General features: G+C 47.3%; 520 protein-coding genes, 8 tRNA genes and 9 pseudogenes (1 of these 537 only partly in view). 322 read left to right on the forward strand and 215 right to left on the reverse strand.

The window, feature by feature from the left end:
- The 9 genes from AAE250_RS00605 to AAE250_RS00645 form a co-directional block, all read left to right on the forward strand.
- Positions 1-1,651 carry the 3' portion of a SusC/RagA family TonB-linked outer membrane protein gene (locus tag AAE250_RS00605; RefSeq protein ID WP_294599419.1) on the forward strand. It extends 1,586 nt beyond the left edge of the window, so only the last 1,651 of its 3,237 coding nucleotides appear in the window; its start codon lies beyond the left edge, outside the window; it ends in the stop codon at positions 1,649-1,651.
- A gap of 17 nt (positions 1,652-1,668) precedes the next feature.
- Positions 1,669-3,489: a RagB/SusD family nutrient uptake outer membrane protein gene (locus tag AAE250_RS00610; protein WP_294599416.1), complete on the forward strand. Its 1,821-nt coding sequence runs from the start codon at positions 1,669-1,671 to the stop codon at positions 3,487-3,489.
- Positions 3,490-3,630: 141 nt separating this feature from the next.
- The gene (locus AAE250_RS00615) at positions 3,631-4,665 is read left to right on the forward strand and encodes a glycoside hydrolase family 43 protein (protein WP_294599414.1); all 1,035 of its coding nucleotides are present in this window, start codon (positions 3,631-3,633) and stop codon (positions 4,663-4,665) included.
- 49 nt (positions 4,666-4,714) lie between these two features.
- Complete coding sequence (locus AAE250_RS00620; RefSeq protein ID WP_294599412.1) at positions 4,715-5,674, forward strand: glycoside hydrolase family 43 protein; 960 nt, start codon at positions 4,715-4,717, stop codon at positions 5,672-5,674.
- 19 nt (positions 5,675-5,693) lie between these two features.
- A complete protein-coding gene (locus AAE250_RS00625) occupies positions 5,694-6,698 on the forward strand; it encodes a family 43 glycosylhydrolase (RefSeq protein ID WP_294599410.1) in 1,005 nt (334 codons plus the stop codon).
- 22 nt (positions 6,699-6,720) lie between these two features.
- A complete protein-coding gene (locus tag AAE250_RS00630; protein ID WP_294599407.1) occupies positions 6,721-8,751 on the forward strand; it encodes a hypothetical protein in 2,031 nt (676 codons plus the stop codon).
- Between the two features lie 268 nt (positions 8,752-9,019).
- Positions 9,020-10,159, forward strand: coding sequence for an aldose epimerase family protein (locus tag AAE250_RS00635; protein ID WP_294599404.1), 1,140 nt, complete (start codon positions 9,020-9,022; stop codon positions 10,157-10,159).
- A 232-nt stretch (positions 10,160-10,391) separates the two neighbouring features.
- Positions 10,392-11,810 (forward strand): C10 family peptidase, encoded by a 1,419-nt coding sequence (locus AAE250_RS00640; protein WP_294599401.1) that lies wholly within the window; start codon positions 10,392-10,394, stop codon positions 11,808-11,810.
- Positions 11,811-11,816: 6 nt separating this feature from the next.
- Positions 11,817-12,341 carry a hypothetical protein gene (locus AAE250_RS00645; protein WP_294599398.1) on the forward strand — a complete coding sequence of 175 codons (525 nt, stop codon included), beginning with the start codon at positions 11,817-11,819 and terminating at the stop codon, positions 12,339-12,341.
- 128 nt (positions 12,342-12,469) lie between these two features.
- On the opposite strand, the gene ybeY is transcribed toward AAE250_RS00645, so the two are convergent.
- Both ybeY and AAE250_RS00655 read right to left on the reverse strand, forming a co-directional pair.
- Positions 12,470-12,883, reverse strand: coding sequence for an rRNA maturation RNase YbeY (gene ybeY, locus AAE250_RS00650; RefSeq protein WP_294599395.1), 414 nt, complete (start codon positions 12,881-12,883; stop codon positions 12,470-12,472).
- An 18-nt stretch (positions 12,884-12,901) separates the two neighbouring features.
- Positions 12,902-14,134, reverse strand: a complete 1,233-nt coding sequence (locus tag AAE250_RS00655; protein ID WP_294599392.1) for a nucleoside recognition domain-containing protein — start codon at positions 14,132-14,134, stop codon at positions 12,902-12,904.
- Between the two features lie 335 nt (positions 14,135-14,469).
- Here AAE250_RS00655 and AAE250_RS00660 point away from each other — a divergent pair, with 335 nt between their 5' ends.
- Both AAE250_RS00660 and AAE250_RS00665 read left to right on the forward strand, forming a co-directional pair.
- The gene (locus AAE250_RS00660) at positions 14,470-16,470 is read left to right on the forward strand and encodes a tetratricopeptide repeat-containing sensor histidine kinase (RefSeq protein WP_294599389.1); all 2,001 of its coding nucleotides are present in this window, start codon (positions 14,470-14,472) and stop codon (positions 16,468-16,470) included.
- 40 nt (positions 16,471-16,510) lie between these two features.
- Entirely contained in the window at positions 16,511-17,278 is a 768-nt protein-coding gene (locus AAE250_RS00665; protein ID WP_294599387.1) for a DNA alkylation repair protein, read from the forward strand.
- Here the strand turns inward: AAE250_RS00665 and AAE250_RS00670 are convergent.
- Positions 17,224-17,904, reverse strand: coding sequence for a DUF6266 family protein (locus AAE250_RS00670; protein WP_294599385.1), 681 nt, complete (start codon positions 17,902-17,904; stop codon positions 17,224-17,226). The genes AAE250_RS00665 and AAE250_RS00670 overlap by 55 nt on opposite strands.
- A gap of 362 nt (positions 17,905-18,266) precedes the next feature.
- On the opposite strand from AAE250_RS00670, the gene AAE250_RS00675 reads away from it, so the two are divergent.
- The 11 genes from AAE250_RS00675 (at position 18,267) to AAE250_RS00725 (ending at position 34,896) form a co-directional block, all read left to right on the forward strand.
- A complete protein-coding gene (locus AAE250_RS00675) occupies positions 18,267-19,280 on the forward strand; it encodes a hypothetical protein (protein WP_294599382.1) in 1,014 nt (337 codons plus the stop codon).
- Positions 19,281-19,301: 21 nt separating this feature from the next.
- Entirely contained in the window at positions 19,302-20,171 is an 870-nt protein-coding gene (locus AAE250_RS00680; RefSeq protein WP_294599379.1) for a hypothetical protein, read from the forward strand.
- A gap of 217 nt (positions 20,172-20,388) precedes the next feature.
- The gene (locus tag AAE250_RS00685; protein ID WP_294599376.1) at positions 20,389-22,020 is read left to right on the forward strand and encodes an ATP-binding protein; all 1,632 of its coding nucleotides are present in this window, start codon (positions 20,389-20,391) and stop codon (positions 22,018-22,020) included.
- Between the two features lie 122 nt (positions 22,021-22,142).
- Positions 22,143-23,180: a Holliday junction branch migration DNA helicase RuvB gene (ruvB, locus tag AAE250_RS00690; protein WP_294599374.1), complete on the forward strand. Its 1,038-nt coding sequence runs from the start codon at positions 22,143-22,145 to the stop codon at positions 23,178-23,180.
- Between the two features lie 107 nt (positions 23,181-23,287).
- Positions 23,288-24,733 carry a lipopolysaccharide biosynthesis protein gene (locus tag AAE250_RS00695; protein ID WP_294599372.1) on the forward strand — a complete coding sequence of 482 codons (1,446 nt, stop codon included), beginning with the start codon at positions 23,288-23,290 and terminating at the stop codon, positions 24,731-24,733.
- A 9-nt stretch (positions 24,734-24,742) separates the two neighbouring features.
- Positions 24,743-26,113: a TIGR00341 family protein gene (locus AAE250_RS00700; protein WP_294599370.1), complete on the forward strand. Its 1,371-nt coding sequence runs from the start codon at positions 24,743-24,745 to the stop codon at positions 26,111-26,113.
- Between the two features lie 77 nt (positions 26,114-26,190).
- Complete coding sequence (locus tag AAE250_RS00705; protein WP_294599367.1) at positions 26,191-28,326, forward strand: S46 family peptidase; 2,136 nt, start codon at positions 26,191-26,193, stop codon at positions 28,324-28,326.
- A gap of 324 nt (positions 28,327-28,650) precedes the next feature.
- Positions 28,651-28,893 (forward strand): hypothetical protein, encoded by a 243-nt coding sequence (locus tag AAE250_RS00710; protein ID WP_294595543.1) that lies wholly within the window; start codon positions 28,651-28,653, stop codon positions 28,891-28,893.
- A gap of 28 nt (positions 28,894-28,921) precedes the next feature.
- Positions 28,922-31,825 (forward strand): Ig-like domain-containing protein, encoded by a 2,904-nt coding sequence (locus AAE250_RS00715; protein WP_294595541.1) that lies wholly within the window; start codon positions 28,922-28,924, stop codon positions 31,823-31,825.
- A 328-nt stretch (positions 31,826-32,153) separates the two neighbouring features.
- The gene (locus tag AAE250_RS00720; protein WP_294595539.1) at positions 32,154-32,909 is read left to right on the forward strand and encodes a DUF6261 family protein; all 756 of its coding nucleotides are present in this window, start codon (positions 32,154-32,156) and stop codon (positions 32,907-32,909) included.
- Between the two features lie 235 nt (positions 32,910-33,144).
- Positions 33,145-34,896, forward strand: a complete 1,752-nt coding sequence (locus AAE250_RS00725) for an AAA family ATPase (protein WP_294595537.1) — start codon at positions 33,145-33,147, stop codon at positions 34,894-34,896.
- 13 nt (positions 34,897-34,909) lie between these two features.
- Here AAE250_RS00725 and AAE250_RS00730 read toward each other — a convergent pair whose 3' ends face one another.
- Positions 34,910-37,219, reverse strand: coding sequence for a TonB-dependent receptor (locus AAE250_RS00730; RefSeq protein ID WP_294595535.1), 2,310 nt, complete (start codon positions 37,217-37,219; stop codon positions 34,910-34,912).
- 296 nt (positions 37,220-37,515) lie between these two features.
- Between AAE250_RS00730 and AAE250_RS00735 the strand changes: the two genes are divergently transcribed.
- Both AAE250_RS00735 and AAE250_RS00740 read left to right on the forward strand, forming a co-directional pair.
- Positions 37,516-39,186, forward strand: coding sequence for a tetratricopeptide repeat protein (locus AAE250_RS00735; RefSeq protein WP_294595534.1), 1,671 nt, complete (start codon positions 37,516-37,518; stop codon positions 39,184-39,186).
- A gap of 99 nt (positions 39,187-39,285) precedes the next feature.
- The gene (locus tag AAE250_RS00740) at positions 39,286-41,037 is read left to right on the forward strand and encodes an AAA family ATPase (RefSeq protein WP_294595562.1); all 1,752 of its coding nucleotides are present in this window, start codon (positions 39,286-39,288) and stop codon (positions 41,035-41,037) included.
- A 10-nt stretch (positions 41,038-41,047) separates the two neighbouring features.
- On the opposite strand, the gene ahpF is transcribed toward AAE250_RS00740, so the two are convergent.
- From ahpF to AAE250_RS00755, 3 genes are all read right to left on the reverse strand, one after another.
- On the reverse strand, positions 41,048-42,607 hold the full coding sequence (gene ahpF, locus AAE250_RS00745; protein WP_294595532.1) for an alkyl hydroperoxide reductase subunit F: 1,560 nt from the start codon (positions 42,605-42,607) through the stop codon (positions 41,048-41,050).
- A gap of 281 nt (positions 42,608-42,888) precedes the next feature.
- Positions 42,889-43,455, reverse strand: a complete 567-nt coding sequence (ahpC, locus tag AAE250_RS00750; RefSeq protein ID WP_294595530.1) for an alkyl hydroperoxide reductase subunit C — start codon at positions 43,453-43,455, stop codon at positions 42,889-42,891.
- A 188-nt stretch (positions 43,456-43,643) separates the two neighbouring features.
- Positions 43,644-44,576: a hydrogen peroxide-inducible genes activator gene (locus AAE250_RS00755; RefSeq protein ID WP_294595528.1), complete on the reverse strand. Its 933-nt coding sequence runs from the start codon at positions 44,574-44,576 to the stop codon at positions 43,644-43,646.
- 142 nt (positions 44,577-44,718) lie between these two features.
- On the opposite strand from AAE250_RS00755, the gene AAE250_RS00760 reads away from it, so the two are divergent.
- Complete coding sequence (locus AAE250_RS00760; protein WP_294595527.1) at positions 44,719-45,207, forward strand: Dps family protein; 489 nt, start codon at positions 44,719-44,721, stop codon at positions 45,205-45,207.
- A 195-nt stretch (positions 45,208-45,402) separates the two neighbouring features.
- Positions 45,403-47,628, forward strand: a complete 2,226-nt coding sequence (locus AAE250_RS00765; protein WP_294595526.1) for a GH92 family glycosyl hydrolase — start codon at positions 45,403-45,405, stop codon at positions 47,626-47,628.
- An 84-nt stretch (positions 47,629-47,712) separates the two neighbouring features.
- Here the strand turns inward: AAE250_RS00765 and AAE250_RS00770 are convergent, their stop codons facing one another.
- Positions 47,713-51,285: a glycoside hydrolase family 2 TIM barrel-domain containing protein gene (locus tag AAE250_RS00770; protein ID WP_294595524.1), complete on the reverse strand. Its 3,573-nt coding sequence runs from the start codon at positions 51,283-51,285 to the stop codon at positions 47,713-47,715.
- 10 nt (positions 51,286-51,295) lie between these two features.
- A complete protein-coding gene (locus AAE250_RS00775) occupies positions 51,296-52,750 on the reverse strand; it encodes an alpha-L-fucosidase (protein ID WP_294595522.1) in 1,455 nt (484 codons plus the stop codon).
- Between the two features lie 372 nt (positions 52,751-53,122).
- Between AAE250_RS00775 and AAE250_RS00780 the strand changes: the two genes are divergently transcribed.
- The 3 genes from AAE250_RS00780 to AAE250_RS00790 all read left to right on the forward strand — a co-directional run bounded on the left by AAE250_RS00780 (position 53,123) and on the right by AAE250_RS00790 (position 58,996).
- A complete protein-coding gene (locus AAE250_RS00780) occupies positions 53,123-56,308 on the forward strand; it encodes a SusC/RagA family TonB-linked outer membrane protein (RefSeq protein WP_294595520.1) in 3,186 nt (1,061 codons plus the stop codon).
- An 83-nt stretch (positions 56,309-56,391) separates the two neighbouring features.
- The gene (locus tag AAE250_RS00785) at positions 56,392-58,011 is read left to right on the forward strand and encodes a RagB/SusD family nutrient uptake outer membrane protein (RefSeq protein ID WP_342288617.1); all 1,620 of its coding nucleotides are present in this window, start codon (positions 56,392-56,394) and stop codon (positions 58,009-58,011) included.
- Positions 58,012-58,039: 28 nt separating this feature from the next.
- Positions 58,040-58,996 carry a BT_3987 domain-containing protein gene (locus tag AAE250_RS00790; protein ID WP_294595515.1) on the forward strand — a complete coding sequence of 319 codons (957 nt, stop codon included), beginning with the start codon at positions 58,040-58,042 and terminating at the stop codon, positions 58,994-58,996.
- 113 nt (positions 58,997-59,109) lie between these two features.
- On the opposite strand, the gene AAE250_RS00795 is transcribed toward AAE250_RS00790, so the two are convergent.
- The 4 genes from AAE250_RS00795 to AAE250_RS00810 all read right to left on the reverse strand — a co-directional run bounded on the left by AAE250_RS00795 (position 59,110) and on the right by AAE250_RS00810 (position 68,811).
- Entirely contained in the window at positions 59,110-61,731 is a 2,622-nt protein-coding gene (locus AAE250_RS00795) for a Kelch repeat-containing protein (RefSeq protein ID WP_294595514.1), read from the reverse strand.
- A 112-nt stretch (positions 61,732-61,843) separates the two neighbouring features.
- Positions 61,844-62,710, reverse strand: coding sequence for a DMT family transporter (locus tag AAE250_RS00800; RefSeq protein ID WP_294595512.1), 867 nt, complete (start codon positions 62,708-62,710; stop codon positions 61,844-61,846).
- Positions 62,711-62,719: 9 nt separating this feature from the next.
- On the reverse strand, positions 62,720-64,693 hold the full coding sequence (locus tag AAE250_RS00805) for a DEAD/DEAH box helicase (protein ID WP_294595511.1): 1,974 nt from the start codon (positions 64,691-64,693) through the stop codon (positions 62,720-62,722).
- Positions 64,694-64,860: 167 nt separating this feature from the next.
- Complete coding sequence (locus tag AAE250_RS00810) at positions 64,861-68,811, reverse strand: hybrid sensor histidine kinase/response regulator transcription factor (RefSeq protein ID WP_294595509.1); 3,951 nt, start codon at positions 68,809-68,811, stop codon at positions 64,861-64,863.
- Positions 68,812-69,064: 253 nt separating this feature from the next.
- Between AAE250_RS00810 and AAE250_RS00815 the strand changes: the two genes are divergently transcribed.
- From AAE250_RS00815 to AAE250_RS00840, 6 genes are all read left to right on the forward strand, one after another.
- On the forward strand, positions 69,065-70,339 hold the full coding sequence (locus AAE250_RS00815; RefSeq protein WP_294595507.1) for an AGE family epimerase/isomerase: 1,275 nt from the start codon (positions 69,065-69,067) through the stop codon (positions 70,337-70,339).
- 18 nt (positions 70,340-70,357) lie between these two features.
- Positions 70,358-73,552, forward strand: coding sequence for a SusC/RagA family TonB-linked outer membrane protein (locus AAE250_RS00820; protein ID WP_294595505.1), 3,195 nt, complete (start codon positions 70,358-70,360; stop codon positions 73,550-73,552).
- A 27-nt stretch (positions 73,553-73,579) separates the two neighbouring features.
- Positions 73,580-75,271: a RagB/SusD family nutrient uptake outer membrane protein gene (locus tag AAE250_RS00825; RefSeq protein ID WP_294595502.1), complete on the forward strand. Its 1,692-nt coding sequence runs from the start codon at positions 73,580-73,582 to the stop codon at positions 75,269-75,271.
- Between the two features lie 87 nt (positions 75,272-75,358).
- Positions 75,359-78,355: a glycosyl hydrolase family 28-related protein gene (locus AAE250_RS00830; protein WP_294595500.1), complete on the forward strand. Its 2,997-nt coding sequence runs from the start codon at positions 75,359-75,361 to the stop codon at positions 78,353-78,355.
- 13 nt (positions 78,356-78,368) lie between these two features.
- Positions 78,369-80,243 (forward strand): hypothetical protein, encoded by a 1,875-nt coding sequence (locus AAE250_RS00835; RefSeq protein WP_294595498.1) that lies wholly within the window; start codon positions 78,369-78,371, stop codon positions 80,241-80,243.
- Positions 80,244-80,310: 67 nt separating this feature from the next.
- On the forward strand, positions 80,311-81,405 hold the full coding sequence (locus tag AAE250_RS00840) for a glycoside hydrolase family 5 protein (protein ID WP_294595496.1): 1,095 nt from the start codon (positions 80,311-80,313) through the stop codon (positions 81,403-81,405).
- Between the two features lie 206 nt (positions 81,406-81,611).
- Here AAE250_RS00840 and AAE250_RS00845 read toward each other — a convergent pair whose 3' ends face one another.
- The 5 genes from AAE250_RS00845 to AAE250_RS00865 all read right to left on the reverse strand — a co-directional run bounded on the left by AAE250_RS00845 (position 81,612) and on the right by AAE250_RS00865 (position 85,208).
- The gene (locus tag AAE250_RS00845) at positions 81,612-81,806 is read right to left on the reverse strand and encodes a hypothetical protein (RefSeq protein WP_294595494.1); all 195 of its coding nucleotides are present in this window, start codon (positions 81,804-81,806) and stop codon (positions 81,612-81,614) included.
- Positions 81,796-82,377: a zeta toxin family protein gene (locus AAE250_RS00850; protein WP_294595561.1), complete on the reverse strand. Its 582-nt coding sequence runs from the start codon at positions 82,375-82,377 to the stop codon at positions 81,796-81,798. Before AAE250_RS00850 ends, AAE250_RS00845 begins: the two co-directional genes overlap by 11 nt.
- A 157-nt stretch (positions 82,378-82,534) precedes the next feature.
- Positions 82,535-83,602, reverse strand: coding sequence for a tyrosine-protein phosphatase (locus AAE250_RS00855; RefSeq protein WP_294595493.1), 1,068 nt, complete (start codon positions 83,600-83,602; stop codon positions 82,535-82,537).
- A gap of 77 nt (positions 83,603-83,679) precedes the next feature.
- The gene (locus AAE250_RS00860) at positions 83,680-84,615 is read right to left on the reverse strand and encodes a carbohydrate kinase family protein (protein WP_294595491.1); all 936 of its coding nucleotides are present in this window, start codon (positions 84,613-84,615) and stop codon (positions 83,680-83,682) included.
- Positions 84,603-85,208 (reverse strand): SIS domain-containing protein, encoded by a 606-nt coding sequence (locus tag AAE250_RS00865; protein ID WP_294595489.1) that lies wholly within the window; start codon positions 85,206-85,208, stop codon positions 84,603-84,605. Before AAE250_RS00865 ends, AAE250_RS00860 begins: the two co-directional genes overlap by 13 nt.
- 108 nt (positions 85,209-85,316) lie before the next feature.
- Between AAE250_RS00865 and AAE250_RS00870 the strand changes: the two genes are divergently transcribed.
- Both AAE250_RS00870 and AAE250_RS00875 read left to right on the forward strand, forming a co-directional pair.
- Positions 85,317-86,561: a M16 family metallopeptidase gene (locus AAE250_RS00870; RefSeq protein ID WP_294595487.1), complete on the forward strand. Its 1,245-nt coding sequence runs from the start codon at positions 85,317-85,319 to the stop codon at positions 86,559-86,561.
- Positions 86,562-86,865: 304 nt separating this feature from the next.
- Positions 86,866-87,351: a porin family protein gene (locus AAE250_RS00875; RefSeq protein ID WP_294595485.1), complete on the forward strand. Its 486-nt coding sequence runs from the start codon at positions 86,866-86,868 to the stop codon at positions 87,349-87,351.
- A gap of 51 nt (positions 87,352-87,402) precedes the next feature.
- Here the strand turns inward: AAE250_RS00875 and AAE250_RS00880 are convergent, their stop codons facing one another.
- Complete coding sequence (locus AAE250_RS00880; RefSeq protein ID WP_294595483.1) at positions 87,403-87,993, reverse strand: epoxyqueuosine reductase QueH; 591 nt, start codon at positions 87,991-87,993, stop codon at positions 87,403-87,405.
- Positions 87,994-88,015: 22 nt separating this feature from the next.
- Entirely contained in the window at positions 88,016-89,200 is a 1,185-nt protein-coding gene (locus AAE250_RS00885; protein WP_294595481.1) for a DUF5009 domain-containing protein, read from the reverse strand.
- Between the two features lie 95 nt (positions 89,201-89,295).
- Between AAE250_RS00885 and AAE250_RS00890 the strand changes: the two genes are divergently transcribed.
- The 11 genes from AAE250_RS00890 to AAE250_RS00940 all read left to right on the forward strand — a co-directional run bounded on the left by AAE250_RS00890 (position 89,296) and on the right by AAE250_RS00940 (position 107,715).
- The gene (locus AAE250_RS00890; RefSeq protein WP_294595479.1) at positions 89,296-90,888 is read left to right on the forward strand and encodes a DUF6377 domain-containing protein; all 1,593 of its coding nucleotides are present in this window, start codon (positions 89,296-89,298) and stop codon (positions 90,886-90,888) included.
- A gap of 187 nt (positions 90,889-91,075) precedes the next feature.
- Positions 91,076-92,566: a glycoside hydrolase family 30 protein gene (locus AAE250_RS00895; protein ID WP_294595477.1), complete on the forward strand. Its 1,491-nt coding sequence runs from the start codon at positions 91,076-91,078 to the stop codon at positions 92,564-92,566.
- Between the two features lie 20 nt (positions 92,567-92,586).
- Positions 92,587-93,840, forward strand: coding sequence for a glycoside hydrolase family 5 protein (locus AAE250_RS00900; RefSeq protein WP_294595475.1), 1,254 nt, complete (start codon positions 92,587-92,589; stop codon positions 93,838-93,840).
- Between the two features lie 68 nt (positions 93,841-93,908).
- Entirely contained in the window at positions 93,909-96,131 is a 2,223-nt protein-coding gene (locus tag AAE250_RS00905; protein ID WP_294595473.1) for a glycoside hydrolase family 3 C-terminal domain-containing protein, read from the forward strand.
- 461 nt (positions 96,132-96,592) lie between these two features.
- Complete coding sequence (locus AAE250_RS00910) at positions 96,593-97,165, forward strand: DUF3575 domain-containing protein (protein WP_294595471.1); 573 nt, start codon at positions 96,593-96,595, stop codon at positions 97,163-97,165.
- A 7-nt stretch (positions 97,166-97,172) separates the two neighbouring features.
- The gene (locus AAE250_RS00915) at positions 97,173-98,687 is read left to right on the forward strand and encodes a DUF3868 domain-containing protein (protein ID WP_294595559.1); all 1,515 of its coding nucleotides are present in this window, start codon (positions 97,173-97,175) and stop codon (positions 98,685-98,687) included.
- Positions 98,688-98,756: 69 nt separating this feature from the next.
- Positions 98,757-100,466 (forward strand): Mfa1 family fimbria major subunit, encoded by a 1,710-nt coding sequence (locus AAE250_RS00920; RefSeq protein ID WP_294595469.1) that lies wholly within the window; start codon positions 98,757-98,759, stop codon positions 100,464-100,466.
- 147 nt (positions 100,467-100,613) lie between these two features.
- Positions 100,614-101,624, forward strand: coding sequence for a FimB/Mfa2 family fimbrial subunit (locus AAE250_RS00925; RefSeq protein WP_342288712.1), 1,011 nt, complete (start codon positions 100,614-100,616; stop codon positions 101,622-101,624).
- Positions 101,625-101,626: 2 nt separating this feature from the next.
- A complete protein-coding gene (locus AAE250_RS00930; RefSeq protein WP_294595464.1) occupies positions 101,627-102,736 on the forward strand; it encodes a hypothetical protein in 1,110 nt (369 codons plus the stop codon).
- 61 nt (positions 102,737-102,797) lie between these two features.
- Complete coding sequence (locus AAE250_RS00935; protein WP_294595463.1) at positions 102,798-104,402, forward strand: fimbrillin family protein; 1,605 nt, start codon at positions 102,798-102,800, stop codon at positions 104,400-104,402.
- Between the two features lie 37 nt (positions 104,403-104,439).
- Entirely contained in the window at positions 104,440-107,715 is a 3,276-nt protein-coding gene (locus tag AAE250_RS00940) for a FimB/Mfa2 family fimbrial subunit (protein WP_342288618.1), read from the forward strand.
- A 172-nt stretch (positions 107,716-107,887) separates the two neighbouring features.
- On the opposite strand, the gene uxuA is transcribed toward AAE250_RS00940, so the two are convergent.
- The 8 genes from uxuA to AAE250_RS00980 all read right to left on the reverse strand — a co-directional run bounded on the left by uxuA (position 107,888) and on the right by AAE250_RS00980 (position 123,660).
- Positions 107,888-109,063, reverse strand: coding sequence for a mannonate dehydratase (gene uxuA / locus AAE250_RS00945; RefSeq protein WP_294595458.1), 1,176 nt, complete (start codon positions 109,061-109,063; stop codon positions 107,888-107,890).
- 345 nt (positions 109,064-109,408) lie between these two features.
- Complete coding sequence (locus AAE250_RS00950) at positions 109,409-110,218, reverse strand: SDR family oxidoreductase (RefSeq protein ID WP_294595456.1); 810 nt, start codon at positions 110,216-110,218, stop codon at positions 109,409-109,411.
- Between the two features lie 103 nt (positions 110,219-110,321).
- Positions 110,322-112,739, reverse strand: coding sequence for a glycoside hydrolase family 2 TIM barrel-domain containing protein (locus AAE250_RS00955; RefSeq protein ID WP_294595455.1), 2,418 nt, complete (start codon positions 112,737-112,739; stop codon positions 110,322-110,324).
- A gap of 180 nt (positions 112,740-112,919) precedes the next feature.
- Entirely contained in the window at positions 112,920-115,286 is a 2,367-nt protein-coding gene (locus AAE250_RS00960; RefSeq protein ID WP_294595453.1) for an alginate lyase family protein, read from the reverse strand.
- 20 nt (positions 115,287-115,306) lie between these two features.
- Positions 115,307-117,970, reverse strand: a complete 2,664-nt coding sequence (locus AAE250_RS00965) for a glycoside hydrolase family 2 TIM barrel-domain containing protein (protein ID WP_294595450.1) — start codon at positions 117,968-117,970, stop codon at positions 115,307-115,309.
- 262 nt (positions 117,971-118,232) lie between these two features.
- A complete protein-coding gene (locus tag AAE250_RS00970; protein ID WP_294595448.1) occupies positions 118,233-118,805 on the reverse strand; it encodes a hypothetical protein in 573 nt (190 codons plus the stop codon).
- Between the two features lie 25 nt (positions 118,806-118,830).
- A complete protein-coding gene (locus AAE250_RS00975; protein ID WP_294595447.1) occupies positions 118,831-120,507 on the reverse strand; it encodes a RagB/SusD family nutrient uptake outer membrane protein in 1,677 nt (558 codons plus the stop codon).
- A gap of 15 nt (positions 120,508-120,522) precedes the next feature.
- The gene (locus AAE250_RS00980; protein WP_294595445.1) at positions 120,523-123,660 is read right to left on the reverse strand and encodes a SusC/RagA family TonB-linked outer membrane protein; all 3,138 of its coding nucleotides are present in this window, start codon (positions 123,658-123,660) and stop codon (positions 120,523-120,525) included.
- Between the two features lie 253 nt (positions 123,661-123,913).
- Between AAE250_RS00980 and AAE250_RS00985 the strand changes: the two genes are divergently transcribed.
- Positions 123,914-126,793 carry a transcriptional regulator gene (locus tag AAE250_RS00985; protein WP_294595443.1) on the forward strand — a complete coding sequence of 960 codons (2,880 nt, stop codon included), beginning with the start codon at positions 123,914-123,916 and terminating at the stop codon, positions 126,791-126,793.
- 347 nt (positions 126,794-127,140) lie between these two features.
- Here the strand turns inward: AAE250_RS00985 and AAE250_RS00990 are convergent, their stop codons facing one another.
- Positions 127,141-129,132 (reverse strand): RagB/SusD family nutrient uptake outer membrane protein, encoded by a 1,992-nt coding sequence (locus tag AAE250_RS00990; RefSeq protein ID WP_294595441.1) that lies wholly within the window; start codon positions 129,130-129,132, stop codon positions 127,141-127,143.
- A gap of 14 nt (positions 129,133-129,146) precedes the next feature.
- Entirely contained in the window at positions 129,147-132,377 is a 3,231-nt protein-coding gene (locus AAE250_RS00995) for a SusC/RagA family TonB-linked outer membrane protein (protein ID WP_294595439.1), read from the reverse strand.
- 328 nt (positions 132,378-132,705) lie between these two features.
- Here AAE250_RS00995 and AAE250_RS01000 point away from each other — a divergent pair, with 328 nt between their 5' ends.
- Positions 132,706-135,582 carry a transcriptional regulator gene (locus AAE250_RS01000; protein WP_446715712.1) on the forward strand — a complete coding sequence of 959 codons (2,877 nt, stop codon included), beginning with the start codon at positions 132,706-132,708 and terminating at the stop codon, positions 135,580-135,582.
- On the opposite strand, the gene AAE250_RS01005 is transcribed toward AAE250_RS01000, so the two are convergent.
- The 4 genes from AAE250_RS01005 to dapB are packed head-to-tail and all read right to left on the reverse strand — an operon-like array spanning position 135,572 to position 139,458.
- A complete protein-coding gene (locus AAE250_RS01005) occupies positions 135,572-136,210 on the reverse strand; it encodes a WbqC family protein (protein WP_294595437.1) in 639 nt (212 codons plus the stop codon). The genes AAE250_RS01000 and AAE250_RS01005 overlap by 11 nt on opposite strands.
- A 15-nt stretch (positions 136,211-136,225) precedes the next feature.
- Positions 136,226-137,161 carry a signal peptidase I gene (lepB, locus tag AAE250_RS01010; RefSeq protein WP_294595436.1) on the reverse strand — a complete coding sequence of 312 codons (936 nt, stop codon included), beginning with the start codon at positions 137,159-137,161 and terminating at the stop codon, positions 136,226-136,228.
- Between the two features lie 2 nt (positions 137,162-137,163).
- Positions 137,164-138,657, reverse strand: coding sequence for a signal peptidase I (gene lepB / locus AAE250_RS01015; protein ID WP_294595434.1), 1,494 nt, complete (start codon positions 138,655-138,657; stop codon positions 137,164-137,166).
- Between the two features lie 39 nt (positions 138,658-138,696).
- Entirely contained in the window at positions 138,697-139,458 is a 762-nt protein-coding gene (dapB, locus tag AAE250_RS01020; RefSeq protein ID WP_294595431.1) for a 4-hydroxy-tetrahydrodipicolinate reductase, read from the reverse strand.
- A gap of 96 nt (positions 139,459-139,554) precedes the next feature.
- Here dapB and AAE250_RS01025 point away from each other — a divergent pair, with 96 nt between their 5' ends.
- Positions 139,555-140,829, forward strand: coding sequence for a DUF2851 family protein (locus AAE250_RS01025; RefSeq protein WP_294595429.1), 1,275 nt, complete (start codon positions 139,555-139,557; stop codon positions 140,827-140,829).
- A 360-nt stretch (positions 140,830-141,189) separates the two neighbouring features.
- On the opposite strand, the gene AAE250_RS01030 is transcribed toward AAE250_RS01025, so the two are convergent.
- Positions 141,190-142,080 (reverse strand): Rpn family recombination-promoting nuclease/putative transposase, encoded by an 891-nt coding sequence (locus tag AAE250_RS01030; protein WP_294595427.1) that lies wholly within the window; start codon positions 142,078-142,080, stop codon positions 141,190-141,192.
- 142 nt (positions 142,081-142,222) lie between these two features.
- Here AAE250_RS01030 and AAE250_RS01035 point away from each other — a divergent pair, with 142 nt between their 5' ends.
- From AAE250_RS01035 to AAE250_RS01045, 3 genes are all read left to right on the forward strand, one after another.
- The gene (locus AAE250_RS01035; RefSeq protein ID WP_294595425.1) at positions 142,223-142,735 is read left to right on the forward strand and encodes a DUF4348 domain-containing protein; all 513 of its coding nucleotides are present in this window, start codon (positions 142,223-142,225) and stop codon (positions 142,733-142,735) included.
- 120 nt (positions 142,736-142,855) lie between these two features.
- Positions 142,856-143,542: a DUF6250 domain-containing protein gene (locus AAE250_RS01040; protein ID WP_294595423.1), complete on the forward strand. Its 687-nt coding sequence runs from the start codon at positions 142,856-142,858 to the stop codon at positions 143,540-143,542.
- Between the two features lie 6 nt (positions 143,543-143,548).
- Entirely contained in the window at positions 143,549-146,638 is a 3,090-nt protein-coding gene (locus tag AAE250_RS01045; protein WP_294595421.1) for a chondroitinase family polysaccharide lyase, read from the forward strand.
- Between the two features lie 327 nt (positions 146,639-146,965).
- On the opposite strand, the gene AAE250_RS01050 is transcribed toward AAE250_RS01045, so the two are convergent.
- Positions 146,966-147,913 (reverse strand): tRNA-dihydrouridine synthase family protein, encoded by a 948-nt coding sequence (locus AAE250_RS01050; RefSeq protein ID WP_294595419.1) that lies wholly within the window; start codon positions 147,911-147,913, stop codon positions 146,966-146,968.
- A 20-nt stretch (positions 147,914-147,933) separates the two neighbouring features.
- Positions 147,934-149,067: a glycoside hydrolase family protein gene (locus AAE250_RS01055; protein WP_294595417.1), complete on the reverse strand. Its 1,134-nt coding sequence runs from the start codon at positions 149,065-149,067 to the stop codon at positions 147,934-147,936.
- 201 nt (positions 149,068-149,268) lie between these two features.
- Between AAE250_RS01055 and AAE250_RS01060 the strand changes: the two genes are divergently transcribed.
- Together AAE250_RS01060 and AAE250_RS01065 are read left to right on the forward strand one after the other, a co-directional pair.
- The gene (locus AAE250_RS01060) at positions 149,269-149,610 is read left to right on the forward strand and encodes a type II toxin-antitoxin system RelE/ParE family toxin (RefSeq protein ID WP_294595415.1); all 342 of its coding nucleotides are present in this window, start codon (positions 149,269-149,271) and stop codon (positions 149,608-149,610) included.
- A complete protein-coding gene (locus AAE250_RS01065) occupies positions 149,582-149,884 on the forward strand; it encodes a helix-turn-helix domain-containing protein (protein WP_294595413.1) in 303 nt (100 codons plus the stop codon). The genes AAE250_RS01060 and AAE250_RS01065 overlap by 29 nt, the downstream gene beginning before the upstream one ends.
- 134 nt (positions 149,885-150,018) lie before the next feature.
- On the opposite strand, the gene AAE250_RS01070 is transcribed toward AAE250_RS01065, so the two are convergent.
- From AAE250_RS01070 to AAE250_RS01085, 4 genes are all read right to left on the reverse strand, one after another.
- The gene (locus AAE250_RS01070; RefSeq protein WP_294595410.1) at positions 150,019-151,509 is read right to left on the reverse strand and encodes a RagB/SusD family nutrient uptake outer membrane protein; all 1,491 of its coding nucleotides are present in this window, start codon (positions 151,507-151,509) and stop codon (positions 150,019-150,021) included.
- Between the two features lie 26 nt (positions 151,510-151,535).
- On the reverse strand, positions 151,536-154,610 hold the full coding sequence (locus AAE250_RS01075; protein ID WP_294595409.1) for a SusC/RagA family TonB-linked outer membrane protein: 3,075 nt from the start codon (positions 154,608-154,610) through the stop codon (positions 151,536-151,538).
- A 168-nt stretch (positions 154,611-154,778) separates the two neighbouring features.
- Positions 154,779-156,338 carry a sulfatase family protein gene (locus tag AAE250_RS01080; protein ID WP_294595408.1) on the reverse strand — a complete coding sequence of 520 codons (1,560 nt, stop codon included), beginning with the start codon at positions 156,336-156,338 and terminating at the stop codon, positions 154,779-154,781.
- A 487-nt stretch (positions 156,339-156,825) separates the two neighbouring features.
- Entirely contained in the window at positions 156,826-160,893 is a 4,068-nt protein-coding gene (locus tag AAE250_RS01085) for a hybrid sensor histidine kinase/response regulator transcription factor (protein WP_294595407.1), read from the reverse strand.
- Positions 160,894-161,082: 189 nt separating this feature from the next.
- On the opposite strand from AAE250_RS01085, the gene AAE250_RS01090 reads away from it, so the two are divergent.
- From AAE250_RS01090 to AAE250_RS01100, 3 genes are all read left to right on the forward strand, one after another.
- The gene (locus tag AAE250_RS01090; RefSeq protein ID WP_294595405.1) at positions 161,083-162,168 is read left to right on the forward strand and encodes a phosphotransferase enzyme family protein; all 1,086 of its coding nucleotides are present in this window, start codon (positions 161,083-161,085) and stop codon (positions 162,166-162,168) included.
- The gene (locus tag AAE250_RS01095) at positions 162,159-162,893 is read left to right on the forward strand and encodes a carbohydrate-binding family 9-like protein (RefSeq protein WP_294595404.1); all 735 of its coding nucleotides are present in this window, start codon (positions 162,159-162,161) and stop codon (positions 162,891-162,893) included. Before AAE250_RS01090 ends, AAE250_RS01095 begins: the two co-directional genes overlap by 10 nt.
- 846 nt (positions 162,894-163,739) lie before the next feature.
- Positions 163,740-164,543: a hypothetical protein gene (locus AAE250_RS01100; protein WP_294595402.1), complete on the forward strand. Its 804-nt coding sequence runs from the start codon at positions 163,740-163,742 to the stop codon at positions 164,541-164,543.
- A gap of 351 nt (positions 164,544-164,894) precedes the next feature.
- On the opposite strand, the pseudogene AAE250_RS01105 reads toward AAE250_RS01100, so the two are convergent.
- Positions 164,895-165,154 (reverse strand): annotated as a pseudogene (locus AAE250_RS01105) (hypothetical protein); the annotation flags it as partial.
- Positions 165,155-165,255: 101 nt separating this feature from the next.
- Here AAE250_RS01105 and AAE250_RS01110 point away from each other — a divergent pair.
- Positions 165,256-165,405, forward strand: a pseudogene (locus tag AAE250_RS01110) (glycosyltransferase family 4 protein); the annotation flags it as partial.
- Between the two features lie 38 nt (positions 165,406-165,443).
- On the opposite strand, the gene AAE250_RS01115 reads toward AAE250_RS01110, so the two are convergent.
- From AAE250_RS01115 to AAE250_RS01130, 4 genes are all read right to left on the reverse strand, one after another.
- Entirely contained in the window at positions 165,444-166,490 is a 1,047-nt protein-coding gene (locus tag AAE250_RS01115) for a CDP-glycerol glycerophosphotransferase family protein (protein ID WP_294595400.1), read from the reverse strand.
- A 97-nt stretch (positions 166,491-166,587) separates the two neighbouring features.
- Positions 166,588-167,394 (reverse strand): LicD family protein, encoded by an 807-nt coding sequence (locus AAE250_RS01120; RefSeq protein ID WP_294595399.1) that lies wholly within the window; start codon positions 167,392-167,394, stop codon positions 166,588-166,590.
- A gap of 14 nt (positions 167,395-167,408) precedes the next feature.
- Positions 167,409-168,140 (reverse strand): phosphocholine cytidylyltransferase family protein, encoded by a 732-nt coding sequence (locus AAE250_RS01125; protein WP_294595398.1) that lies wholly within the window; start codon positions 168,138-168,140, stop codon positions 167,409-167,411.
- Positions 168,137-169,186: a pyridoxal phosphate-dependent aminotransferase gene (locus AAE250_RS01130; RefSeq protein WP_294595397.1), complete on the reverse strand. Its 1,050-nt coding sequence runs from the start codon at positions 169,184-169,186 to the stop codon at positions 168,137-168,139. The genes AAE250_RS01125 and AAE250_RS01130 overlap by 4 nt, the downstream gene beginning before the upstream one ends.
- Positions 169,187-169,407: 221 nt before the next feature.
- Between AAE250_RS01130 and AAE250_RS01135 the strand changes: the two genes are divergently transcribed.
- A complete protein-coding gene (locus AAE250_RS01135; RefSeq protein WP_294595396.1) occupies positions 169,408-170,406 on the forward strand; it encodes a glycosyltransferase family 9 protein in 999 nt (332 codons plus the stop codon).
- Here AAE250_RS01135 and hldE read toward each other — a convergent pair.
- The 5 genes from hldE to AAE250_RS01160 all read right to left on the reverse strand — a co-directional run bounded on the left by hldE (position 170,387) and on the right by AAE250_RS01160 (position 175,517).
- A complete protein-coding gene (gene hldE, locus AAE250_RS01140) occupies positions 170,387-171,817 on the reverse strand; it encodes a bifunctional D-glycero-beta-D-manno-heptose-7-phosphate kinase/D-glycero-beta-D-manno-heptose 1-phosphate adenylyltransferase HldE (RefSeq protein ID WP_294595394.1) in 1,431 nt (476 codons plus the stop codon). The genes AAE250_RS01135 and hldE overlap by 20 nt on opposite strands.
- Positions 171,814-172,302, reverse strand: coding sequence for a D-glycero-alpha-D-manno-heptose-1,7-bisphosphate 7-phosphatase (locus AAE250_RS01145; protein WP_294595392.1), 489 nt, complete (start codon positions 172,300-172,302; stop codon positions 171,814-171,816). The genes hldE and AAE250_RS01145 overlap by 4 nt, the downstream gene beginning before the upstream one ends.
- Positions 172,295-172,876, reverse strand: a complete 582-nt coding sequence (gene gmhA, locus AAE250_RS01150; RefSeq protein WP_294595391.1) for a D-sedoheptulose 7-phosphate isomerase — start codon at positions 172,874-172,876, stop codon at positions 172,295-172,297. Before gmhA ends, AAE250_RS01145 begins: the two co-directional genes overlap by 8 nt.
- Before the next feature lie 89 nt (positions 172,877-172,965).
- On the reverse strand, positions 172,966-173,715 hold the full coding sequence (locus AAE250_RS01155; RefSeq protein ID WP_294595389.1) for a lipopolysaccharide kinase InaA family protein: 750 nt from the start codon (positions 173,713-173,715) through the stop codon (positions 172,966-172,968).
- An 8-nt stretch (positions 173,716-173,723) separates the two neighbouring features.
- Positions 173,724-175,517, reverse strand: a complete 1,794-nt coding sequence (locus tag AAE250_RS01160) for an LTA synthase family protein (protein ID WP_294595387.1) — start codon at positions 175,515-175,517, stop codon at positions 173,724-173,726.
- Between the two features lie 260 nt (positions 175,518-175,777).
- Here AAE250_RS01160 and AAE250_RS01165 point away from each other — a divergent pair, with 260 nt between their 5' ends.
- Complete coding sequence (locus AAE250_RS01165; protein WP_294595385.1) at positions 175,778-176,842, forward strand: CDP-glycerol glycerophosphotransferase family protein; 1,065 nt, start codon at positions 175,778-175,780, stop codon at positions 176,840-176,842.
- A gap of 15 nt (positions 176,843-176,857) precedes the next feature.
- Positions 176,858-177,856, forward strand: a complete 999-nt coding sequence (locus AAE250_RS01170; protein ID WP_294595383.1) for a glycosyltransferase family 2 protein — start codon at positions 176,858-176,860, stop codon at positions 177,854-177,856.
- 3 nt (positions 177,857-177,859) lie between these two features.
- On the opposite strand, the gene AAE250_RS01175 is transcribed toward AAE250_RS01170, so the two are convergent.
- The 5 genes from AAE250_RS01175 to AAE250_RS01195 all read right to left on the reverse strand — a co-directional run bounded on the left by AAE250_RS01175 (position 177,860) and on the right by AAE250_RS01195 (position 183,621).
- A complete protein-coding gene (locus AAE250_RS01175; protein ID WP_294595382.1) occupies positions 177,860-178,780 on the reverse strand; it encodes a glycosyltransferase family 8 protein in 921 nt (306 codons plus the stop codon).
- Entirely contained in the window at positions 178,773-180,029 is a 1,257-nt protein-coding gene (locus AAE250_RS01180) for a glycosyltransferase family 4 protein (protein WP_446715717.1), read from the reverse strand. The genes AAE250_RS01175 and AAE250_RS01180 overlap by 8 nt, the downstream gene beginning before the upstream one ends.
- Positions 180,026-181,021 carry a glycosyltransferase family A protein gene (locus tag AAE250_RS01185; protein WP_294595379.1) on the reverse strand — a complete coding sequence of 332 codons (996 nt, stop codon included), beginning with the start codon at positions 181,019-181,021 and terminating at the stop codon, positions 180,026-180,028. Before AAE250_RS01185 ends, AAE250_RS01180 begins: the two co-directional genes overlap by 4 nt.
- Positions 181,022-181,147: 126 nt before the next feature.
- Complete coding sequence (locus AAE250_RS01190; RefSeq protein WP_294595378.1) at positions 181,148-181,759, reverse strand: porin family protein; 612 nt, start codon at positions 181,757-181,759, stop codon at positions 181,148-181,150.
- 125 nt (positions 181,760-181,884) lie between these two features.
- Complete coding sequence (locus AAE250_RS01195) at positions 181,885-183,621, reverse strand: tetratricopeptide repeat protein (protein WP_294595377.1); 1,737 nt, start codon at positions 183,619-183,621, stop codon at positions 181,885-181,887.
- 325 nt (positions 183,622-183,946) lie between these two features.
- Here AAE250_RS01195 and AAE250_RS01200 point away from each other — a divergent pair, with 325 nt between their 5' ends.
- Positions 183,947-185,785, forward strand: a complete 1,839-nt coding sequence (locus tag AAE250_RS01200; RefSeq protein ID WP_294595376.1) for an ABC transporter ATP-binding protein — start codon at positions 183,947-183,949, stop codon at positions 185,783-185,785.
- Between the two features lie 414 nt (positions 185,786-186,199).
- On the opposite strand, the gene AAE250_RS01205 is transcribed toward AAE250_RS01200, so the two are convergent.
- Positions 186,200-186,832 (reverse strand): ribonuclease H family protein, encoded by a 633-nt coding sequence (locus AAE250_RS01205; RefSeq protein WP_294595375.1) that lies wholly within the window; start codon positions 186,830-186,832, stop codon positions 186,200-186,202.
- A 115-nt stretch (positions 186,833-186,947) separates the two neighbouring features.
- On the opposite strand from AAE250_RS01205, the gene AAE250_RS01210 reads away from it, so the two are divergent.
- From AAE250_RS01210 to AAE250_RS01235, 6 genes are all read left to right on the forward strand, one after another.
- Positions 186,948-187,550 (forward strand): nitroreductase family protein, encoded by a 603-nt coding sequence (locus tag AAE250_RS01210; RefSeq protein ID WP_294595557.1) that lies wholly within the window; start codon positions 186,948-186,950, stop codon positions 187,548-187,550.
- A 46-nt stretch (positions 187,551-187,596) separates the two neighbouring features.
- Positions 187,597-188,124 carry a shikimate kinase gene (locus tag AAE250_RS01215; protein ID WP_294595374.1) on the forward strand — a complete coding sequence of 176 codons (528 nt, stop codon included), beginning with the start codon at positions 187,597-187,599 and terminating at the stop codon, positions 188,122-188,124.
- Positions 188,125-188,232: 108 nt separating this feature from the next.
- Positions 188,233-190,125 carry a biosynthetic arginine decarboxylase gene (speA, locus tag AAE250_RS01220; protein WP_294595372.1) on the forward strand — a complete coding sequence of 631 codons (1,893 nt, stop codon included), beginning with the start codon at positions 188,233-188,235 and terminating at the stop codon, positions 190,123-190,125.
- Positions 190,125-190,898, forward strand: coding sequence for an acetylglutamate kinase (gene argB / locus AAE250_RS01225; RefSeq protein WP_294595370.1), 774 nt, complete (start codon positions 190,125-190,127; stop codon positions 190,896-190,898). The genes speA and argB overlap by 1 nt, the downstream gene beginning before the upstream one ends.
- A gap of 61 nt (positions 190,899-190,959) precedes the next feature.
- Positions 190,960-191,469 (forward strand): RNA polymerase sigma factor, encoded by a 510-nt coding sequence (locus tag AAE250_RS01230; RefSeq protein WP_294595369.1) that lies wholly within the window; start codon positions 190,960-190,962, stop codon positions 191,467-191,469.
- Positions 191,459-191,941: a hypothetical protein gene (locus AAE250_RS01235; RefSeq protein ID WP_294595367.1), complete on the forward strand. Its 483-nt coding sequence runs from the start codon at positions 191,459-191,461 to the stop codon at positions 191,939-191,941. The genes AAE250_RS01230 and AAE250_RS01235 overlap by 11 nt, the downstream gene beginning before the upstream one ends.
- A 314-nt stretch (positions 191,942-192,255) precedes the next feature.
- Here AAE250_RS01235 and AAE250_RS01240 read toward each other — a convergent pair whose 3' ends face one another.
- On the reverse strand, positions 192,256-193,116 hold the full coding sequence (locus AAE250_RS01240; RefSeq protein WP_294595365.1) for a head GIN domain-containing protein: 861 nt from the start codon (positions 193,114-193,116) through the stop codon (positions 192,256-192,258).
- Between the two features lie 259 nt (positions 193,117-193,375).
- Here AAE250_RS01240 and AAE250_RS01245 point away from each other — a divergent pair, with 259 nt between their 5' ends.
- Complete coding sequence (locus AAE250_RS01245; RefSeq protein WP_294595364.1) at positions 193,376-194,080, forward strand: YgjP family zinc-dependent metalloprotease; 705 nt, start codon at positions 193,376-193,378, stop codon at positions 194,078-194,080.
- 39 nt (positions 194,081-194,119) lie between these two features.
- On the opposite strand, the gene AAE250_RS01250 is transcribed toward AAE250_RS01245, so the two are convergent.
- Positions 194,120-194,524: a hypothetical protein gene (locus tag AAE250_RS01250; protein WP_294595363.1), complete on the reverse strand. Its 405-nt coding sequence runs from the start codon at positions 194,522-194,524 to the stop codon at positions 194,120-194,122.
- 137 nt (positions 194,525-194,661) lie between these two features.
- Between AAE250_RS01250 and AAE250_RS01255 the strand changes: the two genes are divergently transcribed.
- On the forward strand, positions 194,662-196,353 hold the full coding sequence (locus tag AAE250_RS01255; protein WP_294595361.1) for a PHB depolymerase family esterase: 1,692 nt from the start codon (positions 194,662-194,664) through the stop codon (positions 196,351-196,353).
- Between the two features lie 6 nt (positions 196,354-196,359).
- Here AAE250_RS01255 and AAE250_RS01260 read toward each other — a convergent pair whose 3' ends face one another.
- Entirely contained in the window at positions 196,360-200,406 is a 4,047-nt protein-coding gene (locus AAE250_RS01260) for a two-component regulator propeller domain-containing protein (RefSeq protein WP_342288619.1), read from the reverse strand.
- 292 nt (positions 200,407-200,698) lie between these two features.
- On the opposite strand from AAE250_RS01260, the gene AAE250_RS01265 reads away from it, so the two are divergent.
- Genes AAE250_RS01265 through AAE250_RS01275 form a run of 3 tightly spaced genes read left to right on the forward strand, consistent with a single transcriptional unit; the run spans position 200,699 to position 206,309 of the window.
- A complete protein-coding gene (locus AAE250_RS01265) occupies positions 200,699-203,791 on the forward strand; it encodes a SusC/RagA family TonB-linked outer membrane protein (RefSeq protein ID WP_294595359.1) in 3,093 nt (1,030 codons plus the stop codon).
- Between the two features lie 17 nt (positions 203,792-203,808).
- Entirely contained in the window at positions 203,809-205,470 is a 1,662-nt protein-coding gene (locus tag AAE250_RS01270) for a RagB/SusD family nutrient uptake outer membrane protein (protein ID WP_294595357.1), read from the forward strand.
- A 20-nt stretch (positions 205,471-205,490) separates the two neighbouring features.
- The gene (locus AAE250_RS01275; RefSeq protein WP_294595355.1) at positions 205,491-206,309 is read left to right on the forward strand and encodes an MBL fold metallo-hydrolase; all 819 of its coding nucleotides are present in this window, start codon (positions 205,491-205,493) and stop codon (positions 206,307-206,309) included.
- Between the two features lie 93 nt (positions 206,310-206,402).
- Here AAE250_RS01275 and AAE250_RS01280 read toward each other — a convergent pair whose 3' ends face one another.
- Positions 206,403-210,482, reverse strand: a complete 4,080-nt coding sequence (locus AAE250_RS01280) for a hybrid sensor histidine kinase/response regulator transcription factor (protein WP_342288620.1) — start codon at positions 210,480-210,482, stop codon at positions 206,403-206,405.
- Between the two features lie 229 nt (positions 210,483-210,711).
- Between AAE250_RS01280 and AAE250_RS01285 the strand changes: the two genes are divergently transcribed.
- The 20 genes and pseudogenes from AAE250_RS01285 (at position 210,712) to AAE250_RS01380 (ending at position 243,327) form a co-directional block, all read left to right on the forward strand.
- On the forward strand, positions 210,712-212,370 hold the full coding sequence (locus AAE250_RS01285) for a carboxylesterase/lipase family protein (protein ID WP_294595351.1): 1,659 nt from the start codon (positions 210,712-210,714) through the stop codon (positions 212,368-212,370).
- Between the two features lie 150 nt (positions 212,371-212,520).
- Entirely contained in the window at positions 212,521-215,604 is a 3,084-nt protein-coding gene (locus tag AAE250_RS01290) for a SusC/RagA family TonB-linked outer membrane protein (RefSeq protein ID WP_294595350.1), read from the forward strand.
- Between the two features lie 23 nt (positions 215,605-215,627).
- Positions 215,628-217,193 carry a RagB/SusD family nutrient uptake outer membrane protein gene (locus tag AAE250_RS01295; protein WP_294595348.1) on the forward strand — a complete coding sequence of 522 codons (1,566 nt, stop codon included), beginning with the start codon at positions 215,628-215,630 and terminating at the stop codon, positions 217,191-217,193.
- Between the two features lie 31 nt (positions 217,194-217,224).
- Positions 217,225-218,202 carry a hypothetical protein gene (locus AAE250_RS01300; RefSeq protein ID WP_294595347.1) on the forward strand — a complete coding sequence of 326 codons (978 nt, stop codon included), beginning with the start codon at positions 217,225-217,227 and terminating at the stop codon, positions 218,200-218,202.
- A gap of 38 nt (positions 218,203-218,240) precedes the next feature.
- On the forward strand, positions 218,241-220,592 hold the full coding sequence (locus AAE250_RS01305; RefSeq protein ID WP_294595346.1) for a glycoside hydrolase family 3 C-terminal domain-containing protein: 2,352 nt from the start codon (positions 218,241-218,243) through the stop codon (positions 220,590-220,592).
- An 84-nt stretch (positions 220,593-220,676) separates the two neighbouring features.
- Positions 220,677-221,558 carry an alpha/beta hydrolase gene (locus AAE250_RS01310; RefSeq protein WP_294595345.1) on the forward strand — a complete coding sequence of 294 codons (882 nt, stop codon included), beginning with the start codon at positions 220,677-220,679 and terminating at the stop codon, positions 221,556-221,558.
- Positions 221,559-221,748: 190 nt separating this feature from the next.
- Entirely contained in the window at positions 221,749-222,951 is a 1,203-nt protein-coding gene (locus AAE250_RS01315; RefSeq protein WP_294595344.1) for an esterase, read from the forward strand.
- Positions 222,952-222,988: 37 nt separating this feature from the next.
- A complete protein-coding gene (locus AAE250_RS01320; RefSeq protein ID WP_294595342.1) occupies positions 222,989-224,182 on the forward strand; it encodes an esterase in 1,194 nt (397 codons plus the stop codon).
- A 33-nt stretch (positions 224,183-224,215) separates the two neighbouring features.
- A complete protein-coding gene (locus AAE250_RS01325) occupies positions 224,216-226,540 on the forward strand; it encodes a glycoside hydrolase family 3 C-terminal domain-containing protein (protein ID WP_294595340.1) in 2,325 nt (774 codons plus the stop codon).
- Between the two features lie 88 nt (positions 226,541-226,628).
- The gene (locus tag AAE250_RS01330) at positions 226,629-229,115 is read left to right on the forward strand and encodes a glycoside hydrolase family 3 N-terminal domain-containing protein (RefSeq protein ID WP_294595338.1); all 2,487 of its coding nucleotides are present in this window, start codon (positions 226,629-226,631) and stop codon (positions 229,113-229,115) included.
- 98 nt (positions 229,116-229,213) lie between these two features.
- Positions 229,214-230,671: pseudogene (locus AAE250_RS01335) on the forward strand (alpha-L-fucosidase); the annotation flags it as partial.
- Between the two features lie 498 nt (positions 230,672-231,169).
- Positions 231,170-231,637: a ribosome assembly cofactor RimP gene (rimP, locus tag AAE250_RS01340; RefSeq protein WP_294595336.1), complete on the forward strand. Its 468-nt coding sequence runs from the start codon at positions 231,170-231,172 to the stop codon at positions 231,635-231,637.
- A gap of 4 nt (positions 231,638-231,641) precedes the next feature.
- A complete protein-coding gene (nusA, locus tag AAE250_RS01345) occupies positions 231,642-232,907 on the forward strand; it encodes a transcription termination factor NusA (protein WP_294595334.1) in 1,266 nt (421 codons plus the stop codon).
- Between the two features lie 62 nt (positions 232,908-232,969).
- Positions 232,970-236,062, forward strand: a complete 3,093-nt coding sequence (infB, locus tag AAE250_RS01350) for a translation initiation factor IF-2 (RefSeq protein WP_294595332.1) — start codon at positions 232,970-232,972, stop codon at positions 236,060-236,062.
- 100 nt (positions 236,063-236,162) lie between these two features.
- A complete protein-coding gene (locus AAE250_RS01355; RefSeq protein WP_294595331.1) occupies positions 236,163-236,669 on the forward strand; it encodes a CvpA family protein in 507 nt (168 codons plus the stop codon).
- A complete protein-coding gene (gene sufB, locus AAE250_RS01360; RefSeq protein ID WP_294595329.1) occupies positions 236,669-238,123 on the forward strand; it encodes a Fe-S cluster assembly protein SufB in 1,455 nt (484 codons plus the stop codon). The genes AAE250_RS01355 and sufB overlap by 1 nt, the downstream gene beginning before the upstream one ends.
- Positions 238,124-238,153: 30 nt before the next feature.
- Positions 238,154-238,909 (forward strand): Fe-S cluster assembly ATPase SufC, encoded by a 756-nt coding sequence (sufC, locus tag AAE250_RS01365; RefSeq protein ID WP_294595327.1) that lies wholly within the window; start codon positions 238,154-238,156, stop codon positions 238,907-238,909.
- Positions 238,910-238,925: 16 nt separating this feature from the next.
- Complete coding sequence (gene sufD, locus AAE250_RS01370; protein WP_294595325.1) at positions 238,926-240,269, forward strand: Fe-S cluster assembly protein SufD; 1,344 nt, start codon at positions 238,926-238,928, stop codon at positions 240,267-240,269.
- Positions 240,270-240,285: 16 nt separating this feature from the next.
- Positions 240,286-241,500 (forward strand): aminotransferase class V-fold PLP-dependent enzyme, encoded by a 1,215-nt coding sequence (locus AAE250_RS01375; protein WP_294595323.1) that lies wholly within the window; start codon positions 240,286-240,288, stop codon positions 241,498-241,500.
- Positions 241,501-241,512: 12 nt separating this feature from the next.
- Entirely contained in the window at positions 241,513-243,327 is a 1,815-nt protein-coding gene (locus AAE250_RS01380; protein ID WP_294595322.1) for an RNA-binding domain-containing protein, read from the forward strand.
- 38 nt (positions 243,328-243,365) lie between these two features.
- Here AAE250_RS01380 and AAE250_RS01385 read toward each other — a convergent pair whose 3' ends face one another.
- Positions 243,366-245,372: a sensor histidine kinase gene (locus tag AAE250_RS01385; RefSeq protein ID WP_294595320.1), complete on the reverse strand. Its 2,007-nt coding sequence runs from the start codon at positions 245,370-245,372 to the stop codon at positions 243,366-243,368.
- Positions 245,373-245,565: 193 nt separating this feature from the next.
- On the opposite strand from AAE250_RS01385, the gene AAE250_RS01390 reads away from it, so the two are divergent.
- Positions 245,566-247,767 carry a sodium-translocating pyrophosphatase gene (locus tag AAE250_RS01390; RefSeq protein WP_294595318.1) on the forward strand — a complete coding sequence of 734 codons (2,202 nt, stop codon included), beginning with the start codon at positions 245,566-245,568 and terminating at the stop codon, positions 247,765-247,767.
- A 181-nt stretch (positions 247,768-247,948) separates the two neighbouring features.
- Here AAE250_RS01390 and AAE250_RS01395 read toward each other — a convergent pair whose 3' ends face one another.
- The 6 genes from AAE250_RS01395 to AAE250_RS01420 all read right to left on the reverse strand — a co-directional run bounded on the left by AAE250_RS01395 (position 247,949) and on the right by AAE250_RS01420 (position 258,905).
- Positions 247,949-249,877, reverse strand: coding sequence for an MGH1-like glycoside hydrolase domain-containing protein (locus AAE250_RS01395; RefSeq protein WP_294595316.1), 1,929 nt, complete (start codon positions 249,875-249,877; stop codon positions 247,949-247,951).
- A 104-nt stretch (positions 249,878-249,981) separates the two neighbouring features.
- Positions 249,982-253,128 carry a glycoside hydrolase family 2 TIM barrel-domain containing protein gene (locus AAE250_RS01400; RefSeq protein WP_294595314.1) on the reverse strand — a complete coding sequence of 1,049 codons (3,147 nt, stop codon included), beginning with the start codon at positions 253,126-253,128 and terminating at the stop codon, positions 249,982-249,984.
- A 30-nt stretch (positions 253,129-253,158) separates the two neighbouring features.
- The gene (locus tag AAE250_RS01405) at positions 253,159-253,761 is read right to left on the reverse strand and encodes a lysine exporter LysO family protein (protein WP_294595312.1); all 603 of its coding nucleotides are present in this window, start codon (positions 253,759-253,761) and stop codon (positions 253,159-253,161) included.
- A complete protein-coding gene (locus tag AAE250_RS01410) occupies positions 253,758-254,036 on the reverse strand; it encodes a LysO family transporter (protein WP_294595310.1) in 279 nt (92 codons plus the stop codon). Before AAE250_RS01410 ends, AAE250_RS01405 begins: the two co-directional genes overlap by 4 nt.
- A 100-nt stretch (positions 254,037-254,136) precedes the next feature.
- The gene (locus tag AAE250_RS01415) at positions 254,137-255,750 is read right to left on the reverse strand and encodes a RagB/SusD family nutrient uptake outer membrane protein (protein WP_294595307.1); all 1,614 of its coding nucleotides are present in this window, start codon (positions 255,748-255,750) and stop codon (positions 254,137-254,139) included.
- A gap of 32 nt (positions 255,751-255,782) precedes the next feature.
- The gene (locus AAE250_RS01420; RefSeq protein WP_294595305.1) at positions 255,783-258,905 is read right to left on the reverse strand and encodes a SusC/RagA family TonB-linked outer membrane protein; all 3,123 of its coding nucleotides are present in this window, start codon (positions 258,903-258,905) and stop codon (positions 255,783-255,785) included.
- 535 nt (positions 258,906-259,440) lie between these two features.
- On the opposite strand from AAE250_RS01420, the pseudogene AAE250_RS01425 reads away from it, so the two are divergent.
- Positions 259,441-260,485 (forward strand): annotated as a pseudogene (locus AAE250_RS01425) (PDDEXK nuclease domain-containing protein).
- A 449-nt stretch (positions 260,486-260,934) separates the two neighbouring features.
- Here the strand turns inward: AAE250_RS01425 and AAE250_RS01430 are convergent.
- Positions 260,935-262,554 carry a tetratricopeptide repeat protein gene (locus AAE250_RS01430; protein WP_294595303.1) on the reverse strand — a complete coding sequence of 540 codons (1,620 nt, stop codon included), beginning with the start codon at positions 262,552-262,554 and terminating at the stop codon, positions 260,935-260,937.
- 96 nt (positions 262,555-262,650) lie between these two features.
- Here AAE250_RS01430 and AAE250_RS01435 point away from each other — a divergent pair, with 96 nt between their 5' ends.
- On the forward strand, positions 262,651-263,256 hold the full coding sequence (locus tag AAE250_RS01435; RefSeq protein ID WP_294595301.1) for a ribonuclease HII: 606 nt from the start codon (positions 262,651-262,653) through the stop codon (positions 263,254-263,256).
- Between the two features lie 14 nt (positions 263,257-263,270).
- Here AAE250_RS01435 and AAE250_RS01440 read toward each other — a convergent pair whose 3' ends face one another.
- Together AAE250_RS01440 and AAE250_RS01445 are read right to left on the reverse strand one after the other, a co-directional pair.
- Positions 263,271-264,308, reverse strand: a complete 1,038-nt coding sequence (locus tag AAE250_RS01440; protein ID WP_294595299.1) for an AAA family ATPase — start codon at positions 264,306-264,308, stop codon at positions 263,271-263,273.
- A gap of 173 nt (positions 264,309-264,481) precedes the next feature.
- Positions 264,482-265,408: a magnesium transporter CorA family protein gene (locus tag AAE250_RS01445; RefSeq protein WP_294595297.1), complete on the reverse strand. Its 927-nt coding sequence runs from the start codon at positions 265,406-265,408 to the stop codon at positions 264,482-264,484.
- Positions 265,409-265,677: 269 nt separating this feature from the next.
- Between AAE250_RS01445 and gpmI the strand changes: the two genes are divergently transcribed.
- Both gpmI and AAE250_RS01455 read left to right on the forward strand, forming a co-directional pair.
- Positions 265,678-267,192: a 2,3-bisphosphoglycerate-independent phosphoglycerate mutase gene (gene gpmI, locus AAE250_RS01450; protein ID WP_294595295.1), complete on the forward strand. Its 1,515-nt coding sequence runs from the start codon at positions 265,678-265,680 to the stop codon at positions 267,190-267,192.
- A gap of 114 nt (positions 267,193-267,306) precedes the next feature.
- Positions 267,307-267,888: a DUF3109 family protein gene (locus AAE250_RS01455; RefSeq protein WP_294595294.1), complete on the forward strand. Its 582-nt coding sequence runs from the start codon at positions 267,307-267,309 to the stop codon at positions 267,886-267,888.
- Between the two features lie 443 nt (positions 267,889-268,331).
- Here AAE250_RS01455 and gyrB read toward each other — a convergent pair whose 3' ends face one another.
- The 3 genes from gyrB to AAE250_RS01470 all read right to left on the reverse strand — a co-directional run bounded on the left by gyrB (position 268,332) and on the right by AAE250_RS01470 (position 270,864).
- Positions 268,332-270,293, reverse strand: coding sequence for a DNA topoisomerase (ATP-hydrolyzing) subunit B (gyrB, locus tag AAE250_RS01460; RefSeq protein ID WP_294595293.1), 1,962 nt, complete (start codon positions 270,291-270,293; stop codon positions 268,332-268,334).
- Positions 270,294-270,497: 204 nt separating this feature from the next.
- Complete coding sequence (gene rpsT, locus AAE250_RS01465) at positions 270,498-270,752, reverse strand: 30S ribosomal protein S20 (RefSeq protein WP_005830420.1); 255 nt, start codon at positions 270,750-270,752, stop codon at positions 270,498-270,500.
- A gap of 40 nt (positions 270,753-270,792) precedes the next feature.
- A tRNA-Glu gene (locus tag AAE250_RS01470) sits at positions 270,793-270,864 on the reverse strand.
- Positions 270,865-271,149: 285 nt separating this feature from the next.
- Here AAE250_RS01470 and recO point away from each other — a divergent pair.
- Positions 271,150-271,878, forward strand: a complete 729-nt coding sequence (gene recO / locus AAE250_RS01475) for a DNA repair protein RecO (protein ID WP_294595285.1) — start codon at positions 271,150-271,152, stop codon at positions 271,876-271,878.
- A 60-nt stretch (positions 271,879-271,938) separates the two neighbouring features.
- Here recO and AAE250_RS01480 read toward each other — a convergent pair whose 3' ends face one another.
- From AAE250_RS01480 to AAE250_RS01570, 19 genes are all read right to left on the reverse strand, one after another.
- On the reverse strand, positions 271,939-272,676 hold the full coding sequence (locus AAE250_RS01480) for a hypothetical protein (RefSeq protein ID WP_294595283.1): 738 nt from the start codon (positions 272,674-272,676) through the stop codon (positions 271,939-271,941).
- A 176-nt stretch (positions 272,677-272,852) separates the two neighbouring features.
- Positions 272,853-274,340 carry a C10 family peptidase gene (locus AAE250_RS01485; protein WP_294595281.1) on the reverse strand — a complete coding sequence of 496 codons (1,488 nt, stop codon included), beginning with the start codon at positions 274,338-274,340 and terminating at the stop codon, positions 272,853-272,855.
- A 52-nt stretch (positions 274,341-274,392) separates the two neighbouring features.
- Positions 274,393-274,767, reverse strand: a complete 375-nt coding sequence (locus AAE250_RS01490) for a DUF3244 domain-containing protein (protein ID WP_294595280.1) — start codon at positions 274,765-274,767, stop codon at positions 274,393-274,395.
- A gap of 168 nt (positions 274,768-274,935) precedes the next feature.
- The gene (locus AAE250_RS01495) at positions 274,936-276,636 is read right to left on the reverse strand and encodes a tetratricopeptide repeat protein (RefSeq protein WP_294595278.1); all 1,701 of its coding nucleotides are present in this window, start codon (positions 276,634-276,636) and stop codon (positions 274,936-274,938) included.
- 445 nt (positions 276,637-277,081) lie between these two features.
- Positions 277,082-277,531 carry a GatB/YqeY domain-containing protein gene (locus AAE250_RS01500; RefSeq protein WP_294595276.1) on the reverse strand — a complete coding sequence of 150 codons (450 nt, stop codon included), beginning with the start codon at positions 277,529-277,531 and terminating at the stop codon, positions 277,082-277,084.
- A gap of 41 nt (positions 277,532-277,572) precedes the next feature.
- Complete coding sequence (gene ftsZ, locus AAE250_RS01505) at positions 277,573-278,886, reverse strand: cell division protein FtsZ (protein WP_294595275.1); 1,314 nt, start codon at positions 278,884-278,886, stop codon at positions 277,573-277,575.
- Between the two features lie 57 nt (positions 278,887-278,943).
- Positions 278,944-280,377: a cell division protein FtsA gene (ftsA, locus tag AAE250_RS01510; protein ID WP_294595273.1), complete on the reverse strand. Its 1,434-nt coding sequence runs from the start codon at positions 280,375-280,377 to the stop codon at positions 278,944-278,946.
- 35 nt (positions 280,378-280,412) lie between these two features.
- Entirely contained in the window at positions 280,413-281,150 is a 738-nt protein-coding gene (locus AAE250_RS01515) for a cell division protein FtsQ/DivIB (RefSeq protein ID WP_294595271.1), read from the reverse strand.
- Complete coding sequence (gene murC / locus AAE250_RS01520) at positions 281,143-282,531, reverse strand: UDP-N-acetylmuramate--L-alanine ligase (protein ID WP_294595270.1); 1,389 nt, start codon at positions 282,529-282,531, stop codon at positions 281,143-281,145. Before murC ends, AAE250_RS01515 begins: the two co-directional genes overlap by 8 nt.
- 15 nt (positions 282,532-282,546) lie before the next feature.
- The gene (gene murG, locus AAE250_RS01525; RefSeq protein WP_294595268.1) at positions 282,547-283,689 is read right to left on the reverse strand and encodes an undecaprenyldiphospho-muramoylpentapeptide beta-N-acetylglucosaminyltransferase; all 1,143 of its coding nucleotides are present in this window, start codon (positions 283,687-283,689) and stop codon (positions 282,547-282,549) included.
- 38 nt (positions 283,690-283,727) lie between these two features.
- Positions 283,728-285,044: an FtsW/RodA/SpoVE family cell cycle protein gene (locus AAE250_RS01530; protein ID WP_294595266.1), complete on the reverse strand. Its 1,317-nt coding sequence runs from the start codon at positions 285,042-285,044 to the stop codon at positions 283,728-283,730.
- 25 nt (positions 285,045-285,069) lie between these two features.
- The gene (murD, locus tag AAE250_RS01535) at positions 285,070-286,404 is read right to left on the reverse strand and encodes a UDP-N-acetylmuramoyl-L-alanine--D-glutamate ligase (RefSeq protein ID WP_294595264.1); all 1,335 of its coding nucleotides are present in this window, start codon (positions 286,402-286,404) and stop codon (positions 285,070-285,072) included.
- Between the two features lie 11 nt (positions 286,405-286,415).
- Positions 286,416-287,684, reverse strand: coding sequence for a phospho-N-acetylmuramoyl-pentapeptide-transferase (mraY, locus tag AAE250_RS01540; protein ID WP_294595262.1), 1,269 nt, complete (start codon positions 287,682-287,684; stop codon positions 286,416-286,418).
- Between the two features lie 18 nt (positions 287,685-287,702).
- The gene (locus AAE250_RS01545) at positions 287,703-289,151 is read right to left on the reverse strand and encodes a UDP-N-acetylmuramoyl-L-alanyl-D-glutamate--2,6-diaminopimelate ligase (protein WP_294595261.1); all 1,449 of its coding nucleotides are present in this window, start codon (positions 289,149-289,151) and stop codon (positions 287,703-287,705) included.
- Between the two features lie 47 nt (positions 289,152-289,198).
- Entirely contained in the window at positions 289,199-291,340 is a 2,142-nt protein-coding gene (locus AAE250_RS01550; RefSeq protein ID WP_294595260.1) for a penicillin-binding protein, read from the reverse strand.
- A 52-nt stretch (positions 291,341-291,392) separates the two neighbouring features.
- Positions 291,393-291,755 carry an FtsL-like putative cell division protein gene (locus AAE250_RS01555; protein ID WP_294595258.1) on the reverse strand — a complete coding sequence of 121 codons (363 nt, stop codon included), beginning with the start codon at positions 291,753-291,755 and terminating at the stop codon, positions 291,393-291,395.
- A 36-nt stretch (positions 291,756-291,791) separates the two neighbouring features.
- Positions 291,792-292,712 carry a 16S rRNA (cytosine(1402)-N(4))-methyltransferase RsmH gene (rsmH, locus tag AAE250_RS01560; protein ID WP_294595553.1) on the reverse strand — a complete coding sequence of 307 codons (921 nt, stop codon included), beginning with the start codon at positions 292,710-292,712 and terminating at the stop codon, positions 291,792-291,794.
- Between the two features lie 16 nt (positions 292,713-292,728).
- Complete coding sequence (gene mraZ, locus AAE250_RS01565; RefSeq protein ID WP_294595256.1) at positions 292,729-293,232, reverse strand: division/cell wall cluster transcriptional repressor MraZ; 504 nt, start codon at positions 293,230-293,232, stop codon at positions 292,729-292,731.
- A 650-nt stretch (positions 293,233-293,882) separates the two neighbouring features.
- A complete protein-coding gene (locus AAE250_RS01570; protein ID WP_294595254.1) occupies positions 293,883-295,199 on the reverse strand; it encodes an ATP-binding protein in 1,317 nt (438 codons plus the stop codon).
- 271 nt (positions 295,200-295,470) lie between these two features.
- On the opposite strand from AAE250_RS01570, the gene AAE250_RS01575 reads away from it, so the two are divergent.
- The 23 genes and pseudogenes from AAE250_RS01575 (at position 295,471) to AAE250_RS01685 (ending at position 323,653) form a co-directional block, all read left to right on the forward strand.
- Complete coding sequence (locus AAE250_RS01575) at positions 295,471-296,088, forward strand: RNA polymerase sigma-70 factor (RefSeq protein WP_294595253.1); 618 nt, start codon at positions 295,471-295,473, stop codon at positions 296,086-296,088.
- Between the two features lie 120 nt (positions 296,089-296,208).
- Entirely contained in the window at positions 296,209-297,198 is a 990-nt protein-coding gene (locus AAE250_RS01580) for a FecR family protein (RefSeq protein ID WP_294595251.1), read from the forward strand.
- Between the two features lie 102 nt (positions 297,199-297,300).
- Entirely contained in the window at positions 297,301-300,675 is a 3,375-nt protein-coding gene (locus AAE250_RS01585) for a TonB-dependent receptor (protein WP_294595250.1), read from the forward strand.
- A gap of 15 nt (positions 300,676-300,690) precedes the next feature.
- A complete protein-coding gene (locus AAE250_RS01590) occupies positions 300,691-302,112 on the forward strand; it encodes a RagB/SusD family nutrient uptake outer membrane protein (protein ID WP_294595248.1) in 1,422 nt (473 codons plus the stop codon).
- A 14-nt stretch (positions 302,113-302,126) separates the two neighbouring features.
- Positions 302,127-303,386, forward strand: coding sequence for an MBL fold metallo-hydrolase (locus AAE250_RS01595; RefSeq protein ID WP_294595247.1), 1,260 nt, complete (start codon positions 302,127-302,129; stop codon positions 303,384-303,386).
- 34 nt (positions 303,387-303,420) lie between these two features.
- Positions 303,421-304,692 carry a histidine-type phosphatase gene (locus AAE250_RS01600; RefSeq protein WP_294595246.1) on the forward strand — a complete coding sequence of 424 codons (1,272 nt, stop codon included), beginning with the start codon at positions 303,421-303,423 and terminating at the stop codon, positions 304,690-304,692.
- Positions 304,693-304,829: 137 nt separating this feature from the next.
- Positions 304,830-305,810 (forward strand): GntR family transcriptional regulator, encoded by a 981-nt coding sequence (locus tag AAE250_RS01605; RefSeq protein ID WP_294595244.1) that lies wholly within the window; start codon positions 304,830-304,832, stop codon positions 305,808-305,810.
- A 61-nt stretch (positions 305,811-305,871) separates the two neighbouring features.
- A complete protein-coding gene (gene fucI, locus AAE250_RS01610; protein ID WP_294595243.1) occupies positions 305,872-307,644 on the forward strand; it encodes an L-fucose isomerase in 1,773 nt (590 codons plus the stop codon).
- Positions 307,645-307,675: 31 nt separating this feature from the next.
- On the forward strand, positions 307,676-308,314 hold the full coding sequence (locus AAE250_RS01615; protein ID WP_294595241.1) for a class II aldolase/adducin family protein: 639 nt from the start codon (positions 307,676-307,678) through the stop codon (positions 308,312-308,314).
- Positions 308,314-309,693, forward strand: a complete 1,380-nt coding sequence (locus AAE250_RS01620; protein ID WP_294595239.1) for a rhamnulokinase — start codon at positions 308,314-308,316, stop codon at positions 309,691-309,693. The genes AAE250_RS01615 and AAE250_RS01620 overlap by 1 nt, the downstream gene beginning before the upstream one ends.
- Before the next feature lie 13 nt (positions 309,694-309,706).
- Positions 309,707-310,096 (forward strand): L-rhamnose mutarotase, encoded by a 390-nt coding sequence (locus AAE250_RS01625; RefSeq protein WP_294595237.1) that lies wholly within the window; start codon positions 309,707-309,709, stop codon positions 310,094-310,096.
- Positions 310,097-310,120: 24 nt separating this feature from the next.
- Positions 310,121-311,437, forward strand: coding sequence for an L-fucose:H+ symporter permease (fucP, locus tag AAE250_RS01630; protein WP_294595235.1), 1,317 nt, complete (start codon positions 310,121-310,123; stop codon positions 311,435-311,437).
- A gap of 122 nt (positions 311,438-311,559) precedes the next feature.
- Positions 311,560-312,591, forward strand: a complete 1,032-nt coding sequence (locus tag AAE250_RS01635) for a tyrosine-type recombinase/integrase (protein ID WP_294595233.1) — start codon at positions 311,560-311,562, stop codon at positions 312,589-312,591.
- Positions 312,592-313,000: 409 nt separating this feature from the next.
- Positions 313,001-313,372 (forward strand): hypothetical protein, encoded by a 372-nt coding sequence (locus AAE250_RS01640; protein ID WP_294595231.1) that lies wholly within the window; start codon positions 313,001-313,003, stop codon positions 313,370-313,372.
- Positions 313,373-313,411: 39 nt separating this feature from the next.
- Positions 313,412-314,065 carry a DUF3575 domain-containing protein gene (locus AAE250_RS01645; protein ID WP_294595229.1) on the forward strand — a complete coding sequence of 218 codons (654 nt, stop codon included), beginning with the start codon at positions 313,412-313,414 and terminating at the stop codon, positions 314,063-314,065.
- Positions 314,062-315,117, forward strand: coding sequence for a DUF5119 domain-containing protein (locus AAE250_RS01650; protein ID WP_342288621.1), 1,056 nt, complete (start codon positions 314,062-314,064; stop codon positions 315,115-315,117). The genes AAE250_RS01645 and AAE250_RS01650 overlap by 4 nt, the downstream gene beginning before the upstream one ends.
- 75 nt (positions 315,118-315,192) lie before the next feature.
- The gene (locus AAE250_RS01655) at positions 315,193-316,875 is read left to right on the forward strand and encodes a fimbrillin family protein (protein WP_294595225.1); all 1,683 of its coding nucleotides are present in this window, start codon (positions 315,193-315,195) and stop codon (positions 316,873-316,875) included.
- A gap of 150 nt (positions 316,876-317,025) precedes the next feature.
- Positions 317,026-317,124, forward strand: a pseudogene (locus AAE250_RS01660) (type II toxin-antitoxin system RelE/ParE family toxin); the annotation flags it as partial.
- A 1-nt stretch (position 317,125) separates the two neighbouring features.
- A complete protein-coding gene (locus AAE250_RS01665) occupies positions 317,126-317,443 on the forward strand; it encodes a helix-turn-helix domain-containing protein (RefSeq protein WP_342288622.1) in 318 nt (105 codons plus the stop codon).
- A 154-nt stretch (positions 317,444-317,597) separates the two neighbouring features.
- Positions 317,598-319,601, forward strand: a complete 2,004-nt coding sequence (locus AAE250_RS01670; RefSeq protein ID WP_294595224.1) for a fimbrillin family protein — start codon at positions 317,598-317,600, stop codon at positions 319,599-319,601.
- A 13-nt stretch (positions 319,602-319,614) separates the two neighbouring features.
- Positions 319,615-321,579 (forward strand): fimbrillin family protein, encoded by a 1,965-nt coding sequence (locus AAE250_RS01675; RefSeq protein WP_294595222.1) that lies wholly within the window; start codon positions 319,615-319,617, stop codon positions 321,577-321,579.
- Positions 321,580-321,828: 249 nt separating this feature from the next.
- Complete coding sequence (locus AAE250_RS01680) at positions 321,829-322,644, forward strand: KilA-N domain-containing protein (protein ID WP_294595220.1); 816 nt, start codon at positions 321,829-321,831, stop codon at positions 322,642-322,644.
- A gap of 205 nt (positions 322,645-322,849) precedes the next feature.
- Positions 322,850-323,653, forward strand: coding sequence for a DNA-binding domain-containing protein (locus tag AAE250_RS01685; protein WP_294595218.1), 804 nt, complete (start codon positions 322,850-322,852; stop codon positions 323,651-323,653).
- Positions 323,654-323,829: 176 nt separating this feature from the next.
- Here AAE250_RS01685 and AAE250_RS01690 read toward each other — a convergent pair whose 3' ends face one another.
- Positions 323,830-324,333 (reverse strand): RNA polymerase sigma factor, encoded by a 504-nt coding sequence (locus AAE250_RS01690; protein WP_294595216.1) that lies wholly within the window; start codon positions 324,331-324,333, stop codon positions 323,830-323,832.
- A 225-nt stretch (positions 324,334-324,558) separates the two neighbouring features.
- Here AAE250_RS01690 and AAE250_RS01695 point away from each other — a divergent pair, with 225 nt between their 5' ends.
- Positions 324,559-325,377: a 1-acyl-sn-glycerol-3-phosphate acyltransferase gene (locus AAE250_RS01695; protein ID WP_294595214.1), complete on the forward strand. Its 819-nt coding sequence runs from the start codon at positions 324,559-324,561 to the stop codon at positions 325,375-325,377.
- A gap of 38 nt (positions 325,378-325,415) precedes the next feature.
- On the forward strand, positions 325,416-326,402 hold the full coding sequence (locus AAE250_RS01700) for a GNAT family N-acetyltransferase (RefSeq protein ID WP_294595212.1): 987 nt from the start codon (positions 325,416-325,418) through the stop codon (positions 326,400-326,402).
- Between the two features lie 16 nt (positions 326,403-326,418).
- Here AAE250_RS01700 and AAE250_RS01705 read toward each other — a convergent pair whose 3' ends face one another.
- Complete coding sequence (locus tag AAE250_RS01705) at positions 326,419-327,747, reverse strand: deoxyguanosinetriphosphate triphosphohydrolase (protein ID WP_294595210.1); 1,329 nt, start codon at positions 327,745-327,747, stop codon at positions 326,419-326,421.
- Between the two features lie 133 nt (positions 327,748-327,880).
- Here AAE250_RS01705 and dut point away from each other — a divergent pair, with 133 nt between their 5' ends.
- From dut to AAE250_RS01725, 4 genes are read left to right on the forward strand one after another with little or no spacing between them, the layout of a single operon-like run.
- Positions 327,881-328,312 carry a dUTP diphosphatase gene (gene dut, locus AAE250_RS01710; RefSeq protein ID WP_294595549.1) on the forward strand — a complete coding sequence of 144 codons (432 nt, stop codon included), beginning with the start codon at positions 327,881-327,883 and terminating at the stop codon, positions 328,310-328,312.
- Between the two features lie 36 nt (positions 328,313-328,348).
- Positions 328,349-330,148 (forward strand): tetratricopeptide repeat protein, encoded by a 1,800-nt coding sequence (locus tag AAE250_RS01715; RefSeq protein WP_294595208.1) that lies wholly within the window; start codon positions 328,349-328,351, stop codon positions 330,146-330,148.
- Complete coding sequence (locus tag AAE250_RS01720) at positions 330,126-330,713, forward strand: DUF4292 domain-containing protein (protein WP_294595206.1); 588 nt, start codon at positions 330,126-330,128, stop codon at positions 330,711-330,713. Before AAE250_RS01715 ends, AAE250_RS01720 begins: the two co-directional genes overlap by 23 nt.
- Positions 330,710-332,029, forward strand: a complete 1,320-nt coding sequence (locus tag AAE250_RS01725) for a murein hydrolase activator EnvC family protein (RefSeq protein WP_294595205.1) — start codon at positions 330,710-330,712, stop codon at positions 332,027-332,029. The genes AAE250_RS01720 and AAE250_RS01725 overlap by 4 nt, the downstream gene beginning before the upstream one ends.
- A gap of 11 nt (positions 332,030-332,040) precedes the next feature.
- On the opposite strand, the gene AAE250_RS01730 is transcribed toward AAE250_RS01725, so the two are convergent.
- On the reverse strand, positions 332,041-333,111 hold the full coding sequence (locus AAE250_RS01730) for a M20 family metallo-hydrolase (RefSeq protein ID WP_294595204.1): 1,071 nt from the start codon (positions 333,109-333,111) through the stop codon (positions 332,041-332,043).
- Positions 333,112-333,387: 276 nt separating this feature from the next.
- On the opposite strand from AAE250_RS01730, the gene AAE250_RS01735 reads away from it, so the two are divergent.
- The 12 genes from AAE250_RS01735 (at position 333,388) to prfB (ending at position 354,263) form a co-directional block, all read left to right on the forward strand.
- Positions 333,388-336,477: a SusC/RagA family TonB-linked outer membrane protein gene (locus AAE250_RS01735; RefSeq protein ID WP_294595202.1), complete on the forward strand. Its 3,090-nt coding sequence runs from the start codon at positions 333,388-333,390 to the stop codon at positions 336,475-336,477.
- A 13-nt stretch (positions 336,478-336,490) separates the two neighbouring features.
- Positions 336,491-338,053 carry a RagB/SusD family nutrient uptake outer membrane protein gene (locus AAE250_RS01740; RefSeq protein WP_294595200.1) on the forward strand — a complete coding sequence of 521 codons (1,563 nt, stop codon included), beginning with the start codon at positions 336,491-336,493 and terminating at the stop codon, positions 338,051-338,053.
- A 197-nt stretch (positions 338,054-338,250) separates the two neighbouring features.
- Positions 338,251-340,056 (forward strand): AMP-dependent synthetase/ligase, encoded by a 1,806-nt coding sequence (locus tag AAE250_RS01745; protein ID WP_294595198.1) that lies wholly within the window; start codon positions 338,251-338,253, stop codon positions 340,054-340,056.
- A gap of 381 nt (positions 340,057-340,437) precedes the next feature.
- Positions 340,438-340,995 carry an RNA polymerase sigma-70 factor gene (locus tag AAE250_RS01750; protein ID WP_294595196.1) on the forward strand — a complete coding sequence of 186 codons (558 nt, stop codon included), beginning with the start codon at positions 340,438-340,440 and terminating at the stop codon, positions 340,993-340,995.
- 93 nt (positions 340,996-341,088) lie between these two features.
- Positions 341,089-342,027: a FecR family protein gene (locus AAE250_RS01755; protein ID WP_342288623.1), complete on the forward strand. Its 939-nt coding sequence runs from the start codon at positions 341,089-341,091 to the stop codon at positions 342,025-342,027.
- 128 nt (positions 342,028-342,155) lie between these two features.
- Positions 342,156-345,521 carry a TonB-dependent receptor gene (locus AAE250_RS01760; protein WP_294595193.1) on the forward strand — a complete coding sequence of 1,122 codons (3,366 nt, stop codon included), beginning with the start codon at positions 342,156-342,158 and terminating at the stop codon, positions 345,519-345,521.
- A 12-nt stretch (positions 345,522-345,533) separates the two neighbouring features.
- Complete coding sequence (locus AAE250_RS01765; RefSeq protein ID WP_294595191.1) at positions 345,534-347,123, forward strand: SusD/RagB family nutrient-binding outer membrane lipoprotein; 1,590 nt, start codon at positions 345,534-345,536, stop codon at positions 347,121-347,123.
- A 143-nt stretch (positions 347,124-347,266) separates the two neighbouring features.
- Positions 347,267-349,717, forward strand: coding sequence for a glycoside hydrolase family 9 protein (locus tag AAE250_RS01770; protein WP_342288713.1), 2,451 nt, complete (start codon positions 347,267-347,269; stop codon positions 349,715-349,717).
- A 16-nt stretch (positions 349,718-349,733) separates the two neighbouring features.
- The gene (locus AAE250_RS01775; protein WP_294595187.1) at positions 349,734-350,960 is read left to right on the forward strand and encodes a DUF5009 domain-containing protein; all 1,227 of its coding nucleotides are present in this window, start codon (positions 349,734-349,736) and stop codon (positions 350,958-350,960) included.
- A gap of 6 nt (positions 350,961-350,966) precedes the next feature.
- Positions 350,967-352,358, forward strand: a complete 1,392-nt coding sequence (locus tag AAE250_RS01780; protein ID WP_294595186.1) for a family 10 glycosylhydrolase — start codon at positions 350,967-350,969, stop codon at positions 352,356-352,358.
- Positions 352,355-353,095, forward strand: a complete 741-nt coding sequence (locus AAE250_RS01785) for a carbohydrate-binding family 9-like protein (RefSeq protein ID WP_446715713.1) — start codon at positions 352,355-352,357, stop codon at positions 353,093-353,095. Before AAE250_RS01780 ends, AAE250_RS01785 begins: the two co-directional genes overlap by 4 nt.
- 52 nt (positions 353,096-353,147) lie before the next feature.
- Positions 353,148-354,263 carry a peptide chain release factor 2 gene (gene prfB, locus AAE250_RS01790; protein ID WP_294595184.1) on the forward strand — a complete coding sequence of 372 codons (1,116 nt, stop codon included), beginning with the start codon at positions 353,148-353,150 and terminating at the stop codon, positions 354,261-354,263.
- A gap of 75 nt (positions 354,264-354,338) precedes the next feature.
- On the opposite strand, the gene AAE250_RS01795 is transcribed toward prfB, so the two are convergent.
- From AAE250_RS01795 to AAE250_RS23600, 4 genes and pseudogenes are all read right to left on the reverse strand, one after another.
- Positions 354,339-354,731 (reverse strand): nuclear transport factor 2 family protein, encoded by a 393-nt coding sequence (locus AAE250_RS01795; RefSeq protein ID WP_294595545.1) that lies wholly within the window; start codon positions 354,729-354,731, stop codon positions 354,339-354,341.
- A gap of 27 nt (positions 354,732-354,758) precedes the next feature.
- Positions 354,759-355,811 (reverse strand): annotated as a pseudogene (locus AAE250_RS01800) (alpha/beta hydrolase); the annotation flags it as partial.
- Between the two features lie 4 nt (positions 355,812-355,815).
- Positions 355,816-356,853 (reverse strand): cupin domain-containing carboxymuconolactone decarboxylase family protein, encoded by a 1,038-nt coding sequence (locus tag AAE250_RS23595; RefSeq protein WP_446715718.1) that lies wholly within the window; start codon positions 356,851-356,853, stop codon positions 355,816-355,818.
- A gap of 237 nt (positions 356,854-357,090) precedes the next feature.
- A pseudogene (locus AAE250_RS23600) lies at positions 357,091-357,957 on the reverse strand (alpha/beta hydrolase); the annotation flags it as partial.
- Between the two features lie 178 nt (positions 357,958-358,135).
- Here AAE250_RS23600 and AAE250_RS01810 point away from each other — a divergent pair.
- From AAE250_RS01810 to AAE250_RS01865, 12 genes are all read left to right on the forward strand, one after another.
- Entirely contained in the window at positions 358,136-359,035 is a 900-nt protein-coding gene (locus AAE250_RS01810; RefSeq protein ID WP_294595180.1) for a helix-turn-helix domain-containing protein, read from the forward strand.
- 443 nt (positions 359,036-359,478) lie between these two features.
- A complete protein-coding gene (locus AAE250_RS01815) occupies positions 359,479-359,616 on the forward strand; it encodes a hypothetical protein (protein WP_294595178.1) in 138 nt (45 codons plus the stop codon).
- 9 nt (positions 359,617-359,625) lie between these two features.
- The gene (locus AAE250_RS01820) at positions 359,626-360,096 is read left to right on the forward strand and encodes a CYTH domain-containing protein (RefSeq protein ID WP_294595176.1); all 471 of its coding nucleotides are present in this window, start codon (positions 359,626-359,628) and stop codon (positions 360,094-360,096) included.
- A gap of 31 nt (positions 360,097-360,127) precedes the next feature.
- Positions 360,128-361,423, forward strand: a complete 1,296-nt coding sequence (locus AAE250_RS01825; protein WP_294595175.1) for an MgtC/SapB family protein — start codon at positions 360,128-360,130, stop codon at positions 361,421-361,423.
- 149 nt (positions 361,424-361,572) lie between these two features.
- Positions 361,573-364,104: a TonB-dependent receptor domain-containing protein gene (locus AAE250_RS01830; RefSeq protein WP_294595173.1), complete on the forward strand. Its 2,532-nt coding sequence runs from the start codon at positions 361,573-361,575 to the stop codon at positions 364,102-364,104.
- A 516-nt stretch (positions 364,105-364,620) separates the two neighbouring features.
- On the forward strand, positions 364,621-364,890 hold the full coding sequence (locus tag AAE250_RS01835) for a hypothetical protein (RefSeq protein ID WP_294595172.1): 270 nt from the start codon (positions 364,621-364,623) through the stop codon (positions 364,888-364,890).
- Positions 364,891-365,194: 304 nt separating this feature from the next.
- Entirely contained in the window at positions 365,195-365,335 is a 141-nt protein-coding gene (locus AAE250_RS01840) for a hypothetical protein (protein ID WP_294595170.1), read from the forward strand.
- 12 nt (positions 365,336-365,347) lie between these two features.
- Entirely contained in the window at positions 365,348-366,586 is a 1,239-nt protein-coding gene (locus AAE250_RS01845) for a hypothetical protein (protein ID WP_294595168.1), read from the forward strand.
- A 19-nt stretch (positions 366,587-366,605) separates the two neighbouring features.
- Entirely contained in the window at positions 366,606-367,127 is a 522-nt protein-coding gene (locus AAE250_RS01850; protein WP_294595166.1) for a DUF6705 family protein, read from the forward strand.
- A 103-nt stretch (positions 367,128-367,230) separates the two neighbouring features.
- The gene (locus tag AAE250_RS01855) at positions 367,231-368,064 is read left to right on the forward strand and encodes an alpha/beta fold hydrolase (RefSeq protein WP_294595164.1); all 834 of its coding nucleotides are present in this window, start codon (positions 367,231-367,233) and stop codon (positions 368,062-368,064) included.
- 3 nt (positions 368,065-368,067) lie between these two features.
- Positions 368,068-368,538: an RNA polymerase sigma factor gene (locus AAE250_RS01860; RefSeq protein ID WP_294595162.1), complete on the forward strand. Its 471-nt coding sequence runs from the start codon at positions 368,068-368,070 to the stop codon at positions 368,536-368,538.
- Positions 368,528-369,121 (forward strand): hypothetical protein, encoded by a 594-nt coding sequence (locus tag AAE250_RS01865; RefSeq protein ID WP_294595160.1) that lies wholly within the window; start codon positions 368,528-368,530, stop codon positions 369,119-369,121. The genes AAE250_RS01860 and AAE250_RS01865 overlap by 11 nt, the downstream gene beginning before the upstream one ends.
- Before the next feature lie 442 nt (positions 369,122-369,563).
- On the opposite strand, the gene AAE250_RS01870 is transcribed toward AAE250_RS01865, so the two are convergent.
- From AAE250_RS01870 to AAE250_RS01885, 4 genes are all read right to left on the reverse strand, one after another.
- On the reverse strand, positions 369,564-370,979 hold the full coding sequence (locus tag AAE250_RS01870) for a glucoamylase family protein (RefSeq protein ID WP_294596927.1): 1,416 nt from the start codon (positions 370,977-370,979) through the stop codon (positions 369,564-369,566).
- Between the two features lie 279 nt (positions 370,980-371,258).
- Positions 371,259-373,619 (reverse strand): beta-glucosidase BglX, encoded by a 2,361-nt coding sequence (gene bglX, locus AAE250_RS01875; RefSeq protein ID WP_294596925.1) that lies wholly within the window; start codon positions 373,617-373,619, stop codon positions 371,259-371,261.
- A gap of 29 nt (positions 373,620-373,648) precedes the next feature.
- The gene (locus AAE250_RS01880) at positions 373,649-375,172 is read right to left on the reverse strand and encodes a RagB/SusD family nutrient uptake outer membrane protein (RefSeq protein ID WP_294596923.1); all 1,524 of its coding nucleotides are present in this window, start codon (positions 375,170-375,172) and stop codon (positions 373,649-373,651) included.
- A 232-nt stretch (positions 375,173-375,404) separates the two neighbouring features.
- A complete protein-coding gene (locus tag AAE250_RS01885) occupies positions 375,405-378,443 on the reverse strand; it encodes a SusC/RagA family TonB-linked outer membrane protein (protein ID WP_294596921.1) in 3,039 nt (1,012 codons plus the stop codon).
- 200 nt (positions 378,444-378,643) lie between these two features.
- On the opposite strand from AAE250_RS01885, the gene AAE250_RS01890 reads away from it, so the two are divergent.
- Positions 378,644-380,254, forward strand: coding sequence for an AAA-like domain-containing protein (locus tag AAE250_RS01890; protein ID WP_294596918.1), 1,611 nt, complete (start codon positions 378,644-378,646; stop codon positions 380,252-380,254).
- Positions 380,255-380,322: 68 nt separating this feature from the next.
- On the opposite strand, the gene bglX (AAE250_RS01895) is transcribed toward AAE250_RS01890, so the two are convergent.
- The 8 genes and pseudogenes from bglX (AAE250_RS01895) to AAE250_RS01930 all read right to left on the reverse strand — a co-directional run.
- Positions 380,323-382,617, reverse strand: coding sequence for a beta-glucosidase BglX (bglX, locus tag AAE250_RS01895; RefSeq protein ID WP_294596915.1), 2,295 nt, complete (start codon positions 382,615-382,617; stop codon positions 380,323-380,325).
- Between the two features lie 10 nt (positions 382,618-382,627).
- Positions 382,628-384,028 carry a glucoamylase family protein gene (locus AAE250_RS01900; RefSeq protein WP_294596912.1) on the reverse strand — a complete coding sequence of 467 codons (1,401 nt, stop codon included), beginning with the start codon at positions 384,026-384,028 and terminating at the stop codon, positions 382,628-382,630.
- Between the two features lie 180 nt (positions 384,029-384,208).
- A complete protein-coding gene (locus AAE250_RS01905; protein WP_294596909.1) occupies positions 384,209-386,305 on the reverse strand; it encodes a family 43 glycosylhydrolase in 2,097 nt (698 codons plus the stop codon).
- 30 nt (positions 386,306-386,335) lie between these two features.
- Complete coding sequence (locus AAE250_RS01910; RefSeq protein WP_294596906.1) at positions 386,336-387,829, reverse strand: RagB/SusD family nutrient uptake outer membrane protein; 1,494 nt, start codon at positions 387,827-387,829, stop codon at positions 386,336-386,338.
- Positions 387,830-387,856: 27 nt separating this feature from the next.
- Positions 387,857-390,883, reverse strand: coding sequence for a SusC/RagA family TonB-linked outer membrane protein (locus AAE250_RS01915; protein ID WP_294596903.1), 3,027 nt, complete (start codon positions 390,881-390,883; stop codon positions 387,857-387,859).
- Between the two features lie 180 nt (positions 390,884-391,063).
- Positions 391,064-393,925, reverse strand: coding sequence for a helix-turn-helix and ligand-binding sensor domain-containing protein (locus AAE250_RS01920; protein ID WP_294596900.1), 2,862 nt, complete (start codon positions 393,923-393,925; stop codon positions 391,064-391,066).
- Between the two features lie 171 nt (positions 393,926-394,096).
- A tRNA-Leu gene (locus AAE250_RS01925) sits at positions 394,097-394,178 on the reverse strand.
- Between the two features lie 95 nt (positions 394,179-394,273).
- Positions 394,274-394,501: pseudogene (locus AAE250_RS01930) on the reverse strand (carboxypeptidase-like regulatory domain-containing protein); the annotation flags it as partial.
- 981 nt (positions 394,502-395,482) lie between these two features.
- On the opposite strand from AAE250_RS01930, the gene AAE250_RS01935 reads away from it, so the two are divergent.
- From AAE250_RS01935 to AAE250_RS01945, 3 genes are read left to right on the forward strand one after another with little or no spacing between them, the layout of a single operon-like run.
- Positions 395,483-398,488 (forward strand): SusC/RagA family TonB-linked outer membrane protein, encoded by a 3,006-nt coding sequence (locus tag AAE250_RS01935; RefSeq protein WP_294596897.1) that lies wholly within the window; start codon positions 395,483-395,485, stop codon positions 398,486-398,488.
- Between the two features lie 25 nt (positions 398,489-398,513).
- On the forward strand, positions 398,514-400,217 hold the full coding sequence (locus AAE250_RS01940; RefSeq protein WP_294596895.1) for a RagB/SusD family nutrient uptake outer membrane protein: 1,704 nt from the start codon (positions 398,514-398,516) through the stop codon (positions 400,215-400,217).
- Between the two features lie 28 nt (positions 400,218-400,245).
- Positions 400,246-401,100, forward strand: coding sequence for a hypothetical protein (locus tag AAE250_RS01945; RefSeq protein ID WP_294596892.1), 855 nt, complete (start codon positions 400,246-400,248; stop codon positions 401,098-401,100).
- Between the two features lie 150 nt (positions 401,101-401,250).
- On the opposite strand, the gene AAE250_RS01950 is transcribed toward AAE250_RS01945, so the two are convergent.
- From AAE250_RS01950 to AAE250_RS01960, 3 genes are all read right to left on the reverse strand, one after another.
- Positions 401,251-402,258: a S41 family peptidase gene (locus AAE250_RS01950; protein WP_294596890.1), complete on the reverse strand. Its 1,008-nt coding sequence runs from the start codon at positions 402,256-402,258 to the stop codon at positions 401,251-401,253.
- A 16-nt stretch (positions 402,259-402,274) separates the two neighbouring features.
- Positions 402,275-403,117: a DUF3316 domain-containing protein gene (locus AAE250_RS01955; RefSeq protein ID WP_294596888.1), complete on the reverse strand. Its 843-nt coding sequence runs from the start codon at positions 403,115-403,117 to the stop codon at positions 402,275-402,277.
- A 134-nt stretch (positions 403,118-403,251) separates the two neighbouring features.
- Positions 403,252-405,933 (reverse strand): DNA gyrase/topoisomerase IV subunit A, encoded by a 2,682-nt coding sequence (locus AAE250_RS01960; protein ID WP_294596885.1) that lies wholly within the window; start codon positions 405,931-405,933, stop codon positions 403,252-403,254.
- A 148-nt stretch (positions 405,934-406,081) separates the two neighbouring features.
- Here AAE250_RS01960 and AAE250_RS01965 point away from each other — a divergent pair, with 148 nt between their 5' ends.
- The gene (locus tag AAE250_RS01965; protein ID WP_294596883.1) at positions 406,082-407,608 is read left to right on the forward strand and encodes a MutS-related protein; all 1,527 of its coding nucleotides are present in this window, start codon (positions 406,082-406,084) and stop codon (positions 407,606-407,608) included.
- Between the two features lie 305 nt (positions 407,609-407,913).
- Here the strand turns inward: AAE250_RS01965 and AAE250_RS01970 are convergent, their stop codons facing one another.
- Genes AAE250_RS01970 through AAE250_RS01980 form a run of 3 tightly spaced genes read right to left on the reverse strand, consistent with a single transcriptional unit; the run spans position 407,914 to position 413,653 of the window.
- Positions 407,914-408,732 carry an alpha/beta hydrolase gene (locus AAE250_RS01970; protein ID WP_294596881.1) on the reverse strand — a complete coding sequence of 273 codons (819 nt, stop codon included), beginning with the start codon at positions 408,730-408,732 and terminating at the stop codon, positions 407,914-407,916.
- Positions 408,733-408,757: 25 nt separating this feature from the next.
- Positions 408,758-410,431, reverse strand: a complete 1,674-nt coding sequence (locus AAE250_RS01975) for a RagB/SusD family nutrient uptake outer membrane protein (RefSeq protein ID WP_294596878.1) — start codon at positions 410,429-410,431, stop codon at positions 408,758-408,760.
- Between the two features lie 21 nt (positions 410,432-410,452).
- Entirely contained in the window at positions 410,453-413,653 is a 3,201-nt protein-coding gene (locus tag AAE250_RS01980; RefSeq protein WP_294596875.1) for a SusC/RagA family TonB-linked outer membrane protein, read from the reverse strand.
- Positions 413,654-413,970: 317 nt separating this feature from the next.
- Between AAE250_RS01980 and AAE250_RS01985 the strand changes: the two genes are divergently transcribed.
- The 3 genes from AAE250_RS01985 (at position 413,971) to AAE250_RS01995 (ending at position 420,298) form a co-directional block, all read left to right on the forward strand.
- Positions 413,971-417,972: a two-component regulator propeller domain-containing protein gene (locus AAE250_RS01985; protein WP_294596872.1), complete on the forward strand. Its 4,002-nt coding sequence runs from the start codon at positions 413,971-413,973 to the stop codon at positions 417,970-417,972.
- 136 nt (positions 417,973-418,108) lie between these two features.
- Positions 418,109-419,650, forward strand: a complete 1,542-nt coding sequence (locus AAE250_RS01990) for a glycine--tRNA ligase (RefSeq protein ID WP_294596869.1) — start codon at positions 418,109-418,111, stop codon at positions 419,648-419,650.
- Between the two features lie 18 nt (positions 419,651-419,668).
- Positions 419,669-420,298 carry an FKBP-type peptidyl-prolyl cis-trans isomerase gene (locus AAE250_RS01995; protein ID WP_294596867.1) on the forward strand — a complete coding sequence of 210 codons (630 nt, stop codon included), beginning with the start codon at positions 419,669-419,671 and terminating at the stop codon, positions 420,296-420,298.
- A gap of 84 nt (positions 420,299-420,382) precedes the next feature.
- Here the strand turns inward: AAE250_RS01995 and AAE250_RS02000 are convergent, their stop codons facing one another.
- From AAE250_RS02000 to AAE250_RS02080, 17 genes are all read right to left on the reverse strand, one after another.
- Positions 420,383-422,242, reverse strand: a complete 1,860-nt coding sequence (locus AAE250_RS02000) for a serine hydrolase (RefSeq protein WP_294596864.1) — start codon at positions 422,240-422,242, stop codon at positions 420,383-420,385.
- Positions 422,243-422,548: 306 nt separating this feature from the next.
- Positions 422,549-423,373: an N-acetylmuramic acid 6-phosphate etherase gene (gene murQ / locus AAE250_RS02005; RefSeq protein WP_294596862.1), complete on the reverse strand. Its 825-nt coding sequence runs from the start codon at positions 423,371-423,373 to the stop codon at positions 422,549-422,551.
- 30 nt (positions 423,374-423,403) lie between these two features.
- Positions 423,404-424,261 carry an ATPase gene (locus AAE250_RS02010; RefSeq protein WP_294596859.1) on the reverse strand — a complete coding sequence of 286 codons (858 nt, stop codon included), beginning with the start codon at positions 424,259-424,261 and terminating at the stop codon, positions 423,404-423,406.
- A gap of 24 nt (positions 424,262-424,285) precedes the next feature.
- On the reverse strand, positions 424,286-425,470 hold the full coding sequence (locus AAE250_RS02015; protein ID WP_294596856.1) for an acyltransferase family protein: 1,185 nt from the start codon (positions 425,468-425,470) through the stop codon (positions 424,286-424,288).
- A gap of 18 nt (positions 425,471-425,488) precedes the next feature.
- The gene (locus tag AAE250_RS02020; protein ID WP_294596852.1) at positions 425,489-428,449 is read right to left on the reverse strand and encodes an FAD-binding and (Fe-S)-binding domain-containing protein; all 2,961 of its coding nucleotides are present in this window, start codon (positions 428,447-428,449) and stop codon (positions 425,489-425,491) included.
- 233 nt (positions 428,450-428,682) lie between these two features.
- A complete protein-coding gene (locus AAE250_RS02025) occupies positions 428,683-429,921 on the reverse strand; it encodes an exo-beta-N-acetylmuramidase NamZ family protein (RefSeq protein ID WP_294596849.1) in 1,239 nt (412 codons plus the stop codon).
- A gap of 46 nt (positions 429,922-429,967) precedes the next feature.
- Positions 429,968-431,290 (reverse strand): MFS transporter, encoded by a 1,323-nt coding sequence (locus AAE250_RS02030; RefSeq protein ID WP_294596846.1) that lies wholly within the window; start codon positions 431,288-431,290, stop codon positions 429,968-429,970.
- Positions 431,291-431,315: 25 nt separating this feature from the next.
- A complete protein-coding gene (locus tag AAE250_RS02035; protein WP_294596843.1) occupies positions 431,316-432,689 on the reverse strand; it encodes a SpoIID/LytB domain-containing protein in 1,374 nt (457 codons plus the stop codon).
- Positions 432,690-432,702: 13 nt separating this feature from the next.
- Positions 432,703-433,635 carry a DUF4922 domain-containing protein gene (locus AAE250_RS02040; RefSeq protein ID WP_294596841.1) on the reverse strand — a complete coding sequence of 311 codons (933 nt, stop codon included), beginning with the start codon at positions 433,633-433,635 and terminating at the stop codon, positions 432,703-432,705.
- Positions 433,632-435,101 carry a glycosyltransferase family 2 protein gene (locus tag AAE250_RS02045; protein WP_294596838.1) on the reverse strand — a complete coding sequence of 490 codons (1,470 nt, stop codon included), beginning with the start codon at positions 435,099-435,101 and terminating at the stop codon, positions 433,632-433,634. Before AAE250_RS02045 ends, AAE250_RS02040 begins: the two co-directional genes overlap by 4 nt.
- Positions 435,102-435,125: 24 nt before the next feature.
- Entirely contained in the window at positions 435,126-436,988 is a 1,863-nt protein-coding gene (locus AAE250_RS02050; protein ID WP_294596835.1) for an outer membrane protein assembly factor BamB family protein, read from the reverse strand.
- Positions 436,989-437,012: 24 nt separating this feature from the next.
- Positions 437,013-440,075 carry a golvesin C-terminal-like domain-containing protein gene (locus AAE250_RS02055; protein WP_294596833.1) on the reverse strand — a complete coding sequence of 1,021 codons (3,063 nt, stop codon included), beginning with the start codon at positions 440,073-440,075 and terminating at the stop codon, positions 437,013-437,015.
- A gap of 15 nt (positions 440,076-440,090) precedes the next feature.
- Positions 440,091-441,545, reverse strand: coding sequence for a sodium:solute symporter (locus AAE250_RS02060; RefSeq protein ID WP_294596830.1), 1,455 nt, complete (start codon positions 441,543-441,545; stop codon positions 440,091-440,093).
- Between the two features lie 55 nt (positions 441,546-441,600).
- Positions 441,601-442,767 (reverse strand): exo-beta-N-acetylmuramidase NamZ family protein, encoded by a 1,167-nt coding sequence (locus tag AAE250_RS02065; protein ID WP_294596827.1) that lies wholly within the window; start codon positions 442,765-442,767, stop codon positions 441,601-441,603.
- Positions 442,768-444,193: 1,426 nt separating this feature from the next.
- Positions 444,194-445,486, reverse strand: coding sequence for a hypothetical protein (locus AAE250_RS02070; RefSeq protein ID WP_294596824.1), 1,293 nt, complete (start codon positions 445,484-445,486; stop codon positions 444,194-444,196).
- Positions 445,487-445,640: 154 nt separating this feature from the next.
- Positions 445,641-447,326, reverse strand: a complete 1,686-nt coding sequence (locus AAE250_RS02075) for a RagB/SusD family nutrient uptake outer membrane protein (protein WP_294596822.1) — start codon at positions 447,324-447,326, stop codon at positions 445,641-445,643.
- Between the two features lie 21 nt (positions 447,327-447,347).
- Entirely contained in the window at positions 447,348-450,767 is a 3,420-nt protein-coding gene (locus AAE250_RS02080) for a SusC/RagA family TonB-linked outer membrane protein (protein WP_294596819.1), read from the reverse strand.
- Positions 450,768-451,185: 418 nt separating this feature from the next.
- Here AAE250_RS02080 and AAE250_RS02085 point away from each other — a divergent pair, with 418 nt between their 5' ends.
- The 3 genes from AAE250_RS02085 (at position 451,186) to AAE250_RS02095 (ending at position 457,711) form a co-directional block, all read left to right on the forward strand.
- A complete protein-coding gene (locus AAE250_RS02085) occupies positions 451,186-452,034 on the forward strand; it encodes a hypothetical protein (RefSeq protein WP_294596817.1) in 849 nt (282 codons plus the stop codon).
- 417 nt (positions 452,035-452,451) lie between these two features.
- Complete coding sequence (locus tag AAE250_RS02090) at positions 452,452-455,793, forward strand: SusC/RagA family TonB-linked outer membrane protein (RefSeq protein WP_294596815.1); 3,342 nt, start codon at positions 452,452-452,454, stop codon at positions 455,791-455,793.
- A 19-nt stretch (positions 455,794-455,812) separates the two neighbouring features.
- The gene (locus tag AAE250_RS02095) at positions 455,813-457,711 is read left to right on the forward strand and encodes a RagB/SusD family nutrient uptake outer membrane protein (RefSeq protein ID WP_294596811.1); all 1,899 of its coding nucleotides are present in this window, start codon (positions 455,813-455,815) and stop codon (positions 457,709-457,711) included.
- A gap of 193 nt (positions 457,712-457,904) precedes the next feature.
- On the opposite strand, the gene AAE250_RS02100 is transcribed toward AAE250_RS02095, so the two are convergent.
- Positions 457,905-458,912 (reverse strand): aspartate-semialdehyde dehydrogenase, encoded by a 1,008-nt coding sequence (locus AAE250_RS02100; protein WP_294596809.1) that lies wholly within the window; start codon positions 458,910-458,912, stop codon positions 457,905-457,907.
- Positions 458,913-459,057: 145 nt separating this feature from the next.
- Here AAE250_RS02100 and AAE250_RS02105 point away from each other — a divergent pair, with 145 nt between their 5' ends.
- The 3 genes from AAE250_RS02105 to AAE250_RS02115 are packed head-to-tail and all read left to right on the forward strand — an operon-like array spanning position 459,058 to position 462,588.
- The gene (locus AAE250_RS02105; protein WP_294596806.1) at positions 459,058-461,187 is read left to right on the forward strand and encodes a cation:proton antiporter; all 2,130 of its coding nucleotides are present in this window, start codon (positions 459,058-459,060) and stop codon (positions 461,185-461,187) included.
- A gap of 23 nt (positions 461,188-461,210) precedes the next feature.
- On the forward strand, positions 461,211-461,921 hold the full coding sequence (locus tag AAE250_RS02110) for a tRNA threonylcarbamoyladenosine dehydratase (protein ID WP_294596932.1): 711 nt from the start codon (positions 461,211-461,213) through the stop codon (positions 461,919-461,921).
- 7 nt (positions 461,922-461,928) lie between these two features.
- A complete protein-coding gene (locus AAE250_RS02115) occupies positions 461,929-462,588 on the forward strand; it encodes an ABC transporter ATP-binding protein (RefSeq protein WP_294596804.1) in 660 nt (219 codons plus the stop codon).
- 8 nt (positions 462,589-462,596) lie between these two features.
- On the opposite strand, the gene AAE250_RS02120 is transcribed toward AAE250_RS02115, so the two are convergent.
- The 3 genes from AAE250_RS02120 to AAE250_RS02130 all read right to left on the reverse strand — a co-directional run bounded on the left by AAE250_RS02120 (position 462,597) and on the right by AAE250_RS02130 (position 467,355).
- Complete coding sequence (locus AAE250_RS02120) at positions 462,597-464,921, reverse strand: TonB-dependent receptor (RefSeq protein WP_294596802.1); 2,325 nt, start codon at positions 464,919-464,921, stop codon at positions 462,597-462,599.
- Between the two features lie 114 nt (positions 464,922-465,035).
- Positions 465,036-465,980: a ComEA family DNA-binding protein gene (locus AAE250_RS02125; RefSeq protein WP_294596799.1), complete on the reverse strand. Its 945-nt coding sequence runs from the start codon at positions 465,978-465,980 to the stop codon at positions 465,036-465,038.
- Positions 465,981-465,987: 7 nt separating this feature from the next.
- Positions 465,988-467,355 carry a sodium-dependent transporter gene (locus AAE250_RS02130; RefSeq protein ID WP_294596796.1) on the reverse strand — a complete coding sequence of 456 codons (1,368 nt, stop codon included), beginning with the start codon at positions 467,353-467,355 and terminating at the stop codon, positions 465,988-465,990.
- Positions 467,356-467,458: 103 nt separating this feature from the next.
- Here AAE250_RS02130 and AAE250_RS02135 point away from each other — a divergent pair, with 103 nt between their 5' ends.
- Entirely contained in the window at positions 467,459-467,845 is a 387-nt protein-coding gene (locus AAE250_RS02135) for a VanZ family protein (protein WP_294596793.1), read from the forward strand.
- Here AAE250_RS02135 and AAE250_RS02140 read toward each other — a convergent pair whose 3' ends face one another.
- The 3 genes from AAE250_RS02140 to AAE250_RS02150 all read right to left on the reverse strand — a co-directional run bounded on the left by AAE250_RS02140 (position 467,846) and on the right by AAE250_RS02150 (position 473,279).
- Positions 467,846-469,144 (reverse strand): UDP-N-acetylmuramoyl-tripeptide--D-alanyl-D-alanine ligase, encoded by a 1,299-nt coding sequence (locus tag AAE250_RS02140; RefSeq protein ID WP_294596791.1) that lies wholly within the window; start codon positions 469,142-469,144, stop codon positions 467,846-467,848.
- A 53-nt stretch (positions 469,145-469,197) separates the two neighbouring features.
- Positions 469,198-470,820: an ATP-binding protein gene (locus AAE250_RS02145; RefSeq protein ID WP_294596788.1), complete on the reverse strand. Its 1,623-nt coding sequence runs from the start codon at positions 470,818-470,820 to the stop codon at positions 469,198-469,200.
- 437 nt (positions 470,821-471,257) lie between these two features.
- Entirely contained in the window at positions 471,258-473,279 is a 2,022-nt protein-coding gene (locus AAE250_RS02150; RefSeq protein WP_294596786.1) for a tetratricopeptide repeat-containing sensor histidine kinase, read from the reverse strand.
- 115 nt (positions 473,280-473,394) lie between these two features.
- Between AAE250_RS02150 and folP the strand changes: the two genes are divergently transcribed.
- The 4 genes from folP to AAE250_RS02170 are packed head-to-tail and all read left to right on the forward strand — an operon-like array spanning position 473,395 to position 477,982.
- Positions 473,395-474,261, forward strand: a complete 867-nt coding sequence (gene folP, locus AAE250_RS02155) for a dihydropteroate synthase (protein WP_294596784.1) — start codon at positions 473,395-473,397, stop codon at positions 474,259-474,261.
- A 34-nt stretch (positions 474,262-474,295) separates the two neighbouring features.
- Complete coding sequence (cdaA, locus tag AAE250_RS02160) at positions 474,296-475,060, forward strand: diadenylate cyclase CdaA (RefSeq protein ID WP_294596781.1); 765 nt, start codon at positions 474,296-474,298, stop codon at positions 475,058-475,060.
- A 26-nt stretch (positions 475,061-475,086) separates the two neighbouring features.
- Positions 475,087-476,625: a TldD/PmbA family protein gene (locus AAE250_RS02165; protein WP_294596778.1), complete on the forward strand. Its 1,539-nt coding sequence runs from the start codon at positions 475,087-475,089 to the stop codon at positions 476,623-476,625.
- Positions 476,626-476,662: 37 nt separating this feature from the next.
- Complete coding sequence (locus AAE250_RS02170) at positions 476,663-477,982, forward strand: TldD/PmbA family protein (protein WP_294596775.1); 1,320 nt, start codon at positions 476,663-476,665, stop codon at positions 477,980-477,982.
- A 3-nt stretch (positions 477,983-477,985) separates the two neighbouring features.
- Here AAE250_RS02170 and AAE250_RS02175 read toward each other — a convergent pair whose 3' ends face one another.
- The 4 genes from AAE250_RS02175 to AAE250_RS02190 are packed head-to-tail and all read right to left on the reverse strand — an operon-like array spanning position 477,986 to position 481,007.
- Entirely contained in the window at positions 477,986-478,990 is a 1,005-nt protein-coding gene (locus AAE250_RS02175; RefSeq protein WP_294596773.1) for a GNAT family N-acetyltransferase, read from the reverse strand.
- Positions 478,991-479,009: 19 nt separating this feature from the next.
- On the reverse strand, positions 479,010-479,924 hold the full coding sequence (locus AAE250_RS02180) for a DUF2156 domain-containing protein (RefSeq protein WP_294596771.1): 915 nt from the start codon (positions 479,922-479,924) through the stop codon (positions 479,010-479,012).
- Positions 479,925-479,976: 52 nt separating this feature from the next.
- Positions 479,977-480,672 (reverse strand): LrgB family protein, encoded by a 696-nt coding sequence (locus AAE250_RS02185; RefSeq protein WP_294596769.1) that lies wholly within the window; start codon positions 480,670-480,672, stop codon positions 479,977-479,979.
- Positions 480,669-481,007 carry a CidA/LrgA family protein gene (locus tag AAE250_RS02190; RefSeq protein ID WP_294596766.1) on the reverse strand — a complete coding sequence of 113 codons (339 nt, stop codon included), beginning with the start codon at positions 481,005-481,007 and terminating at the stop codon, positions 480,669-480,671. Before AAE250_RS02190 ends, AAE250_RS02185 begins: the two co-directional genes overlap by 4 nt.
- A gap of 220 nt (positions 481,008-481,227) precedes the next feature.
- Here AAE250_RS02190 and pta point away from each other — a divergent pair, with 220 nt between their 5' ends.
- From pta to AAE250_RS02205, 3 genes are all read left to right on the forward strand, one after another.
- Positions 481,228-482,247 carry a phosphate acetyltransferase gene (pta, locus tag AAE250_RS02195; protein ID WP_294596763.1) on the forward strand — a complete coding sequence of 340 codons (1,020 nt, stop codon included), beginning with the start codon at positions 481,228-481,230 and terminating at the stop codon, positions 482,245-482,247.
- A 19-nt stretch (positions 482,248-482,266) separates the two neighbouring features.
- Positions 482,267-483,466 carry an acetate kinase gene (locus AAE250_RS02200; RefSeq protein ID WP_294596759.1) on the forward strand — a complete coding sequence of 400 codons (1,200 nt, stop codon included), beginning with the start codon at positions 482,267-482,269 and terminating at the stop codon, positions 483,464-483,466.
- Positions 483,467-483,643: 177 nt separating this feature from the next.
- Positions 483,644-485,044, forward strand: a complete 1,401-nt coding sequence (locus tag AAE250_RS02205; RefSeq protein ID WP_294596756.1) for an alkaline phosphatase — start codon at positions 483,644-483,646, stop codon at positions 485,042-485,044.
- A 56-nt stretch (positions 485,045-485,100) separates the two neighbouring features.
- Here the strand turns inward: AAE250_RS02205 and AAE250_RS02210 are convergent, their stop codons facing one another.
- From AAE250_RS02210 to efp, 7 genes are all read right to left on the reverse strand, one after another.
- A complete protein-coding gene (locus tag AAE250_RS02210; RefSeq protein ID WP_294596754.1) occupies positions 485,101-485,310 on the reverse strand; it encodes a hypothetical protein in 210 nt (69 codons plus the stop codon).
- 101 nt (positions 485,311-485,411) lie between these two features.
- Positions 485,412-487,265 (reverse strand): ChbG/HpnK family deacetylase, encoded by a 1,854-nt coding sequence (locus tag AAE250_RS02215; protein WP_294596751.1) that lies wholly within the window; start codon positions 487,263-487,265, stop codon positions 485,412-485,414.
- Between the two features lie 19 nt (positions 487,266-487,284).
- Positions 487,285-488,049, reverse strand: coding sequence for a UDP-2,3-diacylglucosamine diphosphatase (locus AAE250_RS02220; protein ID WP_294596748.1), 765 nt, complete (start codon positions 488,047-488,049; stop codon positions 487,285-487,287).
- 38 nt (positions 488,050-488,087) lie between these two features.
- Complete coding sequence (locus tag AAE250_RS02225; protein ID WP_294596745.1) at positions 488,088-488,402, reverse strand: metal-sulfur cluster assembly factor; 315 nt, start codon at positions 488,400-488,402, stop codon at positions 488,088-488,090.
- 79 nt (positions 488,403-488,481) lie between these two features.
- Positions 488,482-489,168 (reverse strand): RadC family protein, encoded by a 687-nt coding sequence (radC, locus tag AAE250_RS02230; protein ID WP_294596741.1) that lies wholly within the window; start codon positions 489,166-489,168, stop codon positions 488,482-488,484.
- Positions 489,168-490,157 (reverse strand): glycosyltransferase, encoded by a 990-nt coding sequence (locus AAE250_RS02235; protein WP_294596739.1) that lies wholly within the window; start codon positions 490,155-490,157, stop codon positions 489,168-489,170. The genes radC and AAE250_RS02235 overlap by 1 nt, the downstream gene beginning before the upstream one ends.
- Before the next feature lie 135 nt (positions 490,158-490,292).
- The gene (gene efp / locus AAE250_RS02240; protein WP_291584686.1) at positions 490,293-490,859 is read right to left on the reverse strand and encodes an elongation factor P; all 567 of its coding nucleotides are present in this window, start codon (positions 490,857-490,859) and stop codon (positions 490,293-490,295) included.
- Positions 490,860-491,051: 192 nt separating this feature from the next.
- Here efp and rpmH point away from each other — a divergent pair, with 192 nt between their 5' ends.
- Positions 491,052-491,213, forward strand: a complete 162-nt coding sequence (rpmH, locus tag AAE250_RS02245; RefSeq protein ID WP_002558970.1) for a 50S ribosomal protein L34 — start codon at positions 491,052-491,054, stop codon at positions 491,211-491,213.
- A gap of 76 nt (positions 491,214-491,289) precedes the next feature.
- Here the strand turns inward: rpmH and AAE250_RS02250 are convergent, their stop codons facing one another.
- Entirely contained in the window at positions 491,290-492,471 is a 1,182-nt protein-coding gene (locus AAE250_RS02250) for a peroxiredoxin family protein (protein ID WP_294596733.1), read from the reverse strand.
- Positions 492,472-492,630: 159 nt separating this feature from the next.
- Between AAE250_RS02250 and AAE250_RS02255 the strand changes: the two genes are divergently transcribed.
- The 6 genes from AAE250_RS02255 to AAE250_RS02280 are packed head-to-tail and all read left to right on the forward strand — an operon-like array spanning position 492,631 to position 497,606.
- Complete coding sequence (locus tag AAE250_RS02255; protein WP_294596730.1) at positions 492,631-493,284, forward strand: PASTA domain-containing protein; 654 nt, start codon at positions 492,631-492,633, stop codon at positions 493,282-493,284.
- A gap of 20 nt (positions 493,285-493,304) precedes the next feature.
- Positions 493,305-494,375 carry an RluA family pseudouridine synthase gene (locus AAE250_RS02260; RefSeq protein WP_294596728.1) on the forward strand — a complete coding sequence of 357 codons (1,071 nt, stop codon included), beginning with the start codon at positions 493,305-493,307 and terminating at the stop codon, positions 494,373-494,375.
- Positions 494,372-495,346, forward strand: coding sequence for a D-alanine--D-alanine ligase (locus tag AAE250_RS02265; RefSeq protein WP_294596725.1), 975 nt, complete (start codon positions 494,372-494,374; stop codon positions 495,344-495,346). The genes AAE250_RS02260 and AAE250_RS02265 overlap by 4 nt, the downstream gene beginning before the upstream one ends.
- 38 nt (positions 495,347-495,384) lie before the next feature.
- Entirely contained in the window at positions 495,385-496,533 is a 1,149-nt protein-coding gene (locus AAE250_RS02270; RefSeq protein WP_294596723.1) for an acyltransferase, read from the forward strand.
- A gap of 5 nt (positions 496,534-496,538) precedes the next feature.
- Entirely contained in the window at positions 496,539-497,201 is a 663-nt protein-coding gene (locus AAE250_RS02275; RefSeq protein ID WP_294596721.1) for a NigD1/NigD2 family lipoprotein, read from the forward strand.
- Positions 497,202-497,219: 18 nt separating this feature from the next.
- Positions 497,220-497,606, forward strand: coding sequence for a rhodanese-like domain-containing protein (locus AAE250_RS02280; RefSeq protein ID WP_294596719.1), 387 nt, complete (start codon positions 497,220-497,222; stop codon positions 497,604-497,606).
- A gap of 67 nt (positions 497,607-497,673) precedes the next feature.
- Here AAE250_RS02280 and AAE250_RS02285 read toward each other — a convergent pair whose 3' ends face one another.
- Both AAE250_RS02285 and AAE250_RS02290 read right to left on the reverse strand, forming a co-directional pair.
- Positions 497,674-498,624, reverse strand: coding sequence for an Rpn family recombination-promoting nuclease/putative transposase (locus AAE250_RS02285; RefSeq protein WP_294596715.1), 951 nt, complete (start codon positions 498,622-498,624; stop codon positions 497,674-497,676).
- Positions 498,625-498,704: 80 nt separating this feature from the next.
- Entirely contained in the window at positions 498,705-499,658 is a 954-nt protein-coding gene (locus AAE250_RS02290; protein WP_294596712.1) for an acetylornithine carbamoyltransferase, read from the reverse strand.
- A gap of 140 nt (positions 499,659-499,798) precedes the next feature.
- On the opposite strand from AAE250_RS02290, the gene AAE250_RS02295 reads away from it, so the two are divergent.
- Positions 499,799-500,980 (forward strand): porin, encoded by a 1,182-nt coding sequence (locus tag AAE250_RS02295; RefSeq protein ID WP_294596709.1) that lies wholly within the window; start codon positions 499,799-499,801, stop codon positions 500,978-500,980.
- Here the strand turns inward: AAE250_RS02295 and AAE250_RS02300 are convergent.
- From AAE250_RS02300 to ribD, 10 genes are all read right to left on the reverse strand, one after another.
- Positions 500,977-502,224 (reverse strand): glutamate-5-semialdehyde dehydrogenase, encoded by a 1,248-nt coding sequence (locus tag AAE250_RS02300; protein WP_294596707.1) that lies wholly within the window; start codon positions 502,222-502,224, stop codon positions 500,977-500,979. The genes AAE250_RS02295 and AAE250_RS02300 overlap by 4 nt on opposite strands.
- 315 nt (positions 502,225-502,539) lie before the next feature.
- Positions 502,540-503,622: a glutamate 5-kinase gene (gene proB, locus AAE250_RS02305; RefSeq protein ID WP_294596704.1), complete on the reverse strand. Its 1,083-nt coding sequence runs from the start codon at positions 503,620-503,622 to the stop codon at positions 502,540-502,542.
- On the reverse strand, positions 503,612-503,851 hold the full coding sequence (locus AAE250_RS02310; protein WP_294596701.1) for a DUF2007-related protein: 240 nt from the start codon (positions 503,849-503,851) through the stop codon (positions 503,612-503,614). Before AAE250_RS02310 ends, proB begins: the two co-directional genes overlap by 11 nt.
- A 75-nt stretch (positions 503,852-503,926) precedes the next feature.
- Entirely contained in the window at positions 503,927-504,766 is an 840-nt protein-coding gene (gene murI, locus AAE250_RS02315; protein ID WP_294596698.1) for a glutamate racemase, read from the reverse strand.
- 99 nt (positions 504,767-504,865) lie between these two features.
- Positions 504,866-505,372 carry an OmpH family outer membrane protein gene (locus AAE250_RS02320; RefSeq protein ID WP_294596695.1) on the reverse strand — a complete coding sequence of 169 codons (507 nt, stop codon included), beginning with the start codon at positions 505,370-505,372 and terminating at the stop codon, positions 504,866-504,868.
- Positions 505,373-505,426: 54 nt separating this feature from the next.
- On the reverse strand, positions 505,427-505,942 hold the full coding sequence (locus AAE250_RS02325) for an OmpH family outer membrane protein (RefSeq protein WP_294596694.1): 516 nt from the start codon (positions 505,940-505,942) through the stop codon (positions 505,427-505,429).
- Between the two features lie 24 nt (positions 505,943-505,966).
- On the reverse strand, positions 505,967-508,606 hold the full coding sequence (gene bamA, locus AAE250_RS02330) for an outer membrane protein assembly factor BamA (RefSeq protein ID WP_294596692.1): 2,640 nt from the start codon (positions 508,604-508,606) through the stop codon (positions 505,967-505,969).
- Positions 508,607-508,633: 27 nt separating this feature from the next.
- Positions 508,634-509,368: an isoprenyl transferase gene (locus AAE250_RS02335; RefSeq protein ID WP_294596691.1), complete on the reverse strand. Its 735-nt coding sequence runs from the start codon at positions 509,366-509,368 to the stop codon at positions 508,634-508,636.
- Positions 509,369-509,377: 9 nt separating this feature from the next.
- Positions 509,378-510,727, reverse strand: a complete 1,350-nt coding sequence (locus tag AAE250_RS02340) for a DUF6242 domain-containing protein (protein WP_294596688.1) — start codon at positions 510,725-510,727, stop codon at positions 509,378-509,380.
- 133 nt (positions 510,728-510,860) lie between these two features.
- Positions 510,861-511,907: a bifunctional diaminohydroxyphosphoribosylaminopyrimidine deaminase/5-amino-6-(5-phosphoribosylamino)uracil reductase RibD gene (gene ribD / locus AAE250_RS02345; RefSeq protein ID WP_294596686.1), complete on the reverse strand. Its 1,047-nt coding sequence runs from the start codon at positions 511,905-511,907 to the stop codon at positions 510,861-510,863.
- A 56-nt stretch (positions 511,908-511,963) separates the two neighbouring features.
- Between ribD and prmC the strand changes: the two genes are divergently transcribed.
- The 9 genes from prmC (at position 511,964) to AAE250_RS02390 (ending at position 518,679) form a co-directional block, all read left to right on the forward strand.
- Positions 511,964-512,800, forward strand: coding sequence for a peptide chain release factor N(5)-glutamine methyltransferase (prmC, locus tag AAE250_RS02350; RefSeq protein ID WP_294596683.1), 837 nt, complete (start codon positions 511,964-511,966; stop codon positions 512,798-512,800).
- Positions 512,797-513,276 (forward strand): regulatory protein RecX, encoded by a 480-nt coding sequence (locus AAE250_RS02355; protein ID WP_294596681.1) that lies wholly within the window; start codon positions 512,797-512,799, stop codon positions 513,274-513,276. The genes prmC and AAE250_RS02355 overlap by 4 nt, the downstream gene beginning before the upstream one ends.
- An 81-nt stretch (positions 513,277-513,357) precedes the next feature.
- Complete coding sequence (gene pyrE, locus AAE250_RS02360; RefSeq protein WP_294596678.1) at positions 513,358-513,996, forward strand: orotate phosphoribosyltransferase; 639 nt, start codon at positions 513,358-513,360, stop codon at positions 513,994-513,996.
- A 93-nt stretch (positions 513,997-514,089) separates the two neighbouring features.
- The gene (locus tag AAE250_RS02365) at positions 514,090-514,500 is read left to right on the forward strand and encodes an SRPBCC family protein (RefSeq protein ID WP_294596676.1); all 411 of its coding nucleotides are present in this window, start codon (positions 514,090-514,092) and stop codon (positions 514,498-514,500) included.
- Between the two features lie 18 nt (positions 514,501-514,518).
- On the forward strand, positions 514,519-515,859 hold the full coding sequence (argH, locus tag AAE250_RS02370; RefSeq protein WP_294596674.1) for an argininosuccinate lyase: 1,341 nt from the start codon (positions 514,519-514,521) through the stop codon (positions 515,857-515,859).
- Between the two features lie 101 nt (positions 515,860-515,960).
- Positions 515,961-516,033: transfer RNA gene (locus tag AAE250_RS02375), tRNA-Gly, on the forward strand.
- A gap of 28 nt (positions 516,034-516,061) precedes the next feature.
- Positions 516,062-516,145 (forward strand) — tRNA-Leu (locus tag AAE250_RS02380).
- Positions 516,146-516,293: 148 nt separating this feature from the next.
- On the forward strand, positions 516,294-517,499 hold the full coding sequence (locus AAE250_RS02385) for a site-specific integrase (protein WP_294596672.1): 1,206 nt from the start codon (positions 516,294-516,296) through the stop codon (positions 517,497-517,499).
- 295 nt (positions 517,500-517,794) lie between these two features.
- Positions 517,795-518,679: a hypothetical protein gene (locus AAE250_RS02390; RefSeq protein WP_294596670.1), complete on the forward strand. Its 885-nt coding sequence runs from the start codon at positions 517,795-517,797 to the stop codon at positions 518,677-518,679.
- Between the two features lie 81 nt (positions 518,680-518,760).
- On the opposite strand, the gene AAE250_RS02395 is transcribed toward AAE250_RS02390, so the two are convergent.
- Positions 518,761-520,578, reverse strand: coding sequence for a DEAD/DEAH box helicase family protein (locus AAE250_RS02395; RefSeq protein ID WP_294596667.1), 1,818 nt, complete (start codon positions 520,576-520,578; stop codon positions 518,761-518,763).
- Between the two features lie 1,465 nt (positions 520,579-522,043).
- Here AAE250_RS02395 and AAE250_RS02400 point away from each other — a divergent pair.
- The 4 genes from AAE250_RS02400 to AAE250_RS02415 all read left to right on the forward strand — a co-directional run bounded on the left by AAE250_RS02400 (position 522,044) and on the right by AAE250_RS02415 (position 525,022).
- On the forward strand, positions 522,044-522,184 hold the full coding sequence (locus AAE250_RS02400) for a hypothetical protein (RefSeq protein WP_342288626.1): 141 nt from the start codon (positions 522,044-522,046) through the stop codon (positions 522,182-522,184).
- A 71-nt stretch (positions 522,185-522,255) separates the two neighbouring features.
- A complete protein-coding gene (locus AAE250_RS02405) occupies positions 522,256-522,918 on the forward strand; it encodes a recombinase family protein (protein WP_294596665.1) in 663 nt (220 codons plus the stop codon).
- A 587-nt stretch (positions 522,919-523,505) separates the two neighbouring features.
- On the forward strand, positions 523,506-524,009 hold the full coding sequence (locus AAE250_RS02410) for a hypothetical protein (protein WP_294596267.1): 504 nt from the start codon (positions 523,506-523,508) through the stop codon (positions 524,007-524,009).
- A 671-nt stretch (positions 524,010-524,680) separates the two neighbouring features.
- Positions 524,681-525,022, forward strand: a complete 342-nt coding sequence (locus tag AAE250_RS02415) for a thioredoxin family protein (protein ID WP_294596929.1) — start codon at positions 524,681-524,683, stop codon at positions 525,020-525,022.
- A 19-nt stretch (positions 525,023-525,041) separates the two neighbouring features.
- Here AAE250_RS02415 and AAE250_RS02420 read toward each other — a convergent pair whose 3' ends face one another.
- The 9 genes from AAE250_RS02420 to argR form a co-directional block, all read right to left on the reverse strand.
- Entirely contained in the window at positions 525,042-526,286 is a 1,245-nt protein-coding gene (locus tag AAE250_RS02420; RefSeq protein ID WP_294596662.1) for an acyloxyacyl hydrolase, read from the reverse strand.
- Between the two features lie 215 nt (positions 526,287-526,501).
- Entirely contained in the window at positions 526,502-528,157 is a 1,656-nt protein-coding gene (locus tag AAE250_RS02425) for an AMP-binding protein (protein ID WP_294596660.1), read from the reverse strand.
- A 12-nt stretch (positions 528,158-528,169) separates the two neighbouring features.
- Positions 528,170-528,724, reverse strand: coding sequence for a helix-turn-helix domain-containing protein (locus AAE250_RS02430; RefSeq protein ID WP_294596658.1), 555 nt, complete (start codon positions 528,722-528,724; stop codon positions 528,170-528,172).
- 36 nt (positions 528,725-528,760) lie between these two features.
- A complete protein-coding gene (gene proC / locus AAE250_RS02435) occupies positions 528,761-529,534 on the reverse strand; it encodes a pyrroline-5-carboxylate reductase (protein ID WP_294596655.1) in 774 nt (257 codons plus the stop codon).
- A gap of 122 nt (positions 529,535-529,656) precedes the next feature.
- Positions 529,657-530,778 (reverse strand): aspartate aminotransferase family protein, encoded by a 1,122-nt coding sequence (locus AAE250_RS02440; RefSeq protein WP_294596653.1) that lies wholly within the window; start codon positions 530,776-530,778, stop codon positions 529,657-529,659.
- 97 nt (positions 530,779-530,875) lie between these two features.
- Entirely contained in the window at positions 530,876-531,844 is a 969-nt protein-coding gene (argC, locus tag AAE250_RS02445; protein WP_294596650.1) for an N-acetyl-gamma-glutamyl-phosphate reductase, read from the reverse strand.
- 37 nt (positions 531,845-531,881) lie between these two features.
- Positions 531,882-533,087, reverse strand: a complete 1,206-nt coding sequence (locus AAE250_RS02450) for an argininosuccinate synthase (protein WP_294596648.1) — start codon at positions 533,085-533,087, stop codon at positions 531,882-531,884.
- Between the two features lie 13 nt (positions 533,088-533,100).
- Positions 533,101-533,658, reverse strand: coding sequence for a GNAT family N-acetyltransferase (locus AAE250_RS02455; RefSeq protein WP_294596645.1), 558 nt, complete (start codon positions 533,656-533,658; stop codon positions 533,101-533,103).
- Between the two features lie 27 nt (positions 533,659-533,685).
- Positions 533,686-534,159, reverse strand: a complete 474-nt coding sequence (gene argR / locus AAE250_RS02460; RefSeq protein ID WP_294596643.1) for an arginine repressor — start codon at positions 534,157-534,159, stop codon at positions 533,686-533,688.
- Between the two features lie 450 nt (positions 534,160-534,609).
- Here argR and AAE250_RS02465 point away from each other — a divergent pair, with 450 nt between their 5' ends.
- The 26 genes from AAE250_RS02465 (at position 534,610) to AAE250_RS02590 (ending at position 585,377) form a co-directional block, all read left to right on the forward strand.
- Positions 534,610-535,206, forward strand: a complete 597-nt coding sequence (locus AAE250_RS02465; protein ID WP_294596640.1) for an HU family DNA-binding protein — start codon at positions 534,610-534,612, stop codon at positions 535,204-535,206.
- Positions 535,207-535,341: 135 nt separating this feature from the next.
- Positions 535,342-537,864, forward strand: a complete 2,523-nt coding sequence (locus tag AAE250_RS02470; protein ID WP_294596639.1) for a glycoside hydrolase family 88 protein — start codon at positions 535,342-535,344, stop codon at positions 537,862-537,864.
- Between the two features lie 4 nt (positions 537,865-537,868).
- Complete coding sequence (locus tag AAE250_RS02475; protein WP_294596635.1) at positions 537,869-540,721, forward strand: glycosyl hydrolase; 2,853 nt, start codon at positions 537,869-537,871, stop codon at positions 540,719-540,721.
- 407 nt (positions 540,722-541,128) lie between these two features.
- A complete protein-coding gene (locus AAE250_RS02480; protein WP_294596632.1) occupies positions 541,129-542,961 on the forward strand; it encodes a rhamnogalacturonan lyase family protein in 1,833 nt (610 codons plus the stop codon).
- Between the two features lie 18 nt (positions 542,962-542,979).
- A complete protein-coding gene (locus AAE250_RS02485; RefSeq protein WP_294596627.1) occupies positions 542,980-544,506 on the forward strand; it encodes a glycoside hydrolase family 28 protein in 1,527 nt (508 codons plus the stop codon).
- Between the two features lie 139 nt (positions 544,507-544,645).
- Positions 544,646-545,239 (forward strand): RNA polymerase sigma-70 factor, encoded by a 594-nt coding sequence (locus AAE250_RS02490; RefSeq protein ID WP_294596624.1) that lies wholly within the window; start codon positions 544,646-544,648, stop codon positions 545,237-545,239.
- Between the two features lie 68 nt (positions 545,240-545,307).
- Positions 545,308-546,318, forward strand: a complete 1,011-nt coding sequence (locus AAE250_RS02495; protein WP_294596621.1) for a FecR family protein — start codon at positions 545,308-545,310, stop codon at positions 546,316-546,318.
- Positions 546,319-546,352: 34 nt separating this feature from the next.
- Complete coding sequence (locus AAE250_RS02500) at positions 546,353-549,781, forward strand: TonB-dependent receptor (protein WP_294596618.1); 3,429 nt, start codon at positions 546,353-546,355, stop codon at positions 549,779-549,781.
- Positions 549,782-549,792: 11 nt separating this feature from the next.
- Positions 549,793-551,325, forward strand: a complete 1,533-nt coding sequence (locus tag AAE250_RS02505; RefSeq protein WP_294596615.1) for a RagB/SusD family nutrient uptake outer membrane protein — start codon at positions 549,793-549,795, stop codon at positions 551,323-551,325.
- 25 nt (positions 551,326-551,350) lie between these two features.
- The gene (locus tag AAE250_RS02510) at positions 551,351-554,545 is read left to right on the forward strand and encodes a glycosyl hydrolase (protein WP_294596612.1); all 3,195 of its coding nucleotides are present in this window, start codon (positions 551,351-551,353) and stop codon (positions 554,543-554,545) included.
- 154 nt (positions 554,546-554,699) lie between these two features.
- Positions 554,700-556,154 carry a rhamnulokinase gene (gene rhaB / locus AAE250_RS02515; RefSeq protein WP_294596609.1) on the forward strand — a complete coding sequence of 485 codons (1,455 nt, stop codon included), beginning with the start codon at positions 554,700-554,702 and terminating at the stop codon, positions 556,152-556,154.
- 105 nt (positions 556,155-556,259) lie between these two features.
- Positions 556,260-557,513: an L-rhamnose isomerase gene (locus tag AAE250_RS02520; RefSeq protein WP_294596606.1), complete on the forward strand. Its 1,254-nt coding sequence runs from the start codon at positions 556,260-556,262 to the stop codon at positions 557,511-557,513.
- A gap of 44 nt (positions 557,514-557,557) precedes the next feature.
- Positions 557,558-557,866, forward strand: a complete 309-nt coding sequence (locus tag AAE250_RS02525; RefSeq protein WP_294596603.1) for a hypothetical protein — start codon at positions 557,558-557,560, stop codon at positions 557,864-557,866.
- On the forward strand, positions 557,866-558,897 hold the full coding sequence (rhaT, locus tag AAE250_RS02530) for an L-rhamnose/proton symporter RhaT (protein ID WP_294596600.1): 1,032 nt from the start codon (positions 557,866-557,868) through the stop codon (positions 558,895-558,897). The genes AAE250_RS02525 and rhaT overlap by 1 nt, the downstream gene beginning before the upstream one ends.
- 39 nt (positions 558,898-558,936) lie before the next feature.
- Complete coding sequence (gene rhaD / locus AAE250_RS02535) at positions 558,937-559,746, forward strand: rhamnulose-1-phosphate aldolase (protein ID WP_294596597.1); 810 nt, start codon at positions 558,937-558,939, stop codon at positions 559,744-559,746.
- Between the two features lie 32 nt (positions 559,747-559,778).
- Positions 559,779-560,933, forward strand: a complete 1,155-nt coding sequence (gene fucO / locus AAE250_RS02540; RefSeq protein ID WP_294596594.1) for a lactaldehyde reductase — start codon at positions 559,779-559,781, stop codon at positions 560,931-560,933.
- Positions 560,934-560,954: 21 nt separating this feature from the next.
- Complete coding sequence (locus AAE250_RS02545; RefSeq protein ID WP_294596591.1) at positions 560,955-562,280, forward strand: glycoside hydrolase family 88/105 protein; 1,326 nt, start codon at positions 560,955-560,957, stop codon at positions 562,278-562,280.
- A gap of 129 nt (positions 562,281-562,409) precedes the next feature.
- Positions 562,410-563,330, forward strand: coding sequence for an AraC family transcriptional regulator (locus tag AAE250_RS02550; protein WP_294596588.1), 921 nt, complete (start codon positions 562,410-562,412; stop codon positions 563,328-563,330).
- 837 nt (positions 563,331-564,167) lie between these two features.
- Positions 564,168-567,365: a SusC/RagA family TonB-linked outer membrane protein gene (locus AAE250_RS02555; protein ID WP_446715714.1), complete on the forward strand. Its 3,198-nt coding sequence runs from the start codon at positions 564,168-564,170 to the stop codon at positions 567,363-567,365.
- Positions 567,366-567,376: 11 nt separating this feature from the next.
- Positions 567,377-569,458, forward strand: coding sequence for a RagB/SusD family nutrient uptake outer membrane protein (locus AAE250_RS02560; protein ID WP_294596583.1), 2,082 nt, complete (start codon positions 567,377-567,379; stop codon positions 569,456-569,458).
- A 190-nt stretch (positions 569,459-569,648) separates the two neighbouring features.
- Positions 569,649-572,855, forward strand: a complete 3,207-nt coding sequence (locus AAE250_RS02565) for a SusC/RagA family TonB-linked outer membrane protein (RefSeq protein ID WP_294596580.1) — start codon at positions 569,649-569,651, stop codon at positions 572,853-572,855.
- A gap of 13 nt (positions 572,856-572,868) precedes the next feature.
- Complete coding sequence (locus tag AAE250_RS02570; RefSeq protein ID WP_294596577.1) at positions 572,869-574,842, forward strand: RagB/SusD family nutrient uptake outer membrane protein; 1,974 nt, start codon at positions 572,869-572,871, stop codon at positions 574,840-574,842.
- Positions 574,843-574,923: 81 nt separating this feature from the next.
- Positions 574,924-577,800 (forward strand): glycoside hydrolase family 2 protein, encoded by a 2,877-nt coding sequence (locus tag AAE250_RS02575; protein WP_294596574.1) that lies wholly within the window; start codon positions 574,924-574,926, stop codon positions 577,798-577,800.
- 306 nt (positions 577,801-578,106) lie between these two features.
- Positions 578,107-579,483, forward strand: a complete 1,377-nt coding sequence (locus AAE250_RS02580; protein WP_294601501.1) for a pectate lyase — start codon at positions 578,107-578,109, stop codon at positions 579,481-579,483.
- Positions 579,484-579,789: 306 nt separating this feature from the next.
- Positions 579,790-581,940, forward strand: a complete 2,151-nt coding sequence (locus AAE250_RS02585; protein ID WP_294601502.1) for a hypothetical protein — start codon at positions 579,790-579,792, stop codon at positions 581,938-581,940.
- Positions 581,941-582,020: 80 nt separating this feature from the next.
- On the forward strand, positions 582,021-585,377 hold the full coding sequence (locus AAE250_RS02590) for a DUF4450 domain-containing protein (protein WP_294601503.1): 3,357 nt from the start codon (positions 582,021-582,023) through the stop codon (positions 585,375-585,377).
- Between the two features lie 76 nt (positions 585,378-585,453).
- Here the strand turns inward: AAE250_RS02590 and AAE250_RS02595 are convergent, their stop codons facing one another.
- The 4 genes from AAE250_RS02595 to AAE250_RS02610 all read right to left on the reverse strand — a co-directional run bounded on the left by AAE250_RS02595 (position 585,454) and on the right by AAE250_RS02610 (position 588,339).
- Positions 585,454-586,782 (reverse strand): ammonium transporter, encoded by a 1,329-nt coding sequence (locus AAE250_RS02595; protein ID WP_294601504.1) that lies wholly within the window; start codon positions 586,780-586,782, stop codon positions 585,454-585,456.
- Between the two features lie 260 nt (positions 586,783-587,042).
- Positions 587,043-587,115, reverse strand: a tRNA-Pro gene (locus tag AAE250_RS02600).
- 12 nt (positions 587,116-587,127) lie between these two features.
- A tRNA-Phe gene (locus AAE250_RS02605) sits at positions 587,128-587,200 on the reverse strand.
- Positions 587,201-587,337: 137 nt separating this feature from the next.
- Entirely contained in the window at positions 587,338-588,339 is a 1,002-nt protein-coding gene (locus tag AAE250_RS02610; protein ID WP_294601505.1) for a malate dehydrogenase, read from the reverse strand.
- Between the two features lie 166 nt (positions 588,340-588,505).
- Between AAE250_RS02610 and AAE250_RS02615 the strand changes: the two genes are divergently transcribed.
- The 5 genes from AAE250_RS02615 (at position 588,506) to AAE250_RS02635 (ending at position 593,422) form a co-directional block, all read left to right on the forward strand.
- Positions 588,506-589,348, forward strand: coding sequence for a CvfB family protein (locus tag AAE250_RS02615; RefSeq protein WP_294601506.1), 843 nt, complete (start codon positions 588,506-588,508; stop codon positions 589,346-589,348).
- Positions 589,349-589,495: 147 nt separating this feature from the next.
- The gene (locus AAE250_RS02620) at positions 589,496-590,497 is read left to right on the forward strand and encodes a hypothetical protein (protein WP_294601507.1); all 1,002 of its coding nucleotides are present in this window, start codon (positions 589,496-589,498) and stop codon (positions 590,495-590,497) included.
- Between the two features lie 773 nt (positions 590,498-591,270).
- Positions 591,271-591,501 (forward strand): XRE family transcriptional regulator, encoded by a 231-nt coding sequence (locus AAE250_RS02625; RefSeq protein ID WP_294601508.1) that lies wholly within the window; start codon positions 591,271-591,273, stop codon positions 591,499-591,501.
- A gap of 107 nt (positions 591,502-591,608) precedes the next feature.
- On the forward strand, positions 591,609-592,817 hold the full coding sequence (locus AAE250_RS02630; RefSeq protein ID WP_294601509.1) for a hypothetical protein: 1,209 nt from the start codon (positions 591,609-591,611) through the stop codon (positions 592,815-592,817).
- A 62-nt stretch (positions 592,818-592,879) separates the two neighbouring features.
- Complete coding sequence (locus AAE250_RS02635) at positions 592,880-593,422, forward strand: hypothetical protein (RefSeq protein WP_294601510.1); 543 nt, start codon at positions 592,880-592,882, stop codon at positions 593,420-593,422.
- 137 nt (positions 593,423-593,559) lie between these two features.
- On the opposite strand, the gene AAE250_RS02640 is transcribed toward AAE250_RS02635, so the two are convergent.
- The 6 genes from AAE250_RS02640 to AAE250_RS02665 all read right to left on the reverse strand — a co-directional run bounded on the left by AAE250_RS02640 (position 593,560) and on the right by AAE250_RS02665 (position 601,546).
- Positions 593,560-595,554 carry a transglycosylase domain-containing protein gene (locus AAE250_RS02640; protein WP_446715715.1) on the reverse strand — a complete coding sequence of 665 codons (1,995 nt, stop codon included), beginning with the start codon at positions 595,552-595,554 and terminating at the stop codon, positions 593,560-593,562.
- 193 nt (positions 595,555-595,747) lie between these two features.
- Positions 595,748-597,076: a TolC family protein gene (locus tag AAE250_RS02645; RefSeq protein WP_294601512.1), complete on the reverse strand. Its 1,329-nt coding sequence runs from the start codon at positions 597,074-597,076 to the stop codon at positions 595,748-595,750.
- 41 nt (positions 597,077-597,117) lie between these two features.
- A complete protein-coding gene (locus tag AAE250_RS02650; RefSeq protein ID WP_294601513.1) occupies positions 597,118-598,224 on the reverse strand; it encodes an efflux RND transporter periplasmic adaptor subunit in 1,107 nt (368 codons plus the stop codon).
- A 61-nt stretch (positions 598,225-598,285) separates the two neighbouring features.
- Positions 598,286-599,527 (reverse strand): ABC transporter permease, encoded by a 1,242-nt coding sequence (locus tag AAE250_RS02655; protein WP_294601514.1) that lies wholly within the window; start codon positions 599,525-599,527, stop codon positions 598,286-598,288.
- Positions 599,528-599,532: 5 nt separating this feature from the next.
- Positions 599,533-600,792 carry an ABC transporter permease gene (locus AAE250_RS02660; RefSeq protein ID WP_294601515.1) on the reverse strand — a complete coding sequence of 420 codons (1,260 nt, stop codon included), beginning with the start codon at positions 600,790-600,792 and terminating at the stop codon, positions 599,533-599,535.
- A gap of 37 nt (positions 600,793-600,829) precedes the next feature.
- Positions 600,830-601,546 (reverse strand): ABC transporter ATP-binding protein, encoded by a 717-nt coding sequence (locus AAE250_RS02665; protein WP_294601516.1) that lies wholly within the window; start codon positions 601,544-601,546, stop codon positions 600,830-600,832.
- A 176-nt stretch (positions 601,547-601,722) separates the two neighbouring features.
- On the opposite strand from AAE250_RS02665, the gene AAE250_RS02670 reads away from it, so the two are divergent.
- From AAE250_RS02670 to AAE250_RS02730, 13 genes are all read left to right on the forward strand, one after another.
- Entirely contained in the window at positions 601,723-602,703 is a 981-nt protein-coding gene (locus AAE250_RS02670; RefSeq protein ID WP_294601517.1) for an ROK family protein, read from the forward strand.
- Positions 602,704-602,798: 95 nt separating this feature from the next.
- Positions 602,799-603,671, forward strand: coding sequence for an AraC family transcriptional regulator (locus AAE250_RS02675; protein WP_294601518.1), 873 nt, complete (start codon positions 602,799-602,801; stop codon positions 603,669-603,671).
- Positions 603,672-603,818: 147 nt separating this feature from the next.
- Entirely contained in the window at positions 603,819-604,511 is a 693-nt protein-coding gene (locus tag AAE250_RS02680) for an RraA family protein (protein WP_294601519.1), read from the forward strand.
- A 15-nt stretch (positions 604,512-604,526) separates the two neighbouring features.
- The gene (locus AAE250_RS02685) at positions 604,527-605,696 is read left to right on the forward strand and encodes a mandelate racemase/muconate lactonizing enzyme family protein (RefSeq protein WP_294601520.1); all 1,170 of its coding nucleotides are present in this window, start codon (positions 604,527-604,529) and stop codon (positions 605,694-605,696) included.
- 5 nt (positions 605,697-605,701) lie between these two features.
- Entirely contained in the window at positions 605,702-606,493 is a 792-nt protein-coding gene (locus AAE250_RS02690) for an SDR family NAD(P)-dependent oxidoreductase (protein WP_294601521.1), read from the forward strand.
- A gap of 13 nt (positions 606,494-606,506) precedes the next feature.
- The gene (locus AAE250_RS02695; protein ID WP_294601522.1) at positions 606,507-607,394 is read left to right on the forward strand and encodes an SMP-30/gluconolactonase/LRE family protein; all 888 of its coding nucleotides are present in this window, start codon (positions 606,507-606,509) and stop codon (positions 607,392-607,394) included.
- A gap of 10 nt (positions 607,395-607,404) precedes the next feature.
- Complete coding sequence (locus AAE250_RS02700) at positions 607,405-608,958, forward strand: sodium/sugar symporter (protein ID WP_294601523.1); 1,554 nt, start codon at positions 607,405-607,407, stop codon at positions 608,956-608,958.
- Between the two features lie 64 nt (positions 608,959-609,022).
- A complete protein-coding gene (locus tag AAE250_RS02705; protein WP_294601524.1) occupies positions 609,023-612,124 on the forward strand; it encodes a SusC/RagA family TonB-linked outer membrane protein in 3,102 nt (1,033 codons plus the stop codon).
- A gap of 25 nt (positions 612,125-612,149) precedes the next feature.
- Positions 612,150-613,631, forward strand: coding sequence for a RagB/SusD family nutrient uptake outer membrane protein (locus tag AAE250_RS02710; protein ID WP_294601525.1), 1,482 nt, complete (start codon positions 612,150-612,152; stop codon positions 613,629-613,631).
- A 29-nt stretch (positions 613,632-613,660) separates the two neighbouring features.
- Positions 613,661-616,588, forward strand: coding sequence for a hypothetical protein (locus AAE250_RS02715; RefSeq protein ID WP_294601526.1), 2,928 nt, complete (start codon positions 613,661-613,663; stop codon positions 616,586-616,588).
- Positions 616,589-616,618: 30 nt separating this feature from the next.
- Positions 616,619-618,478: a glycoside hydrolase family 97 protein gene (locus AAE250_RS02720; protein WP_294601527.1), complete on the forward strand. Its 1,860-nt coding sequence runs from the start codon at positions 616,619-616,621 to the stop codon at positions 618,476-618,478.
- A gap of 11 nt (positions 618,479-618,489) precedes the next feature.
- Positions 618,490-620,352: a glycoside hydrolase family 2 protein gene (locus AAE250_RS02725; RefSeq protein WP_294601528.1), complete on the forward strand. Its 1,863-nt coding sequence runs from the start codon at positions 618,490-618,492 to the stop codon at positions 620,350-620,352.
- A 106-nt stretch (positions 620,353-620,458) separates the two neighbouring features.
- Entirely contained in the window at positions 620,459-622,285 is a 1,827-nt protein-coding gene (locus AAE250_RS02730; RefSeq protein ID WP_294601529.1) for a hypothetical protein, read from the forward strand.
- A gap of 81 nt (positions 622,286-622,366) precedes the next feature.
- Here AAE250_RS02730 and rplS read toward each other — a convergent pair whose 3' ends face one another.
- Positions 622,367-622,720, reverse strand: coding sequence for a 50S ribosomal protein L19 (gene rplS / locus AAE250_RS02735; protein WP_005652416.1), 354 nt, complete (start codon positions 622,718-622,720; stop codon positions 622,367-622,369).
- Positions 622,721-623,373: 653 nt separating this feature from the next.
- Between rplS and AAE250_RS02740 the strand changes: the two genes are divergently transcribed.
- The 4 genes from AAE250_RS02740 to AAE250_RS02755 all read left to right on the forward strand — a co-directional run bounded on the left by AAE250_RS02740 (position 623,374) and on the right by AAE250_RS02755 (position 631,241).
- A complete protein-coding gene (locus tag AAE250_RS02740) occupies positions 623,374-624,144 on the forward strand; it encodes a 5'-nucleotidase C-terminal domain-containing protein (RefSeq protein ID WP_294601542.1) in 771 nt (256 codons plus the stop codon).
- 48 nt (positions 624,145-624,192) lie between these two features.
- Entirely contained in the window at positions 624,193-625,032 is an 840-nt protein-coding gene (locus AAE250_RS02745; protein WP_294601530.1) for a bifunctional metallophosphatase/5'-nucleotidase, read from the forward strand.
- Between the two features lie 31 nt (positions 625,033-625,063).
- Positions 625,064-628,069, forward strand: coding sequence for a glycoside hydrolase family 3 N-terminal domain-containing protein (locus AAE250_RS02750; protein WP_294601531.1), 3,006 nt, complete (start codon positions 625,064-625,066; stop codon positions 628,067-628,069).
- A 106-nt stretch (positions 628,070-628,175) separates the two neighbouring features.
- Positions 628,176-631,241, forward strand: coding sequence for a glycoside hydrolase family 3 N-terminal domain-containing protein (locus AAE250_RS02755; RefSeq protein ID WP_294601532.1), 3,066 nt, complete (start codon positions 628,176-628,178; stop codon positions 631,239-631,241).
- Positions 631,242-631,350: 109 nt separating this feature from the next.
- Here AAE250_RS02755 and AAE250_RS02760 read toward each other — a convergent pair whose 3' ends face one another.
- From AAE250_RS02760 to AAE250_RS02770, 3 genes are all read right to left on the reverse strand, one after another.
- Positions 631,351-631,980: an outer membrane beta-barrel protein gene (locus AAE250_RS02760; RefSeq protein ID WP_294601533.1), complete on the reverse strand. Its 630-nt coding sequence runs from the start codon at positions 631,978-631,980 to the stop codon at positions 631,351-631,353.
- 107 nt (positions 631,981-632,087) lie between these two features.
- Positions 632,088-632,717 (reverse strand): DUF4136 domain-containing protein, encoded by a 630-nt coding sequence (locus AAE250_RS02765; RefSeq protein WP_294601534.1) that lies wholly within the window; start codon positions 632,715-632,717, stop codon positions 632,088-632,090.
- A gap of 422 nt (positions 632,718-633,139) precedes the next feature.
- Positions 633,140-634,141, reverse strand: a complete 1,002-nt coding sequence (locus tag AAE250_RS02770) for an aldo/keto reductase (protein WP_294601536.1) — start codon at positions 634,139-634,141, stop codon at positions 633,140-633,142.
- A 255-nt stretch (positions 634,142-634,396) separates the two neighbouring features.
- Between AAE250_RS02770 and AAE250_RS02775 the strand changes: the two genes are divergently transcribed.
- The 5 genes from AAE250_RS02775 to AAE250_RS02795 all read left to right on the forward strand — a co-directional run bounded on the left by AAE250_RS02775 (position 634,397) and on the right by AAE250_RS02795 (position 643,365).
- Positions 634,397-635,617 (forward strand): glycoside hydrolase family 27 protein, encoded by a 1,221-nt coding sequence (locus tag AAE250_RS02775; RefSeq protein WP_294601538.1) that lies wholly within the window; start codon positions 634,397-634,399, stop codon positions 635,615-635,617.
- Between the two features lie 225 nt (positions 635,618-635,842).
- Positions 635,843-638,143 carry a glycoside hydrolase family 3 N-terminal domain-containing protein gene (locus AAE250_RS02780; RefSeq protein WP_294601540.1) on the forward strand — a complete coding sequence of 767 codons (2,301 nt, stop codon included), beginning with the start codon at positions 635,843-635,845 and terminating at the stop codon, positions 638,141-638,143.
- Positions 638,144-638,367: 224 nt separating this feature from the next.
- Positions 638,368-640,797, forward strand: a complete 2,430-nt coding sequence (gene galA / locus AAE250_RS02785; protein ID WP_342288627.1) for a beta-galactosidase GalA — start codon at positions 638,368-638,370, stop codon at positions 640,795-640,797.
- 330 nt (positions 640,798-641,127) lie between these two features.
- Positions 641,128-642,015, forward strand: a complete 888-nt coding sequence (locus AAE250_RS02790) for an AraC family transcriptional regulator (protein WP_342288628.1) — start codon at positions 641,128-641,130, stop codon at positions 642,013-642,015.
- A gap of 69 nt (positions 642,016-642,084) precedes the next feature.
- The gene (locus tag AAE250_RS02795; RefSeq protein WP_342288629.1) at positions 642,085-643,365 is read left to right on the forward strand and encodes an acetylxylan esterase; all 1,281 of its coding nucleotides are present in this window, start codon (positions 642,085-642,087) and stop codon (positions 643,363-643,365) included.
- Positions 643,366-643,469: 104 nt separating this feature from the next.
- On the opposite strand, the gene AAE250_RS02800 is transcribed toward AAE250_RS02795, so the two are convergent.
- Positions 643,470-644,423, reverse strand: coding sequence for a glycosyl hydrolase (locus AAE250_RS02800; RefSeq protein WP_342288630.1), 954 nt, complete (start codon positions 644,421-644,423; stop codon positions 643,470-643,472).
- A gap of 283 nt (positions 644,424-644,706) precedes the next feature.
- Here AAE250_RS02800 and AAE250_RS02805 point away from each other — a divergent pair, with 283 nt between their 5' ends.
- The 32 genes from AAE250_RS02805 (at position 644,707) to AAE250_RS02955 (ending at position 693,065) form a co-directional block, all read left to right on the forward strand.
- Positions 644,707-645,666 (forward strand): glycoside hydrolase family 5 protein, encoded by a 960-nt coding sequence (locus AAE250_RS02805; RefSeq protein ID WP_342288631.1) that lies wholly within the window; start codon positions 644,707-644,709, stop codon positions 645,664-645,666.
- Positions 645,667-645,730: 64 nt separating this feature from the next.
- On the forward strand, positions 645,731-648,946 hold the full coding sequence (locus tag AAE250_RS02810) for a SusC/RagA family TonB-linked outer membrane protein (RefSeq protein WP_342288632.1): 3,216 nt from the start codon (positions 645,731-645,733) through the stop codon (positions 648,944-648,946).
- A gap of 12 nt (positions 648,947-648,958) precedes the next feature.
- Positions 648,959-650,929 (forward strand): RagB/SusD family nutrient uptake outer membrane protein, encoded by a 1,971-nt coding sequence (locus AAE250_RS02815; RefSeq protein ID WP_342288633.1) that lies wholly within the window; start codon positions 648,959-648,961, stop codon positions 650,927-650,929.
- 24 nt (positions 650,930-650,953) lie between these two features.
- A complete protein-coding gene (locus tag AAE250_RS02820) occupies positions 650,954-653,770 on the forward strand; it encodes a SusC/RagA family TonB-linked outer membrane protein (protein ID WP_342288634.1) in 2,817 nt (938 codons plus the stop codon).
- Between the two features lie 19 nt (positions 653,771-653,789).
- Positions 653,790-655,508 (forward strand): RagB/SusD family nutrient uptake outer membrane protein, encoded by a 1,719-nt coding sequence (locus tag AAE250_RS02825; protein WP_342288635.1) that lies wholly within the window; start codon positions 653,790-653,792, stop codon positions 655,506-655,508.
- A gap of 12 nt (positions 655,509-655,520) precedes the next feature.
- Positions 655,521-657,026, forward strand: coding sequence for a glycan-binding surface protein (locus AAE250_RS02830; RefSeq protein WP_342288636.1), 1,506 nt, complete (start codon positions 655,521-655,523; stop codon positions 657,024-657,026).
- A 34-nt stretch (positions 657,027-657,060) separates the two neighbouring features.
- Positions 657,061-658,434, forward strand: coding sequence for a glycosyl hydrolase (locus tag AAE250_RS02835; RefSeq protein WP_342288637.1), 1,374 nt, complete (start codon positions 657,061-657,063; stop codon positions 658,432-658,434).
- Positions 658,435-658,481: 47 nt separating this feature from the next.
- On the forward strand, positions 658,482-659,591 hold the full coding sequence (locus AAE250_RS02840) for a glycoside hydrolase family 26 protein (protein WP_342288638.1): 1,110 nt from the start codon (positions 658,482-658,484) through the stop codon (positions 659,589-659,591).
- 406 nt (positions 659,592-659,997) lie between these two features.
- Positions 659,998-663,243, forward strand: coding sequence for a SusC/RagA family TonB-linked outer membrane protein (locus AAE250_RS02845; RefSeq protein ID WP_342288639.1), 3,246 nt, complete (start codon positions 659,998-660,000; stop codon positions 663,241-663,243).
- Between the two features lie 12 nt (positions 663,244-663,255).
- A complete protein-coding gene (locus tag AAE250_RS02850; RefSeq protein WP_342288640.1) occupies positions 663,256-665,025 on the forward strand; it encodes a RagB/SusD family nutrient uptake outer membrane protein in 1,770 nt (589 codons plus the stop codon).
- Between the two features lie 26 nt (positions 665,026-665,051).
- Positions 665,052-665,888: a hypothetical protein gene (locus tag AAE250_RS02855; RefSeq protein WP_342288641.1), complete on the forward strand. Its 837-nt coding sequence runs from the start codon at positions 665,052-665,054 to the stop codon at positions 665,886-665,888.
- Positions 665,889-665,971: 83 nt separating this feature from the next.
- Entirely contained in the window at positions 665,972-666,376 is a 405-nt protein-coding gene (locus tag AAE250_RS02860; protein WP_342288642.1) for a hypothetical protein, read from the forward strand.
- 900 nt (positions 666,377-667,276) lie between these two features.
- Entirely contained in the window at positions 667,277-668,422 is a 1,146-nt protein-coding gene (locus AAE250_RS02865; protein ID WP_342288643.1) for a Rid family hydrolase, read from the forward strand.
- A 22-nt stretch (positions 668,423-668,444) separates the two neighbouring features.
- A complete protein-coding gene (locus AAE250_RS02870) occupies positions 668,445-669,050 on the forward strand; it encodes a DUF4369 domain-containing protein (protein WP_342288644.1) in 606 nt (201 codons plus the stop codon).
- Positions 669,034-670,479 (forward strand): DUF6057 family protein, encoded by a 1,446-nt coding sequence (locus AAE250_RS02875; RefSeq protein WP_342288645.1) that lies wholly within the window; start codon positions 669,034-669,036, stop codon positions 670,477-670,479. Before AAE250_RS02870 ends, AAE250_RS02875 begins: the two co-directional genes overlap by 17 nt.
- Before the next feature lie 43 nt (positions 670,480-670,522).
- The gene (locus AAE250_RS02880; RefSeq protein ID WP_446715719.1) at positions 670,523-671,977 is read left to right on the forward strand and encodes a TolB family protein; all 1,455 of its coding nucleotides are present in this window, start codon (positions 670,523-670,525) and stop codon (positions 671,975-671,977) included.
- Between the two features lie 7 nt (positions 671,978-671,984).
- Positions 671,985-673,751, forward strand: a complete 1,767-nt coding sequence (locus AAE250_RS02885; protein WP_342288647.1) for a DUF6057 family protein — start codon at positions 671,985-671,987, stop codon at positions 673,749-673,751.
- Between the two features lie 8 nt (positions 673,752-673,759).
- Positions 673,760-675,223, forward strand: a complete 1,464-nt coding sequence (locus AAE250_RS02890) for a TolB family protein (protein WP_342288648.1) — start codon at positions 673,760-673,762, stop codon at positions 675,221-675,223.
- Between the two features lie 143 nt (positions 675,224-675,366).
- Positions 675,367-676,545 carry a glycoside hydrolase family 130 protein gene (locus tag AAE250_RS02895; RefSeq protein ID WP_342288649.1) on the forward strand — a complete coding sequence of 393 codons (1,179 nt, stop codon included), beginning with the start codon at positions 675,367-675,369 and terminating at the stop codon, positions 676,543-676,545.
- A 27-nt stretch (positions 676,546-676,572) separates the two neighbouring features.
- The gene (locus AAE250_RS02900; protein ID WP_342288650.1) at positions 676,573-677,955 is read left to right on the forward strand and encodes an MFS transporter; all 1,383 of its coding nucleotides are present in this window, start codon (positions 676,573-676,575) and stop codon (positions 677,953-677,955) included.
- Positions 677,956-677,961: 6 nt separating this feature from the next.
- Positions 677,962-679,149: an AGE family epimerase/isomerase gene (locus tag AAE250_RS02905; RefSeq protein WP_342288651.1), complete on the forward strand. Its 1,188-nt coding sequence runs from the start codon at positions 677,962-677,964 to the stop codon at positions 679,147-679,149.
- 14 nt (positions 679,150-679,163) lie between these two features.
- Complete coding sequence (locus AAE250_RS02910) at positions 679,164-679,955, forward strand: SGNH/GDSL hydrolase family protein (protein WP_342288652.1); 792 nt, start codon at positions 679,164-679,166, stop codon at positions 679,953-679,955.
- 150 nt (positions 679,956-680,105) lie between these two features.
- On the forward strand, positions 680,106-680,813 hold the full coding sequence (locus AAE250_RS02915; protein WP_342288653.1) for a hypothetical protein: 708 nt from the start codon (positions 680,106-680,108) through the stop codon (positions 680,811-680,813).
- A gap of 152 nt (positions 680,814-680,965) precedes the next feature.
- A complete protein-coding gene (locus AAE250_RS02920; RefSeq protein ID WP_342288655.1) occupies positions 680,966-682,309 on the forward strand; it encodes a sigma-54-dependent transcriptional regulator in 1,344 nt (447 codons plus the stop codon).
- Between the two features lie 603 nt (positions 682,310-682,912).
- Positions 682,913-682,993, forward strand: a complete 81-nt coding sequence (locus AAE250_RS23605; RefSeq protein ID WP_446715720.1) for a potassium-transporting ATPase subunit F — start codon at positions 682,913-682,915, stop codon at positions 682,991-682,993.
- A 12-nt stretch (positions 682,994-683,005) separates the two neighbouring features.
- On the forward strand, positions 683,006-684,712 hold the full coding sequence (gene kdpA, locus AAE250_RS02925; protein WP_342288656.1) for a potassium-transporting ATPase subunit KdpA: 1,707 nt from the start codon (positions 683,006-683,008) through the stop codon (positions 684,710-684,712).
- 19 nt (positions 684,713-684,731) lie between these two features.
- Positions 684,732-686,780 (forward strand): potassium-transporting ATPase subunit KdpB, encoded by a 2,049-nt coding sequence (gene kdpB / locus AAE250_RS02930; protein WP_342288657.1) that lies wholly within the window; start codon positions 684,732-684,734, stop codon positions 686,778-686,780.
- Positions 686,781-686,792: 12 nt separating this feature from the next.
- Complete coding sequence (locus tag AAE250_RS02935; RefSeq protein WP_342288658.1) at positions 686,793-687,371, forward strand: K(+)-transporting ATPase subunit C; 579 nt, start codon at positions 686,793-686,795, stop codon at positions 687,369-687,371.
- Between the two features lie 179 nt (positions 687,372-687,550).
- A complete protein-coding gene (locus AAE250_RS02940; protein WP_342288659.1) occupies positions 687,551-688,675 on the forward strand; it encodes a sensor protein KdpD in 1,125 nt (374 codons plus the stop codon).
- A gap of 21 nt (positions 688,676-688,696) precedes the next feature.
- Positions 688,697-690,136: an ATP-binding protein gene (locus tag AAE250_RS02945; RefSeq protein WP_342288660.1), complete on the forward strand. Its 1,440-nt coding sequence runs from the start codon at positions 688,697-688,699 to the stop codon at positions 690,134-690,136.
- A 20-nt stretch (positions 690,137-690,156) separates the two neighbouring features.
- Positions 690,157-690,855, forward strand: coding sequence for an SGNH/GDSL hydrolase family protein (locus AAE250_RS02950; protein WP_342288661.1), 699 nt, complete (start codon positions 690,157-690,159; stop codon positions 690,853-690,855).
- A gap of 137 nt (positions 690,856-690,992) precedes the next feature.
- The gene (locus AAE250_RS02955; RefSeq protein WP_342288662.1) at positions 690,993-693,065 is read left to right on the forward strand and encodes an LruC domain-containing protein; all 2,073 of its coding nucleotides are present in this window, start codon (positions 690,993-690,995) and stop codon (positions 693,063-693,065) included.
- A gap of 4 nt (positions 693,066-693,069) precedes the next feature.
- Here the strand turns inward: AAE250_RS02955 and AAE250_RS02960 are convergent, their stop codons facing one another.
- The 4 genes from AAE250_RS02960 to AAE250_RS02975 are packed head-to-tail and all read right to left on the reverse strand — an operon-like array spanning position 693,070 to position 698,067.
- Positions 693,070-693,936: a helix-turn-helix domain-containing protein gene (locus tag AAE250_RS02960; RefSeq protein WP_342288663.1), complete on the reverse strand. Its 867-nt coding sequence runs from the start codon at positions 693,934-693,936 to the stop codon at positions 693,070-693,072.
- 38 nt (positions 693,937-693,974) lie between these two features.
- Entirely contained in the window at positions 693,975-695,615 is a 1,641-nt protein-coding gene (locus AAE250_RS02965; RefSeq protein ID WP_342288664.1) for an MFS transporter, read from the reverse strand.
- A gap of 6 nt (positions 695,616-695,621) precedes the next feature.
- Positions 695,622-696,716 carry an HlyD family secretion protein gene (locus tag AAE250_RS02970; RefSeq protein WP_342288665.1) on the reverse strand — a complete coding sequence of 365 codons (1,095 nt, stop codon included), beginning with the start codon at positions 696,714-696,716 and terminating at the stop codon, positions 695,622-695,624.
- 25 nt (positions 696,717-696,741) lie between these two features.
- Entirely contained in the window at positions 696,742-698,067 is a 1,326-nt protein-coding gene (locus AAE250_RS02975; protein WP_342288666.1) for a TolC family protein, read from the reverse strand.
- A gap of 242 nt (positions 698,068-698,309) precedes the next feature.
- Between AAE250_RS02975 and AAE250_RS02980 the strand changes: the two genes are divergently transcribed.
- Positions 698,310-701,561, forward strand: coding sequence for a S41 family peptidase (locus AAE250_RS02980; RefSeq protein ID WP_342288667.1), 3,252 nt, complete (start codon positions 698,310-698,312; stop codon positions 701,559-701,561).
- 206 nt (positions 701,562-701,767) lie between these two features.
- Here the strand turns inward: AAE250_RS02980 and AAE250_RS02985 are convergent, their stop codons facing one another.
- On the reverse strand, positions 701,768-702,655 hold the full coding sequence (locus AAE250_RS02985) for an AraC family transcriptional regulator (protein WP_342288668.1): 888 nt from the start codon (positions 702,653-702,655) through the stop codon (positions 701,768-701,770).
- A gap of 270 nt (positions 702,656-702,925) precedes the next feature.
- On the opposite strand from AAE250_RS02985, the gene AAE250_RS02990 reads away from it, so the two are divergent.
- The 18 genes from AAE250_RS02990 to AAE250_RS03075 all read left to right on the forward strand — a co-directional run bounded on the left by AAE250_RS02990 (position 702,926) and on the right by AAE250_RS03075 (position 740,909).
- The gene (locus tag AAE250_RS02990) at positions 702,926-704,299 is read left to right on the forward strand and encodes a sugar porter family MFS transporter (protein ID WP_342288669.1); all 1,374 of its coding nucleotides are present in this window, start codon (positions 702,926-702,928) and stop codon (positions 704,297-704,299) included.
- Positions 704,300-704,310: 11 nt separating this feature from the next.
- Positions 704,311-707,604: a DUF5107 domain-containing protein gene (locus tag AAE250_RS02995; protein ID WP_342288670.1), complete on the forward strand. Its 3,294-nt coding sequence runs from the start codon at positions 704,311-704,313 to the stop codon at positions 707,602-707,604.
- Positions 707,605-707,627: 23 nt separating this feature from the next.
- The gene (locus AAE250_RS03000) at positions 707,628-709,583 is read left to right on the forward strand and encodes a glycoside hydrolase family 97 protein (protein ID WP_342288671.1); all 1,956 of its coding nucleotides are present in this window, start codon (positions 707,628-707,630) and stop codon (positions 709,581-709,583) included.
- A gap of 22 nt (positions 709,584-709,605) precedes the next feature.
- Positions 709,606-710,703, forward strand: coding sequence for a glycoside hydrolase family 99 protein (locus AAE250_RS03005; protein WP_342288672.1), 1,098 nt, complete (start codon positions 709,606-709,608; stop codon positions 710,701-710,703).
- A gap of 59 nt (positions 710,704-710,762) precedes the next feature.
- Positions 710,763-712,991 (forward strand): GH92 family glycosyl hydrolase, encoded by a 2,229-nt coding sequence (locus tag AAE250_RS03010; RefSeq protein WP_446715721.1) that lies wholly within the window; start codon positions 710,763-710,765, stop codon positions 712,989-712,991.
- A gap of 518 nt (positions 712,992-713,509) precedes the next feature.
- A complete protein-coding gene (locus tag AAE250_RS03015) occupies positions 713,510-716,575 on the forward strand; it encodes a SusC/RagA family TonB-linked outer membrane protein (RefSeq protein WP_342288674.1) in 3,066 nt (1,021 codons plus the stop codon).
- 17 nt (positions 716,576-716,592) lie between these two features.
- Positions 716,593-718,329 carry a RagB/SusD family nutrient uptake outer membrane protein gene (locus AAE250_RS03020; protein WP_342288675.1) on the forward strand — a complete coding sequence of 579 codons (1,737 nt, stop codon included), beginning with the start codon at positions 716,593-716,595 and terminating at the stop codon, positions 718,327-718,329.
- 457 nt (positions 718,330-718,786) lie between these two features.
- Positions 718,787-720,922 (forward strand): alpha-galactosidase, encoded by a 2,136-nt coding sequence (locus AAE250_RS03025; protein ID WP_342288676.1) that lies wholly within the window; start codon positions 718,787-718,789, stop codon positions 720,920-720,922.
- 9 nt (positions 720,923-720,931) lie between these two features.
- On the forward strand, positions 720,932-722,806 hold the full coding sequence (locus AAE250_RS03030) for a glycoside hydrolase family 97 protein (RefSeq protein ID WP_342288677.1): 1,875 nt from the start codon (positions 720,932-720,934) through the stop codon (positions 722,804-722,806).
- Positions 722,807-722,813: 7 nt separating this feature from the next.
- Entirely contained in the window at positions 722,814-724,013 is a 1,200-nt protein-coding gene (locus tag AAE250_RS03035) for a glycoside hydrolase family 88 protein (protein ID WP_342288678.1), read from the forward strand.
- Positions 724,010-725,908 carry an alginate lyase family protein gene (locus AAE250_RS03040; protein ID WP_342288679.1) on the forward strand — a complete coding sequence of 633 codons (1,899 nt, stop codon included), beginning with the start codon at positions 724,010-724,012 and terminating at the stop codon, positions 725,906-725,908. The genes AAE250_RS03035 and AAE250_RS03040 overlap by 4 nt, the downstream gene beginning before the upstream one ends.
- Before the next feature lie 18 nt (positions 725,909-725,926).
- Positions 725,927-728,104, forward strand: a complete 2,178-nt coding sequence (locus AAE250_RS03045) for a glycoside hydrolase family 31 protein (protein ID WP_342288680.1) — start codon at positions 725,927-725,929, stop codon at positions 728,102-728,104.
- A gap of 13 nt (positions 728,105-728,117) precedes the next feature.
- Positions 728,118-729,152, forward strand: coding sequence for an aldose epimerase family protein (locus tag AAE250_RS03050; RefSeq protein ID WP_342288681.1), 1,035 nt, complete (start codon positions 728,118-728,120; stop codon positions 729,150-729,152).
- Positions 729,153-729,179: 27 nt separating this feature from the next.
- Positions 729,180-731,345, forward strand: a complete 2,166-nt coding sequence (locus AAE250_RS03055; RefSeq protein WP_446715716.1) for an alpha-N-acetylglucosaminidase TIM-barrel domain-containing protein — start codon at positions 729,180-729,182, stop codon at positions 731,343-731,345.
- Between the two features lie 42 nt (positions 731,346-731,387).
- A complete protein-coding gene (locus AAE250_RS03060; RefSeq protein WP_446715722.1) occupies positions 731,388-733,559 on the forward strand; it encodes an alpha-N-acetylglucosaminidase in 2,172 nt (723 codons plus the stop codon).
- 78 nt (positions 733,560-733,637) lie between these two features.
- The gene (locus AAE250_RS03065; RefSeq protein WP_342288683.1) at positions 733,638-735,905 is read left to right on the forward strand and encodes a GH92 family glycosyl hydrolase; all 2,268 of its coding nucleotides are present in this window, start codon (positions 733,638-733,640) and stop codon (positions 735,903-735,905) included.
- A 45-nt stretch (positions 735,906-735,950) separates the two neighbouring features.
- Positions 735,951-738,662 carry a GH92 family glycosyl hydrolase gene (locus tag AAE250_RS03070; protein ID WP_342288684.1) on the forward strand — a complete coding sequence of 904 codons (2,712 nt, stop codon included), beginning with the start codon at positions 735,951-735,953 and terminating at the stop codon, positions 738,660-738,662.
- Positions 738,663-738,716: 54 nt separating this feature from the next.
- Positions 738,717-740,909 carry a glycoside hydrolase family 88 protein gene (locus AAE250_RS03075; RefSeq protein ID WP_342288685.1) on the forward strand — a complete coding sequence of 731 codons (2,193 nt, stop codon included), beginning with the start codon at positions 738,717-738,719 and terminating at the stop codon, positions 740,907-740,909.
- 80 nt (positions 740,910-740,989) lie between these two features.
- Here the strand turns inward: AAE250_RS03075 and AAE250_RS03080 are convergent.
- From AAE250_RS03080 to AAE250_RS03140, 13 genes are all read right to left on the reverse strand, one after another.
- A tRNA-Met gene (locus tag AAE250_RS03080) sits at positions 740,990-741,063 on the reverse strand.
- A 312-nt stretch (positions 741,064-741,375) separates the two neighbouring features.
- Positions 741,376-741,948: an ORF6N domain-containing protein gene (locus AAE250_RS03085; RefSeq protein ID WP_342288686.1), complete on the reverse strand. Its 573-nt coding sequence runs from the start codon at positions 741,946-741,948 to the stop codon at positions 741,376-741,378.
- Between the two features lie 296 nt (positions 741,949-742,244).
- Positions 742,245-743,024 (reverse strand): hypothetical protein, encoded by a 780-nt coding sequence (locus tag AAE250_RS03090; protein ID WP_342288687.1) that lies wholly within the window; start codon positions 743,022-743,024, stop codon positions 742,245-742,247.
- Between the two features lie 50 nt (positions 743,025-743,074).
- Entirely contained in the window at positions 743,075-743,497 is a 423-nt protein-coding gene (locus tag AAE250_RS03095; protein WP_195547700.1) for a hypothetical protein, read from the reverse strand.
- Between the two features lie 579 nt (positions 743,498-744,076).
- Positions 744,077-744,712: a recombinase family protein gene (locus AAE250_RS03100; protein ID WP_342288688.1), complete on the reverse strand. Its 636-nt coding sequence runs from the start codon at positions 744,710-744,712 to the stop codon at positions 744,077-744,079.
- A 92-nt stretch (positions 744,713-744,804) separates the two neighbouring features.
- On the reverse strand, positions 744,805-745,074 hold the full coding sequence (locus AAE250_RS03105) for a hypothetical protein (protein ID WP_342288689.1): 270 nt from the start codon (positions 745,072-745,074) through the stop codon (positions 744,805-744,807).
- Between the two features lie 372 nt (positions 745,075-745,446).
- Positions 745,447-746,064, reverse strand: coding sequence for a helix-turn-helix domain-containing protein (locus AAE250_RS03110; protein WP_342288690.1), 618 nt, complete (start codon positions 746,062-746,064; stop codon positions 745,447-745,449).
- Positions 746,065-746,575: 511 nt separating this feature from the next.
- The gene (locus AAE250_RS03115) at positions 746,576-748,318 is read right to left on the reverse strand and encodes a DEAD/DEAH box helicase family protein (protein ID WP_342288691.1); all 1,743 of its coding nucleotides are present in this window, start codon (positions 748,316-748,318) and stop codon (positions 746,576-746,578) included.
- Complete coding sequence (locus AAE250_RS03120; RefSeq protein ID WP_342288692.1) at positions 748,315-748,749, reverse strand: hypothetical protein; 435 nt, start codon at positions 748,747-748,749, stop codon at positions 748,315-748,317. Before AAE250_RS03120 ends, AAE250_RS03115 begins: the two co-directional genes overlap by 4 nt.
- A gap of 63 nt (positions 748,750-748,812) precedes the next feature.
- Positions 748,813-749,571 carry a hypothetical protein gene (locus AAE250_RS03125; RefSeq protein WP_342288693.1) on the reverse strand — a complete coding sequence of 253 codons (759 nt, stop codon included), beginning with the start codon at positions 749,569-749,571 and terminating at the stop codon, positions 748,813-748,815.
- A 249-nt stretch (positions 749,572-749,820) separates the two neighbouring features.
- Positions 749,821-750,801, reverse strand: a complete 981-nt coding sequence (locus tag AAE250_RS03130) for a hypothetical protein (RefSeq protein ID WP_342288694.1) — start codon at positions 750,799-750,801, stop codon at positions 749,821-749,823.
- 77 nt (positions 750,802-750,878) lie between these two features.
- Positions 750,879-752,090 (reverse strand): site-specific integrase, encoded by a 1,212-nt coding sequence (locus AAE250_RS03135; protein ID WP_342288695.1) that lies wholly within the window; start codon positions 752,088-752,090, stop codon positions 750,879-750,881.
- Positions 752,091-752,216: 126 nt separating this feature from the next.
- Positions 752,217-752,290: transfer RNA gene (locus tag AAE250_RS03140), tRNA-Met, on the reverse strand.
- Positions 752,291-752,544: 254 nt separating this feature from the next.
- Between AAE250_RS03140 and AAE250_RS03145 the strand changes: the two genes are divergently transcribed.
- The 4 genes from AAE250_RS03145 to AAE250_RS03160 all read left to right on the forward strand — a co-directional run bounded on the left by AAE250_RS03145 (position 752,545) and on the right by AAE250_RS03160 (position 757,413).
- Positions 752,545-752,931 carry an START-like domain-containing protein gene (locus AAE250_RS03145; RefSeq protein WP_342288696.1) on the forward strand — a complete coding sequence of 129 codons (387 nt, stop codon included), beginning with the start codon at positions 752,545-752,547 and terminating at the stop codon, positions 752,929-752,931.
- 76 nt (positions 752,932-753,007) lie between these two features.
- Entirely contained in the window at positions 753,008-754,909 is a 1,902-nt protein-coding gene (locus AAE250_RS03150) for an LptF/LptG family permease (RefSeq protein ID WP_342288697.1), read from the forward strand.
- A gap of 14 nt (positions 754,910-754,923) precedes the next feature.
- The gene (locus AAE250_RS03155) at positions 754,924-756,138 is read left to right on the forward strand and encodes a bifunctional 3,4-dihydroxy-2-butanone-4-phosphate synthase/GTP cyclohydrolase II (protein ID WP_342288698.1); all 1,215 of its coding nucleotides are present in this window, start codon (positions 754,924-754,926) and stop codon (positions 756,136-756,138) included.
- Between the two features lie 81 nt (positions 756,139-756,219).
- Positions 756,220-757,413 (forward strand): pyridoxal phosphate-dependent aminotransferase, encoded by a 1,194-nt coding sequence (locus AAE250_RS03160; RefSeq protein ID WP_342288699.1) that lies wholly within the window; start codon positions 756,220-756,222, stop codon positions 757,411-757,413.
- A 163-nt stretch (positions 757,414-757,576) separates the two neighbouring features.
- On the opposite strand, the gene AAE250_RS03165 is transcribed toward AAE250_RS03160, so the two are convergent.
- The 4 genes from AAE250_RS03165 to AAE250_RS03180 form a co-directional block, all read right to left on the reverse strand.
- On the reverse strand, positions 757,577-757,747 hold the full coding sequence (locus tag AAE250_RS03165; protein ID WP_004292360.1) for a DUF362 domain-containing protein: 171 nt from the start codon (positions 757,745-757,747) through the stop codon (positions 757,577-757,579).
- Positions 757,748-757,877: 130 nt separating this feature from the next.
- On the reverse strand, positions 757,878-759,842 hold the full coding sequence (locus AAE250_RS03170; protein ID WP_342288700.1) for a histidine kinase dimerization/phospho-acceptor domain-containing protein: 1,965 nt from the start codon (positions 759,840-759,842) through the stop codon (positions 757,878-757,880).
- Positions 759,839-761,722, reverse strand: a complete 1,884-nt coding sequence (locus tag AAE250_RS03175) for a tetratricopeptide repeat-containing sensor histidine kinase (protein ID WP_342288701.1) — start codon at positions 761,720-761,722, stop codon at positions 759,839-759,841. Before AAE250_RS03175 ends, AAE250_RS03170 begins: the two co-directional genes overlap by 4 nt.
- A 130-nt stretch (positions 761,723-761,852) precedes the next feature.
- Complete coding sequence (locus AAE250_RS03180) at positions 761,853-763,631, reverse strand: DNA polymerase III subunit gamma/tau (protein ID WP_342288702.1); 1,779 nt, start codon at positions 763,629-763,631, stop codon at positions 761,853-761,855.
- A 149-nt stretch (positions 763,632-763,780) separates the two neighbouring features.
- Between AAE250_RS03180 and AAE250_RS03185 the strand changes: the two genes are divergently transcribed.
- On the forward strand, positions 763,781-764,089 hold the full coding sequence (locus AAE250_RS03185) for an FtsB family cell division protein (RefSeq protein WP_342288703.1): 309 nt from the start codon (positions 763,781-763,783) through the stop codon (positions 764,087-764,089).
- Positions 764,086-764,424 (forward strand): hypothetical protein, encoded by a 339-nt coding sequence (locus AAE250_RS03190; RefSeq protein WP_342288704.1) that lies wholly within the window; start codon positions 764,086-764,088, stop codon positions 764,422-764,424. Before AAE250_RS03185 ends, AAE250_RS03190 begins: the two co-directional genes overlap by 4 nt.
- Positions 764,425-764,498: 74 nt before the next feature.
- On the opposite strand, the gene AAE250_RS03195 is transcribed toward AAE250_RS03190, so the two are convergent.
- The gene (locus tag AAE250_RS03195; RefSeq protein WP_342288705.1) at positions 764,499-765,341 is read right to left on the reverse strand and encodes a helix-turn-helix domain-containing protein; all 843 of its coding nucleotides are present in this window, start codon (positions 765,339-765,341) and stop codon (positions 764,499-764,501) included.
- Positions 765,342-765,541: 200 nt separating this feature from the next.
- Between AAE250_RS03195 and AAE250_RS03200 the strand changes: the two genes are divergently transcribed.
- The 3 genes from AAE250_RS03200 (at position 765,542) to AAE250_RS03210 (ending at position 771,581) form a co-directional block, all read left to right on the forward strand.
- Positions 765,542-766,639 (forward strand): efflux RND transporter periplasmic adaptor subunit, encoded by a 1,098-nt coding sequence (locus AAE250_RS03200; protein WP_342288706.1) that lies wholly within the window; start codon positions 765,542-765,544, stop codon positions 766,637-766,639.
- Positions 766,640-766,699: 60 nt separating this feature from the next.
- Positions 766,700-769,894, forward strand: a complete 3,195-nt coding sequence (locus AAE250_RS03205; protein ID WP_342288707.1) for an efflux RND transporter permease subunit — start codon at positions 766,700-766,702, stop codon at positions 769,892-769,894.
- Between the two features lie 232 nt (positions 769,895-770,126).
- Positions 770,127-771,581, forward strand: a complete 1,455-nt coding sequence (locus AAE250_RS03210) for a TolC family protein (protein ID WP_294603193.1) — start codon at positions 770,127-770,129, stop codon at positions 771,579-771,581.
- 90 nt (positions 771,582-771,671) lie between these two features.
- Here AAE250_RS03210 and AAE250_RS03215 read toward each other — a convergent pair whose 3' ends face one another.
- Positions 771,672-772,550 (reverse strand): hypothetical protein, encoded by an 879-nt coding sequence (locus AAE250_RS03215; RefSeq protein WP_294603194.1) that lies wholly within the window; start codon positions 772,548-772,550, stop codon positions 771,672-771,674.
- A 191-nt stretch (positions 772,551-772,741) separates the two neighbouring features.
- Between AAE250_RS03215 and AAE250_RS03220 the strand changes: the two are divergent.
- The 12 genes and pseudogenes from AAE250_RS03220 to AAE250_RS03275 all read left to right on the forward strand — a co-directional run bounded on the left by AAE250_RS03220 (position 772,742) and on the right by AAE250_RS03275 (position 787,365).
- Positions 772,742-774,177, forward strand: a pseudogene (locus AAE250_RS03220) (DUF5690 family protein).
- A gap of 32 nt (positions 774,178-774,209) precedes the next feature.
- Positions 774,210-775,004 carry a phosphonoacetaldehyde hydrolase gene (gene phnX, locus AAE250_RS03225; protein ID WP_294603196.1) on the forward strand — a complete coding sequence of 265 codons (795 nt, stop codon included), beginning with the start codon at positions 774,210-774,212 and terminating at the stop codon, positions 775,002-775,004.
- Entirely contained in the window at positions 775,001-776,089 is a 1,089-nt protein-coding gene (phnW, locus tag AAE250_RS03230; protein ID WP_294603197.1) for a 2-aminoethylphosphonate--pyruvate transaminase, read from the forward strand. Before phnX ends, phnW begins: the two co-directional genes overlap by 4 nt.
- Positions 776,090-776,091: 2 nt before the next feature.
- Positions 776,092-777,321 carry an NAD(P)/FAD-dependent oxidoreductase gene (locus tag AAE250_RS03235; RefSeq protein ID WP_294603198.1) on the forward strand — a complete coding sequence of 410 codons (1,230 nt, stop codon included), beginning with the start codon at positions 776,092-776,094 and terminating at the stop codon, positions 777,319-777,321.
- Between the two features lies 1 nt (position 777,322).
- Complete coding sequence (locus tag AAE250_RS03240; RefSeq protein ID WP_294603199.1) at positions 777,323-778,087, forward strand: electron transfer flavoprotein subunit beta/FixA family protein; 765 nt, start codon at positions 777,323-777,325, stop codon at positions 778,085-778,087.
- Between the two features lie 12 nt (positions 778,088-778,099).
- Positions 778,100-779,311, forward strand: coding sequence for an FAD-binding protein (locus AAE250_RS03245; protein WP_294603201.1), 1,212 nt, complete (start codon positions 778,100-778,102; stop codon positions 779,309-779,311).
- Between the two features lie 161 nt (positions 779,312-779,472).
- A complete protein-coding gene (locus tag AAE250_RS03250; protein ID WP_294603203.1) occupies positions 779,473-779,964 on the forward strand; it encodes a hypothetical protein in 492 nt (163 codons plus the stop codon).
- Between the two features lie 23 nt (positions 779,965-779,987).
- A complete protein-coding gene (locus AAE250_RS03255; protein ID WP_294603205.1) occupies positions 779,988-783,125 on the forward strand; it encodes a SusC/RagA family TonB-linked outer membrane protein in 3,138 nt (1,045 codons plus the stop codon).
- Between the two features lie 12 nt (positions 783,126-783,137).
- Positions 783,138-784,619, forward strand: a complete 1,482-nt coding sequence (locus tag AAE250_RS03260; protein WP_294603207.1) for a SusD/RagB family nutrient-binding outer membrane lipoprotein — start codon at positions 783,138-783,140, stop codon at positions 784,617-784,619.
- A gap of 23 nt (positions 784,620-784,642) precedes the next feature.
- The gene (locus AAE250_RS03265) at positions 784,643-785,554 is read left to right on the forward strand and encodes an alkaline phosphatase (RefSeq protein ID WP_294603209.1); all 912 of its coding nucleotides are present in this window, start codon (positions 784,643-784,645) and stop codon (positions 785,552-785,554) included.
- Positions 785,555-785,587: 33 nt separating this feature from the next.
- A complete protein-coding gene (locus AAE250_RS03270; protein ID WP_294603212.1) occupies positions 785,588-786,280 on the forward strand; it encodes an SGNH/GDSL hydrolase family protein in 693 nt (230 codons plus the stop codon).
- Between the two features lie 476 nt (positions 786,281-786,756).
- Positions 786,757-787,365 carry an HU family DNA-binding protein gene (locus tag AAE250_RS03275; protein ID WP_294603214.1) on the forward strand — a complete coding sequence of 203 codons (609 nt, stop codon included), beginning with the start codon at positions 786,757-786,759 and terminating at the stop codon, positions 787,363-787,365.
- Positions 787,366-787,471: the final 106 nt, after the last annotated feature.

Genomic DNA, 787,471 nt, shown 5'->3' on the forward strand with positions numbered 1-787,471 from the left:
TGATGTGTCTGCCATGGCCGGTTATGAAGAATACCGTTGGTGGAAGAGTGAAGTGGATATCTGCAAGAAAGGTATGGTAAACCCGACACTGACCGACTTCAACGCCATGACTGAACCTAGCTATCTTTCCGGCTATACGAGAGAATTGGCTACCCGTTCCTGGTTTGGTCGTGTGAACTATGCTTATGACTCTCGTTATCTCTTTGAGGCTAACATACGTTATGATGGCTCTTCTCGTTTTGCATCCGAAAATCGTTGGGGTGCGTTTCCTTCTTTCTCTGCCGGTTGGCGTATCTCGGAAGAAGACTTCATGAAAGATCTTAATCTTTTCGATAACTTGAAGCTGCGTGCTTCCTGGGGTAAGCTCGGTAACAGTGCCATCAACAGTTATTATGCATATCAATCTCTTTATTCTGTAAGAAACTATGTATTTGGAGACAACGTAAGTTCCGGTTTCGGAATGTCTTCATTCTCCAACTCTGATTTGAAGTGGGAAACAACGACTGTGACAAATATCGGTTTAGACGTAACCACGATGAAGAACCGCTTGAATGCTACCATAGAATGGTATAACAAAGTGACGGATGGTATCTTATATCAACCTTCTTTGTCTTCTACATTGGCTTATTTTACTTCTCCCTATCAGAATATCGCTGAGGTGACTAACCGAGGCTTCGAACTGACGTTGGGTTGGCAAGATCATGTGAGGGATTTCAATTACAGTGTTAATGCTAATTTTTCTCTCAATAAGAATGAAGTGACGAAATACAAGGGAGCCTTGGAGCGTGGCTGGAAAGACGGGGTTTATTCTACGAACATCGGTGACGTGTCTACAGGTGGTGACCAGCGTGTACTCGAAGGACATGCCATCAACGAATACTATATGCTCAACCTTTACAAGGGAAACGGCAACTACTTCAACGCTGATGGTTCGGTTAACCTGAATGGTGGTCCTAAGGACGGTATGATCCGTACTGAACAAGATATGGCATGGTTGAAAGCCATGGTGGCTGCAGGCTATGAATTCTATCCGGCTAAAGGCATCAGCAAGAGCGAAATCTGGTATGGCGACGTAATTTATGCCGACCTTAATGGTGATGGTATTTACGGTAATGATAATGACCGTGATTTTCAAGGTTGTTCTTCCACGCCGAAATATTACTATGGCCTCCAGGCAAGTGCGTCATGGAAGGGATTTGATTTCTCTATGAGTTGGGCCGGAGCTGCAGGCTTTAAGATTTCCTGGTGGGAACAAAGTTTAAATAGCACCCGTTTGACACGTTGCTATGGTATTGGACGGGATGTGGCTAATGATCATTACTTCTACGATCCCGAAAATCCGTCGGACCCGCGTACCAACATTAACTCTGAGAATACGCGTCTGACAATTGGTGGTACCGCCCAGACTGAAACTTCAAGTCAATTATGGCTACACAATGGCAATTATCTGAAGTTGAAAAACCTGACCATCGGTTACACTTTCCCTACCAAATGGATGCAAAAACTTTATGTGCAAAACTTGCGCATTTATGCTACGGGTGAAAACTTGCTGACCATCACTAAATTCAAAGGACTTGATCCGGAAATGGCTGCAGGAAACGGCTATCTGCCTATTCGACAATATGCTTTTGGTATTAATGTTACATTCTAAAAAGAGGAGACGATTCAATGAAAAATACAATCAAGAAATTATATAGACGACTGGCACTGACTGCCGGTTTGGGCTTGTGCTGTATGGGATGTGTGGATATGGACGTGACACCATCGGATCAAGCTGCTTCAGGTGCTGTATGGGGAAACGCTACAATGGCGGAACAGACTGTAAACGGTGTTTATAACATCTTGTATTATGGATATAACGATGCTTGGCTTGGCTGGTGGGATGTCTGGTCATATACAATGGACCTCGATGCCAATTGGATTGGAGGGTTCGGTTCCCTGTTGGGTAATAATACTTCCAGTAACGACCGTGGAAGCGGACGCTGGTGGCAGGTATATTATGCCGGTATTTTCCGCGCTAATGATGTCATAGAGAATATGCCCAACGTGACCGATATGGACGAGGGCAAAAGATCTCGCCTTGTATCGGAGGCTCGTTTCCTGCGTTCCTGGTGGTACTATCGCCTGAGTGCTCTTTACGGTAATATACCTTACTACACAATGGCACTCAGTAGTACGGATGACACGAAGGATGCTAAACAATACACGCAAGAGGAGATGTGGAATAATCTGGTTGCAGACCTCACGCTTTGCATTGAGGACGAGAACCTGCCGAAGAAATACAATAGTAGCGACAGCAATTATGGACATATTACCAAAGGTGCTGCCTATGCCCTGCGCGGTATTATCTACATGTGGAAGAAAGAGTGGCAGAATGCTATCAACGACTTCCAGGCAGTGAAGGACTGCGGTTACAGCCTTTACACGGGCAGTGGTGCGGATTCGTATAAGCAGCTGTTCAAACTGGAGAACGAACACTGTGATGAAATGATTTTCTCTATCCAATGTACAGATACGGACAACGGTAGCAGTTCTCATCAGAAGAACCACTTCTACGGAAGCCGCTGTCTGCCGGATGACGGTTCGGGTGTGGGTCTTGGTTGGACAAATTACATCGTGAATCCCCGTTTTGTAGATTCTTATGAGAATGCTGACGGAAGTCCATTCAATTGGGATGACTATATTCCCGGCTACAGTAGTATGACTCCTGCAGAGCGTGCTGTGTATTTCTACCGCGACGGTCTTACGGATTCGGAATATACAAAAGCCAAGAATAATGGTGCCGATATGAGCAAATATCAAGAGAATGGCAATGAAGCCAGAATCCTGAAGGCTTATAACAACCGAGACCCGCGTCTTGCCGCATCTGTTGTAACTCCTTATAGCACTTATTCGGGAGGTATCAGTGGTGCTGCGATAGACTATACATACCGTTTCCCTTATCGTACTTTGAATGCTCCTACGTATGATTACGCCACTGATATTACTGCTATGGCCTACTACACCAACCGTAAATTTGTAGGTGAAGGCATGGAAATTATCGTGAACTATTCGCCTGTTGATCTTCCTCTCATCCGTTATGGGCAGATATTGCTGTTGTGGGCAGAAGCCTTGAATGAAGCAGGGCAGATGGACGCTGCTATTGAAAAAGTAAATGAAGTACGCAGCCGCGCCGGTGCACAACTTTTGAACTCTAATGCATACACTCAGGTGACAAGTAAGGATAACTTGAAGGAGCGCATCATGAACGAGTGTCATTGGGAACTGATGGCTGAAGATGTAGTATTTTTCGACGAACTCCGTTGGAAAACATGGAAAGACTTGAAGTTCGCTAAGACGGACGACGGTGGAGCCGTTAACGGTATGAGTCAATGGTGGGGTAAGGTGACTTATTCTTATAAATGGGGTGGCGATAACTATTGGATATTGCCTATTCCTGCCAATGCGATACAAATAGACCATCTCACGCAGAATCCGGGCTATAATTAATCCGTTCGGTAATATCGGAAATAAGAGGGGGACCGATAGCCCCCTCTTTTGTACAAAGACCGATAGTATTACGCAGAAAATGGGCAGGTTTCGATTAAAGTGATTTGCCCGGTAATAAATAAACAAACAAATAAATAGGCTATGAAACAGAGATATTTGTGGATGATGGTCATTATGTTTTCTTTCAGTTCCTGTGGGACTTCCAATGTGGAGAATCCTCTGCCGGACGAGGAGGAAGGTGGCGGTACGTCTACAACAAAGACGCAGAAAATCTCTTATGCTGATCCGACTATCCTCTTGGATAACGGAACCTATTACATGTCAGGTACTTCGCAAATCAGCAACCAGTCATCGCGCGGGTTCACCATACTGATGTCTGATGATTTGCAGGAGTGGACTACAGGCACGACGGACACTTATCGTTTCATCTTGGGGCCGGAGTGGGGAACCACTTATGGCACGGCAGGCTTTTGGGCGCCGCAATGGTATAAGGAAAACGGTATGTATTACTTCCTGTACACAGCCAATGAGCGGGTAGCGATGGCTCATGCAAGTGCCGTAACGGGTATTTTTACACAAGAGAAGGCCGTGGCGATAGATGCTTCGGCAGGAAATATTGATCCCTTTCTCTTTAAGGATGATGACGGAAAATACTATCTTTACCACGTGCGTTTCAGTGGTGGTAACTTTATTTGGGTGGCAGAGTTTGACATGGAAACAGGAACTGTTGACTCCGGTACACTGGAACAATGCTTGGAACTCACCGAACCTTGGGAAAGAATGTATAACTATGACAGCAGTTGGATTATGGAAGGTCCTACGGTGGTGAAATGGGATGATGTTTACTATCTCTTTTATTCCGCCAACCATTACAAGGATCCGGATTATGCTGTAGGCTATGCCACGGCTTCCTCACCAATGGGACCTTGGACAAAGTATTCGGGCAATCCCATCATTCGTCGTGACATCGTGGGTGAGAAGGGTGCAGGCCACGGAGATGTATTTGAGGGTAAGGACGGCAAGTTCTATTATGTATACCATGTGTGGGGCGACGGTGATGACCCTGATGCACGGCAGACACGCATCGTCCCACTAATCCGCGAAAAGGGGGCTGATGGGATTTATAAGATTTCCGTGGATGTTGCTAACATCATCACGCCGTATCAAGTTTATTAAAATAAGCATGGAGTATTTATCATGAATAATAATGGTTGAAGAAAGAATCATGAAAAAAAATTTAATACCAAAGAACACTGTATTTCTATTATTGCTTAGTCTTTGTTTTGCAGGATGCAAAAGCAAACTGGTTGTGGAATCTGATTATTTGCCGATAGCTGACCCCTATGTGATGCTTTATGACGGCAAGTACTATGCCTATGGCACCGGAGGCACGGTGGAGGGCGAAGGCTTTGCTTGCTTTTCTTCAGACGACCTGAAGAGCTGGAAACGTGAAGGTCAGGCTTTGTCTGCCGAAGATTCATACGGCACATGGGGTTTCTGGGCTCCCGAAGTTTATTACATCGAACCGAAGAAAAAATTCTATCTTTTCTATTCTACCGAAGAACACATTTGCGTAGCTACGGCAGATACGCCGCAAGGTCCATTCCGCCAGGAGGTGAAGCAACCCATTTGGGACGAGAAAAGCATTGATACTACTTTGTTTATCGACGATGATGGCACACCTTATCTTTACTTTGTCCGCTTCACGGACGGTAATGTGATTTGGGCAGCACAGATGAGTGATGACTTGACAAGCATTAAGCAAGAAACGCTGACAGAGTGTATTAAGGTAGGAGAACCATGGGAACTTTCGCAAGACAAACCTGCTAGGGTGGCAGAAGGCCCTTCGGTATTGAAGAAAGACGGTATGTACTACTTGATTTATTCAGCTAACCATTTTGAGAGCAAAAACTATGGAGTGGGTTATGCCACCTCCGACAGCCCGATGGGTCCGTGGAAGAAATATGATGGAAATCCGGTGCTGCAACGTGCCGACGGATTAGTGGGTACTGGTCACGGTGCTCCTTTCCGTTGCAAAGATGGCAGCTGGAAGTATATCTTCCATGCACATTGGGATAGTACCAAAGTACAACCCCGCACTTCTTATATCAAGGATTTTGCCATTTCCGATCATGGGGTGGTTTCTATTGATGGAACTGTTATCAGACCGCAAGTATTAAAGTAATAAAAGAAAATATACATATATGAAGAAGTTATTAATGTTATCGGTAATGTGTTGTCTGTTGGCTTGCTCTTCATCCACATCAGCCAAAGAAGAGAATCCGGAAGAACAACCGAAGAATGTATATCATAATCCGGTGGTGAACTACAGCTTGCCCGATCCTTCTGTTATCAAGGGAGATGATGGCTATTTCTACCTGTATGCCACCGAAGACATCCATAATTTGCCTATCCATCGTTCCAAGAACCTGGTGGACTGGGAATTTGTGGGCACTGCTTTCACCGATCAAACCCGTCCGAACTTTGAAAAAAAAGGAGGACTGTGGGCACCGGACATCAACAAAATAGGCGATAAATATGTGCTTTATTATTCGATGTCCGTATGGGGTGGTGAGTGGACTTGCGGCGTCGGTTGTGCCATTGCCGACAAGCCGGAAGGGCCTTTCACCGATCAGGGAAAGATGTTCCGCAGCAACGAAATCAATGTGCAGAATTGTATTGACCCGTTCTATATAGAGGATGGAGGAAAGAAATACCTCTTCTGGGGCAGTTTTAGCGGCATCTATGGTGCTGAGCTTTCGGAAGACGGGCTTTCCCTGAAGGAAGGTGCTCCCTTGCAACAAATAGGCGGAACAGCTTATGAGGGTACTTATATTCATAAGAAAGACGGCTATTATTACTTCTTTGCCTCCATTGGCACCTGCTGTGAGGGCTTGAACAGTACTTATACCACCGTTGTAGGTCGTTCGGAGAATCTCTTCGGTCCTTATACGGATAAGAACGGTGGACGTATGCTCGACAACAAGCATGAAGTCCTGATTCATAAAAATAATTTTTTTGTAGGTGCCGGACATAACTCCGAGATTGTGTCGGATAATGCCGGTAACGACTGGTTCTTCTATCACGCAGTGAGCACCAAGAATCCCGAAGGGCGTGTGCTGATGATGGACAAGATTGAATGGAAGGACGGATGGCCTTCGGTAGAGGGAAGTTCTCCTTCGATAGAGGCTGACAAACCTGTATTTTAACAACAATAAAACAGAAATAGCTATGAGAGTAAAAAGATTGTTTTTAGGAATAATGCTTTTAGCAGGCATTACGAGTGTAGGAGCAGCAAATTATGCTCCGGAAGATGTTTCGGCTTCCATTTCTTTGAAAGTTCCGGGGAATGATGCCAAGCAGTATCCGCTGACTCTTCAGAAGGTGCAGGATGGCGTGTATAGCTGCCAAGCATCCGGGAAGTTGCCGTTGGATATTACCCGGCAGGTAGTGGACAAGGATGGCAAACAGCGTGTTACGGTGGTTATCAAAGCCCTGGAGAACGTGTATTTCAACTACGGGGAGCAAGTGAAGACCGGCTACAAGCACGATGATTGCCAGTTCTATATGCCCGGCTTCTGGTATCGCCGCAACCTGCGTTCGCCGAAGGAAGCGCCTTCATTCCATACCTCCGACAGTTGGTTGGTGCGCGAAGACCGCCTGAGTACTCCGCTGACGGCAGCTTTCAACCCTGCCCTCGGAAAGTCGATGTCGGTAATCCGTATCGATAAGTTCGATAAGGAAGCCTTGACCACGCATAAAGAAGGCGAGGTAATTTTGTCCGGTGAGACGTCCATCGGCTATACCGGCTTTGAGAATGTAGACGGTATGACGGTTCTTGCTTACGGTTTCCCTTATCGGGAAGCGCCGAAGACGTATATCCGCAAGCTGACGTTGGCACCTGCTGTTGAGGCTTTCCAGTTGCTTCGCAAGGGAGACAGCATTTCGCTGACTTGGGAATTGTCCGAACGGAATGCCAATGATTTCTCAGAATGCGTACAGCGTACCTGGGAGTATTGCTACGATACCAATCGTCCTCAATCCGTCGATACGCCTTATACAGTGGACAGGATGAAAGAGGTAATGAGCAATTTCTTCGTAGAAAGCTATGTAGATAATACGCCTACCCATTACTATTCCGGCGTAGAGTTGGAGACAGCTACCTGCGCCAGTACGGATGTTGCCGAAGTAGGTTTTGTGGGACGTACGTTGCTCAATGCTTTCAATGCGTTGGAATACGGAGCGGCAAAGAACCGTCCGGAGCTGGTGAAGAGTGCCAACAGCATCTTCGATACTTATCTTCAGAACGGCTTTTCTCCGGCAGGGTTCTTCAATGAGGTGGTACATTATAACCGTAACTTCAAAGAACCGGCTCATAGCATCCGCCGCCAGTCGGAAGGTGTATATGCCGTGTTGCACTATCTGAATTACGAAAAGCAGCAGAAACGGAAACATCCCGAATGGGAGAAACGCATCAAGACCATGCTGGACACCTTCCTCACTCTTCAGAACGAGGACGGAAGCTTCCCGCGTAAGTTCAAGGACGACTTCTCTATCGTAGATGCCAGTGGCGGCAGCACACCTTCGGCTACATTGCCTTTGGTGATGGGATATAAGTATTTCAAGGATAAACGCTACCTGGCAAGTGCAAAGCGTACGGTAGAGTATCTGGAAAACGAATTGATTTCCAAAGCCGATTATTTCTCTTCTACGCTGGATGCCAACTGTGAGGATAAAGAGGCTTCTCTGTATGCCGCTACCGCTGCCTATTATCTGGCTCTCGCCACGAAAGGGGAGGAACGTGCACACTATGCCGAATTGGCAAAGAAAGCGGCTTATTTCGCTTTGTCATGGTACTATACCTGGGATGTACCCTTTGCCGAAGGACAGATGTTGGGCGATATCGGCCTGAAGACTCGCGGCTGGGGAAATGTATCAGTAGAGAATAACCATATCGACGTGTTTATCTTCGACTTTGCCGATGTATTGCACTGGCTTTCCAAGGAGTACAATGAACCGCGTTTCTCCGACTTTGCCGAAGTCATTTCTACTTCCATGCGCCAGTTGCTGCCGTACGAAGGACACATGTGCGGCATTGCAAAGGTAGGTTATTATCCCGAAGTGGTGCAGCACACCAATTGGGACTATGGACGCAACGGAAAAGGCTATTACAACAATATCTTCGCTCCGGGTTGGACGGTGGCTTCTCTGTGGGAGCTCTTCTCTCCGGGACGTGCCGAGCAATTCTTATTGAAGAAATAAGCTCTGTTTAGGAATGCGTGGTATCTGTTGACAGAAGATTTTATTTAAGACATAAGAACATAAGGACAAAAGAAGAAACGATCTTAAATATGTTCTTTTGTTCTTATGTCTTCCTAAATAGGTTACTTCAATGATCTCAGAAATCATTGCAGCAATCATTTCAGAAATCATTAGAGCAATGATTTCTGAAATCATTCAAAAGAGCCTGTAGGCCTTCCTCAACTGCCCATTCCTCGGATAAACCAGAAATAAAATATAAATAAGTGATATGAACAGAATTATGATTTTGTTGGCAGGATTGGTGCTATTGGCATCGGCCTGCACAAGCAGCAAGCAGGCAGGCGAAGCCACAGCTTCGGGATTGAACCCTGCTGACTTCCGTACGGAAGTGGATGGCAAACAAACGGACTTGTTTGTACTAAAGAATAAGAACGGTATGGAAGTCTGCATTACGAACTTCGGCGGACGCATTTTGTCTGTGATGGTGCCGGATAAAGACGGCGTCATGCGCGATGTGGTATTGGGCTTCGATTCTATTCAAGATTACGTCAAGTATCCTTCTGATTTCGGTGCAAGCATCGGGCGCTATGCCAATCGCATCAACCAGGGTAAGATGACGATAGAAGGAGTAGATTATCAGTTGCCGCAGAATAATTTCGGTCATTGCCTGCATGGCGGACCCAGAGGTTTCCAATACCAAGTGTATGATGGTCATCAGTTAAGTGATCAAGTCCTGGAACTGACTTATCTGTCGAAAGACGGAGAAGAAGGTTTCCCCGGCAATCTGAACTGCAAAGTCACTTTCTCGCTGACGGACGACAATGCCATCGATATCCGTTACAGTGCTGAAACAGACCGCACCACAGTTGTCAACATGACGAACCATTCTTACTTCAACCTCGATGGTGACCCCTCCAAGACCAACAGTGATTATCTGCTGACCATCGATGCCGATGCCTACACCCCCGTAGACAGCACCTTTATGACTACCGGTGAGATTGCTCCCGTAGAAGGCACGGATATGGATTTCCGTACTCCTACCGCCGTCGGAGCCCGTATCGATAATGACTTTATACAGTTGAAGAACGGTTTGGGCTATGACCATAACTGGGTACTCAATACCCAAGGAGACATTACCCGCCCGTGTGCCACCCTCGAATCTCCTGCCACAGGCATTGTCCTTGATGTTTATACCAACGAACCGGGCATCCAGGTCTATGCCGGCAACTTCCTCGATGGTACACTAACCGGAAAGAAGGGCATCGTGTACAATAAACGTGCCTCCGTCTGTCTGGAAACTCAGAAGTTCCCCGATACCCCGAACAAACCCGAATGGCCTTCTGCTTTGCTGAAACCGGGAGAGAAGTACGACAGTCATTGCATTTATCGGTTCTCGGTGAAGAAGTGAAATTATCTATAATCTTAAAGCAGGTTATAAAGACCTGCTTTGAATTTCTTTTCATTGTATATCTATTAACCTTAAAATTGTAAGAATGACATCTGCACCTGTTCCACCAAGCATTTATTCCTGATGCGTTAACTTTGTATTCTTATCGTGTCAGAGAGATTTTACAGAGCGACACCAGTATTTGTTGCTATTATTTATATAATTATATATTAACCTCTAATAATGTGAAAACATGAAGAAACTATTATTTTTTGTTTTGAGTGCACTAATGAGTGCATGTAGTGAGAGTAGCTTAGAGCCCGTTTTGGTTCATGAAGATGAAAATTGTACTAATGTCTTGGATAATCAAGATTTCGTATCAATTAGCCAAGCCTCTGAAGTAGCGAGCTTATTTATGGCTCAAAATGTACAAGCGTTGGATGCAGAGACAAGAGGAGTCCCAGCATTTGATAATTCTAAAAATATTGAGTCTATTAAGACGGTATATGGTGAAGATAAAATGCCATCCATGTATGTGATTAATTATGAAGGAGGGGGATTTGTAATAGTAAGTGCTACCAAAAATTACTATCCGATTTTGGCCTATTCTGAAACTAATTCAATAGATGTGGAAAAAGCTAAGCAGAGTGGCTTTTCTATTTGGATGGATGAAACAAATTGGGCTATTAAGGAAAGCGATATGCAAAATGCCGAAACTTTGGCAAATATGCGCTCTATGTGGGAGGCTTACGAAATACTGCCTGCCACAATAAGTGATGCTACTTCTGATCATTACCGTGATGGGACAATGTTTCGTGAAAGGTTAGGCGAATTGTATACTTTGTGTCCGGGATACTCGTTTGGTCCTTTAAGTTCTGCACGATCTTTTCTCTCACAATCAGATTATGAAAGTCTTGTAGAAAAGGCTGATTTATATGGTTCTCCTCTTGAGTTTACAATAGTAGGATATAAAAGTAATAACAGAAAAGTTGGGCCTTTGATGAATACAATATGGGGACAGGAGGGAGGATATAATGCATTATGTCCAAATGAATATCCTGCTGGCTGTGTTGCCATTGCTATGGCTCAGATTGAGAAGTATCATGAATGGCCTCGATCCTTTGATTGGAGCAGTATGGCAAATGATAGACCGACTTCTGCATCTCAATCTCTAATAGCGATGATTGGTAAAGCCGTGAATATGGATTATGGTAAAGACGAATCCGGTGCTTCCTTAGGTGATACCAAAAGAGGTTTTGAGGCAATGGGATATACAGTATCTAAAAGGGATCATGATATGTGGGATGTAGAAAGTGAAATTTTTTTTAGAGGACGTCCTGTATGTATGGCAGGTGATAGGAAAAATTTTATTGGAATAACTTGGAAAGGACATGTATGGGTTTGTGATGGTGCGGAAGAATATGGAAGTTCCTGTAGCTATTTTGTGGAGTATCTTGTAAACCGTTCTACAAATCCGAGTTATTCAAGTTGTGGATTCCCTAGTTATATGGGCCCCGCTACTTCTTCTGGTTCTGGTCGCATATATTTTCATATGAACTGGGGGTGGTCTGGCACTGGTAATGGCTGGTTTGGTGGAGATAATGTGAATCCTACAGATGACAGAAACTATCAATATGGCAGAGAAAATCTGTATGTTTCACCCTTAAAATGATGCATTATGAGAAAAGTATATATCTATTCATTGTTATTGCTTGCAATATGCTTTGCCGGTTGTGAACATAAATTAGACTCTTACCCGCCTTATCTCTATAGATACTATTTAGCATTCATAGATAAATCGGGTAATGATTTGCTTGCAGATGTACCATTTGAAATAAACAGCGAGAGGGATTCTGTTTTATTACGCGGAACTTATACTTTTGAGTTTATCAAACCAACGGAAGATGATTATTTTGATACCACATTAATACTACAAAAAGTAAGTGGCTATCAATCGCTACGCATTGATGTCTGCATGGAAGACTGGTATGGTCATAAGAAGCCGGAAGTCCTTACTCATAAACTTGCCAGTAAGCATATATTCGGTGATGAGAAAGTACATACGATTGTTTCTTATTGGAAGTTTGATACTGATTATCGGGAGGCAGAACTTATCCGTCTTACAATAGATGATGTGGAGAGTCCGATTCTTGAAGGTCTTGGCAAATTTTATTCTCAAGTTCTTGTTAGCTTAGATAAATAGAGAGTATCTGGAATGAATGATGCAAGGCGATAAAAAGGGGCTACACCATCTGCTCCGGATGGTGTAGCATTTTCTATGAAATGGTGTAGCTTTAACTACTGAATGGTGTAATCCTTATTGTTATGTCCTTACACCCTCATAGCCAGCGCCTTATTTTCCGCCTCTTCCATAATTTCCCGTTCCCCCGGGCCCTTGTCATTGATGCCGCACAAATGCAGAACACCATGGATAATGACGCGATGCAGCTCCGTATCGTAATCACTGCCAAACTGTTCTGCATTGGTGCGTACAGTGTCGAGGCTGATAAAGAGGTCACCGCTGAGGCGGTTGCCTTCGCAGTAATCAAAAGTGATGATGTCGGTGTAGTAATCGTGTTGCAAATACTGGCGGTTCACTTCGAGTATCTTCTCATCCGAGCAGAAGATATAGGCGATTTCACCGACTCTTTTCCCATAAGTGGCAGCAACGGATTTAATCCATTCTGTTGTTTCGCGCTTTTTAAGGACGGGCATTTCTACGCCGTCTGTTTGATAAGAAACCATATCGATTAAGAATTAAAATTAAAAGAAGAACATGTAGCTGATGATGATAGCGGCGATAATACCGGCAAGGTCTGCTATCAATCCGCAAGTCACGGCATTTCGCGTCTTGGTGATGCCTACACTGCCGAAGTAAACGGCAAGGATATAGAACGTAGTGTCCGATGCACCACGGGCTACACAACTCATGCGCCCTACAAAGGAGTCGGCTCCATATTCTTTCATAGTGTCAATCATCAGTCCGTTGGCACCGCTACCGCTCAACGATTTCATCAAAGCAGTGGGCAAAGCACCTACAAAACTGGTATCTACACCGAAAAGGCCGACTACATAACCAATGCCGCTAACCAGTAAATCCATTGCACCGGAAGTGCGGAAAACCGCGATTCCAACGAGAAAAGCTACCAAATAGGGAATGATGCGTACGGCAGTAGTGAAGCCTTCTTTGGCTCCCTCAATAAAAGCATCATATACATTGATTTTCTTCCATAGCCCCCATACGATGAACAACAGAATGATGGAGAACAGTATGACGTTGGCAATCAATGTGGAGTATGTTCCCATTTCTTCGCGTCCCAACCGCGTAAACAGATAAATCAGCCCGGCAAAGAAAAGACTGATGCCGCCAATCAGAATCAGAATAGGTTTATTCAGCAGATTAATGCGCTGGGCAATGCTGACGGCAATGACGCCTACTATGGTTGAAATGGCTGTTGTAATCAGTATCGGAATAAAAATATCGGTAGGCTGTGCCGCTCCCATCTGTGCGCGATACATCATGATGCTGATAGGGATAAGTATCAGCCCGGAAGTGTTGAGCACCAGAAACATCACCATCGGATTGGTGGCTGTATCTTTTTGGGGATTCAGCTCTTGCAATTCCTTCATGGCTTTCAGTCCCATGGGCGTGGCGGCATTGTCCAGTCCCAGCATATTGGCGGACAGATTCATGAAGATCGATCCCATAGCCGGATGCCCTTTCGGTATCTCAGGAAAGAGACGGCAGAACACAGGACTCAGCCAGCGGGACAAGGCATTGATCATGCCACTCTTCTCACCAATCTTCATGATGCCTAGCCAGAGGGCCAGTATTCCCGTCAGTCCCAGGGATATTTCGAATGCAGTTTTCGAGGAAGTAAATGTGGAGTTGACAAGCTCCGTGAAGATCTCAGTGTTGCCCATAAACAGGAGTTGGATGAGTGCCACAATGAAAGCAATTACGAAGAATGCTACCCAAATGTAATTTAAAACCATAAAATAACGCGTTGATTTTCTGCAAAAGTAGGAATATCTTTTCATTTAGCATGATAAAAGGGCAGATTATTGCATTTTCCAAAAGTTGATTCCACTTATTATCGGTTGTAATTTATTGATAATAAGTGAAATTTCTTTTTAAGATTAGCTGTTTATCGATGCTGTAAGAGATGAAAAAGGTTGTTTGTTCGCGCCAAATACTTATATTATGTTTATTTTCTACAATGAAAATGTAAAAAACGTCAATTCTGTAGGTGTATGCTATGGAACAAGCATCCTCTTTGAAGATAAAATATATCTTTATCACTATATAACGTACAACAAACAAAGAACTTATGCAGAGAAAAGCTATTCTTGTCTATCTCTTTTTACTATTGTCTGTAGGAACTATTTATGCCCAAAAAGTGGATTCTGCCTTTCTTAATAAGATGCGTGCTTATTATGATAAGAACTTTAATGATCCTACTAACCCCATCGTATTGACGGCTTCGGATACATTGCTGGATATGGCAATCAAAGCTAATGATACCGTGATGACCAAAATGGCTTTGGGCGCCAAACTGGATTACTATTACTACGGACAAGGTGAGAATCGCACGGATAGTGTCATAGCCGGAGTGAACCGATTGAAGCAATATGCCAGGAGTATCAAGAACCCTGAACTGTACTATTGGTCGTGGTCGGCCCGGCTGATAAATTACTACCTCATACAAGGAGAATACAACATCGCTCTTCTGGAGGCCGAAAAGATGTTGCAAGAGGCCGAGACGGAGGGAATTTCATCGACCGTTGCCGAATGCTATTCTGCTTTGACTAATATTTATTCTGCCAAAGGGTTGCCGAGGAAATCTCTGGAGTTTATGCTCAAGGAGATACAACTCTTTGAGAAAGGGGTTACGCGCTATAACATTTCTTTTCAGTACAGCGATGCAGCAAAGATATACATAGACCTGGGCGAAGAAGAAAATGCCCCCGAGCTGCTGAAGAAAGCACTTACCACGGCCAAATCTCCTTATCACAAGGTGACGGCCAAACTTGTTTATGTTTCACTCTATCTTGCCCAGGACAATATACAGGCTGCCCAGCAGGCGTTGGAAGAGTGCCGTCAGATATATGCGGACGAACCGTCATTGAGGCGGCACCTGCATTACCTCTATGATGTAGAACTGGATTATTATTGGAAAGTGGGCAATTACACGGAAGCCCTCGATGTGCTGAGTAAGCAGGAGGCCGAACTCAGGAAAACGAATTCTCTGACAACCTTAATCAGCCTGATAAAAAGGAAGGCAGATATTCTTTGGGAAATGGGGCGCAAGGAAGAATCGGCTGCGCTGTATCGCGAATACCTGGATGAACAGAAGAAAGAAAAAGAAAAAAGTGAGGAAATCACTACCAGCGAGTTTGCTACGATGCTGAACTTGCAGCAACTCAGTGCCGAAAAGAGTCGGTTGGAGAAGATTTCCCAGGAAGAGCAGCTTCAGAAAACCCGGATAACTCTGTTCTTTGTGGTGGGCATCTTGTGTCTGGTCTTCTTCTTCTGGCTGAAGCAGCGAACGCTGAACGACAGGCTGCAACGGTCGAAAGATAAACTGGATGAGAAGAACCGTGTACTGACCGAGGCCCGCGAAGAGTTGCGCAAAGCCAAGGAAGTTGCCGAACAGAGCAGTTGGATGAAAACGATATTCATTCAGAACATGTCCCACGAGATTCGTACTCCGCTTAATTCCATTGTCGGATTCTCCGGGGTACTGGTCGACATGCTCGATGACAAGGAAGATATCAAACTATATGTCTCGCTCATCGAGAGCAACACTAAACTGCTGTTGAAGCTGGTAGGAGATATTCTGGATCTTTCGGCGCTCGAGACGGATGTGGAGATTAAATACGGTGCCGTCGATGTTAATGTTTGCTGCGAGACTTCGTTGGAAATAACCAGGGAACAGTTCTCCGAAGGTATAAAGCTCAACTTCGAACCGGCTTGCAAGGAACTGACGATAGAAAGCAATCATCACTACATAGTGCAGGTGCTCGAAAACTTGTTGAGCAATGCAGCAAAGTTCACCCAGCAGGGATCTGTTACGCTGGCTTATGAAGTGAAAGAGGAAGAGAAGCAACTGATTTTTACGGTTACCGATACCGGGATAGGCATTCCGGTAGATGAGCAGGAGCATATATTTGAACGCTTCGTCAAGTTGAATGATTTCAGCCAGGGAACCGGGCTTGGTTTATCCATCTGCCGTATCATTGCCGATAAACTGGGCGGTTACCTGATTGTCGATAAAGAATATACTCAGGGAGCCCGCTTCATTTTCTGTGTGCCGATGCAGGGAGTGTGATAGAAAAAGGGTACTTTTGCACCTCACTAAATTAAAGAACATGCAAAGTGCCAAAGAAATCCAGCAAGAACTGGAACAATACATCGACCCCGTGAAACGGGAATACCTGCCCCGCTTCTTCAAGACCGGAAAAGGACAATACGGAGAAGGCGACAAATTCCTTGGTGTCGTAGTCCCCAATACCCGTAGCGTGGCAAAACGCCATAAAGATGCTCCTTTCGAAGTAATGGCAACGTTGCTGCAAAGCGAGTGGCACGAGTGCCGTCTTTGTGCCCTGCTGATGTTGGTGGAGCGTTTCAAAAAGAGCGATGAAAAGGGGCGAAAACTAATCTATGACTTCTACCTTTCACAAACCTCCCGTATCAACAACTGGGATTTAGTAGACTTGTCCGCCCCCGGTATTGTGGGTGAGTATCTGAAAGACAAATCGCGCGAAGACCTGTACCGTCTGGCCGGCAGTACGCTGCTTTGGGAACAGCGCATAGCAGTCGTTTCCACTTATACATTTATCAAAAACCGTGATTTCATCGATATTATTCGGCTTTCCGAAGGGTTCATTGCACACAGTGTGCACACTGGTGCACACAAACCTGCACACTCTTTTTCTGCCGGTGCACACTGTGTGCAACCGCTTCACGACCTGATGCAGAAAGCCATTGGCTGGATGCTTCGCGAAATGGGCAAGCGCGATAAAGACCTGTTGGTGCAATTCCTGGAGAAGCATTGCAAAACGATGCCGCGCACTGCGTTGCGCTATGCCATAGAGAAGTTCCCGGAAGAAGAACGGCAGGAGTTTATGAAGCGTTGACCGTTGAAGAGGCATATACTGTTCGACACCCCTTTGCCTGCCACGTTGCAGAATCCCAGATATACAGCCAGTTCGTACTCTTTCCATTCCTGGGGATATCTCATTTCCGCTTTGCATGAAGGGCGCATGGCTTCTGCTGTTTCATAGACAGCTTCGTTTCTTTCCTTGTTGTACACCAGCAGGAATACGGCATCGTCTTCGGTGGCGTTTCCCTGCCCGCAGTTGTTATCCCAAGTGAAGCGTGCGCAGCCGTTCTCTAGTGTCACGGCAGCATTCTCGGCTTGCGTCAAGGTGCCGTGCATCACCAGTACTTTGTTATAGTCCAGGGCTAAGTCTTCGCCCTCGCCGGTAAATGCATTTTTCATGAGATAGGACATGGCGGCATTGAAGGGCGTTTGCTTCTCGGCAAACTCCTGATATCCGTAACGTATGAAAGGGGCGATGGGGCGGAGGAAGTTCATGGCTATCGAGAATCTTCCGCGCTGGTTTTGCTGGCTTGTTGTGCGTGGGTTGGTCATGTGGGCGGGACGTGTACGCATGTAGGGGATTCCCTTCCATGTGCAGCCTACTAGATTTCCTACTTTTCCTTTTACTTCTCCGAATACTCCTTGATTTATTTTTCCCATAATAGTTTTGTTTTTAGTTCTTGGTGTCTTGTGCATTTTTGTGGATATCCACATTGCAAATGTAATGCTTAATTTTGTCTTTTATCGGTATTCCGATTTTTTGTTTTTAATATTTGTTCCGGTACGGAGGATAGGGAGTTTGGTTATGGTTATTGCTGTGTCGAAGCGCTCCTTTTACTGACTTTCTCCTTACTATATGTATGGAGTATGTAAGGAGTAGGTAGGGAGAAGGTAGGGAGTAAGTAAGAAGAAGATTAGTCGTGCGGAACGGGAATGGCAAATAATTTTTTATTTCTATGTCATTTAAGAGCCCTATCTCAAAATAATTTCTTTATTTTGTAGGAAACAAAGAAATTAGGCTTATGACTATTTACAGAAGAAGCGGGGATACATTTAATCTTTTGTACCATTTATTGTTGGCATTTGTGCTGATGGCAGGTGTGGCGGGATGTTCGTCCGACGATGCTCCACCGGTAGACAAGTTGGAAGGACTTGAACACAATTACCTTTTACTGGGAGAATGGACTGCACAAGTGGAGGGTGGAGAGGAAAAGTTGTATCTGTCCGCTGATGGGACGGGTTCTTGCATTCGTCCGGAGAAAACGGAGTCCTTGAAGTGGGGAAATATATGGAAAGAGGAGGGAGAGGACTACGGGAACTATCTGCTGTTAGAGTGGGAGGATGGTTCCGTTTCCGAGAAACCTTATCGGGTGGATGGAGCAACGCTTGAGTTCGATGGAAAGGAATATCTGTTGGATATGCCTATTCTGGGAACGTGGTTCATCCACCAGTTGGAGGAGGGGAATAAGCAGAATTATGTATTCTCCGTCAATTTCTTGCCGCATGGTCAAGCCTATATCCAAAACTTCGATGCTATGGGAATCGTGAAAACTGCTTCTACCTATTCTTGGCAACGTGCAGAGGATGGCGGTATTTGTTTATGGGTGGACGGCAGAGAGCAGAATCTTTCCTATCATGTGGAGGGAGGAGTGCTGACACTGGATGGCAGCGGGCGATTCACACGGGAGAATCCGTGCGACTTCTACGGTGATTGGGTGTCCGTTTATTCGCAGGAGGGGGAGGTTGTAAGCGGGAAATATCCCTACAGCATCCTTGACATAATCCTTTATGGGGCGGATGACAAGAATCATATTTACATCAGCTACTTCACGGAGGATGGGCATAAAGGTGGTCGGGAGTTTATTTGGAATAATTATAACGACTCGCTCTTGGTGCTCTACACGGACGGGGATACGTATGCTTTGAACTATCGTTTCCGGTACGATTTCACCAAAGAGAAATTCTTCATGGAACTCTCCGAGGAGGAGGATTTCAGTCGATACGTGGGCTATGCCAGAGAAACTACTAATCAGTAAAAAGAAATTAAACCTATCAGTATGAAAGCCATTTTACTCTTATTTTTCATTACACTTTTCGCCTCCTGCTCGTCGGATGTGGACGAGGAGATACTGCCGGATGTACCCGGTACCGAAAACCCCGAACCGGGGGAGCCCGGGGATTCTTTCGGACACTATAAGTTCAGACTGTCTGCCAAAGAAAATACGGGAAATATCTTCCACCTTTTTGAGTTCCATCTGCTTAATAGAGATAAGGATGGTTTGGAATATAATTCCGGTGAATTGAGCCAAGTTTATGATTCCATCACTTGGGTGGTACCTTCGGAAAAAGGAAGTTATAATGTCTTTTCCACCACATCGGGCGAAGGCTTTGAAGGGACTCACTTGTCTTTGCAGTGGGGGCATACTTTCTATTTGCCGGGTGAGTACGAAACGAAGCTCCTCTGCTACAAGGGCGATGAGGTGGTGCATAGTAATGTGTTGAAAGTGGAGGTGACTAATGAGAAAGACTTCCTGATGTACAATTGGGAAGAAGTGACTATATCTGACGACTCTTCCATCGGATTTCACAATGCTTTGGACGAGGACTTTACATTTTGCGCTATCCGGGAGGCCCACGAAGAAGCGGTTGGTATTACGCTCTTTTTATGGCCGGGCGTGAATGAAAGCGATGAATTTGTCGAGCAGAACCTTCGTACGCTTTCTGAGTATCTGACTTCCATCTACGGGCAGCCGGACTACGGTCGTGGCGCTTCCGATTTGGTGGAGAAATATGAGGCATTATTCTTGCATCGGGAGGCCTACGAAGTCCCCGAAAGCATTTGGCTTACGCCTAAGAGCAGGATTGTGCTATTGACTCAGGAACATGAAGGAATGAAGAAAGTGTTTGTGCGTGCGGAGCCGCACTGATGGTCCTGAACGGACAAGTGAAGAGTGCATGTTATCTTTTGCGCAAGGTCCTTATCTTACTATTTACATGTCCTTTTACGTTTAACAATATCCAAAGATGCGGTAATCTCTTTGAATAGGGCATATCTTCGTGCCCCAAAAACAGATTTCTTTGTTCAACTGGCGCCTAAATCAATATTTATATGTAAGTTTGTCACACAAAACGAATTTGAAGGGAATGGATAGTGAGAAGCAGACAACTGAGTATAAGAGTCTTCTGAAAATCAGGACGGGCGATAAAGGATTTAAAGACTTGTCCGTGACATGTGTCGCTTTGGCAAATGCACAAGGCGGAAGAATCTTTATTGGCTATGATGACAAGAAGAAAGCGCCTTTGCCGGACCAGCACGTCACCCTTGAAGAGGTGAACGAGGCTGTGACAAAGTTGCGTAGTCTTTGCTTTAATGTCGGGCTTGCGGCTTCCGAGATTTGTGCTGATGATACCGGCAGCCAATATTTCGTTGTCTCAGTTTCCCCTTCTATGCATTCTGTAGCCACTACTTCGGATGGACGTATTTATATCAGGGTAGCTGATAAATGTGAACCTGTGCGTAGCGAGGATTTGCAGCGTTTGGGTGAAGAGAAAGGAGCATATCAGTGGGAACTGGTACGAACGAAATATCTGCTTGATGAGGCTGCCCTGAGTGCTTTACGGCAGTTGGCGAATGATATTCGCAGGTCATCTCGTGTACGCCAGCATATCAAGCAGATGGACGATGTGGAACTGGCAGAAAACTATCATTTGGCAGATGAAGGTTATCTGACGAATTTAGGCGTCCTTTGGTTGGGTACGGCAAAACAGAGAGGGGTTATCTGCTATCCGGTTACGGTTCAATACATTGTTTACGATGCGCTTGAGCGGAAAGTTCGAAAAGAGGAATGGCATGATAATCGGCTGAATCCTAAAGAACTGCTTCTTGATATAGAGCAGAAGGCTATTGAATTGACTTATTCGTATGAGTTCCCGAATGGTCTGTTCCGTAAACAGATACGGCATTATCATCCGAAGTTGGTACGCGAACTGTTGGTGAACGCTTTGGCACATAAGTCCTATACGATTTCCAGTGATATAATGATTAAAGTCTTTCCTGACAGGTTGGAAATCTCTAATCCGGGAGGATTGCCATTGGGCATAACAAAAAATAATATTCTGCATGCCAAGCATCGCCGCAATCCTAATATGATAGAGCTGTTGAGTGCTTTGGAGATGATGGAAGGTGAAGGTTCCGGCTATGACTTGATCTACGAATTGAATGCTATGGAAGCAAAAGATCCTCCTGTGATAGAATCTTCGTACAATGAAGTTACGGTGATTCAGAATGCGGAAATTATAGATGCTGAATTGCTTCCTTTATTGGACTTTGTTTTGCAGAACTATCAGTTGACGCAGAAGGCCTTTACGGCTTTTGGCATAATTGCCCGTGAGAAGAAAGTGCTCAGTACGCAACTTTCTGCCATACTTCAGCTTCAAGATGAAGACCGTTTGCGCAGTTATACGGATAAGTTATTGAAAGATAATATTATAGGGAAGAATGGAGCGAAGAAAGGTACTCAGTTTTTTGTAAATCCTCAGTTGATAAAGAACGCAAGGGTAAATCTGAAAACAACGCTGAAGACGGTAGAACCTTATGTGCTGAAGACATTAATCATGGAAGATTTGAGAGCACATCCCAAAAGTAAGATTTCAGAAATTGCAAGCAGATTGCCGGAGGTGGACTTGCAAGAGTTGAGAAAGATGGTTTATTCGATGGTGGATGTGGAATTAATTACGGAAGGTTCTCGTACTGATAGGCGTTATCTTCTAAAATAGTGGTAAAAAAAAAAAGAAAGAAAAAAGAAATAAGAAAAGAAATGATTTAAATTGCTGATTATCAGATTTATTTTATTTCCTGTTCTTTTTCTGAGAAATTAAGAAAAGAAATAAAAGTTGGAATGGAACAAGACGATTTTGACATACGCAACCAGCAACCCGTCACCAGCAAAGAGCGTGATTTTGAGAACGCATTGCGTCCGTTGAGCTTTGAAGACTTCAGCGGGCAGGATAAGGTGGTGGAGAACTTGCGTATTTTTGTGAAGGCGGCCCGCCTGAGAGGGGAGGCACTGGATCATGTATTGCTTCACGGCCCTCCGGGACTGGGAAAGACGACGCTTTCCAATATTATTGCTAACGAACTGGGAGTTGGTTTTAAGATTACCTCCGGCCCTGTGCTCGACAAACCGGGCGACTTGGCAGGAGTACTTACTAGCCTTGAGCCGAATGACGTACTGTTTATCGATGAGATTCACCGTCTGTCTCCGGTGGTGGAGGAGTATTTATATTCCGCCATGGAGGATTATCGCATCGACATCATGATAGACAAAGGTCCCTCGGCACGGAGCATACAGATAGATTTGAATCCTTTCACCCTGGTAGGTGCAACCACCCGTAGCGGACTGTTGACAGCTCCTTTGCGTGCACGCTTTGGAATCAACCTGCATCTGGAGTATTACGATGATGATGTGTTGAGCGGCATTATCCGCCGTTCGGCAAGCATCCTCGATGTACCTTGCTCCACGAGGGCAGCGGCAGAGATTGCGAGTCGCAGCCGTGGTACGCCGCGTATTGCCAATGCACTGCTGCGCCGTGTACGCGACTTTGCCCAGGTGAAAGGCTCCGGAAGCATCGACACGGAGATAGCCAACTTTGCACTCGAAGCGCTGAATATTGATAAATACGGTCTGGACGAGATAGACAACAAGATACTCTGCACCATCATCGACAAGTTCAAGGGTGGTCCGGTAGGTTTGACTACCATTGCCACTGCTTTGGGCGAAGATGCCGGTACTATCGAAGAGGTCTATGAACCGTTCCTGATAAAGGAAGGCTTCCTGAAGCGTACTCCACGTGGGCGCGAAGTGACGGAACTTGCTTACAAGCATTTGGGACGATGCCTGTACAATAGTCAGCGTACCTTGTTCGGCGATGAGTAGAGGGGGAGTATCTGTCATTCTGAATGACAGGCACTAAATGATATAAACCAATTTAATCACCTACTTAGTTATAAGCAGAATCTGAAAGCTGCTTGTTGATAGGAAGAATGAGTAACTTAAAATCTTTGGCAAAAGAAACTGCCATCTATGGAGTAAGCAGCATTGTAGGGCGATTCCTTAATTACCTGCTGGTTCCCGTATATACCATGGCTTTGTCTGCTCAATCGGGCGGGTATGGCGTTGTAACGAATATCTATGCCTGGGTAGCATTGCTGCTGGTACTGCTGACGTGCGGTATGGAAACCGGCTTCTTCCGGTTTGCCAATAAAGGGGAGGACGACCCGATGCGGGTATATTCCACCACGCTGCTCAGCATAGGTACGGGTGCGCTGACATTCCTCGCACTCGGGTTATTGTTCCTTCAGCCCATTGCCCGCTGGCTGGAATATGGCGAACATCCCTGGTACATCGGCATGATGATGATTGTAGTGGCGATGGATGCTATCCAAAGCATTCCTTTTGCCTATCTCCGCTATAAGAAGCGCCCTATCAAGTTTGCGGCACTGAAACTGCTGTTCATCTTCCTCAATATCTCACTGAACCTGGTTTACTACGTGGGGCTGAAAGGCGATGATGTGGGCTATGCTTTCCTTTTCAATCTGATATGTACTTCGGTGGTGATGCTCTGCATGATACCCGAACTGCGCGGCTTTGCATACGTGCTGGACAGACAACTGCTGAAACGAATGCTCAGCTATAGCCTGCCGCTGCTGGTGCTCGGCATAGCGGGTATCTTGAATCAGGTGGCAGATAAGATCATCTTCCCCTTCGTTTATCCCGATGAGGCGGAAGCTACCGTACAACTCGGCATTTACGGGGCAGCCAGCAAGATTGCCATGGTGATGGCGATGCTTACGCAGGCTTTCCGCTATGCCTACGAGCCTTTTGTGTTCGGCAAGAGCCGCGACAAAGACAACAAGCAGGTGTATGCACAGGCCATGAAGTTCTTCATTATCTTTACGCTGTTGGCATTCCTTGCCGTGATGTTCTACATGGATGTGCTGCGCCATATCATCGGGCGAGACTATTGGCCCGGTTTGCGGGTAGTCCCCATTGTGATGGCTGCGGAAATCTTTATGGGCGTTTACTTCAACCTTTCCTTCTGGTACAAGCTGATTGACGAAACGCGTTGGGGAGCCTATTTCTCATTGATAGGCTGTACGATACTCGTACTGATGAATGTGCTGCTGATTCCCCGATACAGCTATATGGCATGTGCTTGGGCGGGCTTCTGCGGGTATGGCACGGCCATGCTGTTGTCCTACTTCGTCGGTCAGAAGAAGTACCCTATCCAGTACGATTTGAAGGCGATAGGCAGCTATGTGCTGCTTGCAGCGGTGCTTTATGTGGCTGCAGAGTATGTGCCGGTTGATAATATCTACCTGCGTATGGTGTACCGCACCGTGCTGTTGCTGCTTTTTGTGGCTTATATCGTGAAGCGCGACATGCCGTTGAGCCAGATACCGATCATTAACCGTTTTGTCAGAAAATAGACAGACTTTATGGAAACAACCAATCCTGAAAACAGAAACACGTTTGCCATCAAGAACTTCCTGAAGGATTATCTTGACTTGCGCAAAGACAAAGACAATGAGCTCGAGACCGTCGATTCCATCCGTAAAGGGGTGGAGTTCAAAGGTGCCAATCTGTGGATTCTTATCTTCGCCATCTTCATGGCATCACTGGGGCTGAATGTCAACTCTACCGCCGTGATTATAGGCGCCATGCTTATCTCCCCCTTGATGGGGCCTATCATGGGTGTGGGGCTTTCGGTGGGTTTGAACGACTTCGAATTGATGAAGCGCTCCCTGAAGAGCTTCCTGATAACGACTTTGTTCAGTGTGACGACGGCTACTATCTTCTTTCTGGTTAGCCCCGTTGCCGAAGGACAATCGGAGTTGTTGGCGCGTACTTCGCCTACCATTTACGACGTATTCATCGCCTTGATGGGCGGACTGGCAGGTGTAACGGCGCTCTCTACCAAGGAGAAGGGAAACGTGATTCCCGGTGTTGCCATTGCCACCGCTTTGATGCCTCCCCTTTGTACGGCCGGCTATGGCCTGGCTACGGGCAATCTGATTTACTTCCTGGGTGCTTTCTATCTTTACTTCATTAACTCTGTGTTTATCAGTCTGGCCACATTCCTCGGTGTGCGGGTGATGCACTTCCAGCGTAAGGAGTTTGTGGATAAGAACCGGGAGAAGAGGGTGCGCAAGTACATCATCCTGATAGCTGTTCTTACCATGTGTCCTGCCGTCTACCTGACGGTCGGCATTATCCAGGATACCTTCTTTGAGAGTGCTGCCAACCGCTTTGTCAACGAGCAGCTTTCTTTTGAGAACACGCAGGTGCTGGACAAGAAGATACACCACGACGGCAAAGGGCACGAAATACGCGTAGTGCTGATAGGTCAGGAGGTGCCCGAAGCCTCCATTGCCATAGCCCGCGGCAAGATGAAAGATTACAAGCTGGATAATACCAAGCTGATTGTGCTGCAGGGAATGAACAACGATGCGATAGATATCTCGTCCATTCGCGCCATGGTGATGGAAGATTTCTATAAGAATAGCGAGGAGCGCCTGGTGGAGCAGAAGCAGAAGATAGCGGACTTGGAGCAGAATTTGCAGAGGTACAAATCATTCGATGAATTGGGCAGAAAGATCGTCCCGGAGCTTAAAGTACTCTATCCGTCGGTGAAGACACTTTCTATCTCTCATGCCATCGAGTTGACGATAGATTCGGTACGGGTAGATACCGTGACCCTGGCTGTGCTGAAGTTTGGCAAGCATCCCAATGAACATGAGAAGGCGAAGATTGCCGAATGGCTGAAAGCGCGTACAGGGGCCAAGCAGTTGAGGCTGATTGCGGAGTGATGGGGAGAGTAGTAAGTAGATAGTAATAAGCAGTTGGTAGAATACTGTGATTTATCAATTTGTAATGAGATTGTAGAATGAAATTAAGAACTGTGATTATAGCCATTTGCTGCCTTTTCGCACTGGCCGGGCAAGCGGATGAAGGGATGTGGATGCTGGGAAACCTGAACAAGCAGACGCGCCAGGCGATGAAAGAACTCGGCCTGCAGATGCCGGCGGACAGGCTTTACAGTCCGAAGCGGCCTTCGTTGAAAGATGCAGTGGTCAGTTTTGGCGGCTTTTGTTCCGGGGTGGTGGTGTCGGAAGACGGGTTGGTGTTTACCAACCATCATTGCGGATTCAGCAGCATACAGCAGCACTCTTCCGTGGAGCACGATTACCTGAAGGACGGCTTTGTGGCACACAACTACAGTGAAGAACTGCCCTGCCCGGAGCTATACGTGCGCTTCCTGCTTCGCCAGGAAGACGTGACCCGGCGGGTGCTTTCCGCCGTGAAGCCTGCGATGGATGAAGCGGAACGCGCCAATGCGGTAGACTCCGTGATGCTGGCCATCGGCGAGGAGGTTTCGCATAAGGATTCTACCCTGATAGGTATTGTAGATGCTTACTATGGCGGCAATGAGTTCTGGCTTTCTGTATACCGCGATTACAATGATGTGCGCCTGGTGTTTGCCCCTCCTTCCTCGGTGGGCAAGTTCGGCTGGGACACGGACAACTGGGAGTGGCCGCGGCATACGGGCGATTTCTCCGTATTCCGCATCTATGCCGACAAGCACAACCGCCCTGCAGATTATTCGCCCGATAATCGTCCCTACCATCCCGACTATGTAGCCCCGATATCCCTGGACGGTTACCATGAAGGTTCCTTCTGCATGACGCTGGGTTATCCCGGCAGTACGGAGCGCTATCTTTCTTCTTACGGCATCGAGGAGATGATGAACAATACCAATCAGGCGCAGATAGACGTGCGCGGCCTGAAGCAAGCCATCTGGAAGCGCGAGATGGACCGGCGCGACAGCATCCGCATCAAGTACGCCTCCAAGTATGACGAAAGCTCCAACTACTGGAAGAACAGCATCGGCATGAACCGGGCGATACGTAGGCTGCACGTGCTGGACAAGAAGCAAGCCATGGAGCAGGAGCTTCGCCGCTGGATAGGGCAGACGCCCGAAGAACGCGAACGGTTGCTGCAACTCTTCCCCGACCTGGAGCTGAACTACAAGAGCCGTCGCGAGGCCAACCGTGCGCAGGCTTACTTTGTAGAGTCTTTCTTGAATGGTCCCGAGCTGGTGCAGCTTGCCCTGTCCATCCTGAACTTCGACTTCGAGGGAGAGGAGAAAGCCGTCATTGCCAGCCTGAAGGCTATTATAGAGAAGTACGCCAACCTGGACCTCGGCATCGACAAAGAGGTTTTCACAGCACTACTCAAAGAATACCGCTCAAAGGTAGACTCGGTCTATCTGCCCGAGGTTTACACTACGATAGCCGAGGAATACGGCGGCTCCGACCAGGCATACGTAGACAGCCTTTACGCCCATTCGGAGCTGACCACCCCCAGGGGATTGAAGCGCTTCCTGGAGCAAGACAGCACGTATCAGATATACGATGACCCTGCCATCACGTTGGGCATCGACTTGATTACGAAATTCTTTGAGATGAATATCCAGATGCAGCAGGCTTCCGGCGAGATAATTCGCAATGAACGCTTGCTGAATGCAGCCGTACGCAGGATGTATGCATCCCGCAACTTCTATCCCGACGCTAATTCCACCATGCGGCTCAGCTTCGGCACCGTCTGCGGTTATGCTCCGTTCGATGGGGCGGAGTATGATTACTATACCACGACAAAGGGCATTTTGGAGAAGGCCCGTGCACATGCGGGCGATGTGGACTTTGAGGTAGAGCCGGAGATCGTCTCTCTGCTTTCTTCCGGTGATTTCGGCAGATATGGCGATGAAAAGGGGGAAATGAACGTCTGCTTCATTTCGAACAACGACATCACGGGTGGTAACAGCGGCAGCGCCATGTTCAATGCCCGGGGCGAATTGCTGGGCTTGGCTTTCGATGGAAACTGGGAAGCAATGAGCAGCGACATTCTTTATGAACCGAAGATGCAGCGAACCATCGGGGTGGATGTCCGCTACATCTTGTTCATGATGGAGAAGTATGGAGGGGCGGAAAACCTGATCCGGGAATTAAAGATAAAGTCATAATGAAAAAACTCCGACAATCCTTTTGTGCTGTCGGAGTTTTTTGTTTACTTTGACGACTCTAAAAATGTGTGTATGAAAGCAAGTTTTAACATATTAGATTTGGTTATGTGTGAGATTCAGTTAAACACACACACACACACACACACACACACACACACACACACACACACACATTTAGTAATGTAGCCTATTTACTTGATATAACATCATTGGTGCGCCCCGGGCGTCCTCTCCCGACATTGTCTTCTGAAAACAGACAACGTCGGGAGAGGGCGCCCGGGGCGCTTTGTCTTTATCTGTCCATCCATCTAAATATTATTGCCTATGAAACGAATTGATAAAAGCCTGAAGAAGGGCGACCGTATCTGGGTACAGACTTACAACTCCTGGGGCGAACCTTTGCGGCTGCGTGTTGCGGAGGTGATAGCCGTAATGCGCATTTCCGTTTATGCGAAAGATGCTTCTTATGCGGCAGTTCATTTCCTGGATAACAACAAAATAAACTACGAGTGTATCTCCTTCGAACAGGTCAAGGGATTTTGGGAAGAAGGAGATCCTGCTTACTAATTAATAATTTTATAAACTTAAAACACACATGAGAAAGATTAAATCTTATGCAGTGCTGCTCGTGATGGCACTGGCGATGTTTAGTTGCGGCGACGACTACGACGACACCGAACTGAGAAATGATGTGACTGACCTTCAGTCGCGAGTAGAGAAACTGGAAACGTGGTGCAACACGACGAACTCCCAGATTGAAGCCCTGCAGGGGCTGGTTTCCGCTTTGGAGAAGAATGACTACGTGACGGGTGTAACTCCCATCATGGAGGGAACTACCGAGGTGGGCTACACCATTAACTTTGCCAAGGGCAAGCCCATTACCATTAAGAATGGTACGAACGGCAAAGATGGTACCGATGGTAAAGACGGTGCCGATGGCAAAGATGGCGTGAACGGTACGAACGGTAAGGACGGCGTAACGCCCCTTATCGGTGTAAAGAAAGATACCGACGGACATTACTATTGGACGATTCAGCTAGGCGACGGCGAAGTGAAATGGCTGACGGGTGCCGACGGCCAGAAGATTCGTACCACCGGTGATAACGGTAAAGACGGAGTTGATGGCACGAATGGTAAAGATGGTGCTGACGGTAAGGACGGCGTTGATGGAACGAATGGTAAGGACGGCGTGAATGGCAAGGATGGCAAAGACGGTCATACTCCGGTGCTGAGCGTTGACACTTTCGAAGGCAAGCTTTATTGGAAAGTAGACGGCGAGTGGCTACTGAACAATGGTGCCAAAGTACCCGCCACCGGTGCTGCCGGAGCCAAAGGCGATAAGGGTGATAAAGGCGACACAGGTGCTACCGGCGCAACTGGTGCCACAGGTGCCACCGGCGCTACCGGCCCGCAAGGCGACGCCATCTTTAAGAAAGACGGCATCACGGTGAACGCCGACAACGTAGTGTTTACCCTGGCCGACGGTACTACCACCATCACTCTGCCGCTGCTGAGTACTCCCATCAGCTTCAAGGACGGATACGCCCCCTTGCAACTGAAGGCTGTGAACAAGACAACAGCCATGAAGATTGAACTGAAACTCTCCGAAAAAATGACGAAGGCCACTTACGCTGCCATGAAGGCCGAAGTAACTCAGACGGCCGACAACGTCGACATCGTGACTCGCGCTGGCAGCAGCCCCTGGAAAGTGAAACTCACCGCTCCCACTTTCGAACAAGACGGCAAGGTAGCCACACCACCCTCGGTCGCAGTCACCGTCCCCGCCGATGTGCAGGAAGGCGACGTAGTGCTGCTGAAGGTGACGCTTATCGACTCCGAAGGTGCTGAAGTATCGGCCACGCGCGCCCTTTTCTACAGCACGAAGGCCGCACCCGAGAGCATGACGCTAAACAAGACAACCCTCGAACTGGTGGCAGGTAAAACAGAAACGCTGACCGCAACCGTGACTCCCGCCGATGCCAGCCAAGACGTGACCTGGACCAGCAGCGACGACAAAATAGCCAAGGTAGACGCCACGGGCAAGGTGACCGCCGTGAAGAAGGGCACCGCCACCATCACTGCCACGACCAAGACGGGCGGAATAACGAAAGAGTGCACGGTGACCGTAAGCAACATTGTCCTGACAAACGTGGCGCTGGCGGATGTTACAGTCTTCATCGGCACTCCACAGACATTGACCCCCACCTTTACGCCTGCCGATGCCACCATCCAGACCGGAGCGTGGACGAGCAGCAACACGGCCGTGGCTACGGTTGACGCTGCCACGGGCGAGGTGACCGGACTTACGGAAGGCACCACGACCATCACTTTCGTGTCCGATGAGGATGCTACGAAGACAGCCCAGTGCACAGTGACCGTAGCAGCAGCTCCGAAGACCAATATCTATACGGCCGAAATGGACGAAGACACCTACGTGGCCACCGAACCCGTCACCGCTGACGGCAACCCTGCTTCGGAGACGAATCCGCTCATCATCGACACAGCCTCGAAGCTGGCATGGGTGAAGCAGCATCCGGAAACTTCTACCTGGTATAAGCTGACCACCGACATCACCATCGCTCAGGAGGGCAAAAACTGGAAGCCGATAGGATATTACAAGATGCCGGATCCGAAGTACTTCAAGGGATTTTTCGATGGAAATAATCATAAGATAGAAGGAATGGTTATAAAAGATACCGATCCTACTGACGTCACTGCTAGCTATATCGGCCTCTTCGGATCGATAGAATCAGAAAGTGTGGTGATGAACCTGAATGTAGAAGGAGACATTAAGACAGATTACTCTACCAATGTTGGCGGTATAACCGGAATACTTATGGGCAGAGTAGAAAACTGCTCCTATAAGGGTACGGCAACCAATAAGAATGGACAGACGGCTACAGTCGGTGGCATAGTAGGCAGCCTCCAGGAGAGCGGAAAAGTGATAGCATGCCGCAATCTGGCTTACGTGTACGGCGCCTATTATGTCGGTGGTATCGTTGGTTCTTGCAATGGCAGGACCAGTAACGACCAAATGTACATCGTAGGATGCTACAATACGGGCGAAGTAAAAGGTTACAGTAAGAAAAGCACGGGCGGCATAGCAGGTGAAGTTGGAACATCGAAGTCCGGCCCTATAAGCTATGCAGTAAGTGGCTGTTACAGTATAGGGAAAGTTTGGAACGCCCTCGATGAAAGCAAGACCGGCGCTATCGGCGGAGAATTGGCAAACTCCGGCACCAGCCAGCTCTTCAACTGCCTGTGGGTAAAGGCTGCCGGCATGACGATTGATGCCGGCATCGGTGGTACCAACCCGGCCCCGGCCGTAACCAAGGTAGACGACCTGTCTACGCTGAACTCTGGCGGTAGCGTCGAAACGCTGAACGCCGGAATCAAGAAGTGGAACGAACTGAATAAGGGAACCTGCAACTGGCACTTCGAAATAGGCGAGGGAGACGACAAGACTCCGATACTGCTGTCCGGCGCCCCCACCAACTGATAACGAACTCCCGCGGAGCCTTCCGGGCGCTCGGATACCCCGCCCGGAGCTCCCGCGGCCCCTTCCGAGTCCTCGGAAGCCTCCACGGGAACTGCCGCGGCACCTTCCGAGCCTCTGGAACCTCTACGAGAGCTTCCATGCCCCCTACGGGGTAGGCGGACACCTCCGCAGGAACTCTTTCCTTAACGGATGTGAACAGGAATCCTCCGAGGGAGCTCTATTACTAACGGCTGTGAAATATTTCACTTTCACAGCCGTTTGATTGCTAACAAATGTAAACGAATCCGCTCTCCCTTCCGTTCGAGAAGAGCACAAAAAGAAAAAAGTTATGGCTACAAAAATCAAAACTCTCGGCATCACGTCGCTCACCATTGCGGCGCATGCCAAATTCCACGGCGAAGTCCTCGAACTCATCACCATCGCCACCCCCGAAGCCCTCCACCTCGACGTCATCGCACCTGCCTATCAGGACGCCGCCACGGCCGAGAATGGAGTGGTGAACCGCCCCTCGGCCTATGCCGAGACCCGGCAGATGCAGACCGCCGACCATGCCCGCGACCAGGCCGTCTCGCTCCTCTTCAACCTGACCGACGCCTACCTGCGCAGCCCCAAGGCCTCGCACGCCGATACCGCCGAGAAAATCGCCGTCACCGTTGGTCCCTACCGCAACATCCAATCCCACGAGATGAACCGCGAGACGCAGGAAGTGAGCGGCCTCATCGACGCCCTGGCCGATAAAAGCATGACCGAACCGCTGAAGTCCCTCGGCATGGACTTCATCGTCGAAATGCTGGACGAGCTGAACGCTGACTTCACCTCCGCTGTGGCCGCCCGCGACGCCGAAGCCCTTAGCCGCCAGCCCGTCAAGGAGGCCGACAGCCGTCAGCTCCGCTCCGCCTGCGACGACTTCTACCATCAGGTGGTGGACACGGTGAACGCCTACGCTCTCATCCAGCCCACTAAGGAAATCACTGCCTTCGCCGAGAAGATGAACGTTCTCACGGAGAAGTATAAACTGGTGATAGCCAACCAGGGCAAGAAAAAAAACGAAAAGCCGGAAATGCCCGAAGAGGGGGGAGCCTGATAAGGAAATAGGGTGCTAAACTCTGTATAGTCTGAACGTATTGAAGAATCTCTTCTCCTGTCATAAAGGAAGGAGATTCTTCAATACGTTCAGGATGACAGGGCAAAATGATAGCAGAAATCTCTTCTTACTCAGAGAAAACACCCACCATTCTTTGCGAAACCCGCAGAAAGCAGGTATCTTTGCCATTACCTTGTTTATAAGATAAGTATTCACCCCGCTAAAGCATACAACAATGGAAGAACTGATACTCCCCAACCGTCGCCGCATCCCCTACGGGATGATGAACTTCGCCCTTATCCGCAGCGATAACGCCTACTACGTAGACAAAACCCACTTCATCCCCCTGATCGAAGAAGCAGACCGCTTCTTCTTCTTCATCCGCCCCCGCCGCTTCGGCAAGAGCCTTACGATGAACCTGCTGCAGCACTACTACGACGTGCGCACCCGTGATCAGTTCGACGCCCTCTTCTCCGGCCTCTACATCGGAGCGCACCCCACGCCGGAGCGCAACTCCTACCTCGTGCTCTACCTCAACTTCTCCGGCATCACCAGCGAGCTGGGCGACTACCGCCAAGGACTGGACGCGCACTGCTGCATCATGTTCGAGTTCTTCTGCCGGAAATACGCCGACCTGCTGCCGCCCGACGCTGTGGAGAAACTGAAAATCGGCACCGATGCCGTCAGTCAGCTCGACGCCCTCTGCCAAATTTGCCAGGAAGCCGGACAGCAGCTGTACCTCTTCATCGACGAGTACGATCACTTCACCAACGCCATCCTCTCCAGCCCCGAAAGCCTGGTGCGCTACACCGACGAGACCCACGGCGAAGGCTACCTGCGCACCTTCTTCAACAAGGTGAAGGCCGGTACCTACTCCAGCATCGGACGCTGCTTCATCACCGGCGTCAGCCCCGTCACGATGGACGACCTCACCTCGGGATTCAACATCGGCACCAACTACTCCCTCTCGCCAAAGTTCAACGAGATGATGGGCTTCACCGAACAGGAGGTGCGCGAGATGCTCACCTACTACTCCGGGAACAGCCCCTTCCACCACACCGTGGACGAGCTGATAGAGATGATGAAACCGTGGTATGATAATTACTGCTTCGCAGAGGAATGCTACGGCGACACCACGATGTACAACTCCAACATGGTGCTCTACTTCGTCAAAAACTACATTGACAATGGCCGTGCTCCGAAAAGCATGATAGAGAGCAACATTCGCGTCGACTACGAGAAGCTGCGTATGCTCATCCGCAAGGATAAGGAGTTTGCCCACGACGCTTCCATCATCCAGACCCTCGTCAGCCAAGGCTTCATCACTGGCGAACTGAAGGACGGCTTCCCTGCCGCGAGCATTACGAATCCCGATAACTTCGTCAGCCTGCTCTACTACTTCGGCATGCTCACCATCAGCGGGCTGCACGAAGGCAAGACCAAGCTTACCATCCCCAACCTCGTAGTGCAAGAGCAACTCTATACCTACCTGCTGAATACCTACAACGAGGCCGACCTCAGCTTCAGCAACTACGAGAAGGATAAACTCGCCAGCCAACTGGCCTACCGCGGCAACTGGCAGGCTTACTTCGGCTACATCGCCGACTGCCTGAAGCAATACGCCTCACAACGCGACAAACAGAAAGGCGAGTCGTTCGTCCACGGCTTCACCCTGGCCATGACCGCCCAGAACCGCTTCTACCGCCCCGTCTCCGAGCAGGACACGCAGGCCGGCTACGTGGACATCTTCCTCTGCCCGATGCTCGAAATCTATTCCGACATGCAGCACAGCTACATCGTCGAGCTGAAGTACGCCAAGTACCGCGACCCCGAAAGCCGTGTAGAAGAGCTTCGCCAAGAAGCCATCGCCCAAGCCAACCGCTACGCCGACACGGAAACGGTGAAGCGTGCCATCGGCGCTACGACGCTGCATAAGATTGTGGTCGTGTACAAAGGCATGGACATGCCGGTGTGCGAGGAAGTGTAAGAGGGGGGGAGCGTTATTTGCTCCCCGACAAGATTCCCGTATCGACGTCCTTATTATTGATTCTCCGCCCTTGACTGTCCTTTCTCTTTCCGAAATCCAGGCTGAAGGATACATTGATCATAAACATCGGACTTAAGTTCTTGGAGTACGCCAGTTGTCGGTAGGGAGCCAGCTTCGACAGGTTCTCTATCTCCTGCTCGTACTTCTTGGTGAACGGGTTCAGTACTCCGGCAGAGACGTTCCACTTCTCCGTGTTGTAGCCTGCCATGATGGTGTGCAGTTTCTCTTCTCTGGTCAGCGTCTCTCCCCATAGAGTATGGTTGCTTGTATTCATTTCTGCCATGAGTACCCAGTTCTTATACATGGCCATGAGGCTGCCGCGCAGTCCTGCGTTGGTATGCGTATGGGTGTAGGCATTGCCGTAGCTGACGTAGCGGTTCAGGAAAGGAGTGATCTTGAGGGCGATGTACTCTTTGTAAGGACGAAGTTGTATGGTTGTCTCCAGATTCATCCGGTGAAAGCCTTTATGGTTCTCGGTAGTGCGGATAAAGTGCCCGTCTTCATAGTAAGTGCTTTCCATTATCGGCTTGCTGTCGTAGCTGTATCTTCCGAACAATTCTACGGAGATATACTTACTTTGCCAGCTTGCCGTCAGCGTGTTTGCTGCAAACGTAACGGAGTTTAGGTCGGGGTTTCCTTTACGGATCTGATACTTGTCCATCGCTTGCGAAATGTCATTCAGGTCGGAGAGGGAAGGAGCGTAGCCCGATACATATCCGTTATATCTGAAGAACCATTGCCCGTTTATCGAATAGGACAGACTCAGGGTGGGCTTGAATATGTATTTCTCGGAAGAATACTCCTCCTGGCTGTTGTAAGTCCTCATAGCGCCGATTCCTACCGTGTAGTTCAGGCCCTTTATCTTCGACTGATATTCGGCAAACAGGTAAGTTTCTGCCGTATTCATCGTGATTTTATTCTCTACATTGCCCGCATACTTGTTTTGCAAGTAGGCTTGTGTATGCTTGACGCCTCCGGTAAACTTGCCGTCGTTGAACTGCTTTTCATAGATTCCTTCGCCGATAATGGAGTACTTCTGTCCTTTGGTATTGGAGTAGATGTCCGTATCGTCCTTATCCGGCATCTTCTGTACGAACGTCCGTTCATTCTTGCTGTCCAGATAAGAGGCTACTACGTCTGCATAGATGGTCTGCTTGTGCTTCAGGTTCCGTTGGTAGTAGATGTCCAGTGAGGGGATGACGACTTTGGAGGAAGAAAGGTCGGATATGGAGTAAACAGCTTCCCCTTCGTGCAGCGTACTGATTCTGTCCGCCATGGAGTGGGGAGTATCATTATAATTGTTTCTGAGGGCGATGTTGAGAAGCTGTTTATCATTGTCTTGGTAACTGTAATTGAGGTTAAAGTTGAGGGCATCGTACTTTACCTTGGTAGGTTCGCCTATCTCTTTGTTTTCCTGGAACAGTTCGGAGAAGCGGAAGCTCTCATAGTTCTCGCGTGTCCACTTCAAGTCCCTTCGTCCCCAATAGGCGGTGGTGCTGATTTCCGACTTGTTGAAGTTGTATTTGGCTGAAAGGTTGTACTCTCCATATCCCGTTTTGGAGGATATTCCGTTGGTCAAATCGGTTGAGATGTTTCCTCCCGATTCCCTTCTCTTCACGATGTAATTCAGTACGGCGGCAACGTTCCCGTAGCGTGCTCCGGGATTGTCTATATACTCTATGCGGATGACGTCGGCAGGGCGGATGGCTATGACTTCGGCTTGTGTCACCTCTACGCCGTTGATGCGGAGCTGTACGTTCTCTCCGCCGGGAGCGCTGATGTTGTTGTTTACCGGATTGATGATGATACGCGACAGTTGGAGGTTTCTGAGTAACGTAAGTCCGTTGGAAGCTGCTTTGGCTTGCATTTCGGTGGGAAGGATAATCTGGCGGTCGGTCTTCTTGATTACGGGGCTTGCTGTGATGGTAACGCCTTCCAGCAGTACACCGTTGGCGGATAAAGGCAGTTCTCCTAATTGTAGGTTTGCTTTCAGATTCCGGATGGAGAGGTAGGAATTGTCATATCCGATGCATGAGATGCACAGAATGTAATCTCCGTCTTTTACTTCTTTCAGCAAGAAGTTGCCGCTGTTGTCCGTGGCGGCTCCGGTGATGAAAGTGGAGTCTTGCGCCATTAGGCTGACATTGGCATATTCGATGCCCTGATTGGTACTGTCATCGGTAACTTTACCGCTGATCTTGTTTGCTGCTTCGAGGGAGATACATAAGAATAACATCCCTAAAATGATACTTAACTTTTTCATTTCTTCTTATAGTTTATAGTGATTATTTCGTTCTTCGAACATGACAAAGGTAGGGTGGAAAAGCCGGAAATACGATTTATATCTACCACTAATTAAAGTGCAACGTGTTTTGCAATCTATTGGTAATTAGTAAGTTTTAAGTGCGGCCTTATGAAAAAGTTTATATCTGCCTGCCACGGCTTTATATATAAAGAAAAGTGCAAAAAAGTATCCTGTCTTTGCCCCCGTTAATCAGTAAATATCTATTTTTGCAGAGAATCTAAAATCCGGTTCGCTTAAAGATGATGGGAAACTATATGAAAGCATTGAAGCACGGCTTGATGAGTTTGGCATGTATGCTGGCATTGGCAGCATGTACAGACCAGGTATCGTCGCAGCGCCTGCAGATAGAAAAGGCAGAACAGACGTTGCAGCAGAATGCAGAGGAAGCCATTGCCCTGCTTCAGTCGGTGAAAGATCCCGATGCATTGCCCGATTCCTTGCGGGCACGGTTTGCACTCGCCTTGGGGCAAGCACACTTCACTGCCCATTGGGTGATGAACGAAGATACCCTGTTACCGTATGCCTTGCACTACTGTGGGGGACAGGATGTGAAAGATACCCTGCAATTACTGCGTGCCTACAAACTTTCTGCATACTATCTCTATGACAACGAAAGGTATAAAGAAGCTACGGAAATGCTGATTGAGGGGGATAGTATTGCAGCTTTATACAATGATACGGCTGCCCGTATCCGCCTGCTACAATCTGTACTCGACATAGGGGAAGGTAATGACGATTTTAAGGGATTGCTGCGCTTGCAGAAACAGTTGATGGCGATAAGGTGTGATTCTACCAAACGTTGCGCCGACTACAACAGTTTGGCAGTGCTGTATTACAGCGAGAATCAGATAGACTCCGCACTGATTGCCCTTCGCAAAGCATCCGAATGCCAATACACACCCGAAGACTCCGCATTGGTGTGGGGCTATGTGATGCGCAACTATGCCGATATGTTGAGCGACTCCGGAAAGAATCAGGAAGCCATCAGCCTGCAACGTCGCGTTTTGCAGAAGTATGAAGAAACCGACAATCCTTTTCTGAGTTTGTCTTGTCTTTCGCTTGCCCGCTATTTCTTGAACATGGGGCAAATGGATTCTGCCCGCTATTATATGCAGAAGGGTGATAGTACGCGCCTGCCTTACATGGACCAGGACTTATGGTTTAGTACCTATTACTTGATGCAGAAGACCTTGATGAACTATATCGACAGCCGTTCCTTTACAATCCGGGACGTTGCATTCTTCTCTAACCGGACATATAATGACTTTATACGCGATCAGCGGGTGATAATGCAAAAAGGCAAGACACAGTTGTTTCTTCAACAGCAGAATATGAACCTGCAACTGGAGAAGCAGAAAGAGCGGACTTTCTTTGTAGGGCTGATTTCTCTTTGTATCTTGCTATTGATAGGTGTTATTTGGTATTTGCAAAGAAGAAAGCGTCTGCTTGTAGAGAAAGAAGAAGAGCTGGAAGCGCTGCGCCGCTTGTTGAACGAGACGGAAGAAGTTGATAACGGCAGGAACGATAAGTTTGTCAAGAAGATGCTGCTTCAACAATTGGGTTTGATACGCATCGTGGCTACCAATCCTACTTCCGATCATCAAGAGTTGTTGGTACAGATGGGGCGGATAGCGAATAAAGATGTAGTAGCAGACGATTTGCTGGTTTGGAAAGATCTGTATAAGACGATTGATATGGTGTACGACGGCTTCTATACGCATATCAGTAGCAAGTATGGCAATATCCTGAATGAAAAGGAACTGCAACTCTGTTGTCTGCTGAAATCGGATTTCTCCACCAAAGAGATCAGTGTCGTTATCCAACAAAGCGTTCGGACGGTCTATCAGCGTAAGACCGTCATCCGGCAGAAGCTTGGTATGGAGGAGAAGGAGGATATTGCCGAATTCTTATCAAGAGCTATATAGCAGTTTCAAGAAAACTCCCGATATTCTTTGTGAAACCCGCAGAAAGCAGGTATCTTTGTCATTGTCTTTGATATAAGTATTCACGTAAAGCATACAATGATGGAAGAACTGATACTCCCCAACCGCCGCCGCATCCCCTATGGCATGATGAACTTCGCCGCCATCCGCCGCGAAAACGCCTACTACGTAGACAAGACCCACTTCATCCCCCTTATAGAAGAAGCCAACCACTTCTTCTTCTTCATCCGCCCCCGCCGCTTCGGCAAGAGCCTTACGCTGAACCTGCTGCAGCACTACTACGACATCCGTACCCGTGATCAGTTCGACGCCCTCTTCTCTGGCCTTTACATCGGAGAGCATCCCACACCAAGCCGTAACAGTTACCTCGTACTGAAACTTAACTTCTCCGGTATCAGTGGAGAACTGAATGATTACCGCAAGGGGTTGGATGCACATTGCCAGACTATGTTCGACTATTTTTGCGATATCTATGCTGACTATCTGCCCCAGGGAATCAAAGAAAAACTGGACGAAAAGCAGGGAGCAGTCGAGCAATTTGAATATCTGTTTACGGAATGCAACAAGACCGGGCAAAAGATATACCTCTTCATCGATGAATACGACCACTTCACCAACGCTATCCTTTCCAGCCCTGAAAGCCTGCATCGATACACCAACGAAACGCATGGCGAAGGCTACCTCCGTGCCTTCTTCAATAAAGTGAAAGCCGGAACAGACTCTAGCATTGAGCGTTGTTTCATTACCGGCGTAAGCCCCGTGACTATGGACGACCTGACTAGCGGATTCAACATCGGTACCAACTATTCCTTATCGCCGGAATTCAACCAAATGATGGGTTTCACGGAAGAAGAAGTGCGTGAGATGCTGACTTATTATTCAACGAACAGTCCTTTCCGTCACACCGTGGACGAATTGATAGAGATGATGAAGCCCTGGTACGACAACTACTGTTTTGCCAAGGAATGCTATGGTGAGACTACTATGTATAACTCTAATATGGTACTCTACTTCGTCGACAACTATATCCAGCGTGGCCGCGCTCCGGAAAAAATGGTGGAAAGCAACATCCGCATCGATTACGAAAAGCTGCGCATGCTCATCCGCAAGGATAAGGAGTTTGCCCATGATGCTTCTATTATACAGACTTTGGTCAGCCAGGGCTTCGTCACCGGAGAACTGAAGGACGGCTTTCCTGCCGTCAGCATTACGAATCCTGATAACTTCGTCAGCCTGCTTTACTACTTCGGTATGCTCACCATTAGCGGTACGTACGAAGGTGAAACTAAACTCACCATCCCCAACATGGTGGTGCAGGAGCAGCTCTATACTTATCTACTCAATACTTACAATGAAGCCGACCTCAGCTTCAGTAGTTACGAGAAAAACGGACTATCCAGCGCTTTGGCTTATCGCGGCGACTGGCAATCCTACTTCGGCTACATCGCCGACTGCCTGAAGCGCTACGCCTCGCAGCGCGACAAGCAGAAAGGCGAATCTTTTGTCCACGGCTTCACCCTTGCCATGACGGCTCAGAACCGCTTCTACCGTCCCATCTCCGAGCAAGATACGCAAGCAGGCTACGTTGATATCTTCCTCTGCCCGATGCTGGAAATCTACTCCGACATGAAGCACAGCTACATCGTAGAGTTGAAGTACGCCAAGTACCGCGACCCCGAAAGCCGTGTAGAAGAACTTCGTCAGGAAGCCATTATCCAAGCCAACCGCTATGCCGACACGGATACGGTGAAGCGTGCCATTGGTACCACACAGTTACATAAGATTATAGTAGTATATAAGGGTATGGAAATGCCGGTGTGCGAAGAGATATAAAACTCAATCGCTACACCACCCCGCGAATCCTGTCATCGAATGCCGACAGCGCCGCCTTGGCGCCTTCGCCCATTGCAATGACAATCTGCTTATAAGGAACGTTCGATACATCCCCTGCGGCATAAACTCCCGGAAGCGTAGTGCGGCAGAAAGCATCTATCTTGATTTCTCCTATCGGCGTCATGTCCAGCATATCGCGGAAAGGAGCGCTGTTGGCAGCCAGTCCGATTTGTACAAAGATACCATCCAACGGGAAATCGCGTTCCTCGCCCGTGATGCGGTCTTTGATGCGGATGGCTGTTACCTTCTCGCCGTTACCGATTACTTGAGTCGTCTGCGAAGAAGTGAATATCTCCACATTCGGCAGATTCCGGGCTTTTTCCTGCAACACCTGGTCGGCCTTCAGCGTATCGGCAAACTCAAAAACGGTTACCTTCTTGCAGATACCTGCCAAGTCGATGGCTGCTTCTATGCCTGAGTTCCCTCCGCCGATAACAGCTACATCCTTGCCTTGATAGAACGGCCCGTCGCAATGCGGGCAGAAAGCAACACCGCGTCCGATGTACTCCGTTTCGCCCTCCACATTCAGTTTCCGCCAGCTTGCACCCGTGGCGATGATGACCGTGGGGGCAGTAAATACCTCTCCACCAATGACGCTGACCGTCTTTTCTTTGCCTTTCAGCTCTACCTTCTCTATCCGGCGTTCTTCAAAGATCTCTACCGGATAGTGTCCGATATGACTTCTTAGCGCATCGGCAAGTTGTGCGCCGGTCGTCTGCGGAACGGAAATAAGGTTCTCGATACCTACCGTTTCCTTCACCTGTCCACCGATGCGCTCGGCAACGATGGCAACGCGCAATCCCTTACGGGCAGAATAAATGGCTGCCGATACTCCGGCAGGTCCGCCACCAAGGACAATGGTATCGAATTCTCTTTGAACAGGCGTCTCGCCTTCCTGCGGCAGGCTGCCGAAGGTTTCTTCCAACTTCTGCAGGAGTTCGCCCAAAGAGCCACGTCCCACGTGCAACAGCTTGCCATTGGCATAAACAGATGGTACGCCTTGTATCTTCAGTGCATCCACCTCTTCCTGATAAAGAGCTCCGTCCACCATCTCGTGCGTGATTTGCGGGTTCAGAAGTGCCATGATGTTCAGGGCTTGTACCACGTCCGGGCAGTTGGTGCAGGTCAGCGATACATAAGTCTGCAAGCGGATGGGACCTTGCAATGCCTTGATACGCCTGCCGATTGCTTCGTCCGGCAGATTTTTCCCCTTTCCATCGGCGTTTAGCACTGCCAACAACAGGGAAGTAAACTCATGTCCGTTCGGTATGCCACGGAACTTGATGCCGGTTTCCGTACCGTCTTTTACGAGGGTGAACTCCAGTTTCGGTTCTTCAGTCTGCATCAGTTGGCAGGATAGATTGCCGGAACAACTGGCTACATCGTCCAGGAAGGACACCAGTTCTTGTGCCTGCTCGTGCTGAGGGTTATAGGCGATGCGGAAGATATAGCGGGCTTCCAGATGCTGGAACAACGCCCGCACTTGGTCTAATATACTTGTTTCTAACATAAATAATAGGTGTTTAAATGGAGTAGCAATACTTCTTTATCTCTCTGTAATATAGCGCGTTGTAGTTTCCTGCCTAAGGGAACGCGCGTTTCTTAATGCAGAAACGGCAGTTTCCATCGTATGGAAACAAGCGTTTCCTATCGTTGGAAACTGTCGTTTCCTTATATGGGAACTGCTGTTTCTCCTTATGGGAACTGTCGTTCCCTCTTATGGAAACGGCCGTCTCCTCTTGCAGAAACGGCCGCTCCCCCTTGTGGGCAACGAAATAGAGTACCGTTTCGTTAGATCTTGCCTACGAGATCGATGCTCGGCTTCAACGTTGCGCTGCCTTTCTTCCACTTGGCGGGACAAACTTCGCCGTCGTGTGTAGCTACGAACTGTGCAGCTTCTACTTTGCGCAACAGTTCGTCGGCATTACGTCCGATGCTGTTGTCCTGTATCTCGGCAAGTTTGATTTGTCCTTCGGGATTTACGAGGAACGTGCCGCGGTAGGCTACGCCTTCTTCTTCAATCATTACTCCGAATGCGCGGCTCAGGGCACCGGTATGGTCGGCCAGCATCGGGTATTTGATTTTGCGGATGCTTTCGGAAGCATCGTGCCATGCTTTGTGCACGAAGTGTGAGTCTGTACTTACAGAGTACACTTCTACGCCCATTGATTGAAACTGCTCGTATTTCTCGGCGATGTCCACCAGTTCGGTAGGGCATACGAAGGTAAAGTCTGCCGGATAGAAGAAGAAAATGGCCCATTTGCCTTTTACGTCTTCGCTTGATACTGTCTTGAAACTTCCGTTGTGGAAAGCCTGAACTTTGAATTCAGGGAGTTGAGAATTGATAATTGATTCCATAATCATAACTTTTTAATAGGTTTAGTACTTTGTTTTACTGCTACAAAGATTGTGCAAACCGAATGCAGAAGCAAGCTCGCTTGATTATGCCGAGGTGCCGCCAATCTTCGCGTTTGCAAAAATATAGCAATATTTCTCGATAGAACAAGAAATCCTATTGAAAGGTTTTATGGGCCGATAGATAGAATCTATACGGCTATCTGAGTTGCCCGTAGAGACAGCATTTCCTTGGGTACAGCACTCTGTATCTCCTTCGTTAATGTTTCTAATAAAGTGTAACGGATAAAGTTCTTGTTGGTCAGCATCACAATCTGCCGCGTAGGGCAGGGGATGGCAAAGGGGCGTATCAGTTCTTTCTGAACCTCGCTCAGTTGCAGCACTGCCAGTTCGGGGATAAATGTAACGCCCTTACCGCTCTCCACCATGCGCATAAAGGTTTCCATGCTGCCAAGATGGTAGGCAAGCTGACTGGTGCGGGCAGCCTTCATCTGGCAGAAGCGTACCAGTTGGTCGCGAAAGCAGTGCCCCTCGTCGAGCAGCCAAAGCTGTTCACCGTTGACGTTAAGGTCGGAAGTACGGATGACTTCATTCTGGGAGAGGGCGTCTTCGCGTGCCACGTAGGCAAAGAACTGTTCGTAGAACAAAGCCGTCTGCTGAAACTCTTCCATACCTGCCAGGCTGGCCACGATGCCGGCATCTACTTCTCCGGTCTGCAGGGCTTTCTTTATGTCGTTTGTCTTCATCTCCACTACTCTTATATCCAGTCCGGGATACTTCTTCATCAGCTGCGGGAAGAAGCGGGGAAGGAGGTATGGGGCGATGGTAGGGAGTATGCCCAGGTTGAATGTCCCGGTAAGGGAATGCTTCTCTTCTTCTATAATGTTCTTTATACGATTGGCCTGAACTAATACATTCTGCGCTTGTTCTATGATGTGGATGCCGATGGGAGTGGGGCATACGGGCTGCTGGCTGCGGTCGAAGATACGGGTGTCCAGCTCTTCTTCCAACTTCTGAATCATGGCGCTCAGTGTGGGTTGTGTCACGCGGCAGTATTCGGCTGCTTTGGCAAAATGGCGGAACTGATTGACGGCAAGGATGTATTCTAATTGTTGTAAAGTCATGATGAATAAGGCGTTTGAATGTTATATATAGAAATGGTCTATGCAAAGATAGAAATTATCTGTTTGACAAGCGTTGCTTTGGCCCTTATCTTTGCATCACAGAACAAAAGAAAATAGTATAAACCTTTAAAATAAAAGAATTATGAAGACTTTAGATTACTTACATTTGAATGAAGAGAAAGTGAACGGCGTAGTAGCAGCATTGCATCAATTATTAGCCGATTTCCAAGTACATTACACCAACCTCCGCGGTTTCCACTGGAACATCAAGGGACACGGTTTCTTTGTATTGCACGAGAAGTTCGAGAGCATGTACGATGATGCCGCCGAGAAAGTAGACGAAATTGCAGAACGCATCCTGATGTTGGGTGGCGTGCCCGAAAACAAGTTCAGTGAATACCTGAAGGTTGCAAAGATTAAAGAAGTGTCCGACATTTCTTGTGGCAGCGAAGCCGTTGACCATATCCTCGAAACTTACGGTTACCTTATCAGTGAAGAGAGAAAAGTGATTGAACTGGCCAACGAAGCCGGAGACGATGTTACTGCCGACTTGATGACCGGTTACCTGAAGGAACAGGAAAAGATGGTTTGGATGCTTGTGGCATTCAGCACGAAGAGCTGTACGAAGTAATAGAGAATGATAAATAGAGTGATAGGGTGATAAGGTGATAATATATGGCCTTATTACCCTATTACTTTATTTATTTCATTATTTAATCCTGCCTTAACCCCTAATTAAGCGTTTGCTTAATCCGCAAGTTCTACATTAGCAGCAAAAATACCAATTAACAATTTTATTAATTAAACTGATGACAGAGTAATACTTATGAAAAAGTTAACTTGCTGCTTTTATCTTGCTCTTTTGCTTGCTTCTTGTGGGCAAAAGACACAGCCGTCTTTGACGGCTTTGGTGAACCCTTTGATGGGAACATCATCTACCTACGAGTTCTCTCATGGCAACACTTATCCGGCGGTAGCCGTGCCTTGGGGAATGAATTTCTGGAGTCCGCAAACCGGAGAAAACGGCAGTGGTTGGATGTACATGTACACAGACAGTCTGATAAGAGGCTTTCGGCAAACACACCAACCCAGCCCGTGGATTAACGACTATGGGACTTTCTCCATTATGCCTCTGTTCGGAGAGCTGGTTATGGATAACAAGCATCGGGGCATGCGCTTCAGCCATGAGAATGAGGTCGCTGCACCGAATTGTTATAGGGTGAAGTTTGATAACGGAGTTACTACAGCTTTATCTGCCACTTCCCGTGGAGCCGTATTGGAAGTTACCTATCCTTCGGAAGCAGAACAATACGTCGTAGTCGATGCCTATCGGCATGATGGGAATCTTGCTTGGGACAAAGAAAAGAACTGTATTTATGGAATCACCCGATACAATAATGGCGGAGTTCCCGATAATTTTGGCAATCATTTCATTGTAGAGTTCGATAAGCCCGTTGTCGAAGCCGGTACCGACGAAAATGCTTGTGCTTACGTCAGGTTTCATCTGAAGGCCGGCGAGAAATTGACCATACGTACGGCTTCTTCTTTTATTTGTCACGAGCAGGCACGTTTGAATTTTGACCGTGAGGTTGCCGGACGTTCACTCCAAGATATTTCGGCAAATGCGGCGAAAAGCTGGAATGAGCATATGGGGCGTATCAAAATAGAGGGAGGAACGGCTGAGCAGCAGAGAACGTTTTATTCTTGCTTGTACCGTACTCTTCTTTTTCCACGCGAGTTCTATGAGTTCGATGCAAATGGGGAGCCTGTCTATTACAGTCCTTACGACGGGCAGGTACACCAAGGATATATGTATACTGACAATGGATTTTGGGATACTTTCCGTGCTGTGCATCCCTTGTTTACCTTGCTGTATCCTGAGGTGAGCGAACGCATCATGCAGTCCATTGTGAATGCTTATGACGAAAGTGGTTTTATGCCCGAATGGGCGAGCCCGGGACATCGTGGTTGTATGATAGGGAACAATTCTATCTCCATACTGGCCGATGCCTGGATGAAAGGCATACGAACCTTTGATAAAGAAAAAGCACTGGCTGCGATGTTGCACCAGACGCAGGCGCGTGATGCGGATATTTCTTCAGTGGGACGCGACGGCTATGCAGAATATGACAGTTTGGGTTATGTGCCCTATCCTGAAGTGCACGAAGCTACTGCCAAGACGTTGGAATATGCTTATGCCGACTGGTGCTTGGCACGTTTTGCCGAAGAGACAGGCCATAAGGAGGTAGCTGAAGCTTACTATAGGAAAGCACAGAACTATCGCAATCTGTTCTATCCTGAAAAAGGCTTTATGTGGGCGAAAGATGCTTCCGGCAGGTGGCGTGAAAACTTTGATGCAACGGAATGGGGCGGCCCTTTCACGGAAGGATGTTCCTGGCACTGGACGTGGAGCGTGTTTCATGATCCTGAAGGACTATCTTCATTGCTGGGCGGTCATACACAGATGGCGGCACGTCTCGACTCTATGTTTACGGCTCCCAATACTTTCAATTACGGTACGTATGGCTTCGTTATCCATGAAATAGCCGAAATGGTGGCTCTGAATATGGGACAGTATGCTCACGGCAATCAGCCCGTACAGCATGCTATCTATTTATACAACTATGCCGGTCAGCCTTGGAAGGCACAATACCATGCCCGTAATGTGTTGAATAAACTCTATAATTCCGGTCCTGCCGGCTATTGTGGTGACGAAGACAATGGACAGACCTCGGCATGGTATGTATTTACGGCACTTGGCTTCTATCCGGTTTGTCCGGGGGCTTCCGAGTATGTCTTGGGCAGTCCGCTGTTTCCGAAAGCTACTCTTTCACTGCCCGGTGGCAATACGTTTGTAATTGATGCGGAAGGTGTTTCGGACGAAGCATGTTATATTCGTTCGGCAGAATTGAATGGGCAGGATTTCACTCGCAATTATTTGAAACATGAAGAACTGTTGAAGGGAGGGCAGTTCCGTTTGGTAATGGATAGTGTCCCTAATATGAAAAGAGGTATAAACCCGGAAGATTTTCCATATTCTTATAGCAAATAAGATTCAGTGGAACTATAATGAAAGAAGCGGAGACCATTCGATTGGTTTCCGCTTCTTTTATGATTTAATATTTGTACCGTTTGTCTACCTTACGGCCTCTATACGGAAAGCATATTGATATGTGCTATCCTTCTTTATTTCGTACTTCGGGCGTGGGCCGGGGCCGCAACTGGCGTTTCCAATACCACGTTGTATGCAATCCAGGTTCAGCACTATTTCATTGCGGCGGATGTTTTCGAGGTCGTGCCCATACTTCACTTGCCATAATTCGCGATCGGTGTAGTGCAAGGCCGAGAAGTCAAATGTGCCATAAGCAGTGATTTTAATGCCTTGGCCGTTGTTGTCCGTCAGAGTCAACCAGCGGGTGTCGCATCGCCCTCCCATAGTTTGGGCGCGGGCATAATGTTCGCCCATATCCTCTACCATAGAGGAATAAAGACCTACGTAGGCCGCATTCTTGCGATCCTGATAGTTCTCTATCGGTCCGCGTCCGAACCATGTCAGATTCTTCAGGACAGGGTTGAGGCTGGTCTGCAGAGCCAGACGGGGCAGATTGAAGTCGGCTCCGGTCTTGAAGCTGGCGTCTACATCGATGGCGCCGTTACCATGAACGATGTATGTGACGGTGTGTGGAACGCTTATTTTTCCTACAATGGCTTCCAGTTCGGCAACCACGCGGGCAGAGCTCTTGTCAGCAGAAAGTTCCCAACTGAAATCTTGAAGGTTGATAATGGTATTGGTCCAATTGCGGAAATCGTTATTAATGGCACGATACCAATTCAACTCGGGACCTTGCTGGCGATGCAATATTTCCTGTTCACCGTCGTAGCGTAGGCCGATGAGTTTTCCTGTAGTCATGTCGAAGGAAACCTCACAAACCTTGTTCTTGAGGCGGAGATAGCGGCGTTCTTCTTCATAGGCTTTCAGCTCTTCTTTGCCCGGGGTATCGGGAGTGATCTCGGTGGGGCAGTTCTCCTTCTTGTTCAGGGCGAATTGCTCGGTGGCTACCACATGGCCTGCGGGTGCCCATACACAATCGTGTTTCAATTTTACTTCGAAATTTACAAAGTATTCGGCATCGGGGTCGGTGAGGTGACGTTCCAGCGGGACATAAATGGTACGGCGCTCGGTAGGTTTGGCATCGGGCAGCCCGAATTCTTCTTCTTTAATTATCTTTCCGTCTTTCTCGAGTGTGTAATGCAGGTTAAAGTGTGTCAGGTTGTGGGAAGTGTAGCGATTGTGTAACTCCACACTGTTTTTGTCGTTCATCTTGAAGGAGATGTATTGATACACCTTTTTTACTTCCAGCAATTTTGGAGTGACGCGGCGGTCGGCGGTGACGAGACCGTTACAACAGAAGTCGTTGTCGTTGGGTGTATCGCCGAAGCTGCCACCGAAGAAGAGGCGGTTCTTTGCTTCGCCGGGCTTATTGAGTGCCTGGTCTGCCCAATCCCAAATGCAGCCGCCTATCATGCGGTTGGAGTGGTATTCAATGTAATCCCAATACTCCTCGAGATTACCGACAGCATTACCCATGGCGTGGGCGTATTCGCATAGGAAGTACGGTTTGTTTCTCGGTAGGCGATCCTGTTCTATCATACTTTCGATAGAGGGATACATGCGTGAGTCAATGTCTGCTTGATCGTTCATCCCCTCGTAGTGGATGGGACGGTCGTCAATGGCTTGGACGGCGTTATATTCGGCTGTGATGTTACAGCCGCCCCCCGATTCGTTTCCTAAAGACCAGAAGATGACGGATGGATGGTTTTTGTCACGCTGTACCATACGGACGGCACGATCTACAAAAGCGGTTTCCCAGGTAGGGTTGTCGGTGAGCGACATATTGCCATGACATTCCTGATCAGCTTCATCCATTACGTAGAGACCGTAGTAGTCATAGAGGGCATACATTTTCGGATCGTTGGGATAGTGGCTGGTGCGGATCGTATTCAGGTTGTGGCGCTTGAAGAGGAGGATATCCTCGATCATGCTTTCCACCGGAATGGCTTTGCCGTATTGCGGGTGAATATCGTGACGGTTGGCACCTTTGAAAAGGGTGAGCATACCGTTGATATAAACCTTGTTGTTGCGGATTTCGATGCGACGGAATCCATACTGTTGGCTGGTAGCTTCGGTTACCCGGCCTTGCTCGTCAAGGAGTTCTACGTTGACGGTGTAAAGGTAGGGTGTTTCAGCACTCCACAGTTTGGGGTCGCGGATTGTTCCGCGGCTGTTCACGGTAACCTCCTTGCCTGCAGGCAGAGTGCCGGTAGGGGTGGTGGATTGTCGCAGTTGTTTTCCGCTTCCATCGAGTAGAGAGATGCGGACAGAGGCGTTGGCAAGCGTCTTGCCATGGTTCTTGATTTGGCTCTTTACGTTCAGTTCGGCTTTATCATAGCGGGGGCTGAGGACAGAAGTCAGATGCAGGTCACGGAGTTGTACTTTTGGTGTTGCCACAAGATAAACATCACGGTGAATACCGCTCAGACGGAACATGTCCTGGTCTTCTAAATAACTTCCATCCGACCATCGATAGACTTCCACAGCGAGAAGGTTTTTACCCGGGCATACGTAGCGGGTAATGTTGAATCGAGCATCGTTGTTGGCACCTTGGCTGTAACCCACTTTCTTTCCGTTGACCCACAGATACATGGCGCTGTAGACGCCGTCGAAATGAATGAAGACTTCTTTATCAGTCCAGTTGGCAGGCAGGATGAACTCGTGGCGGTAGGAACCTACAGCATTGGGCTCATCTTTCTCTACAGTATAGCCACGCTGACCCTGAATGAAAGGCGGGTTATTACGGAAGGGGTAGGTGATGTTGGTGTAAATGGGTGTGCCGTAGCCGTGCATTTCCCAATTGGAAGGGACAGGGATTACGGACCAAGTTGACGTATCATAATTTGTTTTATAGAAGTCTTTCGGCCGATCTTCGGGTTGCTTTGCCCAGTTGAATTTCCAATTACCGTTTAGCAAGAGGTAGCGGCTGGAGTGGGTTCGTTTCCACGGGTATTGGTAGGCAGGATCCGCTTTCATTTCCTCCATACTAGCGTAGGGGATAAATGTTGAGTGCCCGTCTTCTTTGTTGATGCCGATGACATGCTGGTTCTCCCAATCATTTTTGCTGCTGGTTTTCAGAGGATCTGCTTTCACTTTGACGGAGGATTTCACAAGTACCCATTGTTGGTTGATCTGACTGACGTCAGGTTTTAGTTGGAAGATGGGTTCACCCACCAGTCCGGCATCGGGGAAGCCGAGGTTGTAACCACTTGCCAAGCTGGTGAAGGTATAGTGTCCATTAGCTTGTTTTTCCACTCTCCAACGCTGGTTGGAGTTGTTCGAGTCGCTGCTCCATTGCAAGACGCTACGTTCTATGGCCCCACTGCCACCGTTGTCGATGGCTTGCTGGGAGAGGGGGCTGACAATACAATAGATGTCTTTTTCTACCGGCAGGAATTGCCATACCTGCGATTCCTTACCTGGTATGCGTTTGGAAATGAATATCTTGGAGCCGGTATCTACGCTTTCCTGATTGTCTATTGCCAAACCGTTCAGTGTATGGATTTCGTAAACCTGACTCGGGTCTATGGTCTGTGCTGTAATGCTGAGCGTACAGAAAACAGCGAGACCGAAGAGGAGTTTCTTTATAGTTTGCATAGCTGTTGTTTTAGTTGAAAATTTCTGCTTGGCGATATACTCCGAATGTGTGGATAGCGGGGCAGGCGCGACCATCTTCGATTCGGAGGCGTACATACTGGGCTGTCACCGGGGTAAACCGTACAATCCATTTATATCCGATACATTGTTTATCGGTAGCTTCGGGGATGCTTTTCCAGTCTTTGCCATTGTTGGAGTATTCCACACTCCAACGTGAAGTGCGTTGTCCCAGTTCGATAACTTCTTCTGCCATCAGGCAGTCGAAGGTGGCAGGGCGAGGCAGAGTGAAGGTAATGTCGCTTTTCACACGTCCGTCTTGTCCGGCATAGTAGGTTTTTTTATCGTTATCTATAAGATAGCGGGCATCGAATTTACCGCCCCGATTGTTGCTAGCACTCACACGACTGTCTGCGAGAAGGTTCTTACTGAAGGTTTCGCGGATACCTTGGTTCAGTTGGGCTACATGCAGGGAGTCTTTTGAATGTAACAAACCGCGGCGGTCGGGTGGGAGGTTGAGTAGCAGTACGCTGTTGTGACCTACGGAGGTGCAGTAGATGTCCCAAAGCTCTTTAACGGTTTTTACGCGGATATCTTCTTCTTCGTGATAGAACCAGCTGGGGCGGATGGAGACGTCTGTTTCAGCGGGAATGTAGGCATTTCCTTCGAAAATACCGTTGTTCAGTCCTTCATAGTAGGCAGCTTCATCGCGGATGGCAATGGAGTCGGTGGTAGCCCAGCAAGGATCACCTGCTTGCCCTGCCTCATTGCCCATCCAGCGGACATCGCCGAAAGGATAGGAATTCTTTGTACCGAAGATGACGCAGTCGGGTTGTTTCTCACGAACAATTTTGTACCAATGGGTATAGATGGGGGTAGTGAGTTCGTCAGCTCCGGCACCATCCCACCAGGTTTCCCAAATCTTTCCATAGCCTCCCATTAGCTCTTCCAGTTGGGCGGCATAGTAGTGCTTGTATTTCTCAGTGGTGTAGTCTGGACGCAGATGCTCGTGGCGGTCATGGGGGCCGAGGTAGATGCCGGCTTTGATGCCATATTCTTCACAAGCATCAGTGAATTCGCGTACAACATCACCTTTCCCGTTTTTCCAAGTAGCGTTTTTCACGCAGTAATCTGTATATTGACTAGGCCATAGGCAGAAGCCGTCGGCATGCTTGGCAGTGAGGATAGCAGCGGGGATGCCTGCTGATTTCAAAACTTGCATCCATTGAGTGCAGTCGAGGGCGGTAGGATTGAAGAGAGCGGTAGATGCTTTTCCATCGCCTTCGTTGACAAAATCTTCAAAGGTGTTGAGGCCAAAGTGGAAGAACGCTATCATTTCACGGTTATACCATTCTATCTGTCGTTCACTGGGGAGCAAACCGCAAGGTTCGGGGGCTTTCTGGGCTGTGATCGATGTACAGGCTGCTGCGGTTAGTCCGGCGGTAAGGAATAATTTTTTTAGTTTCATGATCTAATTGGATTAATAAATATAAGAATTGATTATGTGTGTTTTAGAACCGTAGGCAAAATTAAGAAAAGTAGGTTAGTAATTGGGTTAAATATAGATTAGGGCGAATATTAATAGTCGAATTTCTTTGTTAACCGCAGATTCTTTCTGTTTCTTTAGCCTATTTTGCATTTGTCATTTGACGTAATCAATATTATTCCTTTTGGGACTTTATGAAGGTTAATAAAAAAACGGAGAGGTTAACGGTGGCATTAATCGTTGTTTAATCGCCTATTTAAGATGTGCTTAGTAGTTTTGCCTACGTTTTGGAACCTTAGTGGGAAATACAGAGTCCCACATATATATTAATAATACTAAATTAAAAAACACAGTATGAAAAGACTTGGAGTTGTAGAAAAAGCCGTTAGGGCTTCAGGGCTGATAGTCCTTCTCACGGGTGTGGGTTTTCAGCCATGCCTTGCTTCGCAGAGTGTTACCGTATCATCACTCGAAACGGTAAACATCGCACAACAGAGCATTCTTATAAAAGGTAAAGTCATTGATAAAACTGGTGAAGGTTTGCCGGGAGCTACCGTACGGATTATAGGAAAAGACCAGGGAGCTATTACCGACTTCGATGGTAACTTTACGATTGAAGTAGCAAAAGGAGCAAAATTGGAAATCTCGTTCATCGGTTATATTAGTAAGGTAGTGTCCATTGCTGATCAGAATAACCTGACTGTCACTTTGGAAGAGGATAGCAAAGCTTTAGATGAAGTAGTTGTTGTCGGCTATGGTACACAGAAAAAAGTTAATTTGACTGGCGCTGTAGCCAGTGTTTCGTCTGAAGTATTGGATAGTCGTCCGATAACAAATTTGAGCCAGGGGCTGCAAGGTATGATTGGCAATCTGAATATTACAGCCAGCAATGGTTCACCGGGAAAAGGATATGGTTTTAATGTGCGTGGTACTACTTCCATTAATTCTGCCGGACCGTTAGTGTTGGTAGACGGTGTACAGATGGACCCCAACCTGATAAATCCTGCCGATGTAGAGAGCGTATCAGTTTTGAAAGATGCTGCTTCTGCATCTATTTACGGAACACAAGCTGCTTATGGTGTAGTACTTATCACAACGAAGAAAGGGAAAAAGCAGGAAGCCAAGGTTTCATTCTCAAGCAATTGGTCATTAAATAGCCCTACAAAAATTCCAGAATACATGGATTCATGGACTTTTGCTAATTTTCATAATCTGACTAACCGTAATTCGGGTGGCGGTGATTATTATGATCAAAACTATATGGATCATATTTATGCTTATTATACTGACCCGAAACACAATTTACCGGTGTTTATTGATCCGTCTAATCCTGATAAATATTTGTATTGCGGTAATACGGACTGGATTGAAGAAACCCGAAAGACTACGACTTTATTACAACAGCACACATTGTCCATTAATGGTGGTGCGGGAAAGACGAACTATTATGGTTCGGTAGGTTTTATGGACCAGGAAGGGCAACTGAAGCATTACGATGATGAATACCGTCGTTTTAATGTGGCTCTGAATGTTAATTCAGAAATACGGAAGTGGCTACAGATTGGTATGAAGATAAACTATAATCATACGAAGCATGACACTCCTTACGGTCATAACAGTAACGATATGGAAGCGGCTTTCTATGGTGCCGACCTGCGCCCCTTCATGCCTGTCTATCATCCGGATGGTAATTACTCCGGGCAAGGTAGCTGGACCAACATGGTCGCTACTCAGGCTATCTCGGGTAGCCGTGTACATAAAGAAAATGATTTATGGCTGACTGGAACAATGAAAATCAATCCTTTGAAAGGGTGGAGCATCAATATGGACTATACCTTCAATATGTATATGTTGAACAAGAAATATCATGGAAAAGAGATTATTGAGCATTATGCAAATCCTGACGTAACCACTATTTTCCCGCATATCACTCCCAGTACAGTGAAATATACGGCAGACGATAACTACTATCAAGTATTTAATTTATATAGTAACTATGAACATGGTTTTGGCAAACACAATGTGAAACTTCTGGTCGGTTACAATTATGAGCGTAAAGATTATCGTTGGTTTGATGCCGAGCGACAGAATCTGATTAGTCAGGATATTGCCTCATTAGGAATGGCGTATGGAGAGAAATATAATGGTAGTGGTGAACATGCTTGGGCCACTATGGGCTATTTTGCCCGCATCAACTATAATTATGATGAACGTTATTTGTTGGAATTGAATGGACGCTATGATGGTTCTTCCAAGTTCCCTAAGGACAACCGTTTTGCATTTTTTCCCTCTTTCTCTGCTGCATGGCGTATTTCAAATGAAGCATTCTTTGAAGGTGTCAAGAAATATGTGGATGAACTAAAACTCCGTGCCTCTTATGGTTCGTTAGGTAACCAGACAGTAGGTGGTGATTATCCTTATATATCAACGATGGGAGCCAATGGTGAAATGGGCTATTTGGTAGATGGCAAGAAAATAGCAAGCGTAACTCCCGGCGGTATTGTCAGTCCGATTCTTACTTGGGAAACTGTTCGGCAAATGGACTTCGGAATAGATTGGGTATTACTGGATAATCGTCTATATGGTACATTTGATTGGTATCAGCGTATGACGTATGATATGGTAACGAATGGTACTCCGCTACCTGCAGTATTGGGTACGGGAGCTCCACAGGCCAATACAGCCGACCTTAAAACTACCGGTTGGGAATTGAATATCGGTTGGAGAGACTGTCTTGAAAGCGGATTCTCTTATGACGTTAGTTTTGTATTGTCTGATTATAAAGCGAAAATCACGCGATTTAACAATCCTGAGAAATTACTATTTAGTGGTGATAAGGCTCAAAACTATACAGGTAAGCAATGGGGAGAAATTTGGGGATTTGTAACAGAAGGCTTATTCCAAAGTGAAGAAGAGATAAAGAACCATGTTGACCAGTCAGAAATTTATGGTGGCAATTGGTATCCGGGAGATGTGAAGTACAAGAATCTGGATGGCGATGACAAGATCTCATATGGCAAGAATACAGCTGATGATCCGGGTGACCGTAAAGTCATTGGTAACAGTGAACCACGTTATTCTTATGGCATTAAAGCTGATGCACAGTGGAAAGGTTTTGATTTAAGTATTTTCTTCCAAGGTGTGGGTAAAAAGGATGTTGAATTAAGTGGCAATCAGTTTTGGGGCTTTGGCAATGAATGGCATGTTCCATTCCCTCACGCGTTGGATAGTTGGACGGAAGACAATCGTAATGCTTATTTCCCACGTTCCACTTACGATAACGTAACAGGAAATCGTGTAACTCAGACTCGGTATCTGCAAGATGCCTCCTATCTTCGTTTGAAAAACCTTACTATAGGATATACATTGCCGAAGGCATTGCTGGAAAGATGGAAAATAGACAACATACGTCTGTATATGAGCGGACAGAATCTGCTGACGTTCGACCATCTTTTTGATATCTACGATCCGGAGACTGTTAATATTGGTGCATATCCATTACAGAAATCTATTTCATTCGGTTTAAATATAACACTCTAAAAATCTGATAATTCATGAAAACAAAAAATCTATCTATAATTGCAGCTTTATTTATTGTGCCGCTATTTACTTCGTGCGCAGATATGCTGGACCTATATCCGGAAGATTCCGTTTCTGATGAGAACTTTTGGAAAAGTGAACAAGACTTGGAACTCTTTGCCAATGGCTTCTATGGAATCTTACCGGGAGCACAGGGGCCGGGTGCTGATGATCAATCAGATTGTTACGTGAATGAGAAACCAAATACCTGGTTATTCAATCAAGAAACGATTCCTACTTCAGGAGGTGGTTGGAGTAGCGGTGACTGGGGTAATATTCGTTCTGCCAACTACTTTATGGCTCGCTATACACGCGTATCTGGAAATGAAGAGAATATTAATCGTCAGGTAGCTGTAGTACGTTTCTTCCGTGCTTGGGAGTATTTCTATAAAATAAGACGTTTTGGTGATGTACCTTGGTATGAAACAGAATTGAACGTTGATTCGGAAGAACTCTACAAGGGGCGTGACAGCCGGAAGGATGTGTTTGTACATATTCTGGAAGACCTTGATTTCGCTATAGAACATCTACCGGATGCTAACTCTGTCTCTACAGGTCGTATGCATAAAGCTGCTGCTTTGGCATTTAAGTCGAGGGCTTGTTTGTATGAGGCCACTTATCGTAAATACCATGGATTGGGAGACTATGAGCATCTGCTCCGTGAAGCTTCCGATGCTGCCTGGCAAATTATTGATAGTGGCAGATATGCGATTTGGAGCAATGAAAAGCCTAAAACGGATTATTATAATCTGTTTATTCAGGAAGACCTTTCAAGTAACAGTGAATGTATTATGCCTCGTGTATACGAAGCTAAGTTACTGATGCATAATAATACCCGCCAGCTCGAAGAATCATACACAGGAATGAGCCGTGCCATGTTTGAGCAATATTTGTGTGCGGACGGTTTACCCACAGCAGTCAGCCCGCACTATGGTAGTGAAGCTGCTATGCCTATAGACGAACTTGCCAAACGAGACCCCCGTCTTGCGCAGAGTATTGATAATCCTAATTTGCCGTTTAAATTGTTGGGTGACGGTACTCCTTCTTTCAATGCAGTACCTTCTCTTGATACTAAATATTGTACAACAGGATACCATGTAATGAAGTACCATTCACCGGATCCTGAACAATGGAATATTGGCCTGTCAACACTGGATGTTTTTATTTTCCGCTATGCAGAAGTGTTGTTAAACTATGCCGAATCTAAGGCAGAATTGGGAGAATGCGATCAGAATGTGTTGGATGTTACGATTAATCAGTTGCGTGATCGTGTGGAAATGCCCCATTTGACAATAGAGGTAGGTTTTGAGGACCCGAACTGGCCAAATTATGGATATGAACTAACACCACTCCTATATGAAATACGTCGTGAACGTGCTGTAGAACTTTTGGGTGAAGGTTTCCGTTGGGATGACATTGTGCGTTGGAAAGCCGGTAAACTACTGGAAAATCCGAAAACAATGTTAGGGATGAAAGTTTCAAATCAATTGAAAGAAGCTTATGGAGACTTTCCGCGTACTTTGGATGAGGAAGGATATCTGGTTGTTTATCCTGATAAGAAGTCCAGAGTATGGGATGATAAACTTTACTTGCATCCGCTGCCGATTGATGAAACCACAATGAATCCTAATCTGTTGCCTAATAATCCGGGTTGGGGAAAATAATATGAACTTTTAAAAATGAACAGAAATAATGAAACGAAATATATTTAAGTCAATATGTTGGTCATTGGGGTTATTGGTTACTCTTTCTGCCTGCAGTGATGATGAGAGTGATAATACTATCTATATCCCTAATGCGGGAACATTAGTAAAGGTTAATTTTTATATTGAAGATGAGCCTCATGTCGAAACCTTTACGATAAAAGTTACTCCTGAAAAATATCCTGATTTGAATCCCTCGGGATTGAATGCTGATGCGATTGTGCATGTGGAGGCCGATCCGGATAAAGTAGCAGAATATAATGCTGCTAAAGGTACTGATTATCCTGTATTGCCGGTCGGCTCATATACAGTCAGTTCTACTGCTGTTATTAAGGCGGGGACAGTGGAATCCGAGCCTGTGACAATTACCGTTAATGCAAAAGGAAATGTTGAACCATTTATTGAATACCTGTTACCGGTAAGCATTGTTTCGGCAGAAGGCATAGTTACAGACCATTGTTGCCAAACTGTATATTTCCTTTATCGTGGCGCTATGGATGCCAGCAATATGGAGTTGCTCGACCGTAGAGGATGGACTGTACTGGAGGCCTCGTCCGAAGAACCTAAAGAAGGAGACTGGGGAAATAGCGGGCTGAAAGAAGCATGTATAGATGGAAATATAGGCACTTTCTGGAGTACGGATTGGGCACAGAGCCATCCACAACCTCCTCATTGGATTTCTTTTGATCTGGGACAGTCTGTTTATATTCAAGGTTTTGCTATTCAAGCGCGTAAGGAAGGAAATGATGGTCCCAAAGTTGTAGTGTTTGAAGTAAGCGAAGATGGAAGCACTTGGATAAATGCCGGAGAGTTTAAGGATATTCCGGCAGCAGGTGAATATAGATCTTTTTTGCCGCAGGCAGTTACAAGCCGATTTGTTAAACTGACTATAACAGCGGTAAATGGTGGCCCTCATGTAACAGTGAGTGAGTTTAATTTGTTTTAGTATATTTATGCCACGTTAATTAGATTGTTTTCAGCCGTAGATGAGGTGGATATATGGATACGAGGGGATTACCCGGAAGTATCTGTTATATCCACCTTATTTTTTGGAATATATTATAATCGTATATTATTGATGTCGACTTCGTCAAAGGCTATGGGATAGTCTTCACCCATTACTTTACGATAATCTTTAGTGAAAGCATTATAAAGTTGCATCGCTTTGTCTGATCTGCTTTGGCGGCGATAAGTACATACGGCATAGGTCATGGCTTGATCAGATAAAGGGTCTATATCAAACAAGATGTTGCAAATGCGTATTGTAACAGAATTCCGCCCATTCTTGTAGTATGTATGAACTTGTTCGGAAAGAACAGAAATGGTGAATGCCTCCGCTTGCTGCTTGGAGTAGTCAAACAGACTCGTTTCAATGGTGTTAAGGAATTTGCCGTGTGAGAGAATGGTGTGCAGTTCTGCTGACTCATCTTCTGTTGAAGGAGCTTGTTTTATTCCGCCTGTCAGGAAGAAGAAGCGCTGATAATCACAATAGCATTCTTCTGTAAATGCCAGTTTGAAATACCCTTTCTGATGGGTTAGCTCTATACCTTCCAACTCTTGCAATGTTCTGCGGAGATGATTTATAGTCACATTTTTCAGGTTCTTTATCTTGTCATCCGGTTTGTCCGGCCAAAACAAATTGTTTAGGTCCGAAGACAATACACCATCTTTGGTAATGCTGTTGATAAGAATGTATAGAAACAAGTGCCTTATTTTAGGACTGAACATATAGGTTATGTCCCGTCCATTCTTATCTATAACTGTGAAGGTGCCGAAGAGGGAAATACTGTTTTTACGTAAAGCCATTGAAGCTGATAGAAGCGGTTCATCTGCTTCTTCATCAACTATCTGAGTAAGAGAAGAGAGCTTTGCTCCTGTCGGTTCTGTATTGGCATAAGGATTATCCTGTGATGTAATGGAATACTCTTTGCTGTGGTCGATAGAGCGTTTTCGTTTTATAATTATGATTACGCTTGCAGATGCAATGATGAACAATGGAATAAGGAGATAAAACCATGTAACCGGTTTATTTGAGTTGTTGGTTTGTTCATCATAGAACTTCATGGCTGCCAGTGATACCGGAGGATTGGATAGTGAATATATGCGTGTGGAAGACTGTCCGTATTTCTCGAACTCTTGGGTGACGCAGTAGAATTCATCCAGATTGGGATTATAATATAAATTGGCATTGGTTGCTATCTCTTCCGAAGTAAGCGGAATGCTATCTCCTAAAGCTTCATACTTTCCGTCGGATATGGATAGACGGTATAGTTGCAGATAGGTTTGAGGCTTGTACTCAGGATAAGCTAAGAGGTATATATAGTTCTCGTCATCGGAAAGTATCATGTCTCTGGTGGGAATGCGTTGGCTCTTCGGAGCTTTGTGTTCCCATAGTTTCTTGATTTTCTTGTTCTCGAAATCCAGCTTGTAACAATCATAGTAGTACTGGATGCCTACATTCTGGTCACCGGCTTCATTCCCTTTTCCGCCGTAGATATAAGCATGTTTTCCATCAGCAGTCATTGCTATGCCGGCAAAGAATCGGGGAGGGATAGGATCACCGGAGAAAGCAAGAGTGTCCCATCGGCTTTGCAGAAGGTCATAAGTTATAAAGGTATTGTAATACTTTCGGTTTCCATATCCTCCGAAAAAGAGTAATTGGTGCTTTTCAGGGCGATATAGTCCGCAATGATGATGCAGTTGTAGAGAAATGGCATCTCTATCAATCGTCTTCCAATTACCGCTCTCCAGATTCATTTCTGCAATATACGTTTCTTTCGAATTCAGCTCATAGGCGTAAATTGTTTCTTGAGTCTCATTTATAAAGTTCATCCCCAGACGAATCGGCAGGCTGCCGCTTTCCGGTGTGTAGGGGAATTGTTCTGAACTTTGTTTGTAAATGTCGTAGGTGGTAATCGAATCTTGGTTGTAGATATAAAATTTCTGTTTTTTGGGTGCAAATACAAAGCCCGATGGAGTGGGAGAGTAAGACTGGAAGACAGGTTTCCAATAATAGGAATGGTTGATGAGCCAAATAGGATTTGTAATGTGACCGATAACTTTTCCTTTACTGTCATGCACCTTTTCTCCCTGGCTTTCATTCAAGGGAAACTGCCAAGTCTCTTTACCGTTACTTATGGTGAGGTTCCGTATGGAAAAAGAAGCTGTTTCCAGAATATGGTTACACATGCCGAAAAAAGGCTGTGGGGTGAAAGTCTTTCCCTTCAGACCGATGTCTTTAAGAATTGTCTTATTGCCTCCTATGTTGATTTTAGCTTGATTGTTCGTAATGTCCATGTCGATTGAGATTGGCATCCACTTTCCCTGTAGTTTGCTGTCGGCATATCGTACAGTATAATAGATTTGCTTACCGTCTTGAGCAAACATGAAACTTCCTTTAGTTTCTTCGTCATACACGTATGTCAGGTTGAAAGCTCCTTCTCCATCGGCATTTTTCAGGTAGAGAATATATCCGGGACTTTCTATATTATGTATAGCGTATTCAAAGGAAACACTGAACTTACCGGTTGGAGCAGGAATGTACTCTTTAGAAAATACGCGGAAGGAAGAACGTTCAGAGATTCGTCTCTCATTACCATAGAATTGTAGTCCCTGTGAATAGCCTTCGTTGACAATACCGAGTTGTAGGAATAGTATGATATAAAAAAGGTGTCTCTTCATAATGTATTTGATTCCATGATATGAAGGACAAAAATATAAAAAAAAGTAAAAGGAGTAGTCCGTTTGGTGATAAATAGTTTCGCTTTGCTGTTTATGAGAGGAGAATACTTGATTATCTTTTTAATATAATAACGGTCACAGCCGAGATAATCAGCAGAATGCCTATGGCAATACTGTTTGTGAAAGGCTCTCCGAATACCAGGATGCCGACACCGACAGCCGTAACGGGCTCCATTGCTCCCAGTACAGAGGTGAGTGTGGAGCCTATGTTTTTGATGGCACGTACCAGGGCAAGATTAGAAATAACAGTAGGCACTAAAGCAAGCATCACCAGGTTTCCCAATGTTACGCGGTCGGGGATGGCTTGCAGCCCGATGCCCGATGCTTGTATTCCAATAAAGAGGAGCATGCCACCAAACAAGAAGACGTAGAACGTCATTTTAAGCCCTTTCATTTCCAGCTTTTTCAGTTGGCTGACGGTAACCAGGTAAAGGGCATATCCCAGTGCAGACAGCAGAACAATGAATATTCCGAACCATGTTATCGTTCCCGTTGTATCTCCCTGAGAGAGGAAGAATACTCCGCTTACTGCTAGCACAATGGCTCCCATACGCCAAAAGGATTTCTTTTCGCGGAAGAAAATCATCATGATGAGAGTGGTAAGTACCGGATACATGAAGTGTATGGTAGTGGCCACTCCGCTTGCCATGAACTTATATCCCCAGAAGAGGAATACGGCGGAAGTATCGTAAAGCGATGCCAATAATAAAAGTGGTAATATCTCTTTCCTTCGGATGCGGAAAGACTGTTTGTCCAGCAGCAGTATGCCTGCTAGTGCCAGCATGGCAAACAAGAAGCGATAAAGCAGGATGGACCAGAAGTCCATCCCCTGATGCATGGCAGGAATCGTGAACAACGGGATGAGCCCGAAGCTCGCGGAAGAGAGTAATCCGTATAGAAAGCCGTTGATCTTGTTCATTGCTGCCTGTTACTTCTTCTTCGTCCGTCTTGCCCAACCCTCTTCGCTGAAGTCCGGTTCGGCATCGCGGAAGTCGTTCTTCTCACCTTGGAAGAATTGTTTCCAGTCGTCTTTCTTACCGCGGGCTTTGGTGTAGCCACGCTCTTCGCGACTGGGTTTGCTCTTTTTCTTGTTGTCACCGGCTGTGCTATCAGGCTTGTCGTTGCGACGGCCGGTGGCATCGCTCCGTTTATCGTCCTTGTAGCTGCGCTTCTTGCCGTCATAGTCCTTCTTTCCGTCGGAATCTTTTCTGCCGTAGCCACCGCCTTCGGTCTTGCGTCTGCTTTTCGGGGCATCTTTGCCTTCCTCTCCGGCTATTTCTACAGATACCTTGCGTCCGTTCCAGTTGGCACGGTTCAGTGCTTTCACTACGTTGCCGGCTTCCTTTTCTTCTACTTCAAAGAAAGAGAACTTCGGCATCAGGTCGATACGTCCCAGCTCTACGCGTCCGCGGGTATTGCTGTTCAGGAGACCGATTAATTCGCTGGGGAAGAAGTTGTCCATCTTGCCCAGGTTGATGAACAGACGGGTGTAACCCGGTGCTGCCTTGCGGCTGCCCTCGCTGCGTCCGCCACGTTCTCCGGTACGTCCGGTGCGTTCGCTGCGGTCGGCAGTGGTGGCAATCTCTATCTCTTCGCGGTCGCGGTAGTATTCAAGGAAACGGTTGAATTCATGAGAAACCATGCGCTTGATCAAGTCCTCCTTGCTCAGCCAGTCCAATTTGCGGTAAATGTCCGGCATGAAGTCCGCTATCTCGTCCTCGTTAACCTTTACCTTTTCCAGTTCGTCTATTACCTTGAGCAACTGCTTCTCACAGATCTGCTTGCCGGTAGGCATTTCTCCTGCGATGAACTTCTTGCCTATCATGCGCTCTATCTCGCGCATTTTGCCCTTCTCGCGCAGGTTGATGATGGCGATGGAAGTTCCTGTCTTTCCGGCACGTCCCGTACGTCCGCTGCGGTGGGTATAACTTTCGGTATCATCGGGCAGGCCGTAGTTGATGACGTGCGTCAGGTCGTCCACGTCCAGTCCGCGAGCGGCCACGTCCGTGGCAACCAGCAGTTGCAGGTTGCGGATGCGGAACTTCTGCATCACGGCGTCGCGTTGCGCCTGGCTCAGTTCGCCGTGCAGGGAGTCGGCATTGTAACCTTCCTGCATCAGTTTGTCGGCAATTTCCTGCGTCTCCTTTCGGGTGCGGCAGAAGATGATGCCGTATATCTGCGGATAATAGTCCACGATGCGCTTCAGGGCGGCATATTTGTCTTTGGCATGAACGGTGAAGGCAACGTGCTTCACGTTGTTGGTACTTTCGTTTTTGCGTCCGATGGTGATTTCCTTGGCGTCGCGCAAGTATTTCTTGGAGATACGTGCTATCTCCGGGCTCATGGTGGCGGAGAAAAGCAAGGTATTACGCTCTTGCGGGACATCGGCCAGGATAGCGTTGATGCTGTCCGTAAATCCCATGTTCAGCATTTCGTCTGCTTCGTCCATTACGACGTTCTGGATGGTGGTGAGGGAAACGGTCTTGCGTTCCATCAGGTCCAGCAGTCGTCCCGGAGTGGCTACGATGATATGCACACCCCGCTTCAGGGCGCGTATCTGGCTTTCGATGGACGAGCCTCCGTATACGGGCAACACCCGCAAGCCATCGATGTATTTGGAATAATCGTTCAAGTCGCCTGCTATCTGCAAACAGAGTTCGCGGGTAGGGCAAAGAATAAGTGATTGGGGAATTCTATTGTTGACGTTAATCTTCTGAATAAGCGGCAGACCGAACGCTGCGGTCTTTCCTGTTCCTGTCTGTGCGAGGGCTACTACATCATTATTTTCTCCTAAAAGGTAGGGAATTACTTCCTCTTGTACCGGCATGGGACACGCATATCCCATCTCTTCAATGGCACGGCGTATCTCCGCCGACACACCGAGCTCTTCAAATGTCTTCATTAAATCTTTGTATATCTTTATAATTCGGCTGCAAAGATAGAGAATAAAAATCAGATTATCTGAAATATGGCTTTGAAAACACGCTATATTCGTGCGAATTACTAAAAAACTGTTTTAATTTTCTCATTTGATTCTGTTTAGCATAATTTGTATCATTGTTAGGTGTGTTATATTTTGTCATTTTTGATGCTTTGCAGGTATTGTGACGGAGTTATACCAAATTCTTGCTTAAAATGTTTAGTAAAAGTTTTCGGAAGAACATATCCTAGCTGATAGGCGACTTCCGCCACCTGCATCTGGCTTTCGGATAGCAGTTGCTGGGCACGCTTCATACGAATGATGCGAATGAACTCCAGGGGGGACTTTCCTGTTATCTTAAGTAACTTGCGGTATAGATAGCCACGTGATAAATAGAGTTGAGCGGCCAAATCCTCAACTGTAAAATCGGCATTAGAAAGATTGTCCTCTACTATTTTAATGGACTTTTTTACGAACTGAGTATCCAAAGGGGTAATCGTGATTTTACTTGGTTCGATGTGAACTTGCTCCTGAAACATCTGATGATTCCCGATACTGTTTTCGATAAATTTATTGATTCGCATTTTTAAAATATCCATGTGAAAAGGCTTAGTAATATAGTCATCCGCTCCATGGCTAAGACCTTCCAGCTGAAACTCCTCACCGGCTTTAGCTGTGAGCAGAATCACAGGAATATGAGAGGTCGCAAGATCATTTTTTACTGTTTGGCAGAACTGTATTCCATCCATTTGGGGCATCATCACATCGCAAATGGCAAGGTCTATTTCTTCCGTATTAAGCAATTGGAGTGCCTCCATCGCACTCGAAGCTTGATAAACTTTATAATCGGTCGAGAGACTTTCACTGAGGAAGTTCAGAAATTCTAAATTATCGTCAACCACAAGTAACGAATAAGCGTTGTAAGGAGTATGGCTCGGCTCCAATGTTTTTTCTGTCTCCGCCGTGTCATTGAAAGAAGATGAAGAGAGGTTGATCTGAGCTTTCAATGGCAAGGTAACAGTGAAAACGGTACCGGTAGGATCATTATTATCCAGCGTTACATTACCACCATGCATTTGGGCGTACTGTTTGACAAGATACAACCCGATGCCGGTACCTCCCTGGGTGGAATCTTCTCCCTTTACTTGGACAAATAGATTGAAAATTTTCTCCCTGTCCTCTGCCGGAATACCCAGTCCGGTATCACTTACCTCCAATATCAATTCATTCTCATTTCGACTAAGTTTAAGTTCGATTGCACCTCCGTCAGGAGTAAATTTAAACGCGTTGGAAAGTAAGTTATGAATGATTTTCATAAACTTGGAGTTGTCACAATCCATCTTGATTACCGATGGCCGGGCGTTGAATGTATAGTGTATCCGATGTTTTTCAGCCATTTGCTGGTAAATGGAATACAAATCTTGAGCTGTGCGCACCACATCAATATGCGAATAATCCATTGTTTCACCTCCTGAATCTATTTTACGGAATGACAGCAATTGATTTATCAGTTCTAGAAGATATTTAGCATTTGAATGGGCCGTGCTCAACAACGAGGTTGATAATTGCGGGTAACGCTTGATAAACTCTTCCAAAGGGTTGATGATTAATGAAAGTGGTGTACGCAATTCATGGCTTACATTGGCAAAAAAGGTCAATTTCATGTCCATGAGCTTCTGTTGCTGTTCGGTCTTGCGCTGGATGCGCCTTGTGTGCTCTTTGCGTTGATAATAACGATAAAAGAATAAAATGAGACTTCCGATGACAATCATGATTGTGAACCCATAAATAATATAGGCAAGGGTGGTGCGATACCAAGGCGGAAGTATATACAGAACTAATCGCTGCACTTTGGATGCCCACTGTCCCTGCGCATTGCAAGCGGTAACTTCTAAGTGGTAGACTCCCGGATACAAGCTTGTGAAATAAATAGCATTTCCATTCATGAGATACCAGTCATGCGCTCCGTTAAGACGATAGTAGTACGAGATATTGTTTAATGCAGCAAAATCAAAAGTGGAAAAATACAAAGAAATAGGTAATTGGTTGATTTCCAATTTTATTTCTTTCTTGTTGGGAGAAAGGTATTGATCAATATTGTGTCCCGAATTCCCCGTAGTGTATTTGACGGAGGTAAGAAAAACAGAAGAATCATAAGCAACAGAGGATTTTTGCTTGGGACTGATGACAATTAATCCCCGAGGAGTACCGAATACAATATCCCCATTACTCAATGAACAAATAGCACGCTGATTGATTTCACTAGTAATCAATCCATCAGAGGTTTTATAATTGGTGATGTGGACAAAATCGTCAAGGTCAATGCACGAGATGCCATTGTAAGTGCCTACCCATAATTGTCCGTTGTGATCCTCGGTAATGGAAGTTATGAGATTGGTCGGTAACCCGTCGTCGGTAGTAAGGCATCCTACGCTGTCTGTTTCCTGATTCCAGTAGATAAGTCCGTCAGAAGTTCCTAGCCACAGTATTTGCTTGCTGTCTTTATAAAGAGTATAAAGATACGCCTGAGGTATAGACATATTGTTATGCAGATTTTTAGTCACGTAATGTCCCTGCTCTGTGTAAGTGTCGATAGCCAAAAGCCCCTTGCTGGTGGCTGCGAAAAGTCGGTATTTTCCGTCACCTATCATTTCTCGTATATTCATGCTGGTATCTTCGTATACAGTGACTATCCTGCCTGTATTCGGATCGAGTTTCTGTACAATGCCATCGAGTAATGCTATCCAGATATTGCCATTGGCATCTTCTTCAATACCATATACATTATTACTCCGCAATTCACTGTTTTGGGCAGTATATTGCGTCCTTTCTCTCTCTCCCATACAAATTATTCCTGACTGGAAAGTACCCATCCAAAGACGGTTGCGACTATCTTTATGCAGGCATACCACGATATTGGCTTGTGTCTGTACCGAAGTTACCGCATCACCCAATCTGGATTGTTCCAATAAACCCGCTCCATCGGTTCCAATAAACAAGTGATTGTCTTTTTCACAGAACGATAATACATCATTCTCGCCGCCCAGTGAATAGCCCAAAATAGTTTGTGTACCGGGCATATAATAAGAGACTCCTTGCTTATTGCTACCTATCCACACAGTATTGTCCTTGTCAATAAACAAGGAGGTAAGGTTATTGCTGACCAATGTATGATACCTTAGGGGATCATGTGTCAGGTGGTTCATCTGTTCTGTGTCAGATTCGTAGACAAAGGCTCCATGATGGCTGGTAATAATCCAGATATTGCCATCGGCGTCTTCGTCAATTTGCGCCACACGATTGAACTGATCGCCATGTATAGGTAAGGCTATCTTTTGCCAGGAAGAAGATTCAGAAGATTTATGCAATAAAAGACTATTTGTGAATGTATACAACCATAGTCCTCCTTTATCATCAACATAAACACGTGGATATTGGTTTGCAATCTCATCTTTGTAGCCCTCAAGACAAGGCAACGTCTGGGTAAAAGCACTTTTCAGGTCAATAATATGTATCCGACCGCTATTATTACATAAGGCATAGAGAAGTTCACCTTTTATATAAACCTGAGAAAGCTGAAAACCGGCAGGCAAGGCAAAATCCCTTATACATTTCCGGGTATGGTCATAAACGCAGATACGCTTACTGTCGCTGCCCCACAAATAATGGCGGTCCTTACTACAACCAATGTATGCAGCCATCTCGGGCTGGAAGCCATATTCTCCCAGTAAAGTTTTCACATCATTATTAAAGTTTCCTGTTTCATAATCATAATAAGCATAACTGGTATTATCACAATAAACCCAGACACGACCCGCAAAGTCCTCAAAAATAGAAATGACCGTATTGCTGGGTAATCCATGAGAAGAGTGATAATAGGATTTGAAATTGTGAGCATTCCATTGGTTCAATCCGGATGATGTTCCTATCCATAAATAGCCTTTGATATCACGATAAACAGCGGATATGTTATTGCTGGACAAGCCATCCGCTATCGTTAAGGAACGAAACATCATTTTTTCCGGTTCAATTACCCCTGCCATTGACAAGAGTGAATATGAGACACAGACAATAAATACCAGAAATGTTTTCTTTCTCATAAAATGTATAAAGTGTTTGATTGGAATACGTACAAAAATATGCAATATATTTCTCATTAATAAAGTGCAGACTGCTTTTTTTTGAAGCAGATTAGTTACATATATGTCTCAAAGAGCATAATTGGATGGGGTGGTCACAAATAGTACGTTTAATAAGTACAAAACATGCCTATAAAATAGTGATTGTATTAAAATTTATATCATAGTATTCACCTAATTTTGTAATGAAACAATAAATACTAATAAAATGATAATGAAACGCACATTTCTGTTTATCTGCTTTTTATTTGCTTATTTATTTAATATGATAAGTGTACTACCTCCTGAGAAGGATTCTCTATGTGATAGTTTGAAAAGTGAAATAATATCAGACCTCATGAATAATATTCTTCCCTTCTGGGAAAAATATAGTCCTTCACCTGACGGAGGATTTTATGGTACTATATTGCGTGACGGTACCCCCATAGTCGATTCTCCTAGAGGTTGCATTCTGAATGCACGCATACTATGGACATTTGCACGTGCTTTCCGTTGCACACAGAACGAAAATTATAAGAAGCTGGCAGACCGTGCTTATGAATACTTTGACACACATTTCATAAACCGGAGGCAAGGTGGAGTCTATTCAGTGATTACGGCACAAGGGCTACCCTTGGACAGTACAAAATCAGCCTCACCGTTAACTTATACTATCTACGCTTTAGCGGAATATGCCAATGCCACAACTTCCGAGTCAAGCCTGAAATGTGCCAAGATGCTCTATCGGTTTGTCGAAGACCATCTTGCTGACACACATGGAACAGGATATTTCGATTCATATAACAAACAATCTGCTGAGAAAACGCGTCCTACCAGAACATTGGATACCCATCTGCATCTGATGGAAGCTTACACTAATTTATATAAGATATGGCCGGACCCCGAATTAAAAGAGAGCCTGCGGAAAATCGTGATACTACTGAACGAACGTTTCTTCCAGCCAGAAACCGGCCATTTGTACACTTTGTTCGATATGGACTGGAAACCTCTCGAGCGAATCGACCGTTACGGACATGATACGGAGACGGCTTGGCTACTATATGAGGCGGCAAGCGTATTGGACGATGAACATTTGAAAGACCAATGCAGGGATGTGGCTTTAAAACTGTGCCGTGCTGTCGTACGTGACGGAATTTTACCACAAGAAGCTATAGCTACGGAATTCAACCATGATACGAAACAAATGAATCTTTTCTTGACATGGTGGACACAATCCGAAACTATAAGCGCTTTTTTGTATGCATGGAAATTAACAGGAGATACAGAGTGGTTGCAACATGCCAATCGTACGTGGCAGTTTGTTAAAGCCCATTTTATCGATCATGAAGCAGGGGGATGGTTCAAAAGCTGCACTCCTGAAGGTGAACCGATAAAGCAAGCGCCGAAAGGAAGTTTATGGAATTGCCCCTATCACGGTAGTCGCATGGGATTTATTACCTATGAGCTTTTAGTTGGTTTGCCAACTGAAAACATATTTCTTCATTATTAATAATTAACCTGTTTACTTATGAGAAACAAAATGAATCAGAAATGGACATGCCTTGTCTTTGTAGCGGCTTTGTCCGCAGCGCCTTGGTCCTACGCCCATGTAACCAATGGGGTGAATAAGGATATTGTGCAGGCTGTAGAACAATCTTTTACGGTCGGTGGTACAGTAGTCGACACTGCCGGAGAGCCTGTTATTGGAGCCAATGTGCTCCTAAAAGGAACAACTATTGGTGCTATTACCGACATCAATGGTACTTTCAAGCTGAATGTCCCCACAGCCGGCATGTTACAAATATCTTTTGTGGGATATAAAACTGTAGAGTTGAAAGTAACACAAGGTACGAACAATTTGCACATTGTGATGGAAGATGACTCGGGTATGTTGGATGACGTTGTGGTCATAGGTTATGGCTCGGTAAAGAAATCAGATTTAACAGGCTCTGTCACTACCGTAAAATCAGACGAGATGATGAAGCGTAACCCTATTGATATCGGACAAGGACTTCAAGGTCTGGCTGCCGGTGTACAGGTAATGCGTAATTCCGGAGATCCACGTGGCGGAACCACCATACGTATTCGTGGAGTAGCTACTGTAAATGGTTCAGCTGACCCTTTATACGTGATTGATGGTGTACAAGTGGGTACAGATATTGATTTTCTGAACCCGGCGGATATTGAAAGTATTGAAGTGCTGAAAGATGCCTCCGCTACTGCCATTTACGGTTCTCGTGGTGCCAATGGCGTTATCATGATAACGACCAAAGAGGGTAAAAAAGGCAATTCGCGCATTGACATCACGGCCAATTGGGCTATCAGCAGTAACAGCAATACCCTTGATGTAGGTACCATCCGTGACTTTGTGAAGGCGGTGCGCGGGGCCAAGAAGAACGATGGCGGCAGTTTCACGCAACTGGCTTGGGCCGATCCGTCATTGGACAGCAGGCTGAACAACATAGACTGGCAGAAAGAGATGACGCGCACGGCCTTGCAACAGAACTACAACGTCTCTATATCAGGCGGTACGGAAAATTCTCAGGCACGTCTTTCTGTAGGATATCTCGACAATGAAGGTATTGTGGTGGCTTCAGGATTCCAGCGCTTTACGACCAGAATCAATGTCAAACACAATATAAAGGACTTTATTCATACAGCGGCAAGCATTGCCTTCGTGCATGGACGTTTCTCAGGTTCGGGCAATGCCTATAGTTTTGCCGGTGCCATTCCCTCAATGGATACTCTGGATGAGAATGGACAGCTTGTTAACGTTCCTATCCGCTGGCCTGACGGCACATGGGGACACTACAAGAAAGAGAGTGACGGTGACCTGGAGAAAGGCACGGACAACCTTTATGCCGCCGCAATGGAGCGCGACAGCCGGAACCGCTTCAACCAAGTATTGGCTAATGCCAATGTGGACATTGACATTCTGAAAGGGCTGAAGTATCACACAGTGCTCAGTTATAACTATAACCAAAGCGAGGATGACGCATATAGTCCGGTGAACCACCGTACATTTATTACGGACACGACTCCTGACAGTTTCACGATGGGTAAGCGCAACAATAATACACTGGCTCTTGAAACTTATCTCACTTATGACCTTACGGCAGGCATACATCGCCTGGGATTTATGGCAGGGTATTCAGCCAGCCGTATGAGCAGTAGCGACCTTTACGGACGCGGTGAGGCAATGCCATCATCCGTCGTACGCCGCATTGAGCTGACAACCAACCCCTCCTCGCGTAATGTGACCGGTGGCTATGGTATTCCTGTACGGTTTGTTTCATGGTATGGACGTGCCAACTATAGTTTGATGGATCGTTACCTCATTACGGCTACCATACGCCATGACGGTTCGTCAAACTTCGGTGCCGGAAACCGTTGGGGAACCTTCCCGTCAGCCTCATTCGCTTGGCGGCTCTCTGAAGAGTCGTTTATTAAAGAACTGGATATTTTCAGTAATCTGAAGTTGCGTTTAGGCTGGGGACAAACCGGCAATGCAGGAAGTGCTACCAGCCTTTCTGTCGAACAGCTCACTTCCCAGTATATGATGTATTATTACTATTTGAATGGCACACCCGTCAACGCACCAGGTATTGCCCAGGCCAGAGAGGTGGACACCAACTTGAAGTGGGAGACCAACGAACAGACCAACATAGGTCTGGATTTCGGTTTGTTCAACAACAAGCTTAATATTTCATTAGACTATTTTGTCCGTACTGCCAAGGACTTGTTGCTCTACAAGGCTGTCCGTCCTTCAACCGGCTTTGAAAACGTTTATACCAATGCGGGAAAAATCCGTAATAAGGGTTTTGAGTTTTCTGTCAACTACAACACTCGGATAGGCAAAGACTGGAGCTTCAACGCATCCCTGAACGGTTCTACCCTTAGCAACGAAGCCGTGGAAGTGGGTGATGACATCTTTGAATCGGGCAATGTGGACGCCGGTTACTATTGGGAAAACTATAGCATCACACGCAATGGACATCCGGTAGGTGCGTTCTACGGATGGAAGGTGGACGGCATCTTTAAAACACAGAGTGAAATAGACAATCTCAATGCAGCGGCTGCCGCCGCAACCAAAGGAGAAGTGAGGTACTATCAGGACCCGAACACCAAACCCGGTGACTACAAATTCCGCGATGTAAACGGCGACGGCTACATTAATGATGACGATCGCAGTATCATCGGTAACGGATATCCCAAGCTGAATTTCGGCCTGACACTTGGAGCCAGTTGGAAATCACTTGATTTCTCGGCCAATATCTATGGAGTGCTCGGACAGGACATTTTATCTTATTCCGCCGCCCGCCTGACAACTATTTACAATCCCCGTGGCGGTTATCAGAACGGTCTGGCCGAATATCTGAACAATACTTGGAGCGAAGAAAATCCAAATACGCCTTACACCCGTCTGACGCGTAATGACGCCAACCACAATGTACGTGTGTCGGATGCCTACGTCAAGAACGGAGACTTTATCAAGATAGGCAATGTACAGGTTGGTTACACCTTGCCCAAGAACTGGGTAAAGAGTGTCCGCATGGAAAATGCACGCATTTACCTCAGTGTGGACAATCTGCTTACCATTTCGGGCTACAACAAATACGGCAATCCCGAGGTGGGTAATTCCAATGTGCTCCGCACCGGATTTGACAGCGGACGCTATCCTTTCCCGCGGGCATTTAACTTAGGTCTCAGCCTTCAATTCTAATCATTTACATAATACTAAAATATATATATGAAAAAGATATATTTTGCAGTTGCCCTTGCTGCTTCGCTTACCCTCTCTTCCTGTGGAGAGGATTTCCTGTGTGTTCCACATTATGACGTTCTTGCTCCCGACCTGATAAGCTCTTCCGAAGAGTATGCTAATCAAGGCCTGAATGCGCTATATGATACCTTTCTGCCCGACAAGCATGCCGGAAGCTTTGATATAGATATCGCACAAAGCTGGAATATGAAGCCTCAGTTTGCCTTTGCCAACTATCCGGCCATGGATGTAGGCGGAGGAGGCTGGGACCGTGAATTCTGGACCCACTCCTGGGTGGCCGGAAAAGATATGTTCCAGGTGGCATGGAAAATCTGTTACCGTGCCATTAGCCGCTGCAATACCTTCCTTGCGGAAATGGAAAAGGCAGCCCCTTCCATCTTCAAAGGGGGCGAAACGGCAAAGGATAAGCTGATAGCCCAAGCACGTGCCATCCGTGGTTATTACTACCTCTATCTTTCACAGAACTTTGGACGCGTTCCTATGCTTGAGACCGGAGAGACTTACTCGACATCGGCCTCCAAGCCTCGCGCGGAAACCGTGGCCGACACTTACAATAAGGTAATAGAAGACTTGCAGTTTGCGGCCGACAAGCTGGACTGGAAACCTGAAAACGGAGAATACGGACGCTTTACAAAGGGAGCCGCGTTGGCATATCAGGCTCTGACGTATATGTATCTCAAAGATTTCCAGAAGGCCAAGTCAATCTATAAAACCATTATGGACAGCCATACTTATGAATTGTTGCCCTGCTTCGGCGAACTGCATCAAATGGATCATTACTGGAGCAAAGAGAGCATTTGGGAAGTGGCTTTCTACCATTGGAGTGATCTCGGATGGGGGGCGACAGGAAGTACTGAAAACCTGTGGTGGGGATACTACCTGACTGCTCCGGGTGAATATGGAGGTTGGGGAGGCACTTTCGTCTCTTATGAATTCTGCCGTTCCTTTGAACCGGGAGATAAACGTAGAAGCTACTCTGTAGTGCCCAAAGGCGAAACCAATCCTTATACCAATCAGACAATAGGGGCTAGTCCGGGCTTTGAAAGCGATTGGGTGAATGCGGACAAGCTTCCCAATAACTACTGCCTGAAGTTGTGGAAACAGGCCGGTGGCAACCCGGTATATACTCCCATCTCAGCCATCCATCTACGTTATGCGTCCGTACTGCTCAACTATGCGGAATGTTGTTTTGAAACGGGCGAAGAGGGAACCGGCTGGGATATGATATATCAGATCCGTAATCGTGCATGGGGGAATATGGAGGTGAACGAGACTCCGTCCGAACAGTTCAAGGCTTCTTCCTTGAAGTATAACGACGCCATGGTCGAGGTGCCTGACGCCAAAGAGTTCTACACGAAATACCGCTCGGAAAAAGGTTATCATGCAGAGGTCTGGAAAGTGGCCCTTACCATCGAACGCCGTCATGAGTTCGTGTTAGAGTACGAGTTTTGGTATGACCTCTGTCGTTCAGGCATGGCCAAGGAATTCTTAGATGCTGAATATCCCAAGAATAACGGCGAGTATTATACTGCCGACGGTTTGCCTCGCACACCGCGCATTTTTGATTATGATGCAAATCACGAACTGTTCCCCATTCCTACACTTGAAATTCTGACAAATGGAGAGATTGGTCCTAAAGACCAGAATCCGGGATATTAAGGTGATAAAGATTGATAATTTTCTTATGAGAAGAGGCTGTGCAGGCAGTAACTTTATGCCGGCCTCTTCTTTTTCAAAAGATTAGTTATGAAACGACTACTATTATTAATGCTTTGGACGGCTATATGTGTTGCCTCCAGTGCAGTCACAAGCCGGTCTGTTTTCACACAACGGCCCGATGACCCTGATGCTGTTTACTTCAACCCCACTAAAGGAGATGTAACTTCGGCATTACAACAAGCTATCAATGCTCTGAAAAAGCGCGATAATTACGGCATTGTTTATCTGGCTCCTGGCGAATACCGCATATCCGGCACTATATATGTGCCGCCTTCCATTCGTTTGATAGGATATGGCAAAGAACGTCCTGTCGTGATATTGAGCAAGAACTCACCAGGATTTGATCAGTCTTATCCCGACGATGAAGGTGACGCCAAATATATGTTCTGGTTTATATCAAATACAGCAGATGAAGAGGTAGAACCTGCAGAGGCAACATCCGGCACTTTCTTCCAGGGATTTGAAAATATTAATGTTAAAGTGGAGAATGGCAATCCGCAAGCTGTTGTATTTCGCACACACTATGCACAACACAGCTTCATTGAACATGTGGAAATGCAAATTGGTAATGGGAAAGCTGGTATTTTCGAGGCAGGCAACGAGATAGAAGACGTGGTATTCTGCGGAGGAGACTACGGTATCTATACGCGTAAAACATCTCCCGGCTGGCAAGTCACAATTTTGAATACCCTTTTTGAGGGGCAGCGTAAAGCATGTATTCGAACAATGGAGGCCGGCATGACGCTGGTAAGGGTGACGATGCGCCATTCCCCCATCGGATTGGAAATATGGCCGGGTTATACAGATGTAGCCTTTATGGAAGATTGCACACTGGAAAATCTTAGCGAAGCAGGAGTGATGCAGAGTGGTGTATTAACCCCCACTAACCAGTTCAATGCACTGAATGTAACTTGCCGCCGCGTACCTTGTTTTTTGAAGTTTCGTGAAGGCGATCAGCGTAAAGTGGAAAACAAGTCTGCAATATATTGCGTCGATAGCCTTTCACTGGGTCTGACTTTCGACTCCATGGAATCGGATGGAAATCACGCATTGCGCTATAACCTCCGTCCGCTGACCCAAATGCCGACGCCGCCCCGCAACGATATACCCACTCTGCCGGATATGTCACAATGGACAAATATCATGGATTTGGGTGCCGTGGGCGATGACAAGACAGACAATACAGAAGTATTTCTCAAAGCCATCGAAGAACATGATGTCATCTATCTGCCACAAGGCATCTACCGAGTGAGTAAACCGATAAAGTTCAAGCCGAACACGGTCATGATAGGTATGGACCCTGTATCTACACGAATCAAGTTGGCAGCACATTCACCTGCATTCAGTGGCTTTGGCGAGCCTGTTCCTCTGATTGAAACACCTATGGGGGGGCGATGTATTCTCTCCGGTATCGGACTGGATGCCATGGGATTCAATTATCGTGCGGTAACCTGCAAATGGATGGCCGGTGAAGAATCGTATATGAACGATGTGCATTTCTCCGGGTGGGCCACAGTCAAAGGGCCGCAACGTTTTCCCGGTTTTACACAAGAGATGAGCAATAGTATGATGCGTCCGCGTATTATGGATAGAGGGGTGGAAGAGAGTTGGGATAACCAGCATTGGAACCTGTGGGTCACCCGGCAAGGTGGTGGTGTATTTAAGAACATCTGGATTAATAATACTTATGGCAGTTGTGGTTTGTTTGTTGAAAACACCTCCACGCCCGGCCGTATCTACGAAATGTCCGTGGAGCACCACTTGCGCAGTGAAGTGCGTTTTTCCAATGCTTCAAAGTGGAGAATATATGCTCTGCAGTTGGAGGAGGAAACTCGTGAAGGAAATGACGTTGTTCCAATGGAGCTGACCGGATGCAACGATCTTCGCTTCTTTAACTTTTTTGTTTTCCGTGTCATCAGTATTGTGCGTCCTTTGCCTTATGCAGTACGCATTTGGAATAGCAGTGATATTCATTTCTATAATTTCCATAACTTTACTCAGATGCGTTTCACTATCAATAATTCGGTGTATGACCCTAATAAACGTATTGCTGTCCGCCCGTGGGAATTTGCTCGCCTCACCATCACGGGAAAGGAAGCACAACGTCCGGAACGGCCGTGTGAAGACAATGTGGAATGTCTGCAAAGCGGATTTGAATATGCCGAAGGCATCGTACATGATAACAATGGAAATGTCTTCTTCTCTGAGGAGCGCTTACGTAAAGTCTATATGTGGAATGCAGCTACAAAAAAACTTTCTCTATTGCTTGATTTGCCGTGGCAGCCTCTTTCTTTGGCCACCGATACGGAAAATCGTCTACTTGTGATGGTGAAATATTATCCACAGCCGAAGCCTCGTCCTTCCAATGCTTCCGGTAGTGGGGCCGGAGGAGCATGGTCCACTCTTCCGAAACCTGATCAACTACCCGATCATAAAGGAACCACTTATAGTTGGTGGGGTAATTTCGGATTCGAACCTATGGTTTATTGTGTAGATACTTCCAATCCGAATGCCACCATTCAGACTCTTCCTCTTAGCAAAGAACTTCCTGTTGCTGGAAAAGTCGAAAAGATTTACTATGCTACACACCGCTGGCGCGACTTGCACGATTTCGACTCAGTCTGTATCTATCGACCGAAAGAGTATTTTGTGGCTCCTGACGGTTGCACTGTGATTCCTCGGCAATATGACTTGCTACGTTCTTCGTCGCTTCAGTCTGTCGTTCCGGGCAGCACCATCTACCAAGTGGACGAGTTTGCCCATCGCGTAAAGCGATTTAAGGTAGATGCTCAGGGCTTCCTGAGTGAACCTGAGCTTTTTGCCGAACGGGGCGAACATGGCGTTACCACTGACCGTAATGGAAATGTGTATATAGCTGAAGGTAACATTTTGGTATATAACTCCAAGGGAGACTACCAACGGACCATACATACTCCTGAAGGTCCCAATTCTTTGACTTGTTCCGGGGATTATCTCTATTTCACAACCCGCAACTCATTCTGTAGAGTGAAGATTGCAAACTAAAAATCAACGACCTATGAAAACAAAAATACTGCTCTTGCTTTGTTTGTTCGGCTTAATGGCTCCCATACAAGCTAAACACCGTAATTTTACCGTATCGGTCTATGTCCGCGCTTACGAAGTGGAAAAGATGAAAGATACAGAATGGCTGACGTCCACTTGGAATATTATTTCCGAGCAACTTGATGTGGATAAAATCTATCTGGAAACACATCGTGACCTGCTTATTGTGGACGATGCCACAATAGAAAAAGCTAAAAAGTTTTTTATGGAACAAGGCATCGAAGTAGCGGGTGGTATCACTTATACCATCAATGAAGCCAATAATTTTGAGACTTTTTGCTATTCCGATCCCGAACACCGGCGCATTGTACAGCAGATTGCCGAACATACAGCCCGCCATTTCGACGAGTTCCTGCTCGATGACTTTTTCTTTACCAGCTGCAAAAGTGAGGCGGAAATAGCCGCCAAAGGCAACCGCTCATGGACTGAATATCGTCTGGCGTTGATGAACGAGGCAGGGAAGAATCTGGTTGTAGATCCTGCGCACCACGTGAATCCCAAAGTAAAGGTTATCATTAAATACCCCAACTGGTACGACCATTTCCAAGGGCTTGGCTTCAATCTTCAGGACGGGCCGCAAATCTTCGATGGGGTATGGACGGGCACCGAAACGCGTGATCCTGCAGGAGCCCAGCATTTGCAGAATTATTTAAGTTACAACGTGATGCGTTATTACGAGAATCTCTCAGGCGGACGGAACGGAGGTGGCTGGGTGGATGCCGGAGGTATCAGCATGAGCATGGACCGCTATGCCGAACAGCTGCACTTGACTGCCATTGCCAAGGCACGCGATGTAATGCTGTTTGCCTACAACCAGTTGATCGACGTAAAACTGTCGCCTCGGTTTCGCGCTTCATGGCAAGACGGAAAGACCAGTTGGAACTATGATGAAATGACTTCCACTTTCCGGTCGGACGACGGCAAACGCCAAATTACTCCCACCACCATGGCGCGGATTGCCGACGTAGTATTGCGCCAAGCAGATAATCTGGTAGGTAAATTGGGGAATCCTGTGGGCATTTGCAATTACAAACCGTTTCACTCTTCGGGCGAAGGTTTTCTTCAGAATTACCTCGGTATGATAGGGCTACCTATGGATATGCGTTGCAGCTATCCTGAAGAGAAGTGCAATGTAGTACTGCTTACAGCACAAGCTGCCGCTGATGCCGACATTATGAGTAAGGTAGAACAAAGCTTGCGACAAGGCGGAAATGTAGTGATTACAAGCGGACTTTTGAAAGCTATTCCCGAAAAGATTGCCGAGGTGTGCGAACTACAATGCGATGACCTGAAAGCATTGGTTAACGACTTTGGCAATTACGGACAAAGCACACGTGACATTCTTATTCCACAAATACGTTACTTCACCAACGACAGTTGGGAGATAATCAGTGCCGGACGTCCGCTACAGGGTGGTGTTTCAGGGTATCCCATTTTGCATAGAGCTCTTTATGGCGGTGGCAATCTTTATGTGCTGACTATTCCCGATGACTTCGGTCAGCTCTATGACTATCCTGCAGGAGCTCTGAATGCTATACGGCGAGTGCTCAGCCAAGACTTGGATTTTAGTTTGGAAGCTCCTTCCAAGGTCGGTCTTTTTCTCTATGACAACAAGACAGTGATCGTGGAAAATTTCAACGACCTGCCGGTAGAAATCAGTTTGGTATGTAATGGCCCGTTCGAAACGCTTACTGATCTAGAAGATTCTTCGGCAAAGCCTATCTCCAGCCAAGCTGGTAAAGTATTCAGTGGATGGAGAGCAACGGATGTACGTCGTTTCACGTTAACACTTCCGCCTCACTCTTATCATGCTTATAAGTATAAATAACAGATTTCTCAGATAATCTATAAACAAAAAGTATATGATGGAAACTATTAGAAAAACTCTGCGGTGTATGATATGGATATGCATCCTATGTATGGCATCCGGCGTTTGTATCTCATGCACTCGTTCATCCGAGCCTACAGTATTTGAAATTAAACAAGGTGTAAACATCGGTTGCTGGCTGTCACAGTCTAACATTACAGACGAGCGGCGTAAGCAGATTTTTAATGAAGAAGACATTGACTTACTGGTGAAAGCCGGTTTCGACCATATCCGCCTGCCGGTAGATGAGGTGCAGCTTTTTAACGAAGATATGTCCCTCAATGAGGAAACACTGAGCATTTTGCACAACACTATCGACAATTGCCTGAAACGAGGACTTAAGGTCGTTTTCGACTTGCACATCATTCGTTCGCACCATTTCCTGGACGAACATGCTGCACTCTGGAGCAATGTGGCGGAACAAGACAAACTGGTAGATATGTGGCGTGTTATTCAGCAACAGTTGTACTGTTATCCGGTGACGGAAGTAGCTTATGAACTACTAAACGAAGCTGTGGCCCCTGACGACGAACAATGGGCGGCTTTGATGCTGCGCATTGTGGAGATGATACGTGAGAAAGAACATGATCGTGTCATTGTACTTGGCGCCAACATGCAGAATAATGCGGCTCATGTAAAGAATATCCGTGTGCCTCAAGACGACCGCAACATTATGCTTTCCTTCCACTTCTATGAACCGTTGCTGATAACGCATTACCAAGCTTTATGGACTCCTTTGCGCATCCTTAACTTCAGTAAGCCCATGCAATATCCCGGTCAGCTGATACCTGATGATCTGTATGCCGAATTGTCTGATGAAGAGAAGGAGGTGGTCGAGCCCTATCACCATTCTTATGATAAGGACTGGATTCGTTCATACTGGAGTGAGGCTATAGAGTATGCCAAGCAAAAAGGATTGAAACTTTATCTGGGCGAGTTTGGATGTCTGGTCAATTGCGGCGAAGAGGTACGCATGGCTTGGCTGAAAGACGTAGTCGATGTAGCACGCGAACAAGGCATTGCTTATTCACTTTGGGAATATAACCAGCAATTTGGTTTTGCCGACCGTTGGAACAAGGGAGTAATTACCAACAATGACCTCATGAAAGTTGTTACTCAATAGGAACTGGGCTTATGAATAAGCCATCAACTCTCTCCTGAGTTTGCTTTAGATTTTTCATCTTATTCTTTTATAGGAGTGTGATTAAAAATAGGAAAGCGAACTCAGGGGAATGTTAGACGCCTTGATCCACTTGTTTCCTTGATGTGTGTTGCGTTTGAAAACTTGTTTGTTAATGGCATACGGCCGAATAATTACTAAAAAACGGATTATTTTCCGGCTGTTTCTTCACTATACATCTTTCGCAACAGTCGGCGGGCCGGTACGGCCTTGATTTTTCCGTCGGGCGTGCCTTGTATCACGTCTTCGTTTCTCAATGCTTTTTCTTCAAGCATTCTCTTCTCGGCCAAAGCCAGTCCGTAGTGCAACTTGCGGCTCAACTCTTTTCTTTCATCATTTGACATAACTCTGTATGGTGTTAAAAAGTTCTGTATGGTGTACGTCTGTTACTGTATTGCGTCCGCCTTCGGCGACAATGACACGCGGGGTGTAACTGTTATCGGCCAATAGCCAGTAGTCAACGCACGGCATATAAATGTTGAATAGATTGTCTATTCCGGCTTGGTAACGTCGCAGGACGACGTCTCTGGGTATATCGTGTCCGCCATTGCTGACACGTTGTGCAACACGGTTGATTGCCAGTTCCGGTGAATTCAGCCAAAAGTAAATCAGGCTCACCTTGTAGCCTTGTTTCTGTGCTTCGGAGACGAGGCGGGTGTAAGAACGGGTGGCAAGCGTGGTTTCTATGGAGAAACTTTCCCGGTTTTTCAGCAATTCGTTGATGCGTTGCAGCATCAGCCTTCCGGCTTCGATACCCATACTCTGTGGGTTGAAAGGAGACAAGCCGCGGGCTATCTCGTCCGCATTGACAAACTCCTTGCAATTCAGAACATCGGGCAACACCGTATAGGACGCAGTCGTCTTACCGGCTCCATTACAACCACTGATTATATAAAGTTGCCTGTTGCTATCCATGCTCTTCTGCATTGCTTTATTCTGCAAACTTACGACAAAAATGTTGAAATAGAAACGATTGGCTGTTATAAAATAAAAAAAGGCATTCCTTTTGTCTACCTGCAACCTTCCCCGGAGGAGGAGAATGCGGAGACAGTGTTTCTATCTTAAACTCATGTTATTTGCTGTCTGTCAGCAGAATGCTTTGCAGTTGCTTGATTTCCTCTTTCGTCAGTCCGATGCCCTTCTCCAGGTAGGTTTCTACATCTCCATACCTTCGTTCAGCCTCTTCTTTGGCAGCATTCAAGAAGTCTTCGCGCGCTGAGAATATGGTCGTAATAGCTTCCTGCGAACGTGCCGGAAGCCGATAGGCATACTTGGAAGCCGTAGGGATGTTGAAGTAATCATTGCTGAGGCGGTAATCTTCCATGATGATGTCCTCGTTCACACCCAGGGCAGCAAGTATCAGGGCCGATACGATGCCTGTCCGCCCTTTGCCGGACGAACAATGTATGACTACGGGGTAGTTGTTTTTATCGAGCAGGACGTCGAAAATCTGGCGATATTCCCGGGTGTAGTTGGCTATAAGGTCGCGGTTCATCTGCTCTACCATCCGGTACACGGTGTCGCTCTTGATCTTCTGTTCCTGAATACCTTTCAAGATATTCTCCATATCACCGGTTACAATGGGAATATGAACAGTCTTGAATTCTTGCTGCAACGGATTCTTTCGGTCTGCTTCGGTAGAAGAACGCAAGTCTATAATCGTTCTTATCCCGATATTTTTGAGCTCCTTGCGCGAAGACCATTCCAGACTGTCGATCTCGGCCGAACGGTAGAGCATGCCCCAACGCATCTGCTTCCGGGTGGAGTAGGAGGGATAACCTCCCAGGTCGCGGAAGTTCTGTATGCCGGGGATATTGATGTTGCGGGTAGCTACCTTCACCCGGTATTTATCGTCGAATACAAGGGTGTAGTAGTAGCGTCGCATAGGGTCGTTGGTGACGATGGTCATCTTCTGGTCGGAGATGTTTGCCAAAGCTACGGGAACATCTTCGGGGATGAAGTCCGGGTTTGTTGAAGCGTATACTTTCACATTTCCCTTGATGAGGGGGGCCATTTCCCATTTTACAATGCAGTTGCCTACGTTGTTTTCTTCACATACCACGGAGATGCGGGGAGAAGTTCCACTGCACGAGGGAAGCAATACTGCCAGAGCAAGTAAGTTCAACAGGTTTTTGTACATAGTTCGTAAACTCTCTAATGTCGTTTATCACAAATATATGTAATTTCATTACAGAGCATACCGCAAGCACGAAGCTTTTATATTTCTTTTTCTAAGTTTAATTTTTCTGCAAACTCCTTTGACACTGAATTATTAAAGCTTTTGCACACTTCTGCCGCGAACTCCATGCCGCACCGGATGATTTTGTCCCACGTGGCCTCGTCCATCGTATTCAGCTCTTCATAGCGTACGTCATATTTCAGCAGCCCGAAGATGATACCTGCATTGAAGTTATCGCCCGCACCGATGGTACTGACCGCTTCCAATGGCGGTATGGCATACTCTTTGGCAACAGTGTTGGTACGCAGCGAAATCTGTTCTGCTCCGGCTGTACAAAGGAAGTTTGAACAGTAGAACTTGATTTTATCCTTATATATCTTGTCCGCGTCGCGCAAGTTGTACATGTAGTAGAAGTCTTCCTGCGAACCACGCACGATGTCGGCATACTCCAGATTCTCAATGATGGTAGGCGCCAGTTTGATGGCCTCCTCCTTATGTGAAGAGCGGAAGTTAGGGTCGTAATAGACAATCGCTTTCTTTTCGCGTGCCTGGTCGAGCAGTTCCAGCACTTTGTCGCGCAACACCGGATTCAGGGCATAGTACGAACCTATCACCACGATATCGTCTTCTTCCAGCTTCGGATAGTCAACGTCCAGCCGCTGTTTGGGATAGTCTTTATAGAAGATGTATTCCGCATCGCTCTGCTCGTTCAGGAAAGCCAGCGATACGGGAGACTTCCCGTCAGGGAATACGTTGACATGCTCGGTGGAAATATGATTCTCCTGCATGAATTTGAGGATGATATTGCCTACCTGGTCATTTCCCGTCTCACTGATGAAGCAGATGGGAACTCCCGCACGGGCCAGTGAGACAATGCCGTTGAATACCGAACCACCCGGAACGGCCGCAGTGGGCTGTTCGCCACGGAAGATGATATCCAGTATGGTTTCTCCGATGCCGATTACTTTACGCATAATGATCTTGATTTTTCTCCGAGGTAACCACCGTGGTGGCGTTTGGAGTAGTCTTCAATGGTGAATCCGGTTTCTTTCATGGTCTGTACCACCAGAATATCGCCGATGACGGTCATGGCGGTAGTCGAGGTAGTGGGCGTCATACCCAGTGCGCAGACTTCTTTAGGCTTTCCGGTGCTGAGGCATACGTTGGATTCGTTTGCCAGGGGGCTGTCCGGGTTTCCGGTGATTACGATGAATTTCAGTTCCGGGTTCAGGTTATGTGCCAATTGGGTCAGCTCCACGATTTCGCGGGTCTTGCCTGAATTGGAGATAAGTAGTAACAAGTCGTTCTCCTGAAGGATACCGAGGTCACCATGCTGTGCTTCGCTGGGATGCAGGAAGACAGAGGGGATGCCGGTAGAGCAGAAGGTGGTAGCGATGTTCATGGCAATTTGCCCTGCCTTGCCCATGCCCGAAGTCACCAGTTTGCCTTTTTTGCGGTACACTTGTTCTACGATAAGCTCTACAGCTTTTTCATAAGCGTCTGTTACAGGGATGTTCAGAACGGCTTGCGCTTCTTTCTGCAAAAGCTCTTGAATGGATGCAATCATTATATCAATGCGTTAATGTAATTAGTAGCTGCAAATATCTGCAATTTTCCATAAATGGCAATAAGTTTTATTGTATTTTTGCGCCCGCTAATAGTTTGAAACGTCAGAATGAAGAGATTAGAGGAAATATCATCAGGATATAACATGCATACTTTGCCGAATGGCTTGCGCATTATTCACGAACCGTCCTCCTCCAAGGTGGCTTATTGTGGATTTGCCGTAGATGCCGGTACGCGTGATGAGCTTGAGAACGAGCAAGGTATGGCGCACTTTGTGGAGCATCTTATCTTTAAGGGTACCCGGAAGCGCAAGGCATGGCATATCCTGAACCGTATGGAGAATGTGGGCGGCGACCTCAATGCCTATACCAATAAGGAAGAAACGGTGATCTATTCAGCTTTCCTCACCGAGCACTTCGGCCGTGCTTTCGAACTACTGACGGATATTGTATTTCATTCCACCTTCCCGCAACGGGAGATTGAAAAAGAAACAGAAGTCATCATCGACGAAATACAATCATACGAGGACAATCCTTCCGAACTGATTTTCGATGATTTCGAGGATTTGATATTCCGTGGCCACCCGCTGGGACGCAACATTCTGGGTAATCCGGAACAGTTGAAGGCGTTTCGGAGTGAAGATGCTGCTGCATTCACTTCGCGCTTCTATCATCCCGGGAATATGGTGTTTTTTGTTTTGGGCGATTTCTCTTTCAAGCAGATAGTACGATGGGCAGAGAAGTTGTTAGGCGATATTCCGGCCGTCACGGTGGACAACCGCCGCACTTTGCCGCCTCTCTATGTTCCCGAGCACCTGGTTGTACCCAAAGATACCCATCAGGCACATATCATGATTGGTGGGCGGGGGTACAATGCTTACAATGAAAAGCGGACGGCCCTCTATCTGCTGAATAATATCCTCGGAGGTCCCGGCATGAACAGCCGGCTGAATGTTTCGCTCCGCGAGCGTCGCGGCTTGGTCTACAACGTAGAGTCTAATCTTACCTCATATACTGATACGGGCACTTTCTGCATCTATTTCGGCTGCGATCCTGAAGATATCGACCTTTGCACCCGCCTGGTCTATAAGGAACTGAAGCGTATGCGCGACCTCAAAATGACCTCCTCCCAGCTTGCCGCCGCCAAGAAACAGTTGATAGGGCAAATTGGAGTTGCCTCGGATAATAACGAGAACAATGCCTTGGGCATGGGGAAAACTTTCCTTCATTACAACAAGTACGAGGCTTCCGAAGCCGTGTTCCGGCGTATCGAACAGCTTACTCCCGAAGCCTTACTGGAAGTGGCAAACGAGATGTTTGCGGAAGATTATCTCTCGACGCTTATTTATCGCTGAGAAACTTTGTGCACTTTCCGACAAATAGAACAGTTTGCACTTCTTCCTACCTCCTTCTTACCCGGTTCTTATCCGAGTCTTACCTGGTTCTTGTATTCTCTCACCCTATAGACAAGAAGAAAACAAGAATGTGGTAGGGAGAAAAAGAGAAATAGAACAAAACAAGGTATGTGCGATGAATGATGTGCCAAATTATCATTTGCTTAAGTAGAAAATATTTATAATTAATTTTCTTTAGCCTTTTGTTTGCTTTTTGGATTTTTAATATTACTTTTGACGCGAAAACATAAAACTAAGATTCATTATGAAAAAGATTCTTGTATTATTGGTATGTTTGTGTGCCTGTGTTGCAACATCATACGCACAGAAAGGTGAGTCGTCATTGGGAGTTAACTTAAACTATGGTAACGATACCAACATTGGTTTGGGCGTTAAATATCGTTATGGGATTACTGACCAGTTGCGTATAGAGCCTGCTTTCAACTACTATTTCAAACACGACTATGCATCTATGTGGGATTTGGGTGCCAATCTGCATTATGTATTCCCGGTAGCGGATGTCGTTTCTCTTTATCCGTTGGGAGGTTTGAGCTATGCCCGTGCAAAGGCTTATCTCTCGGACTTAAATCTTGGAGATGACGTCAGCGATGGAAAGATAGCTGTTAATCTGGGTGGTGGTGTTGACTTTAAGGTAGCATCCAACGTGGTAGTTAATCTGGAACTCAAGTATCAGATTGTGGAAGACTATAACCAGCTGGTAGTAAGTGCCGGCGTTTCTTTCGCCTTCTAAATAAAGGAATAAGTAAGCCCGAAAGGCAAGTATATTTTAACCTCTGAGTTTTTACTCAGAGGTTATTTTTTTATCCAGTCGCTGCATGCTGAATTCGCATCCGCAGTACTGCTGGTTGTAAAAGTCGTATTCTTTGAGCAGTTGGTTCCTCCGGTCCTGAAGTCCTCCTTTGCGCCAGTTTTGTTCCCAAAAGATTGTGCCGGGGTAGAGGGCGGCGGCACGTCTTCCGGCTTCGTTGATTTGTTCGAGGCTCTTCCAGCGTGAAGAGGCGAGGGTGGTGGTAAATACGGAGAAGCCATGTTCGGAGGCATAGCGGGCAGTCTCCGTGAGGCGCAGCGTGAAGCACTTCAGGCATCGGCCACCGCGTTCCGGTTCGTTTTCCAGTCCTTTTATAGTGTGCAGCCAGTGTGCATAATCATAATCTGCATCGATGAAATCGAGGTTTTTGGAGGCTACAAAGCGGATTGCTTCATTTTTCCGTATCTCATACTCCTCTTGCGGATAGATGTTGGGATTGCAGTAGAATATAGTAGGACGAATGCCGTTGGCCAGCATACATTCGATGATGGCAGAAGAACAAGGTGCGCAGCAGCTATGCAGCAGCACCTTGTTGTCACCGTTAGGAGTTTGAACTTTCAACATTGTGAATCGTTAATCACTAAAATTATACTTTCAGTTTTATTTTTCCTTTTACCAGTAAGCCCGTCAGCTGTACAATGATGAGCGAGAATATCAGGGATTTGAGCAATCCCGGAATGCCGCTTCCCAATGCTTCCGGATAGTTGAGATGCAACAGTTGCTGCACGGCATACCAGATGTAAGGGATAATATAGCAGGTTAGGGTTGCCGTACCTGCAGGTTTGATGATGTCGAACCAGTTGGTTTTGCCTTTCACGTCCGTCAGCCAGTAGAAGAAACCGAATAGCGGGAAGAACATGGCGAGGCAATAGAACAACCACGTCGGGGTAGCCTGTATCTTGGAGATAATCCAGCATGGATGCGAAATCAGTGCCAGGACAAGCATCCCTACGCCGAGGGCGCAAAGCATGCCGATGAATTTTCCCGGTCGTTCGCGGTCGGCATACCGCTGCATCAGCAGGGAGGTCAGTACGCCGGACATGCCGAAAGCATGCAGCGTCCAGTCACTCGGGATGAAAGGAAGCAGGATTATCCGGCTGCCATATTCTCCCGGTATGAGGTCGGAGTGGCTGATTACGGCAAGCAACACGACTACAAACCATGCAATGGCATTCTTGCGCAAATTTTCGCGGGTAAACAGATAGATGCCTGCACAAACGGCATACGTCCAGCCGATGAGTCCGAGGATGCCCCACCAACTGATCTGGAAAGGCTTCCCGTTTATATCTTTATAGATGACGAGTGCGGCAAGCAGAAGCACACCTGCCACTTTCATTGCGGTGAAAAGGGCCTTTTTCGTTCCTTCCGCTTTGGGATAGACGCCCCAGGTGAGGAAGAAACCGATCACCATCAGGATGGAGAACCATTGGTGCGAAATGCCTCCTTCGATGCCTCCGCTGTTGAGTGAGAACAGTCCCATGGCAATCAATGCCACGGTGCGCCAGAACATGTGGGCAACAACCTGTAGCGTGGTATCTCCCTTCTTATACCGGTTTTGTACGGCAAATGATACGGACATACCCATGCAGAACAGAAAGGCGGGGAAAATGGTGTCGGAGAAGCCCATCATGTCTTCGTCTATCTTGGCGTGCATCAGCCAGTGGGGAACGTTTTTCAATCCGGGAATGTCATTGACAAAGAGCATCAGGAACATGGTGAGTGCGCGGAATACATCGACCGCGGCAACCCGTTGGGGTGTTAAGCTTTTCATAATAGGTAATTTGTTTGGGGGTTTAGAATACAAATATAGGAAAGTATTTTTTCCGAAGCTACGGCTTTGCAGGATTTCTTGCTATATTTGTTGCCATGAAAAGAAAATTGCTGTTCTTTTGTCTTTTCATTGTAGCTATTGTGCAGAATATAGTCGCTTCTGCCGATACGCCGACCATTGCTGCATTGACGGCTTCTTTGGATGAAGCAATCGGTGCGCACGAGCACTCTGTGGCCGTACGCGAAAACCGTATTGCCGGACTGAAGCGCCAGTTGATGGATGCAGATACGGCAGGCATCTCTTTTTTTCGATGGAATGGGGAAATTTATAAGGAATACAAGGCTTATATCTGCGATTCGGCCATCCACTATCTCAATATCAATCTGGATTGGGCAGAACGCCACAAACAACAGGATGCCGCTCATGAGACTCGTTTAGAGCTTGCCTATCTGATGGCTTCCGCGGGGATGTATGAGGAGGCTAGCTACCTGCTGGGGCAGATAGACAGAAACACATTGCCTGCCCGATTACTGCCCGATTGTTACCATTGTTACCATAAACTTTATGATGAACTCAGCATTTATACGCTGGACGATACTTTCAAGAAACGTTATCAGGCATTGGCGGTTTCTTATGATGATTCGTTGATGCAAGTGCTTCCGCCTACTTCTGCTCTTTACCTGGAACGGAGAGAAATGCGGGAAGCAGCAGCCGGAAATCTGGATGAAGCTTTGAGCATTAACGACACACGTCTGGCAAATGCCGAACCCAATACCCCCGAATATGCTCTGGTGACCTATCATCGCTCTCTGCTTTATCACCGGATGGGAAACCGGGAAGAAGAGAAGCGCTACTTGGCATTGTCGGCGCTTACCGATATCCGCCTGAGCATCACAGATCATGCTTCGCTCTGGACATTGGCAGAACTGCTTTATGAAGAAGGCGACATTGAGCATGCTTACCGCTATATCCGCTTTTCGTGGAGTGAGACAAACCGGTACAATGCCCGTAGCCGTAGCCTCCAGACGGCAGGTATTCTCTCCCTGATAGACCTTACTTATCAGGCCATGCGCGAGAAACAGAATGACCGGCTTCGCCTTTATATCTGGCTTATCAGTGCCCTGACCTTATTGCTGGTTGCAGCAGTAGCCTTTATCTATCGGCAGATGAAACGTCTTTCTGTGGCCCGCAACCGGATGGAGCAGGCAAACGAACAACTGCATATCTCAAACCACATCAAAGAAGAGTATATCGGCCGCTTCATGAACTTATGCTCTATCTATATCAATCGCCTGGACACCTACCGGCGTATGGTTAATAAGAAGATATCGGCAGGGCAGACGGAAGAACTGCTCAAGATGGTGCGCTCTCGTGAAGTGCTGGACACCGGACTAAAAGAGTTGTACGAGCACTTTGATACCGCCTTTCTGCATCTCTTCCCGAATTTTGTCGATAAGTTCAACGATTTGTTGCAACCGGAAGAGCGTATCGTGCTTCGCAAAGGTGAACTGCTGAATACGGAACTTCGTATCTTTGCCTTGATACGTCTTGGCATTGATGACAGTTCTCAGATTGCCGAGTTTCTACGTTACTCTGTAAATACCATTTATAATTACCGCGCCAAGGTAAAGAATAAGGCTCGTATTTCCCGTGAAGACTTTGAAACACAGCTGATGCTGATACGTTAACAATACGTCAAAAGGACTTTTGTAGTCCACTTTTTGCCTTTCTCTGATGATGTTTATCTTCTTGTGTGTTAGATGATTATATGCTATTATGACCTCACACCCTCCACCTATTTCCTATTCGTCAGTGCAGGATGTCTTTATCTTTCCTATCTTTGGGAAAGTTTAAGTAACCATTAGAGACAATACCATGAAATTAAAATCCCTTTTCTTTGTAGGATTCTGTATGTCTGCCACAGCGATTGCTTGTGGTAACAGTTCTATTCCGGTGCTGGACACTCCTCCTTCACCGATGGCGCCTCAGGGCGAAGTAACAGCGTACACCACAACTGCCGACCGTTCACAGAGCTTCACTAAAGCTACTCTGAAGTTCTCTAAAAAGCCTAAGTTTGATACTGTCATCAAGCTGGACCCGACTGTGCGTTATCAGTCTATGGATGGTTTCGGCGCTGCCGTCACCGGCTCTACCTGCTACAACCTGATGAAGATGGCACCGGCCGACCGGGCTAAGTTCCTGACTGAGACTTTTTCGGATAAAGACGGATTGGGTTTCAGTTATATCCGTATTTCAATAGGATGCTCGGACTTCTCGCTGAGTGAATATACCTGCTGCGATCAACCGGGCATTGAGAACTTCGCCTTGCAGAGTGAAGAAAAAGACTATGTAATACCTATCTTAAAAGATATCCTTGCTATTAATCCTGCTATTAAGATACTGGGTTCTCCCTGGACTTGTCCTAAGTGGATGAAGGTGGACAATCTGGTGGACAAAAAGCCTTTTGACTCATGGACAAGCGGTCAGCTGAATCCTGACTATTATAAGGACTATGCCACTTACTTCGTGAAGTGGGTAGAGGCTTTTGAGAAAGAAGGCATTCCCATTTACTCCATTACACCTCAGAATGAACCGTTGAATAGGGGCAATTCCGCTTCTCTGTTCATGGGTTGGCAAGAAGAACTGGCGTTTGTAAGAGATGCCCTTGGCCCTGCCTTCAAGACTGCCGGACTGGATACAAAGATATATGCTTTCGACCACAACTACGATTACGATAGAATGCCCGACCAACAAGGTTATCCCGTCAAGATGTACGATGATGAAGTGGCTGCCTCTTTCCTGACCGGTGCTGCTTATCACAACTATGGCGGTGACCGCAAGGAGTTGAATGAAATCCAGCGCCAGCGTCCCGATAAGGAGCTTATCTTTACCGAAACCTCTATCGGTATGTGGAACGATGGACGCAATCTGCAAAAGCGACTGACAGCCGATATGCGCGAAGTAGCCCTGGGCACGGTGAACAACTGGTGTAAAGGTGTTATCGTATGGAATTTGATGCTCGACTCTGAACGTGGACCCAATCGTGAGGGCGGTTGCCAGACTTGTTACGGTGCGGTAGATATTGACAAATCGGACTACAAGACTCTCACTTACAATTCGCATTATTACATTATCGGCCATCTGTCGGCAGTGGTGAAGCCGGGTGCTTTCCGTATCGAAAGCGATGGTGTTACGGGTAGTAACTTGATGTATTCTGCTTTCGAAAATCCCGATGGAACCGTGGCTTTTGTGGTGTCCAACGGAAGTGAGAGCATGGCTCGGGTAAGCCTGACGGTAGACGGAAAGAATTATGTAGATTGTACAATTCCCGGCAACTCGGTTGCCTCTTATTGCTGGAAGAAGTAACTTAAAATAACAATAATACCATGAAACATTTATTAGCAACAAGTATTTCCATTGCCCTACTGTCGTTGGGCATAGTGGGATGTAGTGAGAAACAAGCCTCGGAGACAGTATCTCCCGATGCATTTGTAACCATTCAGGGACCGGATTTAATAAAACCCGATGGTTCGAAGCTCTTCATCATGGGCACGAACCTGGGCAACTGGTTGAATCCTGAGGGCTATATGTTCAGGTTCAATAAAACCAATTCGGGACGCTTCATCAACGAGATGTTCTGCCAGTTGGTGGGCCCAGACTTTACAGCCGACTTCTGGAAGGCATTCAAGGATAATTATGTGACGCGCGAAGATATACAGTTCATCAAGAATACGGGTGCCAATACCATCCGCCTGCCTTTCCATTACAAACTGTTTACGGACGAAGATTATATGGGTCTGACGGTCAATCAGGATGGATTTGCCCGTGTAGATACGCTCGTAAACTGGTGTCGTGAAGCCGATCTTTACCTTATCCTGGATATGCACGATGCTCCCGGTGGACAAACAGGCGATAATATTGATGATAGCTACGGCTATCCTTGGTTGTTCGACAGCGAGCAGAGCCAGCAGCTTTACTGCGACATCTGGCGCAAGATTGCCGATCATTACAAGAACGAGCCGGTCATCTTGGGTTATGAACTGTACAACGAGCCTATCGCTCCTTACTTCGAGAATGTAGAAGAGCTCAACGGAAAGTTGGAAGATGTATATAAGAAAGGTGTAGCGGCCATCCGCGAGGTAGATAAGAACCATATCATACTCTTGGGCGGTTCGCAGTGGAACGGTAACTTCAAGCCCTTCAAGGACTCTAAGTTCGATGACAAGATTATGTATACTTGTCACCGCTATGGAGGTGATCCGACAAAGGCTGCCATTCAGAACTTCATCAACTTCCGCGATAGTGTGAACCTGCCGATGTATATGGGTGAAATAGGTCATAATACGGACGAGTGGCAGGCTGCTTTCTGCCAGACGATGCGCGAGAATAACATCGGTTATACCTTCTGGCCGTACAAGAAGATGGACGGTTCGTCTTTCGTAGGCATCACTCCGCCGGAGAACTGGGCAAACATTGTATACTTCTCCGAAGCGCCGCGTACTACGTATAAGGAGATTCGTGAGGCTCGTCCCGACCAGGCAATGGCTCGTAAGGCGATGATGGATTTCATTGAGGCTTGTAAACTGAAGAATTGTGTGGTGCAGGAAGGATATATTCAATCGTTGGGAATGAAGAAGTAAGTTCCCATTCATCATCCCTCAAAACTATTATGTAATTCAAACAATAGATTATAAAACATTAAAGTAGAATGAGAAAAGTTTTATTTGGTTTGGCTCTGGCTGTTGTGTTGCCTCTTTCGGCACAGCAGAAGCCTGTTTATCTGGATGAGGCGCAGCCCATTGAGAAGAGAGTAGAAGATGCATTGAGTCGCCTGACCTTGAAAGAAAAGGTGGCGATGGTACATGCACAGTCAAAATTCAGTAGTGCCGGGGTGTCTCGTTTGGGAATTCCTGAGTTCTGGATGACCGATGGTCCTCACGGAATACGTCCCGAAGTGTTGTGGGACGAATGGGATCAGGCTGGCTGGACCAACGACTCTTGCGTAGCCTACCCGGCATTGACATGCCTTGCCGCTACCTGGAACCCCGAAATGTCCATGCTATACGGAAAGAGCATCGGCGAAGAAGCCCGCTATCGTAACAAGACCGTTCTTCTGGGTCCTGGTGTAAACATCTACCGCACACCGCTGAACGGACGTAACTTTGAGTATATGGGTGAAGATCCTTATTTGGCCGGCCGTATGGTTGTTCCCTACGTACAGGGTGTACAGCAGAACGGTGTTGCCGCTTGCGTAAAGCACTTCGCGCTGAACAATCATGAAGTGAACCGTCACAACACCAATGTCATTGTAGACGACCGTGCTCTGTACGAAATCTATCTGCCTGCTTTCAAAGCTGCCGTGCAAGAAGGTAATGCATGGGCCATCATGGGTGCTTACAACCTTTATAAAGGTCAGCATGCCTGCCACAACCAATATCTGCTGAACGATATTCTGAAAGGCGAATGGGGCTTCGACGGCGTAGTTATTTCCGACTGGGGAGGTGTGCACGATACAGACCAGGCCATCACCAACGGAATGGATATGGAATTCGGCAGCTGGACCAACGGTCTTTCCAACGGTGCCAGCAATGCTTACGATAATTATTACCTGGCTATGCCTTACTTGCAGCGCATCCAGGAAGGCAAGGTAGGCACCAAGGAACTGGACGACAAAGTACGTCGCATCCTTCGCCTGGCTTTCCGTACCACGATGGACACGAACCGTCCTTTCGGTGCATTGCTCTCTCCCGAACATTACGAAGCAGCCCGCCGCATTGGTGAAGAAGGCATCGTACTGTTGCAGAACAAGAACAATGTGCTTCCGATAGACCTGAACAACGCAAAGAAGATTGCCGTGATAGGCGAAAATGCTGTTAAGATGATGACCGTAGGTGGCGGTAGTTCTTCTTTGAAGGTACAACGTGAACTCTCTCCGCTGGACGGCATCAAGCAACGTGTAGGCAATAAGGCAGAAGTCGTTTACGCCCGTGGCTACGTGGGCGATGCAAGCGGTGAATACAACGGCGTAGTAACCGGTCAGAACCTGAAAGACGACCGTTCTCCCGAAGAATTGATAGCAGAAGCTGTGAAGGTGGCTGCTGATGCCGACTACGTAATCTTTATCGGTGGCTTGAATAAGAGCAACGGACAGGATTGCGAAGACTCCGACCGCGAAGGCCTTGGCTTGTCTTACGGACAAGATGACGTAATCTCTGCTTTGGCAAAGGCCAATAAGAACCTGATTGTTGTCAATATCTCCGGCAACGCCATTGCCATGCCTTGGGTGAATGAAGTTCCTGCCATTGTACAGGATTGGTATCTGGGTTCTGAGGCAGGCAGCGCTCTTGCAGCTATCTTGATGGGCGATGTGAACCCCAGCGGCAAGCTGCCTTTCACTTTCCCGGTGAAACTGGAAGACTGTCCGGCTCATAGCCTGGGCGAATATACCGGCAAGAGAAGCAGAGAAATCATAGACGTGAAGTATAACGAAGGCATCTTCGTAGGTTACCGCTGGGCGGACAAACAGAAGAAGGTGAAACCGTTGTTCTCCTTCGGTCATGGTTTAAGCTACACTACCTTTGAATATGGCAAGCCGACTGCTGACAGCAAGACTATGTCTGCCGACGGTACGCTGACCGTAAAGGTTACTGTAAAGAATACCGGTGCGCGCGAAGGTCAGGAAGTTGTCCAGCTGTATATCAGCGATAAGAAGTCTTCTCTGCCTCGTCCTATCAAAGAACTGAAAGGTTTCCAGAAGATAAAGCTGGCACCGGGCGAAGCGAAAGAAGTAACGTTCACCATTGATAAAGAAGCTCTGAGCTTCTTCGACGATGCCCAGCATACATGGGTAGCCGAACCGGGTAAGTTCGAAGCCATCATTGCCGCTTCGGCTGCCGACATCAAAGGTGTAGTTCCTTTTGAATTGAACTGATAAACATCAAAACAATAAGTTTTTTTCTTTTCATTAGTTATTATCAAAGATTGTGTAAATAGGGCAGGGCGTGACCGTGAGGTTACGCCCTGCTTGCTGCTGAACTATTCACTGCAATATCTTAAAGTAATGGAAAAAGGCGTTTTTCTTTCATATATTAATAAATTTAGAATGATTTCTTTAATAAGTTTCGTATTCTGAAACATTCTGAATTAATTTATTCGCATATCGAAAAAAGAGTTTGAATATTCTGCCTTTTTTTAATTTCAGCCATTTTTCCTCTGAACAATAACGTAATTAGTTGTCTTCCCGCTTTTTCAGTGCTTATAACAGAAATTGATATCATCCTCAATCTTCTTTATTACTCCGATATTTGCAATGTGGATTTTCAGGCTGTTTTGGATGCTTAAATAGCATAAATCCAACCTGTACCGTAATTGTGAAATAATAAAAAGTAATAGATGAATAGAAAAATACTGGTATGTATATTACTTATGATAGGTTTACTGCCTACTGTGAGTAAAGCACAAAAACTTGCAGTAAAAACGAACTTACTTTACGACGCCACTACTACAATGAATCTTGGACTGGAAGTATCGTTGGCACGTAAGTGGACACTGGATATTCCGGTCAACTATAACCCCTGGAAGTTTGATGATACCCGATTGAAACATTGGGGCATACAACCGGAAGTGCGTTACTGGTTCTGCGAAAGCTTCAACCGTACGTTCATCGGGGTGCATGCGCACTATGCCGACTTTAATGTAGGCGGATGGCCCGACTGGCCGTTCGTCAGCCAGAATATGCAGGATATGCGCTATCAGGGGCATCTGTATGGAGGAGGTGTTTCAATCGGACATTCGTGGATATTGAAGAAGCGCTGGAGTATAGAGGCTTCCCTGGGAGTGGGGTATGCACGGATTGTATACGATAAATATCCCTGTACCACCTGCGGCACCAGGCTGAAAGACGCAAGCAAGAACTACCTGGGTCCTACCAAAGCGAGCTTGTCACTTATTTACCTAATCAAATAGATTGAGAATAATGAAAAGAAATATGCTATTCGTTGCACTGGCAATGATTGCCTTGTGCCTGAATGTGAACAGCGTTTTGGCTCAGGATCGTTCTTACGAAGGAACCATCACCTTGAAGCCTGTACGGTTGGAGCAGCAGGGCGAAACCCTTTACGTAGATTTCGATATCGTGATGGAGGATGTGAAAGTGAAGTCGGCACATGGAACGGACTTCATTCCACAATTGGTTTCCGGTGACGTCACACGCAATCTTCCGCGGGTATCTGTCAAAGGTAAGAATGAGTACCTGGTTTATGAACGCAGGCTGGCGCTGATGAGTGCCAAAGAGAAAAAGAACTACGAGGCACCTTATGCGATAGAGAAAAGCGACGGGAAGAAAAGCGGCGTTATCCGCTACAGATATACCTTACCCTACAAACCTTGGATGGAGAATGCCCGACTGGACATACAGCGCGACGAGTGCGGTTGCGGCGAAAGTACGCTGATGAATGTAGAACATGTTTTTGATGAAGTTGCGCTTGAGCGTATGCTGGAGCCCTATGTGGTAACTCCCTACCTCTCGTATGTGGAGCCTGTGGTAGAAGAAATCAAGAGCCGTGATATACAAGCTGAATGTTCTTTGGACTTCGAGGTGGGCAAGACGGATATCCGTCCCGAATACATGAACAATCCTCGGGAGTTGGCCAAGATACGTACAATGATAGACGAGCTGAAGTCCGATGCCGATGTGCAGGTGAAGCGCTTGGAAATTACCGGTTATGCTTCGCCCGAAGGTACGTTGGAGGCAAACAAACGCCTGTCCGAAGGCCGTGCCATGGCACTGCGCAACTATCTGGCTGCCCGCTATGACTATCCGCTCAATCAGTACGGCATTGTTTTCGGCGGTGAGAACTGGGACGGGCTGGTAAAGGCGCTCGATACGTTCGAGATGGATTATAAGGAAGAGGTACTGGACATCATTACGAACATCCCGATAGAAAAAGGCAGGGAGACGAAGTTGATGCAGCTTCGCGGTGGTGTACCCTATCAGTTTATGCTGAAACATATCTTCCCGAGTTTGCGCGTAGCCATCTGTAAGGTGAACTACGATGTAAAGAACTTCAAGTTGGAGGAAGCGAAAGAAGTGATAAAGAAACGCCCTCAGAATCTGAGTCTGAACGAAATGTTTGTGGTGGCTAACAGCTATCCGAAAGGTTCGCAGGAGTTTATCGACATCTTTGAGACAGCCGCCCGCATCTATCCCGAAAGTGGGATCGCCAATATGAATGCAGCTGCGGCAGCTCTTTCACGCAGTGATCTGGTTTCTGCGGAGCGCTATCTGAAAAGAGTGAAGGCGGATGATTGTCTGCCCGAATATAACAATGCAATGGGAGTATTATCATTAATGAAAGGAGATTATGAGTCGGCGGAAAAGTATTTGAAGATGGCCGAGAAGCTGGGGCTGAATGCTGCCAAGAGTAATTTGGAAGAGTTAGCCAGGAAGAAGGCGAATATTGCTGAGATAGAGAAAAAGAGTAAATAACCATGGCAAGCGAATCTTGCTATTAACGTGAATAATTAACAATACTAATTTCTAATAAGTTTTTTTATTATGCTAAAGATCAAATCAATTTTAGTGTCGATGCTGGCTGTGGCTGCATTGGCGAGTTGCTCGGAAGACAATGACATTGGTGCCGGTGGTGACGGAGACAAAAACTATGATGTGGCCTATGTATCGATCAGCATGTCCAGTCCTAAAAATACAAGGACGCGTGCGTCTGGGGAACAAGATGCCCGGCCGGAAGAGAGTGCCATCAATGAACTTTATGTGATTACGTTCGATAAAAATAAGGTGGTGGTTAAGGACGCGAGTGCTACCAAATATGTTACAGTATTGGGAAGTGGCTCTTTCGGGACAAATACCAGTGGAGTTACTACTCCGAACACTCCGATCAGAGTAGCTACGGACACTAAATATCTTCTTGTAGTTGCCAATCCGGGTAAGAAGATAAAGAAACGTTTGGATGACGAGATAACGGTAACTACAACTTTTAATGATATTAATGCTGTAGTCACGGTAGATACAGAGAGCGGTAAACCCGATAATTCTTATCTCGTAGATGAGGTGGTACATGCTGACGGTTGTACAATGATTAATGCCGGGTTCTTCGATGATTCTGATCCAGATCCTACAAACCACCAATGGAAGTCTGATTGTTTGCTCGATGTAGAGAACTTCATTATTCTGGCCAGTGATTATAAGACTGAAGCGGAAGCCCAAAATGCTGCGAAGAGTAAGCCGGCTACACTTGAGATAGAACGCCTTGCCGCTAAATTGGAGGTGATGGTCAGTGCTTCGTTGAAAGTTGGCCCTTTTGCAAGCGATGACGTGAGTCAAACAAATAGTCTTGGCCAGTTTGAATTTGGAAATTGGACTATCGACTACTACAACTCTCTGTTGTTTCCTTTTGCAGAGAAAACGACTACAAAGTCGTCTCATAGTGGTGGATTCTATAAGAGTAACTTCTATACTGTAGACCCGAACTTTACAGCGGGCGGTGGAACTGACTATCTTACAGGTATCATCAAGAATGAGGTCGTCAGTCGCGAGCCTCATGCCGATTGGACTGCTCAAAGCGCGACTTCGGGTGCTAACTATAAATACTGCATTGAAAATACCATGGATGAGACTTATCAGAAGTTCGGTGCGGCTACGCGTCTGGTACTTAAAGGGAAGTATGCGCCTTGGCTGGCAGGTGATTTTACTTTGGGTGATGATTGGTACCGCTTCTCTAATGGAACGAATTCTGTAAACTTTAAGAGCCTTAGTGATTTACAAGCTGCTTATACGCCTGCTAAAGCCAAAGCGGAAGCTGACAGAACTGCTGCCGAAAAACTCTTGGTTAATGCATGCGAGAAGTTTTATGATCAAATAAAGGGAGAACTTGCTTCAGATCCGGGTAGCTTTGCAGCTCTTACTCAGGCTGCTCTTGATAATTCCAATATTGAGAACGGTGGAGAACTGTGCAAGGTAGATGGTTGTATCTACTGGTATCCGAAGAGTCTCAACTATTACTACTATGAGATTCGCCATGACAACGAAGCAGATCCTTACATGGAATATGGAAAGTATGGTGTAGTGCGCAATAACTATTATACGCTTACGCTGAACAAGGTGAATGGAAACGGTACCCCGTGGTATCCCGGTGATGGCCCGGAAGATCCGGACGAAAAAGAAGACATTGACAAGTTGGGTGCATATCTCCACTTTGAGCTTAAAGTTGCTCCGTGGATATATTGGACTACCGGTTTCGAAATCTAATAATCCTCCTCTCTATATAAACGAACAAGGTAGTGCAAACTGCCTGCCTTGTCCGTTTTTAAACATTTCTTGCGGAATTACTTTCCGCGCCCTCTGACAATATAAACGGCAGCTTGATAATGCTGCCCCATAGAAGAAAAAGATATGATGTTCGGAAAAACCAAATCGCTGTTCCTTATCGTAGCCTCGATGTTCTGCATCGCCTCATGTGACAGCATACGTGAAGATTTGCCCCGGTGTGAACTTTGGTTGGAGTTCGCATTCGATTATAATATGGAATATGCGGATGCGTTCAATCCGCAGGTGAAATCGGTGGACGTATTTGTGTTTGGTAGTGACGACAAATTGCTCTTCACCAAAAGAGCAGAATCTACTGCATTGGTGGCCGGAAACCGAATGCCACTGACTGATGAACTTGATTTTGGCAACTACAAAATACTTACCGTTGGTAGCTTATCCGACAATTTCCGCATTCTGGATAATGACGGCCATGAATTGCTTCCGGGAACAACAACTCTCCGGCAAGTCATTGTAGCCTTGAAGCGTGAGTCGAATATTGTAAACTTTGAATTCCCACACCTTTACTTTGGCGAAGTGGTGGAGGTGAATCATGTGCCTTTCAACATCGACCACAAAGTATACAAGGTGAACCTGATGCGCAACACCAATCGGTTTAACGTTGCCTTGATGAAGACCGTGGAAAGCAAAACAAACGGCACGCAATATACTTTTGCGATTCAGGCGCCGGAGCCTGCCGCTTATTCTTGGGAAAACGAACCCACAGACCAGGGCACGGTCACTTATGTGCCCCACTATACAGGCCCGGGCGAGGCTTCTGACGTAATTGTATCTGCCCGCCTGAACACCATGCGCCTGCTCAACCGAGAAGGCCGGAACTATCGGTTCATCATAAAGAATGCTGATACCGGAGACGAAATATGGAGCTATGACTTGATGAAACTGCTGAGCATTGCCCGGCCTACCCACCGCCAGGACGGGACGGAACTTCCTTTCCAGGAATACCTCGACCGGCAGAGCGAATGGAACTTGGTGCTTGCAGTTACCGAGAAACCCGAAGGAGGAGGCCAGGGAGGATTCCTGCAGATAGGCCTTGTTGTGGGTACTTGGATATATTGGCTTCATGATATTGAAATATAAGAATGAGATATAGACTATTACATATACATATCATTTGTTTAGCAATCACCGCCCTTCTGTTTTCGTGCAGTAGAGATGCAACCGACGGAATGCCTCCTCTTGTCCAGGCCCGGCTTAGCATCGAACTGGCGGACGATAGGGATGCAGACAGGCAGGAGGAGATACGCTCCATCCGGTTTATTGTGTTTAGTGATGTGTCCGGTTCTGCGGAGCTGGATGTGAACGAACGTATCATACTGGACAATCCGACTACGGCTACCGACATCACAGCACGAGATCTTCGGGTGACGCCCGACAATGATATTATGGTTATAGTCATTGCTAACGAACCACAGAGTCTCACAGACGAGCTCAACGGTATCACCAGTCTGGGGATGCTACAGAATATGAAATATAATATCGCTGCTATACTGAACAGCGACGGAGAAATCGTTTCATCCACCGGCATGCCCATGACGGGAGTTGTTCGCGATATATCCGTAGTGCCCGATGAAACAAAGAGTATAAGAATGGTTATCGAACGTGCTGTGGCCCGGGTCGACATCTTTCTCGAAGCTACAAACGGTGGAGCAGTGACCGGATATACCGCCAACACTACCAAAGTCACTTTGCATAACCTTACCCACAACAGCTATTTCGTGATGGGAAATGCAGAGAACGGTACACGTGATAATGCCAATGCTTCAAAGAATTACGGCAAAGTGATTGAGAACGTATCAACAGGCGATTTGCTGGAGAAGACCTGGGTGGCTGGAGAAGACAAAATCTGGGCATACTCATCTGCCGCCGGAGCCGAGAATCGGAAGTTGCTCTGTTCGTTCTATACAGCTGAGCGCATTTTCAGACAGGATAAATCCGACAGGCTGGCCGTCAGTATGGTCAATGTCTTGAAGGGACCTCCTGATACTACCGGAATAACCGGGAAAGTGATAGAGACAATTACGAAAGTCGATGATAACGGCAGTCCGGTGCCACAGCCATTTATGGAGATCCGGCGGAACAATGTTTATCAGATAACGGCTCGGGTAGGAAAAGTCGGCATCCAGATACTGGCAGTGACGGTAGAAGATTGGGGTGAACGACAGGACATCAACGTGAATATGGATTTGTAATAGCCTTTGCCGGATGTTTTTTGAATTGCGGATATGTTTTTAATTGCGGAAAGTGAATAAGATGATAAAGTTTAGAAATAGTATCAGGATGATTATGACAGCGACGGTTCTTCCGTTCGTCTTCTCCTCGTGCATCCGGGAAGAGATGATGTGCGAGAAGCAGATTGTTGTGCAACGTATCGGGGAAGGTGGAAGTGCCGGTACTCGCGGTGCAGTAATCTCCTCGAATACCGACCTGAAAGGGAAAGATTTCGGTTTCTCAGCCTCCCTGACGCCCAACTCATCTACACCGCAAACATACTTCAGCGCACGTGCCACGGTGAACACTGACTTGACTGCGACGATATCACCGCCACAATACTGGCCGGGCATGCTGGGTGCCAGTATGAAATTCTTCTCATGGTATCCGAGCGGTACGTATGCACTTGTTGCAGACTTCTCTACTACTCCCGGGCAGATGGCGCTGGACTATACGGCAGATGCGGCAGCCGCCAATCATGTCGATGTGTTGGCAGCGGTATCGGAGCCGGCATGGGGTGAAGGCGTGAATATACATTTCTATCACACCCTGACAAAGGTAACCTTCACGTTCCAGAAGCAAGATCCGGCACCCGATGAGGTTATCATCCGGAAAATAGAGCTACAGAACGTAGGGAAAAGCGGAAAGCTCACCGTGGCCGATATACCGGTTGCGACTACGATAAATAGCAAGCCTAAATTTGTGTGGAGCGGCATCACGACGGGAGCGGTTGCCTCTGCTCCCGGCAGTAACAATACGGTGACCAAAGAAGCTACCATGATTGGCGATACATTCCTCATGTTGCCGACAGATGCTTTCTCTGCTACGGCCAAGATAGTTATCACCACCAATTTCGGTGACCGGGAGTTCTTGCTCAAGGATATTGCCGCTGCCAAACCGCATACTTGGGAGTCGGGTGAGTACATCAACTATAACATTACCATCTCGAACGATACCTATCAGATATCTGCCACTCCTCTTGCGTGGGATGAAAGTCCGGTGAATGTTATTCTCGATAAGCAGTATTATCTCAAATTGTCGCAGACCAAAGTCGTGACGGCTGCCAATGCTGCTACGGTCGACATAACGGTCCAGACGAACTATGATGCAAATCCGAATACGGGCTATTCTGCCGGTGCGTCGTTGGATAAGAGTGACATGGATTTTTGGGCAGCGGCCACCATGAGCTCAATTTCTACTACAGGAGGTGTATATACCTATAATGTCAAAGTTGAGATGCCTAAGTATAACTCCGGAGATGGAACCGAACGAAAGACGTGGTTCTATGTCAATGCAGGTAACCTGCACCACCGGGTACTTCTGCATCAGTATGGTGGAGACGGAGTGTGGATGACTGCAGAGGTACAGTTGGATGCTAATGATATCGGAACCGGAATCATGCAGCGTCGCAAGCTTGTATTTACTTCGGGCAGTCCGGGTACATGGGGTTGGAAAATAACCCAGGTGAATGATCCGGATAAGATTCTGCTCAACAGCGAGACGATAGTTGAATCGAGCGGTGTGAGTGGCGATGCGGTCTACTTCTACTTCAGGGCTAATGCTGTATCCGGTGATAAAGCTACGCTTACGTTGACTAATACCAATGGTGATAATCCGCCCATAACGGTGACATTGACCGCACCGTAGGGATGAAAATAGATGTTTAAGAAAGGAAATTAGAAAGATGATATATAAGACTTCAATGCTCAGAAAGAGCTTTCTTCTGCCGATGTTGCTGGTGGCCGTATGGCTTAGCGGATGTGTGCAGGAAGAGTTTGACACAATGCCTTCAACGACTGGGAAGGGGGTGGCCTTCAGCCTGACAGTTCCCGATGTGGGCATTCCGTCCGTCTCTTCGCGCACAATGGCCGGAACGGGAACGGACAGCAAGGAGGATGAGGTGAAAACCGTAGATGTGCTTGTTTTCGATGTATCGCAAACGCCTGCGGTATTTCTGGAACGGGTAGAGGGTACAGGAATTACACAGAACTGGGCCGGGGGCGATGCGATGGTAAACTTCTCGGCCGTACTTTCTCCCACTACTGCATTGACCTGCATAGTGGTTGTAGCAAATAAACCGCTCAGCAGCATTGCGTCGGGTTTTACAAAAGGGAGCACCACCAAGGTTGAAGTTATGGAGGCGTTGACTCACACCTTAACCGGCAAATGGCCGGCTGACGGATCGACCGCCGGCGGCTACACGCCGATTCCCATGTACGGGGAGAAGACGGTGACTAAAATAGAGCCGTCAATGAATCCAATAACCGGCATCGGCATGAAGCGCATGCTGGCGCGTATCGACATACGCAACTCGACGCCAACGTCTAATAACTTCACGGTGGAGGAAGTTTACCTGGCCAATTATAATACCGCCGGTTACGTTGCCCCTGCCTGGAACACGAACGGACAGGTGATTGAGCCGATGCCGGATGTCCCTAAGATTCCGGGAGATAGTGGCAAGCAGACGGGCGAATCGGTTGTACTTCCATATACTGTGGGTGGCAGCAGGACATACGATGGAGAGATTTACACGTTCGAATCTCCTGCGGCGGCGGATGCCGGTGATGCATCGCAAGACGGGGCTGCAAGCCGTAAGGATGCTGTCTGCCTGATTGTGAAAGGAAAGATAGGTAGCGGTGAATCGACTTTCTACCGGGTAGACTTTACTAAGGCGGGAACGGCGACGGGCGAGGAGGTAACGTATTTACCCCTCAAGCGGAACTACAAATATATTATCAGCATTACGGAGGCTTCGGGTGCGGGCTATGCAAGCCTTGGCGAGGCGCTGGCTTCCTACACGGTGATGTCCAATCTGAAGTTCCGGGTGATACATTATAACCGGGATAAGATTAAGGATGTGGTCTATAACGGGCAGTATATGCTCGGGGTGGGCGAACCGGAGGTCAATGTAACGCAGTATCAGGATAATAATTATACTATAGATGTTTTCACCGATACTCCCGGCGGATGGAAGGCTTCCGTTACGCAAGGGGGTGACTGGCTCAAGTTTGCCGACGGAGCTGCTACGGCATCGGGCATTGGGAATGATGATACGAAGCTCGCACTGAAGATTCCCTATTTCAATAATGATATAGTCGGAGATTCGCGTACGGCGACCGTTACGCTGACAGCAGGGCGGTTGACCCACGAAATAAAGGTGACACAAAAGGTGATAGACCCTGGCATTATCAGGTTTGTCGATGCATACGGGAATATATTGCCGAATGGTCTCTTCTTCCCGATTAGAAATCCCGATGGTGACGACCTGCCCATCGAGCCGCAGACTGTGTATGTGATGTTCTCCGTAGACAGGATTGGCGGATTCCTGGAAAGCAGAGTGAATAATGATTATAGGAAACTGATACAATATCCTGCCAGCAACGGTATAATCCCTCAGTTGGAGATGGGAGGAGATGGCATGAAGATGTTCAGTGAAAGGGTGCAGGCGTTTACTGTACATCCAAACCCAAGAATGTCGGGTGATGGTACTAATGTTACAGATAATATTGGCTGGTGGTGGCGCTGGGATGCAATGTACTTTAACCTGTATGATAAAGAGCACTATTTGAAGACTGTATCGTTCCCTATCAATCAGGGAGAATTGCAGTTCTCGCTTCGATATTATCCCACTACTGTGAATAGCCGTACCTATAAAGTCTTCCTCGGTGCAGAGCAATATCTGCAATTGTTTGTCAACAACAACTGGGAAATCATGGGTGTAGAGCAGTTGAATGTGGTGAACGATGACGGCAGCGGACTGATGCGTCCCGACCAGGATAATGATGTTATTGTGGGCAGGAAGAATGCGGACGAGAAGATGTATAAGCAATCCCTTGTAGGTTATGATGATGGTAATGGAAATGATGTTGTGGGGCATGGATATGACTTCCGGCTGAAGCTCCACCCCGGCAAGTGGAAAGAGGGGAAAAGTGGAACGATAAGAATCACGTTCAGGAACGTAATGCACACGGTAGCGGATGATCTCTTTCCATTCTACCGGACGATTGACCTCCAGATGGTATCTGAAGACAAGTCCTATACGACCTCTGGAGAGCCTCTTTTCTATCTCTACCCGCTTCGGTTCGACAACCGAATCTTATATCAAACGAACGATGGGGGGGGACGGACCTACATGGGCCGCAAGGAGAGCCTGACCAAAGCAGTCGATGTATGCAAGGAGATAGGCGATGGTTGGCGCCTGCCCAACGTCAGCGAGCTGCTGATGTCCTATGTCTATACCGATGCCCTGGGCGGCAATGCGAACGGGGGGAGCGACGAAATGGGCCAGAACATATATGGCTGGTATCAGAACTGGACGGGCGACTACTGGTCTTCATCGTACTATACGGCGGCTGCAGATTCCTATTTCCGGTTGGAATTTTCATCGGGCTTTTTGGGCACTACTCCTGTCGGCAACGATAACTACTTCCGTTGTGTGAGGGACAACACTTATAGCGGAAAGAAGTACCCCTATCTTGATGTGGCCTCGTCGGGAGTTACCATCGTCTCCCGCGAAGGTGGCGTAGGAACAGATACCTCGGTACTGTTAGCCTCAGGCGAAACCCCGGATACTAGTGAAGCGATGAATAAGGTTGCTCCGAAGCTTCTGATAGAGAACACCAGTGGTACCGGTAAGAGCTGGGAGGATGCGAATGCGGCGTGTGTGGCTAAGGGGGACGGTTGGCGATTGCCCACTCAGCGTGAGATGTTTCTGCTGCTCAGCCTTGGCGGGTCTACGGTAGAGATGGAGAATCAGGGGTTCGGCAGTTCGATGGATTGGGGAAGCGACTTTCAGAAGATAGATGCCGTGCATTGGACGCTGACCGGGCGTAATGTCGATGAGTTCTGGTTGGTTGGATATACTTGGGTGCCGGAACGCAATCGCGGTGAGTTCGGAGCGTGGAGTCAAGATAAAACAGTGACTTGGTCTAAGTACCGCTGTGTGAAGAGTGTGAATTAATATTCTGCCATTCAGAAGCGGGCTATCCGTCATTCAGAGCGAAGCGAAGAATCTCTTCTCTTTATGCACAACTATACTATGCAAAGGGGAGTAGATTCTTCGCTTCGCTCTGAATGACGGATAGTCTTCGCTCTGAATAACGGAATGATAGACTAACTTCTATTTTAAGTTTTTATTCCTTAAAGACAGACTTTGCAATCCCCATTTCCAGCCCGCGCAGTTCTGCCAGTCCGCGGAGGCGGCCGATGCAGGAGTAGCCCGGATTGGTTTTCTTCTTCAGGTCATCCACCATCTGGTGTCCGTGGTCGGGACGCATGGGGATGGAGACACCACGCTTCTGTTGCAGTTCGAGGAAGGCCTTCATAACGTGATACATGTCCACGTCGCCCTCCAGGTGGTTGGCTTCGTAGAAGTTGCCTTCGGCATCGCGCTGCGTGCTGCGCAGGTGGACGAAGTTGATGCGGTCGGCAAACTGCTGCATGATGGCGGCGCAGTCGTTGGCGCTGCTTACGCCGAGCGAGCCGGTGCAGAGGCAGAGGCCGTTGCTCTTGTTGGGTACGGCATCAATCAGCGCCTGGAAGTCGGCGGCAGAGCTCATGATGCGGGGCAGGCCGAGGATGGAGCAGGGAGGATCGTCCGGGTGGATGACCAACTCTACGCCGGCTTCGTCGGCAACGGGGGCTATTTCCCGGAGGAAGTAGATCAGGTTGGCGCGCAGCCGTTCGGGCGTGATGTCCTTGTAGCGGTCCAGTTCCTGCTGGAATTGCTCCAGGGTGAAGCTTTCTTCCGAGCCCGGCAGACCGGCAATCATGTTGCGGACCAGCAGTTGCTTGTCGGCTTCGGTCATCTGCTCGAAGCGGGCGCGGGCTTTGGCTCGTTCTTCTTCGGAGTAGTCGGCTTCGGCACCGGGACGTTTCAAGAGGAAGAGGTCGAAGGCAACGAAGGCGGCACGCTCGAAGCGGAGGGCGCGGCTGCCGTCGGGCAACTCATAGGCCAGGTCGGTACGCGTCCAGTCCAGAACGGGCATGAAGTTGTAGGTGACGATGCGTACACCGCACTGTCCGAGGTTGCGCAGGCTCTGCTTATAGTTGTCAATGTACCGTTGGAAATCTCCCGTCTGGGTTTTGATATGTTCGTGCACCGGCACGCTTTCTACTACAGACCAGCGCAGGCCGACGGCTTCGATCATTTCTTTCCGTTTCATGATTTCTTCTACTGTCCACACTTCGCCGTTGGGGATGTGGTGCAGGGCGTTCACGATGCCGGTGGCTCCGGCTTGCTTGATGTCCCATAGGCTGACGGGGTCGTTAGGACCATACCAGCGCCAGGTTTGTTCACATAGTGTCATAATGAAATTCGTTTTAAAGTTTGTAATGGGGGGGATTTCAGTTTCTCTCCTTACCAGGGTAGGTGGCCTTCCCTTACCAGGGTAGATGGTCTTCCCTTACCAGATTGACTCTGTTTTGACAGGAATATGAGCAAGAGTATCTCCAACTCCTCCGCCTGAAAGGGGAGGTGCCCGTAGGGCGGAGGGGTTTTACATCCGAAGGGACTTATCTATTGCAAAGTTACTCTCTGCTTATGTAAGACCCCCTCCCCCCTACGGGGTACTCCCCCTTTCAGGCGGGAGAGTTGGAGATACTTATGTTTATCATTTCATTCATGTCTATCATCCTGCCGAACTCACGTAATTTTAAATCGAGAATGCGTCAAAACCGCCGTCTACCACTGACAATGCTCCCGTGACGAAGCTGGATGCATCGCTGATAAGGTAGTGTATGGTGCCGAACAGCTCTTCCGGCTCGGCAAAGCGGCCGCAGGGAGTATGGGCAATGATGGTCTTGGCACGGTCGGTATAAGAACCGTCTTCATTTGTCAACAGTGCGCGGTTTTGGTTGGTCAGCAAGAAGCCGGGAACGATGGCGTTTACGCGCAGCTCGGGGCTGAACTTGACGGCCAGTTCCGTAGCCATGTAGCGGGTATAGTTGGCAATGGCAGCCTTAGCAGAGCCGTAACCTACCACACGGGTCAGCGGGCGCAGGGCAGACTCAGAACAGAAGTTGACGATGGCGCCCTTCTTGTTCCGGGCCATGACGTCTACAAACGCCATTGTAGGCAGGATGGTACCGAAGAGGTTGAGGTCGACTACTTTCTTGAATGCATCTACATCCAGGTCGAGCACGGTCTTATCCGGTGCGATGGTGGCGCCGGGCATATTGCCTCCGGCAGCGTTCAGCAGCACGTCGATGGTGCCGAAGCGTTCGAGGATGGCCTTCTTGTTATCTTCCAGGATATCTTTGTTCAGTACGTCGGTGACGAGGAACAGGGCTTCTGTCTTTTGGCTGAGTTCAGCTTCCAGTTGTTTGCCGAGCTCTTCTACACGGTCCAGGATGACCAGTTTTGCACCTTGCTCTGCCAGGTAGCCTGCAATGCTTTTACCTAAGATACCACAACCGCCGGTGAGGACGATTACTTTTCCCTTAATGTCGAATAAGTTTTTCATGATTCATGTATTTTAGTTTATCGTTTCTGCAAAAGTACGGAATAATCCGGGGTACTTTTTACTGGATTGCACATAAAAATTATCAAAATTGTTCAATACTGATTTAAAGGGTGGCAATTGTCGTCATACTTTGTATCCGTTTGCCACTGCCGGCACTGACTGCAATCGGTGTTTCTCCTCTCTTTACGCAGATACTTGCCCGTCCGTTGGCGGCTTGTATGCGGCGTGAGCCGCAGGAGGTTCCCTGATTCTGTAGCAATGCCTTGCTGTCCGTGCTGCCAAACTCGATGAAGTCGGCGGCATCCAGGCAGCGCACCCCGTTCTTATCTACCAGTTCGGCTTGTACCAGTACCGTTTCAGCATCGAGGACGCTTTGCGTCAGGCGGATTTCGGCCGGTTCGCCCCATGCCTGCGTCTGGTATTCCTGACTGATTTCGTCTTTCAGCCGCAACTTTCCGTTGTACCCGATGGCTTCAATCTTGTTTTCTCCTTCTTTCAGCACTACGTTCCAGTGCAGGCCTGCTGCCGGGAAGTCCTGGCTGTTCCGCTGTTTTCGCCCTTGCGATGTGCCGTTGACGAACAACTCTACTTCGGGACAGTTGGAGTAGACGAGGATCTCTTTCGGCTCGTCCGCACGTCCCCAGCGCACGGGCCAGGTGTGTCCGTAGATGTGCAGCATGGGTTCACGGCTCCAGTAGGACTGGAAGACGTAGTAGCTCTCTTTCGGCGTACCGTCGCGCTGCACCACTCCTTTCTGGTTGACGTAAGGAATGGGATTCTGCGGGCGCAGCGGGGTGGAGAAATCCTTGAAGGTCCAGAAGGCAGCTCCCGTAAGCCAGGGCATGTTCTCTTGCTCCTTCAGGTGCCAGTCGAAGAGGCGGACGATGTACGATTCACTCCAATCACCGTTACGGTCGCCTGCTTCGATGTCGAAGGAGGAACGGCCTTCGGTGATTATCTCCTCGGCATGGCGCCCGGCATGACTGTCGCCTCCCCATTCGGCATGAATAAAGCGGGGCGTACTCTCGAAGCCTGCCCGTTCCATCTCGTGGTAATTGCGGAAACGGCGGCCGTACCAGCCTGCCCAGATAGTAGGGGAATAGACGTCTACGATATCCTTGCAGAAGTCGCAGCGACGGATGACGGTGGAGCGTGTAGGGTCGAGGTGGTGGGAGAGGTCGTTCAGTTCGCTCATGAAGGCGCGTATGCTGTCCTTGTCGAAAGTCTCGAAATCGCCCGGCCAGTCGTTCTCATTGCCCATCCCCCAAAGGATGATGGAGGGGTGGTTGCGGTGCTGGCTTATCATATTCGTGAGCATACGGCGTGCCTGGTCTTTGTACGTCTCTCCGCCCAGTCCGCCGCGGCACCAGGGAATTTCTTCCCAAACCAGCAGTCCCAGTTCGTCGCACAAGCGGAGGATGATATCCGATTGTTGGTAGTGCCCCAGGCGGATGAAGTTGGCGCCCATTGCCTTGATTTGCTGCATTTCGGTGCGCATCATCTCTTCGGTCAGGGCGGCGGCAACGCCTGCATGGTCTTCGTGGCGGTGGGTGCCGCGCAGCAACAGTCGCTTGCCGTTCAGGTAGAAGGGGCCTTTCTCTTCGAAGCGGAAGTAGCGGAAGCCGAAGCGTTCGGTGGCTTGTAGGGTATCACCGTTGCAAATCAGCTCGGCGATGCAGGTGTAGAGTGCAGGAGAGTCCGGCGACCACAGCTGCGGGCGCTTCAGGGAGAACTGATACGCGGACGACACGGACGAAGCGGATTGTATCTCTTTTCCATCGGGCGAGAGGATGCGGAGGTTGATTTGCCGGGCTTTGTCCGATGCATCGTCCGGCATTTGGAACTGCACCGATACGCTGCCTTCCCGTCCTTTTTCGTCCGTCTCTGCATCTATACGAATACCGTCGAAGTGCACGGCAGGTACATATACCAGGTTTACATACCGGTAGAGCCCGCCGTAGAGGTTGAAGTCGGACATGTCGGAAGGTATCATCTCCGTGTCGCGACTGTTGTCACAACGCACGGCGATGGGCACTTGCCCCTTGAAGCGCTTCCGGCAGACGGGGTCTTGCTTGAAACGGGCTACGGCGTCGGTGATGTCTGCCTTCCATCCGTCATATCCGCCGGTGTGGGAGGCAACGCGGGTGGTGTAGACGTATACTTCCGTCTTCTGGCCCGCGCCTTCAAACTCCAGATAGGTACGCCCGTCTTCGTAGGGATTGTCTATGCTGAGTGTGGTGCGATACCAGCCGGGCCCTTGATAGTAGTTCACATCTGGATCTACGGCATCTTCCGCATTGAAGCAGTGGGGCAGGGTGACTGCTTGCCACAGGGGTACGGTTTCGGGCTTTCCGGCTCCGGTGATGGGACGCATTACTTCCCAAATACTCCCCATATCCTGGCGGATGAATTCCCATCCCGCGGTGAGGCGCTGCTTGCGGTCGGTGGGGATGAGTGCGAAGGTCTGCATGGGGAGGAGCAGCCCTAACAATAAGATTAACAACTGTTTCTTTGGTTTCATAGGAGTGTATTTCAGGGGCATTTCTACCCCGTTTGACAGACACTGGTGTTCATCGTGACAGACACCAGTGTTTGTCGTGACAGGGGCCAGTGTCTGTCATGACAGAGGCCAGTGTTTGTCACGACAGAGGCCAGTGTCTGTCGCGGTGGGTTTTAGCACTTGCGTTGCATACTGCTTATATTATTCTAAATCAAGCTTTTCCTTTCGAGCCAGCGCTTCCAGATAATAGTAGTCGGCATAGTTCAGCGGCACGTCTATCTCACTGCCACCGGGATGGTGTCCTGTGGAGTGTAGCAGCAGGAAGCCGTAGTGAGTGCCCGGTTCTGCTTGGTAGTGCTTGTTGAGGCTGTCTACTATCTTGTCAGCCGTGGCGCGGTACTGCTTTCCCTTTTCTGGCGATACATACGTGCAGAGCTCGTAGAGGGCAGAAGCTATAAGTGCGGCGGCGGAAGCGTCGCGCGGCACGTCGGGATTTACCTTTTCGGGCGTGCAGCCGTTGATGACGTCCATCTTCATATCCCAGTAGGGTACGCCGTCGGCGGGCATGTTAGGCAGGTTCAGAAAGAAGTCGGCGATGCCCTCGCTCTGCTTCAGGTAGGCAGGATCGTGGGTGAAGCGGTAGCACATGGTGTAGGCATACAGTCCCCAGGCTTGTCCGCGGCTCCAGAAGGAATCGTCGGAGTTGCCCTGGTGTGTCTGCTTTGCACGCACTTCGCCGGTTTCAGGGTCATAGTCCACCACGTGGTAGGAAGAGTAGTCCGGACGGAAGTGGTTCTTCAGGGTGGTGTTGGCATGGGTCACGGCGATGTTCCAATAGACGGAGTCACCGGTCAGTTGGGTGGCGCGGAACAGCATTTCCAGGTTCATCATGTTGTCGATTATGACGGGATACTTCCACTTGTCACGGTTGTGGTCCCAGGAACGGATGCTTTTTACCTTCGGGCTGTAGCGGGTAATCAGTGTCTTGGCGCTTTGCAGCACTACGTCCAGGTAGGAGCGCTCGCCTGTCAGCTCGTACGCTTTGCCGAAGCTGTCGTACATCATGAAGCCCAGGTCGTGGGTGCCTTTGTGCCATTTGGCTTCTTCGATGGGCCACGTCCAGCTGATGGCAGACTGGCGCCAGAAGTCATCGTTCGTATAGGCATACATCTGCCACAACGAGCCGGGAAAGAAGCCCGAACACCAGTCGTGCGGATGTATCATGGCCAGCGAGCCGTCCTTGTTGATGCTGCGGGGCTCTACACGGCGCTTGGCTGCATTCTTCTCTTCTTTCCGTGCCTTGTCGGCGCATTGCATGGCCAGTTTCAGCTGTCCGGCGGCAAAGGCGTATGCATTGTCCGTTTCGGAGGCCTGCACATAAAGCAGGTTGAAGGGGTCGCGCAGGTTCAGCACACGGTGTGCGTCATAAAGTCGCAGGTAATCCTTGCGGGCAGGATTTAGGTAGACAGCCGTGCGGTAGAGGTCTTTGCAGAAGTGCTGCTGTGAGTTTTCCCATCCGCTTATCTGCTGGTAGGGCCATTCGTTGAGGCTCTTTCCCAGGTATGGAGTCAGGAAATCCATCGCTTTGTAGAAGTTCCGTCCGTCGGTGGAAGTGGCGTTGTCGATGTTGCTGCCCAGTTTCTTTGCCATCAGCATGATGTCGATGAAGTGCGTCAGGTTGTATTGCGAATAGTGGAAGGCGAGGGTACGGCGCAGTTCCTGCGGCTGGCTTCCGTCCGGTTCTATTTGCGGATAGATGCGCTTTTCGGGCAGGACGTTGATGACTTCCTGCGCTTTCTTTATATTGCCGGTGTAGAGGGAGAAGGCAATGATTTGTGCGTCGTAGGCCACGCTGTGATTGTTGGCGCCGGCACCTTCCTCTTTGCCTTGCTCGCTGGTCAACATCCAGTCGGTCAGCTTGGCAAACCATGTCTTCAACTGTTTGCTGTCTTTCGCTGTGAATGCTTTCGACTGCTCTAACAGAGGAAGAGCGTCCAGCATCTCCACGAAAGAATAAGTGTCTATCAGTCCGTAGCAACGACCTTCGTTGTTGTATCGGCCGGGAATGACTTGGGCATAACGCAGATTGGGATTCATACGCGTGTCTTTGTTGAGGAACCATACGCGGACCAGTTCTGTGGCTTTTTGCGCATATCGCTCGTCGTTGCTGAAGTACCAGGCGAGGGCAAGGGTAGTGATGCGTTCGGCGGTTATGCCCAGGCGGTTGCGGTCCAACTTCTCTAATTCGGGGTTGGAGAGGCCGTCACGGCTGACGTAGGGCAGACCGTCCGGTTTTGTAGGGTCGGGCCAGTAGTATCGTGCCTGGCTCATGTAGTCGTGCTTGTCGCCACTGGCCGGTGTCTTCTCTTTCAGCATGACGGAAAGGGGTTGTACATCCAGCAGTTTGTCTGCCTTTGATTGAAGCTCTTGATAAGCGGAGGCATAGAACGGCTCCCGGATGGACTGTTTTACGTTGGCAAGATGCGTTGCATCCCAAATGGACTGTGCTTGTGCAGAGGCTGTCAGAAGCAATAAAGCAAATGTCCATTGTGCTACTCTCGATTTCATGGGGTTTTCTGTTTTATCGGTTAATAAATATTTCGGAGTTTAATGCCATTCAGGAAACAGGTTCCACTGCCGGAGTGGAAGCGTATCTCGATATGGTCTTCGTTATTGGTGATGTAGTACTTCTTCCGCAGTGCATGGAAGTAACCGCTTTCCCGGCAGGGAGAAAGGCTTTCTTCCAGTACGGTTCCGTTTACGGAGATACTGAATGCGTTTTCGCGGTTCTCTTGCTGACCGCTGCGATCCAGCAGGTAGGCTGCGGTGGCGTTCTGGCGGAAAATGTCCGTAAAGAGAAGTTCTACCTCGTAGACTCCTTTCGGAGCGTCGAAGCGATATCCTTCGATGTCGGTTCTGAGGGTTTGGAACAGGGGGCCGTCGGCGGTGTTTCGTATCTCGGTCTGCGTGCCTTGTTCTTTACCGCCGATGAATCCCCAGCTGCCTTCTTTATAAGGTTGGTCGGGGAGCCAGGTCAGTTGGCTCTCGTCGGAGGTGTAGAAGCATTGGCTTCCTACGTTGACCGCCAGTTCCAGATTTTTCAGGTTGGCAGCGCTGTTCAGATTTGCCGGAATGGGGGTGAAGTGTACTTTCAGTCCATCTTGTACCGTCTTTCCCTGGTAGCTGCCTTGTGCGAAGAGGAAAGGTACTTTACTGTTGAATGGAACTTCGAAAGTCGTAGTCTGGTTCTCAACACTGCGTTTCCCTAAGGACTTTCCATCGATAAAGAGTTCTACTTCAGGAAGGTTGGTGTATATCTTTACCGGGAGCAGGACGGGAGCATCACCTTGCTGTACGCCGGTGCGCCGGGTCCAGTCGCGGCTGGCAATGTGCAGAACCGGAATATCCTTGCGCCAGGTTGCCTGGTAATAGTAATATACGTCTTTGGGGGTACGGTCGGCATAAACCAGCCCCTTATTGTTGATGCGCGGCATGGATTCATCCCGCAGGGCGGAAGAGAAATCGATGAAGTTCCAGTGGGTGCCTCCGCAGATGTAGGGTGTTTCTTCCAGCACCGGCAGGTAGTGTTCGAGGTACTTCTGCTGATATTCGATGCTGAAATCAAAGGCATGGGGAACCAGCGAATGTAGACGCTTGTCTGAACCGGCACCGTATTCGCTGACAATCATAGGATGGGTGGGATAGTCGCGGTGTTGCTGAGCCAGGTATTTTTCAAATCCGGTGACATCGCCGCCATACCATCCTTGGTACAGGTTCCAGCCTACGACATCGGTGATATTGCTCAGTCCGGTTTCGTTGTAACTGTTGCTGCCATGGAATGCCATGGTGCTCAGCCGGGTGGAGTCTTCCTCTTTCAGGACTTTCTCCAGCCTGTTGGCAAGTGCCAGGGTACGCTCTATGACGGGTTTCAGTTCTGCTTCGGTCTTGTACTTCCGTTGGGTGACGAGTAGAATCTCGTTCATATATCCCCAAACGATGACGGAAGGGTGGTTGTAGTGCTGGCGAATCATTTCCCGCAGATTGCGTTCGCAGTTGTCGCCATAGCCTGGAGTATCGGGCACAATGTCGATGATGGGAATCTCTTCCCATGCCAGCATTCCCAGTTTGTCGCACATTTCGAGCAGGGCATCGTCTTGCGGGTAATGGGAAATGCGGATGAAGTTGGCACCCATTTCTTTCATCAGTTTCATGTCACGGCGGTGCATCTCGTCCGTCAGGGCCACACCGATGGGCTTTTGGTCCTGGTGGCGACAGATGCCGCGCAGTTTGTAGGGCTTTCCGTTGAGGAAGAAGCCCTCATTGCTGTCGAAGCGGAACCATCGGAAACCGGTATGGTGGCTGCTTTGGTCCAGGACGGTTTTTGTCTTGCGGTTGCGCAAGGTCGTTTCCACCCGGTAGAGGGCGGGAGTTTCGGGCGTCCATAGTTGGGGATGGAGGATGGGGGAGCTTTCGTTGTGGAAAGCGTAGGTTTCTCCTGCTTTCAGTTGTATCGATTGTTTGAGCGTTTGCAGAAGGGTTCCGTCCGGTTGGTAGATGGAGTGTGTCAGTTCGAGAGCCGCTTTCTCTTGCGCATCGTTCTTTACTTCTCCGCGAATGGATACGGTGGCTTGTTCTTCAGATACTTGGGGGGTGCTGATGAAGATGCCGTCGGAGCCATGGTTCGCCAGATTGAAGTGCTGCTTGGGTACTGCCGTCAGCCATACATCGCGGTAGATGCCGCCAAAGAAAGTGAAATCACCCGAAATAGGAGGGATATCCATTCGGGAATTGTCCACACGGATAGCCAGTGTGTTGGCTTTTCCGGCGGAAAGGAACGGCGTGATGTCGAAGGTGCAGGCAGTATATCCCCCCGTATGTTCGTCCACTTGTTTTCCGTTTATATAGATGGTGGCTGCCTTACTGGCTGCGTCCAGCTTCAGGAATATCTGTTTCCCTTCCCAGCTGCCGGGGATATGGACGGGACGGCGATACCATCCGGTGCCACGGTAATAATCTTTTTCCGTATAAGCATCGGTGTTCCAAGTGTGGGGCAGATGGATGCTGCTCCATTGACTGTCGTCGAAGGCGCTGTCTGATGCGGCGGCGCATTCGCCTTTCAGGAACTTCCAACTGTCGTTGATGGTTTGAGTCTCCCGTTGCGCAATGCAGGGTGATACAATGAATGAAGCGAGGACAGTGGCTATGATCCATGTTGCCACTTTGTGTCTGTAGGGATGGTTCAGTCTCTTCATGGTAAAAGGTTACAGAATGATTAATAGGAGCAAAGTTACGATAATTGTATGAACTTTACATAAGTCAGAGTACATCAAAACTTTCTCTCTGTTCTCTTTTTAACTACATCGGGGATTTCTCTTCCGTTTCTCATTTTATTGGGAATGAAGTTGTTGGCATCAGTATGTAGAAAAAAGAGTGGTGGAACCGGAATTATTTCAGGTGCTTCCACCACTCCTACCTTGAATACAATCTTTCAATCCAAATAAAGAAAACGTGAAGCTATTTGATGTTCACCGTTACATAATAGTTCTCACTGAAGGCACGTACTTCATATTCGTTTGTCTTGGCGATGGTAGTGGTGCTTACATCTGTGGGATCAATCGTCTTGGTGGGATCAAAGGTTAGTACACGCAGTTTTCCCTTCTTTCCATTCAAGGCCTTGATGAAAACAGGTTGACTGCCTTGCAACGCATTGGGCCACGTCATGCTGTAGCCGCCGTTGGCGTCGGGAGTCAGGACCGTACCGCTTTGGTCCACTACCTGGTAGTCGGTGCCGCATACCAGTTGAGGCTCCGTATTCTCTTTGTTTTGAGGCACGGCGGAGGTATAGTAGTTCACTACCGGGCTGTACGAACGTTTGTAGGCGCTGAAGAAGTAAGTAGGGACTTCTACGATTTCTCCTTGTTCCACATTGTATTGCAGTTCGTTGCCACCGGGATATTTCACATTACCCAATCCGTAGTAATAGATGTGTTCCATGGCCGGATTGTTGTTGCTCCAGTCATCATCGCCACAACTGCTGAATAAACCGCAAGTGGCAACCATTGCCAAAAGTATCATAATCTTTTTCATAATCTTTCTTCTTATTGTTATATCATTAATCTTTAGCATTGCCCCAATTAGGATTCTGTTTGATGTTACCGCCGGAGGTACTGATTTCGTAAGTCGGAATCGGGTAGAGATAATCTCTTGCCGGGTCGAAGTTACGTGAACCGGCTTCTTCAATGACGAAGATATTGCCTTCATCATAAAGCTTTTCGCCCTTGTACTTGCCGTCGGCGTCGGTTAGTCGTCCGCCCAGTTCTTTCTCTTTGACGGGAGTCTCGTCGGCATTGTAGAGCAGGCCGAGAACAGCATTGGGCAATACTTTTTCGGCTGTTTTCCAGCGGATGATGTCGTCGTAGTGCAAACCTTCATCTATAAATTCCACCATGCGTTCCCGGCGGATTTCATCGAGCATGTTCAGGCCGTTGGCTTGTACAAAGGCGTTGGTAAGCATCGTGTTGAAGCCTGCACGACGGCGTACGGTGTTGATAGTTTCGTCCAGTTTCTCATCACTGATACTTCCGTTATATTCATAGAAAGCTTCTGCGTAGGAGATCAGGATTTCGGCATAACGGATAATCATCTTGTCCAGCGTCTCCTTGCTATTGGTTGACCATTCGCTCATGATGAAACCCTTTTTAATGGGATAGCCGTAGCCATGTGCCTGGTCGTCGGTCTTGAATGGTGTATAGGCTCCTTTGTAAGCCTGTTCGCCTACGGAGTACAGGGTCATGGCGAGACGTGGGTCACGGTTCTCAAGAATGTCGGCGTACTTCACTTCCGGACGTATCACTAAAGAAGACTTCTCACGGGGCAGTCCGTCCGTATAGAGGAAGTTGTCCACCATGCTGCGGGTTACGGCAGCGGTATTCTCCAGCCCACGTGAATTGTTGTGTGTGATGATGCCTGCGTCATTCGGTCCGTAAATCTTGACGAATACACTTTCCTTGTTTTTATCTCCCTCGCCGTCAAACAGGAACAGTTTCGTGAAGTCGGGGTAGAGGGAATGTTTCTTTTCCGTATAAATCATGGTTTCGGCAGCATCGACGGCTTTTTTCAAGTGTGCCTTGTAGTCGCCTCCGGTTGTCTGGTGGTATTTCTTGTGAGTACCTTCATACAGTCCGATGCGCACCATCATGCCAAGGGCGGCAGACCGGGACACACGTCCCCAGTCGGAACCGGTCAGCTTGTCTATCTGCGGCAGATGTTGCGCGGCAAAGTCGAGGTCGCTGTAGCACTGCTGAATCACGTCCTCACGCGGGTCGCGTGCACGTTTGACATCCGGGTCACTGGTAGAATCGAATACTTTGAGAATCAAAGGCACGTCACCATATTTCTTCACTAAGTCAAAGTAGTGGTAGGCACGGAAGAAACGTGCTTCGGCTATCCAGCGGTCTTTGGTTTCCTGGGCGATGGGGGCCGTTTCACCTTTGATGATGATGTTGTTGCACACGCCGATGCGGTTGTAAGGATATGTCCAGTCATTGGATGTGCCGGGCACACTGCGGTTGCCGCTGGACACTCCGTCCTGGTTGGGACCTACCAGCTCGTCCGAGCGTTTGTCGTGTGAGAAACCGGGCAGGTCGATATAAAGTCTGTTGCAGGCGCCGCGCAAGTCGGTTTCTGATTTCCAGAAGTTGGTGTCTGCCAATTTAGTCTCAGGCTCTACGTCCAGCGAGCAACTGGCAACAAGCAGAGCGGTAGCGAATAATGCATATATCTTTTTCATGATAATCATTGGGGTTTAGAATGTAACGTTTAAGCCGAGGGTCCAGGTGCGGAAGAACGGATAGATGTTTCTGTTTGCCTTGTTGCCTACTTCAGGGTCGAATACGGAAAGCATGTTGCTGTGCTCCCAGATGTCTTCTCCGGTGACATATACTCTGATGCGTTCCACGTACTTTTTGAGAACCGGAAGCGTGTAGCCTACAGTCACGTTCTTCAGGCGGATATAAGCGCCGTTCTGCACCCATCTGTCCGAAGTCTTGAAGTTGAAGTTGTCGCCTTTGTATTGGTAAAGACGCGGCCAGAAGGAATTCTGGTTGTCTTCGGTCCAATAGTCGCGGTGGATGGTCCACGGCATCATGTAGTCTTGATAGAGCGGAGCGAAAGCGGAGGGGTCGATGACCACCTTGCGTTTTCCCACACCTTGGAACATGACGGAGATGTCGAAACCCTTCCATTGGGCAGCCAGGTTGATGCCGTAAAGATAACGGGGATTGGAGCTGCCGAGGCATACCAGGTCGCCCGGATCTTCGGGAGTAGCACCACCTACGCCGATTTCATGGTCGGGGTTGCCTTGCGCTACGTACTTCACGTCGCCGCCGGCCACTTTTCCGTCGTTGAAGGATTTGTAGCCCGGATGGTCTTCCTTGTACTTCAGGTATTCTTCGCGGCTTTTCCAGAAGCCGTCGGTCTTGTAGCCCCAGATAGTGTTGAGTGAATAGCCTTCCAGCAGTTCGATAGAGCCGTCGTAAAGGTTGCTGGCACCGTCGTATTGTACAAGTTTGTTGTCGCTGTCGGAGAGGTTGAAGTTAACTTGGTAGCTGACCTCTTTGATTTTGTCTTTCCAGCCGATATTGAAATCCCAACCCCACGTCTTCAGTTTACCGAAGTTCATTTTGGGTACGTTGATACCTATCTGGTGAGGTAACTGAAGGGAGGCGAGCATGTCATTGTTGTACTTCCAGTAGTATTCAAAGCTACCGGTCAGGCGGTTGTTGAGAAACCCGAAGTCAAAACCGATATTGGTCGTCTCAATCGTTTCCCAAGTCTTTTCCTTGGATGCCAGGTCTGCCTGGTAGAACCATTTCTCGCCCATATAGCTGGCGGGCATGTCTTTTTGGCTGTCGTTGATTAACGGAATGTAATCGTAGAGTCCCAGAATGGCACCATTGCCCAGTTGTCCCCAAGAGGCGCGCAGCTTCAGTTGGCTTATCCAGTCCACCTTGAACCAGCTTTCTTCGCTGATGCGCCAGGCGGCGGAAACAGACGGGAATGCTTTCCAGCGCTTGTCGGGTGTCAGACGGGAACTTCCGTCGTAGCGTACGTTGGCTTCCAGCAGGTAGCGTTCCTTGAAGTTATAGTTGATACGTCCGAAGTAGGACATCATTTTCCATGGTTCGATGTTGTCACCGATTTTAGTATTGGTGTTTATGGAAGAGTCATAATAGTTGAAAGAGAAAAAGTCATTGGAGTTCATGTTGCTGGCAGTGGCATCCATTTCGTCCTTGCGGTATCTTTCGTAGGAAGTACCGGCCAGGATATTGAAGTTGTGCGTATTCTCCTGCAGGTTGAAGGTATAGTTTACGGTAGCTTCCACCAAATCATGATAATCGGAATTCTTTTTCTTGTAGAGTGAGTTGGGCGTACCGAAACTGCTGCGGACGCTGTTACCTACGCGGTCTTTCCATAATAAGGTACGCGTCACGCTGTTCTCCATGTAGTAACCGGCTTTGCGCGAAGCGCTCAGGTTGATGCGCAAGCCTTTTACGATGTCCTTGATCGCCACGTTTGCCTTGCCGGTGAAAGCTTCGTATTTGGTGCTTTTCATACCGCCGTTCTTCATAATGTCGATGGCGTTGGCCTGTAAGTCACCGTTGTATATGTTGCCGCTCTCGTCTCCTTCCGGATTATAGATAGGCTGACGTCCGCGGCTGGAATAGAGCAAGTTGAACAAGCCGGTAGATCCGTAGGAAGGCTGTTCCACTTCGGTGGATTGGTACTGTACGTTCAATCCTAAGTCCACGAACTTGTTGACAGTGGCATTGACTTTGGCAAGCAGGTTGTAGCGGTCGTTGCTGTCTGTGCCGTACTTCAGCAAACCGTTTTTGGTGTAGTAGTTGGCAGACATCATATAGTTCATATTCTTGCTGCCACCACTGATGGAAACAGAGTGGTTCTGCTGTGCCGTACTCTTCTTGGTGCCTTCAGCTACCCAGTTGGTTGCTTCGAAAAGGTCCCAGCGGCCGTTGGACAGCGGGCGTGAGTTGAAGTTCGGGTTTCCTACCCAGGAAGCCTTTTCCTCATTCCATTCCGTCTTGCCCGTGGTGGGGATGCGACTCTGGTCGATAAAGCTTTGCTCTTCCCAAGCCGTGAGGCGTTCGGGCATGTTCCCCGGAGTATTGATGGCATAATAGCCGTTGTAGGTGATGCGGGGCTTGCCTTCCGTTCCGTTCTTGGTGGTGACAAGCACTACACCGGCTGCGGCGCGTGCACCGTAAATAGCACAAGAGGCAGCATCCTTCAATACGGAGATGGATTCGATGTCATTGGGGTTGACCAAGGCCAGGTCGCCTTCTATACCGTCAATCAGTATCAGCGTGGAAGTCTTGTTGACGGAGGAGGCGCCACGGATCTGCATGCCCGACGTTTCGCTGCCCGGCTGTCCGCTGTTGCGTGTGATGGTGACACCCGGAAGTTCGCCTTGCAAGGCGGCCATGGCATTGCTGGACGGTTTGGCGGCAATCTTGTCTCCTTCAATGGCAGATACGGAGCCCGAGAGGTTCACCTTCTTCTGTACACCGTAGCCCACAACTACCACTTCCTGTAATGATTGGGAGTCTTCAGTCAGTTTAATGATACCCTTTACTGCAGTGGCTTTCATTTCGACTGTCTTATATCCTATATAAGAGAATACAATGGTGGATTCGGCGGGTGCATTCAAGGTGAAGTTTCCGTCGATATCCGTGATTACTCCATTGGCCGTACCTTTTTCCTGAATAGATACGCCGATAAGCGGTTCGTTGTTTCCGGCATCCACCACTTGCCCTTTGATGGCGATGCTACTTTGGGCAAATACCCCTAAGTCAGAGAGGGAAAGCATGCAGCAGAAAAGCAATAGTAACTGCATCTTTTTCCAAGAAAAAATCTTTCTTCTCATAATACGTAGATTTAATTAATTAATAAGTGTTTTTGCGTTAAAGCGAGGCAAATATAGCTTTATGCTCTGTTCGAAAAGTGTAAGATATTACATCAAAGTTTTCTCAAGGCTGTATTCCGATTACATCAGATAGGAAATTCTTGTTTTTTAATGCTCTGATAAATAGTGATTTAGTATTAAAAACAATTACATCAGACGTACTATTGCAGAAAGTCATTATCTTTGTTGCCATAACTCTTGAAATGTGTTTGCCATGAAACGAGAACACTCTTATCTTCTTTTTTTTCTTCTATTTCTGTTGATATCCACTTCGGCAAGAGCCGGCTGGCAATGTCCTGTTACGAATTATACCCGGCATGCCTATCAGGCAGGAACCCAAAACTGGATGTTGGAACAATATGACAACGGATGGATATACGTTGCCAACAACAAAGGACTGCTGGAATTTGACGGCATGAACTGGAATCTATATTCTGTTCGGAACGCCAAGATGAGAGCGGTGAAGAAAGGTGGCGACGGCCGGATTTATGTGGGGGGAATCGGGCAGTTCGGCTACTTCGAACCGGATAATCTGGGCGGATTGCGCTACCGGGCCTTGTCCGACAGCTTGCTGTCCTATATCAATATGGGTGTTGTCAGAAATATACTGGTAGACGGGATGCAGGTCTATTTTCAGGCAGACCGCTATATATTCCATCCGAAAGACGGACGTACGGAATACGTGGATTATGGAAACCAGATTTCCAGTTCCGCGCTTCTTAATCATAAACTTTATATAGCTTCGGAAGAAGGCTTGCTTATGCTGGAGGGGAAGGACTTTATACCCGTGCCCGGCACAGAACTGACCCGGACCTTCACGATTGTGTCCATGCTGACTTATAAAGGTAATATCTTGCTGGTGACGCGCAGTCACGGGATCTTCATCTACGATGGGGTCACTCTGCATAAGTATGCCACCGGCATTGAGGACTTTCTTTTGCAGAAACACATGTATGGTGCCGACATTCGCGGTTCGTTGTTGGCGCTGGGCTCCGTGCAGGACGGAATCTGTCTGCTGGATCTGGAGACGGGAGCGGCCAGACGGATTTCCACCGATTACGGGCTGCAGAATAAAACGGTGCACGGACTTCTGTTCGATGTGGAAGGCAATCTTTGGCTGGCGCTTGACAACGGTATCGACTACATACATCTGAATTCCCGCCTTTCCTCCCTCTATGGAGGTACCGATTTGCAAATAGGCTCGGGATATGCTTCTTGTTACTACCGCGGATCTCTTTATCTGGGCACCAACCAGGGCGTCTATCGCACGGAGTTTCCCGGTGCTTCGGACAGGGATACTCCGATGAACTTTGTTAAAGGAACCGAAGGGCAGATGTGGTCGTTCCTGCAATATGATGACAAGTTGTTCTGCGCCTCAGACGACGGCATCTTTGTCATCGGTGACGACCGTGGCACTGAGCGGATTGATGGTATAAAAGGAGTGCGCAGCATCGTCCCTCTGCCCAATCACGAAGATGTGTTGATAGCCGGTACGTACGGAGTGAACCGGGGACTCTATCTGCTGATGAAGAAGCAGAACCGCTGGACAGTAGTGACAAAGATTGAGAATTGTGACCTTTCCTGTAAGAGCCTGCTGGCAGAAAGCTCCACCTATCTGTGGATGACGAATAAGGGACGGGGTGTCTATCGGCTGCTGCTGTCGGATGACTTGCGCAAGGTCAGGCAGGAGAAAAAGTACAATCATTTTCCCTTCGATTACGATGCCCAGTTGTCGTGGGTAGGGAGTGAAATAGCGGTGGCCTCCCATTACGGACTGTGGAGGTTCGACCAGAAGAAGGACAGTCTGGTAGAATACCGGGAGATGGAGCGCCTGCTCGATGGAAAGACTGCATATTCCTATATATATAAGGATGACGGGAACAATATCTGGTATGCGGCGGGTGGAATCTTGAAACTGCTGCGCTATGACTGGGGTAAGAAGACGTATGCCCGGCAGGTCGAGTGTTTCTTGAAAGGAGCGCTGGTCGAGAACTTCGAGAGTGTGTCCGTGGTGGGCAACAGTGCCATCATCAGTACGGAAGACGGATTCTCCAAGCTGGAACTGCCGCTTGCCACCACCGGAAAGAACCTTTTATCCCTGCAAATCCGCCGGGTGTATCTCACGGGACAGCGGGACTCGTTGATATACGGACGCAGTTATCGCTATGACGATGAGGCGGTACTCATCCCATACGCACACAATTCGCTCCGCATAGAATACAGCGTGAGCGATTACGGATCGTCCCAACCCACTCTCTTCTCTTTCCGCCTGAGCAACGACAGTGAAAAAGGGCATTGGAGCGAATACAGCGAAAACAACACGAAAGAGTTTACCGGTCTGCCCGAAGGGAAATACACTTTTAGTGTAAGGCTGCTGGCGGATAAGGGAGAAGAGCCGCCGGTTACCTCCTTTACTTTTGAAATTTTGCCACCGTGGTATCGTACGTGGTGGAGCTATCTGGTCTACGCATCGGCGGCAGTTCTGCTGCTGTACTATATCTATCGCCGCATTGTGAGTTTTCGGAAGCATCTGCTGATGCAGAAGGAGTTGGAGCTTTATCACCAGAAGCAGGAGTTCAAGAAAGAGAGCGACTTGAAGGACCGGACGATTGACTCCTTGAAGGAAGAAAACTTGCAGTCCGAACTGCGGCATAAATCCGAAGAACTGGTGCGTACCACCCTGAACATCGTACGGAAGAACGAAATGCTGCTGGAACTCAAGAAAGGAGTAGACGGCATCTCCCATTCCCTGAACGAGAACGACCAGACAGCGCTTCGCCGCCGGGTACTGCGCCTGCAGGGACAGATTACAACGAACATCGAGCATGATGACGACTTGCAGGCGTTTCAGAGTACCTTCGACTCCGTGCACCATGATTTCTTCAAGAATCTGTCGGAAGCCTATCCCGACTTGAACAACAAGGAGAAACTGCTGTGTGCCTATATCCAGATGAACTTGCTCACCAAAGAGATTGCCCCCTTGCTGAATATCTCGGTGCGTGGGGTGGAAATCAGTCGCTACCGCCTGCGCAGGAAGCTGGACCTGGGCGAGAGGGACAATCTGACGGAGTTCCTGCAGCGGTTTTCGAAGTAGGGGATTTAACCGAGAAGTCAAGATCGGCTTCTTTAGTCGGAGATGTGGGGCTTTTTACCCTCCGGACGGGGAACTTTATACTCGTAAAGTGTCGTTTTTATTTCGTTAGATATATGTCTAACGAAAGATTAACCATGGTCGGGCGAAAGGTTAACCAAGGTTTAATGAAAGGTCGACTGAGGTCTAACGAAATAGAAATAGGGCTTTATAGGGTTAAAAATAGGGAGAATGGAGGATAAAAACAGGGCTTTACGCGTTTACTTATCCCGAACGTTATATTATAAAAAGAAGAGAGGACAGGAAACATATATGTTTCTTGTCCTCTCAAACAATTCATGAAAGAAAATTTATCTTTCGGCAGGTTCATTAGCTTTGGTAGGCCATCCCGGATTCTGGTAGATGGGTGAGGTACTTACCGTTGCACCGTCTGAAGCCGTAATCAGGAAGTGACTTTCAGCAATCGGGGTCAGATAATGTGCCTGGCAGAAAGTCAGCCCGTTGTAATAGAGGCCGGTTGTTGCCACCTGGTATGGACGTACGTATTCGCTCAGTTCCGGTGAAGAGATGGTATTTTCCTTATCACTCTTACCATAGATGAGGTTGTCCATCAATCCTGCCGCTTCATAATCCTTTATCATGGGGCCCCACAATTTGATACCCTCTATCTGGAAGCCGTTTAACTGGTCCATAGCACGCCAACGAAGCAGGTCGCTGTAGCGATATCCTTCGCCGATAAACTCGTTGCGGCGTTCGCGACGGATATTGTACAGGGTCTTGTCTATCAGTTGGCCGGTAGAGTAGGCACCCCAGTCATAGAGCGCTTCTTTGGACATATCGGTAGCGGCAATGGTCTTGGTATAATCGGGATCGATGCCGGCACGGTTGCGCAGGGCACGCCAGTATTTATCAGCTTTATCATCCAGCTTGTGGTTCTTCTCGTAGTAAGCTTCAATATAAGTAATGTAAGCTTCTGCCGCACGGAATATGATTGCAGCTGTCTGGTCTTTATTCAAATCCTGGTCTTTCAGGTCGTGGGAGTAACCTTTACCCAGCAGGTAACCTGTAGCAGTAGAATACTTCACGTCGTCCGAGTAAACCATCGGGGTAGCGGAGAAGTATTCGGGACTGGTGGTGTTGATAAACGTCTTCACTTCTCCGGGAGCTTTCATGAAGAGGCGCCAACGGTCGTCACGGTCTATCTTGGTGTCGCCGATGTAATCATCGCCTTTATAGCCGCTGCCTTCTGCATAAACGGGCAGGCCATTCTTCATCAGGAAAGAATGTTCCATCTGGTGTGTATAACCACGTGCATAACCGTAGTAGATGTGATGGTTATAGTCTGTACCAATGCTCAAATCACGGTTGTAGGGGCGGTACATCAGTACTTCGGAGTATCCGTTCGGATTCTGGCTGGCGAACATATCGTAGTAGTCGTTGGCAGCATCGGCTGAGGACTGTTGTATGACACCATTGTTGGATGTCAGCGTCACGCCCTCGGCTACTTCTTGTGATGCATTGATAGCCTGGTCGAGGAAGAAATTGATTTCGGCTTCGGCACTGCCACTGGGGAATTGATATCCTTTGTTGTAGTCTTTCTCTGCTCCGGGCCATCCTGTACCATTGGGTACAAGCGCTGTACCGGCATGGTATTTCTCCCAGGTGGCTTCGAACAAGGCTACGCGTGCTTTCAATACAAGCGCTGCATTTCTGGTGATACGTGCCTTGCCGCCATCGGGATTATTGGTCAGGTAATTGATTGCCTTATCCAGATCTTCAAGGATGAAGCGTGCTACTTCATTGCGCGGTTGGCGCTTGGAAGCTTCAATCAGCGCTTCTTTGTTATCGGGCAATACTTCTTTGATAATCGGAAAGTCGCCCAGCTTGCGCAAACGGTAGAAGTATTGATAAGCACGCAGGAAGTATCCTTCACCGATGTAGTGTTTGATGTTGGTGGCATTGCCTTTGATGCTTCCGGCTTCCAGATTCTTTTCGGAAGACTGGATGAAATAGTTGAGTGTATAGATTTTGTTGAAATCCCACTCGCCACCGCTTGCCGGAGTCTTCCATTCGCCGATAAGGTAGCGATTGTTGGAGTTACGGGTAGTAGCGTTGTCCGTTGCCATCTCCTCATCTCCATATTGGCCGTTCAGTGAGGAGAAATTATCTGTATAGTAACGGATGGTATAGGCAGCCAACTGGCTTTCTTCTACTAAGTAATTTTCGGGAGCTACATCAGAAGGCGGCGTAATATCCAAAAAATCGTCACAACTGGTTCCGGTCATGAGCATACATCCCAGAACGATTCCTTTTACGATATGTTTATATTTTATAGTTTTCATATTCTGCTCTTGTTTTAGAAGTTAACACTTAATCCGAATGATATTGTCTTTGCCAACGGATATACCGTGCCATTTGCCTGTTCGGTGTCTTGGTAACCGGCACCACATGTTTCCGGGTCCATAGTATCGCTAAGACTGGTAATAGTCAGCAGGTTCTCGCCCGAAACAAAGACACGCAGGTTTTGCAGCATAATCTTGCTGACCCACACTTTGGGGAAGGTATAACCGATTTGAATGTTCTTCAGACGCATATAGGCTGCATTCTGCAAATAGCGGGTCTGGGTCTTATTGTTCTTCGTATTGAATACAGGACGCGGATAGTAAGAGTTCAGATTCTCGCCCAGCGGGTTGTCCGAAGTACGGAAGTAGTCGAGGTGATCTTTGAAAGAGGTAGACCACCATTCACCGTCTGTTACACCCCAGAAAGTCATATTTCTGTCACCCGGCCACCAATCGCGTTTCAGTACACCTTGCCAGAACATCTGTAAGTCCCATCCTTTGTATGCGGCGTCCAAATTGATACCGGTCATGAAGCGCGGTGTTGTATTACCGATTTTCTTCATATCGCCCATGTCGTTGATGGTATTGCTTCCATTGTTGATTTTACCGTCACCATTGAGGTCGGCATACATGATGTCGCCGGCTGCCCATTGGTTGCCTAATGCGTTCTGTCCGCCATTGGGTAATGAAGCGAGGTGTTGCTGCATTTCTTCATCAGTCTTGGCAATGCCGATGGTGGTATATCCATAGATGTTACCGATGAGTTCTCCTTCTACATATTTGGAGAGAGAACCGGTAGGGTTACCATAGCGCAGAATCTTGCTTTGTGAATCGGAAAGGCTTAACTTGGCTCCGTATCTGAATTCGCCGATCTGGTCGCGCCAGCCGATTTGGAGTTCCCATCCGTAAGTCTTCATGTCGGTGTTATTGGTTGGCGGTACGCTGGTACCCAGTACGGCCGGCAGTTCGATTCCGGGACCCATCATATCTTCGGTTTTGCGTATGAAGTAGTCGAAAGAACCGGTCAGACGGTTATTGAAGGCGGCTACATCCAACCCCATGTTGGTATTCTTGATTTTTTCCCAAGTCAGTGAGGATGATACAAGTTTCGGTGCTTCGGCTGTATTGGGCTTGGCATTGTTGATGAGCCAGCTACCATTGGAAGCTTTTACGTTCATAGTCTGATAAGTAGGATACCAATTGTAGATGTTGGCATTGGCCAGTGTACCGTAAGATACTCTCAACTTTAAGGTAGAAATCTTATCGGCCAACGGTTCGAAGAAAGCTTCACGGGCAATATTCCAACCAAGTGAGAAAGAAGGCGTCAGAATCCAGCGGTTGTCACGGCGGAAACGGGAAGAACCGTCGTAACGAAGATTACCTTCTATCAGGTAGCGACCGGCAAAGTCGTAATTGACACGACCGAAGAAACCTGCACTGGCCCATTCTTGCACTACACCCGAAATGCCATAGGATTGGGAACTTGTAGTGAGGTTGAGTACAGGGAGATCGGTAGAAATCATGTCGGCACGTTGTGCACTTACATCACGGTATTTCTGGCGCTCAATCTGCATACCTGCCGTAGCGGCAATTGTGTGCTGACCGAGGGTGATGTTATAGTTTGTATATACATTAGGATTCAGGAAGAGGGATTTGTAGGCATATTCATATACCTTGTCTTCACTGGGGCCGGTCATGGTGGCCACATACGTTTTGTCGGGGTCATCGGCCATGTGCGAATATACACGTTTGTGCTCGTAGTGCGTCCAGTTATTGTCCGTTTTCAGATTGAATTCACCAATGATGTTCCAGTTCTTCATAGGGGTGATGGTGACACGTACTTGTTGGGAAAGTCCGTCGTTGATTTCATTCTGGCGGCCACCGCTTTGTAGGGCTTCAATGTAGTTGATGTCGGACATATAGTAACCGTTAGGGTCTTTCAGAGGACGAACCGGACGGCAACGACGCAGTACGTTATTATAGAAATCGTTATACATAACACTCGGACGGTCGTAGTCGGTACGTGAGTAACGGCTGGAGTAGTCCACCTTTACATAGTCTGTGATCTGGGCAGAAATCTTTCCGGTCAGGTTGTAACGCTTGTTATGGTCGGTACCGTAACGCATGAAACCGCTTTGTCCCAGGTAATTGGCTGACATGTAGTAAGTGAATTTCTCCGTACCGCCGCTGACGCTGGCGTTGTGTTCTTGTGCACTGGACCAATCGCGATAATACTCTTTCAGCCAGTCTACATTGCCCCACGTATAGTCGTAGTTCCATTTGCCGTTACCTTGCGCTTCTGCCACATCGTTGGGCGCCAGCTTACCGTCAACATAGTCTTTTACTTTTTGCTTATACTCTTCTGTATAGTAGTGGGTACTGTTTTTGTTGAACATGGCTTCGTCATAGAAGTTCACGTATTCCCAGGCATTCATCATCTTTGGCATTTTGACCGGTGTGTTGAAGCGGAAACTATTATTATAGTTGATGACCGGACGTCCGGACTTTCCGGATTTCGTAGTCACCAATACAACGCCGAACGGTGCACGCGAGCCATAGATAGAAGAAGCGGCCGCATCCTTCAGTACAGAAATACTTTCAATATCCTGCGGGTTGACGGTGTTAAGGTCACCTTCCATACCGTCAATCAGAATGAGCGGTGAACCACTGGCATAATCGTTGTTGTTGGCGTCTTTACCCACGGTACCGTTACCGCGGATATTAATGGATTTGCTTGCATTCAGCTCACCGCCATGTCCGCTGTTAGAGATGTTCAAGCCTGGAATCACACCTTGCAATGCTTGCACGGCACTGCTTACGGGACGTGCTTCGAGGTCCTTGGCAGAGGCTGTAGCTACCGAACCGGTCAGGTTCACCTTCTTTTGTGTACCAAAACCTACGACAACAACTTCATCCAGCGTTTGGGCATCTTCTTTCAGTTGAATGATACCTTTTACGTTACTTGCCGGAATTTCTTGAGTGACATAACCTACATAAGAAATCACAATGATAGAATTGGGAGAGGAGTTAAGGCTAAAGTTACCATCAATGTCAGTGATGATACCGTTAGTTGTTCCTTTTTCGAGAATGGAAACTCCGATGAGAGACTCGTTGGTGGTGCCGTCCACCACTTGTCCTTTAACAGTAATACTGTTTTGAGCAAGGACATTCAAGTTGATAAGAAGAAGCATACAGCAGAAAGAAAGTAGCTGTGCCAGCTTCCAAGAAAAAATCTTTCTTCTCATAATACATAGATTTAATTAATTATAAAATAGACGTTTCGTCGGCGCAAAAGTAATTGCATCGTGCATTGACTACGAGAGAATAGCCACATCAAAACTTTCTCAATCGGTTGTTATGACTACATCAAGACTTTCTCACTGAATAATTAATGTGTTGATAAACAGTGGTGTGCTATTTTTGAATGATACATCTTATTCTTGTTTGTGCTTTTCTTGCTTTTGGAACTGATAGGGTGGAAGCGTTTTTTTCTACTTGATTTTCTTATAGATAGCTTTCTTTTTTATGGAAAGGCGTTATATTTGTGCTTGTAAATGTGAAATGTTGACCACTATGAATCGAATATTGAGTCTATTCTGTCTTTTCTTCCTATTGATCTCTGTTCCTTTACGAGCCGATTGGCAAAGGCCTATTACAAATTATACAAGGCATGCTTATAAAGCTGCTAATCAGAATTGGGATATCCAGCAACACGACAATGGTTGGATATATGTAGCCAATAATAAAGGCCTTTTGGAGTTCGACGGGGTAGAGTGGAATACATATCCCATCCGAAACGCCAAGACACGTGCTTTGAAAATGGGGCATGATGGACGGATTTATATTGGTGGAATGGGGCAATTCGGATATTTCTCTCCTAATTCTGTCGGCGGGCTGGATTATACATGTCTTTCGGATAGTCTGCCACCAACCACCTCGGTAGGAGTAATCTGGAATATTCTGACCGACAAAGGCAGGGTGTACTTCCAGTCAGATCGCCGTTTCTTTTATTTCGAAGATGGCAAAGTGAATAAAATAGATGCTCTTTCGGATATCTACTCTTCGCAAGTAGTTCGGAATAACTTTTATGTGACTTCTGCGGAAGGTTTGATGGTACTGAATGGAACTGAGCTTGCGAAGATATGCAGTACATCTGAAATCGGGAATACGGTGAAAGTTGGCGGTTTGTTGCCTTATCAGGATAAATTGCTTGTTGTAAGCCGGGATAAAGGATTGTTTATTTATGATGGCACTTCCCTACAGAAGTATACGACGGCTGCAGACGAGTTCTGCCGTAAAAATCAGCTTTTCTGTGCTGCATTGAAAGATTCTTTGTTGGCATTGGGCAGTATTCAAAGTGGAGTTTGCCTGCTGAACCTGAATACTAATGAGGTGGAAGTAATATCTACCGGAAATGGTCTGCAGAACAAAACGGTATTGAGCATGGTGTTTGATGAAGCCGGACACTTATGGTTAGGATTGGATAATGGCATTGACTGTATTCATTTGAATGCACGTATTGCTTCACTTTATGGAGGTAAGTCTGTTATCGGTTCAGGATATACATCGCGTTGTTACCAGGGTCGTTTCTATTTGGGCACCAATCAGGGGTTGTATTGTACGGCTGTGCCTGCTCAGTTGAATAAGGAAGATCCGGTAGATTTTGTGCCTGGTACAGGTGGTCAGATATGGTCGCTTCGCGAATATGATAATAAATTGTTCTGCTGTTCGGATTATGGCATATTTGTAGTGGATGGCAATCGGTTGGAACATCTTGACGGTCCGCGGGGAGTATGGGATATAATATCGGTAGCAGGGCGTGAGGATGTATTGATAGCGGGTACATATAGTGGATTGTATCTGTTGAAAAAACAGGGAGTCCGTTGGATAGTAGACAGCAGGATAGAGGGTTTTAACCGTTCGTGCAAGGATATGTTGGTGGGGAATACAACTAATTCCCTGTGGATAGCGAATAAAGAAGATGGCGTATCCCGAATCATATTATCCGAAGACTTAAGGCAGGTAGAGAAGTTTAAAGACTATAATAGTGAGGCTTTTCCTCCGGGTTACGATGCTTGTTTGGCAAAAGTCGATAATGAGATTGTTGTGACTTCCCATAATGGCTTATGGCACTATAATCAGACACACGATTGTCTGGACCGCTTTACGTGGCTGGAAAACCAGTTGGACGGAAGGACTGCCTATACTTATTTGACGGCGGATTCTCTGAAAAACATCTGGTATGTAGCAAACGGTGTATTAAAAGTGTTGCACTATGATACGGCCAGACAGGAGTATTATCGGATAGATGATGAGGCTTTTTTGCGGAACTCATTAATTGAAAACTTTGAGGATGTGTATTTTGGTGGCCAGGGACAAGTGGTAGTGGGTACCGAAGAAGGCTTTTCATTGATAAGGCTGCATCAGTCGTTGTCACATCAGATGCCTCTTACCTTACAGATCAGGAAAGTATACTTGACGGGACAACGCGATTCACTGATTTATGGCCGGAGTTATTCGTATGATGACAGACCGGTGGTTATTCCATATACTCATAATTCCCTCCGTATAGAATATAGTGCTAATAATTATAATAAGATGCGTGCTGTCCTTTACTCTTATAGGCTAAGTAGTGGGAGTGAAGAGGGTGAGTGGAGTGAATATGGCGAGAACTACACGAAGGAGTTTACCGGTTTGCGCGAAGGCAAGTATGTGTTTAGTGTGAAACTGCTTGCCGATAAATCGGCAACTCCTGTAACTACTACTTTTGCCTTTGAAATACTGCCCCCATGGTATCGTACTTGGTGGAGCTATTTGATATATACAATAGCCATTGCTTTGCTACTCTACTACGTATATTATCGTATAGCCGATAGCCGGAAACGATTGTTGATGCGGAAAGAACTGGAACTTTACAGGCAGCAGCAGGAATTCAAGAAAGAGAGTGACCTGAAGGATCAGAAGATAGACTCGCTGAAGGAGGAAAACTTACGCTCTGAGTTACATCACAAGTCCGAAGAACTGATCCGTACTACTTTGAACATTGTGCGTAAGAATGAGATGCTGCTGGGCATCAAGAAGGAGGTGCTGGGCATATCCCACTCTATCAGTGAAGAGAATCTGGTTTCCCTCCGCCGGAAGACGCTTCGACTCTTGGGGCAGATTGAAACGAATATGGAACATGATGATGACCTGCAAGCATTCGAAAGCACTTTCGACTCGGTACATCATGATTTCTTTAAGCGATTGGAGGAAGCTTATCCTGAACTGAATAATAAGGATAAACTGCTGTGTGCCTATATCAAGATGAACCTGCTTTCCAAAGAGATAGCCCCTTTACTGAATATCTCCCTCCGTGGGGTAGAGATCAGCCGTTACCGCCTGCGGAAGAAACTGGGGCTGGAAGAAGGGGAGAACTTGGCAGAGTTCTTGCAGAAGTTCAGTAAGTGATGCTCTGCTGTAATACCAGCAAGCTTTCCGGTCCCATATTGAACAGCAAGTCGATGATGCTGAGGTTGGGCAGGAATCCCAGCCTTTCCTGGAAGACTTGATAATAGGGTTGTGGCAGGAACTCTGAATCTTCTTGCCGGAAGTCTTTTTTCGGATGGATGCGTTCGCGGAAGTCGGCTTCATCCGGGGCAAATGTGGTGCGATACTCGGCGGTGCGCTCCATATCGGGCTGAATATCTATGAGCGAACAGACAAGGCGGCATAATTCCTCGTTGAAATCGATTAAAAACGTATATTTCCTCTCGTAGAATGGGCGGAAATCGTCTTTGTAATACTCAAAGAAAGGAGTATGGTTGTAGGCCGATTCGATGGCATTCCAGTGCAGGTGCCGCCAGTTGCCGTGGTCGGAGATGCGGATATCGCGCATGGGGCATTTCAGGGAGTCCGGCTTGACGGTGGGGATGGAAAGAGCCAGTTCGCTATCCGGTGCAGCAATGGTGCAGCGGTTGCGGTAGGTCTGCTTCATATAATGGTCGTGCTGCTCAATGAACACCTTGTCATAAGCCAACAGTTTCGTATAATATTCTACGGGTGCCAAGTAGGCAGAAGAAAGAAATACTGTTTTCATTTGCTGTTTTTTTATTTATTCTACCGTCTTCCACATCCTGTCCCATCGATACCCGCTGAAAAGACCTGTTCCTTTCTCCTTCGAGAACCATATTACCGACGCTTTGCCAATGATATGGTCTTTGGGTACAAACCCAAAAAGCCGGGAGTCCGAAAGATTGATCGAGTTATTGGCACCTACCCAATAATAGTCTTTTGTGAAGTAGCAATGCTGCACGGGCTTGCCTTCCACATAAAGCGTATCATTCTTTATCTCGGCTTGCTTCTTCTCATGCAGTACCAAGGTATTGCGTAGCAACGTCCTGTTCCAGGGATAAACGCGTACTGCCCTCCCTTTCCGGGGAATAATCAGCGGTTTCAATACCTCTATGGAATCCTCTTTCGTGACAGGCTCTATCCAGCAGTGCCCGTTCATGGCTTGTTCCAGCAGATAATGCTCGTAACGGCTGAAACCGCGTACGTTCTTCACGGAATCCTGCCCTAACAATCTGTTGGGATTGATGGAGAGAATGGATAGTAATGAATCCAATTGATGCTCCTTTTCTTTGGGGTAGGAATAGAGAAACTTCTGGTCGGGTGCATTCTTCTCTGAAGGGACAACCGAGAAAAGCGAATCTATCAGTAAAGTATCTCCAGGAGTGCCGATGCAACGGCTGATGAAAACTTCCCGCCGGTCGATGGTCGGTTCCGAGAGGTTGGCGGGGTTATTGAATACCAGGATGTCTTCTTTCTGCACCGGACTGTCCGCCCAGCGGTGATATCCCCACAACGCCATGAACGGCACGCGCAGTCCGTAGCTCCATTTGTTCACCAGGATTCGCTCGCCACGATACAGGGAGTTCTCCATGCCGGAAGACGGAATAAGGTAGGAAGTCGCAACGCAACCCCGAAGCAATACTACGACGAGTATTACCCCGGCTATCGCACTTGCTGCCTTCCATCCTTTCTTCATTATCATTTAATATTATCTACCCACTTGAATATCCGGTTCCAGCGAATCTTGCCGTCGAACCAGCCGCGGTCTTTGTCCAGTGACAACCATACAACGATAGGCTTGCCCACTACATGGTCTTCGGGCACAAAGCCCCAATAGCGGGAGTCGGCAGACTTGTCGCGGTTGTCGCCCATCATCCAGTAGTAGTCCATATTAAAGGTATAGCTGTCGGTCTTTTGTCCGTTGATGTAGATACCGTCTTCTTTCACTTCCAGTTTATTGCCTTCGTAGGCCACGATGCAACGTTCGTAGATGGGCAGATTATCCGGAGTCAGCTGGATGGTAGCACCTTTGGACGGAATCCAGATAGGGCCGTAATTGTTGCGGTCCCACTTGGTATAAAGATTCAGCGGGTACATAGGTCCGGAGAACTCACCCGGCTCTACAACGATGCGGCTGATCAGTTTCTTGTTTCCGGAGAGTGTTTCGTACATCTTCTTGGTGAGCGGCAGGTGATAGACCGGAGTCAGTCTGCCTTGGGCGTCGCGGTTGTCCAGTCCCATTTGCACTAAATTCTCTTCCCAGCCCATGCCGTCCGTCATCAGTGTTTGGTCTTCATTGCTGATGCCCAATTCGCGGAACATATCTTCGGAGATGTACGGGCCTGTGGTTTGCACGAAGTAGTTGAACTGCATCTCTTCCGGGTTTTTCAGGGCTTTTCCGTCGATGTAGACTTGCCCTTCCTTGATTTGCAGCGTATCGCCGGGCAGGCCGATGCAACGTTTTACATAATTCTCGCGACGGTCTACGGGGCGCACCACGATGTCACCGTACATTTTGGGGTTGGAGCGTATCAAGTTGCGTCCGGCATTGTAATACAAATCGTAGACGGTGCGTTGCTGGCTGCGGGTCAGGCTGTCCATATTTACCTTGTTGGGGTACATGCGCTTTCCTTCTTCGTAGGCCAGGCTGTAGAAGTCCGTCTGCTGGAAGTTGGTGGCTACCGTATCGCCGGCGGGGAAGTTGAATACCACGATGTCATTCCGTTCCACCTTGCCGAAGCCCGGTACGCGCTTGTACTTCCATTGAGGCCATTCGATGTACGATTTGGTGTTGAACACTGGCAGTGTATGCTGCGCCAACGGCATGGAGAGCGGCGTGTTCGGCACGCGCGGGCCGTAGCTCATCTTGCTGACGTAGAGGAAATCGCCTACCAGCAGCGACTTTTCCAACGAAGAAGAAGGTATCTGATAGTTCTGGAACACATAGATGTTCACGAAATAGACGGCCACCAATGCAAAGACGATGGCATCTACCCAACTCATCACGCTGCGCACGGCAGGATTCTCCGATTTCTTCCAGAAGCCCCAGGGGATTTTCTTGCTGATATAGATATCGAAAATGAAGGGTACTACAATCAGTCCCCACCAGCTTTTCACCCAGACGAGGAAGATAAGGTATAGCAGAGTGATGATACCGAACTTAATCCATTGGGCACGTGTTGCTTTTCTCATAATGCTATGTTTATTAATAGTAACTCAATGAGGATAGTGTTATTTTAGAAATGGGAATAAGTCCTCTACTCCCAGGAAACCTTCGTGACAGGCTGTATATTCTGCCGCCAGCACAGCCCCCAGTGCAAAGCCTTTCCGGTTCTTGGCATCGTGAATGATGGAGATACTGTCGGCTTCGGAGTCATAACGGATGCAGTGGATGCCCGGCACTTCGCCTTCGCGGATGGAACTGATGGGCAGTTCGTCCGTTGCGCATTCGTTGGAGCCGGAGATGCTGCCGTCTGGTGCCTGGAGGGTTCCTTTCACCCATTTGTCTTTGCGGTCGATGTTTTCCAGGATTCCTTCGGCAAGGGTGATGGCTGTGCCGCTTGGAGCATCCAGCTTATGGATGTGGTGCGTTTCGCTCATCGTCACGTCGTAAGTCGGGAACTGGTTCATAATCTTTGCCAGATATTTGTTGACGGCCGAGAAGATGCTTACTCCCAGGCTGAAGTTCGATGCCCAGAACAAGGTCTTTCCGCCTTCGGTGCAGAGTTTCTTTACTTCGTCTCCATGTTCGGCCATCCATCCCGTGCTGCCCGATACGAGTTTCACACCGGCTTTGAAAGCTTTCATGTAATTGTTGTATGCCACCATGGGGTTGGTGAACTCTATGGCAACGTCGGCACTTTTGAAGGCGGCCGATTCAAAGTCTTCCTGGTTATTGACATCGATGATGCTGACAATCTCATGTCCGCGGTTGAGGGCAATTCTTTCTATCTCTTTGCCCATTTTGCCGTAACCGATTAATGCAATTTTCATTGTTTCTATCTATTATATTCAGTTTATCAACAAACTATAGGTCGCAAAGATAAGATTTTTCTTACATTTGCGCTCTACATTAACGTCTTGTTAACAATGGAACAACTACTGCATTACGTTTGGAAACACAAAATATTTCCCTTGCAAGTACTTCGAACCACCTCCGGGCAACCGGTCGAAGTGATAGATCCCGGTCTGCCGAATACCAACGCAGGCCCCGACTTCTTTAACGCCAAGCTGAAAATTGACGGCACACTCTGGGTGGGCAATGTCGAAGTGCACACGCAAGCTTCGGACTGGCTGCGCCACGGACACGACCGCGACCGGGCCTACGATACGGTTATCCTGCATGTTGTCGGGGAATCGAATTGCGATGTATACCGCACCAATGGAGAACTCGTTCCCCAGGTGCTGCTTCCTTGTCCCGAGTCTGTCCGCCAGCGTTACGATGAGTTGCGGCAGACGGAGATTTATCCGCCTTGCTATTCCATTCTTGCTTCCCTTCCCAAGCTGACGGTTCACTCCTGGCTGTCCGCCTTGCAGGTAGAGCGTTTCGAGCAGAAAGCACGTGCCATATCCCAAAGGCTGGAACGCTTTAACCGCCATTGGGAAGATGTCTTTTTCATCACCCTTGCGCGCAACTTCGGCTTCGGACTGAATGGCGACGCCTTCGAGGCATGGGCCGGGCGCTTGCCGTTTCGGGCGGTAGATAAACATAGGGATAACCTCTTGCAGGTAGAGGCATTCTTCCTGGGACAAGCCGGCTTGTTGGAAGAGGAGCTGCCGGATGCGGATGACTATTACCTGAAACTGCGGAAAGAGTTCGCTTACCTGCAACACAAGTTCGAACTGCCTGCTCCTATGACTGCCGATCAGTGGCGGTTCCTGCGTTTGCGTCCCGGCAACTTCCCGCATGTGCGCCTGGCGCAGCTTGCCTATCTGTATCACAAGGAACAGTCTCTCTTCTCCCGGATCATGGAGGCGGAGACGCTGGAAGCAGTGAAGAAGATACTCACCATCAAAGCATCGGCCTATTGGGAGGAGCACTTCAATTTCAAGAAGGCTTCGCCCCGGCAAGAGAAGCGGGTAGGAGAGGGGGCTTTGAACCTGATTGCTATCAATACGGTTATCCCGTTTCTGTATGCCTATGGGTTGCATAAAGCCGATGAAGTGCTTTGCGACCGTGCCACCCGCTTCCTGGAGTCGCTCAAGGCGGAGAACAACCACGTCACCCGCCTGTGGGATGGTGCAGGCTTGCCGGTATTTACAGCTGCCGACTCGCAAGCGCTGCTTCAGCTACAGAAAGAGTATTGCGATAAGAAAGATTGCCTGCGCTGCCGCTTCGGTTATGAATATTTGAAGTGTAAGTAACATTCATATCGATATAGAAATGAAGTAAATGATAAACATGAGTATCTCAAACTCTCCCGCCTGAAAGGGGGAGTACCCCGTAGGGGGGAGGGGGTCTTACATAAGCAGAGAGTAATTTTGCAATAGATAAGTCCCTTCGGATGTAAAACCCCTCCGCCCTACGGGCACCTCCCCTTTCAGGCGGAGGAGTTTGAGATACTCTTGCTCATAACCCTGTCAGGAGCGAATGAAATGTCAGCCAGTAGTAGCTCAAAACACCAAGTTTTGCGACTGAACCGTAAATGCCACAAGTGGGTAGTGACAGAAAGCCCCTGCGAAGCCGTAGCCTCGCAGGGGCTTTCTGCATGTTTTCTATTGTTTTTATAGCGTGGCAATCTTTTCGGCACTCAAGCCGGTGATATCGGCAATCGTTGCGTTGTCGAATCCTTTGTTCTTCATCTTCCGGGCAGCAGAGAGGCGCTCTTCTTCTTTTCCTTCTGCTCTTCCTTCTGCTATACCTTCCAGTCTCCCTTCCAATTTAGCAGAATCGATCACATCATTCTGAATCATCACCGCACTAAGATGTTCATCATACGCCCGGCGCTCTTGTGGCGTCATCGAGTAGTACTTCAGCTTCTCGCGTGCTTCTTCCAAGCCGGGAGCTGTAGTATCGGGGCGTATTATTCCGCTTTTCAGATACCTCATCCATTCTTCCAGCGGTGTAACCGCCACCTGGTTGAACTCATTGACACGGATCAGAACATATTCCGGGAAAATCTCAGCAGGCATACGCGTCACTATCGCATTCTTTTCCTTGACATTGATTTGCAATTTATCGCCGGTATGTACACCTATAAAATTATTCTGTCCGTAGTACAGGTAATCACTGCCGATGCCGATGTCGAAGTACAGTATGCTGATGGAATATATCTTCTTCACATGATAGTAAGTTTCGCCCAGCGAAATATGCTCGGTGATTGCTTTGGCCACGCCGTAAAGAATACGTTCCAGGTAATAGAGTTCGCGCGTGTTCTGTATTTCGATGATGATGATTTCATCCTTGCTGTTGCGCGCTTTGATGTCCACCCGGTTGAATTTATCATCGGCGGTCTGCTGGTTACCCTCACTTTCGAGTATCTCCAGGATGGTGACTTTTTCTTTCAGGAATACGGTCAGGAACCCTTCGAGCACACCAAAGTTAGCTTTCTGACGTAGCAGGCGCTTGATGGCCCAGTCAAATCGTATGTATTTATCTTCCAAATAAGTTTCCATGATTGCTTTCTTTTTTTAGAACTAAACAAAGGTATTGCTTTTACTTTAAAAAACAAGCAGTCAGGGTACATTTTACTTGATTTTAAATGAGATATATACAGAGATATTGTATCTTTGCCTGCAGAAAAATAACTAGCGCATTATGAAGACAATTCATTCCGTTTTTTGTCTGTTTGCGGCACTTATGCTGACCACTTTCAGCAGCGCGGCCGCCGGGGAGGAAGATTTCAAGGAATTCCTCCGGAAGTTCACATCCAGTGCTTCATTCCAGTATTCTCGCATCAAGTTTCCGTTGAAATCTCCCATTGCCCTGTTGCAGGATGATGGCGAGACGGAGCAGACTTTCCCCTTCACCCGCGACAAATGGGCGTTGCTGGACGGCGAGACGCTGAAGGAAGGACGTACCACGGAAGAAGAAGGAGGAGTCTACATCTCCCGTTTCACCATCGACGAGCCGGCACATAAAGAATTCGAAGCAGGCTATGATGAGTCCGAACCCTCCCTGCGTGTTGTCTTCGAGTTGACGGACGGCAAGTGGTATGTCACCGATTGCTACAACGACTGGTATAACTTCGACCTGCCCATCAGTGAACTGGAAGAAACGGTTCATACGGTGCAGGAAGAGAATAAGGCTTTTGAGGAATTGCATCCCTGAAGACATTGACAGCTGTTACATTTTTAGACTTCTTCTGTACGATTTATGCCCCTCTTTTTCCTGAAAGAGGGGTTTCTTTGCATCGTCCTTAATTTGTTCTAATCATTAATACCTTGAAATATGCGACAGCAACTTCTATTGACAACGCTTCTCTCTTTAATACTTCCCTTCATCGGGTCGGATGCCAGACTCTCCGACTGGGTATCGGAAGACTCCTCCGCGAAAGTACAGATCACTTGCATCGGCGATACCATGGATATCGTCTCCCCCGACGGTCTGTCCCTTTGGTACAAACACCGCCTGACGGGTGATTACGAAATCACCTACCGCGTAAAAGTTGTCATGGAGAGCGGTACGTACGACCGCCTCAGCGACCTCAACTGCTTCTGGGCCGCCAACGACCCCCAACATCCCGACGACTTCTTCTCCCGCAGCCATTGGCGCAACGGCGACTTCAAGAACTACAATACCCTGAACCTCTTCTACGCAGGCTACGGCGGCAACGAGAACCAAACCACCCGCTTCCGCGAATATCACGGAGAATACTACGGCATAGACGACGCCAAGGTAAAACCCATCTTAAAGGAATATACCGACGCCCCCCACCTCCTGAAACCCAACCACTGGTACGAAATCCGCATCCGTGTGGCCGACGGCGTCACCACCTACCGGATGGACGGCGAAGAACTCTTCCGCCTCCCAATAGAGCCCGGCCGGGGCGACGGTTACTTCGCCCTGCGTCTGTGGCAGAACCACGTACGCTTTGCCGGTTTTCAAGTGAATCAAATAAATACTAACCTTAAATAAACAGACATGATGCAATTCAGCAGTAAATGGAAAGTCGGGGCAGCAGCGCTCCTTTGGATGTTATCGTCCGTGGACGGACAAGCGCAAATAGTGAAGCACGAGCGCCTGCTCTCCTTCGAAGACCCGCAAGTCCCCACGTTTATCACCGCAACCGATGCACAGCTCGGCATCAGCGACGAACATTACAGAGACGGTGAACACAGCCTGAGCTGGACTTTCGAGCCGGGTGCCGTCCTCTCCATCAAGAAAGACCTCAAGTTCGAGAAGAAAGACCCTACGGGCGTGGACACTTACCTTTCCGCCTTCATCGTATGGGTGTACAACGAGCAGGCACAGGACAAAACAATCGAGTTCGAGTTCCTGAAAGACGGGAAGCGATGCACCTCCTTCCCCTTCGGCATCAATTTCACCGGTTGGCGCGGAGCCTGGGTGTGCTACGAACGCGACATGCAAGGCACCCCGGAAGAAGGGATGAACGAAATCCGCATCGTTGCCCCCGACGTAGAAGGCAAGCTCTTCTTCGACCACATGCTCACTGCCAGCAAGGTCGACGCCCGTCAGCAGACCGCCGACGTGCAGGTGCCCTTCGTAAACAAAGGTACTACCAATCACTGGCTTGTAATCTACGAGCACTCCTTGTGGAAACCGGAGATTCCCCTGTCCCCCATCAACGAATCTCAGAAGCAAGATATAAAGACCATGGAGAAGCGCTTCCGCGACATGCTCTACACCCCTTCCCGGCTTACGGACAAGGAGATGGAAACCATCCGCACGAAGTACGACTTCTACAAGATAACGTATAAGAACGGCAAAGTGACCGGCCTTCCCGTTTACTTCGTCCGCCAGTCCGAGGCATACGAACGTCTGATTCCCAATTGGGACAAGGATATGTTCCCAAGGATGGGCATAGAAATCAGCGAATACTTCAATCTGATGAAGCGCATTGCCACTGCCTACAACAATACGCAGGATGCCGCCTTGAGAGACGAGTTGAAGCAGAAGTTCCTTGCCATGTACGACAACATCACCGACCAGGGCGTAGCCTACGGCAGTTGCTGGGGAAACATCCACCACTACGGTTACAGCATGCGCGGCCTCTTCGTATCTTACTTCCTGATGAAGGACGTACTGCGCGATGCCGGCAAACTGGACGAAGCCGAACGCACGCTGAACTGGTACGCCATCACCAACGAGGTATATCCCAAGCCCACCGTCAACGGCATCGACATAGATACCTTCAACACCAAGTTGCAAGGCCGCGTCGCCAGCATCCTCATCATGGAAGATACGCCGGAGAAGCTGCAATACCTGCGTTCCTTCTCCCGCTGGCTGGACTACGGCTGTCGTCCTGCACCGGGATTGGCCGGTTCGTTCAAGTCGGACGGCGCCTGCTTCCACCACTGCAATGCCTACCCTGCCTATGCCGTAGGCGGACTGGACGGTGCCACGAACATGATTTATCTGCTGAGCGGCACCGAATTCAAACTGTCGGAGTTCGCCCATCAGACGGTGAAGAACGTGCTACTCACCATGCGCTTCTACTGCAACCTGAAGCAATGGTCGCTCTCCATGTCCGGCCGTCATCCCAACGGCGGGGGCGAACTGATTCCTATCCAATATGCCACGATGGCCATTGCCGGAACTCCGGACGGCAAGCAGAAGTACGACCCGGATATGGCTGCCGCCTACCTGCGCCTGGTTTCCTATAACGAAACGCCTGCTCAGGATGCTCCCGAATATCTTCCGAAAGCTTCTGCCCGTCATGAAATGGAGATGAAGCGCCTGCTCGAAGCACAAGGCTTCCGTCCCGAACCCGACCCGCAAGGCAACCTGGCACTGGGTTACGGCTGCGTGTCCGTACAGCGCCGTGACAACTGGGCGGCCGTAGTACGCGGACATTCCCGCTACCTCTGGGCTGCCGAACACTACCTGCCTGCCAACTTCTACGGCCGCTACCTGGCACACGGCAGTATGCAGATCTTGACCGGAAAACCCGATGAAATGGTCACTTTTGCCACCAGTGGCTGGCAAGAAGCGGGTTTCGACTGGAACCGCATCCCCGGTGTAACCAGCATCCACCTGCCCTTCGACCAGCTGCGTGCCCGCGTGCTCAATGTAGATGTTTTCTCCGGTATGGAAGAAATGCTCTACTCTGACGAAGCCTTTGCGGGCGGTTTGTCCCAAGGCCGGTTGAACGGTAACTTCGGAATGAAGCTGCACGAACACGATAAGTACAACGGTTCCCACCGCGCCCGCAAGTCTTTCCACTTCTTCGGCGGCACCATCGTTTGCCTCGGCACGGACATCGAGAACCTGAACACGGAATATCCCACGGAAACCACCGTCTTCCAGCTTGCCGCCCTTACTCCCGAGACGCACCAATACTGGGATGCTTATCAGAGCGACGGTCAGACTTACATCGACCCGAACGGCGTAGGCTATTACATCTCCAAAGCCTCCATGCGCGATGCGAAATACGAAAAGAACTTCCCGCAAGTCACCGTGGGCGAGCGTAGCACCAAGCCTACTTCCGGCGATTGGGTATCTCTCGTCCTGCAACACGGCAAGGCTCCGAAAGGCGCTTCTTATGAATATGCCGTATTGCCCCGCACCGATGCCGCCTCTTTGAAGGCTTTCGCCAAGAAGCCCACTTACAAGATTCTCCAGCAAGACCGCAATGCCCACATCGTCCGTTCCCTGCCGGAGCACCTGACCTCATACGTCTTGTTCGAAACCCCGCAGGCACTTCCTGCCGACGGTCTGTTGCAGAAAGCCGATACTTCCTGCCTCGTCATGATACGCGAGGACAAGGACAAGCTCCTGCTCACCGTCTCTCAGCCGGACCTTGCCTTGTATCGCGGTCCCAGCGACGAAGCCTTCGACAAAGACGGCAAGCGCATCGAACGCAGCATCTACTCCCGTCCGTGGATAGACAACGAAAGTGGTGAGATCCCCGTAACCGTTACCCTGAAGGGTGAGTGGCAGCTTGCCGAGACACCTTACTGTAAGCTTGTATCGGCAGATAAGAAGCAAACCGTATTGCGCTTCACTTGCCGGGATGCAGCAAGCTTTGATGTAGAGTTGAGGAAGAAATAACCTTAACGGCTGTTGCAGTATACCTTAGCGGTTATTACTCTATATCTTAGCCCTGATCACATTACTATTTAGCATACAGAAGATCCCCATGCTTTTTTCGAAAACATGGGGATCTTTTATACTATAACACCCGGATCTTTTACCCCAAAAGATGGGGATGTTTTGGGGTAAAACACCCGGATGTTTTGGGTGCTAAGTCCTGATGTGATGTACGCTAAGTCCCGGCAGGATGTAACCTGACTTCCAATGCGCATCACGCAAGGTCTTGACTTCTTGTCTTTATGAATCTTATGTGTCCGGCGGCCGGAGTAAGTAGCCGCCTTATTCTCAGTAAGAACCGAGCAGATTGCTGACAGCTGCCTGATAATTCGCCAGCTTGCTCGTCTTGTGGATTGTCTTCTTCGCTTTCCGGTCTCCGTCCGGCAACAGATATTCCCAGAAGCTTTTCATCTTCATCAGCAGTTGCACTTCTCCGCCTTGCAGCAGTTCCTGGTAGTTGTTGAATACCTCGGCGTGCAGTTGCCCCACCTTTTTAGCCATTTCATCGGAAGAAATCGGCTTTCCCTGCCGGTACTCCATGGCCAGGGCAGGATTGGCAAGCAGTCCGCGGCCGATAACGATGCCTGCCAGCCGGGGGAAGCGTGCTGTGATGGATTGTATATCTTCCGGCGTATGCAGATCTCCATTGTAAAGCAGCGGTTTGTTGCATTCCTGGTAGAAGGCCTCGAAGCCGTTCAGGTCTACTTCTCCTTTGTACTGTTGTTTTCCCAGGCGGGGATGGAGGATGATGTGCGATAGGGGGAGCTCGTTGAACAGAGGTAGCAGGGCAAGACACTCTTCGGCATTGTCCCAACCCAATCTCAGTTTGACGGAGAAACGGATGTCGGGATGCTTCTCGACGGCATTGGTCAGGAGGGCTTTTACCTCTTCGGGATAGGGCAGCATGCCTGCACCGTTGTGCCGTCGGGCTAACATGGGGAAGGGACAGCCCAGATTTATGTCCACTTCTTTGTACTCTTTTTCGATGAAAAGGGTCATTATTTGTTCTAACTTGTCCACTTCCGGCGCAATGAGCTGTGGTATCAGGTGCAAGCCTTGATTATGGCTTGGGTCGATGTCGCGGATGTCTTTCCGCCGTATCTCTCCACGCTCTACGCGCACGAAAGGGGAATAATAAGTCTCGATGCCCCCGAAGATGCGGGCATGTGCCTGCCGGTAGATGGCGTCGGTGTATCCTTGCAGCGGGGCGAAGTGTATGATTGTGTTCTCGTTCATGGCTGCAAAGATAGGGATTTTTATTTCTTGTCTTGTATGGGAATCACCATATTCCAGGAGCGGGAAGCATTCTCGAATCCTCCGGGGCCGTCCATGGTGGCAAAGAAGATGTAGGCAGGCTTACCGTCTTCGAAGAAGATGAAGGGGCGTTCCAGTTGTCCTTGCATCTCCACCCGGCCGTCTTCCCACTCTACGGTACGCGAGTAGGCTTTCGGGTCTTTGTCTACCGTCCAACGGATGCCGTCTTTGGAGTGTGCCATGACGCCGCCGCCCTGTTCGCCGGTAAACTTGGCTACGTGGTCTTTGAAGATGGCATGATAGCCGTCTGCATCTTTCCACAAGAAAGGGTCTTCGGCTTCGCCTTGGCCGTCTACCTCAAAGATAGGTCGGTCGTTGTTCAGCACTTGGTAAGGGCCTTCGATGCAGGGTGCGTAAGCCATTCCGAGGCTCATGGCCGAGTGCATGGGGCCGTCGAGGTAGTGGCGTCCTTTGAATATCATCATTACGGAGCCGTCTTCTTGCACAAAGGGAGAGGGGTTCGATGTGAGGAAGCTGTAGAAGGTGTTGGGTTTGGTCTTCAGGATAGGCTCGTCCTGGCGCTTCCAGGGGCCGTAGGGAGAATCGGCAACAGCCAGTCCGATGCGCTTGTTGGAGCGGGCAACGGTGCACCAGGGGCTGTCCAGGGTGAGTTGCTCGTAAGTAGGGTCGGCAAAGGGGTGGGTGGAGCCCATGTAGATGAGGTAGTACTTGCCGTTCTGTTTCAGTATGCGGGGGTTGTGCGTAGAGCGTCCGTCCCAATATTGCGCGCCGCGGGCGGGCAGTGCTACGTCGCTGAAGCGGTAAGGGCCTTGCGGCACGTCGGCTACGGCATGTACTATCTCGGAAGCTACCATCCATCCCGGATGGAACGGCAGCGTTTTGGGGAAGCGCGAAACAAACATGTGGTACTTTCCGTCTTCGCCTTTCACCACCGAACTGCCCCACGTCCAGTAGCCTTCGGACTCGAAAGCCGGCGTGCGGGGTGCTTTGCCCAAGCGATGAAACAACGGGTTGGCTGATGTCTGTTTCAGTTCCACCAGGTTCTCTATTTTCTGTGCGGATGCCGTCAAGGGTAGGAGGGCGGCAAGGAGGAGGAATAAGTGGTATCTTTTCATTGGAATGATGTTGTGAAGGTTATTAGACGCAGGCAAAGATAACCATTCTATTTATCCTCTGTACACCCTCTTGATTGTTCCGTACGAAAACAGCACCTATTCCGTATGATTATTGGTTCTCTGTTTTTATATTTGGTGTACAAAACTGAAAATAATCTTTTGGAAGTTGCTCAACTGATAAACTCTTTATATCTTTGCTGCATGAGCAGAAAGATAATAGCATACGAAAACTACTATAAAAACTTTTTTGATACCTTAGACAAAGGCACACAGGAGAAAGTTTTATATGGTTTGCTCTTATTGAAAACTCAAGATAGACTACCGGCTAAATATGTGAAGTTCCTCAAAGATGGTTTATATGAGTTAAGAATAGAGTGGCAAAGTAATATTTATCGGATTTTCTTTTGTTATGATGAAGGGAGCATTGTGATATTGTTCAACGGCTTTCAGAAGAAAACGCAGAAGACACCCGATAGAGAGATAGATAAAGCATTGAAACTAAAGAAAGAATATTATGAGCGAAAAAGAACTAAAGATGTTTGATGTCGATGCGCAATTGGATGCTGCATTTGGCAGAGAAGGAACCCAAGAGCGTAGAGCTGCTGAGGATAGGGCTAATGCTTTCTTTACAGGGCAGATCATTGAAGAAGCAAGAAAGAAAGCAAATATGACGCAAGAGGAGCTTGCTGAAAAGATAGGTACGAATAAGTCTTATATTTCTCGAGTGGAAAAGGGCAGAACTGAGCCAAAGGTATCCACTTTCTATCGTATTGTTTCTGCGCTTGGGCTAAATGTTGAGCTAACTCCGGCTATGTGATTTCCCTTTTGTTATTGTATATAAAGAAAGGGAAGAACCTCGCGGCCCCTCCCTCTCGTACATATCAAATTGATTAAGGTCTATTTGATTCCTTTGATAATAAGGTTAGAAAAAATTGTGTCAGTACGTTTCTATTAGTAACCTGCGTTGTTGGTCCATTGTGTCAGCTGAATTTGCTGATAAGGTATCGGGAAGTAATAGTGATTGTTGCTCTGGAAGGTAGAACCGCTCCAGGTTTCAGATCTTACTTCGCTTACCTTCTCCAGGCGAACCAGGTCGAACCAACGCTTCATTTCTGCGAAGAATTCCCAGCCACGTTCGTTGAATACAGCTGTTTCGAATGCAGTAGCATCAGTAGTCGTAGTCAACTGCTCCTTTGCGTAGCCAGCACGCTTTTGTACGGTCTGGATAGCTTCCAAAGCTTGTGAGTTTACGCTGTTGGTTGCGCGGGTAGAAGCTTCTGCGTACATCAACAATACATCTGCATAACGATAGATACAAGTGATACCGTTGGCTTGTGCACTCTTACCCGGAGCACCTTCGTCATAGTCGTAGTACTTGGAGATAGCGGGAAGTTTGTCGGCACTTTCCTTATAAGTGACGTGACCGTTTTTCGTGTCCCACTCCGTCATGTAGTTCCATGCCTTACGTGCATCGTCCGGATAGTTCAGGAAGAAGCTTTCATTGGCATAATAGTCAGACCAACCGGCGTTAGGGGCGAAATCGCTCGGATAGTATGATTTACCGTAGTTACTTGCAGTTTTCAATTTCGCACTGTGATGGATAGCGAACATTACTTCGTTGGCCTGTTCTTTATTGGCTTCTTTCCACAGTTCAGAGTATTCTTCTGTCAGGTGCAGACCGGAATGATCAATAATATCTTTGGCTGCAGCAGCTGCCAATGAGTAATATTCTTGTCCTCTCTTAAGAGGCCAACCTGCCATAGTCATGTAAGCATCGGCAAGGCATGCTTCGGCTGCCCATTTGGAAGGAGTAGAGCTAAAGCCGGTGCGGCTCTTTGCTGGCAATAGTTCCACAGCTTTTTTCAAACTTGGGATAACTGCTTGGTCGTAAATTTCTGCAACGGCAGTTCTCGGCATATAGGTAGAAGCATCTTCTTCTTTGAGGATCAAAGGTACATCACCGTACATGCGTACCAAGTAGAAATAAGAAAGTCCACGAAGGAAGTAAGCTTCTCCCAATACTTGTTCGAACTTCTTGGCTTGATCTGAGTTTTCCGGAAGCACTGTCTTGTTGATGAGCTTGTTGGAATTGTTAATAACAGTAAAGAAGAGCGACCATGTCGTATCAAAATCAGCAGTATTGGCTGTAATGCTTGGAGACAATCTGTAATAGTTTGCTAATTCATTGTTTGCCTTTGCTGCACGGTAGATGATGTCGTCTGAGCATACGTTTATACGTTGCAGACGGCAGTTGAAACCATAGTTACCATTCCACAGGTCGTTGTAGAGTGCTGTGGCGGCTTGTTGAATACCATTTAGGTCCATGCTGGCGATGTATTCTTCTTCAGTGATGAAGGATTGCGGCTCTTGTGTCAAGTCTACACAAGAAGTCGTCAGAAACATGCTGCTGGCGATTGTTGCTATATATGCTAATTTTTTCATATTATTCTTGTTTAAAAGGTAAATCATTAGAATGAGAAATTCAAACCGATCAGGTAGTTGCGGCTGTTAGGATATGAACCCCAGTCAACACCTTGTACCAGCGGGCTACCCATGGTAGCTTCCGGATCCAAACCAGAGTAGCTGGTGATGTGGAACGGGTTCTGAACAGAAACATAGAGGCGCAGGTTGGTAATGCCGAGTGACTTGCAGGTCAATTCAGGCAAAGTATAACCCAAAGTAATGCTCTTCATCTTGATGAAGCTTCCGTTTTCTACAAAGCGGCTGCTGAACATATTCTTATTTTCAGTACCACCAACGAATCCCGGTACGTCTGTATTGGTGTTAGTCGGCGTCCAACGGTTCAAGAAGTCGCGCATCGGAGTAACACCGGCCATAGTCTGTCCATTCACAGTGTTGTATCCCATCTGATGAGTGGCGTTATAGATATCGAAGCCGTGGAAACCTATTACGAAGAATGAGAAGTCAAAATTCTTGTAGTTGAAGCTGTTGTTCCAACCCCAGTTGAATGTAGGCTGACCACAACCGATGATACCTTGGTCTGCATCGTTTATTACTCCGTCTTTATTAACATCTACATATTTGGAGTTACCGGCTACTACATTATAAACTTCACCGTTTGTTTTGCCATTCGTGTTGCCGTTAGCGTCTACGAAAGGAGCATTAACTTCGTTTTCCTGCCAGATTCCGCCAAAAGTATATCCATAGAATGTACCCAACTTTTCGCCTTCGATCATTTGGAATAACTGGTTCTGGAAGTTACCGGCTTGTTGCTGACGATGGTTGGCGGTCGGTATCTTGTTGAAAGTACCTTTATTGTGTGATAAGGTAAGATCTGTATGCCAGCTGAAATCTTTGCTGGTGAACGGATCTGCACTGATGGTAAATTCAACACCGGTATTCTTGATTTCGCCGGAGTTCATCAACAGTTTGCTGTAACCCATGTGTGCAGGTTGTGCCAATTCCAATAAGATGTCTTTGGACAGTTTGTTATACCAATCGGCTGTCAAACGTACACGACCGTTGAGGATACCAAAGTCAACACCTACGTTGAATTGATCATTACGTTCCCACTTCAGATAAGGAGCGGCGGGGCGGTCTACTTTGTAAGAAGTCGATCCGTCGCTGTTTCTTACCGGAGTCATTTTAGAGAAAATACGGTAAGCTTCTACAGCTTGGTTACCTACAGAACCGTAGCCAAGGCGAAGTTTCAACTGGTCGATGAAACTGTTGTCCTTCAAGAAGTTCTCTTGTTTCAGATCCCAAGCCAAGGCAGCAGAAGGGAAGTAGCTCCATTTGTCTTTCAGACGTGAAGAACCGTCGGCACGGATAGAGGCAGTAACCATATAACGATTCATAAATACATAGTTCACGCGGAACATACCGGACATCAATGTATTAATGACACGGTCGGAACCGATTGCTGCAAGATTAGCATCAGACCATGCAAGGTTGTTGGTACCTATGCGATCGATGTAGTCCAGATTGTAAGCAGTACCTGTATGATTGTAATTGTTGTCGTAAGATTGCTCAAATACAGCTGTGGCATTAATACGATGGTTGGCATTGAATTCTTTAACGTAACTTAAAGTGTTGGTGTTTAGCCAAGAGGTATTCCAATAGCTACGAGATATACCTTGAGTCATGTTGTTCTTGTAGTTGTAATAGCTTTGTTCGTTTTCTACAGAGGTATTCAGTCTGTTGTCGAACAAAACACCCAGTTGTGAGCGGAAGCTCAAACCATCCATGATGTCGAACTGAACATAACCTTGGATGCGGTTATTTATCGTCTTATTAGAGTTATTGGATTCCCAGATATATCCCATCGGATTGTATGAAGGGCTGCCGTCAAAGAATGCATTGTTGTATCCACCCTCTTCGTTTTTCGGTTCGATGGTGTTGGGGAAATACATGGCTTGTTGAATTAAGCCGTCGTATTCGGTGATACGCGGAGATGTTGTTTCTCTGTAGTGACCGTAGATATTCATACCGGCTTTCAGCCATTTCTTGATTTTGGTGTCTACCTTCAAACGCCAGCTGTAGATTTGGCTGCTTGATTCTTTAATGATACCTTCATCGTTTTGGTAGCGGAGAGATGCCAGGAAAGTAGTTTTTTCACCGCCACCGGCGATAGACATTTCATAGTTCTGTGTAACGGCAGGGCTACGGAAGATTTCTCTTGAATAGTCGAAACCAGCTTTACCAGACTTGAAAGCAGCCAGCTGATCGGCGCTATAATATTTATTACTTTCGCCAAAACGTTCTTGTCCGTACTCGTTAAGCAAGTTTGCATACTCGTATGGAGAAAGGTTATCAGCATATTTTGCCACAGTCTTAATGTTAGCGAATGCGTTGAAGGATACAGTCAACTTATCCTTAGACGGATTCTTCGTACTAACCAGAATCACACCATTAGCACCCCGAGAACCGTAAACAGCCGTTGCAGATGCATCCTTCAATACTTCGATAGATTGGATGTCGGCAGGGTTCAGAGATTGGAGAGAGCCACCGATGAAACCGTCGATAACAACCAGCGGGCCAGTTTCAGCAGTGATAGAGTTGATACCGCGCACGCGGATGGTGTTGTCTTCGCTTGGGTTACCGGAACCGGAGAGAACCGATACACCCGCCATACGTCCTTGAAGGGCATCGGACACGTTACCGGTAGGAGTTCCTTTCAAGGCATCGGCAGCTTTTACCGAAGCAACTGCACCCGTCAAGTCACTTTTGCGCTGAACGCCGTAACCTACTACTACAACTTCTTGCAGCAGTTGGGTGTCTTCAGCCAGTTTCACGTCGATTTTGGTTTTGCCGCCTACAGCGATCTTCTGTGTCTGGTAGCCGATGTAGGAGAATACGAGCGTTGCGTTTGCGGGGACACCGGGAAGGGTGTAGTTTCCGTCGATGTCTGTGATACATCCGTTGCTGGTTCCTTCAACTTGGATGGAAGCACCAATCACCGGACCTAAGTTGTCAGTCACTGTACCCGTTACTGTGAGATTCTGTGCGTTTGCCTGCGTGGCAAATAGGACAGAGAGCAACATGATACCTAATGCTTTAAAGAAGCTAGATTTCTGTTTCATAAATATTAATTTAATTAGTTATTAATAAAGGTTGTTCTTTCGTTTGGTACCCGTTTGAACGATTAAATCACATCGCAAAAGTAGGAGATGAGTAGTAGAAATGTATTAGTTAATAGTTCGCAAAAAGTACGAATTCGTACAAAACCTGCGAACAACACCTATCTTGTACTATTTCCGTTCCTCCTGGTTCCGGGCGGCCTTCACTTCGTCCAGAAGGGTGGAGAGGGAGGCTACCTTGTCGGGATGGTCAGGTGCAATATTGTTCTTCTCGGATGGATCGACGGAAAGATTGTACAGTTGCGGATGTGGGTCATTGCCCATTTCCGTTCGGGTCCAATATTCCAGTGCGGGCTTGTCGCTGGGCTCGATATATTTCCAGTCTCCCTGGATGATGGACAGGGTGTTGTCAAGATTTTGCTGCACGATGTAACCACATCCGGTGGGGTCTGTACCGAGGAAGTTGTTCAGCTGGTCGCGGCTGTCGGGAGCGATGCCGGGGGCGAGCGGATGGTTCAACAGGGCGGCGAGCGAAGCATAAACATCGATCATGGAGAAGAGCGCTTGCTGCTTGCCGGGCTTGATGCCTTGCGGCCAGCGTACGATGAACGGGATGCGTGTGCCGGCATCGAAGGCGCTGTACTTACCGCCGCGGTAGTGCTTCATGGGAGTATGGCCGTTCAGCAGTTCGCGGGCTTGGTCCTGATAGCCGTCGTCGATGACGGGGCCGTTGTCGCTACAGAAGACGAAGATGGTGTTGTCGGCCAGGTTCAGGCTGTCCAGTGTGTGCATGATTTGTCCGACGGTCCAGTCCAGTTGCAGGATGACGTCGCCGCGGGGGCCGAGGCCGCTCTTGCCTGCAAAGCGGGGGTGGGGGACGCGGGGAACGTGGACGTCTTGCGTACCCATATAGAGGAAGAAGGGTTCGTCTTTATGAGCCGTGATGAAGCCTTGGGCTTGGGCGGTGATGACGTCGGCGATGTCTTCATCGGTCCAGAGGGCGGAACGTCCGCCGGTCATCCAGCCGATGCGGGGGATGCCGTTGATGATGGTATTGTTGTGACCCTGGCTGGGCTTCATCTTCACGAGTTCGGGGTTTTCGAGCCCGGTGGGCCAGTCGCCTACTTTATGGTCGTAGCTGACGGTGATGGGGTCGTTGGGGTCGAGGCCTACGACGCGGCCGTTCTGCACGAAGACGCAGGGGACGCGGTCTACGGTGGCGGGGATGATGTATTCGTAGTCGAAGCCGATGTCTTGGGTGTTGGGCTTGATGAGGCCGTTGAAGTCGGTGCCGCCTTTAGGGCCGAGGCCGAGGTGCCATTTGCCGATGGCGGCGGTGGCGTAGCCTTCTGCGCGGAACATATCGGCCATGGTGACGCAGGCGGTATCTATAATGAGTTCGGAGTTACCGGGGGCGATGCCGGTGTTCTCCTGTCGCCAGGGATACATACCCGTCAGCAGACCGAAGCGGGAGGGGGTGCTGGTGGAGGAGGTGGCGTAGGCGTTGGTGAACTGCATGCCTTGGCCGGCAAGGCGGTCGATGTTGGGGGTGCTGATGCGGGTGGCACCGTAGCAACTCAGGTCGCCGATGCCCAGGTCGTCGGCTATCAGGTAGATGACGTTGGGCTTCTGACGGGGGGCGTCCGAGGCGTCTTTCTTCGACGGGGAACCGCAGGCGGCCAGCAGGGCGGCGCCGGGGATCAGGGACCATAAAGGGGAGAAATGTTTCATAGCTCTTTGACTTTAGATTTCTAATTCGGAGGTCAAAGATAGGGAGCTGCCGGGAATTTTGCGTATATAGAAGTACGAAGGAAGGGAGAATTCGTACAAAATACGGATAAAACGAAGAAAACGGATGAATCTGTAAAAGCTCTCCTGTACTCTGCATATAGCCTTGCGAACGGGGTGAAAACTGCGACTCGACGGAGCGAAAAATGCGTCGAGTCGCAATTAAAACTCCGTCGGGTCGCAGTTAAAAATGCGTCGAGTCGCAGTTTTCGCTCCGTCGGGTCGTAGTTTTTGCTCAGATGCTTACTATTCTTCATAGCGCTGATAGACATGAGTTATATTTTTTAGACAGAAGAACATAAGAACAAAAGGATAAATGCAGCTCAGCTAAGCTGCATAAAAAAATATGTTCTTTTGTTCTTATGTCTAAAACAGATTCAATCCGCGTCTGAAAAATAATCACGTCGCAAGGAAACCTCGCAAGGAAATCTCAGCTTTCCTCTTCTTCCTCTTCCTCCCCGGTTCCGCTTTCCCCCTTGCGGTAGGCCAGCGGACTGACATGATAGACGTCCTTGAAGCATTTCGAGAAGTAGCGCGGCGAGCTGAATCCTATCCGGTCGGAGACTTCGGTAATGTTCAGCTCCGGATTGTTGCGCAGCAGCAGTGCGCCCTTCTTCAGGCGGATGGTGAGGATAAAATCGTTCGGCGTCTGTCCGGTGATGGCTTTCAGCTTGGTGAAGAGATTGGTGCGTGCCATCGCCATTTCGCGGGCGAAGGTGGCGACGTTGAATTCCGTATCGTCCAGATGCTTCTCAATGACGGCCATGGCCCGGTCCAGTATCTCCTTGTCGATGGGGTTCGTGGCGAGCATCTGCGCAAAGGCTTGCGGCTGCTTGCTGAACTTCTCTTGCAGGAGGATGCGCGAGTTCACCAGGTTGTTGCAGCGCGAGATGAGCAGGTTGGTGTTGAACGGCTTGGTGATGTAATCGTCCGCACCGATGCGCAGACCTTCGATGTTCTGCTCGATGGCGGTGCGCGCCGTGAGCAGGACCACGGGGATGTGGCAGGTGTTGAAGTCGCTCTTTATCTGCTTGCACAGTTCGGTGCCGGACATGCGGGGCATTACTACGTCGCTCACTACGATGTTGGGCATTTCCCTTTGTACCAGTTCCCAGCCTTCCACACCGTCGGCGGCCGTCAGCACCTGATAGAAGGGCTGGAAGATACCTGCCAGCATTTCGCGGATGGAGGCGTTGTCTTCCACGATCAGTATCTTAGCATCGGGCAGGCGCTTGATGGGAGCGTTTTCTTCGAGTTCGGCCTTCAGCAGGGCGTCGTTTTCGGGTTTGGGAGTCTCTATCTGATGCACGCTGTCGGTATTCTTGTTAATCTGCTCTTCGTCGAACTGGGCATTTCCCAGCCGGAGGCGGACGATGAAGCTGGTACCTTTCCCCAGTTCACTTTCCACATGAATGCTACCGTGATGCAACTCTACAATACCCTTTGTCAGCGCCAGCCCGATACCGGTGCCGGTCTTGCTTGCGTCGGCAGAGTCTACGGGGTCTATCTGGTAAAAGCGGTCGAATATCTTGTCCACTTCCTGTGCATCGATGCCCGTGCCAGTGTCGCTCACGCGGATGACGGCATCGCTGCCTTCGGTCCGTATGCCGAGGGTGATGGTATCTTCGGCCTCGGTGTGCTTGATGGCGTTGGACAGCAGGTTGTTCACCACCTTCTGCAACTGCTTCTGGTCGTACCACACCTCGAGGCTGTCCGTCTCTTTCTCGAACTTGAAGTTGATTTGCTTGGCGCTGGCATATTCCAGGAAGAGCAGGTAGTTTTCGTAGAGGAAGTTGACGATGTTGTGCGGGCTCACTTTAATTTTCATGTGTCCCTGTTCCTGCTTGCGGAAGTCCAGCAGTTCGGTGATGAGCTCGCGCAGCTGGATGCTGTTCTTGTAGATGCCCAACACCTTATTATATATAGCAGGTGTGAAGTTCTGGAGTTGCATCAGCGTTTCCACCTGCGCCACGATCAGCGTCAGCGGCGTGCGGAACTCGTGGGAGATATTGGTGAAGAAGCGCAACTTCGACTGGTTCAGCGCCTCCACGTCCTGAATGTGCTTCTGCTCGTACTTCAACGACTCGCGCAGTTTGATACGCGACTTATAGGTACGCACCAGGTACCATAGCAGGGCGGCCGTCGCTACCAGGTAGAGCAGCCAGGCAAGCGGCGTCTTGTACCAGGGCGGCAGTACGCGGATGATGAGCGATGCCTCCGGGCAGAGGCTTTCGTCCTTGCCGTTGGACTTGATGAGCAACTTGTAGGTACCGGCGTTCAGGTTGGTATAAGTGATGTTGCGCAGGCCGCGGGTACTGTTCCAGTCGTTGGAGAAGCCTTCGAGCTTGTAGATGATGTCGTCTTTGTTGGCCGCCACATAGTTGGAGGTGGCAAACTCGATGCTGAACATGGACTGGTCGGCATTGAGCGTTATCTTGGGCGTGCAGAACAAGGCTTGCTGCAGGATGCCGGTCTCGTCTCCCACTTGTATCTCCGCGCCGTTCACGATGAGGCGGGAGAGGATGATATTGTACGGTTTCGGGGTGAAGTTCAGTTCCATTTCGTGGAAGGAGATCATGCCTTGCGTACCGCCCAAGAAGATTTCGCCGTCGCGGGTCACGCAGAGGGCGTTCTCATTGACGGCGGTCAGCGGGAAACCGTTTTCGGTGCTGTAATTCTGGAAACGCTTGCTTTGGCAGTCGAAGATGGAGAAGCCTTCGTTGGTGATGAGCAACAGCTTGCCGCTGCTGGGCGACTCTTGCGTCTCGTAGATGCAGTCGCTGGCAAGGCCGTTCTTCGCCTGGTCGAAGTTCTCGAAGTCGTTCGTGTCGGGGCGGTACAGGTCCAGTCCGCTGCCCGAGGTGGCAAACCACAGGTTACCTTTGCTGTCTTGGGTGATGTTGTTTACGTTGTTGTTGCTGATGCTGTTCGGGTTGGCGGGGTCGTGGCGGTAGTTGGTCAGCCGGCCCGTGTCAAAGCGGTAGCTGAACACGCCTTCGCCGGTGGCGGCTATCCACAATGTGCCGTTGCGGTCGAAGGTGACGTCGGCCACCATCTTTATCCGCTTGCCTTCCTTGCTGTCTTGGAACAGTTGCCGGCATTTACCGTTGGCGGGGTCGAAGAGGCATACGCCGTACTGGGTTGCTACGACCAGACGGTCCTCGTAGGGGGCAATGTCGCGGACGATGTCCGACGGAAGTGTTTCGGGGTTATCCGCCTCCATCCGGTAGTGGGTGAAGCGGCCGGTGCGGATGTCCAGCTTGTTCAGTCCTCCCAGGTGGGTACCTATCCATATCACTTCCTTCTGCGGGTCGTAGTAGAGCGCCTTGATGTTGTTGTGCGAAATGCTGTTCGGTCCGTCGCCGGGGCGGAACCACTTGAACTCGCGGGTGCGGCGGTTGTAATAGTTCAATCCACCGCCTTCGGTGCCAATCCACAGGTTGCCGTCCTTGTCTTCGATGGTACGGCCTACTACCGGATTGCTCAGTCCTTTCTTCTCGATGGGGGAGTAGATGTAGCGGGTATAGATTTCGTACTCCGGATTGAAGTAGTTTACTCCGCCGAAGTAAGTACCCAGCCATAGTGTGCCTTGATTGTCCTTCACGATGCACCAGATGGAGGAGTGCGTCAGTCCGTCGCTCTGCGTGTCGCTCGCGGTATGGTTCTGAAACAGACCCGTACTCTTGTCGTAGCGGTTCAGTCCGTTGAAAGTTCCTATCCAGATATTCCCCAGGTTATCTTCGCAGCACGCCCTGACGAAGTTGGACGAAATGCTGTAAGGGTTCTTCGGGTCGTCGGTAAAGTTGATGATATTTCCGTCGGGTTGTACCTGATACAGACCCTCCTCCCAGCTACCTATCCACAGATTGCCTTCGCCGTCCTGGTAGATGCTGGTGATGTTTCCTTTGCGGATGGGGTGGCTCAGTTCCTTGCTGTCCAGGTGCAGGCGGTACACGCCGTCGGTGGTGGTTCCCATCCATAGCTGGCCTTTATCCAGGTGCATGCAGCATATTTCCAGGTTCTCGCCTGCCAGTTGGTAATACAAGTCGAAGTTCCCGGTCTGTTCGTTGTAGCGGTATATCTCGTTTCTTTTTCCGATGTAGAGGGCGTCGTTGTAGTAGATGCTGCTGACGGCTCCTTGCAGCAGGGTGGTGAACCGCTGGGTGGCGAGGTTGAATTCGGCAACGCCTTCGGTGCAGAGCAGGTATATCTTCCCGTTGTGGTTTCCGGCCATGCGCAGCACGGTGTTGCAGAAGAGGCTGTAAGGGTCGTTCTTCCGCAGCTTGTAGGTCTGTATGTCTTCTCCGTCGTAGCGGTTCAAGCCCTCGCGGGTGCCAATCCACAGTACACCATTTTCGTCGATGTAAAGGCTGTTTACAGAAAACTGGGACAAACCGTCGTCGGTAGTCAGATGATTGAAAGTGATGTTCTGTGCTTGCAAGGTTGTAGCAGCTATGCCCGCTAAAATAAGGAGCAGTCCGATGGTTAACTTTCGCACTTTTCAGGTTGTTTTTAAGGTTTCAGTTACAAATATAGGTATATTTTATGCAAGACTTCTTATTTATCCGCTTGTTTTTGCGGTTATGTCTGCTTAAATGTATAATTTTGGAGGCTCCTTGTACGATATCTGACTTTTGATATCGGGCGAAGAGCATATCTTTGTAAACAAATTAATGTATTAACCATCATGAAAGACCTTTTATCTATTGTATCTCATTTTCAAATGAATGGAACGGTCCGCGAAATCAAGCCCTTAGGCGCCGGACTCATCAACGACACGTACAAAGTAACTACCATCGAGGACGATGCTCCCGACTACGTCTTGCAGCGCATCAACCATGCCATCTTCCAGAATGTGGAGATGTTGCAGGCCAACATCGACGCCGTGACCCGTCACATCCGCCGGAAGCTCGAAGCAAACGGAGAGGCCGATGTAGAGCGTAAAGTACTCCACTTCCTGCCTACCACCGACGATGGCAAGACTTACTGGTACGACGGTGAAAGCTACTGGCGCGTCATGGTATTCATCCCCCGTGCCAAAACCTACGAGACGGTGAATCCGGAGTATTCTTACTATGCAGGTGCTGCTTTCGGTAACTTCCAGGCCATGCTGGCCGATATCCCCGACACACTGGGCGAAACCATTCCCGACTTCCACAACATGGAGTTCCGCCTGAAGCAGCTCCGCGACGCCGTGGCTGCCGATGCCGCCGGACGTGTGAAGGAAGTGCAGTACTTCCTGGACGAAATAGAGAAACGCGCCGACGAGATGTGCAAGGCCGAACGCCTGCACCGCGAAGGCAAGCTTCCGAAACGCGTGTGCCACTGCGACACGAAGGTGAACAACATGATGTTCGATGAAGACGGCACCGTGCTCTGCGTCATCGACCTCGACACCGTGATGCCCAGTTTCATCTTCTCCGACTATGGTGACTTCCTCCGTTCCGGCGCCAACACCGGTCTGGAAGACGACAAGAACCTGGACAACGTGAACTTCAACATGGAGATATTCAAAGCCTTCACCAAAGGTTACCTGGAATCGGGCAAAGCCTTCCTGCTGCCGATAGAGATAGAGAACCTGCCATACGCAGCCGCCCTCTTCCCCTACATGCAGTGCGTCCGCTTCCTGGCCGACTACATCAATGGCGATACTTATTATAAAATCCAATATCCGGAGCACAACCTGGTGCGTACCAAAGCGCAGTTCAAACTGTTGCAGAGCGTAGAAGAGCATACTCCGGAGATGCAGAAATTCATAGCATCATGTATCTGAGAAAGTGTTTAATGATGATAGCGGCGGTTCTTTGCGTCGCGCCGCTATCTGCCATCAACCCCCAAAACAACAAAATGAAAGAATTGAACGTAAAGAAAGTAAGCGTGGCAAACATACCGGTAGAATCGGTTCCCGCCTTGCTCGACAAAGAGAAAGTGGCTTTTCAGCCCATAAATACCGTAAACTGGGCAGCATTTCCTTACTGTCCCGATGTAGAGTTCCGCATTGCTCATACGGAAGATGCCATCTTGCTGCACTTCAAGGTGAAAGAAGCCAGTGTGCGTGCCGTGGCAGGCAAGGACAACGGCCCGGTATGGGAAGACGCCTGTGTGGAGTTCTTCTCCATTCCTGCCGGAGACGGAGTGTATTATAATATGGAGTGCAACTGTGCCGGTACATTGCTCATCGGCGCCGGTGCCGGACGTGAAAACCGTCAGCATGCCCCGCAGGAAGTGCTCGACAAGGTGCAACGTTGGGCTTCTTTAGGCCGCGAGGCTTTTGAAGAGAAAGTAGGGGAGTGCAACTGGGAAGTAGCTCTGGTTGTTCCTTATTCTGCCTTCTTCCTCCACAACATCACTTCACTGGATGGCAAGACGATTCGTGCTAACTTCTACAAGTGCGGTGATAAGCTTCAGACTCCCCATTTCCTATCCTGGAATCCGATTGGGCTGGAAAAGCCGAACTTCCATTGCCCGGAGTTCTTCGGTACGCTGAATATGGAATAGTCCTGAAGATGTGGTTTTATAAACCAGAGTTTTTAATGATATTTCCAGCACTCCGTCACTATGTCGTATAATCGTTTGATTATTATGATGATAGTGCGTGCTGGTAAGCGTGTAGGTAGCGTGACGGTAAATGATTACCGTCACGCTTTTTTGGGCAAATGTTTATCCAATTCTTGCTGTAGTTTCTTAATACATAGATATTTCCTTCTCTTTCTTGTATGCTTCTGCGAATAGGGGCAAATAACTTCTATTAACACGAAAAATGGAGGTTTTCGGAGTTTCCTTCAACGTTTATGGACCGAAATAAGGTAGTGGGATAGCTTAATCTTCTTTCAGACTTTCGACAGTAATAAACATGGAAGTTTTTGTAAATAAGGTGATTACAGTTTCCTATAGGTAGGAAACTGGCGTTTCTTATGCGCGGGAACTACCGTTTCTCCTCATGGGAACGCGCGTTTCTCTTAATGGGAACTGCAGTTTCCTCTTATGGGAACGCGCGTTCCCTTATATGGAAACGGAACTCATAGACTTATACTGGAAATGGTTGTCACTATTAGAGTCTGGTTACTAAATAAGTTGTCAGTTTGCATGCTTTGTTACTAAATGAGTTGTCACATACGGAAAACAATGGACAAATCAGAGTGTACTTCGGTTCTCGGTAAAAGTCAATAGGGCTTGATGCCCTATCGATTTTTACGAGACAATGGATTAAACCGTCACGTGACTTATACCTCTGAGTATATTTCACCCATTTTTTCATAAGAGGAAATAAAATGAGTAAATTTTTTTTATATTAAAAAAATGAATATCTTTGTGGTGTATTATTAATTAATAAATCTAATATTTATGAAAAGAAATTTCTTTTTTGTAGCATTAATGCTTTCTTTATCTCTGTTCTCTTGTAATCAAGATGATGACTTATTAAGAGATAAATCTGATGAGACTGTTAATTACGATGTAATTACCGGAAAAGATGAATTTAAATCTGATGATTCGGAGGGGGCATCTACCCTTAATGTACTTAAGTTTACCTATAAAGGCAAAACTTATATTTCTGATTGCATATTTGGAGAGGACTTTCAAATAAAAGATGATAGTATTAAACGTATTTTTGATGAGCTTAATAATATTCCTAATGTAGCCATTGAAATAAAATCAGATTTATCTGTTGAATTTTATGACTCCAAGGAAGAATTAGATTATGCAAGTAAATTGAGACGCGAGTTCCCTCTTACAAGAGCGGAATTCGCTCCTGATGGAACATATATAAGGAATTATGAGTTGAGACTTTGGGATCGTGCTAAAGGTCGTACGAAAGGAGGCCCGTATACTCACTTCTATTCAAATGGTATACAGGGAAATCAATCTCCTGCCCCATTGTCTATTAATGAAGCCTATTTGACTAAAATTGGGTTTAATAATAACATTTCTTCTTGTCAGATGTGGGGAGAAGTTCATATGACCACCCTTATGGGCTGTCAGCCAGGTCAATATAAACAAGTTGCAGTAACGTTTTATGATGGAAATTTTACGGGAAAAAGTTTAAACCTTCCTGACATAGATGTAAACAGAACGTATACATATAGAGATTATTTTAGTGGCTTCAAATTTAATGATCTGACAAGCTCTTTTGTTGTAACTTATTATTAAATGATATTGGAGTGATTGGAATTTAGATTCTCTTTTAGAAAAGCATTCTTTCTCAAGAATATCCTATGAATGCTCTTGTGAAAAGGGAAACTGGAAAATGGGGGCATTTTTTTTACCCTCCTCTGTGGGTTAATACGTTCATTGACGGTTTATTAAGGCCTATAAGAAGGGATATTCAGTAAATGTTCCTATTTTATATAAAATGAGAAGTAAGCTTGTCTCCCATCCAGCTTTACTTTTCATTTTTTATACTTTCCACCCTTTCCTGCTTCAAAAACTTTGATATGGGCATAACACTTCACAGGTAGTTCTTCCGACTGCCTGTTTTAATTTATATTTGTGATAAATCATCTATGCTGTTTTTTCTTTTGTATCTTTTTCAATCATACAAACAGCATTGGCGGTATATATTCCCTAAAAAATCCAGAGAATCTCTGTTTTCCTGTTTCTTGCTTTTATCCTTTGAAGTGAGTAGTGTTGCTTCTGTGTGGCTGTAAACGGATATAATCCTTCAAACGTGTACCTTCATTAAAAGCTTTGAAAGCGAGGTGTTCTATAAAAGAGATACTGCCTACCTGTATGTTATTTACCTCGGCTGCGAACTCAACATTCATTCTAAACGTTTCCAAGCTTTTACCGTAATTTTATTGTAAGCCATATTTGTGGCAATTTATAGAGGCTTACTCTGTAGAAAGAACTGAATGCTTTGTAAAGGATAGGAGGCATGCGTGCAAACTTGGAAGAAGACCGGATTGATTTGTTTCATGGATTGAGCAATGAGTTACCGCTGAATATCCATCGTGTCCGCGGCATGAAGAGTGCAGTCACTATTCATGACCTCATTTTTATGCATTTGCCAAGAACTCGTTTCATACTTTGAAACTCTCTTGAATGCAAATCTTACCATCTGAAGTACTTTAGTTGCCATCTCAACTTCAGTTTACGAAATAGGTTGAGAGGCTTGGCTTTGATACGTCCTCGGAAGTTAGCTATAAAGTCATCTACAGCATTTAGTACCCGGGCTGAATTTTGTCCGTCGCGATGACTTTCATGGTAAGAGGTGTATCGGTGAATTTCCTCTATTAGCTCAGTTGGGTGGCTAAGGGCTTTCTCTATTGCGGGACCTACTTCTTCCTTTGTTTGTACATCCAGCAGGAAAGGACCGGGGTGCGTGTTACGGAAAGTTACTACCGGCTTATCGAGCATCATGTATTCTACAATGAGTGAGGAACTATCACATAGCAACACATCACTCTCTCTGAAAGTTTCCAAACCTTTGTTCACTAAGCGAAAATCTACATTAGGGCATTTCTGTGCCAAATGCTTATATTGCTGCTGAAGAATGGGGTCATCCAATTTGGGATGGAAGGTGATAATCCAGTTCCATTCTTTTTCTTTAGCCAGTTTCTCAATAACGGGAGCCATGTCCCAAGCGGAAGAAATTCCTTTGGTGAAGGTAGGGGCATAGAGTATGGTAGGAGTTTCCCGGTGAGGCTCAGGTGGTAACTTTGGGTCGAAGAAGCTGTCTACCTTGCACCATCCGGTTTCGTATATTTTAAAATAGCGATGTTTTTTCTCTAAAAAACAAAAGTAAGGCGTGCTGCTTTGCCCTTGGGTACAGTAGATATCGAACCAGCCGCGCAAGGTGAAGTGGTCATCGATCTTTTCGATGCGCTTCTTCATGGGGTAGCCATGAAAAACTGCGACCTTTACACCTGGAAAGAAGTCATAAACCCAGTTGCCGGGAACGAATACGGCAATGGGGTTGAAATAAAAAACTTCATCGAATGTCTTTAGTTGTATCTCGTCCTTTTGTAATAGATTAGGGCATGAATCCTCTAAATACCAAGCAACAACATCATTACGCCGACGTATCTCTTCTTGTAAAGGCCGCAAGATACTATAGGCGTAAGTCAACGAAGCAAAAAAGAGGTAGTGTTTTTTCATTGCTACTTTTATGTTATACCTAATTTCTGAATTAAGCTGTGAAGATACATGCCCGATGCAGACGTTTGTATTTTCGGGGTAAATATAAGAAATTGTTTTAAATCTGGTCTTTATATGGGCGCTTTAAATCCAAATAATGAAATTCGTGTTGGCGTTGTTCTTCTTGTTTGGGAACAATCATGTAGTTTCCATATTTCTGCTTTAGATAGTAATCATACTTCTCTATGCCCCACACTTCTTTCCCTTCAAATAGGACCGGAGTAGGTTTTCCTATTGCTTCTTTGGGCATGATTCCTTTCCGTCCGTCATCATAATCACAAACAAACGGACTGTTATCAAAGTCATATTTAGTCATCACTTTGCGTATTCTTGTTTGTATTTCAGCAGATGCGAATAACTTGCGGCATATCAAAGGAAGCCACGAATTGACACCTTTCCCATGTTTATAGGGGTCGCGGTGTATCAGGTAGAGTAACTGCTTATACAGTTTGTAGCGGGTAAAATGCCACCGTTGTGATAATTGCCCCGTCGGCACACCATCTAACGGGAAGACGTCAAGATAAACGCCTCCTAGTCTGGAGTGTTTGCGTTCAATGAGGGTAGTACTGGCATCTTGTATTTTGGCAAATGGGAAAGGATATTCGCTATTGTTCTCAGCACATACCATTTCGTAAGGAGTCGGTAACCATTCGGAAGCATGTGCTATAAACTTATCGTAATCGGTCCTCGGCATACCTATGTCCAAATCGTCATCCCAAGGGATGAAGCCTTTGTGGCGAATAGCCCCTAATAGGGTTCCTGCCACGATATAGTATCTTAATTGATGCGTTTTACATACTCGATCGGTGGCAAGTAGGATGTCCAATATATGGAGTTGCAGAGGGCGGATGTCATATGTTACCATAAACTTATTAAGGATTAATAGAGATAGGGCGGTATTAATTGTTGTGCTTGACGAAAGTCATCTACGGTATCTAGTTCTATAGAGAAAAATTGAGAGGTGTCTGTTGCAAAGAAACTATATCCTTGTGGAATCAGTCGTTCGAATGCCCGCTCGTAAAATATATTGTCCAGATTCTCTTGTTTAATCATAATTTCCAGTTCCTGAAAAAGGGCATCGGTGTATGCTGCCGACATCTTTTCGATGCCTATGGATTCTCCTATAGCCTGACTGATGGAGCAGGTCTTGCTGATTTCCAGAATTTTTCCTTCAGAATCTGTGATGACTTTGATCTCTTCCTCTCCTAATTTATGCCGATTGACGGCAAGAGTGTCAGCCTTTTCAGAGTGAAGTAGTTCAGTGACAACTTGAGGATCGAAAAGAATATCGCTATCCAGTAATAATATTTCTTCTTTTGCGGCTTGTGAAGCGGTAAGCCATAAAGAGTAGATATTGTTGGTCGATGCATAAAGTTCATTATAGATGAATGTAATGTCTTGCTGCGGATAGTGTGCCCGAATAAAATCGACAATTAGCTGTTGGCAATAGCCTGTGACGATGATAAACTCTTTGATGCCATTATTGATAAGAGCGTTCATGGTGCGCTCCAGTAGGCAGCTTTCTCCTACTTTGAGGAGGCATTTGGGCTGTGTATTAGTCAAAGGGCGAAGGCGTGAAGCAATTCCTGCAGCTAAAATTATTGCTTTCATTGGGCAGCGGTCATTTTGATGGTGTTTATAACAATACGGTTTTGCTCCGGGCGCCCCAGTGTGATACGTAAATGGGTATCGATGCCTGGTTCATTCATAAATTTAATTTTGTAGCTTTCTTCCGCGAGAGCTTGTTGTAGTGCTTCCTTTAGGGCAATGGGGTATTTGATAAGGATGAAATTGGCAACGGAATGATAGACTTTAAATCCGGGTAATGCGCCGATTTCTGTTTCGTAGCGAGCACGGTCTTCGTTCATCATACAGGCAATATTGCGGTAATGGGCATCTGATTTCAGAGCAGCAATAGCTAGGTCTTCGGATATACGGTTATACCCCAAATACTTATTGCTGTATTTGATGAATCGTTCCAACTCTTTACTTATGAAGCCGAATCCCATACGCAGTCCTGGCAGGCCGTAGAATTTGGAAAGGGTACGCGCAATAATGAGGTTGGGGTATTTATTGATTAATACTCGGAGATATCCGGCATCTGCCGATACGAAGGAGGCATATGCTTCATCCACTATCACAGTTGTGTAGGATGGAATGTCCGCTAATAGTGTGTCAAGTTCTTCGGGAGAAATCCCATTCCCCGTAGGATTGTTGGGGGAGGCGATAAGTAGGACTTTAGCTTTTTCGTGCTTTACCACCTCCTTCATTGCTTCGAAGTCATACTTGAAAGTGTCTCCTTCTTCGTAAAGTGGATATTGCAGTGTATGACCGTTTACCTCATCGGCAATAGATTTATAGTACCACCATGAGAACTGGGGAATCAGGATGGTTTTGTTATCTTTATCTTCGGTCAAGAAGTAGTGTACGGCTTGTTTTAGAATATCTTCACCTCCGTAACCTAATAGGATTTGTGATTCTTCTATATGATATAATTCTGATAAAAAGACTGATAGTATACTTTTTTGCCCTTCATCGTAGATACGGGTATAGAAGCAAAGCTTATTTATATCGAAGTTTTTTAAGGCTTCCACAACTTCCTTTGACGGTTGAAAGTTAAATTCATTCCGGTCTAAAAAGTTTAATTCGTTTTTCATGTTATTTCTTAATATGATTTCTTGGACTTTGATATTATTTAAGTCCGCTTATAAAATTTCGCAAAGATATATATTTTATTTAGGAATGGCAAGAAAAGAGAACAGAACTGATTATATGGTATAGTGAATAGGGTGAAATATAGCATATTTTTACCCAAGTACTTTGTTTTTTCATTATTGACACTTACTTTTGTGCCATATCAATAATAAATTTGCCGGTTATGACCAAATTCTTAATTATCCGTTTCAGTTCGATAGGCGATATCATCCAGTGTATGGGGATTATCGGTGGAATACGCGAACGTTTTGAGGATGTAGAAATTCACTGGATTACCCGCAAAGACATGGTAGGGACCTTGTCGATGGATAGTAGAATTGATAAAATCTGGGCTTTCGATAAGGCGGCAGGGCTTTCCGGGCTGTTGAGTATGGCGGCTGATTTGAGAAAGGAACATTTTGACTATATCTATGATGCTCATAGCAATATCCGGTCTAATATACTGAAGTTGATATTGTCTCCTATCCCCTTTGTGAAGCCCCATGTAGCTCTACGGAGTAAGGAGAGAGGCAAACGCTTTTTGCTTTTCAATTTTGGTATCAACCGTTTCGATAAACCTTTCAGAGGAGTGGTCTCTTTTCAGAAACCATTGAAGAAATGGGGGATTACGCATTTCCCGAATGACTATAACGATTGGCACTTCCCGGAAGAAATAATCAGCAAGTACGAAAACTTTGTGACGAAAGATACCGTTACGCTTGTTCCGTCTGCCAATTGGGAGATGAAACGGTGGCCTGTCTCTCATTGGAAGGCACTGATTTCCTTGCTTCCCAATTATAAATTTATCATTCTGGCGGGGCCGAGTGATACTTTTTGCGAAGAGATAAGGAACATTGCTCCCGAACGGGTGGTGAACCTTGCCGGGCGCACTTCGTTGATGGAATCTTGCTACTTGGTGTCCCGTTCTAATCTTGTTATTAGTGCCGATACAGGCTTTATGCATGCAGCAGATTTATTTAGAGTTCCGGCTCTTGCATTGATGGGACCTACTGCTTTTGGTTTCCCTACGGGACCTACGGTAGAAGTACTCGAAATAAACCTGCCTTGCCGTCCGTGCACCAAAGACGGACGGGGCAAATGCAAGCAAGCGGTTTATCAGAAGTGTATGGTGGATATTACACCCAAACAAATTGCTGACCGGGTTATTGCTTCTCTTGGCTGATAGCACTTATCGTTTTAGTGGTAGAGAAGCCATCGACAAAAGGAATTGTTATCGTTTCTTTGGCATACTCCCTGCCTACGATATTCTCTATCGCATAGTCTCCGCCTTTTACCAGCACATCCGGGGCCACAGTCTTGATAATGTTCAGCGGGGTATCTTCTGTGAAGATCACTACGTAGTCCACGGACTGCAGAGCAGCAAGAACTGTAGAACGGGCATCCTCATCATTGATGGGGCGTGATTCTCCTTTCAGGCGCTTTGTTGACGCATCGGAGTTCAGTCCTACAATGAGTATATCTCCCATCCTTTTGGCTTTTTCAAGGTAGGTGACATGTCCTTTGTGCAGGATGTCAAAGCATCCGTTCGTAAATACGATTTTCCGTTCTTGTGCCCGCAACTGCCTTACGGTATCTGCCAGTTGGGAGACAGGGATGAGCTTGCCGGCAGGTCTCCCGGTTTGCAATTCGGCTTGCAGCTCTTTGAACAGGATGGGGCTGGTTCCCATCTTTCCTACAACAATGCCGGCGGCTTTGTTGGCAAGGTAGATGGCATCTGCAATGGGGATGCCGGCAGCCAAAGCCGCGGCCAAAGTAGCCACAACCGTATCGCCTGCACCGGAGACATCATAAACTTCTTTTGCTTCGGTTGGTATGTCCTGAAAGGTTTCCGGGGCAATGTAGGACATTCCTTTCTCAGAGCGGGTCACCAACAGAGAAGTCAGATTATACCCTTTTAGAATCTTGTCGGCTGCATGATGGATGGCTTCATCCTCATTCTTTACTTCCACTCCTGAAACGGCAGAGAGCTCTTTCAGATTGGGAGTGATGATGGTGGCAGAGCGGTATTTCTCCCAATTGGTTCCTTTGGGGTCTATAATGACTTGTTTCCCTTGCCGGGCAGAGGCAGCTATAACGTGCTGGCAGATGACGTCGTTGCACACACCTTTGCCGTAGTCCGAGATAACGACGATATCTATTTCGGGAAGTGCTCTTTGCACGGCATTCAGTAGTTTCTGTTCTGTCTCTTCGTCCAGGCACTCATTTTCTGTCTCGAAGTCCAGGCGTACCACTTGTTGGTTGTTGCCTATGATGCGGGTTTTGGTAATGGTGGGGTGCTTGGTGCAGAATACTTCGTTCTTGATAGATAGTTCGGAGAACATCTGTTGCATGATTTCCCCGTTATGGTCGTTGCCGAGCAGGCTGATGACATAAGGCGAGCAACCTAACCCCAACAAATTCCGTGCAACATTGGCAGCTCCTCCCAGTACGCTGTAGGTGCGGTTGATGCGGACAATGGGTACAGGGGCTTCGGGAGATATTCTTTTTACGTCTCCAATGTGGTAGGTATCCAGCATGATATCGCCGATGACGAGTACTCTTTTCCCCTTTATGCTATTTAATTCTGCATTCATAATAGATGGTTTGTTAATTGATTGGCCCAGTATAGAAGCGGATGCTCTGCGGTAACTAAGAAAGACTTGACATTGCTTCTTTCGCCGCATTCCACGTCAGACTTTTTGTCTCCGAACATGTAAGAGCTGGAAGGGTCTATATTATGTTTTTTGATTGCTTCCATTACCATGAATGGGGAGGGCTTGCGACAGTTGCAATTTTCCTCCGGGCTGTGAGGGCAGGTGAAGAAATCGCATAACAGGATTCCTTGCTCCTTCAGCTTCAGCGACATTGCCCGGTTGAATGCTTCGGCATCCTCCAGCGTGTAGTATCCGCGGCCTATGCCGGATTGGTTCGTTATGATAATCAGCAGAAAGCCCAGTTCTTGAAAAAGACGGAGTGCCTCGACTGCTCCGGGCAGGAATTCAAGGTCTTCAGGCTTATAGACGTACCCGAAGTCGACATTGATAGTACCGTCGCGGTCAAGAAAAATCGCTTTATTCATGGGAGCTCAGTTGGTTGTCAACGATGCCGCACAGTATATGTCCGATCGTTATATGTACTTCTTGAATTCTTGCAGATTCGGGATGGCGTATGATGAAAGAATAGTCGCAGAGATCTTTGCATCTTCCTCCGTCTCTACCTAAAAGTCCTACCGTTGTAAGGCCCATGGCTCGTGCTTTTTGCAATGCCCGCTCCACGTTGGGGGAATTGCCGCTTGTAGAGAGGCCTATCAGCATGTCCCCCTCCATCCCTAAAGCTTCTGTCTGGCGTTCGAAGATGTGGTCGAAGCCGTAATCGTTGCTGACTGCGGTCAGGATGGAAGTATCTGTTGTCATGGCGATGGCGGGAAGCCCCTTGCGGTCTGTTACAAAACGTCCCACGAGTTCGGCGGCGATGTGTTGGGCATCGGCGGCGCTTCCACCATTGCCGCAAAGTAATACTTTATGTCCTTGCCGGATTGTTTGTACTATCAGGTTGCCTACGCTTTCAATATCGGCAAGCATCCGGCGGTCGTTCAGGAGATCTTCTTTTAGCTTGATTCCTTCTATGATGGATTGGGTAATATAATCTTGCATAATTTTTTTTGTCTCATTATTGCAAAGATACGACATTTTGCTTAATTCTAATCTGAAAAGGTATAAAGCTGAATGCTTTTGAGTGTTTTTTAGAAATGTAGTTTGCGCTTGATGTACTTTTTAAGGTCTCTCTTTTTTCTCCACCTCAATCGGTTGTACAAGATGAAAAAGATACATTCTTCAATATCGAACCCTCTCTTCTCGGCATATTGGGGGACTACTTTCATAAAATCCTCGGGCTGTACATTCAACTGGCTGAATGCATTCATGGACACCCTGATGCCGGGAACTTTACCCAGTTTCAGGCGGTTGATGTCAATCAGTGCAAAATGATAATTGCCGTCTACTTTATGGCAGAATATATTCCTGGGGTTATAGTCCAAAGGCACAATCTTATGCAGATGCAGCTGGAGGGTGAATGAAACGAGATCATTTGTCAGTTTCTGTTTCTCTTCTTCATTTATTTCTGTCTCATAAATGTCTGCTACGAGTGGATAGGGAATATATTCGGAGATAAAATACCCGGTATGGAAGAAACCGTTCTTCTTAATCTCGATATAAGCTACCGGAAAGGCGGTATCAATGCCACGCTGTAGAAACAATTCTGCATATTCAAAAGCGCGGCGCGCCTTACTTTTGCGAATCCATGTATAAATGAAGCAATTTATAAGAGCGGGTCTTTTGTATTTTTTGATTACAAATTCTTTGTCGCCGAACCGCACTCTCTCCACGGTATTCCTTCGGTTGCAATAGATTTCTTCCTGTTCATATTCTCCTGATGGGATAGTCCGGATGAAACTTTCGTAAGCTGTATAATGTGGATGAATATGTATCTTCATGATTCCAGTTATTTTGAGTGTTTGCCCAGATAGTCAAAGCGTATCATCAGATCCGAAATGTCGTATGCTTTTTTAGCGAACTCAATATCTTCGGGCGTGGCATCTGTTCCTTCCACTTCCAACTGTGGACTGATGGCAAACCCTTTCTTTTGCGGGTCGAGGATGCTTTGCCCCAAGCCGCTCCAGTAGTAATCGTCCAGCTGCAACAGGTTCAGTAGGGTAGGATACATATCTATCTGCCCCATTACTTTATCATAACGCATACCTACAGGGGAGTTTACAACAATGAATGGAGTAAATGTTTTGTCGGACACGACGCCTTTGCCGCCGGGTGCTTCGCATAGCTCCTTGCGGTAAGTAGCCAGTCCTTCATGGTCACCGGTGATGACGATAAGGGTCTCGTCGTATTGGGGAAGAGTCTTCAGGTATTCAACAAACTTGCCTATCGCTTTGTCGGTATAACGTGCGGTGGTCATGTAGTCGTTCATTTTCTGCGGAATGGCAGATGAGAAGGAAACCTCTTTCAGCTCTTCGGGCAATTTGAAAGGTGCATGGCCGGAGTAAGTGACGAGCTGCATATATACATTTTCACCTTTCTTCCAGATTTCTCCGTTTTCTATCTTTTGGCGGCACTGTGCCAGGAAGGAACCGTCTCCGGTGCGTTTATGCGTGCCGAAGGCTTCTGTCAGTTCGAAATCATGATAGGCGATAATTGTATCGGTGCCGAAACTGTAGGCTATCACTCCCTGGTTCCAGGTAGATACTTTGTCTATGGTCAGCAGATAGTTGCGTGAATTTTTCTTCTGATGCATGGCCTTCAGCAGGGTTCCGTACGTATGGTCGGGATATTGGCTGCTGTATGTGCCGCTATTAATGGGAAGCATGCCGGCACAGAGCAGCAGCTGTGCATCGATGGAACGCCCTCCCTTTACCTGAGTCAGCATATGGGGCGCATACAATGTGGTGGAATCTTTCAGCAGTTTGTTGAGGTAGGGGGTGATTTCCTGTCCTTCTACTTCGGTTTCCAGTACCCAGCTTTCCAGCGATTCTGCCAGAATGACGATGCAGTTATTGCGTACACTTATATGTCCGGCAAGCGGATGATGTTCCGGTCTTTGGTTCAGCCAGCTCTCTATTTCATGCTGTATCTGTGGAGTAGGTTCCTGTTTTTGGTTTATCAAATCGTAATACAGATTGCCGAATACAGTATATATGGAAGTGGTACTTGCACATAAATAAGATTGTTGCCGAATTTTGTCGTACGATTCTTTGAATCCCCCTTTGGTCATGATGGTTATGGCAAACAGGAGAATGCAGAAACCTAAGGCGCCTTCGTAATAGAGGTGTGAGACATTCTTTGAAGAATGCTTATAGCGTAGATAAAGAGGAATATTAGCAATGGTGGAAATGGGGAAAAGAATATCATACCAGCGGAAGGAATCGTAGACGCTTCCGGTAAAATCGGCAAGATTCCCTGATAAGGCATAGCTGTTAAGGGGGATGGCGGTGTAGTATGTGCGGAAATACATCAAGTTGATTATCAGTAGTATATCCAGCAAGAACATGATGACGATTTCTGTCTTCCAAAGACGGAAAAACTTATAGGGTACAAGCAGTATAAGAGTTGCGATTATTTTCGTAGCATAAAATTCGATGGTCGAGAATGAAGCGAACGTAGTCGGTATGCTCCATATAAGATCGAATAGTAAGAATTTGAAAAAAATGGTGATTCCGAACAAAAGAGCCACTTTATCTGTTGCCCTTTGCTGGTTACCAGAGCAATGAAAAAGGTTTCTTATCATAAAACAACTATTTAGTATTGGGGTGCAAAGATAAATATTTTGAGGGACAAAGCGTTGCATATCCATAGGTTTTGATGAAAATATTGATAAAAGTCATTTTTTTTTCTGCTTTCATGCAGTATATGACAAATTCTTGTATTTACTTTGCAGACGTTTAAAGCAAAGATACAGGGCAACTATAGATTTTGAGATTTTGACTTAACGTTTTGTTCTATTGGTAACTTGGTGACGCTTGTCGTCGCTACGACATTTGTAGATTTATGAAGAAGCATTATTTATTTTTCGTTTCGGTAGCATATTCTTACCCTATCCTTCGTCCGCTTCAGGATGAGATTTGGAGCAGGGGAGATGATGTTGCGTGGTTTATTGAGCCTGATTGCCCGGTTATGTTAGAGAAAAGTGAAAGATGGTTGCACTCTGTCCAAGAGGTGATGGACTATCAGCCGATTGCAGTTTTTGCACCGGGTAACTATATTTATGACTTCTTTCCTGGAGTGAAAGTTTCACTCTTCCATGGCTACCCCATCAATAAGCGTGGCGACGAGAAGGACGACCATTTCTCTGTCCGCGGTTGGTTCGATATTTATTGCACGCAAGGCGAAACGAGTACATTGCCGTTTAAGGAACTTGAGCGTAAGTATGGTTTCTTCAAAGTATACGAGACGGGGTGGTGCAAGGCGGATACCTTTGTGAAGGAGCGTGCAAATACTTCTCATAATGCCCGTCCGGTAGTTCTGTATTCAACAACGTTCACGAAAGATATTACTTCTGCTCCCTATCTGTTTGAGACTATCAAGCGGCTGGTTAAGGAGAAAGATTGGGATTGGATTATTTCTTTCCATCCTAAATTCAATGATTCGGCTGTACTCAAAAAATATAAGGCACTGGCAAGTGCTTGTCCCAATGTGACTTTCCATGAAAACGGCATTGTGGATGCCAATTTGCTGAATCGTGCAGATGTGCTTTTGTCTGACGCTTCATCTGTGATTGTAGAGTTTATGATGCTGGATAAGCCGGTGGTGACTTATCGTAATACCATGCCCGGTAAGCATTTGCTGGATGTTACGGATATAAACGCTGTTGAAGGTGCTTTGGAGAAAGCAATCTCTCGTCCGGCTGAGTTGATGGAACAGATTCGTGCGTATGTACATAAGCATGAGGCACATTTGGATGGGGAGTCTTCTGCCCGTGTGCTGGACGCTGTGAATAACTATATTTGGTATTATCAGGGCAGAACCAGAACGAAACCATGGAATCTGGTGCGGAAATTTAAATTGAGATGGAAGATTGGTTATCCTCTGATGTCCACCTTGGGGCTATGGTAACCATCACACACAATAATGGGGAATACGGAAGAATTGCCTTTAATAAGCATTATAGTACCGGTCTATAATGTAAAAGACTATCTGAAGAAATGCCTGGATTCAATCTGCGGACAGACTTACAAGAATCTGGAGATAATCGTGGTCGATGATGGATCTACCGACGGTTCGGGAGAGATATGCGATTCGTATGCTCAATCAGATACTCGTATAAAGGTATTCCACCAGCCGAATGCGGGACAGAGTGTTGCGCGAAATAAAGGACTTTCTGTTGCTCAAGGCGAGTATCTCGGCTTTGTAGATAGTGATGATTGGATTGAACAAGATATGTATGAATCCTTGTACCGTTTGCTGGAAGAGAATGAAGCGGACATTGCTATTTCATCGCATTGGATAGAAAAATCAGGTCGTGCAATTGTAAAATACCAATCAAACAGTCTTACTGTATTTTCGCGTGATGAGGCTATTCGTGCTTTAGTGGAGGATAAACGAGTACGGAATTATGTGTGGGATAAACTATATAAGCGTCTATTGTTTGAGGATATTCTTTTCCCACCCAACAGAATCTTTGAAGACATTGCAATCTCATATAAGATATTTTACAGGACAAAGAAAGTGGTCATGCAGGAAACACCTAAATACCATTATGTAGTCCGTAGTGGGAGTGCAATGCAGAGTAAATATGATCCTTTGAAAGAACATAATCTTTTTTTGAGTGTATACGAACAAGCCAATTTTGTTCTTGAAAAAAGTATTTGGGATGAGGCTGCTGTATATGTATTACGTCGTGGCATACGTTTGATAGATCATACTTTGATGCTCAACTCTTCGTCTTCTATAGATGAAGTTATAAATGATGTACTTGCTAAAATGCATGAATTTGATTATGTTGGATATTCACGTTTGGGCATTGCTTTGTCGTTGAAACTCCATTTTATTTATTACCACTTGACTACATACAGAAAGATATACCGCTTCATAAGATCTTTCTTTAAATCGAAACGTTACAGGTATTAAGTTTTATTTTTTAAGAGCTATTGTACGTCTTTTTTGTATGTGCGTTCTTGTCAATAAGAAGTACCAGAAACTGCGTATATGATAGTATATGGACTCTTTAGCAGTTATTACATTCCAACCATATTGCCGGGCTATCGTTAGATATTGATTCCTATATGGACTGTCACAGCGATGTGACCAAGGTTTACGCTTGCCTGTGAAGTGGATGATACCCGGATTTTCGATAGCTGTGTGCAAATCATTCATTCTCCTCGTCTGTATTAAAGGCTTTGTGAATAGGAAAAAGTCCATAACATTCCATTTGATGGATAGAAACTTTCGTTCTTTGTATAATAAAGCATTCAATACATCTTGATCGTGTAGTTTTATAATATCGTAATTGTCAGCGATAAACTTCTTGCAACATTCCAGTAGGTTCTTTTCTCTCCATGCTTTCAGATTGACGAGCATGACACCTGAGTTAAAGTAAGAATATTCGACCGGGTATCCTAATGCCGTAGGTGCATCTATATCGTATGGCGGCCTTTCTTCAACGGCGGCTACGGAAACGTTATTTATATCTGTTTCCCATAAATCTTTAATAGAACTTGTTACTATTAAGTCGCAATCCAGATATAATATTTTATCGATATTTTCAGGAATAAGCGTGCTCATGAAAAGACGTAAGTAAGCGGCAAGGCTTAAGTGATCCTTTTCTTTAATAGGAAAGTCTTTTATGGATGAGAAATCTACATTATAGAAAAAAATGCTGGTGTTAAATTTTTGGCAGAATGTTGTCAGTCTGTTCTGCTGCGTTGAACTGATATTACTGTTTATAGCATGTATTCTGAAATCCTCTTGTGGATTGTGAATAAACAAACTGCTAAGCATTACACCGCAATACTCAACGTAATTTTCATCTATGTTGCAAACAATATCAATCATTTTTCTTGCCTATATATTCTATGCAATTAGTTAATCTTTGTAATATTAAGTCCCAATTGTAGTTCTTCTGGACATAACTGGCCCCTTTTTCTCCCATTTGGATTCTAAGTTTTTCTGAAGAGTCTATTTTATGCAGTTTTTTGATAAAGTCTTGTTTGCTGAAGTACGCTAGGGCAGCGTGTTTACTCTTCTTGCAATGTTCCTTTAATACATTGCAAAGTCCATTGACTAGCATGGCTTTTTTCATGCTCATTGCTTCAAGCAAAATAAGTGATAAACTTTCATACTTTGAGGGATTTACTACAATCTTTGCATGTTGAATGATTGCCGTCTTTTCGTGTTCATCAACAAAACCAGTGTATATGATATCGGGATGTACAAAAGGTTCTGTAAAAAGGCCGCCGACCATTACAAGCTTCAGTTTCGAATCTTTGTATGTTTCCTTGTAAGTAGTAAAATAGTCAAAAATGTGATGCAGTTTGTTGCGGTCTATTCTTCCTACATATAGCAGGTACTCCGGTGGAAGCTGGTATTTGGCAGTGGTTATAGTCCAGTCCGCAGGGCTTGCTACATCAATACCCACGCTGATAATTCCATGCCGAGACATGGCAGGACCAAAAATCCGTTTCCCTAATTTTTCTTCAGCCTTGGTATTGAAACCTATATAAGCAACTTTGGTAAATACGTTGGTTAGGATGGAACGGAATGAAACACTGTGATAATGCATGGTGGGAATAACCAATGTCCTTTCCGGCGCATACAGTGCAGTGTAATATACTTGAGGGTAATCTAAAGATATTGGAATAATTGCTCTATATTCCTTTTTGTGCTCTTTGATAAATGAAAAGAGTGCAGGTGAATAGAACACATTACTATTGAGCGCGTTTATTTCATATTTTCTTCTATATGTCCAAATAGGGAAAAAGAGCGAAACTAGCGGTAAAAGATATGTTTGATATAGAAACTTTCTTAATTTGCGCGCTCGCTTTGCTCCTCGCATATAGGAGTAAATTTTCTCTTTATTAATAGGGGCAGCTTTAAACCTGCGCACGATAACCCCGTTGATATTTTCTTCTCCTTCGGGAAACTCATTATCTCCGGTAACGTAGTTCTTGACACAAGTAGTCAGAACTTCTACCTGATATTTACCAACCAGCCTTTCAGCCAGCATTTTGCAATGGAATTCAGCACCTCCATTGATATCTTTTCCATATCTTACAACAACAAATGCAATCTTGTTCATATCTATTTCTTTTTTGAATAAGGAGTAAGACAATGCTCTTTAATGTATAAGAAGTATTTTTTATGTTTTCTGCTTTTGCGCAATGTAATCATAATATAAATTTTGCAGCGCAGGTATAGAAAGTAATTCCACTTTGCCCTATTTATTTTCCTCAGTGCTTTGTATAGCTTCTTTTGCGGAACACAATCTGTTAAAGTGAGAATGTCGGAGATAATCAGTTTAAGCCTTTCTTCCAGATTGAACGGGCAATCTTCCGGTTGCTGCGAGTAATAGTGCTCAAGCCAATTGAAAAAGTCAATGGTGGCGTATGCTCTTCTTATTTTTAAAGAGCTGTTGTGGCTTGAAGATATGTTTATGCCGCTATCTCGCCAAAGAATTTTGGCATTAGGAATAGTATAGATGCCTTTCTCTTTTGCACTTACTATTACAGTGGCATTATCTGAGCGATAAGCTAAATCGAAATTGATAAATCCGCCCGATTGATAAAAATGATCAGTTCTAAAAATAAACTCGGGCATTCGTGCATCAATCTGATAGGTATATAAAAGGCGCATATACTCCTCTACCGATAAAACGGAAGGATACTCATTGCATCGCTTTACTATCTTTTCATTGCCGTCTATGATGTCGATATCAAAGTGGAAAACATCAAAATCGCTTTTCTGTTTTAGAGTTTCGTGGAACTTCTCTATACATGTTGGTTCCATAATATCATCATCTGAAAATAAACAGAAAAATTCCTCATTTTGCATCAACTGAAGGCATCTTTCCCATTGTCGGACAAGATTCGTACCTCCTGAGTTAGTGTCGAAGCGTCGATAAGTAATGTTTAGCTTCTCTAAATATTTATTGACGATCTTCTCTAGCTCATAAGGACTATTGTCATCTCCGATATAGACAACGAAATTCTTATCAGTTTGTTGACTTAAAGAATTTAGGGTTTTGTCAAGGTATGCATCTTTATAGGCTGGAATGACAATTGCTAAATTATTCGACATAAATGTAGTTTAGTTTAGGTAAACATTTGATTAATAATGTGCAAAGGTATGATAATAAGTAACCCCCTCCAAATGTTTTGATTGTTTGTTTTCAGAAGGAGCTTTTATTCCATGTCTTTTTCCTGGTTAGAAGAAGTATCCCAATGATAACATCAGGTTACGGTTCTTGTTTCCGCCATTTTCTACGTTGTCAATCAGTCCCCAGTCATATCCGATGGAAAATTGATACTTTTGGCAGAATTCAACTCCGGCTTTTAGTCCGAGACCGAAGTCGAAACGCTTCATGGCATCGTCTCCGAAAACCTTAGCGGAATCATGAATGTTTGATTCGTCAATCAAATATCCAGTTGCCTTCACCTTGCCGAAGAGTCCGACTGCAAAGTAAGGGCCAAAGTTACCAAATACGGCAATGTTGTCATTCACGGCATACTTATAGCCCATGTGTATGGGTATTTCTAAATAGTAAGGATTGAACTTTAGGGATGCATCGTCTCCATTTACTTGTGCTCCTTTCAGGGACAGTAGTGCAGCCATGTCGAGATAAACACCTTGGGCTATCTGAGATAACTCCTTCTCTGCTTTGATGCCGACATGGAAACCTACCTTGCTGCTAAAACCATCGGTGGAGAAATCACTGGAGTTCATACCTGCCATTGCTCCCCATTTGAGACCTTCTTGTGCATGGATGCCAATAACGCCGGTCATCAGTAATACGAATAATACAAAAAACTTTTTCATTATAATATACTTTTGAGGTTATTAATGCCGCAAAATTATTGTTTCATTTAAAGCAAGGGTGTATAAAAAGTGTATAATCTGGGTCGTATAATGCCTTATATATGTATAAAATGTAAGGGAATCATCTAAATAGAACTTTTCAGGGTTTCTTTCAAGGAGGTTTCTTTGTGTGAGAGTCCCATCTTCTGCTCCAAAATACGATTTGCTTTTTTGTAGATGGTATCTCGGGTGCAATTCAGCAAGTAGCCCAAATGTTTAATCGGAAGGTTTGTCAGGTATAAACAACATAGGTGGATTTCTTCTTCTGTCAGATCGTATTCCGATTGCAGGCGCAAGGTAATATTATTCCAGCAACGGTCGGTTTCTGCAATCAGTTGCAGCCAATCTTCTTTTTCCATTGCTTCTTCCGATTTATCAGACTTTTGGTAGGAAAGGATGATGTGCTTCATCTTGTTGTTTACATCTGAATGGTTGAAGCTTTCTTTCAGTAAACTGTTTCTTTCTGTATTTAGTGTATTTAGTTCGCTACATAGCCTTTGTTTTTGTGTTTCGTCGTTATGGTATTTCTCTATTTCGTTTTGCAGATATATTATTCTTTCTTCTTTATGTTGCAGTTCTTGTCTGAGTTGTCTATATTGCTCTTGTATACTGGCTTGCTCGGTAGCTATTTTATTTTTATCTTTTTGTAGCTGTTTGGCGCGGTTACGATACCTTTTTGATGAAAAGAAGGCTATGGTAATAATGATTCCAACTGAAAAAAGGAAGAAGTAGGTACGTTCATTGATTGAAGAGTCGTACTTCTTTTTTTGTTGTGTGATTTGCTGTCTCTTTTCTGCATCAATGATGTCATGGGGCTGGCGGCTTTTTCGCATACTGTCCAAATAAGCAGAGTAATTGCGCTCCATTTCTAAGGAGGTGGCTAAATCTCCTTGTTCTTTGGCTATATCTGCCAGATACATGTAGGCTCCGGCCTTGGTGGCATAGTCTACTGTGGAGAGGGATTTTTGCAGATAGTAGAGGGCGGAATCATATTGTGATGTTTGGTAATATGCGCTTCCAAGAAATTTATAGGCTTCGTAGCATGTTGCACGATTTTTTTGTATGCTAAGATTCCGTTTGGCGAATTCTATTGATTTGTCTCCATCTTCCATCCAATTGTATAATTGACTTAGTGATGAAAATATGTTTCTTTTTAATTGTATGTTGGAGAATTTTTCGGCGATGTCAAGCGCTTTTAGCATCATTCTTTCGGCCTCGGGATAGAATGCTTCTCCCTTTTCCATTCGGATTAATCCTTGCTGTGATAGTGCCTCTGCCTGAAGTATGGAATCTTTCAGTTGGATGGCCATTTGTTCTGTCAATTGAAAGATAGAGTCTGCTTGCTCATTCCAATCTTGTGCATAATATAGATATCCTATATTGTTGTAGATAAGACTTAATAGACGTTTCTCTCCAGCTTCCTTGGCTAAAGGTTGTGCCATGAGGTATTGAGTCATAGCTTCTTTCTTCTTTTTGGAGTCCCGGTAGACACACCCTGAATAATAGTATGCTCTTGCCTGCTTTTCTAGATCGTTTGTCCTATTGTAGTAGGCCAAGGCTGATTGTATCAGGGAATCGTCGGTTTGGATAATGAAATTCTTGTCTTTTGCTTCCGTCATCAAAAGGGCATAATAGGCACTATCGGCTTGGGTTTGCAGGCTGTCCATCGGGAGTGTTTTGAGCATAGACAGAGCCGTGTCTGGTTTCAGCGTGATGAGGGAGTCTATCTTAATCAGACATTCATTGTAGTCTGCTTGATTATCACAGGCGATGAACAGAAGAATGAAAAGGACGGATATGGTTGTAATAGCTGCTTTTCTCATGTAGTAAAATAAGTTTTCGATTAGTCGGGTGCAAATGTACATCTTTTATATCATTTACTGACATACCGGGTGTGGTCACTTTCAACTTTCCTACCTTTTTCTTTGTTCCTCCGGTTGGAATTCATTAATATCGTCCCCAACAAGCAAGGAGAAGAAATCTATTATGTTCTGACCCACGCCAGCGTTTTTTATTGCAAAGTGTCCAAGAAATTTAAAGGTATGTTCGAGTGCATCTACAGGGTTTAAATAGAAATAATGTGAAACTCTTTTCCATTCCCCCGTTTTCTTGTATCTTTGCCCCCCATAATTCACTTAATCACAAGCAATGAAGGAATTCCTGCAACTGATGCGGCGCTTTGTGTCGCCTTATAAGAACTATATCGGCTGGGCAATTGTGCTCAATGTGTTATCCGCTATATTCAACGTTTTCTCATTTACGCTATTGATTCCTATCCTGAATATCCTTTTCAAGACGGGCGATAATACACAAGTCTATCAGTTTATGGAGTGGGGAGCCGGCAGCTTGAAAGAAGTTGCGGTGAATAACTTCTACTACTACGTCACCCGGATGATAGAAACACACGGGCCGACTATGACATTGCTGTTCATGGGACTCTTCCTTGCCTTCATGACGATGCTGAAAACATCCTGCTACTTCGGTTCCTCGGCCATCATGATTCCCCTCCGCACGGGCGTAGTGCGCGATATCCGTATCATGGTCTATTCCAAAGTAATGCATCTGCCGCTCGGCTTCTTCTCCGAAGAGAGGAAAGGAGACATCATTGCCCGTATGAGCGGTGACGTGGGCGAGATTGAAAACTCCATCACCAGTTCGCTGGATATGTTGCTGAAGAATCCGATTCTGATACTTCTTTATTTCTCGACCTTGATTGTCACCAGCTGGCAGTTGACGCTGTTCACCATCCTGGTGCTGCCCGGTATGGGCTGGCTGATGGGGAAAGTCGGCAAGAAGCTGAAACGTAAGTCTTTGGAAGCACAGAGCAAATGGAGCGACACCATGTCTCAGCTGGAAGAAACGCTCGGCGGATTGCGCATCATCAAGGCATTCATTGCCGAAGACAAGATGGTGGACCGCTTCAAGCAATGCAGCAACGAGCTGCGCGATGCAACTAACAAAGTTGCTATGCGCCAGGCACTTGCCCATCCTATGAGTGAATTCCTCGGTACGTTGCTGATAGTGCTGGTGCTTTGGTTCGGCGGTATGCTGATTCTGGGAGAATCTTCTTCTATCGAGGCTTCCACGTTCATCTTCTACATGGTTATATTATACAGCATCATCAATCCGTTGAAGGATTTTGCCAAGGCAGGATACAACATCCCGAAAGGTCTGGCGTCTATGGAGCGTGTCGATAAGATTCTGAAAGCAGAGAACCCGATAAAGGAGCCTGCTAACCCGATGCCTCTGCATGGCATGAACGATCGGATTGAGTTTAAAGACTTGTCTTTCAGCTACGACGGAAAGCGGGAAGTGCTGAAGCACGTCAATCTGACTGTACCGAAAGGACATACGATTGCTCTGGTCGGCCAGTCCGGTTCCGGCAAGTCTACGCTGGTCGATCTGTTGCCGCGCTATCACGACGTACAGTCGGGAGAAATAACGATAGACGGCGTGAATATCAAGAACTTCCGCATCCACGACCTGCGTGCGCTGATAGGAAATGTAAACCAGGAGGCTATCCTTTTCAATGATACCTTCTTCAATAACATCGCTTTCGGTGTAGAGAATGCAACGATGGAGCAAGTCGTCGAGGCGGCGAAGATTGCCAATGCCCACGATTTCATCATGGAGACGGAGAACGGTTATCAGACAAATATCGGTGACCGCGGCGGTAAGTTGTCTGGCGGACAACGCCAGCGCATCAGTATTGCCCGCGCCATCTTGAAGAATCCGCCCATACTGATACTCGATGAGGCTACTTCCGCACTCGATACGGAGAGTGAACGCCTAGTGCAAGAGGCTTTGGAGCGGTTGATGAAGACACGTACCACTATTGCCATTGCCCACCGCCTCAGTACCATCAAGAATGCCGATGAAATCTGTGTGCTCTACGAGGGAGAAATCGTGGAACGCGGCCGGCATGAGGAACTTTTGGCAAAGAACGGCTACTATAAGAGGCTGAATGACATGCAGTCACTCGCCTGATTGCACATCTTTCTCTCCATTTGTTTTTTAGAACTTTCTCCTACATCCTACACCCGGCAGACAATTCATTCACTTACTGATGATTACGGGTGTATAAGAAAACTTGAGGGTGTATAAGGATTATTTATTCCTTATACACCCTCATTGAATCATTGTAACATGCGTTCGATATAAGATATGTAGTTGAGATACTCTGCTTTTAAAGGTCCTGTGAACTTGTTGCAACGATCCTGTAGACTTGTTGCAACGACACTGCAAACATGCTGCAGTCCTGCTGCAAACTATATTGCAGTGTCGCTGCAACTTGTTTGCAGTACCTCTGTAATAGGTTTGCAGTAGTTCTGCAATAGGTTTGCAGTAACTTTGCAGAGGTTTTGCAGCATTAAACATGCATCTTATCTCTTCGTATGCATCTTATTTCCGTCCGAAGTCGGCAGGTACTTCTCCCCACTGCTTGGTCTCCCATTTCAGGATGCGGGTAGTATAAGTGTTCTCGCGCAGCCACTTCTCGGCGCGCTCTATCAATAAGAAAAGTTCTTCGGTCTTGGGTTCGCGTGGTAGTTTTGTCTTACACTTCTTCTGCCTTACCCAGTTGATAGCGTTTACACTATCGCTATAAATAGGCATGTCGAAGCCTTTCTGTTTGAGCAAGGCAAGGCCGTGGACGATGGCAAGGAATTCTCCGATATTGTTTGTGCCATACATCGGTCCGAAGTGGAAAACCTGCTGGCGGCTGCCCACGTGTACGCCTTGATACTCCATTGCTCCGGGATTTCCGCTGCAGGCAGCATCTACTGCAAGGCTGTTCTCTATGACGGCAGCGGGGAGGGGAGCATCTGCGCTTTTAGGGACGTTTGTAGGAGAGGCAGACCGCTTGATGTAATCGTATGGCGAAGCAGCAAAGGCCCTTTCTGCTTCTTCGCGTGTCTCGAACGACTTGAATTTCGCTCCTTCGTAGCCCTTGATTTGCAACTGGCACTCCGTCCAGGATGTGTAAATGCCCGGATTGACTCCTGCCCAAACGACGTAAAATTTCTCCTTCTTCATAATAGGCGACAAAGGTAAGAATATATTCTGCAAAACCGAACAACTTCTCCCCCTCACTTGTTCTATCAATATAGGAAAACAATAAATTAAGAAAACCATTATGAGAGAAAGACATATGAAGAGGACATTTGAAGAGGCTTTGGAGCATCGCCGTACGTATTATTCCATCAACAGTGACTCGCCCGTGCTGGACGAGGAAGTGGTACACGCCATCCGCGTGGCGGTGAAGCATGTGCCGTCGGCATTCAATTCGCAGACAACGCGCGTAGTATTGTTGCTGGGCGACGAACATCAGAAGTTGTGGCGGATCGTGAAAGACCAGCTGAGAGCCCTGGTTCCCGCAGACCGTTTCCAGAAGACAGAAGAAAAGATTGACGGCTCCTTTGCCTGCGGACACGGTACCATCCTCTTCTTTGAGGAACATGCCATCGTGACGAAGCTGGAAGAGCAATTCCCTGCCTACAAGCATAACTTTGCCACCTGGTCGCAGCAGACTTCTGCCATGCACCAATTCGCCATTTGGACCATGCTCGAAGACTTGGGCCTGGGAGCCTCCCTGCAACACTACAACCCGCTGATTGACGAGGAAGTACGCCGCACCTGGCATCTGCCCGAAACGTGGACACTCGTTGCACAAATGCCTTTCGGTACGCCCACCGCCGAGCCGGGTGAGAAGGAATTTGATGATTTGAGCGAACGTATCAAGATTTTCCTTTAAACAGATGAAATAATTTGTTTACCTTTGCCTGCAAAGGTAAGCAGATATGATACGTATTTTCTTGACCGGCTACATGGGAGCCGGAAAAACAACTTTAGGAAAGGCTTTTGCCCGCCAACTGAATGTGCCGTTCATCGACCTGGACTGGCACATCGAAGAACGTTTTCACAAATCAATCCGTGAATTGTTCGCCGAGCGGGGAGAGGCCTCTTTTCGTGAACTGGAACGGACGATGCTGCACGAGGTGGGCGAGTTTGAGGATGTAGTCATTTCCACCGGCGGCGGCACCCCTTGTTTCTTCGATAACATGGACTATATGAACAGTTGCGGACAGACGGTGTTTCTGGACGTACACCCCGATGTGCTGTTCCGGCGCTTGCGCATAGCTACCCAGAAGCGCCCCATCCTGCAAGGCAAGACGGACGAGGAGTTGCGTGCCTTCATTGTGGAGGCATTGGAAAAGCGTGCCCCTTTCTATTCGCGGGCGCTTTATCGTTTTGATGCCGGACGCTTGGAAAGTTATAGTCAGATAGCCGAATCCGTGCAACAATTGCGTAATCTTTTGAACCTTTAATCCCTTGTAAATGTGTATTTTTCGGCCAAAAGAGCGGGAAATATTATATTTATATGTATTTTTGTCCCCCTTTATATTTCAAATCACTAAACTGCAAAGTAACAAAAAATGAGAAAATGGCGTATTGAAGATTCAGAAGAGCTGTACAACATAACAGGTTGGGGCACTTCGTACTTTAGTATCAATGACAAAGGTCATGTTGTGGTAACACCGCGTAAGAATGGCGTTGCCGTCGATTTAAAAGAGTTGGTAGACGAGTTGCAACTGCGCGATGTGACGGCCCCTATGTTGTTACGTTTTCCTGACATCCTCGACAACCGGATTGAGAAAACTTCTTGCTGTTTCAAGCAGGCAGCCGAGGAATACGGTTATAAGGCGGAAAACTTCATCATTTATCCCATTAAGGTGAATCAGATGCGCCCGGTAGTGGAGGAAATCATCAGCCACGGCAAGAAGTTCAACTTGGGGCTGGAAGCTGGTTCCAAACCCGAACTGCATGCCGTGATTGCCATCAATACGGACTCCGATTCGCTGATTATCTGCAACGGCTACAAAGATGAGAGCTATATAGAGTTGGCTTTGCTTGCTCAGAAGATGGGTAAGCGCATCTTCCTTGTAGTAGAAAAAATGAACGAGCTTAAACTGATTGCCAAGATGGCGAAGCAGTTGAACGTAAGACCTAATATCGGTATTCGCATTAAGCTGGCTTCTTCGGGAAGTGGCAAGTGGGAAGATTCCGGCGGGGATGCAAGCAAGTTTGGTCTGTCTTCCAGCGAATTGCTCGAGGCGCTCGACTTTTTGTCGGATAAAGGCTTGCAGGATTGTCTGAAATTGATACATTTTCACATCGGTAGCCAGGTGACGAAGATACGCCGCATCAAGACTGCACTTCGTGAGGCTTCGCAATTCTATGTCCAGTTGCATGCCATGGGCTTTAAGGTGGAGTTTGTGGATATAGGCGGTGGTCTTGGCGTGGATTATGACGGGACCCGTTCTTCCAGCAGTGAGAGCAGTGTGAACTATTCCATTCAGGAATACGTCAACGACTCCATATCTACCTTGGTAGATGCCAGCGATAAGAATGGCATTCCCCATCCTAATATTATCACCGAGAGCGGACGCGCTCTGACCGCCCATCACTCCGTGCTCATCTTCGAGGTGCTGGAAACCACTACTTTGCCCGAGTGGGACGATGACGAAGTGGTGACGGAAGACGACCATGAACTGCTACGCGAACTTTATGGCATTTGGGACACACTGAACCAGAACAAGATGCTGGAAGCCTGGCACGATGCGCAGCAGATTCGCGAAGAAGCGCTCGACTTGTTCAGCCACGGTATTGTGGACTTGAAGACACGTGCGCAGATAGAACGTCTGTATTGGTCTATCATGCGCGAAGTGCATCAGATAGCAAGCGGACTGAAACATGCTCCCGATGAATTCCGCGGTCTTCCTAAGCTGCTGGCGGATAAATATTTCTGTAACTTCTCGCTCTTCCAGTCCTTGCCGGACTCGTGGGCGATAGACCAGATATTCCCCATTATGCCTATCCAGCGCCTGGACGAGAAACCCGAACGCTCCGCCACTTTGCAGGACGTGACTTGCGACTCCGACGGAAAGATAGCCAACTTTATCTCTACGAAGAATGTGGCACACTACCTGCCGGTGCACTCCCTGAAGAGCAAGGAGCCTTATTATGTAGGTGTGTTCCTGGTGGGCGCTTATCAGGAAATCTTGGGCGATATGCACAATCTATTCGGCGATACCAATGCCGTACATATCTCTGTCAGTGACAAGGGGTACTCCATCGATCAGGTGATTGACGGTGAAACAGTTGCCGAAGTGCTGGACTACGTGCAATACAGTCCTAAGAAACTGGTGCGTACCCTCGAAACCTGGGTGTCGCAATCGGTCAAGGAAGGGCGCATTTCGCTGGAAGAAGGAAAAGAATTCTTGTCTAACTATCGTTCCGGACTCTACGGATATACTTATTTGGAATAATGAGAGAAAAACTTACTGTAATCAAAGTGGGTGGCAAAATCGTAGAAGAGGAAGCCACCCTCTACAAGTTGTTGGATGACTTTGCCGCCATCGACGGTTATAAAGTCCTGGTACACGGGGGCGGACGCTCGGCTACCAAGCTGGCCGCCCAACTGGGTATTGAAAGCAAAATGGTAAATGGACGTCGCATCACCGATGCCGAAACCCTGAAAGTGGTGACAATGGTGTACGGCGGATTGGTAAACAAGAACATCGTAGCCGGACTGCAGGCGCGCGGCGTCAATGCACTGGGGCTTACGGGTGCCGATATGGATGTGATCCGCTCCGTGAAGCGTCCCGTGAAAGAAGTGGACTATGGCTTTGTGGGCGATGTGAAGCAGGTAAATGCTGCTTTCCTGGGCGACCTGATCCATAAAGGGGTCGTTCCCGTGATGGCTCCGCTGACGCACGACGGCAACGGACACATGCTGAATACGAACGCCGACACCATTGCCGGCGAAACGGCCAAGGCACTGGCAAGCCTGTTCGACGTAACCCTGGTCTTCTGTTTTGAGAAGAAAGGTGTATTGCGCGACGAAAACGATGACGACAGCGTCATTCCGCAGATTACACCTGCTGAATTCCAGCAATACGTGGCCGACGGAGTGATTCAAGGAGGTATGATTCCGAAACTGGAGAACTCTTTTGAGGCATTGAATGCCGGTGTGTCCGAAGTCGTAATTACCTTGGCTTCAGCGATTAATGGAAACAGTGGAACCCGAATCAAAAAATAATTCAGAAAAAAGTGGTGGTAAGCTGTAACTTTCTGTATACTTAACCGTCAATTTATTAGAGATGCAAGAACTCAGCTTTCGTAATGACATTCTCCCTCTGAAAGACAAGCTCTTTCGGTTAGCCCTGAGAATAACGTTCGATAGGGCAGAAGCAGAGGATGTTGTGCAGGAAACGCTGATAAGGGTCTGGAACAAGCGTGATGAGTGGACGCAATTCGGTTCTGTCGAAGCCTATTGCCTGACAGTGGCAAAGAATCTGGCGATAGACCGCAGCGAAAAGAAAGATGCTCAGACCGTGGAGTTGACTCCTGAAATGGAGGAGGCCTCAGATGCATCGAGCCCTTACGAGAAGTTGGTGAACAAAGAACGTATGACGTTGATACACCGGCTGATGAACGAGCTTCCCGAGAAACAACGACTGATTATGGAGTTGAGGGACATCGAAGGTAAGAGCTACAAGGAAATAGCGGCAGCCTTGAACTTGACCGAGGAACAAGTAAAAGTAAACCTCTTCAGGGCGCGGCAAAAAGTAAAACAAAAGTTTATAGATATAGAAGGTTATGGACTCTAAATATATAGAACAACTCTTGGAACGCTACTGGCAGTGCGAGACTTCCCTCGAAGAAGAAGCGCAGCTACGTACATTCTTTAGTGAAGGCAATGTTCCCGCACATCTGCTTCGCTACAAGGACTTGTTTGTATATCAGCAGTTTCTGCAAGAAGACCGTCTGGGCGAAGATTTCGACGCACGGGTACTTGCCGAAGTGGAAGTTCCGGTAGTCAAGGCCAAGCGCCTGACGTTGACCGCTCGCTTCATGCCGTTGTTCAAAGCCGCCGCAGTAGTGGCAGTGGTTCTTTCGTTGGGGAATGTGATGCAACATTCATTTTTCTCGGATGTGAAGGAGGTAGCCGCCGCCGATACCATCGGCAAACAAATTTCCGCACCGTCGGTCGCTCTTTCGGGAGAGGCAGCCGTGACGCACGAGAAGCAGCTGATAGACAGCCTGCGGCGTGTAGAGAAGGAAGCGGAAATCAAGGAATAGATGTTTTCATTTGCTTTTTAAAAATAACATTTTCATTTGCTTTAAACATAATATAGTTAGTGTGCTTTATTAAAACAACTTGAGGCTGTGAAGTTTCAATTCTCTCAAAATCTTATAAAAAACTAACTAAGATAGATGGGACGCCGCGTGATGCAGCGTCCCTTTATTTTTTTATGCCCTTCTCCAAGGAGGTGGTAAAAACACGAAAGGCTTCCTCCCGGAAGCCTTACGCCATTCATATAGGTTATTTTTAGAGAGAATCTAGTTTAGGTCTGTTTATTCATTAATCTTAAAATATATACAATCAATCCCAATTAGAGCTTATACAATCCTTTCTTCGGGTAATCCAGTTCCGGATTTCCTTTGTAGCCTACGCTTCCGCTTCCGGCAGTACGTACTTTCAGGAAATCGGTTGCATGGCATTTGATGTCGCCCGAGCCGGTTACGCTGGCAGAGATTCTCTTGGCTTGGAAGTCGGAAGCGAACAAATCACCCGATCCTGCTACGCTGTATTCTGCTTCTTCGGTGCTTCCGCTCAGTTTTACTGTACCCGAACCTGCTACGGAGGCAATGGTGGAAGCCGCTGTAACGTTATCCAACTTCATGTCACCCGATCCTGCCACTGAAACTTTAAGGTTATTGCAAGTAATATTGCTGCTATTGATATCTCCCGATCCAGCAACGGAAATGTTGAGGTCTGTGCAAGAGATGTTATTGCCTTCTATATCTCCCGAACCTGCAACAGATATTTTGAGTTCATCTGTCTTCAGTCCGTTGGCCAGTTCTATGTCTCCTGAGCCTGCTACGGCTATGCCGTTCAGTTTCTCGGCAGAAACGCGGATTTTCAACTTATCGTAAGATACACTGACATTCTTCTTGAAGCCTACGATGAGAGTATTGCCCTCTACGCGGATATCCAGCAAGTCTACGATGTTGTCCGAAGTATACACTTCTACTGACGGCTTACCGGGTTTCTGTGTATAGGTGACGTCCGGACTGCCGGATACACTCAGTTTGGTGAAGTTATCAACCTTGATATCTTTGGTTACATAGTTCTTGCTGGCTTTCACTGTTTTGCCGCGAGAACCGCCGGAACTATACGTGTGCTGTTGTGAACAAGCTGTTGTACTGAATGCCAAGATGGCGATTGTGAGGAATGCTGTTAAACTTTTCATATTCGTTCGTTTTTATAATTTGCTTTATATGTTAGACGTTATTTGTTTCAAGAAAGTTGCATGCCAAAATGCTTTTTTCTTTTGAAATGTTTAGCTGGTATTCTTTAGTCAATTCCCGTGCCATAAATATAACTTGCTGATTCTTAGAAAGAAGAACTTTGGGCCGGGTGTTCGTTTTCGGACACTTCGTTCGCTTTTGGCAGACAAATCCTTGTTTTTTCGGACGATTCTTCGTTCATTTGTCCATTCATTAAAGTAGATGGTGACAGAACGTATTTTAGAAGATAAGGAGCTGGGGCGTTTGTTTATCCGGGTGAATGCCCGGGCAAGGCGCTTGACTTTCCGGACGAAGGAAGACGGGGTGTATGTAACCGTACCTCCCGGCACTACGCTTGCCGAAGTAAAGAATGCGATAGAGCAACTTCGTCCGCGGTTGAGGAATGCCAGGCAGAAGCAGGTTCGTCCGTTGATTGATTTAGATTACCGGATTGATACGGAGTTCTTTAAGTTGAGTTTGACAAGCGGCCAGCGGGAACGTTTCCTGTCGCGTTCGGAGTTGGGTGAGATGCAGATAATTTGTCCGCCCGATGCCGACTTTACGGATGAGAACCTGCAAGCCTGGTTGCGAAAGGTGATTGAAGAGGCTTTGCGGCGCAATGCGAAGATTATCCTTCCTCCCCGTTTGTATATGCTCTCCATGCAGCACAATCTTCCCTATAAAAGTGTGAAGATCAATTCAAGCAGCGGGCGCTGGGGGAGTTGCTCGGCACGCGGCAATATCAATCTTTCCTATTATCTGGTGCTTCTTCCCAAGCATTTGATAGACTACGTTTTGCTCCACGAGCTGGCACATACCCGCGAGATGAACCACGGAGAACGTTTCTGGGCGTTGCTCGACAAAATGACGGATGGAAAGGCGCAGGCATTGCGGAATGAGTTGAAAGGGTATCGCACAGACTTCTGAAATAGAAGTCGTTCAAGCATATTTCCCGGATTGTATTCTTTACCTGTCTTCTTGTGCCAACTGCTTCACCTCTTCCCCTTCCTTCTCGAACCGGTATTTTCCTCCTTTCTCGCTCAATTCGAACAAGGAGAGTTTTTCGGTGAGGTTATCGACTATCATCAGTGCGCTTTGCTCTGCAAACCGTTTCACTTCGATAGTGAAAGGTTCTTCGGTCATTTTTTGGTTTACCAGCAGGCTGTCGTTGATGAAGATAGATGTGGAGTCACCGGCAAAGCCTTTTACCAGAGTGACGGTATAGGTTTCGATAAAGTTCCGTCCTTCCTTTTTCTGTTGTTGCAGCCTCATGCTCATATAGACGAAGATTACGACCACGAAAATCACTGCAAAGGCAAGGAGGCCGTTGCCTATCATAAATTGCTTGTTGGTATTGAGACGGTGTGCCATAAAAGCTGATTTTAAGAAACACTGCAAATGTAACGAATAAAATTGAACCGACAGACAAACTTTTGAACAAATAGGAAATAATGTTTTAGGGGTAATTCGCTAATATTGCAGTCATAAAACTAATTGTTAAGAATACTATGAAACTAAAATTCGTCTTTTTACTCTTGTTGTCTGTATTTGCTTTGCAGATGAAGAGTGCTGATGGAACTCCTGACGGACTTCCTCCTTTTGTTCGTTTTCCCGGGTTAGAGCAGGAAACTTATATTACGCGCGATACGTGTAAGAATGTCCAGGGGCGTTTTCCCGGTTTCTCTCCTTTTTTTCTTGTTTATCCCGATAAGCCTTGCGATGCTGCCGGAGCTACGGCTTTGATCAATGAACTGGGCATTGCGGAGTATGCCCATAAGTATTCGGGAACGGTTTGTGTTATGAATCCGTTGGGAAAGGAGTATGATGCGATTAAAGACTTGGAGGGGTATAAAAACTTCCTGAACAAAATGCGGATTTTTACAAATCTGAAGATAATCGGTATCGGTGCAGGAGCAACATTCGTTAATAAGGCCATAGCCGGACACGCAGGTGCCGTGGCAGGTATTGTTTCCCTGAATGGGCGGCCGGCTAAGGTGGGTAAGGATGTCGCTTCTGTTCCTGCGTTTATTGGCGGAGTGCGCAGTCGGCAGGTAGCAGCTGCCTATATTGAGCAGAATCAGGCGGAACTGGTACGAAAGGCAGACGGTTTGGCTTATTATGCCAATCGACAAGAACCGTTGCAGCAGGTCGTGGTCAGTACAAACAAATATGTTTCGTTGAAAGAGGCGTTTGCCGAAGCTTGGGAGGTTCTACTTTGCAAGAACTATCGTTTCAATAATTATAAGCATACCTGGTATACGGGGGCGTTATCCGATCAATATGGTGCGTATGAGTTGGAGCCTTATATAATGCCCGAAGACTGGGGAATCACGCGTCGGGTGATAGAAAAAGACCTGATAGGGACGGGAAATTTCTTGTGGTATGAGTTTCATCCGGAAGCTACTTTAAAAGCGGAAAAAGGTACTGTGCCTTTGTTGCTTCTGCTGCATGGCAACAATAATGATCCTCGTACGCAGGCCGAGACGTCTGGTTTCATTGAACTTGCAGGCAAGGAGAACTTCATTGTTGCGGAGCTGGAGTGGCAAGGCAATGGTTATGCTGCTATGGGTTTGGATGGCATTGAGCAGGTGGTATATCATTTATTGAAGACGTATCCTCAGATAGATCCTTCTCGAGTATATGCTGAAGGCCTTTCAGCCGGGGCAGCTACGGCTACGGGACTTGGCATCCGCAAATCGCATGTGTTTGCCGCCGTGGGCGCTCAGTCGGCAGGTCTGACTCCCAATCGGTATATGTTCGGTTATAATGGTGAAGCACTGATGAATGAAGCCGTACAGAAACGGGGGAATGTGGAAACTGCGTATTTCTCGGTTACCGGTACGGATGATGAGGTGGTTCCTTTTGTAAACGAAAGCAACTGGCGTACCAATGCCTTTTTCTGTGCGTGGACTGCCTATCAGACCATGAATGGCATGGAAGTGAGCAGTCGGCCGGATTTTTCGAAAGATGCAACTTTCGGTATCGAACTGAAAGATAGGAAAGTGCTTCATACAAACAAGCGCATCACAATGGAAGCAGGGGTACTTTACAAAGGCGATGTCCCTCTGATTAAAATGGTGGCTGTGAATGACTACGGTCATTGGAACTTTAAGCCGGATGCGCAGTTAATGTGGGATTTCTTTAAGCATTTTTCGCGCGATCCGTTGACGAAAAAGTTGATTTATAGTAAGTGCCCCTAACGATACTTATTGATATTCACTTGGGTTTACACCAAATTGCTTTTTGAAGCAGGTAGAGAAGTGGGAAAGGGTATTAAAACCAGTCATGTCTGCAATTTCAGAAATGGTATAGATTCCTTCTTTAATTAGTTCGGCTGCTCGGTTCAGTTTATAAGTTCTGAAGAAAACACTTGGGTTTTTACCGGTCAGCCCTTTCACTTTGTAGTAGAATTTGGTACGGGAGATTTTGAGTAATTCGGTCATTCGTGTGATGTCCAATTCGGGATTATCCAACTCATTTTCCATTAATTTATATAGTTCTGCCATAAAAGCTTCATCTTTTGGGGTAAGGACAAATTCATTCGTTTGGCTTGTCCGGGTATTTTGTACTAAGAAATTACGCACTTTGTCACGGTTTGTCAATAGTGATTCGATTAAAGCCAGTAAATAGGCCGGTTCGAAAGGTTTGGGTACGTATGCATCTGCTCCTGTGTGTAATCCTTCTATTTGGTTTTCCATGGTAGCTTTAGCTGTTACCAGAATAACCGGTATGTGGCAAAATTGTAGATTTGCTTTAATCTCCTTACAAAGCTGATATCCGTCCTTGTCCGGCATTAGTACATCGCTCAGTACTAAGTCCGGTGCTTCCTCGGCAATGGTCTGAAGGATATTATTGGAATTGAATCGGCTGATAATATGATAGTATGGGGTCAATAATATCTGTAAATAATGCATTATGGTTGGGTCATCATCTACTATTAATACCGTTTTCGGATTTATTTGATCTTTATGGCTGTCGTCCGGTTGTATCTCTGCAGGTTTTATGGGAATATTGTTTATGGGCGTTTTGGGGCCATAGCATCGCTCTTCTTTGGTGTATGAAAAGTCATCTGCGGGCAAGACCAGGGTGAATACGGCACCTCCTCCTTCCTTTCGGTTTGCCGCTTCAAGGTACCCATGGTGTAGTTTGGCAAGGCTGCGGGCATAATAGAGCCCTATGCCTGTTCCCCAGTTGTAGGTACCTTTATTTTCTTTAATCTGATAGAATCGTTCAAATATCTTTTCCAGCTGATCTTCCGGGATATTTTCTCCGGTGTTGGCTATAGAAATCTGGACGTATCGGGTACTTTTGTCTTGTTCTGTCAATTTGAAGGACTGTTCGATTTCTTGGCGCATGACAGTGGCAAATGAAACCTCTATTTCACCTCCTGCGGGAGTGAACTTCATGGCATTGGAAAGCAGGTTGCTTAGTATTTTTTCAACTTTGTCTTCATCTGCCCAGCTGAGAATATCATTGTGTAAGCCTTGAGGGATTATAGTTATGTTTTTACTTTGGGCGTTGATACTGAAAAAACTGATGATTTGTTTGATGGTAGAAGTGAGATTTGTCTGCTGCACTTCCAGTCCTAAACTATTGTTGTCTATCTTATTGAAATCAAGTAGCTGGTTGACCAATCGGAGCATCCGTAAGATGCCATCTTGTAGAATATTTAAAAGTTCCTTGTTGGGTGCAGCATTGGCAGGAACGGCACACAATTGCCTGATAGATCCCAGCATCGTTGTCAGCGGTGTACGGAATTCATGCGATATGTTGGTAAAATAGCTCATGTGTATTTTGTTCATCTTCTGCTCTTGTGCTTTCTCTTGTTCGGCACGATATGCGGTTTCTTTTTCAATTTTTATGCGCCGCCAACTGTGTATGAGTATGCCGGCTATTCCGATGATTGCCAGAGTATACAGGCATCTTGCCCACCAAGTATCCCAAGGAGCTGGTTTGATGATGATGCGTAATCGTTTTTCTTTTCCAATTATACTTTGGTCTTCATTGGTAATTTTTATTTTGAAGATGTAAGTTCCTGCAGGAAGGTTGGCATAATAAGCTTCCCGGTTAGTGTATGCGTGTATCCAGTAGCGGTCAATGCCCTCCAACTGGTAATGATAGTGTATTCGTTCGTATTCACTATAATCCAGTGCGGCAAATGATATGCTGAAACTGGTCTGGTCGTGTCTCAGATGTATGTCAGGTTGGCAGGAGAGGTCTTTTTCGATGATTGCATTTTCTCCGGGCTGTATAAGTTGATTGTGAATTTTCAGACTTTCGAATTTTAGGGGAATGTTGTATTTATAGAAAGCCTCCATAGGATTGAAGAATGTTATTCCGTGGGTTCCTCCGAATATCAAAGTACCGTCTGAAAGCCGACAAGATGCACGGTCATAGAATTGATTGCCCTCGATGCCGTCACTTGCATAATAATTGCTGACTTGGTTTGTCCGGCGTTCGTACTTGCTTAATCCGTATAATGTAGATATCCAGATATTTCCTTGTACATCTTCTTCGATACTGCAAACTTCTGTGCAGGCAATGCCGGGAATAGCTACTAACTTCTGATTTTGAGGGCTGTATCGTAAAAGACCGTTATAGGAGGTACCAATCCAGATATCTCCCTGGCTGTCTTCGTACAATGTGGTAGGGATAAATTTGGAACGTCGTATGCAGGTAGCACTGTCGGCTCTCGAAATGTTTATCATTTGACTTTTCCACGTATCGGGGTTTACTAAACGAATCCTATTGGCAAAGGAGGCGATTAAAATTTCTCCATTGGAGAGAGGACGTATGGCAGGAGTAAAGGTGAAATACGATTTGGGATAAAGGGATATGGGCGTGAAATCTTTTTCACCTTCTCTCAGAGCATATATTGTTTGGCTAAAACTGCCTACCCATATCGTTCCGTTACGGTCTTGTACTATGCATAGTGGATGAGGAATGGAGAAAGTTTTTGTTGCTGTTAGTTGATTGTTTTCAAAGGTACATTTTATTATTTGATTAGTGTTGGTAGCCACCCAAATATGTTGATCTTTATCATGGTAGATGTGCTTGATGACTATATTCCCGGAATTTTCAGCAGGTATTATTTTATTAATATCTACGGCTTTTATGTGTTGCGTATTTAAGTTGTAGATGTACATGCCGTCTTTTAGGGTTGATATATATAGATTATGTTGGTCGGCATCAATGGCAATAATGGATTTTTGACTGAAAAAGGAACGTAGATAATTGTTGCTGTTGAAGCGTTCCTTATAATGATACCGTACGGTATATCCTTGGTCTTGGGAACCTATCCATAGATTCTTGTGAGAATCGGTAAACATACAGTTAACTCCATATTGTGGAACTTCAAAAGGAAATTCTTTTTCTTTCTCATTTATGATAATGTCTTTCTTTTCGTTGTAAAGGAACATATTGTTTTGCGTACAGATTAGCAGACTGTTTTTTTCGTATGGATGTATGTAGTTAATAGCGTTTTTTGATAAAATGGGATGTCTTTTTATAGCATCAGGGAGTGCTTTGAATCGTTTGTTCTCGGTGTCAAATATGAAAAGACGGTTATTGCTCACCAACCATAAAGATGTACGATTATGCATGTAGGAATATGTAATCCTCTGATGCATTGGAATAGAGTCTCTCAATTTCATGTTCGAAGAATCATAACATCTTATGGAAGTAGGGTTGACGGCCCATAGATGATTGTTCCTGTCAATGTAGCAAGTTTGCTTATAGGTGTTGTCCGGGTCGAAGTTAAAAAAAATAGGATTGAAACTTTCTGTTTCGGGATTATATACGCACAGATGCACAATCATGTTTAAAAAGATTTTTCCATTTTTATTTTCTATCAGTTGATATCCATTTTTGTTGCTGTATGGTACGTTTATGGGAATCTGACGGAAGTTGTCTTGGTCGGTATATTGGCAGACACCGTTGGTAGTTGCTATCCATAAGCGTTTACGTGAGTCCATAAAGATGTCCTGAATTCTGTCCCCGGGCAGTTGAAGGGTATCGGAGGAACTATAATATTGCCGATACTCATGTGCATTGAATTTATTTAGTCCCCGGGCAGTACCTATCCAAATGTAACCTTGTGCATCTTCTTGAAAAGCCGTAATGTTTTGATTGGAGATGGTTGCTGAAATTTTCGAAACATCCGGATTGTTCGTTTCCTCTTTCACAGTGATTGGCTTGCATGAGATTATAGTAATTGCAGATAAAACTATGATGAATATGATATGTGTTTTCATGATAAAGATGCATTAAAGTAAATCTTACAATGGAACGGACAAAAGTAGAAAGAAAATTGGTAGGTAACATTTGCCGATGAAGTGATTTTCTGGTCAGAATTATGTTGTAAGACATCTTTTGAACATATTGACAAATTTTTGAACGTGCAAGAAACAAAGGTTGAACAAAGAGAAAATATTTATGTATTTCCCCAATACTATTTTAGAGGTTCTTTTGATAAAATTGCACCAAGAGTACTACAATATAAATGAATGTAGTTTTTTTATTAACAAGTCTAATTATTTAAGTATTATGGAAAACAATTTTAAGAGAAGGCTGACGGCATTTGGGTTATTCCTTTTAATAGGAATACCTTTTATGCTAGCGCAGAGTCCGGTGTTGATATCGGGACAGGTTGTAGATGATTTGGGGGAACCTATGATTGGTGTGAGTGTACTTGAGAAAGGTACTTCGAATGGAGTAATAACGAATATGGAAGGAACTTACTCGCTAAAGGTAAAACAAGGTGCCATAATTGTCTATTCATACATAGGATATGTGACACAGGAGCGGAAAGCCGTATCAGAGAAAATGGATGTAATAATGAAAGAAGATACGCGGACACTGGATGAAGTAGTAGTGGTGGGCTATGGTGTGCAGAAGAAGAGTGATTTGACCGGTGCCATATCTTCAGTTAAGGCGGAGGATATCCAGAACCGATCCATTACTCGGGTGGAGGAAGCTTTGCAAGGTAAGACTGCCGGTGTACAATTAATATCCACCACTTCACAACCGGGCGCTTCGCCTACTATCCGTGTCCGTGGTTTTTCCTCGAATGGGACTTCGGATCCCCTCTATGTTGTAGATGGATTGATTGTCTCCGATTTGAGCTCAGTGGATCCTAATAATATAAAAAGTATGGAGGTCTTGAAAGATGCTGCTTCAGCTGCTATTTATGGTGCACAGGCAGGTAATGGAGTGGTTCTTATTACAACAAAAAGCGGAAGTAAAGGAACCAGCAGCATTTCTTATGATTTTCAATATTCTATCAGTAGTCTGGCTCGGCGGCCCAAACTGATTAATTCACAGGAAGCTTTGCTGCAAAAAAAGGAGCAGGACCCTACTTTTACAGATGATAATATTCAGGAACTCATTAGCAGCGGTACATGGGATGGAGTATCAACTACCGATTGGTATGATGTAGCTTTTAATGCTTCACCGTCTTCTCATCATACCGTCAACTTCCAAGGGGCAAATGATAAGGGATCTTTTTTCTTGTCATTGAATAATCTTTATGATAATGGTATCCTTCGTGAAAATAAGGATACTTATAAGCGACTCTCGGTAATGTTGAATGCCGATTATGACATTAAGTCCTGGTTGAAGGTGGGGGTTACGGCCAATTATGCCAAATATACGCAGAAATCAATCAATGATGGAAGTGCAGGCAATTCATATTCCAGTATGATTGCTACGGTGATGACTATGGCTCCTTATTATGCAGACACATATTCTGCCGATGCACTTCCCAAGCAGATGGAAGCATTGATTGCCAACGGTTTTACTTTGTTGCGTAATGATAAAGGCGACTATTATAGTTGTTTAGGTTCCATGGAACAGATACACCCTATGGTAGCTATTCGCATGAGTGATAAGAAAAATTTCGGTAATAGTCTGATGGGGACACTGTATGCTAATCTGACTCCATTCAAAGGACTTGTATTTACTACCCGTTTGGGATATAGAGAATTGAATGCAAACACTTATCAGTATAATAATTTATATTATGGTTCGGCATCAGCCAACAATAAAGACAAAAATGGAGCTACTCGTACCAATACTTCCACTACCTATTACCAGTGGGAGAACTTTGTCAACTATAGTACAGATTTGTGGGATAAGCATCATGTTTCTGCTATGCTGGGTATGTCTTATAGTGAGAACAACTTTACTTACGTGTCTGCCGGTGTGGACAAGACGGCCAAACATGACCCTTTGTATGCCGATGTCTCGTATCCTGCCGGAGATGCAGTGAAGAGTACTGCCGGTTATAATCTGATTAATCGTAAATTGTCTTATTTTGGTCGTTTGGCTTATGATTATCAGAACCGTTATATGCTGCAGGTAGCTATGCGTGCCGATGCAGCCGATACTTCTGTGCTTCCGGGTAATAATCGCTGGGGATATTTCCCATCGGTATCTGCCGGTTGGGTTATTTCCAATGAAAGCTTTTTCACGGAGAGGAATAATACCCCTCTGACATTTTTGAAAGTACGTGCAAGTTGGGGACAAAATGGTAGTACGAGTAACTTGAGTGGTTATAAATATTCCAATTCTTTGGTTACTTCGGCTGCCGGATACTCTTTTAGCAATACGGCAATGAAATACGTTACTTCTGCTAAGCCTTCCCAACTATATAATCCTGATTTGAAATGGGAAACTTCAGAACAACTGGATTTAGGTATAGATCTGCGCGCTTTCAATGATCGTTTCTCGTTTGGTATGGACTGGTATAAAAAGAAAACAAAAGATTTGATTGTTTCTGATATCGTTATTCCTTATGAGGCAGGAAACTCATCAGCTCCGATGAATGCCGGTAATGTTATGAATAAAGGATTTGAATTTGAAACCGGATGGAAGGATAAAATTGGAGATTTCAATTATTCTGTAACAGCTAATCTGGCAACTTTGAAAAATGAGGTTACTTATTTGGACCCGCATGTTAGCGGCGGACGTATAGAGGGTGCCACTACCATGGCTTCAAACGGTTCTTTCTCTGCATTTGAGGTAGGTTATCCGGTATGGTATTTCAGAGGCTACCAAGTCGATCACTTGGATGATGCCGGTAACCCTATATTCAAGGATAATACAGGTGACGGTACTATTGATGCAAGTGATAAAGCAATGATTGGTAAGCCGATGCCGGACTTTACGTATGGAATTACATTAACAGCCAACTATAAGAATTTTGATTTTCTGATTTTCGGGAATGGTTCCGTAGGCAATGATGTATTCATGTCCTATAGTTATAACTCAATATCATATACTCTGAAAGAAATGTATGATCAACGTTGGACGGCAGATGGAAACACGAGTCGTAAGTTTGCACGGCCGCAAAATACAAATGCAGATAAATATGGTTTGTCGGATGCCTATATTTTTGATGGTTCTTATTTCCGTATCAAGCAGATACAGTTGGGATATACATTGCCTCAAACTGTTACAAAAAAGTTCTTGGTTGATAAATTGAGAGTTTATGCTTCGCTGGATAATTTTTTCTTGTTTACGAAGTATCCGGGACTTGATCCGGAGGTTTCATCCACAACTACCAGTGGTATGGGTGTAGATTATGGAAATTATCCTACAACGAAGAAAGTGGTATTCGGGTTATCAGTTACATTTTAAATAAAAAATAAAAAAGTATGAAACTAAAATATATCTTATCCGGACTATTGGCGTGTGCATTTATATTTTCCGCATGTGATGTCGATTTGCTGGATATTCCCCAAAAGGGTGTAGAGAATGAAGAAAATTATTATAAAACAGATGAACAGTGCGAGTCTGCTATTGCTGCAGTTTATGCATCTTGGCGGAATGCCTATTCCGGACGTGGTGAGAAGGCCTCACAGTATGCAAACGGTTTCTTTTTGAAGAATTTTCTGGCAGATGATTTTAATTCGGGTGGAGCTCGCTCGGACCAGGTTTATGCGCAGGAAATATACGAGAGCGCAATAGTGGCTACTAACGGTTGGGTGGAAAACTACTACAAGAGATTGTATGCTACGATTTATTTGTGTAATCTGGTGATTGAACGTTTTGATGCCAGCGAAAGTGACGTGAAGGCAAGAAATATTGCTGAAGCCAAATTTTTCAGGGCTATTTGTTATTTTGAATTGAATACTTTGTGGGGAACACCTCCTTTGGTGGACCGGGTATTGAAAAATTCAGAAGAATATAAAGTTCCTAATTCTACTACGGAACAGTTGTGGAAATTCATTGAGGCAGACCTTTCGGAAGCCATTACTTCTGGAAAATTGACCTCCAAAGCCAATCTGGAAGATAGAGACGGGGGAACCCGTGCTACGTTAGAGGCTGCTCGAAGTTTATTGGGAAAGGCTTATTTGTATCAAGAGAAATATGGTGATGCTAAGAATGAACTAGAACAAGTCATATCTTCCGGTAAATATGATTTAATAGGTGATATCAGTACATTCTATCATCCGGCTGCTGCCGGTTGTAAGGAGTATGTTTTGGAGTGTGTACGCCATTACGATCCTTCCAATATGTATGCCCAGGAGGGTTGGTTCGGTATTTTGGCTAATTGGGGATTTGGTTATGGCTTTATTGCCGGTCCGGAAGCAACAATGCACTATCAGTTCAATACAACCAGTGGCTATAGCTATTTTAATCCATCAAAGTCTTTGTATGATGCATTTGTGGCCGAAGAGGGCGTTGACGGATATCGTTTGAATACATGGATTAAAACTTGGGAACAAGTGATTGCCATGAATATTGCGGTGAATACAACGACCAATAAATATGCTTCTGAAGGTTATTTCCGCTTGAAATGGTTGGCAAGTACAGATGATGAATTTGTAGGATATTGGTGTGGAAATCAGAGCAATACTCCGGTTATAAGATATGCGGACGTGTTATTGATGGCGGCTGAAGCATGTTTGCTTTCGGGTGACCAGGCCGGTGCTGACGAATATTTGGGGAGAGTACGTGAAAGGGCACATCTTTCCAGAAAAAGTAATGTGACACTTTCTGATATAAAATTAGAGCGTCGTTTGGAGCTTGCTATGGAAGGTACACGTTTCCAAGATTTGAAACGTTGGGGAGATGCCCCTACTGCATTAGCAGATAAAGGGAAGAAACTGCCGACCTTCCAGATTGTGCCTGATCCGGAAAATGATTTGACTACTGCAGAGGGTATTTACAATGCTCGTTATACGACAAAAATAACTTATATTGATAATGAAAAGACTTTGGCTGGCTGGACCCCCAATCGGGATGAATTCCTGCCATTTCCGGAGAGTGAACTGGAAGTGAATAGTAATCTGAAACAGAATCCCGGATATTAAGTTGATAATAAAAAAGAAGTATGAAAAGAAATTTAGTAATATTTGCGCTATTGTTTGTTTGTGTGGCCATAGGAGCGCAGACTGTATTCAAGAATGAAGAAGTAGAAGTTTCCTTATTAAAGGAAAAGACATGGGTATTTGAAACTTGGGACCATACTACTATGTATTTGATAGAAGGAGAAGAGAAGGCGGCGTTGATTGATACCGGTACGCGTTGTGAAGGCTTGGATAAGATCGTAAAACAGATATCACAGAAACCGCTGGAGGTGATTGTTACCCATATGCATCCTGACCATGCAGGTTGTATTAGATATTTTGACAAAGTATGGATGCATCGGGCCGACAGTGTATTGGTACCTCAGAATGCCGCAGACTATAAAGGGGAATTGCTCTACATGGAAGAAGGACAAGTGTTTGATTTGGGAGGACGTAAATTAGAGGTTGTATGGATGCCCGGCCATACCCCAGGTTCAGTGGTTCTCCTGGACAAAATTAATGGAGACTGCTATTCCGGCGATGCGTTCGGTTCGGGTGAGGTATGGTTGCAATGTGTACCGATGTCACCCATTGCCACCTTCCACCAATCATGTTGCCGCATGGAAAAGATAATGAAAGATGAGCATATTAAGGACATCTGGTGTGGACATTACCCTTATCTGAAATCATCTTTGCCGTTGTCGTATATTCAGACGATGATACGTATTTCCCGGAGATTGATGAATGGAGACCAGGAGGGATCGGTACCTTATTCCAATTATTTCATAAAGATGCCTCCCACTGCCCGGAAATTATCCGAAGGCCGTGCGATGATTGTCTATGATTCTACTAATATTCCTTAAGTCCGCTGATACGTACTGTATGGATTGAAGATTGGAAAAGGAAGTTCAAAATAGATTTTGCTGTCATTTTGAACTTCCTTTCTTTTTCATGCCTTACTTGCGATACTCGCTCGGATTCACCCCAAACTGCTTTTTGAAGCTCTTAGAGAAGTGTGACAGTGTACTGAAACCCGTCATATCTGCTATTTCCGAAACAGTATATTTTTCTTCTGCTATCAGTTCGGCAGCACGGTTCAGCTTATAGGTCTTGAAGAATATGCTGGGGTTCTCGCCTGTCAGGCCTTTTACTTTATAGTAGAATTTAGTTCGTGAGATTCTCAGCAGCTCCGTCATTCGGGCGACGTCCAGTTCCGGGTTGGAAAGTTCGTTTTCCATCAGGTGATAGAGGTCGGTCATAAAGACATTATCCTGGGGGGAGAGAATGTTTTCTTCTATATTGTCCGTCTGCGTAGCCTTGCCGAGCATGCTGCGTGCTTTCTCACGGTTTTTGAGCTGCGACTTGATGAGCGCCAGCAGGTAAGTCGGGTCGAAAGGTTTGGTCACGTAGGCATCGGCTCCGGTATTCAGTCCTTCCACCTGGTTCTCAACAGTAGCTTTGGCAGTCACCAGAATCACTGGCAGGTGGCAAAGCTGCAAGTCTTCCTTTATTTCCCGGCAGAGCTGGTAACCGTCTTTCCCCGGCATCACCACATCACTCAGAATCAAATCGGGAGCTTCCTCACGCATCGCTTTCAACGCATCATCGGCATTAAAACGGCATATCACCTTATAGTGTGCGGAGAGGAGTGTGCGCAGGTAGTGGGCTACTTCGGTATCGTCGTCCACGACCAGAATCTTGGGCTGCTCTTCGTCGGGTTTTACCGTTTTTTCGGCAGGGCAGGAGGGAGCAGTCAACGGGAAAGCCTCTGACTGGTTGCCCGGTTCGGCGGCACGTTCGTCTTCGGCATACGCGGCATCGCCCACGGGCAGGATGAAGGTGAATACGGCACCGTCTCCTTCATCGGGCTGGTGGGCTTTCAGCTGTCCGTGATGAAGCATGGCCAGGCTGCGGGCATAGTACAGTCCGATGCCGGTTCCCCAGTTGTAGGTACCTTCGGCCTGGTTCCCCAGCTGGTAATAGCGTTCGAATATTTTCTCTATCTTGTCTTCGGGGATGTTCTGCCCGGTGTTGGCCACGGATACTTTGATGTACTGCGTGGCGTGGTCATCCGGCTGCAGGCCGAAGAGCGGTGAAGCTTGCTCGCGGCTTATGACGTCGAAGCTGACACTGATTTTTCCTCCTTGCGGTGTAAATTTCAAGGCGTTGGACATCAGGTTGCCGAATATCTTCTCCACTTTGTCCTCGTCCAGCCACATTAGGAAGGTGTCTTCCAGCCCGTAGGCGTTCAGTACAATGTGCTTGTCTTTGGCGTTCACCTGGAAGATGCTCACTTGGCGTTGCAGGCAGGCTATGATGTCGGAACGCTTCACTTGCAGGCGCAGGGTGTCGTTCTCCAGTTTGTTGAAGTCCATAAGTTGGTTGACGAGTTTCAGCATGCGGTTTACACTACGTTGCACGATGCAGAGCAGGTTCTTTTCTTCGCCCTCTATCCGGGGATTGTTGCAGAGCTGCGTCACAGGGCCCGAAATCATAGTAAGCGGTGTACGGAACTCGTGCGAAATATTGGCGAAGAAACTCATGTTCATCCGGTTGAGCCTTTGTTCCTGTTCCTTTTCCAACCGCGCGTGCCGGGCAGCTTCCTTTTCAGTCCTGATGCGCAGGAGGGCACGCAGGAAGAGCAGTACGATGGCGGTTGCCAGTATGAAGTAGATGCTATATGCCCACCATGTACGCCAGGGGGCAGGATATACTATGATGCGGATGGAGTTTTCTGCTTCTATGATGCTCTTGTCGTTATTGGTAATCTTTACATGGAAGACGTACTCACCGGTGGGCAGGTTAGCGTAATAGGCCTCGTGGTTATTACGGGCATCTATCCAGTAATTGTCGAAGCCCTCCAGGTGATATTGATAGTGTACACGGTCATATTCGCTGTAGTCCAAGGCAGAGAAGGAGAGGCTGAAACTGTTCTCGTCATGCTCCAGATGTATGTCGGGAGAGTAGGACAGATGTTCGCTGATGGTTTGCCCGTTCTGCTGCGGCCGTATCAGCCGGTTGTGTATCTTCAAGTCGCTGAACAGTAGTGGGATGTTGCGCTTGATGGGCACGTCGATGGGATTGAAGAAGGTCAGTCCGTGCGTGCCGCCGAAGACCAGCGTTCCGTCGGGCAGCCGGCAGGAGGCGCGGTCGTAGAATTGGTTTCCGCCTATGCCGTCGGCTGCATAATAGTTGGTGAAGTGCTTTGTGGTCCGGTCATATTTGCTCAAGCCGTATTGTGTACTTATCCAGAGGTTGCCTTGCAAGTCTTCCTCGATACCGGATATGTCGAGGCAGGAGGTACCTGGTACGGGTATCATCCTGCCCGTGTCGGGGTAGTAATACATCAGGCCGTTGCTGACGGAACCTATCCAGATAGCTCCGTAGGTGTCTTTGTGCAGGGCCGTGGGGATAAATACGGAACGGCGGATGCAAGCTTTTTGGTCTTCTTCGGAGATATCCACCAAGCTTGTAGTCAAGTCTCCGATGTTGATTTTCTTTAGCGGCTGGTAAAATCCCGCCACCATCAGTTGGCTGTTGTCTATCATCGTTAAACCGGGGACGAAGGTGAAACCCTCGAAAAGCTCTACCTGCCTGAACTCCTTTTCGCCCGGGCGAAGTGCATAGACGTTGACGGTGGCTGTTCCTATCCAGATGGTGCCGTCGGGTGACTGCATAATGGACATGGGCAGGAAAATAGGGTATCGTTCTTCTATTTTCAGTTGTCCGTCGGGGGTATAGTGTCCTTTTAATATCTCGTTGTTGGTCGTGCTCATCCAAATGGCGTCGCTGTCGTCCACCATCAATTGGTTCACGTAGATGTCTTTCTGTTTATCCTGCGCGAAGAACAGCTCCGGGTCGATGTGCTTTATTTCCCGGGTCTTCGTGTCGTATATGTATATACCGTCCATGAGTGTGGATATCCATAATCTGTTGTCTCTTCCGGCACTGAGGGATATTACGGATTTCTTGTCTAACTCCGTGCGCAGATAATTGTCGTTGTTGAAGCGTTCCTTGTAGTTGTAGCGCACGGTGTAGCCCTGGTCTACGGAGCCGATCCACAGATTTTGCTGGGAGTCGGTAAACATTTTGCTGATTTTGAAGCGGGGCATTTCGAAGGGGAACCCGTTTTCGTCCTGACCAGTTACACTTTCGGTTGTCGGATTGTAATAGAACATGCCATGCTTGGCAGTGTTCAGCAACAGACCGTTGTTGCCGTATGGGTGTATGTAGTTGATGTCGGCGTTGCGGAGTACGGGGTGCCGGGCAATGGATGGAGGAAGTTGCTTGAAGGCCCGTGTCCGGGTATCGAAGATGGCAATGGTGTGGTTCCCGGTTATCCATAGGTCGTTGTTGTGTAAGTACGAGTTGTAGGGATATCCGCGGAGTGCGATAGAATCTTTCCGTTGCAGGGTAGCGGGGTCGTAGCGATAAAGGGCGGCGGAGGTCGTCACCCACAAGTTGTTGCCGGCGTCGATGTGGCATTGTACGTAGAACGTATGGTTGGGATCTAAATCGGGTAGGACGCAGGTGATTCTCTCCGTTTCGGGGTTATAGGCATAAAGTTGTGATACGGTGTTCATGAAGATACGTCCTTTGCGGTCTTCGATGATTTGGTGTACGTTCTTGTTGTTGGCTTCGATGGGGATAAACTTGAAATTATCCTGATTGGTGTATCGGCATATTCCGTTCACAGTGGCAATCCAGAGCCGGTTCTTGGAGTCGCGCAGCAGGTGGGTGATTTGGTTGTCGGGCAGTCCCAGTGAGTCGTCGGTACAGAAGTACTGGTGGTATTCGTGCACGTTGTATTTGTTCAGTCCCCGGAATGTACCTATCCATATATGTCCTTGGGCATCTTCGGCAATGGCGGTGACTTTCTGGTTGGATAGGTCGTTGGCAATGACAGGACTTTCTATCTCGGAGTATCGGTTTTCGGAAACGGATTCTTTACCACCGCAGGCCAACAGGCAGATGGCGGATAGGATGACGGACAGCAAGCGGCACTGTGTACGGAGGTTAGATTTGAACAAGGTCATATTGGAAATATTTTGAGTTGTTTGCGAAAATACATATAAAAAGTTGAACATAACTTGCTTTACGGCATGTTTTGAACAAAAGAACAAACATTTGAACATACAGGCAAGCGCTTTTGACCCTTTGGACAAACCCTTTGTACAAATCAACCAATCCCTTCGGCAGAATCGGCGTAATATTGCAACAGGAAAAACAACCTGTATTTTTTAATCTTTAAACTAATATGTAATCATGAAAAAGCAACATCTATCTATGCTGGCATTTGCATCCATGCTTCTTTTTGCCTCCTGCGGGCAAACGTCGGGTGTGAAAGTTTCCAACGCACAGGCATCGGGCGAAATCATCGCCTCCTCCGAGACAGCCATCGCCGAGACCGAATCCGGTAAAGTGGGAGGGTATCTGCAAGACGGTATCTATATATATAAAGGTATTCCATACGCCAAAGCCGAACGCTTCATGCCACCCCAGCCGGTGGATAAGTGGGAAGGTATACGCAGTAGCCGCATGTTCGGGCCCACCTGCCCTCAGGCTGTACGTACGGGTTGGCAGAGCGACGAACACGCTTTTGCCTTTCATTGGGACGATGGTTTTCCCGGCGAAGACTGCCTGCGGGTGAACATCTGGACTCCGGGCATTGCCGACGGAAAGAAACGTCCCGTCATGGTGTGGCTTCATGGTGGCGGCTATGCTGCCGGCAGCGGACAGGAACTGCCTTCGTACGACGGTTTCAACCTGGCCAAGAAGGGCGATGCAGTGGTTGTGTCACTGAACCACCGTCTCAACGTCCTGGGCTTTCTCGACCTTTCTGCCTATGGCGACAAATATGCAAAATCCGGTAATGCCGGTCTGCTCGACCTTGTGGCAGCACTTCAATGGGTAAACAAGAATATAGCATCGTTTGGTGGCGATGCACAGAATGTCACGATTTTCGGCCAGTCGGGCGGTGGCGGCAAGGTCTCCACATTGCTTGCCACACCGTCTGCCAGGGGACTCTACCAGAAAGCCATCGTACAGAGCGGTTCTATGCTTCGTTCGATGGAGGCCAAATACTCCCGCCGCATCGGTGTTGCCGTGATGGACGAACTGGGGTTGAACGCATCCCGGATAGACGAACTGCAGAAGATGCCTTACGAGCAGTTGCTGGCTGCCGGTGAAAAGGCAGTGGCTAAGGTGAAGGCCGAGGCTGAGAAAGAAGGTGGTATCTCTACTTTTATCTTCGGCTGGGCTCCTACCGTGGACGGTGATGTGCTGCCTGCACAACCTTTCGACCCGCAGGCACCTGCGCAGAGCAAGGACATTCCCGTGATGATAGGTACCACGTTGCACGAGTTCACTATGAGCACTTACGTTCCCGCTTTCCGCACCATTACCAAAGAAAAGGCTGTGGAACTCCTGAAACAACGTTACGGTGACCGCACGAACGACTTCCTCGCTGCTTTTGAGAAGGCTTATCCCGGTTATCAGCCTAAGGACCTGGTGGATGTGGACCTCATGTTCCGTCCCAGTGCCGTAGAACAGGCCAAGTTGAAGGCTGCGCAGCAGGGCGCTCCGGTCTATATGTATATGTTTGCCTGGGAATCTCCCGTGCTGAACGGCATGTTCCGCAGCACTCACTGCATGGAGATACCTTTTGCATTCAACAATGCCGTACTCCATGCTTCCATGACGGGCGGCGGCGCCGAAGCGCAGGCCCTGGCCGAGAAGATGAGCAGCGCTTGGCTGAACTTTGCCCGTACCGGTAATCCCAATGCCGAGGGCTTACCCCAGTGGGAACCTTTCACGGCCGAAGAGGGAGCTACCATGTTTTTCAACAATACTTGTGAGGTGAAGAATAATCACGATAAGGAACTATTGGAGGTAGTGCGGGCATTTCCTACACGGGGTTTCTAAAGAAACATTTCGTTAGACTATCATATAACGAAATAAAAATAATGCTTTACGACTATAAGCCTCCTTGTCCGGAGGTTGAAAGTCCCTATTGCCCTATATAAAACTTGCAAAACCTTTTTAATCATTAACATAAATCTAATTTTAAACCAAATGAAACAAATCATGAAGCAAACAGCCCGGAAGAGGCTTATGGTTACAGCACTCTTCCTATTGATTTGCCTTCCTTTCTGTCTGGCACAAGCCCAGACAGTGAAGGTGACAGGTAAAGTAACTGACAATCTGAACGAACCGATGATTGGTGTAAGTATCGTAGAGAAAGGTACCACCAACGGTTGTATTACAGACATTGACGGTAACTATACCTTGAATGTATCCCAGGGGGCAACGATTGTCTATTCTTATATTGGCTATATCACTCAGGAGAAGCAAGCCGTTGCCGGTGCGATGAACATTGTGCTGAAAGAAGACAGCGAGACGCTGGACGAAGTAGTGGTAGTGGGTTACGGTGTGCAGAAGAAAAGCTCCGTAACGGGTGCCATCTCGCAAGTGAAAGCCGAAGATATGCAGAATCGTACCATCAGCAATGCACCCGCAGCGTTGCAAGGAAAAACCGCCGGTGTACAGGTCATCCAGACCTCGGCCGCTCCGGGCAGCAGCCCTACGGTGCGTGTCCGCGGTTATTCGTCTAACGTGGAATCTAACCCGCTTTACGTGGTGGATGGTATCCGCCTGAGTGATATCAGCGGTATAGATCCGAACGACATTGCTTCCATGGAAGTATTGAAGGATGCCGCTTCGGCTGCTATCTATGGTGCAGAAGCCGGTAACGGTGTGGTACTTATCACTACAAAGAAAGGCAAGAGCGGACAAGGTAAGATTACGTATGACTTCCAATGGTCTACCCAGTCGTTGGCCCGTATTCCTAAGATGCTGAATGCCGAACAATATATCGACTATATGGTGGAAGCACAAACTTATACGGAAGATTACCTGCTGAGGAATTGGGATGGCGTGACCAATACTTCCTGGGCGGATGAAGTGTTTGGAAATAGCCAGATGCAGAAACACAATATATCCTTTACCAACGGCAGCGAGAAAGGTAACTATTATCTTTCTTTGACCTACCTCGATAATAACGGTATTGTCAAAGGTAACGCCGATGTTTATAAGCGTCTGACCGCTACCATCAACTCTGAATACGAAATCAAGCCTTGGCTCAAGGTGGGCACCACTAACCAGATTGAGAAGTACAATGTGCGCAGTGTATCTTCCAACAATGAATATGGTAGCATGTTGGCATCCATCCTGCAAGCCGACCCGCTTACTCCGTTTTCTTATACTTACGATGAATTGCCTTCTAACATGCTGAAAGCCCTGACAGAAGGAAAGCATCTGCTTGAAGACGGTAATGGAAATTATTACTCCGTTTCCAAGTTTACAGCCGGTGAGTCCTATCATCCTATGGTTATGCGTGACAATAATATCGGCAAGAGCAGCGGTTTCAACGTTAATGGTTCTATTTATGCTGATTTCAAGCCCATCAAGGACCTTACGTTTACTTCACGTTTCGGATATCGACTTTCTGGTACCCGTCAGAGTAACACCGATTTGCCGTTTTATGGCAATGCGACGCAAAGCCGCGATTTTGTAAGTCATAATGCCACCTCTTCTACCAGTATCTATTATCAGTGGGAGAACTTTGCCAATTACATGAAGAGATTTGGCATGCATACCGTGACAGGTATGGTGGGTATGTCCTATCAGGAATCTACCTATGATTTTGTCAACGGAAGTTTATCGGCAAATGGTGAAGATGCTTTGAAGAAGAATGATCCTTTGTTCTATTTCCTCAATTACGGTTCGGCTTCGGCTACCAAGGGTGTAGGTGGTGAGAAGACCCGTTCAGCCAAGATGTCTTATTTTGGTCGCGTGGGCTATGATTTTGCCGGACGCTACATGTTGCAGGCGTCTTTGCGTGCCGATGCTGCCGACCTCTCCATGCTTCCTGCCAGTAACCGTTGGGGCTACTTCCCCGCAGTTTCTGTTGGTTGGTCTGTATCAGAAGAGAAGTTCTTTGAACCTTTGAAGAAGCATGTTTCCAGTCTGAAATTGCGTGCCAGCTGGGGACAGAACGGTAGCCTTGCTGCATTGGGCGGTTATGCATACAGCACCGATATGGCGTTGGGAGGTATTTATCCCTTTGCACCGGGCAACAATTATATAACCAGTGCTTCTCCTACTTCTATGGGTAACGATAATCTGAAGTGGGAAACCTCCGAACAGATTAATGTTGGTCTGGACGCGCGTTTCCTTAATGACCGTTTGACTTTCAGCCTGGACTATTTCGAAAAGAAAACCAAAGACCTGCTGGTGAAGGGTACTACTCCATCGCTCATTGTCGGTGGTACAACTTCGCCCATGAATGCCGGTAATGTAAGTAATAAGGGCTGGGAATTTGAATTAGGTTGGCGTGACCACATCGGTGATTTCCAGTACAGTGTACGTGGTAACCTCGCTACGTTGAAGAATAAGGTAACCTACCTTGATCCCTCGCTGACTCGTCTGGGAGGAGTGAATTTTCATACAAGCACTATCACCTACTTTGAAAAAGGTTTCCCGGTTTACTACTTCCGAGGCTATAAGTTCAAAGGGGTGGATCCTGAAACCGGCGACCCTGTCTTCCATGATTTGGATGGCAGTGGTGACCTGAACGACGGCGACTTGGCTTATATCGGTGATGCCATTCCCGACTTCACCTACGGACTTACGTTGACTGCCGCCTGGAAAGGCTTTGATCTCACAGTGTTCGGAACCGGTTCTCACGGCAATGATATCTTCAATTGTATCAATCGTCCCGACATTCCGACTTACAACAAGCTGAAAGAGGTATTCTATGACAATCGTTGGACGGAAAGCAACAAGAGGGGAACTGTTCCCCGTGCCGGAGCCAAGAATATGGATAAGTATTGTGTGTCCGATGCATTGGTTTATGATGGCTCTTATTTTAAAATCAAACAGATTCAGTTGGGCTACTCCATTCCGAAGCAACTGTTGAAGAAGATAAGTGTCAACAACCTGCGCGTCTATGCTTCATTAGATGACTTCTTCACCTTTAGCAGCTATCCGGGCTTCGACCCCGAAGCTGCAGCCAATGCTACAGCAGGTATGGGCATTGACAAGGGAGCTTATCCATGTTCCAAGAAAGTCGTACTTGGATTTAATGTCGAATTTTAATGAACCTTTAATTGATACGAACAATGAAAACAAGATATATTTACATGGTGTTGTTGGGTTTGCTGATGGTATTCACTACCGCTTGTGAAGATCGGTTGAATATACCCAAACATGGTAATATGGGAAGTCAGGAAGACTTCTATAAAACGGATGCGGATGCCATGCAAGCATTGGCTTCTCTCTATAACTCTTGGGGAGGCAATTATTATAACTGGTTTTATACGAAAAATCTGTTGGCCGACGATGTCTGGTGTGGTGGAGGCGGACGTGGCGATAACCCGGATATGGAGCGCCTGAACGAATATACCTTTGATACGGATCATGGTATGATATCCGGATTGTATTCGGGCATGTATGGTATCATTTATAATGCCAACTTGATTATCGATTTGATGGAACCTGACACACAAGTGAAGAAGTGTGCCGTAGCTGAAGCCAAGTTCTTCCGTGCATGGGCAAACTTTGAATTGGTCACATTGTTTGGCACCGCTCCTAAGGTAGACCATCTGCTCACTCCGGGAGAATATCGCCAGGCAAACAGTACCCCCGAGGATTTGTGGAGCTTTGTGGAACAAGACCTGAACGATGCCATCAATTCCGGAGTGCTGCCTTCGAAGAAGAATGCAGATGATGGTGAGACCGGCATCCGTGTCACTAAAGAAGTGGCGCAGGCGATGTTGGGCAAGGCATACCTTTTCCAGAAAAAATATGCCGATGCTGCTTCCATCTTGGATCAGGTAATTGGCACCAAGAAATACAGTTTGTATAAAGGGGAGTATGACAAGTTACTTCATATAGCTGCCAACGGCAGTTGCGAGTCTATGCTCGAAGTTCAGAAGCGCAATGATTCCGAACAGGCGTGGAATCAGATGACGATGACATTCATTATGTTGGGATGGCGTACCGACAAGTTTACCCTTACCGGTGAAGCTCAAGCTACGATTGCCACCGGTACATACGGATTCATGAATCCGCGCAAATCGCTCTATGACGCTTTTGTCGCAATGGAAGGCAAGGATGGCTATCGTCTCAATGGTAGCGTCCGCACCTATGAACAGGCGGAGAAATTTGGTGTCACCCTGAATGCAGGAGCCTTGTTGGCAGGACACGAAGGTTACTTTAACTGGAAGAACCGTGCATTAAAGGAAGATTGCATATTTGATGCCTCGTACTTTCAGGCACTGCAATACATTAACTTGCGTGTAATGCGTTATGCCGAAGTATTGTTGCTGGCTGCTGAGGCGCATGTGATGGGTGGAAACAAGGAAAGTGCATTGGCCTACATCAACGAGGTACGCGAACGTGCCCATTTGACACCACTTTCCAATGTTACCCTTGATGATGTAAAGAAGGAGAAACGTCTGGAACTATGTATGGAATGCGTGCGCTTCCAGGATCTTGTACGTTGGGGCGATGCTGAGTCTGTAATGGGTGAACAAGGAAAGGAAGTTCCTGCATTTACTGTGGCAGGTGCGGAATATTTATACACCAACTCATCATACGGCTTCAAGGCCAAACATAATTTGTTGCCTATTCCGCGCAAAGAACTGGAGCTTAATCCTAATATGACGCCGAATGAAGGCTGGTAATCTCTTACATAACTAATAAAAGAAAATACGTATGAAAAAGATATTTCAATTGACTGCCTTATTGATGCTTTGTCTCTTTGGGGCATGTAGTGAGGATGCACTGGACGATCTGTCCGGGAAGTATGACATGGAGAGAAGAGTCTACACCGATGTGGTGGAACAGACTACGGATAAAGTGGGTAAAGGAATAAAACAGCTCAATATTAAGTTTGCCGACCAAGCCGGTAATCAATGGGACTTGCGTATTGGTAGCAAAGATTGGGTGCTGCAGAACGGAATCTTTCAGGCTGAACTCCTCGAAAAGTCAGAAACTGATGAGGACATGCCTAAAAAACCGATTACAGCTGGAAAATTATATAGCATTGTTGAACAGGACACCATTGCCTCCGGTGATTTGGAAGTGACTCTGCTGGGTGATACTTATTACATAGACGGCCTCTTCATGAGTAAAACCGGCAAGCGGTATTCTTGCGACTACAAAGGTTCTCTCTCTTTTGTTATTGGAGAAGACGATCCCGAAGCCAGCGGTTACACCGCCGTTCTTTCCACATCGCCTGTTTTCCTGACAGATGAAAGCGGACAAGTAACCGGTGTAGTTCCCGGCGTGATGAAGTATTCGTTTGCAGTTAGCGATCCTGCCGGCAATGGTGTGGCGCAGTTTGACCTTATCAACAAGGAGAATCTTGCTTTGGAAGCTGTAGCGGGCAGCTACAGTGTGACCGGTACCACAGATCCGGGGTCAATGGATGCAGGTAATGCCTTACCCGCCGAATGGGGAGGATTTTCCTGGGGCAGCTACTTTATGGCTAACAATGCCAAGCAGTTTATTGCAGGAGGTACGCTGGACATCACCGTGGCTACGGGTATGGAAGGAGAAATTCTTTTTTCCTTTGCAGGCAAGGACTTGAACACTACGTTGGGAATGGATGCCACCGGTGCACAGCTTCCTGGTACGGCTACTGATGTGGATTTCCGTTTTGTAACAGTATTGCAAAATACGGGTATATAGCGATGTGTGCCCAATTAAATGAATAATAATTCTAAAATATGAAGCGACTCTTAACTTCCCTTTTCACCTTTTGCGTGGCGTTGGCTGTGAATGCACAGCCGACGCCCACATTGCGCGCCGACAACATCGACGAAGTAGTCAACGCCCTGACCCTCGAAGAGAAGGTGCATCTCGTCATCGGTTGCGGCATGTCGATGGGTGGTGACACAAAATTCCCCGGCACGGCCGGACGCACCTACGACATTCCCCGCCTCGGGATTCCTTCGGCTTATCTGGCTGACGGTCCGCATCGGCTGGCAATGGCCGCTAAACGCGAATTCGACAGCCACACCTACCATGCTACCGAATTTCCTTCAAGCACCACGGTGGCTGCTACCTTCAATCCCGATGCTGCCTACCGGGTGGGACAAGCATTGGGCACTGAAGTGAAGGACTACGGTATGGATGTGCTGCTGGCTCCCGGTGTCAACCTGATGCGCAATGTGCTCTGCGGGCGCAACCATGAATATTATGCCGAAGATCCCGTGCTGGTGGGCAAAATTGCTGCTGCCTATATCAACGGCATACAAAGCGAGGGAACGGGTACTTGCCTGAAACACTTTGCCGTGAACAATCAGGAAACCAACCGCAACAATAACGATTCCCGGCTGACACAGCGGCCTTTGCGCGAACTCTATCTGAAATGTTTCGAGATTGCCGTCAAAGAGTCGCAGCCCTGGAGCATCATGACTGCCTATAACAAGGTGAACGGCAAATATACTTGCGAAGACCGTGAACTCACCGAAGACATCCTTCGGGATGAATGGGGCTTCAAAGGTCTGGTGATGTCCGACTGGAATGCCGGAAAAGATGCGGTGGCTTCCATCGCAGCAGGAAATGATATGTTGCAACCGGGACAGGAACGCCAGTATAAGGCCATTCTGGATGCCGTGAAAAACGGCACGTTGGATGAAGCGCTCCTTAACCTCAGCGTGAAGCGTGTGCTGGAGTTTGTTGTGAAGAGTCATACTTTTGCAGGTTATGACTATCCCAACGAAACCGACCTGAAAGCCCATGCGCAGGTAGATCGTGAGGTGGGTGCCGAGGGCATCGTGCTGCTGGATAACAAGGACGCATTGCCCATGACTGCCGATATCAAGAAAGTGGCGCTCTATGGAACCACTTCGTATGACATGGTTCCTGCCGGTATGGGTTTCGGCAGTACGGGCTTCGGCTATTACACCGTCTCCATGGTAGAAGGACTGCGCAATGCAGGCTATGCAGTGGACAAAGAACTGTTGGACCGCTATAAGAAGCATCTTGCCGATGAGCAGAAACGGCTTTTCCCGAAAGGAAGACCTCCCTTCTCGTTCACTGCACCGCCCCGTGCTGAGGAGTTCCTGCCTTCTGCTGAAGAGATGGCTGCACAGGTTCGCGAGAACGATATCGCTGTTCTTACATTGGGACGTACCAGTGGCGAGGGTTGCGACCGTCGTGTGAAAGAGTTCTATCTGAAGGAGAACGAGCTTGCCTTGATTAAGCAAGTGTCTGCCGCCTATCGTGCTGCCGGCAAGAAGCTGGTAGTGATTCTCAACATCTGCAGTCCGGTGGAGACCGCTTCATGGAAAGGACTGGCGGATGCGGTGGTTTGCGCTTTCCAGCCCGGGCAGGAAGTAGGCAACAGCATTACCGATGTTCTGGCGGGCAAGGTGAATCCTTCGGGCAAGCTGCCTATGACGTTTGCCGTGAAGTATGGCGATGCACCGTCGGATGCCAATTTCCCCTTCGACTATGAGTTTCGGATGCCGTCGTTTGCGATGGGTACCGGTATGAACTTCAAGTCGGACAAGAAAGAGGAGAAGCCGAAAGAACCGGAAAGAAATGTAGACTTTACCCTCTACGAGGAAGGTGTTTACGTGGGCTACCGTTATTTCGATACTTTCGGGAAAGAAGTGTCCTATCCTTTTGGTCACGGACTAAGCTATACCACCTTTGACTATGCGGTGGAAGAGGCTGCGATGGACGGTGACCGTTGCCGGATGAAGGTGAGCGTGAAGAATACCGGCAAGGTGGCGGGACGTGAAGCTGTGCAGCTTTATGTCAAAGCGCCTAAAGGTGGCCTGGACAAGCCTGCCAAGGAACTGAAAGCCTTCGGCAAGACTCGCTTGCTGCAACCCGGTGAAAGCCAGACGTTGACGCTGGAGTGGAACGCAATGGATATGGCTTCTTATAATGAAAAGACAAGTTCATGGGAGTTGGCCAAGGGTGAGTATCAATGGATGGCTGCCGCTTCATCTGCCGATGTCCGTTGTACGGTTACGCAGAAAGTTATCAAGGCTTGTAAGCAGAAAACGCACAATGCCATGAAGGCACAGTTGCCCATTACGCAGCATTCGATGGTAAGGAGATGAGAAATGCGAAAAAACAGATATAAATTAGTCTACTTTACTCTAAAATTTATTTATTTTTGTAGCATATCATATTAAAAATATACCATGAAGAAAATTATACTCTCATTATTTGCCGCCTGCATCATGCTGGCGGCAAATGCCCAGGCTCCGGGCTGGGGGCCTCAAAGCAAAGTCGTGACAGACTCCATTCATAGTGAAATCTTGAAGGCGAATCGCGCCTTCACCATCTACCTGCCCAAAAGTTACGAAACAGACGTAAACAGAACGTACCCTATCCTTTACTTGCTGCACGGCATGATGGGTGTCAACACCAGCTGGTTCAACGACCAGCGTGCCAAGGATGTAATGGATCAGTTGGTTGCCTCTGGCGAAGCGTGCGAAATGATTATCGTATCGCCAAATGCCGGTGGCAATATTTACGCCGGGGCATGGAACGGGTATTTCAATATGCCCGGGTGGGCCTACGAGGACTTCTTCTATAAGGAGTTTCTACCCTACATCGAGAAGACCTACCGCGTGACAGGCGACAAGCAGCACCGTGCCATTGCCGGACTGTCGATGGGCGGCGGTGGTACTGCCAGCTACGCGCAGCGCTATCCCGACATGTATTGTGCCGCTTATGCCATGAGCGCACTGATGAATATTCCTGTCGGTTCAGAGAACCCTTCGGCAAACCCGGACGACAAGATGGTGATTCTTACCAAATCGGTGATGGAGCACAACTGCATCAAGTATGTGGCCGAGGCGGACGATGCCCGCAAGGAGAAGCTGCGCACGGTGCAGTGGTTTGTAGACTGCGGAGACGATGACTTCTTGCTGGACCGTAATATCGAGTTCTACCAGGCTATGCGCGATGCACGTATACCCTGTCAATTCCGTGTACGCGACGGAGGTCATACCTCGGAGTATTGGCACTCGGCACTTTATACCTGCCTGCCTTTCGTGAGTCGTTGCTTCGGAAAGTAGGGGACTGAGACTGTTCTATTTCTCTTTTCTTTCTTACCTTCTCCCTGTTTCCTTCGTGTCTATAGGGTGGGAGAATACAAGAATCAGGTAAGACTCGGGTAGGAACCGGGTAAGAAGGAGGTAGGAAGCAGGTCGGATTGTTCTGAAATTCGTTTTTCTCGTGAAGTATTAACTTTTTAAATTATATAGCATGAAGAGATTATCATTTTTTGCAATGGCGCTGCTGATGTGCACCATTACTTTTGCACAGCAGGCATTATGGGGAGGGGCCCCGGTGGTTTCCCCCGAGATTCACAGTGACAACACAGTTACTTTCCGATTGAAAGCGCCGAAGGCGGTGCGAGTACAGATTACCGGCGACTTCCTGCCCAAGCAGAAGGTTAAGACTCCGCAAGGTGAGTTTGAAGTGCCGGGCGTAACCGATCTGACCGAAGGCAAGGAAGGCGTATGGGAATTTACTACTCCCGAGGCTTTGCAGCCCGAACTTTACAGCTATTCCTTCATCGTGGACGGTCTGCGAATGATGGACCCTGCCAATGTGTATATGATTCGTGACGTAGCTACGGTGACGAACGTATTCATCATCGGTGGCGGACGTGCCGACTTGTATAAGGTGAATGCCGTGCCCCACGGCACCGTATCACGCATGTGGTATCACAGCCCTTCGCTGAATATGGATCGTCGGTTGACAGTCTACACTCCCGCGGGCTATGAAACCAGCGGCAAACGCTATCCGGTATTCTACCTGCTGCATGGTGCCGGAGGCGACGAGGAAGCATGGATTGCCCTGGGACGCACCTCTCAGATACTGGATAACCTCATTGCACAAGGCAAAGCCAAACCGATGATTGTAGTCATGACCAACGGCAATGCCTGGCAGCAAGCTGCTCCTGGCGAGTCGCCTGCAGGTTTCACCGTTCCCAGCATGCGTCCGGCCGAACGCGCCGCAGCACCCGAAGGCGGTTTCGAACTTTCCTTCCCGGAGATTGTGAAGTTTGTAGAGAAGACGTTCCGTACCATTCCCAACAAAAAGAATCGTGCCATTGCAGGCTTGTCAATGGGTAGCTTCCATTCTTGCAACATCTCGAAGTATTATCCCGATATGTTCGATTATGTAGGACTTTTCTCCGGTGCCAGTACGGGCAACGATAAGTCTACCTGCCCCGTTTATACCGACTTTGAAGGCAAGCTGAAAGTGCAGTTCGCCAAGAAACCGGCGCTTTACTTCATTGCCTGCGGAAACACGGACTTCGTGTACAAGGGGGTAGAAGACTTCCGCCACCTGCTGGACAAGAACGGATTCAAGTACGAATACCTGGAAAGCAGCGAAGGACACATCTGGAAGAACTGGCGCATCTACCTGACGGAATTTGCTCCTAAATTATTCCAATAAGACTTTTAAAATAACATTTATCAATAACAGAATAAGTATGAAAAGACTTTCATTTTTAGCAATTGCCCTGCTGATGTGCACTATCACATTTGCCCAGCAGGCTCTTTGGGGAGGTGCTCCGGTAGTTTCTCCCGAGGTTCACGACAACAACACAGTTACCTTCCGTCTGAAAGCACCCAAGGCAGTGCGCGTACAGGTGACCGGCGACTTTCTGCCTACGCAGAAGATGAAAACTCCGTATGGCGAGTTTGATGCACCGGGTATAGGCGAACTGGTTGAGGATAAAGACGGGGTATGGGAATTTACTACTCCCGAACCGCTGGCTCCCGAACTCTACAGCTATTCTTTTATTGTGGATGGCCTGCGGATGATGGATCCTGCCAATGTTTATATGATTCGTGACGTAGCTACCGTGACAAATGTATTCATCATCGGCGGCGGACGTGCCGACTTGTATAAGGTGAATGATGTACCCCACGGAACGGTATCGCGTATGTGGTACAACAGCCCGACGCTGGGCATGGACCGCCGGCTGACGGTCTATACTCCGGCAGGCTATGAGACAAGCGGCAAGCGTTATCCTGTCTTCTACCTGCTGCACGGTATGGGTGGCGACGAAGAAGCATGGATTGCCCTGGGGCGTACCTCGCAGATTCTCGATAACCTCATTGCACAAGGCAAGGCTAAACCGATGATTGTAGTCATGACCAACGGCAATGCAGCGCAGGAAGCTGCTCCGGGTGAGTCTTCACTCGGCTTTACGGCTCCAAGCATGCAGTTGCCCAAGACGATGGAGGGTTCTTTTGAGACGGCTTTCCCTGATGTGGTGAAGTTTGTCGACCAGCGTTTCCGTACCATCAAGAGCAAGTCCGGCCGTGCCATTGCCGGTTTGTCTATGGGTGGATATCACTCGCTGCATATCTCCAAGCAGTATCCCGATATGTTCAATTACGTAGGTTTGTTCTCTGCTGCTATTATGGCGGATAAGAGTGTGAAGTCTCCTATCTACGACGATATGGAAAGCAAGCTTGCCACGCAGTTTGCCAAGAAACCGGCGCTCTATTGGATTGGTATCGGCAAGACCGACTTCCTCTACAAGGCTAACGAGGATTATCGTAAGATGCTGGACGAGAAGGGATATAAATATACCTATTACGAAACCGGCGAAGGACATATCTGGAAGAACTGGCGCATTTATCTGACGGAATTTGCTCCGCTGTTGTTCAAGTAAAAACGATTAACCTACTATTTATTAAAAAGAAGAATGAAAAAACAATTATTCTCCATAGCGCTTGGTGCCGCCCTCGTTTCCTGCGGTCCCAGTGTGCCCCAGCTTGGCAAGGCATCTTTGGACGATGTCATTGCCGCCATGACCCTTGAGGAAAAAGGTCACTTGATAGTCGGTACCGGCATGGCCGGCTTCTCCGGCGATAGTGCCGTGATTGGCGAAACCCGCAAACTGGTGCCCGGTGCTGCCGGAACCACTTATCCCATCGAACGTCTTGGTATTCCTGCCGTCGTTCTGGCCGATGGACCCGCCGGACTCCGCATCAATCCTACACGCGACGGCGACTCTGCCACTTATTACTGTACCCATTTCCCCATCGGCACACTGCTTGCCTCTACCTGGGATCAGGAACTGGTGGAAAACGTAGGTAAGGCCATCGGTAACGAAGTGCTGGAATATGGTGCCGACGTGCTGTTGGCTCCTGCCTTGAACATACACCGCAATCCGCTGTGCGGACGTAACTTCGAATACTACTCCGAAGACCCCGTCGTGGCCGGTAAGATTGCTGCCGCCTACGTGCGTGGTGTACAGAGCAACGGTGTAGGTACTTCTATCAAGCACTTCGCTGCCAACAACCAGGAGACCAACCGTATGGGTACCGATGCTCACATCTCTCCCCGTACCCTGCGCGAAATCTATCTGAAGGGCTTTGAAATAACAGTCAAAGAATCTGCACCCTGGACGGTGATGTCTTCCTACAACTACCTCAACGGTATCTATACTTCCGAAAACAAGGAATTGCTTACCACCCTCTTGCGCGACGAATGGGGCTTCGGCGGCATGGTGATGACCGACTGGTTTGGCGGCAAGAACGTCGTAGCCCAAATGGAAGCCGGAAACGATATGCTGCAACCCGGTACGGACAAGCAGTACGAAGCCATTGTGCAAGCCGTGAAGGACGGCCGGCTGGATGAGGCCATCCTCGACCGCAACGTGAAACGTATCCTTGAGATGATTCTCCAAACTCCTCACTTCAAGGGTTATAAATTCTCCAACAAGCCCGACCTGAAAGCGCATGCTGCCGTTACCCGCCAGTCCGCTACCGAAGGTATGGTGTTGCTGAAGAACGACAACAGCGCCCTGCCGCTTGCGGCCGACGTGAAGAACGTCGCCCTCTTCGGCTGTACTTCTTATGACTTCATCGCCGGCGGCACCGGCTCCGGTAATGTGAATCGTGCTTATACGGTTTCTCTGCTCGATGGTCTGAACAATGCCGGCTATACCGTGGACGATGCCCTGAAAGCCGCTTACGAACAATACCTTGCCTCTGAGAAAGACCGCCTTGCCAAGACCAAGAAAGAATGGTTCATGCCCGACGTTCGTCCCGCTGAAATGGCGCTGACTCCGCAAACGATACAGGAGCAAGCCGCTAAGGCAGATGTTGCCTTGATTACTTTGGGCCGTACTTCCGGAGAATTCCTCGACCGCAAGCTTTCTGACTTCAACCTTAGCCGGGAAGAGACGGAGATGTTGCAAGCTGTATGCAAAACCTTCCATGCTGCCGGCAAGAAAGTAGTTGTAGTGCTCAACATCGGCGGCGTTATCGAAACTGCTTCCTGGAAAGCCCAACCCGATGCCATCCTTTGCGCCTGGCAAGCCGGACAAGAAGGTGGTAACAGCGTGGCCGACGTGCTGAGCGGCAAAGCTTCTCCTTCGGGCAAGCTCCCGATGACCTTCCCTGTGAAGTTCGACGATGCTGCCTCTTCTGCCAACTTCCCCATCGACATGACTGCCAACATCGACATCACCAATGCCGGCGATAAGAAGAGCGACGTGAAGAACGTGGACTATACCGACTACGAAGAAGGCATCTACGTGGGCTATCGCTACTTCGACAGCTTCGGAAAAGCAGTATCTTATCCCTTTGGCTATGGCTTGAGCTACACGACTTTCGAGTACGCTAATCCGGCTATTAAGGCTGATAACGGTATTTACACCGTCACCGTCGACGTGAAGAACACAGGCAAGGCTGCCGGTAAGGAAGTGGTTCAGCTCTATGTATCTGCTCCGGGCAACGCTGCCATGGAGAAGCCTGAAAAAGAACTGAAAGCTTTCGCCAAGACCCGCGAATTGCAACCGGGCGAAGCTGCCACCGTCACCCTGACCGTGAAGGCTGCCGACCTGGCTTCCTATGACGAAGCTTCTTCTTCCTGGGTAGTGGACGCCGGAAACTATAAGTTCCTCATTGGTGCTTCCTCTCGCGACATCAAAGCTGCACTGGGTGCCGACGTGGCTGCCGCAACACAAAAGACAAACGACATCTTGAAGTTGCAGACACCCCTCAATTTGCTGAAAAAATAACAAACTGACCCCTAAATAACATCCTGTTATACCCTTTGGTATGGCAGGATGTTATTATCTTTGCACGCGTTAAACCAATATCAACACCATGAACAAAAAATTAATCTTATCCCTGGCCCTGTCCGGGCTCGTATTTACCGCCGCAGCACAAACCGTAGCCCCGGCTATTCCGAGAGACGAGAAAATAGAACAGCAGATTGAGACGCTGTTGAAGAAAATGACTCTTGACGAGAAGGTCGGCCAGATGTGCGAACTTACCATCGACCTTCTGCAAAAACGTACCAACCCCTTTGCCGGCATAAACCCGCAGAATTTTAAGGTAGATGACCTTAAGAAAGTGCTGAAACGCTACAAACTGGAGAAAGAGTTCGACCTCTCCAAAGGCATGCCTTCACAAGACGTACTGATGCAGATATATATGCGCATTCAGGGCATCGAAAGTCAGAAAGGCTTCCAGATAGACGAAGCGATGCTCGATAGTGTCATTGGTAAGTATAAAGTCGGCTCCATTCTCAACGTGCCCAACGGTGTGGCACAGACTCCGGAGAAGTGGCAGGAAATCATTAAACGCATTCAGGAGAAGTCCATGAAAGAAATCGGTATTCCTTGCGTTTACGGTGTGGACCAGATACACGGAACTACCTATACTTTAGGTGGAACCTTCTTTCCGCAAGGCGTCAACATGGGTGCCACTTTCAACCGTGAGCTGACCCGTCGTGGTGCCGAAATCTCTGCTTACGAAACCAAAGCCGGAAGCATTCCCTGGACTTATGCCCCTGTTACTGACTTGGGCCGTGATCCGCGCTGGCCGCGCATGTGGGAAAACTATGGTGAAGACTGCTACGTCAACGCTGAGATGGGCCGTGAAGCAGTTCTCGGCTTTCAGGGCAATGACCCCAATCGCATAGGTACAAACAGTGTTGCCGCTTGTATGAAGCACTTTATGGGTTACGGTGTCCCCGTATCGGGAAAAGACCGCACCCCGTCGTCCATTACCGAGCAGGATATGCGTGAGAAACACTTTGCGCCTTATCTTGAGATGGTTCGCAACGGCGCACTCTCCGTTATGATAAACTCTGCCATGAACAACGGCTTGCCTTTCCATGCCAACTACGAACTGCTGACCAAATGGCTGAAGGAAGACCTTAACTGGGACGGTATGATTGTGACCGACTGGGCGGATATTGATAACCTTTGGAAGCGCGACCACATTGCCAAAGACAAGAAGGAAGCTATCAAGCTTGCCATCAATGCCGGTATTGATATGTCGATGGACCCGTATGATTGGAAATTCTGTCCGCTTCTTAAAGAGCTGGTGCAGGAAGGTGAAGTACCCATGAGCCGTATCGACGATGCCGTTCGCCGCGTATTGCGCTTGAAGTACCGACTCAATCTGTTCGAGAAGCCGTATTACGACTTGAAGGACTTCCCTCTCTTCGGTGGTGCCGAACATGCTGCCGCTGCTCTCCATGCTGCTGAAGAATCTTTGGTTCTCCTCAAGAACAACGATGGCATCCTCCCGTTTGCCAAAGGCAAGAAGCTGTTGCTCACTGGCCCTAATGCTAACTCCATCCGTACTCTCAACGGTGGCTGGTCTTACTCCTGGCAAGGCGACAAGGCTGACGAATGTGGTGCTGCTTACAATACTATCCTCGAGTCTTTTACCAACAAGTTCGGTGCCGACAACATCGTCTACGAACCGGGTGTTACCTATAAGAAAGGTGGAAACTGGTGGGATGAAAACGCTCCCGAAATCGACAAGGCTGTTGCTGCTGCCGCCAATGCTGACTATATCGTAGCCTGCATCGGCGAGAACTCCTACTGCGAGACTCCGGGAAATCTGACCAACCTCTTCCTCTCTCAGAACCAACTCGACCTGGTGAAAGCCCTTGCCAAGACGGGCAAGCCCATCATCCTGATTCTGAACCAGGGACGTCCGCGTCTGATAGCCGACATCGAACCGCTTGCCAAAGCTGTTGTCAACATCATGCTCCCCGGTAACTATGGTGGCGATGCTCTTGCTAACCTCTTGGCGGGTGATGCTAACTTCAGCGGAAAGATGCCTTTCACTTATCCGAAAGAAATCAATTCTCTGATTACTTATGACTACAAGCCTTGCGAACACATCGGCAAGCAGATGGAAGGTGCTTATAACTACGATGCCCAGGTTTCTGTACAGTGGGCTTTTGGTTACGGTTTGAGCTATACTACTTTTGACTACAGTAACCTCCGGGTAGATAAACCGAACTTCACTGCCGACGACGTACTGACTTTCAGCGTTGACGTGAAGAATACCGGCAATCGTGTAGGTAAAGAAAGCGTCCTGCTCTTCAGTAGTGACCTTGTAGCTTCCCTTACTCCCGATAATCGTCGCCTCCGTGCTTTCGAAAAGGTAGAACTGAAGCCCGGTGAGACTAAGACCGTCACCCTGAAGGTGAAAGGTTCCGACCTTGCCTTCGTTGGTTACGACGGTAAGTGGATTCTGGAGCAAGGCGACTTCCGTATTCAGGCAGGCAATCAGGTGATGAATGTAGTTTGTATGGATACGAAGAAGTGGGAAACACCGAATAAGTAAAACAGCATACTTTAGCTTTGAATGAAAATCTGTAGCAGAGATTCTTTGCTACAGATTTTTTTGTTTAATTTTGCCATTCTCTAATTAACGATCATACTATGAAACCTCTGAACTTATTGCTGTGTTCTGCCGTAGTCATTGTTATGGCTTCTTGTGCATCGCCGGACGTAAAAGCCCCAGACCCTGTTTTGCCAGTTCCGGAACCTAAACAAGTGGAGTGGCAAAAGATGGAAACGTATGCGTTCATTCACTTCGGACTGAATACGTTTAATGACCGTGAGTGGGGATATGGCGATTCCGACCCCGCTACTTTTAACCCTGCTAAGCTGGATTGTGAGCAATGGGTGAAAACCTTGCTGAATGCCGGTATGCAAGGGGTGATTCTTACTGCCAAGCATCATGACGGTTTTTGCCTTTGGCCTTTCGAGGGTACGGACTACAACGTCGCCCATTCCCCCTATAAAGATGGAAAAGGAGACATCGTGCGCGAGTTGGCGGATGCCTGCAAGAAACACGGGTTGAAGTTTGCCGTATATCTTTCTCCGTGGGACAGGCATCAGGCGAATTATGGCACGCCGGAATATCTGGACTATTACTACGCCCAACTGCATGACTTGCTTACCAATTATGGCGAAGTATTTGAAGTTTGGTTTGACGGTGCCAACGGTGGTGACGGCTGGTATGGCGGTGCCAAAGAAACGCGTACCATCGATCGTAAAAACTACTACAATTACCCGCGTATTTACGAAATGCTGGATAGTATTCAGCCGCAAGCCGTGATTTTCTCCGATGGAGGTCCCGGATGCCGCTGGGTGGGCAATGAAAAAGGTTTTGCCGCCACTACCAACTGGGCGTTCCTGCGCAAGGGAGTAGTCTACCCTGGTTATCCGCATGCCGACGAATTGCAACTGGGGCATATAGACGGTGACCAATGGTCTCCAACAGAATGTGATGTGTCCATCCGTCCGGGATGGTTCTATCATCCCGAAGAAGATGATCGCGTAAAGACGCCCGAGCAGTTGGTCGATTTGTACTACCGCAGTGTGGGACGTAACGGTACACTGCTGCTAAACTTCCCTGTCGATAGGAACGGGTTAATCCATCCGACGGACTCTGCCAATGCTGTCAGGTTCCATCAACTTATCCTGCAGGAACTGAAGACAAACCTGGTGGCGGGCATCTCTCCGAAAGTATCTGACGAGCGGGGCGGTAAGTTTGTAGCAGCTGCCATGACGGACGGTGATTACGATACTTATTGGGCTACCAAAGATGGAGTGAATGCGGCTGATATCGAATTCTTATTTGATGCTTCTCAGCGGATGAACCGCATCCTTCTGCAAGAGTATATTCCGCTTGGCCAGCGAGTGAAGTCCTTTGTCGTGGAATACAAAGACGAAGCGGGTGCTTGGCAACCTGTACGCTTGGACGAAGAAACCACTACCATCGGCTATAAACGTTTGCTACGCTTTGAAACGCTGCTTACAGACGGTATACGTATTCGCATCACGGACTCACGTGGTCCGCTGTGTATTAATAATGTGGGTATCTACGATGCGGAATAATTGGGCAGTATTCTTATTAAATCCCTCAATGAGTGCTGAATTTGCATAAAATGAGCACTCATTGAGGGATTTTAATTATATTTGTCCCAACGCTATGATAGAAGATGTTTTATATGCTTATAAGAAAGCCTTTTCCCTACCACACTATTCCCTCTCTTCTGCAACACTATTCCTTGTACTGCACAAGATGGCATCTTATGTTGCTCAAGATGGCATCTTATGCTACACAAGATGGCATCTTGTGCATCGTATCCTTACGGGGTGCAATGATTAAGGAATAATGTTCGTGCTGTTAAGGGTAAGTGTTCTTCGTGCCGGCACCTGATGGAGAGGAAGCAGAAAAGAAATGTAAACCGCTTGGAAAGCGTTAATTCTTTCTTTTTTTCTCTAATATTTTGTAGACGAACAGATTATTTATATCTTTGCAACCGGAAACGGATGAAAGGTGGAGGGGCGATAAAGCTCCTCTTTTTTATTCTTATTAGTTAATCTATGATAGAAAAGAAAACTGTTTGTCAGATTGTTGACGAGTGGCTGGAAGGAAAAGACTACTTCCTGGTGGAAGTGACCATCAGCCCGGATGACAAGATTCTAGTGGAAATAGACCACAAAGAAGGTGTTTGGATTGAGGACTGCGTAGAGCTGAGCCGCTACATCGAGTCCAAGTTGAGCCGTGAGGATGAGGATTATGAGTTGGAAGTCGGTTCAGCCGGCATCGGACAGCCCTTCAAGGTGCTGCAACAGTACGTCAACCACATCGGCAAGGAAGTGGAAGTACTGACTAAAGACGGACGCAAGCTCTTCGGCGTATTGAAAGAAGCCGATGAACAACGCTTTATCGTTACCATCCAGAAGAAAGTAAAAGAAGAAGGTGCCAAGCGTCCCAAACTCGTGGACGAGGACCTGACATTTGCCTATGATGAGATAAAATACACTAAATACTTAATCAGTTTTAAATAAGACTATGGCCAAAAAAGAAGAAACTGTCAGCTTGATAGATACATTTTCGGAATTTAAGGAACTGAAGAATATCGACCGTACCACGATGGTGAGCGTACTCGAAGAGTCGTTCCGCAGCGTGATTGCGAAAATGTTTGGCACCGATGAGAATTACGACGTTATCGTGAACCCGGACAAGGGTGACTTCGAGATATGGCGTAACCGTGAAGTAGTAGCGGACGAGGATTTGGAAAATCCGAACCTGCAGATTCCTCTGAGCGAAGCGCAGAAGATTGATGCTTCGTATGAAGTGGGCGAGGAAGTGACGGACGAAGTGAACTTTGCCAAGTTCGGTCGCCGTGCCATCTTGAACCTGCGTCAGACATTGGCCTCTAAGATATTGGAACTGGAAAAAGACAGTATCTATAACAAATACATTGATAAGGTGGGTAACATCATCAACGCAGAAGTCTACCAGATATGGAAGAAGGAAATGCTGCTGCTCGACGATGAAGGCAACGAACTGTTGCTGCCCAAGACCGAACAGATACCGAGCGACTTCTACCGCAAGGGTGAGACTGCCCGCGCCGTAGTGGCACGTGTGGACAACAAGAACAATAATCCGAAGATTATCCTGAGCCGTACATCGCCCGTGTTCCTGCAACGTCTGTTCGAAATGGAAGTACCCGAAATCAATGACGGACTGATTACCATCAAGAAGATTGCCCGCATCCCCGGTGAGCGTGCAAAGATTGCTGTTGAGAGCTACGATGATCGCATCGACCCGGTAGGCGCCTGCGTAGGTGTGAAGGGTAGCCGTATTCATGGTATTGTCCGCGAGCTTCGCAACGAGAATATCGACGTTATCAACTATACGTCGAACATTCAGTTGTTTATACAGCGTGCCCTCAGCCCTGCCAAGATATCGTCCATCCGCTTGAACGAGGAGGAACGTAAGGCAGAAGTGTTCCTGAAACCGGAAGAGGTTTCGCTGGCTATCGGTAAAGGCGGTTTGAATATCAAGCTGGCCAGTATGTTGACTGAGTACACCATCGACGTGTTCCGCGAATTGGATCAGGCCATTGAGGATGAAGACATCTACCTGGACGAATTCCGTGATGAAATAGACGGTTGGGTAATCGATGCCATCAAGGCCATCGGTATCGATACTGCCAAGGCAGTGTTGAATGCTCCCCGTGAGTTGTTGATTGAAAAGACGGACCTCGAAGAGGAGACGGTGGACGAAGTATTACGCATTTTGAAATCGGAGTTTGAAGAAGAAGCTGAATAAAGCTTGACGAGCTATTTGGGTTTGCACTGACTTCTTTCTCCATTATTCATTAAATTTAAAGTATGACGATAAGGTTAAACAAAGTAACAAGAGATTTGAATGTAGGAATTACGACTGCTGTCGAGTTCTTGCAAAAGAAAGGATTTACCGTTGAGGCAAATCCGAACACAAAAATTACCGATGAACAGTTCGAACTGCTCAAGAAGGAGTTTAGTACAGATAAGGACCTTAAAATAAAATCGGAACGCTTCAGCCAGGAGCGTCAGAAGGACCGTAACAAGGCATCCGTGTCTATCGACGGTTACGAGAAGGAAGCGCCCGAAAAAGCAAAGCCTGAGGAGATAAAGACAGTTGTCCCCGAAGACGCCCGCCCGAAGTTCAAGCCCGTAGGCAAGATTGATTTGGACAAGCTGAACCGCAGACCTGCAGCACCTGCTCCTGCTCCCGCTCAGGAGAAGGAGAAAGAAGTGGAAAAGGCAGTAGTAGTGGAGGAGAAGAAAGTGGAAGAACCCGCACCGGTGGTTGTTGAAACCCCGAAGCCGGAACCTGCTCCCGCACCTCAGCCAGAACCTCAACCTGCGCCTGTATCGGAGCCCAAAACGGAACCTCAGCCTGCACCGCAGCCTGTGGCTCAGCCGGAACCTGCACCTCAGCCGGTTGTCAAGGAAGAGCCTGCTCCCGTAATAGTAGAGGTGAAAGAAGAACCCAAAATGGAAGAACCGAAAGCAGCACCTGCTCCGGTACCGGTAGCCGAAGAAGCTCCGGCAGCCAAGGAAGAGCAAGAGGTGAAGAAAGAAGAAGATGAGATCTTCAAGATACATCAGCCCGGAATCGTTTCGAAGATTAACGTCATCGGACAGATTGACCTGGCTGCCCTGAACCAGTCCACACGTCCCAAGAAGAAATCGAAAGAAGAGAAACGCAAGGAACGTGAAGAGAAGGAAAAACTGCGTCAGGACCAGAAGAAGCAGATGAAAGAGGCCATCATCAAGGAAATCCGCCGCGACGACAATAAGCAGAAGGACACGAAGGATGCCGGTGATGCCAACGCCAAGAAGAAACGCGTACGTATTAATAAGGAGAAGGTAGACATCAACAATGCCTCCAACTTCCAGCGTGGCGGCGACCGTCCGAAAGGCGGAAACGGTGCTTCCGGCGGACATCAGCAGGGTGGCAACCAGCAAGGTGGCAACAACAATAACAAGAACCGCAATAATAAGGACCGCTTCAAGAAACCTATCCTCAAGCAGGAAGTCAGCGAAGAGGACGTAGCAAAGCAGGTAAAGGAAACTTTGGCCCGCCTGACTTCCAAAGGAAAGAACAAGGGTGCGAAGTACCGTAAGGAGAAGCGCGACATGGCCTCCAATCGTATGCAAGAGTTGGAAGACATGGAAATGGCGGACAGCAAGGTATTGAAACTTACGGAATTCGTAACGGCCAACGAGTTGGCAAGCATGATGGATATTTCCGTAACGCAGGTCATCGCTACTTGTATGAGTGTAGGTATCATGGTTTCCATCAACCAGCGTTTGGATGCCGAAACCATCAACCTGGTGGCTGAGGAGTTCGGCTTCAAGACGGAATACGTCAGTGCCGAAGTATCGCAGGCCATCGTCGAAGAAGAGGATGCCGAAGAAGACCTGGAACCTCGTGCTCCGATTGTGACGGTGATGGGGCACGTAGACCACGGTAAGACTTCATTGCTCGACTACATCCGTAAGGCGAATGTAATTGCCGGTGAAGCAGGTGGTATCACGCAGCACATCGGTGCTTACCACGTGTCGCTGGACGACGGACGTAAGATCACGTTCCTCGATACTCCGGGCCACGAAGCGTTCACCGCCATGCGTGCCCGTGGTGCCAAGGCTACGGATATCGCCATTATTATTGTGGCTGCCGATGACAACGTGATGCCGCAGACTAAGGAGGCCATCAACCATGCCATGGCTGCCGGTGTTCCTATCGTATTTGCTATCAACAAGATTGATAAACCGACTGCCAATGCGGACAAGATTAAAGAAGAGCTGGCAGCCATGAACTTCCTCGTAGAAGAGTGGGGTGGTAAGTATCAGTCACAAGATATCTCTGCCAAGAAAGGTATCGGTGTACCCGAATTGATGGAGAAAGTATTGCTCGAAGCCGAAATGCTCGATCTGAAAGCGAATCCGAATCGCCATGCTACCGGTTCCATCATCGAGTCTTCACTGGACAAGGGACGTGGTTATGTGGCTACGGTATTGGTTTCCAACGGTACGTTGAAGATGGGCGATATTGTGCTGGCAGGTACCAGCTATGGTAAGGTAAAAGCCATGTTCAATGAGCGTAACCAGCGTATGAAAGAGGCAGGTCCTTCCGAACCGGCTCTGATACTGGGCTTGAACGGTGCTCCCGCTGCCGGTGATACGTTCCACGTAATCGATACCGAGCAGGAAGCCCGCGAAATTGCCAACAAGCGCGAACAGTTGCAACGTGAACAGGGCCTGCGTACGCAGAAGATGTTGACGCTCGACGAAGTAGGCCGCCGTCTGGCATTGGGCGACTTCCACGAACTGAACGTAATCGTTAAGGGTGACGTGGACGGTTCTGTAGAGGCATTGAGCGACTCTTTGATCAAGCTGTCTACGGAGCAGGTACAGGTGAATGTAATCCACAAGGGCGTGGGTGCCATTTCCGAGTCGGATGTATCTCTGGCTGCTGCTTCGGATGCGATTATCGTCGGTTTCCAGGTACGTCCTTCGGGTGCTGCCGCCAAGCTGGCAGAGAACGAGGGTGTGGATATCCGCAAGTACTCCGTCATCTACGACGCTATCGAAGAAGTGAAGGCTGCTATGGAAGGTATGCTTGCACCGACCGTGAAGGAGCAGGTGACTGCGACGATAGAGGTTCGCGAGGTGTTCAACATCACGAAGGTGGGTCTCGTGGCAGGTGCCATGGTGAAGACCGGAAAGGTGAAACGCAGCGACAAGGCTCGTCTGATTCGCGACGGTATCGTAATCTTCACCGGAAACATCAATGCCTTGAAGCGTTTCAAGGACGATGTGAAGGAAGTGGGTACCAACTTCGAGTGCGGTATCAGCCTGACCAACTGCAACGACATCAAGGTGGGCGATATCATCGAATCTTACGAAGAAGTAGAAGTAAAGCAAACGCTGTAAGCGAAATATAGTTCTCTGGCACGGATTACACGGATTTCACGGATTGGCTAAAAGAAGACCGTGCTTATCCGTGTAATCCGTGCCTTTTTTTGATATAATTATGGCAACGATAGACATCATTATTGTAGTAGCCGTCGGTCTGGGTGCGGTGATTGGTTTCATGAAGGGTTTCGTGAAACAGCTGGCATCTTTGCTGGGGCTGATTATCGGCTTGATAGCGGCAAAGGCGTTGTATGCTTCGCTGGCGGCAAAGCTTTGTCCTACGCTGACGGACTCTATGACGGTGGCTCAGGTACTGGCGTTTATCCTTATCTGGATAGCGGTACCCCTGCTTTTCGCGCTGGTGGCTTCTTTGCTGACGCGGGCGATGGAAGCTGTGTCGCTGGGCTGGCTGAACCATTGGCTGGGCTCCGGGCTGGGCGCTTTGAAGTTCCTTCTGCTGGTGAGCCTGCTGATTGGCGTACTTGAATTTATCGATGCGGACAATACGCTGGTCAGCGAAACAAAAAAGAAAGAATCAGTGTTATATTATCCTATGAAGGAGTTTGCCGGGATATTCTTTCCCGTAGCAAAGCACATTACCGAACAATATATATTGAATGAATAATGCAACAGGAAGAACCCAATAAATATGTAAAGGAATTCACTCAGGAGAAGTACAAGTACGGTTTTACGACCGATGTACACACGGATATCATTGAGCGCGGGCTGAATGAGGATGTGGTACGGCTTATCTCCGAGAAGAAGAACGAACCGGAATGGTTGTTGGAATTCCGTTTAAAAGCGTACCGCCACTGGCTGACGTTGGAGATGCCCACATGGGCACATCTCCGTATTCCCGAAATCGATTATCAGGCGATATCTTACTATGCCGACCCTACGAAGAAGAAGGAGGGCCCGAAGAGCATGGATGAGGTAGACCCGGAGTTGGTGAAGACGTTTAATAAGCTGGGCATTCCTTTGGAAGAGCAGATGGCGCTGAGTGGCATGGCAGTGGATGCTGTGATGGACTCGGTCTCTGTAAAGACTACTTTCAAGGAGACGTTGATGGAGAAGGGGATTATCTTCTGCTCCTTCAGTGAAGCCGTGCGCGAGCATCCCGACCTGGTGCAGAAGTACCTCGGCTCGGTGGTGCCTTATCGTGATAACTTCTTTGCTGCGTTGAACTCGGCTGTGTTCTCGGATGGATCTTTTGTATATATACCGAAGGGGGTACGCTGTCCGATGGAGTTGTCTACCTACTTCCGCATCAATGCCCGCAACACGGGACAGTTTGAACGGACGCTGATTGTGGCGGACGATGACTCGTATGTCTCCTATCTGGAAGGCTGTACGGCGCCGATGCGTGATGAGAACCAGTTGCATGCAGCTATTGTAGAGATTGTGGTGCACGACCGTGCTGAAGTGAAGTACAGTACCGTACAGAACTGGTATCCGGGTGATGCCGAGGGCAGGGGTGGTGTCTATAACTTCGTGACAAAGCGTGGACATTGTAAGGGCGTAGATAGCAAGCTCTCCTGGACGCAGGTAGAAACGGGTTCGGCCATCACTTGGAAATATCCGTCTTGCATTCTATCGGGAGATAACTCGACGGCGGAGTTTTACAGTGTGGCGGTGACGAACAACTACCAGCAGGCAGATACGGGTACGAAGATGATTCATCTTGGGAAGAACACCCGTAGTACGATTGTGAGCAAGGGTATTTCGGCCGGAAAGAGCGAGAACTCTTATCGCGGACTGGTACGTGTGTCTGCCAAGGCGGACAATGCACGTAACTATAGCCAGTGTGACTCGTTGCTGCTGGGGGATAAATGCGGTGCGCATACATTCCCTTACATGGACATCCACAATGAAACGGCTATTGTGGAGCACGAGGCGACGACCAGCAAAATCAGTGAAGACCAGATATTCTATTGCAACCAGCGAGGCATTTCTACGGAAGATGCCGTAGGACTGATTGTGAATGGTTATGCCAAGGAGGTGCTGAACAAACTGCCGATGGAGTTTGCGGTAGAGGCGCAGAAGTTGCTGGCGATATCGTTGGAGGGAAGCGTAGGATAAATTGTAAATAATAAAATCGTATATATAAAGATGTTAGAGATAAAAGACCTGCATGCCAGCATCAATGGCAAAGAAATATTGAAAGGCATCGACCTGACCATCCGTGATGGCGAAGTACATGCCTTGATGGGACAGAATGGTGCCGGAAAGAGTACGTTGAGTAATGTATTGGTGGGGCATCCTGCTTATGAGGTGACTCGCGGTACGGTTATGTTCAATGGAAAAGACCTGCTGGCGATGAGTCCCGAAGACCGTGCCCACGAGGGTATCTTTCTTTCGTTTCAGGCACCGGTGGAGATTCCGGGGGTTTCGATGGTAAACTTTATGCGTGCGGCGGTGAACGAGCAGCGCAAGTATCGTCATCTGCCGGCTTTGTCGGCCAGCGAGTTCCTGAAGTTGATGCGTGAGAAGCGTGCCATTGTGGAGCTTGATAACAAGCTTGCCAACCGCAGCGTGAACGAAGGCTTCAGCGGCGGCGAGAAGAAGCGTAACGAAATTTTTCAGATGGCTATGTTGGAACCGACTTTTGCTATTCTGGACGAGACGGATTCCGGGCTCGATGTGGATGCTCTGCGTATTGTGGCCGATGGCTTCAATAAGTTGAAAACTCCGCAGACCAGTGCCATGGTCATTACTCACTATCAGCGTTTGCTGGATTATCTGAAACCGGACACGGTGCATGTGTTGCTTGGCGGCCGCATTGTGAAGACCGGCGGTCCCGAATTGGCGAAAGAAATTGAGGCGCGTGGGTTTGATTGGATCAAGAAAGAGGTAGAAGATTTATGATTTCATAAATAAAAAGATGAGTGTAGAACAACAATACATAGACCTTTTCTCCCAGACGGAGGCGATGATATGCCGGCACAGTGCCGAGGTGCTGAATGCGCCGCGTGCTGCTGCCTTTGCCGACTTCGAGCGGCTTGGCTTCCCCACCCGTAAACAGGAGAAATACAAATATACGGATGTCAGTAAGTTCTTCGAACCGGATTACGGCTTGAACCTGAATCGCCTGGACATTCCCGTGAACCCTTACGAAGTATTCAAGTGCGATGTTCCTAATATGAGTACCGCCCTTTACTTCGTGGTGAACGATGCCTTCTACAATAAAGCTTTGCCCAAGTTCTCTTTGCCGGAAGGAGTTATCTTCGGCAGTCTGAAGGAAGTGGCTGAACAACAGCCGGAACTGGTAAAGAAGTACTATGGTAAGCTGGCAAAGACATCGGAAGACGGTGTAACGGCATTCAACACCGCTTTTGCACAAGACGGCGTGCTGCTGTACGTTCCCAAGAATGTAGTCGTAGAGAAGCCTATTCAGCTGGTGAATATCCTGAGGAGTTACGTTAACTTCATGGTGAACCGCCGTGTACTGATCATCCTTGAAGAAGGCGCACAAGCCCGTCTCCTGGCATGCGACCATGCCATGGACAGTGTGAACTTCCTCGCCACCCAAGTCATAGAAATCTTTGTCGGCGAGAACGCCACCTTCGACTTCTACGAACTGGAAGAAACCCATACCAGTACCGTGCGCATCAGCAACATGTACGTAAAACAAGCAGCCAACAGCAACGTCCTTCTCAACGGAATGACGCTGTACAACGGCACGACCCGTAACACAACCCAAGTACTGCTTGCCGGCGAAGGTGCGGAAGTCAACCTTTGCGGTATGGTTATTGCCGATAAGAACGAGCATGTGGATACGAACACTACCATCGACCATGCCGTTCCCAACTGTACCAGCAACGAACTCTATAAGTATGTGCTCGATGATCAGGCAACCGGTGCCTTTGCCGGTTTGGTATTGGTACGTCCCGATGCGCAACACACTAATTCGCAACAAACGAACCGTAACCTCTGCGCCACTCGCGAGGCACACATGTACACCCAGCCGCAGCTGGAAATCTATGCAGACGATGTGAGGTGCAGCCACGGTGCGACGGTGGGCCAGCTCGATGAAGCCGCTTTGTTCTATATGCAGCAACGCGGTATTCCGGCACGTGAGGCACGTCTGCTGCTTATGTTTGCGTTCGTCAACGAAGTGATAGATACCATCCGCTTGGATGCCTTGAAAGATCGCCTGCATCTGCTGGTAGAAAAACGATTTCGCGGCGAGCTGAATAAGTGTCAGGGATGTGCAATCTGTAAATAACTAAAAAGAGTAAGTTATGTATAATATTCAGGAGATACGAGCCGACTTCCCCATACTTTCCCGTGAAGTATATGGCAAGCCATTGGTCTATTTCGATAACGGTGCTACCACCCAGAAGCCCCGCTGCGTGGTAGATGCCATTACGGACGAATACTATTCGGTCAATGCCAATGTGCACCGTGGTGTACATTTCCTTTCGCAACAGGCCACGGAGCTGCACGAAGCTTCGCGTGAGACAGTACGAAAGTTCATCAACGCCCGCAGCACGAACGAGATTGTCTTTACGCGCGGCACAACGGAGAGCATCAACCTCCTTGTCTCCAGCTTTGGCGAGGAGTTTATGCAAGAAGGAGACGAAGTGATTCTTTCCGTGATGGAGCACCATAGCAACATCGTTCCCTGGCAGTTGTTGGCAGCCAAGAGAGGCATTGCCATTAAAGTCATTCCGATGAACGACAAGGGCGAACTGCTGCTGGACGAGTACAAGAAACTATTCTCCGAACGTACTAAGATTGTCAGTGTAACTCATGTCTCCAATGTACTGGGCACCATCAACCCCGTGGAGGAAATGATTGAGTTTGCTCACGAGCAAGGCGTGCCTGTGTTGATAGACGGTGCGCAGTCCATCCCTCATATATCGGTAGATGTACAAGACCTTGATGCCGACTTCTATGTGTTCTCCGGTCATAAAATTTATGGCCCTACGGGTGTCGGCGTGCTCTACGGCAAGGAAGAGTGGCTGGATAAGATGCCTCCTTATCAGGGTGGCGGCGAAATGATACAGCATGTCTCTTTCGAACGTACCACCTTCAACGAACTTCCTTTTAAATTTGAAGCCGGCACACCGGACTATATCGGCACTACCGGACTTGCCAAAGCCTTGGATTACGTTTCACTTATCGGTATGGATAAGATTGCCCTCCATGAGCATAAACTGACCCAATATGCCACCGGACGCCTGAAAGAAATCCCTGGCATGCGCATCTTCGGCGAAGCGGCAGAGAAAGGCAGCGTCATTTCTTTCCTCGTAGGTGATATCCACCATTTTGATATGGGTACCTTGCTCGACCGTCTCGGCATTGCCGTGCGCACCGGGCATCATTGCGCCCAACCGTTGATGCAGTGCCTCGGCATAGAAGGTACGGTACGTGCCTCCTTCGGACTTTATAACACCAAAGAAGAGGTGGATGCGCTGGTAGCAGGCATCGAACGTGTCAGGCAAATGTTTTAATCAGAATTGATTATGGAAAATTTTACCGCTGATGGATGGAGTTTTACTGAATATATAGATTCATTAATCTTACGGAGTGAAGCTGTTGATTTGGAATTTAAAACAGCAAAGGAGGGTTTTCCAAATAGTATTTGGGAAACATACTCTTCATTTGCCAATACTGATGGAGGAGTTATTGTATTAGGAGTTCGGGAAAAACAGGAGCATTTGTTGATTGAGGGATTGACCGCAGAACAAATTGTACAATATAAAAAGACTTTCTGGAATTCAGTTAATAACCCGGACTGTGTGAGTCTGAATTTACTTACGGATAAAGATGTGCTGGATGTAGAATATCAAGGATATAAACTGCTGCTTATTATTATTCCGCGGGCAAATCGTTCTCAAAAACCGGTTTATTGCACGAGGAATCCATTTCGTGGGCACACATTTAAGCGGAATAATGAAGGAGATTACAAATGTACTAATGAAGAGGTAAAAAGAATGATTGCAGATGCGGATGATACTCATCCGCGAGATTCTCGCATCTTGGCAAATTATTCAATGGACGATATAGATCAAAGTTCATTAAAACAATATCGACAATATTTTACTTCCAGACAGCCCTCTCATCCTTGGTTGGCGTTGGATGACATCGAATTGTTGGAGAAATTGGGCGGATACCGTAAAGACCGTGAAACTGGAGAAGAAGGACTTACGTTGGCAGGTATTTTAATGTTTGGCAAGACAGAAAGCATTACAGATCCATCTTGTGCACCTAATTATTTCCCGGATTTTAGGGAATATCTTATTTCTGACGAAAATGCTCGTTGGACTGATCGTATTTGTCCGGATGGAACATGGGAAGCCAATCTTTTTCAATTTTATAAAAAAGTCTATGTAAAGCTGACATCTGTGCTGCCAAAACCATTTCATCTGGAGAACGGGGTACGTTTGGATGATACTCCTACGCATATAGCACTTAGAGAAGCATTCGTGAATACGTTGATACACTGTGATTATGCGGAAGAAGGTAATATTGTTATTGAACAATGGAAGCATAAATTCATGTTTCGGAATCCAGGAACCTTATTAGTCAGTCGCGCACAGTATTATTCGGGAGGCGAGAGTGTTTGTCGGAACAAGGCATTACAAAAGATGTTTATGATGTTAGGATTCTCCGAAAAGGCAGGCAGTGGGGTCAATAAAATTATTCATGGTTGGAAAGTAGCCGATTGGATTAAACCTTATGTGCAAGAACAAAATAGGCCGGATAAGGTGGAGTTGACTTTGCCAATGGTTAGTTTGTTCCCTATAGAAGTTCGGGAAGCTCTTGTAAGCACTTTTGGTCATGACAAAATTAATTCTTTGACTCATGATCAACTGCTTGCTTTGGCTACATGCTATTCTGAAGGAACTATTAATAATGACCGCTTACAATATATGCTTGAAATGCATAGTGCTGATATCACGAAGGTACTTAAGGTGTTGTGTACGGAAGGCTTCCTTTGCTCTAAGGGTGTTGGCCGTGGCACCACTTACTGTGTGAATGTTGAAGATGATATGTCTAATGTTGCAAGTAATGTTGCAAGTAATGTTGCAAGTAATGTTGCAAGTAATGTTGCAAGTCTGAATAAGAGTAAACATTTGTCTTATGAGGAACTTTCAATACTAATTCGTTCAGTTGCAGTAAGTTATTTGTCTTTGGAAGATATAGCAAGTGCTATTAATAGGGATATTCGTTACTTAAATAATAAAATTATTCCCCGTATGGTAGAAGAGGGGAAACTGGAGCGGTTATATCCTAATATACCTAAGCATCCTCAACAAAAATATAGAGTGAAATAATGCAATTGGCTTTTTCATCAATATTTCAAGGATAACTTCTATTTAAACGGCAGGTAGATCACCATCCGCGTCCCATTGGTATAATCCGGGTCGATGAATATATCGCCGGATAGTCTTTGGATGATGCGGCGGCTCAGATACAGCCCCATGCCCTGACCTTGGGCAAAAGTGTCCAACTTGGTGAAGCGTTGGAATACCACCTCTTCCTTGCCCAGGGGAATGCCGGGCCCGGTATCGGTAACGTCTATTTCGACGCGGTTCTCTGCTTCATTGGCTCGTAGCTTGAGGGAGATGCTCCCTTGGTCGGTAAACTTATTGGCATTGCTGAGCAGATTTTCCAGAACAAGCGACAGATATTGCTGGTTGCTGGAAATGAAAAGGTCATCTTCGGGTAGCTCCATCCGGTAATCAATTCCAGCTTTTGCCTGCTGCTCCAGCTTTTTCATTTCTACGGCGCATGTGTTCTTCACATTAATCATCTCGTGGGGGAGCGGCTCATCGGAAGAGTCGAGGTTAGACACCACAAACAAATGCTCTATCAGGGAGGTCAACAACTGCGAGTTGAGCGTGATGAGCTTGGAGTACTCTTTCTTTGTATCCTCGTCGTCGAAGCTTTCATCGGTGATGATGTCGGAAAAGCCGACAATGGCATTGAGCGGGGTGCGTATCTCGTGACACATGGAGTTGATAAAAGCAGTTTTCAGTTGCTCGCTCTCTTCTGCTTTCTCATGCAGTTTGCGCAGGGTTTCCTTCATCCTTTTCTCCTTTTTCAGGTCGTAGTACAGGTAGAGGCAAATGACCATCACCAGAAGCAGTATGGAACCGAGGGTGATAAGCAGAATACGTTTATTCTTGTTCTCCAGCTGGGAGTTCTTGTAGTTCAGGTTATCCACATCGTACTTCACCTGCAATTCGTTCATTTGTTGTTCAAACTCGGAAGATGCGATGGAGTCTTGCTGCTGTACGTAGAGTTTGTGATACTTGAGGGCATTTTTGTAGTCGCCTATGGTTTCGTATATCTGCGAGCAGTTCTCAATCAGGCCGGGGATGTTGGAGGGACTCACGATACCGGCATATTTGATGAGACTGTCGTTGGTGGCAAGGGCACTGAGGTAGTCTTTCTTGTTCATGGCGTAGAAGTGTAGCGCCAGGTAGCAGTTATACTTGTCGATAGGCTCGGTGACCTTCCTGCTCATGTCATAGACGTGCTGATAGTATAATTCCCTCTTTTCATCGGTCAGCTGGTCACTGCGTATCAGCAGGGAGGTGTAGCATTGCAGGTAGCGGAGGTCGATGTTGTAGAAAGGCCGTTGGTGGGCATAATAAAGCTCGTAAGAGGATTCGTAAAGCCGGAGCATCTCTTCAATGCACTCAATGAATTCTTTGGCTTCTCCCAGGTAGCTGAGTGTATTGATATAACTCCAGGCGGCGGTGATGCGGATGCGTTCGCCTTCGCGGGCGGGCAGGAGCTTGGAGAGCTTGTAGGCAGTGTTCAGATAGCTGCGGGCTTCTTTGTATTTGTTCTTATGGAAGAGGCCGTCGCCCGTAGTATAGGCCTGTTCTATCTGGATGTAGATATTGTTCTTGTCGGTGGCCGGATCGTTCAGGAACTTCAGTTCTGTTTCGATGGCAGTCTCGCCGTCGTTCTTCCTGATTTTCTTGTCGAATATTCTCATTCGCAGAAAAGAGAGGTATGGAAGAGTTTCTTCGGCATTTCCTGTTTGCTCCAATACCTGCATGTAGTGACGGGCAGAGTCGAGCTCATAAGATTTGATGTAGGCAGAGGAGAGGTCGGTGAGCAGACTGAACTCCTTGTCTTTATCGGTAACTTTCCGGGCAATGCGATAAGCTTCTTTGAGGTAGGAGAGTTCCTCGGGTCTTTCGAAGTAGAGGTCGGCCAGGTTGCGGTAGGTTGCTATTTGTATGGAAGGGTTGGTTGTGGTGGTAGCTATACGCAGGAGGCTGTCTCTGGTGGCAGAGGTCTGTCCCCATAAGAGAGTGGTCCCTACTATGGAAAAAAGAATGTAACAGAGGAGTTGTCTCATAGATAATATGCTTGTTCATCGACAAATATACAAATAAAAAGCTATGTAGACTGATAAAGAGGTATCTTTTTGTAGGAAAAGGGATGTTACTGTAACTTTTAACGTAAAGGATTTCTTTGTTCTTTTACTTGCTTATCTCACCAATTATCAATATTTTTAGGGACTAGTTTAACCTTTTAATTCAAATATTGCTATGGACCAAATGCTTTTCTGGCTGGTACCGGCCGCGTCTGTGTTGGCGCTCTGTTTTGCTTACTACTTTCATAAGCAGATGATGAAAGAGAGTGAGGGGACCCCTCAAATGATTAAGATTGCTGCTGCTGTGCGCAAAGGGGCCATGTCGTACCTCCGACAACAATACAAGATTGTGGGCTGGGTGTTCCTGGGATTGGTAATCCTTTTCTCTATTATGGCGTATGGTTTCGGGGTGCAGAACTCCTGGGTACCTATTGCCTTCCTTACTGGTGGTTTCTTCTCCGGTCTTTCGGGTTTTCTTGGAATGAAGACGGCTACCTATGCTTCGGCACGTACGGCAAATGCCGCACGGGGTTCGCTGAACGCAGGTTTGCGCATTGCTTTCCGTAGCGGTGCGGTGATGGGGCTGGTGGTTGTAGGCCTGGGATTGCTCGATATCTCCTTCTGGTATCTGTTGCTGAATGCAGTGATTCCCATCGACTTGATGACGCCTACGCATAAACTATGTATCATTACCACTACTATGCTGACGTTCGGCATGGGAGCCAGCACGCAGGCACTGTTTGCCCGTGTGGGCGGTGGCATCTATACGAAGGCTGCCGATGTGGGCGCCGACCTGGTGGGCAAGGTAGAAGCCGGTATTCCCGAAGACGATCCGCGCAACCCGGCAACCATTGCCGACAACGTAGGCGATAACGTAGGCGACGTGGCAGGTATGGGCGCCGACTTGTACGAGAGTTATTGCGGCTCCATCCTGGCGACGGCTGCACTGGGTGCCGCTGCCTTTATCCATTCGGGCGATACGCTGATGCAGTTCAAGGCGGTGATTGCACCGATGCTGATTGCGGCGGTGGGCATTATTCTTTCCATTATCGGCATCTTCTCGGTGCGTACCAAGGAGAATGCAAAGATGCGGGACTTGCTGAATGCGCTGGCTTTCGGCACAAATCTTAGTTCGGTACTGATTGTGGCAGCTACTTTCCTTATCCTATGGATGCTGGGGCTTGAGAACTGGCAGTGGATATCCTGTTCGGTAGTGGTAGGTTTGGTAGTGGGTATCATTATAGGGCGCTCTACGGAGTACTATACTTCTCAATCGTACCGTCCCACGCAGAAGCTGAGTGAAAGCGGAAAGACCGGTCCGGCAACGGTTATCATTTCCGGCATCGGCCTGGGCATGCTCTCTACGGCCATTCCGGTGATTGCGGTGGTGATCGGTATCATAGCTTCTTACCTGTTTGCTTCGGGCTTCAATTTCTCCAATGTCGGATTGGGGCTTTATGGCATCGGAATTGCGGCAGTGGGTATGCTCTCCACGCTGGGCATCACGCTGGCTACGGACGCTTACGGACCGATTGCCGACAATGCAGGCGGTAATGCTGAGATGTCCGGCCTGGGAGCGGAAGTACGCAAACGTACCGATGCGCTCGACTCTCTGGGCAACACAACGGCAGCCACGGGCAAGGGCTTTGCCATCGGTTCCGCTGCTCTGACGGGGCTGGCGTTGCTCGCTTCCTATATAGAAGAAATCCGTATCGGACTGACGCGTATCGGCATGACTGAAATTTTCTCCGGTGGCGAAGCCATCCGCGTGCAAGATGCCACGTTCTTCGACTTTATGCACCACTACGACGTTACGCTGATGAATCCTAAGGTACTTTCGGGCATGTTCCTCGGTTCTATGATGGCTTTCCTTTTCTGCGGACTGACGATGAATGCCGTAGGCCGTGCCGCTGCCCACATGGTGGACGAGGTACGCCGCCAGTTCCGCGAAATAAAAGGTATCCTGACGGGTGAGGCGGAGCCGGATTATGAGCGTTGCGTGGCTATCTCCACCAAAGGAGCACAGCGCGAGATGGTGGTTCCATCGCTTATCGCCATCGTAGCTCCCATCCTGACGGGACTGATTTTCGGTGTTCCCGGAGTGCTGGGCCTGCTTATTGGCGGATTGAGCAGCGGCTTTGTGCTGGCCATCTTCATGGCGAATGCCGGTGGTGCATGGGATAATGCGAAGAAGTATGTAGAAGAAGGCAACTTCGGCGGAAAGGGTAGCGAGGTGCACAAGGCCACAGTGGTGGGCGATACCGTAGGCGACCCGTTTAAAGATACTTCCGGTCCGAGTCTGAACATCCTTATCAAACTGATGAGTATGGTGGCGATTGTGATGGCAGGACTGACGGTGGCGTGGAGCTTGTTCTAAAAGAGGCCGATAAGTTATTCATTATTAGATAAGTAATAGTCCCACTATGTTCGTTCATAGTGGGACTATTGTTCTGTCGTATAGGGAGGCCCGTTCAGTCGTATAGGGAGGGTACTTCTGTCGTATAGGGAAGCACCTTCACTCGTAGTGGGAAAGGGGCTCGCCTATACTTCGTGCCGGGCTACTTCCCGTAATCATCGTACATCATCAACAGATGCGACGAGCTCCAGCTAAAGTGCGGTGCTTTCAGTCGCTCTCCAGTGTGGGTTCCGTAGTTCTCGTGAATGGGTGCTCCCTCTTTCAGACCGTTCAGGCGGTCGAATACCTGGCGGGTGTATTCATCCGCCATCTTGTTGTAACCATAGTTGCGCAGGCCGCGGATGGCGAAGTACGTCTGGTCCAGCCAGATGGGGCCGCGCCAGTAGCCGCGCGGATTGTACTTGGGATTATCGGCGGCGATGGTGGGGAAGGGGATGTAGGTAGAGAACTTCGCGGTATCCTGCAGCATGGGCAGCATAGCGTCCACTTGTTCTTGCGTGGCTATCTGTGTCCACAGCGGGGTGTAGGCTTCGCAGCCGGGTTCTTCGATGAAGGAGCTGTCCTTCAGGCGGCGGTCACAGAAGAAGTTGATGTTCGTATCGAAGAAGTAGTTGGCTACCCGGTCGGTGTAGTCGGGACCGTCGAAGGGTACTTTCAGCAGGACGGCGAATTTCTTCAGCAGCTTGCATTCCAGGGCAAGGTAGGCATTGAGGTCTACGCTTTCTTGATCCATGCTCCAGGCATCGTCGGCACCATCGTTTTTCAGCATTACGGCGTTGTCGAAGCGGATGGCGTTGTCCATACCGCTTTCCCAGGCGGCAGCTTCGAGGGTACCGTCGGTGGAGCCGTATTCGCACATGCCGTTGCGATTGTGGTCGCGTTTCTGATACCACCATTTATAGTAGGAGAGCAGTTGCGGGTACATCTCGGCAACGAAGGTCGTGTCGCCCGTATGGGTGAAGATCTCGTCTACGGCCCAGCATACGAGGGGCGGCTTGCTGTCGCGGGCATTGTTCTCCGAGGGATCGGTGTAGATGCAGTCGATAATCATGCCGTCGGGCTGCTGATAGTCGAACATGGCGCGGATGTTGTTCTTGGCCAGTTCGGGGTCGAACTTGGCGGTACCGGCACTGAAGCGCCAGGTGTCCCATGCCCAGAAGCCTACGAAATAGCCTACGGCATGGCTGGGGATGATGCCCTCGTGCAGCAGTCCGCCGCGGTGGGTGCGCCAGTTGGAGATGAGGGTGGTGACGGCTTTCACGGCAATACGGTCGTATTCGGGCTTCATGTCTGTACGGAGGATTTTGGTCAGGTAGCCTTCCCAGCGGTCGGCGTTGGCTTGCAGGGCGTTTCCTGGATGGTTGAGCAGGGAGGGGAGGTTCTGCAGGCCGGCAGCCATTTCTTTTTCGGAGGTGAAGAAGGAGATGGCTACGTTGACGGGGGATTTGGGGGCGTGGATGAGGGCGGTGTAGTTGTTGTCGGCGGCAGTCAGTTCCACGTCCGGGGTAAAGGTTACGGTGACACTCTCGCCGCTGGGATGGCGGGCGATGACGGAGTTCTGTTCTATGCTGACGGTGACGTCGCGTCCCCACCGGCTGCCGGTGAGCAGCAGGTCTTCGGACTTGTCAGTCTCGATGCGCAGCAGGGCGGTGGAGGAGCTGACGAAGTTGAGGCGCTGGGTGATGCGACCGTCAGCGCTGTGGGCTGAGAGGTAGAGCTCTCCGGGATAATAACAGGTAGAATCGGGTGTGAAACTTGCCTGGGCGTCTTTGGCAAAGCCGACGATGGTGGCGGATTGCGCCATCCATTGGCGGCGGAACATGTCGAGGCTGAAGGGACCGCAGAAGCCGTTCAGCCATTGCTGCTTTTCGGGGAGGGTGAAGCCCATCCACGAGCCGGCGTCGGTGAACCAGCCGGTGCAGCGGTGCAGGGTGTCGGGGGTGTAGGCGATGTCCAGTATGTTGTTGAAGGCATACCGTTTTTCGGCTACACTCTTATTGCCGGTGCTGCAGGCGGTGAGGTTTGCCAGCAGCAGGGCAAGAGAAATGATGCGAATGATTCTATGTTTCATATGAATGAGGTTATTATAAATGGGAATTTACGGAGTATCTCAAATTCCTCCCCTTTCAGGCGGAGGAGTTTGAGATACACTTGTTATCACACGCTGCTAAATTATCATTTGTGTGCTTTTTCCGCTGCATCCTCGGCGGGTGCAAGCGGTTGCAGCGTGAAGCTGTACTTCCACTCCTTCGGGGTGATGGTATACTCGGGATGCACTTGTGCGCCCCAGGTATTGTCTCCACCTACGCCCATCTGCTGATGGTCGATGTTGAGCCATACCATATCCTTCTTCTCGATGCTTCCACCGTGGCGGCGTTCCATTTGTGAAGGACGATATTCGATGTCTTCCATCGGGAAGTTCCAGGCGCTGATGCTCAGCGGTTCTTCTCCGGTGACGAGCAAGCCTTCTCCGGCGGCATTGCGAAGTGCCGTCCAGCGCACGTCGCAGTGATTGGCCGTCTCCTGGGCGCGTACATACGGATGGAATTGCTCCCAAACGGTGGCATTGTACAGTCCTACCAGTGCTCCCGTCTTGCGGTCGGCGTAGTTCTCTTGCGGGCCGCGTCCCAGCCAGGTCATCATTTCGTACTCGGCGGGGAGTATCATGCGCATACCCAGTCGAGGCATCTCACTCAGTGCAAGCTTTCCGGGGATGAAGTGCATCGTCACTTTCACGGCACCGTTCGGGCGGACGTTGTACGTCATCTGCAACGTAGCATCCTGAGCCTCCATACGATAGGTGGTTATCACGGTTGCCGTTTGCTTGCTTTCGGTCACGTCGATGTTCTGCAATTGCGCGTCGCGTCCGGCAGTCTTCCAGGTGGCGCAGCGTTCCAGGTGTCCGTTCGGGATGTCGTTGTCGGTGAGCGGGCGCCAGAAGTTGGGTTGCAAGCCTTCTTTAATCAAGTTCTTGCCGTTGTATGCCAGTTCCGTCATTTCACCGTTCTTTGTAGAGAAGGCTATTTGGAAGTTGTTGCCTTTCAGCGTGAGGACGTCGTTGTTGCGGGTTACAGCCAGTGTCCCGTTTACGGGTTCGGCAGCCTTTACCACAGCCGGGACGGAAGGCAATACCCATTGCTCGATGGCAACTTCGTGTCCTTTCGGCACCAGCGGCGCTTCGTGCTTGGTGAAGGCGCGCAGGGTGAGGAAATATTCGCGTCCGTCGGCAGGCAATGCCTTCAGTGGCAGTTCGATGTTGGCGGAGCTGCGTGGGGCGATGGAAGGGAAGTCCGTCTCACCGCTTTGTATTGTCTTGCCGTCACATTCCACAGCCCAGCGCAGGGTGTAGCCTTCCAGACCGATGAAGTCGTGCCAGTTGGTTACCCGTATCTTGTTGGCAGTGAAGGCGAGAGGCTCGAAGTGGATGTATTGCAATACTTTCTTCACTTCATAGATGTGCGGGTGCAGCGAGCGGTCGGCAGCTACCAGACCGTTGGCGCAGAAGTTGGAGTCGTTGACGATGCCTACGAATCCCATATCGCCGCCGAAGGCTTCGATGTCGTGTCCTTTCTCGTCCTTGATGGCGAAGGTCTGGTCCACCCAGTCCCAGATGAAACCGCCTTGCAGCTGGTCGTACTTGTAGATCAAGTCCCAGTAGTCCTGGAAGTTTCCTACGCTGTTGCCCATGGCGTGGGCGTACTCGCAGAGAATCAGCGGGCGGGCATCGCGTTGGTTCACGTGCTGGCGAAGCCTCCAGATACGTGCGTACATGGGGCAGTAGATATCGCTCTTGGCTTGGTAGCCGCCGCCTTCGTACTGCACGGGGCGGGTGGCGTCTACGCTCTTGGTGTAGTCGTACAACGTTTCGAAGTGCTTGCCGTAGCCCGATTCGTTACCCATAGACCAGGTGACGATGGCGGAGCAGTTGCGGTCGCGGGCTATCATCCGGCTCATGCGCTGCATGAAGGGGAGTTCCCAATCGGGATAGTTGGCCAGGGTGCCATCCTTGTGGTCCATCATGCCGTGGCTTTCGATGTTGGCTTCATCTACCATATAGAGGCCGAACTCGGTGCAAAGCTCGTACCAGGGGGCATTGTTGGGGTAGTGGCAGTTGCGCACGGCGTTCAGGTTGAACTGTTTCATCAGCTGGATGTCGTGTATCATGGAGGCTACGCTGATGGTGCGGCCTTTGTGTGCGTCGTGCTCGTGGCGGTTCACGCCTTTGAAGAGCACGGTCTGACCGTTAATCAGCTGCATGCCGTTCTTCATCTCCACCGTACGGAAGCCGAAGAGGTGGGTGAACGATTCCAACGGGCGGCCTTGTGCGTCGAAGGTGCTGACTACCAACGTATACGTATTCGGCGTCTCAGCATTCCAGGGACGTGCGCCGGGGAACATCTTCTCGATGGTGAACAGGGTGTCGGTGGCAGAAGCAACGGACTTCTTTCGCTCGTAAGCTACCGCTTCGCCGTCCATCACTTTCACTTCTACCGTTTCTCCGGCTTTCGGCTGGTGGAGAAGTACGTCGAGTTTCAGTTCGCCATCCTTATATCCGTTCACCAGTTCGGCCGTCATCTTGAAGTCTTTGACGCGGCTTTGCGGGCGGGCATAGAGGTAGACGCTGCGTTCGATGCCGCTGTACTTCCAGTAATCCTGCCCTTCCAGGTAGGAACCGTCGCTGTAGCGGAATACTTTTACCGCCAGCTTATTGCTGCCCTTCTTCAACAATTTAGTGACGTTGAAGTGCGACGGTAAGCGGCTATCTTCGGCATAACCGGCCAGTTCGCCGTTCACCCAAACATAGTAGGCCGACTCCACTCCCTCGAAGTCGAGGAAGATATCCATGCCTTCCCAACCGGTCGGCACGTTGAATTCGCGTATATAGGCACCCACCGGATTATAGTCGGCAGGTACGTACGGCGGATTGGCAGGGAACGGATATCGTGTGTCCGTATAGATGGGTGCGTCGAACCCTTGCAGCTCCCAGCTTCCGGGAACTTCTATCTTGCTCCACTTCCGGGTGCTATATCCCGGCTTGTAGAAGTCTTTGGGGCAAAGTTCATTGTTTTTAGAAAAGAGGAACTTCCACGTGCCGTCCAGTGAAATGCGACGCTCCGTGGCAGGGTTTACATCAAACCGCACATCGGCAGGCAATGCGCGTTGCTTCAATGCACCGGCTTCATTCTTGAAAGGAGTGAAGTGCGCATGCATCGGCTCCCGGTTCATCTCATTGACCTGCGGGTTTTGCCACGGCTCGTTCTCGGCCAAGGCAGCGGTACAAAGCAATGAGGAAAGGAGAAAGGTATAAAGTTTGGTTTTCATAACTATCATTTATCAATTATCAACTATCAACTAAATGGAGCAAAACAATGTCACCAGGAACGGCACACTGAAATCTACCACAAACCCGTGGAAGATGGAAACTACTACGAACTGCTGTCCTGCGGTACGCGTGATGATGGGCAGTGTGGTGTCCATCGTCGTGGCGCCTCCGGCAGAGATAGGAGCCAGGTTGCCGAACCAACGCACCAGTAGCGGTGCTGCCAGCAGCGTCAGTATCTCGCGGCTGATATTGGCAAGCAGGGCGATGGTGCCTAATTCTGCTCCCTTGTACTCCGTGATGAAGATGCTCGAGAGCGAATAGTAGCCGAATCCCGACCCTACAGCCAGACAATCCGTAACGGAACGGTGTGTCAGAATCAGACTGACAGCAGCAGAACCTGCCAATGTACCCAGTATCGTCATGATGGGCAAGAACACCAGCCGCGGGTTGAGCGAACGGAAGTTCTTCAACGTCTGCGGATCGTTGCCTACGCTCAGCCCTACGCTGAACATCAGTGCGCAGAGCGCATAGTAACTGATATTGGTTTCTGCAATATCGAAGGGCAGCAAGTGGCAAACTCCGGCAATCGTGCCCAGCACGAAAAAGCCTACGATGATAAGACTTCCTTTCATGCCCGGCCTCCTTTCCTTCTGTACAAGGCTTTCCACAATGCCCAGGCAGCGATGACACTTCCCAGGGTTCCGCCCAGCGTCAGGATGACGGCTTCGAGTCCGATGGTGTGGAGTCCTTTGATTATCTGCTCATTGCTTCCCACCTCGATGCCGAGGATGAAGAGCAGCAACCAGATGAGTACTGTGATGATTTGGTGAATCTTCTTCAGATTCCGTCTCCGTAAGAGGTAGCCCAGCAGCATTCCTGTGAGCATCAGTCCGATGATTGTGAACATATCTATGTCGTTTTTGGTGGCAAAGATAAAGCTTTCAAGGTAAACAAGGCGGCATCGCCGGGGGCAAATGCCGCCTTGTTCTGCTATATTAGAGAGAGAATTAGTTTTCGGTTGTTTCTTCCGTACTGTTCAATGCAGGATTAGCATTTATTTCCCAGAGTGGGATGGGGAAGAAGTTGTGTTTTCCTTCTACGAATCCCCGGCTACCCAATGCTTGGCTCAGCTTGCCCCAGCGGCGCAGGTCATACCAGCGATAACTTTCCAACGGGAATTCGATGATGCGTTCGTGCTCGATTTGTGCCTGGACTTCAGCTTGTGAGGTTCCCGTCATGGCTGGCATATTGCCATGTTTAGCGCGGATGTCGTTGATGATAGGAATAGCCTGTTCGGGATGTCCCTGTTTGTTCAGCACTTCAGCTTTCATTAGCAATACGTTGACATAGCGCATCAGAGGAATGTTAAAGTTGCATCTCTCATCCATTTCAGACAGTTCTCTTGGAGTGAAGCGGCGGAAACTGGGGCGGTCGTAGAATATCTTTACGCCTTTGTCTTCGAGTTCTTCTTCTGTAATTTTATTACCGTTTGCATCCAGATAGTTGCCATCCTCGTCGACTTTCCAGTAATAATGCAAATCATCGTATTCGTAACCCCAAATTTTGCCGGTTCCGTCGTTCCAATACTCGTCTTTGAAGAAAATGGTGTTATATATACGTTCGTCGTAACGGCCGTCATTACTGATCTTTCCTTCTTTTTTGAATTCGCTTACAAGGAAGTCGTTGGGCAGTATTTCATCCCAACCACCCAGTTCGCTGGAAGCGATGAAGTTGTGTATCCACGAATAGTAGCGTGCACCATTGTCGGTATTGCTGCTGTATTGCACTTCGAAGATAGATTCTTTGCAATTCTTATTTCTGCCGTTGAACATGTTAATCAAGGCATCACCGCTTACCAACTCGTAACCGGTCACTGCATTCAGGGCTGTCAAGGCATCAGCCAGGTGCTGAGTCTCTTGTGCCGGTTCTTCATACGCACGTGTCAGGTAAGCAAAGCCCAGATAAGCGTGGGCAGCTCCGGAAGTGGCACGACCCAGTTCTGTACTCGGACGAGTGGCAGGCAGTGCGGTTCCTAATTTCAGTTCGTCAATGACGAAGTTCCAGCAAGTAACGCGGTCGGACAGAGGTTTATTCAGATCGGCCTGGTCAGTGAGATACTTGTCGCGGATGATGATTTTCTCCCAGTTCAGTATCAGCATCAGGTGGTAGTAGCCGCGCATGAAGTGGGCCTCGGCTATCAATTCGTTGCGTTTTGCTTCTGTGATACCGTCTTCAGGAATCTGTGGAACATATTCCAATACCTGATTGGCAAAGTTGATGCCGCGGTATAAATCCTGATAGTAGTAAGAGAACTGAGTATTACCATTGGTATAAGTAAACTTGTAGATGTCGGTCCATGTTTGGTAGTTGATGGCATCCGACCCCATGGTGTAGAGATCGGTACGGAATGCCTCTACCGGCCATCTTACTTCGCTGGTGGCATAGCTGTCGCCATGATAGAGCTGTGCATAGACTGAAGCCATGGTAGCTTCGGCCTCCTTCTGGTTTTTCCAGAAGTTTCCGGTTGTTACTTTGTCCGGAGAAGACACTGTCAAGAAGTCTTCGCAGGAAGCAAAAAGCATTACGCAGCAGATACTTGCTAAATATATAAGTTTCTTCATATTGTTTCGTATTATATTGTTTTAATAAGGTATTAGAATGTGAGCTGTGCTCCTACTGTGTACGAACGCGTAAACGGATAAATGTAGCGGTCAATACCGGAGTTCAGCGGGCTGCTGGTAGAGAATTCGGGATCTACACCGTTGTAGCCTGTTATAGTGAACAAGTTGTCACCGCTCACATAGAAACGCAGTTTCTCGATGTTGACTTTCTTCAGTAAGGAAGTGGGCAAAGTATAACCTATTTGCGCCTGGCGCATACGTATAAAACTGCCGTTTTCCAAGAACCGTTCAGACTCGCGGGAGTTGCCGTTGGGGTCGTTGTAGATGGCACGCGGAACGCTGGTGTGAGTGTTCTCGGGAGTCCAGGCATTGGCAACGCTGCTGAGCATGTTGCCCGGAGCGCTCATGGATTCATAGAAGTAGCGGTTTCCGTTGTACAACTTATGACCGAATGCACCTCCTAAGCTGAATGAGAGGTCAAAACCCTTGTAAGATCCGGAGAAGTTTAGGTTGGCTTCCATCTTGGGAATACCGGTTCCGCAGTATACCTTGTCATCTTCGTCGATGGTACCGCTTCCATCTACATCCACGAAACGAATATCGCCGGCTTTGGCATTGGGTTGAAGGCGTTCACCATTCTGATTTACGTAACTTTCTGCTTCGGCATCAGTCTGGAAGATACCTGCCGTGCGATATAAGTAGAAACCACTGATGGGCTTTCCTTCTTTGGCGTATGCAGGCACGTGGTCAGTGTCCCAAAGCAGACCGGTAGAAGGCAGTGCCTGACCTTTGTCGGCCAATTCCACCACTTCGTTCTTGGTAGTGGAGAAGTTGAAACCAATGTTGTATTCAAAATCTTTCACTCTGTCGCTCCAGTTCAGCTCCAGTTCGATACCATTATTGCGGATTTTGCCTACATTCAGGATGGGATTTTCGTAACCGGCAGAGGGCGAGAGACGCTTTGTGATGAGTAGGTCTTCCGTTTGGTTGATGTAATAGTTGATACTACCGGTCAAGCGGTTGTTGAACATTCCGAGGTCGAAACCGATATTCTTGGTATCAGTAGTTTCCCACTTCAATCCGCGGTTCTCCATTTCCCATGAAGCGGAACCTTGCCAGGCATTGCCACCTTGGATGTAACCGCCTTCCCAACGGTTGGAATTGGTGATAAGAGGCTGAAAGTCATAGTAACCCAGCGCGTTCTCATTACCCAGACGTCCCCAGCTGGCACGGAATTTCAGGTTGTTGACAACAGCTTCTTTCGGGAAGAAATCTTCTTCGCTGATTCTCCATCCCACGGCCACAGAAGGGAAGCAACCCCAACGGTTTTCAGAACCGAACTTAGACGAACCGTCGTAACGCATGGTAGCTTGCAATAGGTATTTGCCTGCAAAGGAGTAGTTTACACGACCGAAGAAAGAAGCACGGTTGTATTTGTATTTTGTTCCGTCACCCGAGAATGTACCGCCCGCACCGGAGTCGATGGTGCTGAAGCTGGGGTCGAGGAAGCCTGCTGCTTCGTCTTTGGATGCAAGATTTCCGTTCTCATCTACATAATATTTGGATGTCTTGCCTTCTACACCCACGCCGTTGTCGGTATATTTGGTAGTCGTGATGGATGAACCCACCATGGCAGTGATGCTGTGCTTGCCGAAATCTTTATTGAAGTTCAGTACGTTGTCTACCACTTGCTCTTCCCAGTAATAGGTACCTTCGTAAGAATAAGGATACAGATAGGGTGACTGGGCATTGGAGGTGAAATCAGGATAGTGTTGCGTATAGCGATAGTGTGTGCCGCGATAAGCATAGCTGGTCTTGAAGTTGAGGTAAGAAGTCAACTTCACGCCCAGTGATACGTTGGCGTTGGTGTAGAAGTTCTTGGTAGCTGCTTCCCGGAAATGGTGGTCGGCCATCACGTTGTTGGAAGCAGGTAGCCCCATGTTGCCGGCCAATGCATAGCCGTACTTTTCGTTTTCGTCATAGACGGGCATCAAGGGAGAACTGTTATACATTTCGCGCAGACTGTACTGTGGCTGATGGCTTTTGGTATAGCGGAAGCTTAAGTTGGCATCGATGTCGAAGATGTATTTACTCATGTGCATCTTCATGCGGGCATTATCCTGGCGGAAGCTATTGCCCAAGAAGATACCCTTGTCATCGGCATGGTTGTAGGATACGGAGTATTGGGCCGTTTCGCTACCACCGCGGACGCTGAACATATAGTTCTGCGAAAGTCCGTCACGGAGCATCAGGTCTTGCCAGTTGGTATTGATACCGGTGTCGGTAGTGCAATAAGCAGGAATGCTTTCAGCATCGTTGGGGAACTGGTTATTGTAGTTTTCGAACATTGTTTTGATGTTCTTCTTGTATTGCTCAGCATTTACCATTTCCAGTTTGTTGGCAACGGTGGTCATGCTTAGGTAGGTGTTGAAGTCGATGTGTGTTTCGCCTTTCTTTCCGTTCTTGGTAGTGATGATGACTACACCGTTGGCAGCCACTGAACCATAGATCGCCGCTGCGGCACCGTCCTTCAGTACTTCCATGCTTTGGATATCTTGCGGGTTTACGTTGTTGATGTCACCAGGAAAACCATCAATGATGTAGAGGGGCTCGTTACTGCCGAAAGACTTCACACCACGGATCTTAACAGAAACGCTTGCACCTGCATTACCACCGGCTTTCATGATGTTTACACCGGCAATCTTGCCTTGCAGTGCTTCGGCCGGGTTGGTAGTGGCACGTTTGGTCAATTCTTCTGTGTCTACCGAAGAAATGGCTCCCGTCATGTCGCTCTTTTTCATTGTACCATAACCGATAACGACAACTTCGTCCAGCATTTCGGTATCTTCCTTAAGGGTAACATTCAGATGCTTTTGACCATTTAAGGGAATCTCTTGGGTTGTATAACCCACATAAGAAATAATAATTGTAGCTTTGGGAGAAACGCTGAGGGAGAAATTACCATCAATGTCAGTGATTACTCCATTCGTAGTACCTTTCTCTAATACACTGGCACCGATTACGGTTTCTCCGGTCGCATCGACCACGGTACCCGTCAACTCAATGTTCTGTGCTAATGCGCTTACAGGGAGCATAAAAGCAAAGAAGAAAAGCAGTTGAATTACTCTTTCTTTGAAATAATTACTTTTACTCATGTGAATAAGTTTTTAAGGTTAATAATTTGGTTTTTCACGGCGCTAAATTATGAATCACTAGGAAAGCCGGCGAATAAATAGCGACTACAAATGACCTACAAAAAGGGTTTCTTAACAGTTTTGTAATCTACAGTCTGTTTTGTAAATAGTTGATATATAGCCTTGTAATTGTTGTGTGTATATCTACAAAGTGGGAGATAAGAGTTTTTGCTCTTGATGGCTGTTTATGCCCTTTCAAACAGTTCTATTATCGCTGATTATCAGATAAATTACTGAGAATATTCATCGTATTCTGTCTCTCTGTAGAAACTTGCATTGTAGGGTTCATCGCATTCATCTGTTTGCCCTAAAGGCTTTATTGCAGGGCGATAGTGGGTGAAGACAGGACGTTTTTGGGTGCTTTTCGTAGCTTTCAGCCTTCACCGTGTACCGTTTGCATGATGAAGGCAGAAGAAAATAAAGTAAGGAAAGCGGTTTGCTGATGTAAATAGAAACCTTATTTTTGCAGGAAGCATAAAAAACAGGAGGAAAGGATATGAGTAAATCCATTAGCATATTGGACAAGGATTACCTGCAATGGGTGAAAGAGTTGACCACTCGTTATCGTCAGAGTCAGATAAAAGCGGCAGTAAAAGTGAACAGTGTCCTTATCAAATTCTATTGGAGTTTGGGAAGCGATATAGTTTCGCTGCAAGCCAACAACAAATATGGAGGCAGATTCTACATCACCCTCAGTGCTGATTTGCGTGCAGAGATGCCTGGTGTGGAAGGGCTTTCTGAGTCGAACATACGATATGCCAAGCGATTCTTTCAGCTTTATGCCGATCATTCCCGAAATCTTCCACAACTTGTGGAAGATTTGTGTAGCGTACCGTGGGGACATCATCGCTATATCATCGACAAGTGTTCCGACAATCCCGACAAAGCCCTGTTCTACGTACGCCAAACTCTGGAGTACGGTTGGAGCCGTGCCGTGTTGCTCAACTTCCTCGACACCGACTTGTATGAGCGGCAAGGGAAGGCGCTGACCAATTTCGAGCATACGCTGCCCGCCGTTACAAGTGATTTGGCTCAGGAAATAACCAAAGACCCTTACAACTTCGATTTCCTTTCTATGCGGCAGGGCTACAATGAACGGCAACTGAAAGATGCATTGCTTACCAACATCACGCGTTTTTTTGGTGGAACTCGGGACTGGCTTTGCCTATGTTGGCAGGGAATACCGGTTGCAAATAGGTCGGAAGGAAAAGTTCATCGACCTGCTGTTCTATAATCTTACTATCCGTTGTTACGTCGTGATAGAGGTTAAAGTTGACGAGTTTGATTCTGCCGATATAGGTCAGCTTGGTACGTATGTGACTGCCGTCAATCATCTTTTGAGCAAGAAAGGAATAGACAATCCCACTATCGGATTGCTTATCTGCAAGAATAAGGACAATCTGCTGGCACAGTACGCGTTGGAATCGAGTAGTCAGCCCATCGGTATATCCGAATACGAACTGTCCCGGCTATATCCTACCGAAGTGGAAGGAACTATACCGTCCATCAAGGAGATTGAAACGAGGTTAAGCGACATATAAACCTGCGTTTACCATGTTTTTTGAATGCGGGTCGGTCGGATGAAGCGGATTTAAACTCCACCATAAGTTCTTAAGATCTCAATCATCTGTTGTTATCCCCTCAATCCTTCGGCTTTATTCGATGAAGAACGGCGAGTTAAGAGTGACCGACTGGAGTTGTTCACTCGGCCGACTCCAGTTGTTCGATCGACCGACTTTAGTCGTTCAGCTGAATGACTCCAGTCGTTCACTTTAAACTCTTTGATGAATGAACGGTAAGTAGCTGATTTTCATTTATTAAGAAACATTGCTCAACTTAAGAAGAGTTTCTTCTCATCCGGGAAGGGTTATGTTTATAGCTTAGGTGAATCCTTGAAACCTCAATTTATCCCTGCTTTCACCGCCATTGCTTGCCGGCAGGCGGTTTTGAAGGCAGATGAAGAGGTGAATCCTCCTCGCCATCTATGGAATCAGATGTTCTGCAAGTAGTCCGTCAGGTCTTCTTCCGAGGAGAGGTTCAGAGATTTGCGCAAGCGGTAGCGGTTCATGTTGATGGTCTTTGGGGTGGTGCCGGTCAGCATGGAAATCTCTTTGGTAGACAGGTTTACTCTTAATAGAGTGGCGAGGTACTTTTCTCCTTGCGTCAGTTTGGGGTGGAGGGTTACCAGTCTTTGCAGGAATTCGTTGTTTTTATCCTCGATGTTGGTCAGCAGGGTGCTGTTGGTCTTGTCGCCGCTTTGGCATTGGCTGATGAAGGTATTGATTCTTTTCAGATGGGGGACAAGGTTGGTAGCATCCATCTTGTAGCCTTCCTTCACCATCTCGCGTATTTTGTCCAGCAGTTCGTTGCGGCTACGCAGGAAGACGGCGAAGCTGGTGGCTTCCTGGCGACTGTTGTCGAGGGCGTTCTGTACGTTCTGCAATTCCAACTCTTGTTGGTGCAGTTTCAGCTCGGAGACTTCACGCTCGGACATTTCCAGTTGGTAGCGGGCTTCTACCAGTTGGACGTCTTTCCGGCGTTTGTACCACTTATATAGGAAGATGCTGACGACGATACCGAGTATCAGTACACTGCCCAGAAGCCAGAGATTGCGCTTCAATATTTCAATCTTGTAAGTCTGTTCCTGCATTTCGGTGGCATACTTCTGGTCTTGGTATCTCTTATAGGAGATTTCTTGCTCAATGTTGCGTAGCTTGTTGCTGCTTTGCAAGTCTTTACTTAGGTTGTGCATCTTTCCTAAGTACTTATAAGCCTGGGCATAGTCTCCTATGGCAGCATATACCATGGACGAATATTCGTAGTTGTCGCAAATCAACTCGCGGGCACCGATATTATGGGCATATTCGTAGGCTTTCTGCAAAGCTTCCAGCGCTTTGGAGTATTGCTTGCCATAATAATATTGTTTCGCCATATTGTTATAGTTCTCGCCCAGAGACCATTGTGCATCCAGGTTCTTGTTGATGGTGATGGCTTCGCGGATAAAGGCCAGTTTCTCTTCCGTATTTCCTTGGTATAGACAGAGATTATTCAGATTGGTGGCAATCTCTTTCAGATTCCGTTGGGCGCGGTTGATGGCCAAGGCACGCTGGAAAAAACGTTCGGCAACAACAAACTCGTTGAGGTAGTGGTGCATTACGCCGCGTTCGTTGTAGCATCCGGCTATGGAAACAGAGTCTCCGATGGCTTTGAAGATGGAGGTTGCTTTGTCGTTCAGTTCGATGGCTTTGTTATAATCTCCCAGTTTGCTGTATACGCGTCCCATGAGGGAGTAGAGTTGGGCATTCTGCTTCTTGTTTGCCGGGTTGATGTACTTTTGGGTATCATATAGGTTCTTGATACTCAGGTCGAAGTTGCCCAGTAACTGTTCGGCTTGGCAGTAGAGCAGCATGGCTTGCGCGCGGGTTTCGTTGGGCTTGTCTTCGGAAAACAAGGCAACGGCCTGAGAAGCATAGTAGGATGCTTGTTTGGGATTGTTGTACAGATACCGCTGAGCTTGCTCAATCAGTGTTTGGGCTTGTTTTATATCTTGGGCTTGTAGGGATGCTATCAGCAAGAAGCAGGCAAGTAGTAGATATAGAGCTTTTTTCATGGTATTGTATGTTTCTGCAAATCTAATTATTTTTCCTTAAAAGTCCGATTTACCTTCGGAAAGATTTATCTTTGTTGCTCAAATATAGCCATATATATGTTATTACCCTACCTGAATAAAGATTTAATAGAGGCCGGCTGCGATGAAGCTGGTCGTGGCTGTCTGGCTGGTGCAGTCTATGCTGCTGCCGTCATCTTGCCTAAAGATTTCAAGAACGAGCTGCTGAACGATTCCAAGCAATTGACGGAAAAACAACGCTATGCCTTGCGCGAAGTGATAGAGCGGGAAGCCCAGGCATGGGCGGTAGGCATTGTCTCGCCGGAAGAAATTGATAAGATAAACATCCTCAATGCTTCGTTCCTTGCCATGCATCGTGCTGTCGATCAGTTGCAACTGCGTCCGCAACATCTGCTTATCGACGGCAACCGTTTCAAGAAATATCAGGACCTGCCACACACCACCGTCGTAAAGGGGGATGGCAAATACCTTTCCATAGCTGCCGCCTCCATCCTTGCCAAAACGTATCGTGATGACTATATGAACCGTCTGCACGAGGAGTTTCCCTATTATGATTGGGATCATAACAAAGGCTATCCCACCAAGAAGCATCGTGCCGCCATTGCAGAGCGGGGAACCACACCCTATCACCGCATGACGTTCAATCTGCTGGGGGACGGGCAGCTGACGCTGGATTTCGGATAAGCTTCTGTGTCACATCATCTGTAGCAATGCTTCAGCCAATATTCAAATACGGGATCTTGAAGTTCTATTTTGTTTCCAGGCAAGATGTCGACCAAATCTTTTTCGGTAGCTGTCTTCTTCAGGTTTTTTATATTGGCGGATGTTCCTAATTGATATTTGGCAAGCGTTTCCTTAGTAGAGAAGCTGGTAACACCATCGGCAACCGCTATCAGAAAATTGATTTGTTTCGGGGTTAGTGTATCTATGATATTGGCAAAGAGCAGGCTCAGCTGTCCTATAATATCTTGAAATGCCTTGTTGATGATGTCCGGAGTCGCTTCCGAAGTAGTGCGCAGCCATGTTTGCTGGCTTAATTGCTGTGTATAATACGGATGATTCTTCATAAGATCGGCTATGAGGCCGCAAGATTCCTTTGAAATAGCTTTTCCGCTGTTAGAGAATCTTTCCATTATAAACTCAATCCATTCTTCGCGTTGTATTTTCTGCAAGAACATGATATTACCGAATTTGTAGAATGGCATGTTGTAGTTGTTGAAGATCTCAAGCAGCATGTGTCTTTTGCTGCCATATAAGCAATAACATACATCGGTGTGGCGCTGCCAGTGGGAACGCAGTTTGCGCTGGAATGCCAATGAGTCCTCGTATTCATTGATGTTTTGGAATTCGTCAAGACAGATAACCATCTTTTTTCCGGTATCTCTGCAGATGGTGTGTGGCAGTTCCAGTATCTCATCGTATGTCATTCGCGCTGAAGTGATAAAGTCTTCCCATACTGTAGCGTTGGCTCTGAGTACAGCATTTGCGTATGTTTGGTAGAATTGTTCTTCCGTGCGGCAATTAAATATGTCTATCTGGCAGATAAGGGTTGATTTATCTTGCTCGAATCGCTGCGCAACCTGATTGACTAATGACGTCTTGCCCCAACGGCGGGGAGAGATGATCACTGTATTTATCAGGCAAGAGAAGTTCTGATAGAGTATTTCTTGCTCTTCTTTTCGGTCGGTAAAGTTGTCCTTTTCGGCAATTTTTCCATATATGAAAGGTATATCCATAGCTGTAACTGTTTTGTATACACAAAGATAGGGACTTAATGCGAGAAAAACAAAGGATGTAATCAATCAATTTCAAATCAAATGATTTCAAACTGATTGATTACATCCTTTTGTATTCTCTAAAATACAATTATTGCTCCTTTTTGTATTTTACAGAATACAAATCTCTGTCTTTAGAACCACTTAATCTTCCTGAACCATACAAACGTCAATGCCGATAGTATAGCCGATAGGAGGATAATCAGTACGAATGCATGTGGGAAACCTTCCAGGTGAATATCTACATTCATGCCATAGAAACTGGCTATCAGTGTAGGAATCATCAACGTAATGGAAAGGCTTGTCATTCGTTTCATGATGGCATTCACGTTGTTGGAGATGATGGAGGCAAAGGCATCCATGGTGCCCGTGAGGATGTCGCTATAAATATTCACCGTGTTGTATGCCTGCTTTAGTTCGATGACTACGTCTTCCAGCAGTTCCATGTCGAGGTAGTTGGTGTCCTGGAAGATTTTCTTCAACCGGCCTATCATGACTTCGTTCCCACGGATGGAAGTATTGAAGTATACCAATGTCTTTTGCAACTTCATCAGTTGGAGCAGGTCCTCGTTGCGGATGCTTTTCTCCAGCTCTTTCTCGGCAGTGGCTACGTCGTTGTTGATCTGCTTCAGATACTTCAGGAACCAGGCCGCAGAAGAATAGATGAGCCGTAGAATCAAGTCCAACTTGTTGTTGACCACGATGCTCTTCCGACGGGTGTATTGGATAAAGTCTGAAATCATTTCCGTATGATGATAACACACCGAAACGATGATTCCATCGTTGGTGATGATGCCGATAGGTACGGTGATGAACGGGACGCCATTCTGGTTGCTCTGCATCGGAATACGCAGGATGGTGAGCAGCCAGTTATCTTCGGTTTCGGTACGCGGGCGCTCGTCCACATCGGCGATGTCTTCCAGAAATGATTCGGGAACTCCCAGTTCTTGAGTGAGAAATTGGAAATCGTTGTTGTCAGGGCATTCTACATTTACCCAGCAGTTGGGCTGCCATTCGTTTTTCTCGATAAAGCCGTTCTCGCTGTAGAGATACTTTCTCATTGTTTAGCCTCCTTTCTTTAGTGCGGACAGAGGCATTGCGACCAACGTCTCCGTTCGCTTTAATTATGAATACTGTTGCACGTTCGTGGGTTTGAATCGTCCATATTTACTGTTTTTAATTTTTAAAGCGGGGCAAAAGTACATAAATCATTTGAAACAGTACGCTTTAACCGCTGTTTTTTGTAACTTTGCACCGCGAAAATCGCTTCTTTCTATATAGAACGTTTTCGGCATAGAAAAAGATTGTACAATTAAATTCAATGAATATTATGAGTAAGAAAGCCCTTTTAATGATTCTTGATGGCTGGGGTGTCGGCGATCAAGGCAAAGATGATGTGATTTTCAATACACCTACTCCGTACTGGGACAGCCTGCTGGCTACTTATCCACACTCCGAGCTTCAGGCAAGCGGTGAGAACGTTGGTCTGCCCGATGGACAGATGGGCAACTCCGAAGTAGGTCACCTCAATATCGGTGCTGGACGCATCGTTTATCAGGATTTAGTAAAGATTAACCGCGCTTGTGCCGACGGCAGCATCCTGAAGAATCCGGAAATCGTTTCTGCTTTCTCATACGCCAAAGAAAACGGCAAGAATATCCACTTCATGGGACTGACTTCCAACGGTGGTGTACACAGTTCTTTCGATCACTTGTTCAAACTTTGCGATATCTCCAAGGAGTATGGCATCGAAAATACTTTTATCCACTGCTTCATGGATGGCCGTGATACCGACCCCAAGAGCGGTAAAGGCTTTATCGAACAACTTACTGCCCACTGCGAAAAGTCAGCAGGTAAGATCGCTTCCATCGTAGGACGTTTCTATGCAATGGACCGCGACAAACGTTGGGAACGCGTAAAGGTTGCCTACGATCTGTTGGTGAATGGCGAAGGAAAAGTTGCTTCGGATATGGTTCAGGCTATGCAAGAGTCATACGATGAAGGCGTTACAGACGAATTCATCAAGCCGATTGTCAATGCAAACTGCGACGGTACTATCAAGGAAGGCGATGTGGTTATCTTCTTCAACTACCGTAACGACCGTGCCAAGGAATTGACCGTTGTCCTGACTCAGCAGGATATGCCGGAACAGGGTATGCATACTATCCCGGGCTTACAGTACTATTGCATGACTCCGTACGATGCTTCTTTCAAGGGTGTTCATATCCTTTTCGACAAAGAAAACGTTCAGAATACATTGGGCGAGTACCTGGCTGCCAATGGCAAGACTCAGCTTCACATTGCCGAGACAGAGAAGTATGCTCACGTTACATTCTTCTTCAACGGTGGTCGCGAAACTCCGTACGATGCAGAAGAACGCATTCTGGTTCCGTCTCCGAAGGTGGCTACTTACGACCTGAAGCCGGAAATGAGCGCCTACGAAGTAAAAGATAAGTTGGTTGAGGCCATCAACACCAAGAAGTTCGACTTCATTGTTGTGAACTATGCGAACGGTGATATGGTAGGCCATACCGGTATCTACGAAGCTATTGAGAAAGCTGTAAAGGCTATCGACGAATGTGTGAAAGACACCGTAGAAGCTGCCAAAGCCAACGATTACGAAGTTATCATCATTGCCGACCACGGTAATGCCGATCATGCTTTGAACGAAGACGGTACTCCGAACACTGCTCACTCCCTGAATCCCGTTCCGTTTGTTTATGTAACTGCGAACAAGGATGCCAAGGTTGAGAATGGTGTGCTGGCGGATGTTGCTCCTTCTATTCTGCATATCCTTGGCATGGCTCAGCCGGCTGATATGACGGGCAAAGATTTGATAAAGTAATACTGATATATTGAAGGAGGCTGTCTCAAAGTAATTTTCGCATGACGGAATGATGCGCAAACTTATCTTTGAGGCAGTCTTTTTTTTGTGTTGTAAGTTTAAAGGAGGATAGTTATGCTACAGATAGGTGATACGGTTGTTAGTCTGGATGTGCTGCGCGAGAAGTTTCTGTGCAATCTGGATGCCTGCAAAGGTGCGTGTTGCATAGAGGGAGATGCCGGTGCGCCGGTGGAGTTGGATGAGATAGAGAAACTGGAGGAAGTGTTGCCCGTCATTTGGGAGGAACTTGCGCCCGAGGCGCGTGCCGTCATTGATAAGCAGGGAGTTGTTTATACCGATAGGGAAGGCGATTTGGTTACTTCTATCGTAAACAATAAAGATTGTGTCTTTACCTGCTATGATGAGAAAGGCTGCTGCTATTGTGCCATCGAGAAAGCCTATCGGGAAGGGAAAGTGAATTTCTATAAACCCGTTTCCTGTCATCTTTATCCGATAAGGGTAGGTGATTATGGTGTTTATAAAGCCGTCAACTACAATCGGTGGGATGTTTGCAAAGCTGCGGTGCTCCTTGGCCAGAAGGAGAATCTTCCAATCTATAAGTTTTTGAAAGAACCGTTGATTCGCAAGTTCGGTGAAGAATGGTATGCGGAGTTGGAGTTGGTGGCAGAGGAAATGAAAAAACAGAATATGCTGTAAAATGATAATTTAGGGGCGGAGCGCCCTGGCAAGGTTTCCATTCGGATTACTTGCGCAGCAAAACCTGAAGGGCTTTCATCTACTTAGTGCAGCAAAGCCTGAAAGGCTTTCGTCTATCAGCCCAGGGCAACGCCCTGGGTAATAATGCGCCTCTATCTTTGCGCCCTGAAAGGGCAAGAGCCTGTGTGTTTTATCTTATGCCCTTTCAGGGCGTAAGGTGAAGAAACGTTCTTAAACCCAGGGCGTTGCCCTGGGCTGATAGCTGAAAGGCTTTCAGCCTTAGGCTGCGCAAACATGCCGAAAGGAAATCTTGCCGGGACGCTACGCCCCTAAATTCCCATTTATCAGCCCCTTCCTATATAAGAAAAGCCCCGGTCAGCAGGAATCTCCTGCCTGTCCGGGGCTTCTTCGTTGTAAGATGTGAGGTTGGTTAATTATTTTAATTATGCATCGATATTTGCATACGTTGCATTCTTTTCGATGAAATCGCGGCGCGGGCCTACGTCTTCGCCCATCAGCATGGAGAAGATGAAGTCGGCTTCGGCAGCATTTTCAAGATGTACCTGTTTCAACATGCGATTCTCCGGGTTCATGGTCGTTTCCCACAACTGTTCCGGGTTCATTTCACCCAAACCTTTGTAACGCTGGGTATGAACGGCATTTTCGGAACCGCCGCCGTAAGTATCAATAAACTTCTGACGCTGTTGGTCGGTCCAGCAATACTCTTTCGCCTTACCTTTGGTACAAAGATAGAGCGGCGGAGTGGCAATGTACAGGTAACCCTGCTGAATCACTTGCGGGAAGTAACGGAAGAAGAGCGTCATAATCAGCGTGTCGATGTGAGAACCATCGACGTCGGCATCGGTCATGATAATCACCTTCTTGTAGCGCAACTTATCGATATTCGCTTCTTTGCTGTCCTCTCCGTCTACACCGAAACGGATGCCCAGTGCCTGAATGATATTGTTTACTTCGTCACTCTCGAATGCCTTGTGCCACATGGCTTTCTCTACATTCAGAATCTTACCGCGCAACGGCAGGATGGCTTGGAACGCACGGTTACGGCCTTGCTTGGCCGAACCACCTGCAGAGTCACCCTCGACGAGGAACAATTCGCATTCTTCCGGATCCTTGCTGGAGCAGTCCGCCAACTTACCCGGCATACCGCCACCGGACATCGGCGATTTGCGTTGTACCGATTCGCGGGCCTTGCGCGCAGCAATACGTGCTTGTGCAGCCAGTATCACCTTGTCTACAATCATCTTGGCTTCCTTCGGATGCTCTTCCAGATAGTAGGAGAGTGCTTCGCCCACAGCCTGATCTACAGCGCCCATCACCTCGTTGTTGCCGAGTTTCGTTTTGGTCTGTCCCTCGAATTGCGGTTCTGCCACCTTGATGGAGATAACGGCAGTCAGTCCTTCGCGGAAGTCATCACCGGCAATCTCGACTTTGGCTTTCTCCAGCATCTTGTTGTCTTCGGCATATTTCTTCAGCGTACGGGTCAGCGCACGGCGGAAACCGGCGAGGTGCGTACCACCTTCGATGGTGTTGATATTGTTAACGTAAGAGTGAACGTTTTCGTTATAAGATGTATTATACATGATGGCTACTTCCACCGGCGTGCCTTGCTTCTCGGTGTTGATGTAGATGACATCGTTCATGAAGTGCTCGCGTGAAGAGTCCACATAGCGGACAAATTCCTTCAAACCCTCTTCCGAGTAGAACACTTCCTGCTTGAAGTTGCCTTCTTCGTCCTGTTCGCGGCGGTCGGTCAGGGAAATCTTGATACCTGCGTTGAGGTATGCCAACTCGCGCATGCGGGTTGCCAGGATGTCGTAGTGATAAACCGTTTCAGTGAAGATGGTGTCGTCCGGCCAGAACTGCTGGCGTGTACCGGTGATGTCGGTGGTACCGACTTCTTTCACGGAGTACAACGGATGTCCGCATGAATATTCCTGCTGATAGATTTTTCCGTCACGGAAAACCTGCGTAGTCATGTGAGTGGACAAGGCGTTCACGCAAGATACACCTACGCCGTGCAAACCTCCGGATACCTTGTAAGAACCTTTGTCGAACTTACCTCCGGCATGCAGTACGGTCATAACAACTTCCAGTGCGGATTTCTTTTCCTTTTCGTGATAGTCCACCGGAATACCACGTCCGTTGTCCTGCACGGTAATGGAGTTATCTTCGTTGATGGTGACTTCGATGTGGTCGCAATAACCGGCGAGCGCTTCGTCGATAGAGTTGTCCACAACTTCGTAAACCAGGTGGTGAAGTCCTTTGATACTAATGTCGCCAATATACATCGCGGGACGTTTTCTTACCGCTTCCAAACCTTCCAGAACCTGGATGTTCTCGGCAGAATAGTTCCCGCTTTCAGAGTGAATCTGTTCTTCGGTCATAATCTTTTTTCCTTATTGTAATAACAGAGCAAATATAGTGAAAATCCTTGAGATACGGAATTAAACGGAGGGATAAATTCGGGTCGTTTACAGCTTTTTAGCACAGACTCCGGATGTGGAGAAGATGGGAGGAGGAGGGTGGAGAAAGCAAAGAAGGCCGAACTAAAAAGTTCAGCCTCTTATCTCTTTTGTGTAACAATCAACTTAAGCCAGCTTGTTGATATAGATAGCCAACTTAGACTTCAAGTTGTTAGCTTTATTCTTGTGGATTACATTAGTCTTGGCCAACTTGTCCAACAACTTAGTAATGCCCGGATACATAGCTGTAGCTGCAGCTTTGTCTGTAGTAGCACGAAGCTTACGAACAGCATTTCTCATGGTTTTACCATAATATCTGTTGTGAAGTCTTCTTGTTTCTTCTTGTCTGATTCTCTTCAGTGATGATTTGTGATTTGCCATCTCGACTAATCTTTTTTTAATTCGTTTATTTTTTTATTTGTAGCCCGTGGGGGAATCGAACCCCCCTTTCAAGAATGAAAATCTTGCGTCCTAACCGATAGACGAACGGGCCATCCTTTGGTGAGCGTTTCCGCTCTTGCAAACGCATTTCCTTTTGTTTGCGGATGCAAAGGTAGGAACTCTTTTTGAATTGGCAAAATATTCTCAAGAAAAAATTAATGCATGCTTATTAGTTTTCTTCTTGTTTGATGTCTTGATATTTGATAATCAGCGTAATAATAGCTTTCGTTTTTTTACTCTTCTTCCTTTATTTTTTTATTCTTCCCCTCTGATTCTTCTTCTTTCGGGCTTTTTTTGTAGCTTTGTTATCAGATTGAAACCTAAAAAAGAATCGGGAATGTTACAGAAGACGCTGGGTATCGTGCTGCGTACCTTGAAATACAAGGACACTTCGGTTATTGCGGACATCTATACGGAGGTCATCGGAAGGGCATCGTTCATGATATCCATTCCCCGTTCGCGCAAGGCGGCGGTGAAGCCGGTACTTTTCCAGCCGTTGGCGTTGGTGGAGTTGGAGGCAGATATCCGTCCCAATACTTCTATATATAAGGTGAAGGAGGCGAAGTCTTTCTATCCTTTTTCCTCGCTTCCCTATGATCCTTACAAGTCTGCCATTGCTCTGTTCTTGTCCGAGTTCCTCTATCGTGCCGTGCGCGAGGAGGCGGAGAACCGTCCGTTGTTTGCATATTTGCAGCATTCCATCGTCTGGCTGGACGAGTGCAGAGAGGGATTTGCCAATTTCCATCTTGTCTTCCTGATGCGTCTTTCCCGTTTCCTGGGCTTGTACCCCAATTTGGAGGATTATAGTAAGGGTGATTATTTCGACTTGCAGAATGCCTGTTTCACTCCGCTGCGTCCGCAACTTCATTCCAACTTTATAGCACCGGAGGAGGCTTCGCGCCTGATGCAGTTGATGCGTATGAATTATGAAACGATGCATCTTTTTGCCATGAGCCGTGCGGAGCGCACCCGTTGCCTGGTGATAATGAATGAGTATTATCGCCTGCACTTGCCGGACTTCCCGGTGCTGAAATCACTGGATGTGTTGAAGGAACTCTTTGACTAATTTCTTTTCTTATTCTGATTCTTGGATAAGCAGCGACTTTCAGGAGTATGAAAGACGGTACTATTGTGTGTAACCAACTATTGCACTGATATTGTATTCGTTATTCTCGCCTTTCATTCGTAGATACTCATAAGTAGGAGATTTGGATGCCATCTTTGTTTGTGATTCGTATTCCCACCTTAAATCCGTGTATAGAGATGATAGTGCAGCAGGATCGCTTTCGCTGATGTCGTAAGTCTCAGTCACCTCTTCTCCGTTATCGTTTTTGTATGTCAGGCTGATATATTTCTTCCCTTCCCAATCTTTTAGGGCATATATTCCTTCTTTTTTGGTGGCATAAGTGTCTCCTTGGGGCTCTTTGATAGAGAATTGTTTGCTTGTATCGTATGCGGAGAATACCAGTAGATTTTCAACTATAAAGAGTGGGTGGTTGCTGCTCTTGATAATAGTGCCTCTCCCTCCTTTTTTCTCTAAAACTTCTACTTGAAGGCTGATACTGGTCTTGCAGATATTGTCTGTCACTACAACGACGGTTTTGCCCATTTTCCTGGGAACGAAGTATAGGTCACCATAGCTTTCGTTATCATAAGGTGGGCGATAGGTTGCGTCTACGATGCTCGGGTCTTCCACATCGATGGTGTAATCCAAATTCCCGCTGGAGATGTTTATCGCACGAGCGTCTTCTATTTGCAACTCTTTTTCTTCAATAGTGAATGAAAGAGGACCGTTGTCGTCTGATGAACAAGCGGTAAGTAGCAATAAAGTTGCTGTGAATAGGAAATGATAGATTCTTTTCATAATAGTATGAGTTCTTTGAATGGTGGATTTTTGTTTAACCATGAAATAAATGAGAAGAGTGGTAAAACTACAGACACATAGTTTTACCACTTATCATTACTTGATTCAACGAGTGCAAACTTATAGAAATATGTTAAGGGACAAATGGATTATATAAAAAATCTTTTAGTCCTTTACTATTTCTTTCTGATATTGGCAAAGACACTGAATTTGGAGTTAAATGTTCCTGAGTGCGTTTCAAAGTCTATAGTTGAGTTCGAATTGAATCTGTAATAGCCATCATTAATTCCATCCCATCCCATACTGGCATGGAAATATAAATCATATTGTTTAAGAATGGTTCTACTGGTTTTGATACATTGGGCGTATCCATCAATAATCCAAGCATGACTATTTGATGTATCTTCGCTTGAACATCCCAATACTATAGCTATGTGGTCACTCATAACGCTGGCTAATATTTCATCAGGAGCCCATTTATTGTATTCATTGAGATTACTGTAAGTTTGCATGAATGATTTGATATTACTTTTTGCTGTGCTACTTGACAAGACGACGGGATCGTTACTCTCCGATTCGTAAGCAGGATTTTTGTTCCCATACTTGGGAGTTGTATTAGTTTGATCATATATATATTTAACTAGAGTTGCTGCCATATTAGCCTGTGGGTATTGTGACTCGTCAGGTCGAGGATCCCAAGGTGAATATATTAAGTTTGCATCTTGTGTCAGAAGGTTCCAGTTCATGTTCATGCCATTGATAGTAAGAACCGGTTTTAAGTAAGTTAACGCTTCTGCTATTGCGGTAACACCGCATCCGGCGGGCCAGTTCCTTTTCCTATATTTGGTGGCTACGGTTAGGTTTCCGGCTGCATCCCAAAGATAGTGTATATATTCTTCAGAACAAAAAGGAAGATGCATATTATATGGTATACGCTGTCCCCATTTTACTGTAATGAATGGACCTTTACTGTCTGTTATAGCACTTAGAGGCCTATCATAAGAAGGTGAGCGTGTAATAGCTTGATCTGTTATATTAATGTTGCTTTTAATCTTTTCAAAGTTTACTTCTTCTTTGGGAATGCCCAACTCTAAAGCAATTTTATTGATGGTTTTTTCTCTTAGAGAATCTTGAATGTGAATTACATTTCTTACATCGGATATGGTGCTTTGCTGCGCAATTTCGAGCATATACTGTTTACCGGTGTTAACTTCTGCTTCAGAACTGCCTTTTTCTATATAAGCTATTACTCCGGGTGCTCTTTTGTCACCGGAAATAACTGCTTGTCCTTCTGTGCCGTTGCGTTGAAACTTGACCTCATAAAAAGGAATAGATAAATTTCCGCCAGCTCTTGTATTGGTATTGTTGCTTACGTAGTATTTGTTTAAAACCTTAATATTAGTTATTGCGGATGAGCTTCTTGTTTGCGTATTGGCATTTGGATTGAAGTCTCTTACATAAGTAGAAATTTCATCCTCAGACAATTCATTGTTTGTGGCGTCAAAGGCAATGCTTACGGCTTCTGCCTGTGTCATTGAGATTTTGAAACTCGCTTTGTCGCTGTTTGCAACTTCTGTGGGAAGTTCATTCTCATTACATGAGAAGAAGAATCCTAGGCTCAGTATTAGAACCAGATTCTGAATAATAAAACTTTTCTTTTTCATACGTTTATGATTTTGATAATAAATAAAATGTTGTATTCTTATATGCTGTTTGTTATTCTATATAGAATTCTCCGCTTAATTCAGCGTGTCCATCCAGATAAATGAGTTCATATTGTCCGAAAGTATATCCATTCAAGTCTATGCGATAGGGTATTTGCATATTAGGAATAACCGTGTCACAGTATATTATGTTGCCTTGGCTATCCTTGATTTGGAAAGTTACCGTTTCTTCGCTTTCGCGGAGAAACTCTACAATGATGTAATTTGCATCTCCTATAGATGCGTCTATAGGTATAAGATAGGGGGACTTATGAGGGTGTTCCCAGTGCCCATTTATTGTGAAATTAATTTTTCTCTTCCCTAATGTAGTTTCAGTACTCATTGAAAAAAATGATAGCACCGTTAATAATGTGATTAATGTTTTCATCTTGATTTTGTTTTTAACTTTAGGGCAAAGTTAGTGAGAAGGTGAATACAAGATGAGGAAAATATAAGTTTTGAGGTTTACATGCTTATGCTGATAATCAGCTATTTGTGAAATATTGGTGTACTCTAATAGGGACAGAGTGAGAAATCTGGTTAATGTGCTACTGTATCATCCTATATTATTGATAAAGTGTTCATATAGCGAACTCTTGGGAGGTAGTGTTATATTTAGTTTTTGTCTTAAGCGGGAATGTTTAGTTTTGACAGAATCAGGCATAATATTGAGTAGCTTTGCTTCCTCATTACTGTCGAATGCAAACATGTATAGGCAGCAGTATCTCCATTCTTGTTCCGACAGATTAGGGCATAGACTATACACATAGGTATAAAAAGTTGGATAAATGAAGGTAATTTCATGTGTGATGCGTTCCCAAAGTTTGTCTGTGATAATTGTTTTATCATTCTTTGGCGTCTTTGAATTGGCAAGTCGTGCCAGCTCTTTATATAGGTCAGAGTCCGTCAACATTTTACGTTGTAACTTTTGGTAATTTGCTGATAGGGTAGCAACTTCTGCTTCTAATGCTTTATATTCATTCTTTTCTTTTTGTGTTTCTATCAATATCGCCTTCTTCTTTTCTAATTCGCTAGCGAGATGAAGTATTTTTATTTGAGCATGATTTAGTTCTATTTCTTTTTCTTGATTTTTTTCTTTGGCTTTCTTTTTATACAATTGATAGCTGATAGATGTTATGATTAAGAGCAGAACACTAACTGTCAGAATTAAGATATGTCTCTGTTGGGTTGATTTTAGCTTCTCATTTTCTTTTTGAGTTTTTAGGTAGTTGTATTTAGACTCTATGGTTAGTATTTGGGATTGGGTTTCAGCATATATGACGGAGTCTAATATTAGGCTGCATTCTTCTAGATTCTCCAAAGCTTGTTTATAATCTTTTTGGACTTTATTTATTTGATAATATAAATCCTTTATGGTGTATGTGTACTTAGAAGTATCTAGTGGCAGCTTCTTTAAGAGTTCGTAAGCCTTGTGAATAGAATCTGAATTGATGTATGCTTGAATGAGGGCGGCATTGTTCGGGATACTTTTGTTATCTTGCCGTATTGCCCGTTTTAAATATTGTATCGCTTTGCCATATTCCTCTTGCAGTGAGTAAATATTTCCTAAAGAATTATTTATGGAAGATTTCAGTTCGTCATCCTTTGATAAATGTGTGGCTAATGAATCTGCCAGGAGCATGATGCTTTCTGCTGCATTGAGAGAATCCATCAGTGCATACCCGCGTCCGATGTCTCTGAGTGCACAGATATAACTATCTGTCTTGTCGATGGATTTGAAAAGGTCGGCGGCAATCTTATATTTGTTTATGGCAATGGAATACATGGATTTACTTTCATACAGTGCTGCTATGTAGGAGTTAGTGTGTCCTGCAAGGTTGTAAAGCTTGTGTTTCTCAGTGATGTCCAAAGTATTTGTGTATGTTGTCATTGCCTTGTCTTTATCGCCTTCTTCAGCATAGCTACGTCCCAGATAGAGCATGACTTGCGCCTTATCTTCTGCTGTGCCGTACTTTGAAAACCATCTGTTGGCTTTTTCCATGTAGAACGGGGCCGGGAGTGGGGTATAAATCTTGTCTGCAATCTTGCCGGACAGCATGCACCAACGCGAGAAATTTCTTTCGTTCAGGCTGTCTGGAGCTAATATTACATTCAGCGTGCAGAGGGCACTATCGGGATTTACCTCAATGAGGCTTGCTGCTTCATTCAGTATTTTGTTGGCAGTAATGTCTTGCTGATTGTGGCATCCGGTGAGAAAGAAGAGGATGGCAATCAGGTAATTCAGCGCATTTTTCATGTACAGTTTGAGTTGTTTATTCTTAGTGCAAAGTTAAAGTTTTTTTGTTTTTTAGCTGCTTTCTTCTGCGTTTTTCTGTCGTTGAATTACTTTTTTCTTCATTCATACACTTTATATCTTTCTTCTTTATCAGATATGAATTTCACAGTTCTTATGTCTTTGTTTCCGTTCCCTATGGAGACACTTCCGTTCCCATGTGTGGAAACTGTCGTTCCCATAAGAGGAAACGCTCGTTCCCATTAAAGGAAACTGTCGTTCCCACAAGGAGAAACTGGCGTTCCTGCGCGCGGAAACGCTAGTTTCCTAGTGGTAGGAAACCGCAACGCATTAGTTATCAGAGAGAAAGTGTATATGAAAAGACCGTGTTTCAAGCCTTTTTCCCTTCTGAAAGAAAGGGAGAAAGACGTGAAGCACGGTCTTTATAACAAGAAAAGCTTGGGGCTGATTATCCCAACAGTTCTTTTACTTTGGCTGAGATGGCACGGCCTTCGGCAAGTCCGGCAAGTTTCTTGCTGGCTACGCCCATGACTTTGCCCATGTCTTTGCCGCCGGTAGCACCTGTTTCGGCAATGATTTCTTTTAGTGCGGCTTCCAACTCTTCGGGAGTCATCTGCTTGGGCAGGTAGGCTTCCATTACCTTTACTTGTGCCAGTTCGGCATCTGCCAGGTCTTGGCGGCCTTGTTGTACGTATATCTCGGCTGCATCTTTGCCTTGCTTGGTCAGTTTCTGAACAATCTTCATAGCATCTGCATCGCTCAGTGTATCGTTGGCTCCCGGGGCGGTTTTGGCTTCCAGGAATACTTTCTTGATATTTCTCAGAGTGTCGAGCGCCACTTTATCTTTGGCTTTCATTGCGGTTTTAATGTCTTCGCTGACTCTTTCAAATAAATCCATAAGGCTATTTTGCTTTTAAGTTATTGTTCAATAAATGGGATTTAGAAGGTGATGACTCCTCCTTCATTGGCTTCACTCTCCTTCGCCGCTTCCGTAGCCAGCATGCTTTCCGTTTCGGCTTTCACCCGGATGTTGGTCAGGGTACTCTTGTCGCGGGAGTATGTGGGGGAGTTCTCTACCATGCTGATGATGTCGGCATTGTCCAGATCTTCGGGGTTGAAGATGTAGATGTGGCGACGTCTTGTATGCAGGTGTCTGGTGTTGGCATCCTTGCCGTAGTACACTTCACGACGGTTGCGCTTCTGTTCTTCCTCTTCCTCCAGTTCGGCAAGGCGCTGTTGCTCTTCGGCGGTGCGCTGGGTGATGCGGTCGTCCATCTCCTTCATGTGGATGTCCTGGATACCGAAGCCGGTGGCAAGCAAAGTGATCTTTACTTTCTGCTCCAGCTTGTCGTCGATGGCCATACCAAATTTGGTCTCGAAGTCGCGGCTGAAACGGTTCATAAACTCTTTCACTTCGTCCATTTCGCTCATCATCAGCTTGTGTTGCGAACTGTAGGAGATGTTGAGCAGTACCTTCTTGGAGTTGAAGATGTCGTTGTTGTTCAGCAACGGAGAGTGCTGCGCGTTCTTGATGGCTTCGCTCACGCGGTTGTCGCCTTCGCCGTAGCCGGTACTCATGATGGCTACGCCGCCGTCTTTCAGCACCGTCTTCACGTCGTTGAAGTCGAGGTTTACCTTTCCGTGCAGAGTGATGATTTCGGCAATGCTCTTGGCGGCTACCGAGAGGGTGTCGTCGGCCTTGTCGAAGGCGTCGTCTACGGAGAGTTCGCTGTATATTTCGCTCAGTTTCTCGTTGTTGATGACCAGCAGGGCGTCTACGTGCTTGCTGATTTCTTCTACACCGTCCAGCGCCTGGTCTATCTTCTTATCGCCTTCCCAGCGGAAGGGGATGGTGACGATGCCTATGGTGAGGATGTCCATCTCTTTGGCGGTCTTCGCGATGATAGGTGCGGCTCCGGTACCCGTGCCGCCGCCCATTCCGGCGGTGATGAATACCATCTTGGTGCCGTCGTTCAGCATAGTCTTGATATCTTCGATGCTCTCTTCGGCAGCCTTACGGGCGCGTGCAGGACGGTTTCCGGCACCGAGCCCTTCTTTGCCGAGTTGCAGCTTTACCGGTACGGGAGAGTCTTTCAGCGCTTGGTTATCTGTATTGCACAGCACGAACGTAACGTCATGTATGCCTTCCCGGTACATGTGGTTCACGGCATTACCGCCACCACCGCCTACACCGATTACTTTGATAATCTTCGGCGAATCCGTCGGGAAATCGAATTGTACTATATCGTCCATAGCTTTATTAATTGATAATTGACAATTGGTAATTGACAATTAGGGTTATACATTTGATTACTTCATATCGTCGTCCGAGAAGATTTCGTTGGAAATCTTGTTGAAAGTCTTCTCGATCCAGCTGGGTCCTTTTTTCGCTTTCTGCTTTTTAGCTTCTTTCTCGCGTTGTTCTTTCTCTTTGCGCTCACGGTCCTTGCGCTCCTTCTCTTCCTTCTCGCGTTGCGCTTTGGCGGCACGGGCGGCAGCTTCCTGTTCTTTCAGTACTTCGTCGTTGCCGAACATGTCAACCGGTTTGGGAGTAGGGGTGCTGACGGGCTGTGCGGGCTTCACTTCTTGCAGGCAGCAGTTCTCTTTGCCCGCAACAAGCAGACCGAGCAGAGTGTTCTGCCGTCCATCCTTCTTCAGCACATCTGTGTAACCATGCACGGTGGTATGCACAAGCTTCATGGTCTTTACCTTCTCCATCTTGCTTTGCTTCTGGAAAGCCTTTTCGATATTCTTCAGATTGGCACCACCGCCGGTGAATACAACGCCGGAGAAGAGTTTGTCTTCATAACCGGAAAGTTGCAGTTGGTTCCATACGTTGGCAAGAATCTCCTCCGCACGTGCTCCTATGATGTTGTTCAGCAAAGCCAGGTCGAACGTCCGTCCGTCTTCCAGCGTGCATACGGCAGGGGTCTCTGCGTCTTCCTCCTCTTCGTAGAGGGCATCGCCGTATTGCAGTTTCAGCTTTTCGGCATCTTCTTCCTCCATTTGCAGGGAAGTGATGTCGTGGGTGATGTTGCTGCTACCCAACGGCAGTACACTCAAGTAGCGCAGGATGTTGTTCTTATAAACCAGCACCGTTGTAGTATCGGCGCCGAAGTCCACCAAGGCACAGCCCGAACGCATCTCGCTTTCCGTCAGTACAACTTTGGCCAGGGCTGTGGGTGCAACGAGCAGATCGTCGGCTATTTCCACCTTGGCTTGCTCGAAGCTGTGTTCGAGGTTCTTCTTGAGCGAAGCACGGGCCACGATGTTCAGGAATTGTCCGGTGACCTGCTGGCCGGTAACACCTACCGGATCTACTTGCAGGTTATTGTCAATCTTGTATTCTTGTGGGGCGACATCCAAGATACACCAGTCTACCAAAGCTGTGTCGCGATTTTTGTCACAGATGGAGTCTATCAATTCCTGCGAGATGATGTCTTCTCCTTCTTCTAGCGTACGGCTTATCGCATTTTTCACTGTGTGTAATGACTGTCCGCCGATGCCTACATATACTTTGGCAATGGAGTTGTTCAACTGGCCTTCCAACTTGTTGACGATGGAGGTCAGTGCCTGTGCGGTCTTATCGATATTGTAGATGGCACCCTTGTGGATAAACGAGGATGCATCTTCGCGTGCATAAGCCAACACCTGGATGCTTCCATCACTGTTCTTCTTTCCTGCGATACCGGAAATCTTAGAAGAACTCAACTCGATAGCGGCGATAAAATCTGTTGTTGCCATATCTTTCTTTTAATTATGATTTCATTTACAATTTACTACTCCCGTTTCGTACAGATAATCTGATTACTAAATTCAACGTTGATGCGGGAGTATTTGTTCCAGCCTACCTGGTTCAAACCTTTTTCGTAGAATACTTTCAGCCGTTTGAGCTTCTTTTCAAAGCCGTCCAGTTTGCCGAGGTCGATAATGTGGTCGCCAACCCGTGGCACCAGTTCCACCCTCTTGCCGGACAGCACATGAATCTGCTCAATCTGTGCATCCCAGAACGGATTGTTCTGCAAAAATACACCAAACTTATATAAATCCCTCATGGCAAACGACTTTTCTACATTTCCGGTCACAACGGGGAGGTGTGCAACGCACTTTGCATCGGGTGGCATCACCGTTCCTTTGTCGTCCAGATAGTAGTTCTCGCCGTTGGCGCTCATCACCCTCAGGATGGGGATGCGCTGGGCTACTTCGATGTAGAGTTTGCCGCTGGGCGTCTTGTAGCATTCCACCTGGTCGATGAGCGGATGTTTGGCAAGTTCGCGTTCCAGGGTCTTGGTGCGGATGCGCTCCATGTCTTTCCCGACAGGGCTGATGCCTTTCTTTTCCAATAGGGTAGCTACTTCCTTTTTCGTAATGAAGCCGGCATATACCGTGTCTTTAATCACTAACTCCACATCTTGGCACACCTGGGCGGCCGGCTTCCGGTTGAAGGCGGTGATGGCCACTGCCAGGTAGGCGATGACGAGCAGCAGGACGATAGAAAGTAGAATCCTCTTAATCATGATACTTCTCCGATAATAGTTGGGTTATTTGGGGTACATAGTTATCCAGGTCACCGGCTCCAAGCACTATCAGCACTTCGGTGTGCTTTTGTGCGAGCAGGTTCAGTACGTCTTCCTTCTTGCAGATACACTTCTCGATGCCCGGGCGGAGCTGGTCGTAAATCAGTTGGCTCGTCACGCCGGGGATGGGCTGTTCGCGTGCCGGGTAGATTTCTGTCAGGATTACTTCGTCTGCCTGGGAGAGGCTGTCGGCAAAATCACGGTAGAAGTCGCGGGTGCGGGTGTAGAGGTGGGGTTGGAAGATAGCGGTTATCTTCTTGTCCCGGTACAACTCGCGGATGGACTTCACGCTTTGGGCTATTTCTGCCGGATGGTGGGCGTAGTCGCTGAGGAATACAATCTTGTCCGTCTTCAGCTTGAAGTCGAAGCGGCGGTCTACTCCGCGGAAGCTTGCCATGCCTTGTCTGATTTCCTCGTCGGTGGCACCACTGAGGTGGGCAAGCGCCATGGCGGCTACGCCGTTCTCGATGTTGATGCTGACGGGGACGCCCAACTGAATATCGTTGATACGGGTATCGGGGGCAATGAAGTCGATAAAGATCTCACCGTTCCCGATGCGGATGTTCTCGGCATGGAAATCGCCTTCGGTGCGCGAGTAAGTATAGGTCTTGACACCCGGCTGTACGTCGGGTTGCATTTCCAGTCCCCGATGGATGATAAGGGCGCCGCCGGGCTGGATAAGCGTGGTGTAGTGGCGGAAGCTTTCCAGGTAGGCTTCTTTGGTACCGTAGATGTCCAGATGGTCGGGGTCGGTAGCTGTGATAACGCTCATCCAGGGAGACAGCCAGTGGAAGGAACGGTCGAACTCGTCTGCTTCGATCACTGTATAAGGGCTGGTGGGGGAGAGCAACAGGTTGGTGCCGTAATTCTTCGAAATGCCTCCGAGGAAGGCGGTGCAACCTACGTGCGACTGGTGCAACAGGTGGGCAGCCATGGTGCTGGTGGTGGTTTTGCCGTGTGTGCCTGCCACGCAGAGGCCCTTGCTGCTACGGGTGATGATGCCCAGTACTTGGGAGCGCTTATGTATCTCGAAACCATTTTCACGGAAATAAGTCAGTTCGGCATGTTCCTGGGGAACGGCAGGGGTGTAGATTACCAGGGTGGTGGCTTGGTCCTTGCAGTTCTCGGGGATGAGGTTGACGTTCTCTTCGTAATGTATTTGTGCACCTTCCGCAATGAGGCGTTCGGTCAGTTCGCTTGGGGTACGGTCGTAGCCGGCTACTGTTTTTCCTTTGGAGAGGAAGTAGCGTATCAGGGCACTCATACCGATGCCGCCGGCACCGACGAAGTAGACGGATTTGATTGTTTCTAAATCTTTCATCTTCTATATTGGGTTCTATTCCTTTATCAGTTTCAATACTTCTTTTGCTATAATCGTCGCCGAGTCGGGCAATGCCAACTTGGCAATGTTCTCGCTCAGGCTTTTCAGCTTTTCGGCATTGGAGATTGTTTCCAGGGCTGCAGGCAGCAGCTTCTCCTTGGCTTCCACGTCTTTCACGTAGATGGCGGCATCCTTGTTCACCAGTGCCAGGGCATTCTTGGTCTGATGGTCCTCGGCCACGTTGGGCGAAGGCACCAGGATGACCGGTTTATGCAGCAGGCAAAACTCCGAGATGGAACCGGCTCCTGCGCGCGAGATGACCAAGTCGGCGGCTGCGTATGCGCTTGCCATGTCCTTGATGAAATCCGTAACGTACAGATTCGGAATGGCATTGATATGCGGATGGCGCACGGCTTCTCCCGTGGCGGCAGTGATGGCTTCCCTTATCTGCTCGATGTATATCTTTCCCGTCTGCCAGATGAACTGTATGTTCGGGTTGGTACGGATGGTCTCCAATCCTTCGGTCAGGGTTTGGTTGATGGTGCGTGCTCCGAGGCTTCCGCCCAGTATGAGGATGGTTTTCTTCTCCGGATTCAGCCCGAAGAACTTCACAGCTTCCTCGTGCGGGGTGGAGTGGGCGAGCAGATTCTGGCGTACCGGATTACCGGTCATGATAATCTTCTCGGCCGGGAAGAACTTCTCCATACCTTCGTAAGCCACACAAATTTTGCTGGCTTTTTGTGCCAGGAGCTTGTTGGTGACGCCGGCGTATGAGTTCTGCTCTTGTATCAGCGTGGGGATGCCCATCATTCCTGCCGTCTTCAGTGTGGGGCCGCTGGCATAGCCGCCCACGCCTACCGCTACTTGCGGACGAAACTCTTTGATGATGCTGCGCGCTTTCCACTGGCTGCGTGCCAATTTTACCAGTACGGCTACGTTCTTCCACAAATGCTTGCGGTCGAAGCCGGCAATGGGCAGGCCGATGATTCTATATCCGGCATCGGGCACACGTTGCATTTCCATTCTTCCTTCGGCGCCTACGAAGAGGATTTCGGCATCGGGGCATAGCTCCTTTATGGCGTTGGCGATGGAGACTGCCGGGAAGATATGTCCGCCGGTTCCTCCGCCGCTGATGATTATGCGTGGGTTACTGTTCATTTCTATCTGTTTATACTAACGTTCTGTTCTTTTCTTTTCTACTCAAACTCTGCATCACTGTTCAATACCTTTGCCGTCGGCTCGGCTGCAGTCTGGGCTTCGCTGTTGGCAGGCAGTTCCGGATGTTCCGGGTCTGCCGCATCTACCAGCATCGGTATTTGGGCATCGTGCATCTTCTGTTCCTCCAGCTTGGCTGTATATCGGCTTACGCTTAATATCATGCCGATGTAGGCACAGTTGATGAACGTGGATGTTCCTCCTTTACTGATAAGCGGTAGCGGTTGTCCTGTGACGGGCGCCAATCCTACGGCTACCATCATGTTGAACAGCGCTTGTGTGACGAGCAGCAGGGCTATTCCTATAATGAGGAAAGCAGGGAAAGTGCGGTCGCACTTCTTGGCTATACGCCCTACGCGTACCAACAGGCAGACGTAGAGGAATACAACAACGATTCCGCCCACCAGTCCCAGTTCTTCGATGATGATGGCGTAGATGAAGTCGGAAAAAGCCTGGCTCAGGAAGTCGCGTTGCACGGAGTTTCCGGGGCCTTTGCCTATGACGTTACTGGTGGCTACGGCGATGCGCGCATGTGCCACCTGTCCGTCTCCGTCTGTATCGAACTTGGCGGCAGGCACTTCTTCTTTGTTGGTAAAGTCTGCAATTCGTGCCTTGACCGTTGTAAAGCGGTGTCCCATCGGAATCTTTTCGAGCGTTTTGTCCGGCGTGGCCAGCAGGAAGGTGACAAATACTGCACCGACTGCCATGATTCCTCCTCCCAATATCAATAGTTTCTTGAGAGAAATGCGTCCGATGAACATCATCAGGTAGACTGTGCCGAAAAGCAGCATTCCCGTCGAATAGTTCTCCGGCAGGATAAGGGCGCAGACGATGCAGGTGATAATCATGATGCGCTTGAAGGCCTTCGGGCTTGCCCCGTCTTCATCCTGCCCCTTCGAGAGGATAAAGGCGGTGACGATGATGACTGCCATTTTCGCTATCTCGGATGGTTGGAACTGTATGCCCATGAACGTCATCCAGCGGGCGGCACCATTCACGCGGTCGCCGGTGACGAAGCCCATCAGCATGACGAAGGCAAGCAACCCGATGGAAATGGGCAGCAGGAATACCGGAAACACCTGAAACCATTTATAAGGTATGTTGTGCACCAGTACCACGATGATAGCACCCACTATCAGCAGGATGCTGTGCTGTGTAATCGGTCCCCAGTGGTCGCCGCTTTTATAAGTCAGCGTACTGGCAGCACTGAACACTTCCGTGATGGAGATGAGACAGAGGACCAGGAAGATGATCCAGATAACCTTGTCTCCTTTGAATATGCTCTTTAGTAAATCCAATGCTTCGCAAATTAAAAGTTAATAATTACAGCGCCCTAACACAGTCTTTAAACTGATCGCCGCGGTCTTCGTAACTCTTGAAGAGGTCGAAGCTGGCACAGCAAGGGCTGAGCAATACGGTTTCGCCTTTCTTTGCCAGTTTGAAGGCTGCATCTACGGCATCTTTCATTCCGGTCTGCACATCGGCTACGGGCAGTCCCATGCGGTCGAAGAACTCATGTAACTTCTCGTTGTGCAGTCCCAGGTACACCAGGGCGGAACACTTCTCGCGTACAAGGTCTTCTATCTCGGTGTAATCGTTTCCTTTGTCCTTACCGCCAAGGATAAGCACTGTCTTGGTTTTCATGCTTTGCAAGGCATACCAGCAGGAATTGACGTTCGTGGCTTTGGAGTCGTTGATGAATTCCACACCGCGTACGGTGGCAACCTTCTCCAACCGGTGCTCCACTCCTTTGAAGTCGGACAGCGCCTGGCGGATGTATTCTTTCTGTATGCCGGCAAGGTTGGCAGAGATACCGGCAGCCAAGGAATTGTACAAGTTATGAGTACCCTGCAAAGCCAGTTTTTCCTGCTCCATGTTGAAGGCTATCGGCTCGTTGATTTCCACTTCTCCGTCTTCCACGTAGGCGATGGCTCCGTCTTCTTTTACGGCGGCAAAGGGGTAGAGCTGCGCTTTCAGCCCGTGCTTGTCCAGTTCGCGTTTGATGATGGGGTCATCGTTCCAGTAGATGAAAGCATCTTCCGGTGTCTGGTTCTGGGTGATGCGGAATTTGGCATCTACGTACTTCTGCATGCAGTGGTCGTAGCGGTCCAGGTGGTCGGGCGTGATGTTCATCAGCACGGCGATATTGGCACGGAACTTATACATGTTGTCCAGCTGGAAGGAACTCAGTTCGATGACGTAATAGTCGTGCTGTTCGGTGGCTACCTGCAAGGCGAGGCTGTTGCCTATGTTTCCCGCCAGCCCTACGTTCAGTCCCGCACTCTTGAAGATGTGGTAGATGAGGGAAGTGGTGGTAGTCTTTCCGTTCGATCCGGTGATGCAGATCATCTTGGCATTCGTATAGCGGCCGGCAAACTCTATCTCGGAGATGACAGGCGTGCCTTTCTCTTTCAGTTTCAGAATAAGCGGAGCATCATTGGGGATGCCGGGACTTTTCACCACTTCATCGGCGTTCAATATCAGTTCTTCGGTGTGGTGTCCTTCTTCCCAGGCGATGCCATACTTGTCCAGCAGTTCCTTGTATTTGTCTTTGATGGCGGACATGTCGGAAACGAACGTGTCGAAACCTTTCACTTTGGCGAGTACGGCAGCACCTGCGCCGCTTTCGCCTGCTCCTAAAATTACAATTCTACTCATATATGTTCTACTTATCTTATCTTCAATGTTATAATCGTTATCGCTGCCAGCACAATGGTTACAATCCAGAAGCGGACGGTAATCTTCGATTCGTGGAACAGCTTCTCCGGTTTGGTGAACACTACGCTGCATCCCGGTTCTATCAGGCTCATGGAAGTACGGAAGTGGTCGTGTATCGGTGTCCGCTTGAAGAGTCGTTGCTTTACGCCCTTCCGCTTGCCCGCCTTGTAGTAGAAGCGCTGCAGGATGACCGACAGATTCTCTACAAGGAATACCCCGCAAAGAATAGGTATCAGCAGTTCCTTATGGATGATGATGGCAAATACGGCGATGATACCGCCAATCGTCAGACTGCCCGTATCGCCCATAAATACCTGTGCCGGATAGGCGTTGTACCACAAGAAACCGATGAGGGCACCGATAAAGGCGCAGATAAAGATTACCAGTTCCTGCGAGCCGGGAATGTACATGATGTTCAGATATCCGGCGTATTCAATGTGGCTGGATACGTAAGCCAGTATTCCCAGCGTCAATCCGATGATGGCGGAGTTGCCTGCTGCCATGCCGTCCATGCCGTCGTTCAGGTTGGCACCGTTGGAAACGGCAGTAACCACAAAGATGGTGATGATGACAAACAGTACCCAGCCCACCGTCTGCGCATGCTCGCCCATAAAGCCTACGAGGTCGGAATAGTCGAAGTTATTGCTTTTGAAGAACGGAATCGTGGTTTGCGTAGCCTTGATTTCTTTGGCGGCATGTACCACTTCTATCCCTCCGTCCGGCTTCTGTATCTCGATGTTTTCACGGATCACAACCTGCGGGCTGAGGTAAAGCGTCAGTCCCACGATCAGTCCCAGACCTACCTGGCCGATAACCTTGAACTTGCCGTGCAGTCCTTCCTTATCTTTCTTGAATATCTTGATGTAATCGTCGGCAAACCCCAGTGAACCCAGCCATACGGTGGTAATCAGCATCAATATCATGTAGATATTGTCCAACCTGCCCAGCAGCAGGCAGGGGATGAGTATGGCAAAGATGATAATGACACCGCCCATGCTGGGCACGCCTACCTTGTTCACACCGAACGGGTCGATGCTGGCATCGCGTTGCGTTTCGGTAATCTGCTTCCGTTTCAGCAGGTTGATGAACTTGTCGCCCCAGATACTCGAAATGAGCAATGCCAGGATGATGGCCATCAACGAGCGGAATGATGTATAGGAGAACATCCCCGCACCGGGGAAGTCGTATTTATCTAACCATTGGAATAAGTAATAAAGCATGTTTCTGGAAGATATTAGTTAGTTCATTATTTCGTTGAGTATCTCCTTATCGTCGAAGTGATGCTTCACCCCCTTAATCTCCTGATAATTCTCGTGTCCCTTTCCGGCAACGAGGATTACGTCTCCCGCTTGTGCCAGCATGCAAGCTGTCTTGATGGCTTCCCGGCGGTCGGCGATGCTGATTGTCTTCTGCATATCGTCCTTGTCCAGTCCTGCCAGCATATCGTTGATGATATCCTGCGGCTCTTCAAAACGCGGGTTGTCCGAGGTGATGATGACGCGGTCGCTGGCTTTGGCTGCTTCCTTTGCCATAATGGGACGCTTGCCTTTGTCGCGGTTGCCGCCTGCACCTACTACGGTGATTACCTTGCCTTTTCCTTCCAGCACTCCGTGAATGGCGTTCAATACATTGACCAGTGCATCCGGGGTATGGGCATAGTCCACAATGGCGGTGAAACCTTTGGGTGAACGTATGGCATCGAAACGTCCCGCTACCGGATGGAGGGTGCTGAGGGCAACGAGTACCTCTTCCTCTTTCTTGCCCAGCAATACGGCAGCGCCGAATACGGCAAGCAGGTTGTAGGCATTGAACTTGCCGATGAAGTGTACAGCCAACTCCTGGTTGTTGAAGTCGAGCAGCATGCCTTCGAAATGAGATTCCAATACCTTGCCTTTGAAGTCGCTGAGGCTGCGCAGGGAGTAAGTATATACTTTGGAACGTGTGTTCTGAGTCATCACCAGCCCGTTCTTGTCATCCAGATTCGTCAGGCTGAAGGCACCCTTGGGCATATCATCGAAGAATTTCTTTTTGGCTTTGAGGTAGTTCTCCACTGTTTTGTGATAGTCCAGGTGGTCGCGCGTCAAATTACTGAAGATGCCGCCGGCAAACTTCAATCCACTGATGCGCTTCTGGGCAATGGAGTGGGAGCTGACTTCCATAAAGGCATACTTGCAACCGGAGTCGGCCATTTCGCCCAGCAGGCGGTTCAGCGTAATGGGGTCGGGGGTAGTATGCTCGGTAGGTACGGGCTGGTCGTCGATGTAATTGCATACGGTAGAAATCAGTCCGACTTTATAGCCGAAATAGCGGAATGTATTATATAATAAGGTAGCGATGGTCGTTTTTCCGTTTGTTCCGGTCACGCCTACAAGTTCCATTTTGGAGGTAGGGTCGCCATAGAAGGTGGTGGCTATTTTGCCCACTGCATCTTCACTGTCTTTCACCACGATGTAGGTGACGCCTGCGTTCAGCTTTTCAGGCATTTCCTCGCAGAGCACGGCAACGGCTCCTTTGTCGATGGCTGCCGGGATATAGGCATGCCCGTCGGTCTGCGTGCCACGCATGGCCATAAACAGATGTCCGGCTTCTACCAGGCGGGAATCTATATTAACCCCTGCTATCTCCATCTCTGTACTTCCGGTAACTTGGACCGGTTGTATCGCTTTCAACAAATCACTAAGTTTCATATACCTTATTATATATACTATATTAATTCTCTTTTTGGTTTTAATCATCAATGGCGCATGGTCAGCAGAATCGTCTGTCCTTTTACAATCCGGTTGCCGCTTGGAATGGACTGGCTTTTCACCCGTCCCACGCCGCTTATTCTTACTTTCAGACCTTTGCTTTCCAGCAGGTAGACGGCATCTTTGGCTCCCATGCCGATGACGTTGGGCACTGTGGCTGAAGATACTACCTGGTCTTGCAGGATTACTGCCTCCGGTGCAGCCTGGGTGTGTCCCCACAACTCCTTCCGCTTCTGGCCGGAGAATTGTTTCTGAACGGGGACATTCAATTCATTCAGCACATAAAGCGCCTCGTTCATTTCCCCGCCTTTCACGGCAGGAATGACGTTGGTAGTGCTGTCTATGGCATTGCGTATATCAAAACGCAGGTCTTTGGCATAAACTCTTTCTGCAATCTTTCCGAATACGCTACCTGCCATCAGACCGCCCGAAGCGGGAAGTCCCGGTTTCTGTATGGAGACGATGCAGCTATACTTCGGTGCTTCTGAGGGGAAATAACCGCAGAAGCTCACGAGGTAGTTCACCCGTCCCGATTTGTATCCGGCGGCTCCCTGCGAAATCTGTGCCGTACCCGTCTTACCCGATACGGAGAACTGCTTGCTTCCCGCCGGCTTTGCCAATCCTTCGGACACTACTTTCCGCAGGATTTCACGAATCTGTTCCAGGGTGCGGTCAGAGCATATTTTAGGATTGATGACTTCCGTAGGATATTCCTTGATGACTTCGCCGTCTTTCACTGCTGCCTTCACGAACTTCGGGCGTACCATCGTGCCGTTGTTGGCTATGGCATTGTAGAAGGTCAGGATGTTCATCGGCGGCACTTGGGTTTCATAACCGATGCTCATCCACGGCAGGGTAGTCTTGGCAAAATAGCGTTCTTTCGGACCTTTGATGTTCGGCTTTCCTTCGCCGGGTATTTGCAGGTGCAAGGGCTGGTCGATGCTCATGCGCTTCAGTCCGTCCACATACTTCTGCGGATTGTCCTTGTAATGCTTGTCGATAAGGTAGGAGACACCCACGTTGGACGAAACTTCCAGGATGCGTGTCACGTTTATCTTACCGTAGCCGCCGCGGTGCCAGTTGTGGTCCCTCATCTTGCTGCCGTACATGTTCATGATACCGTTGCCGGTGTCCACTTCAGTGTCCGGCGTAATCTTTCCGTCTTCCAGTGCTACCATGATAGAGGCGGTCTTGAAGGTAGAACCCGGTTCCAGCATATCGCTGATGGCATTACTGTTCATTTCGTAATAGTTGCCGTCACCTGCTTTCATCATGTTGACGATGGCTTTTACTTCTCCCGTGGCTACTTCCATCAGTACGGCTACGCCTACGTTGGCATTGATTTCTTTCAGCTTGTCTACCAGTGCCTTTTCGCAGATGTCCTGCATGCCCACATCGAGTGTGGAAACAATGTCGCAGCCATCCACCGGAGGCAGGTCTACGATGTTGAGGTATTTGTTCATTACCTTTTGACGGTGAGTGATGCCGTCGCGGCCTTTCAACAGGGTATCGAAGGCAAGCTCGATACCGTTACGGGCTCCCATGGCGGTATCGGCGTAGAGGCGTCCCAGGGTTTGGGCAGCGAGAGAGCCGAACGGCTTCTTGCGTTGGTTGTAAACCTGTTCGTGGAAACCGCCTTTGTATTTGTTCATCTTGAATACCGGCAGCCGCTTTGCTTCCTTGTATTGGATGTAGGAGATACGGCGGTTGCGGTTGGGCAGGATGTTGTAGTTCCGGCTTTTCATTTCCCGTCCCTTGCGCAGATGGTTCTTGAAGGTGTTTACGCTGACGTCGGGGAAGATTTGGTTGAGCCCGATGCAGATAGAATCCAAATTGGCTTTCCAAATGGAGTCTTTGCGCTGCTGGTCTTTCTTGCGGCGGGCTTCGTCCCGTTCGCCGGACATGAAGTCCATAAAGATTTTATATTCGGGCAGCGAACTTGCCATCAGTTTGCCGTCCGAAGAAAGGATATTTCCCCGGTTGGGCTTTACCGTTACATTCTCTTTCACGAAACGATCGGCTACGTCGTGCCAGTATTGTCGTTCGGCAAACATAATCATGGCGCCTTTCACGACAATGGCTATCCCCACCAGTCCCAGAAGAAGGACGACGAAGGAGTAACGGGTCATTATATTTTTCTTATTTACGGCCAATTTTATCTACTGTTTACGTTTTACAATCTTATTTCTTTATCAGATACGGCGGATGGGTGGAGGTCTGCAAATCGCTCTCTTTGGTTGATATATATTCCTCAATGCGCGATTGCCGGCTCCGTTCCATCAGTTCCGAGCTGCGTGTCAAGGCATCGTACTTGATGTCTATAAGCTCTTTCTTGAGCCTGTCTATTTCTATCATCTGCTGCTGGCAGGCGTAGCGATTGTGTATATAGAACAGAATAAGTACCATGATGAGGACTATCAGCTTGGTCTGCCGACGGAAAAAGTCAGTAGCCAGGATGTCGCCACCAATGATATTCTTCAGTGAGGTGCGCTTTTTCGCCTTTTCAGTTTTCTTTCCTTCTTGTTTATTTTCCATTTCACTCATCGCTTTATTACTTTATCGCCTTATCGCTCTGTCATCTTATTCCTTTATCATCTTCTCTGCAATTCTCAGTTTGGCGCTTCGCGAACGTGGGTTCCGCTCTATCTCTGCTTCGTCCGGAACAATCACTTTGTTGTTCACCTGCCGGAAAGGAGTCAGCACGTTTCCGAAGAAGTCTTTTTCCGCCTTGCCTTCCACATTGCCGGTCTTCATGATATTTTTTACCATGCGGTCTTCCAGTGAGTGGTAAGTGATTACAACCAGCCGTCCACCCGGCTTCAGGGCTTCTGTGGCGGCATACAGCATCTCTTTCAGCGCTTCCATTTCCTGATTTACTTCAATGCGCAGGGCTTGGAATACTTTTGCCAGCTCTTTCTTCTCGCGTTCGCGGCCGAAGAGAGGTTTGATGATTTCCAGAAATTCGCCGATGGTTGTTATCTTCTGCGTGGTGCGTGCCTTTGCAATGACGGATGCCAGTTTGCGGCTGTTCTTCAGTTCGCCGTACAGGTAGAATATATCTGCCAGGCGTTCTTCACTGTAAGTATTCACTACGTCGGCAGCAGTGGCACCGGCGCGCTTGTTCATGCGCATGTCCAGCGCTCCGTCAAAGCGGAAGGAGAACCCCCGCTCGCTATCGTCGAAGTGGTGGGACGATACGCCGAGGTCGGCAAGTATGGCGTCCACTTCTTCAATGTCGTGATACCGTAGGAAGTTATGCAGATAGCGGAAGTTACTGCGCACAAATGTAAAATGCGGGTCGTTCACAATGTTACGTTCCGCATCCTCGTCCTGGTCGAACCCCAGCAGACGTCCTCCGTCTCCCAGGCGGGAGAGTATCTCACGGGAATGTCCACCACCGCCAAACGTAACATCTACGTATGTGCCGTCCGGTCGGATGTTCATTGCGTCTACGCTTGGCATCAGCAGCACCGGGATATGGTATGTCGTTTCTTCTTTCATCATCAATAGCTGGTTGTTAGTCATTCATCACTTTGGCGTCTTCTCTATTTTCGCCCTCTTCTTCGCAGATATTCTCTTCTCCCAGCAGCCCCTCAAGAGTTTCGCTGAACTCTTCGGGACTCATGAACGGTTGGTCTGCACGCTCTTTTGCCCATATTTCGATGGTGTTGTCCATGCCGATAAAGCGTACATCGCTTTGTATGCCTGCCATTTGCAGGTAGCGTTTCGGCAGCAGGATGCGTCCGTTCCCATCGGGAGTCACCACTTCTGCATCGCTCACAAACTGGCGGAAGATGGCTTGTTGCTTGGCGTTCCACTTGTTCAGTCTCCGCCGTAGTTGGTTTTGCGTGGCAAACCATACGCTTTCGGGGTAGAGCACCAGGCAGTCCTGATATACGTCTTTACGCAATACGAGTCTCTCTTCGGATGCAGCCTGCAGCTGTTTCCGGAAGCCGGCAGGGATAAAAACTCTCCCTTTCGCGTCTGTTTTAGCTTCGATATTGCCTAAAAATTGTATCATTTCTCACCTTATTATAATAAGCGACGGTAAAAATACACATTTCCCCACAATTCCCCACAATCTTTTAACTAAAATCTTGCAGAGAAGTTTTCAACACCATGTTCATTACTTATTTGTTTGATAATGAAGCTACTTTTGAAATGCTTTGTTGGTGGGGAGTTGCTGTAAATTTCCTTCGGTTTCACTGACTTTTGGGTGAGGAGGTGGATGTAAGGAACTCAGAAAAATGATCTGTCCGTTTCTCGAAAACGACAAATAGAACAATTTTATCTGCCTCTTACCTCCTTCTTACCCGGTTCTTACCCGAGTCTTATCTGCTTCTTGTATTTTCCCACTCTATAGACAGGGAGAAAGTAGGGAGAAGGTCAGAAAAAGAAGAGAAATAGAACAGAAGAAGAATCCTTTTTGCAGGGCTACACCCTTTTGCCCGGATGGTGTAGCCATTTGCAGTAAAGGGTGTAGCCATCCAACGTATAGGGTGTAGCCCTGCAAAATGTACCTTACAGATACTTCTGAGAGGGATGAAAGGGATTTCTCGTGGCTGTGACGGAAATATTCTTATTTCAAAATAAGAGGTGAAGCGAACGAAGATTTTGAGATTTTCGGGTATTTCCCATGAAAAGATTTTGAGGTATCGGGAATCATATCTATTATTTCAGCATGTCTTCCAAAGAAAATCCCTTCTGAACCAAATTGTATTTAGAAAACTCTTTAGGCAAGTTCGCCACTTTCTGTGCCAGAAGTGTATAGCTGATTTTATCCGCGTTGCGCTTAACTTCAGCTACAATACCGTCTTTTTCGAAGTCGTTTAATGCAATTAAATCAATCTCGTTCTCTCCTTTATTATCCCAATAGTTACCTACTTGAGTTACAGCCGTGGTTTCAGCAATTCTTTCACGAAAATACTTCTCCAGCATCCAACCACTATATTGTACGTAATGGCTTTTGATGTATTCATTGAGCAGGTCGTATTTCTCCAATTCAATGACCGATTGGTAGGGATAGATAAAACGAAACCAGAAATTCAGGAAGTTATCTGACATGAACCAACGCAGATTCCTTGCTCCGGGTTTGGACAAGAGGGGAAGGCGCTTCTGAATGAGTGAATAATCCTCATAGAGATTTTTCAGATACGGACCGCTATTCTTTCCGATGATGCCGTCTATCTCGCTTTGGCGGGAGTTCCCCGAAGCAATCAATTGCAAGATAGAAAAGTAGGTGCTGTAATCGCGCCCGAATTCTTGTATCAGCATATCCTTGCCTTCTGTCAGTAATGGGGAATCGGGTTGTGTTACGAAGTCTATCATGGCATCTTTGGTACAGGCACCGGCATCCATTAATAAATTTACGTATTTGGCTACTCCACCGGTTAATGTATACAGGCATAGTAAGTCCTCCGGTGTAAATGAAGGATTGTAATCTTGCAAGATTTCTATGAGCACAGAAGTCTTAAAGGGCTTTAGGATGAATTTGGATGTCAGACGTCCAAACAAAGGCTCTTTACGGTCTTCAAAGAGTTGCTTCATCAGAGAATAAATAGAACCGCAAACAATAAGATTAATTTTGGCTTGCGATGCATACTGGTCCCAAATGTTCTGTATACCGCTGAAAATAGAAGGGTTAACACGGTCAAAGTCTTGGAACTCATCAATAATGAGTGTGAAATGTTCCCGTGAAGCATATTGCATCAATGACTCGAATAATTCTATAAAACGGTTGGGAGTGCCATAAATAGGAACGGATAATTTCTCTGTTATTTCTTTTTTGAAGGCCTCACACAATAGTGCTTCATTGGTGCGCGAGACGAACAGATAAATGTATCGTTTCCCTTCAAAGACTTTTCGCAATAAGGTTGTTTTGCCTACGCGTCTACGTCCCATAATGACAGTGAAGCAGGCAGACGAAAGTGATTTCTCTTCCGTCCGTTGGAGCAATTCTATTTCTTCTTCGCGATTATAAAATCTCATAGTTTATCAGACTTATTATTAATTTAATCGTCATTAATTTAATGGCCATTTAATTATTGCAAAGATAAAAAGTTCACTGTGATAAACAAAGCATATTGTGGATATTTAAACTGATCGAGCAGATAATCGACAATATTTCCTGCCACAATTTGCATATCTTATAAAATTTCGCGAACATTGTATTCTGTTAACCGACTTCGGATATTCAATTGTTTGTAACACCCATGAAAAAAGCATACCATACTTTTGTGTCCGAACAAATAAAAACATTATGACGGAATTTACTGATGAAGCTGTGCTGTTGTCGGAAATCAAGCTGAATAACAAAGAGGCTTTTGAATTTCTTTTTAAGAAGTATTATCCTCGGCTGCAAGGGTATGCTATTCGTTTTGTGAACGACGAAGAAGTGGCTCGGGACATAATTCAGGAATGTTTCTTAAAGTTTTGGGAAAAGCGGGAGCTGCTTTCTGCAGTCTCTGTTACCTCTCTTTTGTTTGCCATGGTGCGCAACAGCTGCCTTAATTATCTTAAACATCTTTCGATCATAGAAAAGCATCAGATAGAATATCTGGCAAAGCAGGAAGGCGAAGAGAGGCTGTACTATGCCGACTTTGCAATGGATGCCGAATATGGCCTTTTGTACGATGAGTTGCAGCAACAAATAAAGATTGTGATAGACAATCTGCCAGAGCGTTGCCGTGAAGTATTTATCATGAGCCGTTTTAAGGAACTGAAGAACCGCGAAATAGCAGACAAACTGCAAATCTCGACCACTGCGGTGGAGAAACAGATAGCCAAAGCACTGAATATTTTCTCCAAGCACTTCAAGGACAAATATCCGATAGACGTCTACATTATGGTGCTTGCCTGGGTTATTTTTAATGAATGAAAGTTTGGGATATAGTATATTAGGAAAGCAGGAAATGAAAGTTTTCTGCTTTTTTTTGCTTTGGCAGGTTGGGTAAGAGAAATTATAGTTGTTACATCTTATAGAAAGGCAATAACACTTATGAAAGAAGAAATTGATATTCAGGCATTGGCAATCCGTTATTTTGAAGGTAGGATTCAGCGTACGGAGGAAGAACGCTTATTCCGTTTTATCCGGGCAAGTGAGGAAAATCACTCACGGTTCAAGGCTTGGGAACATGAATGGCTGCTTTCTTCTGTGGCGGATGAAGAGACTGAACGTGAATGGATGAGATTGCAGAACAAGATGCGCGTTCACGAAGCGGTAACTCCGATGCTGATATCTTCCAAACCGGTATTCTGGAGAAAGATTGCCGCCGTTGCCGCTATCGTAGTGCTGACTGCCGGGGCAACCTTAGGAATATGGAATACGGTTTCCTATCTACAACCGGAGACTTACTTCACGCTGGAAGCGCCTTACGGAGAGAAAAGCAAAGTTACTTTGTCGGATGGTACGGAGGTATGGCTGAATGCGGGTTCAAAGTTGCAATATTCCAATAAATTCAATAAAGACAATCGTATTGTAAAGTTGTACGGTGAAGGGTATTTTGAAGTAAAGAAGCATGAAGGAGAGCTGTTTACGGTAGAAACGCCTGCCTATGCAGTGGTTGTAAAAGGTACGAAGTTCAATGTCTCTGCCTATCCGGACGATTCGTTTGCTTCTACCACTTTGATGGAAGGACATGTGGAACTTCTGTACAATAAGCAAGTGCTGAAAATGACTCCCGGAGAATCTTTACGCTTGAATCGGGTTTCCGGCAAGTTCCTGCGTGAAAAGGTAAATGCACCGCAGGCCAAGGCTTGGGCCGAAAATAGGTTGGAATTCGATCACATCACGCTGAAAGAGCTGGTTCAGAAATTGTCACGCCAGTATGATGTGAGGATAGAATTGGAGTCGGAGCAACTGGGAGACAAGGCATTCCGTATCTCACTTCGCAATCAGGAGACGATAGGAGAAGTGATGGATGCTTTGCAGAAGCTAATCCCGATTACTGTAGAACGAAAAGAAGAATATATATATATCAGAGAATAAAACATGTTTTAGTTTCAACCTTTTAAATTTAACACTATGTCTAACATTTAAAAGAACTGTTTTTTAAGTAACAACAATTCTAAAATTATTCCTATGAACAACATGAGAAAACCATTATGTAGGTTGCTTTTATTGGTAACCCTATGCATACTTTGTGGTATGGCGAATGCTCAGACAGTGAGCAAAGACTTTAAGGCACAGCCTCTTAAATCTGTTCTGAAGGAGATAGAGCAACAAACGGGGTTGTCTATTATCTATGAAGTCCAGGATGTGGATGGAAGTAAAAAGATAACAGAATCTTTTAAAGAGGTGCCTGTCGAGAAGGTCCTTTCAGCTATTCTGGGGCCTGGCTTGGAATTCACGATACAGAATAAAATGATTCTGATTTCCAAAAAGAAGGTGGCAGGCCAATATGAGGGGACTCCCAAAGATATTAAAGGGAAAATTACTGATGAAAGGGGGGAATCCATTATCGGGGCAACCATTCAGGTAAAGGGAACATCCAATGGTGCAATAACCGATATAGACGGTAATTTCTCTTTGACCGGTGTGCCGTCGGATGCTACGATTGTGGTGTCGTACATCGGCTATGGTAGTCAGGAACTTCCGGTGAGGGATAGGAATACGTTTGCCATCACTTTGGTGGAAGATTCCAAGCAGCTGGATGAGGTGGTTGTCATTGGTTATGGAACGACTACTGTGAAAAGTTCTACCGGTTCAATATCTTCTGTTAAAGCGGGTGAACTGCAAAATTATCCATCAACCAACTTTGCCTCCGCGCTTTCCGGTAAGATGGCAGGTGTGCAGGTATCGATGCCTTCGGGCACACCGGGAGGTAGTCCGGTTATCAATGTTCGCGGCGTGGGAACTCTGACAGCCGGGAGCAAGCCGTTGATTGTAGTAGACGGGTTTCCTCTGACGGAAGGATCGGATATCAATAGCATTAATATGAATGCCATACAGTCTATTGAGGTCTTGAAAGATGCAGCTTCTACCGCTATTTACGGTTCAAGAGGAGCAAATGGTATTATCATGATTACAACCAAAAGCGGAAAAACCAGTAAACCCACCGTTACTCTTTCGGCTACTTTCAGTTTGCAGCAACGATATGACAAACTTGAACTTGTAGATGCTTATGATATGGCTCAGTATATGCTTGAAGCACGTAATACCGGTTATGTGAATAAGGACCCGCTGAAACGGAAGGAAACGGATGATACGGCTACGAGAAAAGCAAATGGAGCCTCCAAGCGCGAACTTATACCGGATTATCTTTACCCCTATCTGAATGGACAGAAAGGGCTGACTAATACTAACTGGCTGGATGAAGTATTTCAGTTGGCACCTATGCAGGATTATAATATATCTGTAAATGGCGGTTCGGAGAAGGCATTTTACTCACTGTCGGCAGGGTATATGAAGCAGGAAGGTATCATCATTGGTACTGATTTTGATAAATTCTCTGCAAATGTTAACTTGAAACTGATGCCTACCAATACGATAACTCTTGGTTTCTCTTTCTCTCCCAGTTATTCCAAGCAAAATACTTTTGATGAGGATGCCATGAGCAGTAACTTTCTGAATATTGCTACCGGCATATATCCTTTCTTCGCTCCATACAATGAAGATGGAACGCTGGCCATATCAGAGCAGATTAATGCCAATGTCGATACAGATGGCGCATTGTATGAAAATCCTGTTGCAATAGCCAAGAAAGTAGACCGTAAGACGGACCGGCTCAGACTCTTTGGTAATATGTATGCCGAAGTGAAACTATTCAAAGACTTTAAATTCAAAACCAATATCGGAGCCGATTATGATGCCTCAATCTATAAATTCTATACTCCGGCAGATATCGGGAAATATCGTGCTGCCGCCCCTCAACCGATAAGCGCTTCTCAAAGTAATACGAACAGAAAGAATTACCTGATTGAGAATACCTTGACTTACAACAAACTTATCAAAGAACATACTATACAAGTCTTGCTGGGGCAGTCTTACCAAAGAGAAGATCAGGAAATACTGAAAGTTACTGCTACCGACTTTGGCGATAGCTCTATCAAGAATATTGCAGGAGGGAGCTCGTTCAAGGTAGAACCTTCACAGTACGCTTGGGCCATGATTTCATATTTTGCACGTTTGAATTATAACTGGCAGGATAAATATATGTTTAGTGCTTCTATGCGTAGGGACGGTTCGTCACGGTTTGGTAGTAATACGAAGTGGGGTATGTTTCCGGCTTTATCTGCTGCCTGGCTGATTTCTAATGAGAAGTTTATGAAGAACAGTTCGGCGATTGATTATGCTAAGTTGAGAGTTAGCTGGGGTAAATCCGGTAATAACCAGATTGCGAATTACGGCGCCCAGGCTTTAATGTCATCCAATGATTATTTGTTTGGTGGCTCTTTAGCCCCCGGTACAGTTATTAATTCATCTCCCAATCCCGATTTGTCTTGGGAAATGACGTCCACCTGGAATATTGGTTTGGATGTTACTCTGTTCAAATATCTGGGTATTAATGCAGATTTTTATTTGGCTAATACCAATGACTTACTGTTAAGTGTCCCCGTACCCCAACAATCAGGATATACTACTTCCTTGCAAAATATTGGCAAAGTAAGAAATACGGGTTTTGAGATACGCTTTTCAACGGCTAAAGATGTTAACTTGGGACCCATTGCATGGAACTCGTCATTGAACATGTCGACTAATAAGAATAAAGTTCTGGCACTTGCTCCCGGACAAACTCAAATTATTGGCAGTAAGGGGTTCTCTATAACGGAAGTCGGAAAATCTATATCCGAACTGTATGGATATGAAGTTATCGGTATTTATAAGTCCGAAGAAGATTTTAAGAAATATCCCGCTATGGCAGGTACGCAAATAGGTGATTATATCATCAAGAATCAAAATGATGATAAGGTTATTGATACGAAGGACAAAAGAAGCTTCGGCTCTCCACTTCCTAAAGTGGTATTAGGCTGGAACAATACATTCCGTTATAAGAGTTTTGAGTTGGCATTGGATTTATATAGTGAATTGGGTAAAAAGCTATATAGTACTGCTTTGGCTACGTATATGGATACAGGTGAAGGTTTCGCTGTTACTACAAAGGAGTATTTTAATAACCGTTATCATCCGGTCAATAATCCTAATGGAACTTATGCAACTCCTAATATGGGTAATTTCTCTAATGCACGTAAGGAAGCGCGTATTTCGAATAAGTTCTTTTATAATGCTTCAAACTTAAATATTCGTAGTCTGAAACTTTCTTATGAGTTGCCGTCTTTGTTTACCAATCGTTTGGGAATTCAGAGAACGCAAGTCTATTTCCTTGCTAATAACTTACTGCTGCTGACGCCTTATAAGGGGATGAGTATCAATGGAAATTCCACAGATGCACTGAATCAGGGTTTGGAAAGTTATAACTATCCTTTGCCGCGTACTTTCTCTTTGGGATTGAATATAAACTTTTAATACAGAATAATGGATATGAAAGCGCTGAGAATAATATATAGTATCGTACTGGGAATAACAGTATTTATGTTTACCGGGTGTTCAGGTGATCTTTTGGATTTGAGTCCGGACATGCAGAATGTATTGAACAACTATTATAAAGATGCTGAACAGCTAAGAAAAGGAGTAAATTCTGCTTATGGAATATTGCAGGCTGAGGGATTGTATAAAGTGGGCAATTTGGTTTTAGGCGAACTTCCCTCTGATAACACATGGGATGAAGTCCCGGCGAATGATAATGGTAATTATGGTCAGTTGGATTTGTTTTCTATGACTTCTGCCAACACTGTGATTGATAAAGCTTGGAGTCATCATTTTAAGGGTATCCAACAATGTAATGTGATACTGAACCGGGTAGATGGAATCGGCGATATGCCGGAAGCAGAGAAAGAAAAGATTAAGGGGGAAATGTACTTTCTGCGCGGATTGATGTATTTCAATTTGGTTCGTATATTCGGTGATGTTCAATTGGTTATCCAGGAAACTACTAATCCGAATGATTTCTTTGGGCAAGCAAGAACTCCTAAAGATGAAGTGTATAAACAAATTGTTAAAGATCTGACTGATGCTTTTGCGTTACTTCCGGAAAAACCTGCAGAACTGGGGCGTGCTACCAAAGGTGCTGCTGCGGCACTTCTGGGCAAGGTTTATCTTACTTTAAAGGATTACGATAATAGCCTGAAATACTTGCAGGAAGTAGAAAAGTTAGGATATGCTTTGTTGGATGAGCCTGCGGATATATTTGATGTCAATAATAAGGGAAATAAGGAAGTTATATTTGATGTACAGTTTGAATCGGGTATAAATGGCAATTCCGAGGGTAGCAATGCCTTCCAGAACTTCAGCCCTTCGGGATATGTCAGCGGTTCGAAAGGGCACAACTTGCCGACAAATGAAGTCTACGGTTTATTTGCTGATAGTGACAAGCGTAAGTCGGCCTACTTTATTGTTACAAAAAATGGAGTGATAGGAACTGGAAAGTTGAAACAGACATCGGCTACGGTTGCAGATGGTGGCAGCAATATCATTGTATTGCGCTATGCCGATGTTCTCTTAATGCTTGCCGAGTGTTATGCCGAGAAAAATGATATGCCTAAAGCCAATGAGTACTTGAACTTGATTAAGGAACGGGCAGGTATTGACAAGGTTGCAATTAGTGATGCTACGTTGATGAAAGACGAAATAGCATTAGAAAGGCGCAAAGAACTCGTTAATGAAGGGCACCGCTGGTTTGATTTGGTGAGAACCGGTAAAGCTGTTGCAGTGATGAATGCTTATTTTGCCAGAACTCCCGGATATAACGGCATTTCCATAACAGAACAGAATTATGTACAACCTATTCCGCAAGCACAGATTGATACGGATTCTGCAACCAAACAGAATGAAGGATATAATTAAAAAACAGACCAATCATGAGAAAAAGCATTCTATTCTTATTTGCAATGTTTTGCGCTGCCTTTATGGCGGCGCAAAACCAACTCCCAAAGTGGGAGAAAGGTTATCTGGACATCCATCACATCAATACCGGCCGGGGTAATTGTGCGTTGTTGATTTTCCCGGACGGCACCACCATGATGATCGATGCCGGTGATTTTGACGGCAAGGAGTATGCGGCTAAGTATGCTCCGATGTTTGCAGCGCCGATATTCCCGAACAGTAGCTATACGCCCGGTTCGTCTATCATTAACTATGTAACGAATGTGCTGGGGAAAGACAATGCAGTAATTGACTATTTCCTTCTGACTCATTTTCATTCCGACCATTATGGTAATATACAGAAGACATCCGGTACTTCTAAAAACGGCTACCGCATTACCGGATTGACAGAAGTCGGAGACGTAATCCCTATCAAGACTTATGTGGACAGAGATTATCCCGACTATCAGTTCCCGGTAGATTTGCGTTCGGGAAAAGGTGGAGTGGATCTGCCTTCTTTCCTGAATCTGCTGGAGTTCCTGAAATATCAAAAAGAACATAATGGATTGGTGCCGGAGAAGTTTGATATAGGATCGAATACGCAGTTCGTATTGCAGAAAGAGCCGAAAGCTTATCCCGATTTTGAAGTCAGGAATATAAAATCCAATAATCTGCTGTGGACGGGAGAAGGCAAAAATACGACTGTTCTGTTTACAAAGGAAGACTTGCTGGCAAAGAATGGAAAATACAGTGAGAATCAGATGTCAACGGCTGTCGTAGTGAAATATGGTAAGTTCAAGTATTATGCAGGAGGTGATAATTCCGGTTTGGTAGACCAGGACCATGCAGAATGGTATGATATAGAAACCCCTATGGCACCGATAATAGGTAAAGTGTCAGCTGTATCACTCAATCATCATAGCAATCGGGATGCTACTAACCGGAACTTCCTGCAAGTGCTCGATCCTAAAGTGGTGGTGGCGCAATCGTGGAGTACGGATCATCCGGGGGCTGAAGTCGGTCAACGATTATTATCTGAGAATATCGGCACGCAGAAAAGGGATGTCTTTATGACTTATTATAATGACCAGACAGGAATAGGCATAGGCCCTTGGTTTGCCCGCGGCATAAAAGCCAAACAAGGACATATCGTGATAAGAGTATATCCGGATGGAAAGTATGAAGTGTATGTACTCGATGCCCGGAAAGAGGATTTGACCATATCGAAAAAGTTTGGCCCTTACGTAAGTGAATAACCCCTATATCTGAAACTTATTAAAACACTAAAGAATGAAACGTTTTATAGTATTGACCCTCCTCTGTTGGCTGGTGCTTGGAATGAGCGCACAGACAGCGAAAGAAGAAATATTCGAGAATATCCATCGTTCGGCAGCCAATCATTATGCCTATCCCGAGCCTCATTTCACGATGACTGCTCCGCCTAAGGGGTATAAACCGTTTTATCTGAGCCATTATGCACGCCACGGCTCCCGTTATCGTGTGAATCCCGATGACTATACAAAGCCACTGGCAATTCTCCGTGAGGCTGAGAAAGACGGAGCGCTTACCGAATTGGGGCAAAAGACGCTTCTCCTTGTAGATAGCATTGCACGGATGGCTAAAGACAGATACGGTGATTTGACTCCGCTGGGCGCACGCCAGCATAGGGGCATTGCGCAGAGAATGTACAAAAACTTCCCCGAAGTGTTTCAAGGAACAGCAGAGGTGGATGCACGTTCTACGATTGTTGTGCGCTGCATTCTCTCCATGATGGCCGAATGCCTGCAATTGCAGTCTCAGAACCCGGAACTGAGAATCAGGAACGAGGCTACTTATTACGATAAGTACTACATGAATTATAAAGATGAATATTTCAATAAGAAGCGTCAGGAGGACGAAGTGCTTGCCGTAAAGGAGGCTTTCAGAAAGGAACATCTTCACCCGGAGCGTTTGATGAAATCTCTCTTCAACAGCGAAGATTATGTGAGATGGAAAGTGGATGCGGGCAAGTTGATGAGTTACTTGTTTGAGTTGGCAGTCATTATGCAGAGCCACGATACGGATCTGGAGCTTTACTCTCTTTTCACGAAAGAAGAATGCTATGACTTGTGGGCAATCGGCAACGTAGAATGGTACATCGACTATGGACCGTCTCCGCTCACCCAGGGCAAGATGCCTTATGTAGAAGCCAATCTGCTTGAAAATATATTGAACACGGCAGATACCTGTGTTGTGAAGAAAGAGAATAGCGTAACCTTGCGTTTCGGTCACGAAACTTGTGTGCTTCCTTTGGCTTGTCTGCTGGAATTGGGCGATTGTGCCTATCAGACTACCGATATGGAGAAGTTGGCTGATGTTTGGCGCAATTATCGCATCTTCCCTAAGGCATGCAATATACAGTTCGTCTTTTATCGCAAGAAGGGGAATGATGATGTCCTTGTGAAAGTCTTGCTCAATGAACAGGAAATGAAACTGCCGGTTGAAAGCGAACTTGCTCCTTATTATCATTGGAAAGATGTGGAAAGCTATTATAGGAATAAATTGGCGAATTTTAAGAAATAATTCGGCTTGAATGCCTGATAATATGCTATTAAACATACTGATGCTTCTTTCTGATAATAAATAAATTGTATTTCTTTGCAGCAGGATAGTTCAGCATAGTTGACTTCCTCTTTTAATGCTAAGTAAGTCTTTATAATATGAAAGTAATTTTTGGACAACAAACTACCAAAGTCAAGCAACTGGCCGATCTCATTGGGCAGGATATCTCAATGGGTAAATATAAGATGGACGACGCTTTGCCTTCCATCAATCAGTTGAGTCAGGACTATAAGGTGTCCAGAGATACGGTGTTCAAGGCTTTTATCGATCTGAAGGAGAGAGGCGTCATTGACTCTACACCCGGCAAAGGCTACTATGTGGTAAACAGGCAAAAAAACATCTTGCTGTTGCTTGACGAATATTCTCCTTTCAAAGATACACTTTACAATAGTTTTGTCAAGCGTCTTTCTACCCGCTATAAAGTAGACCTGTGGTTTCATCAGTACAACGAATCATTGTTCAATGCCATACTTCGTGAATCGCTCGGGCGATATAACAAATATGTCGTCATGAACTTCGACAATGAGAAGTTTTCTCCTTATCTGTATAAGATAGATTCTTCACGTCTGTTGCTGCTCGACTTCGGACAGTTCGACAAGAAAGAGTACTCGTACATTTGCCAGGACTTTGGCAAATCTTTCTATCGCGCCATGGCGCAACTGTCCGACAAGTTGCAGCGCTATCGCAAGCTGGTCTTTTTTCTGACGAAAGAGAGCAAACATCCCAGGGAGACACGTGAATACTTCGAGAAGTATTGTGCGGACTATCACTTGGATTGTGAAGTAATAGAAAGTATGGAGGAACGGGAGGTACATTCGGGGGAGGCTTATATCGCCATCCGGCAGGTGGACGTTGTAGAGATTGTAAAGAAGAGCCGCGCAGCAGGATTGACGTGCGGCGTTGATTTCGGTTTGATAGCTTACAACGATACACCGGCCTACGAAGTGATTGACAAAGGGATAACCGCATTAAGTATCGACTGGAAGAAGATGGGGATGATGACGGCAGACTTCATCCTTACCGGTAATCCCGTACAGGTTTATCTGCCGACCGAGGTTCATCTGAGAGGCTCCTTATAGCCTTTTTTATAGATAATGATCAGCATAGTTCAGCACAGTATATTAACTTAATAATAAAAAAATGAAAAAGTATCCGAAAATCGGGATTCGTCCCACTATCGACGGTCGCCAGGGTGGCGTACGTGAGAGTCTTGAAGAAAAGACTATGAATTTGGCAAAGGCAGTAGCCGCGTTGATTACCGCTAACTTGAAAAACGGTGACGGAAGTCCCGTGGAATGTGTGATTGCCGACGGCACTATCGGACGTGTGGCCGAAAGCGCTGCTTGTGCCGAGAAGTTTGAACGCGAAGGGGTGGGGGCTACCATTACGGTAACTTCCTGCTGGTGCTACGGTGCCGAAACAATGGATATGAATCCGTATTATCCGAAAGCTGTATGGGGATTCAACGGTACGGAACGTCCGGGAGCCGTATATCTGGCAGCTGTATTGGCAGGTCATGCACAGAAAGGTTTGCCTGCTTTCGGCATCTACGGACGCGATGTGCAGGATTTGGATGATAATTCCATTCCGGATGATGTTGCCGAGAAGCTTTTGCGCTTTGCACGTGCAGCGCAGGCGGTGGCTACGATGAGAGGGAAGTCTTATTTGTCGATGGGCAGCGTCTCTATGGGTATTGCAGGTTCTATCGTCAATCCCGACTTCTTCCAGGAATACCTGGGCATGCGGTGTGAATCGGTGGATTTGACTGAGATTATCCGTCGCATGACTGAAGGGATCTATGATAAGGAAGAATTTGCCAAAGCCATGGCTTGGACCGAAAAATACTGCAAGAAGAATGAGGGTGAGGATTTCAATATTCCGGCAAAGACCAAGACCCGTGAGCAGAAAGATGAAGATTGGGAGTTCATTGTGAAAATGACTATCATCATGCGCGATCTGATGCAAGGGAATCCGAAACTGAAGGAAATGGGCTTCAAGGAAGAGGCGCTTGGCCACAATGCCATTGCCGCAGGTTTCCAGGGACAGCGCCAATGGACCGATTTCTATCCGAATGGTGACTACTCCGAAGCCTTGCTGAATACCTCTTTCGACTGGAACGGCATTCGTGAAGCCTACGTCGTAGCTACAGAGAATGATGCCTGCAATGGTGTAGCTATGCTCTTCGGCCATTTGCTGACGAACCGTGCACAAATCTTCTCGGATGTGCGCACTTATTGGAGCCCCGAAGCTGTGAAGCGGGTGACGGGTAAGGAACTGACCGGCCTGGCTGCGAATGGTATCATCCATTTGATAAATTCAGGTGCTACGACTTTGGACGGTACCGGACAACAGGTCGATGCGCAAGGCGAACCGGCTATGAAGCCCCACTGGGAAATCTCCGAAGATGAAATGGAAAAATGTCTGGAAGCTACGACCTGGTATCCTGCCAATCGTGATTACTTCCGTGGTGGCGGTTTTTCTTCCAACTTCCTGTCAAGAGGTGGAATGCCGGTGACTATGAGCCGCTTGAATCTGGTAAAAGGTCTTGGCCCCGTGCTGCAGATTGCCGAAGGATGGACGGTAGAAATAGACCCGGAAATCCATAAACTGCTGAATGAACGTACAGACCGTACGTGGCCCACTACCTGGTTTGTACCCCGTCTCTGCAACCAGCCTGCATTCGAAGACGTGTATTCGGTTATGAATAACTGGGGAGCCAATCATGGCGCTATCAGTTACGGACATATCGGTCAGGATCTGATTACGTTGGCTTCCATGCTTCGCATCCCGGTTTGCATGCACAATGTAGACGAAAAGAAGATTTTCCGTCCTGCTGCATGGAATGCTTTCGGTATGGATAAGGAGGGAGCAGACTATCGTGCTTGTACCACTTATGGTCCTGTCTACAAATAAAGAGGTTGTTTCTGAACTTAAAGAAAACAGTATGATAACAAATGAACATATAGAACAGTTTGTCGCCCAGGCCCATCGGGTGGGTGATGCCGGATTGACGGTTTGCAGCAGTGGTAATCTGTCGTGGCGTATAGGAGACGAGGTGCTGCTTTCGGGCACCGGCTCCTGGGTGCCTTCGCTGACGAAGGAGAAAGTGGCGGTTTGCCGGCTTTCTACCGGAGAAGTATTGAATGGAGTAAAGCCTTCGATGGAAAGCGGCTTCCATCTGGGAGTGCTGCGGGAACGTCCGGATGTAGGTGTGGTGCTCCATTTCCAGTCGCCTTATGCCACGGCTGTGGCTTGTATGAAGAACCGCCCGGTGAACTTCAATGTAACGGCTGAGGTGCCTTGCCATGTGGGAAGCGAGATTCCGGTGATACCTTATTATCGTCCCGGTTCTAAGGAACTGGCGCAGGCAGTCATTGAGAATATGAAGGATCATAATTCCGTGCTGCTCCTGAAACATGGGCAGGTGGTTTGCGGCAAGGACTTCGACCAGGCTTTTGAACGCGCCATGTTCTTCGAGATGGCGTGCCGCATTATCATCCAGTCCGGTGGGGACTATACGGTGCTTACACCGGAAGAGATAGATGACCTGGAGACGTACATCCTGGGGAAAAAGACGAAGTGATGAATGCCTATTTAGCAGTGGATTTTGGAGGTGGAAGCGGCCGGGTAATGGCCGGTTCCATCGACCAGGGTGTGTTGAAGCTGGAAGAAGTGTACCGTTTTCCGAACAGGCAGGTGCGCATGGGCAATCATGTGTACTGGGATTTCCTGGCGCTGTTCGATGAAATGAAGAATGGACTCCGGCAGGCTGTCCGTAAAGGATATACTGTTAAAAGTATAGGCATCGATACCTGGGGGGTGGATTTTGGCCTGATAGATAAGGACGGCAATTTATTGGGGAATCCGGTTTGCTATCGTGATTTGCGCACTGAAGGGTTGCCCGATGAACTCTTTGACGAAGCGGCACTTGCGGAGCACTATGCAGAGGCGGGTATTCAGGTTATGTCCATCAATACGCTTTTTCAGCTTTACAGCATGAAGAAAAACGACGATGTACAATTGAAGGTTGCCGATAGACTGCTGTTTATGCCCGACCTTTTCAGTTACTATCTGACCGGGGTTGCCAATAATGAATATTGCATTGCTTCCACCTCGGAACTGCTGGATGCACGCACGCGTACGTGGAACCGTGCCTTGATTGAGAAGTTGGGATTGCCGCAGCATCTTTTCGGTGACATCGTGATGCCGGGTACAGTGCGTGGCAGGCTGAAACGGGAGATTCGGGAGGAAATCGGACTGCCGGAAGAGGTGGAGGTCATCGCAGTAGGGTCGCACGATACGGCTAGCGCTGTCTTTGCCGTTCCGGCCGCAGGCAAGTGCAGGGCTTTTCTGAGTTCGGGCACGTGGTCACTGCTCGGCATCGAGACAGACGAACCGATCCTTTCGGAAGAGGCCCGGAACGGTGGCTTTACCAATGAAGGCGGTGTGGGCGGAAAGATCCGTTTTCTGCAGAATATAACCGGCCTGTGGATGTTGCAGCAGCTTATCAGGCAATGGAAGGAGCGGGGTGAAGAAACCGACTACGAGTATCTGATAACAGCTGCCGAACGTGCCGATATACCCTCGGTTGTCGACGTGGATGACAAGGCTTTCCAAAGCCCTATGGACATGGAAGCCGCCATTGCGGATTATTGCAGGGAGCATGCCTGCCAGGTGCCGGCTTCGCAGGGAGAGTATGTACGTTGCGTATTGCAGTCGCTGGCACAGCGCTATAAGCGGGGGGTGGAACAACTGAACCGTTTGTTGCCGTCTCCGGTAGAGCAGTTGCACATTGTGGGGGGAGGCTGCCGTAACAGGTTGCTGAACAGCTTGACAGCCGAGGCGTTGGGCATTCCCGTGTATGCCGGTCCGGTGGAGGCTACGGCCATCGGCAATATCCTTGTGCAAGCCCTGGTAAAAGGAGAAATCCGGGAGCGGGACGAAATAAAGGAAATAATTTAAAAACGATGGAACGATGGAAACAAAAATAAAAAGTTATCGCGTCAAAGAACACCGGCAACCGGTGGAACGCTATTGCCGGACGCTGGATTTGCGCGATGATCCCGAACTGATAGCCGAATATCGTCGCCGGCATAGCAGGGAGCATATATGGCCCGAAATCATGGCGGGTATTCGCGAAGTGGGAATCCTTGAAATGGAGATATACATACTGGGTACGCGGTTGTTCATGATCGTAGAGTTTCCGGTAGGCTTCGACTGGGACGCGGCGATGGAACGCCTGGCCACTCTGCCCCGCCAACAAGAATGGGAGGACTATATGTCCATTTTCCAGTTGGTGCGTCTTGGAAGTACATCGGCGGAGAAGTGGCAACCCATGGAACGCATGTTCCATTTGTATGAGTAATTACTAAAGAACCTTTTTTACCTTATGAATAACACAATGAAAAACTCAATAATAACCAAGGATGGCGTAAGCTACCTGATACCGTTTATTTTGATTACGAGCTGCTTTGCCCTGTGGGGATTTGCCAATGATATAACTAATCCCATGGTGAAGGCTTTCTCCAAAATCTTCCGTATGAGCGTTACGGACGGTGCATTGGTGCAGGTTGCCTTTTATGGCGGTTACTTTGCGATGGCATTTCCGGCGGCGATGTTCATCCGCAGGTTCTCTTATAAGGCGGGTGTACTTTTGGGACTGGGCATGTATGCTCTCGGTGCGTTCCTGTTCTTCCCCGCCATGATGATGGGAAGTTATTACCCGTTTCTGATTGCTTATTTCATCCTGACGTGCGGTTTGTCGTTTCTCGAAACCAGTTGTAATCCTTATATCCTTTCTATGGGTACGGAAGAGACCGCTACCCGCCGTTTGAACCTGGCACAGTCTTTCAATCCGATGGGATCGTTGCTGGGCATGTATGTGGCGATGAACTTCATCCAGAATCGTTTGAACCCGATGGGGACGATTGAACGCAGTCAGCTCTCTACAGCAGAGTTTGAGGCGGTGCGCGATTCCGACCTGAGTGTATTGATTGCGCCTTATCTGGCTATCGGCATTGTCGTTCTGATTATGCTGGTACTGATTCGGATGATGAAGATGCCCAAGAATGCCGACCAGTCTCATGATATCAACTTCTTCCCGACATTGAAACGTATTTTCTGCATCAGGCATTATCGCGAAGGGGTTATTGCGCAGTTCTTCTATGTGGGTGCACAGATTATGTGCTGGACGTTTGTCATACAATACGGTACCCGTCTGTTTATGTCGCAGGGGATGGAGGAGAAGGCGGCGGAGGTGTTGTCGCAGGAATATAATATTGTGGCGATGATTATCTTTTGTGCCAGCCGGTTTATATGTACTTTTATCCTGCGCTATCTCAGTCCGGGCTTGTTGCTGAAGGTGCTTGCAATCGTTGCTTGCGGGTTTACTGCCGGAGTGATGTTTCTGCAGAATATCGGAGGCATGTATTGCCTGGTCGGTGTTTCGGCCTGTATGTCGCTGATGTTTCCCACCATCTATGGGATAGCCCTCCGCGGGTTGGGCGATGATGCAAAATTCGGGGCAGCAGGACTGATAATGGCTATCCTGGGAGGTTCGATATTGCCTCCGCTCCAGGCAAGCATCATCGATAGGCATACGTTGTTCGGCATGCCGGCAGTGAATCTTTCGTTTGTACTTCCACTTATCTGTTTTGTGGTGATAATAATATATGGGCATCGCTCTTATGCAAGAGAGAAGAAGTAAATAAGAACACGCTTTGTTTCTTTATAACTTTCTCACATCCTTTACTTTGCATCCATAAACTTTCCCTTTGGCGTGGCTGTTTCAGGACATACGCCGAGTGCGGAAATTAAAATCAAAGTATTATGGATCAAAAAGAGAAAATTATGGAAACGGTGGAAACCGCGGGGATGCCGGACTTGGCATCCTACATGCGGCTGGTGACCGAGCGGTTGGAGAAAGACAAGAAACGGTCGGCAGTGCATACGTACACCTACGCGCTGAAATCCATCACGGAGTTTTACGGGGGCGAAGGAACACCGATGCCGGTGGACGAGGTATTCACTCCGGGCAGGCTGAAGGAGTATGAACAGTGGATGAAGCAGGAAGGGGCGAAAAAGAAAGATGGGGAACCGAAAGGGTTGAGCCTGAACAGCATCTCGACCTACATGCGGGATTTGAAGGCGGTGTACCACCGACTTGTCGATGAGAAGGTGCTGCCCTACCATGCGAAACTGTTCGATGACGTGTACACCAAAGTGGAGTCGCAGACCAAACGGGCATTGGAGAAGGAGCAGATGAATGCACTGATGTATGCCGATTTTGAGAAACTGCCCAAAGGGGTGCGGTGTGCGCTGGCTTATTTCCTGTTGATGTTCCTGTTTCGGGGGATGCCGTTCATCGACCTTGCCCATCTGCGCAAGCAGGATATGAAGGGGGACAAGATTGTGTATAGCCGCCACAAGACGGGACGGCAGATGACGGTGCGTATTCCCAAAGAGGCGATACCGTTGATAGAGGAGTTCAAAAATACCAATCCCGGCTCCGTTTACCTGTTTCCAGTTCTGGACGAACAAGGCAGGAAGATGAAAAAGGGGAAGGAACTATACACGGATTACCTGCGTGCGCTCCGCAGCTTCAACCGAAAGTTGGAGCGGGTGGCGGCGCTGTTGCTGCCCGGTGTGAGGCTGAGTTCGTATACACCGCGGCACACATGGGCTACGCTGGCATTTTATGCCGGGATGGGTATCGGCATTATCTGCAAGGCGTTGGGACACTCTTCCATCAAGGTAACGGAAACTTACCTGAAACCTTTTGAAAATGCGAAGGTAGATGCGGCGAATGATGAACTGATTATTTCCGTTGCGCAGTGCAACGAAAAGAAGAAAACGGCATAAAGAATACCGCGTGTAACGGCTTGTGAGGCAGGACAGTATTACTTACCAAGTAACAGGCTATTTAACTTCGCAAAGGTGAAAATATTTTCTCGTTTATCCAAATAAAAGCTTTAATTTCGATGTTAATCTATTAAAATCTATTTATTTACGAACACACACTCCCCTAAAATTCCATATTGCCCCAGCTGACACTTTACAAACACACATAAAGCTTTATTCCATCTTTATACTTCAAAAATGGACTACTTTTCTATTCACTTTTCCCATCGAGAAAGTAGCTCTTCTCGTTAAATTATCGGAACGAAAACTCTTTTTCCCTCCATGCAGGAAGGCTATTCCCTGTTACTTGGTAAGTAATGCCCGCTGAACCATCATTTAATAAGTAACAGTTGCACAAAATAAACGTATTATGATATCTACACTGACACAAGCTGCCATTGCCATTTTACATGACATTTCTTCGGGGGATGACATGCAATCAGCCGATTTCCTTTTTTCAGAAGGTGAACGGGAAAAACTGTTCGATGAACTTGAAAAGAGCCATCTTATCCGTCTGTTGCCGGACAAGAACCCGGGAACGCTTTCTTCATACGTATTGTGCCGCCCGTTGCCGGACATATCCTTGCTGGATGTGCTCCAAGCTACGAATGAACCTATCCGCTGCACTGTGCCCACCCCTGAGTCATTCTATATCAGCCATGGGCAGATAGCTCACAAGATAGGCATTCTGAACCAGGTGGCACGTAAGTTTCTGGCAGATATTAAAATATCCAATTGGTAAACCGGCAAATCGACCGACCGGTGTTCAGTATCAAGAATTATGAATCTACCTGACTATATAGGAACTATCAGGCGTCTTGCCCTCTGCTGCGGAGTATTGCTTACGCTGTTGCCCGGCCTCCATGCGCAAAATAAGGCGGTGGAGGAGCGTCCGCTTTTCGCCCTGAAAACCAACCTGCTGTTTGATGCTGCCCTGATGCCGAATGTGGAGATAGAAGTGCCGATAGGCAAACGCTGGTCGGTGAACGGCGAATACATGCTCCCGTGGTGGCTGTTGGACGGTGACAAATATGCCTTGCAGATATTGATGGGCGGACTGGAAGGACGCTACTGGCTGGGCAGCAGGGAAAGCCGCATGAAGCGGGAAGTGCTTACCGGTCATTTCCTCGGACTGTATGCCGGAGGCGGCAAGTACGACCTGCAATGGAAAGAGAACGGTTATCAGGGCGAATTCTTCATCGCCGCAGGTATCAGTTATGGTTGGACTACACGCATCGCCCGCAACCTGCATCTAGAACTGAATATCGGCATCGGCATGCTCCGCACCGATTACCGCCATTACCATGCCCGCGACAATTACCGGACTCTGCTTTGGCAGGAGAACGGCAAATACACCTGGTTCGGACCCACGAAAGCGAAAATCTCGCTGGTGTGGCTGCTGAACCGCAAGGCGAAGAAAGGAGGGGCACGATGAGACACATACGATATATGTCTGTTTTTAGACAAAAGAACATAAGAACAAATTATTCCTTATCTGTCCTTTTGTTCTTCTGTCTGTATCTCTCCGGTTGCGACCGTCGCGAACTGACCTATTACATGGAAGCCGAGTTTGAAATCCGTGTAGACTGGAGCCGTGCCGGTCTGGATGCGGAAGAAGCAGCCAACGGTGCCACTGCCGTTTTCTATCCCCGGGATGGAGGTACGCCGAAAGTGGTACTGATGGGCGACCGCACCTACGAGAAAGTCCGCCTGCCGAAGGGTCGTTACGATGTCCTGGTCTTCAACCGTTCCTTCAGCGACTTCGGCGGTCTGTCTTTCCGTGGCGAATGCTACGAAGAGCTGGAAGCCTATGCCCGCCATGTGGAAACCCGTACCGATCCGGCGACGCGTATCACGACGCGCGTCATTGTCAGTTCTCCCGAGAAGCTGGCAGCCGGTGTGGTGGAAGACTTTGAGGTGACGGAAGAGATGCTGGGCAACTATAGCCCTACGGCGGCACGCGGCCGTTCCGCACCGGCTTCGGGCGTAGACAGCCGGTATGTGCTGTCTTTCGTCCCCCGGTGCCTGACGCGTGAAGTGAAGGTAGAGGTCAACGTTGTCGGATTGAATAATATCCGTTCGGCAGCGGGCACGCTGGAAGGGGTGGCCGAGTCCGTCAATCTCTCTACGGGCAAGGTCTCCGGTGAGACCGTCTTCCAGCAGTTCACGTTGGATGATATTGCTTTCACGGACGGTTCGCCCTTCAATGGTACGCTGACCGGACGCTTCAATACTTTCGGCCTTGAGACTGAGATTCCGCGCAAGCTGGCACTGCGTGCCCTGCTTGTGGACGGCAAGACGACAGTGGATGAAGTATTCGACATCACCGCGCACGAGTTGGAGGATGAAGGTGGTACGCTGGTGCTTTATATCGAGGTCACCGCTCCGCCCATCCCCGACGTAAAGCCCGAAGGCGGCTCCGACTCAGGTTTCGATATCGACGTGGATGATTGGGGAGACGAGGAGGAAAGCGAGTTGCCACTGTAAACGCTGATTACGGAGCTAATAAAAGAACTGATTACGAAACTAACAATATAATGTATCATTAAAAACTTTTGATTTATGAAAACAAGGAATTTGTTGATTGCGATTTCAGCCCTTGCCCTTGCAGGCTGTTCGCAGAATGAGATTACGGAAATGAGTCCGGATGCCAATCCGGCGGTAGGGTTCAGTGTGTACACGGGGGTACAGACGAGAGGTGTGGAAACCACGCAGACCCTTTTGCAAGGGAGTCCGGCCACTACCAGCGGGAGTACCAAAGGGGGCGGATTCGGTGTGCTGGCGTATTATACCGGACAGACTGGCTTTCCTTCGGACAATTCGAACAATAGCTATGCTCCCAATTTCATGTATAATCAGAAAGTGGCATGGGAGAGTACAAGCCCTGGTGCTTGGAAATATTCCCCTTTGAAATATTGGCCGAATACGAAAGGTGACAAGATTACGTTCTTTGCTTATGGACCGTATAGCGCGGCTGCGAATTTCCCGACAAGTGGCGAAGCTGCCATTGATAATGGTATAACATTGTCAGGTAATACAGACCAAGGTTACCCTAAACTGACTTTTACCGTGAAAGGTACAGCAAGTAGCGCGGCTGCCGGTGCCAGTACCGGCACCAATAGCAGCGCCAATGCGATGGTCGATCTCGTAGTGGCTACCAACAAAGATGAAGTGCGGACTACTGAAAATATAAAATTCCAATTCAAGCATATCCTGTCCAGAGCGAATTTTCAGGCAAAACTGGATAAGAATCTTACCAATTCGGGTCAGGGTGCTGCAGGCGATGGCAAAACGTATGTTTGTGTGACAGGTGCACGTATAGTTGGAAAAAACAACAATAGCGATTCTAAATTCTATGGCAAAGCAGTGTACCAATGGGTCTCTGATACTTGGGATTATACAGAGAGCACGAGTGTTAAACCCGAATCTGATTATGATTTAGCCAGCGTCCTGTCTCTTGTAGACCGTAGCAGTGGTTCAGGCCAGCCATTTTACAACAAGAATTATTCAACGGACTGTGTCGTTTTAAAGCAAGATGGAACCGCCACGGAACTGTTTCAACGCAAAGATGTAGACAGCAAGACTACTGACGAATACCTGTTCCTCATTCCTCCTACAGATAATACTAATCTTACTTCATCCGGTGGCATCACTTCCGAAAAGGATGTCCTAGTAGAGATTGATTATGATGTCATCACATTCGATGACGCTTTGTCTAATGGCAGCAGTGAAAAATACTCCAAGACCTCAACCAAGGCCACCGTCTCCCTTCCGAATGGCACCTTGAAACGCGGCAAGGCGTATAACTTTATCTTCACGATTGGGCTGAATGAAGTGAAGGTAGACGCAGATGTAGATACTTGGGGAACAGAAGATGAAATCGTTTATGCACCTTCTGCAGCAGTAGCTTCAACTTTTAATGCTGAAGGAGTGGCTGCTGCCATCACGGCATTGAATTCTGCAAAAGAAAAAAATCCCAATTGCAATTATTTCGTGGTTACAGCACCTGCCAACACATCCATAAGCAGTGCAACAACCATAGATTTAAGCAGTGGTAGTTTGAGCATTTCAACTGATAAGTTCGAAGTTGGTGACCGGATTGAGATTAACCTTAGTAACGTTAGTGGAATAGACGGCTCTAAAACTTTTGCGGTAACTGCGCCGTCAGGCTGGTCTGCAAGCAGTGCTGTATCATCGAATACGAGTCCTGTTATCCTTACTAAAGTGCCAGCTAAAGCGAGCTAATACCCCGCATCCTCAGGCTGAAAGCCTGAGCAATCAAGTCCGGGAAGGGTTGAATCTCCCTTCCCGGTCCCACAGTTAAACAATTAAGTTATAACGCTCGTTCTTTGACATGCTGGAAACGGAAATTATGATTGGCGTATGCAGGGAATCAACGGTTTTCAAAAGAAATCGCAGAAAACGCCTCCTGATGAAATAAAAAGGGCTAAATCTATAATGAAAGAATATTTTGAAACAAAAAAAGGATACTGAAATGACTGAAGACGAAAAAAGAAAGGCAATAATGGAATGCGGAGACGATTACGATAGCATTCTTGATATTCAGTATGGAGCCAAAGGAACTCCTGAGCGTAATGTCTTTGAACAAGGTGCAGAAGCATTTATTCTTGCAGAACGTTTAAAGGAAGAAAGGCTGCAAGCAGGTCTTACCCAAGAACAGCTTGCCCAGAAAATAGGCACCAAGAAGTCGTATATCTCACGCATTGAGAACGGAAAAACGGATGTGCAACTTTCCACGCTTTTCCGTATCTTTGAAGGGTTGGGAAAAAGGGTAAGCCTGACTATTCTATAAAGGCTAAAACGAGGTACAACCTGTTTTTTCATAATTTCCGTCCCGTTCGCTTCTCAAAGCAGAGAAGCGGACGGGACGTTTCGTTTCCGGCAAGTCGGAGAGGACGTTCCGATTGCATCACACGATAGAAAAAGAATTAGGAAAAAGGCAAAGAATGATGAATAGAAACGAACTGACACATGGATTATCAGGCGGACGGCGGAGAGGGAACCCCGTTACGACGTTGTTTGCTGCGGTAATGCTTACCGCCTCGCTGTTCTCCGCTTGCAGTGCGGGGGACGAAGCGCAGGAGTTTCCGCAAGGCGACGGCCTGCCGCTGAGTTTCCTCACCACGGTAGAGAAACCACAGACACGTGCGGAACTGAATACGGGCAATCTGACCACCATAGGCGTGTTCGCCTACCTGACGAAAGGTGATTTCAGCGAAAGCGCCGCCACATCGGAATTCATGTTCAACCAGAAGGTAGAGCGGACAAACAGCACAAAACCGTGGACGTACTCCCCCCTAAAATACTGGTCGAACAACGATACGGACAAATTGAGCTTCTTTGCCTACGCACCGTATATGGACGGGACAACGCTGGGAGGAAACAACCTTGCCTTGACCTACACCGTATCGGCGGCGGAAGCCGACCAGGCAGACCTGCTCGTTTCCCTCCCGTTGATGAACCAGACGTATAGCGAGACGGGCGGCAACATCAGATTCACGATGAAACACGTACTTGCCAAAGTAAAGTTCAGCATTAAGAGTGAAGTTGGGATTAAAGTGACCGCCCTGACCGTAAACAACGTCCCCGAAACGGCGACACTGACGTTTACGGACAATGGTTTCAGTTGGGGAAGCTATACAGGCACGAAAACTTGTACGGCAACCCTTCCCGGTGGCGGCACGAACGTGACAGCCAATGCCACTGATGCCCTGACGGTGGCGACTTTCTTCCTCCTGCCCGGCAAAGCTTCCGCCACATTCTCCATTACTTATACGCAGGACGGGGACAGTCCCTTGGAAATAAAGAAAAGCAATGTGGCGTTTCCCACCGACTGGATACAGGAAGGAGGTGTGAACTACCTGCTCAATGTGAAGAAAGACGGGACGATGACCGCCACTGTAGCTAATGACTGGACCACAGATACGGGAGGCAACCTGTCCGGCAAGGAAAAAGGCATCAGTACCTCTGCCGAGTGGGTGTCCTTTGCCAAAACTTGGAACGCCAACGGGCTTCCAACCTCCTCTGACGGTACTCCCGACTATACACTCTACGAGGATTACGGCTGGTATGAGACAAAAGGGACTGACCGTGTCTTCACCATCAAACTGACCTCTTCGTTTCTGCTGACAGGCGTCAGCTCCGGTGAACTTTATGTGCCTGTAGGTACGGAAGATCATCCGCTCACCCTTCCTATTGACGGGCAGGGATGGGAAATCGGCATCGATTTGCAGAACAGTTCCCAAAGTATCGCAGGGGAGTATTCGGGCATCGTGGGGTATACGCAGGCCGGTATCAGTAACCTGCGGGTCAGGACCATCTCCAGCAACAGCGCTTCCACGGGAAGCAGTATCGAATCGACAAATGCCACATATGCAGGCGTGCTGGCAGGCAAGGTGGACGGGGACATCCTGAACTGTTCGGTAGAGTTGGTCAAGACAACCGTGATCAACACCAACACTTCCGCTACGAGCGGCATGTATTTGGGTGGATTGGTGGGCTATTGCGGCGGGAACATTCTGAACTCCGCCGTCTATGAAGGTACGGGGGCGGTTTCCGCCTCCAAAGTAAGCTTCACCCAAGCATCGACAGGAAGCGGTATTGGCGGACTGGTGGGTGGTATGGCATCGGGCAAGACGGTGAACAACTGCTATGTGCAGCTTTCCGAACTGAACAATCAGGGTGGGGACGGGAATACGCCTTCCGCCGGGTGGCTGGTGGGCGACAAGACGGGAGCCAGTTTCAACTCCTGCCACTATAAGTCGGGAACCGCCTCAGGTTGTACGCCGGACGATACATCCACGGGAATTTCAACGTTTACGGACTTCACGGGGCTGCGTAGTTCACTGAATGCAGAGGCAGACAAGCACACGGGCTGGGCGCTCTGGAAAGAGGTGATAAATACGGGAGATAACACCGTGGAACAGGTAGTGTTGAATTTATACAGGTAATAAATGGTAGGATATGATGATAGAACATACTTATAGTAATAATAATAAGGAGAACATGCTTATGATTTTGAAGATGAAAACGATTATCGGCAGCATTCTTACGATTCTGTGCGTAGCGAAGAGTCTGCTCCCGGCATCGCTGTTACTATTACTGTTTCTCTTTGTAGCCTCCTGCACGGACGAAACGGAGCGCGGCGAGCGAGGTAACTCGGATTTCCGGGTTACCGCTTCTATTGAGAATGACAGCACGATCACCCGTGTGGCAGACCGGAACGACCGGACGTCCTTTACGGAAAACGACCCGATTTTTATCGGGTGGAGCGAAAGCACTTCCTATAAATACCTCTGCTCGGGGACAAACGGCATATTCGTCCCGAACTCCGCCGATACCGACCGGAAACTGTGGTCGGATTTGCTAAAAAGCACGGCTACGACGGTGGATGTATATGCTTGGTACGGAACGATGAGCAGCAGCCTGCCTGCGGTAGGTGCCACTATTTCCATCCCACAGGACCAGACTTCGGAGGTGAAGCTGCTGTCCGCCATCTGCATGGCGGCGCATCAGCAGGTATCTCCCGCCACCAACACGCTGAGTTTCACCTTCCACCATCTTACGGCACGCCTCCTCCTGTCCGTGGATATTGTGGACGATGCGGTGACGCAACCGGACGTAATGGATGCGACAGCACAAATCACCCACATCTATGCGGACGGTACGATAGCCACAGATGCTTCTTCCAACGCATATCAGCTAAGCCTCCCGAACAACGACAAAGCGGGTACGCAGACCATCCGCATGAAGCGCTCGTGGTCGGACCAGCAGATATATCATCTGGATTTCGAGTGCCTGTTGCCACCCCAAACGCTGGGCGAAGGGCAGAACATTATCGTCACTTTGGCTAATGGCAAGGAGTATGTTTGCAAGATAAGCGGTGAGATTGCTTTGCAGGCAGGGCAGAAAACGAAGTTTTCCACTGAACTAAAAGCGAGCGAGGATGCTGCTATTAAACCGAAGCTGACTACCCTACCCAACGCGGTAGGTAGTGCTTTTTCCGGTAACCGATTGATTTGCTGTATTAAGAACCCCGATACCGGAGAATACCGCTACCGAGTGTATGACAAACAACCGGATGGTTCGTGGGGAGATGGGGTGTTGGTGTATGAGGACGAAGAGGGAACGGTAGAGTTTCCGACAAAAACATATAGTAACATCTTAAAAAACGGTGGTTCGCTCGTCATGTGTGGAGATTATGTCGGATTAAGTGCCAATAATACCACTTATTTCATCAAAAGGAGTAAAACGACCGGAGTCTGGTATTGTTCAAACGGAAATCTTTCGGGACAAGGGTATAGTATCTGTATCAGCGAGAATTTTTTAGTGAGTGGAAGTGGAGGTGCGTATAACTCTTATATATATCCTATTGATGAGGACGGTAACTTAGGAACACCGGAATATAAACCAGCAGGAATAAGTGCTTGGAAATGTGATATAGTTGGAAATATTTTGACTACCGACAGTGGTGTCTATGAATATGTTCCGGGTGAAGGTTGGAAGTGGAGACATGATCGTATTGGCCAACGTTCAGCCACTGACGGAAAGAGGGTTATTGGGGACGGCAATGTAACTATTTATAATGTAGAAACAAAACAGACAGAGGAATGGACAGGTACAAAGCCATCGACTGGTGTGGGTATACCGATAGCTATTTACGAAGACTATGCGTTGGTAGGTAACTCTGATGGGATAAAACTCTGCTACAGAGACCCTGCATCCGGCAAGTGGAGCGTCATTGGTCCAAGCGGGGGATTTCTGGATATGATGAAACATTGGGACACGAGCATCACACTTGCAAAAATTGATGGACAAACTCTTTTTATGAAAGGTCCTCGTGCCATGATTATTTCCGGAGAGAACAGTTACTTTGTCGAAAACATTGATAAGATAGCGCAAGATTATATAGCGAATCCGTATGATTAGAGAAAGCATTCAGATAAATGACAGGACAATATTGCCTGCCACGGAAAAGAATATTGATTGTAAATCATTAATTCAACCAATCCCGTCTCCACAATGATAAGGAGGAAATCGGAAAGAGGTGGAACGAGAAAATAACTTAATTAACAAAAGCGTTCTTTGATTTGTTGGAAACGAAAACTATTCATAAATAATGTGTTAGGGTTTGAAGGGAAAAGCGTACCTTTGCGGTATATAGAGAAACATAGTATTATGGTTAAGAAATCAGCACTCCAAGTGAGGGACATTACGATAAGAACCTTACAGCAAAACGGAATAGATTATATCTGCATCACGGATATTGCTCGTCAGAAGAACCCGATAGAACCAAAGGACGTTGTCAAAAACTGGATGCGCGTCAAAAACACGTTGGAATATCTCGGATTGTGGGAGAAACTGAATAACCCCGACTTTAAAGGGGTCGAATTCGACCCCCTTTTGGCAGAGGCCGGTAGCAATGCCTTCACGATGAGTCCCACGCGTTGGATTGGACTGACCGGAGCTATTGGCATCCTCTCAAAAAACGGTGCAGGCGGCGGTACTTACGCACAGCGTGATATTGCCTTTAAGTTTGCCAGTTGGGTATCTGTGGAATTTGAATTGTACCTGATTCGCGAGTTCCAACGCCTCAAAGAGCAGGAACAGGCGCAACTGGGCTGGAGTGCCAAGCGGGAATTGTCGAAGATAAATTACCGCATCCACACCGATGCCATCAAGCAAAACCTTATCCCGGCAGAAGTCACTCCGCAACAAGCTTCACGCATCTACGCCAGCGAAGCCGATGTGCTGAACGTTGCCATGTTCGGCCTCACCGCCCTCGAATGGCGCGATGCGCATCCCGACCTGAAAGGAAACGTCCGCGACTATGCCACAGTGAACGAATTGATTTGCCTCTCGAACATGGAGAACCTGAACGCCGTATTCATAGGCGAAGGACTTCTGCAGCACGAAAGGCTTGTCAGGCTGAACCGGATAGCTATCCAGCAGATGCAGATACTGGAAGATGTAAACAAGAAATACCTCAAGTAATTGCTCTCACGAGAATGAATCGGTAGATTTTCAGCACGTTCTATAATAGTTTTCGTCCCGCCCCGTACACTGACAAGTGTACGGGGCGGGACGTTCTCGTTTCCGGCAAGCTGAATATGTAAACTATAGTAATAATAAGCTTAACCCGGATGGTGAGAGTAGCCGCTGAAAAGTCCCTTCTCCCCTATCCATAAAAAAAAAGAATATGGCAAAGAATTTACTCAAAGTATGGATGGCGGACAACACCGTCACCACCGACGACAAGACCGATAAAATCTTCGTCCTCGAATCCACCCGCAGCGTAGACCAACAGTTCGTGCTGGACCGCATGGCAGACAAGAACCCCGGCCTACACCGCGAAACGATGTCCGCCAGTGTAAACCTCTATCATGAGGTTCTCTCCGAGCTGGTAATGAACGGTTATAGCGTAAACACAGACCTCTTCCGCGCCGTCCCGCAGATAAAAGGTCTCGCCGAGGGCAACGTGTGGAACCCGGAGAAGAACTCCATCTACGTATCGCTGACTCAAGGCAAGAAGCTACGCGAAGCGATAAAGGACACCACCGTGCAGATTCTCGGCGACCGCCAGGCAGCCATATACATCAACGGCACGCAGGATGCCGCCACCCGTGCCACCAACCTCTCGGCAACTGCCGGACGTAACTTCACGGTGTTGGGCAAGAATATCAAAGTGGCGGGCAGCGACCCTTCGGTAGGCATCACGCTGACGGCTGCGGAGGGCGGACAGGTGACCAAGTTGGGTGCCGACATGCTGGTAGTGAACGACCCGTCGAAGCTGATTGTTCTCTTGCCTTCCGGCTTAAAGGACGGAGAATATACCTTGACGGTGACCACGCAATACACCCCCGGCAAGACTTTGCTGAAAACTCCGCGGCATGCCTTGCAGACGATTTATATAGGTGAAGCTCCTGCCGGGGGCGGCTCCAGTAGCGGCGGCGACAGTGGTTCTGGCAGCGACGGCGACCAGAGCGAGAACCCGTTAGGGTAAAGGCAACTGACAAAGCATCAATGGTAGGGTAACAAAACGTCAATGGTAGGGTGACAAGGCATCAATGGCAGGTTACCATAAGAGGCAGACCCGGAGTATCCGAGCCTGCCTCTTCCCTTTGACACAACTAAAATCTGCACTATATAGATTGAAATTGCTGGTTGATGGCGATTCGTCTAAACAAAATCTTTCAAATCTTGTTGTAGTTTCTGGCGGGTGAAGAAGATGCGACTCTTCACAGTGCCCAGAGGAAGTCCTAACTTCTCTGCGATTTCGCGGTACTTGAAACCGGAAACATGCATGGAGAAAGGAATCTTGTACTCGCGCGGCAGAGCGTTGACAATGCGGTGCATCTCTTTCAGGTCGTAGGCGCTTTCGGTATTCTCGGAAGCGGCGTCGCGCGGCAGGTTAAGGTGATAGAGATTGTCTGTCTGATCCACAAACGTTTGGTCGCGTACCACTTTGCGGTAGTTATTTATAAAGATATTGCGCATGATGGTATATATCCAACCTTTGAAATTGGTATCGGGCGTGTATTTCTCTTCATTATCCAGAGCTTTCAGAGAGGTCTCTTGCAAGAGGTCGTTGGCTTCTTCACGGTCGGAGGTTAATTTGTATGCAAAACGTAATAAGTCGTCTTGAACTCCGAGCAGGTCTTTTTTAAATGTTATACTGTTCATATGTGCTATGTTTTTTTATTTACTTGTTCGTTTAATTTGGTGTTGCAAGTTTACGAAAGAATTCTCTCCATAGCCGACGAATTTCAAACACAATTTAGGGGAAAAACTAACAATTGATAGGTGTCAGGTGCTTTTTGATAGATTTTGGGTGCAGTTTTCTATCAATTTCTTGCGATTAATTAAAAAGATGAGTTAATTTTGCACATTCATTTCATCGAAAAAAGAATGGCTGACGACTCTTTATTTTTGATTGACATAGACAAGATACTTCGGGAGAAAGCTCCGAAGCAGTCCAGGTACATCCCCAAGTTCGTCGTTTCTTACCTGAAGCATATCGTTCATCAGGAGGAGCTGAATGTCTTTTTGCGGGAGTCGAAAGATAAAGTCGGAGTAGATTTCCTGGAAGCATGTCTGGAGTTCCTCGATGCCAATATTGTGGTGAAAGGGAAAGAAAATCTGCCTGAAGAAGGACTTTATACCTTTGTATCCAACCATCCCTTGGGTGGACAGGACGGAGTAGCGCTGGGCTATGTGCTGGGCAGCTTCTACGACGGTAAGGTGAAATATATGGTCAACGACCTGCTGATGAACCTGCGTGGGTTGGCTCCGCTTTGCATCCCTATCAACAAGACCGGCAAGCAAGCCAAGGACTTTCCCCGGATGGTAGAAGCAGGATTTGCTTCGGACGACCAGCTGATAATGTTCCCCGCCGGACTGTGTTCGCGCAGGCAGAATGGAGTGATCCGTGACCTGGAATGGAAAAAGGCGTTTATCGTAAAGAGCGTGGAAGCGCATCGGGATGTAGTCCCCATTCACTTCGAGGGACGGAATTCCAATTTCTTCTATAATCTCGCCAATCTTTGCAAGGCTTTGGGCATCAAGTTCAATATCGCCATGCTCTATCTGGCGGACGAGATGCTGAAGAACCGTCACAAAACATTTACCATCACCATAGGAAAACCCATCCCCTGGCAGACTTTCGACAAGTCGAGGACGCCGGCACAATGGGCGCAATATGTGAAGGAGATCGTATATAAATTGTAGAAATACCGTATTTAAAGAAGAACTACTAATAAGAAAATATGGAAGATATTATTGCACCGATAAGCAAGGAACTGCTGAAAGCGGAATTGACTGAAGAGAAACGCCTGCGCATGACGAACAGAAGTCATAACCAGATATATATCATTACCGCTCAGGATTCTCCGAATACGATGAAGGAAATCGGACGCCTGCGCGAGATTGCATTCCGTGCTGCGGGAGGTGGTACCGGCGAATCTATGGATATCGACGAATACGATATCATGGAGAACCCCTACAAGCAACTGATTGTATGGAACCCGGAAGCTGAAGAAATCTTAGGCGGTTACCGCTACATCCTGGGTACGGATGTCCGGTTCGACGAGCACAATGTTCCCATTCTGGCAACGGCCCACATGTTCAACTTCTCTGAAAAGTTCCTGAAGGAGTATCTTCCTACTACGATAGAGTTGGGACGTTCGTTCGTTACGCTGGAATATCAGTCTACCCGCACTGACAGCAAAGGCTTGTTTGCCCTCGACAATCTGTGGGACGGTCTGGGCGCCTTGACGGTAGTGATGCCAAACGTGAAGTACTTTTTTGGCAAGGTGACCATGTATCCCAGTTATCACCGCCAGGGACGTGACATGATACTCTATTTCCTGAAGAAACATTTCCCCGATAAGGATAATCTGATTACTCCGATGAAACCGTTGGAAATGGAGGCCGATGAGAAAGAACTGGCTGCTCTGTTCTGTAAGGATACTTTCAAAGAGGACTATAAAATATTGAATTGCGAAATCCGTAAGTTGGGATATAACATTCCTCCTTTGGTGAATGCTTATATGAGTCTCAGTCCCACGATGCGTATGTTTGGTACCGCTATCAACTACGGCTTTGGCGATGTGGAAGAGACCGGTATTCTGATTGCAGTCGATGAGATATTGGCCGAAAAGCGCATCCGTCATATCCAGTCGTTTATTGAAAACGAACCGGAGGCATGCAAGATTACATCGGGGGCGAACAATATACTTAGCGCCAGCAAATAAAATAGTTGCCGGCTATTTATACCGCCGGCAGACTATTGCCATTAATCTTTCTGTATAAGTCCAGCGCATAGACATCCGTCATGCCCGAAACATAATCCAATACCGCCTGTATTCTTTCGTAGAGTGCAGGCGCTTTTATGTTATATTGCCCCGAAACGCGGTTGATGAGCAATTGGGAGTAGGCCTTTTCGGGGGAGCGTACGGCATCGATCATCAATTCGAGCAGCGTGCTGATGATGCGGAAACCGGCAAGTTCGATGTCCAATACATCTCGCGAACGGTATATCTTCTCGAAAGAAAGGTCTGCACAATGCTTGTAGGCGGCAGCGGGCAGTTCGGAGATGTGCCTGATGAGGCTTCCTTCAAATTCTCCTTTCAGTATCTTCTCCTCATTGTCCAGGAAAGCCTGGGTACACTCGCGGATGAGCAGGCCGATGACGCACGAACGCAGATAGGCAATCTGTTCGTTGAGATCGCTTACGATATGCAGTGTTTCGAGCATGTGCGCTTTTCGTTCGTCCGGGAAGTAGGAGAGCAACAGGTCTTGCGTTTCCTGGGTGGTAAGTATCTTCAGCTTATGTGCGTCTTCGATATCCATCATTTGATAGCAGATGTCATCGGCAGCCTCTACGAGGTACACCAACGGATGACGGGCATACTTCAGCGGGGAGTCGTTCAGCTTCTTCATTCCCAGTTCCTCGGCAATCCGGTGGAAACTTTCTTCTTCGGTGGTGAAGAAGCCGAATTTGGATTTCTTACCGGCCAGGCTCGATGAAAAGGGATATTTTACGATGCTGGCAAGTGTGGAGTAGGTGAGCACGAAGCCGCCTTTCCGCCTTCCTTCGAACTGGTGGGTGAGGAGCCGGAAAGCGTTGGCATTACCTTCAAAGTGCGTCAGGTCTTCCCACTGGGCAGCGGTCAGCAACTCTTTCAGTACCATGCCTTTCCCTTCGGAGAAGTAGGTGGAGATGGCACGCTCGCCGGAGTGGCCGAAAGGCGGGTTGCCTAAATCGTGTGCCAGACAGGCGGCGGAAACTATCGAACCGATCTCCGGTAAATAGGAGTTCTGCAAGTCCGGATGGCGGGAGAGGATGGCTTTGGAAACATCGTTCCCTAAAGAACGTCCCACGCACGAAACTTCGAGGCTGTGCGTCAGTCGGTTGTGAACGAAGATACTGCCCGGCAGGGGAAAGACCTGCGTCTTGTTCTGCAACCGGCGGAAGGGAGCGGAGAATACAAGGCGGTCATAATCCCGCTGGAATTCTGAACGGTTTTCGTGACGTTCGCGGTGAAATTCTTCCAGTCCGAAGCGTTTGGCAGATATAAGGGTATTCCAATCCATCATGGCTGTTTACTATTTAGCTGTGTGCGATTTACAAATGAAGTTACTATTATTTAACTGCAAATGTATCACTATTTTGCTTCAAAAACTGTATTTTCGCCCGTTAAATACTAAATAAACGAATGTAAATAAGATGTTGAACGTACAAATCATCAATAAATCGAAGCATCCGCTTCCGGCTTACGCTACCGAATTATCCGCAGGAATGGACATCCGTGCAAACCTTGAAGAACCGATCTCTTTGGCTCCGCTGCAGCGCTGCCTGGTGCCTACGGGACTTTACATTGCTCTGCCTGCCGGCTTTGAAGCACAGATACGCCCGCGCAGCGGATTGGCCATCAAGAAAGGTATTGCCGTATTGAACTCTCCCGGAACGATTGATGCCGATTATCGGGGTGAAATTTGTATTATCCTCATAAACCTTTCTTCCGAGACATTTGTCATTGAAGATGGAGAGCGTATTGCCCAAATGGTAATAGCCCGTCACGAGCAGGCCGTCTGGCAAAACGTGGAGGTGCTGGACGAGACGGAACGCGGTGCCGGAGGGTTCGGGCATACGGGGGTATAATTGTGGTAATGTGGTAATGTGATAATGTGATAATTGATGAAACTTAGAATTAACATAGTATTATTCCTGCTGTTGAACTGCTTCTTGTTCTCTTCTGTAGCTTTGGGTGCCGAGGCAACTGCTAAGAAGAAGAAGAAAAAGAAAACAGAAGAGAAGGCGGCTCTTCCCGTGCAGGGGCTGACTCCCGAACAGCAACGCAGATACGACTACTTCTTCCTGGAAGCTGCCCGCCTGAAAGTTCAGAAAGACTATGATGCAGCTTTCGACTTGTTGCAGCACTGTCTGACTATCAACCCGAATGCTTCATCGGCTTTGTATGAAGTGGCACAGTACTACATGTTCCTCAAGCAAATGCCCCAGGGCGAAGCCGCCTTGGAGAAGGCGGTGGAGAACGATCCCGATAACTACTGGTACAGCCAGGGATTGGCCAATTTGTACCTGCAACAGAACGAGACGGAGAAAGCCGCTACTCTGCTGGAAAGTATGGTTACCCGTTTCTCCGACAAGATGGACCCGCTGTACAACCTGTTGGAGATCTATAACCGCCAGGAAGAGTATGATAAAGTAATCGACGTCCTGAACAAGCTCGAAGAGCGGATGGGCAAGAACGAGCAGTTGAGTATGGAGAAGTTCCGTATTTATCTGCAGAAGAAAGACGATAAGAGTGCTTTCCGCGAAATAGAGAGCCTGGTGGCCGAATATCCCATGGACACGCGTTATCAGATTGTACTGGGCGATGTGTACATGCAGAACGGCAAGAAGGACCAGGCGTATGACATCTACAAGAAAGTGCTGGCCGAGGAACCGGACAATGCAATGGCCATGTACTCGCTGGCTTCTTACTACGAAGAAACAGGGCAGAAGGAACTTTATGAGCAGCAGTTGGATACGTTGTTGCTGAACAGGAAAGTGCCTTCGGACACCAAACTAAGCGTAATGCGCCAATTCATCGTGCAGAATGAGCAGGACGGAAAGGACAGTACCCGCGTCATCACTCTCTTCAGCCGCATCATGGAGCAAGACCCGGACGATGCACAACTGCCGCTGCTGTATGCCCAATACTTGCTTTCTAAGGGAATGAACAAGGAGGCTTGGCCTGTACTGCGCCAAGTGCTGGCCATTGATCCTACGAATACAGCGGCACGCATGATGTTGCTGGGCGAAGCTGTACGTCAGGAAGATTACGAAGAAATTATACGCTTGTGCGAAGCCGGTGTCGAGGCAAGTCCCGATATGCTGGAATTCTATTTCTACCTGGCCATAGCCTATAATCAGGCGGAACGGACAGACGATGCCCTTGCCATCTGCCAGCGTGCCCTGACGCATATTAAAGACAACAGTAAGAAGGAGGTTATCTCCGACTTCTATGCCATCATCGGAGATGCTTATCACACCAAGAACCAGCATGACGATGCCTATGCCGCCTACGACTCGGCTTTGGTATACAATCCCTCGAATATCGGTGTCCTGAATAACTATGCCTACTATCTTTCCGTGGAACGTCGCGACCTGGATAAGGCAGAGGAAATGAGTTATAAGACGGTGAAGGCCGAGCCGAATAACTCCACGTACCTCGATACCTATGCGTGGATCTTGTTTGAGAAAGGGAATTATGCCGAGGCGCGCCTCTATATAGACGATGCCTTGAAGAACGAGGGAGATAAAAGTGATGTCATCGTGGAGCATTGCGGAGACATTTATTACATGACGGGCGATGTGGACGGTGCCTTGAAGTTCTGGAAACAGGCATTGGAGGCAGGCAGCAAGTCCAAAACCCTGAAACAGAAAATACAAAAAAAGAAATATATAGCAGATGAAACTAAACCTACCGAATAAGAGCGCGGCAAAAAACTTCCGCTTTCTGTCTTTGATTCTTTTGATGGCTGTATGCCTTGCCGGTTGTAAGACGTCACGTCAGGCAAGTTTGTCCAAAGATTCCGGATATCTGTCTTCTAAGGTGCAACTGACTGTTCCACATAAAGATGCGATTCTTACCGTGAACGGCACGATGAAAATGAAGAGTGGTGAATGCGTGCAGCTATCCTTCCTGATGCCGATACTCCGTTCGGAAGTGGCACGCCTGGAAGCTACCCAGGATGAAATATTGCTGGTGGACCGTATGGGGAAACGCTATGTGCGCGCCACACGCAAAGAGCTCAAGGATGTGTTGCCCAGAAAGGCAGACTTTGCCCATCTGGAGAAACTGCTTTATGCCGCCTCCAAGCCCAACGGCAAGAAGGTGCTGACGGGTAAAGAACTGGGTATCCCTGCTTTGGAAAAAGGAAAAATAGAGCTTTCTGATTTCTCGGATAAAGCATTCACGATAACACCCACCAAGCTTTCCCAGAGATATAAGGAAGTTCCATTGGAAGAACTTTTGGAAATGCTGATGAGTTTATGAAACGTCTCCTTTGTATTTTGACAGGTTGTTTCTGCCTTGTTTTCCCACTTCTTGCCCAGTCCAACAAGCTGATTAAAGAATTGGAAAGCAAACGCGGGGCTTTGCAACAGCAGATTGCAGAGTCCGAAACACTCTTGATAACTACAAAGAAAGATGTAGGTAGCCAGCTGAACGGCCTGGCTGCACTGACCGGACAGATAGAAGAACGAAAGCGCTACATCCTTGCCATCAACAGTGATGTAGAGTCCATAGAACGTGAGTTGGGCTCCCTGCAACGCCAACTGACCCGCTTGCAAAAGGATCTGCAGGACAAGAAGCAGAAGTATGAGTCGTCTGTCCAATACCTCTATAAGAATCGCTCCATTGAGGAGAAGCTGATGTTTATCTTCTCTGCCAAGAGCCTGGCACAGACCTATCGGCGTCTGCGCTATGTGCGTGAGTATGCCACCTATCAGCGCCTGCAGGGTGAGGAAGTGCTGAAGAAGCAAGAGCAAGTGAACCGCAAAAGAACAGAGCTTCAGCAAGTGAAGGCTGCCAAGGAAAACTTACTGAAAGAGCGTGAAGAAGAAAAGCTGAAACTGGAGGCGCAGGAGAAAGAGAAAAAGACACTGGTTGCCAACTTGCAAAAGAAGCAACGTGGCTTGCAGAACGAACTTGCCAAGAAACGCCGCGAAGCCAATCAGCTCAATGCCCGCATCGACCGCCTGATAGCAGAAGAAATAGAGAAAGCCCGTAAGCGTGCCGAAGCAGAAGCACGCCGTGAGGCTGCTGCCCGTAAGAAGGCTGCCGAGAAAACAGAAAAGACCGATAAGCCTGCAACCGCTTCCACTTCTACGTCTGCAAAGCCTAAAGCTGCTCCTTTGGAAACTTACTCCATGAGCAAGGCCGACCGTGAACTGTCCGGTAACTTTGCCAGTAACCGCGGGAAACTACCGATGCCCATTACCGGCTCTTATATCATCACCAGCCACTACGGTCAATATACCGTTGAGGGATTGCGCAACGTCAAACTGGATAATAAAGGCATTGATATCCAAGGTAAACCGGGAGCACAGGCCCGTGCCATATTCGACGGTAAGGTTGCCGCAGTCTTCAAGTTGAACGGGCTATTCAATATCCTGGTCCGCCACGGCAACTATATCTCCGTGTATTGTAACCTGTCTTCCGCTTCCGTAAAGCAAGGTGATGATGTCACTACCAAGCAGCCGCTCGGACAAATCTTCTCCGATGGCACCGACAATGGCCGTACAGTGCTGCACTTCCAGTTAAGAAAGGAAAAGGAGAAACTGAATCCGGAGCCGTGGTTGAACCGCTAATCGGCTGAACACTAAAACTGCATGCCGTCAAGTAGCTCTAAATAAAGTGCTATCGCTTCTTCTATCTCCTTAATGAAGATAAATTCGTCAGCCGTGTGCGAGCGGGCACTCTTGCCCGGTCCCATCTTTAGTGAGGGGAAAGACATCAGTGCCTGGTCCGACAGAGTAGGGGAGCCGAAGGGAACTCGTCCCAATGAAATGGCTTTCTGTACAATCGGGTGAGTTTCTTCCACATGCGAGGAGCTCAGGCGGAAAGAGCGTGCCTTGGCCTCGCACGTAATGTGCTTCTGTATTTCGGCAAAAAGTTCCTGGTTGGTGTAGCATTCGTTGCTGCGGATATCTACCACGAAAGTGCAGCGGTCGGGGATGACGTTGTGCTGTGTACCTGCATTGACCATCGTTACACTCATCTTTACCGGTCCCAGCAGCGGTGACTCTTTGGCGAAGCGGTAATCGCGGAACCAGGCAATGTCGTCCAATACCTTATATATAGCATTGTCTCCTTCGTTGCGTGCAGCATGTCCCGATTTTCCATAAGCGGTAACGTCCAGCACCATCAGGCCTTTTTCTGCAATGGCGGGCTGCATTTCCGTAGGCTCTCCCACAATGGCAAACTGTATGGGCGGCAGTTCCGGCAACACACATTCTATTCCCCCTTTGCCCGATACTTCTTCTTCGCAAGATGCCAGGAATATCATATTATAAGCCTGCGTAGTGCGGCACAGTTGCAGAAATACCTGCAACAGACTGACTACACTTGCTCCGGCATCGTTACTGCCCAGTCCGTACAACTTTCCGTTGCTCTCCAATGTTGGTGCGAACGGATCTTTTCTCCATCCATTGACGGGTTTCACCGTGTCGATATGCGAATTCAGCAGCAGCGTCGGCTTCTTCAAATCGAACATCGGACTGAGGCACCAAATGTTGTTACCTTTTCTTCCCGTCTCCATTCCCTGCATTTCGATGTAATTCTGCAGACAATCTGCTGCCTTTTCTTCATCGCGACTTATTGAAGGAATGGATATTAGCGACTTGAGGAGTCCGGCAGCTTCGGTTACAAGGGTTGGTATGTCATTTATCATATTGCGTATGTATTTAATGGATAATTTAAGCACAAATCTACGAATGTTTTTTTAATAAATATGTCAATTTTGTGAATATTTGGCAGATTGCTACGACGAAAGCCAGATGACAAAAGTATGCAAAAAAGAGATTATTTCTTTGCTTTATGATGGTAATACTTATAATATTTTTATATTTGCACCCGATTTCATGAAAAAATGTTTTAAATGTCAAAGATAACTTCTGGTTGATGATTACTGCGCGACGGAGTATTTATTAATATATATTACACATTTATGAATAGATTTATTGGATTATTCTGTGGGCTCTTCTTGTGCCTTGCTACCTATGCGCAAGAAATCACAGTCAAAGGTAAGGTTACTGCTCAAGGCGAAGAAATGCCAGGGGTAACTGTAATGGTGAAAGGTAGTAGTGGAATAGGTACGATTACCTCAGTAGATGGTACCTATTCAATAAAAGTCGATGCAAAAGGAACCTTGGTTTTTTCCTATATCGGCTATGAAACAGTGGAAGCGCCTGTAGGAAACAGGCAGACTGTAAACGTGGAGCTGAAAGAAGCTTCATTGACTGTAGATGAGGTGGTTATTACCGTTCCCTATGGTACTGCTAAGAAATCAACGTTTACCGGTTCGGCCGGCGTGGTAGATAAGAAGATTATCGCATCCTCCCAAGTAAGTAGTGTATCGAAGGCTTTGCAAGGAAGTGTGGCTGGTTTGCAGTCATTCTCTACCAGCGGTCAGCCGGGCGAAGATGCCAGCATCTATATACGTGGTGTCGGTTCGGTCAATGCATCGACTACTCCGCTTTATGTAGTGGATGGTGTGCCTTACGACGGAGCCCTGTCTTCTATTTCTTCACAAGATATCGCTTCTGTTACGGTATTGAAAGATGCTGCTGCCGCTACGTTGTACGGTTCGCGTGCTGCTAACGGTGTGATCATGATTACTACCAAGCAAGGCTCCGAGTCTGCACCTACCATTGAGTTGTCGGCCAAGTACGGTTTCTCAAGCCGTGCGGTGAGAGATTACGACCAGGTAAGTACCAATGATTATTTCATGTTGCAATGGGAAGCCATGCGCAACAAGTATATGGATGACAAGCATTCGGCAGAAGATGCAGCACAAAGAGCTTCTTCCGAACTGGCATCGCTGCTCGGTATCAATCCTTATGGCAGCAAGTATCCCCAGCCGGTAGGTCTGGATGGCAAGTTGGTTGCCGGAGCTACTCCGTTGTGGAATGATGATTGGGAAGATGCTTTGACGCAGAATGCCCATTACGCAGACTTGAGTGCCCGTATTTCCGGTGGTAACAAGACTACGAAATATTATTTCTCCCTGGGCTACCTGGATGACCAAGGTGCTTACATCTGTTCCGGTTTCAAACGCTACACGCTGCGTATGAACATCACTTCGAATCTGCGCAAATGGTTGCAGGTAGGTTTGAATGCTTCCGGTACTCACTCTGCACAGGACTATCCGAAGCAGAACGATACAGCCATCGGTAATGTGGTATTGGCTGCACGTGCATTGCCCTCATTCTATCCGGTGTACGAACGCGATCCTGATACCGGTGCGTACTTGCGCGATGATGACGGAAACAAAATCTACGATTACGGTAAGTACCGTAAGGGCTCCTATAATGGTTACAACTTTGTCCAGTCCATGCCTTATGACAAGCATGAGATAAAACGTGATGCAGCCTCCGTCCGCGGATTCCTTCAGATTACTCCGATTGAAGGATTGAGCTACAAGATGTCAATGAACGTTGACTATAACAGCAAGTTCTCACACGATTATTCAAATCCTACTTATGGAAAGGAACCTCTGGTAGGTTCTGTTAGCAAGTCCAATTACCGTACTACGGGTATGACATTCAACAACGTAATCAACTGGGAGCGTACTTTCGATGAAAAGCATCAGGTTCGCGTGATGGCGGGACAAGAATATTATGAATACAATACTTCCAATTTCAGCGGTTCGCGTTCGGGCGTTATTTCCGACGGTTACTATGAGCCGGACGTAGCTTCTACACTGACCGGTTTTGGCGGAAACAGCGACCAGTATAAGTTGCTGAGTTATTTCGGAAGTGCCGAATACTCCTTCAAGCAGAAATATTTCGTGTCGGCATCTATACGTACCGACGGTTCGTCACGTTTCCACCCCGATAATCGCTGGGGAACATTCTGGTCATTCGGTGGATCCTGGAGAATCTCACAGGAGAAGTTCATGGAAGCAGCTGCCGATAGCTGGTTGTCCAACTTGAGCCTCCGTGCCAGCTATGGTGCCCAGGGTAATGATAACGTAGGCTACTATGCTTACCCTGAGCTGTACAGAATCGGCAGCTTCCTGGGCGAAACCACTTTGCATGCTTCCCGTCTGGAAACTCCCGACCTGACTTGGGAAACCAACTTGAACCTGAATATCGGTCTGGACTTCGGATTCCTGAACAACCGCATTAACGGTACGATTGAGTACTTCAACCGTGCTTCCAAAGACCTGCTGTTCAGCCGCGACTTGATTCCTTCTTCAGGTTTCAGCTCAATCGATGCCAACATCGGTAAGCTGAAGAACTACGGTTGGGAATTCACGGTAAACGGTACTCCGGTTCTTACCAAAGACTGGAAATGGGTGTTGTCTGTCAATGCCACCACTTATAAGAACAAGATTGTAGAACTGCCTACCGAGGTGATGTGGAACAGTTCGAAGAAATGGGTTGTAGGCGGTTCGCTTTACGACTACTGGCTGTACGAATGGGCCGGTGTAAATCCTGAGAACGGTGATGCACAGTGGGCCTATTACGACAAAGAAGGAAACAGACACGTGACCAATAACTATTCAGAATTGAATTCGGATTACAAAGTGAAGTGTGGCAGTTCATTGCCCAAGGTGAGCGGTGGCTTCCAATCCGACCTTACCTGGAAGAACCTCTCTTTATCGGCAATGTTTGCTTATGCCATTGGTGGAAAGGTATATAACAATGATATCACGATGTTGATGCGAGTAAATGGCGGTAATGGCGACACGATGAGCAAAGAGCTTCTGAACCGTTGGACGCCTGAGAATAGAAATACAGACGTACCCCGTCTGGTCCAGGAAGGAACGAGCAAGTTTACTTCTGCTTCTACCCGCTGGTTGGTCGACCGTTCTTTCCTGCGTCTGAAAACGCTTACCTTGAATTACAACTTGCCGAAGGCCTGGTTACATACAATGACCATCAAAGATGCGAGCGTGTTTGTACAGGGCGAGAACCTGCTGACATTCAGCAAGCAACAAGGTCTGGATCCCGAACAACCCATCAGCGGTTCGGTTTCTTACCGTTATCCGGCCATGAAAACATTCTCATTCGGTATTAATGTGAAACTCTAAAATGAAGACGACTATGAAGATAGATATTAAAAAGATATGTGTCGCTGTTTTAGCGATGTGCATGGTGACTGCATGTGATTTGGATACCTCCCCTACGGTTTCGCTCGATGCCAGTGGCGTATATAAAGATACGAAAAATGCTGAGCGCGTGTTGAGAGGAGTATGGAACTATGTATTTAATGAAGGCCTCAGTTATGCTTCTCTGGGATATGGTACTATTATGTTGAGCGACGACTTTGCCGGTTCCGACGCGGTAAGAACTTTAAGCTACGGACTCTCTGCCAGCTACAATCTGACGAACGGATACTCGCGAGGCGAACATTGCCGTGCGTTGTGGGATTTGATGTACGACCCGATCAACAACTGTAACGCCATCCTGAAGCATATCGACGACGTTTCCGGTTCCAAGGAAGAGAAAGACCGTATCAAAGGACAGACTTATGCCAGCCGTGCTTTCATGTACCTGGTACTGGCTTCCCACTACTCTTTTGCCATCGACAAAGACCCGGATGCTGTCTGCGTGCCTATTTATACCGAACCTACGGACTACAATCAGGCGGTCAACGGACAACCGGCCGCCAGTGTTTCCGAAGTATATGCCCAGGTTCTCAGCGACTTGAAGAATGCGCTGGAGCTGATCCCCGAGAACTATTCGCATGGCAATGATGCAACCAAGCAATATCAGATAGACCATTTGGTGGCATTGGGTCTGATGGCACGTGCCAGCCTGTATGCCCGTCACTGGGACGATGCCTACAAATATGCAACGGCTGCTTTGGCCATCAACCCTTACCTGATGAACGAAGAAGAGTACAAGAGCGGCTTCAACGACTACACTAACAAGGAATGGATGTGGAGCTTGTCATGCACGATCGATGACAATGACCCCTGCTACCTGTTCTACTTTAAAGACTGTACGCCCGAGAGCGGTGGCTACACCAGCCTCAATACCGACCCCTATTTCAAGGAAAAACTTGATGACACCGACTATCGTAAAGACTTGTTCAACTGGGGACAGACTGCTTATCAGGATTGGGCTCTGCTGAATAACAAGTTCAGATTCAAGGATATCGAGAACATGCTGGGAGATATCGTCATGATGCGTACCTCGGAAATGTATCTGATTAAGGCTGAAGCTGCCGCACACATTGCAGGCAAAGAAAGCGAAGCGCAACAAACCTTACAGATAATGCGCGATGCCCGTACCAAAGCCGGAATGAAGGCCAGGACCGTAACAGAAACCGGTGAGGCTCTGATTAAGGAAATCTGGATGGAACGCCGCAGAGAGTTGTGGGGCGAAGGCTTCTCGTTGGTGGACATTATCCGCAACCAGCAGCCGGTAGAGCGCAAGGAGTATAACGGTATTGCCACCAAGCCCGACGGTACTCCGATTCTGGATAAAGATGGCAAGACCATTCCCGTGAAAGGCCATACCATCACCAGCCTGCCCGACAAGACGGACTTTGTTCCCAACAGCATATACTATTTGCTTCGCATTCCCGAAAAGGAAGAACTGCAGAATCCGGTTCTTTACTCTAAACACCCGAAACTTCCCGAATACGTATTAGAAAAGTAAACGGAACGTTTCATAAGATTCATTACTCCTTCCTGCTGCAAGCATCTGCTGAAGACCTTGCCGGCGGGGAGGAGTAATTCATTTATAGGGTTGGCGTAGCTCCCCTATAAACGCTCTTATTGAAAAAGAGCCCTGAAAACTAAATTGTTTCAGATGAAACTATTACCTTTGCACCGTATTTACCAATTCATAAAGTTATGACTTATCATCATTTATCTGTCCTGATACACCGCCAGGCAGAGAAGTATGGAGACAAAGTTGCCTTGAAATACAGGGACTACGAGACTGCAAGATGGATACCGATATCCTGGAACGAGTTCTCTCAAACCATACACCAGACAGCCAATGCGATGGCAGCGCTGGGGATAGAGGTGCAAGAAAATATCGGCCTCTTCTCTCAAAACAAGCCGGAATGTCTTTATGCCGATTTCGCTGCATTTGCCAACCGCGCGGTGACCATACCCCTGTATGCCACCAGCTCCGCAGCCCAGGCGCAATATATCATCGACGATGCCCAGATACGCTATGTGTTCGTGGGCGAACAATACCAGTACGATGCCGCTTTCAGTATCTTCGGCTTCTGCCGCTCCCTGCAACAGCTGATTATCTTCGACCGTGCCGTCGTAAAAGATCCCCGCGACATGACCTCCATCTACTACGATGAATTCCTGGCGATGGGCGAAGACCTGAAGTACAGCGTCGTTGTAGACGAGCGCACCTCCGAGGCTTCGGACGACGACCTTGCCAACATCCTCTATACCTCCGGTACCACGGGCGAGCCGAAAGGCGTCATGCTCCACCACTTCAACTACCGCGAAGCCCTGCGCATCCACGACATCCGCCTTCCCTTCATGACCGACCAGGACGTCTCCATGAACTTCCTCCCGCTGACGCACGTCTTCGAGAAAGCCTGGACCTACCTCTGCCTCCACCGGGGCGTGCAGGTATGCGTCAACCTCCGTCCGGCGGACATCCAGACCACCATCAAGGAGATACGCCCCACGCTGATGTGCAGCGTCCCCCGTTTCTGGGAGAAGGTCTATGCTGGCGTACAAGAGAAGATAGCACAGGAAACCGGCTTGCGGAGAGCAATGATGCTGGACGCCATCAAGGTAGGGCGCATCCACAACATCGACTACCTGCGCCAGGGCAAGACTCCCCCTATGCTGCTCCACCTGAAGTACAAGTTCTACGAAAAGACCATATACGCCCTGCTGAAGAAGACCATCGGTATAGAGAACGGCAACTTCTTCCCCACAGCCGGTGCTGCCGTATCCGATGAAATCTGCGAGTTTGTGCACTCGGTAGGCATCAACATGGTGGTGGGTTACGGCCTGACGGAATCTACGGCTACCGTCTCCTGCTTCCTCAACGAGGGCTACGAGATCGGCTCCGTGGGCACAGTGATGCCCGGTGTGGAGGTGAAGATCGGCGAAAACAACGAGATACTTCTTCGTGGCAAGACCATCACCACCGGCTACTACAAGAAGCCGGAAGCTACTGCCGCTGCCATCGACCCGGACGGTTGGTTCCATACCGGCGATGCCGGCTATCTGAAAGAAGATCATCTGTACCTCACCGAGCGCATCAAGGACTTGTTCAAGACCTCGAACGGAAAGTACATCTCTCCGCAAGTGCTGGAAACGAAGCTCGCCATCGACCGCTACATCGACCAGATAGCCATCATAGCCGATGAGCGCAAGTTTGTTTCTGCCCTCATCGTTCCCGTCTACGGTTTGGTGAAGGACTATGCCAAAGAGAAAGGCATTGCATACGGCAACATGGAAGAGCTCTTGCAGCATCCCAAGATACAAGCCTTGTTCCGTGCCCGCATCGACACCCTGCAACAGCAGTTTGCCCACTACGAGCAGGTGAAGCGCTTTACCCTGCTCTCCGAGCCGTTCAGCATGGAGCGTGGCGAACTGACCAATACCTTGAAGCTGAAACGTCCCGTCGTGGCGAAGAACTACAAGGAGCAGATTGATAAGATGTACGAAGAATAACCCTCCGTTGCAAGCAACTTATTAGCCTGACGGCTGAAACATACGGGCCGGACAGCGGGAAGACTATTCCCTGTTGTCCGGCTCTCTATTTGTACTCATGCACAAGATGGCATCTTATGTTGCTCAAGATGGCATCTTATGCTACACAAGATGGCATCTTGTGCAGTACATCCAGTAGTGTTCAATCCGACAAGTAATAGTGTTCTGTCCGATAACAAATAATGTTCTGCAGGACAGCAAGCAATGTTCCGGGCAACAGCAAGTAATGTTCCGCAGCACAACAAATAATGTTTGCCTTATCTTTTGCAGGAAACGATGCGCCGATTTTTCTTTGCTTAATTAATTGTTTGTGTTATCTTTGTCTCAATCAATAATACAGCTATGTCTTCTCAAATAGAACATGTTATAACCTTTAATCAGTTGTATGAAGAGTATAATCAGCGTTTCATTCGCTTTGCCCGAAGCTATGTCACGGCGAATGAGATAGCCGAAGACATTGTCAATGACAGCTTCATGTACTATTGGGAAAACAAGCACAGTATTACCGACCAGAATATCTCCTCCTATCTGCTGACAGTGGTAAAGCATAAGTGCATCAATTACCTGAAGCGCCTCGCCCTGGAAGAGCAGGCAAGAGACCGTTTTCAGTCCCTGGAAGAGTGGGAACTCCAACTTAGAATCAGTACCCTGGAGGCATGCGACCCCGAAAAACTGCTATCCGACGAGATACAAACGCTTGTACAGCAAGCCCTGCGCTCCATGCCCGCGCAGACACGAGACATACTGATACGTAGCCGCTACCAGTCACAATCCAATAAAGAAATAGCTTCGCAGCTCGGCATTTCCGTCAAAGCCGTAGAGTACCACATGACGCGTGCCCTGAAAACCTTGCGTACCTTCCTGAAGGATTACTTCCCCATCTGGTTGCTTTATTTCTAATCATCCTTCTCTTTTAGATTTATTAACAAGAAAAGCTTTTCCTCTCTTTAGGGTTTAAAAACTCTCGCTTGCTTGTTATATAAAAGGGACAATATGGAAAAGGGAACTCTATACAGATTTTTTGCAGGATCGGCTTCTGACGCAGAGAAGGAAGCCATTAAAATGTGGCTGGAAGAAGATGCCGCCCATCGGCAGGAGCTGCTGAAAGAACGAGCGTTCTATGACGCAGTGATGCTGGCCGATGAGAAACAAGCCTTGGCGGTACGCCGTCCGGTTCATCACTTCAGGAGCCTGGCCGTGCAGACCATGAAATGGGCAGCCGTCATACTGGTTGCATTCGTCTCCAGCTATATGTTTTTGGATCAAAAGTACAGCTCTTTGGAAGTTGCCACCAATACGATAACTGTCCCTCCGGGACAACGCGTCAATCTCTCCTTGTCCGACGGAACGAAGGTATGCCTCAATGCAGGCTCCACCTTCACTTATCCGGCTCTTTTTGCCGAAGATACGCGCAAGGTGGAACTGGACGGTGAAGCCTTCTTCGAGGTCTCCGCCAACAAGAAAAGACCGTTCATCGTACATACCGGCATCTGCGTCGTAGAAGTGCTTGGAACCAAGTTCAACGTAGACGCCTACGGCAACGACGATACCTTCTCCGCCGCCCTGATGGAAGGCTTGATTAAGGTAAAGAACAACGCCGATCCTGCCAATGTGGTCCACTTGTCTCCCAATCATAAAGTAACCTTGTCCGGCGGCAAATTGGCTGTCAGCGATATACGCGACTACGACATCTATCGCTGGAAAGAAGGCCTCATCTGCTTCAAGGACCTGAACTTTATAGACCTGCTGAGACGGATCGAGAAATACTATGGAGTGGAACTTGTCATCGAGAACCATTCGCTGTCCAAGCACGCCTTTAGCGGTACCTTCCGCATCTCGGACGGCATCGAGAATCTGCTGCGTGTGCTGCAAAAGGATGTCAACTACCAGTACACCCGCTCCGAAGACGGAAACGTAATCTATATCAAATAATCATACCCTAATCTTCTAAAAACCATTCAGCCTATGGGAAAAGAATAAACATGAAAGTATAGAAAGATTCCACTTTCTCCTTATGTCCTCATACCCACTTTTTGAAACCTTTTAAAAGTACAAATGTAATGAAAAAACACACTTTAAAGAATTTTGTACCTCAGACGTCGTATGCCTTGCTCTCATGTAAGGTGCTGACTATGGCTTTCTTCTTGTTGTTTGCATGTGCCATTAATGTGCACGCTGTCAGTGAACAATCGCAGAATATATTGATTACGATCAATAAGAATAATGTAGACCTGCTCAGTATCATGGGAGATATTGAAAAGCAGTCCAACTATCTGTTTGTTTATAATAAAGATGTAAATGTTCATCGCCAGGCTTCCATCAATGTGGTAGAGAAACCGCTAAGCGATGTCTTGCTGAACTTGTTTAATAATTCGGAAGTCCGCTACTCCATCGAAGGCTCTTACATCGTGCTGTCTCCCGCCAAGCGCAATGACGTGCAGTCTGTATCGCAATCACAGATCAAGATAACCGGTACGGTTACTTCTGCCGATAACGAGCCGATGCCGGGCGTTACGATCATGGTGAAAGGTACCAATACCGGCGCCATCACCAATGTGGACGGAAAGTATACCATAGAAGTTCCTTCCAACAGCAGCGTACTGGTCTTCTCCTTCATCGGCTACCTCACTACCGAACAGACCGTAGGCAGCCAGCGCGTCATCAACGTTGCACTGAAAGAAGATATCCACAGGATAGACGAAGTGGTGGTGACCGCTTTGGGTATCAAGAAGAAAGAGAAGTCACTGACTTACTCCACCCAGGTAGTGGGCGGTGACGAACTGGTGCGTGCCAAAGATCCCAATATGATCAACTCCCTGGCCGGTAAGACTGCCGGTGTACAGATCAACCGCAGTTCTTCGGGCTTGGGTGGTTCCGTGAAGATGATTATCCGTGGTTCCCGTTCCGTATCGGGTAGCAACCAGCCGCTGTACGTGATAGACGGTGTGCCCATCAACAGCTCGGCCAATGACGCTACTGCCACTACCCTCGGTGGTAACAATGATGCCGGAAACCGTGACGGTGGCGATGGTATCTCCAATCTGAACCCGGACGACATCGAAAGCATGAATATCCTGAAAGGTCCTGCTGCTGCCGCTCTGTACGGTAGCTCCGCTGCCAATGGTGTGGTTGTAATCACCACCAAGAAAGGAAAAGTGGGACGTACCAATATCACTTTCAGCTCGAACACCACTTGGGAAAACGCTGCTTATGGCATTCCCGATTTCCAGAACTCCTACGGAGGCGTAACTTCCAGCTGGGGCGATAAAATCAATGGCAGCCCCGACTATACCAAGGACTTCTTCCAGACGGGCGTAACGACCATCAACTCCCTCTCGCTGAGTGCCGGTTCGGAACTGATGCAGACCTACTTCTCTTATGCCAATACCTACGGCCAGGGAATCATCGAAAACGGTAGTCTGAACAAGCATAACTTCAACTTCCGCGAAACGGCCAACTTCCTGAACAACCGTTTGCAGTTAGATGCCAACGTCAACCTGATGTTCCAGGACGTAAAGAACCGTCCCTCTCCGGGTGGATTCTACCTGAACCCGCTGGTAGGCTTGTACAAGTTCCCGCGTGGCGGTGTACAGGGTGGTGAGTCTTTCGACTATTACCGTAACAACTATAAGATAATGAATGCAGAGCGCAACATGTATCTGCAAAACTGGTACACAGCCCCCACCAGCTTCGAGCAGAACCCGTACTGGCTGATGAACATGCTGCCCAGCAACGACAAGCGTTACAGAACCATCGCCAACCTGAGCCTCTCCTTCAAGTTGAACGACTACTTCACCGTCCAGGCACGTGGTAATGCCGACTTCGTATCGGATGCCTACGAGAAGAAAATGTATGCAGGTACAGATACCTCCATTGCCGGTACCAACGGCCGCTACATCACGGACGAGTCGCACGACCTGAGCATATATGGCGACGTGATGCTGACCTATCAGCAGCACTTCAAGGACTTCTCGGTGAATGCCACCCTGGGTGCCAGCATCAAGGACGAAACGGGAAAGAGCATCGGCTTCGATTCTTTCGGTGGCGGACTCTACAATCCGAATATCTTCTCTTCCGGAAACATCGACCATAACAACGGTTCGCCTTCGCTGAACAAGTATCACGAACAGAATCAGGCGGTATTCTTTGCCGGTCAGGTAGGCTTCAAAGACTGGCTGTTCCTCGACGTTACGGCACGTAACGACTGGACTTCCACACTGGCTTACACCAAGTATATGAATAAAGGTTTCTTCTATCCCTCCGTCGGCCTGACGTGGGTGATGAACGAGGCACTGAAGCTGCCGTCGTGGATTGACCTGGGCAAGATTCGCGGTGCATGGTCCAAGGTAGGTAACGGCTTGCCGAGATACCGCAGCCATCCGTTGAACAGTGTAGGCCGTGGCGGAGTTATCAGCTTTAACAGCACCGCTCCCTTCGATGAGCTGAAGCCGGAAATGACGACTTCCGTAGAATTCGGTACCGAATGGCGTTTCTTCGGCAGCCGCCTGGAATTTGACTTTACGTATTATCAGACCCGCACCAAGAACCAGTTGTTCTCTATGAGCGCACCGTCGGGTTCCAAGTACACCACTTACTATGTAAATGCAGGTGACATCAAGAACGAAGGTGTTGAAATCGTGCTGGGCGGTACACCGGTCATGACCAATGACTTCCGCTGGAAGACTTCCGTAAACTTTGCCCTCAACCGCAACAAGGTGGTGGAACTGGCCGAAGGACTGGGTTACTTCAACTTTGGCGGAGGCAGCTCCAACAGTTACGGCATGCGCCTGGAAGTGGGCGGCTCGTTCGGTGACATTTACGGACGGAAGTTCCTGCGTGACGAACAAGGCAACTACAAGTACGATGACGACGGCATGCCTATGCCCGACAAGTCCGACTTGAAGAAGATGGGCAACACGTCTCCCGACTTCAACCTGGGCTGGCAGAATACGTTTACCTACAAGGGCTTCTCGCTCTACTTCCTGATTGACGGACGCTTTGGCGGTGATGTCATCTCCCTGACGCAGGCCGAACTGGACAAGTACGGTGTCAGCAAGGTGACGGGCGATGCACGTCTGCAAGGCGGTGTACGTTTCGACGGAAAGACGATAGAGGACGTTTCACGCTTCTACACCATCGTCGGCGGTCGCGACGGTATCACGGAGAATTACATCTACAATGCTACCAATATCCGCTTGCGCGAACTCTCTTTGGGCTATACATTGCCGGCTAAACTGTTTACCCGCGTACCGGTCATCAAAGGAGCCGATATCTCCTTAATCGGCCGCAACCTGTTCTTCTTTAAGAACGATGCTCCGTACGACCCCGACGGCACACTTTCCGTAGGAAACGCATTGCAGGGTATAGATGTATTCGGTATGCCGAGTACCCGTTCATTCGGTTTTAATGTCAAGGTTAACTTCTAAATTGCGAATAGTATGAAAAAGATAAAAACATATACAGCAGCATTAGCTCTCTCCTCCCTGTTTCTGATGCCTTCTTGCACAGGCAATTTCGAAGACATGAATACGCCTCCTTTCGGCGTAACGGATGAAGAACTGGGACAGGACAATAACTATATAGGTATGCACTTCCCTACTTTGCAGAAGTCCATCTACTACAATCGTAACGGCTGGGGATGGGATTTCCAGACCATCCAGAACCTGAGCTCGGATATATGGTCGGGCTATATGGCAACTCCCAGTAACTTTAAAGGCGGTATCAATACACAGACTTATGCGGTGACCAATGACTGGACCGATACCACCTGGGATTATACTTACTCTGCCATAATGACCAACCAGCTGAAGGTAAAGGAGAAATGCGAACAGCTGGGCATGGATACCTATGCGCACTTCAATGCCATCAACTCCATATTGAGGGTCTTTGCCATGTCCCGCATCTGCGACGAATACGGCCCGATGATTTATACCCGGTATGGCGAAACAAAGACCGGCGGTATCTACGACTCTGCTCAGGATGCCTACAAAGCTTTCTTTGCCGAACTGACAGATGCCAGCAAGGTGCTGGACGAATATCTGAAGAAGGATTCGTATGCCTCTATCACCAAGTTCGATATGGCTTATGGCGGCAAGCTGGACAAGTGGCTCCGTCTTTGCAACACGCTGCGTTTGCGTATGGCCATGCGCATTGTGAAGTACGACAAGGAATGGGCACGCCGGGAAGCAGAAGCAGCCATTGCAGCTCCGCAGGGTGTGCTGAAGAGTGGCGAAAGCTTCATCATTACCGGTTACGGATGGATGCACCCGCTCTACACTTGCTCCATAGAGTATAACGATATCTTTGTCAGTGCCAATGTGCAGTCCATCTTGGGCGGTTATGACGATCCCCGTATCAGTAAATTCGGTATTGCGAAGGGTGACAAGGTAGTGGGCGTACGTTCCGGAATCCCGGGCCTGGAAGAGACAGCCGACAGATACAAGGCAGTCATCTCCAATATCAATGTAGCTCCTTCTACTCCGGGCACTGTGCTGACGGCAGCAGAGGCTTACTTCCTGCTGGCAGAAGCTGCCTTGCGTGGCTGGAATGCCGGTGGCGATGCCAAGACTTTCTACGAAGAAGGTGTAGCTGCTTCCTTCAATGACTTCGGAGTCTCGTTGGGCGACTATCTGAGCAGTTCCAAGGTTCCGGCACCGTGGGTAGACCCGTTGGTGGCAGAGTTCAATGCTCCGGCAGTATCTACAGTCAGCCCGAAATGGGAGGATGCCAAGACGGATGAAGAACGTTTGGAGAAGATCATTACGCAGAAATGGATTGCCGGTTTCCCCGAAGGCAAGAATGCCTGGGCAGAGTGGCGCCGTACGGGCTATCCTAAATTGTTCCCGGTATTGAAGAACGATAGCCAGGGCTTGGTTACTACCGAATTCGGTGTACGCCGTCTGCCGTTTACGCTGGATGAAATGTCCAACAACCCGGAAGGATATGCTTCGGCTGTCCAGATGCTGGGTGGTCCTGACAATGCAGGTACCCGTCTGTTCTGGGATATCAACAAGGGTAATTTTGAATAATTAACTAACTACATAAGCCTTTATATTAGGGATGAGACCGCCTGGCTTGTTCTTAATATAAAGGGGAGTCTTAACTTAACATCCTCAGGCTATTGAACCCCGATCTTTCAATAGCCTGATTTTAACTCTTATAAAATAATATGATGAAGAACATTCTTAGACCAGTCTGTCTGTTAGCCGGTTTGCTTTGTGCTCCGGCAGTCCTGCTCCACGCGCAGGTAGACGAGAAACTGAAGGCTGATATTATCAGTACGGGATATGTCCATAGCCCATTGCCGCTCGACGAAACAAAAGCTTTCGAAACATTCGGCCTGAAAAAGAAAGTGTTGGAAACCGTTATGCTGTGCGATATGGAGGACTTCTCCAAATGGTCGCACAAGGGTATCGGCAAAATCGGCCTGACTGACGAGCGAAGCAAGTCCGGCAAACACAGCCTGCGCCTGGAAGCGCCTGCCCATCCCGAGAAGATGCTGGGTTGGGGACTGGGTCGCGGCACTTGCATGGCCTCCTATGACATCGGAGGTGCAAATTGGGAAGGCTACAACCGGCTCAAATTCTATATCTATCCCACTTGCGAAGGTGCCCGCAGCATCTACCTCAACTTGTACGTAGAGAACGACGGTGCCGTCAAAGTTCCCGATATCTACGGACGCGAAGGCTACCACGAAATCAATCTGAAGAACAATCAGTGGAACGAATGCTTCGTCGAAATGTCCGGTCTGGCACGCGATAAAGTCACCAAGATATCTTTCGCCATCGAAGTCTTCGGCAAAGAACGGACCATGGGCGATTCGTTGCGTTTCGATGTAGACGCCGTAGAACTTCAGAAGGTGGACAATCCCGAAACCGTGAAAGGCTGGATGCCTGCCCGCGACCGCATCATCTTCTCCACTACCGGCTATAGTTTGGAAAGCCCCAAGACGGCCATTGTCAATGTGCAGAAGCACAACGGACAGTTCCAAGTGAAGAATGCCGATACGCAGGCCATCGTCTTCACCGGTCCCGTAAGGAAAGAAAAGACGGGTTTGGGAGAATTTGAAACAATTGACTTCTCCGATTATAAAATTCAGGGAAGGTACGTCATCCAGGTAGGCGACGTTACTACTTTGCCCTTCTATATCCACAAAGATGTGTGGGACGACTCCGCCTGGCGTATGGTCAACTTCCTCTTCTGCGAGCGTTGCGGCTATCCCGTTCCCGGAAAGCATGGCGCCTGCCATAACGACTTGCATGCCACCTACAAAGACCACATCATCCCCATAAACGGAGGCTGGCACGATGCCGCCGACATGTCCCAGCAGACTTTGCAGACGGGTGAGATTTCCTACTCCCTGTTCTCCATGGCCAAGCGTGCCAAGGAAAAAGGCAACACCGACCTCTACAACCGCCTGATGGAAGAAGCTTTGTGGGGCATGGACTACGTCATGAAAACCCGCTTGGGCGATGGTTACCGTGCCCAGACCTGGGGAACCAACCTCTGGACCGACGGCAAGGTAGGCACCGACGATGATTCCGGTCGCCGCGAACTGCTGGTTCATAACGGAGCGCTGGAAAACTTCCTGCTTGCCGGAATCGAAGCCTATGCCTCCATGATGATTGAAAACGATGCCGCCCTGAAGAGCAACCTGAAGAAGATTGCCAAAGAAGACTTCGGCTATGCCATGGAGCGCTTCAACGAGTTGGGCTTTGCCGAACTGATAAAGAAGGGTGGGGGACATGCCGCCATGGCATCCGAGAGCCAGTACCACGCCAATATCTCCTGGGCTGCCAGCATGCTCTACCAACTTACGGGAGAGCAACAATACGCCGATGAAGCCGTGAAAGCCATCCGCTACACCTTGCAGTGCCAGCGCACCGAGCCTTTGAAGGATAAAAACAAGACTTGCGGCTTCTTCTACCGCGACCTGGCAAAGAAGTCCATCGTCCACTATACCCACCAGTCTCGCGACTATGCCTATATGGAAGCCCTGGCTGCACTCTGCGAAACGCAACCCCGGCATGCCGACTACGACCAGTGGATTCGTTCCATGAAGCTCTACGGCGATTACCTGAAGAACATCATGCAGTACGTATATCCTTACGGCATGCTTCCGAGCGGTGTGTATCATAAAGACGAAGTGAAAGACTCTGTAAACTTCTACGCCGTGCAGGTAGGCATCCGCAGTGGTGCCGAGAAAGATTACAAGGAACAGCTGCAGAATGCCATCCGCCTGGATAAGGAACACTACCTGCGCATTTTCCCCGTCTGGTTCTCCTTCAAAGGAAACATTGCCGTACATCTGTCTACCGGAAAAGCTGCCGCCATCTGTGCCAAAGTGTTGAAGGACAAACAACTGAAAGACATTGCCGAGCAACAACTCTTCTGGGTGGTAGGCCGGAATCCTTTCGGGCAGTCCATGATTTACGGAGAGGGTAGCAACTATCCGCAACTCTACACCGCCTTGCCGGGCGAAACGGTGGGCGAGATACCCGTAGGCATGCAGTCCTATTTCAACGAGGACGCTCCCTACTGGCCGCAGTTCAACACGGCTACCTATAAAGAAGTCTGGGGTTCGTCCGCTGCCCGCTGGCTGATGTTGATTTCCGAATTCTAAAAGAGGAGGGACTATAATGAGTGATAAAACAGTTTATTCGCGGCGCAACCTGGCAATAGACATGCTGCGCGCCCTGACCATGTTCACCATGATCTTCGTCAATGACTTCTGGAAGGTGCACGATGTGCCCCACTGGCTGGAACATGCCACTTATGGCGAAGACTTTATGGGACTGGCAGATATCGTATTCCCCGGTTTCCTCTTTGCCGTAGGCATGTCCATACCCTACGCCATCGAAGGCCGGTATTCCAAAGGCTACTCGCCTGAATCTACCCTGGGGCATATCCTCTCGCGTACCTTCGCCCTGCTGGTGATGGGTGCTTTCATCACCAATTCGGAGTACCGGCTCTCTCCCGACGTGTGTTATCCTATCGGCGTCTATTGGTTTATAATGGCGATAGGCTTCATCGGAGTATGGAACCAATACCCGCGAACAGCGTCTCCGAGGCAGAAGAATATCTTCCTGGTGTGCAAGGTTGTCGGCGTGCTGGCACTGCTCTTCCTGGCGTTCACCTTCCGCAATCCGAAGGGAGGAGTATTCGGCTTCTCCGGTGGCATCCTGGGTGCTATCGGGTGGACTTATCTGGTGTGTGCCGTTACCTATTATCTGAGTCGCGACCGCATCAAGTACCTGCTGCCTGTCTGGATCATCTTTATCCTGATCTGCCTGCTTACTACCCCGCTGCGCGAGGAATTCGGGGCTGCCCCCATCCTCGACTTCCCCGACCGTAACTTCCTCAGTGGCCTGCTGGGTGTGCTGCACATAGGTAATGGGGCTTTGCCCGCATTTACCATGGGCGGAGTGTTGCTCTCCGTGTTCAGTGCCCGCTATGTTGCCAAGAGCGATATGTGGAAGTTGCGCACTTCGTGGATCGTTGCTGCGTGTATTCTGTTGGTCGGCATCTTTTCGCACCACTTCTATATTGTGGCAAAGATAGGCGGTACGCCTCCCTGGGTATTCTATGTCATTGCCATTTCGGTGGCTGTCTACGGTACGCTGACTTACTTGGTGTCCCGCGGAATAACGGGATGGTTCAACCTGATAAAACCTGCCGGTACGGCCACGCTGACCACTTATCTGATACCTTACGTATTCTATGGCTTTGCCGATGTCACCGGTTACGTTCTTCCCGACTGGTTTACGCATGGCTTCATGGGACTGGTCAACTGTATCTGCTTCGCCTTTGTGGTGATAGGCGTCACCTGGGTGTTAGAGAAACTGCATGTTAAACTTAAAATATAATATTGTATGAAGAAGAAGCTTTTACCGGCATTTTTGCTGTTGTTTGTAGCGTTGGGCATGTTCTCGTGCCAGCAAGGCAAGGAGACTGCCAAAGAGTACCCTATGTTCTGGACGTGGCTGGACTATCGTCCCGGCATGAATTTCGATTCCATCTGCCAAGTGATGAATGATATCGGCATGGATGGCATCATGCTGAATGCACCCACCCCCGACGACTACCGGGTAGCAATCCCCATCGCCCATAAGCACGGCATCGAGGTCTATGCCTGGCTGTGGACCATGAACCTGGAACACGACCGCGACAAGATCCTGAAGGAACATCCCGAATGGTTCAGCGTGAATCGCAACGGAAAGAGCCTTGCCGACACTACAGCCTACGTGGGCTATTATAAATTCCTCTGTCCCGCCTTGCCCGAGGTTCGCGAGTTCATCAAGGAAAAGATAAAGGCCTACTGCGAAGTCGAAGGGCTGAACGGTATTGCCATCGACTACCACCGCTTTGTCGATGTAGTGCTTCCCACTACTTTGTGGCCTCGCTACGGCATTGTGCAAGACCGTGAATATCCGGCTTGGGATTACGGCTACCATCCGGAGATGATTAAGAAGTTCAAGGAAGAATATGGCTACGATCCCCGCGAGCAGGATGATCCTTCGCTCGACGTGAAATGGCGTCAGTTCCGTTGCGACCAAATCTCCGAAGTTGCCAATATGATTGCCGAAGTGGTGCACTCTTACGGCAAGACGATGGCTGCCTCCCCGTTCCCCACTCCGAAGATGGCATCGCGCATGGTACGCCAGGATTGGAGTAAGTGGCATCTCGATATCGTATTCCCGATGGTTTACCATACCTTCTACACGGGTGATGTCAGCTTTATCTCCGATTGTACTATTGAGAATGCACGCGACAAGAACGAGATGACCACGCTGTACTGCGGAATGACGGCTACTAACGGTCCGAAGATGTTCGAGTGCATGGACGCTGCTCTGAGCAACGGCGCGCAAGGCATTGCTGTCTTCACGATTTCCGGCTTGCGTTCTCCCGAGGTAAGAAAACAGTTCAGAGCCTACACGGACAGTGCAAGGGCTGTGCGTGCTGCCAATGGTGGCGTGATCAAGGCCAATCATCCGGCGATAGCCGAAGCAGACCCCTTCAAGCACCAGGGCATTATGAAGCTGATGGAAGAGCGTATGCAGCAGATCATTGCCAAAGCTGCCGGTAAGGAAGAACTGGCTCCTCTGGCACTGGACGAATTCAAACTGGTGGACTCGTACGATGCTACTCGCTGCTATCAGGTAGTGGATAATAACAGCAAGACCACTTTCGACGTAACGTTCTATCTTTATGGCGACGTAGTCTCCGGATGGGATGTTGCTGCGGCAGATAAAGCAGCTTTATGATGATAAGAGAATTCATGAATAAGTTCTTCCTGCTCATTGCCTTTTCTGTGGCAGGCAGTCTGGTTTGCAGCCATGCCCAGGAGTCGAAGCGCTTGTTTGTAAAGAAGATAATGTGTACGGCTTCACCGGAAGGTGAGGCTGTACCTTCTTTGCTGGATGCCAACGGCATCGGGTTTCAGCCCATTGATGTGGTCAACTGGGAAGCCTATCCGTATAAGCCGGAAGTCAGTTTCCGCATGGCGCATACCGGTAAGGAAATCTTGCTCCATTATAAGGTGAAGGAAGCAAGCGTACGTGCAGTGGCCGCCACAGACAATGGTCGCGTATGGGAAGATGCCTGCGTGGAATTCTTCGTCTCCCCCGACGGTGACAACTCTTACTATAACTTTGAGTGCAACTGCATCGGCAAATTGCTGATTCAGGGAGGCGTTCTGAATGAGCGCCGTCCCACGGCAACCCCCGAAGTGCTGTCTATGGTGAAGCGTTGGAGTTCCTTGGGCAATGAACCTTTCGACGAAAGAGTGGGCGAATGCAGCTGGGAACTGACTATGGTCATCCCCGTCTCTGCTTTCTTCAACCATTCGCTCAAGTCATTGGATGGAAAGACCATGCGTGGAAACTTCTACAAATGCGGTGATAAACTCCAAACGCCGCACTTCCTTTCCTGGAATCCTATCAGGTTGGAACGGCCTATGTTTCACTGTCCCACCTATTTCGGTACATTGTCTTTTGAGTAATTGTGTTTTTTTCCTACCTTTGCCGTCCTAAAGACAGAATAGAAAAAAGCATATGATTACCGCAGAACAACTGAAAGATATCAAGGAACGTTCCGAAGCGTTGAACCGCTATCTGGATATCGAAGGAAAGAAGATACAAGTAGAAGAAGAGCAGCTCCGTACTCAGGCTCCCGGCTTCTGGGACGACCAGAAAGCTGCCGAAGCCCAGATGAAGAAAGTGAAAGGCTTGCAGCAATGGATTTCCGGCTACAATGAAGTCCGGACATTGGCGGATGAAGTGCAACTGGCATTCGACTTCTACAAAGACGAGCTGGTGACTGAGGAAGAAGTGGATGAGGCTTACGCTAAAGCTGCCGCTGCCGTCGAGGCGCTCGAATTGAAGAACATGCTCCGCGAGGAAGCCGACCAAATGGACTGTGTCCTGAAGATCAACTCCGGTGCCGGGGGTACCGAGAGCCAGGACTGGGCAAGCATGCTGATGCGTATGTATCTGCGCTATGCCGAAACCTACGGTTACAAGGCTGTCATCTCCAACTTGCAGGAAGGTGACGAAGCCGGTATCAAAACCTGCACCATCGAAATCTCCGGCGATTATGCCTATGGCTATCTGAAAGGTGAGAACGGTGTGCACCGCTTGGTGCGTGTCTCCCCCTACAATGCTCAGGGCAAGCGCATGACTTCTTTCGCCTCCGTGTTCGTTACTCCGCTGGTAGACGATACCATCGAAGTGAACATCAACGTTGCCAATATCTCTTGGGATACTTTCCGTTCCAGCGGTGCCGGCGGACAGAACGTCAACAAGGTAGAATCCGGTGTACGCTTGCGCTACCAGTTCAAGGATCCCTATACCGGCGAGGAAGAAGAAATCCTCATCGAGAATACCGAAACGCGCGACCAGCCCAAGAACCGCGAGAATGCCATGCGACAGTTACGCTCCATCCTGTACGATAAAGAGCTTCAGCACCGCATGGCCGAGCAGGCCAAAGTGGAAGCCGGCAAGAAGAAAATCGAATGGGGCTCGCAGATCCGCAGCTACGTCTTCGACGACCGCCGCGTGAAAGACCACCGCACCAACTATCAGACTAGCGACGTGAACGGCGTGATGGACGGTAAGATAGATGGCTTTATCAAGGCATATCTGATGGAGTTTGCAGGGAGTGGGGAGTAAATTCATAAACTCTAAAAAGAATGTGCCGGAAGCTACGACAGGCTTCCGGCACATTCTTTTTTATGGAATATTGTTTTATGCATTTAGTCTTGTGAAGACTAAACTGGCAAGTTGCCATTTCTCCTTTTCTTTCACAAATACTTCTGTTACCATAAAAGGGAATGTCACTTCATTACCGGCCACTGTAGAAGTCAGGTGAATGTTGCTGTAAACGATACCCGTATTCGCTGCAAATTTCACCGTGACGTCATGGATCTCAGCATGTTTATAGTGGATAAAGCCGCCCTTAATGGTCTCTAATTCTGCTTCCTTCCCCCAGGCACCGCCCATATGCACGAACATGGCATTTTCATGGAATAGAGGTCTCAACTTATCTACATCTTTCTCAGACATCCATTGCCATTTGGCGTTGGAGAGGTTAACCAGTTCCTGTTCGGCAGGAGCGAATACTTTTGTTACTGTTTGCATTTGTCTGTCTGGAGCAGGATGGGTGGGCAGTACATTCTCTTCAAGCCATTTTTCCAGCAAATCGGCAAGTTGGGCATTATTCAAGTCTTGCATTAAGAAGTGAGTATTGCCATAAATACCGATTTTAGGTAACTCCACCAATGTGGCATTTCCTCCGTGGCGGTTGATGGCTTCTACAAACTTCCGTCCCATCTGTAGGCGTACCCGCCAGTTTTCGTCGCCCAATCTTTCAGAAGGCATTTCGGGGATATAGTCTCCAAAATACATCACAATAGGAATCTGTGTTAGTTTCATGAATTGTTCCATCGGCACGGGTATTCCTTGTACCCCGCCGGTGAGACCCTTAATTGGGGTAGGAACTTCACCTTCCGGGAAAATATATCCTCCCGGTTCATAAGCAACTACTGCCTTTATCCGCTGATCCTGCATTGCAGCCATCCAACCAGGAAAGCCTCCTGCTGAATGGGTCACCAGAATGTTGTCTCCGATCTGTTCTGTCAGTGCATTGATAGCTGCTACATCCTGCCGGTGGTCACTCAAATCGGGTGTCATCTCACGGAAGAACTGCGACAGATAAGCGGAGTCAGTCGGGAATTGTACCCCTTTGTTATAGTCCGGCCAGATGCCTATGCGCCAGATATCGAACCAGAACATCTCGTCGGCAACGGGTTTTACGGTAGTTACGGCAGAACTTCTTCCGGCACGACCACGTCCGGGCAGATCCACTACATACGTACTGTAGCGCTTGCGTAACATCAAGGTCGAGAATCCGTCACGTCCATCGGGAGTCATTTCCCAGCAGACCCCCGAACCACCATAGCCGTGGATAAAAACAAGCGGTAGCTCTTGGGATTGTACCGGTTTCTGAAAATGCACAAACGCATGGTCTGCCCGATAGCTTTGCCCTTGTTCTTCCTGAGTAGCCCACCCTACGAACTTACTGTTGTCATACTCGCCTTCATGCTGAATCATTTTTCCTCCTACCGAGAAATAACCTTGTTCTTGTACCATGATAGGCCTTTGTGCCGATGCTGTTGTTACGCCAACTGATAGCAACATTGCTGCGATATACTTTTTCATACTTTTATTTTGTTTGATTTTTAATTAGGTTACTTAATACAATACGCAGGGAGTCTGAAGAACTTCTGCCCAAATTTATTTCTATGATATTCAGCAAAGCAGTCAGTTGCTCGGCAGTGATGCCTAAATGCAGACAGATACTCATGTGACTATAGACCATCGGTTCAACATCACCTACACCTGCCAAGATAGAGACTGTAGCTAACTCACGTTCCTGATAACTCAACAGATCACGTTCAAAGATATCGGCAAAGAGATGCTCTTTCAAAAAAGTTTCGATAGTTGGAGCAAAAGAAGCATACTCCGCTTTGGGAGCAGTGGCAGAAATACCCGATATTTCGGCAAGTATATTCTGTCCACGCTCATACTTGTTGCTTTTGTTTGGCACAGGGGACGCCTCTTTTCCTGTCTCATCATGTATTCCGCGGGCAGTACGTTCCTCTTCAACCTCTATGAATGTCTGTATTGCTCTAAGACTACGCGGAAATCCGCAATAAGCATAGGCATGAATCAAGACTTCTTTTATCTCGTTCACCGTCATTCCTGCATCCAGCCCTTGCACCAATGCACTTTTCAGATGCTCCAAATCTCCTCTCCCGGTATAAGATGCAATAGCAACGATGGCCTGCTGCCTATTCGACAATATTTTATTTGTCTGCTCATACGCCAATGTACTTTGGCTGGTAGCTGCAAGATACTCGCCATCCTCCACCGGATTAAGCCATTCTACTTCATTACTTTGAGGATTGCACTTAATGGCAATATGGGCAAACCAACTGTCGGGAGCAGCACCATGCCAATGTTTCACATCCGGTGCTATTTCAACTATATCACCCGGATACAATCTACGGGCAGGTTGCCCTTTTTCTTGATAGTAGCCGATACCAGAGGTCGCTATCAGTATCTGCCCTCCGGTGTGAGTATGCCAACTGTTTCGGCATCCCGGTTCAAATGTTACGTTAGACATAGGTAAGTTCAATTCGCTGTTTGTAGTAATGGGAGCAAGGTAAGCTTGCCCGATAAAGTTTTGGTTTCCGGACAATTTGCTTCCTAATGGGTATGGTTGTTTAAAGTCATTCGTTGCATACTGCGTAGTATAAAGTAACCTCTTGCCAAAGAACTCCACCAGTTTGTTCACAGTTTGTTCTACATATTCCGGCACATAGTAGGTCTGAATATGAGTGGCACCGGGTATCAGGAATAATTCTTTGTCCATGGTGCCGGTCGCTTTTTGAAAAGCTTCCTCAGTCATATAGAAAGAGTCGGCTTTACTGCCTGCCAGCATCAGAAGAGGCTGATTGATCAAATCAATGTTGGTAGTCGCATCCCATGTCATCAGATCGGGCAGGCTGCTGACCGTGTATCTGAATGTAGAATTAGGATGAGCGTGAGTCTTGCCATAATAGATAAAACCCTCCCGGTATAGGTCGAACGGTAAACTGGCTATCTGTTCATCGGTGAGTTGGGAATCTCCCGTATATTGCACTTCTCCGCCGCTCATTTCCCGTGTGCGGGCTTCTATGCCTTGTCTCAGCCTTTCCTGAATGGTGGCTACCTGCGAATCCATAAATCCGTTCCGTCGAACTTTACCAGAATTGAACATGCTCAGAGTAGCCACCACTTTCAAGCGTTTGTCTGATTGCGCCGCTTTCAAAGCATATCCCCCGCCGCCACAGATACCTAAAATGCCGATTCGGTTGGCATCGACGCCCGGATAATGAGTAATATAATCCGCCATCCCGTGGATGTCTTCAATGCGGTTGGTAGGTTTATCCACATTACGCGGCTCGCCGCCACTTGCTCCTTGATAGGAAGCATCCGCCACCAGGGTGATATACCCGTTCTCTGCCAAACGCTGGGCATAAAGACCGGCTACCTGCTCCTTTACGCCCCCGTTGGGATGAGCCACTACTATTGCTGCATATTTCTTGGCAGGATCATAGCCAGCAGGAATATACACATTGGCTGCAATGTCTATTCCATGCAGTTGATAAGTTACCGGACGGATATTCACCTGTCCATTGATGTTTTCCCGGAGTGCGTTTTCATAAACCAATCCCCAGGAATTGTCTTGTGCAGATAAAGCTGCGATGCCTTGACTGAGTACCGTCATAAGAACTAATTTGAGAGTTAAGTATTTCTTCATAACTGATTGTTTTGATGTGACGTTAATTTTGATGATGCAAAATTAGGGGGATTAGGGAGGCAGCGCTATAGATGGATTACTGATTAGCTAACCATAATTACCGATTCTACACTGTACCCTACTTGTTTATCAGGCAAAACTATTAACTTTGTCGTGAAGTAACACAACAATACGGATTATGGGAAGTATCATAAAGTTAGAGACAATTCAGGAATACAACCAGCTACTGGGAGCAGAGACTTTGCATCCCCTTGTCAGCATTACGGATTTTTCTAAATTGAAGTCGATCAAACATTGCCGGAAGAACTTCGGCTTTTATTGTGTGATTTATAAAGAACTTCAATGTGGAACGTTGCAGTATGGTCGTAACAAATACGATTATCAAGACGGTACATTGGTATTTATTTCTCCCGGTCAGGTGGCCGGTGTAGATGATGCAGGAGAAACACTCAATCCCAAAGGACTGGCGTTGATGTTCCATCCCGACTTGTTGTATGGTACACCTCTGGCCCGTAGAATGCGGGACTACACATTCTTTTCTTATGAATCCAATGAAGCCTTGCACATGTCCGAACGCGAACGCCAGATCATCCTTAACTGCTTTAATGAGATTAAAGAGGAATTGGAACATGCCATTGATAAACATACCAAACAGATTATAGCTTCGAACATCGAAACACTACTCAACCATTGTGTCCGTTTCTATGAGCGTCAGTTCATTACCCGCGAAATCATTAACCGTGATTTACTCGACAGATTTGAGCGAATACTAAATACCTATTATGCTTCGGAGAAGCCGCAGACAATCGGATTACCGTCTGTAGGCTATTGTGCAGAACAAATGCATCTTTCGCCTAACTATTTTGGAGACTTGATAAAGAGAGAAACCGGAAAGTCTGCGCAAGAATATATTCAACTGGTGATAATGGAGAAAGTAAAAGAACTGTTAGCCGATAGCGACAAGACAATTAGCGAAATAGCTTACGAACTTGGCTTCAAATATCCGCATCATTTGAGTAGGATGTTTAAGAAAGTAGTAGGGACAACTCCTAATGAGTATAGGCTGCAGGTTGGGTAAGCGTTGCAGCGTAAGCTTAAAATGTCAACATCTGGCGGCGATAATTGGTAGACAGCCAATATCGCCGTTTCAGTTCATCGGATAGGAACGAATGATGTATTAAGCTCTGCCTGGCTCCTTAATAGCGCTTCTTATCTCTTTCGTATTCACAATATAGCGTGATTTTTTAGTAAATATAAGTCCTTGGTATGATAAAAGCAATAGAAATCACAATAAAATGTGATTTGTGGATAAACTACTGCTATTTGTAGGATAAAAGTTTGTAGAATCACAATTAGTTGTGATTCTTGGGGCGTATTTGATGTTAGGATAATAGCTACTAAATAGTTTTTTCTTATTGTTCTTTTTATAGCCTATGGATAAAAATGTTTCTTTTTCATTTGGATACTTCCCGAAATTACTCTTACTTTGTTTATCGTTGAACTTAAAACTATAGAAACACCATGGGAAAGAGCAAAAAGAAAGTAATGCACAGCCAGAAAGAAGAGCAGCAAGCCAAGAAAGTATTGTTGATTATCGGAGTATCGGCTCTGATATTGGTACTTGCCATGTTTGTGGGCTATTCCTTCCTAGCCAAATAAAAGCAGGATATGCCGCAGGAGATAGAACGGAAATTCCTCGTGACGGGAGAATATAAGTCACAAGCGTATGCGCAAAGCCGCATTGTGCAAGGCTACATCAGCAGTGCACGCGGACGCACCGTGCGCATACGTATCCGTGACGGCAAGGGCTATCTCACCATCAAAGGCGCCTCCAATGCATCGGGCACCAGCCGATACGAATGGGAAAAGGAGATCCCCCTGGACGAAGCCCAAGACCTGATGAAACTGTGCGAACCGGGCATCATCGACAAGACCCGCTACCTGGTGCGCAGCGGACACCATACCTTTGAAGTGGACGAGTTCTACGGCGAGAACGAGGGGCTTACCGTGGCCGAAGTGGAACTTGCCTCGGAAGACGAACCGTTCGTGAAACCTGCCTTCATCGGAAAAGAAGTGACGGGAGACGTCCGCTACTATAACTCGCAGTTGAGGATGCGCCCCTTCACTACATGGGAGTAAACCAATTGTATGCCGTAATTGTTAAATCGTAATGGAGAAACTTTACGACTACCTGCCCAGGGAACTGGTTACCTTTATCCTGGTAACAGTCTTCTCCCTACTCATCGGGCTTTCACAGCGGAAAATCAGCTTGAAGCGCGAAGGGGAAACTACGCTCTTCGGTACCGACCGCACCTTTACCTTCATCGGCATACTGGGCTATCTGCTTTATATCCTCGACCCAACGGACTACCGTCTGTTCATGGGTGGAGGCGCAGTGCTGGGCTTGCTGCTGGGCCTGAATTACTACGTCAAGCAGGCACAGTTCCACGTCTTTGGGGTGACTACCATCATCATTGCACTCATCACTTACTGCATTGCTCCGATTGTTGCCACGCAGCCGTCGTGGTTCTACGTGATGGTGATTGTCACCGTACTGCTCTTCACCGAGCTGAAGCATACCTTTACCGAACTGGCACAGCGCATGAAGAACGATGAGATGATTACGCTTGCCAAGTTCCTTGCCATCAGCGGCATCATCCTTCCGATGCTGCCCAACGAAGATCTTATTCCCGGCATACATCTCACGCCGTACAGCATCTGGCTGGCTACGGTCGTCGTTTCGGGCATTTCCTACCTCTCTTATCTGCTGAAGCGCTACGTCTTCCGCGAGTCCGGCATACTGGTATCGGGCATCATCGGAGGACTGTACAGCAGCACGGCTACCATCTCCGTACTGGCACGCAAGAGCCGCAAAGCTTCTGCCCAGGATGCTCCCGAGTACGTGGCTGCCATGCTGCTGGCCGTGAGCATGATGTTTCTCCGCTTCCTGATACTGATAGGTATCTTCAGCCGTGAAACCTTACTGGCCATTTATCCTTATCTGCTGATAATGTCGGTTGTCTCGGCAGGCGTGGCATGGTATCTGCATTCCAAACGGAAACCGGTGGACAATGCAGACCGGGCAGAGGAGGAAGAGGACAGCAGCAATCCGCTGGAATTCAAGGTAGCACTGATTTTTGCCATGCTGTTTGTGGTGTTCACCATCCTGACGCATTATACGCTGGTGTATGCCGGCACGGGCGGACTGAACTTGCTGTCGTTTGTTTCCGGTTTCAGTGACATCACTCCCTTCATTCTGAACCTGCTACAAGGCACAAGCAGCGTGGCAGTGCTGGTAATCACGGCTTGCAGCATGCAGGCCATTGTCAGTAATATAGCGGTGAATATGTGTTATGCGCTGTTCTTCTCCGGTGGCAAGAGTCCGCTGCGTCCGTGGATCATGGGCGGGTTTGGCTGCGTCATTGCAGTGAACGTGTGCCTGTTACTTTTCTTCTACTTCCTGTAAATCCGTACTCTTTTTGCTTTTTTAACTCCGAAAGTCTCGTAGATGTGGGAAAAGGGGCTACTTTTGCCGAATTCGTTGTGACAAAAGTCAAACGGGAAACGTCTAATACCAAGACAATAAACATGAATAGTCACTAAATAGAAAACCACATGAAAATTAAATGGACTGTGCTGCTATGCCTGCTGATGATCTCCGGGCTTGCGGCGGCACAAAACACGGCAAGCTCTTCTTTTCAAGTGAAAGGAATCTTGCTTGACTCACTCACCCAGGAAGGCGAACCCTACGCCACAATCAAAATCGTAAAGAAAGAGGCTCCTGCACGGGCCCTGAAGATGATGGTCACGGACATGAAAGGCCAGTTTCAGGAGAAAGTGCCCGGTACGGGGAATTTTGTAATGACCATCACCTCCGTAGGTCGCAGCCCCATCGTGAAGGATTTCTCCGTAAAGGCCGGTGAAAAGCTGGTGGACTTCGGTACGTTATACATCACAGATGCCTCCAACGAACTGGGGCAAGTGGAAATTGTAGCCCAGAAACCGCTGGTGAAGGCCGACATCGACAAGATAGAATATAATGTGCAGGACGACCCTGACTCCAAATCGAACTCCGTACTCGAAATGCTCCGCAAGGTGCCCCTGGTAACGGTGGACGGAGAAGACAACATCAAGGTGAACGGCAGCAGCAGCTTCAAGGTGTACGTCAACGGCAAACCCAACAATATGATGAGCAACAATCCGACGGAAGTGTTGAAGAGTATGCCTGCCAACTCCATCAAGCATATCGAGGTAATCACCAACCCCGGTCCTAAGTACGACGCCGAAGGTGTGGGCGGTATTCTGAACATCGTCACCGTAGGTGCCGGACTGGAAGGATATACGGCTACCTTCAGCGGAAATGCCAGCAACCGTGGCTTGGGCGGCGGTGTGTTCGGTACGATCAAGAGCGGCAAGCTGACGGTGAGCGCACGCTATAACTACAGCCACAACAGTCAGCCCCGCAATTATAATAGCGGCAGCCAGTACGTGACGCCGGAAGCTGCCACCGAGAACTCTTCCAATATAGACTATAAGGGCAGCAGTAAGGGCAGCGGCGACTTCCAGTCGGGCAGTATGGAGGCCAGTTACGATATAGATACGCTGCGTCTGGTTTCCGTCTCCTTCGGACTTTGGGGCGGCGGCAACAAGAACAACGGCAGTACCGATTATGTCGCGACCTTCCCGGGCGATATGGCGGCTGGTCCCATCTACACCTACTCGGCACTCAATCACGGCAAGTCTTCCTGGTTCTCCATCGACGGCGGTGTCGACTACCAGCGTCTCTTCAAGCTGAAAGGCCGTATGCTGACCTTCTCTTACAAAGTCAATACCCGTCCGCAGACTTCGGACTCTTATTCCGATTATGCCGACAAGAAGACGAACTATCCCGACTGGGAGGACTTCCTGCACAGGCTGAAGAACCAGCATAACGACGGCGAGCAGAACACCACGGAGCATACCTTCCAGGCGGACTATACCACTCCCATCGGCAAGCTGCATACCATTGAGGCAGGTGCCAAGTACATCTTGCGCAACAACTCTGCCGAGGACGATCGCTACGACGAAGCCGGCGCGAAATATGAATATAACAAGGAGCAGAGCTCGCACTACAAGCATCTGAACGACATCATCGCCGCATACCTGGGCTACTCGCTGAGGGTGAAGAAGCTTTCGGGCCGGTTGGGTGTACGCTATGAGCATACCATCCAGGATGTGAAGTACCTGGTGGGCAGAGGCGATGACTTCACCAAGAACTTTGACGACGTAGTACCTTCCGCTTCCATCGGCTGGAAACTGACGGATATGTCCAACCTGCGTCTGGGCTACAACATGCGTATCTATCGTCCGGGCATCTGGTCTCTGAATCCGTACCTGAACGACAGCAACCCGTCCTACATCAGCCAGGGTAACTCGAAGTTGGACAGTGAAAAGAATCACTCCCTCAACTTGAGTTACAGCAACTTTACGCAGAAGTTCAACATCAACTTCTCGGCACGCTATTCGTTTACGAACAACAGCATCGAGAACATCACGACCCTTGTGACCGATACCGAGATAGAAGGTTTGAAGAATCCGACAGGGAAAGAAGTGCTTTACTCCACATACGCCAACATCGGTAAGAACCGTAACTTCGGCATCGACGGATATGCCAACTGGAACGTCACTTCCGGTACTCGTATCTATGCCAACATGAGCGGTTCGTACTCCTACATAGAAGGTGCCGAAGGCATGCGCAACGACGGCTGGAGCCTCTTCGTCTACGGCGGTGCACAGCAGACGCTGCCCCACGACTGGCGCGTAGGACTGAACGTCTTCGGGCAGACACCGTGGATTATGTTGCAGGGCAAGGGCAGCAGTTTCTTCAGCTATGGCGTGAATGTGAACAAGTCGTTCCTGAAGAAGAGACTTACGCTCTCGGCGTATGCCAACAATTTCTTCAAGAAGTATACAAGCCAGTCCTCTACAACCCAGGGTCCGGGCTTCATCAGAGAGAGCGAATATCGCTACAGTATGCAGCGCTTTGGTGTAAGCGTCAGCTATCGCATCGGTGAGCTGAGGGCAAGCGTTAAGAAGGCTGCACGTACCATCAACAACGATGATGTGAAGAGCAGCGGCAGCGGAGAAGGAGGCGGCGGAGCCGAATAAAATAAATTCATTCTGCTGGAAGAGGCTGTAAAAAGGTGGGGAACTGTCTTTTTACAGCCTCTTTTCTTATGGGTATGGTTCTGTTTTATAGATGATTTCTTTCTGAATGTCTTAGCTTTTTTATACATTTGCAGCGTGCTTCAAATAGAAGTACGCTTTTTTGAATTTAGTTTAGTTGTTCCACTGAAAACCGCAACTTTTTAAAGAACACATCTAAACTGAAGGGCTAATCGTATGTTTTCGCAACAACGATATGCGCACCTATCAGTTTATATTGTGTTCGGGCTGTTGCGGGCCTCAGTGGACTATAAACTGCTCTGGGTGCGTTTTATAGTTTATTGAATATGCGAACAGCCATTATTAAACACTACAAAGTACTTATCTCTTCAACTTCTGATTGGTACAAAATTGCCTTGGTAATACAGAGAGGCAAGTCTTCCACTGTATATATAATAAAACGCAAGATAGAGCTGTGCTCGATGTAAAATCCCCAAACTACTATAAAACATGTATATTATGAAGCAATTACAAAGAAGTGACGTAGAGTTTCTTATCCGTATGTCAGTGGAGCGTGAACGCCAATATTCACTTTATATCAGGTTATTGATAGCTCTTTTAGTAATTCTTGCTGCCTTTAACATCTGGTCTATATTCGAAGTAAAAAGTCGGTGGACAAAGATTGAAGAGTATGAGAAGCACTATTACGAACAGTTGTTGGAACTCAGAACGAAATATGACAACCAGGTACCGTGGGAGGTAAAGGATGAGTGGGAGGAGTTGAGGTAATAAGGGAGGATGTCACCAATAACGTCACCAATGTCACCATTAATGTCACCAATGTCACCAATGGCGGTAATGGCGGTAATTTTGGCGGTGATGGCGGTGATGTTGGCGGTAATATAATAGAGATTTATTGTTTTGCTTAAGTAAAATGATAGTATTTTGCTCGTAAACCTATTATTATGACATGCTGATATAAGAAATATATGGCATTACTTGCGGATAAAACTGTTTTTGATTACGTTTGTATCGAAGTATTTCTCTAATAACCGTTGCCTTGAACTGGTATACGGTATAAATCTTATATAGTATGAAGAATAAAATCTTGAGCTATTGCCTGTTTGCTTCGTTCTTATTGTGGGGGCTTTATGCCTGCATGCATGATGAGGGGTATATGAGTGGCAATACATCCCGATTCTTTGATGATTCGGGGGCGTTGACGGACATTTAACGTTTCGTTTCTTTGTTGAAAGTCAGAAATGATTCGGCGGAATTTGTACCGGAGTTTGTCAATACTTACGGTTATCCGATGTGGAAAAGTGCAGCTACATTTTTGAAAGATGACGTCCAGGTCTATTTGGTTCCAGTAAGGAGCCGGAACTCTAACGACGAAATAAAGGCTGTATGGTTTTTCCTAATGAGTGCGAACCATACTCATTATTTCATCTATACGCGTGAGATGGCAGATGCGGTTACTCGGAAAGTCGGAGATGAAATGGAACAAACTTGGTTGTTTGACTATTTCACTCAAAAGGCTTTGCATAGACGTCCGGCTAGTGGCTTGTTTTTCGTTGATCGGGTTCCTGAGTCCGATACCCGAACTGTAATTGTCTGGGTGGGATGTTCGGATGCTTATGCTGGTTATCCAGGCCAAGAGGAATATAAGAGGACACTTTGCGTGGTTACTGATGTTGAATACTATCCCGATCCTCCGAGACCGGATTATGGCAATCGGGAAGGCCAGAATGGTTCTACTGGAGATTTTGATTATGGTTCGGGTGTTGGAGGTTCTGGAGGAGGTGGAAGTGGTAATTCTTCCAACAACAATGGTGATAACGGTCAGGATTCCCCATGCAGTAAGGCGCAGAGCCTTTCTAAAGATGCTGCTTTTAGAGCGAAAGTGAATGAACTATTTCAGGAAGTACACAATGAACAACCTGGATTTTTGGAAGATGGATGGGCGAAAACAACAACTGGAGATTACATTTATCCCTCTATAAGAGGAGAAAGCGAAATGAAGTATACCTCTTCTGATTTTGCGGGAAAAAAAATTGTAGAACAATATCATAGTCATCCAAGTACTGGAGCGTGTTATCCGTCTATGCCCGATTTAAAATCATTGGCTGCAAGGTACCAAAATGGGAATATAGATGTGAACAACTTTACTTATGGTGTGATAAGTGTTTATGGTTGCTTGAGCATAATAATTACTTCGGAAACTGCATTTAGGACATTTGCGAATAAGTTGATGAATGATGATGTGGCATTGAATGATGCTTATCAAACTATGCACAGTTTCCACAGCACTACAAGCAATATGTCTGTAGCTAAATTTATAGATTTCTTAAAGTCATCTGTTTCCGGCTTGGATGTGATGTTCAACGAACCGTCCTTTGATAGTAATGGTACTCCCCGTTTAGGTGACTGGACGGCTAAGAATAGTGATGGTAGCGCCCATCTCTCTGATTATAAATGTAATTAATCCAATAATGACGAAGAATATGAACAGAATTTATGTACTGCTAATTTTTGCATTCACATGCATCGGGATATACTCCCAAGCGAATTATGATGCTTTTGTAGGGACGTGGATCTATCAAAAGAATGATACAGTCTTTAAGATTAGACTTCAAAAAGGTATGGTAAAATATGAAGGAGCAGACTATCGTAGTGCTGTTTTCGGGGGATATTATCTTAGTGTAAAAGGCGTTGTAAAAGAAGACTATATTAAAGTAATACCGCCCTCTCGGAATTTGGAAACTCCTGCACCATCCAGCAATGTTTATATAGATGCAGTGAGTAATTCTCCTAATTATCTGGGTTTTACTTTTTATGACCAGCGTAAAAAACATCTTAATGGGAAAGGAATACTGGGTGGAACAATGGATTTAATTGCTCCGGACAAGCTACATTGGAAGCTAAATGAGAAAGATGGATTATGGATTATGCTGGAAGGTACGGATGAAGACAGAACTCCGCGTGGCTTTTCTGTACCCGATAATTGTATTATGACTAAAGAGTAAAGCTTGCTAACTTTTGAGATAATAGCAAACGAAACTACGGCATGTGCTGTAACATTATTACATTTCCCGTATCTAAAGGGTAAATTTAATAATCTGTACGGTCATGAAAAGAGTACTTTTAATCTTATCGTTTATCTTTGTTTCAATTCTTACTTTTGCGGGGAACTATCCCTTTTCGGTTGTTAAATCAGGAAAAGGGAAGCAGACTGTTATCTTTATTCCAGGTTTTGCATGCTCGGGAGAGGTGTGGAAAGAAACTGTGGCAGAGTTGCAGGACGATTATACCTGCTATGTTCTGACAATGGCGGGCTTTGCAGGCGTGGCACCCGAAGAAGCACCGTCGTTCGAAGCCTGGAAGTGCGGAATAGCACGGTTTATTGAGGAAGAGGCGATAAAGAATCCTATACTTGTGGGGCATAGCATGGGAGGTGGACTCGCCCTTGCCCTTGCATCGGACTTTCCGGCGCTTCCCAAGAAACTTGTTATTGTAGATACCCTGCCTTGCCTGATGGCTTTGACCAATCCGGGTTTTAAGTCTGTTCCCAATGTGGACTGCCGGGACATGATTCAGCGGATCACGTCTATGGATGAAGCACAGTTTCTCCGGATGCAAAGAATGAGCGCGGCGAGCCTTACTACCGATTCATCGAAACTGGATGAACTTGTAAGCTGGGGAGTGACGTCCGACCGGAAAACCTATGCCACACTGTATTGTGACTTCTCCAATACGGATTTGAGGGAACGGATAAAGAACATCCAAGTACCTTCCTTGATATTGTTGGAAGCTAATTTCAGGAATATAGAATCTGCCGTCAGGGAGCAGTATAAGGAGTTGCCTGCGGCACAATTGAAGTATGCCGATAAAGGATTGCACTTCGTGATGTTCGATGATAAAGAATGGTTTATGAATCGGCTTATTGAATTTATAAAAGAGTGAGGCGTGGAATTTGAACAGATATATAAGGAGTACTGGGGTAAGATTTTCCGCTTGTGCATGGGCTATGTCAACGACTATGATCTGGCCCAGGATATGGCGCAAGAAACTTTCATCAAGGTCTGGCAACACTTATCGGCTTTCAGGAATGAAGCGACGGTGGGTACTTGGATATTCCGTATTGCCACGAATCATTGTCTCCGGCAGTTGGAGCGACAGGAGCAGATGCCTCCGGCGGAATTTCCCGTAAACTTGCCGGAAGAGGAAAGAACCGACATCGAACCTCAGATTCAGTGGCTGTACAAATCTATTGCAGAACTTCCGGAGATAGACCGTATCATCATTTCGCTGGAACTGGAAGAGGTCCGGCAGGCTGACATAGCACAGATTGTAGGACTGTCGGAAGGGAACATCCGTGTAAGAATCCATCGGATCAAAGAAGTACTAACAAGAAAAATGAAGGAATATGAAGAGTGATATAGATATGAAAGAGTTATGGAGCAGGCAGACCGTTCCGGCAGCCGATCCGTCTGAGTTGCTGAAAAAGATAGGGAGCTTTAGGAGAAGGGGAATCAGGAGGATAGTTGTGCTCAATGTTGTGCTATTGCTTTCCATATTCTTGATAGCGTTTATCTGGATCTATTTCAGCCCGCAACTGCTGAGCACCAAAGTAGGGATTGTATTGACTATTTTGCCGATAGGAGTGGCTGTAGCTTATAATTGCAGGTTGCTTCCTTTGTATAAAAGGATCGATGAGAGCTGTTCCAACTTTGATTATCTGAACGAACTGCTTGCCGTGAAAGGCAAGGAAAGCTTTATGCAGACTAAGGTACTGAACCTCTATTTTGTATTGCTGTCTTTGGGGATCGGGCTCTATATGTATGAGTATGTGATGGATAGACCGTTACTGTTCGGGATAATGGCGTATGCTGCTTTCCTGCTGTGGGTTGCTTTTAATTGGTTTGTTTTGCGGCCGAAGAGCATCGGGAAGAGCAGGCGGGAGATAGAAGAGCTGATAAGGCAGGTGAAGAAAATCAGGCTGCAATTGACTCAATTATAAGAACCAGGGAAGGCAAAGTTCTGATAGATGTATCATTTTGTCATTCTGAACGTGAATTCGATATAAGATGATTGACTCATATCGATGATAGAAATGAAGTAAATGATAATTTATCGCAGCAAAGCATCAGCGCAGCAAGCCTGAAAGGCTTTTATCTATCAGCCCAGGGCAACGCCCTGGGTAATAATGCGCTCCTATCTCTGCGCCCTGAAAGGGCAAAAGCCCGTTATACAATCTTATGCCCTTTCAGGGCGTAAGGTGAGGGGGCGTTCTTAAACCCAGGGCGTTGCCCTGGGCTGATAGATGAAAGCCCTTCAGGCTTGCTGCGCAAGTAATCCGAATGGAAATCTTGCTCCAGCGTTGCGCCCCTAAATTCCCATTTACCTCATAACCCTGTCAGAAACGAGCTAAACTTCTTATATCGAGCTCACGTTATCTTAAATTAATCCCCCGTTGAAAATCCCAACTTCTTCAGCCCCTCCTGCACATCCGGATGGCTCATGAACAACCGCCAAAGCAGTCCGCTGCGATAATTCTCTATCATCACGACGATGGGGCCCTGGTCGATGGCAAGATAGCGCTGCGGGTACCAGTTGTCCGTTTCACTGAAAGCATCGTAGAAGCCGTAGGGGCCGAAGACCTTGTCGCCCATCTGGTAGAGGTGGTGCATGACTTGTAGCGACTGCTCCGGAGTGTAGACAATGGATGAAAGGGCAGCGGTAGGGGAAATGACCCCCTGGTCATCGCGCTCATTGGGAGCATGGGCGGCATAGCCGTCGACGGAGTAGCTGGCGGTGAGCCCCCAGCAGTCGGGGCCGAAGCCTTTGTAGTGCTTGGGGTTACGGATGCAGTAGGCACGGTTGACGAGGGTGAGGTTGCGCATTTCGTCGAAGTAGCTGGGGCAGTATTCATCGGTCAGTCCGGTGGGGTTGAGGCCGAGGAAGGAGTATTGCGCCCAGAAGAGGGGACCGGCTTCACCGCCCTGATAGCGGAGGTGGAGAGGGATGCCTTCTACCCGGTGGGGCTGGACGATGGCACCGTTCTGTGCCCAACCTTCGTGATAGACGGAGGCAGGAACGCCGTGTGTGGGCGAGGCGGCGGCAAGGATGTACATGATGAGGCATTCGTTGTAGCCGTGGACGGGGAAGTTCATGGCCCAGCCATATTCGGGACTCCAATGCCAGTAGAGTACGTTCTGGTCGCCTTGGCGATAGAAATTCCAGTCTACTTCGCGCCACAGACGGTCGATGCGGGAGGCAAGGGCGCGTTCCCTTTCTGCTAAGGCTGCCGGGGCGCGTTCTTTTTCTGCTAAAGCTGCCTGGGCGGGGGAGGAATTCTGCTTCTCTCCATTCTCTCCGGCGTAGTATTGGTGGACGGCAAGGAGGGCTTGCATGATGAAAGCCGTCTCTACCAGGTCGCCACCATTGTCTTTTTGTCCGAAGGGCTTCACCTTTCCGGTGTCGCCGTACCACCAATGCGGATAAGCGCCGTGAAAGCGGTCGGCTGTTTCGAGGAAGGAAACTATCTTTTCCATCCGTGCCAGACCTTCCTGGCGGGTGACGTAGCCACGGTCGATACCGGCAAGCAGGGCCATGATGCCGAAGCCGCTACCGCCGGAGGTGACGACGTTCTGGTCGTTCTCGGGATATACGCCGTCCATGTGGATGCGTTCGCGTGCCAGGCCGCTGTGGGGTTCGGCGCCGTCCCAGAAGTAATTGAAGGTGCGGCGTTGCACGGTGTCCATCAGGGCGTCATCGCTCAGGGCTTCCTTTCCGTTGGAGCCCGATTTCTGCGACCCGCAGGCTCCGGCGAGGAGTAGCAGGCAGAAGAGGGGGAGGTAGGTTCTAAATGATTTCATATTTTAAAGTAAGATAAAGTTAGTAGTCGGGAGGGAGTTGTTAAGTAGCAAATGTCCTGTACTTAGCACGGCTCCCTCGGGGACTTAGCCCCTGTCATCTATATCTTGAGCACCCAAAACACCCGGATGTATTACCCTAAAAGATGGGGATGTTTTGGGGTAAAAGATCCGGGTGTTTTGGGGTAATACATCCGGGTGTTTTGGGTGCTCACTCCTAATGTGAGAGGTCTTCACTTCGGGAGTGAGAGGTGCTCACTCCCGGGATAAGCAACGTTCTCTTTATTGGAGCGTCAGCCGCGCCGTCTTTGTTGCCTGACTGCTGCCGCCGATGAAGAGATCGAAGTCTCCCGGTTCGGCCACGTGATGGAGGTTGTAGTCGTAGAAGCGGAGCAGGTCGGGGGTGATCTTGAAAGATACCGTCTTGCTTTCGCCGGCACGGAGGAAGATGCGTTCGAAGCCTTTCAGTTCGCGGACGGGACGGGTGATGCTGCCTACGAGGTCGCGGATGTAGAGTTGCACGACTTCGGCGCCGTCGCGCTGGCCGGTGTTGGTGACGGTGACTACGGCAGTCACGTAATCGGGAACGGCATTTGCAGCCCTGTTTGCAGCCCCCTTCAGCACCGGCGAACTCAGCGCAATGTCACTGTACTGGAAGGTGGTGTACGACAGTCCGTAGCCGAAGGGATAGAGCGGGTCGTTATCCACATCGAGATAGTTCGAGCGGAACTTCTCGAACCACGCACCTGCCGCCAGCGGACGGCCTGTATTCTTATGATTATAGAACAACGGTATCTGCCCCACATTCTTCGGGAAAGTCATCGTCAGTTTTCCGCTCGGGTTTACGTCGCCGAACAACACGTCGCCGATGGCGTATGCAGCCTCACTGCCACCGAACCATACGTTGAGGATGGCAGGCACGTGTTCCTGCTCCCAAGTCAGCGTCAGCGGCCGGCCGGTGAAGAGGGTGAGGACGACGGGCTTGCCGGTTTTCAGCAATGCCTGGAGCAGACGGCGCTGTACGTCGGGGATGTCAAGCTCCGTACGGCTGCTGCTTTCTCCGCTCATTTCGGAAGATTCGCCCAGGGCGGCGATGATGACGTCGGCACTGGCGGCGGTCTTCAGGGCTTCGTCCAACAACTGCTGATCCGTGCGGTTGTCTCGCCCGAGCGAGCGGCCGAACATGGTGGCGCGTTCTTCGTAGGCGGCATCACTCGTGAGGTTGCTGCCTTTGGCGTAGGTGATGTTTACCCGGCCTGCCATCATCTCCTTGAGGCCCTCGTAGAGGGAAGGATAATCGTCGAAACGGGCGGCTACGCTCCAGGTTCCGGGCATATTGGCACGGGTGTTTCCCAGGGGGCCGATGACAGCAACGGTGCCTTGCTTGGCAAGCGGCAGTATCGGGGCGGGCAGTGAGCCGGGATGCAGCTTCACGCTGTCGTTCTTCAGCAGTACGAAGCTTTCGGCGGCTATCTGCCGGGCGGCGTCGCGGTGCTCTTTCGTAAAGATGTCGCGCCGGGGGCGTTCGAGGTCGCAGTATTTATATGGGTTGTCGAACAGGCCGAGCTTGTACTTTGCTTCGAGGATGCGGCGGCAGGCGGTGTTGAGGGTCTGCATCGACACTTGTCCGCTCTGGAGGGATTTCTTGAGGGTGCCTACGAAGCCTTCGCTCACCATGTCCATATCGACGCCGGCATTGAGGGCGCGGGCGGAGACGGTCTGAAGGTCGCCGATGCCATGCTCCACCATTTCGGATATTCCCGTGAAGTCGGTGACGACGAAGCCCCGGAAGCCCCACGCACGGCGCAGGACGTCGGTCATCAGCCAGTGGTTGGCGGTGGCGGGCACACCGTCCACTTCGTTGAACGATGCCATCACGCTGCCTACTCCTGCCTGGACGGCAGCTTCATAAGGATACATGTATTCGTTGAACATGCGGTTGCGGCTCATGTCTACGGTGTTGTAGTCGCGTCCCGCTTCTCCGGCGCCGTAGAGGGCGAAGTGCTTGACGCAGGCCATGATTTCGTCGTTGCGCTTCAACTGCTGCGCGATGTCATCGCCTTGATAGCCCAGCACCATGGCGCGGGCGATGGCACCCCCCAGGAAGGGATCTTCGCCCGAGCCTTCGGAAACACGTCCCCAACGCGGGTCACGGCTGATGTCGACCATCGGGCTGAACGTCCACGAGATGCCGTCTGCTGAGGCTTCAATGGCGGCGATGCGGGCGGAGCGACGGATGGCGTCCATATCCCAGGTGCAGGACAGACCCAGGGGGATGGGGAAGATGGTTTCGTAGCCGTGTATCACGTCCATGCCGAAGAGCAGGGGGATGCCGAGGCGGGAGTTCTCGACGGCGAGGCGCTGTACGTCGCGGATTTTGGCAACGCCTTTCAGGTTGAAGAGGCCGCCGACGAGGCCTTGCTCTATCTTCCGGGCCACGTCGCTGCTCTTGGCTTGTCCGGTGGTGATTTCGCCGGTGACGGGCAGGTTGAGCTGGCCTATTTTCTCGTCAACAGTCATGCGCTTCATCAGGGCAGTGATGAAGCGGTCCATGTCTTGGGGGGATTTCTGTGCCTGCATGGCGGTGGCGGCCATCAAGGAGATGACGAGCAGCAGGCTTATTCTTCTGAAAATCTTGTTCATAGGATATATGGGTTTTATATGGTAAATGTTTAGTAGTCCGGATTCTGCACCAGCACCCCATTCGACTTATCAATCTCCGTCTGCGGCAATGGCAGCAATGCATTCTTGTCCTGGTAGTTCTTTCCGGCAGCCTGCAGCACTTCCTTGGCAATGCCCCAGCGGACGAGGTCGTAGAAGCGGTCCGGCTCCAAACCGAGCTCTACGCGGCGTTCGTGGCGGATGGCATCGCGCAGGGCGCTTTGGTTGGTGGTGGTTACCTTCGGCAGTACGCCGGTCAGCGAACCGCGGGCATGGGCGCGTACTTGCTCCAGGTAGCCCAAGGCTTCGCCTGCCAGACCTTTCTCGTTGGCGGCTTCGGCAGCCATCAGCAACACATCGGGATAGCGGATGATGCGGATGTTCACCCAGAAGCCAAGTCGGCTCTTTATCTCCTGGCGCTTCAGCGGACTGGTATAAGCCTTCTTGTTGAAGTATGCCCCCATGGCGGTGGATACCGGAGATTCGCCCCACGGCTTGTTGGTGTTCTCGGGGGTGATGGGCTCGTCTATGCTGCGGCGGAAGTAGAGCAGGGTGGCGTCGCGGCGTGGATCGCCCGGCTCGAAGGCTTCGCCCATCTCCCGGGTAGCCATGTGCCACCCCCAGCCCAAGTCCCACTCACCGGCTCCGCGGACACCTTGTATCTGGCAGAACTGGCTGCCGATGCTGGTCGCCTCGGGCATGGCGGCGGTGGCTTCGCATTGCAACTCGAAGATGCTGGCGCCGCAGTTCTCGCCCTGGTCGGTGAAGACTTCGTCTACCGGGGTGTTGAGGTTGTAGAGGCCGGACTTGATGACGTCGGTGGAGGCATCGTACATATTATTCCAGTCGTTACGCATCATGTAGGTGCGGGCGTGCAGGGAGCGGACGGCGCCCCAGGTGATGCGGCCGGTGTATTCGGAGCTCCACGTCAAGGGCAGGCACGCCTCGGCTTCGGTGAGGTCGGCGTCTATCTGTGCGTAGATTTTCTCGGCGGTGGTCTTGGGGACGTTGGCGTCCGAGGCTTCTACTACCTTGGCGGTGACCAGAGGCACTTCTCCCCAGGCACGCACCAGGTTGAAGTAGCAGTAGGCGCGGAAGAAGAGGGCTTCGCCGCGGGTGCGGATGGCGTCGAGGTCGTCCTTGTGGTCGCTGTGGGCGATGTCGTCCAGGATCTCGTTACATTGGTAGATGATTTTATAGTTCTGTCCCCAGTAGGCACCGAGGGGGCCGTCGGAGGCGTTGTATTCAAAGTCGTCCCACATGGCGGCTTCGTTGCTGCCGTCGCCGGCGTCGCTGCCTTTTTCGGAGTCTTCGCTGCGCACCATGTGCACCAGGAAGGCGGGGATGCCGGCGGTGATGTCGTAAGAGCGCATCAGGTAGTAGACGTTATACATCTTTCCGCCGACGAGGGCGTTGGGGGCATCGTCTTCGGTGAACTGGCCCAGAGGGTCGCGGTCCAGGAAGTCGTTGCAGGAGACGAGGGCGAGGGCGGTGAAGGCCGTCGCACAGGATAGGATTAGGTTCTTTATCTTCATAATGCTGCTTTATTATTAATGATGAATGTAAGCTGATTATTCCGGTTTATTGTTAGTCGGACTATCCCGATTCCCCTCCTCCTGGGAGGAGGGGTGCCCAACGGGCGGGGTGGTAGAGAACATAATACAGGGAAATCATTCTTTCAAAGGAATTTATTTTCTCCTACCACCTCCCCCTTCGGGTACTCCTCCTCCCAGGAGGAGGAGAATGGAGATACTCTTGATTCTCAGTTTAGAACGTCAGATTAAACCCGAACGTATAAATCGCCGGCATCGGATAACTTCCGTCATCCACCCCGAAGGCGATGGCGGAGCCACCCAGTTCGGGCGTATATCCGGTGTTGTGCTTCCACGTCTTCAGGTTCTGGATGTTGACGTAGAGTTTCAGCGCCTGCATGCCCAGCTTCGCTATCAGCTGCGGATCGAAACTGTACGCCAGCTGCACGTTGCGGATGCGGAAGAAACTGCCGTCCTCGATGTAATAATCCGAGTTCAGGTTGTTGATGCTGTGCTTCGTATTGAGCAGCGGCTGCGTGTTGCTGGTGCCCGGGCCGTGCCAGCGACCCATGCGCTGCTCCATGAAGTTGAACTGGCTCCAGTTGTAATTGTCCCACGTGCGGTAAATCTGGTTGCCGGACTGGCCCATCATGTCGATGCCCAAGTCCCAACCCTTATAACTTACGCCCAGGGTGATGCCGTACGTTACGTCCGGCGTAGGGTTACCAATCATCGTGCGGTCTGCCGTTGTAATTTCCCCGTTGCCGTCTACGTCCTTGAACTTCAGGTCGCCCGGCGTCACGGTGGCGAGCGTGTTCTTCGGGGAGTTGGCAATCTCCTCCTCCGTCTGATAGACACCCTCTACCTTGTAGCCGTAGAAGTAGCCGATGGGATAGCCCGCCATGGTGTAACTCTGCTGCTTGTCTCCGGCGATGATGGAGTAACCCTCCTGCACCAGGCTCAGCACTTTGTTCTTGATGGTCGTCAGGTTACCGCCGATGGTGTACCCCCAGTCGCCTATCTGGTCGCGCCAGTTCAAGGCCAGCTCTACGCCGCGGTTCTCGATGGAACCCAGGTTGCCGATGCCCGGCACGGTGCCGGAGATGCCCGGGACTTCGGCCAGCAGGTCTTTGGTGGTCTTCTTGTAGTACACTCCCTCGAAGTGCAGGCGGTTACGGAAGAAGTTGGCTTCGGCACCGGCTTCCCATGCCTCTACCTTCTCCCAACGCAGGTTGGGGTTGGGCAGATAAGAAAGCTGATAGCCCGGGTAGATGGCGGACGGCGTGCCGAAGACGGCGGAGTAAGCATTCGTCAGCAGCGGCTCTGCCGGATAGGCGCGGTCCAGGTTCTGGTTGCCCAGCGTACCCCAGGAGCCTTTCAGTTTCAGCATGTCCAGCCAGGAGATGTCCTTCATCCACTCTTCCTCGCTCATCAGCCAGCCGGCACCTACGGAGTAGAAGTTCTGCCACTGGTTGCCGGTGTACGAGAAGGCGGAAGAACCGTCGCGGCGGAAGGAGCCGTTGAAGAGGTATCTGCCTTTATAGTTGTAGAGCACACGGCCCAGCATAGACACGGTGCTGCGTTCCCACTGGTCACTCTTGTTGGTGGCGGTGGCGGCATCGCCGATGCTGACGAACCACTTGTCCGGATTGTCGGGGATGAAGAGGCCGACGCCTTGGGTGCGGGCTCCGTTCAGCATCTCATAGCGATTGTAGTAGGTGGTGAAGCCGGCGGTGGCCGTCAGGCTGTGGTCGCCCCAGGTATTCTGATAGGTCAGCAGGTAGTCGCTCTGCACCTTGGTTTCGGTCTGCTTCTCCTGCTCTACGCCGGTCTTGCCGTTGCCCAGGGTGGCTATGTTGCCTTCTACGCTGGCATCGTACACCTGGATGACGGGGGTGTACTTGCGGATGCTGGTGGAGGCATAGTCCATGGAGTACATCACTTTGAACTGGAAGTGCTTCAGGAAATCCCACTCGCCGTACACGTTGCCCGAACCGCGGTAAATCTCCGTCTTGTTGGTGTTGGCCTTCAGTTCCACGTCTACCATCGGGTTGTTCATCTGTGCCTTCTGAAAGTTAGGCAGCGAGGTGTACAGTCCGTATTCTTCGTTGAACACCGGTGCCACCGGGGCGGCTCTCAATGCCGTGGCCACGCTTTTGGTATCGGCAGGCAGCATCCGTGCTCCGTTGAACTGGAAACCTACTTTGAAGTTGTCCGTCACTTTATAATCATTGCTGACGTTCAGCGTAATCTTGCTGTACTTCTCGTTCTTGATGTTTCCCTGCTCGTAGGCATATCCGGCACCGAGGTAGAAGCTGTGCTTGGCGGAGGCGCCGGTGATGCTGATGTTATTGTTGGTGATGAATCCCGTCTGGAAGATCTCGTCCTGCCAGTTGGTGTTGCCCGTCCACGGGGTGAAGTCGTATTCCGGGTTGCCTTCGTTCTTCAGCTGCTCGTTGTACAGCAGTTTGAAGCCTGCGGCATCGGTCATCGCTATCTTGTCCGTGACGGCTTTGAAGCCGAACGAACCGTTGATGTTGACGCGGGTCTGCCCTTCTTTCGCCCGTTTGGTGGTGATGATGATGACGCCGTTTGCTCCGCGCACACCGAAGATGGCAAGCGAGGACGGGTCTTTCAGAATCTCCATGGACTCGATGTCCTGCGGGTTCAGGAAGTTGATGTTGTCGTTGAACAGGCCGTCTACTACGTACAGCGGTTTGTAGCCGTTGATGGAGTTCGTGCCGCGCACACGGATTTCGGGGTCTGCACCTGCCTTGCCGGAGTTGATGACTTGCACGCCGGCTACTTTGCCTTGCAGGGCCGATACGGGGTTGGCTACCGGTTTGTTGGCAATCTCGGCTCCCTTGATGTTGGTGATGGAGCCGGTGAGGTCGCGCTTCTTGGCGCTACCGTAGCCGATGACTACTGTCTCTGCCAGCACCTGCGCATCGTCGTCCATCTGCACGTTGATTACGGACTGGCTGCCGACTTTCACCAGCTGCTTCACCATGCCTACGTACGAGAATTCCAACGTATTCTCCGGGTCCACCTGGATGGAGTAATTTCCATCCAAGTTCGTTATCACCCCGTTGGAGGTGCCCAGCACCAGTACGGAAGCTCCGATCAGCGGCTCGCCCGTGGAGTCGGTCACGGTGCCGGTTACTGTTTTGGTCTGCGCAAGTACGGGCACTGTTGCCAGCAGCACAGATACTGTTAAGAATAGATTCTTGAGCCACGAGGCTCTTTCCATAGGAAGTTTAGGCTTCTTCTTCATTGCATTAATTATTAGTGGATAACTTATTTCTGTGTGAGATGGAACAATCAGGAGGCAAAAAAGATTTTGTTTCCTTATAAATCGTTGGCTTTTAACACATGCCCGAGAAGGGGGGATGTTGTTTATCGGAGAAATGTGTTACCTTTGTATCGCTTCAGCGTATGAAGAGAGATTGCACCATTATATAAGGAGATTGCACCATGAAGAAAGTACCCAAGTTTTTCAACACTGCCGGGCCGATAGTCCCTGCCGATCATTACAACATCGACCCGCTTACCCGGATTGACCTCGAAGAGGTGGAAAACCTTATTTACCAGAAGAAGTATTTCGTGCTCCATGCGCCCCGGCAGACGGGGAAGACGTCGTGCCTGCTGGCACTTCGCGATTACTTGAATGCCCGTGGGGAGTTTTACGCCGTATATGTCAATGTGGAGGCGGGGCAGGCTTCGCGCAATATGAAAGAAGAAGTTATCCGTCATGTGACGTATTCCATCGCCTCGCAAACGTCTATGATATTAGGCAATAGTATGCCTGAGGAACTATTGAAAGAAAAGTTGGCCGATGTTCCGACTGACTCTTACCTCACCACTTATCTCCGCCTCCTCAGTGAAGCCCTCGACCGTCCGCTTCTTCTTTTCATTGACGAGATAGACGCGTTGGTGGGCGATTCGCTCGTCAGCGTGCTGCGGCAGATCCGGGCAGGTTACGAACAGCGTCCGCTGCACTTCCCCCAAAGCATTATCCTCTGCGGTGTGCGCGATGTACGCGATTACCGCATTGTCACCTCCAACCAGGATATCATCACCGGCGGTTCGGCTTTCAACATCAAGGCGGCATCCCTGCGTCTGGGCAACTTCTCCCGCGAGGAGATACACGAACTGTACATGCAGCACACCGCCGCCACCGGGCAAGAGTTTTCTCCCGACTGCTTCCCGATGATTTGGGAGGCTACCGAAGGGCAGCCCTGGCTGGTGAATGCCCTCGGCTACGAGGTGACATGGGAAATGAAGGAGAACCGCGACCCTTCCATCTGCATCATCCCCGAAATGGTGTACCGGGCACAGGAGCGCATCATCTACCGCCGCGACACGCATATCGACATCTTGATAGACAAACTTCGCGAGGAGCGTGTACGCCGTGTCATCGAGCCTATCCTGGCAAGCGAGGACGGCGAAGCGGAGGAGCATTTGCGCGACGATGATATCCAGTATGTGGTAGATCTGGGACTTATTGTACGCGACAAGCCTCTGCGGGTGTCCAATGCCATCTATAAGGAGGTGATTCCCCGCGAACTGACTTGGGCGCGCCAGCAGACATTGATTCAGCAAGCCGCCTGGTACATCAATCCGGACCATTCCATCAATATGGAGAAACTGCTGACCGACTTCCAGCAGTTCTTCCGCCAGAATGCCGATTCGTGGATAGAGCGTTTCGACTATAAGGAGAGCGGCCCGCAACTGCTGTTGCAAGCATTCCTGCAAAGGGTAGTGAACGGTGGTGGCTACATCGACCGTGAATATGGTCTGGGCCGTGGCCGCACCGACCTGCTGATAACGAAACCGCTGACCGATAAGTATGGCGGTCCCTTCCAGCGCATTGTACTCGAACTGAAGATAAAGCGGGGAGACCTGGAAAAGACAATCGAGAAGGGGCTGGAACAGACAGCAGGATATATGGATAAGTGCGGGGGCATTATTAATGAAGGGCACTTCATCCTGTTCAATCGTGACAAGGGCGTGAGCTGGGACGAGAAGATCTGGCACCGCCGGGAGGAGTTCGGAGGGAGAACCATTACCGTATGGGGAATGTAATCTAATAGCAAAAGGGTATCCTTCTTTCGGAGGATACCCTTTCTTACCTAATCCAAAAACCTATATACCTATTTCAACTCAAAACTGGTCGTCTTCACGTCGCGGCTGTTGGGGCCTATCATTACGTTGAACTCGCCCGGCTCGCAGACGTACTGCATGTCGTAGTTGTAGAACTTCAGCAGGTCCGGGGTGATGGTAAAGTTGACTTGCTTGCTTTCCCCTTTCTTCAGGTGGATGCGCTCGAAGCCTTTCAATTCCTTCACGGGGCGGGTGATGCTGCCTACAAGGTCGCGGATGTACATCTGTACGATTTCGTCGGCGTCGTAGTTGCCCGTATTGGTTACGGTAACCGAAGCTGTCAGCGTGCCGTTCGTACTCAGTTGATTGGAGCTGAGTGCGATGTCGCTGTACTGGAAGGTGGTGTAGCTCAATCCGTAGCCGAAGGGGTAGAGCGGGTCGTTGCTTACATCCAGGTAGTTGCTGCGGAACTTCTCGAACCACTTGCCGTCCTTCAGGGGGCGGCCGGTGTTCTTATGGTTGTATGCCATCGGCAGTTGGCCTACGTTCTGCGGGAAAGTAGTCGTCAGCTTGCCGCTGGGTGAAACGTCACCGAATACGACGTCGGCAATGGCGTCGGCAGCTTCGCTACCTCCGAACCATACGTTCAGGATGGCGGGGACATGTTCGTCCTCCCAGGTCAGCACTACGGGGCGGCCGGAGAAGAGTACCAGTACCACGGGCTTGCCCGTCTTGAGCAGGGCTTCCAGCAAGTGGCGCTGTGCATCGGGCATATCCAGTTGGGAACGGCTGCTGCACTCGCCGCTCATCTCGGACGATTCGCCCAGGGCGGCTACAATGACGTCGGCTTGGGCAGCCACGCGGAGCGCTTCGTCCAGCATCTCCTGGTCGTTGCCACGGGGCAGTTCACGGCCGAACATGGTGGCACGGGTCTGGTAGTCGGCATCGTACATCAGGTTACTGCCTTGTGCATAGAGCACGTTGGCGCGGGAGCCTACTGCTTTCTTGAAGCCTTCGAGCAAGGTGCTGTAGCGTTCCGGTGTGGCGGCTACGCTCCAGGTGCCCGGCATGTTGGCGCGGGTATTGGCCAGAGGGCCAATGAGGGCGATGTTGCCTTTGCGTTGCAGGGGCAACAGGTTGTCCTGGTTCTTCAGCAGAACGAAGGTCTCGGCGGCAATGCGGCGGGCGGCTGCACGGTGTTCGGGGGTGAAGACTTCCTTTTCGGTGCGTCCCGGGGTGCAGTATTTATAGGGATCGGCAAAGAGGCCCAGTTTGTACTTGGCTTCGAGGATGCGGCGGCAGGCCTTGTCGATGTCGGCTTCGGTCACTTTGCCTTCCTTCAGGGATTTCTCCAGGGTGCCGATGAAACCGTCGGCCACCATGTCCATGTCTGTTCCGGCGGTCAGGGCGCGGGCGGAGACTTGCTGCAAGTCGCCGATGCCGTGGTCTATCATTTCGGCGATGGCGGTGTAGTCGGTCACCACGAAGCCGTCGAAGCCCCATTGGTTGCGCAGTACGTCGGTCATCAGCCAGTGGTTGGCAGTGGCGGGCACGCCGTCTATTTCGTTGAAGGAACTCATCACGCTTCCTACGCCGGCTTCTACAGCGGCTTTATAGGGCGGGAAGTATTCGTTGTACATGCGGTTGCGGCTCATGTCTACGGTGTTGTAGTCGCGGCCGGCTTCTCCGGCACCGTACAGGGCGAAGTGCTTCACGCAGGCCATGATCTCGTTATTGGCGCTCATGTCCTTGCCCTGATATCCGCGGATCATGGCTTGGGCGATGGCCGAACCGAGGAAGGGATCTTCGCCGTTGCCTTCGGACACGCGTCCCCAGCGGGCGTCGCGGCAGATGTCTACCATCGGGCTGAAGGTCCAGCAGATGCCGTCGGCGCTGGATTCGATGGCGGCGATGCGGGCCGATTGTTCTACGGCATCCATGTTCCAGCTGCACGACAGGGCCAGGGGGATAGGGAAGATGGTTTCGTAACCGTGTATCACGTCCATACCGAACAGCAAGGGGATGCCGAGGCGGGAGTTTTCTACCGCCAGCTTCTGTACTTCACGGATGTTCTTCACGCCTTTCAGGTTGAACAGACCGCCGACTTCTCCGGCGCGTATCTTCCCGGCGACGTCGCTACTCTTGGCTTGACCGGTCACGATGTTTCCCGTTACCGGCAGGTTGAGCTGACCGATCTTCTCGTGCAGCGTCATTTTGCCCATCAGTTCGGTGATGAATTTGTCCATCTCCTGGGGCGTACCTTTGGGGGTACTGGCTTTGGGCATTGCCGCCGTTGCCGTAAGGGCGAGGAAGGAGGCGGCTAATAATAAGGTGTATTTCTTCATCTGGTATAAATTATTTAGTAGTGAATCCTAATGTCTGCAACCCTTGCTGAATCTCGGGGCAACTCATGAAGAGCTTCCACAACAGCCCGGAACGATAGTTCTCTATCATCGGGGCAATGGTGCATTGGTCGATGGCCAGGTAGCGGGGTACTGTCCAGTCGGCCGACTCGGAGAAGGCGTCGTAGAAACCGTACTTGCCCCAGATCCGATCGCCCTTGGCATAGAAATACTTCAGAGCGCGCATCGATTCCTCCGGCGTGTAGGGGAAACTGGAGAGGGCGGCTGTGGGAGTGATGACTCCGCAGTCGTTATTGCCCGGACAGTGTGCGGCATACCCTTTGATGGAGTAGCTGGCAGTCAGTCCCCAGCAGTTTTCGCCGTAACCCTTGAACTGTTTCGGATTCTCCACGCAGTAGCGGTAGTTGGAGAGGGCATGGTTGCGCACCACATTCCAGTAGTTGGCATAGCGGTCGCTCAGGTTGCGCGGGTCCAGACCGATGTACGAGTACTGTGCCCAGAAGAGCGGACCACCCAACTGCTCGGCTCCGTTGTGCTTCAGCTCCAGCGGCAGGCCGTAAGGGGCAGCGTCGGACTTGATGCCGCCACCGCGTGCCCATCCGTTATGATAAGCCGAAGCCGGAACGGGATAAGTAGGCGAGGCTGCTGCCAGGATGTAGACAATCAGCGCTTCATTGTAACCTTCCAGCGGGAAGTTCATCTCCCAGTTGTACTCGGGCGACCAATGCCAGTAGATGACATCCTTGCCGTTCTGATACCAGCTGAATTCCATCTCTTTCCAAAGTTGGTCTATCTTCTCTGCAAGGGCCTTCTCCTTTTCGTTGCCGTCGCGGAAGTACTGGCGCACGCAGAGCAGGCTTTGCATCAGGAAGCAGCTTTCCACCAGGTCGCCACCGTTGTCTTTCTGTCCGAAAGGCTTTACTTTACCCGTGGGGCCGTTGAGCCAGTGCGGCCATACGCCGTGGAAGCGGTCGGCACTTTTCAGGTAATCGGCTATTCGGGTCAGGCGCTCTACGCCGGCTTCTCTTGGGATAAAGCCGCGTTCGATGCCCACCAGCAGACCGGCCACGCCGAATCCGCTACCGCCGATGGTGACGATGTCCTGATCCTTTTCAGGATAGTCGCCATCCAGATGGATGCGCTCGGGCGCCAGGCCGGAGATAGCCTCTGCACCGTCCCACATATAGTTCAGGTGTACTTTCTGGATGTAGTCCAGCATCTCGTCGTCCGAAGCGAATGACGTCGGACGTGTTTCTTCCGTATCGGGCTTGCCGGTTGTTCCGCCGCCATCTTCTTTTCCGTCCTCTTTCAGGTCGGAAGAGCACGAACCGCAGCTTGCCAAAGAAGCAGCGAGCAAGAAGGCCAGTCCGTATCTTATGGTATATTTTCCCATGTCTATGTTTAAATTCTAATTAATGAGTTAGTACTTTATTGTGAGTTCGATATAAGAGGGGCCTTCGGGCAGCCCCGAAACCTCGAAACGCCTCGGTTTCATGCCTTCGGGCGCGCCCGGAGCCTCGAAACGTCTCGGTTTCATGCCTTCGGGCGCGCCCGGAGCCGCCCTTATATCGAGTTACTTTAATGTCTTGCACAACGGAGAGCGTCCGTTTTCGTTCAGCGCCTCTATTGTGAAGTAATATTCCGTGTCTGCATCCAGGCCGCGGAAGTCGTAGTCAGTCTGTCCCAGCACTGTGATGGCATTGTACATCTTGTCCGGAGCTATGCCGTAGTAGATGTTGTAGCCGTATGCTGTGGCTTCGGGTTGCCATGAGATGAGTGCATTCCGGCGGTCGTTCTTGTCGCGCTTCACGGTCAGGCCTTTCACCATCTGCGGGGCAGCGCCGTCACCACTTCCGAAGACACGGAAGCCCGACATGGCGACACTGCCTGTAGGCATGTGCACATTCTCGTATTTCAGGTAGCGGGCACGTAGCGGTTCGCTCAGTTCGATGTAGTCGTGCGGACAATCCTTGTCGCTGTCGCTCTTGTCTACTACCAGTGTCCATTCTTTTCCATCTTCAGATGCAAAGATACGGTATTGGTGGTAAATATCCATGGCACGGTTGTGCTGCACGGCCTTGTGGTCATAGAAGTTCAACTGTATGGCACGAACGGTTTTCACTGCCCCCAAGTCTACTTTAGCCCACTCTCCCGGATTGCCCGACCGGGCTGCCCAGTAAGTGCGCATGCTTTCGTCCGTCAGGTTGGTTGCCGCGTAGATACTGTCGGTAGACGATACCTCTACAGGCTTCCTGTAAGACAGCAGCATCCAGCCGGTGAAGCGGTCTGCCGGGTTCTTGATGTCCATCGGCTCCGCCCAGTTGGGATAATCGCCGAAGGCTGAGGAAGAATGCATCACCCCGTCTCCGTCGAAGGCAACCGGATAGAGTCCGATACGACGCTCGAACTTATACTTCAGGGACAGCATGCAGGTAGATACATGCCAGTAGTTACCCTTCACATCACGGAACGTACCGCCGTGGCCACTGCCCTGCACATATCCTCCCGGCTTATAGCTCATGGGGTTGTGCTTCTGGTAAGTGAACGGGCCCAACGGGGAATCGGATACATATACACCGTCGGCATATACCTTGAACTCCGTTCCCGGAGCACCATACTGGAAGTAATATTTTCCGTTGTGCTTGGTCATATAAGCCCCTTCGGTGAACGGGCGGAGCGTCACTTCATCGTCGTTGTTCATTCCGAAGCGCTCCCAGCCGTGTTCTTCCGGACGCAGCATCATCACGTCGTGAATCTTGCTGATGGGATAGAAATCGTTCCGGTCCAGTTCTACCGCTTTCAGCGGGTATTCGTTGCTGGAACCGTAGTACATGTACAGTCTGCCGTCATCGTCGAGGAACATACATGGGTCCCAAGTAGGGAGTACATTCTTCTCGATGGCACGTTTGAAACGTCCCGTCTTGGGATGCGTGCTGTACCATACGGCGAGGCCTTCGTAGGTGGAACCGGTATAGAACAGCGTGTCGCCGCTTACGTATGCCGCCGGTGCGCACTGGTCGTCGTCCGTGGGCTTGCGCTGGAAACTGGCGGGTACAAACTCCCAGTCCACCAGATCCTTGGAATAATGGAAACCTCCCTGGTTGGTGGAGAACAGAAAGTATTCTCCTTTGTATTCCACTGCCATGGGGTCGGCGGCAGAACGGAACGAACCATTGGGGCGTACATTATTGTTGAACGGTTCAAAGTTATAGCTGATGTTCATCGGATTGCAGAAGGTGCGTGTCAGAGGTGCCTGCGGGTTGTACCAGCGGGTGGCCCGGGCAGGGCGGCGTACAGCAGTTGCCTTGTGTGTCTCGTCTTCCATCACTATGTCCAGATTATTCTCGTCCAGTGAAAGGATTCTGTTGACTATCTTCTTGCCGGGATAGTACACGTACAGGTGTACGTCATTATCCGCGCCCTTGATGGCAAAACTGCCGTCAGTGGCAGTGGTGCTGTGCATGGGGCTGGCAAAGAACATAACCGTAGCTCCTTCGAGGGGCTGGTGATTCTTGTCCAGTACGCGTCCCTTCACGATGCGCTCGTGGGTCACTGCGATGTAGTAGTCGCTGACTTGGCCTTTTACTACTTTGATGGAATCATCGGGAGCAGCATTTGCCGCGAATGCGACAAATGCTATTCCACAACTGATTAGGATTCTTCTTATCATGTGATAGTTCAGAATAGGATTATGTTTGAATTAGTCTATCGGATCGAGTTTCAGGTCGGGGAGGTCGTCGAGCTGGTTGGAAGGAATGGGCCAGTAGGTCTTTTCCGCTGTCCAGCCTTTCGGGCCGAGTACGGTAGCTGCCTTGCCGGTACGCACCAGGTCGATATAGCGTGTACACCATTCGCTGCAGAGTTCCATGCGGCGTTCGTCCATTACATCGTCCAGCGTAACGCCGGTCTTGGTAGGCATTTCGGCACGGGTGCGCACCAGGTTATAGCTGCTGTCGCCATTCTTTCCCTGACGGATTTTAGCTTCGGCGTTCATCAACAGTACTTCGGCATAGCGGAGGATGCGAACGTTGTTATTGGCACCGTAGTCTGTGCGGCCTTCGGTCATCTGGTTGTAAGGCAGGTAGGCTTTGCCGTTCCAGCAGTCGGTCATGGTACCTGACGTTGCACCTACCTGCCAGCCTTCGCGGGTCATCTGTCCGGCTCTCAGGAAAGAAGTCTCGGTGCGTATTGACTCGCCACGGGCATCGGCCCATGCCACGAACTCAGATTCGTAACCGATGAAGTTCCAGCCACCTATAGACTTGTCTGATGCGGGATCTCTGAGGGCAGCTCCCTGGAAGTTGAACCATTGGTCTACGCCTACATACTCTCCCGAACCATTACCGAAGTCGGTAACCTGGCATTCGAACAAAGATTCGTCACACAACTTGCCCGGAATCTTGAACAGGTTATAGTAGTCGGGATAAAGAGAGAAGTTGCCGTTGTTGATGATATCGTCTGTCAGGGTTTCAACCTTTGCATAATCTTCCTTCAGCAGATAAACCTTTGCAGCCAGCATCTCGGCAGTATATGCGGTTACTGCACCCAGGTGTTCCATCTGGTTGGGACGCATGCGGGGGAGTTTATCTATTGCGTAGTTCAGGTCTTCTTCCAGCATGTAGTCGTATACTGCGTTTACGTTGGAACGACGGAAGTCGGTCTGCAAGTTGTCGCGGTAGATTACAATCGGGCCGAAGTTAGTTACCAACTGATAGTAAGCCCACGCACGAAGCGTGCGTACTTCACCGCAATAAGCCTCGTATTTTTCGTAGTCGCTGCTTCCCGGAGTCAGGTATTGGGCATATCCGTCCAAAGATACCAATGCGGAGTTGGCAATGCGGATGATCTCATAGAAAGTAACCCATACGTTGTTCAGCGCCCAGAAGGAGTTGGTATAGTTGAAGTGGCGGCCGAAGTCTACGGCTGCTCCCTGGTCGTCCGTACGGCCGGACCATACATCGCCGTCGCGCGTGAACATAATCAGTGCATTGGCCCAGTGCATGCCCGAGGTGCGTACTTTGGAGTAAACACCGATAACGGGTTGATACATATTGCTCGTGTTCGTGAAATCCACGCTTTGTTCCGGTACCTTGTTCTCAGGCTCGATGTCGATGAAGTCGGAGCAAGCAGTGGTGCCGCCCAGTATCATCATAGCCGGAAGAATATATGCTAATGTCTTCTTTAAGAATTTCATTGTTCTATGTTTTTAATGGTTGATAGTTTAGAAATCAATCTGTACTCCGAAGGTATAAGTCGAAGTCAAAGGATATACCTCGGTGTCCCAACCTTCTGCATCGGACAATTCAGGAGTGAAGCTGTTTGCCTTGAAGGTAGTGAACGGACGGTCGGCTGTCAGAGAGAGGCGGATGCCCGGCATTACGTAGCTGCCCACTTTGACATTCTTGAAGGAATATCCGAGGGTGATGTTCTGGATGCGGAAGTAGTCGGAGCTTTCTACGAAGTAAGAAGCATTATTACTGTCCGATACGTTCCAGGTCTTGATCAGCGCTTTGGCAGACGGATGTTCGTTGGTAGAACCCGGACCTGTCCAGCGGTTGGTGTACTGGGCCTTGTCGAAGTTGTAGTTGGACTGTGCATAACGCAGTGCACGCTTTCTGTTCCACAATTCGCCGCCTACTTGTCCGTAGGTAGTTACGTTGAAGTCGAAGTTCTTGTAAGCGAATCCGAGGTTGATACCATAGGTGAAGTCGGGGATATAAGAACCCAACACTTGCTTGTCGGCACCGTCGATAACGTGGTCACCGTTCACATCCTGATATTTGAAGTCGCCCGGTTCAAGGCCATTGGCAACGGCAATCGGATCGGCGGCACATTCTTCCGGGGTCTGGTAGATACCTACCACCTTGAAGCCGTAGTAAGAGTTCATTTTTTCGCCTACCATGTTCACTGTCTTGCCACCTTTGATGATGGTCATGTTATCTTTCAGGCTCTTTACTTCGTTGTGCAGGTAAGAGAGGTTAACACCTACATTATAGGAGAAGTCTTGCCCGATCTTGTCGTTCCAGTTCAATGAGAGGTCGATACCGCTGTTCAGAATCTGTCCGTTGTTGCCTGCGATAGTTTCGTTTTGCATCGGGAGTTTCGGAGAGATAACGGCGTTGTCCGTCAGGCGGTAGTACCAGTCGATATCTGCATTCAGTCGGTTGTTCAGCGTAGCGAAGTTGATACCGATGTTGGTTTCGTTTACAACTTCCCAGCCCAGCCAGCTGAAGTTGGTTGAATTGGTGTAACCGTCGAGGGCGTTGTTCGGTCCGAATACTGACTGTACGTTGCTGAGGCTGGAGAAACCTGCACTTGCGTTGATCTTGTCGTTACCCAGCTTACCCCAGCTTGCACGGAGTTTCATGTAGTCGAATATGTTCTGGTTCTTCATGAACGGCTCTTGCGAGATAACCCATGCAGCACCGATAGAGGGGAAGTAGCCCCACTTGTCGTTGTACTTGGAAGAACCGTCGGCACGGAAAGTGAACATCAACATGTACTTGTCTGCATAGTTATAGTTCAAACGGGTGAAGTATGACAGACCGCGGTATTTCCAACCGTCATCTGTTACCGTAGCACCGTCTTTATTACCCAGTCCGATGTATTTCCATACGTCTGCTCCTTCGGGAACGTTGGTTGCTGTTCCTTCCAGTTTCTTCATCTGCTCCTGGCGCATAGATACACCCAGCATACCGGTGAATGCGTGTTTGCCCCACTTTTCAGTATAAGTGGCGGTGTTATCCCAAATCCACTTGTAGTAGTTGGTATCCGTCTTGGTCAGACTTGTAGTGGTCTTTTGCTGGTCGGTACCTACATAATAAGTCGGAGTAAAGTTCGTGCCACGAATGATAGAGTAGTCGTAGCTGTAGCTTGAACGTACATTCAACTTGTCGGGGATAAGGTTCAGCTGTGCATAGAAGTTACTCAAAACCTGATAGGTTTCGTTGCTGTTATCATAATAGTTGGCCGTAGCTATCGGGTTTTTGAAGTTCGCTCCCAGACCTACCTGTTCGGGTGATGCATACTTGTCAGGGAAAACAGCGTCACTACGAGTATTGTCATAAACAGGGATGATGGACGGCGTATTGAATGCCTGCTGCCATGCTGCGTTGTTCGGCAACTGCTGTTGTGAGTTGCTGAAGACACCGTTGAATCCTACTTTCAGCCAGCTTCTTGCATCATAATCCAAGGCAGCGCGGAAGTTGAGGCGACGATAGTAGTTCTCTACATCCATAATACCGTCTTGTGCCAGGTAACTCATACCGGCAGAGTAAGTAGCTTTTTCGCTACCGCCGGAGATGTTCAAACTGTGGTTGGTCATCATGGCAGTGCGCAACAGTTGGTCGTACCAGTCAGTGTCGGCATTGAACTTTAAAGAGTTAAGGTCACCACCGAATGCAGCAATAGATTTCTCGAACATACTGCTGTATGTTTCCTTGTCTGCTTCCATCAACATAGTGGCAAATTCGTGAGAGTTACACATTTCCAGCAGGTTGGTAGCCTTCTGAATACCTACATAACCGTTGTAAGTGATTTTAGCCTCTTGGTTGCGGGTACCTTTCTTCGTTGTGATGATAACAACACCGTTGGCTGCACGTACACCGTAGATAGCCGATGCCGATGCATCTTTCAGGATAGTCATGTCCTGAATATCGGAGTTATTCAGGAAGTCAATGTTGTCGTAGAACATTCCGTCTACTACATAGAGGGGAGAAGTGTCACCGAAAGAACCCATACCGCGGATGGTTACTTTAGGACCGGCTCCGGGAGTTCCTGAGTTGATAATGTTTACACCCGGTACCTTTCCCTGCAATGCTGCCATGGGCGAGGATGTAGGAACATTCACGAAGTCCTTCTCTTTTACTACATCGATCGGGGCTGTCAAGTCTTTAGCCTTGGCGGAACCATAACCGATTACGACTACTTCTTCCAGTAATTGTGCGTCTTCACGCAACTTTACATTAATAACAGATTGCCCGGCAGCTTTAATTTCCTGCGGCAACATACCTAAATAGTTAAAAACGAGGATTGCGTCTTCGGAGACGCCATTGAGTACGTAGTTACCGTCAAGATCGGTAGCTGCTCCATTCGTCGAGCCTTTTACTACAACCGTGGCTCCAATGATCGGTTCGTTGCTTTGGTCAACAACGGTTCCTTTGATTGTCTTTGTTCCTTGTGCCAAAACTACGAATGGCAGAAATGAGAACAAGACTACAAGTGAAAAGAATAATGTTTGCCTTCTCATAAACTAAATTTAAGAGTTAATAATTTCCGTTGACAAAGGAATGGATTTATGCATTGCAAGCAAAAAAAACTACTACCACGATAATACGTTTAGGGTAAAAAGGGGTACGGCTTTACTACGTTTTAGTAAAGCCGTTTGTTGTAAATCAGTATGTTATGATCTGAAACTTTTTCTTGGAATCTACTTTAAATCGATTAGGAAATCTACCAGTCCGGTCCCGTCCGGTATGTCCAATTTCTTGCGCAAACGGTAGCGGGCAGCTTCTACTCCGCGGATGGTGAGGTTGGTCATTTGTGCAATGTCTTTTGTCGAGAGGTTGAGGCGGAGCAAAGCACAAAAACGCAGGTCGGTAGCTGTAAGTGTTGGATAGCTTTCGCGCAGGTTGCGGAAGAATTTCTCGTGAATCAAGTCGAAGTTCTTTTGGAACACATCCCAGAACTCTTGGCTTTCGATGTTCTCATTGATAAGTTTCAGTAAGCTTTCAAGGTTTTTGCGTCCGTATTGTCCTTTCACAAGAAACTCCTGTACGGCAGTGCGCAGCTTCTCAAGTATTTCATTCTTGGCAAATACACCCAGTGCCATGCTGGCAAGTTCCTTGCTCTTTGCTGACAGTTCGGCCTCCAGCAATTGCTGTTGTTGCACGGCTATCAAGCGCTCTTGCTCGTGCATCTTGATGTTTTGCTCTACCTGTTCGGCTTCATACTCTTTCCGCTTCTTTTCCATGGCACGGTTGGCACGCCATTTGGAGAAGAAGTAGAGAAGGGCGATGAATACGATTACGTAGAATGCAAATGCATAATAAGACAGATAAAAGGGGCGGGCGATGCTGAAACGATATTCCACTTCACCCATCTTCTTTCCCAGATCGGTATAAGCTTCTGCCCGGAAGATGTAGTCTCCATAGTCCAGACTACCATACCGTATTTCAGGCTCTTTCAAGTTGGAGGTCAAGGTCATGCCCCGTCCATGCAGGGTGTATCGGAAATAAACGGATAATTTGTTGTAATGCGGTAAACTTACACCGAATAACCAATCCTGGTAGTTGCTTTCTACCTCCACGTGGCCCGATAAAGGCAAACGCTCTTCTTGCTTGTCATAAGAAGAACAAATGACTGAATGCAGTGAAAAGGCAGGTGCCGGAATAGGGCTTAGGGCGTCTGTGCTCTTACTGTAGCGCGCCATTCCGTTGTTCAGGTTGAAGTAAACCACATCATTATCGACAAATACATTATTGTAGTTCTCTATACAGGGAGAGTCGAATATTTCGATGGGAATGCGTTCTTTCATTACATACTCGCCATCCGTATACTCTATCAATGCATACTCGTGCGAACCGGACAGCCAGAAACGGTCATTTGTGACGGAGGCTACCGAATGTGCGTTTTTTACATAAGGTTGGATAGCGTTCAATTTTTCGAAAGGAACAATTTGTCGGGCTATGTCATCGTAAGTATAGAAACTGTTAGGGCTGGCAAAGACAATGCGTCCCCGTATCTTCATGACCAGTATGGGACCGGTAATGCTTTCTGAGCCTAAACGGGAAATATGCTCCACACTTCTGGTGGCGGACAAATCGTCGGTCAGCACAATCTTATAAACTCCCTGGTACATGTGTGAGGCCCAGATAGTGCCGCTTTGGTCTACCTCCAGATGTGTAATCGGTGCGATGAAACCGTCTATCACGTGGGAAAAAGCCCATTGTCCGTTCTTTTTCTTGTAGATACGGAGATTTGCATAAGACGATTCCAGCAATATTTCTTCACCGTACAGGGTGCATTTTATCAGGCATGTACTGCTGTTGGTGTTGTTTATTACGGATATATTTCCACTCTCTCCTATTAATAAGGTATGGGCATTATTACCGGCAAACAATTGTCCGTCGATATCTTTCACATACCAGTTCTGGCCCTCGGTATGGGGTAGCAGGCGCAGGTTTCCGGAAATCTGGTGGTATTCGTATAACCCTTGGTTGGTTGCCAGATAGAAACAATCTCCCTTGTGGGCTATATCGTACACCATGCCCAACTTGGTTTCATGGTTGGCAGGAGCCAGCAGCATGACGGGGGAGTTATAGTGAATATATGCAATGCCGTCGTCCAGTGCCGCCCACACGTTGTTGTCTTTGTCGCAGAACAATCCGAGAATCGTATTATTGTCCAGCCGGTTGTCCAGGTTGAAATGCCACAGACAATGCCCTTTGCGGTCTATGGCATATATGCCGTTCAGAACAGTGCCTATCATCAATGTGGAGTCCTGGGTCATTACGGCACGATTTACCCGTTGTCTCATCAGTTCTGCATCCACGTCTGTCTTCCAAGGCTCGATGGTGCCGCTATAGCGGAACAATCCGTTATTCTCCGTAACCATGAGGAAGCTGTCTCCTCTGTCCGGCAATAATGCCACTACATTGTCATCATGCACTTTGCTGCGCGTGAAAAGAGGATGGAAAACTTGGCCGTCGAATTCGTAGAAGTCCTCGTCGATCATCTGCACATAAATGCGTCCGTTTTGATTAAAGAAGTAAAGAGGTTGTTGTTTCCTGTCGCGGAAGGCACGTACTGTCTTTCCGTCGTAAGAGAACCATGCACTGAATGACTGGAAATAAATAGAACCGTTCAGTTCCACGATATTCCATATTTCATTGTTCTCCATGGGAAAGTTTTCCAGGGAACTGCTCAAAGAATGATACTGGAGCACGCCTGCGTCCGAGTATTTGAAATAGCCGAATTCCTCGAAGGCACCCACATAGATGCGGTCGTCCTTCACGTAAACCGAACGGACAATATGATTTCCAGGCACTTTGTAGAGTTGCCAGCGAGCCCCGTCGTATACCAGTAAGCCCTGACTGTTGCCGAAATACATTTCGCCGTTTTCACCTTGTGCGCATGCCCAGTTCTGATAACCGGCTCCATAATTCTTTGCCAGATAATTGGTGACTGCAGGCATGAATGGGGAGGCTCCGGCTTGAAGAGAAAGCATGGATAACAATAAGCATAGTATCCAATGTCTGGAAAACGCCGTGGTGATTGTATTCAGTTTCATCTTTTCTGGTTATATCAAAGTGTTTTTGAGAAGCAAATATACGATAAGAATTCTAAATATTATATATTGCAGAAGAAAAGGTTGTTTTATCTTGTTAATAAAAAAGAGGATGCCCATCATTTTGACGGGCACTCTTTTCTTTATTAAAATTATTATGGAGGGGAAATTCTGTGCGGATGATAGGACTCGAACCTACACGCCTCACGGCACCAGATCCTAAGTCTGGCGCGGCTGCCAATTACGCCACATCCGCAGGGGTAATCTCATTTAGCGGGGACAAAGATATGAAGATTTTTTGTTTTGGCAAATTGTTTGATAAATAAAGTCGTTTTAAGCAATGAGGGAAGTTGAAATACGCAAGGTCTTTGCGGAACTCGGTACGTCCACAATTGTAAACTTGCCATCAATATCTGTAACGGTTCCTAAAGAAGTACCTTTTACCAATACTGATGCTCCAACAACAGGCTCACCATCCTCCTCGGAAATCACCACTCCCGAAACTGTGGATGTCTGAGCTGTTACAAAACCTATGCTCACAAAGAGACAGGTCAATAACAACATTAATTTTCTTTTCATAAATTCCCTCTTAAATTTAACTTTTTAAAATCAATTTTGTTTTAAGCGCGCAGGCAAATATATTTATTTTTTTAAAAGAATAAAAGAAAAAGAAAGAAATTCTAATATTGGGACTAAAGATTTAACTATTTGGCGATTTGAAGCAGTATGAAGTGTATTGGGATGACATAATGTCATCGATGTTAGTGATTAGAGAACAAATAAATAAACCCATTAGTTGGTGATAATCAATGTTTTGTTGAAATTTCGCGCCTATTTGTGGTGCTTTTGCTCATAAATAGCTGTACTTCAATTTTATTGTAAAAGTCAACAATAATCTGTGTATCAGTACCATTTGGTAAGAGAAGTACTTCTGATTAAAAATATACAATACGTTTTCACCGCATTCGCCAATCTGTCTCAAACACCTTGCAGCAGGGAGATGGCGGGTGAAAGCTGTAACGTCTTGGGATAAGTTGACTGTAGCGGATGTACCCTTATTAATAGAAACAAGGTATTACATTTCCGAAGGCTTTAGAAGGAAGTTTATTCTGAAGAGAAAGCTTCGTGAGGCGTCAATCATCTGCTCTTGTTCACCCGCTGAGTGAGACTTGCAAGTGAACGACTGGAGTCGTTCACATGAACAACTCCAGTTGTTCGATCGAATGACTCCAGTTGTTCACTCGGACAACTCCAGTCGTTCACTTAAGTAGTTGTTCTCTCTGCATTTAACCTCACAAACTTTTGCTGCAAAATGCAGGGTGCTGCAAATCATGGCCAACACTTCTCTTGACTGGAAACTCTTTAGGCATAAATTTGGGGAGATTCGGCGTATCTCTTTATGCAGCCCTAAAACTCCTTTAATCCGCCTAAAACGCATCCGAAAAGTTTAAAGGTGAACCCTTGAAACCGGGTTTATTGCCTTGCTTTCACCACCATTGCCCGCCGGAAGGCGTTTGTAGAAGGTGGGTGAAGAGGTGAATACTAAGTTCCGCAAAGACTTTGCGTGTTTCCTTTGTGGGATTAGAATCCCAGGAAGTATCCATTAAAAGAGGCATTATAAAGGTAATCTTGAAGCAAGACTCTGAAATGCTGGATGAAGTAATGGTTGTGGCATTTGGTACACAAAAGAAAAGTTCTTTCACCGGTTCGGCTACAGTTGTCAACAGTGAAGAACTGTCCAAGAGGGTGACAACGAATGTTGCGAATGCTTTGGTCGGATCTACTCCGGGACTCCAGCTAAAAGGAGGTTCAGGCGCACCGGGAGCCAGCCAGGGGAATATAAACATTCGTGGTATCGCATCGCTGTATGCCAATACCGATCCGCTGATTATCGTGGACGGGGCACCTTACAGTGCTTCGTTGAGTAACATTCCTCAAGGGGATATAGAGGCTATAACTGTATTGAAAGATGCTGCTTCGGCTGCTCTTTATGGTGCACGTGGTGCTGCCGGTGTAATCATTGTCACCACTAAGAAGGGCAAGGACTTCAAATCGCAAATCGATGTGGACATGAAGTGGGGGGCAAATACCCGTTCGATACAAGATTATGAGACCATTGATGATCCGGGAAGATATTATGAGACCATCTACGGACAATATTATAATTACTATTATTATGGTCAGGGACAAGGTGCAGCAGCGGCTAACGCTAATGCGAACAACACCATGCTGAACCACCTGGCATATAATATCTATAATGTTCCGGAAGGTCAATTCCTTATCAATCAAGATGGAAGATTGAATCCGAATGCAACCCTCGGTCGTAGTTATAATGCCAATGGTGAGACGTACTATCTGACTTCCGACAACTGGCGTGATGCTGCATACCATACCGCTCTCCGTCAGGAGTACAACATAAGCATAAACGGAGCTATGGACAAAGGATCGTTCTATGCAAGTTTGGGCTATCTGGATGAGGACGGTATCATTGAATACTCTGGTTTTAAACGCGTATCAGCCCGTGTCAAGGCAGACTATCAAGCAAAAAAATGGCTCAAGGTTGGTGCAAATGTGGGCTATGTAAATTCCACGACGGAGTCCAATCCAAACCTGAATACTACCCTTAATTCTACCAATTTGATGTATTATACGTCGAGGATTGCTCCTATTTATCCCATCTATGTAAGAACCCTGGATGCAAACGGCAATCCGCAGATACGTATTGACGAAAACGGTAACCCGCACTATGACTATGGTGTAGCGACAAGTAATTATCCCGGACTGACGCGTCCTTTCTCATCAACCGGTAACCCGCTCGGTTCCAACCGTTACAATGACCATACATCCAAAGGCAGCCAACTCAATGGTACATTCACGGCAGACCTCAACCTTACAGATTTCTTGAAGGTCAATGCCACGAGTACCATAACCTGGGGGCATACTAATTCTTCGGCTTATGAGAATTCTCTCTATGGGCCTAAGGTTTCCGTAAACGGACAAATTGATAAGTCGCAGACAGATGCACTACGACAAGACCACACACAAACACTGACGTATTTCGATCAGTTCGGTAGGCACAATGTGAACTTGATGGTGGGACATGAATATTATGACGCTAAGACTACTTATCTGTATGCCTACGGTCAGGGACTATTCTCTCCCGACATTCCGGAGATAAACGGAGCTGCCAAGAAGGTAAGTTCAAACTCTTATACCTCTGAGTATAATGTAGAAGGATATTTCACTAATTTGCAGTATAATTATGACGAGAAATATTTTGTATCTGCCTCTTTCCGCCGTGATGCTTCTTCACGCTTTGCCAAAGAGAACCGTTGGGGTAACTTCTGGTCAGTAGGCGGCGCATGGCTCATTAATAAAGAGAACTTCTTCAATGCAAGTTGGGTTGACCAGTTGAAACTGAAGCTTTCCATAGGGCAACAAGGTAACGATAACATCTACGATTGGGCTTATACGGACGTTTACTCCCTGACGGCTGCATCAGATACCCAGATGTCGGCATCATTCTGGCGTATCGGTAATCCGGACATTACTTGGGAAACAACTACCAATTTCAATGTAGGCGTTGAATTCGCTTTCTTCGGCAACCGCTTGACAGGTAGCTTGGACTACTACAACAAGAAAACCACCGACCTGCTCTTCTGGCTGTCTGTACCGGAGTCTGCCGGTTCGCGCGGATATTACGGCAATATCGGCGATATCCGTAATTCAGGATTTGAATTAAGCTTGCAAGGCACTATTGTTCACTCAAGGGACATTGACTGGAATGTGCAGTTCAACATTGCCCATAACTCAGATAAGATTCTGAAACTTCCCGCATCTAAAACGGCTGACTTCGGAGGCTTTACAGAGGATTTCAAGTGGTTTAAAGAGGGAGGCCATATCTACAATTACTTCCTCCCCGACTATGCGGGTGTCAACGAACAAGGTGAAGCCCTGTATTGGGTGGATGATGATTTGGGTGCAGGTGTGACCAATCGTCCGGGAACCAAGCACTCGTCTACTACTACCAATCCGAACGATGCTACTAAGTACGAGCAAGGCAGTAGTCTTCCGGATGTATTCGGAGGTTTCGGCACATCGCTTTCGGCTTATGGCTTCGATGTTTCGGTAACATTCGATTATCAGTTGGGGGGTCATATATATGACTACGGATATTCGGGATTGATGTCCAACAATGCTACTGCCGGTAATGCCGGTAACGCCATTCACAAGGATATTCTAAAATCATGGTCGCCTAACAATACGTCGAGTACGATTCCGCGTTTCCAATACGGAGACCAATATACAACAGCAAGATCAAACCGCTGGCTGACGAGTGCAAGTTACCTTAACTTCCAATCGTTCTCCATAGGTTATACACTGCCTAAACGTCTGCTTACGAATTTCGGTATCAGCAAACTGCGCGTCTATGCTACCGGTGAAAACCTCGGTTTCTGGTCGGCACGTAAAGGACTGGACCCGCGCTATGCTTACGGGGAAACTGAATCTTTGAATGTATATTCCCCTGTACGCACCGTCATGGGTGGCATTCAATTGACATTCTAACTAAAAGTGAAAGGAAATAATGTATATGAAAAATATAGTAAAACTATTCTCGATAGCTACGCTTGGACTTGCGGTCATGTCAAGTTGTATCAAGGAAATTGACCCGCAAACCAATCAAGCCACGACTGACCAGGCAGCAGATGCTCCCGGATCATTCAACAACTTCGTTACGGCGATTACGAACTCATTGGCAGGTTCCTTTACCTATAGTGGTAGTGATAATACTCCTTATGATTATGGTTATCCTTCCTTCTTCCTGATGCGCGATGTCATGGGACAGGATATGGCTTTGGGAGATACCGGTAATGAGTGGTACACTACATGGTATGGATGCGGAACAGGACTGGGCCCCCAGTATGCGGTAAGCCAGTATCCATGGACCTACTACTATGGCTGGATAAAGAGTTGCAACACGGTAATCTCTTTAGCCGGAGCTGAACCGAGTGCGGATAAAATGGCGGGAGCAGGTATTGCTTACTCCATGCGCGCAATGTTCTATATGGACATGGCACGTATGTTCTCGCAGAAAACTTATGCACAGGACAAAGGAGCCGAAACTGTTCCGTTGGTAACAGAAACCACTTCTCTCGGTGAGTTAGCTTCCAATCCGCGTGCCACCAATGAAGTGATGTGGGCACAGATACTCTCTGACCTCGACAAAGCGGAAACCTATCTTGCCGACTACAAACGCAGCGATGTCTATACTCCCAACCTCTCTGTCGTATATGGTCTGAAAGCACGTGCTTATCTGACTATGGAAGACTGGGCCAATGCGGAAGCTTACGCCAAGAAAGCCCAGGAAGGCTATACCGTGATGAGCGAAAGTGAATTTACCTCCAATACCGAAGGTTTCAACACCCCGAATTCTTCGTGGATATTCGGACTAACCTTTAAGAGCACGGATGCGAATATTCTTCGGAATGATGGCGACAGCAGTTGGGGTTCACAAATGATACTTGAAGTAAGCGAATCGGGATGCGGATATGCAGCCAACTACGGTTCTCCCAAACGCATAGACTATCATCTTTATCAAACCATTCCAAACACGGATTTCCGCAAGAAGAGTTTTATTGATTTTGGTATCGACGATATGAGCGGGGATGATGCATTAATCGCACTTTCCGAATATTCCGACTCGCCCGAAGGCATCTTGACTTCGGCCGATGCTGCCAAGAAAGGTACGGGGAATGTCCCCCTGGTAGGTGGATTGTCTGTTAAATTCCGTCCGGCAGGTGGTGAACATGCCAACCAGTATGCGGCCTTCACTGTTGCAGTACCGCTGATGCGTGTAGAAGAGATGAAACTTATCGAGGCTGAGGCTGCCGGAATGCAGAGTGAATCGAGAGGTATTGAGTTACTGACTGCATTTGCCAAGTTGCGTGACCCGAACTTCGTTTACGGCACCCATTCCGAAACTTATGACAGTAGTTATGCTACGGCATTTCAGAATGAAGTATGGTGGCAGCGCCGGGTAGAGTTATGGGGTGAAGGTTTCGCCATGTTCGATATCAAACGTCTGGACAAGAGTGTAATCCGTTGCTATGCCAACAGCAATCATGCCGAAGCTTATCAATGGAACTCCGATGCCTATACTTCCAATGCCGGAAATAAATATCCTAACTGGATGGACTTCTGCATTGTACAGACGGAGACCAACTATAACACTGCTTGTACAAACAATCCTACGCCTCTGAAACCTACTGCAATCTCTGAAGCACATGTGTGGTAATTGGGATTAACTTATAAAAATGAAGAATATGAAAAGATACATTTATACTTTATTTACGGTACTTATAGCCACCGTGACGTTCACTTCGTGTTCGGATGATGAAGGAACGAATCCGGGAAATGACTCCGCTCCTGCAGTTACTCTTTATCAGTACACAGCAAGCAGACCTAACAATCCGGACAATGACATAATACTTCGACTGGCTACAAACAACAAAACAACCGAAGTTTATTATTTAGCGGAAAAGACTTCTGAAAAGGAGGCGCATGTAGCATCTATGGGCGAAAGCGGTTACATGGATTATGTTGTATCAAACGGCAAGAAGGTTGACGGACTCTCCGCTGCATCGACTGCCGATGTTACTGTGGTTGATCTGTATGGGGCATATACCATCACAGCAGTAGCGGTAGGAGGAAATAAAAAGACTTCTGCCGAAACGACCTATACCGGACTTGAGTGGACCGATGTAGTTACCGGTACTTATTATTATGGAGCTTCTCCTAAATTAATAGAAGCACTGGGACTTACATCATCTCCCACGACTCTGCAACTTTGTACGACGGATGCTACCCTCTACCGATTCAAGGATGTGTTCGGCCCGGGTTATTCGCTCAAAATAAAATTGATAGACTATACGGGTTCAGATGACGATGGAAAATACCAATTCTTCCGGGTTCCCGCAACCGATACTCCATTTGTATATGGCAGTCATGGTACGGTTAATGTACGTGATATCGGGTATTGGCAAGGCAATGATGCTTTTGTTACAGAAGGTGGGTATGAAAGCGGTATGTATGGAAATTACAATTGCTTCATCTACATTCAGTATTATGTGGCAGTCGGAGGTATAGACTATGGTTACGACAGCTTTATCGCTGATTGAACTACATACAAACAAGACTCGTGAAGAGCAATATAGAGGAGATTCTCTCCAAGTTTAATTTTGCATTAATTATTTCTTTCGTCTAACAGGAAGAAATATCGCCAGGTGTCCTCGTGAGAAGTCACCTGGCGTTACTTTTATATTCTCTTTTTAGTTTACTTTCAGCAGTCTCCGTGCCTCTTCTATAATTGTATCCACGCCGTTGTCCTCGTCTTCCTTGCTCATATCCACTTTCTTGGTCGGGTCGATGCCGAACTCGATATGTTGCTTTTCGGCATCCAGGTGAGGGCTGGCGGAGAAGCGGACTCCCCATCCGTTGGGCAGTTCGGAGGAGAAGGGAAGGCCGGAACCACCGCCGGTTTTGTCACCTACCAGGATGACATTGGGGAGGTAGCGCATGGAGTTTACAAAGTCGTTGGTGGCACTGTAGGAGTGGCGGTTGGTCAGTACGGCTACTTTCTTTTGCCAGCGGATGCTGTTGGAAGGTTCCAGATAGATAGGAGTAGGATCTGAAAAGTCATTGTGTCCCTTGCCCGTTTTGTGCTGGATGTAGCCCGTCAGTACCTTCTCGTTGGTGAAGCGGGCGGCAAAACGGGTGGCATTGGTCAGGTCGCCTCCTCCGTTGTTGCGCACGTCTATAATCAGTCCGTTGCAGACGGAGAGATAGGAGAGGATCTCGTCCAGATTGCCGTTGCCGATGCCGGCGGAGAAGGATTCGTAGGAAACATAACCTATATTGTCGTCCAGAATGGTGTACTTGGCGCCGGCGGCAATGCGGTAGTCGCGGCCCAGGTAGTTCCTCTCGATGATGCTTTCGTTGTAGTTGCGCGGATAGTCCAGATACCAGTCCCAGTAGCGCGCCATGTTGGAAGAGGAGTACAGGTTGACGTGCCCGTCTTTCAGTTCGGCAAGCATGTTGCCCAGTATCTCGAACAGGCCGTCGTTGCTCATTCCCGGGGTGATGAGCGGCTGGTATTTGTCATGGATGGCATCCCAGTCTATTTGCTTGTAGTCCAGGAAGCAATATTGCTCGTCGATGATTTTCCATAAGGTCTCAAAGTTACCTTGGGGCGTATTGCTGAATTCCTCTTCGCGGATGCAGCTGCTGAGTAAAGGGAGCAAGGCCAGTAACAGGCAGTATATAGTTCTTCTTCTCATAATTTGTGTTCCTTATTTATTTCAGTTTCCTGTTGGGAAACAAATATAACTCCTTGACAAATCCTATCATGAACACATGCGAGTAGGTGTGCATCTTTATTTCATTCACCTTGGCCTGCTGGGCATCCCAGATGTAGGCAAAGCGCATTCGGGCACGTCCTACCGGGAAGTCTGCCGTCAGCATCTGCCTCAAAGAAGGCTGGTTGTGCAGGGATGTGAACTTAATAACCCCATCCCAATGGCCTAATGTGAATATCTCGTAGTAGGACTGCCCGTAATTAGGGGAGAACATGACACCCATCAACGGAAGATTTACCTGATAGCGCAACGTGACGGGGTGGTTCTTAATACGCAGGTTCCAGATGGCCATACCCGAAGCGGCAAGGTTGATGTAAGCGCGTGCCTGGGCGGGGTTGTTGCCATTACGCAGGTTGTAGACGAAGCCACCGTTGAAGTCTCCCACGCCCCCGGCCAGCAACTTGAAGTTGGGGGTGATGGGGAAGTTGTAGTGCAGGCCGTAGTTCCAGTTTGCCAGGCCGGAGAAGGTGTTGTTATTGTCCACCCGGTTGTGGGTATATCCCAGGTCGGCTTGGAAAAAGGTTTGCTGGGAGACGTTGCCGTCCATCCATTTCGTCATGCGCATGCTTTCGCGGGAGATGCGGAAGTCGATACCTTTATATTCCTGAGGTGACAGATAAGTGTCGAATACGTTGGTAAAACCTACGCCGTACAGGGTGGCGCGGGTGATGATGCGGTTCGGCTCCAACGTAGGGATGGAGGTGGGGAGCGATTCTTGCGCTTTCAGTCCGGCAGTCCCCAGAAGCAGTCCGCATGAAATTATTATTTTATATAGATTCATAGTCTATTGCCAATCATAAAACACTTATTCTTTTCACTCAAAACATTACTTCTTCTGCTGCAGGACATTGCTTCTTTTGGGGTAAAACATTGCTTCTTCTGCTGCAGGACATTGCTTCTTCTGCTGCGAATCATTTAAAACAGTTTCATCTGCCCCGTTATCTCATCTATGATGTCTTCGTCGCTTTTCCCGTGGTCAGGGTCCAGAATTTCCGGTTCGCTGTCTGCTTCCGGTGCTTCCGGTTCTTGTGCAGGTTCGGGTTGGCGGGTGGGCTCCAACTCGTTGATGGTTTCGATGGTAAAGGTAGTCAGTCGCTTGCCTTTGGCTTTGAAACCTTTCACGGCGATAAACTCATCGGCCTCGATAATCATCGGTTCGCGGAAGTTGTCGTGACCGCCGAATATGACTTCCAGACGCGGATAACATTCGTCCGTCAGCAGAATGAGGCTGCTGTTCTTGTTCTCGCCCATGTAGTTCTGTTTGCGGGCGGTGGCTTCGAGGCAGAAACGCTTGATGTACGGGTAGTTCTGCTGGTCGGCGTCGTAGAGCACGGCTGTCCATACCTTGTTGGGGTCGTATTTCTCCAGTACTCGGATGCTGTCGTCGTAGTGGTTGTTCAGGTCGAAGTTGGTGGTGTAGAAGTCTCCGTTGTTCTGTACTACCAGGATGCTGTCGTCGCTCTGGAATTCGCCGAGGTATTCTCCGCGTCCGTCGTAGTTGAGGCGCAGAACATCGCGGTCGAACCATACCTTACGTCCGCCCAGGGTGGAGCCTCCGCGTTGTTTCAATGCTATCTTGTGCACGGGTAGCTTCGTCAGGATGTTACCCATGGCCTGCCGTCCCTTGATGTTGATGGCGCTGAAGTCTTCCTCGAAGATGATACGGCGCACGCGCGGGTTAGGCTTCAGGGTCACTTTGATGATTTCTGCCTCACCGTTGGGATTGGCGGAGAAATAGGTTATTCTGGATTCGGGCGTACCTTGGGTAACATCGTATTCGCGGTCGCGCACAATGGATGTTACGGCAAAGCGCTTGATGTAGCTCGTGCCCTCCTTGCCATCGCGGTAGCATACGTTGTAGATGGTACGCTTGTCGTTCTTCTTGAAGACATTGGCATAGAGTATGTTCTTGCCAACGAACTTCTTGTCGGCCACCGGGGTGATGATATATTTGCCGTCGCGGAAGAAGATGATGACATCGTCTATGGGCGAACAGTTGGCTATGAACTCGTCCTTCTTCAGGCTGGTGCCGATAAAGCCTTCTTCGCGGTTGATGTACAGCTTTTCGTTGGCTTCGATTACTTTGGTTGCTTCGATGGTGTCGAAGTTGCGCAACTCCGTGCGGCGCGGGAAGCCTTTGCCGTATTTCTCTTTCAGCATGCGGAACCAGTCCACGGTATATTCCACGATGTTTGCCAGGTGGCGGTCTATCTCTTCGATGTCCGCCTTCATGCGGGCAATCAGTTCCTCTGCCTTGTCGGAGTTGAACTTGAGGATGCGCGCCATCTTTATCTCCATCAGTTTGAGGATGTCGTCTTTGGTCACCTCACGGATGAAGGTGGGATAGTACGGGGTCAGCCTCGTGTCGATGTGCTCGCAAGCAGCATCCATATTCTTAGATTGCTCAAACTCTTTGTCCTTGTAGATGCGTTCTTCGATGAATATCTTTTCCAGGGAAGCGAAGTGCAGGCTTTCCAGGATTTCGCCCTTGCGTATCTCCAGTTCCATGCGCAGCAGAGCCAGGGTATTGTCCACCGACTTGCGCAGCACGTCGCTTACGGTGAGGAAGTGCGGCTTCTGGTCGTCGATGACGCAACAGTTGGGCGAGATGCTTACTTCGCAGTCGGTGAAGGCGTACAGGGCGTCGATGGTCTTGTCCGACGATACGCCCGGAGCCAGGTGCACCAGTATTTCGGCGCTGTCCGACGTCAGGTCTTCCACCTTGCGTATCTTAATCTTTCCCTTCTCGCTTGCCTTCACGATGGAATCGCAGATGCCTGCTACGGTTTTCCCGTAGGGGATTTCCTTGATGGCAAGCGTCTTATTGTCTATCTTCTCTATTTTGGAGCGTACGCGTACAGCACCGCCGCGTTCACCGTCGTTGTACTTGGACACATCGATGGAGCCGCCCGTCTGGAAATCGGGGTATAGCTTGAATTCTTCGTTGTGCAAGTATTGGATGGAGGCATCGCATAGCTCGTTGAAGTTGTGCGGCAGTATCTTGGACGACAGACCTACGGCAATACCCTCTACGCCCTGTGCCAGTAGCAACGGGAACTTTACAGGCAGTGTCACCGGTTCCCGGTTTCGCCCATCGTAGGAGAGCTTCCATTCCGTGGTCTTGGGGTTGAATACTACATCCAGTGCAAACTTCGTCAGGCGTGCTTCGATGTATCGGGCAGCGGCGGCATCGTCTCCTGTCAGTATGTTTCCCCAGTTTCCCTGACAGTCGATGAGCATGTCCTTTTGTCCCAGCTGCACCAGGGCATCTTTGATGGAAGCATCGCCGTGCGGGTGGAACTTCATGGCCTCGCCCACAATGTTCGCCACCTTGTTGTAGCGTCCGTCCTCCATGCGCCGCATGGTGTGCAGGATGCGGCGCTGCACGGGCTTCAGTCCGTCCATGATGTGGGGTACGGCACGCTCCAGTATCACGTAAGAGGCGTAGTCCAGAAACCAATTCTGATACATGCCGCTCAGTTGATGCTTCACGTTGGCGTCTTTCGTGTCCGCGGGTTTATATTCCGAATGTTCTTCGCTCCCGGCCGGGAGTTCTTTGTCCAAATCGTCTTTCGGTGCTTCAAAATCTTCGCTCATATTTGTTCGGGAATTGTCTATTCTATGATATTACTGATTTTTCAGTTGCACGCAAAAATACGAATTTTATCGGGAAAACCTGCAAAGAAGTTAGATATTGCGTGATGTTTTCGCTATTTTTGTCTATCACTTTAATACAAATTTTCAAATGGGACAATCGTTTTCGGATATATCGCTCTACCATGAGTACAGGGCGAAGAAAGATACGGACGGCTTGTTGTCGCCAAAAACATGGGACGACCTGAACCTGGATGATTTCTTTCTGTCAATAGATTGCACCTCCTCTTGTGTGGGACGCCAATATCTCTACAACCTGCTGCACTATGACCGGCTTTCCGAAGTCGCCGCTCACGAGGAGGCAATCGGCAAGCTCTCTGCAGATAAGGCATTGCGTGCAGCTATCCAGCGTGATCTGAAGAAACTGGATAAGTCGGATGCTTATACCATAACCTCTCTGTTTGCCACATCCCATCCGGTGTATTCCCGTCGTTATTATCGCTTGCTGTGTGTGTTGCAATTTGTTCCCTTTATTTTAGCGGGGGTGACCTATCTCACTTCCTCCCTCATCTGGCTGGGGGTGCTATGCATCGCCGTGCTGGTGAATCTGTTTCTTCACTATCGCAGCAAGGCGCGCATCCAGGGATATTTCTTTTCCATTCCCCAGTTGTGGCGATTGCTGAGGCAGGCGGAGAAGCTGGCGGACCGTCCGCTGTGTGCTTCGGTGCATAATGGCATCCGGGAGACTTTGCAAAGCCTGCACCCGCTGCTGAAGAAGCTGTCTTTTTTCCGTTTCAGTATCGGGCTGGAGAACGATACGATGATTATCGCTTACTACCTGACCGAGCTGATAAATATATTTTTCTTGCGGGAAGCCATTCCCGTCTCCAAAGCCTTTTTCTTACTACAGGGCAAACAGGGACAGATAGAAGAAGTGTTCCGTTTCTTCGGACTGGTGGACGTGCTTTGCTCTGTTTCCATGCTTCGGGACGGATTGCCGTACTATACTTTGCCCGAACCTTGTGCACCCGGTGAGACTTTCCATGCCGAAGGGCTTTATCATCCGCTTGTGGAAGATTGTGTCTCTAATGACATAACGCTTCATGGCAAATCAGTTCTTATTACCGGTTCCAATATGTCCGGCAAGACTACCTTCATCCGTTCTATAGGGCTTAATCTGCTTTCGGCACAAGTGCTTCACACTTGTTGTGCCCGCTGTTTCCGTCTTCCCGTAAATGCCCGTCTGTCTTCTGCCATTCATTTGGAAGACAGCTTGATGGAAGGGAAAAGTTTCTTTCTGGAAGAAGTGCAGACTATCAAAGAAATGCTGGAAGACAGTGAGAAGCACGGCCATTTCTTCCTGCTGGATGAGTTGTTCAAAGGTACTAATACGGTGGAGCGTATTGCCATTGCCAAGGCGGTACTTTCTGCTTTAGTCAGCCATGGCAATATTGTGTTTGTTTCTACCCACGACATTGAGTTGGCCTCCCTGCTCAGTGAAGAGTATGATTTGTATCACTTCTGCGAGAGTGTTGAAAATGATACTCTGTCCTTTGACTACAAGCTGAAACCCGGGCCGGTGACCGAGCGCAATGCAATCCGTATCATAGAGATGTGCGGCTATCCCGGCGAGGTGGTGCGGGAAGCATACCGGATAGCCGGAGAAGATGCATTATAGCCTCTTCTATCCCGCCTTCTTTTGGTCAAAAGCTCTTCTTTCTCTTACTTGAGCCTTGTTTCCTTCGTGTCTATAGGGAGGGAGAATGCAAGAAGCAGGTAAGAACCGGGTAAGACTCGGGTACGAAGGAGGTAGGAAGTGGGTGAAATTGTTCTGTTTCTCTGATTTTGTTGCTTCTGCTTTGGACGGGAGGTATATTTCATTCAGGGTCGCTCTCTAAAAGAGCGACCCTGTTTGTTTAGTGCACTGTTTTAGCTTCTAGTAATTGGCTGAAACAGCTTAATTTCAGTATCGGGCATACTCAATCAGTATTCTGATTTTTCTCCTAATAATTTCTTTATCCATTGATGCAGAATGTGGAAAGCTGGTTCTCCCATCGGCCCATGTCCGTGCCCGTCTATCTCGTATAAATAGGTCTTTGGGTGTCCTGTTAGTTTCATCATACGCCACAAGTAGGCATTCTCTTCATATCGTCCGAAAAGTTCCAATTCGCGGTCACCGGTGATAAGAATGAGGGGGGGAGCGTCTTTCCTAACATGAAAGAGGGGGGCATACTTGTCGATCGTAGGCTGCAGATTATCAATTCCATTCATTTGTCGGTAAGAAAAATGGCTGATAGCTTGTCCGCTGAAGGGAATCAGTCCGGCAATGGAATCGGCATCTATCCCTTGTTTGCCGAGCCAACTTTTATCTAATCCCAGCATAGCTGTCAGGTATCCACCTGCCGAATGCCCGGAAATGAAAATCTTACTTCGTGAACCACCGTATTTTTCTATCTCACGGAAAGTCCATGCTACAGCTGATGCTGCATCAGTCAGACATTTGTCTATTGTTACATTAGGTAACAAACGATAGTTGACGGCTACTACCACCATGCCTGCATTTCTCAGTTTTCCTGGGATGGATTTGCTTCCACTGGTCAACCCGCCACCGTGAAACCATATAACGGTGGGACAATCTTTTAAGTTTTCAGGATAGTAGATGTCTAATTTGCAGCGCTCTTGTGCATAAGTATCTTTTGAAGAGGAGTAGGGTATATCTTTTGTCTCCTTGTATGTGACTTTTTGAGCAGCAGCACCTATGACAGTTAGTAATAAAAATAATATTAAACAATATTTTCTCATGATAGTTTTATTTCTTAAGTGATAATCAATATCCATAATTATTTCCGCCTAACAATTTGTTTTCTGCCACTTCGGCGGCTGGAATGGCATAGAGCAGATTTTTCTTTGAACGAATGGTAGAACGGTTTGCATTGCCACAAACGATGGATTGGGTTTCGTTCATCACGTCTAAATATAACCCCCAACGCAACAAGTCAAATTTTCGATTGAATTCTTGGCAGAATTCCAGACCACGCTCTTTCAGAACCAGACTACGGGCTTCCACTTTGTCTGTCACTTTGCCGGAATACAGAGTTTCGGCTTTAGCGCGTTTCCTGATTACATCCACATCTTTCATTGCGGCCTGGATATTGCCAAGTTCCACCTCTGCTTCTGCACGAAGCAGATAAGCCTCTGCAAACCGAATCAGTATAACGTCTTGATCTTGTGCTGTTGCCTGCCGTGCTGAATAGAATGAAGGATTGGCAATATCACCATTATAATGTTTGGTAAGACATGCTACCCCATATTGGTAAGTACTGTTGAAATTGGGACAGAAAGCTTTCAGGTTTTCCGGAAGATTCTCTTCATTGTATACGTCGGAATTGGAAGGGAATGAAACCCACTTTTGGGTAGCACCGTAGGCAGTTTGATAATAATGCCATATTCCATGGACAATACGTTCGTCGACTGCATCGTATTGCTCATACAGGTTTGGAGCCATATATACCCATGCACCTGCGCCTCCGTAAGGGGCGGGATTGTGGTAATAGTGCAGATAGGAGTTGTGGAAATCGGTATCGCTGCCGTTGGCGGATGCACCCCATACGAACTCTTTGTTTCTGCGGTTGTTACTTCCCCAAAGGTTTAAATAGTCTGGAGCCAGGTCATAGTCTGTTCCCCGTCGGGCAATTACCATGTCGCATAATTCTTTGGCTCTGCTATAGCATTGCTCGGCATTGATATTCGCTGCACCATCTACAGCGACACAATTGAATTTCTTAGGTTCTCCTTTGATATCTACAATCATTTCTGCACCATTATTGGACAATGCAGCTGATCCCATTGTGCAGTAAACGCGTGCTAAAAGCAGGATTGCGGCAGTTTTATCAGCATGCCCCCATGCCCCGACATTACCTTCGGAGTTGAAGTACATATATTCGAGTGCAGTTTCCAGATCTTCTGTAACTTGCTTATAGACATCCTCTACAGAGGAGCGCGGACAGTTGAGTTCTGTTTCTGCTGTAAGTCTCAAGGGTACGGCTCCGTACATTCTTACCAAATGGAAATAAGCATATGCTCTGAGAAAAAGAGTTTCTCCATAAAGTTGCCGTACACTTGAATCTTCTGTGTAGGCATTGGTCTTTTCAAGTGATTCTTTTGCCTTGTTGGCCCGGTTTATCATTCGGTAAAATACACTCCACAAATCATTGTTAGTATTGTAAGCATAGTGCCCTGTCACGTCTCCACTACCGGCAGAGCTGAGTACCCAACCAGGTGCGGCACAGTGGTCATGGTCTTGATCCACCCATGCTTCATAGGTTTGTTCCATGCACCAATTATCCCAGAATATAGCATAGATTCCGGTTACTAATTGCTTTGCTCCCGCTTCGCTTTGAGCTAGCTGTTCAGAAGTGATGGAGTATGGATGTTCGTCTAAAGAGCAGCTTGCAGCAAGTGCTGCTGCAAGAGCTATCATGATTATTTGTATCTTTTTCATACCTTGAATTCTTTTTATTAGTTAGAAAACAATATTAAGGCCAAATGTAAAACTGCGTTGCTGAGGGTAGGCACCGGAGTCAATACCTCTTAACGAAGGTGTAGAACCGAAGGAGTTGACTTCCGGGTCATATCCTTTATACTTCGTAAAAGTTAGTAGGTTATTTCCTGTAGCGCTAAGCCGGACACTGTTGATGTGTGGTAATGGATTCTTGATGGTATAGCCGATAGACAAAGAACGCAGTTTCAGGTAAGAACCGTTGTCCAGATACAGTCTGGAGAATCGGACATCTCTTCCTGAATAGTAGAATATTTTAGGTGCCACTGCAGTTTGTGGATTGACGCTCCACGACTGGTCGTAGACATAATAGGGTATATTGCGTGTTTCGCCCAAATCATAAAAGCGAAGTGCATTCATATTGAAAATATCATTTCCTTGTACTCCTTGGAATAATACGCTAAAGTCGAAGTTCTTCCAGTTTAAATCAAGATTGAAGCCATAATAGAAGTCTGGGTTGGCGTCACCTATCCAGTCTTGATCTTTGTCGGTGATGAATCCGTCTCCGTCCATATCTTTGTACTTTATTTCTCCTATCCAATCACGGCGTATAATTTCTTCAACGGCTGCATCCGAGCCATCTGCTTTATAGTTGGGATATTGAGTCTTGAATTGATGACTGTTGATGACTTCTTCTTTCGATTGCCATATACCATTATGTACCCATCCGTAGAAGGCACCGATGGGATGACCGTCGGCAAGAGCATAAGGACGCATACTGTTATAAATGGAGTTGGGGAACATTGGGTCTTTCCCGAAATCGCAAATTTCGTTTTTATTGAACGAGATATTTCCACCGAATGACAGTGAGAAGTTCTTTCCCTGGATGGCATACACTTTCATATTGGCTTCAAAGCCTTTGTTGATAACCGCACCACTGTTGGAAAGTATCTGTTCAATGCCAGTACTGGGGGGTGTTTGTTTATATTGCAGCAGGTCTGTCGTTTTCTTGTGATAATAGTCAAGTTCTAAAGAAATTCGTTTGAAGAACATCAGTTCCAAACCAAAATCGTGCTGCCAGGTAGTTTCCCAAGTCAATTCTTTATTGCCAGGATTGTAAGTGTTTGTGGCATAACCATTCTCAATATTCGAACCGAAAGGATAGTTAGCAGCTGCCATGATGGCAAAAGTCTGATAAGAGCCAATGGCTTGGTTACCGGATGCTCCATAGCTATAGCGCAATTTTACGTTACTCAGCACACTGGATATTCCTTTCATGAAATTCTCTTCGGATAAACGATAGGAAAGGCCGATAGAGGGGAAAAAAGCAGCTCGCTTTCCTTTGGCAAATTTGCTCGACACATCATCACGCGCTGTGAAGGTGAGGTAATATTTGCCGGCATAGTTATAGGCGAAGCGTCCGATGAGGGAGAATAGCTGGGAGTCTCCTTTGCCGGAACTGACGGCAGCCATTGTACCTGCATCCTGCAATAGCCATCCTTGTGTGTCGTCTGTACCAAATCCCTGCACGGTGATTGTCTTATTATAATAACTTGCTTCTTCCCAAGATGTTCCTACCGTAGCACTGATATTATGTTTCCGGTTGAATGTTTTGTTATACATCAGCAAGTTATCAAACAGTAAAGAAGAACGCCAGTTGTCACCAGCATTTGATTTGCCACCGATGCCTTTTCCTTCAGCCAGATAACTAGGCCAATATTTGTTGGCATCGTTGCGAGTATAGTTATATCCTAGTACTGTCCTGAAAATCAGTCCGTCTGCGAGGGATATGTTCAGATAGTTCGAGGTTCTGAATGTCATGTTACGATTCTCATTCAGCGCGTTGATGTAACGGGTCGGTACAGCTACCATACTGTATTCGTTGTCCAAGTCTTCTTGGGTTTGCGAAGCGGGGTAGGTAATAGCCGAACGTACAACTCCTTCCGTTCCGTTATTTTTGTTGTTGGTTGCGGTTTTCAGTACATTTGAATTGGCAAAAGTTCCTGATACGGATGTCCCGAACTTCAGCCATGGCTTTACTTGCTTGTTTATATTGGCTTTCACAGTGTATCGGGAATAATCGGAGCCGTTTATAATACCATCCTGACTTAAGAACCCACCACTTACGGAATAGTCAAAGCCTTTTGATTGGCCGGAGATATTTAGATTCAAATCATGTGTTAATCCCGATCTGAGAATTTGATCTTGCCAGTAATAAGGGTTGTTGTCAAAATCATCCGGCCCTTTCAAATAAGTTCCTTCGCTGTTTGTCATTCCGGGAAAAGGCAGGTTGACTTGTTCCCATTCAAAGTTGGAAACTTCTTGAGTGTTGATGTATGAAAGATTCCTGTATTCGGCATAGTCTTTAGCGCCCAATACTTTTATTTTCTTGGTAGCGTGGCTGCTTGTCAGCTTGTAGGATAATGTGACTTGATCTTTTACATCTATTCCACTACCGTTTTTCGTAGTAATCAGCACTACACCATTGGCTCCACGCGAGCCATAAATGGCTGTTGCCGAGGCATCTTTTAGGATCTCAATGGAAGCAATGTCATTGGGATTCAATGAAGAAAGTGCATTGCTGTAGTTCGGTGCACTTGAATCAAAATTGATGGTATCGTCATTACTATCGGATACAGGTACTCCGTCAATTACATACAGAGGCTCTGTAGAACCTTGAAAGGAGTTGGTTCCGCGAATTTGGATACTGATGCCACCACCCGGAGCGCCGTCATTGGATATTACATTTACACCGGTCAAGCGTCCTTGCAAGCCTTTTTCCAGGCTTACAGGCGAATTCTTTAACAGTTCCTCGCTCTTTACTTGTACCACAGAACCGGTAAGGTCGCTCTTCTTCACAAAACCGTAACCTATTACCACAACTTCGTCCAATGTCTTACTGTCTTCTTGGAGTACTATTTTCATACCATCTGTTGCTTTAACCTGTTGTTGCAGGTATCCGATAAAAGAGATGGTAAGTGAAGCCCCTACCGGACAATCCAGTGTAAAATGCCCATCAATATCTGTTATTGCACCATTTGTTGTACCTTTTTGCAATACATTGGCACCAATTACCGGCTCTCCATTTTGATCGACTACTGTACCGGAAATTTTCCGGCTCTGTTGTGCGGTTTCCACGCTAATCGGAGTTACAGCCATGGTTTGAAGCGAAGCTCCTCCCAATAGAAAGGTACTGCAAATCCCGATCATAAAGATCTTTTTCATGCTATTAGTCATAAAGTTTAACATTATTTGAATACAAAAGTTTTTTCTTTGGCCCGACAAGGCGGTTGGTACGGCCGGCCTTTTGTACCTACCTCTTGTCGGGCTCTAAGAAAAATACAAGTTTGGCGTTATGCCTTTCGATCGACAAAAGTAGGGAAAAGCCTTTTTGGAAGTATCCTTCATTGATTACGAGACTATCCGTTTTGTGTATTTACCCAAATGGGGAGTGTTTTTACCCAAATGGAGAATCTTTGTACTCTCTTTATTGATGGAGAATACCTATCTTTGTCATCAAAATCATACCTTATAATCGTAAAATGAAAAACCTTCTGATGCTTTTGTATTGTTTGATGGCTTATTGTGCACAAATTGATGCACGATTAGTCTTTCGTACATTTGATGTCAAATCCGGTATATCCGATAATTATGTGTTATCCATTTTGCGCGATCAATACGGATTTATGTGGTTTGGTACAATCAATGGTCTAAACCGTTATGACGGCTATCAATGTAAACGGTACACTACTACTCAATTGGGAACCTACAATAACTGTATCAATTCTGTAGCGGAAGACGCTTCCGGCTGCATCTGGATTAAAACTCCCGGACTCTATCTATGTTATAATCGTGAACTTGACGAAATAGACAAGGATATATATGGGCGGCTATCCAGATTAGGGATAGAAGCAACACACATTGAGATGCTGAATGTCGATTGTGAGCAGAATCTTTGGTGTGTGGCCAATGGCAGGCTGTATTATTATACGTTTAAGGATGGAGGACTGCGCCAATTACTTTTGCCGGACAAGAAGTTACTACATGTTGTTTCCAGGCAGCGGCGTTCATTCTTGTTATTTGCTGATGGAGAAATAGCGCAAATTAATTGGGAGACAGGGCAGCTGCAAAACGTGCTTCAATTGACACTTCCTTCATCCGGAGAGCATTGTATGTATATGGATACGCAATATCGATTATGGATTTATACTATTTATTCATCTTATGTACAGTGCTATGACACCAGCCGACAGACTTTTGTTGAGCTTTCAGAAAAGGACATTTTGAAAGCGGATTTTGTGAAAACGATAGTAGATGACGGTGATGGTAATATTTGGATGGGAACTAACAGTCAAGGCATTTATATATTTGCAAAAGATAAAAACAGTTTTGTACAAATAGACCAGAATGTTGATAATCCGTTTTCATTATCCAGTAATCATATTAATTGTCTATATAAAGATAATCAGGAGATAATGTGGGTCGGAACGACGAAGCAGGGTGTGTCCTTCACGTGTCTGAACAACACTTTTTTTGAAGTATATCGGGCTCCGGAATTGGAGGACATCAGCTGTTTTCAAGAAGATAATGACGGCTATTTATGGCTGGGATTTGATGGTAAAGGACTTGCTCGTTATGACAGCGAACGGGGAACATATAAATTCTTTAATACTGGCAATTGTAATATACCTTCCAATCTGATTATAAGTTCGTATGTAGATACTAATGGGAAATTATGGTTTGGCAGCTATGGTAATGGTATATTTTATAAAGAAGGAGAAACATTCCATCCTCTTAATCGGTTTGTAGAAGGAGAAGGGAAGGAGAATCCTATAAAGTATGTACGCCATTTTGTTGAGGATAAATATGGAAATCTATGGATAGGTACATTTTTGCATGGGTTGTACTGCTTAAATGATCGTGGAGAATTTACCAGCTACACCATGAAGAACTCATGTTTGCGTACTAATAGTATTACCGACTTAGTCTATTCTGATGATTTTTCTACGTTATATGTCGGTACCAGTACAGGCTTATATATGGTTGATGTACAAACCAAACAACCCACATTTGTGAATTGCCGTAATGAGGAAAATCGTCTTCTGGATAAGATTCATGTTAATTGCTTGTATCGTGATAGTCGGGGATTGTTGTGGATTGGTACCCAAACTGGCATCAGAGTCTATGATGAAAGAAAGGGGACACTTATGCATCTTTCGGCTGACGACGGCTTGTCCCATCCTTATGTCCGTGGTATAGCAGAGGATCATGATAAGAATATATGGATCACCACTGATTATGGCATCACTCATATTATCGTGATAGACAATCCAGCTGAGCAAGACCTTCAATATTGTTGTTACCCCTATTTTGAGGAAGATGGCATTGGGAATATTCATTTCTGTAACTATTCTATTTATTGTAATAGTAAAGGTGAAATATTGATGGGTGGTACGGGAAAATATTTGAAGATTAGTCCTATTCGGAATAAATATCATATAAGCAGCCATAAAGTTATTTTCACCGGACTTTATTTGGCCAATCAACGCATTGATGTGGGAGCAGCCACGCACGATGGCAGGATATTGCTACAGAAGAACATTCAATTGTTAGATGAAATAACCGTGAACTATTCAGACAATAATTTTGCTTTGGAAATCTCTGCAATGGATTATGGCATCCAGCATAAACTCCAGTTCGCCTATAGATTAGGTGCAGGCGAAGAGTGGATAAAACTGGAAGGAAATAAAATTTATTTCAATAAGCTTTCTCCGGGTACTTATCCATTGCAAGTCAGAGTGAATGAAGTGCATGGAACCAATAGTCCTGTTTCCAATTTGACTATTCGGGTACGTCCGCCTTTTTGGCTCTCTGTTCCTGCTTACATAATCTATGACTTTTTAGTATTAGTCATCGGATTTTTTGTGCTTAGACGTATACGTACGAAACATAGGCGGATATTGGCACAGCAGAAACGGGAATTGGAAATCAGACAACAACTTGAAATGGATGAGGCGAAAATGCGATTCTTTACTAATGTGAGTCATGATCTTCGTACTCCCTTATCACTCATCATTACTCCTTTGGAAAAGTTACTGCATTCGGAGAAAGGCAAAATAATCAAAGATGATTTGCTTCTGATGCATCGCAATGCTACGACTTTAGTCAATGAAGTAAATCAATTACTGGATTTCCGTAAGCTTGATCAACAGAAAGTACAGCTATCTTTATCTTATGGCGATTTGACCGATTTCATAGCAGAAACATGTGTTCCTTTTGAATCTTTGTCACAAAAGCATGGGATAGCTTTACAGGTCCACATCAACACCTCTAAAATAGAAATGGATTTCGATCGTAATAAGGTACAACGGATTGTATTCAATCTACTATCCAATGCTATTAAGTATAATCATGAGAATGGTAGCGTGACAGTTTCTGTGGATAAGATACAGACTGATAGCGGGGAATGTGTACGAATAGAGGTTGCTGATAGTGGTATCGGCGTCAAGGATGAAAATAAAGAGAAAATATTTGACCGTTTCTTTCAAGAACAGCATGTGACTACTCCCTATATGGGAAGTGGTATCGGTTTACATATCGTTAAAGAATATGTAACTCTCCACGGTGGAGAAATTACGGTGACAGATAATAAACCACAGGGCTCTGTATTTACTGTTATTCTCCCGATAATTCAGTCGGCTGAATCAGTGGAAGTAGAGGGTGACACAGCGGAAATAGTGACAGATACTGTTTCGAAAATAGTTTCTAAACAGTCGGAGGTGTCGTTGCTGATTGTAGAAGACAATGATGATTTCCGTTCTTTTCTTATGAACTGTCTGAAAGAGCACTATCAAGTATTCGAAGCTTCTAACGGAAAAAATGCCCTCTCAGTTCTCGCCCATCGTTCTGTTTCTATCGTTATTAGTGATGTGATGATGCCTGTTATGGATGGAATGGAGTTGTGTCGTAAAATCAAGACCGATATACGCTATTCACATATTCCGGTTATTTTGCTTACTGCCCGCACAGCCGAGGAAAATATTCTCGGTGGTTTGAAGGAAGGAGCGGATGAGTATATTACGAAACCTTTCAATCTTGAAATACTGCTGTTGCGCATCCATAAACTACTGGAATGGGCACGGCGTAATCACGAGATGTTCAACACGGTTGATATTTCTCCTTCAGAGATAACAATCAGTACATTGGATGAACAATTGATAGAGAAGTCCATTCGGATTGTAGAAGATAATATGGATAATTCAGATTTTTCTGTCGAAGAGTTCAGTGCGGCAGTAGGTATGAGTCGTAGCGGGTTGTACAAGAAGATGATACAGATAACCGGGAAGTCTCCGCTGGAGTTTATCCGGATTCTGCGTTTGAAGCGAGGGAAGAAACTCTTGGAAAGTAGCCAACTGGGCGTTTCGCAGATAGCCTATCAAGTAGGAATATCACCGAAACAATTTGCCAAGTTCTTTAAAGAAGAATTTGGTTACTTGCCTTCGGAATATAAGAAAGATTCTATTCGTAATAAAACGGAACAATAAGTTTAAGGAGGTTGATAAATAGGTGTAGGATAAGATAAATTAATACCCTCCGTGTCCTACTTATGATATAAATGCCTATCTTTGTGGCGCTTTTTAACTGAAAAAAAGAATCAAATTAATTAAGATACAACAAGAAATGGCACAAGAAGACGTTTTTAAGAAACTCGTATCACACTGCAAGGAATATGGATTTGTATTCCCTTCCAGCGACATTTACGACGGACTGGGAGCCGTATACGACTACGGTCAGATGGGTGTGGAATTGAAAAACAACATCAAACAATACTGGTGGCAGAGCATGGTGCTGCTGCACGAAAACATTGTAGGCATTGATTCAGCCATCTTTATGCACCCCACCATCTGGAAGGCCAGCGGACACGTGGATGCTTTCAATGACCCTTTGATTGACAACCGCGATTCCAAAAAACGTTATCGTGCCGATGTATTGATAGAAGACCAACTCGCCAAGTACGACGATAAGATAAATAAGGAAGTAGCCAAAGCTGCCAAACGTTTCGGCGAGGCTTTTGACGAAGCACAGTTCCGCAGCACCAACGGACGCGTACTGGAACACCAGGCAAAGCGCGATGCACTGCACGAACGTTTTGCAAAGGCACTGAATGATAATAATCTCGACGAACTCCGTCAGATTATCGTCGACGAAGAAATCGTTTGTCCCATCAGCGGAACAAAGAACTGGACGGAAGTACGTCAGTTCAACCTGATGTTCTCTACCGAGATGGGTTCTACTTCGGACGGTGCAATGAAGATATATTTGCGTCCGGAGACGGCACAGGGTATCTTCGTTAACTACCTGAATGTACAGAAGACCGGCCGTATGAAGATTCCTTTCGGTATTGCACAGATTGGTAAGGCTTTCCGTAATGAGATTGTGGCGCGCCAGTTCATTTTCCGTATGCGCGAGTTCGAACAGATGGAAATGCAGTTCTTCGTAAAACCGGGAACAGAACTCGACTGGTTCAAGACATGGAAGGAAACCCGCCTGAAATGGCACAAAGCACTGGGATTCGGTGACGACCATTACCGTTTCCACGACCATGATAAGCTGGCTCACTATGCCAATGCTGCTACCGACATTGAATTCCTGATGCCCTTCGGCTTCAAGGAAGTGGAAGGTATCCATAGCCGTACGAACTTCGACTTGTCTCAGCACGAGAAGTTCTCGGGCAAGAACATCAAGTACTTCGACCCTGAAACGAACGAAAGCTATACTCCGTATGTCATCGAGACAAGTATCGGTGTAGACCGTATGTTCCTCAGCATCATGTCCGCTTCGTACTGCGAAGAGCAGCTGGAGAGCGGAGAAAGCCGTGTTGTCCTGAAGTTGCCTGCTGCGCTGGCTCCGGTAAAGCTGGCCGTTATGCCGCTGGTAAAGAAGGACAGTCTGCCCGAGAAGGCTCGCGAGATCATCGACGATCTGAAGTTCCACTTCCATTGCCAGTATGATGAGAAAGACTCTATCGGCAAGCGTTACCGCCGTCAGGATGCCATCGGTACTCCGTATTGCGTAACTGTAGACCATCAGACGCTGGAAGATAACTGCGTGACGCTGCGTAATCGTGATACGATGCAGCAGGAACGCGTTGCTATCTCTGAATTGAATAACATCATTGCAGACCGTGTAAGCATCACGTCGGTGCTGAAGACGCTGCAATAACATAAATAATAGAACTGAATGAAAAGACCATCCCTTTTGTTTTTGCCTTTCTTGCTGTTTCTGGCAGGAGTCTTCGTCTCTTGCGAGGAAACTGAAGAAGTAGGGAAGTATGATAACTGGAGAGAACGTAACGAGGCTTTTGCAGACTCGATAAAGACGTTGACCGGTGACAACTATGTGGCTACAATGGAAGCTGCTGATAGAATGGAACTCGGAAAATTGTATGCCATACAGACTACTGCCGGAACTAATACCGGTGAGCAATATGTCTATTGCAAGAAGCTCGTGAAGAATGAAACGGGAGAGCGTCCGTTATATTCGGGTTATCATTCTACTGTCAGTGCCTATTATTATGGTACTTTGATTACCGGTGATAAGTTTGACGGAAACTTTGAGGGGTATGGTTCGCTTGATCGTAACATTCCTATTCCGCCGCAGAAGAAAGAAACAGAGTTCGATTCTCCAACTACTTTTACGGTAACCGGTGTTGTTCCGGGATGGACGTGGGCTTTGCAATATATGCGTACCGGTGAACGCTGGATGCTTTATATACCTTGGCAGTCCGGATATGGCGCTGCCGGTAAAGATGCGATACTTGGATATACTGCATTGACGTTTGATTTGATGCTGGATAGTATTGTTGAATAAGCGATTGTATAAAAGATAAAGAAAAGGGTGGTGAAGATTTGTTCTTCACCACCCTTTTGTCATTTTATGACGGATATATCAGATTTAGATTTTCTTCTTCAGTTCCTTTACCCAAATTTTGTATCCTTCCTCATTCAGGTGCAGGCCGTCTCCCGTCAGTTCGCTGCGCAGCACATTGGTGCCTTTCTCCGTGAAGTGGGGAAAGAGGTTGATGTACGTGATGCCGTGTTCTTTCGCTAATGCTTCCAGCTGGGCATTGATTTCGGGAATCATATCTGTTTTTCCGGCCAGTTTCTTGTAGCGGTTGAAGCTCTCGTTGAAGGGGAGCAGGCTTTGCAGGTAGAGCTTTGTATCGGGAGACTCGCGCTGGATGCGCTCTACGGTCATGCGAATCATGCCGACGATGCTGTCTGCCGTCAGGTCGTGGGAGAGGTCGTTGACGCCGATAAGAAGGAAGAGCTTCGCCGGATGTCCGGGAAGTATCTGGTGCAGGCGGTCGTAGATGCCCATTACTTCGTCGCCGATGATGCCGCGGTTGCGGATGTTCTTTTTGCCGAGGCGCGCAGACCAGTCGCCGCCACCTTCTGTCAGGCTGTTGCCCAACATTACAATATCTTTGGAAGTGATGGCGGGCTCGTCCATGAATTGCAGGAAGCGCTTGTAGTAGTGATCGGTGTAGGCGCGGGGAGTGGGATAGATGGAGGCGGCTACAGCGTTGGCTACGAGAGAGCGCAGGCGGACGGTGCTGTGCCCGTCTTCGGGGTGCACGGCATTGATGAGGAAGATGACGGAAGTGTCGTTATCAGGGTCGATGACGATGGAAGTACCTGTATAGCCGGTGTGGCTGTAGGTATTCGGACTGAAGAAGTCGCCGTTGTTCGAAGCGTATGCGGTGAAGTTATCCCAGCCAAGGGTGCGGCCCAAGGTGGCGGTGGCGCGGGGAACGGTGCGCATGGCTTTCACACCGAGGGGGCTGAGGATGCGGCGGCCGTTCCATTCGCCTCCGTTCTGCAGGGCGGCGCAGAGTACGGCGATGTCTTCTGCACAGGAGAATACGCCGGCGTTACCGCTGATACCTCCATTCATGATGCGGGCGAGCGGGTCGTGCACTTGTCCGCAAAGCACTTGTCCGTTGGGTTGCTTCTCGGTGGGGGCGATGAGGCTGTGCCAGTCGCCTTCGGTGAGGCCGGCCCAGTGGGCGTCTGCGGTGTTTATCCATTGGCCGTCTTTATCGCGCTGGCAGGGCAGGTAGTCGGTATGGTCCATGCCGAGGACGTCGAAAATGTTTTCACGGGCAAAGTCACGCAAGGACTGTCCGCTGACGGTTTCGATGATGTGCTGCAGGGTGATGAAGTTGAGGCAGCTGTATTGGAAATCGGTCTGCGGCTTGAAGTCGCGGCGGCAGGTGGCGATGTATTCCATCAGGCCGTCGGGGTTGGGGGAGCCGTATTGCTTTTCCAATTCGGCGGTGGGGCCGTAGGGGGGCAGGCCGGAGGTGTGGGTCATCAAGTCGGCGATGCGGATGGTCTTCTTGTCTTTGCCGTCTTCGCTTTCCCAGCTCTTGAAGTTGGGGATGTAGAGGCTGACGGGGTCGAGCATGCGGATTTTACCGCGTTCGGCCAGTATCATGGTGCAGATGGCGGTGGACATGGATTTGCTGCAGGAGGCCATGTCGAAGATGGTGCTGACGGTCATTGGTTCCGTATTGGGGTAGATGCGCTTGTTGCCGTAGGCTTTCAGATAGGCGAGTTTGCCGTGGCGCACTACGGCGAGCACGGCGCCGGGAATGTCTTTATGGGCGATAGCTGTTTCGATGGCTTCGTCGGCATACATCAGTTTGCGGGAGTCCATTCCCACTTGTTCGGGGGCTACGCGCTGCAGGGGTTGCGCGGAGGCAAGTTGCACGCCCAAAAGGAGAAAAAGGAAGAGGTGTAGTGTTTTCATATGGGATTGTTTTTAAAAGTATCTTCTATAAATGAGAATTTACCAGCGTAGTGCTGGAACAAGGTTTTCATTCGGATTACTTGCTCAGCAAAGCCTGAAAGGCTTCCAGCTATCAGCCCAGGGCAACGCCCTGGGTAATAATGCACTCCTATCTCTGCGCCCTGAAAGGGCAAAAGCCCGTTATATAATCTTATGCCCTTTCAGGGCGTAAAGTGAAGGGGCGTTCTTAAACCCAGGGCGTTGCCCTGGGCTAATAGATAAAAGCCTTTCAGGCTTGCTGCGCTGATGCTTTGCTGCGCTAAATTATCATTTTTCCGGCTTAGCCCTATAAGCATCCACCGCCTTTTTTACCGAACCGTGCATCAGCAGCAGTGCTTTTGCCTTACCGTAATCCAGTCCGAGCTCTTCGACCAGCATGCGTGTGCCACGGTCCACCAGCTTCTTGTTGCTGAGCTGCATGTTCACCATTTTATTGCCTTTCACGCGTCCCAGCTGTATCATGACGGAGGTGGTAATCATGTTCAGAATCATTTTTTGCCCTGTGCCCGACTTCATTCGTGAGCTGCCGGTGACGTATTCCGGGCCTACAATCATTTCGATGGGCACATCGGCTTCCGCAGCCATCGGAGAGTCCGGGTTGCTGGTGATGCAGCCGGTCAGGATGCCGTGTTCGCGGGCTTCGTGCATGGCACCGATGACGTATGGCGTGGTGCCGGAAGCTGCAATGCCGATGACAGTGTCCTTATCCGTGATGTTCCGTTCCATCAGTTCTTCCCAACCGCGTTGTGTGTCGTCTTCTGCATTCTCCACCGGATTGCGCAGGGCAGTATCGCCTCCGGCTATCAGGCCGATAATCAGCGTGGGCGGCATGCCGAACGTGGGCGGTATCTCCGAGGCATCGAGCACGCCGAGGCGTCCGCTGGTGCCGGCACCCATGTAGAAGATGCGTCCTCCCTGCTTCATGCGGGGTACGATTTGAGTTACCAACTTCTCGATTTGCGGAATTGCTTCCTTTACCGCCAGCGCCACTTTCTGGTCTTCGGTGTTGATGTCTTCCAGTATTTCGCGGACAGACTTCTTTTCCAGGTCGTTGTAGAGCGAAGGTTGCTCTGAGATTTTAATGAATGCCATGATGATGATTTATAATTTATGAATTATGATTTATACGTTGACGGGGACGTTTTGGCTATGATACTTAATCAAGCCTTCCATCGGACTTTTAAGTATCGTGCCCAACTGAATACCCATTTCCTGTGCTGCTTCTGCCAGAACCTCCTCGTAGTGGAAGGCTACGGAGCCGATGAAGTGCACCTTGCTGTGCCGGTAATCGTACTGCATGACGTTGCGTTTGAGGAACGCCTTGAAGCTGTTGAGCACCAATGTGCGCACACAAGGCTCGTGCAGGTTCTGTGCCAGGAAGGGAGACAGACTTGCCAGGAAGCGGTTGGGGAACGGCTTGCGATAGACACGGTCGATGATGTCGGCAGAGGTCAGGTTGAACTGAGTGAGGAACTTCTCTTTCAGTTCGGGTGTCATCTGGTTCTTCAGGATGTCGCCCACCAGCAGCTTGCCCAGACAGGCGCCGCTACCCTCGTCGCCCAGGATGAAGCCCAGGGGCGAGATGTTGCTGACAATATCTTTGCCGTCATAGTAGCACGAGTTGGAGCCGGTACCCATGATGCAGGCAATGCCGGGGGCATGTCCGCAAAGTCCGCGTGCGGCAGCCAGCATGTCGGTGTTGACTTCTACTTCGTCTTTCACCTTGAGGTGGCGGGTGATGGCACGGTGCACCATGGCTATCTTGTCGGGAAAACCGCATCCCGCACCATAAAAGTGCACCTCGTCCAGCTCGTCCGTCTTCAACTGTGGCAATAGTGCTGTCGCTATTTCATTGCTGATTTCTTCTTCCGACTGAAAGAAAGGGTTTGTGCCTTTCGTAAATATCTGTTGGAGGAGTACTCCATTCTCTACAATACACCAATCGGTTTTTGTAGAGCCACTGTCTGCTATTAGAATCATATATTATTTAGTGATTAGTTATCATTATATCTTGATATATATTTTCCGTTTATATAGTTGGTAGCCGATGCACCAGTTGATGGCTATGAACAGCAGGGCGTATGCCAGCGAACCGCCGGTTTCGCCGAAGACCGGCATCAGAAGTATCTTATACAGGAATCCGTGTATACTGATGCTGCCATCGGCCCACGGGAAGCTGATTGTTCCGAACAGGATGCCGAGCACGCCGCCCAGTACATACATGAACAGCGGATTTACCCCGAATGCTTCGAAGAACATGCTCCACTTCTTGTAGCCTTTCACATCGATAATCCAAATGAGCAAGGCGAGGAAGCTGGATGCCAGTCCGCAAGTCGTCAGTACGAAGGTGGGAGACCATATCTTCTTGTTGATGGGGCATCCGTAGCTCAGCAGGAAGCCTGCGAAGGTGAGGATGACACCTACCAGGAACAGCGTGATGAGCTGGGAGTTGAGGAAGCTGGCACGGTCTTCCGACTTGTTGCCGTCCAGCATCAGTCGGCCTACACAGAAGCCCAGCAGTACGTGCGCAATGGCAGGAATGGTGCTCAGCAGTCCTTCGGGATCGATGCCGTTATCCTTGTACATGTGTGCAGGGGTCAGGACGGCGCGGTCTACGATGGAGAGGATGTTCGTTTCGTTGTAGGCAAAACCGTTGCCACACATCAGCAGGACGAAGTAGCCTATCAGCAGGGTGGCAATGAGGTAGGGGATATGCTTATGCTTCATGGTCAGCGCAATGATGGAGGTGGCTCCGTAGCACAGTGCCAGGCGCTGCATGACGCCCAGGATGCGCATGCGGTCGAAGGTCCAGACAGATGCCCACAGGTTCTCGCCGAAGCTGAGGCCTTCGTGGGAACTCGCCCAATAGCTGCAGAAGCGCGAGAACCAGCCAATGGCAAGTCCGATGAGGAAGATGACGATGGTACGTCTCAGTATCTTCATAGCGGCTGCATGGCTGAATTCGAAGTTGTATTTCTTCAGGGAGATGTACGTAGAGATACCCATGATGAACATGAAGAATGGGAACACGAGGTCGGTAGGGGTCAGACCGTTCCACTCGGCGTGGCGGAGGGGGGCGTAAATATGTGCCCAGGTTCCGGGGTTGTTTACCATAATCATACCGGCGATGGTGACACCGCGGAGGATGTCGAGTGCCAGGATGCGTTTATTCATTTTAGTACTGTTCATGGTGATATGTGTGTTAAGTTATTCATTATCCATTGCCTTCGTGCATTCGTCTACCAGGTAGGCGATGGACACGTAGGGGATGCCGGAGTTGGTGGCCAGTCCTATCTCACAGGTACGGCTGTTGCTGTAGCCGATGCTGACTCCCGCTGCCTTTATCTGTGGGCGGAGCTTGCGCAGGGTGTAAGCGTTCAGCTCGGGATAAGTGAAGCCGCGGTCACCGGCAAAGCCGCAGCAGCCTACTTCTTCGGGCACGATGACGTTGTTGGAGCAGAGGCGGGCCAGGGAGACAAGTATGTCTGCCAGACCCATGCGACGCATGGAGCAGGTGATGTGCAGGGCTACGGGGCGGTCGGTGGGGGTGAAGACCAGCCGGTCGCGTAGGAAGGTGTAGATGAACTCGGCAGGTTCGTAGAGTTTCATCTTCTTGATGCACTGGCGCATGCGATGTAGGCAGGGGCTTTGGTCGCAGAGGACGGGGTATCGGCCCTGTTCGCTGGCTTCCCAAAGGGCGGCTTCCAGTTCGGCGGTCTTGCGGTCGGCAATGTCCAGCATGCCTTTGCTTTCCCAGATGGTGCCGCAGCAAAGCTTGTCCATGTCTTTGGGGAAGATGACTTCGTAGCCGGCTTTTTGCAGCAGGGAAATCATCTTGTTTACTAAGGGTTGCTCAACGGGGGACTTTTTGGGCAGGCCCATGGTCTGGTTGATGCAGCTGGGGAAGTAAACGACTTTGGAGCTACGAGCTACAAGTGCTGCGCTATCATGCTGCACAGTACTTGTAGCTTGTAGCTCGTCATTCCGTAACTTATAACTTTTCGGCATGGCAGGCGTCCACAACGGGATGCCGAGTGCATTGTGCATGCCTTTGGTGATGCTGCTCATGGTCTTGGTGCCCAGAACGGAGTGCCCGAAGTTGGCTAAACTCAGTACGGGGCGCAGGGCGCTCTTAATGCCGGCGAAGTGATTGGCGGCAAAGTCACCTACTTTATATCCGAAGCTGCCCGGAGGTAATAACTCTTGGCGGATGATATGGGTGAGGTCGCCGGTATTGATGCCCATCGGGCAGGACATGGAGCAAAGGCCGTCTCCGGCACAAGTCTGATTGCCGGGGTAACGGTATTGCTTTTGCAGCAGAGCAAGACGTTCAGGCTCTTTGCCACTTTGCTTCAGACGGGATATTTCACGCTGCACCACGATGCGTTGGCGCGATGAGAGCGTAAATCCGCAGGAGAGACAGTTCACTTCGCAGAAGCCGCATTCGATGCACTTGTTAGCTACGAGTGACGAGCTATGAGCCACGAGTGCTGCGCCGTCATGCTGCATAGTACTTGTAGCTTGTAGCTTGTCACTTGTCACTTCCAACAGCGGCAGCGGTTTGAAGTTCTTAATATGGCATTGCGGGTCGTCGTTGAAGATGACGCCGGGGTTCAGCAATCCTTTCGGGTCGAAGAGGGCTTTGATGGCTTTCATCTTTTCGTAAGCGGCATCACCCCATTCGTAGCGGACGAAGGGAGCCATGTTGCGACCGGTGCCGTGTTCGGCTTTCAGTGAACCGTCGTACTTATCTACAACCAGGGTCTTGATGTCGTTCATCAGGTCTTCGTAGCGTTTCACCTCGGCTTGGGTGCTGAAGGACTGGTTGATGATGAAATGATAATTCCCTTCGAGTGCATGGCCGTAGATGCAGGCATCGTCGTAGCCGTGGCGGGCAATGAGTTGTTGCAACTCTGCAGTAGCTTCGGGCAGGTTTTCGATGTGGAAGGCGATGTCTTCGATGAGGCACGTGGTGCCCGGTCGGCGCGTGCCGCCTACGGAGGGGAAGATACCGGAACGGATGGCCCAGTATTTGGAATATTCCTCCGGCCGGTCGGTGAAGCGCACGGGGATGTACGTTTCGAATGCCTTTAGGCAGGCTTCGATGGCGGCGATGTGTTGCTGTAACTCTTCCGGGGTACGGGCTTGGGTTTCGGTCAGTACGGCGGTGAGTCCGGAGGCATCGCTTACCTCCTGCTTATACCTTATATATATAGGATCGTCGACGGAGGAGAGACTCTTGTAGTCCAGCATCTCGGCGGCACTCACCAACAATTGTCCATTGTCCATTGCTTTCATCGCTACCACCGCGCGGCTTGCGTCCTGGATGCTCTTGAAGTAGAGCATGGCACTTGCCTTGCAGGGATAGTCGTACTCTGTCTTCATGGTGACTTGCGAGAGGAAAGCGAGTGTGCCTTCGGAGCCTACCATGGAGTGGGCGATAATCTCGAACGGGTCGTCGAAGCGGACGAAGGGCAGCAGGTTGAGTCCCGTTACGTTCTTGATGGAATATTTATAGCGGATGCGTTCCGAGAGTTCCCGGTCGGCACGGATTTCGTCGCGCAGTTCGCAGATGCGGCGGATGAAGTCGCGGTGGGTCACTTCAAAAGAAGCGCGGCTGATGGGGTCGCCGGTATCCAGTACGGTACCGTCAGCCAGGACGATGCGGGCGGAGAGGAGCACTTTGTCACTGTTGGCATGCGTGCCGCAGTTCATGCCGGAGGCGTTGTTCATGACGATGCCGCCCACCATAGCACTTTTCACCGAGGCGGGGTCCGGTGCAAACTTGCGGCCGTAGGGGGCCAGCAGTTCATTGACGCGCTGGCCGATGATGCCCGGTTGGAGGGTGATTTGTTCGTGGTCGGGCGAGATACTGTACTTCTCCCAGTGCTTTCCGGCTACGATGAGGATGGAGTCGCTAATGGCTTGTCCGGACAGACTGGTGCCTGCCGCGCGGAAGGTGACGGGCAGCCCGTGACGGTCGGCAAGTTTCAACAGCTGTGATACTTCTTCTTCGTCCTTTGCGCGGACTACAATCTGAGGTATCAGGCGGTAGAAACCGGCATCCGTACCCCAGGCCAGCCGGCGAAGTTCGTCGGTGTAAATCCTTTCCTGCGGAATGAATCGGCCTGCTTCCTGCAGGAAAGCCATGTAGTTACTCTTTTCCATATCGTTTATTCTCATTACTCTTTATCTTGCTGCCAATGAGATGCTTATCTCGCTCGCAGTAACACCTCGGTCTCCCCTGCAGTGACACTACTGGTCTCCCTTATGGTGAGACTACTGGTCTCTCCTATGGTGACACTACTAGTCTCCCTTATGATGACACTACTGGTCTCTATCATGGTGAGACTAGTAGTCTCACTAACACCTCCTCCGATGTGAGGAATCACCTCCCGCTTTTATCTGTATAGTCGATACTTCCCGGACAGCTTGCGGAAGTCTTCAGCATCCTTATACCAATAGTCGCGTACGTCTTCCCAGCGGTTCCGCTTCGCGAAGCGTTCGCGTATCTGCTTTGAGCCGCATACCTTGTCGAACATATTAAAACGTCCCTTGTCGGCATGGTCGAATACAGCACGGTCGGGATAGAGGGCGGCCACTTCCTGCATCACCAGGAATTGCAGGTCGCTCAACGGCGCCTTGCCGAAATCCATGATGTGCACTTGTACGCCTTGCAACAGTTCGCCCTTGCCTACGCTGTAGAACGGCTTCAGATACATCGGCCGGAAGACTACGCCCGGTACACCCAGGCGGTTCAGGTTCCCGGCAAGCTTCTCGGCTTCTACCCAAGGGGCGGCAAACATCTGGAAGGGAATGGTATAGCCCACACCGATGGACATGTAACCCAATTCGCCCAGGATGCCGCTGACAGGATAGAAGAATGCCGAATGCGGGTGTGGAATGTGCGGAGACGAGGGTACCCATTGCAGTCCGGTCTGTGTGTAGTCCATCTTGCGTTTCCAGCCTTTCATCTTCACTACGTGCAGGTTACATTGTTCTCCGCCCGCCAACATCTTCTCGCCGTTCAGCATCAATGCCAGCTCACCGCAAGTGAGCCCGTAAAGGTACGGAATTTTAAACTGGCTGACAAAAGAAATGCAATCATCTTCCGTCAGGTTACCTTCAATCTTCAGTCCGCCTACGGGGTTGGGGCGGTCCAGTACGATGAATTCTTTACCGTTTTCGGCAGCAGCCTCCATGGCCAGGCCCATCGTGCTGATATAAGTAAAGGAGCGGCAACCGATGTCCTGAATGTCATACACCAATACGTCCACATCCCGGAGCATGTCCGGAGTAGCCTTGCGGGTCTTTCCGTATAGCGAATAGACGGGCAGTCCGGTAGTTGCGTCTTTGATGTCCGTCACGTGGTCGCCTGCATGCACATCACCGCGTACCCCGTGCTCGGGTCCATAAAGGGCTACCAGATTTACATTCGGCGCTTCGTGCAGAATGTCGATGGTAGACCTCATCGTATTATCCACTCCTGTAGGATTGGTTATCAACCCCACACGCTTCCCTTCCAGGCATCGGAAGTTCTGATCTTTCAGTACCTCAATCCCGGTCTTTATCCTTATCTTCTGTGCGTTCATCGCTCCGCAAAGTGCGAAGAGTACGCAAAGCATAAATATCTTCTTCATAACAAGTCTTTTATCACATTATCACTCTATCACCTTATCACTCTTTTCACTTTTTCCCATATTCCGGGTCTATCTTCCTGTCTGCAAAGACGGTGACTACCACTGTAGCAATGCAGCATGCTATCACCATCCAGAAGAAGTTGACATAACCGATTGCTTCCTGAATATACCCTGCAAACATGCCCGGAATCATCATGCTCAGTGCCATGAATGCGGTGCAGATGGCATAATGGGATGTCTTGAACTCACCTTCGGAGAAGTACATCATGTAGAGCATGTAGGCTGTGAAGCCGAAGCCATAGCCAAACTGTTCGATAGCGATGGCTGTAGAGATGGCAAACAGGTTCTCGGGTTGCCCGATGGCCAGGTAAACAAACGTCAGGCAAGGCAGAGTCATACATGCCGCCATCCACCAGATAGACTTTTTCAATCCGATGCGCGATGCAAACAGTCCTCCGAGGATACCGCCTGCAGTGAGGAATATCACTCCGATAGTGCCATATACGATGCCCACTTCGGCAGTGGAAAGTCCCAAGCCTCCTGCTTCTTTACTTGCCACCAGGAAGGGCATACACATCTTGATGAGGAATGCCTCGGGCAGGCGATAGAGCAGCATGAATACGATGGCCAGCCACACTCCGGGCTTGGTGAAGTAAGTCGCAAAGGTGCGTCCGAACTCGATGAAGATGTCCTTTGCACTGCTTGCACCCGGTGTCAGGACAGATTTGTCGTCGGCCGGCCGGGGTATTGCAAAGAGATGATAGAAGGTTACCAGGCTGAACATGACGGCGGTAACCAGCATCGTAATGGTCCATGATAGCGGAATGTTATCGTACCGCAACTCGATGGCACCTGCAATGGCTACGAGTACTCCCTGTCCGAAGATGGACGCCAGGCGGTAGAAGGTGCTGCGGATGCCGACAAATGCCGCCTGGTCGCTTTGCTTCAGCGCCAGCATATAGAAGCCGTCGGCGGCAATGTCGTGTGTGGCCGAAGCAAACGCCGTGATGATGAACAGAATCAGCGTGATGGTGAACATGCTGATAGGGGTCTGTCCGGCAGCTATAACTGCCTCATCGGGGCGTGGAATGGACAGCGTCAGCAGGATGAATGCTATTGACATCAGGATCTGCATAGAGACGGTCCACCATCTTTTGGTCTTGATGATGTCGACGAAGGGGCTCCAGAAGGGCTTGATAGTCCAGGGAAGATACAGAAGGCTGGTAAACAATGCCATCTCTCCATTGGGAACGCCCATCTTGGTGAACATCATTACCGAGATGTTGTTGACAATAAAGTATGGAATGCCTTGTGCAAAGTATAAAGTGGGAACCCATGCCCATGGCGACACTCTTTTTAAGCTGTTCATGATATTAGTTTGTTTGAGGGTTAAATTAGTCGTACAGTCTGTCTATACTTGCACCGATATAGTAGTGCAGCAGTATGGCATCGTACTTATAGCCTTGTTCTCCCATAACGGCAGCACCTATCTGGCACAGCCCTGCGCCATGTCCCCAGCCGGCTCCGGTGAGGATGAAGCGTGCGGGCACTTCGGTCACACCCTCCGGTGCACCTGCTTCTGCAGGCAGGCTGCCTTCCTTGTCTACCACAAAGGCGGAACTGTAAAGGTGGGAGGGAGAGAGCGTTCTTCTTATCTCCAGCTCCTTGCCGATGATGAGCGTGCGTTTGGTGCCGACTATCTTCAGTTTCCAGAGGCGTCCGCTGGTTCCGCGGGCTATGGGGACGAGGTCGATGATTTGCCCGTAGTCGATGCCGGAACGTTTCAGGATGAGAGCTGAAAGTTCGTCTTGGGTATAGGTCACTTTCCAACGGTAGAAGTCGGTGGTTTCCTGGTCGTAGTTGTTGAGCACCTGCGAGAGGATCTGCTTGTCGGTGGTGTTGCAGAAGGCTTCCGGGGAGGTGCGTATCCAGCGGTCGGCTTCGGCTTCTTGCGTCAGGTCGGGGAGGTCGGTATGTGTTTTGCTGTCCCGCTGCTTGGCAAGATAGGGGTATTTCACATCTTCCCAGCAATATTGGAACTCTTCGAAAGCACCGCCGCAGCATTTGGAGAAGCGGGCGTCGCATATCTTTCCACCGGACATCAGTACCTGGCCGCGGGTAGCGGCAATGGCCTGCTTCACTATTTCGGTGGAGGCACGCGTGATGCCTTGGTAGCGCTGGCAATGGTCGTCGGCGCAGACGTCGAAGTGAGTATGGTCTTCACGGTCGTACCAGCGGATTAACTCTTCTTCGGTTTGGGTGGAAGCAGAGTAACCAGTCTTGGCTTCGACGATTTCCTTGTTCTTTTGTATCTGGGCCAGCAGCCAGCTTCTTGATATAACAGCGTGGGCTTTCAATAACTCCAAAGAGGCGGTTGCGCTCATTTCACTGGAAATGACGCTTGTCAGGTAATCTTCCACGTTGATGACGTTGATGCCGGTCAGCTTCTCGTTCTCGACGATAATCTTCAGGGCGCCCATGAAGCGCTGGTCTTCCTTTCGTTCCCAGTGGAAGTTGATGCCGATGGTGACGTCCAGGAGTTCAAAGGCATCGGTGTCATAGATGGGGTCGAACGACAGCTCGTCGTACCGGCGTCCGTTCCAAAGGATTTTGCCTTCGTCGTAAGTGACGGTCTGCTTGCCGCTGACCACCATGCTGTATGTGACTACTCCGTCGCAGTAGGTGCCGAACATGCGGTAACGGTTCAATAAGACGAACTCTATCTGTGGCTCGAAGAGGATGCCTACTTGTACTTTGGGCTCTTTCATATTGTATTCTCTTTTATATTTGTTCCTTAATCTGTTGTCTTATCCGGTGAAAATCGTCGGTAGAGAGACATACTTCACTGAGGATTTGTGCCACGTCTCCGGCAGTAATCTTCAGGAAATCTTTCTCTACGGGGGTGATAAATACGCCTCCCAAATCTACGGATGCAGGGCTGCTCAGCAGATTGGCTTCCCCCTCGGCTGTGTAGCAGGCGGGGCGATGCTTTTCGCGCGGGAAGACAAAGACGATCCATTTGCCGGCTTCGTACTGTGCCAGTACGTTCATCATCGGCTCGTCCTCACCGGGCTTTACGTCCAGCGAACGGTAGATGATGTCGAACAAAGCGGCAGTATCTTCTTTGGAGGAAGATTCGATGACGAGCGTGGTGCGGGGGGCATCGTTCAGATACCACAACGCAGCCTTGCCATAGTCGGCTATCTTCCCGGCAATCTGTCCGCGCCAGTCTTTTTCAATCGGCATGAAGCCTTTGTTGCCTGCCTGGAAGTGGGCATGGTCGGGGGCGGAGGCGCCGCATCGGGGACCGTTGTAGAAGATGGTAAAGTCCGACAAGGCTTCCGCCAGACTGAGCATGTCGGTGAAGCGACAAGCTATGCGCTGGGGAACGTGCGCCACTTCCGGTATCGTCAGGTGACGGGGAAAGATGGGGAACGGGTTCACCAATATGTTGTAGTGCCCGCCGAAGAGAACTCCTTTCTGTGCAGGCGGCAGATTGTCCGGACACAGGAAGCACTTCCGCTCCCGGATGGACTTGGCATCTACTTTGGCACCCGAAGATACGATGCGGGCGGGATTGAACTGAACTTTATAAGGAATGCCGTTCACGTTCAGTTCCTTTTCCTGCACGCTGGAGAGCGCAGCGTAATTGTCGCGTGCCGTTTCCCAGGTTGCTACTTGTTCGAAGAGGAGGTCGTTTATTGTTTGGTTCATACTGTTCCCTTTTTCTTATTCAGCGCTATACGTGCCTGCAATTCCCACGTGCGGATGCGGTCTTTGTACAGATTGTGTCCGTTCATCTTCACAATGTCCAGTGAGGCATCGGAGTTGTCGTCCCAACGGCGGCATAGGTAAACTACGTCGTAGACGCGTCCTATCTGATACTGGCGGGAGAAGTTCAATCCCAGTGCATAGTCTTCGCCATAGCTGGTGTTGGGCACTTTCACTTCGCGCAATACCGGAGTATAGAAGGCGCGCGGAGCACCCAGGCCGTTGATGCGGAGGGCGTTGTTGCGTCCGTTTTCCGGGGTCCATTCCTTGTGGTCGATGATGCCGGGAGCAATCATATTCATGTTGAAGTCCGTCATCATATAGGTGCCTACCACCATGGCGCAATTCTGTTCGTAGAAGGCGCGTACCATGATGCTCAGCGTATTTTCGTCCTTATAAACATCATCGCTATCCAGCTGCACGGCAAACTTTCCGCATTTGGGGTGGTGTACGCCCATGTTCCAGCAGCCGCCGATGCCCAGGTCATTCCGTTCGGGGATGATGTGGATGAGGCGGTCGTCGTCCTTGAATTCGTCGATGGCTTCGGTGGTGCCGTCTGTGGAGTGGTTGTCGATGATGATAAGGTTGTATTTAAAGTCTGTCTTCTGATTCAACACGGACTTGATGGCATCGCGGATGGTGCGGATGCGGTTGCGTACCGGGATGATGACCGAAGCTTCGTACTCGAAGTTGCCGGCAGAGAACTCAATCTTCTTGAACTCCGGTTCAAGGTAGCCGCCTATCTCTTTCAGATGTTCGGTACATGCCTGCTCCATCTCTATCTGGCGGTCACGGTTTTTGGGATCTACGTAGTCGAAGATCTTTTCACCGCTCTTGCGCGTGTCGGTCTCTACTTCGCTGTACAGATATTCGTTGATGTGTACCAGTTCTGCTATTTGGCTCAACTTCAGGCGCAGGTCGTAGAGTCCGGCGAATTTATAATCCGACTTCATCCATCCGGCTGCTTCTTTCAGGTCTATGGTCTTGAACAAGAGTACGGACCCGAAATTGAAATCGTCTCTCAAGGAGCCTTCCTGGTAATCAATGACCGGTGCATTGGTCTGCTTGCCGTCTGTCACCTGGTAATGATCGGCATATACCATGCCGGCATTGGTATCTTCGGCTATATGTATCATGCGCTCCAAAGCGAACATACCCATTTCGAGGGTGGTCTCTTTGGTATAGAGCAGTGTGTACTCTCCTTCTGCGGCGTGGCTCATTACCTGCATGGCCAGGCTGCTTTGGGGATATTCCACCCAAAGGCGTTTGCAGCCGGGCAGCGGTTCCAACTCTCCGTTGGTAGTCACTAAATAGATTTCCTTCACAAGCTCCGTAGCCTGCAGTCCTTCTACTGTCTTTCTAACTTGTTCTTCTCCTGTGTAAGGAATAAAGCAACTGATTCTTTTCATCTTGTATGGTGTTTTAATTCTTAATTATTCATTCTTAGCTCTTAATACTCCTGTTTCTCCACTTGTGGCGGTGAACAGCACTTCCCGTCTGCTCAGCGGAACCACGGTGCTGATAAGCGAGTTTCCTATCTTATGTTTCCACAGCACCCGTCCGGTCTTGGCTTCCAGTGCGAAGATAAGCCCTTCTTTTGTACTGCCAAACATTACGCCGTCTTTTTCTACCTGCATGGAGGGAGCATGCTCGTAGCCGAAGCCGACATTCGATGCCCACAGTTCTTTCGGAATGTCGCCCCGGGTGGCGTAGCAGACGATGCTGTCGTTCATGGTCTTGCTATATACGCGTTCGCCGTCTTCGGACAAGCCGATGGTTTCGCGTACCATAGACTGGAAACTGCGCCATACGGTGTTGCCCGTATGGATGTCGATGGCAGTCATGGCACGTTGCGGGTCGGTGATGAATACTTTCCCATCGGCAGCCACCGGCCATACGGCAGCGGGAGAGAAGTGCATACGGGTCAGTCCGCCCGTCCACTTCCACAGTTCTTTTCCGTCGGCTTTGTTCAGGGCATACAAGGTGTTGTCCCATGCACCGAAGATTACTTTGTCTTCCGTTACCAGCGGTTTGGTTTCGATATAGCCTCCTACGCCGGTGTATGCCCAGATTACACTTCCCGTACGTATGTTTATCGCACGGAAGGTATGGTCGCTGGCACCGATATAGGCAATACCGTTATCTATGGTTACGGCTCCGAGCACCGGTTCGGCGGCATCCACCTTCCACAGCAGACTTCCGTCTTTGGCACTCAACCCATAGATGCGGCGGTCGGCCGAGCCGAATACGACGATGCCTTCGCTGGCTGCCGGAGTGCCTACAATGCGTTTGCCCGATTCAAAGCTCCATAGCTTTTTACCGGTTTTCAAGGCGTATGCGGTCAGACGTCCCATGTCGTCGCCTACAAATACCTTGTCTTTTTCTACGGCGGGCGAGCAGTAGATGCCGGCTCCCGTTTGTACAATCCATTGTTCCTTTACCTGCGGGAACTCTTTATTGACAGAGAAGTCGGGGTATTTCTCGGCTTTGCCGTTGCGGTCGTAGTATTGCTTGGTCAGCGAGAAAGCAGCCCATTTCTTTTCGGGCTCACCGATGCGGCGGGTATATACCAGGATGGAATCCTGGGTTACTTCGTAGATGCCGTAGCCCGGCTTGTTGTCTTTATCGCGCAGGTTGCTCCGTATCAGGATACCCGGAATGCCGTCGTAGCGCAAGTCGCGGTTGGTGTGGTAATGTCCGCCGATAAACAGACGGATATTATAGGGACGAACGGCATCCGTTACTTCGTACCAGTTATCCACGTCACCATCCATCAGCGGATAGTGGGTGACGAGCATCACCGGCTTGTCCTTCCCGGCCTTATCCATTTCTTCCTTCATCCAGCGGATGTCTTGCGGCACCACATGGCCGTATGCCATGCGCATCAGCGGGCCGGAGTTGAAGCCGAGGAACAGGAAGCCTTTGTGCTCGAACTCAAAGCGTTCGCCTCCGAAGATTTCTCCGAAAGCGGTGCAGCCGGAATCGCTCCATTTTGTTTCATGGTTGCCGAGGACGACGTAATACTTTACTTTCAATAAGTCGAGGCACGACTTTACTTTCTCCATGGTTGCACGGTCTCCCTCTTCGGTGAGGTCGCCTGTCACCAGCACAAAGTCGATGTTGTTGGTAGCATTGATTTGTGCCACGGAACGCAGCAAATCCTCCGTCGGGTTCGGGTTGTTCGGACTGAGGTGGAGATCCGTCAGTTGGGCAAAACGGAATGTCCCGAGCTGTGCCTGCACCCCGAGGGGGATCAGGCAAGCTAACAGGACGAGAAAAAACAGTCTTCGCTTCATAAATGATGATTGGTTTTATAAATGTTATTTGTTCTCGTTGAAGAATGTGAGGACTGCGTTCATTAGTAATTCTCTTTCAGAATCAGTGCGTATAGCTTCAAAGGGGAATCCCAGGACGCAAGTCTTGTAGGCTCCCTGATAGGCTACACCGGCACTCAGGTTGTTCTCGGAATAACGCATCACGGTGTATGCGTCTTTCGTTGCGGGTTCGATGGCATCCGGTGATTCTACTACGTATGAGTCGGCATTCAACTCATTATAATAGGTATAATTGCCGGAGAGGGCGGGGAACGGGGAGGCAACGGATTTCACCTTGCCCATTATAGCTGCTTGTCCCACACGCCACTTGTATTTCAGCACTTCCGTGGCAAACTTCTTGTCTGCCTCTTCTGCCGGAGCAAGAGGGTTATCCCATAAATCGGTTCCTACGTATGCACCCGATATGAAGATATTCCCGCCCTGGTTGCAGTAGGCAGTGATTGCATCCTGCATCGGTTTGCTGAATGTCTTGAATTCCAACGGTTTCACACCGCCTCTGCCCATCTTGGTCTGGCATTCTTTGCCGAGGATGAGGTCGGTGTACTTATAGTCATTCAGGGAAATCTGTCCGTTTTCTACGGATTCATCACTGCTCGATACAAACGAATAGCCTGCTTTCAGGATGGCTGCACCATGCACGGCAGGATAATCAAATGTATTTCCGGCTATGACCTGAGTTTCGTAGTTCCCGTAGCTGTCGCCGAAGCCGGAGGCATCGTCGTCCATCCAGGGGATGGAGCGGCGGTATTCCTTCATCTTGCCGATGTAGCTGATATCTTTGATATAAGGTACGCCATGATCCAAGTCGTCCAAGAATCCGGCAAGCAGGGTGTCGGCGGGTGCAGCGGCTTTGAAGTCGGCGGGGGCGCCGGTACGGTCGAAGCCGTTCACTACCAATACTGTACCTTTGGAGTTGAAAGCCCGTCCCGCCGAAAGAATTTCGGAAGGGAAGCTCTCTCCACCCTTGTTGACGGCTGTGACTTTGTAGCTGCAAACAACGCCGGCGGGAATGATGACACGGTAGCTGTTCTTATCTACCAGTGTACCGTTATCAAAGTCTCCGTCTCCGATACGGGTGTAGACGATGTATTTCTCTGCGTTGGCGGTCGGTTCCAGAGGGTCGGCTACCGGTTGCCAGGTCAGTTCCACTTCGTTCTCGCCAGTCATGCGCAGGGTCATGTGGTCTACGGGGAGTGGCTGGACTATATAATCCATGTTGTATTGCGAGCAGATGAACTGCAGCATTCCTTTATAGATGGCGCGGCTCACGGTGAAACGGAAACGCGGGTCCAGTCCGTAGCGCATGTCTGCAAAGTTCTGGTGGGAAAGCAGTTCCAGCAACATTGTAGGTACGCGGGGTACGCGGGCTTCGTAGTAAGACTGGTTCCACATGCCGCGGCGCGTCCAGTTGGGTTCGTAGAGTGTACGGATATCGCGTACGATGTTGGATTGGATTAGATCCGTCATATCGTGAGACAGATAACGGGAGGCACCATTTGCAAAGACACCGTTCTCGGCGTTTGTGTAATAGATGCCCAGTGTGCCGATGATGGAGTCGTTCAGTGTGGTTCCTGCATCCGAGTGGAAAGCGAAAGCCAGGTCTACGGGGATGTTCAGACCTTTTTCAGCCGGGTTCACGGAGGAACCTCCGGCCAGGTAGTTCACCCAGATGCCGCGGCACTTATAGTCGTCCGTATAATCGTTTTTGCCGTTGCTGTCGGAATATACGCTGTCCGGCACTCCCGCCCATTGCAGCCAGTAGCGGGCGGCTTCGCAGAAACGGGGGTAACCGCTGATTTCATAAGGATAATCTATTTGCGGCATCTCTTTGTGCGTGATGGCGGCATTGGCATCGGAACTCTTTATATTCTCTGTTGCACCATTCTCGGAGATACGACGGGCAATGTTTCCCATACCGCCGCCTATCTTTACGGCGTCTGCCGTAATCACTTGTCCGGCTTTTGCAGAACGGTTGCTCAGGACTACCTTGCACGCGTTGCTCTTACCGGCATCGAAACCGAATGTACCGAGATAAATCCAGGTACCGCCTCCCATTTGCTGGTTCACCTTGAACTGGGTGGCACCACCTTTGTGATAAACGGTGTAGAGAGCATCGTCTGCGCTGTTCGGCAGGGTTTGGTAAGATACATATACGGCGTATTGGCCGGCAGCAGGTAGCTCGGGAATCCATTCGGCTGTGCTTTCCGTACCTTTCTTGATGGTTTCGATAGCACGGTAAGTTCCTTCCTTGAAAGGATTTTCAAAGTCTTTGTATTGGGCACGCAGATGGGCAAATCCCGGTCCGCTTCCCTGCATCCAGCTCTTGTCGGCAGAAACTTCCGTATAGACGGAACGGCTGTTGAGGCTTCCGTCGTTATCTACGATCACTTCCGCCGTCTGACTGTCGCGCTCGCGGGGAAGCAATACATTGGCTCCTGCATTTTCCAGCATCGGAACGAGGAAGGGTAGTACATAGCTTTGGGTGTATAAGTCTTCTACCGTTTGGAAGATGCGGGCACGCTGCCATTCCCAGCGGGTGAGTTTCGGTTCGTAGTAGAAGCCGTGGCTTTGCCACAAAGCGATGTGACGGTTCATCAGTCCGTTCGTGGGGGCGTAGGGCGCTGAGACCTCCGTCACTAAAGGCTTTGAAGTGCCTGGGGCGAATGTCTTGGCTTTCTTGTCTTTTTTACTGCGCAGTGCTTGGGGGATAAGTTCCTCGATGTTGCGTTGGTTAGTGCGGATTTGCAGTTTGTATTTAGCAAATTCGCCAGGCAGCAGGGCGCTTACACCTTTGTAAATCTCGGCAACATTGTCTTCGCGGAAGGGGATATAGGCGCAGTTCATGTTGGCAAACAACTGCAAGGTATTTCCTTCTACGGCAACGGAGTCAATTTTCACAGCTCCTACAGAAATCTCTTTCCGTGCAACGGCATCCAGGAATCTCCCGATTTCCAAGCGTGTCTCCGTCGGAAGCTCTTGCGCGCCTCCCATCTGGGGGAGTAGGGAGGCGGCGAGCATACTAAGTAAAAACGGACGTCTTACATTCATAGATGATGTATTAAGTTAATTGTTCTTTTTATCTTTCTTAATCAGCAGGCAAAGCCCGATGAAAGTAAACAGTGCGTTGAATATCAGCAGTTCGTAGCTGAACTGGTAACCGTTGAACCAGGCTTCCGAATTCTTTTGCAGGATGAAGCATAGGATGGGCGAAGCGATGGCAACCAGCGGAATATACTTGTCGCGCACTTGTTGTTTCATGAAGATGCCGAAGGCAAACAGACCGAGAATCGGACCGTAAGTGTAACTTGCCAGGATATATACGGCGTCGATAACACTTGTATTGTTCAGCATATTGAATACGAAAATGGTAATACCCATGATAACCGCCATGCCAATGTGTACTTTCTTACGCATCTTCACAACAGTTTCTTCCGATTTGCCTTTGGTACCCAGTATGTCGACGGTGAAAGAGGTGGTCAGCGCGGTGAGTGCCGAACCTGCTGCCGAATAGGCCGAAGAAATCAGTCCGACAATGAATAAGATACCTACGATGGCGGGGAAATAGTCGCCGGTGGCTATCAGCGGGAAGAGTTCATCTCCTTTTTCTACCGTGATCTGCTGGTTGGCGGCAAAGATATAGAGCAGTACGCCCAGCATCAGGAACAACAGAATGACGAAGAACTGTGAAATGGCACTGGTAATCATGTTCTTCTGTGAGTCTTTGAAGTTCTTGCAACTCAGGTTGCGCTGCATCATGTCCTGGTCCAGCCCCGTCATGGCAATCATGGTGAAGGCCCCTGCCAGGAACTGCTTGAAGAAGTATTGCTTGCTGTTCACATCGTCGAAGAAAAAAATGCGGGACATGTCGCTGTCTGCTATGGTGCTTACCATGCTGGTGAACGACAGGTTCAGGTCGGAGGCAATGTAATAGATGCAGAGCACTACGGACACTACCAGGCAGAAGGTTTTCAGAGAGTCGGTCCATATCAGCGACTTCACTCCGCCGCGGAAAGTATAGAGCCATACTAAGGCTACCGTGATAGCTACGTTCAGAATAAACGGCAGTCCGAACGGTTCGAATACAAGCAGTTGCAACGTCAGGCATACCAGGAACAGGCGTACGGCAGCTCCCAGCATCTTGGAGATGAAGAAGAACCATGCTCCCGTCCGGTAGGAGGATATGCCGAAACGGTTTTCAAGGTATTCGTAGATGGATACCAGGTTCATCTTGTAGAATAGAGGTACCAGGAGGTAGGCGATGACCAGCTGTCCGGCGATGAAGCCTAAAACCATTTGCAGATAGCCGAAATTGCTCACGGCGACCATGCCCGGCACGGAAACGTATGTTACACCCGAAATGGCGGAACCGACCATGGCAAAAGCCACGACGTACCAGGACGATTTGCGGTTACCGACAAAGAAGCCTTCGTTATCGGCTTTTCTGCCTGCAATATAGGATATCGTGAAGAGTATCACGAAGTAGGCGGCGATGGTGATGATTACGGATAGGGGAGTCATGGGGATTTATGATTTCAGATTTATAATTTATGAATTATCAACTATCAATTATCAACTACTCTTTGTATAGCAAATAAGGCTTGCGTTGCACTTTGAACTTCGCTACGTCATCTTGCCACATCGCTTTTATTTCATCGGCACTCTTTCCTTCTTCTATCATCTTGCGTACATAGTCTGTACCTACCAGCAATTCGAAGAACGAACGGAAGAAATGGTCGCCCATATTCAGATTCCGGTAAGCGTCGATCACATAACTCAAGTCTACTCCGCGTTTCCATATCTCTTCATCGCTCATATTGCTTAGATCTACCCCGTGGCAAAGCTTGTTGAGCTGCGGCGGATTCTTTGCTCCGGAGACACTGCGCGGTGTAAAGCTGTAGCTATATCCTGTCATATTAGGATGTCCGTATACTTGGAACGGCAGTGAAGTACCTCTGCCCAAGCTGACGGGAGTTGCCTCGAAGTAGCAGGTTGAAGGGTACAGATAGATAGATTTCATATTCGGCAAGTTGGGAGACGGGGGAATCGGCAACTTGTATTTCGTCTGGTGCGTATAATTCTTGCAAGGAATAACGGTCAGGTCGCATACCCGTGAAGCTGGCAACCAGCGTTCGCCGTTCACCATCAGGGCAAGTTCTCCCAACGTCATGCCGTGTACGATAGGAATAGGCAGCCAGCCCACTCCCGATTTGTATTTCATATCCAGCAGCGGCCCATCTACATAATGTCCGTTCGGATTGGGGCGGTCCAGAATCAGCACCTTGCGGTTGTATTCCGCGCAAGCATCCATCAACCGGCACATTGAAGCATAGTAGGTATAAAACCTCAACCCTACATCCTGGATATCTACCACCAGTATATCGAACTTACGCATGGACGCATCACTCGGCTTGCCAAGCTTTCCGTCGTAGAGCGACAAGATAGGTACACCGGTCTTTTTATCTACCGAACTGGATACATGTTCGCCTGCATCTGCGTCTCCCCGGAAACCGTGCTCCGGTGAGAAGATGGCTACTACGTTGAATTTGTTTTCCAGCAGGATGTCCAGCAAATGTTTATCCCCTACCATTCCTGTATGGTTAGAGAAAATAGCGATTCGTTTACCTTTTAGGATAGGAAAATACTCGGAAGTCTGTTCATCACCTAAAATAACTCGTTCTTCTTGTGCCCGGCACAGCAGGGAACTACATAGCACAAAGGCCAAAAGCAGCAGTTTCTTCATAAATAGTATTATTAAGGAGGACATTGTTTGCAACAAAGATACATTTTTATTTTAATATCAAAAACACTTATTTTGGTATTTTTAGTATTATCAATCTAAATTTGCAGATAAACAACTGTTCACCTTATTAAATAAGACCAGAAATTCATCTTAAATTAAATAAGAACTGAGATTCATCGTAGAGGGTCAAAGCTAAAATCAGTTTTCATTTTGGCATTAGCTTCGCTCAAAACCTGTCAGAAACGAATGAAATCTCAGCCTGTAGTAGTTCAAAACGCCAGAGGTTGCGACTGATACAGAATACGCTTACAGAATACGCTATATATTAAATGTTTATAGAAAGCCTGCGAAAGACTAACTGAAAACATAGGAAGAGCTACCCCCAGAAGTAGCAAAAACTGAATGCAAAGTTACTAAATACTATTCTTACTACAGTTATATAAGTTTCTTACAACAGCTGTTGTAAGAAAATAACATTACTATCGTAAGAAAACTACATGGATGTAGTAAGATTAATAAGTAGCAACTACAGTCCTAATCGTTAGCAAGTTTACTGTCAGTTATCAGGCTGTTTAGGGATAATTTTATTATAACGTGAATTCGATATAGGATGATTGACTCATATCTGACAGGGTTATGAGCTAAATGGGAATTTTAGCAGCGCAGCCTAAGGCTGAAAGCCTTTCATCTATTAGCCCAGGGCAACGCCCTGGGTAATAATGTGCTTCATCTTTGCGCCCTGAAAGGGCAAAAGCCTGTTATACACTCTTATGCCCTTTCAGGGCGTAAGGTGAGGGGGCGTTCTGAAACCCAGGGCGTTGCCCTGGGCTGATAGATGAAAGCCCTTCAGGCTTGGCTACGCAAGTAGTCCGAATGGGAACCTTGCTCCAGCGCTACGCTGGTAAATTATCATTTACTTCATTTCTATATCGAAACAAACTAAATTTCTTATATCGAGCTCACGTTAAGAATGAGTAGTTTAGAACTCTAAATGAAAAGTGCCTTTGGTGAGAGCGAATTTTGCCCTCACCTTTTGAAATTGCTCTCACTAACCTTTGAAATACCGATAGATAGGGGAGCGCGTACGAAAGGTGAGGATAGTGAGGGTGCGTGATAACTTTAAAACATTTATGTGAGCTTCGCTGCATGAAGAAGTTTCCTTGCGCCGAGCGTTTAGCCGGGTTACGAACGGCTGAATATGGGGATTCCCATGCGTTGTATATGTTCCAAAAGATCGGTATTTTTTCGCTTATAAGGACGATATACTGGATTGTGGTTGTCTTGGTCGGTAAAAATGAGGTGAACAAATGCAAGGGTGGAAGGGGATATATGCAAAAGAAAAAGCGCCTCTTCCTTATAATCTATGGGGAAGCGGCGCTTTTGTGTTTCTGCTGAGTATTGTCAGTGACGTCAACAGGTGTCACATTTAAAAGATGGAGTATGTGAATGTTATTCTATAGTTTCCGAACCACTTTTTGTCAGCAAATATATAGTCATCGTCCGTGGCACAATATCCGATCTGGGCGGAGCCTTGTATGCGGAATTGCGGGGAGACGTAGTAGTAGGCCTCGCAATTCAGGGAAGTGGCGGAGTACCGCTTCCGGTAGGAATCGTCCGTGATAGTCAGGTCTTCCATGATTCCTGCCCGGAGATGTGTCCGCGAATTGGGGTAATAGCCGAGATAATAGCTGCCTTGCAGGGTGCCTGAGTTTGTCTCTGCGGTCTCGAAATAGTCATCTTCATATTTGGTACGCAGATATTGATAGCCTAATGACAATTCGGCAGAGTGCTGCCAATAGAGGTTTATCGGCTTTTCATACTGCATTTCCAGCACTGCTGCCATTAATAAAGAATTGATTTTGTAGTCTTCACCCGGATCGGTATGGGCATAACCGGGCTGTACGCTGAATCCGGCTTCCAGACCGGAAAGGCGTTGGTGCAGGTCGCCATACAACCAGTAATCGTACAGGGTGGTGAAGTATTCTGCTCCTTCGCTCTGTGTATATCCTTTGTCTGCCATATAGGTGCTGACGGTGGTAATCTCGTCTATCATGTGCTTTCGGCTATCCAGGAAGCGTTTGTTTTTTACGGTGGAGATGACTTGTGCCAATTCGTTCACTTCGCTATCGGACAGGTGTTTCTTCATGATTCCTTTGGAAGTCAGTTTGTCCAGAATGTAGACGGCTTGACGGGCGTCTGTCACGTCCTCGATGCGTCCCCAGCCGATGCCTGCTTTGGGAATGATTTTGGCAGTGAAATAAGTGGATTTATCTTCCACTTTATCTCTTTGGTAAGAAAGCTGTGCTGTACCTCCTACTTGCCAGAACCATTTCTTGGGGTCGTTGAAGTAGAATTGGGATTGATTGGCGTAGTTGCCGGCAACTTCGAAATGGCTGGTCTTTACATCGTTATCGGATACCCCGTCCCGTTGGAATCCCCCAAGGGAAACCAGGAAGTCCTGGTTGCTTATGAAACGGCGGGTGTTTACCCGGTGGTTGAAATCGGCGGAGAACCTGCCTTCAATGTTATAGGCTGTTCCGTCTTGTTTGTGGTAGGTGGCGAAATCGCCATTCGAACCTAATCCGAGATCAAGTGCACTGCGTTTGATGTTCGGCAAAGTGTAGTCCTTCAGTTGATAGCTGTCGTAATTTTGTCCGTAGCCGGCAGTTGCGCCGGCTATCATTAGCAAAGCTGTTGTTAATCTAAGTTTCGTTTTCATACACATTCTTATTTAAATGAATTAAGGTCTTTGTATCGTGCAGAAACGTAGAAGCGTCCCTTCATTTATACAAAGATAGTATAAAATGAGGGAACGCTTCTTAAATTCTTGGATAATTGAAGGGTTTCTTGGTGAAAACCTTTAGTTATACTTGTTACCAGCCCGGATTCTGTTTCATGCTGGGGTTCAGAGTCAGCTGCGTGGTCGGAATCGGGTAGAAGTAATGCTTGGGATCAAAAGTACGGATTTGGGCGTCGGAAGCGTCGATGTATCCGTTCTTGACGGTTTCTTCGCAGTTTGGAACATTACTTACGTTAGCACCCAGCATGATGTTCGGGTATTTTGTAGAATCCAATTTGTCAAGTTGGTGCCAGCGGATCAAGTCCCAGTAACGGTACCAGTTATCCATAATCAGTTCGCAGCGGCGGCAGCGACGTACTTCCCAAATCAGGTTGCTTACTCCCATATTGTTTGCGGGGTCTGCATCCGGAGTAGTTGTCATAGCCGGCAGACCGGCACGGGCTTGCAGCTTGTTTATGGAGTTGTCGAGGTCGCTTTGCGTCAAGGTACCCAGCTCAGCCTTGGCTTCTGCAAAGTTCAGGTAAATGACGGAAATCCAATAGATGGGGCAATCGGTGTATTGGTAACCGATGTTGTTTCGGTCGCTGACGCTCAATTCCTCGGGATTGTCATACTTGGCGATGCCATAACCGGTTGAAGTAGTGAAAGCTGCCACACCGGCGCGGCTGTATGCATGGCCTCTGAAAGACAGTACGGGGTCGAGAATGGCAGTCAATCGTTTGTCGCGTACTGCCAGAAGTCCTGTAATAGAGTAGTTGCCGTCTGCATCCAGTACGGCTGCGTCGTCCGTGTCCTCTGAAGTCGTAGCCAGTGGTTTGCCGTCAAGGAAAAGGAAATTGTCGAATGCATCTTTTGAAATGCCGTGCGTGCCACTTGTATTGATGGTATAGTCAATAGTGGAGTGCCTTAACGAACTTTCTGCGTAAGGCTTGTAGAAAATCATTTCCGGATTGCTTGCCAGACTGATGGAGTTGTAATTGCCTTTGTAACTGTCATTCAAAGCGTAATTCTTTGCCATCAGATATTCACAAGCCGATACACACTCCTGCAGGAATTTGTTGGCGCGGCTCTCGTCGGGGGCTTTGCCGTTCTCGGCTTGGGTGCGATACTTGCAGTACGTGCCTTCGTATAGCGTGATGTCTGCCTTCATGGCGTATGCCATATCGGTGCTGAAACGTTGGCGGTTGCTGTTTGCGGTGATGTGTTCGCACGCATAGTTGAGGTCGGCGAGTACATTGTCCATTACTATATCCCGGTCGGTGCGTGGTCCGTAAAGAACTTCATGGTCGGATGGGTCAACGACCATGTCAATCCACTGCACGTCGCCGTACATACGAACCAGCTGATAGTATTCCCATGCACGGTTCATGCGGGCAAGTCCTTCGTAGTGAGCCTTCGTAGCTTCATCGAGGGAAGAGGATTGCACACCGGCAATGATGTAGTTGGCACGGCGGATTTCCGTGAAGGGGTCTGACCAGTTGGTGGAAGAAGCTACCACATTGGTATAAGTCCAGTTGTGGCCTTCTGCGTCCACTTGGTCATCGCTTAAGGTTTTGAAATAGAACCATCCGCCGGTGCCTGCGTTACCATAACCTGTGAAGTTGTTATAGAATGTATTGCACTGATTATCCAGATTGTCAGTGTTGCTCCAGTATGTCGGAGTATTTGTAAAAGTATCCAGGGGGGATTTGTCCAGCAAATCGTTGCAACTGGTTAACATCGCCAGTGCTGTGGCCCCATATATAAATAGTTTCTTCATTATTCTTAGTTTTTGAGGTTATTACAATGTTACCTGAACACCAAATGAGAAGGTGCGCGTAATAGGAGCAGTACGTCCCCATCCACCGGCTGTAAGTCCGTTACCTGTGCTGATTTCGGGGTCTACCGGAAGGTTATTTCCCTTGTGGAGCAGGAAGAGGTTGCTGCCGCTGAAGTAGATACGGGCTTTCTCGATGAAGGCCTTGCGTGTCCAGTCTTTAGGAAGGGTGTATCCTACAGTTACGTTCTTCAGGCGCAGATAAGACATATCAGTCAGATAGCGGGTCTGAGGATAGTAGTTGTTGCTACCGTTGGCAATACCCGATATAGTACCGGCACCATTATTCGCGCCACGATAAAGACGTGGATAACGGTTGCTTTGGTTTATCTCGTAACCGGTTATGGCAGTATAGTCCGAATTCCAGATTACTTTGTTGTAACTTGTCTGGTGAGAGTAGATAGCCACGTCGGCGTGTACCATAGCAGGAAGATTCAAAGAAGAAGTGGTCCAGTCATCACGCTTGCCTACGCCTTGGAAATAGAGGTCGAGGTCGATGCCTCTCCAAGCTCCACCCAGGTGGAAGCTATATTCGTAACGCGGCATGGAATTACCGATGACTTTCAGGTCGCCGTGGTTGCTGAGGGTACCCGGTCCCGGGCTACCGTCGGTAGTTGTTTTACCGCCATCAATTACGCCGTCACCGTTCAAGTCCTTGAACTTGATATCGCCCGGGCCGTAATGGAAGTTGCCTGATTCCAGCTTAGATTGGTCTGCAACGCCTGGTGCATAATTCCAGGAACCGTCTGCGTTCTGTCCGGTGAAGTCCGATTCTTCGAAGTAACGCTCGGTTACAAAACCGAAAATGTCACCGTAGGTCTTGCCGGTATAGTAGGTGCTGAGCAGTTTGGATTCGTTGGTCCACTTCGTTACTTTGGTCTTGGAGTCGCCGATGTTGAAGTTGGCATACACATCAAATTCACCGAAAGTATGGCGCCAGTCTAAGTTCAACTCCCATCCGCGTGTGCGCAGGTTGCCGGCATTCTCGTAAGGAGCGGAAGCACCCAATGTGTTTGGCAATACTTGTGCCGGGGCCAACATATCGCGGTTCTCGCGTTGGAACCAGTCGAAGCCTACGGTCAGTTCGTTATCCAGGAATCCCAGGTCAAGACCTACGTTCAGGGTGCGGATACGCTCCCAAGTCAAGCTGCTCGATACCAGGTCGGGCATGTTATACATGGTCAGGCGATTGGCGTTGGCATTGTTGTTTTCAATCCAATAGATATAACCGCTATCTTTATCGTTCAAACGTTGGCTAATCAACTGCTCGAACATATAGTCGCCCACAGCCTCGTTACCGATTTCACCATAGGAGCCACGCAACTTACCATTGCTGAAGATGTGTTTCAACGGAGCAAAGTAAGCCTCTTCAGAGAAGCGGTAGCCGATGGATGCTGATGGGAAGAAAGCACACTGGTCGGTATGGGGGAAACGGGAAGAACCGTCGTAACGTCCGTTCAACTCCAATAAATAGATGCCTTTGTAGTCATAATTGATACGGCCGAAATAGCCGGCGGAAGCACGGGATGTATGTTTCCATTGCAAATCCTGTCCATCTTTGCCCGCCATGTTCAGTTCGGGATATCCGTCTTGGTCGTACAACACATTACGGGTGCCATACAAGTATTTGTAATCCTCTTCTTCTGCGTTGACACCTACCATTACGTTCAAATCATGTTTCTTGGCAAATGTCTTGGCATAGTTTACGTATGCGTTGGCTGTCCATGTATTCTGTTTGGAGAAGTCTCTCCAGATGCCGCTGCTGCTCTTGGCAACAATGTAAGAGGGCACCGGATTTCCGCTCCAGTTGATGCCGTAAACAGAGTTGTCCTGCGAACCGCTGTTCATGTTCTGAATAGAGTATGTAAAGTCTGCATTGACAGTCAAACCTTTGATGATTTCAGCTTTCAGGAAAGTATTCATGCGGGTCAGGTCTGTTGTTACTTCCTTATCGGCAGCTTGCTTCTGCATTGCCATGACACGCGTGTCATAACCGTTGATTGTACCTGTAGGGATGAAGTAAGATCCCCAGCGCCACAAATATTGGTAGGTGCTGTTCCATGTGTCGGGGCTTTTATAATTTCTGCGGCTAAAGTTGATGCGGGCGCCGACCTGCAGCCAGTCGTAAACGTTGGTGGTAATGTTGGCGGAGGCGTTATACTTCTTCAGTTCGTCAGGGTTAATTTTCATCTGCCCTTGCTTTTCATTGTAGCCGAAAGAAAGATAGTAATTGGTCTTGCCCGATGTTCCCTGGATAGATATGTTATGGCTCTGAGAGGGGGCTGCATTGTTGAAGTAGATGCCTTTCACATCCCAGTCGGCATAATAATAAGGAGTACCGTCCATTACCATGTAATCGCCTACATTGCTTTCACTCTGGTAGGGTCTCATTTCACCATAACCGAGTTTACCGCTATTCTGCTTTTTCCATGCTTCGGCATAAGGCAGCAGCTTGTCGAAATACATACCGAACAATTCAGGCATACCGGCGCCACCGTTCATACTGGCTTCGATACCCATCCGTAACTGTGTCGGTACATCGGGATAGTTAGGCAAGAAGGTAGCCTGGTCCCAAGCGAAGTTGTTGTTGTAACTGATGGTAACCCTTTCGGTAGGCTTTGCGCTCTTGGTGTTGATCAGGATCACACCGAAAGCGGCGCGTGTACCATAAATGGAAGAGGCGGAAGCATCCTTCAATACGGAGATGCTTTCGATGTCTTGTGTGTTGAGGAAGGAGATGTCGTCCATCGGAACGCCGTCCACTACAATCAGCGGATTACTCTTTTCGTTATTGCTCAATGTACCTAAACCGCGGATACGCATAGAGGCTGTCTCATTGATGCCACCGGTTTCGGTGAGGATGCTCAATCCCGGAACGGCTCCTTGCAGCGCTTTGGCTACGTCTTGTTGCGGACGGCCTGCCATGGTCTTGTTCAGGTCTACTGTAGAAACAGCTCCCGTCAAGTTGGCTTTCTTCTGCGTACCGTAACCCACTACCACTACTTCGTCCAATAATTCGGAATCTTCTTTCAAAACGATTCTCATTGTTTTGGCGGCTCTCACTTCTTGGGTCTGATAGCCTACAAATGATATCTGGAGAGTACTCCCCAGCGTTACATTCAGAGTAAATTTACCGTCAATGTCAGTCATAATACCGTTGGTAGTACCTTTTTCTACTACGCTGGCGCCGATAACGGGTTCACCGGCAGCATCTACGACCAGACCGGTTACAGTCTGGGCTTGCAGTTGCTCTGCTACTCCATACGAATTGTTATCAGCAGTCGAAGCAGCCGTTGTGCTACTGCTCAGAATAAGTGCACTTATTGCCACTGCTGTGAGGAACTTGCTATGCGCTAATCCTCGTTTTTTGTGATCTTCATTCATAAGTGATTGATGATTTTGTTGTTAATTAAATAGTTTTCTTTAAAATTAGGATAAGGATAATGGGACAGGAGTAGTAATGACTACCCGTTTTCAAGACTGTTTCTCTCCATAGGCGTTCTTTTGTATTTAAAGGTTTATAACTTTTGTATTATCTCTATTCTCTCTTTTTTAGTTCAAGTTCAAAGTGTACTTGGTAAATTGTCCGGTAGTACCTTATGTTCAGTATTTTACATCCGATATTCGAGCAAATGGGTAACTGTATGGAGAATATAAATACGATTCAATGAACTGTTGGAAGGGCCAAAATGCAGCTCTTGAAACGATGTCTATAACTGGTAAAGTAACTTTTTTCGCGAAATAACCTTGGAAAGCTTAAAAAAAGCTATATATTTGTATTCAATTCTAAAACTGACTACCTATGAAACTAATTGCGGAAAGTGGTTCTACAAGAACTGAATGGGCCCTGGTTGAGGACAATCGTTTGATACAGAGAGCTTTTACAGAAGGGCTAAATCCTTTCTTCCAAACGCGAAGAGAGATTAGCCGAAGCGTGCGGTTAGGATTACCCGAACATTTTTTCAAGAGAAAGTTGGAGCAAGTATATTATTATGGTGCTGGCTGTACTTCTTATGAAAAGAAAAATGTGTTGGGGGCTTCATTGGTAGCACAGTTCAAAACTCCCATTCAGGTAGAAAGTGACCTTTTGGCCGCTGCCCGTGGTTTGTTTAAATGCGAGGCTGGTATTGCATGCATTTTAGGAACTGGTTCAAACTCATGTTTTTACGATGGAAAAATAATTGTGAAGAACGTCAGAGCAGGCGGATATATTCTGGGCGATGAGGGCAGTGGAGCCGTGTTGGGAAAAATGTTTTTGTCGGACGTATTGAAAGGCTTAGCTCCCAAAGAAGTGATGACTGATTTTTTTGAAAAATTCCGTATCACTCCCAATGAAGTCATGGAATCTGTGTATAACCGTCCGTTTCCAAATCGTTTTTTATCTACACTTTCCTATTTTCTGGCAGATTATACAAATGAGGATTATGTATTCCACCTTATCACAAATAACCTCAGAAGCTTCTTTACCCGAAACATTTGCCAATATGACTATAAGAGTTACCCCATCCGCTTTGTGGGTTCATTGGCATATAGCTATGCAACAATTCTGAGGGAGGTAGCTCGTGAATTTGGAATCGAACTGGATGTAATTGAAGAAACACCTATGAATGGTTTGATTGAATTTCATTCCTTAAATATTGAAGAACCTTAAATTAGCTATATAGTAAGGTGTATAAGCGCCTCTTTGCAAAAGTATAAATATAAAGTTAAATAAATGCAAAGAAATGTTCTTGATGCCAAATAATGATATATCTTTGCTAAGACGAAACATAGATAACAGTTTCGACACCTTTGTTAATAGCGAGTTTTTTTATCTCTTAAGACAATCAACAGAGTTAAGTCATTAACAAGATTTTTGTTTAAAATCAATATAAAACCAAGTACACTTTGAACTTGGTTGGAAGAAAGAAATGAGAGAAATAAATTGCTAAATAATTAACCTTTAAATAGAAATATGCCTATGAGAAATTAGAAAAATTTTCGGAATGCGATTTTGATTATTCCGAACTATAAATCTCCTTACCCTAATTTTGAGAAACTATTTAATTAACAAAATCATCAATCACTTATGAATGAAGATCGTAAAAGACGAGGATTGGCCAATAGCAAATTCCTCACTGCGGTAGCAATCTGTACGCTGTTTATAGGCAGTGGCAATGTGATGGCTGCCCAAACTGCATCTACTGGCTCTTATGGAGTACAAGAGCAGATGCAAACTATCTCCGTGGCTGTTACAGTTGTGGATACAAAAGGTGAACCTGTCATTGGTGCCAATGTCATAGAGAAAGGCACGACCAATGGTGGTATTACAGATTTGGATGGAAAGTTTACGTTGAATGTAAAGCTGGGAGCTATTCTGCAAATCTCCTTTGTGGGCTACGCTACTCAGGAAGTGAAGGCTGCTCCTGCGTTGAAGGTTGTCTTGAAAGATGACACGGAATTGCTGGATGAAGTAGTAGTTGTAGGTTATGGCGCACAGAAAAAGGTGAACCTGACCGGTGCTGTGGCTTCCGTAGATGTAAACAAGACAATCGACAGTCGTCCTATTACAGATATAGGCCGTGCCTTGCAGGGAGCTGTACCTGGATTGACTATCACCACCAATTCCGGTGAGATAGGTGGAGCACCTACTATTAAAATCCGCGGTACTATAGGTTCGCCGAATGGTGATTCCAAGCCGTTGATTCTTGTGGATAACGTGGAGATAACCGATATCTCTATGGTAAACCCGGACGATATTGAAAGTATTTCTGTGTTGAAAGATGCAGCTTCCGCTTCTATTTATGGTGCGCGTGGTGCATTTGGCGTATTGCTGATTACTACTAAATCGAAGAGCAAACATGAACGCCTTTCTGTAAAATACACCAATAACTTTGCCTGGCGTACCCCGACCAAGACACCCGAACAACTTCCGGGCTGGCAGCAAGCTGATATCAACTTGCAGGGGGTAATAAATCAATCGAAAGGTTCTACTGCTTTCTATAATGTAGTAGGTAATATGCGTGTAGATGCTCAACACGTACAGAAGATGAAAGATTACTGGGAAAAATACGGTTACGGTGATCAGTTCGGTCGTGAGATGGAATTGGGACGTGACTTTGAATTCCGTGATGGTGGTATGTTCTTCATCCGTACCTGGGACTGGTATGACGAGTATATCAAAGATTGGTCTCCGCAGCAGAACCATAATTTGTCAATCAATGGTGGTAACGGAAAGACAAACTACAACATTGCCTTGGGCTATTTGAGCCAAGACGGTATGATGAAGATTAATTCGGATGATTATACCCGTTACAATGCTAATATCTCTTTGAACTCGGACCTGAACAAGTATGTTTCTATCCGTACCGGTATCATGTTTACCCGTTCAGACTATGACAAACCGTTCAATTATAATAGTGACCTTTATGATCAGATGTATTATTTGTATCGCTGGCAGCCGATGATGCCGTACGGTACTTTCGAAGGCAAAGAATTCCGTAACGCTTTGACAGAATTAAAAACAGCCCCTACTACCACCAAAGAGCGTGAATATCTCCGTCTGACCGGTGGTGTTACTATCAAACCCATCAAGGATTTGACATTTGATGTTGACGTGGCTTACAGTTCTGTAGAAAGTCGTTTTAAGAAATACGGTACACCAAGCTTGACCAGTGGTTATGAGATCTTTACAGCGCGTTCGTCTGTCGATGCAATGCGTAGTTCATACGGTAATTATATTTCAGCTGCTTCTTATGATTATGTATATCAGGAGACTGGACGTACAGAGAATCTGACGGCTAACTTCGTAGCAACTTATGCCAAGCGCTTGGGCGATCATGACTTTAAAGTAATGGGCGGTTCCAATCTGGAAAAGAGCGAATACAAGTATTACTGGGCGCAGCGCAAAGGGTTGCTTGATCCGGCAAAACCGGAATTGAACCTGGCTACCGGTGATCAGACTACCAGTTCGGAACATACGTGGTGGTCCGTTGCGGGTTTCTTTGGTCGTATTAACTACTCCTATAAAGATCGTTATATGGTAGAGTTGAACGGACGTTATGACGGTTCTTCCCGTTTCCCTTCAGGAAATCGTTTCGGTTTCTTCCCTTCCATGTCTGCTGGTTACCGTATTTCCGAGGAACCGTTCATGCAGTCACTAAAGCCTTATCTGAGCACCTTGAAGATTCGTGGTTCTTGGGGTATGATTGGTAATCAGGATGTAGGTCCCGACCGTTTTGTCTCCACGTTGAAAACTGCTGCCGATAGCTGGATTATTGATGGAAAGAAAGTACAGTCAACACAAAAACCGACGATTGTGTCTTCCACGCTTACATGGGAAAAGGTTGCCACACTTGACCTCGGTCTGGATGCACGTTTCTTGGACGATGCTTTGGGTGTAACATTTGACTGGTACAACCGTACCACCAGTGACATCTTGACTACTGCCAATCTGCCTGCAACATTGGGTGCTGCCGCTCCGTTTGAAAATATGGGTACGATCCGAACTAAAGGTTGGGAACTTGCTGTTGACTATCGTCACACATTCAATAATGGCTTGCACTTTGGTGTAACAGCTTCTATTGCCGATGATAAGACGGAAGTTACGAAATGGACTTACAATACAAAAATCCCTACTTATGCGGCTACGGGCTGGTGGGACACCAGTGCTTATAAAGAAGGTATGATTTTGGGTGATATTTGGGGATTGCAGTTCGACCGTTTCCTGACCGAAGCAGACTTCAATGCCGATGGTTCTTTGAAAGCCGGTTTGCCGGATCAGACGCAGGTATTTCCTGCCGGTTATGAGTTTGCCCCTGGTGACGTGCTCTATAAGGACCTCGACAAGAATGGTAAAATTGAGAAGCAGACAAATACCAATGAAAAGGGTGACCTTAGCATTATAGGTAATGCTTTGCCGCGTATGCAGTTTGGCTTGAATCTGGATGCTTCCTGGAAAGGATTCGATGTAAGTATGTTCTTCCAGGGTGTAGCTAAAAGAAAGCTTTGGGCTGCCGGTAACCAGGTATTGCCGGGCTTCACTGCCGGTGAACCTTTCTACAAAGGAGCTGAAGATTATTGGACTTCTGAAAATCCCAATGCTTTCTATCCACGCCCCATGGACTACAAGCAGGCACAAACCGGTAACTTTAACGTGAATGATCGTTATCTCTTGAATATGGCATACTTACGTTTGAAGACTTTCACTGTGGGTTATTCATTACCTAAGACTTGGTTGAGTAAGTACAAAGTACAAGGCCTGCGTGTTTACTTCACGGGTGAGAACCTCTTTACTATTGATGGTTTGAAACCGGCTATTGACCCGGAAATAGGTATACGTACTGCCGGAACAAGCAGCGATGCCCGTAACTTCGGTCGTAGCTATCCGTATCAGAAGACTGTGTCGTTTGGTATTCAGCTTAGTTTATAATCTAATAGTTATTGCAGTTATGAAAAAGAAAAATTTATTATATATCGTTTGTGCGTTGGCAATGGCTTCGTTCTGCAGCTGCGACGATTTTCTGGACAAAGATCCGCAAGACAAGCAGACCAATGACACATATTGGCAGACAGAAACCTCTTTGCGCACTTATGCGCAGGACTTTTACTCCTCCTTCTTCAAAGGCTATGGCACTGATTATACAGTTTTTGCCGGCTACTTTTCAGGAGATGACTATACGGATGATTTTATCAATCTGAATAATGCGAATACGAATGGAGCGGGGTACATTTACTTCCCAACTTCTTCTACCACAGACTGGAATAGCCGGACGGCAACCTGGTCTGACTATTATGGCATTGTTTATAAGGCGAATGCCATGCTTGAAAAAATTCCGGGAATGAATATCTCGGATGAAGCTAAAAATCACTGGGCAGGTATAGCCCGCTATTTCCGTGCGATGGCCTATAGTACGCTTGCAAAGTATTATGGCGGTGTTCCTTTCTACGATCAGGTGACTGACCCGGCAGATCAAGCTCTCTATAAAGATCGTGACTCTTATCCCTATATAGCACAGAAAATCCAGGAAGATTTTCAGTATGCACTGGATAATGTGCGCCCAGATGATACAAAACGTCAGGTTAATAAGTATGTAGTCGGTGCCTATATGTCACGCGAGTTATTGTATCATGCCACATGGCTGAAGTATCACGGCACTACCGTAGGTCCTACTTCCGAAAAGGTGGCTGATGCCGATATCAAAGCTTTATTGCAAGGCGCCATCAATGGTGCGGAAGCAGTGATGAATTCTGGCATCTACTCTATTGGAAATACTTATAATGCTCTGTTTACTACAGATGATTTGGCGAATAATCCGGAAGTTATTTGGTATCGTGAGTATACAAGTGGTGTACAGTGCAATTCTTTGATGTCTTATAATGGTCCGGAAGATCAGACTCAGGGTGGTGTTACCCAGGATGTAATTGAAACTTATCTTTGCAGTGACGGTCTGCCTATTGGACAGTCTCCCCTTTATCAGGGTAAACAAGATCCCAGTATTCAGAAGTCATTCCAGGAGCGTGACCCACGTTTGTATCAGACAATTGCAGACAGTCTTCGTATCATGAGTGCCATGGGCACAAATTATACAGAAGGTACATCGCCAACGGGATATCCTACCAAGAAGTTCTTGAATGATGAATGGTGGGCTGCAGGATCACCCTATTGTACTGGTATATTGAGTCCCGTTGATGCTCCTTGTATTCGCTATGCGGAAGTGTTGCTGAACTATGTAGAGGCGCGTTATGAAATTGCGCAAGTAGGTGGCAATGCATTTACTCAGAGCGACCTTGACAAGTCTATCAATGAAATCCGCGGTCGTCAACTGACGAAGTGGGGTGACACTGAAGCAAAGACAATGCCTAAGGTACAGTTGAATGGTGGAAGCCTGAGCGTAAATGGAGTGGTTATCAATGACCCGGCTCGTGATGTTGATGTTAATCCGGTTCTGTGGGAAATTCGTCGTGAACGTCGTATCGAACTGATTATGGAAGGCCGTCGTGGCGAAGATCTTCGTCGTTGGGCTAAATTTGAGTACTTGAACTCGGAAGATGCCAGTGGCCATCCTACTATGCCTTTCCTGGGTGCTTATGTCAATATGGCCGACTATCCGGGAATATCAGCGACAGATGAATCCGGCAAGCGGGTACTGTTCTTGTTCGATCCGGAAAATCCTTCTAATACGGATGCCAATAAGGGGTATATCTATTATCTCCGTGAGAAGGGGCTTCGTACATTCAAGAAGGGAGACCTGAATTCAGAACGTAACTATCTGCGTGCAATACCTGCTGCACAGTTGACTATCTACGAAAATAAAAATAAGGTGCTGACTCAGAATCCGGGTTGGTAATATTGTAGATTTATATTAAAGAATAAGTGCCAAAGGTTAGAATTCGGTTTCTGCCTTTGGCACTTTTATTTTATGTCTCAGGGATAAGTTCGTGAGTAACTGAAATTTTAGGCTTATGAAATTCTATAATAGAACAAACGAAAAAGCCGTCAAATCAGTTTGACGGCTTTTTCTTGTTTATGAAAGAATGATTTTATACGTTCTTTTCCTTTATCAGATATTCCGCAATCTGCACTGCATTCAGCGCAGCCCCCTTCTTGATCTGGTCGCCTACGATCCAGAAGGTCAGTCCGTTCTCGTTAGTGAGATCCTTGCGGATACGGCCTACGTAAACCGGATCTTTACCGGCGAGGAACAACGGCATCGGATATTCCTTTTCTGCCGGATTGTCCATCAAAACCAATCCGTTGCCATTGGCAAATGCTTCGCGGGCTTCTTCTACGGAGATGGGGCGCTCTGTTTCTACCCAAATACTTTCGGAGTGGGAGCGAAGCGCGGGAACGCGTACACAAGTAGCACTCACTTTTATGTCAGAATGCATAATCTTGCGGGTTTCGTTGAACATCTTCATTTCTTCCTTGGTATACCCGTTTTCGGTGAATACGTCGATCTGCGGGATGAGGTTGAATGCCAATTGATAGGCGAACTTCTCTACAGTTACCGATTCGCCTGCCAATACTTGGCGGTATTGTTCGTACAATTCGTCCATAGCAGCTGCACCGGCACCGCTGGCAGCCTGATAGGTAGAAACATGCACGGTCTTTATATGAGAAAGCTGTTCGATGGCTTTCAGCGCCACTACCATCTGGATAGTGGTACAGTTGGGGTTGGCGATGATGCCGCGCGGACGGTCTTTAGCATCGGCAGCGTTCATCTCGGGTACTACCAAAGGCACATCGGCATCCATACGGAAAGCGCTGGAATTGTCAATCATTACAGCTCCGTACTTGGTAATGGTCTCGGCAAACTCTTTAGAGGTGCCTGCGCCTGCGGAAGTGAAAGCGATATCAACCCCTTTAAAGTCATCGTTGTGTTGCAAGAGTTTAACCTCGATCTGTTTACCGCGGAAGGTATATTTAGTTCCGGCACTGCGTTTAGAACCAAACAATACTAACTCGTCCAACGGGAAATTCCTTTCATCGAGCACTCGCAGGAACTCCTGTCCCACGGCTCCGCTTGCTCCAACAATAGCTACTTTCATTTTTCTTTGTTTTTAGTTTATAAATAAGTTATTAACTCTAAAAAGATAGAATTGGCTGCAAATTTATAACAAAATGCTGTATGGCACCGCATAAAGTGAAAACTTTTTCGTTATTTTGCATACAAAATCCTAAAACCTGCAGCCTATGGATTGGTTTGACTTCAGTTTGAAACTCCCGATTACCGACCCTACATGGATATTCCTCCTTGTACTACTCATCATATTGTTTGCACCTATGTTGCTGAACCGCCTTCGTATTCCGCATATCATCGGTATGATATTGGCAGGACTCGTCATTGGCGAGCACGGCTTCAATATCCTGGTGCGCGACAGCAGTTTTGAACTCTTCGGCAAAGTGGGACTGTATTACATCATGTTCCTTGCCGGCTTGGAAATGAATATGGGGGACTTCAAGCAGAACCGGGGCAAGGCGCTGGTACTTGGTTTGTTGGCTTTTATCATTCCGATAGGAATAGGTTTTGTTACGAATATGACGCTGCTGAAATACGGTGTCCTGACCTCTGTGCTGCTTGCCAGTATGTATGCCTCGCATACGCTGGTGGCTTATCCCATTGTGATACGTTATGGCGTGTCCCGCCATCGCAGTGTGAGCATTGCGGTAGGGGGGACGGCGGTGACGGATACGCTTACTTTGCTGGTGCTGGCGGTAGTTGGCGGAATGTTCAAGGGAGAGTCGGGAGGCTTGTTCTGGTTATGGTTGGTGGTGAAGGTCATCTTCCTGGGCGGGCTGATTATCTACCTCTTTCCGCGTATAGGCCGCTGGTTCTTCCGGAGATATGACGACAATGTGATGCAGTTCATCTTTGTGCTTGCCATGGTCTTCCTGGGAGCCGGGTTGATGGAGTTTGTGGGCATGGAAGGCATCTTGGGCGCTTTCCTTGCGGGACTGGTGCTGAACCGTCTCATTCCTCATGTTTCCCCATTAATGAACCATCTGGAGTTTGTAGGCAATGCACTGTTCATTCCTTATTTTCTGATAGGAGTGGGAATGTTGATCGATGTGCACGTTATTTTCGGACATGGAGATGCTTTGACGGTGGCTGCCGTGATGATAGTGGTGGCATTGGCCGGCAAATGGATTGCCTGCTGGCTGACGCAGAAAATTTACAGGATGGGAGCCATCGAGCGCGAGTTGATGTATGGACTGAGTAATGCGCAAGCCGCAGCAACCCTGGCAGCTGTATTGGTGGGATATAACATCATTCTGCCCAATGGCGAACGCCTGCTGAATGATGATGTGCTGAACGGCACCGTCTTGCTGATTCTGGTGACCTGCATCGTAAGTTCGTTCATCACAGAGCGTGCGGCGCGAAGGGTTGCAATGGAAGAAGCCCATCTGGAAGAGAACCGTTCGGTAGAAGAAGAAAAAATACTGATACCTATAGCCAATCCCGATACCATTGAAGATCTGATTAATCTCTCGCTGGTGATACGCGATCCGAAGCAGAAGGACAATCTGCTGGCATTGAATGTGATCAATGACGATAGCAGTTCGGAGAATGCAGAGCTTCGTGGAAAACGCTATCTGGAGAAGGCTGCCATGATAACGGCGTCGGCCGATGTTCCGTTGCAGCAGATTACGCGTTACGATTTGAATATCGCTTCCGGCATTATCCATACTGCCAAAGAATACGGGGCAACCGATGTCATTATAGGTTTGCACCGCAAGCTCAATATCGTGGACACGTTCTTCGGTATGCTTACGGAGAATCTGCTGAAGGGACTTCACCGCGAAGTCATGGTCTCTAAATTCTTGATACCCATCAATACAATAAGGCGCGTCATTGTAGCTGTACCTCCGAAGGCTGAATATGAGGCCGGTTTCCAGAAGTGGGTGGACCACTTCTGCCGCCTGGGTGAAACTTTGGGATGCCGTGTGCACTTCTATGCAAATGAGGAGACCACCGCCCACCTGCAGGGATTGGTGAAAAAGAAACACGGGCAGACACTGACGGAATTTTCTCGCCTGGATGACTGGGGAGACCTGTTGATACTGACCGGACAAGTGAACTTTGACCATCTGCTGGTGATTATCAGTGCCCGCCGGGGCTCTATCTCATACGACAGTTCTTTTGAAAAGTTGCCGGCGCAAATCAGCAAGTACTTCGCCAACAATAGTCTGATAGTGCTCTATCCCGACCAGTTGGGCGAGCCCCAGGATGCGGTGTCTTTCTCTAATCCGCGGGGCAATAATGAATCGCAGCACTATGAGAAGGTGGGTAAATGGTTTTATAAATGGTTTAAGAAGAACTAAGTTCTGCAATGAATGATCGGATGATGGAAGAGTGGAAACAAAGAACACAGCTCTTGCTGGGAGATGATAAGATGCAACGGTTGCAACGGGCGCACGTGCTGGTTGTCGGTTTGGGAGGCGTGGGAGCATACGCTGCCGAGATGATATGCCGCGCCGGTGTGGGGCGGATGACCATTGTAGATGCGGACACGGTGCAGCCCACCAACATAAACCGCCAGTTACCGGCGGTGCATTCCACGGTCGGCCGACTGAAAGCGGAGGTACTGGCAGCGCGTTTCAAAGATATCAATCCGGAGTTGGAACTGACGGTGCTGCCTGTATATCTGAAAGATGAGAATATACCGGAACTGCTCGATGCCGCAATTTACGATTTTGTAGTAGATGCCATCGATACGCTTGCACCCAAATGCCATCTGATAGCGGAGGCGATGAAGCGCCGCATCAAGATCGTATCCAGTATGGGAGCGGGGGCGAAGAGTGACATTACGCAAGTGCGTTTTGCCGATATATGGGACACTTACCATTGCGGGCTGAGCAAAGCGGTGCGGAAGCGCCTTCAGAAGATGGGCATCAAGCGTAAGTTGCCAGTTGTCTTCAGTACGGAGCAGGCCGACCCGAAGGCAGTGCTGCTGACGGAAGATGAGATGAACAAGAAATCGACGTGCGGCACGGTCAGCTATATGCCGGCAGTTTTTGGCTGCTATTTGGCGGAGTATGTAATAAAGAGATTGTAGGGTAGATATGATACGATTAGAAAATATAACGAAGAGTTTCGGCAGCTTGCAAGTGCTGCGGGGCATTGATCTGGAAATAGAGAAAGGCGAGATTGTCAGTATTGTCGGCCCCAGCGGTGCAGGCAAGACGACTTTGCTGCAGATTATGGGTACGCTGGACATGCCGGACGGCGGTTCGGTGATTATCAACGGTACGCAGGTCAATCGTATGAAGGAGAAAGAACTTTCTGCATTCCGCAACAAGCACATCGGCTTTGTGTTTCAGTTTCATCAGTTGTTGCCCGAGTTCACTGCTTTGGAAAATGTAATGATACCTGCCTTTATTGCCGGGAAAAGCCAGCAAGAAGCCAAGGCCGCCGCTACGGAAATTCTAGAATTCATGGGGCTTACCGAGCGCGCTTCCCATAAGCCGAACGAACTGTCCGGTGGGGAGAAGCAACGGGTGGCAGTGGCGCGTGCTCTCATCAACCATCCGGCGGTGGTGCTGGCGGATGAGCCTTCCGGCAGTCTCGACACTCATAATAAGGAAGAACTGCACCAGCTCTTCTTCGACTTGCGCAATCGTTTCGGACAAACATTTGTCATCGTCACGCACGATGAAGGACTGGCGCAGATTACAGACCGTACGATACATCTGCTTGATGGGGAAATAGATAAGATGGCCTGACGTTGTTTTTATTTTCCCGTGCTCATTACTCCCGAGTCGTCGTCGCTGTTGTTCACTTTTCGTTGTGCTGTCTTAAAGGTACGACCGAATGAGAAGTTATAAGAAAAGTTGACCATGAACATGCGGGAGCTTTCTTTTATATAATTCTTCGTTTTATAGGATGCAAACTGGTTCCAGTTTTCGCTTTGCACTTTGTAGTTGTCGGTGAAGGGGTTGAATGCACCAACTCCCACCCGCAGGTCTTTGTGCCTGTAATATACGCCTAATATCTGAATGTTCTCTCCTCCCGACAGGGTCTCTCCCCAGAAGTTATTCCAGTTGGTGTTGATCTGCCAGAACAAGGAGAACTGTTTGTAACTCAATGAGGCTTCTGCTTCACAGAACCAATTGGTATAGGTGTGTGAGTATTGATTGCCATGGCTCATGTAATGGTTGACACCCCCTGTAAACGAAACTTGCAGAATATCACGGATAGGGCCTACGCGGAACATGGCACGTCCGGAGACTTTCTGCCAATCTTTTTGGTTATCCCAGGTTTGCACAATTTTATTTCCTTCTTGAATCTTTTCATCCATAATGGCATCGGGGCGGTAGTCGTAAGCACCCCATAAATTGGTGTAGAATATGCCTTTCTTCCATTCGTACGTCAGTTCCGTATTGTAGCACATGTACGATTTCAAATTAGGATTACCACGACGAATCTGGAAGGAATCTACTGCTTGTTCCACTGCACTGAGGTCGCCCAGAGAAGGGGAGGCATTGTAGATATTCGCTTTCCAACGAAGATAAGAGTTGTCGGAGAAAGCATAATGCAACACAATGCTCGGATTGAAACTGTAGTTCTTGGTAGACTGGTCGTCTCCGTTCTGGTGGTAATAGAAGCGGGTTGCAGCAATTCCCAGCCTATAGTTCAACTTATTTATTTTTCCGCGATATTCGCCGAACAGGTAGGTGTTTCCCTGATGCATGTTCGTTTCGTAGTAATGACCATTCTTATATTCGTTGTTGGCATAAGATTGCGAATGGTTCAAACCGAAACTCAATGCATTGCCTTTGGAGAATTGTTTCTCGTAGATGGCTTCGGCAATCAGGGAGTATTTATTCCCCAGGACATTATTGTCGATGTCGGTCAACATCTCTTCCGGGATGCTCTCCTGGTAGAATCGGTGTGATTTATCCCGGTTGTAAGTACCTACGACATTGAATACCAGGGTTTGCTTATTTTTCAGGTTTTGTTGGTAGTACAGGTCCAGCGAGGGGCGTGTCCAACTTTGTTTGGTACGGTCCACCATATTTACCACGTCCGTTTCGTCATTGGCATTATAGAGAGTTCCCTTGTAGTCCCAATGTGGCTGATTATTCCCTCGCAGGCGGAATGCGGCGCTGAAAAGGGAGTTTTCTGAGGTTTGCAGACTGTAGTTTACATTCAGGTTATGCATGACCAATGTTGCTTTGCTGGGTTCACCCCGTTCCAGGCGGCGCAAAGTGGTGCCGTCTGCCAGGTGAAACTCTTCCTCATTGTCACGGTATAGACCGTCAAAACTTCGTGGTCCCATGTAGTAGGAGAAACCGAATTCTGATTTCTTGTGGTTTACTTTGCCGTATAGGTTGTAGTTGCCCCACATGGCATTTACGCTTTGGGAGATATCAGTGCCGAAGTTACCTCCTGTATCGGGACGGCGTACTATGTAGTCTATCACCACTTCGGCATTACCATAGCGCAGTCCCGGGTTATCATGATATTCTATACGGATAATGTCTGCCGGGCGAATGGCTTTGATTTCGTCTATTTCTGCTTTCACACCGTTGATGCGCAGTTGCAGTTCGCCGCCACCGGACAGTCCTATTTCATTATTCATCGGGTTCACCAGAATGCGGGGGAGCATCAGTTCTTGGAGCAGGTTCACCCCATTGGTTGAGGTTTTCATCTGCCTTTCGGAGGGGAAAACTAACTTCCGGTCGGCACGGCTGATCTGGCTGGAACCGGTAATGGTTACTCCTTCCAAAGCGATGGCGGTGCTATCCATTACTATTTGTCCGAGGTCTGTACTGCGTTTTACCCCATCGAGGGTGATGTACTGGGTATTGTAGCCGATGCTGGAAAGTACTAGCCGGTAATCTCCTGCCTCTGTACTCTTGAAAACGAACTGCCCTTGCGGGTTGGTGGTTACCCCGTTCACAAATGTGGAGTCGAGGGTTTGCAATACAATATTAGCGTACTCTATGGCATTGTTGGCAACATCGCAAACAGTTCCTTTGATTTCTATTTTTTGAGCAAAAGAGCTCTCTACCACGCTGCTGAACAGTATGGCTGCTATTATTAATTTTCTCATGTCTATACGATTGTTTCCTTTTTATTGCAGTTGGCCTTTCTGCTTTCAAGGAGGTTTCTGCTTTTTAGACGAAGTAGCTGGGGAAAAAGTTGCATCTGAAATGAAAAAATCTTGCTATTCGAAACAAACATAGTGACTAATCCGCTCTAAATCAGTGGCGGAGAACTCTTCGTAAAGTGCAAAAGGTTTCAGGTTGCGTAGTGTCCCTTTCTTCTTCCGGTATTCTACGAACGCCTTGGCCTGATAGAAGTTGATGTAGGGATGATTGCGAAGTTTCTCTATTCCGGCACGATTGAGGTTGAGGCGGCGGATGTCTTTGCTGTCGATGCGGAGCCAGGATTGCAGCTGACGGTAATCCACGTGAATGTCTTGCAATTGCTCTATGCTATAGAAACCGCCTAACCGTTGGCGATAGCCGGTTATCAGACGTGCAATGCCGCTGCCGATGCCCGGAATCTTCTTCAACTCGGTGGTGTCGGCGCGGTTCAGATCGATGACGGTGCCTTCGGGATATTTATAAGGTGCTGCTTTGGGGCTTGCTGTGCTGTCGTCCGATGCCGGTGGGGTATAGAGGCGGACGATGCGCCTTGCCGTATCTTCGGGCGCAATGCATATGTAAGGTAACAATGCTTGATATTGTTCCGCTGTCAGTCCGTATACTTTCTTGAAGTCTTCTGCTTTACGGAACCGGCCTCCTTTGCCGCGGTAGTGCAGGATATTCCGTGCCATCCACCCCGGCAAACCTAAGGAACGAAAAGTGATGGAATCTGCCGTATTGGGGTTGAAGGGTGCTAACGTGATGACTGGCTGTGGCTCGTGGGGATAGCGGTAGTATGGCTTTTCAGTATTCTTTTCTTCTTCTTGTATGGAGGCGATGAAGGCTTCATATTCAGCTTCGGCAAGAGCTTGTTGCCGGAGTTCTTCCTCAGAAAGCGCCTGGTCCCTATGCGAATAATAATGCCCGACGAGAAAGACGAGGATAATAACTGCAATCAGCACCAGTATTCCGCGTCTTTCTCCCCGGGTGAAGTAGAAGAATTCTTTGAACGGGTTTTGCATGTCCGCTTTACTTTAGCAGGCCCAATTCATTGATAAATATGCATGCAATGCCTATCGGGGCAATGAATTTGAGAATGAATATCAATAGTTTATAGATGGATACCTTTAAAGTACCGTTATTGCTGATTTCTTCCCAAACAATCTTCTTGTCCAGATACCAGCCGATGAAGATGGAGATAAAGAAACCACCCAGCGGTAACATAATCTTGGCAGTGACAAAGTCGAACAGGTCGAACAGGTTTAATCCGAATATCGTATAGTCCTTGCCTATACCCAGTGAAAGTGAGCAGAGCACTCCCAGAATCATGCAACCTCCGGTAACAAACCGTGCAGCCTTGCCACGCGAGAAGTTAAACTCTTCGTGCAGATATGCTGTGGCAACTTCGTGCAAAGAAATAGTGGAAGTCAACGCTGCCAACGCCAGCAAGATGTAGAACATCAATGAAAGCACGATGGCCAGCCAAGGTATGCTGCCGAACGCTTGCTGGAAAACATTGGGCAGTGTGATGAACAGCAGGCTCGGGCCGGCATCCGGCTGTATGCCCACGGAGAATGCAGCGGGGAAAATGATGAATCCTGCCAGAATGGCCACCATCGTGTCTATAGCAGCTACATTGAGAGCCGTTTTAGGCAGGTTCGTATCATTCCGGAAGTAAGAAGCATAGGTGCAGAGGCAACCCATGCCGAGGCTTAGGGAAAAGAATGCCTGACCCATGGCTCCCAGGAATACATTACCGTCCACTTTGCTGAAATCCGGTTTCAGCAGGAACTCGATACCGGCACCTGCACCGGGCAGTGATACGGAACAAATGGCAAGTACAATCAGCAAGATAAAGAGAATGGGCATCATTATCTTAGCCGATTTTTCAATGCCCTTTTCTACTCCTTTGACGATAATCAGGTGAGTAGCCAGCAGGAACAGCACCAGCCAGATGACAGGCCGCCACGGATTACTGACAAAACTGTTGAAAGAAGCGATGAAATCGGCTGTCGACTTTCCGGCAAATCCGTTAGTGGCAGCTTCGCCGATGAATTCAAGCGTCCAGCCGGCTACCACGGAATAATATCCCAGAATCAGGAAGCCTGCCAACACACCCATGCGTCCCACCCAGCGCCATCGTGTGCCGGGCGCCAGCTTCTGATAGGCTCCTGCTGTATTGGCACGCGACCGCCTGCCGATCATGAATTCGGCTATCATGATAGGTATTCCCAGGATGAGTACGCAAGCCAGATATATAAGGATGAATGCAGCACCTCCGTGGTTTCCGGTTTCATAAGGAAATCGCCAGATATTACCCAAACCAACCGCCGAGCCTGCCGAAGCAAGTATGACACCTAATTTGCTCCCAAAGTTAGCTCTGTCACTTCTTGTCATAAAACGTAGATTTTTCTTTCAATTCGTTATTAATATCCACTAAAACATGCAAATATAGAAAATGTTCCGTACTTTTGCACACGAATCGTTGATAATTTGAAATATGCTATATTATATTAAGAAATACCCCGTATCGCTTACCATCATACTGGCGGTGATCTATCTTTCCTTTTTCAAACCGCCTTCCACGGAAATAGGTAAAATTCCTAATATCGATAAAGTCGTACATATATGTATGTATCTGGGCATGTCCGGTATGCTCTGGCTGGAGTTTTTGCGGGCACATCGTAAGGATAACACACCGTTGTGGCATGTATGGGTAGGGGCATTTGTCTGCCCGGTGCTGTTCAGCGGAGTGGTGGAACTGCTGCAGGAATACTGCACTACCTACCGCGGCGGTGATTGGCTGGACTTTGCAGCCAATACCACAGGGGCAATTCTTGCATCACTTATCGGCTACTTTGTGCTGAGGCCGAGGATGGTGAAATGATCACAGATAACCTACAACACTTTCCAGTTTCGTGTAATGTGAACCTTTAATGAGGATTGTCTTTCCGTGAGGCTTTTGTTGCTTCAATGCTTCAATCAGTTCGGCGGCTGTAGGGTAAGTGCGGTAACGATGCCGGGTAGCGGCAAATAATTCTCCGACGAGCACTACGTCCTCGAATCCGCATTCTTCCAGATAGTCTACAATCTTTTGGTGTTCTTCCGCACTGTCTTTTCCCAGTTCTCCCATATCACCCAGTATCAAGGCCTTGTTTTCGGCATTCATATTCTTGAAGTTGCCGATGGAGGCCATCATGCTGGTGGGGTTGGCATTGTAGGCGTCGATAATCAGTGTATTGTCCGCTGTCTTTTTCAGTTGGGAGCGGTTGTTTTGCGGGGTATAGTCTGTCAGTGCGCGGTCTATCTTTTCCGGTGCTACGTCGAAGAAGTGCCCGATGGTTACGGCGGCCAGGGCGTTGGGGAAGTTATACTCGCCGATAAGTTGCGTCTGCACTTCGTGGCATTCTCCGTCCTTTCCGGCTTTCCATCCGAAGGTGAGGTAAGGGGAGTTGCCGGTGACGCGGCCGTTGATGTACAGATTGTCTTCGTTGCCGTAGGCTATCTGCTTCAATCCGCCTGCTATATTGTTCAGGTAGGGGTTGTCGTGGTGGATGAAGATGATGGAGTTTTCCCGTTGCCGCAGGTAGTCGTACAGCTCGCCTTTTGTCCGGATCACTCCTTCGAAGGAACCGAAGCCTTCCAGGTGCGCCTTTCCTACGTTGGTGATGATGCCGTAATCCGGTTCCGCTATCTCTACCAGCTCTTTGATGTCTCCGGGATGGCTGGCGCCCATTTCCACTACGGCAAGGTCGTGTTCGGGGCGGAGGCGGAGCAGGGTGAGGGGCACACCGATGTGGTTGTTTAGATTTCCCTGCGTGTACAGCACGTTGTAGGCTTGCGCGAGGACGGCGGATATCAGTTCCTTGGTAGTGGTTTTACCGTTGGTGCCGGTGATGCCGATGATGCGGGTGCCCAGTTGTCGGCGGTGATAGTTTGCCAACTTTTGCAGGGTGTGCAGGCAGTTGTCTACTAATATATAGTGCGGATTGTCGGCGGGTGCATAGGCTGCCTCGTCTACAACGGCATAGGCGCTTCCGCTTTCCAGGGCTTTGGCGGCAAAAGCATTTCCATTGAACGTATCGCCTTTCAAGGCAATGAACAGGGAACCTTGGGGGCAGTTGCGGCTGTCTGTGGTGACGCAGCTACACTGCAGGAATATCTGATAGAGGGTTGTAATATCCATTGTTTTCTTTCTTTTAGTGTTGTTATTGAAATATGTTGCAGTGCCGCCTGTTGCTAGCGGTTATGCGGCTCCAACCATACCTCTTTCCAGCCTTCCACCGTGCGTGTAGTCGAAGAAAAGTTCACGCCGATGCATACCACCTGGCGGCTGTCTATGGCATAAGGACGGGCATAGCCACGTTCTTCTATCTGCCGGAGCGCCTCCTCCGGACTCTTGTCCAGCTTGAACTCGAAGATGTAGACGTACTTCTCCATCTCGAGGATGCAGTCCACGCGCCCGCGGCTCTGCGTGTCCTCGCTGCGGATGGCGCGGCAGTACACACCTATCAGGCGGAGAAGCAGGTAGAAGGTGTATTGGAAGTGTTTCTCGGTCTTCTGTATATCGTTCAGCGAAGGGTGCGAATCGTATGGGATGCTCGAGAGGAAGGCGGTGAGCGAGTCGCGGAAGGCTTCGGTATGCCCTTTCCTCAACAGGCGGACGGCATCCAGTATCCAGCTGCCCACCTCATGCGAGGCGGGCTTCAGGTAGTTGGAGGCCAGCAGGGTGAGGAAGCCCTTGCGCACCTCGTTGTTGGGGAAGTCCAGTAGGAAGCTGCCCGTCGTCCGGTCGTACTCCTTGATGGTGAGGTAGCCGCTCTGGTAAATCATGGGCAGGGGGCGCTCCACGTCGGCCTTGTAGTCCACGAACATGGCGGGGTCGTAGAAGCGTCCGGCCAGCTCGTTGATGTGCTCGTTGCTACGGGCGAGCAGGCGGATGAGGTAGGTGGGCGTGCCGGTGGCGAACCAGTAGTCGCGAAGTTCCTGCTTGTCGAGGGCGTTGAGTATGCTGAAGGGATTGTAGACGTCGGTCATGGCCGTGCCGAAATGGTAGCCGTCGTACTGGCGCTGCAGGATGTCCCACATCTCGTCGATACTGCATCCATCTTTCTGGGCAAGGGCGGCAACGGGCTCGGCGAAGTACTCACGCATCTCCTGTCCAGTAATGCCGCAAAGTGCCTCGTAACGGTTGTCCATGCTGATGTCATTGGGCTGGTTGAATCCGCTGAACACGCTGACCTGCGAGAACTTGGTGACGCCCGTCAGCAGCACGAACTGCAAGTAGCGGTCGGCGGACTTGAAGGAGGAGTAGAAGGACTTCAGGATGTCGCGGTGGCGGTTTTCCAGAAGAATCCTTTCGCCTTCGCTGTCGCGGGTGTAGTAACCGGTGTCGAGCACGTCGAGGATGGGCTTGTCATACTCGTCCACCAGCACCACGGCACGGCGGCCGGCACGCTCGCTGGCACGTTGCAGGATGCCCAGGAAGCGGTTGCCGATGGTCGATTCATTTTCTCCTTTTCCGTATTCGGACTCCCACTTGCTCAGATAGTCCTCGATGGTGTTCTCCAGTTCTCCGTCCTGCGTATAGTTCCCTCCGTTGAAGTCGATGTGGAAGACGGGGTATTCGTTCCATTCCTTCTCCAGTCCGGCGATGGCAAGGCCGTCGAACAGCTCCTTCCGTCCGCGGAAGTAGCACTCCAGCGTGCTCACCAGCAGGCTCTTGCCGAAGCGGCGCGGGCGGCTGAGGAAGTAAATCCTTCCGTTCTTCACCAGGTCGTAGACCAGGGCGGTCTTGTCCACGTAGACATATCCGTCCTCACGAATCACATCCAAACTCTGTATTCCGATAGGATATTTCATAATCTCCTCTTTTTCTTCTTTTTTGAGACTGTTGCATTGTTGCAATGACAAATGTACGGAGAAAAGGACAAATAAAGAAGGGTTGGATGGAGAAAATGCAAGTATGGACATTCTTTCCACGCCTATGCTTTGCATGCAAGCCTATAGGACTGAGTGTACAAGACATCAGGACTTAGCAGATAAGACATTAGGAATGAAGACCCAAAAGATCCGGATGTTTTACCCCAAAAGATGGGGATGTTTTCAGGGAAAAGACCCGGATGTTTTGGGGCAAAAGATGGGGATGTTTTTAGAAATAACATCCGGAAGTCCGTACCTCAGAATATAGGGATTAAGAGGGCTAAGTCCTATTGATATATATACTAAGTCCTGATGTTATATATAATAGGTGTATATATCCATCAGGACAAGATACTGGTGGCTGAGTGAACCAATGATTATTTGTTCAGCGGCAAGGTGAGTACGAAGTGGCAGCCGTTGGTATATTCCGGGTCGAGCGTCAGGCTTCCACCCATCTTCTCGGCGCAGATGCGTCCGATGGACAATCCGAGTCCTGTGCCTTGCACGAAGGTGTCTATCTTGGCAAAACGCTCGAATACAAACTCTTGTTTCTCTTTAGGAATGCCGATGCCTGTATCTTTTACGCTGAAGATGATGTGTTGATGCGCTTCGTCTTGATGCCAGGAAAGGGTGATTTCTCCTTCTTGGGTGAACTTGGCCGCATTCTTCAGCAGGTGAGAGAGAATCATGCTGAGGCGTACAGGGTTGGTATAGAAGTAGAACTCGTTCGATTCGGTTTGCAGGTTGAGCTTGACGCCGGGTTTCAAGCTCGATTCTGCTTGAAGGATACACTCCCGGCATATAGTTGTGGCATCTGCACCGATGTTGGTCGGTATGTCGGTTCCACTGTCGAGGCTCGAAATATCCAGTACATCTTCTACCAGGTGTAGCAGGTTGTTGCTGCCTTGCTCGATGATGTCTGCAAATTCTTTGGTTTCGTCATTATCCTTGCTCATGCTTCCGATGATTTGGGAGAAACCGACAATCGAGTTTAGAGGCGTACGAATCTCATGGCTCATGTTCTGTATGAACTCGGTCTTCATGATGCTGGCCTTTTCGGCTTGCTCTTTGGCATGGAGCAACTCTTTCTCGGAAACAAGCAAGGCCTGGTTCTTCTCTGACAGTTGCTTTTGGGAGGCCCGCAATCTGCCGTTAAGGAGGTGTTCCCGATAGAAGATGATAGAAGCAAGGATCAACATGGCAATCAGGAAGAAGATGATGCGTTGCTTGCTTTTCAAATCCCGTCGCTGCATTTCCTGCTGTAATTCGCTCTTTTCGGTATTCAGACGCTCTACACCAAGGCGGGTGGCATATTCGCTGGCGGCTATGTTTTCATAAAGTTTATTGAGCGAATCGCTGGTATGGATATATTGCTGATAATACTCCAAAGCCTTTGCCGGATTGCCCATTTCTTTATATATGGTGGCCTTGATTGGCAATTCGTCCAAATCGATATCGGGGCTGAGGCGCATGCTGTCGATATGCTCTTGTGTGGTTAAGGCTTGGGGATATTGTTTGGTATACATATAGTAATCTCTCAGCTTTAAATAGTACTCATGAGAGACTTTGGCAACTTCCTTGTGTGTGTCGAGCAACAGTTTTGCCTTTTGCAGGTATTCTTTAGCTTTGGGATATTCTTCGCTGTCTATATAATAACCGACATACTTCAGGTTGAAGTAGTATTCTTGGGTATTGCTGTAGATATGTTCTTTCGCCTTTTCCAAACACTCTGCCGCTTTGTCCAGCCTGTCGCATTTGCAGTAAAGGAAAGAGAGAGCTCCGTAGGTGCTGCTTAAATTGTAGGTGTTTATCTTGTATTTCTGGATAATCTCCACTTCCTTTTCGCGGCTTTCGATGGCGAGCTCATATAACTTTCTGGTCTGATAGATAGTGCCTACTGCATTAAATCCGTCTGCCATTCCTGCCGGATAATTGTCCTGTTCCGCTTGCTTTGTCATCTTGTCCGCTTCGTAGAGGGCCGTATTGTACTGCTGGTTTTTGATGTAGTAGAAGATGAGTCTCTTTGCCCATACAAAATAGTAATACTTGGGTTGATGGGTCTTCTTTGCGAACTCTTTTACTACATCTACATAGTGCAGCAGGCTGTCTTTATGGCTATCTGCGTAGTAATAGTAGTCGAGTTTGGTGCACAGGGCAACTGCCTGCATCCGCATATCCTGCTTCTCTTCTGCCAGTCGGAACAGGGTGTCGGTCATTTGCATGACCTCGGGGTCTCCTATTGCCGACTTACAGCGGAGATAATAAGCATATAAAGTACTGTCTACATCGTATGCTTCACTTGCATCCTTCTGTTGCCCTCGAATCTGAGCGCTACATAGCATGAATAGAAAGCAGAAAATGTAGCTTAGTGTACAGGGGGCAGTTTTTAACTTCGCCATTATGGTGTTTTATTTGCACATTCTGTGCAAAGATACTTTATTTTCGATATAATCTGCATGTTTAATGGCTTTTTTGTTTACATTTGCAGAGGTATATAACAGAAAACAACTATTCATGGAGACACTGAAAGTCAAATATATAAACGTTAATGGCACATTGCTGAATCTTTCCACCCCTTGCGTTATGGGGATATTGAATATCACTCCCGACTCTTTTTATGCTGGCAGCCGTATGCAAACCGAAATGGAGATTGCCCGGCGCGTAGAGCAGATTTCCCGCGAGGGAGCCGGAATCATCGATATCGGCGCCTACTCTTCCCGTCCTGATGCGGAGGATGTTTCGGCCCGGGAAGAAATGGAACGGTTGCGCAGGGGACTGGCCATTCTGCGCCGCATAAAGCCGGATGCTGTTGTTTCTGTAGATACTTTCAGAGCCGATGTAGCCAGGATGTGTGTGGAGGAGTTCGGAGTGGCCATTATCAATGATATAGCTGCCGGCGAGATGGATGCGGATATGTTCCGTACAGTGGCCGACCTGAATGTACCTTATATAATGATGCACATGCAGGGCACTCCGCAGAATATGCAGAAACATCCGCACTACGATAATCTGTTGAAGGAAGTTTTCCAGTACTTTGCCCGGAAGGTGCAGCAGTTGCGCGATTTAGGAGTGAAGGACATCATACTTGACCCGGGCTTCGGCTTTGGGAAAACGGTGGAGCATAACTATGAGCTGCTGGCTCATCTGGAAGAATTCCGGATATTTGAGTTACCTTTGTTGGCCGGTGTTTCGCGCAAGTCGATGATTTATCGGTTGCTGGACATCACCCCTCAGGAGGCTTTGAACGGTACTACGGTGCTCGACACCATTTGCCTGTTGAAAGGAGCGGATATACTTCGCGTGCACGATGTGCGCGAAGCCGTTGAGACGGTGAGGATTGTGGAAGCGATGAAGAAGGAAAGCGGGAAGATGGAGAAGTAAAAGAAATGATAGTTAATATTTAATACTTGAACTTGTGTTTTTTGAGTTTGGCATAAAAGATTTCATAGATATCCTGCTGGTGGCATTCCTGCTGTACTATACGTACAAGTTGATGAAGGCTTCCGGCTCTATCAATGTGTTTACCGGCATCCTGGTGTTTATCCTGATATGGCTGGTGGTTTCGCAGGTGTTGGAGATGAAGCTGCTCGGCTCTATTTTCGACAAGCTGGTCAGTGTGGGTGTGTTGGCGCTTATCATTCTGTTTCAGGACGAGATACGGAGGTTCTTGCTGACCCTCGGTTCGCATCAGCATGCCAGTGCATTGGTGCGCTTCTTCACCGGGAATAAGAAAGAAAAGCTGGAGCACGAGGATATCATGCCTATTGTGATGGCATGTATCAGTATGGGAAAACAAAAAGTAGGCGCATTGATCGTGATGGAGCACAACATGCCTTTGGATGATGTGGTGCGTACGGGAGAGATAATCAATGCTGATATCAACCAGCGCCTGATAGAGAATATCTTTTTTAAGAACAGTCCGTTGCACGACGGGGCGATGGTCATCAGTAAAAAGCGCATCAAGGCGGCAGGATGTATCTTGCCGGTATCGCACAATCTGGATATCCCCAAGGAACTGGGACTGCGGCATCGGGCTGCGATGGGAATTTCCCAGGTTTCCGATGCACATGCAATCATTGTATCGGAAGAAACAGGCTCTATTTCCGTTGCCTATAAAGGCCAGTTCTATCTGCGCCTGAGTGCCGAGGAACTGGAAAGCCTGCTGACGAAAGAAAACTAATAACTCATAACTAATAACTGAAAACAATGGATAGACGAAACTTCTTACGGACGGGGAGTCTGGCGGCATTGGGCTCGCTGGCAATACCTTCGTTGGCTATGCCGGCATCAGTGCGCAATGCATTGGGAGGAGCAGACAATAAGTCTGCTGTTGCTGCGGCAATGAATCATTTCGGTGTAACAGAAGCCGATTTGCAGAAAGTTCTTGCTGTTGCCTTGGAAAAGGGCGGCGACTATGCCGACCTCTATTTTGAACATACATTCAACAATAACGTAAGTCTGATGGATGGCAAAGTGAATAACTGCGGTGCCAACATCGACTTCGGTATGGGTGTACGTGTACTGGCGGGAGACCAAAGCGGCTATGCATACGTAGAAGGCATCACTTTGGAAGAAATGATGCGCGCCGCCCGCACAGCTGCCCGCATTGCTTCTTCCGGTAAAGCGGGAAAAGTTGCTGCACTGACCGAAAAGACGATTGCCAAGAACCGATATGTGGTTACCGATCCTTGGGAAGATGTAAGCGTAAAGGCTAAAATCCCTTATCTGGAGAAACTGGACGAGAAGGTCTTCTCATTGGACAAGCGCGTACGCAAGGTGCAGGCAATGTTGTCGGACAACACATCGCATGTACTGTTCTGTAATTCAGAAGGTGTTTGTTACTACGATTATCGTCCGATGGTCTCTTTCGTGGCTGTTTGCATCATGGAAGAGGACGGAAAGATGGAGAATGGCTTTGCAAGCCGTTCCTATCGCAAGGGATTCGAATTTATGACGGATGATATTGTAGAAGTGATAGCACGCGAGGTGGTGGATAATACGGCCATCTTGTTCAAGGCGGTGAAGCCCAAAGGCGGTGAAATGCCCGTTGTGATGGGCGCAGGCGGTTCGGGCATCTTGTTGCACGAGGCCATCGGCCATGCTTTCGAAGCGGACTTCAACCGCAAACGGACTTCTATTTTCTGCGACCTCTTCGGCAAGAAGGTGTGTGATGAACATATCAATGTGGTAGACGACGGTACTATTCCGTTCAACCGCGGTTCCGTGAACTTCGACGACGAAGGTGTGGAAGGACAGAAGACCTACATCGTGAAAGACGGTATCTTGACCAGCTACTTGCACGACCGTATCAGCTCCAAGCACTACGGCGTGGCTCCTACCGGAAACGGACGCCGCGATACATTCCGCAATATGCCTATCCCCCGTATGCGTGCCACGTATATGGAGGCGGGCAATATGAAGGAAGAGGATATCATTTCTACGGTAAAGAACGGTATCTATGTAGATCAGTTCACAAACGGAGAAGTGCAGATCGGTGCCGGAGACTTTACCTTCTTCGTGAAGTCCGGTTATCTGATTGAAGACGGTAAGCTGACGCAACCCATCAAGGACATCAATATCATCGGTAATGGCCCGAAGGCTTTGGCGGATATCACAATGGTGGCCAATAACGACAAGATTGACAACGGCACGTGGACGTGTGGCAAAGACGGACAGTCTTGTCTGGTTACTTGCGGCATGCCGTCGGCATTAGTCAGCAAGCTGACGGTGGGAGGAGAAAGTTAACTATCACCTATCATTTATCAACTATCAACTAAAGACAATGATTACAGACAATAATAAGAAATTGGCGCAATGGGCAATGGACTTTGCCCTGAAGAATGGTTGCCAGGCAGCTAAGTTGGTGCTGTACTCCAATTCCAACGCTTCTTTCGAACTGCGTGATGCGAAGATAGACAAGTTGCAGCAGGCTTCCGAAAGCGGATTGAGCATAAGTTTGTTCGTAGATGGTAAGTACGGTTCCTATTCAACCAATCGTTTGGATAAGAAGGAACTGGAAGCATTCATAAAGAACGGTATCGAGTCCACGCGCTATCTGGCGGAAGACGAGGCGCGGGTGTTGCCCGATGCTTCCCGTTATTATAAAGGTGGAAAGCCCGATTTGCAGTTGTTCGACAAAAAGTTCTATGATATCAATCCCGATGATAAAGTAGCGATTGCCCGCGCGGCTGCCGAAGAAGTGATGGGTAAGGACGAGCGCATCATCTCGGTAGGTACTTCCTACGGTGACGGCGAAAATGCTGCTTATCGCTTGACGAGCAACGGTTTCGAAGGAGAATCCAAGTCTACTTGGTTCTCTGTATCTGCCGATGTGGCGATAAAAGGTGAGGGCGAGGCACGTCCTTCTTCCTATTGGTATGATTCGGCTTTGTACTATGACAAACTGATAAAGTCGGGTATCGGAGTGACGGCTTTGGAGCGTGTACTGAAGAAATTGGGACAGAAGAAAGCTGCTTCGGGCAAGTATACGATGGTGGTAGACCCGATGAACTCAGCCCGACTGGTGGACCCGTTGCTGAGTGCACTCTACGGTGCCTCTTTGCAGCAGAAGAATTCTTTCTTGCTGGATAAGCTGAATACGAAGGTAGGTTCGGATGTGCTGAACCTGACGGACGAACCTCATACTATCGGTGCTAATGGTGCCCGCTACTTCGATAGTGAGGGCGTGGCAACGGAGCATCGTCCGATTTTTGAGAACGGAGTGCTCAAGACGTATTTCATCGATACCTATAATTCCAAAAAGATGGGAGTGGCACCTACCATCAATTCGCCTTCTTTGCTGGTAATGCAGCCGGGCAGTAAAGACCTGAACGGTTTGATTGCCGATGTACAGAAAGGCATCTTGATAACGGGATTCAATGGCGGTAACAGCAATAGCAGTTCCGGAGACTTCTCTTATGGTATCGAAGGATTCCTGATTGAGAACGGTAAGTTGACCCAGCCGGTGAATGAAATGAACGTGACAGGCAACATGATTACGCTTTGGTCTTCTTTGGCGGCCATCGGCAATGATCCCCGTATGTCTTCTTCCTGGCGCATTCCTTCATTGGTGTTCGAAGGAGTAGACTTCAGCGGATCGTAATGCCTAATTCAGCATCAGACTCATACAGGGGACTGATGATGCAAATACTTTTTCGGTGAGTTCGCCGATTGTTAGTGCCAAGTGACTGCCCGGCAGACGCTTGGCACTATTCATACATTTACCATTGTTCAGGTAATAGTATCCGTTGTTGGCATTTACTTCTTCGTCGCTGAGGTAGATGCTGGTTTCCAGTTCGGGATGGGCGGCAGCATAGAGTTGCAGTATGGCTTTGGCATTGATAATGCGCGCCATGCCCAGAGGTTGTCCCGTCGCATTGGCTACTTCAATGGATGGAAGTTTAAGCCTGCTGCAAATGCGCTGAAGCAGCAACGAAGCCATATCGGGAGTGTCCGATACGATTTCTTCTACGTACCATTGGTTGGTATCTGTGGGATAGGCAATGGCCAATGCTACGATGGCACCTCCATGATTCAGCTCAAAAATACTTCCCCGGCTTAATTGCAAGTCCGAAAGAATGACGTGGAAATCCTTCTCTGTATGCTGGATGCAGTAAGGACGTTCTTTTAATTTCCGGTTCAGGTATTGATAGGTATCTGCTTTGTACTCATGGGTTACTTTCAATGTGTAACCCGTTTTGGGAAGGGGAACGGCGGAAGCCGGAACAGTGCTTTTGCTACGGTTGAAGATGGGGGCATAACCGTTGCGGGCATAGTAAGAGAAGAGCCACGGTTCTGCCGGTATCAGGGTAGACAGGACGACGTCATTGTGCAGCATCCGTGTGAAGGCCTGCGACAATAATTCGTGCATCACGCCCCGGTTGCGAAAGTCGGGATGTGTGCACGCTCCTGAAATGTAGGCGGTATTGATTTCTGCTTCACCGAAAGTCATGGGATAAGGCAACATTTGCAGGGCGGCAATCACCTCTTCTCCGCTCTGGATGGCGAGGTTGACGTCATTGTTGTAACGTAGCCTGAAGTACATGTCTATGAATTCTTCGCTGTCGTCGAAACAGAGCTTCCACAACTCCTTTACTTTCTCCCGTATCATCCTCTTATCACTTTATCACCTACCACTTTATCGCTTCCACCGGTTCATCCTTCAGGCAAGCGACGTATTTTTCCAGAATAATAGTCGGCTGGTACGACAATTTGGCTTTGCGCAGTCCTTCGATTCCCAGGTCTTCTTCCCGGTTGATGTACACGTATTGTTCGGGAATGTGATTGGCAAATTCGTAGTTTATCATTGCGTATGCACCGTCGATGCTGGTATCGGCCTTCTCTACATGCACTCCGAAAGTGTCTTGATTGATGGGCATGCCGAAGGTAAAGGCGGCAATCTTTCCATCTACATGCAGGATGCCTCCTGTCAGGCCCAGCGCTTCGAAGTTGTGCAGGGCATAAATCAGTGCACGGCGTTCGTTGCCCGTACCCTCGTGTTGGTCGCAGTTATTGACTTTGCACCATTCGGCTTCCAGATCCAGGCATTCCCGGATGCGGTCGGGGGTGATGGGAGTATATTCGTAGTTGTAGGTTCGTTTGAACTTGTTGACGTGGTTCCGCTTGGCCTGGAATTTCTTCCCGGAAAGCGTGGCAAGATCGGTGCGCAGATAGAGGTAATCGGCATAATCTCGGTCGGCCGTGAATTGGAACTTGCCGGGCATGAAAGTTTCCAACTCTTCGCACATCCCGGCACATATACCTAATAAGCAGAGTGGTTCGCCTTCCCGGTGGGCATCTTCTTCTAGTGCATTCAGCACTTTATTTAAATCGCCGTTGCCTATCGGCATCATGTATACCAGTTCTCCGTCTGCCCAGAACTTTAGTAAAAGGAAACCGTCCAGGATGGCAAACTTGGTATTGTACAGAAAACGCCAGCTGCACAGATTGGAAAATGAAAGGTCGCAGTTCCGTCGCGGGCTGTTCTGGGTATATGAAGTTATCAAGTCTTTGTCTTGTAATTCAATGTCTTTAAATGAAATCATACGTTGTTCTTATATGGTTAGCATAATGAATAACAAAAATAGGGAGATTTTGTTAGAGTAGACCTAACAATCTTAAAATAGTTGGTGTTAATAAAGCCGTGAAGATGCCATTCAATGTTAAACCCAGACTGGCAAATGCACCGTATTTGCTGCTGATTTCCATGGCTGTGGAAGTGCCTACAGCATGGGCGGCAGCTCCCAAAGAAAGACCTTGTGCCATGGGACTGCCGATGTGGGTCAGTTTCATGGTCTTGAAACCTAATATACCTCCCAGCAGACCGACGCACACCACTACGGCTGCCGTCAGCGAGGGGATACCTCCCAGGGATTTTGTTACTTCCATGGCTATCGGGGTAGTAACGGATTTGGGTGCCAGCGAATAGATGATTTCATCCGAAGCTCCCATCAGTTTGGCAATCAGTACCACTGAGACTACGCCGACAATGCAACCGGCCAGTTGGGAAAGCATGATGGGTAGCAGTTGTTTCTTTATCGTTTCTAATTGCAGATAAAGCGGCACTCCCAGCGCCACAACTGCCGGTTTCAGCCAGAATTCTATCAGGTGTCCCCCTTCATTGTAGGTCTCGTAGCTGATATGTGCCATTTTCAGGAATATGATGAGGACGGCGATGGTCAGCAAAATGGGGTTGAGCAGCATGATGCCTGTTTTCTTTTGCAATAGTTTGGCTAAGAAGAAAACTCCGAAGGTGATAGCCAGCAAGAAAAACTCGTTCTCCAGGAAGTTCATTTGATTTTACGTGTTAATTGGTGAACCCATCCGGTGACAATAATCACCAACAGGGTACTGACTAATGAAGCAGTAATGATCGGCCAGAATTCGGCAGCGATAATGTCGAAGTAAAGCATAAGGGCTACGCCGGGTGGTACAAAGAAAAAGCCCAGGTTAGCAACCAGAAAGTCGGACATTCCCTGCACCCAGTGCAACTTAATCCAACCTAATTTCAAAAAAAGGGTGAGCAACAGCATACCAATGATGCTGGAGGGTAACTTGATACCCGTAAAAAAAACAATCAGTTCACCCAGAGCTAAGCATCCGAAGAGGATGGCGCATTGACGAATCATGATACTATATACCTTATATTATATTGAAAACTGCTGCAAAGTTAGACATTCTCTTCGTCGGGCGTACTGCTATGAATCATCCGTTTGTGTTAAATATTACAATATATGAAGATTGGGACATAAAAAGACCCTATATTGCAATGTAGATATTGCAAAATTGTGTACTTTTGCGGCGTGAATAACACGTTTTATACCGATTCTTATACACAATTAAAATATCATGCAAAGATTAATCAATGGAATTCTTGAACGTGCGAAGGCCGATCGCCAGCGTATTGTTCTTCCCGAAGGTACTGAAGAACGTACCTTGAAAGCAGCCAATCAAATTTTGACTGATGGTATTGCTGACCTGATTCTCCTGGGTAACCCGGACGAAATTCGTGCTTGTGCCCAGGAATGGGGCTTGGGCAACATAGAGAAAGCAACTATCATCGACCCGGAGAACCATCCGAAAAAAGAAGAGTATGCGCAGTTATTATTCGAACTGCGTCAGAAAAAAGGTATGACTATTGAAGAGGCGCGCAAGTTGGTGCTCAATCCTCTCTATCTGGGCTGCCTGATTATAAAGAACGGCGATGCCGACGGTCAGTTGGCAGGAGCCCGCAACACTACCGGCGATGTACTTCGTCCGGCTTTGCAGATTATCAAGACTACTCCCGGTATTACGTGTGTTTCTGGTGCTATGCTGTTGCTGACTCATGCTCCCGAGTATGGTAAGAACGGTATTTTGGTAATGGGTGACGTTGCCGTAACTCCTGTACCCGATGCTTCACAGCTGGCTCAAATTGCCGTTTGCACGGCACGCACAGCACAAGCCATTGTAGGTGTAGAACCCAAAGTTGCATTGCTCAGCTTCTCAACAAAAGGCTCTGCCAAACACGAAGTGGTAGACAAAGTGGTAGAAGCATTGAAGATTGCCAAAGAGATGGATCCGGAACTGGCCATCGACGGCGAACTGCAAGCCGATGCTGCTTTGGTGCCCGAAGTCGGTGCAAGCAAAGCTCCTGGTTCTGAGATTGCCGGCAATGCTAATGTGCTGATTGTTCCGAGCCTTGAAGTAGGAAACATTTCATATAAACTGGTGCAACGCCTGGGACATGCCGATGCGGTAGGTCCGATTCTGCAAGGTATTGCACGTCCGGTGAACGACCTTTCACGCGGTTGCTCCATCGAAGACGTTTATCGCATGATTGCTATTACTGCCAATCAGGCTATTGCGGATAAACAACGTTCTAAATAACTTATAAATCTAAAGACAAATGAAAGTATTAGTATTGAATTGCGGTAGCTCGTCCATCAAGTACAAACTGTTTGATATGGATAAGAAGGAAGTTATCGCACAGGGCGGTATCGAGAAGATCGGTCTGGAAGGTTCGTTCCTGAAGTTTACATTACCCAATGGAGAGAAGAAAATCCTGGAAAAAGATATACCGGAACATACTGTAGGTGTGGAGTTCATTCTGGAAACGTTGGTAAGCCCGGAATACGGCGCCATCAAATCATTGGATGAGATTAACGCTGTAGGTCACCGTATGGTGCACGGTGGAGAGAAGTTCAGCAAATCGGTATTGCTGACGCAGGAGGTGCTCGATGCCTTCGTGGCTTGCAACGACCTTGCTCCGCTCCACAATCCTGCCAACCTGAAAGGTGTGAACGCTATCTCGGCTACTTTGCCTAACGTGCCGCAAGTAGGTGTGTTCGATACAGCTTTCCATCAGACGATGCCGGAGTATGCTTATCTGTATGCCATTCCTTACGAATTATATAAGAAATACGGTATCCGCCGTTATGGTTTCCACGGAACTTCTCACCGTTATGTTTCGCAGCGTGTATGCGAGTTCCTGGGTGTTAAACCCGAAGGTTTGAAAGTGATTACCTGTCACATCGGTAACGGTGCATCCATTGCCGCCGTAAAAGATGGCAAATGTGTAGATACTACAATGGGACTTACTCCGCTGGAAGGCTTGATGATGGGTACTCGTTGTGGTGACATCGATGCAGGTGCGGTAACCTTCATTATGGATAAGGAAGGCCTTGATACGGCTGGCGTTTCCGATTTGCTGAACAAGAAGTCCGGTGTAGCCGGTCTGAGAAACGGTGCCAGCGACATGCGCGACCTGGAGGCTGCCGTTGAAGCCGGAGATGAAGAAGCTATCATGGTAGATAAGATGTACAACTACCGCATCAAGAAGTATGTGGGTGCCTATGCTGCTGCTATGGGTGGAGTCGATGTGATCGTATTCACCGGTGGTGTGGGCGAAAACCAATGCAGTTGCCGTGCTGCCGTTTGCGAAGGTCTTGAGTTCCTCGGTGTGAAGATGGATCTTGAAAAAAATGCTGTAAAGGGCAAGGAAGTGGTTGTATCTGCTCCCGACTCTAAAGTAAAAGTGGTAGTTATTCCTACTGATGAAGAATTGATGATTGCTTCGGATACTATGACCATTCTGGAAGGTAAATAATCAACGGAGAGTATATCCGATAGAGCCAAGATAAGGAGCCGGGGACAGGTAAAACTGTTTCCCGGCTTTTTCTTTTTAACAGAATCTTCATCCCTTAATGGTTTAAAATCCTTATCTTTGTTACGTTTTAAGAAACGGTGACGACTTTTTGAACAACTTTAAATAAATAGCAAGTTTATGAAACGATTAATGTATGTATTGCTCTTTGTGCTGTTGACGGGTGCTGTATATGCCCAGCAAGCAAAGTATGTGTTCTATTTCATCGGGGATGGAATGGGAGTGAACCAAGTGAACGGTACGGAGATGTACCTGGCCGAACAGGAAGGACGCATCGGGATAAAGCCTCTTTTATTTGCCTCCTTTCCGGTTGCCGGCTTTGCCACTACTTTCTCTGCCACAAACTCAGTTACGGACTCTTCTGCTGCCGGAACAGCCCTTTCTACCGGTGCGAAGACGTATAACGGCGCCATCGGCATGGACGACAACAAGAATGTCCTCCAGACCGTTGCCGAGAAAGCCAAGAAAGCCGGAAAGAAGGTAGGCGTGACGACCAGTGTCAGTGTAGACCATGCTACTCCTGCCGCTTTTTACGCTCATCAGCCCAACCGCAACATGTACTATGAGATAGCCCTTGACCTGCCGAAGGCCAATTTTGACTTCTATGCTGGCGGCGGTTTCCTGAAACCTACTACAACTGCCGATAAGAAAGAAGCTCCGAGCATTTTCCCCATCATCGAGGAAGCCGGATATACGATTGCCAGAGGTTTGGATGAATACAAGGCAAAAGCAGCCGATGCACAGAAGATGGTACTGATTCAGAAGGAAGGTGCTGATCCGTCGAGCTTACCTTATGCTATCGACCATAAAGACGGTGACTTGACCTTGGCCGAGATTACGGAAAGTGCCATCTCTTTCCTGACTAAAGGAAGCAACAAAGGTTTCTTCCTGATGGTAGAAGGTGGAAAAATAGACTGGGCTTGCCATGGCAACGACCCTGCTACTGTTTTTGAAGAAGTGATTGATATGGACAATGCTGTGAAAGTGGCTTATGAGTTCTACAAGAAGCATCCGAAGGAAACACTGATCGTGATTACAGCCGATCACGAGACCGGTGGTTTGGGACTGGGTACTTCCAAGTATGAGTTACATTTGAAATCTTTGGTAAATCAAAAGCAATCTCAGGAACAGCTTTCGAAAGCAATTACAGACTTGCGCAAGGAAAGAGGTAATAAAGTTTCTTGGGAAGAGGTAAAAGCATTGCTTACTAATAATATGGGCTTTTGGAAGGAACTTCCTTTGACTTGGGAACAAGAGAAAATGCTCCGTGATGAATATGAGAATTCTTTTGTAAAGAACAATGCTGTCTTTGAAGAGAGCCTGTATGCCAAGACCGAGCCATTGGCTGCTGTTGCCCGTAAGGTGATGAGTGAGATTGCAATGGTAGGTTGGACAAGCGGTAATCATACCGCAGGATATGTACCGGTGTATGCCGTAGGTGCAAATTCCGAACTATTCAAGGGCAAGATGGATAATACGGAAATTCCGAAACGTATAGCAAAGGCCGGCGGATATAAATAATCTTTCTCTATACTATAAGAGAGGCTGAATCATCATCAGATTCAGCCTCTCTTTCATTATTCCAAGTCTTTCTTGATTATCTGGTCCATCTCTTTGATGAGTTTCTTCCGCTCCTTTTCCGATTTTACCTTCTTATCTTTATACCCGAGATCTGTTCTTTCGGAAATCTTTTCGCTCCACTCTTCAAATTCATCTATTGCCGGACGTCCGTGGGGCTCTATGTTCTCTTCGGCAATCGAGTCGTTTCTGTTAATCATATCATCCATAACATTTTTGTTTTAATGGTTCTTTATGATAAACCCCGATTGCCGCGAAAAGTTTCAGAAGTACCTTTCTCTTTTTATAATCCTTCGTGAGAATAAACGTTTTATAACGCCGGGAGCAGATACTTCCAAATCAAGTTCAATTCAGCCTGCATGTCTTGGATATGTGCGGTAACGGCGATAACGGCATCCTTCTCGGGCAGCACCAGAATGTATTGTCCGTTGGCTCCATCTGCGCGATAAGCATTGTGACGGCAGCGCCACATCTGGTAGCCGTAGCCTTGCAGCCAATCGCTGGTCTTGGCGCTCATCTTCGCTTTCTTCACCATTTCCGGTTTCATACCTGCGGGCAGTGATGGAACCTGATAGGCTGAAGCTTCCTTGACCCATTCTTCCGGCAGCACTTGCTGACCGTTCCATTTTCCTTTCTGCAGAAAGAGCTGTCCCATTTTGGCAAGATCTTCCGTCTTGAGGTACAAGCCCCAACCACCGGTGTTGATGCCTTGCGGACTTTCTTCCCAACGGACATTGACAATACCCAGTGGGCGGAACAATCGTGGATAGAGGTAATCTACCACTTTTTCGCCTGTCACCTTTTGCACGATAGCAGAAAGCATGTAGGTTCCTACGCTGTTGTAGGTATAGAACGTGCCGGGCTTGTGCTCTACCGGATAGGCAAGGAATTCCTGTACCCAGTCGGCATCGGCCTTCTTGCGTACGGTACCGGAAGGATCAACATCATGTCCGCAGTTCATAGTCAGCAGGTCACGTACGGTCATGTCTGCCAGGTTCTCGCTGATGGTGGCGGGGAGTTTGTCGGGGAAGAAGGAAATAACCTTGTCCGTCAACTTCAACTTGCCTTCGGAAATGGCAAGCCCTACGGCAGTGGCGGTGAATGTTTTGCTGACGGAATTCAGGATGTGCGGCTCGTCTTCCTTACCCTGGCTCAACCACTGGGCAGCGACGACGTTGCCGTGCTGTACTATCATAATGCTGTGCAGGTCTTGTCCGGCTTTCTTTACCGCATTCAGGTATTTGTCCATCGCTTTGTCCAGCTTCTTGGAAGCGGTGGCGCGGGGCAGACCTTTAGTCAACTGGTTGATGGTAATGAGCTTGATCCCTTTCTCTTCGATCGTTTGCTTTACACGGGGATTTGTCAGCAGGTCGGTCACTCCTTGACGATCGAGGGCTACGTCTTCGTAGCCGATGTGGAAGACAGTTTTCATCTCGTCATTGTCGAATGCAGGGTGATCGAGGAAGAGATATTGCTTGCCCGGTTCCAACTTGTTCAGCGATTTGATGAAACTGTTTTCCTTTTCGGCGGATGTCCGCTTGGGACCGTCGTAGCCAATGTATGTAAACTGGTAGTCTTTGGAAGAATTCATCCGGTCGACAGATGGCAAGTTGTATTCTTTGGCAAGGCGAAGCACCAGCTCGTTGACTTCCTTGCTGAAGCCGGTAGAGAGCATGTGCCCGGACAGATGGCTGAGTTGGGGAATATTCTTCAATGCCATTTCTATCTGTGCACGGAATTCCTGTTCTATCTCCTTGATGTCCCATTTATTTTCCATAATGGATTGTCCCGGGTAGGCAGGATTGGCGGACATCATCGGGTAGAAGTAACCGTTTTCATCCGTCAGGCTGGGGCAGTGGGTCAGCGGTCGCCACTTCACGTTCTCCCATTCGCTGGTGATGACCAGGTGCAGGCCTACGTCCAGACCGGGATTTTCTTTCAGCATCTTCACCGCTTCGGGATACCATGCCGCCACGGGCATTACTTCTACACTGCGGGCAATGCCGTCGCGGTAGGTTTTGATACAAGCTTCGTTCACGGAGTGGAAAGCGCCGAGGTCGTCAATGCGGACGACGAGGGTAGGAGACGATTGTCCCCATGCCGGAAGTGTTCCTGCTGCAAACAGACATCCGGCAATCATGTTTTTCATTCTTAAAGGTTTCATTTAGAGTATATTTGTAGGGTTATAGTTTGGTCTCTCCTTCGATGAACTCTTCCAGGAAGAGATTTTCGCCGTCAAATACGGCATAAGAGAAGTAATTGATCCAGTCGCCCAGTATCAGCACGCGGGCAGTGGCGCTCAGCATCAGATCCAGTTCGATGTGCCGGTGTCCGTAGATGAAGTAGTTGATGTTGGGGTGGCTCTTCAGATATTCTTTGGTGTAGAGCACCAGATATTCTTTGTCTTCTCCCATGTATTCAGGCTCTTTGCCGTTGATGCGTTTCATGCGGCTGTGCTTGGCCCATGCCAGTCCTAAGTCAATGCTCCAGCGGGGATGCAGGGAGGAGAAGAGCATTTGCAGGGTGGGACTGTGGAATATGGAACGGAGGAAACGGTACTTCTTGTCCGGGTCGCCCAGGCCGTCGCCGTGGGCAAGATAGAATTCTTTTCCGTAGATTTCGGTGGTGAGGGGCTCGCGGTGGATGATGACGCCACATTCGGTCGTCAGATAGTCACCACACCACAAGTCGTGATTGCCGGTAAAGAAGTGTACTTCCACGCCCAGATCGGTCAACTCGGAGATTTTTCCCAGAAAGCGGGTGTAGCCTTTGGGTACTACGGTGCGGAATTCGTACCAGAAGTCGAATATGTCTCCCAGCAGGTATACGGCGGATGCCTTATGCTTGATGCTGTCCAGAAAGTTGACCAGCCTGCGCTCTTGGGTGCGGCTGTGCTCAATGGCGCGGGAGCCAAGGTGGGCATCGGACAGGAAATATACGTTCTTCATTTCTTTATCAACTATCAATTATCAACTATCATCTATTGTTACAGGAAGCCCAGTTCCAGTTTGGCTTCTTCGCTCATCATGTCTTTGTCCCATTCGGGTTCGAATACAAGGTTGATGGTGGCGGAGGTGATGCCGTCGATGGATTCCACCCGCTGGCGCACATCTTCCATGATAAAGTCGGCTGCCGGACAGTTGGGAGCGGTCAGCGTCATGTCAATGGTGACTTCTCCGTTGTCCTCAACGTCTATCTTGTATATCAGGCCCAAGTCGTAGACGTTGACCGGTATTTCGGGGTCGAATACGGTCTTGAGCATGGCTACTATCTTTTCTTCTATTTCAAATCTGTTGTCCATAATCTTAAGGGTATATATAGATTTTACGAAACAAAGCTAAATAATTTAATCGAGACTACAAAGAAAAAGACGGACGGTGTTATAGCAGCCCTTCGTCGGTAAAGCTATAATACTTCCCGTCGGTGATAATAACGTGGTCGGTTAGCCGTATGTTCATGGTTTGGGAGGCTTTCCTTACGAGTTCCGTCAGTCGCTGGTCTTCGGGGCTGGGACGCGGGTTACCAGAAGGGTGATTGTGGATGAGGGCTATTTGGGTGGCACGTTGCAGCAGGGCTTCGCGAAGGATGCTTCGTACGTCGGCGGTGGTCTGGTCGATGCCGCCGCGGCTGATGCGTGCTTTGTCGATGACGCGGGCGGCCTGGTTCATCAGCAGTACCCAGAATTCTTCTTGAGCCAGGTCGCAGAGCAGGGGATAGAAGATATCGTGGATGTCTCGGGAAGAACGGATGACGGCACGTTCGGGACGTTCTTGCAAGCGGCGGCGTTTGCCCAGTTCCAGAGCGGCCATGATGGTGATGCTTTTGGCGGGACCGAAGCCTTTGAAACGGGAGAAGTCATGTACTTCCCATTTGCCCAGTTGGTTCAGGTCGTTACTGGCGGCGGAGAGTACCCGTTGCATCAGAGCTACAGCACTTTCTTCCGTATTGCCGGAGCCGATGAGGATAGCAAGCAGTTCGGCATCACTCAGTGCCTCGGCACCTTTTTGCATCATCTTTTCCCGTGGGCGGTCTTCTTCGGCCCACTGGTTGATATTAAGTTTGTCCATTATTTGTAGAAGTTCTTTTTGAAGGCTTCGAATTCGTCTTTGCCAAGTATGCAGCGGTTCCACCAGGCGCGCCAGAAGCCCGTTCCGTAACCGATGAGCTGAATGAACGACGCGGCAATGGAGTAGATGCCGATGCACAGGCTGTGGTTTTGAATGGAAGAGTCGATGCATACCAATAGAGCATACAGTAAGATAGGTGTCAGGCTGTACAGACAGAAGGGTGCGCCCAGCAGTAATATCACCACTCCCAGGGTAAAGGCGGCCGGCAGCAAATGGACTACCTTCAATGATTCCGGGTATTTTTTATATAGATTGATTCGGGCAATTCCCGAGTTATGAACCTGTTTGAAGAACTTCCTCAAATCTGTCCGGCGCTTGTGGTATACCCAGGCATCGGGGAACAACCGGCACGTATATCCTCCTTTGAAGATGCGGATACTGAAGTCGATGTCCTCGCCGAAACGCATTTTCGAGAATCCGCCCAAGGCTTGGTATACCTCCCGCCGTACTCCCATATTGAAGCTTCTCGGGTAGAATTTGTCCATCTTCTTTTTCCCTCCCCGGATGCCGCCGGTGGTGAAGAAGGAGGTCATTGAGTAGTTGATGGCTTTCTGCACAGCTGTAAACGATTCGTGCGCGCGGTCCGGGCCGCCGAAAGCGTCGGCAGGTTCTCTTTGCAGTTCTTCTTCCACGGCGGAGAAATAGCCTTCGGGCAAGATGCAGTCGGAGTCCAATATAATAAGGTATTCTCCTTTGCTCCGCTCCGCTCCGTAGTTGCGTGTCTGTCCGGGACCGGAATTCGTCTTGGCGTAGTAATGTATATCCAGTTGCTTCTGATATTTCTCTACCACTTCCTTGCAAGGGATGGAGGAACCATCTTCTACAACAATGACTTCAAAGTTCTTGAAACTCTGTAACGTCAGGCTTTGCAGCAATTCGTCCACTTCATCGGGACGGTTGTATACGGGGATGATAACGGAGTATCGCATGGTGTCAGTCTTTTCTTCATGATGCTTATTGCTTACAAAGATACGTACTTATTCCCGATAACGTCTTCGTTCTATCAAAAAAACACCCGAACGTTATGAACGCCCGGGTGTCTTTATATTTGTTCTAATAGACTCTTATGCTTTCACACGACCTACGTAAGAACCGTCGCGAGTATCGATTTCGATAGTTTCGCCTTCGTTGATGAACAACGGAACACGTACTGTTGCACCTGACTCTACTGTTGCAGGTTTCAAAGTGTTGGTTGCAGTATCGCCCTTCATTCCCGGTTCGGTATAAGTAACCTTCATCTGAACTTTGATAGGCATGTCTGCATAAAGTACAGTTTCGGTAGAAGCATCGGATACAACTTCGAGAACAGCTCCTTCCAACAGGAAGTCAACGCCATTGATAAGATCGTGGGCGATGGGGTGTTGGTCGAAAGTTTCCTGGTTCATGAAGATATAATCTTCGCCTTCTTTATATAAGAACTGGTAGGGACGGCGTTCTACGCGTACATCTTCCAGTTTCTCACCGATGTTGAAACGACGTTCGAGTACATAACCGCTTACTACGTCTTTCAGTTTTGTACGCATAAAAGTGTTACCTTTTCCCGGCTTTACATGCAGGAATTCAACGCAAAAATACAGCTTGCCGTCCATACGGATGCAAGTTCCGTTTTTAATGTCTTGGGCATTAATCATACTTATAGTCTTTATTATTATATTAGAAATTACTCCTTTAGTGCTGGTTTGCGGGTGCAAAAGTAATGGAAATAGGTAGAAAACGCAAAAAGTTTTGAGAGAAAATGAGTTATCTCTTGGTTTATTTGAAAAAAGTCCCTATTTTTGCAGCCCGAATTCGTGAGAATAATAACATAAAACAAAGATACAGTAATGAAAAGAACATTTCAACCCTCTAACAGAAAGAGAAAGAACAAACACGGTTTCCGTGAGAGAATGGCAAGTGCTAACGGTCGTAGAGTATTGGCAGCACGCCGCGCTAAAGGCAGAAAGAAACTGACTGTTTCTGACGAATACAACGGAGTAAAGGCATAAGCCAATTCCTTGTACCAAGAAATAAGAAATCCGCAAAAGGCTTCAGTCTTTTGCGGATTTTCTTGTTTACAGCTCCTTATTGTTGCGCTGCCAATTTCTCTTGTAGTAGTTTTTGTAGCGGTTCGTAGACTTCGTTGTAGCCGCGATAGAGCGTCTTCCCTTCGGGCGAGATCACCATCAGGATGGGTACACCGGCAAGGTAATAGGCATCGGTTATGAACTCGTTGCCGGCAGCAGAGGTGTAGACAGTGGTCCAGGGTTGATTGAATAGCGGAGCCAGTTCGTCATATTGTTTATACTCTTCGGACAGGGCTTCTTGGGTAAATCCCAGCACCTCAAAACCTTTCTCATGATACTCTTTGTACAGTTCCAACAAACGAGGTTGCACCCAGATTGTGCCGGGACATAATCCCCAATGGTAAAGTAAAAGATACTTGCCGCGATAGTCGGACAGGGACACTTGCTTGCCGTCCGTAGCAGTCACGGTGAAGGGTGAGGGAGTGTTACCCGGTTCAATGTTGGCTTTCACTTGCAGCATCTGTTCAAGCAACTTACCGGTGGCGGATGCCTTTATTTGAGGGGAGAAGCGCGCGAAGCGCTCTTTAAAGTCGGGATAAGAGGTGTCGTAAAGTCTTTGCAGGTAGGAGATGGCAGCGTATTCGTTGTCGTCGATGGTTTCGGCGATACGCTTTCGCTCCTGGCTCAATGCCGGGCAATTGCGTGTGTTGAATGCGTCCATGTAATATTGCATGGAGTCCGGGTTAGCTTTCGGCGTATCTTGCAAACTGCTGTAATAGAGCGCTCTGCGGTACACGTGTTCGTCTGCCCTGCCTACACTGTCTTCCAATTGCAAGAGTTGCACCAGGCGAGTGTCGTCGTACATACCACCCCGAGGTTGCAACAGTGTGAAGAACTCCGTGCTCCCCTCTATCTGCAACCGATCGCCGGGACGTCCATAAAGCACAGTACCCCGGCTGTGCGAAGGCAGGGCTTCACCTTTGGCAGGCTTGTAAGAGAGGAGGTAATAGTGTGTGCCGGTGAGAGGGGTTTGGTAGGTGAACTTCCCAGGTTCGGAAACCACCAGCGTGTCGGTAGAAATGTCTTGCCACTTGGGCAGGGAGATACGGGTGAAGTAGAGGGTATCTTCTTGTTGAAGTCCTTCGATGTTTCCATCCACTATAAGCTGATTTTGGGGGGCAGAACAGGCGCACAATAAAGATAGTGCGGCAATTACCGGTGTTGCATACTTTGCTTTCATAGTTTATCGTATATTTATAGGGTGGTAAAGGTAAGCAAATCTTTTGATTAACCTGTTTATTTTGCCGACAGGTTATCAATATAAGATAAAAACTTGGGACTTCTCCGCGTACTATGTGGTGAAAATTGTATCTTTGCCCCAAATAACGTGCTATAGATTATGACAATAAAAGATTTTTTCTCTTTCAGGCAGAATAAATACTTCTGGGGGAACCTTATCGCAATGATCGTTGTAGTTGTCGGATTGGTTTTCGGAGTATTGAAAGGACTGGATATATATACCCGCCACGGCGAAGCCGTAGTAGTACCCGACGTGAAGGGCATGAGTGTGGGCGAAGCCGAGAAGATGTTCCGTAATCACGGGCTGAGTTGCGTGGTTTCGGATTCCAGTTATGTAAAGACTTTGCCTGCCGGATGTATTCTTGAATACAGTCCTGCAGCCGGACAGAAAGTAAAGGAAGGACGCATTATCTATCTTACCATCAATACGCTGAATATACCCTTGCATGTTGTTCCCGATGTAGCGGACAACAGCTCTTTGCGTCAGGCCGAGGCACGCATCCTGGCTTCCGGCTTTAAGTTGGCCGAGATAGAGTATATGCCTGGAGAGAAAGACTGGGTGTATGAGGTGAAGTATAAAGGTCGTCCCCTTGCTACTGGCGATAAAGTACCTGCCGGTGCCGTACTGACCTTGAAGGTGGGAGACGGTGGCGAGCTTCCGCAAGAAGGTGATTCCCTGGGTATGGATTCTATTCGGAATACCGCTCAGCCCGTTGTTTCCGGCGACTCTGCCGCAGACGAATCCTGGTTCTGATCTTTAATACCGATAGCCGCATGATAGAAGAATTGCCGGATGAAATAGAGAATGATGAGCTGGACGATATAGAACCCGTCGGCGATGAGGCGCAACTCTATGAACACTTCCGTGTAGTGGTGGACAAGGGGCAGGAGATGATGCGTGTGGACAAATACTTGTTCGACCGTCTGACGAACGCCTCGCGCAACCGCATCCAGAAAGCAGCCGATGCGGGCTTCGTAATGGCCAACGGCAAGCCCGTGAAGAGCAGTTACAAAGTGAAGCCGCAAGACGTCATCACCGTGATGATGGACCGCCCGCGCTACGAAAACGAAGTAATCCCCGAAGACATCCCCCTCCATATAGTATACGAGGACAAGTACCTCATGGTCGTGAACAAGCCTGCCGGCCTGGTGGTACACCCCGGACACGGCAACTATCACGGTACCCTTGTCAACGCCATCGCCTGGCACATGAAGGATAATCCCGATTACGACGCCAACGACCCTCACGTGGGACTGGTGCACCGCATCGACAAAGATACCTCCGGCCTGCTGGTGATAGCCAAAACTCCGGATGCCAAGACAAACCTCGGTAACCAGTTTTTCAACAAGACCACGAAGCGCCGGTACCGCGCACTGGTTTGGGGAAATGTAGAACAAGACGAAGGCACCATCGTAGGCAACGTAGGGCGCAACCCCCGCGACCGTATGCAGATGATTGTCCTTCCCGATGACCAGGGCAAGCATGCCGTCACCCACTACCGGGTGTTGGAACGCCTGGGTTACGTAACTCTTGTGGAGTGCATCCTTGAGACAGGACGTACCCATCAGATCCGTGTGCACATGAAGCACATCGGGCACATACTTTTCAATGATGAACGCTATGGTGGGCACGAAATACTGAAAGGAACCCACTTCGCTAAATACAAACAGTTTGTAAACAATTGCTTCGATACTTGTCCGCGGCAGGCGTTGCACGCCATGACCCTGGGGTTTGTGCATCCCGTCACCGGCGAAGAGATGTACTTCACCTCGGAACTGCCCGACGACATGGCCCGGCTGATTGACAAATGGAGAAGCTATATCAGTAACAGAGAATTAGAATGAAACGCACGATTGCTATTGTAGCCGGAGGAGATACCTCCGAATTCGAGGTTTCCCTGCGCAGTGCACAGGGCATCTACTCCTTTATCGACAAGGAGAAGTACACATTATATATAGTAGAAATGCATGGCCTGGACTGGCATGTCCAACTGTCCGACGGAACGAAAGCTCCCGTAGACCGCAATGACTTCAGCTTTCTGCTGGATGGCACGAAGATTACCTTCGACTTTGCCTATATCACGATTCACGGCACTCCGGGCGAAGACGGCCGTTTGCAGGGCTATTTCGATATGATGCACATCCCGTATTCCTGTTGTGGCGTGCTGGCGGCAGCCCTTACTTACGATAAGTTCGCCTGCAACCAGTATCTGAACAAGTTCGGAGTCAGCATTGCCGATTCGTTGATGCTGCGTCGCGGGCAGCAGATTTCCGATGAGGAAGTGATGGAGAAGATCGGGCTGCCTTGTTTCATCAAACCCAGTTTGGGCGGCTCCAGCTTCGGCGTAACCAAGGTGAAAACGCAGGAACAGATACAACCTGCCATAGCCAAGGCGTTTGAAGAAGCTCCCGAAGTGGTCGTGGAGGCTTTTATGGACGGCACGGAACTTACTTGTGGTTGCTACAAAACAAAAGATAAATCTGTAGTGTTTCCTATTACGGAGGTAGTGACGCACAACGAGTACTTCGACTACAAGGCCAAGTACAACGGTGAGTCGGATGAGATTACTCCCGCCCGTATTTCTGCTGAACTGACCGGTCGCGTGCAGGCGCTGACATCGGCTATCTATGATATACTGGGCGCTTCGGGTATTATCCGTGTAGACTACATCATCACCGATGGCGGAAAGATTAATCTGCTGGAAGTGAATACCACTCCCGGTATGACTGCCACCAGCTTCATCCCCCAGCAAGTACGTGCTGCCGGACTGGATATTAAAGATGTAATGACTGATATAATAGAGAACCGGTTCTAGTGATTTTACAGATCACTGAACACTAATCATTTATCGCTATGAACGTGGAATTTGATGAAATCCGTCCTTATCATGACGAGGAGCTTCCCCAAATCTTTGAGGAATTGATAGCCGACCCTGCATTCCGGCAGGCTGCTGCAACGGTTATGCCCGATGTACCTTTTGATGTGGTGGCACAGAAAATGCGCGCGTGTAAAACCAAACTGGAGTTTCAGAAAACCTTCTGTTACGGTCTGTTGTGGAAACTGGCTGCGGACACTACGGATGGACTGTCGCTCGACCATACGGCGTTGCCGGATAAGAAGATAGCCTATACTTATATTTCCAATCACCGCGACATCATCCTTGATTCGGGCTTTCTGTCCATTCTGTTGGTAGACCAGGGCATGGATACGGTGGAGATTGCTATCGGAGACAACTTGCTCATCTATCCGTGGATTAAGAAGTTTGTCCGCGTCAACAAATCCTTTATTGTGCTGCGTGCCTTGAGCATGCGTCAGAAGTTGGAAGCATCCGCACGCATGTCCCGCTATATACATTACACCATTGGCGAGAAGAACCAGTCCATCTGGATTGCCCAGCGTGAAGGGCGCGCCAAAGATGCGAACGACCGTACGCAGGACAGTGTACTGAAGATGTTGGCAATGGGCGGTGAAGGACACGTCATCGATCGGTTGATGGAGATAAACCTGGCTCCGCTCGCTATCTCCTACGAATACGACCCTTGCGACTTCCTGAAGGCGCAGGAATTCCAGTTGAAGCGCGATATCCCCGACTATAAAAAGAGCACTGCCGACGACCTGCTGAATATGCAGACCGGCCTGTTCGGCTATAAAGGCCGGGTACACTTCCAGACGGGAGCCTGCATCAACGATGAACTGGCCAAGATGGATCGTTCATTGTCGAAGCCGGAGCTTTTTGCACGCTTGTCGGCGCTGATAGACAAGCGCATTCATGCCAATTACCAGATTAATCCTAATAATTACGTGGCGCACGACCTTCTTGAAGGAAACGAGACTTTCGCCTCGCACTATACTGCAGAAGACAGGCAGCGATTCATCACCTACGTAGATGGGCAACTGGATCGTATCACTATTCCCAATAAAGACTTGTCTTTCCTGCGCGAGAAGATGTTCCTGATGTATGCCAACCCGCTGAGGAACTACCTGGCGGCCATAAAAGAATAAAATGAATGAATAAGTACTGCTATTGGTGGCTTTTGCCTTTGTTGGTCTGCCTGCTGGCAGCTTGTGGTGATGACGAATACCACTATCCTCCCGTGAAGCTGGAATTCCTGACCGCCTATTCGGGTGCGGACGGTAGTCTGCAATCCGTCTTGACGGATGAAGGGAAAAGCTATCCGGTAGTAGAGGACTTGACCGGTACTCATATTGATGCCGATACTTCAGTCCGTGTTATCAGCAACTATGCTTCGGAGACGGCTATTGACGGCACACCCGGCGTAAAGCTGTATGCGCTGAGTGGCGTCGTCTCTGTTGTTCCCCAAACAGCCGATAAGTTTAAGAATGGTGTCAAGACAGACCCTGCCAATGTGTTGAGCATTTGGATGGGACTCGATTATCTGAACCTGACGCTTCAAGTTAAGGAGAGCGGCCAGCATCTTTTTCATTACGTGGAAGATAGAGTTACGACAGATGCTGCAACCGGGCAGAGTGATGTCTATATTACGCTTTATCATGAAGCAGGCGGGGAAGTATCCTATACCCGACGTGCTTATGCTTCCATGCCTCTGCGGCAATATGCTGTGGAAGGTGTACAGAAGGTGACGGTTCACTTCAGCGTGCATACTTATGCGGGCGACATAAAGACTTATGACTTTGAATATATACCTTGATTAAAAATGAAATATCTGATGAAAACCTTGTTTGCAGGCATTTGCCTTTTCTTTTCCACTTTGTTCTCTTGCCAGCAGAAAGCAGATAACTTTAAATCTGTTTCTGTAGACGAATTTGCCGCCTTGATAGCCGATCCGGAAGTACAGCGTCTGGATGTGCGTACCGTTGCCGAATATTCGGAAGGGCATATCCCCGGTAGTATTAATGTCAATGTGCTGGATGATGCATTTGCGGAGGTTGCCGATTCGGTATTGCAGAAAGATAAGCCTGTTGCACTATACTGCCGCAGCGGTAAGCGCAGCAAGAAAGCCGCTTCCATATTGAGTAAGAAAGGGTATACCATTTATGACCTTGACAAAGGATTCATAAGTTGGCAAGGAGCGGGGAAAGAAGTGGAGAAGTAAATCGTTTTATGTTGAGATGATGATATAAAATCATTGGTGCGCCCCGGGCGCTCTTTCCCTTTTTTCTTTATAGATTGGCAATCTCTTCGAGAGACAAGCCGGTGATATCGGCAATCGTTGCGTTGTCGAATCCTTTGTTCTTCATCTTTCGGGCAGCAGAGAGGCGCTCTTCTTCTTTTCCTTTTTCTCGTCCTTCTACTATTCCTTTTTCCCTTCCTTCTGCTATGCCTTCTGCTCTTCCTTCTGCTCTTCCTTCCAATCTCCCTTCTAATCTCCCTTCCAGTTTAGCTGAATCGATCACATCATTCTGAATCATCACCGCACTGAGATGTTCATCGTACGCCCGACGTTCTTGTGGCGTCATAGAGTAGTACTTCAGCTTCTCGCGTGCTTCTTCCAAGCCGGGAGCTGTAGTATCGGGGCGTATTATTCCGCTTTTCAGATACCTCATCCATTCTTCCAGCGGCGTAACCGCCACCTGGTTGAACTCATTGACACGGATCAAAACATATTCCGGGAAAATCTCAGCAGGCATACGCGTCACTATTGCGTTCTTTTCCTTGACATTGATTTGCAATTTATCGCCGGTATGTACACCTATAAAATTATTCTGTCCGTAGTACAGGTAATCACTGCCGATGCCGATGTCGAAGTACAGTATGCTGATGGAATATATCTTCTTTACGTGATAGTAGGTTTCGCCTAGCGAAATATGCTCGGTGATTGCTTTGGCCACGCCGTAAAGAATACGTTCCAGGTAATAGAGTTCGCGCGTGTTCTGTATTTCGATGATGATGATTTCATCCTTGCTGTTGCGCGCTTTGATGTCCACCCGGTTGAATTTATCATCGGCGGTCTGCTGGTTACCCTCGCTTTCGAGTATCTCCAGGATAGTGACTTTTTCTTTCAGGAATACGGTCAGGAACCCTTCGAGCACACCAAAGTTAGCTTTCTGGCGTAGCAGGCGCTTGATGGCCCAGTCAAATCGTATGTATTTATCTTCCAAATAGCTTTCCATGATGATTTTCTTTTAGAGTTAAACAAAGGTATTGCTTTTACTTTAAAAAGCAATACCGGCAGGGAACCTTTTATTTTGTTTTATAGCCCTTCAATCAATCTCTTCAGCACCACCGTTGCCGATATCTCCCGATTGGCAGCCTCGGGAATAACGATGGACTGCGGACTTTCGATCACGTCATCCGATACAATCATGTTGCGGCGAACCGGCAGGCAATGCATGAAGTAAGCATTGTTAGTGACAGCCATTTGTTGCTTGTCCACCGTCCAGGCGCGGTCTTTGCTCAGTACCTGGCCGTAGTTGTCGCCCGTATAGGCTGCCCAGCTCTTGGCATAAACAAAGTCGGCACCTTCAAGGGCCTTCATTTGGTCGTATTCCACACGTGCGTTGCCCACAAACTTCGGGTCGAGTTCGTAGCCTTTGGGATGTGTAATCACAAAATCGTAATCCGTGGCATTCATCCACTCGGCAAAGGAGTTGGGAACGGCCTGCGGCAACGGGCGCGGATGCGGTGCCCACGTCATAACGACTTTAGGACGCGCCGTCTTCTTATATTCCTCAATCGTTATCAGGTCGGCAAAGCTTTGCAACGGGTGGCGTGTAGCTGCCTCCATAGAGAATACAGGACGACCGGAGTACTGGATGAACTGGTTCAGTATCACTTCGTTGTAATCATATTCTTTGTTCTCGAAGCGGGCAAAGGAACGTACGCCGATTACATCGCAATAGCAACCCATCACGGGAATTGCTTCCAGCAGGTGCTCCGGTTTGTCGCCGTCCATGATGACGCCCCGTTCCGTCTCCAGCTTCCAGGCACCCTGGTTGATGTCCAGTACAATGACATTCATGCCCAGGTTCAAGGCAGCCTTCTGAGTGCTGAGGCGTGTGCGCAGGCTGGAGTTGAAGAATATCATCATCAACGTTTTGTTACGTCCCAGTTCCACATATTTGAAACGGTCTTTCTTAATCTCAAATGCTTCGTCCAGTGCAGACTTCAGGTTTTCGATGTCTTGCACGCAAGTAAAGTTCTTCATGTTCACTGTTCTTTTTAGTGTATCTATATGCACAGCAAAGATAAAGATTAAATGCGAATTACAAATAAATTTGCAACTGCTTTCGGTTTGCATTATCTTTGTCCTGGAATTTTAACCTTATAGATCTGATACGCTGAATTATGAAAAAGACCATTCTGCTTTCCTGTCTGCTGACGGGATGCGCGGCATCTGCCATGTCGCAAGAGCCATTGATTCGTCCCGAAGAGGGGAGAACCTTGTTGGAACGTGTTACTGAAGATGGTAAATCCATTGCTTCCGCCAGTATGAACCTCCAGTTCTACACTTCGGCTGCCGCTTACCTTACCGATGGGAAACTGGATGAGGCAGCTTTTAAAATCAATGCCGTACGCCTGGAGATATTAGGCGATTTCGGTGAGGATTTCTCTTATCATTTCCGTCAATCTTTCAACAAATACAGCAACCCGCATGTGCTCGACAATTTGTCGTCTTCCGTGGAGTGTGCTCTGGTAAACTGGAATATGAACAAGCGCTTTACGCTGACCGTGGGCAAACAGGCACTTCAGCTGGGGGGCTACGAGTATTGGGTGAACTCCATCAAAGTGCGTGAGTTCAGCGATTTCAATAACAATGTGGCTTGCTATCAGGCTGGGGTGAACGGTGCCGTCAACCTGTCGCCCACACAACAGCTGAACTTGCAGATAGTGAACAACCGCAGCGGTGATGAAGACGAGACTTTTCTCTACGGTCGTCCGGAGGAGGTGGGCAAAGTACGCGTACCCATGTTGTCTACTGCCAATTGGGACGGCTACTTCTTCGATCGCGGATTGAATTTGCGCTATTCCGTATCGTGGGGACAGTTGGCGGACAAGCGGAACATTCTTTATCTGACTGCCGGCAATGTTTGGAAGAAAGGGCCGGTTGTGGCTTACGTGGACTTGATGTATTCGCGCGAAGGGCTGGACAGCAAAGGACTCATCAGCGAACTTTCCGCCGGCCGGCCGGAAGGAGGTGTCACCGCCCAGCATGTCTCTTACTTTACTACGATCGCCAACTTCGACTACCGCATACATGCGCATTGGAATCTGTATGCCAAGGGCGCTTATGAAACGGGAAGCGTTTACAAGACAAACGGTTTTTACGAGAAGGGGCTTTATCGTCGTACCTGGAATGTGCAGGCATGCGCTGAATATTTCCCCATGAAAAACAGTGAGCTGCTCATCTTCCTCCACCTTTTGTACAAGAATCACGGCTTGACACAACGTGCCAAAGCACTTGGTGCGGAAGACTACAGCTCACAGCGTATTTCGTTGGGATTAGTCTATACGATACCGGTATTTTAGCTTCTGATCTGGCCTTCTCCTTCGATAATCCACTTGTATGTGGTGATTTCCTCCAATGCCATCGGGCCGCGTGCGTGCAGCTTCTGGGTGCTGATACCGATTTCGGCACCCAGCCCGAACTGGGCTCCGTCTGTAAACGAAGTCGGGGCATTAACGTAGACGCAGGCAGCGTCTACATCGCGACAGAATTGTTCGGCGCGTTTCTTGTCTTCCGTAATAATGCATTCGCTATGCTTGGAACTGTACTGCCGGATGTGTGCCATTGCTTCCTGGATGGACGCAACGGTTTTAATAGCCATCTTGTAGTCCAGGAACTCTCTGCCGTAGCAGTCTTCGGTGGCCGGCTGCAATAATTCAGCGGGGTATTTGCCTTGCAAGGCGCTATAGGCGGGGGCATCGGCGTAAATCATTACGTTGCTTGCGTGCATAGGCTGGCATAAGTCCGGCAAATCAACCAGGCGGTTCTGATCGATGATAAGGCAATCCAGTGCATTGCAAACGCTGACGCGGCGTGTCTTGGCATTGTTGATGATGGCGGCACCCCTATTGGCATCGCCATAAAGGTCGAAGAAAGCATGGCATACGCCTGCACCGGTTTCAATGACCGGTATCGTGGCATTCTGGCGTACAAAGTTGATGAGGCTGCTGCTGCCGCGCGGAATAATCAGGTCTACATAGCCGTTGGCATGCAGCAATTCGGCGGTTGCTTCGCGGTCGGCGGGCAGCAGTTCCACGACGTGCGGGTCTACATTGAAGTGTTCCAGTACTTGGTGTATCACGCTGACAATGGCACGGTTGGAGCAGTCGGCATCGCTGCCACCTTTCAGTATGCAGGCGTTGCCGCTCTTCAGGCAGAGCGAGAATACATCGAAACTGACGTTGGGACGTGCCTCGTAGATGATGCCGATAACGCCGAACGGCACACTTATTCTTTTTATCTTCAGTCCGTTGGGTAGAATGTTTTCCTTCAATACCCGTCCCAGCGGGGAGGGGAGAGTTGCTACGTTGCGCATGTCTGCGGCGATGCCTTGCAGACGGTCTTCGGTCAGTTTCAGACGGTCGTACTTCGGATTGGCAGGGTCCATGCGGTCCAGGTCTTTCCGGTTCTCGGCAAGGATGAAGTCTGCCTGCTCCATGGCAGCATCGGCAACAGCCAGCAATATCCGGTTGATCTCTTCGTCACTCAATGCCAAAAGCTTGCGGCTTGCATCTTGTACTGCAACAAAAGTTTTGTTCAAGTTCATCTTAAATGTGGTTTATGGTGTTTATAACATCTGCAAATGTAATGATTAAAATTGGGTTCTTATATAATGAAATTCGTTTCCTTAGCACAAACTTCTGTTCCCATAGTGGGACACATTCGTTTCCATAGTAGGAAACGAGCGTTCCCATTATAGGAAACGACAGTTCCCATTAGGAGAAACTCTCGTTCCCATGCGAAGAAACTGGCGTTCCCAACGCACGGAAACTGGCGTTTCCATGCGAAGAAACAGGAGTTTCCTACCTATAGGAAACTGCAACGTATTGTATATTAGATTGATATATGCCTTTGTTGGAGCCTATTCTATATAGAGATAATCGTAATGTACTACTGCCTTCTTACCGTGTTTGCCCATTGCTTCGCGTGCCTGGGCAGAGTCACAGTTTGCTTTACCCACTCCGATGGGATTGCCTTCGAAGTCGATAATCCGCACAATGTCGTCTTTCTCGAACTCTCCTTCGATAGCTGTGATGCCTACGGGCAGAATGCTGACGGCCTTGTCGGAAGCAAGTACTTGCGTGGCTTGTTCATTGATGTGCAGTTCGCCTTTGGCAAAGCCTTCGCTGTGGGCAATCCACTTCTTGACGCTCGATACCGGTTCCGGGGAAGGAATAAAGCGGGTGCAGAGAGTTTCGGCAGGATGTTGCAGCAGGTCTACGAGGATATTGTCGCGCTTGCCGTTGGCTATGATTACGGTGATACCTTCGTCGGCTACCTTGCGGGCAATGTTGGTCTTGGTCAGCATGCCGCCACGCCCGAAGCTGGACTTGGATGTCTGGATGTAAGAAGAGAGGTCTTTGCCCTGTCCTATCTCGCGGATAACCTGGGAGGACGGGTCGGAGGGCGAACCGTTGTAGATGCCGTCGATGTTGCTGAGAATAATCAGCGCTTGCGCATCCATCATGGAGGCTATCAGGCCCGACAGTTCGTCATTATCCGTAAACATCAGTTCGCTTACGGAAATGGTATCGTTCTCGTTGACGATGGGGATGACGCCGTTTTCCAGCATCACGGTCATGCAGTTCTTTTGGTTGAGGTAATGGCGGCGGGTGCCGAAGTTCTCCTTCATGGTGAGTACCTGCCCCACGGGGATGCCGTGTTCGCGGAACAGTTCGTAGTAGCGGTTGATGAGTTTGGCTTGTCCTACGGCAGAGAAAAGCTGCCGCTGATCAACGCTGTCCAGTTTCTTGACCGGATGCACCTCGCTACGCCCCGAAGCCACGGCTCCGGAGGAAACGAGGATTATTTCTACGCCTGCTTTGTGCAGCTCGGCTATTTGGTCTACAAGTGCAGACATGCGTGTTACGTCGAGCGTTCCGTCGCGTCGTGTCAATACGTTGCTGCCTACTTTGACGGCAACTCTGCTAAAATCAATCTCCATCTTTCTTCTTTTCGTATTCGCGCACTACCTCCATAGCGGCTTCATAATCTTTTTCGTTGACTACAACAGATATATCGATCGCAGTAGCCGGCAATACCATGTTTACTACCATTTCATCTTGGGCCACGGCTTCGATGTTGTTGTTTGCAAGCAAACTCTTTACAAGTTCTGCCTCCCACGGGCTTCCGCTGAATACTTCAATCAGCTTGGTTTTATCTTCTTCTTTCATGACAGTATGAATTTAGAGGTTATTGTATGACAAATATAACAATTGTTTTCGTTTTAATGTTTAAATTCCTACGAATTATAGTTCTATCCGTTCTACTCTGACCGCTTCATTCAAGAAAGTGGAAGCCGATTCTATGAATTTATCTTCTGCTTCGGTGGTTCGATAGACGCATCTTCCGCCTTTTGTACATTTCCTGTCCATCTCTGGATGGCGGTGGAGATAGTCTTTCAGACTTCTTGCCACCAGCTCCCCTTGCGATACGATAGTAATCCCTTCGGGCATGTACTGCTGTATCTTGGGCAGTAGCAGCGGATAGTGTGTGCACCCCAGTATTACGGTATCTATCAATGGGTCTTTGGCAAGCAATTCGTCGATATATTTGCGTATAAAGTAGTCTGTACCTTCTCCTTGTGCCTCGTTGTTCTCTACAAGCGGCACCCATAGCGGGCAAGCCTCGCTACTGACTTTGATGTCGGGAAAGAGCTTGTGTACTTCCAGCGGATAGGATTCCGATTTGATGGTTCCCGATGTGGCAAGTACACCGATATGGCGGCTATGGGTAATGCTACCAATACATTCCACCGTAGGGCGGATGACGCCTAATACACGGCGCTCGGGGTCGAGGTGGGGCAGGTCGTTCATCTGTATACTGCGCAGGGCTTTGGCAGAGGCAGTGTTGCATGCCAGTATCACGAGGTGGCATCCCATACCGAACAACTTGGTGACTGCTTGCAGAGTGAACTCGTAGACAATTTCAAAGGAACGTGTCCCGTAGGGCGTACGGGCATTGTCGCCCAGATAAATGTAGTCGTATTCGGGAAGTGCTTCCCGTATCTTGCTCAAAATAGTCAGTCCGCCATATCCTGAGTCGAATACGCCGATAGGGCCAGAGGCGGAAGGTAATGTTTGTTTCATACTTTCTAAAAGCTATGTACGTTGCAAAGATAGTGTAAAAAGTAAGCGCGGACAAATTGCCCGCGCTTACTTTTCAGAGATAATATCTTTTCCGGATTTTTATTTAATGCCTAATTGTGTCTTGACCTTAGCCGTTACATCCGTGCTTTGTGTACTTACATAAGGTATTGCCGTACGAGCCAGGTCGAAGATATAAACTACACCTTCTGCCTTACCTACTGCCTGGATTGCTTCATCCAGTTTCTGATAGATGGGAGCCATAGCATCTTGCTGTGCTTTCTGCATAGACTGGTAAGCCTCTTGTTGGAATTGTTCCTGACGTTGAGCCATATCTTGCAATTCTTTCTGGCGTCTTTCTGCAATGTTCTTCGGCAGAGAGTCTGCTTGTGCTAAGAATTCCTGATACTTCTTTTGGAATTCTTCGTTGGTACGTTGCATCTCTTCCTGATACTTCTTGGACATGGCATCCAGATCAGCTTGCGCCTTTGTGAATTCGGGCATTACAGAAATAACTTCCTGTGAGTTCATGTGAGCGAACTTCGCTTGTGCCATCGCTCCCAGCGGGAGGACAAACATAACTACGAGTAGTGCGATTTTTTTAAGCATAATGTTTATTATTTATTTGAATGATTATTTATAGTGGGGTACAAATGTATGAAATTAATTTGAAAATCCTAATTTAGCAAGCACTTCATTGCTGACATCAATGCTTGGTGAAGCAAAAATAATGCTTGATGCCGAGGCACGATCCACTACTACAGCATATCCGCTTTGGGTAGCTATCTCCTTTACCGCTTCATATATCTCATCCTGAATCGGACCTATCAGGTCTTCACGCATCTTATAAAGTTCGCCTTCCGGACCGAAGTATTTGCGGCGCAGGTCGGCTGCTGCTTTCTCCTTGGCTACAATCTCTTCTTCCTTTTTGCCTCTCTGTACATCAGAGAGGGAGGCTATCTGAGACTGGTAGTTTTTGTACATCGTCTTGGCTTCTTCGGCAATCTTTTCAACTTCGCTTTGCCATTGCTTGGACGATTGTTCCAGTTGCTGGTTTGCATGTTCGTAAGCCGGAATATTCTCTAAGATATATTCCATATCGATCAAGGCAAACTTCTGTGCATTCGCTGTAATGCCTGCGGCAAACAGCAGAAACATGAATAAAATAGTCTTTCTCATAACGTCTGGTTTTTGTGAAACAAATTAGAATTCTTGTCCTAAGATAAAGTGGAACTGGCTGCCACCGTAGCTTGTAGAACCAAATACTTTGTCGAAACCGTAAGCCCAGTCAATACCCATCATACCAATCATCGGGAGGAAGATGCGGACACCGACACCGGCAGAGCGCTTCAACTCAAACGGATTGAACTTATTGACATCTTGCCAGGCATTACCTGCTTCTACGAACGTTAACGCATAAATACTGGTACTTGTTTCCAGCATCAGCGGATATCTTAATTCCAGACCAAGGCGAGAATAAGCATAGCCTTCGTAACCGTACGGGGTCAATGAGCTGTTCTCATAACCACGAAGGGCAATACTTTCTGTTGCATAGCTGGAATAACCGGTCATACCGTCACCACCCACATCGAATGTTTCGAATGGAGACTTTTTGTATTTATTGTAATGACCCAGCAAACCGAATTCTACACGTCCCATCAATACCGGCGTACGTTTTACCGTCATCGGGTCCATCAAAGGGATATAGACTTTGGATTTGAACTTCCACTTGTGGTATTCAATCCATTTGTGCATCTTGTTCATGTCGTCCTGGTTGCTGGTGCTGTACTTGCTGTAGTCTTTGCCGTCAATAAGAGAGTAGGGCGGCGTAAGTTGTGCAGACAGTGAGAACTCGGAACCTTGGCGCGGATAAATCGGGTTATCGATAGAACTGCGGGACAAAGTCAGATTGATACTCAGGTTGTTGCACTTACCATTGGTAACAGGGAAGTATTGCCAGTCGCTCAGTACATAGCGTTGGTAGGACAATTCTGCGGTGAACTGGAAGTAGTCATCCGGCCACTTCAAGCGCTTACCGAACATTACGGCAAGACCGTACATCTGAATAGACTTGTCAGGATCGTAATAGTTCTCGTAGTTGTTGTAGTTACCATAATTGTACATACCATAACCATACATACCGCTGTAATAGCTGTTGTAATAGTTGTTCATGTATGCCGAGTTGTAATAGCGGCTACTGATATCAGTCTGTCTGGAGTAGAATGCCGATACGGAGAATGCGTTCGGGCGCTTACCACCGAACCATGGGTCGTAGAAGGATATACTGTAAGACTGATAATATTTGGCATTGGTCTGACCGCTGACTGTCAATGTCTGACCGTCACCTTGCGGCAGGATACCGCGATAGTTGTCACCCGGATGCAGCAAGTTGGCAAGGGAGAAGTTGGTAAACTTCAAACTCAACTTACCGATGATACCCGTTTGACCCCAACCGGCCGAGAATTCTACCTGGTCATTTGCTTTGGAAACGAGGTCGTAACCGATATCTACCGTACCGTCTTCCGGTCTTGGCTGGATGTCTGGTTTGATTTGTTCCGGGTCGAAGTGTCCCATCTGCTGGATTTCACGCATGGAACGCATCAAGTCTTCACGGCTGAACAGTGCACCCGGACGGGTACGGAGTTCACGGCGTACTACGTTTTCGTACAGGCGGTCGTTACCGTTGATGCTTACCTTATTGATAGTAGCTTGGCGGCCTTCGTAGATACGCATTTCCAAGTCTATGGAGTCGCCTACGATATTTACTTCCACCGGTTCGAGGCTGTAGAACAGATAACCGTTGTTATAGTAAAGGTTACCGATAGCGTCATCATCCGTCATTGTGCGTTCTTCCAGTAATTTCTGATTGTAAACGTCACCCTTCTTCATGCGAAGCAGGAAGTTCAACTGTTCGGAAGGATAGAGTGTGTTGCCCACCCACGTCACATTACGGAGGTAGTATTTCTGACCTTCTTCAATCTCCATGAAGATGTCTACCGTGCGGTCATCGTAAGGCTTGATGCTGTCTTTTACGATCATGGCGTCACGATATCCCAGCTCGTTATATTTGTCGATAATCAGTTGCTTGTCAGCTTCGTAGTTCTCCTCAATGAACTTTTTGGTACGGAAGAAGTTGACCAGCTTGTTCTTCTCGTTTGTCTTCTTCATCACTCGTTTCAGTTTCTTGGTCTTAAGAGCCTCGTTACCTACGATGGTGATTTCGTGCACTTTCACTTTCTCCTTCTTGTCGATGTCGATGTTGACGATTACTTCGTTCTTCTTATCGGGATCGTCCTTCTGAGTAATGATGACGTCTGCGTTCTTGAAACCTTTGTCGTCAAAGTAGCGCTTAATCAAGGTTTTGGCACGGTCTACAATATTAGGTGTAATCTGACCGCCCTTTATCATGCCGATTCTGCTTTCCAGGTCACTGCGCTCCGACTTCTTCACGCCACTATAGCGTATTTCGGAAACACGGGGACGCATTGTCAAGTGGATGGTCAGCCAGATTTGGTCGCCCTCAATTTTATCAGCTGTAATCTCTACGTCGGAGAACAGTCCATGGCGCCAATAGCGCTTACAAGCCTGTGTAATCTCATCACCCGGTACAGTGATTATTTGCTTCTTGGATAATCCGGACAATCCGATAATTACATAGTCCTCATAGTTCTGGGCTCCTTCGACTTTGATGTCTGCTATTTCATACTTCTTAGGTGTTCCCGAATAGAGGATAACCGGCTTTTCGGCTTCATCGGTGTTGTCTACGTCCTGCGCTGCGGTTGTCAGTACGCAGCCGAAAAGGCAGATAAACGTTACGAATATGGAGAAAATACGATAGTGCATTTATGTTATGATTAAATATGTTTTGGTTTAACTGATTTGTTCACTGGTTTTGCCGAACCTGCGTTCGCGCTTCTGATAGTCACAAATGGCTTTGCGAAGCTCTTCTTCGCGAAAGTCAGGCCAATAAGTGTCACAGAAATAAAGTTCCGAGTAGGCGCATTGCCAAAGCAAATAGTTACTCAGGCGTATTTCTCCTCCGGTGCGTATAAGCAAGTCGGGGTTGGGCATGAAATGGGTTGTCAGGTGCTGTTCAATCAGTTCGTCGCTGATTTCTCCGGGCTCTAACTCTCCCTTTTGCACCAAGGTGGCTATTTGCCGGGTAGCTTCTGTTATTTCCCAACGGGAAGAATAGCTGAGAGCCAGAACCAGACACATGCCTGTGTTGTGAAGAGTGTGTGCCACGCAGGTACTTAGTCTCTGCTGTACGTTGACCGGTAACTTTTCAATGTCTCCAATCACCTGGAAGCTGATATTATTCTTCATAAACGTCTCTTCCTCGATGGAGTCGAGAAGGAGTCCCATCAAAGCTGCCACTTCGTCCGACGGACGGTTCCAGTTTTCGGTAGAGAACGTATATAAAGTAAGGTATTTGATTCCCAGTCTGGCGGCCTCCTCCGCGATGACGTGCACAGTCTCTGCACCGGCCTGATGTCCGTAGCTGCGCTCATGTCCGCGCTGCTTGGCCCATCTTCCGTTACCATCCATGATAATCGCCACGTGTTGGGGTATCCGGCTTGAATCGATTTCTTCTTTATATAACATCTTTGAATTTTATTGTATTTCGAAGCCCAATTTGTTAAGACGCCCGCGCCATACTTCGTTCTTGGTACCGTTTCCGCCAAATATCACCCAGATAAAATCTCTTTTATCTTCCGGGTTTACTGTCGGGTCCACTACCACTGAATAAGAGCCTTTATCTTTGAATTCCTGAGGTAACAGGAAGTTCTTTTCTGTCTTGAACCATGCAAGGCTTGCAACGGAGCTATAAATAGCGTCCAGTTTACCGCCGAAGCAGTAGTACATCTCACCATAATACATGATGAAAGGATTGGTCATTCCCGGACAGTATGTGTCGTAAGCAGTGTTTTCCAGACTTGCCCAGCCCTTGCCGTCTAATGAGAACCAGGGAATTGTCATCTTTTCATCTGCCTGTGGCATGCCGGTTAAAACTACTTTTTCTATACCGTTACCGGTGGTGGCCACAGTAGAAGATATGTTCTCAGTAGGGAAACCATTGGGAACTTCATCGAGTATGATGTTGTCTTCCTTTTGAGCCGGTTCCCAGTTCTTTCCGTCGCAGATGTTGAAATATTGCTTTCCACCTATCTCAACGATACCCGAAAGTCGGTCGGAGAAGCCGGATATAAGGGTAATGACATTGTCTCCTAAAGTCGTAACATCTGTCCAGTTTGTACCATTGGTAGAAGTGAATACCTTCTTACTCTCTGTTACCATGTAAAGGGCATCTTTATAGCTGACGGCAGATGTCAGTTTTGCATCGGACGGCAGATTGACGACAGATGCCTGGCTCCAACCGTATTCACCTGGTTTTGCAGATGTCTTATAAACAGTAGTATTAGAGGTATAGACTAATAACTCATTTCCCAAGATCACAACCTTCTGCTCACCCGGATTTACCGTATTGGAGAACACGCTGCCTATTTTCTGCATATCTGTCCAGACCAGAGAGTCAGGATCTTGCAGGTGCACATTGACCTTCAGCTTATATTCACGGGTGGTGAGACCATCGGCTGCATGTACTTTGAACTGCATACCGGCATCATTGTTCATGGCAGGTGTTAAGTCCACCGAATCAGCAGTGCTGAATAAAGTATCGTTGGGTGAACCGGAAGTTATCCAGCCCGTAACACTCATGGTTTTAATCAGGATGCGGTCAATGATGGTATCTGATCCAACGGGTAACGAGTCCCTGTTGTAGATAAGTCTGTTGAGTTGGTCTATTGTAAAGGTGTAATTTACGCCGTGCACTGTGTCTAAGACAAAGGCTTTTAGCGTAGCATCGGAGCTGTATTCGTAATCGTCGTCTGAGTTAAGGCATGAACTCACAGCAAATGACACAATAAGAAAACTCACTATTACTGATAGAAACTTTATTCTCATTTGAAAGTTAGTGTTTATTTACAAGTTGCAAAAATAGGAACATTTTTTTCTATAAACAGCTTTACAGGGAAGTTTTATATAAAATTATAGATAATAGTACTGTTTTTCTCGATAAAAAAGCCCCAAAATGAGGCTATTGCCTATTTCTTGCTGCTGTATAATGACGAAAACTCCTGCCGAAAGATTGTTCGATGACATAGGGAATTTTATCGCTGATTTCAGGTGCTTTAACACCGGAATGGAGCAGAATCGGAGCTTCTTCTACAAATATCTCGTCCCATAGCCCGGCGTCGATGAACGACTGTAGCAGGAAACGGCCTCCTTCCACCAGGAGCGATTGCAATCCGCGGGCGTATAACGTCTCCATGATTTGAGGGAGGATGTCTTGGTGGTAGTCTGTCGGAACGTATTCAATATTGTGCACTGCTTCGTGTGGGTGTTCCGTGAAAACAAGAGTCGGCGTACTGCCGTCAAAAAGATGCAGGCTGGGAGAAAGAATACGCTGCCGGTCCAGAACAATGCGTACCGGCGAAGGTCCTTGCCAATGACGGACGGTGAGACTGGGATTATCCAGTTCGGCGGTGCGGGTACCTACCATAATGGCACTATGCTCAGCCCGTTTCTTGTGTACCAGCATGGAAGTCAGCGGATTGGACAGAATGACCGGAGTGCCGTTTTTCCGCAATACGTCTATGTATTTATCTGCAGATTCTGCCCATTTTAAGGTAATGTAAGGTCGTCTCAAGGTGTGGAACGTAATAAATCTGCGGATCAGATGCTGGCATTCTGCTTCCATGACCCCTGTGATGACTTCGCGGCCGGCATCTTTTAACTTCTGTATGCCCCTTCCGGCTACTTTGGCAAAAGGGTCCTGACATCCGATGACAATACGCGGTATCTGCTTTTCGATGATCAAGTCTGCGCAAGGAGGCGTTTTGCCATAATGTGAACACGGTTCCAGGCTTACGTAAATAGTAGAACGTTTCAATAGCGACGGATCTTTTACAGAACGGATGGCGTTGACTTCAGCATGCGCCTCTCCGCAACGCACGTGATACCCTTCTCCTATGATCTTTCCGTCACATACTATTACCGCTCCCACCATGGGATTGGGAGCGGCGTTGCACAATCCGTTTTGTGCCAATTGGATACATCGTTGCATGTATTTTTCTTCTTCCATGCTCTTTCTTTGTTAGATTATTCTTACTTTTGCAGCCCGAAAGCTACCAGTAAACAATGAATGTAACCGTTTCTCATATCCGCAGCACTTTGCAGAGGTCTTATCCTGTACAAGAAGCCGCCAACCTTTCCCGCATTATCTGCTGTGAAATGTTAGGGCAGAGTGCCGTTGATTATTATCTGGGCAAAGATATGATTTTATCCCCAAAAGATGAAAAGGAATTGGAAACCATTCTCGCCCGGCTGTGCAATTTTGAACCGATACAATATATACAAGGTGTAGCCCGTTTTTGGGGCCGGAGTTTCCGGGTGGCTCCGGGGGTATTGATTCCCCGTCCTGAAACGGAAGAATTGGTAGAAAGGATCTTGAAAGAAATTTCTCCGGCTTCCCGCATCCTTGATATTGGCACCGGTAGTGGCTGTATAGCGGTTACTTTGTCGAAAGAACTGCCAACGGCACAGGTCATGGCTTGGGATATATCCCAAGATGCCCTTGCCATAGCCCGTAGCAACAACGAACTATTGCAGGCTTCCGTCCATTTTTTGCAGTGCGACGTGCTGGCTTACCAACCGGCTCCGGATGATTGTTACGACGTGATTGTCAGTAATCCGCCGTATGTTACGGAAGCAGAAAAGCAGGAAATGGAACGAAATGTACTGGATTGGGAACCTTTTTCGGCTTTATTTGTTCCAGATGCAGATCCGCTCCGCTTCTATCGTCGTATCGGTGAGTTAGGGCTGAAGATGCTGGTGGCCGGCGGCAAACTTTATTTTGAAATAAACCGGGCATTTGGTGAAGCTATTGTCATGATGCTTCGTGAACAGGGATATGCCGATGCCTATATTCTAAAAGATATTTCCGGCAACGACCGGTATGTAATTGCAGAACGATGACAGAAATAACCGAAACAGAAGCTCTGAGCCGCGTGGCAGCCTATTGCTCTACTGCCGAGCATTGCCGGGCGGAGATTGCAGAAAAACTGCAACGATGGAGCGTCGCCTATGATGCCATAGACCGTATCATAGCCCGTCTGGAACAAGAAAAGTATATTGATGAAGAGCGCTTCTGCCGTGCTTTTATCAATGATAAATACCGTTTTGCCAAATGGGGTAAAATGAAAATAGGGCAAGCCCTGCAGCTGAAGAAGATTTCTTCGTCTGTCTACTGGTCTTTTCTGAATGAAATTGATGAAGAGGAATATCTCTCCATTCTGCGTGGATTGTTAACCGCAAAACGGAAAAGCATCCATGCCGACACGGAATATGAACTGAACGGAAAATTGATACGTTTTGCGTTGAGCCGGGGTTTCGAAATGAAAGATATACGTCGTTGTATAGACGTTTCTGATGAAAATGATTACTCCGAATGAAAAATTATTGGCATTCTCTTTTTTATTCTCGTTCTGTTTCTGTATTTTTGTGCCATATTTATCATAATAGTTAGTTTTGCTATGAAAACTTTAGAAAGATTGTTTGCTGAAAAGTTGCTGAAGATAAAAGCGATTAAACTACAACCGGCTAACCCGTTTACTTGGGCATCTGGATGGAAGTCTCCATTTTATTGTGATAACCGCAAAACCCTTTCTTATCCTTCCCTCCGTAATTTTGTGAAAATTGAAATTACGCGTTTGATATTGGAACGTTTCGGACAGGTCGATGCTATTGCTGGTGTGGCTACGGGAGCTATCCCGCAGGGAGCCTTGGTGGCCGATGCATTGAACTTGCCGTTTGTATATGTACGCTCCACTCCGAAAGACCATGGATTGGAGAATCTGATTGAAGGTGAACTTCGCCCCGGTATGAAAGTTGTAGTAGTAGAAGACTTGATCTCTACGGGAGGAAGCAGTCTGAAGGCTGTCGAAGCCATTCGTCGTGATGGCTGCGAAGTAATCGGTATGGTTGCTGCCTATACGTATGGTTTCCCGGTTGCCGAGAAAGCGTTCAAGGATGCAAAAGTACCCTTGCTGACATTGACCAACTACGAAGCTGTTATGGAAGTAGCACTGCGTACGGGATACATTGAGGAAGAAGATGTAGAGACGCTGAATGAATGGCGCAAAGATCCGGCTCATTGGGATGCTGGTAAATAAAACGTATTCTTGTTAATAATATAGTATGATGAAAGAGCCATTCGGACAGATTCTGTCCGGGTAGTTCTTTTGTCTTTTTAATCCGATTGAAATATGACGAAATTTGAAAGTGGAGTAAAGGTTATTCCTGCTTCACAAGAGGCTGTCTATGAGAAATTGTCTGACTTGAGCAACCTGGAGAAAGTAAAAGACCGCCTGCCCGAGGATAAAGTGAAGAATTTGAGCTTTGACTCGGAAAGCATAAGCATAGAAGTGGCTCCTGTAGGGAAAATCACCTTGCAGATCATAGAAAGAGAACCGTGTAAATGCATCAAGTTCGAAACAACCACTTCGCCGCTACCTTTCAACCTGTGGATACAGATTGTACCCGTCACTGATATCGAATGCAAGATGAAGCTGACTATCGGGCTGGATATCAATCCGTTTATGAAGACCATGGTGCAGAAGCCTTTACAGGAGGGACTTGAGAAGATGGCAGACATGCTGGCAATGATACAATACTAATAAGTTATAACTCGATTTATGGCTCAGAAACTTTGGGAAAAATCCGTTCAAGTAAATAAGGATATTGAACGCTTTACGGTGGGACGCGACCGTGAAATGGATCTCTATTTGGCAAAGCACGATGTGCTGGGCTCTATGGCGCATATCACAATGCTTCAGAGTATCGGCCTGCTGACAAAAGAAGAATTGGAACAACTGCTTGCCGAGTTGAAGAATATCTATGCAACGGCAGAACGCGGAGAGTTCGTGATAGAAGAAGGAGTCGAAGATGTACATTCGCAGGTAGAACTTATGCTGACGCGCAAGCTGGGTGATGTGGGCAAGAAGATTCATAGCGGACGTTCGCGTAACGACCAGGTGCTGCTCGACTTGAAACTCTTTACCCGTGCCGAAATCAAAGAAATTGCTGAAGCTGTGGAACAGCTGTTTCATGTACTTATTATGCAAAGCGAGCGGTATAAGAGTGTACTGATGCCCGGTTATACCCACTTGCAGATAGCAATGCCTTCTTCTTTCGGACTGTGGTTCGGCGCTTATGCCGAGAGTTTGGTAGATGACATGTTGTTCCTGCAGGCTGCATTCAGGATGTGTAACCGCAATCCTTTGGGGTCGGCTGCCGGATATGGCTCTTCTTTCCCATTGAACCGTACGATGACGACCCGCCTTCTGGGTTTCGACTCGCTGAATTATAATGTTGTGTATGCCCAGATGGGACGCGGCAAGATGGAGCGCAACGTAGCATTTGCCCTTGCCAGCATAGCCGGTACCATCTCCAAGCTGGCATTCGATGCATGTATGTTCAATAGCCAAAACTTTGGTTTTGTTAAGTTGCCGGATGATTGTACTACCGGTTCCAGCATCATGCCACATAAAAAGAATCCGGATGTCTTTGAACTGACGCGTGCTAAATGCAACAAACTTCAATCCCTGCCCCAGCAGATAATGATGATTGCCAATAATCTGCCTTCCGGTTATTTCCGTGACTTGCAGATTATCAAGGAAGTCTTCCTTCCTGCCTTCCAGGAACTGAAAGACTGTTTGCAGATGACGACTTACATCATGAACGAGATTAAGGTGAATGAGCACATCCTTGATGATGACAAGTATCTGCTTATCTTCAGTGTAGAGGAAGTGAACCGCCTTGCACGCGAAGGGATGCCTTTCCGTGATGCTTATAAGAAGGTGGGATTGGATATAGAGGCTGGAAATTTCTCGCATAGTAAAGAAGTTCATCACACCCATGAGGGAAGCATCGGAAATCTTTGTAATGATGCGATTACTGCATTGATGCAGAAGGTTGTAGATGATTTTAACTTCGAGACGATGGAGGTTGCAGAGAAAGAATTGCTCGGCAGATAAAAGAGTTGCGGGTTCAAGTCCCGCTTCGAGTACGATACTTTTTAAAAGAAATATTTGGCAGGAACGGGAAAACTGTTTATCTTTGCACCCGTTCCTCAAATGCGGAAATAGCTCAGTTGGTAGAGCACAACCTTGCCAAGGTTGGGGTCGCGAGTTCGAGTCTCGTTTTCCGCTCTTTCTTTTTTCTTCTTTCTTTGAGGATGCTCGAATGGTGGAATGGTAGACACGAAGGACTTAAAATCCTTTGGCCATTGCGGCTGTGCGGGTTCAAGTCCCGCTTCGAGTACTGTTTAAAGCTCTGTAAATCAAGTGTTTACGGGGCTTTATTCTTTTATGAAACTTCCTTGCTTTCTTCATTAAATGATACAGATTCTACCGGATTTGGGCTACTGAGTTAAACCGAGAGTTAAACCAAGAGTTAAACCGAAATTGTAATGAAAGCTACTGTTAATGTATTGTGTTACAGGTCTAAAACTCTTAGTAATGGTGAACATCCAATCATGTTACGCGTGTGTAAAGGCGGTAAGAAGAAGTATATCGGTCTTGGAATCTCTGTAAATCCCAAATATTGGGACTTTGAGAAGAACAAGCCTAAACGTAATTGCCCTAATCGGGAACAGATAATCAAGGTTATTAATGAGCAGGAACAGAAGTATTCAGAGCAGATACTTGAATTTTCTACGGAGCAACGGGAATATTCTCCTACTACTCTGGTTGAAGCAGTTGCCCCGATACGTAAGAGTAAAACTGTTAATGATATGTTTGAAGAGTATATAACTCAACTTAAAGATGAAGGCAGGTTGGGGTATGCGTTATCTGTGCAGCAAGTCCGTAATTCTCTGTTAAAATTCAAGGGACATTCGGATGTGTTTTTCTCTGAAATAGATGTGAACTGGCTGAAAACGTATGAATCGTGGTTGAGATGCTGCAAGTTGGAAGATAATACGATTGGCATCCGTTTCAGAACGCTACGAGCAGTCTATAATTTGGCTCTGACTGAGGGGGTGGTAAAGGCTGATTGTTATCCATTCAAGAAGTATAAGGTGTCTAAATTGCATAAAGAGACTGCCAAGCGCGCCATAACAAAAGAGCAGGTGAAGCAGGTTATTGAATATGATGTGTCAGGAGCACGTTTCTATAAGAGGTTGGCAGTTGATATGTTTACGTTCTCTTATTTGATGGGCGGTATCAACTTTACTGATATGGCACTTCTTACTGATAAGAACTTTGAAGGTGAGCGTTTAGTGTATGTTCGTCAGAAAACGAAGAAGTTGATAATGTTACCATTGCAGGAGAAGGCTATGGAAATAGCGGGCCGTTATCGCTCTCCACAGTGTAAATATATATTTCCGATACTGGATAATAGAGAGCGAACTCCACGACAAATAAGGAATCGAATATATGACGTATTAGCCAATGTGAATGGACATTTGGAAGATATTGGGAAGGAATTGGGGATTGAGTTGAAGATTTCCAGTTATGTTGCTCGTCATTCTTATGCTACGGTCTTGAAACGTTCGGGAGTTTCGACTTCTGTAATCAGTGAATCTTTGGGGCATAGTTCTGAACGGGTAACACAGATTTACTTGGATAGTTTTGAGAATAAGCAACTTGATGATGCTATGAAGCACTTACTTTAATTTATAATGCCACTCTGTTGTATAATGGGGTGGCATTTCTTACTGAAATCCATTTGCTGATATTAGCGGATTAATACATATATTAACTGTTGCTTCAGGATTATCGGTATTTCTTGGCGCTCCCTATTGTATGTAACAAAAATGTACCTATCTTTGTACCGTTGCAACTCCGCAACGAGAGCTCTTTAACTTGATGTACTGTATTAGCGTGACAACCATAATATTCCGTCTCGATTGCGATTGCAATACTTGGCGGTGATTCTGGTTATTTTAAATTTTAAAACAATTAAAATTTATGAAGAATCGGAATCTAAAGACAGAGGAGAATCCTCTGTTTGTAATGACCGTCACTATCATGGCTGACGGTAAAGAGCAGGAAATAATTCCTGTATTCTCAGAGTTCTCAATGGGACGCAAGTCATTTGGGAATGATAGTATTCACAATGCATTGGATAGAAGTAAGATTCTTCCTACTGTCTTTTCCTTTGTTGATGTGAAGACATTGGAGGGAGAGCAATATCCGCTGTTTGACTATGCGGGTAATCAGATACCTGATGATTTCGACTGCGAAATACCCCTCATGCTGTACTTGGATAAGGCTGATAACTTCCAGTTGTTGGGAGAAGTTGAAGAGCCACTAAATGCGGTTATTGTGGATGAATGCAAGTCGTTTGCAGATGCTTATCAAAGGGTGGCGACTTCCGCCTATTACTCTAGAACCCCGAACAAAATAGAGTGGCTCGGTTGGGGAGGTATAGTCACTAACGATGATATACTGATTGCAATCAGAGGGTTCTGTAACCTATATAAGGTGTCCGGCACTGTTGCCCAGAAATATTTCGGTATTCAGGTGTCAAACTCACTGCTACATGCCAAAGCACTTGGTATAAACGATTCCCTAATTACCCCTAAACGCACTCCTACGCAAGCCGTTGCACTTTACAAAGCTGCGGTAGAGGCTTTCGGAGTGAAGATTGCAGGTCAGGGATATTCGGTCAACGCTATTAATTACTGTATTAACAACAGCAGTTATGGCCTAGTTTTAGCAGCCTTAGCTGAAATTAAAGCAGAGGAGAAACTTCAATTAGAGCATACTAAATGCGGCGAAAAAACAGCATGTATTCAGGCGCTCATGCTTGAAGTCATAAGAACCTTGAAAGAGGAAGCGGAGATTGCATAGAGAAATTAACCCCGTCTGATTGATACAGATTCACAAGTAAAGAATTCGCCCCTGCCAGAGTTATCTAGCAGGGGTTTCTTTTTATCTAATCTCCCACCCGTTTCTACGACCTTCAGGAGTTACCACTTTCTGACCTGACAAAGAATCGGGAAAGTATTCAAGTATATCGGTCGCATGGGCTGTTTTCTTGAATCGCAATTTATCATAGATAGATTGCAGTAATGCTTTCAATGCAGGGTTCGTTATCCGTTCCCCTCTCTTGATGACTTTACCAAGTTCATAGAGAATACGGCTCTTTGAGTTCATTATGCTTATCTCATTTTTAAGGTTACACTCCTTATAACTTAACGCCTTGATTCTGGAACTTCCCAGAGTATTGTAGTAATACTCCAATTCAGGGTATTTGGATTGCAAGGTGTTTGCATATACGTCCAGTATCAAATTACCCTTATCCTTGTACTCACAATAATATTTCATCCTCTCCGAGAAATCCTCCTTCTTAATCAGGTGCTTCAACTGTTCCTGATAGGATATATACTCTTGGTTTACAGAAGTATCAAAGTGATTGTCATCCAACTGCTTCCTGATGATGATTCCATTCTGATAATTATGTTTCTGTAAATCGAAGCAGAACTGTTCATTTACGTAAGCTAGTCTATTGAAAACAAATTGCTGGGAATGTTCATCATACATAGTGTATGAATCCTGATAACGTAATGACATTGGCATTTTGTTCCAGTCCTTGATGCGTTTCTGCTTCAACGGCTCTGCTTCATTGTTGTTCGATTTCACTTCCATATTGGTAACGGCAACCTTACCCTCTAATGCTTGGTAAAACTCTATGCCCGAAATTTCCTCTACGCTGGTATTATATATGAAGGTAAGATATTTCCTGAATGGATTGGAATCCAATCTTTGCCGACCTGCAATCTGAACAAGGTCGGTGGATATGTCTATGGAAGTGTTAATTCGGGTACAATCACTAATAACGAACGATGCTGCGCTTTCAGAATAGAAATCGCAACCCGCATAGGCAGTGGAAGTACAAAAGGTAAACTGTTTATGCGGTTCACCCTTCAACGGTATTCTCCCTCTGCTGAAACCTGCTCCAATCTTCTTGATTAGTTTGTCGTTGTCATCGGTACTTCCTACAATGATATTTACGTCCTCTGGTCTTAATTCCGTATGCTTGATGATGTTTAAGATATTGGTTACGCTATTCAGGAAAATTACGCACTCTATAGATTGATGTACTTTATTGTCAATCACTATTGAAGGATAATTTTTTGCCTGATACATTCGCACAATGTTGATGGCTATATTAATAGGCTTGGGATTCTTATATCTTATTAACTGTACTGTCTCTATCTCCTTCCATTGCAATTCATAATAAGGTATATCATTGAAAAAATCTATCTGCTCTAGATACTTGTCAAGAATTGGAGTTGCAGAAAGATATGTAATGTATGGGAAGGCTTTCAAGTGATTCAGAAAATGAAACTCCGTCTCTGATTTGAAGCTACTATCACTCAACAAACATTGAAACTCATCTACTACCACTCTCCACTCCGATTTATCTTTGATACATCCAATCAACTTATACATGGAATCATAAGAAACCAAAATTTTAGGAATATCAGTATCCTGTATATATCTGTCAATCTCATCTTGATATACACCGCCAACAACAAGTAAGGAGTTTGAATATTGGGCGTGCTTGTTCTTTAGGAGTTCGTTTCTAGGACTGCATATAATGGTCTTATGATTATCTATAAGTGCTACTGTGGTTGCTCCACAACCGGGTATCTTTTTGTTGCATACTCCATTTGGAAGTTCAAATTCATCTAGGTCTGTGAGGTACTTGATACCTTCTGGAATAGAAATCAATTCTCTTCTCATTCAATTTAAAATTAGATAAGTGTTAATGAAGAAACTATCTGAAATGTGGTGTCCAGTTTTTTGCTAGATTCAATCTATATACTAAGGGAGTCAAGGTCAATAAATTAGACAAGTGGGAGAATAATAAAACCAGACTGGAATCTGGCTCTATTACTTCCTTCGATTAATACATATCTAGTGATTATTGCAATAATTGAGCGATTTATCCTCTTGAATGATACTCTCTCTACTTCCCTTACTTGATTATGCAAAGATAGTAAACTTTCCTTACTTTAAAGAATGAACATATATTGTATTGGAAACTTTGAGCTTAGAGGCATCTTAACCTTGATTCTTTTTCTCTGATTGAACTCCGTTCCCCTTACGTGGGGCTAATTTAGCGTTCCCCTTCTTGGAACTGGGCTTACGGAATGGTACGTCTTTACGGGGTATCAATTTAGGGCTGTCTATTACATATTGGTGGTTTTCGTGAACTATCTCGTGAATTACGTTATCTGTAACTATGGTTGTCGCTTCGGGGAATACTGGAATTTCTATTCGCATGGTAATTTTGTGTAATAAGTCTTTCTAACGTGGTTAATCTGTTTACGTATCTTGGTGAACCCCGATAACCGTGCCCATACTCCAATATGAACCCGATTATCAGATACACCCGCTTTTATAGCTATATCTCTCAATTCTTCATAACTAAACATTTCATTCATTATCATAGGCGATTGATTAATGGCAAGTAATCTGTGTATTATGGCAGAGTTATCTACGGGCAGCTATATCTATCAAATGAAGTCGGTAATAGGATAGCTTATAAGCAAGTTGATAAGTGACTGCAATTATATACCCGATTTGAAAGTGGAAGTTCGATTTGCTGATACCTTATAAATACGGTAACGGTAAACTGCATTATATATCCGAATTGCAAGCCTAAGAGACTGACATTACTAACTTCCCTTACCCACCTTAAAGATACTACATATTTGGAACTCCGTAAAATGAAACGGATATAACTTGTAAGATTGTGGCGCATATCAGAGCCACTTCATTATTAATGCCATCCAATATAGGAGATTAGGATATACGGGAAAGAGCCACACATAATATAACGGGTACTTCATTACAGATACCCCCACCTATCCAATTCAACGCAGAAAAAGGTATAGCGTTTTTCTATTCAAGAACTCAGAGCCTCATCCATAAATACGTCACGTAAACGTGACTTGACATCCTCTCATGACCCCTCCAGTGGGGTGATATAAGAAACAACATTTAAAACAGTTCAATTTATGGAAGGGCAAAGATTACTCCGAGTTAGTGAGGTAAAACTCACTTATCAACCTAAAGTTAAGGCATCCGAACGCTACTACATAGCGCATAGTGAGGACACTTACAAATTATTGAAGGAACATTGTTACGATGAAAGCACTCTCCTTACGGATGAAGGTACGTTAAACCGTTAATTCATGGCATTATGAAAGATGTATTCTACTTTATACTCTCGCTTGCAGCGGCATTTGCTATCGTATTACTGTGTCCGTTATTTGCGGTGGCATTGATAATTTGGTGGATTATATGGATAGGTAAGGAAGTCTCGAAATATGACGGACTTTAGTTATTAATCAGAGTGTTACATGAATTGAACGTTCGTTTAGCTCGTGTAACCACTCTTAAAATATGTAAACGATGAAGACATACATAGCGTATTTACGCCAATCAACCATGAAGCAGGAAAGAAGCGGTCTTGGAGTTGAGGCTCAAAGAGAGATTATTCATAACTTCATTAAAGAGGGAGTTATCCTACATGAATTTGTCGAGACTGAAAGCGGTAAGAGGACGGATAGACCTAAATTGCAAGAAGCGTTGATAATGTGCCGTAAGACCAATTCTATTCTTATTGTGGCGAAGTTAGACCGATTGAGCCGTAATGTGGCGTTCACTTCCAAGTTATTGGAGAGTGATGTGGAGATTACCTTTTGTGATTTCCCGCAAGCTAACCGCTTGATACTCCACATTATCAGTAGTATCGCTGAATATGAAGCAGGGTTAATCAGTCAACGCACAAGGCAGTCATTGCAAGCTAAGAAGGCACGAGGGATGAAACTGGGTAAATCGGATAACTTGATGAACAAGCATAAAGAGGCTATCGCTAATAGTAACCGTACCAATAGATTGAAAGCGGATAGTAACCCCAATAATATGCGGGCAATCGCTTTGCTACGCTCGTTATCAATGGAAGGTAAGACCTTATCCGAAATGGCAGACCTACTCAACGCACAAGGTTTTGTTACTTCACGAGGTTGCAAGTTTCAGAAGGTACAAGTAAGCAGGTTACTTGCTAAACTCTGATTACTTTAGTTGGGAGGAAATCTTTAAAATTCTGTATATATAGACCGAGTTAGAATTTCCTCCTAACCTTGATTTATCAACGGGAGACTATTCTCAACTATTAATAAACAATAGTTCTTGTCAATCAAACGTAATTTAGTAACTTTGCAGCAATTCCAAGCCTCTAAAGAGATAGGGGACTGGAAGGACTTATTAGTTAACGAAGAGCGTTTGACATATTATCCTGCATTGGAATCTCGACAATTTCATTCTTCAAGGATAATAGACAAGAACGCTCACGTCAATGCTATATACCCGCTTTACTAAGTGGACTATATAACGTTTGGCGTGGGCTATTGTTTATTACTTGAAGAAGGGCAGTCGAGAGCCTCAATGCAGTAATATTCAATAGTTCCCACGCCTCTCTATTTATTAACAGCTAACATTCGGGAACAAGTTAGCGTAATATATTGGATAAGAAACGGATATATAGTTTACTACTTACAACTACTTTATTAATGATATGTAAGCCTATTAATAGGATGCTGCCTTACATATATTTCACGTTGCAACCCTAAGCAGCAGGGATGCACTTATATTATTAACTTATGAAGACATTAAGATTATTAGCGGTATTAGTTATCGCAATGACTGCATCTATATGCAGTGCACAGAACGGGTATAGAGGTATGATTGAAGGAGGACGAACATTCCACCTTGATGAGACAGCATTACACGCCACCGAGTTTTCTACCACACACGGGTATCAATTCAATCCCTATTTGTTTGTCGGTGCAGGATTAGGATTTCACTTTACATCTTCGGATGCAGAAATGACTTATATGCCGTTGTATTTGGATGTGAAAGCCAATCTTATGCAGACTAAGGTTGCTCCATTCATTGACGTAAAGGCAGGCTACTCCGTACTGGATGCTAAGGGAGTATATCTAAGTCCGAGTGTGGGAGTTAACTATAATTTCTATAAATGCTTATCTGTATATCTGAAAGTGGGTTACACCTATCAGAAAGTGGATAGCCCTATATATGCTAACAGTGATAAAGAAATCAGCAATATAGGCGGTATCACAGCTAAAATCGGATTTGAGTTTTAATATGAGCAGATATAAGGCGGCATTGAAGTAATTCAGTGTCGCTTTATTGGCTATATAATGAATAAAAATTAAATGTTGAATATTTCTTGGGTTAAGTCTCAGAGTTAAACCAATAGTTAAACCAAGATAGAATCAGAGTGTAAGATATAGAAGTGTACATTGCATAAATCGCAGATTTATAGCTTTATAATAGGCTGTTGCAAAGCGAGAATGGTGGAATGTGTGGGGGACTTAAAATCCTTTGGCCATTGCGGCTGTGCGGGTTCAAGTCCCGCTTCGAGTACTGTTTAAAGCTCTGTAAACGACAAGTTTACGGGGCTTTATTCTTTTATGGACTTACCATATATTCATAGTCTGGGAATTAGCGCAGTTCTATGTATGTTTTTTCCTTCATCTTATTACTGCAATGATTTCAGAAATCATTGCAGTAATAATTTCAGAGATCATTGTAGCAATGATTTCAGAAATCATTCAAAATACTCCATAGCGCTTCTAAATTATGCTCATTTTAGATATGATTTGCAGCACTCGTGTAAACCAAGATGTAAACCGGTAAAGCTATCAATCCAAAAGAACTTCTGTACAGTTGCAAGATCCGGGGTATATTCAGACTTCAAATTGTCCTTTATACCGTAAACCTTTCTTCTCTTCGTATTGTTGAAATTCCAACTATTAACTTAAACAAGAATGATATGGAAGAGAAGAAAGTTGCTCGTGAGGAGAGAAACCGGGAGAAGTTGGCTAATGCTGATTGGGTAATGGCTGAGTTTTATGCAACGTGGTGCCCTCATTGCAAACGTATGCAGCCGGTGGTAGAAAAATTTAAGAAGGCGATGGAAGGAACACTTGAGGTGGTACAAGTGGATGTAGATCAGGAAAGCGACCTCGCTGATTTCTATACAATCGAAGTAACCCCTACATTTATCCTTTTCAGAAAAGGAGAGCAGTTGTGGAGGCAGTCGGGAGAATTGACTCTGAGCAGACTGGAAAGAGCGGTCGAAGAGTTTGGGTAAGCCATGCTCCTTGAACCGTTTAGTATAGCTTGGGGCGCTTGTTATTGAACCGGAAGCCTAGACCCAGCATCAGGTAATTAGGCTCATGAAATTCCCTGAGGTTATATCCGATGTGAAGATAGGAGTTGCGGGTGACGTCTATCTTCAATGCCAGTATCTGGTAGAAAGATTTGAGGTCGCCTCCGCTATGCAGTACATTGGCTCCAAGGCCGATGCCTACGGTGAAGTAGGGCATTACGAACTCTCCGCGGGCGGATAAGCCTAAGGCCATCTGCTTGATGGCAGAAGGGGAGGAAAAGTCATCCATTCCGTTGTATACCGCTTCAATGTTCGCACTGTGGTCGTATACTCCATCCAAGGCTACACCGGCACGAAATTTATAGCCTAAGTTGTACATCGGTGCAAAGCTGAAACCTGCTACGGTGTAAGTGCCCGGTGCAGGTACTTGTCCACCGCCGAAGTCCACAGCCTTCTTGCGCCAGGAACCGAAGAACGTCAGGTCGTAGCTGATGTGGCGCGGAAAGGGCGGGGGGATAGGACGCTGCCAGGATTTGCCCAATTCGTCTGCCCGCCGGTTGAAGTTATAGACCAGACCCACTTTGCAGTCAATTGTATTCAGACCCGAATTGGGGTACTGGGTATTTCCGTTGGAGAAGTGACTTCCGGTAGCTCCCACTATCAAGTCGATTTTTGGGGAAACTGCCCAGTTCAAGTAAAGGTTGACATTGAGGAAGGCATTTGTTTTCGAGCCGATGATCGTGTTCTCCGGATTTTCATAATCCTCGTAAGGCTTCCAGTTGAAGGAGGCTCCGAAGTTCCATTCGTAGTTGAGCGACAGACGAGGGGTGAGTTGGGCAAGACGTCCTCCCTGGAACAGGTAGAGGGCAATGGGGTTTCCCAGTTCCTGCTTGTTCTCGAAGTCGAAATAACCTAATCCGATGCCTTGGTAAGCACCTATGTAAGCACGGTCGGCGGCGGTGTTGGGGCGGACTTGGAACGAATACTTCAGATGGCCGGAATAGGTGTCGTTCATGGTCTTGCCACTACGGTTGTAGCCTTCCAGGAAAGGGTTGGTGGGGAATATGTAGCCCATACGACCTTCTACGCCTAATCTGTGGATGAAGCGATGTGCAAATGAGACTGTGTCTCGTTTTGTTTCCGAAGAATAATCGGATGTCCATTGCTGGGCGTATATCGTATCAGACAAAAGAAGCATTACTCCCAAGAAAGCAAGAAGCTTCCATGTCTGTGTTTTGTTTTCCATATACCGTGCCGGTCTTTATTATTTAATACATGTCTGAAGTAAAGTTCAATTTCGTCACAAATATAAGTCTTTTATCCTTTGCGCCTGTATAATGAAGTATATATTTGCATACGTTAAAACTATGCAGGTACCAATAAACAAGTAGAGAGGCTGTTTCTTGAACGATTAACGTTAATCATTCGAGAAACGGCCTCTCCACTTATCTGCAAATCTATTTATTTCTGATCATTCTCTCTGATTTCCACGCGGCGGATTTTTCCGCTGATGGTCTTCGGCAGCTCGTCCACGAACTCGATGACACGTGGATACTTATAAGGAGCAGTCACCTTCTTCACATGGTTCTGAAGTTCTTTGATAAGTTCTTCGCCGGCGCGGGCCTTGTACTCTTTGGAGAGGACGATGGTTGCTTTCACCACCTGTCCGCGAATCTCGTCGGGTACTCCGGTGATGGCACACTCTACAACAGCAGGATGCGTCATCAATGCACTTTCCACTTCGAAGGGGCCGATGCGGTAACCACTACTCTTGATAACGTCGTCGGCACGACCTACGAACCAGAGGTAGCCGTCTTCATCTTTCCACGCTACATCTCCGGTATAGTAGATGCCGTCGTGCCAAGCCTCGTGGGTGCGTTCGGCGTCGCGGTAGTACTCTTTGAAGAGGCCCAGCGGTTTGCCCTTGTCGGTGCGGATTACGATTTGTCCTTGTTCGCCGGCTTCTACGGAGCGGCCGTCGTAGTCTATCAGATCTACATCATATTGTGGATTGGGAAGTCCCATGCTGCCCGGTTTCGGTTCCATCCAAGGCATGGTGGCTACGGTGAGTGTGGTTTCCGTTTGGCCAAAGCCTTCCATCAGTTTGATACCGGTCAGTTTCTTAAAGGTGTCGAACACGGCGGGGTTCAAGGCTTCTCCGGCGATGGTGCAGTATTGCAGGCTGGAGAGGTCGTACTTCGTCAGGTCTTCGTGGATGAGGAAGCGGAAGATGGTGGGCGGTGCGCAGAGAGAAGTGACGTGATAGTCTTGTATCTTCTCCAAGATGGCGGCGGGGGTGAACTTCTCGTGGTCGTAGACAAAGATATTGGCGCCTGCTATCCACTGTCCGTAGAGCTTACCCCATACGGCCTTGCCCCAGCCTGTGTCGGCGATGGTGAGGTGCAGGCTGTCTTCGGTCAGGCGGTGCCAGAAGCTGCCGGTGACGATGTGTCCAAGCGGATAGGTGAAGTCGTGGGCTACCATCTTCGGTTCGCCGGTGGTGCCGCTGGTGAAGTACATCAGTGAGATGTCATCGTTGGTGTTCGGATGTTCCGGCTTCACGAACGGTGCGGCGGCCTCGATACCTTTGTGGAAGTCTTCGAAACCTTCAGCCACTTCGGGTCCTACGCTGACGAGGTGCTTCACGGTAGGAGAGTCGGGCATAGCGGCAGTAATATGGTCGGTGATGACCGGTTCGCCGGCGCAGACTATCATCTTGATGTCAGCAGCGTTGCAGCGGTATACGATGTCTTTCTTCGTCAGCAGGTGCGTGGCGGGGATGACTACGGCGCCCAGTTTGTGCAGGGCGATGATGCTGTACCAGAACTCGAAACGGCGTTTCAGTATCAGCATTACCATGTCGCCATGGCCGATGCCGAGGCTTTGGAAGTACGAAGCCGTCATGTCGGTGTAGCGCTTCATGTCGGCAAACGTGAACTGACGGTGTTCGTCTTTATCGTTGGTCCATAGCAGGGCGGGTTTGTCGGGTTGCTCTTGGGCCCAGGCATCTACTACGTCGTAGCCGAAGTTGAAGTTTTCCGGTACGTTTATTTTCAGGTTCTTGATGAAGTCCTCCTGCGATGTGAAGGAGGTTTGTGATAAAAATCTTTCTACCATAATTAGCACATTTTACATGATTACCGCGAGGAAGCGTACCGTCTTTCCATCCAGCGCCTTCATGCCGTGGGGCAGTTTAGAGTTGAAGTACAGGCTGTCTCCTTCGTTTAAGATAAGTTCTTTGCCGTCGATGCTCACCATCATGCGGCCTTCCAGTACGAGGTTGAATTCTTGTCCGGCGTGGCTGTTGTAGTGTATCGATTCATCGTCGGGTTTCGGTTCTACGGTGACGATGAACGGGTCAGCGGTGCGGTTGATGAAGCCGGCGGCCAGTGACTGGTACTTGTAGGCTTTGGTACGCTCGATGCTAGTACCTTTTCCGGCGCGGGTCAGGAAGTAGGTGCTCATTTTGGGCTCCTGGCCGAACATTAATGCGTCCAGCGCGATGCCGTAGTGGCGGGCAATTTTTTGCAGCATGCTGACGGAGATATCGAATTCTCCGGTTTCGGCAAGGCGATATTCTTCAGCAGAAAGGTCGCAGTCGCGGGCAATGTCTTCGGCGGTGAGCTCAAGGACTTCGCGCAGGCCGCGGAGGCGTTCGGCTATTTGTCTGATTTGGTCTTCCATTTGGTTGATGAATTAGTTATTTGTATTCTGTTTGCTTTAAATGCTCTTTTTGATGGCATTGATCACGGCAGAGGAGAATCCCTCGTGTTCCAGTTCATTGATGCCTTTGATGGTGATGCCACCGGGGGTACATACTTTGTCGATCTCCACGCTGGGGTGGGTATCGTTGTTTAGTATCAGTTCGGCGGCGCCGCGTACCGTTTGGGCTACCATGCGCATGCCGTCTGCAGGGCGGATGCCCAGTTCGATGCCGGCTTGCATGGCGGCCTGGATGTACTTCAGCACGTAGGCGATGCCACAAGAGGCCATGGAAGTGGCGGCGGCAAACTTCTCTTCGGGGATGAGCATAGCAAGGCCCATTTGGTTGAAGATGTCGAGCATCAGTTGTTCCTGCTCCTTCGTGGCGTTCCGGCTGGCGATGAGGGTCATGCTTTCCAGTTCGCTGATGGCGGTGTTGGGGATGATGCGGAACATGGTCATTTCCTTGTCGGCCACGTAGTGTGCCAGTTCTTCAAAGGGAATGCCGGCGGCCACGGAGATGAGTATCTGCTTGCTTTTCAGTTTCAGTTCGCTCACTACGGGTTTCATTAGCCAGGGTTTCACGGCCAGGATGATGAAGTCGGCGCCGGTCACGGCCTCCTGATTGTCATGCGTAGTTTGCATGGCGGGGAATTCGGCCTTCAGGGCATCCAGTTTGCCTTGCGAGGGGTTCGATACGATGATGTCGGCGGCGGGGATGATAGTCCCTTTTGCCAGTCCGCGGGCGATGGAGCCGCCCATGTTTCCTGCTCCGATAATTGCTGTTCTCATATCTTCTATATGTTAAAAAGTAATCTGTGGACAAAGGTAGATAAATTTTCTACAAAAAACGACCGAAAGAGAGGGATTGTCTTTACGGTCGTTTCTTTTGTTGGCTGATTATCTGTCAAATATCAAATAACTTTCTGAAATCGTTCGAGGAATTCATCTGCTTCCTCCATGCTGAGGCAAAGCGGCGGCAGTAACCGGATCACGTTCGTGCCGCTGACACCGGTAAATACATGCTGCTCTTTCAGCAACTTCAGGCGTAGTTCTTTGATGGGCTCTTCGAATTCCATGCCAATCATCAGGCCGCGTCCGCGGACTTCCTTGATTTGGGAGAATTTTTTCAGTTCTGTCAGCAGATGTTCACCCACTTTGGCAGCGTTGTCTATTAGGTTTTCCTGTTCTATCACGTCCAGCACGGCCAGCGCGGCGCTACATGCCAGGTGATTTCCGCCGAAAGTGGTTCCCAACTGGCCGTATACGGCGGTGAACATCGGGCTGATAAGTACGCCTCCCATCGGGAAGCCATTGCCGATGCCTTTGGCTACGGTGATTATATCGGCCTGGATGCCGTTGTGCTGATGGGCGAAGAAGCGCCCGCTACGGGCGTAGCCGCTTTGGATTTCGTCCAGTATCAATACAGTGTTGTGGGCGGTACAGGTTTCGCGCAGGGCGTGCATGAACTCGTCCGTCGGCAACTGTATGCCGCCTACGCCCTGGATGCCTTCGATAATCACGGCGCAGACATCGCCTTTGGTCAATTCGGCCTTCATAGCTTCGATATCATTCAGCGGGAGGTACGTTACGTGTCCGCAGTTGTTGATGGGGGCAATGATTTTAGGATTGTTGGTTACTTCTACAGCAAGCGAAGTACGGCCGTGAAAGGCTTTGGAGAAAGATACCACGCGGGTGCGTCCGTTGTAGAAAGATGCCAGTTTCAGGGCATTTTCGTTGGCTTCGGCGCCACTGTTGATAAGGAACAGGGAGTAGTCGTCGTAACCGCAGACTTTTCCCAGTCGTGCGGCCACTTGCTGTTGCAACTTATTAATGACAGAGTTGGAATAAAATCCCAGCGTCGCTACTTGTTTGCTTATCATCTCCACGTAGTGCGGATGTGCATGTCCGATAGAAATGACAGCATGGCCGCCGTAGAGGTCGAGGTACTCCGTACCGTTTTCGTCCCATACGTGGCAGCCTTTTCCTTTGACAATGTTGATGTCAAAGAGGGGATATACGTCGAATAATTTCATAATACAAATTTTGATACAATGTAAATCGCTGCTCCGATAGCAGCGCCTACGAATGTTGCTTTGAGGAAAACCTCTTTATTAAATTTTGCCATATCTTTTAAAAGGCACTGGGTTTCAACCGTAATCCTACGGTTTCTTCCAGATTGAACATCAGGTTCATGTTGTGTACAGCCTGGCCGCTGGCACCTTTCAGCAAGTTGTCTATGCAGGAAATGATGAGCAGCTTGTCGCCATGCTTCTCCAGATGGATGAGGCATTTATTGGTGTTCACCACCTGCTTCAGGTCGATGTTCTTGTCTACGATATGGGTAAAGGAATCTTTGGCATAATACTCCTGGTACATGCGGATGATTTCTTCCAGCGCCACTTTCGTCTTCACTACGATGGTGGCGAAGATGCCTCGTGGAAAGTCGCCGCGGTAGGGGATGAAATCAATCTCCGAGTCGAAGCTGTTCTGCAACTGGCGGAGCGATTGCTTGATTTCGGGCACGTGCTGGTGCTCGAAAGCTTTGTAGACGCTCATGTTGTTGTTGCGCCAGCTGAAGTGGCTTGTTGCGCCGGGTTTTACGCCTGCGCCTGTGCTACCGGTGATGGCATTCACCATGACGTCTTCGTTCAGCATCAGGTGCTTGGCAAGCGGGAGCAGGCCCAACTGGATACAAGTGGCAAAACAGCCCGGATTGGCAACATGCTTCGCCTTGCAGGTGGCGCGGCGGTTCAGTTCCGGCAAGCCGTAGATGAAGTCGTGCTCGGGAGAAGCGATGCGGTAGTCCATAGAGAGGTCGATGATGCGCAATTCTTCGGGTACGTTGTGGCTGTCCAGAAACTTCTTCGTGTCGCCGTGAGCGGTGCAGAAGAAGAGCACGTCGATCTCGTCCAGCGGAAGCTGGTCGGTGAATACTAAATCCGTTTCGCCGTACAGTCCTTCGTGTACGTCGGTAATTTTGTTGCCGGCGTTGCTTGAGCTGTTGATGAAGACGATTTCCGCTTCCGGATGGTTGAGCAGCAAGCGTATCAGTTCGCCTGCCGTGTATCCGGCTCCGCCGATGATTCCTACTTTAATCATTTTGATAATATCTATTGTTTTGTATTTCGCTTATTGGTTAAATCTTTTCGTCTTTATGATTTGCATAATAGGCGCGCAGTGGAGTAGAGGTGACCTTGATAAAGCCTTTGGCATCTTCTGCTGTCCACCCCTTCTGCATTTCGCCGTATTCGCCGAGTTTGTTCTTCACGAGGTCGTCTTCGCTTTCCACACCTACGGTAGAGAAGCCGAGCGGGCGAAGTTCGAGGATGGCCGTACCGTTTACGTTGCGCTGGCTTTCGGTCAGCATGGCCTCGATGTCACGCATCACCGGTTCCAGGTACTGGCTTTCGTGCAGGAACATTCCGTACCAGTTGGCTACCTGGTCTTTCCAATACTGTTGCCACTTGCTCAGCGTATATTTTTCGAGGAAGCGGTGTGCGCCGATAATCAGCATCGGAGCGGCAGCCTCAAAGCCTACGCGGCCTTTGATACCGATAATCGTGTCGCCTACGTGCATGTCGCGGCCGATACCGTATGCGGCGCCAATCTCTTCTACCTTCTGAATGGCCTTGATAGGATCGTCGAACTTCTCGTCGTTCACAGCTTTCAGTTCACCCTTTTCGAAAGTGAGGCGCAACTGTTCGCTGCCTTCTTTCTCGCAATGCTTCAGGTAAGCGCTTTCGGGCAAGCCCTGTGCAGAGTCCAGAATCTCACCGCCGCAGATGCTGGTACCCCACAGACCTACGTTATAGGAATATTTCAGTTTGGCAAAGTCGGCGGCAAAGCCATGCTTGTTCAAATAGTCTATTTCTTCCTGACGGCTCAGTGCCATGTCGCGTGTCAAGGTGATGATTTCCACACCCGGAGCCATCACAAGGAACGTCATGTCAAAACGAATCTGGTCGTTGCCGGCACCGGTCGAACCGTGTGCGATGGCATCTGCTCCGATTTCGTTGGCATAGCGCGCAATGGCCAGTGCCTGGAAGATACGTTCGGAGCTTACCGAGATGGGATAGGTGCCGTTGCGCAGCACGTTGCCGAATACCATGTATTTCAGGCTCTTTTCATAATATTCCTGTGTCACGTCGATGGTAACGTACTTCGTAGCCCCCAACTTATAGGCATTTTCTTCGTTGGTTTTCAGCTGTTCGGGGCTGAAACCGCCGGTGTTGGCACAGGCAGCATATACTTCATATCCTTTTTCCTTGGCAAGATACATCACTGTGAATGAGGTGTCCAGACCGCCGCTGAATGCGACTACTACTTTTTTCTTCTTTTCCATATCCTTGTGGTTTTTAGATTTTATCTTCTTCATGTAATTTCGGATCGTAGAGCATTGCTGTGCAGATGCAGAACTTCCGGTTTTTGGCTACCAGTATATCGTGGTTGATGCAGCCTTCGCAACCTTTCCAGAACGATTCGTCGTCGGTCAACTCGTTGAAGGTGACGGGGACGTATCCCAGTTCGGTATTCATCTTCATTACAGCGGCTCCGCTCGTCAGACTGAAAACCTTGGCATTGGGCCATCGCAATCGTGCCAGGCGGAAAGAGGCGGTTTTGATCCGTTTGGCCAGTCCCAGCCCGCGATAATCGGGATGTACTATCAAACCCGACGTTGCCACGTATTGTTTGTTACCCCAGCTCTCTATGTAGGTGAAGCCGGCAAATTCGTCTCCACACAGTGCAATGATGGCCTTTCCTTCTCTCATTTTAGTAGCTACATATTCGTGCGTGCGTTCTGCGATGCCCGTTCCGCGTACCTTGGCAGCTTCCCGGATGGTATCCAAAATCTTGTCCACGTAAACTTCATGTGAGGCGTCAGCCACCATCACATCAATTTGTTTCGAATCCATTTCTTTCTTTAATTAATATTTCTTCATTTACTTTACATTCGGAATGATTTGTGACAGAAAGCTACGCACTTCATCGTGTGATGCGGCCTCGTGCACTACCAGCATGATGGTGTCGTCTCCGGCAATGGTGCCCAGGATGGCGGGACATTCGCGGTTGTCGATGTCGTAGGCCATGCTGCTGGCATATCCGGGGCGTGTACGGATCACGGCGATATTGCCCGAGAACTGAAGTGAAACAAATCCGCTGTTCATCAACATTTCGCTGGCGCTTTGGTCATTGGAGCGTTTGTACATAATGTTGTTGGGTAATACATATACATATTTCCCGTTCATGTTTGCTGCTTTTGCTACTTTCAGTTGTTTCAAGTCGCGTGACAAGGTGGCTTGCGTCAGTTCAAAGCCCTCCTTTCCCAAAGCTTGCAGCAGTTCCTCCTGAGAACTGATGTCTTTGCTTGAGATAATCATCTTGATGGCATCTAACCGATTGGCTTTTTTCTTCATGTTTCTGTATAATTATTCTAAGAATGGCGCAAAATTACGGAATCTTTGGGATATAATATACAAAAACGGATATTTTTTTAGTATTTTTATTCCAGTTAGAGCTTTAGAGGGTGATGATTCTGCATAAGTATGGGGAAAATAAAAGCCGGATTGTATTTTCTTTGTTTTATTCAGACATTTGCGCCTCAGTTCCTTTCGGGGTTGTTCTTCTGTAAAGATAATGCTTATTTCTATGTTTTTATTCCCTAACTCCCCCTTTTTTACTATCTTTGACAGCGAGAACAATTCGTTAAACCAAGGTTTACTTTTCGATAGACCTTGGTTTACTTTTTGCCCAACCATGGTTGATTTTTCGCCCAACCATGGTCGGGTGAAATAAAAATCTCGGTTCTTACTATTAACCTCACCGCTTTTAAATAATAAATTCGGTGGCTTATATCTTTATTTACTATGAGTGTCTATTACGATTTGTATCAGAACCCTCCACAAGACGGAGAGAAAGATGAACGCCTGCATGCGCGCGTTCTGCCTAAAGGGACGATTCCGGCAGATAAGTTCCTGGAGATTGTACACAATGCTACGGGTTTCAGCCAAGCCATTCTGGACGGTACGCTGCAAGCCATTACGGACGAACTGCAAAGCTGGCTGGCAGACGGCTGGATTGTGGAAGTAGGCGAACTGGGACATTTCTCCCTTTCGCTGGAATGTGACCGATTGGTGCAGGATAAGAAGGAGATACGTTCTCCGTCCATTCATTTTAAAAATGTGAACTTGCGGGTGAGCAGCAAATTCCGCCGCCGCTTTGTGACGATGGAACTGGAACGGAAAGAGTCACCGTATGTCTCTCATTCTAAGCTATCGGAGGCGCAACGGTTGAAACTTTTGCAAAAACACCTGGATGAGAAAAGGTGCATTACCCGTGCGGACTATTCTGAACTGACCGGGCGGTCGAAATCGCAGTCACTGGACGATTTGAACCGTTATGTTGAGCAGGGAGTGCTGTGCAAATATGGCAGTGGAAGGACTGTGGTTTATCTGAAGCCTTGATGCTGATTGAGATAAACGGCAAAAACAATAAGAGAACCGCCAAAACAGTAAGCGGATCTTTGCCGGGAACTCCTTATTTTTGCATCGCTATCAAAATGGCATTTAAGTCTTAATCAATAAAACTATTAAAAGCACATGAAAAAGCTACTTGGACTAACAGTCCTTTTTATTTTCTTTGTTCTGTGTCCGATAACGGCAAAGATAACCCTTCCTGCTATCTTCTCTGATAACATGGTTTTGCAACAGAATACACAAGTCAATGTATGGGGGAAAGCTGCACCCGGTGAAAAAATCACGGTAAAGGCTTCCTGGACGGACAAGGTGGTGACTGTCAAGGCTGGTGCAAACGGCAAGTGGACTGTAAAGCTGAAAACTCCTGCGGCGGCAAAGAATCAGTCCGTTACGGTAAACGGTGAGAATTCCATCACTATTAATAATGTATTGATTGGCGAAGTCTGGCTCTGTACGGGGCAGAGTAATATGGAGTTCCCCGTTTGCAAGCATCCCGACATGAAGTGGATGACGGGCATGGAGACTGAGGAGGAGGAAATGAAGGACGCCGATTATCCGGAGTTCCGCCTGTTCCATGTAGAGCATCAGTTGGCGCCCGATGGCGAGATGGACGACTGCCAAGGGAAATGGTTGGTATGCAATCCGAAGAACCTTTATGACTTCTCGGCAGTGGGCTTTGTGTTCGGCCGCAAACTGCATAAGGAACTGAATGTGCCCGTGGGCATGATACAATCTACTTGGGGCGGCACGCATGCCGAGTCGTGGACCAAGATGGATGTGATGAAGAACAATCCGCTGTATGCCGATGTGCTGGAAGAGTTTGCGCTGAAAAATGTGAAGCAGCAGAAGGGGTATTGCAAAGTACCTGCCACGCTGTGGAACGGCATGATTAAGCCGATTCTGGGATATACGGTAAAAGGAAATATATGGTATCAGGGCGAATCGAATGCTATCCGGGCGGAGAAGTACCAGCAGGTATTCACCAATATGATAAACAGTTGGCGCAAGGAGTGGAAGCAGCCTGATATGCCCTTCTATTTCATGCAGATTGCTCCGCACAAGGGGCAGCCGGCTGCTATCCGTGAGGCGCAACTCAAGACGTGGCAGAGCGGGCTGAAAAATGTAGGCATGGCCGTGATTACCGATGCAGGTGATTCTACGGATATTCATCCGCGGAACAAGCGCGTAGCAGGTGAGCGCCTGGCGCTGTGGGCACTTGCCGGACAGTATGGGAAAAAGGTTGTCTGCTCCGGTCCGCTTTTCAAGACGATGAAGGTGGAGGGAGACAAGGCTGTGCTGAGTTTTGACTATGCCGAAGACGGTTTGATGACTCCGAACAACGAACCGGTGAAGGGCTTCCTCATAGCCGGTGCCGACCGGCGTTTCTATCCGGCTACGGCTGTGATTCGCGGCAGCCGGTTGGAGGTATCTGCTCCGCAGGTGGAGGTGCCGGTGGCTGTCCGTTACGCATTCTGCAATTTCTTCCGTGTGAATTTATACAATAAGGCGGGGCTGCCTGCCGTTCCTTTCCGCAGTGATGCCTGGGAGCCGGGTTCGTATGCCCGCTGGTTTGCCGATTCCGAGATGAGGCGCTTTCCGCAGGCTTATCAGTTGGACCATGGCAAACGCCTGTTCTTCGGTTATGCGCAAGGCGTGGGGTGCTGTGCCATGTTGCAGGTGTGGAAAGCAACAGGAGACCATCGTTACTATGATTACGTGAAGCAGTGGGCGGACTCATTGATTAATGAGCAGGGTGAGATACACTTGTATGACATGGCTGCCTATAATCTGGACTTCATCAACTCCGGCAAGGTGCTGTTCGACCTCTATCGCGAGACGGGCGACGAACGCTACAAAAAGGCGATGGATGTATTGATTCGCCAGTTGAAGAACCAGCCCCGTACGTTGGAAGGCGGTTTCTGGCACAAGCTGGTTTATCAGCATCAGATGTGGCTGGACGGGCTGTATATGGCTTCGCCGTTCCTGGCACAATATGGTGCCGAGTTCAATAAGCCGGAATGGATTGACGAGGCTGTGAAGCAGTTCCGTCTCTGCCACAAGCATACTTATGATGCAAAAACCGGTCTCTATCATCATGCCTGGGACGAAAGCAAGAGCCAGCGTTGGGCCGATCCGGAGACGGGGCATTCTCCTAACTTCTGGGGGCGCAGTATCGGTTGGTGGTTCATGGCGCTGGTAGATGCATTGGACTTCATTCCGGAGGATCATCCGGGACGGGCCGATATGATAGGTTACATCAAAGGATTGGCGGAGGCACTGCCGAAGTACCAGCGTGGCGGTTTGTGGTATCAGGTGATTGACCAGCCGAAGCGTAAAGGTAACTTTCCGGAAGCATCTGTAACCACGCAGTGCATGTATGCTTATGCAAAAGCGGTGAATAAAGGGTATATTGATGCGAAGTATCGTACCGTAGCCGAGAAGGCGCTGCAAGGACTGAAAGACAAACTGCTGGTTGAGAACCAGGACGGTACTTTGACGCTGACCCGTTGCTGCCAGGTAGGCGGCTTGGGCGGGCATCCGTATCGCGATGGAAGTTTTGAGTATTATATAGGTGAAAAGATGCGGGATAACGATGCGAAGGCAACGGGGCCGTTCATTATGGGATGCCTGGAATTAGAGAAATAGTATTATGAAGAAAGTATTAAGTCTTATTTTGGTATTCTTTGCTGTCGGTTCCTTGTCAGCGCAAACCACTGCCTGGCCCGAAGTCACGACCGAAGCTAAGCCTGCCGCCCGCTGGTGGTGGATGGGAAGTGCGGTAGATAAGGAAAACCTTACCCGTAATCTGGAAGCGTATGCCGCAGCAGGCATGGGAACCATGGAAATCACCCCTATCTATGGGGTGCAGGGAAATGATGCCAACGAAATCCCGTTCCTTTCTCCCCGGTGGATGCAGATGCTGCAACATACGGAAAGCGAAGCAGCCCGCCTGGGCATGCAGATAGATATGAATACCGGTACGGGCTGGCCCTTTGGAGGTCCTGAGGTAGCCATAGAAGATGCCGCCTGCAAGCTGTTTGTAACGGAATATCGGCTGCAAGCCGGAGAGCGTCTTGCTGAAAAGATAGAAGTTTCCGACGCCAGGCAGCAGCCTTATGCCAGATTAGAACGCTTGATGGCTTTCTCCGACGCTGGGAAGTGCATCAACCTTACCGATAAAGTCAAAGAGGGAATGCTCGACTGGAAAGCTCCGAAGGGAGACTGGCGCCTGATAGCTGCCTTCTGTGGCAAGACCTTGCAGAAAGTGAAACGTGCCGCTCCCGGTGGCGAAGGTTATGTGATGAACCACTTCTCAGCCCGTGCTGTGAAGAATTACCTCGACCGCTTTGACCGGGCCTTTGCCGGGACGGCTTCTGGGGATGGTGCCTCTGCCGCCTATCCTCATAATTTTTTCAACGACTCCTACGAGGTCTACGGCGCCGACTGGACAGAAGGACTTTTCGATGAATTCTCTGCCCGCCGCGGCTATAAGCTCGAAGAACAACTGCCGGAATTCCTTGCCAAAGGCGAACGGACCGACGCTGCCCGCCGAATCATTTCCGACTACCGTGAAACCCTCGGCGAACTGCTGCAAGAAAACTTCACCCGGCAGTGGACGGACTGGGCGCATCAGCACGGCTCCAAGACCCGCAACCAGGCGCATGGCTCCCCCGGAAACCTGATAGACCTTTACGCCACGGTAGATGTCCCGGAATGTGAAGGCTTCGGCCTGTCAGACTTCGGCATCCGCGGTTTGCGCCGTGACTCCCTGACGCGCCCCAACGACTCCGACCTCTCCATGCTGAAATACGCCTCTTCGGCTGCACATATTGCCGGAAAGCCCTATACCTCTTCGGAGACATTCACCTGGCTGACGGAGCACTTCCGCACTTCCTTGTCGCAGTGCAAACCCGATATAGACCTGATGTTCGTTTCCGGCGTCAATCATACCTACTTCCATGGTACCACGTATTCGCCTGCCGAAGCTGCCTGGCCGGGATGGAAGTTCTACGCTACGGTGGATATGAGCCCGACGAACAGTATCTGGCGGGATGCGCCGGCATTTTTCCAATACATCGCCCGCTGTCAGAGTTTCTTGCAGATGGGGCAACCGGATAACGATTTTCTGGTCTATCTGCCGGTTTATGACTTATGGCAGGAGCAGGACGGACGCTTGCTGATGTTCGATATCCATAAGATGGCGCAGCGTGCTCCCCGTTTTATCGAGGCTGTGCACCGCATCAACGATGCGGGCTACGATATGGACTATATCTCCGATAACTTTATCCGCAGCGCCGCGTGCCGCGACGGCAGGATTGTGACTTCCGGTGGAGCAGCTTACAAGGCGCTTGTCATTCCCGGTGTCCGGCTGATGCCTGCGGATGTGCTGAAGAAGCTTTTGAGTCTTGCACGTGAAGGGGCGACTATCGTCTTCTTGGACCGATATCCCGAAGACGTGCCGGGCTTTGCGAAGGTAGAGAAGCAGCGCAAAGCATTTGGCAAGACAATGGAGAAAATAAAGAAAGCCCAAGAGAAAGGCTGGAAGATACTCTTCGGTACGGACTATCGGCGGACGCTGGCTCAGACTGCCGCCGTGCCCGAAGCTGCGAAGACCACCTACAAACTGAGTTGCATTCGCCGTGCCCATGCTGACGGTTATCATTACTTTATCTCTGCCCAGACGGAATGGGATACGGAAGCGTGGATACCACTGGCTGTGCCGGCACGTTCGGTCTTGATTTATAATCCGATGGACGGCACGTCGGGGAAAGCCCGCATCCGCCAGCGGAACGGAAAGACGGAGGTGCTATTGCAGTTGGCATCCGGCCAGTCCGTTCTGCTCAAGACTTTTACGGAGGCGGATGTACAGGCCGGGGAGTGGAAATATTACACGCCTCTGTCCGAGGAATATGCCCGCCACTATGCGAAGGGACCGTACTGCTCTGTGCGACGTTCTCGCGCACCCTATGCGAAGCTCTCGCGTACCCTGTGCGATCTGTCTGCTCAAAACTGGTCTTTCCGTTTCCTGCAGAGTGCTCCTGCTGTGGGCAGTGTTCCCGATTCTGTCTCTTTGGGCTCTTGGACGGATTTGCCCTTTGATGGTGCGGGGACGACGATGGGCACTGCCTGCTACACAACGTCTTTCTACGTTGATGACCCTGCTTCGGTCGATGACTGGCTGCTCTCCCTGGGCGATGTCCGCGAGAGTGCCCGTGTCCGCATCAATGGGCAGGAGGTGGCTACGCTTTGGGCTGTTCCGTACCGTTGCCTGATTGGGCAGTATCTGCATCCGGGGCAGAATACGCTGGAAGTGGAAGTAACCAATCTCCCTGCCAACCGCATTGCGGATATGGACCGCAGGGGAGTGAACTGGCGTATCTTTAAGGATATCAATATGGCGTCGTTGGGCTATAAGAAGGGTACTTATGCCGGTTGGGCGCCTATGCCCAGCGGACTGTTGGGACCGGTGCTCGTTGTGCCGATGAAGGCAATACATGAATAATTAATACGAATCAGGAGTTAAATGATAATTTAGCAACGGAGCCGCTAAAATTTAGCACAGCGAAGTATCAGCGTAGCAAGCCTGAAAGGCTTTCATCTATCAGCCCAGGGCAACGCCCTGGGGTTAAGAAAGCCCCCCTCGCCTTACGCCCTGAAAGGGCATAAGATATAACACACGGGCTTTTGCCCTTTCAGGGCGCAGAGATAGAGCAGATTATTACCCAGGGCGTTGCCCTGGGCTGATAGATGAAAGCCCTTCAGGCTTTGCCGGACTGATAAATGAAAGGCTTTCAGGCTTGCTGCGCAAGTAATCCGAATGGAAACCTTGCTCCAGCGCTACGCTGGTAAATTTCCATTTATCTAAATTGTTATTAACGATCGATTCCCATAACCAATAAATAAAGTATCATGAAGAAACATTTCTACGCATGGGCAGCGCTTTGCTGTGTAGTCTGCGCCTTGCATGCTCAAGACCCGCGTGAGCGGCATTACTTTTACGAAATACTCGATCCGAAACATGAACCGAAACCACTGGTCGAAGGCTTTGCGCAGGAACGGATCGTGGAGAACCTGAACCGCGCGCTGACTGCGGCCCCAGTACAAGACGGCAAATCGGTTTATCTTAGCTGGCGCCTGCTGGCATCGGATGCACCGGCTACATCTTTCCATGTGTACCGCGAGGCGGACGGTAAAGTGCGCCGCCTCACCCGGAAAGCCATTTCACAGACTTGCGATTTTGTAGATACCACCCCTTGCGAGCGTGCCTCCTATTGGGTGGAAGCCGTGGCGAAAGGGCAGAAACCCGTAGCTTCGGATAAAAAGGAAGTGGTGCTTGCCGATCTGAAACCCTATTCCTCCATCCGCCTGAAGGACGATGCCAAAGCCGGAAAAATAGCCCTTGCCGATTTGAATGGCGACGGTACTTACGATTATATCATCCGCACTCCCGAAACCAACGTAGACCCCGGAATGCCGGGCGACACCACCGGGAAAAACTATAAAATTTCTGCCTACCTGAGCGACGGTACTTACCTGTGGACTTACGACATGGGACCGGGCATCGAACCGGGCATCTGGTACTCTCCGTTCATCGTCTACGACTTCAACGGTGACGGCAAGGCAGAAGTGGCGATAAAAACTGCCGGCAACGACTATGTGAAGAATGAAAAAGGTCGTGTCTGTGGTGGTAGCGAATACCTTTCCGTACTTGATGGCATGACCGGAAAAGAAATAGATCGCGTAGACTGGCCCGAACGCAACGACCGTTACGGAAATCTGATACGTCAGAACCGTAATCAGATGGGAGTGGCCTATCTGGATGGTAAAACACCGTTTATACTGGCTGCACGTGGCACTTATAAACTGATGGTAGTAGACGCCTGGATGTTGAAAGACGGAAAACTGCAACGTGCCTGGCGCTGGGATGGTGACGAGGAAAACCCGATTGTGCGCAGCATGGGCGCCCATAGCATGGTTACTGCAGATGTGGACGGCGACGGACGGGATGAAATCTTGCTGGGTTCGTGCATGCTCGATGATAACGGTACGTTGCTGTGGTCGTCCGGATTGGGACATAGTGACAAGGCATATCTCTGCAAGTTGCATCCGGATATGGCAGGAATGCAGGTATTCATGGTCAGCGAGCCTAAAAAAGAGGACGGGCGCGGTGTTTCCGTTGTAGATGCTGCCACGGGAAAACTGATTTGGGGCATCGGACAGACCACTTATCACGTGGGCGACGGTATGGTAACGGACTTTGATCCTACCCATCCCGGCCTGGAATGCTTTGCCAGCGAAGACCGCAAAGGAGGCAGTACCGATAAGTATCTGCTGACTGCCGACGGGAAGAAGCTGAACACGACCAGCGAAGAAGTGCCCGGTTGCCGCAACTGGATCTGGTGGGATGCCGACTTGCTGCGCGAGACTTTTAAAGGAGATGATAACCGTTGGGGCGCAAACTCCTCTTCCGGCGGACGCAAGCAGAGTATCTGGAAGTGGAAAGGCGAAGTGCTGACCGAAGGCATCGAAGGAGATATCCTGATGATGGTGGATATGGAAGGAGATTGGCGGGAGGAACTGATTACTGCCCTGCCCGGAGAGTTACGCATCTATCGCACCAATATTCCTGCAAGCGACCGCCGCGTCACGCTGATGCAGGATGCCTTGTATCGCAGCTATGTGGCGCATCGCAGCATGGGATATCCGCAAGCGCCCGTACCATCTTATTATTTAGGAGAATAATCAAAACTATAATTAAAAATGACGAAACAATTGTATCTGATTGCAGCCATTTGTGTGTGGGCGCTTAGCGCTTGCCAACCTCAAGAGACAACGTATAAGTACGAAGAACTGTACCGCAACCTGCCTTTTGACATGCCGCGGGTAGAGGCTCCGCGGTTTCCGGACCGTACTGTGAATCTGAAAGACTTCGGTGCCGTAGGCAATGGTGAAGAACTTTGTACCGAGGCCTTTGCCAAAGCTATCCATTCCCTCTCCGAGCAAGGTGGCGGACATTTGATAGTACCTGCCGGAGTTTGGTTTACCGGCCCTATCGTATTGAAGAGTAATATAGACCTGCACTTGGAGAAGGGTTCCATTATCCTTTTCTCTCCGGATGTAGACCTTTATCCACTGGTAGAAACCGTGTTTGAAGGCTTGGACACCCGCCGTTGCCAGTCACCCATCTCCGGCCGCAACTTGGAGAATGTAGCCATCACCGGTGAAGGAGCCATCGATGGAAACGGTCATTACTGGCGTCCGCTGAAACGCGAGAAGGTGACGGAAGGTGTATGGAAACAGACGATTGCCCGTGGCGGTGTGTATAAACGTCCTACCTATTGGTTTCCTTATCCCGAAACGCTGAAGGGCGATACCATCAGCAATATGAATGTGCCCCAGACGCTGCAAACAGAAGAGGAATGGCAGAGCGTCCGCCATTTCCTTCGCCCGGTTATGGTGAGCCTGATAGAATGCAAGAACGTCTGGTTGCAGGGAGTTATTTTCCAGAACTCCCCGGCATGGAACCTGCATCCGCTGATGTGCGAGAATGTTCTGGTTGAAGAAGTGCAGGTGCGTAATCCGAGCTATGCGCAGAATGGTGACGGGCTGGACCTGGAATCTTGTAAGAATGCCCTTATCGTAAATTCTACTTTCGACGTGGGCGATGACGGTATCTGCCTGAAGAGCGGTAAGGATGAAGACGGACGTCGCCGTGCACGCGTCTGCGAGAATGTGGTGGTAGACGGCTGTACGGTCTTCAAAGGTCATGGCGGTTTTGTGGTGGGTAGCGAGATGAGTGGCGGAGTGCGCAATGTATCCGTCAGCAACTGCCAGTTCCTGGGTACGGATGTAGGCTTGCGCTTCAAGAGTAAGCGTGGACGCGGCGGCATTGTAGAGAATATATGGGTAACCAATGTCTCCATGATGGATATTCCTACCGAACCGATTACTTTCAATCTCTACTATGGCGGAAAATCTGCTGTAGAAGTCTTGGAAAGCGGAGAAACCGTTCCTGCGAAGGTAGAGCCGCTGCCGGTGGACGAAACAACTCCCTGTTTCCGTAATATCCACGTGAAGAACCTGATTTGTGCCGGTGCTCGCCGCGCCTTGTTCTTCAATGGTATTCCCGAAATGCCTATCGACGGTATTGTGTTGGAGGATATAGATATCACCTCCCGGCTGGGAGCTGAATTTATATACAGTAAGAATATCAGCATGAAGAATGTGAATATCCGCAATACGGAGGGGGAAAAGGTGATTACCCGCTTCTGTGAAGGAGTGGAATAAATCTTCTCTATTTTGACTACCCTATATCTTTTAAATTTTGTCTTATAACTAATATACTTGAAATCTATGCGCATATTATGAAAAAGAATATTTAATTCTTCTACTTTTGGGGAATTTATCTTTTGTAGCTCAAATGACTATGGAGAAACACATTATTGAAAAACTGAAGCAGGGCGACGAAAAGGCATTCAAATACATATATGATTGCCATTACGTTTTGCTCTGCCGTTTTGCGTATCAATTGTTGGATGACTCTTCTTTGTCCGAAGAAGTTGTAGACGATGCTATCTTTTATTTGTGGGAGCATCGTGCCGATATCGAGATAACTTATTCCATCCGTGCCTATCTGATGCGTGCAGTGCGCAACCGCTGCCTGAATGAACTGAATTCGCTGGCTCGTCGAAAAGAACTTCGCTTTTCTTCTTTCATGCTTCCGGAGAATATGGAGTTTCTGGATACTGTCTTTATCGATGATAATCATCCGTTGGGCACATTGCTGGAACAGGAGCTGGAAGGGAAACTATCTCAATGCATAGAGGAACTTCCGAAGGAATGTCGTGCTGTTTTCAAGAAAAGCCGCTTTGAACAAAAAAAGTATGAAGAAATTGCCGCTGACCTGAATATCTCTGTAAATACGGTTAAGTATCATATTAAGAATGCTTTGGCATCCATTCAACTGCACATGGGGGATTATTTGAAGCTGCTGGTTCTCTATATATTTATGGAGAATTGAAAAAAACTTCAATCGTTGACTACCCTGGATTTCCTTTTTTTTGTCTTATTCATAAACGCACTTGATATATGCATACAGAAGAAAAACATAACGATATAGATGAACTGATATCATTATACATATCCGGTACATTGGATGAACAATCCTTTGCCCGGCTGAAACAGTGGAGCATGGAATCGGAAGCCAACCGGATTTATGTACGAAACCGGTTGGAGGTATGGTTCTCATCGGGAGTGTCGGGCGACGGAACGTCTTTCAACAAAGATGAAGCGTTTGATTTGTTCAGACAGCGGATTGCCAAAGCGGAAGAAAAACAAAAGCAAGTTCGTCGTTTCTCCTGGAAAGTAGTATATCGTGTGGTCGCTGTCATTTTAATCCTGTTGTTACCGCTGGGAGCCTACTGGCAGGGGAAAGAAACCGTCAAGCATACTTTTGCAGACATGATTGTTGAGGCTCCGTTGGGAGCACGGACTAAATTGTATTTGCCGGATGGAACATTGGTGTGGCTGAATGCGGGCTCTAAAATCATATATTCGCAAGGGTTTGGTGTAGACGACAGAAAGTTATCGCTGGAAGGAGAAGGGTATTTTGAAGTAACGCGAAATGAAAAGGTACCTTTCGAAGTTAAGACGAAAGAAGTAAACCTGAAAGTTTTAGGAACTAAATTTAATTTTCGGAATTATCCCGATGATGCGGAAGTAACGGTGAACTTACTGGAAGGCAAGGTCGCTTTACACAACGAGATTAGGGCCATGCAGGAACTCTATCTGGAGCCGGACGAAAGAATGGTTCTTGATAAATTGACCGGTAAGATGACTAAAAGCCACGTAAAAGCAGAGAATGCGAATGTGTGGATAAACGATGAGCTCTTTTTTGATGAAGAGTTGTTGGAAGATATTGCAAAGAAGTTGATGCGTAGCTATGATGTAGAGATAGAGGTTGCCGATTCTTTGAAGAACAAACGTTTCTACGGCAGCTTTAAAATCATGGGAAATACGATTGACGAAGTGCTTCAAACGATAGCATCTACAAACAGAATGAAGTATCGGCACGAAGATGAGAAATATATATTGTATTGATATAATTGTTGAACCTTAAAAAATCAAGAGAATTATGGGGCATTTAAAAAGGGCTATATTAATAGCCTCGGCAGCGCTTTGCCTTAACTTATCGGCTTTTTCGCAAGATATAACGCTGAAAGCCAATGATGTAACGGTAAAGGAGGCGATGGAACAGCTAAAGAAATCGTCAGGATATTCATTCGTGTTTTCATCGGTTGATGTAAATACAAAGAAGCATGTCTCCGTATCGCTGGAGGATGCTGCAATAGAAGAGGCTGTACGGCAGATACTGCAAGGGCAGAACGGACTGAGTTATGAGATTCAAGGTAAAAAGATTATTATAAAGAAGGTGCAACCGGGCACTGCGACTCCTGTAAAGAAAATCAAGGCTACCGGTAAGGTTGTAGATGGAACCGGAGAACCTGTTATTGGAGCAACTGTCAAAGAACAAGGTACACCGAACGGTGCGATTACTGATATCGATGGCAACTTTTCGTTGGATGTTGCCGAGAATGCCAGTCTGGAAGTGTCGTACATCGGTTATCGAAGCCAGAGGATAAAGGCGGAAGACGGAAAAATATTGGCTGTTACTCTGCAGGAAGATACTGAGATGCTTGATGAAGTGGTTGTTGTGGGATACGGAACCGTGAAAAAAGCCAATGTAGTGGGGTCTATTGCCAAAATAAGTTCGGATGTAATACAAGACCGGCCGGTAAATAGAGTAGAACAAGCTTTGCAGGGACAAATGGCGGGCGTTTCCGTCAGAAGTACTTCAGGAGCTCCGGGCAGCGATATTACTATTAATGTACGTGGTGCGGCTTCTATCAACGGGGAAAGTACCCCTCTGTATGTTGTCGACGGAGTTCCTATCGATAATCTGTCGGGCATTAATCCCGGTGATATTGAGTCGATAGATGTCTTGAAAGATGCTGCTTCGGCTGCTATTTATGGTTCCCGCGGCTCGAATGGAGTTGTGCTGGTAACTACCAAGAAAGGAAAAACCGGTGCTCCGGTTATTACGTTGAACGCTTATGCCGCGGTTTCATCGTTGGAGAAGAAGGTGGATGTGATGAACTCTGAAGAATGGATTGCCTTTAACAAAAAATGGTACGACTACCAATGGGCAAAAACTTCCGGTATGCCCACATCTACTAGCCAGGCGGATAGAATAGCTTATGCGGAACAAAAGCTTGGAAAGAAACTGTCTTCGCGTACCGATATGGGGGCAAATGGCGTGCGGAATACCTATGGTATATACGATCCCTGGTGGGGAAGTGCTGAAATAGATGCGATCGACTGGCAGGATGAGCTTTTCCGTACTGCTCCTTCATACGACATTCAGTTGACAGCTTCCGGAGCTACCGAAAAGATCAATTATTCACTGTCAGGAGGAGTTTATCAACAAGATGGTATTGTATACGGCTCTTCTTATAATCGTTATAATCTGCGTGCCAATATAGAAGCCCAAATGACGGACCGTATCAGGGTAGGTCTGACGGTGGCTCCCTCTTACGGAGTGCAGAAAGGCGCCAAAGTGGATGGAAAGGAAAACGCCGTTTCGAAAGCACTGGGACTTCCCGGATGGGTACTTGCCGGAAGTGGCAGAAATGCCGGTGCCGATCCTTATAAGTTCTATGGTGAGTGGGGACCGGGCCCTAATGTCGTTAGTCCTTATATTCAGGCTACTGCGCCCGAAAGAAAAAATGCCGATATCAGAATTAATACTGCTTTGAATGCAACGGTTGATATTATTGACGGTTTGAAAGCTTCAGGAATGGTTGCATGGAACTATAGGAGCAGAAATGAAAGAGTATATACCCCCACGTGGTGTAATGCTAAATGGAATACGGCGAGCCACCCCGGTGAATTGTCCAGTTCCAGCTATTCCACTAATAGTTCAAATTCTTTGCTGGTGCAAGGCTTGCTGACCTACAATAAGAGTTGGGGCTTGCATAGTATTGATGCCATGATAGGCGCATCTTACGAGTCGAACAATGCAAATACATCTCTGCAGAGTGTATCGGACTTTCCAAATGATAAAAGTTGGGTCTTTGATAAAAATAAGGGAAGCACGGTGAAGAGCAATGAGATTGACTATACCGAAAATGCGCTTCTGTCCTATTTCGGACGTGTTCAATACGCTTTAATGGACAGATATCTGTTTTCTACTTCTCTGCGAAGAGACGGTTCGTCTAAGTTTGGCTCCAAAAACAGATGGGGATTCTTTCCGTCGGTTTCGGCTGCGTGGAAGCTGAATGAAGAATCTTTTATGAAAGATATTGAATGGCTTGGATCTGCCAAGTTACGTTTAAGTTGGGGACAGGCTGGTAATGACCGCATTGGAGAAGCACAGTTCTTGTCGAACATGATTGCGTTGAATTATGCAATCGGAAATTCACAGAACCTGGCCAGTGGCTATGTTCCGGGTAATCTGGCAAATCCTCTGTTAGGCTGGGAGACGACTACTTCTTATAATGTTGGTATTGACTTCGGTGTTCTGAATAACCGGATTTATTTCTCAGCAGATTATTATAAGAAGGTGACAAAAGACCTGTTGCTGAAATCTCCCGTTTCATTAATTACCGGTTTTAGCAATATGATGGCCAACGTTGGAAATGTGGATAACTGGGGACTGGAATTTGAAGTGAATACAGCCAATATCGTAACCTCTTCCTTTAAATGGAATTCCTCACTGAATATTTCATTGAACAGAAATAAAATAACGAGTCTTGGTGACGACAATTCGGATATCCGTTCCGGACAGGGTAATACTATTATCCAGAGAGTAGGGCATCCGGTCAATTCCTATATGCTTCTGGAAGTGGAAAGAACGTTGACTGCAAATGATTTTGAGGCCGATGGCATTACTCCTAAGGAAGGTATCGCCATCTATACGGGGCAACGTCCCGGCGATACAAAATGGAAGGACAACAGTCATGATGGCAAAATAACGTCCGATGACTATACGGTCGTGGGAAGTTATCAGCCCAAATTTGAGTGGGGATTCACGAACACATTCAAATACAAAGATTTTGATGCATCCCTCTTGTTGCAGGGACGTGTGGGAGGCAAGCTTTTGTCTATCGGTTCAAGAAGCTGGAATCGCGCTACCAATGATCCGAAATATAATTATCTGAACAGATGGCTGTATAAAGCTTATTGGTCCGAAGATGAACCGGGGGATGGAAAGACACCTGCGTTCTATGCAACCGTAACGGGTGGGCAGTATGATACGAACTGGTTGTATGATGCCGGATACGTCCGCATCAAAAACATCACCTTAGGCTACAATATCCCATTCAAGCCTAACAGTGTATTGAGTAAAGCCCGCATTTATGTATCTTGTGATAATGTGTATATGTGGGATCATTACGATGCGGGCTTCTCACCGGAAGCGGCTACACAAGACAATGCATCTTCGGACTGGGGAGCTTATCCGTTGTCGAGAACTTTTTCTTTTGGTGTAAACGTAACCTTCTAATTAAAAAACTTATGAAAACAAAAATATATATAGTAGCATCGATAATTGCATGTTGTGGTTTATGTTCCTGCAATGATCTTATTGATATTTATCCGGTAGAAAATAATGTTGCCGATAAGTTTTACTCTTCTGAATTTGAAATCAACCAGGCTGTGATGGGAGTTTATGCCCGTTTGGGACGCAATGGAGGTAACCAGGATTTTCCTACAATTTATTATTTTATGGCTTCTGAAGGCCGTTCGGACAATTTGTACTATGCAGCTTTGGCAAATGCCCAACGCGATCAGGTTGACTTGAGAAACTTTGCCGTTACGGATGTGACAGGTACCAATGAAGATATCTATGCACGGTTGTATCAGATTATAGCTGACGCAAACATGCTGTTAGAGAGAAGTCCCGAACAGTATGTACGCTATCGTGCCGAGGCCTCTTTCCTCAGAGCATTGGCTTACTTTGAACTGGTAAGAGCTTATGGCCCTCAGCCTGTAGTCGATCGCTCTGTTCTAAATGAGGATGCCAAAAAGATGGACCGGCAGCCTATAGAGGATATCTATAAACTGATTATTTCTGATTTGGAGTATGCCGGAAATAACCTGGAAGCATTTTATACGGGAGAGGAAGCCGGTCGCGTCGGTTCTGTTGCTGCAAAGTGCTTGTTGGGCGAGGTCTATGTGACTATGGCAGGCTATCCGATGAATGACCGGAGTGCTTATCAGAAAGCCGAATCTACCTTACAACCGATTATGGACCAGGCTAAAACGAGATTTGCACCGGATTATTCGTATATTTTTGATGTGAACAAGGAGAATACGTATGATTTGTTCTCGGTGCAGTTTGCTTCGGGAAACCAGGGGCTTGGCTCTTCATTGGCCGGATATGTGACGGAGGGTTCCGGAGGAGTTATGATTCCTGAGTGGTTTTATAGTGGCTATCACCTGCAAGGTCAGGACTTCCGTGTAGATACTTTGTTGGTAAATGATATGAAAAAGCTGGGAGATAAACGATTGGAAACCTCTGTAACAGAAGGTTACTGGGATACTACCGAGCATGGATTTACTCCGGAAGATTCGGCCAAGCATTACAAGGAACGTTGTATGATGATAAAGTATCTGGTAAAAGACAATACCAATAAGACGATAAAAGCTTGGAATGACTATCCGTTGAATTTCCCGATCCTGAGACCGGCTGATGCGTATCTGCTTTATGCAGAGGCCTTGATTAATAATAATAAGGCAAGTCAGGCCAAAGAATGGATTGATGCCGTCCGTCAACGTGCCGGTTTATCTCCTTTGGACCATACTCCGACAATGGATGATGTCATGGATGAAAGAAGATACGAGTTTATAGGGGAAGGAAAACGGTACTTTGACCTGGTGAGGATGGGAAAAGATACTTTTGTCTCGACCTTAAAGAATTTCTCGGATCACTATGAACACGTTACTAAGATGGGTGCAAACAATCCGTCTGAGAAAGATCTGCTCTTGCCGATTCCGCTGACGGTGATGAACATTCAGGCATCGTGGACTAATAACCCCGGATATTAACGGAATTCTATTGTAGGATGATTGTATGAGGAAAATCAGATTGTTTTCGCTTCTCTTATTGGTAAGTATTGTATGTTATGCCGACTCTTACCCGGTTCCCGGAGGAACGTTCAGTAAAGCTCTGGCCGGTTTTTTGAATCCTCAGGATTCGGCCCGGACCAAGATGTGGTGGTTTCATGGTAAATTCCCTTCTACAAAGGAGGGGATGACCAAAGACCTGGAAGCGTTTAAGCGGATTGGTATTGGTGGTATCGTTTTCTATGATCAGGTTCATGGAGACCAGTTGCCGGGTACCGAGTTGGCAATGAGCAAAGAATGGTGGGATAACGTTTACTATGTAGCAAGAGAAACCGAGCGTCTGGGGCTTGACTTTGAGTTTCATGTATCTAATGGTTTTGTTGCGGGAGGTCCGTGGATAAAGCCGGAAGATGCAATGAAACGCTTGGAAAGTATCGAAACGGTAGTGTCGGGAGGAAAGCAACTTGAATTAAGGCTGAAAGCACCCGAGAATAAATATGATTTTTATCGGGATATAAAGGTGATGGCCATACCTACGGAAGATACATCGGACTTTCAGGTGAAGCTTTCCTCAAATACTTCTCAAGTCAATCCCGAGGATCTTTTTGGAGGAAAAGAGCTCTGCGTTATTCCGTCTATAAAGAATGAACCGGTTTATATTCATATCGATTATTCCCGGGCTAAGGTTCTGAGGAGCATCACTTATATCATAGGTCCGTCCGGAAAGGCAACGACAAGTGCTACAAACGTACCGGCAGAACCTCAGGAGACTTTCGTCGGTACGGGATATGAAGTATTGCCTCCTTGCGGAGAGTTGCAGTGGAGTGAAGACGGGGAGGTTTATCACAAAGTTTGTGATTTGAAGCCCTTGTATCGTGCTCACGAAAGCTATAAAAAGAAGACAATCTCATTTCTTCCTGTGAAAGCCCGGTTTTATCGGATTAAACTTTCCGGCTGGAATGGTTCTGACGAAGGGAAGGCTTTGCGTCTTGGAGGAATTGTTCTAAGTTCGGACCCGATGATTAATGAGTATGAGTACAAGGCTGGATATATTTCGGAGTATATTGAGAAGACGATGGACTCACCGGCTTATGCTTCTTCAGAGCTTGTACCTTCCGGTAAGGTGCTGGATATAACCCATTGTCTCGGAACGGACGGAGTATTAAGATGGAATGCTCCGGCAGGGAATTGGCGGATATTAAGATTGTGTATGGTACCGACAGGTGGGCAGGTAAAGCATGGACGTCCGGAAATGATGGGGCTGGAATGCGACAAACTGTCCGTCCGTGCTGCTACTTTGCAGTTCAATTCTTACTTCAAGCAGATTCTCGATTCTTTGGATTACCACGGTATCAATAATCTGAAAGGTATGGCAATGGACAGCCATGAGGCAGGTGCCCAGAATTGGACTGATGATTTCCTTGAGGCCTTCAAGAGGTTTAGAGGATATGATCTGATTCCTTATCTGCCTGTAATGGCCGGATATGTGATTGACAATATCAGGACTTCTGAGAATATCCTGTACGATGTGCGTCTTACAATAGCCGATTTGATTGCGGAACGTTATTACGGAACTTTCGATAGGTTGTGCCGGGAACATAATGTTGTTTTTACGGCACAGGCAACGGGAAATGCGCAATGTATTGTTGCGATACCGATTGTTGCCAAGAGTAAGGTTCAGAAGCCCCAGGGGGAGTTCTGGGTGATGCAGCCGGATGGCAACTACGATATAAAGGAGTCTTCGTCGGCAGCACACCTTTACGGAAAACCGATTGCTTCGGCCGAAGCTTTTACTGATGGCGACCTGACCACTATGCCGAGCGACCTGAAGAATATTGCAGACGGTGCATACGCATTTGGCATTAACGAGTTCGTTGTCTGTGCCTCGGTGCATCAACCTCATGAAGCAAATGCCGGTGATCCGGGCGGTCGATACTATGCAACCTATTCGCGTAACAATACATGGTGGGAAAAGAGCCGGGACTTTGGGGATTACCAGGCACGCGTCAGTTATGTGATGCGCCAAGGACGGCCTGTGACGGATTTGTGTATTTATCTGGGCAATAATGCACCTGTGAGGATATTGACTCACCGGTTGCCTAAGATTCCTGCCGGCTATGATTTCGATGCCTTCACAGAAGATGCGTTGCTGACCCGGATGGAATTAGAGGAAGGGAAAATCGTTTTGCCTACAGGGCAGCGCTATTCCATGATGGTGCTTCCCCGTTCCGGCGAGATTTCTTTGGACGCCTTGCGGAAAATAGCTCTGTTGGTAAAGCAGGGAGCTTGCGCCTATGGAAACAGGCCGACAGGTTCGCCTTGTAAGAAAGATATAGGAAAAGAGGAAGAATATGAGGCATTGGTTCGTGCAATGTGGGATGCTACCGGCTTCTATGGAAAAGGGAAAGTCTTTTCCGGAATGACTCTATCCGAAGCATTGCAAAAGGCGTGTATTGCTCCGGATGTGGATGGCACAAAACTATATTTCGCCCATAGGGAAACAGATGATTGCGATATCTACTTCTTGAACAACCATACCGACCGGCAGATTTCAGGGCAATATGTATTTAAGACGAAGTATAAATATGCCCAGTTATGGGATGCTGTCTCCGGGAGGCGATATAATCTGCAGGCTGATAAGGGACGTGTAACTCTGCATTTTCTTCCTCGGGAATCCTGTTTCATAGTATTCTCCGATAAAGAGGAAAACCTGGAACATAAGCCGTTATTACAAAAGCAACGGGTACTCGATAATGACTGGACTATTTACTTCGATCCTCATTACAAAGGGAAAGGAACGGTACATTGCCGCCGACTGGAGTATTGGAACAGGAATGAGGATCCGGCTATCCGTTATTATTCGGGAACGGCTGTATATAGAACCTCTTTTGAGTGGCAGAACAGCATGGCTGGTGTCCACCTCCAGATACCGTCCAATAACTGTGTGACGGAAGTATCTGTAAACGGGCAGAAGGTGGGAACGATTTGGTGTTCTCCATGGGAACTGGATATTTCGTCTTATATAAGGAAAGGAAAGAACGAACTGGAATTACACGTTACCAATTCCTGGAACAACCGAGCTATTGATGACTTGGGGCAGGACAGGAACAGCAGACTGATAGCCGAACCGGAAGCATTCGTTTCGGAGCATAGCGCATTGCAAGATGCAGGTTTAGAAGGGGAAGTATTGTTAAAGTATTGATTCTCGATAGATTAATTTGATTCTCGATAGATTAATAAGAACCTCAAACGGGCGGATTGTCAAATCAGACACCCTTTCCGTCAAAATGAGTACAGAAGGTAGGGGAGCAATCCCCTATTTTTGTACCGTCTAATAGCGACTAAAACTAATTACCATGAAACAATGCTTTTTTGCGGTCGACCTTGGAGCCACCAGCGGCCGTACCATCTTGGGGGCTTTTACTCCTGCCGGATTGGAACTGGAGGAAGTGAACCGCTTTCCCAATCACCTGATTGAAGCCGGAGGACATTTCTACTGGGATATCTACGAACTCTACCGTCACATCGTCGAGGGGCTGAAACAGGCTGCCCGGAAGGGAGATGTGGAAATAACCTCTATCGGTATCGATACCTGGGGAGTAGATTTTGTCTGTGTGGGCCGGGATGGAGGCTTTCTCCGCCAGCCATACGCCTATCGTGACCCTCATACGGCGGGAGCTCCCGATGCTTTCTTTACACGGGTTCCCCGTAGCCATGTCTATGGGTGGACAGGCATCCAGGTGATGAACTTCAACTCGCTGTTCCAGCTCGATACATTACGCCGAAACCACGACAGTGCACTGGCGGCAGCCGATAAAATCCTTTTCATACCCGATGCATTGAGCTATATGCTGACGGGCGAAATGGTGACGGAATACACCATTGCCAGTACGGCGCAGTTGGTCAATGCCAATACCCGCAAGCTGGAAGATGCCTTGCTGAATGAGCTTGGACTGACGCAAGCGAATTTCGGACGCTTTGTCTATCCCGGCGACCGGGTAGGAGTGCTGACCAAAGAGATACAGCGCATGACCGGCTTGGGCAGCATTCCCGTAATCGCTGTAGCCGGACACGACACCGCCTCGGCCGTAGCGGCAGTACCTGCCATGAACCGGAACTTTGCTTACCTGAGCAGTGGCACCTGGTCGCTGATGGGAATAGAAGCCGACGCTCCTGTTATAAATAAAGAAACCGAAGAACTGAACTTCACCAACGAAGGCGGAGTGGAAGGCACCATCCGCCTGCTGAAGAATATTTGCGGCATGTGGCTGCTGGAACGTTGCCGTGCCGAGTGGGGAGAGACTTCCTATCCGGAACTTATCGCCGAGGCAGATGCCTGTGAGCCGTTCCGCAGTCTGATAAACCCGGATGACGCTTTGTTTGCCAATCCGGCCAATATGGAGCAGGCCATCCGGACTTATTGCTCCGACCATCGCCAGCCCATTCCCCAGACGAGGGGACAGATCGTGCGCTGCATCTTCGAAAGCCTTGCTTTGCGTTACCGCCAGGTACTGGATAATCTGCGCCACCTTTCACCCCGCCCGGTAGAGGCACTGCACGTCATCGGCGGTGGAAGCCGTAACGACCTGCTGAACCAGTGGACGGCCAATGCGGTGGGCATTCCCGTCATAGCCGGTCCCTCGGAGGCTACGGCCATCGGCAACGTTATGATTCAGGCACTGACGACCGGTGCTGCCCGGGACGTTGCTTCCATGCGGCAGCTTATCAATCGCTCCATCCCGTTGAAGACTTTCCATCCACAGGATATGGAAGTGTGGGATACCGCCTATCTGTCATTCAGAGGGCTTTAGCCCGAAGAATCTACTCTCTTAATATATAGGGAAGAGATTCTTCGCTACGCTCTGAATGACAGATACTATAGATTTTCATAACTTATAACTTAATAATTTACTATCATGAAAGAAGAATTGATTACGAAGGCATTTGAGGTAGCCAAAGAGCGTTATGCTGCTATTGGCGTAGATGTAGAACAGGCAATGGACGCCTTGCAGAAGATTTCCCTCTCGCTGCATTGCTGGCAGGCAGATGATGTAGCCGGGTTTGAATCGACGGGCTCGCTCACCGGGGGCATTCAGGCTACAGGTAATTATCCGGGCAAGGCACGCACGATGGAAGAGCTCCGTCAGGACATACTGAAGGCTGCTTCTTATATCCCCGGCACGCACCGTCTGAACCTGCACGAAATATATGGCGACTTCGGCGGAAAGTTCGTAGACCGCGACCAGGTAGAGCCCGCACACTTTGAGAGTTGGATGCAATGGGCAGCCGAAAACAATATGAAGCTGGACTTCAACTCCACTTCCTTCTCCCACCCCAAGAGCGGCAACCTTACGCTGTCTAACCCGGACAAGGCTATCCGCGACTTCTGGGTAGAGCACACCATCCGTTGCCGTGCCGTTGCCGAAGAGATGGGCCGTCGCCAGGGTGACCCTTGTATCATGAACCTTTGGGTACACGATGGCAGCAAGGATATCACCGTGAACCGCATGAAGTATCGCGAGCTGCTGAAGGACTCCCTCGACCGCATCTTTGCCACCGATTACCGGAATATGAAGGACTGCGTAGAGTCCAAAGTCTTCGGCATCGGTCTGGAAAGCTATACGGTAGGGTCGAACGACTTCTATATCGGCTATGGCGTGAGTCGCAACAAGATTGTGACGCTGGACACGGGGCACTTTCATCCCACGGAAAGCGTGGCCGACAAGCTCTCTTCTCTCCTTCTCTTTATCCCCGAAATCATGTTGCACGTCAGCCGTCCGGTACGTTGGGACTCTGACCACGTGACGATTATGAACGACGATACACTGGACCTTTGCAAGGAAATCGTTCGTTGCAATGCACTGAACCGTGTACATATCGGACTCGATTACTTCGATGCCAGCATCAACCGCATCGGCGCATACGTCATCGGTAGCCGTGCTACGCAGAAGTGTGTGCTTCAGGCGCTGCTCGAACCACTGGATACGCTGCGTCGCTACGAGGCTGCCGACCAGGGCTTCGAACGCCTGGCACTGCTCGAAGAAGCGAAATCACTGCCATGGAATGCCGTGTGGGATATGTTCTGCTTGAAGAACGATGTGCCGGTGGGTGAGGAATTCATTGCTGAGATTGAAAAATACGAGGCGGAAGTGACGTCCAAGCGCAACTAAGCGTATCTTTGAGGGCTCGTCGCACGGCTTCGGACACCCCGAAAATGCAATCTGAGTTTCAGCGCACGGCTTCGGACACCCTGAAAATGCAATCTGAGTTTCAGCGCACGGCTTCGGACACCCTGAAAATGCAATCTGAGTTTCAGCGCACGGCTTCGGACACCCTGAAGGTGCAATCTGAATTTCAGCGCACGGTTTCGGACACTCTGAAGGTGCAATCTGAATTTCAGCGCACGGTTTCGGACACTCTGAAGGTGCAATCTGAATTTCAGCGCACGGTTTCAGGCACTCTGAAGGTGCAGCGCGGGGGCTCTTTTATTATCAACAAGAAACATTTAAATGCAGTGATATAATGAATACACTAATCGGATTACTAATTATCGCCATCGGCAGTTTCGGGCAGAGCAGTTCGTATGTACCTATCAATAAGGTGAAAAACTGGTCGTGGGAAAGCTTCTGGCTGGTGCAGGGCATCTTTGCCTGGCTCGTCTTCCCGCTGCTGGGTGCATTGCTCGGCATTCCTGCCGGTAGCAGCCTGATGGAACTCTGGGGAGCAGGCGGCGCGTTACCTGCCATGGTCTACGGTGTCCTTTGGGGCGTCGGTGGACTGACATTCGGACTGAGCATGCGCTATCTGGGTGTTGCTCTTGGGCAGAGTATTGCTCTTGGCACCTGTGCCGGTTTCGGAACACTCTTCCCGGCACTCTTTGCCGGAAAAGACCTGTTGCATGGCGATGGACTGATGTTGCTCATTGGCGTTTGCATTACGTTGGCCGGTATTGCTGTCATCGGTTATGCCGGAAGCCTCCGCTCCCGGAATATGAGTGAGGAGGAGAAAAAGGCGGCTGTGAAAGACTTTGCACTGACCAAGGGATTGCTGGTGGCACTGCTTGCCGGTGTAATGAGCGCTTGCTTCGCCCTGGGGCTTGATGCCGGCGTGCCGATAAAAGAGGCTGCCTTGGCAGGTGGTGTAGCTCCGTTGTATGCCGGGCTTCCGGTTATCTTCCTTGTTACTTTGGGCGGTTTCTGCACCAATGCCGTCTATTGCATCCAGCAGAATGTGAAGAACAAGACCGGTCGGGAGTATTTCTCAGTCAAAGGCGGTGTATTCATCAATAATCTTTTGTTCTGTGCACTGGCAGGCGTACTGTGGTATTCGCAGTTCTTCGGCTTGGAGATGGGTAAGAGCTTCTTGACGGATAGCCCCATACTGCTTGCTTTCTCGTGGAGCATCCTGATGTCGCTCAATGTTACGTTCAGTAACGTCTGGGGTATTCTGCTCCGGGAGTGGAAAGGCTGCGGACAGCGCACCATCGGTGTACTTCTTCTGGGGCTGGCAGTGCTCATTGCCTCTATCATTGTAGTGGCTATGGCGCAGAATTAAATAATAAATTAGAGTATCTATAAATAATCTTCTAAGTATATGGAATCAATCTTAAACAATCGCCTCGCTCTTGCTGCCGAAGTGTGGAAAGTAGCCGAAGTAGCCGGCTACCTCTGGCAGAAAGGCTGGGCGGAACGTAATGGTGGCAACATCACAGTCAACATCACCGAGTACATCGACGATGAAATCAAGTCCATGCCCGCCATCAGCGAAGTAAAACCGATAGGCGCCACCCTGCCGCACCTGAAAGGCTGCTACTTCTATTGTAAAGGCACCAACAAACGCATGCGCGACCTGGCCCGCCGCCCGATGGAGAACGGCTCCGTCATCCGTATTCTGGACGACTGTGCCAGCTATGTCATCATAGCCGACCAGCCCGTACAGCCTACCTCCGAGCTCCCTTCACACCTCAGCGTTCACAACTATCTCATCGCCCAAGGTTCTCCCTACAAGGCTTCCGTGCACACCCACCCCATCGAGTTGGTTGCCATGACCCACTGCCAGAAATTCCTGCAGAAGGATGTCGCCACCAATCTCCTTTGGAGCATGATTCCCGAGACGAAAGCCTTCTGTCCGCGTGGTCTGGGCATCATCCCCTACAAGCTCCCCAGTTCCGTAGAACTGGCCGAAGCTACCATCCGCGAACTGGCCGATTATGACGTCGTAATGTGGGAGAAGCATGGCGTCTTCGCCGTAGATGTAGATGTAATGGCCGCCTTCGACCAGGTGGATGTCCTCAACAAATCCGCCCTTATCTATATCGCCGCCAAGAACATGGGCTTCGAACCCGACGGCATGAGCCAGTTGCAGATGCAGGAAATGACCGTAGCATTCAACTTGCCAAAATAAATTCATTTACATTGTACTTAACCCAACTCCCTATGTATAGAATGATATTGAACGAGACCTCTTACTTCGGCGCCGGCTGTCGCGAAACGATTGCCGTAGAAGCAGCCCGCAGAGGTTTCAAGAAGGCCTTCTTTGTGACGGACAAGGATCTGATCCGTTTCAAAGTAGCCGATAAAGTGATCGAAGTATTCGAAAAGAACCATATCCCTTACGAGCTTTTCAGTGACGTAAAGGCTAATCCTACTATTGCCAATGTACAGCATGGTGTTGCTGCTTTCAAAGCCTCCGGGGCCGATTTCATCGTAGCCCTGGGTGGCGGCTCTTCTATCGATACCGCCAAAGGCATCGGCATTGTAGTAAGCAATCCCGATTTTGCCGACGTGAAGTCTCTGGAAGGCGTGGCCGATACCCGCCGGAAGGCTGTGCCTACTTTTGCTCTGCCTACTACGGCCGGTACTGCTGCCGAGGTTACCATCAACTACGTCATCATCGATGAAGATGCATGCAAGAAGATGGTCTGTGTCGATCCCAACGACATTCCTGCCGTTGCCATCGTCGACCCCGAACTGATGTACTCCATGCCGAAAGGACTGACTGCCGCTACCGGTATGGACGCGTTGACGCATGCCATCGAGAGCTACATCACTCCCGGTGCCTGGGCCATGTCCGACATGTTCGAACTGAAAGCCATTGAAATGATTGCCGCCAATCTGAAGGCTGCTGTCGATAATGGCAACGATGCTGCCGCCCGTGAAGCCATGTCTCAGGCTCAGTATATTGCCGGTATGGGATTCAGTAATGTCGGTCTGGGCATTGTGCACTCCATGGCTCATCCTCTCGGCGCCCATTATGATACTCCGCATGGAGTGGCCAATGCACTGCTGTTGCCATACGTTATGGAGTATAATGCAGAGTCTCCCGCCGCTCCTAAATATATCCATATTGCAAAGGCGATGGGGGTAGATACCGAGGGCATGAGCGAGGCTGAAGGTGTGCGTGCCGCTATCGATGCCGTCAGGAACTTGTCGTTGAGCATCGGCATTCCGCAGCAACTGCACGAAATCAATGTAAGGGAAGAAGACCTGCACCAGTTGGCAGTCGATGCTTTCAATGATGTATGTACCGGTGGAAATCCGCGTCCTACTTCTGTTGAAGACATCGAGGCGCTGTATCGCAAAGCATTTTGATTCACCATTTAATACGATCACATGAAGAAGATTTTTATTTCCTGCATGCTGTTGCTGGCTTCGGCTACGCTTTTCTCGCAAGTAGAGGTGAAGAATGCCGCTCAGGCAAAACTCTCAGCCTCCGAGCTGGCTGTGAAGATAGCCGACCGCATCCTTGGCAGCACCACCTATGAGTTTAAGAATACCAAGACCGGCGAGACATACACCACTGTCAAGAACCTGCCTTTGGATATGAATGTCCGCGTTGCTTGCAAGTATAATAACTGGCACTATACTAATGGAGTGACCCACATCGCCCTGATGGAACTTGCCGATAAGACCGGCGACAAGAAGTACGACGATTATGTCCTTCGGAACATGAACTTCGTATTCAATGAAGGCAACCTGGATTTCTTCAGGAAGCAATACGACAAGGCTATGAAAGACGAAGGCTGGTACGGCGTCCGCAAATTGAGCTGGCACATGATTTTCCGTGGTAAGCGCCTGGACGACAACGGTCCGATGGGCGCCAGCCTGATCGACTTGCAGATGAAACATCCCGATAAAGCATTCCTGAAATATATCAACGAGACAGCCGAACATCTGAACTATGGCGAACCTCGTCTGGAAGACGGTACCATCGCCCGTATCTGGCCGCACGTCAACACCATTTGGGCCGATGATGCCTTTATGGCAATCTCTTTCCTGGCACGTATGGGCAAAATGACCGGTGACATGAAGTACATTGACGATGCCGCCAATCAGGTTATTAAATATCACGAATATCTATGGTGTCCGGAAAAGCAGATTTTCTATCATTGCTATCACACGGATAACAAAGAACATGGAGTGGCACACTGGAGCCGTGCCAACGGTTGGGTGTTCATGGCTACTGCCGATTTGCTGGACGTGATGCCCCAGGACCATCCTTTGCGCACGAAAGTGCTGGAATGCTTCAAACGCCAATGCAGCGGCGTAGCCCGTTACCAAGGCAAAAACGGTCTTTGGCACCAGCTTCTTGATAAGGAAGATTCCTTTGAAGAGATTACCGGTACCGCCATGTTTGTCTTCGGTATGGCTCGCGGTGTGAAACGCGGATGGTTGCATCCCGATTTCATCTACGCAGCCGAGCAGGGCTTGAAGGGTATGATGACCAAAATGTCTGATAAAGGGGATGTTACTGCCATTTGTGTAGGTACGGGCATCATGCCGTCTCCGGCTTACTACTATAACCGTCCTGTTCAGGAGAACGATCCGATGGGTGAAGGCCCGGTGCTCCGTGCATTGATTGAGATGATAGATGCGCCGAAGTATACGGAAATCAAAGCCGAACAACAATATGATAAAATTGTAGTCAAGAAGCCATAAGCTGCACTTTTTACTCGTTAGTAAATTAGAGTCTTCGCATTGGGAAAAATATATTTTCTCGGTGCGAAGACTTGTTTTTAAGAAATAATCTCTATTTTTGTCCCGAACCCAACATGAAGGACACGTGTTATGACAAAGAACTATAATGATTTAGGAGTAGAATTCAAGTACCTTATCGTAAATGACATGGACCAGAAGTATGGTCTTTGGGTCAATACTGTAGGGTTTCAATCCATCCAGCCTAACTCCCCTTATCCGCTAAAGGATCATCCTACCGGCTATTTCTTCAATGCACAGAAAGGACGTGTCTTGCGTGAATATCAGTTGGTTTATATCACAAAGGGGAGGGGATTGTTCTCCTCGGAAACAACTCCGGAAAAGCAAGTCTGCAAAGGGCGTCTGATGGTGCTCTTCCCTGGTCAGTGGCATACCTATCATCCTTATTCCCAGACAGGATGGAACGAATATTACATTGGTTTTGAAGGGCCGGTGCTTGATGATATGGTGAAAGCGGGCTTCCTTTCGAAAGAGAACCAGGTACTTGAAGTTGGCTTGAACGAGGAACTTGTTTCGCTTTACTCCCGTGCATTGGAAATAGCCGAGGCAGATAAGATTTCTTCCCAGCAGTATCTTGCCGGGATTGTGCTGCACATGATAGGGATGATACTATCTGTTTCCAAGAATAAGATTTTTGAAGTAGGGGATGTGGACCAGAAGATTGAGCAAGCCAAAATTATCATGAACGAGAATGTATTCAAGGATATTGACCCGGAAGAGCTGGCTATGAAGCTGAACATCAGTTATTCCTGGTTCCGCAAGGTCTTCAAGGACTATACGGGTTATGCTCCTGCCAAATATTTCCAGGAACTGAAACTGCGTAAGGCAAAGCAGCTTCTGGTCAGTACTTCACAATCGGTAAAAGAGATTTCTTTTATGCTCGATTATAAATCTACAGAACATTTCTTCTCCTTATTCAAGAAACGAACCGGTTTCACACCGCTGGAGTACCGCTCTTTTGGTCGCGAAACCGATGCTGAAGAAGAATTGTAGAATACAGTTTATTGTAGTTCTTACCAGCACTCCAGCACGCATGCGTGCAACGAAAAGATAATCAACGTATTAACCGGTGCTGGTAGCAGTGACGGTAGCGTGCTGGTAAACTGTTACCAACACGCTTTTTTTATGCTATTGTTGACAAATGATTCATGTAATATGCTGTATTACAGTTCTTAATCATACTTCGCACCTCTTGCCTTTAATCATGCCTAAATAACCTTTATTAACACCATAATTAGGGCAATTCAGCGTTTTCTCTTTTAAAATAGCTGCTATTCCGCTATAATTAGTTCGGACAATAGCCGGAAAAGTGTCCGAACATGCCTGTATCTGTCATCTAGACAGACTGGCTCGACGTCCTTGGACACTTGTACATTTTCCCTTTTTAGCCAGTATCTAATACGCAAAAGAATCACCCTGAATGCGCAAAGAGACTATGTAAAACTCCGTCCTGTGTCTGCGGGCTATCGGGCACACGTATGTGGGCTGTCGGGCATACAACTGTAAACCGTAGGGCCCACGCACGAGGGGCAAAGTCTTACATACTCCATTGGTCCAAAAACAATATGGGAAATGCATATTCTCGACTTGCTGTTTGCAGGTTTTTCCCTTGCTCTCTCTATTGAATAATCATTTGTTTATGAGGAAAATCAAAAAAAGAAGTGTTTCAGTCAAAAGAGGTATTTACTCAGATTATTAATCTTACTACTTTTGTCGCCGAGATACCTGTGTTCGATAACGGAACGCAAGTTTGTTAAGCTTGAATTTATTTATTAATCAAATATATATTAATAATCTATGAGAATCCTACACAAAAACCTCTGCTTGTTAATGCTTCTATTAATAGGCTGTCCTCTAGGCATTTTTGCTCAGAACAAAACAATTACCGGTACGGTTCGCGATGCGATTGACGTGGTGATTGGTGCTTCTGTTACAGTGAAAGGTGACAAAACAATCGGTACTATTACCGATATGGATGGTAACTTTAAACTGTCTGTTCCTGCTTCTGCCAAAGATCTGGTGATTTCATTTATCGGTTATGAAGATCAGACAATAGCGATTGGCAGTAAAACTCATTTTGAGATTACACTGAAAGAATCTTCTATCATGTTGGAAGAGGTGGTAGCTATCGGTTATGCCAAAGTTAAACGCAAAGATTTGACGGGTGCCACTTCCTCTGTTTCAAGTAATGAGCTTGCGGCTGTTCCGGCAATGACTGCTGCACAGGCTTTGCAGGGAAAAGCTGCCGGTGTTAATATTGTAACGAAGAGCGGTGCTCCGGGAGCCAGCGCGAATATTACCGTGCGTGGTGGTACGTCAATTACACAGAGTACCGAACCTCTTTATATTGTTGATGGATTTGAAATGAGTGATGCGCTCAGCAATATCGATGTGAATGATATCGAGAGCATTGACATTCTGAAGGATGCATCTTCCACTGCTATCTATGGTGCACGCGGTTCTAATGGTATTGTCCTGATTACTACCAAATCGGGCAAGAAAGGCAAGACACAAGTAAGTTATAATACTTATTTTTCTTTTGACGTGTTGTCCAAGAAACTTGACATGATGTCTAATGCTGAGGATTTTGTTAAATATCAGTATGAACTGGCAGTATTGCAAGGCGGTGCTACAAACTTTAGTACAGTTTTTGATAATGTGGCTTCTGATGCTTCCGATTTTTATACCGGTGCTTATTCTCGTATTGCCAGTCGTTATGCCGGCGCACAAACGCTTGATTGGCAGGATGAAGTATTCGGTGGCTCGGCCTTAACTCAGAATCATAATGTGAATGTTTCTACCGGAACAGATAAAACGCAGGTGATGTTGAGCTATAATTATAGTGGGCAGGATGGATTGTTGGTAAATCATGGTGTGAATAAGAGCTCTTTCCGTGCCAAAATTAATTCGGAACTTTGGAAAGGTATTCGTGTAGATGTTAATACAATGTTCTCTTATAATAAAACAATGGGTGGCGGAGCTTACTCCGGTATGAAGAGTGTACTTTTGCAACCGATTGTTGGCGGTACGAAATATACTTTAGACGAATTACTGAATACACAGACTTATCCGGATTTGTCTGCTTTGGATACAAGTTATGATACTGCCAATCCACTGATCCAGAATCAAGCCTCTACTTCAGAGAAACGTTCACGTATCTATACGGTAAATGCAGGAGTTGAGTTTGACCTTCTGAAATATCTGACGTGGCGTACTGCCGGTAGTTATACTTGGACTAACAGCAAAAGCAAATCGTTTGCTGATGAAAATTCTACTTCGTATATAATGGATGCTGCCAATACTGGTATTAATGGTAGCATAGACAATGCGGAATCATTCAAATGGCAAATAACTAATACGCTGAACTATAATCAGACATTCGCACAGAAACATAAGTTGAATGTCCTGTTGGGCCATGAAGTAACTTATTCCGAGTCGGAGAATAATAAGATGTCTTTAGTTAAGTTCCCCTTCCCGAACTTTGGTTTGGATAATATTTCTCAGGCTACGTTGAAAGATAAATCGGTTGGGCACTCACGCAATGGTATTGTTTCTGCTTTTGCTCGTTTGAACTATACTTTCGATGAACGTTATCTGTTGACGGCAACGGTCCGTGGTGACGGCTCTTCTAAATTTGCCAAAGGCAATAAGTGGGGTATTTTCCCTTCTGTTTCCGGTGCATGGCGTGTTTCAGAAGAAAAGTTCTGGCAGGAAAGTAATATTTCCAATACGGTCAATAATCTGAAGTTGCGTGTAGGTTATGGTACGACCGGTAACTGTAATATCAGTGACTATATGTACACTACTTCTTTCAAGCAGACAGATTATCCTTTGAATAATACGGAAGGTAACCTTGCTTATGTCTTGGATGAAACTCTGGGTAACAGGGAATTGAAATGGGAAACGATGCATTCTACTAATATTGGTCTGGACGTTTCTTTGTTCAACAGCCGTTTGAATATTACTGCAGAATGGTATAACAATCAAGTAAATGACCTGCTGCTGAAATGTGTCATCCCATCTACAAGCGGTTATAAAAGCCAGTTCCAGAATGTAGGTAAGATTCGTAATCGGGGTTGGGAATTCTCTATAAATACTGTAAATGTACAAACTAAGAATTTCCGTTGGACAAGTGATTTGAATCTGGCATTCAACAAGTCTAAGGTTGTTTCTTTGGAAGATGGCCTTGAATCAAAGACTTTCTCTGTAGGTAGTAACCGTTCCGGTCAGGTGAATTATTATGCAGTTGTAGGCCAGGCTTTGGGTGATATGTATGGTTACGTTTATGATGGATTGTACACTACGGATGACTTTACTCAAAACGCTGACGGTACATTGACTCTGAAGGAAGGCGTAGTGAAACCCAATAGCGGAACGCCGCAACCCGGTGATATCAAGTTTGCTGCCGACAATGAAGATGGCACGCAGTTTACCCAGCAAAAAGTGAAGATTGGTAACGGTACTCCCGATTGTATTGGTGGTTTCAACAATACTTTTGCTTATAAGGGCTTTGATCTGAGCGTATTTATGAAATTCTCTATCGGTAACGATGTTTACAATGCTACCAAGCACAGTATGAGTCCGTATGCTGCATTCCAGAATGTCCCGACTGAATTCGGCGATAACTATTATCGTCTGGTAGATCCGAGTACAGGCCAGAAGGCAACAGCTTTGGATCGTATTAAAGAACTGAACCCCAATGAAGGGTCACGCACCTGGAGCTTGAGCAAAACCAATTCCAGCTATATCACTTATCCTTCTTCTTACTATGTAGAGGATGGCTCTTATTTGCGTATTGCGCAAGTGACTTTAGGATATACTTTACCAAAAGTATGGTTGAAGAAGTTCTGGATATCTAATGCACGCCTTTATTTTACGGCTAATAATCTGGCTACTATCACCGGCTATTCCGGTTATGACCCTGAGGTATCTTCGGGTAATGACCAGGTTGTTTGTACGCCGGGATATGACAGCTCTACTTATCCGCGCTCCAGAAGCTATGTAGTAGGTCTTAACTTAACATTCTAAACTTTACTGTTATGAAACAAATATTCAATATAAAGAAACAAATTATATCACTGTCAGTTCTGATGCTCTCCCTGGGGATGACCTCTTGCTCGGACTGGCTCGAGATGCCTTCTTATACTTCAGCAGATACTGAAACTGTATTTGAGAGTGAGGCAACGGCTGATGCATACGTACAAGGTTGCTATCGCGGTATTATTCCGACAGATATGATTTATCAATTGGCTGAAGGTGAAACAGTCAGTCACCCAAGTGAGGATGGAACAACCAATAACTCAAAGTACAATCTTGCCAACTGGTTCTATGGATCGAACTCTCCGGACTGGACTACTACTACACTTTTCAATGAAGAGTATGGTGCGATAGAGTCTGCCAATATCGGTATCAAGCGTCTGAGAGGAATGCCTGAAACAGCAAAGCGTAACTCTATGTTGGGTGAGGTATTGGGACTTCGTGCCTTTGCATATCTTAATCTGATTAGTATTTATGGCGATGTTCCGGCTATGTGGCAACCTTTGGAAGATATGGACCCGAATGATGAAAATACGTTCTATCCCAAGCGTGTGTCCCGCGATATTATATATGACCAGATTGTGGCTGATTTGCAGGAAGCTGTTGGCTATCTGCCTTGGTTTAGCGAGAGTGGCTATGCTACAACAGAACGGTTGACCAAGCAAGGCGCTCTGGCATTGTTGGCACGCGTGGCTCTTTATGCAGGTGGCTATTCTTTGCGTTGGAACCTCGAAACGAACGACGCGTCTACCTTGAAGGTAGCCCGGCGCAGTGATGAGGCCCGGGTACGCGAGCTCTACCAGATTGCAAGCGATGCATGTAAGGAGATTATAAATCATGGTGAAAACTCACTTATACAAGAAAAGAGTGATATGAGTGGTTTCCAGTATATGTGGTATAACTTCTGTCAGCGTAATTTTTCTGCCATTAACAATGAAATGATATTCAGTCTGGCTCAGTATGGTTCTACTACGAACTCTAAATGGGGTGTATATGCTCATCCGGGTACTCGTGGCGGTTTGTTCGGGTCACGTAAGGCTATGATCTCCATTCTGCCTACATACTATCTGTCTTTCGAGCCGGGCGATACCCGTCGTGATGTGACTTGTACTTCGTACAGTATTTACTTCCTGGAAAAAGGCAGTGCTGATGATACCTGGGTAGATGTAGGTACTACATACTCTTGTATTATGTCCGGTAAATTCCGTATCTCTTGGTGTGTGGCTCCGGCTCCTGATGCAACGAAACGTAATCTGAATATTCCTATAATCAGTTATCCTGATGTATTGTTGATGTATGCTGAGGCACAGAATTATTTGAATGGAGGTCCTACCGGTGATGCAATAAATGCATTGAAGCAAATCCGTGAACGTGCCGGTGTTGGTTCACTGGAGATACCTTCTACTAAAGAAGAGTTTGACGATGCTTTGGCTCAAGAACGTAAATGGGAATTGGGCGGCCAGCTGTTCCTGCGTACTGATTTGATTCGTATGGGACGTATCTCTAAGGAGATTAGAGCTACACAGCAGGCAATGAAAGATTTGTCTGACCGTAAAGGTGAGTATGCCAATGTTCCTATCTACCGTCTGTATAAGTTGCATGAAGACGCTCAAGAGTATGGTGATAAGTTCTTAGCCCTTGACTATATTGAGCTGACGGACGAACAGGAAATAGCCGTTGCTATAGATGTACCGGATAATAAAGAGCAGTATGCTGAATATCAGGCTCAACTGGCCGATATTGTTCGTGCACACGGAGTAGCTGTCAATGAGGGAGATAAATGGTATCCTTGCAATATGTTCCAGGCTTACACCAGCTCATTTAACGGCAAGGCTCGTAAAGCTGCAGGTTTTGGAGCAGGTTTCAATGCATTGCAGATTGGTAAAATACTTTATCAGAATCCGACAGGCTCTTTTGAAAACAAGGGGGTATATCCTGACTGGATTGCTGCTCCTGACGGTAGCGATGGTATTTATTATGGATATAAAGAGAATTTCTCAGAGTTGCTGCCGCTGGCAGATAAATCAAGTGGACATCCGTTGGTGGATAATCCGAATTTGACTCAGTTGCCGGGATATAAATAAATATCTGTAGGTAGAAGGAGAAAAACGATAGGGTTAGAGGAACTTATACGTGTCAGTTGGGCTGTGGAAGCAAAGCTGCCGGATTGATTCCTCTAACTTTTTTATCGCCGAAAAGTTAATTTTGAATCTATCAATTAATCAAATATATTAATAATCTATGAGAATCTTACACAAAAATCTTTGTCTGTTAATGCTTCTGTTAATAGGCTGTCCTCTAAGCATTTTTGCTCAGAACAAAACAATTACCGGTACGGTCCGCGATGCGATTGACGTGGTAATTGGTGCCTCTGTTACAGTGAAAGGTGACAAAACAATCGGTACTATTACCGATATGGATGGTAACTTTAAGCTGTCTGTTCCTGCTTCCGCCAAGGATCTGGTGATTTCGTTTATCGGTTATGAAGATCAGACAATAGCAATTGGCAGTAAAACTCATTTTGACATTATGATGAAAGAATCTTCTGTAATGTTGGAAGAGGTTGTAGCTATTGGTTATGCCAAAGTAAAGCGTAAAGACTTGACCGGTTCCTCTGTATCGGTTAGCTCGGATGATTTGAAGATGGCACCGGTTACTACTGCTGCCCAAGCACTTGCCGGTAAGGCTGCCGGTGTGAATATTGTTCAGCAGAGCGGTGCTCCGGGTGCGGATATTAATATCACGGTACGTGGCGGAACGTCTATTACACAAGGAACGGAACCCCTTTATATCGTGGACGGCTTCCAGATGGATAATGGCTTGCAGAATGTGGATATCAATGATATAGAAAGCATTGATGTAATGAAGGATGCTTCGGCAACGGCTATTTACGGTGCCCGTGGTTCGAATGGTGTTGTGCTGATTACGACAAAGTCCGGCAAGTCGGGAAAGACCGAGGTTGCTTACAATGCTTTTGTTAGCTTCGACCATTTGGGTAAGAAACTGGATGTATTGGGCGTGGAAGATTATACGAAGTATCAGTATGAATTCAATGCATTGCGTGGGAGTTATGGCGATTTCGTCAGCTACTTTGGAGGTGATTTGAACGCTCCTGACTTTTATACCGGAGCTTATGCACGCATTGCAAGCGAATATGGAAACCGTCAGGGCATTGACTGGCAGGATTTGGTGTTTGGAGATACCGGTATTACGCAAAATCATAACTTGAACATAACCGGTGGCACTGAGAAAACAAGATACATGTTGAGTTATAATTATACCGGTGAAGACGGTATCATGGCAAAGCATGGTTATCAGAAAAACAGTATTCGTGCAAAGATTAATCATGAACTTTGGAAAGGAGTACGTTTTGATTTCTCGTCCAGCATGCAGATGACCAAAGTAGAAGGTGGCGGTAGCTTGGGCGGTAAATTGAAACAGACCATTTTGCAACCGGTAACCGGTGGTGACAAATGGACCAATGACGACATGATTAATTCGGATTTGAGTAATATGATCGGCGACATGATGGGCGATGCCAGTTATGATGCACAGAATCCGTTACGGGACAACCAGGCCATTGACCAGGAGAAATATACTCGCATGGCTACCGTTAATGCCGGTCTGGAAATTGACTTGATGAAGGATTTGACTTTCCGCACTGCCGGTAGTTATATGTGGAGACAAATACGCGATGATTACTGGGACGATGGTACTACGAAACAGGCCAATGCCAACAAAAGTCCGTATGGATTTGGCAAGCGCAACAACAGTGAGAAATTCTCCTGGCAGGTTACGAATACCCTGAATTATGCTTTTAAACTGAAGGATATCCATAGCTTCAATGTATTGTTGGGACAGGAAACATACTATGAGCAATCTATGAACCTGGATAATGAATACCGGGAATTCTCGGATGGTAACTTTGGCTTGAATGATGTCAGCATGGGTAAACCTTATACCTGGAAGTCCGGTAAGAGCAAAGTGGGGATGGTTTCTTTCTTCGGCCGTCTTTCTTATAACTTCAACGAACGTTACCTGTTTACCGGTACGCTTCGTGCCGATGGATCTTCTAAATTTGCCCGTGGCAACCAATGGGGGTATTTCCCGTCTGCATCTGCCGCATGGCGTATTTCTGAAGAAGCGTTCGTTAAAGATAATATTGACTTCTTCCAGAACTTGAAGTTGCGCGTCGGTTACGGTACAGCCGGTAACAATGGTATCGATAATAATATGTATGCCACTTCGTATGGGTCAGGTCATTACGGCTATAATGGCGGTGATTACATTACTTATAAGCCGGGCGACACTTTGGGTAACCCTGATTTGAAATGGGAAAAGACTACTACAACCAATGTCGGTCTGGATATTTCTGTCTTCAATAGCCGTCTGAATGTATCGGTTGACTGGTATAACAATGAGTCTTCAAATCTTTTGATAAAGAATAAGATACCGACTTCTACGGGTTACTCTACACAATTCCAGAACTTGGGCTCTATTCGTAACCGGGGTGTGGAAATTGTGGTGAACTCTACCAATATCCGTACCGGTGATTTTACTTGGAGTACCGACTTCAACATTGCCTTCAACCGCTCCAAGGTACTTGACCTTTATGGTACCGACCAGACTAATTTCATTCAGGATTATGAGGGACGTATGGGTTACAAGGTTGAAGTAGGCAAGCCTTTGGGAGAGTATTACGGACTTCTTTATGACGGTATCTATACGACGGATGATTTTACCCAGAATGCGGATGGTACTTATACGCTGAATCCCGGCATTCCTTATTTGAAAGGCAGTGTACGTGCCAATGTGAAGCCCGGTGACGTGAAATACAAGAATGTAGCGGGTGAAGTGGATAAGGACGGTAATCCGGTTTATTCAATCAATGACCGTACCGTGATAGGGCATGCTGCTCCTAAATTTACCGGCGGTATCAACAATACGTTCAGATACAAAGGCTTCGACTTGACGGTATTTATGAACTTCGTAGTAGGCAATGATGTGTTCAATATGAGTACGCAGCGTTTTATCGGCCCTTATAAAGCCAACCAGAATACGATTACAGATATGCTTAACCGCTTTACGCTGATAGATCCGCAGACCGGTAAGGAAAGTACAAACCTGGCTCGCCTGGCCGAATTGAATCCTCACCAATATAGCGGTTCTGCTTTGTGGAATATCTCCAGCAATAACAAGAATGCTATCAGCGACCACAGCAGTTATTATCTGGAAGATGGCTCTTACTTGCGTTTCAGCACTATTACGTTGGGTTATACATTCCCGAAGGCATGGACGCAAAAAGCTAAAATCAGCAATGCGCGCGTTTACTGTACGCTGAATAATATCTGTACAATTACAGGCTATAGCGGTTACGACCCCGAAGTATCGGCAAGTAGCAGCGCATTGACTCCGGGTATTGACAACTCTTCTTATCCGCGCTCCAAGAGTTGGGTATTGGGCGTAAACTTAACTTTCTAAACGACGAATTAATATGAAAAAGATATTTAATATTTTAGGCGTAGCTGCATTATTAGCTTTCACCTCTTGCCAGGATTGGCTGGACATGCCTTCTGAATCCAAGGCGGACAGTTCTTCCGTATTCGAAACCGTCAGTAGAGCCGAAATGGCGGTTGTCGGTGCTTATTCCTATCTCCATACTCAGGAACTGAATTATCAATTGCTGATGGGTACGGATGAATCGAGTTCTACCGAGGCCAATTCAAAGTACTATATGTCTAATTACGATTACACGAATGTGACCGGTTTGGTGAGCAAGACTTACACCAATATGTATAAGGCTATTGAATATGAGAATGTATGTATCAAGAATATACCTAATATGAGTGCTTCTTCCGAGGCAGACAAGAAGAAACTTGATGCGCTGCTGGGAGAAGCATTGGCTGTCCGTGCTTATGCTTATTGGAATATAGTACGTTTCTATGGTGATGTTCCTTATGCAGATGTTCCGACCACTGATTTGACGACTTTCTCTTCTTCACGCGTGAGCCGCGATACCATTTGGGACCACTGTGTGAGAGACCTGCAACGTGCTGTAGAGTTGCTTCCCTGGAAGAGTGAAGGGATGGTTGCCACGGGCGAACGCTTTACTAAAAATTCTGCGTATGGTATTTTGGCCCGCGTGGCTTTATATGCTGCCGGCTATTCTTTGCGTTGGGACTTGAATACAGTTCCTTATGATAAGAACACGGTGAAAATAGCCAAGCGTGAGGACGCAGCCCGCGTGAAAGAACTGTTGCAGATTGCGGCGAATGCTTGTAAGGCAGTTATCGATAAAGGCGAGAACCGCTTACTGGATGATTACGATCAGGTGTTCCGTGACCTTGCTCTGAAGCAATACAATGATGAAAGCATGCTGGAGTTCGGTTGGTATGGTCCTAATGGCGAAGACGTCCGTACGGGTTACACAAATGGTATTCCCACCAGTGGTACTTCTGCCATATTCGGTAAGGGTGGTGCCCAGATGGTGGTTATGCCGACTCTCTATTTCGACTACGAAGAAGGTGACCAACGCCGGGATGTATCTGTGTGCAATTATGGTATTGTTGCTCCCGACACATTGCGTATGAGCACTTATCTTGGTGCTTGTATAGGCAAATTCCGCATTGACTGGAAGAAAGACAGAGGTACCTCAGACAGCAAGCGTGACATCAACTTCCCGCTTTTGCGCTACTCTGACGTGTTGCTGATGTATGCCGAGGCTTTGAATGAACTGAATAACGGCCCTACGCCGGAGGCTGTCAATGCTTTGAAGAAAGTGCGTCTGCGTGCTTTCAAGAAGGATGAGAGCAAGATTGGTACTATCCCCACTGCTTATCAGGAGTTTAGAGATGCCATTATTCTGGAGCGTAAGTTGGAACTTTCTAATGAGTCGCTCCGCAAGACGGATTTAACTCGTTGGGGTATTCTGTACGAGCACCTGACTGCTGAAAAGGAGAAACTGTATCAGTTGGCAAGACGAGAAGGAAAATATGCTGATGTAGATGTATATCGGGCATATAAGAAGGTTACAGCCGGTTTGCCGAACGAATATATATCTGTTCCTTACATTTCAATGAGCAAAGAGGATATCAAATCTCTGAACCTTACTTTGAAAGAAGACTCTGTGCTGAATAGGTTGAATGCTTCTGGTGAAGGTCATCTGGATAGAATATTCTACGAAGCTAAAGGCAGCGATAAGGTTTACTTTACTAAGGAATCTGTACCGGCAGGAACAGATGTGTCGGAAGCTAAATATGTTGTATTGAATATGTTCGGTTGTCACTCCGTGAAGCAGAAAGGCGGCCTTTCGGTAGATAAGGTAGAGGGACTTGCTGATAAGAATACTTGGATTGAAGAGATGTTTTATGGCTTGCAGAAGAACATGGTGGAGATTATTCCGTTCAATACAACTTCTATAATAGAAGTGAATCCGGGGCTTGCCGGTCAGCAGCATCCGTGTTATTAATAATGGTTGAGTTTTAGATTAGTGAAGAAGGAGGCGGTTGCTTGGAGAAGGTGGCCGCCTTCTTATTAAATCAGAAATCGTATGAAGCATATCCGGTCTTTTTTAATATTTGTCCTATGGGCTTCCAGTTCTGTTTTGCATGCCCAGCAAACCGAGCGCCAGTACCTTTCCGGTACAGGACTGGGCAATACCGTGACCTGGCAGTTCCGTTGTTCCGAAGGTCGCAACAGCGGTAAGTGGAGTAAAATTGAGGTGCCGTCGCAATGGGAGTTGCAAGGATTTGGTGAATATACTTACGGGCGCTGGTACAAAAAGAAAGGGGTGAAGAACCCCAGTATGGAGGAAGGCGTTTATCGCCGTAACTTTAAAGTGCCCGCTGCCTGGAAAGGGAAAAACGTGCGGCTGTGGTTCGATGGAGTAATGACGGACACGGATGTATTGGTAAACGGCCTGTCTGCCGGCGAAACACACCGCGGAGGCTTCTACCGCTTTTCTTACGATGTGACTTCACTGCTGAAGTACGGAAGCAATAACCGGATAGAAGTACGGGTAAAGAAACATTCCGACAATAAATCGGTGAACGCAGCAGAGCGCAAGGCGGATTGGTGGTTGTTCGGAGGTATCTATCGCCCCGTATGGCTGGAAGCAAAACCGGAGATGCGTATAGAATATATGGCCGTGGATGCACGGGCGGACGGTACGATACAACTCCATACAAATCTGAAAGGAGTAAGCGGCAAGGAGAAACTGGTGGCGACTTTAGAGCGCATTGATGGCTTGGAGGAGACTCCGCGTATCTGTACATGGCCTGTTAATAATGACAGCATATTTGTGCATCTTTGGGACGACATCAGCACTTGGACTCCGGAGACTCCCCGGCTCTATAACCTTGTTGTTTCTTTGCTGAGTGAAGAAGGGAAGCTTGCGCATCAGGCAACTACCCGTGTGGGCTTCCGTACCATTGAATTCCGTCGGCGTGACGGTATCTATCTGAATGGTACCAAACTGGTGATGAAAGGTATCAACCGCCACTCTTTCCATCCGGACGGCGGGCGGACTACCAACAAGGAAATCAGCCTGCAAGACGTCCGGCTCATCAAGGAAATGAATATGAATGCCGTACGTTCGCACTATCCGCCGGATGAACATTTTCTGGATGCTTGCGACTCTTTGGGGTTGCTCTATATCGATGAGCTTGCCGGATGGCAGAATGCCTATGATACCCCGACGGGTACAAAGCTTGTGCGGGAAATGATTATGCGGGATGTGAACCACCCTTGCATCGTGCTGTGGAGCAATGGCAACGAAGGAGGCTGGAATACGGCTGTCGACAAACTGTTCCGCAAATACGACCCCCAGCAGCGCCACGTCATTCATCCGTGGGCTGATTTCGACGAGCTGGATACGCATCACTATCCTGCCTACCTGACCGGTGTGGGGCGTTTTACCAACGGGTATAAGGTCTTTATGCCGACCGAATTCATGCACGGTCAGTACGACCAGGGACATGGTGCGGGACTTGAAGACTTCTGGGCGCGCTATTCGGCACATCCTCTGTTTGCCGGTGGCTTTATGTGGGCATACAGCGATGAGGCGGTACGCCGGGCAGACCGTAACGGGGTGCTGGACAGTGAAGATTACAATGCTCCCGACGGTATTGTCGGCCCTTATCGGGAGAAAGAAGGCAGTTTCTATTCTGTCCGCGAAATCTGGTCGCCGATAAAGGTGGAGCCTTTTATGATAACTCCTTCTTTCCGGGGGCGCTTTTTAGTAACCAATCATTATCTGTTTACCAATTTGGAGGAATGCTCCATGCGTTATCGTGTGCTCCTTTGCACGTCACCGCGGGAGAAAGGAAACGCGTTTGCCGTGGATAGTGGGGAGGTGAAACTGCCTTCCTTGTCACCGGGAGAGACGGGGTATGCAAGTATTCCTTCATTGAAAGAATATAGAAAGCATAAACTCTTCTCGATAGGAAGCATCTTGGAACTGGAGGCTTTCGACGCGAATGGGCGGAGTGTTTGTACCCGTACGTTTCCTATACAGACAGTGGAGAGGTATTTCTCGCTGGTACAAATCGGGATGGATATGGAAAACAGCCGGAACGCAGTGAAAGGCGGTTGCCGTGTGGAAGAGGCTGATTCATTGATTACATTGCATTCCGATTCTCTTGCCGTCTTTTTTCGCCGTAGCGATGCTACGATCTTTTCTGTCTTGCGGAAGAAGGATAATCGGGTGATTCCGCTGAAAGACGGCCCTCTGCCTGTAGGCATGAAGATGGAGCTGGTATCTCTTTCCGCGCGTATGGAGCAGGCAGGAGATGCTGTGCTGTGCGCCCGCTATCGCGGTGGTGCCGATTCCATTGTATGGCGCCTGGCTCCGAACGGATTGCTGAAAATGGATGCTGTGCTGTTGAACCGTGCCTCGGGGGGCGGAGGCTTTGATGACGCTTTCACGGATGAGGCTGTGCTTAACTTCGGCTTTACATTCTCTTATCCGGAGGATGAATGTACGGGCATGCGCTGGATGGGACGTGGCCCTTATCGTGTATGGAAGAACCGTATTCCGGGTACGAACTATGGCATCTGGCAGAAAGACTATAATAATACCATCACCGGAGAGAGTACGGGCAAACTGGTTTATCCCGAATTCAAGGGCTATCATGCCAACCTTTATTGGGCGACAATCCAAAGCAGGCAGGCTCCTTTTACCGTTTATGCTGCTACGGACGGGGTTTTCTTGCGCGTGTTCACTCCTGAAGAGCCTCGCGGGCGCCAGGATGGCATTCATACGATGCCCGATTTTCCTGCCGGTGATATCTCTTTCTTGCTGGATATTCCTGCGATCCGTTCTTTTAAACCGATCAGTCAGCACGGGCCACAGAGCCAGCCGGGCATTATCCGCATTAAGAAAGGGGACGAAGGGCTGAAGCTGGGGCTGATGTTTGACTTCCGCTGAATGGCGGATAATGCTGATTAATTAGGAACAGTTACTTATGTGAATCAGTAGTTCATGACACTTTTATAAATGGGAATTTACGGAGTATCTCAAATTCCTCCGCCTGAAAGGGGAGGTGCCCGTAGGGCGGAGGGGTTTCACATCCGAAGGGACTTGCACACAGTTACTTTCTATTTATGTAAGACCCCTCCGCCCGCAAGCGGGCACCTCCCCTTTCAGGCGGAGGAGTTTGAGATACACTTGTTATCACACGCCGCTAAATTATCATTTAACTGCTGATTCGCATTACTTATACATTAATACATTATGAAGAACTTCTTTTTTGCCGCCTGCTTGCTCTTAGCGGCTACTTACACGCAAGCGCAACAAATCGCCTTTCCCGGTGCCGAGGGATATGGCAAGTATACAACCGGTGGACGCGGCGGGCGCGTACTGACCGTCACCAACCTGAACGATAGCGGCGAAGGCAGCTTTCGCAATGCCGTGGAGCAAACTGGCCCCCGCATCGTAGTCTTTGCCGTAGACGGGACTATCGAACTGAAATCCCCGCTTCGCATCAACAACGACAGCATCACCATTGCCGGGCAGTCGGCTCCGGGCGACGGCATCTGCCTGAAGGATTATCCGCTGGTGGTGAATGCCAGCAATGTCATCGTCCGCTACCTGCGTGTGCGGGTGGGCGACCGTCATCACCTGGACAGCGACGGACTGGGCGGCGGACGCTACGGTCAGAAGAATGTCATCCTCGACCACCTTTCCGTCAGTTGGAGTATCGACGAGTGCCTCTCTATCTACAAGACGGAAAATCTGACCGTGCAGTGGTGCCTGGTTGCCCATAGCCTGAATACCTCCGTACATACCAAAGGCAGCCACGGCTTCGGCGGCATTTGGGGCGGGTATAAGGCGACGTTCCATCACAACCTGCTGGCGAATCATGCCAGCCGCAACCCTCGTTTCTCGTCCGTGGATGGAACGAAGTGGGTGGACTACCGTAACAATGTAGTCTACAACTGGGGCTTCAAGACGGCTTACGGCGGCGGGCATCACGGTGAGATCAATATGGTGAACAATTATTATAAGCCCGGTCCTGCCTCCGAGCATCACCGCCTGCTCGATGTGGCGGAGGATGGCACGGGACGCTATTATGTGGCGGGCAATATGATGGAAGGCGATGATGCCGTGACGCGCGATAACCGCAACGCTGTGAAAGACTGTGCCGGCAAGTGCTATGTGCCCGGCAGGAAGAGTGCCGGTGCCGATTCCGGCATTTCTCCCGAGGCTGTGCCTACGCCGGGCGAGGCATGTACCTCCTGCCTGGTAGATGCTCCGTTTCCTTACGAACCGATTGCGGAAGACACGCCTGAAGTAGCCTATCGGCGGGTGTTGAAGTCTGTAGGTTGCAGCTTCTCGCCAGATGCTTACGACCGCGAAGTATTGCGCCAAGTGAAGAAGGGGATAGGCACTTCCGGAAAGAACGGTATCATCAATTCACAGGAAGATGTAGGCGGATGGCCTGTTTTGAAAGCAAAGAAGGCTCCCAAGGATAGTGATGGCGATGGCATGCCCGATGCATGGGAACGCCGTCACGGACTGAATCCGCTGGATGGCGGGGATGCAAGTGCCTATACTTTGGATAAAAGGTATACTAATATTGAGATCTATCTGAATAGTTTAGTTCGTTAAATGGAAATTTACCAGCGTATCTTAAATTCCTCCGCCTGAAAGGGGAGGTGCCCGTAGGGCGGAGGGGTTTTACATCCGATGGGACTTGCACACAGTTACTTTCTATTTATGTAAGACCCCTCCGCCCGCAAGCGGGCACCTCCCCTTTCAGGCGGAGGAGTTTGAGATACACTTGTTATCACACGCCCCTAAATTATCATTTCTCTTATCATTTCCGCCAAACCAAACAGACTGCGGTTTGCAACGAAACGCTATCTTTGTGCCCGAACACAACGATGAATCTTAATCAAATATATTATAGATACCATGAACAAACTGTTTTATTCTTTGCTTGCCGTCGCTTTGGCGGCTTGTGGTTCGGAGAAACAAGCCCCGACGATAGACCGCGAGGCGCTGTTGACACGCAACAATCCCCAAGTCTCCGCCTTCGATTCGCTGGCATCCCTCTCCGTGGGCAATGGCGAGTTTGCCTTTACGGTAGATGCTACCGGCCTTCAGACCTTTCCCGAAATGTATTCCAAAGGTGTGCCCCTGGGCACGCAGAGCCAGTGGGGATGGCATAGCTTCGGCAACCCCAACCATTATAAACCCGAAGAATATCTGAAAGAGTACGACTTCGGACGCGGACACAAGGAACTCTATGCCTGCCAGTTCAAGGAAGACGGCCGCCAGAAAGAGGCTGCCAACTGGTTCCGCACGAACCCGCACCGCCTGCACCTGGGCATCATCGGACTGGAACTGGGCGAAGGCGTGAAAGCTGCCGATATCACCGACATCCGTCAGACCCTCGACTTGATGAAAGGACAAATCACCAGTCACTTCAGCCTGAATGGACAGGCGTTTGATGTGCAGACCGTCTGTCATCCGTCGCTCGATATGATTTCCACCAGCGTCACCAGCCCCGCACATGCAGGCATAAATCTTCGCTTCCCTTATCCTACAGGTGCGCATGCCGATGATGCCTGCAACTGGGATGCCAACGACCGGCACACTACAGAGATCGTCCGCCAGGATGCCCAAAGTGCTCTGCTGAAGCGCACGCTGGACGAAACCGTCTACTACGTTACGCTTCGTTGGGAAGGTAAAGCCGCCCTGGCGGAGAAGTCGAAGAACTACCTCGTGCTGACTCCCGAGGAGGATGTGCTGACTCTGTCTTGCCGCTTCACCCCGGACTTCGAGGGAAGTGTGGCCGAGAGTAAACCGGCTATTTATACCGGTGACAAACCGTTGCCTTTGTATGCCGAGACCGCCGACGCCAGTGCTGCTTACTGGACCGACTTCTGGAAGAACGGTGCCGCCGTCGACTTCTCTCATTGCACCGACCCGCGTGCCCCGGAGTTGGAACGTCGCGTCGTACTGAGCCAATACCTCCTTGCCATCCAGTCCGCCGGCAGCACGCCTCCGCAGGAAACGGGGCTGACGTATAACTCCTGGTTCGGCAAGTTCCACCTCGAAATGATCTGGTGGCATCAGTCCTGGCAAGCTCTTTGGGGACACGAAAATCTGCTGGACCGCACGCTGGGCTGGTACGAAACCGTGGAACCCACGGCCCGCGAAATAGCCCGCCGCCAAGGCTTCGACGGTGTACGCTGGATGAAGATGACCGATCCTAGCGGTGTGGAAGCACCTTCCAACGTAGGCAGTTTCCTCATCTGGCAGCAACCGCACTTCATCTATCTGGCAGAACTCGTTTACCGTGCCAATCCGTCGGATGAAGTCATCCGGAAATACAACCACCTGGTGCAGGAGACGGCCAAGTTTATGTACTCCTTTGCCACTTACGACGAGCTGCACGGCCGCTTCATCCTGAAAGGCGCCATCCCCGCACAAGAAACGCTGCGTGCTGCCACCACCATCAACCCGCCCTTCGAACTCTCTTACTGGCACTTTGCCATGCAGACCGCCCAGAAGTGGCGCGAGCGTGCCGGCGAGAAGCGCAACCTGGAATGGGACGAAATGATAGACAAACTCTCTCCGCTGGCCTACAACGAAGACAGCCTTTATCTGGCTTCGGAAGATGCCGTAGATACTTACCGGGACATCCGTTTCACCAGCGACCACATGGCCGTGCTTGGTTCCGTGGGCATCTTGCCGATGAATAAGCTCATCCGTGCCGACTATATGAAGAATACCCTGCACTGGATTTGGGACAACTGGAACTGGGGCAAGACCTGGGGCTGGGATTACCCCATGACCGCCATGAACGCCGCTCGCCTGGGAGAACCGGAGAAGGCCGTAGGCGCCCTGCTGATGGATAAGCGTACCAACACCTATCTGCTGAACGGCCACAACTACCAGGACGGACGCCTCCGCATCTACCTGCCCGGCAACGGCGGATTGCTGACGGCCATTGCCATGATGTGTGCCGGTTGGGACGGTTGCGATGCTGTGAATCCTGGTTTCCCGAAGGACGGCACTTGGGATGTACGTTGGGAGGGGCTGAAGCCGATGCCATAGGCGGATGCTCTGCGTGTTGTTGGGGCGGATGCTCTGCATCCGTGTTTGTAAACTATTATTGTATCTTATACTTCGACCTTATGTCAAGACTGACCTTTCTGCTGCTGCTCTCCTTGCTCTGCTGCCCTGCGGCGACTTGGGCACAATACGCCACTTCCTCGAAAACACAGAAGAAGGCGGGCGATTTGATTGAATCTACTTCCTATAACGACCATAAACGTGGTGCCCCGCGCAGGTTGCAATATCTGCCCGACGGCGAGGATTTCGTCTGCATCAACGGCCAGAACCGATACACCCGTGCCCTCTACGGCAGTCCCACGGCATGGAGGCTCGAAACCAGCGACCGACCCATCTTTGCCACTTATGTGAAGAACGACAGCCGGAACATCCGTTTCCGCCTTCGCCGGCCCGACGGTACAGTCACGCCGCTCGAAGCCACCACCTGGTGCGAGGCACGCTATACACCCGGACGGCGCAGCTACTTGTTGCGAGATGCAGCCTGGGGAACGGAGGTACTCTTGAAGATTTCCGTCCTTGCCAGTCCCACGGAAGAAGCGGCCGTTTGGCAGTTCTCCGCCGAGGGGCTTCCGCCGGGCTGTGTGCTCGAAGCTGTGAACTCGCCCATCCGCCTGAAGAAGCTTTCGCGCAGCGGTGATATGGGGGCCGACCCTCCCGGTTGCTTCGACCCCGCGGAAGACGGCACGGTGTTGCAGACGTTGGAGTGCGGGCTGCCTTCCGGTACATCTATATATATAGGTATAAAGAATAACGTGTTGAAGCAGGTCGATTCCCCGGCCTTGTTCGCCGAATATGAAGACGCTCGCCGTGCCCTTGCTGGTCGCATCCGCATCACGACTCCCGATCCTTATTTCAATACCCTGGGTGGTGCGCTTGCCGTAGCTGCCGACGGCATTTGGGGGACGGAAGGCGTGTGGCTGCACGGCGCAGTGGGATGGCGCATGCCGCTTAGCGGTTGGCGTGCCGCCTATACAGGCGATGCCCTGGGCTGGCACGACCGCGCACGTATGCATTTCGATAACTATGCAGCCAGTCAGGTGACCGATGTTCCTTGTACCCGTCCGCATCCGGCTCAGGACTCTGCACTTGCCCTTGCGCGTTCCGTCAAGGAGTGGGGCACGCCGCAGTACAGCAACGGTTACATCTGCCGCAATCCCCGTCGCAACGACCAGATGCATCATTATGACATGAACCTCTGCTACATCGACGAGCTCCTCTGGCACTTCAACTGGACGGGCGACCTCGACTATGCCCGCCGCCTCTGGCCTTTGCTCACCCTGCACCTTGCTTGGGAGAAGCGCAACTTCGATCCCGATAATGACGGACTATACGATGCATACGCCTGCATCTGGGCGAGCGATGCGCTGTATTATAACAGCGGTGCCGTCACTCACAGCTCCGCCTATAACTATCGTGCCAACCGTCTGGCTGCGCTGATTGCCGAGAAGATTGGCGAAGATCCTGCGCCTTACCGGGCGGAAGCCGACCGGATATTGCAGGCACTCAACAGCCGTCTTTGGTTGCCCGAAAAGGGGCATTGGGCGGAGTTTCAGGACTTCATGGGACATAAGCGGTTGCATGAATCCGCTGCCGTATGGACTATTTATCATGCACTGGACAGCGATGTGGCCGATCCTTTCCAGGCATATCTTGCCACGCGCTATGTGGATAGAGAGATACCGCATATTCCGGTGGTGGTTTCTGCTGATACTACTTCCGAAGCCGCTGCTCCTGCTGCCGAAGATGTTTCTGCTTCTGTCGGAACTTCTTCTTCCGAAGCCGCTGCCGCCATCAATGCCGGCGGCTACGCCACCGTGTCTACCACCAACTGGTTGCCCTATTCCTGGAGCATCAACAACGTCGCTTTTGCCGAAGTGATGCACACCGCCCTTGCCTATTTCCAGGCAGGTCGTCCCGATGCCGGCTTCAAACTGCTGAAAAGCTCCATCCTCGATGGTATGTATTTGGGCGAAAGCCCCGGTAACTTCGGACAAATCAGCTTCTACGATGCCGCCCGCGGAGAGTGTTACCGCGACTTCGGCGATCCCATCGGAGTAGCTTCCCGCGTTCTCATCCAAGGTCTCTACGGCATCCTGCCCGATGCTCTGAACGGTCGTCTGCTGCTTCGCCCCGGCTTCCCGGAGGATTGGAAATATGCTTCGCTGCATACGCCGGATATCGACTTTGATTTCAAGGCTGGTGCTGCTGTCTCGGGTGCTTCTGCTACTGATGCTACTTTTGCCGGTGCTTCTTCTGTTGGTGCTTCTTCTTCTGCAAGCACCGCCGCTGCGCGACGTCTCTCTTCCCGCGATCGTTCGCTTTATACATTTACCCATCGTCTGCCTGCCGTGCACACGCTGGAATTGCAGTTCCCTGCCCATCGTTCGCAAGTAGCCCGCCTGACGGTGAACGGACACCCCGTTCCCTGGACGCTGGTAGAACAGTCAATCGGGCATCCGGTACTTTCCATCTCCATTCCCGCTTCCCCCGGCGAAGAGCAGAACGTCTGTGTAGAGTGGGAGGGCGAGTTGCTCGCTGTTCCTTCGGCAGAAGATTCTTTCCCGGCTTCCCGCATCCGGCAAGAAGGCCTGGTGAAGTTCGTAGCCATGGAGCAAGGGCAGATGAGGTGGTGGGCACCGTTGGAACAGCCGCAAACGGAAACTGCTTCAAAGCAGCCTTCTGCTTCTTTTGAGCATGTGGTAACAGATCAATGCCTCCCCATCGCCATGGACGATGCTTTCAATGCCAATGTCACCGATATCTTCCGTAACGAATACCTGTCCCCCCGTTCTCCTTATACCACCTTGCAAATACCCGTACAAGGAATCGGCGAGTGGTGTCATCCCCTTAAAACAGCCGATATCGACGACTCAGGTCTTCGTTCATCCGTCCGCAACGGCGTGCTCAAAACGAAATTAGGCATCCCATTCCGTACCCCGGCCGAGGGACGTAACATCGCCTTCACCTCCCTTTGGGACAACTACCCCGATAGCTTGAAAGTCCCATTGAAAGGAAAAGCCTCCCGTGCCTATCTGCTTATGGCAGGCAGCACCAACCACATGCAATGCCATATCGATAACGGCATCATCCGCGTTTATTATACCGATGGTTCTTGCGATGCATTACCTTTGGTCAATCCTGATAACTGGCCGCCTATCGAGCAAATCTTCTTTGAAGACGGCAAGGCTTTCAACCGTCATGCCCCTTCCCTCTACCGTCTGCGCCTGAAGACCGGGGAGGTGAGCAATAACTTCGGTGAAGAACTCGGCTTCCCCGGCGTTTCCCGTGAAGTGGACGGCGGAGCAGCCGTTTTGCTGGAAATGCCCTTGGACAACAAGAAGTCTCTCTCTCATCTTGTCCTCGAAACGCTTTCTAATGAGGTGGTGATAGGGCTGATGGGGATTACGTTGCAACAGTAATGGGATTTACAATGTACAATTTGGCTGCGCTATCATGCCGCACGGCTAAATTGTACATTGTAAATTGTACATGCCCTTATTTTCCATGATATTCCGCTAACTCCCGGTCGCCCGTATCGGCAAAGCCATATTGTTCATCATGTTGGCTGAGGTCTAATCCGATTTCTTCGCTCTTGGCCGAAACGCGCATCGGAATCATCTTATTGGTCAGCCAATAAAGTGCATAACTCACGATAAAGGTATATGCGCACACTATGACTACGGCCAATATATGAATCAGGAAAACCTTGACATCTCCCGCTATCAGCCCGTTTACAAACACTCCCGTCATGATTGTACCGAAGATACCTCCTACACCGTGTGTGGGGAATACGTCGAGTGCATCGTCCACGGCAGTATGGTTTTTCCAGTGCACGGCAATGTTGCAGACCATCGTTGTGAGAAGTGCAATAAAGATACTCTCGCCCACCGTAACGTAGCCTGCCGATGGCGTAATGGCCACCAATCCTACCACTGCCCCGATAGCTGCCCCCATGGCCGACGGTTTGCGTCCGCGCAGACAATCGAAGAATATCCACACCAGCATAGCAGTGGCCGATGCCGTATTCGTATTCAGAAACGCCTTTATGGCAACACCGTCCGCCGCCAGTGAAGAACCGGCATTGAACCCGAACCATCCCAGCCATAACATCGCCGCTCCCAGAATGACGAACGGTATATTGGCCGGTGCCTGTACCTTTCCGTTTCTTCTACCCAGGAAGAGTGCTCCTGCAAGGGCTGCCACGCCCGATGAGGCATGCACCACGATACCTCCTGCAAAGTCGATGACTCCCAGTTGGCGTAAGAACCCGTCGGGATGCCACGTCCAGTGTGCCAGCGGGCAATAAACGAAGATGCAGAACAGAATCATGAATACCATATATCCCGAGAAACGTACACGCTCGGCAAACGACCCCGTAATCAATGACGGAGTGATAATGGCAAATTTCATCTGAAACAAGGCATAGAGTGCCAAAGGAATGGTAGGTGCCAGGAAATCGTTCACTTTGGCCCCTACATTATTGAACATGAAGAAGGTTGCCGGATTGCCTATAAAGCTGCCTATATCATCGCCAAATGCGAGGCTGAATCCAAACACTACCCAAATGACGCTGATAATTCCCATCGCAATGAAGCTTTGCAGAATAGTGGATATTACATTCTTTTTCCCTACCATTCCCCCATAAAAGAAAGAGAGTCCCGGCGTCATCATCAGCACGAAAATAGTAGCAGTAATCATCCATGCTACATTTGCTGTGTTCATCTTTTCATCCGGTTCCCAAATATCTGCCGTCTCCGGCATAAATACTCCAATCAAACTGATGATGACCATCAAGGACATCATAATAATCCATCTTTTCTTCATACTGTTTCTTTGTAGTTGATCTTATATTAGTTGTGGTTTCAAAAAGCTACGCTATAGCTTTGTTTAATATCTATTTGTAAAATCAGGTGCAAAGATATAAAACAAATTGGGATAATGAGTGTGGAAAGTGCGTCTTTTTGCTCGATAATGCGTTGAACGCGTTTCTTTTTGAGGGTGAATGAATGATGGATCGCACTTTATCGTGCATTTGCCTGAAAAAGAAAAAAGCTGTTGTAATACAACAGCTTTTTCTTACAATGTCGGAATGAGGCGACTCGAACGCCCGACCCCTACGTCCCGAACGTAGTGCGCTACCAACTGCGCTACATTCCGATCTCTCGGAAGTGGTGTCACCAGGAATCGAACCGGGGACACAAGGATTTTCAGTCCTTTGCTCTACCAACTGAGCTATGACACCTTTTTCGTTTGCGGGTGCAAAGATAAAGAGATTTTTTTATAACACAAGGCTTTTTGAGGAAAAATATCTAAAAAAGGTACCTCTTTCGCGGAGGAAAGAAGTACCTTACTTTTAAGAATCACTTAATATCAAAAAAATCAGTCGATATTCGGGTTGATGCTGTGCCAGTCTTTGATAGCAGGCAGTACGCCCATTTCAATGACTTCGTCGCGCAGTTTGCAGAGGTGAGCATAGCTTTCTTTCAGTTTGGCTTCCTCTTCCGGAGTACCGTTCAGTTCTTTGTAATGTACACCGTCTTTGTTGATTTCGGTTTCCATGGCCATCATGATGTGGTCGAAGCCGTGGCTGTGTACATACGTACCGGCAGGCCAGCGGAACGGTTTGCCACCCATGGCGGCAGCTATCATTTCGATGGAGACGTAGGCAGGGCTTTGGAAGGAAGAACGGCCGCGCAGGGCGATGATGTTGGCACCGCCTTTGGTTACCTTAGTCTGGATTTCGGCCCATTGTTCTTTGGTCAGGGCAGGAGTGCCGATGATGTCGAGCAACGGTTTGCCATCTACTTTGGCAGTAGAGGCGTATACGGCCATCTGTTCGCCGTGACCGCCATACGTACGGCAGTTTTCTATCTTATCGGGAGCGATGCCGAAATGCTTGGAAAGCTCGCTGCGCAGACGGGTGCTGTCGAGGGCAGCCAGCGTAGTTACCTGAGAAGGTTTCAAGCCGGAATACAACAAAGTGATCAAGCCGGTGATGTCGGCAGGGTTGAAGATGACAACGACGTGCTTCACGTCCGGGCAGTAAGCCTTCACGTTCTTGCCGAACTCTTCGGCGATGGCAGCATTGCCTTTCAGCAGATCTTCGCGGGTCATGCCGGCTTTGCGGGCGGCGCCACCTGATGATACTACATATTTGGCACCGGTCAGTGCTTCCTTGATGTCGGAAGTGAACGTAAGGTTCAAACCTTCAAAGCCGCAGTGGAACAGTTCTTCTGCCACGCCTTCCAGCCCGGGAGCATAAGGGTCGTACAGACAGATGTTCGGAGTGAGGTTCATCATGATTGCGGTTTGTGCCATGTTGGAGCCGATCATGCCGGCTGCGCCGACGATGGTCAATTTGTCATTTGTAAGAAATTCCATAATCTTTTATTATTTAAAGGTGAATAAGTTTCTTTCCGATTAGTAACTACGCTACAAAGATAACCGTTTTTGGGATGGGTTGTTCATAGAAAAAAGTTATCTTTTAGAGTGAAAAGTTATTCTTTACTTATATCTTTGTCACATAATGTCACAAAACTAAGTTTATATGAGTATCGAGTTAGGAAAATACAACACGCTGGAAGTGGTGAAAGAGGTGGATTTCGGTTTGTATCTGGATGGCGGGGAAGAGGGGGAAATCCTGCTCCCGTCCCGTTATGTACCTCAGGACTGCAAGGTGGGCGACAAGTTGAATGTATTTATATACCTGGATAATGAAGAACGCCTGGTAGCCACCACGCTGACGCCGCTGGTGCAAGTAGGGCAGTTTGCCTGCCTGGAAGTGGCATGGGTCAATCAATACGGCGCTTTCCTGAACTGGGGGCTGATGAAGGATCTTTTTGTTCCTTTCCGCGAGCAGAAGATGAAGATGCAGGTAGGGAAGAAGTACGTCATCCATGCCCATCTGGACGATGAGAGTTACCGGATTGTTGCTTCGGCAAAGGTAGACCGCTATCTTTCCAAAGAAAAGGCTGCTTATGAGCCGGGACAAGAGGTGGACATACTTATCTGGCAAAAGACCGATTTGGGCTTTAAGGCAATCATAGAGAATCAGTACAGCGGTCTGCTGTACGAAAGTGAGATATTCCAGCCCCTGCACACGGGGATGGCATTGAAAGCCTACGTAAAGCAAGTTCGTGAAGACGGCAAGATAGATCTGATACTTCAGAAGCCGGGCCTGGCCAAGGTGGAAGATTTCTCGAATACCCTGCTGGAGTACATCCGTGAGAATGGAGGGCGTACGTCGCTGAACGACAAGAGTCCTGCGGAGGAAATCTATGAGACTTTCGGCGTCAGCAAGAAAACCTTCAAGAAGGCAGTGGGAGACTTGTACAAGAAACATCTGGTGGTGCTGACGGAAGAGGGGATTGTGATGAGGGATGGGGTATGAGTTATAAGTTATGGCACTAACCCCTAACATTAATAGGGTTTTCCCTCTTCAAGAATAGAGAGAAATAAATAGATGGGGGAAATCATTCCCCTATTTTTGTCTCATAGAAAAATAGACATTGAGTATGAACTTATAAAAAACGCTACCATGAAACGAATATTATTTATATTTATAGCCGCCATGATGAGTACTGCTGTTTGCAGTGCGGCGATGAGTAACAGTAAAGTACGTAAAGAAACCCTTTTCCTCACGGACAAGATGGCTTACGAACTGAAGCTCAGTACCGAGCAGTACAATGACGTATATGAAATCAACTACGACTTCATTGCCGGCATACGCTACCTGATGGACGATGTGCTTCGTGGTGAAGAGTGGGCGTTGAACCGTTACTATGATTATCTGGATGTACGCAATGACGACCTTCGCTGGGTACTGAGCAGCCAGCAGTACGGGCGCTTCATGCAGGCAGCTTACTTCTATCGTCCGGTTTATGTCAGTGGCGGTCGCTGGTCTTTCAGGGTTTACATTACTTATACCAATCACAATCATTTCTATTTCCCGCGTCCGTACCACTACCGCACTTATAGCGGAGGGCATTATCGTACGCACTATAACAATGTGAGCTATTACCGAGGACGTTACCACCATCCTCATTACAGCGGTGTCTATCGCATACGTGATAATAAAACGTACCACACCAGCCGCCGTTCCGATTTCGGTTCGGTAAATATCCGCCCGAATTCAAATAAGCGTCCGGCAGAAAGGAATGAGGTATATACTACAAGACGTAGTAATAGTAGTAGCGGCAGTAGTGTACGTAGCAATAGTAACAGCACTGTGCGCAGTAACAGCAATAGCAGCAGTGTTCGTAGCAATAGCAGTAGTAATGTTCGGCACAGTACTACGGACACTAAGGTTCGTCGGAATACTGCTACCGATACAAATCGCAACAATAGCAGCGTTCGGCGTAGTAGCAACAGTAACACCCGTCGCGAAAGCGTGAAAGAGAACACAAAAACTAAAGATAATAATAGTAAGAGTTCCAGCCGTAGCAAGGCAAGTAAGGAGAGCAAAGAGAAAAAGAGTTCTCGTACCTCTTCCGGTAATAATTCATCTACACGTTCTTCCGAAAGGAGTCGGAGAAATTGATGATAAATTGCCGCTTCACTGCTTCATCGTCTTCCGTAACTGCCTGCTGATGGGCGATAGCGGGTGAAAGCGGGGTAAAATCCCGCTTTCATCGTTTCACCCTATAGCGTTCTTCATCTGGTACTTCCTTACCTTTCATTTGAAACATTCTTGTCTTCCGTCTGAAACTCAACGACCTTTACTGCACAAGATGGCATCTTGTGTTGCTCAAGATGCCATCTTGAACAGCATAAGATGCCATCTTGTGCATGTGATCAAACTACCCTTCTTCTCTTAAGCAAGGAACATCCAGGCGTTGGGTAGTAATGTTCTGGGTGTAAAAACGTATTCTGCTGAATGACGGGCTATAGGTGAAGGCCGATTTTTATCTATAGATAATGCTTGTGCACAGAGGTTTTTGCAAGAAAAACATTATCTTTGCTGCGTCTCCCCATTTGTAGCCTTGATGAAGGCATAGGGGAGGCAGACATATTTTGAAAGACGTTTTCGGACGTATTCTTCTACAAGTAAATTCTCGCAAAATTTATGGAAAAAGGAGAAACGCAGCGAAACGTTCACCTTATATGTATGTTATAGGCATGCCAATTTTGGTATGTCCGGTGATATCATATAGGCGTGGGCTGTTTGCGTTGCTTATCCTTTTTCCGGGCAATGCGAGAAGCCTACTTGTGGGATGAGCGTGACGCAAACTCCCACGTTTCTCGTTTATGCCTGACTAATATGAAAACTGACCGCCGGATTTCGGGAGCTTCTACGGCACATTCTTCTTCACTATGAAACCTATCGGAATCCTGATAAAGGAGGAACTGGAACGGCAAGAGCGCAGCATCTCGTGGTTTGCCCGCAAATTGTCTTGCGACCGTTCCAATGTCTACCGCTTGTTTCAGAAAGAAAGTATTGATACCAATCTTCTTGCTCGTATTTCCATACTTTTAGGTAGGGATTTCTTCGCTGACTTGTCTCAATTTATCAAGGAAAAGGATGAGTCGCAGCATCTGCAATAGAAGTGTGTCATTCCTGCAACACTACTTTACACTTACTTTTACATCTTTGCTGTATTTTTGTCGAAAAATATTGGTAGCATAATATGGCTTGTGAAATGAAGATAAGGATGAAAAGTATTATAATCTGTGCTCTGATTATGTTTAGCTTTGGCATAAGTACAGCTTTTGGACAAAGCTCAGAAATGGATGCACTGTGCGAGCAGGGAAATAATGCATATAATGAGAAAGATTATTCATTAGCTGTATTATGCTATAGAAAGGCGGCCAAACAGAATCATGCCATTTCACAGAATAACTTAGCCCTATGTTATGAATATGGGTTGGGAGTAAAGAGAAATTTTGCGCAGGCAGCGCTTTGGTACGAAAAAGCTATCCGAAATGGTTGTACTGATGCGGGAAAGAATATGAAAAGATTATTCAATGACCGTCAGAAAGAAATTGATGATGCAGAGGTAGAGAGACGTAAGATTGTAAGAGAAGCCAAAAGAATTCTAAACGAATTAGATGGAAAAATACAAAATTACAAAGCGGAAGATGTGGCTATAGTAATACAAGGGTCGCAAAATGTGCTGGATAAACTGGAGAAGCAAACTAAAGCTGATAATGAAGATATTGCATTGATGAATACTATAAAAGGTAGGAATACCTTGACATTAGATACTCCTGAAGGCAGTATAAATACAACTAATGTGAGAACTGCTTCTCGAAGAGTCCGGGGGAGTAGACAAAGAAATACGGATAATCAAACAGGGAAGAAAGTAAGGAGGGAAGAATTGATAGGTGGTGGTTATTGTGAAATAACAGATTATCCTGATGGTTCGCGAAGAATGAAGACTGTGCGGAAATGTGTGATATGTCACGGAACAAAACAATGTAAGGTATGCTTTGGTGCAAAAGGGGTATTTACAAATATGTGGTATCCTTGTAATAGCTGTATGGAAACGGGTGTTTGTCGTTTCTGTAAAGGAACAGGGTATACAGAAATGTATACTGTTTTTGAGAATGGTGTTGCGATTGGCTATGATAATAATGGGGGATTTGCTATAGGGACGAGTCAAATGGATGTGTCTATACCAGATACGCCTCAAAATATAGATAAAACTTCTACAAAAAGTGGATTAAAGCAAGAAACTTGTGGTCTTTGCCACGGGACTGGTAAAAATCCAGGATGTGATTATGGCCCTCAATATACATCAGATCCTTCTGCTAAAACTTATCGATATTGCCCAATCTGTAAAAAAGATGGGGAAGCTCATACACATGGCGTCTGTCCTTCTTGTCAAGGTAAGGGATATAACTTACGACGAGCTTATTAGCCATTATATAATTAATGTCAGTATGAAGAAAGTATTTGTTTAATCTTTATATATTTATGATTATGAGAAAGTTATTTATGCTATTGAGCTTGTTGCTTTGTTGCCTGGTGGTGAAAGCGCAAGATGATGATTTGAAAAAGAATCAGTGGGCTGTAGAAGCCGGTGTAGGTGGTACCGGGGTAACAACAGTTGACCTTGGAGTGCGTTGGCAAATGAATTTCCATCCTAATGTGGCTTGGGATGTAGTGACTTTGAAAGCATTGGTGGCTCCTGATGATTTTGGGGGAACTATAATGCCACAAGCGATGACGGGTTTGCATCTCACTTCTCCCAAGTTTGCCGGGATGTCTGCCTATTTCATTGGACGGGCCGGTTATGGATACTGGATTGACAAAGAGGCGGGGGCTTTCTGTTTTGAAATTGGTGGTGGTATAAATGTGACTAAGCATATCTATGTAGGTTATGCTTTCAATCATCAGAAAGGAAGTTATGATTATACCTATTATAAGAAAGGCAGTGGCGGCAAATATTCAGGAACTTTGCATACGGCCAGCATGGATTATAAGTTCGATTATCATGCATTCCGCATAGGTTTTTATTTCTAAGATAGAGACTGTCGGCCCTGTTCCTCTTTTTGTGCATGTACAAAACTACGGCATATATTGCTAAGTGCCGTAGCTTTGTACATGAAAAATAGAAGGCTTAATCCTCAAGAAATCATATATTTGCAGAGAATTGAGAATTATTTCTCAATGAATTGAGAATTTGGAGTAAAATTCCCTTTCAATACTACCTTCCCGATATTCACCTGCGCCGCCTCTTCTTCGCTGATGATTCCTTTCTTTGCCAGCCGTTCGGCAATCAGCCTGAAGTAACCTTCCTGATTCTCTTTCAGTCTGCCGTCTTCGGTGAATGAGTTCATGTAATGCTTGGGTTTGGGGACGATGGAGGCGAGGAAGATGCACTCTTCCAGACTCAGTTGAGACGGACGCTTGTCGAAATAGAAGGCGGCGGCTTCGTGGATTCCGTAAATCAGGGGAGCCCATTCGGCGATGTTCAGATAAACTTCGTACATTCTGGTTTTGGGCGTGAGGCGCTTCGTCTCTATTAGCCAGACGATGAGGGCTTCTTCCAGTTTGCGGGCAATGTTCTTGTTGCGGTTCAGAAATACATTCTTTACTAATTGCATGGAGATGGTGCTTCCTCCGCGGGCAAAGCGGTGCTCTTGCAGGTCGTAGATGAGTGCTTCGCGCATGGCATCGGGCAGGAATCCGCGGTGATAGAAGAATGCCCCGTCTTCGCTTTGCATGACGGACATTTGCAGCAGCGCAGGAATGCTGTCCAACGGCGTGAAGTGCTCCCAGGACGGGCCGACGGGGAAGGTGCGCATGGGTTGGCCGTTTTCGTAGGCTGTGTACTCAAATTCGTCCGACATCTTACGCAAGTCCGTCTTTCCGTAGCCGAGGATGCGGAAATCTTTTTCCTTCAGTTCCGATTCCAGTTTCAGACTGTCCAGACGGGAGAAATCTATATCCAACAAGAAACGGTAGGCCAGTTGCCCGGAGGCGCTGATGCCCTCCAGGTTGCTGAACAGACCCTTGGGCAGCGAGCCAAACAGTTCTTCGGCAGGGAACCAGGGTTTGTGGATGGAGGCTGTGAAATGCCATTGCTTCCGGTGCATGCCGTCAGCGGACAATGTCCGTTCGGCTTTCAGATAAGGATGGAAGGTGAGGGCGTTGAAGCGTATCAGGCTGGTGCTGTCCAATTCTACTGCTTGGGGAGTGATATTCAGATGGAAATCCAGTTTGCCGTGGTCGAGGTCGATGGCTTCGGGAGACAGACGACGATGATATACACGCAGTCCGCTTACTTCGGACTGCCCGACGAGGCGCGTACGTTTTCCTTCGGCTTTTTCTTGGGAGAGGCTGCACGTCAGGCTGTCGAAATGTACTTCGGCACCGAAGCGGCGGCGGATGTAGGGTATGGTGATGTAGGGTGCGTCGGGCACAGTGGAACGTGGAGTGCGGATGGTGGCGTAGAACCGACGGGCTGCGGGGTTGATTTCTCCTTCGGTGTTCCATTGCTGTACCAGCGTGTCTTCGGTGATGGATATTTCGGAGTGGAAACGATGCTTGTCGATGCGGAACCTGGGGATGCGGAGTGTGACGAAGTTGCTGTCTTTGCGCTCGCTGATGCAGAGGTTGGTCAGTTCTCCATTACCCGGCAGAAGGCCGAAGAGGAGGTTTAGTGCGGTATTGGTACGTAGGGTGTAGTCGGCGGGCTGTGTTTCTTCTTCGGAGGCGGCGGGTGTTGTTCGGGCACTGGTGCCTGCTTCGGGAGTTGCGTCCTGTGGAGGCAGGAAGAGGAAATCGTAGTTTGCCACCGAGTCGCGTTTGATGAAGTCGAGTACAAGGCCATCCAGCCGGACGTTTTTTACGTCAATGTTTCCACGGAGCAATTGCCACAGGCCGATGCGGACATCAAGCGAGCGCAGGGCAAGGAGGGTATCACGGTCTTGGGGGATAACGGTGAAGTTTTGCAGTGAGACGGTGTTGAATCCTTGCATCGTTAAGTCGTCGTAAGTAATGGTTAGTTTGTACCGCTGTTCCAGACGGGTGATTCGTTGATTTGCTGCATGGCGCAGCACGCTTCCACGGCAAATGTATAGCACTATCAGCACGAGGAGCAGCAGGGAACAGCCTCCTGCCAGAACTTTTTTCATCTTTTGCTTTGTCATTCTTATGTACCGCTTCCTTGACGGCCGGGTTTTGTTGGTTCAGGCTTTTGCGCTGCAAAGGTAAGCAATAAAGCAAATGATTGTTCGGCTGTTGCCGGAAAACTGTCAAACAAAACTCCCCTCTTTCTGCGATTGGGCAGAGAAGAGGGGAGGAATCAAACACAACAACTAAAATTATACACTAATTTATGCTTTATTCGATGGGTTCTCCTTTGTAAAAGTCCAATATCTTGGTGCGGAACAGATAATCGTATTTGGCTTGCAGTTCATCCGACTGTGCTTTCATCAGGTTCTGTTTCGCTTCATTATACTCTACCGCATTGGCTTTCCCGTTTTCGTACTTCTCGCTCATCAGCCTGAAGGATTCTTCGCTGGCAATGGCGGCAGTGTGGCTGCTGGTGTACTTGCTTTCGGCAGCGGTGGCGTTGTACCATGCCTGCTGAATCTCTTTGTAGAGCGTTTTCTTGGTGTTGTCCAGTTGCAGTGCGTAGTTTTCGCGTTGCAGGCGTGCCGTGCGCACCCGGTTGCGGGTGGCCAGGCGGTTGAAGATGGGTACACTGAGATTGAAACCTACATATTTGCTGAAGTTATCGCTCATCTGCTGACTGAAAGTGCGGTTGATGGTGGAGTAGTAGTTCGTACCGAGGCTACCGTTCAGGCTCAACTGCGGATAGAAATTGCTTTGGGCGATGCGGATGTTGTGGTTGCTGCCTTCCAGACGGAATTGTGCTGCCTGGATGGCGGGCTTGCTTACGATAGCTGTCTGGAAAATCTCATCCGGCGGAGTCAGGGGCATCAAATCCAGGTTGACGGCGGGGGATTCCAAATTGAAGCCTTCCGGCGTTTCCAGTTCGATGAGTTGGCTGAGGTCGAGCAAGGCCAACTTGTAGTTGTTGTTGGTCTGCACCACGTTCATCTCGTCTTGTGCTACGCGCGCTTTGGCTTCCGCCAGTTCTGCCGGAGAAGCTTTGCCCAGTTCCGCCAGGCGGCTGATGCGGGCATACTGCTCTTTGCTCAATTCCACCTGTCCCAGCGCTACGCCGTAAAGTTCTTCGTTGAACAGCACTTGCAGGTAAGCAGAGGCTATATTGATGGAAATATCTTCTTTGGCCTTCTCCAGATCGGCAATCGCGGCTTTCAGATTCAGCTTGGCAAGTGCATACTGATGGGGAATCTCCAGACCGGTAAATATCGGAATGCTGGTGTTGAGCGACATATTGGTGCCGTGGCTGCTGGTATTGACGTACACGGTGGAGTAGTCGCCCGTATCTTCATTCTTGATGGCGGTCTGCGTACGTCCCCAGTTCCAGCTCTGACTGGCGCTTCCGTTCAGGTTCGGCAGGCGTGCCCACTTGGCGGTGTTCACGTCTACGGCGCTCTGCTCGGCATTGTTGGCCGTCTGGCGGATGCTGATGTTGTGCTCTATGGCGTAGTCTATACACTGGCGCAACGTCCAGCGCTCTTGGGCTTGCGCCGAGGCACACCCCAATATAGCGAGGTATAAGAATATCTTTTTATTCATACTGTCTGTCTATTTAGCTGATTTCTTATCTGTACTATCTCTTATTTATCCTTTTTCTCCACGCTGCGTATCTTGTCGCCGGCATTGATACCACCCTTGATAGCAATCTTGATACCGTCGCTCATGCCTACCTGGATTTGCTTGCGCTCGAATTTCTGTACCGGTACGCTGTCTGTCATTACATAGACGAAGGTGCTGTCACCGTTGAATTCGATGGTGCTTTCGGGCAAAGCCAATGTCTTCGTGGCGCGATCCAATACAATTTCTGCATTGGCAGAGTAGCCCGAACGGATTTGTACACTGTCCGGTGCCTGGACGGCAGCCTTTATTTCAAACTGGTTGGCACCGTTCTCTTCTACACCTTTCGGAGATATATATTCCAGTACGGCATCGAATGAGAGGTTCTGCAAAGCACCGATGGTCAGCTTCACAGGCATGCCTTCGTGCACGCGTCCCACTTCTGTCTCGTCTATTTTGCCGCGGAAGATTAAGTCGTTCATGTTGGCCACGGTGGCAATGGTAGTTCCGTCGTTGAACGTATTACTCATGATAACCGAGTTACCCACTTTGATAGGTACATCCAGAATCAGTCCGTCGATGGTGGAGCGGATGAGCGTGCTACTGAACGATGCGCTGTTCTTGGTGATACCTTCTTTGATGATTTCCAGGTTATCCTTGGCTGCCTGCAATTCTTCGCGGGCCTGCTTTATGGATACTTCGCCTTTCTCGTACTCTTCGGCACTGATCAGCTTGTCTTTATACAGTTTTTCGATGCGGGCGAAGTCCGTTTCGCCTTGTGCAGCATTGATTTCTGCCAGTCGCACGCGGCTTTCGGCGGAGTTCAACTGTCCCAGTTCAGGAATAACCTTCACTTTGGCAAGCACTTCACCTTGTCGTACGCTTTGTCCGGCTTCCTTGTACACTTCGGAAATGATACCGGAAATCTGCGGCTTGATGAGGACTTCGTCTCTCGGCTCTACCTTACCAGTGGCTACGGTAGTCTTCTCAAGGTCTGTCACTTCCGGCGTTACTGTTTCGTATACCGTTACTTTAGGTTGGGACTTCTGATACAGGAACACAAACGTCCAGATAAATATGGCAGCTACTACTACCAGTAATGCGATTTTCAGATACTTCTTTGTTTTCATCTTCTATTCTTTATATTATTGTTTTACTTTTCGATATTTAGTGCTTATCTGCGTAAGGTGCTTACTCATCCCTTATCGCCTCAATCGGCTTGATGGCCATGGCGCGGTAGGCCGGTGCAAGCCCTGCAAGTACCCCTAATGCTATGAGCAACATGCAAGTACCGATGGCCAGTCCGAATGACACCTGGTAGTGTGTTTTGATAACTCCCGGATCGTTTGCTGCCGTTTCCAGTATTTGCAGCACCATCACGGCAAAGGAGATGCCTGCCATGCCGGCTATGGTGGTCAGTACCATACTCTCGGACAGGATTTGTTGCAGGATATCTTTCGGTCGTGCACCGATGGCACGGCGTATGCCAATCTCCGTAGTACGTTCTTTCACAGTCACCATCATGATGTTCGATACGCCGATGGCTCCGGCAAATAAAGTACCCAGGCCTACCATCCATATCAGGATGCGTATACCGGTCATCAGATTGTCTACCATGGAGAACATGGCTTCTGCGTTTAGTAGCATGATGGCTTGTTTGTCATCGGGCGAGATGTAGTGCGCTGCCTTAACGAGACGGTTCACTTCCGGTTCCACATCTTTTACTTTTACTCCCGGCTTCATGATGAAGCAGACTACGTCTATTCTCTTTCCCAAATTGTAAGTCCGCTGCATAGTGGTGAAAGGCAGCACGATAGCTTCTGATGCTTGTCCTTGTATATTGATGTTGCCTTCGGAAGAACACATGCCGATGACCTGGTAATATATTCCATTTACCCGTATATAGCTTCCGCACGGATCTTCACCGGGGGTAAAGAGACTTTCATAAACGCGTTTGCCGATGACGCATACTTTACGCGATTCTACTATATCGACGTCGTTGATGAAGCGTCCATAGGTCATTTCCTGGTGTTCTACCTTTTCATATTCGGGGTATAGTCCCTTCACGCTGCAGTCGTATTTTTTATCTCCATGGACGGCTGTCTGCCCCCACAAGGCGAATGACGGGGTCGCGATTTCTATACCTTCAATGCCGCGAATGCGTTCTACATCTTCTGTTTCCAGATCCCACCAGCGGCCCTTACGGAAACCTTTGTAAGCTTCACTGGTCTTCTGCGCAGCGATGAAGCCGGAATTGGTGGCAAAGCCTTCGAACTGGGACTGCATGGCTTCCTGCATGCCTTGTCCGCCGCCGATGAGCGCCACCAGCATGAAGATGCCCCAGAATACACCGAATGCCGTCAGCAGGCTTCGTGTCTTGTTTCTTGTTATCGTGATGAGGATTTCCTCGCACGTATCGATGTCTATTCTCATAATCTTTAATCTGCTCTAAGTGCTTCAATGGGACTGATACTTACTGCTTTCCTTGCCGGGAAGAAGCCTGCCAGCGTACCTGCTATGATGAGTGTCAACGTAGCCTGGATGGCAATGCCGATGTCCACGGTGGGATTGGAAAAGACTGTTTGCTGGAACATGCCGGCATCCATCGTCTGGCTGCCGAAGGCGCTGTTCATCCATTCCGTGACTCCAATGCCGGCCACCATCCCAATGTAGCCGAAGAGGGTGGTGATGGTGACACTTTCTACGATAATCAGCCAGAGTATGGAGAATGGTTTGGCTCCCAGCGCTTTGCGGATGCCGAATTCGCGGGTACGCTCCTTTACGGTGATCAGCATGATGTTCGATACGCCTACAATGCCGCTCAGCAGCGTGAAGATACCGATGACCCAAATAGCAATGCGGAGCATATTCATTGCACCCTGAGCTTGGAGGTAGTTGGTAAAGCGGTTCCATATCCAGATGGCACTGTCGTCCGTAGGGTCGAAGCGGTGGTTGGTGGCGATGGCTTTGCGATACTCTTTCTCGAAAGTTTCATTGCTCTCTATGCTGTTCAGGTTCTTGGTGGTAAAGATGATGTTGTTCAGCTTGTCTCCCTTATTATAAATCACCTGCAGGGTAGAGAAAGGAATATAAGCCTCGCCGGGGTCACGGTCTCCCAAGTCATTGTAGAGGCCTACTACCTGGTAAGCCACTCCGTTGGCATTGACAAACTGTCCGATAGGATCGGTATGCGTCTTGTTAAAAAGGACCTCCGCCGATTTCTTGTGGAGGATAATGACTTTACGCCGGTCTTTCAGGTCGTTGTGGTTGATGAAGCGTCCGCCGGCACTTCTCACGGGCTCTACTTCGGTGTAGTTGGGATATACTCCCTGCAGGGAGATATTGATGTATTCTTGCCCGAAACTGACGGTTACGTTGCTTTGCCGCAGGGTGGCACCGGCACTGATAATGTTCTCTGTGAAGTGACTTTCTGTGTCGCTGATATCCCGGTTATCCAACTGGATGCGGCGTCCTTCTTTCAGACCGTCGTATGATTTGGTAGTCCAACCCGGGAAGATGCGGATGGAGTTCAGCGCACGCTCCGAGGAGTTCTGTTCGAAGGCATGTATGAGGCCGTTCCCGGCGCCGAGCAGTACGATAAGCATGAAGATTCCCCATGCTACGGCAAAGCCCGTAAGGAACGTACGCAGTTTATTGCGCTTGATGGTTCCGTATATTTCTTGCCAAAGGTCTATCATATTGAATTGATAATTGATAGTTGATAATTGAAAATTGTCACTTCATGAAACCGTCTTTGCCGAATGGCGAAGCGTCGTGACTCAGGTTCTCTTCAATACTGCCTATAATACCGTCCTTGATGTGGATAATCTTGTCCGTCTGGTTGGCAACGCCGCTCTCGTGGGTTACGACGATGATGGTCATTCCCGTCTTGTGCAGGTCTTTCAATATCTGCATCACTTCTACGGAAGTCTTACTGTCCAATGCGCCAGTGGGCTCATCGGCAAGGATAATCTGCGGCTGGGTGATGAGGGCGCGGGCGATGGCTACGCGTTGTTTCTGACCGCCGGACATCTCGTTCGGCATGTGGTGCGCCCAGTCTTTCAGCCCCAATCGGTCGAGATACTCCATTGCCAGTGCATTGCGCTTGCGGCGGCTTACTCCCTGATAGAAGAGGGGAAGCGCTACGTTCTCCACTGCATTCTTGAACGAAATCAGGTTGAAAGACTGGAAGATGAAGCCAATCATGCGGTTGCGGTACTCGGCTGCCTTCGTTTCACTGAGGTTCTTGATGAGCGTACCGTTCAGGTAATACTCTCCGGTATCGTAATTATCCAGAATACCTAATATATTAAGTAAGGTGGATTTTCCCGAACCGGATGCTCCCATGATGGAAACGAACTCTCCTTTATCAATGTTGAGGTTGATGCCTTTGAGCACGTGCAGCGGTGCTCCGTTGTTGTAGGTCTTGTTAATGTCTTTAAGTTGTATCACGATTTCCCTGTTTATTGCTTGGTTCCTTATCAATTTTCACTATTAGACGCAACAATGTTACGAAAAGTTGCAAATGCTGCAAAGTTTTTTAAAAAAAGATTTTGTTATGTCGTTTTTCTTTGTGATTTTTGTAACCACTAACATAATTAACTAACCCTTTAAACAAACGTAATATCATGAATTCAAACATGGAAAAGCCCTATGTAGTGGGCATTGACATAGGCGGAACAAACACTGTCTTTGGTATTGTAGACGCACGAGGTACTATCATTGCAAGTAGTTCCATCAAAACCGGTGCTTACGAACAGGTAGAAGTCTATGTAGACGAAGTATGCAAGAACTTATTGCCGCTCATCATCGCCAACGGTGGTGTGGACAAGATAAAAGGTATCGGTATCGGTGCCCCTAATGGAAACTATTACAGTGGTACTATTGAATTTGCTCCGAACCTTCCCTGGAAGGGAGTAATTCCATTGGCTGCCATGTTCGAAGAACGTCTGGGCATTCCTACTGCACTGACCAACGACGCCAATGCCGCCGGTATCGGTGAAATGACTTACGGTGCAGCGCGCGGTATGAAAGATTTCATCATGATTACCTTGGGTACAGGTGTAGGTAGCGGTATCGTTATCAACGGACAGATGGTTTATGGTCACGACGGTTTTGCCGGTGAATTGGGTCATACGATCATTCGTCGTGAGAATGGTCGTCTCTGCGGCTGCGGACGTCACGGCTGTCTCGAAACTTACTGCTCGGCTACGGGTGTGGCACGTTCTGCACGCGAATTCCTGACTGCAAGTACAGAACCAAGTTTGCTGCGTTCTATCCCTGCCGAAGAAATCACTTCCAAGGATGTATACGATGCAGCTGTCAAAGGCGACAAGCTGGCGCAGGATATCTTTGAATATACGGGAACAATCCTGGGTGAGGCATTGTGCGACTTCATCGCTTTCTCCAGCCCGGAAGCTATTGTGCTGTTCGGTGGTTTGGCAAAATCCGGTGATTACATCTTCAAGCCGATTCAGAAAGCTATTGATGATAATATATTGCCCATCTACAAAGGTAAGACCAAATTGCTGGCTTCCGAGTTGAAAGACTCTGATGCTGCTGTATTGGGTGCCAGTGCATTGGGCTGGGAACTGAAAGATATCAAGTAATATTTAGGCACGGATTACACTGGATCAACGGCTTTTAATAAGTAGAAGCCATGAGATTCATGTAATTCGTGCCTAATTTATAATCTTAATTTCGTATGAATCAATCCGCAGATCTTTCCACCCTTTGGAAGTTTTTAGATAATATCACTAAAAACCTGAGAAGTCAGCGGTTGGCAGATGTGTCCCGTTTCATTTCCTTCTATCCTTTTGAGAGTTATGGCCCTCATAAACATCTGCGTATTGAGATCAATTATGTGAAGAAAGGAAGTTGTATTCTCCACTTGGACAATGAGAGCTTCAATTTCGTTGAAGGTGATACCATGATTATTACCTCCAACGTCAATCATGTGTTTGAGGCAGGTTCGGAAGGAGCTACACTGATGCAGCTTGAATTCCTGCCCGAAATATTTTCCGGCTTCGATCTGAACTCCTCAAGCAGTACGGACGGTACGACACCGACTCCTATTTTTCTCTTCTCGGAAGAAAATAAATTGATTAAGATCGTAAATAATATAGGTATCATGCGCGTGGTGCAGCGCATTGTAAACGAGTTGGAAGGAAAAAACTCCTATTACCAATATCTGGTGGTGATGTATTATGCCGAATTGCTGGTGCTTATTTATCGCTATATGGCCGAAAACTATCTGCCGATCTGCAATAACGATGCATTGAAGAAGGCCATTTCCTTTATCCGCTTCAACTATCACCGGAATATCAATATCAATGACGTAGCCAAGCATGCGGGCATTGGCGAACGTTACCTCAGAAGTTTGTTCTCGCAATACCTGAACTTCTCTCCTCTGGACTATCTGAACCAGATCCGCATCAACAAATCCATCGAACTGCTTCGGAATACAGAACAGTCTGTGAAGGAAGTCAGTTTTCAGTGCGGTTTTCAGTCTCCGCAGTACTTTTCGCGCATCTTCAAACAGCAGACGGGCATCTCTCCACGCGAGGTAGCGAAGTGATATTTCCGTTTTGTGCATTTTTTCTTTTCATACGAGCCTTTTCGGACACGTCTTACAAAGACAAATCATTCCTTTTTTTAATGAGGTCAACTAACTTTGCCATTGTTGGAATTAGAAGAAAGTAACCTTATTAAAATAGAATGATAAATGAGAGAATGGAAAGATGATAAAGCTTTGTTGGCCTTGATAAAGGCAGAGCTTTATACGGCTGTTATCGGAGATATCATGGATAAGATGGGATATATCCATCAATTCCTTTCTCCGCGTATTCGTCCGCTTCGTGATGACATGTTGATAGCAGGACGGGCCATGACTGTCCTGGAAGCTGATGTGCACGAGAATACTGCGACGAGAGGAAACAACCCGCTATTGCAACGTTCCTTCGGCTTGATGCTGGAAGCATTGGATGACTTGAAGGAAGACGAAGTGTATATTTGCTCGGGCTCGTCTCCGAGGTATGCCTTGTGGGGCGAGTTGATGAGTGCCCGTGCCATACAGTGCAAGGCGGCAGGTGCTGTAGTAAACGGTTATTCCCGCGATACCAAAGGCATTTTAGCCTTGAATTTCCCTTGCTTTTCTTATGGTCCCTATGCACAAGATCAGGCTCCCCGAGGTAAGGTCATCGACTATCGTGTCCCTATTGAGCTGGATGGCGTTTTGGTCAATGACGGTGATATGCTGATTGGAGATATCGATGGAGTATGTGTAGTGCCCCGGCAGATAGAAGAAGAAGTTTTCAGCCGGGCACTTGAAAAAGCACGGGGCGAACGCATGGTATTGAAGAAAATACAGGAGGGCATGCGTGCACGCGATGCATTTGATAAGTTTGGTATAATGTAATTATTAAGGTAGAAAATGAAAATAACAGATGTAAAAGTATGGTTGGTGCAAGGCATCAAGTACAATTGGACATTATTAAAGGTCTATACGGACGAAGGCTATACGGGAGTAGGCGAAGCTACCAACTGGCCGGGAAGCCCCATCGTCTATGAAGCAGCCAAGCATGTAGGGCAGCGCATAATAGGCCTGGACCCAATGAAGACCGATTTTATCTGGACAAAGCTGTATCGCGACCTCAACTGGATAGGCCCGTATGGTGCCAGCATGTGTGCCATCAGCGGTATTGATATGGCGTTGCTCGACCTGAAAGGGAAAGTGCTGGGCGCCCCTTGCTATGAGTTGCTGGGTGGAGCTTATCGCAAGGATATTCTTCTATACGCCAACTATTGGTTCACCAAGGGCGGACATAACGAAGACGATTATGCAGCCCAGGCGCGTGCGGTGAAAGAAGCCGGTTTTACGGGACTGAAGTTCGACCCGTTTGCACACACCAACTATTTTTACGGCGAGGACCTTGCTTCCAATCTTACGTTGACTACTGCCCAGCAGGATTTGGCATTCAACGTTTCCAAAGCAGTGCGCGAAGCTGTAGGTCCCGAAACGGATATCATGATAGAGACACACGCCATGCTGAATTATCGTATTGCGGTGAAGATGGCAGAGCGTTTGGCTAAACTGGATATTGCCTGGTATGAAGAACCCGCCGGACCTGAAAGTTCTCAAACACTGCGTGCCATGCGCGAACGTATTCCTTCGGACGTCGCTATCTGTGTAGGCGAACGGCACTATACCCGTTTCGGCATTCGTTCGTTGCTTGAGAAGCATGTCTGCGATATTATTATGCCGGACATCACCCGTTGCGGTGGACCTTCGGAGATGAAGCGGATGGCTACCATGGCCGAGGCTTATAATGTATTGATTGCACCTCACAATCCGAATGGTCCGTTGTCCACGTTGGCTTCCTCTCATGTATGTGCCTCCATACCCAATTTCTTCCGGCAGGAGTTTATGTTCAATGATGTGCCTTGGCGGGATGCGGTCATTGACCATCCTATCTCGGAAATGGTGTACGACGGTCATTTGCATTTGTCGGACCGTCCTGGTTTGGGAGTTGATTTGATTGAGGAAGAAATGGAAAAGCATCCCGGCATTGTGGCCGATGCTCCTGATAACTTTTATATTTAAAAAAAATGGCGTTTACTATTGACTTAACAGGAAAAGTGGTGCTGGTTACCGGAGTTTCTTCTGGCATCGGTTTAGGAACTGCACGAGAATTTGCCCGTGCCGGTGCCAATGTTGCCGGCTGTTCACGAAAGGAAACCGATGATGACAGCGTATCTGCCTTCTTGCAGGGGGTAGAGGCTGAAGGCAGTCAGGCCGTTTATGTACAGGCGGATGTCACCAGCAAGCCGGATTTGGAAAACCTGGTTCATAAAGTCATTGAAACATTCGGCAGGCTGGATATTCTTGTTTCCAATGCCGGCATGAATGTTTTCGAGGGCGTAGAGCAATGTGGCGAGGAACGTTGGGCGTATAATCTGGATTTGAATCTGGCTTCCCATTGGCGCTTGGCTAAACTTTGCAAGCCTTATCTGGAACAGACGGGCGAAGGAGTGATTCTGCTGATGACTTCCAATCATGCTTATAGTTCCATTCCCGGTTGTTTCCCCTATAATGTAACCAAAACGGCCATAGTAGGACTGGTACGTAGCCTGGCTATGGAGTGGGGACCTGTCATTCGTACGGTCGGTGTGGCTCCCGGCTTTGTTGATACGGCAGGAAATGATACCTGGTTCAACTCTTTCCCGGATGCGCAGGCCGAACGTCAGCGTACGATTGATCATCATCCGGTGAAGCGGCTCGGTACGGTAGAAGAAGTGGGCGCTTTATGTGTTTACTTGTCTTCTCCTATGGCATGTTTCATTAGTGGAACTACTATATTGATGGACGGAGGACGTTCTACTTTAATGCAGGATTTTTAGTAAAGGCATCATTATGAAAGCAAGTTTGCTATACCGTTGTTATGACAAGACCGGAGAGGCTGTAACCTGGCTTCCCGATTCGGAGACGCTCTTGTGGGTGGACATCGATAATGGCATCTTGCATCAGTATGATGTGGAAAACGAAGAAGGTAGCGATCATGCATTCCCTGAAATGATAACTTCCGTCATTCCTTGGAAGGGGGATGGGCAAGAAGTAATCCTGGCTATGAAGAACCGTCTGGTTGTCTATCACTTGGAACAAAAACGATATCGTACGTTACTGGACTTTACTTCTCTGCATCCGCAACTGCGCACTAACGACTGCAAGGCATCACCGGAAGGGCGGATGTGGTGCGGAGTAATGCACCTGACGGAACATGCCGACACCGGAAGTTTATATTGTGTGGATTGTGATCTGTCTTATGCACCTGTCTTGACAAAGCAGTGCATCCCTAATGGAATAGTGTGGAACAAGGCCGGTGACCGGATGTATTATGCCGATTCGGGCCGTGGTTGCATCGAAGAATATGAATATGACCGTTTCACCGGAACTGTTTGCCGATTACGCACAGCCGTACAAGTTCCTCCGGAGTACGGCGTTCCGGACGGGATGACTATTGATGCCGACGGCCTGCTGTGGGTAGCGCATTGGGGAGGATCCGGAGTTTATATATGGAATCCGCTGACCGGGAAACTAATAGATAAAGTGGAAGTACCTGTTCCTAATGTAGCCTCTTGCACCTTCGGCGGCACCGGACACAATCGTTTGTTTATAACAACGGCTCTGGATGGCCTTTCGAGTGTTGAACAAGAAAAATATCCTTTGAGTGGCAGCATATTCGTTGCCGATGTGCCGGACGTTGTTCCGGGAGAAAACCATTATCCTTTTATAACCGACTAATAGATGAATTATGCATATCTCTATAATTGATTTAATCATTTTCTTCGCCTACTGTCTGCTCATCTTGTTTGTGGGACTGTTTGTCTCCCGCAAATCCAAGAAAGAGGCGCAAAGTGCTAAAGGCTACTTTCTGGCAGGAAGAGGACTCGCCTGGTGGGCGGTAGGTGCTTCCATCATCGCTTCGAATATTTCTGCCGAGCAGTTTGTCGGTATGTCCGGTTCCGGCTATGCCATCGGGCTGGCTATGGCGACTTATGAATGGATTGCGGCTTTGGGACTGTTGATTGTAGCAAAATACTTTATCCCTATCTTCCTGAAGAAGAAGATATTTACAATGCCCCAGTTCCTCGAAGAGCGTTTTGATACCCGCGTCAAGACGGTGATGGCTTTCTTCTGGCTGGTAGTCTTTGTATTTATCAACCTGACTTCCATTCTTTACTTGGGAGCTTTGACCATCGAGAAGATTATGGGAGTACCTATGATCATCGGTATACTTGGTTTGGCTACCTTTGCCGGAATCTATTCCATCTATGGCGGTTTAAAGGCAGTGGCATTGACCGATGTCATTCAGGTGGTATTTCTGGTAGGCGGTGGACTGATTACCACTTATATAGCACTCGACATATTGGGAGACGGGGAAGGCGTGATACGCGGTTTCAGTAACCTCTATGCGCAGGCTGAGGATAAATTCCATCTGATACTTGACAAATCCCATCCCAGCTATATGGACCTTCCCGGCATATCGGTCATTATTGGCGGCTTGTGGGTGGCTAATCTTTATTATTGGGGATGCAACCAATACATTATTCAGCGTGCGCTGGCAGCTAAGTCCGTACGCGAAGCGCAGAACGGAATGCTGTTTGCCGGTTTCATCAAGTTGCTTGTTCCACTGCTGGTCGTTATTCCCGGCATTGCAGCTTTTGCTTTGAATGCTCCTTTGGCTAAGTCGGATGAGGCCTATCCGTGGCTGTTGAGCAACCTGCTACCAGTAGGTATAAAGGGCATCGCTTTTGCAGCGCTCACGGCGGCTATCGTCAGTTCTTTGGCTTCGATGATGAACAGTATATCCACTATTTTCACAATGGATATCTACCGTTCTTATATCCGTCCCAAGGCAGGAGAAGCCAATCTGGTGCACGTTGGCCGCTGGGCAAGTTTCATTTCGCTGGTCATTGCAGTTGCAATAGCTCCTATGTTGTCCGGACTGGATCAGGCATTCCAGTACATTCAGGAGTTCACTGGATTTGTCAGCCCGGGTGCATTGTCCATCTTCCTTGCGGGGTTCTTTTATCAGCGGGCTACGGCTAACGGGGCGTTGGCGGCAGCTTTGGGTTCCTTTGTATTCTCTCTTCTGATGAAGTTCCTTTGTCCGGGATTGCCCTGGATGGACAGGATGGGAATTGTCTTCCTGCTCTGTTGCGGGCTGATTATTCTGCTGAGGAACCGGGCGCAGGTAAGTGTACAGCCTATTCCGCGCTCTTTGTTCCACACTGGAAAGCTCTTTAACGTGTTGTCTTGTGTCATAATTGCCATTCTGATAGGCTTCTATTGCCTGTGGTGGTAACCTGTGATATTTTTAAATTCTTGATCTATTATTTATTCTTTAAATCTAATAAATGTTTTATGTCATGAGAAATTATCTATTAGTATTGCTCGGATTGTTGTTTGCAGTCGGAGTATCTGCCCAGACGGTAAAGGTTGCTGGTACAGTTCTTGATGAGAGCGGGCAGCCATTGTTGGGCGTTAGCGTTTTTGTACAGTCAAATAAGACTCATGGTACTGTGACTGAACTGAGTGGTAAGTTTACCATTGATATGGCGGCAGGCGAGAAGCTGGTCTTTTCTTATTTGGGGTTTGAAAACAAAGTTGTACCCGTCAGCAAAGCAGTTTCCAACTTGATTGTTGTGATGCAAGAAGACAGACAAGCTTTGGATGAAGTGGTTGTGATTGGCTACGGTACGGCAAAGAAGAAAGATATTACCGGTGCTATCTCTTCCGTTTCTGCTGACAAACTGAAAGAAACTCCGGCAGTCAGTCTGAATCAGGCTCTTCAGGGAAAGAGTGCAGGCGTGCAAGTACAGTTAGGCGACAATTCTCCCGGTGGAGGTGTCAGTGTACTTATTCGTGGTAAAGGTTCTATCAACCAATCCAATGACCCTATTTATGTGGTAGATGGTATTATAATGGAAGGTACGTTGAATAATATCAATGTAAATGATATTGCTTCTATCGATATATTGAAGGATGCATCTGCTGCTGCCATCTATGGTTCGAGAGCAGCGAATGGAGTCGTGATTGTAACTACTAAAAAGGGCGAGGCAGGCAAGGCACGCGTATCATTCAGTGCCAGGACTTCATTCCAGTCTCCGTCCAATCTTCCTAAGATGTTGACTGCTCAGGAATTGGCTGAGATCCGTGTTGAAGGTAATGTAAACTCGCAAATGGATGCGAAGTTCCTTGCCAATCCACAGATGAGTATTGACGAGTATCGCAATCAGTTCAATGCCTTGAAGCAACAGTATATGACGGAATTGCCTACGTCTATGTTCTCGGATATAGAAAGACAAACGTTGCTCGACGGCAAAACATATGATTGGTATGACCAGATTTCACATACCGGGATCGTTCAGGACTATACCGTCTCTTTGTCAGGCGGTACGGAGAAATCGAATTACTATATCAGCGCCAACTATTACGACCAGGATGGTATCATTCAGGGTACGGGACACCGTCGTTTCAGTTTCCGCGTGAATTTGGAACAGCAGATAAAGTCTTGGTTGAAAGTAGGAGTAAATTCAAGCTATTATGATGGAATGACGACTCACGGAGGTGCCAGTATCGGTAACGGACTGGGTGCCAACCCTATGTATCCGTTTGAAGTAGATGGTAAGGCTCCTTTGGAATTGCCCTATTACACCAATCCGGGACAAAGTAATCCTATATTGTCTAAACAGATAGATAATGATTCTAAATCTCACCGTTTCTCTATGAACGCATATTTAAAGATAGATTTTACGAAAGATTTATTCTTAAAGAGCAGTGTGTCTTTGGATCAGGTAAATAACTTCGCCGGATATTTTGCTCCTTCCAATATCAAGCAGGGACAGAGTGTGAAGGGAGAAGCACAGATAAAGAATGACCGGTGGACCGACTTTATGCAGGAAAACTCGTTGAACTATTCCAAACTGTTCCGTGAGGCACATCGGGTTAATGTGATGTTGGGCAATACCATCCAGTCAAACAATTATTTTGGCAATACCCAATACGGAAGTGGATTTGCTACTAACGTAATGGGTTATAACAATATCAGTTCCGCTTCCGAGTTCCCGGCAGGCAGACAAGGCTCGAGTAAGACAAGATGGGCTTTGGCTTCCTTCATCGGAAGATTGAACTATGCTTATAAAGACAATTACATTCTTACTGTTACCGGACGTTATGACGGAAATTCCCGCTATGCTGAGGGACATAAGTGGGGATTCTTCCCTTCCGTAGCTGGTGCATGGCGCATCTCCGGAGAACGGTTTATGGAAAAGGCTACTTGGGTTGATGATCTGAAATTACGTGTCGGTTGGGGACAACTGGGTAACAGTAATGTAGCGCTTTATTCATCGTTTACCAAACTGTCTCCCGGAATCACCGTGGATTATCAAGGTAAGTCGGTAAACACAATACAGAACTCAGACCAGTTTATGGGTAATAAAGACTTGCGTTGGGAACGTCAGGAGCAAATTAATGCCGGTGTAGACCTGGCTGCTTTCGACAATCGTTTGCGCTTTACCTTCGATGTTTATAAAAAGAACAGTAAAGACCTGGTTTTGCAGACTCCCCTGCCTGTGACCACCGGTTATCTGAACATCTATTCCAATGTTGGTGAATTGGAAAACAAGGGAGTGGAGATCTCTGTGGGCGGACGCATTGTCTCTACCAAAGATTTCTCTTGGGATTTGGATGTGAACTGGGCTACAAATAAAAACAAACTGAAATCTTTGTATGGAGGCATCAAGGAAAGAATGAACGATGCATCCAATCCTTTGAATGCCGGCTGGTGGGTAGGAAAACCCCTGGGTACGATTTATACTTACCGCTACGAAGGCATTTGGCAGTGGGACGATGACAGAGCGTTGATGGACAAGATGAAAGACGGCCGCGAAGGTGGTGATACTTACTATCCTGGAGAAAATAAGATTGCTGATTTGGACGGCGACGGACAGATTACTACTTTGGATAGAGAGATTGTCGGCTATACCGATCCCAAAGGATACGGAGGTATCTCTACTTCTTTGAGTTATAAAAATTGGACTTTGAATATGGTATTTAATTATGTGTATGGTAATGACGTATTCAACAGGTCGTATCACGAATATACGTTAGGTGCCGGATATGGTTTCCTCAATATGTTCAATGACGAACTGGATCGTTGGAATGTTAACAATACGAATGGTTCTATTCCGAGAGCCCACTCTAATAATCTGGATAGAATGTTGGTTTCCAGCAGAGTCATGCAAGATGGGTCATATTTGCGCATGAAGAATATAGCGTTGAACTATCAATTCCCGTCACAATGGATCAGCAAAGCCGGTTTGAGCAGCCTGAATATTTACGTTTCAGGGGAGAACCTGCTGACGTGGACCAAGTTCAAAGGCTCTGATCCGGAGTCTGTAAGTACGGGATATGATGAAACTTATCCGAATGCCCGTTCCTTTACGATCGGACTGAATGTTAGCTTTTAATGTTGTACCACTAATAATATGAAGTATGAAAAAAATATATATATATGCATTAACCGGGTTATTAGCCTTATCTTCATGCGATGATTTCCTGAAGGAAGAACCGGAGAATTTTTTGTCAGCAGAGTCTGATGTCGTTGATGAGGCGCTGATAGAGGCAGAAATACAAGGAGCTTATAAATCAACATTGTGGTTTAAGAACGGACGTCAGGGATTTATCGGAATATCCGGTACGGATGAAGCCCGCGGAAAAACGGTGGAAGTAAACTACTGGGCGGAGCAGGGGGCGATAGACCGTTACAACACTTCACTGAATGCAGACAACTGGTTGACAAAATGGTTATGGGATTCCAGCTATTTCGGTATTTCACGTGCCAATACGGCCATCAATGCGGTACGCAAATATACCGGCAATACGGAAGAATGGAGACTGAGCAAGGAATCGGAAGTACGTTTTGTCCGTGCCTTTGACTACTTTATGCTGGCACAGTATTTCGGAGGTGTTCCGTTGATAACCGAGGAGACGGCTTTGTCTGCTACTCCCGATTATCCGCGTGTTAATCTTACTGAAATCTATAAGTATATCATTCAGGATTTAGAGTTCTGCGAACAGCATTTGATAACGGATTATCGGGTGGGAAGACCTACTGTTGGTGCGGCCAAAGCCATGCTGATGAAGGTTTATATGTATGCTCCGACGTCTACCGGCATCCGCGATTATGCCAAGGCAAAACGTCTTTTCGAAGAGATAGAAGGCTTGGGCAAGTACTCGCTGCAACCGTCTTATGCCGATTTGTTCGATCCTGACTTTGAGAACGGTGTGGAGTCTGTTTACGAGTTCCAGTTTGAATATCCGGATGAGCCGAATACGTTCCAATATTTCTGTGGCAGTCGTGCGCTCGACCAGTTTACGGTAGGCGGAGGTTTCGGCATCTTTTTGCCGAGTGAGAGGTATTTGGGATTGTTCGATGATACGGATGAACGTTTCGATGCCAGTGTCCGGACGGAATTCTATGATAAGAATGGTAACCGCCTTACTTCGGCCGCCGACCCGGAATATATAGCACCTCACTGCAAGAAGTATGAGGATTATGACCGCATGATGGATGCGGGAGTCAGCGCCAAGAATATCTATTTCATCCGCTATGCCGACTTGGTGTTGTTGTATGCCGAATGCCTGCTGGCAGAGAACGACCTGGCTGGGGCCAAACAACAAGTGGCACGCGTACGTGACCGTGCAAAGGCTTCGGCTCCGATAACGGCTTCAACTGCAACGGAAATGCTCGACTTCATCTATGAAGAACGTATGCGCGAACTGGGTATGGAAGGTTGGAGAAGAATGGACCTGATACGTCGCGGGGCCGACTACTTTGCCGATCAAGTTGATAAGTATAATCCCTTTGCCAAGGGAAATGTACAGCCGTTCCATGCTTTCTATCCTATTCCTACCAATGAGATAAATATGAATAACGGTATCGGACAGGAAGATCAGAACGAAGGATATAAATAAAGAATAGAACCGTAAATAAAAACATTACCATGAATAAATTGCTGTTAGGACTGGCCTTTGGGACTCTCTTTTGCGCAAGCTGTACCAATGACAAGTTGGTATCTATCGATAATGATATTGTAAAGTTAGAGTTCGACTTACAGAAAGGCACTTATAAAGGAATAGATATAGCGACGGGAAAGACATGCATTTACGATGCAGCCTGGCGCGTGAACGATTATCTTTCTACGGATGCAGACTCAGCCTATTATCAGATCGAAACGATACAGGATGCATTGGGTAAAGGGCAATCGATACAAGTTGTTTCGGTGAAGAAAGGACAACCCGACCTGGTCTTTAACTTTAATCTGTATGAGCAGGAACCTTTTGTCATCATGTCCGGAGGAGTTCGTAACCGGACTTCTGCCGACGTACAGGTAAAAGAGATCTCTCCCGTTGCAAATGCCTCTCTGTTCCGGGGAATGGATGTTTCCAAGAACTTCAAGCTTATAGACGGTGAAGGAGGCGGTTGCCCGACTTATATCCGTGAGACTCCTTCTTTGCTGTCGCAGAACAATATGATACTCCACTTTGGGACAGACAGTGACTTTCACTCTCTGGTAAGTGGAGGCGTTTCCTATGAAGAGTTTGCCAAATACGCTTTACTCGGAGAGAGGGAACAGAGAAGAGCCGATTTGGAGAAGCATCCGGTAGGAGGCTTGCGCCTGGCAGCATACATGGATCTTGGAGAAGAAGCGCTCGAAACCGACACGCTTCGGCCGTATATCACATTATCTTCCGTAGCTCCTTATAAGTTCGAGGGAAATGTAGCACATAAGGAAGCCCGGACGGTAGTCTGGGCGGATAGGGAGATTGACGTGACGTTGCATAAGCTGGAGCAAGGCAAGCCCTACGTTGTGGGTATGACGTGGTGTGACGACTCCGACAGACGCAAACAGACGGTAAGTCTTAAATATGGTGACAAGGAGATTACTTGTCTGGAGGCTTGCCGTCTTCCTTCTCTGGCGAAAGGAGAAGATGCGGAAGTAGTTTATTTTGAAATTCCGGCAGATGCCGTCGGACAAGAGCCGCAGTTGCTTGTAAAACAAGCCGGTACTGATAATGTAGTTATCAGCGAGGTTATCATTTACGAGGGAAGCCTTTCCGCCGATCAGTTGAACAAACCGGAGCGTGTGGAAACTCCGCCTGTCGACTTCAATGAATGTACTTTCAATCTGTATGCATCGGACGTCATTGGTAAGTTGGTGGATGCGAACTCTGACTACGTGGCAGAGAAAGACCGCTTCTATCTGGACTTTGTAACCCGTAATCCGGTTTATTCTTCTGAAAAGTATGCACAGACCTTGCGGACCATGCAGCATATCGAGTTGAACTATTACTATTTCCCTACAATTTGTTTGTGGTATGCCATGATGCCGATTTATGGCGGCAATGTAGTGATGGGCACCAATGATGCCGTAGGAGCTGTAGAAGAGATGCAGCGCGTGAAAGCAAGCGGGTTCCTGAAGTACACCACTATGGGTGTCCGTCTTGTACCCGATTGTTATGATGAAAACAACGAAAACGGCTGGTGGGACGATGAGCACTGGCGTCTGCGTGGAAGCGGGCCTCAGGGCGAGAGCATGAAGCTGAAGGCAGGCCATTATCGTCCTCCTTATGACACCTCTAAGAAATGGGCGCAGGCCATTCTTGACTTGGGCGGCTTGCCGTTTACCTATTTCCAGACGGCAGTCCGTTCCAAAGATTATGCGGAAGCTTACCCGGAACACATGCTCTTCAATGAGTCTTTCCACGAAATTGATACGTTCGACTGGTTGAATAAGAACTACACGACTTACGACTTCACGGATGAAGGATTCGTGGCACACATGCGCGATGTCTACCGCAATCTGCACGATGCAGGCATTGCCGGTATGATGTTTGATTATCCCTATACCGGGTGGCCCATTTACGGTGGAATGGACGATAAGTACAGCACAGCTGCCGGAGCTTACCGTAATATCTTCCGCCTGGCTTCCGAAGGTTTGGGAAGCAAGTCTTATATCCATGAACGCAACCTGAAGTACGGTTCTGACATTGCATTGGGGTATGTTTCTTCACAGCGTACCTGGGGAGATACGGACGTGCTTACCCCCGAAATGGTGGCTCGTAGCGGCTTGCGCTGGTACAAGAACCGTGTGGTGGTTAATTTCGATATGGATGCAAAGAACCTGCTGAAGTCACAACCGGCTGATACGGACGATGGCATCAATAAACTGCTGACCATGTCCTATGTCACGGCTTCCCGTCTGTTGCTGGCCAATAGCTTTGGTACGCTGGATGCTGCGCATGTATATAAGTTGTCGCGTATTTATCCTTTCCATCAGTTTGCCCGAAGTGCCCGTCCTTTGGATGCGTTTGTAACTGACTATCCGAGGGTTTATGGCTTGAAGCTTACGGATAAGTGGAGCTCACTCACCTTCTTTAATGAAGATGAAGAACATCCTAAAGAGGTCAGCATCAAACTTTCGGGGATAGAAGGTCGTGGTGGTGCCGGTTTGCAGCCCGATAAGAAGTATTACGTTTACGACTTCTGGAATGACAACCTGATTGGTGTTTTCGGAGGAGATGAAACACTGTCCCAAACCTTGCGCAAGGGAGAAGCACGGCAAATGGCGGTTCGGGAAGTGGAAAACAATCCGCAGGTTCTGTCAACAGACAGACATCTGCTGCAAGGAATGCTGGAACTGTCCGATGTATCGTGGAATGCAGAGACGAAGGAACTGACCGGAACTGCTGAATTGGTAGAAGGTGAGCCGATGCAGATTGCCATTGCCGTGAACGGATTGCAGCCCCGGGTATGTTCGGTTGCCAAGGAAGGGGTGAAGTGCTCTTTGACAGAGAGTTCGGAGACGGTGACAAAGCTTTGTCTGGAAAGTGCACAAGGAGGTAAGGTCTCCTGGAAGATTTCTTTTTAATAGGTAAATACGATAAAATAAAGATGTGATATGAAATATACTGCGATGGTAATGGGGTTACTGCTGTTCCTGTGTTCCGCTTGTGGAGAAAAAGCAGAAGTTACGTCGCCTGATGGCAGGAATACGCTTACACTGACGCTGGACGAATCCGGCTCATTGTACTACCGGATTCTTTCGGGTGAGAATGAAGTAGTCCGCAAGTCCCTGATGGGAATTGCGGCGGAAAATGAGAAATACAGTTTCAATAAGGGATTAACATATATCGGCCGGACAGAGCGGAATATCAATGAAACATACACCTTGCCCACCGGCAAACGCTCAAAGTATGTAAACAAGGCAAACGAAAAGACATTTACTTACCGGAACGGGGAGAACCAACTGCTAAAGGTCATTTGCCGTGCTTATGATGATGGAATTGCGTTTCGCTATGAGTTGGATAATGAAGAACCGGTCACCATCCGGCAGGAACTGACCGAATGTGCTCTGGCAGACGGTACCCACACCTGGATGATGGACTGGATTAAAGACTATGAGAACTTCTATCCGGAACGTGTACTCGATACCATTACCAGCCCGAAGGAGTTTATGCTTCCGGTGCTGACCTTGCAAGGTGAACAATGGATGCTGATGACCGAAGCCGAAGTTTATACTTTGCCTGCCATGCATCTGTCTAAAGAAGCCAATGCCGCCACCTTCCACTATGAGTATGCGCGTGAAGACCCTACGTTTGAAGGTGAGCCTTCTTTCAAGACCTCATGGAAAACGTTTATCATGGGGAAGAACCTCGGCGACATTGTAGAGTCCTCACTGGTAGAGAACCTGAATCCGCCTACCGACTTTACCGATACGGACTGGATTAAACCCGGTGTAGCTGCCTTCCCCTGGTGGGGAAACTACCTAGCCAACAGTTACATCGATACGCTTAAAATGTATGTCGACATGGCTGCCGAGATGAAATGGGACTGGCTGGAATTTGACGTTTCCCTTATCAATACGCCTATCCACTCTTCCAAGGAATGGGAAAACGTAACCTGGATTCCGGAACTGACTGCCTATGCCAAGGAAAAGAATATACGCGTATATGGTTGGGATGAAATAAACGTGCTGGACAATAAGGCCGGTCGCGATTATGTTTTCGACCGCTATAAGGAAATGGGATTGGACGGAATAAAGATCGATTATATCGATTCCGATTCAAAATATGCGATGATGTTCCGCGATACTGCTTGTGCCGAAGCTGCCAAACGCAAGATGATGGTCAGCTTCCACGGAGAAACGCTCCCGCGAGGACATCGTAGGCGTTATCCCAATATCATGACGAACGAAGGAGTCCGTGGTGCCGAGTATTATACTTTCAGGGGCGTTCAGTGTCCCAACGGTCGTCATAATTGTACGCTGCCTTTCACACGCAATGTGGTTGGTTCAATGGACTATACGCCGGTTACATTTACCATCCGTGATGAAAATCCGCGTACCACGACCTATGCCCATGAGTTGGCTCTGGCATTTGCCTTCGAGTCCGGTTGGGTTTGTATGGCGGACAGACCGGCTGCGTATCTGAATTCTCCCGCCCGCCCCTTGCTCGAAAAGATAGAGGCTGCCTGGGATGAAATCCGTTTCATTGACGGTTATCCCGGCAAGTACTTCTGCGTAGCGCGGTGCAAGGACGGAAAATGGTTCGTAGCAGGAATCAACAGTGACCAGCGGCGTAAAATCAGTGTGCCGCTGTCCTTCCTGGGTAAGGGAGAACACACCGTCACCCTGTATGCTGATAAAGAAGCGGATGCGCTGCACGATGTACGTATCGAGACGCGTTCGGGGCTGAGTGCGGACGATACGATGGAGATTGATGTACTGCCCAATGGAGGCTTTGTTTTGGATATTGATTAAAAAAGAGTTGTATGAGTTTGAAAAGATGGTTGATAGCGGTTTTTGCATTGGGCGCGTGGGCTGTTCAGGGAGTTGCGAATGAGATACCGCGGAAGGAATACCCGCGCCCCCAGTTTGAGCGTAAGGGATGGCTTAATCTGAACGGGGAGTGGGACTATACCTTCGACTTTACGAATATTGGCATGGAGAAGGGCTTTCATAAAGCCACTGCTTTCAGCGGCAAGATAGTAGTGCCTTTCTGTCCGGAAAGTAAACTGTCCGGTGTGGGACATACGGACTTTGTGAATCATATCTGGTATCACCGGGTGATACGGAAGCCGGAAGCATGGGCAGACAAGCATGTGATGCTGAACTTTGGTGCGGTTTATTTTAATTCGGAGGTGTATATCGATGGCATATTGGTGGGAAGGCACTTTGGCGGCAGCTCTTCTTTCGGCTTCGATATTACGGAGTTTGTGAAGGACGGGCTGGAACACCATCTTGTGGTGCGCGCAAGTAGTGATTTGCGGTCTACGATGCAAAGCGCCGGTAAACAGAGCCTTTTGCTGAACTCTTACGGATGCCAATATACGCGTACTACCGGCATCTGGCAGACTGTATGGCTGGAGGCTGTGGCACCGGCAGGATTGCAGTCGGCTCAGGTACTTACGGATATCGATCAGAAACAGTTGGTTATTCATCCCCGCTTTTACAGTGACGATGCAAAGAAAACCTTACGTATCTTGTTGCAGGAAGATAAAAAGACGGTTAAAACAGTAAGTGTAAAGGCTACGAACAGTTCGATTGCGGTCTTTACATTGAAGAATATGAGGTTGTGGTCGCCGGAGTCGCCGTTTCTATACGATGTAGTGTACCAAGTACTGGACGAAGCGGGAAAGGTAATTGATGAAGTGACCTCTTACGTAGGCATGCGCAAGGTACATATTGAGGGAAACAAGATATATCTCAATAATAAACCCTACTACCAGCGCTTGGTGCTCGATCAGGGATTCTATCCGGATGGTATCTGGACTGCCCCTTCGGATGAGGCATTGAAGAATGATATTGAATTGTCTCTTTCTGCCGGTTTCAACGGGGCGCGTCTGCATCAGAAGGCTTTTGAGGAACGTTTCTATTATTGGGCTGATAAACTGGGATATGTCACCTGGGCGGAAGCGCCGAGCTGGGGCATGAATGCAAACAGTGTGGAGGTGGCACGCAATTTCCTGAAAGAGTGGTCGGAACTTGTCTTGCGCGATCGTAATCATCCTTCTTTATTAATCTGGACACCGATGAACGAAGAATGGTGGCCGGACCACGTGCAGTATCCGCGCCTGACGGCCGACCTCTATGACCTGACTAAAGCGCTGGATACTACCCGTCCGGTGAATGATGCCAGCGGCGGATGCCACATAAAGACGGATATCTGGACGGTGCACAGTTACGAACAAGACCCCGAAGCGCTGAAGAACCTGCTGTATAAAGAGGGGCGTTTTTTTCAGACGCCCAACAATCCGCAAGGGGTTCCGCCAGCCAATGTAGGCTTCAACGGGCTTGCCGTAGACAGTCCTTATCCTTTCCCGCTGTACGATGGCAAGATGCCTTATCTGATCGATGAGGTAGGTGGCATCAAATGGGTGGAAGCAACCGACAAGAGTAATTCGGACGATTCCTGGGGATATAGCACCCCGCCTGCAACGAAAGAAGAGTTCTTGCAACGCCTGGAAGGGCAGATAGATGCCGTGCTGAGTTTGGAGGATCATGTCTGGGGATATTGCTACACGCAGTTGACCGATGTGGAGCAAGAGCAGAATGGTATTTTCTATTATGACCGCAGGCCTAAATTCGATTTGAAGCTTATTTACCGGATATTTAGTAAGACACCGGATAAATAGTTCTGTTTTTAAGCTGAGTAGCGTCATTTTTCTGCTTAAATTCGTTCGTTATGGCTGTTTTTTTATTATTTTCGCCTGTATAACTTCAAATCGTAAAATACCAGTTATGAAACATTTTTATTATGCAGCGGTAATTGCTATCGTGTTGTGCCTCTCCATGTCCGTGAGTGCACAGAATTACAATGGCTTTAAGGCATCGGTCTACATTACATCGGGCGATGTTAGTAAAATGACAGACACCAAGTGGCTGGAAAGTGCCTGGGCGGAAATCACCAAAGGTTTCACCCCCGACAAAGTCTACATCGAAACGTACCGGGACGGCAGGTATACCCCGGAGGCAGCCTTGATAGCCGCCAAGAAGTTCTTTAAAAGCAAGAAAGTGGACTTTTCCGGAGGTATTACTTTCACGGTGACCGGCGACGGCAAGTTCAAGACGTTCTGCTATACTTCTCCCGAAAGCCGGGCGGAAGTGCAGAAGATTGCGGAGTATACCGCCAAGCATTTCGATGAAGTCATTCTGGACGACTTCTTCTTCAATACCTGTAAATGTCCGGAATGTACCAAGGCAAAGGGAGACCAATCATGGACGGATTTCCGCATTAAACTGATGAATGATGTGGCTGCCAATCTGCTTATCGGTCCTGCAAAAGCCGTCAACCCGAAATGCAAGTTCACCATAAAGTACCCCAATTGGTACGAGCACTTCCCGGCTTCCGGTTTCGACCTGGGTGCGGAGGCAAAGCTTTTCAACGGAATATGGACCGGTACTGAAACCCGCAATCCGGATGCCGACCAACATTTGCAAGCCTATCTGGGTTACGAAATCTTCCGTTACTTCGATAACATTGCTCCCGGTAAAAACGGTGGAGGATGGATTGACGCCGGTGGAATGCGCTATGCCGACCGCTATGCCGAACAAATCTGGCTTACACTGTTTGCCAAGGCGCCCGAATGCGCTATCTTTGAATTCAGCAGTTTGCAACGCCCATTGGGGGAAAACTATAAAGGCGCCTGGCAAGGTACCGGAACCAGCTTCGACTGGAAAGAACTGGGTGATTCGCCCACTATTGCCAAGTTGGCTGGCGTTTCTTACGATGTGGCAAATAAAGTGTACAGTAAGTTGGGCCGTCCGATAGGAATCAAGAGCTATAAACCCATTGGCTCCGTAGGCGAGGACTTTTTGCAGACGTATCTGGGTATGGTAGGCCTACCCATCGAGATGGTTCCTGAATTTCCCTTTGGAGAGCAGATGGTATTGCTGACGGAGCAAGCTGCGTATGATAAAAACCTGGTAGCCAAAATCAAACAACACCTGAAAGATAAAAACAGTGTCATTATTACTACCGGATTGCTGAAAGTAATCAAGGAGGAACTGGGTGATATTGTTGAGCTACGGATCAATGACAATAAAGGTTCTGTCGATGATTTCGGTCACTTCGGCAAGTCGGACAAGAAGATCACCATTCCTCAAGTATATTATTATACCAATGACGCCTGGGAAGACATTCCTGCCATTGACGATGGCGTTACCGGTTGGCCCATGTTGATGCAGGCCCGCTATGAAGATGGTTCTGTATGGGTGCTGACCATTCCCGATTCTTTTGCCGGACTATACCGTTTGCCCGCCGGCGTGCTGAACAGAGTACGTGCCGTAGCCGGTCCCGATGTTCCGGTTCGCTTGGAAGGTCCCGCCAATGTCAGCCTCTTCGTATACGACAACAATACATTTATTGTAGAGTCTTTCCTGGATGAGCCGGTCACCGTGAAGGTTGTTCTGGATGCTACTACCGGTAGTATCACCGATCTTATCACCAACGAAACCATCAAAGGACAAAAAACTCCCGATGCGCGTATCTGGTTACGGGAAGCAAAAGACAAGAATGCATTTGAAATGACTGTCAAGCCTCATTCTTTCAGGGCTTTCAAAAGATAGGATTATAGTCCGCATTACTACTAAAAAAGGGAAATTGACCATGTCAACTTCCCTTTTTTATTTCGAAATAGGAGTTTGGAATTAACCGTTAACTCTTTTTTCTTTAATTCTTGCTTTCTTACCGGTAAGAGCGCGCAGGTAGTACAATTTAGCGCGACGAACTTTACCCACTTTGTTCACCTCGATGCTGTCGATAGCCGGTGATTCAATCGGGAAGATACGTTCTACGCCTACGGTTCCTGACATTTTACGTACTGTAAAACGCTTCTTTTCTCCGTGTCCGGCAATCTTGATAACAACACCGCGGTACAGCTGTACACGTTCTTTGTTACCTTCGACAATACGATATGCTACTGTCACTGTGTCACCTGCCTTGAAGCTCGGGTGCTGTTTTCCGGTAGCAAATGCTTCTTCTGCAATTTTAATTAAATCCATTGTTCTTTTTATTAAATTGTTTGATCGTTACAACGCAACATACCAGGCTTCTCTCTGATGTCCTGACAGCGATTGCGCGAAAGCGGTGCAAAGGAACGAATTATTTGTCAGATACACAAGTGCTTTGATGCTTTTTTTATTCACCATAGAGGATACAGAGGCTTACAGAGTTTTAGACAGACCCTCTCGTAACTTTATTAGTAGTGTTGCTTTCACCCTTCCTCCCTAATTGCTGTCGCCCGAAACATACCGCTCTTTCAACTGTATCTCCCTTGCCTTTCATTCGGAAGCCTTATTGTTCCGATGCACAAGATGGCATCTTGTGTTGCGTAAGATGGCATCTTGTGTAGCATAAGATGGCATCTTGTGCATCAAAGGGAATAGTGTTTCAGATGAAAGGCAAGGGAGTTCCGGTTGGCAAGCAAGGGAGTTCCGGTCGGTAGGTTACTAAAGTCAGGACGGTACAGGGTGAAAGCTGAAAGCAGTGAGGAATGCAAAAAACGCTCTGCTTTCACCCGCTATCGCCTTGTTGCAAAGCCTTTGTTGCAAATCGATGAATGGGTGAACCTTGTTGTGATGACTTTTTCTACGGCTTTTCTATGGCACAATCGCAAAAGAAAAGTATATTTGTAGCAATTTAAAACTAATTAATGATGAAGAGACAAACTTTCAAGCTCCTTTCCGGGGCATTATTGGCAGTAGCACTTCTGTTTACGTCTTGCCATTCTTCTTACGAAGTGACCAAAGTAGAAGGAGGCAGAATCTCCATAGATTCTACCTGGGATGCAAAGCCGGATGCAGAGGCGGTAGCTTTGCTTGCCCCATACAAAGCTAAAATAGATAGTGTGATGTACAGTGTGGTAGGTACGGCCGAGATGTCGATGGATCGGTACAGACCCGAAAGCCTTTTATCCAATCTGGTGGCGGACGTACTGCGCGAAGCTGCCGTCGATGTACTGGGAAAATCGGCCGACATGGGATTGGTGAACGTTGGCGGCATCCGCAATGTACTGACGGAAGGCCCCATCACTACGGAGAACATTTATGAAATCCTGCCTTTTGAGAATTCGCTTTGCATACTATCCATGAAAGGCTCTGCCATGAAGCATTTGTTTGAAAATATTGCGGCAAGATACGGTGAAGGCGTAAGCGGCGTGCAGTTGGAAGTCTCCAAAGATGGCAAACTGTTGCAAGCTACCATCGGTGGTAAGCCGGTAGAAGACGAAAAGATGTACACCGTTGCCACCATCGACTATCTGGCCGACGGCAACGACGGAATGACGGCTTTTCTGCAAGCCGATAAAAGAGAGTGCCCGGATGGCGCTACTCTTCGCGGGCTGTTTATGGACTATGTGAAGCGGCAGACGGCAGCCGGTAAGAAGATAACCTCACGCATGGAAGGACGGGTGACGATTGTCAATTGACAATTGACAATTAACAATTGATAATTAAGAATTAAAAACTAAAGTTCGATGAGACGTATATATACTTTGGCAGTTCTACTGCTTTTTGTTCTTTCAGTATCGGCACAGCAACTACATATCCTGCATACCAGTGATACGCACAGCCGTATAGAACCTATCAGCCCGGAGGCTGCCGATACTTATGCCGGTATGGGTGGCGTGGTGCGCCGTGCTACTTTCGTGAAGCAGTATCGTGACAAGCATCCGGAGATGTTATTGCTGGATTGCGGAGACATTTCGCAGGGTACACCTTATTATAATTTCTTCCAGGGAGAACTGGAAGTGAAGATGATGAACCTCATGGGATATGACGCCATGACAATTGGCAACCATGAGTTCGACTTCGGGCTCGACAATATGGCGCGCCTGTTCCGCATGGCTACGTTCCCCGTGGTGTGCTCCAACTATGACGTGACGGGAACGGTGCTCGAAGGGTTGGTAAAACCTTATATCGTGCTGGAACGCAACGGGGCGAAGATCGGTATCTTCGGACTGTCTCCCAAAATGGAAGGACTGGTGCAGGCCAGTAAATGCGAGGGGGTGGTCTATAACGACCCGATAGCCGTTGCCCAAGAGATGGCGGACCTGCTGAAAGAGAAAGAAGGTTGTGATGTGGTAATCTGTCTGTCGCATCTGGGCTTCAGCAGTTCGAAACCGGACGATCCGTCTGATGAGAACCTGATAACCAAGACGCGCAACATCGACCTCGTCCTGGGTGGGCACTCGCATACGTTTATGGAAAAACCGGTGGTTTATCCCAATGCCGACGGCCTGGAAATTCCTCTTCTGCATACCGGTAAAAGTGGTATATATGTAGGCGAAATGGTACTTACACTCACAAAGAAATAACCAATAATCATTATCTAAACGAAACTACATTATGAAAAAGTTCATTCTCCTTGTATGTCTTGCAGCATTCATATCGGGAGCCTCTTCGCTTCGTGCCCAGACGGTGGAATCTCCGTTTTTACCTTCTCCGGCAGATGCCCGTTGCCGCCAATGGGTGGACTCGGTATTCTCGGGTATGAGCCTGAATGAGAAGGTCGGCCAGCTTGTTGTGGCCACCATTCCTGCCAAGGTCAACAAGGTAACGAAGAAACAGATACGTGAGTTGGTAAAGAAATATAAGGTAGGCGGTTTGCTGTTCTCCGAAGGAAGTGCGGAAGAGCAGGCCATTTTGACGAACATGGCGCAGAAAGCCGCTAAGATTCCCGTTATGATTACTTTCGATGGCGAATGGGGCTTGTCCATGCGCCTGACGGGAACACCCGATTATCCCCGTAATGCGGCCCTGGGCTGTATTGAGGACAATAGTCTGATAGAGGAGTATGGGCGTGAAGTGGCCCGCCAGTTTCGTGAATTGGGAGTGCACGTCAACTTTGCACCCGATGCGGATGTGAATACCAATCCGCTGAATCCGGTGATAGATGTACGCTCTTTCGGCGAGAACCCGCAGAAGGTGGCGGAGAAGGTGGTGGCGTATGGCCGAGGCCTTGAAAGTGGAGGTGTGCTCTCGGTGTGCAAGCACTTCCCCGGACATGGAGACACGGATGTGGATTCGCATAAGGCGCTGCCCGGATTGTATTACGACCGTGCCCGGCTGGATAGTGTGGAACTGTTTCCTTTTAAGGCGATGGTACGCGCCGGACTGGGCGGTGTAATGGTGGGACACCTGCAGGTGCAGGCTTTGGACCCGGATGGTGTGACGCCTTCTTCCCTGTCGCGTAATGTAGTGACCGGGCTGCTGAAAGAGGAACTCGGCTTCAAGGGGCTGGTGTTTACCGATGCGCTGGATATGAAAGGAGTGTCGGAAGTGCCGCAGGTGACGACGAAGGCGTTGCAGGCGGGAAATGACATGGTGCTGGTACAGTTCAATACAAAGAATGCCGTGCAGGAGTTGCTGCATGCGGTGGAAACCGGCAAGTTGAGCAAAGAAGAACTGGATGCCAAATGCCGCAAGGTGTTGATCTATAAATATATGTTAGGACTAAGAAGCGCTCAGCCGCAACTTCAAGTTAGTGGGATGAGTTATCGCATTAATACGGAGGAGGCACAGGCGTTGGCTGCCAAGTTGCGCCGTTCGGCGGTCACGGTATTGAGCAATTATTTCAATATCCTCCCGTTGGCGTCGCCCGAAGGAGACATTGCCGTGCTCAGCATCGGAGAGAAAGAGGCGGATGCATCTTTTGTGGAGGCGATGAAGAAGAATGCCGGTATCAGCCACTTCTATTTGCCGTGGAATGCCGATGAGGCTGCCCGGCAGGAAGTGCTTCGCCAGTTGAAGACTTATCGTCGGGTGGTGATCAGTGTTACGGGTTCGGCTTATGTCAGCGACAGGGATGTGGCTTTCCTGGCAGGATTGAATCTGCCGGCGCCGCTGGTCTATACGTTCTTTTCTTCGTATCGCACGTTGACCCCGCTAATCCCTGCGATCAGCAAATCGAGCGCTGTGGTGCTGGCTCATTCGGCAGAAGCGGATTTGCAGCAATACGTGGCCGATGTGCTTTTTGCCAAGGCACCGGCTCGCGGAAAGATGTCGATGGGTATCGGCAAACTGTTTCCTGCCGGAACGGGATGCGTCATTGAACCGGGAATGGCTTCGGGAAAGGTTATCCCGGAAGATTACGGATTGAAATCGTATGTACTGCAAGGCATAGACGCCGTTGCCCGGAAAGGACTGGCGGCGGGTGCCTATCCGGGTTGCCGCGTATTAGTGCTGAAAGACGGACAACCGGTGTACGACAAGGGCTTCGGCACGCATTCGGACAAGGATACCACGGCGGTGCGCTCTACCGATTTGTTCGACCTGGCTTCGCTGACCAAGACTACTGCCACGTTGCTGGCCGTGATGAAGCTATACGACGAGGGTAAGATCAAGTTGGACGACAAAGTATCGAAGTATTTGCCCCTGCTGCGCAATGGCAATAAGAGAAATATCACGATCCGAGAACTGCTGCTGCACGAATCAGGATTGCCTCCCTATATTCGTTTCTACGTAGATATCATTGATCCGAACTCCGTACACGGTCCGTACTCCCAGAGTTGGGTGGACGAGTGGCACCGTACGCGGGTGAGCGAGCACAGTTACTACTGCACCGACTTTAAGTTCAAGAAGGGCATGATGTCCGACAAGAATACCCCGGTCTACACGCTGCACATGGCAGATGGCATGTGGCTGAACAAGAGTTTCAAGAACTCCATTCTCCAAAGCATTGCCCGCTGCGAGCTGGACAGCAAGCGCTATGTGTATAGCGACCTGGGCTTCGTGCTTTTACAGCAGATGGTGGAGGAGATTGTGAAGTTGCCGATGGACTTGTATCTTGCCAGGGAGTTCTATGCTCCGATGGGTTTGCAGCGTACTTTGTTCCTGCCGTTGACGAAGTTCACCAAAGCGGAGATTATGCCGACGGCATCGAACGACTTCTTGCGCCGTCAGGATTTGTGCGGATATGTGCACGATGAAACGGCTTCGTGCCTGGGAGGCGTGTCCGGTAATGCGGGTTTGTTCTCTACGGCGGAGGAAGTGGCGAAAGTTTATCAGATGCTGTTGAATGGTGGCGAGTTCAACGGAAAGCGCTTCCTGAGCGAGGCTACCTGCCGGTTGTTCACCACGGAGAAGTCGGCTATCAGCCGCCGCGGCCTGGGCTTTGACAAGCCGGACGTTGCGATTGTGAAGCGTAGTCCGTGTGCCGCTTCTGCTCCGGAATCGGTGTACGGTCATACCGGATTCACCGGTACTTGTGCCTGGGTAGACCCCGAAAACAAAACGGTATATGTATTCCTCAGTAATCGCCTCTGCCCCAATGTGTGGAATACGAAGTTGGGAGATATGAATATACGGACGGATATCCAGGAGTTGATTTACAAGAGTTTGCCTGATAATTGATAATTTAGCGTCGTGTGATAACAAGTGTATCTCAAACTCCTCCCCTTTCAGGTGGAGGAATTTGGGATACTCCGTAAATTCCCATTTATATAATTCCTAATTTAGAATGAAAAGATTGTTCTTACTTACGTTGATTGTTCTTATTTGCTTTGTGCATCCGGTCTTGCGGGCGCAGACTGTTCCTTTTCTGCCGCCTGCCGGATCGCCGTCTGCCGAATCGCCTGCCATGCCTTCGCTGGTGCGTCCCTTACAGAATGATGCACGTTGCCGGCAATGGGTGGACTCGGTACTTCAGCGCCTGACCTTAAAAGAACGTATCGGACAACTTTTCATCTACACCATCGCCCCCCAGACAGACAAAGCGAACAAGGAACTGCTCCACAAAGTGGTAGACGACTACAAAGTAGGCGGTCTGCTCTTCTCCGGCGGCCTGATGCAGAACCAGGCTGTACTGACCAATGAAGCCCAACGCATGGCGGACGTACCGCTAATGATTACCTTCGACGGCGAATGGGGACTTGCCATGCGCCTGCGCGGAACTCCGACGTTCCCCAAGAACCGCGTGCTGGGATGTATACAGAACGATAGCCTGATTTACGAATACGGCCGCGAAATGGCTCGTCAATGCCGCGAACTGGGTGTGCAGGTGAACTTTGCTCCCGTGGCCGACGTAGACATCAACCCTAAGAATCCCGTAATCAACACCCGCTCCTTTGGCGAGAGTCCCTCCGGAGTGGCGGATAAAGTCATTGCCTACTCCCGCGGATTGGAAGCCGGCGGCGTGCTTTCCGTCAGCAAGCACTTCCCCGGACATGGCGACACGGATGCTGATTCCCACAAAACACTGCCCATCCTCTCCTTCACCCGTGCCCGGCTGGACAGTGTAGAACTGTATCCCTTCAAGAGAGTCATCCGTGCAGGTCTGGGCGGCATCATGGTGGGACATCTCGAAGTTCCCGCCCTGGAGAAGCAGAAAGGTGTGCCCTCATCGCTTTCGCGCAGCGTGGTGCACGACTTGCTGGCGAGCGAACTCCACTTCCAGGGACTTATCTTCACCGATGCCCTTGCCATGAAAGGCGTGTCCACCAATGCCAGTGTCTGCCTGCAAGCATTGAAGGCGGGAAACGATGTATTGCTTGTCCCCCGCCGCATCAAGGAAGAAGTAGAGGCCATACTCGCTGCCGTAAAGAGCGGCGAACTGACCGAAAGCGAGATAGAACAGAAGTGTCGTAAAGTCCTTATGTATAAGTATGCCCTCGGCCTGACGAAGAAACCTTATGTACGCCTCTCGGGCCTTGGTACCCGCATCAACACTCCGCAGACCCGCGAATTGATACGCCGACTGAACCTGGCAGCCATCACCGTGCTGGATAATAAGTCTAAGGTGCTTCCGCTGGATCCTTTCATCAAGGAAGTAGCCGTACTCAATGTGGGAGCTCCCCAGGAGATTCAACCTTTCATCAAGGAACTGTCCCGGTATACCCATCCTGTAGAGTTCCGTCTGGGGCAGAACTTGCCGGAAGCAGAAGCCGGACGCCTCAGGGAGACGTTGGCAAAGTACAAACGAATCCTGGTCTGCGTCACCGAACATCGCCTGGCGCCCTATCAGGCCTTCTTTGCCCGTTTTGCTCCCGACGTGCCGGTAGTTTATCTCTGCTTCATCCCCGGTCGGCAGATTTTGCAGATAAATCGCGGCATCGCATCGGCCGACGCCGTGGTGTTGGCTCACTCTTCCAACGACGATGTACAGCAGCAGACGGCGCGCATTCTCTACAGCAGTGCCGGGGCGGACGGTCGTTTGTCCTCCAGCATCGGCAGTTTGTTTGCTGCCGGTACGGGAATCACCCTGAACCAGCAAAGCACACCGCATTTCGTTCCCGACGAGCACGGCATCAATGCCCGGCTTTTGGCCGAAATCGACAAGATTGCCGAAGAAGGCATCCGCGAAGGCGCTTATCCGGGTTGCCAGGTGGTAGTGCTGAAAGATGGGAAAGAAATGTATAATAAGGCATTCGGCACGCACACCTGGAACAAGACTGCCGTGGCAGCTACCGGGAAGAAACCGGTCCTTCCCGTCAAGAAGACCGATGTGTACGACATCGCCTCGTTGACCAAAACCACTGCCACCCTGCTTGCCGTGATGAAGTTGTACGACAGCGGCCGCCTCAATCTTACCGACCGTGTTTCAGACTATCTGCCTTTCCTGCAAGATACCAACAAAAAGAATATTACCGTGCGCGAGTTGCTGATGCACGAATCCGGACTGCCTTCCACGATCTTGTTCTATCAGGAAGCCATCGATAAAGAAAGCTACTCCGGCACGCTGTTCAAAGCAAGAGCCGATGCTCAGCATACGGCCCGCATCGCCCGGCAGACATGGGCCAATCCTAAATTCCGTTTCCGCCAAGGCTTGACGTCGAAGGTAGGTACGGCAGAATATACCATGCAAGTGTGCGATAGCTTGTGGTTGCACCGCTCGTTCAAGCAGGAATATCTGCAGAAGATAGTCGATGCGCCGTTGCGCGACAAGCGCTATCGTTACAGTTGCGTCGGCTTCATCTTGTTGCAACAGTTGGTCGAAGCGCGCACCGGCATGCCGATGGACGAATACCTTGCCCGGGAATTCTACACTCCGATGGGGCTGAAACGCACCGGCTATCTGCCCTTGCGCTTCCTGAAGAAAGAAGAGATTATTCCTTCATCCGTCGACCCTTTCCTGCGGAAGACCACCCTGCAGGGATTTGTACACGATGAATCTGCCGCCTTCCTGGGTGGAGTTTCCGGTAATGCCGGTTTGTTCTCTTCGGCCGAGGAAGTGGCGAAAGTCTATCAGATGATATTGAATGGCGGTGAGCTGGACGGCAAACGCTATTTGAGTAAGGAAACCTGCAAAGTATTCACTACCACTGTCTCCAGGATAAGCCGTCGAGGTCTGGGCTTCGACAAACCATCCCGTACCGGGCAAGGCGGTCCTTGCGCCCCGTCTGCCCCTGCCTCCGTTTACGGTCATACCGGCTTCACTGGTACTTGTGCCTGGGTAGATCCGGACAACGGCCTGGTTTATGTCTTCCTGAGCAACCGCATCTATCCCAATGTATGGAACAATAAACTGATGCAACTGGATATACGCCCACGCATACAGGAGGCGATATATAAGGCTATGAAGAAGTAGCGTTTGGGCATTAAAAAAAGGAGCTTCCCTGCTCACGCAGCGAGTGCTCCTTTCATTCCAATTCGAAACAATTAAATTCTATCAGTTAAGCTTTAAGTGTGTGTTCTGTTTAGAACGCGATACCGATGCGCAAACCGAAGTTGCTCATGCCATCTACGCTGTACGTAAAGAGGTCGCCCTTGTTGGTACCGTAGCTGTAATAGGCTGCAAAGTGCAAGCCCGGTCCGTATGCCCAGGGATAAACGTTGAAGCCGATTTCGGGAGATACATAGAATCCCCATGTGTTAGTCTTGGCTTCGAATACGTTGAAGACAGACTTCAACTGTGCATACTGTGCGCCGAGTTTTACGCCGGCATAGGGCTGGAATGCACCGCCGCGGTTCCATACGTAGCGTGAAGCAAGACCGAAAGGCAACTGGAATGCAGTGTGCTGCTGGTCGGTGTTCAAGCTACCGCCATCGCCTACGGGCAGGGTTTGGCGACCGAAATATTCGTGATTGCTATGGTAGGCCAGAAAGCCTCCCAATGCAAAGTTATCTGTCAGGAAGTAACCACCTTCAAAGTTCATGCCCCAACCGCTCGACTTATCGGCGAAATTGTTGCTAAGGGGGAAGTTATATTGCCAGTCAATGTTGGCATAACCGTTATCGGTCATCTGTGCCTTCGCCGGCATAGCGAAGACGAGAGCAAGGGCGGCAACCGCGAATACTCTCAGGGAAAGATATTTTATTGTTTTCATACTTTGTTCTTATTTATTGGTTCGATGACGGCTTCTCCGTCCGGAAGAGGAGCTGTCGTTACTAACTACTATCTACCGACTACTGTCTACTAACTACCATCTACCGACTACTTTTTCAAGTAAGCAGATTGAGTGAAAGCTTGGTTCACGCCTTGTACGGCCAGTTTTGTATTGACAGAGGTTGAACCGCTCAGCAATCCGCTCATATAGCTGGTCCACAGAACGGGCAGGTTTTGATTCTGGCCTTGCGGTGCATCCAAGTTCAGCAATTCGGTAATGAAGGAGCCTGTGCTATAGGAGTAGTTCACGGCATACGGGTAATACCATCCGCCCCAGTTGCCCCAGTAAGGAGCATCCCAGTAGCCGGGGTAGTTCCACCACCATTCGGGACGTCCGTAGTCGGTGAAGTAAAAGGTACTCTTTACGTAGCTTACTTGCAGACCGAGGTCGGCTTCTTCGCGGTCGTCCACACGGATGTAGCCGCGGCTGTTCATGTTAGTCACATAAGCGCTGAGGATTTCCTGTGCACTTTCATCTTTCCAGTATTCGGCATCTTTCTTGTCGCCAATGACGAGGATGCTGTCCGGCAAGTAGTAAGTCTCGAAGGCCTTGAAGTCCGCCTTCTTGTCATAATTGGTATAAACCAGATAGTTGTTGTCCAGCTTATCCATGTCAGGGTCTTTTTCGCAGGCTGCGAATGCAAAGACCGCTAATAATAGGGGAATAAATTTCTTCATACTTCTATAATTGTTTAGGTTTAAATAAAATTCCTGCCCTATGGTACCTTAGGCTTTTGATGGAAACAACAAGATAAAAAATAAAAGGTTCACGAAAGGGAATGTTAAAAGTGAGGCGGAGGTATGAAACGCAGGCGTTTTGGGGCTCCGAGCGCCTACGGAGGTATGAAACGCGAGCGTTTTGAGGCTCCGAGCGCCTACGGAGGTATGAAACGCAGGCGTTTTGAGGCTCCGAGCGCCTACGGAGGTATGAAACGCAGGCGTTTTGGGGTTTCGGACGCCTACGGAGGTATGAAACGCAGGCGTTTTAAAGCTTCGGGGGGGCCCGGAAGGTCGCTGACCGAGGCCGGCAAGATTTCGGGCCCCCCCGAAGGGGTGAAACGTGCAAAGGTGAGCCGCTCTTATATCGAACTTGCGTTCGCTTACTCCATGATCTTTTCTATCTCTTCCAGCTCTTCTACCGAGAAGTCCGTATTCTCTATCGCCTTCAGATTATCTGCCAACTGTGCCACGGAGCTTGCCCCGATGATGACGCTCGTCACCAGGTCATCTTTCAGCAGCCATGCCAGTGCCATTTCTGCCAGCGTTTGTCCGCGGCGGGCAGCGACATCGTTCAAGGCTGTGATTTGCTTCAGGACTTCCGGGGTTAAGACGTCTTTCTTCAGGAAGTTGCCTCGGGACATGCGGGAGCCTTCGGGGATTCCATTCAGGTAGCGGTTGGTCAGCAAGCCTTGTGCCAGCGGGGAGAAGGCGATGAAGCCTGTTCCGTTTTCTTTGGCTTGCTGCAAGATGCCTTCCTCTTCGGGTTCGCGGTTGAAGATGTTGTACCGGCCTTGATAGAGCAGGCAATGTACATCGCGTTCTTCCAGATACTTATAAGCAAACTCGGCTGCGTCTTTGGGATATTTGGAGATGCCTGCATAGAGCGCCTTTCCTTGGCGTACGATGTCTACCAGTGTTTGCAGTGTCTCTTCGAGCGGAGTATTCGGGTCGTAGCGATGGCTGTAGAAGATGTCCACGTAATCCAGATTCATGCGCTTCAGGCTTTGGTCGAGGCTGTTCATGAGGTACTTCCGTGAACCCCATTCGCCGTAAGGGCCGGGCCACATGTCGTGTCCTGCTTTGGTGGAGATGAACAACTCATGCCGGTAGGGCATAAAAGATTTCTTCATGATCTGACCGAAGGTTTCTTCCGCCGAACCGTAGGAGGGGCCGTAGTTATTGGCAAGGTCGAAGTGCGTGATGCCTTTGTCGAAGGCATAGTGCGCCATCGCCTGCGAATTGGCAAACGTATTCACATCGCCGAAGTTGTGCCACAAACCAAGGGAGATTTCGGGCAGCAGAATGCCGCTCTTACCGCAACGGCGGAACTTCATGCCGTTGTCATACCGGTCGGATGCCGGGGAATAAATGGGATTAATCATATCTATTGTATTAAAAGTGAAAAATCAGAGGAACGCCTTATGCTTCTTGCATCAAAGAGCATCGATACAAAAATACGCAAATTCCCGGGAATAGACTTTGTTTTATTTATCTAAAACTGGTATGCAACAACCTATACGGTAGTTGGCAACAAAATAATACTATGATTAGATAAGATTGTGCCACCGGCGTATGCCCGAACTCGCTATCTTTGCAGAAGAGAAAAGTTTTTGAGTTTTATCATTAAATTAAATACTATGAAGCATTATCTTTTAACAGCAGTATTCATTGCTTTTTCTTTTACAGTATCATTTGCACAGAAGTTCGAAGGTTTGGCACAAACCCCGCCTATGGGCTGGAACAGTTGGAATAAGTTTGCCTGCAACATTGACGAAAACATTATTAAAGGTGTGGCCGATGCTATGGTGGAAACCGGCTTGCGCGATGCCGGGTATATTTACTTGAATCTGGACGATTGCTGGCATGGTGAGCGTGACAGTCTCGGATTCATTCAGGCCGACCCGGTGAAGTTCCCTTCCGGCATCAAGGCTTTGGCCGATTACGTCCATTCCAAAGGACTGAAGATAGGTATCTACTCCGATGCCGGCCGCAAGACTTGTGGCGGACGTCCGGGCAGCTTCGGGCACGAATATCAGGACGCGTTGCAATATGCCAAGTGGGGCATCGATTATCTGAAGTATGACTGGTGCGATTCGTACGACATCAATCCGGTGGGAGCTTACAACCTGATGCGCGATGCGCTGCGTGCCGCCGGTCGCCCTATTCTTTTCAGCATGTGCGAGTGGGGTAGCAGCAAACCTTGGGAGTGGGCTGCCGAAACGGGACACATGTGGCGCACTACGGGCGATATCTTCAATTGCTTCGACTGTGTGGACCAGCATCCCGGTTTTGCTGCGTACGGTGTGTTGCAGATACTCGATATGCAGAACGGGTTGCGCAAATATGCCGGTCCCGGCCATTGGAACGACCCGGATATGCTCGAAGTGGGCAACGGACAGACGGTGAACGAAGACCGTGCACACTTCTCGATGTGGTGCATGCTGGCAGCTCCGCTGATTCTGGGGAATGATATCCGCTCGATGTCTCAGGAGACGAAGGATATAATTATGAATAAGGAAGTGATTGCCGTCAACCAGGACAGCCTGGGCGTACAGGGACTGAGGTTTGCAGTAGAAGACGGATTGGAGTTCTGGTTCAAGCCGCTGGCCGGTGACGACTGGGCCTTCTGCATCTTGAACCGTACCACCGAGCCGAGGGAATATACCATCGACTGGCAGAAATTCAACCTTTATGATGACGTGGCGAAACGCTTTACCGACTTCGACTCCAAGGTCTACGACGTTCGCAACCTGTGGACCAAGCAGGCCGAGGGCAATACAAAAAAGGTGAAGGCGGTTACCATCCCTGGACATGATGTGGTGATGTATCGGTTGAAGGTAAATAAGAAAGGAAAATGATAATTTAGTGTCGTGTGATAACAAGTGTATCTCAAACTCCTCCGCCTGAAAGGGGAGGTGCCCGCTTGCGGGCGGAGGGGTCTTACATAAATAGAAAGTAACTTTGTGCAAGTCCCTTCGGATGTGAAACCCCTCCGCCCTATGGGCACCTCCCCTTTCAGGCGGAGGAATTTTAGATACTCCGCAAATTCCTATTTAATGTAATAAACAAAACAATAATATAGAATGAAAAACAAACTAATCGTTATGGCAATGGCAGCTTGTTTTGCCTCTTGTGGCGGAAGCCAGAAAGAAGTGTACAAAGACCCTACGGCTCCGGTCAGGGACAGAGTGGAAGACCTCCTGGGGAGGATGACCTTGGAAGAGAAGGTCGGTCAGATGAACCAGTTCGTCGGCCTGGAACATATCAAGGCAAACAGTGCCGTGATGACCGCCGACCAGTTGAAGAACAATACCGCCAATGCCTTCTATCCCGGCGTGACGGAAGAAGACGTGGCTGCCTGGACCGAACAGGGACTGATAGGTTCCTTCCTGCACGTACTCACCCTCAAAGAGGCTAACTACTTGCAGTCTCTCGCCATGAAGAGCCGCCTGCAGATACCCATCATCTTCGGCATCGACGCCATCCACGGCAATGCCAACGCGCCGGACAACACGGTCTACCCCACAAACATCAACCTGGCCTGCTCCTTCGATACGCTGATGGCATACAAGATAGCCCGCGAAACGGCTCGCGAGATGCGCGCCATGAACATGCACTGGACCTTCAACCCCAATGTGGAAGTAGCCCGCGATGCCCGCTGGGGACGTGTAGGCGAGACCTTCGGCGAAGACCCGTACCTGGTTTCACTGCTGGGCGTACAGTCCGTCAAAGGTTATCAGGGAAATCTGAACAGCAGCGAAGATGTATTGGCTTGCATCAAGCACTTCGTAGGCGGTAGCGAGCCCATCAACGGTACGAATGGCTCTCCGGCCGACTTGTCCGAGCGCACGCTGCGCGAAGTCTTCTTCCCACCGTTCGAAGCCGGTGTGAAGGCTGGCGCCATGTCGCTGATGACGGCGCACAACGAACTGAACGGCGTGCCTTGCCACAGCAACGAATGGCTGATGACGGACATTCTGCGCGGCGAATGGAATTTCCCCGGGTTCGTTGTCAGCGACTGGATGGACATTGAGCACATCCACGACCTGCACGCTACGGCGGAGAATATAAAAGAAGCATTCTACCAATCCATCATGAGTGGTATGGACATGCACATGCACGGCATCCATTGGAACGAAATGGTGGTGGAACTGGTCCGCGAAGGCCGCATTCCCGAGAGCCGCATCGACGAGTCTGTGCGTCGTATTCTCGACATCAAGTTCCGTCTGGGCATCTTCGAGAAACCATACGCCGATGAGGCTGAAACCATGAAGATACGCCTTTGCGACGAACACCGCCAGACGGCTCTCGAAGCTGCCCGTAACGGCATCGTCCTTCTGAAGAACACAGGCGTGTTGCCGCTGGACGCTTCTAAATATAAAAAGGTAATGGTAACCGGCATCAATGCCGACGACCAGAACATTCTGGGCGACTGGAGCGCTCCCGAAAAGCCGGAGAACGTCACCACCATCCTCGAAGGCTTGAAGATGATAGCGCACGATACGCAGTTTGACTTCGTAGACCAGGGTTGGGACCCGCGCAACATGGACCCCAAACAGGTGGCCGAAGCTGCCGTCCGTGCCAAGTCGGCTGATTTGAACATCGTCGTAGCCGGTGAATATATGATGCGCTTCCGTTGGGACGACCGTACGGACGGTGAAGATACCGACCGCTCGGACCTCGACCTGGTAGGTCTGCAAGAAGAACTGATACAACGCGTTGCCGCTTCCGGCAAACCGACCATCCTGGTGCTGGTGAACGGACGTCCGCTCAGTGTACGCTGGGCTGCCGAGAATCTGCCGGCCATTGTTGAGGCATGGGCGCCGGGCATGCAGGGCGGGCAGGCTGTGGCCGAGATACTTTATGGCAAGGTGAATCCGTCGGCCAAACTGGCTATTACGATACCTCACAGTGTGGGGCAGCTTCAGATGATTTACAATCACAAGCCTTCGCAATACTTCCATCCGTATGTGGCGGGTAAACCGAGCACGCCGCTTTATCCTTTCGGTCATGGCCTGTCTTATACTACTTATAAGTACGAGGACCTGAAGCTGGCGCAGAAAGAAATCAATAAAGACGGTACGGTGGACGTCAGCGTGAAGGTGACGAACACGGGCGATCGTGATGGCGTGGAGATTGTACAGCTTTATATCCGCGATACGTTCAGTTGCGTCACCCGTCCGGTGAAGGAGCTGAAAGACTTTGCCCGCGTAGCGCTGAAGGCAGGCGAGAGCAAGGTGGTGAACTTTAAGATCACCCCCGACAAGCTGGCTTTCTATGACATCAAGATGAAGAAGATTGTAGAACCGGGCGAGTTCATCGTCATGGTGGGCGCTTCTTCGGATGACAAGGATTTGCTGAAGGAGACGTTCACGGTGAAATGATAATTTAGCGTCGTGTGATAACAAGTGTATCTCAAACTCCTCCGCCTGAAAGGGGAGGTGCCCGCTTGCGGGCGGAGGGGTCTTACATAAATAGAAAGTAACTTTGTGCAAGTCCCTTCGGATGTGAAACCCCTCCGCCCTACGGGCACCTCCCCTTTCAGGCGGAGGAATTTAGGATACTCCGTATATTCCCATTTATAAATCTAATACATACAATCTGGCTTATGAAAACGCTATATTCCTTTCTTATACTTATAACTATCTCCCTTTCCCTCTCTGCCCAATCCGTCCGCGAACGCATCCTCCTGGACGACGATTGGCAGTTCGCCTTCGGCAACGCCTCCGATCCTGCCAAGGACTTCGGCTGCGGCACAGAATACTTCAACTATCTGACGAAGGCCGCCTCTATCCATAACTCCGGCCCATACTCTCCAAAGTTCGATGCCTCCGGCTGGAAGCGTGTCAACCTGCCCCACGACTGGGTGGTCGATCTGCCTTTCGATGGCAAGGCCAGCCACAGCCATGGCTATAAAACCGTCGGTTATCGATACCCCGAAACCAGCGTCGGCTGGTATCGCAAAACCTTTACCATCCCCCAGGAAGACCTCGGCAAGCATCTCTACCTGCAATTCGACGGCATCTTCCGTGACGCCCGCGTCTGGATCAACGGCTTCTACCTCGGTCACGAGCCCAGCGGCTACGCCACCCAGACCTATGATATCTCCGAATACCTGAACTACGGCGAAGAAAACCTGCTGACCGTCCGCGCCGACGCCACCCTCGAAGAAGGCTGGTTCTACGAAGGCGCCGGCATCTACCGCCACGTCTGGCTCAACAAGACGGCGCCCCTGCATGTAGCCCCTTTCGGCACCTTTGTGCATAGCACCCTGCAAGCCCCCTTCGACCAGGCAACACTTACCATCGAAACCACCGTCGAGAACTCCGCCCTGCAACCCGCCGCCTACCGCCTCCGCCACATCCTGCAAGATGCCGAAGGTCGGGAAGTAGCCCATTGCGAAGCCGATGGCAAATCCCTGCTGCCCAAAGAGCACGGCCTCAGCATCGCCCGACTCGATGTACAGCAACCCCACCTCTGGAGCGTAGATACCCCTTACCTCTACACCCTTCTCACCGAAGTCTACCAAGGTGACAAACTCGTCGACACTTATACCACCGTCACCGGCATCCGCCACATCCGTTTCGATGCCGACCGCGGCTTCATCCTCAACGGCCGGCCCTTGAAGCTGAAAGGTGTAAACATGCACCAAGACCATGCCGGCGTAGGTTCCGCCATTCCCGATGCCCTGCAACGCTACCGCCTTGAACAACTGAAAGCCTTTGGTTGCAACGCCTACCGCTCCTCCCACAACCCGATGACCCCCGAAATGCTCGATGCCTGCGACAGCCTCGGCATCCTCGTCATCGAAGAGAACCGCCTCACCGGCATCAACGAAGAGCACATCCGCCTGCTGGAACGCATGATAAAGCGCGACCGCAACCACCCCAGCATCATCCTCTGGAGTGCCGGTAACGAAGAATGGGGCATCGAATGGAAAGAGAGCGGCACCCGCATCGCCGCCACCATGCGCGAGTATTGCCACCGCTTCGACCCTACGCGCCTGATGACCGTCGCCTCGAGCAGCGGCCCCGCCATCCTGATTCCCGCCGACGTGGCAGGCTATAACTATATCCTCCAAAACCCCGTGGAGCAGCATCGCAAAGACTACCCGCAGCGTCGCGCCCTCGGCTCGGAAGAGACCACCGGCTGCGGCACCCGCGGCATCTACTTCGACGACCGCAGCAACGGCCGCATGGCCGCCCTCAACCGCCACGCCAGTGGTCCGGACAGTCTGCTGAACAGCATCGAACGCGGCTGGAAGTTCTACGACGAACGCCCCTACCTTGCAGGCCTCTTCTACTGGACCGGCTTCGACTACCGCGGCGAACCCAATCCACTGGGTTTCCCCGCCACCGGCTCACAGTTCGGCATCCTCGACTACTGCGGCTTCCCCAAGGACGAAGCCTACTACCTGAAGTCCTGGTGGACAGACGAACCGGTACTCCACATTCTTCCCCACTGGAACCTGGCAGGACACGAAGGTGAAACCATCGACCTCTGGGTCTACAGCAACTGCGACGAAGTGGAACTAACCGTCAACGGCAAGAACCTGGGGCGCAAACCCATGCCCCGCAACGGTCATCTTTCCTGGCAGGCCGTCTATCGGCCCGGCACGGTAAAAGCCGTCGGCTACAAGAACGGCAAGCGCCTGCTCACCGAGCAAATCGCAACCACCGGTGCCCCCGCTCGCATCTCTCTTACTGCCGACCGTCCTGCCATCCAGGCCGATAACCGTGATGTGGCCGTCTTCCGTGTCGAACTTCAAGACAAGAAGAAACGCTTTGTCCCCACGGCTTGCAACGAACTGACGTTGACCGTCAGCGGTCCCGTCCGCATTCTCGGCGTTGGCAATGGCGACCCTGCCTATCGCGCCACGGAGCGCCCTGCGGATGCCGCCGCCCGTACGTTCCGCGTAAACGCCTTCAACGGCCTTGCCCAAGTTCTGCTGCAAAGCACCGGGCAGTCGGGAGAAGCTACGCTGACGGTAGAATCGGAAGGCATTCCCGCCGCTACATATAGTCTGACGGCGAACTAACTGCTTGTCATCGGCCGGCAGACTGCTTGCTGTCGGCCTGAACATATACTCTTGTCTTCCTGAACACTATTGCATGTCATGCACAAGATGCCATCTTATGCTACACAAGATGCCATCTTGAACAACACAAGATGCCATCTTGTGCATGACATGCAATAGTGCTCCGGTTGCTAAGTAAGGGAGTTCCGGTTGTTAGGCAAGGGAGATACATCCGTCAACCAAGTTTCTTCTACGCGCAGGAAAGCTTCCCGGCTAAATAACTACCATTATATTTGATCGTTTAAAAAGAATTGGTACATTTGTATTATGATACTTTTTTAACTGATTACTATGGAAAACCAAAACTACATTATGCGGGAGATTACTCCCTTATCCGATCGCGATTGCTTTTATATTGCTGACCGTCACAAGACAGAATTTACTTACCCCATCCACTGCCATGCGGAATACGAACTGAACTTTGCCGGAAATGCTGCGGGAGTGCGCCGTGTGGTAGGCGACTCGGCCGAAGTTATCGGAGATTACGACCTGGTACTGATTACCGGCAAAGAACTGGAACACGTTTGGGAACAGCATGAGTGCACCTCCAAGGATATCCGCGAGATTACCATTCAGTTCTCACCCGACTTGTTCTTCGACCATTTCGTCAACAAAAACCAGTTCGACAGCATACGCCGGATGCTGGTACGGGCGCAGTGCGGGCTTTGCTTTCCTATGGAGGCCATTCTGAAGATTTACAATTGGATTGACAAACTGGCATCGGAGGAGCAAGGTTTTTATGCAGTGATGAACTTCCTGCGCATACTTTATGAACTTTCGCTCTACGACGACGCGCGGGTGCTGTCCAGTTCTTCGTTTGCCAAGATCGAGACCTTCTCGGACAGTCGGCGGGTGCAGAAGGTTCAGAAGTACATCGGCGAACACTATCAGGAGGAAATTACATTGGGTTTCCTGGCAGATATGGTGGGGATGACCCCGGTTTCGTTCAGCCGTTTCTTCCGTTTGCGTACGGGCAAGACGCTGTCGGATTATATCATCGACATCCGGCTGGGCTTTGCCACCCGCCTGCTGGTAGATTCCACGCGTACGGTTGCTGAGATATGCTATAGTTGTGGTTTCAATAACTTGTCCAACTTCAATCGCATGTTCAAGCGGAAGAAGGGATGTTCTCCGAAGGAGTTCCGGGACAACTATCGCAAGAAGAAGATAGTGATATGATAAAATAGTACCGGTATCCCTCTGCCAAATGCCATATCTTTGTGCTAAACAATTTAAGTATCCGATATCATGAAAAAAGTATTTTTCAGCTTTCTGGGCTTGTTGTGCGTACTTGCAGCAACAGCGCAGATCCGCGGTAACGAGATCCGCATCGTCGTGTCTCCCGACCATACGGACTGGGTCTACCGTTTGAATGAGAAGTGCACCTTCGTTGTGCAAGTGATAAAAGCTCAGAATCTTCTGCCCGATGTGAAGATAGACTATGAACTGGGCCCGGAGATGTACCCCACAGAAACAAAGAAAGATGTTGTGCTGAAGGACGGTACCCTGAAATTGCAGGGAGTGATGAAGACTCCCGGTTTCTTCCGCTGCAAGGTGAAAGCGAGTATCGATGGCCGTACTTACGAGGGAATGGCTACGGCCGCTTATGCTCCGGAACAGTTGCAACCGGTCACTACATTGCCTGCCGACTTCCGTGAGTTCTGGGCCAATACGTTGGAAGATGCGCGGAAGACTCCTTTGAATCCGCTTATGACGCTGCTTCCCGAGCGTTGTACGGAGACGGATAATGTGTATCAGGTCAGTTTCCAGACAAAGCCTTGGGGCGGTCGGTTCTACGGAATACTCAGTGTGCCCAAAAAGGAAGGAAAATATCCTGCTTTGCTGCGCGTGCCGGGTGCCGGTGTCCGTCCTTATTCGGGAGATACCTATACGGCTCCGGGAAAGCTGATTACGCTGGAAGTGGGCATTCATGGCATACCGGTGACGATGGAGCAATCTGTTTATAATGATTTGGGAAGCGGAGCGTTGGGTGGTTATTATAACTTCTGCCGTGACGACCGCGATGCTTTCTATTATAACCGTGTCATTGTAGGTGCTTTGCGTGCGGTGGATTTTATCTGCTCTTTGCCGCAGTATAACGGTAAGGCATTGGCCGTTACGGGTTCCAGCCAGGGGGGAGCACTCTCTGTAATGACGGCGGCGCTCGATCCGCGTGTCACTTGTTTTGCCGCTGTTCATCCGGCATTGTGCGACCTCGAGGCTTTTTCCAGGAAACGTGCTTGCGGTTGGCCTCATTATTTCTATAATAAGAAAGGAGCGGTCAACGAGAAGGAACTCGAAACGGCCCGTTACTATGATACGGCAAACTTTGCCCGTTGCCTGAATGTGCCCGGATGGTTCAGCTGGGGATATAATGATAATGTATGTCCTCCCACCTCTATGTATGCTGCCTATAATTCAATTACCTCCCCGAAGGAGTTGCACCCTTATCTGGAAACCGGGCATTACTGGTATCAGGAACAATGGGATGAGTGGCAGAAGTGGTTGAAGAAGCAGTTGGAGCTTTAAGCTCGCAATCCTATAGCCCATAATACAATCAGCCGCGAAACGATATCTTGTTTCGCGGCTGATTGTATTATGGGGTAATCCTCTTTGCCCCGGTGTCCATTCTATTATTTATAATCCATGATGTTGGGAAGTTCATCCAGTGTCAGAACCAGGTCGTGGTTATAGATTCTTTTCAGTTCTGCTTTGTCATATTCGGTCAGATGGCCGGTGTGCCATAACATCCACCATGACCAGGTAACTCCTTGTTCAAAGCATTTGTCCGGGTCGGGGATGGTGCCGCATTCGTGGTAGGGAATTGGATGGCCGGTTCCGTGCATGCGTTGTATTTCGCGATACATCTTCTGTTGTACAAGGTCTTTGTCGTACGTATCGGCTCCTGCCAGGTCGTAGTATTTCTTTCCGGGATTGAAATCGTCCAGCGGGTCACCGGTGTGGCACAATACCCAGATCAGGTTGTTCAGTTTCCGTTCTTTGGTGAAGTAGTCGAACATCGTAATCCATATCTTGTTGAATTGCTCTCCGGTGCCTTTTCCGTACCAGAACCAGTTGCCGTCGCATTCGTGCATCGGGCGCCACAGCACCGGTACATTGGCGTCTCTGAGAATAGTCAGCCAGTCGGCTATTCTTTTCAGGTCGCTCCACATGGCTTTGTTTTCCTCCGTACCTTCTATGAAGCAACGGTCTATGTCTATTTTCATCTTGCTTTGTTCGTATCCTTCGCCTTTTCCCGGCGCTCCCCAATGCCACATTACGGTGGGGATACCTCCCTTTTTCCACCAATCAATGGCAAGTGCTATTTCGTTGGCATTGTCTTTGTCGTGGATAAGGTCTTGTCCGCGGACTGCCGGATACTTTCCGGTAACTTCTTTCACTACGGCAATTTCGTCCACTCCCCATGGCGCCCACATTTGGCCCGAAAGTGTCTTCTTGCCGCTTATATCATACAGATAGTTCAACAGGGCTTTGGCTTCCGGCGAAGCATTGGGCGACACAGGTTTAATGGCATAGAATGGAAGAGCACACCATGCCATCACTAAAATAATCATAATCTTTTTCATGGTTCTTAATTTTAGATTTCTATTCATACAAAAATAGCGCAAAATGAGAAGAATGGCTGGCATTATTTTATCATATCGTTATACTTTGTAGATTGGTGAATTAATAACTCTGATTTAGCCTTCATTCTGCACAATTGTTACAATAGTAGGGCATGTCGTTTCGTTAAATTGTTCTTTAGCAAATTAATGGATAAAATAGTATCGCTCATCTATACTTAAAACGCATATTTTTGCATCGTTCCATTTAAAGGCTAATAGTATGAGAAATTATAAAAAGAGAGTCATGAAGATTATAAGATGTATTTTAGGAGCAGTTTTATTCTGCGTAGCAGTTAGCTGTAGCTCTTCTGCAGTTTCAAAGAAAGATAAAGATCAATTGTCGGTAGAAGGAACTTCTCTTGTAAATGGAGACGGTGAGAAAGTAGCGTTGAAAGGCGTTAGTTTTGGTTGGCATAACTGGTGGCCGCGGTTCTATAATGCGTCTGTGGTGAAGGTGCTGAAAGATGAATGGAAAGCTACGGTGGTGCGTGCTGCTATGGGAGTGGAACCTGACGGCGCCTATATTTCTGATCCGGAAAAGGCGCTTGCTTGTGTGACGGCAGTGGCCGATGCGGCTATTGAGAATAAAATGTATGTTATCATCGATTGGCACAGTCATTCCATCCGTACGGAAGAAGCGAAGGACTTTTTTGCGAAGATGGCCAATCGCTATAAAGATTCCCCTTATGTGATTTATGAGATATTTAATGAACCTGTAGAAGATTCGTGGGAAGCGGTGAAAGCCTATTCGGAAGAAGTCATTCGCACAATTCGTGCCATAGACCCTGATAATGTGATTCTGGTAGGTACTCCTCATTGGGACCAGGATGTGCATCTGGCAGCAGATTCGCCCATTGAAGGCTATAATAATATTATGTATACATTGCATTTCTATGCTGCTACTCACGGGCAGTATTTACGGGAATGTGCCGATTACGCGTTGAGTAAAGGATTGCCTCTGTTTGTTTCGGAGTGTGCCGGCATGGAGGCCAGTGGTGATGGTCCGGTAAACCGTCAAGAGTGGGATATCTGGCGCGATTGGATGAAGAACCATACCATTAGTTGGGTGTGCTGGTCTGTTTCCGATAAGAACGAAACCTGTTCGATGCTCTATCCGAATACTTCGTCCACAGGAGAGTGGGCTGATAAAGATTTGAAAGATTGGGGACATCTGGTAAAAAGCGAACTGCAAAACAGTAAATAAGAGGCCCAAAGAGTCTCTCTATACAACTATAAAACAAATAATTATTAACTTTATTTTAATGCTGATGAAAAACAAGAAGGTGTTAAAAAGGTGGTATATCATAGCTTTACTCTGCTTGATACCGCAGTTGACTTTTGCACAAAACATCCAGGTGCGAGGTTCTATCACCGATGAAACAGGAGAAACCATGATCGGTGTATCTGTCTTGGTTAAAGGAACGGCAAATGGTGCGATTACTGATTTGGATGGTAATTTTACATTGTCGGTTCCTGCTAATAGTACGTTGGTCATTTCTTATGTGGGCTACAAAACACAGGAAGTGAAAGTTGGGAACAAAGATTTTCTGAAAATCTCAATGGAGCCGGACTCGCAGACGCTGGAAGAAGTGGTTGTAGTTGCCTATGGCCAACAAAAGAAAGTGACTGTTACCGGATCTGTTTCCAATGTGAACAGTCAGGAATTGCTGAAATCTCCTTCGGCTTCTTTGGGTAATGCCATTTCCGGTAAATTACCGGGATTGTCTACGGTGCAGTATTCCGGTCTTCCGGGTGCTGATGATCCTACTATCTTTGTTCGTGGTCAGGCTTCTCTGAACGGTTCCAATCCGCTGATTCTGGTGGACGGCGTGGAACGTTCGTTTACGCAGATTGACCCGAATGAGGTTGCTGATATTACGGTACTGAAAGATGCTTCTGCTACAGCCGTATATGGTGTGCGTGGTGCCAATGGTGTAATTCTGGTAACAACCAAACGTGGCGAGTCCGGTAAAACGAGAATATCCGCATCTACTTCATGGGGTGTTCAGACAGTTACTAAGTTCCTTGACTTTGCCGACTCGTATACGTATGCCACTACGTTTAATAATGCACGTTTGTCCGATGGCAATAAACCTCGTTTCTCTGATGAGGTGGTACAGCACTTCAAGAGCCACGACCAGCCTCTTCTCTATCCGGATGTAGACTGGATTGACTATATAATGAAAGATGCGGCGCTTCAGAGCCAGCATAATGTATCTGTTACAGGAGGTAACCAGGTGGCCCGTTACTTTGTTTCATTGGGTATGCTCGACCAGGATGGTATGTTCAAAACATTCGGAGACGATCCGAACACCAATTTCAGTTATCGCCGATATAACTATCGTGCCAATCTGGACCTTTCGCTCGGCAAGATTCACGAACTGTCCATCAACCTGGGCGGACGTTTGGAAAACAAACGCAGTATTGGTAATAATGGTGGTGAAGGTGAAGAATACATTTTCCGCTATTTGATGGATGCGCAACCTTTCTCCGGTGCCGGAATCGTTGACGGTAAATGGATTAAAACTAATCCGGCTTTGATAGACCCCACCAATTCGGAAAACGTGGTAGGATCCCGTGACGGTTTGGACACTTTCTACGGACAAGGGTATAAGACAACCGCTACGAATGTTCTGAATATGGATTTGATCTATAAATTGAAACTGGATTTTCTGACACAAGGTCTCGACTTCAGAGTGAAAGGTTCCTATAACTCTACCTACAATCATGTGAAAGACCGTTCTTCCGGAATGCCTGCACAGTTTATGCCTTATCTGAACGATAACGGTGATATTGTGTTCCAGCGTAGAGGCGATTACTGGAATCTGGGATATGATGAGAGTTCATGGTCCAACAGAGACTGGTATGCCGAAGCCAGCTTCAACTATAGCAGACGTTTTGGAGACCATAATGTAGGGGCACTTTTACTTTATAATCAGTCAAAGAGCTACTACCCGTGGGATTCTCAGAGTAGTACTTACATTTCTATACCTAAGGGATATGTAGGTTTGGTGGGACGTGTGACCTATGACTATAAGCATCGCTATATGATTGATGCCAATATGGGATACAACGGTTCGGAAAACTTTGCCAAAGGTAACCGCTATGGTTTCTTCCCCTCCGTATCTATAGGATGGACTGCATCGGAAGAAGCATTCTGGACACCTGTCAAATCCGTTATTTCTTATTTGAAGTTGCGTGCCTCTGTGGGTACGGTAGGTAATGACAACTGTCAGGGATATCGTTTCCTCTATCTGCCGGCCGCTTGGCAGATTACGAATGGTTACTGGAAGAATGTTGGTGACTTTGCCGGTTATAATTTTGGTACGACTAACACAACCTTCCTCAATGTGGCTCGTGAATATTCCTCCGCTTCTCCTGACGTAACTTGGGAAACGGCAGTAAAATACAATTTCGGTTTCGATGCCAAAGTATGGCAAGACAAGGTTAGTGTGAATTTCGACTATTTCAAGGAAGACCGTAAGAATATCCTGATTAATAATGCAAATATGATTCAGGCTCCTACGGCTTTGCGTCCTTCTTACATCAATTATGGTCGTGTGAAAAATCATGGATATGAGATAACACTGAGTTATTCGGACCGTATTGGCAAGGACCTTTCTTTCACTATTTCGCCTTCTGTATCTTATGCCAAAAATAAGATTGTAGAACAGGCCGAGATTGCAAAGCCCAATAAATTGGTCAAGGCTGATAGCTATATGGGTAAAAAACTGGGGCTGAAGGAAGATACGGAGGTTTCTCCCGACTGGACTTATGCAACGGGCAATTCGATTGGTGCCCGGAGAGGTTATTTATTCTTTGAATTCTATGAGCAGGGGAAAACTGAAGAACGGTATAAAGCCGCTTATGGTCAGGATATGCCGTCGCAGTTAGTAGCTGGCTTGATGAATGGTGATGCCGTGTATGTTGACTTGGACGGTGATGGTATCATTACTGAAGAATATGACCAGATGTATATGGGTACTACTGACAATCCGCAGTATACATTCTCTCTGAATTTCAGTTTGCAGTATAAGAACTTCGATTTCTCCATGTTGTGGGCCGGTGCTACCAAGGTATCCAGAGCATTGGATGGTGTTTACCGCCAACCTTTCGGACAGCAATACAACTCTTCGTTACTGCAATGGGTAGTAGACAATGCCTGGACTCCCGAGACAGCCTTGTCGGCTAAGTTGCCTCGTATCACTTTTGCCAATGAAAAGCAGAACCAGGCTAACTCTAATGTCTGGTATTACGATTCCAAATACCTGCGTCTGAAGAATCTGGAAATAGGATATAATATTAAAGATGTATCATGGTTACCTAAATCGGCTAATCTGCGTATCTATCTGAATGGAACAAACTTGTTGACATTCACTCCGCTGGATGCCAATGACCCGGAAAATACAGGTGGTGGCTACGGTTCATTCATTAAATATCCGTTGATGCGTGTTTTTAATTTAGGCGTAAAAGTAAACTTCTAAAAAATGTGTCAGATGAAAAAAGTTACATATATCATAAGTGCTGTTTTAATCGCTCTGAGCTCTTATCTGTTCACCGGATGCGTTGACCAGATCCGGGTAGGAGACGGCTTCCTGGAAAAGGCAGGAGGAGAAGATGTGGATGAGGATTTGATATTCTCGAGAAAAGTTTATACGGAGTATTTGCTGTGGCAATGCTATGAGGGACTTTACTCTCCGTTTAAGAATTGCTATACGTTGAACGCAGGCCTTATCGAAGCCCTGTCGGATATCATGCATTCCGAGCTGGGTTGGGACGATCTGGGACGTATGTTCTATACCGGTAATCTTACTGCTGCCAATGCAAACCCCGGATGGGTGCAAAGCCGTTTTGCTTTCATCTCTCAGGGAGGTATTCAGAATATGAGTAACCAGTCCAAACGCTCTATATGGAATTGCGTAAGAGACTGTGAATTGCTGATTGATAATATTAATCGTGTTCCTGATATGACCGATGCCGAAAAAGCTCGTTATACGGCAGAGGCTAAGATTATATTGGCAACTAAATATCTGGACGGTATTCGTCATTTTGGTGGATTACCTATTGTAGACCATGCTTTTAAAGCTGAAGATCAGTTGGAAGAAGGCCGTTCCTCATTGGAAAAGACTGTAGAATTTGCCGTGCGGCTTCTGGATGAAGCGATTGCAGAACCGAACCTTCCTTGGAACTTGCCGGATGCCGACCTGGCTACTTGGGCAGGGCGTATGACGAAAGCTTCGGCTGTAGGTATAAAAGCAAAATTGTTGCACTATGTAGCCAGCCCCATTTTCAACAGTGATACTCCTTATTGTACGGAGCAGCCTCAGGAAGCGGTTGACCTGCGTCAGGTATGGTATGGCAACTATGATGTAGCGCGTTGGAATGCAGTGATTACTGCCTGCGAACAGTTCTTCCAGATGAATGATGCGAATGGCGGATATTACAGGTTGGTAGAAGCTGCCACCCAGACAGAAGATGGTTATCGTGCTGCTTATCGTAAGGCTTATCGTGCCAGAGGAAATAAAGAGACCATTGTGGAAGTGCACGACCGCGTGTACATGACCGATTGGGACCAGGCACCGACGAATGTATGGCACTCCGGCGCATGTGCAGCTACGCTGGACTGGATGGAGATGTTCCCGTGGGCTGATGGTAAGGATTTTGATGGTCAGAAATATTATGGCCAGGTACCTGCCCAGAAAGATATTTTTGCAGACCGTGATCCTCGTTTGTACGAGACAATGGTTGTGCAGAAGAGAAACCTCAAATATCAGGTTTATGGTGAAGATAACCCCGTACAGATGTGGAAGGGTGGAGAGTTTAAAGTTTGCGGTTCCGATTGGGCTTGTAAACCTTGGGGATTCCCCACTTATAAATATGTATTGGATTTAGGTTCGGACGACCAGGGTGGTCAGGGAACCATTGACGACGAACCGATACAAGTTTCCTATTTGCGTCTGGCTGAGATTTATCTGATTTATGCAGAAGCACTGGCAGAAACAGGCCGTAATACAGATGCTTTGAAACAACTGAATATAGTACGCCGCCGCGTAGGACTGGGGGATATCGAAGTGAAAAATCCGGGATTGAACCTGACTTCAAACAAAGAAAATCTGATTAAAGAGATTCTGCGCGAACGTGCTTGTGAGTTAGGATTTGAGTGCGAATCCCGCTTCCACGATATGAATCGTCGCCTGCTGGTGAATGATTTTAAAAAGCAGTTGCGTGGTTTGAATGTGTATCGTCTGGATGGACAGGGCAACCGTGTAGAGAAGCCTTGGAGCAAAGATAGCGGTGATCCCTTCCCGACGGAGTTTGAATATGAAGAATTCGATATTCAGGGAGCCAATCCTCGCTTTGTGTGGAGTAATCCTGAAATGTGGTCTAATAAGTGGATACTGGCTCCTTTGCCACCTGATGAAATCAACAAGAATTATGGTCTGACACAAAATCCCGGTTGGTATTAAAATTTGATTCTAAAATTGAGAACAATGAAAAGACATCATAAAATCTTAAAATTAAGTTTGGCTGCAGTGTGTGCTACAGTCACGCTGAATATGAATGCCCAAAGTTCCTTAGTTGACTATAAGAATGGTAAAGTTGATTTGGGAATGGGCATTGAGCAAAGCCAATTGTTATCTACGGCTGCTACGCAGACTATCAGCGGTGAGGAATTGGAGAAGACGGCTGCAATCTCCCTGAAAGATGCGCTGTATGGTAAATTACTGGGGCTCACCGCACTGAAGCAAGGTGGTTTCTCGGGTAGCGACGGTTATGGTGCAACGCTGAATGTACGCGGTAACCAAACTACCAGTGAAAATAACCTGCTGATACTGGTGGATGGAATAGAACGTTCCATTGACTATATAACGGTGGCTGAAGTAGAGTCTGTGACAGTGCTGAAAGATGCGGCTGCGGTTGCCCTCTTTGGTTACCAAGGTACTAACGGCGCCATCCTGGTGAAAACGAAACGTGGAATCACTACCGGGAATAAGATATCTGTTTCTTATGACCATAAGTTCACTTTCAACCCTAAGGTTGCTGATTTTGTAGACGGCTATACTTATGCCAATGCAATCAATAAGGCGCGTGCGAATGACGGGTTGTCACCGATGTATAATGATTATGAGTTGAATGCTTTTAAAACAGGTTCCGATCCTTATTACTATCCCAATGTGAACTGGAAAGATGAAGCCTTCAGAAATATGGGTTCCGAAGATAAAGTGAACCTGTCTATGAAAGGCGGTAATGAGAGGTTGCAGTATTTTGCCATGCTGGACTACACCGATAGCCGTGGACTGCTGAAAGGAACTGAACAGGAGGACTACTCTTCACAGTTGAAGTTCTCCAAGGCCAATGTACGTGCTAATCTGGATGCCCAGCTTACTCCTACCACAACGATGCAGGTGAATGCTTTAGGCTCTTTTCTGGAAACGAACCGGCCTAACGGTGCGGATGCGAATGGACTGACGTGGATGCTCTACCAGACACCTGCTTCCGCTTTTCCGGTGAAGAATGATCCGAATGGTGATTTGGCCGATGTATGGGGTGGAAATACCACCTATGGTATGAATAATGTGGTTGCCCAGATACAGGGTTCCGGGTTTATGAAGTCTCATGCCAGGTCGTTTCAAGGTGACGTCACCTTAAAACAAGATTTGGGTATGTGGGTAGAGGGCCTCAGTGTTTCGGCACGGGCAGGTTATAATAACTTCTCGGAGATTTATGAAACGAATTCGCTGGGATATATGTATGGCTATCAGAGATATACTTTCAACTCTAACGGACAACCTACAGGGCTGACTACTTATTCGGCCGGTAACAAGACAAATAATCTGGAGTTCAATCACTATGATAACCAGATCAACCGTTCTTCTTATTTGTCCGTGTCTGCCGATTACCAGACTTCCTTCCGTGAAGATGATAACTTTGCGGCATCTTTAATCTGGCATCAGAAGAATACGACGACCATGGGCCGCTACCAGACATTCAACCGTATGAATGTGATGGCTTATCTGCACTATGACCTGAAACAGAAGTATATGGCCGACCTGGTGCTGGCTATGAATGGCTCTAACCGTTCATATCCCCAGAAGTGGTCGTTTGCACCGACATTGTCATTGGGATATATTTATGCGAACAATGATGATGCTTCATTTCTGAATATGGGTAAGCTGCGTCTTTCTGCAGGTATCCAGCACACTGACTATGTACCTATCCAAGGGCTTTGGCTGGAGAATTATAACGGTGGTGGTGGCGACTACTATTTCGGTGCCGGTACCGGTTCGCAATCTTGGGGTACTTTCATCGGCTATCAGCCGACTAAAGACTTCAAGCTGGAGACGGCTTATAAATTTAATGTAGGTACTGACCTCCGTTTAGCCAAGTCCATAGATGTAAACGTGGATGTTTACTATCAGCTTCGTGACAACATCCTGCTGTCCGGTGACGGATTGAACTCTTCGGTAATGGGTATTCCCTCTTCGTATGTAAATGAAGGACGTGTGGCCAGCTACGGTGTAGAAGTAGGAGTGAACTGGGTGAAGCGGTTGAATAATGACCTGTCGTTCAACGTAGGCGGAGGCTTGACTTGGGGACGTAACAAGCAATTGCGCACCATCGAGAATGTAGCTTATGACTATCTGTCTGCTGAAGGTGGCCGCGTAAACCAGGCATGGGGATTGGAGGCTATCGGTTTCTTCAAGGACGAAGCAGACATCGCGAACTCTCCCCGTCAGAATTTTGACGTCTGTAAGCCCGGTGACTTTAAGTATAAAGACCAGAATGGCGATAACGTAATCAACGAAGATGATGTGGTGAAGATGGGTTATGATACTGCTTTTCCGGAACTGAACTATTCTCTGAACCTGGGCTTCCGTTATAAGAACTTTGGTCTCAATGCCATGTTCCAGGGAGCAGCTATGTATACGGTTTATATGGGAACGACAGGAGTCTGGACGCCGCTGGTAGACGGAGCCAATTTGTCGAAGGAGTATTATGATAACTGTTGGGATACAAGTAACAATCCTGTTTATCCGCGTCTGACGTCGCGCACGAATAACAATAACTATTGTGCCAATAATGTATGGTACAAGGATGTGAACTTCCTGAAACTCAGAAACTGCGAGATTTATTATTATTTGCCCGAGAATTGGATTTCAATGGCGAAGATCTCTCAGTGCAAAGTATTTGTGAAAGGCGAGAATCTGATGACCTTGTCTAACCTGAAAGTAATGGACCCGGAAAATGTAGGCACTAACTATCCGACTCTGATGGGTGTGAATGTAGGTGTATCTCTGAAGTTCTAACAGATAAAAATAAATGGATATGAAACAGTTTAAATATATTATAGCGACGGCGTTATTGTCTGTATTGAGTGTAAGTTGCGTTGACTTGGACTATACGGAAGTAACAACAAACGACGAAGATTGGATTTACAAGAGTCCGTTATATGGTATTCAACAGTTGGTGACGAGCGTTTATGCCCGTACGCCGAACGGGATTGATAAGAACTATGAAGGAGGAAGCGGCTCTACTCTGGCTGCCGCTACGGATGAGGCTGAATGTGCGTTATCCAATTCGAGCGTACACCGTTTCTACAATGGTGGATGGAGCCCCAACAATGCTTTCTCATATACTTGGGAGAACTCATATAAGGCAATTGCGGAGGCTAATAACTTCCTGGAGAAACTGGATAAGATTGATTTGAGTGGTTATGCCAACAATAACGACTACGAAGCAATGAAGAACAAGTTTGAGTTGTTTGAATATGAAGTCCGTTTCTTGCGTGCTTATTTCTATTTCGAGCTGGTACGTACATATGGCGATGTACCTTTTACCCTGAAAACGCTGACGAATGCCGAAGCCAATCAGATGTCCCGCACACCGGCTTTATCCGTGATGGACTGGATTGTAGATGAAATGGATGCCATTGCAGAATATCTGCCCATCACCTATACTACGGAATTGAATCCGGAAGTGGGGCGTGCCACTCGTCTGATGTGCCTGGCACTGAAGGCTCGTACTTCGTTGTATAAGGCTTCTCCCCTGTTCAATGCTTCCAATGATGCAGAATGGTGGCTGGCGGCTGCAAGAGCCAATCACGATGTGATAAAGTATGCTGCGCAGTGGGGTGTAAAACTCGATGATTACAGTAAAATATGGGGATCTGCCAACGGAGACGGTGTCGAAATTATCTGGGCCTCCAAACAAGGATCTTTGAATAGTTGGGAATTGTATAATTATCCCATTGGAGTTGAAAACGGTCAGGGAGGCATGTGTCCCACGCAGACGTTGGTCGATATGTATGAGTATAATGATGAAAGCGGACAAACCTTTGGCGAACGTTATGCTGGTGCTGACATTAATATCTCTCAGGACAAACCTTACGATGGATTGGACCCGCGTTTTGGAATGACAGTTGTGAAGAATGGAGATGCATGGCCTAATTATAACACCAGTCCGATTGAAACATTTGAGGGTGGACTTAATGCAGCTCCGCTGTTGAATGCTACCCCTACCGGTTACTATCTGAAGAAGTATTGCGATGGTAATGTAAACATCTCTACCAACGATGCTACCACCACTCCCCATGCCTGGGTTATGATGCGTTTGGGAGAATTCTATCTGAATTATGCAGAGGCTGTATATCACTATTATGGAAGTGCGGAAGCTGCCGGTGAATTTGATTTGAGTGCAAACGGTGCAATTAATGCACTGCGCGACCGTAGCGATGTGCAGATGCCGCACTGGAGTGGAAATCCTTCCAACTGGCTGGCGCGCTATCAGCGTGAACGCTTTGTGGAACTGGCGTTTGAAGATCATCGTTTCTGGGATGTACGCCGCTGGAAGTGTGGTTCGGAGTTGGCTGCTATCAAGATTGCCAAGATTCAGAAGAATGCCGCCGGAGATGTTGTCCTGACGCGTACTCAAGAGGCACGTAGCTGGGAAGATAAATATTACTTCTTCCCGATTCCGTTCAGTGAAATCAACAAGAATCCTAACCTGAAGCAAAATTCCGGTTGGGGAACTAATAATCAACAATAATAGAGAATGAACATGAAAAGAATCATATATTATTTGACTGCTCTGGTTTTTGCATGTATCCATTTTGTTTCTTGTTCTGACGACGAAGTGGAAGGAACACAGGCATTGTCGGTTGCATCCTTCTATCCGACCATAGTGATGGAAGGTACGGAAGTGACGATTACGGGTACGGCTATGGGATCTGTGAAAGAAGTTGTTTTCCCGGGTGGTATAGCTGTGAGCAATGTGACGTGTATAGATGACCGTACCTTGGCGGTTACTGCACCGGCAGGCGTCAGCGAGGCGGAGTCTGCTCTTGTTTTGAGATCGGAGAATGACGAGGTTGCAAGCAGGCAAACGATACGTAAAGCAAATCCGGCATTTCTATCTTATCAGTTTGCTGATAAGGAAGGTGCCATGACCGGTTCCAGCATGACGATCAACGGTAAGGATTTGTTGCTGGTGGAAGATGTTGTCTTTACATTGGGAGACGATGTCGTGAGCGTTAATGCACTTGAAATGACACGTAAGTCGAATACAGCCATCAAGTTGGTTGTTCCGAAGGATGCACCCATAGGCGAAGGCGTTCAGATGGCGATGAGTTTTAAGAACAATACATCGATGACGCTGCCTGCAATTGATATTCAGAAAGGTTCCGGCGGAGGTTCCTGGGTACAGAAAGAGGTGCCGGTTTATTCCGGTGAACCTGTAGATGCCGGATCGTGGAGCGGTTCCGTACAATTGGCTGCTACATTATTTGCAGATGCTAAGGTGGACGATGTAATTCGTGTATACATCTCCGATTGTGGCTCTAATCCTCAGGGATCATTGAAGAATGGCAGTACCTGGGTCGGATTGACAGATGACCTGGAGTATTTCAACATTGGCGACGATGCAGCCAACGGATATTATGAACGTGCTATAACCGAAGAGATGCTGTCTCAGATGCAGGAATCCGGATTGATTGTTGCCGGACAGAATTATGTAATTCAAAAGGTATCTCTGTTCACTGCTGTATGGGTAGAAGGTGGTGATGAAGAAACGACCGATCCGATAACTCCGGAGACGATTATGCTGAATGATTTTGAAGATCATGACGGACATAATTCTTCCTGGGATGCCAGCTGGACGGATGCTGAAGCTACTGAGTTCCCGGTGGATGACAATGGTAATGTATATCTTCGTTTGGCCAAACCGCTTGATGGTTGGGCAATAAACTGTAACCACCAGGATATCGGTACGGTAGCTAATATCGAGAATTATGTCATTAAGTTCGATATCAAGATCGAAGCCGGTGTGACGGGAGCTTCTGAAGCGGCAATGCAGTTTGTCCTGGCTGATAACTGGCTGTGGGTAGGTGCAGGCTTGTTCCCGGAAACAACAGATGGAAAATGGATGACTGTATCCCGTAATATCTCTGATTTGAGTGCAGAGTTGGTGGGCGATCTGGCCATCGGTAAGGCTTCCAACGGTTTGTATGGTGGTGTAATACCTGCGGGTGTATGTATTGATAATCTGCGTTTGGATCCGAAGAAGTGATCTTGTGGGTACTAAGCTAATATTAATAGATTGTATGTTGAAACAGTTATTATTTGTTTTACTTTTGCTTTTCACTTCGTGTGGAGATAGTAATGAGGAGGCCCCATTGCCGGAAGCTCCGAAGATGACAACCTATTCTCTGACCGAACTGGCTTCGGGAGATGTTGATATCGTTGTAACGTATGATCAGAGGGTGACATTGCCTTCGGGTAATATCAGTAAAATGTCGGTCGGGGATGCGGTGGTTACTTCTGCCAGTGTATTTTTGCAGGATTTGACGGTGAGAGTAGGAAGCCTGCGACGTGGGGAGAGCTATACCCTCCGCATCCCTAAAGGAACGCTGCTGGGCCCTGGCGATGTGGAAGCAGGAGAGGCCTCCATTCCTATTAAGCTTGAGGAAGAAGAGGCCTCCGACTATCAGCTGGTAACTTCCAATCCTCTGCCGCAGGCCAGAAAGGTTTATGCTTATCTGGCCAGTGTTTATGGCAAGAAGAGTTTATCCGGCACGATGGCCAATGTCAACTGGAATATTGCTGAGGCTGAATTGGTGCAGAGGGCTACCGGTAAATATCCGGCTATTGCATTCTTCGATTATATCCATCTTTTTGCTTCGCCCGCCAATTGGATCGATTATTCCGATACGAAAGTTGTGGAAGACTGGTGGAATGCAGGTGGTCTGGTCGGTGCCGGTTGGCATTGGAATGTGCCGAATGTAGAAAACGGTACGGAATACACCTGTACCCCCGGAAACGGTACTCAGAATAGTGACGGTAACTGGACAACGGCTTTCAGGCCGAAGCATGCAACGGTAGAGGGCACTTGGGAGAATAGGGTTGTAAAAGCCGATTTGAAGAAGATAGCGGAGTATCTGAAGTTGCTTCAGGATAAGAATATTCCGGTTATCTGGCGTCCTCTGCACGAAGCAGCGGGAAACATCTATGAGTATACAGGAGGCACAGCTTGGTTCTGGTGGGGATATGACGGTGCGGATGCTTATAAGAAATTATGGATTTACATGTTCGATTTCTTTAAAGAGCAAGGCATAAACAACCTGATTTGGGTTTGGACAACCCAGACGAAGGATGATGAATTTTATCCGGGAGACGACTATGTGGATATTGTAGGGCGTGATATCTATAACCAGAAGAGTGGGACTGATAACGCTGCGCAATATTCGGCTGTTGCGAAGAGCTATTCTAAGAAGTTAGTGGCATTGAGCGAATGCGGTAATGTAGCTCCGGTTTCTTCCCAGTGGAGTGCGGGGGCGCGTTGGTCTTTCTTTATGCCGTGGTATCAGTATAATGCCACAAGCCTGGATGGGCACGGACATGCAGATACGGCGTGGTGGAAAGATGCGATGGCACAGGACTTCGTAATAACCCGGGACCAATTGCCCTCGATGAAATAATTTTGAAAAACGGCTTTCTGTCAGAGGAAGGCACAATTTATTTGCTTATGAAGAAGAACATTAGTTTTTTGCTTTTAGCTTTATTTGCCGTTAGTCTATCGGCACAATCGTGGCAACCTGCCGACCCGAATGCAACCCCGGAGGCTAAAGAGCTTTTTGCGCGGTTGCTGAAAATCAAGTCTAAAGGAATCATGTACGGTCATCAGGATGACTTGGTGACAGGACATACCTGGTGGAATGAACCCGATCGTTCCGATACGAAAGAAGCGGTAGGTGATTATCCTGCTGTAGTGGGATTCGAGTTGGGTGAACTGGAACTGGGAGGTAAGTTGAGTCTTGACTCGGTAGCATTTGCCAACATTGCCGAAAGACTGCGTTGGTTCCATAAGAAAAAGGGTGTTATTACTATCAGCTGGCATTGTGTAAATCCCATCACTTCACAATGGCCCGGTATAAAGGAACCTAATGGTGCCGGTTCTGCCTGGGAAGTGGATATGCTTTCTGCCCGGGACCTGAATGCGGTAAAAAGTATATTGCCGGGTGGATGCAACCATGCAATGTTTAATTCATGGCTGGAACGTCTGGCTAAGAACTTCCTTACATGGCGTGACGACGATGGCAAACTGATTCCGTTTATCTTCCGTCCTTATCACGAACATTCGGGTACTTTCTTTTGGTGGGGCAGGGAGCGTTGCTATGATGAAGAATATGCCGAATTGTGGCGATATACCGTAGACTATTTGCGCTCAAAAGGCTTGCACAACATTCTTTATGCCTATAATACGGATAAAGTGTACTCTACTGAAGACTTCCTGAGAGGATATCCCGGCGATGATTACATTGATATGCTGTGTATTGACTGGTACGGTCAGGGCGAACAATTCAATAAAGATGTGGACAATGCGTTGCAGTTCACTACACAACTTGCCGAGCAAAAGCACAAATTGCATGCTTTGAGTGAATGTGGCCCCATCAGTGCCGGTTTGCAAAAGGTTCTGGAGAAATACAACTCTACGTATGTACTGACATGGAGACATACTCCTCCGCGTGGTGCTTATGAAGCAAGAATGGAGCAACCGAAGCATGAAGATTTGCTGAAAATAATGAAAGCTAATAAGCGGTATTTGTTCTTGAAAGATATTCAGAACATTAAATAGATTCGTATGCCTCCGAAAACAATAAAAATATGAAGTGATTGCTCTGTGAGCATGAGATGCCGTTCCGTGGTGTATAAACCAATAGGAACGGCATCTTTTTTTTACAGCTAAATTATTAGCTGGATGCTAAACTAATATCATTATTGGATAAGAAAGTATATATATTTCTTGTTTTAATACGCTATTTTTGTCAAAGCTAATAGAGAATAAAGCTTGATAATAACTCTAAAATGTTTAACCATTAATGAAAAGGAAAATGCCTATGGGAAAGGAGTGAAACCTATGTTGTTGCTAATCACCTTATTAATAAGGTCAGTTTGTTTCCAAAAAATAGTTTAACCTTATGTTAAAAACGGATGTTGTCGCTTTGACAACTCCAATTTATTAATCTAAGAAAAATACAAATATGAATTTAAATTTCAGAAAAACAGCGCTGCTCGTAGGCGTATGTTCGGCTTTTGGCTTGGGCTATACTCCGCAACTTTTCGCAGCATCGGTCGATGCAATTGAAGCTGTGCAGCAAACACGAAAAATCACAGGTACTATAACTGATGCAATGGGGCCGGTTATCGGCGCCAATGTTTTGGAAAAAGGTACGACGAACGGTGTCATTACAGACATTGACGGTAATTTTACCCTGAACGTCCAGCCGGGCGCTACGATTGTGGTTTCTTTTATCGGTTATCAGACGCAGGAAATTGTGGTTGGTAATCAGACTAATTTCAGGATTCAGTTGAAAGAGGATGCTGAATTGTTGGACGAAGTTGTAGTAGTGGGTTACGGTGTACAGAAAAAGAAACTGGTAACGGGTGCTACAGTTGAAGTGAAGGGAGAAGACATTGCTAAATTGAATACGACTCAGGCTTTGGGGGCTTTGCAAAGTCAGTCTCCGGGTGTCAATATCCAAGCTGTTTCCGGTCAGCCGGGCGATGGATTTAAGATTAATATCCGTGGTGCCGGTACAAATGGTAATACTGCTCCTATCTACGTTATTGATGGGGTAGCTGGTGGTGATATCAATGCTTTAAATCCTGCTGATATTGAGCGTATTGATGTATTGAAAGATGCTGCATCTTGTGCCATCTATGGATCGAGTGGTGCAAATGGTGTTATTCTTATTACAACCAAGCAGGGTAAAGTGGGTAAAGTCTCTGTTACTTACGATGGAAATATCGGTTGGGCCAATATTTATAAGATGCCTGATATGCTGAATGCCAAAGAGTATATGGCAGTGATGGACCAAGTAGCTTTTAATAATGGAAGTCAGCCTTATGATTGGTCAAAGTATGTAGATGCTGATGTATTGGCTTCTTATCAGAATGGAACAAACCCCGGTACTAACTGGGTGGAGGAACTTCGAAATAAAAATGCAGTGGTTACCAATCATGCGTTGAATATAACGGGTGGTTCGGAATTCTCAAAGTTTTCAACAGGTTTAGGTTATCAATATCAAGATGGTGCTTTTGGAGGTCCTGTGAAGTCTGACTTCCGTCGTTTTACTTTCCGCATTAATTCAGAGCATGTAGTCTACCGTAAAGGAGATATGGACGTGGTTAAGTTTGGTGAGAATGTGTATTACCAACATAAACAAAACCAAGGTGTACAATTGGGTACTCAGTATGCTAATGACCTTTCCAATGCTTTGCGTGCAATTCCTTTAATCCCGGTTTATAATGAGAACGGTGATTATTTCATGTATAATGACCTTAAAAACTTTGGAACGAGTGCCAATGGTATTCTTGATTATACAGCGTATGCTTCTAACCCGGTGGCTCATATGGTATATAATCAAGCTGGTAACAATAAGAACAAGAATTTCAATCTGAACACTTCTGCGTATTTGGAAATACAGCCGATCAAGAACCTTGTCTATAAAGGACAGGTCAGTTACAAACAATGGTCAAGCTCCTGGCGCTCTTATTTGCCTGTTTACCAGATCAATAATCAAGGAGATAGCCGCGATAAGGACCAAACGGTTAATAATGTGTCTTTGGGGTGGAACTGGAGTTTAACCAATACATTGAGTTATCAATTAAACATAGCTCAGCACCACATTGATGTTCTGGCCGGTACAGAATATTCCAAGTCAAGGCCAACTTATGGTGAATCTGTTAATGCAACTGGCTATAACAGTGCTTTTGGTGACTTTGCACATGCTTATCTGCATAATACAGAGCGTAAGGCTACGGCTACCGTAGATGGTTATCCATCAGACTATGGCTCAAAGATGTCTTACTTTGGTCGTTTGAATTATGACTTCAAAGAGACTTATATGCTTTCTGCTATCATTCGTGCCGATGGTTCTTCAAAGTTTGCAAAAGATAACCAATGGGGATACTTCCCTTCATTTTCAGCTGGTTGGGTTGTTTCAAATGAGGCTTTTATGGAAAACACAAGTTCTTGGCTCAGCTTCTTGAAACTTCGTGCAGGTTGGGGACAAAATGGTAATGATAATATCCCGAACTCCAATTGGCGTGCCGGTTATGAATTTGGTGATTATGGTCTTTACACGTTTGGCTCTGACAAGAATGGCGGTACAACGGGTGCTTATCCTAACCGTTTGGCTAATCCTGATTTGACATGGGAAACATCTGAGCAGACTAACATTGGTCTTGATGCTCGTTTCCTGGATAACCGTTTAAGCTTTACATTGGACTGGTATAATAAGATGACGAAGGATTTGTTGGTTGAAGTAGGTATAAATGCTGCATCCGGCTTTTCAAAACAATATCAGAATGCAGGTACCGTAAAGAATACGGGGCTTGAAGTTTCAATGGGATGGAGAGACCAGGTAGGTAAAGATTTCAAGTATGGTATCAACCTCAATATGGCCTATAATAAAAACGAAGTGACTAAAGTCAATAATGCCAATCACTTTATAGAAGGTGGCAATGATTTGTTGGCTCAAAGTACCGGCAGATTTGTCCGTATGGAGGAAGGTCATCCTATCGGCTATTTCTATGGCTATAAGACAGATGGCGTTATCCAGAACTTAGAAGATTTGCAGGCATATCTTGCTCAAAACTGTAACGGTGATGCTGCAAATTCCAAGCAAGGGCAGGGTATAAAGCCCGGTGATTTGAAATTTGTAGATGTTGATGGGAATGGGGTGATAAATGATTATGATAAGACTGACTTGGGTAATCCTCATCCGGATGTAACGACGGGCCTTACTTTGAGTGCAGAATATAAAGGTATAGACATTTCGGTTACTGCTTATGGAGCTTTTGGTGCACAAGTAGCTCGTTCCTGGCGTAAATTCTCGGACGGACAATATGAAAACTATACAACAGAAGTATATGATTATTGGCATGGTGAAGGAACTTCAAACAGATTCCCAATGTTGGCACCGGGAAATGCAGGACAAAATTTCCAGGCTATTTCGGATATTTATATCGATGATGCCAGTTATGTTCGTATTCAGAACCTGACTATTGGTTACGATTTCAAGAGACTTTGGAAAACTTGCCCATTCCAGCAGCTTCGTGTGTATGCTGCGGCTCAGAACCTCTTTACTTTTACCGGATACAAGGGCATGGATCCCGAAAATGGTATGGCACTCAATGACAAAGAAGCATGGGTAACAGGTGTTGATGTAGGTAACTACCCGCAACCTCGTACTTATATGTTAGGTGTTAATGTTAAATTCTAAAATTGATATACAATGAAAAAAATAGCATACTTAATAGGGGCAGCTCTGATGGTGGCAGGAACCTTTGCTTCTTGCAGTCTGGACTCGATGAGTTTGACAGAAAAGGATACAACCAATTTCCCGAAAACTGCCGAAGATGCCAATCAGGCTTTGGCTGCCATATATCAGAATTTGAATAATGTGAATGCTTTCCCACAGCAATCTTTCCTTTATAATGCTTTGCTTGCTTGTGATGATATGTTGGGCGGCGGTGGTCCTAATGATAAGCTTATGCAAGCCTTGGATCTGCTTTGCAATACGGGTACAGATGCTACACAAGATTTCTGGATAGCCCGTTACCAGGGAATTAATCGTGCCAATACACTGCTGGAAGCGCTGTCTGGTATAGAGATGGACCCGGTGGTGCGAGCACAAGCCGAGGGTGAGGCCAAATTCCTGCGTGCTTTTTATTATTACGAATTGGCTTCCATGTATGGGCGTGTACCTTTGGTAGTTACGGCTTTGCTGCCTGAAGATACTACTCCGCCTGCAGCTGCCGTTATATGGGGACAGATTTTACAAGATCTTCGTGACGCAGCCGATAATATGCCTGCTGTACGCAATACAGATGGGCATGTGGACAAATACACTGCAGAGGCAATGTTAGGGCGTGCGTGGCTGTTCTATACTGGCATGTATTGCAATGGTGAGAATCTGACTGATTTGGTTAGCACGAATTATAGTCCGCTGACTTCTGTCGATTTGCCCGATGGAAGTACTTTGACTAAGCAAGATGTGATTGGCTATATTGATGATTGCGTTAATAATTCCGGTTATAGCCTTGTTCCTGAATTCCGTAATTTGTGGGCTTATACCAACAAATGTACTGTGGAGGATTTCCCGTTTACAGCTGATCAAGGATTGAAGTGGGTAGAAGATGATGCAGCTGTAAATCCGGAATCCATGTTTGCCATTAAGTTCAATAAGCTTGCTTCTTGGAGTACTACCATTGGTTATGGTAACGGTTACGCTTTGCACTTTGGCGTGCGTGGCAACGACCAGGCGAACTCCTTTCCTTTCGGACAAGGATGGGGTGCAGGTCCTGTAGCTCCCAACCTTTATACTGATTGGAGTGTGGCAGAACAAGAGGATGCTCGTCGTCCGGCCTCCATCTTCAAGACGGCTGATATGCCAAGCTATAATAAAGGCGGTGGTGACGGCTTTATTCAAGAAACCGATTATTATCAGATGAAAATCGGTTCTATCATGGCTTATAGCACGGATGCGGGTGGAAATAAGACGATTGAACCGGTATTTGAGAAGATAATGTATGGCCCTGATGGTTGGATTAATGATAACTTGATGCAGACTGGTTCCATTCATGATTTGGTTTTGATACGTTTTGCCGATGTATTGTTGATGCAGTCTGAATTGAAAGAGGATGTAGCTGGCATTAATAGGGTACGTAGCCGTGCCGGACTTGCTCCTATTGGTGCATATTCGTTGGCTGCATTGCAGAATGAACGCCGTTGGGAACTTTGCTTTGAAGGTACTCGTTGGAATGATATTCGCCGTTGGCACGTTGCTGCCGATGCCCTTGAAAGACAGACTGGAACAAAGGTTTATACAAATGGGGCTGAAAGCCGAAACGCGGCACAGAATGGCGGTTATGCCGCACGTTATAAAGCAACGGCAGGTTTCCAGAAGATTCCCGAAAACCAAGTTCTGCTGAACGAAGGAAAGGTAGAACAAAATGAGGGTTATACGGATGCAAGTGCTGAGTATAATGGTTGGCAAGAATAGAATATGAATTTAAAATGAAAAAAGATATGAAAAAGATATTATTCGCAACTTCGTTATTGGCATTGTTCTTCGCAGCTTGCGATCCTATGGTAGATGAAATGGAAAAAGATGGCAATGTAACAGCTGAGGAGTTGACTAATTCGTTTACTATCTCTGCCAAGAGTGAAGGAAACAATAATTTGATATTCAATGTTTCTCCTGCCCGTTATGTAAAAGTATATGATGCAAGCACGGATGCATGTGTTGCCATGGGTACTGCACCTGCTTGCCAAGTAGTTCCCCCTGCTCGTAGCGTTGATTTTTATGTCACTACGATAAATCACGACGGCTCTATCACGAAATCCAATACGAAAAGTATTAATGTAAGTGAATTTACTGACCTGCCCGCTATCTATAATGATGTATTCGGTGATGGTCAAGGTGGATTTGGTACTACTACTTGGACGTGGGACGATAGGTTGTCACGTTACTGGGGCAATGGTTCATGGGGAGGTGACACAGGACCCAGTTGGTGGGGTGCGCCCGACCAAGCTGATATTGATGAACAAGCTGTGGGAAAAGGATTGCCAGATGATGGAGTCGGTGCTTGGTTCTCTCTCAATTTGAGCGGTGTTAATACCAGTCGTGGTGAACAAGGCACTGTTATTGTTACTGCTGAACAAGATGTAGCTGGTTGGGGAGTCGGTACGATGAAATTTAATGGTACTGTGCCTTTGTTGGGTGTATTGCCTAATGATGGCAACCAACGTTGTTACACTTATCAGATTATCAAGGCTGATGGTGACCATCTTGTGTTGGCGGCTCCTTCGTCCAATGGTTATGAAGGTTGGTTTTTCTGCTATAAGAAGATTCCCAACAAGTAAAAGTCGATTTTGGAGTAGTTAAAAGCTAATATAGGGGGAACAATGTTATAGTTCCTCCTTTTGACCTATAAATTCAGTGTACAATGAAAAATATATTTTTTACTCTATCTTTTATTTTGTTTGTGTTAGCTGCAAATGCTGGCAATGAACAAACAAATGATGTTCTTGGACCGTATTCAATGTCAAATAACCTTCCTACTCCGGAAGGATATGCAAGGGTCGTAATAACTTCTACCCCCGAATTTACGGGTGGATCTATAACTCTTCTAAATCAAGATACTGGTGGAAGTATTGTATTGCACGGAAGTGTTACATATATGAGTATATGGTTCTATTTTATACCCAGTGGAACGTATGTTGTTGAATCTATTGCTAATGGTTACTCTGCGGTCGTGAACGCTGATGGTGTTGTAAGCGTTGGTTCGACTGTGACATTTTATAAAAGTGGCCATGTTGGATTTACAGTTATTGATAATTCCAAGAAGTAGATTTGCTGAATATATGAAAGATTTTCAACGCAAAACAGTTGTCGTTACCCTCGGCCCTTTGTGCCGTTCGTAACATTTGGTAAGTATAAAGATATTAACCAGATAGTACAATTGTTTAATGGTTAAATCAGGAAAAGGCGGATTGTGAAATTCGCCTTTTCATCTTTAGTCTTTACTCTATTCATCTTCGTTCGGCAATCAATAGAAGAATAGGGGAATGCTTTGTATAAAATATAGCTTTGCCCTATTACTTTTGTCGCTATCCCTTATCTGTTTCTTCGTCCCTCGATTCGAGGCTGTTCGGGGGACAGTTGTGGGCTGTACAGCCCTGGTACGACAACCGTTCGGCCCGCAGCCGAGGGACGAAGAAACAGATATAGGCGAAGGGGATTGTGTACAAGGCAAAAGTACAAAACATACGAAGCTAATGCAGGTTTCTCTTTAAGACAGAAGAACAAAAGAACATACTTAACGTCATTCCTTCTTTTGCTCTTATGTTCTTTGGTCTACCTGTTTCGGTTCGGAAATGCTGAGGTAAACGCCAAAAACCTCTATATTTCGTGTTAATAGAAGTTATTTGTACACGTTTGTGGGAAGCTTATAAAGACAGGGGTAAATGATTGTATATGAGTAAGGTATAACGATGATTTGTTGCTTTTTTATCCCAAAAAGCGTGACGGTAGGCATTTACCGTCACGCTACCTACACGCTTACCTACACGCGTTAATGTTTTAATAATTAGTTGATTATACGCAAAAGTGACGGAGTGCTGGTAATATCATTAAAAACATTGGTTTAGCTTGAGCGAGTTTGCAGAGATACTTGTTCTTTTTATCCCGGTTGTTCGTCTCCTTGCTAAATATTAGCTATATTTGCGTTAAATAATATCTTATTAAGTTTATGAAATACACATCATACTCTTACCCACATGCCGGAGTGGAAGTGTCTGCATTTATAGTGGACGGTGGGGTGGCCGAATATCACGTAATGATACATGCCGCTAATCCGAGGCAGACCTACCGTGAACAGATGGATGCAGTGCTGGATGCGTATTCCGCCTTGCTGAAAAACGAATTGTCCGGTGCTGTGGCTGTCTTCAAAAGATATTTTCTGAGTGATGCTGCCAATCAGGCGGAATTGCTACTTGCCGCTACGGCGGAGAGTTCCGATTGTGCCCTTTCCATCATAGAACAACCTCCTTTGGACGGAACCAAAATCGCTTTATGGGTATATCTGCAGACCAATGTGCATACAAAAGCACTCTCGAACGGATTGTATGAAGTGACGCACGGCGCTTACCGCCAGCTTTGGATGGGAGGCAGTTCCAACCGTGCCGCCAATTCGGAATATCAGATGCGCCTGCTGCTGAACGACTATACGATGCAACTGATGGAACAAAACTGTACGCTGGCTGCCAACTGCCTGCGTACCTGGATCTTTGTGCAGAATGTAGACTGCAATTATGCCGGGGTAGTGAAAGCGCGTAATGAAGTCTTTGTTACTCAGAACCTGACGGAAAAGACCCACTACATAGCCAGCACCGGCATTGGCGGACGGCATGCCGACCCGAAAGTATTGGTGATGCTCGATGCTTTTGCCATAGAAGGCCTGAACCCCGGACAAATTAACTATCTTTATGCCCGCACACACCTGAACCCTACCTATGAGTATGGCGTCAGCTTTGAACGGGGCACGGCGGTGGATTACGGAGACCGTCGGCAAGTGCTCATTTCCGGTACGGCAAGCATCAACAACCGAGGCGAGGTGGTACATACAGGAGACGTCCGCCGGCAGACGGAACGGATGTGGGAGAATGTGGAAGCTTTGCTGAAAGAGGCGGGCTGTGGCTTTGAAGACATGGGACATGTGATAGTCTATTTGCGGGACACGGCCGATTATGCCGTAGTAAAGGAAATGTTCGACGCACGTTTCCCGGAAGTGCCCAAGGTGATAACACTGGCGCCCGTATGCCGTCCCGGATGGCTGGTCGAAATGGAATGTATGGCTGTGAAGAAAGCAGGAAACGCTGCTTATCAGCCTTTTTGATAAATAACGGATCACTGATTTTATGATGAAGACACGTATCTTGTTTCTGGGTATAATCTCTTGCTTGCTGGCAAGCTGTGGAAACTCCGGACAGCACTTTGTGATTGAAGGCACATTGCCTTCTGCAAAGTACGACGGTGAGTGGATATACCTCGTACCGATGGAGAATGCACCGGGGCGGGTGGACTCTGTAAAGATATCAAATGCCGCTTTCTCCTTTTCCGGTCAGGGGGAGGAGATGAGGGTACTTCGTTTGCGTCCCATTCTGCGCCTGCGCATACAGGAACTGCTTGTTGTGACGGAACCGGGGACTATCCATGCGAAAGCCGACTCCATTGGCTCGGTGACGGGTACTCCGCAGAATGATGCGTTGCAAGTATGGAAAGAGGGCCGGGAGAAGAAACAAACCGCTTATCGGTTTATCCACAAAGGGCTGAGGAAGGCGGTTGGAGAAGATTCGCTGCGCCTGGTGCAAATGCGCGATACGTTGAGAATGCAGGAACAGGAAATGAACTTCCTCTTTCTGAAAGAACAGGGAAACAATACATTAGGAAAATTCATGCAGAAAATGCTGCGCAGTTCCTTGACGGAAGAACAGCAAAAACAGTTGGATGAAAGCCTGCAATAGAAGATACATTGAATGGGGCGTGACGGGAGTGGGTGCTTTGGCGCTGTTCCTCTTTTTCTTCAAGCTGCTGCCCTATCATCTGTTCCACCGGGAGCAGACGCAGCTCTTTTTGTATGCTTCCGAAGCACTGACCGAATATCTGAAGCATCCGGCGGCACTGGCAGGTTTGCTGGGCGATTTCCTGACGCAATTCTTCTATTACGAAGGCGGAGGACCGGCTATTATGACTGTTGTGCTGTTGCTTTGGGGAATGGTCGTTTTTCGCTTACTGCTTCCTTATATCGGGCGTTGGGCATGGTTGCCCGCTGTGGCGGCGGTGGTTTGGGAAGCCGGGCGGCAGTGCGGATTGCTTTATCCGTTGTCCGGGACGATAGCCTTGATTGGTATCGGAAGTCTTGTTCTGTTATGTCGCAGTTGTTTCAGGTGTTCGTGGAAGTTGGGATTGCCGGTCGGTGTATTGGCGGTGGTGGCAGGTTACTGGCTGTTCGGCTATGGCAACTGGTCTTCGGGATGGTACAATACGCCTAATCTGGAACGGGAGCGTCTTTTAGCCTTGGATTCGGAAACGTACTTCGGCCGTATGGAGAAGGTACAGAAGCTGTTGGCAGAGCAAGACTTGCATGCTCCGTTTGCCACCTACTACTACAATCTGCTACATGCCCGGCAGATGCAGCTTCCCGATAAACTGACGGATTATTATCAGCCGGCTTCGCAAGGACTGTTCTTGCCCGTAGCACCTACATCTACCTATCTTACGATTTATGCAGCCAATGAAGTTTGGTTTGCCTTGGGAGACATGACGATGGCGGAACATGCCACCATCCTGGGAATGATTTTCTCTCCCCGCCATACGGGAGCGAGAGCCATCAAGCGCTTGGCGGAGATAAACCTGATTAATGGCGATGAGGCTGCCGCCATGAAATACCTGCGCCTCTTGCAGAAAACAATGTGCTACCGGCAGTGGGCCGAACGCCGCATTCCCGGGCGGCAAACGTCCGAGATACGTCAATGGCTGGAACAGAAACAGCAGTTGCTGCCCGTGACGGATACTTTGCGCTTTTCCTCCAATATTCCGCTTTCGTTGCGCCATCTGCTGCGGAGTAATCCGGATAACGGTATGGCGCGTGATTATCTTCTGTGCTTCGATTTGTTGAACAAGGATATAGGTGCCTTTGCTGAAGATTACCGGGAGTTTGCGGCAGGCGGAATCCCTTCCAGGCTATATGCCGAAGGATTGCTTATCTATCTTGCCGGAAGCAATGCGCCGATAGAAGAAGTGAAAAAGTACCGGATACCGCCCCAGGTGCTGGACGAATTCAATGAGTATTCCAAACGATACGAGGCAAATGGTGGAAACGGAACCATCTTGCAAGCCGAATACGGAAAGACTTATTGGTTTTACTTCCATTATGCAACGATGAAAAAGTGATAGGGTGATAATGTGATAAAGTGATAATGTGGTGGATAGAATGATGAGATACATAGTGGTGATTGTCGGATTGTTGTGCTGCCTGCAGGCCTGCACGCTCCGTCCCGAATCCGTAAAGCCTGCGGAGCGTCCGTTAGTGCTGTACCCGGAGTATCAGGACGTGACTATCCCTTGCAACATAGCCCCTTTGAATTTCCTTTTGCGCAATGAAGGGGTAGATGCCGTTTGCGTCACAGTGAAAGGAGACTTGGACAGCCTGCAAGTAAATGCACGCGGCAATAAGGTGGTGTTTCCTTTGAAACCTTGGCATGCACTGCTGGAAGCGGAGAAAGGACGGACTTTGGAAGTCACGGTTACGGCCCGTCTCGGCGGACAATGGCTGCGCTATCCTCCCTTTACGTGGCAGGTGGTGGCCGACCGCCTCGATACTTACGTCAGTTACCGTCTGATAGAACCGGGCTACGAGGTATGGAACGCTCTGCAAATACGCGAGCGTTGCATCGAGAACTTTGACGAACGTGTGCTGGCGGATAACAGCCGGACGGACGGTAAATGCATGAACTGCCATGTGCATGGCGGCAACAGCGGCAACCTTTCCATGTTCCACCTGCGTGGCGAGGGAGGCGGAACGATTCTGAACCGCGACGGCAAGTTGCGCAAACTGACGTTGAAGAACGAACAAATGATATCCGCCGCCGTGTATGGCGATTTCCATCCCGGCGGACGTTACGGCGTATTCTCCTCCAACATCATTATCCCGGCTTTCCATACGGAAGCCAACCGTCGCCTGGAAGTCTATGATACTGTCTCCGACTTGGCAATCGCCGATTTTGACGAGAACTGCATGCTCATATCTCCCTTGACGGCAGACAGTACCGTTTTGGAGACTTTCCCTACTTTCTCTGCGGACGGTAAGTGGATTTATTACTGTTCGGCCCCGCTGGTGGCTTTGCCGGATAGTGTGCGGCAATTGCGATACTCCCTTTGCCGCATTGCTTTCGATGCGGAACATGGTGCCTGGGGCAGTCGGGTCGATACCCTTTGGAATGCCCGGCTGATGAGTGGTTCCGTCTGTCATCCGAAAGCCTCGCCGGACGGACGCTATCTGCTCTACACCGTGGCCGATTACGGAACATTCCCCATCTGGCATCGCGAAACGGAACTCCAGTTGCTGGACTTGCAGACAGGAAGCATTGACCGCCTGGAAGCGGTGAATTCCAACCGTTCGGATACGTATCATAGCTGGTCGTCCGGCAGCCGCTGGTTTGCTTTTGCCAGCAAGCGGGGAGACGGACAGTACGGGCGGGTCTATTTCGCTTACCTCGATGCAGACGGAAAAGCATGCAAGCCTTTCGTCCTGCCCCAATCGGACCCGGAAAAAGACGATTTGACATTGAAATCTTATAATATACCCGATTTGTCGGCAACTCCCGTTCCATTCGATGCAGCTTCCATCGAGCGGATAAACCGGCAACTGAAGGCGGAACCTTTTAAATGATGTGCACATGAATTCATCTCTGCAAAAAACATGGAAAATAGGGCTGTCAATCCTTTTTGGAGTGATAGTGCTTCTCTTTTGGGGAATCGTTTATCCGGCTCATGTTTCCTACCAGGAACAGTTCCAGCTTTTCCTGTTCGGTTCGGATTACTGGTGGGAGCGGGTGGCAGTTCCCGGCGGGCTGGCGGACTATGTTGCGGAATACCTGACGCAATTCTATTACTATCCCTGGGCGGGCGCTTGCATCCTGGCATTCTTGTTTGTTCTGCTGCAACGCCTGGTCTGGAAGTTGGCGAAAGAGCAGGGGGCGTCCGGTGTCTACTATCCGTTGAGCTTTCTGCCCGTCCTCGTTCTATGGTATTTTATGGTGGACGAGAATGCGATGCTGTCGTTTGCCGTTGCCTTGTTGCTGACCCTGTTTGCAGCCGGTGCATATACCGACTTGAAGGACAGGTGGGAGCGGACTATTTATATTCTGATTGCTCTTCCGTTGTTGTATTGGACGGCCGGGGCGGTGCACTTCATCTTTATGGGGTGGGTCATGATACGCGAGTTCCGGAACAGTCTTGTCAATAAGAACCTTTTCGGAGGGGTGGGCATGCTGTTGGGCGTCGGGTTGCTGGGTGCAGCCGGTCCGTTGCTGGCAAGTATGTGGATGCAATATCCTATTTACCGTTTGATGGGAGGTATCGGCTATTACCGTTTCCCCGCCGCCATTCCTTTTGTTGAGATTGGGCTTGCTGCCTTGCTGGTCGTTCTTCCTTTTGTGATGGCGGCTTTGCCGGAGGTCAGGAAGAAGGCGCTCTGGTGCGGGGCTTTGCAGGTGCTGGTTGTTGTGGTGGGCGGATATTACTTCGTTGCCGCAGGCTGTGATATGGATAAAGAAGAGGCGATGGACTATGACAGACTGGTACGTAACGGACAGTGGCAAAGGATTATAGAAAAAGCAGAAAAGAAATCGCCGACCTCGCCTTTCGGGGTGACCTGCCTGAACCTTGCTTTGGGGATGACGGGACAGTTGGGCGACCGCATGTTTGAGTTCTACCAGAATGGCACCGAGGGGTTGCTGCCTGCTTTCCAGCGCGACTTCACTTCTCCGCTGCCTACCAGTGAGGCGTATTATCATTTGGGAATGATCAATACGGCGCAGCGTTTCACCTTCGAAGCGATGGAGGCGATACCCAATTTCCGCAAAAGCGGACGCTGCTACAAGCGCCTGGCAGAAACAAACCTGATTAACGGACAGTATGAAGTGGCGGCCAGATATCTGCGTGCGTTGAGAAAGACCCTTTTCTACAAGGACTGGGCGGAAAACGCCATGACCTATCTGTACAATGAAGACAAAATCAATGCGCATAAAGAGTGGGGCAGGCTGAGGCAGCTTCGCTATACCGAGGACTTCTTGTTCAGCGAACGGGAAATGGACATCATGTTAGGACTGCTGTACCAGCATAATCACCGCAATCGGATGGCATTTGAGTATATGTTGGCGTACGTCATGCAGCAGCGCGACCTGGAACGCTTCATGAAATACTATCCGTTGGGGAAGGATGCCGGTTACAATCACATTCCGCGCAGTTATCAGGAAGCGCTGGTATATGTATGGACGCAGACGCACAAGTCTTTCCAAGGCATGCCGTGGAGCATCTCTCAACAAGTGACGAAGGACGTGACGGACTTTGCCCGGATATATACCTCTCAGCAGAATGCCCGGCCGATGCTGCAAGCACGTTATGGCAATACATACTGGTATTATTTGTTATTTAAAAAGTAAGCAGAAAGATGAAGAAGATAGTTATTTACATATTACTGGGGTTGTGGCTGGCAGCTTGCAGCAATGCTGTGACCTCACCCGAACCGGTGGACGAGTGGCCCCATATTTATCCCGACTATATCGGTGTGACCATACCTGCAACCATTGCCCCGATGAACTTCAACTGTATCGGCGGGGAGTATGAACGGGTGGATGTGACGGTGACCGGAGGAAAGTCCGGCGAAGTGCATGTAAATGATAAAGTAGTATCATTCCCGCAGGAAGATTGGGAAGAACTGCTGGAAGAAAACCAAGGCGACAGCCTCTTGTTTACAGTCTCCGTCAGGCAGAACGGTAAGTGGAGGCAGTATCGCTCTTTCCCGATGTACGTCAGCACTTATCCCATTGATTACGGAGTAGTGTATCGCAAGCTTGCACCGGGCTACGAGGTGTACAGCAAGATGGGCATCTACGAACGCGACCTTTCTACTTTTAGGGAGCGTCCCCTGTTGGAGAATACAATGGTGCCGGGCATGTGCATGAACTGCCACGCCTTCAACAAAACCAAACCGGACCACCTGAGCCTGCATATCCGCGGAAAGAACGGCGGCACGCTGATGCAGATCGGTAAGAAGCGTGAGATGCTGGACACCAAGACCGATTCTACGCTCTCTGCCTGCGTCTATCCTTACTGGCATCCGAGCGGAGAGTATATCGCCTATTCCGTGAACAATACGCGTCAGTCTTTCCATGCCGTGAAGGATGAACGGGTGGAGGTGCTGGACCTGGCGTCGGATGTGCTGGTATATTATCCGGAGACGCACGAGCTACTGCTCTCTCCGCTGTTGCAGAAGAAGGAAGTGTTCGAAACTTTTCCCGTATTCTCCTCCGACGGGCGTAAACTCTATTTCTGTTCGGCAGAAGCGAAGCCGATACCGGAAGAGTATAAAGAGATACGTTATAACTTGTGCAGCATAGACTTTAACCCGGAGGACGGCACGTTCGGCGAGCGTGTGGATACCTTGATAAATGCGGCTGCAATGAAGAAAAGTATCTCTTTTCCGCGACCCTCGTACGATGGAAAGTACATCATGTTTACCTTGTCGGATTACGGGAACTTCTCCATCTGGCACAAGGAGGCCGATCTGTGGCTGATGAACTTGCAGGACGGCACGCTCCGCCCGATGGAGGAAGTGAACAGTGACGATACGGAGAGCTTCCACAATTGGAGCAGCAACTCACGCTGGTTTGTGTTCAGCAGCCGCAGGGGGGATGGACTCTACACCCGTCTGTACTTGGCATGTATGGACGAGAATGGCAAGGTGAGCAAACCCTTCTTGTTACCTCAGGAGAATCCGTGGGCGTATTACGACCGTTTGGACTGCTCGTACAATGTTCCTGAGTTCACGAGCGAGCCGGTGAAGCTGGAACGCCGGAAGGTGGAAAGGCGGATTGTATCGAGGAAGCGTGTTCCGGTAGAAGTACGGGAATAATTTTTTTGTATTCTGCTTTATAATACAGTAAAGGGATAAAATTGTATCATTATCGCTTGGCGTAATCGGCTATCTTTGTGCCCATAGACATTATTCGCAATCATAAATGTGGATTTGAATTAATAATAACAAACATAATGTGCATGGAGACTTTTAAAGAAAAGGTAGAAAGCCTGATTCAGGAATATGAAGAGTTGATTACGAGAAAGAATGTGCCCGTGGAAGGCGGGAACGGTATATTCACCCGCTATGAATATCCGGTGCTGACGGCAGCCCATACCCCCATATTCTGGCGATACGATTTGGACGAGAAATCCAACCCTTATCTGATGGAACGTATCGGCATGAATGCCACAATGAACTCCGGCGCCATTAAGTGGAACGGAAAGTACCTGCTGATGGTGCGCGTGGAGGGAGCCGACCGTAAATCGTTCTTTGCTGTGGCCGAAAGCCCTAACGGCATCGACAATTTCCGCTTCTGGGACTATCCGGTAACGATGCCCGAAGATACGATACCGGCTACGAACGTCTACGACATGCGCCTCACGGCTCATGAAGACGGATGGATTTATGGCATTTTCTGTGCCGAACGCCACGATGATATGGCTCCTCTCGGCGATTTATCCTCTGCTACGGCTACAGCAGCCATTGCCCGCACCAAAGACTTGAAGAATTGGGAACGCCTGCCGGACTTGAAAACAAAGAGCCAGCAGCGCAACGTGGTGTTGCATCCTGAGTTTGTCGACGGAAAGTATGCTCTCTACACCCGTCCGCAAGATGGATTTATTGACGCCGGAAGCGGTGGAGGCATCGGCTGGGCGCTGGTGGACGACATGACGCATGCCGAAGTAAAAGAAGAAAAGATTATAGACCAGCGTTACTACCACACTATCAAGGAAGTGAAGAACGGTGAAGGTCCGCATCCCATCAAGACTGCAAAGGGCTGGTTGCATCTGGCCCACGGCGTCCGTGCCTGTGCGGCCGGATTGCGCTACGTGCTCTATATGTACATGACGTCGCTCGAAGACCCCACGCAACTGATTGCCGCGCCTGCCGGTGCCTTCATGGTGCCCCAGGGTGAGGAGCGGATAGGCGATGTGAGCAATGTGCTCTTTACCAACGGATGGATTGCCGATGAGGATGGAACGGTATACATCTACTACGCCTCCTCGGACACACGGATGCACGTGGCTACCTCGACCGTAGACAAACTGGTGGACTACTGCATGAATACGCCTGCGGACGGTCTGTGTTCGTCGGCTTCGGTAGCAACACTGAATAAACTGATAGACAAAAACCTCCAAATAATAAATGGTGATTAAATCGTGAATCACTGAAATCTAAGAACTATGGCAACACTCAAAGAAAAGATAGGTTACGGTTTCGGAGACATGTCCTCCTCCATGTTCTGGAAGATATTCTCCTACTACCTGCCTATATTCTACTCGAATATTTACGGTCTGAGCCTGGCCGACACCGGCGTACTGCTGTTGGTGACGCGTATATGGGATGCCGTTTCCGACCCGATGATGGGCATCATTGCCGACCGCACGCATACGCGCTGGGGGAAGTATCGCCCGTATCTGCTGTGGATAGCATTACCATTCTCTATCTGCGGAATATTGCTGTTCACGACTCCCGATTTCGGACCGACCGGTAAACTGGTCTGGGCGTATATCACATACATCATGATGATGACGGTCTATACGGCCATCAATGTGCCCTACGGTGCTATGCTGGGGGTGATGACCGATGATTCGGACACGAAGACCGTGTTTTCTTCCTACCGTATGTTCTTTGCCTATGCCGGCAGTTTTGTGGCACTCTTTACATGGGAACCGTTATGTGGCTGGTTCCGCGAAATGACGGGGTCGGTGACAACGAGCTGGCAGTACGCCATGATTGTGATTGCTTCCTTATGTCTGATTATCTTCCTGCTGTGCTTTGCCATGACGCGCGAGTATGTGAAGAGCGTCTCCACGCTTTCCATCGGGAAGGACTTCAAGTCGCTGATGGCCAATGTGCCGTGGTGGCTGCTGATAGGTGCAGCACTCTGCTCCAACTTATTCAATACAGTGCGCGGGGCTACGGCTGCCTATTTCTTCAAGGATTACATTGGAGACAACGCTTTCCTGAACCTTGGCAATTGGTCGATCCTTTTCTATGCCGGACTGTTTCTGGGCGTGGGCGAGGTGCTGAACATGGTAGGGGTAGTGCTGACGGTGCCGCTCTCACGTGCTTTCGGCAAAAAGTCCACATATATACTGACAATGGTGGCGTTGGCCTTCCTGAGCATCCTCTTCTTCTACCTGCCCTGCTCGCCGTTGGGCTTTTGGTTGATGATGCTGATGCAGGTGGTTATCAGCATCTGCACGGGCATTGTGTCGCCGCTGGTGTGGAGTATGTATGCCGATGTTTCGGACTATGCGGAGCTGAAGAACGGCTCGGCATCTACCGGACTTATCTTCTCTTCCGCTTCCATGGCGCAGAAGTTTGGCGGTGCCTTCGGTGGTGCGGCGGTGATGTGGATATTGGCGGCATTCGGTTATAATACGGCTGCCGGTGCGGTGCAGACAGAAGAGGCGCTTATGGGACTGAACCTCCTGATGAGCTGGATTCCTGCTGCCGTGGCTGTGCTGGCCATCGTGGTGGTATACTTCTATCCGCTGACCAAGGAACGGGTGACAGAAGTAAATGAGAAACTGAAATCTGTACGAAAGACTCAACAATAAAGAATTATGGATGTCAAGACATTAAAGCAGGAGGTGCAGGAGGAACTAGTAGCCAATATCCTCCCCTACTGGATAAATAAAATGACGGACGAAGTGAATGGTGGCTTCTATGGTCGCATCACCGGAAAGGAAAAACTGATGCCGGAAGCGGAGAAAGGAGCTATCCTGAATGCCCGTATCTTGTGGACGTTTTCGTCTGCCTACCGCTTGTTGAAGAAAGAAGAGTATCTTGCCACAGCAACGCGTGCCAAGCGCTATATCATCGACCATTTTTATGACGATGAATTCGGTGGTATCTATTGGTCGCTCGATTATCAAGGTCGGCCGCTCGACACCAAGAAGCAAATCTATGCCCTCGGCTTCGGCATCTACGGCTTGAGTGAGTATCATCGTGCTACGGGCGACGAAGAAGCTCTTGCTTATGCCATCCGCTTGTTCGAAAGCATCGAGGCACATAGCTTCGATCCCGTGAAGAACGGTTACTGCGAAGCCCTCACCCGTCAGTGGGGAGAGATGGCCGACATGCGTCTCAGTGCCAAGGACGAGAACGAGCGCAAGACTATGAATACCCATCTGCACATCCTGGAACCTTACACCAACCTGTTTCGCGTGTGGAAAGATCCGCGCCTGGAGAAGCAACTCCGTAACTTGATAACGTTGTTCGTAGACAGGATATTGAATATCAACACCGGCCATCTGGAACTCTTTTTTAGTGACGACTGGGTGAGCAAGCATCACATCATTTCCTACGGACACGACATCGAAGCCTCCTGGCTGATTCATGAAGCTGCCCTTGTGTTGGGCGATGCTGCTGTCTTGGAAAAGGTGGAGCCTCTGGTGGAATACATTGCCGCCGCTGCCGCCGAAGGTCTGACGCCTGAAGGCAGTATGATTTACGAAACCTTCCCGGACAAGAGCAAGACCGATACCGACTGTCATTGGTGGGTGCAGGCCGAGAATATCGTCGGTCACGTCAACCTCTACCAGCACTTCGATGACGAAGTGTCCCTACAAAAGGCATTCCGCTGCTGGGAATTCATCAAGCAGCATCTGATAGATTACAAAAACGGTGAATGGCATTGGAGTGTCCGTGCCGACGGAACCGTGAACACTGCCGATGATAAAGCCGGTTTCTGGAAATGCCCGTATCACAACGGTCGCATGTGTATAGAGATTATAGAACGTTTTTCATAAATAGATTGATTTTCATGAGTAGGTTAAGTAGTTTTTTGATTTTCATTTGGGTTGGGATTGCGCTGCAGGCGCAATCCCTCAATCCCGACTTCAGCAAGCTGAATTTTGGATGTGATGGTAACAGTATCACAGCAGGTGAACAATGGTCGCGGACGGTGGTCGATGTGCTCGGCTTTGCCACGCACCACAATGTGGCGGTAGGCTCTGCCACTTGGGCTTGCTACGCCGATACGCAGGACTACGGCAGTCCCGGTTTTTCCGGTATCTCCGGCGGTTGGCAGCGTACGGACGATAAGATGGAGATGCAGATGCGTCACAACAATGTATCGAAAGTACACATTCAGAAGTTTATTTCCGAAGTGGAAAGCGGTGCATACCCTGCACCCGACGTCTTTGTCTTCTCCATGGGGACGAACGACCGTAACCTGGGCAGTGCCGAAGAAGCGCTGAAAGGTAAAACGCTGGATGAGGTGGACGTCACCACCATGGCGGGTGGTGCCCGCTGGGCCATCCAGACGATTATTGAGCATTATCCCCAGTGCCGCGTCTTCGTCTGCACTCCTATCCAGACGGGCAGCACGGAACATAATGCCCAAAATCTGCAAAAGATTGCCATCTTGCGCGAACTCTGCCAAGCACTCTCCGTGCAATTGATAGATTGTTACTCCGGCAGCGGCATTACCGAGAAGATGGAACAGCCTTCCGGACGCGGACGCTACCTGCGAGACGGGTTGCATCCCGACAAAGAGGGACAGGTGTTGATGGGGCGCTATATTGCAAAGGAGATACGGAACAACTTCTTCTAAATTTTGTTATAGACATAAATTTGCCTGAGAAAAAAGGATATATGGAACTATTTCGTACATTTGTTGCGTTTCTCTATTGTGCTATTATCTTATTGGGAAAAGAGATATAACACAAACGAAAATAAAATGCGTTAATCAATTGCACGAAATATGTATTTATTCATTGTTTTCATCTCTGTTTTATTGCTAATATTTAGTATTAGATTAATTTTTTCTGTAAATGCTACAAGTCTTTATCAAGAGAGGAAAAAATCCATAACTAATAAAATTGAAGCTAAAGGCGTAAGAAAGTATGAAATGGTTTCTACTCCCAAGGGAAATATCTTTGTTGTCTTTGATTTATTGAATAAGGAAATCTGGATAACTATAAACTCTCAACTTACTATTTCAAAAGAATCCATAATCAACGGTTTTGGAATGTCTTCTAATGTCAATAATTTTAGCTCAAAATATGGGACGAAAAAACATTGTCTGGTAGTTGATAATGAATCGGAAAAACTTCTTGTGATTAGTATTAATCCTTCAGAAAGATCAATTGAACATATAATCATTGATTTTGATGAGATTGTAGATGTTGAGATTGAATGTATAGGTAAAACTATATCTGGCACTACATTTAGTCCGACTACCTTGCGTTCGAGTACTACTTATGCAAGAAAGTGTAAGGCTCTTAACTTGAGAGTACTAGTTCGAAATGTAGATGTGCCTGTATATATCATTGATTGGTATAATGACATTGCATTATTTGATATAGAAGGTTATGATATATATCAGAGTGCCCAATTGGCTAAAGATACTATTCGTGTAATAATTGATAAAGTTACTTCTAAGTGTAAAATTGATACTTCTGAATTGTAGTTTCTTATTGATATAACTTCAAGCGATTAGTCAATATCTTATTGCTTTGCTTCCCTTACCATAAAAGTTCAAAAGATGTGCCGTGTGTTTCGGGGAAAAGCTTTATATTTGCAGTCCCCTGTTTTAAGCTAAACTTTTTTATACCATTACTTATGAGTAAGATTCTGATCGTTGATGATGAGGTGCAAATTCGTACCCTCTTGGCGCGCATGATGGAGTTGGAAGGCTATGAGGTCTGTCAGGCAGGGGATTGCAGAACTGCTATGAAGCAGTTGGAACTTCAAAATCCCGATGTAGCTTTGTGTGATGTATTCCTCCCCGACGGAAACGGGGTGGACTTGGTGCTGTCCGTCAAGAAGGCGGCTCCCAACGTGGAAGTTATCTTGTTGACAGCGCATGGTAACATTCCCGACGGTGTGCAGGCCATCAAGAACGGTGCTTTCGATTATATCACCAAGGGCGACGATAACAATAAGATTATTCCACTGATAAGTCGTGCCGTAGATAAGGCGCGCATGAATGTTCGCCTGGAGAAGTTGGAGAAGAAGGTGGGGCAGGCATATTCGTTCGACTCTATTCTGGGAGAGTCGAAAGTGTTGAAGAATGCCGTGCAACTGGCGCAGAAAGTCTCTGGAACGGATGTTCCCGTATTGCTGACGGGAGAGACGGGTACGGGAAAGGAAGTTTTTGCCCAAGCCATTCACCACGGCAGCAAGCGTGCCCGGCAGAACTTCGTGGCTGTCAACTGCTCCTCTTTCAGCAAAGAATTGTTGGAGAGCGAAATGTTCGGTCATAAAGCCGGTTCCTTTACCGGTGCCCTGAAAGATAAGAAAGGCTTGTTCGAAGAAGCCAACAATGGCACCATCTTCCTCGATGAAATCGGCGAGATGGCTTTTGAACTGCAAGCCAAGTTGCTACGCATCCTCGAAACGGGAGAATACATCAAGATAGGAGATACGAAGCCGACGCGCGTCAATGTGCGTATCATTGCTGCTACCAACCGCAACTTGTCCGAAGAAATTGCCGCCGGGCGTTTCCGCGAAGACTTGTTCTATCGCCTCAGTGTGTTCCAGGTACATCTGCCGCCCCTGCGCGAACGTACGGGAGATATACGTTTGCTGGCGAAGGCTTTTATTGCAGATTTCTCCACGCAGCTGTCCCGTACCATCACCGAAACCACTCCCGAATTCTTTGCCACACTCGAACAACAACTCTGGAAGGGGAATATCCGCGAACTTCGGAATGTGATAGAGCGCAGCCTCATCGTCTGCGAGGGCGGACGGCTGGATATAGCCGATCTTCCGCTGGAAATACAGAATTCACATTACGAACAGTCGGACGAAAGTGCGCCCGGCAGTTTTGAACTTTCGGCCATGGAGCGCCGTCACATAGCTCGTGTGCTGGAATACACGAAGGGGAATAAGACGGAGGCCGCCCGGTTACTGAAAATCGGGCTGACAACGCTCTACCGGAAGATTGAAGAATATAAAATCTAACTGATTCTACTAACTTGCGATGAAGACCTTTCTCCATGCCTGATGAAAACCTTTCTTCAGGCTATGGAAACTTCTCTTCGTGCCTATCTAAGCTTAGAATAAAGCTTTTATTTTTAAGAATCAAAGCTTTATTCTTAAGAATTAAACCTTTATTTCTAAGAATAAAGCCTTTATTCTAAGTTTAGATAGGCACGAAAGGAAGTTTCCATAGTACGGAAGAGAGATTTTGGCAGGCACGAGAGTAGTCGACTTACATAACAGAAAACCCCTTCATGTTTGTGATAAAACACAGCATGAAGGGGTTTCTTTTTTCTGTTTTGATAAGATACCTTTTCAAAATGAAAGGGCGGAAAACTCTGTTTGCTTCGTATACTTATAAATAAATGTTCTGATAATCTGCGCTTTATCTCTTTCTTCTTGTTTTTGGCACATCTTTCGCAATAGGATGGCAGATAAAACTAATAGTATCAATTTTTAAAAGGTAAAAGAACATGGGAATAACAGTATCATTTATTTTCTGCCTTTTGAGCGGCTTGTTCGCCTTCTGGCTTTTTTGGAAATGTGTAGATTGGTTTGAAAAGATTTAGAAAGGAGAGAGAACGTATGTACACAACTTTATTTGTATTAGGTATTGCGGTATTCGGGTATTTGATATATGTGCTCGTAAAGCCCGAAAAGTTTTAAATGTTTAAGGAAATGAATACAGAAATTTTAGGTGTAATCCTACAGATTCTCCTGATGGTGGTGATAGCTTATCCGCTGGGAAGATACATTGCCAAAGTCTATAAAGGAGAAAGAACATGGTCGGACTTTATGAAGCCGATTGAGAGATTGATCTTTAAAGTGGGCGGCATCAAGCCTGATGAGGAAATGAACTGGAAGCAATTCCTGAAGGCGCTTCTTATCTTGAATGCTTTCTGGTTTGTGTGGGGCATGGTATTGCTGGTTTCCCAAGGTTGGTTGCCGCTGAATCCGGATAGCAATGGCCCGCAAACACCCGACCAGGCTTTCAATACTTGTATCAGTTTTATGGTAAACTGTAACTTGCAGCACTATTCGGGCGAAAGTGGCTTGACGTATTTTACACAGCTGTTCGTTATTATGCTCTTCCAGTTTATTACGGCAGCCACCGGTATGGCTTGTATGGCAGGTATCATGAAGTCTATCTCGGTTAAAACGACGAAGACTATCGGTAACTTCTGGAACTTCCTGGTTTTGAGCTGTACACGTATCCTGTTACCGCTTTCGTTGATTGTAGGTTTTATCTTGATTGTGCAAGGTACTCCTATGGGCTTTGACGGCAAGATGCAAGTGACTACCCTCGAAGGACAAGAACAGATGGTTTCGCAAGGTCCTGTGGCAGCCATTGTTCCTATCAAGCAATTGGGTACGAATGGAGGCGGATACTTCGGCGTCAATTCTTCACATCCGTTGGAAAATCCTACTTATCTGACTAATATCGCTGAATGCTGGGCTATCCTCGTCATTCCGATGGCGATGGTTTTTGCCCTGGGCTTTTATTCCAGGAGGAAGAAACTGGCTTATAGTATCTTCGGTGTAATGCTGTTTGCCTATTTGGTGGGTGTCGGCATTAATGTTTATCAGGAGATGGGCGGCAATCCGCGTATAGACGAACTGGGCATTGCACAAAACGACGGTGCCATGGAAGGTAAGGAAGTCCGTCTGGGTGCGGGAGCTACTGCATTGTGGAGTATCACGACAACGGTTACGTCCAATGGCTCCGTAAACGGTATGCACGACTCTACGATGCCGCTCTCCGGGATGATGGAGATGCTGAACATGCAGATTAATACTTGGTTCGGCGGCGTAGGTGTGGGCTGGATGAACTACTATACATTTATTATCCTGGCCGTATTTATCAGTGGCCTGATGGTGGGACGTACACCGGAGTTCCTCGGAAAGAAGGTGGAAGCCCGCGAAATGAAAATAGCAACTTTTGTAGTATTGCTGCATCCGTTCATCATTCTGGTAGGTACGGCTTTGTCCAGCTACTTGTTTGCCCATCATCCCGAGTTTGTGGCGGGCGAAGGCGGTTGGCTCTGCAATCCCGGCTTCCACGGGTTGAGTGAACAGCTCTATGAATACACTTCATCTGCTGCCAACAATGGTTCCGGTTTCGAAGGTTTGGGCGATAATACATACTTCTGGAATTATTCTTGCGGTTGGGTGCTGATTTTGGGACGTTTCATTCCTATTGTAGGTCAGGTAGCTATTGCCGGTCTGCTGGCCCAGAAGAAGTTTATTCCGGAGAGTGCTGGTACGCTGAAGACAGATACATTGACTTTCGGGGTGATGACTTTCGCTGTGATCTTTATTGTTGCTGCTCTGTCATTCTTCCCGGCTCATGCACTGAGCACGATTGCTGAATATTTTAGTCTGTAAGTAGTAGAATAAGAAAGATATGAAAGATAAGAAATCAGCTTCTTTGTTTCAAAAGGAGCAAGTAATGGAAAGTTTGAAGCAATCATTCGTGAAGCTGAATCCACGGATGATGATAAAGAACCCGATTATGTTCACGGTGGAGATTGTGACGCTGGTGATGCTGGTGGTCTGCATCCTCTCCCTGGGAACAGCGGAATATGGAACGTTTGGATATAACTTCCTGGTGTTTGTCGTTCTGTTTGCAACCTTGCTGTTTGCCAACTTTGCCGAGGCCATTGCCGAAGCACGCGGCAAGGCACAGGCCGACAGCTTGCGCAAGACGCGTGAAGAGACTCCCGCCAAAATTCTGATTGACGGTAAAATCCGTACAATCAGCAGTTCACGTCTGAAAAAGGGTGACTGCTTTATTTGTGAAGCAGGCGATACCATTCCTGCCGACGGTGAGATTGTAGAAGGCTTGGCATCTATCGACGAAAGTGCCATTACCGGTGAGTCTGCTCCGGTGATTCGTGAGGCGGGTGGTGACAAGAGTTCTGTGACGGGTGGTACGAAAGTACTCTCCGATAAGATTAAAGTGCTGGTAACCCAACAACCGGGCGAAAGCTTTCTCGACAAGATGATTGCGCTGGTGGAAGGTGCCACCCGGCAGAAGACGCCGAATGAGATTGCATTGACTATTCTGTTGGCAGGCTTTACGCTGGTATTTGTCATCGTATGCGTCACGCTGATTCCGATGGCCGATTATACCAATGTAGATCATCCGGGAACTTATATCTCTATTGCGGCTATCATCTCATTGTTTGTCTGCCTGATTCCGACTACGATCGGCGGTCTGCTTTCTGCCATCGGCATTGCCGGTATGGATCGTGCGCTCCGTGCCAATGTAATCACCAAGTCGGGTAAAGCGGTAGAAACTGCCGGTGATATAGATACTTTGTTGCTGGACAAGACCGGTACAATCACTATTGGTAACCGTAAGGCTACGAAGTTCTATCCGGCTCCCGGCATCGATGAAAGCTCATTTGTAGATGCCTGCCTGATGTCTTCACTCTCTGACGAGACGCCGGAAGGTAAGTCTATCATCGAACTGGGACGTGAAAACGGTCACCGTATGCGCGACTTGAATACAAGTGGTGCCCACATGATTAAGTTTACTGCCGAAACCAAATGTTCCGGCGTCGACTTGCAGGACGGCACGCAGATTCGTAAAGGTGCATTCGATGCTATCCGCAGGATTGTGGAGGGGGCCGGAAACGAGTTCCCCCGCGAAATAGAAGATGTAATCTCTGCAATCTCAAGCAATGGCGGTACACCGCTGGTGGTGTGTGTCAACCGGAAGGTGACCGGCGTTATTGAGTTGCAGGATATTATCAAACCGGGTATTCAGGAACGTTTTGAACGTCTTCGTAAGATGGGTGTAAAGACGGTGATGGTGACCGGTGACAATCCGCTGACTGCCAAATATATTGCAGAAAAAGCCGGTGTGGATGATTTCATTGCTGAGGCTAAGCCGGAAGACAAGATGGAATATATCAAGAAGGAACAGCAGTCCGGTAAGTTGGTGGCTATGATGGGCGACGGTACGAACGATGCTCCCGCCCTGGCGCAAGCTAATGTAGGTGTTGCCATGAACAGCGGTACGCAAGCTGCCAAAGAAGCCGGCAATATGGTGGATCTTGACAATGATCCGACCAAGCTGATTGAAATCGTGGAGATAGGCAAGCAGCTGTTGATGACTCGCGGTACGCTGACTACTTTCTCCATTGCGAATGATGTTGCCAAATATTTCGCTATCATTCCTGCTTTATTCATGGTTGCCATCCCGCAACTGGCTCCGCTGAACATTATGGGGTTGCATAGCCCTGAGACAGCTATTTTGTCGGCCGTTATTTTTAATGCTATCATCATCCCTATTTTGATTCCGCTAGCTCTGAGAGGGGTTCAGTATAAGCCGATAGGGGCAAGTGCGCTGCTTCGCCGCAACCTGCTGATTTATGGTTTAGGTGGCGTCATTGCTCCGTTTGTAGGTATCAAATTGATAGATATGATAGTTAGTTTATTTTTTTAAAACAGTATTATAATGAAAACTCTTTGGAAATCACTTAAAATAACACTCGCACTTTGCGTATTCTTCTCTGTGTTCTATGTCCTTATCTTATGGGTATTTGCACAGTTCGCCGGCCCCAACAAGGGGAATGCTGAAGTGGCTACCTTGAATGGCAAAGTAGTAGGTGCTGCCAATGTAGGGCAGATGTTTACAAAAGATATCTATTTCTGGGGACGTCCCTCTTGCGCGGGCGACGGCTATGATGCTTCCAGTTCTGCCGGTAGTAATAAAGGCCCTACGAATGAGGAATATCTAGCTGAGGTAGAGGCACGTGTGGATACTTTCCTGGTGCATCATCCCTATTTGTCTCGCAAGGATGTGCCTGCTGAAATGGTAACGGCCAGCGGTTCCGGTTTGGACCCTGATATTACTTCGGCCGGTGCTTATGTACAGGTAAAGCGTGTGGCTCAGGCACGTGGTATGAACGAGGCTGACGTAAAGGCTCTTGTTGACAAGGCTGTTGAGAAACCGTTGCTCGGTTTGTTCGGGACGGAGAAGGTGAATGTGCTGAAGTTGAACATTGCGTTGGAAGAAGCCGATCAGAAGAAATAAGTTTTTAGTTGTGTTTGTCATGTGTTGTAGGCAGGAACGGGGAGTTCTGTTCAGGCAGCGGGAGGCTGTCGTTTATACAGGGGGAGTGGAATCCTCGTCCTGCCTTTTAATGCTGAAAAACCGATAATTGAAATAAATAAGAAGATATACTTAGTAAATAGTATAAAAACGGAAAGAGAATGAGTAGGGAAGAAAGTGTACAGCATTTCCTCGATTTGATAAAGAAGTCGCGGCGTGGGAAGTTCAAGGTTTACATCGGCATGATTGCAGGTGTGGGCAAGTCCTACCGAATGCTTCAGGAGGCACACGACTTGTTGGACAACGGGGTGGACGTGAAAATCGGATATATAGAAACACACGGACGTGCCGGTACAGAGGCGTTGCTGGAAGGACTGCCCGTCATTCCGCGTCGCCGGATATTCTATAAGGGCAAGGAACTGGAAGAAATGGACCTGGATGCCATTATTCAGATACATCCCGAAATAGTGATTGTGGATGAACTGGCGCATACCAACGTAGAAGGCAGCCGCAATGAGAAGCGCTGGCAGGATGTGATGGATTTACTGGACGAAGGTATCAATGTGATTTCCGCCGTCAACATCCAGCACATCGAAGGTATCAATGAAGAAGTGCAGGACATATCGGGCATAGAGGTGAAGGAACGCATTCCCGACAGCGTTCTGGAAGAAGCCGACGAGGTTGTGAACATCGACTTGACGGCAGAAGAACTGATAACCCGGCTGAAGGCTGGTAAGATTTACAAACCGGACAAAGTGCCGCTTGCCTTGAACAATTTCTTCAAGACAGAGAATATCCTGCAATTGCGTGAACTGGCATTGAAGGAAGTAGCGTTGCGTGTGGAAAATAAGGTGGAGAATGAGGTGGTAGTTTCTTGCGTAGGCGTCCGCCATGAGAAATTTCTGGCGTGCATCAGCAGCCAGGAAAAGACACCGCGTCACATCATCCGCAAGGCGGCACGTCTGGCTACGCGCTATAATACCAGTTTCATCGCTCTTTATGTGCAGACTCCGCGTGAAAGTTCCGACCGCATCGGCCTGGCAAGCCAGCGGCATCTGCTGAATCATTTTAAACTGGTGACCGAACTGGGGGGAGAGGTCGTTCAGGTGCAGTCGAAAGACATACTGGGTAGTATTGTCGCTATCTGTAAAGAGAAGCAAATAACTTCTGTCTGTATGGGCAGTCCCTCATTCCGTTTGCCCGAATCGTTGTTCATGCTTCTGAAATATCGAAAATTTGTGGGCGATTTGGCACAGGCAAACATAGATTTGATTATACTTGCATAAATTTTAATTTTTAGGAACGTTATGAATATTCGTACAAAATTGATACTCAGCGTAGGTATACTAACCGGAATGATTATTCTGCTGGTGGCTCTTTCCGTTGTGAATCTTCAGATATTGACGGCTACGGAACCTGACAGCCCTGCGGCAGTGCCCGGGTTGCAACGTGCATTGATGTGGATTTCTGTTACGGGCAGTGTTTGTATTCTTGCCAGCATCGTCTTGTTGGTATGGCTTCCCCGTTCCATCAGCAAGCCCATTCAGGAGCTGACGCGCGGCATACTCGAAATAGCTAACCATAATTATAAGAAACGCCTGGATATGAGCGGTCACGAAGAATTCCGTGAGGTGGCCGATAGTTTTAACCGCATGGCTGAACGGTTGACGGAGTATCGCGCCAGCACGCTGAACGACATCCTTGCAGCCAAGAAATTCCTTGAAGCTATTGTGAACAGTATCAATGAGCCTATTATCGGATTGAACCGTGAACGGGAAATCTTGTTTGTCAATAATGAAGCATTGACGGTGCTAAATCTTAAGCGCGAGGAGGTGATCCGTCATTCTGCCGAGGAGCTTTCTTTGAAGAATGATTTGCTTCGCCGTCTGGTTCGTGAGTTGGTTACACCGAGCGAAAAGAAAGAACCGCTGAAGATTTATGCTGACAATAAGGAAAGCTATTTCAAGGCTTCCTACATCACAATCCTTAATACGGAGGCGGATGATGACGAACCTCATACATTAGGAGATGTTATTCTGCTAAAGAATATCACTGAGTTCAAGGAACTGGACAGTGCTAAAACCACCTTCATATCGACCATCTCCCATGAATTGAAGACACCTATTTCTGCAATCCTGATGAGCCTGCAATTGTTGGAAGACAAACGGGTGGGAGCGCTGAACGACGAACAGGAACAGCTGTCAAACAGTATCAAGGAAAATGCCGACCGCCTTCTTGGAATAACCGGAGAACTGCTGAATATGACGCAGGTGGAGGCGGGCAAATTGCAGATGATGCCTAAGATAACGAAGCCTATCGAACTGATGGAATATGCCATCAAAGCCAATCAGGTGCAGGCCGATAAATTCAACATCCAGATTGAAGTGGAATATCCGGAGGAGAAGATGCCTAAACTCTTTGTTGACAGTGAGAAGATAGCTTGGGTACTTACCAACTTATTGAGCAATGCCATCCGCTATTCTAAAGAGAACGGGCATGTCGTTATCGGTGCCAGGCATGAGGACGGGTTTGTAGAAATGTACGTCCGGGACTTTGGCAAAGGCATCGATCCCCGCTACCACCAAAGCATCTTCGACCGTTACTTCCGGGTGCCGGGAACAAAAGTGCAGGGCAGTGGCTTGGGACTGTCTATCTCCAAGGATTTTGTAGAAGCACATGGCGGCACATTGACTGTGCAGAGTGAACTGGGGAAGGGGAGTTGTTTTGTAATACGGCTGAAAGCATAACTTTAAAAATGAGATAGATTATGAGAAAATTATTTGCTTGTATTTTGTTGGTGATAACCATCTTACCGGTTGCAGAATTGAATGCTCAAAATAAAGATTGGGCTAACTTGAAACGCTATGAAAAAGAGAATCTTGAACTGCTGCAAGAAGAGAATTCCGGTAAGCGGGTCGTTTTTATGGGAAATTCCATTACGGAAGGTTGGGTAAACAATCATCCTGATTTTTTCAAGAAGAATGGTTATATAGGCAGAGGTATAGGCGGACAATCTTCTTATCAATTTCTTGTGCGTTTTCGTGAGGATGTAATCAATCTTTCTCCAGCGGTGGTAGTGCTCAACGCTGCAACAAATGACATTGCAGAAAATACGGGCACTTACAATGAAGACTATACTTTTGGCAATATCGTCTCGATGGTAGAGTTAGCCCAAGCTAACAACATAAAAGTAATCCTGACCACTACGCTTCCTGCTGCTGCCTTTGGCTGGAACAAGAGCATTACAGATGCACCACGAAAAATTGCCAGTTTGAATGCCCGTCTGCAGAAATATGCCAAGAAGAATCATATCCCCTTTGTAGATTATTACTCGGAGATGGTCGTTGGAGAAACGAAAGCTTTGAATCCTCAGTATACCAAGGATGGAGTGCATCCTACTTCTGAAGGGTATGATGTGATGGAAGGGTTAATTCAGAAGGTCATTGATAAGGTGCTTCGTAAATAGAAAGAATTAGGGCGAATTATATTGTTTTCTTTCAGAAAGTTTGCTTATCTTTTGTAAAATGTGTTCCTTTGCATAAAATATAATAGTATATAGGCGAGATATACAAATTTATAGAGAACCATTAGCGAGGAGGAGTTATGACAAAACTGATTTATTTATTAGGAATTGCCTTGTTGGCATTGTCTTCTTGTATCAGTAAGGATTTGTCGAAAGGCAATGATGATGATACACCGAAGGAAGAGTATGATCCGTCGTTCGATTACAACATTAGAATTGAACGTCACATTACGGTTACGGCGAAAAGCCCGAATGGAAGCCCCTCAGCCGATGTTCCGTTCAGTATCTATCTGGAGAATCCGTATGGGGAAGAAGGAAAACTTCTGGAAGATGTGTTGCCTGTTTATTCCGGTTCTACGAATGTAAGCGGCGTTATGGATGTAAAAGTGAACATTTCGAACCATGTTAAGACCGTTTATGTGGTTACTCCATACGTTGGCTATGGGCAATATATGCAGGAATGTGAGCTTGGTGACGTTATGAACCTGACATTCCAGGCCGGAAATGGATCGGATACTCGTTCCGTTTCTGCCGGAGTTCCAAATACCAGAGCAGTGGCGACCGAGATTACGCGTAATGGTACTATATACAATGCAGCCAACAATGTGTATATATTCTATGAAAAGGGATTCTTCAGTACGGGTACCAAGTTGCTTAGTGGTGATGATACAGTCGATCCGGAACTCATCACAACCCATATTGATGTGTCTGGTATTGGTAAAATTGCTGACAATTTGTTCCCGGAGCGGGAGACTGTTGATGATGAAAAATATTATTCATCCGATTATTGTACCGATTTAGTGATCGGCAAGCCGTCTTTGAGTGCTGGTGAGGAATATGAAGGAACACAGGTGTGGGTAACTTTTTTGGGGGATGGAGGCTTCTCCATTAATAATAGAAATTCCAAAAACTCGTTATGTTATTATACCTACGATACGGGAAATCCACCAACAGACATTGCTAAGCTTCATAAGACATTGCTTTTCCCGAATACGAATACTCGTAATCCCGGTTCCTATTTAGTGGGTGTTAAAGTACAGTTAATGTATTGGGACGGAAGCAAGTATACTTCTCGCTTCCCGGCGGGCAAAAGCATTGGCTGGATTATGGTTTCGGGAACTAATGGCGAGAATGTGGGGGATTTGGGTTCATTCCGTTTTTCTACTCCGGTTCTGAATGACCAGGTACCTAATACTCCATTCAACGGTCCGTATACCGGCGGCATTGCTCGTTGGTCCGAAGAGGGGCAATGTAATATTGTAGGTATGGAAAACAGATTGCATTTGGATACGGATAAAAATAATGATAAAGACTACAACGATATTTTATTTATGGTAGAATCCGATCCTATCATCAAACCGCAAGATGATGTTCCGCCTCCACCGTCGGAAGATCCCAAGGGATACGGTATTTCCGGTGTGCTGGCTTTTGAGGATAATTGGCCTGATAAGGGAGACTATGACTTCAATGATCTTGTGATTGACTATACATATACTCTTATACCGGAAACAGAGGGAGCGACAGATATACGGAAAATTGAATTAGCGTTTACTCCCAAAGCTTTAGGAGCTGCTTATAGCAGTGGTTTCGGTATACAGCTACCTATACAAAGAAGTAATGTAGCAGGTGTGGATGGTGCAACACTTGAAGATGGTACTGATGCATTGGCAACAATTATTGTCTATGATAATACGCGTTCGGCATTTGGTAATGCTGGTGGCTTTATCAATACGGAGGCAAGCTCGGGGAAGGTGGTAAGTACATCGGCGAGTGTAGTAATCCGTTTGAAAGAAACTGTATCTGATGCCGGTAACAACTTGCTTTCTAAGTTCAATCCGTTCATTTATGTCATAGACCGTTCAAAGGAAATTCATTTAACGGATATGAAGCCTACGAGTAAAGTCAATATGGATTTATTTGGAACAGGAGTAGATGTAACAAATGGAACTTCTTCAAGTTACCGTATGGCAGATATGTTCCCGTGGGCATTGGATATTCCTAATGAAACGAGTGGAAATGTGGGATGGAAATACCCGTTGGAAAGAATCTCGATTATGGAGGCTTATCCGGATTATAAAACTTGGAGTAATGTGGATGGACACAATATTACCTGGCTGGATAAAGTGAATCCGGACTGCGTTTATAACAATTAATTTTTTATTGCTTGCGATACTGCTGCGGAGACATCCCAGTCTGTTTCTTGAAGAACGTACCGAAATAAGAAGCATTGGGGAAGTTGAAGTAATTGGATATTTCCTGAATATTCTTTTGGGTATTCTTGAGCAGCGAGATACTTTTACGGATGATGGACTTGAATATCAGTTCTTGTACCGTGAACCCACTGATTGATTTGGACAATGCGGAGAGGTATTTGGGGGACAAACAAAGTTTGTCTGCATAAAATTCCACTCCGCGTTGTTCTGTATAATATTTCTCTATCAACTGAATCAGTTTCATGAATATATCGTGTTTATGCCCTACGGAGGTCTTCAGATCCAGCAGTTTGCGGTTGTAAATGGAGCAAATACGGTACGTCAATCCCAGTAACAGCAGTTTCTGTTCATAGCTGTTGAAAGTGCTTTCCTGCATCTGTAGAGTACTGTCTAATAAAGCCATATACTTCAAGACTTCTTCTTCCTCGCCGGTGTTCCATACGTAGCATGGTTCCGTTCGGAGTTGCATGTACAGGTACATGGAGACTACTGAGTTGCCCATAATATCCCGTATCGGCTCTATCTGATAAATAAGGATGAACAGTTGCAGGTCTTCCGATTCCTTGAGTACTTGGAAGAGGGATTCCTCGGGGATGAAAAGCGTTTCGCCTGCCTGGGCGGAGAATGGCTTCTGGTTGAGGGAGAATGCGAAATTTCCTTGTCGGCACACAACTAACCCCGCTCCTTTTATCAGAAACGGTTTCTTCAGGGAGGCGGGAAAAGCGCAGAGCATACCTCTTGAACTACAAATGTTTTCCTCGCATAATAGTGAATAGTCGAGGCGGGATAAGCGTTCTTGTTGAGCATCCATAACATACGATATTATAAATCCTTTTTTTGAAAACGCCGCTAAGTTAGTAGTTTTCGTTTAGGATAGGGAATAATGAGTGCAAATATCATACAAAAAAGACAAGCATACAAGGTCCAACCCGCCATTTGCTTCAGGGCGGAGAGCGTGGCCTGTACCTGAATGCGCCCTTTGGTGGATATGGCCGCCATGTTTATTGCCTCCGCTTTGCTCTTTCCCTGATATTGCATGCCCTGCACGGTTTGAGCGAACGAAGCAGATGCTTCGGGATGCAGCATGTCTACATTCTGGGCATAACGGGTGACATAGTGTTGCTGGCGTTCCTGCAATACATTGGCATACAGGGCGGCACCGATACCGGGGGCGAGTACCATACGCACGGTAAGCATGGTGCAAATCCAGGAGGAGAGGAACTTGTAAGGCATGCGTTGGGTGGCGAATGTTGGTATCAGCGAGTAAAGCATCATCATGCCTGTGGAGCGGATGATGACGGGGTATTTCATCCGTTCGTACAACCCGGCACTTTGCACCTCGAAGTACATGAACATGGCGGACAGGCCGATCAGCAGGAAGCCTGCGGCGAAAAGGTATTTGAAGTGTACGCCTTTCATGCTCAGGCCGATGGTCACGACTGTACCGATGAAGTAGCCCAGCATGCTCCAGTTGCTTAAAGTGGCATTCTGCAGATTGTCCAGCTTCATGGCTATTCCTGCAAATACGTTGACGAACATGGAGCTGGAATTCAGTACCATCAGCAGCAGATAGAATAGAAAGCCAAAGCGGATAGTGCGCAGCTTGAGCACGTCCAGTTGGTAATAGGGATTGCGGTGCGTGGCTTCCAGGTAAAGAAACAACCCGCCGCTGAGAAGGGCGCAGACGGTGGCCCATCGGATGGTAGGGTCGTCGTACCAGTCGAGTACTTTTCCGTAGGTCAGTATGTACGTGATGCAGACCAGCGGGATGCAGAAGATGGAAGCGTCGCCGAATTGCCTGAAGTTGATGGGAAAGCGTCCTGCGGGGTATTTGTGATAGGGCATCGTGATAAACAGGATGAGGATGCAGAACAGCAACAGCCCCATCATGAAGTAGTAGACATATTTCCATTCGTACTCAAAAGAGAGCCAGGCCGTGAGCGAGGTGCCTAATTGCCCCAGTATCATAAAGAACAGGTAGATGGCCGGTTGGGCGATGCTTCGCTCTATGTCTAGTTTGTCCCAGGCTGCACCGCTTGTGGGCTCGTTGCCGGGAGTGATTTTGTCGTAGGCTTCCATGTTGCCTGCATACTTGATGAGGGTGAACAGGTTGACCATCATCAATACCATCCGCAGAAAGCCCGTGAGCAGGCTGCAGAGTGCCAGGAGGAAGATGCTGTCGGTCTTGGCGCAGATGTAGCTGAAGATATACATCAGCGAGAAACCGGCAATGCACATCATCTTCTCCCTCCGGATGACCACCAGACGGTAGAGGAACGGGCAGAAAGCGGCCATGCCTATGGAAGTGGCAAAATTGGCAAACTGGATGTGTTCGGATATGATGCCCAGTCCGCTCATCATCTCGGTACTGTTGACTGAGTAAGTTCCGCCTACCGTCAGGATGGGCAGGAAGAGCAACAACAGGATAAGGATGCCCAACGGTTTGGGCACCCAGTTGTAGAAGGGGTAGTTCTTGGGGTATGAGGGCATTGTGCTTTAAAGTTTGGCTTTTACTACTACCATCATGCCTGCCACAAGCTTCTCATTCTCTTCTTTGGAAAGGTTGGTGAAGTCGATGCGGACGGGTATGCGTTGCTGTATCTTTACGAAGTTGCCGGCTGAGTTGTCGGTAGGAACCAGTGAGTACTTGGAGCCGGTTGCTCCTGAGATGGCCGTCACTTTCCCGCTGAACTTCTTGTTGCTGATGGCATCTACGGTGATGACTACTTCTTGGCCGAGGCGCAGGTTCTCGATTTGTGTCTCTTTGTAGTTGGCAACGATCCATTTCTGCGTATCGGGTAAGATGTAGGTGATGGTCTGTCCGGCTGTGATGTACTGCCCCTCTTCCAGTGCCCGGCGTCCCAGTTTGCCGTCGCAGGGGGCTGTGACGACGGTATACGACAGGTTCAGCCGAGCCATGTCGAGTGCTGCTGTGGTCCGCTCGATGGCAGCTTCTGTGCTCTCGCGGCGGTGCGACACTTCGTTTACTCCCGAGAAGGCGGCCTTCTGCTGGCGTTTCGTGGCTTCCAGCTTCTTGCGGGTGGCTTCGTATTCGGTTTCTATCTGTTCCAGTTGTATGGGGGTGGCTGCTTTCCGTTTCAGCAGGTTCTGATAGCGTTGGCGGTCCTTCTCCAGCTTGGCGAGGCGGATTTCTATTTCGGAGATGGAGGCGTCGTACACGGAGGCGGTGGTCTGCGTGGTTTGCAGGGTGGCGCCGATGACCGTGGCGCCGGCTTGTGCGTCCTTCAGGGCGGCTTCGGCTTCCATGACGCGGATTTTATACTCGCGGTCGTCCAGCACAAGCAGGGTGTCTCCTTTGTGCACTTCCTGATGCTCGGTGAAATAGATCTTCTTGATGTAGCCCGAGGCACGCAGGTTGACGGGGGAGATGTATTGTTCTATCTGTGCGTCGTTACTGGTTTCGGTCCGTTTGTAGTCCAGGAAGAGGCAGACGATTTGAATCACTCCCCAGGCCATGATGGCTATTCCCAGCAGGCTGACTACGATTTGCCAACGGCGCAGTTTTCTTAACTTTTTTGCTTTCTCCTGATGTGTGTTCAGGGTAGAGCTGTTGTTTTCCATTGTTTCCATATTCTGATTTCTTTGATTCTGTATGTTATTTGACTAATGATTCTATTTGTCCGGTCAGCTTCAGCAACATCAGGTTGGTGATGCGGTAGTTGTAGTGTGCGCTGATGTAGTTGTTCTGTGCTTCGCTCATCCGCATTTCGTCCTGCAGGACGTCGGTCATGGAGGTGATTCCTTCGCGGTACTGGTCCATCGTGACGGCATATACATCTTCGGCTAGCAGGTAGTTGTCTTTCTGCTTCTTGAAGTTCCGCTGGTTGTTCAGCAGGTCATTGGTGGTGTTCAGGTACTGGGTCTGCAGGTTCTTGCGGGTGTCTTCTAGCGTCAGCTTGATGTTTTCTATGTCGATGATTGCCTTCTTCGTCTTGTATCGCTTGTCCAGTCCGTCGAAGATGGGGACACGCAGGGACAGTCCCAGGCCATAGGAGCGGTACCAGTGGCCGGAGGGGCCGGAGTGGAACCAGTGATAGGCTTTGTCTGTGAATGCGGAGAAGCCCCAGTTGCCCGTCAGGCTCAGCGAGGGGATGTAGCCGTTGCTTATCAGCTTTTTCTGTTGTTCGGCCAGCTGCTTTTGCGATTGCAGCAGTTGGAGTTCGTACAGGTTTTCCGACAGTCCGGTCAGGGCGGCGGGGGTGATGCTTTCGGTGTGTACGGGTGTCAGGGCGATGCGTTGTTCTGCCGGATAGTCGATGATATATTTCAGCAGGTTCAGTTGCTGTTCCAGCATTGCCTGGGCGTTGTCATACTGCACTTTCAGGTTTTCCAGGTTGATGCTGACGCGCTTTACGTCGACTTCCATCGCCATGCCGTTGTCGTAGAAGGCGAGGGTGATTTCCTTCAGTTCTTCCAGGCGGGTGATGTTGGCTTTTATCAGGGCGATCTGTTCGGCGGTGACTTGTCCCAGGTAGTACATCTTGCAGATTTGCAGGATGAGGTCTTCGCGGGCTTTTTCGTAAGAGAGCCGGTTCGTTTCGTCCATGGTTTTGGCGATGTAGAGGGTGGTGTAGAGGGTTTGGTTATAGAGCGGCAGTTGGAGCTGCAGGCCGGTGTTGGCGCTATATTGCAGGGTGTGGGTCACGTTGTAGGGTGTTCCGTAGGCCGATCCGTCGGTGACCGATACCGGAGGGTCGATGTTGTCGCTGTAGTTGGCGAAGCCGTTGATTTGGGGCAACAGCTTCGCCCGGTTCTCGGAGATGCCGTACTTGCCTTTCTGTATCTCTTTCCGCTTGCTTTGCAGGGAAAGGTTGCTCTCAATGCCTATTTGGAGACAATCCTCCAAGGCCAACGTATCTTGTGCGTAGAGGTGCACGGCGGGCAGGCAGAGAAAAGAAAAAATGAACAGTAGTTTTCTCATAACAGGAAGTTTAATTTTGAGGACAAAGTTAGCGGTTATCGGCAGAAAGAATCTGTCCATATATCAACTGATAGTGTTTATATTTTCCTTTAATGAGGGGGAGGATGAGGGCACTCTGTAGTCGGTTGAAAATGGAGGCGCCTCCCGTTTCAAATGCAAGCCGCGCTGAATTTATATGCCTTCCCGGTAGCTGTCATTAAATCTTTTTTATACTTTTGTAAGTTGACTAATTCTAAAACAGTATGAATAAGAAACTCTTTCTATCCTTATTTCTTTTAGCCGGTGTGCCCGCATTGCTTTCTGCTGCGGACGAGGCACGTTTGTTGCGTTTCCCGGCTACGAACGGCAGTGAGATTGTTTTCTCATTTGCAGGCGATTTGTACAAAGTACCCGTTTCGGGTGGCGAGGCACAGCGCCTGACTTCGCACGTGGGTTACGAAATGTTTCCTCGTTTCTCGCCCGATGGCAAGACGATTGCTTTTACGGGACAGTATGATGGCAATACCGAAGTGTACACCATCCCCTCTACAGGTGGCGAACCGCAACGCCTGACCTATACGGCAACGAATGCCCGCGATGATCTGGGTGATCGCATGGGTCCCAACAACATCGTAATGGCCTGGACGCCTGACGGAAAACAGATCGTGTATCGCAACCGCATCAGTTCCAGTTTCGATGGTAAACTTTATTCCGTGAACCATGAAGGTGGTATGCCCGATGTCATTCCTTTGCCCGAGGGTGGCTTCTGTAGCTACTCGCCCGACGGAAAACTGTTGGCTTATAACCGTACGATGCGTGAATTCCGCACCTGGAAATACTATAAAGGCGGTATGGCCGACGATATCTGGATCTACAATCCCGACAAGAAGTCGGTAGAGAATATCACGAACAACGTTGCCCAGGACATCTTCCCCATGTGGATAGGCGACGATATTTTCTTCCTTTCCGACCGCGACCGTACGATGAACATCTTCGTCTACAACACGAAGACCCGGCAAACGGCAAAGGTGACCAATTTCACCGAATACGATGTCAAGTTTCCGAGCGCTTCCGGCCATACTATCGTGTTCGAGAATGGCGGATATATCTATAAGATGGATGCCGCTACCCGTCGGCCGGAGAAAGTGAACATCAGCCTGGCTTCCGACAACATATATGCTCGCAGCGCTATGAAGAACGGAGCCGATTATATTACTTCCCTCAGCAGTTCTCCGGACGGAGAGCGGATTGCGATTACGGCGCGCGGCGAAGTCTTTAATGTCCCGGCCACAAAGGGCGTGACCAAGAACATCACTCGCAGCCCGGGTGCGCATGAACGTGATGCGCAATGGTCGCCCGATGGAAAGCTCATTGCTTATATCTCGGATGCTACCGGAGAAACGGAAATCTATCTTCAGGATGCTGCAGAGGGCAATCCGGTACAACTGACGAAGAACAATGATACATATATCCGTGGTTTTGAATGGAGCCCGGACAGCAAAATGATTGTTTATACCGACCGTAAGAATCGGATTAATCTGCTGGATGTAGCTTCACGCCAGATAACTACGTTGCTGCAAGACCCGCTGGGCGAACCGCGCGGCGTAACGTTCTCACCGGACAGCAAATGGTTGACTTATGTTCGTACGGGAGATAATGATATCTCGGTAGTGTATGTTTACGATCTTGCCGGAAAGAAAGAACATGCGGTAACCGATAAGTGGTATAACTCTTCTGCACCGGTGTTCAGCACAGATGGCAAGTACTTGATATTCTCGTCGGCTCGCGACTTCAACCCGACATACGGTCAGTTGGAATGGAACCATGTTTATAATAATATGTCCGGAGTTTATCTTGCACTGTTGTCTAAAGAAACTCCTTCGCCTTTCCTGCAGAAAGATGCCGTGGTGGGCGGTGATAAGAAAGACGAAGCATCGAGACCTGCCGCCGACAAAGCTGCCGGGAAAAAGGATGCAAAAGCCGAAACGGCTCCTGTTGCCCTCGTGAAGTTCGATCCAGAAGGTATTGCCGAGCGTATCATTAAGCTGCCTGTTCCCGCTTCGTACTATGGAAATTTCTATTCGGACGGAAAGAAGGTCTACTATCAGACGCGTGGCGGAATAAAAGTCTTCGACTTGGATGCACAAAAAGAAGAAACCGTTGCCGAGGGGGGGAGGATGTCTGTTGCTCCGGGCAACAAGAAGGCTTTGTTCTATAAGGATAACAATGTTTATATCACTGACATCCCCGGAGGGAAAGTTAATCTGACGAATCCTGTTAATCTTGATAATATGTCCATCACGATTGATTATCCCAAGGAGTGGGCCCAAATCTTCGATGAGGCTTGGCGTGCTTATCGCGACGGTTTCTATCAGGAGAATATGCATGGTGTGGACTGGAAAGCTATCAAGCAGAAATATGCCGTGTTGCTGCCATACGTGAAGACACGTCTCGATCTGAACTATATCATTGGCGAGATGATAGGTGAATTGAACTGCGGTCATGCCTATGTCAACCCCGGTGAAACGGACAGGCCGATACGTATCAATACCGGATTGCTGGGTGCCGAGGTCTCTGCCGACAAGAGTGGCTTCTTCCGCCTGGATAAGATTCTCGCCGGAGCTTCTTGGAACAAAGAACTACGTTCACCGCTTACGGAACCGGGCATTGAGGCCAAAGAAGGAGATTACATTGTAGCTATTGATGATATCCCTACCAATTCGGTGAAGAATCTATATGCCTTGCTGGTGGGTAAAGCCGGTGTGCCGACGGAGATTTCTCTGAACAGCAAGCCACAGCTGGCAGGGGCACGGAAGATTGTCATCAGTCCGATTGAAGATGAATATCCTCTTTACCATTATAATTGGGTGCAGAATAATCTGAAGAAGGTGGATGAGATTTCAAAAGGCCGTATCGGCTATATCTACATTCCTGATATGGGTCCGGAAGGTCTGAATGAATTTGCCCGTTACTTTTATCCCCAGCTCGATAAGGAAGGCTTGATTATAGACGACCGTGCTAATGGCGGAGGTAATGTTTCTCCAATGATTCTGGAACGTCTGTCTCGCGAACCTTACCGCATGACTATGCGTCGTGGTTCCATCAAGACAGGTACTGTACCTGATGCCGTACAAGTCGGTCCTAAAGTTTGTCTGATTAATAAATATTCTGCTTCCGACGGTGATCTCTTCCCTTGGGGCTTCCGTGCACTCGGGCTTGGTAAGTTGATTGGAACGCGTACTTGGGGTGGAATTATCGGTATCAGTGGCCCGCTTCCTTATATGGATGGTACGGATATCCGTGTTCCTTTCTTTACGAGCTACGATGCTAAGACTGGGGAGTGGATTATCGAAAATCACGGTGTCGATCCGGATATCTTGATTGATAATGATCCGATCAAAGAATGGAACGGTGAAGATGAACAGCTGAATAAAGCTATTGAAGAGGTGATGAAGGAGTTGCAAAACCGCAAGCCGTTGCCTCCTGCACCGGCTCCGAGAGATTTCAGTAAATAACTACGACCTCTTTGCTTGCTGCTGAATAACGAGAGAAGTATATTAATTCTCCTCTTCCCTCTTGGGGGAGGAGAATTACTGATACATACCTGGTATGGGGAGGGAAATGAACTTGATAGAGTCTGTATTAGTCTTTTTATATAATGTAGAAATAGGAAGTTGAGAGGAGGTCTATTACTATGAAGAAACTAAATAGTGGAACAAGGTTATCCTTTTTTTAGCTTTTTGTATTCTTTGGGAGGCATTCCCATGATTTTATTGAATAGCCGTGAGAAATAATAAGGGTCTTCAATGCCGATTTTGTAACAGACCTGATTGATTTTTATATTCGTAAAGTCTAATAAAAAGCAAGCTTGTTGTATTTTAAGCATATTGAAATATACCAAAGGTGCATATCCGGTTCGTTGGCTGAATAATGCTGAAAAATAGGAAATGGAGTAACCCGTATGTTTGGCTATTTCCTTTAAGGTAAGTTTTCTTTCGATATTTTCCTTCATATAGTGTATCGTCTCAGTGATTATATCTGTGGTATTCGAATCTTGTTGAATAGCTTCCCTATATTGCTGGAGGTATCTCAATGTACCAAGGTAATGGTGAAAAATGGAACAGGCATATAACAGGTTCTCATGGCTGTAACCCATTTCCAATGTATGCAGAATCTCTTCAAACATGTCTATCCGGTTGTTTATCCGTGAATGTATTCCCGGCTTTATTTCCATAGGATACAACTGCTGTGTGGAGAAGTAGGGAGCAAGTTTTCCTTTGAAATGAATCCAATAGATGGTCCATGGAGAATCATCCGCAGAACCATAAGAATGAGGAATCCCGGTAGGCAAGATGAAGTATTCATTGGCATTCACGGTATACCTTTTTCCATTTAACTGATACCATCCTGTTCCTTCATAACAATAGATAAATACATATTGTGAAATGGCCTCTTTTCGTTCGATAAAATGGAATTTGGCTTTGGGATAATAGCCTATATCTGTAATATGCAGGCAAGCTGATATGGGATTTTCTTCCATTTCACGCACAATAAATTGTGGGAGAACTATTGCCCTTTCACCGCTGAATCCATCTTTTTTTTTAATCATAGTATTAATATTAAGAGTTTTATTATTGTTTTGATTGTTTTTTGTATAATAGAGGAGTAATTTAATGCAGCAAATATATATTATATAAATGAAACCAGTCTGTTATTGCTGAATTTTAACACTATACATGTATAAGTCCTTCTTTTTTATCTTTATTGATTGATACTGTTTTTTGTTTGCGTCATAAAATGGTCCAGCTTTATACTTTTTTTCTCTATTTTTTGTATAGGGGATATTTGCTTTCTTTGCAGCAATTTTTATAGGTATATTATGGGAAAGAATAATGTTTATTTGTTGTTAATTTGTATGGTATCGGCCATGGGCGGATTGCTGTTTGGTTATGATTGGGTAGTAATCGGAGGTGCCAAGATTTTTTATGAGCCTTTTTTTAGTATGGAAGGTTCACCAGCACTTAGGGGTTGGGCAATGAGTAGTGCTTTAGTAGGGTGTCTGGTCGGAGCGTTGCTTTCTGGAAGTTGGAGTGATCGTTATGGCCGGAAGAAAATGTTGATTATTGCATCGGTCTTATTTGTATTGTCAGCTTATGGAACAGGTGCCATTAATGGTTTCAGTTGGTTTATTCTTTATAGGATTATAGGCGGATTTGGCATCGGAATCGCATCTAATATCTCTCCTGTATATATTGCGGAAGTGGCGCCGGCTTCAGTTCGTGGAAAATTTGTTTCTTTAAATCAATTGACAATTGTATTGGGTATATTAATGGCGCAACTGGCTAATTGGCAAATAGGAGCGCATTATACGGCAGATATGGTGACCCTTAGCGTAGAAAGTGTGGAGTGGGCTTGGAGATGGATGTTTTGGGGAGAATTGGTACCTGCGGGATTGTTTTTTATTCTTGCGTTTATGATACCGGAAAGTCCTCGTTGGCTGGCAGCAAATAAAAAGGTTGATAAAGCTCAAGCTATATTGTCGCGTGTCGGTGGAAACAATTATGCGGTACAGACCTTGTTGGAGATGTCACAATTGGTTGTGGAGCAAAAAGAAAAAAACAGCTGGAAGCAGCTTTTTCATCCCTCGGTCAGGAAAGTACTGATAATTGGTGTAGTGTTGGCTGTCTTTCAGCAATGGTGTGGCATTAATGTTATATTTAACTATGCGCACGAAATATTTTCTGCGGCCGGTTATGAGGTCTCTGATGTACTGATGAATATTGTAGTGACGGGTGTGACTAATGTTATTTTTACGTTTGTGGCCATATACACTGTCGACAAATGGGGGCGGCGAAGCCTTATGTTTGTTGGTTCTATTGGGCTGGCATTTATTTATGTCATTTTAGGAACATGTTACTATCTGGAAATGAGCGGATGGCCCATGTTACTACTTGTAGTAATGGCTATTGCATGTTATGCTATGTCGTTGGCTCCTGTTGTTTGGGTAGTACTCTCTGAGATCTTTCCTGTAAGAATTCGTGGAATGGCGATGGCTCTCTCAACATTTTTCTTGTGGGTAGCATGTTTCTTGCTTACATATACATTCCCTATTCTCAATAATTGGGTAGGAGCAGCTGGTATATTCTGGCTATATGGTGGTATTTGTTTAGCTGGTTTTTTGTTTATCCGTTCTAACTTACCTGAAACCAAAGGGAAAACATTGGAAACGCTGGAAAAAGAATTAATAAAATAAAATACAAAAATATGACTGAAAATGTAAAGGTTTGGGAGGAAGATGTACTTCTCCCTACTTATGCTGTTGGCAAAGCTGAAAAGAATCCTATGTTCCTGGAAAAACGTGTATATCAGGGAAGCAGTGGAGTTGTTTATCCATATCCGGTTATTGAAAAGATTGAAGATACTTGTAGGGAACAATGTTATCATGCCGTTTATCTGGAAAATGAATATATCAAAGTTATGATTCTGCCTGAATTAGGCGGACGTGTCCAAATGGCATATGACAAAATAAAGCAACGTCATTTTATTTATTATAATCATGTGGTCAAGCCAGCTTTGGTGGGACTGACGGGACCATGGATTTCCGGAGGTATTGAGTTCAACTGGCCGCAGCATCATCGTCCCAGTACTTTTTTGCCGATTGATTATTATATTGAGAAGAAAGAAGATGGTAGTGCGATAGTGTGGGTTAGCGAGAGAGAACGCATGTTTCATCAAAAGGGCATGGCTGGTTTCACTTTACGCCCGGGATGTGCCAGACTTGAAATTCAAGGGAAAGTATATAATCCGACCCCATTCCCTCAGACTTTCTTATGGTGGGCCAATCCGGCCGTTGCAGTGAATGAGCATTATCAGTCGGTATTTCCGGGAGATGTAAATGCGGTTTTTGATCATGGTAAACGTGATGTTTCCCGTTATCCTATTGCTACGGGGACTTATTACAAGATGGACTATTCCGCGGGAGTGGACATTTCTCGATATAAGAATATTCCGGTACCTACTTCTTATATGGCTATACATTCCAAATATAATTTTGTAGGCGGATATGAGAATGATTCCCGTGCGGGGGTATTGCATGTGGCCAATCATCATGTGTCACCGGGTAAGAAACAGTGGACATGGGGTAATGGTGACTTTGGCCAAGCATGGGATCGTAATTTAACGGATACGGATGGTCCGTATATCGAATTGATGGCGGGTGTCTATACGGACAATCAACCCGACTTTACTTGGTTGCAACCTTACGAAGAAAAAACATTTGTACAATATTTTATTCCATATAGGGAGCTAGGTGTAGTAAAGAGTGCTTCTGAAAATATACTGATGAATATTGAGGCAGAAGGTGACTGTACTTTTTTAAAAGTGTTTACGACGTCAAAACAGGCGAATCTTCATATAGTAGTAATCCAATCAGAAAATTCTATTCTTGATGTTGTCAGGGATATTACTCCTGAAAAATATTTAAAAGAGAAGATTGAGATTATATATCTGAAAGATGTACATATCTCAATTTTTGACCAAAGAGGAAAATTGTTACTGGAGTGGAGACCGGAATCTGAAGAAATAAAGGAAGTTCCGGAAGCGGCTAAGGCCGCTTTGGATCCTAAAGATATCCAAACTACAGAAGAATTATATCTGACAGGGTTGCACCTTGAGCAATATCGCCATGCTACATATGCAGCTACAGATTATTATCAGGAAGCTCTATATAGAGATCCGAGCGATGTGCGCAATAATAATGCTTTGGGATTATGGCTGTTGCGTAAGGGACAGTTTGCTAAGGCAGAGCCTTATTTGAGGCAGGCAGTGAAGACATTAACTGCAAAATCTCCGAATCCTTATGATGGAGAACCTTTGTATAATTTGGGACTTTCTCTGAAATATCAGGGGAGGCTTGCAGAGGCATATGATTATTTTTATAAAGCTTGCTGGAACGCGGCATGGCAAGATGTAGGCTATTATTCGTTGGCTCAGATATCCGTGGCACGGAGAGATTGGGAGAATGCTCTGTACGAGATAGACAAATCTTTGGTGCGAAATTGGTGCAATCTGCGAGGTAGGCATCTGAAGACCATTGTTTTGCGTCATTTAGGAGAGAGAGAGAAGGCTTTGGCGCTGATAGAAGATTCTCTTTCCTATGACCGTTTTAACTTTGGATGTAGTTTTGAGAAATACCTTATTACTGAAGATGAAAAGGACTTGCATTCGCTGTTGTTGCAGATGCGTAGTGAGAGTCATAATTATGGAGAACTTGCTCTGGATTATGCTTCATGCGGATGCTGGGAGGAAGCTATAAAGGTGGTGGATGCCGCTATTGATTTTTCAGTTTTACAACCTACTCTGCTATATTATTATAAAGCATGGTTTTTATTTCAATTAGGTAGGAAAGAAGAAGCTATAACAGTGGCGAAGTTGGCTGAAAAACAATCTCCTGACTATTGTTTCCCGAATACATTGGAAGCTATATTGGCTTTTCAAGTGGTCGTTGAACTCATAGGGAAAGCGTCTAAGGCATTGTATTATCTCGGTAATTTGTGGTATGATAAGCGCCAGTATGCAGAGGCTGTGGCTGCATGGGAGAAATCGATTGAGCAAGATTCGAAATTTCCTACTGTTTTCAGAAATCTATCGTTAGCATACTTCAATAAGTTAGATAAGAAGCAAGAGGCTGTAGGGCTGCTGGAAAAGGCCTTCTACTTGGATATGAATGACGCTCGTATATTGATGGAGCTGGATCAGTTGTACAAACGCTTGAATCGTCCGCATAAAGAACGTTTGGCTTTGTTGGATGCTCATAAAGAAATTGCATTTTCACGAGATGACCTTTATTTGGAATATGTGACTTTGCTGAACCAGTTAGGCCGTTATGAAGAGGCCCTTCACCTGATTGATACTCGCCAATTTCATCCCTGGGAAGGAGGCGAAGGTAAGGTTCCGGCTCAATATCAGTTGTGCCGTGTAGAATTGGTAAAAGAATATTTGAAATCCAAAGAGTATAAAAGAGCCTTGCAGTTGATAGACGAATGTTTCACATATCCTCATAATTTGGGTGAAGGCAAGCTGCAAGGGGCACAAGAGAATGATTTTAATTATTATAAAGGATGTATATTGCAAGCGATGGGACATGAGGATGAAGCGCGGCTTTTCTTTCAAAAGGCTTGTGCAGGAAATAGCCAACCTGTTGCAGCAATGTATTACAATGACCAGAAGCCTGATAAAATATTCTATCAAGGACTGGCTTTGTTGAAGTTGGGTGATGAAGGAAAGGCACGTGGTTGTTTCAACCGTTTGATTGATTTTGGTGAGAAACATCTGTTTGATGTCTTTAAGATGGATTATTTTGCAGTGTCTCTCCCTGATTTGCAGATTTGGGAAGACAATATGGATAAGAAAAACCGTATCCATTGCAACTATTTGATGGGACTTGGTCATTTAGGGCTTGGCCACGTAGAGAAGGCGAAAACTTATTTTAAGATTGCGTCTGAATTGGATAACAACCATCAAGGTGTACAGGTACATAATGAAATGATTAATGAATAGTAACTTTTTGATAAATGAATAATATGGGTAAGCTGAGAGCCGGTTTGTTTTTATTGTTTTTGTGTCCTTTTCTTGTAGAGGCCAAAGAGGTTAAATTAGCCTCTCCAAATAAGGTGCTGCATGCCGAGGTTTCTATAGATGAACATGTTTCTATACGTGTTCTGCAAAATGAGGATGTTCTGTTTGCAGTTCGTGACATTTATTTGAATACGGATCAGGGATATATTCCCGAAAAGTTGCCGAAGGTACGTTCTGTCAAGAAGAAAGCTGTTGATAGGATGGTTGTTCCCGAGATAAAGGAGAAACGCTCAGTTATTGCAGAACATTACAATGAGGTATCCTTGTTGTTTGCTGATAAGACAAGATTAGAAATCCGTCTATATGACGAGGGAATGGCTTATCGTATGTCAACTAATCGTAAAGGGGAATTGACCATTTTTGATGAAGCTGCCGATTTTGTATTTGCCCCTTCTTCCACGGTATTCTTTCAGCAAGATTCTAACATGAACAGTGATTATGAGGCTCCATATGTAGAACAAAAGATTCAAGACATAGAGCAGGGTGTCACAGGAAACTATCCGGCTTTGGTAAAGGTGCCGTCGGGCACAAACATACTTTTGCTGGAATCCGATTTGCAGGATTATCCTTGCTTGTGGCTTGAAAAAGGAAGCCAGAATCTGAATGCACATTTTTGGAATTATCCCAAGACATATAATGTCAAAGGTAATTCAAAAAATAGAAGGCAAATCGTTTCTTGTGAGGATTATATAGCTAAGACAAGCGGAAAAAGAACTTTCCCCTGGCGTGTGTTTGCTGTGGCTCAGGAAGATAAGGACTTGATGAACAATCAGTTGGTATACCTGCTGGCACCTGAGTGTCAGATAGAGGATCCTTCGTGGATAAAGCCTGGGTGGGTAACTTTTGACTGGTGGGCACGTCGTGGCTTGTACAATGTGGATTTCAAGGCAGGCATTAATACCGCAACTGCTAAATATATGATTGACTTTGCTGCCGATTTTGGTATTCGCTATTTCTTGTTTGATGATGGTTGGACTTATAAGGAAGATTTGACAAAGACCATTGCCGGCCTTGATATGAAAGAGGTGGTAGATTATGCAACATCAAAAGGTGTAGATGTGATGCTTTGGGTGACTTATGACTTGTTTGACAGTCAGATGGATGTAGCATTGGCTAAGTTCTCCGAATGGGGAATCAAAGGACTGAAGATTGATTTCATTAACCGCTCAGACCAGGATGTGTCAAACTTCTATTGGAGAGCTGCACAGAAGGCGGCTGAGTATAAAATGGTACTTGATTTTCATGGAGCCTATCGCCCCGATGGCTTGAGAAGAGCTTATCCTAATGTTCTGACTAGAGAAGCTCTGGTTGAGTTTGAGCAAAACGGAGGAACCTATAAGGACAATCCCGACAACCGTCTTATACTTCCTTTCATCCGTAATGTTGCTGGGCCGATGGATTATATTCCTGGTACAATGAACAATGCTACCAAGAAGTCATTCCGTTTTAACCATGACACTCCGATGGGGCAAGGAACCAGGGCGCACTTCATGGCCATGGCTGTCATTGCAGAAAGTCCTATGCAAATGCTGCCTGATCCGCAATCTGATTATTATCGGGAAGCGGAATGTACCAAGTTTTTAGTCAATATTCCTGTAGAGTGGGATGAGTTGGTGACATTGGATAGTAAAATAGGTGATTATGTGGCTATGGCCCGTAAATATGGCGACTCATGGTATGTGGCTGCTGTTACTGATTGGGCTTCAAGAGAAATGAAACTGGACTTAAGTTTCCTGCCTAAAGGTAAAAAGTATAAGATGGAGGTTTTCCGAGATGGTGCCAATGCGGATATTCGTGCCATCGATTACAAACATGAGTTTATGGAAGTTGAAGGAGGAGAAATATTGAATGTGTCCTTGGCATCCGGTGGCGGTTGGGTCGCAAGAATTTCTGCTTTATAATAAATGGCTTATTTTTAAGGATATGAATAGATTATTTAGACGTACTAAGTCGATTTTTGTAATTTTGTTGACAATAGTACATGTCATAGGTTGTTCGGAAAAAGAGCAACTTCCTCAGAAAAAGTGTGTATTTGCTTTTTATTATAATTGGTATGGTAATACTGAATTTAATGGAAAAGAAGTACATTGGGAACATGGCGTGATAAAGAATGCTGGTTATAAAGGTGTTGCCGATGAAATCAAAGGAAAAGATAATCTTGCGACCAATTTTTATCCGGAACTGAAAAATTACAGCAGTACTGACCCTGCGATAATTGCACGTCACATGGATATGATGACAAAGGCTAAGATCGATGTGGTAGTTGTTACTTGGTGGGGAGCGAATGATTTTGGCTCTCCTGCTTTACCGGTATTGTTCGATGAGGCTGCAAAACATGACATGAAAGTTTGTTTCCACATAGAACCTTATGGGGGACGTGGTGCAGAGAGCCTTCGTGCAAATATTGCAGATTTGACAAAGCAGTTCGGTTCGCACCCGGCATTTTACCGTATGGATGGAAAGCCTTGCTTCTTTATCTATGACTCTTATCTGACTCCTGCTTCCGAATGGGCTCGTATCTGCCATCCGGAAGGTGACCTCACTATCCGTGGAACAGAATTGGACTCTAAGATTATAGGTCTGTGGGTAAAGGATAAAGAACAGGATTATTTTCTGGAGTCCGGTCTCGATGGTTTCTATACCTACTTTGCCGCTACCGGATTTACTTACGGTTCTACTCCGGCCAACTGGAAAGGTATGCAGGAGTGGGCTGTTCGGAATGAAAAGATTTTCGTTCCTTGTGTGGGTCCCGGTTATATCGATACCAGAGTACGTCCTTGGAATACGGCAACTACGCGTGATCGTGAGGATGGGAAATATTATACAGATATGTTTCAGGCAGCAATGGAAACCGGAACGCCCTACATTGGTATCACTTCGTTTAACGAGTGGCATGAGGGAACCCAGATAGAATCGGCCGTGCCTTTCAAGAGCGATGGTTTTGAGTATCTCGACTATTCTCCACTTGCACCTGACTATTATTTAACCCGTACAGCAGAATTAGTATCAACATGGAAATGAATAAGGTAAAGAGAATATTGGTTCTTACTTCCATCCTATTTTTTACTTGCCACTTTTGTATGGCAGGTGGAAATCGTGATTACGTAGAATATGTAAACCCATTGATGGGTTCGCAATCTGTGCATTCCTTTTCTACCGGTAATACTTACCCAGCTATAGCTACTCCTTGGGGAATGAATTTCTGGACTCCACAGACCGGAAAGATGGGAGACGGATGGGCTTATACCTATACCGATACTAAAATCAGGGGGTTCAAACAGACCCATCAGCCTTCACCTTGGATTAATGATTACGGTCAGTTTGCGGTGATGCCTATGGTGGGACGGCCGGAATTTGATGAAGAACGTCGTGCCAGCTGGTTCGGGCATAAAGCTGAAACAGCAAAACCCTATTATTATAGTGTTTATTTGGCAGAACATGATGTGGTGGCTGAGATCGCTCCTTCAGATAGAGCAGCGGCTTTTCGCTTTACTTATCCGGAGCATGATTGCTCATATGTTGTAATTGATGCCTACGATAAAGGGTCATATATCAAAGTTGAACCGGAACAAAAAAGAATAGTCGGCTATTCTACCCGCAATAGTGGCGGGGTGCCCGATAATTTCCGTAACTGGTTTGTGCTAGAGTTTGAACGTGATTTTGAGTTTGTGAACACTGTGGCCGAAAATACGGCTTTCGGGACATTGGAGCAGAACGGCAACCATGTGGGTGCTATTGTTGGTTTCAAAACATGCAAGGGTGAGCAGATTCAAATGAAGGTGGCTTCTTCGTTCATCAGTCTGGAACAGGCGCTGTTAAATTTGCAAGAGGTGAAGGGGCGTACTTTCGATCAAGTCTGTCAGACTGCGAAGGACAAATGGAATGATGTGTTGGGTCGTGTTGAAGTAAGTGGTGGTACAGATGATGAGTTGAAAACCTTTTATACCTGTTTGTATCGTTCCACTTTGTTTCCCCGGAAGTTCTATGAATTGAATGAGCAGGGAGAAGCTTATCATTATAGTCCTTATAATGGTAAGGTGCTGCCTGGATATATGTATACGGATACAGGTTTTTGGGATACCTTTCGCTGCCTTTTTCCGTTGTTGAATCTGATATATCCTTCAGTCAATAAGGAAATTCAGGAAGGGCTGCTCAATGTTTATAAAGAGAGTGGCTTTTATCCAGAATGGGCAAGTCCCGGTCATAGGGACTGCATGGTGGGGAATAACTCTGCCTCGGTGATTGCAGATGCTTATCTGAAAGGCGTAAAGGTTGATGATGTGGAGACTCTTTATGAAGGGTTGACAGCTACTGCCAATAAGGAGCATCCGACGGTAAAGTCTACCGGACGTTGGGGGTGTGAATACTATAACCGTTTGGGCTATGTGCCCTACAATGTGGGGATCCGGGAGAATGCTGCACGTACACTTGAGTATGCCTATGATGATTGGTGCATTTACCGTTTGGCAAAAGCCTTGGGGCGTCCTCAATCTGAGATTGATTTATACGCAAAGCGTGCTATGAATTATAAGAACCTTTTTGATACGGAGACTTCTCTGATGCGAGGTCGTAATGAAGACGGTCGCTTTTCAATACCGTTCTCTCCTTTCAAATGGGGCGATGCTTTCACGGAAGGGAATGCATGGCACTATACTTGGTCTGTATTTCATGATCCTCAGGGATTGATAGACCTTATGGGCGGGAAACATAAGCTTGTCTCCATGCTGGATTCAGTATTTATAGTTCCGCCAGTTTTTGATGAAAGTTATTATGGTAGCGTTATCCATGAAATACGGGAGATGCAAGTGATGAATATGGGTAACTATGCCCATGGCAACCAGCCGGTACAGCATATGATTTATTTGTATAATTATGCCGGGGCACCTTGGAAAGCGCAAATGTGGCTTCGTCAAGTGATGAATAAGTTCTATGCACCTACTCCTGATGGCTATTGTGGGGATGAAGATAATGGACAGACTTCTGCTTGGTATGTCTTTTCGGCTCTTGGATTTTATCCGGTATGTCCCGGTTCAGGTCAGTATGTGTTGGGAACTCCCCTTTTTCGTAAGGCTGTGATTCATTTGGAGAATGGAGAAGATGTAACAATCAATGCTCCGGAAAGTAGTATGACTAATTGCTATATTGATGAATTAAAGATTGACGGTAAGAAATACAGGAAGAATTATTTGGAGCATAATAAGATGATTCAAGGTATGAGGATGGATTATCGTATGTCTGCTCAGCCTGATATGGAGAGAGGTACAGCGGATTCGGATGCTCCCTATTCATTTTCGTTGGAAAAGAAATAAGGTTTAAAGGATAATATTGTTTTCAGAATTGCATGTATTGAGATGATTTGGCTCTTTTTTTCTGTATGGGGAAGGAAAGAGCCAATCTTTTTGCTTTACATTCTGATGGATGGTGCAAGTTCCCGTTTTGTTCGGCACCGAGAAGGAAGTGCTTCCCCGGTGTCGGAGGTGGGGCTCTCCGGTGGCAAGCCCTTCGTTGCCCGGTGGCGAAGAAGTACTTGCTCTGAGATGTATCTGGAGCAGGATTAAAAAGATAAACAATACTTGATTGAAAGCTTACATCCTTTTTCAATTTTTAGATTCCGACATGTTTTTACTCTATATGGTATAAGTGTAGAGTAGATGAATGTTTCTTTTTGTTCATAATAAGATTGTCTATCTTTTAAAAAAATAGTCTATTGTGTTACGTGCTGTGTTTCTCTATTTTTGTACTTGTTAAAAGGAACGCGTTATAACGACTTTAATGATACATAGTTTGCTTAATTTTTAAATCTTATTTTATGAAATGTTTTAATTGTATGAAGCGAAACAAATTTCTATATTTGTTTTGTTTAGCATGGGTTTTATCCGTTATACCTATGTTTGCTCAAAACATGAGTGTCAAAGGGTATGTGTTTGATAAAACAACTGGTGAACCTTTGATTGGAGCAACAGTCCTTCAAAAGGGAACACAAAATGGTGTTGTAACTGATGTTGATGGTAATTTTGTGCTGACTCTTCCAGTAAATGGAACTTTGGTGGTAAATTACATCGGCTACGAATCAAAGGAAGTTAAAGTAACTTCTGCTGCAAAGAGACTAAAAATTGCAATGGAGGAAAATTCTCTAGTTTTGGATGAAGTCGTTGCAATTGGTTACGGCTCTGCGAAGAAGAAAGACTTGACTGGCTCTATCGCCTCTATTAGATTAGAGGATTCTCCTCGTATGACGCTTCCTAATATGAACGTGCTGGATGCCCTGAAAGGTCAGTTACCAGGTTTTGATATTGGTACAGTGACCAATGCTGGTGGTAATCCGAGTATAAATATTCGCGGTCAAAACTCAATTAAAGCTTCTAATGATCCTTTGCTGGTGGTTGATGGAGTTGTTTTTGTGGGAAGCTGGAATGAATTGAATCCGAATGATATTGCTTCTGTAGATGTGCTGAAAGATGCAAGTTCCTCGGCAGTTTATGGTTCAAGAGCTGCCAACGGTGTGATTTTGGTGACTACTAAGCGCGGTAAGTCGGGTAAGCCAAGCGTGCGTTTTGGTGCGACTGTAGGGTTTCAAACTCCGACTACAGTACCGGATATGCTTTCTCCAGAAGGTTTTCTTCAATTGAAAAAAGATTTGAATATCATGAATGGAGCCTCTGAGGCTGATTTAACTTTGGAAAATATGTTGACTCCTTACGAGTATTCTGCTTACCAAGAAGGTAATATCATTGACTGGTATGATGAGTGTGTTGACATGGGACTGTCCCAAGACTATCAAGTGAGTGTGTCTGGCGGAACGGATAAAATGAATTACTATATATCTGGGCAGTTCTTGGATCAGAAAGGTGTTATGTATAATGATAAGTTCAAAAAGTTCTCTGTGACTTCCAAAGTTGAATCTCAAATTACTGATTGGCTCAAAATTGGTTTGAACCTGTCTGTTATTAATAAAAATGCAGATGGTGTCTCTGCTGATATGCGAAATGCAATTAATAATACCCCTTACGGATACAAATACGTACGTTTTGAAGGCTTTGAAAATCAGATGGAGCGCTCACCGCAGGGACATACCACTACCATCAATCCGCTATGGCAGACAACCCAGTTCAATGAGGACAGAAATCAAAACTATCGCAGCATGACATTTGCGCGGATTGATATGCCTTGGGTGAAAGGCCTTTCTTATACTTTTGACTATTCGTTGAATCGTTGGGAAGGACATTCTGCTAATTTTCAAGATGAACGTTATTTCATGAATACTTTGAATGAAAGAGACCTATATGACCAAACTAAGTACTTGGTGGATGCCAATGGTTATAAATCTCATTCAACGCGTACTGACTGGTTTATGAATCATTTGGTGAATTATAGTCGTACATTTGGTGACCATTCTGTAGATGCTACTTTGCTGGCTGAACGCCAAAGGCAAACTACTACTTCTTCTAGGTTGAGTGCTAAGGATTTCTCTGCAGCTGGTACTACTACTTTGGGAATAAATGCACTAGAGTTGGGGGATCCTACAAAAAGAGGAGTGGATACAGGTAAAAGTGTGCTGTCGCAGTTGGCTTATATGGCACGTGTGAATTATGCATTGAAGCAGCGTTATCACTTGTCTGCTTCTGTACGCCGCGATGGTTATTCAGGTTTTGCTGAAGGAAATAAATATGGTAACTTTTTCTCAGCGGCAGGTGCGTGGACGATTAGTAATGAGAACTTCTTCAAAGATAATGTGAAGTTAATTAACTACTTGAAAATGAGATTGTCTTATGGGCAAAATGGTAATCCTTCTGTGGGGTCTTACTCTACTTTCTCACGTATGGGATCAGGTTATTATCTGTTTGGCGATCAAACCGCCAATACATCGGCTTCCAGCGGCTTAGCTAATAAGGATTTAGCATGGGAGAGAACGGGGTCTTGGAATGTGGGATTTGACTTCTCAATGTTTAAAGATCGTCTGAGTGGTAATGTGGATTATTATAATTCCAAAACAGTAGATTTGTTGCTAGATCGCGCTATTCCTATCATGAATGGTTTCCAAAATGTGTCGGATAATATTGGTGAGGTGAAGAACTGGGGATTAGAATTCTCTTTAAGATCCATTAATATTGAAACGAAAGACTTCTCTTGGTCTACGGGGGTTAACTTCTGGATGAATCGCAATAAAGTTATCTCTCTTTATGGACTGGATAGTAATGGAGATGGCATAGAAGATGATGATATTGCCAATAACCTTTTCATCGGTAAGTCATTGGGAGCAGTTTATACATTTGTCTTTGATGGTATTATTCAAGAAGATGATACTGAATATATGTCGGTTTATGGTGGTGTTCCCGGTGATGTCAAGTTCAAAGATTTGAATGGAGATGGTTCGATTGATGCCAATAACGATCGTAAGATTGTGGGCTACACTAAACCGAACTTTACGATGACTATGTCTAATACGTTCACTTATAAAAACTTTGAGCTTTATTTCTTATTGAATTGGATTGCTGGAGGTGGTAAGGATAATTATTACATTGCCAATAATATCTATGCCAATTATGTTGGCACATTTGGTGGTGGTGGTGCAGCAAATTGGTTGGACAAAGAGTATTGGATGCCTGAACATCCTTCCAATAAGGTGCCTCGTCCGAATTATAAAAACCCTTACAATTATCAATTTCCGAAACGTCATGACTTTTTACGCTTGCAAGACATTTCTTTGGCTTATACTTTTGACAAAAGTTTGCTGAGCAAAACTCCAATTCAGAATTTAAAGGTATATATGGCTGCGAAGAATTTACTGACATTCACTTCTTGGGAGGGACAAGATCCTGAAACAGGTCAAGCTTATGCACATGGGGATCCTGCTATGCGTAATATTACCGTGGGAGTAGAAGTTGTATTTTAATCATAAAAATATTTAACATGAAAAAGATAGCATATTTGGCATTCGCATTTTGTACATTGTGTGCTTGCAACGATAGTGATTTTTTGAAAGAAGAGGCAGACGATTTCTTGACGGTAGATAATTCTTATTTGAATGCAGCTCAATTCAGAACAGGTTTAAATGAATTCTATCGGGTAGCTCGTCAAAATTATAATTTTACAGATGACCCTGCGTACTTCTTTCATTTTGGTTCCGGAACGGATGTAATGTTCCGTCAAAATTCAGACACTGAACTTTTTACGGACTGGGGATATGTAAATTCGGTTACGGATATATTTCGTATTGTGTATGGCCGTCATTATGGCATGCTTTATAATATAAATACTTTGCTTAAACAAACTGAAAATCCGAATGTCAGATGGAGCAATGAAGAGGAAAAATTAGCAGTACAGGCTGAAGCTCGTTTTTTTAGAGGATATTGCTACCGTTATTTAGGTTGTTTGTTTGGTGGGGTCCCTATAATAGTAGCTCCTGTGGAATCTCCTTCACTTGCTTATACGCGTGATTCACGGGAAGACGTATATAAACAAAGCATCTCAGATTTTGAATTTGCAGCTCAGCATCTTCCTACTTCTGTAACAGAACCGGGTAAAATTGTGAAAGCGGCTGCATATCACTATTTGAGTGAGATGTATATTGCTCTTGGTGATGAAACCGGCGATAAGAGTATGTATCAAAAAGGAATTGATGCAGCTTCTATGGTTATCGATCAAAAGGTGGGGGAATATCATTTAATGATGGAACGTTTCGGATGGCGCAAGGACGTGGAAGGTAAGGATGCCTTTTGGGATTTGTTCCAAATGAAGAATTTGGATGGTTTTTCTAACTTTAGTTATCAGACAGGTAATAAGGAATCCATTTGGGTTATTCAGGTTGATAAATTTGCACAGGGTGGCTTGAACGATTACCTTAATACTCGTACTGATCAAGAACGTGTATTTTGGCCGGCTTTTTGGGGCACTACGAAGTTTGGTTATGATGGTCAGGCGCGTGACTGGACAGGACGTGGAGTTGCTTGGTTGCGTGCAACTAATTACTTCTTGTATCAATTGTGGGGAAAATCCGGTACAGAGGATCAACGTAATGCGGAATTTAACATTAATCGCATATTTAGAGCGCCGAAACCGATTGTTGATGGTGTTGAAGTAGATGATCCTACTAAGGTTTATGAAACACCAGTTACTCTGGCAGATGGTACGAATATTACAGTAAAGTTACATCCTGGAGATATTATTCGGAAAGAATGGTTGACAACTCGTAATGATACAATGGAGCGTTTTTGGCCGCGTATTATGAAATGTGGTTCAGACTGGCATTATGCAGCCGAGCCTTCTAACGGTTTTGTTATGGAATGGTATGCAATCCGTATGGCTGAAACATATTTGTTGAGAGCCGAAGCTTATTTGAAGAATGGTAATAAAGAATTAGCAGCAGCTGATATTAATGTAGTGAGGGCTCGTGCAAAGGCAAAGCCAGTAGTGGCGGCTGATATCGATATTGACTATTTACTGGATGAAAGAGCTCGCGAACTTTATGCCGAAGAATTTCGTACTCTCACTCTATGCCGCATGGGCTTGCTTTACGATAGAACCAAACGGTTTGGTTATGAAGCATCTGCCAGAACGGTGGGTGAGAAGAATAATCTCTGTCCAATTCCACAATCAGTAATTGATGCGAATTCTCAGGCAGAATTTCCACAAAATCCAGGATATTAAAATTATGTTGGATATAGGTATTAGTTTTATTAAATAACGATTAATTGGCGAGTAGACCTTGGGCTATTGTCGTATGTTCATTGTCTTCTTGCCAATTATTCTTATTGAACTACCATAATAAATTAGAAAATTTTGAAGATTTTATATTCTCTTTATTATCCTTGTTGTCTATATTCATTAAGTAATAAGAAAAGAGGGGATAAATAAATTTTTTCTATTTCCCTTTTGAGTAAGAATTTGTAGATGATAGATGTATGCAGTAACGGTAATAAGAAGATTATGAAAATAGTGAATGGTTTCTTTTGTTAACCTATAACCCGAAGAATAAAATAGATTATTTGTTTGGTTATCCTAAAGAACATTGGAAATTGATTGCATCAAAAGTTGAAGTTGTATCTTTGTCGCATCACTTTCCGATTTTTTCAGAAATAGAATTAGTCTTTTAATATTGATTATCATGAATAATAGATGTATTGCTCTGTGGAGCTTTTTATTGCTAAATTTTTCTTCTTTTGCACAAATTATAAAGTTGGCAGACCAGGACTGGATGTTGGAAACAGAAACCATGTCTTATCGTATTGGAATACGCGGTGGACGATTGAATACTTTTTATTATGGGCCTAAAGTGGAAGGAGAAGAAAAATCCACTGCTCGTTGGAATGAGTTTCCAGAGGTTCCGGTTCGTGGGGTAGGTGCTTGGAACAGTCCATTAGTTGAAGCTGTTTTCAAAGATAATGTGCGTGATTTGGATTTGAAATATCATTCTTCGGAATTACTGAAGGATGAGGGATATGATGTCTTACGTATTTTGTTGAAAGACTCTCACTATCCTTTGTCAGTTTATGCTTGCTATAGAGTGTTGCCCAATCATAATCTGATGGAGAAGTGGCTTGAGGTCGCTAACATAGGAAAACGTGATGATATATTAATTGAAAATCTGCAATCGGGGGCAATGTGGTTGCCGGCTTCTTTATATGAGTTGACTCACCTATCCGGTTCTTTGGGTAATGAGTTTCAGCCTCAGACAACTTTATTGACTCAAGGTGTTAAAACCATTCAGTCTAGAGATTTTAAGTCTTATGGTTCTTCTTATTTTGCTGTTCGTCCACGAGGAGAACACGATGAGTTTTCGGGTAGTGTATGGTTTGGACAATTATTGTATAGCGGTACATGGCGAATGGATTTTGAACGACTATCTGATGGAGCTTTGCAGATTTCCGGTGGTATTAGGTTTTGGGATAGCTGGTTGAATCTTACTCCAGGGGAATCGTTTGTTACACCCAAAATCTGTTTTGGATATACTCAAAACGGGACTTCTGAAGTATCTCAGATTTTTGCTTCTTATACAAGAGAAGTTCTTCAGCAAGGAAGCAAACACCGTCCGGTAATCTATAATAGTTGGTATGCTACAGGCTTTGATGTGAATGAAGACCAACAGCTTGCCATAGCTAAAGTTGCTAAAGAAATAGGCGTTGAAATGTTTGTGATAGATGATGGCTGGTTTAAAGGTCGCGTAAACGATAGAGGGGGATTAGGGGACTGGACTGTTGACAAAAACAAATTTCCGAATGGGTTGAAACCATTGATTAAGAAGATTAATGATATGGGTATGGATTTTGGTATTTGGGTTGAACCTGAGATGGTTAATCCGGACAGTGATTTATACCGTGCTCATCCAGATTGGATTTTCTATTTCCCTAATCGTCCTAAAACATTAGGACGTAACCAGTCTATGCTGAATTTAGCGCGTGAGGATGTTTTTCAGTATTTATATAAATCTCTTTCTACTCTTCTGAGAGAGCATAACATAAAATACCTTAAGTGGGATATGAACAGGCATTTGACAGAACCTGGATGGCCTTCTGCTCCTACAAAGAAGCAACGTGAGGTTCGTATTCGATATACTGAAAATCTGTATAGACTTGTTGATGAGTTGAAAAAGGAATTTCCTAATGTCTTATTTGAAACGTGTTCAAGTGGAGGAGGAAGGGTTGATTTAGGCATGCTTTCTCGTATGGATGTTGCTTGGGCTAGTGATAATATCGACCCATTGGATCGTATTTATATTCAATATGGTTATTTGAGTGCTTTCCCGGCTAATTCAATGGTTAGTTGGACAGGAGGTGAGAATTGGCATGATATGAATTATTCGTTGAATTTTCGTTTTGATGTTGCAATGAGTGGAGTATTAGGTATTGGGAATAATATAATTTCATGGAAATCGGATGAAATTGCAATCGCAAAGGAGAAAATTGCTTTGTATAAAGAGATTCGTCCTTTGGTACATAATGGTATTTTGTATAGGTTGGCATCTCCGTTTGAGTCAACTCATTCAATATTGGAATATGTAAGTCCTGGAGGAGAAGAGGCTGTAGTCTTTTGCTATAATGTTTCAGAAAAGATTGATGTGAGTACTCGTTGTCCTATTGAAAAAAAACGTTTGTGCTTTAAAGGACTTAATCCTGATGGAATTTATCAAGTGGACAATAGTGACAAGAAATATAGTGGTAGTTATCTGATGAATACCGGTATTGACTACTCTTTGCATGGCATTTGCAAAAGTAAAATTATACGTGTGAAATTATTAAAGTAGAATTTTGTTATGAGAATATTGAATAGTATTGTTTTCTGTTTTTTAAGTATGTTGCTGGCTCATGCCGGAAATACTAAACAAGTTTTCCATTCTCCCGACAGCTCTGTAGGGCTTTCGGTGTATTCGGTGAATGGACAGTTGAAATACGAAGTTTCCTACAAAGGGAAGCCGGTCATTTTAGAATCGAATCTTGGCATTGATGGATGGAAAGAAAACATGGAAATAGAGCGTATTGATTCTGTTTCCGTCAATCAAGACTGGTATCCGGTTTATGGAGAGCGTTCGGTAATAAATGATTGCTATAAGGGGTATACTTATACATTGAAGGGTAAGGGCCGGGGTGATAGGCTCGCTTTAATTGTCAGAATTTACAATTCGGGTGTTGGTTTCAGATATAAATATTTGCATGGTTCTTATTTACGTATTAGTGACGAACTGACAACTTTTACTGTACCGGAAAACACCTACTGCTGGTTTGCGCCTTTTGCTCAGGCAGAACATAAGCGTATGTTGGTTAAGGACTGGCCAGGTGAGGCTGAGCGGCCATTAACCCTTCAGTTGGAAAATGGACTTTATGCAAGCTTGGCTGAGGCTGAAATGGTCGATTATAGTAGAACCAAGTTTGTGGTGCGTAAGGGTGAGAGTAATGTGATACGTTGCAAGATGTATGATGCTGTTGAAGATATAGCTCCGTTTGAAACTCCTTGGAGGGTTGTTATGATTGCTGAAAGCCCCAAGGACTTAATTAATAATAATGACTTGATTCTGAATCTGAATAAGCCTTGCCAGATAGAAGATACGGAGTGGATTAAGCCAGGGCGCATTATTCGTACCGTTTCCCTCACTACGGATGGAGCTAAGAAAGTAGTGGATTTTGCAGCTAAAAGAGGATTGAACTACATCCATTTTGATTCGGGCTGGTATGGCTCTGAAATTTCTAAAGAGTCGGATCCCAGGAAATCGGATGTGGATCCGCAGCGCTGTCCGGTCAATGATTTGGATATGCCTGAAGTGGTTAGATATGCAAAGAGCAAAGGTGTAGGGGTCTGGGTATATGTCAATCAGCGTGCTTTGTCTGCCTATTTGGACGAGATATTACCATTGTATGAATCTTGGGGGATAGCAGGTATTAAGTTCGGATTCGTACATGTCGGTTCGTTCAGATGGACAACATGGTTGCATGATGCGGTAAAGAAGTGTGCAAAGCATCATTTGATGGTGGATATTCATGATGAATACAGACCTACAGGATTCAGTCGTACTTATCCTAATCTTCTGACTCAGGAAGGCGTCAGAGGTAATGAGGAGTTCCCTGATGGTGTAAATAACACGACTTTGCCCTTTACCCGGTTCCTTTGCGGAGCTGCGGATGCTACGGTTTGCTATTATCATCGCAAAGAGTTGAAACCAGGGTTGGCAAAGAGCTTGAATGCACGTTCGTTACTGAATACTGCTTGTCATCAAATGGCATTGTCTGTTATAAACTATAGCCCTTTACAGTTCTTGTATTGGTACGATACTCCGGAAGATATTAAGGATGAACCTGAACTGTTTTTCTTTGACAATCTGCCTACTACTTGGGATGACTCTAAAACGCTTGATGGTGCTATTGGTGAATATATAACGATGGCCCGTAAAAAAGACGGTGTTTGGTATGTGGGATGTCTTACTAACAATGATGCAAGGAAACTGAATGTCGCTCTTGACTTTTTGGATAAAGATAAAAAATATGAGTTGACAATGTTTACCGATGGGGGAGAGAAAGTGAAGACAAGAACACATGTAGCCATAGATACGAAAAAAGTGACGGCCAAAACTACCTTGAAACTGTCTCTCTTGCCTCGTGGTGGTGTGGCTATGATCATCAAAGAACTTAAAGAATAGTTTTTCTATGAAAAAATATGTTTTAGGAGGTCTGCTTGTTCTGTTATGTTCATGTACTTCTCATCCTAAGTTTGAAGTAGAACCCTTGTTGCGCTATTGTGAAGGGCAGATAGAGAAAAGTTTGAGTAGCTTGGATGACACTACCCAAATGCCGCGTAATATATTGCCAGACAAGGGCGAGCATAAGTGGAATTGTACATCTATCTACGATTGGACAAGTGGCTTTTGGCCTGGAATACTTTGGTATGCGTATGAGTATTCGCACGATGTAGAGATTAAGAAACAAGCAGAACGCTATTCTTCAGCTTTATATCCGGTACTTAATCGTAGACCGGACAATCATGATTTGGGGTTTATGATGTATTGCAGCTTGGGTAACGCTTATAGACTGACGGGTGAACAAAAATATAAAGAGATGCTACTTCGAGCTGCCGATTCATTGGCTATTTTGTTTGATGAGCGGGTAGGCACGATTCATTCGTGGCCAGGAATGAGACAACAAAAAGGATGGCCGCATAACACAATCATTGATAATATGCTGAATCTGGAACTGCTGTTTTGGGCTGCCAGAAACGGAGGTAATAAAGAACTGTATGACATTGCTTTCAGTCATGCGAAAGTTACTGCAGGTAATCAGTTCAGGGACGATTACAGTACATGCCATGTAGTGGTATATGACACGATTAGCGGAAAAAGAATCAGCCAACTGACTCATCAAGGATATGCGGATGAGTCTCTATGGGCACGTGGGCAAGCGTGGGCAATCTACGGTTTTACCATGTGCTATAGGGAGACAGGAAACACGGCTTTTCTTGAAATAGCCCAAAAGGCGACGGATACTTATCTGCAAAGGCTTCCAATAGATTATGTCCCTTATTGGGACTTTGATGCACCTGGTATTCCCGAGGAGCCAAAAGACGCTTCGGCAGCTGCGGTGGTGGCTTCGGGATTGCTTGAATTGAGCTCCTATATCAAAGATAAAGAAAAGGCTGACCGCTACTTTGATGCTGCCATAAGAATGTTGGAAACTTTATCATCTCCAGCCTATTTGAGCGGAGAGGTGAACAATGCTTTCCTGCTTCATTCCACCGGGCATAAACCTCATGGCTCAGAGATAGATGCTTCGATAATCTATGCCGATTATTATTATATAGAGGCGTTGATTCGGTTGAATAGAATTAACAATAATTGTAAGGTGGTTGAATGATGAAAAACAGATTTTTTTTGCTGATAGGCTTATTTCTTGTGCAAACGGTTTTTGCCCAACAAAATGCAGATTTTTATTTTTATTCTCAAGAAGACTTGAATAACATCAAGTCTTCTTCGAGAACTGAATGGGGGAAAAAAATCTTGGATAGGCTTGATGAGACGATTATAGCAAGAGAAAAGCACTCGTTGGAAATACCGACTTTGGAAGGAGGACATGGACATCACTATTTCTGTCCGGTTCATAATACTCAATTCGTGTTTGATTGGGACAGTCCTAAAGAACATTATTGTACCGTATGTAAAAAGAAGTGGAGCGGAGTAGATAGATATGACTGGGCTTGGGTAAATTTTGTTCATGCTGCCAATTTAGACTACTTGAAAGCTAATATGTATTTATATTTAGCAACAGATAAAAAACGGTATGCCCGTAATATAACATCTATGTTGTTGGATTTATCCCGGAAATACCCTGCTTATAAAATACATGATAGGGAAAGGAAATATAATCCTGGGACAAGTGGCAAACTGTTTTCTCAGAGTTTAGATGAGGCAGTTTGGGCGATAGATGCAGCTCGTGCTTATTTGGTGGCTTCAAAAGTAATGACAGTGGAAGAACAGCGGCAGATTGAGAACGGTTTTTTGCGTCCTTGTGCAGAACTGTTGATGGCAAGCCGTGACAAGGGTAATTGGCAAGTGTGGCATAATGGAGGAATTATGGCATTAGGCGTTGCCCTAAAGAGTGATTCTATAATCGATGTTGCCTTGAATAAACCAGTGTTGGGGTATTATGATATGCAGAAATATCATGTATATGATGATGGTTGGTGGAATGAAGGTTCCGTAGTGTATCATTTTTATCCGTTGCGAGCTATTCTGCTATCTGCTGAGGCCGTAAGGTGTCGTCATATTGATTTGTATGACCCGAAGGTTGTTAATATGTTTTTGTCGCCTGTGCAGATGCTTTATTCAGACTTGATGTTTCCTTCGCAAAATGATGGTTGGTATGGGACTACTTTGTTCGATCAAACAGGCTTATACGAGATTGTTGCTTTGCGTACCGGCAATCGTCAGATGACGGATATTTTAGCAGCATGTTATAAAAAGATAGAAAGAAGATCACCGGAGGCGTTGATAAACGGGATGGATTTGAAATCGCATGATGGAGGTGTTTCTTTGACCAGTCACTTGTTTCCGAATTTGGGAGTTGGCATATTACGCTTTCGGGATAAAGCAGTTGTGCTGAAAAACGGGCCGAGCGGTGGACTGCATGGGCATCCTGACAAGCTGTCGATAAGTATTCACGACGGTCGCAAAGAAATTTTACCAGACTTGGGAACTACGGCATACGGAGTACCAGATTGTTATGCTTGGTATCAGAAGACGATTTCACACAATACGGTGACGGTTGACAAGAAAAATCAGAAAGCTACTGAGGGAGAGATTACTTTGTTTGAACCAACTTCTGACGGAGGAAGTATAAAAGCCGTTTCTGACAGTGCCTATGCGGGGGTGAGGATGTGTAGGAGTTTATCGTTAGATGGATTGGTCCTGACAGATCGTTTTACTTGTGAGTCGGAGGATGAACATGTGTACGATTATACTTTGATATTGCGTGATTCTATAGCTCTTCCTGCTGCACGACGTGATACATTACCCGAATATGAACGTATTTCAAGTGTAAGTAAAAGTAGGGGGAAGGGAAGTTGTTCTTTTGAGTTACGTGATGGGACAGAATTGATATTGAATGTCCAAGTGCCTTATGAATTGTATACGGGAGTGGCACCGGGTATTCCTCCCAAAGGGTTGAAGCCAGGCGAGGATGTTTATCCTTTAATTATTCGGATTAAAGGGAAGAAAATGGATATTGAGACTATTTGGAAATTGGTTGATTGATTTAAATGATGTAGATTTATGGAACAAGAGTATCTTTTCAAAAAAAATATCTTAAAGATTTGTGTTGTTGCATTGCTGGTCTGGGGGGATGTGCTGGGTGTAAGAGGGCACAATAGTGTTACGGTTGATACGTTGGCCAATGGAATTTATCGTTTGTCTATCGGTGTACCGGATAAATTTACTCCTTATGATTTTTGCCCGAAGGAACCTAAGTATGATGCACTGGATGAGCTTGCTGCTGGGGAACTCCCTTTTATGTTGGAGGATATTGACATGAGGGTAACAGGACGTGGAAGTCGTGTGTGTATACCTTTACAAGATGGCGAACAGCTCTATGGCTTTGGACTTCAGATTGGTTCGTTTCAGCAACGGGGATTGAAGAAAAAGCCTATTGTGAATGACCATCCTCTGAATACATTGGGTTATACACATGCTCCGCAACCGTTCTATGTGTCGAGTAAAGGATATGGAATTTTGGTTAATACTTTGCGATATACGACCTTTTACTGTGGTACTCATACCGAAAAACATGTTCAGAAGGAGTCTTTTTCTCCTACTGGCGATGTGAAAACTTCTACTGAAGAACTTTATGCTAATAAAAAATCTGGGAGCTATGTATATGTTGATATTCCAAATTGTGATGGGGTAGAAGTGTTCATTTTTAAGGCTTCCGATTTAAAGGGAGCTGTTCAGAAATACAACTTGTTTTCTGGCGGTGGATGTTTGCCTCCTATGTGGGGACTTGGTTTTAAGTACCGTACTAAGACGGATTTCACACAAGAGGGCGTAATGCGGGTACAGGCCTATTTCAGAGATAAGAAAATACCTTGCGATGTGATTGGACTGGAACCGGGTTGGCATACGGCTGCCTATTCTTGTTCCTATGTTTGGAATAAAGAACGTTATCTGGATCATCATTCTATGTTGAAAGTCTTGAATGAAAATCATTATAAAGTAAACTTGTGGGAACATGCTTATGTGCATCCTACTTCACCGTTGTGGAAACCGTTGAAAGATTATTCAGGTGATTTTTTGGTATGGGGTGGATTGGTACCGGACTTTGCTTTGCCGGAGACGAGAACTCGCTTTTCTGATTATCATAAACAATTAATGCGTGAAGGTATATCAGGCTTTAAGCTTGATGAATGTGATAATTCGGATATTTCTGTTGGGAATGCTACTTGGGGGTTTCCTGAAATGAGTACTTTCCCTTCAGGGATGGATGGTGAACAAGTGCATCAAGCATTTGGTATGCTTTATTTGCGGACATTGAATGAAATGTATGCGAACGAAAATATACGTACTTTTCAAGATTATCGTTCTTCGGGATTATTCGCTTCTTCCATTCCCGCTTCGTTGTATAGTGATATTTATGGGTATAAAGATTATATTGAGATGGTCTGTAATTCGGCTTTCGGAGGATTGCTGTGGTCACCCGAAGTAAGGCAATCCGGGTCAAAGGCTGAATTTTTCCGTCGTTTACAAGTTGTGCTTTTGTCTGCTCATGCAGTCGTTGACAGTTGGTTCTTGCAAAATCCCCCTTGGCTACAGTATGATAAAGACAAAAACAATGCCGGTGTCTTCTTGACAGACAGTCTTGAAATGGAGAATATCACACGTAAACAGGTGAATCAACGTATGCGTTTATTGCCTTATTTATATAATGCGTTTGCTCATTACTGTATGGAAGGTATCCCTCCTTTCCGTCCTTTGTTAATGGATTTCTCAGAAGATGTTAAAGTACAGAATATTACGAATCAGTATATGATGGGAGATAACTTAATGGTGACCCCATTATTGGATGATACTGGCAAAAGAACTGTTTATTTCCCTAAGGGGACTTGGTATAATTTTAACACAAACGAACGCTATGAGGGTGGCGGTGAACATGAAGTGACCATAGCAATGGATGAGATGCCCTTGTTTGTAAAGGGAGGAACTATTTTGCCATTGGCTAAACCTTTGCAATATGTAGCCGACAATTCTGTTTTTGATATTGTATGCCATGTTTATGGGGATGCTTCGGAAACGGCTTTTACCTTGTTCGAGGATGATGGTGTGAGCTATGATTTCGAGAGAAAGAACAGTTATAACTGGTTATTTCTAGAGGTGAAAAATGGAAAGGGTAAGTGCAAGCGTAAAGGTGCTTACAAAGGCAAACGATACAATGTGTCTGAATGGGTATTTGTAAAATAATGGGTGAAATGATATGGAACGTGTAATTACTCTTTGCAATCGTAACGGTTTGATGGCTCGTTTTACGAATTATGGAGCGCGTTGGTTGGCTATGTTTGTTCCTGACAGACAGGGAAATTTAAAAGATGTCTTGCTGGGATTTGATGATTTGGCTAGCTATAAAGAGGCTCATGAACAGTACTATGGAGCTATTATCGGACGTGTTTGTGGGCGCATAAGGAATGCAGGTTTCAATCTTGGAGGCAATTATTATAAGTTAGCTGCCAATGATGTCTATGGCAAGCCTGAACCTAACCATCTGCATGGTGGTTTTAAAGGATTCCATTGTTGCCGTTGGGATGCTTCGGCAGGCATAAACCGGAAAGGGGAACAAACTGTTCTATTTACCCGTTTGTCTCCTAATGGGGAGGAGGGCTATCCAGGTAATTTGAAGGTATCTGTTCGATATACATTGACCGATAATGATTCGTTGGAAATAGAGTGTAGGGCAGTGACGGATTGCTTGACTCCCATAAATTTGACGAATCATGCCTTTTTTAATCTAACTGGTGTACAGAAGCGTGAGAATATTTTGTCTCATAGACTCCAGATATGTTCTGCCCAACTTATCGACTGTGATGATAATTTGCTTCCTACCGGGGAAATTATTTCCTTGGAAGGAACAGTCCTTGATTTTAGAAAAGGACGAACCGTTTCGGAAGCTTTGGCTACGGACTATCTAAACATCAGGCAACAGAAAGGTTTTTCATTGGCTTACGTATTGAGTAATGGCGGAGACAGCTCGTTGGCTGCAGAATTATATGAAGAAAGTAGTGGGCGAAAATTATCTATTTATACTAATCAACCCTCTTTGCAAGTATATACGGGGTATATGATGGATGGTTCTGATGTAGGAAAGAATGGTATACCTTATTTTAGCAGTGCCGGAATTGCTTTGGAACCCCAAGGGTATCCTGATGCAGTACATTGGGCGAATTTTCCATCTATACTTTTGGATGTGGGAGAGGAATATACATTTAAGGCTGTATATCGGTTTACGGTAGATTAGGGCTATTTAAAATACAGTGATTAACCTATGAAGAATATTTTTAGAATAAAGAATTCATCATTGTTGCTTTTTTATGTTTTTCTGTTTGTATCATCATCTGTTATGGCTGATGGCGTGGAAGAACCTGCATGGCAAGTAATAAATAGAAAGTTTGGGGACTGTTCAAAAAATGTCCGTTTAAAGTTGACGGATTGTCTAGATGGAAAGGACTGTTTCTCGGTGGAAGCTTCAGAAGGTGTGTTGACAATTGAAGGGAGTAGCCAAGTTGCCTTGTGCTATGCTTTTCGACGTTATATGCAAGAAGCTTGCGGCTCCATGGTCACTTGGGGTGGGAGTCATGTCGTGCAGCCTGAGGTGTGGCCCGATTATCGTCTGTCACTTCAGACCACGCCCTATGGTCTTCGCTATTTTCTGAATGTTTGTACTTATGGATATACGGCTCCTTTCTGGGGATGGGAACGTTGGGAGCAGGAAATTGATTGGATGGCACTTCATGGGGTAAACTTTCCGTTAGCAACAGTGGCGGCCGAGGTTATAGCAGAGCGTGTATGGCTGCGTTTGGGATTAGACAAGGAAGAAGTACAGTCTTTTTTTACGGCACCGGCCCATTTGCCTTGGCACCGTATGGGAAATCTGAATTCTTGGGATGGAGGGCTGACAGATAATTGGCAAAAGGAACAAATCAAATTGCAACATCAAATATTAGAGAGAATGCGTGAGCTGGATATGCACCCCATAGCTCCGGCTTTTGCAGGATTCGTCCCGATGGCTTTTGTTGAAAAACATCCTGAGATAAAGTTCAATCATTTGAAATGGGGCGGTTTTGGTGAAGACTATAATGCGTATGTGTTACCTCCTGACTCCCCCTTTTTCGTGGAAATAGGTAAAATGTTCATCGAGGAGTGGGAGAAAGAATTCGGGAAAAACAAATATTACTTGTCAGACAGCTTTAACGAGATGGAACTTCCAGTTGACAAAGACGACAAAGAGGGGAAAAACAGACTACTCGCACAATATGGTGAAACGATATACAACTCGATTGCAGCAGGAAATCCTGATGCGGTATGGGTGACTCAAGGATGGACTTTTGGCTATCAACGCTCTTTTTGGGATAAAGCAGGTTTGAGCGCACTGTTGAGTCGTGTGCCTGACAACAAGATGATTATTATAGATTTAGGCAACGATTTCCCGAAATGGGTATGGAAAACGGAACAGACCTGGAAAAGGCATGGAGGGTTTTATGGCAAGAAATGGATTTTCAGTTATGTGCCCAATTTTGGTGGAAAGAATATATTGACTGGAGAATTGGATATGTATGCATCTGCGCCTGTGGAGGCTTTGCATGCTGAGTGTGGAAAAGATTTGGTGGGATTTGGGTCGGCTCCAGAGGGACTTGAAAACAATGAAGTGGTATATGAACTGCTTGCTGATGCAGGTTGGAGTGATGTTGCGATAGATTTGGATATATGGTTGGAGCGTTATTGCAAGGCTCGCTACGGTGGATATCCGGATAATATGTCTAAAGCTTGGAATCTGTTAAGAAAGAGTACGTATGGGTCTTTCTATGCCTATCCTCGCTTTACGTGGCAAACGGTTGTTCCTGATAGTATCAGAGAGACCAAGGTGGCTATGAAGGATGATTTCTATCAGGCGGTAGAACTCTTTCTGAATTGTTCGGAAAGTTTGCGACAATCTGAATTGTATAGGAACGATGCCATCGAATTTGCTGCGTTCTATTTGGGTGCCAAGGCTGATTTGCTATATGTCAAGGCTCTTGAAATAAAAAAGAAGGGGGATAAAACGGAGGCGGATAGAAAATTGGCGCAAACTGTTTCGTTGTTACTGAATGCCGATCGTTTGCTTTTGTCACATCCTCTGCATCGGTTGGACAGATGGATTGGGCTGGCAAGGGATTGTGGTGTGTCTGCTATGGACTGTGAACGTTATGAGATGAATGCCAAGCGCTTGATTACGACGTGGGGAGGAAGACAAGAAGACTACGCTGCTCGTGTGTGGTCAGGTCTGATAAAGGACTATTATATACCTCGCCTACAACTTTATTTCTCGGGTAAAGGCTTGGGAGAATGGGAAGAAAGCTGGATTGTGGCTCCTTGGACTAATACAACAAAGGCTTTCGATGAACCGTTGGAAGCGGCGGTACGATTGGTGAAAGAGGCTGCTGCTATTTTTTGATTTTGCATTGTTTTGATATAAATTGTTTTTGGAGGAATTGGAATAATGAAAAAAGAACTTTATTTTCTTTGGGTCTTGTTTTTTGGGGTAGTGACTGTACAAGCCGGAAATCATGCTGATATTGAAGCTGCTGAATCTATGTTGAAACGTTTGATTCCCACTTATGCCGATAGATTCCAGTTTAAAAAAGTAGATAGTGAGAAAGATGTTTTTAGAATTGAATCAGCTGCTGATGCAAAGATTTTGATTAGTGGAAACAATGCCAATTCGATGGCGGTTGGTTTAAACTACTATTTAAAGTATTATTGCCTGACTACGGTTTCTTGGTATGCAGATCAACCGGTGGAGATGCCGGAGATACTACCGCAAGTGCCTTCACCCATAGAGATAACGGCAAAAGTAGAAAGGCGGTTCTTTTTGAATTATTGTACTTTCGGCTATAGCATGGCTTTCTGGGATTGGGAAGATTGGCAAAGGTTTATTGACTGGATGGCACTCAATGGTGTAAATATGCCTTTGGCCATAACGGGGCAAGAGGCGGTATGGTACAAAGTCTGGAAAGACATCGGCTTGAAAGACCAAGAAATTCTTTCATACTTCACTGGTCCTGTCTATCTTCCTTGGCATCGGATGGCAAATATTGATTCGTGGAACGGCCCCTTGCCTATAGAGTGGCTTGAAAACCAGACTAAACTTCAACAAAAGATTTTGTCGCGTGAGCGTGAGCTGAATATGAAGCCCGTGCTGCCGGCTTTTAACGGACATGTCCCTGCTGCTTTAAAAAGAATCTATCCTGAGGCGGATATTCAGAGTCTGGGAAAATGGGCTGGATTTACCAAGGAGTATCATTGTTCTTTTTTAAATCCGGAGGAACCTTTGTTTGCGCTGTTACAAAAGAAATTTCTCAAGGAGCAGGAAAAAATATTTGGGACAGAACATATCTATGGTGTTGACCCTTTTAATGAAGGTGAACCTCCTTGCTGGGAACCGGATTATTTAAATAAAGTATCTTCTGATTTGTTTCAGACTTTGAAGGAAGCCGATTCAGAGGCTGAATGGTTACAGATGACTTGGATGTTTTACTTTGACCGAAAAAAATGGACTGCTCCCCGGATAGAGGCTTTCCTGAAAGGAGTTCCTGACAGCAAATTGTCTTTGTTGGACTATCATTGCGAGAATGTGGAATTGTGGAAGCAGACAAACTTTTTTTATGGGCAACCCTATATCTGGTGTTATTTAGGAAATTTTGGCGGAAACACAGGTATCACGGGAAATGTAAAGGAGAGTGGGCGCAGATTGGATGTTGCACTGAAGGAAGGGGGGCGCAATTTGAAGGGGATCGGCTCTACGTTGGAAGGCCTTGATGTCATCCAGTTCCCGTATGAATATATTCTGGAAAAAGCTTGGACGGTTGATAAAGGCGATGATACTTGGGTGAACGCTTTGGCAGACCGTCATGCAGGTAGGGTATCCCGTTCTGTCCGTGAAGCTTGGCAGATTCTGTTTAACGATATATATGTCCAAGTGCCTAAAACCGTTGGAGTTTTGCCTAATTACAGGCCTGTTATGGGGATGAATAGTGGGCGTACAAAGACAGATTATTCCAATCAGCTGCTTTTGCAGGCATGGAAAATGCTGTTGTCGGCTCCTGAACTGAACCGGAATGCGTTGAGGCTGGATGTAATATCCGTTGGCAGGCAACTATTAGGGAATTATTTTCTGACAGTTAAAAATGAATTCGACCGAATGTACGAAGCTGAGGATTTGCAGGTATTAAAAATGCGTGCTGCAGAGATGCGAGAAATTCTGGACGACATTGATATATTAACTTCTTATCATGATTACACTTCTCTTGATAAGTGGATTGCCGATGCCAGGGCTTATAGCGCCGATCCGGCTATTCAGGATTATTATGAGAGAAATGCGAGAAATCTGATAACTACGTGGGGAGGTACATTGAATGATTATGCCAGTCGGACGTGGTCTGGGCTGGTGGCTGGATATTATGCTGTGCGCTGGGACATGTACATAGATGCTGTTGTGCAGGCGGTGGAGAATGGTAAGAAGTTTGACCAGAAAGAATTGGATAATAGCTTGAAAAATTTTGAAGAAGTTTGGGTTGCTTCCAAAACAAAGATAAAACGTCGGATAGAAAGTGGCTTGCAGGAGTATGCCCATCACTTACTAAGAAAATATGAAATAAGAATACATTAGTGTATGGAGGCGTATATATACAGAGTTAATACCGGATATGTGTTGTTTGTCAAGTGTTTAACGAATAATTTTAATGTTATGAAGAAAATCAGTTTTCTTATTTCTCTTTTGGGAATAGCTTTATTGGTAGGATGTACCGTGCGAACTGGAAAGGATATAGATACTGTGAAGAAACCAGTTGACTATGTTAACCCTTATATGGGGAATATCAGTCATTTGTTGGTACCTACGTTCCCAACGATTCATCTTCCCAACAGTATGCTTAGAGTATATCCTGAACGTACTGATTATACAAGTGATTTACTTAATGGACTTCCTATGGTGGTAACCAGCCATCGGGGTAGTTCTGCTTTCAATTTAAGTCCTTCATTGCAGGAAGACTGCAGTCCGATTGTGACTTATAGCTATGATAATGAAGTTATAAAACCATATTATTATAAAGTCCGTTTGGAAGATGAACAGATAGATGTAGAATATGCTCCTTCCCATCAGTCTGCTTTATATAGCATTGCATTTGGTAGCCATGATAAACAACCAAAACTATTTGTTAATTCGAGGAATGGTGCCATTCGTATTGGTGAAGGAAGTGTGAGTGGTTTCCAGCGTTTGGCCAATAATACCCAAGTCTATTTGTATATGGAGACTGATATCCCCTTTCAGGAGTCAGGCATTCTGAAGCAGGGCAAGATAGAATTTACTGAAAAAGAAGCTGCGGGAGAGAATGCTTGTGCTGTGCTGTCTTTTCCTATGAGTACTAAAGTTGTGAACGTACGCTATGGTATTTCTTTTATTAGTGAGGGACAGGCTGAGAAGAACTTGAGACGAGAAATAAAGGATTACGATATGGCTCGTTTGGCCAAACGGGGAAGAGATGTGTGGAATACGGCTTTGGGAAAGATAGAAGTAGATGGGGGAAGTGAAGATGAAAAGTCGGTCTTCTATACTTCGCTTTATCGGGTTTTTGAACGGCCGGTATGCATTAGCGAGGATGGAAGTTATTTTAGTGCATTTGATGGGAAGGTACATGAAGATGGCGGTACTCCTTTTTATACCGATGACTGGATTTGGGATACCTATCGCGCTGCGCATCCGTTGCGGTTGCTCCTTGATGAAGTGGCTGAAGTAGACATTATCAAATCTTATTTGCGAATGGCTGAACAGATGGGCAATTTGTGGATGCCTACATTTCCTGAAATAACAGGGGACTCGCGTCGGATGAACTCCAATCATGCAGTGGCAACAGTGGCTGATGCGGCAGCCAAGGGTTTGCAATTTGACCTAGAAAAGGCTTATGTGGCTTGTCGTAAGGGTATAGAGGAAAAGACATTGGCTCCATGGTCAGGGGCACCTGCCGGCTGGATAGATAATTTCTATAAAAAGAATGGATATATTCCGGCGCTCCAAGAAGGAGAACAGGAATCGGATCCGAATGTACATCCGTTTGAGAAGCGTCAACCGATTGCTGTGACATTGGGCACCTCGTATGATCAATGGTGCTTATCGAGGATTGCTGATATGCTGGGGAGGAAAGAAGATGCTGCCCGCTACTTGAAATGTGCTTATAATTACCGTAATGTATATAATGCTAAAACAGCTTTTTTCCATCCGAAAGATAAAAACGGTAAATGGATTGAACCATTTGATTACCGTTTTTCCGGAGGAATGGGGGCTCGTGAATATTATGGTGAGAACAACGGCTGGATATATCGTTGGGATGTTCCTCACAATATAGCTGACCTGATTGACCTGATGGGAGGATGTGAACAATTTATTGCTAATTTAGATCAGACTTTTAGTGAGTCATTGGGGAGAAGTAAATATGCATTTTATGCACAATTGCCGGATCATACAGGAAATGTAGGGCAATTTTCGATGGCGAATGAGCCCAGTATGCATGTCCCTTATTTGTATAATTATGCAGGACAGCCTTGGAAGACTCAAAAACGCATCAGGCAATTACTCGGCACTTGGTTTCGCAATGATTTAATGGGGATGCCTGGAGATGAAGATGGAGGAGGTATGTCTGCTTTTGTCGTGTTTTCTGCGTTAGGATTCTATCCTGTTACTCCTGGAATTCCTACGTATAATATTGGAAGCCCGATATTTAATCGTGTTCGATTGACTTTAAGTAACGGTAAGACTTTTGAGATAGAAGCCCAAGGGGTATCTGCTGAAAATAAATATATCCAGTCGGTTACATTAAATGGTGAGAGGTGGAATAAGCCCTGGTTTGAGCATGCTGACATAAAGGATGGTGGAAAGCTAGTTCTTATAATGGATAAATATCCCAATAGGACATGGGGAGTTGCGAAGGAAGATGTACCGCCATCAGCTAATGGATTTTGAATTAATAGTGATTTTAAATTTGTTGTAAATATTTTGTTGATAAAGATGTTACGATTTTGTTTAGGTTGTATTGTAGCTTTTATTTGTACCTATTGTTGGGGTAATCCATATAACATAGCATCAAGAGCTCATGTAACAGCATCTTCCACCTTGTCGGAAAAACATTTACCAGTTAATGTTGTAGACGGTGTGATTGGCGTCGACAATATAGGGGAGTGGGCTGAAAAAGGTGAAGTTAATTATTGGGGGCATTGCGTATATCCGTGGATTGAATTGAGATGGGATGAAGAGCAATGGATTAATAAAATCGTATTGTACGATAGGGTTAATGAGTACGATCATATAGCGGCAGTCAGGGTAGAAGGTTCAAATGGTTTTTCTAAAGTTTATCATGGCATTCCTAACAATGGTCTTCCTTATGTAATAGATGTCCCTGACATGAAAGTGTTATGGTTGAAATTTTGTGTTGTTGATGGAGATGGGAAAGATTTAGGCTTCTCGGAAATAGAAGTATATCCTTCTCCGGAGAGCTATGCGGATTTTGTATCTTGGGTGAACCCTTATATTGAGACGATTCCTACTCGCTTCTTTTATTTCATAACGGGTAATCAACCGTACGGTATGATTGGAGCTGCTCCTATTACAAGAAATAAAAATCAAGGTGGAGGTGGGTATAATTATAATTCAACTCAAGTTCTTGGATTTGGGCAACTGCACTGTTGGATGCAGTCTGGCTTGAATATTATGCCTACGACTGGGAACATTGATCCGAGGGAAGGGATGCTGGGTTGGTTATCTACTTTCAGTCATGATGATGAAATTGTCCAACCTGGTTATCATAGACTTTTTTTGCGGGAGCATAAAATTTGGGTCGAACAAACTGCTACAGATCGCTCAAGCTTTTATAAGTACCGCTTTACTGAGAATAACAATGCTGGAATTATTTTGAGTTTGGGAGGTAAACTAGGTAGTGTTGTCATGGCAGATTATGAAGCACATGTGGTATCTAAGAATGAAGTAGAAGGTAGCTTTGTTACAAAAGACCGTTTGTGGGGAGGGCCTCAAAACGCTAAAGTTTTTTTCGTTGTTCAATTGGATAAGCCTTTTAATGATGTAGAAGCATGGGATCGTGATACATTGCTTAGAGATTGTGACTCATTTTCTGGAGAAGAAGGTGGGCTTATTCTTAACTATAAAATGCGTGCAGGAGAGGTATTGCAGTTAAAAGCTTCGATTTCGTTTACTAGTATTGAAAATGCAAGGAACAATTTGCTGAATAGTTGCACACATTGGAGCTTCGATGAAGTTCGTGAAAAATCTCAAAAAGAGTGGAATGATTGGTTAGGGAAAATTGAAGTTAAGGGTGGAACGAATGCTCAAAAAGTGAAATTTTACACGAATTTGTGGCATGTATTGTTAGGACGTCACAAAATTAATGATTTCAGTGGCGATTATCCTGATTTGACACGTGGTAAGAAAATACTGTCAGGTCGTAGGGCTCAATTTAAATATATGTCTGATTTCAAAGTGAAGACTTTACCTAAAGATAGGTTTGGAAAACTTAAGTTCAACATGTATAATTCAGATGCATTTTGGGGGAGCCAATGGAATTTGAATATTTTATGGGGGCTTGTATATCCTCATGTGCTTGATGATTTTGCAGCTTCGTTAATTCAATATGATACGAATGGAGGGTTGTTGCCACGAGGCCCTTCTATGGGTGGTTATTCTTATATAATGGATGGATGCCCTGCTACCTTGTTGATTACAAGTGCATTCCAGCGTTCGATAACCAAAAGATGGGACATATGGAAGGGATATGATGCAATGAAAAGGAATCACAGACAAGGAGGTATGCAATCTTTTGAGATATCTCAACTACAGCCTTTCTATGAGAAGTATGGGTATATTCCGGGAAGACCGGGGTTTACTATACAATGGGCTTTCGAGGACTGGGCGTTATCTCAAATGGCAAGGAGCTTGAGGCAAGAGAGTGATGAAAAATTCTTCGCTAAGCGTTCTTTGGGATGGAGAAAACTGTTTCATCCTCAGATAAAATTACTGTTCCCGAAAGATGAAAAAGGACAGTGGATGAGTTTGAATCCGTTTGATGGTCAGGGATTCGTTGAAGCTTCTTCTTGGCAAGCTTCTTTCGGAGTTTCACATGACCTAAAAGGACTGTCTGCTTTGATGGGTGGAAATGATTCTTTATGTGCGAAGTTGGATTATGCGTTTAAACAATCTATTTCATCTGACTTTAGGCACTCCTATGTTGATTATTCTAATCAACCTGGGCTTTCGGCTGGGCATGTGTTTTCACATATGAAGCAACCTTGGAAAACGCAATATTGGGTTAGACAAGTATGTGAGAAAACATTTGCTGGGATTACTCCTAATGAGGGCTATGGTGGGATGGATGAAGATCAAGGACAAATGGGGGCGCTTCATGCCCTAATGCAGATAGGACTTTTTTGTATTAATGGTGGGTCCGCTCAATATCCTTCTTACGAAATAACAAGTCCTATCTTTGATGAGATAATAATACATCTTGATTCTGATTATTACGAGGGAGATACATTTAAAATAAAAACTTATTTCAACTCGTCAGAAAACTGTTATATACAGCGTGCTTCTTTGAATGGAGAACAATATAACTCTTTTTTGATACCTCACGATAAATTGGTACAAGGTGGAATCTTGGAGTTATGGATGGGTAAGAATCCCAATTTAGATTGGGGAGTAGAGTGTCCTGATTAATATTATTAAGAGATGATTAAATGAATAAGAATCTGAAAAATCAATTTATACGCAATGATGAATAAAATAGTATTGATTATGATTGCCGTGTTCTTACTGGTGATAGGAGGTCAAGTGTCGGCTCAGAAGAAAGTAGAAAAATATCTGATGTCAGAAAGTAGAAAGGGAGCATCAGAAATAACCAATGATGTGAATTATGGTATTGTATCCTCTACTGAGGTTAAAAAAGATATGAAGCGTGTATTGGAGTATTTGGAAAAGAATACTCCTTATAGAGTGATAGATGGGCAGACGGGCAAACATGTCTCATCTGGTGTGGAACTGAATAGGAACGCGAAGTTAGAACAAGGGACCTTCAGCTTGGCAGGTAATGAATGTGGGATGACTTATTCAGCGATGCTTACCGCTGCTGAGCTTATTGGTGATGATTCTTATCAGAACTATGCACGCAACCGTCTCGTTTTTTTGGCAGAGGTATTGCCTCTTTTCGGGAGGGCTTATGAGAAGTATGGCATTGCTGATAGTGTGATGATCCAACTATTGTCCCCGCGTGATTTGGACGACTGTGGCACGATGTGTGCAGCCATGATAAAGGCGTGTTTGGCAGAGGAAATATCAGGGGGGCGTCCGTTGATAGAAGATTGGGCTAATACAGTGATGTATAGGACTACGCGTTTGACAGATGGTACGTTCTCGCGTGATTGTCCTTTTCGTCATACATTATGGTTGGATGATATATATAAGGGTGTTCCTGCATTGACTTTGATGGGGAGATTTTCGGAGTATAACCAAACTAAATACTACCGGGAGGCTCTTGCTCAAATTGATGGATTTGCTGACAGGTTGTTTGTTCTGGAGAAGGGGCTTTTCCGGCATGGATGGGTTGAGGGTATGAGAGTACATCCTTCTTATTATTGGGGACCAGCTAATGGGATGGCTATGCTTACGTTGTGTGAGGTACTTGATGCGTTACCTTCGAATTATGAGGGAAGAGGTGATTTGATAGAGTTGTTGAGTAGACATATTGAGGGAGTGAGTGCTTGTCAAAGTAAGGATGGCTTTTGGTATCGTTTACTCGATCGTAGTGATTCCGGTTATGAGACTTCCTCTACAGCTTTTTTTGTGTATGCGATTGCACATGCCATCAATCGTGGATGGGTGGATGCAATAGCTTATGGGCCAGTAGTTTTACATGGATGGCAAGCTGTTTCGTCTACTATTGGAAGTGATGGGAAGCTAGCTGGTGTCTGTACTTCTACCGGAGTTGCTTACGATCCGGCTTATTATATCCGACGGCCTACGGCTGATAATTTACTTTCAGGGTATGGAGCAGTGATTGGTGCTGGTGCCGAAGTGTGTAAGTTGCTTGAAAATTATTATCCAAAAATGAATGCTGGTGCTGTGTGTTTTTATTCGACTTTGCAACAGAGTAGTACACCTGTATTTACGTATGCAGAACCGGGGAATTTTCTCCAGTTTGTGGCTGGAATCAGTCGCTTGAATTCAAAAGCACCAGTGGTATTTGTCATCGGGGATTCTACTGTGAAATACCGTTCGGGCAAAGGTGAAGCCGATCGATGGGGATGGGGAGGCTTTTTGCAAGATTATTTCGATTCTTCGCGTATTACAGTCGAAAATTGTGCTGTAGAGGGACGAAGTAGTCGTACTTATATTACTGAAGGGCTATGGGACAGACTTTTGCCGGCATTGCGTAAAGGAGACTATTTGATAATAGACTTTGGGCATAATGACAATAATCCGTTGAATACAGGATTGGCTCGAGGAACACTTCACGGAATAGGTAGCGAATCAAAAAAAATGGTGATTGAACGTGATGGAAGCATGGAGAAGATTTTTACCTATGGTCACTATATGCGTATGTATATACGTCAGGCGAAGGCTAAAGGGGTTGAGGTCATTCTTCTATCGCATACGCCTGCGAATCAATGGGAGAATGGGAAAATGAAACGTTGTACGCAAACTTATCGTAAATGGACCAAAGAACTGGCTGAGCAGGAGAATGTGAATTTTGTGGATTTGAATGATCTTACAGCCAGCAAATTCGACCTTATAGGACCTGAAGATGCTAAAGTGTATTATAAAGACTTAGTGCACACTTCTAAAGAAGGTGCTATTATGAATGCAGAATCTGTAGCTGAAGGAATTAGCCGGTTGGAAAAATGTGATCTGAAAAGCTTTCTGAATAGTTACTATAAGCATAATCTTAAAGTTTTAAAATGTGAATGATTTTGTATGTTGTGTAGGAAGGACAAAATAAAAAAGACCGCCAAGAGTGGAAGCCTCCTAACAGTCTAAATCTTCATCAGTAGCGGGACCCGGGATTGAACCGGGGACCTCATGATTATGAATCATGCGCTCTAACCAGCTGAGCTATCCCGCCATCGTTTCTCGATTGCGGGTGCAAAGATGCTTATAATAAGGCAATTATCTGGATTCGAGAAAGCGGCATATTTGTAACTAAAATGCGCTTCTTTTCTTTGGTTTAACTCACGGTTTAACTTTCAAAGAAAACCAAGATAAATTCAACAATAAATTATTAATCTCTTTGCAGCCCTAAACTGCATTGCAAATATAGTTAATATTACTCTATCAAACAATGATTATTCTTTGTAATAGAGGTAAGTGCAATCACTTTTTTATCTATCTTATGATAAGGTATATCCAGAAAAATAGATGATTTGTCAGTTGGTTATCATTCATCCTGCTGTATAAATCCAATTCTTCTGCGTGGCTTTTCTTCCAATTTCTTCTTGGCTTGCAGTTCAGCCAATGTTTGATTGATAAGTTCTAACTGCATCCGTGTATCGTCATTAATATCGTTATAATCGGCAAACACTTCTTCGATGTAATCTTTCAACTCGTTAATTTGCTTTTCTAACTGCCCCACTCTGTCAATCTGTGGAGTGGTAATCAATTGGCGCATGGCAACGAAAGCACGCACTATGAGAACGCTTGTTTGAATTGCAATGTCACTTCTAAGCACACTTGAAAGCATCACAACTCCATGTTCTGTAAAAGCCAATGGTATAGCTGATTTGGGACGTTTTAAACGTGATGTCATCACAAATTGTGATGAGATAGATTCCCATTCCTCCAATGTGAGTTGAAACATAAAGTCTTTTGGGAAACGGTCTATATTACGTTTTACAGACTGGTTTAGCACGCGTGTTTCTACTTGGTACATTTCCGCAAGGTCAAAGTCAAGCATTACTTTCTGACCTCTGATTTCATATATTTTGCTTTGAATTACTTGTAACTGTTCCATTGATTAAATCTTTAAGGTGCAAAGGTAATCAACTTGAAAGTATGTAGGAATAAAAGTCTGTCAAAAAATGCACTTCTACTCCATTACTAAAATTTTGGCTTCCAGCGTTTGGCATTATCCTGAGTAATGGTTAGTCTTGTATATGCGAAACTCAGAATTTTGTAGCTATGGAAGATAGGGCAAAATTGGAAGTTAATAATATTGTTTAGAACTGAAAAAAGCCAACTTATCCGTTGTTTGAAGTGCATACTTCAAATGGGTAGGTTGGCTTTTTATTTGCGTGAAGTTTTAGAGTATTATTGCCAAGTCAGTATATAAGTTTCTGTTGAAGAAGAACCTCCATAAGCCTTAGTATAAGTTTCAACTATTCTAATAGGATAACCTTCATTATCAAGTTCATAAGTATAACTTGCTTTATCTCCATCGCTATGTTCTGTACTTTTAAGTAAATTCTTATTAGTAGTTCCCAAAAGATTAGGATGAGCCATTAATAATAAATCACCTAATTCTATTCCAGCAATATCATCAAGGTCTAAAGCATTAATATCAATGATAGAATGCTTGTTTTCTTTGTCAGTATAATAAGTGCAAGTAAGTGTCTCTTCATCAGAGCCATCTTTACTTATGAACTTATTAATATTTCCATTTGCCCATGACCATGTAAAGTCATCTTCTGGTCCTCCATAAGCTTTCGTTAATTGCTTATTATTGTATGTCAGGGTGTATGAATAATTGCCAATAACAGAAGTTATGATGCCATTCTTTAATAAAAATGTAGCAGGTTCTTCTTTCCAATCAGCGGTTGTTTCTACTGTAATACTGTTCTCCGACCATATCACATCAATGCTTTCTCCATATCCATTTGATGCAGATATTAATTGTTTTTTATCATTGTAAGTGAATGTACTGGTATTAGTTGAGTAGTCACTTTTTCTTGTTATTGATTTCAATAACTTACCGGACACAACTGTACCGCCACCATTGTCTTCTTCATCATCATCACTACTGCAAGCTGCAAAATTCACGCTGATAAGGATAGCAATTAAAGCCATTCCTAATAATCTAAATGTTCTCATTTTTATTCAATTTTGGGTTATTAATAAAGTTCTTTAAGCACAAGTTTCATTTAGTGGAAATTGATAGCATCCGCCAAAATGATAATATATGAATTTGATGTAATCTGTAATCTCACTTTGTCTTCTTCCACCACAAGTACTAATTTATCGATTCCACCTGCAAATACATTATAGCAAATAGAATATTGATTAGGTTCATTAGTGTTTAAAAACCAACCTTCTGAACTAAGTAATAAATCAAAACCAGAATACATTCCTATAAAAACTCCACAACGCTGTATATATTCCATTGTATCTCCAAAATCCAACTGTGAAAAAACAGCACTTCTTCTGAAAATCGTAGTTGCATCCTCGCAGTTATCATTAGTTAATGTAAGTATGAGTTTGCCATTCTTATAAATGCCTACCCTTGTGAATTGAAAATAGAAATCATCTCCATTCATGATTTCTTGTAATTTGTCCTTTGCTTTCATTTTTGTTTCATTTAGCTCTCCAAATCCCCATAAGAAAGCGATTAGTAAATAAGCTCTGGATAAGTGTGAGGAACACAGTATAGAACTGCACACTTATTTGATAGATAGATATACTGTCTGTTTTTGCTTGTATGTATTATAGCCAATGTTCCCTTACTGACTGTTACATAATAAAAGAAGCGTGGGAACTTGAATATCACCGTTCAGAGGTATCGCCAAACACCCACAACTCAATGATAAACAAGCCCACGCCAAACGATATATAGACTATCTAAGCAGATAGGTATATAACATTGACGTGAGCGTTCCTGCCTATCACCTTGAGTTGTTCATTAAATTGGCGATTTTCTGAACAAGGTAATATCTTAAACGCTCTTTGTTAACTAAATATGTCCTTCCAGTCTTTAACTCATTAGGTGTCTGGAATTGGCACAAAGTTACTAATTTGCGTTTGATTAGCAAGAACTATTGTTTATTAAATGGTTAGTGGGTAGTTTTTCCTGGTAACTTCAAGTAGGTGGAAAATCCAGAAGCCGCCATATAAGAGCAAAATTCTGAATATTTCCACCTCATTAATGTTTAAAGCTTTATAAACTGATTCTTTATCCGTTGAACTGTAGAGATTCCAATGCCTTGTAATTTGGCTATGTTTCTTATACTATATCCTTTTTTTAGTAAGGTTATCACCTCTCTATATTCTTCCAGTTTCTTATCATCAGTTTTGATACTGCCTTTTTTTCTGCCAAGTTTACCACCTTTGGCAATGTAGTTTGCCCTTCCAGAATTAAGACGGTAGGTAATGTTTGACCGTTCAATGTTAGCCATTTCAGCCAAAACAGTTACCATAATAGAAGCTATTGGATTAACCTCACCATTAGGTTGCAAAGTATATAAGCCTAAATTCTGTATATAGACCGATACCTTAGCCTCATGTAGTATATCCAGAGATTTAAGCACTTGTAATGTACTTCTGCCAAGTCTGGAAAGTTCAGATAATAGTAAGTAGTCCACATTATTTCTTATGCAAAACTGTAGGCAGTCAGTAAGCACCTGCCGTTCTTCATTCTTCTTTGCACCGCTTATGTGTTCCTCAAATATGGAAATAACTTCTATTTCTTGAGAATTGGCAAATCGTTTTAAATCCTCTATCTGCCTTGTTGTGTCCTGCCTGTCATTGGCAGAAGAAACACGAGCATATATTACTGCTGTCTTCATCTTATTCTTTGAATTAATTGATAACTAAAAAGAATGTGTTCAGACCAATCTTATAGATTAATTTGAACACATTCCTTATTTGAACACACATACTAAAACGGTCTGTTCCCATATTTATAGTCTAATATGGAATTACACACCCTATCATAAAATGAGAATCCGCAACCCGAACAGAAATAGCTTTCATAAATGGCTGCATATTCTTTCTGTAGTTTGTTTTCTAACAGTCCATCAAACTTAATTATCCAATATTTGAGTGCTTGTAATCTCTTTATGTATTGGAGATTATTCTCACATAGGCATAAGTTCTCCTGTAATGTAGTAATATGGTTTACAGCATTATCAATTACTTTATTCTCCATAATGATAAAAATTAAATGATTAGTAATTCTTTTTTATATTACTGTACAGAGGGGGACTAAAGGGGTTGTGTGCTCAAAAGGCAGGCACTATGTCTATTTTTGAGTGCTGACTTTTTAATGGGGAGGGGGATTTCTATATTAAGTACCTTACATATCTGCTCTCTTGACTTTTAGCTAAACTGAATATAGATGATTTTTTAGTTAGGTAGTCTTTTTAATGATATTAGCTATATGAGGCATATTATAAAGTAGGTGCTATATAACTCTGCCTAAAGTGGGTATTTATTGAATTTCAGAATCGGAGAAAAAGTAGTTTGGGGGTTGTGTGCCAAAAATAAAAGCCGCAAGGGTCACTTACGGCTTGGCGATATATTAAACAATGTAACCTCTTTCAAGGTCTTCATCGGTAATTATTTCGGGATATATATTCTTGATTATAGCTAATTGGCTTTCAGAAGTTATCAGAAATATATCCTCTCTAAGAAGGTGTATTTCTTTTCTATCCCTCTTGACATAGCCTTTTTCTTCGGCTTCATTGATGTATTTCGATACTGTTCCTTTGGCTAAGCCAAGTTCTTCTGCTAATTTGTTTTGGCTGTAAAGAGTAGTGTTTGTTCCGTTTAAGCATTTGCATTTCAGTAGGATAAGAAAGCCTTTCAATTCTCTGCTTATCGGTTCATCATATAGTTTATTAGAAATGAGAACATAATGTTCTGTATCTAATTGGTAGCTGCATCTGTTGAATTTTCCATATTGTCCGTAAATGTCTGTCTTATCTATCTGTATCAATCCAAGTGATTCAAACTTATGCAGCCATTCCCTTATTTGGTCTGTCTTTTTAATTCCATAGAAATTAGCTAAGTTTTCCTGTTTGGTGTGCGATTCTAAGGTGTAGCAATCGGAACAGAGAGCCAAGCAATAGAATAGATATGTTTCCAGCAGATTAAGTTTTCCTGCGATATTAGATGTTATTTTTCTGTACGGGGTCATTAGCAACCGATTTATTATAGTTAGTGAAATAAATATCTCCGTTCTTGACTAATCTTCTGTAATGGTGATTTCCGAAATAAGTCTTTGCTTCCTTCTGATTCGTGAATGTCAGTCCTGTAGGTAAGTGAATAATCATAGTTAATTAAATATGAGATTTTGAACTTTAGTTATCTGTTCCGATTTTGGCAAAAATCGGTAGGTAGGTATTTATATATAGGTATTTATATGCGACCCCCCTAAAATGAATATTTCGCACCCCCTAAAATGAACACTATTTTTTTGAGAGTTAGAATCTGATATTGAGAATTTTTTCTCTGCGGGTTTGATATAGGAGATTTTGAGATATGCTATTATATTCGTAGTTCTGTATAATTCCAAATAAAATCGGCATAATCATTAGTTATGAAGAAAAGGAGAATATTTCATTAGTTATTGAGATAGTTACCAACATTTCTCTCAAATTCTGTATTGGGTATAGAAAGACAAGATTTTCTGATTTTGTAGGTAATAGTTAGACTATCTCACTAATTAATTGATAACCTCTCTTTTTACCAACCCAACATGGAACAGCTTGGTAATAGAGCATAATAAGTTTAGGTGCTATATCTTCTTCGGGGTGAATATTCAATATTTCAAATATTCTCGTTAACTCATTAACTATTTTCTCATTAGAATATCTGTTGCCAACTTTGAATGTATTCTTAATCAGTCTGATAACCTTATTCCCTTTACGCTGTGTGAGAATCATTTCCTCTCTGATTTTCTTTTCAGTATATTTAAGTTCTTCTATTCTCTCTTTGCCCAGAGTTTCAAATGCTTCCACAATAAACGGGTCAACTTTACGCATATCATTAATGAAGTCTAAGGCATATTCCGAATTAGGAGCTTCTATTTCACTAAGCAATTGCACCATTTTTCTGCGCTTGTTCTTAACAGAGCGTGCACCCCTAATCAGCTTCAATTTCTCGTCATTCTCATTGTATTCGCAATTCTCAAATGCCGGATTAAAAAAATGATTGTCAGTGTACCATTGCTCTATTTCTCTTTTGGCTTGGTATCTGTTATCCACCAACACGGAATTAATCTCATTATCTATAGCAAACCAATTCTTGGTAAAATCGGGATATAGGAATTTACGGAACGGTGCGGTTTCAAGAATCTCACCGAAAGCATTTCTGTATTCTTTGTAATCAGCACTATTATATAATGTCTGGATTAAGTTGTAGGCAAATTCTTGGTTTGAAATATGCTTCTCTATCTCCTCTCTGGATTGAACTACTATTTCGGGATTCACTCTGTAGATATGTGTTGCTGATTTTATGCCGTTACGAAATCTTCCGCAAATCTGTATGCAGTCCGTTTCCACATCGAGTATGGTATATTCGGAAACATAGGGGTCTGTAACCATTACTAAATCGGGCTGATAGTCTAACTCTAAATCAAATGCCGTAAAGAATCTGCCTGTGAAGAAGTTGTATTTCTTCATGGTGTCTGCGCTCCAATCGCTATAAGCATTACCAAAAGAGTATTCATTTCTCAACTTTAAGCGGCTTTTGGGTGCGCAATAAACGGCTGAATCTTCTAATAGTCCGAACTGTTTCATTATCGAATAAATCATAACTACTGAATTAACGAAAAAGCAAACAGTTCCCTCTTTATGCTTGCCTAAATATTCGATTACTGCCTTGTTGGTATTATAAGTATGTGTGACGGTTATCTCCTGCCGATAATCATAGTTAGCACTCACTTCTATTGTTTCAAAGTGGTTATCTTTAAATCGTGGGTCACTAAACACAATGGGAGTAGCGGAAACAAGTGCTTTGCTTCTGAAACGGAAAAAATCATTCATTGGCAACACTATATCTATTCTGAAATCAACGTCTTTAATTAATTGGTGGCATTCATCCATCAGCAAGAAGAAATGGTTATAAATGTCAATACCGCATCTTTCACAAGCCGCTTTTACCTTTCCGAAACTTTCGGGGGTAGTCATTATCTTGTGCAGATTGTTATTGGTTAGATAATTGCAAATCTTATCTGTTGTAACATCTTCATAAACGCCTAACAGATTGCTGTATTTGCCACACTTGCTTTTGATAACGGGTACATTGGGTACTATGATAATGGAGTTCCTTTTGGTTTCCAGTTCAAGTGTTGTAGCACCGCAGCCGGGTATTCTTTTGGAAAGTATGCAGTTTGACAGAATCTCATTCATAACGTCAGACAAGTATTGACCTTTATGTAGAGTAATCATAATCCTTTGCTTTCTAAATAGTTAATAAAATCATCACTTCTCTTTATGCTGAAATAGAGTTTACCGAAACGGAACAGTCCTCTAAGCTTTATATAGGCTTCGGTTTCTCTTAAAAATGGTATTCGGGCAATGTTGTATTTCTGTTCTATCAGTTGCTTTAAACAGTCTGTCTGGAAGTCAGCAACCAGATTTGAAGTGTCTGATGGAAAAATGCCGAAATCTTCATAATCTCCTGTATTCAGATAATTCAATATCCAGTTCCATGTATTAGGCGTTAGCATATATTGTAATCCTGTTACTGCCGTTGTGCTTACTAATGCAAATGATTCATCGAGACGAATATCAAGGATTCTGTGCTGTTTCATTAAGGTCTTGACTTGGCGGTGGGCAATCTCGTTATCTGTTACGAATGGTATCTGTAATGTTCTCATATTCGATTTCCTATAGAAGAAAAGGGGAGCGAAATTATGCTCCACTCCCCTTTAATGGATTGGTTATGCCTTTTTCTCAAATGATAAGCCTGCATTCTTTAGCATTTTAATGACATTTGTGTCATCTCCCGAAAAATAGATTTTCAGTTTTCGGCGATAGCCCAGTTGGAAACTAACCTCAATGATAGAAGCATTTTCTCCTACCGTTTTTATTTGGGCTTGAATTGGCTGTTTTGTTCTCAATAATTGTTTGAGAATTTCAGTTTTGAATTCCGTACCTTTTTCTATCGGGCGGTTCGTGGGGTCATAGGCTTTCAATTTCTCATATTTCCCACATGTGGCATACATTATTGTATTCAAAAGTGCATGGTCAACTCCAAGGTCGTAACTTACGGGGTCTTGACCAGGATTCACTATTGAGACTTTCAATCCTAACATTCCATCAATGTTCTTGATTGTCAATTCTACCAATGAAGAATGGGGTAATAAGTCCTTTTTGATTTTTTTTACCTTTTCACTGCTTACATTGAAAGAAGCAACTTCACTTGTATTGATAGTATCAAAAAAGTCTATATCATTCATTTCATTTGAATCTTTACTATTAGTATCATTTATTATTTCGTCTAAAGCTTCCATTTCTCTTTTCATATTAGTATCATTATTAGTTGATTCATTACTTGGAGTTTTTACTTCTCCGTTATTTCTCTCCATTGCGTTTGGGGTCGCCACCTTTTCATTTTCAGCATTCATAGCTTCAAGTTTTGAATTGTTATTTACTTCGTTAGCACTCTCGACTGTTTGAACGTTATTTTTTGTTCCCATCTTTGTGTAATTTTTAATATTAAAAAAAATGTTTATTTCGTCAATCGGTAACTACTAAAGCTATGCGCATCTTGCTTGTTTGTTCCCTCATTCTGAAAGCAAAGGTATGGCAAAAGCATACCCACACAAAGCATTTTAATCAATCCCCATGTGGGTAGAAAACATGGCGGTTGGTAGTACGCAAAAAAAATGCGTACCAGAAAGTATGACCTTTCCAGTACGCATTTTAGCTATGGTTTTATGTAAACTCTATGACTGTACCATATAGTTATTAGCTATAACAGAGGGGAATTGCTCTTTGCTGTATTTTCTTAGCAAGTTGGATAACATTCTGTTTTTGTTGCCCTCTGAATCGTATTCTTCATTATATCTCTTGCCATCATATCCCACTGTATAGATAAGCCTTGAAACGAACATCCATTTGTCTTTAGATACCTTTACCTTTTTATTGGGTATGGTGGTAGCCTTTCTTCTTTCAATGAAGAACAGAAACATATCTGTAAACTTCCACTTCTTGTAGGATATATCAAGACTGGATTTTTCTTCAAAGCTGATTGATAAGTCATTTTTAATAAAGTCTTCTAAACCAATGTCTTTTAACCGATTAATCATAGTTTCTTTGTCTCCATGTACTATATCGCTGTATGTCTTAACGAAATATTGCAAAGCTGCTTGAATGACTTTGATTGTGTCCTCTCTTTCTGTCACATAGCTTTTTCTATTGTTCTTCTTTAGAGTAATGCTTGTAGCTTCTAATAGGTTGACATGGAAATAACTAAAATCTTCAAGTACGGACTTGTTTAATGCCGGTGCATTTGTGCCAATATCCTCTATAAAGTCATATATAAACAGAAGTAGATACCAGAACTTGCTAATGTCTAACTTATACGCTTCAATGGTATTCTGCAAATCTTCATTAGCCAGAAACTTCTCTTTGAAAGAATCGTCTAACTTTCTGTAGCTCGTCTCTCTATACTTTTCCAGAGAGCCTTTGAATGCTCTCATTTCTTTGGCTCTCTCGTATCTTTCTTCAACGGATAAGTTTCTTTCTGCATATCTGTTAGCGAATATGGCAGGTGCGGAGGACATATCTTCATAATCGGGCAGGAAGTGATTAGCGACTTCCCACACGTATTCTAAGAGTGGTTCATCAAGGCATTTGTAACTTTCATACCAAGCCACTTTTAAATCGGGTAGTTCTTCTATTTGGTGCAGTTCTTCTTTTGACATAGTACGTTGTTATTAGTTATACTGCAAAATAAAAGAAAAGTCTGCAATCTTTTCAGACTACAGACTGTTTTCTTTCATTAAAGAAGATTCTTCATTGCTTCATCCACTTGTTCATTATCAAAGCTATCAAGATAGATTTGAGTTATTCGTTCTGAACTGTGCCCCAAGCTCTCACTAATAATAGAGGTACTGACACCGGAACGCTTCAACACTGTTGCGTATGAATGCCGGGCAACGTAGGTTGTTAATGGTGCTTTTAAACCAATAGCATCACCAATATGTCTTAAACATAGATTAATTTTCTTAGAACTCTTTCGTACCCTGTAATGTTTCTGTAGTTCAGTCTTATGAATGTTTTCATTTAGAATGGGGAATAGATATTTGCTTGCGGGATTATCGTATTTATTCAAAATTTCAATAGCAAGAGGATGAAGCCAAAAGTTTATCTTCTTACCAGTTTTATGTCTTTCATAAAAAACTCGATTGTCTTCAATATTGCTTTTTTCCAAATGAACAATATCAATGAAATTTATTCCGCAACCTAAATAGCTAAATAAGAATATATCTTTGCTTAACTGTAATAGACTGCTGTGATAAGTTGTGATTGTCTTTACGTCAAAATGAATTAATTTCTGAATATCTACTTTTGTAATAGCTCTCTTTTTAGTCGTTTCTTTTAATCGGCTTACTTTAAATTCATCAAAGGGGTAATATCCCTTTTTAACTATTTGTTCTTCAATAGCCTTATTAAAGACGACCCGTAATGCTCTGAATCTTACTCCTAATGTATTTTCAGAGTTACCTTTGCTTCGCATCCAAGCTTCGTATTTCTTTAGCCAGTTGACATCTATCTCAGAGAATAGGATATTCATTGTCCCATTGAAGCTTTTCAAGGAGTTTAATGCAAATCGTATGGAGTTAGCATTTCCTATGCGATTTTCTTTTATCAATCCATTAATAATTTCCAAGAAAAGCTCTTCAACTGTTTTCTTTTTTGGTGGTTTGTTGACTGATTCGAGCAACTTACTTGCTGAGAAAACTTTATCCACTGATTGAAACTCTAATATCTGTTTGCGATATTCAGTACTCTTTTGTTCAATGATGTTTTGGATTAGTTCTTTATTAGGGCAGTTCCTTTTCGGCTGGTTTTTCTCAAAATCCCAATGTTCTGCTTTTACCGATACCCCAATACTTTGATATTTCTTCTTCCCATCTTTGCAGATGCGGATAACTAACGGATGCTCGCCATTTGCAAGCGTTTTTGATTTGTAACACAAGATGCTAACCATGATTTTCGGTTTAACTCTTGGTTTAACTTTGGCTCTTAAAAAGTGAGTTTTTACCTACTAAAAATAAAAAAGACAACCAAGAGTGGAAGCCTCCTAATTGCCTAATTTACAAGTCTTTCGACTTAGTAGCGGGACCCGGGATTGAACCGGGGACCTCATGATTATGAATCATGCGCTCTAACCAGCTGAGCTATCCCGCCATCGTTTCTCGATTGCGGGTGCAAAGATAGTGCTTTTATTTAAATTGCCAAAACTTTTGTGGAGATTTTCTGATGTATTTTTTACTGAAGAGATATAATCGCCAGTATTGGCTCCTTTTTTATGAATGCTTTGCTGCACATTACCAATATGTTACGTGTTATACGCGGTGTATCTCTGAATAAATTTAATGAATTATTTTCTGTAATTAGAAAAAAGTATTTATCTTGCCGCCGCAATAAAAGCAAAATAGACTATGGAAAGAAAGAAAGTACATTTGGAATACCTCTTGAATGCGACTTCTAAAAGTATTCTTTGGGCGGCGATAAGTACTCCTACCGGTTTGGAGGGCTGGTTTGCAGACAGGGTACAGTCAGATGATAAAATTGTGACCTTCTTTTGGGGAAAGACGGAAAAACGGGATGCGGAGATTATTGCCGTACGGGCTTATTCCTTTATTCGTTTCCGCTGGCTGGATGATGAAAACGAACGTGAATACTTTGAATTAAAGATGACAAATAATGAGCTGACAAACGATTTTGTGTTGGAGATTACGGACTTTGCCGATGTGGATGAAGTAGCTGATATGCGCGAATTATGGGAATCGCAAGTAGATACTTTGCGTAGAACGTGTGGTTTTTAGTTAACTTTCGATTAAAAATTTCCCGTACTCCCTTTTTTATGCTACTTTTGTGTCTTCATTGCATGAATCAAGTAAAATGCTGCGCATAAAAAAGTTAGATATATTTATTCTGAAGAGCTTTTGCATGCTCTTTATGGGTACCTTCTTCATCTGCCTCTTCATCTTCATGATGCAGTTTCTGTGGAGGTATGTAGACGAGTTGGTCGGAAAAGGACTGGAGATGACTGTTCTTGCACAGTTCTTTTTCTATTCGGCACTAACGTTGGTACCTGCTTCTTTGCCGCTGGCTATTCTGCTGGCTGCCCTTATTACCTTCGGTAACTTCGGAGAACGTTTTGAACTGCTTGCTATGAAGGCGGCGGGTATCTCTCTGTTGAAAATCATGCGTCCACTGATTATTTTCATTTGCTTTATCTGTTGCGTTTCCTTTTACTTCCAAAATGTCATAGGTCCAAAGGCACAAACCAAATTGTGGACGTTATTGATTTCCATGAAGCAGAAGTCGCCCGAAGTGGATATCCCGGAAGGTGTGTTCTACGACGAAATAGATGGCTATAATCTTTATGTCAAGCATAAGAACCGCAAGACGGGAGTATTATACGACGTATTGATTTATAATTTTGAGAAGGGTTTTGAGAATGCCCGAATTATCAAGGCCGATTCGGGCCGATTGGAGATGACGGCGGATAAGCAACATCTATATCTGCACTTGTTCAGCGGTGAACAGTTCGAGAACCTGAAATCGCAGAACATGAATCAAAGGAATGTGCCCTATCAGCGTGAGACTTTCCGCGAGAAACATGCTATTATCGAGTTCAATTCGGACTTTAATATGGTGGATGCCGGTATCATGAGTAATCAGTCCAACAGTAAGGATATGAAGATGTTGCAGGCAGATATCGATTCCATGCAGGTGAGAAACGACAGTGTTGGACGGGCTTACTACGATGAGGCAATGTCAGGTATCTATAAAGTGACGGCCACCATGACAAAAGAAGATACTTTGAAAGTGGAGAAAGCCCATTTCGGCGAATACAATGTAGACAGCCTTTTTAATGTTGCCACACTGCTACAGAAGCAGAAGATTATATCTACAGCCGTCAGTCGTGCAGAGACTGCGGGAAGCGATTGGAGTTTCAAGAGTTACAACATCGCGCAGACTGAGAGCAGCCTCCGGCGCCATATGACTTCCTGGCACGAGAAGCTGACACTTTCGCTGGCATGCCTTATCTTTTTCTTTATCGGCGCACCGCTTGGAGGTATTATCCGCAAGGGTGGGTTAGGTATGCCGGTAGTGGTATCGGTGCTGATTTTCATTATTTACTATATTATAAACAATACGGGCTATAAGATGGCCCGTGATGGAAAATGGATTGTCTGGATGGGTATGTGGACCAGTACTGCCGTGCTGGCACCTTTGGGTGCATTCCTCACCTATAAATCGAACAATGACTCTGTGGTGCTGAATGCCGATGCCTATATAAATTGGTTCAAGAAGATTGTGGGCATTCGTAATGTGCGCCATCTGTTCCGTAAGGAGGTTATTATCCACGATCCCGACTATGCACGTCTTCCGCAAGAGTTGCAAGCTTTGTCGGCCGACTGTCGTGCATATGCCGATAAGAAAGCGCTGAACCGTGCTCCCAATTATTTCAAGTTATGGATGGTCGATGCTCAGGATAAAGAAATAGAAGAAATCAATGAGCGTTTGGAAGAGCTGGTAGACAAAATGTCGAATACAAGGTCCGTTACTTTGCTTACTGTATTGAACAATTATCCCATAATCCCTGTCTATGCCCATACGCGTCCGTTCCGGAACTATTGGCTGAATTTGCTTTGTGGAGTTGTTTTCCCGGTAGGTTTGTTCTTTTACTTCCGCATTTGGGCGTTCCGTATTCGTCTGAACAAAGATATGGAGCGGATTATCAAAACAAATGAGGACGTGATTAGAATTATAGAAAATAATCAGAATAAATAAAAACAGAATACAATATGGAAAAAGTAAAACTGAATACAATAGAAGAAGCCATTGAGGACTTCAAAGCCGGTAACTTTGTGATTGTGGTAGATGACGAAGACCGTGAAAATGAGGGCGACCTGATTATTGCCGCTGAAAAGATTACTCCCGAGAAGGTGAATTTTATGTTGAAGCATGCCCGCGGTGTGCTTTGTGCTCCGATCACCGTTTCGCGTTGCAAAGAACTGGACCTGCCCCATCAAGTATCGGATAACACTTCCGTACTGGGCACTCCTTTTACAGTCACCATTGATAAATTGGAAGGATGTACTACGGGAGTCTCTGCCGCCGACCGTGCCGCCACTATTCAGGCGCTGGCCGATCCGGCTTCTACTCCGGCTACTTTCGGCCGTCCCGGACATATCAATCCTTTGTATGCTCAGGAGAAAGGTGTGTTGCGTCGTGCCGGACATACCGAAGCAACTATCGATATGGCACGCCTGGCAGGACTTTATCCTGCGGGAGCACTTATGGAAATCATGAACGAAGATGGTACGATGGCACGTTTGCCCGAACTGCGTAAGATGGCGGATGAATTCAACCTGAAGTTGATTTCTATTCGTGACATGATAGCCTATCGCTTGAAGCAGGAATCCATTGTAGAGAAAGGGGTAGAAGTAGATATGCCTACTGATCACGGACATTTTCGGCTGATTCCTTTCCGCCAAAAGTCAAACGGACTGGAGCACGTAGCCTTGTTCAAAGGAACGTGGGAACTGGATGAACCGATTCTGGTTCGTGTGCACTCTTCTTGTGTTACGGGAGATATCTTTGGTTCCAAGCGTTGTGACTGTGGAGAACAGCTACACAAGGCAATGGAAATGATAGAAAAAGCCGGTAAGGGTGCGGTTGTTTACTTGAACCAGGAAGGACGTGGCATCGGCTTGATGGAAAAGATGAAAGCCTATAAGTTGCAGGAAGATGGTATGGACACTGTGGACGCTAACCTTTGCCTGGGACACTTGGCAGATGAACGCGATTACGGAGTAGGTGCAGAAATCCTTCGCGAAATAGGGGTACATAAGATGCGTCTGCTGACTAATAATCCCGTGAAACGTGTAGGTTTGGAAGCCTATGGATTGGAGATTACAGAGAATGTACCTATCGAGACAACTCCGAATCCGTATAACGAGCGCTACCTCCTTACGAAGAAGGAACGTATGGGACATACGCTTCATTTTAATAAGTAACTGTCTTTTTGTTTTCTTATTTCAAAGAATTTCGCTTATTTTGCAACCAGATTTGCATAACAACCATTAAATAGTAACAAAATGAACCAATTATCAGATCGTTTAAACAGCTTGTCGCCCTCTGCGACGCTGGCTATGTCTCAAAAGAGCGCAGAGCTGAAGGCTCAAGGCGTAGACGTAATTAACCTGAGTGTGGGAGAGCCTGATTTCAATACTCCCGATCACATTAAAGAGGCTGCGAAAAAGGCGATAGACGACAACTTCTCTCGCTACTCTCCAGTTCCGGGGTATCCGGCTTTGCGTAATGCAATCGTAGAGAAATTGAAAAAAGAAAACGGTCTGGAATATACCGCCGCACAAATCTCTTGTGCCAATGGTGCCAAACAATCGGTTTGCAATACCATCTTGGTATTGGTAAATCCGGGCGATGAGGTCATTGTTCCTGCACCTTACTGGGTGAGCTATCCGGAAATGGTGAAGTTGGCAGAAGGTAAGCCGGTTATTGTAACTGCCGGTATCGACCAGGACTTCAAGATTACACCTGCACAGCTGGAAGCTGCCATCACTCCGAAAACCAAAGCTTTGATTCTCTGCTCACCGTCCAATCCGACGGGTTCTGTATACAGTAAGGAAGAATTGGCAGGACTGGCAGCAGTTTTGGCTAAGCATCCGCAGGTGGTTGTCATAGCAGATGAAATCTATGAGCATATCAATTATATCGGAAAGCACCAGAGTATCGCACAGTTCCCCGAAATGAAAGAGCGTACGGTCATTGTAAACGGTGTTTCTAAAGCGTATGCCATGACTGGCTGGCGTATCGGTTTCATTGCCGGGCCAGAATGGATTGTTAAGGCTTGCAACAAGCTGCAAGGTCAATATACTTCCGGACCTTGTTCCGTATCTCAAAAGGCTGCTGAAGCTGCCTATACCGGAACACAAGCGCCGGTAGAAGAAATGCGCAAGGCCTTTGAGCGTCGTCGTGATCTGATTGTGAAGTTGGCAAAAGAAGTTCCGGGTTTCGAAGTAAATGTACCGGAAGGTGCTTTCTACTTGTTCCCCAAATGTGACTCATTCTTTGGTAAGTCAGCCGGTGACCGTAAGATCAACGACTCAGACGATTTGGCTATGTACTTGTTGGAAGTGGCTCACGTGGCATGTGTGGGTGGTGCTTCATTCGGTGCACCTGAGTGTATCCGCATGAGTTACGCTACAAGCGACGAGAACATCGTAGAGGCTATCCGTCGTATCAAGGAAGCATTGGCTAAACTTAATTAATAGAATGTATTGCAAGAAGTTAATTACTTGTATCACATTTAATTAACTTCTTGCAGATACGATATTAATAGATTGTTTACACGATATTAACTTTATATTCAATAAAAATAAAAGGCTCGGTTTCTTAGAAACCGAGCCTTTGTTTTTCCTTAAAGGGATTGTATTATTCTCCCGGATGAATTGCTTCAGAAGGACATACATCTGCACAAGTTCCACACTCAGTGCAAGTCTCAGGGTCGATAGAATAGATATCGCCTTCAGAGATAGCGCCTACCGGACACTCGTCAATGCAAGTACCGCAAGCAATACAATCGTCACTAATTACGTAAGCCATTTTCTTTTAGATTTAAATTATTATTAGTACTAATTCGTTCGGCAAAAATAGCAGTTTTCTTTATTACTTGCTATCAATCTTAATTAAAAACTTATAATTTGTATGATGTCTAAATAAGGATAGCTTGCTTTCAGGAAAGTGTGGGATATGTGAAAGTGATTATGCCTACTCCTCCTTCTTCTGAATTTTCCATTTGGTAGCTTCCTCCGAAGTGTTCGAAGAATAGTTGGTTGATTTTTTGGCGTACCAATACTTTCTGAGATGCGAACTTAGGATCAACCATCGGACTGTTTTCTATCCGACAGGTTATCATCTGTTTCTCAGGTTGGTAGAGTATTGTCATCTTAACTTCGCGTGGCTTTTTGCATTCATCCGGATAGAGCAACATGGTCGAAACGACTTGCGTCAGTCGATTAACGTCTGTATGAATGCGTGCATCACCGGTTTCTGCTTGCAGTTGTAGGTGGATGACTCCTTCGCTGCGCATTTGTACCATACAGCTAAGGTCACTGTACCACTCTTCTACATTGCAATCCTGCAATTGGAATTTCATCATTTTAGCTTCCAGGCGTGAGAGGTCCAGCACATCATTCACCAGCTGGATCAGCTCATTGGAATTAGCCTGAATAATGCCGGAATATTCATTTCTTTCTTTTTCGTCCAACTCTGTATCTGTAGAGAGCAATTGGGAGAAGCCGACTACGTTGTTCAGCGGGATGCGGATATTATAGCTCATGTTGGCAAGGAAGCGGCTCTTCACTTCATTGGCTTCTTCGGCTATGACGGCCAGTTTGCGCATTTCCCTTTCGTCTTGTTGCAAGCGTTTCCGGCTTCTGTATGTATGCAGGTTGAAGAGCAACAAGGCTATGATAATGATGATGGATATCAGCAGGCATATACGATGGAAAGTTGTCTGTCGCTGTTCTTTTTGGATAATCAGCTTGTCCATATTGTACAATGTCTGTATCTGCTCTATCTGTGCGGCAGAGAAAGCTGTGTACAAGGAATCTTTGGCCTTGGTTATCTGTTTGTAGAGAGGCAGCGCATCGTCCGGTCGTCCCATTCTTACCAGTATATCGGCTTTTTGAAGTCCATAGACCAATGCATCATCCGGCGAGATAGGTTCTACAAGTTGGATAGCATCGTCTAAATAAGCCAGAGCCTTTTCATATTCTTTTGTCAGTTGGTAATATTCGGCATAAGTAACCAGACGTATTAATTGGTAGGGGATAAATGAAGCAGGAGTCAGATATTCTTCTGATTTTTGCAGATACTCCCATGCTTTTTCAGGCTGCTGGGCACGGGTATAATAGGTGGCATATTGCAGGTCTATGAGTAGATACAGGTTAATGTATCCGTTTGTAGATGCAGCAGCATATTCTTTTAGCAGGCTGTCTTTAGCCTTTTCCAGTTCTTTAAGATTGTGGAGCAGGTTGTCATTGTCCCGTAGATATGAATAGGCCAGAACGGCTTTGGTTAACAGATCGACTCGGGTAATGGGAAGAGCATTAGCATCGAGCAGGTCGAAAGCTTTGTTCAGGAATGTGAGTCCTTCTTTATAACGCAATGTATTGAAGTATCCGGTCATCAGGCAGAGACATGCTTCGCGCATACCGTCTCGGTTGTTTAGTCTTTCGGCTTTGTCGTACATATCCTGTGCCTCTTTGAGAGCCAATTCAATCCTTTGGTTCATCATATAGAACTCTATTATCATCTTTTTCCCTCTGAAATAGTGGGTATAAAAGTTGTTCTCTTCTGCCAGCCGCTGGAGCTTGTACATCCATTGTTCCGTATGCTTCTCGTCCAACTGGTTGTAGTAATAGACGACATGTGCATAAGTAGCTGCACTTTGATAACGTATGTTTTTCTGCGCGATAGCTTCGTTCAGCAACTTGTTTTCATAATAGATAAAGGTGGGCGACAACTGGTCGAGCAGTGCAAGCTGGTATAATACTTCCAAGCGTGTGGTGTCCGGCGGCGAGGCCAGATAGACACGCAATAAGCTGTCTTTAACTTGCGATTGCCTTTTTTCTGCATGTACGACTGCGGGCAGCAACAGGCAAACAGTCAAGAGGGTAAAGAGTAGATACTTCATTTGGCTGCCTCCTTTCCTGTGGATTGATTGATGGGGTGCGTAAAGCAGAAGCGGGACCCTCCGGTATAATCCGGATCAATCCATATCTTGCCACCAATATGTTCTATGATAAGTTGGCATATAGAGAGACCTAAACCACTTCCCTGTGCGTTCTCGTTCAGTTTCTCAAAGCGTTGGAAAATACTTCCTTGTTTCTCCCGGGGGATGCCGCAGCCGGTATCTGTTACGGAGAACAGTATTGTATCATCGTTTTCTTTCTTAAGTTCCAAGGCAATAGAACCTTGCGGGGTAAACTTGGTCGCATTAATCAGCAGGTTGATCAGGACTTGTTGCAGGCGTGAGTCATCGGTTTCTATGATCATCTCATCCAGTTCGGTAGAAAACGAAAGTTCCGCTTGTGTCTGTTTCACCTTATTTACGGTATCTATTACATTCTGGCAGATGCTAACTGCGTCATGCTTGCCGATGCTGAACTGTAACTTACCGAATTCAAGGCTTGACAGGTCAATCACATCATTGATCAACTTCAGCAATAGTTCGGAGTTTTGTTGGATCACGTCATTACATTGACGGCGGGTTTCTTCATCCAGTCCTTCTTCGGTGAGTAAGGAAGAGAAACCGGACAGTGCGTTCAGCGGAGTGCGTATTTCGTGGCTCATATTCGAGAGAAATATACTTTTAGCACGCATGGCATTTTCTGCATTGACTCTCGAAGTTGCCAGCTTTTGGGTAGATAGCTTTACTTTTTCCCGTTGCTTTCTGAGCAATATGGCAAGTAAAAAGAACAGTGCCAGCAGAATCAAACTTCCTACCAATATACTGGTGATAATCTTGCTGTATTCTTCATTACTGGCCACTTCCATCTTGTCGATTTGGTATTTGGCTTTTATAGTACTTATCTGGCGGATGTAATTTTGCGATGCAAGCGTATCCAATGGCGGATATAGCTCCTGATAGATGCGGCAGGCTTCCATAGACATCCCTTGTATTTTGCAGAGGTAGATTTTTTCCAAGGAAGTCCACCGGTAGTAAGTGGAACGTTTATTGTTGGCGTATTCATCTTGCAGTTTAGAGTAAATTTTCAAGGCTTTGTTCCAGTATTGTTTGTCCCAGTTACCCATAGCGCGGTAATAAGCTGCTGTGGTATATTCCAAATGAAAACGATAGAATTTCTCGGGGTGGAGTTGGCAGATGGAGTCCATCTTGTGCAGCCAGGCAGCTGCTTCATCCAAATAACTTTGTGCAAGGTGCCCATGCGAAATTGCAAAGTTGGTCTTTTCAATGTAGAAAAAGAATTCGGTAGAGTAATCGGGAGTTTGCTGTAAAATGGATTCCAGTTTTTCCAACACTTCCTGGGCTTCTTCCAAGTGCCCTTTCCGTTGCAAGACGTTGGACATCTTTAGCATAAGACGTGTCCTGTATGGATGTTGAGCCGAAATTCGGAGCAATTCGTTGAGAGCATCGTTGTAAGACTCCAATGCTTTATCAGTCATGTTGGCAATCGTGTTATAGGCATCTCCGATGGCTTGGTTGGAAACCACCATGCCGAATGGGTAATTGGTGGCTTTGGCTTCCTCGTACATCAGTTGCGCCCGGTTCGTAGCCAAACTGATGTCACCACGTAAAGTGTAAGCATTTGCTAATTGTAGTTGTAGCAGGAAATATATTTCTTTGTCCTTCTCCAGTTTCAAGGTAGGGAGGAGTTGCTCACTCCAAGAAATAACACTATCTACCGATGTGGTGTCATCGTAGAGGACTTGTCTCTCAACGAAGGATTGTAAAATCCTCTGTTTTTCCTTGTTCGTGACTGCATATGCCGGAAAGACAGCCGAAAGCAGGAATTGCCCTATAAATGTCAATATGATTGCCCTCGTTTTCAAATAATTGTTTGTCTCTTTTGATTATTATTGGCAAAAATAAACATTAATAATAAAATAAAAAATTAAATACTACGATTTTTTATCCCTATTATTCAATTTGTTACGCAGTTCTGTCTAATATTGCGTTAGGTTAATATAGCTCTAGTCCGAACTCTTCTTTCAATTGTAGCAATGCATCGTTCTTTTGTGCCATCATCTGGAACTTTTCAACGCGTCCGTAAGCACGTACTTTCTCGGCGGGGGCGCTGATACGGACGGTCATGGTTACTTTTCGGTTTTTCAGGCGAACGCGCAGATACTCCTGCAAGGCAGGTATCATGTTGGTAAATTCCTTGGCAACGATTTCATTGTCTACCACTGCCTCGAAAGTTGTAGCATTTAGCAAAGTAACGCGCATATTCTGCATGCGTTTGGCAATGGCTACTTGTTCTTTGGGCATGCGTCCGGCATATTCCTGCCAGTAGTAGTTTACGTCTCTTTCGTTGAAGACGTAATCTTCTTCCGGTTGGGTGATTTGCTGGCGGGTGGTTACGGTATTGGCGGCGGTTTTCTGTTCTTCTTCTACGTGCGGACGTTTTATGGATACACCCAGTCCGGATATCTTCATGACTGGAATTTTCTTTTCTTCTTTTCCTTGTGCCTTCAGTACGGCGTCAGGAGTGGCATGAAGGGTGGTAGCTTGCGTTGCAGAGGTAGTTGCCGGTTGCGGTTGATGCATGGCAGGGGCGGCTTGCGGCTGCTGAGCGGCGGCAGGCTGCGTAAATATGGGTTTGATAGCTTGTTTAGGGCTACGCCCATTGGAGACATCGTCCCCCTCGGCAGTGAGTTGGGTTACTTGTATCAGAGTGAGCTCTACCAGCAGGCGTTTGTTCTTGCTGGCGCGATAATTCAGGTCGCAGTCGTTGCAGAGCTTCATGGCCCGATACAGGAAAGGCAGAGGACACTTTTGTGCTTGTGCCCGGTAGCGTTCGCGAATGGTGGCACCTACTTGAAGCAATGGCAAGGTTGCGGGATCCTTACTCACCAGCAGATCGCGCAGGTGGGAAGAAAGTCCGGTGATGAAATGGCTACCGTCGAAACCTTTGTTCAGTACATCGTTCAGCAGCAGTAGAGCGTCACTAACCTTGTTCTCAAGGAAGAAGTCGGTCAGTTTGAAGTAATATTCGTAGTCCAGTACGTTGAGGTTTTCAATCACACTTTTGTAGGTGATGTTTCCGCCGGTGAAACTGACTACTTGGTCGAAGATAGACAAAGCGTCACGCATACCACCATCAGCTTTCAGGGCAATGACGTTCAGTGCTTCCGGTTCGGCAGTGATACCTTCCTTGGAGGCGACATAAGCCAGATGTGCCACGGTGTCTTCCACGCCGATGCGGCTGAAGTCGTATATCTGGCAACGGGAGAGGATGGTGGGCAATATCTTATGCTTCTCGGTGGTGGCCAGAATAAAGATGGCATGCCGCGGCGGCTCTTCCAGCGTTTTAAGGAAAGCGTTGAAGGCAGAGGCGGACAACATGTGTACCTCGTCAATGATATATACCTTATATTTACCTATCTGTGGCGGAATGCGCACTTGCTCTACTAACTGGCGGATATCGTCTACCGAGTTGTTGGAGGCGGCATCCAGTTCGTGGATGTTGTACGAGCGTTGTTCGTTGAAGGCTGTGCACGATTCGCACTGGTTGCACGCTTCGCCGTCTGCAGTAGGGCTCATGCAGTTGATGGTTTTGGCAAAGATACGGGCACAAGTAGTTTTTCCTACTCCGCGCGGACCGCAGAAAAGGTAGGCATGTGCCAGTTTTCCGGTGGCGATGGCATTTTTCAAGGTAGTGGTCAGAGCACGTTGCCCCACCACTGACTCGAAGGTCGAAGGACGGTATTTTCGTGCAGATACGATATAATTTTCCATATTCGGGGTATTCTTATTGTGCAAATGTACGCAAAAAAAAGAAATTTCTCAGTTATTCGTCTTATCTTTGTGCTCAAAGAAACTTATCCCCGATGACGGGGCAGGCTTTCTGATTTTAGATTTCTAATTTTAAATTTATTCGTTTCCTTATGGACAAACTCGCTTCCCTTTGGTCTTTTGTCCGCAGGCATAAGTATCTGATAACGCTTGCGGTGTTTGCGGTGATTGTTGGCTTTCTGGACGAAAACAGCATTGTGCGTCGCTTGGGCTATACCCGTGAAGAGAGTCGTTTGCACGAAGAGATTGAGAAGTACCGTAAGGAATATGAAGAGAATACCGAACGCCTCAATGAACTGGCGGTTGATTCCGGTGCCATCGAGCGGATTGCCCGTGAAAAGTATCTGATGAAGAAGCCTAATGAGGATATTTACGTATTTGAAGGAGACATTGAAGAATGAAACAACTGATACCCGCACTTTTCACAGTAGGCGCTGTGATGCTTTTGGCAGGCGCTGCCGTTTTTATTACCGGTTGGCCGCTTGCACCTTATATATATACTATCGGTGCAACGATGGTTGCCTTGGCGCAGATCAACTCTCCGGCTAAAAGAAAAACTCCCAATATCAAGCGCTTGCGTCGTCAGCAGATATTTGCTGCATTGTTGTTGGTACTTACAGGCGCCTTCATGCTCTTCACGCACGGTAATGAATGGATTGTTTCATTGACGATAGCTGCTGTGCTCGAACTGTACACCTCGGTACGTATTCCGCAGGAGGAAGCTAAGGAAGAATAGTATATAATCTTCTTTAAACTTCCTCGTATTCTTTCCTTTATATAGTTCCAGTGGAATCAAGGATATTATTCTTGTTATTTATTCCCTTTCTTTGCCCTGAACTCCTTGGGCGACATACCTGCATGTTTTTTAAAATACCGTCCGAAAAACGATTGGTCCGGGAAGCGGTATTTATCGGCAATCTCTTTCAGTGACAAGTCGGTGGACTGCAAGGCAACCTTGAGCTCCAGCATTAAGAATTCGTCGATAATCTCCTTCGCCGAGTCTTTTCCCATCTGCTTGGTGATGGTCGAGAGGTAACGGGTAGAAATGCACAACTGCTCGGCATAAAAAGCAACATCCCGCTGCGTGGTGCAATACGTATGTATCAGATTTATAAACTTTTTGAACAATTGCTCCTTCCGGCTGCTGCCCTCTATCTGCTCCTGCGTGAAGAGGCGTTGCACCTTGTCGTACGTGTCCAGGAAGAAGATTTGCAGCAGGCTTTGGGCGATCTGTTCGCGGAAGCGGTTGGTGGAATCGTTGTAGATGGCATTGCTTGCCTCTATCAGCCCATTGATGGAGCGCAGAGCCTCCGGCAGTGTATGTGTGTAGCATGAATCTTCCTTCAGAAAGTGGATGAATGCCGGGTTCAGCCGGAAACTGGCTGACTTAAACATCTCTTCGGAAAAGGCGAAGTAGTGCACGCTGAAGTCTTTACTGGCGGATGTCAAGGAGAAAATAGAGTTGGGCAATACCATGATGTTGGTATTGGGCACGATGTGATATTGCTTCAGGTCAAGGACTATGTCGGCCTCTCCGCTGTGGCAGAACAGAATAGCACCATTGGTAATTTTGAGAAGACGCTTATGGAAGAATTCCAGGCTGCCGGTTCCTGCTCTGAAGGTTTCTTGTTTGGTAGTCAATAGTGGGTTCATATCTTTTAGAATAAATGATGAATAACGGGGGCGAAGTTACGGGTTCTTTTTGGATTACTAAGCAGGATGTTCCGAAAATGAACAATCGAGTACGCCCAATGAAACAAGTTGTTGTTCAAAAAGGGTATACCTTTGCTGCCGGTTTTCAAGACAGGAAAAAGAGATATAACATAGAACTATTTTTTTAAGCTAAAAAGAGTATGATAAGAAAAAAGAGTATGATGAAGCAGATGATGATCCTCGTCTGCAGTGCAACATTGGCAGCTTGCGGAAGCGCTCCTGCCGTGCAACCCCAATCAGAGTATCGGGTGATGAACATCACAACCACCGACAAAGAACTACAGACCACCTATTCTGCTGCCATTCGCGGTCGGCAGGATATTGACATCTATCCGCAGGTGTCCGGTACCCTCACCAAGCTTTGTGTGGAAGAGGGTCAGACGGTGCGCCGCGGACAAGTATTGTTTGTCATCGACCAGGTGCCTTACCTCGCCGCCCTGCGAACAGCCGAAGCCAACGTAGAAGCTGCCCGTGCCGGCGTAGCCACCTCGCAACTGACGTACGACAGTAAGAAGGAACTCTATACCCAAAAAGTAATCTCCGAGTTCGACCTGAAGACTTCTTATAACAACCTGCTCACTGCCAAGGCCCAGCTTGCCCAGGCCGAAGCCCAGCAGGTGAATGCCGCCAATAACCTCTCGTATACGGAAGTGAAGAGCCCTGTCGACGGTGCTGTGGGTATGTTGCCCTACCGCGTAGGTACGCTGGTTAGCGCCAGCCTGCCGAAGCCGCTGACTACCGTTTCGGACAATTCCAATATGTACGTTTACTTCTCGATGACGGAGAATCAGTTGCTCGACCTCACCCGCCGCTATGGTTCCAAGGATAAGGCTTTGGCGGGGATGCCTGCCATCACGTTGCTGTTGAACGACCGTTCCGCTTATCCGCAGCAGGGGAAGATAGAGACTATCAGCGGGGTGATTGATGCTACGACGGGTACCGTCAGTCTGCGTGCCGTGTTCCCCAATAAGGAAGGGTTGCTGACGAGCGGTGGTTCGGGCAATGTGGTGATTCCGGTGCAGAAGGAGAATTGCATTGTTGTTCCGCAGGCGGCTACCTATGAGGTGCAGGACAAGGTTTATGTATATAAGGTGGTGGACGGCAAGGCGCAGTCTGCTCCCGTGCAGGTGACCCGTGTGAATGGCGGACAAGAGTACATCGTGGAAGACGGTCTGAAGACCGGAGATGTGATTGTGGCCGAAGGCGTGGGGCTGCTGCGCGAAGGTACTTCTATTTAGACGAAATCACTAGCTTCCCATTTATAGAGACCCGATAATAATAACCCAAATAACAGTGATATGAATCTTAGAACCTTTATAGAACGCCCGGTCTTTTCGGCAGTCATCTCCATTACGATTGTCATCCTGGGCATCATCGGGCTGCTCACCTTGCCTGTGGAGCAGTACCCTGATATTGCACCGCCCACCATCATGGTGAGCACCACCTACTACGGTGCCAGCGCCGAAACCCTGCAGAAGAGCGTTATCGCCCCGCTGGAAGAAGCCATCAACGGGGTGGAAGATATGACCTACATGACGTCCAGCGCCACGAACGCCGGTACCGTCTCCATTACCGTCTACTTCAAGCAAGGCACCGATCCGGACATGGCTGCCGTGAACGTGCAGAACCGTGTCTCCAAAGCCACCGGGCAGCTTCCGGCAGAAGTAACTCAGGTAGGCGTCACCACCTCGAAGCGGCAGACCAGCATCCTGCAGATGTTCTCCCTGTACAGCCCCGACGACAGCTACGACGAGAACTTCCTTGCCAACTACATCAGCATCAACCTGAAACCGCAGATCCTCCGTATCTCCGGTGTGGGCGACATGATGATTATGGGTGGCGACTACAGCATGCGCATCTGGATGAAGCCCGATGTGATGGCGCAATACAAACTCATCCCCTCGGACGTGACGGCCGTGCTGGCCGAGCAGAACATCGAATCGGCTACCGGCTCCTTCGGCGAGAACTCGGACGAGACGTACCAATATACGATGAAGTACACCGGTCGACTGATTACTCCGGAGGAATTCGGCGACATCGTCATCCGCTCTACCGAAGACGGCGAAGTGCTGAAGTTGAAAGACATTGCCGATGTAGAGTTGGGTAAGGACAGTTATGCCTACAAGGGAAGCACGGACGGCCATCCCGGCATTTCGTGCATGATATTCCAGACGGCCGGCTCCAATGCTACGGAAGTGAACCGGGAGATAGACCGGTTGCTGGAAGAAGCGCGCCATGACCTGCCCCGAGGAGTGGAGTTGACGCAAATGATGTCCTCCAACGACTTCCTTTTCGCCTCCATTCACGAAGTAGTGAAGACGCTGATCGAAGCGATTCTGCTGGTCGTCCTGGTGGTGTACGTCTTTTTGCAGGACATCCGCTCCACGCTGATTCCGCTGGTGGGTATCATTGTTTCGTTGATCGGTACGTTTGCGTTCATGTCCATCGCCGGGTTCAGTATTAACCTGATTACGCTGTTTGCACTGGTGCTGGTCATCGGTACGGTGGTGGACGACGCCATTGTGGTGGTGGAGGCGGTGCAGGCGCGGTTCGACGTCGGCTATAAGTCCTCGTACATGGCGAGTATCGATGCCATGAAGGGCATCTCGAATGCGGTGATCACGTCATCGCTGGTATTTATGGCGGTATTTATTCCGGTGTCGTTCATGGGCGGCACGAGCGGCACGTTTTATACGCAGTTCGGACTGACGATGGCGGTGGCGGTAGGTCTTTCGGCCATCAATGCCCTGACGCTGAGTCCGGCGCTTTGTGCACTGCTGCTCAGGCCGTATATCAACGAAGACGGAACGGAGAAGCAGAACTTTGCCGCCCGCTTCCGCCGTGCATTCAACTCGGCCTTCGAGGTGCTGGTGGCGAAGTACAAGACGGTGGTGCTGCTCTTCATCAAGCGCCGCTGGCTGGCGTGGGGGCTGTTGGCATGCTCGGTGGTGCTGCTGGCGTTCCTGATGAATACGACAAAGACCGGATTGGTGCCCGATGAAGACCAGGGAGTGTTGTTCGTCAACGTCAGCACCGCCCCGGGCAGTTCGCTCAAGACGACGAACGACGTGATGGAGCGCATCGAACGGCGCCTGGAGGATATCCCGCAGAAGCTGCATCTGCAGAAGGTGGCAGGCTACGGATTGCTGGCCGGGCAGGGAAACTCCTTCGGTATGATTATCTTGAAGCTGAAGCCTTGGGACGAACGCCGGAGTCGTGAAGACCAGGTGCAAGCCGTCATCGGACAGGTGTACGGGCGGACGGCGGACATCAAGGATGCCACGGTGTTTGCCATCGCGCCGGGCATGATTCCGGGCTACGGCATGGGCAATGCCCTCGACCTGAACGTGCAGGACAAGCAGGGAGGAGATATAAACACCTTCTTCCAGACCACGCAGCAATATCTGGGTGCGCTGAACCAGCGTCCCGAAATCTCCATGGCCTATTCTACCTTCGACGTGCGCTATCCGCAATGGACGGTGCAGGTAGATGCCGCCCGGTGCAAGCGCGCCGGCATCACACCCGACCAGGTGCTGGCCACGCTCTCGGGCTATTACGGCGGACAGTATGTGTCCAACTTCAACCGCTTCTCCAAAGTATATAAGGTGATGATTCAGGCCGATCCGCAGTATCGCATGGACGAGGCTTCGCTCCACAACGCCTTTGTGCGCATGGCCAGCGGTGAGATGGCTCCGCTGAGTCAGTTCGTCACGCTGACGCGCTCGTACGGTGCCGAGTCGCTGAGTCGCTTCAATATGTTCAACTCCATTGCGGTGAATGCGATGCCGGCCGACGGGTATAGCACCGGCGACGCCATTCGTGCCGTGCAAGAGACGGCCGCCACGGCGCTCCCCAAGGGTTACGGTTACGACTTTGGCGGCATCACCCGCGAGGAAAGTCAGCAAAGCAGCAATACGTTGGTGATCTTCGGTATCTGCATCCTGATGATTTATCTCATCCTGAGTGCGCTCTACGAAAGTTTCCTTGTGCCGCTGGCCGTCATCCTGGCGGTGCCGGTGGGGCTGATGGGGTCGTTCCTTTTCGCCCGCGTCATGGGGTTGGAGAACAATATCTACTTGCAGACGGGGCTGATTATGCTCATCGGCCTCCTGGCCAAGACTGCCATCCTGCTGACCGAGTATGCCGCCGAACGCCGCCGCGCGGGCATGGGGCTGATTGCTGCGGCGGTCAGTGCTTCGAAGGCGCGTTTCCGCCCTATCTTGATGACGGTGCTGACGATGATCTTCGGGCTCTTCCCCCTGGTGGTCGCCTCGGGCGTGGGAGCCAACGGTAACCGTTCGCTCGGTACGGGCGTCATCGGCGGTATGTTTGTCGGTACGCTGGGGCTGCTGTTCATTGTGCCTGTGCTGTTCATTACCTTCCAGTGGTTGCAGGAGCGCGTCCGGCCGGTGCAGACTCCGGTGGTGCCCGACTGGCAGATTGAGGAGGAGATGGAAGTGAGTCGGAAAGAAATAGAAGAATCGCATAAATGATAATTTAGCGGTGGGTGATAACAAGTGTATCTCAAACTCCTCCGCCTGAAAGGGGAGGTGCCCGCTTGCGGGCGGAGGGGTATTACATAAATAGAAAGTAACTTTGTGCAAGTCTCTTCGGATGTGAAACCCCTCCGCCCTACGGGCACCTCCCCTTTCAGGCGGAGGAATTTGGGATACTCCGTAAATTCTCATTTATCGTTTTCAAACAATATATAGAATGTTATACAATATGAAGAAAGAAATGATCGTTTTAGCCGTTCTTGCCCTCACACTGAGCAGTTGCGGCATCTATACCAAATATCAACGCCCGGAGGATATCACGACCGATGGACTCTACAGGCAGGACGTGCCGGGTGGTCAGGGCTTGCAGTTGCAGGACACCGCCTCCATCGCCTCCCTCTCCTGGCGCGAACTTTTCACCGACCCGCAGCTGCAATCGCTCATCGAGCAGGCCCTGGCGGGAAATACTGACCTGCTTTCTGCCCACTGGCGCATCCGGGAAGCAGAAGCCACGCTGATGTCTGCCCGTCTCTCTTATCTGCCTTCGTTCATGCTCACCCCGCAAGGCGGCGTCAGCAGTTTCGACCGTTCGAAAGGCTCGTGGACTTATACCGGCATCGCCTCCGCCAGCTGGGAACTCGACATCTTTGGCCGTCTGACCAACGCCAAGCGCCGTGCCCGCGCCCTCTATCTTCAGAGCCTGGAATACGAGCAGGCCGTCACCACTTCGCTGATAGCCAACGTTGCCAATCTCTATTACACCCTGCTGATGCTCGACGAGCAGCTTCGCATCTCCCAGGAAACCGCCGCCAGCTGGCAGGAAAGCGTACGCACCATGCGCGCCATGATGGCAGCCGGCATGACGAACGAAGCCTCCGTCTCCCAATCCGAAGCTAATTGCCGCCAGGTAGAAGCCTCCCTGCTCGACCTCCGGCAACAGACCGCGGAAGTGGAAAACTCGCTTTCCATTCTCCTGGGGCGCGTGCCCGGCAGCATAGCGCGCGGCAGTATTGCTCCCGATAGTATTACCTCCGGCCGCGGCACCCCGGACGAGGAGTCATCTGCGCTTCAAAGTCCACTCTTTGCCCAGACTTTCCCCGAAGAATTGGCCGTCGGCGTGCCTCTGCACCTCCTTGCCCGCCGTCCCGACGTCCGTAGTGCCGAGCTCTCCCTTGCAGCTGCTTTTTATAGCACCAACGCCGCCCGTTCCGCCTTCTACCCCTCCATCACTTTGAGTGGTACGGCAGGTTGGACCAACTCGGCGGGTAGCATGATTATCAACCCTGGCAAGTTGCTCCTTTCCGCCGTCGGCTCCCTGACGCAACCCCTCTTCAATAAAGGCCTGAACGTAGCCCAACTGAAGATAGCCCGCGCCCAACAGGAAGAGGCGAAACTCTCTTTCCAACAAACCTTACTCAATGCCGGTAGCGAAGTGAACAACGCCCTCACCCAAGTGCAGGTGGCCCGCGGAAAGACCGAACTTCGCGCCCGGCAGATTGCCTCCCTCGAAACCGCCGTCCGCAGCACCCGGTTGCTGATGCAGCACGGCACTTCCACCTACCTGGAAGTCCTCACCGCCCAGCAGGGCCTACTCTCTGCCCGGCTTACGCAGGTAGCCGACCGCTTCGACGAGATACAAGGTGTCATCAACCTGTATCAAGCCCTGGGCGGCGGCCGAGATTAACACAGCATACTCTCTCTTCATTCACTCGCCCCTTCATCGTGACGCCCTCCGGAATATGGAGCCGGCCGAAACGGTGGAGGGGTTTTCTTCTTAAAGTGCCAGCATCTTCTTCTCCTTCACCAAATCATTCTCATTCATCTGCAGGGAAGGTACGGTACACATCTTGATGACATCCCCCTCCTGGCACGTATAGTCATAATAGGCCTGCTCTTCGGGAGTCAGTTCCTCCTGCGGCACCAGTCCGCTCCTCATGTTCGAAAACTCTTCAATATCGGTAGATTCCGATTCTTTCACCAGTACAATTCGGCGGGCTACGGGGTTCCGGTTATAGTCCAGCCCCAGATAGAGCCCTCTCAGCTGTCTGGGTTGGCGGAACAGGGGGAGTTGCAGATATACGGTTACGGGGGTAAAGTGAGGCGGTTCGTTCTCATTAAAGAAGCAGTACATGTTTTGTGAATCGCCGATGATGCCAAATCCCCACTGGATATCTTTATAAGCGCTCAGCCTGCCTATCCGCACATACTCTTTATTCTCCGACAATGCTATGAGGAAAGGTTCTACCTTGAGGTAATCCGAAGAAGACGAGAGGCTATAGCTTATATACGTCCCCTTGATGCTATCCACCCGCTGCGCGGAGCTTAGCATTTCTTCCTGAAACTGCCATGCAAATACATTGTCCCGGGGATTGGTCTGTACGTCGGGCTCCAGTTCGTTGAGACGTGCTATGGTGCTATCTATCGAGTTCAGCAACTTTCTTTTCGATACATTATTTACCAACACCAAAGCTTGCTCCAGCGCTTCCTCCGGAGGATATGTTTTCAGGTTGCTGAAGTAGTTGGGCAGTACCGTTGTGTATAAAGACGACAGTACACTTGGCGCCATGTCTATCCAGTCGGCTATTTCCTTCATTTTAACTCCGCTGTTGCGCAGGTACTCGATTCGTTGATACAGATTCTGAAGACTGTTCATGTGTGCAGTGTATTTGTTGAATGTACAAATCTAAGCACGATTCCTTTATGGATGAGTTACATTAATATGACATAAATGTTACGCCCCGATATACTGTTTTCGGTGTTGCTATAAATAATATCTATTTATGTATTCAGATATATTTCTGTAACATCGCCCCTCTACTTTTGCCGCAGATAAAAGCAAATAATATGAGTAGTAAAGTAGAAGTAAACGGATTAAGGAAGAAGTTCGCGGACCTCTTATTTATCTTTTGGGCAGGCGGCACGGCCCTGTTGTCCTATTCTCTTGTTTATGCGCTGCGCAAGCCATATACCGCCGCAGCCTTTGCCGGTTATGAGGTTTTTGATATCGACTATAAGGTGGTTGTCACCATTGTGCAGATTATAGGATATGTCATCTCGAAGTTTATAGGAATCAAGTTGATTTCCGAACTGAAGCAGAAAGACCGTCTGAAGTTTATCCTGTTGTCGGTGGTTATGGCCGAAGCTTCCCTGCTTCTTNGTTTATAGGAATCAAGTTGATTTCCGAACTGAAGCAGAAAGACCGTCTGAAGTTTATCCTGTTGTCGGTGGTTATGGCCGAAGCTTCCCTGCTTCTTTTCGGGTGGCTGCCTGCTCCTTATAATATAATAGGTATGTTTCTGAACGGTCTGTCGTTGGGCTGCATGTGGGGTGTCATCTTCAGCTTTCTGGAAGGGAGGCGCGTTACCGATATTCTGGCCAGTCTGATGGGAGTGAGTATGGTTATCAGTTCCGGCACGGCGAAGTCGCTGGGACTGTTCGTTACAAATACTTTGGGGGTAAGCGAATTCTGGATGCCCGCATTGATTGGCGCCGCTGCACTCCCGTTGCTCGGGTTGGCAGGCATCATCCTCAACCGGTTGCCCCAGCCCGATGCCGAAGACATCGCTTGCCGCAGCAAGAGGGAACCGCTTGATGGAAAGCAACGTTGGGCGCTGTTCCGCAACTTTATGCCTTTCCTCACACTGCTTTTTGTGGCAAATGTGGTATTGGTGATACTTCGCGATATCAAGGAAGATTTCCTGGTGAAGATTGTAGATGTTTCCCAATATTCATCGTGGCTGTTTGCGCAGATCGATTCTGTGGTAACGGTTATTATCCTGGTTATTTTCGGTCTGATGGTTTACGTCCGGAACAATCTGAAGGCGTTGACCATCTTGCTGTCGTTGATTGTCGTAAGTATGTTTTGCATGATATTCCTCTCCTTCGGGTACGAGCGGCTACAACTGAACACGGTTACCTGGTTGTTTGCCCAAAGCCTTTGCCTTTATCTGGCCTATCTTACTTTTCAGACTATCTTCTTCGACCGTTTTATTGCCTGCTTCCAGATCCGCGGCAATGTAGGTTTCTTCATAGCTTTGAATGACTTTTTGGGATATACGGGTACCATTATCGTATTGGTGGCGAAAGAACTGTTCAGTCCCAATATAGACTGGGCTCATTTCTATAATCTTATGGCCGGCTATGTGGGCATCATCTGCTGCGTTGCCTTTGTCTTCTCGCTGGCCTATCTGCATCAGCGCTACAGAAAGGAACATGCACAGCCTGCCATGCCTGAGATAAAAATACTCGAACTTGAGACGGCTGCATACAATGTGGTATAAATAGAAAAATATAACTTATTAAAAAGGAACGTATGAATAAAATTACTTGTGTTATTATGGATTGGGCCGGTACAGCCATAGATTATGGATGCTTTGCCCCCTTGAATGCTTTCCTGCGAATCTTCGAGGAAAAGAAAATCGAAATCAGCTACAGACAGGCACGTGAGCCGATGGGCTTATTAAAAATAGACCATATCAAGGCGATACTGAATATGCCCGAAGTGAAACAACAATTTCAGACTCTTTACAAACGCGACTGGAATGAAGAGGATGTTGCAGAAATGTATCAGAGTTTTGAGAAACATCTGTTTGCCTCCCTGCGAGACTTTACCGATCCGATACCGGGGGTACTCGAAACGATAGAAACCCTCCGCAACCGGGGAATAAAAATCGGTTCGACCACCGGGTATACGCAGCAGATGATGGACGTAGTATGCCCGGAAGCCGCATCAAAAGGTTATACAGTCGATAATCTGGTGACCCCCGACTCCCTTCCGGCCGGACGTCCGGCCCCTTATATGATTTATCGTAATATGATAGACCTGGCTGTACCCTCCGTAGACCAGGTCGTGAAAATAGGCGATACCATTGCTGATATCCGTGAAGGTGTAAACGCCAAAGTACATACCCTCGGTGTCATTGTGGGAAGCAACGAAATGGGGCTGACCGAGTCTGAATTCAATCTTCTCACAGTCGAACAAAAAGATTCCCTTATGGGAGAGGTCCGTGCACGCATGTTGAAGGCAGGAGCTCATGCCGTTCTCGAAACCATCTCCGAACTGCCGGACTATATCAACCAATTAAATAAAGAACACGAAAGTTTATGAGAAACTATTTATTGTTAACTCCCGGTCCGTTGAGCACAGCACAAACGGTGCGGGAGGCAATGCTGCAAGACTGGTGCACTTGGGATAAAGACTATAACGAAGGTATTGTAACCCCCATTCGCCAAAGCCTCCTCAAGCTGGCCAAAGTGGACGATGCCGATTACACCACTGTACTTCTGCAGGGTAGTGGTACCTATTGTGTGGAAGCTACTTTGGGAGCAACGGTGAAGCCGACCGATAAACTGCTAATTATTGCCAACGGTGCTTATGGCAAAAGAATGGCAACCATTGCAAGTTATTATGAGTTGAATTACGAACTGGTCTCTTATCATGAAGCCGAACCTGTTACCCCGGAAGTCGTTCGCCGGGCTTTGGAAGCCCATAAAGACATTACGCACTTTGCCATGGTTCATTGTGAAACTACTACCGGAATACTGAATCAGCTGGAAGAAGTGAGCCGGGTGGTTAAGGAATATCCGGTAACTTTTATCGTAGATGCTATGAGCAGCTTCGGAGGTATCCCCATCGATGTAAAGGCGTACGGAATAGACTTCCTGATAAGCAGTGCCAATAAATGTATTCAGGGTGTTCCGGGCTTTGGCTTTATCATTGCTTCCAGAAAGAAACTGCTGGAATGCAAGGGAGTTGCCCGGTCGCTCTCACTGGATATCTACGACCAATGGGAAGTGATGGAAAAAGGAAAAGGCAAGTGGCGTTTCACTTCTCCCACCCACGTGGTACGTGCTTTCTATCAGGCTCTTCTGGATTTGGAACAGGAAGGTGGGGTTGAGGTGCGTCACCAACGCTACCAAGAGAACAATACGATCTTGATTGAAGGTATGCAGGAGTTAGGCTTCACTCCGCTTCTTCCTGCAGAAATACAAAGCCCCATCATATCGTCCTTCCTTTATCCTTCAAGCGATTTCAACTTTCAGTCTTTCTATGAAAGTCTGAAGGCAAAAGGATTCGTTATCTATCCTGGAAAGATTTCGGATGCCGAAACATTCCGGATAGGCAATATCGGGGATGTATATCCTGAAGATATGAGAAGATTGATTTCTTGCATTCGTGAAATACTCGAATAGATATGGACAGTCAGATAGCTGATATAATCATTATAGGCGGCGGCTTGCTGGGTACTTCCGCCGCCTATCACCTGGCCTGTCGGCATGCCGGACGGATTCTGCTGTTCGAGCGTATGGATATTGCCTCACAAGCCAGTAGTCGTGCCGCATGCCTTCTTACCCGCGCTCGTACGAAAAGGGTGCTTATGGACATTGTGCAGGAAACTTATGATACGATTGAACGGATTGAAGACGAGTTGGGCGAATCGCTCGATTTGCAGCAGACGGGAAGCATCACTATTGCTTCTACTGACGAGTCCCTGTATGCAGTCGATGCCTTGGAAGCAGCCGCTCTGGATTATGGCATTCCCGTGGAGCGGATCGATGCGACAAGTGTCAAAAAACATCTTCCCTGGATTGAGCAGAATACTGTTCGTGAGGCTGTTTATATGCCTACCGATGCTTTTATCGACTCGGCTCAGTTGTGCAACGGTTATGCCAAAACTGCCCGGCAGCGCGGAGTAACCATTCGTCCGCGTGCAGCTGTCAGGGAAATTCTGATTTCAGAAGGTACGGTGAAAGGTGTATTGTTGGATTCGGGAGAAAAGTACTATGCCCCTGTCGTGGTAGATGCTGCAGGAGCCTGGTCGAATCTGTTGTCGTATCCGCTGGGCATCGGTCTTCCTATGACTCCCGTACGCAGTCACTTCTGGATAACCGAGAACAATCCGGAGCTGTTTCCTCCACATCAGCCTTTTGCCGTGCTGCCCGATGCCAAGGCATTTACACGGCCTGATGTCGGCGGATTGATTATAGGTCTTAGAGAACCGGAATGTGCCTCCTATGCTCCTGATAAGTTACCCCCATCTATCGAGCACATGGACTTCACGCCCGATAACGGTTGGTCTATCCTTTCGGCATGTGCTGGCGGCTTTGCAGCCTACTTCCCACAAATACGTCGTACGGGAATTGCCCATTATGTGGCAGGACCTTCATGTTATGTGCCCGATGCTATGTTTGTAATCGGTCCCGTTTCGCAACTGAAAGGTTTCTATGCACTGACCGGATGTTGTGGGGCAGGTGTTGCCGCCGGTGGAGGAATGGGCAGACTGATAGCCGAACAGATATTGGGTGAGGCAACATTTGTAGATGCCGCTCCTTTCGCTCCATCCCGTTTCGGAGAGATAAATCCTTTTGATATTAATTTCCAGAATAGTTGCGCCCTGGCGCGTAGTCATAAAAAAAGTGGATGAGATGAAACAAATCGTATTCTTAAAGCAAGTTCCGGCATCGACGCAAATTTCCATAGATCCCGTCACTCATACCCTGGTTCGTCATGGAAATAAATCTCAGACCAATCCGGATGATCTTCATGCACTTCGGATGGCAGTGGAGATTCGTAACAGAGTGGGCGGTGAGATTATAGCTGTAACCATGGGCCCCCTGCAAGCGGAAGCTGTACTCCGGGAAGCTCTTCTTTATGGTGCTGATGAGGCTATACTGCTTTCGGACAGAATGTTTGCCGGTAGCGACACGTGGAGTACTGCCTATGTACTCAGTGCGGCGGTGAAGAAAATAGGAAATGCCGATTTGTTGCTGTTCGGGAAGCAGGCCATTGACGGAGATACAGCGCAGGTAGGCCCCGGCGTGGCCGGTAAGCTGGACATCCCCCAACTGACGGAGGTGCAATCCGTGCTTGACATATCAGCTGCCAATATTGTAGTGAAGAAGAGTTTCGATTCGGGCACTCGTATACTGCGCTCCACTTTTCCTTGTGTATTCACCGTAAGCAAAGAGGCAAATACGTTGCCTGCTCCTTCTCTGCAAGATTGGGAGGATGCGCAGCAAAAGAAAATAATGTGTTGGGATGCAAGCTTATTGAACGTAGAAACTGCATTCCTGGGTTTGAGTGGTTCGCCTACAAAAGTGGTAAACACACATGCCATATCTAATAGTAAATCGATTCGGTGGATGAAGGATGTATCCGAATTGAAAAAGATCTGTACTAAATTCCAATAATACTTTTCAGTTATGAATCCAATTAAAATTCAGTTGGCAGACTGTGTACAATGCGGTGAATGTGTATCTGCATGTCTATATAATGCTATCTACATGGACGAATACCCCGTTATTGATCAAGGTCGTTGTTTGCTTTGCAAAAGCTGTATCGAGGCTTGTCCGTCGGGATTGATAAGCATGGAAGAAACAGCCGGACACGAAGAATTTTCTTGCAGCACCGAAGCACAAGGCATTTGGGTGATGGCGGAGTTCCATAAAGGTGCTATAGCGCCTGTAACGTATGAATTGCTGGGTGCTGCCCGTCGTTTGTCGGATTCTGCTTCGGAAGAGGTCTCCGTCATCTTGATTGGTGATGCATGCAGGGGGTATGAAGAGTCTCTCATTGCGGCTGGTGCCGATCATATTTATATAGCAGAAGGTTCTTATCTGGCCGATCAGTTGGAAGAAATGGTTTCGGATGTTCTGGTCGGAATGGTTCGCCAATATCATCCAAATATTCTTTTGATTGGAGCAACCCATTTCGGCAGAGGCATATCTGCCCGTACCGCTTCCATCCTGCATACCGGACTGACAGCCGACTGTACACAACTTGAAATCGATCCTTCTTCCCAGAGGCTGTTGCAGATTCGTCCTGCCTTTGGCGGCAATCTGCTGGCTACCATCGAAACGCCTCTTCACAGACCGCAAATGGCATCCGTCCGTCCGGGAGTGATGAGTCCCGTTGAACTGGACTACAGTAGGGTAGGGTGGATTACCAGATGCGATATCCGTCATTTGGCAACGAAGAACCGGGTAGAGCTTTTAGCAGAAGAAATCACAACTTCCTGTTCTTCTGTTGCAGATGCTTCTGTACTGATAGCCGGTGGCAAGGGGATGCAAAATAAGGAGAACATCAAGTTGCTGTATGAGCTGGCGCGTCTTCTCGGAGGTAAGGTTGCTGCGTCTCGTGCTGCGGTCGAAGCAGGCTGGTTGCCTTATGAATGCCAGATAGGGCAGACGGGACAGACGGTGAAACCGCTTCTCTACATTGCATGCGGCATCAGCGGTCAGGTTCAGCACACGGTTGCTATGAGTCAGGCACAGACTGTTATTGCCATAAACAACGATCCTTATGCACCAATCTTCCAGTATGCCGACTATGGAATAATCGGCAATGTTTCAGAAGTGTTACCGGCCCTGATCAGGGAATTGCAGGGAAAAGAGGAAACAGTGGGCTTATACTGACATTTCTTGCTGTGCTTTTTGCATTCAGGCAACATAAATGTTTCATTAATAATACGAATCCTCATAAATAAAATGAATGCCTTTAATTCATTTTATACGTGTTCATCCTTCACTATTTTTGTATCGGAAATAAAGGTAATAATTATTTAAAAGGTAAAAACATGAAAACGAAAAAGCTAATCATGCTGATTGCATGTCTTGGATTTGCCCTTCTGGCGAATGCCGCCAAAGTGAATGAAAGAAATGCCAATCTTGCTTCTGTCATCAAACTGATGGAAGTTACGAACAAGAACATTAACATCAATTGCTGGACGAATGAAGAGTTTGCAACCCGTATCGGAACAACGGAGAGTGAGTTGAATGATTACATCCGTAACCTGTTTCAGGATGCTCTGGAAGAGACCAAACAGAGTATACAGGAGGGCGGCTCGAAGTATTTCCTGAATTTGAACCAATATGATTTGTCTGCCGCCGGATATCCATACAACAACTTCCAACATACAATTGAGTATGTGATTTACGATGAAAATATGAACGAAGTCTATTCCGGCAACCATCGCTTTGCAACCTTCAGTAATGTGTCTAAAGAAGAGTTGACGAAACAATTCAAGAAACTATCCAAGAAAATACTTTCAGTTATTAGTAAGAAATAATTGAATCATCTACAAGCAAACGTATGAAGAAAAATATATTATTTTGTCTTCTGCTGATAATGTGTACGGCTCTCCGAGCCCAGACAAAAATCAGTGGAACAGTGATTGACGCGGCTACAAATGAGGCTATAATCGGTGCAAATATATTAGAAACCGGGACTTCGAACGGCGTGATAACCAATCTCGACGGAGAATTTACAATCGTGCTTTCCGATCCTAAAGCCGGAATAAGTATTACAATGATTGGGTACAAACCCCTAACAGTCGAAAAACCACGTCTTACGGGTACATATAGAATACAGGAAGACGTGCAGGAAATAGAGGGCGTTGTAGTTACGGCGCTGCACATACCTAAGCAGAAAAAGATGCTGGGCTATGCCGTACAGGAAGTAAAAGGAAATGATATTTCTGTATCGCGTGATGCCAATCCTATCAGTGCGTTGGTGGGCAAAGTGGCAGGTATGCGTATCAATACGGGTACCGACTTGCTGAGCAGTCCTTCCGTGCAGATTCGTGGTGTGAGTCCTATCTATGTGATAGACGGTGTTCCCGTGACAGACAATACATGGAGTTTCAGTCCGGACGACATCGAATCCATAACGGTACTGAAAGGTCCTACTGCCGCAGCTTTGTACGGTTCGGAAGGAAAGAACGGTGCTATACAAATCACCACTAAAAGAGGTACAATCGGTGGGCGCAATTTTAGCGTAGATGTCAAGTCCACTACCCAGATACAAACCTCTTTCATTGCCAAACCCGGTGTGCAGAACTCTTATGGTTCCGGCAGTAACTTTAAATACGATTTTGGTGATGGGCTTAAAGGGAATATAAACGGCATCTATAACCAGGACTCGGATGTATGGGGGCCTCGTTTCGAAGGCCAGCTCATCAAGCAGTACAACAGTCCGATGGATGCCAATGGCGTTCGCACGCCTACTCCCTGGCTTGCCGTTGGAAAAGACAATTTGGAACGTTTCATGCAGACCGGTCTGATCACTACCAATAACGTTGCCATTGCTCAAAAGTCGGAGTCGGGTGACTTTCGTATCTCCATTTCCGATACTTATCAAAAAGGTATACTTCCCAACACAAAGTTGAACTCATTCAATACGAATTTCTCCGGTTCCATGAACCTCAGTGAACGTGTCAAGCTTCTGGGTACTTTGAATTTCAACCGCACTACTTCTCCCAATTACCCCGAAACATACTACAATCCGCGAAGCCCCATCTATCTGTTAAGCATCTGGACCGGAGCCCACATCAATATCGATGATTTGCGCGATTATTGGGTGCCCGGTATGGAAGGCATACAGCAGTTCAGCTACGACTATGCACAGTACAACAATCCCTGGTTCATGGCTTACGAAAATACCCGCGAGTATTCCGAAGACAACGTTAACGGTCAGTTGGCACTTACCTGGCGGATTTTGCCGGAGTTGGATCTCCGCATCCGTACCAACCTGAATACCAACAAGAAGTTCAAGAATGAAAAGTATCCGGTCAACGCATCGTTCTATGACGATGACTATGGAACCAAGAAATGGGTGGGCGGATACGACGAAACTTATACGCAATATACAGATTGGAATTCGGACTTCATGCTGAATTATGCACACCAGTTCAGCCGTTCCTTCGGTATAAAGGCAGCCTTAGGTGGTGCTTACCGAATGAAATCATACAAAGATTCTTATACTACTACCCATGGTGGGCTGATTGTACCGGGCATTTATACTTTTCAGAATGCTGTTGAAGGCTTGAAAGGAAAAACAGAGAAATGGGACAAGGAAGTTGGAAGTTTATATGCCAATGTCGATTTGGATTATAAAAACTATTTGTTTCTCAACCTGACCGGGCGTATGGACCAGTCTTCCACTTTGCCCATCGATAACAATACTTATTTTTATCCGTCGGTATCTTTAAGTGGAGTTCTTTCCGAAATGTTCGACATTTCTAAAGTCTTCTCATACCTGCGTGCCCGTGCTTCTTATGCTCGTGTAGGTGGTGACCTCGATCCTTACCAACTCAAAAATGCCTATATCACGGGCAGTATCTGGAATGGTCAAACTCCTCTCTATACAAGCAGCGAATTGAAAGACGCAAATATAAAACCGGAATTCAGCTCATCTGCCGAGTTCGGTATCGACATGCGCTTCTTCAAGAACCGTCTGGGAGTCGATGTTTCTTACTTCATAGCCAAAGATGGTCCGCAGATATTCTCTCTTTCAACTCCTTCCTCTTCCGGTTATGACACTCGCTTGGTGAACGGTCTGACCTATAAGCGTCGTGGACTCGAAGTCACCGTCACGGCCAATCCGGTTCAGACGAAAGACTTTAGCTGGAATCTTTCGGGAAATATTTCGCAGTCCCATCGTTATCTCGAGAAGATATACGATGGCATTGAGAACTACGGATATATCCGCAAAGGAGAGAGGGTAGACCAGATTTGGGCACAGGACTTTATGCGTGCACCCGACGGACAGGTGATTTATAAAGACGGACTTCCCGTACGCGACCCTATCAAGAAGCATATCGGGAATTACGATCCCGACTTTATTTTCGGATTCCATAACGAATTCAAATACAAGAATGTGACCTTCTCTTTCAGCCTCGACGGAAACGTGGGCGGCAAGATTTACAATGAAATTGCAATGAACTTATGGAAGTCCGGACGCCACGAAGATTCGGATAATGAATGGCGACTGGCTGACTGGAATGCCTATAAAGCTAATCCCGAAGGATATGGCAATACCTATAAAGGGACTTTGGTAGCTCCGGGGGTAGTCGTAACCGGCGGTGAGCTGAAACGCGATGCCGACGGAAATATCCTGTCCGATACCCGTACATTTGCTCCTAATACTACTCCGGTGCTTTATCAGGCATGGGCAGGTTCCAGCAACAGTTATTATCGTACGGAGTCTCAAACCTATCAGAGCCGCACTTATGTCAAACTCAGAGATGTGACCATTACCTATACTCTGCCGCCTTCCATTCTAAAGAAGATCGGTCTCTTGCGCTCGGCCAGCGTATCGGTAGTAGGAAGAAACTTGCTCTATTTCTCTAAAGCCGATTACTTGGATCTTGACCAGTTCTCCGGCTCTACGAGTGCTTTGCAGACACCTTCTACCCGTAACTTCGGTATAAACATTAACGCTACTTTTTAAATTTTCCGACCCATGAAGAAAATATTTTATCTGCTCTTGATAAGCCTTGTCACATTGACTACCGGCTGCGACGATCATTTTATGAGTTTGCAAGAAAATCCCAATTCGCCGGATATTTCTGCTCCTATCAATATTTTGCAGAGTATTATTAAGGATAGTTGGGAAGGCCCTTGGACGCGTGCACAGCGTCTGAACCAGTACTACGTTTCCACGTATGTGGTGTACGATGACCAGAATTACCTTTTAGGAGAATATGGCATGGACTATGGTAGCCTGCGCGATATTCTGGCAATGGAGAAGGAGGTGGAAAGGCTGGACACGGACGAAGCCAAACAGTTTCTGCCTGTAGCAAAATTCTTTAAAGCCTTCTTTTATATCCGTATGACCGAACGCCTGGGAGATATCCCTATGTCCGAAGCTGTTAAGGGAGAGGAAGGAAACTTCACTCCCAAGTACGACACGCAGAAGGATGTATACACCAACTGCCTGAAACTGCTGGAAGAAGCTAACGACGAACTGGCTCTTTATGCCGGCAAAGCGTCTGCTCTGACAAATGACCTCTACTTCAACGGCGATTTAACCAAATGGAGAAAAGCTGTTAACACCTTCCGTGTACGGGTACTTTTATCTTTGAGCAAGCGCAATGCCGAGATGAATGTTGCCGGTCAGCTGCGTGAGATTGTTTCAAATCCCGGCAAATACCCCCTGATGGAGAGCATCAGGGATAACATGCAGATTACTTATTATGGTACCGCCGACGATCAATATACCTTGTATCCTGATAATGGCTCGAAATATGCCAGCATCTATTTCATTGGAGAGACATACGTCAGCCAGCTACGCCGTACGGAAGACCCACGTATCTTCATACAGATGGTTCCGGGTGAGAACCAGAACAAAGGAGTAGAAGGACGCGAGCGGATGTTTTCATCGTACGTAGGCGGAGTGACGGGCAACTCGGTAGAAGCGTTGCAGCAGCAAGGCAGTGACCGTATGCTGGCCTATATCAATTATTCTACCTATGTGACGCCTACCGGTTTGCCTTGTGTGCAGTTGGGTTATCAGGAACTTCAGTTCAGCCTTGCCGAAGCTGCCAACCTGGGTTGGATAGATGGGGATGCCGAAACTTATTATACAAACGGTATTCGTGCCGATATGGAATTTTATGGTGTGAAAGCCGAAGGTGCCGATGCCTTTCTTGCCAATCCGGTGAATGTATACCAGGGAAATAATGTCTCCGGACTAAAGCAGATACGTGAACAAAAATATGTATCTTTGTTCCAGAATTCAGGTTATCAGGCTTTCTTTGAACAACGCCGCACCGGAATCCCCGAATTTAGTGTAGGCGAGGGAAATGCCAATGGCCGGATTCCTTTGCGTTGGATGTATCCTACCCGTGAGAAGCAATACAATGAAGCGAATCTGAAAGCAGCTTTACAGTCGCAATTCAACGGTTCGGACGATATCAATGATGTGATGTGGCTTGTTAAATAGATTACAAATAACGAAGATAGATTATGAAGAAAAGAAACATCATCCGGTTTGCAGCCTTGGTGCTGGCGGCCTTTACGTCTTGTTCGGTTCCCGAAGCAGCTCCTAAGGCTGAACATGTTATCTTGATCGGCCTGGACGGCTGGGGTGCTTATAGCGTTGAAAAGGCTGATATGCCTAATACGAAAAAGCTGATGCAAGAAGGATCGTATACGTTGAAGAAGCGTTCGGTATTGCCTTCGTCGAGTGCCGTAAATTGGGCGTCTATGTTTATGGGTGCCTGTCCGGAATTGCACGGATATACGGAGTGGGGCTCAAAGACTCCCGAACTTCCGTCACGTGTGGTTAATGAACATGGCATATTCCCCACCATCTTCCAATTATACAGAGATGCTCGTCCGGAGGCAGAAATAGGCTGTCTTTACGAATGGGATGGGATTAAATATCTTGTCGATACGCTGTCTCTGAGCCATCATGCTCTTGCACCCGACTATCAGAAAAATCCCACAGCGCTGGTCGATATGTCCGTACAGTACATCACTGAAAAGAAGCCCAATCTCCTGGCTATAGTTTTTGATAATCCCGACCACGTCGGTCATGCCGACGGGCACGATACTCCGGCCTATTATGAAAAACTAAAGGAGTTGGATGGCTACATCGGACAAATTGTTGCTGCTGTAAAACAGGCCGGTATGCTCGATAATACAATCTTTATCGTCACTGCCGATCATGGTGGAATCAATAAAGGTCATGGTGGAAAAACAATGTCCGAAATGGAAACCCCGTTCATCATCTCCGGCAAGAACATCAAGCAAGGCTATTGCTTCGACGATGTCAGCATGATGCAGTACGACTGTACCGGCGTCATGGCCGAGATCTTCGGACTGACCAAACCCCAGGTCTGGATCGGACGCTCCATGCCTGTGTTCGAGAAATAATGCTTTGTCCCATACGTTAAAATCCAATTTATTATGATCCGTAAATCTTTATTCTTCCTGCTTTTTGTCTTTCTGACTTTCGCATCAGCCCTCTTTGCTCAGCAGAAAGTCTCTATCCTGGGCGATTCTTACTCAACCTTTCACGGTTATGTTACCCCCGACACCAATCTTTGTTGGTATGGCGTTCTCGGTGAGAAGAAAGAAAACGATGTGACGAAAGTAGAAGAAACGTGGTGGTATCGCTTTATCAACGAACACGGACTCCAATTAGAACGCAACAATTCTTATTCCGGTTCCACCGTTTGCAATACCGGTTACGAGAAGGCCGATTACTCCGACCGTTCTTTTATCACTCGCATGGATAATCTGGGTAACCCCGACATCCTTCTGGTATTTGGTGGGACGAATGACAGTTGGGCAGGTGCCCCTATCGGTGAGTATAAATACGAAGATTGGACAAAGGCTGAGCTTTATAGTTTCCGTCCTGCCTTTTGTCGTCTTATGGATTATCTTACCCGGAACTATCCTCAAACGAAGATTTACAATATCACCAATACCGAACTATCCGATGCTGTAACCAACTCTATGGATGAAATCTGTCGTCACTATGGGGTCACCAATATCCGCTTGCACGATGTCGATAAGCAGTGGGGGCATCCTTCGGTGCAGGGTATGAAGAGTATCAGCGAGCAGGTGGCGCTGTTTGTTATATCGCAATCCCTTTGATTAAGTTCATGTATGGGCATAAAAAAAGGCTATCTATCCCAGACAGCCAATCTTTTGTTAACCTTAAATCTAATACTATGAAAAACACATTGCAAAGATACGTGCTTTCTTCCAATCTCCAAATTTTTGATACGAAACCGGGCCATTTATAACATGGTTTAATAGATGTATCAAGCCATTAACTCTTGATGGACTGATTGTTAATATGTCCATAAAAGTGCCTGAGAACTAAGTGCAAACTTACCAACGAGTAGGCTTGTAGTTACTACTTATTAATCTTACTACACTTATGCAGCTTTCTTACTACAGCCATATAAGTTTCTTACAACAGCTATTGTAAGAAACTTATATGGCTGTAGTAAGAATAATTTTTAGTAACTTTGCATTCAGTTTCTACTGATTCCGGGGTTAGTTCTTCCCGTGTTCTCGGTTAGTTTTTTCCAGCCTTTCTATAAACATTTAATATATAGTGAATTATGAGTATTTATTATGATCTTTATGAGACGCCTTCCCCCGAAGGTGAAGAGCCGAAACCGCTCCATGCCCGTGTCTGTTCCAAGGGAACCATTTCAGGCAAGGACTTTATGAACCAAGTCTTCCGTGAGGAACACATGCCCCATGCTATGATTGTAGGCATTGTGCAGGCCATCACTACCACGCTCGGCGATTGGTTGGCCAACGGCTATACTGTGGAAGTGGAAGGACTTGGTTTCTTTAGCACTACACTGAAATGTACCCGTCCTGCTATGACAAAGAAGGAAGTCCGTGCCGAATCAGTCAGGTTGTCTACGGTGAAGTTCCGTCCCAGCATCGAGTTCAAGCGCTACGTGGATAGTAAAATGGATTTGGAGCGTGCCGATAAACGCTTTTTTCCGGTAAAACCGAAGGCAGTGGGTGATATGGATGCCCGGAAACAGAAAATGCTGTCTTTTCTGGATGCCAATGTATGCATCACCCGTGCCGAATATGCCCGCCTTGTAAACGTCACCGACCGTCGTGCTACCTCCGACTTGCAGGAATTCGTCTCATCCGGTTTCATTCGCCGTCGTGGTGCCGGCCGTTCCGTAGTCTACATCCGGGCATGATATTTGCTTGTTCCCATGCGCGCACGTATATATATAATGTATGCCTTCCGTTTCCTTATACATTATCTTCGAAAAATTATGTTCTACAACATGCTTATCAATCAGC

The sequence above is a fragment of the Bacteroides sp. GD17 genome, from assembly GCF_038448625.1.
Lineage (GTDB): Bacteria > Bacteroidota > Bacteroidia > Bacteroidales > Bacteroidaceae > Bacteroides.

Bases quoted from the DNA above. Each gene is read 5' to 3' on its own strand.
- AAE250_RS00610 (WP_294599416.1), top strand. From the start codon at position 1,669: ATGAAAAATACAATCAAGAAATTATATAGACGACTGGCACTGACTGCC.
- AAE250_RS00615 (WP_294599414.1), top strand. From the start codon at position 3,631: ATGAAACAGAGATATTTGTGGATGATGGTCATTATGTTTTCTTTCAGT.
- AAE250_RS00620 (WP_294599412.1), top strand. From the start codon at position 4,715: ATGAAAAAAAATTTAATACCAAAGAACACTGTATTTCTATTATTGCTT.
- AAE250_RS00625 (WP_294599410.1), top strand. From the start codon at position 5,694: ATGAAGAAGTTATTAATGTTATCGGTAATGTGTTGTCTGTTGGCTTGC.
- AAE250_RS00630 (WP_294599407.1), top strand. From the start codon at position 6,721: ATGAGAGTAAAAAGATTGTTTTTAGGAATAATGCTTTTAGCAGGCATT.
- AAE250_RS00635 (WP_294599404.1), top strand. From the start codon at position 9,020: ATGAACAGAATTATGATTTTGTTGGCAGGATTGGTGCTATTGGCATCG.
- AAE250_RS00640 (WP_294599401.1), top strand. From the start codon at position 10,392: ATGAAGAAACTATTATTTTTTGTTTTGAGTGCACTAATGAGTGCATGT.
- AAE250_RS00645 (WP_294599398.1), top strand. From the start codon at position 11,817: ATGAGAAAAGTATATATCTATTCATTGTTATTGCTTGCAATATGCTTT.
- ybeY (WP_294599395.1), bottom strand. From the start codon at position 12,883: ATGGTTTCTTATCAAACAGACGGCGTAGAAATGCCCGTCCTTAAAAAG.
- AAE250_RS00655 (WP_294599392.1), bottom strand. From the start codon at position 14,134: ATGGTTTTAAATTACATTTGGGTAGCATTCTTCGTAATTGCTTTCATT.
- AAE250_RS00660 (WP_294599389.1), top strand. From the start codon at position 14,470: ATGCAGAGAAAAGCTATTCTTGTCTATCTCTTTTTACTATTGTCTGTA.
- AAE250_RS00665 (WP_294599387.1), top strand. From the start codon at position 16,511: ATGCAAAGTGCCAAAGAAATCCAGCAAGAACTGGAACAATACATCGAC.
- AAE250_RS00670 (WP_294599385.1), bottom strand. From the start codon at position 17,904: ATGGGAAAAATAAATCAAGGAGTATTCGGAGAAGTAAAAGGAAAAGTA.
- AAE250_RS00675 (WP_294599382.1), top strand. From the start codon at position 18,267: ATGACTATTTACAGAAGAAGCGGGGATACATTTAATCTTTTGTACCAT.
- AAE250_RS00680 (WP_294599379.1), top strand. From the start codon at position 19,302: ATGAAAGCCATTTTACTCTTATTTTTCATTACACTTTTCGCCTCCTGC.
- AAE250_RS00685 (WP_294599376.1), top strand. From the start codon at position 20,389: ATGGATAGTGAGAAGCAGACAACTGAGTATAAGAGTCTTCTGAAAATC.
- ruvB (WP_294599374.1), top strand. From the start codon at position 22,143: ATGGAACAAGACGATTTTGACATACGCAACCAGCAACCCGTCACCAGC.
- AAE250_RS00695 (WP_294599372.1), top strand. From the start codon at position 23,288: ATGAGTAACTTAAAATCTTTGGCAAAAGAAACTGCCATCTATGGAGTA.
- AAE250_RS00700 (WP_294599370.1), top strand. From the start codon at position 24,743: ATGGAAACAACCAATCCTGAAAACAGAAACACGTTTGCCATCAAGAAC.
- AAE250_RS00705 (WP_294599367.1), top strand. From the start codon at position 26,191: ATGAAATTAAGAACTGTGATTATAGCCATTTGCTGCCTTTTCGCACTG.
- AAE250_RS00710 (WP_294595543.1), top strand. From the start codon at position 28,651: ATGAAACGAATTGATAAAAGCCTGAAGAAGGGCGACCGTATCTGGGTA.
- AAE250_RS00715 (WP_294595541.1), top strand. From the start codon at position 28,922: ATGAGAAAGATTAAATCTTATGCAGTGCTGCTCGTGATGGCACTGGCG.
- AAE250_RS00720 (WP_294595539.1), top strand. From the start codon at position 32,154: ATGGCTACAAAAATCAAAACTCTCGGCATCACGTCGCTCACCATTGCG.
- AAE250_RS00725 (WP_294595537.1), top strand. From the start codon at position 33,145: ATGGAAGAACTGATACTCCCCAACCGTCGCCGCATCCCCTACGGGATG.
- AAE250_RS00730 (WP_294595535.1), bottom strand. From the start codon at position 37,219: ATGAAAAAGTTAAGTATCATTTTAGGGATGTTATTCTTATGTATCTCC.
- AAE250_RS00735 (WP_294595534.1), top strand. From the start codon at position 37,516: ATGAAAGCATTGAAGCACGGCTTGATGAGTTTGGCATGTATGCTGGCA.
- AAE250_RS00740 (WP_294595562.1), top strand. From the start codon at position 39,286: ATGGAAGAACTGATACTCCCCAACCGCCGCCGCATCCCCTATGGCATG.
- ahpF (WP_294595532.1), bottom strand. From the start codon at position 42,607: ATGTTAGAAACAAGTATATTAGACCAAGTGCGGGCGTTGTTCCAGCAT.
- ahpC (WP_294595530.1), bottom strand. From the start codon at position 43,455: ATGGAATCAATTATCAATTCTCAACTCCCTGAATTCAAAGTTCAGGCT.
- AAE250_RS00755 (WP_294595528.1), bottom strand. From the start codon at position 44,576: ATGACTTTACAACAATTAGAATACATCCTTGCCGTCAATCAGTTCCGC.
- AAE250_RS00760 (WP_294595527.1), top strand. From the start codon at position 44,719: ATGAAGACTTTAGATTACTTACATTTGAATGAAGAGAAAGTGAACGGC.
- AAE250_RS00765 (WP_294595526.1), top strand. From the start codon at position 45,403: ATGAAAAAGTTAACTTGCTGCTTTTATCTTGCTCTTTTGCTTGCTTCT.
- AAE250_RS00770 (WP_294595524.1), bottom strand. From the start codon at position 51,285: ATGCAAACTATAAAGAAACTCCTCTTCGGTCTCGCTGTTTTCTGTACG.
- AAE250_RS00775 (WP_294595522.1), bottom strand. From the start codon at position 52,750: ATGAAACTAAAAAAATTATTCCTTACCGCCGGACTAACCGCAGCAGCC.
- AAE250_RS00780 (WP_294595520.1), top strand. From the start codon at position 53,123: ATGAAAAGACTTGGAGTTGTAGAAAAAGCCGTTAGGGCTTCAGGGCTG.
- AAE250_RS00785 (WP_342288617.1), top strand. From the start codon at position 56,392: ATGCTGGACCTATATCCGGAAGATTCCGTTTCTGATGAGAACTTTTGG.
- AAE250_RS00790 (WP_294595515.1), top strand. From the start codon at position 58,040: ATGAAACGAAATATATTTAAGTCAATATGTTGGTCATTGGGGTTATTG.
- AAE250_RS00795 (WP_294595514.1), bottom strand. From the start codon at position 61,731: ATGAAGAGACACCTTTTTTATATCATACTATTCCTACAACTCGGTATT.
- AAE250_RS00800 (WP_294595512.1), bottom strand. From the start codon at position 62,710: ATGAACAAGATCAACGGCTTTCTATACGGATTACTCTCTTCCGCGAGC.
- AAE250_RS00805 (WP_294595511.1), bottom strand. From the start codon at position 64,693: ATGAAGACATTTGAAGAGCTCGGTGTGTCGGCGGAGATACGCCGTGCC.
- AAE250_RS00810 (WP_294595509.1), bottom strand. From the start codon at position 68,811: ATGAGAAAGAAAACATTTCTGGTATTTATTGTCTGTGTCTCATATTCA.
- AAE250_RS00815 (WP_294595507.1), top strand. From the start codon at position 69,065: ATGAAACGCACATTTCTGTTTATCTGCTTTTTATTTGCTTATTTATTT.
- AAE250_RS00820 (WP_294595505.1), top strand. From the start codon at position 70,358: ATGAGAAACAAAATGAATCAGAAATGGACATGCCTTGTCTTTGTAGCG.
- AAE250_RS00825 (WP_294595502.1), top strand. From the start codon at position 73,580: ATGAAAAAGATATATTTTGCAGTTGCCCTTGCTGCTTCGCTTACCCTC.
- AAE250_RS00830 (WP_294595500.1), top strand. From the start codon at position 75,359: ATGAAACGACTACTATTATTAATGCTTTGGACGGCTATATGTGTTGCC.
- AAE250_RS00835 (WP_294595498.1), top strand. From the start codon at position 78,369: ATGAAAACAAAAATACTGCTCTTGCTTTGTTTGTTCGGCTTAATGGCT.
- AAE250_RS00840 (WP_294595496.1), top strand. From the start codon at position 80,311: ATGATATGGATATGCATCCTATGTATGGCATCCGGCGTTTGTATCTCA.
- AAE250_RS00845 (WP_294595494.1), bottom strand. From the start codon at position 81,806: ATGTCAAATGATGAAAGAAAAGAGTTGAGCCGCAAGTTGCACTACGGA.
- AAE250_RS00850 (WP_294595561.1), bottom strand. From the start codon at position 82,377: ATGGATAGCAACAGGCAACTTTATATAATCAGTGGTTGTAATGGAGCC.
- AAE250_RS00855 (WP_294595493.1), bottom strand. From the start codon at position 83,602: ATGTACAAAAACCTGTTGAACTTACTTGCTCTGGCAGTATTGCTTCCC.
- AAE250_RS00860 (WP_294595491.1), bottom strand. From the start codon at position 84,615: ATGCGTAAAGTAATCGGCATCGGAGAAACCATACTGGATATCATCTTC.
- AAE250_RS00865 (WP_294595489.1), bottom strand. From the start codon at position 85,208: ATGATTGCATCCATTCAAGAGCTTTTGCAGAAAGAAGCGCAAGCCGTT.
- AAE250_RS00870 (WP_294595487.1), top strand. From the start codon at position 85,317: ATGAAGAGATTAGAGGAAATATCATCAGGATATAACATGCATACTTTG.
- AAE250_RS00875 (WP_294595485.1), top strand. From the start codon at position 86,866: ATGAAAAAGATTCTTGTATTATTGGTATGTTTGTGTGCCTGTGTTGCA.
- AAE250_RS00880 (WP_294595483.1), bottom strand. From the start codon at position 87,993: ATGTTGAAAGTTCAAACTCCTAACGGTGACAACAAGGTGCTGCTGCAT.
- AAE250_RS00885 (WP_294595481.1), bottom strand. From the start codon at position 89,200: ATGAAAAGCTTAACACCCCAACGGGTTGCCGCGGTCGATGTATTCCGC.
- AAE250_RS00890 (WP_294595479.1), top strand. From the start codon at position 89,296: ATGAAAAGAAAATTGCTGTTCTTTTGTCTTTTCATTGTAGCTATTGTG.
- AAE250_RS00895 (WP_294595477.1), top strand. From the start codon at position 91,076: ATGAAATTAAAATCCCTTTTCTTTGTAGGATTCTGTATGTCTGCCACA.
- AAE250_RS00900 (WP_294595475.1), top strand. From the start codon at position 92,587: ATGAAACATTTATTAGCAACAAGTATTTCCATTGCCCTACTGTCGTTG.
- AAE250_RS00905 (WP_294595473.1), top strand. From the start codon at position 93,909: ATGAGAAAAGTTTTATTTGGTTTGGCTCTGGCTGTTGTGTTGCCTCTT.
- AAE250_RS00910 (WP_294595471.1), top strand. From the start codon at position 96,593: ATGAATAGAAAAATACTGGTATGTATATTACTTATGATAGGTTTACTG.
- AAE250_RS00920 (WP_294595469.1), top strand. From the start codon at position 98,757: ATGCTAAAGATCAAATCAATTTTAGTGTCGATGCTGGCTGTGGCTGCA.
- AAE250_RS00925 (WP_342288712.1), top strand. From the start codon at position 100,614: ATGTTCGGAAAAACCAAATCGCTGTTCCTTATCGTAGCCTCGATGTTC.
- AAE250_RS00930 (WP_294595464.1), top strand. From the start codon at position 101,627: ATGAGATATAGACTATTACATATACATATCATTTGTTTAGCAATCACC.
- AAE250_RS00935 (WP_294595463.1), top strand. From the start codon at position 102,798: ATGATAAAGTTTAGAAATAGTATCAGGATGATTATGACAGCGACGGTT.
- AAE250_RS00940 (WP_342288618.1), top strand. From the start codon at position 104,440: ATGATATATAAGACTTCAATGCTCAGAAAGAGCTTTCTTCTGCCGATG.
- uxuA (WP_294595458.1), bottom strand. From the start codon at position 109,063: ATGACACTATGTGAACAAACCTGGCGCTGGTATGGTCCTAACGACCCC.
- AAE250_RS00950 (WP_294595456.1), bottom strand. From the start codon at position 110,218: ATGAAAAACTTATTCGACATTAAGGGAAAAGTAATCGTCCTCACCGGC.
- AAE250_RS00955 (WP_294595455.1), bottom strand. From the start codon at position 112,739: ATGAAACCAAAGAAACAGTTGTTAATCTTATTGTTAGGGCTGCTCCTC.
- AAE250_RS00960 (WP_294595453.1), bottom strand. From the start codon at position 115,286: ATGAAATCGAGAGTAGCACAATGGACATTTGCTTTATTGCTTCTGACA.
- AAE250_RS00965 (WP_294595450.1), bottom strand. From the start codon at position 117,970: ATGAAGAGACTGAACCATCCCTACAGACACAAAGTGGCAACATGGATC.
- AAE250_RS00970 (WP_294595448.1), bottom strand. From the start codon at position 118,805: ATGAAAAAGATTATGATACTTTTGGCAATGGTTGCCACTTGCGGTTTA.
- AAE250_RS00975 (WP_294595447.1), bottom strand. From the start codon at position 120,507: ATGAAAAAGATATATGCATTATTCGCTACCGCTCTGCTTGTTGCCAGT.
- AAE250_RS00980 (WP_294595445.1), bottom strand. From the start codon at position 123,660: ATGAGAAGAAAGATTTTTTCTTGGAAAAAGATGCAGTTACTATTGCTT.
- AAE250_RS00985 (WP_294595443.1), top strand. From the start codon at position 123,914: ATGAAACGAGAACACTCTTATCTTCTTTTTTTTCTTCTATTTCTGTTG.
- AAE250_RS00990 (WP_294595441.1), bottom strand. From the start codon at position 129,132: ATGAAAACTATAAAATATAAACATATCGTAAAAGGAATCGTTCTGGGA.
- AAE250_RS00995 (WP_294595439.1), bottom strand. From the start codon at position 132,377: ATGAGAAGAAAGATTTTTTCTTGGAAGCTGGCACAGCTACTTTCTTTC.
- AAE250_RS01000 (WP_446715712.1), top strand. From the start codon at position 132,706: ATGAATCGAATATTGAGTCTATTCTGTCTTTTCTTCCTATTGATCTCT.
- AAE250_RS01005 (WP_294595437.1), bottom strand. From the start codon at position 136,210: ATGAAAACAGTATTTCTTTCTTCTGCCTACTTGGCACCCGTAGAATAT.
- lepB (WP_294595436.1), bottom strand. From the start codon at position 137,161: ATGAAGAAAGGATGGAAGGCAGCAAGTGCGATAGCCGGGGTAATACTC.
- lepB (WP_294595434.1), bottom strand. From the start codon at position 138,657: ATGAGAAAAGCAACACGTGCCCAATGGATTAAGTTCGGTATCATCACT.
- dapB (WP_294595431.1), bottom strand. From the start codon at position 139,458: ATGAAAATTGCATTAATCGGTTACGGCAAAATGGGCAAAGAGATAGAA.
- AAE250_RS01025 (WP_294595429.1), top strand. From the start codon at position 139,555: ATGGAACAACTACTGCATTACGTTTGGAAACACAAAATATTTCCCTTG.
- AAE250_RS01030 (WP_294595427.1), bottom strand. From the start codon at position 142,080: ATGGAAACTTATTTGGAAGATAAATACATACGATTTGACTGGGCCATC.
- AAE250_RS01035 (WP_294595425.1), top strand. From the start codon at position 142,223: ATGAAGACAATTCATTCCGTTTTTTGTCTGTTTGCGGCACTTATGCTG.
- AAE250_RS01040 (WP_294595423.1), top strand. From the start codon at position 142,856: ATGCGACAGCAACTTCTATTGACAACGCTTCTCTCTTTAATACTTCCC.
- AAE250_RS01045 (WP_294595421.1), top strand. From the start codon at position 143,549: ATGATGCAATTCAGCAGTAAATGGAAAGTCGGGGCAGCAGCGCTCCTT.
- AAE250_RS01050 (WP_294595419.1), bottom strand. From the start codon at position 147,913: ATGAACGAGAACACAATCATACACTTCGCCCCGCTGCAAGGATACACC.
- AAE250_RS01055 (WP_294595417.1), bottom strand. From the start codon at position 149,067: ATGAAAAGATACCACTTATTCCTCCTCCTTGCCGCCCTCCTACCCTTG.
- AAE250_RS01060 (WP_294595415.1), top strand. From the start codon at position 149,269: ATGAGCAGAAAGATAATAGCATACGAAAACTACTATAAAAACTTTTTT.
- AAE250_RS01065 (WP_294595413.1), top strand. From the start codon at position 149,582: ATGAGCGAAAAAGAACTAAAGATGTTTGATGTCGATGCGCAATTGGAT.
- AAE250_RS01070 (WP_294595410.1), bottom strand. From the start codon at position 151,509: ATGAAAAAATTAGCATATATAGCAACAATCGCCAGCAGCATGTTTCTG.
- AAE250_RS01075 (WP_294595409.1), bottom strand. From the start codon at position 154,610: ATGAAACAGAAATCTAGCTTCTTTAAAGCATTAGGTATCATGTTGCTC.
- AAE250_RS01080 (WP_294595408.1), bottom strand. From the start codon at position 156,338: ATGAAACATTTCTCCCCTTTATGGTCCCTGATCCCCGGCGCCGCCCTG.
- AAE250_RS01090 (WP_294595405.1), top strand. From the start codon at position 161,083: ATGAAAGACCTTTTATCTATTGTATCTCATTTTCAAATGAATGGAACG.
- AAE250_RS01095 (WP_294595404.1), top strand. From the start codon at position 162,159: ATGTATCTGAGAAAGTGTTTAATGATGATAGCGGCGGTTCTTTGCGTC.
- AAE250_RS01100 (WP_294595402.1), top strand. From the start codon at position 163,740: ATGAAAAGAAATTTCTTTTTTGTAGCATTAATGCTTTCTTTATCTCTG.
- AAE250_RS01115 (WP_294595400.1), bottom strand. From the start codon at position 166,490: ATGAAAAAACACTACCTCTTTTTTGCTTCGTTGACTTACGCCTATAGT.
- AAE250_RS01120 (WP_294595399.1), bottom strand. From the start codon at position 167,394: ATGGTAACATATGACATCCGCCCTCTGCAACTCCATATATTGGACATC.
- AAE250_RS01125 (WP_294595398.1), bottom strand. From the start codon at position 168,140: ATGAAAGCAATAATTTTAGCTGCAGGAATTGCTTCACGCCTTCGCCCT.
- AAE250_RS01130 (WP_294595397.1), bottom strand. From the start codon at position 169,186: ATGAAAAACGAATTAAACTTTTTAGACCGGAATGAATTTAACTTTCAA.
- AAE250_RS01135 (WP_294595396.1), top strand. From the start codon at position 169,408: ATGACCAAATTCTTAATTATCCGTTTCAGTTCGATAGGCGATATCATC.
- hldE (WP_294595394.1), bottom strand. From the start codon at position 171,817: ATGAATGCAGAATTAAATAGCATAAAGGGGAAAAGAGTACTCGTCATC.
- AAE250_RS01145 (WP_294595392.1), bottom strand. From the start codon at position 172,302: ATGAATAAAGCGATTTTTCTTGACCGCGACGGTACTATCAATGTCGAC.
- gmhA (WP_294595391.1), bottom strand. From the start codon at position 172,876: ATGCAAGATTATATTACCCAATCCATCATAGAAGGAATCAAGCTAAAA.
- AAE250_RS01155 (WP_294595389.1), bottom strand. From the start codon at position 173,715: ATGAAGATACATATTCATCCACATTATACAGCTTACGAAAGTTTCATC.
- AAE250_RS01160 (WP_294595387.1), bottom strand. From the start codon at position 175,517: ATGATAAGAAACCTTTTTCATTGCTCTGGTAACCAGCAAAGGGCAACA.
- AAE250_RS01165 (WP_294595385.1), top strand. From the start codon at position 175,778: ATGAAGAAGCATTATTTATTTTTCGTTTCGGTAGCATATTCTTACCCT.
- AAE250_RS01170 (WP_294595383.1), top strand. From the start codon at position 176,858: ATGGGGAATACGGAAGAATTGCCTTTAATAAGCATTATAGTACCGGTC.
- AAE250_RS01175 (WP_294595382.1), bottom strand. From the start codon at position 178,780: ATGATTGATATTGTTTGCAACATAGATGAAAATTACGTTGAGTATTGC.
- AAE250_RS01185 (WP_294595379.1), bottom strand. From the start codon at position 181,021: ATGTCGAATAATTTAGCAATTGTCATTCCAGCCTATAAAGATGCATAC.
- AAE250_RS01190 (WP_294595378.1), bottom strand. From the start codon at position 181,759: ATGAAAAAGTTTTTTGTATTATTCGTATTACTGATGACCGGCGTTATT.
- AAE250_RS01195 (WP_294595377.1), bottom strand. From the start codon at position 183,621: ATGAGAAAAGCAGCTATTACAACCATATCCGTCCTTTTCATTCTTCTG.
- AAE250_RS01200 (WP_294595376.1), top strand. From the start codon at position 183,947: ATGAAGGAATTCCTGCAACTGATGCGGCGCTTTGTGTCGCCTTATAAG.
- AAE250_RS01205 (WP_294595375.1), bottom strand. From the start codon at position 186,832: ATGAAGAAGGAGAAATTTTACGTCGTTTGGGCAGGAGTCAATCCGGGC.
- AAE250_RS01210 (WP_294595557.1), top strand. From the start codon at position 186,948: ATGAAGAGGACATTTGAAGAGGCTTTGGAGCATCGCCGTACGTATTAT.
- AAE250_RS01215 (WP_294595374.1), top strand. From the start codon at position 187,597: ATGATACGTATTTTCTTGACCGGCTACATGGGAGCCGGAAAAACAACT.
- speA (WP_294595372.1), top strand. From the start codon at position 188,233: ATGAGAAAATGGCGTATTGAAGATTCAGAAGAGCTGTACAACATAACA.
- argB (WP_294595370.1), top strand. From the start codon at position 190,125: ATGAGAGAAAAACTTACTGTAATCAAAGTGGGTGGCAAAATCGTAGAA.
- AAE250_RS01230 (WP_294595369.1), top strand. From the start codon at position 190,960: ATGCAAGAACTCAGCTTTCGTAATGACATTCTCCCTCTGAAAGACAAG.
- AAE250_RS01235 (WP_294595367.1), top strand. From the start codon at position 191,459: ATGGACTCTAAATATATAGAACAACTCTTGGAACGCTACTGGCAGTGC.
- AAE250_RS01240 (WP_294595365.1), bottom strand. From the start codon at position 193,116: ATGAAAAGTTTAACAGCATTCCTCACAATCGCCATCTTGGCATTCAGT.
- AAE250_RS01245 (WP_294595364.1), top strand. From the start codon at position 193,376: ATGGTGACAGAACGTATTTTAGAAGATAAGGAGCTGGGGCGTTTGTTT.
- AAE250_RS01250 (WP_294595363.1), bottom strand. From the start codon at position 194,524: ATGGCACACCGTCTCAATACCAACAAGCAATTTATGATAGGCAACGGC.
- AAE250_RS01255 (WP_294595361.1), top strand. From the start codon at position 194,662: ATGAAACTAAAATTCGTCTTTTTACTCTTGTTGTCTGTATTTGCTTTG.
- AAE250_RS01260 (WP_342288619.1), bottom strand. From the start codon at position 200,406: ATGAAAACACATATCATATTCATCATAGTTTTATCTGCAATTACTATA.
- AAE250_RS01265 (WP_294595359.1), top strand. From the start codon at position 200,699: ATGGAAAACAATTTTAAGAGAAGGCTGACGGCATTTGGGTTATTCCTT.
- AAE250_RS01270 (WP_294595357.1), top strand. From the start codon at position 203,809: ATGAAACTAAAATATATCTTATCCGGACTATTGGCGTGTGCATTTATA.
- AAE250_RS01275 (WP_294595355.1), top strand. From the start codon at position 205,491: ATGAAAAGAAATTTAGTAATATTTGCGCTATTGTTTGTTTGTGTGGCC.
- AAE250_RS01280 (WP_342288620.1), bottom strand. From the start codon at position 210,482: ATGACCTTGTTCAAATCTAACCTCCGTACACAGTGCCGCTTGCTGTCC.
- AAE250_RS01285 (WP_294595351.1), top strand. From the start codon at position 210,712: ATGAAAAAGCAACATCTATCTATGCTGGCATTTGCATCCATGCTTCTT.
- AAE250_RS01290 (WP_294595350.1), top strand. From the start codon at position 212,521: ATGAAACAAATCATGAAGCAAACAGCCCGGAAGAGGCTTATGGTTACA.
- AAE250_RS01295 (WP_294595348.1), top strand. From the start codon at position 215,628: ATGAAAACAAGATATATTTACATGGTGTTGTTGGGTTTGCTGATGGTA.
- AAE250_RS01300 (WP_294595347.1), top strand. From the start codon at position 217,225: ATGAAAAAGATATTTCAATTGACTGCCTTATTGATGCTTTGTCTCTTT.
- AAE250_RS01305 (WP_294595346.1), top strand. From the start codon at position 218,241: ATGAAGCGACTCTTAACTTCCCTTTTCACCTTTTGCGTGGCGTTGGCT.
- AAE250_RS01310 (WP_294595345.1), top strand. From the start codon at position 220,677: ATGAAGAAAATTATACTCTCATTATTTGCCGCCTGCATCATGCTGGCG.
- AAE250_RS01315 (WP_294595344.1), top strand. From the start codon at position 221,749: ATGAAGAGATTATCATTTTTTGCAATGGCGCTGCTGATGTGCACCATT.
- AAE250_RS01320 (WP_294595342.1), top strand. From the start codon at position 222,989: ATGAAAAGACTTTCATTTTTAGCAATTGCCCTGCTGATGTGCACTATC.
- AAE250_RS01325 (WP_294595340.1), top strand. From the start codon at position 224,216: ATGAAAAAACAATTATTCTCCATAGCGCTTGGTGCCGCCCTCGTTTCC.
- AAE250_RS01330 (WP_294595338.1), top strand. From the start codon at position 226,629: ATGAACAAAAAATTAATCTTATCCCTGGCCCTGTCCGGGCTCGTATTT.
- rimP (WP_294595336.1), top strand. From the start codon at position 231,170: ATGATAGAAAAGAAAACTGTTTGTCAGATTGTTGACGAGTGGCTGGAA.
- nusA (WP_294595334.1), top strand. From the start codon at position 231,642: ATGGCCAAAAAAGAAGAAACTGTCAGCTTGATAGATACATTTTCGGAA.
- infB (WP_294595332.1), top strand. From the start codon at position 232,970: ATGACGATAAGGTTAAACAAAGTAACAAGAGATTTGAATGTAGGAATT.
- AAE250_RS01355 (WP_294595331.1), top strand. From the start codon at position 236,163: ATGGCAACGATAGACATCATTATTGTAGTAGCCGTCGGTCTGGGTGCG.
- sufB (WP_294595329.1), top strand. From the start codon at position 236,669: ATGCAACAGGAAGAACCCAATAAATATGTAAAGGAATTCACTCAGGAG.
- sufC (WP_294595327.1), top strand. From the start codon at position 238,154: ATGTTAGAGATAAAAGACCTGCATGCCAGCATCAATGGCAAAGAAATA.
- sufD (WP_294595325.1), top strand. From the start codon at position 238,926: ATGAGTGTAGAACAACAATACATAGACCTTTTCTCCCAGACGGAGGCG.
- AAE250_RS01375 (WP_294595323.1), top strand. From the start codon at position 240,286: ATGTATAATATTCAGGAGATACGAGCCGACTTCCCCATACTTTCCCGT.
- AAE250_RS01380 (WP_294595322.1), top strand. From the start codon at position 241,513: ATGGAAAATTTTACCGCTGATGGATGGAGTTTTACTGAATATATAGAT.
- AAE250_RS01385 (WP_294595320.1), bottom strand. From the start codon at position 245,372: ATGAGACAACTCCTCTGTTACATTCTTTTTTCCATAGTAGGGACCACT.
- AAE250_RS01390 (WP_294595318.1), top strand. From the start codon at position 245,566: ATGGACCAAATGCTTTTCTGGCTGGTACCGGCCGCGTCTGTGTTGGCG.
- AAE250_RS01395 (WP_294595316.1), bottom strand. From the start codon at position 249,877: ATGAAACATAGAATCATTCGCATCATTTCTCTTGCCCTGCTGCTGGCA.
- AAE250_RS01400 (WP_294595314.1), bottom strand. From the start codon at position 253,128: ATGAAAACCAAACTTTATACCTTTCTCCTTTCCTCATTGCTTTGTACC.
- AAE250_RS01405 (WP_294595312.1), bottom strand. From the start codon at position 253,761: ATGAAAGGAAGTCTTATCATCGTAGGCTTTTTCGTGCTGGGCACGATT.
- AAE250_RS01410 (WP_294595310.1), bottom strand. From the start codon at position 254,036: ATGTTCACAATCATCGGACTGATGCTCACAGGAATGCTGCTGGGCTAC.
- AAE250_RS01415 (WP_294595307.1), bottom strand. From the start codon at position 255,750: ATGAAGAAACTTATATATTTAGCAAGTATCTGCTGCGTAATGCTTTTT.
- AAE250_RS01420 (WP_294595305.1), bottom strand. From the start codon at position 258,905: ATGAGTAAAAGTAATTATTTCAAAGAAAGAGTAATTCAACTGCTTTTC.
- AAE250_RS01430 (WP_294595303.1), bottom strand. From the start codon at position 262,554: ATGAAAAAAGCTCTATATCTACTACTTGCCTGCTTCTTGCTGATAGCA.
- AAE250_RS01435 (WP_294595301.1), top strand. From the start codon at position 262,651: ATGTTATTACCCTACCTGAATAAAGATTTAATAGAGGCCGGCTGCGAT.
- AAE250_RS01440 (WP_294595299.1), bottom strand. From the start codon at position 264,308: ATGGATATACCTTTCATATATGGAAAAATTGCCGAAAAGGACAACTTT.
- AAE250_RS01445 (WP_294595297.1), bottom strand. From the start codon at position 265,408: ATGAGAAAGTATCTCTACAGCGAGAACGGCTTTATCGAGAAAAACGAA.
- gpmI (WP_294595295.1), top strand. From the start codon at position 265,678: ATGAGTAAGAAAGCCCTTTTAATGATTCTTGATGGCTGGGGTGTCGGC.
- AAE250_RS01455 (WP_294595294.1), top strand. From the start codon at position 267,307: ATGCTACAGATAGGTGATACGGTTGTTAGTCTGGATGTGCTGCGCGAG.
- gyrB (WP_294595293.1), bottom strand. From the start codon at position 270,293: ATGACCGAAGAACAGATTCACTCTGAAAGCGGGAACTATTCTGCCGAG.
- rpsT (WP_005830420.1), bottom strand. From the start codon at position 270,752: ATGGCAAATCACAAATCATCACTGAAGAGAATCAGACAAGAAGAAACA.
- recO (WP_294595285.1), top strand. From the start codon at position 271,150: ATGTTACAGAAGACGCTGGGTATCGTGCTGCGTACCTTGAAATACAAG.
- AAE250_RS01480 (WP_294595283.1), bottom strand. From the start codon at position 272,676: ATGAAAAGAATCTATCATTTCCTATTCACAGCAACTTTATTGCTACTT.
- AAE250_RS01485 (WP_294595281.1), bottom strand. From the start codon at position 274,340: ATGAAAAAGAAAAGTTTTATTATTCAGAATCTGGTTCTAATACTGAGC.
- AAE250_RS01490 (WP_294595280.1), bottom strand. From the start codon at position 274,767: ATGAAAACATTAATCACATTATTAACGGTGCTATCATTTTTTTCAATG.
- AAE250_RS01495 (WP_294595278.1), bottom strand. From the start codon at position 276,636: ATGAAAAATGCGCTGAATTACCTGATTGCCATCCTCTTCTTTCTCACC.
- AAE250_RS01500 (WP_294595276.1), bottom strand. From the start codon at position 277,531: ATGGATTTATTTGAAAGAGTCAGCGAAGACATTAAAACCGCAATGAAA.
- ftsZ (WP_294595275.1), bottom strand. From the start codon at position 278,886: ATGGACGATATAGTACAATTCGATTTCCCGACGGATTCGCCGAAGATT.
- ftsA (WP_294595273.1), bottom strand. From the start codon at position 280,377: ATGGCAACAACAGATTTTATCGCCGCTATCGAGTTGAGTTCTTCTAAG.
- AAE250_RS01515 (WP_294595271.1), bottom strand. From the start codon at position 281,150: ATGATTAAGAGGATTCTACTTTCTATCGTCCTGCTGCTCGTCATCGCC.
- murC (WP_294595270.1), bottom strand. From the start codon at position 282,531: ATGAAAGATTTAGAAACAATCAAATCCGTCTACTTCGTCGGTGCCGGC.
- murG (WP_294595268.1), bottom strand. From the start codon at position 283,689: ATGAACAGTAACCCACGCATAATCATCAGCGGCGGAGGAACCGGCGGA.
- murD (WP_294595264.1), bottom strand. From the start codon at position 286,404: ATGAGTAGAATTGTAATTTTAGGAGCAGGCGAAAGCGGCGCAGGTGCT.
- mraY (WP_294595262.1), bottom strand. From the start codon at position 287,684: ATGCTTTATTACTTATTCCAATGGTTAGATAAATACGACTTCCCCGGT.
- AAE250_RS01545 (WP_294595261.1), bottom strand. From the start codon at position 289,151: ATGAAACTTAGTGATTTGTTGAAAGCGATACAACCGGTCCAAGTTACC.
- AAE250_RS01550 (WP_294595260.1), bottom strand. From the start codon at position 291,340: ATGACCCGTTACTCCTTCGTCGTCCTTCTTCTGGGACTGGTGGGGATA.
- AAE250_RS01555 (WP_294595258.1), bottom strand. From the start codon at position 291,755: ATGAGTGAAATGGAAAATAAACAAGAAGGAAAGAAAACTGAAAAGGCG.
- rsmH (WP_294595553.1), bottom strand. From the start codon at position 292,712: ATGAAAGAAGAAACGACATACCATATCCCGGTGCTGCTGATGCCAAGC.
- mraZ (WP_294595256.1), bottom strand. From the start codon at position 293,232: ATGATACAATTTTTAGGCAATATCGAAGCTAAAACAGACGCGAAAGGG.
- AAE250_RS01570 (WP_294595254.1), bottom strand. From the start codon at position 295,199: ATGAGATTTTATAATCGCGAAGAAGAAATAGAATTGCTCCAACGGACG.
- AAE250_RS01575 (WP_294595253.1), top strand. From the start codon at position 295,471: ATGACGGAATTTACTGATGAAGCTGTGCTGTTGTCGGAAATCAAGCTG.
- AAE250_RS01580 (WP_294595251.1), top strand. From the start codon at position 296,209: ATGAAAGAAGAAATTGATATTCAGGCATTGGCAATCCGTTATTTTGAA.
- AAE250_RS01585 (WP_294595250.1), top strand. From the start codon at position 297,301: ATGAGAAAACCATTATGTAGGTTGCTTTTATTGGTAACCCTATGCATA.
- AAE250_RS01590 (WP_294595248.1), top strand. From the start codon at position 300,691: ATGAAAGCGCTGAGAATAATATATAGTATCGTACTGGGAATAACAGTA.
- AAE250_RS01595 (WP_294595247.1), top strand. From the start codon at position 302,127: ATGAGAAAAAGCATTCTATTCTTATTTGCAATGTTTTGCGCTGCCTTT.
- AAE250_RS01600 (WP_294595246.1), top strand. From the start codon at position 303,421: ATGAAACGTTTTATAGTATTGACCCTCCTCTGTTGGCTGGTGCTTGGA.
- AAE250_RS01605 (WP_294595244.1), top strand. From the start codon at position 304,830: ATGAAAGTAATTTTTGGACAACAAACTACCAAAGTCAAGCAACTGGCC.
- fucI (WP_294595243.1), top strand. From the start codon at position 305,872: ATGAAAAAGTATCCGAAAATCGGGATTCGTCCCACTATCGACGGTCGC.
- AAE250_RS01615 (WP_294595241.1), top strand. From the start codon at position 307,676: ATGATAACAAATGAACATATAGAACAGTTTGTCGCCCAGGCCCATCGG.
- AAE250_RS01620 (WP_294595239.1), top strand. From the start codon at position 308,314: ATGAATGCCTATTTAGCAGTGGATTTTGGAGGTGGAAGCGGCCGGGTA.
- AAE250_RS01625 (WP_294595237.1), top strand. From the start codon at position 309,707: ATGGAAACAAAAATAAAAAGTTATCGCGTCAAAGAACACCGGCAACCG.
- fucP (WP_294595235.1), top strand. From the start codon at position 310,121: ATGAATAACACAATGAAAAACTCAATAATAACCAAGGATGGCGTAAGC.
- AAE250_RS01635 (WP_294595233.1), top strand. From the start codon at position 311,560: ATGGATCAAAAAGAGAAAATTATGGAAACGGTGGAAACCGCGGGGATG.
- AAE250_RS01640 (WP_294595231.1), top strand. From the start codon at position 313,001: ATGATATCTACACTGACACAAGCTGCCATTGCCATTTTACATGACATT.
- AAE250_RS01645 (WP_294595229.1), top strand. From the start codon at position 313,412: ATGAATCTACCTGACTATATAGGAACTATCAGGCGTCTTGCCCTCTGC.
- AAE250_RS01650 (WP_342288621.1), top strand. From the start codon at position 314,062: ATGAGACACATACGATATATGTCTGTTTTTAGACAAAAGAACATAAGA.
- AAE250_RS01655 (WP_294595225.1), top strand. From the start codon at position 315,193: ATGAAAACAAGGAATTTGTTGATTGCGATTTCAGCCCTTGCCCTTGCA.
- AAE250_RS01665 (WP_342288622.1), top strand. From the start codon at position 317,126: ATGACTGAAGACGAAAAAAGAAAGGCAATAATGGAATGCGGAGACGAT.
- AAE250_RS01670 (WP_294595224.1), top strand. From the start codon at position 317,598: ATGATGAATAGAAACGAACTGACACATGGATTATCAGGCGGACGGCGG.
- AAE250_RS01675 (WP_294595222.1), top strand. From the start codon at position 319,615: ATGATGATAGAACATACTTATAGTAATAATAATAAGGAGAACATGCTT.
- AAE250_RS01680 (WP_294595220.1), top strand. From the start codon at position 321,829: ATGGTTAAGAAATCAGCACTCCAAGTGAGGGACATTACGATAAGAACC.
- AAE250_RS01685 (WP_294595218.1), top strand. From the start codon at position 322,850: ATGGCAAAGAATTTACTCAAAGTATGGATGGCGGACAACACCGTCACC.
- AAE250_RS01690 (WP_294595216.1), bottom strand. From the start codon at position 324,333: ATGAACAGTATAACATTTAAAAAAGACCTGCTCGGAGTTCAAGACGAC.
- AAE250_RS01695 (WP_294595214.1), top strand. From the start codon at position 324,559: ATGGCTGACGACTCTTTATTTTTGATTGACATAGACAAGATACTTCGG.
- AAE250_RS01700 (WP_294595212.1), top strand. From the start codon at position 325,416: ATGGAAGATATTATTGCACCGATAAGCAAGGAACTGCTGAAAGCGGAA.
- AAE250_RS01705 (WP_294595210.1), bottom strand. From the start codon at position 327,747: ATGATGGATTGGAATACCCTTATATCTGCCAAACGCTTCGGACTGGAA.
- AAE250_RS01715 (WP_294595208.1), top strand. From the start codon at position 328,349: ATGAAACTTAGAATTAACATAGTATTATTCCTGCTGTTGAACTGCTTC.
- AAE250_RS01720 (WP_294595206.1), top strand. From the start codon at position 330,126: ATGAAACTAAACCTACCGAATAAGAGCGCGGCAAAAAACTTCCGCTTT.
- AAE250_RS01725 (WP_294595205.1), top strand. From the start codon at position 330,710: ATGAAACGTCTCCTTTGTATTTTGACAGGTTGTTTCTGCCTTGTTTTC.
- AAE250_RS01730 (WP_294595204.1), bottom strand. From the start codon at position 333,111: ATGATAAATGACATACCAACCCTTGTAACCGAAGCTGCCGGACTCCTC.
- AAE250_RS01735 (WP_294595202.1), top strand. From the start codon at position 333,388: ATGAATAGATTTATTGGATTATTCTGTGGGCTCTTCTTGTGCCTTGCT.
- AAE250_RS01740 (WP_294595200.1), top strand. From the start codon at position 336,491: ATGAAGATAGATATTAAAAAGATATGTGTCGCTGTTTTAGCGATGTGC.
- AAE250_RS01745 (WP_294595198.1), top strand. From the start codon at position 338,251: ATGACTTATCATCATTTATCTGTCCTGATACACCGCCAGGCAGAGAAG.
- AAE250_RS01750 (WP_294595196.1), top strand. From the start codon at position 340,438: ATGTCTTCTCAAATAGAACATGTTATAACCTTTAATCAGTTGTATGAA.
- AAE250_RS01755 (WP_342288623.1), top strand. From the start codon at position 341,089: ATGGAAAAGGGAACTCTATACAGATTTTTTGCAGGATCGGCTTCTGAC.
- AAE250_RS01760 (WP_294595193.1), top strand. From the start codon at position 342,156: ATGAAAAAACACACTTTAAAGAATTTTGTACCTCAGACGTCGTATGCC.
- AAE250_RS01765 (WP_294595191.1), top strand. From the start codon at position 345,534: ATGAAAAAGATAAAAACATATACAGCAGCATTAGCTCTCTCCTCCCTG.
- AAE250_RS01770 (WP_342288713.1), top strand. From the start codon at position 347,267: ATGAAGAACATTCTTAGACCAGTCTGTCTGTTAGCCGGTTTGCTTTGT.
- AAE250_RS01775 (WP_294595187.1), top strand. From the start codon at position 349,734: ATGAGTGATAAAACAGTTTATTCGCGGCGCAACCTGGCAATAGACATG.
- AAE250_RS01780 (WP_294595186.1), top strand. From the start codon at position 350,967: ATGAAGAAGAAGCTTTTACCGGCATTTTTGCTGTTGTTTGTAGCGTTG.
- AAE250_RS01785 (WP_446715713.1), top strand. From the start codon at position 352,355: ATGATGATAAGAGAATTCATGAATAAGTTCTTCCTGCTCATTGCCTTT.
- prfB (WP_294595184.1), top strand. From the start codon at position 353,148: ATGATTACCGCAGAACAACTGAAAGATATCAAGGAACGTTCCGAAGCG.
- AAE250_RS01795 (WP_294595545.1), bottom strand. From the start codon at position 354,731: ATGCAAACAGTAACAAAAGTATTCGCTCCTGCCGAACAGGAACTGGTT.
- AAE250_RS01810 (WP_294595180.1), top strand. From the start codon at position 358,136: ATGGGAAGTATCATAAAGTTAGAGACAATTCAGGAATACAACCAGCTA.
- AAE250_RS01815 (WP_294595178.1), top strand. From the start codon at position 359,479: ATGGGAAAGAGCAAAAAGAAAGTAATGCACAGCCAGAAAGAAGAGCAG.
- AAE250_RS01820 (WP_294595176.1), top strand. From the start codon at position 359,626: ATGCCGCAGGAGATAGAACGGAAATTCCTCGTGACGGGAGAATATAAG.
- AAE250_RS01825 (WP_294595175.1), top strand. From the start codon at position 360,128: ATGGAGAAACTTTACGACTACCTGCCCAGGGAACTGGTTACCTTTATC.
- AAE250_RS01830 (WP_294595173.1), top strand. From the start codon at position 361,573: ATGAAAATTAAATGGACTGTGCTGCTATGCCTGCTGATGATCTCCGGG.
- AAE250_RS01835 (WP_294595172.1), top strand. From the start codon at position 364,621: ATGAAGCAATTACAAAGAAGTGACGTAGAGTTTCTTATCCGTATGTCA.
- AAE250_RS01840 (WP_294595170.1), top strand. From the start codon at position 365,195: ATGAAGAATAAAATCTTGAGCTATTGCCTGTTTGCTTCGTTCTTATTG.
- AAE250_RS01850 (WP_294595166.1), top strand. From the start codon at position 366,606: ATGAACAGAATTTATGTACTGCTAATTTTTGCATTCACATGCATCGGG.
- AAE250_RS01855 (WP_294595164.1), top strand. From the start codon at position 367,231: ATGAAAAGAGTACTTTTAATCTTATCGTTTATCTTTGTTTCAATTCTT.
- AAE250_RS01865 (WP_294595160.1), top strand. From the start codon at position 368,528: ATGAAGAGTGATATAGATATGAAAGAGTTATGGAGCAGGCAGACCGTT.
- AAE250_RS01870 (WP_294596927.1), bottom strand. From the start codon at position 370,979: ATGAAATCATTTAGAACCTACCTCCCCCTCTTCTGCCTGCTACTCCTC.
- bglX (WP_294596925.1), bottom strand. From the start codon at position 373,619: ATGAACAAGATTTTCAGAAGAATAAGCCTGCTGCTCGTCATCTCCTTG.
- AAE250_RS01880 (WP_294596923.1), bottom strand. From the start codon at position 375,172: ATGAAGATAAAGAACCTAATCCTATCCTGTGCGACGGCCTTCACCGCC.
- AAE250_RS01885 (WP_294596921.1), bottom strand. From the start codon at position 378,443: ATGAAGAAGAAGCCTAAACTTCCTATGGAAAGAGCCTCGTGGCTCAAG.
- AAE250_RS01890 (WP_294596918.1), top strand. From the start codon at position 378,644: ATGAAGAAAGTACCCAAGTTTTTCAACACTGCCGGGCCGATAGTCCCT.
- bglX (WP_294596915.1), bottom strand. From the start codon at position 382,617: ATGAAGAAATACACCTTATTATTAGCCGCCTCCTTCCTCGCCCTTACG.
- AAE250_RS01900 (WP_294596912.1), bottom strand. From the start codon at position 384,028: ATGGGAAAATATACCATAAGATACGGACTGGCCTTCTTGCTCGCTGCT.
- AAE250_RS01905 (WP_294596909.1), bottom strand. From the start codon at position 386,305: ATGATAAGAAGAATCCTAATCAGTTGTGGAATAGCATTTGTCGCATTC.
- AAE250_RS01910 (WP_294596906.1), bottom strand. From the start codon at position 387,829: ATGAAATTCTTAAAGAAGACATTAGCATATATTCTTCCGGCTATGATG.
- AAE250_RS01915 (WP_294596903.1), bottom strand. From the start codon at position 390,883: ATGAGAAGGCAAACATTATTCTTTTCACTTGTAGTCTTGTTCTCATTT.
- AAE250_RS01920 (WP_294596900.1), bottom strand. From the start codon at position 393,925: ATGAAACTGAATACAATCACCACGGCGTTTTCCAGACATTGGATACTA.
- AAE250_RS01940 (WP_294596895.1), top strand. From the start codon at position 398,514: ATGAAAAATATAGTAAAACTATTCTCGATAGCTACGCTTGGACTTGCG.
- AAE250_RS01945 (WP_294596892.1), top strand. From the start codon at position 400,246: ATGAAAAGATACATTTATACTTTATTTACGGTACTTATAGCCACCGTG.
- AAE250_RS01950 (WP_294596890.1), bottom strand. From the start codon at position 402,258: ATGAGAAGAAGAACTATATACTGCCTGTTACTGGCCTTGCTCCCTTTA.
- AAE250_RS01955 (WP_294596888.1), bottom strand. From the start codon at position 403,117: ATGAATCTATATAAAATAATAATTTCATGCGGACTGCTTCTGGGGACT.
- AAE250_RS01960 (WP_294596885.1), bottom strand. From the start codon at position 405,933: ATGAGCGAAGATTTTGAAGCACCGAAAGACGATTTGGACAAAGAACTC.
- AAE250_RS01965 (WP_294596883.1), top strand. From the start codon at position 406,082: ATGGGACAATCGTTTTCGGATATATCGCTCTACCATGAGTACAGGGCG.
- AAE250_RS01970 (WP_294596881.1), bottom strand. From the start codon at position 408,732: ATGAGAAAATATTGTTTAATATTATTTTTATTACTAACTGTCATAGGT.
- AAE250_RS01975 (WP_294596878.1), bottom strand. From the start codon at position 410,431: ATGAAAAAGATACAAATAATCATGATAGCTCTTGCAGCAGCACTTGCT.
- AAE250_RS01980 (WP_294596875.1), bottom strand. From the start codon at position 413,653: ATGAAAAAGATCTTTATGATCGGGATTTGCAGTACCTTTCTATTGGGA.
- AAE250_RS01985 (WP_294596872.1), top strand. From the start codon at position 413,971: ATGAAAAACCTTCTGATGCTTTTGTATTGTTTGATGGCTTATTGTGCA.
- AAE250_RS01990 (WP_294596869.1), top strand. From the start codon at position 418,109: ATGGCACAAGAAGACGTTTTTAAGAAACTCGTATCACACTGCAAGGAA.
- AAE250_RS01995 (WP_294596867.1), top strand. From the start codon at position 419,669: ATGAAAAGACCATCCCTTTTGTTTTTGCCTTTCTTGCTGTTTCTGGCA.
- AAE250_RS02000 (WP_294596864.1), bottom strand. From the start codon at position 422,242: ATGAAAACACTACACCTCTTCCTTTTTCTCCTTTTGGGCGTGCAACTT.
- murQ (WP_294596862.1), bottom strand. From the start codon at position 423,373: ATGGCATTCATTAAAATCTCAGAGCAACCTTCGCTCTACAACGACCTG.
- AAE250_RS02010 (WP_294596859.1), bottom strand. From the start codon at position 424,261: ATGATTCTAATAGCAGACAGTGGCTCTACAAAAACCGATTGGTGTATT.
- AAE250_RS02015 (WP_294596856.1), bottom strand. From the start codon at position 425,470: ATGAACAGTACTAAAATGAATAAACGCATCCTGGCACTCGACATCCTC.
- AAE250_RS02020 (WP_294596852.1), bottom strand. From the start codon at position 428,449: ATGGAAAAGAGTAACTACATGGCTTTCCTGCAGGAAGCAGGCCGATTC.
- AAE250_RS02025 (WP_294596849.1), bottom strand. From the start codon at position 429,921: ATGAAGAAGATATTTATGCTTTGCGTACTCTTCGCACTTTGCGGAGCG.
- AAE250_RS02030 (WP_294596846.1), bottom strand. From the start codon at position 431,290: ATGAACAGCTTAAAAAGAGTGTCGCCATGGGCATGGGTTCCCACTTTA.
- AAE250_RS02035 (WP_294596843.1), bottom strand. From the start codon at position 432,689: ATGAAAGAGCCCAAAGTACAAGTAGGCATCCTCTTCGAGCCACAGATA.
- AAE250_RS02040 (WP_294596841.1), bottom strand. From the start codon at position 433,635: ATGAACCAAACAATAAACGACCTCCTCTTCGAACAAGTAGCAACCTGG.
- AAE250_RS02045 (WP_294596838.1), bottom strand. From the start codon at position 435,101: ATGAAAAGAATCAGTTGCTTTATTCCTTACACAGGAGAAGAACAAGTT.
- AAE250_RS02050 (WP_294596835.1), bottom strand. From the start codon at position 436,988: ATGAAGCGAAGACTGTTTTTTCTCGTCCTGTTAGCTTGCCTGATCCCC.
- AAE250_RS02055 (WP_294596833.1), bottom strand. From the start codon at position 440,075: ATGAATGTAAGACGTCCGTTTTTACTTAGTATGCTCGCCGCCTCCCTA.
- AAE250_RS02060 (WP_294596830.1), bottom strand. From the start codon at position 441,545: ATGACTCCCCTATCCGTAATCATCACCATCGCCGCCTACTTCGTGATA.
- AAE250_RS02065 (WP_294596827.1), bottom strand. From the start codon at position 442,767: ATGAAGAAACTGCTGCTTTTGGCCTTTGTGCTATGTAGTTCCCTGCTG.
- AAE250_RS02070 (WP_294596824.1), bottom strand. From the start codon at position 445,486: ATGAAAACGAAACTTAGATTAACAACAGCTTTGCTAATGATAGCCGGC.
- AAE250_RS02075 (WP_294596822.1), bottom strand. From the start codon at position 447,326: ATGAAGAAACTATTTATATATGGGGCCACAGCACTGGCGATGTTAACC.
- AAE250_RS02080 (WP_294596819.1), bottom strand. From the start codon at position 450,767: ATGAATGAAGATCACAAAAAACGAGGATTAGCGCATAGCAAGTTCCTC.
- AAE250_RS02085 (WP_294596817.1), top strand. From the start codon at position 451,186: ATGAAACTAATTGCGGAAAGTGGTTCTACAAGAACTGAATGGGCCCTG.
- AAE250_RS02090 (WP_294596815.1), top strand. From the start codon at position 452,452: ATGAATGAAGATCGTAAAAGACGAGGATTGGCCAATAGCAAATTCCTC.
- AAE250_RS02095 (WP_294596811.1), top strand. From the start codon at position 455,813: ATGAAAAAGAAAAATTTATTATATATCGTTTGTGCGTTGGCAATGGCT.
- AAE250_RS02100 (WP_294596809.1), bottom strand. From the start codon at position 458,912: ATGAAAGTAGCTATTGTTGGAGCAAGCGGAGCCGTGGGACAGGAGTTC.
- AAE250_RS02105 (WP_294596806.1), top strand. From the start codon at position 459,058: ATGGATTGGTTTGACTTCAGTTTGAAACTCCCGATTACCGACCCTACA.
- AAE250_RS02110 (WP_294596932.1), top strand. From the start codon at position 461,211: ATGGAAGAGTGGAAACAAAGAACACAGCTCTTGCTGGGAGATGATAAG.
- AAE250_RS02115 (WP_294596804.1), top strand. From the start codon at position 461,929: ATGATACGATTAGAAAATATAACGAAGAGTTTCGGCAGCTTGCAAGTG.
- AAE250_RS02120 (WP_294596802.1), bottom strand. From the start codon at position 464,921: ATGAGAAAATTAATAATAGCAGCCATACTGTTCAGCAGCGTGGTAGAG.
- AAE250_RS02125 (WP_294596799.1), bottom strand. From the start codon at position 465,980: ATGCAAAACCCGTTCAAAGAATTCTTCTACTTCACCCGGGGAGAAAGA.
- AAE250_RS02130 (WP_294596796.1), bottom strand. From the start codon at position 467,355: ATGACAAGAAGTGACAGAGCTAACTTTGGGAGCAAATTAGGTGTCATA.
- AAE250_RS02135 (WP_294596793.1), top strand. From the start codon at position 467,459: ATGCTATATTATATTAAGAAATACCCCGTATCGCTTACCATCATACTG.
- AAE250_RS02140 (WP_294596791.1), bottom strand. From the start codon at position 469,144: ATGGATATTACAACCCTCTATCAGATATTCCTGCAGTGTAGCTGCGTC.
- AAE250_RS02145 (WP_294596788.1), bottom strand. From the start codon at position 470,820: ATGAAATATCCTATCGGAATACAGAGTTTGGATGTGATTCGTGAGGAC.
- AAE250_RS02150 (WP_294596786.1), bottom strand. From the start codon at position 473,279: ATGGCGAAGTTAAAAACTGCCCCCTGTACACTAAGCTACATTTTCTGC.
- folP (WP_294596784.1), top strand. From the start codon at position 473,395: ATGGAGACACTGAAAGTCAAATATATAAACGTTAATGGCACATTGCTG.
- AAE250_RS02165 (WP_294596778.1), top strand. From the start codon at position 475,087: ATGGATAGACGAAACTTCTTACGGACGGGGAGTCTGGCGGCATTGGGC.
- AAE250_RS02170 (WP_294596775.1), top strand. From the start codon at position 476,663: ATGATTACAGACAATAATAAGAAATTGGCGCAATGGGCAATGGACTTT.
- AAE250_RS02175 (WP_294596773.1), bottom strand. From the start codon at position 478,990: ATGATACGGGAGAAAGTAAAGGAGTTGTGGAAGCTCTGTTTCGACGAC.
- AAE250_RS02180 (WP_294596771.1), bottom strand. From the start codon at position 479,924: ATGATTTCATTTAAAGACATTGAATTACAAGACAAAGACTTGATAACT.
- AAE250_RS02185 (WP_294596769.1), bottom strand. From the start codon at position 480,672: ATGAACTTCCTGGAGAACGAGTTTTTCTTGCTGGCTATCACCTTCGGA.
- AAE250_RS02190 (WP_294596766.1), bottom strand. From the start codon at position 481,007: ATGATTCGTCAATGCGCCATCCTCTTCGGATGCTTAGCTCTGGGTGAA.
- pta (WP_294596763.1), top strand. From the start codon at position 481,228: ATGCAAAGATTAATCAATGGAATTCTTGAACGTGCGAAGGCCGATCGC.
- AAE250_RS02200 (WP_294596759.1), top strand. From the start codon at position 482,267: ATGAAAGTATTAGTATTGAATTGCGGTAGCTCGTCCATCAAGTACAAA.
- AAE250_RS02205 (WP_294596756.1), top strand. From the start codon at position 483,644: ATGAAACGATTAATGTATGTATTGCTCTTTGTGCTGTTGACGGGTGCT.
- AAE250_RS02210 (WP_294596754.1), bottom strand. From the start codon at position 485,310: ATGGATGATATGATTAACAGAAACGACTCGATTGCCGAAGAGAACATA.
- AAE250_RS02215 (WP_294596751.1), bottom strand. From the start codon at position 487,265: ATGAAACCTTTAAGAATGAAAAACATGATTGCCGGATGTCTGTTTGCA.
- AAE250_RS02220 (WP_294596748.1), bottom strand. From the start codon at position 488,049: ATGAAGAACGTATATTTCCTGTCCGATGCCCACCTTGGCTCCCGCGCC.
- AAE250_RS02225 (WP_294596745.1), bottom strand. From the start codon at position 488,402: ATGGACAACAGATTTGAAATAGAAGAAAAGATAGTAGCCATGCTCAAG.
- radC (WP_294596741.1), bottom strand. From the start codon at position 489,168: ATGGACAAACTTAATATCAACCAGTGGGCCGAAGAAGACCGCCCACGG.
- AAE250_RS02235 (WP_294596739.1), bottom strand. From the start codon at position 490,157: ATGCGATACTCCGTTATCATCCCCGTATACAACCGTCCCGATGAAGTG.
- efp (WP_291584686.1), bottom strand. From the start codon at position 490,859: ATGATTAATGCCCAAGACATTAAAAACGGAACTTGCATCCGTATGGAC.
- rpmH (WP_002558970.1), top strand. From the start codon at position 491,052: ATGAAAAGAACATTTCAACCCTCTAACAGAAAGAGAAAGAACAAACAC.
- AAE250_RS02250 (WP_294596733.1), bottom strand. From the start codon at position 492,471: ATGAAAGCAAAGTATGCAACACCGGTAATTGCCGCACTATCTTTATTG.
- AAE250_RS02255 (WP_294596730.1), top strand. From the start codon at position 492,631: ATGACAATAAAAGATTTTTTCTCTTTCAGGCAGAATAAATACTTCTGG.
- AAE250_RS02260 (WP_294596728.1), top strand. From the start codon at position 493,305: ATGATAGAAGAATTGCCGGATGAAATAGAGAATGATGAGCTGGACGAT.
- AAE250_RS02265 (WP_294596725.1), top strand. From the start codon at position 494,372: ATGAAACGCACGATTGCTATTGTAGCCGGAGGAGATACCTCCGAATTC.
- AAE250_RS02270 (WP_294596723.1), top strand. From the start codon at position 495,385: ATGAACGTGGAATTTGATGAAATCCGTCCTTATCATGACGAGGAGCTT.
- AAE250_RS02275 (WP_294596721.1), top strand. From the start codon at position 496,539: ATGAATAAGTACTGCTATTGGTGGCTTTTGCCTTTGTTGGTCTGCCTG.
- AAE250_RS02280 (WP_294596719.1), top strand. From the start codon at position 497,220: ATGAAAACCTTGTTTGCAGGCATTTGCCTTTTCTTTTCCACTTTGTTC.
- AAE250_RS02285 (WP_294596715.1), bottom strand. From the start codon at position 498,624: ATGGAAAGCTATTTGGAAGATAAATACATACGATTTGACTGGGCCATC.
- AAE250_RS02290 (WP_294596712.1), bottom strand. From the start codon at position 499,658: ATGAAGAACTTTACTTGCGTGCAAGACATCGAAAACCTGAAGTCTGCA.
- AAE250_RS02295 (WP_294596709.1), top strand. From the start codon at position 499,799: ATGAAAAAGACCATTCTGCTTTCCTGTCTGCTGACGGGATGCGCGGCA.
- AAE250_RS02300 (WP_294596707.1), bottom strand. From the start codon at position 502,224: ATGAACTTGAACAAAACTTTTGTTGCAGTACAAGATGCAAGCCGCAAG.
- proB (WP_294596704.1), bottom strand. From the start codon at position 503,622: ATGGAGATTGATTTTAGCAGAGTTGCCGTCAAAGTAGGCAGCAACGTA.
- AAE250_RS02310 (WP_294596701.1), bottom strand. From the start codon at position 503,851: ATGAAAGAAGAAGATAAAACCAAGCTGATTGAAGTATTCAGCGGAAGC.
- murI (WP_294596698.1), bottom strand. From the start codon at position 504,766: ATGAAACAAACATTACCTTCCGCCTCTGGCCCTATCGGCGTATTCGAC.
- AAE250_RS02320 (WP_294596695.1), bottom strand. From the start codon at position 505,372: ATGCTTAAAAAAATCGCACTACTCGTAGTTATGTTTGTCCTCCCGCTG.
- AAE250_RS02325 (WP_294596694.1), bottom strand. From the start codon at position 505,942: ATGAGAAAGACTATTTTATTCATGTTTCTGCTGTTTGCCGCAGGCATT.
- bamA (WP_294596692.1), bottom strand. From the start codon at position 508,606: ATGCACTATCGTATTTTCTCCATATTCGTAACGTTTATCTGCCTTTTC.
- AAE250_RS02335 (WP_294596691.1), bottom strand. From the start codon at position 509,368: ATGTTATATAAAGAAGAAATCGATTCAAGCCGGATACCCCAACACGTG.
- AAE250_RS02340 (WP_294596688.1), bottom strand. From the start codon at position 510,727: ATGAGAATAAAGTTTCTATCAGTAATAGTGAGTTTTCTTATTGTGTCA.
- ribD (WP_294596686.1), bottom strand. From the start codon at position 511,907: ATGGAAGAAGAAAAATACATGCAACGATGTATCCAATTGGCACAAAAC.
- prmC (WP_294596683.1), top strand. From the start codon at position 511,964: ATGAATGTAACCGTTTCTCATATCCGCAGCACTTTGCAGAGGTCTTAT.
- AAE250_RS02355 (WP_294596681.1), top strand. From the start codon at position 512,797: ATGACAGAAATAACCGAAACAGAAGCTCTGAGCCGCGTGGCAGCCTAT.
- pyrE (WP_294596678.1), top strand. From the start codon at position 513,358: ATGAAAACTTTAGAAAGATTGTTTGCTGAAAAGTTGCTGAAGATAAAA.
- AAE250_RS02365 (WP_294596676.1), top strand. From the start codon at position 514,090: ATGACGAAATTTGAAAGTGGAGTAAAGGTTATTCCTGCTTCACAAGAG.
- argH (WP_294596674.1), top strand. From the start codon at position 514,519: ATGGCTCAGAAACTTTGGGAAAAATCCGTTCAAGTAAATAAGGATATT.
- AAE250_RS02385 (WP_294596672.1), top strand. From the start codon at position 516,294: ATGAAAGCTACTGTTAATGTATTGTGTTACAGGTCTAAAACTCTTAGT.
- AAE250_RS02390 (WP_294596670.1), top strand. From the start codon at position 517,795: ATGAAGAATCGGAATCTAAAGACAGAGGAGAATCCTCTGTTTGTAATG.
- AAE250_RS02395 (WP_294596667.1), bottom strand. From the start codon at position 520,578: ATGAGAAGAGAATTGATTTCTATTCCAGAAGGTATCAAGTACCTCACA.
- AAE250_RS02400 (WP_342288626.1), top strand. From the start codon at position 522,044: ATGAAAGATGTATTCTACTTTATACTCTCGCTTGCAGCGGCATTTGCT.
- AAE250_RS02405 (WP_294596665.1), top strand. From the start codon at position 522,256: ATGAAGACATACATAGCGTATTTACGCCAATCAACCATGAAGCAGGAA.
- AAE250_RS02410 (WP_294596267.1), top strand. From the start codon at position 523,506: ATGAAGACATTAAGATTATTAGCGGTATTAGTTATCGCAATGACTGCA.
- AAE250_RS02420 (WP_294596662.1), bottom strand. From the start codon at position 526,286: ATGGAAAACAAAACACAGACATGGAAGCTTCTTGCTTTCTTGGGAGTA.
- AAE250_RS02425 (WP_294596660.1), bottom strand. From the start codon at position 528,157: ATGGTAGAAAGATTTTTATCACAAACCTCCTTCACATCGCAGGAGGAC.
- AAE250_RS02430 (WP_294596658.1), bottom strand. From the start codon at position 528,724: ATGGAAGACCAAATCAGACAAATAGCCGAACGCCTCCGCGGCCTGCGC.
- proC (WP_294596655.1), bottom strand. From the start codon at position 529,534: ATGAGAACAGCAATTATCGGAGCAGGAAACATGGGCGGCTCCATCGCC.
- AAE250_RS02440 (WP_294596653.1), bottom strand. From the start codon at position 530,778: ATGAAATTATTCGACGTATATCCCCTCTTTGACATCAACATTGTCAAA.
- argC (WP_294596650.1), bottom strand. From the start codon at position 531,844: ATGATTAAAGTAGGAATCATCGGCGGAGCCGGATACACGGCAGGCGAA.
- AAE250_RS02450 (WP_294596648.1), bottom strand. From the start codon at position 533,087: ATGGAAAAGAAGAAAAAAGTAGTAGTCGCATTCAGCGGCGGTCTGGAC.
- AAE250_RS02455 (WP_294596645.1), bottom strand. From the start codon at position 533,658: ATGGATTCGAAACAAATTGATGTGATGGTGGCTGACGCCTCACATGAA.
- argR (WP_294596643.1), bottom strand. From the start codon at position 534,159: ATGAAGAAAAAAGCCAATCGGTTAGATGCCATCAAGATGATTATCTCA.
- AAE250_RS02465 (WP_294596640.1), top strand. From the start codon at position 534,610: ATGAGTGTCTATTACGATTTGTATCAGAACCCTCCACAAGACGGAGAG.
- AAE250_RS02470 (WP_294596639.1), top strand. From the start codon at position 535,342: ATGAAAAAGCTACTTGGACTAACAGTCCTTTTTATTTTCTTTGTTCTG.
- AAE250_RS02475 (WP_294596635.1), top strand. From the start codon at position 537,869: ATGAAGAAAGTATTAAGTCTTATTTTGGTATTCTTTGCTGTCGGTTCC.
- AAE250_RS02480 (WP_294596632.1), top strand. From the start codon at position 541,129: ATGAAGAAACATTTCTACGCATGGGCAGCGCTTTGCTGTGTAGTCTGC.
- AAE250_RS02485 (WP_294596627.1), top strand. From the start codon at position 542,980: ATGACGAAACAATTGTATCTGATTGCAGCCATTTGTGTGTGGGCGCTT.
- AAE250_RS02490 (WP_294596624.1), top strand. From the start codon at position 544,646: ATGGAGAAACACATTATTGAAAAACTGAAGCAGGGCGACGAAAAGGCA.
- AAE250_RS02495 (WP_294596621.1), top strand. From the start codon at position 545,308: ATGCATACAGAAGAAAAACATAACGATATAGATGAACTGATATCATTA.
- AAE250_RS02500 (WP_294596618.1), top strand. From the start codon at position 546,353: ATGGGGCATTTAAAAAGGGCTATATTAATAGCCTCGGCAGCGCTTTGC.
- AAE250_RS02505 (WP_294596615.1), top strand. From the start codon at position 549,793: ATGAAAACAAAAATATATATAGTAGCATCGATAATTGCATGTTGTGGT.
- AAE250_RS02510 (WP_294596612.1), top strand. From the start codon at position 551,351: ATGAGGAAAATCAGATTGTTTTCGCTTCTCTTATTGGTAAGTATTGTA.
- rhaB (WP_294596609.1), top strand. From the start codon at position 554,700: ATGAAACAATGCTTTTTTGCGGTCGACCTTGGAGCCACCAGCGGCCGT.
- AAE250_RS02520 (WP_294596606.1), top strand. From the start codon at position 556,260: ATGAAAGAAGAATTGATTACGAAGGCATTTGAGGTAGCCAAAGAGCGT.
- AAE250_RS02525 (WP_294596603.1), top strand. From the start codon at position 557,558: ATGCAATCTGAGTTTCAGCGCACGGCTTCGGACACCCTGAAAATGCAA.
- rhaT (WP_294596600.1), top strand. From the start codon at position 557,866: ATGAATACACTAATCGGATTACTAATTATCGCCATCGGCAGTTTCGGG.
- rhaD (WP_294596597.1), top strand. From the start codon at position 558,937: ATGGAATCAATCTTAAACAATCGCCTCGCTCTTGCTGCCGAAGTGTGG.
- fucO (WP_294596594.1), top strand. From the start codon at position 559,779: ATGTATAGAATGATATTGAACGAGACCTCTTACTTCGGCGCCGGCTGT.
- AAE250_RS02545 (WP_294596591.1), top strand. From the start codon at position 560,955: ATGAAGAAGATTTTTATTTCCTGCATGCTGTTGCTGGCTTCGGCTACG.
- AAE250_RS02550 (WP_294596588.1), top strand. From the start codon at position 562,410: ATGACAAAGAACTATAATGATTTAGGAGTAGAATTCAAGTACCTTATC.
- AAE250_RS02555 (WP_446715714.1), top strand. From the start codon at position 564,168: ATGCTTCTATTAATAGGCTGTCCTCTAGGCATTTTTGCTCAGAACAAA.
- AAE250_RS02560 (WP_294596583.1), top strand. From the start codon at position 567,377: ATGAAACAAATATTCAATATAAAGAAACAAATTATATCACTGTCAGTT.
- AAE250_RS02565 (WP_294596580.1), top strand. From the start codon at position 569,649: ATGCTTCTGTTAATAGGCTGTCCTCTAAGCATTTTTGCTCAGAACAAA.
- AAE250_RS02570 (WP_294596577.1), top strand. From the start codon at position 572,869: ATGAAAAAGATATTTAATATTTTAGGCGTAGCTGCATTATTAGCTTTC.
- AAE250_RS02575 (WP_294596574.1), top strand. From the start codon at position 574,924: ATGAAGCATATCCGGTCTTTTTTAATATTTGTCCTATGGGCTTCCAGT.
- AAE250_RS02580 (WP_294601501.1), top strand. From the start codon at position 578,107: ATGAAGAACTTCTTTTTTGCCGCCTGCTTGCTCTTAGCGGCTACTTAC.
- AAE250_RS02585 (WP_294601502.1), top strand. From the start codon at position 579,790: ATGAACAAACTGTTTTATTCTTTGCTTGCCGTCGCTTTGGCGGCTTGT.
- AAE250_RS02590 (WP_294601503.1), top strand. From the start codon at position 582,021: ATGTCAAGACTGACCTTTCTGCTGCTGCTCTCCTTGCTCTGCTGCCCT.
- AAE250_RS02595 (WP_294601504.1), bottom strand. From the start codon at position 586,782: ATGAAGAAAAGATGGATTATTATGATGTCCTTGATGGTCATCATCAGT.
- AAE250_RS02610 (WP_294601505.1), bottom strand. From the start codon at position 588,339: ATGGAATTTCTTACAAATGACAAATTGACCATCGTCGGCGCAGCCGGC.
- AAE250_RS02615 (WP_294601506.1), top strand. From the start codon at position 588,506: ATGAGTATCGAGTTAGGAAAATACAACACGCTGGAAGTGGTGAAAGAG.
- AAE250_RS02620 (WP_294601507.1), top strand. From the start codon at position 589,496: ATGAAACGAATATTATTTATATTTATAGCCGCCATGATGAGTACTGCT.
- AAE250_RS02625 (WP_294601508.1), top strand. From the start codon at position 591,271: ATGAAACCTATCGGAATCCTGATAAAGGAGGAACTGGAACGGCAAGAG.
- AAE250_RS02630 (WP_294601509.1), top strand. From the start codon at position 591,609: ATGAAAAGTATTATAATCTGTGCTCTGATTATGTTTAGCTTTGGCATA.
- AAE250_RS02635 (WP_294601510.1), top strand. From the start codon at position 592,880: ATGAGAAAGTTATTTATGCTATTGAGCTTGTTGCTTTGTTGCCTGGTG.
- AAE250_RS02640 (WP_446715715.1), bottom strand. From the start codon at position 595,554: ATGACAAAGCAAAAGATGAAAAAAGTTCTGGCAGGAGGCTGTTCCCTG.
- AAE250_RS02645 (WP_294601512.1), bottom strand. From the start codon at position 597,076: ATGAATAAAAAGATATTCTTATACCTCGCTATATTGGGGTGTGCCTCG.
- AAE250_RS02650 (WP_294601513.1), bottom strand. From the start codon at position 598,224: ATGAAAACAAAGAAGTATCTGAAAATCGCATTACTGGTAGTAGTAGCT.
- AAE250_RS02655 (WP_294601514.1), bottom strand. From the start codon at position 599,527: ATGAGAATAGACATCGATACGTGCGAGGAAATCCTCATCACGATAACA.
- AAE250_RS02660 (WP_294601515.1), bottom strand. From the start codon at position 600,792: ATGATAGACCTTTGGCAAGAAATATACGGAACCATCAAGCGCAATAAA.
- AAE250_RS02670 (WP_294601517.1), top strand. From the start codon at position 601,723: ATGAATTCAAACATGGAAAAGCCCTATGTAGTGGGCATTGACATAGGC.
- AAE250_RS02675 (WP_294601518.1), top strand. From the start codon at position 602,799: ATGAATCAATCCGCAGATCTTTCCACCCTTTGGAAGTTTTTAGATAAT.
- AAE250_RS02680 (WP_294601519.1), top strand. From the start codon at position 603,819: ATGAGAGAATGGAAAGATGATAAAGCTTTGTTGGCCTTGATAAAGGCA.
- AAE250_RS02685 (WP_294601520.1), top strand. From the start codon at position 604,527: ATGAAAATAACAGATGTAAAAGTATGGTTGGTGCAAGGCATCAAGTAC.
- AAE250_RS02690 (WP_294601521.1), top strand. From the start codon at position 605,702: ATGGCGTTTACTATTGACTTAACAGGAAAAGTGGTGCTGGTTACCGGA.
- AAE250_RS02695 (WP_294601522.1), top strand. From the start codon at position 606,507: ATGAAAGCAAGTTTGCTATACCGTTGTTATGACAAGACCGGAGAGGCT.
- AAE250_RS02700 (WP_294601523.1), top strand. From the start codon at position 607,405: ATGCATATCTCTATAATTGATTTAATCATTTTCTTCGCCTACTGTCTG.
- AAE250_RS02705 (WP_294601524.1), top strand. From the start codon at position 609,023: ATGAGAAATTATCTATTAGTATTGCTCGGATTGTTGTTTGCAGTCGGA.
- AAE250_RS02710 (WP_294601525.1), top strand. From the start codon at position 612,150: ATGAAAAAAATATATATATATGCATTAACCGGGTTATTAGCCTTATCT.
- AAE250_RS02715 (WP_294601526.1), top strand. From the start codon at position 613,661: ATGAATAAATTGCTGTTAGGACTGGCCTTTGGGACTCTCTTTTGCGCA.
- AAE250_RS02720 (WP_294601527.1), top strand. From the start codon at position 616,619: ATGAAATATACTGCGATGGTAATGGGGTTACTGCTGTTCCTGTGTTCC.
- AAE250_RS02725 (WP_294601528.1), top strand. From the start codon at position 618,490: ATGAGTTTGAAAAGATGGTTGATAGCGGTTTTTGCATTGGGCGCGTGG.
- AAE250_RS02730 (WP_294601529.1), top strand. From the start codon at position 620,459: ATGAAACATTTTTATTATGCAGCGGTAATTGCTATCGTGTTGTGCCTC.
- rplS (WP_005652416.1), bottom strand. From the start codon at position 622,720: ATGGATTTAATTAAAATTGCAGAAGAAGCATTTGCTACCGGAAAACAG.
- AAE250_RS02740 (WP_294601542.1), top strand. From the start codon at position 623,374: ATGAAGAGACAAACTTTCAAGCTCCTTTCCGGGGCATTATTGGCAGTA.
- AAE250_RS02745 (WP_294601530.1), top strand. From the start codon at position 624,193: ATGAGACGTATATATACTTTGGCAGTTCTACTGCTTTTTGTTCTTTCA.
- AAE250_RS02750 (WP_294601531.1), top strand. From the start codon at position 625,064: ATGAAAAAGTTCATTCTCCTTGTATGTCTTGCAGCATTCATATCGGGA.
- AAE250_RS02755 (WP_294601532.1), top strand. From the start codon at position 628,176: ATGAAAAGATTGTTCTTACTTACGTTGATTGTTCTTATTTGCTTTGTG.
- AAE250_RS02760 (WP_294601533.1), bottom strand. From the start codon at position 631,980: ATGAAAACAATAAAATATCTTTCCCTGAGAGTATTCGCGGTTGCCGCC.
- AAE250_RS02765 (WP_294601534.1), bottom strand. From the start codon at position 632,717: ATGAAGAAATTTATTCCCCTATTATTAGCGGTCTTTGCATTCGCAGCC.
- AAE250_RS02770 (WP_294601536.1), bottom strand. From the start codon at position 634,141: ATGATTAATCCCATTTATTCCCCGGCATCCGACCGGTATGACAACGGC.
- AAE250_RS02775 (WP_294601538.1), top strand. From the start codon at position 634,397: ATGAAGCATTATCTTTTAACAGCAGTATTCATTGCTTTTTCTTTTACA.
- AAE250_RS02780 (WP_294601540.1), top strand. From the start codon at position 635,843: ATGAAAAACAAACTAATCGTTATGGCAATGGCAGCTTGTTTTGCCTCT.
- galA (WP_342288627.1), top strand. From the start codon at position 638,368: ATGAAAACGCTATATTCCTTTCTTATACTTATAACTATCTCCCTTTCC.
- AAE250_RS02790 (WP_342288628.1), top strand. From the start codon at position 641,128: ATGGAAAACCAAAACTACATTATGCGGGAGATTACTCCCTTATCCGAT.
- AAE250_RS02795 (WP_342288629.1), top strand. From the start codon at position 642,085: ATGAAAAAAGTATTTTTCAGCTTTCTGGGCTTGTTGTGCGTACTTGCA.
- AAE250_RS02800 (WP_342288630.1), bottom strand. From the start codon at position 644,423: ATGAAAAAGATTATGATTATTTTAGTGATGGCATGGTGTGCTCTTCCA.
- AAE250_RS02805 (WP_342288631.1), top strand. From the start codon at position 644,707: ATGAAGATTATAAGATGTATTTTAGGAGCAGTTTTATTCTGCGTAGCA.
- AAE250_RS02810 (WP_342288632.1), top strand. From the start codon at position 645,731: ATGAAAAACAAGAAGGTGTTAAAAAGGTGGTATATCATAGCTTTACTC.
- AAE250_RS02815 (WP_342288633.1), top strand. From the start codon at position 648,959: ATGAAAAAAGTTACATATATCATAAGTGCTGTTTTAATCGCTCTGAGC.
- AAE250_RS02820 (WP_342288634.1), top strand. From the start codon at position 650,954: ATGAAAAGACATCATAAAATCTTAAAATTAAGTTTGGCTGCAGTGTGT.
- AAE250_RS02825 (WP_342288635.1), top strand. From the start codon at position 653,790: ATGAAACAGTTTAAATATATTATAGCGACGGCGTTATTGTCTGTATTG.
- AAE250_RS02830 (WP_342288636.1), top strand. From the start codon at position 655,521: ATGAAAAGAATCATATATTATTTGACTGCTCTGGTTTTTGCATGTATC.
- AAE250_RS02835 (WP_342288637.1), top strand. From the start codon at position 657,061: ATGTTGAAACAGTTATTATTTGTTTTACTTTTGCTTTTCACTTCGTGT.
- AAE250_RS02840 (WP_342288638.1), top strand. From the start codon at position 658,482: ATGAAGAAGAACATTAGTTTTTTGCTTTTAGCTTTATTTGCCGTTAGT.
- AAE250_RS02845 (WP_342288639.1), top strand. From the start codon at position 659,998: ATGAATTTAAATTTCAGAAAAACAGCGCTGCTCGTAGGCGTATGTTCG.
- AAE250_RS02850 (WP_342288640.1), top strand. From the start codon at position 663,256: ATGAAAAAAATAGCATACTTAATAGGGGCAGCTCTGATGGTGGCAGGA.
- AAE250_RS02855 (WP_342288641.1), top strand. From the start codon at position 665,052: ATGAAAAAGATATTATTCGCAACTTCGTTATTGGCATTGTTCTTCGCA.
- AAE250_RS02860 (WP_342288642.1), top strand. From the start codon at position 665,972: ATGAAAAATATATTTTTTACTCTATCTTTTATTTTGTTTGTGTTAGCT.
- AAE250_RS02865 (WP_342288643.1), top strand. From the start codon at position 667,277: ATGAAATACACATCATACTCTTACCCACATGCCGGAGTGGAAGTGTCT.
- AAE250_RS02870 (WP_342288644.1), top strand. From the start codon at position 668,445: ATGATGAAGACACGTATCTTGTTTCTGGGTATAATCTCTTGCTTGCTG.
- AAE250_RS02875 (WP_342288645.1), top strand. From the start codon at position 669,034: ATGAAAGCCTGCAATAGAAGATACATTGAATGGGGCGTGACGGGAGTG.
- AAE250_RS02880 (WP_446715719.1), top strand. From the start codon at position 670,523: ATGAGATACATAGTGGTGATTGTCGGATTGTTGTGCTGCCTGCAGGCC.
- AAE250_RS02885 (WP_342288647.1), top strand. From the start codon at position 671,985: ATGAATTCATCTCTGCAAAAAACATGGAAAATAGGGCTGTCAATCCTT.
- AAE250_RS02890 (WP_342288648.1), top strand. From the start codon at position 673,760: ATGAAGAAGATAGTTATTTACATATTACTGGGGTTGTGGCTGGCAGCT.
- AAE250_RS02895 (WP_342288649.1), top strand. From the start codon at position 675,367: ATGGAGACTTTTAAAGAAAAGGTAGAAAGCCTGATTCAGGAATATGAA.
- AAE250_RS02900 (WP_342288650.1), top strand. From the start codon at position 676,573: ATGGCAACACTCAAAGAAAAGATAGGTTACGGTTTCGGAGACATGTCC.
- AAE250_RS02905 (WP_342288651.1), top strand. From the start codon at position 677,962: ATGGATGTCAAGACATTAAAGCAGGAGGTGCAGGAGGAACTAGTAGCC.
- AAE250_RS02910 (WP_342288652.1), top strand. From the start codon at position 679,164: ATGAGTAGGTTAAGTAGTTTTTTGATTTTCATTTGGGTTGGGATTGCG.
- AAE250_RS02915 (WP_342288653.1), top strand. From the start codon at position 680,106: ATGTATTTATTCATTGTTTTCATCTCTGTTTTATTGCTAATATTTAGT.
- AAE250_RS02920 (WP_342288655.1), top strand. From the start codon at position 680,966: ATGAGTAAGATTCTGATCGTTGATGATGAGGTGCAAATTCGTACCCTC.
- AAE250_RS23605 (WP_446715720.1), top strand. From the start codon at position 682,913: ATGTACACAACTTTATTTGTATTAGGTATTGCGGTATTCGGGTATTTG.
- kdpA (WP_342288656.1), top strand. From the start codon at position 683,006: ATGAATACAGAAATTTTAGGTGTAATCCTACAGATTCTCCTGATGGTG.
- kdpB (WP_342288657.1), top strand. From the start codon at position 684,732: ATGAAAGATAAGAAATCAGCTTCTTTGTTTCAAAAGGAGCAAGTAATG.
- AAE250_RS02935 (WP_342288658.1), top strand. From the start codon at position 686,793: ATGAAAACTCTTTGGAAATCACTTAAAATAACACTCGCACTTTGCGTA.
- AAE250_RS02940 (WP_342288659.1), top strand. From the start codon at position 687,551: ATGAGTAGGGAAGAAAGTGTACAGCATTTCCTCGATTTGATAAAGAAG.
- AAE250_RS02945 (WP_342288660.1), top strand. From the start codon at position 688,697: ATGAATATTCGTACAAAATTGATACTCAGCGTAGGTATACTAACCGGA.
- AAE250_RS02950 (WP_342288661.1), top strand. From the start codon at position 690,157: ATGAGAAAATTATTTGCTTGTATTTTGTTGGTGATAACCATCTTACCG.
- AAE250_RS02955 (WP_342288662.1), top strand. From the start codon at position 690,993: ATGACAAAACTGATTTATTTATTAGGAATTGCCTTGTTGGCATTGTCT.
- AAE250_RS02960 (WP_342288663.1), bottom strand. From the start codon at position 693,936: ATGGATGCTCAACAAGAACGCTTATCCCGCCTCGACTATTCACTATTA.
- AAE250_RS02965 (WP_342288664.1), bottom strand. From the start codon at position 695,615: ATGCCCTCATACCCCAAGAACTACCCCTTCTACAACTGGGTGCCCAAA.
- AAE250_RS02970 (WP_342288665.1), bottom strand. From the start codon at position 696,716: ATGGAAACAATGGAAAACAACAGCTCTACCCTGAACACACATCAGGAG.
- AAE250_RS02975 (WP_342288666.1), bottom strand. From the start codon at position 698,067: ATGAGAAAACTACTGTTCATTTTTTCTTTTCTCTGCCTGCCCGCCGTG.
- AAE250_RS02980 (WP_342288667.1), top strand. From the start codon at position 698,310: ATGAATAAGAAACTCTTTCTATCCTTATTTCTTTTAGCCGGTGTGCCC.
- AAE250_RS02985 (WP_342288668.1), bottom strand. From the start codon at position 702,655: ATGATTAAAAAAAAAGATGGATTCAGCGGTGAAAGGGCAATAGTTCTC.
- AAE250_RS02990 (WP_342288669.1), top strand. From the start codon at position 702,926: ATGGGAAAGAATAATGTTTATTTGTTGTTAATTTGTATGGTATCGGCC.
- AAE250_RS02995 (WP_342288670.1), top strand. From the start codon at position 704,311: ATGACTGAAAATGTAAAGGTTTGGGAGGAAGATGTACTTCTCCCTACT.
- AAE250_RS03000 (WP_342288671.1), top strand. From the start codon at position 707,628: ATGGGTAAGCTGAGAGCCGGTTTGTTTTTATTGTTTTTGTGTCCTTTT.
- AAE250_RS03005 (WP_342288672.1), top strand. From the start codon at position 709,606: ATGAATAGATTATTTAGACGTACTAAGTCGATTTTTGTAATTTTGTTG.
- AAE250_RS03010 (WP_446715721.1), top strand. From the start codon at position 710,763: ATGGCAGGTGGAAATCGTGATTACGTAGAATATGTAAACCCATTGATG.
- AAE250_RS03015 (WP_342288674.1), top strand. From the start codon at position 713,510: ATGAAGCGAAACAAATTTCTATATTTGTTTTGTTTAGCATGGGTTTTA.
- AAE250_RS03020 (WP_342288675.1), top strand. From the start codon at position 716,593: ATGAAAAAGATAGCATATTTGGCATTCGCATTTTGTACATTGTGTGCT.
- AAE250_RS03025 (WP_342288676.1), top strand. From the start codon at position 718,787: ATGAATAATAGATGTATTGCTCTGTGGAGCTTTTTATTGCTAAATTTT.
- AAE250_RS03030 (WP_342288677.1), top strand. From the start codon at position 720,932: ATGAGAATATTGAATAGTATTGTTTTCTGTTTTTTAAGTATGTTGCTG.
- AAE250_RS03035 (WP_342288678.1), top strand. From the start codon at position 722,814: ATGAAAAAATATGTTTTAGGAGGTCTGCTTGTTCTGTTATGTTCATGT.
- AAE250_RS03040 (WP_342288679.1), top strand. From the start codon at position 724,010: ATGATGAAAAACAGATTTTTTTTGCTGATAGGCTTATTTCTTGTGCAA.
- AAE250_RS03045 (WP_342288680.1), top strand. From the start codon at position 725,927: ATGGAACAAGAGTATCTTTTCAAAAAAAATATCTTAAAGATTTGTGTT.
- AAE250_RS03050 (WP_342288681.1), top strand. From the start codon at position 728,118: ATGGAACGTGTAATTACTCTTTGCAATCGTAACGGTTTGATGGCTCGT.
- AAE250_RS03055 (WP_446715716.1), top strand. From the start codon at position 729,180: ATGAAGAATATTTTTAGAATAAAGAATTCATCATTGTTGCTTTTTTAT.
- AAE250_RS03065 (WP_342288683.1), top strand. From the start codon at position 733,638: ATGAAGAAAATCAGTTTTCTTATTTCTCTTTTGGGAATAGCTTTATTG.
- AAE250_RS03070 (WP_342288684.1), top strand. From the start codon at position 735,951: ATGTTACGATTTTGTTTAGGTTGTATTGTAGCTTTTATTTGTACCTAT.
- AAE250_RS03075 (WP_342288685.1), top strand. From the start codon at position 738,717: ATGATGAATAAAATAGTATTGATTATGATTGCCGTGTTCTTACTGGTG.
- AAE250_RS03085 (WP_342288686.1), bottom strand. From the start codon at position 741,948: ATGGAACAGTTACAAGTAATTCAAAGCAAAATATATGAAATCAGAGGT.
- AAE250_RS03090 (WP_342288687.1), bottom strand. From the start codon at position 743,024: ATGAGAACATTTAGATTATTAGGAATGGCTTTAATTGCTATCCTTATC.
- AAE250_RS03095 (WP_195547700.1), bottom strand. From the start codon at position 743,497: ATGAAAGCAAAGGACAAATTACAAGAAATCATGAATGGAGATGATTTC.
- AAE250_RS03100 (WP_342288688.1), bottom strand. From the start codon at position 744,712: ATGAAGACAGCAGTAATATATGCTCGTGTTTCTTCTGCCAATGACAGG.
- AAE250_RS03105 (WP_342288689.1), bottom strand. From the start codon at position 745,074: ATGGAGAATAAAGTAATTGATAATGCTGTAAACCATATTACTACATTA.
- AAE250_RS03110 (WP_342288690.1), bottom strand. From the start codon at position 746,064: ATGACCCCGTACAGAAAAATAACATCTAATATCGCAGGAAAACTTAAT.
- AAE250_RS03115 (WP_342288691.1), bottom strand. From the start codon at position 748,318: ATGATTACTCTACATAAAGGTCAATACTTGTCTGACGTTATGAATGAG.
- AAE250_RS03120 (WP_342288692.1), bottom strand. From the start codon at position 748,749: ATGAGAACATTACAGATACCATTCGTAACAGATAACGAGATTGCCCAC.
- AAE250_RS03125 (WP_342288693.1), bottom strand. From the start codon at position 749,571: ATGGGAACAAAAAATAACGTTCAAACAGTCGAGAGTGCTAACGAAGTA.
- AAE250_RS03130 (WP_342288694.1), bottom strand. From the start codon at position 750,801: ATGTCAAAAGAAGAACTGCACCAAATAGAAGAACTACCCGATTTAAAA.
- AAE250_RS03135 (WP_342288695.1), bottom strand. From the start codon at position 752,090: ATGGTTAGCATCTTGTGTTACAAATCAAAAACGCTTGCAAATGGCGAG.
- AAE250_RS03145 (WP_342288696.1), top strand. From the start codon at position 752,545: ATGGAAAGAAAGAAAGTACATTTGGAATACCTCTTGAATGCGACTTCT.
- AAE250_RS03150 (WP_342288697.1), top strand. From the start codon at position 753,008: ATGCTGCGCATAAAAAAGTTAGATATATTTATTCTGAAGAGCTTTTGC.
- AAE250_RS03155 (WP_342288698.1), top strand. From the start codon at position 754,924: ATGGAAAAAGTAAAACTGAATACAATAGAAGAAGCCATTGAGGACTTC.
- AAE250_RS03160 (WP_342288699.1), top strand. From the start codon at position 756,220: ATGAACCAATTATCAGATCGTTTAAACAGCTTGTCGCCCTCTGCGACG.
- AAE250_RS03165 (WP_004292360.1), bottom strand. From the start codon at position 757,747: ATGGCTTACGTAATTAGTGACGATTGTATTGCTTGCGGTACTTGCATT.
- AAE250_RS03170 (WP_342288700.1), bottom strand. From the start codon at position 759,842: ATGAAGTATCTACTCTTTACCCTCTTGACTGTTTGCCTGTTGCTGCCC.
- AAE250_RS03180 (WP_342288702.1), bottom strand. From the start codon at position 763,631: ATGGAAAATTATATCGTATCTGCACGAAAATACCGTCCTTCGACCTTC.
- AAE250_RS03185 (WP_342288703.1), top strand. From the start codon at position 763,781: ATGGACAAACTCGCTTCCCTTTGGTCTTTTGTCCGCAGGCATAAGTAT.
- AAE250_RS03190 (WP_342288704.1), top strand. From the start codon at position 764,086: ATGAAACAACTGATACCCGCACTTTTCACAGTAGGCGCTGTGATGCTT.
- AAE250_RS03195 (WP_342288705.1), bottom strand. From the start codon at position 765,341: ATGAACCCACTATTGACTACCAAACAAGAAACCTTCAGAGCAGGAACC.
- AAE250_RS03200 (WP_342288706.1), top strand. From the start codon at position 765,542: ATGATAAGAAAAAAGAGTATGATGAAGCAGATGATGATCCTCGTCTGC.
- AAE250_RS03205 (WP_342288707.1), top strand. From the start codon at position 766,700: ATGAATCTTAGAACCTTTATAGAACGCCCGGTCTTTTCGGCAGTCATC.
- AAE250_RS03210 (WP_294603193.1), top strand. From the start codon at position 770,127: ATGAAGAAAGAAATGATCGTTTTAGCCGTTCTTGCCCTCACACTGAGC.
- AAE250_RS03215 (WP_294603194.1), bottom strand. From the start codon at position 772,550: ATGAACAGTCTTCAGAATCTGTATCAACGAATCGAGTACCTGCGCAAC.
- phnX (WP_294603196.1), top strand. From the start codon at position 774,210: ATGAATAAAATTACTTGTGTTATTATGGATTGGGCCGGTACAGCCATA.
- phnW (WP_294603197.1), top strand. From the start codon at position 775,001: ATGAGAAACTATTTATTGTTAACTCCCGGTCCGTTGAGCACAGCACAA.
- AAE250_RS03235 (WP_294603198.1), top strand. From the start codon at position 776,092: ATGGACAGTCAGATAGCTGATATAATCATTATAGGCGGCGGCTTGCTG.
- AAE250_RS03240 (WP_294603199.1), top strand. From the start codon at position 777,323: ATGAAACAAATCGTATTCTTAAAGCAAGTTCCGGCATCGACGCAAATT.
- AAE250_RS03245 (WP_294603201.1), top strand. From the start codon at position 778,100: ATGAATCCAATTAAAATTCAGTTGGCAGACTGTGTACAATGCGGTGAA.
- AAE250_RS03250 (WP_294603203.1), top strand. From the start codon at position 779,473: ATGAAAACGAAAAAGCTAATCATGCTGATTGCATGTCTTGGATTTGCC.
- AAE250_RS03255 (WP_294603205.1), top strand. From the start codon at position 779,988: ATGAAGAAAAATATATTATTTTGTCTTCTGCTGATAATGTGTACGGCT.
- AAE250_RS03260 (WP_294603207.1), top strand. From the start codon at position 783,138: ATGAAGAAAATATTTTATCTGCTCTTGATAAGCCTTGTCACATTGACT.
- AAE250_RS03265 (WP_294603209.1), top strand. From the start codon at position 784,643: ATGAAGAAAAGAAACATCATCCGGTTTGCAGCCTTGGTGCTGGCGGCC.
- AAE250_RS03270 (WP_294603212.1), top strand. From the start codon at position 785,588: ATGATCCGTAAATCTTTATTCTTCCTGCTTTTTGTCTTTCTGACTTTC.
- AAE250_RS03275 (WP_294603214.1), top strand. From the start codon at position 786,757: ATGAGTATTTATTATGATCTTTATGAGACGCCTTCCCCCGAAGGTGAA.